The 686,770-nt window shown below is 61.6% G+C and carries 660 protein-coding genes, 6 tRNA genes, 1 other RNA gene and 5 pseudogenes; 235 read left to right on the top strand and 437 right to left on the bottom strand.

Annotated features, from left to right (window positions below):
• Positions 1 to 171: 171 nt before the first annotated feature.
• Together nadA and nadC are read right to left on the bottom strand one after the other, a co-directional pair.
• On the bottom strand, positions 172 to 1,275 hold the full coding sequence (gene nadA, locus AC3WS7_RS09455; RefSeq protein ID WP_492656158.1) for a quinolinate synthase NadA: 1,104 nt from the start codon (positions 1,273 to 1,275) through the stop codon (positions 172 to 174).
• On the bottom strand, positions 1,275 to 2,144 hold the full coding sequence (nadC, locus tag AC3WS7_RS09450; RefSeq protein WP_492656157.1) for a carboxylating nicotinate-nucleotide diphosphorylase: 870 nt from the start codon (positions 2,142 to 2,144) through the stop codon (positions 1,275 to 1,277). Before nadC ends, nadA begins: the two co-directional genes overlap by 1 nt.
• A gap of 92 nt (positions 2,145 to 2,236) precedes the next feature.
• Between nadC and AC3WS7_RS09445 the strand changes: the two genes are divergently transcribed.
• The 4 genes from AC3WS7_RS09445 to panC all read left to right on the top strand — a co-directional run bounded on the left by AC3WS7_RS09445 (position 2,237) and on the right by panC (position 5,185).
• Complete coding sequence (locus tag AC3WS7_RS09445; protein WP_296465341.1) at positions 2,237 to 2,443, top strand: DUF3460 family protein; 207 nt, start codon at positions 2,237 to 2,239, stop codon at positions 2,441 to 2,443.
• A gap of 64 nt (positions 2,444 to 2,507) precedes the next feature.
• Entirely contained in the window at positions 2,508 to 3,356 is an 849-nt protein-coding gene (locus AC3WS7_RS09440; RefSeq protein ID WP_492656156.1) for a segregation and condensation protein A, read from the top strand.
• A 91-nt stretch (positions 3,357 to 3,447) separates the two neighbouring features.
• Positions 3,448 to 4,350, top strand: a complete 903-nt coding sequence (gene panB, locus AC3WS7_RS09435) for a 3-methyl-2-oxobutanoate hydroxymethyltransferase (RefSeq protein WP_296465337.1) — start codon at positions 3,448 to 3,450, stop codon at positions 4,348 to 4,350.
• A gap of 10 nt (positions 4,351 to 4,360) precedes the next feature.
• On the top strand, positions 4,361 to 5,185 hold the full coding sequence (gene panC / locus AC3WS7_RS09430; RefSeq protein WP_296465335.1) for a pantoate--beta-alanine ligase: 825 nt from the start codon (positions 4,361 to 4,363) through the stop codon (positions 5,183 to 5,185).
• Between the two features lie 68 nt (positions 5,186 to 5,253).
• Here panC and AC3WS7_RS09425 read toward each other — a convergent pair whose 3' ends face one another.
• The 4 genes from AC3WS7_RS09425 to AC3WS7_RS09410 form a co-directional block, all read right to left on the bottom strand.
• Positions 5,254 to 6,225, bottom strand: a complete 972-nt coding sequence (locus tag AC3WS7_RS09425; protein ID WP_296465333.1) for a porin — start codon at positions 6,223 to 6,225, stop codon at positions 5,254 to 5,256.
• Between the two features lie 257 nt (positions 6,226 to 6,482).
• A complete protein-coding gene (locus AC3WS7_RS09420; protein ID WP_492656155.1) occupies positions 6,483 to 7,055 on the bottom strand; it encodes an SPOR domain-containing protein in 573 nt (190 codons plus the stop codon).
• 111 nt (positions 7,056 to 7,166) lie between these two features.
• A complete protein-coding gene (locus AC3WS7_RS09415; protein WP_296465327.1) occupies positions 7,167 to 7,658 on the bottom strand; it encodes a cyanophycin metabolism-associated DUF1854 family protein in 492 nt (163 codons plus the stop codon).
• Entirely contained in the window at positions 7,655 to 9,916 is a 2,262-nt protein-coding gene (locus AC3WS7_RS09410; RefSeq protein ID WP_492656154.1) for a cyanophycin metabolism-associated ABC transporter, read from the bottom strand. The genes AC3WS7_RS09415 and AC3WS7_RS09410 overlap by 4 nt, the downstream gene beginning before the upstream one ends.
• 149 nt (positions 9,917 to 10,065) lie before the next feature.
• Here AC3WS7_RS09410 and AC3WS7_RS09405 point away from each other — a divergent pair, with 149 nt between their 5' ends.
• Both AC3WS7_RS09405 and cphA read left to right on the top strand, forming a co-directional pair.
• Positions 10,066 to 12,240: a cyanophycin synthetase gene (locus tag AC3WS7_RS09405; RefSeq protein ID WP_492656153.1), complete on the top strand. Its 2,175-nt coding sequence runs from the start codon at positions 10,066 to 10,068 to the stop codon at positions 12,238 to 12,240.
• A gap of 7 nt (positions 12,241 to 12,247) precedes the next feature.
• On the top strand, positions 12,248 to 14,833 hold the full coding sequence (cphA, locus tag AC3WS7_RS09400) for a cyanophycin synthetase (RefSeq protein ID WP_492656152.1): 2,586 nt from the start codon (positions 12,248 to 12,250) through the stop codon (positions 14,831 to 14,833).
• A 77-nt stretch (positions 14,834 to 14,910) separates the two neighbouring features.
• Here cphA and AC3WS7_RS09395 read toward each other — a convergent pair whose 3' ends face one another.
• From AC3WS7_RS09395 to AC3WS7_RS09380, 4 genes are all read right to left on the bottom strand, one after another.
• A complete protein-coding gene (locus AC3WS7_RS09395) occupies positions 14,911 to 15,927 on the bottom strand; it encodes an NAD(P)H-dependent glycerol-3-phosphate dehydrogenase (RefSeq protein WP_492656151.1) in 1,017 nt (338 codons plus the stop codon).
• A 55-nt stretch (positions 15,928 to 15,982) separates the two neighbouring features.
• Complete coding sequence (gene secB, locus AC3WS7_RS09390) at positions 15,983 to 16,426, bottom strand: protein-export chaperone SecB (protein ID WP_492656150.1); 444 nt, start codon at positions 16,424 to 16,426, stop codon at positions 15,983 to 15,985.
• Between the two features lie 84 nt (positions 16,427 to 16,510).
• Positions 16,511 to 16,774: a glutaredoxin 3 gene (gene grxC / locus AC3WS7_RS09385; RefSeq protein ID WP_296468789.1), complete on the bottom strand. Its 264-nt coding sequence runs from the start codon at positions 16,772 to 16,774 to the stop codon at positions 16,511 to 16,513.
• A 32-nt stretch (positions 16,775 to 16,806) separates the two neighbouring features.
• A complete protein-coding gene (locus tag AC3WS7_RS09380; RefSeq protein ID WP_492656149.1) occupies positions 16,807 to 17,220 on the bottom strand; it encodes a rhodanese-like domain-containing protein in 414 nt (137 codons plus the stop codon).
• 105 nt (positions 17,221 to 17,325) lie between these two features.
• On the opposite strand from AC3WS7_RS09380, the gene gpmA reads away from it, so the two are divergent.
• From gpmA to AC3WS7_RS09355, 5 genes are all read left to right on the top strand, one after another.
• The gene (gpmA, locus tag AC3WS7_RS09375; protein WP_296468786.1) at positions 17,326 to 18,069 is read left to right on the top strand and encodes a 2,3-diphosphoglycerate-dependent phosphoglycerate mutase; all 744 of its coding nucleotides are present in this window, start codon (positions 17,326 to 17,328) and stop codon (positions 18,067 to 18,069) included.
• Positions 18,070 to 18,167: 98 nt separating this feature from the next.
• Complete coding sequence (locus AC3WS7_RS09370; protein ID WP_296468784.1) at positions 18,168 to 19,604, top strand: S41 family peptidase; 1,437 nt, start codon at positions 18,168 to 18,170, stop codon at positions 19,602 to 19,604.
• Between the two features lie 6 nt (positions 19,605 to 19,610).
• Positions 19,611 to 20,360 carry a HesA/MoeB/ThiF family protein gene (locus AC3WS7_RS09365; protein WP_492656148.1) on the top strand — a complete coding sequence of 250 codons (750 nt, stop codon included), beginning with the start codon at positions 19,611 to 19,613 and terminating at the stop codon, positions 20,358 to 20,360.
• Positions 20,361 to 20,463: 103 nt separating this feature from the next.
• Entirely contained in the window at positions 20,464 to 21,258 is a 795-nt protein-coding gene (locus tag AC3WS7_RS09360) for a GGDEF domain-containing protein (protein ID WP_492656147.1), read from the top strand.
• Entirely contained in the window at positions 21,258 to 22,094 is an 837-nt protein-coding gene (locus tag AC3WS7_RS09355) for a MinD/ParA family protein (RefSeq protein WP_296468778.1), read from the top strand. The genes AC3WS7_RS09360 and AC3WS7_RS09355 overlap by 1 nt, the downstream gene beginning before the upstream one ends.
• A gap of 18 nt (positions 22,095 to 22,112) precedes the next feature.
• Here the strand turns inward: AC3WS7_RS09355 and AC3WS7_RS09350 are convergent, their stop codons facing one another.
• The 16 genes from AC3WS7_RS09350 to AC3WS7_RS09275 all read right to left on the bottom strand — a co-directional run bounded on the left by AC3WS7_RS09350 (position 22,113) and on the right by AC3WS7_RS09275 (position 38,950).
• Positions 22,113 to 22,949 carry a DUF429 domain-containing protein gene (locus AC3WS7_RS09350; protein WP_492656146.1) on the bottom strand — a complete coding sequence of 279 codons (837 nt, stop codon included), beginning with the start codon at positions 22,947 to 22,949 and terminating at the stop codon, positions 22,113 to 22,115.
• A 4-nt stretch (positions 22,950 to 22,953) separates the two neighbouring features.
• Complete coding sequence (locus AC3WS7_RS09345) at positions 22,954 to 23,835, bottom strand: EamA family transporter (RefSeq protein ID WP_492656145.1); 882 nt, start codon at positions 23,833 to 23,835, stop codon at positions 22,954 to 22,956.
• An 18-nt stretch (positions 23,836 to 23,853) separates the two neighbouring features.
• A complete protein-coding gene (locus tag AC3WS7_RS09340; protein ID WP_296468772.1) occupies positions 23,854 to 24,276 on the bottom strand; it encodes a BLUF domain-containing protein in 423 nt (140 codons plus the stop codon).
• Positions 24,277 to 24,280: 4 nt separating this feature from the next.
• Positions 24,281 to 24,982 (bottom strand): GTP cyclohydrolase I, encoded by a 702-nt coding sequence (folE, locus tag AC3WS7_RS09335; protein ID WP_296468770.1) that lies wholly within the window; start codon positions 24,980 to 24,982, stop codon positions 24,281 to 24,283.
• A 113-nt stretch (positions 24,983 to 25,095) separates the two neighbouring features.
• On the bottom strand, positions 25,096 to 26,298 hold the full coding sequence (gene clsB / locus AC3WS7_RS09330) for a cardiolipin synthase ClsB (RefSeq protein WP_492656144.1): 1,203 nt from the start codon (positions 26,296 to 26,298) through the stop codon (positions 25,096 to 25,098).
• A complete protein-coding gene (locus AC3WS7_RS09325; RefSeq protein WP_492656143.1) occupies positions 26,295 to 27,041 on the bottom strand; it encodes an endonuclease/exonuclease/phosphatase family protein in 747 nt (248 codons plus the stop codon). Before AC3WS7_RS09325 ends, clsB begins: the two co-directional genes overlap by 4 nt.
• Positions 27,038 to 27,535 carry a dihydroneopterin triphosphate diphosphatase gene (gene nudB / locus AC3WS7_RS09320; RefSeq protein ID WP_296468765.1) on the bottom strand — a complete coding sequence of 166 codons (498 nt, stop codon included), beginning with the start codon at positions 27,533 to 27,535 and terminating at the stop codon, positions 27,038 to 27,040. Before nudB ends, AC3WS7_RS09325 begins: the two co-directional genes overlap by 4 nt.
• 75 nt (positions 27,536 to 27,610) lie before the next feature.
• Entirely contained in the window at positions 27,611 to 29,425 is a 1,815-nt protein-coding gene (gene aspS, locus AC3WS7_RS09315; protein WP_492656142.1) for an aspartate--tRNA ligase, read from the bottom strand.
• Between the two features lie 47 nt (positions 29,426 to 29,472).
• Complete coding sequence (locus AC3WS7_RS09310; protein ID WP_296468796.1) at positions 29,473 to 30,114, bottom strand: DUF502 domain-containing protein; 642 nt, start codon at positions 30,112 to 30,114, stop codon at positions 29,473 to 29,475.
• 30 nt (positions 30,115 to 30,144) lie between these two features.
• Positions 30,145 to 30,474: an FmdB family zinc ribbon protein gene (locus AC3WS7_RS09305; RefSeq protein ID WP_492656141.1), complete on the bottom strand. Its 330-nt coding sequence runs from the start codon at positions 30,472 to 30,474 to the stop codon at positions 30,145 to 30,147.
• Between the two features lie 51 nt (positions 30,475 to 30,525).
• The gene (gene ubiB, locus AC3WS7_RS09300; RefSeq protein ID WP_492656140.1) at positions 30,526 to 32,091 is read right to left on the bottom strand and encodes a ubiquinone biosynthesis regulatory protein kinase UbiB; all 1,566 of its coding nucleotides are present in this window, start codon (positions 32,089 to 32,091) and stop codon (positions 30,526 to 30,528) included.
• Positions 32,088 to 32,642, bottom strand: coding sequence for a ubiquinone biosynthesis accessory factor UbiJ (locus AC3WS7_RS09295; RefSeq protein ID WP_492656139.1), 555 nt, complete (start codon positions 32,640 to 32,642; stop codon positions 32,088 to 32,090). Before AC3WS7_RS09295 ends, ubiB begins: the two co-directional genes overlap by 4 nt.
• Positions 32,643 to 32,796: 154 nt before the next feature.
• Positions 32,797 to 33,780 (bottom strand): Tim44 domain-containing protein, encoded by a 984-nt coding sequence (locus AC3WS7_RS09290; protein WP_492656184.1) that lies wholly within the window; start codon positions 33,778 to 33,780, stop codon positions 32,797 to 32,799.
• A gap of 19 nt (positions 33,781 to 33,799) precedes the next feature.
• Entirely contained in the window at positions 33,800 to 34,531 is a 732-nt protein-coding gene (gene ubiE, locus AC3WS7_RS09285; protein WP_296468756.1) for a bifunctional demethylmenaquinone methyltransferase/2-methoxy-6-polyprenyl-1,4-benzoquinol methylase UbiE, read from the bottom strand.
• Positions 34,532 to 34,600: 69 nt separating this feature from the next.
• Entirely contained in the window at positions 34,601 to 35,014 is a 414-nt protein-coding gene (locus AC3WS7_RS09280; protein WP_492656138.1) for a gamma-butyrobetaine hydroxylase family protein, read from the bottom strand.
• Positions 35,015 to 35,023: 9 nt separating this feature from the next.
• Entirely contained in the window at positions 35,024 to 38,950 is a 3,927-nt protein-coding gene (locus AC3WS7_RS09275) for a DUF3683 domain-containing protein (RefSeq protein WP_492656137.1), read from the bottom strand.
• A gap of 198 nt (positions 38,951 to 39,148) precedes the next feature.
• Between AC3WS7_RS09275 and ugpB the strand changes: the two genes are divergently transcribed.
• The 5 genes from ugpB to ugpQ all read left to right on the top strand — a co-directional run bounded on the left by ugpB (position 39,149) and on the right by ugpQ (position 44,363).
• Entirely contained in the window at positions 39,149 to 40,477 is a 1,329-nt protein-coding gene (gene ugpB, locus AC3WS7_RS09270) for a sn-glycerol-3-phosphate ABC transporter substrate-binding protein UgpB (RefSeq protein WP_492656136.1), read from the top strand.
• A gap of 63 nt (positions 40,478 to 40,540) precedes the next feature.
• Positions 40,541 to 41,428 carry a sn-glycerol-3-phosphate ABC transporter permease UgpA gene (ugpA, locus tag AC3WS7_RS09265; RefSeq protein WP_296468750.1) on the top strand — a complete coding sequence of 296 codons (888 nt, stop codon included), beginning with the start codon at positions 40,541 to 40,543 and terminating at the stop codon, positions 41,426 to 41,428.
• A complete protein-coding gene (gene ugpE / locus AC3WS7_RS09260; RefSeq protein ID WP_492656135.1) occupies positions 41,428 to 42,279 on the top strand; it encodes a sn-glycerol-3-phosphate ABC transporter permease UgpE in 852 nt (283 codons plus the stop codon). Before ugpA ends, ugpE begins: the two co-directional genes overlap by 1 nt.
• Before the next feature lie 285 nt (positions 42,280 to 42,564).
• On the top strand, positions 42,565 to 43,587 hold the full coding sequence (gene ugpC / locus AC3WS7_RS09255; RefSeq protein WP_296468746.1) for a sn-glycerol-3-phosphate ABC transporter ATP-binding protein UgpC: 1,023 nt from the start codon (positions 42,565 to 42,567) through the stop codon (positions 43,585 to 43,587).
• Positions 43,584 to 44,363: a glycerophosphodiester phosphodiesterase gene (gene ugpQ, locus AC3WS7_RS09250; RefSeq protein WP_492656134.1), complete on the top strand. Its 780-nt coding sequence runs from the start codon at positions 43,584 to 43,586 to the stop codon at positions 44,361 to 44,363. Before ugpC ends, ugpQ begins: the two co-directional genes overlap by 4 nt.
• A 60-nt stretch (positions 44,364 to 44,423) precedes the next feature.
• Here the strand turns inward: ugpQ and AC3WS7_RS09245 are convergent, their stop codons facing one another.
• Together AC3WS7_RS09245 and AC3WS7_RS09240 are read right to left on the bottom strand one after the other, a co-directional pair.
• Positions 44,424 to 45,086, bottom strand: coding sequence for an HAD family hydrolase (locus AC3WS7_RS09245; protein ID WP_492656133.1), 663 nt, complete (start codon positions 45,084 to 45,086; stop codon positions 44,424 to 44,426).
• A gap of 28 nt (positions 45,087 to 45,114) precedes the next feature.
• The gene (locus AC3WS7_RS09240) at positions 45,115 to 45,405 is read right to left on the bottom strand and encodes a hypothetical protein (protein ID WP_492656132.1); all 291 of its coding nucleotides are present in this window, start codon (positions 45,403 to 45,405) and stop codon (positions 45,115 to 45,117) included.
• 56 nt (positions 45,406 to 45,461) lie between these two features.
• Between AC3WS7_RS09240 and hemA the strand changes: the two genes are divergently transcribed.
• Positions 45,462 to 46,721 carry a glutamyl-tRNA reductase gene (hemA, locus tag AC3WS7_RS09235; protein ID WP_492656131.1) on the top strand — a complete coding sequence of 420 codons (1,260 nt, stop codon included), beginning with the start codon at positions 45,462 to 45,464 and terminating at the stop codon, positions 46,719 to 46,721.
• Between the two features lie 122 nt (positions 46,722 to 46,843).
• Complete coding sequence (gene prfA, locus AC3WS7_RS09230) at positions 46,844 to 47,953, top strand: peptide chain release factor 1 (RefSeq protein ID WP_492656130.1); 1,110 nt, start codon at positions 46,844 to 46,846, stop codon at positions 47,951 to 47,953.
• Between the two features lie 188 nt (positions 47,954 to 48,141).
• On the opposite strand, the gene AC3WS7_RS09225 is transcribed toward prfA, so the two are convergent.
• Positions 48,142 to 50,100, bottom strand: a complete 1,959-nt coding sequence (locus AC3WS7_RS09225; protein WP_296468738.1) for a methyl-accepting chemotaxis protein — start codon at positions 50,098 to 50,100, stop codon at positions 48,142 to 48,144.
• Between the two features lie 196 nt (positions 50,101 to 50,296).
• On the opposite strand from AC3WS7_RS09225, the gene prmC reads away from it, so the two are divergent.
• From prmC to AC3WS7_RS09210, 3 genes are all read left to right on the top strand, one after another.
• Positions 50,297 to 51,112, top strand: a complete 816-nt coding sequence (prmC, locus tag AC3WS7_RS09220; RefSeq protein ID WP_492656129.1) for a peptide chain release factor N(5)-glutamine methyltransferase — start codon at positions 50,297 to 50,299, stop codon at positions 51,110 to 51,112.
• 57 nt (positions 51,113 to 51,169) lie between these two features.
• Entirely contained in the window at positions 51,170 to 51,514 is a 345-nt protein-coding gene (locus tag AC3WS7_RS09215; RefSeq protein ID WP_296468734.1) for a zinc ribbon domain-containing protein YjdM, read from the top strand.
• A gap of 95 nt (positions 51,515 to 51,609) precedes the next feature.
• Complete coding sequence (locus tag AC3WS7_RS09210) at positions 51,610 to 52,440, top strand: substrate-binding periplasmic protein (protein WP_296468732.1); 831 nt, start codon at positions 51,610 to 51,612, stop codon at positions 52,438 to 52,440.
• 29 nt (positions 52,441 to 52,469) lie between these two features.
• Here AC3WS7_RS09210 and leuA read toward each other — a convergent pair whose 3' ends face one another.
• Entirely contained in the window at positions 52,470 to 54,209 is a 1,740-nt protein-coding gene (gene leuA, locus AC3WS7_RS09205; RefSeq protein ID WP_492656128.1) for a 2-isopropylmalate synthase, read from the bottom strand.
• 166 nt (positions 54,210 to 54,375) lie between these two features.
• On the bottom strand, positions 54,376 to 54,852 hold the full coding sequence (locus AC3WS7_RS09200; RefSeq protein WP_492656127.1) for an FKBP-type peptidyl-prolyl cis-trans isomerase: 477 nt from the start codon (positions 54,850 to 54,852) through the stop codon (positions 54,376 to 54,378).
• 112 nt (positions 54,853 to 54,964) lie between these two features.
• Here AC3WS7_RS09200 and grxD point away from each other — a divergent pair, with 112 nt between their 5' ends.
• Together grxD and AC3WS7_RS09190 are read left to right on the top strand one after the other, a co-directional pair.
• On the top strand, positions 54,965 to 55,291 hold the full coding sequence (gene grxD, locus AC3WS7_RS09195; RefSeq protein ID WP_296468727.1) for a Grx4 family monothiol glutaredoxin: 327 nt from the start codon (positions 54,965 to 54,967) through the stop codon (positions 55,289 to 55,291).
• A 75-nt stretch (positions 55,292 to 55,366) separates the two neighbouring features.
• Complete coding sequence (locus AC3WS7_RS09190) at positions 55,367 to 57,259, top strand: putative bifunctional diguanylate cyclase/phosphodiesterase (protein WP_492656126.1); 1,893 nt, start codon at positions 55,367 to 55,369, stop codon at positions 57,257 to 57,259.
• Here AC3WS7_RS09190 and AC3WS7_RS09185 read toward each other — a convergent pair.
• Positions 57,256 to 57,900: a lytic transglycosylase domain-containing protein gene (locus AC3WS7_RS09185; protein ID WP_492656125.1), complete on the bottom strand. Its 645-nt coding sequence runs from the start codon at positions 57,898 to 57,900 to the stop codon at positions 57,256 to 57,258. The two genes, AC3WS7_RS09190 and AC3WS7_RS09185, sit on opposite strands and share 4 nt — an antisense overlap.
• Complete coding sequence (locus AC3WS7_RS09180; RefSeq protein WP_492656124.1) at positions 57,897 to 59,639, bottom strand: proline--tRNA ligase; 1,743 nt, start codon at positions 59,637 to 59,639, stop codon at positions 57,897 to 57,899. The genes AC3WS7_RS09185 and AC3WS7_RS09180 overlap by 4 nt, the downstream gene beginning before the upstream one ends.
• Before the next feature lie 91 nt (positions 59,640 to 59,730).
• On the opposite strand from AC3WS7_RS09180, the pseudogene AC3WS7_RS09175 reads away from it, so the two are divergent.
• Both AC3WS7_RS09175 and AC3WS7_RS09170 read left to right on the top strand, forming a co-directional pair.
• A pseudogene (locus tag AC3WS7_RS09175) lies at positions 59,731 to 60,330 on the top strand (RNA pyrophosphohydrolase); the annotation flags it as partial.
• A 22-nt stretch (positions 60,331 to 60,352) separates the two neighbouring features.
• Positions 60,353 to 60,880: a CNP1-like family protein gene (locus AC3WS7_RS09170; RefSeq protein ID WP_492656123.1), complete on the top strand. Its 528-nt coding sequence runs from the start codon at positions 60,353 to 60,355 to the stop codon at positions 60,878 to 60,880.
• An 11-nt stretch (positions 60,881 to 60,891) separates the two neighbouring features.
• Here AC3WS7_RS09170 and proB read toward each other — a convergent pair whose 3' ends face one another.
• The 4 genes from proB to rplU form a co-directional block, all read right to left on the bottom strand.
• Positions 60,892 to 62,028: a glutamate 5-kinase gene (gene proB, locus AC3WS7_RS09165; RefSeq protein ID WP_296468716.1), complete on the bottom strand. Its 1,137-nt coding sequence runs from the start codon at positions 62,026 to 62,028 to the stop codon at positions 60,892 to 60,894.
• A gap of 54 nt (positions 62,029 to 62,082) precedes the next feature.
• Entirely contained in the window at positions 62,083 to 63,174 is a 1,092-nt protein-coding gene (gene cgtA, locus AC3WS7_RS09160; protein WP_296468714.1) for an Obg family GTPase CgtA, read from the bottom strand.
• 72 nt (positions 63,175 to 63,246) lie between these two features.
• Entirely contained in the window at positions 63,247 to 63,504 is a 258-nt protein-coding gene (gene rpmA / locus AC3WS7_RS09155) for a 50S ribosomal protein L27 (RefSeq protein WP_105261108.1), read from the bottom strand.
• 12 nt (positions 63,505 to 63,516) lie between these two features.
• Positions 63,517 to 63,828 carry a 50S ribosomal protein L21 gene (gene rplU / locus AC3WS7_RS09150; protein WP_105261109.1) on the bottom strand — a complete coding sequence of 104 codons (312 nt, stop codon included), beginning with the start codon at positions 63,826 to 63,828 and terminating at the stop codon, positions 63,517 to 63,519.
• A gap of 208 nt (positions 63,829 to 64,036) precedes the next feature.
• Here rplU and AC3WS7_RS09145 point away from each other — a divergent pair, with 208 nt between their 5' ends.
• Together AC3WS7_RS09145 and AC3WS7_RS09140 are read left to right on the top strand one after the other, a co-directional pair.
• Positions 64,037 to 64,966 (top strand): polyprenyl synthetase family protein, encoded by a 930-nt coding sequence (locus AC3WS7_RS09145; RefSeq protein ID WP_492656183.1) that lies wholly within the window; start codon positions 64,037 to 64,039, stop codon positions 64,964 to 64,966.
• Positions 64,967 to 64,991: 25 nt separating this feature from the next.
• Positions 64,992 to 65,068: transfer RNA gene (locus AC3WS7_RS09140), tRNA-Pro, on the top strand.
• 5 nt (positions 65,069 to 65,073) lie between these two features.
• Here the strand turns inward: AC3WS7_RS09140 and AC3WS7_RS09135 are convergent.
• From AC3WS7_RS09135 to AC3WS7_RS09115, 5 genes are read right to left on the bottom strand one after another with little or no spacing between them, the layout of a single operon-like run.
• Entirely contained in the window at positions 65,074 to 66,519 is a 1,446-nt protein-coding gene (locus AC3WS7_RS09135) for a mannose-1-phosphate guanylyltransferase/mannose-6-phosphate isomerase (RefSeq protein WP_492656122.1), read from the bottom strand.
• Positions 66,520 to 66,552: 33 nt separating this feature from the next.
• Positions 66,553 to 67,644, bottom strand: a complete 1,092-nt coding sequence (locus AC3WS7_RS09130; protein ID WP_492656182.1) for a nucleotidyltransferase family protein — start codon at positions 67,642 to 67,644, stop codon at positions 66,553 to 66,555.
• A 33-nt stretch (positions 67,645 to 67,677) separates the two neighbouring features.
• Complete coding sequence (gene epsI, locus AC3WS7_RS09125; RefSeq protein WP_492656121.1) at positions 67,678 to 68,373, bottom strand: exosortase-associated protein EpsI, B-type; 696 nt, start codon at positions 68,371 to 68,373, stop codon at positions 67,678 to 67,680.
• A complete protein-coding gene (gene xrtB / locus AC3WS7_RS09120) occupies positions 68,370 to 69,263 on the bottom strand; it encodes an exosortase B (RefSeq protein WP_492656120.1) in 894 nt (297 codons plus the stop codon). Before xrtB ends, epsI begins: the two co-directional genes overlap by 4 nt.
• 39 nt (positions 69,264 to 69,302) lie before the next feature.
• A complete protein-coding gene (locus AC3WS7_RS09115; protein WP_492656119.1) occupies positions 69,303 to 70,625 on the bottom strand; it encodes a UDP-glucose dehydrogenase family protein in 1,323 nt (440 codons plus the stop codon).
• Positions 70,626 to 70,738: 113 nt separating this feature from the next.
• Between AC3WS7_RS09115 and AC3WS7_RS09110 the strand changes: the two genes are divergently transcribed.
• The 3 genes from AC3WS7_RS09110 (at position 70,739) to AC3WS7_RS09100 (ending at position 73,749) form a co-directional block, all read left to right on the top strand.
• On the top strand, positions 70,739 to 71,578 hold the full coding sequence (locus AC3WS7_RS09110) for a WecB/TagA/CpsF family glycosyltransferase (RefSeq protein ID WP_492656118.1): 840 nt from the start codon (positions 70,739 to 70,741) through the stop codon (positions 71,576 to 71,578).
• Positions 71,562 to 72,635: an acyltransferase family protein gene (locus AC3WS7_RS09105; protein WP_492656117.1), complete on the top strand. Its 1,074-nt coding sequence runs from the start codon at positions 71,562 to 71,564 to the stop codon at positions 72,633 to 72,635. Before AC3WS7_RS09110 ends, AC3WS7_RS09105 begins: the two co-directional genes overlap by 17 nt.
• 61 nt (positions 72,636 to 72,696) lie before the next feature.
• On the top strand, positions 72,697 to 73,749 hold the full coding sequence (locus AC3WS7_RS09100) for an acyltransferase family protein (RefSeq protein WP_492656116.1): 1,053 nt from the start codon (positions 72,697 to 72,699) through the stop codon (positions 73,747 to 73,749).
• Positions 73,750 to 73,807: 58 nt separating this feature from the next.
• On the opposite strand, the gene AC3WS7_RS09095 is transcribed toward AC3WS7_RS09100, so the two are convergent.
• From AC3WS7_RS09095 to AC3WS7_RS09060, 8 genes and pseudogenes are all read right to left on the bottom strand, one after another.
• On the bottom strand, positions 73,808 to 75,682 hold the full coding sequence (locus tag AC3WS7_RS09095) for a PKD domain-containing protein (protein ID WP_492656115.1): 1,875 nt from the start codon (positions 75,680 to 75,682) through the stop codon (positions 73,808 to 73,810).
• Between the two features lie 72 nt (positions 75,683 to 75,754).
• On the bottom strand, positions 75,755 to 76,819 hold the full coding sequence (locus tag AC3WS7_RS09090) for a glycosyltransferase 61 family protein (RefSeq protein ID WP_492656114.1): 1,065 nt from the start codon (positions 76,817 to 76,819) through the stop codon (positions 75,755 to 75,757).
• A gap of 35 nt (positions 76,820 to 76,854) precedes the next feature.
• Positions 76,855 to 77,763: a glycosyltransferase family 2 protein gene (locus tag AC3WS7_RS09085; RefSeq protein ID WP_492656113.1), complete on the bottom strand. Its 909-nt coding sequence runs from the start codon at positions 77,761 to 77,763 to the stop codon at positions 76,855 to 76,857.
• Positions 77,760 to 78,980, bottom strand: coding sequence for a glycosyltransferase family 4 protein (locus AC3WS7_RS09080; RefSeq protein ID WP_492656112.1), 1,221 nt, complete (start codon positions 78,978 to 78,980; stop codon positions 77,760 to 77,762). The genes AC3WS7_RS09085 and AC3WS7_RS09080 overlap by 4 nt, the downstream gene beginning before the upstream one ends.
• Positions 78,981 to 78,991: 11 nt before the next feature.
• Positions 78,992 to 79,141, bottom strand: a pseudogene (locus AC3WS7_RS09075) (DapH/DapD/GlmU-related protein); the annotation flags it as partial.
• 422 nt (positions 79,142 to 79,563) lie between these two features.
• Positions 79,564 to 81,252: an asparagine synthase-related protein gene (locus tag AC3WS7_RS09070; protein ID WP_492656111.1), complete on the bottom strand. Its 1,689-nt coding sequence runs from the start codon at positions 81,250 to 81,252 to the stop codon at positions 79,564 to 79,566.
• Positions 81,253 to 81,376: 124 nt separating this feature from the next.
• Complete coding sequence (locus tag AC3WS7_RS09065) at positions 81,377 to 82,351, bottom strand: glycosyltransferase family 2 protein (RefSeq protein ID WP_492656110.1); 975 nt, start codon at positions 82,349 to 82,351, stop codon at positions 81,377 to 81,379.
• 5 nt (positions 82,352 to 82,356) lie between these two features.
• Positions 82,357 to 83,307, bottom strand: a complete 951-nt coding sequence (locus AC3WS7_RS09060) for a glycosyltransferase family 2 protein (RefSeq protein WP_492656109.1) — start codon at positions 83,305 to 83,307, stop codon at positions 82,357 to 82,359.
• A gap of 70 nt (positions 83,308 to 83,377) precedes the next feature.
• On the opposite strand from AC3WS7_RS09060, the gene AC3WS7_RS09055 reads away from it, so the two are divergent.
• The 4 genes from AC3WS7_RS09055 to AC3WS7_RS09040 are packed head-to-tail and all read left to right on the top strand — an operon-like array spanning position 83,378 to position 87,839.
• A complete protein-coding gene (locus AC3WS7_RS09055) occupies positions 83,378 to 84,745 on the top strand; it encodes an oligosaccharide flippase family protein (protein WP_492656108.1) in 1,368 nt (455 codons plus the stop codon).
• Positions 84,746 to 84,757: 12 nt separating this feature from the next.
• Positions 84,758 to 85,666 (top strand): glycosyltransferase family 2 protein, encoded by a 909-nt coding sequence (locus AC3WS7_RS09050; RefSeq protein WP_492656107.1) that lies wholly within the window; start codon positions 84,758 to 84,760, stop codon positions 85,664 to 85,666.
• Positions 85,667 to 85,671: 5 nt separating this feature from the next.
• Positions 85,672 to 86,643 (top strand): NAD-dependent epimerase/dehydratase family protein, encoded by a 972-nt coding sequence (locus AC3WS7_RS09045; RefSeq protein WP_492656106.1) that lies wholly within the window; start codon positions 85,672 to 85,674, stop codon positions 86,641 to 86,643.
• Positions 86,640 to 87,839: a glycosyltransferase family 4 protein gene (locus AC3WS7_RS09040; protein WP_492656105.1), complete on the top strand. Its 1,200-nt coding sequence runs from the start codon at positions 86,640 to 86,642 to the stop codon at positions 87,837 to 87,839. The genes AC3WS7_RS09045 and AC3WS7_RS09040 overlap by 4 nt, the downstream gene beginning before the upstream one ends.
• A 54-nt stretch (positions 87,840 to 87,893) precedes the next feature.
• Here the strand turns inward: AC3WS7_RS09040 and AC3WS7_RS09035 are convergent, their stop codons facing one another.
• From AC3WS7_RS09035 to AC3WS7_RS08990, 10 genes are all read right to left on the bottom strand, one after another.
• Complete coding sequence (locus tag AC3WS7_RS09035; protein ID WP_492656104.1) at positions 87,894 to 89,405, bottom strand: O-antigen ligase family protein; 1,512 nt, start codon at positions 89,403 to 89,405, stop codon at positions 87,894 to 87,896.
• A 20-nt stretch (positions 89,406 to 89,425) separates the two neighbouring features.
• On the bottom strand, positions 89,426 to 90,379 hold the full coding sequence (gene epsG, locus AC3WS7_RS09030) for a chain length determinant protein tyrosine kinase EpsG (RefSeq protein ID WP_492656103.1): 954 nt from the start codon (positions 90,377 to 90,379) through the stop codon (positions 89,426 to 89,428).
• Positions 90,376 to 91,806 carry a GNVR domain-containing protein gene (locus tag AC3WS7_RS09025; protein ID WP_492656102.1) on the bottom strand — a complete coding sequence of 477 codons (1,431 nt, stop codon included), beginning with the start codon at positions 91,804 to 91,806 and terminating at the stop codon, positions 90,376 to 90,378. The genes epsG and AC3WS7_RS09025 overlap by 4 nt, the downstream gene beginning before the upstream one ends.
• Before the next feature lie 11 nt (positions 91,807 to 91,817).
• Positions 91,818 to 92,612: a polysaccharide export protein EpsE gene (gene epsE, locus AC3WS7_RS09020; protein ID WP_492656101.1), complete on the bottom strand. Its 795-nt coding sequence runs from the start codon at positions 92,610 to 92,612 to the stop codon at positions 91,818 to 91,820.
• Between the two features lie 8 nt (positions 92,613 to 92,620).
• Positions 92,621 to 93,718 (bottom strand): EpsD family peptidyl-prolyl cis-trans isomerase, encoded by a 1,098-nt coding sequence (locus AC3WS7_RS09015; protein ID WP_492656100.1) that lies wholly within the window; start codon positions 93,716 to 93,718, stop codon positions 92,621 to 92,623.
• 22 nt (positions 93,719 to 93,740) lie between these two features.
• Entirely contained in the window at positions 93,741 to 94,718 is a 978-nt protein-coding gene (locus AC3WS7_RS09010) for a porin family protein (RefSeq protein WP_492656099.1), read from the bottom strand.
• 174 nt (positions 94,719 to 94,892) lie between these two features.
• On the bottom strand, positions 94,893 to 95,426 hold the full coding sequence (locus AC3WS7_RS09005) for a Crp/Fnr family transcriptional regulator (protein ID WP_492656098.1): 534 nt from the start codon (positions 95,424 to 95,426) through the stop codon (positions 94,893 to 94,895).
• Positions 95,427 to 95,524: 98 nt separating this feature from the next.
• Positions 95,525 to 96,940 carry an undecaprenyl-phosphate glucose phosphotransferase gene (locus AC3WS7_RS09000; RefSeq protein ID WP_492656097.1) on the bottom strand — a complete coding sequence of 472 codons (1,416 nt, stop codon included), beginning with the start codon at positions 96,938 to 96,940 and terminating at the stop codon, positions 95,525 to 95,527.
• Complete coding sequence (gene epsA, locus AC3WS7_RS08995) at positions 96,933 to 97,769, bottom strand: XrtB/PEP-CTERM-associated transcriptional regulator EpsA (RefSeq protein WP_492656096.1); 837 nt, start codon at positions 97,767 to 97,769, stop codon at positions 96,933 to 96,935. The genes AC3WS7_RS09000 and epsA overlap by 8 nt, the downstream gene beginning before the upstream one ends.
• 162 nt (positions 97,770 to 97,931) lie before the next feature.
• Positions 97,932 to 98,636: a PEP-CTERM sorting domain-containing protein gene (locus tag AC3WS7_RS08990; protein ID WP_492656095.1), complete on the bottom strand. Its 705-nt coding sequence runs from the start codon at positions 98,634 to 98,636 to the stop codon at positions 97,932 to 97,934.
• Between the two features lie 259 nt (positions 98,637 to 98,895).
• Between AC3WS7_RS08990 and rfbB the strand changes: the two genes are divergently transcribed.
• From rfbB to AC3WS7_RS08940, 10 genes are all read left to right on the top strand, one after another.
• Positions 98,896 to 99,975 (top strand): dTDP-glucose 4,6-dehydratase, encoded by a 1,080-nt coding sequence (gene rfbB / locus AC3WS7_RS08985; RefSeq protein WP_492656094.1) that lies wholly within the window; start codon positions 98,896 to 98,898, stop codon positions 99,973 to 99,975.
• Positions 99,972 to 100,877, top strand: a complete 906-nt coding sequence (rfbD, locus tag AC3WS7_RS08980; RefSeq protein WP_492656093.1) for a dTDP-4-dehydrorhamnose reductase — start codon at positions 99,972 to 99,974, stop codon at positions 100,875 to 100,877. Before rfbB ends, rfbD begins: the two co-directional genes overlap by 4 nt.
• Before the next feature lie 2 nt (positions 100,878 to 100,879).
• A complete protein-coding gene (rfbA, locus tag AC3WS7_RS08975) occupies positions 100,880 to 101,782 on the top strand; it encodes a glucose-1-phosphate thymidylyltransferase RfbA (protein WP_492656092.1) in 903 nt (300 codons plus the stop codon).
• Entirely contained in the window at positions 101,782 to 102,327 is a 546-nt protein-coding gene (rfbC, locus tag AC3WS7_RS08970; RefSeq protein ID WP_492656091.1) for a dTDP-4-dehydrorhamnose 3,5-epimerase, read from the top strand. Before rfbA ends, rfbC begins: the two co-directional genes overlap by 1 nt.
• A gap of 123 nt (positions 102,328 to 102,450) precedes the next feature.
• Positions 102,451 to 104,181 carry a type IV-A pilus assembly ATPase PilB gene (gene pilB, locus AC3WS7_RS08965; protein ID WP_492656090.1) on the top strand — a complete coding sequence of 577 codons (1,731 nt, stop codon included), beginning with the start codon at positions 102,451 to 102,453 and terminating at the stop codon, positions 104,179 to 104,181.
• Positions 104,182 to 104,201: 20 nt separating this feature from the next.
• Positions 104,202 to 105,419: a type II secretion system F family protein gene (locus AC3WS7_RS08960; protein ID WP_492656089.1), complete on the top strand. Its 1,218-nt coding sequence runs from the start codon at positions 104,202 to 104,204 to the stop codon at positions 105,417 to 105,419.
• Positions 105,419 to 106,264 (top strand): prepilin peptidase, encoded by an 846-nt coding sequence (locus AC3WS7_RS08955; RefSeq protein ID WP_492656088.1) that lies wholly within the window; start codon positions 105,419 to 105,421, stop codon positions 106,262 to 106,264. Before AC3WS7_RS08960 ends, AC3WS7_RS08955 begins: the two co-directional genes overlap by 1 nt.
• A gap of 4 nt (positions 106,265 to 106,268) precedes the next feature.
• Positions 106,269 to 106,877, top strand: coding sequence for a dephospho-CoA kinase (gene coaE / locus AC3WS7_RS08950; RefSeq protein ID WP_492656087.1), 609 nt, complete (start codon positions 106,269 to 106,271; stop codon positions 106,875 to 106,877).
• Positions 106,878 to 106,899: 22 nt separating this feature from the next.
• On the top strand, positions 106,900 to 107,655 hold the full coding sequence (gene zapD, locus AC3WS7_RS08945; protein ID WP_492656086.1) for a cell division protein ZapD: 756 nt from the start codon (positions 106,900 to 106,902) through the stop codon (positions 107,653 to 107,655).
• Positions 107,656 to 107,673: 18 nt separating this feature from the next.
• The gene (locus tag AC3WS7_RS08940; protein WP_492656085.1) at positions 107,674 to 107,877 is read left to right on the top strand and encodes a DNA gyrase inhibitor YacG; all 204 of its coding nucleotides are present in this window, start codon (positions 107,674 to 107,676) and stop codon (positions 107,875 to 107,877) included.
• Between the two features lie 54 nt (positions 107,878 to 107,931).
• Here the strand turns inward: AC3WS7_RS08940 and AC3WS7_RS08935 are convergent, their stop codons facing one another.
• The 5 genes from AC3WS7_RS08935 to AC3WS7_RS08915 all read right to left on the bottom strand — a co-directional run bounded on the left by AC3WS7_RS08935 (position 107,932) and on the right by AC3WS7_RS08915 (position 114,399).
• Positions 107,932 to 108,420 (bottom strand): (deoxy)nucleoside triphosphate pyrophosphohydrolase, encoded by a 489-nt coding sequence (locus AC3WS7_RS08935; protein WP_492656084.1) that lies wholly within the window; start codon positions 108,418 to 108,420, stop codon positions 107,932 to 107,934.
• The gene (locus AC3WS7_RS08930; protein WP_492656181.1) at positions 108,417 to 109,244 is read right to left on the bottom strand and encodes an ATP-binding protein; all 828 of its coding nucleotides are present in this window, start codon (positions 109,242 to 109,244) and stop codon (positions 108,417 to 108,419) included. The genes AC3WS7_RS08935 and AC3WS7_RS08930 overlap by 4 nt, the downstream gene beginning before the upstream one ends.
• Positions 109,245 to 109,311: 67 nt before the next feature.
• Complete coding sequence (gene argJ / locus AC3WS7_RS08925) at positions 109,312 to 110,541, bottom strand: bifunctional glutamate N-acetyltransferase/amino-acid acetyltransferase ArgJ (protein WP_492656083.1); 1,230 nt, start codon at positions 110,539 to 110,541, stop codon at positions 109,312 to 109,314.
• A 10-nt stretch (positions 110,542 to 110,551) separates the two neighbouring features.
• On the bottom strand, positions 110,552 to 113,305 hold the full coding sequence (secA, locus tag AC3WS7_RS08920; RefSeq protein WP_492656082.1) for a preprotein translocase subunit SecA: 2,754 nt from the start codon (positions 113,303 to 113,305) through the stop codon (positions 110,552 to 110,554).
• Between the two features lie 137 nt (positions 113,306 to 113,442).
• On the bottom strand, positions 113,443 to 114,399 hold the full coding sequence (locus AC3WS7_RS08915) for a M23 family metallopeptidase (RefSeq protein ID WP_492656081.1): 957 nt from the start codon (positions 114,397 to 114,399) through the stop codon (positions 113,443 to 113,445).
• Positions 114,400 to 114,425: 26 nt separating this feature from the next.
• Here AC3WS7_RS08915 and AC3WS7_RS08910 point away from each other — a divergent pair, with 26 nt between their 5' ends.
• Positions 114,426 to 114,743 carry a hypothetical protein gene (locus tag AC3WS7_RS08910; protein ID WP_296467945.1) on the top strand — a complete coding sequence of 106 codons (318 nt, stop codon included), beginning with the start codon at positions 114,426 to 114,428 and terminating at the stop codon, positions 114,741 to 114,743.
• A gap of 20 nt (positions 114,744 to 114,763) precedes the next feature.
• Here AC3WS7_RS08910 and AC3WS7_RS08905 read toward each other — a convergent pair.
• The 6 genes from AC3WS7_RS08905 to petA form a co-directional block, all read right to left on the bottom strand.
• A tRNA-Thr gene (locus AC3WS7_RS08905) sits at positions 114,764 to 114,839 on the bottom strand.
• Positions 114,840 to 114,889: 50 nt separating this feature from the next.
• Positions 114,890 to 115,360 (bottom strand): ClpXP protease specificity-enhancing factor, encoded by a 471-nt coding sequence (locus AC3WS7_RS08900; protein WP_492656080.1) that lies wholly within the window; start codon positions 115,358 to 115,360, stop codon positions 114,890 to 114,892.
• A gap of 19 nt (positions 115,361 to 115,379) precedes the next feature.
• On the bottom strand, positions 115,380 to 115,991 hold the full coding sequence (locus AC3WS7_RS08895) for a glutathione S-transferase N-terminal domain-containing protein (protein WP_094482471.1): 612 nt from the start codon (positions 115,989 to 115,991) through the stop codon (positions 115,380 to 115,382).
• A 102-nt stretch (positions 115,992 to 116,093) separates the two neighbouring features.
• Positions 116,094 to 116,849, bottom strand: coding sequence for a cytochrome c1 (locus AC3WS7_RS08890; RefSeq protein WP_296466702.1), 756 nt, complete (start codon positions 116,847 to 116,849; stop codon positions 116,094 to 116,096).
• Positions 116,850 to 116,867: 18 nt separating this feature from the next.
• On the bottom strand, positions 116,868 to 118,280 hold the full coding sequence (locus AC3WS7_RS08885) for a cytochrome b (protein ID WP_296466704.1): 1,413 nt from the start codon (positions 118,278 to 118,280) through the stop codon (positions 116,868 to 116,870).
• Positions 118,281 to 118,291: 11 nt separating this feature from the next.
• Positions 118,292 to 118,906 carry a ubiquinol-cytochrome c reductase iron-sulfur subunit gene (gene petA / locus AC3WS7_RS08880; RefSeq protein ID WP_492656079.1) on the bottom strand — a complete coding sequence of 205 codons (615 nt, stop codon included), beginning with the start codon at positions 118,904 to 118,906 and terminating at the stop codon, positions 118,292 to 118,294.
• A gap of 155 nt (positions 118,907 to 119,061) precedes the next feature.
• Here petA and mscL point away from each other — a divergent pair, with 155 nt between their 5' ends.
• Positions 119,062 to 119,490 (top strand): large conductance mechanosensitive channel protein MscL, encoded by a 429-nt coding sequence (mscL, locus tag AC3WS7_RS08875; protein ID WP_296466710.1) that lies wholly within the window; start codon positions 119,062 to 119,064, stop codon positions 119,488 to 119,490.
• An 81-nt stretch (positions 119,491 to 119,571) separates the two neighbouring features.
• Here mscL and pdxA read toward each other — a convergent pair whose 3' ends face one another.
• Genes pdxA through AC3WS7_RS08860 form a run of 3 tightly spaced genes read right to left on the bottom strand, consistent with a single transcriptional unit; the run spans position 119,572 to position 121,748 of the window.
• Positions 119,572 to 120,618, bottom strand: coding sequence for a 4-hydroxythreonine-4-phosphate dehydrogenase PdxA (pdxA, locus tag AC3WS7_RS08870; protein ID WP_296466713.1), 1,047 nt, complete (start codon positions 120,616 to 120,618; stop codon positions 119,572 to 119,574).
• A complete protein-coding gene (locus AC3WS7_RS08865) occupies positions 120,615 to 121,367 on the bottom strand; it encodes a Nif3-like dinuclear metal center hexameric protein (RefSeq protein WP_492656078.1) in 753 nt (250 codons plus the stop codon). Before AC3WS7_RS08865 ends, pdxA begins: the two co-directional genes overlap by 4 nt.
• 15 nt (positions 121,368 to 121,382) lie before the next feature.
• Positions 121,383 to 121,748: a hypothetical protein gene (locus tag AC3WS7_RS08860; RefSeq protein ID WP_492656077.1), complete on the bottom strand. Its 366-nt coding sequence runs from the start codon at positions 121,746 to 121,748 to the stop codon at positions 121,383 to 121,385.
• Positions 121,749 to 121,847: 99 nt separating this feature from the next.
• Here AC3WS7_RS08860 and AC3WS7_RS08855 point away from each other — a divergent pair, with 99 nt between their 5' ends.
• Entirely contained in the window at positions 121,848 to 122,993 is a 1,146-nt protein-coding gene (locus tag AC3WS7_RS08855; RefSeq protein ID WP_296466720.1) for a S1C family serine protease, read from the top strand.
• Between the two features lie 123 nt (positions 122,994 to 123,116).
• On the opposite strand, the gene tatC is transcribed toward AC3WS7_RS08855, so the two are convergent.
• The 43 genes from tatC to AC3WS7_RS08640 form a co-directional block, all read right to left on the bottom strand.
• A complete protein-coding gene (gene tatC / locus AC3WS7_RS08850; protein ID WP_492656076.1) occupies positions 123,117 to 123,911 on the bottom strand; it encodes a twin-arginine translocase subunit TatC in 795 nt (264 codons plus the stop codon).
• A 21-nt stretch (positions 123,912 to 123,932) separates the two neighbouring features.
• A complete protein-coding gene (gene tatB / locus AC3WS7_RS08845) occupies positions 123,933 to 124,376 on the bottom strand; it encodes a Sec-independent protein translocase protein TatB (RefSeq protein ID WP_296466726.1) in 444 nt (147 codons plus the stop codon).
• Between the two features lie 14 nt (positions 124,377 to 124,390).
• A complete protein-coding gene (tatA, locus tag AC3WS7_RS08840; protein ID WP_296466730.1) occupies positions 124,391 to 124,630 on the bottom strand; it encodes a Sec-independent protein translocase subunit TatA in 240 nt (79 codons plus the stop codon).
• A 132-nt stretch (positions 124,631 to 124,762) separates the two neighbouring features.
• Positions 124,763 to 125,137: a histidine triad nucleotide-binding protein gene (locus AC3WS7_RS08835; protein WP_296466733.1), complete on the bottom strand. Its 375-nt coding sequence runs from the start codon at positions 125,135 to 125,137 to the stop codon at positions 124,763 to 124,765.
• Positions 125,134 to 125,529, bottom strand: coding sequence for a DUF4870 family protein (locus tag AC3WS7_RS08830; RefSeq protein ID WP_492656075.1), 396 nt, complete (start codon positions 125,527 to 125,529; stop codon positions 125,134 to 125,136). The genes AC3WS7_RS08835 and AC3WS7_RS08830 overlap by 4 nt, the downstream gene beginning before the upstream one ends.
• A 12-nt stretch (positions 125,530 to 125,541) precedes the next feature.
• Positions 125,542 to 125,925 carry a phosphoribosyl-ATP diphosphatase gene (locus AC3WS7_RS08825; protein ID WP_296466738.1) on the bottom strand — a complete coding sequence of 128 codons (384 nt, stop codon included), beginning with the start codon at positions 125,923 to 125,925 and terminating at the stop codon, positions 125,542 to 125,544.
• Positions 125,926 to 126,013: 88 nt separating this feature from the next.
• Complete coding sequence (gene hisI / locus AC3WS7_RS08820) at positions 126,014 to 126,427, bottom strand: phosphoribosyl-AMP cyclohydrolase (protein WP_296466740.1); 414 nt, start codon at positions 126,425 to 126,427, stop codon at positions 126,014 to 126,016.
• Between the two features lie 59 nt (positions 126,428 to 126,486).
• On the bottom strand, positions 126,487 to 127,266 hold the full coding sequence (gene hisF, locus AC3WS7_RS08815) for an imidazole glycerol phosphate synthase subunit HisF (protein ID WP_296466743.1): 780 nt from the start codon (positions 127,264 to 127,266) through the stop codon (positions 126,487 to 126,489).
• Positions 127,267 to 127,269: 3 nt separating this feature from the next.
• Positions 127,270 to 128,010 (bottom strand): 1-(5-phosphoribosyl)-5-[(5-phosphoribosylamino)methylideneamino]imidazole-4-carboxamide isomerase, encoded by a 741-nt coding sequence (hisA, locus tag AC3WS7_RS08810; RefSeq protein WP_296466749.1) that lies wholly within the window; start codon positions 128,008 to 128,010, stop codon positions 127,270 to 127,272.
• Between the two features lie 68 nt (positions 128,011 to 128,078).
• Entirely contained in the window at positions 128,079 to 128,738 is a 660-nt protein-coding gene (hisH, locus tag AC3WS7_RS08805; protein WP_296466751.1) for an imidazole glycerol phosphate synthase subunit HisH, read from the bottom strand.
• A gap of 78 nt (positions 128,739 to 128,816) precedes the next feature.
• The gene (hisB, locus tag AC3WS7_RS08800) at positions 128,817 to 129,449 is read right to left on the bottom strand and encodes an imidazoleglycerol-phosphate dehydratase HisB (RefSeq protein ID WP_296466753.1); all 633 of its coding nucleotides are present in this window, start codon (positions 129,447 to 129,449) and stop codon (positions 128,817 to 128,819) included.
• A complete protein-coding gene (gene hisC / locus AC3WS7_RS08795) occupies positions 129,446 to 130,594 on the bottom strand; it encodes a histidinol-phosphate transaminase (RefSeq protein ID WP_492656074.1) in 1,149 nt (382 codons plus the stop codon). The genes hisB and hisC overlap by 4 nt, the downstream gene beginning before the upstream one ends.
• A 23-nt stretch (positions 130,595 to 130,617) precedes the next feature.
• Positions 130,618 to 131,082, bottom strand: coding sequence for a PIN domain-containing protein (locus AC3WS7_RS08790; RefSeq protein WP_492656073.1), 465 nt, complete (start codon positions 131,080 to 131,082; stop codon positions 130,618 to 130,620).
• Positions 131,075 to 131,299: a CopG family transcriptional regulator gene (locus AC3WS7_RS08785; RefSeq protein ID WP_492656072.1), complete on the bottom strand. Its 225-nt coding sequence runs from the start codon at positions 131,297 to 131,299 to the stop codon at positions 131,075 to 131,077. The genes AC3WS7_RS08790 and AC3WS7_RS08785 overlap by 8 nt, the downstream gene beginning before the upstream one ends.
• Positions 131,300 to 131,413: 114 nt before the next feature.
• The gene (gene galE, locus AC3WS7_RS08780; protein ID WP_492656071.1) at positions 131,414 to 132,400 is read right to left on the bottom strand and encodes a UDP-glucose 4-epimerase GalE; all 987 of its coding nucleotides are present in this window, start codon (positions 132,398 to 132,400) and stop codon (positions 131,414 to 131,416) included.
• Between the two features lie 63 nt (positions 132,401 to 132,463).
• A complete protein-coding gene (locus AC3WS7_RS08775) occupies positions 132,464 to 132,847 on the bottom strand; it encodes a hypothetical protein (RefSeq protein ID WP_492656070.1) in 384 nt (127 codons plus the stop codon).
• Between the two features lie 28 nt (positions 132,848 to 132,875).
• Positions 132,876 to 134,192 (bottom strand): histidinol dehydrogenase, encoded by a 1,317-nt coding sequence (gene hisD / locus AC3WS7_RS08770; RefSeq protein ID WP_492656069.1) that lies wholly within the window; start codon positions 134,190 to 134,192, stop codon positions 132,876 to 132,878.
• A 17-nt stretch (positions 134,193 to 134,209) separates the two neighbouring features.
• The gene (hisG, locus tag AC3WS7_RS08765; protein ID WP_105262764.1) at positions 134,210 to 134,848 is read right to left on the bottom strand and encodes an ATP phosphoribosyltransferase; all 639 of its coding nucleotides are present in this window, start codon (positions 134,846 to 134,848) and stop codon (positions 134,210 to 134,212) included.
• An 11-nt stretch (positions 134,849 to 134,859) separates the two neighbouring features.
• Complete coding sequence (gene murA / locus AC3WS7_RS08760; protein WP_492656068.1) at positions 134,860 to 136,137, bottom strand: UDP-N-acetylglucosamine 1-carboxyvinyltransferase; 1,278 nt, start codon at positions 136,135 to 136,137, stop codon at positions 134,860 to 134,862.
• A gap of 10 nt (positions 136,138 to 136,147) precedes the next feature.
• Positions 136,148 to 136,390 (bottom strand): BolA family protein, encoded by a 243-nt coding sequence (locus AC3WS7_RS08755; protein WP_296466776.1) that lies wholly within the window; start codon positions 136,388 to 136,390, stop codon positions 136,148 to 136,150.
• Positions 136,391 to 136,395: 5 nt separating this feature from the next.
• Positions 136,396 to 137,151, bottom strand: a complete 756-nt coding sequence (locus AC3WS7_RS08750; protein ID WP_492656067.1) for an ABC transporter permease — start codon at positions 137,149 to 137,151, stop codon at positions 136,396 to 136,398.
• On the bottom strand, positions 137,148 to 138,077 hold the full coding sequence (locus tag AC3WS7_RS08745) for an ABC transporter ATP-binding protein (RefSeq protein WP_296466782.1): 930 nt from the start codon (positions 138,075 to 138,077) through the stop codon (positions 137,148 to 137,150). Before AC3WS7_RS08745 ends, AC3WS7_RS08750 begins: the two co-directional genes overlap by 4 nt.
• A gap of 28 nt (positions 138,078 to 138,105) precedes the next feature.
• Positions 138,106 to 138,372: an STAS domain-containing protein gene (locus AC3WS7_RS08740; RefSeq protein WP_296466786.1), complete on the bottom strand. Its 267-nt coding sequence runs from the start codon at positions 138,370 to 138,372 to the stop codon at positions 138,106 to 138,108.
• 1 nt (position 138,373) lies between these two features.
• On the bottom strand, positions 138,374 to 138,973 hold the full coding sequence (locus AC3WS7_RS08735) for an MlaC/ttg2D family ABC transporter substrate-binding protein (RefSeq protein ID WP_492656180.1): 600 nt from the start codon (positions 138,971 to 138,973) through the stop codon (positions 138,374 to 138,376).
• A 113-nt stretch (positions 138,974 to 139,086) separates the two neighbouring features.
• Complete coding sequence (locus AC3WS7_RS08730; RefSeq protein ID WP_492656066.1) at positions 139,087 to 139,839, bottom strand: MlaA family lipoprotein; 753 nt, start codon at positions 139,837 to 139,839, stop codon at positions 139,087 to 139,089.
• Positions 139,836 to 140,318 (bottom strand): outer membrane lipid asymmetry maintenance protein MlaD, encoded by a 483-nt coding sequence (mlaD, locus tag AC3WS7_RS08725; RefSeq protein WP_296466793.1) that lies wholly within the window; start codon positions 140,316 to 140,318, stop codon positions 139,836 to 139,838. Before mlaD ends, AC3WS7_RS08730 begins: the two co-directional genes overlap by 4 nt.
• Positions 140,319 to 140,328: 10 nt before the next feature.
• Positions 140,329 to 141,111 (bottom strand): lipid asymmetry maintenance ABC transporter permease subunit MlaE, encoded by a 783-nt coding sequence (mlaE, locus tag AC3WS7_RS08720; RefSeq protein ID WP_296466795.1) that lies wholly within the window; start codon positions 141,109 to 141,111, stop codon positions 140,329 to 140,331.
• Positions 141,108 to 141,947: an ABC transporter ATP-binding protein gene (locus AC3WS7_RS08715; RefSeq protein ID WP_492656065.1), complete on the bottom strand. Its 840-nt coding sequence runs from the start codon at positions 141,945 to 141,947 to the stop codon at positions 141,108 to 141,110. The genes mlaE and AC3WS7_RS08715 overlap by 4 nt, the downstream gene beginning before the upstream one ends.
• Before the next feature lie 56 nt (positions 141,948 to 142,003).
• A complete protein-coding gene (locus tag AC3WS7_RS08710) occupies positions 142,004 to 143,470 on the bottom strand; it encodes a glutamate synthase subunit beta (protein WP_492656064.1) in 1,467 nt (488 codons plus the stop codon).
• 12 nt (positions 143,471 to 143,482) lie between these two features.
• On the bottom strand, positions 143,483 to 148,255 hold the full coding sequence (locus tag AC3WS7_RS08705) for a glutamate synthase-related protein (RefSeq protein WP_492656063.1): 4,773 nt from the start codon (positions 148,253 to 148,255) through the stop codon (positions 143,483 to 143,485).
• Positions 148,256 to 148,433: 178 nt separating this feature from the next.
• Positions 148,434 to 149,132: an REP-associated tyrosine transposase gene (locus AC3WS7_RS08700; protein WP_492656062.1), complete on the bottom strand. Its 699-nt coding sequence runs from the start codon at positions 149,130 to 149,132 to the stop codon at positions 148,434 to 148,436.
• A gap of 40 nt (positions 149,133 to 149,172) precedes the next feature.
• Positions 149,173 to 149,949, bottom strand: a complete 777-nt coding sequence (locus AC3WS7_RS08695) for an oxygen-binding di-iron domain-containing protein (RefSeq protein WP_296466810.1) — start codon at positions 149,947 to 149,949, stop codon at positions 149,173 to 149,175.
• A 92-nt stretch (positions 149,950 to 150,041) separates the two neighbouring features.
• Positions 150,042 to 150,509: an outer membrane lipoprotein gene (locus tag AC3WS7_RS08690; RefSeq protein WP_296466812.1), complete on the bottom strand. Its 468-nt coding sequence runs from the start codon at positions 150,507 to 150,509 to the stop codon at positions 150,042 to 150,044.
• Positions 150,510 to 150,562: 53 nt separating this feature from the next.
• Entirely contained in the window at positions 150,563 to 151,480 is a 918-nt protein-coding gene (locus tag AC3WS7_RS08685; protein ID WP_492656061.1) for a class I SAM-dependent methyltransferase, read from the bottom strand.
• Positions 151,477 to 152,058, bottom strand: coding sequence for a DUF1415 domain-containing protein (locus tag AC3WS7_RS08680; RefSeq protein WP_492656060.1), 582 nt, complete (start codon positions 152,056 to 152,058; stop codon positions 151,477 to 151,479). The genes AC3WS7_RS08685 and AC3WS7_RS08680 overlap by 4 nt, the downstream gene beginning before the upstream one ends.
• Before the next feature lie 21 nt (positions 152,059 to 152,079).
• Positions 152,080 to 153,288 carry a deoxyguanosinetriphosphate triphosphohydrolase gene (locus AC3WS7_RS08675; protein WP_492656059.1) on the bottom strand — a complete coding sequence of 403 codons (1,209 nt, stop codon included), beginning with the start codon at positions 153,286 to 153,288 and terminating at the stop codon, positions 152,080 to 152,082.
• Between the two features lie 57 nt (positions 153,289 to 153,345).
• The gene (gene aroB, locus AC3WS7_RS08670; RefSeq protein ID WP_492656058.1) at positions 153,346 to 154,449 is read right to left on the bottom strand and encodes a 3-dehydroquinate synthase; all 1,104 of its coding nucleotides are present in this window, start codon (positions 154,447 to 154,449) and stop codon (positions 153,346 to 153,348) included.
• A 61-nt stretch (positions 154,450 to 154,510) separates the two neighbouring features.
• Positions 154,511 to 155,035 (bottom strand): shikimate kinase, encoded by a 525-nt coding sequence (locus AC3WS7_RS08665; RefSeq protein WP_492656179.1) that lies wholly within the window; start codon positions 155,033 to 155,035, stop codon positions 154,511 to 154,513.
• Between the two features lie 33 nt (positions 155,036 to 155,068).
• Positions 155,069 to 157,126, bottom strand: a complete 2,058-nt coding sequence (locus AC3WS7_RS08660) for a type IV pilus secretin PilQ (RefSeq protein ID WP_492656178.1) — start codon at positions 157,124 to 157,126, stop codon at positions 155,069 to 155,071.
• 29 nt (positions 157,127 to 157,155) lie between these two features.
• Positions 157,156 to 157,704 carry a pilus assembly protein PilP gene (locus tag AC3WS7_RS08655; protein WP_492656057.1) on the bottom strand — a complete coding sequence of 183 codons (549 nt, stop codon included), beginning with the start codon at positions 157,702 to 157,704 and terminating at the stop codon, positions 157,156 to 157,158.
• On the bottom strand, positions 157,701 to 158,363 hold the full coding sequence (locus AC3WS7_RS08650) for a type IV pilus inner membrane component PilO (RefSeq protein WP_492656056.1): 663 nt from the start codon (positions 158,361 to 158,363) through the stop codon (positions 157,701 to 157,703). Before AC3WS7_RS08650 ends, AC3WS7_RS08655 begins: the two co-directional genes overlap by 4 nt.
• A gap of 9 nt (positions 158,364 to 158,372) precedes the next feature.
• Positions 158,373 to 159,029, bottom strand: a complete 657-nt coding sequence (locus AC3WS7_RS08645) for a PilN domain-containing protein (protein WP_492656055.1) — start codon at positions 159,027 to 159,029, stop codon at positions 158,373 to 158,375.
• On the bottom strand, positions 159,026 to 160,105 hold the full coding sequence (locus AC3WS7_RS08640; protein ID WP_296466838.1) for a pilus assembly protein PilM: 1,080 nt from the start codon (positions 160,103 to 160,105) through the stop codon (positions 159,026 to 159,028). Before AC3WS7_RS08640 ends, AC3WS7_RS08645 begins: the two co-directional genes overlap by 4 nt.
• Positions 160,106 to 160,384: 279 nt before the next feature.
• Between AC3WS7_RS08640 and AC3WS7_RS08635 the strand changes: the two genes are divergently transcribed.
• Positions 160,385 to 162,742: a penicillin-binding protein 1A gene (locus AC3WS7_RS08635; protein ID WP_492656054.1), complete on the top strand. Its 2,358-nt coding sequence runs from the start codon at positions 160,385 to 160,387 to the stop codon at positions 162,740 to 162,742.
• Here AC3WS7_RS08635 and cyaY read toward each other — a convergent pair whose 3' ends face one another.
• On the bottom strand, positions 162,743 to 163,072 hold the full coding sequence (cyaY, locus tag AC3WS7_RS08630; protein WP_296466844.1) for an iron donor protein CyaY: 330 nt from the start codon (positions 163,070 to 163,072) through the stop codon (positions 162,743 to 162,745).
• A 12-nt stretch (positions 163,073 to 163,084) separates the two neighbouring features.
• Here cyaY and lptM point away from each other — a divergent pair, with 12 nt between their 5' ends.
• Together lptM and lysA are read left to right on the top strand one after the other, a co-directional pair.
• On the top strand, positions 163,085 to 163,273 hold the full coding sequence (gene lptM / locus AC3WS7_RS08625; protein WP_492656053.1) for an LPS translocon maturation chaperone LptM: 189 nt from the start codon (positions 163,085 to 163,087) through the stop codon (positions 163,271 to 163,273).
• Positions 163,270 to 164,550, top strand: a complete 1,281-nt coding sequence (gene lysA, locus AC3WS7_RS08620) for a diaminopimelate decarboxylase (RefSeq protein ID WP_492656052.1) — start codon at positions 163,270 to 163,272, stop codon at positions 164,548 to 164,550. The genes lptM and lysA overlap by 4 nt, the downstream gene beginning before the upstream one ends.
• Positions 164,551 to 164,593: 43 nt before the next feature.
• On the opposite strand, the gene msrQ is transcribed toward lysA, so the two are convergent.
• The 5 genes from msrQ to AC3WS7_RS08595 all read right to left on the bottom strand — a co-directional run bounded on the left by msrQ (position 164,594) and on the right by AC3WS7_RS08595 (position 170,514).
• Entirely contained in the window at positions 164,594 to 165,208 is a 615-nt protein-coding gene (gene msrQ / locus AC3WS7_RS08615; RefSeq protein WP_492656051.1) for a protein-methionine-sulfoxide reductase heme-binding subunit MsrQ, read from the bottom strand.
• Positions 165,209 to 165,212: 4 nt separating this feature from the next.
• On the bottom strand, positions 165,213 to 166,220 hold the full coding sequence (msrP, locus tag AC3WS7_RS08610; protein ID WP_492656050.1) for a protein-methionine-sulfoxide reductase catalytic subunit MsrP: 1,008 nt from the start codon (positions 166,218 to 166,220) through the stop codon (positions 165,213 to 165,215).
• Positions 166,221 to 166,264: 44 nt separating this feature from the next.
• Positions 166,265 to 167,623 (bottom strand): c-type cytochrome biogenesis protein CcsB, encoded by a 1,359-nt coding sequence (gene ccsB / locus AC3WS7_RS08605; RefSeq protein ID WP_492656049.1) that lies wholly within the window; start codon positions 167,621 to 167,623, stop codon positions 166,265 to 166,267.
• A gap of 5 nt (positions 167,624 to 167,628) precedes the next feature.
• Positions 167,629 to 169,761, bottom strand: a complete 2,133-nt coding sequence (locus AC3WS7_RS08600; protein ID WP_492656048.1) for a cytochrome c biogenesis protein ResB — start codon at positions 169,759 to 169,761, stop codon at positions 167,629 to 167,631.
• Positions 169,762 to 169,875: 114 nt separating this feature from the next.
• Positions 169,876 to 170,514: a c-type cytochrome gene (locus AC3WS7_RS08595; RefSeq protein ID WP_296466862.1), complete on the bottom strand. Its 639-nt coding sequence runs from the start codon at positions 170,512 to 170,514 to the stop codon at positions 169,876 to 169,878.
• A 70-nt stretch (positions 170,515 to 170,584) separates the two neighbouring features.
• On the opposite strand from AC3WS7_RS08595, the gene yihA reads away from it, so the two are divergent.
• Positions 170,585 to 171,313 carry a ribosome biogenesis GTP-binding protein YihA/YsxC gene (gene yihA, locus AC3WS7_RS08590; protein ID WP_492656047.1) on the top strand — a complete coding sequence of 243 codons (729 nt, stop codon included), beginning with the start codon at positions 170,585 to 170,587 and terminating at the stop codon, positions 171,311 to 171,313.
• On the opposite strand, the gene AC3WS7_RS08585 is transcribed toward yihA, so the two are convergent.
• Together AC3WS7_RS08585 and AC3WS7_RS08580 are read right to left on the bottom strand one after the other, a co-directional pair.
• On the bottom strand, positions 171,307 to 172,158 hold the full coding sequence (locus AC3WS7_RS08585; RefSeq protein ID WP_492656046.1) for an LpxL/LpxP family acyltransferase: 852 nt from the start codon (positions 172,156 to 172,158) through the stop codon (positions 171,307 to 171,309). The genes yihA and AC3WS7_RS08585 overlap by 7 nt on opposite strands.
• A gap of 33 nt (positions 172,159 to 172,191) precedes the next feature.
• Positions 172,192 to 173,022: a lysophospholipid acyltransferase family protein gene (locus AC3WS7_RS08580; protein ID WP_492656045.1), complete on the bottom strand. Its 831-nt coding sequence runs from the start codon at positions 173,020 to 173,022 to the stop codon at positions 172,192 to 172,194.
• Between the two features lie 184 nt (positions 173,023 to 173,206).
• Here AC3WS7_RS08580 and metK point away from each other — a divergent pair, with 184 nt between their 5' ends.
• Genes metK through AC3WS7_RS08560 form a run of 4 tightly spaced genes read left to right on the top strand, consistent with a single transcriptional unit; the run spans position 173,207 to position 177,953 of the window.
• Positions 173,207 to 174,388 carry a methionine adenosyltransferase gene (gene metK, locus AC3WS7_RS08575; protein ID WP_296466872.1) on the top strand — a complete coding sequence of 394 codons (1,182 nt, stop codon included), beginning with the start codon at positions 173,207 to 173,209 and terminating at the stop codon, positions 174,386 to 174,388.
• 53 nt (positions 174,389 to 174,441) lie between these two features.
• Positions 174,442 to 175,683, top strand: coding sequence for a glycosyltransferase family 9 protein (locus AC3WS7_RS08570; protein ID WP_492656044.1), 1,242 nt, complete (start codon positions 174,442 to 174,444; stop codon positions 175,681 to 175,683).
• The gene (locus AC3WS7_RS08565) at positions 175,680 to 176,171 is read left to right on the top strand and encodes a GtrA family protein (RefSeq protein WP_296466877.1); all 492 of its coding nucleotides are present in this window, start codon (positions 175,680 to 175,682) and stop codon (positions 176,169 to 176,171) included. The genes AC3WS7_RS08570 and AC3WS7_RS08565 overlap by 4 nt, the downstream gene beginning before the upstream one ends.
• A gap of 9 nt (positions 176,172 to 176,180) precedes the next feature.
• On the top strand, positions 176,181 to 177,953 hold the full coding sequence (locus AC3WS7_RS08560) for an ArnT family glycosyltransferase (RefSeq protein WP_492656043.1): 1,773 nt from the start codon (positions 176,181 to 176,183) through the stop codon (positions 177,951 to 177,953).
• Between the two features lie 88 nt (positions 177,954 to 178,041).
• On the opposite strand, the gene AC3WS7_RS08555 is transcribed toward AC3WS7_RS08560, so the two are convergent.
• The 8 genes from AC3WS7_RS08555 to AC3WS7_RS08520 all read right to left on the bottom strand — a co-directional run bounded on the left by AC3WS7_RS08555 (position 178,042) and on the right by AC3WS7_RS08520 (position 184,865).
• On the bottom strand, positions 178,042 to 178,875 hold the full coding sequence (locus AC3WS7_RS08555) for a shikimate dehydrogenase family protein (RefSeq protein ID WP_492656177.1): 834 nt from the start codon (positions 178,873 to 178,875) through the stop codon (positions 178,042 to 178,044).
• Positions 178,875 to 179,330 carry a type II 3-dehydroquinate dehydratase gene (aroQ, locus tag AC3WS7_RS08550; protein WP_492656042.1) on the bottom strand — a complete coding sequence of 152 codons (456 nt, stop codon included), beginning with the start codon at positions 179,328 to 179,330 and terminating at the stop codon, positions 178,875 to 178,877. The genes AC3WS7_RS08555 and aroQ overlap by 1 nt, the downstream gene beginning before the upstream one ends.
• Positions 179,331 to 179,397: 67 nt before the next feature.
• Positions 179,398 to 180,405, bottom strand: coding sequence for a TRAP transporter substrate-binding protein (locus AC3WS7_RS08545; RefSeq protein ID WP_492656041.1), 1,008 nt, complete (start codon positions 180,403 to 180,405; stop codon positions 179,398 to 179,400).
• Positions 180,406 to 180,505: 100 nt separating this feature from the next.
• Positions 180,506 to 181,783 carry a TRAP transporter large permease subunit gene (locus AC3WS7_RS08540; RefSeq protein WP_296466889.1) on the bottom strand — a complete coding sequence of 426 codons (1,278 nt, stop codon included), beginning with the start codon at positions 181,781 to 181,783 and terminating at the stop codon, positions 180,506 to 180,508.
• 16 nt (positions 181,784 to 181,799) lie between these two features.
• Complete coding sequence (locus AC3WS7_RS08535; RefSeq protein WP_492656040.1) at positions 181,800 to 182,354, bottom strand: TRAP transporter small permease; 555 nt, start codon at positions 182,352 to 182,354, stop codon at positions 181,800 to 181,802.
• Between the two features lie 160 nt (positions 182,355 to 182,514).
• The gene (locus tag AC3WS7_RS08530; RefSeq protein WP_492656039.1) at positions 182,515 to 183,192 is read right to left on the bottom strand and encodes a TetR/AcrR family transcriptional regulator; all 678 of its coding nucleotides are present in this window, start codon (positions 183,190 to 183,192) and stop codon (positions 182,515 to 182,517) included.
• Positions 183,193 to 183,411: 219 nt separating this feature from the next.
• The gene (locus AC3WS7_RS08525; RefSeq protein ID WP_296466895.1) at positions 183,412 to 183,849 is read right to left on the bottom strand and encodes a type II 3-dehydroquinate dehydratase; all 438 of its coding nucleotides are present in this window, start codon (positions 183,847 to 183,849) and stop codon (positions 183,412 to 183,414) included.
• Positions 183,850 to 183,854: 5 nt separating this feature from the next.
• A complete protein-coding gene (locus AC3WS7_RS08520) occupies positions 183,855 to 184,865 on the bottom strand; it encodes a TRAP transporter substrate-binding protein (protein WP_492656038.1) in 1,011 nt (336 codons plus the stop codon).
• A 128-nt stretch (positions 184,866 to 184,993) separates the two neighbouring features.
• Here AC3WS7_RS08520 and AC3WS7_RS08515 point away from each other — a divergent pair, with 128 nt between their 5' ends.
• Complete coding sequence (locus tag AC3WS7_RS08515) at positions 184,994 to 185,785, top strand: IclR family transcriptional regulator (RefSeq protein WP_492656037.1); 792 nt, start codon at positions 184,994 to 184,996, stop codon at positions 185,783 to 185,785.
• 12 nt (positions 185,786 to 185,797) lie between these two features.
• Here AC3WS7_RS08515 and ygiD read toward each other — a convergent pair whose 3' ends face one another.
• The 3 genes from ygiD to AC3WS7_RS08500 form a co-directional block, all read right to left on the bottom strand.
• On the bottom strand, positions 185,798 to 186,703 hold the full coding sequence (gene ygiD / locus AC3WS7_RS08510; RefSeq protein WP_492656036.1) for a 4,5-DOPA-extradiol-dioxygenase: 906 nt from the start codon (positions 186,701 to 186,703) through the stop codon (positions 185,798 to 185,800).
• Between the two features lie 139 nt (positions 186,704 to 186,842).
• On the bottom strand, positions 186,843 to 187,457 hold the full coding sequence (locus AC3WS7_RS08505) for a hypothetical protein (RefSeq protein ID WP_492656035.1): 615 nt from the start codon (positions 187,455 to 187,457) through the stop codon (positions 186,843 to 186,845).
• A complete protein-coding gene (locus tag AC3WS7_RS08500) occupies positions 187,454 to 188,635 on the bottom strand; it encodes an exo-alpha-sialidase (RefSeq protein WP_492656034.1) in 1,182 nt (393 codons plus the stop codon). The genes AC3WS7_RS08505 and AC3WS7_RS08500 overlap by 4 nt, the downstream gene beginning before the upstream one ends.
• 70 nt (positions 188,636 to 188,705) lie before the next feature.
• Here AC3WS7_RS08500 and AC3WS7_RS08495 point away from each other — a divergent pair, with 70 nt between their 5' ends.
• Entirely contained in the window at positions 188,706 to 189,731 is a 1,026-nt protein-coding gene (locus tag AC3WS7_RS08495) for a pirin family protein (protein WP_492656033.1), read from the top strand.
• A 79-nt stretch (positions 189,732 to 189,810) separates the two neighbouring features.
• Here AC3WS7_RS08495 and AC3WS7_RS08490 read toward each other — a convergent pair whose 3' ends face one another.
• Together AC3WS7_RS08490 and AC3WS7_RS08485 are read right to left on the bottom strand one after the other, a co-directional pair.
• Complete coding sequence (locus AC3WS7_RS08490) at positions 189,811 to 190,461, bottom strand: FMN-binding negative transcriptional regulator (protein ID WP_492656032.1); 651 nt, start codon at positions 190,459 to 190,461, stop codon at positions 189,811 to 189,813.
• Positions 190,462 to 190,472: 11 nt separating this feature from the next.
• Positions 190,473 to 194,216 (bottom strand): DUF748 domain-containing protein, encoded by a 3,744-nt coding sequence (locus AC3WS7_RS08485; RefSeq protein ID WP_492656031.1) that lies wholly within the window; start codon positions 194,214 to 194,216, stop codon positions 190,473 to 190,475.
• 184 nt (positions 194,217 to 194,400) lie between these two features.
• Between AC3WS7_RS08485 and AC3WS7_RS08480 the strand changes: the two genes are divergently transcribed.
• Positions 194,401 to 194,985 (top strand): hemerythrin domain-containing protein, encoded by a 585-nt coding sequence (locus AC3WS7_RS08480; protein ID WP_296466914.1) that lies wholly within the window; start codon positions 194,401 to 194,403, stop codon positions 194,983 to 194,985.
• A gap of 21 nt (positions 194,986 to 195,006) precedes the next feature.
• Here the strand turns inward: AC3WS7_RS08480 and AC3WS7_RS08475 are convergent, their stop codons facing one another.
• Together AC3WS7_RS08475 and AC3WS7_RS08470 are read right to left on the bottom strand one after the other, a co-directional pair.
• Positions 195,007 to 196,365, bottom strand: a complete 1,359-nt coding sequence (locus tag AC3WS7_RS08475) for a vanadium-dependent haloperoxidase (protein ID WP_296466918.1) — start codon at positions 196,363 to 196,365, stop codon at positions 195,007 to 195,009.
• Positions 196,362 to 197,981 (bottom strand): CRTAC1 family protein, encoded by a 1,620-nt coding sequence (locus AC3WS7_RS08470; protein ID WP_492656030.1) that lies wholly within the window; start codon positions 197,979 to 197,981, stop codon positions 196,362 to 196,364. The genes AC3WS7_RS08475 and AC3WS7_RS08470 overlap by 4 nt, the downstream gene beginning before the upstream one ends.
• Positions 197,982 to 198,202: 221 nt before the next feature.
• Between AC3WS7_RS08470 and xylF the strand changes: the two genes are divergently transcribed.
• From xylF to xylA, 6 genes are all read left to right on the top strand, one after another.
• Positions 198,203 to 199,222 (top strand): D-xylose ABC transporter substrate-binding protein, encoded by a 1,020-nt coding sequence (gene xylF / locus AC3WS7_RS08465; protein WP_492656029.1) that lies wholly within the window; start codon positions 198,203 to 198,205, stop codon positions 199,220 to 199,222.
• A 141-nt stretch (positions 199,223 to 199,363) separates the two neighbouring features.
• A complete protein-coding gene (locus AC3WS7_RS08460) occupies positions 199,364 to 200,500 on the top strand; it encodes a sugar ABC transporter permease (RefSeq protein ID WP_492656176.1) in 1,137 nt (378 codons plus the stop codon).
• Positions 200,497 to 201,276: an ATP-binding cassette domain-containing protein gene (locus AC3WS7_RS08455; RefSeq protein WP_492656028.1), complete on the top strand. Its 780-nt coding sequence runs from the start codon at positions 200,497 to 200,499 to the stop codon at positions 201,274 to 201,276. The genes AC3WS7_RS08460 and AC3WS7_RS08455 overlap by 4 nt, the downstream gene beginning before the upstream one ends.
• 4 nt (positions 201,277 to 201,280) lie before the next feature.
• Entirely contained in the window at positions 201,281 to 202,483 is a 1,203-nt protein-coding gene (locus AC3WS7_RS08450; protein WP_492656027.1) for an ROK family transcriptional regulator, read from the top strand.
• Between the two features lie 2 nt (positions 202,484 to 202,485).
• Positions 202,486 to 203,934 (top strand): xylulokinase, encoded by a 1,449-nt coding sequence (xylB, locus tag AC3WS7_RS08445; RefSeq protein WP_492656026.1) that lies wholly within the window; start codon positions 202,486 to 202,488, stop codon positions 203,932 to 203,934.
• Between the two features lie 71 nt (positions 203,935 to 204,005).
• Positions 204,006 to 205,319, top strand: coding sequence for a xylose isomerase (xylA, locus tag AC3WS7_RS08440; protein ID WP_492656025.1), 1,314 nt, complete (start codon positions 204,006 to 204,008; stop codon positions 205,317 to 205,319).
• A gap of 141 nt (positions 205,320 to 205,460) precedes the next feature.
• Here the strand turns inward: xylA and AC3WS7_RS08435 are convergent, their stop codons facing one another.
• From AC3WS7_RS08435 to AC3WS7_RS08420, 4 genes are all read right to left on the bottom strand, one after another.
• Positions 205,461 to 206,015, bottom strand: a complete 555-nt coding sequence (locus AC3WS7_RS08435; protein WP_492656024.1) for a cysteine hydrolase family protein — start codon at positions 206,013 to 206,015, stop codon at positions 205,461 to 205,463.
• Positions 206,012 to 206,734 carry a metallophosphoesterase family protein gene (locus AC3WS7_RS08430; RefSeq protein WP_492656023.1) on the bottom strand — a complete coding sequence of 241 codons (723 nt, stop codon included), beginning with the start codon at positions 206,732 to 206,734 and terminating at the stop codon, positions 206,012 to 206,014. Before AC3WS7_RS08430 ends, AC3WS7_RS08435 begins: the two co-directional genes overlap by 4 nt.
• Positions 206,735 to 208,118: 1,384 nt before the next feature.
• Complete coding sequence (locus tag AC3WS7_RS08425; protein ID WP_492656022.1) at positions 208,119 to 208,532, bottom strand: hypothetical protein; 414 nt, start codon at positions 208,530 to 208,532, stop codon at positions 208,119 to 208,121.
• Between the two features lie 305 nt (positions 208,533 to 208,837).
• The gene (locus AC3WS7_RS08420) at positions 208,838 to 210,007 is read right to left on the bottom strand and encodes an MFS transporter (protein WP_492656021.1); all 1,170 of its coding nucleotides are present in this window, start codon (positions 210,005 to 210,007) and stop codon (positions 208,838 to 208,840) included.
• A gap of 179 nt (positions 210,008 to 210,186) precedes the next feature.
• On the opposite strand from AC3WS7_RS08420, the gene AC3WS7_RS08415 reads away from it, so the two are divergent.
• Genes AC3WS7_RS08415 through AC3WS7_RS08405 form a run of 3 tightly spaced genes read left to right on the top strand, consistent with a single transcriptional unit; the run spans position 210,187 to position 213,567 of the window.
• Positions 210,187 to 211,527: a glutamine synthetase family protein gene (locus tag AC3WS7_RS08415; RefSeq protein WP_492656020.1), complete on the top strand. Its 1,341-nt coding sequence runs from the start codon at positions 210,187 to 210,189 to the stop codon at positions 211,525 to 211,527.
• 13 nt (positions 211,528 to 211,540) lie between these two features.
• Positions 211,541 to 212,908, top strand: coding sequence for an aspartate aminotransferase family protein (locus AC3WS7_RS08410; RefSeq protein ID WP_492656019.1), 1,368 nt, complete (start codon positions 211,541 to 211,543; stop codon positions 212,906 to 212,908).
• The gene (locus AC3WS7_RS08405) at positions 212,905 to 213,567 is read left to right on the top strand and encodes a GntR family transcriptional regulator (RefSeq protein WP_492656018.1); all 663 of its coding nucleotides are present in this window, start codon (positions 212,905 to 212,907) and stop codon (positions 213,565 to 213,567) included. Before AC3WS7_RS08410 ends, AC3WS7_RS08405 begins: the two co-directional genes overlap by 4 nt.
• Positions 213,568 to 213,652: 85 nt before the next feature.
• Here the strand turns inward: AC3WS7_RS08405 and AC3WS7_RS08400 are convergent, their stop codons facing one another.
• Positions 213,653 to 214,684 (bottom strand): LacI family DNA-binding transcriptional regulator, encoded by a 1,032-nt coding sequence (locus tag AC3WS7_RS08400; RefSeq protein ID WP_492656017.1) that lies wholly within the window; start codon positions 214,682 to 214,684, stop codon positions 213,653 to 213,655.
• 156 nt (positions 214,685 to 214,840) lie between these two features.
• On the opposite strand from AC3WS7_RS08400, the gene AC3WS7_RS08395 reads away from it, so the two are divergent.
• On the top strand, positions 214,841 to 216,016 hold the full coding sequence (locus AC3WS7_RS08395; RefSeq protein WP_492656016.1) for a phytanoyl-CoA dioxygenase family protein: 1,176 nt from the start codon (positions 214,841 to 214,843) through the stop codon (positions 216,014 to 216,016).
• A gap of 126 nt (positions 216,017 to 216,142) precedes the next feature.
• Here AC3WS7_RS08395 and AC3WS7_RS08390 read toward each other — a convergent pair whose 3' ends face one another.
• From AC3WS7_RS08390 to AC3WS7_RS08355, 8 genes are all read right to left on the bottom strand, one after another.
• Entirely contained in the window at positions 216,143 to 217,657 is a 1,515-nt protein-coding gene (locus AC3WS7_RS08390) for a CoA-acylating methylmalonate-semialdehyde dehydrogenase (protein ID WP_492656015.1), read from the bottom strand.
• A gap of 22 nt (positions 217,658 to 217,679) precedes the next feature.
• A complete protein-coding gene (iolB, locus tag AC3WS7_RS08385) occupies positions 217,680 to 218,498 on the bottom strand; it encodes a 5-deoxy-glucuronate isomerase (RefSeq protein ID WP_296466951.1) in 819 nt (272 codons plus the stop codon).
• Between the two features lie 18 nt (positions 218,499 to 218,516).
• Positions 218,517 to 219,443: a myo-inosose-2 dehydratase gene (gene iolE / locus AC3WS7_RS08380; protein WP_492656014.1), complete on the bottom strand. Its 927-nt coding sequence runs from the start codon at positions 219,441 to 219,443 to the stop codon at positions 218,517 to 218,519.
• Positions 219,444 to 219,470: 27 nt separating this feature from the next.
• A complete protein-coding gene (iolD, locus tag AC3WS7_RS08375; RefSeq protein WP_492656013.1) occupies positions 219,471 to 221,342 on the bottom strand; it encodes a 3D-(3,5/4)-trihydroxycyclohexane-1,2-dione acylhydrolase (decyclizing) in 1,872 nt (623 codons plus the stop codon).
• A gap of 22 nt (positions 221,343 to 221,364) precedes the next feature.
• Positions 221,365 to 223,317 (bottom strand): bifunctional 5-dehydro-2-deoxygluconokinase/5-dehydro-2-deoxyphosphogluconate aldolase, encoded by a 1,953-nt coding sequence (locus tag AC3WS7_RS08370; protein ID WP_492656012.1) that lies wholly within the window; start codon positions 223,315 to 223,317, stop codon positions 221,365 to 221,367.
• A gap of 7 nt (positions 223,318 to 223,324) precedes the next feature.
• On the bottom strand, positions 223,325 to 224,110 hold the full coding sequence (locus AC3WS7_RS08365; RefSeq protein ID WP_492656011.1) for an ATP-binding cassette domain-containing protein: 786 nt from the start codon (positions 224,108 to 224,110) through the stop codon (positions 223,325 to 223,327).
• An 18-nt stretch (positions 224,111 to 224,128) separates the two neighbouring features.
• Positions 224,129 to 225,271 (bottom strand): ABC transporter permease, encoded by a 1,143-nt coding sequence (locus AC3WS7_RS08360; RefSeq protein ID WP_492656010.1) that lies wholly within the window; start codon positions 225,269 to 225,271, stop codon positions 224,129 to 224,131.
• 83 nt (positions 225,272 to 225,354) lie between these two features.
• Entirely contained in the window at positions 225,355 to 226,392 is a 1,038-nt protein-coding gene (locus AC3WS7_RS08355; protein ID WP_492656009.1) for a sugar ABC transporter substrate-binding protein, read from the bottom strand.
• A 208-nt stretch (positions 226,393 to 226,600) separates the two neighbouring features.
• Here AC3WS7_RS08355 and AC3WS7_RS08350 point away from each other — a divergent pair, with 208 nt between their 5' ends.
• The 4 genes from AC3WS7_RS08350 to AC3WS7_RS08335 all read left to right on the top strand — a co-directional run bounded on the left by AC3WS7_RS08350 (position 226,601) and on the right by AC3WS7_RS08335 (position 230,268).
• Entirely contained in the window at positions 226,601 to 227,476 is an 876-nt protein-coding gene (locus AC3WS7_RS08350) for a MurR/RpiR family transcriptional regulator (RefSeq protein WP_492656008.1), read from the top strand.
• Between the two features lie 49 nt (positions 227,477 to 227,525).
• Positions 227,526 to 228,521: an inositol 2-dehydrogenase gene (gene iolG, locus AC3WS7_RS08345; protein ID WP_492656007.1), complete on the top strand. Its 996-nt coding sequence runs from the start codon at positions 227,526 to 227,528 to the stop codon at positions 228,519 to 228,521.
• Positions 228,522 to 228,535: 14 nt separating this feature from the next.
• Positions 228,536 to 229,564: a Gfo/Idh/MocA family oxidoreductase gene (locus tag AC3WS7_RS08340; protein WP_492656175.1), complete on the top strand. Its 1,029-nt coding sequence runs from the start codon at positions 228,536 to 228,538 to the stop codon at positions 229,562 to 229,564.
• A 92-nt stretch (positions 229,565 to 229,656) separates the two neighbouring features.
• Positions 229,657 to 230,268 carry a hypothetical protein gene (locus AC3WS7_RS08335; protein ID WP_296467008.1) on the top strand — a complete coding sequence of 204 codons (612 nt, stop codon included), beginning with the start codon at positions 229,657 to 229,659 and terminating at the stop codon, positions 230,266 to 230,268.
• Positions 230,269 to 230,287: 19 nt separating this feature from the next.
• Here the strand turns inward: AC3WS7_RS08335 and AC3WS7_RS08330 are convergent, their stop codons facing one another.
• Positions 230,288 to 233,590 (bottom strand): error-prone DNA polymerase, encoded by a 3,303-nt coding sequence (locus AC3WS7_RS08330; protein WP_492656006.1) that lies wholly within the window; start codon positions 233,588 to 233,590, stop codon positions 230,288 to 230,290.
• Between the two features lie 103 nt (positions 233,591 to 233,693).
• Between AC3WS7_RS08330 and AC3WS7_RS08325 the strand changes: the two genes are divergently transcribed.
• The 3 genes from AC3WS7_RS08325 to AC3WS7_RS08315 all read left to right on the top strand — a co-directional run bounded on the left by AC3WS7_RS08325 (position 233,694) and on the right by AC3WS7_RS08315 (position 236,083).
• Positions 233,694 to 234,263: a YlcI/YnfO family protein gene (locus AC3WS7_RS08325; RefSeq protein ID WP_492656005.1), complete on the top strand. Its 570-nt coding sequence runs from the start codon at positions 233,694 to 233,696 to the stop codon at positions 234,261 to 234,263.
• 166 nt (positions 234,264 to 234,429) lie between these two features.
• Entirely contained in the window at positions 234,430 to 235,179 is a 750-nt protein-coding gene (locus AC3WS7_RS08320; RefSeq protein ID WP_492656004.1) for a PEPxxWA-CTERM sorting domain-containing protein, read from the top strand.
• Between the two features lie 142 nt (positions 235,180 to 235,321).
• Positions 235,322 to 236,083 (top strand): SDR family oxidoreductase, encoded by a 762-nt coding sequence (locus AC3WS7_RS08315; protein ID WP_492656003.1) that lies wholly within the window; start codon positions 235,322 to 235,324, stop codon positions 236,081 to 236,083.
• 7 nt (positions 236,084 to 236,090) lie between these two features.
• Here AC3WS7_RS08315 and AC3WS7_RS08310 read toward each other — a convergent pair whose 3' ends face one another.
• Positions 236,091 to 237,026 carry an EamA family transporter gene (locus AC3WS7_RS08310; protein ID WP_296467023.1) on the bottom strand — a complete coding sequence of 312 codons (936 nt, stop codon included), beginning with the start codon at positions 237,024 to 237,026 and terminating at the stop codon, positions 236,091 to 236,093.
• A 65-nt stretch (positions 237,027 to 237,091) separates the two neighbouring features.
• Between AC3WS7_RS08310 and AC3WS7_RS08305 the strand changes: the two genes are divergently transcribed.
• Positions 237,092 to 237,559: an Lrp/AsnC family transcriptional regulator gene (locus AC3WS7_RS08305; protein WP_492656002.1), complete on the top strand. Its 468-nt coding sequence runs from the start codon at positions 237,092 to 237,094 to the stop codon at positions 237,557 to 237,559.
• A gap of 209 nt (positions 237,560 to 237,768) precedes the next feature.
• Here AC3WS7_RS08305 and AC3WS7_RS08300 read toward each other — a convergent pair whose 3' ends face one another.
• Positions 237,769 to 238,863, bottom strand: a complete 1,095-nt coding sequence (locus AC3WS7_RS08300; protein ID WP_492656001.1) for a patatin-like phospholipase family protein — start codon at positions 238,861 to 238,863, stop codon at positions 237,769 to 237,771.
• A gap of 85 nt (positions 238,864 to 238,948) precedes the next feature.
• Positions 238,949 to 239,437, bottom strand: a complete 489-nt coding sequence (locus AC3WS7_RS08295) for an acyl-CoA thioesterase (RefSeq protein ID WP_296467032.1) — start codon at positions 239,435 to 239,437, stop codon at positions 238,949 to 238,951.
• Between the two features lie 45 nt (positions 239,438 to 239,482).
• Between AC3WS7_RS08295 and AC3WS7_RS08290 the strand changes: the two genes are divergently transcribed.
• Together AC3WS7_RS08290 and AC3WS7_RS08285 are read left to right on the top strand one after the other, a co-directional pair.
• Complete coding sequence (locus AC3WS7_RS08290) at positions 239,483 to 240,013, top strand: DUF1993 family protein (protein WP_296467035.1); 531 nt, start codon at positions 239,483 to 239,485, stop codon at positions 240,011 to 240,013.
• Positions 240,013 to 240,480 carry a hypothetical protein gene (locus AC3WS7_RS08285; protein ID WP_492656000.1) on the top strand — a complete coding sequence of 156 codons (468 nt, stop codon included), beginning with the start codon at positions 240,013 to 240,015 and terminating at the stop codon, positions 240,478 to 240,480. Before AC3WS7_RS08290 ends, AC3WS7_RS08285 begins: the two co-directional genes overlap by 1 nt.
• A 5-nt stretch (positions 240,481 to 240,485) precedes the next feature.
• Here the strand turns inward: AC3WS7_RS08285 and AC3WS7_RS08280 are convergent, their stop codons facing one another.
• Positions 240,486 to 241,859 (bottom strand): Y-family DNA polymerase, encoded by a 1,374-nt coding sequence (locus AC3WS7_RS08280; RefSeq protein ID WP_492655999.1) that lies wholly within the window; start codon positions 241,857 to 241,859, stop codon positions 240,486 to 240,488.
• Entirely contained in the window at positions 241,828 to 242,547 is a 720-nt protein-coding gene (gene imuA, locus AC3WS7_RS08275; RefSeq protein WP_492655998.1) for a translesion DNA synthesis-associated protein ImuA, read from the bottom strand. Before imuA ends, AC3WS7_RS08280 begins: the two co-directional genes overlap by 32 nt.
• Before the next feature lie 140 nt (positions 242,548 to 242,687).
• On the opposite strand from imuA, the gene AC3WS7_RS08270 reads away from it, so the two are divergent.
• On the top strand, positions 242,688 to 243,272 hold the full coding sequence (locus tag AC3WS7_RS08270) for a flavin reductase family protein (RefSeq protein WP_492655997.1): 585 nt from the start codon (positions 242,688 to 242,690) through the stop codon (positions 243,270 to 243,272).
• Between the two features lie 446 nt (positions 243,273 to 243,718).
• On the opposite strand, the gene AC3WS7_RS08265 is transcribed toward AC3WS7_RS08270, so the two are convergent.
• The gene (locus tag AC3WS7_RS08265; protein ID WP_492656174.1) at positions 243,719 to 244,231 is read right to left on the bottom strand and encodes a C40 family peptidase; all 513 of its coding nucleotides are present in this window, start codon (positions 244,229 to 244,231) and stop codon (positions 243,719 to 243,721) included.
• 11 nt (positions 244,232 to 244,242) lie between these two features.
• Positions 244,243 to 245,475: a multidrug effflux MFS transporter gene (locus AC3WS7_RS08260; RefSeq protein ID WP_492655996.1), complete on the bottom strand. Its 1,233-nt coding sequence runs from the start codon at positions 245,473 to 245,475 to the stop codon at positions 244,243 to 244,245.
• Positions 245,476 to 245,611: 136 nt separating this feature from the next.
• On the opposite strand from AC3WS7_RS08260, the gene AC3WS7_RS08255 reads away from it, so the two are divergent.
• Positions 245,612 to 246,367 carry a substrate-binding periplasmic protein gene (locus AC3WS7_RS08255; protein ID WP_296467052.1) on the top strand — a complete coding sequence of 252 codons (756 nt, stop codon included), beginning with the start codon at positions 245,612 to 245,614 and terminating at the stop codon, positions 246,365 to 246,367.
• A 95-nt stretch (positions 246,368 to 246,462) separates the two neighbouring features.
• Entirely contained in the window at positions 246,463 to 247,218 is a 756-nt protein-coding gene (locus tag AC3WS7_RS08250) for a substrate-binding periplasmic protein (protein ID WP_492655995.1), read from the top strand.
• On the opposite strand, the gene AC3WS7_RS08245 is transcribed toward AC3WS7_RS08250, so the two are convergent.
• Genes AC3WS7_RS08245 through AC3WS7_RS08230 form a run of 4 tightly spaced genes read right to left on the bottom strand, consistent with a single transcriptional unit; the run spans position 247,193 to position 249,930 of the window.
• Positions 247,193 to 248,158 carry a GlxA family transcriptional regulator gene (locus AC3WS7_RS08245; RefSeq protein ID WP_492655994.1) on the bottom strand — a complete coding sequence of 322 codons (966 nt, stop codon included), beginning with the start codon at positions 248,156 to 248,158 and terminating at the stop codon, positions 247,193 to 247,195. The two genes, AC3WS7_RS08250 and AC3WS7_RS08245, sit on opposite strands and share 26 nt — an antisense overlap.
• Entirely contained in the window at positions 248,146 to 249,057 is a 912-nt protein-coding gene (locus AC3WS7_RS08240) for an EamA family transporter (protein WP_492656173.1), read from the bottom strand. Before AC3WS7_RS08240 ends, AC3WS7_RS08245 begins: the two co-directional genes overlap by 13 nt.
• Before the next feature lie 14 nt (positions 249,058 to 249,071).
• Positions 249,072 to 249,341 (bottom strand): DUF1272 domain-containing protein, encoded by a 270-nt coding sequence (locus tag AC3WS7_RS08235; RefSeq protein WP_296467063.1) that lies wholly within the window; start codon positions 249,339 to 249,341, stop codon positions 249,072 to 249,074.
• A 10-nt stretch (positions 249,342 to 249,351) separates the two neighbouring features.
• Positions 249,352 to 249,930, bottom strand: coding sequence for an isochorismatase family protein (locus tag AC3WS7_RS08230; RefSeq protein ID WP_296467066.1), 579 nt, complete (start codon positions 249,928 to 249,930; stop codon positions 249,352 to 249,354).
• A gap of 229 nt (positions 249,931 to 250,159) precedes the next feature.
• Between AC3WS7_RS08230 and AC3WS7_RS08225 the strand changes: the two genes are divergently transcribed.
• From AC3WS7_RS08225 to AC3WS7_RS08215, 3 genes are all read left to right on the top strand, one after another.
• Entirely contained in the window at positions 250,160 to 251,839 is a 1,680-nt protein-coding gene (locus tag AC3WS7_RS08225; protein ID WP_492655993.1) for an AMP-binding protein, read from the top strand.
• A 173-nt stretch (positions 251,840 to 252,012) separates the two neighbouring features.
• A complete protein-coding gene (gene rpoH / locus AC3WS7_RS08220; protein ID WP_296467072.1) occupies positions 252,013 to 252,954 on the top strand; it encodes an RNA polymerase sigma factor RpoH in 942 nt (313 codons plus the stop codon).
• A gap of 86 nt (positions 252,955 to 253,040) precedes the next feature.
• Positions 253,041 to 254,030, top strand: coding sequence for a Bug family tripartite tricarboxylate transporter substrate binding protein (locus AC3WS7_RS08215; RefSeq protein ID WP_492655992.1), 990 nt, complete (start codon positions 253,041 to 253,043; stop codon positions 254,028 to 254,030).
• Positions 254,031 to 254,111: 81 nt separating this feature from the next.
• On the opposite strand, the gene AC3WS7_RS08210 is transcribed toward AC3WS7_RS08215, so the two are convergent.
• Genes AC3WS7_RS08210 through AC3WS7_RS08190 form a run of 5 tightly spaced genes read right to left on the bottom strand, consistent with a single transcriptional unit; the run spans position 254,112 to position 258,143 of the window.
• Positions 254,112 to 254,723, bottom strand: coding sequence for an SCO family protein (locus AC3WS7_RS08210; protein ID WP_492655991.1), 612 nt, complete (start codon positions 254,721 to 254,723; stop codon positions 254,112 to 254,114).
• 8 nt (positions 254,724 to 254,731) lie between these two features.
• A complete protein-coding gene (cyoE, locus tag AC3WS7_RS08205; RefSeq protein WP_492655990.1) occupies positions 254,732 to 255,628 on the bottom strand; it encodes a heme o synthase in 897 nt (298 codons plus the stop codon).
• Positions 255,625 to 256,743 carry a COX15/CtaA family protein gene (locus tag AC3WS7_RS08200; protein ID WP_492655989.1) on the bottom strand — a complete coding sequence of 373 codons (1,119 nt, stop codon included), beginning with the start codon at positions 256,741 to 256,743 and terminating at the stop codon, positions 255,625 to 255,627. The genes cyoE and AC3WS7_RS08200 overlap by 4 nt, the downstream gene beginning before the upstream one ends.
• 19 nt (positions 256,744 to 256,762) lie before the next feature.
• Positions 256,763 to 257,452, bottom strand: a complete 690-nt coding sequence (locus AC3WS7_RS08195) for a redox-active disulfide-containing membrane protein (protein ID WP_492655988.1) — start codon at positions 257,450 to 257,452, stop codon at positions 256,763 to 256,765.
• Positions 257,430 to 258,143 (bottom strand): SURF1 family protein, encoded by a 714-nt coding sequence (locus AC3WS7_RS08190; protein WP_492656172.1) that lies wholly within the window; start codon positions 258,141 to 258,143, stop codon positions 257,430 to 257,432. The genes AC3WS7_RS08195 and AC3WS7_RS08190 overlap by 23 nt, the downstream gene beginning before the upstream one ends.
• 48 nt (positions 258,144 to 258,191) lie before the next feature.
• Between AC3WS7_RS08190 and AC3WS7_RS08185 the strand changes: the two genes are divergently transcribed.
• Positions 258,192 to 258,413 (top strand): twin transmembrane helix small protein, encoded by a 222-nt coding sequence (locus tag AC3WS7_RS08185; protein WP_296467087.1) that lies wholly within the window; start codon positions 258,192 to 258,194, stop codon positions 258,411 to 258,413.
• Positions 258,414 to 258,499: 86 nt separating this feature from the next.
• Here the strand turns inward: AC3WS7_RS08185 and AC3WS7_RS08180 are convergent, their stop codons facing one another.
• From AC3WS7_RS08180 to AC3WS7_RS08145, 8 genes are all read right to left on the bottom strand, one after another.
• Positions 258,500 to 259,381 carry a cytochrome c oxidase subunit 3 gene (locus tag AC3WS7_RS08180; RefSeq protein ID WP_296467090.1) on the bottom strand — a complete coding sequence of 294 codons (882 nt, stop codon included), beginning with the start codon at positions 259,379 to 259,381 and terminating at the stop codon, positions 258,500 to 258,502.
• A 56-nt stretch (positions 259,382 to 259,437) separates the two neighbouring features.
• Positions 259,438 to 259,656, bottom strand: a complete 219-nt coding sequence (locus AC3WS7_RS08175; RefSeq protein WP_492655987.1) for a DUF2970 domain-containing protein — start codon at positions 259,654 to 259,656, stop codon at positions 259,438 to 259,440.
• The gene (locus tag AC3WS7_RS08170) at positions 259,656 to 260,252 is read right to left on the bottom strand and encodes a cytochrome c oxidase assembly protein (protein WP_296467961.1); all 597 of its coding nucleotides are present in this window, start codon (positions 260,250 to 260,252) and stop codon (positions 259,656 to 259,658) included. The genes AC3WS7_RS08175 and AC3WS7_RS08170 overlap by 1 nt, the downstream gene beginning before the upstream one ends.
• Positions 260,253 to 260,254: 2 nt before the next feature.
• Positions 260,255 to 260,368, bottom strand: coding sequence for a cytochrome oxidase small assembly protein (locus AC3WS7_RS08165; RefSeq protein WP_296467097.1), 114 nt, complete (start codon positions 260,366 to 260,368; stop codon positions 260,255 to 260,257).
• Entirely contained in the window at positions 260,368 to 261,984 is a 1,617-nt protein-coding gene (ctaD, locus tag AC3WS7_RS08160) for a cytochrome c oxidase subunit I (RefSeq protein ID WP_296467100.1), read from the bottom strand. The genes AC3WS7_RS08165 and ctaD overlap by 1 nt, the downstream gene beginning before the upstream one ends.
• Before the next feature lie 42 nt (positions 261,985 to 262,026).
• Entirely contained in the window at positions 262,027 to 263,211 is a 1,185-nt protein-coding gene (gene coxB, locus AC3WS7_RS08155) for a cytochrome c oxidase subunit II (RefSeq protein ID WP_296467103.1), read from the bottom strand.
• A gap of 58 nt (positions 263,212 to 263,269) precedes the next feature.
• On the bottom strand, positions 263,270 to 263,746 hold the full coding sequence (locus tag AC3WS7_RS08150; RefSeq protein WP_296467106.1) for a DUF2244 domain-containing protein: 477 nt from the start codon (positions 263,744 to 263,746) through the stop codon (positions 263,270 to 263,272).
• 145 nt (positions 263,747 to 263,891) lie between these two features.
• Complete coding sequence (locus AC3WS7_RS08145) at positions 263,892 to 264,809, bottom strand: methyltransferase domain-containing protein (protein WP_492655986.1); 918 nt, start codon at positions 264,807 to 264,809, stop codon at positions 263,892 to 263,894.
• A gap of 39 nt (positions 264,810 to 264,848) precedes the next feature.
• On the opposite strand from AC3WS7_RS08145, the gene AC3WS7_RS08140 reads away from it, so the two are divergent.
• Both AC3WS7_RS08140 and trmL read left to right on the top strand, forming a co-directional pair.
• On the top strand, positions 264,849 to 265,544 hold the full coding sequence (locus AC3WS7_RS08140) for a phosphoribosyltransferase family protein (protein WP_492655985.1): 696 nt from the start codon (positions 264,849 to 264,851) through the stop codon (positions 265,542 to 265,544).
• A gap of 33 nt (positions 265,545 to 265,577) precedes the next feature.
• Complete coding sequence (gene trmL / locus AC3WS7_RS08135; RefSeq protein ID WP_296467114.1) at positions 265,578 to 266,042, top strand: tRNA (uridine(34)/cytosine(34)/5-carboxymethylaminomethyluridine(34)-2'-O)-methyltransferase TrmL; 465 nt, start codon at positions 265,578 to 265,580, stop codon at positions 266,040 to 266,042.
• Between the two features lie 93 nt (positions 266,043 to 266,135).
• Here the strand turns inward: trmL and AC3WS7_RS08130 are convergent, their stop codons facing one another.
• On the bottom strand, positions 266,136 to 266,591 hold the full coding sequence (locus tag AC3WS7_RS08130; RefSeq protein WP_492655984.1) for a MaoC family dehydratase: 456 nt from the start codon (positions 266,589 to 266,591) through the stop codon (positions 266,136 to 266,138).
• Between the two features lie 64 nt (positions 266,592 to 266,655).
• Positions 266,656 to 267,276 carry a ParA family protein gene (locus AC3WS7_RS08125; protein ID WP_492655983.1) on the bottom strand — a complete coding sequence of 207 codons (621 nt, stop codon included), beginning with the start codon at positions 267,274 to 267,276 and terminating at the stop codon, positions 266,656 to 266,658.
• A 41-nt stretch (positions 267,277 to 267,317) separates the two neighbouring features.
• On the opposite strand from AC3WS7_RS08125, the gene kefF reads away from it, so the two are divergent.
• The 3 genes from kefF to AC3WS7_RS08110 all read left to right on the top strand — a co-directional run bounded on the left by kefF (position 267,318) and on the right by AC3WS7_RS08110 (position 270,649).
• Positions 267,318 to 267,971 carry a glutathione-regulated potassium-efflux system oxidoreductase KefF gene (gene kefF, locus AC3WS7_RS08120; protein WP_492655982.1) on the top strand — a complete coding sequence of 218 codons (654 nt, stop codon included), beginning with the start codon at positions 267,318 to 267,320 and terminating at the stop codon, positions 267,969 to 267,971.
• Positions 267,971 to 269,797, top strand: a complete 1,827-nt coding sequence (gene kefC, locus AC3WS7_RS08115; RefSeq protein WP_492655981.1) for a glutathione-regulated potassium-efflux system protein KefC — start codon at positions 267,971 to 267,973, stop codon at positions 269,795 to 269,797. The genes kefF and kefC overlap by 1 nt, the downstream gene beginning before the upstream one ends.
• 84 nt (positions 269,798 to 269,881) lie before the next feature.
• The gene (locus AC3WS7_RS08110) at positions 269,882 to 270,649 is read left to right on the top strand and encodes a hypothetical protein (RefSeq protein ID WP_492655980.1); all 768 of its coding nucleotides are present in this window, start codon (positions 269,882 to 269,884) and stop codon (positions 270,647 to 270,649) included.
• 21 nt (positions 270,650 to 270,670) lie between these two features.
• Here AC3WS7_RS08110 and AC3WS7_RS08105 read toward each other — a convergent pair whose 3' ends face one another.
• Positions 270,671 to 271,426, bottom strand: coding sequence for a sulfite exporter TauE/SafE family protein (locus tag AC3WS7_RS08105; RefSeq protein WP_296467132.1), 756 nt, complete (start codon positions 271,424 to 271,426; stop codon positions 270,671 to 270,673).
• Between the two features lie 65 nt (positions 271,427 to 271,491).
• On the opposite strand from AC3WS7_RS08105, the gene AC3WS7_RS08100 reads away from it, so the two are divergent.
• Positions 271,492 to 271,926, top strand: a complete 435-nt coding sequence (locus AC3WS7_RS08100) for a DUF1841 family protein (RefSeq protein WP_296467134.1) — start codon at positions 271,492 to 271,494, stop codon at positions 271,924 to 271,926.
• 142 nt (positions 271,927 to 272,068) lie between these two features.
• Here the strand turns inward: AC3WS7_RS08100 and AC3WS7_RS08095 are convergent, their stop codons facing one another.
• Complete coding sequence (locus tag AC3WS7_RS08095) at positions 272,069 to 272,734, bottom strand: c-type cytochrome (protein ID WP_296467137.1); 666 nt, start codon at positions 272,732 to 272,734, stop codon at positions 272,069 to 272,071.
• A 131-nt stretch (positions 272,735 to 272,865) separates the two neighbouring features.
• Here AC3WS7_RS08095 and AC3WS7_RS08090 point away from each other — a divergent pair, with 131 nt between their 5' ends.
• The 5 genes from AC3WS7_RS08090 (at position 272,866) to AC3WS7_RS08070 (ending at position 275,933) form a co-directional block, all read left to right on the top strand.
• Positions 272,866 to 273,720, top strand: a complete 855-nt coding sequence (locus tag AC3WS7_RS08090; protein ID WP_296467141.1) for an AAA family ATPase — start codon at positions 272,866 to 272,868, stop codon at positions 273,718 to 273,720.
• 10 nt (positions 273,721 to 273,730) lie between these two features.
• On the top strand, positions 273,731 to 273,952 hold the full coding sequence (locus tag AC3WS7_RS08085) for a hypothetical protein (protein ID WP_492655979.1): 222 nt from the start codon (positions 273,731 to 273,733) through the stop codon (positions 273,950 to 273,952).
• Positions 273,953 to 273,956: 4 nt separating this feature from the next.
• On the top strand, positions 273,957 to 274,553 hold the full coding sequence (locus tag AC3WS7_RS08080) for a GNAT family N-acetyltransferase (protein WP_492655978.1): 597 nt from the start codon (positions 273,957 to 273,959) through the stop codon (positions 274,551 to 274,553).
• Positions 274,554 to 274,570: 17 nt separating this feature from the next.
• Positions 274,571 to 275,785: a vWA domain-containing protein gene (locus AC3WS7_RS08075; protein WP_492655977.1), complete on the top strand. Its 1,215-nt coding sequence runs from the start codon at positions 274,571 to 274,573 to the stop codon at positions 275,783 to 275,785.
• A 73-nt stretch (positions 275,786 to 275,858) separates the two neighbouring features.
• A tRNA-Arg gene (locus tag AC3WS7_RS08070) sits at positions 275,859 to 275,933 on the top strand.
• Positions 275,934 to 276,005: 72 nt separating this feature from the next.
• Here the strand turns inward: AC3WS7_RS08070 and AC3WS7_RS08065 are convergent.
• Positions 276,006 to 277,628 carry an ABC transporter permease gene (locus AC3WS7_RS08065; RefSeq protein WP_296467152.1) on the bottom strand — a complete coding sequence of 541 codons (1,623 nt, stop codon included), beginning with the start codon at positions 277,626 to 277,628 and terminating at the stop codon, positions 276,006 to 276,008.
• Positions 277,629 to 277,697: 69 nt separating this feature from the next.
• Between AC3WS7_RS08065 and AC3WS7_RS08060 the strand changes: the two genes are divergently transcribed.
• Positions 277,698 to 278,768, top strand: a complete 1,071-nt coding sequence (locus AC3WS7_RS08060) for an ABC transporter ATP-binding protein (protein WP_296467154.1) — start codon at positions 277,698 to 277,700, stop codon at positions 278,766 to 278,768.
• On the opposite strand, the gene AC3WS7_RS08055 is transcribed toward AC3WS7_RS08060, so the two are convergent.
• Genes AC3WS7_RS08055 through AC3WS7_RS08030 form a run of 6 tightly spaced genes read right to left on the bottom strand, consistent with a single transcriptional unit; the run spans position 278,749 to position 283,294 of the window.
• Positions 278,749 to 279,504 (bottom strand): lysophospholipid acyltransferase family protein, encoded by a 756-nt coding sequence (locus tag AC3WS7_RS08055; protein WP_296467157.1) that lies wholly within the window; start codon positions 279,502 to 279,504, stop codon positions 278,749 to 278,751. The genes AC3WS7_RS08060 and AC3WS7_RS08055 overlap by 20 nt on opposite strands.
• A gap of 4 nt (positions 279,505 to 279,508) precedes the next feature.
• Complete coding sequence (locus tag AC3WS7_RS08050) at positions 279,509 to 280,801, bottom strand: dihydroorotase (RefSeq protein WP_492655976.1); 1,293 nt, start codon at positions 280,799 to 280,801, stop codon at positions 279,509 to 279,511.
• 13 nt (positions 280,802 to 280,814) lie between these two features.
• A complete protein-coding gene (locus tag AC3WS7_RS08045; RefSeq protein WP_296467162.1) occupies positions 280,815 to 281,786 on the bottom strand; it encodes an aspartate carbamoyltransferase catalytic subunit in 972 nt (323 codons plus the stop codon).
• Between the two features lies 1 nt (position 281,787).
• Complete coding sequence (gene pyrR, locus AC3WS7_RS08040; protein WP_296467164.1) at positions 281,788 to 282,285, bottom strand: bifunctional pyr operon transcriptional regulator/uracil phosphoribosyltransferase PyrR; 498 nt, start codon at positions 282,283 to 282,285, stop codon at positions 281,788 to 281,790.
• The gene (gene ruvX / locus AC3WS7_RS08035) at positions 282,282 to 282,695 is read right to left on the bottom strand and encodes a Holliday junction resolvase RuvX (RefSeq protein WP_296467167.1); all 414 of its coding nucleotides are present in this window, start codon (positions 282,693 to 282,695) and stop codon (positions 282,282 to 282,284) included. The genes pyrR and ruvX overlap by 4 nt, the downstream gene beginning before the upstream one ends.
• Complete coding sequence (locus tag AC3WS7_RS08030; RefSeq protein ID WP_296467170.1) at positions 282,692 to 283,294, bottom strand: YqgE/AlgH family protein; 603 nt, start codon at positions 283,292 to 283,294, stop codon at positions 282,692 to 282,694. The genes ruvX and AC3WS7_RS08030 overlap by 4 nt, the downstream gene beginning before the upstream one ends.
• A 21-nt stretch (positions 283,295 to 283,315) precedes the next feature.
• On the opposite strand from AC3WS7_RS08030, the gene AC3WS7_RS08025 reads away from it, so the two are divergent.
• Complete coding sequence (locus tag AC3WS7_RS08025) at positions 283,316 to 284,782, top strand: cryptochrome/photolyase family protein (RefSeq protein ID WP_492655975.1); 1,467 nt, start codon at positions 283,316 to 283,318, stop codon at positions 284,780 to 284,782.
• Here the strand turns inward: AC3WS7_RS08025 and AC3WS7_RS08020 are convergent.
• The 6 genes from AC3WS7_RS08020 to AC3WS7_RS07995 all read right to left on the bottom strand — a co-directional run bounded on the left by AC3WS7_RS08020 (position 284,779) and on the right by AC3WS7_RS07995 (position 294,388).
• The gene (locus AC3WS7_RS08020; protein ID WP_492655974.1) at positions 284,779 to 290,520 is read right to left on the bottom strand and encodes an Hpt domain-containing protein; all 5,742 of its coding nucleotides are present in this window, start codon (positions 290,518 to 290,520) and stop codon (positions 284,779 to 284,781) included. The genes AC3WS7_RS08025 and AC3WS7_RS08020 overlap by 4 nt on opposite strands.
• 53 nt (positions 290,521 to 290,573) lie before the next feature.
• The gene (locus AC3WS7_RS08015; protein WP_492655973.1) at positions 290,574 to 292,841 is read right to left on the bottom strand and encodes a methyl-accepting chemotaxis protein; all 2,268 of its coding nucleotides are present in this window, start codon (positions 292,839 to 292,841) and stop codon (positions 290,574 to 290,576) included.
• Between the two features lie 22 nt (positions 292,842 to 292,863).
• Positions 292,864 to 293,394 carry a chemotaxis protein CheW gene (locus tag AC3WS7_RS08010; protein ID WP_296467184.1) on the bottom strand — a complete coding sequence of 177 codons (531 nt, stop codon included), beginning with the start codon at positions 293,392 to 293,394 and terminating at the stop codon, positions 292,864 to 292,866.
• Between the two features lie 12 nt (positions 293,395 to 293,406).
• Entirely contained in the window at positions 293,407 to 293,772 is a 366-nt protein-coding gene (locus AC3WS7_RS08005) for a response regulator (RefSeq protein WP_105262146.1), read from the bottom strand.
• Positions 293,772 to 294,170, bottom strand: a complete 399-nt coding sequence (locus AC3WS7_RS08000; RefSeq protein WP_492655972.1) for a response regulator — start codon at positions 294,168 to 294,170, stop codon at positions 293,772 to 293,774. The genes AC3WS7_RS08005 and AC3WS7_RS08000 overlap by 1 nt, the downstream gene beginning before the upstream one ends.
• Before the next feature lie 65 nt (positions 294,171 to 294,235).
• Complete coding sequence (locus AC3WS7_RS07995) at positions 294,236 to 294,388, bottom strand: rubredoxin (RefSeq protein ID WP_370446738.1); 153 nt, start codon at positions 294,386 to 294,388, stop codon at positions 294,236 to 294,238.
• Between the two features lie 141 nt (positions 294,389 to 294,529).
• On the opposite strand from AC3WS7_RS07995, the gene thiD reads away from it, so the two are divergent.
• Positions 294,530 to 295,441 (top strand): bifunctional hydroxymethylpyrimidine kinase/phosphomethylpyrimidine kinase, encoded by a 912-nt coding sequence (gene thiD / locus AC3WS7_RS07990; protein WP_296467198.1) that lies wholly within the window; start codon positions 294,530 to 294,532, stop codon positions 295,439 to 295,441.
• 18 nt (positions 295,442 to 295,459) lie between these two features.
• A complete protein-coding gene (hemL, locus tag AC3WS7_RS07985; RefSeq protein ID WP_492655971.1) occupies positions 295,460 to 296,764 on the top strand; it encodes a glutamate-1-semialdehyde 2,1-aminomutase in 1,305 nt (434 codons plus the stop codon).
• A 90-nt stretch (positions 296,765 to 296,854) separates the two neighbouring features.
• On the opposite strand, the gene AC3WS7_RS07980 is transcribed toward hemL, so the two are convergent.
• The 5 genes from AC3WS7_RS07980 to dusB form a co-directional block, all read right to left on the bottom strand.
• Positions 296,855 to 297,448 carry a D-sedoheptulose-7-phosphate isomerase gene (locus tag AC3WS7_RS07980; RefSeq protein WP_296467205.1) on the bottom strand — a complete coding sequence of 198 codons (594 nt, stop codon included), beginning with the start codon at positions 297,446 to 297,448 and terminating at the stop codon, positions 296,855 to 296,857.
• Positions 297,449 to 297,511: 63 nt separating this feature from the next.
• Positions 297,512 to 298,483 carry a Bug family tripartite tricarboxylate transporter substrate binding protein gene (locus AC3WS7_RS07975; RefSeq protein WP_492655970.1) on the bottom strand — a complete coding sequence of 324 codons (972 nt, stop codon included), beginning with the start codon at positions 298,481 to 298,483 and terminating at the stop codon, positions 297,512 to 297,514.
• Positions 298,484 to 298,497: 14 nt separating this feature from the next.
• On the bottom strand, positions 298,498 to 300,108 hold the full coding sequence (gene purH, locus AC3WS7_RS07970; protein ID WP_492655969.1) for a bifunctional phosphoribosylaminoimidazolecarboxamide formyltransferase/IMP cyclohydrolase: 1,611 nt from the start codon (positions 300,106 to 300,108) through the stop codon (positions 298,498 to 298,500).
• Positions 300,109 to 300,180: 72 nt separating this feature from the next.
• Positions 300,181 to 300,417 carry a Fis family transcriptional regulator gene (locus AC3WS7_RS07965; protein WP_296467213.1) on the bottom strand — a complete coding sequence of 79 codons (237 nt, stop codon included), beginning with the start codon at positions 300,415 to 300,417 and terminating at the stop codon, positions 300,181 to 300,183.
• Entirely contained in the window at positions 300,414 to 301,466 is a 1,053-nt protein-coding gene (dusB, locus tag AC3WS7_RS07960) for a tRNA dihydrouridine synthase DusB (RefSeq protein WP_492655968.1), read from the bottom strand. Before dusB ends, AC3WS7_RS07965 begins: the two co-directional genes overlap by 4 nt.
• Before the next feature lie 148 nt (positions 301,467 to 301,614).
• On the opposite strand from dusB, the gene AC3WS7_RS07955 reads away from it, so the two are divergent.
• Positions 301,615 to 302,088: a YqaA family protein gene (locus AC3WS7_RS07955; RefSeq protein ID WP_296467219.1), complete on the top strand. Its 474-nt coding sequence runs from the start codon at positions 301,615 to 301,617 to the stop codon at positions 302,086 to 302,088.
• 59 nt (positions 302,089 to 302,147) lie between these two features.
• Here AC3WS7_RS07955 and AC3WS7_RS07950 read toward each other — a convergent pair whose 3' ends face one another.
• Both AC3WS7_RS07950 and ychF read right to left on the bottom strand, forming a co-directional pair.
• Positions 302,148 to 303,044 (bottom strand): DMT family transporter, encoded by an 897-nt coding sequence (locus AC3WS7_RS07950; RefSeq protein WP_492655967.1) that lies wholly within the window; start codon positions 303,042 to 303,044, stop codon positions 302,148 to 302,150.
• Between the two features lie 16 nt (positions 303,045 to 303,060).
• Positions 303,061 to 304,152, bottom strand: coding sequence for a redox-regulated ATPase YchF (ychF, locus tag AC3WS7_RS07945; protein ID WP_296467226.1), 1,092 nt, complete (start codon positions 304,150 to 304,152; stop codon positions 303,061 to 303,063).
• A 31-nt stretch (positions 304,153 to 304,183) separates the two neighbouring features.
• On the opposite strand from ychF, the gene AC3WS7_RS07940 reads away from it, so the two are divergent.
• Positions 304,184 to 305,950: a sensor domain-containing diguanylate cyclase gene (locus AC3WS7_RS07940; RefSeq protein ID WP_492655966.1), complete on the top strand. Its 1,767-nt coding sequence runs from the start codon at positions 304,184 to 304,186 to the stop codon at positions 305,948 to 305,950.
• Entirely contained in the window at positions 305,947 to 307,740 is a 1,794-nt protein-coding gene (locus AC3WS7_RS07935) for a sensor domain-containing diguanylate cyclase (RefSeq protein ID WP_492655965.1), read from the top strand. Before AC3WS7_RS07940 ends, AC3WS7_RS07935 begins: the two co-directional genes overlap by 4 nt.
• Here the strand turns inward: AC3WS7_RS07935 and AC3WS7_RS07930 are convergent.
• Positions 307,725 to 308,597 (bottom strand): MOSC domain-containing protein, encoded by an 873-nt coding sequence (locus AC3WS7_RS07930; protein WP_492655964.1) that lies wholly within the window; start codon positions 308,595 to 308,597, stop codon positions 307,725 to 307,727. The two genes, AC3WS7_RS07935 and AC3WS7_RS07930, sit on opposite strands and share 16 nt — an antisense overlap.
• 57 nt (positions 308,598 to 308,654) lie before the next feature.
• Here AC3WS7_RS07930 and AC3WS7_RS07925 point away from each other — a divergent pair, with 57 nt between their 5' ends.
• The 3 genes from AC3WS7_RS07925 to AC3WS7_RS07915 all read left to right on the top strand — a co-directional run bounded on the left by AC3WS7_RS07925 (position 308,655) and on the right by AC3WS7_RS07915 (position 312,459).
• Complete coding sequence (locus AC3WS7_RS07925) at positions 308,655 to 309,770, top strand: FAD-dependent monooxygenase (protein ID WP_492655963.1); 1,116 nt, start codon at positions 308,655 to 308,657, stop codon at positions 309,768 to 309,770.
• A 31-nt stretch (positions 309,771 to 309,801) separates the two neighbouring features.
• On the top strand, positions 309,802 to 310,530 hold the full coding sequence (locus tag AC3WS7_RS07920) for a DsbC family protein (protein ID WP_492655962.1): 729 nt from the start codon (positions 309,802 to 309,804) through the stop codon (positions 310,528 to 310,530).
• Positions 310,531 to 310,602: 72 nt separating this feature from the next.
• Positions 310,603 to 312,459 carry a M61 family metallopeptidase gene (locus tag AC3WS7_RS07915; protein ID WP_492655961.1) on the top strand — a complete coding sequence of 619 codons (1,857 nt, stop codon included), beginning with the start codon at positions 310,603 to 310,605 and terminating at the stop codon, positions 312,457 to 312,459.
• A 128-nt stretch (positions 312,460 to 312,587) separates the two neighbouring features.
• On the opposite strand, the gene AC3WS7_RS07910 is transcribed toward AC3WS7_RS07915, so the two are convergent.
• A complete protein-coding gene (locus AC3WS7_RS07910) occupies positions 312,588 to 313,406 on the bottom strand; it encodes an enoyl-CoA hydratase-related protein (RefSeq protein ID WP_492655960.1) in 819 nt (272 codons plus the stop codon).
• Between the two features lie 53 nt (positions 313,407 to 313,459).
• Between AC3WS7_RS07910 and AC3WS7_RS07905 the strand changes: the two genes are divergently transcribed.
• The 7 genes from AC3WS7_RS07905 to scpC all read left to right on the top strand — a co-directional run bounded on the left by AC3WS7_RS07905 (position 313,460) and on the right by scpC (position 319,285).
• Entirely contained in the window at positions 313,460 to 314,239 is a 780-nt protein-coding gene (locus AC3WS7_RS07905; RefSeq protein WP_296467250.1) for an enoyl-CoA hydratase, read from the top strand.
• 25 nt (positions 314,240 to 314,264) lie between these two features.
• Positions 314,265 to 314,341, top strand: a tRNA-Met gene (locus tag AC3WS7_RS07900).
• A 103-nt stretch (positions 314,342 to 314,444) separates the two neighbouring features.
• Positions 314,445 to 314,771 (top strand): hypothetical protein, encoded by a 327-nt coding sequence (locus tag AC3WS7_RS07895; RefSeq protein ID WP_492655959.1) that lies wholly within the window; start codon positions 314,445 to 314,447, stop codon positions 314,769 to 314,771.
• 3 nt (positions 314,772 to 314,774) lie between these two features.
• Positions 314,775 to 315,713 carry a hypothetical protein gene (locus AC3WS7_RS07890; RefSeq protein ID WP_492655958.1) on the top strand — a complete coding sequence of 313 codons (939 nt, stop codon included), beginning with the start codon at positions 314,775 to 314,777 and terminating at the stop codon, positions 315,711 to 315,713.
• Between the two features lie 57 nt (positions 315,714 to 315,770).
• Positions 315,771 to 316,166, top strand: coding sequence for a hypothetical protein (locus AC3WS7_RS07885; protein WP_492655957.1), 396 nt, complete (start codon positions 315,771 to 315,773; stop codon positions 316,164 to 316,166).
• A 104-nt stretch (positions 316,167 to 316,270) separates the two neighbouring features.
• Positions 316,271 to 317,608, top strand: coding sequence for a tRNA (N6-isopentenyl adenosine(37)-C2)-methylthiotransferase MiaB (gene miaB / locus AC3WS7_RS07880; protein ID WP_492655956.1), 1,338 nt, complete (start codon positions 316,271 to 316,273; stop codon positions 317,606 to 317,608).
• A 162-nt stretch (positions 317,609 to 317,770) separates the two neighbouring features.
• Entirely contained in the window at positions 317,771 to 319,285 is a 1,515-nt protein-coding gene (gene scpC / locus AC3WS7_RS07875) for a succinyl-CoA:acetate CoA-transferase ScpC (protein WP_492655955.1), read from the top strand.
• 175 nt (positions 319,286 to 319,460) lie between these two features.
• Here scpC and AC3WS7_RS07870 read toward each other — a convergent pair whose 3' ends face one another.
• The 3 genes from AC3WS7_RS07870 to ffh all read right to left on the bottom strand — a co-directional run bounded on the left by AC3WS7_RS07870 (position 319,461) and on the right by ffh (position 322,864).
• Positions 319,461 to 320,216, bottom strand: a complete 756-nt coding sequence (locus AC3WS7_RS07870; protein WP_492655954.1) for a Cthe_2314 family HEPN domain-containing protein — start codon at positions 320,214 to 320,216, stop codon at positions 319,461 to 319,463.
• A gap of 372 nt (positions 320,217 to 320,588) precedes the next feature.
• Positions 320,589 to 321,488, bottom strand: a complete 900-nt coding sequence (locus tag AC3WS7_RS07865; RefSeq protein WP_492655953.1) for a DMT family transporter — start codon at positions 321,486 to 321,488, stop codon at positions 320,589 to 320,591.
• Positions 321,489 to 321,499: 11 nt separating this feature from the next.
• Positions 321,500 to 322,864 (bottom strand): signal recognition particle protein, encoded by a 1,365-nt coding sequence (gene ffh, locus AC3WS7_RS07860; RefSeq protein WP_296467274.1) that lies wholly within the window; start codon positions 322,862 to 322,864, stop codon positions 321,500 to 321,502.
• A 77-nt stretch (positions 322,865 to 322,941) separates the two neighbouring features.
• Here ffh and AC3WS7_RS07855 point away from each other — a divergent pair, with 77 nt between their 5' ends.
• From AC3WS7_RS07855 to AC3WS7_RS07820, 8 genes are all read left to right on the top strand, one after another.
• Positions 322,942 to 323,745, top strand: a complete 804-nt coding sequence (locus AC3WS7_RS07855; protein WP_296467277.1) for a cytochrome C assembly family protein — start codon at positions 322,942 to 322,944, stop codon at positions 323,743 to 323,745.
• Positions 323,742 to 323,972 carry a PP0621 family protein gene (locus AC3WS7_RS07850; RefSeq protein ID WP_296467280.1) on the top strand — a complete coding sequence of 77 codons (231 nt, stop codon included), beginning with the start codon at positions 323,742 to 323,744 and terminating at the stop codon, positions 323,970 to 323,972. The genes AC3WS7_RS07855 and AC3WS7_RS07850 overlap by 4 nt, the downstream gene beginning before the upstream one ends.
• Positions 323,972 to 325,711, top strand: coding sequence for a sensor histidine kinase (locus AC3WS7_RS07845; RefSeq protein ID WP_296467285.1), 1,740 nt, complete (start codon positions 323,972 to 323,974; stop codon positions 325,709 to 325,711). Before AC3WS7_RS07850 ends, AC3WS7_RS07845 begins: the two co-directional genes overlap by 1 nt.
• A complete protein-coding gene (locus AC3WS7_RS07840) occupies positions 325,690 to 327,195 on the top strand; it encodes a sigma-54-dependent transcriptional regulator (protein ID WP_492655952.1) in 1,506 nt (501 codons plus the stop codon). Before AC3WS7_RS07845 ends, AC3WS7_RS07840 begins: the two co-directional genes overlap by 22 nt.
• Positions 327,188 to 327,784, top strand: a complete 597-nt coding sequence (ampD, locus tag AC3WS7_RS07835) for a 1,6-anhydro-N-acetylmuramyl-L-alanine amidase AmpD (protein ID WP_492655951.1) — start codon at positions 327,188 to 327,190, stop codon at positions 327,782 to 327,784. Before AC3WS7_RS07840 ends, ampD begins: the two co-directional genes overlap by 8 nt.
• A gap of 376 nt (positions 327,785 to 328,160) precedes the next feature.
• Positions 328,161 to 331,085 (top strand): ribonucleoside-diphosphate reductase subunit alpha, encoded by a 2,925-nt coding sequence (locus AC3WS7_RS07830; RefSeq protein ID WP_296467294.1) that lies wholly within the window; start codon positions 328,161 to 328,163, stop codon positions 331,083 to 331,085.
• A gap of 120 nt (positions 331,086 to 331,205) precedes the next feature.
• Positions 331,206 to 332,375: a ribonucleotide-diphosphate reductase subunit beta gene (locus AC3WS7_RS07825; protein WP_296467297.1), complete on the top strand. Its 1,170-nt coding sequence runs from the start codon at positions 331,206 to 331,208 to the stop codon at positions 332,373 to 332,375.
• Positions 332,376 to 332,545: 170 nt separating this feature from the next.
• A complete protein-coding gene (locus AC3WS7_RS07820; RefSeq protein WP_492655950.1) occupies positions 332,546 to 333,028 on the top strand; it encodes a histone H1-like DNA-binding protein in 483 nt (160 codons plus the stop codon).
• 63 nt (positions 333,029 to 333,091) lie between these two features.
• Here the strand turns inward: AC3WS7_RS07820 and AC3WS7_RS07815 are convergent, their stop codons facing one another.
• From AC3WS7_RS07815 to AC3WS7_RS07790, 6 genes are all read right to left on the bottom strand, one after another.
• A complete protein-coding gene (locus AC3WS7_RS07815) occupies positions 333,092 to 334,144 on the bottom strand; it encodes a zinc-ribbon and DUF3426 domain-containing protein (protein ID WP_492655949.1) in 1,053 nt (350 codons plus the stop codon).
• Between the two features lie 32 nt (positions 334,145 to 334,176).
• Positions 334,177 to 335,055 (bottom strand): 50S ribosomal protein L11 methyltransferase, encoded by an 879-nt coding sequence (gene prmA, locus AC3WS7_RS07810; protein WP_492655948.1) that lies wholly within the window; start codon positions 335,053 to 335,055, stop codon positions 334,177 to 334,179.
• A gap of 8 nt (positions 335,056 to 335,063) precedes the next feature.
• Complete coding sequence (gene accC, locus AC3WS7_RS07805) at positions 335,064 to 336,413, bottom strand: acetyl-CoA carboxylase biotin carboxylase subunit (protein WP_296467307.1); 1,350 nt, start codon at positions 336,411 to 336,413, stop codon at positions 335,064 to 335,066.
• Between the two features lie 12 nt (positions 336,414 to 336,425).
• The gene (gene accB, locus AC3WS7_RS07800) at positions 336,426 to 336,890 is read right to left on the bottom strand and encodes an acetyl-CoA carboxylase biotin carboxyl carrier protein (RefSeq protein ID WP_296467312.1); all 465 of its coding nucleotides are present in this window, start codon (positions 336,888 to 336,890) and stop codon (positions 336,426 to 336,428) included.
• A 172-nt stretch (positions 336,891 to 337,062) separates the two neighbouring features.
• The gene (locus AC3WS7_RS07795) at positions 337,063 to 337,623 is read right to left on the bottom strand and encodes a TlpA disulfide reductase family protein (RefSeq protein ID WP_492655947.1); all 561 of its coding nucleotides are present in this window, start codon (positions 337,621 to 337,623) and stop codon (positions 337,063 to 337,065) included.
• Positions 337,616 to 338,212, bottom strand: coding sequence for a hypothetical protein (locus AC3WS7_RS07790; RefSeq protein ID WP_492655946.1), 597 nt, complete (start codon positions 338,210 to 338,212; stop codon positions 337,616 to 337,618). The genes AC3WS7_RS07795 and AC3WS7_RS07790 overlap by 8 nt, the downstream gene beginning before the upstream one ends.
• A gap of 143 nt (positions 338,213 to 338,355) precedes the next feature.
• Here AC3WS7_RS07790 and mpl point away from each other — a divergent pair, with 143 nt between their 5' ends.
• Positions 338,356 to 339,828 carry a UDP-N-acetylmuramate:L-alanyl-gamma-D-glutamyl-meso-diaminopimelate ligase gene (gene mpl, locus AC3WS7_RS07785; protein WP_492655945.1) on the top strand — a complete coding sequence of 491 codons (1,473 nt, stop codon included), beginning with the start codon at positions 338,356 to 338,358 and terminating at the stop codon, positions 339,826 to 339,828.
• A gap of 148 nt (positions 339,829 to 339,976) precedes the next feature.
• Positions 339,977 to 340,465: a hypothetical protein gene (locus AC3WS7_RS07780; protein WP_492655944.1), complete on the top strand. Its 489-nt coding sequence runs from the start codon at positions 339,977 to 339,979 to the stop codon at positions 340,463 to 340,465.
• A gap of 7 nt (positions 340,466 to 340,472) precedes the next feature.
• On the opposite strand, the gene AC3WS7_RS07775 is transcribed toward AC3WS7_RS07780, so the two are convergent.
• The 4 genes from AC3WS7_RS07775 to rodA all read right to left on the bottom strand — a co-directional run bounded on the left by AC3WS7_RS07775 (position 340,473) and on the right by rodA (position 345,308).
• Positions 340,473 to 341,603 (bottom strand): 3-deoxy-7-phosphoheptulonate synthase, encoded by a 1,131-nt coding sequence (locus AC3WS7_RS07775; RefSeq protein WP_492655943.1) that lies wholly within the window; start codon positions 341,601 to 341,603, stop codon positions 340,473 to 340,475.
• A 218-nt stretch (positions 341,604 to 341,821) separates the two neighbouring features.
• Complete coding sequence (gene tldD / locus AC3WS7_RS07770; protein ID WP_492655942.1) at positions 341,822 to 343,282, bottom strand: metalloprotease TldD; 1,461 nt, start codon at positions 343,280 to 343,282, stop codon at positions 341,822 to 341,824.
• Positions 343,279 to 344,157 (bottom strand): NAD(P)-dependent oxidoreductase, encoded by an 879-nt coding sequence (locus tag AC3WS7_RS07765; RefSeq protein WP_492655941.1) that lies wholly within the window; start codon positions 344,155 to 344,157, stop codon positions 343,279 to 343,281. The genes tldD and AC3WS7_RS07765 overlap by 4 nt, the downstream gene beginning before the upstream one ends.
• Positions 344,154 to 345,308 (bottom strand): rod shape-determining protein RodA, encoded by a 1,155-nt coding sequence (gene rodA, locus AC3WS7_RS07760; protein WP_296467335.1) that lies wholly within the window; start codon positions 345,306 to 345,308, stop codon positions 344,154 to 344,156. The genes AC3WS7_RS07765 and rodA overlap by 4 nt, the downstream gene beginning before the upstream one ends.
• 36 nt (positions 345,309 to 345,344) lie before the next feature.
• Between rodA and AC3WS7_RS07755 the strand changes: the two genes are divergently transcribed.
• From AC3WS7_RS07755 to AC3WS7_RS07720, 8 genes are all read left to right on the top strand, one after another.
• A complete protein-coding gene (locus tag AC3WS7_RS07755; RefSeq protein WP_492655940.1) occupies positions 345,345 to 345,950 on the top strand; it encodes a YqiA/YcfP family alpha/beta fold hydrolase in 606 nt (201 codons plus the stop codon).
• A 48-nt stretch (positions 345,951 to 345,998) separates the two neighbouring features.
• On the top strand, positions 345,999 to 348,062 hold the full coding sequence (locus AC3WS7_RS07750; protein ID WP_492655939.1) for a ribonuclease catalytic domain-containing protein: 2,064 nt from the start codon (positions 345,999 to 346,001) through the stop codon (positions 348,060 to 348,062).
• Entirely contained in the window at positions 348,059 to 348,919 is an 861-nt protein-coding gene (locus AC3WS7_RS07745) for an energy transducer TonB (protein ID WP_492655938.1), read from the top strand. Before AC3WS7_RS07750 ends, AC3WS7_RS07745 begins: the two co-directional genes overlap by 4 nt.
• On the top strand, positions 348,916 to 349,632 hold the full coding sequence (gene mtgA, locus AC3WS7_RS07740; protein ID WP_296467343.1) for a monofunctional biosynthetic peptidoglycan transglycosylase: 717 nt from the start codon (positions 348,916 to 348,918) through the stop codon (positions 349,630 to 349,632). The genes AC3WS7_RS07745 and mtgA overlap by 4 nt, the downstream gene beginning before the upstream one ends.
• Positions 349,633 to 349,897: 265 nt before the next feature.
• Positions 349,898 to 350,509, top strand: a complete 612-nt coding sequence (locus AC3WS7_RS07735) for a lysophospholipid acyltransferase family protein (RefSeq protein ID WP_492655937.1) — start codon at positions 349,898 to 349,900, stop codon at positions 350,507 to 350,509.
• A gap of 9 nt (positions 350,510 to 350,518) precedes the next feature.
• Positions 350,519 to 351,508, top strand: coding sequence for a phosphatidate cytidylyltransferase (locus AC3WS7_RS07730; RefSeq protein WP_492655936.1), 990 nt, complete (start codon positions 350,519 to 350,521; stop codon positions 351,506 to 351,508).
• Between the two features lie 40 nt (positions 351,509 to 351,548).
• Complete coding sequence (gene ruvC / locus AC3WS7_RS07725) at positions 351,549 to 352,097, top strand: crossover junction endodeoxyribonuclease RuvC (RefSeq protein WP_492655935.1); 549 nt, start codon at positions 351,549 to 351,551, stop codon at positions 352,095 to 352,097.
• A gap of 67 nt (positions 352,098 to 352,164) precedes the next feature.
• Entirely contained in the window at positions 352,165 to 352,935 is a 771-nt protein-coding gene (locus AC3WS7_RS07720; protein WP_296467355.1) for a substrate-binding periplasmic protein, read from the top strand.
• Here AC3WS7_RS07720 and AC3WS7_RS07715 read toward each other — a convergent pair.
• From AC3WS7_RS07715 to AC3WS7_RS07595, 25 genes are all read right to left on the bottom strand, one after another.
• Entirely contained in the window at positions 352,932 to 353,231 is a 300-nt protein-coding gene (locus AC3WS7_RS07715) for a flagellar basal body protein (RefSeq protein WP_296467360.1), read from the bottom strand. The two genes, AC3WS7_RS07720 and AC3WS7_RS07715, sit on opposite strands and share 4 nt — an antisense overlap.
• A gap of 64 nt (positions 353,232 to 353,295) precedes the next feature.
• Positions 353,296 to 354,861 (bottom strand): methyl-accepting chemotaxis protein, encoded by a 1,566-nt coding sequence (locus AC3WS7_RS07710; protein ID WP_363708587.1) that lies wholly within the window; start codon positions 354,859 to 354,861, stop codon positions 353,296 to 353,298.
• Between the two features lie 130 nt (positions 354,862 to 354,991).
• Positions 354,992 to 355,168: a hypothetical protein gene (locus tag AC3WS7_RS07705; protein WP_296467365.1), complete on the bottom strand. Its 177-nt coding sequence runs from the start codon at positions 355,166 to 355,168 to the stop codon at positions 354,992 to 354,994.
• Between the two features lie 78 nt (positions 355,169 to 355,246).
• Positions 355,247 to 356,170, bottom strand: a complete 924-nt coding sequence (gene lpxC / locus AC3WS7_RS07700; RefSeq protein ID WP_296467368.1) for a UDP-3-O-acyl-N-acetylglucosamine deacetylase — start codon at positions 356,168 to 356,170, stop codon at positions 355,247 to 355,249.
• A 44-nt stretch (positions 356,171 to 356,214) separates the two neighbouring features.
• Complete coding sequence (ftsZ, locus tag AC3WS7_RS07695; RefSeq protein ID WP_296467371.1) at positions 356,215 to 357,456, bottom strand: cell division protein FtsZ; 1,242 nt, start codon at positions 357,454 to 357,456, stop codon at positions 356,215 to 356,217.
• A gap of 203 nt (positions 357,457 to 357,659) precedes the next feature.
• Positions 357,660 to 358,889, bottom strand: coding sequence for a cell division protein FtsA (gene ftsA, locus AC3WS7_RS07690; RefSeq protein ID WP_105262096.1), 1,230 nt, complete (start codon positions 358,887 to 358,889; stop codon positions 357,660 to 357,662).
• A 25-nt stretch (positions 358,890 to 358,914) separates the two neighbouring features.
• Complete coding sequence (locus AC3WS7_RS07685; RefSeq protein WP_296467377.1) at positions 358,915 to 359,700, bottom strand: cell division protein FtsQ/DivIB; 786 nt, start codon at positions 359,698 to 359,700, stop codon at positions 358,915 to 358,917.
• Positions 359,697 to 360,650 (bottom strand): D-alanine--D-alanine ligase, encoded by a 954-nt coding sequence (locus tag AC3WS7_RS07680; protein WP_296467380.1) that lies wholly within the window; start codon positions 360,648 to 360,650, stop codon positions 359,697 to 359,699. The genes AC3WS7_RS07685 and AC3WS7_RS07680 overlap by 4 nt, the downstream gene beginning before the upstream one ends.
• Before the next feature lie 5 nt (positions 360,651 to 360,655).
• The gene (gene murC, locus AC3WS7_RS07675) at positions 360,656 to 362,083 is read right to left on the bottom strand and encodes a UDP-N-acetylmuramate--L-alanine ligase (RefSeq protein WP_296467383.1); all 1,428 of its coding nucleotides are present in this window, start codon (positions 362,081 to 362,083) and stop codon (positions 360,656 to 360,658) included.
• Complete coding sequence (murG, locus tag AC3WS7_RS07670; RefSeq protein ID WP_492655934.1) at positions 362,080 to 363,144, bottom strand: undecaprenyldiphospho-muramoylpentapeptide beta-N-acetylglucosaminyltransferase; 1,065 nt, start codon at positions 363,142 to 363,144, stop codon at positions 362,080 to 362,082. Before murG ends, murC begins: the two co-directional genes overlap by 4 nt.
• Entirely contained in the window at positions 363,141 to 364,397 is a 1,257-nt protein-coding gene (gene ftsW / locus AC3WS7_RS07665) for a putative lipid II flippase FtsW (protein ID WP_296467388.1), read from the bottom strand. Before ftsW ends, murG begins: the two co-directional genes overlap by 4 nt.
• The gene (gene murD / locus AC3WS7_RS07660) at positions 364,394 to 366,346 is read right to left on the bottom strand and encodes a UDP-N-acetylmuramoyl-L-alanine--D-glutamate ligase (RefSeq protein ID WP_492655933.1); all 1,953 of its coding nucleotides are present in this window, start codon (positions 366,344 to 366,346) and stop codon (positions 364,394 to 364,396) included. Before murD ends, ftsW begins: the two co-directional genes overlap by 4 nt.
• Entirely contained in the window at positions 366,343 to 367,521 is a 1,179-nt protein-coding gene (mraY, locus tag AC3WS7_RS07655; RefSeq protein ID WP_492655932.1) for a phospho-N-acetylmuramoyl-pentapeptide-transferase, read from the bottom strand. The genes murD and mraY overlap by 4 nt, the downstream gene beginning before the upstream one ends.
• Before the next feature lie 18 nt (positions 367,522 to 367,539).
• On the bottom strand, positions 367,540 to 368,955 hold the full coding sequence (locus AC3WS7_RS07650; protein ID WP_492656171.1) for a UDP-N-acetylmuramoyl-tripeptide--D-alanyl-D-alanine ligase: 1,416 nt from the start codon (positions 368,953 to 368,955) through the stop codon (positions 367,540 to 367,542).
• A gap of 5 nt (positions 368,956 to 368,960) precedes the next feature.
• Positions 368,961 to 370,457: a UDP-N-acetylmuramoyl-L-alanyl-D-glutamate--2,6-diaminopimelate ligase gene (locus AC3WS7_RS07645; protein ID WP_492655931.1), complete on the bottom strand. Its 1,497-nt coding sequence runs from the start codon at positions 370,455 to 370,457 to the stop codon at positions 368,961 to 368,963.
• Positions 370,457 to 372,199 (bottom strand): peptidoglycan D,D-transpeptidase FtsI family protein, encoded by a 1,743-nt coding sequence (locus AC3WS7_RS07640; protein ID WP_492655930.1) that lies wholly within the window; start codon positions 372,197 to 372,199, stop codon positions 370,457 to 370,459. Before AC3WS7_RS07640 ends, AC3WS7_RS07645 begins: the two co-directional genes overlap by 1 nt.
• A complete protein-coding gene (ftsL, locus tag AC3WS7_RS07635; RefSeq protein ID WP_094482054.1) occupies positions 372,196 to 372,477 on the bottom strand; it encodes a cell division protein FtsL in 282 nt (93 codons plus the stop codon). Before ftsL ends, AC3WS7_RS07640 begins: the two co-directional genes overlap by 4 nt.
• A complete protein-coding gene (gene rsmH, locus AC3WS7_RS07630; protein ID WP_296467407.1) occupies positions 372,474 to 373,409 on the bottom strand; it encodes a 16S rRNA (cytosine(1402)-N(4))-methyltransferase RsmH in 936 nt (311 codons plus the stop codon). The genes ftsL and rsmH overlap by 4 nt, the downstream gene beginning before the upstream one ends.
• 9 nt (positions 373,410 to 373,418) lie before the next feature.
• Positions 373,419 to 373,847: a division/cell wall cluster transcriptional repressor MraZ gene (mraZ, locus tag AC3WS7_RS07625; protein WP_094482051.1), complete on the bottom strand. Its 429-nt coding sequence runs from the start codon at positions 373,845 to 373,847 to the stop codon at positions 373,419 to 373,421.
• Positions 373,848 to 374,111: 264 nt separating this feature from the next.
• Positions 374,112 to 375,446: an ATP-dependent protease ATPase subunit HslU gene (gene hslU, locus AC3WS7_RS07620; protein WP_492655929.1), complete on the bottom strand. Its 1,335-nt coding sequence runs from the start codon at positions 375,444 to 375,446 to the stop codon at positions 374,112 to 374,114.
• Positions 375,447 to 375,451: 5 nt separating this feature from the next.
• A complete protein-coding gene (gene hslV, locus AC3WS7_RS07615; RefSeq protein WP_105262083.1) occupies positions 375,452 to 375,997 on the bottom strand; it encodes an ATP-dependent protease subunit HslV in 546 nt (181 codons plus the stop codon).
• Positions 375,998 to 376,056: 59 nt separating this feature from the next.
• Positions 376,057 to 377,835: an STAS domain-containing protein gene (locus AC3WS7_RS07610; protein WP_492655928.1), complete on the bottom strand. Its 1,779-nt coding sequence runs from the start codon at positions 377,833 to 377,835 to the stop codon at positions 376,057 to 376,059.
• A gap of 38 nt (positions 377,836 to 377,873) precedes the next feature.
• Positions 377,874 to 378,659 (bottom strand): RNA polymerase-binding protein DksA, encoded by a 786-nt coding sequence (gene dksA / locus AC3WS7_RS07605; RefSeq protein ID WP_492656170.1) that lies wholly within the window; start codon positions 378,657 to 378,659, stop codon positions 377,874 to 377,876.
• 477 nt (positions 378,660 to 379,136) lie between these two features.
• The gene (locus AC3WS7_RS07600) at positions 379,137 to 380,204 is read right to left on the bottom strand and encodes a CobW family GTP-binding protein (RefSeq protein ID WP_296467419.1); all 1,068 of its coding nucleotides are present in this window, start codon (positions 380,202 to 380,204) and stop codon (positions 379,137 to 379,139) included.
• 92 nt (positions 380,205 to 380,296) lie between these two features.
• On the bottom strand, positions 380,297 to 381,478 hold the full coding sequence (locus AC3WS7_RS07595; RefSeq protein ID WP_492655927.1) for a class I SAM-dependent rRNA methyltransferase: 1,182 nt from the start codon (positions 381,476 to 381,478) through the stop codon (positions 380,297 to 380,299).
• Between the two features lie 102 nt (positions 381,479 to 381,580).
• Here AC3WS7_RS07595 and AC3WS7_RS07590 point away from each other — a divergent pair, with 102 nt between their 5' ends.
• Positions 381,581 to 383,137, top strand: a complete 1,557-nt coding sequence (locus tag AC3WS7_RS07590; RefSeq protein ID WP_492656169.1) for a methyl-accepting chemotaxis protein — start codon at positions 381,581 to 381,583, stop codon at positions 383,135 to 383,137.
• On the opposite strand, the gene AC3WS7_RS07585 is transcribed toward AC3WS7_RS07590, so the two are convergent.
• Genes AC3WS7_RS07585 through dapF form a run of 3 tightly spaced genes read right to left on the bottom strand, consistent with a single transcriptional unit; the run spans position 383,134 to position 385,721 of the window.
• The gene (locus AC3WS7_RS07585) at positions 383,134 to 384,114 is read right to left on the bottom strand and encodes a tyrosine recombinase XerC (protein ID WP_492655926.1); all 981 of its coding nucleotides are present in this window, start codon (positions 384,112 to 384,114) and stop codon (positions 383,134 to 383,136) included. The two genes, AC3WS7_RS07590 and AC3WS7_RS07585, sit on opposite strands and share 4 nt — an antisense overlap.
• 12 nt (positions 384,115 to 384,126) lie before the next feature.
• A complete protein-coding gene (locus tag AC3WS7_RS07580) occupies positions 384,127 to 384,825 on the bottom strand; it encodes a DUF484 family protein (protein WP_296467436.1) in 699 nt (232 codons plus the stop codon).
• Positions 384,826 to 384,851: 26 nt separating this feature from the next.
• A complete protein-coding gene (gene dapF / locus AC3WS7_RS07575) occupies positions 384,852 to 385,721 on the bottom strand; it encodes a diaminopimelate epimerase (RefSeq protein ID WP_492655925.1) in 870 nt (289 codons plus the stop codon).
• A 103-nt stretch (positions 385,722 to 385,824) separates the two neighbouring features.
• Here dapF and AC3WS7_RS07570 point away from each other — a divergent pair.
• Together AC3WS7_RS07570 and AC3WS7_RS07565 are read left to right on the top strand one after the other, a co-directional pair.
• Positions 385,825 to 386,724: pseudogene (locus AC3WS7_RS07570) on the top strand (MBL fold metallo-hydrolase); the annotation flags it as partial.
• Complete coding sequence (locus AC3WS7_RS07565; protein ID WP_492655924.1) at positions 386,721 to 387,755, top strand: RNA pseudouridine synthase; 1,035 nt, start codon at positions 386,721 to 386,723, stop codon at positions 387,753 to 387,755. The pseudogene AC3WS7_RS07570 and the gene AC3WS7_RS07565, both read left to right, overlap by 4 nt.
• A gap of 35 nt (positions 387,756 to 387,790) precedes the next feature.
• On the opposite strand, the gene AC3WS7_RS07560 is transcribed toward AC3WS7_RS07565, so the two are convergent.
• Together AC3WS7_RS07560 and rnpB are read right to left on the bottom strand one after the other, a co-directional pair.
• Positions 387,791 to 388,219, bottom strand: a complete 429-nt coding sequence (locus AC3WS7_RS07560) for a CBS domain-containing protein (protein WP_296467447.1) — start codon at positions 388,217 to 388,219, stop codon at positions 387,791 to 387,793.
• A gap of 48 nt (positions 388,220 to 388,267) precedes the next feature.
• An RNA gene (rnpB, locus tag AC3WS7_RS07555) (RNase P RNA component class A) lies at positions 388,268 to 388,614 on the bottom strand.
• A 127-nt stretch (positions 388,615 to 388,741) separates the two neighbouring features.
• Between rnpB and cysK the strand changes: the two genes are divergently transcribed.
• Positions 388,742 to 389,659 carry a cysteine synthase A gene (gene cysK / locus AC3WS7_RS07550; RefSeq protein ID WP_296467449.1) on the top strand — a complete coding sequence of 306 codons (918 nt, stop codon included), beginning with the start codon at positions 388,742 to 388,744 and terminating at the stop codon, positions 389,657 to 389,659.
• 22 nt (positions 389,660 to 389,681) lie between these two features.
• Here the strand turns inward: cysK and eutC are convergent, their stop codons facing one another.
• Genes eutC through eat form a run of 3 tightly spaced genes read right to left on the bottom strand, consistent with a single transcriptional unit; the run spans position 389,682 to position 393,354 of the window.
• Complete coding sequence (eutC, locus tag AC3WS7_RS07545) at positions 389,682 to 390,521, bottom strand: ethanolamine ammonia-lyase subunit EutC (RefSeq protein ID WP_492655923.1); 840 nt, start codon at positions 390,519 to 390,521, stop codon at positions 389,682 to 389,684.
• A gap of 4 nt (positions 390,522 to 390,525) precedes the next feature.
• Complete coding sequence (locus tag AC3WS7_RS07540) at positions 390,526 to 391,926, bottom strand: ethanolamine ammonia-lyase subunit EutB (protein WP_296467454.1); 1,401 nt, start codon at positions 391,924 to 391,926, stop codon at positions 390,526 to 390,528.
• A gap of 30 nt (positions 391,927 to 391,956) precedes the next feature.
• Positions 391,957 to 393,354: an ethanolamine permease gene (eat, locus tag AC3WS7_RS07535; RefSeq protein ID WP_296467457.1), complete on the bottom strand. Its 1,398-nt coding sequence runs from the start codon at positions 393,352 to 393,354 to the stop codon at positions 391,957 to 391,959.
• Between the two features lie 167 nt (positions 393,355 to 393,521).
• Here eat and AC3WS7_RS07530 point away from each other — a divergent pair, with 167 nt between their 5' ends.
• On the top strand, positions 393,522 to 394,460 hold the full coding sequence (locus tag AC3WS7_RS07530) for a helix-turn-helix domain-containing protein (protein WP_492655922.1): 939 nt from the start codon (positions 393,522 to 393,524) through the stop codon (positions 394,458 to 394,460).
• A gap of 84 nt (positions 394,461 to 394,544) precedes the next feature.
• Positions 394,545 to 396,368 carry an NAD(P)/FAD-dependent oxidoreductase gene (locus AC3WS7_RS07525; protein ID WP_492655921.1) on the top strand — a complete coding sequence of 608 codons (1,824 nt, stop codon included), beginning with the start codon at positions 394,545 to 394,547 and terminating at the stop codon, positions 396,366 to 396,368.
• 27 nt (positions 396,369 to 396,395) lie between these two features.
• On the opposite strand, the gene ytfE is transcribed toward AC3WS7_RS07525, so the two are convergent.
• Positions 396,396 to 397,121, bottom strand: coding sequence for an iron-sulfur cluster repair protein YtfE (gene ytfE / locus AC3WS7_RS07520; protein ID WP_492655920.1), 726 nt, complete (start codon positions 397,119 to 397,121; stop codon positions 396,396 to 396,398).
• Positions 397,122 to 397,212: 91 nt separating this feature from the next.
• On the opposite strand from ytfE, the gene AC3WS7_RS07515 reads away from it, so the two are divergent.
• From AC3WS7_RS07515 to ubiD, 7 genes are all read left to right on the top strand, one after another.
• Entirely contained in the window at positions 397,213 to 397,680 is a 468-nt protein-coding gene (locus AC3WS7_RS07515) for an RrF2 family transcriptional regulator (RefSeq protein ID WP_492655919.1), read from the top strand.
• 95 nt (positions 397,681 to 397,775) lie between these two features.
• Positions 397,776 to 398,801 (top strand): ubiquinone anaerobic biosynthesis protein UbiU, encoded by a 1,026-nt coding sequence (ubiU, locus tag AC3WS7_RS07510; RefSeq protein ID WP_296467470.1) that lies wholly within the window; start codon positions 397,776 to 397,778, stop codon positions 398,799 to 398,801.
• Positions 398,802 to 398,806: 5 nt separating this feature from the next.
• On the top strand, positions 398,807 to 399,718 hold the full coding sequence (gene ubiV, locus AC3WS7_RS07505) for a ubiquinone anaerobic biosynthesis protein UbiV (RefSeq protein ID WP_492655918.1): 912 nt from the start codon (positions 398,807 to 398,809) through the stop codon (positions 399,716 to 399,718).
• Between the two features lie 4 nt (positions 399,719 to 399,722).
• Positions 399,723 to 400,340 (top strand): PAQR family membrane homeostasis protein TrhA, encoded by a 618-nt coding sequence (trhA, locus tag AC3WS7_RS07500; RefSeq protein WP_296467475.1) that lies wholly within the window; start codon positions 399,723 to 399,725, stop codon positions 400,338 to 400,340.
• A gap of 13 nt (positions 400,341 to 400,353) precedes the next feature.
• A complete protein-coding gene (gene ubiT / locus AC3WS7_RS07495; protein ID WP_492655917.1) occupies positions 400,354 to 400,854 on the top strand; it encodes a ubiquinone anaerobic biosynthesis accessory factor UbiT in 501 nt (166 codons plus the stop codon).
• A gap of 8 nt (positions 400,855 to 400,862) precedes the next feature.
• Entirely contained in the window at positions 400,863 to 401,447 is a 585-nt protein-coding gene (locus AC3WS7_RS07490; protein WP_492655916.1) for a UbiX family flavin prenyltransferase, read from the top strand.
• Positions 401,444 to 402,928, top strand: a complete 1,485-nt coding sequence (ubiD, locus tag AC3WS7_RS07485) for a 4-hydroxy-3-polyprenylbenzoate decarboxylase (RefSeq protein ID WP_492655915.1) — start codon at positions 401,444 to 401,446, stop codon at positions 402,926 to 402,928. The genes AC3WS7_RS07490 and ubiD overlap by 4 nt, the downstream gene beginning before the upstream one ends.
• A 24-nt stretch (positions 402,929 to 402,952) precedes the next feature.
• On the opposite strand, the gene htpX is transcribed toward ubiD, so the two are convergent.
• Positions 402,953 to 403,828 carry a protease HtpX gene (htpX, locus tag AC3WS7_RS07480; RefSeq protein WP_492655914.1) on the bottom strand — a complete coding sequence of 292 codons (876 nt, stop codon included), beginning with the start codon at positions 403,826 to 403,828 and terminating at the stop codon, positions 402,953 to 402,955.
• A gap of 210 nt (positions 403,829 to 404,038) precedes the next feature.
• Between htpX and AC3WS7_RS07475 the strand changes: the two genes are divergently transcribed.
• The gene (locus tag AC3WS7_RS07475) at positions 404,039 to 405,052 is read left to right on the top strand and encodes a Bug family tripartite tricarboxylate transporter substrate binding protein (RefSeq protein WP_492655913.1); all 1,014 of its coding nucleotides are present in this window, start codon (positions 404,039 to 404,041) and stop codon (positions 405,050 to 405,052) included.
• 83 nt (positions 405,053 to 405,135) lie between these two features.
• On the opposite strand, the gene AC3WS7_RS07470 is transcribed toward AC3WS7_RS07475, so the two are convergent.
• The 21 genes from AC3WS7_RS07470 to AC3WS7_RS07370 all read right to left on the bottom strand — a co-directional run bounded on the left by AC3WS7_RS07470 (position 405,136) and on the right by AC3WS7_RS07370 (position 430,885).
• Positions 405,136 to 405,897: a DUF3025 domain-containing protein gene (locus tag AC3WS7_RS07470; RefSeq protein ID WP_492655912.1), complete on the bottom strand. Its 762-nt coding sequence runs from the start codon at positions 405,895 to 405,897 to the stop codon at positions 405,136 to 405,138.
• Positions 405,882 to 406,922: a dihydroorotase gene (gene pyrC, locus AC3WS7_RS07465; protein ID WP_296467491.1), complete on the bottom strand. Its 1,041-nt coding sequence runs from the start codon at positions 406,920 to 406,922 to the stop codon at positions 405,882 to 405,884. Before pyrC ends, AC3WS7_RS07470 begins: the two co-directional genes overlap by 16 nt.
• 47 nt (positions 406,923 to 406,969) lie before the next feature.
• Complete coding sequence (locus tag AC3WS7_RS07460; protein WP_492655911.1) at positions 406,970 to 407,860, bottom strand: amino acid ABC transporter substrate-binding protein; 891 nt, start codon at positions 407,858 to 407,860, stop codon at positions 406,970 to 406,972.
• Between the two features lie 107 nt (positions 407,861 to 407,967).
• On the bottom strand, positions 407,968 to 408,942 hold the full coding sequence (locus AC3WS7_RS07455; protein ID WP_296467498.1) for a LysR substrate-binding domain-containing protein: 975 nt from the start codon (positions 408,940 to 408,942) through the stop codon (positions 407,968 to 407,970).
• A 75-nt stretch (positions 408,943 to 409,017) separates the two neighbouring features.
• Positions 409,018 to 409,566 carry a hemerythrin domain-containing protein gene (locus AC3WS7_RS07450; RefSeq protein WP_492655910.1) on the bottom strand — a complete coding sequence of 183 codons (549 nt, stop codon included), beginning with the start codon at positions 409,564 to 409,566 and terminating at the stop codon, positions 409,018 to 409,020.
• The gene (locus AC3WS7_RS07445; protein WP_492655909.1) at positions 409,559 to 409,963 is read right to left on the bottom strand and encodes a ribonucleotide reductase subunit alpha; all 405 of its coding nucleotides are present in this window, start codon (positions 409,961 to 409,963) and stop codon (positions 409,559 to 409,561) included. The genes AC3WS7_RS07450 and AC3WS7_RS07445 overlap by 8 nt, the downstream gene beginning before the upstream one ends.
• A 21-nt stretch (positions 409,964 to 409,984) precedes the next feature.
• Positions 409,985 to 411,244: an NnrS family protein gene (locus tag AC3WS7_RS07440; RefSeq protein ID WP_492655908.1), complete on the bottom strand. Its 1,260-nt coding sequence runs from the start codon at positions 411,242 to 411,244 to the stop codon at positions 409,985 to 409,987.
• Positions 411,241 to 413,703: an adenosylcobalamin-dependent ribonucleoside-diphosphate reductase gene (locus AC3WS7_RS07435; RefSeq protein ID WP_492655907.1), complete on the bottom strand. Its 2,463-nt coding sequence runs from the start codon at positions 413,701 to 413,703 to the stop codon at positions 411,241 to 411,243. The genes AC3WS7_RS07440 and AC3WS7_RS07435 overlap by 4 nt, the downstream gene beginning before the upstream one ends.
• A complete protein-coding gene (locus AC3WS7_RS07430; protein ID WP_492655906.1) occupies positions 413,700 to 414,146 on the bottom strand; it encodes a putative zinc-binding protein in 447 nt (148 codons plus the stop codon). The genes AC3WS7_RS07435 and AC3WS7_RS07430 overlap by 4 nt, the downstream gene beginning before the upstream one ends.
• Complete coding sequence (locus AC3WS7_RS07425; RefSeq protein ID WP_296467517.1) at positions 414,143 to 414,853, bottom strand: carbonic anhydrase; 711 nt, start codon at positions 414,851 to 414,853, stop codon at positions 414,143 to 414,145. Before AC3WS7_RS07425 ends, AC3WS7_RS07430 begins: the two co-directional genes overlap by 4 nt.
• Entirely contained in the window at positions 414,850 to 415,701 is an 852-nt protein-coding gene (locus AC3WS7_RS07420; protein WP_492655905.1) for a peptidylprolyl isomerase, read from the bottom strand. Before AC3WS7_RS07420 ends, AC3WS7_RS07425 begins: the two co-directional genes overlap by 4 nt.
• A 12-nt stretch (positions 415,702 to 415,713) precedes the next feature.
• On the bottom strand, positions 415,714 to 416,445 hold the full coding sequence (narI, locus tag AC3WS7_RS07415; protein WP_296467523.1) for a respiratory nitrate reductase subunit gamma: 732 nt from the start codon (positions 416,443 to 416,445) through the stop codon (positions 415,714 to 415,716).
• Positions 416,442 to 417,119 carry a nitrate reductase molybdenum cofactor assembly chaperone gene (gene narJ / locus AC3WS7_RS07410; protein WP_296467526.1) on the bottom strand — a complete coding sequence of 226 codons (678 nt, stop codon included), beginning with the start codon at positions 417,117 to 417,119 and terminating at the stop codon, positions 416,442 to 416,444. The genes narI and narJ overlap by 4 nt, the downstream gene beginning before the upstream one ends.
• A gap of 14 nt (positions 417,120 to 417,133) precedes the next feature.
• Positions 417,134 to 418,666 (bottom strand): nitrate reductase subunit beta, encoded by a 1,533-nt coding sequence (gene narH / locus AC3WS7_RS07405; protein WP_492655904.1) that lies wholly within the window; start codon positions 418,664 to 418,666, stop codon positions 417,134 to 417,136.
• Positions 418,667 to 418,678: 12 nt separating this feature from the next.
• On the bottom strand, positions 418,679 to 422,473 hold the full coding sequence (locus tag AC3WS7_RS07400) for a nitrate reductase subunit alpha (RefSeq protein WP_492655903.1): 3,795 nt from the start codon (positions 422,471 to 422,473) through the stop codon (positions 418,679 to 418,681).
• A 97-nt stretch (positions 422,474 to 422,570) separates the two neighbouring features.
• On the bottom strand, positions 422,571 to 424,199 hold the full coding sequence (locus AC3WS7_RS07395; protein WP_296467535.1) for an MFS transporter: 1,629 nt from the start codon (positions 424,197 to 424,199) through the stop codon (positions 422,571 to 422,573).
• Positions 424,200 to 424,209: 10 nt separating this feature from the next.
• Positions 424,210 to 425,478, bottom strand: coding sequence for an MFS transporter (locus AC3WS7_RS07390; RefSeq protein WP_296467538.1), 1,269 nt, complete (start codon positions 425,476 to 425,478; stop codon positions 424,210 to 424,212).
• A 159-nt stretch (positions 425,479 to 425,637) separates the two neighbouring features.
• Positions 425,638 to 426,318, bottom strand: coding sequence for a response regulator (locus AC3WS7_RS07385; RefSeq protein WP_296467542.1), 681 nt, complete (start codon positions 426,316 to 426,318; stop codon positions 425,638 to 425,640).
• Between the two features lie 10 nt (positions 426,319 to 426,328).
• On the bottom strand, positions 426,329 to 428,233 hold the full coding sequence (locus AC3WS7_RS07380) for a type IV pili methyl-accepting chemotaxis transducer N-terminal domain-containing protein (protein WP_492655902.1): 1,905 nt from the start codon (positions 428,231 to 428,233) through the stop codon (positions 426,329 to 426,331).
• Positions 428,234 to 428,255: 22 nt separating this feature from the next.
• Positions 428,256 to 428,861: a hypothetical protein gene (locus AC3WS7_RS07375; RefSeq protein WP_296467548.1), complete on the bottom strand. Its 606-nt coding sequence runs from the start codon at positions 428,859 to 428,861 to the stop codon at positions 428,256 to 428,258.
• 152 nt (positions 428,862 to 429,013) lie between these two features.
• Positions 429,014 to 430,885 (bottom strand): ABCB family ABC transporter ATP-binding protein/permease, encoded by a 1,872-nt coding sequence (locus AC3WS7_RS07370; RefSeq protein ID WP_492655901.1) that lies wholly within the window; start codon positions 430,883 to 430,885, stop codon positions 429,014 to 429,016.
• A gap of 41 nt (positions 430,886 to 430,926) precedes the next feature.
• Here AC3WS7_RS07370 and AC3WS7_RS07365 point away from each other — a divergent pair, with 41 nt between their 5' ends.
• The 7 genes from AC3WS7_RS07365 to AC3WS7_RS07335 all read left to right on the top strand — a co-directional run bounded on the left by AC3WS7_RS07365 (position 430,927) and on the right by AC3WS7_RS07335 (position 438,429).
• Complete coding sequence (locus AC3WS7_RS07365; protein ID WP_296467552.1) at positions 430,927 to 431,343, top strand: acyl-CoA thioesterase; 417 nt, start codon at positions 430,927 to 430,929, stop codon at positions 431,341 to 431,343.
• 187 nt (positions 431,344 to 431,530) lie between these two features.
• Complete coding sequence (locus AC3WS7_RS07360; protein ID WP_296467553.1) at positions 431,531 to 432,427, top strand: branched-chain amino acid ABC transporter permease; 897 nt, start codon at positions 431,531 to 431,533, stop codon at positions 432,425 to 432,427.
• 121 nt (positions 432,428 to 432,548) lie between these two features.
• A complete protein-coding gene (locus AC3WS7_RS07355) occupies positions 432,549 to 433,625 on the top strand; it encodes a branched-chain amino acid ABC transporter permease (protein ID WP_296467555.1) in 1,077 nt (358 codons plus the stop codon).
• Positions 433,626 to 433,725: 100 nt separating this feature from the next.
• Positions 433,726 to 434,550, top strand: coding sequence for an ABC transporter ATP-binding protein (locus AC3WS7_RS07350; RefSeq protein WP_492655900.1), 825 nt, complete (start codon positions 433,726 to 433,728; stop codon positions 434,548 to 434,550).
• Positions 434,547 to 435,344: an ABC transporter ATP-binding protein gene (locus AC3WS7_RS07345; protein WP_492655899.1), complete on the top strand. Its 798-nt coding sequence runs from the start codon at positions 434,547 to 434,549 to the stop codon at positions 435,342 to 435,344. Before AC3WS7_RS07350 ends, AC3WS7_RS07345 begins: the two co-directional genes overlap by 4 nt.
• Positions 435,345 to 435,348: 4 nt before the next feature.
• Positions 435,349 to 437,205 (top strand): AMP-dependent synthetase/ligase, encoded by a 1,857-nt coding sequence (locus AC3WS7_RS07340; RefSeq protein ID WP_492655898.1) that lies wholly within the window; start codon positions 435,349 to 435,351, stop codon positions 437,203 to 437,205.
• Positions 437,206 to 437,253: 48 nt separating this feature from the next.
• Positions 437,254 to 438,429, top strand: a complete 1,176-nt coding sequence (locus AC3WS7_RS07335) for an ABC transporter substrate-binding protein (RefSeq protein WP_296467563.1) — start codon at positions 437,254 to 437,256, stop codon at positions 438,427 to 438,429.
• An 87-nt stretch (positions 438,430 to 438,516) separates the two neighbouring features.
• On the opposite strand, the gene AC3WS7_RS07330 is transcribed toward AC3WS7_RS07335, so the two are convergent.
• The 6 genes from AC3WS7_RS07330 to AC3WS7_RS07305 form a co-directional block, all read right to left on the bottom strand.
• Positions 438,517 to 439,215 carry a hypothetical protein gene (locus AC3WS7_RS07330; protein ID WP_492655897.1) on the bottom strand — a complete coding sequence of 233 codons (699 nt, stop codon included), beginning with the start codon at positions 439,213 to 439,215 and terminating at the stop codon, positions 438,517 to 438,519.
• 153 nt (positions 439,216 to 439,368) lie between these two features.
• Complete coding sequence (locus AC3WS7_RS07325) at positions 439,369 to 439,869, bottom strand: thioesterase family protein (RefSeq protein ID WP_492655896.1); 501 nt, start codon at positions 439,867 to 439,869, stop codon at positions 439,369 to 439,371.
• Positions 439,870 to 439,878: 9 nt separating this feature from the next.
• The gene (locus AC3WS7_RS07320; RefSeq protein WP_492655895.1) at positions 439,879 to 441,069 is read right to left on the bottom strand and encodes an acyl-CoA dehydrogenase family protein; all 1,191 of its coding nucleotides are present in this window, start codon (positions 441,067 to 441,069) and stop codon (positions 439,879 to 439,881) included.
• Positions 441,066 to 441,950 carry an SDR family oxidoreductase gene (locus AC3WS7_RS07315; protein WP_492655894.1) on the bottom strand — a complete coding sequence of 295 codons (885 nt, stop codon included), beginning with the start codon at positions 441,948 to 441,950 and terminating at the stop codon, positions 441,066 to 441,068. The genes AC3WS7_RS07320 and AC3WS7_RS07315 overlap by 4 nt, the downstream gene beginning before the upstream one ends.
• Positions 441,950 to 442,609 (bottom strand): TetR/AcrR family transcriptional regulator, encoded by a 660-nt coding sequence (locus AC3WS7_RS07310; protein WP_492655893.1) that lies wholly within the window; start codon positions 442,607 to 442,609, stop codon positions 441,950 to 441,952. The genes AC3WS7_RS07315 and AC3WS7_RS07310 overlap by 1 nt, the downstream gene beginning before the upstream one ends.
• A 152-nt stretch (positions 442,610 to 442,761) precedes the next feature.
• On the bottom strand, positions 442,762 to 443,733 hold the full coding sequence (locus AC3WS7_RS07305) for a porin (protein WP_492655892.1): 972 nt from the start codon (positions 443,731 to 443,733) through the stop codon (positions 442,762 to 442,764).
• Positions 443,734 to 444,277: 544 nt separating this feature from the next.
• Between AC3WS7_RS07305 and AC3WS7_RS07300 the strand changes: the two genes are divergently transcribed.
• On the top strand, positions 444,278 to 445,192 hold the full coding sequence (locus AC3WS7_RS07300; RefSeq protein WP_492655891.1) for a hypothetical protein: 915 nt from the start codon (positions 444,278 to 444,280) through the stop codon (positions 445,190 to 445,192).
• Positions 445,193 to 445,224: 32 nt separating this feature from the next.
• On the opposite strand, the gene AC3WS7_RS07295 is transcribed toward AC3WS7_RS07300, so the two are convergent.
• The 46 genes and pseudogenes from AC3WS7_RS07295 to AC3WS7_RS07070 form a co-directional block, all read right to left on the bottom strand.
• Complete coding sequence (locus tag AC3WS7_RS07295; RefSeq protein ID WP_492655890.1) at positions 445,225 to 445,989, bottom strand: enoyl-CoA hydratase; 765 nt, start codon at positions 445,987 to 445,989, stop codon at positions 445,225 to 445,227.
• Positions 445,990 to 446,022: 33 nt separating this feature from the next.
• The gene (locus AC3WS7_RS07290) at positions 446,023 to 446,829 is read right to left on the bottom strand and encodes an acyl-CoA thioesterase (protein ID WP_492655889.1); all 807 of its coding nucleotides are present in this window, start codon (positions 446,827 to 446,829) and stop codon (positions 446,023 to 446,025) included.
• Between the two features lie 79 nt (positions 446,830 to 446,908).
• Positions 446,909 to 448,102, bottom strand: coding sequence for an acetyl-CoA C-acyltransferase (locus AC3WS7_RS07285; protein ID WP_296467592.1), 1,194 nt, complete (start codon positions 448,100 to 448,102; stop codon positions 446,909 to 446,911).
• A 37-nt stretch (positions 448,103 to 448,139) separates the two neighbouring features.
• Positions 448,140 to 448,691: a DUF4442 domain-containing protein gene (locus tag AC3WS7_RS07280; RefSeq protein ID WP_296467595.1), complete on the bottom strand. Its 552-nt coding sequence runs from the start codon at positions 448,689 to 448,691 to the stop codon at positions 448,140 to 448,142.
• An 8-nt stretch (positions 448,692 to 448,699) separates the two neighbouring features.
• Positions 448,700 to 451,099, bottom strand: a complete 2,400-nt coding sequence (locus AC3WS7_RS07275) for a 3-hydroxyacyl-CoA dehydrogenase/enoyl-CoA hydratase family protein (RefSeq protein ID WP_492655888.1) — start codon at positions 451,097 to 451,099, stop codon at positions 448,700 to 448,702.
• 18 nt (positions 451,100 to 451,117) lie between these two features.
• Entirely contained in the window at positions 451,118 to 451,552 is a 435-nt protein-coding gene (locus tag AC3WS7_RS07270) for a DUF2147 domain-containing protein (protein ID WP_296467600.1), read from the bottom strand.
• Positions 451,553 to 451,599: 47 nt separating this feature from the next.
• The gene (locus tag AC3WS7_RS07265; protein ID WP_296467602.1) at positions 451,600 to 453,396 is read right to left on the bottom strand and encodes an acyl-CoA dehydrogenase C-terminal domain-containing protein; all 1,797 of its coding nucleotides are present in this window, start codon (positions 453,394 to 453,396) and stop codon (positions 451,600 to 451,602) included.
• Positions 453,397 to 453,458: 62 nt separating this feature from the next.
• Positions 453,459 to 454,055 carry a TetR/AcrR family transcriptional regulator gene (locus tag AC3WS7_RS07260; RefSeq protein WP_492656168.1) on the bottom strand — a complete coding sequence of 199 codons (597 nt, stop codon included), beginning with the start codon at positions 454,053 to 454,055 and terminating at the stop codon, positions 453,459 to 453,461.
• 186 nt (positions 454,056 to 454,241) lie between these two features.
• Entirely contained in the window at positions 454,242 to 454,904 is a 663-nt protein-coding gene (slmA, locus tag AC3WS7_RS07255) for a nucleoid occlusion factor SlmA (protein WP_492655887.1), read from the bottom strand.
• 57 nt (positions 454,905 to 454,961) lie between these two features.
• A complete protein-coding gene (locus AC3WS7_RS07250; RefSeq protein WP_296467978.1) occupies positions 454,962 to 456,392 on the bottom strand; it encodes a sensor histidine kinase in 1,431 nt (476 codons plus the stop codon).
• A gap of 19 nt (positions 456,393 to 456,411) precedes the next feature.
• Positions 456,412 to 457,098, bottom strand: a complete 687-nt coding sequence (locus AC3WS7_RS07245) for a response regulator (RefSeq protein WP_492655886.1) — start codon at positions 457,096 to 457,098, stop codon at positions 456,412 to 456,414.
• A gap of 61 nt (positions 457,099 to 457,159) precedes the next feature.
• Entirely contained in the window at positions 457,160 to 458,059 is a 900-nt protein-coding gene (gene argB, locus AC3WS7_RS07240; RefSeq protein WP_492655885.1) for an acetylglutamate kinase, read from the bottom strand.
• 91 nt (positions 458,060 to 458,150) lie between these two features.
• A complete protein-coding gene (locus tag AC3WS7_RS07235) occupies positions 458,151 to 460,016 on the bottom strand; it encodes a polysaccharide biosynthesis protein (RefSeq protein WP_492655884.1) in 1,866 nt (621 codons plus the stop codon).
• A complete protein-coding gene (locus AC3WS7_RS07230; protein ID WP_492655883.1) occupies positions 460,006 to 460,374 on the bottom strand; it encodes an H-NS histone family protein in 369 nt (122 codons plus the stop codon). The genes AC3WS7_RS07235 and AC3WS7_RS07230 overlap by 11 nt, the downstream gene beginning before the upstream one ends.
• 40 nt (positions 460,375 to 460,414) lie before the next feature.
• On the bottom strand, positions 460,415 to 460,975 hold the full coding sequence (locus AC3WS7_RS07225; RefSeq protein ID WP_492655882.1) for a sugar transferase: 561 nt from the start codon (positions 460,973 to 460,975) through the stop codon (positions 460,415 to 460,417).
• A 169-nt stretch (positions 460,976 to 461,144) separates the two neighbouring features.
• A pseudogene (locus tag AC3WS7_RS07220) lies at positions 461,145 to 462,234 on the bottom strand (IS3 family transposase).
• A gap of 390 nt (positions 462,235 to 462,624) precedes the next feature.
• Positions 462,625 to 463,563 (bottom strand): NAD-dependent epimerase/dehydratase family protein, encoded by a 939-nt coding sequence (locus AC3WS7_RS07215; protein WP_492655881.1) that lies wholly within the window; start codon positions 463,561 to 463,563, stop codon positions 462,625 to 462,627.
• Positions 463,560 to 464,321, bottom strand: a complete 762-nt coding sequence (locus AC3WS7_RS07210; protein WP_492655880.1) for a glycosyltransferase family 2 protein — start codon at positions 464,319 to 464,321, stop codon at positions 463,560 to 463,562. The genes AC3WS7_RS07215 and AC3WS7_RS07210 overlap by 4 nt, the downstream gene beginning before the upstream one ends.
• Positions 464,322 to 464,324: 3 nt before the next feature.
• Positions 464,325 to 465,239, bottom strand: coding sequence for a hypothetical protein (locus AC3WS7_RS07205; RefSeq protein WP_492655879.1), 915 nt, complete (start codon positions 465,237 to 465,239; stop codon positions 464,325 to 464,327).
• A 171-nt stretch (positions 465,240 to 465,410) separates the two neighbouring features.
• Entirely contained in the window at positions 465,411 to 466,094 is a 684-nt protein-coding gene (locus AC3WS7_RS07200) for a class I SAM-dependent methyltransferase (RefSeq protein WP_492655878.1), read from the bottom strand.
• The gene (locus tag AC3WS7_RS07195) at positions 466,095 to 467,231 is read right to left on the bottom strand and encodes a CgeB family protein (RefSeq protein ID WP_492655877.1); all 1,137 of its coding nucleotides are present in this window, start codon (positions 467,229 to 467,231) and stop codon (positions 466,095 to 466,097) included.
• Entirely contained in the window at positions 467,228 to 468,355 is a 1,128-nt protein-coding gene (locus AC3WS7_RS07190) for a DegT/DnrJ/EryC1/StrS family aminotransferase (protein ID WP_492655876.1), read from the bottom strand. Before AC3WS7_RS07190 ends, AC3WS7_RS07195 begins: the two co-directional genes overlap by 4 nt.
• Positions 468,348 to 468,716, bottom strand: a complete 369-nt coding sequence (locus tag AC3WS7_RS07185) for a sugar 3,4-ketoisomerase (RefSeq protein WP_492655875.1) — start codon at positions 468,714 to 468,716, stop codon at positions 468,348 to 468,350. Before AC3WS7_RS07185 ends, AC3WS7_RS07190 begins: the two co-directional genes overlap by 8 nt.
• Before the next feature lie 19 nt (positions 468,717 to 468,735).
• Positions 468,736 to 469,389, bottom strand: coding sequence for a methyltransferase domain-containing protein (locus tag AC3WS7_RS07180; RefSeq protein ID WP_492655874.1), 654 nt, complete (start codon positions 469,387 to 469,389; stop codon positions 468,736 to 468,738).
• Positions 469,390 to 469,489: 100 nt separating this feature from the next.
• On the bottom strand, positions 469,490 to 470,509 hold the full coding sequence (locus tag AC3WS7_RS07175; protein WP_492655873.1) for a phytanoyl-CoA dioxygenase family protein: 1,020 nt from the start codon (positions 470,507 to 470,509) through the stop codon (positions 469,490 to 469,492).
• A 35-nt stretch (positions 470,510 to 470,544) separates the two neighbouring features.
• Positions 470,545 to 472,140, bottom strand: a complete 1,596-nt coding sequence (locus tag AC3WS7_RS07170; RefSeq protein ID WP_492655872.1) for a hypothetical protein — start codon at positions 472,138 to 472,140, stop codon at positions 470,545 to 470,547.
• Positions 472,141 to 472,177: 37 nt separating this feature from the next.
• Complete coding sequence (gene pseI, locus AC3WS7_RS07165; protein ID WP_492655871.1) at positions 472,178 to 473,221, bottom strand: pseudaminic acid synthase; 1,044 nt, start codon at positions 473,219 to 473,221, stop codon at positions 472,178 to 472,180.
• A 7-nt stretch (positions 473,222 to 473,228) separates the two neighbouring features.
• Complete coding sequence (gene pseG, locus AC3WS7_RS07160) at positions 473,229 to 474,761, bottom strand: UDP-2,4-diacetamido-2,4,6-trideoxy-beta-L-altropyranose hydrolase (protein WP_492655870.1); 1,533 nt, start codon at positions 474,759 to 474,761, stop codon at positions 473,229 to 473,231.
• 5 nt (positions 474,762 to 474,766) lie between these two features.
• Positions 474,767 to 475,462 carry a pseudaminic acid cytidylyltransferase gene (gene pseF / locus AC3WS7_RS07155; RefSeq protein WP_492655869.1) on the bottom strand — a complete coding sequence of 232 codons (696 nt, stop codon included), beginning with the start codon at positions 475,460 to 475,462 and terminating at the stop codon, positions 474,767 to 474,769.
• On the bottom strand, positions 475,459 to 476,616 hold the full coding sequence (gene pseC, locus AC3WS7_RS07150) for a UDP-4-amino-4,6-dideoxy-N-acetyl-beta-L-altrosamine transaminase (RefSeq protein ID WP_492655868.1): 1,158 nt from the start codon (positions 476,614 to 476,616) through the stop codon (positions 475,459 to 475,461). Before pseC ends, pseF begins: the two co-directional genes overlap by 4 nt.
• A complete protein-coding gene (gene pseB / locus AC3WS7_RS07145) occupies positions 476,616 to 477,614 on the bottom strand; it encodes a UDP-N-acetylglucosamine 4,6-dehydratase (inverting) (protein WP_492655867.1) in 999 nt (332 codons plus the stop codon). Before pseB ends, pseC begins: the two co-directional genes overlap by 1 nt.
• 102 nt (positions 477,615 to 477,716) lie before the next feature.
• A complete protein-coding gene (locus AC3WS7_RS07140; RefSeq protein ID WP_492655866.1) occupies positions 477,717 to 479,468 on the bottom strand; it encodes a hypothetical protein in 1,752 nt (583 codons plus the stop codon).
• Between the two features lie 19 nt (positions 479,469 to 479,487).
• Positions 479,488 to 480,804, bottom strand: a complete 1,317-nt coding sequence (locus AC3WS7_RS07135) for a hypothetical protein (protein WP_492655865.1) — start codon at positions 480,802 to 480,804, stop codon at positions 479,488 to 479,490.
• A 2-nt stretch (positions 480,805 to 480,806) separates the two neighbouring features.
• Positions 480,807 to 481,616 carry a class I SAM-dependent methyltransferase gene (locus AC3WS7_RS07130; protein WP_492655864.1) on the bottom strand — a complete coding sequence of 270 codons (810 nt, stop codon included), beginning with the start codon at positions 481,614 to 481,616 and terminating at the stop codon, positions 480,807 to 480,809.
• Between the two features lie 26 nt (positions 481,617 to 481,642).
• Positions 481,643 to 482,470 carry an SDR family oxidoreductase gene (locus tag AC3WS7_RS07125; protein WP_492655863.1) on the bottom strand — a complete coding sequence of 276 codons (828 nt, stop codon included), beginning with the start codon at positions 482,468 to 482,470 and terminating at the stop codon, positions 481,643 to 481,645.
• Between the two features lies 1 nt (position 482,471).
• A complete protein-coding gene (locus AC3WS7_RS07120; protein ID WP_492655862.1) occupies positions 482,472 to 483,200 on the bottom strand; it encodes an acylneuraminate cytidylyltransferase family protein in 729 nt (242 codons plus the stop codon).
• A 7-nt stretch (positions 483,201 to 483,207) separates the two neighbouring features.
• Positions 483,208 to 484,221, bottom strand: a complete 1,014-nt coding sequence (locus AC3WS7_RS07115; protein ID WP_492655861.1) for a Gfo/Idh/MocA family protein — start codon at positions 484,219 to 484,221, stop codon at positions 483,208 to 483,210.
• Between the two features lie 4 nt (positions 484,222 to 484,225).
• A complete protein-coding gene (locus AC3WS7_RS07110) occupies positions 484,226 to 485,296 on the bottom strand; it encodes a nucleotidyltransferase family protein (protein WP_492655860.1) in 1,071 nt (356 codons plus the stop codon).
• Positions 485,296 to 486,471, bottom strand: coding sequence for a UDP-N-acetylglucosamine 2-epimerase (gene neuC / locus AC3WS7_RS07105; RefSeq protein WP_492655859.1), 1,176 nt, complete (start codon positions 486,469 to 486,471; stop codon positions 485,296 to 485,298). The genes AC3WS7_RS07110 and neuC overlap by 1 nt, the downstream gene beginning before the upstream one ends.
• Positions 486,468 to 487,478, bottom strand: a complete 1,011-nt coding sequence (gene neuB / locus AC3WS7_RS07100; protein WP_492655858.1) for an N-acetylneuraminate synthase — start codon at positions 487,476 to 487,478, stop codon at positions 486,468 to 486,470. The genes neuC and neuB overlap by 4 nt, the downstream gene beginning before the upstream one ends.
• The gene (locus AC3WS7_RS07095) at positions 487,475 to 488,092 is read right to left on the bottom strand and encodes an acetyltransferase (RefSeq protein ID WP_492655857.1); all 618 of its coding nucleotides are present in this window, start codon (positions 488,090 to 488,092) and stop codon (positions 487,475 to 487,477) included. The genes neuB and AC3WS7_RS07095 overlap by 4 nt, the downstream gene beginning before the upstream one ends.
• A complete protein-coding gene (locus AC3WS7_RS07090) occupies positions 488,089 to 489,273 on the bottom strand; it encodes a LegC family aminotransferase (RefSeq protein WP_492655856.1) in 1,185 nt (394 codons plus the stop codon). Before AC3WS7_RS07090 ends, AC3WS7_RS07095 begins: the two co-directional genes overlap by 4 nt.
• Positions 489,270 to 490,265 (bottom strand): NAD-dependent 4,6-dehydratase LegB, encoded by a 996-nt coding sequence (locus tag AC3WS7_RS07085; RefSeq protein WP_492655855.1) that lies wholly within the window; start codon positions 490,263 to 490,265, stop codon positions 489,270 to 489,272. The genes AC3WS7_RS07090 and AC3WS7_RS07085 overlap by 4 nt, the downstream gene beginning before the upstream one ends.
• Before the next feature lie 83 nt (positions 490,266 to 490,348).
• Positions 490,349 to 492,043: an ABC transporter ATP-binding protein gene (locus AC3WS7_RS07080; RefSeq protein ID WP_492655854.1), complete on the bottom strand. Its 1,695-nt coding sequence runs from the start codon at positions 492,041 to 492,043 to the stop codon at positions 490,349 to 490,351.
• A gap of 156 nt (positions 492,044 to 492,199) precedes the next feature.
• Complete coding sequence (locus tag AC3WS7_RS07075) at positions 492,200 to 492,466, bottom strand: GDP-mannose 4,6-dehydratase (protein WP_492655853.1); 267 nt, start codon at positions 492,464 to 492,466, stop codon at positions 492,200 to 492,202.
• A 43-nt stretch (positions 492,467 to 492,509) separates the two neighbouring features.
• Positions 492,510 to 494,510 carry an SDR family oxidoreductase gene (locus AC3WS7_RS07070; RefSeq protein ID WP_492655852.1) on the bottom strand — a complete coding sequence of 667 codons (2,001 nt, stop codon included), beginning with the start codon at positions 494,508 to 494,510 and terminating at the stop codon, positions 492,510 to 492,512.
• 165 nt (positions 494,511 to 494,675) lie between these two features.
• On the opposite strand from AC3WS7_RS07070, the gene AC3WS7_RS07065 reads away from it, so the two are divergent.
• The 4 genes from AC3WS7_RS07065 (at position 494,676) to AC3WS7_RS07050 (ending at position 498,110) form a co-directional block, all read left to right on the top strand.
• Positions 494,676 to 495,299: a phasin family protein gene (locus AC3WS7_RS07065; protein WP_492655851.1), complete on the top strand. Its 624-nt coding sequence runs from the start codon at positions 494,676 to 494,678 to the stop codon at positions 495,297 to 495,299.
• A gap of 114 nt (positions 495,300 to 495,413) precedes the next feature.
• Entirely contained in the window at positions 495,414 to 496,664 is a 1,251-nt protein-coding gene (locus AC3WS7_RS07060; protein WP_492655850.1) for a patatin-like phospholipase family protein, read from the top strand.
• A gap of 9 nt (positions 496,665 to 496,673) precedes the next feature.
• Entirely contained in the window at positions 496,674 to 497,330 is a 657-nt protein-coding gene (locus tag AC3WS7_RS07055) for a TetR/AcrR family transcriptional regulator (protein ID WP_492655849.1), read from the top strand.
• A 6-nt stretch (positions 497,331 to 497,336) separates the two neighbouring features.
• Positions 497,337 to 498,110, top strand: coding sequence for a hypothetical protein (locus AC3WS7_RS07050; RefSeq protein WP_492655848.1), 774 nt, complete (start codon positions 497,337 to 497,339; stop codon positions 498,108 to 498,110).
• 13 nt (positions 498,111 to 498,123) lie between these two features.
• On the opposite strand, the gene AC3WS7_RS07045 is transcribed toward AC3WS7_RS07050, so the two are convergent.
• Positions 498,124 to 499,731, bottom strand: coding sequence for a wax ester/triacylglycerol synthase family O-acyltransferase (locus tag AC3WS7_RS07045; RefSeq protein ID WP_363708658.1), 1,608 nt, complete (start codon positions 499,729 to 499,731; stop codon positions 498,124 to 498,126).
• 95 nt (positions 499,732 to 499,826) lie between these two features.
• Between AC3WS7_RS07045 and AC3WS7_RS07040 the strand changes: the two genes are divergently transcribed.
• A complete protein-coding gene (locus tag AC3WS7_RS07040; RefSeq protein WP_296467697.1) occupies positions 499,827 to 500,081 on the top strand; it encodes an acyl-CoA-binding protein in 255 nt (84 codons plus the stop codon).
• A gap of 58 nt (positions 500,082 to 500,139) precedes the next feature.
• On the opposite strand, the gene AC3WS7_RS07035 is transcribed toward AC3WS7_RS07040, so the two are convergent.
• Positions 500,140 to 500,466, bottom strand: a complete 327-nt coding sequence (locus AC3WS7_RS07035; RefSeq protein WP_492655847.1) for a polyhydroxyalkanoic acid system family protein — start codon at positions 500,464 to 500,466, stop codon at positions 500,140 to 500,142.
• A 75-nt stretch (positions 500,467 to 500,541) separates the two neighbouring features.
• Here AC3WS7_RS07035 and AC3WS7_RS07030 point away from each other — a divergent pair, with 75 nt between their 5' ends.
• Positions 500,542 to 500,874, top strand: coding sequence for a DUF1840 domain-containing protein (locus AC3WS7_RS07030; RefSeq protein WP_296467701.1), 333 nt, complete (start codon positions 500,542 to 500,544; stop codon positions 500,872 to 500,874).
• Between the two features lie 50 nt (positions 500,875 to 500,924).
• Here the strand turns inward: AC3WS7_RS07030 and AC3WS7_RS07025 are convergent, their stop codons facing one another.
• The 8 genes from AC3WS7_RS07025 to AC3WS7_RS06990 form a co-directional block, all read right to left on the bottom strand.
• Positions 500,925 to 501,896, bottom strand: a complete 972-nt coding sequence (locus AC3WS7_RS07025) for a tripartite tricarboxylate transporter substrate-binding protein (RefSeq protein WP_492655846.1) — start codon at positions 501,894 to 501,896, stop codon at positions 500,925 to 500,927.
• A 201-nt stretch (positions 501,897 to 502,097) separates the two neighbouring features.
• Entirely contained in the window at positions 502,098 to 503,351 is a 1,254-nt protein-coding gene (locus AC3WS7_RS07020) for a phenylacetate--CoA ligase family protein (protein ID WP_492655845.1), read from the bottom strand.
• Positions 503,352 to 503,435: 84 nt separating this feature from the next.
• On the bottom strand, positions 503,436 to 504,245 hold the full coding sequence (locus AC3WS7_RS07015) for an ABC transporter ATP-binding protein (RefSeq protein WP_296467707.1): 810 nt from the start codon (positions 504,243 to 504,245) through the stop codon (positions 503,436 to 503,438).
• Between the two features lie 151 nt (positions 504,246 to 504,396).
• Positions 504,397 to 505,716, bottom strand: a complete 1,320-nt coding sequence (locus AC3WS7_RS07010; protein WP_296467710.1) for an ABC transporter substrate-binding protein — start codon at positions 505,714 to 505,716, stop codon at positions 504,397 to 504,399.
• Positions 505,717 to 505,776: 60 nt separating this feature from the next.
• Complete coding sequence (locus tag AC3WS7_RS07005) at positions 505,777 to 506,853, bottom strand: branched-chain amino acid ABC transporter permease (protein WP_296467712.1); 1,077 nt, start codon at positions 506,851 to 506,853, stop codon at positions 505,777 to 505,779.
• Between the two features lie 161 nt (positions 506,854 to 507,014).
• Positions 507,015 to 507,944 (bottom strand): branched-chain amino acid ABC transporter permease, encoded by a 930-nt coding sequence (locus tag AC3WS7_RS07000; protein WP_492655844.1) that lies wholly within the window; start codon positions 507,942 to 507,944, stop codon positions 507,015 to 507,017.
• A gap of 12 nt (positions 507,945 to 507,956) precedes the next feature.
• Positions 507,957 to 508,742 carry an ABC transporter ATP-binding protein gene (locus AC3WS7_RS06995; protein WP_296467716.1) on the bottom strand — a complete coding sequence of 262 codons (786 nt, stop codon included), beginning with the start codon at positions 508,740 to 508,742 and terminating at the stop codon, positions 507,957 to 507,959.
• Positions 508,739 to 510,691, bottom strand: coding sequence for an AMP-dependent synthetase/ligase (locus AC3WS7_RS06990; RefSeq protein ID WP_492655843.1), 1,953 nt, complete (start codon positions 510,689 to 510,691; stop codon positions 508,739 to 508,741). Before AC3WS7_RS06990 ends, AC3WS7_RS06995 begins: the two co-directional genes overlap by 4 nt.
• 162 nt (positions 510,692 to 510,853) lie before the next feature.
• Between AC3WS7_RS06990 and AC3WS7_RS06985 the strand changes: the two genes are divergently transcribed.
• Positions 510,854 to 511,579 (top strand): Crp/Fnr family transcriptional regulator, encoded by a 726-nt coding sequence (locus AC3WS7_RS06985; RefSeq protein ID WP_492655842.1) that lies wholly within the window; start codon positions 510,854 to 510,856, stop codon positions 511,577 to 511,579.
• A 129-nt stretch (positions 511,580 to 511,708) separates the two neighbouring features.
• Positions 511,709 to 512,215 carry a P-loop nucleotide/nucleoside kinase family protein gene (locus tag AC3WS7_RS06980; RefSeq protein ID WP_492655841.1) on the top strand — a complete coding sequence of 169 codons (507 nt, stop codon included), beginning with the start codon at positions 511,709 to 511,711 and terminating at the stop codon, positions 512,213 to 512,215.
• Positions 512,216 to 512,228: 13 nt separating this feature from the next.
• Here AC3WS7_RS06980 and AC3WS7_RS06975 read toward each other — a convergent pair whose 3' ends face one another.
• Positions 512,229 to 513,575 carry a dicarboxylate/amino acid:cation symporter gene (locus AC3WS7_RS06975; RefSeq protein WP_492655840.1) on the bottom strand — a complete coding sequence of 449 codons (1,347 nt, stop codon included), beginning with the start codon at positions 513,573 to 513,575 and terminating at the stop codon, positions 512,229 to 512,231.
• A gap of 142 nt (positions 513,576 to 513,717) precedes the next feature.
• Positions 513,718 to 514,227 (bottom strand): nuclear transport factor 2 family protein, encoded by a 510-nt coding sequence (locus tag AC3WS7_RS06970; protein WP_492655839.1) that lies wholly within the window; start codon positions 514,225 to 514,227, stop codon positions 513,718 to 513,720.
• A gap of 169 nt (positions 514,228 to 514,396) precedes the next feature.
• On the opposite strand from AC3WS7_RS06970, the gene AC3WS7_RS06965 reads away from it, so the two are divergent.
• The 3 genes from AC3WS7_RS06965 to AC3WS7_RS06955 are packed head-to-tail and all read left to right on the top strand — an operon-like array spanning position 514,397 to position 517,112.
• A complete protein-coding gene (locus tag AC3WS7_RS06965; protein WP_492655838.1) occupies positions 514,397 to 514,762 on the top strand; it encodes a winged helix-turn-helix transcriptional regulator in 366 nt (121 codons plus the stop codon).
• Between the two features lie 57 nt (positions 514,763 to 514,819).
• On the top strand, positions 514,820 to 515,824 hold the full coding sequence (locus AC3WS7_RS06960; RefSeq protein ID WP_492655837.1) for a pseudouridine synthase: 1,005 nt from the start codon (positions 514,820 to 514,822) through the stop codon (positions 515,822 to 515,824).
• Positions 515,825 to 515,843: 19 nt separating this feature from the next.
• Positions 515,844 to 517,112 carry an esterase/lipase family protein gene (locus tag AC3WS7_RS06955; protein WP_492655836.1) on the top strand — a complete coding sequence of 423 codons (1,269 nt, stop codon included), beginning with the start codon at positions 515,844 to 515,846 and terminating at the stop codon, positions 517,110 to 517,112.
• Here the strand turns inward: AC3WS7_RS06955 and AC3WS7_RS06950 are convergent.
• Both AC3WS7_RS06950 and AC3WS7_RS06945 read right to left on the bottom strand, forming a co-directional pair.
• The gene (locus AC3WS7_RS06950; RefSeq protein WP_492655835.1) at positions 517,109 to 517,378 is read right to left on the bottom strand and encodes a hypothetical protein; all 270 of its coding nucleotides are present in this window, start codon (positions 517,376 to 517,378) and stop codon (positions 517,109 to 517,111) included. The genes AC3WS7_RS06955 and AC3WS7_RS06950 overlap by 4 nt on opposite strands.
• Before the next feature lie 42 nt (positions 517,379 to 517,420).
• Positions 517,421 to 517,750 (bottom strand): TfoX/Sxy family protein, encoded by a 330-nt coding sequence (locus AC3WS7_RS06945; protein WP_492655834.1) that lies wholly within the window; start codon positions 517,748 to 517,750, stop codon positions 517,421 to 517,423.
• Positions 517,751 to 518,482: 732 nt separating this feature from the next.
• Between AC3WS7_RS06945 and htpG the strand changes: the two genes are divergently transcribed.
• Complete coding sequence (htpG, locus tag AC3WS7_RS06940; protein WP_492655833.1) at positions 518,483 to 520,477, top strand: molecular chaperone HtpG; 1,995 nt, start codon at positions 518,483 to 518,485, stop codon at positions 520,475 to 520,477.
• A 107-nt stretch (positions 520,478 to 520,584) separates the two neighbouring features.
• Here the strand turns inward: htpG and AC3WS7_RS06935 are convergent, their stop codons facing one another.
• Complete coding sequence (locus AC3WS7_RS06935; protein WP_492655832.1) at positions 520,585 to 521,736, bottom strand: HD domain-containing phosphohydrolase; 1,152 nt, start codon at positions 521,734 to 521,736, stop codon at positions 520,585 to 520,587.
• Between the two features lie 66 nt (positions 521,737 to 521,802).
• Between AC3WS7_RS06935 and AC3WS7_RS06930 the strand changes: the two genes are divergently transcribed.
• Positions 521,803 to 522,243, top strand: coding sequence for an FKBP-type peptidyl-prolyl cis-trans isomerase (locus AC3WS7_RS06930; protein ID WP_296467740.1), 441 nt, complete (start codon positions 521,803 to 521,805; stop codon positions 522,241 to 522,243).
• Positions 522,244 to 522,252: 9 nt separating this feature from the next.
• On the opposite strand, the gene AC3WS7_RS06925 is transcribed toward AC3WS7_RS06930, so the two are convergent.
• Positions 522,253 to 523,617: a sensor histidine kinase gene (locus tag AC3WS7_RS06925; protein ID WP_492655831.1), complete on the bottom strand. Its 1,365-nt coding sequence runs from the start codon at positions 523,615 to 523,617 to the stop codon at positions 522,253 to 522,255.
• A 26-nt stretch (positions 523,618 to 523,643) separates the two neighbouring features.
• Between AC3WS7_RS06925 and AC3WS7_RS06920 the strand changes: the two genes are divergently transcribed.
• The 8 genes from AC3WS7_RS06920 (at position 523,644) to AC3WS7_RS06885 (ending at position 530,630) form a co-directional block, all read left to right on the top strand.
• The gene (locus tag AC3WS7_RS06920) at positions 523,644 to 524,294 is read left to right on the top strand and encodes a response regulator (RefSeq protein ID WP_296467744.1); all 651 of its coding nucleotides are present in this window, start codon (positions 523,644 to 523,646) and stop codon (positions 524,292 to 524,294) included.
• Between the two features lie 145 nt (positions 524,295 to 524,439).
• A complete protein-coding gene (locus AC3WS7_RS06915; protein WP_296467746.1) occupies positions 524,440 to 525,087 on the top strand; it encodes a FecR family protein in 648 nt (215 codons plus the stop codon).
• Between the two features lie 268 nt (positions 525,088 to 525,355).
• Complete coding sequence (locus tag AC3WS7_RS06910; protein WP_492655830.1) at positions 525,356 to 526,066, top strand: PEP-CTERM sorting domain-containing protein; 711 nt, start codon at positions 525,356 to 525,358, stop codon at positions 526,064 to 526,066.
• A 31-nt stretch (positions 526,067 to 526,097) separates the two neighbouring features.
• A complete protein-coding gene (locus tag AC3WS7_RS06905) occupies positions 526,098 to 526,484 on the top strand; it encodes a COG4315 family predicted lipoprotein (protein WP_492655829.1) in 387 nt (128 codons plus the stop codon).
• A 143-nt stretch (positions 526,485 to 526,627) separates the two neighbouring features.
• Positions 526,628 to 527,926 carry a hypothetical protein gene (locus AC3WS7_RS06900; RefSeq protein ID WP_492655828.1) on the top strand — a complete coding sequence of 433 codons (1,299 nt, stop codon included), beginning with the start codon at positions 526,628 to 526,630 and terminating at the stop codon, positions 527,924 to 527,926.
• Position 527,927: 1 nt separating this feature from the next.
• Positions 527,928 to 528,269, top strand: a complete 342-nt coding sequence (locus tag AC3WS7_RS06895) for a hypothetical protein (protein ID WP_492655827.1) — start codon at positions 527,928 to 527,930, stop codon at positions 528,267 to 528,269.
• Between the two features lie 16 nt (positions 528,270 to 528,285).
• Complete coding sequence (locus tag AC3WS7_RS06890; RefSeq protein ID WP_492655826.1) at positions 528,286 to 529,779, top strand: DUF4384 domain-containing protein; 1,494 nt, start codon at positions 528,286 to 528,288, stop codon at positions 529,777 to 529,779.
• Between the two features lie 23 nt (positions 529,780 to 529,802).
• Positions 529,803 to 530,630: a PEP-CTERM sorting domain-containing protein gene (locus AC3WS7_RS06885; protein WP_492655825.1), complete on the top strand. Its 828-nt coding sequence runs from the start codon at positions 529,803 to 529,805 to the stop codon at positions 530,628 to 530,630.
• On the opposite strand, the gene AC3WS7_RS06880 is transcribed toward AC3WS7_RS06885, so the two are convergent.
• Both AC3WS7_RS06880 and AC3WS7_RS06875 read right to left on the bottom strand, forming a co-directional pair.
• Positions 530,627 to 531,769 carry a M14 family metallopeptidase gene (locus tag AC3WS7_RS06880; protein WP_492655824.1) on the bottom strand — a complete coding sequence of 381 codons (1,143 nt, stop codon included), beginning with the start codon at positions 531,767 to 531,769 and terminating at the stop codon, positions 530,627 to 530,629. The two genes, AC3WS7_RS06885 and AC3WS7_RS06880, sit on opposite strands and share 4 nt — an antisense overlap.
• A 57-nt stretch (positions 531,770 to 531,826) precedes the next feature.
• The gene (locus tag AC3WS7_RS06875; RefSeq protein WP_492655823.1) at positions 531,827 to 533,323 is read right to left on the bottom strand and encodes a M48 family metalloprotease; all 1,497 of its coding nucleotides are present in this window, start codon (positions 533,321 to 533,323) and stop codon (positions 531,827 to 531,829) included.
• A gap of 1,277 nt (positions 533,324 to 534,600) precedes the next feature.
• On the opposite strand from AC3WS7_RS06875, the gene dbpA reads away from it, so the two are divergent.
• From dbpA to AC3WS7_RS06835, 8 genes are all read left to right on the top strand, one after another.
• Positions 534,601 to 535,983, top strand: a complete 1,383-nt coding sequence (gene dbpA / locus AC3WS7_RS06870; protein ID WP_492655822.1) for an ATP-dependent RNA helicase DbpA — start codon at positions 534,601 to 534,603, stop codon at positions 535,981 to 535,983.
• A 236-nt stretch (positions 535,984 to 536,219) separates the two neighbouring features.
• Positions 536,220 to 536,456, top strand: a complete 237-nt coding sequence (locus AC3WS7_RS06865; protein WP_296467773.1) for a hypothetical protein — start codon at positions 536,220 to 536,222, stop codon at positions 536,454 to 536,456.
• 124 nt (positions 536,457 to 536,580) lie between these two features.
• Positions 536,581 to 537,777 (top strand): ABC transporter substrate-binding protein, encoded by a 1,197-nt coding sequence (locus AC3WS7_RS06860; protein ID WP_296467775.1) that lies wholly within the window; start codon positions 536,581 to 536,583, stop codon positions 537,775 to 537,777.
• 22 nt (positions 537,778 to 537,799) lie between these two features.
• Entirely contained in the window at positions 537,800 to 538,717 is a 918-nt protein-coding gene (locus tag AC3WS7_RS06855; protein ID WP_492655821.1) for a branched-chain amino acid ABC transporter permease, read from the top strand.
• Positions 538,710 to 539,675: a branched-chain amino acid ABC transporter permease gene (locus tag AC3WS7_RS06850; protein ID WP_492655820.1), complete on the top strand. Its 966-nt coding sequence runs from the start codon at positions 538,710 to 538,712 to the stop codon at positions 539,673 to 539,675. The genes AC3WS7_RS06855 and AC3WS7_RS06850 overlap by 8 nt, the downstream gene beginning before the upstream one ends.
• Positions 539,672 to 540,424: an ABC transporter ATP-binding protein gene (locus AC3WS7_RS06845; protein ID WP_296467781.1), complete on the top strand. Its 753-nt coding sequence runs from the start codon at positions 539,672 to 539,674 to the stop codon at positions 540,422 to 540,424. Before AC3WS7_RS06850 ends, AC3WS7_RS06845 begins: the two co-directional genes overlap by 4 nt.
• A gap of 10 nt (positions 540,425 to 540,434) precedes the next feature.
• On the top strand, positions 540,435 to 541,145 hold the full coding sequence (locus tag AC3WS7_RS06840; protein ID WP_492655819.1) for an ABC transporter ATP-binding protein: 711 nt from the start codon (positions 540,435 to 540,437) through the stop codon (positions 541,143 to 541,145).
• A 15-nt stretch (positions 541,146 to 541,160) separates the two neighbouring features.
• Positions 541,161 to 542,024 (top strand): alpha/beta hydrolase, encoded by an 864-nt coding sequence (locus tag AC3WS7_RS06835; protein WP_492655818.1) that lies wholly within the window; start codon positions 541,161 to 541,163, stop codon positions 542,022 to 542,024.
• A 452-nt stretch (positions 542,025 to 542,476) separates the two neighbouring features.
• On the opposite strand, the gene AC3WS7_RS06830 is transcribed toward AC3WS7_RS06835, so the two are convergent.
• On the bottom strand, positions 542,477 to 545,653 hold the full coding sequence (locus tag AC3WS7_RS06830) for a bifunctional diguanylate cyclase/phosphodiesterase (RefSeq protein WP_492655817.1): 3,177 nt from the start codon (positions 545,651 to 545,653) through the stop codon (positions 542,477 to 542,479).
• Positions 545,654 to 545,720: 67 nt separating this feature from the next.
• Complete coding sequence (icmF, locus tag AC3WS7_RS06825; RefSeq protein WP_492655816.1) at positions 545,721 to 549,014, bottom strand: fused isobutyryl-CoA mutase/GTPase IcmF; 3,294 nt, start codon at positions 549,012 to 549,014, stop codon at positions 545,721 to 545,723.
• Positions 549,015 to 549,265: 251 nt separating this feature from the next.
• Here icmF and AC3WS7_RS06820 point away from each other — a divergent pair, with 251 nt between their 5' ends.
• The 9 genes and pseudogenes from AC3WS7_RS06820 (at position 549,266) to AC3WS7_RS06780 (ending at position 558,391) form a co-directional block, all read left to right on the top strand.
• Positions 549,266 to 550,444 carry an ROK family protein gene (locus tag AC3WS7_RS06820; protein WP_492656167.1) on the top strand — a complete coding sequence of 393 codons (1,179 nt, stop codon included), beginning with the start codon at positions 549,266 to 549,268 and terminating at the stop codon, positions 550,442 to 550,444.
• A 20-nt stretch (positions 550,445 to 550,464) separates the two neighbouring features.
• Entirely contained in the window at positions 550,465 to 551,955 is a 1,491-nt protein-coding gene (locus AC3WS7_RS06815) for a sugar ABC transporter ATP-binding protein (protein ID WP_492655815.1), read from the top strand.
• On the top strand, positions 551,936 to 552,943 hold the full coding sequence (locus AC3WS7_RS06810) for an ABC transporter permease (RefSeq protein WP_296467794.1): 1,008 nt from the start codon (positions 551,936 to 551,938) through the stop codon (positions 552,941 to 552,943). Before AC3WS7_RS06815 ends, AC3WS7_RS06810 begins: the two co-directional genes overlap by 20 nt.
• Positions 552,944 to 553,090: 147 nt before the next feature.
• Complete coding sequence (locus AC3WS7_RS06805) at positions 553,091 to 554,053, top strand: substrate-binding domain-containing protein (RefSeq protein WP_296467796.1); 963 nt, start codon at positions 553,091 to 553,093, stop codon at positions 554,051 to 554,053.
• 118 nt (positions 554,054 to 554,171) lie between these two features.
• Complete coding sequence (locus tag AC3WS7_RS06800; RefSeq protein WP_492655814.1) at positions 554,172 to 555,185, top strand: sugar phosphate isomerase/epimerase family protein; 1,014 nt, start codon at positions 554,172 to 554,174, stop codon at positions 555,183 to 555,185.
• Positions 555,182 to 556,366, top strand: a complete 1,185-nt coding sequence (locus AC3WS7_RS06795; RefSeq protein WP_492655813.1) for a Gfo/Idh/MocA family protein — start codon at positions 555,182 to 555,184, stop codon at positions 556,364 to 556,366. The genes AC3WS7_RS06800 and AC3WS7_RS06795 overlap by 4 nt, the downstream gene beginning before the upstream one ends.
• Before the next feature lie 87 nt (positions 556,367 to 556,453).
• A pseudogene (locus AC3WS7_RS06790) lies at positions 556,454 to 556,954 on the top strand (MBL fold metallo-hydrolase); the annotation flags it as partial.
• A gap of 174 nt (positions 556,955 to 557,128) precedes the next feature.
• Complete coding sequence (locus AC3WS7_RS06785; RefSeq protein WP_492656166.1) at positions 557,129 to 557,566, top strand: rhodanese-like domain-containing protein; 438 nt, start codon at positions 557,129 to 557,131, stop codon at positions 557,564 to 557,566.
• Positions 557,567 to 557,611: 45 nt separating this feature from the next.
• A complete protein-coding gene (locus tag AC3WS7_RS06780; RefSeq protein WP_296467802.1) occupies positions 557,612 to 558,391 on the top strand; it encodes a type III pantothenate kinase in 780 nt (259 codons plus the stop codon).
• A gap of 12 nt (positions 558,392 to 558,403) precedes the next feature.
• Here AC3WS7_RS06780 and AC3WS7_RS06775 read toward each other — a convergent pair whose 3' ends face one another.
• Together AC3WS7_RS06775 and AC3WS7_RS06770 are read right to left on the bottom strand one after the other, a co-directional pair.
• Positions 558,404 to 559,015: a hypothetical protein gene (locus AC3WS7_RS06775; protein WP_492655812.1), complete on the bottom strand. Its 612-nt coding sequence runs from the start codon at positions 559,013 to 559,015 to the stop codon at positions 558,404 to 558,406.
• Positions 559,016 to 559,054: 39 nt separating this feature from the next.
• On the bottom strand, positions 559,055 to 560,248 hold the full coding sequence (locus AC3WS7_RS06770; RefSeq protein WP_296467806.1) for a M20 aminoacylase family protein: 1,194 nt from the start codon (positions 560,246 to 560,248) through the stop codon (positions 559,055 to 559,057).
• Positions 560,249 to 560,324: 76 nt separating this feature from the next.
• Here AC3WS7_RS06770 and AC3WS7_RS06765 point away from each other — a divergent pair, with 76 nt between their 5' ends.
• Positions 560,325 to 562,394, top strand: a complete 2,070-nt coding sequence (locus AC3WS7_RS06765) for a molybdopterin-containing oxidoreductase family protein (RefSeq protein WP_492655811.1) — start codon at positions 560,325 to 560,327, stop codon at positions 562,392 to 562,394.
• A 19-nt stretch (positions 562,395 to 562,413) separates the two neighbouring features.
• Here AC3WS7_RS06765 and AC3WS7_RS06760 read toward each other — a convergent pair whose 3' ends face one another.
• From AC3WS7_RS06760 to AC3WS7_RS06725, 8 genes are all read right to left on the bottom strand, one after another.
• Entirely contained in the window at positions 562,414 to 562,863 is a 450-nt protein-coding gene (locus tag AC3WS7_RS06760; protein WP_296467810.1) for a DUF2721 domain-containing protein, read from the bottom strand.
• Positions 562,864 to 562,967: 104 nt separating this feature from the next.
• Positions 562,968 to 563,930 carry a Gfo/Idh/MocA family oxidoreductase gene (locus AC3WS7_RS06755; protein WP_492655810.1) on the bottom strand — a complete coding sequence of 321 codons (963 nt, stop codon included), beginning with the start codon at positions 563,928 to 563,930 and terminating at the stop codon, positions 562,968 to 562,970.
• Position 563,931: 1 nt separating this feature from the next.
• Complete coding sequence (locus AC3WS7_RS06750) at positions 563,932 to 564,825, bottom strand: class III extradiol dioxygenase subunit beta (protein ID WP_296467815.1); 894 nt, start codon at positions 564,823 to 564,825, stop codon at positions 563,932 to 563,934.
• Between the two features lie 5 nt (positions 564,826 to 564,830).
• Positions 564,831 to 565,268, bottom strand: coding sequence for a protocatechuate 4,5-dioxygenase subunit alpha (gene ligA, locus AC3WS7_RS06745; RefSeq protein WP_296467817.1), 438 nt, complete (start codon positions 565,266 to 565,268; stop codon positions 564,831 to 564,833).
• Position 565,269: 1 nt separating this feature from the next.
• Complete coding sequence (locus tag AC3WS7_RS06740; protein ID WP_492655809.1) at positions 565,270 to 566,208, bottom strand: amidohydrolase family protein; 939 nt, start codon at positions 566,206 to 566,208, stop codon at positions 565,270 to 565,272.
• Positions 566,209 to 566,217: 9 nt separating this feature from the next.
• Positions 566,218 to 566,901, bottom strand: coding sequence for a 4-carboxy-4-hydroxy-2-oxoadipate aldolase/oxaloacetate decarboxylase (gene ligK / locus AC3WS7_RS06735; protein WP_492655808.1), 684 nt, complete (start codon positions 566,899 to 566,901; stop codon positions 566,218 to 566,220).
• A gap of 225 nt (positions 566,902 to 567,126) precedes the next feature.
• Positions 567,127 to 568,155: an amidohydrolase family protein gene (locus AC3WS7_RS06730; RefSeq protein ID WP_296467985.1), complete on the bottom strand. Its 1,029-nt coding sequence runs from the start codon at positions 568,153 to 568,155 to the stop codon at positions 567,127 to 567,129.
• Positions 568,156 to 568,163: 8 nt separating this feature from the next.
• Complete coding sequence (locus AC3WS7_RS06725) at positions 568,164 to 568,913, bottom strand: substrate-binding domain-containing protein (protein ID WP_492655807.1); 750 nt, start codon at positions 568,911 to 568,913, stop codon at positions 568,164 to 568,166.
• A gap of 124 nt (positions 568,914 to 569,037) precedes the next feature.
• Between AC3WS7_RS06725 and AC3WS7_RS06720 the strand changes: the two genes are divergently transcribed.
• Both AC3WS7_RS06720 and AC3WS7_RS06715 read left to right on the top strand, forming a co-directional pair.
• Positions 569,038 to 569,955 (top strand): LysR family transcriptional regulator, encoded by a 918-nt coding sequence (locus tag AC3WS7_RS06720; protein WP_296467824.1) that lies wholly within the window; start codon positions 569,038 to 569,040, stop codon positions 569,953 to 569,955.
• Positions 569,956 to 570,110: 155 nt separating this feature from the next.
• The gene (locus AC3WS7_RS06715) at positions 570,111 to 571,064 is read left to right on the top strand and encodes a tripartite tricarboxylate transporter substrate binding protein (protein ID WP_492656165.1); all 954 of its coding nucleotides are present in this window, start codon (positions 570,111 to 570,113) and stop codon (positions 571,062 to 571,064) included.
• Between the two features lie 80 nt (positions 571,065 to 571,144).
• Here the strand turns inward: AC3WS7_RS06715 and AC3WS7_RS06710 are convergent, their stop codons facing one another.
• The 10 genes from AC3WS7_RS06710 to AC3WS7_RS06665 all read right to left on the bottom strand — a co-directional run bounded on the left by AC3WS7_RS06710 (position 571,145) and on the right by AC3WS7_RS06665 (position 580,468).
• The gene (locus tag AC3WS7_RS06710; RefSeq protein ID WP_296467826.1) at positions 571,145 to 571,741 is read right to left on the bottom strand and encodes a PEPxxWA-CTERM sorting domain-containing protein; all 597 of its coding nucleotides are present in this window, start codon (positions 571,739 to 571,741) and stop codon (positions 571,145 to 571,147) included.
• A gap of 125 nt (positions 571,742 to 571,866) precedes the next feature.
• A complete protein-coding gene (locus AC3WS7_RS06705) occupies positions 571,867 to 572,814 on the bottom strand; it encodes an AEC family transporter (RefSeq protein WP_492655806.1) in 948 nt (315 codons plus the stop codon).
• Between the two features lie 53 nt (positions 572,815 to 572,867).
• Positions 572,868 to 573,761 (bottom strand): NAD(P)-dependent oxidoreductase, encoded by an 894-nt coding sequence (locus AC3WS7_RS06700; RefSeq protein WP_492655805.1) that lies wholly within the window; start codon positions 573,759 to 573,761, stop codon positions 572,868 to 572,870.
• Positions 573,762 to 573,772: 11 nt separating this feature from the next.
• A complete protein-coding gene (locus tag AC3WS7_RS06695) occupies positions 573,773 to 574,753 on the bottom strand; it encodes a Bug family tripartite tricarboxylate transporter substrate binding protein (protein WP_296467830.1) in 981 nt (326 codons plus the stop codon).
• Positions 574,754 to 574,817: 64 nt separating this feature from the next.
• Positions 574,818 to 575,543 (bottom strand): ABC transporter ATP-binding protein, encoded by a 726-nt coding sequence (locus AC3WS7_RS06690; protein ID WP_296467832.1) that lies wholly within the window; start codon positions 575,541 to 575,543, stop codon positions 574,818 to 574,820.
• Positions 575,536 to 576,345: an ABC transporter ATP-binding protein gene (locus AC3WS7_RS06685; RefSeq protein WP_296467834.1), complete on the bottom strand. Its 810-nt coding sequence runs from the start codon at positions 576,343 to 576,345 to the stop codon at positions 575,536 to 575,538. Before AC3WS7_RS06685 ends, AC3WS7_RS06690 begins: the two co-directional genes overlap by 8 nt.
• Positions 576,342 to 577,331, bottom strand: coding sequence for a branched-chain amino acid ABC transporter permease (locus tag AC3WS7_RS06680; protein WP_492655804.1), 990 nt, complete (start codon positions 577,329 to 577,331; stop codon positions 576,342 to 576,344). The genes AC3WS7_RS06685 and AC3WS7_RS06680 overlap by 4 nt, the downstream gene beginning before the upstream one ends.
• Complete coding sequence (locus AC3WS7_RS06675) at positions 577,328 to 578,203, bottom strand: branched-chain amino acid ABC transporter permease (RefSeq protein WP_296467837.1); 876 nt, start codon at positions 578,201 to 578,203, stop codon at positions 577,328 to 577,330. The genes AC3WS7_RS06680 and AC3WS7_RS06675 overlap by 4 nt, the downstream gene beginning before the upstream one ends.
• Positions 578,204 to 578,326: 123 nt before the next feature.
• Entirely contained in the window at positions 578,327 to 579,499 is a 1,173-nt protein-coding gene (locus AC3WS7_RS06670) for an ABC transporter substrate-binding protein (protein WP_296467839.1), read from the bottom strand.
• 165 nt (positions 579,500 to 579,664) lie between these two features.
• Positions 579,665 to 580,468 carry a plasmid replication/partition related protein gene (locus tag AC3WS7_RS06665; protein WP_492655803.1) on the bottom strand — a complete coding sequence of 268 codons (804 nt, stop codon included), beginning with the start codon at positions 580,466 to 580,468 and terminating at the stop codon, positions 579,665 to 579,667.
• A 160-nt stretch (positions 580,469 to 580,628) separates the two neighbouring features.
• Here AC3WS7_RS06665 and AC3WS7_RS06660 point away from each other — a divergent pair.
• Positions 580,629 to 580,704, top strand: a tRNA-Gly gene (locus AC3WS7_RS06660).
• Between the two features lie 176 nt (positions 580,705 to 580,880).
• On the opposite strand, the gene AC3WS7_RS06655 is transcribed toward AC3WS7_RS06660, so the two are convergent.
• From AC3WS7_RS06655 to AC3WS7_RS06635, 5 genes are all read right to left on the bottom strand, one after another.
• Positions 580,881 to 581,849: a chemotaxis protein gene (locus AC3WS7_RS06655; protein ID WP_492656164.1), complete on the bottom strand. Its 969-nt coding sequence runs from the start codon at positions 581,847 to 581,849 to the stop codon at positions 580,881 to 580,883.
• Positions 581,850 to 582,179: 330 nt separating this feature from the next.
• On the bottom strand, positions 582,180 to 583,592 hold the full coding sequence (locus tag AC3WS7_RS06650) for an efflux transporter outer membrane subunit (protein ID WP_492655802.1): 1,413 nt from the start codon (positions 583,590 to 583,592) through the stop codon (positions 582,180 to 582,182).
• Between the two features lie 37 nt (positions 583,593 to 583,629).
• Positions 583,630 to 586,863, bottom strand: coding sequence for an efflux RND transporter permease subunit (locus AC3WS7_RS06645; RefSeq protein ID WP_492655801.1), 3,234 nt, complete (start codon positions 586,861 to 586,863; stop codon positions 583,630 to 583,632).
• A 44-nt stretch (positions 586,864 to 586,907) separates the two neighbouring features.
• Positions 586,908 to 588,128 (bottom strand): efflux RND transporter periplasmic adaptor subunit, encoded by a 1,221-nt coding sequence (locus tag AC3WS7_RS06640; protein WP_492655800.1) that lies wholly within the window; start codon positions 588,126 to 588,128, stop codon positions 586,908 to 586,910.
• 21 nt (positions 588,129 to 588,149) lie between these two features.
• Positions 588,150 to 589,052 (bottom strand): alpha/beta hydrolase, encoded by a 903-nt coding sequence (locus AC3WS7_RS06635; RefSeq protein WP_492655799.1) that lies wholly within the window; start codon positions 589,050 to 589,052, stop codon positions 588,150 to 588,152.
• Positions 589,053 to 589,199: 147 nt separating this feature from the next.
• Between AC3WS7_RS06635 and AC3WS7_RS06630 the strand changes: the two genes are divergently transcribed.
• Complete coding sequence (locus AC3WS7_RS06630) at positions 589,200 to 590,228, top strand: LysR family transcriptional regulator (protein WP_296467847.1); 1,029 nt, start codon at positions 589,200 to 589,202, stop codon at positions 590,226 to 590,228.
• 183 nt (positions 590,229 to 590,411) lie between these two features.
• Here the strand turns inward: AC3WS7_RS06630 and AC3WS7_RS06625 are convergent.
• From AC3WS7_RS06625 to AC3WS7_RS06505, 25 genes are all read right to left on the bottom strand, one after another.
• Positions 590,412 to 590,488 (bottom strand) — tRNA-Met (locus AC3WS7_RS06625).
• Between the two features lie 19 nt (positions 590,489 to 590,507).
• On the bottom strand, positions 590,508 to 590,906 hold the full coding sequence (gene rplQ, locus AC3WS7_RS06620) for a 50S ribosomal protein L17 (RefSeq protein ID WP_296467848.1): 399 nt from the start codon (positions 590,904 to 590,906) through the stop codon (positions 590,508 to 590,510).
• Positions 590,907 to 590,989: 83 nt separating this feature from the next.
• A complete protein-coding gene (locus AC3WS7_RS06615) occupies positions 590,990 to 591,979 on the bottom strand; it encodes a DNA-directed RNA polymerase subunit alpha (protein WP_296467851.1) in 990 nt (329 codons plus the stop codon).
• A 106-nt stretch (positions 591,980 to 592,085) separates the two neighbouring features.
• Positions 592,086 to 592,709, bottom strand: coding sequence for a 30S ribosomal protein S4 (gene rpsD, locus AC3WS7_RS06610; RefSeq protein WP_296467853.1), 624 nt, complete (start codon positions 592,707 to 592,709; stop codon positions 592,086 to 592,088).
• An 82-nt stretch (positions 592,710 to 592,791) separates the two neighbouring features.
• Positions 592,792 to 593,196 carry a 30S ribosomal protein S11 gene (gene rpsK, locus AC3WS7_RS06605; protein WP_094481697.1) on the bottom strand — a complete coding sequence of 135 codons (405 nt, stop codon included), beginning with the start codon at positions 593,194 to 593,196 and terminating at the stop codon, positions 592,792 to 592,794.
• A 15-nt stretch (positions 593,197 to 593,211) separates the two neighbouring features.
• Positions 593,212 to 593,577, bottom strand: coding sequence for a 30S ribosomal protein S13 (rpsM, locus tag AC3WS7_RS06600; protein ID WP_105259338.1), 366 nt, complete (start codon positions 593,575 to 593,577; stop codon positions 593,212 to 593,214).
• Between the two features lie 24 nt (positions 593,578 to 593,601).
• On the bottom strand, positions 593,602 to 593,715 hold the full coding sequence (rpmJ, locus tag AC3WS7_RS06595) for a 50S ribosomal protein L36 (protein WP_012348927.1): 114 nt from the start codon (positions 593,713 to 593,715) through the stop codon (positions 593,602 to 593,604).
• A 117-nt stretch (positions 593,716 to 593,832) separates the two neighbouring features.
• Positions 593,833 to 595,143, bottom strand: a complete 1,311-nt coding sequence (gene secY, locus AC3WS7_RS06590; protein WP_492655798.1) for a preprotein translocase subunit SecY — start codon at positions 595,141 to 595,143, stop codon at positions 593,833 to 593,835.
• Between the two features lie 24 nt (positions 595,144 to 595,167).
• Positions 595,168 to 595,599, bottom strand: a complete 432-nt coding sequence (gene rplO, locus AC3WS7_RS06585) for a 50S ribosomal protein L15 (protein WP_296467993.1) — start codon at positions 595,597 to 595,599, stop codon at positions 595,168 to 595,170.
• A 9-nt stretch (positions 595,600 to 595,608) separates the two neighbouring features.
• On the bottom strand, positions 595,609 to 595,791 hold the full coding sequence (rpmD, locus tag AC3WS7_RS06580; RefSeq protein ID WP_105259340.1) for a 50S ribosomal protein L30: 183 nt from the start codon (positions 595,789 to 595,791) through the stop codon (positions 595,609 to 595,611).
• Positions 595,792 to 595,805: 14 nt separating this feature from the next.
• Positions 595,806 to 596,330 carry a 30S ribosomal protein S5 gene (gene rpsE, locus AC3WS7_RS06575; protein WP_296467858.1) on the bottom strand — a complete coding sequence of 175 codons (525 nt, stop codon included), beginning with the start codon at positions 596,328 to 596,330 and terminating at the stop codon, positions 595,806 to 595,808.
• 17 nt (positions 596,331 to 596,347) lie between these two features.
• Positions 596,348 to 596,713, bottom strand: a complete 366-nt coding sequence (gene rplR, locus AC3WS7_RS06570; protein WP_492655797.1) for a 50S ribosomal protein L18 — start codon at positions 596,711 to 596,713, stop codon at positions 596,348 to 596,350.
• Positions 596,714 to 596,724: 11 nt separating this feature from the next.
• The gene (gene rplF, locus AC3WS7_RS06565) at positions 596,725 to 597,258 is read right to left on the bottom strand and encodes a 50S ribosomal protein L6 (protein ID WP_296467863.1); all 534 of its coding nucleotides are present in this window, start codon (positions 597,256 to 597,258) and stop codon (positions 596,725 to 596,727) included.
• A gap of 24 nt (positions 597,259 to 597,282) precedes the next feature.
• On the bottom strand, positions 597,283 to 597,678 hold the full coding sequence (gene rpsH, locus AC3WS7_RS06560; RefSeq protein ID WP_105259343.1) for a 30S ribosomal protein S8: 396 nt from the start codon (positions 597,676 to 597,678) through the stop codon (positions 597,283 to 597,285).
• A gap of 18 nt (positions 597,679 to 597,696) precedes the next feature.
• Positions 597,697 to 598,002, bottom strand: a complete 306-nt coding sequence (rpsN, locus tag AC3WS7_RS06555; protein WP_296467865.1) for a 30S ribosomal protein S14 — start codon at positions 598,000 to 598,002, stop codon at positions 597,697 to 597,699.
• An 8-nt stretch (positions 598,003 to 598,010) separates the two neighbouring features.
• Positions 598,011 to 598,550, bottom strand: a complete 540-nt coding sequence (gene rplE / locus AC3WS7_RS06550; RefSeq protein WP_296467867.1) for a 50S ribosomal protein L5 — start codon at positions 598,548 to 598,550, stop codon at positions 598,011 to 598,013.
• A gap of 2 nt (positions 598,551 to 598,552) precedes the next feature.
• Positions 598,553 to 598,873, bottom strand: coding sequence for a 50S ribosomal protein L24 (gene rplX / locus AC3WS7_RS06545; RefSeq protein WP_105259346.1), 321 nt, complete (start codon positions 598,871 to 598,873; stop codon positions 598,553 to 598,555).
• A gap of 9 nt (positions 598,874 to 598,882) precedes the next feature.
• The gene (gene rplN, locus AC3WS7_RS06540) at positions 598,883 to 599,251 is read right to left on the bottom strand and encodes a 50S ribosomal protein L14 (RefSeq protein WP_007861702.1); all 369 of its coding nucleotides are present in this window, start codon (positions 599,249 to 599,251) and stop codon (positions 598,883 to 598,885) included.
• Between the two features lie 192 nt (positions 599,252 to 599,443).
• Complete coding sequence (locus AC3WS7_RS06535; protein WP_296467870.1) at positions 599,444 to 601,045, bottom strand: glycerol-3-phosphate dehydrogenase/oxidase; 1,602 nt, start codon at positions 601,043 to 601,045, stop codon at positions 599,444 to 599,446.
• A gap of 115 nt (positions 601,046 to 601,160) precedes the next feature.
• Complete coding sequence (locus tag AC3WS7_RS06530; RefSeq protein ID WP_296467872.1) at positions 601,161 to 602,891, bottom strand: ABC transporter substrate-binding protein; 1,731 nt, start codon at positions 602,889 to 602,891, stop codon at positions 601,161 to 601,163.
• A gap of 84 nt (positions 602,892 to 602,975) precedes the next feature.
• Positions 602,976 to 603,284: a DUF2160 domain-containing protein gene (locus AC3WS7_RS06525; RefSeq protein ID WP_296467874.1), complete on the bottom strand. Its 309-nt coding sequence runs from the start codon at positions 603,282 to 603,284 to the stop codon at positions 602,976 to 602,978.
• 12 nt (positions 603,285 to 603,296) lie between these two features.
• Positions 603,297 to 604,109, bottom strand: coding sequence for a carbohydrate ABC transporter permease (locus tag AC3WS7_RS06520; RefSeq protein ID WP_296467876.1), 813 nt, complete (start codon positions 604,107 to 604,109; stop codon positions 603,297 to 603,299).
• A complete protein-coding gene (locus AC3WS7_RS06515; RefSeq protein WP_296467878.1) occupies positions 604,102 to 604,995 on the bottom strand; it encodes a carbohydrate ABC transporter permease in 894 nt (297 codons plus the stop codon). Before AC3WS7_RS06515 ends, AC3WS7_RS06520 begins: the two co-directional genes overlap by 8 nt.
• The gene (locus AC3WS7_RS06510) at positions 604,992 to 606,068 is read right to left on the bottom strand and encodes an ABC transporter ATP-binding protein (RefSeq protein ID WP_492655796.1); all 1,077 of its coding nucleotides are present in this window, start codon (positions 606,066 to 606,068) and stop codon (positions 604,992 to 604,994) included. Before AC3WS7_RS06510 ends, AC3WS7_RS06515 begins: the two co-directional genes overlap by 4 nt.
• 1 nt (position 606,069) lies before the next feature.
• A complete protein-coding gene (locus AC3WS7_RS06505) occupies positions 606,070 to 607,143 on the bottom strand; it encodes an ABC transporter ATP-binding protein (RefSeq protein WP_296467882.1) in 1,074 nt (357 codons plus the stop codon).
• Between the two features lie 161 nt (positions 607,144 to 607,304).
• Between AC3WS7_RS06505 and AC3WS7_RS06500 the strand changes: the two genes are divergently transcribed.
• The 5 genes from AC3WS7_RS06500 (at position 607,305) to AC3WS7_RS06480 (ending at position 612,314) form a co-directional block, all read left to right on the top strand.
• Positions 607,305 to 608,072 (top strand): DeoR/GlpR family DNA-binding transcription regulator, encoded by a 768-nt coding sequence (locus AC3WS7_RS06500; RefSeq protein ID WP_296467884.1) that lies wholly within the window; start codon positions 607,305 to 607,307, stop codon positions 608,070 to 608,072.
• Positions 608,073 to 608,093: 21 nt separating this feature from the next.
• Positions 608,094 to 609,671, top strand: coding sequence for a glycerol kinase GlpK (gene glpK / locus AC3WS7_RS06495; RefSeq protein WP_492655795.1), 1,578 nt, complete (start codon positions 608,094 to 608,096; stop codon positions 609,669 to 609,671).
• A gap of 89 nt (positions 609,672 to 609,760) precedes the next feature.
• Entirely contained in the window at positions 609,761 to 610,576 is an 816-nt protein-coding gene (gene proC, locus AC3WS7_RS06490; protein ID WP_492655794.1) for a pyrroline-5-carboxylate reductase, read from the top strand.
• Between the two features lie 82 nt (positions 610,577 to 610,658).
• A complete protein-coding gene (locus tag AC3WS7_RS06485) occupies positions 610,659 to 610,922 on the top strand; it encodes a DUF2164 domain-containing protein (RefSeq protein WP_296467889.1) in 264 nt (87 codons plus the stop codon).
• 186 nt (positions 610,923 to 611,108) lie between these two features.
• Positions 611,109 to 612,314, top strand: a complete 1,206-nt coding sequence (locus AC3WS7_RS06480; RefSeq protein ID WP_492655793.1) for a GGDEF domain-containing protein — start codon at positions 611,109 to 611,111, stop codon at positions 612,312 to 612,314.
• Positions 612,315 to 612,341: 27 nt separating this feature from the next.
• On the opposite strand, the gene AC3WS7_RS06475 is transcribed toward AC3WS7_RS06480, so the two are convergent.
• From AC3WS7_RS06475 to AC3WS7_RS06465, 3 genes are all read right to left on the bottom strand, one after another.
• Entirely contained in the window at positions 612,342 to 613,289 is a 948-nt protein-coding gene (locus AC3WS7_RS06475) for a LysR family transcriptional regulator (protein WP_492655792.1), read from the bottom strand.
• A gap of 142 nt (positions 613,290 to 613,431) precedes the next feature.
• Positions 613,432 to 614,655 (bottom strand): CaiB/BaiF CoA transferase family protein, encoded by a 1,224-nt coding sequence (locus tag AC3WS7_RS06470; protein ID WP_492655791.1) that lies wholly within the window; start codon positions 614,653 to 614,655, stop codon positions 613,432 to 613,434.
• Between the two features lie 18 nt (positions 614,656 to 614,673).
• Positions 614,674 to 614,973, bottom strand: a complete 300-nt coding sequence (locus AC3WS7_RS06465; protein ID WP_492655790.1) for a Dabb family protein — start codon at positions 614,971 to 614,973, stop codon at positions 614,674 to 614,676.
• Between the two features lie 154 nt (positions 614,974 to 615,127).
• Here AC3WS7_RS06465 and AC3WS7_RS06460 point away from each other — a divergent pair, with 154 nt between their 5' ends.
• The 4 genes from AC3WS7_RS06460 (at position 615,128) to AC3WS7_RS06445 (ending at position 620,149) form a co-directional block, all read left to right on the top strand.
• Positions 615,128 to 617,347, top strand: a complete 2,220-nt coding sequence (locus tag AC3WS7_RS06460) for a malate synthase G (protein WP_492655789.1) — start codon at positions 615,128 to 615,130, stop codon at positions 617,345 to 617,347.
• 246 nt (positions 617,348 to 617,593) lie between these two features.
• The gene (locus tag AC3WS7_RS06455; protein ID WP_492655788.1) at positions 617,594 to 618,568 is read left to right on the top strand and encodes a DUF2157 domain-containing protein; all 975 of its coding nucleotides are present in this window, start codon (positions 617,594 to 617,596) and stop codon (positions 618,566 to 618,568) included.
• Entirely contained in the window at positions 618,565 to 619,662 is a 1,098-nt protein-coding gene (locus AC3WS7_RS06450) for a DUF4401 domain-containing protein (RefSeq protein ID WP_492655787.1), read from the top strand. The genes AC3WS7_RS06455 and AC3WS7_RS06450 overlap by 4 nt, the downstream gene beginning before the upstream one ends.
• Complete coding sequence (locus tag AC3WS7_RS06445; protein ID WP_492655786.1) at positions 619,655 to 620,149, top strand: GDYXXLXY domain-containing protein; 495 nt, start codon at positions 619,655 to 619,657, stop codon at positions 620,147 to 620,149. The genes AC3WS7_RS06450 and AC3WS7_RS06445 overlap by 8 nt, the downstream gene beginning before the upstream one ends.
• 360 nt (positions 620,150 to 620,509) lie before the next feature.
• On the opposite strand, the gene mmuM is transcribed toward AC3WS7_RS06445, so the two are convergent.
• From mmuM to AC3WS7_RS06425, 4 genes are all read right to left on the bottom strand, one after another.
• Positions 620,510 to 621,451, bottom strand: coding sequence for a homocysteine S-methyltransferase (gene mmuM / locus AC3WS7_RS06440; RefSeq protein ID WP_492655785.1), 942 nt, complete (start codon positions 621,449 to 621,451; stop codon positions 620,510 to 620,512).
• 90 nt (positions 621,452 to 621,541) lie between these two features.
• A complete protein-coding gene (locus tag AC3WS7_RS06435) occupies positions 621,542 to 622,237 on the bottom strand; it encodes an ABC transporter permease (RefSeq protein WP_492655784.1) in 696 nt (231 codons plus the stop codon).
• A gap of 2 nt (positions 622,238 to 622,239) precedes the next feature.
• Positions 622,240 to 622,920 (bottom strand): ABC transporter permease, encoded by a 681-nt coding sequence (locus AC3WS7_RS06430; RefSeq protein ID WP_296467908.1) that lies wholly within the window; start codon positions 622,918 to 622,920, stop codon positions 622,240 to 622,242.
• A 55-nt stretch (positions 622,921 to 622,975) separates the two neighbouring features.
• A complete protein-coding gene (locus tag AC3WS7_RS06425) occupies positions 622,976 to 623,761 on the bottom strand; it encodes a transporter substrate-binding domain-containing protein (protein ID WP_296467910.1) in 786 nt (261 codons plus the stop codon).
• 206 nt (positions 623,762 to 623,967) lie between these two features.
• Here AC3WS7_RS06425 and AC3WS7_RS06420 point away from each other — a divergent pair, with 206 nt between their 5' ends.
• The gene (locus tag AC3WS7_RS06420; protein ID WP_296467912.1) at positions 623,968 to 624,435 is read left to right on the top strand and encodes an Lrp/AsnC family transcriptional regulator; all 468 of its coding nucleotides are present in this window, start codon (positions 623,968 to 623,970) and stop codon (positions 624,433 to 624,435) included.
• A 113-nt stretch (positions 624,436 to 624,548) separates the two neighbouring features.
• On the opposite strand, the gene AC3WS7_RS06415 is transcribed toward AC3WS7_RS06420, so the two are convergent.
• Together AC3WS7_RS06415 and AC3WS7_RS06410 are read right to left on the bottom strand one after the other, a co-directional pair.
• Positions 624,549 to 624,776 (bottom strand): transposase, encoded by a 228-nt coding sequence (locus AC3WS7_RS06415; protein ID WP_492656163.1) that lies wholly within the window; start codon positions 624,774 to 624,776, stop codon positions 624,549 to 624,551.
• 68 nt (positions 624,777 to 624,844) lie between these two features.
• Positions 624,845 to 625,144 carry a hypothetical protein gene (locus AC3WS7_RS06410; protein WP_492655783.1) on the bottom strand — a complete coding sequence of 100 codons (300 nt, stop codon included), beginning with the start codon at positions 625,142 to 625,144 and terminating at the stop codon, positions 624,845 to 624,847.
• 165 nt (positions 625,145 to 625,309) lie between these two features.
• Between AC3WS7_RS06410 and AC3WS7_RS06405 the strand changes: the two genes are divergently transcribed.
• A complete protein-coding gene (locus AC3WS7_RS06405; protein ID WP_492655782.1) occupies positions 625,310 to 625,987 on the top strand; it encodes a glycosyltransferase in 678 nt (225 codons plus the stop codon).
• Positions 625,980 to 627,497: a tetratricopeptide repeat protein gene (locus AC3WS7_RS06400; protein ID WP_492655781.1), complete on the top strand. Its 1,518-nt coding sequence runs from the start codon at positions 625,980 to 625,982 to the stop codon at positions 627,495 to 627,497. Before AC3WS7_RS06405 ends, AC3WS7_RS06400 begins: the two co-directional genes overlap by 8 nt.
• On the opposite strand, the gene AC3WS7_RS06395 is transcribed toward AC3WS7_RS06400, so the two are convergent.
• The gene (locus tag AC3WS7_RS06395) at positions 627,473 to 627,940 is read right to left on the bottom strand and encodes a CYTH domain-containing protein (protein WP_492655780.1); all 468 of its coding nucleotides are present in this window, start codon (positions 627,938 to 627,940) and stop codon (positions 627,473 to 627,475) included. The genes AC3WS7_RS06400 and AC3WS7_RS06395 overlap by 25 nt on opposite strands.
• Positions 627,941 to 627,992: 52 nt before the next feature.
• Here AC3WS7_RS06395 and AC3WS7_RS06390 point away from each other — a divergent pair, with 52 nt between their 5' ends.
• Entirely contained in the window at positions 627,993 to 628,238 is a 246-nt protein-coding gene (locus tag AC3WS7_RS06390) for a cysteine-rich CWC family protein (RefSeq protein WP_492655779.1), read from the top strand.
• Here AC3WS7_RS06390 and AC3WS7_RS06385 read toward each other — a convergent pair.
• Entirely contained in the window at positions 628,197 to 628,523 is a 327-nt protein-coding gene (locus AC3WS7_RS06385; protein WP_492655778.1) for a hypothetical protein, read from the bottom strand. The genes AC3WS7_RS06390 and AC3WS7_RS06385 overlap by 42 nt on opposite strands.
• A gap of 72 nt (positions 628,524 to 628,595) precedes the next feature.
• Here AC3WS7_RS06385 and AC3WS7_RS06380 point away from each other — a divergent pair, with 72 nt between their 5' ends.
• The 8 genes from AC3WS7_RS06380 (at position 628,596) to AC3WS7_RS06345 (ending at position 636,023) form a co-directional block, all read left to right on the top strand.
• Positions 628,596 to 630,089: an AMP nucleosidase gene (locus AC3WS7_RS06380; RefSeq protein ID WP_492655777.1), complete on the top strand. Its 1,494-nt coding sequence runs from the start codon at positions 628,596 to 628,598 to the stop codon at positions 630,087 to 630,089.
• A gap of 4 nt (positions 630,090 to 630,093) precedes the next feature.
• Entirely contained in the window at positions 630,094 to 631,248 is a 1,155-nt protein-coding gene (locus AC3WS7_RS06375) for a GGDEF domain-containing protein (protein ID WP_492655776.1), read from the top strand.
• A gap of 24 nt (positions 631,249 to 631,272) precedes the next feature.
• Positions 631,273 to 632,196 carry an ATP-binding cassette domain-containing protein gene (locus AC3WS7_RS06370; protein ID WP_296467929.1) on the top strand — a complete coding sequence of 308 codons (924 nt, stop codon included), beginning with the start codon at positions 631,273 to 631,275 and terminating at the stop codon, positions 632,194 to 632,196.
• Between the two features lies 1 nt (position 632,197).
• Entirely contained in the window at positions 632,198 to 633,040 is an 843-nt protein-coding gene (locus AC3WS7_RS06365; protein WP_492655775.1) for an ABC transporter permease, read from the top strand.
• 81 nt (positions 633,041 to 633,121) lie between these two features.
• The gene (locus AC3WS7_RS06360) at positions 633,122 to 633,622 is read left to right on the top strand and encodes a GNAT family N-acetyltransferase (protein ID WP_492655774.1); all 501 of its coding nucleotides are present in this window, start codon (positions 633,122 to 633,124) and stop codon (positions 633,620 to 633,622) included.
• Positions 633,623 to 633,752: 130 nt separating this feature from the next.
• Positions 633,753 to 634,376: a hypothetical protein gene (locus tag AC3WS7_RS06355; RefSeq protein WP_492655773.1), complete on the top strand. Its 624-nt coding sequence runs from the start codon at positions 633,753 to 633,755 to the stop codon at positions 634,374 to 634,376.
• Positions 634,373 to 634,945, top strand: coding sequence for a hypothetical protein (locus tag AC3WS7_RS06350; protein ID WP_492655772.1), 573 nt, complete (start codon positions 634,373 to 634,375; stop codon positions 634,943 to 634,945). Before AC3WS7_RS06355 ends, AC3WS7_RS06350 begins: the two co-directional genes overlap by 4 nt.
• Positions 634,946 to 635,204: 259 nt before the next feature.
• Positions 635,205 to 636,023, top strand: coding sequence for a hypothetical protein (locus AC3WS7_RS06345; RefSeq protein ID WP_492655771.1), 819 nt, complete (start codon positions 635,205 to 635,207; stop codon positions 636,021 to 636,023).
• Positions 636,024 to 636,461: 438 nt separating this feature from the next.
• Here the strand turns inward: AC3WS7_RS06345 and AC3WS7_RS06340 are convergent, their stop codons facing one another.
• The gene (locus AC3WS7_RS06340) at positions 636,462 to 638,063 is read right to left on the bottom strand and encodes a GMC family oxidoreductase (protein ID WP_492655770.1); all 1,602 of its coding nucleotides are present in this window, start codon (positions 638,061 to 638,063) and stop codon (positions 636,462 to 636,464) included.
• A gap of 145 nt (positions 638,064 to 638,208) precedes the next feature.
• On the opposite strand from AC3WS7_RS06340, the gene AC3WS7_RS06335 reads away from it, so the two are divergent.
• Positions 638,209 to 638,670: a MarR family winged helix-turn-helix transcriptional regulator gene (locus tag AC3WS7_RS06335; protein ID WP_492655769.1), complete on the top strand. Its 462-nt coding sequence runs from the start codon at positions 638,209 to 638,211 to the stop codon at positions 638,668 to 638,670.
• Positions 638,671 to 638,746: 76 nt separating this feature from the next.
• The gene (locus AC3WS7_RS06330; protein WP_492655768.1) at positions 638,747 to 639,175 is read left to right on the top strand and encodes an organic hydroperoxide resistance protein; all 429 of its coding nucleotides are present in this window, start codon (positions 638,747 to 638,749) and stop codon (positions 639,173 to 639,175) included.
• 26 nt (positions 639,176 to 639,201) lie between these two features.
• Here the strand turns inward: AC3WS7_RS06330 and AC3WS7_RS06325 are convergent, their stop codons facing one another.
• Positions 639,202 to 639,627 carry a potassium channel family protein gene (locus AC3WS7_RS06325; protein WP_296467941.1) on the bottom strand — a complete coding sequence of 142 codons (426 nt, stop codon included), beginning with the start codon at positions 639,625 to 639,627 and terminating at the stop codon, positions 639,202 to 639,204.
• A 134-nt stretch (positions 639,628 to 639,761) separates the two neighbouring features.
• Between AC3WS7_RS06325 and AC3WS7_RS06320 the strand changes: the two genes are divergently transcribed.
• Genes AC3WS7_RS06320 through AC3WS7_RS06305 form a run of 4 tightly spaced genes read left to right on the top strand, consistent with a single transcriptional unit; the run spans position 639,762 to position 643,772 of the window.
• A complete protein-coding gene (locus tag AC3WS7_RS06320) occupies positions 639,762 to 640,514 on the top strand; it encodes a metallophosphoesterase family protein (protein WP_492655767.1) in 753 nt (250 codons plus the stop codon).
• The gene (locus AC3WS7_RS06315; RefSeq protein WP_492655766.1) at positions 640,511 to 642,031 is read left to right on the top strand and encodes a serine/threonine protein kinase; all 1,521 of its coding nucleotides are present in this window, start codon (positions 640,511 to 640,513) and stop codon (positions 642,029 to 642,031) included. Before AC3WS7_RS06320 ends, AC3WS7_RS06315 begins: the two co-directional genes overlap by 4 nt.
• 53 nt (positions 642,032 to 642,084) lie before the next feature.
• The gene (locus tag AC3WS7_RS06310) at positions 642,085 to 643,134 is read left to right on the top strand and encodes a serine/threonine protein kinase (RefSeq protein WP_492655765.1); all 1,050 of its coding nucleotides are present in this window, start codon (positions 642,085 to 642,087) and stop codon (positions 643,132 to 643,134) included.
• Positions 643,131 to 643,772, top strand: a complete 642-nt coding sequence (locus AC3WS7_RS06305; protein WP_492655764.1) for a phosphatase PAP2 family protein — start codon at positions 643,131 to 643,133, stop codon at positions 643,770 to 643,772. The genes AC3WS7_RS06310 and AC3WS7_RS06305 overlap by 4 nt, the downstream gene beginning before the upstream one ends.
• On the opposite strand, the gene AC3WS7_RS06300 is transcribed toward AC3WS7_RS06305, so the two are convergent.
• Complete coding sequence (locus AC3WS7_RS06300; RefSeq protein ID WP_492655763.1) at positions 643,753 to 644,607, bottom strand: NAD-dependent epimerase/dehydratase family protein; 855 nt, start codon at positions 644,605 to 644,607, stop codon at positions 643,753 to 643,755. The genes AC3WS7_RS06305 and AC3WS7_RS06300 overlap by 20 nt on opposite strands.
• Before the next feature lie 45 nt (positions 644,608 to 644,652).
• Between AC3WS7_RS06300 and AC3WS7_RS06295 the strand changes: the two genes are divergently transcribed.
• Positions 644,653 to 645,480, top strand: coding sequence for a Rossmann-like and DUF2520 domain-containing protein (locus AC3WS7_RS06295; RefSeq protein WP_492655762.1), 828 nt, complete (start codon positions 644,653 to 644,655; stop codon positions 645,478 to 645,480).
• Between the two features lie 72 nt (positions 645,481 to 645,552).
• Here AC3WS7_RS06295 and AC3WS7_RS06290 read toward each other — a convergent pair whose 3' ends face one another.
• The 3 genes from AC3WS7_RS06290 to AC3WS7_RS06280 form a co-directional block, all read right to left on the bottom strand.
• Entirely contained in the window at positions 645,553 to 646,512 is a 960-nt protein-coding gene (locus AC3WS7_RS06290) for a TerC family protein (protein ID WP_492655761.1), read from the bottom strand.
• Between the two features lie 278 nt (positions 646,513 to 646,790).
• Positions 646,791 to 647,606, bottom strand: a complete 816-nt coding sequence (locus AC3WS7_RS06285) for a phosphatase PAP2 family protein (protein WP_492655760.1) — start codon at positions 647,604 to 647,606, stop codon at positions 646,791 to 646,793.
• A gap of 12 nt (positions 647,607 to 647,618) precedes the next feature.
• On the bottom strand, positions 647,619 to 649,121 hold the full coding sequence (locus AC3WS7_RS06280; protein ID WP_492655759.1) for a glycosyltransferase family 39 protein: 1,503 nt from the start codon (positions 649,119 to 649,121) through the stop codon (positions 647,619 to 647,621).
• 73 nt (positions 649,122 to 649,194) lie between these two features.
• On the opposite strand from AC3WS7_RS06280, the gene AC3WS7_RS06275 reads away from it, so the two are divergent.
• Entirely contained in the window at positions 649,195 to 649,386 is a 192-nt protein-coding gene (locus AC3WS7_RS06275) for a 4-oxalocrotonate tautomerase (protein ID WP_296472476.1), read from the top strand.
• A gap of 52 nt (positions 649,387 to 649,438) precedes the next feature.
• Positions 649,439 to 650,317: a class II glutamine amidotransferase gene (locus tag AC3WS7_RS06270; RefSeq protein WP_296472474.1), complete on the top strand. Its 879-nt coding sequence runs from the start codon at positions 649,439 to 649,441 to the stop codon at positions 650,315 to 650,317.
• A 39-nt stretch (positions 650,318 to 650,356) separates the two neighbouring features.
• Here the strand turns inward: AC3WS7_RS06270 and AC3WS7_RS06265 are convergent, their stop codons facing one another.
• The 17 genes from AC3WS7_RS06265 to AC3WS7_RS06185 all read right to left on the bottom strand — a co-directional run bounded on the left by AC3WS7_RS06265 (position 650,357) and on the right by AC3WS7_RS06185 (position 668,359).
• On the bottom strand, positions 650,357 to 650,923 hold the full coding sequence (locus tag AC3WS7_RS06265) for a PKD domain-containing protein (protein ID WP_492655758.1): 567 nt from the start codon (positions 650,921 to 650,923) through the stop codon (positions 650,357 to 650,359).
• A gap of 166 nt (positions 650,924 to 651,089) precedes the next feature.
• Positions 651,090 to 652,040, bottom strand: coding sequence for a glutathione synthase (gshB, locus tag AC3WS7_RS06260; protein ID WP_492655757.1), 951 nt, complete (start codon positions 652,038 to 652,040; stop codon positions 651,090 to 651,092).
• A gap of 29 nt (positions 652,041 to 652,069) precedes the next feature.
• Entirely contained in the window at positions 652,070 to 653,287 is a 1,218-nt protein-coding gene (locus AC3WS7_RS06255; RefSeq protein WP_492655756.1) for a benzoate/H(+) symporter BenE family transporter, read from the bottom strand.
• Positions 653,288 to 653,447: 160 nt separating this feature from the next.
• A complete protein-coding gene (locus tag AC3WS7_RS06250; protein ID WP_492655755.1) occupies positions 653,448 to 655,316 on the bottom strand; it encodes a potassium transporter Kup in 1,869 nt (622 codons plus the stop codon).
• Positions 655,317 to 655,476: 160 nt separating this feature from the next.
• Complete coding sequence (gene gshA / locus AC3WS7_RS06245) at positions 655,477 to 656,763, bottom strand: glutamate--cysteine ligase (protein WP_492655754.1); 1,287 nt, start codon at positions 656,761 to 656,763, stop codon at positions 655,477 to 655,479.
• 118 nt (positions 656,764 to 656,881) lie between these two features.
• Positions 656,882 to 658,204, bottom strand: a complete 1,323-nt coding sequence (locus AC3WS7_RS06240) for a glutamate-5-semialdehyde dehydrogenase (protein ID WP_492655753.1) — start codon at positions 658,202 to 658,204, stop codon at positions 656,882 to 656,884.
• Positions 658,205 to 658,225: 21 nt separating this feature from the next.
• Complete coding sequence (locus AC3WS7_RS06235; protein ID WP_492655752.1) at positions 658,226 to 658,786, bottom strand: hypothetical protein; 561 nt, start codon at positions 658,784 to 658,786, stop codon at positions 658,226 to 658,228.
• Between the two features lie 23 nt (positions 658,787 to 658,809).
• Positions 658,810 to 659,910 (bottom strand): DNA polymerase III subunit delta, encoded by a 1,101-nt coding sequence (gene holA / locus AC3WS7_RS06230; protein ID WP_296472458.1) that lies wholly within the window; start codon positions 659,908 to 659,910, stop codon positions 658,810 to 658,812.
• A gap of 40 nt (positions 659,911 to 659,950) precedes the next feature.
• Positions 659,951 to 660,859, bottom strand: coding sequence for an arginase (locus tag AC3WS7_RS06225; RefSeq protein ID WP_492655751.1), 909 nt, complete (start codon positions 660,857 to 660,859; stop codon positions 659,951 to 659,953).
• A complete protein-coding gene (ocd, locus tag AC3WS7_RS06220) occupies positions 660,856 to 661,908 on the bottom strand; it encodes an ornithine cyclodeaminase (RefSeq protein ID WP_296472454.1) in 1,053 nt (350 codons plus the stop codon). Before ocd ends, AC3WS7_RS06225 begins: the two co-directional genes overlap by 4 nt.
• A gap of 181 nt (positions 661,909 to 662,089) precedes the next feature.
• On the bottom strand, positions 662,090 to 662,569 hold the full coding sequence (locus AC3WS7_RS06215) for an Lrp/AsnC family transcriptional regulator (protein WP_296472452.1): 480 nt from the start codon (positions 662,567 to 662,569) through the stop codon (positions 662,090 to 662,092).
• Between the two features lie 4 nt (positions 662,570 to 662,573).
• The gene (locus tag AC3WS7_RS06210) at positions 662,574 to 663,068 is read right to left on the bottom strand and encodes an LPS-assembly lipoprotein LptE (protein ID WP_296472525.1); all 495 of its coding nucleotides are present in this window, start codon (positions 663,066 to 663,068) and stop codon (positions 662,574 to 662,576) included.
• A gap of 7 nt (positions 663,069 to 663,075) precedes the next feature.
• Positions 663,076 to 665,826: a leucine--tRNA ligase gene (gene leuS, locus AC3WS7_RS06205; RefSeq protein ID WP_296472450.1), complete on the bottom strand. Its 2,751-nt coding sequence runs from the start codon at positions 665,824 to 665,826 to the stop codon at positions 663,076 to 663,078.
• Positions 665,827 to 665,907: 81 nt separating this feature from the next.
• Positions 665,908 to 666,339 carry an ExbD/TolR family protein gene (locus AC3WS7_RS06200; RefSeq protein WP_492655750.1) on the bottom strand — a complete coding sequence of 144 codons (432 nt, stop codon included), beginning with the start codon at positions 666,337 to 666,339 and terminating at the stop codon, positions 665,908 to 665,910.
• Positions 666,336 to 666,977, bottom strand: a complete 642-nt coding sequence (locus AC3WS7_RS06195) for a MotA/TolQ/ExbB proton channel family protein (RefSeq protein WP_492655749.1) — start codon at positions 666,975 to 666,977, stop codon at positions 666,336 to 666,338. The genes AC3WS7_RS06200 and AC3WS7_RS06195 overlap by 4 nt, the downstream gene beginning before the upstream one ends.
• Positions 666,974 to 667,777: a 4-hydroxy-tetrahydrodipicolinate reductase gene (gene dapB, locus AC3WS7_RS06190; protein WP_492655748.1), complete on the bottom strand. Its 804-nt coding sequence runs from the start codon at positions 667,775 to 667,777 to the stop codon at positions 666,974 to 666,976. The genes AC3WS7_RS06195 and dapB overlap by 4 nt, the downstream gene beginning before the upstream one ends.
• 24 nt (positions 667,778 to 667,801) lie before the next feature.
• Positions 667,802 to 668,359, bottom strand: coding sequence for an outer membrane protein assembly factor BamE (locus AC3WS7_RS06185; protein ID WP_296472442.1), 558 nt, complete (start codon positions 668,357 to 668,359; stop codon positions 667,802 to 667,804).
• An 82-nt stretch (positions 668,360 to 668,441) separates the two neighbouring features.
• On the opposite strand from AC3WS7_RS06185, the gene fur reads away from it, so the two are divergent.
• Entirely contained in the window at positions 668,442 to 668,879 is a 438-nt protein-coding gene (gene fur / locus AC3WS7_RS06180) for a ferric iron uptake transcriptional regulator (RefSeq protein WP_296472440.1), read from the top strand.
• A 12-nt stretch (positions 668,880 to 668,891) separates the two neighbouring features.
• Here the strand turns inward: fur and hprK are convergent, their stop codons facing one another.
• From hprK to AC3WS7_RS06160, 4 genes are all read right to left on the bottom strand, one after another.
• Positions 668,892 to 669,839 (bottom strand): HPr(Ser) kinase/phosphatase, encoded by a 948-nt coding sequence (gene hprK, locus AC3WS7_RS06175; protein ID WP_105259402.1) that lies wholly within the window; start codon positions 669,837 to 669,839, stop codon positions 668,892 to 668,894.
• 22 nt (positions 669,840 to 669,861) lie between these two features.
• The gene (locus AC3WS7_RS06170) at positions 669,862 to 670,329 is read right to left on the bottom strand and encodes a PTS sugar transporter subunit IIA (protein WP_296472437.1); all 468 of its coding nucleotides are present in this window, start codon (positions 670,327 to 670,329) and stop codon (positions 669,862 to 669,864) included.
• Positions 670,330 to 670,421: 92 nt separating this feature from the next.
• Positions 670,422 to 670,751 (bottom strand): ribosome hibernation-promoting factor, HPF/YfiA family, encoded by a 330-nt coding sequence (hpf, locus tag AC3WS7_RS06165; protein WP_296472434.1) that lies wholly within the window; start codon positions 670,749 to 670,751, stop codon positions 670,422 to 670,424.
• 177 nt (positions 670,752 to 670,928) lie between these two features.
• Positions 670,929 to 672,152 carry an MFS transporter gene (locus AC3WS7_RS06160; RefSeq protein WP_492655747.1) on the bottom strand — a complete coding sequence of 408 codons (1,224 nt, stop codon included), beginning with the start codon at positions 672,150 to 672,152 and terminating at the stop codon, positions 670,929 to 670,931.
• A 201-nt stretch (positions 672,153 to 672,353) separates the two neighbouring features.
• Here AC3WS7_RS06160 and corA point away from each other — a divergent pair, with 201 nt between their 5' ends.
• Complete coding sequence (gene corA / locus AC3WS7_RS06155) at positions 672,354 to 673,340, top strand: magnesium/cobalt transporter CorA (RefSeq protein ID WP_296472431.1); 987 nt, start codon at positions 672,354 to 672,356, stop codon at positions 673,338 to 673,340.
• 46 nt (positions 673,341 to 673,386) lie between these two features.
• Here the strand turns inward: corA and AC3WS7_RS06150 are convergent, their stop codons facing one another.
• The 4 genes from AC3WS7_RS06150 to AC3WS7_RS06135 all read right to left on the bottom strand — a co-directional run bounded on the left by AC3WS7_RS06150 (position 673,387) and on the right by AC3WS7_RS06135 (position 679,066).
• Complete coding sequence (locus AC3WS7_RS06150) at positions 673,387 to 674,151, bottom strand: 5'-methylthioadenosine/adenosylhomocysteine nucleosidase (RefSeq protein WP_492655746.1); 765 nt, start codon at positions 674,149 to 674,151, stop codon at positions 673,387 to 673,389.
• Between the two features lie 103 nt (positions 674,152 to 674,254).
• On the bottom strand, positions 674,255 to 675,928 hold the full coding sequence (locus AC3WS7_RS06145) for a long-chain-fatty-acid--CoA ligase (protein ID WP_492655745.1): 1,674 nt from the start codon (positions 675,926 to 675,928) through the stop codon (positions 674,255 to 674,257).
• Positions 675,929 to 676,033: 105 nt separating this feature from the next.
• Positions 676,034 to 677,446, bottom strand: a complete 1,413-nt coding sequence (gene pntB, locus AC3WS7_RS06140) for a Re/Si-specific NAD(P)(+) transhydrogenase subunit beta (protein ID WP_296472427.1) — start codon at positions 677,444 to 677,446, stop codon at positions 676,034 to 676,036.
• Positions 677,447 to 677,458: 12 nt separating this feature from the next.
• A complete protein-coding gene (locus tag AC3WS7_RS06135) occupies positions 677,459 to 679,066 on the bottom strand; it encodes a Re/Si-specific NAD(P)(+) transhydrogenase subunit alpha (protein ID WP_492655744.1) in 1,608 nt (535 codons plus the stop codon).
• Between the two features lie 177 nt (positions 679,067 to 679,243).
• Here AC3WS7_RS06135 and AC3WS7_RS06130 point away from each other — a divergent pair, with 177 nt between their 5' ends.
• The 7 genes from AC3WS7_RS06130 to AC3WS7_RS06100 form a co-directional block, all read left to right on the top strand.
• Entirely contained in the window at positions 679,244 to 679,741 is a 498-nt protein-coding gene (locus tag AC3WS7_RS06130) for an NUDIX hydrolase (RefSeq protein WP_296472423.1), read from the top strand.
• Positions 679,742 to 679,832: 91 nt separating this feature from the next.
• Positions 679,833 to 680,951 (top strand): tRNA 2-thiouridine(34) synthase MnmA, encoded by a 1,119-nt coding sequence (gene mnmA, locus AC3WS7_RS06125; RefSeq protein WP_296472421.1) that lies wholly within the window; start codon positions 679,833 to 679,835, stop codon positions 680,949 to 680,951.
• Positions 680,952 to 681,082: 131 nt separating this feature from the next.
• Positions 681,083 to 681,406 carry a hypothetical protein gene (locus tag AC3WS7_RS06120; protein ID WP_296472419.1) on the top strand — a complete coding sequence of 108 codons (324 nt, stop codon included), beginning with the start codon at positions 681,083 to 681,085 and terminating at the stop codon, positions 681,404 to 681,406.
• Between the two features lie 6 nt (positions 681,407 to 681,412).
• Positions 681,413 to 683,596: a type I secretion system permease/ATPase gene (locus AC3WS7_RS06115; protein WP_296472417.1), complete on the top strand. Its 2,184-nt coding sequence runs from the start codon at positions 681,413 to 681,415 to the stop codon at positions 683,594 to 683,596.
• Entirely contained in the window at positions 683,596 to 685,011 is a 1,416-nt protein-coding gene (locus AC3WS7_RS06110; protein ID WP_492655743.1) for an HlyD family type I secretion periplasmic adaptor subunit, read from the top strand. The genes AC3WS7_RS06115 and AC3WS7_RS06110 overlap by 1 nt, the downstream gene beginning before the upstream one ends.
• Positions 685,008 to 685,643: a response regulator transcription factor gene (locus tag AC3WS7_RS06105; protein WP_492655742.1), complete on the top strand. Its 636-nt coding sequence runs from the start codon at positions 685,008 to 685,010 to the stop codon at positions 685,641 to 685,643. The genes AC3WS7_RS06110 and AC3WS7_RS06105 overlap by 4 nt, the downstream gene beginning before the upstream one ends.
• A 93-nt stretch (positions 685,644 to 685,736) precedes the next feature.
• The coding region (locus AC3WS7_RS06100) for a retention module-containing protein (protein WP_492655741.1) at positions 685,737 to 686,770 on the top strand (1,034 nt) is incomplete at its 3' end.

Genomic DNA, 686,770 nt, shown 5'->3' with positions numbered 1-686,770 from the left:
GCGTCCGATACTTCATCTGCAACACTCCTTCTGCTCACGCAGGTTTTAGTGTGTTGCATCGACCGGTTGAATCCGCCCCGCAAAGCAGCCAACCGCCCTCTCACATCCGCTACGAACTCAATAGCTGCTTACGCATATTCCACGGGGCTACAGGCCAAAACCCCTCACAACTCAGGCCGCCCCAATATTCGGAATCAGCCCACCCACGGGCTGCCCGTTCTTCTGCGCCGCGGTAAACGCCAGCATGCGATCGATCGGCAAGCGCGCGCGGTCAATCAGGCGCTTGTCTACCTGGATTTCATTCAAGCCGTGCTCCAGCACCTGGGCCACACCGGCCAGGCCGTTCATGGCCATCCAGGGGCAGTGAGCGCAGCTTTTGCAAGTAGCGCTGTTGCCGGCGGTGGGCGCCTCGATGAAGGTCTTGGTGGGGTTGAGCGTGCGCAGCTTGTGCAACATGCCGTTGTCGGTGGCAACGATGAAGGTATCGGCGTCCAGCGTCTGCGCGGCCTTGAGGATGGCGCTGGTGGAACCCACGGCGTGGGCCAGGGCGACCACGTCTTTGGGGGACTCGGGGTGCACCAGCACCTTGGCCTTGGGGTGCTCCTTGATCAGGGCTTCCAGCTCAAAGGCCTTGAACTCGTCGTGCACGATGCAGGCGCCTTCCCAGAACACCATGTCGGCGCCGGTCTCGCGCTGGATGTAGCCGCCCAAATGTTTGTCGGGCGCCCAGAGAATCTTCTGGCCCTTGTCTTTGAGTGCACGCACGATGTCCAGCGCGCAGCTGCTGGTCACCAGCCAGTCAGCACGCGCTTTGACGGCTGCACTGGTGTTGGCGTAGACCACCACGGTGCGGTCCGGGTGGGCGTCGCAAAAGGCGTTGAATTCGCTGATGGGGCAGCCCAAGTCCAGCGAGCAGGTGGCGTCCAGGTCGGGCATCAGCACGGTCTTGTGCGGCGACAAGATTTTGCTGGTCTCGCCCATGAACTTCACGCCTGACACCACCAGGGTCTGCGCGCTGTGGTCGCGGCCAAAGCGGGCCATCTCCAGCGAGTCACTCACCAGGCCGCCGGTTTCTTCGGCCAAATCTTGCAGGTCGGGGTGCACGTAGTAGTGCGACACCATGACGGCGTTCTTTTCCTTCAGCAGGCGCTTAATTTTGTCTTTCAACGCCACACGCTGCGACGGCGTGGGCTCCACCGGCACACGCGCCCAGGCGTGCTTGGTGCTGCAGGCCGGCTGCTCGTATTCGACGTCAATCACATCGCTGGCAGACATCACAGCTCCTCAAAACGCATGGAGAAATCGGTGGCCTTCACGTCCTTGGTCAGGGCGCCGATGGAGATGCGGTCCACGCCGGTGGCGGCAATGGCGCGCACGGTGTCCAGGCTCACGCCGCCCGACACTTCCAAGATCGCCCGCCCGGCGTTGATGGCCACGGCTTGCACCAGATGGGCCATGGTCATGTTGTCCAGCAGCACCATCTGGGCACCGCAGTCCAGCGCTTCGCGCAGCTGGTCCAGCGTCTCCACTTCCACCTCAATGAACTTGGCACTGGCCGCAAGCTGGCTGGCGCGCTGCAGCGCGGCGGTCACACCGCCGGCAGCGGCAATGTGGTTTTCCTTGATCAGCACGGCGTCGAACAGGCCAATGCGGTGGTTGGTGCCGCCGCCCTGGTGCACCGCGTACTTTTGCGCCATGCGCAGGCCGGGCAGGGTTTTACGCGTGTCCACAATGGCGGCGCGGTTGCCGGGCACCGATTCGACCGCGCTGACAAAGGTGGCGGTTTTGGTGGCCACAGCGCTCAGCAGTTGCAAGAAGTTGAGCGCGGTGCGTTCGGCCGTCAGCAGGGCCTGGGCGTTGCCTTCAATCTCCACCACCACCTGGTCGGCGTGGCAGCGCTGGCCTTCGCGCACATGCCAGATGATGGCGGCCGACGGGTCCAGCGCCAGCACGGCAGCGGTGGCCCACGGCTCACCACAGAGCACCGCCGCTTCGCGGGCGAGCACGCGGGCACGGGCACGGCGGCTGGGGTCGATCAGGGAGGCGGTCAGGTCCCCCGCGCCCACGTCTTCTTGCAGGGCACGGGCCACGTCCGCCTGGGCCAGGGCGGCGATCTGGGCGGTGGAATAGTCAGAATTGCGCATAGGGCCGCAAGGATACCGGGTTTGCAGTCCGACCTGCCGTGCGCTGGGCAGCGGCCATGGCGGCTAAAATGGCCGCCAACGAGGATTCATCTATGAACATTTTCCGCCGCCCCGACTACCAATCCGAAGCTACCCAGTTCATTGACCAGCTCAAGACTGCCAAGCCCACGCTGGAAGCCGAACAACGCCAGGGCCGCGCCCTGCTGTGGGACAAGAGCGTGGACCGCAACGCGGTGAAGGCCTACAACGAGGCCCGCGTGGCGCAAAAGCCCTACGTCTACCAGACCAACGCCAAATAAGAGCCAAATAGGCCTCTAGCCCGCGTGAATATTGCGCGAGCAGCTCCCAATTTAATAGCAACTCATGAGCACTATCTCTGCGGACAGCGGCTCTGACACGGCCTCCATGGCCACCATGCCCGAGGTGGTGGACCGGGTGGCTTTGGCACGCCTGTATGGCGAGCCGCTGTTTGCGATGCCGCAGGATTTGTACATCCCGCCGGACGCGCTGGAGGTGTTTCTGGAGGCCTTCGAGGGGCCGCTGGACTTGCTGCTGTACCTGATCCGCAAGCAGAATTTCAACATTCTGGACATCCCCATGCTCAGCGTGACCAAGCAATATTTGGTCTACGTGGACCAGATCCGCAAGCACAACCTGGAGCTGGCAGCCGAATACCTGTTGATGGCGGCGATGCTGATCGAGATCAAGTCGCGCATGCTGCTGCCGCCCAAGAAGACGGCCGAGGGCGAAGAAGCCGAAGACCCGCGCGCCGAACTGGTACGCCGCCTGCTGGAATACGAGCAGATGAAACTGGCCGCGGCCCGCCTTAACGCGGTGCCGCAGTACGGGCGCGACTTCCTCAAAGCCAACGCCCACATCGAGCAAAGCCTGCAGCCACGGTTTCCGGATGTGCAGCTGGTGGACCTGCAAGAGGCCTGGCGCGACATCATGAAGCGGGCCAAGCTGGTGCAACACCACAAGATCAGCCGCGAGGAACTCTCGGTGCGCGAGCACATGAGCATCGTGCTCAAGCGCCTGCAGGGCCAGCGCTTTGTGGGTTTTGAAGACCTGTTTGACGCCAGCCAGGGCGCACCGGTGCTGGTGGTGACCTTTATCGCCCTGCTGGAGCTGGCCAAGGAAACCCTGATCGAGATCACCCAGGCCGAGGCCTTTGCCCCGATCTACGTGCGCCTGGCCTATTCCCCCACCTGAGATCGGCCTCTACATCGCGGTACGCAACTGCGGTTAGTATTCGCCCCACTTTCGCCAAACCCTTGGTAATCCCGATTTTTTGGAGTCCTCCATGGCCCTGAACCCGACCGGTGAACAAGCCTCCAGCGCAACCAACGCGACTCCCTACGGCACGCTGCCCCCGGCATCGCCGCCGTCCACCCGCAAGCCCATCAGCCTGCCGCGCATCCAGGAGATGCACACGCGGGGCGAAAAGATCACCATGCTCACCGCCTACGACGCCACCTTTGCGGCCGTGGCGGATGCCGCCGGTGTGGAGTGCATCCTGGTGGGCGACTCGCTGGGCATGGTGTGCCGCGGCCTGCACAGCACAGTGGGCGTGACGCTGGACGACATGGCTTACCACACCGAAAGCGTGGCCCGTGGCCTGCGCCGCGCCCAAGGCACCGCCTGGCTGATTGGTGACCTGCCCTTTGGCAGCTACCAGGAGTCGAAGGAGCAAGCCATCCGCAGCGCCAGCGTGCTGATGCAGGCCGGCGCCCATATGGTCAAGCTTGAAGGCGGCGGCTGGACCACCGAGGTCGTCCACTTTCTGGTGGAGCGCGGCATCCCCGTCTGCGCCCACCTGGGCCTGACCCCCCAAACCGTGCACGCGCTGGGTGGCTACCGCGTGCAGGGCCGTGGCGATGCAGCAGCCGATGTGATGAAGAAACATGCCCACGCACTGCAGGATGCCGGCGCCACCATGGTGGTGCTGGAGATGGTGCCCGCGCCCCTGTCGGCCGAGCTGACGCAAGAGCTGCCGCACTGCGCCACCATTGGCATTGGTGCGGGCAAGGGCACGGCTGGCCAGGTGCTGGTGCTGCATGACATGCTGGGTGTGAACTTGGGGAAAAACCCCAAGTTCGTGCGCAACTTCATGAACGACGCCCATAGCATCCGCGGTGCCATGGAAGCCTATGTGGCCGCCGTCAAAAACGGTACGTTCCCTGACGACTCTATTCACGCTTGGTGACCACAGGCCTATGCAACTCATCCACACCATTGCCGACCTGCGCGCAGCCCTGAGCCAGTACCGCCACCCCGCCGTGGTGCCCACCATGGGCAATCTGCACGCCGGCCACCTGGCCCTGGTGCGCCAGGCCAAGCCGCTGGGCGATGTGACCATCAGCACCATCTTTGTGAACCGGCTGCAGTTTGCCCCGCACGAAGACTTTGACACCTACCCGCGCACACTGGAGGCCGACTGCGCCCAGCTCGAAGCCGCGGGCTGCGACATCGTGTTTGCCCCCAGCGAACAAGAGCTCTACCCCCAGCCCCAGACCTTCAAGGTGCACCCGCCCACCGAGCTGGCCGACATTCTGGAAGGCCACTTCCGCCCGGGTTTTTTTATTGGGGTGTGCACGGTGGTGATGAAGCTGCTGGCCTGCACCCAGGCGCGCAGCGCGCTGTTTGGCAAGAAGGACTACCAGCAGCTCATGGTGATCCGCAACATGGTGAAGCAATTCGCCTTGCCCATTGAGGTGGTGGGCGGCGAAACCCAGCGCAACGAGGCCGGCCTGGCCCTGTCCAGCCGCAATGGCTACCTGAGCCCGGCCCAGCGCGAAGAGGCGCTGCTGCTGTCGGCCACGCTGCGCAAGATGGTGCTGGCACTGCGGGCCGGTGAGACCGATGCGGCGCGCCTGGAAGCCGATGGCATGCAGGCCCTGCGCAGCGCGGGCTGGGTGCCCGACTATGTGGCCGTGCGCCGCCAGGCCGATCTGCAGGCACCACGCAGTGGCGATGCCCTGGTGGTGCTGGCCGCAGCGCGGCTGGGTAGCACCCGGCTGATTGACAACATGGAAGTCTGAGCGCGCGCCAGACGTAAAAAAGCCCGGGACCAGCCCGGGCATAAAACCTTGGAATACCGGGGGGCTGCTTAGAAGGTGTACTTCAGGCCCATTTCAACCACGTCGCCTTCGCCATTCACCTTGGCCAGACCTGCGTAATCCAGGTACAGCTGCATGTTCTTGAACGGGGTGTAGCCCACGCCCACCGACCACTCGTCGCGGCCGTTGGTGTTTTCGGGCTTGACCTTTTGCATGGACAGGCCGAAGTCAAACTCACCCGACACATACGTCAGGGCCACACCGCTGAAGGAGGTCTTGATCTTGGCAGTGCTTTCCACCTCGGCCACCAGGCCCTTCAAGGCCACGCTGCCCATTTGGTAGGTAGCGGCCAGACCGGTGGCGTAACGGTCGGTGTTCAACTCGCCTTGGGTCTTGGAGCTGTCGGCCTTGTATTTGGCCAACTCGCTCCAGCCACCGGCCAGCGTGAAATTACCCAACTTGTAGGTCGCAGCCAGGGCAAAGCCGTTGGAATTCTCAGGATTGGCGGCGGGGCCAATCGCAGAGGTGTAGTCCACCGCAAAGCTCAGGTCGCCCAGCTTGTGGCTGTACTGCACGTGGCGGCCCTTGTTGGCGGAAGCAGGCTCGGTCATGAAGCCATTTTCGCCATGGCCCACGCCCAGGGTTTCCATCACGTTGTCTTCCATGAAGCTGTCGAACTGGCCAGCAGAGAAGCGACCAAACTTCTTGCTGGCAATACCAACACGGGTGTCATCCGAGGTGAAGGGGGAGTTGTCAGCCACGGGGTCGTAGTCCACTTCGATTTCGCCGAAGATGGAGACGTCGTCATTGATGTTTTTGGTGGCCTTGATCTCGACCTGGTTCAGGCCCTTGCCCAGCACTTCGTCGATCTGGCGACCGGCCGCATTCTTCTTGCTCACGAAGTAGGTGCCGACATCCACATTCACTTCAAACTTCACGTCTTTGTCAGTGGCCAATTCGCCAGCCTGCACACCCAGGGCCAGTGTTGCAACTGCGAATGCAACAGCAGATTTTTTCAACATTCCATACTCCAATTGATTGCGGTTTAAAAAGTCATATCAAGACAAGACACAACGACCGCGGAGTCTGAAGAGTGAATAAGACGGAGGGGTGAAATGGGAATGAAGTTTTGGTGACATCGCCGCCGCACGCAACCTGGCGCAGGCGCAGGCGCAGGCGCAGACGACGGGATCGATGGAATGCAAAGGCGAAGGCCGCAGCGGAGCGGGTCCGCAATGGGGCCATGCAGAAAAGAAAAAGGGCCGCGTGGCCCTTTGCTTTATTTGTGGCGGAAGACGATGGCTTCGAGCTGCAGGGATCGAATTTTCTTGGCCGCTGTGTCCGCCTTGGCTTTGGTGGGGAAACCGCCCACCCGCACGCGGGTCAACTTGCCCACATTGGTTTCCAGCAACTCGGTATACGCGGGCAGGCCCGCCTTCTCCAGCTTCTGAAACGCATGGCTGGCATTGCTGGGCACGGCAAACAAACCCACGTTGATGTAGTAGCCACGCTCCATCTTCATGGGACCTGCGGGCTTGGGTGGTGCCACAGGTGCCGGCTCTGGGGGCAGGCTGGCCATGGGCGCCACCTCTGGCGTGGCAGGCTCCACCACCGGGCTGCTGGTGACCACGGGGGCGGGCTCCATGGGTGCCGATGCGGCAGCGCCGGGGGCGCTGGCAGTGGGCGAGGTGGTGGTGTCGGCTGCGGCAGGTTCGGTGTCGCCCCAGAAGGTCAGTGCCTTGGGCCAAATGGCGCAGCCCGACAGCAGCAAGACACAGGCCACTACCGCACCCGCCAGTTGGAGCTTGCGAACGGTCTGGGTGCGGTGGGAAAGAATCGACAGAGTGGACATGGGGAAGTGCTTTCTGTTCTGGGCAGCATTGCGCGGGTGCGCTGGCGTCAGCCCCAAAATGTACCGCAAGCCCAGGCCGGTGCGAGCACCCACTGACCCGGAAACAACACCCTACAGGAAGCGGTCCAGGACTTTCTTGCTGTGGGTGTCCAGCGCAAACTGGTCGCGTACCAGGTACTGGATGCCGTGCGCGTCGGCGATCAGCAGGCCGTTGTCCTTCCCGATGCGGCGGATGTCTTCGTCTCCGCGCAGCACAAACTCGGTGTTGCCACGGTCCGTTTCCACCGCCCAGGTGCAGGGCGTGGAGTAGCTGGTAACCGACACAATGCGCGTGACCACCGGCATGAATTCCCGCGTGGTGAGCTCGGCCCGAATCAAATCCTGCGCGGGCTGCGGCACATCGGCCAGCAGGTCTACCCAGGCTACTTCCTTGCCATCGGTACTCACCAGCGAGATGCCGTCGTCCGGCGACTGGATGGGGAAGGCGCGCACCGGCACCACACCTTCAAAACGTTCGCCCGCCTCATTGGTCAGCACCAGCTTGCCAAAGGGTGTGCGCTCCAGCGCAAAGCGACTGGCCGTCACGGTTAGCAGGGCGCTCATGCGGATTCCTCCAAGAGATTGTTGTTGCGCGCCTGCGCTTGATAAAGGTTGTAATAGGCGCCTTCGGCAGCCATCAACGCGTCGTGGGTGCCTTCTTCCACCACCCGTCCGCGGTCCAGCACCACCAGGCGGTCGGCCCGATGCAGGGTAGACAGGCGGTGCGCAATGGCGATGGTGGTGCGGCCTTGCACCAAATTCTCCAGCGCCTTCTGGATTTCCTTCTCGGTCTCGGAGTCCACCGACGAGGTGGCTTCGTCCAGGATCAGGATGCGCGGGTCGATCAGCAGCGCGCGCGCGATCGAGATGCGCTGGCGCTCGCCACCCGACAGGCCCTGGCCGCGCTCGCCCACCATGGAGTCATAGCCCTGTGGCAGGCGCAGGATAAATTCGTGTGCATGGGCGGCGCGGGCGGCCGCAATGATCTGTGCGCGGGTGGCATCCGGTTTGCCATAGGCAATGTTGTCGGCAATGGTGCCGAAGAACAAAAACGGCTCCTGCAGCACCAGGCCAATGTTCTGGCGGTAGTCCGAAATGGCGAAGGAGCGGATGTCCACCCCGTCCACCAGAATCGCGCCTTCCGACACATCGTAGAAGCGGCAAATCAGGTTCACCAGCGTGCTCTTGCCCGATCCGCTGTGGCCTACCAAACCAATCATCTCGCCGGGCGCAATCTTCAGGCTGATGCCGCGATTCACCTCGCGGTTGCCATAACGAAAGCCCACATCACGCACCTCGATGCGGCCCTGCACCTGGCCCATGGGCACAGGATTGACGGGTTCGGGCACGCTGGAGACATGGTCCAGGATGTCAAAAATGCGTTTGGCGGCCGAGGCCGACTTTTGCGTGACCGAGACAATCCGGCTCATGGAGTCCAAGCGGCCGTAAAACCGGCTGATGTAGGCAATGAAGGCGGTCAGCACCCCCACCGTGATGTCACCCTTGGACACCTGCCAGATGCCAAACGCCCACACCACCAACAGGCCCAGCTCGGTCAAAAACGACACGCTGGGCGAAAACAGCGACCAGATTTTGTTGATGCGGTCGTTCACCGCCAGGTTGTGTTTGTTGGCCTCGCGGAAGCGCGCCGCCTCACGTTTTTCCTGCGCAAAGGCCTTGACCACGCGCACGCCCGGAATGGTGTCGGCCAGCACATTGGTCACCTCGCCCCAGACGCGGTCGATCTTCTCGAAACCGGTGCGCAGGCGGTCGCGCACAAAGTGGATCATCCAGGCAATGAACGGCAGCGGCACCAGCGTCACCAGCGCCAGCCAGGGGTTGATGGAGAACAGGATGATCGCCGTCATGGTCAGCATGATCACGTCGGTGGCAAAGTCCAGCAGGTGCAGCGACAGGAACACGCAAATGCGGTCACTCTCGCTGCCAATGCGCGACATCAAATCGCCGGTGCGTTTGCCACCGAAGTACTCCAGCGACAGGCGCAGCAGGTGCTCGTAGGTGGTGGTGCGCAGGTCGGCACCAATACGCTCGGACACCAGGGCCAGGATGTAGGTCTTGGCCCAGCTCAGCACCCAGGCCAGCAAGGCGGACCCCAGCAGCCCGCCCATGTACATGCCCACCAGCATGGGATCGATCGTCTGCCCGTTCTGGAATGGGATCAGCACGTTGTCCATCAACGGCATGGTCAGGTAGGGAGGCACCAGGTTGGCGGCCGTGCCCAGCAACGTCAGCACAAAGCCCAACAGCAACTGGCCGCGATAGGGCTTGGCAAAGCGCCACAGGCGAAACAGGGTCCAGGTGCTGGGCGGGGTGTGGACCACCTTGGTGCAGACCGGGCATTCCTCCTGGTCGGCCTCCAGCGGGGCCTTGCAGCTGGGGCAGACCTGGGTGAGCGCCTGCGCCAGGGGGCGGCCAGACACCGTGCTCTCCAACTGGGCCTGGAACTGGTCGACCAGGCGCAGGGCGTGCAGGTTTTGGCCCAGCGTGAAGCGCCAGGTAGCCAGCTGGCCGCTGACATCCTGCAAATCGAGATGGCCCACACCCGCATGGTCGTGGTGCTGCAGACTTTGGCCGGCTTGCAGGTCCCAGGACTGCCAGTGCCCGTTGGGCCCCATCCGGCTCAGCAAACGCTGGCTGGTCACCAGCACCAGCCCTTTGACGAAGCGCAGTTGGGTGTCAAGGTCAACCTCCAGCGAGGCCAATACGTTCTCTTGGGGGTGCAGCTGCTGCTGCACAGTGGCCCGCCATTGCGGAGCAAGCTCTCCGGGCAGCACAGAAACAGCAAGGGCGTCAGGGGTCATCTACTTCAAGGGAAAAGGTTTAACTCGGGATTTTGCGTCATCTGCGCGCCAAGGCGCCAATAACAAATCCGTTACACAACACGGGGGCTGAGCGAAAATACATAACGCGCGCCGCGTCACAATGGTGCACCGCCCCTTCTCACACAGCCATGACAGCCAAGAAAAACATCGACATTCTCCGGGTTACGTACCTGCGCGGTCCCAACATCTGGACCTACCGCCCCGTCATCGAGGCTTGGTTGGACATTGGCAGTCTGGAGGACCACCCCTCCAACACCCTGCCCGGCTTCTACGAACGCCTGACCACCTGGCTACCGGGCCTGATTGAACACAAATGCAGCCCCGGCGTACGCGGCGGCTTTTTGCAGCGCCTGCAAGAAGGCACCTGGGCCGCCCACATCGTGGAACATGTCACGCTGGAAATCCAGAACCTGGCCGGCATGCAGACCAGCTTTGGCAAAGCCCGTCAGACCTCCAAACCAGGTGTTTACAAGGTGGCGTTTCGCACCCGGCAAGAGCAGGTGGGCCGCCAGGCCCTGGTGGTGGCGCGCGATCTGGTGGTGGCGGCCATCAACAACACCCCTTACGACCTGGAAGCCCCCCTGGCCGCGCTGCGCGAGATGGTGGACTCCCTGTGCCTGGGCCCCAGCACCACCAGCATTGTGGATGCAGCGACGGACCGCGGCATTCCCCACATCCGGCTGACCGAAGGCAACCTGGTGCAACTGGGCTATGGCAATGCGCAGCGCCGTATCTGGACCGCTGAAACCGACCAGACCAGTGCGATTGCCGAAGAAATTGCCAGCGACAAAGACCTGACCAAGAGCCTGCTGAAGGCCTGCGGCGTGCCAGTGCCTGAGGGTACGCTGGTCAACTCCCCGGCCGCAGCCTGGGAAGCCGCCCAGGACATTGGCCTGCCCGTGGCCATCAAACCTTATGACGGCAACCACGGTCGGGGGGTCACCCTGGACCTCTCGGACCAAGCCAGTGTGGAAACGGCCTTCCAGGTGGCCAAGGAACAAAGCGGTGGCAGTGTCATCGTCGAAAAGTTCATTCCCGGCAACGAACACCGTTTGCTGGTGGTGGGCAAGCAGGTCGTGGCCGCAGCCCGTGGCGAATCCGCCTGGGTGGTAGGCGATGGCAGCTCCACCGTGACCGCTCTGGTGAACCAGCAAATCAACACCGACCCACGCCGGGGCGAGGAAGAAGAAGCGCCACTGAGTCCGATTGAACCGCAAAAAAGCCCGGAGGTGCAGCTGGAGCTGCGCCGCGCCGGGCTGACGCCCGACTCCATTCCGGCCAAAGACCAGAAGGTGCTGATCCAGCGCAACGGCAACGTGGCCTGGGACGTGACCGACCAGATGCACCCCACGGTCGCCGCCACTGCGGCCCTGGCCGCCCGCGTGGTGGGCCTGGACATTGCGGGCATCGACATGGTGATGGAAGACATCAGCAAGCCCATGAAAAGCCAGCGTGGCGCCGTCATTGAGGTGAACGCCAGCCCCGGTCTGCTGGCCCACATCAAGCCCGCCAACGGCGAAGGCCGCCCCGTGGGCCGTGCCATCGTGGAACACCTGTTTGAGCCGCAGGCCGATGGCCGTATCCCCGTCATTGGCATCACCGGCACCCAAAACACAGGCCGCTTGGCGCGCCTGGTGGCCTGGCTGGTGCACATCAGCGGTCGGCACGTGGGCCTGGCCTGCAGCGAAGGCCTGTACCTGGACGGCCGCCGCGTGGTCGCCAGCGATTGCGCCCGCTGGGAGCCCAGCCAGCGCCTGCTGATCAACCGCTCCATCCAGGCCGCTGTGTTTGAGAACAGCAGCGCCATGGTGCTGGGCGAGGGCCTGGCCTATGACCGTTGTGCCGTGGGGGTGGTGACCGATGTGGGCTGGACCGAATCACTGCGGGACTTCGACATTCTGGACGCCGAGCAGGCCTTCAAAGTCACCCGCACCCAAGTCGATGTGGTGCTGCCCAGTGGTACCGCCGTGCTCAATGCCACCGACCCACAGGTGGTGGAGCTGGCCGAACTGTGTGATGGCCAAGTGATTTTTTATGCCCCCGATGCGCAGCACCCGACGCTGGTGGCGCACCGTGCGGCCGGCAAGCAAGTGGTGTTTGTGCGGGATGGTGAGGTGGTGCTGGCCCAACAGGCCGAAGAGATCGCCCTGCTCCCGCTGCAAACCTTGAACCCGGTAAAGGCCGCCCAGCCTGAACTGGTGATGGCTGCCGTGGCCGCAGCCTGGGCGCTGAATATTCCCGTCGAATTGATCGCAGCCGGTCTGCGCACCTTCGACTCCAACCCCAAGAAAACTCCCTACTGAGCCCTCCATGCAAGTGAACCGCATCCGCGCCCTGCGCGGCCCCAATTTGTGGACCCACCACACGGCCATCCAGACCGTGGTGGAGTGCAGCGCTGACGAGTGCCACATTGCTGCGCTGCCGGGATTCGAACCCCGCCTGCGCGCACGTTTCCCAGAGATCAGCCCCTTCCAGGCTACCGGCCATGACGACCAGGTGCCGATGGCGCGGGTGCTGGAGTTGGCCATGCTGGGCCTGCAAGCCCAGGCCGGTTGCCCGGTCACCTTCAGTTGCACCACCCCCACAGTCGAACAACATGTGTTCCAGGTGGTGGTGGAGTACAGCGAAGAAGAGGTGGGCAAGCTCGCGCTCGAACTGGCCCAACAACTGTGCCAGGCCGCATTGGACGACACGCCCTTTGACCTGCCGGCGGCACTGGAGCAGCTGCGCGAACTCGACGAAGACGTGCGCCTGGGCCCCAGCACGGGCTCCATCGTGGACGCGGCGGTGGCCCGCGGCATTCCCTACAGCCGCATGACCGAGGGCAGCATGGTGCGCCTGGGCTGGGGCAGCAAGCAGCGCCGTATCCAGGCAGCAGAAATGGACGCCACCAGCGCCATTGCCGAAGCCATTGCGCAGGACAAGGAGCTGACCAAAAAACTGCTGGCCGCCGCAGGCGTGCCGGTACCCGGTGGCCGTGCGGTCACCGATGCCGACGATGCCTGGGCCGCAGCCCAAGAGATTGGCCTGCCCGTGGTGGTGAAGCCCAACGACGGCAACCAGGGCAAGGGCGTGACGGTGAACATCACGAGCCGTGAACAGCTGGTCAAAGCCTATGCCACTGCACGTGCGTTCCGCGACGACATCCTGGTCGAGCGGTTCATGCCCGGCAACGACTTCCGCCTGCTGGTCATTGGCGACAAGCTGGTCGCCGCGGCCCGGCGCGACCCGCCCAAGGTGGTGGGTGATGGCGTGCACACCATCGCGCAGTTGGTGGAGCAGGTCAACCTGGACCCCAAGCGCGGCTCCGGCCACGCTACCTCGCTGACCAAAATCCGCTTTGACGACATTGCCCACGCCTGCCTGGCCACCCAAGGCCTGACCGCAGAGTCGGTGCCCGACAAGGGCCAACGCGTGAACCTGCGCAACAACGCCAACCTGTCCACCGGCGGCTCGGCCACCGATGTGACCGACGATGTGCACCCCGAGGTGGCCGCACGCGCGATTGCCGCGGCGCACATGGTGGGCCTGGACATCTGTGGTGTGGACGTGGTGAGCGACAGCATCCTGCAACCGCTGGAAGAACAAGGTGGTGGTGTGGTGGAAGTGAATGCCGCACCGGGCCTGCGCATGCACCTCTCGCCCTCGTTTGGCAAGGGCCGCGCCGTGGGCGAGGCCATCATTGGCAGCATGTTCAAAAAGGGCCAGGACGGCCGTATTCCTGTGGTGGCCGTGACCGGTACCAACGGCAAGACCACGACAGTGCGCCTGATCTCGCACCTGCTGACCCAAAGCGGCCTGCGCGTAGGCATGACCAATACCGATGGCGTCTATGTCAATGGCGAATGCATAGATACCGGCGACTGCAGCGGCCCCAAGAGCGCACGCAGCGTGCTGCTGCACCCCGACACCGACGCCGCAGTGCTGGAAACCGCCCGCGGCGGTGTGCTGCGCGAGGGCCTGGCCTTTGACCACTGCGATGTGGCGGTAGTGACCAATGTGGGCAGCGGCGACCACCTGGGCCTGAACTACATCACGACCGTCAACGAGTTGGCCGTGCTCAAGCGTGTGATCGTGCAAAACGTGTCCACCACCGGCACCGCCGTGCTCAATGCGGCCGACCCCATCGTGGCGGCCATGGCGGCCAAGTGCAAGGGCTCCGTCACCTTCTTTGCCACTGATAAAAATCACCCTGTCATGGCCACCCACCGTGCGCAAGGCCATGCGGTGGTGTTTGTCGAAAGCGGCCACCTGATCGCTGCCAAGGGCGAGATGCTGCAGTCCATTCCGCTGGCCGATGTGCCGGTGACCCTGGGCGGTGCGATTGGCTTCCAGGTCGAGAACGTCATGGCCAGCGTGGCCGCAGCCTGGGCGCTGGGCCAGGACTGGGCCAGCATCCGCAAGGGCCTGGCCAATTTTTCCAACGACAGTGACAACGCACAAGGCCGTTTCAACCTGTTCACCTACCGCGGTGCCACCGTGATTGCCGACTACGGCCACAACCCCGACGCCATGCTGGCGCTGGTGCAAGCGGTGGAGGCCATGCCAGCCACACGCCGCTCCGTGGTCATCAGCGGTGCCGGTGACCGGCGCGACCAGGACATCCGCCAACAAACCGAAATCCTGGGCAATGCCTTTGACGAGGTGGTGATGTTTGAGGACCAGTGCCAGCGTGGCCGGCAGGACGGCGAGGTGATTGCCCTGCTGCGCGAGGGCCTGGTCCATGCCAAGCGCGCGGTCAGCCGCTCGGAAGTGTTTGGCGAGTTCCTGGCAATTGACACCGCACTGGACAAGCTGCAGCCCGGCGAGCTGTGCCTGGTGCTGGTGGACCAGGTGGAAGAAGCCTTGGCGCACATTGCCGCCAAGGTGGCCCAGGCTAACGGAAAAGCGAGCTAGGTTTCAGCGCCGGGCCGCCCCAAGCTGCAACGGCCCCCTTGGGGGGCAGCGACCCGCGCAGCGGCGGAGCGTGGGGGCTAACCCCCCTCGGCGGTCGGTTCGCGGCCCATCAGGGCCATCACCGCTTGGGCCGGCTGCAGGCGACCGTCCAGCAAGTCCACCACCCCTTGGGTGATGGGCATGGGTACACCCAGGTGCTGTGCGCGTTGCAACACGGTTCGCGCGCTGTACACCCCTTCGGCCACATGCCCCAAGGCCTGCACAGCTTGCGCCAAGGTCTGGCCCTGGGCCAGTGCCAAACCCACCTTGCGGTTGCGAGACAGGTCACCGGTCGCTGTCAGCACCAGATCGCCCAAGCCGCTGAGGCCCATGAAGGTCTCGGGCTTGGCCCCCAGCGCCAGCCCCAGCCGGGTGATTTCCGCCAGCCCGCGCGTCACCAGCGCTGCGCGGGCATTCAGGCCCAGGTGCAAACCGTCGCACAAGCCAGTGGCAATCGCCAGTACGTTTTTTACAGCGCCGCCCACTTCCACGCCGACCACATCGTCATTGGCGTAGACACGCAGGGAACTGCCGTGGAAAGCGGTGACGAGGGCGTCGCGCACGGCCGCGTGGGCGCTGGCAGCGACCAGCGCGGTGGGTTGGCCCGCTGCCACCTCTTGCGCAAAACTGGGGCCACTCAGTACACCGGCCAGCAATTGGGGAGCGGCTTGCGCTTGTACCTCATGGCCCATCAGGCCATGCCCCCCCTGGGCCGCGGATTCAAAGCCCTTGCACAGCCAGGCCACGGGTGCAGACACCCCCTGCAGTTGGGTCAGCATGCCGCGCAGGGCGGCCATGGGCGTAGCCACCACCACCAGGTCAGAAGGCTGTAGCGCCGCCAGTCGCAAAGCCAATGGCTCGGCGCTCAGTTGCAAAGAAGGGGGCAAGGCTTGCGCCGGCAGGTAACGCACGTTTTCACGCCGTGCCGCCATGTCGGCGACCAGGGCCGCATCGCGCGCCCACAACGTGACCGTGCGGCCAGGCTGCGGTGCGCGTGCCGCGCTGATGGCTAGGGCTGTACCCCATGCACCCGCCCCCAATACTATGATATTCATAGCTGCTCGCGCAATATCCATGCGGGCTAGAGGCCCAAAAGACCTCTAAACACGCTTACTGGGGCAAGCTGCCAGCGGTGTCCGCTTGCTGTTGCTCGTACATCGCCTGGAAGTTGATTTCCGACAGGTGCACGGGCGGGAAGCCGCCGCGCTGGATCAGGTCGGCCACGTTGCCACGCAGGTAGGGGTAGACGATTTGCGGGCAGGCGATGCCCATGATCTGGCCCAGTTGTTCCTGGGGCAAGTTGCGGATTTCAAAAATGCCGGCCTGCTTGGCTTCGACCAGAAACACGGTTTTCTCTTCAATCTTGGTGGTGACCGTGGCGGTCACGCAGACTTCATACACGCCGTCGGCCACGGGTGCCGCTTCCACGCCAAGCTGGATGTCGACCGAAGGCTGCTCTTGTTGCAGCAAGATGGCGGGGGAATTGGGTTGCTCCAGCGACGCTTCCTTCAGGTACACGCGTTGAATCTGGAATACGGGATCTTGGTCAGCCATGGCAATAGTCTCTCTAGATAAACAGAAGCCCGCCGGCACAACACCGACGGGCTACGAAAACAAAATTCGCTGGGTGGAATTATGTCAGGCCGCTGCGCCCAACAAGGGAAGCAAGCCCCCCCGGCTGTCCAATGCCATCAGGTCATCACATCCGCCCACGTGGGTGTCGCCGATAAAAATCTGCGGCACCGTGCGCCGACCGGTAATTTCCATCATTTTCATGCGTTCTTCCGGGTGGGCATCGACGCGGATTTCTTCGATGGACTCAACACCCTTGGACTTGAGAATCCGCTTGGCCTGCACGCAGTAGGGGCAGACGGCGGTGGTGTACATCTTGACGGCTTGCATGGTCTTTCTTACCTCGGTTCAGCGGGCCTGGATCAGGCCTTTTCGACGGGGAGGTTAGCGGTTTTCCAGGCTTTGAGTCCGCCAGCCAGCGATTGGGCCTGCTCGTAACCCAGTTTCTTGGCCGTGGCCACCGCACGGCCCGAACGTGCGCCGGTCTGGCACACCAGCACCACGGGCAGGGCTTTGTTCTTCACCAAACCGGGCAGCTTGGCTTCCAGATCGGCCAGGGGAATGTTCTTGGAGCCCACGATGTGGCCCTGCGCAAACTCTTCGGGCTGGGACACGTCCACCACCACCGCCTTCTCGCGGTTGATCAGTTGCACTGCCGCATTGGGAGCAATGCCCACCGCCGTTGCTCCCTGCAACACGGGCCAGAGCAAGAGCGCGCCAGATGCGAGGGCGGTCAAAATAAGCACCCAGTTGTAGCTATTGAGAATAAATTCCACTTTGTTCCTTGTTGGTTACTTCACACTAACCCGGCATTTTAGAATGGCGAGCTGTACGCCGCCGGGCACGCTGCCCGGTCCCCCCACTGCTTTGTGACCCATACCATGTACAAACTCGTTCTCGTACGCCACGGCGAATCCACCTGGAACCTTGAAAACCGCTTCACCGGCTGGACCGATGTGGACCTGACCCCCCTGGGTGTGGAACAGGCCAAAACTGCCGGCAAGCTGCTCAAGGCCGACGGCTACGAGTTCGACGTGGCCTACACCAGCGTACTCAAGCGCGCCACCCGCACCCTCTGGCACACGCTGGACGAAATGGACCGCACCTGGCTGCCAGTGGTGCACAGCTGGCGCCTCAATGAGCGCCATTACGGCGCCCTGCAGGGCTTGAACAAGGGTGAAACAGCCAAGCAATACGGGGACGACCAAGTGCTGGTCTGGCGCCGCAGCTACGACACCCCTCCGCCCGCACTGGAAGCTACCGACCCCCGCAGCGAGCGCACCGACATCCGCTATGCCAAGCTGCAGGCCGAGCAAATCCCGCTGACCGAGTGCCTGAAAGACACCGTAGCCCGCGTGCTGCCATTCTGGAACGAGTCCATGGCACCCGCCATCCTGGCGGGCAAACGCATCGTGGTCGCGGCCCACGGCAACTCTATCCGCGCACTGATCAAGTACCTGGACAACATTTCCGATGACGACATCGTCGGTGTGAACATCCCCAACGGCATCCCGCTGGTCTACGAGCTGGATGCCAACCTCAAACCCATCCGCCACTACTACCTGGGTGACGCTGAAGCCGCGGCCAAGGCCGCTGCCGCGGTGGCCTCCCAAGGCAAGGCCTGAGCGATCCAGACCGGCCCCACTGAAATAGTGGGGCTGCCCGGGAACTGGGGCAAAAGAGTGACCTCCAAGGTGTATATTGACGCGGCACAGGAATACATATGGGTCACAAACTGAAAATTACCGGCTGGATTGCATTGGGCGCACTGGCCGGGGCACTAACCACCGTGTCGCTGCAAACCGTAGCGCGCAACACCCTGACCCCCTTGCCACTGGAAGAGCTGCAGCAGCTCGCCGCAGTGTTTGGCATGGTCAAAAGCGACTATGTGGAGCCGGTAGACGAGAAAAAACTCATCACCGATGCCATTGCCGGCATGGTGGCCAGCCTGGACCCGCACTCCCAATACTTTGACAAAAAGTCCTTCAAGGAATTCCGCGAGGGCACGTCGGGCAAATTTGTGGGCGTGGGCATCGAAATCACGCAAGAAGACGGCCTCGTCAAAATTGTCTCGCCCATTGAGGGCTCCCCGGCTTTCCGCGCGGGCCTCAAGACCAATGACCTGATCACCAAGATTGACGACACCGCCGTTAAAGGCCTGTCACTCAATGACGCCGTCAAGCGCATGCGCGGCGAGCCCAACACCAAGGTGCTGCTCACCATCTATCGCAAAGACGAAAACCGCACTTTTCCGGTGACCATCACACGCGAAGAAATCAAGCAGCAGTCGGTGCGCGGCAAAGTCATTGAACCGGGCTACGCCTGGATTCGCATCAGCCAGTTCCAGGAACGCACCGTTGATGACTTCGCCAGGAAGCTCGACGAAGTCTACAAACAGGAACCCAAACTCAAGGGCTTGGTGCTGGATCTGCGTAACGACCCCGGTGGTTTGCTCAATGCGGCCGTTGCCATTTCGGCGGCGTTTTTGCCTGAAAACGTCACCGTGGTGTCCACCAATGGCCAAACTGCGGAGAGCAAACAGGTTCTCAAAGCCACTGCACGTGATTACCTGGTCCGGGATGGCTCGGATGCCATCAAGTCCCTACCCGCCAGCCTGAAGAAAATTCCGTTGATCGTGCTGGTGAACGAGGGCTCAGCGTCAGCCAGCGAAATCGTGGCGGGAGCCCTGCAAGACCACAAACGCGCCACCATCATGGGCAGCCAAACGTTTGGCAAAGGCTCGGTGCAAACCTTCCGCCCCCTGGGCCCCGATACCGGCTTGAAGATCACCACCTCGCGCTACTACACCCCCAGCGGCCGATCCATCCAGGCCAAGGGCATCGTGCCCGACGTCATGGTGGACGACACCGAAGAAGGCAGCCCCTACGCCGCCCTGCGCATGCGCGAGGCCGATCTGGAAAAGCACCTGACCAGCGGCCAGGGCGAAGAGAAAAAAGACCCGGCGCGCGAGAAGGCCCGTGAAGAAGCCATGAAGCGCCTCGAAGAAGAGTCGCGCAAACCCGCATCGGAACGCCGTGCACCGGAGTTTGGCTCTGACAAAGACTTCCAGCTGCAACAAGCCATCAATCAGCTCAAGGGCAAGCCAGTGATGGTGAGCAAAACGCTGACCGAGCGCAAGGAAGAAAGCAAGGACAACTGATCTGCCATGCAGGATGACGCGCTGCTGCGTTACTCGCGGCACATTCTTCTGGATGAGATCGGTATCGAGGGGCAAGAGCGGCTCAACGCTGCCCACGCCCTGGTCATAGGCGCCGGCGGCCTGGGCTCCCCGGCCGCCATGTACCTCGCATGTGCCGGGGTCGGCCAGATCACGGTGCTCGACCCCGACACCGTCGACCTGACCAACCTGCAGCGACAAATTGCGCACACCACCCCCCGTGTGGGTGAATCCAAAGTCAGCTCCCTGGCCACCACCCTGCAAGGGCTCAACCCCTTGGTACGGGTCACGCCCATCCACGGCAAGGCCGATGCGGACACCCTGCCCGCCTGGGTGCAGCAGGCCGACGTGGTGCTGGACTGCTGCGACAACTTCAGCACCCGCCAGGCAGTCAACGCAGCCTGCGTGGCACACCGCACTCCCTTGGTTTCCGGCGCGGCCATTCGCTTTGACGGACAGATCAGCGTCTTTGATCCGCGTGCCGACGATGCACCGTGTTATGCCTGCGCCTTTCCGCCGGGCGACGCCCCCCCCGAAACCCAATGCGCCACCATGGGCGTGTTTGCACCTCTGGTGGGCATCATCGGCGCCATGCAAGCCGCCGAGGCTCTCAAGCTGCTGCTGGGCCTCTCTCCCAGCTTGGCGGGGCGCCTGCTGATGTTGGACGCTCGGGGCATGGAGTGGACCGACGTGCGCCTGCCGCGACAAGCGAATTGCCCCGTGTGCGCAGGGCGTTGAAGCAGTACAGATCCGGCGGCAAGACCGGGCAAATTCTGGTCTCAGCCCCAAAGCTTCCTGTTAGACTTTCAAGACGCTTTTGCGCCCCCTCTTGACGCACCCTGTGGCCACCAACGCACCTTCCTCACCCGTCGATCTTCTGCATTTGCAGTTGGACGACGCACGTGCCTTGCTCCACCACGGCCTGAACCTCAGCCTGCCATCGGCAGAAGCCTCTGCCACCGTGCACTTGCAAGCCATCATTGATGGCCTGTGCGAACTTTCGCTCAAGGACCCGCTGACCGGCTTGGCCAACCGCCGCCACTTCCGATCGGTGGTGGACCGGGCGATTGACGTGGTGGCCCGCTCGGGTGAACCCGCGCTGATGCTGATGCTGGACATTGACCACTTCAAGAAAGTCAATGACACCTACGGTCACCAAACCGGTGACCTGGTGTTGCAGGCGGTTGCCAAAACCCTGCAGGGCTGTGTACGCCCCATGGATACGGTGGCACGCTTGGGTGGCGAAGAATTTGCCGTGATGCTGCCCAGTTGCCACACCGCCTATGGCTCCATCGTGGCTGAACGCATCCGCAAAGCCATAGAGAGTTTGCCCATCCCGATTGCGCCAGGACAGAGCATCCAGGTCACGATCAGTGTGGGCGGGGCCTTTGCGCCCGAGTGGGTGCGTTCCACCACGGCCCTGTGGAGCGAACGCGCCGATCAGCAGCTCTACCGAGCCAAAGCCGAAGGCCGCAACCGCGTGTTGCTGGACCAGCAGCAGGAAGTATTTGTCAGTGCCGAAGAAAAGAATCTTTTGTTTGGTCACTTGTCGCTGGGCGACCCCGCCTGGATCGAAAGCGCCCCCACCGACATGTCGGGCGGGAATAACAATGGCGCCATGCAGAGGGTTTTTTAATGTCCGACGTGCTAAATCCTCCCGAATCCGCTGAAGGCAGCACCGGTGTGCCGCTCAAGCCTTTGGGCAAAGTGGTAGCCGTCACCAGTGGCAAAGGCGGCGTGGGCAAGACCTTTGTGTCGGCCAACCTCGCGGCGGCCCTGGCCAAACGCGGCCACCGCGTACTGGTGCTTGATGCCGACTTGGGCCTGGCCAACCTGGACGTGGTGCTGAACCTGTACCCCAAGGTCACCCTGCACGATGTGTTCACCGGCAAGGCCAAGCTCGAAGAAGCCATCATCCGTGCGCCCGGCGGCTTCTCGGTGCTGCTGGCAGGTTCCGGCATGGTCGAGTACTCGCGCCTGACGCCGGAGGTGCGCGACGACTTTTTGCGCATCATGTCCGGACTGGTGCCGCACTACGACGTGGTGCTGCTGGATACCGGTGCCGGCATCTCCGATGTGGTGCTGTTTGCCGTGTCCTTGGCCTCCGAGGTACTGGTGGTGGCCACCCCCGAGCCGACCTCGCTCACCGATGCCTACGCCACCATCAAGGTGCTGGCCAGCCAGCAAAAACGCAGCAGCATCCGTGTGGTGATCAACCAAACCGCCCGCCTGGGCGATGGCCGCGCCATCACCACCCAGTTGCAGCAGGTGTTGGACCGCTTTGTCACCACCGAAAGCGGCAAGCCACTGAAGTTGGTACACATGGGCGATATTCCGGCCGACCCCTCCGTACGGCAGGCCATCATGCGTCGACAACTGCTGATGCAAACCATGCCTGGCTGCCCTGCCGCCCTGGCGATTGCCCAACTGGCGATCAAAATCGAAGAGACGGTTGCGCCTCGCGCGGCCTGAGCCTCCGGCGGTGGCCGCTCAGGCCGTCAGAATCCAGCCCTCCAGCGGGTCCAGCATCTCGGGCAAGCCGTAACGGGGGTGTCCCGTGTCTGACTGCTGCTGTGCCCACGCTGCCTGCACCAGACACATCACCGCGTCCAACGCGTCGCCTGATGCGTCATGCGCCAAAGCCTCTCTTTGGGCATGGCTGAGTTTGAGGCGCAAGCCCAAGCGGGTGTTACCTGTTTCCAGTCCATGGATGACATCCATGCGGGCAATCAGGCGTTCGGGCGTCTGCTTGGTGACATCGTCACTTTTGTAGCTGCGTGCCCCCACCATCTCACGTGCCAGCAATGCGGGGTACGCCTCCAGGGCTACCCGGGCGGGTTGTGTGCCCGCGGGCAACGCAGGCTGCACACCGGGTAGGTACGCCCCGGCATCGAGCAGCCTCGGCACACCCGCGTGCAGCATGTACGCCACGGGCGGATTCACCCATTTCATGGAAGGACTGGAGGCGGCCGGGCCATCGGTGGCACGGTGGGCAAACTTGCTGCCCACCGGCCGCGCGTCGCAAAAGGCAGCAAACTGCGCACGAATATCCGTCCGCGACAGGCTGGCATAGTGGCGGATACAGGGCTCCCACTCCAGCGGCCATCCCAGAGTCTGGACCAGCACGCGCGGCAGACCAAAGGGCAGGTCAAAGGCACCCGTCCAGGCAGGGTGTTGCAACAACCAGGCGCTGAACGCGTCCAGCGAGCTGACACGCTCCAAAGCCTGCAACAGGACCCTGCCCCGGTCCACGCGGCCCGTGGCCAGCACGATCTGCTTGCGCCGCGACGGGCTGCTGGAAAAATCACACCCCACCAGCAAGGTCATCCACTCACCCCAGGGCCAAGGCCATCACACCGACGGCAATGCAGACGGCCCCCAGAAGGCGGGCCACACGGTCGCCCTCGCCCAGCAAATGCCCACCCAGCAAGGCGGCAAACAGCATGGACACCTCGCGTGCGGGCGCCACATGGCTCATGGGCGCACGCTGCATGGCGTACAGCACCAACACATAGGAAACGGGGCTGATGATGCCCACAATGAGCGCGTACTTCCATTGCCGGGCCCACAAGGCCGCTGCGGCCGGGCGGTCACGCAACACGGTTGGCAGCAAAAAGACCAGACGGACAAAGTTGCCAAAGTAATCCACCAAGATCGGTGACAGCAGCAAGACTTTCACCGCATAACCATCGACCAAGGTGTAACTGGCAATAAACACACCGGTGAGCAAGCCGTAGACCATGCCCTTGCGGATCCGTGCGCGCTGCAGGGGGTCATGTGCCTGGCGAAACAAGCCAGGTCCACCAGCCACCAGAAACACCCCGCCAACCACCGCCACGATGCCCAGTGCCCCCCAACGGGAGATGTGCTCCCCCAGAAAGAAAATGGCCACCATGGATGAGAGCAAAGGACCAGAGCCGCGTGCCAGCGGGTAGACCACCGTGAGGTCTGCCTTGCGGTAGCCACGCAGCAACACCACGTAATAGACCACATGCAGAACACCGCTGAGCGCCACAAAGGCCCATTCGGTGGTCCCCCAGCCGGGTACTTGTTCCCAGCCCAGCCAGAACCCCAGTGGCGCCCAGAAGACCATCATCACCAGCGCCGTGAAACAGGCAAAACGTGCGTCACCGCCCGCTTTCTTGGCAGCGATATTCCAGCTTGCGTGGATCAGGCCGGCAAAAATAACCAGTGCAAGGGCGCTAACCGGCATCCTGGGGATGGGCCAATCTCAGGCGCGACCGATGATGGACGCGGTGGCCATCAGCTCTTCCAACAACGCCAATGACACCTTGCCAGATACCGAGTAGGGGTCCAGCTCGGGTTTCTCGGCGTACTTGAGCAGGATGTTGGTGTTGATCTTGGACATGTTCACCTGGCCCATGGTCCACCCGCCAAAGCGGCGCTCAGTGATTTCCTCGTAGTGCAGCAGCACTACGTCTTTGTGACGCACATCTTTCTGGATGTGGCCATACAGCTCGCTCACGGCCATGCGCCCCCCTTCGATGGCCTGCAGAAAGATGCCGCCGCCGTAACACAGAATGCCGGTGATGCCGCACGTGGGGTTGTAGTGGCGTGACTGGGTCAGGATGGCCTCGATGGCGTCCGGATTGGAGTCAATCGCGCGGCTGGCGTAGAGCAAACGAACCAACATGGCATTAGCCTTTCCGGGGAATCAGTGAAAGAAATTCGCGACGCAAAGTGGGGTCTTTGAGGAACACGCCGCGCATGACCGAGTTGATCATCTTGCTGTCCATGTCCTTCACACCGCGCCAGGCCATGCAGTAGTGGCTGGCCTCCATCACGATGGCCAGGCCATCGGGTTGGGTTTTCTCCTGGATCAGGTCGGCCAGCTGCACCACCGCTTCCTCCTGAATCTGGGGGCGGCCCATGATCCACTCGGCCAGGCGTGCGTACTTGGACAGGCCAATGACATTGGTATGTTCATTGGGCATCACACCAATCCAGATCTTGCCAATCACCGGGCAAAAGTGGTGACTGCAGGCGCTGCGCACGGTGATGGGGCCCACGATCATGAGCTCGTTCAAGTGGCCCACGTTGGGAAATTCGGTGATGCTGGGTGCCGGGACATAACGGCCGCGGAACACCTCGTTGACATACATCTTGGCCACACGGCGGGCCGTGTTGTCGGTATTGTGGTCGTGTTCGGTATCAATCACCAGGCTGCTGAGCACGCCCTTCATCTTCTCCTCCACCTCGTCCAGCAGCAATTCCAGCTCGCCGGGTTCGATGAAAGGGGCAATGTTGTCGTTGGCGTTGAAGCGTTTGCGCGAGGCCAAAAGGCGTTCGCGAATTTTGACGGAAACCGGGGTTCCCTCGTCGGTATCGGTGGGTTTCATGGGGCTCTATGAAATCAAGAATGCAAGCATGTTACCAGTCTTTGAATAGTAGGGTTTTTAGCCTACAGCCCCCATGGATACTGCGCAAGCAGCTACTATTTTTATAGCAAAACTCAATACCGGCGCCCCGCCAGCAACAAAGTCAGGCGCATCAACCCGTAGGCCAACCAGTCCAGCGCCCGCTGCCCCCAGGGGCGCCGCCCAAAATCCAGGGCATCCAGCGCACGGCCATGCTGGGCCATCGCCGCCTCCAGACGCTGTTGCAGTGCCGCGGCAAAGGCGGCATCCTGCACCACTACGTTGGCCTCACGTGCCAGCAGCAAACTCAGCGGGTCCAGGTTGGACGAACCCACCGTGGCCCACTGCTGGTCCACCACGGCCACTTTGGCATGCAGGAAGCCGCTGGTGTACTCATGGATTTCGACCCCTGCAGCCATCAACAGCCCAAACACCGGCCGCGCCGCGTGGTACTGCATGAAGTACTCGTAGCGTCCCTGTAGCAACAGGCGAACCCGCACGCCCCGCTGCGCTGCATGCACCAGCGCACGCAGCAACTTGCCGCCCGGCAAAAAGTAGGCATTGGCAATCAGCACCTCGCGCTGCGCAGTGCCCAGTGCCTTGCGATAGGCACGTTCGATGCGTTTGCGATTGCGTACGTTGTCGCGCAACACCAGCGCGGCCAGCGCCCCGCCCTGCGATACGGGCACGGCCTCCCGCGCCTGGGGGCGTGCCATGGTCAGCCACACGGCGCGGGCAGCAGACCACTGGCCTTGCTCCAGCTGGCGAGTGGCCAGCAAACGGTCCCACAGCTGGGCCATGGCGGTATGCACCTGGGCCACCAAGGGCCCTTGCGCCTGTACCGCAAAGTCAAACCGTGCCACCTGCTGCGGCCCATGCTGGGGGTCACTGTAGTCGTCCAGTATGTTGATGCCCCCACAAAACGCGACCGCGCCGTCCACCACCGCCAGCTTGCGGTGCAGGCGGCGCCAGTGGCTGGGCACCAGCAAGCCCAACCGCCCCAGCGGTGCGAAGCGCAACCAGTGCACCCCAGCGGCATCCCAGCGCTGCTGCCACTGCGGCGGCACCTGCGGCGTGCCAATGCCGTCCATCAGCAGCGCCACGCGCACGCCACGTAGGGCCGCACACTCCAGGGCCTGGGCCACGCGCTCGCCTTCCACGTCAAAAGCATAGATATAGGTTTCCAGCCGTACCTCTGTATGGCTGGCGTCTACGGCGGCAAGCAGCGCGCGGAAGTAGTCGTGCCCTCCCTGCAGCAGCTGCAGTTGGTGACCAGGCAAATACGTCGCATCCGTCATGACGAGTCAGGCCAGACGAACTCGGCAATCAGTGGGAGGTGGTCCGACATGCGCCACCAGTTCCGACCATGGGGCACGGTCACCCCCACCGGTTTCAGGCCACGCGCAAACACATGGTCCAGCTGCACCAGCGGCATGCGCGAGGGAAAGGTGGGGTGACGCCCCTGCGTATGCGCCACCAAACCGGCGGGCCCCAGGATACGGGCAATGGATGGCCCCCACTCATTGAAGTCACCGGCCACCAGCAACGGCGCAGCCGCAGGTATTTCGCGCACAACAAACCGCACCAGCTGCTGCAGCTGGCGCAGGCGGCTGGCCCGAATCAGCCCCAGATGCACCACCAGGACATGCACAGGGCGCTCCTCCAGCAGCAGCTCTACATGCAGCAAACCACGTTGCTCAAAGCGGTGGTCCGACATGTCTTCGTGCTGGTGCGTGAGCACCGGCCAGCGAGACAGCAGCGCATTGCCATGCTCGCCATGGCGGGTGACCGCATTGGTGCGGTACACCGCCTCATACCCCTCGGGCGCCAGAAACTCGGCTTGCGGCAGCTCGGGCCAATGGGCAAAGTACTGCGCCTCGCGGCGGTGCACTTTGCGCACCTCCTGCAGACACACCACATCGGCGTCGAGCTGCTCCACCGCATGGCCCAGGTTGTGGATCTCCAGGCGCCTCGCCGGCCCCAAACCCTGCACGCCCTTGTGGATGTTGTAGGTGGCAATACGCAAGGTGGTCTGGGTCATGGGGCTGGCTCGCGTGTCTGTTGTGTCTGTTGGGGCAGTTGAAGAATCGCTTCCGCATTCGATGGCGAGAAGCAGCGGTCTGCCGCCTCCGCAAAGGGCAACCACTGGTAGTGCGTATGCTCCCGCGGGTTCAACGTGATGGCCACGCCATCGGGAACCTGCAGCCCAAACAGGCGCTCGGTGTTGTGCGTCACACCCGGCGCATAGCGGTGCAACCAGCGGGGATAAATGGCGTACACATTCTCCACCCCCCAGTCGTGCAAGTGCGGTGCCAGTGCACGACCCCGCGTGCAGTCCAGGCCAGTTTCTTCCAGCACCTCGCGTGCCGCAGTCTCTGCCCAGGGCTCGCCCAACGCATCTTTGCTCCCGGTAACCGACTGCCAGAACGCGGGCGCCTCAGGATCGGCCTCCGTACGGCGGATCAGCAGCACATCCCAAGACGGTGTGTAGATCACAACCAGCACGGACTGCGGGATTTTGAAAGGCTTGGGCATGGTCTCCGCAAGAAAAAAGGGCGCTCTGTGAGCGCCCTTTCATTGTGCACCAGCCCCGTGGCTGGAACCGTACGGTCAAGCCGCCTTGGCAGCGTCCAGGTTGCGCAGGCGGATGTGCAGCTCGCGCAATTGCTTTTCGTCCACCGGACTCGGGGCTTGCGTGAGCAAACACTGGGCACGCTGGGTTTTGGGGAAGGCGATCACGTCGCGGATGGACTCGGCACCGGTCATCAGCGTGACGATGCGGTCCAGACCGAAGGCCAGGCCACCGTGCGGGGGCGCGCCGTACTGCAGCGCATCCAGCAGGAAGCCGAACTTGAGCTGGGCTTCCTCGGGCGTGATCTTGAGTGCATCGAACACCTTTTGCTGCACATCGGCGCGGTGGATACGCACGGAGCCACCCCCCATTTCCCAGCCGTTGAGCACCATGTCGTAGCCCTGCGAGATGCACTTCTCAGGCGCGGTAACCATCCAGTCTTCGTGGCCGGCCTTGGGCGCAGTGAAGGGGTGGTGCACGGCGGTGTAACGCTGGTTTTCCTCGTCGAATTCGAACATCGGGAAGTCCACCACCCACATTGGCCTCCAACCCGCGGTAAACAAACCGTTTTTCTTGCCGAATTCGCTGTGACCCACCTTGAGACGCAGCGCGCCAATGGCGTCGTTGACGATCTTTTCTTTGTCAGCACCGAAGAAAATCAGGTCGCCGTTTTGTGCACCGGTGCGCTCCAGCACCGCAGCCAGGGCCGCATCGTGGATGTTTTTGACGATGGGGCTTTGCAAACCATCACGGCCCTTGGACAGGTCGTTGACGCGGATGTAGGCCAGGCCTTTGGCGCCGTAGATCTTGACGAACTCGGTGTACGCGTCGATCTCACCACGGCTGATGCCACCGCCTTCAACGGAACCACCGGGCACGCGCAGGGCCACCACGCGGCCACCCTTCATGGTGGCAGCACCGGAGAAGACCTTAAAGTCCACGTCCTTCATCACGTCGGTCAGTTCTGCGAACTGCAGGTTCACGCGCAGGTCAGGTTTGTCGGAGCCATACAGGCGCGCAGCATCCTGGTAAGTCATGACCGGGAACTCGCCGAGATCCACACCGATGGTGTTCTTGAACACCGTCGTGATCATGCCCTGGAACATCGCGCGGATGTCTTCCTCGCTCAGGAACGAGGTTTCGATATCGATCTGGGTGAACTCGGGCTGGCGATCAGCGCGCAAGTCTTCGTCGCGGAAGCACTTGGTAATCTGGTAGTAGCGGTCAAAGCCCGCCACCATCAGCAACTGCTTGAACAGTTGGGGGGACTGGGGCAGCGCGAAAAACTGGCCATCGTGCACACGGCTGGGCACCAGGTAGTCACGCGCGCCCTCGGGTGTGCTCTTGGTCAGCATGGGGGTTTCGATATCGACAAAACCATTGGCGTCCAGGAACTTGCGCACTTCCATGGACACGCGGTAACGCAGCATCAGGTTGTTCTGCATGTAGGGGCGGCGCAGGTCCAGCACACGGTGCGTCAGGCGCGTGGTCTCGGACAGGTTTTCGTCATCGATCTGGAATGGGGGGGTGACGGAGGCATTGAGCACCGTCAACTCATGACACAGCACTTCGATCTTGCCGCTCTTCAGGTTGTCATTCGTGGTGCCTTCGGGGCGCGCACGCACCAGGCCTTTGATCTGCACGCAGTATTCGTTGCGAATGTCCTCTGCCACTTTGAACATGTCGGCGCGGTCGGGGTCGCACACCACCTGCACATAACCTTCGCGGTCGCGCACATCGACAAAAATCACACCACCGTGGTCACGGCGACGGTTCACCCAACCACACAGGGTTACGGTTTCGCCCATCAGGGCTTCGGTCACAAGACCGCAATAGTGGGAGCGCATGGCCATAGCTTGCTTTCAGTTCGTCGCCTCGTGGGCAGCGGGTTGGTAATAGGTTATTGGGAGACGGGGGCTTGGGACGCTGACGCCAGCGGTGCGACCGATCCCATGGAAATCACGTAGGTCAGTGCCTCGTCCACACTCATGTCCAGCTCGATCACATCGGCCTTGGGCAACATGAGGAAAAACCCGCTGGTCGGGTTGGGTGTGGTGGGCACGTAGACGCTGACAAACTCGCCCTGCAGGTGCGACTGCACTTCGCCGCTGGGTACACCGGTCTGGAAGGCAATCGTCCAACTGCCTGCACGCGGATACTGGATCAACAAGGCCGTGCGAAACGCATTGCCATTGCTGGAGAACAGCGTGTCCGAGACTTTCTTGACACTGTTGTAGATGGACTTGACGATGGGAATGTTGGTGAACAGGCGATCCCACTGCTTGACCCACCAGCGGCCCGCCACATTGGACACCAGCGCACCGGTAACCAGCATGGCGGCAAACACCAGCAGCACACCCAGACCAGGAATGTTGTGCAGGCGCTCGATCGCCGGGCCCATGGACTCGGGCGTCACCGCAGCCACGCCAGACAGAAAGCCGCCAAACACGGCATCCAGCAAGCCCACCAGCCACAGCAGCACCCAGATAGTGATGGCCAACGGGAGCCAGACCATCAGGCCGGTAAGCAGGTATTTTTTAATGGGCACAGGGATTCCAGTTCTAGGGCAGAGTCAGGCGGTGGGTTTGGGCGTAGCGGCGGCAGGCGCTGCGCTGCTGCCAGCCGATGCGGTGGTCGCCGCAGGGGCAGCATCTGCCTTGGACGCAGGGGCAGCCGCGCTATCCCCCGTGGCGGGCGCTACGCTGGTGGACGGCGCATTGCCACCCTTGAAATCGGTCACGTACCAGCCAGAACCTTTGAGCTGAAACCCGGCAGCGGTCAGCTGTTTCTTGAAGGTGGACTGGGCACAACTTGGGCAGTCTTGCAGCGGAGCATCGGAGATTTTCTGCAGCACGTCCTTGGCAAACCCGCAGGACTCGCATTTATAGGCGTAGATGGGCATGGAAGTAAGGCTCTGACATCAGGTTGCAAAGCCTTCAATTATAAGTGGCGGTCAGAAAACCCCAACCCGGACCACAATCTGCATGACCACCATGCCCAACGCGAAACCAATGACAGCCGCCACCAGGGTTTGCAACAGGCGGTTGGTGCGCTTTTGCTCCAGCAATAGCTCCTGCACCAGCTGGCTGTTGTCGGTGCCACGTTGCTGCAAAAACTGGTGCAACAAACCGGGCAGTTCGGGCAGCAGCTTGGCGTAACGCGGGGCCTGGGCCTTGAGTTCGCGAATGAGTTTTTGCGGGCCGACCTGCTCCAGCATCCATTGCTCCAGAAACGGCTTGGCGGTGGCCCAGAGGTCCAGCTCGGGGTCCAGGTCACGGCCCAGGCCCTCGATATTGAGCAAGGTTTTTTGCAACAGCACCAGTTGCGGCTGGATTTCCACCTGGAACCGGCGCGAGGTCTGAAACAAACGCATCAACACCATGCCCAGCGAAATTTCCTTGAGCGGCCGGTCGAAATAGGGTTCGCACACTGCGCGCACGGCAGCTTCCAGCTCGTCCACCCGGGTGCTGGCCGGCACCCAGCCGGACTCGATATGCAGTTCGGCCACGCGTTTGTAGTCCCGCCGGAAGAAGGCCACAAAATTTTGGGCCAGGTACTCCTTGTCCACCTCGGTGAGCGTGCCCACAATGCCAAAGTCCAGCGAGATGTAGCGGCCAAAAGTCTCGGGCGCCAGGCTGACCTGGATGTTGCCGGGGTGCATGTCGGCGTGGAAAAAGCCGTCACGAAACACCTGGGTAAAGAACAGCGTCACGCCGTCGCGCGCCAGCTTGGGGATGTCGACCCCCGCCGCGCGCAGCCGGTCCACCTGGCTGATGGGCACGCCATGCATGCGCTCCATCACCAGAACTTCGGTGCTGCACAGGTCCCACCACATTTCCGGGATGAGCACCAGGTTGAGGCCGTTCATATTGCGGCGCAGCTGGGCTGCACTGGCGGCCTCGCGCACCAGATCCAGTTCGTCGTGCAGGTACTTGTCGAACTCGGCCACCACCTCACGGGGTTTCAGGCGTTTGCCGTCGGCCGACAGGCCTTCCACCCAACCCGCCATCATGCGCATCAGGCTCAGGTCCTTGTCGATGACATTGAGCATGCCGGGGCGCAGCACTTTGACAGCCACCTCACGCGACTTGCCCTGCCGGTCGCGCAGCACCGCAAAGTGCACCTGGGCAATCGATGCACTGGCCACCGGGGTGTGCTCAAACGAATCAAACAACTCGGCCAAGGGCTTGCCCAAGGCGCGCTCGATGGTAGCCACCGCCACCGCCGAGGGGAACGGTGGCACGCTGTCCTGCAGCTTGGCCAGCTCGTTGGCTATGTCCAGCGGCAGCAGGTCGCGCCGGGTGGACAGCACCTGGCCAAACTTCACGAAGATGGGGCCCAGTCGCTCCAGGGCCTCACGCAGGCGCTGGCCGCGTGGGGCGTCCAGCTTGCGCCCTACCGAAACAACGCGCGCCAGCAGACGCAGCCAGGGCTTCTGAAAACTGGTGAGCACCAGCTCGTCCAAGCCATAGCGCAGGGCCACCCAGACAATGAAGACCCCGCGGCCCAGCCGTGTCATGCGGCGGTGCCAGAGGCCGCGTCAGACGACGCGGTGCGCTTTCCGACAAACTGCTGCAGCGCCTGGGCAAAGGTTCGTCCGGTTTGCATCAGCAGATGGGCGGGTGCATCGCCCAGGATGCGCGACAGGTCTTCCTCCACATCCCAACGCACATGGTCCGCGAGCCAGTTGATTTCAGCGGCCAGTTGCACATCACCTTCAATACGGACCTTGGGCTTGTCACCCTGCATCATGGCTTGGGCAATGGCCAGGGGGGATTCGTCCGTGATCACCAGGGTCAGGTCTGCGGTGGTGTCCGGGCCCGCCAGGTCCAGCAATCCGGCCGGGGTGGCCTGTACCTTGAACGTGAAATCCCGCCATTGGCTCAGTATCACGCGGCCCTTTTGGCGTGCCAGGCGCTCCATGGCCTGTGGTTCCTGCTGCAACACATGGTTGAGCAAGAGCACCACACGGCGGTGGCTCTCTTCAACCATCCAGGCAGGGGGAACGGGTGGGGTGGGAAGCGCTTTCAAAAAGCCTTCAAACATGGAAAAAGGGGACTGTGTGGCCATAACGGATTATGGCTCACCCCCATGGCGGCGCGCACTGCGTGTCGCTTCGCCCGCCCCCTTTTCTGGGGGCAACACCAGCAGCCCGGCAGAGCCGGTTCTGCGGTGTTTCTGAGCGGGACACGCACGCCGGAGACGTGCTAATCGGGGTTGGGGTTTACTGCAGGGCTTGCACGCCTGCGACCAGCCAGCCGCTGGCACCGGCCTTGGATTTGGTCATGTTCCAGACTTCGCGGAAAGGGCTGGGACCGGCCGAGGCTTCTTCGCGGATCATGCCGGAGAACTCGACACTGGCCATGTACTCATCAGGCAACTCTTCGATGCCCAACAGACGGGCTTCGATCATCACCACATCGGTCATGTTGGGGCCGCTGCCCGTGTGGGTTTCGCGCTCGGCCAGCTGGGCCTGGATTTCCTTGAGCATGCTGTCGGTCATCATGGCGCGCAGAGCCGGGATGTCGGAACGGTCCCAGGCCGCCTGCAGGGTCACGAAGTTGGTCTTGGCAGCCTTGAGGAACCCTTCGCTGTCAAAGCCGGCGGGAATGCCCCATGTCTGCGAGCCCATCAGCGCGGAGCCAATCATGGAGCCACCTTGGGGTTGCTGAGGTGCCTCAAACGCCATGCTGCTGCGCTCCCAGGGGCGGGCGGATGCATCATTGCCCACGTTCTCTGCCCGGTAGGGCTTGGCCAGCGTGGCCGGTGCGTGGCCTGCCCCGGCCCCCTGAAAAGCAAAGGGGGAACTCTGCGCAGCGGCTTGTTTGCGGTTGCGCATGAACCAGCCCACTGCGCCCATCACCACCATCGCCAGCAGCGCGAACATCAGGATGTTGCCAAAAGCCTCCCCCATGCCCAGCGAGTTGGCCAACCAGGCCAAACCCAAACCGGCGGCCAAACCACCCAACATGGCGCCCCAGGGACGCTTGGGGGCTGCCGCGGCGGCGGCGCCAGGAGCGGGCTTGGCAGCCGTGCTGTTCATGTTTTGGGTCGGGGCCGCAGGCGCCGCGGGCGCGGCTTCGCGCTGCGTCACATTGCTGGACTGCTTGCCAAATGACTTGCCGCCCCCCAAACGCTTGGCGGCTTCTGCATTGATGCCCGACAGGGACAAGACCAAGGCCAAACCCAAAGCCCAGAATTTCATGATCGCTCCAAAATTAGTTATCTCAGCACTTGATTCCAACATGCAAAGCGGCAATGCCGCCAGTCAGGTTGTGATAGTCCACATGGCCAAAGCCCACTTTGTGCATCATGGTCTTTAGCTCTTGCTGGCTGGGATGCATGCGAATCGACTCGGCCAGGTACCGGTAACTCGCATCATCTCCGGCGATCAGCTTGCCCAGACGCGGCAACACCTTGAAAGAGTACCAGTCGTACACCTTCTCCAGCGGGGGCGCCACCTTGGAAAACTCCAGCACCAGGAGCTTGCCACCGGGTTTCAACACGCGTTGCATTTCTGCCAAAGCCACGTCCTTGTGCGTCATGTTGCGCAGGCCAAAGGCCACGCTCACCACGTTGAAATGGTTGTCCGGGAACGGCAGCTTCTCAGCATCGCAGACCATGGTGGGCAAAATCACACCCGCGTCCAGCAGCCGGTTGCGCCCCGTGGAAAGCATGGCTTCGTTGATATCGGTGTGCACCACCTGCCCACTCTTGCCCACTTTTTTGGAGAAGGCGAGCGCCAAGTCACCGGTGCCGCCGGCGATGTCCAGCGCCTTGTCGCCCTCCTTCAGATTGGCCACCAGCACGGTGTAGGCCTTCCAGGCGCGGTGCAGCCCGGCCGACATCAGGTCGTTCATCAGGTCGTACTTGGGGGCGACCGAGTCGAACACACCGCGCACATGGCGGGCTTTTTCTGACTCATCGACCGAGGTGAAACCAAAGTGGGTAGTGCTCATGATTTTGAATAAAAAGTGACTCTAGCCCCCGCGGATAGTGCGCGAATAGCTCCTGAATTAATAGCAACCTCAATGGCTGGCGCAACTGTGGCGCGCCTTGGCGGCCATGGGTGCATCACGCTCGGTGTTTGCTGCCTGGAGCCTAGCCTCGTACTCCTGCCACAGGCGAACCTCCTGGGAACCCAGAAAGTACAGATAGTCCCACGAGTAGATGCCGGTGTCGTGGCCGTCGGAGAAGCGCGGCTGCACCGCGTAGTTGCCCACCGGGTCCAGCGCTTCCAGCGCCACATCGCGCTTGCCGGTCTGTAGCGTTTCCTGGCCCGGGCCGTGGCCCTGCACCTCGGCCGAGGGCGAGTACACCCGCATCAGCTCGAAGGGAATGCGAAAACGCGCGCCATCCGAGAAGCCCACCTCCAGCACCCGGCTCTGGCCGTGCACGGTGATGTCGGTCGGTGTCGGTGCGCCTGCGGTCAGTCCTGCCATGGGAGCCTCTTAGACCAGCACGCGCTCAATGCCACCGGCATTGGCGATCTGCACATACTCGGGCAGCCATTCCTTGCCCAGAATCTGGTTGGCCATTTCCACCACGATGTAGTCAGCCTCCAGCAGGCCGTTGTTCAGGTCGTTGCCATATCGGGTCAGGCCTTGCAGGCAGCTGGGGCAGCTGGTCAGGATCTTCACATTGGCATCTGCTGCCACCGTACCCGCTGCACGCAACGTGGCCTCGCCCTTGCGGATTTCTTCTTCCTTGCGGAATCGCACTTGCGTCGAAATGTCGGGTCGGGTCACACCCAGCGTGCCCGACTCGCCGCAGCAGCGCTCGCTTTTGAGCACGTTGTCGCCAATCAGGCTCTTGACGGTCTTCATCGGATCGCCCAGTTTCATGGGGTTGTGGCAAGGCTCGTGGTACAGGAACCCGCCCTGGCCGGATGGCAGGGTGATGCCCTTCTCCAGCAGGTACTCGTGGATATCGATGATGCGGCAGCCCGGGAAGATCTTGTCGAACTCGTAACCCTGCAGCTGGTCGTAACAGGTGCCACAGCTCACCACCACGGTCTTGATGTCCAGGTAGTTCAGCGTGTTGGCCACGCGGTGGAACAGCACCCGGTTGTCGGTGATCATTTTCTCGGCCTTGTCGAACTGGCCGCTGCCGCGCTGCGGGTAACCGCAGCACAGGTAGCCGGGCGGCAACACCGTTTGCACCCCCGCGTGCCACAGCATGGCCTGCGTGGCCAAGCCCACCTGGCTGAACAGGCGCTCGGAACCGCAGCCGGGGAAGTAGAACACCGCCTCGGTCTCGGCCGTTGTCGTCTGCGGATTGCGGATGATGGGCACGTAGTCCGCATCTTCAATGTCCAGCAGCGCGCGGGCCGTCTTCTTGGGCAATCCACCGGGCATCTTCTTGTTGATGAAGTGGATCACCTGCTCCTTGATGGGCGCTGTGCCCACGGTGGCTGGCGGTTTGTTGGTCTGCTTGCGCGCTGCCAGGCGCAAGACCTGGTTGGCCAGGCGCTGGGCCTTGAAGCCCACGCCCACCATGGCCGAGCGCATCAATTTGATGGTCTCGGGGTTGGTGGCGTTCAGGAAGAACATGGCCGCGGCATTGCCGGGGCGGAAACTCTTCTGACCCATCTTGCGCAACAGGTTGCGCATGTTCATGGTCACGTCGCCAAAGTCGATCTTCACCGGACAGGGCGACTCGCACTTGTGGCAGACCGTGCAGTGGTCGGCCACGTCCTCGAATTCTTCCCAGTGCTTGACGCTGATGCCGCGGCGCGTCTGCTCTTCGTAGAGGAAGGCTTCCACCAGCAGCGAGGTGGCCAGGATCTTGTTGCGCGGGCTGTACAGCAGGTTGGCGCGCGGCACATGGGTGGCGCACACCGGCTTGCACTTGCCGCAGCGCAGGCAGTCTTTCACCGAGTCGGCAATCGCGCCAATATCGCTCTGCTGCATGATCAGAGACTCATGGCCCATCAGGCCGAACGATGGCGTGTAGGCGTTGGTCAGGTCGGCATAGATGGTCGAACCATCTGCAGTCAAATGCGGCGCAAACCCGCTTCCAGGCTGCGCAGGCAGCTCCTGATTTCGTAGCAATTTGCCCTTGTTGAAGCGCCCCTCGGGGTCCACCTTGGCCTTGTAGGCAATGAAGGGGGCCAGCTCGGCTTCGCTCAAGAACTCCAGCTTGGTGATGCCAATGCCGTGCTCGCCGGAGATCACGCCGTCCAGGCTGCGCGCCAGCGCCATGATGCGTTTGACCGCGCCGTGGGCGGACTGCAACATGTCGTAGTCGTCGCTGTTGACCGGAATGTTGGTGTGCACATTGCCGTCACCGGCGTGCATGTGCAGTGCCACCCAGACACGGCCCTTGAGCACGCGCTTGTGGATGGCTGTGCACTCGGCCAGGATGGCGTCAAACGCGGCACCCGTGAAGATGGCTTGCAGTGGCGCCCGCAGCTGGGTCTTCCAGCTGGCACGCAGTGTGTGGTCCTGCAGCTGCGCAAACAGCGGCTCCACGTCGGTCAGCCAGCCTTGCCACTGGCCGCGCACCTGGGCCACCAATTCAAGGGCCTGGGCCACCCGGTCTTCCAGCAACTCGGCGCTGGGAATGTCGTTGGCATCGTCGGTTTTGCCCAAGGGCAAATCGCTGCGCTCGAAGAACTCGGTCAGGGCATCACACAGCGCCAGCTTGTTCTGCAAGCTCAGCTCGATGTTGATGCGCTCGATGCCATCGGTGTACTCGGCCATGCGCGGCAGCGGGATCACCACGTCTTCGTTAATCTTGAAGGCGTTGGTGTGCTTGCTGATGGCAGCCGTGCGCTTGCGGTCCAGCCAGAATTTCTTGCGCGCCTCGGCGCTCACGGCCACAAAACCTTCGCCGCTGCGGCTGTTGGCCAGGCGCACCACTTCGCTGGTGACGCGGGCCACGTCGTCAGCGTCGTCACCGGCAATGTCGCCTACCAGCACCATCTTGGGCAGGCCGCCACGCTTGCTCTTGGTGGCATACCCCACGGCCTTGAGGTAGCGGTCATCCAGATGCTCCAGGCCAGCCAGCAGCACGCCGCTGCGCTTTTGCTCGGCGAACATGAAATCCTTGATGTCCACGATGCTGGGCACGGCGTCCTTGGCATTGCCAAAGAACTCCAGGCACACGGTGCGTGTGTGGGCGGGCATCTTGTGCACCACCCAGCGCCCGCTGGTGATCAGGCCGTCGGTGCCCTCTTTCTGGATGCCCGGCAGCCCGCTCAAAAACTTGTCGGTCACGTCCTTGCCCAGGCCCTCCTTGCGGAAAGTGGCCCCGGGAATGTCCAGGCGCTCTGTGCGGATCGGTGTTTTGCCGTCGGCCTTGAAATACTGCAGCTCGAAGCTGGCCACGTCCACGTCATGGATCTTGCCCATGTTGTGGTTGAGGCGGGTGACTTCCAGCCACTCGGCCTGCGGTGTCACCATGCGCCAGCTGGCCAGGTTGTCCAGGGCCGTGCCCCAGAGCACGGCTTTCTTGCCACCGGCGTTCATGGCGATGTTGCCGCCAATGCAGGAGGCTTCGGCCGAGGTCGGGTCCACCGCAAACACGTAGCCGCCGCGCTCGGCGGCATCCGCCACCCGCTGGGTCACCACGCCGGCTTCCGACCAGACCGTTGCCACATCCCGGTCCAGGCCGGGGAGACGCTTCATCTCGACCTCGGTCATGGCTTCGAGCTTTTCGGTGTTGATGACCGCGCTCTTCCAGGTCAGAGGAATGGCGCCGCCCGTGTAGCCAGTGCCGCCCCCACGCGGAATGATGGTCAGGCCCAGGTCGATACAGCCCTTCACCAGGCCCGCCATCTCTTCTTCCGAATCAGGGCACAGCACCACGAAGGGGTATTCCACGCGCCAGTCGGTTGCGTCGGTCACATGGCTCACGCGGCTCAGGCCGTCAAACTTGACGTTGTCCTTGGCGGTGAGTTTGTAGAGCAGTTTTTGCGTCTTTTTGCGCAGCGCGCCCACTTCCACAAACGCAGCGTCAAAGGCCTTGACCGCCGCGCGGGCTGCCACCAGCAGTTGGCCCACCATGGCGTCGCGCTCGGGGTCGGTCTGCGGGGTGCGGCGTTTTTCCACCTCACCGAGGCGGTGGTTCAGCGCATCGACCAGTTGGCCGCGGCGTTTGGGGTTGTCCAGCAGGTCGTCCTGCAGGTAGGGGTTGCGCTGCACCACCCAGACATCGCCCAGCACTTCGTAGAGCATGCGGGCGGAGCGGCCGGTCTGGCGCTCGCCGCGCAGCTGGTTCAACAGCTCCCAGCTGTGAGACCCCAGCAGCCGGATGACGATCTCGCGGTCGGAGAACGAGGTGTAGTTGTAGGGGATTTCGCGGATGCGTTCTTGCACATGCGCGCCAGGGTTGGCGGCGCTGAGGAGGTGATTGAGCGAGGTGGGAGCGTTCATCAGGGTCGGTGGTAGCTGCCAAGGGGCCCACATAGGCCATTTTTGGTAGGCCTTAGATGGTAACGCACCCACTATTCACGGGCTTTTCTAATGGAAACCCCTGACCAAACGGTCAGGAGAGCTGGCGTTTAATGCATTTGACACAAATTTGTCACGGCGCTTATCTAGCATCGCGCCATTCTTATTTCAGGAGCACGTATGTCGCACAGCCCCATTACCCGCCGAGCCTTGGCCATTGCCGCCGTTACCGCGGCCGCCTTCTCGATTGCAACACCCGCCCAAGCCCAAACCGACATCCAATGGTGGCACTCCATGACCGCCGTGAACGGCGAATGGGTCAATGACCTGGCCAAGGAATTCAACGCCAGCCAGAAGGAATACCGCATCCTGCCCACCTTCAAGGGCACTTACGACGAGTCCATGACCGCCGCTGTGGCCGCTTTCCGTGCGGGCAATGCCCCCCACATCCTGCAGGTGTTCGAAGTGGGTACCGCCACCATGATGGCCAGCAAAGGTGCGGTCGTCCCCGTGGGCAAGGTCATGACCGACGCTGGCTACAAATTTGACCCCAAGGTCTACATTCCCGCCGTGGCCGGCTACTACACCGCACCCAACGGCCAGATGCTGAGCTTCCCGTTCAACAGCTCCACCACCGTGTTTTATTACAACAAGGACGCGTTCAAGGCTGCGGGCCTGGACGCTGAAAAAGCCCCCGCCACGTGGGCAGAGGTCGCACTCGCTGCCGCCAAACTCAAGGCCAGCGGCCATAAATGCCCCATTTCCATCGCCTGGCAAGGTTGGACCCAGTTGGAGAGCTTCTCTGCCTGGCACAACGTGGAATTTGCCACCAAGCAAAACGGTCTGGCCGGCATGGATGCCCGCCTGAAGATCAACTCTCCGCTGCACGTGCGCCACATCGACAACCTGGCCAACATGGCCAAACAAGGCCTGTTTGTGTACAAGGGCCGTGGCAACGTGCCGGAGGCCAGTTTTGTGTCGGGCGAGTGCGCCATGATGACCACATCGAGTGGTTTCTACGGCAACGTGAAGAAGAACGCCAAGTTCGCCTTCGGCCTGGCCCCCCTGCCCCATTACCAAGACGTACCCGGTGCCCCGCAAAACACCGTCATTGGTGGTGCCAGCCTGTGGGTCATGTCCGGCAAAAAAGCTGAAGAGTACAAAGGCATTGCCAAGTTCTTCGACTTCCTGTCCAAGCCCGAAGTCCAGTCCGCCAGCCACAAGCGCACCGGCTACCTGCCCATCACCACGGCAGCCTTCCAGCTGACCGAAAAGTCGGGCTTCTACAAGGAAAACCCAGGCACGGATGTGGCCGTGACCCAGATGGTGCGCAAGGTGACCGACAAGTCGCGCGGCATCCGCTTGGGCAACTATGTGCAGATCCGTGCCATTGAGGACGAAGAACTCGAACAGGTGTGGGCCGGCAAGAAATCGGCCAAAGAGGCACTGGACTCCGTGGTGACACGGGGCGATGAGCTCTTGGCCCGTTTCGAAAAAGCCAACAAGTAAACTCCAGCTTCTTCCCAAGAAGTGGCGGCCTGGGCCGCCACTTTGCATTTCTGATCGGTTGATATGGCGGTTGAAAAAAGAGTCGTTTTCAAGTCGGCATGGCTGCCCTGGGTGCTGATCGCACCGCAGGTGGCGGTCATCGCCATTTTCTTTTTCTGGCCCGCAGCCCAAGCCTTGCTGCAGTCGGTGCAGCAAAGTGACGCCTTCGGCACCTCGGTCGAATTTGTCGGTCTGGAGAACTTCCGCAACCTGTGGAACGACGCCTCCTACCTGGAGTCCTTCAAGACCACCGCCATTTTTTCTGCGCTGGTGGCCGTGTTGGGCCTGTCACTGTCGCTCACGCTGGCCATTTTTGCCGACCGCGTGGTGCGCGGCTCCGGCATCTACCGCACCTTTCTCATTTGGCCTTACGCCGTGGCACCTGCGGTGGCCGGGGTGTTGTGGCTGTTCATGTTTGCGCCCAGCATCGGCATCGTGTCGTACGGCATCCGCCAGCTCGGCCTGGGCTGGGACCCGCTGCTCAATAGCAACCACGCCATGGCGCTGATCGTCATGGCAGCGGTATGGAAACAGATTTCGTACAACTTCCTGTTCTTCCTCGCCGGCCTGCAGTCCATCCCCAAGTCGCTCATCGAGGCGGCAGCCATGGACGGTGCGCGACCCTGGCGCCGGTTCTGGACCATCCAGTTTCCGCTGCTCTCGCCCACCACCTTTTTCCTGCTGGTGATCAACATCGTCTATGCGTTTTTTGACACCTTTGCCATCGTGGATGCGGCCACCAAGGGCGGCCCCGGCAAGGACACGGCCATTCTGGTCTACAAGGTCTACTTTGACGGGTTCAAGGCCATGGACCTGGGCGGTTCGGCCGCACAGTCGGTGGTGCTCATGTTCATCGTCGTGGCACTGACCGTCGTGCAGTTCCGGTTTGTTGAAAAGAAAGTGAACTACTGATGGTCGAACGTCGCCCCTGGCTGGACTTTTTGTCGCATGCCATCCTGATCATGGGTGTGCTGGTGATTGCCTTCCCGGTCTACATCACCTTCGTCGCCTCCACCCACACCACACAAGAGGTGGTGCAGTCCCCCATGCCGCTGCTGCCCGGCACCCACCTGTGGGACAACTACCGCACCGCCCTGCTGGGCGGCCGCGAGGGCACGGGCTCCAAGGCCGCCGTGGGCGGCATGATGATGGTGAGCCTGATCACCGCCCTGGTCATCTCGCTGGGCAAGATTGCCATCTCGCTGCTGTCGGCCTTTGCCATCGTCTACTTCCGTTTTCCGGCCCGCATGTTTTTCTTCTGGGCCATCTTCGTCACGCTGATGCTGCCGGTGGAAGTGCGCATTGGCCCCACCTACCAGGTGGTGGCAGATCTGGGCATGCTCAACAGCTACGCCGGCCTGTCCATCCCGCTGATCGCCTCGGCCACGGCCACCTTCCTGTTCCGCCAGTTTTTCCTGACGGTGCCGGATGAATTGGTGGAGGCCGCGCGGGTGGATGGTGCCGGGCCGCTGCGTTTCTTCAAGGACATTCTGGTGCCGCTGTCCCGCACCAGCATTGCGGCACTGTTTGTGATCCAGTTCATCTACGGCTGGAACCAGTACCTGTGGCCGCTGCTGGTGACCACCGAGGAAAACATGTACCCGGTGGTGGTGGGTATCAAGCAGATGATTTCGGGCGGCGATGCGCAAACCGAGTGGAACATCGTGATGGCCACCGCCATGCTGGCCATGCTGCCGCCCGCGCTGGTGGTCATGCTGATGCAAAAGTGGTTTGTCAAAGGCCTGGTGGATACCGAAAAATGACCTCGGTTTTTGCTGGAATGCCAGCCCGCGACACAGCAGTGTCTGGCGCAAAGTCGGGGGCCGATTTCTGCGCGTTTGGCAGTATGAGGCCCCCGGCTTTGCGCCAGGCGCTGCCACCACCATGCTGCGCACACCATGCACCCAATCACCGCTCTTTGCGTTGCTCCGCGCTGAGCGGCCTTAGCCCGCGCGCCTCATACTGCCAAACGCGCAGAAATCGGCGCGCGGGCTAAGGCTGCCCATCGCTCTCTGGTTCACGTTTCCTACTTACTTTCCTTCTGCTCTATGGCCTCCATCGAACTCAAAAACGTCATCAAACGCTACGGCAGCGGCAAAACGGCCAACCAGGTCATCCACGGCGTGAACGCCCAAATTGCCGATGGCGAATTCATCGTCATCGTCGGCCCCAGCGGCTGCGGCAAATCCACACTTTTGCGCATGGTGGCCGGCCTTGAGGAAGTCAGCGATGGCGAGGTCTGCATTGGCGGCAAAGTCGTCAACGACCTGGAACCCTCCGACCGGGACATTGCCATGGTGTTCCAGAACTACGCGCTCTATCCCCACATGAGCGTGTTCGAGAACATGGCCTACGGCCTGAAGATTGCCAACGTACCAATGGATGAAATCAAGGCGCGCGTCGACAAGGCGGCCAAGATTCTGGAACTCGCACCTTACCTGGACCGCAAGCCCAAAGCCCTGTCGGGCGGCCAGCGCCAGCGCGTCGCCATGGGCCGTGCCATCGTGCGCCAGCCCCAGGTGTTTTTGTTTGACGAGCCGCTCTCCAACCTGGACGCCAAGCTGCGCGCCCAGACCCGGCTGGAGATCCAGAAGCTGCACCGCGAGCTGGGCATCACCAGCCTGTTTGTGACGCACGACCAGGTCGAGGCCATGACCCTGGCCCAGCGCATGATCGTGATGAACGGCGGCGTGATGGAACAATTTGGTACCCCTGAAGAGGTGTACACCCGCCCGGCCAGCACCTTTGTGGCCAGTTTCATTGGCTCGCCGCCCATGAACCTGCTGAAGAACGCCCCCGACGCCAAGCCCGGCCTCATCACTGGCATCCGCCCCGAACACCTGGACATCACGCCCACCGGTTGGGCGCTGCAGGTAGAGGCCGTGGAAATGCTGGGTGCCGAGCGGCTGATTTACGGCAAATGGGCACATAGTGACACCGACGAGTTGCTCATCATCCGGACCGAAGAATCTGCCGCCGTACCGGCGCTGGGAGCCACCCTGCATGTGACACCCCGTCCGGACCGGATTCACCACTTCGATGCCAGCACCGGCAAACGGATGGACGTATGAGCCTGGCAACCCCAGCCCTCCCCGCATGGCCCTACCCCCGTTGGGTGGCCCACCGCGGCGCCGGCAAATTGGCGCCGGAAAACACCCTGGCGGCCTTCCGCCTGGGCGCCAACCACGGCTACCGCATGTTCGAATGTGATGTGAAGCTGAGCAGCGATGGCGTGCCATTTTTGATGCACGACGCCACCCTGCAGCGCACCACCAATGCACGCGCCAAGCTGGGCCAGGGCCAAAGCGCCGTGGGCGGCGACCACGCCTGGGGCGCCCTGTCGCAACTGGACGCCGGCAGCTGGCACAGCCGTGCTTACGCCGGTGAACCTCTGGCGACACTGGATGCCGTGGCCGCCTATTGCATTCGCAACGGCTACTTTTTGAACATTGAAATCAAGCCCACCCCCGGCACCGAACGCCACACGGGCGAGGTGGTGGCCCAACACGCAGCACGCCTGTGGGCAGGCCAGGCGGTACCGCCGCTGCTGACATCGTTTGACCCTGAGGCACTGGAAGGCGCCCAAGCCACGCAGCCCGAACTGCCCCGCGGCCTGCTGCTGGACACGCTGTGGAAGGGCTGGCTGGAAACTGCGCTGGGCCTGGGCTGCCAGGCCATTGTGTGCAACCACGCGCTGTGGGACCGCAGCACCGTGACCCAGGCCCAAAGCGCTGGCTTTCGCACCCTGAGCTACACCGTCAACGACGAATGGGCCGTCCAACGCCTGATCGATCTGGGCACCGACGCCATCATCACCGACCGCGTGGACCTGTTCAGCCCGGTTTGAATGCTATAAAAACAATAGCTGCTTGCGCATATTCTGCAAGGGCTAGGTGCAGATTTCACTCTATTTTTGGGCCAGCACCCAGCGCACGGCGTCCTGCATGCTCGGCAGAATCACCGTGGCGGCGCTGAAGTCGTGGCCTGCCGACATCTCGGTGGGAATGGCCACACAGGCCAGCCCGGCGGCGATGGCTGCAGCCACTCCGTGTTCGGTGTCTTCAAAGGCCACCGCTTGGTGCGCAGCGACGCCCATGCGCTGCAGCGCAAGCAGGTAGCAGTCGGGCGCGGGCTTGCTGTGCACCACATCGTCGGCCGACACCACGGTCTCAAAGGCAGCGGCCAACTCATGGGAGCGCAACGTCGCGTCGATGGCATAGGCACGCGCTCCCGTGACCACGCCCAGGCGCAGACGCGCGGCCTGCAACTGGGCAATGGAAGCGCGCACACCGGGCATCAGCGGGAAAGCGTGGGTCTGCAAATAGGTCTGGGCACACTCGTTCTTCAACCGGGCCAAGACCTCGGGCGATTCCCTCACCCCAAAACGCTCGACCAGGTCCGCGGCATTGGCATCGGTCGGCACGCCGGCATAAAAGTCCTTGTACTGCGCCAGCGTGAGCGCAAAGCCATAAGGCGCCAGCACCTGGTTCCACAGGGCAAAGTGCTGCCCTTCGGATTCCACCAGGGTGCCATCGTGGTCAAAAAGCACAGTGTCGAAACGGTTTGACATAGGTCAAGCTTTGATCAGGGAGCGTGGCTCAGCGGCGCATAGCCCACCACTGGCTGCTGGCCACGGCCAGCACCAGCGCGGCGTAACTGAGCATCTTGCCGTCACGGCCAAAGAACACCAGTCCGGCCACCAGGGCCAGCATGCCCACTATGAAATTAATAGCTGCTTGCGCAGTATGCGTGCGGGCTACAGCCCTATTCTTCATAAAAACAGGTGCCAGGTACGCCAGCGTCGCCCCCAGTACCAGGGCGGGGGCGACAAAGTTCAGCAGGTGATTCAGCAGGTCCAAAGGGCCCATAGGGTGTGGCGCAAAGGCCATAACAGGCCTCTCGGGTGATCGGTGGGGTCTCGATTTTATAATCGGGGTCTAAACATATGGCAGTCTGGGCATTAGGCATCAACCACACCACCGCACCGCTGGATATGCGGGGCCGGTTTGCGTTCGCCATGGACCAGATTGCTCCGCAGCTCCACGGCCTGCGCCAGAGCATGGCACGCCCGCCCGAAGCGGCCATTGTCTCCACCTGCAACCGCACCGAAATTTACTGCGCTGGTGATGAAGCTGCGCTGGACCACACCCTGGCCTGGTTGGCACAAAGCGGCGGCGTGACCGCCAACGAGTTGCGTGCCCACACCTACCGACTGGAAGATGGCCATGCGGCGCGCCACGCCTTTCGCGTGGCCAGCGGGCTGGACTCCATGGTGCTGGGTGAACCGCAGATCCTGGGTCAGCTGAAGGACGCCGTGCGCGCGGCCGACGAAGCCGGCGCCCTGGGTACCACGCTCTCGCAACTCTTCCAACGCTCCTTTGCCGTGGCCAAAGAGGTGCGCAGTTCCACCGAAATTGGCGCGCACAGCATCAGCATGGCCGCCGCCGCGGTGCGCCTGGCGGGCAACCTGTTTGAAGACCTGGCCCAGGTAAAGGTGCTGTTTGTGGGTGCGGGCGAGATGATCGAGCTCTGCGCCACGCACTTTGCGGCCAAGAATCCCAAAGCCATCGCCATTGCCAACCGGACTCTGGAACGCGGCGAAAAACTGGCCAGCCGCTTTGGCGGCGAAGTCATGCGCCTGGCCGACCTGCCCGAGCGCCTGCACGAATTTGACGCGGTGGTGAGCTGCACCGCCAGTACCCTGCCCATCATCGGACTGGGTGCGGTGGAGCGTGCGCTGAAAAAGCGCAGACACCGCCCCATGTTCATGGTCGATCTGGCCGTGCCGCGCGACATCGAACCCGAGGTGAAAGCGCTGGGCGACGTCTACCTCTACACCGTGGACGACCTTGCCAGCGTGGTGCAAACCGCCCAGGCCAACCGCCAGGCCGCTGTAGCCCAGGCCGAAGCGATTGTGGACGCCGGGGTGCAGAGTTTTATGCACTGGGTGGACCAGCGCAGTGCGGTGCCCCTGATCCAGCAGCTCAACGCCCAAGCGGACGAGTGGCGCGCCATGGAGCTGGCCCGTGCCCGCAAACTGCTGGCCAAGGGGGAGGACGTGGACGCGGTGCTGGAAGCCCTCTCCAAAGGCCTCACCCAAAAAATGCTGCACGGCGCCATGGCCGAGTTGCATGCGGGTGATGCAACTGCGCGCGAACGTGCCAGCAGCGCCATCCAGCACTTCTTCCTGCGCAACAGCCGTTAGCGACGCTCTGCCCGAGCGCCAGCCCTTTGACAAGCTCAGGGCGAACGGCGTGTTCAGCGTCTGCCCCCCTCTCCGTTCGGGCTGAGCTTGTCGAAGCCCCCAAGTATCCAGAGCGATTCACGATGAAACCCTTTCTCCGCCAACAACTTGCCCGCTACGCCGACCGCCAGGGTGAACTCGAATTTCTGCTGTCCCGCGAGGACATCATGAAAGACATGGAGCAGTTCCTCAAACTCTCGCGCGAGCACACCGACGTGGCGGCCGTCGCCGGCCGCTGGAGCCGCTACCAGCAGCGCGAAAGCGACCTGGCCGGTGCCGAGGAGATGAAGGGTGACCCCGACATGGCGGAAATGGCTGAGGAAGAAATCGCCAGCGCAACGGCCGAACTGGCGCAGCTGGAAACCGAACTGCAGCGCATGCTGCTGCCCAAAGACCCGGACGATGCGCGCCCCGCATTTGTGGAAATCCGTGCCGGCACGGGGGGTGACGAATCCGCCCTGTTTGCGGCCGACCTGGCCCGCATGTACACCCGCTATTGCGACGCCAAAGGCCTGCGCACCGAGATCATGAGTGCGTCGGAAAGCGAGCTGGGGGGCTACAAGGAAGTGGTGCTGCGCATCGAAGGCAGCACGAGCACCAGCGCGGGATCGTGCGGCGCCTACGGCATGCTGAAGTTCGAATCGGGCGGCCACCGTGTGCAGCGTGTGCCCGCCACCGAAACCCAAGGCCGCATCCACACCAGCGCCTGCACCATCGCCGTGTTGGCGGAACAGGACGAGGCCGAGGCCATCAAGATCAACCCGTCGGACCTGCGCATTGACACCTACCGTGCCAGCGGTGCCGGCGGCCAGCACATCAACAAGACCGACTCCGCGGTGCGTATCACGCACATCCCCACCGGCATCGTGGCCGAGTGCCAGGATGGCCGCAGCCAGCACAGCAACAAGGCGCAGGCCCTGAAAGTGCTGACCGCCCGCATCCACGAAAAAGACCGCGCCGAGCGCGCCGCCAAAGACGCCGCCGAGCGCAAGAGCCTGGTGGGTAGCGGCGACCGCAGTGACCGCATCCGCACCTACAACTTCCCGCAGGGCCGCCTCACCGACCACCGCATCAACCTCACGCTGTACAAGCTGCTCAACATCATGGAAGGCGACATGGATGATGTGGTGGAGGCGCTGCAGGCCTATGAAGCGGCACAACAGCTGGCGGCGCTGGAAAATAACCTGAACTAGGCATCCTGTCAGCGCAACCTCGCGAAATCCGGGAGTCTGGGCGGCAGAGCGTTTTGCGCAGGTAAAGGAGGAGCCCGCACAGCGGGCGGGGGACACGGAGCAAAACGCTCTGCTGCACAGACTCCCCGCGCCCCAACGAAAACGCCCCACAGGTGCCTGCGGGGCGGTACACGGGGAAACGCGGCGTATCAGAGCTTGAAGACGCCCACCACCTGAACCAACTCGTTGGCCTGGCTCTTGAGGCTGCTGGCCGCCGCCGCCATCTCTTCCACCAGCGCCGCGTTCTGCTGTGTGGCTTGGTCCATCTGCGTCACCGCTTCACCCACCTGCGCCACGCCGCTGCTTTGTTCGCTGCTGGCCGCGCTGATCTCGCCCATGATGTCGGTCACGCGCCGGATGCTGCTCACCACTTCGGTCATGGTGGTGCCGGCCTTGTCGACCAGCGCCGTGCCTTGTTCGACCCGCTCCACGCTGGTGTTGATGAGGGTTTTGATTTCTTTGGCGGCTTCGGCGCTGCGGCCTGCGAGGGATCGCACTTCACTGGCCACCACCGCAAAGCCACGGCCCTGTTCACCCGCGCGAGCCGCTTCTACAGCAGCATTGAGCGCCAGGATGTTGGTCTGGAAGGCGATGCCGTCGATGACGCTGATGATGTCGCTGATCTTGCGGCTGGCCTCGTTGATGCCCTTCATGGTTTCCACCACTTCGTGGACCACCTCGCCGCCCTGCACCGCCACGGTGGAAGCCCTCATCGCCAGCTGGTTCGCCTGGCGCGCGTTTTCGGCGTTCTGCTGCACGGTGGAGTTGAGTTCTTCCATGCTGGCGGCGGTTTCCTCCAGGGCACTGGCCTGGTGTTCGGTGCGTGCACTCAGGTCGTTATTGCCCTGCGCAATTTCGGCACTGGCATTGGCCACGCTGTCGGCACTGCTGCGCACCTGGGTCAACACGCCGTGGATCTTGCCTACAAACTGGTTGAAACCGGAGCCGATGGCCGCCAGCTCATCGTTGCCACGCACATCCAGCGTGGTGCGCAAGTCGGCTTCGCCGCTGGACAGGTTCACCATGGCCTGGCTCAACGCACGCAGGGGCCGCATGAGGCGCGACAACACGGCCACCAAAATCAGCGCCGTGGCCAGCGCACACACAACGGCCACCACCAGTGCATAGGCGGTGAGCTGGCGCGAGGACGCAGTGGCCACACTGCGTGGAAAACTCAGGCGCACGCTCCAGGGCAGCGTGTCCGGGTGGATGGCTACGGGCTGCAACAGGTGCACAACGCCCTGCGCGTCCTGGTACTCAAAAGCCTTGCCCGCCTGAACGGCGGCCAAACCGTCGCCCGGCACATCGTCGGCCTTTTTGTTGATGCGCGCGGCGTCAGGGTGCGAGGCATACAGGCCGCCGTTGGACAGCAAGGCCAGGGAGCCGCCATCCATGACCTTCAGGTCGGCCAGGATCTTGCCCAACTGCGTGAGCGTGAAGTCGGCACTGGCCAGCCCCTGAAATTGGCCCTGGATCAGGATGGGTGCGGCCAACGTGGCCATCAGCACATCCTTGCCCTCGATGGGGTAGAGATAGGGTTCGGTGAAATGGACTTTGCCTGATTTCTTGGGCACGTCGTACCAGTCGTTGGCGCCGGGTGTTTTGGGGTCAAAAACAATCGGGTCCACATGGAAACCACCTCCGGCCTTGCGGGTCCAGTAGGGCATGAAGCGCCCGCTGTCGTCGTATTCAGGCAGTTTGCCGGCGTAGTCCGCGTCTTTGCCGTCCAGGGCGTTGGGCTCCCAGGTCACGGCGGCCCCGATAAAGTCCTCGGCACTGCTGAGGGTGGACTTCACCATCTCGTTGATCTGCTCGCGCTGCAGGGGAAGGCTGGCGGTTTTGGTGGCTGCCATGGCACCCCCCAGGGCCGTGACATTGGCCAGGTTCGAGCGGATGCGGGTTTGCAGCGCACCAGCCGCCTCGCGCGCCGAGGTGCGGGCCAGGTCCATGGTGGCGTCTTCGGCGGCGGCACTGCTTTTGAAGCCAATCACCATCGAGGTGATGGCCAAACTCAGCACCACCAGCCCGGTGGCCGCCAGGCCAATCTTGGCACTGAGCGACAAAGCGGGTCGCAGGCGGCGGACTTCAGGGGACAATGTGGGGCTCATATGCAAGATTCCTTAGGTTCAGTCTCGGTGCCTCACCTACCACCCCATCGCGCGATTGCTTGTATTTTTATTCGCAAGTTCATCGTAGCGCATCTGGGTCACCTGCGCTCGCAAAAAAACCCGCAATGCCGGGCAACCACGGCAGCGTACGTTATTGGTGCGTATCCCGCTATGGATCTGATAGCAGAATAACGCCATGCACCCCCACACTGTTGGTACTTTTCTGACACGCGGCCTGGACCGCCTGGATGCCCAAATGCTGATGCTGCATGCCCTGGGCCGCCCGCTGCACGACCGCGCCTGGCTGCTGCTGCACAGCGACGACCCCTTGCCTGCAGCGACACAGCAATGGCTGGAACAGTCCCTGCAACGCCGCATGGCGGGTGAACCCGTGGCCTATCTCACGGGCCACAAGGAGTTCTATGGTCTGGACCTGCAGGTAGACGCGCGTGTGCTGGTGCCACGCCCCGACACCGAAACGCTGGTGGACTGGGCGCTGGAGGTGCTGGCCCCCCAGCCCGACGCCCGTGTGGTGGACCTGGGCACCGGCAGCGGCGCCATCGCCTTGGCGCTGAAGCACAGCCGCCCCAGCCTGCAGGTGCAGGCGGTGGACTACAGCACCGATGCCTTGGCCGTGGCCCAGGCCAATGCGGAGCGCCTGCAGCTGCAGGTGGCCTTCCAGCAGGGCTCCTGGCTCTCAGGCATCACCGGGCCGCTGGATGCCATCGTCTCCAACCCACCCTACATCCGCGAGGATGATGAACACCTGCCCGCCCTGCGCCACGAGCCCCTCCAGGCCCTGACGGCCGGCGCCGACGGGCTGGACGATATCCGCACCATCGTGGCGCAGTCACGCGAGCGTCTGCGCCATGGCGGCTGGCTGCTGCTGGAGCATGGCCATGACCAGGCCCCGGCGGTCTGCGCCTTGCTGCAAGAGGCCGGCTTTACCCAGGTACAAATCCGCCACGACCTGGCAGGCATTGCCCGCTGCAGTGGCGGAATATGGCCCTAGCCCCCGTATTTATTGCGCAAACAGCTCCTAATTTCATAGCAACCCACCTACACCACTATGTCGTCTACTACTCCCGCCTGCCCCCAATGCACCTTGGAAAACACCTACCCCGACGGCAGCAACTTCGTCTGCGCCGACTGCGGCTTTGAATGGCCGCAATCAGACGCCGGAACAGCCGAGGACGACGCTGACGCCGTGGTCAAAGATTCGAATGGCCAGGTGCTGCAGGATGGCGACGCCGTAGTGCTGATCAAGGACCTCAAGGTCAAGGGCAGCTCCACCGTGCTCAAGATGGGCACCAAGGTCAAAAGCATCCGCCTGGTAGGCGGGGACCACGAGGTGGACTGCAAGATGGAGGGCGGCAGCTTCATGCTCAAAGCCTGCTTCCTGAAGAAAGCCTAGGCAGAAAACAACGCAGGAGCAATTTGGGTATTTGCAACGGCAAAAGCTTGCAGCTAGACTGCAAACGCCATATGGCACGCTCCCCGTGACAGGCCATGCAAACAAAACATTCGGTTGGACAGGCTTCTGGCCTGGTCTGGCGCAGCCTTTGTGCTGTCGTCTGGCTATGCCTATGGGGCGGCCAAAGCGCAGCTCAAACGGCCCCCTGCAAGGCCCTGGTGGCCACCGGCAACCCCGAGTACACCCCTTACCTCTGGCGCGACCCGGCCGATGACACCCGCTTGATCGGCGCCAATGCCGACCTGATGCAGCTGCTGTCCAAGGAAATCGGTGTTCCCATCGAGGTGAAATACGTGGGTTCCTGGGCCCGTGTACAGGAACAGGCCAAGGGTGGCCGCGTGGACTTGATTGCCGGCGCCTTCTTCACGCTACAGCGGCTGGAGTACATGGACTACTTTTATCCCGCGTTTCGCAGCACCCGCACCGTGATCTGGACGTCGCCAAAGAACACTTTCGCTTACAAGTCCTGGAGCGACCTCAAAGGCCGCAAGGGCCTGACCGTGATCAATAACAGCTTCGGCGAGGCGTTTGACCGCTATGCCAAGGAGTTTCTGCAGATTGACGAGGCGTCCCAGTTGGAACAAGCCTTCCGCATGCTGGGGGTGGGCCGGGCCCAATACATCGTTTACGAGGAAGACCCGGGGCGTGCCCTGGCTACCAAACTTGGGTACGACGAGCTGAAAACCTCTTCCGTGGCAGTCAGCAACGAGGGGCTGCACCTCACCCTCGCGCACCAATCTCCTTGCAACACGGGCGAGCTGCGCGGGCGCATTGCCAAGGCGCTGTACAAGCTCACCAAAGACAATGTGATGAAACCGCTGGTGGAGACCAACATCCAGCGCTGGCGCCAACAAGCCGAGCCCTGAACGCCTGCCCCCTCCGCTGCCCTTTTACCTCAGGCGGCCACAACCTCCGGTGTGGCCAGATCCACCCGCCCCAGGCGGTTCACGCCACTCACAAGCGCCTTGACGGAGGCGGTGACGATGTTGGTGTCCATGCCGACGCCAAAACGCTCTCCGCCTTTGCCGGTCTCGCCATGGGCCGCCACCAGCTCCAGGAAGGCACAGGCCTGTGCGTCCCCCCCGTCGGTGCTGGCTTTGGTGCTGCGTTCCTCGTAGCTGCGCACCTGCACCTTGATACCGATGGTTTGCAGCGCATGCACGGCCGCGTCGATAGGACCATTGCCCTCCCCGCTCAGCAGCATGGGCTGGCCATTCACCTCCACGCCGATGCGGATACCTTGGACATGGGCCCGGCCGGGCTGGCCGGGATGCTCAAACAGGTGGTGCTCCACGTAGCGCACGCTGGCATCGGCCGCATGGAGGTAGGTGGCATCAAACAGGTCCCAGATGTTTTGCGCTGTCATTTCACCGCCGTGGGTATCGGTATGGCTTTGCACCTCGCCCGAAAACTCCACCTGCAGGCGGCGCGGCATCACCACGCCGAACTCGGCTTCCATCAAATACGCCACACCGCCCTTGCCAGACTGGCTGTTGACACGGATCACCGAGTCGTAGCTGCGGCCGACATCCGCGGGGTCAATCGGCATATAAGGCACATTCCACGGCGCGTCGGGCCCTGCCGCCTTCTGGGCGGCAAAGCCTTTCTTGATCGCATCCTGGTGGGAGCCACTGAACGCGGTGAACACCAGGTCACCCACATACGGGTGGCGCGGGTGGATGGGCAACTGGTTGCAATGCTCGACGGTGCGGGCAATGGCGTTGATGTCGGAGAAATCGAGGCCGGGGTTCACGCCCTGGGTATAGAGGTTGAGCGCCAGCGTGACGAGGTCCACATTGCCGGTGCGCTCGCCATTGCCAAACAGGCAGCCTTCCACGCGATCAGCGCCCGCCATCACGCCGAGCTCGGCTGCAGCCACGCCGGTACCCCGGTCGTTGTGCGGGTGCAGGCTCAAAATGACGCTATCGCGGCGAGCCAGGTGGGTGTGCATCCACTCGATCTGGTCGGCATAGATATTGGGGGTGGACACCTCGACGGTGGCTGGCAGATTGAGGATGACCTTGTTGGCGGGCGTAGCGCCCCACTCGGCGGTAACCGCATCACACACCTCGCGGGCAAACTCCAATTCGGTGCTAGTGAAGACCTCGGGGCTGTACTGCAGCACCCACTCGGTTTCCGGCATCGTGGCGGTGATCTCTTTGATCAGGCGCACCGAGGACACGGCCAACGCTTTCACTTCGGGCTTGCTCATGCCGAACACCACATCGCGGAACACAGGCGCGGTGGCGTTGTAGACGTGGACGATGGCACGACGTGCACCCTTCAAGGACTCGATGGTGCGGCGGATCAGGTGCTCGCGGGACTGGGTGAGCACTTCGATGGTCACGTCGTCCGGCACGTGGCCGCCCTCGATGAGCTGACGCACAAAGTCAAAGTCCGTTTGCGAAGCGCTGGGAAAGCCCACCTCGATTTCCTTGAAGCCGATCTGCAGCAAGGTGCGGAACATACGCATCTTGCGCTCCGCGTTCATGGGCTCAAACAGGGATTGGTTGCCGTCCCGCAGGTCCGTGCTCATCCAGATGGGGGGCTGGGTGATGGTGCGCGAGGGCCATTGCCGGTTAGGCAAGTCAATGGCAGGAAAGGCGCGGTATTTGGTAGCGGGGTGAGACAGCACGGCAAAACTCCTGGTGGCAGATACAAGGGGACTGGTATGTATCGTAGCCCGGCAGGCCGAGCAGCCCATTGCGATATGGTGCCGAAAATTCCACCAAAAAAGAAAAAAATGGCTTAATTATTAAAAATCCAGCCACTTTCAGGAAGACAGTGAGAAATTCAGGCAATCAATGGTGATGGCCGTGGGCACCATGCACATGCCCGTGGGCGACTTCTTCTTCACTGGCGGCACGAACTTCCAACACCTTTACGGAAAAACGCAGTGTCTTGCCCGCGTGGGGGTGGTTACCGTCCAGATGCACCACAGGTCCCTTGATCTTGACCACCGTGAAGACGATGGTGTTGCCATCTTCGGCACGGCCTTCCAATTGGCCACCGACCTTCACACCCGGGGGAAATTGGGTTTTGGGGATGGTTTGCAGCAGTGCTTCGTTGTACTCGCCAAAGGCATCGGCGGGGGCCAGCTCTACCGTCGTGGAAAAACCCACACCCTGGCCTTCCAGCGCCTCCTCGATCTTGGGGAAGGTGTTGCCATAGCCGCCATGCAGGTAGGCGATGGGTTCCTGGCTCTGGTCCAGCAGCTTGCCGGTGGTGTCGGTAACCTTGAATTGCAGCGTGACTGCGGTGTTTTTGGTGATGTTCATGGCGCCTATTATCCGAAAAAGCCTTACCCCTCGTCCGCCAAGCACCGCCGCCCGGCACAAGGGCCAGGGAAGGTGAAATAATTAAGGGATCTATCTACTTGAAAGCAGAAACATGAGCGACGCACAACAACGCATTGACGAACTGGTGAAATCCAACGAAATCCTGCTGTTCATGAAAGGAACCGCGAGCTTCCCCCAGTGCGGTTTTTCCGGTCGCGCCATCCAGATCCTCAAGGCCTGTGGTGTGGACACCAAAACCGTCAAGACCGTGAACGTACTGGAAGACGACGGCATCCGCCAGGGCATCAAGGAATACAGCAACTGGCCCACCATTCCCCAGCTCTACATCAAGGGCGAGTTCATCGGTGGCTCCGACATCATGATGGAAATGTACGAATCGGGCGAGTTGGCACAAACTCTGGGCAAGAACCCCGCCTGACCCCCCAACGCCGGCACGGATCCCGGCGCGCGAACCGGGGTGCCGCTGCAACCACTGGAGCTTCCGGGACCCAACGTGCCAGACCATAGCGCGACAAACACCCTCGACGATGCCCTGCGCAGCCGTCGCCTGTTCCAGTTTGCAGCGCTGCTGTTCATCGCTTTTACCGGGACCGCCGTGCAATACGGCTTCCAGCAACGCTGGGATGTTGTGCTGATTCTGGGGACAACGGCAGCCCTGATGCTGCCCAGCCAATGGCTCAACCACCGCGGACGCTACGAGGCAGCGTCTATTCTCATCCTGGGCTCCGCCACGCTCGCCCTGTTTGGCATCATGTGGCGCAGCGACGGGCTGCGCGACTCCTCCCTGCTGGGCTATCCGGTCATCCTGATTGCTGCAGGCCAGCTCCTCAAACCCAAACAATTCTGGTGGCTGCTGGCTGGTATGGTGCTGTGCGTGGCGTGGGTGGGGCTGGGCACGCTGAACGGCTGGCGGGGAGCCACCACGCCTGGCACCGATATTGACCGGCTCACCGACAGCGTCACCATTTTGGTGGTGAACGGGATGTTGGTCTGGTTTCTGGCCTACGACATGCAGAAAGCCCTGATGGGTCTGCGTGTGCAGATTGCACGATTCCGGGAATCCGAAAAAAATCTCACCCATCTGGCCCAGCACGATGCGCTGACCCACCTGCCCAACCGCGTGCTGGGCAGCGAGCTGGTGGAACAGGCCATTGCCAGCAGCGCGCGGCACCAACAGCTGGTGGCCCTCCTGTTTGTGGATCTGGACAATTTCAAGGATGTGAACGACTCCGTGGGCCATTCGGCGGGGGACGAGTTTCTCAAGCAAGTCGCGCTGCGCCTGCGCGACGCAGTACGCCAAGCCGACATCGTCTGCCGCCAAGGGGGGGATGAGTTCCTGATCGGTGTCACCGATATCACCGATACCGAGGGTGTTGCCCAGGTCGCGGCCCAGGTGCTGCAACGTATGCAAGCGCCCTTTCATCTACGTGGCTTGGAAATTCTGGCCACCTGCTCCATCGGTATTGCGGTGCACCCCAAGGACGGGACCACCTTTGAAGCCTTGCTGCGCCATGCGGACCTGGCCATGTACCAGGCCAAAGAATCGGGACGCAATGCCTATCGGTTTTTTGACGAAGAGATCAACACCAGCATCCGCGAGAACCTGCACCTGATTTCCAGCCTGCGCCAGGCGCTGGCACAAAACGAACTGGTGCTGTACTACCAGCCGGTGTTTGACCTGCGCAACCAGCAATTGGTCGGCGCGGAAGCCCTGGTGCGATGGCAAAACCCGAAATTGGGGCTGGTGTCACCTGGCCTGTTCATTCCGGCAGCCGAGAAATCCGGGCTGATTGTGGACATTGGCCAGTGGGTGCTGCAAGACGCCTGCCGGCAAATGCAGGCCTGGCGCCAGGCCGGCTCCCCCGCACTGACGGTGGCTGTCAATTTATCGGCCGTGCAGTTCCGGCGTGGCGATGTGGAAGCCGTGATTGAACGCGCACTGCAGCAGTCCGGGCTGGATCCGCGCCAGCTAGAGCTAGAAATGACCGAATCCACCCTGATCCAGGACACCGACAAGTTCATGCAAACGTTGCAGCGTATCAAGGCCATGGGCATCCGCCTGTCGATCGACGACTTTGGCACTGGGTACTCCAACCTGTCGTATCTGCAGCGCTTTGCAGTCGACAAGCTCAAGATCGATCAATCGTTTGTACGCCGCTTGCTCAACGGTGAGAAAGACGTCGCCATGGTCAGCGCCATCATCCACCTGGCCAAGAGCCTGAACCTGACCGTGACCGCAGAAGGGGTGGAGAACGTGGAAACCCGCGATGCACTGCAGCGCATGGACTGCGACCAGGCGCAAGGCTACTGGTTTGCCAAACCCATGCCGGCCGCCCAGTTTGAGGCCCTCTGGCGCACCCAACTGGCCACGTCCAACACCCCCTAGCCCGCCCAATCCCAGTTGCGCTTGGCCCCCATGACGGCGCTGGGGTAAGGCGCTTTGCCGCGTGAGCCGTTGTAGCGGCCCAGTGCCATGAACATGTCGCCGCGTTCGCGCTCCAGGTAGTGGCGCAGGATGACACAGCCAAAACGCAGGTTGGTTTGCATATGAAACAGCTTGCCCGCATCGCCGTCGCCGAGCACACGCGTCCAAAAAGGCATGACCTGCATATAGCCCCGCGCGCCCACACGGCTCACTGCGAATTTGCGGAAATTGCTCTCCACCTGGATCAAGCCCATCACCAAGGCCACGTCCAGCCCGGCACGCTTGCTCTCGTACCAGACCGACTGCAGAAACTCTTTGCGGGTTTCCCAGTCTGGCTTCTTCTTTTTGAGCCGCTCGCTCATCGCGCCCAGCCAGCGCAGGTACTTCAGGCGCGACTCGGTGTCGGCAAACTCGGGAATGGGTGGCGCAGAATTTTGAATGGCGGAAGACAAGGCCGTGCGCACCGAGTCCACCAAAGGCTCTTCAATCTGCCCACCGGCCCAGGTTTGCTCCGCAAACGATAGCGATCCACACGCGAGCAGCAAGCGCTGCAGGCCGTTTCGCCTGCTGATGTACGCGCTTGCCTCGGGCAAAAATTTCATGCCTTCAGGCGTGACAAGAGCAGGCTCGCAATCTCCGCCACAGGCACCTTGCTTGCTTCCGTGTCACGGCGGTGCTGGTATTCCACCACGCCTTCTTTCAGCGCACGGTCGCCAATGGTCACTCGGTGCGGCACACCAATCAGCTCCCAGTCGGCAAACATGGCACCGGGGCGCTCGTTGCGGTCATCCAGCATCACGTCCACACCGGCGGCCAGCAATTCGGCATACAGGCTGTCAGCCGCGGCCTTCACGTCGGCAAAGCGGTCAGGGCTAATGGGGCAAAGAACCACGGTGAAAGGAGCCAGCGCGTCGGGCCAAATGATGCCCTTGTCATCGTGGTTCTGTTCGATGGCAGCAGCCGGCAGGCGCGTGATGCCAATGCCATAGCAGCCCATCTCCATGAATTGGGGCTTGCCGTTCTCTCCCAAGAAGGTCGCATTCATCGCCTTGCTGTACTTGGTGCCCAGGTAGAACACGTGGCCCACTTCAATGCCGCGTTCAATCGCCAACACACCCCTGCCGTCCGGCGAAGCATCGCCCGCCACGACATTGCGCAGGTCCGCCACCAACGCGGGCTCGGGCAGGTCGCGGCCCCAGTTCACGCCGCGAATGTGGAAGCCTTCCTCGTTGGCGCCGCAAATCCAGTCCGCCATCACGGCCACGTCGCGGTCTGCCACGATGTTGACCGGCAGCTTGAGGCCGATGGGGCCCAGGTAGCCGGGTTTGCAGCCAAAGTGCGCCTCGATCTCGGGCACGGTGGCAAAGCGGAAATCGGCCAGGCCGGGCAGCTTGCCAACCTTGACTTCGTTCATGTCGTGGTCGCCACGCAGCAGCAGCAGCCAGACCTGGGTTTGGGTGACATTGCCCTTGTCGTCGTGCACATCCGTGGCCAGCACCAGCGATTTGACGGTGGTGGCCAGCGGCACGTTCAACAGTGCAGCCACATCTGCACAGGTACTCTTGTCCGGCGTTGCTACCTTTTCCATAGCAGCTTGGGCAGCAGCTCTGGGGGCTGCTGGCTCAGCAGCCTCTGCTTTTTCGATGTTGGCGGCGTAGTCGCTGGTGGGGCAGTAGATGATGGCGTCTTCCCCCGTGGAGGCGATCACCTGGAATTCCTCCGACAAATCGCCCCCAATAGCACCACTGTCTGCGGCCACCGCGCGGTAACGCAGGCCAAAGCGGTCAAAGATCTTGCGGTAGGCGCCTGCCATCACTTGGTAGCTGGCCTTGGCCGACTCTTGGTCGCGGTCAAAGCTGTAGGCGTCTTTCATGATGAATTCGCGCCCACGCATCAGACCAAAGCGGGGACGGCGTTCATCCCGAAACTTGGTCTGGATCTGGTACAGGTTTTTGGGCAGCTGTTTGTAGCTCTTGATTTCCTGGCGCGCAATGTCGGTCACCACCTCTTCGCTGGTGGGCTGGATGACGAAGTCGCGGTCATGCCGGTCTTTGATGCGCAGCAGCTCGGGGCCCATCTTGTCGAAGCGGCCGGTTTCCTGCCACAACTCAGCCGGCTGCACCACGGGCATGGTGCACTCCACGGCGCCTGCGCGGTTCATTTCTTCGCGCACGATGGCTTCCACCTTGCGAATCACACGCAGCCCCATCGGCATGTAGGTGTAAATGCCGGCCCCCAGCTTCTTGATCATGCCCGCTCGCATCATGAGCTTGTGGCTGGCAACCTCGGCGTCTGCGGGCGCCTCTTTGAGGGTGGAAATAAGGAATTGGGAGGCTTTCATGAAGGAACTCGCTGACGACGGAGGCGTTCTGCTCTTGATGCACCGCTTTCGCTGTGCATAATGAACGAAGTTTAAAAATTGGGGTTTGATTATGCTTGACCGGGACGGATTTCGGCCCAATGTCGGCATCGTCCTGCTCAACCAGAAAAATCAGGTATTTTGGGGCAAGCGCATACGTACCCATTCGTGGCAGTTTCCGCAGGGCGGCATTGACCGGGGCGAAACTCCCGAGCAGGCCATGTTCCGCGAATTGCACGAGGAAGTGGGGCTCCATCCGGAGCACGTGAGCATCGTCGCCCGTACCCGAGACTGGTTGCGCTACGAGGTGCCAGACCGGTACATCCGACGTGACGCACGCGGTCACTACAAAGGGCAAAAACAGATTTGGTATTTGCTCCAACTGGTAGGGCACGACTGGGATTTGAACCTGCGTGCCACCGACCATCCAGAGTTCGACGCATGGCGCTGGAATGACTACTGGGTCCCACTGGACGCTGTGGTCGAGTTCAAGCGCGGTGTCTACGAAATGGCTCTGACCGAACTATCGCGCTATCTGCCCCGGCACGAACCGCGCAACCGCTTTTTGCGCCACAACCACCGTCCACACGGAGCCAGTGACACACTGCCCGAAGGGCCTGCCATGGGTGCACATATCGAGCTCCCCCCTGGCGCGTCGTTCGAGCCCGACCCTGGCACCAACCGACTTCCACACCATGAATAAGTTGAAGTACACAGCCGTGGCAACCGCACTGCTTGCCTGCACTCACTTTGCAGCCTGGGGACAGGTGGGCAATGGTCTGGACAACCTGGATTGGGTGGAGGACAAAGAACCCCCACCCCCTGCGTTTTCCAAGACCCGGACACTGCCGCTGGAGATGCCCAACTACGTGTCAGTGCGTGTGGGGATTGATCCTGCCACGGTGACGGTGGGCCAGGATGGCGTCGTGCGCTACGTTGCGGTCATGAGCAATACCTCCGGCACGGTCAATGCTGTCTACGAAGGCATCCGTTGCGCCAGCGACCAGGTCAAAACGTATGCACGTGCCGGGACGTCCGGCGAGTGGTCGGTCATCCCTGAGCCCGCATGGCGCGAGGTGAATGGCAACCAGCCGTCCAGGCATGCATTTGTGTTTGCGCGGCTCGCTGCTTGTGATGTGCGCGTGGCCAACCGGCAGGCCGATGTGATCAAAGCGCTCCAAACGCAGCAAAGGCCACGCAGCGCCACATCCAGTTTCGACTGATTGGTGCTGAATCAGCGGCTCAGCACCAGGTTGTCCCGGTGCAGCATTTCCGGCTCGGCGGCGTAGCCCAACAGGCGCTCAAACTCGCTGGAAGACTTGCGGCACAACAGGCGCGCCTCGGCGCTGGCGTAGTTGGCCAGCCCGCGGGCAATTTCTTGCCCCGCTTCATCGCGAACAGCAATTACGTCGCCACGCGAAAAATCGCCTTCCACCAGCACCATGCCAATGGGCAGCAGGCTCTTGCCTTCGTCACGCACCTTGGCGGCAGCGCCCGCATCCACCACCACCGCACCGCGCATCTGCAGATGGTCGGCCATCCACTGCTTGCGGGCCTGGTTCTTCTGGGTCTGAGCGATCAGCAATGTGCCGATGGCATCACCTTGGGTCAGGCGCACCAGCGCATCAACCTCGCGTCCCCATGCAATCACAGTGGAAGCACCCGAGCCCGCCGCACGCTTAGCCGCCAAAATCTTGGTCAACATGCCGCCCCTCCCAATGCTGGAACCGGCGCCACCTGCCATCAGCTCCAGTGCCGGGTCGCCGGCCTTGGCTTCATGCACAAATTTGGCTGCAGGGTCTTTGCGTGGATCCGCCGTGTAGAGGCCTTTTTGGTCCGTCAAAATCACCAGCGCATCGGCTTCCACCAGGTTGGCCACCAGCGCCCCCAGCGTGTCGTTGTCGCCAAATTTGATTTCGTCGTTGACCACCGTGTCGTTTTCGTTGATGACGGGCACCACCCCCAGTTTCAGCAGCGTCAGCAAGGTAGAGCGCGCGTTCAGGTAACGCTCGCGGTCCGCCAGGTCGGCATGCGTCAGCAGCACCTGGGCGCTGCCCAAACCATTGGCCCGCAACTTGGTTTCGTACATCTGGGCCAGGCCCATTTGTCCCACAGCTGCCGCAGCCTGCAGCTCATGCACCTCTTTGGGCCGTACCCCCCAGCCCAAGCGCTTCATGCCTTCGGCAATCGCTCCGCTGGAGACCATGATGACCTCGCGCCCATCCCGGATCAGGTGGGCCAACTGCCTGCACCACTCGCCAATCGCCTGTTCATCCAGCCCACGGCCTTCGTTGGTGACCAGACTGGACCCCACCTTGACCACCACACGCCGCGCATCGCGCAATACAGGGGAGCTGAACTTTTGAGTCATTTTGGCCTGTAGCCCTCGTATTTACTGCGCAAGCAGCTATCAAATAAATAGCGTTTAAGAGGATGGCGTGTCGCTAGGATCCACTGCACCAGATAGGAAGCGGGGGTCCACTTCCACATGCGGTTGCTCGGCCAACTGCTGGGCCTTGACGTGTTTGTAGATCTCTTTGATCAAGGGCTCACAGCCCTCGCGTGTCAGCGCCGAAATCTCAAACACCGGTCCCTTGAACTTGTAGCGTTTGACAAAGTCCTTGATCAGCGCGGGGCGCTCATCTCCCGGCACCATGTCCAGCTTGTTCAGGACCAGCCAGCGCGGCTTTTTGTACAAGTTCTCGTCGTACTTCTTCAGCTCGTTGACGATGGCCTTGGCCTGCGCCACAGTGTCCACGCCTTCGTCAAACGGAGCCATGTCCACCACGTGCAACAGCAAGCGTGTGCGCTGCAAATGGCGCAAAAACTGGTGCCCCAGCCCGGCGCCTTCAGCCGCGCCTTCGATCAGCCCCGGCAAATCCGCCACCACAAAACTCTGCTCCGGTCCCACGCGCACCACACCCAGGTTGGGGTGCAAGGTGGTAAACGGGTAGTCCGCAATGCGGGGGCGTGCGTTGGAAACCGCTGAAATGAAGGTGGACTTGCCCGCATTGGGCATGCCCAGCAGGCCCACATCGGCCAGCACCTTGAGTTCGAGCTTGAGGTTGCGCTTCTCACCTGGCCAGCCAGGTGTCTTTTGACGTGGCGCGCGGTTGATTGCGCTTTTGAAGCGCATATTGCCAAAGCCACCGTCACCGCCCTTGGCAATCGTGATCACCTCGCCCGGGGTCAGCAGCTCAAACAGCACTTCGCCGGTTTCAGCATCCGTGATGATGGTGCCCACCGGCATTTTGAGGGTGATGTCGTCACCGGCCGCACCAAACATGTCGGAACCCATGCCGTGTTCGCCGCGCTTGGCGTCATAGCGGCGCGCAAAGCGGTAATCCACCAGCGTATTCAGGTTGGAGTCTGCCACGGCAAACACGTGGCCACCGCGGCCGCCATCGCCCCCGTTGGGGCCACCGAATTCTTTGTACTTCTCGTGCCGGAAGGAGACGCAGCCCGCGCCACCGTCTCCCGCGGAGATATCAATGTAGGCTTCGTCAACAAACTTCATGGCATGTACCGAGGTTAGAAATGAAAAACCCCGCGCAGAGGGCGCAGGGTTTCTCGGGGGAGCATGGGCAGATTACGCTGCGGTCACGCTCACGGTGTGCTTGTTCATCGCACCCTTGACTGCGAACGACACGTGGCCGTCCACCAGTGCAAACAAGGTGTGGTCCACGCCGATACCGACGTTGTTGCCGGGGTGGAACTTGGTTCCACGTTGGCGAACGATGATAGAGCCAGCGCTGATCAACTCACCGCCAAAAGCCTTCACACCGAGCATTTTGGGCTTGGAATCGCGCCCGTTTCGCGTAGAGCCGCCGCCTTTTTTCTGTGCCATGACCTGTGCCCCTTATGCAGAAATCGCGCCGATTTGCAGTTCGGTGAACTGCTGGCGATGTCCTTGACGTTTCTGATAGTGCTTGCGACGACGCATTTTGAAAATGGTTACTTTGTCGTGCTTGCCGTGTGCCACTACCGTGACAGTAACTGTTGCGCCGGACACCAAGGGTGTGCCAACCTTCAGTTCTGCGCCGTTTCCGACTGCCAGAACCTGGTCGATCACGATCTCTTGGCCTACGTCCGCAGCAATCTGTTCTACTTTAATTTTTTCGCCAGCAGCAACGCGATATTGCTTGCCACCGGTTTTTATGACCGCGTACATGTTGACCTCTTCGACTAGGAAATCTGCAAATGAATTTTCGCAGAGCCTTGGAGTATACCATTTTGGATAAAAATGCAAAACCCCGTCCATCCAGCGCAAGGCGGGCGTCAGAGCGCATCCCTATAATCGCGCCATAACAAACCGGTTCATCGCCTTGCAAGTCACTACCTCCGGCTCATCGACGGGTCTTTCCATCGTCGAAAACGACATGCGCCAGGTCGACAAGGTCATCACCCAGAGGTTGGACTCTGGCGTCCCCTTGGTTGGCAGCGTTTCCCAGTACATCATCTCCGCGGGCGGCAAGCGCTTGCGGCCGGTGTTGCTGTTGCTGTGTTGCGGAGCGCTGGGCTACCAGGGCACACAACGCCACAACCTGGCCGCCGTGGTCGAATTCATTCACACCGCCACGCTGTTGCACGACGATGTAGTGGACGACTCGGCACTGCGCCGAGGCCACGCAACGGCCAATGCCAAATTCGGCAACCCTGCAAGCGTGCTGGTGGGGGACTTTTTGTACTCCCGCGCTTTCCAGATGATGGTGGAAGCCCAGAGCATGCGCATCATGGAAGTCTTGGCCGAAGCCACCAACGTGATTGCCGAAGGCGAAGTGCTGCAACTCATGAATATGCACAATGCCGCGCTGGACGAAACCGGTTATCTGCAGGTCATCCGATCCAAAACTGCCAAGCTGTTCGAAGCCAGTGCGCGCGTAGGCGCCATCCTCTCCCGTTCCACGCCAGACCAAGAAGAAGCTTGTGCCGAATACGGGCAAGCCCTTGGTACGGCATTCCAGGTGATTGATGACGTGCTGGACTACGCCGGCGACGCCGCCGTCATGGGCAAAAACCTGGGCGACGACTTGCGTGAAGGCAAGACCACCCTGCCTTTGATTGCCGCCATGCAGCGTGGCACTGAGGCCGAACGCCTGACCATCCAGACCGCCATTGAAACAGGTGATGTCGCGATGCTGGAGCAAGTCATTGCCATCGTCAAAAAGACGGGGGCGCTGGGTGTAGCCCAAGCTGCGGCACATGCCGAAGCGCAACGCGCCATTGCAGCAGCAGAGCGTTTGCCTTCAGGCCCGCACACCAACAGCTTGGTACAATTGGCGACTCAATTGTTGGCGCGAAATCACTGATTGACGGCGCCAAGAATCACACTGTCGGGGTGTGGCCTAGTCCGGTAAGGCGCTTCGTTCGGGACGAAGAGATCGGAGGTTCGAATCCTCTCACCCCGACCAAACCCTCATCTTCCGTACACATCCTCAAAGCGAACAATATCGTCTTCGCCGAGGTAGCTGCCAGACTGCACTTCAATCATCTCCAAGGCCAGCTTGCCTGGGTTTTCCAACCGGTGGGTGGTTCCCAGAGGAATGTAGGTGGACTCGTTCTCTGACAACAAAAGTGTTTTGTCGCCCACCGTGACCTTGGCGGTACCGCTCACCACCACCCAATGTTCCGCGCGGTGGTGGTGCATTTGCAGCGACAAGGCGGCCCCGGGCTTCACAACAATGCGCTTCACCTGAAAGCGCTCACCGCTGTCAATGCTGTCGTACCAACCCCATGGACGAAACACCTTGCGGTGTGTCTGCCCCTCGCTGCGGCCCGCCTGTTTCAGGCGGTCCACAATTTTCTTCACATCCTGCGTCTTGTTTTTGTGGGCCACCAAAATGGCGTCGGCAGTCTCCACCACAATCAGGTCATCCACCCCCACGCACGCAATCAGTCGCCCCTCGGACAACGCCAGGGTATTGCGGCTGTCTTGCATCAGCACATCGCCCTGCGCCACATTGCCCTGTGCATCCTTGGGCAACACGTTCCACAGCGCCTCCCAGGCACCCACATCCGACCAGCCTGCCGACAGCGGAATCACCACGCCCACCGGCAATGCGCTGGCCGCGCCCTGGTCTGCGGCAATGCGTTCCATCACCGCGTAGTCAATCGAGTCACTGGGGCACTGGCTGAACGCCTCTTTGCCCACGCGCACAAACTCCCCATCTTCACGCCCCTGCGCCCAGGCGGCCTGGCAGGCCGCGGCAATGTCTGCCCGGCAGACTTCCAGAGCAGCCAACCACACCGAGGCACGCACCATGAACAAGCCGCTGTTCCAGGAATACGTGCCCTCGTCCAGGTAGGCTTGGGCAGTTTCCAAGTTGGGCTTCTCTACGAAGCGGGCAATGCGCTTGGCTCCCGTGGTGCCAAAGGCGTCGCCAGACTGGATATAGCCATAGCCGGTCTCGGGCGCGTCGGGGGTGATGCCAAAAGTCACCACAGCGCCCGCTTCCGCCAGCGCCGCGCCTTGGCGGACCACCGCCTGAAAGGCCTGCGTATCCACAATCACATGGTCAGCCGGCATCACCAGCAAGACTGGATCTGCTCCGTTTTTCATAGCTGCTCGCGCAGCAATGGTAAGGGCTGGAGCCGTATTTCTCCCTAAAGGCTCCAGCACCACGGTACCAGGCTTGCCCATCACCCGCAGTTGCTCCGCGATAACGAAACGGTATTCCTCGTTGCACACCACCAAGGGGGCGGCAAGCTCTACCCCGGCAATGCCCTCCACACGGCGCACCGTGGCCTGCAGCAAAGAATCCTCGCCAATCAGCGGCAGCAACTGCTTGGGGTATTTCTCGCGCGACAGTGGCCACAGGCGCGTACCGGAACCGCCAGACAAAACAACAGGTTGGATCAACATGGATGCAAACGAATAAGTAAAAAGAAGCGGCCCTCAGGCCCGCGCATCGCCCCAGCGGATCTGGGCAGTTTCATCGCCGTGGTACATCGTCTCGCCATAGCGATCCACGCAGTAGTGGCGCGACACAATCATTTCGTTGAAGTGCATGTCGGCGGCAATGCGGGTGTACTCAAACAGGATGCTGCGCGTCACCTTGGCACGCGAGCGCACCACACTGCCGTGGCCAATCCATGCCGGGCCGGTGATGGTGGCGCCGGGCTCAATCAGCACGCTGGATCCAATATAAACCGGCCCCTGGATATTGACCTTGTCCCATGGAATATGGGTGTTGAGTCCCACCCAAACGCCGGGCCGCACCTCTTTACCGGGCATACGCAGGTACTCGATCTCACCCTTCAGGACGCGCTGCAACACCGACCAATAGTCACTGACGCGGCCGATATCGAGCCAGTTGAACGGTCTGCTCTGCACGAAGAAGGGCTGCTTCTCCTCCACCAACTGTGGGAACAGCTGGGACCCGATGTCGTATACCTTGTTGGGCGGAATCTTGTTCAGCACTTCCGGCTCAAAAATGTAGATGCCCGTGCTGGCCAGGGTGGATTTGGCTTCTTCGGGCTTGGGCTTCTCCTGGAAGGACTGGATACGCCCTTCTGCATCCGCCAACACCATGCCATAGGCCTGGGTGTCTTGCAGCGGCACTTCGGCAGCAACCACGCTTGCCAGCGCGCCCTTGGCCTTGTGCTCCGCCAGCGCAGCGGTGATGTCTAGGTCAATCAAGGCATCGCCACACAACACCAAAGTGGTTTCATCAAAAAAACCGCTGAAATCTTGAATGCGGCGCATGCCTCCCGCAGACCCCATGGGCCGCGGCAGGATGTCCCCATGATCACGCACCCCCTCGTAGGAGTAACCGATCTCGACACCCCAGCGGCTGCCATCGCCGAAATACTGCTCAATGCGCTGGTGGTGAAAGGCCACGTTCACCATGATCTCGGTAATGCCGTGGCGGGCCAAGTGCTCTATCAAATACTCCATGACCGGTTTGCCCAGAATTGGCACCATCGGCTTGGGCAAATCCTTCGTCAGGGGCCTTACACGCGTCCCCTGCCCTGCCGCCAAAATCATTCCTTTTGCCATCTCTTGTATCCCCGCTTGGTTTTAACTTGGGTTGCCGCCGAGGGCGCCAAACACCCTGTCACGGGCCGCTGGCGCAAACGCGGCGGCCATTTCCTGCAAAAAAACGGCCTGCAACTGGTGGCCCCGCGCCATGTCCCGGTCAATGTTGGACACCCGCACCAGCATCCCGTCCGGTATCAAGCCCTTTAGCCCCAGTGCAAACTGGGCCAACTTCTGGTCGGTGCGCGACACCGTGACCCGGTCCCCCACCACCAGCCAGTAGGTAATGGGCTCAAAGCGGTTGCCCTGGTTGGACATCAGGTAGCGCACCGGCACATTCCGCCCCTCCAGACGCAGCTGCCCCGCAAAATTTTGGCTGATCTGGAACCCCTGTGCGGGGTAGCACACCTCTGGCAAGTGGGCACGGGTGGCATCACTCTGGTCGCCACCGTAGGCCACCGACAACATGATGCGCGCGCCCATTGAATTGATGTAGGTGCGCGTCAGGGTCTGGTTGTAAATGCTGTCCAGCAATGCCTGCGTAGCGGGCGAGGGCAGCACCATCGATGAGCGTGCATCAATGCGCCAGTCGGCAAACGCTTTGGGGAAAATAAGCTCTAAATCCGGCTTGCCCAGGGTGTCGGACATATGCACCGTGGGCCGCATATAGCGGGCCACCGCCACCGAAGCCCCCGTCGCCGCCAACACCGCCAGCGCCCTGCGCCGTGCGGGGATCATGCGACCACCTCTTTGGCAGGTGCGTCTTTGAAGAACCAGCCCATCACATAGTCGGTGCCCAAGACCAGAATCAGCCCGACGATGAACAACACCATACCGGCAAAGCCATGCACAAAGCCCTGCCCGGCGGCGTCGCCAAAATGGTAGGTCACCAGCACCAGCACCATCACCCGCACCACATTGGCCCCAAAGGCAATGGGCACCACCAGCACGGCCAGCAACACATTGCGTGTGGCCGACTTGTATTGCATCAGGTTCATGTACAGCAGGCCCAGCGCCTCCAGAGTAAACATGGAGTTGAGCCCCGCACAAGCATCCGCCACCAATAACTGGTATTGGCCCACATTCAAGATCACCCCCACCCGACTCACCGGGTAGCCCACGTTGTAGAGCAGATCGGCAGCCACCACCGACACCGCTGATTTGAGTGGCCCGGTGACAGCCGCCACCAACGACTCAGGGAAAGGAGTCATGAAAACCAAAAAGAACAAAGGAAACCACACCAGTCGCAGCGCAGCCCGTCCCCGGAAAAGCAGGATCAGCGCGGCCAGCACCCCAATCTGCGAGAGCACCGCCAACATCAAAAAAGACTGGGAGTAGCCCAACACATACATCAGCAGGCTGGGCACCAAAATGGCCCACGCCAAGCCGGGCTTTGGCTGGGCTACCAGCGCTGCAACCGCGTGGCGGTGCCGGAAGAAAAGCCAAACTGCCACCGCAAAAATGATGGGGCCATGCCCCTGCTCATCGGTGTTCCACACCGTACGGGACAGCTCCATGTAGCTTGGGATATACAGCGCCGCCAGCGCCAGCGCCAGCAGCCCCAAAACGACCGTGTCAGTCCCCTGCGGCAGCCAGCTCTGCCCTGCCTGTATGTGCGTATTTGCCATAGCGTGTTGTATTGGTATTGATGTGTGACAACGCCATTATCAACGCCCGATAGCCTGGTAGTCCAAACCTATGCCACGCACCAATTTAGGGTCATACAGGTTGCGGCCATCAAAAATAGTGGGCGTCTTGAGTGCCGCCTTGATAGCCTCAAAGTCCGGGCTACGGAACTCTTTCCACTCCGTCACAATCACCAGCGCATCGGCATTCTCCAGGGCGTGCATGGGGTTGGTGGCATAGCTCAGTCGCGGTTCGTTCGCATAAATGCGCTGTGCCTCGTGCATGGCCACCGGGTCGTAGGCGGTAACCGTGGCGCCCTGTGCCAACAACTCCTCCACCACCACGCGGCTGGCTGCCTCGCGCATATCGTCGGTGTTGGCCTTGAACGCCAAGCCCCACAGCGCGAAATGTTTGCCCGCCAGATTGGCGCCAAACTTGGCTTTGATCTTGTCGGTCAGCACACGCTTTTGCGCATCATTGGCCGCTTCTACGGCATGCAAAACCTTAAGGCCCAAACCTGCATCGTCTTGCGCCGTCTTGATGAGCGCCTTGACGTCTTTGGGAAAACAAGACCCACCGTAGCCGCATCCTGCGTATAAAAAGTCGTAGCCAATGCGGTTGTCGCTACCAATGCCCTTGCGCACATGCTCAATATCTGCCCCCAGCTTGTCCGCCAAGTTGGCCAGCTCGTTCATGAAGCTGATGCGGGTTGCCAACATGGCATTGGCGGCGTACTTGGTCAGCTCCGCACTCTTCACATCCATCACGATCAGGCGGTCGTGGTTGCGCTGCAGTGGCGTGTAAAGCGCACGCATGTACTGCACCGCTTGTTCGTCATCGCAGCCCACCACAATACGGTCGGGACGCATGAAGTCCTCTACGGCGGCACCTTCTTTCAGGAACTCGGGGTTGCTCACCACGCTAAACGGTGTGTCTACCCCGCGCTGGGCCAACTCTGCGGCCACCGCGGTTTTCACTTTGTCACCCGTGCCTACAGGCACTGTGCTCTTGTCTACCACTACCTTGTAATCCGTCATGTAGCGGCCAATGTTGCGGGCCGCAGCCACCACGTATTGCAAATCTGCCGAGCCATCCTCGTCGGGCGGGGTACCGACTGCAATGAACTGGATGGTGCCGTGGTGCACTGCCTTCTCCACATCGGTGGTGAAGTGCAAACGCCCAGCCGCCACATTGCGGCGCACCAGATCTTGCAAGCCTGGCTCGTAGATGGGAATACCACCGTCCAACAGGACCTGGATCTTGGAGGCGTCCACATCCAGGCACACCACATCGTTGCCCAGCTCCGCCAGGCATGTGCCCGACACCAGACCCACATAACCGGTGCCAATAACCGTAACTTTCATTCAAACTCCCTTTAACTGTTTCTGCGTATTTTGTGCGACAGGGCGCAATACTACTTGCAGAACCGTCACAGTGAATCGGGTAAGCTGGCCGCCACCCCAAGCCGACAGACCGTATGCAAGCCCCACATCCTAGCGCCCCTACGCACATCCCAAAAGACAGAGCACTGCACTGGATACTGGGACTCCCCTTTGACGCCGTTAGCCTGTCGGAGGCTGTACAAATCGTGCGCAATGCAGCACGCCAACGCACGCCGCTGTTTATCTCTACGCCCAACCTCAATTTTTTGATCGCCAGCCAGAAAGACCCCGCTTTCCGCGATTCTGTCGTCCACAGCGACTTGAGCCTGGCAGATGGCATGCCCATCCTATGGCTGGCCAAGCTGTTGAAAGTTCCCATTCGCGAACGGGTAGCGGGGTCCACCTTGTTTGAGCAGCTGCGCTACAGCCCCCTGCAGCCCGAAGACAGGCCCCTGCGCGTATATTTTTTTGGCGGGCCAGACGGGGTGGCCGAAAAAGCCGCCAACGCCATCAACCGAGACCGCACAAGCATGCAATGCGTGGGCTACTGCGCCCCCGGCTTTGGCAGCCTGGATGACATCAGCACGCCAGCCCTGCTGGCCCACATCAATGCCAGCGAGGCGGACTTTGTGGTTGTGTCTTTGGGCGCCCAAAAAGGCCAAGCTTGGATTGAGCGCAACCGAACGCAACTAGCCGCCCCCATCATCAGCCACCTCGGCGCGGTGGTGAACTTTGTGGCAGGGAATGTACAACGTGCACCCGTTTGGATGCAGCGGGTGGGCTTGGAATGGGTTTGGCGGATCAAAGAAGAGCCGAGCTTGTGGAAACGGTACTTCAATGACGGGGTAGACCTGCTCCACATAACAATCACACAAGCAATACCAGCTGCCTTGGTCCGCCCTCGTTCGCAAAGACAAAATGACAAGCACGAATAAACCCCAGATGCATTCAGCCGCGTATATCCCATCCCTGGATGGTTGGCGCGCTGTGGCAATATTGATTGTTCTTACTAGCCATCTTGGATTAGGACACATTGTTCCTGGAGGCTTGGGGGTAACAATTTTCTTCTTCCTGAGCGGATATCTCATCACCACACTGCTGATTCAAGAACATGGACGCAAGGGAAGTATCTCAATTTCTAATTTTTACATTCGTCGCGCGCTGCGACTGATGCCACCACTTGTCACAACTCTAGCGCTCATCTACAGCTTAACTGCGACTGGAATTACGCAAGGCAATGTGAGTTTGACCGGATTCACAGCACAGCTTCTGTATTTCGCCAACTACTACTATCTGTTCTTTGATTCTGGCAATACCACGCCAGCAGGGACTGGCATATTTTGGTCACTAGCTGTGGAAGAGCACTTTTACCTCATCTTCCCTTTTCTGTTTAGTGTGCTTTTTAGAAGATCAAACGGGCGTACCTTAGTGGTAGCCCTCATAGCCACATGTGCAATAACACTAGTGTGGCGTTATGCACTGATTGGCATTTGGGAAAGCCCGGCCAGCAGAACCTATTACGCAACCGATACAAGAATAGATTCCATCGTATTTGGTTGCTTGCTGGCCTTGGGCAAAAACCCCATGCTGGAGTCACACTCCTCTACGTCCTTGCGCATGCGAGACTATTTTTTCATTGCATCTGCTTCCACTGCACTTGTTGCAACACTGCTAATTCGCAACCCTGCATTTAGAGAAACATTGCGATATACCGTGCAGGGCATTGCACTTGCCCCTCTATTTTTCTATTCGATACGTTTTGGCAGTCATTGGGTGTTTAGCCCTTTGAACTCCAGACCGATGCAAAGAATTGGCGTGTATTCATACAGCATCTATTTAGCGCACCACATCGTTATTGAGAATATGCACGCATTACGACTACCTACAGCACTTAGCTTGGTCGTTACTGCAGGCATCATAGGTAGTTATGCTTTCTTAATGGAAAAATATATTGATAGACCCTGCCTTCGCTGGAGGAGAAAATTTTGGTAAAAACCATTCCCGCTTATAGCCGAGAGATTCTCTGAACGGATACTGACAAGAAACGAACCGAATGAGCAACAACCAAAGCAATCGCATTTATTACCCTTACTTCGACTACTTGCGTGCCGCCTGCGCAACTGCAGTCATGCTTTACCATTCACACATCATTAAATGGGAGAAATCCGGCGATTTAGCGGTACAGGTATTCTTTGCATTAAGTGGCTGGCTAATCGGCAATATTTTAATTAAAACAAAAATCCAAGAACTGCATAGATTTTACTACAACCGTGCAATTCGAATATGGATTCCCTATTACATAGCGCTAATCATTGCCATTGGACTAAGCACCCTCAGAGATCCCATTAGCGAGAAATGGATAGAAATTGTTATATACAAAATAACGTTTGTATATAACATATTTGGAACTCCACAGCTAAAAGAGTTTGCAAAACAAATGCCACTGGGAGCGACTCTGAATCATGTGTGGAGTGTTAATGCAGAGGAGCAATTCTATCTATTAGCCCCCTTACTCCTAGTAATAGGATCAAAACTACTCGGAAGAAATCCATTAACCTGGCTCGCCATCGGAGTGATGGGCTTGATATTCAACACATATCCAGCAATTATTTTAGGAATTCTTTTCTCCACCATGACGATGGATGAAAAGATTCGCTTTACACCTGCATCAAAGAAAAACAAAACAGCGCTATTACTTTCTCTCGCAATCAGCACCCCAGCCCTATTTTCGCCATCCCTTTACAGCATTGCCGCACCGATCTTTAGCATCAGCTTAATACTTTTTTTAGCAACACCTGGGCGATCAACTCGAATTGGTCAATTACTCGGAGGAATGTCTTACCCCCTATACCTTAACCACTGGATTGGCGTTTACGCAATTAACTACATTTTTCCAAACATGAGAAACACCACTGCTAGCGCAATCATGTCTAGCATACTAAGCATTTTCTTAGCAATGTGCATGTATGTCTTCATTGATAGAAAATTACTCGCAAATCGCGACTCATGGCATTCGCCCGCAAGGGAAAAGGCAACTACATTGACCGCCTATTTTTTACTGTTCATTGGCATCAGCTACGGCAGCTTTAATTTTCTGAACAAATGAAATTTCAGACAAAACAAAATTTAACAAAAAATCCGTGCCCCCTTCCAAACAACCACGACTAATTTGCAAGTGCTCCCATTACCTTTGAATCAACCGGCCTAGATGTCAAAAAATAGTCATCAACTAATCCATTTACAAAACCATCTGTTATTGCATATCCACTAGGAACAAAGTGATCTGGAGCAGTCAATACCCCAACAGCCCAAGGATTAACGTTGACAATTTGATTATCAGTCGAGTTATTTTTTAATACGTCGACTGAAGCCCCGACACTAGCACCAGCAGATGTATATAAGAATGTCCCCCCCCCATTAACCCAACCAGCACTCATCACCGAGCCAGGCGCGAAAGCCAAATTATTAACTAGCCTAACACCTGTAACAGCACCATTAATCTGTATTGCTGAATATCTATTATTAAGACTTGCATTTGCTTTGTAAAAGCTGTTGTTGTACACGAACGAACTTCTTGGATCAGGTGCGCCAGCAGTATTCCCCCCCCCATTTATAGCAAGCGACATTTCAGAATACGATATAGTCACATTATTCCTAAACGTTAGATTCTGTGCAACCTTAAATACGTTTGGAGTAGCATTGGATGTGGATTTTATAAAATTTCTCTCAACTACAACATCTCGCAACTCTTCATTTGTGGCATTATTTACGACGCCAATATACAGCAAATAGCCAGCAGCCGCCCCACCATCTATAACATTATCAGATACGATAACATACTGCGTATAGGGTGTTGGCCCCTCCCATCCACGAATCGTTAGAGCATCCCTCGTAGCACCCGGGTTATCCATATGGTTATTACTAATAATTGCATTATTAGTTCCAGATATCCTCAGTGTGTGCGTAGTATAGGATGTGCTGAACTTATTCCCCAGTATCGCCACTCGCGCACCTTTGTAGAAAAAGGCCACCATATTTCCATAATTGGGAAATGTCGAACTCATTTCAGAATCAATCACAGAAAAATCATCCGAAAGCTCTGGCATCAAAGTCAAATATGCATCGTGAAAATTACATCGGATTACTGTAATATTTTTACTATTAAAGGAGCGAAGAGGAATTCGCTCATTGTTATCCGAAACTCCGGAAGATGATTCTGAAGAAAATATCTCTAGATCCATCACGCGCCAATCGCTAACACCTGAAAAATATAAGCCATTAGTATTTGATGTGATATTTATTTTGGGTTTATCCGAAGCCGAACCAAATGCGCCAATAACCCCCGGCCCGCTTGAAATATTTGCACGAGATGAGGCGCTCCAAGCGTCACCGCGCTTTAACAAGATTCGTTTGTACGTAGATGACAAGGCTCCGATGGTCGCCCAGTTCGTTACAACTTGTACAGCAGCACCAACAGGACACCCATCACCCCCCGCGGTCGGCATCACCGCACTTGAAATACAAATTGTTTTTGCATTAAAAAAAGAGTTAGGGTCTGTAACCGTGATAAGGATTTGTTTTTCAACAGAAATATCTCCATCGAACCCAGTAACCTTAACTAAATAATTTCCTGGCGACTCAAAAACATGAGCGGCGACTGATCCATAAGCAGCATTTCTACTGGCCTTACTGGCAGAATTCGCCCGGGTACCGTACCGCCATACAGCCCCCCCTGCAGGATCACCAAAATCCCATATATATTTAATTTCATGAAAAGGCAGTGAACTTCCGGTAGAGGTCGTACCAACCGTATCGAAAGACACTGCCAGTGGAGCAACACCCACCGTCCTATTAGCATTAAGAACTAGATTAATGGCGGCAGAGTTCAAACTAGCCGGACTAGCATTACTAGCAGATGGAGAGGAACTCCCCCCTCCGCCCCCACCACCACCGCCACAAGCAGCTATCAAACCCAAACCACCCAAAATAATTACAAGGCGAAAATGCCGAATATTGATATTTCTTAGAAGAAAAAGCATGATAGGCCTCACAATAAAGCTCCCGCCATGGAGAAAAATGAAAAATCAATTCACAATCGATTTTAATTATATTTAAACTTCAATTTTCTTTAGAAAAAAAATCAGTTCATCCAAATCAATTTCAAATCCATCACCAAGCGCCGAGCCCACGAAAAAACCCCAGCGCAACCCAACAGCTTCACACCTAGGCCTGAACGAAGCCTGAAATCTAAAAGGGGGCTGCAAAGCTAACATTACTCCAGAATCTCGCAGACCAAGAAAACCATAGGACAATTGACTTCCCTCAACCCCAACAACAATAGCGCAGTTGTTTATTTTTTCAAAAATCTCATCAACAGAATGCTCAGAGGGATCCAAAATATAAAACCCTTGGGCGCGCAAGCTTTCAATTAACGACGCCTCATTCACGAGACCTCGCGGCGTTGCAGCATTAGATTTCCCTCGGCGTAGATAGACTTTCTCTGCGCCCTTGAAACCTCGATAATTCTCTTGGAATCTATTCCTTATTAGCCTTAAACGGTTTTTTTTGTATTCATTAAATCCGATGTCATTAACAACACAGAGATTCTTTATTAGCAACACCTCATCCCGCCTTACAGCGGGAGATTTCAATATTTCAGATATTTTTGCTGCATGGGGGTAATTTACGTGCGGCTCAATTTTAAGAGCCATAATTTCATTTGCTTCAGCTATAAAATCTAATATGCCATCAGCCAACAGCCAATCCCCAAAATATCTTGTCCCACTTGGAGAGCTGCATAACATCATAGAATCACAGACAACTACTTTTTTGAACTTTGGAGGGCCAATTTTGCTAATTAAAAATGCTTGCCCAAGAGCGTATATACATCCATTGTCATAAACAGCATTATGAATGCAACCAACGGCTGTCGCTGCATGGTTTGCTGAACGCATAGTTGCATACCTTAACTCCTCGTTGATATCACCGCTATTTGTACCTGTAGCTTTCTGCAAATGTGCATCTAGATACAAAGCAGCAGACATTTCACGCTCTTCCCCTTCATGCAAAATTGAGGAAAAATGCACTCTCATCCGGATATCACCCACTGATTGGCCGAGCACTCTTCGCAGTTGCAACAACAGATAGAAAAAGAGCCTTTCGATGTAATTTCTCATACTCTTGTGTTTAATATTTTTAAAGCACGGCCAATCTAATTCAAGATGCGCTGGTCGATTTCCTCCACCGCCCGTCGCTTTCCTACCCACAAAGCACGCCACTGGTAGGCTTGCAAAAACCGGCGGAACTCCAAATCGTTGTAGCGGGGCTTGCCCTGTAGCGCACTCTTCAGCCAGCCCCACAGCATGTAGGCAGCGCCCAGTACATACGGCTTCTCTGGAATTTTCTTGAGTGCACTGGCAAAAATGTATAAAAACCCAGTGCCCATGAAGTACTGGCCGAAGCCGTGGCGCATGCGCCCCGTGTAAATGCTTTGTTGGCTGGACCCCATGGGGCGCAGGTGCACAAACCGCAACTCTGGCTCGTCCCAGCTGCAAGCGATCAGGCCCATCATGCGGCAGCGGTGGCAGTCAATACCATCCCACATCACTTCGCGCACAAAGCCACCCATGGCCGCAAAGGCACTCACGCGATAGAACTTGGTCATGCCCAGACTGGTTTCGTCGCCATGCCCCTCATTCACCAGCCGCCCGCCCCGCTCCACATACGCCTTGCCACTGCATGTGGCAATCCGAGGGTTGGCATGCATGCGCGCCATCAATATCTCAAAGTAACGCGGGGGCAAGCGTAAGTCCAAGTCCAACTTGCAGACAAACTCAAATTCTTGGGGGTTGATGGTCTGGTAGCCCGCATAAAAGGCGTCTATCACCCCCGGCCCCACCGCACGGTGGCCCCGGTTTTGCCGCGTCACCACGGTAATCCAAGGGTGTTTGGCGGCGTATTCGGCCAGTATCTGCGGTGTCGCGTCGGTCGACCCATCGTCCACAATGATCCAGCGCGCGGGTAGCACCGACTGCGCCACCACCGTGTCCAGCGTCTGGCGCATGTAGTCTGCCTCGTCACGGCAGGGTGAAATCAACACATAGCCTTGGGCAGTTGTCATATGCGGATGTGTTCCATAAGTCGATCAATATTGGTAGCCTGCCCGAACTCCTGGCCCACGTAGGCTTGGGCTTGCGTGGCTAGGCGCTGGCGCAAAGCCTGGGACTGCATGAGCGTTTCTATTTGTTGGGCCAAGCTGGCGGCATCATTGGGCTCGGCCAGTAGCCCCGTTTGGTCATGCTGCACCAGTTCTGGCAAGCCAGAGAGGCGCGTGGACACCACAGGCACGCCCTGCGACATGGCCTCCATCAGCACAACCGGGATGCCGTCCATGTCGCCCTGGCTGTCTTGCTTGCAAGCCAGCACAAAGGCGTCGTGCTGCCGCATCCAGGCCGCCACCTCGTGGTGAGGCAACGAACCAACAAACAAAATAGCCTCTAGCCCGCATAAACGCTGCGCGAGCAGCTTCATATTTGATAGCAAAGGGCCATCCCCCGCCAGGCTCAGTTGCACCGCCAGCCCTTTGTTGCGCAGCAGCGCTACCGCCGCAATCAGCACATCGAAGCCTTTTTTCTCCACCATGCGCCCCAGCGATGCCAGCTTGAACACTGGGCCCACCTCCCACGCGGGGGGCGTAGCGGGTGGCGCGAAGCTCACCCCACAGCGCACCACCGCCAGCCGGTCTGGCGCAATGCCCAGCCCCTGCAGGTAGCGGCGGTTGTAATCAGAGATGGTGAGCATGCGCTTGGCGCGCGCAGCCTTCTTCCTCAGCAAGATGCCGTCTTCAAAGATGTCATTGGCATGGGCCATGATGGTGAATGGCATCCCACACAAGGCAGAGGCATACATGGCAATCTGGCTGGGCACATGCGCAAAATGCACGTGTAAATGGGTGCACCCCTGCTGGCGCAACAACGCGGCCAGGCGGGCCCCCGCCAAAAATTGATAGGCCAGTTTCCAGCTGGCAAGGCGCAGCGGGCCGCACTCCAACACATCGCTGACCAGCCAGCCCACTGCCTTGCCCACGCGCAGGCCAAAGCGGGGCAACTGCAACAGACCGCCCAGCACCACGGCCAGGGGGCCGCCCGCATACAGGTGGGTCACCCGCACCGCCAGGGCTTGTTGGGCAGGCACCGGCTTGACGGGCTGGCGCACCGAAAAAGGCACTACGCGCACACCGCGGCGCTCCAGTGACAGCAATTCTTCGTAAACAAAGGTCTCCGACAAGGCCGGCATGGCAGGGGAAAGGTAGGCCACGGTCAGGGGCAACGGGCTCATACCAGGGCCTTGATCAAACGTGCCGGAACACCACCCACCAGGGTATGAGGCGCCACGTCATGGGTCACCACGCTGTTGGCCGCAATCACCGCGCCATCGCCAATGCGCACGCCCTTGAGGACAACGGCTCCGCGCCCGATCCAAACATTGCGGCCAACAACGATGGGGGCGCTGGTGTGCGGCTGCAAACGCATGGCTTGCCCAGCCTCGGTGCCATGGTTGGCATCGCGAATGCTGACGTATTCACCAACCAGGCAGTCGTCCCCGATGGAGATGGAGGAATAAGACACCAAAACACACCCTGCATTGATACGCACATGGTGCCCCAACGTGATGCGCCCACCGTTGGTGTCCAGAAACACTTCACGCCCAAATCGGCACGATGTTCCCAGCTCCAATGCAATCCGTTTTGACAGGCGTACAGGCCCGTCAAACTGGGTACTCACCGGGATTTCACCCTCACTCCATGCACTCAGTTGAACAAGGTGCCACAGGCGTCGGCATGGCTGCACTACATAGCGTGCCCACCGGACCAAGGGAGCCAGCACATGCACCAAAGCGCCCAAGGCTGTATTCAGCGCACTCATGCCAAGTCCTCATCCAATACGCTGCGCGCGAACAACTCCACCGCGATCATGGCTCCCAAGGTACGTGTGTGGTTACCGCCACGCATATGCGACTGCCATAGGTTCTGCGCAGCCTGCGGGTTCCAGACGCCACGCTCTTGGGTCCGTGTGCCCAGCACCATGTCCTCAGCGGCAGACTGCCAGTCCGTACGCAACCACCCAGCAGGGTCTGCCACCTTCAAGTCCCCAAAAGCCTCCAGCCCTAACCGGGAGGCTAATTTGCCGACAACACGGTGCACGCCCATGGCCAGTACGTTGGCCTGAAATCCCCAGGCGGGTGGAATATTGGTACGCTGCCAAGTGACCGAAGCCGCACGCGGCGCAGCGCGGTGCATAACTTCCAAGTAGAGCCGGTGTTTGAACTTGTGCTCTTGGCGAACAGCCGTCACGGCATCAATGAAGTCGTTGTCAAAAAACGGTGAATGCGACTCTACGGCGCTGCGCAGCAACATGGTCCCGGAGTTGGTGTTTCTGAAAACACGGTTTTCATACAGCCAATCGTTCACCCGTTCAATGGGCCTCGCCCCTTCGCGCAAAGCGATGGAGTCCACCCATCGCTGCCCTGCGGCCACCGGCGCACCGGGCACCCGCAAATGATCGACTTGTCGGTCTTCGTCTGCAGACACACGCCAACGCCAGATAGCTTGCCCCAGCTTACGGGCATCGTTTTGACCCAACCAGTCGTACTTCATGAAGTTGCCGCCCAGAATCGCGTCCCCTGCCAAGCCATTGAGCACCACATCACAATGGGATGCCAACAGCGGAATGAAAGGGAGCATGTGCATGCTTTCCACCCCAAAGCTGCCCGCAGTCAAGTCGACACCGGTGGGCCACAACGGTGGAAATTCTGGTGGGCTCCAGTGCCGCACCGTATGCGGTGAGCCCACCACCTGGGCATAACGGCTCGCACACGCGATGTCGCGGCAACCGGGCAAGCCCCAGGTAAAACTAGGCACCCGCTCAGGGTGCGCACACAAATCCAAAATGATGCGCGAATCCAGGCCCCCACTCAGGGTGATGCCCAAGCGGGGCGATACGGCCTCCAGCCTGCGTACAGACACCGTCAAGCGCTGCGCCAATTCATCTGCAGTACGCGACAAAGTGCCTGCGGCAGCACCATCGTGCCGCATGGCCCAGTAACGGCGCTCAGAGGTCTGCAAAGCACCACCACCGTTTGTGTCTACGGACAAGATGGTTCCAGGCGGAAGAAGCTCCACTCCCTCCAACAAGGTATCGCGGTCAATCAGCTCGCCACTGCGCAGCAGCATGTCGACCGCAGCAAAGTTAAGTGCGCGCCTGGGCATGAAAGGCAGTAGGCACCTCATGTCGGTAGATGCCACCGCAACACCCGCGCCCTTGTACAAATACACGGGGTAGTGCCGATAACGGTCTGTCACCACACGCAAAGAGAAGGGCTCAGCGCCGATCACTACGGCACAAAAAGGGCCATTACAGTGGGCCGCTGCCACATCACTCCACACGTCTTGCGCCAAAATTTGTATGGCTTGCTGGCTGGCTTCCCCCGCGTCATCCACACACTGCCCCACCCAGGCAACATGCTTGCGCCCAGATTCAAACACCTGGCCACTGTACGGAAACTCCCCGCTATGGCGGTGCCAAGTCAAAACACCGCATGGTGCGAGCATGTGGCGCGACGCTGCAGCGCCTCCTCGAAGCGCAATGCGCTCTGCCTGCGCCCAACTTGCCGCCTCGGGCAATGTCCCATCAGGCGTCCACGCCACCAAGAATCCCGCCATGTACTTTTCCCCGTTAACGCTGCAACAGCCCCTTGACCTGCCCCACCACAACCGGGAGCCGAATAAACTGGCAATGCAAACCATACAGGCACGCCCCCAGCCATCCGCCAGAACGCTTGCGGACAGCCCGCGCTATCTTTACTGCACGCAACAGCAGCCACGCCGAAAGCGCCAGCAAACCGCCACCAACTCCGCCGACGATGGCCGAACCCAACACAGACATCACAGCCCAGACCAATGGCTCCATGAAGTTGCGCACCACTTCACGCAGCCACATTTTCTCGGGCAGGCGCCAATAGCGGGAAGCCACACGTGCGTAAGCCTTGCCAGTGGCCTCACCACGCTTCCAATACTGCTTGAAAGTCACCATCGCCAAATCGTGCAGCACCATGGGCTGATCCACACACACAATGCGATGTCCCTGCTGGCGAACGCGGTAGCACAAGTCTGGTTCTTCGCCCAATTGCAGTGCCTCGTCAAAAAAACCGTGCGCAGCAATCACTTCGCGGCGCCACATGGCATTGCCACCACACAGGCGGTGGTCTCCGGCGGGAATATGCCAGTCCAGGCCGCACACCCGCATGTAAATACTTTGCTCCGGAAATGCCTCCACGCACTGGCCAAACACGCAGGCAATGCCAGAGTTGGCTTCCAGCGCCTGCACTGCAGTTTCCAGCCACCCCACTTGCAGCACACTGTCTCCGTCAATCAGCTGCACATAGTCTCCACGCGCCTGCGCCAGCCCCATATTGCGCGCTTTGGCCGCAGAGGGCCGCTGCGTCTGCAAGCGCAACACTTGCACACCAGGCATAGCTTCCGCAATAGCCACACTCAGGTCTTTGGAGCCGCTATCGACATAAAACACCTCCAGCTCACAATGGGCGGGACATGTATCGAACACAGCTTGCAGTGCGCTGCGCAAACGGGCTTCTTCGTTAAGCCCAATTACCACCACCGACAGGCGTAGCAGATTGGATGTGTTTGCCATACAGCTCATCGCGTCGCACGCGCACCCAAACGGGTACGGCGGCATAGCCCCAACAACAAACTGGCATGTTTCCAGGCATTGGCGACGCCTTGCCTGCCCTTACCTTTGAACAGCTGCTTGAGCGCATGCAATGCATCGGCACTCAAACTCAGACAGGTATCGGTCAACACACCCGCCAGACCATGGTTCTTGCGGAAGTACAGCAACTCACTCTCTACCTGCAGCGCCGACAACTGCCGCCCAGTTTGGGTTATTTCGCCACTGCTCTTGGCACTCTCCCCGCCCAGGTGCACCACCGTGGTGTGAGGATAAAACACCACATCCCACCCGGCTTGCTTGGCGGCAAAGCAATGGTCCACTTCTTCAAAGTACAAAAAGTAACGCGGATCAAACAGCCCGATCTGGTCAATTACCTCTTTGCGCACCAAGTAGTAGCAACCCACCACCCAGTCGCACGCGCGCACGCTGGCATGGTCCCAGGCCATATCGTCTACCAGGCGCACATTTTTGAACCACTTGTGCAAGCCTGTGCGTTGCAAAAACTGGTTGAGCGGCGTGGGAAAGTAGCGCGCGCAGGGCTGCAATTCGCCGTCACGCCCCTCCAGGCGCACGCCCAAGATCCCGCAACGTGGGTTGGCATCCATGTGCGCCACGGTTTTGACCAGGGTGTCCGGCGCCACAAATGCATCGGTGTTGAGCAACAGCACATAGCGCCCCTGCGCATGGGCCAACGCCTGGTTGTTGGCGCGGCCAAAACCTACATTGGTCTGGTTGACTATGAGTTTGTCTGCCGGGAAAAGCTCACGAATACGGGCAACCGAATCGTCTCTGGATGCGTTATCTACAAAAATGTACTCCAACGACAAGCCTTGGGCTGCATTCTTGACTTTGCTTACCGCTTCTTCGAGCAGATGTGCAGTGTTGTAACTGACGATGATGACTGAGACATCTACCACGGGTGGGCCTGATCTTGAGGTGTGACGGCAGCCATTATGATCGAAGCATGCATACACCAAGACGCTGCTGATGACAGGAAAACGCAACTTTCGGCAGCGCATTGTTCATGCGGGTGTATGGACGATCGGGGGGCATGCATCCAGCCAAGCACTGCGTTTGTTCAGCAACCTGCTAATGACCCGTTTGCTCATGCCAGAGGCCTTCGGGATTATGGCAATCGCCAACATCTTCATCATTGGCTTGGCGCTGTTTTCCGATGTGGGGCTAGGCCAAAGTGTGGTTCGCAGCAAGCGCAGCGAGGACAGTTCGTTTACCAACACCGTGTGGACCATGCAGGTTGCACGTGGTTTGCTTATCGGCTTGGCGGCACTAGGGCTGGCAACGGCCTTGCGCGCGGCGTCGCACGAAGGGGTATTTGCAAATGACAGCGTTTACGGTCGCCCGGAGCTGCCTTGGATTTTGGCTTTGCTCTCACTGAGCCCTGCGATTGCGGGTTTGGAATCCACCAAAATGGCCTTGGCCAGTCGAGCCCTCAACGTAAAGCTCATCACTTTTATTGAGATCAGCAGCCAGGTTGGAGCACTGTGCTTCATGTTGGCTTGGGCATATCTGGCCCCTTCCATATGGGTGCTGGCTATTGGAGCCATTGCAGCAAACATCTTCCGGACAGCGCTAACGCACATGGCGATCCCAGGGGAACATAACAAATTTCAATGGGATAAAGAAGCCGTGGCTGAAGTATTGGGTTACGGAAAGTGGATATTTTTAAGCTCAATACTTGGCTTTGCAGTTTTGAACGGTGACAAACTAATTTTGGGAGGTTTGGTAGATGCTTCGACGCTTGGCATGTTCTCACTAGCTTCATTTTTCGTTTCTGCCATACAGCTAGTATTTAATAAGCTGAGTAGCAGCGTCGCCTTTCCTACTTTTTGCGAAGTGGCGAGAAGTAGACCTCAAGATTTGCGCAACACCTATTACAAGCTACGCCTTCCGATAGAAATAGCAAGCTTGTTTGCTGCTGGTTTCTTATTTGCTGCAGGGCACTTGGTCGCCAACATTCTGTATGATCAACGATACCAACAAGTTGGCATATTGCTGGAGATCTTGAGCATTGGCTTGCTAGAGGCTCGCTATGGCGTAGCGGGGCAGTGCTTAATGGCAATGGGGCACTCCAAAGCTTTTACCATGTTGATAGCGGTCAGATTACCGCTTGTAGTACTAGCACTGCCAGCTGCGTATGCAGCGTACGGACTCGAAGGCGCAGCTTGGGTCGCTGGCGGCAATGTATTAGTAACAATACCCCTTATTTTATTTTACAAGCATCGCTTCCATCTACTCGAAATTAAAAAAGAACTCATAACTCTACCAATATTAGTGGTCGGCTTTAGCACTGGCCTGGCTTGCAGTGGTATGTACTCTAATTTTTACCCTCTGTAAGTACCAGTGCTTATGCAACCCGATGTCTCGATTGTTCTGTGCGTATACAACGGCGAAACCTATTTGCGTCAGGCCATCGATTCTGTGCTGTGCCAAAATCTCTCCAACTTTGAACTGCTGTTGGTTGATGATGGGAGTACAGACAACACGTTGAGCATCATTCGTCAGTTTGCAAAGCAAGATAACCGATGCATAGTCCTGACAGGCCCTAATCAGGGCCTGATTGGCAGTCGGAACATGGGCATCGAACACGCTCGGGCCGAATTTATTGCGTTGATGGATGCTGATGACATTTGTATGTCGCAGCGTCTCATAACCCAGCTCCAGTACTTGCAAGCAAATCCGGTGTGCGTGGCTGTGGGCTCACAGGTATTACTCATCGATCCGGACGCTCGCCCTATCAAGCCTTTTTTGACAGAAGCCACACACCAGGCGATCGACGCAGCGCACATGGCAGGTCGCGGCGGTGCCATCATTAACCCAAGCGCCATGATTCGCAAATCAGCATTTATGCAGGTCGGCATGTACCAAAAGGATTTTCTACACGCCGAAGACATGGACATGTTTTTACGCTTGGCAGAGGTGGGCGAGTTGGCCAATATCCCAGAAATCTTGCTGCACTATCGCCAACACCCCGCAAGTGTTGGCTATCAGCATGCGAGCACACAACAAGCATCTGCGGCCCGCGCAACTGAAGCAGCCCGCCAACGAAGAGGGCTGCGCACAGAATCCGATCGTCTAGACTCGATGCACATAGCGAAACGAACATCTTTGGTGGATATCTACACCAAATGGGCATGGTGGGCGCTGGATGCTGGCAACGTTAGCACCGCCAGGCACCACGGTTTTCGAGCTTTGCGGCTACGCCCTTTCCGGGTTTCCAACTTTCGTCTTCTCTTCTGCCTGCTACGCGGCCACTAACGCACATGACCCACTCTTTTTCCCTAGCTGGCTCCACCTGCTTGGTGCTGGGCGCGCGCGGCTTTATTGGCTCGCACCTGACTGACGCACTGCTAGCCGCAGGCGCCCATGTGCGTGCATTTGACCGTCCAGGCATACAAGCAGTAAAAGGGGTTCCAGACGACAAGCGCCCCGGCCTCACCAGCCTGGAAGGTGATTTGGTGAGTACCAAGGACATCGATGTGGCGCTGGAGGGTGTGGACGTGTGTTACCACTTGGTATCCACCACATTGCCCAAAACGTCAAACCTGGATCCTGCTTACGACATCGAAACCAACCTTCTGGGCACCCTTCGCCTGCTGGATGCTGCAGTGCGCCACAAGGTAAAGCGTGTAGTGTTTACATCCTCTGGCGGCACGGTGTATGGCAACCCCTGCCACACGCCTATTGCAGAGACCCACCCTACCGAACCCACCTGCTCCTACGGGATCATGAAGCTGGCGATTGAGAAGTATTTGGCGCTGTATCAGCAGCTGCATGGCCTGCAACATACGGTGCTAAGGTTGGCCAACCCCTATGGGGAACGCCAACGCATCGAAGCGAGCCAGGGTGCCATTGCCGTGTTTTTGGGGCGGGCCTTGCGGGATGAAGGCATCGAGATTTGGGGGGACGGATCAGTGGTCCGCGATTACTTGCACATATCAGATGTAGTGCGTGCGCTGCTAGCAGCCGCTACGCTAGGCTCTGCCAACCAGGTTTTTAATATTGGATCGGGACAGGGCAGCTCACTCAACACGCTGCTGTCTACGATTCGCGATGTGACTGGCAAAGATTTGAAAGTGGGATACCAGCCAGGCAGAGGCTTTGATGTGCCGGTGAACGTGCTGGATGTAACCCGTGCTGCGAAGCAACTGGGGTGGAGGCCGCAAACCGATTTGCACACCGGCATTTCCCAGACTTGGCAATGGATACAACAGGAATACGGACGCCGCGCATGAACAAAAGACTAGATAAAGCCCGCAACGCATGGACTTATCTGAGGGAACATGGGCCCAAGGAATTTTTAAATCGGCTGCGGTTTGGCCCGCCACGCGACCTAGCTAAGCAATACGGTTACACACTGCTCGCACCGTACCCACGCCACCCGCAAACAGACAAAGTTGCTACCAACACCATCAATTGGTTTTTATCCGGTTTTTCAGCGACAAGCGGTGGGCACATCAACATCATGCGTTTTGTGCAAGGGCTGGAGACCTTGGGTTACGAATGCAGAATCGTGTTTAGTGAAGGACAGTGGATGGGTGCCCCTGAAGCTCTGCGCCAGAGCATGGTGCAAGCATTTGGTCCTATGAAGGCAAAGGTGTATCTGGATGCCCAAACTGCCCCGCCCGCCTATGCATGCATAGCCACAGGCTTTGATACGGCGTATTACGTGCGCGCCTTTGCCTCAGCGCACAAACGGTTTTACTTTGTGCAGGACTATGAGCCTTGGTTCTCAGCACCAGGCAGTGAATTCATCTTCGCTGAAAATACCTACCGCTTTGGTTTTATTGGCCTAACCGCCGGTCATTGGCTGGCCAGCAAACTGCACACAGAATTTGGAATGGAGACACATCCATTTGCCTTCTCTTACGATGCCAAGCTCTATCAGCCACTGCCACGGCAACACAAAGCAACCAAGCGCATTTTCTTTTATGCGCGCCCAGAAACCGAACGCAGGGCTTTTGAGCTGGGTGTTTTGGCATTGCACTGCCTACACCAGTTGCACCCAGCCATCGAGGTGGTATTTGCCGGCGGTAATTTGGAGCGTCAAAAATTTTCGTTTCCGCACCAAATCTGCGGAAAGCTCAAGGTTAGTGAGCTTGGAGCACTCTACAACAGCTGCGATGCAGCCTTGGTACTGTCGATGACCAACCTGTCGCTCTTGCCATTGGAACTGATGGCCTGTGGCACACCCGTGGTGAGTAATACAGGCCCTTGGGCTGAATGGCAACTGAGTCCCAACAATGCCAAACTTGCAGAGCCCAGCCCTCAAGCTTTGGCAAGGGCATTGGTGGAAGTCATCAGTAACCCGGCAGAGTGGGAGCGCCTGCATCTAGGTGGGCTGAACACCGTGGCGAAAAGCTCGTGGGATGCGGAAACACTGAAAGTGGCGGACGCCATACGGAGTCACGGATGCGTCACGAGCCTCTAATAAACCGGCAGGACAACTCCTCCATGTTGGAATTTAGTAATTTGCAACGGCTTCTTAGAGGTTTTTCTTCATAAGAACCTTATTTACAGTCAGCATGGAACTGTATGCAACGCAGATACCTCCCAAAAGCCAGTACAAATTGGGGATCATCAAAATACTACTGACGGTGTAAATGATGAACATAACACCGAGCATCGTAGTCAGCAGCGCTTGCCCTAAAACTCTCTCTTCCACCGTATTTGCACGACGTAGCACACTAAGAACCAACCAGATGCAAGCCAAAAAATATCCTGCGAATAAGGCTAAAGCGACCACACCTCCCGACAATGCAATCGCGATGTAAGAATTTACCAAGTCAATGATTCCTCCATTGGCGCCAGCACGCATAGACTCCATTTCTTCAGTGTTCAAGAAATCTGAAGATCCAAACCATAAGTTATTACTTATGACATGCAATGAGTTTTCCAGCAAATCTTGACGATAAGTTACGGTATCAGCGTCTACGACTCCAACAAATGGCAGGTAATTAATGAATTTCGCTCCATAGGGGGTCAGCAAAAATATCACTCCAGGCACAAATGCCAACAACCCCAATTTGAAAAGACGCAGAAGTGGAGCGGGCTCAAGAAATATAAATATGAGAAGCATGAGGGCAGCCCCCACCCAAGGGCCTCGGGATACCGGCGCAAACAGACCAGCACACAGTAGCAGGCCTACCGCCCATGTCAGATGCTTTTGTTGTTGCATCTGGGTTTTGGCCAGGTACCAGTACAAACCCAAGGCAATAGCCATGGTGTAGCCCAGCACAATGGCCTGGCCAGAGCTGGCCAGAGCGCGCAAACTCTCACCACGGCGGAGATAGCCACCATAACCCCAAGAAATATCAAAGGCAGGCGCAAGGGTTGAATACAAAAGCCAGCCTTTGGCAAACTCCAAAATAGCGACACTGGCAGCAATACAGGAGGCAATCAGCAAGGCTTGGATTGCATCGGTAAACTCATGCAACGTGCGCAAATATCGGCTTGCCACATAATATGGCAGCAGCACATCCAAGCATTGCGTAAAAGTGATGCGAGCGAAGTTCGTGATCGTGGTATTTGGGAAAACCAATACCAATGAGTACACAACATATCCAACAATAAATTTATCGGGCCAAATACTCCCAAGAGGCATCGTGTCTTTTGACCTTCGAATTTTCAAATACAAAGGCACAAAAACGGCAAATAAAATTAAGTGAAAGTAATTGATATCAAAGAGATAATTAACAATACCCGCACCAGGAATCTGCTTTTCAAACAGCGGCACGGCATACAGAACAAAAAAGCTCAAAGCCAGTGGATTTTTATCTTGCTTGGCTGCCCAAATCAAAACCGACACAGTAATAGCAGCAAAGAGCCAAAAATCAGGAGTCAGAAATGCAGCACAGGTAATCAGATACCAAGCAGTGATACGCGGCTGCAATACCTTGGGGTCCAAGCCCAAAGGTTGGGCGTATTTTTTCGCAAAATAGAAAATGCCGGTGGCCAAAAAGAGCACCACCAGCAACGACCGCAGAAATTCCGGCATGGATTCGCGTCTACGCAGGCTTAGGGCGCGACATCAACGAGTGGAGGGTCGTTCAGCACGGAGCCCACTACATTGATATTGGAGCGCTTGAGTTCACCCATCATGTCTTTGAAGGCGGAGAGTTTGGTGCTGTTCGCCCGCGCAACGGCCAAGGCGGCACCGGCTTTGTCTGCAACGATCATGGCATCGGCCCCCGCAGAAACTGAGGTGGTGTCGATGATGACGATGTCGTAGGTTTTGCCAGCCCACTCAAACAGCTCGGTGAGGTTGTCGCGGTTGAGCAACTCCAGCGGGTTGGGCGGGATAGGGCCTGCGGGCAGCACGTCCAGATTGGGGATGAAGCCAATGCTGTGCAGCGCGCTGGCCACTGCAGAGCGGCCGGCCAACAGACTGGAGAAGCCCAACTGGTTGTTGAGCTGGAACAAGACATGCTGGCGGGGCGTGCGCATATCGGTGTCAATCAACAAGGTGCGCTCGCCCATTTGGGCAAATACGATGGCGAGATTGGCGGCCAAGTAGCTGCCGCCCTCTGTCCTGCCCGCCCCCACTACGGCCAACATGGCGTGGCCTTGGGCTTTGTCGAACCAACGGAGTTTCAGCTGGCTGCGAATGGCACGCAGTTGGTCTACCTCGTGGCTAAAGGGCATGTAGGCGGCCACCAACTCGGGGTTGGTAACCTTGCCGCTGGAGCGAGGCAAATAGGCGTATTCGTACTGGTACGAGAGGGCATAGCGGATGTCACCTTCGCTGATGAGGCCCATCATGATGGCAGCCTCGCCGAAGCGGATTTTCTTCTCGCGCTGCAAGGCCATGACGCGCAAGGCGTCATCTTCGCTGATGATGCCCGCCTCTACCAGGATGGTGCCAATGGAACGCTTGTTTTTTGCTTTGGCTACAGAGGTGTCCAAACCGTTGAGGTCGATGTCGACATCTTCCGGAAAAAGCGAGGAGTTGCGAAATTTGGATTCACTCATGACAGTCCTGCCAGTCGGCTTGATGTCGCCATTTCTTTGCGCAGTTTGCGCTTGGTGAAGAATTTGCGGAATAGCGCCCAGCGCTCTGACAGGCTGTACGCATCGCCACGTCGCTCGATGATGCCGAGCACCGGGATGTCGTCGATCATGATGTCTTCCACTACGCGCACTTTGCGGCTGAGTAGCTCCAGGCCCATGGCCGCAGCAAACGCGGCACCCAAGGCTCCCAACAATGTACCCGCAATGTATTTGGGAATGTTGGGTTTCGAAGGTGCGGATGGCTCGATGGCCGGGCTGAGGATGGAGACGTTGGCTTGGTCGGTTTGTTTTTCCAGGTTGAGCTGATTGCTGCGTTGCAATACCGAGTCATAAATGCGTTTGGCGGCCTCTACGTCTTGGGCCAACACGGCCACTTGGTCGCGTTCGGCACGGAGTGAGAGGACGCGCTCTTTCTGGGCATCGATGGCGGCGCGCAGTTCGCTCTCGCGCAGGCCCGCGGTGGTTTTGGCAACGCGTGTGCTGCCGGAGACGCGGCCAATTTCCTTGGACAACTGCTGCTTGAGTTCGTCTACTTGTGCTGCCAACTGCACGCGCTGGGGATGGTTGGGACCCAAGTTCACGCTAAGTTCGGTCAGCTTGTTTTCGGCACGGCTAAGCTCTGCACGCAGGCCTTGCACGACAGGGCTGGCTTGAACGTCTGGCGAGAGTTCATCACTCGCTGTTTTTTGGCGGCTGCTGATGCCCATGTTTTCTCCCTGCAGGGCAACAAGCTGGGCCAAGAGTGCGTCGAGGCGCTGGCCTTCGATGTCGGCACGTTGGTCATTACCGACAATGCCTTTTTCGCGCTGGTACTCGGAGAGTTTGGCTTGTGAGGACTCCACGTTGTCGCGGAGGGTTTTCAGGCGGTCTTCAAACCAGTCCGCATATTGGCGCACAGGCTCCACGCGCAGGTCGATGACGAGATCGAGATAGGCCTGTGCGTAGGTGTTGACCACACCAGTCACGAATTTGGGGTCACCCCCCTCAAACGTGAGGCGGATAACGTTGCTACCGCGCAGGGGCTCTGCCAGGAGGCCACGGCGCAGGATGTTGGCGTAGTGGTTTTCCAGCGGGACTTTGCCTTGTGTGGCGTTTTTCCACTGGTCTACAAGGCTGGGGGTATCTGCAATGCGCAAGCGCTTGACTACGCCAATAGCCACCCGTTCACTCTGCAGAATGGCGATTTGGGTTGCGATGTAGTTGCCACCTCCTGCAGCAGTGCCTGCAATGGGATCGACGCGAGAGTCGACCAGCAAGTCGGTGGTGGCCTGGTAAGCCTTGGGGGTTGTCCAGGTGTAGGCACCACCGGCAATGGCCACCACGACAAATGCCAAGGCAGCAATGTACCGGTGGGCAAAGACGATAAGAAAGATTTGCTTGGGCGTCATGGCGTGTTCACTTAAAACAGGCTTTCGCGCACAAAGATCACATCGTCAGGTTGCACCATGTCAGTTAGCGACGGGGTGAGTTCCGTTACCTTGCCGTCCAGGCTGTGGCGGTGCACACGCAAGCCTTTTTCGGTGCCGCGCGCGGTGGGGCCACCGGCGCTTGCAAGCGCCTGCAGGAAGGTCATGTTGCGCTCAACGCGGAATGAGCCAGAGCGTTGGGCCTCACCGTAAATGTAGTAGACGGGGGCACGACTCACGTATACGGTGTCACCCGGAGCCATGACGAGGTTGTTGCCAGCCGTGCCTTGGAGGTAGATGGAGAGCAGGTCGACTTCTTGGCGGAAGGGGCGCCCGTCACGTTGACCAGTCACCACGACGGTGTCGGCCCCGCCCTGCGCAACCCCCCCCGCCAATGCCAACACATCAGACAGACGGGTTTGAATGTACTCCAGGGGGTGCAGGCCAGGCTTGAGCACGGCGCCCATGATGGCGAGCTGTTTGCGGCGGGATTGAACCTGGCTCACATTGATCTGGGGCTGCTGCATGTAGCCCCCGTTCTTTAGCGCAGTGGCAATGAGCTTTTCGGCATTGGGGACGGTTAAACCCGCCAAGCGCACGGAACCGATGAGCGGAAAGGTGATGTCACCAGACTCCTGAATACGGGTTTCCAGCGTGAGATCCGGATTTTGGAAGACCTGGATGCGCACGGTGTCACCAGCACCAAGCTTGTCATCAAAGACCTGGTCTTGGGCTTGGCTAAGCCCGGAGCACAACACTGCGCCGAGGCAGAGTGTGCGGAGAATCATTTGGAGTGTCATTTGAGTCCCTTCAAGCCTTTTTCTAGGTTGGCTGCGTTGGGGCTCGCCGGCTCCGCTTGCCCAGCCTGACTACGCGCGTCATCACGTGCCTTGGCACGTGCTTCTTGCTCTGCTTGGGCAGCGGCTTGTTCTTCAGCCTTGAGCTTGGCAGTCGCATCTGCGGTGGCTTTTGCATCGGCAGCGGCTTTGGCTTTGGCCTCTGCTGCGGCGTCAGCCTCTGCTTTGGCCTTTGTCTTGAGGGCGGCCTCGCCACCTGCAAATTCGCCAAAGTATTCAATCTTGGCCTTGCTCTTCATGTCAGCCCTGGCTGCCTTGATGGCCTCCCCGCCCCGTTGATTGGTGAGGAACACATTGATGGCTGGCAAAGCCTGCGCCTCGGATACGGGTTGAAGCTGCGAACCGGCAACTCGCATGACAAGGAAATTGTCTTTGCTTTCCACAAATGCAATTTGGCCGTCTTTCAGGGCATGCAGCTTGGGCAAAATCTCGAGGGGCAGTTGTTCGGCAGAGCGGGTTCCAGAGTTTGGTGCGAAGTTGATATTGCGCTCTTTCAGCCAGGCGGCGATTTCTTCCATGCTTTTGGCAGACGCAACGCGGGCACGCACTTGGTCCAGGTTGGGTGTGGCTTTACCCAGTGTGATTTCTTGCAGGTTGTAGATCCGGCGTTGGCTGAACAATGCAGGATTGTCAGCGTAGTATTTTTTGGCTTCTTCTTCGGTGGGTTTGGCTTGTGCAGATGCAATTTGCTCTAGCGCAGCGCGGGCAAGGATTTCGCGCTTGGCGGTTTCTATGGCTGCAACGATTTCAGGCTCACGATCCAGCTTTTTGCTGAGTGCCATATTGATGGCCAATTGCTGGTCCACCAGGCTCCCCAGGATTTCCGCCTTTGCCAATGGAAGTGTTTCCTGGGTGACGCCACGTGCCTTGCCCAACAGTGCATTCACTTGGTGAACCGAGATTTCCTCTCCGTCCACAGAAGCGACCACCTGCGTGCTGGTGACTTCTTTTTTGCCGCAACCCGCAATGGCAAGGACAACCGCGCTGGCAATGATGAGTGTGGCAAAAGAACGTTTGTTGGTGCGTTGCTGGAACATATTTATTACCTACCCTTAAAAACTAAAAAGCGAACTGCGCGGCCAACGTGAGTTGCCGAGCTACGTAATCGGTATTGGCGATGTTGCTTTGGCGAGTGGACTCGGCGAAGGTCACGCTCAGTGTGGCCTGCTTGCGTGGCTGCCAAGTGTAAGAAACAGAGGTGTCATGGAGGTAGTCCAATCTGTTGGTGGGCATGCCGGTGGGGTTGCCTTGGTCTAACCTCTGTGCATGACGGTACTGGAGGCGCAAAGACGATTCGGGAGAAATTTGCCACATGGGCGATAGTGTGAAACTGTCGGTCTGGGCGTGGGTCGTGCCATTGGTTTGGTAGCTGGAGAGATCGCGCTGCCAACTGGCCTGCAAAGAAGTCTTGCCTGACATACGCCACTCAACGCTCAGGCCACCAGCAAAGCCGCTGTAGTCAAACTGGGGGGTGAGTCCGTAGCGCTGCTGGCTATGGTTGAGTCGGGCACCCACGTTGGTTTTCCCGCTTGGGGTCCACTGTGCAGTGAGGTTGTGCGAGGTGCTGGTGTAGTCGGTGTTGCTCACACCGCGGCCTTGCTGCAATGCGTAAGCCAGCGTTGTTCCAGGGGCGGCCTCATAGCGCAGGCCGATATTGGCGCCAGCGGAGCGATTGTCGGATTGGCCAACCAAGGCTCTCTCATTAATGGAGCTGTTGTCAGACAGGCCAGTGGTCAACTGCCAAGGGCCACGCAACCCATAGGCGAGGGAGAGTTCCGTGCTTTGCGTCTTGTTTTTATTGCGCAAATTGGGGTTCACACTGTCTGTGGTCGCGTTGAGGGTTTCAGTGCGCGTACTACGAAGGTTGCCAGTCAAGCGGGGTGTCAAACTCCAGCGCCACGCTGCGCTGTAGTTTTGGCCTATATAGTCGAAACTGCTATTGGTTTGGTACTGGTTACCTGTGAGGCTTGCGTCCAAATCAAATTGCTGAAGGCCATAAGGCAATGCAACGTTGATGCCCGTGCTTTGGGTTGTCACCCGTTCAGACACTGCAGAGGCCCCGCTAGTGCGAAAAAAGTTATCGGAGTTCAACACGCTGAGACCTGCACGCAGTGTCACCACGTCCTGGGCTTGCGCCCACAGAGAGGGCACCACGGCCAAAAGAAATACACCTGACCCTAGGCGTAGTGGGTGCGAGCTCATAGAGATGGATTACAGACTGGCGTCGAGGGCGCTGTGGGTTGGGGACGTCAGCGCTTGGCGAAGACGCTTAGCTGTGAGTTTGACGACCATGAGCAAAAACTTGTTGCCCAGTCGGGGATGGTCGGCCAACAAGGCGTTGAGACTTTGCGACGAGAGGACCGCAAAATCGCTGGGCTCGGTGGTCACACAGCTTGCAATGCGGGTCTCACCGTCAAACAAGGAGATTTCACCGATGACTTCACCGGGCGAGAGCTCATGCACAACAGTGTCGACACCGTTGAGGTTTTTGACGATAGCGGCTTTACCCGTAATCAGAAAAGCCAAGAAGTCTCCAGCGTCACCAGCACGAATAACAGTGGATTGGCGCGGAACACCATAGACCTCTAAATAATTGCTTAAGAGTGCTGTTTCCTGGCGGCTGAAGTCATCAAACAGGTGCTGTGGCTGCACGGCGTCAATAAATTCATTAACAAAATCGCTAACAGTACCCAAGGCCTCTGACTCGGGTTGCAGCTCTATGAAATTCGACGTCGTATTGGTCAAGTCTCCAGCTCCTCGTATGCACCAGAGTGCTCGTATATTTTTCGAATTATGCGATTGCTTTGAACCGCTTCACAATAGTCCATACGGGCTAAGTAAAACTAGTAGGCCTGCTGGTCTTTTGCAACTAATCGTATGGTGCGCAAAATAATGTAGAGATCCAAGCGCAGGGTCCAGTTCCGCAAATAATCCAAGTCGTAATCAATGCGGCCCTGCATTTTTTCCAGGGTATCGGTCTCACCACGGTAGCCGTTCACTTGGGCCCAGCCGGTAATGCCCGGTTTGACTTTGTGGCGCACCATATAGCCCTTGATGAGTTTGCGGTACATCTCGTTGTGTGCAACCGCGTGGGGGCGCGGTCCGACAATGCTCATCCGCCCTTGCAAGACGTTGATGAACTGTGGCAACTCATCGATAGAGGTTTTGCGCAAAATAGCGCCAAGAGGCGTGATACGGCTGTCGTTTTTGGTGGCCTGCTGCACTTTGGCGCCGTCTTCGGTGACCGTCATGGAGCGGAATTTGTAGACCACAATTTCCTTGCCGTCCAAACCGTAGCGCCGCTGCCGAAAGACGACAGGGCCGGGTGAGGTTAATTTCACGGCCAGCGCAACACCCATCAAAACGGGAGAAATCAGAAGAAGGATGAGCGAAGCCAAGACAATGTCGCTCAAGCGCTTGATGACACCACTGGAACCTGTGAACGGTGTTTCACAAACAGATATCACCGGCATGCCGCACACGGAACCGGTTCGCCCCTGAATCAGGTCTGTGATGAACATGTCTGGGACGAAAAATATGGACGCCGTTGTGTCTTTCAACTCATCGAGTACTTGCAGAATGCGCGGCTGCGAGGCCATGGGCAGCGAGAGATAGATCAGCTGGATGTTGTGATTACGCACATACGCAGGCAGCTCTTTTAAACGCCCAATCATGCGGTAGTCAGTGGAAGCATCGAGCCGTTTGAGATCCCGGTCATCGAAGAACCCAGCGAATTCGATTCGGGAGTACGGTGTGTCTTCCACGCGGCTGGCCAGTGCAACCCCCTGATCGTTCATACCCACAATGATGGCCCGCCTAGGTGGCCCCTGCAATTGCACAAGGTAGGGGGCGCAAAAACGCAACATGGCGTGACCGACGAGTTGACTCAGAGGTGCCAAGCCGAGCCAAGCCCATAGCGCAGGGTGTGAAAACTCTTTGAGGTACCCGGTGGCGATGCCCGTCAGGAGGAGCAGGGCGGCAGTCCAGATCCAGCTGAGAAATACATCGCCCAAAAGCTGCCACCACGAAGAGTTGAGCCTAGGCGTACCGGGAAAGGTGACTGCGAACACCAATACGGAAAGGATGAGATACGAGGCAGGGAGCGCGCCTTCAAAATAAATCGCAGCTCCCCACAGGGAAAGAACCAGACACAGTGGCTCCAACCCGGCTTCGAAGGCACTGAGCAAGTTGTCTTTTCCCAGAGGGCCGGGCTCGTGGCGCGCAGACAAAACTGCGGCGGGCTTGCTTGCCTCAGGCATTTTGAGACAATTTGCGTGCCGCGTCGGATGGGGTGTAATGCCGTTTGAAATTTGACACTGCCTGGGCGCGATTGAAAACGTCCAGTTTTTTGAAAATGCGTTGCATATGGTTCTTGATGGTGAAAGAGCTCACATTTAGTATGCTACCAATTTCACCATTGGTTTTCCCCATCGCAACCCATTTCATAATTTCAGCCTCCCGATCACTGAGGGGGCCGTTGTCAGACACCACAGGCAGCTCTACCTCAGCAACCGCCGGATTTGCATATTGATTGGGCAGCAACTCGACTTGCCTTAACGTGGAGTCGATATAGGGCAAAAGAATCCTTACCGCATTGGATTCATTGCGCCTGCGTTTGGGAAATTTGCTGAAAAACACATACAGACAGTCGTGGCGACCACGCTGGTCATTTATGCCATGCACCAATGAAGAGCGCATGGAGGACATAGCTTCTGCAATAGGGCCCTGCATAGCAACGCTTTCCCAGGTGAAGCCGTCTTCGTTCACATTGATGGTGAAAGGGGCCCTGTCTTGCGTAATCCACCGGTCAAACAAACCCGTGAGCAGCGGCGCAATGGATTCGGCCACCGCGCTCTCAGACCGCACGCCAGGCATGGATGAAACTACATCGTAATGAATCAAGCCCAGGTGAAAGTCTCCCCAGGCAGCAATCAGAATATCGTGGGGAAGGTACTGCTGCAAGCTGCCTTGCAGCCATTTCATCAGATCGATGTGCCGACGCACGCTCAAAATCTCATTCACCAGTGCGGAAAACTGGCTGAAGTCCTCTTCGGTGGGAGTACTGACATCTCGAGAGAGCAACGGCATGGGAAAACGATCACCAATAGGGAGTGAGCCACAAATGGTAGCGATTTTTTGTGACACTGCCATCCCCCAAACGGGTGATATGAACAGAAACAGTGCACGTCTTTTGGCATAAAAAAAGGCTTGCCGGTACAGGCAAGCCTTTTTGGGATCGAAAACCGGAAATTAAGCGGTTTTGCCTTTGTTGCGACGGCGTGCAATAGCACCCATCAGGCCCAAACCGGCCAGCATCATGGCGTAGGTCTCTGCTTCTGGAACCGCAGTAACGCTCACCAGAGTGAAGTCAGACTGGCTAGTGCAAGTGGCACCAGCTTTGCAAATGCCAGGCAGCGCAGAGAAGGCGATCGATGTCACTTTTTGGTTGCCGAAGGGGTTGGTGACAGACCAAACACCACCCTTGCCCAGATCAGCCAAAGCCAGGTTGGTAACCACACCAGCGGCATTGGTCCAAGTGGCCACCGTGGAGCTGATGGCAGTCAGCACAAAAGTGCCGAAAGAGCTGTCTGCATACTGAACCTTAACTTCCGCTTGCTCTTCAACGTCGCCGTACTCTGGGCCGTCAAAGAACAGGCCCAATGTGAATTGGGAAATTCCGTAAGCTTGATTCAGCGTACCAACAATGCTTTCTTTGCTGTCCACTTCACCATTGATGCCGCCAGCGACACCAACGCCTTGGTAACCGCCCATGGCGGGAGCAAAGGCAAAAGCACCAGGGGTTGCGCCAGCAGAGTAGGCGGCGAAAGTACCCATCAAGGTGGGCTGCGTGGCTGCACCAGAGGTGAAAGAAGTGCCTTGGACGGTGATATCCGCAAATGCACTCAAGGATGCAGCTGACAATGCAGCTGCGGTCAAAAGTTTGGCAAATTTCATTGTGTATCCCTGTGAGTTTAAGAACGATGGCGCTTACTACTTACTACAGCCGGAGCCCGACCTTGGAAGATAGTTTGCCGCGGCACCCCTGAACCAACAATAGTCCGTTTGGACTAATTGGTTCAATGGCAGCTCTACAAGGGGGAGAAACCCGAATTGGTGACATCGCAGACACACTGTTGTGCAGCCGTTTGTATTCGTGTGCCCTGCTATATTCTGCGCGATCGTTTGCGTACATGAACCCGAGGGAAAGACACCCATGACCATCTTGGTAACCGGCGGCGCCGGCTTTATTGGCAGCAATTTCGTACTGGATTGGCTGGCCCGGTTCGATGAAACCGTGGTCAACCTCGACAAACTGACCTACGCCGGCAACCTGGAGAACCTGGCCAGCCTGGATGGGGATGCGCGCCATATGTTTGTGCAGGGCGACTTTGGCGATGCGGCGCTGGTCAACCAGCTGCTGGCCGAGCACCAGCCCCGCGCCATCCTCAACTTTGCCGCCGAGAGCCATGTGGACCGCTCCATCCACGGACCAGAGGACTTCATTCAGACCAATATCGTGGGCACCTTCCACCTGCTGGAGTGCGTGCGGGCCTACTTTGGTGGCCTGCAAGCCGATGCCAAGGCTGCGTTCCGGTTTCTGCATGTATCCACCGACGAGGTATACGGCTCCCTGGCCAAAACCGACCCGGCCTTCTCTGAGACCAACAAGTACGAGCCGAACAGCCCCTACAGCGCCAGCAAGGCCGCCAGCGACCACCTCGTGCGTGCCTACCACCATACCTACGGCCTACCGGTGCTGACCACCAACTGCAGCAACAACTACGGACCCTTCCACTTCCCCGAGAAGCTGATTCCGCTGATGATCGTGAACGCGCAGGCGGGCAAGCCACTGCCGGTGTATGGCGATGGCCAGCAGGTGCGCGACTGGCTGTATGTGAAGGACCACTGCAGCGCCATCCGCCGCGTGCTGGAAGCCGGCACCGTGGGAGAGACCTACAACGTAGGCGGCTGGAACGAGAAGCCGAACCTGGACATCGTGCACACCGTGTGCGCACTGCTGGACGAACTGAAGCCCCGCGCCGACGGCAAGCCCTACCAAGAACAAATTACCTATGTGACCGACCGCCCGGGCCACGACCGCCGCTACGCAATTGACGCACGCAAGATCGAGCAGCAGTTGGGCTGGAAACCGGCCGAGACCTTCGAGACCGGCATCCGCAAAACGGTGCAGTGGTACCTAAACAACCCGGCTTGGGTGAGCAATGTGCTGAGCGGTGGCTACCGCGACTGGGTGAACAAGCAGTACGGCAGCGCCGACAAGGCAGCGGCATGAAGATTTTGCTGCTAGGCCGCGGTGGCCAGGTGGGCTGGGAGCTGCAGCGCTCTTTGAGCGTTCTGGGCGAGGTGGTGGCGCTGGACTTTGACGCCACACAGAACCCCGACGGCCTGTGCGGCGACTTTACCGACTTGGCCGGGCTGGAGTGCAGCGTGTTGCAGGTGCGGCCCGACGTGATCGTGAACGCCGCGGCCCACACGGCGGTGGACAAGGCCGAGAGCGAACCGGCACTTGCACGAGCAATTAATGCTCTAGCCCCCGCCATGCTTGCGCAAGCAGCTACCAAAATAGGAGCATGGCTGGTGCACTACAGCACCGACTATGTGTTTGACGGCAGTGGCTCCGCCCCCTGGAAGGAGACCGATGCCACCGGCCCGCTGAGCGTGTATGGCCAGACCAAACTGGAAGGTGAACAGGCGGTGGCCCGCACCCCCAAGCACCTGATTTTGCGCACGAGCTGGGTCTACGCCACACGCGGCGGCAACTTTGCCAAAACCATGCTGCGTCTGGCCGGCGAGCGCGAGGCGCTAACGGTGATCAACGACCAATTCGGCGCCCCCACGTCGGCCGAGCTGCTGGCCGATGTGACGGCCCATGCACTGCGGCAGCTGCAGGGTCAGCCAGAGCTGGCCGGGTTGTACCACTGCATTGCCAGCGGAGAGACCACCTGGCATGGTTACGCGCAGTTTGTGTTGGGCCAGGCACAGGCCTTGGGCCTGCCGCTCAAGGCGGGCCCCGCGCAGGTGGCCCCCACGCCCACCAGCAGCTACCCCACGCCGGCCAAGCGCCCGCTCAATTCGCGGCTAGACACGGGCAAGCTGCAAGCAGCCTTTGGCCTGACACTGCCCCACTGGCAGGTGGGCGTGGCCCGCATGCTGACCGAAATTTCAGGGAAGTAACCATGACAACCAACGCGAGCGCCAAGCAGCGCAAGGGCATCATTCTGGCGGGCGGCTCCGGTACACGCCTGTACCCCGCCACCCAGGCGGTGAGCAAACAACTGCTGCCGATCTACGATAAACCCATGATTTATTACCCGCTGAGTGTGTTGCTGCTGGCGGGCATCAAGGAGGTGCTGGTGATCAGCACCCCACAAGATACGCCTCGTTTCGAGCAACTGTTGGGCGATGGCTCGCAGTGGGGCATCCGCATCCAATACGCCGTGCAGCCCTCCCCAGATGGCCTGGCGCAGGCGTTTTTGATTGGCGAATCGTTCCTGGACGGTGCCCCCAGCGCGCTGGTGCTGGGCGACAATATTTTTTACGGCCATGACTTTGCGGGTCTGCTGGAAAGTGCGACCCAACAAACCACAGGCGCTACGGTATTTGCCTATGCCGTGAATGACCCTGAACGTTATGGCGTGGTCGAGTTCAATGCAGAAGGTCGAGCGATCAGCCTGGAAGAAAAACCCAAGACTCCCAAGTCACGCTATGCGGTGACTGGCTTGTACTTCTACGACGACCAGGTGGTGGAACTTGCAAAACAAGTCAAGCCATCCGCGCGTGGCGAGCTGGAGATTACAGACTTGAACCGCCTATACCTCGAACGCGGCGAACTGGATGTGCAGACCATGGGCCGTGGCTACGCCTGGCTGGACACGGGCACCCATGAGTCAATGCTGGAAGCCAGCCAGTTCATCTACACCATTGAAAACCGCCAAGGCCTCAAAGTAGCTGCACCCGAGGAGATTGCTTGGCGCAGTGGCTGGATTGACGATGCCCAGCTGCAAAAACTGGCCCAACCACTGGCCAAGTCGGGCTATGGGCAGTACCTGTTGCGTCTGCTCAAGGACAAGGTGTTTTGATGAAGGTGACGTCCACCGCCATTCCCGATGTACTGCTGATCGAACCCAAAGTGTTTGGCGACGAACGCGGTTTTTTCTTTGAGAGTTTTAACGATCGGGTGTTTCGGGAAGTTACGGGGGTGACCCTACCCTTTGTGCAGGATAACCACTCCAAGTCGGCCCGAGGTGTGCTGCGGGGCCTGCACTTCCAAACCCGGCAGGCCCAGGGCAAGTTGGTGCGAGTGGTAGCGGGTGAGGTGTTTGATGTGGCAGTAGACATCCGGCGCGACTCGCCCACCTATGGTCAATGGGTGGGGGAGATTTTGTCTGGAGACAACAAACGCCAACTTTGGGTGCCCCCTGGGCTGGCGCATGGCTTTCTGGTGCTGTCGGAGTCGGCAGAGTTTTTGTACAAAACGACCGACTATTACGCCCCGGCCTATGAGCGCTGCATCGCCTGGAATGACCCGTATTTGGCCATCGATTGGCCTGCCTTGGGCACGCCCCCCCAGCTATCCGCCAAGGATGCGGCAGGCATCGCCTTCAGCGACGCTTGCGCGCAGTAGCGACGCCCCTGCCCACCTTCGGCAGCAGGGGTGGGGAATATGCGACGCACAAAGGGGGAAATTTGGCCTCCAAGCCCCCTACAAGCGCACCAATGCGTCTGGCTTCGTATATCCTAGTTGGCTATGGCTGTAGCTGACTCTGTTAACCGCGACACCACCACGGTGGCCCTGCCCGGTATTGGACGCGCCTTGGTGGCTGCTGGAAAGCTGCCGCAGAAGGCGGCTGAAGACCTTTACCGCAAGGCTATGGGCGGAAAAACCAGCTTTATGGCGGAATTGGTAGGGTCCGGGGCTGTGTCCTCCGCCGACCTGGCCCACACGCTATCAGCTGCCTTCGCAGCTCCGCTGGTGGACCTGGACGCGGTAGACCCCCAGCGACTACCCAAGGGGCTGCTTGACCCCAAAATTTGCACCGACTTCCGCGTGCTGGTGCTCAGTAAACGCGGCAACCGCCTGATCATCGCTACGGCAGACCCTTCCGACCAGGCCGCCGCCGAACGCATCAAGTTCTCGACCCAAATGGGGTTTGACTGGGTGATTGCCGAGTTTGACAAGCTATCCAAATTGGTAGATGCCAACACCACCACCGCTGCTGAAGCGATGGAAGACATCATTGGTGGGGATTTCGAGTTTGATGAAAGCGCAACAGAAGTTGCCACAGAGACGAGCGCGACCACAGCAGAGGTGGAAGACGCCCCGGTGGTGCGGTTTTTGCACAAGATGCTGATGGACGCCTTCAGCATGCGGGCCTCTGATTTGCATTTTGAGCCCTACGAACACACCTACCGCGTGCGTTTTCGGATTGACGGTGAGCTACGCGAAATTGCCAGCCCACCCATCGCCATCAAGGACAAGCTGGCCTCGCGAATCAAGGTGATTTCGCGCATGGACATTTCCGAGAAACGGGTACCGCAAGACGGACGCATGAAGCTCAAGGTAGGCGCAGACCGCGTGATCGATTTCCGCGTCAGCACCCTGCCCACGCTGTTTGGCGAAAAGATTGTGATCCGGATCTTGGACCCGAGCAGCGCCAAACTGGGTATTGACGCGCTGGGCTACGAAGCAGAAGAAAAAGAACGGCTGGTCAAGGCCATTGGACGTCCCTACGGCATGATTCTGGTCACCGGCCCCACGGGCTCCGGCAAAACCGTGTCGCTGTACACCTGCCTGAACATGCTGAATCAGCCTGGCGTCAACATCGCCACGGCGGAAGACCCGTCCGAAATCAACTTACCGGGTGTGAACCAGGTGAATGTGAATGAAAAAGCGGGACTGACCTTTGCGGCAGCGTTGAAATCCTTTTTGCGCCAAGACCCGGACATCATCATGGTCGGCGAAATTCGCGACTTGGAGACGGCGGACATTTCCATCAAGGCGGCGCAGACCGGACACTTGGTGCTGTCGACGTTGCACACCAATGACGCCCCCACCACGCTCACCCGCATGCGCAACATGGGCATCCAGCCCTTCAACATTGCGTCCAGCGTGATTTTGATCACTGCGCAGCGCTTGGCGCGCCGCTTGTGCCTGAACTGCAAGCAACCGGTGGATGTACCAAAAGCCGCCCTGCAGGATGCTGGCTTCAAAGAGCAGGATCTGGACGGCAGTTGGAAGCCTTATAGGGCGGTAGGTTGCTCTATGTGTAACAACGGTTACAAAGGGCGTGTTGGTATTTACCAAGTGATGCCCATTAGCGACGAAATTCAGCGCATCATCTTGCGGGACGGCAGCGCTATGGATATTGCAGCGCAATCCGAGGCTGAAGGCGTACGCTCATTGCGCCAGGCTGGCCTGCACAAGGTAAAACTCGGGCTGACTTCGTTGGAAGAAGTGTTGGCCGTCACCAACGAATAAAAGGCAACCCAGGGGACCCTATGGCAACAGCAAAGTCTGCGGACAACAAAGACGCAGTTTTCGAGTGGGAAGGCAAAGACCGCAATGGCAAGCAGGTGCGAGGTGAAATCCGCGCCGTGGGCGAAAACCAGGTCAAGTCGTCACTGCGCCGCCAAGGGGTAACGCCCACCAAGATCAAAAAACGCCGCATGCGTTCGGGCAAGAGCATCAAGCCCAAGGACATGGCGATCTTCACGCGCCAACTGGCCACCATGATGAAAGCCGGTGTGCCACTGCTGCAAGCCTTTGACATTGTGGGTCGGGGCAACCCCAACCCCAGCGTCACCAAGCTGCTCAATGACATCCGCCAGGATGTAGAGACAGGCACTTCGCTGAGCACCGCTTTCCGCAAGTACCCACTTTACTTTGACAACCTGTACTGCAACCTGGTGGAAGCTGGCGAGTCGGCCGGTATTCTGGACCAACTGCTGGACCGCCTGGCGGTCTACATGGAAAAAACAGAGGCCATCAAGTCGAAGATCAAGTCAGCCCTGATGTACCCCATCGCTGTGCTGGTGGTGGCGTTTGTGGTGGTGTCGGTGATCATGATTTTTGTGATTCCCTCGTTCAAGCAGGTGTTCACGTCGTTTGGTGGTGAACTACCAGCCCCCACACTAATGGTCATTGCCATGAGCGAGTTCTTTATTGACTATTGGTGGTTGATCTTCGGTGGCATCGGCGGCGGCTTGTACTTCTTCATGCAAGCCTGGCGGCGCAACGAGAAAGTCCAAGCGTTCATGGACCGCCTCATGCTCAAACTGCCCATCTTTGGTGTGATGGTCGACAAAAGCTGTGTGGCCCGCTGGACCCGCACTCTCTCCACGATGTTTGCTGCGGGCGTACCTTTGGTGGAAGCCCTTGATTCTGTGGGAGGTGCATCGGGCAATATCGTCTACCAAACAGCCACCCAAAGAATCCAGCAGGAAGTATCAACCGGTACCGCTTTGACCGCCGCCATGACCAACGTGAATCTGTTCCCCAGCATGGTGCTGCAGATGTGCGCCATTGGTGAAGAGTCTGGCTCTATCGATCACATGCTGGGCAAGGCAGCCGACTTCTTTGAAGCCGAAGTCGATGATATGGTGGCCGGCATCTCCAGCCTGATGGAGCCCATCATCATCGTGGTACTGGGCACCATCATCGGCGGTATTGTGGTGTCCATGTACCTGCCAATCTTCAAGCTGGGACAAGTGGTTTGATGCTCACGGATGTGCAGTGGCTGGACGCCAGCCTGGTGGGCGTGCTGGGTTTGCTGATTGGCAGTTTTCTCAACGTGGTGGTACACCGGCTTCCCAAAATGATGGAACGGCAGTGGGCGGCAGAGTGCGCCGAGCATTCCGACAAGGAAGCTGCCGCCAGCGAGCCCTTCAATCTGATGGTGCCGCGCTCACGCTGCCCGCACTGTGAGCACCAGATTCGGTGGTTTGAAAATATTCCCGTTGTCAGTTATGCCGCGCTGGGTGGCAAATGTGCGGCCTGCAAAGGCCCGATCAGCGTGCGCTACCCCTTGGTCGAGCTGGCCACAGGAGCCCTGTTTTTCTGGTGCGCCTGGCAATGGGGCGCTACTGCAACCGGGCTCGCCTGGTGTGCATTCTCGGCCTTGCTGCTGGGCATGGCGCTGATCGACTGGGACACCACCTTGCTACCCGACGACATGACTTTGCCGCTGATGTGGCTGGGTCTGGTGGCTGCGGCGATGCAGTGGACCCCTGTGCCTTTGTCCACCGCCTTCTGGGGCACTGTGGCGGGTTATGGGTCGCTGTGGTCCATTTACTGGGTATTCAAGCTGGTAACGGGCAAAGAAGGCATGGGCTATGGCGATTTCAAGCTGTTTGCCGCGCTGGGAGCCTGGTTTGGCTGGCCTTTGCTGATTCCCATCATCCTGATTGCGTCGGTGATTGGTGCCATTGTGGGCATTGGCATGAAATTCACCAGTGGTCTGCGCGAAGGTGGCTATGTGCCATTCGGCCCATTCCTGGCAGGTGCTGGCTTTGCCGCCCTGCTGCTCGGCCCGATGACGCTGCGCCAACTGGTGGGTATTTAGTCCCATGGCGGCTGCCTTGCGCTTGGGTCTGACCGGTGGCATAGGCAGCGGAAAAAGCACAGTTGCCACGCGACTGGAGACCCTGGGCGCAGCGCTGATAGATGCTGATGTATTGGCACGCGCCACGACCGCACCGGGCGGCGCAGCCATCCCGCAGATAGAAGAAACTTTTGGGTCAGGTTTGTTGACCTCCGAAGGTGCCTTGGACCGCGACAAGATGCGCCAACGGGCCTTCACCGACACGTCAGCACGCGCGCGGCTTGAGGCCATCATCCACCCTTTGGTTGGCTTGGCCATGGAGCATGTTGCCGCGCAGGCGGAGGCAGCAGGAGCACGTTGCCTGGTCTTCGATATTCCCCTGCTGGTCGAGTCGGGGCATTGGCGCAAGCGCCTGCACCGGGTGCTGGTAGTGGACTGCAGCAGCGACACCCAGATCCAGCGGGTAATGCAACGCAATGGCCTGTCACGCATCGAAGTTCAAAACATCATGGACGCGCAAGCCAGCCGCGCTCAGCGCCTGCAGGCGGCCGATGCCGTCGTGTTCAATGATGGCATCGGACTGGACGAACTAGCTCTGCAAGTACAGCAAATTGGGCGACAGTTCGGGCTATGATTCGCCGACCGGAAAATACAGCGTGATCCTCTACGAATACCCCTTCAACGAACGCATTCGCACCTATTTGCGACTTGAACATCTGTTTCTGCGTTTGGCAGAGTTGATGGCCCGTTCCGAACCACTGGATCACCACTTTGCGTTGGCTACCATTTTTGAAGTCATGGACGTGGGCGCGCGTGCTGATTTGAAATCGGACGTTCTCAAAGATTTGGACAAGCAAAAACAAATCCTCAATGGCTACCGCGGCAACCCAGCCATTGCCGAAGCCGTGCTCGACAAGGTCATTTCCCAGTTGGACCACTGCTTCACATCCCTGAACGGGCTGACCGGCAAAGCCGGCCAAGCGCTGACGGAAAACGACTGGCTCATGAGCATCCGCAGCCGTGTGGGCATTCCCGGCGGCACCTGCGAATTTGACCTGCCGGCCTACTACGCCTGGCAGCATCGCAGTGTAGAAGCCCGCCAGCAAGACCTGCAGCGCTGGGCCTCCACACTGGCCCCCTTGGCGGAATCCATCCACCTGCTGTTGAAGATGCTGCGCGACTCTGGTGCGCCCCAAAAAGTGGTGGCTGTAGGTGGGCAATTCCAGCAAAACCTGCCCCAGGGCAGAACTTTTCAATTGTTGCGGCTGGCCCTGGACCCGGCACAGCAAGTGATCCCCGAAATCAGCGGCAACCGCCTGATGGTGTCCATCCGCCTGATGTGCCACGCCGACGACGACCGCCTGCACGCCAGCGGCGAAGACGGGGCTTTTGAGCTGACCCTGTGCTCCTGAGCCGGCGGGGAGTTTTCTATGGCTGAGCCCATTTCTCAAAAGATCGTGACCTGCCCGCAATGCGGCGGCGACAGCGTCTACGCACCCAGCAATGTGTACCGTCCGTTTTGCAGTGAGCGCTGTAAAAATCTGGATCTGGGTGCTTGGGCCAGTGAGTCATTCCGCGTGCCTACCGAGGCCCCGCCTGACGACCAGGTATTTGGCGACGCCAAGCTGCAATAACCCTGCGGTGTCAGCCCAGCACCTGAAATAAAGGCCAAATAAGCCTCTAGCCCTCTAGGAGTCTGCGCCAGCAGCTATGAAATGTGTAGCACCCTGGTGCGCACGCTCGGTGGCAAACCAGTCCAGCACTGGCACAGTGCCTGGCAATACCGGTTGCACTTGCACGGGCAACTGCTCCCAGGAATAGGTCTGCGCCTCCCGCATCTGCAATTCACCTGACCAGGTAGACACCTTGCAGAAGTGCAGTCGCACCAAGGCATGCGGATAGTCGACCAGTTCCACTTTCCAGGGTGTTGCAGCGCCGATGGTGATCCCGATTTCTTCGTGCAGCTCACGGCGCAGGGCCTGCTCCACCGTCTCTCCGGCCTCCAACTTGCCGCCAGGAAACTCCCAATACCCCGCATACGCCTTGCCAGCAGGACGAGATGTCAGCAAAAAAGCACCGTCACCACGGACCAAGACGCCCACGGCCACCTCCACAACCTGACGGTCGGGACCTCCATCACGTGCGGCACCTGGGTCAGCAATCAGAGGCCCGCTCATACGGGGTCACGCCCCGCAAAGTCCTTGGCGAACTGGTAGGCCACACGCCCACTTCGTGAGCCGCGCTCCAGCGCCCATAACAAGGCTTGCGCACGAGCAGCCCCAATGCGCTCGGTGGCAATGCCCAAAGCGCTGAGCCACTGGGCCACGATGGCCAGGTATTCGTCCTGGCTAAAGGGATAGAAGCTCACCCACAAGCCAAAGCGCTCGGACAACGAGATCTTCTCTTCCACCCCCTCACCCGGGTGCACTTCGCCGTCTTCCGTATGTTTGTACGTCAGGTTCTCCGACATGTATTCGGGCAACAGGTGGCGACGGTTACTGGTGGCATAGATCAGCACGTTGGGCGTGGCTGCAGCCACGGAGCCATCGAGTACCGACTTGAGTGCCTTGTAACCCGCCTCGCCTTCGTCAAAGCTCAGGTCGTCGCAGAACACAATGAACTTCTCAGGCCGCTGGGCTACCAGTTCCACAATGTCAGTCAGGTCAACCAGGTCAGCCTTGTCCACCTCGATCAAACGCAAGCCCTGGGCCGCATAGGTATGCAGGCAGGCGCGAATCAGGGACGACTTGCCGGTACCCCGTGCCCCCGTCAGCAACACGTTGTTGGCCGTGGCACCGCGTACAAACTGGGCGGTGTTGCGCTGGATTTTCTCTTTCTGGTCGTCAATCTCTTTGAGATCGTCCAAGGACATGGCGCCTACATGCTGCACAGGGGTGATCACACCTTGACCGGAGCGGCGACGGCGATAGCGAAAGGCAATGGATGCATCCCAGTCCGGCTGCTCCACACCGTGCGGCAAGGAGGCTTCCACCCGGGCCATGAACAATTCTGCACGTGCCAGAAAACTGGCCAACTCTTTGGACAGGGTGTCGGTCATGGCGCGTCGCTCAAGAGCGGTAGTCGGCGTTGATGGTCACGTAGTCGTGGCTGAAATCGCAGGTCCAGACGGTTTCGGTGGCTGGGCCTCGGCCCAACCCCACCCGCACGGTGATTTCGCTTTGCTTCATCACACGCTGGCCGTCTTCTTCGCGGTAGCTGGGATTGCGTCCCCCACACGTTGCCACATGCACATCGTCCAGATGCAACTCGATACCCGTCTGGTCCAAATCGTCAATGCCGGCATAGCCGACAGCTGCCAGAATGCGGCCCAGATTGGGGTCGCTGGCATAAAACGCGGTCTTGACCAGGGGCGAATGTGCGATGGCGTAGGCCACCTTGCGGCACTCTTCGGCCGTGCGGCCACCATCGACCTGCACAGTGATGAACTTGGTGGCGCCCTCGCCGTCGCGTACGATGGCCTGCGCCAACTGGCGTGCTACCCCCAGCATGGCGGACTTGAGCGCCTGGCCATCGGCAGACTGCAGTGACGTAATTTCGGGGTTGCCCGCCTTGTTGCTGGCAATCACCACCAGAGAGTCATTGGTCGAGGTATCTCCGTCCACCGTCACGCGATTGAACGAGCCTTCGGCCAGCGCCAAAGAAAGTTCGCGCATCACAGCTTGGTTCACGCAGGCGTCGGTGGCGATAAAGCCCAGCATGGTGGCCATGTTGGGGCGGATCATGCCCGCACCCTTGCTGATACCGCTGATGCTGATCTGCTTGCCGCCAATGGTGACCTGCGCGCCGTAAGCCTTGGGCTGCGTATCAGTGGTCATGATGCCTTCAGCCGCCTTCAGCCAGTGGTCCGGCCGTGCATCCGCAATGGCAGCATCCAGCCCAGCTTCAATCCGGTCAATCGGCAGTGGCTCCATGATCACGCCGGTGGAGAACGGCAGCACCTGCTGCGCATCAATCCCCAATTTGCTGGCCAAGGCCACACAGGTGCTCTGCGCACGGGCTAAGCCGTCCGCGCCCGTGCCCGCATTGGCGTTGCCGGTGTTGATCAGCAGTGCACGCATGGACTGGCCAGAGGCCAGATGCTCGCGACACAACTGCACCGGGGCTGCACAAAAGCGGTTGGAGGTGAAGACGCCCGACACGCTGGCTCCTGCGTCCAGCAAGACCACGGTCAGGTCTTTGCGACCCACCTTGCGTACACCCGCCTCGGTCACGCCAATGCGGACACCAGCGATGGGAAACAGGCTCGCCACATCGGGCAGGGGAAGGTTCACAGGCATGGAATTACTCTCAGGTCAATTGGCCGTGGCAGTGTTTGTATTTCTTGCCACTGCCACACGGGCAGGGCTCATTGCGCCCCACACGCGCTACGTCACTGGCACTGGGTTTCACGGTGGAGTCGTCCACTGTGGTTTGCACTTCACCCGTTTCAGTGGGCGCGCTGTAAGTCACGTTGGTAATGCTCTCGCCGCGGACTTCCATGGCGTCTGCCGCTTGCTCCAGTTGCTCGTTAGACTGGATCTTGACCGTCATCAACACCTTGGTGACGTCGTTCTTCACAGAATCCAGCAACTGGCCAAACAGCTCAAAGGCTTCGCGCTTGTACTCTTGCTTGGGCTGCTTCTGGGCGTAGCCACGCAAGTGGATGCCCTGGCGCAGATAGTCCAAAGCACTCAGGTGATCGCGCCAGTGGCTGTCAATGCTTTGCAGCAGCACCATGCGCTCAAACTGGGTGAAGTTTTCGGCCCCCACCAAGTCCACCTTGGCCTGAAAGGCCGCGTTGGCTGCAGTGACCACGGTGGACACAACTTCTTCGTCCGTAATGGAACTCGCGTCAGACACCTGCTTTTGCAGGTCAAGGCTGATCTGCCAATCGTCAGTCAGAGCTTTCTGCAGCGTGGGCACGTCCCACTGCTCTTCTACCGACTCTGCAGGCACGTATTGGCGCACCAAGTCCTCAAAGGCGCCTTCGCGCAGCGAAGTAATCTGGGCACCCAAGTCCTGCGCATCCAAAATCGCATTGCGCTGCTGGTAAATCACCTTGCGCTGGTCGTTGGACACGTCGTCGTACTCCAACAACTGCTTGCGCATGTCAAAGTTGCGCGCTTCCACTTTGCGCTGGGCACTTTCGATGCTGCGCGTGACGATACCGGCTTCGATAGCTTCACCATCGGGCATCTTCAGGCGGTCCATGATGGACTTCACACGATCGCCGGCGAAAATCCGCATCAGGGAATCGTCCAGGCTCAGGTAAAAACGCGAAGAGCCAGGGTCGCCTTGGCGGCCCGAACGACCTCGTAGCTGGTTGTCGATACGACGGGACTCGTGGCGCTCTGTGGCAATGATGCGCAAACCGCCCAGGGCTTTGATAGCCTCGTGGTCCTGCGTCCACTGTGCACGCACAGCCTTGGTTTTTTCTTCCTTGGCGGCGGCATCCAATGACGCATCAGATTCGACCTCTTGCAAGGCTTTCTCGATGTTGCCACCCAGCACAATGTCGGTACCACGACCGGCCATATTGGTGGCAATGGTGATCATCTTGGCACGCCCCGCTTGGGCGACGATGTCCGCTTCGCGCGCATGCTGCTTGGCGTTCAGCACCTGGTGCGGGAGCTTTTCCTTCTCCAGCAGTTGGGCAATGATTTCGGAATTTTCAATCGACGTGGTACCCACCAGCACGGGCTGGCCGCGCTCGTAACATTCACGAATGTCCTTGATAGCGGCTTCGTACTTTTCACGCGTGGTTTTGTACACACGGTCCAACTGGTCGTCGCGCAGGCTCTTGCGATTGGGCGGAATCACCACCGTTTCCAGCCCGTAGATTTCCTGAAACTCATAGGCTTCGGTATCTGCCGTACCGGTCATGCCGGCCAGCTTGCCATACAAGCGGAAGTAGTTCTGGAATGTGATGGAGGCCAGGGTCTGGTTTTCCGCCTGGATCTGCACGCCTTCTTTGGCTTCCACTGCCTGGTGCAGGCCATCGCTCCAGCGGCGGCCGGTCATCAAGCGCCCTGTGAACTCATCGACGATGACGATCTCGCCCTGCTGCACCACATAGTGCTGATCGCGGTGGTACAGGTGGTTGGCCCGCAACGCGGCATACAGGTGGTGCATCAGCGTGATGTTGGCCGGGTCGTACAGGGACGAACCTGCGGGAATCAGGCCCAGTTCGGCAAAAATCTGTTCGGCCGATTCGTGGCCCTGTTCGGTCAGGAAGACCTGGTGGCTTTTTTCGTCCAGCGTGAAGTCGCCCGGCTTGGTCACACCCTCACCCGTGCGCGGGTCGGCTTCGCCCTCTTGCTTCACCAGCTTGGGAATAGCCTTGTTGATGGCAATGTACAGGTCGGTGTGGTCTTCCGCCTGGCCGCTGATGATGAGCGGCGTGCGCGCCTCGTCGATCAGGATGGAATCGACCTCGTCGACGATGGCGTAGTTCAGGCCACGTTGCACGCGGTCCGCCACCTCATAGACCATGTTGTCGCGCAGGTAGTCAAAGCCGTATTCGTTGTTGGTGCCGTAGGTGATGTCGGCACGGTAAGCCGCCTGCTTGTCTTCCCGCGGAGCCTGCGGCAGGTTGATACCGACGGTCAGGCCCAGAAAGTTGTACAGGCGCCCCATCCACTTGGCATCACGGCTGGCCAAGTAATCGTTCACGGTGACCACGTGCACGCCCTTGCCACTCAGGGCATTCAGGTACACCGGCAGCGTCGCAGTCAAGGTCTTACCCTCTCCCGTGCGCATTTCCGAAATCTTGCCGTTGTGCAAAGACATGCCACCCAGCAACTGCACATCAAAATGGCGCATTTTCATGACACGCTTGGAGCCTTCGCGCACCACGGCAAACGCTTCCGGCAGGATGGCGTCCAGCGCCTCACCCTTGGCAATGCGATCCTTGAACTCCTGAGTCTTGGCGCGCAGACCGTCGTCCGTCAACTGCTCGAACTGCGGCTCCAGCGCATTGATCCGCGCCACGACGGAGCGATATTGCTTGAGCAAGCGGTCATTGCGACTGCCAAAGATTTTGGTAAGGATATTGATGGCCATGCATGCAAGACTGGCCTGCCCCCACCATGGGTAACAGATCAGCGCAGTCCTTTTTCTCGTCTGGGTGAAATGGGGGCATTCAGATGGAAGACAAGCGCATACGCGTCAGCCCCACCACAAATACCAAACCGCCCATTTTAGCGTTGCGTATCGGCCGCTTTGGATTGCACCACTTGGGCAACAGGAAGATTACGACCGGCATTCAGAAACTTCTGGGGATCCTGGGGCACACCCTGCACCAGAACCTCAAAGTGCAGGTGGGGCCCGGTGGAGCGCCCAGAGGTTCCGACTTCGGCAATCTTCTGGCCGCGCTTGATCAAATCGCCCTTTTTCACCAGCACTTTGGAGGCATGTGCATAGCGGGTGATCAGGTTGTTGCCATGGTCCACTTCAATCATGTTGCCGTATTGAAAATGGAACTCTTGGGCGACCACCATGCCACCAGCAGCCGAATAAATCGGTTTCCCCGTTTCTGCCGGAAAATCCAGGCCCGTATGCAGGGCGGACCGACCGGTAATGGGATCAATGCGCCAGCCAAACACCGAGCCCAGGTTGGCATCCTGCACCGGGGTTTGCGTCGGCACCATCATTTTCTTGATTTTTTGCTCGAATAGACGCGACTCCATGACGGTCATGGCGTCAGCCCGCTGGCCGACCAACACATCCAGCGCATCCAAGCCCGCATCGAGTTCTTGCAAGGTGAGCGGTCTACCTTCGACCAAAAGCCCTCCCTGGCCCGGCTTGACCTTGATATCGGCAGGGTTGATGCCCGCCAGGCCAGACACCCGCTCGCCCAGCGACTCCAACTGCAGCAATTTAGCTTGCATCTCGCCCAGCTTCTTGGCTAGCACTTCGATGTTTTCGCGCAGGTAACGGTCACGCTGGGCAAATTCATCTTTGACCACCAGGCGCACCAAGGAGCCAATAATGGGCCACCCTTCACGTGCACCTTTGAGAAACACCCAGTGGTAGAGGCCCGCTGACACCAGCATCAACGCCATGGACAGCGACAGCAGCGACAGCAGAAGTTTGGCTCCGCTCAAATGGAAGGCCCGGCTCTTGGCCATCCAGGCATCCGTGATAATCACTTGCATATTCCAACACCCTCTTCATGCAACCCCTGATCCGCAATCACCGTGCCGTTTCTGCCTTGCAAGCCAGCCGGGAATCGCCAGCTTTGGCACGACTCAGTGACCTAGCAACAGAATCTTCTGCGCGGCTCAAAAGCCTGGAATCTGTGATTCCGCGTACCTTGCGGATGGCGATCCAGGCGGGACCTATTGACGGAAGCGAATGGTGCCTGCTACTGGACAACAATGCGGTTGCGGCAAAACTGCGCCAACTGCTTCCCGCCATGCAAGCGCACTTGCGCTCCAAAGGCTGGGAGGTTAACTCAATTCGTTTAAAGGTCCAAGTGTCGCCGCCAAGCAGGAACTAAGCTGTGGCGGGAGTGGGGAATGGTGCCGCTTGTCGGATTCGAACTGACGACCTACCGCTTACAAGGCGGTTGCTCTACCAACTGAGCTAAAGCGGCACGGGCCGAATTCTACACCAAGCATGAAGCCCGATTGGGCAGAAAGCCGTCTATTTCACTCGCGTCAGTGCTGGCCGTCCACCGCCCGAAGGTCGTGGGGTGTCTGGGCCGGTATCTTCAGAGTTGCGCACAGGCGCCAACACCGCAGGCTTGGGTTCCGGCAACGGGGGCTGGGGCTGGGGCGCCGCGGTATCGGGGGCCGCAGTCACGGGAAAAGCCATGCCCTGCCCGTTCTCGCGCGCATAAATGGCGAGGACGCGGTGCACCGGCACCATGATGTCCCGCGCCACGCCACCAAAGCGGCCCTTGAACTCGATGAATTCATTGCCCAGTTGCAGTGCACTGGTCGCGTCGAAGCTGACGTTCAACACGATCTCACCATCTTTGACGTATTCGTGCGGGACCCGCACCGAATCGTCGACCTGCACGGCAATAAAGGGCGTGAAGCCATTGTCCGTACACCACTCGTACAAGGCACGAATGAGGTACGGGCGTGTGGACTGGGCGTTGTCGGCATCCATCATGGCTGTACCGCGCGGCTTACTTGCGCATGACCTTTTCGGATGGCGTCAGCGCCTCAATGTAGGCGGGACGCGAGAAGATGCGCTCGGCATACTTGAGCAGCGGTGCAGCATTCTTGCTGAGGTCAATGCCGTAGTAGTCCAGGCGCCAGAGCAGCGGAGCGATTGCCACATCCAGCATGGAGAAGTTTTCACCCAACATGTACTTGTTCTTGAGGAACACGGGGGCCAACTGGGTCAGGCGGTCGCGGATATGGGCACGGGCCTTGTCCAGTGCTTTCTCATTGCCCTTGGAGGCACGGGCTTCCAGGGTAGACACGTGCACGAACAGTTCTTTTTCGAAGTTCAGCAAAAACAGGCGCACACGGGCGCGGTCCACAGGGTCACCGGGCATCAATTGAGGATGCGGGAAACGCTCATCGATGTACTCATTGATGATGTTCGACTCGTACAGGATCAGGTCGCGCTCGACCAGAATGGGCACTTGACCATAGGGGTTCATCACACTGATGTCTTCGGGCTTGTTGTACAAGTCCACATCGCGAATTTCGAAGTCCATGCCTTTCTCAAACAACACGAAACGGCAACGGTGAGAAAAGGGGCAGGTTGTTCCTGAATACAGCACCATCATGGCAAGAGACTCCTAAAAAATGAAAAAGAGTGGGTCGCCTTGGCAAACCCACTCTGACACCATCAGCTCAGGCCAACTGGGCCCATGCGACAGCGCGCGAACTTACTTGACGTCTTTCCAGAACGCCGCATTCAGACGCCACGCAAACAGCGTGAGCACCGACAGGAACAACAAGACCCAGACACCCACGCGCACGCGAGTATTTTGTGCGGGCTCACCCATCCATTGCAGGTAATTCACGAGGTCACCAATGGCTTGGTCGTACTGGGCTGGTGTCATGGTCCCGGGAGTAATTTGCTTCCAGCCCTTGAACACATGCACTTCGTGACCGTGCTCCTCGCGGGATTCGTACTGAGGTTCGCGCTTGCCTTGCAGCTCCCACAACACATGGGGCATACCCACGCTGGGGAACACCAGGTTGTTCCAGCCCGTGGCCTTGGTTTCGTCGGGGTAATAGGTGCGCAGATAGGTGTACAGATAGTCTGCACCAGAGCCCCCAGCGCCCGCGCGCGAACGCGCAATCACGGTCAGGTCAGGCGGATTGGCACCAAACCAGTCCTTGGCCTGCTTGGGATCAATCGCGGCCTTCATCGTTTCACCAACTTTTTCGGTGGTGAACAACAGGTTGTCCTTGATTTGCTGGTCGGTCAGGCCAATGTCTTTGAGCCGGTTGAAGCGCATGAATGCCGCCGAGTGGCAGTTCAGGCAGTAGTTCACAAACAGCTTGGCGCCATTTTGCAAAGACACCAAGTCGTTGGTCTTGACAGGTGCCTTGTCCAGAGCGATGCCACCACCCGATGCGTGGGCACCGGCGACAAAGCCCAGGGCTGCCACGATGGAAATAAGAATTTTTTTCATGTCAGTCGTCTCCGGCTCTCAGTGGGCCGCAAAGTTCACACGCGCAGGGACCTGCTTGGACTCACCCAAGGTGCTCCACCAAGGCATCAGCAAGAAGAAGCCGAAGTAGAACAAGGTACCCACTTGCGACACGCGCTCACCAATCGGGGACGGTGGCTGCACACCCAAGTACGCCAGAACCACAAAATTGATCACAAAGATACCGTACAGGTACTTGTGCCAGTCAGGGCGATAGCGGATGGACTTGACCGGGCTGTAGTCCAGCCAGGGCAGGAAAAACAGGATGACCACAGCGCCGCCCATCACCACCACGCCCCAGAACTTGGCGTCGATATTGAGCATGAGCACTGTTGCGACAACGGCGGCACCAGCGAGCACGCCCTTGAAGATGGCGGGCATCTTGAACTTGAAGATGCTGAACGCTGCAGCGCCCAAAACGCAAGCAATCAGCGCATACATCATCTCGCTGGTGATGGCACGCAGCATGGAGTAGAACGGCGTGAAGTACCAGACCGGCGCAATGTGGGCAGGCGTCTTCAGCGGGTCAGCCGGGATGAAGTTGTTGTACTCCAAGAAGTAGCCACCCATCTCGGGCGCGAAGAAGATGATGGCGGTAAAGACCATCAAGAACACGCTGACACCAAAGATGTCGTGCACGGTGTAGTAGGGGTGGAAAGGCACACCATCCAGAGGGTGGCCGGCTGCATCGCGGGGGGCGTTGGGGCCCTTGATTTCGATGCCATCAGGGTTGTTGGAGCCCACATCGTGCAGCGCCAGCAAGTGCGCCACCACCAGACCCAGCAGGACCAAGGGCACGGCAATCACGTGGAAGCTGAAGAAGCGGTTCAGGGTGGCATCACCCACCACGAAGTCGCCACGGATCAGCAACGCCAGGTCAGGCCCAACCAGGGGCACAGCGGCAAACAGGTTCACGATCACCTGGGCGCCCCAGTAGGACATCTGGCCCCAAGGCAACAGATAGCCCATGAAGGCTTCGGCCATCAGGCACAGGAAGATGGCGCAGCCAAAGATCCAGACCAGTTCGCGCGGCTTGCGGTAGCTGCCGTAGATGAGGCCACGGAACATGTGCAGGTAGACCACCACGAAAAAGGCAGACGCACCCGTGGAGTGCATGTAGCGGATCAGCCAACCCCATGGCACGTCGCGCATGATGTATTCAACCGAGCCAAAGGCCAAGGCGGCATCGGGCTTGTAGTGCATGACCAGGAAAATGCCGGTCACGATCTGGATCACCAACACCAACAGGGCCAGCGAGCCAAAGATGTACCAGAAGTTGAAGTTTTTCGGAGCGTAGTACTCCGACATGTGCACCTTGTAGGCGTCAAAGGCGGTGGGGAAGCGGTTTTCGAACCAGTTCGTCACCTTTTCGCCAGCCGAGGCGTTGGGGGAGATTTCCTTGAAAGTCGCCATGTTGTTCTTCCTCAGGCTTTCTTGTCTTCGCCGATCAGCAGCTTGCTGTCAGACAGGTACATGTGCGGCGGCACTTCGAGGTTGTCCGGTGCGGGCTTGTTCTTGAACACGCGGCCCGCCATGTCGAAGGTGGACCCGTGGCAAGGGCACAAGAAACCGCCCTTCCAGTCGTCGGGCAGCGAGGGCTGGGCGCCGAGCTGGAACTTGTCGGACGGCGAACATCCCAGGTGCGAGCAGATGCCCACGGCCACAAAGAATTCTGGTTTGATGGAGCGCGCCTCGTTGCGGGCGTACTCGGGCGTCAACTCATCGGGCTTGCGCTCCGACTTGGGATCGGCCAGCAGTCCTTCAATACCCGCCAGCGCGGCCACCTGCTCTGGCGTGCGGCGCACGATCCAGACGGGCTTGCCACGCCATTCCACAGTGACTTTTTCACCGGGCTTGAGTTCACCAATGTCCACCTCCACGGCGGCGCCGGCGGCCTTGGCGCGCTCGGAGGGCTGAAATGTGCTCACAAAAGGGATGGCGGTTGCGACACCGCCCACTGCACCAGCACAGCCGGAAGCAATCAACCAAGTCCGTTTGCTGGCGTCGATCTTTTTGGTGTCGACAGGGGTTTCACTCATGAGAATCCTCAATGAACATCGCTAGTAGGGGTAAGCCGGGATTGTAGCTGACGGCAGTGGGGGCATTCAACGCGCCAGTTGACGCTGCTGGTCTGGTTTACCCCTGCTTTGTCGGTAATACTCGGCGTCTTTCAACCACTATGGAGCAACAAGCGATGGGAATGATTCAAGAATTCAAGGATTTTGCGGTCAAGGGCAATGTGATTGACCTGGCTGTGGGTGTGATCATTGGTGGCGCGTTTGGCAAGATCGTGGACTCTGTCGTCGGCGACCTGATCATGCCGCTGGTGGGTGCCGTGATTGGCAAGCTGGACTTTTCCAGCCTGTTTGTGGTGCTGGGCGCCGTGCCGCCAGGCACCGACACCACACTGGCGGGCCTGAAGAAAGCCGGCATTCCCGTGTTTGCCTACGGCAGCTTCATCACCGTGGCCGTGAACTTTGCAATTTTGGCCTTCATCATTTTCCTGATGGTCAAGCAAATCAACCGCCTGAAGAAGGAAGCCCCTGTGGCCGCCCCCGCCCCTGCGGTGACGCCCGAAGACGTGCTCTTGCTGCGCGAGATTCGCGACAGCCTCAAGAAGTAAAGCTGCCCATCGCGACTTGCTATTATTTTAATAGCTAGTCGCGCAGCATCCAAGCGGGCCAGCGCCCGATTTGGCTTGAAATTATGTCAATGACAGCTGGTGCGCCATGCGCAGGGCGGCCAGCAGGCTGGACGGGTCGGCGCGGCCCGTACCGGCAATGTCGAATGCCGTGCCGTGGTCCGGGCTGGTGCGGACCAGGGGCAAGCCCAGCGTCACGTTCACCCCCTGCTCCACCCCCAGGTACTTCACGGGGATCAGCCCCTGGTCGTGGTACATGGCCACCACCACATCGAACTCCCCCGGGTGCGCCGCTGTGTTGCGGGCGCGCATGAACACCGTGTCGGGCGCAATCGGGCCGTAGACCTGGCAGCCCCGGGCCCGTGCCGCCTCGATGGCCGGAAGCACCGTGTCCAGTTCTTCGCGGCCGAACAGGCCGCCCTCGCCCGCGTGCGGGTTCACGCCCGCCACCGCAATGCGCGGTGCGCGGCCCAGCGTGCGCAACAGCGCGGCATGGGTGATCAAAATCGTTTGCAACACGTTGTCTGTGGTGACGGCAGCCAGCGCATCGCGCAGCGAGACGTGGATGCTGACCAACACGGTGCGCAACTCGTCGTTGGCCAGCATCATGCGCACGGGCATCGCGTCCACCGCCACGCGGGCATGGCGCGCCGCGGCGGCCTGCAGCATTTCGGTATGGCCGGGGTAAGCGTCGTAAGGAGCGCCCGCCGCGGACAAGGCCTCCTTGTGCAAGGGTGCGGTCACCAGCGCGGCAATCTCACCACGCAAGGCCGCATCGGCAGCCCACAACACGCAGCGCCCCGCAAACTCACCAGCCGCGCGACTCACCTGGCCCCAGGCCACGGGCGGCAGCGCCTCACCCACTTGCAGCACGGGCAGACAACGCGGGGGCAATTGCGCCACCTCGGCCGGCGTAGCGATCTGCACCACGGGCAGCGGCACCGCGCCCTGCACCACGGCCAGCGCGCGGCGCATGGCCTGCACATCACCGGCGACAAAACAGTGACGCAGCATCTCTGGCTCGCGCAAAAAAGACTGGGCAATGATTTCGGGGCCAATACCGGCGGCATCGCCCAGGGTGATGGCAATGGGGAGAACAGGGGGAGTCATGCAGGGTTGTCGATGTCGATGAAGGTATGGGCCAAGCCCAGCTGGGCAGCCACGTGGGCAGCGACCGCAGGGGCGCCGTAACGCTCGCTGGCGTGGTGACCGCAGGCGATGTAGGCCACGCCACATTCGCGGGCGTAGTGGGCCTGGGGTTCGGAAATTTCGCCGGTGATGAACACGTCCGCCCCAGCGGCAATCGCGTCTTCAAAGTAACCTTGGGCGCCGCCTGTGCACCAGGCGATGCGGCGCAGCGGCCGCGTACCACCAGGCACCAGGGTCACGGCGCGGCCCAGCGTGGCCTGGACATGGTCCGCCAGCGCCTGCGCGCTGTTCAGGGCCGCGGGTGCAGCGCCCACGAAGCCCAACTGCTGCTCGCCAAAACGGGCGTCCGCCACCAGCCCCAGCACCCGGCCGAGCTGCGCGTTGTTGCCCAGCTCAGGGTGGGCGTCCAGTGGCAGGTGGTAGGCAATCAGGCTGATGTTGTGCGCCAGCAGCAGGCCCAGGCGCTGGCGCATCCAGCCGGTTACGCGACCGTCCTGGCCACGCCAGAACAGGCCGTGGTGCACCAGGATGGCATCGGCCTGGGCCGCCACCGCCGCCTCGATCAGTGCGAGGCTCGCCGTCACGCCCGACACCAGGGTATGCACCTCGGCACGGCCTTCCACCTGCAAGCCGTTGGGGCCATAGTCTTTGAAGCGCTCGGGCTGCAGCAGCGTGTCCAGGGCGGATACCAGGGTGGTGCGGTCGGTCATGGGAAGAAAGTGTGCTCAGGAAGGGATTGTCGTTGAGGTGGACGGTGGCGACTGGGGCTGCAGGTCACTGTCGCAGCCCTGCCCTGCGGCCACCCAGCGCCGGGCCAGGCGGGCCAGCGCGGCGGCAGGTACGGGCGCCAGCCACTGCAAGGCACGTGGCAGGGCCGCCTGCACCACGGCCCGCGGTTCCGTGATGGCACCGCAGCGGTACTGTGCCTGCAGCCCATCCCAGCGCAGCGCCTGGCAGGCCCCACGCCTGCGGCGCGACAGCACCATGCCGACCGGGCACGGCTGGGCCAGGCAACACACACCGCAGCCATTGCAAGGCGCACCTTCAGGCGGCTTGGGCGGTGCAGCGGGGTGAATGTAGATGGTTTGCATGGGGCAACAGCGCGGTGTTGCACTGTAACGCGCAGGCCCATGCCGCCTACAATTTGCCCTGTGCAGCACGCCTGTGTGCCGCCACTGTTGGAAATCCCGATGAAACGATTTTGGTTGCTGTTTTCCCAAACTACCACGGTGCTGCTTGCCGCCTACTTTGTGGTGGCCACCCTCAAGCCCCAGTGGCTGGGCCACGGTGCCAGCACGGTAGACGGTGCAATCGCGCTGCTCCAAGCCCCGCCCTCGCAGCCCGGTGAGATCCCGCCCGGCAGCTACCGGCTGGCCGCGCAAAAGGCCTCGGCCGCCGTGGTGAGTATCAACACCAGCAAGGTGGCGGCCAAAAACCCCAATGCCAACGACCCATGGTTCAAGTTCTTCTATGGCGACCAGGGCAACGAGCCCCAGGGAGGACTGGGCAGTGGTGTGATCGTCAGCCCCAGCGGCTACATCCTGACCAACAACCACGTGATCGAAGAGGCCGACGAGATCGAGGTCATCTTGAACGACAGCCGCCGCGTGGCCGCCAAGGTGATTGGGACCGACCCCGACAGCGACCTGGCCGTGCTGAAGATTGAACTCGACAAGCTGCCCGCCATTGTGCTGGGCAACTCCGACAGCCTGCAGGTGGGCGACCAGGTGCTGGCCATTGGCAACCCCTTTGGCGTGGGCCAGACCGTGACCAGCGGCATTGTGAGCGCACTGGGGCGCAACCAGCTGGGCATCAACACCTTTGAAAACTTCATCCAGACCGACGCGGCCATCAACCCCGGCAACTCGGGCGGCGCGCTGGTCGACACCAACGGCAACCTGCTGGGCATCAACACCGCGATCTACTCGCGCTCGGGCGGCAGCATGGGCATTGGCTTTGCCATCCCCGTGACCACCGCCAAGATGGTGCTGGACGGCATTGTGAAAGACGGCCAGGTCACCCGCGGCTGGATTGGCGTGGAACCCAACGACCTCTCCCCCGAACTGGCGGAAACTTTTGACGTGATGGCCAAGGAAGGGGTGATCATCACCGGTGTGCTGCAGAACGGCCCCGCTGCGCAAGCCGGTGTGCGGCCGGGCGATGTGATTGTCAGCATCGCCGACAAGCCCATTGGTGACGTGACCCAGTTGCTGTCGGTGGTGGCCTCCCTCAAGCCCGGCAGCGCGGCGCCCTTCACCATTGAACGCAAGAACCAGAAGCTGGAACTGAGCGTCACCCCCGGCGTGCGGCCCAAGCCCAAGGCGGCAGCGCGTTAACCCCCGGCACCACATTGCGGCACAAAAAAAGGCGCCCCTCGGGTCGCCTTTTTGCTATGGTTTCAGGAGCTGCTTGCGCAATAAGTACGGGGGCTAGAGGCCAATTTTGCCAAAAAAATCAGCCTAGGATGCGTCGCCAGTCTGCGCTTCGTCGGAAGGTGCCTGGGTGTGCTTGATGAAGATCTGCGCCGCCCAGATACCGATCTCGTACAAGATGCACATGGGAATGGCCAGCGCCAGCTGGGACACCACATCGGGCGGCGTGACGATGGCCGCCACCACAAAGGCCAGCACGATGAAATAGCTGCGGAAGGCCTTGAGCTTCTCGATGCTGACGATGCCCATGCGCGCCAGCACGATCACCACAATCGGCACCTCAAACGCCAGGCCGAAGGCCAGGAACATGGAGAGCACGAAGTCCAGGTAAGACTCAATATCGGGCGTGGCCGCAATACTTTGCGGAGCAAAGCTCTGGATGAACTTGAACACCTGCCCGAAGACAAAGAAATAACAAAACGCCACGCCAATGAAAAACAACACGGTGCTGGACACCACCAGTGGCAGCACCAGTTTTTTCTCGTGGCTGTAAAGGCCGGGCGCCACAAAAGCCCAGACCTGCCACAGCACCACGGGCAGAGCCAGCAGGAAGGCTGTCATCAGCATGATCTTGAGCGGCACCAAAAATGGAGAGATGACCGAGGTGGCAATCAGCTTGCCACCAGCCGGCAAAGTGGAGACCAGCGGCGCAGCCAGAATGTCGTACAGCGCAGCCGGGCCGGGGTACAGCGCCAGCACGGCCAGGGCCACCCCCACGGCGATGGCGGCTTTGACCAGGCGGTCGCGCAGCTCCATCAGGTGCTGGACAAAAGGTTGCTCGGTGCCGGCAAGCTCGTCTTGCGGATTGTTGTCTGATGCCATGGGGAAGGTAGGTGGTGCCGCTCAGCGCACGCGCGGCGGACGGAAGCGCGCCACGCGGGCCGCTCCCGACTGCGCCTTGGTACGCACGCCGTTGCGGGCCTTGTACCACTGGGGCATGGCGCCTTGCTTGAGGCGCCAGTTTTTGTTGGGGTGTTTGTAGGCGGGTGGCTCAGGCTCCAGCGCAGCATCGGTCGCATCCGACCAGGACTTCTCAAAGTCGCTGGCCTGCGTCTGGATGGAGTTTTCCACGTCACGCGCGGCCCCCTCCACGGTTTCGCGCATTTTCTTGAGCTCGTCCAGCTCCATGGAGCGGTTGACTTCGGCCTTCACGTCGGCCACGTAACGCTGCGCCTTGCCCAGCAAGGCACCTACGGTGCGGGCCACTTTGGGCAGCTTTTCGGGCCCGATGACGATCAATGCCACCGCGCCGATCAGCGCCATCTTTGCTATGCCGAGGTCAATCACGCAGTGCTATCGCTTTAGTTCTTTTGCTTGGCTTCCACGTCGATCGTGGTCTTTTCAGCGGCGTTGGCCACTTGCTGCGCAGGCGCTGCGGGCTTGTCGTCGGCGGCTGGGGTGGAACCATCCTTCATGCCATCCTTGAAACCCTTGACCGCACCACCGAGATCGGAGCCGATGTTCTTGAGCTTCTTGGTGCCGAACACCATGACCACGATCAGCAGAACAATCAACCAGTGCCAAATAGAAAATGAACCCATGATTTACTCCTAACGATTAAGTGAATTCTAGTCGGCGTGTGTAACCACCATTTTCCTTAGGGCCGCCCCAAGGAAAATTAGCCCCTTCGGGGGGCAACGCCCCGCGCAGCGGTGGAGCGTGGGGACCACACGTCAGCCGCGCAACCAAGGGCGTGGGCCACCCATCACATGGAAGTGCAGGTGATGCACTTCCTGCCCACCTTCTGCCCCGGTGTTGGTCACCAGCCGGTAGCCGCCATCCGGGTAGGGGTTGCAGCCCTGCTCCATCGCCAGCTTTGGCACCAGGGCCATCATGTGGCCCATCAGCGCCGCATGCTCGGGGCCAACCTGCGCCATGCTGGGAATGTGGGCCTTGGGGATGAGCAAAAAATGCACCGGTGCCCAGGGGTTGATGTCGTGGAAGGCATAGACCTGCTCATCCTCGTACACCGCCTTGGACGGGATCTGCTTGGCAATGATCTTGCAAAAGATGCAGTTGGCATCATGGCCTGGCGTGTGAACACTCATGCGCCGATCTCCTGGCCTTTGTTCATGGCGATAAAGCCGGTGACGATGCGGTACAGAAACCACACCGAGATGACAGCCCAGGCCAGGGCGCCAGGGAAATACAGCAGCAGGAACAGCGGCAAGGTCACCAGATAGAGCAGGCCGGCAATCACCACCGAACGGATGCGCCAGCGAAAGTGCGAGGCGTGCCAGGTGCCCGCCGCGTCGTCACGCTTGACCATGTCCAGAATCAGCGCCACCAGCAGCAAGGTCACGCCAAACTGGCCGCCCGGGATAAAGGCGCTGACCGCCACGATCAGGTGCAGCACATAGCTGATGGTGCCAATGGTGTTGAGTGACTGCAGCTTTTCCAGGCTGGGCACTTCGGCGGGGGTGGTGAAATCCTGGCTCATACGCACTCCTTTTCAGTGGGAATCGGCTTTGGGCTCGGCCTCGCGCGCAAGCACTTTGCGCAGGGCTTTTTCTTCCAGGCCACTGGTGCCCACGCGGCGCTCCAGCTCGGCAATCACGTCGGCGGGCGACAGACCGTAGTGCGACAGCGCCACCATGCAGTGGAACCAGAGGTCGGCCATTTCGTAGACGATTTTGCTGGCCTCACCACCATGGTCGGCATCTTTGGCGGCCATCACCACCTCGGTGGCTTCCTCGCCAATTTTCTTCAAAAATGCGTCGGGCCCCTTGTGCAGCAGGCGGGACACATAGCTTGCGTCCGGGTTGCCGCCGTTGGCGACCTTGCGGCTTTCAATCACGGCAGCCAGAGCGGCCAGGGAGTCTTGGGAGATGGACATCTTGATCAGTTGGGGACAGAGCCAAAGATCTGTCCCGCAAGGTTAGGGGTTAGTTGGAGACAACGCGAAGGATCTGTCCCGCAAAATATTATTTATAGATGGATTCGGGGTCTTTCAAGACCGGGTCTACCGATTTCCACACACCATTCTCCAGCACGCTGAAGAAACAGCTGTGACGGCCCGTGTGGCAGGCGATGCCCGGCTCGTGGCCCAGCTGGGTCACCTTGAGCAAAATCACATCGCTGTCGCAGTCCATGCGGATTTCGTGCACGGTTTGCACGTGGCCAGACTCTTCACCCTTGTACCAAAGCTTGTCGCGCGAACGGCTGAAGTACACAGCCCGGCCCAGCTCCACGGTCTTTTGCAGGGCTTCGCGGTTCATCCAGGCAAACATCAGCACGTCGTTGGTGCCCTGCTCCTGCGCAATCACCGGCACCAGGCCCTTGGAGTCCCAGCGGATGTGTTTGAGCCAGCTCACGGGCGGGGTGGGGGTGGGTTCCATTTGCTATTTAATTTATAGCTGCTCGCGCAGCATTGATGAGGGCTAGAGACCCAAAAGGCTTAAATTCTGACAGGAATGCCGCGCTCGGCCATACGCGCCTTGGCCTGGCCCACGGTGTACTCACCGTAGTGGAAGATGCTGGCGGCTAGCACCGCGTCCGCCCCACCCTGCTGCACGCCGTCGGCCAGGTGGTCCAGATTACCCACGCCGCCAGACGCGATGACCGGCACGCTGATGGCGTCGGCCACAGCCCGGGTCAGCGCCAGATCAAAGCCGCTCTTGGTGCCGTCGCGGTCCATGCTGGTGAGCAAAATCTCGCCAGCCCCACGGCGCGCCATCTCGGTGGCCCAGGCCACGGCGTCCAAGCCGGTGTTTTTGCGGCCACCGTGGCTGTAGACGTCCCAACCGGCACCGCGGATGGCGGCGTCTGCGTCGGAGCGGCGCTTGGCGTCGATGGCCACCACGATGGCCTGCGAGCCGTACTTCATGGAGGCGTCTTCAATCACCTGCGGATTGGCCAATGCTGCCGAGTTGAAACTCACCTTGTCGGCACCCGCATTGAGCAGGCGGCGCACGTCTTCCACGACGCGCACACCGCCACCCACGGTCAGCGGGATGAAGACCTGGCTGGCCACGGCTTCGATGATGTGCAGGATCAGGTCGCGCCCATCGCTGGTGGCGGTGATGTCGAGAAACGTGAGTTCATCAGCGCCCTGGTCGTTGTAGCGGGCCGCGATCTCCACCGGGTCACCGGCATCGCGCAGCTCGACGAAGTTCACACCTTTGACAACACGACCGCCCGTGACATCCAGGCAGGGAATAATTCTTTTGGCTAACACCGATCAGCCATTCAGCTCATCAGCGCGCTCTTGCGCCTTGGCAAAGTCCAAGTCGCCGCTGTAGATGGCGCGGCCACAGATCACACCTTCCACGCCTTCGTCTTCCACCGCGCACAGGGCTTCGATGTCGGCCATGTTGGACAGGCCACCCGACGCAATCACGGGGATGGTCAGGGCCTGGGCCAGCTTGACGGTGGCGTCGATGTTGATGCCCGAGAGCATGCCGTCGCGGCCGATGTCGGTGTAGATGATGCCTTCGACGCCGTAGTCCTCAAACTTCTTGCCCAGGTCCACCACGTCGTGGCGGGTGAGCTTGCTCCAGCCGTCGGTGGCCACTTTGCCATCGCGCGCGTCCAGGCCCACGATGATGTGGCCGCCAAAGGCGGTGCAGGCATCTTGCAGGAAGCCGGGGTTCTTGACCGCGGCGGTACCGATGATGACGTAGCGCAGGCCGGCGTCCAGGTAGCGCTCAATCGTGTCCAGGTCGCGGATGCCGCCGCCCAGCTGCACGTCAATCTCGTTGCCCACTTCCTTGAGGATCTTGCGGATCGCCATCTCGTTTTTGGGATGGCCGGCAAAGGCACCGTTCAGATCGACCAGGTGCAGGCGCCGTGCGCCCTTGTCCACCCAGCTGCGGGCCATGACCGCGGGGTCTTCGCCAAACGTGGTGGATTGGTCCATATCGCCTTGTTTGAGGCGTACACAGTGGCCGTCTTTGAGGTCAATCGCAGGAATTAAAAGCATGGTGCTTCAGGGTTGGAGGAAAAAGAGAGTCGCGTTGCCAGATGCAGAGGTGCGGCAAGGATAAAGATTCAGGGATTCCAGTGCAGGAAGTTGCGGTAGAGGGACAAACCGTGCTCGGCGCTTTTTTCGGGGTGGAACTGGGTGGCGAAAATATTATCGCGTGCAATGGCCGCCGAGAAGCGCTGGCCGTAGTCCGTCTCGCCTACGCTGTGGCGCGCATCAGACGGTTGGGCGTAGTAGCTGTGTACAAAGTAGAAGTAGCTGCCGTCCGGCACCTCGCCCCAGACGGGGTGGCGCGGCACACCCCCGTGGCTGGTTTGCCAGACCTGGTTCCAGCCCATTTGGGGGACTTTGTAGCGGCTGCCGTCGGGCTGGGTTTGCCCCGCCAGTTCAAACTTGACCACTTTGCCAGGAATCAGGCCCAGGCTGGCGGTGTTCTGCTCGTCGCTGTGGTCCAGCAGCATCTGCATGCCCACACACACGCCCATCAGCGGCTTGTGCGCAGCCGCGTGCATCACGGCGTCGAACATGCCGGAGTCGTGCAGCTCGCGCATGCAGTCGCGCATGGCGCCCTGTCCGGGCAGCACCACACGTTCGGCGTCCATCACCTCCTGGGCGGTGCGGGCCCAGACCACCTCCACGCCCGCATCGGCGGCCACATGCATCACCGCCTGGGTGACGGAGCGCAGGTTTCCCATGCCGTAATCAACGACCGCGACCTTTTTCATGCTGCTTTCTTCATGCTACGGTTTTAATAGCTGCTTGCGCATATTCCACGGGGGCTAGAGGCGCATTTGACTTAAATTTTAGAGCGAACCCTTGGTGGAGGGAATCACCCCCAGCGCGCGTGGGTCCAACTCCACCGCAGCGCGCAGCGCGCGGGCAAAGGCCTTGAACACGGTCTCGGCCTGGTGGTGCGCGTTTTCGCCTTTCAGGTTGTCGATGTGCAGCGTTACAAAGGCGTGGTTCACAAAGCCCTGGAAGAACTCGTGGGTGAGCTGGGTGTCAAACGCACCGATCATGCCGCTCTTGAAGGGCACGTTGAGTTCCAGACCGGGGCGCCCCGAAAAGTCGATCACCACGCGGCTCAGGGCCTCGTCCAACGGCACGTAGGCATGGCCGTAGCGGCGAATGCCCTTCTTGTCGCCCACGGCCTGGTGGAAGGCCTGGCCCAGCGTGATGCCCACGTCTTCCACCGTGTGGTGGCCGTCGATGTGCAGGTCGCCATCGGCTTCGATCTCCAGGTCGATCAGGCCGTGGCGGGCGATCTGGTCGAGCATGTGGTCGAAGAAGCCGATGCCGGTGCGCAGATGGGCCTGGCCGGTGCCGTCCAGGTTCACACGCACGCGGATCTTGGTCTCGGCGGTGTTGCGCGAGACTTCGGCAATGCGGGGGGCGGCCACGGCGGGCACTTCGGTCAAAGGGTAGTTGGTACTCATAAGATTTCCTGCAAGGCCTTCAGCAATTGGGTGTTTTCCTCGGCGGTGCCGACGGTCAGCCGCAAGCAGTGGGCCAGCAATGGGTGCATTTTAGAAACGTTCTTGACCAGAACGCCGCGCGCTTTCAGGCCATCGAACACTTTTTGCGCAGGATCGCCCTCCCCGGCAAAGCGCACCAGCACCATATTGGCATCGCTGTCCCAGGCCTTGACGCCGGGCAGTGCCCGCAATGCGCCCAAAAGCGTAGCGCGCTGTGCACAGATGTCGCGGGCTTGGCGCCCAAAAGCCTCCTGGTGCTCCAGCGCAAACAGTGCGCACTCGTAGTTCAGCACGCTGATGTTGTAGGGCGGGCGGACCTTGTCCACCTGGGCGATGAGTGCCTGGGGGCCCACCATGTAGCCAATGCGCACACCGGCCAGGCCGAACTTGCTCATGGTGCGCATCAGCAGCACATGGGCGTTGGCAGCCGGGTTTGCGCGGATCACATCCAGATAGGTGCGGCTGGAAAACGGCTGGTAGGCCTCGTCAATGGCCACAATGCTGCCCGCGGCCCGGGCCGCAGCCACCACCTGCACCATATCGGCCTCGGCCCACAAATTCGCCGTGGGGTTGTTGGGGTAGGCCAGGTAGACGATGGCGGGCTGCGTCTCGGCGATGGCCTGCACCATGGCCGGCACGTCCAGCGCAAAGTCAGCCGTGAGCGGTACGCCCACAAAATCCAGCCCTTGCAACTGCGCGCTCATGGCGTACATCACAAAACCCGGCAGCGGCGCCAGGATGGCGGGCTTGGCTTGGCCTGGCGCCACCGGCACGTCGCAGGCCATGGCCAGCAGGCTGATCAGCTCATCCGAGCCATTGCCCAGCATGATGTCAAAGCCTTCGGGCATGCCCGCGTAGGCGGCCAGCGCCTGGCGCAGGTCGTTCACGCGGCCATCGGGGTAGCGGTTCAGCGCCAGCGCGCCCAGGCGGCGGCCCAATGCCTCTTGCAGCTCGGCAGGCAGGCGGTGCGGGTTCTCCATGGCGTCGAGCTTGACCATGCCCTTGGAGTCCTGGATGGCGTAGGCGTGCATGCCCAACACGTCCTGGCGGATGCGGCGCTGGATCAGCGCACTCACGGTGCTGTCGGTGGAGGTGGTAGTCGTCATGCGGAGACTTTCAAAGCAAAGAACTAGTCGGCCAGCGCCACATCGGCGGGCGTGGCGTGCAAAGGGCTGAGGATGGTGACGCCATCGATCTGCTGGCCATGCTGCAGGTCCAGCGACAGCACATGGGTGGCACCGCTTTGTGCGGCGGCGGCCACGATGAGCGCGTCCCAATACGGCAGACCAAAGCGGGCCTCTACGCCCCAGGCGGTTTCCACGGTCTGATGGTCAATCTGCCAGGGTTGCCAGAGCTGGTAGCGGCGCAGTTTGGCTCGCGCATCCCCCTGCGGCATGGCGAAGTGCTGGGTGGCGCCCACGTAATAGGCATTCAGCACCTGCGTACTGATGCGCCCGGCGCGGCGCGCCCACAGCGCCTGCAGCCAGTCGCGCGCACGGGACTGTTGGCCCGCATCAAACGCATCGTCGGCCGCCAACAGCACGTTGGTATCCACAAAGACGACGGCACCCGAGGTATCCAGCGGACTAGCCATTTTGGGTACTCCGCTGCGGATAAGGCTTGCCGCCCGAACTGAACGAGGAGGTGTCGGCCACCCAGTCGCGCTGGGCACGGGCGTAGGCGTCGTCATGCTGCATCTTGTCGGTCAGCATCTCGCCCACCAGGCGCGACACACTGGTGTTGCGCCGTGCGGCCTCGATGCGCACCCACCCCAGCGTGGCGTCCTCGACGGTGATGGTGACGTTTTTCATCTTGGCACCAGTTTACACGAATTTCGTGTTGCACGAAATTCGTGTAAATTTTCGAAACCCTCGTGGACCGGTTGCCACCCCGCTGCCGCGCGGTGATGCCGCTGAGCCCCAGGCTTAGTGCAAGGCTGCCACCTTCTGCTCCCATTGCCATGCATGGCGCACGATGGTGGCCAGATCGGCGTATTGGGGTTGCCAGCCCAGGCGTTCACGGGCTTGGGTGGCATCGGCCACCAGACGGGCCGGGTCTCCCGCTCGGCGGGGGCCGTCCACCACGGGAATGGGCCGGCCGGTGATGGCGCGGGCGGTGTCAATCACTTCTTGTACCGAAAAGCCACTGCCGTTGCCCAGGTTGTAGGCTTGGCTGCCCCGACCCGCCAGCAGGGACTGGATGGCCAGCCAATGCGCTTCGCACAGGTCCTGGATGTGGATGTAGTCGCGGATGCAGGTGCCATCGGGGGTGTCGTAGTCGCGGCCAAACACGTGGATGTGCGGGCGGCGCCCCGAGGCGGCTTGCAGCACCAAGGGAATGAGATGGGTCTCGGGTTCGTGGCGCTCACCCAGCTGGCCTTCGGGGTCGGCACCGGCGGCGTTGAAGTAACGCAGCACCACCGACTGCAAACCGTAGGCCACTTCGTAATCGCGCAGGACCTGTTCCACCATGAATTTGGTGCGGCCGTAGGGGTTGATGGGCTGCTGGGGGTGGGCCTCGTCGATCGGCACATACTGCGGCTCGCCAAAGGTGGCCGCCGTGGAGGAAAAGATGAAGCGCTGAACCCCTGCTGCACGCATGGCGTCCAGCAGGATGAGGGTGTTGGTGACGTTGTTGTCGTAGTACTTGGCGGGCTCTTTGACCGACTCCCCCACCTGGATGAAGGAGGCGAAGTGCATCACCGCATCAAACTGGCCACGGGCGAACAGCGCGTCGAGCAAGGGGCGGTCGGCAATATCACCCTGCACCAGCTCACCGCTGAGCACCGCATCGCGGTGGCCGGCACTCAGGTTGTCCAGCGTGGTGACGGTGCACCCCAGTTGCCCCAGCCGCTTGACCATGTGCGAGCCGATATAGCCCGCGCCACCCACTACCAATACTTTGAGTGCCATCTTGTGTATTCCCTGATGCGTGAAACGGCTCCGTGCGGAGCCCACGGCGCATTGTAGAAAGCTCTAGCAGGCGTAGACCGTGGTGAGCGCGTTGGTCAGCACCAGTTGCACCGGAAAATCGGCCTCGTAGACGTCGGCATTGCGCTTGAGTTCGGTGGTGTAGAGCCCCTTGGCCATGTGAGGCTCCAACTTGCGGCCGTTGAGGCAAATGCTTGGCGGAGCGCCTTGGCGCACGGCCTGGTTGTGGGCCTCTACGGCACCTTCCATGACGCCGACCAGGTAGTAATCGGTGTAGGTGCTGCCTAGTTTCTCGGTCTTTTCCAGTGCCCGCATTTCGCGGATGGTCATGGCCTGGGCCGTGGAGGCCACGGCGGCACACAGGGCAAACAGGGCTGCCGCGTCCCGCAGCGTGGAGAGGATGTGAGGGGTGTGAAGTGTTGGGCGCATAGGGCTTGGTCGTCCTGATGCCCCATTCTTACTTCAATCGCATTTCCGCCGCGCGCGCGTGGGCTTGCAGGCCTTCGCCATGTGCCAGGACCGAGGCAATCTGGCCCAGCGCCTGTGCACCCTGCTCGCTCACCTCGATGAGGCTGCTGCGCTTCTGGAAGTCGTACACCCCCAGCGGGCTGCTGAAACGCGCAGTGCCGCTGGTGGGCAACACGTGGTTGGGGCCAGCGCAGTAGTCGCCCAGGCTCTCGGACGTGTAGGCCCCGAGGAAGATGGCACCGGCGTGTTTGAGCAGCGGCTCCCATCGATGCGGGTCGTTGCTGGACACTTCCAGGTGTTCGGGCGCAATGCGGTTGCTGATCTCACAGGCTTCTTCCATGCTACGCGTATGGATCAGCGCACCGCGGCCGGTGAGGCTCTTGGCAATGATCTCGGCACGCGGCATCTCGTTCAACAAACGGTTGATGCTCTCTTGCACTTGGGCGATGTAGGCCGCGTCAGGGCACAACAAAATGCTCTGCGCCAATTCGTCGTGTTCGGCCTGGCTGAACAAGTCCATGGCCACCCAGTCGGGCGGCGTCGTGCCGTCGGCCAACACCAAAATTTCGCTGGGACCGGCAATCATGTCGATGCCCACAGTACCAAACACGCGGCGTTTGGCGGCGGCCACGTAAGCGTTGCCGGGGCCGGTGATCTTGTGCACGGCGGGAATGCTCTGCGTGCCATAGGCTAGCGCGGCCACGGCCTGCGCACCGCCGATGGTGAACGCGCGCGTGACCCCAGCCACGTAGGCGGCGGCCAGCACCAAAGCATTCTTCTCGCCCTTGGGGGTGGGCACCACCATGATGATTTCGCCCACACCGGCCACATGCGCAGGGATGGCGTTCATCAACACGCTGCTTGGGTAGGCCGCCTTGCCGCCGGGCACGTAGATGCCCACGCGGTCCAGCGGGGTGACCTTCTGACCCAAGAGCGTGCCGTCTTCGTCGCGGTAACTCCAGCTCTCACCGGAGGCTTTCTTTTGCGCCTCGTGGTAGCTGCGCACACGTTTGGCAGCGGCTTCCAGGGCGGTGCGCTGGTCTGCCGGAATACTGTCGAACGCGGCTTTCAGCTCGGCCTGGGTCAGCTCCAGCGACTGCATGTCGGTCGCTGTCAGGCCATCAAAGCGCGCCGTGTACTCCAGCACGGCCACATCGCCCCGGGCCTGCACATCGGCCAGGATGTCGGCCACGCGCTGCTCGATGGCCGCATCGGTATCGGCAGACCAGTGCAGACGCGCCTTGAAATCAGCATCAAAAGTGGCACTGGCGCTTGATAGATATACGGGAGCAGCTACAAAAATCATAGCAATTTCAAATCGGGTTACTGGCCCACCGCGCCGGCAAAGGCGTCGATGATCTTGCGGATGGGTTCTTGTTTGAGCTTGAGAGCGGCCTGGTTCACCACCAGACGCGAGCTGATGTCCATGATGCGTTCCACCTCGACCAGGTGGTTGGCCTTGAGCGTATTTCCGGTGGACACCAGGTCCACGATGGCATCGGCCAGGCCCACCAGAGGCGCCAGTTCCATGCTGCCGTAGAGCTTGATCAGGTCCACGTGCACGCCCTTGCTGGCGAAAAATTCGCGCGCAATCGCCACATACTTGGTCGCCACCTTCAGGCGCGAACCCTGCTTGACGGCAGACGCATAGTCAAAGTCGGCACGCACGGCCACGCTGATGCGGCACTTGGCAATCTGCAGGTCCAGCGGCTGGTACAGGCCCTGGCTGCCGTGCTCCAGCAGCGTGTCCTTGCCGGTGATGCCCAGGTCGGCCCCACCGTACTGCACATAGGTGGGCACGTCGGTGGCGCGCACCACCAGCACGCGCACGTTGGGCTGGTTGGTGTCCAGAATCAGCTTGCGCGATTTTTCCGGGTCGTCCAGCACCTCAATGCCTGCGGCTTTGAGCAGCGGCACGGTTTCTTCAAAGATACGGCCTTTGGACAGGGCGAGGGTGATCATCTCAGTAGCCATTACGTGATTCTTTCAATGTCTGCGCCAATGCCGCGCAGCTTGGCTTCCATTTGGTCGTAGCCGCGGTCCAGGTGGTAGATACGGTCCACCATGGTCTCGCCCTCTGCCACCAGGCCGGCAATCACCAGGCTGGCCGAGGCGCGCAGGTCTGTCGCCATAACAGTGGCACCCGACAGCTTGGGCACGCCTTCGATCACCGACACCTTGCCGTCGATCTGAATGTGCGCGCCCAGGCGCACCAGCTCGTTGACGTGCATGAAGCGGTTCTCGAAGATGGTTTCAGTGACCTTGCTCGCGCCCTGTGCAATGGCGTTGAGCGCCATGAACTGGGCCTGCATGTCGGTGGGAAAACCGGGGTATTCGGTGGTGCGAAAACTCTGCGCCTTCAGATGCTGAAAGGCCGGGCCCTGCGCCTGCACGCGGATGCCGCCATCCACCGCAGTCACGGTCACACCTGCATCGCGCAGCTTGTCGATCACAGCGTCCAAATGGTCGGCACGGCCATGTTTCAAGAAAACGTCGCCACCTGTGGCGGCCACGGCGCACAAAAAGGTGCCGGTCTCAATGCGATCGGCCACCACCTGGTGGGTGCAACCATGCAGTTGCTCCACGCCCTGGATGCGGATGCGGCTGGTGCCATGGCCTTCGATCTTGGCGCCCATCTTGATGAGCATTTCGGCCAGGTCGGGAATCTCGGGTTCCTGGGCGGCGTTTTCCAGAATGGTTTCGCCCTCGGCCAGCGCGGCGGCCATCAGGAAGTTCTCGGTGCCGGTCACCGTCACCATGTCGGTGGCAATGCGTGCGCCTTTCAGCCGGGTGCGGCCCTTGGGCAGCTTGGCGATCATGTAGCCATGCTCGACCACAATCTCGGCGCCCATGGCGGTCAGGCCCTTCAAATGCTGATCCACCGGGCGCGACCCAATGGCGCAGCCACCGGGTAGGGACACGGTGGCCTCGCCAAAACGCGCCAGCAGCGGGCCCAGCGCCAGCACCGAGGCGCGCATGGTTTTCACCAGCTCGTAGGGCGCTTCGGGCGTGCTCAGCGGGCCGGCATTGATGTGCACCGCACCATCCGCACCCTGCTCGACTTGGACCCCCATGTTGCGAATCAGCGTAAGCATGGTGGACACGTCTTGCAGGCGCGGCACGTTCAGGAGCGTCACCGGTTCTGCGGTCAGCAAGGTGGCGCATAGCTCGGGCAAGGCAGCGTTTTTGGCGCCGGAAATCAGCACCTCGCCCTGCAAGGTGTTGCCACCGCGGATCAGGAGTTTGTCCATGCGGAGTCTTTTACGCGGATTGCGCGGCCCACTCGGCCGGCGTGTAGGTTTTCATCGACAGGGCGTGCACTTCGTCGGTCTGCATGCGGCTGCCCAGCGTGGCGTAGACCTGCTGGTGGCGCTGAATGAGGCGCTTACCCTCAAACGCGGTGGACACGATGGTGGCGTACCAGTGGCGGCCATCGCCTTCGAGTGTGCAGTGGTCGCAGGCAATGCCCGCGGTGATGAGGGCTTGGAGTTGGTCAGCGGTCATAAAAATCAGGAACGGATCTTGTAGCCAGTGCGCAGCAGGTGCACAGCAATGGCACTCACCACGGCCAGCGCAATGCCGACGATGCCCAGGCTGAGCCAGGGCGACACATCGCTCTGGCCGAAGAAGCCGTAGCGGAAGCCGTCGATCATGTAGAAGAAGGGGTTGAGGTGGCTCACGCTTTGCCAGAAGCTGGGCAGCGAGTGGATGGAATAGAACACGCCGCTCAAGAACGTCATGGGCATGATGATGAAGTTCTGGAAGGCCGCGAGCTGGTCAAACTTCTCAGCCCACAGACCGGCAATCAGGCCCAGCGTGCCCAGCAGGGCCGCGCCCAGCAAGGCAAAGGCCAAAATCCACAGCGGTGCGACAAAGTGGATGGGCGTGAAAAACACCGTGACCAACATCACCCCAGCCCCCACCACCAGCCCGCGCGCAATGCTGGAGCCCACATAGGCGAAAAACCAGCTCCAGTGCGACAGCGGCGTGAGCAACAGAAACACCAGGTTGCCCATGATCTTGCTCTGGATCAGCGACGAGGAGCTGTTGGCAAACGCGTTTTGCAGCACACTCATCATCACCAGACCCGGCACCAGAAACGCGGTGTAGCTGATGGTGTCGTAGACCTTCACATAGTCACCCAAAGCATGGCCGAAGATCATCAGGTACAGCAGGGCCGTGAGCACGGGTGCGGCCACAGTCTGGAAACTCACTTTCCAGAAACGCAGCACTTCTTTGTACAACAGGGTTTGCCAGCCGTTCATGCGCCCACCTCCTCGGAATTGCCCATGACATCGAGGAAGACATCCTCCAGGTCCGCCTTGCGAATTTCCACGTCTTCCACCGTCACGCCAGCCTGGCGCACGGCAGCCAAATACTGTTCAATCTCCAGCGCGTTGTTGGCAGGCAGTTGGACGATACGGCCGGTAATACGTGCCCGCGCGGCCAGTTCGATGGGCAAGGAATCCCCGGTCTTGAAACGCAGCACATTGCTGCTGGCGGCCTTGAGCAGGTCGCTGGTCTTGTCCAGCGCCACGATACGACCAGTCTTGAGCATGGCAATGCGACCACACAGGGCCTCGGCCTCTTCCAGGTAGTGGGTGGTCAGCAATACCGTGCTGCCTTGTTTGTTGAGGTTGGCCACAAACTGCCACAAGGTCTGGCGCAGCTCCACATCCACGCCGGCCGTGGGTTCGTCCAGCACGATGACCGGTGGCTTGTGCACCAAGGCCTGCGCCACCAGCACGCGGCGTTTCATGCCGCCAGAGAGCTGGCGCATATTGGCATTCGCCTTGTCGGTCAGGCCCAGGCCTTCGAGCAGTTCGTCCACCCAGGCGTCGTTGTTTTTCACACCGAAGTAGCCGGACTGGATGCGCAGCATTTCGCGCACATTGAAGAAGGGGTCGAACACCAGCTCTTGCGGCACCACACCGAGCTTGCGACGGGCGTTGGCGTAGTCAGTCTGGACATCGCTGCCCAGCACCTGCACGCTGCCGCTACTGGCACGGGTGAGCCCGGCCAGGATGCTGATCATGGTGGTTTTACCCGCCCCATTGGGACCAAGCAGGCCGAAAAATTCGCCCTCTTCGATCTGGAGGCTGACCCCGTCCAGGGCCTTGAAGGTAGTGCCTTTGGGGCCTTTGGGCGAGGCGTAGGCTTTGGAGACGGATTGGAATGAGATTGCGGGCATGGGAACCCGCGATTTTACGCGGACGGGCTCAGGCCGCGGTCAGCAGGCCATCAATCCCGTACAAGGTGGCCAGATCGCGCAGGCGTTGGGGCAGGCTGCGTACGGCAAATTGTTTGCCAATGCGCGCACATTCGCGGCGCAGCTCCAGCAACACCGCCAGCGCCGACGAGTCAAAACGCTGCAAAGCGGCACCGTCCACCACAATGGTCTGGGGCTCGGCCTGCAGGCCCGAACGCAGCGCTGCCAGGCAGTCGTGCGCCACGTCTTGCGTCAAGGTGGAGGGGAGGTTCAGCACATCAGCCTTTCTTGGCGTTGGCCTTGTTCTGCTCGGTCAGGGATTCAATCAGTCCGTCAATGCCCTTGGCATTGATTTGTTGCGCAAACTGACTGCGGTAGGTTTCCACCAGCCACACCCCCAGCACATTGAGGTTGTAAATCTTCCAGCCGGCACCTATGCCCGGCGTTTTTTCCAGGCGGTAGTCCAGCTGAATCGAATCGCCCCGCCCTTTGACCTCGGTGCGTACCACCACCTCTTTGTCCTCGGGCGCGGCGCGCAGGGGCTTCATGGCGATGGTCTGGTCACTCACCTGGGCCAGCGCGCCCGCATAGGTGCGCACCAGCAGGGTTTTGAATTCGTCCTGCAGGCGCTTTTGTTGTTCGGGCGTGGCCTGGCGCCAGCCCGGCCCGACAGCCGAGGCGGTCATGCGTTGGAAGTTCACATTGGGCATGATGCGGGTATCCACCAGTGTCACCACTCGGCCCATGTCACCAGCACGAATCGCCTTGTCGGCCTTGATGGTGTCGAGAACATCCACCGAGAGACGCTTGATCAGGGCGTCGGGCGCCTCATCCTCGGCGTGGACGGCTGGCGAAAATGCCATGGTGCCGAGTGCCATCACAGCTGCCAGGGCAGCCACCATGTGTCGCTTGTTCAAAATCATGCGCTAGTCTCCATGCGTGCAATTATCCACAGACCGGGTCTGCCCTGCAGGCAACTGCAGATGCCCCTCTAAGGCTCGGTGCCTTCCTCGGGGGGCGGATCACCATCGTAGTCGTCATTGCGCTGGCGCTGCAAATAGGCATCCCGGGTGAAGGAGTAGCGATCCAATGCAGCACCATCCACCACATCACCCGCCCGCAGATACCGCGCACGGGTGTCCACCACATTGGTCAGTGTCAGCGCGGTGCGTGTCGCTTCGTCCGGAATGTGCGTGACCAAGCTACCCTGCTGATCCACAGGCAGAGCCGCGACCTCTCGCAAGGTGGCAGGTCCCAACAAGGGCAGCACCAGATAGGGCCCGGGGCTCACGCCCCAGCGCCCCAGGGTCAAACCGAAATTGGCAGGGTGCCGGTCAATCGACAAATCGCTGGCCACATCGATGAGTCCGCCTAATCCGATGGTGCTGTTCACCATGACCCGGCCAATGCTGTCGCCCATCTCCTGGCCGCGCAGCTGCAAGCCATTGTTCAGCGCCGACCAGACGTCTTCCAGGTTGTTGAAGAAATTGCCCACGCCTTTGCGTGCCCACTCGGGCAGTGTCGCCTGGTAGGCCCTGGCTGTGGGTTTGAGAACCACACGATCCAGGCCATCGTTGAAGCTAAAGACGCTCCGGTTGAACGACTCCAGAGGGTCGCGTGCATCCGGCGCAGCCACAGTGGCACAACCTTGCAGAACCAGCATGGCCAGCCCCAGCACACACCCGATCGCCCACCGCACCACGCGGAGCAGGGACACGGCAGGTAACATTCCAGAACGGCTCATTTGCCCTCTTTTTCGCTGCCGGTCCCATCAGCCGCTTTGCTGTACAGGAACTGGCTGATCAGGTTTTCCAACACCACCGCAGACTGTGTGGTGCCGATGCTGTCGCCTGCTGCCAAGTTGGCCGCATCGGCGCCCGCCTCGATGCCAATGTATTGCTCTCCGAGCAAGCCGCTGGTCAAAATTTTGAGGGAGCTGTCTTTGGGGAAGGCAAAACGTTTGTCCATGGACAACACAACCTTGGCCTGGAAACTCTTGTCGTCAAACGTGATGGACTCCACCCGCCCTACGACCACGCCAGCGCTTTTGACCGCGGCCTTGGGTTTCAAGCCACCAATGTTGTCGAACTTGGCGCTGACCGCATAGCCGCGCTCGAAATTCAGCGACAGCAGGTTGGCCGACTGCAGGGCCAGAAACAGCAGGGCTGCTGCGCCCAGCAGCACAAACATACCTACCCACACATCTTTGCCGGAACGTTGCATTGGTTATCCCCTAAATACTGAACATCATGGCGGTCAGGACAAAGTCCAGGCCCAACACGGTCAACGACGCTACCACCACAGTGCGCGTGGTGGCATGGGCCACGCCCTCGGGCGTGGGCTGGGCCTCGTAGCCTTGCAGCAGCGCAATAAAGCTCACCGCAAAGCCGAACACCGCGCTCTTGAGTACGCCGTTGCCCACATCCAGCCACACGTCCACCCCGCCCTGCATTTGGCTCCAGAAGGAGCCAGCGTCAATGCCAATCATCACCACACCCACGACCCAACCACCAATGATGCCCACGGCGCTGAACACGGCGGCCAGCAAAGGCATGGCAATCACAGCGCCCCAGAAGCGCGGCGCCAGAATGCGCTGCACCGGGTCCACGGCCATCATCTCCATGGCACTGAGCTGTTCGCCGGCTTTCATGAGGCCGATCTCTGCGGTAAGTGACGTACCGGCGCGGCCCGCGAACAGCAAGGCCGTGATCACCGGACCGAGTTCGCGCACCAGACTCAAGGCCACCAACAGGCCCAAGGCCTCGGACGAACCATAACGCTGCAGCGTGTAGTAGCCCTGCAGGCCCAGCACAAAGCCCACAAAGATGCCGGACACCGCAATGATGGCCAGTGAATAGTTGCCCATGAAATGGATCTGGTCGCGCACCAGGCCAAAGCGGCGCAGCGCCGATGGCAACGAGGCCAGCAGGCGCAGGAACAGGCGCGCACCATAACCCAGGTCGGCCAGCTTGGCACGGGCGGCAAAACCAACGTCGGCGGGGCGGTACCAGCTCATCGTCCGGCTCCCACCGAGAAATCGGCTTCCACGCTGGCCGCTGGATAGTGAAAACGCACCGGCCCTTCGGGCTCGGCATTCACAAACTGATGTACCAGCGGGTCGGCGCTGTGGCGCACTTCGTCGGGTGTGCCCTGGGCAGCAATCTTGCCGTTGGCCAGGATGATGACCTTGTCAGCGATGTGGAAGGTTTCCTCCAGGTCGTGCGAAACAATCACGCTGGTCAGGCCCATGGTGTCGTTGAGCTGGCGGATCAGGCGGGCGGCGGTGCCCAGGGAAATCGGGTCCAGCCCGGCAAAGGGTTCGTCGTACATCACCAGCTCCGGGTCCAGCGCGATGGCACGGGCCAAGGCCACACGGCGGGCCATGCCACCCGAAATTTCGGAGGGCATGAGGTCGCGCGCGCCACGCAGGCCCACGGCGTTGAGCTTCATGAGGACGATGTCGCGCACCAGCGCGGGGGACAGCGTGGTGTGCTCGCGCAGCGGGAAGGCCACGTTGTCGAACACGCTCAAGTCCGTAAAAAGGGCGCCAAACTGGAACAACATGCCCATGCGGCGTCGGGCCGCATAGAGCTGTTGCGCATTGGCCTTGCCGATGTCTTGCACATCCTTGCCCAGCTCTGTGCCATGCAACAACAACTGGCCTTTTTGTGCCCGGTACTGGCCACCGATCAGACGCAGCACCGTGGTCTTGCCACCGCCGGAGGCGCCCATCAGTGCGGTGACCTTGCCACGCGGGATGGACAGGGTGACGCCGTCCAGGATCAGGCGTTCGCCGTAACCAAAGGACAGGTCCTGGAGTTCAACAAGAGGGGCAGTGAATGGGTCGGCCATAGAAGTAACAAGGCCGGGAAGTACCCGGCCTTGGAATCATAAGGGATTACCCGAGATTACCGGGGCAAGTCGCTAAAGCCCATCAGGAACTCATCCACCGAGCGCGCAGCCTGGCGGCCTTCCCGGATCGCCCACACCACCAGGCTCTGGCCGCGACGCATGTCGCCCGCCGCGAAGACCTTGGCCACGTTGGTGGCGTAGCCACCGATGAACTCGGTGCTGGCCTTGGCATTGCCACGGGCGTCCTTGTCCACGCCGAACACGTCCAGAATGGTCGCCACGGGGTTCACAAAGCCCATGGCCAGCAGCACCAGGTCGGCCTTCAGCACTTTTTCGGTACCGGGCACGTCGACCAGCTTGCCGTCCTTGAACTCGACCTGCACGGTCTTCAGGCCGGTGACCTTGCCTTTTTCGCCGATGAACTCCTTGGTCGAAATGGAGAACACGCGCTCGCAACCTTCTTCGTGGCTGGAGCTGGTGCGCAGCTTCAGCGGCCAGTAGGGCCAGGTCATGGGGCGGTTTTCTTCTTCGGGCGGCTGGGGCATCACCTCGAACTGGGTAACGCTAACCGCACCGTGGCGGTTGCTGGTGCCCACGCAATCAGAGCCAGTGTCGCCACCGCCAATGACGATGACATGCTTGCCATCGGCGCGCAACTGGCCCTTGAGCTTGTCGCCCGCGTTGACCTTGTTCTGCTGGGGCAGGAACTCCATGGCGAAATGGATACCGTCCAGGTCGCGGCCGGGCACGGGCAGGTCGCGCGATTGCTCGGAGCCGCCGGTCAACAGCACGGCGTCAAAGTCTTTCTTCAGTTGGTCGGCAGAAATGGTTTCCTTGGCCCAGTTGGTGACCTTGGAGTCCTTGGGCATTTCACCCACCAGCACGCTGGTGCGGATGGTTACCCCTTCGGCCACCAGTTGCTCAGCACGGCGGTCGATGTGGGACTTTTCCATCTTGAAGTCGGGAATGCCGTAGCGCAGCAGGCCACCGATGCGGTCGTTCTTTTCGAACAGTGTTACGTCGTGGCCGGCACGGGCCAGCTGCTGGGCCGCCGCCATGCCGGCGGGGCCGGAACCGACCACCGCCACCTTCTTGCCGGTCTTGACCTTGGCGGGCTGGGGTTGGACCCAGCCTTCAGCCCAGGCGCGGTCGATGATGGCGTGCTCGATGGACTTGATTCCCACGGCGTCGTCATTCACGTTCAGCGTGCAGGCGGCCTCGCAGGGTGCGGGGCAGATGCGGCCGGTGAACTCGGGGAAGTTGTTGGTGCTGTGCAGCGTATCGATCGCCGCTTTCCAGTTGTTGGTGTAAACCAGGTCGTTGAAGTCCGGAATGATGTTGTTGACCGGGCAGCCGTTGTTGCAAAACGGCGTGCCGCAGTCCATGCAGCGCGCGGCCTGCTTGTTGGCCTGCGCATCGTCCAGACCCACCACAAATTCCTTGTAGTGCTTCAGGCGCTCGGTGACGGGTTTGTAGCCCTCTTCGAGGCGCTCAAACTCCATGAAGCCAGTGACTTTTCCCATGATTTTTCCTTCTTACTTGGCGGGAGCCGCTTCTTTTTTGATAGCTGCTAGCGCAGATTTGACGGGGGCCTTGACCACTTTGCGTGCATGAATCTCGCCCAGAGCACGCTTGTACTCATTGGGGAAGACCTTGACGAACTTGGCGCGGGAGGCATCCCAGTTGTCCAGCAACTCGCGGGCACGCTTGCTGCCGGTCCAACGGTTGTGGTCTTCCAGCAGCTTCTTGAGCTGGGCTTCATCGCTCTCGCCACGGTGCCACACGGCCTTGTCGATGCTGGCCTCCTGCTCCTTGCTGGTCAGCACCTTTTCAAGGCTCACCATCGCGGTGTTGCAGCGCTTGGCAAACTGGCCGTCTTCGTCGTACACATAGGCAATGCCGCCGCTCATGCCGGCTGCAAAGTTGCGACCGGTCTTGCCCAGCACGGCGACGGTTCCGCCGGTCATGTATTCGCAACCGTGGTCGCCGGTTCCTTCCACCACCGCAGTCGCACCCGACAGGCGAACGGCGAAACGTTCGCCACCCACGCCGCTGAAGAAAGCTTCACCGGTGGTGGCGCCGTACATGACGGTGTTGCCCACAATGGTGTTGCGGATCGCCTCGCCACGGAAGTCGATGCTCGGGCGCACCACCACGCGACCACCGGACAGCCCCTTGCCGGTGTAGTCGTTGGCATCGCCAATCAGGTACAGCGTGATGCCCTTGGCCAGGAAGGCGCCAAAGGATTGGCCGCCCGTGCCTTCGAGCTGGATACGGATGGTGTCGTCCGGCAAGCCCTCGGGGTGCACCTTGGTCACCGCGCCCGAAAGCATGGCGCCCACGGAGCGGTTCACGTTGCGGGCCACTTCCATGAACTGCACGCGTTCGCCCTTGTCGATGGCGGCGCGGCTCTTGGCGATCAGCACGTTGTCCAGGGCTTTTTCCAGACCGTGGTCTTGCGTCAGCGTCTGGAAGCGGGGCACATCGGCCGGCACTTGGGGCTGCGCAAACAGGCGGGCAAAGTCCAAGCCCTGGGCCTTCCAGTGTTCAATGCCCTTGCGGGTGTCCAGCAGGTCGGAGCGGCCAATCAGGTCGTCGAACTTGCGGATGCCGAGCTGGGCCATGATCTGGCGCACTTCTTCGGCGATGAAGAAGAAGTAGTTCACCACGTGCTCGGGCTTGCCCGAGAACTTGGCACGCAACACAGGGTCTTGCGTGGCCACACCCACGGGGCAGGTGTTGAGGTGGCACTTGCGCATCATGATGCAGCCTTCCACCACCAGCGGCGCGGTGGCGAAGCCGAATTCATCCGCACCCAGCAGGGCACCAATGGCGACGTCACGGCCGGTCTTCATCTGGCCATCGGCCTGCACGCGGATACGGCTGCGCAGGCGGTTCAGCACCAGGGTCTGCTGGGTTTCGGCCAGACCAATTTCCCACGGGCTGCCGCAATGCTTGATGGACGACCAGGGCGAGGCACCGGTGCCGCCGTCGTGGCCCGCGATCACCACGTGGTCGGCCTTGCACTTGGCAACGCCGGCGGCAATGGTGCCCACACCAATCTCAGACACCAGCTTCACGCTGATGCCGGAGTGCGGTGCCACGTTCTTCAGGTCGTGGATCAGCTGGGCCAAATCTTCAATCGAGTAGATGTCGTGGTGCGGCGGGGGCGAGATCAGGCCCACACCGGGCACGCTGTGGCGCAGGCGACCGATGTAGTCGGACACCTTGCCACCGGGCAGCTGGCCGCCTTCGCCAGGCTTGGCACCCTGGGCCATCTTGATCTGGATCTGGTCGGCACTGTTCAGGTACTCGGCCGTCACACCGAAGCGGCCGGACGCGACTTGCTTGATGCGTGAGCGCAGGCTGTCACCGGCGTTCATGGGGATGTCGACTTCCACCACGTCTTTGCCGATGATGTCGGCCATGGTCTGGCCTTGCTTGATCGGGATGCCCTTGAGCTCTTGGCGGTAGCGTGCGGGGTCTTCACCGCCCTCACCCGTATTGCTCTTGCCGCCAATGCGGTTCATGGCCACGGCCAGCGTGGCGTGGGCTTCAGTGGAAATCGAACCCAGCGACATGGCGCCCGTGGCAAAGCGCTTGACGATTTCCTTGGCACTTTCCACTTCGTCCACAGGAATGGCCTTGGCAGGATCGATCTTGAACTCGAACAGGCCACGCAGCGTCAGGTGGCGCTTGCTCTGGTCGTTGATGATCTGCGCATATTCCTTGTACGTGTTCCAGTTGTTGGCACGGGTGGAGTGCTGCAGCTTGGCAATCGCGTCCGGCGTCCACATGTGCTCTTCGCCGCGCACACGCCAAGCGTATTCACCACCGGCTTCCAATGCGTTGGCCAGCACGGGGCTGTCGCCAAAGGCCAGCTTGTGCATGCGGATGGACTCCTCGGCGATCTCGAAGACGCCGATGCCTTCCACACGGCTGGGCGTGCGGGTGAAGTACTTGTCAATGGTCTCGGTGTTCAGGCCAATGGCTTCGAACAGCTGGGCACCGCAGTACGACATGTAGGTGGACACGCCCATCTTGGACATGATCTTGGACAGACCCTTGCCAATTGCCTTGATGTAGTTGTAGATGGCCTTGTCTGCACTCAAGTCACCCGGCAAATCCTTGTGAATGCTCTGCAGGGTTTCCATGGCCAGGTAGGGGTGCACAGCTTCGGCGCCATAGCCGGCCAACACGGCGAAGTGGTGCACTTCGCGCGCGGTACCGGTTTCCACCACCAAACCGGCAGTCGTGCGCAGACCTTCACGTACCAGGTGCTGGTGGATGGCCGACAGGGCCAACAACGCGGGAATCGCCACCTGGTTGGGGCTGATGCCACGGTCGCTGATGATCAGGATGTTCTTGCCACCCTTGATGGCGTCCACAGCTTCCGCGCACAGCGAAGCCAGCTTGGCTTCCACGCCTTCGTGGCCCCAGGCCAGCGGGTAGGTGATGTCCAGCGTCTGGCTGCGGAATTTGCCCTGGGTGTGCTGCTCGATGTTGCGAACCTTGGCCATGTCGGCGAAGTCCAGGATCGGCTGCGCCACTTCGAGGCGCATGGGCGGGTTGACCTGGTTGATGTCGAGCAGGTTGGGCTTGGGGCCGATGAAAGACACCAGCGACATCACGATCGCTTCGCGAATCGGGTCGATCGGCGGGTTGGTCACCTGCGCGAACAGCTGCTTGAAGTAGCTGTACAGCGGCTTGTTTTTGTCAGACAACACCGCCAAGGGGCTGTCGTTGCCCATAGAGCCGATGGCCTCTTCCCCGGCCGTAGCCATGGGGGCGATCAGGAACTTCAGGTCCTCCTGTGTGAAGCCAAAGGCTTGCTGGCGGTCCAGCAGACTGACCTGGTCGGTGATGCGCTTGGGCTCCACGCCGGCAACCACAGCCGACAAGGCCTTGTCCGTGCGACGCTCATCAAACGCCACATCGTCCAGCTTGATGCGCAGGTTCTCGATCCACTGCTTGTAAGGCTTGCTGTTCGCGAGGCTGGCTTTCAATTCCTCGTCGTCAATCATGCGGCCCTGTTCCAGGTCAATCAGGAACATCTTGCCGGGCTGCAGGCGCCATTTGCGCACGATCTTGTTCTCGGGTACGGGCAGCACACCGGATTCGGAGCCCATGATGACCAAATCGTCATCGGTGATGCAGTACCGCGAAGGACGCAGGCCGTTGCGGTCCAGCGTGGCGCCAATCTGGCGGCCGTCGGTGAACACGATGGAGGCCGGACCATCCCAAGGTTCCATCATGGCGGCGTGGTATTCATAGAAGGCCTTGCGGCGCTCGTCCATGGTGGTGTGCTGCTCCCAGGGTTCTGGGATCATCATCATCACGGCCTGGCTGATGGGGTAGCCGGCCATGGTCAGCAGTTCCAGGCAGTTGTCGAACGTGGCTGTGTCGGACTGGTCGGCAAAGCTGATGGGGTAGAGCTTTTGCAGGTCAGCAGCCAACACGGGCGAGGACATCACGCCTTCGCGCGCCTTCATCCAGTTGTAGTTGCCTTTGACGGTGTTGATTTCGCCGTTGTGCGCGACATAACGGTAGGGGTGGGCCAGGGGCCACTCGGGGAAGGTGTTGGTGGAGAATCGCTGGTGCACCAAACCCAGTGCAGACACGCAACGCGCATCTTCCAAATCCTTGAAATACACGCCGACCTGGTCGGCCAGCAACAGGCCCTTGTAGACCACGGTGCGGCTGGACATGCTGGGGACGTAGTATTCCTTGCTGTGTTTGAGCCCCAGGGCCTGGATGTTGGCACTGGCGGTCTTGCGGATCACGTACAGCTTGCGCTCCAGCGCATCTTGAACGATCACGTCGTTGCCACGGCCAATGAAGACTTGGCGCAGGATAGGCTCTTTGGCGCGCACAGTGGGCGACATGGGCATGTCGCGGTTCACGGGCACATCGCGCCACCCCAGGAGCACCTGGCCTTCGGCCTTGATGGCGCGCTCCATCTCTTGCTCACAGGCCAAACGGGAAGCGTGCTCCTTGGGCAAGAAGATCATGCCGACGCCGTACTCGCCCTGGGGCGGCAAGGTCACGCCTTGGGCCGCCATTTCCTCCCGGTACAGCGCATCTGGCAACTGAATCAAGATGCCAGCCCCGTCCCCCATCAAAGCATCGGCGCCGACAGCACCCCGGTGGTCCAGGTTTTCAAGGATCTTGAGTGCGTTCTTGACAATGTCGTGGCTCTTTTCACCGCGAATATGGGCCACAAAACCCACGCCGCACGCATCGTGCTCGTTGGCGGAAGAATACAAACCGTGGTCTTTGAGGTGTTGGATTTCGGCTGCCGTGGTCATGGCGCACTCCTGAAAATTACAGTGGAAGCGGAGGATACTGCAATGCAACAAAAGTGCCAAACACTTTAAATGGGGTCAGATTCTGATTATTTGTTGAATATTTTCATCAAGAATTAATTAGGGACACATCAAAATTGATAGCTACTTACGCAATAAGGACAATGACTAGAGGCTTATTTCACTCTGAAATGGTGGGCTTTGGAGGTCGGCCTGGTGCGCTTTTTCTCAAGCGGCGCGGGGTCTCTTTCTGCAAAGCATTCAGAAATTCCGACTCACCTAAGGCCCAACCATGTAGCGCCGCCTCGGTCAGCGCCGACTGCTGCACAGATGTGAGGCCAGCTTGCACCAATTGGGCATAAGCGGCTTCCCTGGCAAACGGCGTATTGCCAAGGTTCCAAACCAGGGGATGGGGAGTCAGCAACTTGTCGGCGCGTATACCCGCGTAGTGCGCATAGCTGGACCAGGCATAGTCGGCAGCGTTCGTCACCAGGCCCGCACGCACCGGGTTGAGGTCGATGTAGGCCATGCAGGCCAACAGGTAGCGCTCGGACTCGATCAGGGTGGACTTGTAGCGCCCTTCCCACAGGGTGCCAGTGCGCTGGTGGCGATCATTGAAGTAGCGCACATAACTGCGCCCCAAGGTCTGCATCATTTTGGGCAGCGCATCGTCTGTGGGGGGCGTGGCCAGCAGATGGAAATGGTTGTCCATGAGCACGAAGGCGTGGACAGCCACCTGGTGGCGCTGGGCAGAAGCTGCCAGCACGTCCTTCAGGGTCTGAAAGTCTGTGCGGTCCAGGCAAATGGACTGGCGGTTGTTGCCACGCTGGATGACGTGGTGCGGGTGTGCCGCCAGGGTCAATCGGGGAAGACGTGCCATACCCCGAGTTTGCCTGAAACCCCGTCAGAGGCCCGCGGCCTCAAAGGCGGGTTTGGGGGATCTGGTACTGGGGTGTGCCCATCAGGTCAATGCCGCAGGACAGGGCCTCCAGCCAGTCCAGCAATTGGCCAATCGCCTCACCTTTGAGCGGAGCCCCATGCTGGGGGACGATCATGGCGATGTCCAGCTCACGCACCATGCGCACCCACAGACGCAAAATCTTGTTGCTGACCATGTAGCGGCGGTGGAACGCCTCCATGCCTGGGGGCATGGGGGTCAGGGAGGTGATGAACTGCTGCGCCTCCTGTCCACTGACGAGGGAGACTCCCAAATCGCCCGAAAACAGGATTTTGCTGACCGGGTCGTAGAACTGAAAGTTGCCTTCGGAATGCAGGAAGTGGGCGGGCAGCAACCAGAGATCCGCCTTGCCGTAGCGCAGGCGCCCCCCCTCATCGGGGATGGCAATGATGCGATCCTCGGTTTTGCCGATCTTGCAGAAGTGGGGGGCAAAGCGCGCCCAGAGTTTGGAAATCACCAACTTGGCCTGGGTAGAGGTCATCCACCGGTCCAAGGAGGCAATGATGTCAGGGTCGGCGTGGGAGGCGAGGATGTAGTCAAGCTGCTGCGGCGCAATGTACTTGCGCATGGTCAGGTTCAGCTCGTTGTAGGTCATGTTGCCACCGGGATCGAGGATGACTCCCTCGCCATGGTTGACAAGCAGGAACTGGTTGGCCTGCACCGCCTCGGCCTCGTCGGAGACCAGATCCGTAAACATCACGCAGCAGTGATGGGCATCTTTGTAAAGCTCGATTGGCATGCAGGGGACCCCAAAGACAATGAGCGCTTCATTGCGCTCATTGGAGCCCATTGTGGAGCGGTAACTCCTGGGCAGTATTGATCTAAGTCAGGTTACTTGGGCGCTTTGGTCACCCGCACCTTGCCGCCCGTGGTGACAATGACCACCGCGTCGCCAGCGGCCAAGGTCTCACCCGCTTTGGCCTGGACAATCGCCCGGCGGTCACCGCCCTTGAGTTGCACCAATATTTCTACAGCCTCCTCCTTGGTCGAAAACCGCTCTATGGCATTGCCCGCAGCGGCACCCGCGACCCCGGCCAACACGCCCAGGACCTGGGCTTCACGCTGAACCCCGCTGCCGCCATAACCGCCAATGGCACCCACCACACCACCGACAGCCGCACCAACACCTGATTGGGAACCGTCCACCACCACGTTGCGCACGGAAAGGACGGTGCCATCTTGCACTTGGGCCATGCGCTGGGCATCACCGCGCTGAATCACATCGGGGCTGCTGCTGGCACATGCGGCCAAGGCCAAGACAATTGCGGCCGAAGTCGCCAATTTCACAAATCTCTGCATACAAAACTCCTGTTTCTCAATGGAGAACCCCATTGCCTGGCCTCTTTAACGGCTCAGCGCGACGCGAGGTTGTCTTGCACATTGTCTTCCGGCAATGTAAACCGTGTGTCAAGCAGGGCCTGCAGACCAAATTCTTCCAGAATGGCGCGCAGGCGCTGGGCGGAGGCCCGTTTGCGCTGGCCGGTGTAACGGGCCAGGATGAGCTCGTTCTTCATGCTGTGCTCCCAGCCCACCAGCTCGGTCACAGTGACCTGGTAGCCATGGGCCTCCAGGTACAGGCAGCGCAACACATTGGTGATCTGGCTGCCCATTTCACGGGTGTGCAGCGGATGGCGCCAAAGCTCGGCCAACGGCGTGCGGGTGAGCGACAAGGCCTTGCTTTGGCTCAGATGGCGGGCCACCTCTGCCTGGCAACAGGGCACCAACACAAAAGCGCGGGCTTTTTTCTGCAGCCCAAAGGCGATGGCATCGTCAGTGGCTGTATCGCAGGCGTGCAATGCGGTTACTACGTCGAAGGTGGGCGGCAAGTCGGCGGACTGGGTTGATTCGGCCACGCTGGTGTTGAGAAAACTCATGCGCCCAAAGCCCAGCTGCTGCGCCAGGGCCTGCGACTTTTGCACCAGTTCCGTGCGCGTTTCGATGCCATACAGGTGGCTGGCCGGCAGGTTCTTGAAGAACAGGTCGTACAGGATGAAGCCCAGGTAGGACTTGCCGGCCCCATGGTCGGCCAGGGTCAGCGTGCCGGTGCTGCTGGGTGGCAACTCCTGCATGAGCTTTTCGATGAACTGGTAGAGGTGGTAAACCTGCTTGAGCTTGCGGCGCGAGTCCTGGTTGAGTTTGCCCTCGCGCGTCAGGATGTGCAGTTCTTGCAACAACAGGATGGATTGACCGGGGCGCACTTCGTCGGCCAGAGGATGGGCCGCGGGTGCCTGTGCGGGCTTGGCGCCCTGCTTGCGCAGCGCTTTGTTCATGGTGATTCCTTGGTGTGCATGCCCAAAGCCGCCCAGCCTGCATGTCCCAGGCGCTCCAGTGTTTCGATGTTTTTATCGAAAATGGATTCGGCATTGGGAAAGGCCTGGACTGCCCGGTCAATGCTCGCTTCGCGCAGCAAATGCAGGGTGGGAAACGGGGCGCGGTTGGTGTAATTGCTGATGTCGTCCGGTTCGCTGTCGGCAAACTGAAACTGGGGATGGAAACTGGCGATCTGCAACACCCCGTCAAGCTTGGCTTTGCGCAACACCCGGTCGGCCTGGTCCAGAAAATCATTGAAATCCAGAAAATCAGGCCAGGCATGGGGCACCATCAGCAAGGTGGTGTCACGCAACTCCGGGTCAGCCCCCGCCAGGTCAAGCAACTCGGTACGCAGCAAGGCCAGACACTCTTGGGCATCGTTACCCGGGTAGACCACGTAGCGGATCTGCCCCTTGACATGCACCGCCTTGGCAAAGGGGCAGAGGTTCAGGCCGATCACGGCGCGCTCCAACCATTGCTGCATGGCGGTGATGACATTCGCTGCGTCGGGGGTGGGGAGCTCAGAGGGTGTCTGCATCAGTGTCTCTTCGGTCAGTCTTCAAGCCGCAAACAGGCGATGGCCTGTCAGGCGCTCATGCTCGCGCAAGGCAAACCGGTCGGTCATGCCTGCAATGTAGTCAGCAACCCCACGCTGCACACTGGCATCGTGCAGGCGGCGCAGAGGGGCCTGCGCGCCCAGACGGACAGCAGCTTCGCTCTGCATTTGCGTGGGGGCATCGCAATAGGCCGCAAACAAATCGGCAATGACTTGCTTGGCCTGTGTCATGGTCTGCATGACCTGGGGGTGGCGGTACAGATGCTTGAACAGGAAGGCTTTCATTACACGCGACTGGGCACGCATGTCTGCACTGAAACACACCAGCGCCTCCGGGTGCTGGCGCACGGTGACCACAGACGTCGGCCGGGCCGCATCCAGAGCGGCCTGGGTGGCGTTCATCAGGTCGTAGACCTGCGCGCTCAACATCAGGCGGATGGATTCGTACAACCAGCGGCGCGCCTGCTGTGCATGGCCCAGATCGGGATGCTCTGCCAGTGCAGACTGGCTGAATCTGGCGAAGAGCGGAATGTCCTGCAACTGCTCTAGCGTCAGCAGACCGGAGCGCACGCCATCGTCAATATCGTGGGCGTTATAGGCTATCTCGTCGGCCAGGTTGCAGAGCTGTGCCTCCAGGTTGGGCTGGGCCTTGTCCAGAAAGCGGCGCCCCACTCCCCCGCCACCGTCGGCATAGGTCGGCTCCAGCGCTTCGATCGCCTCAGCATTGCGGCGTGAGCAGTGTTTGAGAATGCCCTCGCGCGCCTCAAAACTGAGGTTGAGTCCATCGAACTGCGGATACCGCTCCTCCAGCCAGTCCACCACCCGCAGGCTTTGCAAGTTGTGTTCAAAGCCGCCATAGGGCTCCATGCATTCGTTCAGCGCATCTTGCCCCGCGTGGCCAAACGGGGTATGCCCCAGGTCGTGAGCCAGTGCAATGGTCTCTACCAGGTCTTCACTCAGCCCCAAGGTTCGCGCCATGGAGCGCCCCAGTTGGGCCACTTCCAGCGAATGCGTCAGCCGCGTACGGAACAAATCGCCCTCATGGTTGATGAACACCTGCGTCTTGTAGACCAACCGCCGGAACGCCGTCGAGTGCACGATGCGGTCACGGTCACGCTGAAACGCGGTACGTGTGGGCGCATCGGGCTGGGCAAAGCGGCGCCCGCGTGACTGCGCCGGGTCACAGGCGTAGGGGCGCAAGGTTTCTGGCATAAATAGGGCTCAAGAGCTTATGGAATAAGCGCGAATAGCTACTAAATTAATAGCAAATTAACGACAACAATGGTCAATGACTTCACGCACCAGTGCATCGGGGGCACCACGCACGGCAGCGCGCGCGGGCCCGTCAATCACCACAAAGCGGATATCCCCGGCCTCCGACTTTTTGTCCAAGCGCATCAGCGCGAGGTAACGGCCCGCGTTGTCGGACGCATCCAGTTGTGGGCCTTGGGTCGGCAAGCCGGCTTGGGCAATCAACCGTGTCAGACGATCGACAACATTCGCGTCCACCAAGCCCAGACGCTGGGACAGGTGGGCGGCCATCACCATGCCACAGCCTACGGCCTCGCCGTGCAACCATTCTCCATAGCCCAAACCGGCTTCAATGGCATGACCAAACGTATGGCCGAAATTCAGGATGGCACGCAACCCGGCTTCCCGCTCGTCCTGCCCAACCACCCAGGCCTTGATCTCACAGCTGCGCTGCACGGCATAGGCCAAGGCTTGGGGATCGCGCGCCAACAGGGCATCGAGGTTGGCTTCAATCCAGTCGAGAAACTGCAGATCGGCGATGGGCCCGTATTTGATGACCTCTGCCAAGCCCGCACTCAGTTCTCGCGCGGGCAAGGTCTTGAGCGTGTCGATGTCGCACACCACCATTTGCGGCTGGTAGAAGGCGCCAATCATGTTTTTGCCCAGCGGGTGGTTGATGCCGGTCTTGCCGCCCACCGAAGAATCCACCTGCGCCAGCAATGTGGTGGGCACCTGCACAAAAGGCACGCCGCGCATGTAGCTGGCAGCGGCGAAACCGGTCATGTCACCCACCACACCTCCGCCCAAGGCAAACAAAATGGTCTTGCGATCGCAGCCCTTGCCCAAGAGGGCATCAAATATCTGGTTCAGCGTCTGCCAATGCTTGTGGCTTTCTCCGTCAGGCAACACCACCAGCTCCACCGCGGAATAGTGCCCTACCAAGGCGGAGACCAGCGCGTCAGCATACAACGGAGATACCGTGGTATTGGTCACCACCACGGCATGGGCGGCCTTGGGAAGATTGGCGTAGCTGGCAGCGTGGCCCAAAAGACCCGTACCAATGTGGATTGGGTAGCTACGCTCCCCAAGATCGATGGAAACTGTGGAAAAAGTAGGCGTCATCATCCCCCGAGTTTAGAGGCTGGGCGCAAGACGCAGGCTCGCATCGTCCCACAAGAGCACATCAGGCCGCAGGCAAATGCCCTGATAGCTCCAACTGCATGACCACCATATTGACCAGGGTGGCCACGGAAGGACGTCCGGTCTCCAGGACAAAGTGCGCAGTTTCACGGTAAAGAGGGTCTCGTACCGCGAACAAATCCCGCATCCGGGCCAAGGGATCCGCCACTTGCAGAAGCGGGCGGCTCACGTCATGGCGCAAGCGCTTGAACAACTCTTCGGGGGTCGATTTGAGATACACCACATGGCTGCGGCCATGGAGATGCTCCCGGTTGGCAGGACGCAACACCGCACCGCCACCAGTGGAGATGACCGAAGTCGCCCCTTGGGTCAAGCCATCGAGCACCTCCTGCTCGATGTCTCGAAACTTGGCTTCACCCTCACGGTCGAAAAACTCACGGATGGAACAACCGAGGCGGGATTCGATGGCATGGTCAGAATCGACGAAAGGAAGGCGAAGCCTGCGGGCAAGCTGCCTTCCTACCGTGGTTTTACCTGAGCCGGGCAGACCGACCAGGCTGATACTCAACGACAAGACACGTCCACCCAACCAACTCCAAACTTAACGGGCAATAGCCTTGTCAGACAGCACTTTGGGGGTGATGAAAACCAGCATTTCGCGCTTGGTGGTGGACTTGGCCCGGTTGCGGAACAAAACCCCCAACCCAGGCAAATCACCAAAGAAGGGAACCTTGGTTTCGCTCTCGGTCTGGTCTTCGGTAAAGATGCCACCGATCACCACAGTTCCACCGTTCTCCACCAAAACCTGGGTCTGGATATGTTTGGTGTCAATCGCAAAACCTGCCGGCGTGGACTGCCCCACCGTGTCCTTGGTCACATCCAGCGTCAAGATGATATTGCCTTCAGGCGTGATTTGCGGCAACACCTCCAACTTCAAGTTGGCCTTGCGGAAGGCAATCGACGTCGCCCCACTGGAAGAAGCGACCTGGTAAGGCAGTTCCGTGCCTTGCTCAATCAATGCCTTGATCTGGTCTGCGGTCACAACCCGTGGACTAGACACCACCTTGCCCTTGCCGTCGGCCTCCAGCGCAGAGATTTCCAGATTCAAGAAACGGTCGGCACCGGCACCGAAGATTGATACCGCAAAAGTCCCAGGGCTGCTGGAACCGAGAGCGCCTGTAGAAGGCAAATTGACGAAGTTGCCTGAGGTGGTGGCCGCGGAGCCAACAACGTAACTGGATCCCAAGGCGATGCCAGGACGGTCTGCAGTCGCTGCCGCAGTGCCCCCACCACCCAACTTGACACCCAAAGACTTGCCGAAGCTGTCTGATGCCTCCACGATACGCGCTTCAATCAGCACCTGGCGCACGGCAATGTCAATCTTTGCGATCAACTGCTGCACCTGTTCAAGCTTGCTTGGGATATCGGTCACAAACAACTGGTTGGTGCGGTTCTCATAGATCACACTGCCACGACTGCTCAAAATCCGGCTGGGCGTCACACCTTGACCAGGGCCAGAGCCCGCAGCGACCAGTCCAGCAGCGATATCCGAGGCCTTGCCATAGTTGATTTGGAATGCCTGGGTCCGCAAAGGCTCCAGATTCTGCACAGCGACCACAGACTCCAAGTCCAGCTTTTCTTTCGCAGCAATCTCATCCTTGGGCGCGACCCACAGTACATTGCCGCTCTTGCGCAAGCCCAAACCCTTGGCCTGCAGAATGATATCCAGCGCCTGGTCCCAAGGCACATCTTGCAAACGGAGTGTCACAGAGCCTGACACCGAATCCGATGTGACGATATTGAAATTGGTGAAGTCAGCAATAACTTGCAACAGGCTCCGCACTTCAATATTCTGGAAATTCAGAGACAATTTTTGGCCGTTGTAACCGACCCCCTGGGTCAGCTTCTTGGGGTCGACCTTGATTTCTTTGATCTCCACCACAAACTGCTCGTCACTCTGATAAGCGCTGTGCTCCCATTGGCCCTGCGGCTCAATCACCATCCGAACGCGATCCCCCGATTGCACAGAGGTAACCGACTTCACTGGAGTGCCAAAATCACTCACATCCAGCTTGCGGCGGAGCCCTTCGGGCAAGGTGGACTTCATGAAATCGACCACCAAGGTCTGGCCTTGCTGGCGAATATCCACACCAACCTGGTTGTTGGGCAAAGTCACCACCACCCTGCCAGCGCCATCAGCGGTGCGACGGAAATCCAGATCCTTCAGAGGCGCACTATCCCGGTTACGGTTCTCTGCAAAATTGGTGATCGAAGCCGGTCCGCTCGCAACCACGGGCTCCAATGCCACCAGCAGCGATTTGCCTTGGATTTCGGCCTTATAGGCCGCAGGCTGCTTCAAATTCAATACCACGCGAGTACGCTCCCCAGCCTGTACTACGCTGACCGAACGCAAATTGCCTTGGTTAATCTCGACAGTAGAACGCCCCATGGCATTGGAAACCCCTGGAAAGTCCAGTGCAATGCGGGCAGGAGATTGAATGGCAAACCCGGTCGGCAACGCCGTAAGCGCTTGAGAAAGGTCAATTTTGACAACCTCGCCCCCGCCTTGCATGGAACCGGTCACGGCTTCGATCACGGGCTGCGCGTACGCCAGTCCGCACAAAGACAATAGAAAGGCCGCACAAACTCTCTTGTACATTCGCAGTTCTCGCATAAGCATAGGAATCATCATTTCGACCTCTCTTGCAACGACAGGGTTGCAGCGCGTTCAATCCACTCGCCAACGGCGTCTTGCACAATCTCACGCAAAGTGACTTCGGTCTCATCGATTTTCATGACGCGCCCATAGTTGGGTCCCAGGTAGTTGCCTACTTTGACCTGGTACAACAAGCTGTCAACCCTGACCAAGGCAATGGGCTGGCCGGCCTTCACAACGCTGCCAACCAATGACATGGTGTCCAAAGGAAACGCCTCTAGAGGCTCTTTGCGGCGTGCCAATTCTGGTGCTACCAGAGCCGCATTCGACACCGTTTGTGCCGAATCCCGCTTCAAGGCTTGCGTCAATTTTTGATTGCTAAAAGGCTCCATCGCCGTCAAGTTTGCATAGGGTGCGGGAACAAACTGCTTGGGTTCGGGGATGGGAGCAACTTTGGGACGCGCTTGGTTGCGTTCACTTACCATCCATTGCCGAATGTCGTCTTCGCTGGAGGAACCACAACCCGCGGTCAACACAGACATCGCCAAGAAAGGAACGCCCCACCATACTCGCTGGCTCATTTCTTCGCTCCAGTCACTTTTCTTTGCGCTTTGACTTCGTCTACATCCAAGTACCGGAAAGTCTTGGCAGTAGCGTCCAAAGTCAAAGTGCCATCCCCTCGGGGGCCCACCGTCAAATTATTCAGTGTGACGATCCGCGACAAATGTGCAATGTCAGAGGCGAATGCGCCAATGTCATGGTAACGGCCCGCCACACGCAGCGTGATCGGCAATTCCGCGTAGTACTCTTTAACTGCAACTTGGCCTGGTCGGAAAAGCTCGAACTGCAAGCTGCGGCCCAAGCCTGCCTGGTTGATATCCGACAACAAAGCGTCCATCTCCGCCTTGCTCGGCAATTGTTTCTCCAGTTGGGTCACGTACTGCTGCACTTGTTCACGCTGCTTGCGCAGTGCATCGAGATTCACCGCTTTGACAAGCTTCTTTTTGTAGTCTTCACGCAGTACCAGCTCCTTGTCCTGCTCCAGCTTCAGTGCTTCCTCCGATCCACTGAGCCATACAAACCAGAGCAAGACAACTACGGCCAGGCTGGTAAAAACAAACAGTGCATACTGAGGAATCGATGGCCACAGAGAAGGATCCTTGGGATCAAGGTCACGAAACTGGCCTGTCAGCTTTTCCTGCAAAGCGGCAAAGTTAAACGAAGAAGTAGTTTTAGCCATATGCAGAACCTAGGGTTTGGCTGGCACAGCCACCACCGCAGAAGCGGACTGCGCTGGACTGGATGCCGCATCAGCGGCCATCTTGGCTGCATTTTTTTCTGCTTCACTGGCCCGCACCAAGCGCACCTTGATGACGAAATTAGCGACGCGTTTTTGTTCTTTGGCAGAGATCGATACCGATCCGGAGACAATTTCAATCAACTCCGGCTTGGAGAACCAAGGGGTGTTATTGGCTAAATTGCGCAACAACTCCGAAACCCGCTCATTGGACTGAGCAACACCGCTCAAGGTGACGGACTGGTCCACTTGGGTCATCTTGTTGACATACACCCCGTCAGGCAACTGATTAACCAATTCCGTCAATAAATGCACCGGCAAATTGCGGTCAGACTGCAAATCCTCTACCGCTTGCTGGCGGGCCCGCAACGCGGAGATCTCGGACTCCAGCGTGGCAATGTCCTTGATCTGCGCTTCCAGTTTTTTAATTTCTGTGTCCAACAACGCGTTGTTGGACTGCTGCGAACTGATCGCGGCCTGGTACCAAAGAAAAATGGAGCCCGCAATGATCCCCCCGAGCAAAGCGGACGCCCCAAGTGAAACATTGAATAAGTCACGGCGGCGCTTACGCGCAGCCTCCCGATGGGGCAGTAGGTTGATCAAAATCACTGCGCAAACCTCCGCAAGGCCAACCCGCACGAGGTCAGATACGACGGTGCCTCACGTGTCATGCGTTTGAGCCGGACACCGTCACCAATCTCCATGCCATCAAATGGGTTCAGCAGACTGCAAGGGAAGGTGGTGTGCTGGGTCACGGCATTTGTCAGACCCGGCAATGCGGCGGAGCCCCCCGCAAGCATGATGTAGTCCACTTTGTTGTGGGGCGTACTGGTGAAGAAGAATTGCAAAGCACGCCCCAACTCCTGCACCATGGTGTCGATGAAAGGCTTAAGTACCGCGGACTCATAGTCCTCTGGGAGCTCCCCGCTGCGTTTTTTACTCTCCGCTTCTTCTTGGGAGAACCCGTATTGCCGCACAATCAATTGCGTCAGCTGCGCGCCACCGAAGGCTTGGTCCCGGTCATACAGCACTTCGTCATCGCGCATAACTTGCATGCTGGTCGTTAGTGCGCCGATTTCAAACAACGCAACGATCAGGCCACGACCTTCGTTCGGTAGGTTTTCAATCAAGCGCGCCGCCGCCAAGCGCGATGCATAGGACTCCACGTCCACAATCACGGGCGTGAGCCCTGCAGCTTCGGCCAAGCCTTGCACATCTTGCACCTTCTCCCGACGCGAAGCCGCGATGAGGACTTCGATATCGCCTGTCGATGCCGCGCTGGGCCCGATCACGCAAAAATCCAAACTAACTTCGTCGAGTGGAAAGGGGATGTACTGGTTGGCCTCAGACTCCACCTGCAACTCCAGGTCCTGATCCGTCATGCCGCCCGGCAGAATTATCTTTTTGGTAATGACCGCTGATGGGGGTAACGCCATCGCTACCTGTTTGGTTTTTGTGCCGCTTTTTTTGACCAGTCGCCGCACCGCTTCCGCCACTTCGTCGAATTTTTCGATGTTGCCATCGGAAATCCAACCCCGCTCCAGCGGCTCGATGGCACAGCGCTCCAGGACCAGATTGCCCGCTTTGTCACGCCCAAGCTCCACCAGCTTGACGCTGGACGAACTGATGTCCAGCCCCAGCATGGGCGCGGGCTGTCGACTGAATAACGACCCCAATGAGATCAAAACGGTCCCCTGAAACAAACCGACAACAGGCCGGCAAAACTTAAGAAATCACTTGAATGCTAGCAGCAAGATCATTGAGCGGCAAAGGTTTTTTGCCATTTTGCTTTGCAGCAACGTTGCCAAAAGCAGACGTTTTGTTACGCAAAGTAAGCGGCTGGTGATTTTCGGATGCCGTCCATGTCAAGTCTGCTCCACTATGCTCAAGAATCCTCGCTCTCACCTCCCGCGTGCCTTCACGCCGAATTTTTATAATCGCCCGTGCCGTCACTCTAACCCTGTATGTCCGCCTCCAAGCCCAAATCTTCGCCATCGTCTGGTCCCATGCACTGGGCATTGCGCATCCTGTTGTGGCTGGCAGGCCTAGGCTTGGCTGGCGCATTCTCGATCCTCGCCATGGTGGCGCTCGCCTTGGCCATGGCCTTCCCCAACTTGCCGGATATCTCAGACCTATCGGACTACCGCCCCAAGCTACCCCTGCGTGTTTTTTCAGCAGACGGGGACCTGATTGGCGAATTCGGCGAAGAACGCCGCAATCTCACACCCATCAAGGACATCCCCAGGGTCATGACCAACGCCATCCTGGCCATAGAGGACGCACGCTTCTATGAGCATGGCGGGGTGGACTATGTCGGGGTGATTCGTGCTGGACTGGCCAACGTCGGCCGCGTCAAAAGCCAAGGCGCGTCCACCATCACCATGCAGGTGGCGCGCAATGTCTATCTGTCGTCCGAAAAAACTTTCACCCGGAAAATTTACGAAATCCTGCTGACTTTCAAGTTGGAGCACTTTCTCAGCAAAGACCAGATTCTGGAAATCTACATGAACCAGATCTACTTGGGCAACCGCGCCTACGGCTTTGCTGCAGCGTCTGAAACCTATTTCGGCAAACCCCTCAAGGACATCACGATCGCGGAAGCGGCCATGTTGGCGGGCCTGCCAAAAGCTCCATCGGCCTACAACCCGGTCGTCAACCCCAAGCGCGCCCGTTCACGGCAACTCCACATCATTGACCGGATGCTGGAGAACAACTTCATCACAGAAGAACAGGCAGAGGCTGCCAAGGCGGAGCCACTGAAGATCAAAAACAACGCAGCGGCCAACCCCATCCACGCCGAATATGTGGCGGAAATGGTGCGTCAACTGGTGTACGCACAATATGGCGAAGAGACATATACCCGGGGTCTGGACGTCCAGACCACCCTGCGCACACAAGACCAGATCGCTGCGTATAAAGCCTTGCGGCGCGGCATCATGGATTTTGAGCGGCGCCAGGTCTACCGCGGCCCCGAGAAATTTATCAACCTGCCCACCAATGCTCAGGAACTGGAAGATGCGATCGACGAGGCACTGGACGAGCATCCTGACAATGGTGATGTGATGTCTGCAGTCGTTCTGGAGGCGACCCCCAAGCTGGTCAAAGCGATTCGCCAAAATGCTGAAATCGTGGAAATCACCGGGGATGGACTCAAGCCCGCGCAATCAGGGCTGTCGGAAAAAGCCCCGCCCAACACCAAGATACGCCGCGGAGCCGTGATCCGTGTGGCCAAGACCGCCAAAGGTGGCTGGGAAATGACGCAGTTACCGGAAGTGGAGGGTGCTTTTATCGCCTTGGATCCACGGGATGGCTCCATCAAAGCTTTGGTGGGCGGTTTTGACTTTGCCAAGAACAAATTCAACCATGTCATCCAAGCCCAACGCCAGCCGGGCTCCAGTTTCAAGCCCTTTATCTACTCTGCAGCCCTGGAAAAGGGATTCACACCGGCCACCGTTGTCAACGATGCACCGCTGTTCTTCAGTGCAGGCGTCACGGGCGGGCAGCCTTGGGAGCCCAAGAACTACGATGGAACTTTCGAAGGCCCAATGACCTTGCGGCGCGGCCTGGCCAAATCAAAAAACATGATATCCATCCGGGTTCTGCAGTCTGTGGGCACTGACTATGCCCAGCAGTGGATCGGAAAGTTTGGTTTTGAGCCCGAAAAACACCCCGCTTACCTCACGATGGCCCTGGGCGCTGGCACCGTAACGCCCATGCAAATGGCCACCGGGTACGCGGTATTTGCCAACGGCGGTTATCGTATCAACCCCTGGGTCATTTCCAAGGTTAGCGAACAGCGGGGCAAAGTGCTGGTGGAATCCTCAGCCCCCATCCTTGAAGAAACCGAGCGGGCGATCGAACCACGTAATGCCTTCATCATGTCCAGCCTGCTGCAGGAAGTCACCCGCTCCGGCACAGCCGCGCGCGCACAGGCCACACTGAAACGCCCTGACTTGTACGGAAAAACCGGTACCACCAATGACTCCATGGACGCCTGGTTTGCCGGCTATCAACCCACACTGGCGGCAGTCACCTGGATTGGCTACGACACCCCACGCAAGCTGGGCGACCGTGAAACCGGCGGAGGTTTGAGCTTGCCAGTCTGGATCAGCTTCATGGAAACCGCACTCAAGAACGTACCCGTCACCGAAATTGCGGTGCCTGAAGGTGTCGTACACCAAGGGGGGGAGTGGTACTACGAAGAATTCGCCAAAGGTTCGGGAATCTCCTCCTTGGGCTTGGGAGACGCCCCCGAAGCCGAAACCATTCCGATGCCGGCCGCAGAGGAGAAGAAAAAAATACTCGACCTTTTCACCCAGTGATCACGCCCGAAACGGCAATGCCATGCCAGCTTGCTGGCTGGCGTTGGTGGTCAATGCCTGAAAAAACTCCCCTTGCCCTTTGCTGTCCTCCCACAGCCCGTTCACCCAGCGGTAGTGGTACCCACCCGACTTGGCCGCCATCCACACCTCGTGCAGCGGTTTTTGCAGGTTGATGATGATCTGGCTGCGGTTGGGAAAGGTCAGGGTCACCATGCCACCCACGCGCTGGTTGTCGATGTCAGCATCCGAGTCATCGTTGATCCGGTCGCAGCACACCTCCACCGCTTTGAGCAGCGCCTCTGCGCGGTCCATAAATTCTTGGTCGGTCATTACAATTTCACTATGTTGAAAGCAGCCCAAATTCTAGTCAGGCCACTTGCCCTTGCCCTCAGTGTGCTCACTGTGGCCGCTTGCGGCCAGACCGGCTCGTTGTATTTGCCGGCCAAACCCGCCTCCCGCAACGCAGTGGCCGCGCCGGCCCTCCCCTCGGCGACACCCGCCGAAGCCACCCTTCCGAACACCACCCCATGAGCCACCCTACTCTGCCCGGACAACCTTTCGTTCACTACGCCCAAGGGCAGTTGCATGTCGAGGACTGCGCGGTCAACGCGCTCGCTGCACAACATGGCACCCCCTTGTTTGTCTACTCCAAAGCCGCCATGCTGGCGGCCCTCGCGGCGTACCAGAAGGGCTTTGCCGGCCGTAACGCGCAGATCTGCTACGCCATGAAAGCCAACTCTTCGCTGGCCGTTTTGCAGCTGTTCGCGAAGGCGGGCTGCGGCTTTGACATTGTGTCCGGTGGCGAACTGGCCCGGGTGCTGGCCGCCGGCGGCGATGCCGGAAAAATCATTTTTTCAGGCGTGGGCAAGACACGAGCAGAGATGCACGAGGCCCTGCTGGTCGGCATTGGCTGCTTCAACGTGGAGAGCGAGTCCGAGATCGACGTGCTCAACCAAGTTGCCATGGCGGCCGGCCGCAAGGCGCCCATCAGCATCCGTGTGAACCCCAACGTAGACCCCAAGACCCACCCCTACATTTCCACTGGACTCAAGGGCAACAAGTTCGGCATTGCGCACGAACGCACGCTGGCCACCTACCAACGCGCCGCTGGGCTGCCCGGCCTGCAGGTGGTCGGCATCGACTGCCACATCGGCTCACAGATCACAGAAGAAACACCCTACTTGGACGCGATGGACCGTATGCTGGACCTGGTCGAATCTATCGAGGCGGCCGGCATCCCCATTGAGCACATCGACTTTGGCGGCGGCCTGGGCATCAACTACAACGGCGACACGCCCCCCACCGCCGATGCCCTGTGGACCAAGCTGCTGGCCAAGCTGGATGCGCGCGGCTTTGGCCAGCGCAAGCTGATGATCGAACCCGGTCGCTCCCTGGTGGGCAACGCCGGCTTGTGCGTCACCGAAGTGCTCTACCTCAAACCCGGTGAGCAAAAGAACTTCTGCATTGTGGATGCCGCCATGAACGACCTGCCGCGCCCCGCCATGTACCAAGCGTTTCACAGCATCGTGCCGCTGCACGCCAGCCCTACCGTGCCAGACAGCGCGGTCTATGACGTGGTGGGCCCGGTGTGCGAAAGCGGCGACTGGATTGGCCACGACCGCCTCCTGCAGGTGCAGGCCGGTGATCGTCTGGCTGTGCTGTCAGCGGGTGCCTACTGCATGAGCATGTCCAGCAACTACAACTCCCGTCCCAAGGCCGCCGAAGTCCTGGTGGACGGTGGACAGGCTCACCTGATCCGCCAGCGCGACAGCTTGGCTGACCAGCTACGCGGTGAGTTGCTGCTCTAATTTGCTATAAAAACAGGAGCTATTCGCGCAATATCCACGGGCGCTAAAGCCATTTTTTGTTCAAAAATCGACGCAGTCGCCACCCCAGCAAGAGGGCCAGGATCAGCGCGTACACAAGCACCTCGGCAAAGTCGTTCTTGCCGGCGCGCATCCAGAAGAAATGCAGCAGTGCCAACCCGGCCACCACATAGACGGCCCGGTGCAGCACCTGCCAGCGCCTGGCCCCCATCGCCTTGATCACGCGGTTGAACGAGGTAGCCGCCAGGACCAGCAGCAAGGCCAGCGCGGTGAAACCCACCAGGATAAAGGGTCGCTTGCCAATGTCCTTGGCGATATCGCCCAGGTCCAACCCCATGTCAAACCAGCTGTACGACAGCATATGCAGCACCGCATAAGCGAAGGTCCATAACCCCAACATGCGCCGCAGCCGCGCCAAGGCGGGCCAACTAGCCATGGTGCGCAAGGGCGTGACGGCCAGCACGACACACAGCATGCGCAGCGTCCAATCCCCAGTGGCGCGCACCAGAGCCTCGGCGGGATTGGCCCCCAGGCGGTCGGCCAACGCAGCAAAAACCAACCAGCACAGAGGCAGTGCAGCCAGCAAAAATGCCCCTGGCTTGGCCGCACGATGGGCCAGCCAGGCATTCACGGAGGCCATCGAATCAGTAGAACTTCTTGAGGTCCATGCCGGCGTACAACTGCCCTACCTGGGCCTCATAGCCGTTGAACATCAGTGTCTTGCGCTTCTTGGCAAACAGGCCGTCTTCGCCAATGCGGCGCTCGGTGGCCTGGCTCCAGCGCGGGTGGTCCACATTGGGGTTCACATTGGAATAGAAGCCGTACTCGTTGGCAGCCGCCTTGTTCCAGGCGGTACCCGGCTGCTTCTCGGTGAAGCGGATCTTGACGATGCTCTTGCCGCTCTTGAAACCGTATTTCCACGGCACCACCAGACGCACGGGCGCGCCGTTCTGCTTGGGCAGCACTTCGCCATACATGCCAAAACTCAACAGCGTCAGCGGGTGCAGGGCCTCGTCGAGGCGCAGACCCTCGGTATAGGGCCAGTCCAGAATGCGGGAACCCACGAAGGGCATGGTCTTGGGGTCGGCCAGGGTCACAAACTCTACATACTTGGCGCTGCCCAGGGGCTCCACCCTCTTGATCAGTTCGGCCAGCGAATAGCCCACCCAGGGAATGACCATGGACCAACCCTCTACACAACGCAGGCGGTAGAGACGCTCCTCCATGGGGCTGAGCTTGAGCAGGTCTTCGAGCGCAAAACGACTCGGCTTCTTGACCAAGCCCTCCACCTCCACCGACCAGGGATCGGTCTTCAGCGTGTGCGCATTGACCGCAGGATCCGCCTTGTCGGTACCGAACTCGTAATAGTTGTTGTAGCTGCTGGCGTCCTTGTAGGTGGTCACCTTCTCCATGGCCATGGCACCTGCTACCGTGGACGCCTTCGACGGCAAGGCAGCCAACTTGCCGGGCGCAGCCCCCCAGACTGCGCTTTGCGCCATCGCTTCCCGCGCAGCCCACTGCGCCATGCCAACACCGGCTACGCCCGTGGCCAAGTGCTTGAGCAAACGGCGACGTTCTTCGTAAACCCCAGGCGACGTGATCTCGCTGGCCAGGGGGTGGTGAAAGCCAGAGTTAACGGTTTTGATCAGCATGGGGACTCCTTGTGTAGGCATTGGTCGTCCGACCATGCGGTTTCTTACAAAGTTCCGTAGCTGTGCAATCCGCTCAGGAACATGTTGACGCCAATGAACGCAAAGGTGGTCACCGCCAGCCCCGCCAACGCCCACCAGGCCGCCACGTTACCCCGCAAACCTTTCATGAGGCGCATGTGCAGCCAAGCTGCGTAGTTGAGCCAGACAATCAGCGCCCAGGTTTCCTTGGGGTCCCAGCTCCAGTAGCCGCCCCAGGCCTCGGCCGCCCACAGCGCACCCAGCACCGTGGCAATGGTGAAGAAGGCAAAGCCCACAGCAATGGACTTGTACATGACATCGTCCAGGATCTCGAAGCTGGGCAGCTTGGCCGCAATCTGCTTGCGTCCCAGCAAAATACCGGCCACCACCAGCGCCGAGATGCCGAAGTACACCGCCCAGTAGTCGCTCATGCCTCCGCTGGCAGACCGGCGGAACACCATGGGTTCAAAGCACAGCACGATACCCAGCAGCCACAGCGGCGCCAGCTTGTACCAGCGGGTCTCCGTGGCCTGCTGCTTGATGAGGTAGGCAAAGGCCACCATCGCGGCCAGCGCAAAAGTGCCATAGCCAATAAAGTTGGCCGGCACGTGCAGCTTCATCCACCAGCTCTTGAGCGCGGGCACCAGTGGCTGGATTTCATGCGCCTGGCGCACTACGGTGTACCAGAGCAAAAATCCCACAGCAGCACTGATGACCAGCATGACAAATGCCCCCAGGGCACGGGTCTTGTATTGCGCTTCAAAGTACAGATAGAAAGCCGCCGTCATCCAGCAAAACAGCACGAACACTTCGTACAGGTTGCTCACCGGGATGTGTCCGATGTCGGCGCCCAACAAGTAACTCTCGTACCAACGCACCATGGTGCCAGTCAGCGCCATGGTGACGGCCACCCACACCAGGCGCGAAGCCACCAGCTCCATGCCGTCGGCGCGGCCCTTGGCAAACACGCCAATCCAGTAGAACACCGTGGCCATGAAAAACAACATGCTCATCCACAAAATGGCCGACTGGCTGGACAGGAAATATTTGAGCCAGAACACGGTCTCTGCGCGGTCCAGCGCGCCCTCGTAGGAGAACACGGCCATCAGCGACAAGCCGGCCACCACAAGCATCAGAGTTTGCAGAGGACGCCAGAACCAGCCCAACCAAATGACAGAGGGAATGGCCGCCAGGAGAATGCCCTTTTCATACACATCCATGCTGTCGGCATAGCGCATGAAGGCGAACAACCCACCCGCAATTACCAGCACGGCAAACAACCAGTCAAACCAGGAGCGACGGGCAAAGTAGCCCACGTTCAGGCTGATGGCATCGGCGGAGGCCTGACCCAGTGTCTCGCTTCGAGTACCGGAAACTGCGTTCATATCTCTTATTCCTTCCAAGCTAACAAGCGTGCTTTGAGGTGTTCAAACTCTTTGTCACTATCCATGGTCCTGCGGTTTGTAGAAAACGCCATGGACACCTGGGATGTCACACCGTCTGACTCCGGGACCAACCATACCCACACACGGCGTTCGCGGACATACAGCATGGCAAACACCCCAATAATCAGCAAGGCACAGCCCAGGTAAACCACCGTTTTTCCGGGCGCGCGCGCCACCTGAAACACGCTGGCCTGCACCTGTGTGAAATCCGCCAGTGTCAGCACCAGTGGTGCCGGGTACAAAGGCACATCGCTCAGTGCCAATACCGCCTGTGTCATGAATGCTTGTCCGCGGGCATCAGTGGCAAAAGCAGGCAAACCCGCTTGCTCACGCGCCACCTGCTCCAGCTCGAACAAAACACCATTCAGAATCCGCACCAGCACCTCACCTGCTTTGCTGCGCTCTGCTGCAGGCACATTCGCTTCAATAAAGTCCGATATCGCCTGCAAGCCCGCCACGGCGGGAGTCTGCCCCCCCACGGGAACTCCTGCAAATAAAGCCAGCGCACGCGCTGCCGATGCACTCAGCTGGGCAGACAACTCGGGGCGTTTCCCATCCACCGCCCTAGTGGCATACCGCTGCACCGCCTTGTCGCGCATGGAGGGGTTCGCCAGCGCTTGGCTCAAGCGCATGAAATCGTCCATGGAACCTTTTTCATCCGCCGGCACCCGGATGTAGCGGAAGGTGTCGGCCGGCGTCTCCCGCATGCCCAGCAGGAACACCGGCACTCCCTCGCCCATGTCCACAGGCAGCATGTAGTTGTGGTACTCCCGCGCCTGTCCTGCGCCATCGCGCAACTTGTAGGTCACGCTGGGACCCACATTGCGCAGGTTTTTTTGTTCTTTGGTCTTGTTGGCAGCCCCCATTTGTGCATTCACGGCATCGCGCAAGTCCACTTTACGGACATCGATACCTTCGGCCGGATTGCCTCCAAAATTTTCAACGTTGATCACCCGCAGGCCGGTGTACTCCACCGTCAATTGATCTCCCGGAGCACCCGCCTGGTTGGTCAACTGCGAAGAGCCACCGACCACTCCCGTTAATTCGAAGGGCTGGGTACGCCCGGTCAGCGATTGCGCACGCAGTCGCAAGCTGGAGCCGCCATCATCAAAACTGCTTTGGAATATCTCGATGCCCCGATGCTTGACGGGATGGTTGACCTCGGTGCGCGCTTCAATTTTCTCGCCCGTCACCTTGTCGTGGATGACGATGTCGCTGGCAAACAATTTGGGCATGCCCGTGGAGTAATACTCCACAATGAATTTTTTGAGCTCAATGGCAAAGGGTAAATCCTGCAGCAATACGCCATCGGATTGGTTCAAGATGGCAGTGCTGGACTGCGTCCCCTCCGCTACCAGCAAATTCCCCCGGAACGTCGGGTTGCGCTCACTCAGACGGTGTTGTTGCGGCACATCCGCAATCAGCCCCCCCCCTTTGTACACCTGCTTGCCATTGAACAGCATCTGTGCCCGGACGATCAAGTCCCCGTCGAGCAAGCCCCCCAAACACACCAAAACAATGGCGCTGTGGGCTGCGATGTAGCCCAATTTGTTGGCAGCACCGGCTTTCGCTGCCACCATCCACCCAGCACCTTGCCCAGTTTCACGGCGCTGCAGCTTGACCCGCCACCCACCACTCACCAGCAAATTGCCAATACGATGGGCAGCAGGCTCGGCGGCCTCTGCCAACTGCACCTGCGCACGCTGTCCAAACGCCTGCAAACTCTGCTCACGGATGTTTTCCTTGTATGAGCGGAGGTCCGCCAAAATTTTGGGCGTATTGCGCGCCACACACAAAGACGTACTGGTCACCAAAAACGCCAGAATCAGCAGAAACCACCAAGCACTGTAGACGCTGTAGAGGCTGGCCATACCAAACACCTCAGTCCAGAAAGGTCCAAACTGGTTGACGTAGTTGTTCAGGGGCTCATGCTGCTTGAGCACGGTTCCAATGATGGATGCAATGCAGATCACCGTGAGCAGCGAAATGGCAAAACGCATGGACGACAGCAACTCGACCGCAGAGCGCCAAGCCTGCGAACCCGTTTTTAACGCCAAGCCTTGGGTAGAAACTGTCATGGGTGGCTGTAAATCTCAAAAAAAAAGGCAGGCCATCGTGGGATGGTCCCGCCTGTTGGTGTGGTCGCGATGCGATTGGTTCCGCAGAACCCGTTTCGTACCGTTAAATAGGACTTAACGCAGGCCAGCGATGTAATCCGCCACGGCCTTGATTTCGCGATCATTCATCTTGGCAGCAACCTGGCCCATCTGCAAACTGTTCTTGCGCACGCCATCACGGAAGGCGACCAACTGCGCCACCGAATAGTCAGCATGCTGGCCGCTCAGGCGTGGGTACTGGGACGGAATGCCTGCACCATTGGGGCTGTGGCAGCCTGCACAGGCAGGCACTTGACGATCGGCAATGCCACCGCGGTAAATCCGCTCACCCAGGGACACCAGTGTCTTGTCCTTGGCAAAACCGGCCTTGGCTTTTTGTGAAGTCAGCCAGTAGGCAATATTTTTCATGTCCGTATCGCTCAGGGTGGAGGCAAAACCCTTCATCACCGCGTTGTTGCGCTTGTCCGACTTGAACTCCTGCAACTGTTTGACCAGGTATTCGGGGTGTTGCTGCGACAGCTTGGGGTAAGCAGGCGATCCCGCATTGCCATCTGCCCCATGGCAGGCAGCACAGACTGCGGTGTAGCTGGCCTCACCCTTCACCAAATCAGGTTTGGCGACTTTGGCGGCCTCTGGCTTGACGTCTTCTGCGAAAGAAGGCGCAGAGAAGGCCGCGAACGAGGCAGCGAGGAGCAAGTGTGCAATCAACTTCATAGGAATGTCGTGTCTGGTGAGCAAAACAGCGCCATTCTACAATGCGGCTCTGGGTTTACCTTCACATTCAATGACCAATACACCAAACCCACGCGCCACAAGCGCCACAAACACCCCCGCGCCCACCGCTGAAAAATCGGCCGGGACCGTGGCCATGGGCTGGTTACACACCGCCCGCTTCCTCACAACGGCGCCCCAACTGCATTTTTTACCTGAGCTCGAGGTCCCGGAAATTGCCTTCGTGGGGCGCTCCAACGCCGGCAAATCCACCTGTATCAATATCCTGACGCAGCAGAAGCAGCTCGCCTTTGCCTCCAAGAAGCCAGGCCGAACCCAGCACATCAACCTGTTCGCCTTGGGCAAGCAAGGGCAAACCGATGCCGTACTGACCGACTTGCCGGGTTATGGTTACGCAGCCGTGCCCAAGCAAGACAAAATCCGTTGGCAACAAGTCATGGCCAACTACTTGGTCACACGCAAAAACCTGCACGCCATTGTGCTGATGTGCGACCCGCGCCATGGCATGACCGAGCTGGACGAAATCCTGCTCGATGTGATCCGTCCCCGGGTGCAGGAAGGTCTGAAATTTCTGATCATCCTGACCAAGGCCGACAAGCTCACCCGCAGCGAACAGGCCAAGGTCTTGTCCATTACCAAGCTGCAGGCGGGCGGTGGCGAGGTCATGCTGTTTTCGGCCCCCAAACGCCAAGGCATTGAAGAGGTCGCCAAGCTGCTCTGGAAATGGGCCCACCCCAAAGGGGCTGCCAACACCGCAGACACTGCACCTGAACCTCAATAAGGGGGCGCTTCGCCGTTCGGGCGGTCTTTGAACCGCTTGTGGACCCAGTAATACTGGGATGGCATGGTATCGATGTAAGACTGCAACTCCCGGTTCATTCGCCGGGTGTCTGCCTCCAGATCTGCCGTGGGGAAGTCTTGCCAAGGGGCTAACACCTCGATGCTGTAGCCTTGTGGCGTGATGCGGGTGACTACCGGAACAACCTGGGCACGCCCCAATTTTGCAAACCGCGAAAGCGAGGGGACCGTAGCGGCAGACACGCCGTAAAAAGGCACGAAAAGCGACTCGGAGGGGTCGAAATTCATGTCCGGCAAGAGGTACAACGGTTCGCCACGGCGTACCGCCGCCACGATAGGTTTGGCGCCATCCAGGCGCGCCACCATTTCTGGCTGCCCAAAACGCAGCCGCCCCGCCAGCACCCAAGCATCCATCGCAGGATTGAGTTGAGGCGAATAAATCGTTGCAAACCGCCGCGGCATTTGCTGGGTCAGTGCCGTCCAGGCAGCATCCAGCCCCATGAAGTGAGGCGCAAACAAGACTGTGGGGGTATCACCAGCCATTGCATCCAGCGCACCACCCAGCTGCAAGCGTGCTTGCACCACCGATGGTGGCGCATGCCAAAGCCATCCCCGGTCCAGCCAAGACTGGGAAAAATGCACAAAGGTCAGAAAACATTGCCGCCTGCGCTCGGCCTGGGTCCAAGCCGGAAAACACAAAGCCAAATTGGTCTGCACCACACGCCGCCGGGAAGGAACCAGGGCGTACAACACACCGCCCAACACCCAGCCCAAGCCACGCAAAAGTGGCAGAGGCAACGCCCCAAGCAGCACCAACAGTTTCAACATCCAGCGACTCATCGTGATTCTGCCGTAGCTATCTCAGGGAGTCGCACGTGGCGCCTTGTACCGGGCATAACCCCAAAGGTACTGCGTCGGGCATTGGCGAATCAGCGCCTCCATCGCAGCGTTGATCTGGCTAGCGGCCTCGGCCAAATCGGGTGACAAAGGCGCACTCAAAGGCTGGACATGCACGGTATACCCCCGTCCCCAAGGCAGGCGCTGGCCCCAAGCCAGCAACACAGTGGCCCCGCTTTGGGCTGCCAATCGGGCAGACAAAGTCATGGTGTACGCATCTTGTCCAAAAAATGGGGCCCACACGCCTTGCGATTGCGGCGGCACCTGGTCTGGCAAAAGTCCCACGCAATGGCCCGCCTTGAGCGCCTTGAGCATTTGTTTCACTCCGGCCAGGGTGGTGGGCGCGGTCTCCATGCCCGGCCGGGCACGGCTTTGCGTGACCAAGGGCGCCAACCAGGCCTGCCTGGGAGGCCGAAACAACACGGTCATCGGCCGACCATGCAGGCCAAACGCCTCGGCGTAGGCCTGGGCTGTGATCTCAAAACACCCCAAATGGGGCGTCAAAAACACCACACCGCGGCCACTTTGTAGCGCGGATTCAACATGACCACGCCCCTGCCATTGCACCGTTACCGGTGCCCCCAACCACAAACGCGGCAGCTCGGCCACCAACATGCCGGATTGCCCCACCGCTGCGCGCCGCTGCGCTGCAGTCAAGCCCGCCTGGTGCGCATTGGCGACAAAGCGCTGGCGGTAGGTGGGAGACAGCAGAAAAGCCAACCACCCCAATCCCCAGCCCAAGCCGTGCAATAGCCACAAAGGCAGGTGGGACAGCAATTTGAAAACCAGGAACATGGGTGGGCTAAAATCGGCAGCGTCGCTGAGTTATAGAACTACTTGCAGGGCGACGCACACAGTGGTTTGCCTCCCAAGGCCCGCCATTGTGCCTTGTCAAAACTTTGACGAATCTGCTAAAGCGTTCGCTGTAAGCTCCAAAGCCCAAGCAACGCGACTTGACGTTAATTTTGGAGACCCAGTTATGGCGAACGATTTTCTCTTTACCTCCGAGTCTGTGTCTGAAGGCCACCCCGACAAAGTCGCCGACCAGATTTCTGACGCGATCCTGGACGCGATTTTCAAGCAGGACCCCAAGTCCCGCGTGGCAGCCGAAACCCTGACTAATACCGGTCTTGTGGTGCTGGCCGGTGAAATCACCACCAACGCACATGTCGACTACATCCAGGTGGCACGTGACACCATCAAACGCATCGGCTACGACAACACCGAATACGGCATCGACTACAAGGGTTGCGCCGTGCTGGTCGCGTACGACAAACAGTCCAACGACATCGCACAGGGCGTGGACCATGCGTCCGACGACCACCTGAACACCGGCGCCGGTGACCAGGGCCTGATGTTTGGCTACGCCTGCGACGAAACGCCCGAGCTGATGCCCGCCCCCATCTACTACGCCCACCGCCTGATGGAGCGCCAGGCCCAGTTGCGCAAGGATGGCCGTCTACCTTTCCTGCGCCCCGACGCCAAGAGCCAGGTGACCATGCGCTATGTGGACGGAAAGCCCCACAGCATCGACACCGTGGTGCTGTCCACCCAGCACAGCCCCGACCAGTCGGAGACCCAACACAAGATGAAGGCCTCGTTCACCGAAGCCATCATTGAAGAAATCATCAAGCCCGTGCTGCCCAAGGAATGGCTGCAAAACACCAAGTACCTGATCAACCCCACAGGCCGCTTTGTGGTGGGTGGCCCGCAAGGTGACTGCGGCCTGACCGGTCGCAAGATCATTGTGGACACCTACGGTGGCGCCTGCCCGCACGGTGGTGGTGCCTTCTCCGGCAAAGACCCGTCCAAGGTGGACCGTTCCGCTGCCTATGCTGCACGCTACGTGGCCAAAAACGTGGTGGCTGCAGGCCTGGCCAAGCAGTGCCAGGTACAAGTGGCCTACGCGATTGGTGTGGCCAAGCCCATGAACATCACGGTCTACACGGAAGGCACGGGCGTCATCCCCGACGACAAGCTGTCGGCCATCGTGGCCGAGGTGTTTGACCTGCGTCCCAAGGGCATCATCCAGATGCTGGACCTGCTGCGCCCGATCTACGAAAAGACTGCGGCCTACGGCCACTTCGGTCGCGAAGAACCTGAGTTCACTTGGGAGCGCACCGACAAGACTGCCGCCCTGCGTGCAGCCGCCGGTCTGTAATACAGACCAACGCCAGCGGCGCAAGCCTGCGCCGCTGGCACAATGCCAACCCGATGAAACTCCAAACACAACGATTCATAGACCGCTGGGTTGGCCAAGTGCTGTGTGGTGCGGTGTCGGCTTGGGTGCGCTTCACCGGGCTATGGACTGCGCCTGCCACCGTGGATACCAAGGCCAAGAATATTCTGGTTATCCTGCTCTCCGAAATGGGCAGCATCGTGTTGGCAGGCCCCATGTTTGCGGAGTTGCGCCGCAAATACCCGCAAGCGGCCATCCACATCCTGCAGCTCAAGAAAAACCAGGAGGTCTCCAAACTCCTGCAACTGACCCAGCCTGAGAACATGCACACGCTGGACGACAGTTCTGGCGGCGCGCTGATCGGCGACATCCTCAAGGTCAGCTTGGCCATGCGCAAGCTGGGTCTGGACGCGGTGATCGACTGCGAACTGTTCTCGCGCGTCAGCGCCCTGCTCTCCTTCAGCACCGGTGCGCCGGTGCGTGTGGGCTTTACCCCGCACACCCAGGAAGGCCTGTACCGCGGCAGCTTCATCAACCACGCGATTCCCTACAACCCCTACCAGCACATCAGCAAACAGTTCCTGTCGCTGGTGGACGCGATGGATTCTGCAGGCAGCGCACCGCGCAACAAGGCCGCACCAATCCGCGTGGTGCCCACAGAGACAGAGCTTTTCGTCAAGTTCAGCCCGACCGAGCTGGAGGCCTACCGCGCCAAGGTCCAAAGCGACCACCCAGTCACCATCGATCACCCACTCGTACTGATGTACGCGGGCGGCGGCATATTGCCTGAACGCGCCTGGCCCGCCGCGCACTACGCACGGGTGGCACAGGGCCTGTGTGCCGCGGGTTTTGCCGTAGGGCTGATCGGCCTGAAAGACGACGCACAGCTGGCCAAGGATTTGAAGGCCCAGGTGGGCAGCGAAGCCTGCCTGGATTTGACCGGCTACACCAAGAGCATCCGCGAACTGCTGATGCTGTTTCATGCGTCCGAGCTGCTCATCACCAACGACGGCGGCCCCGGCCACTTTGCCACGGTCACCCCCATTCAGACCATGGTGTTTTTTGGTCCGGAGACCGGCAAGCTGTACGGCCCGCTGGGCACGCGCAACACCGTGCTGGAAAGTGGCATTGCCTGTTCGCCCTGTCTGTCCGCCTACAACCACCGCCTGACCTTTTGCGACGGTGACAACCAGTGCCTCAAACGTATTGCCCCTGACCCGGTGCTGGACCAAGCCTTGGCCTACCTGAGAACCCGCACCGAGGCTGCCAGCGTATGAGCGGCGTGAACGGACTGCAACGCGCCGTGTTGTGGGCGCTGGGCCTGCTGGAGCGTTACCGCTTCATCAAATTCGGCATCGTGGGCGCCAGCGGTGTGGTGGTGAATCTGACCGTGCTGCACCTGGGCCACGAATACCTGTTCAACGCCATTGAGGCTGGGTACAAAAAACCGTACCTCTCTCTGGCCCTGGCCATCGCACTGGCCACCCTCAACAACTTCACCTGGAACCGGCTCTGGACCTGGGCCGACCGGGTGAAAACGCTGGAAGCCGGTGAGATGCAACCCGTGAGCCTGCGCCTGCTGGGCATGGAGTTTGGCCAGTATGTCACCGCATCGGCCTTTGGCAGCGGCTTGCAGTACGTGCTCACGCTGCTACTGTCGGGCAGCATGGACTACCGCGTGGCCAACATCATCGCCATCATCGCGGCCAGCGTGAGCAACTTTTTGGCCAACGACCGCTGGACCTTCAAGCGCCCGAAAGAGTGAGCGACACCCATGGGGTCAAGTTTCAAGCGTTTTGAGCCACTAGCCCGCACCGAAATTGCGTGGATAGCTCTTGTTTTTATAGCATCAATCCTCTACCTGCTGGGCTTGGGCGGCCCCTACGCCCCCACCAATGGCGACGAGATGGTCTACATCCATATCGCCCGCATGACGGCCGAGAGCGGCCACTGGCTGCCGCTGCAGTCCGAGCTGCTGGGCACGCGCAACACCAAGCCGCCCCTGCTGATCTGGCAGGCCATGGTGGCCGGTGGCTGGGGCCAGAGCTGGGACCTGTTCGCGCTACGCCTGCCCAGCATTGCCTACACCTTTGCCACCACCGCCCTGCTGGCCTTCTTTGCGCACCGCATGGCGGCCACGCCCGGCAAGCTGCGTGCCGCATGTATTGCCGCGGCGCTGTACCTGCTGTTTTTCTCCACCTTCCGTTACGGGCGTGTCTACCTCACCTCGGCGCCCGAAACCTTTTGGCTGGCGCTGCCCATGTGGTGGGTGTTGTGGCTTCGCGTACGCAACAAGACCTTGAACCCGCCCCCTGCACTGGGCTGGCTGGCCTACACGCTGTTTGGCGCTGCCATGGGTTTGGGCGCGGCCTACAAATCGTTTGCCCTGGTGGCGCCGGCTGCGGCGGCACTGTGGTGCGCCGTGCTGCTGAGTGAACCATTTGCCTGGCGCACCACGCTGCGCACCACCGTGGGCGTGGCCTGGAGCACGCTGCTGGGGGTGGGCATTTTTGCGCTGTGGTTTGTGCTGGACCCCGACCCGGCTGCCGTGTGGCAAGAGTTTGTGGTGGCCGAGAACGCCGGCAAGATGTCCAACACCATGGGGTACTGGCAAGCCGCGCTGTCAGGCCCCTACCCCATGTGGACGCAGTTGCTGGCCTACCCCGAGAACGCGGGCCTGCTCGCCTTCATGGCCTTGGGCTTTTGTGCACTGGTGTTGTGGCGCGGTGTGCGCCGCGAGAGTTATGCGCAACTCACGCCTGCGCTGTGGGTGCTGCTGGCCTGGCTGCTGGTGTGGCTGGTGGTGTTCACCATTCCCAGCCAACGCTCGGCGCGCTACGTCATTCCGGCCATGCCGGCGCTGGCCATTGCCATGGCGCTGGTGTGGGACCGGCTGCCCCGCGTCTGGTTCTGGGTCACGCTGCTGGTGTGCGCCCCGGCACTGGTGATGCTGGCCCGCATTGGCTGGGTGATGGGCAGCATGGGGATTGCCAACACGGCGGAAGTTGCTACGACTTTGATAGCTGCTTGCGCAGGATTGGTGGGTGTTACAGGCGGTTTTATCTACAAACCATGGGTCCGCAATGCAACCCTGGTGGCTTGCCTGGCGGTGTATGGCTGCTTTGGACTCATGGTGGCGCCACTCTCCAAGCCCGCAGCGGACTACAGCCCCACCGTGCAAGCACAGATGCAGGGCCAACGGGTGGTTGTGCCCAATGGATTCACCGGCCAGTACGAGCGTTTTCACTTTGTGCTGCCTGGTGCGCGCATCACGCCGTACGACGCCGAAGGCCGCAACACCGGAGCGCTGTACCCCGACATGCCCGCCAAGGAACGGCTGGACAAACTGTTGGCGGAGTTCGATGCCGTGGTCTGGCTGCAAGAAGACCTGAACGAAGCCCCCAGCTGCCTGCCGCACTGCACGCTGGTGGCCCAACGCTGGCATGTGAAGAGCCGCCACAAGAGCGGCGAGGTGACGCTGGATAACCTGTGGCAACCGCAGGAGTGGTTGTTCCGCCGCGAATGGCTGCTGGTGCGCAAGCCTTAGTCACACCTCCGGCTCACCCACTTCACTCCTGATTTCATAGCTGCTTGCGCAGCATCCACGAGGTCTAGAGGCCTAAAAGGCTTAAAAATCAGTACCGCAGCGTCGCCACGGCCCGCAGCTCTTCGGGGGTGGTGCTGGGCAGGCCAAAGTACTCGAGGTAGGCCGGAATCTGCTCGAACAGCATGTCCGAGCCCACCTGCACCTTGCAGCCGCGCGCCATGGCCGCAGCGAGAAAGGCGGTGGTCTCGGTCTTCATGACCACTTCGCCCACAAAGGTGCTGGACGACAGGCGCGTCACATCCAGCGGCATGGCATCGCCTTCGTTCATGCCCAAGGGGGTGGCATTCACCACCAGGTCAAAACCCACCGGGTCGGTGGAGCCGGTCAAGACCTCGAGCTGCGGATAGTGCTGGCGCAGGCGGGCAGCCAGACCATCAGCTGCAGTCGCGTTGACATCAAACACCGCCAGGGCAGACAGTCCCTCGGCCGCCAGCGAGGCCGCAATGGCGCAACCCACACCACCACTGCCCACCACCAGCGCGCGTGCGCCCTGCAGCTTCAGGCCCTTGCGCAGCACGCCGCGCACAAAACCGGCACCGTCAAACATGTCGCCTTGCAGCTGCCCATGGGGGCCCAGGCGTACGGCGTTGCACGCGCCCGCAATGGCGGCGGTGGGCGACAGCTCGTCCACCAACTCGGTAGTGGGCACCTTGTGCGGCATGGTGATCAGCGCGCCGCGGATGTTGGTGAGCGTGAACACGCTGCGCAAAAATGCGGCGTAGTCCGGGCTCTGGCAACCCATGGGCACCACCACCACATTGGCCCCGGCTTTTTCAAACCAGGGGTTGTAAATCATGGGTGCCTTGAAGGCGTGCGTGGGGAAGCCAATGTGGGCAATGACTTCGGTGTTGCCGTTGATGATCATGCTTGCACGGCCTTGGCAGCCTTGGCCGCGTTGACACCGGCGCGCAGGGCCAGCAAATAGCTGTCCGCGCCAAAGCCGGCAATCTGGCCTTTGACGATGTCGGCAAACACCGACTTGTGGCGGAATTCCTCGCGCGCGTGGATGTTGGACATGTGCAGCTCCACCACCGGGCAGGTCAGGATGGAAATGGCATCGCGGATGCCGTAGCTGTAGTGCGTCCAGGCACCGGCATTGATCAGCACCGCGTCCACCCCCTCGGTAAAGGCCTGGTGGATGCGCTCACACATGGCGCTTTCGCTGTTGGTCTGAAAAGCCTGCACCTCGGCACCCAGCTCGCGGCCCAGTGCGTGCAGATTGGCATTGATCTCGTCCAGCGTGATGGTGCCGTACTGCGCGGGGTCGCGCTTGCCGAACATATTGTGGTTAATGCCGTGCAGCATCAGGACTTTCATACAACCTCGGAAAGACAAAGAGAATCAGCGGCCCTGCGCGGCCACCGGGCCGCGCAGGGGACGGCGCTTACTTGCGGATCTTGGCCAGCTCGGCCTGCACTTCTGCCACGGTGGCTTCGCCCACGTTGGCGCTGTACTTGGCCACCACGGGCTTCATCTTGTCGCGCAGCTTGGCCAGTTCAGCAGGTGAGAACTCGCTCACGGTCATGCCACCCTTTTTGAGGCCGTCCACCGCGGCTGCGGCTTGGGCGCGGGACTGTTCGCGCTGGTACTTGGTCGCGTCGTCCGATGCTTCGTCAATCAGCTTCTTCTCGGCCGCGTTCAAGGTGTCCCAGAACTTCTTGCTGATGATCACCGACTGGGGGTTGTACTGGTGGTTGGTCAGCGTGACGTACTTCTGCACCTCGTACAGCTTGTTGGCGTTGATCACGGTCAGGGGGTTTTCCTGGCCGTCAATCGCCTTCTGCTCCAGCGCGGCGTACAACTCGGGGAAGGGCAGCGGTGTGGGGTTGGCGCCCAGAGCCTTCACCCAGTCCACGTTGATGGGGTTGGGGATCACGCGCAGCTTCAGGCCTTCGATGTCTTCCACCTTGAGGATGGGGCGCTTGCTGTTGGTGATGTTGCGAAAGCCCAGCTCCCAGTACGACAGGCCCACAATACCGCGCTCTTCCAGCTTGGCATGCAGCTTCTTGCCCACCGGGCCGTCCACCAGTGCGTCGGCCTCTTGGGAAGAGCTGATCAGGAAGGGGAAGTCGAAAATCGCCAGCTCTTTGGCCACGCTGGCCAGAATGCCGGTGTTGAGCACCACCATCTCCAGCGTGCCGCCCTGCACGGCCGACACATTGGCCTGGTCACCGCCCAACACACCGCCGGGGAACAGGTTGACCTTGATCTTGCCGCCCGACTTCTTGCTCACGTTTTCGGCAAAACGCTCCATGCCCAGCACCATGGGGTGGCCCTTGGGGTTTTGGGTGGCGAACTTGATCGTGTGTTCACGGATCTCTTGCGCCTGGGCAACACCCAAGGTGGCGAGGACAGCGGCTGCGGCAATGGCTTTGAGGACTGAACGCTTCATGACTTGTCTCCTGAAATTGTGGGAACCGAAAGCGGCTGTACGCAATACAAAAAGCCTGCCGGACGTGGCGTACCCAAGCACGCCCGGCTGCCGTTAACCATCAATAGAACCAGCGGGCCGGCACCATCACCAGCTGCGGGAAGGCCACCATCAAAAACATGATGGCGAACTGCGCAAACATGAAGGGCAGAACCCCTTTGGTCACCTCGTCCATGCCCACCTTGCCCACACCGGCCACCGCGTTCAGCACCGTGCCCACGGGCGGCGTGATCAGGCCGATGGCGTTGTTGATGATGAACATCACACCGAAGTACACCGGGTCAATGCCCGCGGCCTTGACCACCGGCATCAGCACCGGCGTCAGCAGCAAAATCGTGGGCGTCATGTCCAGTGCCGTGCCCACCACGATGGTGAGAATCATGATGGCCAGCATCAAGAGGCGCGGGCTGTCCAGCAGGGGTTGCAGCAACTCCACCACCTGGCCGGGCAGGTTGGCCACGGTGATCATCCAGGCCGACACCATGGCCGCCGCCACCAGAAACATCACCACCGCACTGGTCTTGGCCGCAGCCACAAACAAGGGCACCAGCTTGCTGAAATTGAGTTCGCGGTAGACCACGGTGGACACAAACAGCGAATACACCGCTGCCACCACGGCCGCCTCGGTCGGGGTGAACACCCCAAACTTCAGGCCGAACACGATGATGAAGGGCAGCACCAGCGCCCAGGTCGCCAGGCGCATGGCCTCCAGCACCTCAGCCGCACTCTTGCGCGGTGGCGGCACCACCATTTCCTTGCGCACCAGCCACCACCAGGTGGCCACCAGCGACAGAGCCAGCCACACACCCGGGAAGATGCCGGCCATGAACAGCTTGGAAATCGACACGTTGGCCGCCACGCCAAAGATCACAAAGCCGATGCTGGGCGGAATGATGGGCGCGATGATGCCGGCCGACGCAATCAGCCCGGCCGAACGGGCGCGGTCGTGGCCCGCCGCCACCATCATGGGCAGGAGCAATGCAGTCAACGCGGCCGCGTCGGCCACCGCAGAACCCGACAGCGACGCCATGATCACGGCCGCCACAATCGTCACATAACCCAGGCCGCCCTTGATGTGCCCCACCAGCGCCATGGCGAAGTTCACGATGCGGCGCGACAGACCGCCCGCGTTCATGATCTCGCCCGCCAGCATGAAGAAGGGCACCGCCAGCAGCGGAAAGCTGTTGGCCCCTTCGATCACGTTCTGCGCCAGGATCTGCGCATCAAACATGTTCATCTGCCACATCAGTGCCGCACCACACAGCAGCAGGGCAAAGGCAATCGGCACCCCCAGCGCCATGGCCGCCAGCAACGAACCCAGAAAAATTGCAATCGTCATCTCAGTCGCTCCGGGCTCAGTTGCGGGAAGGGGAATGGCCACCAGAGTCACCGCCATGCGGTGCTTCTTCGGACTCCTGGATCAGCACCAGGTGTGCGTCATCCACCTGGCCGATGAGCAGACGCCACAGGTCCGTCAGCACAATGGGCGCGCCCAGTACGGCAAACACCACCCCCGAGGCATAGAAAATGCCCATGGACACTTCCATCACCGGGCTGGTGGACTCCTTGTTGATGAGGTACTGGTCGTAAGAACCTTTGGCCACCAACCACAGGCAAAACAACATGAGCACGAGGGACAGCGCCATGCATACCTTCTTGCCAGTGGCGCCCAAGCGGCCCACCAGCATGTCGGTGCCCAGGTGGGCTTTTTCATGCAGGGCGACCACAGCCCCCATGAAGGTGACCCACACAAACAACCAGCGCGACAGTTCTTCAGACAGGGTGAAACCCGAGTTGAACGCATAGCGCATCACCACATTGCCAAACACCAGCACCACCATCAGCGCCAGTGCTGCGGCAATCAGGTAGCCCAGCAACTTGCAGTACCCATTGATAAATTTGTTGACCACGCAACGCTCCAGATTTCGTACGTTTGTTAATGTACGAACTAGTTAGTTTTAAGAGATGCGGGTTTTCCCTAGATCTATCGCGCATAGCCGGGAAAGCTGTTATGCCGAAAGTGAATTGCTTGCACGCCCCCTGCGCGCGAGGCGCGCCATGCCTGCGGGATTACTTGCGCACGAAGCGCACCACCATCTCGGTGATGCTGGCACGGCGGGCGTCGGACTGCGCGTTCTGCACCTTGTCCTTGAAGATCAGCCCGAAGGTGTGGCGGTTGGAGACGTTGAAAAACGCCAGCGCCGAGATCGACGCGTGGATGTCCACCGGGTCCAGCCCCGGGCGGAACACGCCCTGCTGCACGCCCCGGTCATAGAGCTGGCGAATCGCCTGAATGGCCGGTACATTGAGCTGCTGGATGGTCTTGCTCTGCGCCAGGTAGCTGCCCTGCTCGATGTTTTCGTTCATCACCAGGCGGATGAAATCCTCGTTGTCCGCATGCCGGTCGAAGGTGAACTCCACCAGCCGGCGCAAGGCCGCCTCGGGCTCCATGTCCTCCAGATGCAACTGCCCCTCAATCTGGCGCATACGCCGATACGACTCTTCCAGCACCGCCACGTACAGCCCCTCTTTGCTGCCGTAGTAGTAATAAATCATGCGCTTGCTGGTGTGGGTGGCCTCGGCAATCGCATCGATGCGCGCACCACTCAGCCCCTTGGCCGCGAACTCTTTGGTCGCCATCGCCAGAATGCCAGCCATGGTGCGCGCCGGGTCGTTGGTGCGCGAGGGCGCAGCCACCGGCTTGGCTGGGGAGTTGGTGCTTCCCGCGGAATGTACTGACTGGTTCATTTCGCGAGTATAGAAGGCCAAAAGTCCTCTGCCCGCACGCCCCCTACCACTAGCATGGCACGCTTCGTAGATGTGACGTTCACAGAAAAGACGGTGTTTGCCCGCTCAGGCCATGACCGTGCCCCGGATGCTGGCGTGTTGCCTGTAAGCGTGGTGCGCTGAATCTGGCGCACCCCAAACAAAAAGGGCCAGCCCCATCGGGTTGGCCCTTTTTTGTGCCTACGACGCCTGCGCCAGCTCCACCACTGCGCGCAGCCCCATGGTGTACGAGCGCCAGCCCAGCCCCTGGATCGTCGCCTTCACCGCGGGCGAGATGATGGAGTGTGACCGCCAGGGCTCACGTGCCGCGATGTTCGACATGTGAATTTCCAGCACAGGAAACGGCATCGCCTTGATCGCGTCGTGCAGTGGCACGCCGTGCTGGGTGAGCCCAGCCGGATTCAGCAAGGCCCCCTGCACCGTGTCGATGCGCTCGTGCAGCTTGTCGATCAGCGTGCCTTCGTGGTTGGACTGCAGGATCTCCAGTTCCACCCCCAACTCCGCAGCCAGGGCCTGGAGTTTGGCGTTGATCTCGGCCAACGTGGTGGTGCCATAGATATGGGGTTCACGCCGCCCAAACAGGTTGAGATTGGGGCCGTGCAGGATGAGGAATTTCATGGTATTCACAGCTTGGAGACCCGTTCCAGTTCGGCTTTGAACAGGGCCACAGTCGCCGGGTCGTAGGCAGAGGAGAACTTGTCGTAAACGGGACGCACATCGGCACGCATGCGGTCCAGTTCGGCGGGCGGAATGTCGTTGTAGATCATGCCCTTGGCCTTCAACTCGCCCAAGGCCTTGCTGGAAACCTCGCGGCTCACCGTGCGCTGCCAGTTCTGGGCTTCAGTGGCGGCGTCTTGCAGCAGTTTCTGCTCCACCGGTGAGAGACGGTCCCAGAAGCGCTTGCTGATCTGGATGGGATTGGTCGCGTAAACGTGGTTGGTGCCGCTCACGTACTTCTGTACTTCATAGAGTTTGCTCGACTCAATCACTGCAAAAGGATTCTCCTGGCCATCGACGGCTTTGCTTTCGAGCGCGCCATACAGTTCGGCAAAGGCCAAGGGCACCGGGTTGGCCTTGAACGTCTTGAAGGTTTCCAGGAACACCGGGTTCGGGATCACGCGCAGCTTCAGGCCCTCCAGATCCGACCCTTTCATGATGGGCCGCTTGCTGTTGGTGACATTGCGAAAGCCCAGGTCGAAGAATCCCAGCACGAGCAGCCCTTTCTCCGGCAGCTTGGCAGCCAGGGCCTTGCCCAGGGGACCGTCGACCAAGGCATCAGCCTGCTTGGCATTGGCAAAAAGAAAAGGAAAGTCGAGCAGGCCGAATTCCTTGACGATGCCGTTCAGGGAGGTGGTCGATGCCACCAGCATCTCCTGCACGCCGCCTTGCAGCGCTGACTGCTGCTGCAGCTCGTTGCCAAGCTGGGAAGCCGCGAACTCCTGCACCTTGATTTTTCCGCCGCTCTTGGCCGCCACGATTTCGGCGAACTTGCGCACGCCCAGGCTGGTCGGATGACCGGCATTGTTCAAGTGGCCGAACTTGATGGTGCGTTCCTGGATGTCCTGGGCCTGGACGCCAAAGCTGGTGATGGCCAAAGCCAGGGCGCTAAGGCCCAGCACGAAAGATCTGCGCATGGTGTGTCTCCTGGGGTGTCTGGTCGGGATCTGAAAGGTCGCCCCGCTCCTGCCGACTATTATTCGGACCCAATGAGAAATACTTTCCAAATTGGAAAACAATTTCTCTATATAAAAAGGAAACTTCCATGAGTACCGCGCTGGTCCGGGGTCTGCAGATCCTGGAACACATGGCCGCCCACCCCGACGGCTTCCCCCTGGCGCAACTGGCCAGCGAGCTGGACATTCCCCTGAGCGCCTGCCACCGCCTGCTGGCCGACCTGCAGCAGCGCGGCTATGTGCGGCAAGCGCGGGCGCATGGCGACTACCTGCTCACCACCAAGCTGGCCTCGCTGGGCCTGGGCTACCTCAGCAATGTGGGCATGGTCGATGTGGCCGAGCCCCTGCTGGACCGGCTGGCCCAGACCTCGGGCGAGTTGGTGCGCCTGTCCCTGGTGGATGGTGAGCGCCTGACCTGGGTGGCCAAGTCCCAGGGGATGCGCAAGGGCCTTCGCTACGACCCCGATATGGGCATGGACGCCCGCCTCTCCTGCACCGCGTCCGGCCATGCCTGGCTGCTCACCATGAGCGACGAGCGCGCGATGGAGATGGTGTCCCGCCAGGGCTTTGGTGCGCCGGAGGACTACGGCCCGCGCGCGCCCACTACCGTAAAGGCGCTACTGGGCTACCTGCATGCCGCACGTGTGCGCGGCTACGCCATGATCGACGAGGTGTTTGCCCCCGGCATGACCGCCATGGCCGCACCGGTCTACCGGCGCAGGGAGGCGATTGGGGTCATCAGCATTGCCGGGCCCAAGCTGCGGCTCACGCTGGAACGCATGCACACGCTGGCAGAGCCGCTGCTGGCCACCGCCGCCGAGCTGGGGCCCATCAGCAACGCGTCCGCCATGTTTGGCGGGCCACCGCTGGGCAAGGGCTGACGCCAGTGGTGTTCAACCCCAGAGCACTGAACGCATGGAGATGGAGGCGGACTGAAAGCCCGTGTTGAAGAAACGTGGCATCTCGCTGGATCGGGCCGCACCCGCGGCATAGAGCAGCGGCAAGTAGTGGTCGTGTGAGGGATGCGCTTGCTGAGCCACAGCGCCCAGCGACAAAAAGTTTTGCAGCGCGTCCAGTTGCCCCTTCTTGATCTGGTTTTGCACCACCGCATCAAACTCCTGCGCCCAGTCGTAGGCTTCGTTTGGCGCCGTGTCCTGGCGTGTGGCGCGCAGGTTGTGCACGATGTTGCCACTGCCCACGATCAGCACCCCGCGCTCGCGCAGCGCCTGCAGTTGTTTGCCCAGCGCGTAGTGCTCAGCGGGTGCGCGGCTGTAGTCCATGCTCAGCTGCAGCACCGGAATGTCGGCCTTGGGAAACATGGGCTTGAGCACCGACCAGGTGCCATGGTCAAAGCCCCACTGCGCATCCACTCCCAAGGGCGTGCCGTTGGCGGGCGACTTGAGCGTGCTGGCCAGGCTGCGCGCCACCGCGGGTGCACCGGGTGCGGGGTACTGCTGGTCAAACAGCGCTTGTGGAAAACCACCAAAGTCGTGAATCGTTTTGGGCTGCGCCACTCCCGTGAGCTGCCAGCCCGGTGTGAGCCAGTGCGCAGAGATGCACAGAATCAGCTGCGGCCGCACGCCACGCGCCAGCAACTCCACCCCCATGGCCTGCCAGCTGCGCCGCCAGGCGTTGTCCTCGATCGCATTCATGGGGCTGCCATGCCCCACAAACAGCACCGGCAAACGCGGCGAGGGCTTGAGCGCCTGCAGCAGCGGCTGGCTGGCGGCGCTGGCCAGCGGGGCGGTGATCAGGCTGGGGAGTGTGGCCAGGGCGACCAGGGTGGTTCTGCGGTGCATACCAAGGTGGAGTGATGCCAGCACACGAAGTTCCCGCGGCAGGTGCAGGTGCCGCCAAGGCACCCAACCGGGTCAGCATCCAAATTTATGGTTTTTTTGAGCTCCAGCCCCCGTGGTTGCTGCGCCAACAGCTATCAAATCAAGAGCGCCTCAGCACACCCCGTAGCAGATACCCATGCAGCCCCAGCCAGAGCCAGGGGTCCAGCACGGCGTCCCACACGTTGCCGGTGGGCAGGCGCAGCAGCACAAACAGCAGCACGGCCAGTGGCGCCAGCCAAGTGCTCACACGCTGGGCGGCACCGGCCTGCAAGAGGGGCAGCAGAGAGAGCAAGGCCACCACGGCCAAAGCGGGTGCATCAAAGCCCAACCCATACAGCGCCACGGGCAGTTGGGCCAGGGTGTCGAGCAACAAGAGCCAGCCCACCACCAGAGCAACCAGCACCCAAGCAGTCATGGGTTTGCCAGGGCGCGTCATCACGGGCGCCCCCCGCAGCGCTCCCCCGCCCCACCAGGCACACAGCAGCACCAGCAGCACGCTGGGCGCCTGGAAGGCCAGGCCCAGCCAGTACGCGGGTGACACCTCGCCGGGCAGCAGGGTCCACAGCGCGGCCAGTAGCGGCAAGCCCCACACCACGCCGCGGTGCCGGGTAAGGCGGCTGACAAGCACCAGCACCAAGGCAGCCAACACCACGGCCCAGCCCAGTGGCAGCCAAACCTGCATCAGCCACAGCGGCGGCAAAGCGGGCGCATTCATGGCTGCCCCCCCACCGCAAAGCGCTGCCAGGACAAGGTGGCCCGGTCCACGGTGTAGCTGATCCACAAGGCGTCATCGGCCCAGGCCAGCGCAGGGTAAGAAAACTCGGCGTCTTCCGCTCCCTTTGCCAGCGTTTGCTGCAGCGTCCACTGCAGGCCATCGGCGCTGCGGCTCAGGTCCAACCTGGCGCGGCCCTCGGGGGTGGGGTTGTGGGCCAGCAGCATCTGCTGCGGCCCCAGCGCAAAACCGGCCACGGCGGCGTCGGGGTTGCCCAAGGGCAGGTCCGGCAGATCGGTCCAATGCGCGCCACCATCGTCGGTGCGCGCCGCCGTCACCTTGCCACCGTGCCGCTCATCGCGCATCAGCGCCACCCACTGTGTGGGGCTCTGCGGCAGGATGCTGGGCTGCAGGTTGTGGGTGCGGTTGGACATGCGGGTCAAACCCACAAATTCTCCATTCGCATCCAGCCGCACCGCAGCGGGGTACTTCAGGCCCAGCTCAAAGTGCACCGGCAGCACCGCACCACCGTCTTGCAGGGGCAGCATGGCGTTACGCACCAAAAAACTGGTGTTCCACAGCCACGACAAGGGCAACACACGCACCGGCGAAAACGCCAGCTCCGCCAAGTCCTGCGAGGCACTGCTTTGCTGCAAATGCAGTACCCGGCTGGCGGCCCATCCGCCCCAACCCGTGGCCACCACAAACAGGTGCATGCGGCCCTGCGCATCCGTCCACGCCACCGGGTTGCCCAGGCGGCGCAGGCCATGGCCCAGCAAATCGCCCATTTGGTGGCGGTTCACCACAAAGCATGGCGGCAGCCAGGCCTGGGTGGCGCGGTCCCATTGGCTGGCGGCAATCTGCACCAGCGGGCCACTCTCGCGCTCGCCCGAAAACCAGAACAGGCTCAGGGCTGCGGCGTGCCCAGCCGGCATGGGCAGCAGGCTGCTGGCGTGGGCAGCGGCGGTGCCGGCTGGCATGGGCACATCGCCCCCGGCCACGCGTTGAAGTTGCGCCGCCTGCACCGGCTGGCCACCCACGGCGATGGCCGGCATCTGCGCCAGCGCGGGTGCGGCCGTTGGCGGCCGCACGGCATGGTCTGCGCCCAGCAGCACGGCCAGGCTGGCCAGCACCAGGGCCACACGCCCCCCGGGATGGGCCAAAAGAGAAGACAAGAACATGCGTCGATCTTAGTGGGGTGCCACAGGGGCTCTGGCGCCATGGCTGCAAAAAACCGCCAAGCCGGGGACAATGCGGGGCATGAAAACCCTGCTCTCCATCGCCCCCCTGAGTTTCCCCTGGCAGACCCTGGACCCCTTCCTGTTCTGCGTGCACCACAACGACGCCTACCCGGCGGGCAACGCGCAGATGGCGCCCAACCCGGCGCTGCTGGCAGGCCGCGACATCGGCCAGGACTTTGCGGGCAAGGACGGCTGGAGCATGTACCACGGCGACACCGTGCCCGGTTTTCCCTCGCACCCGCACCGGGGGTTTGAAACGGTCACCATCGTGCGCAACGGCCGCATCGACCACTCCGACTCACTGGGCGCCACCGCCCGCTTTGGCGGTGGCGATGTGCAGTGGCTCACGGCCGGCAAAGGCATCGTGCACTGCGAGATGTTTCCGCTCTTGCACACCGATGCCCCCAACCCCACCGAGCTGTTCCAGATCTGGGTCAACCTGCCGGCCAAACACAAAATGGCCGAGCCCCACTTCACCATGTTTTGGCACGAAGACATTCCCCGCATCACTGCCACCGATGCGCAAGGCAGGACCACCGACGTGGTGTGTATTGCCGGCACGCTGGAAGGCAAAAAGGCCCTGCCCCCGCCACCCGACTCCTGGGCCAGCGAGCCCGGCAGCGACCTGGGCATCTACACCGTCAAACTCAGCCCCGGCGCGCAGTGGACGCTGCCCGCCGCCGCCAGCGCCGCCACGCGGCGCATCCTGTATTTCTTCAAGGGTGGGGCACTCACCGTGGCGGGTGAACCGGTGCCAGTCAAATCCGTGATGGAAGTACAGGCCGACCATGACTGCAGTTTCGTCAACGGCGATGCCGAGAGTGAACTGCTGGTGCTGCAGGCCCGCCCGATTGGCGAGCCGGTGGCGCAATACGGTCCGTTTGTGATGAACACCCAGCAAGAGATTCACCAGGCCTTTGCCGACTACCGCCGCACCGAGTTTGGCGGCTGGCCCTGGGGCGCCAATGACCCGGTGCACCCACGCGACAAGGGCCGCTTTGCCAAGCATGCGGATGGAAAAATAGAAGAGCGTTAACCCCCACGCTCCGCCGCTGCGCGGGTCGCTGCCCCCCCCAAGGGGGCGTATTCAGCTGGGGGCGGACCGGCGCTGAGACCTAGCCCCTCTTCGCGTTCACCCCCAACGCATCCACCAGCCCCGCCATCGCGGCACCCGCCTCGGTGCCCAAGCCGTGCAAGCCCTGCTGCACGGTGGTCTGGTTGGTGGCGGGCTGGTTCTGGCTGACCTTCCATTTGCCGGCCAGGCTGTCGATGGGAATTTCAATGCCCACCACCGCCGCAATCATGCGGTCGGTGTAGTCGCGCGGGGCGTCGTCCACGGCCCAAGGGCGCACCATGCCCGCCTCCTGCTGGCCCGTCAGCTCCGCCATCTGCGCACGTATCCAGGCCGCATCGTCATGCACCCGCAGCAGGCCCTTGGCATGCACCACCGCGTAGTTCCACGTGGGCACCACCTTGCCGTGTTCAGCCTTGCTGGCATACCAGCCGGGGCTGATGTAATGCTGCGGGCCCTGGAAGATGACCAGCACCGGTGTCGCCAGATCGGTTTCGCGCCACAGCGGATTGGCACGCGCCACATGGCCCACCAGCGTAGGGCGGGCCACGCCCTCGGTGCGCAACAGCAGCGGGATGTGGTTGGCCTCCAACCCCTGCGCCGTCAGCGTCACCAGGGTCGCCAGGGGGTGGCTGCGCACCAAGGCGTGTAGCACCTCGGCGCGGGTTTCCTCAAAGTGGCTGGGCTGGTACATACGGCACCCGGCTACTGACTGGCCAGGTTGAGCTCGGCCTGCGGCTTGGCCTCCGCCGCAGCGCCGCCGGTTTTCACTGCGCCCAAAAACAGGCGCTCGGCACTCACCTGTTTCGCAGCCAGGTAGTCCTTGACCACCACGCCACGCTGGAGCGCCAGCTCGCGGGCAGCCTCGTCGTTGACGGTGATGTTGGCCAGCAACAGGGCCTCCATGTCAGGCACCTCGATGTCCTTGGTGAGGCCTACCAGGTTGCGCGGCTTGGTGATGTCGGCGCGGCGGTAGACCGCGCGCAGCAGCACCGGCATTTCCTCGGCGCTGTAGCTGGCCACGGCCGCCGCGTCTTGCCCCTGCGCGGTGGCGCGACGGCGTTTCTCGGCCAGCAGCAGGCCCTTGAGGCGTTCGCGCTTGATGGCTTCGCGCTCGGCCTCTACATTGGCCGTGCCTTGCACGGTCAAGCGCAGGCCGGGGCGGTCCACCAGCGCCTTGGCGACCTTGTCCAGCCCGGCCTTGGCCGGGTCGGTCAGCACACTGCTACCGGGTGCAAAAGCCACAGTGCTCAACTCTGCACTGCCGCCGCCACCGAAGGCATTGGCCAGCAGACTAAAGGGGGCGGTGATGGCCTTGGCTACCAGGTTGGTGATGACTTTCCAGATCACCGGACCAATGCGGAACTGCGGATCGTTGAGCGAGCCGCTGATCGGCAGGTCCAGGTCAATCACGCCATTGCGGTCGGCCAGCAGGGCCACCGCCAGCTTGACGGGCAGGCTATTGGGTGCGCCGTCCACCTTGTCGCCAAAGGTCAGCTGGTTCAGCACCAGTTTGTTGGTGGCGGTGAGCTGGCCATCGGGTTGCACGGTGTAGCGCACATCCAGGCTGAGCTTGCCGCGCTCGATGCCATAACCCGCGTACTTGACCGCATAGGGTGAGAGCGGCGACAGCTCCAGGTCGCGCACCTTGCCCGCAATGTCCAGCGCCAAAGGCTTGGCCAGCGGGTTGAGCTTGCCGGTGATGTCCAGCGACGCGGTGCCTTCGGCCCGCCCACGCAGCTCCAGGTCGGCCAGCTGCACCACGCCGTTGGAGGGCTGGCTGGAGAACTGGCTGAGCTTGCCGGTCAGGTCGCTCAGGTTGGCGGTGTAGTTGGGCTGGATGAAACGGTCGGAAAACAGCACCCGACCGTTGACCAGGCTGATAGGGCCCATGGTGATGACGGCGTCGGGCCCGGCGCTGGCACTCGCGGCTGCGGATGCAGCAGGTGCCGGGGCCGATGCTGCGGCACCGGGTGGCGTGCTGGCGGCCGCCTCGGCCTGGGCCGGGGTTTTGCTCAGGTCCTGCAGGTTCAGGCGGCCATTGGGGTTGACGATAAGACGGGCGTAAAAGTCGGACAGCGCCGCCTCGCGCACGTTCACCCGCGTGGCGGCACCGGGCACCATGGCCAGGTCGATGCCGGGCACGTTGAGCGACTTCCAGCTCAGCAGCTCCTCGGCAAAACTGCCGGCCGCGCCTTGCACGGTGTTGGCACGGAAGTCTTCCAGCTGTGCATCACCCTTGAGTGCGACCTCCGGCCCCTTGGCCGTGCTGGCAAAACGCAGCTGGCCCTTGAAGCTGGCATCGGCCCGCAGCACATCCAGGTTCACCTGGCTGGCCACGTAGGGCGCGAGCGCATGCGCCGGCAGCTCCAGCAACTCCACGGCGCCCTGGGCTTGCACCGGGTCCCAGGCCACGGTGCCTTGGTAACGCAGGCTGCCGGCTTCGGCCTGGCCCGACTTCACGCGGGCGCTCAGCGTCACCGGCACTGGCTTCTTGCCATCCAGCGCGGCACCCTTGGCCTGCAGGTTGAGGGCTGAAATATCCAGCCGCACCGGGCGCGCGTTCACGCGGTCGGTGAACTGCACAGCAGCGTTTTGCAGCTGCAGCTCGCCCAGCGCCACTTTCCAGGGCGCTGCGGGGGGCGCGGTTGCAGCCGGGGTAGCGGCGGCTGGGGCAAGGGGCGCGGCGCCGTGGGCTGCTTTCAGCCAGCGCTCAAACATCCATGTCCCGTCCGTCTCGCGGCGCACGCCGCTGCTGGCACCGGCCAGCAGCAGCTTGCCCACGCGGGCAGTCCGAGCCGCCAGGTCCACCTGGGCATCGCTCACTTCGAGCAGCTTGAACTTGGGCAGGTCCTGGGAGCTGGGGCCCTCAGAGTTGCGCGTATTGCCCGTGGTGGTGGCAGCGGCCGCCATGGCCTTGCTGGCCACCAGGCCCGCGTCGCGCACGGCCAGTTGTTTCACCGTGGCCTGCAGCTTGTCACCGGCCCAGGTGGCACCCAGTTCGGCGTCCAGCACGCCGCGCACCGTGGGCTGCAGCCATGCGGCCAAGTAGGGGTCGGCCAGTGCCAGGGCCAGGCCATTGACGGTGGCTTGGGCGCTGCCTTGCTGGTCGGTCCCCTCTGCCTGCAGGGTCAGGCGCGCGCTGGTCTTGCCCGCGGGCAGGTTGGCGCTGGCCTCGGCGCGCACCGCCTGGTCCATGGGCCAGTGCAGGCCCTGGGCCGTGAGCTCCAGCTCGGTCAGCGCCAGCTTGGCCGGGGTTTGTTGGTCCTGCCAGTCCACCTGGCCACCCCGCAGCGCCAGGCGCTCCAGCGCCAAGGCCCACGGTTTGGCAGTAGCTGGCGTTTCAGTGCCTTTTGGGCCTGTAGCCCCCGTGGTGTCTGCGCGAGCAGCTCCTGTTTTAGGAGCGTCTTTGGCTGCCCCTGTGCTGGCAAGCGCCAGATTGAGGCGGCCATTGCGCGCGCGCAGCACCTGCAAGCGCGGGTTGCTGATCTCCACCGCACCCAGCTTTACCTGCTGCTCCAGTGGGCGCACATCGGCCAGCTCGGTGCGCACCGCGTCCACCGACAGCAAGGGCGCGCCGGTGGCATCCGCCACGGCCAGTTGGCTCACGGTGACCACGCCCGAGAGCGTGACTGCGGTTTGCGGTTGCTGCACAAAACCGATCTTGAGTTCTGCATCCACCACCGCGCTTTGCGGCTGCACAGGCAGGCCTGCCGGCAGGTAGGGCAGATAGGGCTTGAGGTCCAACTGGCTGATCTTCAGCTGCGCCTCGCCCTGGCGGGTTTGGGCGAACGGCGTGCCCTGGGCCGCGGTATCAAAGGCACTGCCATTGAGCACAAAGGCCAGCCGTGGCGCCACCAGCACATCACGCTTGGAATCAAAGTTGCTGAGAAAAGGCACGCTGAGCTGCAGCTCGCGCAGCGTGTGCTGGCGCGGCTGGCCTTGCAGCGCCTGGTCGGTGTAGTCCACGCTGCCGCCACTGAGGGTGACGTTGTAGACCGCAAAGCGCAGCGGATCTCCTGCAGGCGCGTCCGAAGGTGCCTGCAGGCGCTGCACGATGTCGTCGATGTCGTACTGCCCCTTGCCCGTGTGGGTGAGGTACAGCGTGGGCGCCTCCACGGCCACCGCGTCCACCACGGGCGCCAGACGCAGCAGCGACTGCAGCTCGGCATCTACATAGACCCTGGCTACGCTGAACTGCGGGCCACTGCCGTCGGCCTTGGCCACGGCCAGCTCGCGCACTGTGAGCTCCAGCGACCAGGGCGCAAACTCGATGGCACCGATGGTGACCACACGGCCCAGCAACGCCGATAGCCGGGTTTGCGCCTGGCTTTTGGCAATGGACGGCACCAGCGCCCAGGCCAGCCCCCATAGCAACACCAGCGCACCCAGCGCATAGGCCAGGCGGTGCAACCAGGTCAGGACTCGGGGGGACAGTGGTGTCGTCATAGCAAGGGCAAGGAATAAGGACGTCAGTACCGCGCCGGGCGGCGCACAGCAGTGATGGTAACGGCGCTACTTGAGCCGTGCACGCCCCAAAGGTCCGAACGGCTAGCAACACGGCCGTTGACCTGCATCAAGCTCTTGGGCTGGCGTGCGTGGGAAGCTCTCGCACAATTACCGGAGACACGCCATGCCCCGTAGCAGCCTGCAAACCATCAAAGACGAACACGCCGCCCTGGCCGCCATGCTGCAGTCACTGCTGCTGATGCTGGACCGTGGCCCCGGTGACGAACCCGAACGATTTTTTGACGTGCTGCGCGCCATGCTCTTCTACATTGACGAGTTCCCCGAGCGCCTGCACCACCCCAAGGAATCGGACCTGCTGTTTCCGCGCGTGGTGCGCCTGGCGCCCCAGACCCTGGAGGCCATCACCCAGCTGGAAAAAGACCACGCCCGCAGCGAGGCCGCCGTGCGCGAATTGCAGCACCTGCTGCTGGCCTGGGAACTGCTGGGGGAAAGCCGCCACGCGGCGTTTGACACCGCCGTACGCCGCTATGTAGCCGCCTACCTGACCCACATGAAGCTGGAAGAAACCGCCATCCTGCCCGTGGCCCAAGCGGTGCTCAGCGATGCCGACTGGGCCGAACTGGACGCAGCCTTCGCCAACAACTGCGACCCATTGACCGGCCAGCACCCACGCGACCCGGCCTTCGATCGCCTGTTCACCCGCATCGTGATGCGTGCGCCCGCACCCATTGGTGTGGGCGAGGGCTGAGAGCGCAGCCCAGCCCCCGGCTCAGCGCGCCAGCTTGAGCGCCAGCACCTGCTGGGCGACACAGCGCCCCTGCACCTTGCCCCCCTCGATACCGCTGCGGAAGTGGATGCCCGCGTACATGCGCGAGATGGCCGCTTCGTCTGCCGCCACCTTGAAGCTGGCAAAGGTGCGCGGGCCCCAGCCGCGGTCGTTGTGGGTGTTGTCGGTAAACGGCTGGTTGGCGCCAAACACCTGCTCCAGCACTCCGGCCGCCGCGCTGGACTGCACCGAGTGGCCTGAGGGGTATTCCGGGAACGGTGGCGTGTGCATCAGGGTAGGCACCCAGTTGCTGTCGATCACCAGTTGCACATAGGTCACCGGGCGCAGCAGGTTGGCGGTGTACTTGGTTTTCCAGCCCGCAATAAAGGCGTCGGCCATGGCCAGGTTCAGGCGCACCATGGTGTGGGCGGCCTTGGCCAGGTCGGCCTTTTGCACTTTGAGCAGGTCGTTGGCTATGTAGGCCCAGTGGCCCGCAGGCGTGGGGGTCTTGAGTGGGTCATCCGCCCAGTACAGCGACACCTGGCGTTGCTCTTGGGTGGCCTTGTTGCTCACCTGGTAGACCTCTTGGGCCTCTTTGTAAAACGCCGAACCCGGGCTCTCAGAGTACGGGGGATGCGGCGGTGCGGCGCAGCTGCTGCTGGTCTTCAATACAAACGGCCGCACCTCGCCCCACCAGGGCAAGAGCGCCTGCGCAAACGCGGGCGGTGTGGCCGACCACTGGCCTTCGCCACTCGGGGGCACGTAATTTTTCTGGCTGCGGCGCAGCGGGCCCCAGGCCTCGTGGCCGCCATCGGTGCGGGCCCAGGTCATGATGGCCATGGCCATGAGCTTGCCAAAAGTCTCCGAGCGGTTGGTGATCTCCGGCGTGACCGTGTTGGGGTCGAAGTCCTGGCTGTACTTGAGTGGCAGGCTGCGCTCCAGCAGGTCGATGCGCGCCTTGTTTTCGGCGCTGGCCGTGGGGAACATCATCCGCGTCATCGTCGCCATGGAGGCATTGGCCACCGTGGGCCAGTGCAGCACTTCGTCGGGCTGGGCCCAGGGCAGCGACTGCAGCTCGTTGAGCTGGCCCGCCAGGCTTTGGTGTTGCGGCATGCCGGGCACCACCGACTCGTACAGCGTGAGCCCCAGGTAGGCCAAGGCACGCGAGGCCACGGGCGGGCTGTAGCCCGGGGTCTGCTGGGTCAGCAACAAGGCCAGGTTGAACCACTCGGTGGCAACACTGGCACTGAAGGCGCTGGCGGGGCGCGCGGCGGGCGCCGCCTGCTGGGCTTGCACAGGCAAGAGCGCGCTGGTCCAGGCAAAGACGCCTGCCAGGCACAGCGAGAACAATCGGGTTTTCATGGGGCTTTCCAGTTCACAAGGCCCTGGGGGCTGAGGGTGTAGAAGGCATCTGCCTTGGCGGGCATCCAGTCGCTCCAGCCGCCGTGCGGCCACCCCACGCGCAGCTGTGCCGTGGTGGCGTTGCCCAGACCAAAGTGCATCCAGCCCAGGTGGCCACTGGCATGGCCGCCGCCCACGGTGAGCTCTTGGCGGATCACGGGGGCCGCATCACCCTCGCCCAACTTCACCTCCACCCAAGCACCCACGGCATCGCGGTTGCCGGTGGGCTGCTGCAAACGCAGCTGCAGCCAGTGGCCCGCAGGCGCCGCCGTGGTCTGGCGCCACAGCTGGGCCTTGTCCCAGCGGTTCACCACCAGCACGTCCAGCAGGCCATCACCATTCAGATCCGCCACCATGCCACCACGCCCGCGCTTGAAGCTGGCGAGTCCGGCCTGGCTACCCGCTTCCACAAAGTTGCCATCGGCCTTTTGCAGCAACAGGTTGTTGGGGTCCAGTGTCGCAAAGTCGGGCATGGTGGACACATTGCCCTTCACCACAAACAGGTCCGTCAGCCCATCGTTGTTCATGTCGGCAAACTGGGCGTGCCAGGCGGTGCTGGGGTGCACATCTCCGCCCACATAAGGCCGGTGCGCCGTCACTCCGCGTTTGAAGGCCATGTCGGTAAAACGCGGCTGGGCTGCGCCCGCCTCCAGCGTCTGCAATTTGTTGTCAGACATGCTGGTCAAAAATACCTCGGGGTAACCATCGCCATTGAGGTCGTGGCTGGCAATGCCCATGCCCCAGATTTGCAGCGGCTTCCAACCCTGGGCGGCGGTGTAGAGCGCGGGTGCGGCGCCGGCAGGCAGCTGCCACAGCTGCTCTTCGCCACCCTTGTAATACTCGCGGTCATTGCTCACACGCAGCGCGGCCGTACCCGAGCGGCTCCAGTCCGAGAACAGCATGGACAGCGCGCAGTGGCCGGGCACCAAGGGCGTGGCAGGCTGGTAACCGCCACCCTCTTTGGGGCGCAGCAGCAAGCCCGGTGTGCAGCTGCCCCAGGGGAACTCGGGCTTGCTGCGGTCGGTGTAGGTACCAATGGCCAGTGTGGGCCAGGCTTGGCCTTTCTCCCAGGTGGCGGCAAAGGCGGTGTGCCAGCCGTTGCCGGTGCGGATGGACCATGCGTCATTGGCCTTCTCGAACTTGCACTGGCCCGCCCCTTTGAACACCTGCACCTCGCCCACGCGCAGCACCACCAAGTCGGTCAGGCCGTCGCCGTCAATGTCCAGCGGGTAGGCGCCCACGGCATTGGTCAGCTCCAGGCCCGAGCGCTCTTCTTGCAGCTTGAGCGGACCGCCACGCGTGCTGCGGTTGCGGTAGAACTTGGCTTTGTTCACGCCCGCAGTCATGTACACCTCGGGCAGGCCATCGGCGTCGCAATCGAAGGTGGCCACGCCCCCGCCCACCATGTATTCGCCCTCGCCTTCAAAGCGGCTTTGCAGGCCGGCAGTGTCGGTTTCTTCGGCAAACCGTGGCGTGGCAGGCGCCGGCGCATCGGCCGCCCAGGCACCCGACACCAGCCCCAGGCCAGCCACCACGTTTCGCACTGCGGGCCGGGAAATCCAATCCAGAGGGTGCACGTGGCAATCCTTTGTGAAAAATGAAAGAATCCGGCGATCTTATTAAGTTCGATGATTAAACTATGTCGGGTTTATCCCTATTCGCGCCGCCAGCCAAGTCCCGAACAATTAGTTTGTCGTCCTTACTAAATGCACCGTGTTGCATTTACGGCAGCACGATGGCTCTGAAGAGTCCTTCCAAAACCATAGGCCTGACACAGGCCAAATCACCGGAGACATTGATGAAACTGAAGACAACACTGACCGCCCTGGCCCTGAGCCTGGCTGCCGCTGGCGCGTTTGCCCAAGTGGTGGGCGTGAGCTGGTCCAACTTCCAGGAAGAGCGCTGGAAAACCGACGAAGCCGCCATCAAGGCCCAGCTGGCCAAAGACGGCGCGACCTACATCAGCGCTGACGCTGGCGGTTCTCCCGAGAAGCAGCTGGCGGACATCGACAGCCTGATTTCCAAAGGCGCCAAGGCCCTGATCATCCTGGCCATGGACAAGGACGCCATCCTGCCCGCCGTGAACAAGGCCAACCAGCAAAAGATCCCCGTGGTCGCCTATGACCGCCTGATCGAAGCGCCCGGCGTGTTCTACATCACATTCGACAACGTGGAAGTGGGCCGCATGCAAGCCCGCGCCATTCTGGAAGCCAAGCCCAAGGGCAACTACGTGATGATCAAGGGCTCCCCTACTGACCCCAATGCCAACTTCCTGCGCGGTGGCCAGCAAGAAGTCATTGATGCCGCTGTGAAAAAGGGCGACATCAAGATCGTGGGCGAGGAATACACCGACGGCTGGAAGCCCGAAGTTGCCCAAAAGAACATGGAACAAATCATCACCAAGACCGGCGGCAAGATTGACGCGGTGGTCGCCTCCAACGACGGTACCGCCGGTGGTGTGGTGGCTGCGTTGACTGCCAAGGGCATCAAGGGCATTCCAGTCTCCGGCCAGGATGGTGACCACGCTGCGCTGAACCGCGTGGCTCTGGGCAGCCAGACTGTGTCGGTGTGGAAAGACGCCCGCGACCTGGGCCGCGACGCTGCTGCCGCTGCCGTGGTGCTAGCCAAGGGCCAAAAAGTAGCTGCTGCCCAAACCTGGAACGGTGGCGAGAAGAAAGTGGCCCTGCAGGCCCAGTTCTTGAAGCCCGTGCCAATCACCGCCAAGAACCTCGATGTGGTGGTCAAGGCCGGCTGGATCAAGAAGGCTGACCTGTGCAAAGGTGTCGATGCAGCCAAAGGCCCAGCAGCTTGCAAGTAATTTGCGTTTCTCTCTGAGTTAGTTGAAGCCCTCCAACCGCGGGCTGGGGTCAGCCCGCGGTTTTTTTATGTCTTGCGGAGAACGCATGTGAATCCCGTTTTGAATTCCCTGAAGCAGGCGGCCATTGATTGGCGTCTGGTGATGATGGGCACCGTGCTGGCAGCCATTGCCATCGTGTTCAACATCCTGTCCGGCGGGCTGTTTTTGTCCCCCGAGAATCTGTACAACATTGCCCAGCAAACGGCCGTGGTGGGCGTGGTCGCCACCGTGGTGGTGCTGGTCATCGTGGCACGCCACATCGACCTGTCTGTGGGCTCGGTCATGGGGTTTGTGGGTGTGCTGATTGCAACCCTGATGTACACCGCTGGCTGGCACTGGGTCGAGGCGTCGCTGGCCGGTCTGGCCGTGGCCATTGCCGTGTCGCTGTACCAGGGCGCCCTCACGGCCATGCTGGGTGTGCCTTCTTTCGTCGTCACGCTGGGCGGCCTCATGTCCTTCCGCGGTGCGGCCTTTCTGGTGGCCGACGGCAAAACCCAACCGGTGAATGACCAATTCTTTCAACGCCTGGGCGGTGGTTTTGATGGCGCCATTGGTGTCACCGCCAGCTGGGTGCTGGCGGGGGTGATTGTGCTGGCCTTGATGCTCCAGATGTGGGCCAAGCGCCGCGCCAAGGCCTCCTATGACGTGCCCAACAACCCCCTGTGGCTGGATGCGCTGATCGTGCTGGTGCCCGTGGCCATCGTGCTGGGTTTTGTCACCGCCATGAACAACTACCAGATCATGAACAAAGATGCTCCGCAGGGCATTCCCATCCCCGTGCTGATCTGGGCTGCCGTAGCACTGGTGCTGTCTTTCATCGTGCACCGCACGCGTTTTGGCCGCTATGTGTTTGCCATGGGCGGCAACCCCGAGGCGGCCGCGCTGGTGGGCATTCCGGTGCGCAAAGTCACGCTCATGCTGTTTGCGCTGATGGGCGTGCTCATCACCATCGCCGCCATTGTGTCCATCGCGCGGCTTAACGCGGGCACCAACTCGCTGGGCACCAGCATGGAGCTGTATGTGATTGCCGCTGCCGTGATTGGGGGCACCGCGCTGGCCGGTGGCAGTGGTTCGATTTTGGGATCGGTGCTGGGCGCGCTGATCATGCAAAGCATTGACAGCGGCATGCTGCTGCTAGACGTGTCGATTGGGGTGCGCTACGTGATCATCGGCCAGGTGCTGATTGCAGCGGTGGTGTTTGATGTGGTTTACCGCCGTATGACAGGAGACACCGTATGAGCGCGGGCAATACAAAGCAGGCGCTGGTGGAAATGCGCAACATTGGCAAGTCCTTTGGCGGTGTGCACGCCGTGGACGATGTCAGCATCAACCTCTACCCCGGCGAAGTGGTAGCCCTGCTGGGCCACAACGGCGCGGGCAAGTCCACCCTCATGAAGATGCTGGCCGGCGCTTACCCCATCGACAGCGGCGAGGTGCTGATCAATGGCGAGAAGGCCCACATCCGCACCCCCGTGGATGCGCAGCGTAGCGGCATCGAATCGATCTACCAGACCCTGGCCCTGGCCGACAACCTGGACGCCGTAGCCAACCTGTTCTTGGGCCGCGAGCTGCTCACGCGCTGGAACACGCTGGACGACCACCGCATGGATGCAGACGCCCGCAAGGTGTTTCACCGCCTGAACAAGAACTTCAAAAACGTGCGCACACCGGTGCGCCGCCTCTCGGGCGGACAGCGCCAGGTGGTGGCCATTTCGCGTGCCATCTATTTCAACGCCAAGATCCTCATCATGGACGAGCCCACGGCCGCCCTGGGCCCTGAGGAAACCGCAATGGTGGGCAACCTGGTGAAGCAACTCAAGGCCGAAGGCGTGGGCATTTTCCTGATTACCCACGACATGCCGGACGTGTTTGGCCTGAGCGACCGCCTCTCGGTGATGAAAAACGGCAAATTAGTAGGTACATATCGCACGGCAGACGTGGTGGAGGACGAAGTTCTTGGCATGATCATCGCTGGCAAACAACCTGAAGGAAAAGCACAGACGCACACCCTGTAGCTCTGTGCAATTCACCCGCGACACCATGAAAACCACCGGCGACCAGCAGCTAGTCAAACGTATCAACCGCAGCGTGCTGCTGCGGCTGTTGCGTGCGCAGCCGGGGCTTTCCCGGGCGCAACTCGCCAGTGGCAGCGGGCTGACCAAGTCCACCGTCAGCCTGCTGGTGCGCGAGCTGATTGACGAAGGCTGGGTCGCCGAAACCGACGTCACCGCCGTCCAAGGCCTGGGCCGCCCATCTACCCCCCTGCATCTCGATGGCCGCACGCGCGGACTGATAGGCATTGAAGTGGCGGTGGAGGCACTGCGCGTGGTGGGCGTGTCGCTCACCGGGCAGGTGCTGTGCGCCGCAGAAGAAGCCCTGGTCGGCACCCAACCCGAAGAAGTGTGCCGCCAGGCCGCCCGATTGGTCGCCCGGACCTACAGCCAGCTGCAGCAGCGCAGCATTGCCCTGACGGGCGTGGGCGTGGGCCTGCCCGGTGCCTTTGACGAGGCCACCGGCATGCTGCGTTTTGCGCCCAACCTGGGTTGGCGCAACGTGGACTTTTTGCCCATGATCACCCGGGCTCTGGCCCAGGCCCAACTGCCCGAGGTGCAAGTACATGTGCAAAACGAAGCCGACACCGCAGCCCTGAGCGAATACGAGTTCGCCGATGGCGACGCCAGCGACTCCCTGATCTTTGTGACCTGCGGCGCCGGCGTGGGTGCGGGCATTGTGATCAACGACCGCCTGTTCACCGGCAAACAAGGCATGGCCGGTGAAATCGGCCACAGCACCCTGCAGATCGACGGGCCACTGTGCTCGTGCGGCCGCAAGGGCTGTGCCGAGACATTTTTTGGTGCGCGCACGCTGGCCAAGTTGCCCGACCCGGCCCAAGGAGGCCGCTACCTGGGTGTGGTGCTGCAAAACCTGTGGACCACCTTCAACCCCAGCACGCTGGTGGTGGGCGGCCCCTCGTGCGACACCTACCCCGGCATCGTCCAGGTCGCCCAAGACACCCTGCAAACCTACGCCGATGCGGCCGGCATGGCGCCCCCGCACATGCGGGCCGCGCGCTACGGGCTGCTGGCCTCTGCCGTAGGTGCTGCCGCCCTGGTGCTGCACCACGAATTGCGCCCCATGCACACCCGCATGTCGGCGCCTCCACTCCCGGCGGCAGACGCCCCGGACGAATCTCTTTCCATGACAACAGGCACCACGGTTTAACTATGTTTTTAGGTATTGATATCGGCACCTCAGAAGTCAAAGCACTTCTGCTCTCGGACGATCACCGCATCATCGGCTCGGCTGGCACCCCCCTCACGGTGCAGCGCCCGCACCCCGGCCACAGCGAGCAGGCCCCGGCCGACTGGTGGGCCGCCACCCAAAGCGCCCTGCTCAAGCTCCAGGCCGCCCACCCTGCTGAATACGCGGCGGCCCGTGCCATCGGCCTGTCGGGCCAAATGCACGGTGCCGTGCTGCTGGACGCGCAAGACCGCGTGCTGCGCCCCGCCATTTTGTGGAACGACACCCGCTGCGCCGCCGAGTGCGCCGAGATGATGGTCGAGCTACCCACGCTGCCCGCCCTGGCCGGCACGCTGGCCATGCCCGGCTTTACCGCGCCCAAGCTGCGCTGGGTGGCCAAACACGAGCCCGAAGTCTTCCAACAAGTGGCCAAAGTGCTGCTGCCCAAAGACTACGTGCGCCTGATGCTCACTGGCGAATACGCCTGCGACATGTCCGACGCCAGCGGCACCCTGTGGCTGGACGTGCAACAACGCGACTGGTCGGACGCGCTGCTGGCGCTGACCGGCCTGAACCGCAGCCACATGCCCCGTCTGGTGGAAGGCAGTGCACCCGGCGGTTATCTGAAAGCCGATGTGGCCCAGGCCTTGGGCCTGAACGCTGGCATCGTGGTGGCCGGTGGCGCGGGCGACAACGCGGCCAGCGCCGTGGGCATGGGCGCGGTAGACAGCGGCCAGGGCTTTTTGTCGCTGGGTACCAGCGGCGTGCTGTTCGTCGTCACACCCAGCTACCAGCCCAACGCGGCCAGCGCCACGCATGCGTTTTGCCACGCCGTGCCCGGCCGCTGGCACCAGATGAGCGTGATGCTGTCTGCCGCCAGCAGCCTGCAGTGGGTGACCGACCTGCTGGGCGCACCCAACGCCGGTGTGGTGGCCGAAAAAGCCGCCGCACTGAGCGCGGCACAGCGCGCCGCATCGCCCCTGTTTTTGCCCTACCTGGGCGGCGAGCGCACCCCGCACAACGATGCCAATGTGCGCGGCAGCTTCCACCAACTGAGCTTTGACACCGACGCCGCCCGCTTGGGCTACGCGGTGATTGAAGGCGTGACCTTCGGCCTGAAAGACGGCCTGGCCGCGCTCAACGCCGCTGGCAGCAGCGTGCACCGCTTGTCGCTGGTCGGCGGCGGCGCGCGCAGCAGCTTCTGGGCCCAACAACTGGCCAGCGCGCTGAACGTAGACATCGTGACCCACGGCAGCTCTGCAGTGGGCGGGGCTCTGGGCGCCGCCCGCCTGGGCTGGCTGGCCACCGGCGCCGACGCTGCCGCCGTGTGTCTGACACCTGAAGTCGATGCCACCTACCACCCCGACGCCGCCGAACAAGCCCTGCTAATGGACCGCTACGCGACCTTCCGCAGCCTGTACCGCACTGTGTAATCCACCCATTTCTGGCGCATAGCCAGCTTTATTTAGTTCGACCAAGCAACAAATTAACCGCAGAGGAAACCATGAGCTCTTACTTTTCTACCGTCTCCCCCATCGCCTATGAAGGCCCGACTTCCGACAACCCACTGTCCTTCAAGTGGTATGACAAAGACCGTATCGTGCTGGGCAAGCGCATGGAAGAGCAGCTGCGTTTTGCCGTCTGCTACTGGCACAGCTTCTGCTGGAATGGCCTGGACCCGTTTGGCGGCGACACCTTCCAGCGCCCCTGGCAGCACATGGCCGACCCCATGGCTGCGGCCAAGGCCAAAGCCGATGTGGCGTTCGAGTTTTTCAGCAAGCTGGGCGCGCCCTACTACTGCTTCCACGACCGTGACATCGCCCCCGAAGGCGCCACCCCACGTGAAAGCGTGAATAACTTCCGCGAGATGGTGGACGTGCTGGGCAACAAGCAGGCCACCACCGGCATGAAGTTGCTGTGGGGCACGGCCAACCTGTTCAGCCACCGCCGCTTCATGTCGGGCGCGGCCACCAACCCCAACCCCGAGATCTTTGCACTCGGCGCCCTGCAGGTGAAAGAAGCCATGGACGCCACGCTGAAACTGGGCGGTGCCAACTACGTGCTGTGGGGCGGCCGCGAAGGCTACGAAACCCTGCTCAACACGCGCATCGGCCACGAGCTGGACCAGATGGGCCGCTTCCTGAACATGGTGGTGGAGTACAAACACAAGATCGGCTTCCAAGGCACCATCCTGCTCGAACCCAAGCCACGCGAGCCATCCAAACACCAGTACGACTTTGACAGCGCCACGGTCTACGGCTTCCTGTGCCGCTACGGCCTGGAAAAGGAAATCAAGGTCAACATCGAAGCCAACCACGCCACCCTGGCCGGCCACAGCTTCGAGCACGAGATTGCTACTGCGGTCGACCTGGGCATCTTCGGCTCCATCGACATGAACCGCGGCGACATGCAATGCGCGTGGGACACCGACCAGTTCCCCAACAGCATCCCCGAGACTGCGCTGGCCATGTACACCATCCTGCAAGGTGGCGGCTTCGTCAACGGCGGTGTGAACTTCGACGCCAAGGTGCGCCGCCAGTCCATCGACCCCGAAGACATGTTCCACGGCCACATTGGCGGCATGGACGTGACCGCCCGCGCGCTGCTGATCGCCGAGAAGATGATCACCGACGGCAAGCTGGCCAAGCTGGTGGACGACCGCTATGCGGGCTGGAATGCTGCGTTTGGCAAGAACGTGCTGGACGGCAAGATGAGCCTGGAGGCCGTGGCCGCCCACGTGGTGGACCGCAACACCGACACCATGCCCGTGTCGGGCCGGCAGGAGCATCTGGAGAACTTGCTGAACAGCTATATCTGAGTTGCTTCGCTAAGCACCACAAAGACAAAGGCCCCGCAGGTAATTGCCTGCGGGGCCTTTTTGCTTGGAACGCATGACTCGCCAGGGGTTCGAGGGGTGCTTTGGGCCATCAACGGCCATTCACCAACGCCCGGTTTCGGACTATTGGTTTTGAAGCAGCTCGGCAACTGGCAATACACGAGCGTACTCGCCACTCATATTGGCCAATGCAACACGGTGTATATCCTCGGCGGCCCGAGGCTTGCCATCGATATCAGGGCGGTCATAGGTGTAGCAAGCATCAGCCACAACCATGCAATCAAAGCCCAGGCAGGCCGCACTGCGGACGGAAGCCTCAACGGACATGTTTGTGCTCACGCCTGCAAACACCAGCGATCGAATGCCTCGTTGATGCAGCCAACGCTCAAGGCCGCTCTGGGCGAACGCATCGGTGACATGCTTGTCGACTACGTGTTCGTGCTCCCGTGGAGCCAATTGATCCTGAAACTCCGCTCCCGGCTGACCAGGCCAAAACGGCGAGCCTGGCGTGCGTGACAGATGGCGGACGTGAACGATGGGGCGTGCACTGGCACGCCAGTGGTCCAGCAGTTGCCCGATGTGTGCCTCAGCTTCCGGGTTGTTGCGCGGAACGTTGTTGACCCTGCCCTTCTGCATGTCGACGATGATGAGAGCAACGGGTTCGTGTGATGGGTTCATTGCATGTATCCGGTCAACAAGGCCCGCTCCCAATCGGGGCAATTGCGCAGGCGGGCAAGGTGGGCCATTTGCTGGTGGGGGTAGGGTACGGTGAGCAGGTCTACCGTCCAGCCTTCAGCGCGGTGCTCGACGACGGCATAGCGGGCATCAGGCGATCCTGATTCGACAACATGGGGGTGAGGATAGTCGTCGGCATAAGCCGGCAAGCCAACACTGCCCGGGTTAACGATCAGCCCGCCGCAGTGCGTACGTACGCTGCGAGCCACATGGCTGTGGCCGCACAGGATCAGCTCTGCCTCGTATTCGCCGAGTCGTTGTTCGACTTCCTCAGCCGTGGCGTTCCGCTCCGCAGTTTGCAGCAGCGTCACATTGTCGGCGCCCGGTGCGCCATGGCAAAGAAGGACCTGTTCATTGAACTTTCGGGTGTGACTCAGTCCACCGATCCAGTCCAATTCCGGCTGGCCCAACTCAGAGCAGGCAAACCGGTCCGAGAAGCCGGCATGGGGGCTCAGGTGCAAAATCTGACGCTCATGATTGCCCGCCAGATGCACCCAATCCTGGCTCATCAGAAACTGTGCCGTTTCGCGCGGCAGGAGGGGACCAGACAAACTGTCCCCCAGGTTGACCACAGCGTCCACACCGCGTCGCTTGAAATCGGAAACAACGGCTTGCAGGGCAGCCAAGTTGCCGTGGATATCGGAAAGAACGGCGATGCGCATAGGGCCGGAATATTAGCAAACATGCACCGCCTGAACTTCAATGCACGAGGAGGCATTGAAGACACGCTTCGCGAAATACGCTTGGTTTGGCTGGCCTTCGGCCACCGACGTGAATGTGAAGTTTTGGGCGCCCAATTCGACATGGCGAATGTCAAATCTGGATCGACTCCCGAGACAGATCAGGGCCAGTTGCAGTCGTCGGCGAATGACTGCTACGCGGACGTTGCCTGCGTTTTGATGCCTATTGCGCCCTCTTGATATTCGATGCAGTAAAGACCGTCAGGACTAGATAGCCGCAACAATTCGTTGTGGGTCTCCGCAACTTCGACGATTTGATCTTGAATTGGCCCTATTCCAAGTACTTGGCCCTGGCTAGGGTAGGTCAGTGTGTAGTCCCTTGCCACGCGCTCCCAAGTGCCGACTGCATAAAGACCTCGGCCAGAGTGTGAGACCGTTAGCAGGAAAGTCCCGCTTGGGTCAAACCCAGCGGCGACCAATCCACCGACATGAAGGTATTTAAGCGTCATTAGAAGTGATAACTCAGAGTAAATCTATTTTGGCTTTGGGTCGACAGGTGCAGTGGGCCAGTAGCGTGCGTTGCCCAACGTCTGCTTTCGGGGGGCGGATTCACGACTACTTTGGGACAGTGGATTCGGACTAAGCTGGATTCCGTTGGCAACAAGCGCTTCGTAATTACTTTCGTTTTGGTAGAGCCGTTCACCAACACGACCTATCAATAATTAGTGTCTCGACGTTAGTGACTATGCCGGATTGAGCTTCGGCATCAAAGCTGATGCGGCGTTCCTGCGGGCACCACAATTCTGGCGTTCGCTTAAAGCACAGAGCCTCTAATGTTGGTTGTTTCCCTGGGCGATTTCGAGGGGGGTCTTGCAACCCTCTACAACTAAAACCAACTGCTTCTACTTTGGCTACTGCAACCTTAAACTGTATTCCTGCAAGACGCATGTTGCTAACTTCTTCGTCGTGGTCTTTTTGCGTTACACGAAATACCATGCACCCCGTAAGCGCAGTAACTAGGACCATGAGCATAAGTACCCTGAAAAATCTGATTTTCATGACTATTGAATCGCCCCCGCTTTCGTGGAGGCCAGTTGGTTTAAGTAAGGTAGTCACCGTGGTTGCCTGATTGGCGAATTGCCGGTGGTAGTTTTCGCCACATCTCGATTGTTCATCGTACTAGTCCAACTGACCAGTTCTGAATGTCTGCTATCCGGCCATGAGTCTAGGTTGATCGAATTCGGCTTTGGGTCGATTACTGCGACTGGCCGGCTCCAGTCGGTGGCAGCCACCAAGAACCTGCCTGTGCACCCGCTGGAAAGCGGCGATGTTTCGGCATGACCAACAGGTGGATGCACAGGTACCGCTAAAGCTTGACGTTGGTGCGAAGCAGCGCTGTTCTCAACTCGCGGCTGGCCGGTTTTGAAACATCCACGCCTTGCACCGCCAGGTCGAACTGTGAGCCTGGTTTGAAGCTGGTTGGCAGTATCTTCTTTACGGGATTCGTAGCCGGGTACTTGCCATCAGCAGGACACATGCGAACGGAAAACCCGAATTCGTCGAGTACACCTTTTGCGTACAACTCCGCCAATTGCTGAAACGACACGAATGTTGACCGTCTCACTTCTTTACCCCCTGGCTCACTGATGCCACGGACGATCTCAAATTTGCCAAGTGAGTCGCGTTGGGTATTCGTGAAGGGATGCAGCACCAACGTCACACGAGGTCCGCCCTTTACGGGTGTCAGCGTGTGCTCTACGGCGATATCCGTTAACAGCATGTCGTTTTCCTTGTAATTCCATAAGCCACCGCGGGTCCGAGCGCACCGGTCTCCATCCACCCCACGCCCCCGCTCGCATTGTCTCTAACCCAGCCACCGGGGAGCCGATGCCCCTGCGATGCGAAGTGTTGAACGTGGGCAACCCGCATCGTGCGGGGACGGACTTTAACTGAACGGCTGCACAAGACAGCCGCCCATCGCAAGGCGACAGGTCGCGCTGGGTCGTTTGCGATCACGGGGTGGCAAGCAACACGCCATTTATGCATCAAATAGGCCTCTAGCGCACGTGGAATATGCGCGAGCAGCTACCTTTTTAATAGCAAAACAACCATCACCGCGGCAACCACCGCGGTGAACCCCATCAACGCGGCACTGGCCGTAGCCGTCATGGCGCCGCCCGCCACCACCGGCCCCACCACCGCACTCAGGGAGTAGGCGATGGAGAGACTGCTCACGTTCCAGGCCATGTCAGGCGTAGGTGTTTTGGTGGCGGCAATCAGCGCCAGCGTGAGGAAAGCCGTGATGAGCCCACCCAGCACAAACATGGTGGCGTAGGCCACGGGCACGCCGGGCAACAGGGCCAGCAAGGCTGCGGCCACCACCGTGCCGGCCGCAGCAATGGCGCCAGCCGCGCGCATGCCCCAGTGGTCGGCCATCCAGCCCACGGGGTATTGCAGGAGCAGGCCCCCCAGCCCAAAGCTGGTCAGCAGGTGGGCAATGTTTTGTGCGTCAAAACCGCGATCCCCCGCGAAGACGGCGAACAGGCCGACCACGGCGGATTCCAGCATGCCGCCGCACAGCGCGATCAGCAGCCCCTGGCGGAAGATGCGGTGCGGCCACGCCGCGCGGGCGGACTGCGGCCAGCTGTTCACGTGGTGGGCCTCTTCAGCAGGCGGGGTGCGGGCGAATGCCAGCGGCAACAGGGCCGACACGGTAAAACCCACGCCCACCCACAAGAGGGTGTGGCCCTGCACGCCCACCCAGGCGGCAATGGCCGGGGCCACCACGGGGGCGGCGGCAATCAGCGTTTCATGAAAACCCACCAGGCGCCCGCGCGCATGGGCGGGGGCAATGCGGTACAGCCAGGGCTCCAGCCCCACCCAGCGCAGGCCCATGCCCAGACCGGCCAACAGGCCACATGCCAGGTACGCGGGCCAGGGCAGAGACGCAACAGGCACCCAGGCAATGCCCAGCAGCGCCACCACCGAGCAGGCCAGGCCCGCCACCACCACGGTGCGCGCGCCCCAGTGGCGGCTCAGCCAAGGCGCCAAGCCCAGGCCGGGCATTTGCCCCATCCACAACGACGCCGCAAAAAAACCCAGCTGCGCCGCGCTGAGGCCCTGCAGCGCCAGCCACACCGGCACCATGACATAGACGATGCCGAACTGCCCGATCTGGGCCAAGGTGGACACGGTGTTGAGTGCGCTGATGGTGCGCCAGTCGTAGGCGGGGGATGCGGGGGTGGAACTGGACATGGAACAAAACACAGGAGACGGGGTGGGAGTCTATCCGGCCGGCGAACCCGAGTCAGCGCACCCATCTTTCGATCACAAGAGAGCATTTTCACTTGTCAATGCAGGTAATTCGCATATTTGTGATCACAAATATAAAGCTCCGCACTAGAATTTGGCCATCTCCACTCCCGGCCACACCCATGTCCACCCCCAGCACCATCGAAGCTTTTTTGACCCAGCACCGCATCCACGAGGTGGAGTGCGTCATCCCCGACATGACGGGCATTGCGCGCGGCAAGATCCTGCCGCGCGACCTGTTTTTGGCAGCGGGCGAAATGCGCATTCCCAAAAGCGTGCTGCTGAACACCGTGAATGGCCAGCAGCCGGACAACGGCCCCTATGTGGGCGACACCGACCCCGACATGGTGTGCCTGCCCGATGTGAGCACCGTGCGTGTGGTGCCCTGGGCGGCCGAGCCGGTGGCGGTGGTGATCCACGACTGCCAGGAGTGGGACGGCAGCCCGGTGCAAATCTCGCCGCGCGGCGTGCTGCGCCGGGTGCTCAAACTGTATGAGGCGCGAGGCTGGACGCCGGTGGTGGCGCCCGAGATGGAGTTCTACCTGGTGGCGCGCCAGCAAAACCCGCACGAGCCACTGCAGCCGCCGCTGGGCCGCACCGGCAAGCCCGAGGCGGGGCGGCAGAGTTATTCCATCGACGCGGTCAACGACTTCGACCCTTTCTTCATGGAGCTGTCCAGCTTTTGCCAGCAGCACAACCTGGGCGTGGAGACGCTGATCCACGAGGCCGGCCCCGGCCAGATGGAGATCAACTTCAGCCACGGCAATGCGCTGGACCTGGCGGACCGGGTGTTTTTGTTCAAGCGCACGGTGCGCGAGACAGCGCTGCGCCACGGCATCTTTGCCACCTTCATGGCCAAGCCCATGGAGCAGGAGCCGGGCAGCGCCATGCACATCCACCAGAGCATTCTGGATGCCGAGGGCCACAACATCTTCAGCCTGCCCGATGGCTCGGCCAGCCCGCTGTTTGGCCAGTGCATTGCGGGGCTGCAGGCCTACATTCCGCAGCTCATGCCCATGTTTGCACCGTATGTGAACTCGTACCGGCGGCTCTCGCCCTTTATGTCGGCGCCCATCAATGTGCGCTGGGGGCATGACAACCGCACCTGCGGCATCCGCATTCCCAAGTCCAGCCCCGCCAACCGGCGGATAGAAAACCGGGTGCCCGGCGTGGACGTGAACCCCTACCTCGCCATGGCGGCCACGCTGGCCTGCTGCTATCTGGGCATGATCCAGGGCCTGACACCCAGCGCCCCCACCACCGACAGCGCCTGGAACGTGAGCCACGAGCTACCCCGCCACCTGGAAGACGCCATTGCCTCCATGCGCAGCTGCGAGCCCATGCGCGAGGTGCTGGGCGCCGGTTTTGTGGACGCCTTTTGCGCCGTGAAAGAGCTGGAGTACGCCACCTACAACCGCGTGATCAGCTCGTGGGAGCGCGAACACCTGCTGTTGCTGGTGTAAACGGGGCCGTGCCATGACACCGACTTTTCGCCACCTGGACCCGCAACGCCTGACCGCCGTGCGCGAGCGCGAGCGCGCTGCCTACGCCGCGGCCAACCCCGCATCCCACGCCCTCTCAAAACGGGCTGCCCAGCACCTGATGTTTGGTGTGCCCCTGCACTGGATGAGCGACTGGTCCACGCCCTTCCCGCTGCACCTGGCGCACGCGCAGGGCGCGCGGCTGACCGACGCCGATGGCCACCGCTATGCGGACTTTTGCCTGGGCGACACGGGCGCCATGTTTGGCCACAGCCCGCCGGCCGTGGCACGCGCCATTGCCGCACAAGGGGCACAAGGCATTACCACCATGCTGCCGGGTGAAGACGGCGTGTGGGTGGCCGAGGAGCTGGCGCGCCGCTTCGGCCTGCCGGTGTGGCAGTTTGCGCTGTCGGCGTCGGACGCCAACCGCTTTGCCATCCGCTGGGCGCGGGCGCTCACCGGGCGCACGCAGGTGCTGATCTTCAATGGCTGCTACCACGGCACGGTGGATGACGTATTTGTGGACCTGGTGGATGGCCAGCCCCACACGCGCGACAGCCTGCTGGGCCAGGTGGTGGACATCACCCGCACCACACGCAGCGTGGAGTTCAACGACCTGGTGGCGCTGGAGGCTGCGCTGGCCGACGGCCAGGTGGCCTGCCTGCTGGCCGAGCCGGCCATGACCAACATTGGCATGGTGCTGCCCGAGCCCGGCTTTTGGGAGGCGGCGCAGACCCTGTGCCGTCGCTACGGCACGCTGCTGCTGATCGACGAAACCCACACCATCAGCACGGGGCCCGGCGGATACACCCGCGCCCACGGCCTGCAGCCAGACCTGCTGGTGCTGGGCAAGCCGGTGGCTGGTGGCGTGCCGTGTGCGGTGTATGGCTTTAGCGCTGACGCAGCAGCCCGCGCCGAGGCTGCCAAACGCAAGGCCCCGCCCGGCCACAGCGGCATAGGCACCACGCTCACCGCCAACCTGCTGACCATGGCCGCCATGCGCGCCAACCTGGCCGAGGTGATGACGGAAGCCGCCTACGCCCACATGTTCACGCTGGCTGCCCGCTTGGCGGAGGGCTTGCGCGCTCTGATTGCGCGCCACAGCCTGGGCTGGTGTGTGACGCAGATCGGCGCGCGCACCGAGTTCCAGTTCACCCCCACGCCACCGCGCAATGGCAGCGAGGCCGACGCCATCCTTGACCCCGCGCTGGAGCAGAACATCCACCTCTACCTGCTGAACCGCGGCCTGGTGATCACACCCTTCCACAACATGATGCTGGTGTGCCCCGACACCACGGCTGACGATGTGGACCGGCTGGTGGCCGCCATGGGCGGTTTTGTGGTGGACACTATCGCCCCATGAGCGAACCCCCCACCAGCACCGACCAGGACCGCGTCTACACCACCCTGCGGCAATGGATCACCGTGGGCCGCTTTCTGCCCGGCGAGCGGCTCAAGATCCGCAACGTGGCGGCCGACATGGGCGTGGGCCAGATGCCGGTGCGCGCCGCCTTGCAGCGACTGGCCGCCGAGGGCGCCCTCCTCAACGTGCCCAACGCCGGGGTCACTGTGCCCCGCCTCTCGCTGCCGGAGTTTGATGACCTGCTGCAGATGCGCATGCTGCTGGAGGGCGAAGCCGCCGAGCGCGGCTGCCTGCGGCTGGATGCCACGCAGATTGCCACCCTGCAAGGCTGGAGCGCCGACATGGCCGCCGCCTTGCAAGCCGGCGACGCCAAGCGCTACCTGGACATCAACGAAGACTTCCATGTGCTGCTCTACAAGGCAGCGGGCTCACCCCTGCTGTTTCAGCTGATCGACACCCTGTGGCTGCGCGCCGGCCCCATCTCCAACCGCCTGTTTGACACCCCCGCCGCCAGCGCCGTACTCAACGACGCGCACGACGACCTGGTGCAAGCCCTGCTGCAACGCGACAGCGCCGCCGTGCGCCGCGCGGTGGAGCGCGACATCTTTGTAGCCGGCCAGTTTTTGCGGGCTGCCTGCGGCGAGCGTAAACGGAAATGAAGCTCGACGGCTGGCTGCTTCCGCGCCTCAATTTGCTATCAAATCAGTAGCTACTTGCGCAATAGTTGCGGGGTCCATCGACCCATTAGCAGGCTAAAGCGGCCGGCAGGTTGAACGGAGTGACCACCTCGACATTGGAGCGCTGGGCGGTGTGCGTTCCGGGCAGTGCACCCTGGGCCTGCATGAACTGCAGGCAGGCCATGTGCAAGTCGTGGTGCAGGTCATGGTGCAAGACAGCGGACAGGCGCCCCGACGCCAGCAGCGCGAGGTTGTCCTCGTCCAGATCGTGGCCAATGAAGGGGCGGCAGGGCCGGCCAGCCTTGTCGAAGGCGGCGAGTATGGCGGCATTGGCGCCCCCCACCGAATACGCCGCGGCAACGGCAGGCTGCCCGGCCAGCAGGCGCCCCACGGCTGCCACGGTGGGGCCGTGCAGGCCCTGGCCCGCGTCCAGCACATGCACCTTGCAAGACGGCCTGCTGTGCGCCAGCGCCTCAGCAAAGGCGTGGATGCGCGCCTCTTCCCCCTGAAAGCGTTGCCCGCTGCTGGACACCAGCACATCCACCGGGCCCGCGCCCATCCACTGGTGCATCAGGTACGCCGCTGTCTGGCCGGCGCTGCGGTTGTCCAGGCCCACGTAGCTGTGCGGGTGGGCCGTCTGCACATCGGTCACAAGCGTCACCACCGGGATGCCGCGGGACTGCAGACGCTCCACCGCCTGCGCAATCGCCGGTACATCGGGCGCCTTGAGCAGCACGCCGTGGCTGCCCCGGCGGGCAATGCAGTCCAGCACGGCCACCATGTCGGGCACACGCATGGTTTCGGCAAGATGGTCCCGCGCCCGGAAGACGGCGGGCTGCGTGCGGCGCATGGCCAGGCCCAGGGCGTCGCGCACGATGCGGCTGAAGCGCACCGGCGCCTCCATCACCAGATCGATCAGGAAGCGCCGGCCCTTGAGGCCCAGCTGTTGCTGCTGGCGCTGCAACTCGGCGTGGGCTTGCTCGACACGGCGCTGGGTACTCGGGTGCACACCGGGCCTGCGGTGCAGCACCCGGTCCACCGTGGCCAGGCTCACGCCCGCCTGCAGCGCGAGCTCTTTCATTGCAAAGGTGTGGGCCATGGCGCTCCTGGGTTTTCGGGCCGCACGGCAGGCCCGGTACAGCGGCCGATTGTGCGTGGTTTCGTGCATCTTTCTGAGGTGTTTTTGAGGTGTTTTTGGGCCCAGAAGAACGCACCCCGAACCTACACTGCGTCCACCCTCTGGATCGGAAACCCCATGGCACATACCCCCCACCCACGCCGGCTGCGCGCGCAGGATGCACAGCTCGCAGACCTGCACGCCCTGCTGCAAACTCCCACCACGCCCAACGACTGCCCGCTGGCCACGGCCGTGACACAGGGCGTGCCGGTGTACGACTGCCAGGCCCAGCGTACCCGACTGGCGCAGGATGCCGCCCAGCGCGACACGCTGCTGCAGGAATGGGCCTGGGTGTGGGAAGACGGGCCGGGCATTCTGGTGCTGCAAGGCGCCGTGGCGGACCAGGGCGTGTTGGATGCGGTGACGGCGTGCTTCTTTGACCTGATCGCCCAAGAGCGCATCCACGGCAGCGGGGGCGACCACTTCGCAAAACCCGGCGCGAACGACCGTATTTGGAACGCACTCGAAAAGCTGTGCCTGCTGGACCCCGCCCTCTTTGCCCGCTACTACGCCAACGACATGATCGCCCTGGCCAGCGAGGCCTGGCTGGGCCCGGCCTATCAAGTCACCTCGCAAGTCAATAACGTGCGCCCCGGCGGCGGCGCACAAACGCCCCACCGCGACTATCACCTGGGCTTTTGCACCGCTGCGCAGGCCGAACGCTACCCGGCGCATGTGCACCGCCTCTCACCCCTGCTGACCCTGCAAGGTGCCGTAGCGCATGTGGACATGCCGCTGGAGAGCGGGCCCACGCTCTACCTTCCGCACTCGCACAAGTACCGCCACGGCTACCTCGTGGCCGACAACCCGGCGTTCAAAGACTACTTTGCCGCGCACCGGGTGCAACTGCCGCTGCGCAAGGGGGATGCGGTGTTCTTCAACCCCGCGCTGCTGCACGCGGCGGGGGACAACCGCTCGGCCGGCATCCAGCGCATGGCCAATTTGCTGCAGGTTTCGTCGGCCTTCGGGCGGACCATGGAGTCGGTGGACCGCGACCGCATGACACGCGCCCTTTACCCCCACCTGCAAAGCCTGCTGCGCAGCGGCGCGCTGGACACCGCGGGCGCCCACCACGCCATCGCCGCCAGCAGCGAGGGCTACGCCTTCCCCACCAACCTGGACCGCGACCCGCCCCTGGGTGGCCTGGCCCCTGAGAGCCCACAGGCCTGGGTGCGCCGCGCGCTGCAAGAAGGCTGGAGCCCCGAGCAACTGGGTGCCCAGCTGGACGGGCTAGCCCTCAAGCGCCTGACCTGAGCGCCCCCGCCTGCACCGGCGGGAGCCACCAACAAAAAGACCGGTTTAAAGCCGGTCTTTTTGCTATGGTTTTAGTAGCTGCTTGCGCACATTCCGTGTTCGCTAGAGGCCACTTTGATGCTTCAATTACTTGGCGGTCGGCATCACAAACTCGGCGCCCTTGCCAATGCTCTCGGGCCAGCGCTGCATGATGGACTTTTGCTTGGTGTAGAAGCGCACGCCCTCTTCGCCGTAGGCGTGCATGTCGCCGAACAGGCTCTTCTTCCAGCCACCAAAGCCGTGCCAGGCCATGGGCACCGGAATCGGCACGTTGATGCCCACCATGCCCACCTGCACGCGGCGGCTGAACTCGCGCGCCACATTGCCGTCGCGGGTGAAGCAGGCCACGCCGTTGCCGAACTCGTGGTCGTTGATGAGCTGCAGCGCTTTGGCAAAGTCGGGCACACGCACACAGGCCAGCACGGGGCCGAAGATCTCTTCCTTGTAGATGCGCATCTCGGGGGTCACGTGGTCGAACAGCGTGCCGCCCAGCCAGAAACCGTTGGCGCATCCTTCGCCCGCCTTGTTGCCGTCAAAGCCGCGGCCATCGGCCAGCAGCTTCGCGCCTTCTTGCACGCCGAGGTCGATGTAGCCGCTGATGCGGGCATGCGCGGCTTGGGTGACGATGGGGCCCATTTCTGCCGCGAGGTTGGTGCCGTTGAGGACCTTGAGCGTCTTGGTGCGCGCAAGCAACTTGGGGATGACCTTGTCCGCCACATCACCCACCAGCACCGCCACGCTGATGGCCATGCAGCGCTCGCCGGCGGAGCCGTAGCCCGCGCCAATGAGCGCGTCCACCACCTGGTCCACATCTGCGTCGGGCATGACCACCATGTGATTCTTGGCGCCGCCCAAGGCCTGCACACGCTTGCCGTGGTGGGCGCCGGTCTCGTAGATGTAATTGGCAATGGGCGTGGAACCCACAAAGCTCACGGCCTTCACATCGGGGTGCACCAGCAGCGCGTCCACGGCTTCTTTGTCACCCTGCACGACGTTGAACACACCGTCGGGCAGGCCGGCTTGCTTGAGCAGGTCAGCCATGAAGAGACTGGCGGACGGGTCGATCGGGCTGGGCTTGAGCACAAAGGTGTTGCCCGCCGCGATGGCCACCGGAAACATCCACATGGGCACCATGACCGGGAAGTTGAACGGCGTGATGCCGGCCACCACACCCAGCGGCTGGCGCAGGGTCCAGTTGTCGATGCCGGTGGAGACCTGGTCGGTGAAGTCGCCCTTGAGCAGCTGGGGGATGCCACAAGCGAATTCGACAATGTCGATGCCGCGGGACACCTCGCCCTGCGCATCGGTGAACACCTTGCCGTGCTCGGCGGTGATCATGCGGGCCAGCGCGTCTTTGTGCTCGTTCAACAACTGCAGGAAGTTGAACAGGATGCGCGCGCGGCGGATGGGGGGCGTGTCGGCCCACTTGGGAAAAGCGGCCTGGGCTGCGGCCACGGCGGCATCGACCTCAGCCGCATTGGCCAGGGCCACCGAGCCGGTGACCTGGCCAGTGGCGGGGTCGAAAACATTCTGGGCGCGCCCGCTGGTGCCAGGGGTGACCCGGCCGTGGATGTAGTGGGCGATGGAGGTAACTTGGGACATGCAGTGTGTTTCTAAAAAAGATTCAGGTGCTGGCGGCAGGGGCCAGCATCCATTCGTGGGCGGGGTCGTTCTTGAAGACCCAGAAGCGGTTGGGGCCCGCCATCACATTGAGGTAGTACGAGTCATACCCGTGCGGCGCCACCACCGGGTGGTAGCCCTTGGGCACCATGACCACGTCGTGGTTCTCGACGGCGCAGGCCTCGTCGATGCTGCGGTCGTCGGTGTACACGCGCTGGAAGGCAAAGCCCTGTGGCGGGTTGAGGCGGTGGTAGTAGGTTTCTTCCAGCAAGGTTTCCACGGGCGGCTGCTCTACATCGTGCTTGTGGGGCGGGTAGCTGCTGCTGTGGCTGGCAGGCGTCATCACCTCCACCACCAGCAGGTGGGCGGCAGTGGGATCGTCGTGCGGCAGGATGTCGCACACGTAGCGGGTGTTGGTGCCCTTGCCGCGCACGCTGCGGCGCATGGTGGCGGGGTCGAGCACACGCACGGCGCGGTCTTTGGCATCGCTAGGTGCGGTGCACAGGCCAACTTCAGCGTTGCGCACGGCGCGCAGCGTCACCGTCTTGCCGGCAGGCACATAGACGGCGGCGGGCGACTTTTCATCAAACACGCTGTCGCGGGTGCCGAGGTTGGCATAGGTGGTGCCGTCCACCGTCACATCCACAGAGCCTGTGAGCACCACCACACACAGCTCGCGTGCGCCGGTAGCTACTGTTTCGATAGCACCGGCTTCCAGGCGCACCGCGCGGAAGCCCACGTGTGTCCAGCCTGCACGCTCGGGGGTGACGTTGACAATCTCGCGGCCCGTGGGCGCGGCTTTGGCTAAGAGGGGGCTGACCATGGTGATGTCCTTTGCAAATCAGGCCAGGCTTTTGACCAGGCCGCTCAGGGTCTCAAACCCCTTCTTCGCATACTGGTAGCTGGGAGCCACGGCCGGGTCTTGCTCGGCCTCCACCACCAGCCAGCCTTCATAACCGGCATCGCGCAGCACCTGCAGGGCTGCGGCGTAGTCAATGCTGCCGTCACCGGGCACGGTGAAGGTGCCGTTGAGCACACCGCTTAAGAAGCTCCAGCCGTCATTGCGGGCCTGGGCAATGACGGGGGTGCGCACGTCTTTGCAGTGCACATGCACCACGCGCTTGACGTGCTTTTTGAGCAGCGCCACCGGGTCGGCCGCGCCACCGAAGTAGGCGTGGCCGGTGTCGTACAACAAGAACACTTTGGCCGGGTCGGTGAGGGTCATCAGCTTGTCGATATCGGCCGGGGACTCCACATAGGCACCCATGTGGTGGTGGTAGGCCAATTTGATGCCGTAGGCTTGGAGCAGGTGTTCGCCGAATGCATTCAAGCGCTCGGCATACCCTTGCCAGAGTGCCTCGCTGGCGAATTGGGGGCGCTTGCTCACGGGCGTGTCCATCTGGCCCTGCACGGTGCCTGCGCATTCGCCGTAGACCACCACGTTCACACCGTTGTACTGCAGCTTGCCCATGTGCGCCTTGCAGCGCTCGATCTCGGCGGCTACTGCGTCGGCATTGCTTTGGCCGGGTGCCACTTCGGCCAGAAAGCCGGAGTACCAGCCGGACACGCAGGCCAGGCCGTACTCGTCTAGCTTGGCTTTCAGCGCGGGGCCCTCTTTGGGAAATTTGTTGCCCAGCTCAAAGCCGACGTAGCCGATTTCCTTGCCTTCGCGCAGCGCAGTTTCCAGCGGCGTTTCGCCGCCGAGCGAGGGCATGTCGTCGTTGAACCAGGAGATGGGGTTGATGCCGATGCGGACGTTCCAGGTCATACCAATACTTCTTTCAAAATCGAAAAATCAAACACGTTGTTCTTGCTTGTCGGCGACATAGCGGGCGCGGGCGTCCAGCACCTCGCTGCGCGCCGACACTTCGGGAATCGCCACTTCCCACCAGCAGCCACCCTCGGTGGTGCGGGTGTGGGTGGTGTCTATCACCAGCACCTGGCTGCGTTGGGCAGCGCGGGCCTGCACCATGGCAGCCTTGAGCTCGGCCACGTTGGCCACGTGCACGGCATCGGCCCCCATGCTGCGGGCGTGCATGGCGAAGTCGATGCGGCTGGCCTCGCCGCCTTCCCCAATGCAGTCGTCCAGCAGGTTGTTGAAGGCGGGGCTGCCGGACGCCGTTTGCAGGCGCTGGATGCAACCGTATCCCCGGTTGTCCAGCACCACCACGATGATTTTTTTGCCCAGCATGACGGAGGTAGCCAGCTCGGAATTCATCATCATGTAGGAGCCATCGCCCACCATCACAATGACCTCTTGCTCGGGCCGCGCCAGCTTGACGCCCAGGCCACCGGCAATTTCGTAGCCCATGCAGGAGTAGCCGTATTCCATGTGGTAGTTGCCAGGCCGGCTGGCGCGCCAGAGCTTGTGCAGCTCGGCCGGCAAGGTGCCGGCGGCGCAAATGGCCACATCGTGCACGCCGCTGTCGCCACCCGCGTCGTTGAGCGAGTCGCGCACAGCGCCGATGACCTCCGCGTCGTAAGGCAGCACGCCGGGCTGGGGGGCGGCGGTGGTCAGTTCGGTCACACGGGCATTCCACAGCGCCGCCTGGTGTTGGGCACGTGCCGTCCAGGCGCTGTCGGCCGCCCAGCCACCCAGTGCTGTGCTCAGGGCTTGCAGGCCCACCAGAGCGTCGGCCACCAAGGCGGTGCCGCTCCACTTGCTGGCGTCAAAGCTCTGCACGTTGAGGCTGAGCAACGTAGCGTTGGCAAACAAGGCGTGCGAACCCGTGGTGAAGTCCTGCAGGCGGGTGCCCACGGCGAACACCACATCGGCCTCGCGGGCCAACACATTGGCGTTGGGCGCACCGTCCACCCCGATGGCGCCGAGGTTCAAGGGATGGTCCCAGGCCAGGCTGCTCTTGCCGCCGTGCGACTCGACCACGGGTACGCCATGCGCCTCGGCAAAGGCGCGCAGTGCATCACCCGCGTGGCTGTAAAGCACACCGCCACCGGCCACGATGAGGGGCTGCTTGGCGGTCTTCAGCAGAGCCACAGCTTTTTGCAGTTCGCGCGTGTCGGGCGGCGGTCGACGGAACTGGATCAGCTCGGGGTGCAGGAAGCTCTCGGGACAATCAAACGCATGGGTCTGGATGTCTTGCGGCAGCGCCAGGCACACCGGGCCGCAGGCGGCAGGGTCCGTCATGATCTGGATGGCGCGCGGCAAGGCGGTGAGGATTTGCTCCGGGCGGGTGATGCGGTCAAAGAAACGCGTGACCGGGCGGAAGCAGTCGTTGGCGCTCAGGTCGCCCTGCTGGAAGCTTTCGACCTGCTGCAGCACCGGGTCCGGTGCGCGGGAGGCAAAGGTGTCACCGGGCAGCAGCAGCACAGGCAGGCGGTTCACATGGGCCACGGCAGCGGCGGTGACCAGGTTGGTGGCGCCAGGGCCAATGCTGGTGCTGACTGCCATGATGCGCTGGCGCAGGTGCGCCTTGCTGTAGGCGATGGCCGCATGGGCCATGCCCTGCTCGTTGTGGGCGCGGTAGGTGGGCAGCGCCTGGCGCTCGGCCCACAGGGCTTCGCCGAAACCGGCCACATTGCCGTGGCCAAAGATGGTGAACACCCCGCCGCAATAGGGCTGGATGCTGCCGTCATGCATCTCGACGCGTAGGGCGGCGAGGTGTTTGACCAGGGCTTGCGAGAGCGTGAGTCGTTGGGTACGTGTCATAGAGGGTTCAATCCTGCAAGGTTCAGGCAGCGGCGCGCAGGGGCGTGTGACGGCTGCGCCAGGCATTCACCAGCGTGGTGAAGTTGTGGGCCACATCGCCCACAAACTGGTCGTCCGACATGCGACCGGACAGCCAGGCCAGCGAGGCATCGGCCCAGAGGCTGCGGCCCACCATGAAGCCCTTGACCACCGGGTTGGTCGCCAGGCGGAAGCTTTCCACCAGATGGGCAATCGGCTGGTTCAGGCCGAGGATGACGGCGCCCCGGCAATACGGGTCGCGCGCATCGACCAGGTCTTTTAATGCCGCCCAGCCACGCTCCTGCATGGGTGCCAGCTTCCACCACTCGGGCTTGATGCCCAGGTTGTAGAAGCGCTGGACGGCGCGCAGCACGGCGGCATCTTCTTCACCCGCTACCACCAGGGCTTTGGGCAGAATGATTTCAAGCAACAGCTCGTTGCCGCTGGCGCGGGTGGCTTCCCACAGCTCCAGCACTTTTTGCTCCTGCTCCAGGCGCAGGGTGTAGGGGTCGTCCGGGTGGTAGTGCACCAGGCACTTGACCACTTGTTCGGTAGGCCAGTGCGTGAGTGCGCTGCCGACCGAGCGGGTGCCGTCAAACCGCAGGGGGCGCGAACCGGGCAGCTCCACTGGACGGCCCACCCACCAACCGCGCCCCGTGGCGCTGGCCAAGGCGTCCGCACCGTAGCTGCCACCGTCCACCAGCACACCGGTGGCACCTTGCAAGCCGCTGCCCTGCTCCACACGCTCTGCGGCGGTGACCAGCAGTTTTTTGAGCGCTGGAATGCGGGACTCGGGGGCGCCTGCCTGGCGGCACAGGTCGTAAAACTGGCTGCGGTGGTCGAAGGCCATGACGCACAACTCGTTCCAGACCGGGCGGGCAGCCGTGACGCGGTGCAGATGGGCCAGCTGTTCGTCGGCATCGACCTTGGGGTTGCGGCTGCCGCTGAACCAATGGGCCAGCTCAGGAGGCGTGGGCATGGCGGCAGAACAAGCGTGGCGGGACACCACGATGGCGCCGCAGGCGTTGGCCGTCTGGGTGGATTGCGCCCAGTCTTTGCCCTGCAAGAGGCTGGCCATGAGGCCGGAGAGAAATGCGTCGCCCGCGCCCAGCACGTTGAGCACTTCGACGCGCTCGCCCTGGAAGGTGGGCGCATCGTCAATGGCGGCAGGAACGGCGCCTTCAATGACGCTGCAACCGGCGGCACCGCGCTTGACCACCAGCACGGCCTGGCTCAGCGCTCGCACGGCGCGCAGACTGGCCATCAGGTCATTGGGCACACCACCGGCGATAAAAAACTCTTCTTCGGTGCCAACCAACAAGTCGAACTGCGGCAGCATTTCCTGCAACTGCTGGGTGACGGCGGCATCGGGCACGTAGCGGTTCTCACCCGCGCCCCGGCTGGTCAGGCCCCACAGCACGGGGCGGTAGTCGATGTCCAGCACGCGCACCACACCGTGCTGGTGTGCATACGCCAGGGCTTTTTGGGACGCAGCGCGCGTGCCGGGCGTGGAGAGGTGGGTACCGGTGATGGCCAGGGCACGACAACGGGCGATGAAGGATTCATCAATCAGCGCAGCGTCCACCGCCATGTCGGCACAGTTCTCGCGCACAAACAGCAGCGGGAAGGTGTCGCGGTCCTTGATGCCCAGCAGCACCAGGGCGGTGAGGCGCTGCGGGTCGACCTGCACCTGGCTTACATCGCAGCCGTTGGCCTGCAGCGTGGAGGTGAGAAAGCGGCCCATCTGCTCGTTGCCCACGCGGGAAATCATGGCGCTTTTGCAACCCAGACGCGCCACGCCAAATGCCAGGTTGGCGGAGCTGCCGCCCAGGTACATGGCCATGCTGCGTGTGTCTTCGAGTGCGCTACCGAACTGTTCGGCGTACAAATCCACCGCCAGTCGTCCCAGGCAAGCCAGGTCGATGTCGCGCCCCTGCGGAAATTTCAAATGTGTCATGGTGTTCTTAAATCGTTACGCCTTCGAGATCGGCCATGAGTTTTTGCATTTCCTCGCCGCCGGCCATCATGTCCAACACCTCGTCTTTGCTCACATCCTTTTTCAAATAGGTTCCCAGCGATTTGCCCCGGTTGAGCAGCGTGAAGCTGTCGGCAATCGGGTAGGCATGGTTCACATTGTGGGTGATGAAAATCACCGAAATGCCCCGGGCACGTGCCGTGGCAATGAGCTTGAGCACGTTGGCCGATTGCTTCACGCCCAGCGCCGCCGTGGGCTCGTCCAGGATCAGCACCTTGGCACCGAAGTGGATGGCACGGGCAATGGCCAGACACTGCTTCTCACCACCGGACATGGTGCCCACCATCTGGTTGGCATCGCGGATACGGATGCCCATGTCGCGCAGCTTATCGCCCGCAGTCTGGGCCGCCAGGTCATGGTCCATCACCGGCAGAAAACCGAAGAGGTGTTTGATGGGCTCACGGCCCATGAAAAAATTGCGGGCCACGCTCATCAGGGGCACCAAGGCCAGGTCCTGGTACACGGTGCCGATGCCGGCATCCAGCGCTTCTTTGGGCGAGGCAAAACGCACGGGCTTGCCTTCCAGCACGTATTCGCCCTTGTCCGGCGTGTGCACACCCGCCAGGGTTTTGATGAGAGTGGACTTGCCGGCGCCGTTGTCGCCCAACAAGCAGTGCACTTCGCCGCGGCGCAGGCGCAGGGTCACGCCACCCAGCGCGATGACGGGACCGAAAAATTTGCTGATGTCTTCCAGCTGAAGGATGTAGTCACTCATGATGGATCTGCGTGAGGTTTAGCGGCGGCCGCCAGCGAAGCGGGAGCGGATGTAGTTGTTGAAGAGCACCGCAATGAGCAGCATCAGGCCCAGGAAGACGCGGTACCAGTTGTTGTCGATGCTGGTGTACCCAATGCCGATTTGCACCATACCGAAGATGAGCGCACCAAAGGCGGCGCCAATCACCGAGCCGTAGCCGCCGGTCAACAGGCAGCCCCCAATCACAGCGGCGATGATGGCCTCAAATTCCTTTTGCAGGCCCCGGTCGGCGGCGGCGGAGCCGGCGTCTGCCACTTGCAGCACCGCAAACACGGTGGAACACACGGCCATGAAGATGAACAGGCCGACCTTGACCTTGGCCACTGGAATACCCACGTTTTTGGCCGCATTGGCATCGCCGCCCACCGCCTGGATCCAGTTGCCCACCCGGGTGCGGGCCAGCACAAAGGCACCGGCCGCCGTCAGCGCAAACCACCACACCACGGCCTTGGGAATGCCCGTGGCCAATGCAGTGCCATCGTCGCGCGCTGCCAGCACGCCGGCACGGGCCAGGCTGTCAAACACGCCAGTCAGGGTGTACCCATGGAACAAGAAGGAGATGACAGGGTCTTGGGCGAACAGCTCGCGCAACACCAGATCGCCGTTGCCGCTCAGGATGGTTTTGCCAGTGAAGATGACGGACACCGCCAGCGACAAACCGCGCAGGATGAAAAAGAAGGCCAGCGTCACAATAAACGACGGCAAGCCGGTACGCACGACCAGCCAGCCGTTGAGCCAGCCCAGGCACATGGCGACGGCAAACGCAAACACCACCGACAACCAAATGGGCCAGCCCCAGTACAAGGCCGGAATCGCCAGCAGCATGCCGGCAAAGCCAATCATGGAGCCCACCGACAAGTCGAACTCGCCCGCGATCATGAGCAACGCAGCGCCTACGGCCAATACACCGAGGTAGGCAGCCACGGTGCTCCAGTTGACGATGCCTTCCGGGTTGAACATGCCGGAGCCGCCGGCGCTGAAGGCAAACATGACAAAAACCAGGAGGGTGCCGGCAAGTGCGCCGAACTCGGGGCGGGCCATGAGTTTGCGCACGAGGTTGAGCTCGCGGACCCTGTCGTCAACGGGTGCTTTGGTGGTCATGGTGGGGGCGTTGGTGATCATAGAAATTGCACGAATGTCGGAATGTCAGGAAGCACCGGGACCGGTTGGCGCCATCGCCAAACTTCAGCCCCGGGTGCAGACGCTTAGCGGAACTGGCCTGCGTATTTCTCCACCTTGCCAATGTTGTCCTTGGTCACAAAGCCGGGGCCGGAGCCGATGTGGCGGGGACCGTAGGCTGGGGCCAGGCCGTACTCGGTGAAACGGGCATTGGTCTTGGCATTGCCCTTGACTGCGTTGGACACAGCGGCCAGGTCATTGCTCTTCATGGTCTTCATGCTGGCCAGCACGGCCACAGGGACGTAACCTTGCAAATAGGGCTGCTGGTCAATGCCAAACTTCACCGAACCGTCCTTGATGCCCTTGGAGATTTCGTCCGACAGGTCAAACGTCGCCATCCACATCTTGCCTTTGAGGCCGGCTTTTTCCAGCGCCTTGAGTGTGGGGTGTGCAGATGTAGGGCCCAGGGTCAGCACGGCACCGGTGCTGGGGTTCTGGCGCAGGTAGGCCGACACCTTGGCTTCAATGCCGGTAGGGTCATCGCCCGAGTCGATGGTGCTCTTCTTGAAGTCCGCGCCGATGGCTTCGGCAAAACCGCGGCAACGCTCGAACGAAGCAGGGTTGGTGGCGTAGTGGTTGACGCACAGGAAGGACTTCACGCCATCGGCCTTGGCACGCATGCCAGCGCCCTTGCCGGCCTCGTATTCAGGCTGGCCCACATGCATCACGGCGCCCAACTTTTCGCTCTGGTCCGTGGTGCCGGAATTGATGGTGATGACGGGGATTTTTTTGTCCACCAGCTTTTTAATGGAGCTTTGCAACACGTTGTAGTCGGCAATGGTGACGATGACACCGTCGTAACCTTGGGCGGCCGCTTGCTCAATCAGGCGGGCCATGTCTGCCAAGTCGCCGTTGGGGGGGTTGCGGTAGTCCACCTGCACGCCATAGTCTTCGCCGGCGTGTTTGACGGAATTCTTGATGGTGTTCCACCAAGAGTCAGAGTCGGGTGCGTGGCTGATCAGGGCGATCTTGGACTGCGCAGCGGCCATGCCACCCACGGCCAACAGAGCGCTCAAAAGCACTGTTTTTGCAAATGTCTTGCGGGACAACTTCAGGTTCTTCATACAGTCTCCAATTTTTTAATGTCACTGGGGTGAGGTGAAAACTTCACTGCAAAGCAGCAGACGCCCGGGCTTGCCGGCATCTGCGAAGAAGTTTATCTATTTCGATCCAAATTAGAAATAAATTTCTAATAGGTGAATACCCTAGAATAAATTTTCGTTCTGAATTGACTCACTGACGGATAATTTGTTCTAGAAATCACCTACACGCATGAGCACATCCACCCCAAGTCAAGCCCCCGAGAGCGAAGAAGCCCTGATTGCCGCCATGGCCCGCGAATACCCCGGCCTGAGCCGGCAACTCAAACAAATTGGCACCTATGTGGAGCAACACCGCGGCCAGTTGGGCATCCAGTCCATCCAGCAGGTGGCGGAACTTTGCGAAGTTCAGCCCTCTGCCGTGGTGCGATTTGCCAAACATTTCGGCTTCAGCGGTTTCACCGAAATGCAGAAGCTGTTTCGGGACGGCCTGGCCAAACAAATATCACCCAGCCGGGACTACCAGTCGCGCATCCGCAGTGCCATTGAGTCCGGCGCCAAGGACCTGAGCAGCGCAGACATCGTGCATGCCGTCATCGGTGGCGGCATTGCCGGCATGGAGGAATTGCAGCGCAGCCTGCAGGAGCCCGCGTTTGAAGCTGCCGTGGATTTGCTGTTCCGGGCTGACACCGTGTGGCTGATGGCATCGCGGCGCTCATTTGCCATTTCCACCTACCTGACCTACGCGCTGCAGCACACCGAGAAACGGGTGCAACAAATCACCGCCATGGGCCATATGCAGGATGGCCAGTTGCGCGGCTTGCGTCCCGGCGATGTGATGGTGGCGATCTCCTTCGCACCCTATGCCCCCGAGACCGAACACATCGTGGAAACCGCCCATGCGCGTGGCGCACGCGTCATTTGTATTACCGATAGCAGCCTGAGCCCCATGGCGCGGTATGCCCATACCTCGATTCTGGTGAATGAAACCAGTGTGTTCGGCTTCCGCGCACTGACCAACACCATGGCGGTGGTGCAAAGCCTGTTCATGGCCCTGGCCTACCGGCTGGAACTGCAGTACCAACCCACCCGTCCGGGCCAGTCCTGACACAGCACGCCAATCCTTTTCCCCTTCTCATCCCTGAACTGAAGTCCCCATGAAAAAAGTAGCCCTCTTTGGTGCCGGCCGCATTGGCCGCATCCACGCCGCCAACCTCGCCGCCATGCCCGGCATTGAGCTCACCGCCGTGAGCGACCCCATGGCCGCCAACGCCGCCGCACTGGCGCAAGAACACGGCGCCCGCGTCGACAGCGTGGAAGCCATCTTTGCGGACAAGTCCATTGATGCCGTGGTTATCGGCAGCCCCACCACCACCCACAGCGACCTGATCACCCGTGCCGCGCAAGCCGGAAAGCACATCTTTTGCGAGAAGCCTGTGGACCTGTCGGCCGAGCACGCCCGTGCCTGCGCAGCAGTGGTCGCCCAAGCCGGCGTGGCCTGCATGATCGGCTTCCAGCGCCGTTTCGACCCCACCTTCAACGAGGCCAAAATCCGCCTGGACCGCGGTGACATCGGCAACCCCGAAATGCTGGTCATCACCAGCCGCGACCCCGGCGCGCCCCCGGTGGAGTACATCCAGCAGTCCGGCGGCATCTTCCGCGACATGCTGATCCACGACTTCGATGTGTTCCGCTGGATTCTGTGTGGCGATGGCGACAAGGCGGCCTGGCTCAGCGCCACCGGCTCCTGCCTGACCGACCCCGCCATTGGCAAAGCCGGCGACTTTGACTGCACGGCCGTCACCATCAAGACCGTCAAGGGCCGCCTGTGCCAGATCAACACCACGCGCCGCGCCGCCTACGGCTACGACCAGCGCTTTGAGGTGATTGGCTCTGCGGGCATGCTGCAATGTGGCAACCACCGCCCCAGCGAAGTGACCCAGGCCACGGCACAAGGCACCTCGCAGGACAACCCTGAAGCCTTCTTCCTGCAGCGCTACGCCGCGGCCTACCGCCTGGAGATCGAGCACTTCTTCACCCAGTTGCAAAACGGCGGCAGCTTCCGCACCACGGTGCAGGACGGCGTAGACGCGCAAATCCTGGCCGATGCCGCCGCCCAAAGCGCGGCCACCAACCAAATCATCACCTTCTGAGGCGCGCCATGACCATGACCCCCTCTTTGCGCATCGGCATCGTCGGTCTGGGCCGCCTGGGCCAGCGCCACGCACAAGCCCTGGCCTTCAGCACCCGCAACTGCGTACTCACCGCCGCCTGCAGCCCGGTCGAAGCCGAGCGTGTGTATGCCACCGAGCAGCTCGGCATCACCCAGGTCTACTCCCGCTATGAAGACCTGCTGGCCAACCCCGATGTGGACGCTGTGGTGCTGGTCACCCCCACCTCTTTGCATGCCGACCAGGCCATTGCGGCCTTGCAAGCCGGCAAACATGTGTTTGTGGAAAAGCCCCTGGCCCTGAACGTGCCCGATTGCGCGCGCGTATTGGCAGAGGCGGCCAAGCACCCGGCACTGGTGGCCATGGTGGGCTTTGTGCGCCGCTTTGACCCCAGCTACCGTGCGGCCCAGGCCAGCATTGAAGCAGGCGAGATCGGACGCCCGTTCATCGTGCGCTCGCAGACCTGCGACCAGAATGACCCCGACGGCTTCTTTGTGCGCTTTGCGCCCACCTCGGGCGGCATCTTCATGGACTGCAGCGTGCACGACATCGATCTGGCACGCTGGATGCTGGGCCGCCCCAAGGCCCTGCGCGCCTACGCCACCGGCACCATCGCCCTGCACCCCGGTCTGGCGGAGTTTGGTGATGTGGACAACGGTCTGGCCATTGTGGACTTTGAGGGTGGTGCCAAAGCCGTCTTCTACGCCTCGCGCACCATGGCCCACGGCCATGAAACCCACACGGAGGTCATTGGCACCGCCGGCAAGCTGCTGGTGGGCGAGCACGCTGCCCGCGACCGTGTGGTGAAGAGCGATGCCCACGGTGTGCGCCATGCCGTGCTGAAGGACTTCTACGAGCGTTTCGAGGCAGCATTTGCGGCCGAGATGGCCGAGTTCGTGGCCGCTTGCCGCGGCGAGCGCGCGCTCACGCTCACGCTGTCCGACGCGCTGGAGGCTACGCGCATTGGGTTGGCGGTGACCGAGTCACTCCAGACCGGCCTGCCGGTCGCCATCACGCAGGGCTGAGCCAGCCCCGCAGGCATCCCCCCTGCGTGCGGGGGGTTTTGGGCGCCCGCCATTTGGTGGGCGCGGTTGTGGACGCTAGCATGGAGGCCACCATGTTTTGGGGGACGCCCATGCACCTGCCTTGCTACGGTCTGCACCGCCTGCTGCTGGCGGCAGCCATGGCCCTGCCCTGGCAGGCGGGCGCTGAAACACGCGACTCCAGCTGGGGCCTGTATGTGGGCAAGTACCACGATGCAGAGCCCGCCGGCGCCATCGCAGGCACGGCCCACTACACGGAGCACTACATGCTGGCCCTCACGGGCAGCACCACCTTGTGGAAATCGCAGGACTGGCCGATTGCGCTGGAGCTGGACGGCATGGTTGGCCAGCAATGGGGCCAGGCCAGCCTGACCGAAGTGGCAGTGGCCCCCGCCATTCGCTGGAGCGGTTTTCCGTGGCGCGATGTGCTGCGCACCGACCTGCGGCTGGCACCGCTGGGCATCTCGTACACCAGCGAGGTGGGGCCCATGGAGCGCGGCGCCAATGGGCAGGGCACGCGCACACTGAACTTCCTCTTCATCGAAGCCGCGTTCTCCCGGCCACACACCCCCGAGCATGAATTTTTTGTGCGCCTGCACCACCGCTGCGCCATCTACGACCTGCTCAACAGCCATGGCGCCAATGGCGAGGACTTTTTGAGTTTCGGCCTGCGTTTCAAGTTTTAGGGCCGCTTGGCCCGGGGATTCAATGGAAATCCCGGCTGGTGGTGGCCAGGTCGCCCAGCAGGTGGGTCAGGTCTACCAGGTATTTGGCCACCACATGGCGCACCTGGCCGCCGCTCTCGTCATCGCGCTGCCACACGCCATACACCGCCATCAGCCGTGCGCGGTAAGCCACATCGCGCCAGCGTTCGTGCACGCTCTTCCACACAATCACATTCACGCTACCGGTCTCGTCCTCCAGCGTCACAAAAATCACACCCTTGGCGGTCTGCGGCCGCTGGCGCGCCGTGACGATGCCGCAGGCGCGGACCAGACGGCCACTGGGGTAGTCGCGCATCTGCGCGGCCGTCAGCAGCTTCTGTTTTGATAGCTGCTCCCGCAATAGCAGCAAGGGGTGGGAGCGTAAAGTAAGCCCAACTGCAGCGTAATCAAACGTCACCTCCTCGCCCTCGCCCGCGGCGGGCAGCACCAGGTCGTCTTCGTCAATCGGCACGCCTCGCAGCAGCGCGGGGGCGGGCAAGAGCGCCGAGGCGTCCCACACCTGCTGGCGGCGGTGGCCGCTGAGCGACTGCAGCGCATCGGCACTGGCCAGGGCCTTGAGGTCCCCCGCGTCGAGCTGGCAGCGCAGCGCCAGGTCTTGGGTGCTGGCAAAAGGCGCGAGCAGGCGCTGCCCGGTGATGCGCGTGGCAACGGCCTGGGTGAGGCCTCTGACCAGCCGCAGGCCCAACCGGACAGCAGGCCCTTTGACAAGCGCAGGGCGGGCGGAGATCGCCTCCAGGGTGCAATCCCAGTCGCTGTGCATCACATCCACCGCATGCACCACCACACCATGGCGCTGGGCGTCCTGCACCAGCTGCGCGGGGCCGTAGAACCCCAGGGGCTGGCTGTTGAGCAGGGCAGCCAGAAAACACGCGGGTTCGTGCCACTTGAGGTAGCTGCTGATGTAGACCAGCAGCGCGAAACTGGCCGCGTGGCTCTCGGGGAAGCCGTATTCGCCAAAGCCCTCCATCTGCTTGAAGATGGCCTCGGCAAAGTCCAGCGGGTAACCGCGCTCCACCATGCCACCCACCAGCCGGTCGTGGTACTGGCTCACATTGCCATGGCGCTTCCACGCGGCCATGGAGCGGCGCAGCGCATCGGCCTCGCCCGGTGTGAAGCCGGCCGCCAGCACGGCAATCTGCATCACTTGTTCCTGAAAGATGGGCACACCGTGCGTGCGCTCCAGCGCCTTGTGCAAGGCGGGGTAAGGCGACTTGGCGGCCTCGGGGTCTTTGCGCGCCTTCAGGTACGGGTGCACCATGCCGCCCTGAATGGGCCCGGGCCGCACGATGGCCACCTCCACCACCAGGTCGTAGTAACAGCGGGGCTGCAGACGCGGCAACATGCTCATCTGCGCCCGGCTCTCAATCTGGAACACGCCCACCGTATCGGCCGCGCAAATCATGTCGTAGGTGGCCACGTCGTCCCGCGGAATGTCCTGCATGCGCAGCGGTTGCAGCAGGCCGCGCCGCTGCGTCACCATCTCCAGACAGCGGCGGATGGCGCTGAGCATGCCCAGGGCCAACACGTCCACCTTCATCAGGCCCACGGCGCTCAGGTCGTCCTTGTCCCACTGGATGATGGAGCGCTCTGGCATGGCCGCGTTTTCTACCGGCACCAGGCGGGTGAGCGGCCCCTGCGTCAGTACAAAACCGCCCACGTGCTGGCTCAGGTGGCGCGGGAAGCCCTGCAGCACAGTGCTGAGCTCCAGCCACAGCTGTAGACGGCGCGGGGGTGGGATAGCCATGTCGTTTTGCTCCGGCGGCGTCAGGGAGGCAGTGCGCCCAGCTGCGTGTCCCCCGCCCGCTGCGCGGGCTCCTCCTTTACCTACGCTGGGCGCACTGCCACCCTGACTTCTTGCTATAAAAGTGCCTCCACCGCTTGCAACGCCTTCGCCAGCAGCTACTTTTTCCATAGCATCTTGTAGCCGCCCGGCCAACACCTCGCGGCTGTACATGCCAGGGTGCTCTTTGGCCATGGCGGTGATCAACACTTCGGGAATCTCCAACGCGCGCCCCACATCGCGCAACGCGCTGCGCGGGCGGTAGCTGATGACGGTTGCCGCAATGGCGGCACGCTCGCGGCCGTATTTGGCGTAGATGTACTGGATCACCTCCTCGCGGCGCTGGTGCTCAAAGTCCACGTCAATGTCGGGCGGCTCGTTGCGTTCGCGGCTGATGAAACGCTCGAACAGCAGCGAGGTCTCATGCGGGTTGGCCTCGGTGATGTGCAGGCAGTAGCAGACCACCGAATTGGCCGCCGAGCCCCGCCCCTGGCACAGGATGTGTTCGCGCCGCGCAAAGCGCACGATGTCGTGCACCGTGAGGAAATACATCTCAAAGCGCAACTCCACGATCAGCGCCATCTCATGCTCCACGCGCGCACGGATGTCCTGCGGCACGCCCGCCGGGTAGCGCTCACTAGCCCCCTCTTCCACATAATGGCGCAGGGTCTGCGCCGCCGTCTGGCCGGGCAGCACGGCCTCCAGCGGGTAGTGGTAGCGCAGCTCGTCCAGGCTGAAGGTGCAGCGCTGCGCTACGGTCAGCGTGTTCGCCAGCCAGTCCGGCGGGAACAGCGCCGCCAGCCGCGCCCGCGAGCGCAGGTGACCTTCTGCATTGGCCTGCAGCGCAAAGCCACAGGCCGACACGGGCTGGCCCAGGCGCACGGCGGTCAGCACATCGTGCAGCGGCTTGCGCGAACGTACATGCATATACACCTGGCCTGTGGCCAGCACCGGCAAGCCGCTCAGGGCCGAGAGCTGCTGCACCCGCACGCGCTGCAGCGCATCCCCCACCACCAGCCCGGCACTGGCCATCAGCCAACAATTGGGGCCAAATAGGCCTCTAGCCCCTATGGATATTGCGCAAGCAGCTTCCATATTGATAGCAAAATGAAACTGCAGCAGCACCTCACAATCCTGCAGTGCAGCCCAGTTCGCCTCGTGCCAGGCCGCACGGTATTCGCCCTTGGGGGCCGCCATGCGCGCGGCGGTGATGAACTCACACAGCTGACCCCAGCCCGCCAAGTTATGCGGCAAGGCCACCAGCGTGAAGTGGCCTCCGTCAGGTAGCGCCACCACAAACTCGGCCCCTGGCAACAGGGGCAGTCCCAGACGCTTGGCCTCCACGTGCGCACGCACCACCCCCGCTACCGAACATTCATCCGTCACGGCCAGCGCATGGTAGTCCAGTGCATGGGCGCGCTGCACCAGCTCTTCGGGCTGGGAGGCACCGCGCTGGAAGCTGAAAGAGGAAAGGCAGTGCAGTTCAGCGTAATCTGGAGGCATGGTGGCGCACTCCCGTCATCAGGGTCTGGAATTATGGCAAATAACTGGTTATATATACAGTTTTATGGCCATAAAAACACTAACATTCCCTTACACTTCGCCCATGCAACTGCCTTCGCTGCCCGCCATTCCCATCACGGCTGCCCTGCGTGCGGACATTGAGTCCCTGCTCGGCACCGAGGAGTCCCTGTCCGAGTTCGTGCTCACCGCCGTACTGGAGGGCCTGGAGCGCCGCCGCCATGCCGCCGCCCAGCGCGCCGACACCACCCACCGCCTCCCCGCCCCCCACAGCAGCCCCTTGCGTGTGCTGGTGGTGGACGACGACGATTTCAGCCACACCGTGCTGCGCGAAATGCTGCTGAGCCTGGGCGTAGCCGAGGTGCACACGGCGCGCGATGGCAGCACCGGCGCCGAGGTACTGGCCCAGATGCCACATGCCCCGGATTTTTTGATTTGCGACATGGTGATGCCACACACCGATGGCCTCGATTTCCTGGGCCACCTGGCCAAGGTGCAATACCGCGGCGGCGTGATCCTGCTCAGCGGCGGCGACAGCCTGATGCTGTCGATTGCCGCCGAAGTGGCGGTGTCCGACGGCCTGCGCGTGCTGGGCTCGTTTGCCAAGCCGCTACAGCGCGACGACCTGGCCGACGTATTGGGTCTGACGCCTTAGGCCCCCCCTGAAAATGGGGGCCATTTCTGTGACTTTTTCCACACCCGGCGGGCTCTGCCACAGCCTCCAGCCCCGGGTTTAGTCCGTTCGGACTATTTACACTCGCCCGCCCGCCATCAACAATCTGGCCAAGATTTGGTATTGGCTAATTAAGGGAAGAAACAAGATGAACCGCAAGAACCTGGGCCGTGTCGCCCGCATCGCTCTGGCCGCAGCAGCCTTGACAGGTGCCCAGTTTGCAGCAGCTGAAGTGGTCGCCGGGGATGCCATCAAGCTGAGCACCAGCCCCAAAGGTACCTTGGCTGGCGCTTTTTCAGCCATAGAAGTCAGCAGCGTGAATGGCTCCAGCCTGTCGGGTGAAAATTCGTTCTACACCTTCTGCCTGGAAAAATTCGAAACATTCACACCGGGAAACACGCTGTACGTCAAAAACGTGAGCAACGCGACCCAAAACGCGAATTCCAGCTACTACAGCGCCAACAACGGCGCTTCTGGCGGCAATGCCTACAGCGATCCCCTGAGCCTGAAGACCGAATGGCTGTTTAGCTACTTCAACACAAACACCAGCTTCAAGACGAGCATCCTGTCGAGCGACTCCAAAGCGAACTCCTTCCAGACTGCCGTGTGGTACCTGGAAAAAGAACTGGTGGGCAGCAGCCTGTACAGCTACGACACCTATGCCAAGCAGTTGGTACAAATGGCCTCGACGGCCGTCAACAATGGCTGGACTGATGTGGGCAACCAAGTCCGTGTTTTGAATCTGTACAAGGACAAAAACTACACCCAGTACGCCCAGGACCAGTTGTACTTCGTGTCGGCTGTTCCCGAACCCGAAACCTATGCACTGATGTTGGCCGGTCTGGGCTTGGTGGGTGCGGTGGCTCGCCGCCGCAAGGCCAAGGCTGCTGCGGCCTAAGCTACCCCGCGGTATCCCGACTCTCCTCCACACAGGCCCTTCGGGGCCTTTGTCGTTTCTGGTGCTGTCCCGTGCGTTACCGTCGCGCACCAGCGCCCGGCCCACGGCCGCCTAAGATGGCCGTTTGGCTTGGAGTTGACGAATGAACATGCGTTTTGACAACAAGGTAGTGCTGGTCACCGGCGGTGGCGGTGGCATCGGGCGAGCCAGTGCGCTGGCCTTTGCCCGCGCGGGAGCCAAGGTGGCGGTGACGGACCGTGATGTACCGGCTGGCGAGGAGACGGCTGCCCAGGTGCGCGCCCTGGGTGCCGAGGCCCTGTTTGTGGCCGCCGACGTGGTACAGGCCGCGCAGGTGCAAGCCATGGTGGCCCAGGTGGTGGCGCACTTTGGCCGGCTGGACTGTGCTTTCAACAACGCGGGTATCGAAGAGGAGCATATGCGCCTGGCCGACTGCGAAGAAGCCACGTTTGACCGCATTCTGGCCGTCAACGTGAAGGGCGTCTGGCTGTGCATGAAGTACCAGATCCAGCAGATGCTGGCCCAGGGCGGCGGCAGCATCGTCAACACGGCCTCGGTGGCAGGCCTGATCGGTGCGCCCAAGATGTCGGCCTATGCAGCCAGCAAACACGCCGTCGTCGGCCTGACCAAATCAGCCGCGTCCGAATATGGACGCAAGGGCATCCGCGTCAACGCGGTGTGCCCCGGCGTGATCCGCACCGTGATGTTTGAGCGCGCCGTGGCGGCCGACCCCAAGGTGGGCCCGGCGGTGGCCGGCATCCACCCGATTGGCCGCATTGGCGAAGCCGACGAGGTGGCCGCCGCCGTGTTGTGGCTCAGCTCCGATGCGGCCAGTTTTGTGACCGGCCTGGCCCACACGGTGGACGGCGGGATGACCTCGGTCTGACGACGCTTTACGCCCGGCCGGTGCGGCGGCGCAACCACGCCACGATGGCCGGGCCGTACATGATCATGGCCAGCGCGCCGCCAATCAGCGGCAGCGCCAGGAACACCCAGCCGGTGAGCATTTCTTTGCCAATCAGCACGCCGACCAGCAGCGCCACGGCGGGGTTCACAAACGAGTAGCTGCCTGCCACGGCGGCCGTGGTGTTTTGCAGCAGCCACAGGTAGGCGTTGAGCGCGATCAGCGTGCCAAACACCAGCAGGTACCACCAGGCCAGCCAGGCTTCCTGCGTGACGTTGCTGAGTGCACCCTGCGGTTCGATCAACGACGCAGCGACCACCCCCATCAGTCCACCGGCCAGCCACTCGGTGGCCGAAGCCATGGCCGGACCCGGCAGGTCCAGCTTGCGGGACGCGTAGGAGCCCACGCTCCAGCACAGCGGCGCGCCAAAAGCGGCCAGCGCGCCCAGCCAACTGGCCGAGAAATCGCCTTCCATCGCCAGCAGCAGGGCACCGCCCACCCCCAGCACCAGGCCGATCCAGCTCGTCATGGGCACACGTTCGCCGCCCAGGCGCGTCCACAGCGCCAGCCACATGGGCATGGTCGTCACCACCGTCGCCATGAGGCCTGAACCAATGCCGTGCTGCTGCGCAAACACCACCAGGTTCATGGCACCAAACACCATCAGCCCGCCCACCACAGCCGCGTTGCGCCACTGGCGCCAGCTGGGCAACTTCTCGCCGCGCCACAGGGCCCAGGCCAGCATGATCACGCCGGCCAGCGTGAAGCGGGTGGCATTCATCCACAGCGGGGGGAAGCTGTGCACCGCAATGCCGATGGCAAAGTAGGTGGTGCCCCAGACGATGTAGACCAGCCACAGCGCCACCATGAGGCGCCAAAAAGGAGACAAACGCCAGCCTTGCTGAATATTGAGTGCCGAATTCATGATTAGTCCGTAAAATTTACGGCAATCAGCGCCGCATGGCGTGATATTACCGAAAAACACGCCCAATGCAAGCAAATATTCAGACAGACACCATCGACGCCAAAATTCTTACGGCCTTGGGGGAAGATGGCCGTCGTTCTTACGCCGAGGTGGGCGCTGAAGTCGGCCTGTCCACCGCCGCGGTGCACGAGCGGGTAAAGAAGATGCTGGAGCGTGGCGTGATCCGCCGTTTCTCCATCAGCGTGGATCCGCTCACCGTGGGGCTGAACTTCACCGCCTTTGTGGCCATCCGCAACGACGGTGGCGCGCACTGCCGCGACATTTCGGCACGCTTGCGCGAGGTGAGTGCCGTGCAAGAACTGCACAGCGTGGCCGGTGAATACGACCTGCTGGCCAAGGTGCGCACGGCCCATGCACGCGACCTGGAAGCTGTGCTGCTGCAGATCAAGGCGATTCCCGGCGTGGCCCGCACCACCAGCACGGTGGTGCTGAACACCGAGTTTGAAGACCAGCCCCTTCGACTCAACGACTAATCGAAGAGGGTAATGAGCCCCCTTGTGGGGCTGAAGGCTGCGGCTCCAAAGCCACCTGCGTGGCTTTGGACAGCCTGAAGAGCCCTAGCCTCTGGCTGGGCCCGATCAGCGACCCGCTCACGCATCTGCTGTCGCAGATGCGCTCACGTTGTGGCAATACGCCCGGCACGGCCTGTTGGCCGTGCCGGGCGGAGCGTGGGGGCCCAAAATCACACCAGCCATTGCTGCATATCCACCGTGGTGCGTTGGCCCACACTGCCCGCGTGGGCGGCCAGCCACTGCAGACCGCGCTGCAGGCCCTGGTCATGCAGCAGGTTCAAAAAGGGCGCATGCGCCACCATCTTGGTCTCGTTGCGCTGCAGGCTCTCCAGGTTGCTGGAGTCAATCATGTGGAAGCGCACGCTCTGCAAACGCTGCTCCAGCGGGCCCTGGTGCTGGGTGATGTGGGCCGCGTCCTGCACACGGGCAAACATCTGCATCTCGCGCATGAAGTGGGCCTTGAAGCCCAGTTCCTCCATGCGCGCCTCAATCTCGTCCTTGGTATGTGGTGTGCCTTCGCGCTTCAGCGGGGCCAGCAGCACCAGCAGCACATCGCCCGCTGCGCAGTCGTAAAACAGCGGGAATACCGCGGGGTTGGCTGCAAAGCCACCGTCCCAGTAGGGCTCACCCTCAATCTCCACCGTGTGGTGGATCTTGGGCAGGCAGGCCGAGGCCAGCAGCATGTCCAGCGTCAACTCGTGCTCGCGAAACAGGCGCAGCTTGCCGGTGTTGACCTGGGTGGCGCCCACAAACAGCTTGAACGGGCTCTCGGCACGCAGGCGCTCAAAGTCGATCTGGCGCTTGAGCAGGCTGCGCAGCGGGTTGATGGCCAGCGGGTTCAGCTCGGTGGGGGAAAAGAACCCCGCCCACTGCGCCAGCATCTTGGTAGCGGGCGACAGGCTGATGGCATCGCCACCCCCCGTGGTCAGCATGCCCCAGGGCAGCTGCTGGCTCACCTCGGTCCAGAACTGGGCCAGGGCTTCGCGCGCACCGTCGCGCCCCCCAGTCATCCAGCCCTGCGCCATCACCACCGCGTTCATGGCACCGGCACTGCTGCCGCTGATGCCTTCAAACTGCATGCGCGGGTCTTGCAGCAGCGCGTCCAGCACGCCCCAGGTGAAGGCCCCATGCGCACCGCCGCCTTGCAGGGCCAGGTTGATCCGGGTGGGAGACGGAGGCTTGAGGCGCGTGCGCCACAGACGCCTGAACAAACGGCTGCCAACCGATGGCAGCAGGCGCCGGGCAGAGGTGGGGAGGTCGATCACAGGAGTCCTTTCGGTGCACAAGAGGACATGCAGTGCGGACCAGTATAGGGTTATCCCTTAATTCCCCCACCCCAGGGGGCAAAGACTAGGCCGTACCGCTTTGCCGCGTCTGGCGGAACTTCTGCTCCAGCTCGTGGCGCAATGCTTTGCGCATCTGCGCCGCCTCAAAGCGGCGTACCTCATCGGGCGTCTCGGGCTGCAGCGCGGGCACCGGCGCGGCCTTGCCATGGTCATCTACCGCCACCATGGTGAAGAAGCAGCTGTTCACATGGCGCACTTCCTGGGAGCGTATGTTTTCGGCAATCACCTTGATGCCAATTTCCATGGACGACTTGCCGGTGTAGTTGACGCTGGCCAGGAAGGTCACCAGCTCGCCCACGTGGATGGCCTGCAGGAACAGCACCCGGTCCACACTGAGCGTGACCACGTAGCGCGAGGCATAGCGGCTGGCGCAGGCGTAGGCCACCTGGTCGAGCAACTTGAGGATGGCGCCGCCGTGCACATTGCCGGAGAAATTGGCCATGTCGGGCGACATGAGCACGGTCATGCTGAGTTGGTGGGTGGGCAGGTTCATGGGCACGAGTGTAAAAGAGCCACCCTGGCGGGCTATATTGCACCCATGCACGCCCCCTTGTTTGACGCCAGCGTCCCCGTGTTCCACCGCTACCTGCAGCAGTTGCAAGGACTGTTGCGCCAAGCCCAGCACCATCTCGCCCGGAACGGCCTGCCCGAAGCCGCGCTGCTGCAGGCCCGCCTGGCGCCCGACATGCTGCCGCTGGCGGTGCAGGTGGAGGTGGCGGTGAACTTTGTGTTCCGCGCCTGCGCACCACTGACGGGGCGTGGGCTGACGCCTTTTGGCGAGCATCACCACAGCCTGGCGGCCTTGCAGGCCCGCATCGCCCAGGGGCTGGAGTTTCTGGACACCCTCACCCCCGCCGACTTTGCCGATGCAGCGCTGCGCAAAATCACCGACACAGCCGGTGAAACCGCGGTTACGCTAGATGGCCTTGTCTTTTTGCAGCAGTACGCGCTGCCCAACTTCTTCTTTCACACCAGTATGGTTTATGCGATCTTGCGACACCACGGCGTTCCCCTGAGCAAAGGCGACTTTGACGGCTGGCACCTCTACCGCAATGGGCAGACGCGTTGATGCGCCGCCTGTGTACCTTGGCGCTGGTCGGCGCCATGTCTGCTGCCTGGGCGGACGAGGCGCCTGAGGCCCCCACCGCCTCAGCACTCTGGCTCAACCTGGGCGCCCTGACCTACCACCCCAACCAAAGCCAGGGCTACAACGAGAACAACAGCGGTCTGGGCCTGGAGTACCGGTTCAAGCCCGACACCTCGGTGATGGTGGGCAGCTTCTACAACAGCGTGTACCGCGACACCCAGTACGCTGCGGTGAACTGGCAGCCCATCGCGCTGGGCGACTGGAAGCTGGGATTAGCCATGGGTGTGATGAATGGCTACCCCGCCGTGGAAAACGGCGGCTACTTTGTGGCGGCCTTGCCCATGGCCAGCTACGAAGGCAAGCGCTTTGGCGTCAACCTCAGCCTCATCCCCAGCGTCGCCCAGATCGACGGTGCGCTGGTGGTGCAGGTGAAGTTCCGCCTGTTCTAGCCGGCTCACGCGTACAGCCCGTGCAGGTACCACGGCGCATCCTGCGCCGATGGCCCGCCCTCGCCACCCAGCCGCTCGCGAAACACCCACACCAGCCCCGCCTGCGGGCTGCGGGCGATGTAGTAATCACGCAGCACCGGCGCCCCTTCCAACCAGCCCGCCTCCAGCCGCTGCGGCCCCACCAGCAGCGCCAGTGGCCCCTGGTACTGCGGGCAGTGGTCACGCACCGGCAGGCGCTGCGGGCTGGGTAACAACCAAGTGGGCCAACCTCCGGCCTGGGGGTGCAGTTCATGGTCTTTCAGGCCTCTAGCCCCCGTGGATATTGCGCGAGCAGCTCCTGATTTAATAGCGTTTTGTGGCGCCATATCGGCACACCATGGTGCCCAGCGCTGCATCTGCTCGGGCCGGTGGTCGGCCAACGGGCGGACACACTGCACCTGCGCGGCGCCCAGGCGCGCGGCCAGGCGCTCCAGCGTCTGGTGCAGGCTATCGCCCTTGCGCACCTCGTCGGGCAGCAGGCTGTGGCTCTCGCCCGCCAGCGGCGAGGTTTGCAGGCTGCGCAGGCGCAGGTAGAGCACGGGTGCGGGCAAGGTCACGCGCGCCAGCTGCTCGCCCAGAATGCGCTGCAAATGCGCCATGTCTTGCGTGGCCTGGGCGGTGCGCAGCTCCAGCCGGCCCTGCTGGCCACCCGTGTGGTGGGCGTCCACATGCAGCGTGTTGGCGCGGCGCGCGTCCAGGTCCCACCGCAGCTCCAGCGCCAGCACGCCGCGCTGGCGTGCGCGCAGCCACACCAGCAGCTGCGCCAGCAGGCGGCGCGTGCCAAACAGCAGCGCCGGGGCCGACTCCACGCTGGCGGCCAGCTCCAGCGGCGCGTCAAACACCTCGGGTAGCGTGAGCCAGGGGTAGACCTCGGGACGCTGGCCCCAGGCACGGTCCAGCGCGTCCACCAGCTCGGCGCCAAAGCGGCGCACCAGCCCGCCACGCGGTAGCGCACGCAGCTGGCCCCAGGTGCGCACGCCCAGGCGCGCCAACGTGGGCAGATGCGGCCGGGCCGCGGCCAGCACATGCGCCGACAGCGCCTCGGGCGCCACCTCTCGGCCGCCCCACAGCCGCCCCAACGCTATCAAAGATGTAGCGCCTTGCGCAGTTTCCACGGGGGCCAGAGGCTTGTTTGGCTCAAAAATCTGCTGGAGCAAGGCACTGCGCCCGCCAAACAGGCGCTCGCTGGCCGAGATCTCCAGCACCAGCGCGTCCCCCACGCGCGCCACCAGCGGCGTGAAGCGCAGCGCCCACCAGGCCAGCGCGGTGTGCACATCGGCCAGGGCGGGCTCAGGCGAGGCGGCGGCATCAGGCGTGGGTCGCAGTGCGATCCAGTGCATGGGTACCCTCCGCCGCCAGCAGCACGGCCAAGCGGGCCGCGCGCGCCTGCAGCTGCAAGGGCTGCGCCAGCGGTGGCCCACGGCGCTTGACGATGTGCACCGCCAGTGCATCCGTGCGCGGACTCTGCGCCGGTGGCTGCGGCTGCAGTACCAGGCGCAGGGCGGCGGGCGAAGCATCGGCCTGCAGTGCAACCGGGCGCATCACAAACAGCAGCTTGTGGTGCTCGGCAGCGGCCATTTGCAGGCGACGCAGTTGGTCACTGCGCGCCTGCGGCAGCCAAGCCAGCACGGCGTCGACCTCGGCACAGCGCAGCAGCTGCTCGGTCGCCCAAAGCCTTCCGTCTTGAACTGCACCCACCGCCAGCAAGCGGCTGGCGCGCAAGCCCAGCGCCGCCAGAGCCGGTGCAAACGGCAGGTAGGGCGCGCCCACCAGCACCACCGGCCCCTGCCCGCAGCGTGCCAGCGCGGGCAGCAGCAGCCGCCATTCGCTGTGCACGCCGGTAGGTTGCAGCAGCTCCACCAGCGCCCCCACCGGCCAGCCGCCGCCGGGCAATTGCGCGTCCAACAGCGCATCACCCGTGGGCTGCACCACCTGCGGGCTGCTGGCCAGCGCGTGCGCGTGCCAGACATCGGCGTGGATGTCTTGCGGGTCCGGAGAACCGTCGCTGATACGCGCAAGGCTAGTCATGGCAAGGGGTTTGGCTTGTAACTGTATTTATACACAGTATATGGAAAACGCCTCTGCTATCAAAATCAAGAACAGGCTTGCAAGCCCCGGCAAGGGCTGCCATGGCACGGGCTTTTGGGGGCTTTGCTAGAGTGGCCCGCATGACCACCCTGCCCGCTTTCTGCACTCCCGTCCCGCTGGACAAAGCCTACCGCCTGCTCAACCACGGCCCCACCGTGCTCGTGTCATCCGCCCATGCGGGCGAGCACAACGTCATGGCCGCCGCCTGGTCCATGCCACTGGACTTCAGCCCGCCCAAGGTGACGGTGGTGATCGACAAGGCCACGCGCACGCGGGCACTGGTGGAAGGCAGTGGCTGGTTTGCACTCAACGTACCGGCCCGCGGGTTGGCCCAGGCCACGCTGGGCGTGGGCAGTGACAGCGCAGCAGCCATGCCCGACAAGCTGCAACACCACGGCATCCAGACCTTTGCCGTGGAAGGCAGCGAACTACCGCTGGTGCACGGCTGCGTGGGCTGGCTGCTGTGCAAACTGGTACCCGAGCCGCACAACCAGCAAACCTACGACCTCTTCATCGGCGAAGTGACCCAAGCCTGGGCCGACAGCCGCGTGTTCATCAACGAGCACTGGGAATTTGACAAGGCACCGGATGCATTGCGGACCTTGCACTATGTGGCGGGCGGGCAGTTTTTTGTGATTGGGGAAGGGGTGAAGGTGGGGTCGTGATAATGTGAATCCCAAAATTGGGGAGGCAGCATCTTGTCGGCACACACGGTTACGTTATCGCACCCAAACGGCAAACAATTGAAGCTCAACAAGGGGTTTAGTTGGCTTGGCTTTCTCATCCCTCAATTTTGGGCGTTGCTCCATAGTCAATGGCGACTCTGGGGACTCTCTTTGACGCCAATCCTTTTGGTAAGAGTCGGGGACGGCATATCTGAATATTGCACAAAGACAGCCAAGCTGTGTGACCCTGCTTTCAATGGAATTGTGCTCGTAGCTCTTTGCATACAACTAGCCCTGATGATCTCGTATGGGATTTATGGCAACAGGATGGCCTTGTCAAATGCAAAAGCACGTGGATATCTAGGCCATGACTGAAATTAGCCTACTCACAAATTGATCGATTCAATAAATACATCTCAACGCAAGATAAGGCTTGATGCCAAAACTCACGGCCTCCGGTAACTCACCTGCTGCTTCGCCCAGTAAGACGACTTGAGGCTATCCAGCCGCACCGTCCCGCCCGTAGAGGGCGCGTGCACAAAGCGCCCTTCCCCCACATAAATGCCCGCGTGCGTGGCGCGGCCGTTTTGCGCAAAGACGACCAAGTCACCCGTGCGCAGACTTGGCGCTGGAATGCTGGCGCCCCAATCGATCAACCCCGCGGTGGAGCGCGGTGCCACCACACTCGCGCGCTGTTTGTAGACGTAACCAATGAGGCCGCTGCAATCGAAGCCGCTGGCCGGCGTGTTGCCGCCATAACGGTACGGCGTGCCCACCAAACCAATGGCCATGACGGTGACGTCGTTGGCTTGTTCCAGCGTCAGGCGTCCAGCGGGCTGGGGTGCTGCCACCGGCGGTGCCGATGCCTGCGGCACTGAAGAGCAGCCGGTCAGGACGACCAGCACACCTGCCACCAGCGCCGTGCCAATCGGTGACCCCACACGCCCCACCCATCGCATCGCTGCGCCGTTCACAAGCCGTCCACCTTCTGCCCGATCTCAGGCCAGCGCCGACGGATAAACACCCAGGAGCACAGGCCCAGGCACATCATCAGCACCGATGAAGCGGCCAGTGCCACGGTGGAGTGCATGACCAGCGGCGAGATGACACCGGCCACCAGGCCGTTGGCCGTGGAGCCCACAAACATCTGCAGGCTGGACGCCATGCCGCGGCGGTCGGGGTGCAGGTCCAGCACCAGCAGCGTCACCACCGGCACCATCATGGCCCAGCCGAACGCGAAGATGGCGATGGGGAACAGGGCCCAGCTCACGTGGGCCTTGAAGACGAGGTTGGCGGCCAGATTGAGCAGGCCGATGACAAGCATGATGAGGAATCCATTGCGGATCTGGCGCTTGGGGCTGACCTTGCCGGCCACACGGCCGCTGACAAAGGCGCCGCCCATGATGCCGCTGATGGTGAGGACAAAGAACCAGAAGAACTGCTGGGGCTGCAGGCCCAGGTGGTCGCCCAGAAACACGGGCGCGCTCAACACATACAAAAACATGCCGTTGAACGGAATGCCGCTGGCCAGCGCCAGCAGCACAAAACGCGGGTCCGAGCCGAGCTTCCAGTAACCGGCCATGAGATTTTTGGCATGGAAGTGCTGGCGATCGGCTGGCCGCAGGGTCTCGGGCAGCAAAAAGTAGTTGGCCACCCACAGCACTACCCCTACGCCGGTCAGGAACCAGAAGATGCCGTGCCAGCTGGCGTGCACCAGCAACCAGCCGCCCACCATGGGCGCAATGGCCGGCGCCACACCAAAGAAGATGGTGACCTGGCTCATGACCTTTTGCGCCTGGGAGGGCGGGAACACATCACGAATGACGGCGCGCGACACCACAATGCCCGCGCCGGTGGACAGGCCCTGCATGGCGCGGAAGAAGATGAGCTGCCCGATGCTCTGCGCCAGCGCGCAACCAATGGAGGCGATGGTGAACGCCGCCAGCCCCCACAGCACCACGGGGCGGCGGCCAAAGCTGTCCGAAAACGAGCCGTGGAACAGCGCCATGAAGGCAAAGCCAAACAGGTAGGCCGACAGCGTTTGCTGCATCTGCACCGGCGTGGCGCCCAGCGACTGGCTGATGCCGGCAAAGGCAGGGATGTAGGTGTCAATGGAGAATGGACCCAACATGCCCAAAAGGGCCAGCAGGATGGAAAACGCCCATTGCGGGGCGCGCCAGAGTTTGAGGGCGTCGGGATTCATGGAAGAGAAATGGGGCAGTGCAACTGTCTATTGAAACACGGACAACGCGGGCAAGTGCCCTTGCCGATCAAGACTGCAACAGGCACGCGGTTTTGCAGGTTATGCTTTATTTGCTCATCAAACTAAAGGGGGCGTGGTGAAGTTGTTCATTGCTTGTGTGTTGGGACTGCTATTGGGCTCCGGTGCAGGGGCTGCGGACATTGCCGTGTTCAGCGGTGACGGATCGCCCCCCAAGATGTATGTGCAAGCGGGCAAGAGCCGCGGCATCCTGATCGATATCCTGCAATACGCCGACCAACAGTTGCATAACGACAGCCTGCACCTGGCGCTCTACCCCTGGGCCCGCGCCTACCTGCAAGCCTCGTCGGGGGACGGCGGCATTCTGGGTTTGTCGTGGACACGGCGCAGGGACGAACTGTTCGATTATTCGGACCCGCTGTTTTTTGACGAAGTGGTGGTGGTGGTGCGCAAAGGGAACGAGTTTCCGTTCAGGACGCTGAGCGATTTGCGCGGCAAACGCGTGGGCATTGTGCGGGACGCCAGTTATGGCGAAGCCTTTGAGAAAGCCCGCGACGCGGGCGTGTTTGTGGTGGATGGCGACAACGGTGCCAGTAACCGCCTGCACAAGCTGAAGGCCGGGCGCATAGACTGCGCGCTATTCAATGTGGGCAAGGCGGGGTTTGAAGAGACATTGCGCATCCACAAAGAATTTTTGCCCTTCAAAAACGCGCTGGTGGTGCTGCCCGTTTCCCTGCGCAGCGACCCCAACTTTCTGGCCTTTCCCAAAAGCATGCAGATGAAGCCCTGGTTGGCCGAGTTCAACCAGGTCATCAAAAAAGGCTATGCACGCGGCGACATTCCCAAAATCATCGCGCAAAACCTTGGCTCGTAAACCGGGCCACGCCAACCTGGCCCCAGGGCCCGAAAAGGCGGCATACTGTGCAGAGAGCCCTGTGCTCGCGTTGGAATGCACGCGAAGGAAATGCCATGAAAAAAATCCTCAGTGCCCTGTTGGGGTTGTTACTGGCCAGTACGGCGTGGAGCCTGGAGCTCACCGTCTTTGGCGGCGACAACTCTCCCCCCAAGATGTACCTGCAAGATGGCAAAAGCCGCGGCATCCTGATCGACATCCTGCAGTACGCCGACCAAGAACTGGCCACCGACGAACTGCGCATCGAGCTGTACCCCTGGGCCCGCGCTTACCGCTATGCCAGTGGCGGTGTGGGCGGCATCGTCGGCCTGTCATGGACCCAAGAGCGCTCCACCCTGTTTGACTACTCGGACCCGGTGTATGTGGACGATGTGGTGATTGTGGTGCGCAAGGACAAGCAGTTCAGCTTCAAGGAACTGGCAGACCTGCAAGGCAAACGCGTGGGCTTGGGACGCGGCGGCAGCTACGGCGAGGCCTTTGAAAAAGCACGCGAGGCCGGCCTGTTTGTGGTGGACGGCGACGGTGGTGCCACCGACCGCATCAACAAACTGGTGCTTGGCCGCCTGGACTGCGCACTGTTTAACGCCGGCAAGGCCGGGTTTGAAGAGCTGCTGCGCAGCAACAAGGCCCTGGAAGGGCTGCGTGACACACTGGTGGTGCTGCCTGTCCCCCTGCGCAGCGACCCGAACTTTTTGGCGTTTCCCAAGAGCATGCAGATGAAACTCTGGCTGGCCACGTTCAACCAGATCATCAAACGAGGCTATGCGCGCGGTGACATCCCCAAGCTCATCGCGCAGAACTTCGGCCCGTAACTGGCGCTGCGCCACCGCACCTCTGCCACACCCGTCTGAAATCCCGCGCCGACGCGAAGCCGCAGGCTTGCGCCAGCCGTTCCTGCGACAGCAAGGGGTTGTGCACCAGCATTTCTTGCGCCCGCGCAATGCGTAACTGTTGCTGGTAGGCCACCACACTGATTCCCGTGTGCAGCGCGAACAGGCGGCTCAGGTGGCGGGCACTCACACAGGCCACAGCCGCCAGGTCTTCCAGCGTCCAGCTGCGTTCGGGCGCGCGCGCCACCGCGTCTTGGGCACGGTGCACCGCGGGGTGCATATGGTTGCGATGCGCCAACCAGGGGGAGACTTGCGGGTCGTGCGCGCCACGGCGCTGGTACATGACCAGGCGGCGTGCCACGCGGGCGGCCAGCTCGGGGCCCGCAGCCTGCTCCACGATGTACAGCGCGAGGTCAATGCCGGTGGTAATGCCCGCACTGGTGAGCACGCGGCCGTCGTCCACAAAGATACGGTCCATCGCCACCTGGGCCGTGGGGGCGCAAGCCTGCAGGTCCGCAATGAGGGTGTGGTGGGTGGTGCAGTGCCGACCATCCAGACAACCGGCCTGCGCCAATAACAAAGCACCGGAGCAGATGCTGGCCAGCCGCGTGTCGCCCTGCGGCGCCGTCTTGAGCCACTGCACCACGGTCCGTGCCGCATCGGTGGCATAGTCCACCTCCTCATTGCTGTTGCCCACCACCAGCACCAGGCTGCGCGGCGGCAGTTGTGCGGGCAAGGGCTCCAGGCCCGACAAGCCGGTTCCCAGTGAGGTGCTGATGGAAGCCTGCGGCCCGCAGGTGTGCAGCGCAAGGGGCGCCCCCATGTCACGCGCCATGCGCAGCGCCTCGGCCGGACCTGCGTAGTCCAGCATCAGCACATTGGGCGTGAGCACCAGGTAAATGGAAAGTGTCAGGTCTTCCATGCCAACTCCTTGATGCGGGCGAACAGTGGAGCACCAAACACATTCACCAGCAGGCCCGCCATCAGCAAGGCACCACCCGCAAAGTGAATGGGGCGCAGCGCCTCGCCAAACACCAGCCAGCCCGTACTCAGGCCAACAATGGGCACCAGCAACGTGAACGGCGCCACACGGTTGGTGGGGTAGCGCGACATCAGGTGCGTCCACAAGCCGTAGCCCAACAGGGTGGCGGCCCACGCCAGGTAGGCAATGGCGCCCACGGCCGCCAGGTCGATGTGTTGCAGGGCTTGCAGCATGGCGTCTGGCCCCTCCAGCCAGGCTGAGAGGCCCAAAAACGGCAACGGCGGCACCAGGCTGGCCCAGACCACAAAGGCCAGTTGGTTCATGGGGCCGTAGCGCCCCACCGCGCGGGTGACGATGTTGCCGCAGGCCCACATGACCGCGGCCGCCATGGTGAGCAGAAAGCCCAACAAGGGCATGGAAACGCCATTGGCCGAGCCGCTGGCGCTGCCAATCAGCACCAGCCCCACAGCGGCCAGCAACAGTCCCGCCATCTGGTTGGCCTGCCAGCGCTCCTTCAGCCACCAGGCTGCCAGCAGCAGCGTGAAGAAGGACTGCGACTGCAGCACCAGCGAAGCCAGGCCGGACGGCATGCCCACGTGGATGGCGCTGAACAGAAACGCAAACTGCCCCACCGAAATGGTGAGGCCGTAGGCGAGATACAGGCGCAGCGGCACCTTGGGCGGCTTGAGAAACAGCAGCGCCGGAAACGCCGCCAGCATGAAACGCAAGGCGCCCAGCAACAAGGGCGGGATGCCCACCACCCCCACCTTGATGACGGCAAAGTTGACACCCCAGACCAGAATGACCAGCAGCGCCAGCGCCAGGTCTTTGGGCCGCATGGGAAGGCTGGCGTTCATGCGCCCACCGATGCGGGCTGGGACGGCATCACACAGCCCTGGGGCTTGAACACACGCTCGGCGGACGGCGGGTTGTTGGCCAACTTGCCCGCCGGGCGCACGGGGCGGCGCACCAGTTCGCCACCGCAGTTCGGGCACGTGCCCTGCAGGTGGGTGTCGGCGCAATCCGCACAAAACGTGCATTCAAACGAGCAGATGCGGGCATTCAGGGCCGCCGGTGGCAGGTCCACATTGCAGCACTCACAGTTGGGGCGCAGTTGCAGCATGGAGCTCTCCTTATTGCTTCGATGAAGGGACCAGACCGGCCAGGCAGGTGTCCACATCGACGATACGCGCAAAGCGGTCTGCCAACACCAGCTCGGTGCGCGTGGTGATCTCTTCCGCGCTGAAGGTGCGACCGCTGCCAGCGTGTGTCATGGGAAAGGTCAGCGTGGCTTCGGACACAAAGTCCACGTCGTAACCCAAGTCCGAACCCACACGCGCCGTGGTTTCGCAGCACTGCTCGGTGCGGATGCCGCTGATCAGGAGTTTGGTCACGCCCTGGCGGCGCAGCCACAGGTCCAGCCCGGTGTCGGTAAACGCGTTGTGCGTGTGTTTGTCGAAACGCACCGCCGGGGCACCCGGCAACCACGGCAAAGGCTTGACAAAACCAGACTCGGGCAAGAAAGGCCCCGCACGCCCCACATGGTAGATGTGCACCACCGGCACACCCGCCGCGCGGGCACCGGCGTCCAGCTTCAGCAAGGCTTGCTGAAACGGTGCGTGGATGCCTTCTGGCCAAAAAGGCATTTGGGCGAAGGACTCCTGCACATCGATGACGATGAGGGCGGCTTTGGGGGACGAGGGCTTGGTCATGGGGTTCTCGGTGCGATGAAAGATGCCTTCATGCTAACGGAGTGCCCCAGGCACCGTAAGCACCGGCGCAGACCACAAGAGGACAAAAAATGCCAAGTTTTGCGGTTAAAAAACCTAGGGTAAATACTGTAAAACCGCGTTTTTGCAGGGAAATAGTCGCCCAAAGCTCTCTACTGCCGCCAAATCACCAGACAATGCTGCAAACATTTTTAAAACAGGAGACAAATCCATGGCCCAAGCCAAACTCATCCTCGACTACGTCTACGACCACGAAACCCGGCTGGCCGATCAGGTCTACCTGACCCAGCCCACCGGCGGCGGGCAGGTCAAGGACTACACCTGGCGCCAGGTGATGGACGAGTCACGCCGCATGGCCGCACACCTGAAGGCACAAAACCTGGCACCCGGCGCGCGCATCGCCATCCTGTCCAAGAACTGTGCCCACTTCATCATGGCGGAGCTGGCCATCTGGCTGGCGGGTGGTACCACCGTGGCCATCTTCCCGACCGAGACTGCCGACACCGTGCGCTACGTGCTGGACCACAGCGAGGCCAGCCTGCTGTTTGTGGGCAAGCTCGACACCTTTGACCAGCAGTTGCCCGGCATTCCAGACGCACTGCCCCGCATTGCCTTCCCCTTGGCGCCCAAAAACAGCTACGAGAGCTGGGACGCCGTGGTCGCCCGCACCCAGCCGCTGCAGGGCAAAGTGGCCCGTGACGCCAAAGACATTGGCATCCTGATGTACACCTCTGGCTCCACCGGCCAGCCCAAGGGCGTGATGCACAGTTTCGAGCGCATCACCGCAGCGGCCGAGGGCATTAGCCACGACACCAAGTCGCGCATCGGGGCGGACGTGAAAAACCGCATGCTGTCCTACTTGCCGCTGGCGCACGTGTTTGAGCGCGCCTGGGTGGAAAGCGCATCGCTGGTGGATGGCAACACCCACCTGTTCTTCGCCGAGTCGCTGGACACCTTTGTGCAGGACCTGAACCGCGCCAAGCCGATCACCTTTATCTCGGTGCCGCGCCTTTGGCTCAAATTCCAGCAAGGCGTGTTTGCCAAGATGCCCCCCAAGAAGCTGGACCGCCTGCTGAGCATCCCCATCCTGGGCAAGATCGTCGGGCGCAAGGTGCTCAAGGGCCTGGGCCTGGACCACGCGCTGCTGGCGGGCAGTGGCTCGGCGCCCATCCCGTCCGAGCTGATTGCCTGGTACCGCCGCCTGGGGCTTAACCTCATCGAGGGCTACGCCATGACGGAGGACTTTGCCTACTCGCACAACTCCACCGCCAAGGTGAACGCCCCCGGCTGCGTGGGCGTGCCGCTCAAGGGTGTGGAAGTCCGCATCAGTGAAGAAGGCGAAGTGCTGATCAAGTCGCCCGGCCAGTTTGTGGGCTACTACAAGCGGCCCGACCTGGACGCCGAGGTGTTCACCGAAGACGGCTTCTTCCGCACCGGCGACAAGGGCGAGCGCCGCGCCGACGGACTGCTGCGCCTGACCGGCCGAGTGAAAGAGCTGTTCAAAACCTCCAAGGGCAAGTACGTGGCACCCGCGCCCATCGAGAACCGCATCAACGCCTGCCCGCTGATCGAGCTGAGCATGGTCTCTGGCGTGGGCCACCCCTCAGCCTACGCCATGGTGGTGCTGGCCGAAACCGTGCGCCCCACGGTCAAAGACCCGGCCGTCAAGGCCCAGATCACCGCCGACCTGACCCAGTTGCTCAAGGATGTGAACGCCGAACTGGCCGACTACGAGAAGCTGCAGATGCTGGTGATCGCCCCCGAACCCTGGTCGATCGAAAACGGCTTCCTGACGCCCACCATGAAGATCCGCCGCAACCGCATCGAGGCGGCCGTGGAACCCCAGTTGGACCGTTGGTACAGCGGCAAGGGCACGGTGCAGTGGGCCTGAGACCCCACCACTGTGTTTCAAACAGGGGCTTCGGCCCCTTTTTTTATGCCCTAAACGCGGGGCAGCAGGGCTTTACACAACTTCATCCGATTCCTATTGGGGTCATTGAACTTCTCTTTAGCACTCAACTCAGACGAGTGCTAATATAAAGACTGAACACAAGGAGGTTCTGCATGTCCACACTGCTCGCTATGCCCCAAACTGCCCTGGCCCCGGCCAATCCGTGGTCGCTGGTGCCGCCACTGGGGAATCTGGACGCCTATATTTCTGCCGCCAACCGCCTGCCCATGCTCACGCTGGAAGAAGAGCAGGAGTTTGCGCGCAAGTTCAAGAATGACAATGACCTTGAAGCTGCCGGTAAGTTAGTGCTCTCTCACTTGCGCCTGGTAGTGTCTGTGTCGCGCCAATACCTGGGCTACGGCCTGCCCCACGGGGACCTGATCCAGGAGGGCAATGTGGGCCTGATGAAGGCCGTCAAGCGCTTCGACCCCGACCAGGGTGTGCGCCTGGTGAGCTACGCGCTGCACTGGATCAAGGCCGAAATCCACGAATACATCCTGAAGAACTGGCGCATGGTCAAGGTGGCCACCACCAAGGCGCAGCGCAAGCTGTTCTTCAACCTGCGTTCCATGAAGCAGCGCTTCAAGGGCGAAGATGCCGCTGCCGACCTGGACACCCACCGCGACACGCTGAACCCTGCGCAGGTGGACGCCATGGCCCGCGAGCTGAATGTGAAGCGCGAGGAAGTGCTGGAAATGGAAACCCGCCTCTCGGGTGGCGACGTGCTGCTGGACCCCAGCCCCTCCGACGACGGCGAAGACGCGTTTGGCCCCATCGCCTACCTGACCGACACCAACCACGAACCCGTGGCCATGATTGAGGCACGCCAGCGCGATGTGCTGGCAACCGATGGCATTGCCACCGCACTGGCCAGCCTGGACGACCGCAGCCGCCGCATCGTGGAAGAGCGCTGGCTCAAGGTGAACGACGACAACAGCGGCGGCATGACGCTGCACGACCTGGCCGCCGAATACGGCGTGAGCGCCGAGCGCATCCGCCAGATCGAGGTGGCGGCCATGAAGAAGATGAAGACTGCGCTGGCCGCCTACGCTTGAGCCCACACCAGGCGCTGCGGCGCTTGCGCGACAATGCCCCTGCTGGCCCGCCCGCAGGGGCTTTTTTATTCTGGAGACATACCACCATGCAACGCCGCGCGCTCACCCTTGCTACACTTTCCATAGCTGCTTGCGCATTATCCACGGGGGCTATGGCCCAAAAAGCACCTCAAACCGCGGCCTGGCCGAGCAAACCGCTACGCATCATCGTGGGCTTTCCGGGCGGGTCGTCGCCCGACCTGACGGCACGGGCGTTTGCCGAGCCCCTGTCCAAGGCCCTGGGCCAGCCGGTGATTGTGGAAAACAAGGTGGGCGCGGCCGGCAACATCGCTGCCGATTACGTGGCCAAGGCCACGGACAAACACACTATCGGCCTGATGATCAACGGCAACATGACGATTGCCAAGCTGCTGAATCCCAAGCTGAGCTACGACCCGCTCAAGGATTTGCAGCCCCTGAGCCTGCTGGGCGTGTCGCCCCTGGTGCTGACGGCGCCGGCCAATGCCCCCGGCAACAATGCCAGCGAGTTTTTGCAGGCCGCACGCGCGGCCGGTGACCGCTGGAACTACGGCACCCCCGGCATGGGCACTGTGGGCCACCTGGGCATGGAGTTGTTCAAGTCGCAGGCCAAGATTGCCCCGGTGCATGTGCCCTACCCCGGCTACCCGCAAGTGGCCACCGCCATGATTGCCGGTGACTTGCATCTGAGCCTGCTGCCCCCGGCGCTGGCCAACGCCCAAATCAAGGCCGGCAAGCTCAAGGCGATTGGCGTGACGGCCAGCGTGCGCAGCCCGCTGGCGCCCGAGCTTCCCAGCCTGTCCGAAGCCGGTGTGAAGAACTTCAACCTGGAGATCTGGAACGCCGTGGCCGCCCCCAACAGCCTGCCAGCAGCAGCAGCGGCCAAACTGGCCACGCTGTTCAGCGAGATTGCGCGCAGCCCGGAGATGCGCCAGAAGATGTTCCAGCAAGGCTGGACGGTGGTGGGCACCACAGCCGAAGGCCTGCGCCTGCGCGTGAAGTCCGACACGGCCCTGCTGGGCGGCATCATCGCCAGCCAGGGCATCAAGATCGACTGAAGTACGCGCCAGCAGCTATCAAAACAGGAGCTGCTTGCGCATATTCCACGGGCGCTAGAGCCCGTTTTTATCTAAATCCGCTCAGGAGCTGCTTTTGAGCAGCTGGGCGATGTCGGACGCCAGCACCTTGGCACCGCTGCCGTAGCGGGTGAACAGGCGCAGATTGCCTTGCGGGTCGTAGATGTAGCTGCCCGCGGAGTGGTCCATGGTGTAGCTGGTCGGGGTCTTGCCTTCCACCTTTTTGTAATAGACCTTGTAGTCCTTGGCCAAGGCCGCGAGCTTGTCGGGCGTGGTGCTAAGGGCCAGGAAGGTGGGGTCGAAGTTGCCCATATAGGCTTTGAGCACCGGTGCCGTGTCGCGCTCCGGGTCCACCGTGACAAACAGGCCTTGCAGGCGGTCACCATCTTTGCCCAGCAGTTGCTTGACCTCGGCCAGCTCGGCCATGGAGGTGGGGCACACATCGGGGCACTGGGTAAAGCCGAAGAACATCACCACCACCTTGCCCTTGAAGTCGGTCAGGTGGCGCACCTGGCCGTTGTGGTCTGTCAGCTCGAAGTCCTTGGCGTAGTTGGCGCCCGTCACGTCCACCGAGGCGAACGAGGGCTTTTGCTCCGAACATGCAGTCAAAATAGCCATGGAGCCCATGGCCATTGCGCCAATAGCTATCGATTTAAGAGCAAGACGTTTGTGCATGGCAGATCTCACAAGAGGTAGTGATCCACCAGCAGTGCGGCAAACAGCACACTCAGGTGGATGAGGGAGAAGCGGAAGGTGGCGCGCGCCAGCTCGTCCGAGTAGTTGCGCAGCAGGCGCACGGCGTACCAGCAAAAGCCGGCGCTCAAGCCCAGCGCCACCACCAGGTAGGGCCAGGAGCTCATGCCATAGACAAACGGGAACACACAGGCCGCCGCCAGGATGATGGTGTAGAGCAAGATCTGCAGGCGTGTGAACTCGCTGCCGTGGGTGACCGGCAGCATGGGCAGGCCGGACTTGCGGTAGTCTTCCACCCGGTAGAGCGCCAGCGCCCAGAAGTGGGGCGGCGTCCACAGGAAGATGATGAGAAACAAAATCAGCGCTTCGGGGCCCACATCACCGGTCATGGCGGCCCAGCCCAGCACCGGGGGCATGGCGCCAGAGGCACCGCCAATGACAATGTTTTGCGGCGTGAGCGGCTTGAGGATCACGGTGTAGATGACCGCATAGCCGACAAAGGTGGCAAAGGTCAGCCACATGGTGAGCGGGTTGACCCAGACATACAGAATGGCAGAGCCCACCGCGCACAGCAAAGCCGAGAAGATCAGGGTTTGCGTGTCGCTGAGCTCACCGCGCGCGGTCGGGCGCCAGGCGGTGCGCTTCATCTTGGCGTCTATGCCTTTTTCGACAATGCAGTTGAAGGCCGCCGCCGCACCCGCCACCAGGTAGATGCCCGCGCAGGCGATGGCAGCCAGTCCAATTTGCGCCAAGCTGGGCACACCCGGCACCGCCAGCACCATGCCGATCAAGGCACAAAAGACGATGAGCTGAATCACCCGGGGCTTGGTCAGCGCGTGAAATTGGCGCAGCACCGAGGGCTTGTCCATAGAAGCGTTCGCAGTCATTCCGTTTTTCCATTCAAGGGGGGCTGGCCCGCCAGGGACAAGGTCCACACCAGGGACACCAGCATGGCCCCCGCGCCCCCCGTGTGCAACACGGCCGCCAGCAACGGCCAGTCCAGCACCACATTGCTCAGGCCTGTGGCCACTTGCAACAACAACAATCCGCCCAGCCAGCGCGCAGGTGCGCGCAAAGCGGGCACCGCACGCAGGCGCCACGCCAGGCGGGCCAATAGCAGCACGGTGACCAGCGCCAACAGGCGGTGGGCAAAGTGAATGGCAGTAAGTGCCTGGAAGCTGATGTGCCCGCCATCCTGGCCCACGCCCAAGGGCCGCCAGAGCTCCAGTGCGCCACCAAAGTCCATGGCCGGCCACCAGCTGCCTTGGCACATGGGGAATTCCGTACACGCCAACACCGCGTAGTTGGTGCTGACCCAGGCGCCCGACGCGGCCTGCAACACCAGCATGGTCAGGGCAGCCACCGCCCAGGGCTTGACCCATGACGGCACCACCGCTGCCATGCCGCCGTTGCGCACCACCTGCACGGTCAACAGTGCCAGCAACAGGTAGGCCCCCAAGAGATGCAGGCTCACGATGGCCGGAAACAGCTTCATGGTCACCGTGAGGGCACCAAACGCGCCCTGCACACACACCCAAACCAAGGTGAAGGTGGGCAGCCAAGGGCTCACACGCGGTTGCTGCAGATAACTCTTGCGGCCCAGCCAGGCCGACACCGCCAGCACCAGAATCAAGCCTCCCACACCGGTCGCCAGGTAGCGGTGCACCATCTCCACCCAAGCCTTGCCGTGGGTCACAGGGCCGGTGGGCATGGCGGCTTGCGCCGTGGCAATGGCCTCTTTGGCACCCAAGGGGCTGGCGCTGCCGTAGCAGCCTGGCCAGTCGGGGCAGCCCAAACCACTGTCGGTCAGACGCGTAAAGGCGCCGAACAGCACCAGGTCAAAGGTCAAAAACAGGGTCACCACGGTGAGCGCCTGGTAGCGGCCCATGGGGCTGGTGCGCCGGTGGCGCAGCAATACCCAGAGCAGTGGCACGGCAGTCAGCACCCCGCCCACCAGGAGCAGGCGCAAGACGGGAGACAGGTCGTACAAGGCTGGCGACATGGTGTGCAGGAATGCGGGCTTAGCGCCCGGCTTTGTCCCAGAAAGCAGCGGCGCGCATCAGCCGGTCCAGATCCCGCTTGGCCTTGAGCGCACCCTCGGGGTCCAGCTTGGGCGGGAAGCGCAGCATCAAGTTGCCAATCGGGTCGACGACATACAGGTGGTCCGGCAAGGCCGCGCCTTCTTGGGCCACCAGCCAAGCGCTGAGGTCCGCGGATGGCACCCGGATCACGGTGGCGTCTTTGAGCGCAGGCAGAAGGGCTTCGGCCACGGGTTGGGTGTCGTTGATGAGCCAGACCCAATCCAAGCGGTCTTTTTCCTTGCCCAAGCTCTCGCGCAGTTGGCGCTGCAGGTACAGGCGCTGGCCGCATTCGGCATCACAGTCGGCACCTGCCACGCTCACAAACAACCACTGGCCCTTCAGGCTGCGCAGATTCAAAGGCTTGCCGTCCAGTGCAGTGCCCACCACATCGGGCAAAGGGCGCTGGGGATCAATCAGCGTGCCAAAGTTGCGCCGTCCTTCAGGCCGCACCACGTAATAGGTGAAGTAAGAAGCGATCACCGGCGCGGCACACACCAGCATCACCATCAGCATCTTCCAGCGGCCCAGGCGAGTGCGCGCTCCAGCACTGGCCAAGCCCTGGTCTGGCACCGGCATGGAGTGCACGGTCAGGCCCAGAGGGTGGTCATCATTCGGGTTGGCGCGAGACATGGGAATCCTTGGAAACAAATAAAAGTGGACGGAGCTGAAACCATACGTACAGCGCCACGATCAGGGCCGCCAGGGCAAACCACTGCGCCGCATAGCCGTAGTGCTTGTCAACGCCCAGGTTGATTTCAGGCCACTCTCGCAAGAGACCTTCACTGGCAGCACCCGTCTGCACCACGCTCAGGTCTTGCAAAAGCGGCAGGCCCGTCTCCTCCTGGAATTGGGCCAAGTCGAGATTTTGCCGGATTGCACCGACAGAAGATGGACCCGGCTCGTAAAGCTTGGACGGAGGCGGGGCCATACGCCCTTCCACAAACACCAGCTCTTTCGGCGTCTGCACCATCGGCAGTGCGGTGCGGTTCTCAAAATTGCGCGGCGCCCAGCCACGCTGCACCAGCACGACGGATGGGCTATCAGCCAGTTGCAGCGGTGTCAGTACAAAAAAACCGACGCGACCCTGCATTTGCCGATTGTCCAAATACACCGTACGCTCGGCCAGCCAACGGCCCTGCAGGCGCACCGTACGGTGCACCAACGCATCACGCCGGGTCGCCTGGAGAATATCGCTGGCGGTCAGCGCGGCCTTGCTGCCCTCGGTTCGGATGGACTGGGCCAGGGCTTCCTTCTGCGCGGCACGGTCCAGCTGCCAGCGCCCCAGCGACACGGCCAACGCCACCGCAGCGACCGCAGCCATTCCCACCACCACACGACGCCAACGCAGACTCACGGGATAATCCCCTGCATGACCCTACTCGTCGCCATTGCATTCCTCGCCATCCTGGCCAGCCTGGGTACCGCCCTGTTCTTCATGTTGCGTGGCGGCCAGGCCCAAAGCAGCAAGTCCCGCGGCATGGCCAAGGCACTGGCTTTGCGCGTTGGCTTTTCCATCCTGTTGTTTGTATGCATCTTGTTGGCCTGGAAGTTGGGCTATATCCACCCCACGGGCATTCCGCAAGGCAGTTGAACCACTGCCCAGTGGCGAGAGATAAACCTCCCCATTAAAAAAGGCACCGCAAGCGGTGCCTTTTTGAAGAGGCGCAAATGCTTGGCTTAGAGCCAGTACACCAACACGTACAAGCCCAACCACACCACGTCCACAAAGTGCCAGTACCAGGCTGCGCCTTCGAAACCGAAGTGACGCTCAGAGGTGAAGTGGCCCTTTTGCAGGCGCAAGGTGATGAACAAGAGCATCAGCATGCCCACCAGCACGTGGAAACCGTGGAAACCGGTCAACATGTAGAAAGTGGAGCCGAACACACCCGAGCTCAGTTTGAGGTTGTAGGCGGTGTACGCGTGGTAATACTCGTAGCCTTGCACAAGCAGGAAGGTCACACCCAGCAATACCGTAGCCCACATGAAGGCGATGGTCTTGCTGCGATTGCCGTCCACCAGCGCATGGTGTGCGATGGTCAAGGTCACACCAGAAGTCAACAACAAAGCAGTGTTGATGGTAGGCAGCCAAAAGGGGCCCATGGTGGTGAAAGGCTCCACAATGCCAGCTGGTGAGGCTGTCACACCGGCGGCCAAACTGGGCCATACCGCTTTGAAGTCGGGCCACAGCAAAGCGTTTTCCAGGCTGCCCAAGGCAGGCACCGAGTGCGAACGGGCCCACCACAAAGCGGTGAAGAAGGCACCGAAGAACATCACTTCAGAGAAGATGAACCAGCTCATGCTCCAGCGGAACGAGAGGTCGATCTTGCGGCCATACTGACCGCCTTCGCTCTCGGCAATGGCGTCACCAAACCATTGGTACAACACCGCCAGCCACCAGACCAAGCCCAAGGCCAAAGAGTACTTGCCCCAATCCGCGCCATTGATCCACTGGCCTGCGCCCAGAATCACAAAAAACAGTCCGGCTGCCGCCATGACTGGGTGACGCGAAGGACCGGGTACAAAGTAGTACGGCGTTCCGCCATGTGTTGTTGAACTCATTTTTGCTCCATTCCTTCTCTAATCCAAATCTCTGAAAGCTGCTGCCGCTTCACCGCTCAGGCGGCCACAACCCATTTCGCCAAACTGATCAAACCTACCACCAGCAACACGGCGGCGACCAAGCCCACCAGCACCACGTGCATGGGATTCACCTTGGCGAGGTCATCGCGGTACCCCTTGTTGCTGCGAATGCCCAAAAAGGACCACGCCACCAATTTGACGCTACGCACAAACGACGCCTTGTCCTGGTCTTGACCGGGTGCTTTGAGTGCCATCAGGAGCCTGCACTTTCTGCGGACGCTGGTTTCACACTGGCGACCGGTGCCGCAGGTGTTTTGCCACCCACCTCAAAGAAGGTGTACGACAGCGTAATAGTGCTGACGTCCTTGGACAGCTTGGGGTCAATCACAAAGACCACGGGCCACGACTTCTTCTCACCGGGCTCCAGCGTGTACTGGTTGAAACAAAAACATTCCAGCTTATTGAAATGCGCAGACGCTTGCATCGGTGCATAGCTCGGAATCGCTTGCGCTGACATGCGACGGTTCTGCACGTTCTGGAATTCATACACCACCGTGGTCAACTCACCCGGATGCACCTGCAAAGAACGCTGTGCGGGCTTGAATTCCCATGGGCCGCGGGCATTGGCATCAAATTCCACGGTAATGGTGCGGCTGGTATCCACTTGCGTGTTGCTGACCTGCCCCTTCTGACCGGTCAGCACCTGCTCACCCAAGGCCAGGATGTTGATGCCAGTCATTTCGCAAATGGTTTTGTAAATGGGCACCAGCGCATAGCCGAATGCGAACATGCCAACGGTAATCACCGCCAGCTTGCCCAACATGCGGGAGTTCTCGCGCTTGAATCCCATACTCATTTGCCCAGCAATACCAAACGTGCCATGAAGCCGATGAAAAAGATCGCCGCGACCGAGGCCAGAATCAGCCCCAGGCGTGTATTTGCTTTCTTTTGCTCTGGCGTGGCCATTAACCAATCACCTTGGTTGCAGTGGCGTCCAGCTTGGGTGGGTTTTCAAATGTGTGGAAAGGTGCAGGCGAGGGAACTTCCCACTCCAGACCTTCAGCAGCTTCCCAGGGTTTCTGGGGCGCTTTTTCTCCCTTGCCCATCATGGCAGGCAACACCACCCACACAAAGAAGTAGACCTGCGCCAAGCCGAAGGCAAATGCGCCCACTGTGGCCACAGCATTGAAATCTGCGAACTGCATGGGGTAATCAGCATAACGACGGGGCATGCCGGCCAGACCCAGGAAGTGCATGGGGAAGAAAGTCACGTTGAACGCGATCAGCGACCACCAGAAGTGAATCTTGCCGCGGGTTTCGCTGATCATCACGCCAGTCCACTTGGGTGCCCAGTAGTAGAACCCGGCAAACATGGCATACAGCGAGCCGGCCACCAGCACATAGTGGAAGTGGGCCACCACGTAGTAGGTGTCTTGCAACTGGATGTCGATGGGCGCCATAGCCAAGATCAGGCCGGTGAAACCACCCATGGTGAACACAAAGATGAAGCCCACAGCAAACAGCATGGGGGTTTCAAATGTCATGGACCCTTGCCACATAGTGGCGATCCAGTTGAAGATCTTCACAGCGGTAGGCACGGCGATCAGCATCGTGGCGTACATGAAGAACAACTGGCCAGTCACCGGCATACCGGTGGTGAACATGTGGTGGGCCCACACGATGAAGGACAGGATGGCGATCGAGGAAGTGGCATACACCATGGAGGCGTAGCCGAACAGCTTCTTGCGTGCGAAGGCGGGAACAATCTGGCTGACGATGCCGAAGGCCGGTAAGATCATGATGTAGACCTCAGGGTGGCCGAAGAACCAGAAAATGTGCTGGTACATCACCGGGTCGCCACCACCAGCGGGGTTGAAGAAGCTGGTACCGAAGTGACGGTCGGTCAGCGTCATGGTGATAGCACCAGCCAACACGGGCATCACGGCAATCAGCAGGTACGCGGTGATCAGCCAGGTCCAGCAGAACATGGGCATCTTCATCAGCGTCATGCCGGGGGCGCGCATGTTGAGGATGGTCACGATGATGTTGATCGAACCCATGATGGAAGAAGCACCCAGAATGTGCATGGCAAAAATGCCGGCATCCATGGAGGGGCCCATCTGCAAGGTCAAGGGCGCATAGAGCGTCCAACCGGCAGCGGGTGCGCCACCAGGCATGAAGAACGAAGAGACCAGCATCAAAGCCGCAGGAATCATCAGCCAGAAGCTGAAGTTGTTCATGCGGGCAAAGGCCATGTCGGAGGCGCCGATTTGCAACGGGATCATCCAGTTGGCGAAGCCCACGAAGCCCGGCATGATGGCGCCGAACACCATGATCAGACCGTGCATGGTGGTCAGCGAGTTGAAGAGCTCAGGGTTCACCAGTTGCAAACCGGGCTGGAAGAGCTCTGCCCGGATCAGCAAGGCCAGAATGCCGCCGATGATCAGCATCGTGAAGCTGAACAGCAGGTACAGGGTACCGATGTCCTTGTGGTTGGTCGCAAACACCCAGCGCTGCCAGCCCGTGGGGGCGTGGTGGTGGTCGTCATGGGCGTGGTCGTGATGGTCTAGTACGGCGCTCATTCTGCTGTCCTTCTCAATTCTCTTCGTTCAGTCTGGGGAACATTACTTGCGCAATGCCAACACGTCGGCCGGCTGCACCAGTTGACCCGTCTTGTTAGACCAGTTGTTCTTGGTGTAGCTGATAACTGCCGCGATGTCGGTGTCGCTCAAGGCCTTCCACGAAGGCATGGCACCGTTGTTCTGGCCATTCAGCAGAACCGCGATTTGTTTGTTCTTGTCAGCATCGAGCACCACAGCAGCACCGTCCAGGGGCTTAATGGCGCCGGCGCCCTTCCCGTTGGCCTGGTGGCAGGCGGCACAGTTTTGTGCGTAGACTTTTTCACCGCGCTTGGAAATGTCATCCAAAGTCCATACCTTGCTGGGGTCATCCAGCTTGGCGGCCATTTTCTTCTGCTCGGCAGACACCCAGGCAGAGTAATCTTCAGCGGACAGCACCTTCACGTGGATGGGCATGTAGGCGTGTTCTTTGCCGCACAGTTCGGCGCACTGACCGTAGTAGTCACCCACTTTTTCAGCACGAAACCAGGTGTCGCGCACAAAGCCGGGGATCGCATCTTGTTTGATACCAAAGGCTGGCACCATGAAAGCGTGGATCACATCGTTGGCAGTGGTAATGATGCGGACCTTCTTGTCCACAGGCACCACCAGAGGGTTGTCGACCTTGAGCAGGTAGTTGTCGATCGACTCACCCTTCTTGGGGCCGCCGGCGTCGGACATGGCGCGCTGGTCGCTGTCCAATGTGGAGACAAAACCAATGCCTTCGCCTTCACCCTTGAGGTAGTCATAGCCCCACTTCCACTGCATGCCGGTAGCCTTGATGGTCAGGTCGGCGTTGGTGGTGTCTTTCATGGCCACCACCACCTTGGTGGCGGGCAGGGCCATCAGGATCACGATGACAAAGGGAACGATGGTCCAGATGATTTCCACCGTCACCGACTCATGGAAGGTGGCGGCCTTGTAGCCCTGCGACTTGCGATGTTTCCAGATGGAATAAAACATCACCGAGAACACGGCAACAAAAATAACAGAACACACAATCAGCATGAACCAATGCAACCACTGTTGCTCTTGCGCGATCTTGGTCACCGCAGGTGCCAGATTCAATTGATTCACGGCGGGCCCGCCAGGCAAATCATTGACAGCATGTGCCAAGCTCAATGCCGCTGTGCCCACCCACGCGCCCACCGCCAGCAAGGGGGTAGCCAGTTTGTTCAATATGCTCTTCATCGTGTTCACTTTTCTAAGCCCCAAAATTACCAAATACGCAGCAGCTGGGCACGGCCATTCAGGCTGAACGCAGCGCGAGTCGGATTTCTTTGGCAAGCAGCGGACGCAGCTCTGGCCTGATAAACCGACCTACCCGAATCGTTTTGCCACGCCCCGACAACTCGATCAACGACCCGTTGCCTGACCGTGGCTCCACCCTTACCCATTCCCGCGAAAATTCGGCGCGCTCCAGCCTGCCGGCACTTTCCAACTCCACCAACAATTGGCCATCCCGCAAGGAGATGTGCTCACCATCAGCGGCATGCCGGGCGTACACCAAAAACGCAAACCCCACCGCAAGCAGTTCGAGGGTTGCAAAGGGGATCACCAACGTAGCACCCTGGAACCAGAAAAACATTCCGATTCCCAGCGACACCACACACAGTGATACATACAGCCAGACCAGTTGCCAAGGCGTAACGGAACAGTTGCGCCGCAAAAACCACTGAACGTGCCGCCCTTGTACCGTCGCAAAGCGAAAAACCAAATTCGTCATGCGGCTTGCCCGAAAAGACCCGGCTCTTACCGAACCGGGACGAGACTGCAGGGGGAAATGCCCGTACCTTTTATTCCTAGCATTGTAGTCGAGACATCTTGTTGATCCGCCTCAAAAAAGCAAACCGCCAACCCCGGGTAATCGCTTAGACGCCGCCCCTGGAGCCATTCGGACCGTGTTTGAGAACTGCTCTCATTTGCTCCAACGATACCGAGGTTTCAGCCTGCACATTCAGACGCGGCGCTGGCTTGAAGGCGTGGCCATAGACCACCTCAAAGGTGAGCTGCAAACGCCCATCCCCCGCAGGCGAGGCGAGGCCCTCGACAAGGGCTCCATGCAAGCGCGCCAACCAGGCCCGGGAACGCAAACCCGCGAAGCGCTGGGGGTGCAGGTTGCGCCCCAGGCCGCGCAACTCTGCAAGCAGGCTTTGCGGGGAGGAGTAGGTCAATGTGATGCGCTCCATGTCCATCACCGGCTCTGCAAAGCCGGCATGCACCAGCATATCGCCCCAGTCGTGCATGTCGGTGAATTCATGGCCCGCCGCAGGCCAGCCCATGCGGGCGTACACGGCACGCAACTCGCGCAGCGTGTCCGGCCCCAGGCACGAGAACATCGCAAAACCCTCTACCGCAATCAGCCGATGCCACTCGGCAATCAGAGCCTCGGGGTCGGCAGCGGTGTGTAACGCCATATTGGCCCAGAGCATCTGCACCGGCTGCGGGGGCACCTCGAACTGGACCGGCGCCCCCCGCCAGCCACTCGGCTTCCACCAGGGTTTTGCTATCAAATTACGAGCTGCTTGCGCACGCTCAGCGGTGCTTTCAAGCACAAAACAGGTGGATTCCGGGTAGCGCTGGCTGACCAGCCCCTGGGCCTGCAGGCCACCCCGCAATGCCCCCCAGTGCACCCACTGGCGCGGCTTTTGGACGATCCACTGCAAACGCTCTTCCATGCGGCGTGCCACCTCTTCATGCAACCAAGGCGACTCCAGCTGTTTCGGTGCCAAGGTGGCCCAGCGGGTAGCGGCAACGGGGTCGATGGTGGGGGGACGCTGGGTGCTCATGGGGTGGGTGCGGAAAGCGCTGGCGAGTATATTGCCTGCATGTTCCGCCAGCTGCTTCAGGGGGTATCGCGGCACCTGCCCAGCCGGTGCGCCGTGTGCCACGCCTGGCCGACGCATGCCGTCTGTGAGGACTGTGTGGCCCAGTTCGCGCAGCCGGTGCACCGCTGCGAAACCTGTGCCCTGCCCCTGCCCGCCGGCATGCCGCGCTGCGGTGCCTGCATCACCGCACCACCGCTGTGGGATGCCGCGTTGGCGGCCGTACCCTACGACTACCCTTGGTCCGGTCTGGTCGTGGAATTCAAATTTCAGCAACACCCCGCGTGGGCTCGCACCCTGGCCACTCTGATGCGCAGCGCCCCGTGGGTGGAACCCGCTCTGGAGGCTGCGCACCTGGTGCTGCCACTGCCCCTGTCGGCCCAGCGCCTGCAGTCCCGGGGTTTTAACCAAGCTCTGGAACTGGCGCGCCACTTGGCGCCCGGCAAGGTGAATACCGAACTGCTGCTGCGTGTGCGCGACACACCCCCCCAGAGCAGCTTGCCACGCCAAGAACGCCTGCGCAGTGTGCAAGGCGCGTTTGCGGTAGAACCCCTGCGCAGCAAGGAACTGCAGGGGCAGCGTGTGGCACTGGTCGACGACGTCATGACCAGCGGCGCTTCGCTGCATGCGGCCAGCACCGCTCTGCGCACCGCAGGAGCAGCGCACATCACGGTGCTGGTATTCGCCCGAACGGAATAAAAAGGGGGCCACGGCCGCGCGACAATAGCGGCCATGTTCCATATCGTTTTGGTCGAACCCGAGATCCCGCCCAACACGGGCAATGTCATCCGCCTGGCGGCCAACACAGGCTGCACGCTGCACCTGGTGGAGCCGCTGGGGTTTTCAATGGACGACAAACACATGCGCCGCGCCGGGCTGGATTACCACGAGTACGCGGCGCTCAAGCGCCATGCCAACTGGCAAGCGTTCCTGGATACCGAGCAACCCGCCATCGATCGCATGTTCACGCTGACCACACGTGGCACACGCAGCCCTTACGCAGTGGCGTTCCAGCCGGGCGACTGGCTGGTGTTTGGTTCAGAGACCAAGGGGATTTCGGACACGGTGCGCGCCGCGTTTGACGCCCAGCGCAGTCTGCGCCTACCCATGTTGCCCGGGCAGCGTAGTCTGAACTTGTCGAACGCGGTCGCTGTGACCGTCTTTGAGGCCTGGCGGCAAAACGGTTTCGGAGAATAAAGCCCCCACGCTCCGCCGCGTCGCGGGTCGCTGGCCCCCAGGGGGACTAACCCACCTTGGGGCGGCCCGGCGGTGGGGTTGCCTCCTAGCGCGTTAAGGGTACTGGCGCACCAGCGATTCGGCCACACAGACCGGTTTGGGCGAGCCCTCACGCTCAATCGTCACTTCCCAGGTTTGCTGGCGGCCACCGTTGTCGATGGGGTCGCTGGCCAACAGCGTGAGCTGCGCGCGCAGGCGGCTATTCACCGGCACCGGGGCAATAAAGCGCACCTTGTTGAGCCCGTAATTCACGCCCATGCGCGCCTCGGTCACCGTGATGGCGCTTTCGAAGAACTGCGGAATCAGCGACAGCGTCAGAAACCCGTGCGCAATGGGCGCACCAAACGGGCCCGCCTTGGCACGCTCCACATCCACGTGGATCCACTGGTGGTCGCCCGTGGCCTGGGCGAACAGGTTGATGTGCTCCTGGGTAACGGTGACCCACGCGCTGGTGGCCACATGTTGGCCCACCAGGGCGGAGAGTTCGGCAAGGGTGGCAAAGGTTGTCATGCCGTCCACTGTAGCCAGCCGCAACGCTGCGGCATGTCCGCCGGGTGACAAACCGGTCCGGTCGCTACTTCGCGTCCAGCCACTGGCAGACCGGCTGCCACTGCGCCAGATCGCGCTCTACCCGCCCCGACGCCACGTCAAACACCGTGAGGCCGCGCGCGGCGAGCTGGATGTAGTTTTGTGTGTCGCGCACAAAGCCCAGCACCGGCAGGCCCAGGCTGTCGACAAAGGTGTGCAACTGGTCGGCTGCGCGGGTGCGTTCATCCACGCGCATCCCCACGATACCGATCTGCGTCTTGGCGGCATGGGCGCTATCGGCCAGCTCGTCCAAAAAGGCGCGGGTGGCAAAGATGTCGAACACACTGGGCTGCAGTGGTACCACCACCTTGTCAGCGAGTTTGAGTACCTCTTTCAGGCGCTTGCCATGCAGGCCGGCCGGGGTGTCCAGCACCACGTGGGTGGTGCCCTTGGGCGGTTTGGCAATCTGGTCATCACCCACGTCCCAGCTGCGGATGGGCCGGGCCGCAGCTGGCCGCAACGTGAGCCAGAGCCGCGAGGACTGCTGCCGGTCGGCATCCCCCAGCATGACGGCATGCCCCTGGGAGGCAAAGTAGCCCGCGATCTGGGTAGCCAGGGTGGACTTACCCACTCCGCCTTTGGGATTGGCGACAACAACCACGGGCATACACGACTCCTTGGAGGGTGGAACTGCGCTATGTTATCGGCATGGACACCGAACACCAAGCACCGCCCGCCACGCCAGCCAAACCCGTGTACGTGGTCGCCGCCCACCCCAACTGGCGCGAATCCCGTGTCAACCGGCGCCTACTGCAGGCCGCCCTTGCCACCGAAAGCGCAGAAGTCTGCGACTTGTATGCGCGTTATCCGGACTACAGCATCCGTGTCCCGACCGAGCAGGCCCGGCTGCAGGACGCCCAATTGATTGTGCTGTTGCACCCGGTGCAGTGGTACTCCATGCCCGCGCTGCTCAAGCTCTGGGTGGACGAAGTGCTCACCCATGGCTGGGCCTACGGCGGCGGCAAGGCGCTGCAGGACAAGGACCTGTGGCTGGTGGCCACCACCGGCGGGCCCGAGGGCTCCTACCACCCGCAAGGCTACAACCGCTATTTTTTCGACGCCTTTTTGCCCCCCTATGAACAGACCGCGGCCCTCTGCGGCATGCGTTTTTTGCCGCCCCTGGTGCTGCACGGCGCACACCGGGTGGACAGCGCAGAGGTGGACACCCATGTGGCCATGTTTGCCGAACGTCTGGCCAGCTATCCGCAGTGGCCCGAACTGGACGACATGGAAAGCTGCCCGGCCTGTGTGGTGCCCGACACCGACCGGCCCGCGCACGAAACCGTGGGGGACCAACACTGATGGAACACGCACCGACCTGGCTGATCAACAGCTTCATCTATTTGAGTGCGGCGGTGATTGCCGTGCCACTGTCCAAGGCCGTGGGCCTGGGCTCCATCATTGGATACCTGGCGGCCGGCATTGCCATTGGCCCCTGGGGCCTGGGCCTGGTGACCAATGTGGAAGACATCCTGCACTTTGCCGAATTTGGCGTGGTGCTGATGCTGTTCCTGGTCGGCCTGGAGCTGGAGCCCAAACGCCTGTGGAACCTGCGCCGCTCCATCTTTGGCTGGGGCGCCGCCCAGGTGCTGGGCTGCGCGCTGCTGTTGGCGCTGGTGGCCGTGGCCTGCGGCGTGGGCTGGCGCCTGGCCGTGGTGGCTGCGTTGGGTCTGGCCTTGTCGAGCACCGCGATTGCGCTGCAGGTGATGGGCGAGCGCAACCTGCTGCCCACCCGCAGCGGGCAGGCGGCGTTTTCCATCCTGCTTTTCCAGGACGTGGCCGCCATCCCCATCCTGGCGCTGCTGCCGCTGCTGGGCGTGGTTTCAGCAACAAATGAGACCTCAGCGCCCATGGAATATGCGCAAGCAGCTATCAAAATCATAGCAGTCATTGCCGGTATTGTGCTGGGTGGGCGCCTGCTGATCCGCCCGCTGCTGCGCTGGATTGCGCGCTCGAAGACGCCCGAAATCTTCACCGCCGCAGCGCTGCTGCTGGTGGTGGGTATCTCGGCGCTGATGTTGCTGGTGGGTCTGAGCATGGCGCTGGGGGCCTTTTTGGCCGGCGTGCTGCTGGCCGAGAGTGAATACCGGCGCGAGCTGGAGACCGACATTGAGCCCTTCAAGGGGCTGCTGCTGGGCCTGTTTTTTATCGCCGTGGGCATGAGCATCGACTTTGGCGTGTTGCTGGCGTCGCCCGGCATCATGGCGCTCGTGGTGCTGGGCTTTCTGGCCATCAAGGGGGCCGTGATTTACGCGTTGGCACGCCACATCCAGCTGCCCTTCCAAGAGCGGCCGGTGTTCACGCTGCTGCTGGCGCAGGGCGGCGAGTTTGCGTTTGTCGTATTCCAGGCCGCCGCCGGGGCGCATGTGTTTCCGGCCGAGACTGCCTCGCTGCTGATTGGCGCAGTGGCCGTGTCCATGCTGCTGAGTCCGCTGATTCTGGTGGCGGTAGACCGGCTGCTGCTGCCGCGCTATGCCAACTGTGGGGTGCCCACGCTGGAAGAGATTTCCGAGCAACAGGATGCGCCCATCGTCATCGCCGGCTTTGGCCGCTATGGCCAGATCATTGGCCGCCTGCTGACCGCCCAAGGTATTGCCACCACCGTGCTGGACCACGACGCCGAGATGATCGAAGTGGCACGCAACATTGGCTACCGGGTGTTCTACGGCGACGCCACCCGCCTGGACCTGCTGCGCACCGCGGGCGCCGCCACGGCCAAGGTGCTGGTGGTGGCCGTGGACGACGTGGAGCAATCGCTGGAGATTGTGGATCTGGCGCAGGCGCACTTTCCGCAGCTGCAGATTGTGGCGCGCGCGCGCGACGTGACGCACTGGAACCAGCTGCGCGAACGCGGCGTGATGCGGGTGGAGCGCGAGCTGTTCGAGTCCAGCCTGCGCAGCGCACGCAGTGTGTTGGAGCTGCTGGGCCACGAACCCCACGCGGCCCGCCAGACGGCCATGCGCTTTCGCCAGCACAACCTGGAGCTGTTTGAGAAACTGCACCCGCACTACAAGGACAGCTCCAAGCTGATCGCCGTGATCAAGCAGGGCCGCCAACAGCTGGAAGAGCAAATGGCACAAGAGCGCGCGGAACAAGCCCAGCGCCGCCCCCACGGCTGGGACCCATGAGGCACCAGAATCACTCTTTTGGGGGATGGCGCCCCTTGGCCCAGGTCGGTAGCATCGCTGCAGATTATTTCTGGGAGACAAGTTTTGCGAAATTACTGCACCGCACGCCGGACCGTGTGCCTTCTGGCCAGCCTGTTGGCCATCGCCACCACCAGCCAAGCCCAAGTGGCGTACGACCAGATTGAGGTCGGCACCACCCTCACGGCAAGCGGCATTGCCCTGGGCCTGTTTACCAAACCCATTCCTCTGCCCGAAGGGAACTGGGCGGTCGTCAACCGCAGCGTGGTGGAACTCCCCCTGACCGGCGGACGCAGTGACAGCCCCAGCAGCACCCCACGCGTGTCACTCACCCTGCGTCGGCTGGACCGGGGGGACAGCCCCCTGTTTGCCATGGTGGTGCACTTCACCCCAAATTCGATTCCCATCAACTGGGGCAACCACCCTTGCACCACCGACGACCCGCTCGGCCTGGTCGACAACTTCAACGTCAATGCCAACGCCATGCTCTATGCCTGCGCACGCAGCAATGCGCTGTACAACCTGCGCCAGATCGTCAAGGACGCACCCACCGGGCCGGACAACTGGTTCAAGGCCTACCTCTCTGGCCTGGCCCCCCACGCCGACGAGTTGCCCAACAGCGCCGTGGCGGTCGATATCAACAGCAACAAGTTTCGCGGCAAGGCCATGAACATCACCTTTTTGCTGCGGGCCGATGCCAATGCCGATGTGAACCCGGCTTACCGCCAACACTTGCAAACCTGGATGCACGACACCGGCCTGCGCTGGATGAAGGTCGTCAACAACGACGCCACCGATCTGCCCGGTCCCGCTACCTACTGGGCCTCCAAGTAAGCCTGCACGCGGGGCACAGCGTCAGACCAGGCCGTCCCACAGCAGCTTCACGCCCGTCAAAAACATGCCGGCGTAGAGGAAGCGGTAAAACAACACCTGGCTGATGCGCCGCGCCAGGCGCACCCCGATCCACACGCCGACAGGCGCCAAGGGCAGCAGCACCAGGCTGGTGGCCATGTTGCGCATATCCAGCAGGCCCAGCACCCCATAGGGAATCCACTTACTCAGGTTCACCACAAAGAAGAAAAACGCCATGGTGGCGGTGAACTTGAGGGGGCTGAGCTTGAGCGGGATCACATAGGCGTTGATGGGCGGGCCGCCCGCGTGGGCGATGAAGCTGGTAAAGCCCGAGGTGGCGGTGAGAATGGCACCCAGCCAGCGCGGCGGTGGTGCGCTGTCGGGCTTGGGTGGAAACAGCAAGCGCTGCGCCAGAAACAACAGCGTGAAGCCCCCCACCATGGCAGCCACGGTATGCGCGTTGAGCACCTTGAACAGCAGCGCACCTACGGCAATACCGACCAGGCCGCAGGGAATCAAAAACTTCAGCAGCTTGAGGTCAAAGTCTTTGCGAAACGCCGCCATGCCCAGCACGTCCATGAGAAACAGCACCGGCATCAGGATGGCTGCAGCCTCTGGCACGCTCACCGCCAGCGCCATCATGGGTACGGCCAGCGAGCCAAAGCCCGCACCAAAGCCGCTTTTGCTAATGCCCAGCAGCAGCACGGCAGGAATGGTGACGGCATAGAAAAACGGATCGGTGATCAACGGAAATGTCATGCGTGGAAATGTACGCGCTCCCGCGCCTCCCACGGCCCTGGCAGGCACGTGCTAACCTTGGCGCCATGTTCAGCCCCTCCCAAGAAGACGTACGTCGATTTTTTTGCTCCACTTACGCCAAGGCCCGCACGGGTGTTGCGCTAGAAGCTATCGAAACCATAGCATCCCAGTGGATGGACGAGCACCCCGAGTATGCCGCCGACTTTGCCGATGTGGACACAGCACTGGCCACCATGTACGAGGCCACCGAGGGTCGCACCAACCCGTTCTTGCACCTGAGCATGCACCTCTCCATCAGCGAGCAGTGCAGCATCGACCAGCCACGCGGCATCCGCCAGGCGGTGGAGCTGCTCACCCACAAGCGCAACTCACTGCACCAAGCCCACCACGAGGCCATGGAATGTTTGGGCACCATGTTGTGGGAAAGCCAGCGTGCCGGTCGGCCACCCGACGGCAATGCCTACATCGCCTGCGTGCAGCGGCACGCCACCAAAGACTGATCAGACTTTGGGGCCGACCGCGTCGGTCAGCTCCCAGCTGAATGGCGCCATGACGCCCGTGTGCAGTCACCCCCACACGCAGGGCAAACCATGCACAAAAAAAGCCGCTCAAGAGCGGCTTTTTACGGGGGCGGTGCCTTGCTTAGCGGAAACGGCTTTGCGGCACCACCTTGAGTTCGCTCGGCAGCTTGCCCAGGTAGTTGGACAGCTCCTTGAGCTCCGCATTGGTGAACTGCTTGGCCACGCCACCCATGATGGCGTTACCACGGCCCACCTGGGCGTTGCCCTCCACCTTGTAGGCCTTCAGGGCCACAAACAGGTAATCGCTGTGCTGGCCGGCGATTTTGGGGTAGGTGGGGTCAATGGGCTTGCTGAACGAATCGCCATGGCAGGAGGCACAGGCACCCTTGGTCAGCAAGGCGTTCACCTTCTCGGAACCCTCGGGCGCCTTGGCCAAAGCCTGGGCACCTTCCACGGCACCGCTGGCTTCGTAGTAGGCGGCCAGGTCAGCGATGTCCTGATCGGTTAACGAAGCAGCGATACCACGCATGGAGGCATGTTTGCGGTCGCCGGTTTTGTAGGCGTTCAGGGCGGAGGCAATGTATTTGCCGCCTTGGCCGGAGATCTTGGGGACCTTGTGGATTTCTGGGAAGCTGGCTTGGTAGCCCACGATGCCGTGGCAGCCAATGCACATGGCGTTCTTCTTTTCACCAGCCTTGATGTCGCCTTGGACGCCCTCGGCATGGGCAGCGAAAACGGTCACAGAGGCGACAAGCGCAACAGACAGGGACAAGAGGAATTTGTTCATTTTGCGGGGACAATCCAGACGGTGATTGATATAAATCAGCACGCCGATTATATCGACCACCACCCGTGCCCTTGGCAGGCTTTTTTTCTGCCTCCTTGGGTCCGACCACCTTTGCCCTGCCCGCCCACGCCATGAAATTCCACGGAACCAAGAACTACGTCGCCACCCAGGACCTGATGCTGTCGGTCAACGCAGCCATCACGCTGCAGCGCCCGCTGCTGGTGAAGGGCGAACCCGGCACCGGCAAAACCATGCTGGCCGAAGAGGTGGCGGCGGCGCTGGACATGCCCCTGCTGCAGTGGCACATCAAATCCACCACCAAGGCCCAGCAAGGCCTGTATGAATATGACGCCGTGAGTCGTCTGCGCGACTCGCAGCTGTCCGACATCGATGGTGGCGAGCGAGTCAAGGACATCCAGAACTACATCGTCAAGGGCGTGCTGTGGCAAGCCTTCACCGCAGACAAGCCGGTGGCGCTGCTGATCGACGAAATCGACAAGGCCGACATTGAATTCCCCAATGACCTGCTGCGCGAGATCGACCGCATGGAGTTTTATTGCTACGAGACGCGTGAACTGATCAAGGCCAAGCACCGTCCGCTGGTGTTCATTACCTCCAACAACGAGAAGGAGCTGCCCGACGCTTTCTTGCGCCGCTGCTTCTTCCACTACATCAAGTTCCCCGATGCCACCACCATGCAAAGCATCGTGGACGTGCACTTCCCCGGCCTCAAGAAAGAGCTGGTCAGCGCCGCGATGAAGACCTTCTTTGACGTGCGCAATCTGCCTGGCCTCAAGAAGAAGCCCTCGACCAGTGAACTGTTGGACTGGCTCAAACTGCTGATGGCCGAAGACATCCCCGCCGAGGCGCTGCAAAGCAAAGACGACAAAATGGCCGTGCCACCCCTGGTAGGCGCGCTGCTGAAAAACGAGCAGGACACCACACTGTTCGAGAAACTGATGTTCATGCAACGCCACAACCGCTGAGCCACACCCGATGAAAAATAATCCAATGATCGAAGGCGTGTCTGACGCCGTGGGCTTTGTGGGCGGCGCGCTGCTCGGCTTCTGGGCCGGCCGCCTGATGGGGCTGGATGTGTTTGCCTCCGGCTACGGCGGCGCCAGCATTGGCGGCATTGTGCTGGTGGGCCTGGGCGGTGGCTTGGGCCTGCAACTGGCCCGCCGCTGGCACAACCGCAACCAAGACAAGAAGGACTGAGCCCATGGCATTTGTCGAACCCGTCACCCTCAGTGCCCGCGGCGTCAAGCTGGTACCGCTGGGCCTGGAGCATGAAGCCGGCCTGCGCGCTGCCGCTGCCGATGGCGAACTCTGGACCCTGCGCATCACCTCGGTGCCCGAACCCGCGCAGACCCGCAAGTACATTGAAGACGCGCTGGCCATGCGCGAGGCGGGCAACCGCTTTGCCTTCGCCGTGACCGATGAAGCCACCGGCCGCGTGCTGGGCTGCAGCAGCTACCACGACGTCGTGCCCGCACTGAAACGCGTGGAGATCGGCTGGACCTGGTATGGCAAAAGCAGCCAGCGCAGCCACGTCAACACCACCGCCAAGCTGCTGCTCCTGACCCACGCCTTCGAGACGCTGGGCTGCCACGTGGTCGGCTGGCGCACCGACAACTTCAACTTCGCGTCCCAGGCCGCCATCGAGCGCCTGGGCGCCAAGAAAGACGGCGTGATCCGCGGCCACGCGCTGCGCCGCGACGGCACCATCCGCGACACCGTGATGTATAGCATGCGCAGCGGCGAATGGCCCGAGGCCAAGGCGCAGCTGCTGTATTTGCTGGACAAGCCGCGCACCTGACGCGCCAGGAACACACCATGCTGCTGGACTTCTTCTACACCCTGCGCTCCGCCAAGCTGCCGGTCTCGGTCAAGGAATACCTGACCCTGCTGGAGGCCTTGCAAAAAGGCGTGGTGGGGCCCAAGACGCCGCAGCCCGAGGATGCGTCTGAACCCACGGGTTACACGATGGACGACTTCTACTACCTGAGCCGCACCACACTGGTGAAGGACGAGAAGCACTACGACAAGTTCGACCGCGCCTTTGCCGCCTACTTCAAAGGCATGGAGATGGTGGCGGACTTCACCAAGGAAATCCCCGCCGACTGGCTGCGCAAGAACCTGGAGAAATTCCTCACGCCCGAAGAGCAGGCCAAGCTGCAGAAAATGGGCTGGGACGAGCTCATGGAGACGCTCAAAAAACGTCTGGAAGAGCAGAAGGAACGCCACGAGGGTGGCAACAAATGGATAGGCACGGGTGGCACCTCACCGTTCGGCGCCTATGGCCAAAACCCGCAGGGCATTCGCATCGGGCAGGACAAGGGGCGCAACAAAAGCGCCGTGAAGGTCTGGGACCAGCGTGCCTACAAGGACTACGACGACACCCAGGAGCTGGGCACGCGCAACATCAAGGTGGCGCTGCGCCGCCTGCGCAAATTTGCGCGCGAGGGGCATGAGGACGAGCTGGACCTGGACGCCACCATCGCCAAGACAGCGGCCAACGCGGGCTTCCTGGACATCAGGATGCGGCCCGAACGCCACAACAACGTCAAGGTGCTGTTGCTGATGGACGTGGGCGGCACCATGGACGAGCACATTGCACGCGTGGAAGAGCTGTTCAGCGCGGCCAAGGCCGAGTTCAAGCACCTGGAGTTTTACTACTTCCACAACTGCGTGTACGACTACATGTGGAAGAACAACCGCCGCCGCTTTGCCGAGAAGTTCGAAACCTGGGACATCATCCGCAAGTACAACAAGGACTACAAGCTGATCTTTGTGGGCGACGCGACCATGAGCCCCTACGAGATCTTGCAGCCCGGCGGCAGCGTGGAATACAACAACGCAGAGGCCGGCGCCGAATGGCTGCAGCGCCTGTTGCACGCCTTCCCCAAGTTCGCCTGGGTCAACCCCGAGCCCCAGGGCGTGTGGCAGTACCGCCAGAGCATCAGCGTGATCCAGGAGATCGTGGGCCACAAGATGTACCCGCTCACCCTCAAGGGCCTGGAAGAGGCCATGCGGCATCTGACCAAGTAAGGCCCTTGCGGGACAGACCTTCAGCTCTGTCCCCAACCGATCAGAAGCGCGCCCTTACAATCCCCGCTCGCTGGTCTCCGTAGTTCAATGGATAGAACGGTCCCCTCCTAAGGGACAGATACAGGTTCGATTCCTGTCGGGGGCACCAGCCTCTTCAAATCACTATCAATATAGTAGCTGCTCGCGCAGTATCCACGCGGGCTACAGCCCTATTTGACTCTCAAACCTTGCTGCGCAAGGTCCTGCTCAGCATCACCACCGGAATCAGCCCCACCAGCACCAGCGCCAGGCTGGGCACGGCGGCTTCGCCCAGGCGCTCGTCGCGGGCCAGCTGGTAGGCCACCACGGCCAGCGTGTCGCTGTTGAAGGGGCGCAGCACCAATGTGGCGGGCAGCTCTTTCATCACATCCACAAACACCAGCAGCGCCGCGGCTGCGGTGGAGCGGCGCAGCAGCGGCCAGTGCACGCGCACTAGGGTGCCGACATCGCTGGTGCCCAGCATGCGGGCGGCATCGTCCATGCTGGCGGGAATGCGCGCGTAACCACTCTGCAGGGACTGCAGTGCCACCGCACAAAAACGCACCAGGTAGGCCCACACAATGCCCAGCGCGGTGGCGGTGACAAAGTAGCCCACCTGCCACTCGGGCTGCCAGGCCTGCACCCAACCCACCGGCAGCAGCAGGCCCACCACCACCACCGCACCGGGAATGGCGTAGCCCAAGCCCGCCAGTTGGGCTGCCACACGCGGCCCCCAGTGGCTGCTGCGCCGCGCGCTATAGGCCAACGCCAACGCAATGCCCACCGCCAGCACACTGGTGATGCCGGCCAGACGCACGCTGTTTAGTGCCCATTCGCCAAAGCGGCCCCAAGGGAGTTCGTTTTGCTCCACCCACAGCGGGCGCAGCATAAAGACCACGGGCAACACAAAACCCATGAGGATGGGCAGTGCACACACCAGCCAGGCCCACGCGGCGCGGTGCCCCGCCAGTGGCACCGGCTGTGCGTCGCTAGCGTTGGCGCGCCCGCCCTTCCCCGAGGCAAAGCGCATGCGCGCCTGGGCACGTTGCTCCAGCCACAGCAGCAAAGCCACCAGCGCCAGCAGCAGCGTGGCCAACTGGGCCGCGGCAATGCGGTTGTCCATGGCGAGCCATGCCTTGTAGATGCCAGCGGTAAAGGTCTGGATGCCAAAGTAGCTGGAGACGCCAAAGTCCGCCAGCACCTCCATCAGCGCCAGCGCCACACCGGCAGCCACTGCGGGGCGCGCCAGCGGCAGTGCCACCACCGCCATGCGCCGCCCCAGGCCGGCGCCCATAAGGCGGGCCGCTTCCATCAAGTGGCTGGCCCGCTCCGACAAGGCCGTGCGCGCCAGCAGGTACACATAGGGATAGAGCACAAAGGTGAACACCCACGCGGCGCCCGCAACGCTGCGTACCTCGGGGAACACCCGCCCCTCCACCTGCAGCCAGGCACGTACGCTGGTTTGCAGCGGGCCGCTGAACTGCAGAAAGTCGGTGTAGGCGTAGGCCACCACATAGGCCGGCATGGCCAGCGGCAGCAACAGCGCCCACTCAAACACGCGCCGCCCCGGAAAATCGAACAGCGTGACGGCTGCCGCCGTGCCCAAGCCCACCAGCACCACACCCAGCCCCACCATCAGGCACAGCTGCACGGTGGTCCAGGCGTATTCGGGCAGCACGGTGTGCGCCATTTCCTGCACGATTTGCAGCGACTGCGTACCCGACTCGCCCCAAGGCAGCCAGGCGCCAAACACGGCCACCACGGGCAGCAACAGCGCCACAAAAAACACGACCAAGGGGAGGCGCGTGAGGCGCGAGAAAGACATAAGCGAGGTGGGGATTACAGGCAGGTGGATGGGCACTAAATGAGAATTGTAAGCATCTACAATGCTTGCATGTTTTTAGAAGTCTCTCACCTGCAGGTGCATTACCCAGGCCGGGCCCAGGCGGCGGTACAAAACGCGTCATTGGGCCTGCGCACGGGAGACATTGGCGTACTGATCGGCCCCTCCGGTTGCGGCAAAACCACCCTGCTGCGTGCGGTGGCAGGGCTGGAGCCCGCCAGTGGCGGACACATCCGCCTGGGGGGCGCACTGGTCAGTTCGGCCCAGAGCAACATGCCGGCGCAGGAGCGCCGCATTGGCATGGTGTTCCAGGACTACGCGCTGTTTCCCCACCTGGATGTGGCCCGCAACGTGGGCTTTGGCATCCACCAGTTGCCAGCGGCCGAGCGCACCGCCCGTGTGGCGGAAGTGCTGGAATGGGTGGGCCTGTCGGGGCAGGAACAGCGTTACCCGCACGAGTTGTCAGGCGGGCAACAGCAGCGTGTGGCGCTGGCCCGCGCATTGGCGCCGCGCCCCCAGTTGCTGCTGCTGGACGAGCCGTTTTCCAACCTGGACGTGGACCTGCGCGAGCGCCTGGCGCACGAGGTGCGGGGCATCCTCAAGACGGCGGGTGCCACGGCGCTGTTTGTCACCCACGACCAGATGGAGGCCTTTGCGATTGGCGACATGATTGGCGTGATGCATGAAGGCACGCTGCACCAGTGGGATGACGCCTACACGCTCTACCACCGCCCAGCCACCCGGTTTGTGGCCGACTTCATTGGCCACGGGGTGTTCGCCCCCGCCACCATTGCCATGGAACAAGGCGCGCCGGTGGTGCACACGCCGCTGGGGCAACTGCAAGACGTGAGCGAGTGCCCGCTACCCAGCGCCTACCCGCAGGGCGAATGTGATGTGCTGCTGCGGGCCGATGACATCGTGCACGACGACGATGCCCCGGTGAAGGCAGAGATTGTGCGCAAGTCGTTCCGGGGGTCCGAGTTTTTGTACACCTTGCGCTTACGCAGCGGGCTCACGGTGATGGCCCATGTGCCCAGCCACCACGACCACAAGCTGGGCGAATGGATTGGCATTCGCCCGCAGGTGGACCATGTGGTGACGTTCAGCCGACTGGCGGCCTGAGCTCGGCACGCAAGTCCACCACGGCTTGGTGCAGGTCTGCCGCCCAGGTGCGGCGGTCGCGCCCTTCTGGCAACTGCACATCGCCAAAGCTCACCACGGCCTGCAGGCCATCCGTCTTGAGCGTGCGCCAGAGGGAATCGAGCAAGCTGTCGTCACCGATGTAGCAAGGGGCGAAGCTGTGTTGCCCGGTGGGGCTGTCGCAAAAATGCAGGCCCACAGGCTGCACAGGTGCCTGGGCCGCAATGGCGGCTTGCAGCATGTTGGCGTGGAAAGGCCGCACCGTGGTGCCATCCCCCGTGGTGCCCTCGGGGAACACCGCCAACACATCGCCCGCACCCAGGCGCTCAGCCATGTGGTGCACCACGCGCATGGCGTCTCGGCGCGACTCGCGCTCGATGTACAGCGTGCCCGCACCATTAGCCAGCGTGCCGACGATGGGCCAGTGCTGCACCGAGGCCTTGGAGATAAAACGGCAGTGGCGTGCTGCGTGCATGACCACAATGTCCAGCCAGGAGATGTGGTTGGCCACCAGCAACACCGGACCGACGGCCGGAGGCTGGCCATTCACTATCAATTTGATAGCTAGTCGCGCAAGCATTTCGCGGGCCCAGCCCTGAACTTGTGCATCACGCTCAGGCTGCTGCAAACGGGGAAACACCCAGCGGATGCGCCAGGCGCCCACCAGCACATGGATCAGCACGCGCCACAAACGCCAGCAAGCCTGAAGGCGGGCCATGGGTTCAGGCCGTGAAAGCGACACGCCCGGCCACGACCGTGGCACGCACGCGGCCCGGCAGCTCGTAACCGCTGAATGGGGTGTGGCGGCCCTGGCTGCGCAGACCTGCCGGCTGCACCACCCACATAGCCTGCGGGTCGAACACACACACATCGGCCACGCCCCCCACCACCAGCCGACCCAAGCTGTCTGCCAAGGCGCCTGGCGCCTGGCCCAGCACCTGCGCGGGCCGACTGCTGACCACGGCCAGCGCCTGGTCCAGGCCCAGCCGACTTTCTTGGGCCCATTTGAGCGACAAACTCAGCAGCAGCTCCAGGCCTGTGGCCCCGGGTTCTGCCTCGGCAAATGGAAGGGTCTTGGCGTCGTCATCCACCGGCGTGTGGTCGGAGACCAGTGCATCGACAGTGCCGTCAACCAGACCAGCACGCAGGGCATCTCGGTCGCGCTGCTGGCGCAGTGGTGGGTTCAGGCGCATGCGGCTGTCAAAGTAGCCCATGTCGACATCGCTCAGGTTCAGCGAGTTGATGCTCACATCGCAGGTGATGGGCAGGCCCTCGGCCTTGGCCTGGCGCACCAGCTCCACACCAGCCGCACTGCTGATGCGGCACAGGTGCACCCGTGCCCGGGTGGAGCGCACCAGCTCGAAGATGGTGTGCAGGGCAATGGTCTCCGCCGCCACGGGCACGCCGGAGAGGCCCATGCGCGTAGCCAGTGGCCCGCTGGCCGCCACGCCCTTGCCCAAGTGGTATTCCTGTGGGCGCAGCCACACGCTGTAGCCGAAACTGCTGGCGTACTGCAGCGCACGCTGGGTGACCTGGGTGTTGACCAATGGCACTTCGGCCTGGCCAAAGCCTACGCAGCCAGCTTCGGCCAGTTGTTGCAGGGGTGACAGCACTTCGCCAGCCAGCGCACGCGTGAGCGCGCCCAGCGGGAGCACGCGCGGGCCACCCTGAATCTGGGTGCGGTAATGCAGCATGTCCACCAGCCCCGCTTCATCGAGCACAGGCGCTGTGTCGGGCGGGCACACCAGTGTGGTCACCCCCCCTGCCGCGGCGGCAGCACGTTCGCTGCTCAATTGACCAGGCTTGGGCTGACCCGATTCACGCAAGCGGGCACACAGGTCCACCAGACCCGGGGCCACCACCAGCCCGTGGGCTGGAATGGTCTGGTCCGCAGCAAAACCGGCGGGGGCATCGCCCATGGCAAGAATGCGGCCATCGGCAATGGCCAGGTCGGCGATGCGGTCGATGCCGCTGGCAGGGTCCAGGACGCGTCCGCCTTGAATCAACAGGTTCATTTTCATTCCTCTCTCAGCGCGGATCGGCGTCATTGCCAGCCACAATGCTCATCACCGCCATGCGCACGGCAATCCCAAAGGTCACCTGCGGCAGGATCACGCTTTGTGGCCCGTCCACCACCGCAGAGTCAATCTCCACGCCGCGGTTGATGGGGCCGGGGTGCATGACGATGGCATCCGGTTTGGCCAGTTGCAGCTTCTCGGGCGTGAGGCCAAAGCTCTTGAAATACTCTTGCGTAGATGGCAGCAGGGCGCCGCTCATGCGCTCGTTCTGCAGGCGCAGCATGATGACCACGTCGCAGTCCTTGATGCCCTCCTCCAGCGTGTGGCAGACGCGAACCCCCATGGCAGACAGGTCGGACGGCACCAGCGTCTTGGGGCCCACCACGCGCACCTCGGCGGCACCCAGTGTGGTGAGGGCGTGGATATCAGATCGCGCCACCCGCGAGTGCAGCACATCCCCCACGATGGCCACCGTGAGGTTGGAAAAGTCTTTCTTGTAGTGCCGGATGGTGTACATGTCCAGCAAGCCCTGCGTGGGGTGGGCGTGGCGGCCATCGCCCGCATTGATCACGTGCACATGGGGTGCCACGTGCTGCGCGATCAGGTAAGGCGCGCCCGATTCGCTGTGGCGCACCACAAACATGTCGGCGGCCATGGCGGAGAGGTTGGCGATGGTGTCGAGCAGGGACTCCCCCTTGCTGGCACTGGAGCGCGCGATGTCGAGGTTGATGACGTCGGCGCTGAGGCGTGTGGCGGCAATCTCGAAGGTGGTGCGGGTACGGGTACTGTTCTCAAAGAACAGGTTGAACACGCTCTTGCCACGCAAGAGCGGCACCTTCTTCACTTCGCGGTCGTTGACCGACACGAAATTGGAAGCGGTGTCCAGGATGTGGGTCAGGATACTCTTGGGCAGGCCTTCGACCGACAGCAGGTGCACCAGTTCACCGTGTTTGTTGAGTTGGGGGTTGCGTTTGTAGAGCATGTCAGGCTTCCTGTACATCGAAAGAAAACCCGCCCGTGTCACTGCGCGCCAGCGCGAGCGACTGTGTGGGTGCCAGGCTCACACGCGCCGCGGCAAAGTCGGGCTGGATGGGCAGCTGTCGGCCACCACGGTCCACCAGCACCGCCAGTTGCACCGACGCGGGGCGGCCAAAGTCAAACAGTTCGTTGATGACCGCGCGCAAGGTGCGGCCGGTGTAAAGAACATCGTCCAGCAGCAAGATCTGTGCACCATTCACATCAAACGGCAGCTGCGTCTGCCCCCCCGACGACAGGCCGCGCTGGGCAAAATCATCGCGGTGCATGGCCGAAGAAATGGTGCCAGCCTTGCCCGGCAGCTTCAGGTCGGCCTGCAGGCGCTCGGCCAACCAGGCGCCACCCGAGGTAATGCCTACCAGGCGGGTGTCGGCATTGCACAACTGCTGCACGCCACGCAGCAACTCGCGGTACAACGCCTCTGCATCTAAAGCCAGGATACTCACGTCAAACTCCTCAAAAACTGTTCCAGGATGATGCAGGCCGAGGCCGCATCAGCATCTTTGGCACCCGAGCTGATGGCTTCGGTGGTGCTGTAGCGTTCGTCCACTTCAAACACCGGCAGACCGAAGCGGCCGCTGAGTTGGCGACCAAATTTTTGGGCGCGCGTGGTGTTCTCATGCGGTGCGCCATCGGGATGGTAGGGCACCCCAATCACAATGGCATCCGGTTGCCACTCCTTGAGTTTGGCGGCTACGCCGTCAAACCGAGCCTTGCCCTCGGCATGGATGGAGCCCTGCGGCTGCGCGGTCTTCAGCAGTCGGTTGCCCACCGCAACACCCGTGCGCTTCAGCCCAAAATCAAAAGCAATAAACGTTGTCAGCTGGGCTGGCACAGGCGCCGCCGATACGCTCATGCGTGCCCCGCTTGGGTGGAAATCATCCAGGCCTGCAGGCCAAGCAAGGAAAGCGCCTTGTCATAGCGTTGGTCCACGGGTGTATCAAAAATAATGGTCTGGTCGGCATCCACCGTGATCCAGCTGTTTTCGCCGAGTTCAGTCTCCAGCTGTCCACCGGCCCAGGCCGAGTACCCCAGTGACACCAGCACCCGACGCGGCCCCGACCCACTGGCGATGGCTTCGAGAACATCCTTGGAAGTGGTCATTTCCAGTCCGCCGGGAATGGTCATGGTGGAGGCGTAGAGGGAGGACTTGTTGTCTTCCGCCTCCGTGATGGTGCTCCCCTCATGCAAGACAAAACCGCGTTCGGTTTGCACCGGTCCCCCCTGGAACACGCGGTGGGCTTGCAAATCGCTACGCTCCATCGGCAGATCAATCTTGTCAAACAGGGCTTTGAGGTCCATGTCTGCCGGTTTGTTGATCACCAGACCCAGAGCGCCTTTGCTGTTGTGCTCACAGACATACACCACACTTTTGGAGAAAAGGGCATCCTCCAATCCGGGCATTGCAATCAAAAAATGGTTGGTGAGATTGATGGGTGCAGAATCGCCGGACATACATTGATTTTAACGGGTGGCATGCACGCACACTACGCATCTGGCCTGGCCTGGTTTCGCCGGGATCTGCGCACACACGACAATACGGCGCTGAACACCGCTCTGCAGCAATGCGAGCGGGTGTACTGCGTTTTTGTCTTTGACACGGATATTTTGGCGTCTCTGGCCCGCCAAGACCGACGGGTAGAGTTCATCCGCGAATCGCTGGTCGAAGTGGATGCCCAGTTGCGGGCCATGAGTGCCCAAGCACAAGCGGGGCTGATTGTTTTGCATGGGCGGGCAGAAGAAGAAATACCAAAACTGGCGCAGGCATTGGGTGTGCAGGCGGTTTTTGCGGGCCGGGACTACGAACCACAGGCGATCGCCCGGGATGAGGCGGTCGCCCAGGCACTGGTGAAGGTGGGCAAAACGCTGAAACTTCACAAAGACCATGTCGTTTTTGAAACACGCGAAGTGCTCACCCAAATGGGCAAACCCTATGCTGTGTTTACGCCTTATCTGCGGGCCTGGCTGGCACGCCTGGCACTCCATCCGGCACCGGAGGTTTCACTCTCATCGCCCCACCGCCTGGCGCCACGCCCCGAGGCCTACCAAACACCGGTTCCCAGCTTGGCAGACATAGGCTTTGCGCGCAGCAACCTGCAAGCGCTGCGCATTCCGACCGGCGAGTCTGGAGCCCAAAGCCTGCTGACCGATTTTGCAACGCGCATGGACCGCTACGACCAGACCCGCAACTTCCCGGCCGTCAAAGGACCGAGTTACCTGGGCGTGCATTTGCGGTTTGGCACGGTGTCGACGCGGCAGCTGGTGCGCTTGGCCTACCCTCGCCACCTGCGGGGGGACGAAGGTGCATCCACCTGGCTCGGAGAACTGGTGTGGCGCGATTTCTACGCCCAAATTCTGGCCAACTTTCCGCATGTGGCCACGTCAGCGTTCAAACCCGAGTACGACCGGATTGCTTGGGAAGAAGGCGCACACGCGGAGGCATTGTTTGCGGCCTGGCGCACCGGCCAGACTGGCTACCCTTTGGTGGACGCTGCGATGGCCCAACTCAACCAGACCGGTTATATGCACAACCGCCTGCGCATGGTGACCGGCAGCTTTTTGGTCAAACACTTGGGGCTGGATTGGCGTTGGGGCGAACGTTACTTTGCCCAAACGCTCAATGACTTTGACTTGTCAGCCAACAATGGCGGGTGGCAGTGGGTCAGCTCCAGCGGCTGTGATGCACAACCCTACTTTCGGATTTTTAACCCAATTGCACAGAGCGAAAAGTTTGATGCTCAGGGCAAATTCATCCAGCGCTACCTGCCACAGCTCGCCAAGCTAAGCCCCAAGGCGCTGCATGCCCCTTGGCTCGCCAAGCCTCTGGAACTGACAGCGGCCAACCTCACCTTGGGCAAAGACTACCCTCTGCCCGTGGTGGACCATGCCAAGGCCCGTGCGCGCACCCTGCTGCGCTACGGCGTGGTAAAAAAGCCGGGTTAAGCTTCCACCGGGTCGGCGCAGTAGCTGCGCACCAAGCCCAGCAGCTCATCCTCGGAGTAGGGCTTACCCAGATAGTGGTCCACACCCAACTCACGTGCATGCTCGCGATGCTTCTCCGCAATGCGTGAGGTAATCATGATGATGGGCACGGCACGGGTGCGCTCGTCTGCACGGATGTTGCGCGCCAAGTCGAAACCATCCATACGCGGCATTTCAATGTCGGACAGAATGACCGCGGGGACCTCTTCCTGCAAACGCTCCAGCGCTTGCAGGCCGTCGTTGGCCAGAGCCACACGATAGCCCTCGCGTTTGAGCAAGCGTTGGGTCACGCGACGTACCGTGATCGAATCGTCCACCACCAACACGAGTGGTAGTTGGCTGGCTGGTTCGACCACCTTGGGAGCCAAGGCTGTCGTATCCGCGAGCAAGCCCGCGTTGTCGCCAGAAGCGCCCAGCGCGCGGGCCAGATCACCATACACGGCAGCCAGGGCCACCGGGTTGTAAATCAGAACCACCGCACCAGAGGCCAACACCGACATGCCAGCTAAACCGGGCAAACGTGCCAACTGGGGGCCCAGGTTTTTCACCACGACTTCGCGGTTGCCCAGCACTTCGTCCACATGCAAAGCCAGGCGTTGCCCTGCGCTTCGGAACACGGCCACCGGCAGGGTCTTGCTCAGGGGTTCGTGGCTGCGCGCCGACACCTGCAACAAGGCACCGGCCCAGAAGAACGGCAGTGCCTGGCCTGCCATGTCAAACGACTGGTCCGCATACGCTTGCTCCAGTTGCGCAGCAGGTACACGCAGCACCGTCTCCATGATGTTGGCAGGCACCCCGATGGTGAACTCGCCCATACGCAAAATCACCACTTGTGTGACCGCAGTAGTCAGGGGCAACACCAGCTTGAAGGTGGTCCCTTTATCGGGTTCGGTTTGGGTTTCTATGCGGCCACCCAGAGCATTCACTTCGGAGCGCACCACATCCATTCCGATACCGCGACCGGCCAATTCGGTAATCTGTTCCGCCGTCGAAAATCCGGGCATGAAGATCAGGTTGGCGGCATCGCTGTCGCTAAGTTCCGCGTCGGCGCCAATCACACCATTGGCAATCGCCTTGGCGCGAATACGGTCCAAATGCAAGCCGCCACCGTCATCACTAAAAGACACCGAAACGTCATTGCTTTCCTGCAACACATGGATGACGATGTTGCCCGCAGCCGGTTTGCCAGCGGAAACGCGCGCGTCAGCCGCTTCGATACCGTGGGCCACGGCATTGCGCAGCAGGTGTTCAAACGCGGGCGCCATGCGGTCCAGCACGCCACGGTCCATCTCGATGGAGCCACCGGTAATGTCCAACTTCACCTGCTTGCCAGAGTCCTTGGCAGCTTGCCGTACCACACCATACAGCCGGTCTGAAATGCCTTCAAACTCAACCATGCGGGTGCGCAGCAAGTCACGCTGCAGCTCACGCGCCTGGCGGCCCTGAGCGATCAAATCGTCTTCCGTACCTTCCACCGAGCGCTGCAAATTGCGCTGCACCGTGGCCACATCGTTCACCGACTCGGCCATCATGCGGGTCAATTCCTGCACACGGGTAAAGCGGTCAAACTCCAAGGGGTCAAACGCCTGCGCGGAGTCTTTGGTTTGCGCCAAGCGCGACTGCATTTGCGACTCCGCCTGTAGCTCCACGTCTCGGAGCTGCTGGCGCAGTCGATCCAAGTTGCCACCCAGCTCGCCCAAGGAAGAGCGCAATTGGTTCAGGCGCGCATCCATGCGCGAGCGGGTGATCATGACTTCGCCAGCCTGATTCACCAAACGGTCCAGTAATTGCGATCGCACGCGCACCGACTGATTGCCACTGCTGCGCGGCATCACAACCTGGGGTGCATGCACCACCGGGCGGGCACTCAAGGGTGTCACAGCCGCCGCCGCGCGGGCGTCAGACGTAGCAACAGGTGCCACTTCGGCAGGTATCACTACTTCGTCGTGATCTGCGGGGGATTGGCCCAGCGACGCAAACACGGCTTGCAGCGAGTCAAAACGGGTCAGCAAAGGTTCCAGCTGCACGGCTTGCAGGGCTTCGGTGCCAATCTGCTCGATGGATGACTCCATGCGGTGGGCCATTTCGCCCAGACGCATCGCACCCGCCAATCGGGCACTGCCTTTGAGGGTGTGCAGCAGGCGCAGGATTTCGTTGCGGGCTCCCAAGTGCTCCGGCTGGGCGACCCACTGGCGCAAGGCGGTACCCAGTTGGGGCATCAGCTCTGCCGCTTCTTCTTCAAAAATCGGCAAAAGGTCATCGTCCAGATGGTCCTCTGCATCAATGTCATCGTCTTGGGCATCCGCAATCGTCAGGGGTGCTGCAACCGCCATCGCTGCTGCAGCAAGCTCCGGCTCGGCTTCCAGCACAGGCGCCGTGGGCAGGCTGTCCTCAAACTCGGAGATGGGGGCATCGATCCCGTCCAGTGGTGCCGGATCCATCGAAGGCGCGGGGAACTCTGTCTCGGTGATCGTTTGCAATTCGGCCAACACGCGTGCATCAGCCTCTTTGAGGAAGCCCGCAGCAAATTGATGCAACAGGCGGCGGATATCTTCTGCAGCATCGTTGAACACCGCGGCTTGGTCGGGGGTACCCTGGCGGTGCAATTGCACATGCTGCAAAGCCTGTTCGAGCGCACGGGCCATATCTGACAGCGCGGCAAAGCCGACCGTGGCAGAGCTACCCAACAGGGAGTGCGCCAACGCGATCACCGAATCTGGCAAGGTCTTGGGCAACTCCATGGCCCATTCACTGAGTTCGGTCTGCAAACGCCGCGACCATTCATCGGCTTCGTTGAGGTAGACGTTGTACAGCGGGATGCTCAAACGCAAAGGACCTATGACCTTCATACCCTCATCCGGGTCCAGCAAAGGTGTCTCAGCCATCAAGGCAGGCGCGTCATTGGCCGCCTCGACCCCGGACATGGCCACCATCTCCATCAGCGCTGACGGTGCAGCGACGTCCACACGGGGCACAGCGGCGGGTTCGAGTTCTGGTGGCGTTTCCTGGCTATCGGCAATCACGGTGTCCGGGGCTTCTTCTTGCGGAGCTTGCGTACCCAGATCCCCAAAATCAAAATCGCCCAAGTCAACTTCGTCGACTTCCGTGGCACGGGGTACCTCGGCCGCAGGACCTACAGCGTCAAGGGCCTGCGTGCTCTCAAAGTTGAACATTTGGGTGGATGCGAAATCCACCGGCGCAGGCGCGGCGGCAACCTCCAAATCCAAATCATCGAACATCTGCGTGGAGGCAAAATCAACCGCGGCGTGGGGCACTTCCGCCACAACAGGGGCGTCCTCCATGACCGCAACAGCGGGAGGTTCTTCCATCTCTGGCAAAGCCAGAGATGCCGCGACCAAGGCCTCACCAGGCACCTGCAAGGGCAGGTACTGTCCATCCAGGCGAAGTGCGTCCGCTGTCTTGCGGAAGTCCTGCGTATTCCAGGGCGTATCGGCGTGCGCAGCAATGTCCTCCACCCAGCGCTCAAAGGCCCGCATGGCCTGCTCCGACACGGACATCAACGCATCACTGGCGGGACGCTGTTCCGCCAGAGAGGTGTTGAGCAATTGCTCGAAAGACCAAGCCGCCTCGCCAAAATCGTTGAGCCCCACCATGCGGGAACTGCCTTTGAGCGTATGAAACGCTCGGCGCAAAGTTGTCTGGTCTGCCAGATTGGTTGGCTCTGCGCGCAAGGCCTGCAGCGCAGACAGGCCATTCTGAACAACATCACGCGCTTCTTCCAAAAAGATATCGCGCAATTCCGTGTCGTCGTCGGCATCCGGATCCACTGTAGGCGCCAACACAGGGGCAGCACTGGGTACCGGTGCAGGTACCGATACGGGCTGCGGAGCCACGGCCATTTGCAAAGCAGCCAAGTCGTCCTGCATCGCATCGTCTGCGATCGCAGGTGCCTCTGCCTGCGCTTGCACCTCGGCCCGCTCCCGCCCCATCAAGGGACGGAACTCACCCAAATCCTCGTCGTACACAAACAAGGTCTTCGCAAGCGAACGCTGGTAACTCAGCATATCGATCAAGAAGCCCATCGCCCCCAGGCTGTTGCCAACCTTTTCAAAAATGCCGGTGCGTGCACTGGCCTCGTCAATGTCATCGACGAGAAACTGCTCTACGCTGGAGCGCATGCGCAATGCAGCGATAGAGGGCTGGTCCAGCCCGAGCACTGAAAATACACCGCGCATCTGGGCCAACTGGCTCGGCACCTCGCGCAGAGGAGCCTTGTCTTGCGGGTTGCGGAAGAATTGGTCCAGCGACTTTTCCACCTCGCCCAAGGTCGTACGCAACTCGTCCACTACGCTGCCCATGGTCTGGCGATCACTCACGCGACGGTAGAGTTCTTCCATCCACGATTCCAGTGGCTCAGGCTCACCACCCGAGGTCACATGGGCCAAGCGCTGTGCCAAACGTGCACTGCGTTCTGCCATCTGGCTGTCGGTCGGGTCCAAATCTTCGTAAGCGGCTTCCAAATACAAAACGGAGGTTGCCACCTCCATCGCTACCGCCGGTGCAGGTGCGGCACCCGTCCGAATGGTGAGTTCAATGGCGCGCACCAAGGCCTTGCCCAATTCACCGCTTTCGGCATGCATTTTTGTGACCGTCTCAGCCACAGCGGCAAACTGCTCCCCCGCCACTTTGAGCCGGTTGGTATCACCACCGGCCAAAGCAGACCACGTCTCCGCGGCCGCCGCAATACGCTTGCGGGCAAGGACCAGAAGCGCGGGGTCAAAACGGCCAAATTGCTCAGTTTCGTAGTCCACAGGTTTGCTGCGGGCCAGCCCATAGGCGGTCTTCACGGCATGCAAAACTGGTGCAGCGACACTCGGCGATGGCACAGCCAGCGAGCAGAAAAAAACCAAATCTTGCGCAAGCCGATCAGAAATCGCAGTGTCGCCCTTGGCAAGACTGACGTACTGCTGCAGGATGCGCGAGGCGGCGCGCTTGCTGTAGATGTCCCCTGCCAGCAAACCCAATGCGGTGCTTTCGAAATACGCAGCACAGACCATCCAGAACGTGCGGGACTCCAAGTCCGCACAGCCTGCTGCCAAACCCACGCTGAGGTCCTGCAAGCGACGGGCCGACTTGACGTCCGCGTATTTGACCAAGCGCAACACACCTTGGTCCATCTCCCGACGCACATCTGCACCATACGCTAACGGCTGCACAGAGGCTGGCACCGGCACTGGCAACCAACGCCACTCCGGTGGCCACAGATCCGCTGGGTGGATGCGATCGGCACCCGCCAGCTCCTGCAAAGCCCTGTACTGTGGGAACAAGGCAACCGACGACGCCGTTTTGCCCCTGAGAACGCCGTCCAGGTACTCGGTCAGGGCAAAACTCGCCCGTTCCATGCAATTCGCGGCGTCATCGCTGCACAACTCCGGACGCTGCACAAATTTTTGCGCCAACGACTCCATGGAGCGAAGAATTTTGGCGGGAGCAACCAGCCCCACCATCTCCAAAGCACCCACCGCTTGGTGCAGTTGCTGACGTGCAATGCGCAAGTGGCTGGCATCCAGTTCCGTCAAATCGGAACCCCGAGCCAACTCGGCGTCGCGTACAAACCGGCGCATCGCCTTGGTCGCGCCATCCAAAGACTTGCGCAGCTCGTCCAACACCCAAGCCAAGGGGCCCAGATCGCTGACCGCTAGTTCGTTGTCGCCGGGAGCGGCTGTGTTCGATGACATGGGTTCAGGCTCTCCTGGATCTCACGGGGCTGGGGGAATGCGGGACACGAAGGTCAGGCAATCTTGAATCGGGACACCGACTGGCGCAGCTCTTCTGCCATGCGAGATAGTTCACGCACTTGGTTGGCCGTGGCGCGGGTACCTTCCCCGGTCTGCTCGGTCACCGCAAAAATGTGCTGGATATTGTCTGCCACCACGTTCGCCAGTCCGGCTTCGCGGGAGGCAGAGTTCGAGATCTGTTCAATCAGATCGGCCACGCGGCGTGACACACGGTCAATTTCCGTCAGCGCAGTACCCGCGTTATCGGACAGCTTGGCTCCTTCCACCACACCTTGGGTAGAACGCTCCATAGCGCCGATGGCATCTTGCGTATCCGTCTGAATGGCCTTCACCAGCGCAGCGATCTGGCGCGTCGCATCGGCAGATCGCTCCGCCAAACGCTGCACTTCTTCCGCCACCACCGAGAAGCCGCGACCGGCTTCACCAGCGGACGCGGCCTGAATGGCTGCGTTCAAGGCCAGCACGTTGGTCTGTTCGGTAATGTCAGAAATCAGCTCGGTAATTTCACCAATCTCTTGCGAAGACTCACCCAGACGCTTGATGCGCTTGGAGGTCTCCTGGATCTGGTCGCGGATGGAGTTCATACCACCGATCGCGTTCTGCACGGCCTGCAGGCCGGATTCCGCCGCTTGCAAGGACTGGCGGGCTACCGCAGCAGACTCTTGCGCCTGGGCAGACACTTCGTTGATTCGACCGGCCATATCCACAACGGACTTACCCGTTTCACGAATCTCGTGCAACTGCTCATTGGAAGCTGCGAGCAGCTCGGTAGATGTCGCATCCACATCGGCCGTCGTCTGGGCCACGCGGGCCGCCGTGTTTTGCACGTTGGATACCAGGGAGCGCAACTCTTCCACCGTGTAGTTCACCGAGTCGGCAATAGCGCCGGTGATGTCTTCGGTCACCGTGGCTTCTTGGGTCAAATCTCCCTCAGCCACTGTCTGCAGTTCGTTCATCAAACGCAAAATGGCGGCCTGGTTAGCGTCATTCACCCGTTTGGCTTCATGTTCTTGGCGCTCGGCTTCCAGTCGCTGGTCTTCAGCCAATACTTGGCGCTTGCGACTGTCTTGCAACTGCACATACGACAGGCCGCCCGCACACAACAGCGCAAAAGCCGCGGCCGCCACCATGATGGCCAAGGAGCCGCCACTGATACCTGCTTGGCTGGAGAGTTTGGACTGCAGTTCTTCCAGGTTGCGACGCAAAGGTTCGCTGTCCGCAATGATGGCGCCCTGCGCTTCACGCGCAGACACCAGGCCCTGCAAGTTGCCCAAAATGGCACCGGCTTGCACGCGGGTCTCTTCATACATCTTGATCAGCGCTTCCAGCTGCTCACGGGTCGCCGGGTCTTTGGTCGCCGTCAAGCGCAACTCGGTGCTACCGGACAGCAGTGCTTCGGAAATTTCCTTGAAGGTGTTCAAGTCCTTGCCCAGCAAAAACACAGCTTCTGGGCTCACGCCTTCGGCGGTCAAGAATTCGTTGGAAGACTTGCCAATACGCTGGGTCAGCATCACCAACTGGCCCACCGCGGAGATCTCCACCGCAGGGGCGTTCTGTTGCAACTTCAGCGATGCCACCGTCTCCGCAATTTCAAGCAAATCGGACGACTGGCGGTTGATCAGGCGCAGCGCGGAGCCAATTTGCGTCAGCATCTTCTGCTGCCCCATCACGGCCTTGGCGTTTTTCTCGGCGCGTTCGACCAAGGGAATCACTTTGCTGAGCTCAGGGGCATACTCTTCGTCCAGGGGGTTGATGCGCATCTCGGCATCTCCTGCCTGCAAACCGCGGGTGGACTTCGCCAAAATGCCTGCACTTTCCGAGACATCGGGGAAGGCCTGGGCACTACCCACCACCGCCTGCGACACCGACTTCGCCAATCGTTGCGACTGCATCAGGGACTGGCCTGTAGCTCCCAATTGCTGCGCCACGCGGTCCGATTGGCTCAGCACAATGAACACCACCACCGCCAGCACCAACAAAGCCCCCGCCAACAAGAACGACAAGGTCCGCTGGTGCTGCGATACCGTTCGGCGCCCCAATCCAGGAACCGAAACCAGGTCCCCTTCATCGATGGCCGGTTCGCCGCTCACCACCCCAGGCGCCACGGGGGGCTGCAGGGGCGCATTCTGCGACTCTTGCAAGGTCTCTTGCCCCACAGCATCCACAGTCGCATCGGGCATGGCCAGACTCAGGCGCGAATCCAACTCGGACTCCTGCTGCTTTTTGGAGAACAGGTTTTTCAATTGATCGACAACAGACATGATGGGACCTTACTGGTGGTACTTAAGCGCTGATGCTCAAAAACTGAGGGGTTTGGGAGAGGGTACGCAAATTGATCTCTTGCCACTGCTCGCCCGTGGCATCGAAAAATTGGTTGCCAAAGTAGATCGGTGCGTCGGCGGGCGCAGGCTTGGAGGAGACAAAAGCATCCGCTCCACGCAGGCCGGACAAGGTATCCACCTGTAGCGCGCAGTTCACTTCCAACAGGGCATTGAGCGTGACCACACTGGGCTCGGCCACTGCCGGCTCTTGCCGCGCACCACCGCCGCTGATCGCGATAAACCCGGCCAAATCGACAACCCCAAACAAACCGCCACGGATGTTGACGACGCCCCGGAACCAGTCCAGGGAATACGGCACGGCCTGCAACTGCGTCAAGGGAACGATTTCACCCGACTGTCCTAAAGGAAACAGATAGTTGCTGCCCCCCGCACGAACAGCAAGCCACGCAACGGACATACCCTCGGCACGGGCCGCCTGCAGGCGACTGGCCAAGCGGGCTTGGAGCTCTCGGAGTGCTTCTCTGTTGGCCATGGATTACGCGGATCAGTCCAAAGCCTTGATTTTTGCGAACAGCTCCGACGCATCAACGGGCTTGGTGATGTAGTCCTTGGCACCCTGGCGCATCCCCCACACGCGGTCAGTCTCCAGGCTCTTGCTGGTGCACATGATGATCGGGATCTCGGAATACTCGGGTGTGCGGTTGATGGCGCGGGTGAGCTGGAAACCATTCTGGCCGGGCATCACCACGTCCATCAGAATCAAATGGGGCTTCTCTTCCGACAGGCGCTTGAAGGCCTCATCGGCATTCTCGGCAGAACGCACGGTGAAACCATTCTTCTGCAACAACTCCGTCAAAAACATCAGCTCGGTTTTTGAGTCATCAACGATCAATACTTTGGTGATAGCCATCACATAGCTCCTTGCAATACAGCGCCAAACTGCTGCACGGCCTGCAACAACTGGTCTTTGGTAAAGGGTTTGGTCAAGTAATCCTGGGCGCCGACCATGCGGCCACGCGCCTTGTCGAACACGCCGTCCTTGGAGGACAGCATGACCACAGGAACCCCGGAAAACTTGGTGTTGCGTTTGATGATGGCGCAAGTCTGGTATCCGTCCAGACGGGGCATCAGGATGTCGCAAAAAATCAGGTGCGGCTGGTAGTCATTGACCTTGGCCAGCGCATCAAACCCATCCTCGGCCAGCATGACCTCGTGCCCACCCTGCTTGAGAAAAATCTCCGCGCTACGCCGTATGGTGTTGCTGTCGTCAATAACCAGAACTTTGAAGGTAGGTGCTGTGGTGCTCAAGGTGCTTTGCTCCAGTACTAGCGTGGACGGTCAGGATAGGTTAAATCCGCACCAGCGATGCAGCATCAGATCTGCACCATTTCGAAATCTTCTTTGCGTGCACCGCACTCGGGGCAAGTCCAGTTCATGGGCACATCAGCCCAGAGAGTGCCCGGCGCGATGCCGTGATCCGGCGCGCCGGTGGCCTCGTCATAAATCCAACCGCAAATCAAGCACATCCAAGTTTTAGTATCGGTCACAGCTTAAGGGGCCTTCGAATAGAATGCAACGATTGTATAGAGCAGCTCTTGCGAAAATGCGGGCCGCCCGCTGAAAGTTCGCCATTCTGCCTGATGACAAACCCCAATACAGGCCCCCCGATGTCGGCAACTCCCTCCCCCGCTCCCGAAGAAGAAATTGACGATGACGGCCCCTCGGCTTGCGTCATGGCCTTCAACGCCAACGACCCCAGCGGCGGCGGCGGCACCTCTGCAGACCTCAGCGCCATTGCCTCCGTAGGCGCCCACGCGCTGCCCGTGGTAACCGGCGTCTACGCCCGCGACACCTCAGAGATCGTGGACCACTTCCCTCTGGACGACGAGGCCGTGACCGAGCAGGCCCGGGTGATTCTGGAAGATGTACCCGCCCAGGTTTTCAAGGTCGGCTTTGTCGGCACCCCCGAGAACCTGAGCGCGATTGCCGAGCTGGCTTCGGACTACGCCGACGTGCCGCTGGTGGCCTACATGCCCGACCTGTCGTGGTGGCAGGACGACCAGATCGACCTCTACCAGGACGCTTGCACAGAGTTACTTTTGCCACAAACCACAGTGTTGGTTGGAAACCACAGCACACTCGCACGATGGCTCCTGCCGGACTGGAGTTCCGACAAAAGCCCCAGCGCGCGCGACATCGCCATAGCGGCCAATGCTTTTGGCGTGCCTTACACCTTGGTCACCGGCATTCCGCTACCCGACCAATTCATCGACAACGTACTGGCCTCCCCCACCGCGGTCTTGTGCAGCGAGAAGTTCGAGCGTTTCGAGGCCGTGTTCACGGGTGCTGGTGACACCTTGTCCGCAGCGCTGGCCGCGTTGATCGCCAGTGGCACCGAACTGACCGAGGCAGTGACCGAAGCACTGAGTTACCTGGACCGCTGCCTGGAGAGCGGCTTTCGCCCCGGCATGGGCCAGGTAATCCCCGATCGCCTGTTTTGGGCCCACCCCGAATCCGACGACGAAGACACGCCCGACGATGTGGACTTCGACCTCCCTCCGCACGCCACACGCCACTGACCTCTCTTTGCCCCTCCTATGTCCATCGACCGTAACCAAGACCTCTTCGAGCGCGCCAAGCGCGTCATTCCCGGTGGCGTGAACTCGCCCGTACGTGCCTTCAAGGCCGTGGGCGGCACACCCCGCTTTGTGCAGCGCGCCCAAGGCGCCTACTTCTGGGACGCGAATGGCAAGCGCCATATTGACTACATCGGCTCTTGGGGGCCCATGATCCTGGGCCATGGCCATCCCGCCGTATTGGAGGCGGTGCAAAAGGCCGCACTGGACGGCTTCTCGTTTGGTGCCCCGACCGAACGTGAAGTGGAACTGGCCGAAGCCATTCTGGAGCGCGTGCCCGGCATGGACATGGTGCGCCTGGTCAGCAGCGGCACCGAAGCCGGCATGAGTGCCATCCGCCTGGCACGCGGCGCCACCGGCCGCAGCAAGATTCTGAAGTTCGAAGGCTGTTACCACGGCCATGCCGATGCGCTCTTGGTCAAGGCCGGCTCGGGTCTCGCCACCTTTGGCAACCCCACCAGCGCCGGTGTGCCGCCCGAAGTGGTGCAACACACTCTGGTGCTGGAGTACAACAACATCCCGCAATTGGAAGAGGCCTTTGCACTGCACGGCAAGGAACTGGCCTGCCTGATGATCGAGCCGATTGCCGGCAACATGAACTTTGTGCGCGCCAGCGTGCCATTCATGAAGCGCTGCCGCGAGCTGTGCACCCAGTACGGCGCGCTGTTTGTGTTTGACGAGGTGATGACCGGCCTGCGTGTGGCCCTGGGCAGCGCACAAAGCGTGTACGCCCGCAGCATCCCCGGCTTCGAGCCCGACATGACGGTGCTGGGCAAGGTGATTGGCGGCGGCATGCCGCTGGCCGCCTTTGGTGGCAAGCGTGCCGTGATGGAACAGCTCGCACCCTTGGGTCCGGTGTACCAGGCTGGCACCCTGTCCGGCAACCCCGTGGCCACCGCTTGCGGCTTGGCCACCCTGAAGGAAATCGGCAAACCCGGCTTCTACGAAGCCCTGGGCCGCAAGACCCAAAGCCTGATCAATGGTCTGCAGGCCGAGGCCGACAAGGCCGGCGTGGACTTCTGTGGCGACAGCGAAGGGGGCATGTTCGGTTTCTTCCTGTTCAAGGAATTGCCCCAGAACTACGCCAAGGTCATGACCACCGACAACGCGCGCTTCAACACCCTGTTCCACGGCCTGCTGGACCGCGGCGTCTACATCGCCCCGGCGCTGTACGAAGCCGGCTTCATGAGCGCGGCACACACCGATGCCGACATTGCAGAGACCGTAGCGGCAGCGGGTGAGGTATTCAAGTTGCTATCAAAATAGAAGCTGCTTGCGCAGCATCTATGGGGGCTAGAGGCCAATTTGGCATCTAGCCCTTGTTTTTTGGAGGGCCTGCACCGTGCCCGCCCCCCCTCACTCGCCAACGTAGTTCTCGGGGAAGAAGTGGCGCTCGATCAGCTCGATCAGGATGTGCAGCACCTTGATGTGCAGCTCCTGCACCCGGTCGGCGTAGGTGCCACCCGGGGTACAGATATACACATCACTCAGGGGCTCCAGCTTGTCACTTCGCTTGCCGCTGAGGATGATGACCGTCATACCCAGCGCCTTGGCGGCCTCGGCCGCCTTGATCACGTTTTTACTGGTGCCACTGGTGCTCAGGGCGACCAAGCAATCGCCCGGGCGGCCATGGCCTTCAATGTAGCGGGCGAACACCTGCTCATAGCCGTGGTCGTTGCCCACACAGGTCAGGTGGCCTGCATCGCTGATGGCGGTGGCACCCAAGGCCTTGCGGTCTTTGCGGTAACGGCCGGTCAACTCTTCGGCGAAGTGCATGGCGTCACACATGGAACCGCCGTTGCCGCAGGAGTACACGCGGCCGTGGCGCTCAAAGGTAGCGATCAACAACTGTGCAGCTTGCTCCACAGAAGCCAGCGCGGCCGGGTTGGCCAGCAAGGCGGTCAGTGCGGAATGCGCCTCTTGCAGGCTCGATTCAATATGGTGTTTCATGCAGCGATTATTCCCGGTCGTGGCGAAACCGCGCGGTAACCACGGTTTTGGCCGTCCGGCGCGTCAATCGACCCGCGCACCCGTGGCCTTGACCACCTTCTCGTACTTGGCGCGTTCGGCCTTCATCAGCGCATCAAAGGCCGCTGGCGTGCTGGGCGTGGGCTCCGCCAGCAGCGTGGCAAAGCGGGCCTTGGTCTCGGGCGCCTGCAGGGCCGCCACAAAGGCCTGGTTGAGTTGCGCAATGCGCTCCTTGGACGTGGCGGCCGGGGCCACCAGCCCCCACCAAGTGTCAATGCCGAAGCCCTTCAGTGTTTCCGCCATGGCGGGCACATCCGGCAGGGCGCTGCTGCGCGTCAGCGAGGTGACGGCCAGGGCCTTGAGCTTGCCGGAACGGATGTTGGGTGCAGCATTGGCCAGGTTGTCCAGGTTGAAATCGACCTGGCCGCTCAACAAAGCCATCTGGGCCGGGTTGCCGCCGTTGTAGGGGATGTGCAGCGCAAAGATGCCCGCTTCCTTCTTGAACATCTCACCCGCCAGGTGGCCGGCACTGCCATTGCCGCCGCTGCCGTAATTGAGCTTGGCAGGGTTCGCCTTGGCATAGGCGATCAGGTCCGCCAGGGTATGGATATGCAGGCGCTGCGCGGCCTCGGCGTTCATCACCAGCACATTGGGCACCCGCACCATTTGCGTGATGGCCGCAAAGTCGGTGGCGGCTTTGTAGGGCATCTTGGCAAACAACCAGGGATTCACCGCATGGGTGGCCGTGGCCGCAATGCCGATGGTGTAACCATCCGGCGCGGCCTTGGCAATCGCATCCGCACCGATGTTGCCGCCGGCGCCGGGGCGGTTGTCCACCACCACCGTGCCCAGGCTGTCTTTCACGCGTTCGGCCAGCACACGGGCCGTGATGTCCAGTGGACCACCGGGTGCGTAGGGCACGATCAGGCGGATGGGTTTGTCGGACGCTTGCGCCCAGACCGCGGATACCGCCAACAGTAGCGACGCACCGGCCGCGAGAGATCGGAAAGACAGCATGGACGGCTTTCTGTTTAGTGGCGGAAGTGGCGCACGCCGCTGAAGACCATGGACACGCCACGCTCGTTGGCCGCATCAATGACTTCCTGGTCGCGCATGGAGCCGCCGGGCTGGATCACGCAGGTGGCGCCTTGGTCCACCACCACATCCAGGCCGTCGCGGAAGGGGAAAAAGGCATCGCTGGCCACCACGGTGCCTGCCAGAGACAGGTTCGCGTGGCCGGCTTTGATGCTGGCGATACGCGCGGAGTCCAGACGGCTCATCTGGCCAGCGCCCACGCCCATGGTCATGCCGCCCTTGCAGAAGACGATGGCGTTGGACTTGACGTACTTGGCCACGGTCCAGGCGAACAGCAGGTCATTCAATTCTTCGGCGGTGGGTTGTTTGGTGGTCACCACCTTCAGGTCAGACAAGGCCAGCTCATGGTTGTCGGCCGTTTGCAGCAGGATGCCGGAGCCGATGCGCTTCATGTCCATGAGGTTGCGACCCTGCTCCCAGGCGGTGTTGCCACCCTTGGGCAGATCGATTTGCAGAATGCGCACGTTCACCTTGGTCTTGAAGACTTCCAGGGCTGCGGGTGTGAAGCTAGGGGCCATCAGCACTTCGACAAACTGCTTGGAGATTTGCTGGGCACCGGCTTCGTCCAACTCGCAGTTCAGCGCGATGATGCCGCCGAAGGCGCTGGTGGGGTCGGTCTGGAAGGCCTTGCTGTAGGCCTCCAGCGCGTGGGCCCCTACGGCCACGCCGCAGGGGTTGGCGTGTTTGACGATGACACAGGCCGGGGTGGTGAAGCTCTTCACGCATTCCCAGGCCGCATCGGCATCGGCAATATTGTTGTAACTGAGTTCCTTGCCCTGCAATTGCTTGGCAGTGACCAGCGAGCCGGGGGCGGGGTGCAGGTCGCGGTACAGCGCAGCCTGCTGGTGGCTGTTTTCGCCGTAGCGCAGGTCTTGCACCTTGACGAAGCGGCCGTTGCTCTGGCCGGGGAACAGGTCCAGCACCAGCGCCTTGTCACCGGCGGGCACTGCGTCACCGATCTGGATCGCGGACAGGTAATCACTGATCGCGCCGTCGTACTGGCTGATGCGGTTGAACGCGGCAATCGACAGGCCCAGCTTGGTCTTGTCACTCACCTTTCCACTGGCTTTCAGCTCGGCGATCACGGTGTCGTATTGGGCCGCGTCGGTCAGCACCGCCACATCCTTCCAGTTCTTGGCCGCACTGCGCACCATGGCGGGACCGCCGATGTCGATGTTCTCGATCGCGTCTTCCAGCGTGCAGCCGGCCTTGGCCACGGTCGCTTCAAACGGGTACAGGTTCACCACCAGAAAATCGATGGTGTTGATCTGGTGCTCCGCCAGCGCCGCCATGTGTGCGGGAAAGTCGCGGCGCGCCAGCAGGCCACCGTGCACGCGCGGGTGCAGGGTCTTCACGCGGCCATCCAGCATTTCTGGGAAGCCGGTCATCTCTGCCACCTCAGTCACGGGCAGGCCTTTTTCGGCCAGCAGTTTGGCGGTGCCGCCGGTGGACAGGAGCTTGACGCCCTGGGCGTGCAGGGCTTGGGCGAGTTCGACGATGCCGGTCTTGTCAGAGACGGACAGCAGTGCGGTTTGGGTTGCGTTCATGGTGCGGGAGTGAAGTTAAAAGCAAAAAGAAATTCACCAGCCCCGCGCCATGGCGGGGCCGGGCAGCGAGGGTTAGGAGAGCAGCTTGTGCTCGACCAGTTTTTTACGCAGGGTGTTGCGGTTCAGGCCCAACCACTGGGCGGCTTTGGATTGGTTGTGGTCGGCCTGGGCCATCACCACCTCGAGCAGCGGCTTCTCCACCGCGCGCACCAGCATGTCGTACATGCCATCGGGTTCGGTACCGCCCAGGTCGGCGAAATACACCTCCAGGCTCGCGCGCACGCACTCATCAATGTGCTTCTTGCTCATGCTGCCAATTCCATCATGTCATGTCCCCTAGCCAAGTCGGACGCTGGTTCCCGGCGCGGGATGCGGTCCATTTTTTCGTTCATTTGATCCAAATAATCTTCCACCGCGGCCACCTGCGCGGCGCTGTCTTCCAGCAGGTTCATGCGCTGGCGGAAGTCTTCACCCCCCGGCAATTCGCGCAGGTACCAGCCAATGTGCTTGCGCGCCGAGCGCACACCGATAAATTCGTCATACAAGCTGTAGTGGTCGTACAGATGCTCCACCAGCAGGCGTTTGACTTCACTCACCAGGGGTGGTGCAAGGTGCGTGCCAGTGGCCAGGTAGTGCGCCACTTCACGAAAAATCCAGGGATAACCTTGGGCGGCACGGCCAATCATGATGGCGTCGGCACCGGTGACCTGCAGTACCGCATGCGCCTTTTCGGGGCTGGTGATGTCACCATTGGCCACCACCGGAATTTTGAGTGCGGCTTTGACGGCGGCAATGGTGTCGTACTCGGCGGCGCCCTTGTAGCCCTGCTCGCGTGTGCGACCGTGCACCGTCACCATCTGCACGCCCGCCGCCTCCGCAGCGCGTGCTAGCTTCACGGCATTTTTCTCGGCTTGGCACCAGCCGGTGCGCATCTTCAGCGTGACGGGCACATTGCGCGGCGCACAGGCTTGCACCACGGCCTCCACAATTTCAATCGCCAGTTGCTCGTCCTGCATCAAGGCCGAGCCGGCCCACTTGTTGCACACCTTCTTGGCCGGGCAACCCATGTTGATGTCGATGATCTGCGCGCCGCGGTCGATGTTGTAGGCCGCGGCCTCGGCCATCATGGCGGCTTCGGTGCCCGCAATCTGCACGGCAATCGGACCGGGCTCACCTGCGTGGTTGGCGCGACGCGAGGTCTTGAGCGTGTTCCACAAATCCTTGCGCGAGGTCACCATTTCGCTCACCGCATACCCTGCCCCCAGGCGCTTGCACAGCTGCCGGAAGGGGCGATCGGTCACCCCCGCCATGGGTGCGACAAAGAGGTGATTCGCCAACGCGAACGGACCGATGTGCATGGACTGTGTGTGAAACGGGGGTGGCTTAAAAAGACAAGGGCCCCAGGACGTTGGGGCCGGCCTGCATTCTAACTGCCCAAAATTTCAGCAATTGAAATTCGCCTGCTGCAGCGCAGCGAATCAGCGGACTCCCTATACTGCGCTCGCCATGGACACCTGGATCCCCACCCTCCTGAAATTGCTTGCACTGCCCGAGTACAGCCTGGGCACGGTGTTTGTGGTGTCCTTCATCTCGGCCACGCTGTTGCCCATGGGCTCGGAGCCTCTGGTGTTTGGGCTGGTACAGCTCAACCCCGCGTTGTTCTGGCCCGTCGTGCTGGTGGCCACGGTGGGCAACACCCTGGGCGGTGCCGTGAGCTGGTGGATGGGCTATGGCGCACACCGCGTGGCCGACCGCTATGGCCACTCGGCCCACCACCTGCGTGCGCTCGAATGGCTGCGCAGCCTGGGCCCCAAGGCCTGCCTGCTGGCCTGGCTGCCGCTGGTCGGTGATCCGCTGTGCGCGGTGGCGGGCTGGCTCAAGTTGCCGTTCTGGCCCTGTGTGGCCTATATGGCGCTGGGCAAGTTGGCGCGCTACGTGCTCATGACGGCGGCCATGACCGGGCTTGCCACGCTGTGGTAAACAACCCGCGCATCACCTTGCTATCAATATAGGAGCTGCCTGCGCAGTATTGACGGTGGCTAGCGCACCAAAACAATGGAAGTTCCAAGCACCGTGAGGGCTGCCCCCCACCAGGCGCCCTGCGCAGGTGCACGCCCCAGGTTCCACCACAGCAGCGGCAACACCAGCACCGGCGATACCGACGACAAGATGCCCACCATGCCCACGTCGCCATAACGCAGGGCCAGCAGAATCAGGCTCATGCCCAAGCCCATGCCGATCATGCCGCTCAAGGCCACCCAGGCCAACACGCGGGCAGAGAGTGCGTTCTGCGTACGCGCCACCCCCGCGCCCGCCCACAGCAAACCCAAATGCGCCACGCAGGTCACGCCCACACGCACCACGGTGGCGGTCACCGGGTCCACGCCCGACGCCATCACCGGCTTGGCCATCAGAGACCCCAGCGCCTGGCACAGTGCGGCCAGCAGACCCAGCGCCACGCCCAAGGGCCAATGGCCCCGCGTGACTTCCAGCGCATGGGATTCGTTCTTGTGCGCCCCCAGCGCCACGGCCATCATCACGCCGCCCACCACCAAGGCACCGCCCAACAAGGCCTGCCCCCCCATGCGCTCATCGAGGATCACAAAACCCAACAAGGCGCTGAAACAAGCATGGGTGGCAAACAGCACCCCCGTGCGGCGCGGGCCCAAGCGGTTCATGGAGGCAAACAAGGCGGTGTCGCCGACAAAAATGCCGATCAAGCCACTGATGGCAAGTACGCCAAAAGACGCCCACGACAGCGTCGCCCAGCCCCCGCTGAATACGACCACCGGCAGCAGCATGAGGAACACCAGCCCCATGCGCCAGCGCGTAAAAGCAAACGCGCCCAGATGGCGCGCTTGCGGGGCTGACAGCAGCCCGGTGACGGCCCAGCAGGCCGCAGCCCCCAGGGCCAGCCAGTCGTAGGACAGGGTCACAGTGGCAAAGAGGGGCTCAGGAACTGAACAGGAAGTTCATCACGTCGCCATCCTTGACGACATAGTCCTTGCCTTCGGCGCGCATCTTGCCCGCGTCTTTGGCGCCCTGCTCGCCCTTGAAGGCGATGAAGTCGTCAAACGCGATGGTCTGGGCGCGGATGTAGCCCTTCTCGAAGTCGGTGTGGATCACGCCGGCCGCCTGCGGGCCCGTGTCGCCCACATGGATGGTCCAGGCGCGCACTTCTTTCACACCTGCGGTGAAATAGGTTTGCAGACCCAGCAGGCTGTACGCAGAGCGGATCAGGCGGTTCAGGCCGGGCTCGGACTGGCCCAGTTCCTGGAGAAACTCCAGACGGTCAGCATCGTCCATCTCGGAGAGCTCGGCCTCCATCTTGGCGCAAATGGCCACCACGGGGGCCCCCTGGGCCTCAGCAAAGGCCGTCAAGCGGTCCAGCAGCGGGTTGTTCTCGAAGCCGTCTTCGGACACGTTGGCCACAAACATGGCGGGCTTGGCGGTGATCAGGAAAAACTGCTTCAAAAGCGGCAGTTCTTCTTTGGTGAAGTCCAGTGTGCGCACCGGCTTGGCCTCGTTCAACGCAGCCTGGCACTTCTCCAGGATGGTCACCAGTTTGACGGATTCCTTGTCGCCCGAGCGCGCCAGCTTGGTCACGCGATGCAGGGCTTTTTCCACCGCGCCCAGGTCGGCCAGGCACAGTTCGGTCTGAATCACCTCGATGTCGGCAATCGGGTCCACCTTGCCGGCCACGTGGATCACGTTGTCGTCTTCAAAGCAGCGCACCACGTTGATGGTGGCATCGGTCTCGCGGATGTGGGCCAAAAACTTGTTGCCCAGGCCTTCACCGGTGCTCGCCCCGGCCACCAAACCCGCAATGTCCACGAACTCCACGATCGCCGGCACGATGCGCTCGGGCGTGATGATTTCGGCCAGCTGCTGCAGGCGCGGATCCGGCACCTCGACCACACCCACATTGGGCTCGATGGTGCAAAACGGGTAGTTTTCTGCAGCAATGCCGGCCTTGGTCAAGGCGTTAAAAAGGGTACTTTTGCCCACATTGGGCAGGCCTACAATGCCACACTTCAAACTCATAACAAACCTCTAAAAACTGGGTGCCAAGTGTATGCCATACCCGCTTTTGCGCTTGATGCTGGCCTGGGCAGCAGCCTTGGGGCTGGGTTGGGCGCCGGTCTGGGCCGGCACACCGACCATGCCGCAGCCCCTGGTGCTGGGCGACGGCAACACCCGTCTGGAACTGGCGGGGCAGGTACCGGCCTGGCTGGAAAGCGGCAGCCGCGCCAGCGTTGAAGAAGTCGCCAACACCCCACAAGCCTTCACCCCGGCAGAGGCCTTGACCCGCCACGCCCTGTACAGCGGCAACACCCTGTGGCTGCATTTGCGCATCGTGCGTGCGACCGGCAACACCGCGCAGTGGACCCTGAATGTGCCCGCACCGTATGTGGATTCGGTCACGCTCTACCAGCGCCCCGATGGCAAAACCTGGACCGCACAGACCGCGGGGGACACCCTGGCGCAAGCCCATTGGAGCCAGCGCGGCCTCTACCCCGAATTCACCCTGGACCTGCCCAGCGGCGCGCCGCAGGATGTGTACCTGCGGGTGCGCAACTTCAAACCCCTGAGCCTGCCGGTGCGCTTGGCCGCCACCCCCTTGCGCGAAAGCCAGCGCCAACTGGAGAGCGTAGGTCTGGGCCTGGTCATTGGCACCCTGCTCACCCTGGTAGCACTCTCGGTCCTTCGCCACCACGAGCACCAGAACCCCCTCGATCTGAGCGCTGCTTGGTACGGACTCTTGGTCGCCATGTCGGTCGCACAGGTCAATGGTGTGCTCAACGCCTTGCTGTGGACTGCCTGGCCCACCTGGGCCGACTATGCCAATAGCATCCTGCCACTGGTGACTGTGGGCACCTCGTTGCTGTTTGTGCGCAAGCTGTATGCGCTGTCCACCCACTTCCACCGGTATGACAAGCCCCTGGTGCTGATCGCCTGGGGCACCCTGGGCGCGGTAGTGGGCTACGTGCTGCTGGCGCGCGACATCGCCGACCACTTGGGCACCGCCGCCTTGCTGGCGGCCACCACCGTCGGTCTGCTGGTCACCGTGATGAGCTGGCGCGGAGGCTCAGTCATTGGCACCTGGCTGATGCTGGCCTACGTGCCGCAGTGTGTGTGCCTGATGTGGCTGATGGCCGAGGCCTTTGGCCTGGCCCCCCCCCAGTGGGGGATACGTTACTTCATGTCCCTGAGCGTGGCGCTCTCTGTCCCCACGCTCATGTACGCCCTGAGCCGCGCCACCCATGACCGCAAGGAAGTGGCCCTGCGCGCCGACCAGTTGCCCACCCAGGACGCCCTGACCGGACTGCTGACCGCGCAGGCCTTTCAAAGCCATGTGGAAGCAGCCTACCAACGTGCCATTGACACCCGTGAACCGGTGGCCCTGGTGCTGGTCAGTGTCATTAATCTGGAGCGCATCCGCACCACCATGGGCGACACCACGGCCGAGCAGTGCATGCTTCGCGCGGTGATCAAGTTGCACCGCATCCTGCGCGATGTGGACCCGGCGGCGCGCATGGGGGCCGAGCGTTTTGCCATGGTGCTCGAAGGCGTGAATTCGCGCCAAGCGCTGACGGAACGCCTGGTCAAATTGGTGGCCTCGGGCCTGATCCCGCTGCAGGGACTGGAACCCGAGGTGACCCTGCAATTCCAGGCCGCCTGTGTGCTGCTGCACGACAACCCGGTACCGCCCGAGCGGGTGCTGGAGGATTTGTCCGGCGTACTGGCCGGCATTTCACCGCGTACGCGGCGCCCGATACGCTTCCTGGAGCCCGAGCCCACCTTGGCCGCGCCACTGGCCTTCGCCCCGGAGCTTGCATGAGCGGTACCACCACGCTGTGCCGCTGGCTGGTCCGGTGCGGGATCCTGTGTGGGCTGGTAGCAGGGATGGTGGCGCAGGCCAACACCCCCATCCCGCTGGAAGGCTCCCATACCAGCGTGCAAATTGGCGGCACGCTGGCGGTGCTGATGGAAAACGAACCCAGCATTGGCATTGGCGGCATCAGCAAACAAGCACCGGACAGTTTTACGCCACAAGCTGCCGAGCAGCAGTTTGCCCTGCGTGACGGGAACACCCTGTGGATTCGCCTGCCCCTGCAACGTGCCGCCGACGCACCCGCCGACTGGACGCTGCACCTGCCGCTGCCCTACCTGGACTACGCCGCGCTTTACCAGCCCAAGGGCAAGGGCGGCTGGGACAAGCAGTTGGCGGGAGACACCACAGCGGTCGCGCAATGGGACCACCCCTCGCTCTATCCGGACTTCACCATCACCATCCCCGAGCCGGGCGTACACGAGGTCTACCTGGAGGTGCGCAACTTCAAACCGGCCATGTTGCCGCTGCGCCTGTCCACCAAAAACGTGCGCGACCGGCAGCAGGAACTGGAGAACCTGGGCCTGGGCACCCTGATGGGCATGTTGTTCATGCTGATTGGGGTGTGCGGCATCCACTACCTGCAAAGCCGCAGCACCGTAGATGGCTGGTACACCGGTTACGCCGTGCTGGTGACCGTAGTGACGACCAATGCCACCGGACTTTCGGGCATGTGGCTGTGGCCCACGTCCCCGCTGTGGTCCAACTATGCGCACATGGCCCTGCCCGTGTTGGGGGTGGGCGGCACCCTGCTGTTTGTGCGCCACCTGTCATCGCTGGACGTGGGCTACCCGCGCCTGGCCAAGATACTGTATGCCTGCGGCCTGGCGTCCATGCCGATTGCCTTGCTCACCGCGGCCATCGACCGGCAAACGGCCGACTACTTCAATTCGGTCTACCTGACCGCGGGCCCCATCCTCACCGTCGTGTGCACCGCGCTGACCTGGCGACGCGGCTATGCCGTGAGCAAATGGCTGTTTATGGCCTATGCGCCGCAGGCCCTGGCGGTGCTGGCACTCGTGGCGCAGATGTGGCACCTGATACCCGACTGGTGGCAGACCCGTTATGTGCTGGTGCTGGCCATCGCCATCACCGTGCCCTTGCTGCAGCAGGCGCTGCACACCCGTATCCGCGAACGGCGCGAGGCCGAGGAGCGCGCCAAGGCCCTCCCCACCCAGGACGCCCTGACCGGCTTGCTGACAGCGCCGCTGCTCCAGCAACAGGTGGAGTACGCCCTGGCCCGGGCGCGGCATGCCGGCGAGCCCTCTGCCATCGTGCTGGTGGACGTGGTGAATTTCAAATACCTGCGCGATTCGTATGGCGATGCAGTGGCCGAGCAGTGTCTGCTGCGTGCCGCCGTCAAGTTGCACCGTGTGCTGCGCGATGTGGACCCGGCGGGCCGCCTGGACAGCGCACGCTTTGGCCTGGTGCTGGACGGCGTGCATGACCGCCAGACCCTGACTGAACGGATGGTGCGGCTGATCGCCTCGGGCTTGATCCCGCTGCCCGGGCTTAAGCCGGAGGTGACGTTGCAGTTTCATGTGGCCTGCGTGATGCTCAGCGAGGTCCTCCCCGAGCCCTCCAGCATTCTGGAAGAGCTTGGCAATCTGCTCGAAGGCATTTCGCCGCGCACGCGCCGTCCCATCCGTTTTCTGGAGGCGCCGCAAACCCAGCCCCTCCCCTCGAGGCACTCCACGCACGGAGCCAGCAGCGAGCTGCCGACTCAACCGAACGCGTAGTTTCCCTGCACCACCTGGCCCACACGCAGCACCGTGCCCGCGCCGTGGGTCACGATGGCATTCATGCCAAAGGTGATGGCCCCGTTCACCCGTGCATCCTGGCGGTAGGCCTGCAGTGCGTCACCCACGCCAGGGTGGCTCTCTGCGGTGTCCGGGTCGATATTGGGAATCGGGCAGCGTGCGCAGGGTTTGACCAACTGCAAACCCGCCACGGCGGTGCCATCCTCCAGCACCTCCAGCGGGCCCAGGTGGTCTTCATCATGCGGCAACAGGCCACTGAGCACCACATTCGGCCGAAAGCGCGCCATGCCCACCGCCGGGTGGTCCATCGCTGCCAATCGGGTGTTGAGTTCGTCCATGGCGCTGTCGGTGGTCACCAGCACCGGGTAGCCGTCGGCGAACTGGGTGCTGGCGGCTAGGCCGCCAGTCCACTTGGTGCTGCAGGCGCGCCGGGCCGCCGGGTCAAAGCACACCAGCCGTTGCGCGGGGGCTCCCAGAAACGCCTGCAGCCATTGGGCCGCCTCGGGGCCCGTGTCGAGCGCATCCACCACGTCATCCCACACCTGCACCCGCAGCGTCGCGCCGCGGGCCTGCAGCGGCACGCGCAACTCCGGCATGCCAGGCGCCTGCAGCAGCAAACTGTCGGCCTCGATCTGCGGGCGAACCAGCGCCATGCGCGCGCATTCGCGCTGGCTGACAAACAGGCCGTCTGCGTCCACCACCATCCAGTGGCGGTCCCACTGCAGGCCGGTCTCCTGCAACACGGCTTCCGCAACGGCCACACCGGCGCAGGACTTCACGGGGTAAATCATCAACTGGGCAATCTGCCCCTGTACATCGCTGGCACCTTCGCTCATCGGGGTCTTCCTGTTGCGGTCAAATGGGCATGGTACCCGGCCTCCTACAATGGCCGCATGGCTTCTTCTTACGACATTGGCATCCGCGGCGCAGGCATCGTGGGGCGCACGCTGGCCCTGCATCTGGCCGCCAAACGGCTGCGCGTGGCGCTCTACGCGGCACCCTCCACCCCCGCAGAATCCGATGTGCGCGCCTATGCGCTGAACCAGCCCGCGCGTGCGCTGCTCGAAGGGGTGCGCTGCTGGCCCGACACCGCGCGGGCCACACCGGTGCTGCGCATGGAAGTGCACGGCGACGAGGGCGGCGAAGTGGCGTTTGACGCCGCGCTGCAAGGCACCGACGCACTGAACTGGATCGTGGACGTGCCCGCCCTGGAGGCCCAACTGGCCGAGGCGGTGCGCTTTCAGCCCCTCATTGAAGTGGTGGACACCCCGCCGCAAGCCACGCTCACTGTGGTGTGCGAAGGTCGGGCCAGCCGCACGCGCGAAGAGCTGGGCGTGGACTTTGACGTGACCCCCTACGGCCAATGGGCGCTGGCCGCCCGCGTGACCTGCGCCCAGGGCCACGGCCAGGTGGCGCGGCAGTGGTTCTCGCAGGGCGAGATCCTGGCCTTTTTGCCCATGGGTGGACCCGGTGGGAACTTATGCGCCGTGGTGTGGTCAGTCTCTCCAGACCGGGCCAGCGCCCTGCAAGCCGCCTCCGACATGGAATTTACCGATGCCCTGCAAGCTGCCAGCCACGATGCCCTGGGCGCCGTGACGCTGGAGAGCGCGCGCAAGGTGTGGCCGCTGCAACATGCGCTGGCCCGCCGCTGGAGCGGCCAGTCCAACACCGGTGCCTGGGTGCTGGCGGGCGACGCCGCCCACAACGTGCACCCGCTGGCCGGCCAGGGCCTGAACCTGGGCCTGGGTGATGTGGCCGAGCTGGTGCGCGTGCTGGACACCCGCCCCTACTGGCGCAGCGTGGCCGACCCCAAACTGTTGCGCGCCTTTGAGCGTGCGCGCAAAGCCGACTTTGCGCTGGTGGGCGGCGCGGGCGATGCCCTGCAGCAGCTGTTTGCCCACCCCCACGCCGCCGCAGCCAGCCTGCGCAACTGGGGCATGCAAGGCTTCAATGCCAGCGGCCTGCTCAAACACTGGGTGGCACGGCGTGCCATGGGCACCCCTTCTTAATTTTCTGTTCCTTCCCCACGAGACCTCGCCTGTGAAACTCTCCATTCCTTTTCTGGCCGCCGCACTGGTGCTAGGTAGCGCTGGCAGCCTGCACGCGCAAGAAGCGGCCATCCGCGCCAACATCGGCAAACGCATTCCGCAGCTCAAAGACATTGACGAAGTGCGCAAGACCGCCATTCCCGGCATTTACGAGATCCGCGTGAACGGCGCTGAGGTGTATTACACCGACGCCACAGGCGACCACCTGTTTCAGGGCAATCTGTTCGCGACCAAGGGCAAGGAGCTGCGCAACCTGACCGAAGAGCGCATCAACAAGCTCACCGCCGTGAAGTTCGAGAGCCTGCCCTTCAAGGACGCCTTCACCATCGTGCGTGGCAACGGCCAGCGCAAGATCGCGGTGTTTGAAGACCCCAACTGCGGCTACTGCAAACGCTTCGAGCGCGACCTGCAGAAGGTGGACAACGTCACCATCTACATGTTCCTCTACCCCATCCTGGGTGCGGACTCCACCGAGAAGTCCAAGGCCATCTGGTGCGCCAAAGACAAGGCCACCGCCTGGCAAGACTGGATGCTGCGCGACCAGCCGGCTCCCACGGCGGCGGCCATGTGTGACGTGAGCCCGCTGGCACGCAATGTGGAGTTTGGCAAAACCTACCGCATCAACGGCACCCCCACCCTGATCTTCCAGGACGGCAACCGCGTGCCCGGCGCCATTGACGCACCGCAGATCGAGAAGCACCTGGCCACCGCCAAGGGCTGATCCCCTGCGCAAACCACTCCTTTTTTCATAGCTGCTCGCGCATATTCCACGAGGGCTAGAGGCCAATTTGACATGAAATCTCGCACCTCTACCGCCACCGTTGCCCCCGTGCACTACCAGGTGGAGGTGCTGGATGTGCACGCCCACCTGTTCCGGGTCACCCTCACGGTGCCCGTGCCTGCCGCCACCCAAACCCTGCGCCTGCCGGTGTGGATTCCGGGCAGCTACCTGGTGCGCGAATTTGCCAAACACCTGCAAAAGCTGGAGGCCCGCCAAGCCGGCAAACGGGTAGCGGTGGAGCAGCGAGACAAGGCAACCTGGGAGGTGCGCTGCACCCCCGGCACCCCGCTAGAAGTGCAGTACGAGGTGTATGCGTTTGACAACTCGGTGCGCACCGCCTGGCTGGACGCGACGCGCGGCTTTTTCAACGGCACCAGCCTGTGCCTGCAAGTGCCAGAGCAAGCGCAGGCCCCGCACACGCTGGCGCTGGTGACCAGTGACGCCCTCAAAGGCTGGAGCGTGGCCACCGGGCTGGAGCCGGTGCGTGTGACCAAGGCTGGTTTTGGCCTGTACCGCGCCGACACCTACGACACCCTGGTGGACTGCCCGGTGGAGATGGGGCCGTTCTGGAGCGGCAACTTTGTGGCCTGCGGCATTCCACACCGCTTTGTGGTGGCAGGTGCGCCGCCCAGCTTTGACGGTGCCCAGCTGCTGGCCGACACACAGGCGATTTGCGAGGCCGAACTGCGCTTCTGGCATGGTGATGCGGTCGGCGCGGATATCAAAAAAGTGAGCAACTCGCGCAAGAAGGACAGGGGCCAGAGCCCGATTCCGTTCAAAAACTACGTCTTCATGCTGAACGCCGTGCACGATGGCTACGGCGGCCTGGAGCACAAAAACTCCACCGCGCTGATCTGCAACCGCAAAGACCTGCCCCGCCAGCCGCGCAGCACACTGGCCCCCACCACACACAAGCAGCCCGAGGGCTACACCACGCTCCTCGGTCTGATCAGCCACGAATACTTCCACACCTGGAACGTCAAACGCCTGCGCCCGGCCGAGCTGGCCACCTATGACTACACCCAGGAAAACTACACGCAGCTGCTGTGGTTCTTTGAGGGCTTCACCAGCTACTACGACGACCTGCTGCTGCGCCGCGCCAAGCGCATCGACAACGCCACCTACCTCAAGCTGCTGACCAAGACCATCAACCAGGTGAACCAGACGCCGGGCCGGCTGGTGCAAAGCGTGGCGCAAAGCAGCTTTGACGCCTGGGTGAAGTACTACCGCCAGGACGAAAACACCGCCAACGCCACGGTGAGCTACTACACCAAGGGCTCGCTGGTCGGCCTGTGCCTGGACCTGACGCTGCGCGCCGAGGGTAAAACCACGCTGGACGCCGTGATGCGCGGCCTGTGGGCCCGCTGCGAAGGCGGCCCCATGGCCGAGGCCGACTTGCTGGCCGTGTTGCAGGCACAGACTGGCCGCAGCTACGCCAAAGACATCGCGCACTGGGTGCACAGCACCAAGGAACTGCCCGTGGCCGAGCTGCTGGAGCAACACGGCGTGCAGGTGAACCGCGAGCCCGACCAGGTGGCGCAGCAGCTGGGCCTGCGGGTCAAGGAAAACGGCGGCCTGTTCATCCAGCAGGTGCTGCGCGGCGGCGTGGCCGAGAAAGCCGGCTTTGCCGCCGGCGACGAATGGATTGCGGTGCAGGCGGAGGGCAAGGGCGAAGGCGACCCCTGGCGCATGCAGGCACTGGACGACCTGACGCTCTACACCGGCAAGGCCAAAAAAGTCAGCGCCCTCGTATCACGCGACAAACGCTTGACGACCTTGACACTGACCATGCCCACCCCCAGCACCGCCGTGCGCCTGTCCATCCGCGATGCGGCCGCCGTCGGCAAGTGGCTGGACGGCAGTTCCTAGTCAAAAAGCCAAACACGCACCGCACGCCGAAGCGGGTGGGGCCGGGGCCCGATTTTCCGGCCAGCAGGACGGCATGAGGGCCCCGGCCCCACCCGCTTCGGCGCACCCCCCATGCAGGCGCACGGCAACTAACTCCCCCTGAATTTGGGAATCCGTTTCTCGCGGAAAGCGCGTACCCCTTCCACATAGTCATCGGTACGCCCCATGGCACTTTGCGCATCCCGCTCGGCATCCAGCTGCTGGTGCAAAGTGCGCGCAGCCCCATCCCGCAGCAAGTGCCGCGTGGCCACCAGCGCCTGCGTGGGCATGGCGGCGAAACGCTGCGCCATCTCCAGAGCCGCCGCTACGCAGTCATCGGCCACGTCCCAAATCAGCCCCCACTCCTTGGCCTGCGCCGCCATCAGCTTGTCACCCGTCATGGCCAGCGCCAGCGCGCGCGGCATGCCCAGGCGCTGCGGCAAAAACCAGGTGCTGCCCGCATCAGGAATCAACCCGATCTTGCTGAAGGCTTGAATGAAGCTGGCGCCGGGCGCCGCAATGGCAATGTCACACGCCAGCGCAAACGACATGCCCGCCCCAGCCGCCACGCCATTCACCGCCACCACCGTGGGCATGCGCAGCGCCTGCAGGCGCCGCGTGGTGGGGTTGAAGGCCTGTTCGATACTGACCCCGGGATCGGGCCGCCCTTCAGGGTGGGCGTCGGGTCCCAGCTCGCCGGTGTTGAGGTCGGCTCCCGCGCAAAAGCCACGCCCCGCGCCGGTCAGCACCACGGCGCGGATGGCCGGGTTGGCTTCGGCCCGGTCCAGCGCGGCCCACAGCGCATGGTGCATCTCGCGGGTGAAGGCGTTGAGGGCCGCCGGACGGTTCAGCGTGAGCAGGGCCACGCCGCCCTGTTCGGCGTAAAGAACCAAAGTTTCCGAGGTGGTGGTCGTACCGGTGTCAGTCATGTGCAAACCCTCTTCGCTATAGTGCCAAGACGCAAAAATCTGGAGACCCCATCATGAGCTACGAATGCATCACCACCCGTATCGAAGGCGACAAGGTCGCCATCATTACGCTGAACCGCCCCAAGGCGCTGAATGCGCTAAACGACCAGCTCATGGACGAGCTGGGCGCTGCGCTCAAGGGCTTTGACGCCGACCCGGCAATCGGCTGCATCGTGCTCACCGGCAGCGAAAAGGCCTTTGCCGCGGGCGCCGACATCACCGTGATGGCCAAGTTCAGCTTTGCCGACGCCTACAAGGGCGACTTCATCACCCGCAACTGGGAAACCATCCGCTCCATCCGCAAACCGGTGATTGCCGCAGTCAGCGGCTTTGCCCTGGGCGGCGGCTGCGAGCTGGCCATGATGTGCGACTTCATCATCGCCGCCGACAACGCCAAATTCGGCCAGCCCGAAATCAAGCTGGGCATCATCCCCGGCGCAGGTGGCACGCAGCGCCTGCCGCGCGCCGTGGGCAAGGCCAAGGCCATGGACATGGCGCTGACCGGCCGCATGATGGATGCCGCCGAGGCCGAACGCGCCGGCTTGGTGAGCCGCGTGGTGCCGCTGGACACGCTGCAAGACGAAGCATTGGGCGCCGCGCTGCAGATTTGCGCGTTCTCGCAAATCGCCACGATGGCCGCCAAAGAAGCCGTGAACCGGGCGTTTGAAGGCACCTTGGCCGACGGCATTGTGTTTGAACGCCGCCTGTTCCACGCGCTGTTTGCCACCGCCGACCAGAAGGAAGGCATGGACGCCTTCGTCAACAAGCGCGCGGCCCACTTTACCCACCAATAATTTTTGGTCTATAATTCTGGGCTTCGGTCGTATAGCTCAGTTGGTTAGAGCGCAGCATTCATAATGCTGATGTCGGTGGTTCAAGTCCACCTACGACCACCATATTAAAAACCCGCAATTGTTCACACTTTGCGGGTTTTTTCATGGTCGCGGCTATCCCGCACCAGGGTCGGGCCGCAGTGGGCACCTACAATTTCTGAAAACGATGCCCACGGCGTCGCCAGCCAAACGCGGCTGGACCTACAAGAAAGAAGAACCCCAGGTGTGGAATCCCGAACATGTGGCCGAAACGGCCACCCAAGTCCTTGTTGAGTACCTCGGCGTTGCCGCACGGTTTGTGGTCGACGACGCTATGGACGCGACCACGGCCAGTGATGGCCTGCCGCAGGCCAGCGAAGAAGTTCATCTCCGCTCGTTTCTGATCAACCTCGTCCAGCAGTTGCCCGCCGGACTGCCCAATGAACGCATCCGCCAGACCATTCTGGAGCAGTGCAGCCGCAAGGCGCCCCCCGTCACCCCACTTCAAAAGTAAGCCATGAACAAAACAACATCTATCAACCGCAACCTGATGGTGGGCCTGATCGCCATCATCGTGTTCTTTGTCCTGCAGGCCGCTGGCGTGCTGACCATGGGCCGCTACACCGAACGCGAGGTGGTGGAGGTGGCGCGCCGGAACACCGTGGCCCAGGTGGACCTGGCCGATTTGTCGACCATGGCGCAGCAGATTCGCCGGTACGAAAAAGAGTACTTCATCTACGTGAACAACGCAGACAAGCGCGCCCAGTACCAAAAGGAATGGACCGGTACGATGGAGAAAATCACTGCACTGCTGGGGCGCATGCGCGCCAACACCAGTAACGCCCTGAGCGGGGACGACGTGGTCCGCGTGGGCCAGTGGGCCACGGCTGGGGAGTTTTATGCGGCTGAAATGGCCAAAGTATTTGCCGAGGTGAATGCCCGCGCCAGCAAGATGCAGGAAGAAGTCGCTACGGCCCAGGCCGCCGAACCACAAGCCGCCAGCCTCAAGGGCGCCAAAGCCAAGGAAACCGCGCCCGCAGTGGAGAGCACGCGCATGCTGTTGCCCGAAGAAGCCAACGACCTGATCAAGGCGGGCAAGGACCGCTTTTCTGCCGATCTGATCAAAGGCGTGGCCGAAACCTTTGCCCAGAAGAGCCAGGCCACGCTGGCGCTGACCACGGTGACCAACGAAGGGTTCAGCAAAATGATCTACGGCGTGATGGCAACCGTGCTGATCGGCATTGGCATCGGTGTGTACTTGCTGATCAGCCTGCCCAAAAGTGTGACCGAACCGATCCGCAACCTGACGGACATGGTCGACGCCCTGAGCCGCGGTGAGCCGACAAAACCGGTTGCAAGCATCAAGGTACAGGAGTTCAAGAACCTGTCTGCAGCCGTGGAGCGCATGCGCATTGCGCAAGAACTGATGCTGCAGCGCCTGCAAAAGTCCCGTTGAAGGGCGGGCCCGGTAAAATCGGGCCCTTCTTTCATTCACAGCCTCTGGATACACACCATGAACCGCTGCATTCGCGCCTTGGGCACTCTCTCCTTGCTGGCCGCCCTGCCCCTGGGCAGCATGGCGCAGACCAGCCCCACAACCCAACAGCTGACCGATAGCACCGGCACGGCAGTGGTGGCGGTACGGTCCTTCCCCCCCAAAGCCCTGCGCGGCACGCTGCAGGTGGTGGCACCGCCCGAGGTGCTGCTGGACAACAAGGTGGCACGCCTCTCGCCCGGCGCCCGCGTCCGTGGGGCCAATGGCATGCTGGCCATGTCGTCGTCCCTGGTGGGCCAGACCTTGCCCGTGGTGTACATCCTTGAGCCCCAGGGCATGCTGCACGAGGTGTGGGTGCTGACCGAGGTGGAAGCCAAGCTCTTGCCCACCGCACCCGCCTACTCCACGCAGTAGGCGCCGCTGGCACCGCACCACTTTTAGAGCCTTTTTGGCCTCTAGCCCTCGCCAATATTGCGCGAGAAGCTCCTATATTCATAGCATTTTTCTCGGGGTGTCCCATGTCCAAAAAAGTCTTTATCAAAACCTTCGGCTGCCAAATGAACGAGTACGACTCGGACAAGATGGCCGACGTGCTGGGCGCGGCCCAGGGCTACGAGCCCACCGACGATGTGAAGCAGGCCGACCTGATCCTGTTCAACACCTGCTCGGTGCGCGAAAAAGCGCAGGAGAAAGTGTTTTCCGATCTGGGCCGCATCAAGCACCTGAAGGCCAAGGGCGTGCAGATCGGCGTGGGCGGCTGCGTGGCCAGCCAGGAAGGTGCCGAGATCATCAAACGCGCGCCCTATGTGGACGTGGTGTTCGGCCCGCAAACCCTGCACCGCCTGCCCGAGCTGCTGAACGCCCGCAAGGCGCTGGACAAGCCCCAGGTGGACATCAGCTTTCCCGAGATTGAAAAGTTTGACCACCTGCCGCCCGCCAAGGTGGACGGCGCCAGCGCCTTTGTGAGCATCATGGAAGGTTGCAGCAAATACTGCAGCTACTGCGTGGTGCCCTACACCCGCGGCGAGGAAGTGAACCGCCCGTTTGAAGATGTGCTGGTGGAAATTGCCGGCCTGGCCGACCAGGGCGTGAAAGAGGTGAACCTGCTGGGCCAGAACGTGAATGCCTGGCGCGCGCCCATGACCGAAGGCGGCGAGATGGCCGACTTTGCGACGCTGCTGGAGTATGTGAGCGACATCCCCGGCATTGAGCGCATCCGCTACACCACCAGCCACCCTAACGAGTTCACGCCCAGCCTGATTGCGGCCTACGAGAAGCTGCCCAAGCTGGTGAGCCACCTGCACCTGCCGGTGCAACACGGCAGCGACAAGATCCTCATGGCCATGAAGCGTGGCTACACCGCCATGGAATACAAGAGCACCATCCGCAAGCTGCGCGCCATCCGGCCCGATATGTCGATCAGCTCCGACTTCATCGTCGGCTTCCCCGGCGAGACAGACGAAGACCACGCCAAGATGATGAAGCTCATCCACGACGTGGGCTTTGACAACAGCTTCAGCTTCATCTTCAGCCCGCGCCCCGGCACCCCTGCGGCCAACCTGCACGACGAGACACCGCACGAGGTGAAGCTGGCCCGCCTGCAGGAGCTGCAAGCGGCCATCAACGCCAACATTGCCACCATCAGCACCCAGCGCCTGGGCACGGTGCAGCGCATCCTGGTGGAAGGCGCCAGCAAGCGCGACAACGGTGAACTGATGGGCCGGACCGAGTGCAACCGCGTGGTCAACTTTGCCGGCCACCCGCGCCTGGTGGGCCAGTTGGTGGATGTGACCATCACGGAGACCCGCAGCTACACCTTGCGCGGTGAAGTGCTGACGGTGGAACACGCCGCCTGACCGCTTGGTGCCTGGTACGGAGGGCTCCTGCGGGAGCCCTTTTTACGGGAGATTTGCCCCAAGTCAAGAAAATACCAAGGGTAAACCCGTAAGCCAATCGTAAGATGGCGGGCTTGCGGAGCGCCTGGCGCCCGCCCCCTCAGACTCCCGGAGTTTTTTGACATGCCATCGGCCCCCCGCATCCAACATCCCGCCTACCAGGCCAAGCTCATGTCGGCCGAGGCCGCCGCCGCCCTCATCCCCGCAGGGGCCAATGTGGGCATGAGCGGCTTCACCGGCTCCGGCCACCCCAAGGCGGTGCCACAGGCACTGGCCCAGCGCATGGAACAGTTGCACGCGGCGGGCGAAGACTTCCAGATCGGCCTGTGGACCGGCGCCTCCACCGCCCCCGAGCTGGACGGTGCGCTGGCCAAAGCACACGGCGTCGCTATGCGACTGCCCTACCAGTCGGACCCCACGGTGCGCAAACAGATCAACGCAGGGCAGATGCAGTACACCGACATCCACCTCTCGCACGTGGCGCAGCTGGCATGGTTTGGGTTTTTGGGGCCGCTCAAGGTGGCGGTGGTAGAAGTGGCGGGCATCCTGCCGGACGGGCGGCTGATTCCCTCGTCCTCGGTGGGCAACAACAAGACCTGGCTGGACCTGGCCGACCACATCATTCTGGAAGTGAACAGCCAGCAGCATCCGGGCCTGGAAGGCATGCACGACATTTACTACGGCACCCGCATCCCGCCACACCGCCGCCCCATTCCACTGGTGGCGCCCGGCGACCGGATTGGCGAGTGTTATCTGCACTGCGACCCGGCCAAGGTGATTGCGGTGGTGGAAACCAGCGAACACGACCGCAACTCGCCCTTCACCCCGCCCGATGCGACCTCCGAACGCATTGCCGGGCACATCATCCAGTTCCTGCAGCAAGAGGTGAATGTCGGCCGCCTGCCCACGGACCTGCTGCCCCTGCAAAGCGGCGTGGGCAACATTGCCAACGCGGTGCTCATCGGCCTGAACCAAGGCCCGTTCAACAACCTGACGGCCTACACCGAGGTGCTGCAGGACGGCATGCTGGAGATGATCAAGTCCGGCAAGCTGACCATGGCCTCGGCCACGGCGCTATCCTTCAGCCCCGCAGCGCTGGAAGAGTTCAACGCCAACATCGATTTCTACCGCGAGCGCATCGTGCTGCGCCCGCAGGAGATGAGCAACCACCCCGAGGTGATCCGCCGCCTGGGCCTGATTGCCATGAACGCCATGATCGAGGCCGACATCTACGGCAACGTCAACTCCACCCACCTCATGGGCAGCAGCATCATGAACGGCATAGGCGGCTCAGGCGACTTTGCGCGCAACGCCTACCTGTCCTTCTTCATGACACCGTCCACCGCCAAAGACGGCGCCATTTCCTGCATCGTGCCCATGGTCTCGCACACCGACCACACCGAGCACGACGTGGAAATCATCGTCACCGAACAAGGCCTGGCCGACCTGCGCGGCAAGTCCCCCACGCAGCGCGCGCAGCTCGTCATCGAAAACTGCGCCCACCCCGACTTCCGCCCCGCCCTGCGCGATTACTTCAACCGCGCCCTGCAGACAGCCCCCGGCCGCCACACCCCGCACATTCTGAGTGAAGCACTGTCGTGGCACGACCGGTTTGTGAAGACCGGGCGGATGGTTTGATTTGCTATTTATTTAGGAGCTGCTTGCGCATGCTCTATATGCGCTAGCGGGCGATTTGGCTTGTAAAGCCTTGCGCGCCTGCGGATGGGTGGCGGCGAACAGCGCAGCTTGCGGATGGGTTATCGGTTTAGGCTAAAAGCAGAGATGCCTAGCTCGATGGAAAGGTCGTTTCCGGTCACACAATCTTTGCCAAGCGAGCCTTCTGACGGTCGTACTCAACCATAAGGCCGTCGAAAAGCGCAGCGAGCGCGCTTCCCAGTTCAACGTTCATCGCATCAAACTCTGCTTTGCGTCTGTTGGTGTATTTCTTCACCAGTTGCCCTCTGACGTACACGAGATTCTCAAACGGCATATCTTTGTCGTCTCCCCATGTCTCTTTACTGTGCATGTAGAACATCTCGATCCGGCGAAGCTCCGGGTCCATATGCGAATGCTTGTGGACCAGCGTGTGCCGCTCCTGCTCTTCGCTCTTAATAGACTTCTTGACCGCCTTGAGTAGCTTCGGAATGTTGGTGCGCTCAACGTGCAGGTTGCTCACGATCACCCCGTGAATGACGTGTTCGCTGCTCATGCAAAGGTGAAAAACCGCGTTGGTGAGCTGCAAGCACCTGTCGTACACTGATTGCAACCGGATCAGGTAGTTTTCGACGTTGTAAAGCAGGTGGTGCGACCGTTTGATACCCGCCTCTGAAGCCTTCTTACCGTACCCGAAGTCCGTCATGAAGTGCACAGCGTGTTGAAGCTGCTCCGCCCAGCCAAGGGTGTGCGCCAGTGAGAACCCGACACGAGTCATGTAGAACTGACGCTCATCGAGTGTCATTGATTCATCGAGGTCTTCCGTCAACTTCAAGCCAAGCGCCTTGTGAACGTCGATGCTGTCCTGCGAGGCTTGAATGAAAAACGGATGCTGGCCGAGGTCGTCAAGCTTCATGTGTGGCTCCTGTCAGAGTATTGGACACCGGGGCCGGGCGCGAGCACGCGATATGTGTTGAGCACAAATTGGGAAGTGCTGCTGCGCCGCTAGTCAAGCGGTCCGACGACGTCCGAGGACCACTTTCACCGCAAAACAGCCCCCCACCTTAATCGATTCAACGCTGAGACCAAACCATCTCACCCGCAGAGCGGGGAGTCCGGGGCCCCGCCGATTTCTGCGCGTTTGGCAGTATGAGGCGGGGGCCCGGACTCCCCGCTCTGCCGCCCACACATCAGCCCGAAAATTGCTACAAAATCAGGAGCTACTCGCGCATACTCCACGGGGGCCAGAGGCCAATTAGGCACTTAAACTGCACCACGCAAGCGCCCATCAGTGCTCTGGCGTTTCGGCCGATGCCCGGCTTTCATGCGCCGTGAGCCACGCGCCAGCGGCACCACACACGGCGATCAGGGCCATACCGGCGATGGTCCAGGCGTCGGGCACGTGCGAGAAGATCAGCCAGCCGCCCAGCATGGCAAAGGCGATCTGGGCATACATATAAGGCATGAGCACGGCGGCGGGTGCGCGCTGAAAGGCCTGGATGAAGATGAAGTGGCCCAGGCTGCCCAAAACGCCCATGAGCAGCAAGCCACCCCACACGGCGTGCGACTCTATCGGTGCCCAGGCAAAGGGCAAGGCGAGTGCGGCCACGCCAGCACCGGTCCAGCCGGTGTAGAACTGCATGGTCATCGGATCTTCGGTGCGGGCCATGCGGCTGGTGAGCAGCTGAAAGCCCGCATTGGCGGCGACCACCCCGATGGGGAACAACAGGGCCCAGTTGAAGTCAGACCCCTCTGGCCGCACGATGGCCAAGGTGCCGGCAAAACCGCCGGCCACCAGTAGCAGGCGCAACCGCGACACTTTTTCATGCAACATGCGCGCGGCCAACAGGGTCACCACCAGGGGCGTGAGCAACACGATGGCGGTGAACTCGCCCACCGGCATGTGCTTCAGACTCAAAAAGGCCAGGATGCTGGTCGCCAGCAGCAGACCGCCACGCAGCACATGCAGGCCGATGTGCGCGGTGTGGAGTAAAGCGCGCCCCTGGCGGGGCAGCTCAATGGCGGTGGTAGCCACGGCCTGAAACGCGTAGCGGAAAAACATGGCCACCATGAGCGGTGCGCTGAGCGACACCCATTTGGTGGTGGTGTCCAGGCTGGCAAAACAGGCCATGGCCGCAATGGCCAGGCCAATGCCTTTTAAAACTTGCGCAGGGTGTTGGTCAGCCATCGGGCAGATGGTTAGAAAGGCATCTTGGGCATGCCCTTCATGCCGCCCAGGCGTTTCATCATTTTCATCATGCCGCCGCCCTTCATCTTCTTCATCATGTCCTGCATTTGCTCAAATTCCTTGAGCATGCGGTTGACTTCTTGCACGTGCACACCGGCACCCGCGGCAATGCGGCGTTTGCGCGTGGCTTTGATGAGGTCGGGCTTGCGGCGCTCCAGCGGCGTCATGCTGTGGATGATGCCTTCCTTGCGCTTGATGTCTTTCTCGGCCTTGTCCATGTCCACCTGACCGGCCTTGGCCGCCATGGCGGCGGGCAGCTTGTCCATGAGGCTGGAGAGGCCGCCCATTTGTTTCATCTGCTGGATCTGGGCCAAAAAGTCGTTCAGATCGAAGCCGCCACCGCTCTTGACCTTCTCGGCCAGCTTTTTTGCAGCCTCGATGTCCACACCGGCGGTGACTTGCTCCACCAGGGCCACGATGTCGCCCATGCCCAGGATGCGACCGGCGTGGCGCTCAGCGTCGAACACCTCCAGGCCATCGAGCTTTTCACTGGTACCGGCAAATTTGATGGGGGCGCCAGTGACCTGGCGCACGGACAACGCAGCTCCACCGCGCGAGTCGCCATCGGTCTTGGTCAGGATGATGCCGGTCAGCGGCAGCGCTTCCTTGAAGGCCTTGGCGGTGTTGACCGCGTCCTGGCCCTGCATGGCGTCCACCACAAACAGGGTTTCCACCGGATTCAGGGCCGCGTGCAGCTCCTTGATTTCCAGCATCAGCGCTTCGTCAATGGCCAGACGGCCTGCGGTGTCAACCAGCAGCACATCAAAGAAATGTTTTTTGGCGTAGTCCAGTGCGGCGCGGCCGATGTCCACGGGCTTTTGGTCCGGCGTGGACGGGAACCATTCGGCGCCAGCCTGGGCTGTCACCGTTTTGAGCTGCTCGATGGCGGCGGGGCGGTAGACGTCGCCCGACACGGTCAGCACTTTCTTTTTGCGCTTCTCGATCAGGTGTTTGGCCAGCTTGGCCGTGGTCGTGGTTTTACCGGCACCTTGCAGGCCGGCCATCAAGATGACCGCGGGCGGCTGCGCAGCGAGGTTGATGTCACTCACGCCCTCGCCCATAGTGGCGGCAAGTTCCTTGTTAACGATGCTGACCAGCACCTGGCCCGGCTGCAGCGAGCCCATGACCTCTTGGCCCAGCGCTTTGTCTTTGACCCGGGCGATGAAATCACGCACCACGGGCAAGGCCACGTCCGCCTCCAGCAGCGCCATGCGCACCTCGCGCAGCATGTCGGTCACATTGCTTTCGGTGATGCGGCCTTGGCCGCGCAGGTCTTTGACGAGGCGGGAGAGTTTGTCGGTAAGGGCGGAAGCCATAAGACGTATTCCGGCAAGCGGAACCTGTAGTGAGGGCCAGCCGGGGCTGGCAGGGAGCAAAACGCTAAACTGTGGGGATGATTTTAGCCAGTGCGACTCCCATCAGCCTGACCCTGTCGGTTTTGGCCGCCAGCGCCTACGCTTGGGTCGCGCTGCGCGCCACCCATTTGTCGGCCAACGCGGCGCGCAACGGGGTGGTCATCGCCTGGGTGCTGCACGGTGCCGTGCTGGCCTGGAGCCTGATGGGCAGCACCGCGTACTTCGGGTTTGCACCGGCCCTGTCGGTGACGGCCTGGCTGGTGGCTGCGGTGTATGCCGTGGAAAGCCAGGTCTTTCCTCAGTTGCCGACACGCTGGGCGCTGGCCGCACTGGGGGCACTGGCGGTGGCACTGGCGTTTGTGTTCCCGGGGACGCCACTGGCAGCCACAGCCTCCATCTGGCTCCCGCTGCACCTGCTGTTTGGCGTGGCCTGCTACGGCTTGTTTGGCACCGCAGTGGTACATGCCTGGTTCATGACACGCACCGAGGCCCGGATTCGCCAGGCCGCAGACCCGCACAGCGGTTTGCCACTGCTCACCCTGGAGCGCCTGACCTACCGGTTTGTTGCAGCAGGCTTTGTGTTGCTGAGTGCCACCCTGGTCATGGGCTATGGCTTTGGTGATGTGTTGTACGGCCCCACCCACGCCTGGCGCTGGGACCACAAGACAATATTCTCCGTGCTGGCTTGGGCCACTTTTGCCGTTTTGCTGGCAGGCCGCTACCAGTTTGGCTGGCGTGGCAAACAGGCCAATCGCATGCTCTACACCGGCTCGCTGCTCTTGCTCCTGGCCTATGTGGGGTCGCGGTTTGTGCTGGAAGTGATTTTGGGACGGGGCGCATGAAATACTTCATCGTCCTTGCCGTGGTGTTCTTGGTGGCTTGGCGCTGGCGCACAGCGCGCAGCAGCGCAGTGGCCCCCAAACCGGCATCCAAACCACAGCCGCCCGCACAACCAACCGACATGGTGGCCTGCGGCCACTGTGGGCTTCACTTGCCCAGCACCGACGCGTTGTTCGGTCGGCAGGGGCCTTACTGCAGCACCGCACACCGCCAAGCGGCGGAAGGGTAATGCCAACCCCGCTTCCCGAGCACTCGTGGTTTGGGCCGACTGCCCTGGAGCCCGTGCCCGAGCCACCCGAAGGAACACAGGAGTTCTCGCGCCTTTGGCAAGCCTTCATGACGGCCCGTCTGACGCTGGGGCTGGTATTGGTGGTGTTACAGGCGGCTCTGTATGTCAGCGGTTCAGCCCAAAGCCGCACGCTTATCGCCATTTGCCTGGCTTACTTTCTGGGCACCTTGGCGACCCGGCGGTTTGTCCGGCCACGCCGCCTGGGGCAGGCTTTCAACCGTGCCTGGGGGGTGCTGATCGGGCTGGACATTGCGGTGTTCTCCGGTTTGCAGTGGCTGCAAGGCAACAACCTCAACTACACCCCGCTGTTTGCCTTACCGGTTTTGCTGGCATCGGTGTTGGGTTCGTTGCGCCTGGCCCTGGGAACAGCGGCTGGTATCAGCATGCTGCTGCTGCTGGGCACCTACGGCTTGCACCGCGAAGCACCTGGCGAGGCAGCATCGGCCTTTGTGCAGGCCGCGCTGGCAGGGGCCGGGTATCTTTTGATTGCGCTGTTGGCCAACCAACTGGCATCGCGCTTGGCCAGCGAGGGGCAGCGGGCACGCCTGAGCCAGTTGGCAGCCACGGTGCAGCGGCAGGTCAATGAACTGGTGATTGAGTCCCTGCCCGATGGGGTACTCATCGTCGATGCGCAAGGCCTGGTGCGCGCGGCCAATCCGGCAGCCAGGCTGTTGCTGGGGAGCCCACACCGGCCATTGCGCGCAGCCATGTTTGACCTGAAATCCAGCCCGGCGTGGCAAACATTGCTGCACCTGACCCGGATGAGCATGGGCACCGGCCGCGCCCAGCAGGCAGAAGTCACCATCCACCACGCAGGCAGCGGGCCCCGTCGGGTGCTGGTTCGCACCAGTCTGGCCGCGCCGCAGGGCATCGCGCAGGACAGCCTGTGTGTGCTGTTTTTGCAAGACCAGCGCGAACTAGAAGCTCGCCTGCGTACCGAAAAACTGGCCAGCATGGGCCGACTTTCCACTGCAGTCGCGCACGAAATACGCAACCCACTGGCCGCCATTGCCCAAGCCAATGCCCTGCTGGACGAGGAGCTCAGCGACCCACGGCAAAAGAAACTCACGGCCATGGTGAGCCAAAACGCCAAACGACTCGAAAGAATTGTGGATGACATCCTGAATGTGTCCCGGGTCCGCGGCAATGACCCTGCCCTCTTGACGCAGCATATTCACCTGCACGAACAGGTGTACCGCATCGCATCCGACTGGGCCCACCAGTCAGGCCGCCTGGCCCAACTGCACATCCAGGTAGATGCGGAGGCGCTGTCGGTGCGTTTTGATGCAGACCACCTGCGCCAGATCCTGGTGAACTTGCTGGAAAATGCCCAACGTTACGCCAGCAAGCGTGTTGGCGGCATCCAGGTGCTCAGCGTGCGCCGAGAGCAGGCGGCGCGGGTGACCGTATGGAGTGACGGCGCCCCCATGGATGCCTCGGTACAGCGCCACCTGTTTGAGCCCTTTTTCTCTTCGGAGAGCCGATCCAGCGGCCTGGGTCTGTATATTTCCAGGGAGCTGTGTGAGCGCCATGGCGCCACCCTGGCCTACCACCGCAGCACGCAGGAGGTGGCGGGCCTCGCTACCGAAGGCAATGCGTTTTCGATTACCTTGCCGCTGACCGACAGCACCTTGCCGAACGACAATACAGAAGCACCATGGCAAACCTCCCTGTACTGAACGACGCACGCATTCTGGTCATCGACGATGAGCCGGACTTGCGCACGCTGTACGAGCTCACCCTGCTGCGCGAAGGCTACCGGGTGGAAACCGCCGGCTGCGTGCAAGAGGCCCGGGAGCAACTCAAGCAACAGCGCTTTGACGCCATCATCACGGACATGCGTCTGCCCGATGGCTCGGGGACCGATATTTTGGCGCAGCTGCGTGCAGAGCAACGCCCGGAGCGCTGTGTGGTGATCACGGCCTATGGCTCAGCCGAAAATGCCGTGGAGTCGCTGAAGGCGGGGGCTTTTGACTACCTGTCCAAGCCGGTGGACCTGAAACAGTTCCGGGCCGTCGTCGCTAATGCCCTGCAGGGCAACGCGGCTGCCACGCCAGTCCCGGCGCGCAACCCGACGCAGAAAAATACCTCCAGCGGCAACACGGCCAGCGCAGAGAACGCGCTGGCCAGGCTGGTGGGAAGCTCCGGCGTCATGGCCCAGGTCAAGGACCGGATCGTCAAGGTGGCGCGGAGTATGGCACCGGTGCTCATTCATGGCGAATCGGGCACCGGCAAAGAGCTGGTCGCCAGTGCCATCCATGCCAACAGTCACCGCGTGCAGGGACCTTGGGTGCCAGTGAATTGCAGTGCCATCCCGGAAAGCCTGCTGGAGGCGGAGTTTTTTGGCGCCCGCAAAGGGGCCTACACCGGCGCCACGCAGGACCGCGTGGGGTTTTTCCAGGCGGCACACGGTGGCACCTTGTTTTTGGACGAGATTGGGGACTTGCCACTGCCCATGCAATCCAAGCTTTTACGGGCCATCCAGGAACGCAGTGTGCGTCCCTTGGGCGCACTGCAAGAAGAGTTGGTGGATGTGCGCATCGTCAGCGCCACCCACAAGGACTTGGCAGCAGAGGTGCAGGCCGGACGCTTCCGGCAGGACTTGTACTACCGCCTCAACGTCATCGATATCTATATTCCTCCTCTGCGTGAACGCTGCGAAGACCTGCCCGCCTTGTGTCGGGCCCTGCTGATCCGGATTGCCGCAGAGTCCGGTCTGCCTGCCCCACAGCTGTCAGCACGGGCCATGGCGCAAATCTGCACGCTTCCTTTGCCGGGCAACGTCCGCGAGCTGGAGAACGTTTTGCATCGCGCCATGGCACTTTCGGACGATGCGGTACTGGAACTCGACACCCACGCCCTGAGCACACAGCCCCAGCCGTTGCATTACGACCAGGAAACCACCCGGCCTGCGGACATCGTCGCGAGCTTCGCGCCCCCTCCGCCGGTGGCCATGAGCGCGGAAGACCCCATTCCGAGTGATTTGCAGGTGCACCTGGACCGGATTGAACGTGACATCCTGGTTCGCACCCTGCGAGAAACCCGCTTCAACCGCACGTCGGCAGCCCATCGTCTCGGCATCAGCCTGCGGCAGATCCGCTACAGGATGGCACGCCTGCAGATTGACGCACCCAACGCCTCGGACGACTCCGCCGATGCCTGAAGACAGTCCGTCCCTGTGGCTCAAGGGCTGGTACCGTTTCGCCCACGTCTGTGCCTCCCCCAACTTTGGCCCGCGCCCGCGTGGGGCCTTGATTGACCTGGTCGTCCTCCACTCGATCAGCCTGCCTCCCGGCCAGTACGGCACACCACACGTTGCAGAACTGTTCACCAACCGGCTGGACTGGAACGCACACCCGTATTTCAAGTCGATTGAAGGTTTGCAGGTGTCTGCCCACTTTTTCATCACCCGGCAGGGCGATCTCTGGCAGTTCGTGAGTTGCGAAGACCGCGCATGGCATGCGGGGGTCTCTGCCTACCGCGGCAGAAGCAACTGCAATGACGACTCCATCGGCATAGAACTGGAGGGGCTAGAGGGCGATACCTTCACCCCGGCGCAGTACGAAACACTGCAGTCCCTGATTCCCGCCATGGCGCACCACTACCCGCTGCGCCACGTAGCAGGGCATGAACACATTGCCCCAGGACGCAAGGAGGACCCGGGCCCCGGCTTTAGGTGGGATGTTTTGCGTGACAGCCTGGGACTCCCCGCGAGTTACTACCCCCACACCACAGCTGGGGGCCACACCTGAAAATATTTTTTCAGGCATTTCCCCGGCCCATGCGCACCCAGCGAGGTGACGTGCAGTCCCCCAAGACGCTGATTTGACGGGCCTTTGCAGGCCAAATCCTGCGCAAGCGCGCACCAATCTTGGCGCGGCCCGTCCAAAGCCCCATTTCACGGGCGCCTTGCCGACCCGCATTGCGGTGTTCCAAGCAGCAAGACATCCACGTCGGCGCAGGAAGCGCCCAATAGCAGCCTGTACACTACAGGTAGTGGCTTGTCTCCACCCAAGACCCCAGATATAGTGTGTGCTGTTAATTCAAACCACTGCCCCACTGCGACAAAAAAGGGGCTGTTCATGCTCCGCGACAAGCCCCAAAAATACCGATTTAGACGAGGAAATCATGGAATCTGCTTCTACTGCAACCCCCACGCCATCCAGCACGCTGCTGACCGCCCATAGCAGCGGCAATACAGAAACCGGCATGGTGAACACCCTGACCCACTACCAGATCATTCGCCGCAATGGCGCAGTGGTTCCTTTTGAGCCCAATAAGATTGCCGTTGCGATGATGAAGGCCTTTTTGGCCGTGCACGGCACCCAGGGAGCGGCCTCGGCCAGCGTGCGTGAGACTGTGGACGGTTTGACGCAGCAGGTGATTCGCGCGCTGATGCGCTCACGCCCCGGCGGCGGCACCTTCCATATTGAAGATGTGCAAGACCAAGTGGAACTGGGGCTCATGCGTGGTGGCCACCACGAGATTGCCCGCGCCTACGTGCTCTACCGCGAGCGCCGCACCCAGGAGCGCGCCAAACAGGTAGCCCAAACTACCCCAGCCATGCCCACCATCCATGTTTTGGAGGCTGGTCAGCGCGTGGCCTTGGACCTGGCGCAACTGCAGTCGCGCATCGAAACCGCCTGCGCTGGACTGGGTGCCGACGTAAAACCGGACCCCATCGTGGCGGAAACCATGCGCAATTTGTATGACGGCGTTCCCATGGACGAGGTGTACAAGGCATCCATCCTGGCGGCCCGCACGCTGATCGAAAAAGACCCGGATTACACCTACGCCACGGCGCGCTTGCTGTTCCACACAATTTCCCGCGAAGTGCTGGGACGCGATGTGGCCCAGGCGGACATGCAGGAAGCCTATGCGGATTACTTTCCCGGCTTTATCAAGCGCGGCGTGGATGCCGACTTGCTGGACGAAAAACTGCTGCAATTCGATCTGAAACGCCTGGGCGCAGCTCTCAAGTCCAGCCGTGACATGCAATTCGACTACCTCGGTTTGCAGACCTTGTATGACCGCTACTTCCTGCATGAAGGCAAAACCCGCATTGAGCTTCCCCAAGCCTTCTTCATGCGCGTGGCGATGGGCTTGTCGCTGAACGAAATTGACCGCGAAACACGTGCGATCGAGTTTTATGAAGTGCTGTCCAGCTTCGACTTCATGTCCAGCACCCCCACGCTGTTCAACAGCGGCACACTGCGCTCACAGCTCTCCAGCTGCTACCTGACCACGGTGCCCGATGACCTGGATGGCATCTACGAGTCCATCAAGGAAAACGCCCTGTTGTCCAAATTTGCCGGCGGCTTGGGCAATGACTGGACCCGTGTACGCGCGCTGGGCTCCCACATCAAGGGCACCAACGGTGAATCCCAAGGTGTGGTGCCTTTCCTGAAGGTGGTGAACGATACCGCCGTGGCCGTAAACCAGGGCGGCAAACGCAAGGGTGCGGTGTGCACGTACCTTGAAACATGGCACTTGGACATTGAGGAGTTTCTGGAGCTGCGTAAAAACACTGGCGATGACCGCCGCCGCACGCACGACATGAACACCGCCAACTGGATCCCCGATCTGTTCATGCGTCGCGTCATGGAAAAAGGCACCTGGACATTGTTCTCGCCATCGAACGTTCCGGACTTGCACGACCTGTTTGGCTCCGCGTTTGAAAAAGCCTATGTCGCCTACGAAGAGAAGGCAGCCCGCGGCGAAATCAAACCCTCGCGCACGGTGCAGGCCAGCGATCTCTGGCGCAAGATGCTCACGATGCTGTTCGAAACCGGCCACCCCTGGATCACATTCAAGGACGCCTGCAACGTACGCTCTCCTCAGCAACACGCGGGCGTGGTGCACTCCTCCAATCTGTGTACAGAGATCACACTGAACACCAGCGACACAGAGACTGCGGTGTGCAATTTGGGCTCGGTCAACCTGAGCCAGCACTTGAAAGATGGTGCACTGGACCACGACAAACTCAAGCGCACCATCGCCACGGCCATGCGCATGCTGGACAATGTGATCGACATCAACTACTACGCAGTCAAGAAGGCGCGTGATTCGAACCTGCGCCACCGCCCTGTGGGCCTGGGCGTCATGGCTTTCCAGGACAGCCTGTACGCACTGCGCATCCCTTACGCCAGCGACGCTGCCGTGCAGTTTGCTGACGAGTCCATGGAAGCCATCAGCTACTACGCCTACTGGGCATCCACCGAGTTGGCGCGCGAACGCGGCAAGTACTCCAGCTTCAAGGGTTCGCTGTGGGACAAGGGCATCCTGCCACCCGACACCCTGGACATGCTGGCCCAAGCCCGTGGCGGCTATGTAGAAGTGGACCGCTCCGCCACCCTGGACTGGGATGCATTGCGCCAAAAGATTGCCCAGGACGGCATGCGCAACTCCAACTGCGTTGCGATTGCACCTACTGCCACCATCTCCAACATCATTGGGGTGGACGCATCCATCGAACCCTGCTTCGGCAATTTGTCGGTCAAGTCCAATCTGTCTGGCGAGTTCACGGTCATCAACAGCTATCTGGTGCGTGACCTCAAGGCCCTGGGCCTGTGGGACGACGTCATGGTGATGGACCTGAAACACTTTGATGGTTCGCTGAGCCCGATCGACCGCGTGCCCCAAGAGATCAAGCAACTCTATGCCACGGCCTTTGAAGTGGAAACGCGCTGGCTGGTGGAAGCCGCAGCACGTCGCCAGAAATGGATTGACCAGGCGCAGTCGCTGAACATCTACATGGCCGGCGCCTCGGGCAAGAAGCTCGACGAAACCTACAAACTTGCGTGGTTGCGCGGTCTGAAAACGACCTACTACCTCCGCACCATGTCTGCGACTCACGCGGAGAAATCTACGGTGACTGCGGGGCGCATGAATGCAGTGTCATCCGGTAACGATGCACAAGGCTCGACCAAGATGTCCAGCGCGTTGGAAGCTGCTGCAGCCGCTGCGAATGCGCAAATGGAACTGGCCAGCAATGCAGCCACTGACATCAAGTTCTGCGGCGTGGACGACCCCACCTGCGAGTCCTGCCAGTAAGAGAGAGGTGCATCGCGAACCTCACTGCGATGCAATAGAGCAACACAAATGGGCAGCGAAATGCATGACTTCTTTTCATTTCATTTCGCTGCTCTCATAATCCGCTGATTGGAATCATCTATGTTGACCTGGGACGAAGAAGTCAAGCCCACATCGCCGAATAACTTTGCGCGCAACCCGTCTGAACAGCTGTCGGTTGCGCAGGCACCAGTCACCCCTGCTCCCTTGCAAACACCCGCAGCCGTAGCTGCAATCATGCAGACCGGAACCCCACGCCGCATGCGCGCGGACGACAAGCGCATCATCAACGGCCAAACCGATGTGAACCAGCTGGTTCCCTTCAAGTACAAGTGGGCGTGGGAAAAGTATTTGGCCACTTGCGCCAACCACTGGATGCCGCAAGAAGTCAACATGACGCGCGACATCGCTTTGTGGAAAGATCCGAATGGACTGACCGAAGACGAGCGCCGTATTGTTAAGCGCAACCTCGGCTTCTTTGTGACGGCAGACTCTCTGGCCGCGAACAACATCGTGCTGGGCACCTACCGCCACATCACAGCCCCGGAGTGCCGCCAATTTTTGCTGCGCCAAGCCTTTGAAGAAGCGATTCATACCCACGCCTACCAGTACATCGTGGAGTCATTGGGCCTGGATGAGAGCGAGATCTTCAATGCCTACAACGAAGTCCAGTCCATCCGTGACAAAGACGAGTTCCTGATCCCGTTTATCGCGGCCATCATGGACCCCAACTTCCACACCGGCACCGCAGAAACCGACCAGACGCTGCTCAAGTCGCTGATCGTTTTTGCCTGCCTGATGGAAGGCCTGTTCTTCTATGTGGGCTTCACACAAATCCTCGCACTGGGCCGCCAGAACAAGATGACCGGTGCTGCAGAACAGTACCAATACATCCTGCGTGACGAGTCCATGCACTGCAACTTCGGCATCGACCTGATCAACCAGTTGAAGCTCGAAAACCCACACCTGTGGACGCCCGAATTCAAGGCAGAGATCAAGGGCCTGTTCGAGAAAGCGGTGGAGTTGGAATACCGGTATGCCGAAGACACCATGCCACGCGGTGTGCTGGGCATGAATGCCTCCATGTTCAAAGGCTACTTGCGCTACATCGCCAACCGCCGTGCCACCCAGATTGGTTTGGAACCGCTGTTCCCGAATGAGGAAAACCCCTTCCCGTGGATGAGCGAAATGATTGATCTGAAGAAGGAGCGTAACTTCTTCGAGACCCGCGTGATCGAGTACCAATCGGGCGGCGCCCTCTCTTGGGATTGAAGCGCTGATTATGTTTTCCAGAACTTCACACCTCCAGCACCGCGGCCCAGACCGCGGACTGGGGGCGTGTCACCGCGTTCATGCTGCTGGGACTCCGCCCAACAGCATGGATCACTTCTTGCACCCAACTGGCAAGAAGTGCTCTTTGTAAATTGATCAAGGAGAAAATCATGGCAACTGCAAAAAAACCGGCCGCAAAAAAGGCCGCTCCCGCAAAGAAAGCTGCTCCCGCTAAAAAAGTAGCAGCAAAGAAGGCAGCTCCTGCTAAGAAAGCCGCTCCCGCCAAAAAGGTAGCAGCGAAGAAGGCAGCTCCCGCTAAGAAAGCCGCTCCCGCCAAAAAGGTAGCAGCGAAGAAGGCAGCTCCCGCCAAGAAAGCCGCTCCCGCCAAAAAGGTAGCAGCGAAGAAGGCAGCTCCCGCCAAGAAAGCCGCTCCTGCCAAAAAGGCCGCTGCGAAAAAGGCCCCGGCAAAGAAAGCTGCTGTTGCCAAAAAACCTGCAGCGAAGAAGCCCGTAGCCAAAAAGGCAGCGAAGAAGCCCGCTGCGAAGAAAGCCGCGAAAGCACCCGCTGCCAAAGCTGCCCCAGCAGCCCCTGCGGCGCAAACCACGCTGAATCCGCAAGCGGCTTGGCCGTTTCCGACCTCCAGCAAGCCCTAAGCGTTTACGCCCCAGGCTCCAAAGCCCGACACCGCAAGGTTTCGGGCTTTTTTCATGGCGAGATCACGGATAGAAGGTCAACAGACGGTACCCCGATATACGCTCGGTATTGCTCCCGGGCTTGACGGTGATGGGGAGCGCCGTGGTGATTTCGGCGCCAGCGTCCAAGGTATCTTTGCCGGCCCCCAGCTCGGAAGCCAGCAACACACGGCGTACCACAGCCTGGTCTTGCAAATCGGTCAGCGTCAATTCCAAAGCCGGCACGGCCAAGGCGATCGCCGCAGTACTTTTCAAGGTGAAGTTCAGGCGGTACACATCAGTCCGCACTTTGGTAAACGAGGAGCTGTCGATCACGATGGACTCAATCTGTCGCACCGGCAGTACCTCGCAATCCAGCCAGATGCACATTGCCAGCACAGCCTCTCTGGCGCTTGGCTCCGTCGCGGCGATGCGATCCCGCTCATGGACCACCACTTGCACGGCCAGCACCCCGATCAATACCAAGGCGACCAAGGACAAAAGCACCCGTACGCCCGTGCTCTGCCAAGCGCTGGTGCCCCGCGCCTGCCGCATGAACGACAGCTTGGGCGTGTCTGCCGACTCTACCGTTTTAACCTGCACTTGCGCATACCGCGGCTCGGCAAGCGGCTCTGCTTTGGCATGCTCTTGCACGGCATCCTCTGGCACATCCACTTCATCGCGCGCATGGCCGGGCCGCAGATCCAACAAGGCATCCAGACTTGGTTCGGGCTCCGGCGGGTGAGCGTAAGTGTCGAGAGCAATCTCTGCCGCGACGACCTCGTCCTGTACGTCCACCGCATTCAAGGCATCCAAGGCATCCTGCGCGAAGTCGGCCTCCGCTGCAGGCGGTATAGCCTCTTGCTGCTCGGCGGCAAATCGGAGAGAAGATTTCCAGTCGTTGCCAGCCTGCCCCGCCGACACGGCGTCGTGTGCAGCCGGTTCAGACTGCTGCTCCGGGTCAGTGTAGAGATGGGCGTTGGCGTCGAAGACTTCGTCGCATTGCCCACAACGCACCCAACCATCCGAAATGCGCAACTGGTCTGGCACGACCTTGAACATCGTGGCGCAGGCAGGACATTGGGTAATCAGGCTCATCGCGTCACATTGTAGAGCCGAGGTCGCCGCTGTCAGAGGGTGGCGGTCATCAGAATCCAGCCGTCTTCTTCATCCGCAACCGACAGCGTGCAATAGGGGGCATAGGCGGTGATCAGCTCGTCGGCCTGACGCGCCAGAATGCCGGCCAGCACCAAGTGCCCACCAGCCTTCACGTGTGCACACAACAACGGCGCCAATACCTTGAGCGGTGTCGCGAGAATGTTGGCCAACACGAGCGTGTACGCGCCATCCGCCTTGTCGGGCAAACCGGCCAACAGCGATACACCATTGGCATCGGCGTTCAGCACCGTGGACTGCACGGCTGCTTCATCAATATCCACAGCCACCACACGCTTGGCGCCAAACTTGGCGGCACCAATGGCCAGGATGCCAGAACCGCAGCCATAGTCCAACACCTCGGGCTGGTTCGGGTGGCCCGCAACCCAGCGCAGGCACATGCGCGTGGTCGGATGGGTACCAGTCCCAAAGGCCAAGCCCGGGTCCAGGCGGATCACCTGCTTGGCTTGTGCCGGTGGCTCGTGCCAGGTGGGAACAATCCAGAACTCCGGGGTAATTTCAACTGGCGCAAACTGCGACTGTGTCAAACGCACCCAGTCCTGGTCAGCCACGGCAGCAATGCCCAGCACTTGGCAGCCACCGAAGAAGTCCTGGGCTTGCAGCAGGCGCGCCGCATCGTCGGCCAACGCCTGGTCGGCAAACAGCGCAATCACGCGGGAACGCTGCCAGCCTTCCTTGGGAGGCGGCATGCCGGGCTCACCAAACAAGGCCTGCTCGGCATCGGTCTGGGCGTCCGCGTCCTCCACGCTCACGCTCAGGGCGTCCAACGCATCCAGCGCATCGCTCAAGTTCTCAACCCGGTCCTCGGGGCACATCAAACGCAATTCAAACATGCGGGGCCTTAGCGTTTGTGCTGTTCCAGCCAGTGTTCCAGGTAGTGGATATTGGTTCCACCATCCATGAACTTGGCGTCCACCAAAAGCTCGCGGTGCAGCGGGATGTTGGTATTGATACCTTCCACCACGGTCTCGGCCAGGGCGGTGCGCATGCGTGCCATGGCCTGCTCGCGGGTGTCGCCGTGCACAATGATCTTGCCGACCATGGAGTCGTAGTTGGGCGGCACAAAGTAGTTGGTGTACACGTGTGAATCCACCCGAACACCGGGGCCACCTGGCGCATGCCACATGGTCACGCGGCCGGGCGACGGAATGAACTTGTAGGGATCTTCGGCATTCACGCGGCACTCAATCGCGTGGCCACGCACCTCGATCTGGCGCTGGGTGAAGGGCAGTTTTTCGCCCGCCGCCACCATGATTTGGGTTTTGACAATGTCAATGCCCGTCACCATTTCGGTCACCGGATGCTCCACCTGCACGCGGGTGTTCATCTCAATGAAATAGAACTCGCCGTCTTCGTAGAGGAACTCGAAAGTACCAGCGCCGCGGTAGCCAATCTTCTTGCAGGCAGCGACGCAACGCTCGCCAATGCGCTCAATCAGTTTGCGGTTGATACCAGGCGCCGGAGATTCTTCCAGCACCTTCTGGTGGCGGCGTTGCATGGAGCAATCGCGCTCGCCCAGGTAGACGGCATTCTTGTGCTTGTCGGCCAATATCTGGATTTCGATATGGCGTGGATTCTGGAGAAATTTCTCCATATACACAGCAGGATTGCCAAAGGCAGCACCGGCTTCGGCCTTGGTCATGGCCACGGCGTTGACCAATGCAGCTTCGGTGTGCACCACACGCATGCCACGGCCGCCGCCGCCGCCAGCCGCCTTGATGATGACCGGGTAGCCGACCGACTTGGCTATGCGTTTGATCAGCACCGGATCGTCCGGCAACTCGCCCTCGGAACCGGGTACGCAGGGGACGCCGGCACGGATCATGGCCTGCTTGGCCGACACCTTGTCACCCATGATGCGGATGGACTCGGGCGTGGGGCCGATGAACTGGAAGCCACTTTTTTCGACGCGCTCGGCAAAGTCGGCGTTTTCACTCAGAAAGCCGTAGCCGGGGTGAATCGCTTCCGCATCGGTCACCTCGGCCGCCGAAATAATGGCCGGCATATTGAGGTAGCTCTGCGCCGATGGCGCAGGGCCAATGCAGACGGCCTCTTCAGCCAGCTTGACGTATTTGGCTTCGCGGTCCGCCTCGGAATAGACCATGACGGCCTTGATGCCCAGCTCGCGACAGGCGCGCTGGATTCGCAAGGCAATCTCGCCACGGTTGGCGACCAGGATTTTCTTGAACATGGGTGCGTGTGCTTATTCGATGGTGAACAAAGGCTGGCCGTATTCCACTGCCTGGCCGTTTTCACACAGGATTTGGGTCACGGTGCCCGACTTGTCCGCTTCAATCTCGTTGAGGATCTTCATGGCCTCAATGATGCAAATCGTCGCGCCTTGCTTGATCGTGTCGCCCACTTCCACAAAAGGCTTGGCACCGGGAGCCGAGGAACGGTAGAAGGTACCGACCATGGGCGATTTGACGGCGTGACCAGCAGCCACTTCCACCACAGGTGCGGCCACGGCGGCAGCCGGGGCTGCTACGGGCGCAGGAGCTGGGGCGCCTGCGGGCGGAGCTGCGTAGACCGGCTGGGCATACCCCTGCACCACCGCGCCTCCACCCTTAACAATACGCACCTTGCCTTCAGCTTCGGTGATTTCGAGTTCCGACACATTGGAATCCGAGACCAGATCAATCAGGGTTTTGAGTTTGCGTAAATCCATGGAATCTCCAACAACCGACATTTGTGAAGCGGCGAATTTACCGCAAAAATGCCGGCATCTGCCGATAATTTTGTTGATCTTTGTGCAAACGAAGTCATTTTCGACAATCGGCACAAAGTTTTGAAAGAAAGAAAAACCGCCAGACAAGGCGTACTGCCCTAGGGGCGACGCTCTATTTTAGCCCAGCCCAGGCTTGCAAGTCGGCGGGCGAGACCCGCCCCATTTTGCGCTGGCGCACCACACCATCTCCCGACAACACCACGGTAAACGGCAGGCCACCGGTCAAATTGCCCAAACTGCGCCCCAACTCCGCACCCGCCATACCCGCCATGGCCACCGGAAAATCCAGAGGCATGTGCTGCAAAAAGGTTTGCACGGGCACGGTCTTGTCCACCGCCAATGCCAGCACTTGCCAACCGTTGGCACGGTTTTCTCGGAAAAACTGATTGATCAGCGGCAACTCTTCCACACAGGGCGGGCACCAGGTGGCCCAGAAGTTCATCAGCAACGGGCGCCCCTGAAAACTCTGGAGCGCAACGGACTTGCCGTCAGGCGACTCCCAGCGCTGCGCCCAAAAGCCCGCCACAGGCTCAGCCACAGGAGCCGGGGCGCCGCCGCGCCACACCGCAACCCCCACGCCGGTCAGGGCTGCCCCGCCCGCCAGCCCGCGCAACAACCAGCGGCGCGAGCGGGCTTCGGGGGCAGACTCGGCGCCAGAGGACAACTCAGCCATGATCCACCTCCTGCAATACGCGGCGCAGAGCCGCCATATCCCCGCGGGGGCGGCGCCCCCGCGCATCGGGCTGCAGCGCGCCGCGCATATCGTCCAGGTCATAGACCAGCAGATGCACACCCACCTGCTCGCCCAGTGGGTGGCACATCGCATGCACACTCAGCGCATCCACCATCTCGCCATGCAAACCCGGCACCGAGCGGACCTCAAAACGCACGCCACGATCAATCAGCGCAATTTCCGCCGATTTGGGGTCATCACAAAACAACTGCAGGTAAATATCCGAACGGCGTGTCGCCGTGCCGTGCCAGACCGCGCCACTGATATGGGGGCGAAACACATCCAGGCGCTCCATCCACTCCAACGCCAGCTCACGCAGGGCCCGCAGTTCCTGCGGCTGGGTATCCGCACAAAACAGGGCGATGTAGTCCTGCACCGCCGCCTCCAACTCGTCGTTGTCCGGCAGTGCGGCGCGCGCCGACATCCCCAGTTGCTTGGCCGCACGGCGCTTGGCCGAACCGTACTCCAGCCCCTCTTCCACCACCATGCGGGCCGCCGTGGCAGCGACTTCCTCTTTCAAATCGTCCATGGCGCCATTGTGCCGCGGGCAGCAGCCCTTGGTGCAAGGCGGGACATGCTGCAATTTTGATAGCTGCTAGCGCAGATAACACGAGGGCTAGAGGCCTAAAAGACTTAAAAAATCAGACCGCTATCGACACGTAAAATACACCCATGCATATTCATATTCTTGGTATTTGTGGCACCTTCATGGGCGGCTTGGCCGCCTTGGCACGCGAAGCAGGCCACCGCGTCACCGGCTGCGACGCGGGCGTTTATCCCCCCATGAGCGACCAGCTGCGCGCCTTGGGCATTGAACTGATCGAGGGCTTTGGCGCCGACCAGATGGCGCTCAAGCCCGACATGTTTGTCATCGGCAACGTGGTGAGCCGTGTGCACCTGGCCGACGGCACGCCCAAATTCCCGCTCATGGAAGCGATTCTGGACGCCGGCGCGCCGTACACCAGCGGCCCGCAGTGGCTGGCTGAGCACGTGCTGCAGGGCCGCCATGTGCTGGCCGTGGCCGGCACCCATGGCAAAACCACCACCACCGCCATACTGAGCTGGATTCTGGAAAGCGCCGGCCTGCAACCCGGCTTCCTGGTCGGTGGCGTCCCCATGAACTTCGGCATCTCTGCGCGCCTGGGAGGCGGGACGGCACCGGGCTCTGCTCCGTGTCCCCCGCCCGCTTTGCGGGCTCCTCCTTTACCTACGCAGAACCCGGTGCCGTCCCACCTCCCTGTTTTTGTGATTGAAGCCGACGAATACGACACCGCCTTCTTCGACAAACGCAGCAAGTTTGTGCACTACCGCCCGCGCACGGCTGTGCTCAACAACCTGGAATTCGACCACGCCGACATCTTTGACGACCTGGCCGCCATCGAACGCCAGTTCCACCACCTGGTGCGCACTGTGCCCAGCACCGGTCGCGTGGTGGTGAATGGTCTGGAAGAAAGCCTGACCCGCGTCCTGCACCAGGGCTGCTGGAGCGAGGTGCGCAGCTTCGGCACCGCAGTGAGCGACTTCACCGCCGTGGGCGAGCCACATGACTTTGCCGTGCATTACCAAGGCACACCAGTGGCCCAGGTGCAATGGGCGCTGGGCGGCGTGCACAACCAGCTCAACGCGCTGGCCGCCATCGCCGCCGCCGAGCATGTGGGCGTGAGCCCCGCCGTGGCGGCCAAGGCGCTGGCCAGTTTTGAAAATGTGAAACGCCGCATGGAAGTACGCGGCCAGGTTACCTTGCGCAGCGGCGGTGAGCCCATCACCGTGTACGACGACTTTGCGCACCACCCGACCGCCATCCACACCACCGTCAACGGCCTGCGCCGCAAGGTGGGCGCGGCGCGCATTCTGGCGGTGTTTGAACCTCGCTCCAACACCATGAAACTGGGGGCGATGAAGGCCCAGCTGCCCTGGAGTTTGGAAGAGACCGACCAGGCTTTTTGCCACAGCGGTGGCCTGGGTTGGGATGCGGCCGACGCACTGCGGCCCATGGGCACACGCGCCGTGGTGTCAGACGCGATTGAGGACCTGGCCCGCCAGGTGGTGGCGCAAGCCCGGCCAGGCGACCACATCTTGTGCATGAGCAATGGCGGTTTTGGCGGCATCCATGCCAAGCTGCTGGATTTGCTACAAAAACAATAGCTGCTTGCGCAAGCAGAACGGTGGAACTCCTCCGTTTTGCCGATGGATTTGCGGGAATACCCTGAGCGTGGACCGTGGAGATGCACTAAAAAAGAACGACCGTGCCCGCTAAGATGCATGGACGCGACAGCCGCTTTTTCCGCACACCATGTCCACCGCAGCCAAGCCCAAGAAGCGCAGCACCAGCCAGGTCAAGACATCCCAATTCACCCCGCATGGCGTGGTGGACATCTGGATGGAAGGTCGCCTGATGCACTACGAGGCGACCGGCCCGTTTAACACCGAGCTGGTGGACTGCCTGGCCATCGCCCAGCGCGACTTCCTGCTGGCCACCCGGCCCCAAGGCGACTGGGTCAGCGTATGCACCATGGTCGGCAATGCCATGACGAGCCCCGACGGCATTGCACGCTACGCGCAGATCATGGCAGCGCCCAAGCCCGACAACATGATCCCCGTGGCTACGGCGTTTGTCATAGGGCCAGAGGTGGAAGGCGGCCGCATCATGGCGCCGCTGTACACGCAGATCTACCTGGATATTGGCCGTCCGTTCCAGATTTTTGCAACCATGGCCGCCGCCCAAGCCTGGGCCGACGCCATGATTGATCAGGCTGGCACGGACAAGTCCGTACCGGCCTGATCCCGGCTTATTTCAGCGCGCGGCGCGCCTGCACGGCAGCCGACAAGACCTCCAGCGACGCAATGGAATCGTCCCAGCCCAGGCAGGCGTCGGTAATGCTCTTGCCGTATTCCAGCTTGGACGAGTCGTCCTTGCCGGGCGTGAACTTCTGGGCGCCAGCATTCAGGTGGCTTTCCACCATCACGCCGAAAATGCTGGTCGATCCACCCGAAATCTGCCCTGCAATGTCCTTGGCCACATCCAGTTGCTTCTCGTGCTGCTTGCTGCTGTTGGCGTGGCTGCAGTCCACCATCAGGGTCTGGGGCAGCTTGGCCTTGGCCAGGTCCGCACAGGCTGCTGCCACGTTGGCGGCGTCGTAGTTGGGCGTCTTGCCGCCGCGCAAGATCACGTGGCAGTCCGGGTTGCCATTGGTTTGCACAATCGCCACTTGGCCGTTTTTGTGGACCGACAGGAAGTGGTGCCCCCCCGCTGCGGCCTGGATCGCGTCGGTGGCGATCTTGATGTTGCCGTCCGTGCCATTCTTGAACCCAATGGGCGCCGAAATGCCCGAGGCCAGCTCGCGGTGCACCTGGCTCTCGGTGGTACGCGCACCAATGGCGCCCCAGGAGATCAGGTCGCCCAGGTACTGCGGGGAAATCACGTCCAGGAACTCGCTGCCGGCAGGCAGCCCCAGGCGGTTGATCTCGATGAGCAACTGGCGCGCAATGCGCAGGCCCTCATCGATGCGGAAGCTTTCGTCCAAGTAGGGGTCGTTGATCAGGCCCTTCCAGCCCACGGTGGTGCGGGGCTTCTCGAAGTACACACGCATCACGATCTCCAGTGTGTCTTTGTACTTCTCGCGCTCCACTTTCAGGCGGCGGGCGTAGTCCAGCGCAGCGGCAGGGTCGTGGATGGAGCAAGGTCCGATGATGACCAGCAAGCGGTCGTCGGTACCGGCCATGATGGCCTGGATGGCACCACGCGTGTCGCTGATCAGGGTCTCCACCGCGCTGCCGCGGATGGGAAAGAAGCGGATGAGGTGCTCAGGAGGGGGCAACACGGTAATGTCCTTGATGCGTTCGTCGTCGGTTTTGCTGGTGCGGTCGGCGGGTTGGGATTGGCCATACCAGTCACCGGTAGCCGTTGCGTGTGCATTCATGGGTCGCTCCTGAGGTCAAAGTTGAATAAAAAAAAGGCATAAAAAAACCGCCGGGGGTGCCGGCGGTTTTTGGGAAGATTCAGGACGTTTCTTTTGGGTACGTTCAGATCTCTCGACCGCCGGATGCGCGTGAGAACCAAAAGTAGCTAAAAAAGAAACGTGCTGAATGCATGGCTTCAATGTAGCACAGGTTGAAAACAGCTAGCTGACAGCCCGGCTCAGGCCGTGCCGCCTACGGTCAGTCCGTCAATGCGCAGGGTGGGCTGGCCCACGCCCACGGGCACGCTCTGGCCCTCTTTGCCACAGGTGCCCACACCGCTGTCGAGCTTCATGTCGTTGCCGATCATGGAGACACGTTTCAGGCATTCCGGGCCACTGCCCACAATGGTGGCGCCCTTGACCGGGTACTGGATCTTGCCGTTCTCCACCCAGTAGGCTTCAGACGCGCTGAACACGAACTTGCCGCTGGTGATGTCGACCTGGCCACCGCCAAAGTTGACTGCGTACAAGCCCTTCTTGATGCTCTTGACGATTTCCTGCGGGTCTTTGTCGCCCCCCAACATGTAGGTGTTGGTCATGCGCGGCATCGGCACGTGGGCGTAGCTTTCGCGCCGGCCGTTGCCGGTGGGCTTCACACCCATCAGCCGGGCGTTCATGTTGTCCTGGATGTAACCCTTGAGGATGCCATCCTCGATGAGCACGGTCTTCTGGCTGGCATTGCCCTCGTCGTCCACATTGAGCGAACCACGGCGGTCGGCAATGGTGCCGTCGTCCAGCACGGTCACGCCCTTGGCCGCCACGCGCTGGCCAATGCGGCCGCTGAAGGCGCTGCTGCCCTTGCGGTTGAAGTCACCTTCCAGCCCGTGGCCAATGGCTTCGTGCAGCAGGATGCCGGGCCAGCCGGAACCCAGCACCACGGTCATCTCGCCAGCCGGCGCGGGGCGCGCATCCAGGTTGGTCAGCGCCGCGTGCACGGCCTGGTTCACATACTCTTCAATCTGCGCGTCGGTGAAATAGGCCAAACCAAAACGGCCGCCGCCGCCGCTGGAGCCGACTTCGCGGCGGCCCTTTTGCTCGGCGATCACGGTGACGCTGAGGCGTACCAGCGGGCGCACATCGGCGGCCAGCGTGCCGTCGGCCCGCGCCACCATCACCACGTCGTATTCGCTGGCCAGGCCGGCCATCACCTGGATGATGCGCGGGTCTTTGGCACGCGCCAGTTTTTCCACCCTGCCCAGCAGTTCCACCTTGGTGGTGCTGTCCAGCGTGGCAATGGGGTCCACGCCGGCGTAGAGCTTGCGGCTGCCGGCAATCTTGGTGCTGGCAGCCTTGGTGCGCTTGGACTGGGCCGCGCTGGAAATGGTGCGCACGGTGCGGGCCGCGTCCAGCAGACTGGCTTCGGAAATATCGTCGGAGTAGGCAAAGGCGGTTTTCTCGCCACTGACCGCCCGTACGCCCACGCCCTGGTCGATGCTGAAGGAGCCGGTCTTCACAATGCCCTCTTCCAGGCTCCAGCCTTCGGAACGCGTGTACTGGAAGTAGAGGTCCGCCTCGTCCACCTGGTGCGCCTTGATTTCGTTCAAGGCCTTGGTGAGATGGCTCTCGTCCAGCCCAAACGGGGTCAGCAGCAGGGACTTGGCCGTGGCCAAGCGCTCAATGGTGGGTTCGCGAGAGATCATTCGGCCATTTTAGGCCGCTGCAGGAATGCCAGCAGGGCGCCATCATCCAGCCCTTCCAACCCTGCGGCTACTGCGGCGGCAAACACCGCGCTGGCCTGGGCCCCCAGGGGGCCGGCAAAGCCCGCGTGCGCAGCTGCCTCTTGGGCCAGCCGTGTGTCCTTGGCCAATAGCGTCATGTGCGCACGCGGCGCCAAGTCGCCCGCAATGGCGCGGCGCATGCGGTCGCTGCCAATCCAGCTCTGGCCGCTGGACTGCTCCACCACGTCCAGCGTGCGGTTCAGGTCCAGCCCCATGCGGCTGGCCAGCGCCATCACCTCGGCTGCGCCCACCAGGTTGATGCCCGCCAGCAGGTTGTTGACGAGTTTGGTGCGCGCGCCGTCGCCCACGCGCTGGCTGATGCGAAACACCTTGCCCGAGAGTGCGTCCAGCAGCGGCTGCACGCGCGCCACCACGGCGTCTTCGCCGGCCACCATCAGGCTCATGCTGCCGTCACGCGCCCGCACCGGGCCGCCGGACATGGGGGCATCGACGGTGTGGATGCCGGACTCGGCCAACCGGGCGGCAATGGCCTCCACGTCTTGTGGCGCAATGGTGGGGCACAGCACCACCACGTGGCCCGCAGGCAGCTGCGGCGCCAGGCCCTGGGGGCCAAACAACACGTCTCGGGTCTGCGCCGCATCCACCACACAGACAATAGTTGCTATAGATTCAGTAGCTGCTTGCGCAATATCCACGGTGGCTAGAGCACCGAAAGACACCAAATCCCGCACCTTGACAGCATCCACATCGTGGACCCAGGGCGCCCAACCCAGGCTGCACAGACGCTGCGCCATGGCACCGCCCATATTGCCCACACCAACCAATCCGACGTTCACGATTGCACCAACCGTTTGGAGTTGGCAATGGACATCAGGATGCCCAGCGCCAGCCCCAGCGTCACCATGGCGGTGCCGCCATAACTGATAAAGGGCAGCGGCACGCCCACCACGGGCAGGATGCCGCTGACCATGCCCATGTTCACAAAGGCGTAGGTGAAGAAAATCATGGTCACCGCCCCGGCCAGCAGGCGCGAAAACAGCGTGGGCGCCTCCAGCGCAATGGCCAGACCGCGCAGGATCAGGAACACAAAGGCCGCCAACAGGCACAGGTTGCCGATCAGGCCAAACTCTTCGGAGAAGGCCGCAAAAATGAAGTCGGTGGTGCGCTCGGGAATGAACTCCAGATGGGTCTGGGTACCCTTCATGAAGCCCATACCGGTGATGCCGCCGGAGCCAATGGCGATCATGCCCTGGATGATGTGAAAGCCCTTGCCCAGCGGGTCACGCGTGGGGTCCAACAGGGTGCAGATGCGCTGCTGCTGGTAGTCGTGCAGCACCGCCCAGCGCACGCCGTCGGCGCACAGCTGCGGCTCAAACACCACCACCAGCACAATGCCCACCAGCCCAATCGCCACGGGCGGAATCACCAGCTTCCAGCTCATGCCGGCAAAAAAGATCACCGCCAGCCCTGCCGCCAACACCAACAGCGAGGTACCCAGATCCGGCTGGCGCATGATCAGCCCCACCGGCACCAGCAGCAGCAGGCCGGCCACCACAAAGTCCAGCGGGCGCAACTGGCCCTCGCGTTTCTGGAACCACCAGGCCAGCATCAGCGGCATGGCGATCTTGAGGATCTCGCTGGGCTGGATCACGATGCCCACATTCACCCAGCGCCGCGCGCCCTTTTTGGTGATGCCAAACACCGCCACCGCAATCAACAGTGCCACGCCCACCAAATACAGGGGCACGGCCACGGCCATCAGGCGCTGCGGCGGCACCTGAGCCACCACAAACATGATGGTGGCGGCGATCAGCATGTTGCGGCCATGGTCCTCAAAACGGGTCCCATGGTCGAAGCCCGACGAGTACATGGTGAGCATGCCCGCGCAGGCCAGCATGAAGACCGCAAACGCCAGCGGCCCATCAAAACCCGCAAACCAGGGTGCGATGCGCTGGCGCAGGGAGACTTTTCCGAATTGGTAGGACATATAGGTCCGAATTATCCCGCCAACTATCATGGCTGCATGCCCTCCCCCACCTCCAAAACCCCCATAACCCATCTGCTTTACCTGCATGGCTTCCGGTCGTCTCCCCAGTCCACCAAGGCGCGCCAGCTCGCCGCCCACATGGCGGTGCATCACCCCCAGGTGCACTGGTGGTGCCCGCAGCTGCCACCCTCGCCCCGGGCGGCCATGGAGATGCTGCTGGAAGGAATTGCCGGCTGGCCGCGGGAAACCATGGCGGTGGTGGGCTCCAGCTTGGGCGGTTTTTATGCCACCCAGGTGGCAGAACAGACGGGCTGCCGCGCCGTGCTGGTCAACCCCGCGGTGGACCCGGCGCGTGACCTGGCCAAGTACATCGGCGAGCAAACCAGCTGGCACGACCCCGAAGAGCGTTTTTTCTTCCAGCCCGAGTACGTGAACGAGCTGCAGACACTTGCCTGCGGTCCGCTGACCCACCCCGAACGGTATTTGGCCTTCATCGCCAAGGGCGACGAGGTGCTGGACTGGCGCGAAATGCACGCGCGGTATGCCTGCAGCCCCCAGGTGCTGCTGGAGGGCGGCGACCACGCGCTGAGCGACTTTGACACCCACCTGCCCCGCCTGCTGGCCTTTCTGGGACTGGTCTGAAAACGGTCTCCCTGGTCGGTCGCAATTTGCGGGGACAATCTACCCCCTATGTTTGTACTGTTTGAAGAAGCCGGAAAGTTCATGGCCGGTCGTGTGCTGTCAGAGGCGGAAGCCTCTGCACAGGTGGAGCTGGATTCCGGCAAACGCGTCAAGGTCAAGGGCGCCAACATCCTGATCAAGTTCGAGAAGCCCGCACCGGCGGAGCTGATGGCGGCCGCCCAGACCCAGGCGCAAGCCATTGAGCTGGACATGGCCTATGAATTTGCGCCCGATACCGAGTTTGGCTTTGCCGACCTGGCCAAAGACTACTTTTCGGCCAACGCCACGCTGACCGAGCAGGCCGGCATGTTGTTCAAGCTGTTTGACACGCCGCACTACTTCCGCCGCGCCGGCAAGGGCCGTTTCAAGAAAGCCCCGGCCGACATCATTGCGCAGGCCCTGGCCGCGATTGAGAAAAAACGCGTGATTGCCGAGCAGATTGCCCAGTGGGCGATCGACCTGGGCGCAGGCACCTGCCCCGAACCGATCAAGGAGCAGCTCTACAAGATCCTGTTCAAGCCCGACAAAAACGCCCCCGAGTACAAGGCCGTGGTGGAGGCCAGCCGCGCCACGCACACCGCGCCGCTGGAGCTGCTGCAAAAGGCCGGCGCCATTGCCTCGCCCTACCAGTTCCACTGGAAGCGTTTTTTGCTGGAGAACTTTCCCAAAGGCACGGGTTTCCCCGCGATTACCGCACCTGCCATTGCGGACGAGTTGCCACTGGCACCGGTGCAGGCCTACTCGATCGACGATTCACAAACCACGGAAATTGACGATGCGCTGAGCCTGCAAGGCCTGGGCAGCGGCACGGTCACCATCGGCATCCACATTGCTGCGCCCGGCTTGGCCGTGCAGCCCGGCAGCCCCATCGATGTACTGGGCCGCGCGCGCCTGTCCACGGTCTACATGCCGGGCTACAAGGTCACCATGCTGCCCGACGACGTGGTGCAGACCTACACGCTGCAGGAAGGGCGCGACTGCCCGGCTCTGTCGCTGTATGTGACGCTGGACGAAGCGACGCTGGAGATCAAGGCCAGCGAGACCAAGCTGGAACGTGTGCCCATCGCCCACAACCTGCGCCACGACCAGCTCGACGCGGTAGTCACCGAGCCCTGGCTGCTGGACCCCACGTTTGAGCATGAAACAACGCCTCAACCCTTGCCCACTCTGCGCGAGCAGCTATCATTTTTATACCGTTTGGCGCGTGATCTGAAGGCCAAACGCGAGGTGGTGCGCGGCAAACCCGAAACCTTCAACCGGCCGGACTACAACTTCCGCCTGGTGCGCGAGGCCGGTGCCCAAGGCACCGAACCGCAAGGCCATGAAGAAGTGCAAATCAGCATCCGCCAGCGCGGTGCGCCGCTGGACCTGATCGTGGCCGAGGCCATGATCCTGGCCAACAGCACCTGGGGCAACCTGATGGCGGAAATGGGTGTACCCGCCATCTACCGCAGCCAGGCCAGCCTGGCGCCCGGCGTGAAGGTGCGCATGGGTACCAAGGCCCTGCCGCACGCCGGCATTGGCGTCAAAAGCTACGCCTGGGCCACCTCGCCGCTGCGCCGTTACACCGACCTGGTGAACCAGTGGCAGATCATGGCCTGCGCGCGCCACGGCAAGACCGCGGCGCTGGTGGCGCCGTTCAAGCCCAAGGACGCTGAGCTGTTCGCCATCATCTCGGCGTTTGACACGGCCTACAGCGCCTACAACGGCTACCAGGGCGCCATGGAGCGCTTCTGGACCATGCGTTATGTGCAGCAGCACGGCATCACCGAGCTGGTGGCCACGGTGTTCAAGGAGAACATGGTGCGCGCCGACGACATTCCGCTGGTGCTGCCGGTGATGGGCGCGCAGGGCCTGCCGCGCAATGCCAAGGTGCGCATCAAGCTGGGCGAGATGGACCTGATCACACTGGACGTGCATGGCACGGTGGTGGAGCGTCTGGATGTCCCGGCCGAAACCTCGAATGCCGAGGTGGACGAGAGCGAAGACGAGGACGACGTGGCCGGCCCGATTGCGATTGCCGTGGACGTGAACGAAGCGCCCGAGGGCGGCAGCGATAATTCCGCCTCGTGAAGCTGCACAACATCACCACCCTCCAATGGGCGCTGGGCGCCTCGATCGCGGTCCACGCGGTGCTGCTCACCGTGCGTTTTGTGGACCCGGAGGCCTTCAACCGCGTGTTTGAGGACCAGCCGCTGGAAGTGATTCTGGTGAATGCCAAGAGCAACGAGAAGCCCGACAAGGCAACCGCCATCGCACAAACCTCGTTGGCGGGCGGAGGAGAAGCCGAGAAAGGCCGCGCGAGCAGCCCCCTGCCGCCGTCCCTGCTGACCGATGTGGGCGACTCGCTGGAAGAGGAGTCCTCCAAAAAACTGCAAACTCTGCAGGAGCAGCAAAACCTGCTGCTGGCCCAGGTGAAAAACCAGCTGGCCGCCCTGCCCCCGCCCGACCCCAGCCAGGCCGCCAACAAGGCCGAGCAAGCCGAGCGCGAAGAGAAGCGCCGCCAGCTCATCAAGCTGCTGGCTGAAATCGAGCGGCGCATCAACATGGAGAACGCGCGGCCCAAGAAACGCTACATCAGCCCGGCCGTGCGCGAGGAGGTGTATGCGGTGTACTACGACGGCCTGCGCCGCGCGATTGAAGACCGGGGCACCGAGAACTTTCCGCAAAGCGGTGGCAAAAAACTGTATGGCGAGTTGACCATGATCGTCACCGTCAACCACGACGGCCGCGTGATTGATACCGATGTGGTGCAGAGCTCCGGCAACCCGACGCTGGACAAACGTGCCGAAGCGATTGCCCGCACGGCGGGCCCCTTTGGCACCTTCAACGCAGCCATGCGCCGCCAGGCCGACCAGATTCTGGTGGTGTCGCGTTTCAAATTCACCCGTGACGAGACCCTGGAAGCCAAGGTTTCGGCGTCGCAATGAAGAGTCTGTGGCGTTGGATTTGGCTGTGTGCGCTGGCCTTGTTGGCGCTGCAACTCTACTTTGTAGGCCGCATTGCCGCCATGGCCGTGGTGGCCCCGCAAAGCACGGCCTTTGAGCGCTCCGAGGCCTGGCGTGTCACCACCGAGAAGGGCGAGTTGCGCTGGCGCCAGCAGTGGGTGGACTACGCGCAAATCTCCGACCACCTGAAGCGCGCGGTGATTGCGTCAGAGGACGATGGCTTCAGCCAGCACGATGGGGTGGACTGGGAGGCGCTGGAGAAAGCCTGGGCAAAGAATGCCAAGGCTGAGCAGCGCGCCGAGCAAAGAAAAACCACCAAGCCCCCCAAGATCGTGGGCGGCTCCACCATCACACAACAGTTGGCCAAAAATCTGTTTCTCTCAGGCGAGCGCACGCTGATGCGCAAGGGCCAGGAGTTTGTCTTGACGCTGTTGCTGGAGCATTTGCTGAGCAAGCAGCGCATTCTGGAGATTTACCTCAACAGCGTGGAATGGGGCGAAGGCGTGTTTGGCGCCGAGGCTGCGGCCCAGCACTATTTCCGCAAACCGGCCAGCAAGCTCAGTGCCTATGAGGCTGCACGTCTGGCCGTCATGTTGCCGCGCCCCAAGTACTTTGAGAAGGTGCCCAACTCGGGCTATCTGGCCAACCGCGCGGGGACGATTGTGGCGCGTATGCCGGACGCGCAACTGCCTTGAGTTGAAACGTTTACACGGGCTGCGTTTTGTCTTGAGCCCGCAACGGGCCTGGGCAGACCGCCGCCGGAGTCTTGTGCCGCGCTCGCCAAACACCCGGATCCGGTGGGTGGGGTGCTTCGCGCAGTGAGGTCAAGGAGGAGGCCCTGGAGGGCCGGGGGACACGAACGGAGCGAAGTACCCCGCCCGCCGGAGACAGCGAGACAGCGAGACAGCGAGAGAGCAAACCCCAGCATCGGGGTCACAACCCCTAGGTATCATCCCCGCCATGCTAGCCAAGTTGATGAGTTACTTTTTGCTCGGTTTGATCCGGGTGCTAACCGGTGCGCAAGCGCGCTGGCACGGTTGCCCGCCCAAGGCCGAACAGCGCATTTATTTTGCCAACCACCAAAGCCACGCCGACCTGGTGATGATCTGGGCGGCCCTGCCCAAAGAACTGCGCCACATCACCCGCGCCATTGCCGCCAAAGACTACTGGACCAAAACACCGTTCAAGAAGTGGCTCACCACCGAAGTGTTCCATGTCATCTACGTCTCGCGCGACCGCACGGCTGACGAAGACCCGCTGGAGCCACTGATGGAGGCACTCACCAATGGCGACTCCATCATCCTGTTCCCCGAAGGGACACGCGGCCACTTTGAGGAACCGCAGGCCTTCAAGGCCGGGCTCTACAACCTGGCCACCAAGTTCCCCAACGTGGTACTGGTGCCCGCATGGATCAACAATGTGCAGCACGTGTTGCCCAAGGGCGAAGTGGTGCCCGTGCCGGTGCTGTGCTCGGTCACCTTTGGCGCGCCCATGCAGGTGGAGGCGGGGGAAGACCACCGCAACTTCCTGACCCGCGCGCGCAACGCTGTGATCGCCCTGCGCGACGTGTAAGGGGCTTCCATGTATTTTTATCTCAAGAACCTCACGGCCACGCAGCAGATCGGTGCACTGTTCATCATCGTGTTCGGCCTCTTGTTGCTCTCCAGCATCGTGGCCTTTGTGCTGTCGCTGCGCGAATACGGGGATGATGCCGCCGGCGACCTGCGCCGCAAGGAACTCAAAAGCCTGGACGGCGTGATCCGCACCAGCTGGCTCATGATGTTTGTGTTCTGGGTAGGCTGGGTGGCCGGCGACTGGGTGGCACTCACACTGTTTGGCCTGGTGTCCTTCTTCGCGTTGCGTGAATTCCTCACGCTGTCGCCCACGCGCCGGGGCGATCACCGCAGCCTGGTGCTGGCCTTTTTTGTAGTGCTGCCGCTGCAGTACTGGCTGGTGGGCACCGAGCACTTTGACATGTTTGCCGTGTTCATCCCGGTCTATGTATTCCTGGCCCTGCCGTTGACCAGTGCGCTGGCCAATGACCCGCTGCGTTTTCTGGAGCGCAATGCCAAGCTGCAGTGGGGCATCATGGTGTGTATCTACGGCATGAGCCATGTACCCGCGCTGCTGATGTTGAACTTCCCCAGCTACAACAACAAAAACGCCTTCATGGTGTTCTTCTTGGTGCTGGTGGTCCAGACCTGCATGGCCACACAGCACCTGGTCTCACGCAAGCTGCAGCGGGCCCCCGTGGCGCCGGCCATCAGCCAGAGCTTCAACTGGCCGAGTTGGTGGATTGGCATTGCCGTGGCCAGCGTGTTTGGTGCGCTGCTGGCCGGCATCACGCCCTGGGTGCCGGGCACCGCGTTTGCGTTCAGCTTCATTGCGTGTGTGGCGGGCTCCATGGGCCACTTCGTCATGAAAGCCCTCAAACGCGACCGCGGTATCCCGAGCTGGGGACGCGAAGGCAATGGGGTGACCGGCGCCGGAGGCCTGCTGGACCGGGTCGATGCCCTGTGTTTTGCAGCCCCCGTCTTTTTCCACTCGGTTAAGTGGTATTTTGGCCTCTAGCCCTTATGTATGCTGCGCGAGCAGCTCCTAAAACAATAGCATGCGAATTCTCGGCATTGACCCCGGCCTGCGCACCACCGGCTTTGGCGTGGTGGATGTGGTGGGCGCCGACGTGCGCTATGTGGCCAGCGGCACGATAGGCACCCAGCACCTGGACACGCGCGCCCTGCCCGAGCGCCTGAAGGTACTGTTTGACGGCATGGGCGAGGTGGTGCAGCGTTACCAACCCACCTGTGCGTCGATTGAGATCGTGTTCGTCAACGTCAATCCCCAGTCCACACTGCTGCTGGGCCAGGCCCGTGGTGCGCTGATCACGGCACTTGTCAACGCAGGGCTGCCGGTGGCCGAGTACACCGCGCTGCAAATGAAGCAGGCCGTGGCGGGCCACGGCCGTGCGCACAAGGACCAGATCCAGGAAATGGTGAAACGCCTGCTCAGCCTGCCCGGCCTGCCCGGGCCCGATGCCGCCGATGCCCTGGGCCTGGCCATCACCCACGCCCATGCTGGCAAAGCCATGGCCCGCCTGGCGGCGGCGGACAGCATGGGGGGCAATGGCAAGGTGTCTTACCGCGCCGGGCGACAACGTTAATTGATACAAGTCAGCGTCATTAAATAAATTGCAGTTAGCATGAAGGGCCGTGTTTGTCGCTCGCGCCATGTCCCTTCGTCTGATTACCCACTGCCTTTTGTCCTTGCTGGCCAGCGTTGCATGTGGCAGCGTATTCGCCACACCACGGGAAGCCACCAACCAACGATTGGTGGCCTACACCGAGCATTGGCCTCCCTACAACTTTGCAGAGTCGGGCAAAGTACAAGGCATTGCGACCGATGTGTTGCGCGCAGCCTGCGAATTGGCAGAGTTGCAATGCAGCTTTCAGGTCGTGCCCTGGGCACGTGGCTACAAGGTAGTGCGCAGCACCCCCAACACGGTGCTGTACACCACGGCGCGCAAACCCTCGCGGGAGGACCACTTCCTGTGGGTCGGCCCCTTGCTGCCGCGCACCACCTGGGTCTACACACGCAATATCTCGGGTGCGCCCCCGCGTGAAGCCCGAGAGTTGGCGCAATTGCGCATAGGCGTGGTGCGTGAGGAAGCCGCCATGCAGGACCTGCTGGCAGCCGGCGTGCCCAGCAGTGCCATGGTTGAGGAAAGCTCCAACGATGCGGTGTTTCGCATGCTGATGGGGGATTTGGTGCACGCCATGGTAGACACTGAAGTGGGCATGGCCTGGAACCTGCGCAGTGTGGGGCGCCCCGTGGGCAGCGTCACTAAATTGCTCAAACTCAGTGACGATGGGGGCTATTACTTTGCCCTCAACAAGGAGAGCCATCCGCTGATCGCGCGCAAGCTGCAACAGGCGATAGACAAATTGCGCAGCGACGGGCGCTTGGACGCCATCGTCAAAAACTATGAACCGGCACCCTAGGCCTTGATGTCCAGCAAGGCCCCGGCCATCTGATTGCTGGTCTTGAACACTGCGAGGTTCGCAATAAAGCTGTGTTTGGCTTGCAGTTGTGTCACGACATCTGTTTCCAGCGCAGGGCCCGCGACTTCTGCTTGGCGAACTTGCGTGCTCACGCCACCACCTGGCTGCTCGGTCTGCACCGCCTCCTGGCGTTTGAAGCCCTCGGTCGCCAAGTTGGCCACGTTATGGGCACTGGCGTTCAGGGAGGTCTGCGCCGCGTTCATGCCCGACAAGGCAATCGAAGACAAAGAGTTCATGGCGCCATCCTTTGACAAAACAAGGGCTCAGGGGTGATGTGTGATTATCGTGTCGACCTGCGACTTATTCAAGACGGAACACCGACACCACCCGTGCCAGGCTATTGGCCTGTTCCTTGAGGCTGGCCGCCGCCGCCGCACTTTCCTCCACCAGGGCCGAGTTTTGCTGGGTCATCTGGTCCAGTTGGCCCACGGCCTGGTTCACGCCCGAAATGCCCTGGCTTTGTTCTGCCGTGGCACTGCGAATCTCTCCGATCATGTCGTTGACCCGCTGCACGGATCCGACAATTTCCTCCATGGTGCGGCCGGCGTCCCCCACCAGCTGCGTGCCGGCCTCCACCCGCTCCACGGAGGCATTGATCAGCGCCTTGATTTCTTTCGCCGCCTCGGCCGAACGCCCAGCCAGGCTACGCACCTCAGAGGCCACCACGGCAAAGCCACGTCCCTGCTCTCCGGCACGTGCTGCCTCCACCGCGGCATTGAGCGCCAGGATATTGGTCTGGAAGGCAATGCCATCAATCACACTGATGATGTCGCTGATGCGTTTGCTGCTGGCGTTGATCTCTCCCATGGTGTTCACAACTTCCGAGACCACACGACCACCCCGGCTGGCGACCTCGGAAGCGGATGCGGCCAATTGGCTGGCCGTTCCGGCATTGTCGGAGGTCTGTCGAACCGTATCGGTCAGGTCCTCCATCGACGACGCTGTTTGTTGCAAGTTGCTGGCCGTTTGCTCGGTCCGCTGCGACAGGTCTGCATTTCCTTGGGCAATTTCACTGGATGCCGTGGCGATGCTGTCGGTCGCATTGCGCACCTCGGACACCAGCGAACGCAGGGACTGCACCATTTGTGACAAACCACCCACCACACTACCGGCCTTGGCAGGTGGCAAATGGACAGCCAGATTGCCTGCGGCCACCTGGGACATGGCGTGGTAAGCCTCCTGGGGCTCTCCGCCAATCTGGCCCAAAACGGACTTGGCAACCGCGCCACCAATACCGCCAATCACCAACAGCATGACCACCAGCACCGCAACACCGCCCAGCACCTTGCTGCGCACGCTGGCATCCAAATCGTCGGTGTACAAGCCGGACCCCACCATCCAGTTCCATCCGTCCACCTTCATCACGTACTGCAGCTTGGGCACGGGCACGGTCTGCCCGGGTCTGGGGAACATGGTGGGCACAAAAGCACGGCCATTGGGACTTGCCTTGATGGCATTGACGAGCGACACAATGATGTCCGTTCCGGCGCCATCCTTGATCTTGCCGACCATGTTCTGCCCAGCCCATTCAGGCTTGATGGGGTGCATCACCCCAACCCCGTCGAGCGACCAAATGTAGGAGTACTCCGTCTTGCCCTCTGCCCCGCCATATCGGGACAGTCCGACCGCCAGGGCAGCGGCCTTCTGGGCATCCTCCAGCGGCATGGCGCCACTGTCGGCACGCGCCTTGTAGCCCATCACCACGTTGTGCATTGATTGCACGGCGGTGACCAACTGGTCTTGGCGCGCTTGGATGATATTGGTGCGGATGTCGAGCACCGACACCACTGCCATCACGGCAACCGCCAGCAGAGAAGCCGCCACCAACAAGGCGATCTTGAGTTTGAAAGTCAGGCCATGGATCATGGAAGTCTCCTGTCATTGTTGTAGTTAGGGCGCGCTTCAGCGCACCTCCGCTAACAAGATTGCCAGAAACCCATGCCCTTGACCAGCCCCGCCGGACAAACAAAACCGTGCAGACCGAGACCGCGGGACCTCAGGCGACGCGTTCGAGAATCAGTACCGTGAAAAAGCCCCCTGCGGCCAACAGGGTCCATTGGAGGGTCTTCCACCCCCAGCGCAGAAAGCGCGCTTGTCCAGTACCTACATAAAAGGCAAAACAGACCGCCGCTCCCAGCAGGCACAACAGGATCAGCCAGCGAAACAGCAGCATATGCCTAGCCCCCGGTACGTAGCGCGCCCGGCGGGAGCGGGGCAGCGCCCCGTGCACCAGCGACGCGTGGGGGCCATATCACCAGGCCCGCACGGGCTGGGCAAAGCCCACGGGCGCCTGCTTCACGTCTTCGAAGGTGACCACTTCCCAGCACTCGGGGTGGGCCTGCAGTTCGCGCAGCAGCTTGTTGTTGAGCGCATGGCCCGAGCGGCGTGCGCTGTAGGCGGCCAGCAGAGGCTTGCCCACGATGTAGAGGTCGCCCATGGCGTCCAGGATCTTGTGCTTGACGAACTCGTCGTCGTAGCGCAGTCCATCGGCATTGAGCACCTTGTAGTCGTCCATCACGATGGCGTTGTCCAAACCGCCGCCCAGGGCCAGGCCATTGGAGCGCATCATTTCCACGTCTTTGGTGAAGCCAAAGGTGCGGGCGCGTGCAATGTCACGCGAGTACGAGCCCGTGCTCAGGTCAAACTCCACGCGCTGGCCGGTAGAGTCCACGGCGGGATGGTTGAAGTCGATCTCAAAACTGAGCTTGTAGCCGTGGTACGGGTCCAGGCGTGCCCACTTCTCGTTGGCCCCCTCGCCTTCGCGTATTTCCACTGGCTTGGTCAGGCGGATGAAGCGCCGCGGCGCGTTTTGCATCTCGATGCCCGCGCTTTGCAGCAGGAAGACAAACGAGGCAGCGGAGCCATCCAGAATCGGGATCTCTTCGGCCGTGATGTCCACAAACAGGTTATCGACCCCAAGGCCGGCGCAGGCCGACATGAGGTGTTCTACCGTGTGCACCTTGGCGTTGCCGCAGGACAGCGTGGACGCCAGGCGTGTGTCGGTCACCGCCTCGGCCGAGACCACAATGTCCGGCGCATTCGGCAAATCCACCCGGCGAAACACGATGCCCGTATCCGGTGCCGCCGGGCGCAGCGTGATTTCCACACGCTGGCCGCTGTGCAGGCCCACGCCGACGGCGCGGGTCAGGGATTTGAGGGTTCGTTGTTTCAGCACAGGGTAGATTTTACCGGGCAGCCAATTCCACATCGTTCTGACGGTCAGTCCGCTTGCTTGCGCAGGAACGCGGGGATTTCGTAGTCATCCATGCCACCGCTGGACAGCGCGTCGACCTTGGCCGCCGCTTGCGTGCGGTTGGTGCGCCACACGCTGGGCGTGGCCATGCTGCCGTAGTCGGGCTGGCTGGCGACGTGGCCCGTGCCACCCAGGGCCGCTGCCGCGCCGGAGGGCTGGGCAATGGTGTTGAGCGTGGGCACATGGAAAGGCACGTTGTCGGTGCCGGTGCGCAGCACTTGCAGCGGAGGCGCCGTACGGCGTGCACCCTGGCGGCTCAGGCCGGTGGCCACCACCGTCACGCGGATTTCCTCACCCAGCGCGTCATCGTAGGCCGTGCCGTAGATCACATGGGCATCGGGCGACGCGTAGGCGCGGATGGTGTTCATCGCCAGCTTGGACTCGGACAGCTTCAGGCTGCCCTTGGCCGCAGTGATAAGTACCAGCACGCCCTTGGCACCCGACAGGTCGATGCCTTCGAGCAAGGGGCAGGCCACGGCCTGCTCAGCCGCAATGCGTGCACGGTCCGGGCCCTTGGCCACAGCCGTACCCATCATGGCCTTGCCGGGCTCACCCATCACGGTGCGCACGTCTTCGAAGTCGACGTTCACATGGCCGGGCACGTTGATGATTTCGGCAATACCGCCCACGGCGTTTTTCAGCACGTCGTTGGCGTGCGCAAACGCTTCGTCCTGGCTGACGTCGTCGCCCAGCACTTCCAGCAGCTTCTCGTTCAACACCACAATCAGCGAATCCACATTGGCTTCGAGCTCGCTCAGGCCGGCATCGGCATTGCTCATGCGGCGGCCACCTTCGAAGTCGAAAGGCTTGGTCACCACACCCACCGTCAGGATGCCCATTTCCTTGGCCACGCGTGCAATCACGGGCGCGGCGCCAGTACCGGTGCCGCCACCCATGCCGGCAGTGATGAACAACATGTGCGCACCTTCGATGGCGGTGCGGATGTCGGCCTCGGCCTGCTCAGCGGCGTCGCGGCCCTTGTCGGGCTTGCTGCCGGCACCCAGACCGCTACCACCCAGTTGGATGGTCTTGTGTGCGGTACTGCGCGAGAGCGCCTGCGCGTCGGTGTTGGCGCAGATGAATTCCACGCCGCCCACGGCGGTCTGGATCATGTGCTCGACCGCGTTGCCGCCGCCGCCGCCCACGCCGATGACCTTGATTTGGGTGCCTTGGTTGAACGCTTCTTCTTCGATCATTTCGATGGCCATGTTGTTACTCCTGAAAAACTATTTGAATGAATGGGTTGGATTCTGTAAATCTGTGTGGGGGTGCGTATTCATTTATGAAGGCGGACTCCCCCGGGCAAGCCACAAGGCCCCCACGCTTGCTGCTGCGCAAGCGGCGCTGCCCCCCAGGGGGGCCATCACGCCTTGGGGCGGCCCGGCGGCGTTGAATGTCTTGTGTTTCATGGTTAGAAGTTCCCCACGAACCAGTCCTTGACGGAACCGAATGCGGTTTTCATCGAGCCGGCTTTTTGCGCCACCTTGTAGCCGCGCATGCGGGCCAGGCGGGCTTCTTCGAGCAGGCCCATGACGGTGGCTGCACGCGGCTGCGCCACCATGTCCGCCAGCGCACTGTTGTATTTGGGAATGCCGCGGCGCACGGGCTTGAGGAAAATGTCCTCGCCCAGCTCCACCATGCCCGGCATGATGCAGCTGCCACCGGTCAACACAATGCCCGAGGACAGCACTTCTTCGTAGCCCGACTCGCGCATCACCTGGTTCACCAGGCTGAAAATTTCCTCGATGCGCGGCTCAATCACGCCGGCCAGCGCCTGGCGGCTCAGCATGCGCGGGCCGCGGTCGCCCAGACCGGGCACTTCCACCTGCACCTCGGGGTCCACCAGCAGTTGCTTGGCGTGGCCGCTCTCGACCTTGATCTCTTCGGCGTCCTTGGTGGGCGTGCGCAGGGCCATGGCGATGTCGCTGGTGATCAGGTCACCGGCAATCGGAATCACGGCCGTGTGGCGGATGGCGCCGTTGGTGAAGATGGCCACGTCCGTGGTACCGGCGCCAATGTCCACCAGCGCCACGCCCAGTTCGCGCTCGTCTTCGGTCAACACGCTGAGGCTGCTGGCCAGTGGGTTGAGCATCAGCTGCTCCACTTCCAGACCACAGCGGCGCACACATTTGATGATGTTTTCGGCCGCACTTTGCGCACCGGTCACGATATGCACCTTGGCTTCCAGGCGGATGCCGCTCATGCCGATGGGCTCGCGCACGTCCTGGCCGTCGATGATGAATTCCTGCGGCTCCACCAGCAGCAGGCGCTGGTCGGTGGAGATGTTGATGGCCTTGGCGGTTTCCACCACACGGGCCACGTCGGCCTGTGTCACTTCGCGGTCTTTCACCGCCACCATGCCGCTGCTGTTGATGCCGCGGATGTGGCTGCCGGTGATGCCGGTGTAGACGCGGCTGATCTTGCAGTCGGCCATCAGCTCGGCCTCTTTCAGCGCCTGCTGGATGCTGGCCACCGTGGCGTCGATGTTGACCACCACACCACGCTTCAGGCCATTGCTGGGTGCGATGCCCAAACCGGCGAGCTTGAGCTCACCACCGGGCATGACCTCGGCCACCACCGCCATCACCTTGGCGGTGCCAATGTCCAGCCCAACCACCAAATCTTTGTACTCTTTTGCCATATAGGGTCCTGCAATACCTTGTGCGCTACTTTTTCGGGGCATCCGCCGCCAGCGTGCTCACGCCGCGCAGCCGGATGGCATACCCGTTCTCATGGCGCAGGTCTGCCGACTCCACGGCCTGCAGCGGCCGTGCGTAGCGGGAAGTCACCTGCGTCAGGGTTTTCAAAAATCGTTGTGTCCGTGTGTCCACTTCACCCACCGTGCCGCGGCCCAGCTCCAGGCTGGCACCGGTGTCCAGGCGCGCACGCCAACTGCCACGCCCAGTCAGCTCCAATTGCTCCAGTGGTATCTCCATCGTGACGAACTGCGGCTCCAGCGTGCGGTACATGGCCAGCACCTCGGCGCTCTGTCCTTCGGGGCCGTTGAGACGGGGCAGGCTGTCCTGCTCGACCTCACCCACATTGGCCTCGAACACCTCGCCGTGGTTGTTGATCAAGCGCGACTCGGCATCGCCCCCCCAATACGCCACCGCCTGGTGCTCCTGCAAACTCACGTGCAGGCGGTTGGGAAACTCACGCCGCACCACCGCGCGGCGCACCCAAGGCACCGCCTCAAACGCCGAGCGCACACGCGCCAGGTCTACGGTGAAGAAGGTGCCCGCCAGGCTGGGCGCGACATTGGCGCGCAGGGTCAGCGGGTTGTTGTGGTTCATGTCGCCAGACACGCTGATGCCCTGCAGGTCAAACACCGGCAGGCGCGAGACCCAACGCCCCGCGGCCACGATCGCCAAGCCGGCAAACGCCAGGAACAACACCGCAGCGGTGGTGTTCATGAGTTTGACGTCCAGCGGGGTGGCCGCAGCAGAGTTCATTTCGATACGCTCCCATCCGTGCTGGTGCTTTGCAGCAGGCGCACACACAGGTCTTCGTAGCTGATGCCCGCAGCCTTGGCCGACATGGGCACCAGCGAGTGGCCGGTCATGCCAGGCGAGGTGTTGATCTCCAGCAGGTAAGGCGTGCGCGTCTTGGCATCAATCATCACGTCGGCGCGCGCCCAGCCGCGGCAGCCCAGCACCTGGTAGGCCTTGCGGACCAGGGCACGAATCGCCTCCTCCTCGCCATCGGGCAGGCCGGCCGGCACGAGGTACTGCGTCACATCGGTGAAGTACTTGTTCTGGTAGTCGTAGTTGCCTTCGGGCGCCACGATGCGGATCACCGGAAAAGCCTCGGGCGCTTCGTTGGGGCCCAGCACGGGGCAGGTGACCTCGTCGCCCGCAATGAACTGCTCACACAGCACCATGGCGTCGTGTTGCGAGGCCAGTGCGTAAGCCGCATCACACTGCGCGGCCGACATCACCTTGGTGAAGCCAATGCTGGAGCCTTCGCGCGCGGGCTTGACGATCATGGGCGCACCCAATGCCGCAAAAGCGGCGTGGGTTTGCGCGGCGCTGCTGACCTGCTGCCAGGCGGGAGTGGACAGCCCCTCGAAGCGCCAAATGCGCTTGGTCATGACCTTGTCCATGGAGATGGCAGAGGCCATGACGCCGGAGCCCGTGTAGGGAATCCCCAGCAATTCGAGGGCGCCCTGCACCGTGCCGTCTTCGCCAAAGCGGCCATGCAGCGCGATGAAGCAGCGTGCAAAGCCCTCGCGCTTGAGGTCGTCCAGCGGACGCAGGGATGGATCAAACGCATGCGCGTCCACCCCCTTGGACAGCAGGGCCTTGAGCACACCACTGCCGGACATGAGGGACACCTCGCGCTCCGCCGAGGCGCCGCCCATCAGCACCGCCACTTTGCCCAAATTTGAATGATTTTGGCCCATAGCCCTTATCCCTTCTGCGCGAGCAGCTCCTGTTTTTGTAGCATTTCAGCAATCTTCCCAGGCACCGCACCGATCGACCCGGCACCCATGCACATCAACACATCGCCATCGCGCGCGTTGTCAATTGCGGCCTGCGGCATGGCGGTGATCTCGTCAACAAAGATCGGTTCCACCTTGCCGCCAATGCGCAGCGCACGCGCCAGCGAACGGCCGTCGGCCGCCACGATGGGTGCCTCGCCCGCGGCATAGACCTCGGCCAACAGCACGGCGTCGGCGCCTGCACCAATCACCTTCACAAAGTCTTCAAAGCAATCGCGGGTGCGCGTGTAGCGGTGTGGCTGGAAGGCCAACACCAGACGGCGACCGGGGAAAGCGCCGCGCGCAGCGGCCAGCGTGGCGGCCATTTCCACGGGGTGGTGGCCATAGTCGTCAATCACGGTGACAGTGCCACCCTGCGGCAATGCCAGGTCGCCATAACGCTGAAAGCGGCGCCCCACGCCCTTGAACTCGGCCAGCGCCTTGACCACGGCGGTGTCGGCAATGTTGAGCTCCACCGCCACGGCGATCGCCGACAGTGCATTGAGCACGTTGTGCAAGCCCGGCAGGTTGAGCACCACCTCCAGATCGGGCAACACCACGCCGTTGCGGCGCTGCACGGTGAAGTGCATCTGGCCGCCCACCGCGCGCACATTCACCGCACGCACTTCGGCCTCTTCGTTGAAACCGTAGCTGGTAATGGGGCAGGTGACCTGTGCACAGATCTCGCGCACGGCCGCATCGTCCGTACAGAGGATGGCGGTGCCGTAAAACGGCATGCGGTGCAGGAAATCGACAAAGGCCTTCTTCAGCTTGCTGAAGTCGTGGCCATAGGTCTCCATGTGGTCGGCATCGATATTGGTCACCACAGCCATCACCGGCAGCAGGTTCAAGAAAGACGCATCGCTCTCGTCAGCCTCGACCACGATGTGCTCGCCTTGCCCCAAGCGTGCGTTGGCGCCTGCGCTGTTGAGGCGACCACCAATCACAAAGGTGGGGTCCAAGCCGGCCTCGGCCAACACGCTGGCCACCAGGCTGGTGGTGGTCGTCTTGCCATGGGTGCCCGCGATGGCGATGCCCTGCTTGAGGCGCATCAGCTCCGCCAGCATCAGGGCGCGCGGCACGATGGGAATCTTCCTCTCGCGGGCGCGTATGACTTCGGGGTTGTCTGACTGCACGGCCGTGGAGGTGACAACGGCATCCGCACCGGCGACGTTGTCGGCAGCGTGGCCGACGTACGTCGTGATGCCCAGTGCCGCCAGGCGCTGGGTGGTGGCATTGTTGGCCAGATCGGAGCCAGAGATGACATACCCCAGGTTGCTCAGCACTTCGGCAATGCCGGACATGCCGGAGCCGCCGATGCCGACGAAATGGATATGTTTGACGGCGTGTTTCATCGTGCGAGCTCCTCGCAAGCGGCTACCACTGCTTCGGTAGCGTTCAGTTTTTGCATCTTTTTGGCCTCTAGCCCCCGTTGAATCAGCGCAAAGCGCTCTGTTTTTTGTAGCATTTCAGCCAATACCGCAGGCGTCATGTCCGCCTGGGGCAGCAGCCAGCCACCGCCCTGGTCGACCAGGAAGCGGGCGTTGAAGGTCTGGTGGTCATCCACCGCCGCGGGGAAGGGCACAAACACGGCGGCGGCGCCAACGGCGGCAATCTCGGTCACGGTGCTGGCACCTGCACGGCAAATCACCAGGTCGGCATCGGCAAAGGCCTGGGCCGTGTTGTCGATAAACGGCGTGAGCGTGGCCTGCACGCCAGCAGCGGCATAGTTGGCACGCAGCGCATCAATCTGCTTCTCGCCGGCCTGGTGCGTCACCACGGGGCGCTGCGCTTCGGGGATCAGGGCCAGCGCCTGCGGCACCACGGTATTGAGCGCACGTGCACCCAGGCTGCCGCCCACCACCAGCACCTTGAGCGGGCCACTGCGGCCGGCGAAACGGGCGTCAGGCGCAGGCAGGTTCAGGAATTCGGTGCGCAGGGGGTTGCCCACCCACTCCCCTTTTTTCAACACGTTCGGGAAGGCGGCAAATACGCGATCGGCCACCCCGGCCAGCACTTTGTTCGCCATGCCGGCCACGGAATTTTGTTCGTGCAGCACCAGAGGTTTGCCACAGAGCACCCCCATCATGCCGCCCGGAAACGTGATGTAGCCCCCCAGCCCCACCAGCACATCGGGCTTCACGCGGCGCACCACCTGCAGGCTTTGCCAGAAAGCGCGCAGCAACTTGAAGGGCAGCAGAGCCAAGGTGCGCAGGCCCTTGCCCCGCACGCCGCCGAAGTCCACCAGCTCCAACGGAATGCCGCGTGCCGGGACGATACGGCTTTCCATGCTGCCGGGCGCGCCCAGCCAGTGCACGCGCCAGCCCTTGTCCAACAGGGCTTGCGCCACGGCCAGACCCGGGAAGATGTGGCCGCCCGTGCCGCCCGCCATGATCAATGCTGTTTTCTGGCTCATACACGGCCTCCGTGCATGAGTTGTCGGTTCTCGTAATCGACACGGAGCACCACGGCAATCGCCACCAAATTCAACAAGATGGCCGAGCCACCGTAACTCATGAGCGGCAGCGTCAAGCCCTTGGTGGGCAGTGCACCCAGGTTCACGCCCATGTTGATGAAGGCCTGAAAGCCCATCCAGATTCCCACGCCTTGCGCCACCAGACCGGCAAACACACGGTCCAGCGCAATGGCCTGGCGGCCGATGTGCATGATGCGACGGGTCAGCCAGAGGAACAGGCCGATGACAACCACGACGCCGATCAGGCCGAACTCTTCCCCAATCACGGCCAGCAAAAAGTCCGTGTGGGCCTCGGGCAACCAGTGCAGTTTTTCCACGCTGCCGCCCAACCCCACACCAAAAATCTCGCCACGGCCAATGGCGATCAGCGAATGCGAAAGCTGGTACCCCTTGCCCAGCGCGTACTTCTCGGTCCAGGGGTCCAGGTAGGCAAAGATGCGCTCGCGCCGCCACTCGGAAAAGGCGATCATCAGACTGAAGGCCACCACGATAACGGCAGCAATCAGGAAGAACATGCGGGCATTCACACCGCCCAGGAACAGGATGCCCATGGCGATCACGGCGATCACCATGAAGGCGCCCATGTCGGGCTCGGCCAGCAGCAGCAGGCCAATCACCGCCACCGCCACCGCCATGGGGGCCACGGCACGGAAGAAGCGCTCCTTCACGTCCATCTTGCGCACCATGTAGTCCGCGGCATACAGCAGCACGGCAAACTTGGCCAGCTCAGACGGCTGGAAGTTCATGACCCCCAGGGAAATCCAGCGGCGCGCACCGTTCACGCCCTTGCCAATAAAGGGCATCAACACCGCAATCAGCAACACCAGCGACAGCACAAACAACCAGGGGGCCAGCTTCTCCCAGGTCTGCAAGGGAAACTGAAAAGCGATCAGCGCACCCACAAAAGCCACCACGATGGACAAGGCGTGTCGCACCACAAAGTGGCTGTGGGTGTAGTTGGCGAACTTGGGGTTGTCCGGCATGGCAATGGATGCCGAATACACCATCACCAAGCCCCACAGCAGCAGCGCCACGGTGACCCAGACCAGTGGTTGGTCGAAGCCCTTGACCTGCGCCGGGGTGGTGCTAGCCGCAAACGAACCGCGCCCCCCCAGACGCACCGGCAAGGCGCCCGAGGCCGCATCGGCCTTGGGGCCGAACCAGCCGCTCAGGGTTTGGCGCAGGGCGTTCATGCCAGGTGCTCCATGTCCACACCGTTGGACAAGGCCAGCTCTTTCACCGCGGCGCAGAAGACCTGGGCGCGGTGCTCGTAGTTCTTGAACATGTCAAAACTGGCGCAGGCGGGAGACATCAACACCGCGTCCCCCGCGTGGGCACGGACATTGGCCAGGGTGACGGCCGCCTCCATCGAATCGGCATCCGCCATCGGCACCTCGGCAGACGCAATCGCCTCACGGATCAGCGCAGCGTCGCGGCCTATCAGCACCACGGCACGCGCGTAACGCGCCAGCGGTGCCGCCAGCGGCGTGAAGTCCTGGCCCTTGCCCTCGCCCCCCAGAATCACCACCAGCTTGCGGTCGGCTCCCAGGCCCTGCAGCGCAGCCACCGTGGCGCCCACGTTGGTGCCCTTGCTGTCGTCAAAAAACTCCACGTCGTTCAGGATGCCAATCGGCTCCACACGGTGGGGCTCACCGCGGTACTCGCGCAGTCCAAACAAAATGGGGCCCAGTGCGCAACCGGCTGCAGCGCACAGCGCCAAGGCGGCCAGTGCATTGCTCGCGTTGTGGCGGCCACGGATGCGCAGTGCGTCAGCCGGCATCAGGCGCTGGAAGTGCAGCTCCTCGGCTTCCTCCTTGCGCTTGCGGCGGGTCTCATCGGCCTCCAGCGCGCGCACCAGCCAGACCATGCCGTTGACCTCTTCCAGGCCAAAGTCGCCAGGCCGCTGGGGCATATCGCCGCCAAAGGTGACGTGGGCCCGCTCCTGCGGGCGCTGCAGCTTGACGCGCACCGGCTCGGGCAACATGGCCATCACGGCCGCGTCATCGCGGTTCAGCACCATCAGGCCCTGCTGGCCAAAGATGCGCGACTTGGCCTCGGCATAGGCCTGCATGCTGCCGTGCCAGTCCAAATGGTCTTGGGTCACGTTCAGCACCACGGCCGCCGTGGGCTCGAAGCCGGTCACACCGTCGAGCTGGAAGCTGGAGAGTTCCAGCACCCACACTTCGGGCAAGGTGCCGGCATCCAGGTGGCCCGAGAGGGTGTCCAGCAGCGTGGGGCCAATGTTGCCGGCCACGGCCACGGTCTTGCCCGCATGGGCGACCAGCTGACCGGTCAGCGAGGTGACGGTGGTTTTGCCATTGGTGCCGGTAATGGCCAACACCGCTGGCGCATACGCCTGGTGGCTGCGCAAGGCTTGCAGCGCCATGGCATACAGGCTCAATTCGCCCCCCACGTAGATGCCTACCGCGCGAGCAGCTCCTAAAACAGGAGCAATTTCCTCCGGACTCAAGCCGGGGGAACGGTACACCGCGTGCAGGGTCTGGCCGTCCACAAGTGCAGTAGTGAAGGCGCCCGATACAAACCGCACCTCAGGCAGCGACTGCTGCAGCGCAGCCAGCTGGGGCGGCGCGGCACGTGTGTCTGCCACGGTGATGCTGGCAGCGCCCGTGCGGGCACACCAGCGTGCCATGGCCAGGCCCGAAGCTCCCAGACCCAGCACCAGGATGTGCTGACCGGCCAGCGGTGCAAAGGGAACATCAACGGCTATCGGCAGCGTGTCAGGGTCCGCATCGGGCGCAGCGCCCTCCACAGCCTCCGGCGCCACTTCGCTCAAGAGTGTGGGCTCGGCCTTGTCCGCTTGAACATCGGCAAAAATCTGCGCCACAAAAGCCGCGGCGTCGCGCGCGGCCGTCAGCGTGGTGGGCAAGCCACGGGCGTCTTTGGCAGGCTCGGCCACCGGCGCGACGGCCTGCACTGCAGACTCCAGCACCTCGGGCACCTCGGACATGTCTGGCGCCGCGGGCACTTCCGCCAGCTCTGGCACAAGCACCGGCATTGCCTCGGAGACCACTTCCAGCGCCGGTTCGGGCGGCTGTGCCGCGTGCACATGCGGCAGCACCCCGCCGTCCTGGGGGGACGCTGCGGGGTGTTCGCCGGGAAGGTGTACTTCGGGTTCGTTCATCGCAACTTCAGGGTGGACAGGCCCACCAGGCACAAGAGCATGGTGATGATCCAGAAGCGGACCACCACCTGGGTTTCCTTCCACCCCGATTTCTCGAAGTGGTGGTGCAGCGGCGCCATCTTCAGCAGGCGGCGGCCTTCGCCAAACTTCTTCTTGGTGTATTTGAAGTAGGTCACCTGCAGCATCACCGACAGGGCTTCCGCCACAAAGATGCCACCCATGATGGCCAGCACAATTTCCTGGCGCACGATGATGGCAATGGTGCCCAGTGCACCGCCCAAGGCGAGCGCGCCCACATCACCCATGAACACCTGTGCGGGGTGGGTGTTGAACCACAAGAAGGCCAAACCGGCGCCAGCCATGGCGGCACAAAAAATCATGAGCTCACCCGAGCCCGGGATGTGCGGGAAAAACAGGTACTTGGAATACACGGCGCTGCCGGTCACATAGGCAAACACGCCCAACGCAGAACCGACCATCACCACCGGCATGATGGCCAGGCCGTCCAGCCCGTCGGTCAGGTTCACGGCATTGCTGGAGCCCACGATGACCAGATAGGTCAGCACCACAAAGCCCAGCACCCCCAAGGGGTAGCTCACCTCTTTGATAAACGGCAACAGCAAGCCGGCCTTGGGCGGCAGGTTCACGTCAAAGCCGGAGCGCACCCAGTTGAAGAACAACTCCAGCACGCGCATATTGGAGCTCTCGGAGATGCTGAACACCAGGTACAGCGCGGCCAGCAGCCCAATCACCGACTGCCAGAAATACTTCTCGCGCGAGCGCATACCCTCGGGGTCCTTGTGCACCACCTTGCGCCAGTCGTCGGCCCAGCCAATCGCGCCAAAGCCCAAGGTCACCAGCAACACGATCCAGACAAAGCGGTTGGACAGGTCGGCCCACAACAGGGTGGAAATGGCGATGGACAGCAGGATCAACACACCGCCCATGGTGGGTGTGCCGCTCTTGCTCAGGTGGGTTTCCATGCCATAGCCGCGGATGGGCTGGCCAATTTTGAGTTCACGCAGGCGGCGGATCACCAAGGGGCCAGCGGCCAGGCCAATGAGCAAGGCCGTGAGCGCAGCAAACACCGCACGGAAGGTGAGGTACTGGAAGACGCGGAAAAACCCGAACTCGGGCGACAGGGTTTGCAGCCATTGGGCCAGGCTCAGCAGCATGAAAACGCTCCAAAAATATCAAACGACATGGGTGCCACCTCCGGTCACAGGCGCGGCTTGGGCCAATGCCTCGACCACACGCTCCATGCGCATAAAACGGGACCCCTTGACCAGCACACTGGCCACGCCGGGCAACAGAGCCCTGACCCGCAGCAACAAGGCATCCACATCGACAAAGTGCTCCGCACCGGGACAGGCCTGGACGGCGTGCACCGCCATCTCGCCCAAAGCCAACACATGGGTGATGCCCTGCGCGTGCGCAAAACGCCCGGCTTCGGCATGGAATTCAGGGCCTTGTTCGCCCACTTCACCCATGTCGCCCAGCACCAGCAGACGCGGACCCGGCAGATCAGCCAGGACCTGGATGGCAGCGCGCATGGAATCGGGGTTGGCGTTGTAGGTGTCGTCCACCAAGGTGACGTTTATGCCGTCACGGGCAATCTGCAGTGCACGGCAACGGCCTTTCACCGGGACAAAGGTTTGCAGCCCCTGCACCACGGCCTGGGGACTGACACCCGCGGCCAAAGCACAGGCGGCCGCGGCCAGCGAGTTCTTCACGTTGTGGCGCCCGGCAATGGCCAGGCGGTAGCGCAGCGCGCCCCAGGGCGTGCTGGCCTGAACTTGCCATGCGCCGTCCACCCACTCGGCGCCAGTGCACAGCACCTCCTGCGCGGCACCGACCGACTGCCAGCCAAACTGCACGGTCTTGCGCTGGGCAGCCAAGCCTTGCCAGACCGCGGTGTAGTCGTCGTCCAGCGGAAACACCGCCACACCATCGGCCGGCAGGGCGGCAATCACGGTGCCGTTTTCCTGGGCCACGGCCTCCACGGTGTGCATAAATTCCAAATGTTCGCGCTGCGCGTTGTTGACCAAGGCCACCGTGGGTTGGGCCATAGCGGCCAGCCCGGCAATCTCGCCAGGGTGGTTCATGCCCAGCTCTACCACGGCCAATTGGTGCTGGGAGCGCAGGCGCAACAGGGTCAGCGGCACACCGATGTCGTTGTTGAAATTGCCCCGCGTGGCCAAAGCGGCACCATCGGGGGCCTGCGCCTCCAGAATGGAGCCCACCATTTGGGTCACGGTGGTTTTTCCATTGCTACCGGTAATGGCGATCAGCGGCAAGGTGAATTGGGCACGCCACTGCGTGGCCAACTGGGCCAGGGCCCGCTTGGTATCGGCAACTTCAATCCGTGGCAAATCAAGCGGGTACGCGCTTGCATCCAGGCCCGCGTGGCACAACACGGCAGCGGCGCCATGGTTCTGCGCGTCGTGCAAAAAGGCATTGGCGTCAAAGCGCTCGCCCTGCAAGGCCACAAACAAATCGCCGGATTGGATGGTGCGGGTATCGGTATGCACACGCACCACAGACAGCTCGGTCGGGCCCACCAGACGGGCACCGTCCAGCCAAGCCGCCACCTGGGCTAGCGTCATCATCACGTTCATGCGGCACCTCCGTCAGCCAGCGGGCGCTGCTGCAAGGCAGCCAAAGCGTGTTGGTGGTCCGAAAAGGGATGCTTCACGCCGGCCAACTCCTGCGTTTCCTCGTGGCCTTTGCCTGCCAGCAAGACCACGTCGTTTGCCGCAGCCTGCATTACCGCGCTGCGAATCGCCAAGGCGCGGTCAGCCTCCACTTCCACGCCTTTGTTATCCACCAGGCCCAACAGGATTTGCGCCACGATGGCCTCGGGGCGCTCGCTGCGCGGGTTGTCGCTGGTCACCACCACACGGTCAGCATGCCGGGCGGCAATGGCGCCCATCAGCGGGCGCTTGGAAGCATCGCGGTCACCACCACAGCCAAACACAGCCCACAGTTGCCCGGCGCGGGCCTGGGCCATGGGGCGCAGCGCCTGCAGCGCCTGGGCCAGCGCGTCAGGGGTATGGGCATAGTCAATCGCCACCAAAGGCGCGCCCTGCCCGCCCACACACTCCATGCGGCCAGGCACAGGCAGCAACTTCGTGCAGGCGTCTACCGCCAACGCCAGAGGAACGCCCAAGCAGCGCATGGCGGCGACCACGCCCAGCAGGTTGGACACGTTGTAGTTACCAATCACCTGGGACTGCAAGACGCAGGACACATCGCCCTCCACCACCTCAAAGGCCATGCCATTGGCGGTGTGGCGCAGCTGCTGCGCCCGCAAGCGTGCGGGCTGCTGGCTCGACACGGTCCACAGGTCCAGCGATCCCGCCAACTCGTCGGCCAAAGCGGCCCCTTGCGCGTCGTCGATGTTCACCACGGCATGGGCCAAGCCCGGCCAGGCAAACAGCTTGCGCTTGGCCACCCAGTAGGCTTCCATGCTGCCGTGGTAGTCCAAGTGGTCCTGGGTGAAATTGGTAAACACCGCCACGCGGATATGGATGCCCGCCAGGCGCTGCTCCTCGATACCAATGGACGAAGCCTCCATGGCGCAAGCGCGCAGACCCTGGTCGGAAAACTGCCGCAGCGTCTGCTGCACGCGCACCGGGTCGGGGGTTGTCAGTCCGGTGGACTGCACATGGGGCGGTTGCCCCACGCCCAGCGTACCGATGACGCCGCAGGGCAAGGCCTGCTGCTCGGGCAGTGCGCCCAACGCCTGGGCCAGCCACCAGGCGGTGCTGGTCTTGCCGTTGGTACCGGTCACGGCGACCACGGGCAGGGTCACGGAAGGGTGGTCATAGAACTCGGCGGCAATCAGGCCGGCATCGGCTTTCAGGCCTGCATAGCTGGCGACCTGGGTGGCGTCGAAGGTATAGGCGGATGCGCCGTCCTGCTCCACCAACGCGGCCACGGCACCGCTGGCCAGCGCCGGGGCCACAAAGGCCCGGCCGTCCACGGCCGCACCGGGCCAGGCAATGAAGGCATCGCCTGCGCCGGCCTGCCGGCTGTCAGTGCGCAGCACCTGCGCACCGCGCGCGCGCAGCCACTGCACAGCCTCTTGCGGGGTGGTGAGCGCACGCATCAGAAACTCTCCTCCACCGCGTCGGCCACGATCTGCGGGCGTACGGCCATGTCGGGCTGCACGCCCATGATGCGCAAGGTCTGCTGCACCGTCTCGCTGAAAACCGGCGCCGCCACATCCCCGCCATAGTGCTTGCCGGCGCTGGGCTCGTCGATCATCACGCCCACCACGATGCGGGGGTTGTCGATGGGCGCCATGCCGACGAACCAGCCGCGGTACTTGCGGTTCTTGTCGGTGCCATAGCTCTTGCCGATGAGCTTGTAGGCGGTTCCTGATTTGCCGCCCACCGAGTACCCCATGGTCTGCGCCTTCTGGCCGGTACCGCCCGGGCTGGCGGCCATTTGCAGCATCTTGCGAATCTGGCCGGCCGTGCGCGGCGACAGCACCTGCACGCCCACAGCGGGTTCGCTGTTCTTGGTCAGGGTGGCCGGGATGAGCTGGCCGTCGTGGGAGAACACGGTGTAGGAGCGCACCATCTGGAACAGCGAAGCCGACAGGCCATAGCCGTAGGACATGGTGGCGTGCTCGATCGGGCGCCATGTCTTATAGGGACGCAGACGCCCGGAGACGGCGCCGGGGAAGGCGATCTGCGGCTTCTGGCCGAAACCGGCCTGGGTGAAAAGGTCCCACATCTCGCGCGATTCCATCTGCATGGCAATCTTGGTGGTACCGACGTTGCTGGATTTCTGGATCACGCCCTCGACCGTGAGCACGCCGTTGGGATGCGAGTCGGAGATGGTGGAGCCGGTGATGGTGATGCGCCCCGGCGTCGTGTCGATGATGGTCTGCGGCGTGACGCGTTTGGTCTCCAGCGCCAGGCCGATGGTGAATGGCTTCATCACCGAGCCCGGCTCGAAGGTGTCGGTCAGCGCGCGGTTGCGCAGTTGCTCGCCACTCAGGTTGCGCCGCTTGTCGGGGTTGTAGCTGGGATAGTTGGCCAGGGCCAGCACCTCGCCGGTGATGGCGTCGAGCACCACCACACTGCCGGCCTTGGCCTTGTTCTCGAGCACGGATTCGCGCAGCTTCTGGTAGGCGAAGAACTGCACCTTGCTGTCGATGCTGAGCTGCAGGTCCTTGCCTTCCAGCGGCGGGATCTGGTCGCCCACGTCCTCCACCACGCGGCCCAGGCGGTCCTTGATCACGCGGCGTGAGCCACTGCGACCGGCCAGCTCTTTGTTGAAGGTGAGTTCCACCCCCTCCTGGCCCTTGTCTTCCACATTGGTAAAGCCCACCACATGCACGGCCGACTCGCCCTCGGGGTACTCGCGCTTGTATTCCTTGCGCTGGTAGATGCCCTTGATGTTGAGTTCGGCAATTTGTTTGGCTACGGCGGCATCCACCTGGCGCTTGATCCAGACAAAGGTCTTGTCTTCGTTGGCCAGTTTGCGCGAGATGTCGGCCGCTGGCATCTCCAGCAGCTTGGCCAGGCGCTGCAACTGGGCCTTGTCCATTTCCACGTCTTCGGGAATCGCCCAGATGCTGGGTGCCGGCACGCTGGAGGCGAGGATCAAACCATTGCGGTCCAGAATGCGGCCGCGGTTGGCCGGCAGATCCAGGGTACGTGCAAAACGCACCTCCCCCTGGCGCTGAAAGAAATCATTCGCCACCACCTGGATATAGGCCGCACGCGCAGCAAGCACCACAAAGCCCAGCGCAATGACGCCCACCACAAACTTGCTGCGCCACACCGGGGTGCGGCTGGCCAGCAAAGGACTGGAGGTGTAGAGCACGCTGCGGCTCATGGTGCGGCTCCGGGGGCGGTGTAGGTCACGTAGGTCGTGATGCCCGGGGTGGCTTGGCGCATCTGCAACTGGTCTTTGGCAAGCCGCTCCACGCGTGCGGGCGTCGCCTGAGCTCGCTTTTCAACCTGCAAGCGCTCAAACTCAGTCTCCAGGCGGCGTGCTTCGGCACGGGCGCGCTCCAGCTCCACAAACACACGGCGCGACTCGTACTGCATGCCCACCAAATACAGGGCACTGGCCACAACGGCAAGTAGCAATACCAGATTCAAGCGGATCACACGGCCATCCTTTGCGCCACGCGAAGGATGGCACTGCGCGAACGCGGATTGCCCGCCACTTCGGCGGCGCTGGGTTTGATGCGATCCAGCGCTTTGAGCTTCATGACCTTGGGCGCAGCAAACGGCGCACGACGGTCATATTCGTCTTTGGAGTGCTTGGCAATGAACTGCTTGACGATGCGGTCTTCAAGCGAGTGGAAGCTGATCACCGCCAGACGCCCGCCAGGTTGCAAGACGTCCAGACTGGCTTCTAGCGCTTGTTGCAGCTCCTCAAGCTCGGCGTTGATGAAAATCCGAAGAGCCTGAAATGTGCGCGTTGCAGGGTTCTGGCCCTGCTCGCGGGTTTTGACCGTGTCAGCCACGAGTTGGGCCAGCTCGGAGGTGGTTGAAATTGGCCCCCGTTCCTGTCGGCGAGCAGCAATCGCCTTTGCAATTGGCCCAGCAAACCGTTCTTCACCATATTCACGTATCACCTCCGCGATTTGATTGATCTCGGCCGTTGCCAGCCACTGGGCCACACTCTCACCGCGCGTGGTATCCATGCGCATATCCAGAGGACCTTCAAAGCGGAAGCTGAAGCCCCGCTGTGGGTTGTCAATTTGGGGCGAGCTCACGCCCAAATCCATCAGCACGCCAGCCAAACTGGCCGGAGGCAATTCGCCCAGATGGGAGAAACCTTCGTGGCGGATGGAAAAGCGGGGATCGGTGATGCTGGCAGACTGCGCTACGGCGTCGGGGTCGCGGTCAAAGGCCACCAAGCGGCCAGCCGGACTCAATTGCGCCAGAATGCGGCGCGAGTGGCCGCCACGACCAAAAGTGGCGTCCACATAAGTGCCGTCGGCCGCAGCCGCATAAGGCTGGCCGTCGTTGCTGAACAATGCGTCTACTGCTTCGTTCAACAAGACGGTGGTGTGGGTCCAAGGAGCTTCCACCGTCACACCTTAGAAAGAAAAGTCTTTGAAGACATCGGGCATCTCGCCCTGCATGGCCTTCGCCTCTTGGGCGTCGTAGGTGGCCTTGTCCCACAGCTCAAAGTGATTCCCCATGCCCAACAGCATGGTGTCTTTGGCTATGCCTGCAGCTTCGCGCAGCTCGGGCGATACAAGAACGCGACCTGTCGCGTCCATCTCCACATCCATGGCATTGCCCAGGAAGATGCGCTTCCACCACTGGGCAGACATCGGCAGGGCCGCAATGCGTTCGCGGAATTTTTCCCATTCGGGGCGAGGAAACACCATCAAACAGCCATGTGGGTGTTTGGTGATCGTGAGTTGGCCTGCCGCCGTTGCACTCAGGACGTCACGATGCCGGGTCGGTACTGACAACCGACCCTTTGCATCCAGACTGAGAGACGAGGCCCCTTGGAACACCGTGAAATACCTACTTTTGCTGTGACAGTGTGGAAATGGCAATTTCGCGGCACTTTTCACCACTAAATTGCACTTTTTTGCACTGTATCAGCAAAAGCCGCGCTGGCAAGAGGGCTTGCGCGAATTTTTTCCAATGAAATCAAGGACTTAGACGCGTTTTTGCAGGCGGCAAGCAGGCAAAAATCGTTCTAAATTAAGCACTTAGCGCGCCTTATGAAAGTGATGCATGAAACACCCACTTCCACGACCGTTCATCCGAACGGCTTACAGGATGTAACGGGAAAGATCCTCGTTCTGGCTCAGCTCACCCAGGCGGGCGTCGACATAGGCCGCATCAATCGACACGGTTTGCCCCGCCAGAGACGATGCGCCAAAGCTGACATCGTCGAGCAGGCGCTCCATCACCGTGGACAAACGGCGCGCCCCAATGTTTTCGGTGCGCTCATTGACCTCGAAGGCAATCTGCGCCAATCGGGTGATGCCCTCAGGCCGGAAGTCCAGCGTGACCTGCTCGGTCTCCAGCAACGCTTGGTACTGTTTGACCAAGGAGGCATGCGTCTGGGTCAGGATGGCTTCAAAGTCCTGCACCGACAGGGATTGCAATTCAACGCGAATCGGAAAGCGCCCCTGCAGCTCCGGAATCAGATCACTGGGCTTGCTCAGGTGAAAAGCGCCCGAGGCCACAAACAAGATGTGGTCAGTCTTGACCATGCCGTATTTGGTGGACACAGTGGTGCCCTCGACCAGCGGCAGCAGGTCGCGCTGCACACCCTGGCGCGACACCTCTGCACCACTGCCCTCGCTGCGCGAAGTGACCTTGTCGATTTCGTCAATGAACACAATGCCGTTTTGCTCCAGCAGGTACAGGGCCTGGCTCTTGATGTCTTCTTCATTCACCAGCTTGGCAGCCTCTTCGTCGACCAACAGCTTGTGGGCCTCGCTGACCTTGAGTTTGCGCGTCTGGCGCTTGTTCTGGCCAAGCTGGCCAAACATGCCGCGCAACTGCTCGGTCATCTCCTCCATACCGGCCGGCCCCATCACTTCGAGCTGGGGCGCTGGTGCAGCCACATCCACCTCGATCTCGCGATCGGCCAGCTGGCCTTCGCGCAGCTTCTTGCGGAAAGCTTGGCGCGCCGTGCTTTCGGGAGCATCGCTGGCAGCCACCACACCAAATTCAGAGCGTGGCGGTGGCACCAAAATATCCAAAATACGCTCTTCAGCCGCGTCTTCGGCGCGGGCACGCACTTTGGCCTTCTCAGCCTCGCGGGTTTGCTTGACGGCGATGTCGGCCAAGTCGCGGATGATGGCGTCCACATCCTTGCCCACGTACCCGACCTCGGTGAATTTGGTGGCCTCGACCTTAATGAAAGGCGCATCGGCCAGACGGGCCAGACGGCGCGCGATCTCGGTCTTGCCCACCCCCGTGGGGCCAATCATCAAAATGTTTTTGGGTGTGATTTCACTGCGCAACGCAGCATCCACCATTTGCCTGCGCCAGCGGTTGCGCAGGGCAATCGCTACGGCACGCTTGGCCTGGGCTTGTCCAACGATGTGCTTGTCCAGTTCGGCAACAATGTCTTGGGGAGTCATGGCGTGCATATCGGTCACAAGGTTTCAATGGTGTGGTGCATATTGGTGTAAATGCACAGTTCGCCTGCAATCTCCAGCGAACGTTTCACAATGTCCGCGGCAGGCAACTCCGTGTGGTTCAGCAGGGCAACTGCCGCCGCCTGGGCGTAAGCACCGCCCGAACCGATGGTCACAATGCCGTTCTCCGGCTCCAGCACATCCCCATTGCCCGTAATGATCAGAGAGGCGTCCTTGTCGGCGACGGCCAGCATGGCCTCTAGCCGGCGCAGCACGCGATCGGTACGCCAGTCCTTGGTGAGCTCGATGGCTGCGCGCACCAGATGCCCCTGGTGCTTGTCGAGCTTGGCCTCAAAACGCTCAAACAGGGTGAAAGCATCGGCCGTGGCGCCAGCAAAACCTGCCAGCACCTTGCCATGGTGCAACTTGCGCACCTTGCGGGCCGAACCCTTGACGACGATATTGCCCAGAGTGACCTGACCGTCGCCGCCAATGGCGACTTGGTCGCCTTGCGGCGTCTTGCGGCGAACGCTGATGATGGTGGTGCCGTGAAATTGTTCCATGGTGTCAAAGTGGGGTGGGGCGCACCCAAATCAAGCTGTCGCGCACGCAGTGCGCACACTCACATGGCGCGAGGAACGACCCTGGCATGCTCATTGATGCCGATAACGTTGAAAAATGCAGCCACCAGGCGGTGCACGTCCTGGAACTGCACCAGGCTGCCCTCGGACTGGCGCATGGCCACCCAGTTGAGAATGCTGCCTGCAGCGGAAAAATCGACGCGAATCAGGTGGCGACAGGACACCACAATGCGCCCGCCTTCGGCGCGCGAGGTGTCCAACCCTGCCAGCGCCTGGGTGGCGTCCCCCAGCACATCGCCCCGCAGCTCCAGACCGGACACAGGCAGGCTGTCCAAGCCCATCGGCACGGTGGCTGCAGACTCGAAAGAGGGCGGCGGCCCACCGGCCTGTGCGGCCGCAATTTCAGCCGGTTCGTAGTGGCAACGGGCAGGCTCCCAGGCGGGAGGCGACACCTCGTAGGTCACGCAATAGTCGAGTGCTGCCAGTTCAAACTCATCATGCATCTGCATGGTGCGCAGGGCATTGAGGCGCACGGCCCACCAGGCGGGATCCACGGAACGGTCACCCGAAGGCATGGTGGCACGCAAAGCCAGAACCAGACGATCTGCACCGCCGAACTGCAGGGCCACCGCCTCGTCGCACAGGCTGCCAAACAGCCCGCCCAGCAATGGCATGGCCTCGGCATCCAGCATGGTCACCGCTGACCAGTCGATCACCCAGGGCATCGGCTGGGTGGACATGGCTTCGCGCAAATCCTCCATTGCCAGTGCAGTCAAACGGAGCGGGCAACGCCAGATGGCATGGGGCGCGCCCCGCATGCTACGGCCGAAGTCCGATGCACCAAAAGGCGCCGCTACCGTGGTGACCATATCCGGAGCAACACCGGAGAGTGCTGCCCAAACAGGAAGCGCAGGACCCCATACGTGCGCCAGCTCGACCAAAGCCCAATCAAAACGTGTCCGGTTGTTGGTGGCGCGGTACAGGTCCATCAGTGCCGCAGCCCAAGAGGCCGAGGCCTCTGGCGTAGCCGTGATGCTTTGCAAGGCATTGAGCAAGCCCGTTTCAGCCCCGGCATCATCGCCATTGGCGAAGCGGATGGCAGCCTCTTCCAACTCGGGGTCGGTGTTCATGTCATCCACCTCAATGGCAAACAGCTCAGAGGTGGAGAAAGTCAGATCAGTGCCGCCATCGCGCCCCTTGGCAGGGGTGCCTTGTGGCGTACGCTGCGGCAGGGGCACATGGCTGGACATGGGCAGTGGCATGCCGCTGCCCATCTGGGTAGCCGCATACTCTGACGGCGCCACACCCGACACACTGGAATGCAACTCGGACGATTCGGTGGCTTCAAAATGGGACGTCAAGGTGGCCGCCACGGTGGGGGCGGAAGCTTGGTGCGGCAGGGGCCCAGCCCCCACTGCGGCACCACCTGCCACCGGAAAGCCACCTTGCGCTGCCGCGGCATCCTGCTTGCCCTTCCACCACTGCTTGGACATCTGGGCTTCGATTTCGTCGATTTTCTTCAGGGTGACCGCGCGGCCATCGGGGTCCGTGGGGATGCTGGTCTGAAAAAAAGAAGGGCGTGCCAACGTTGCAGTGGCAGAGGGGTCTCGGTTGCGCAGCTTGCGCAACTGGTCGAATTCACGCCTGCGGACAAAGTCGTTTTGCCGCTTGCGCTCAATCATGGCCTTCAGGGCCTGCTTGTCGTAGCCGCTGTCCTGCTCAGGCTCCGCCCGGTCCAACTCCGACCAATCCTTGGTCGGGTTGCGCACAAACATCGCCACCTTGGACAACAAACCAGGTCGATCGTCTTTGGTCGCCATAAGTCAGTGGGGGTGCTCCGCAGGCCAGAAAATTACGCTCAATCACCAAACATTTTCTGCTTGAGCTCGCGACGCTGCTGCGCTTCAAGCGACAGCGTTGCCGTGGGGCGTGCCAGCAGACGGCCAACGCCGATGGGCTCGCCGGTTTCATCGCAGTACCCGTAGTCACCCGCGTCGATACGGGTGATGGACTGCTCAATTTTCTTGAGCAGCTTGCGTTCGCGGTCACGGGTGCGCAACTCCAGCGCATGCTCTTCTTCAATGGTGGCGCGGTCCGCGGGGTCAGGCACCACCGAGGTGTCTTCACGCAGGTGCTCCGTGGTCTCGCCTGCGCTGTTGAGGATGTCGCGCTTGAGGATGGACAGCTTGAGGCGGAAGGCCGCGAGCTGCACATCGTTCATGTATTCGGAGTCGGGCATGGCCAGCAACTCGGCATCGGTCAACTCAGCCACCGGCTTGGACTTCCAGTTGTTGGCAAGCTTGGCGTCTTTCTTGACGGCGGCGGGAATCACAGGGGCAATCACGGGGGAAGTCATGGTAAGGGTATAGCTGGCTTTGGCGGCTGTGGAGGCCACAGATTGCGCCATGGAAGGCACGGTAAGTTGAGCCAGGCGGGAAGATGGACGCCCTGACTTGGCAGGCACGGCAGCCACAGGAGCGGCTACCGGCGCAGCCACAGGGGCTTTGGTCACCACAGGCGCCGCAACCGTTTTGGCGGGTGCGGTTTTCGCAGGGGCCACAACCTTCACGGCGGGCTTGGCGGTCGCTTTTTCGGCAACCGCCTTTATTTTAACTGCGGGCGCCTTGGCAGCAGGTTTGGCCACCGCTTTGGCGGCAGTTTTGACCGGTGCCTTGGCAGCCCCCTTGGGTGCCGCTTTGGCAGCGGGCTTGGCGGGGGCCTTAGTCACCGGCTTGGCGCTTGCCTTGGGGGCTGGCGCTTTGGCCGCGGGTTTGCTGGCGGCTTTGGGGGCCGCCTTTTTGGCCGCAGTTGGGGCTTGCACCTTCACTACCGGTTTGGCTGCCGCTTTGGCTGCTGGCTTGGCCTTGACGTCTTTGGCTTTCACGTCTTTGGCTTTGGTGTCTTTCCCGGATGTCGCTTTCACTTCTTGTCTCCTGGCAGTACTCGCCTGCGCACGGTCCCTGGTGGCTGCTTCCGTTTTGGCCGCCTTGGCAGGCGGTGAAACGGGGGTTTCTTCGGCGCGCGAGTGTACAGGTTTCCCCATCGGGAAACCCATCAGTTGCAAAAGCGAGACAATCATTTGGCTCCCAGCCGGTAATTGGGGTGGTTCTGTGGGGTGGGGTCAGACCAGCGACTGTTCCATGCCCTGCAGGAAGATGTCCTTGGGCAGATCAATGCCGATGAAAACCATTTTGCTGCACTTCTGTTCACCCTCGGCCCAGGCAGGGCCCAGATCGCTGCCCATGAGCTGGTGCACGCCCTGGAAGATGACCTTGCGGTCCGTACCCTGCATGAACAGCACGCCCTTGTAACGCAGCATGCGTGGGCCGTAGATGTTGACAATGGCACCCAGGAAGTCCTCCAGCTTGGCCGGGTCAAACGGCCGATCGGACTTGAAGACAAAACTTTTCACATCATCGTCGTGGTGATGGTGGTGACCATGGCCGCCGTGGTCGCCATGCGCGTGGTCGTGCTGGTGCGAAGGGTGGTCGCAGTGCTCGCCATGCGCGTGGTCATGGTGATCGTGGTCATCGTCCTTGAGGAAGTCGGGGTCGATGTCCAGCTTGGCGTTCAGGTTAAAGCCACGCAGGTCAAACACTTCTTTCAGGGACACCTCGCCAAAATGCACCGCTTTTTGCGGAGCCCGCGGGTTCATGTGTTTGATGCGGTGCATCAGCGCGTCCAGATCGTCCTTGGACACCAGGTCCGACTTGCTGATGAAAATCTGGTCGGCAAAACCGATCTGGCGGCGCGCCTCCTGGCGGTCGTTGAGCTGCTGCACCGCGTGCTTGGCGTCCACCAGCGTCAGGATGGAGTCCAGCAAATAGGTCTCGGCGATCTCGTCGTCCATGAAAAAGGTCTGCGCCACCGGGCCGGGGTCGGCCACACCGGTGGTTTCGATCACCACGCGCTCGAAGTCCAGCTCACCCTTGCGTTTTTTCTCGGCCAGGTCTTTCAGGGTGGTGCGCAGGTCTTCGCGGATGGTGCAGCAGACGCAACCATTGCTCATCTGGATGATTTGCTCGTTGGTATCGCTCACCAAAATGTCGCTGTCGATGTTTTCCTCACCGAACTCGTTTTCGATGACGGCAATTTTCTGGCCATGGGCCTCGGCCAGCACGCGTTTCAGGAGCGTGGTTTTACCGGAACCCAGAAAGCCGGTCAGGATGGTGGCGGGAATCAAGCTCATGGGAAATTTCCAAAATGGTGCAGTGCAAAAGACAGTAGTTGGGGAGTGTAGCGAGCCTGTCAAGCCCCCACACATCGCCACAACCGGATGGCTCAGCGGCGCATGACCACCAAGCCCTTGAGGTACTCACCCTCCGGGAAGGCAATGGTCATGGGGTGGTCGGGGGCGCCCCCCATGCGCTCGGTGATATAGCCGTCCACCCCCGCGTCCGAACCGGCCCCGGCGATGATTTTGTGGAACAGGTCCGCGCTGATGCCGCCCGAGCAGCTGTAGGTGAACAGCACGCCCCCCGGTTCCAGCAGCTTGAAGGCCAGGCGGTTGATGTCCTTGTAGGCACGCGCAGCACGTTCGGCATGGGCCACGGTGGGCGCGAACTTGGGCGGATCCAGGATGATGGCGTCAAACGTCCGCCCCTCGGCCCCAAAAGCCCGCAGGCTGGCGTTCACGTCAGCATCCATAAAGCTGGCGCGGCTGGCGTCAAAGCCATTCAGTGCCACGTTGGCCGCGGCTTTTTCAATCGCCGGACCACTGGAGTCGATGGAGGTGACATGGCCCGCACCGCCCGACAGGGCTGCCACCGTGAAACCGCCGGTATAGCAATAACAGTTGAGCACGCGCTGAAAGCCCAAGCGGCGCGTGGTCTCGGCAAAGCGTTTGCGGCTGTCGCGCTGATCCAGGTAGAAGCCGGTCTTGTGGCCTTCGGCAATGGACAGCGCCAGCTTCCATTCGTGCTCCTGCAGCACCAGATCGGTGGCCCCCTCACCGCGCAACCAACCGGTGGCTTCGGGCAGGCCTTCCAGGGCACGGCTGCTAGCATCAGACCGCTCGTAGAGCTTGGTGAGGCCAGTGGCTGCCAGCAGCGCGTCGGCAATCACGCCCTTCCACTTCTCCACGCCCGCCGAGGTGAACTGCGCCACCAGAGTGTCGCCGTAGCGGTCCACGATCAGGCCAGGCAGACCGTCGGACTCGCCATGGACCAGGCGCACACCATCACTTTTTATGTCAAATCTGGCTCTAGCCCTTATGGATGCTGCGCAAGCAGCTATAAAAAAGCTAGCATCAATGCGCTGTGTTTCGTCAAAACTCCAGACCCGGGCCCGAATTTTGGACTGGGGGCTGAACGCCGCCCAGCCCAAAAATGCACCTTCTGCGGACTCTACCCGCACGGTCTCGCCGCTGTCTCCACCGCCCTTGGCAATGGCAGACTCAAAAATCCAGGGGTGGCGGCGCAACAGGGAGCGCTCTTTGCCGGCGCGCAGGCGAATGGTTTTCATGGCCGAGATTGTGCGTCACACGCCGGCTCCGGTTTACAAGCCCGGAGGGGACTTCTATAGTGGGGCGCGTCTACACACCACCACCGGGGGCCTGCCATGGACATGCGCAATGTGAAGTTTTCCACTCGCCTGGCACTTGGATTTGCCTGCTTGGTGGCCCTGGTGGCCTTCATGGCGGCGTTTGGCCTCTACTCGGTGCGCAACATCAACATCGCGATTGGCAGCATCTATGCCGACCGGGTGGTGCCGCTCAAACAACTCAAAATCGTGTCCGACATGTACGCCGTGAGTATTGTGGATGGGGCCAACAAGGTGGCCGCTGGCATGTACGAACCCAAGGCGGCGCTGGCCCAGGTCGACCAGGCCACGGGTGCCATTGCCGAGGAATGGAAGGCCTACATGGCGACCAAACTCACCGTCCAAGAAGCCCAGGATGCGGCCAGCGTGGCCGAACTGATGGGGAAAGCCGCCCCGGTGGTGGCCTCGCTGCGCGCCGCACTGGAGAGTGGTGACAAAGACAAGGTGACTGCGCTGATTCGCCCCATCTACGAAACCGTGGACCCCTTGACCGGTGCCGTGGGCAAACTGGTGGACCTGCAGCTCACCGAAGCCAGGGGCGAATACGACCGGTCTACCGCTGACTACCAAAAAACCATCGCGCTGTTCAGCGTCATCGTCGTCGTGGCCATCAGCATCGGCAGCGCCATTGGCCTTCTGCTCATCCGTGCCATTTCCCGCCCACTGAACCAGGCGGTGGATGTGGCGCGCGAAGTGGCTGGCGGCAACCTGACCCAGCACATCGAGGCCAAAGGAAAATCCGAAACCGGGCTGCTGCTAAGTGCGCTGCGGGACATGCAGGACAGCCTGGTGGCCGTGGTCGCCACGGTGCACCAGGGTTCGGAGGGCGTGGCCAGCGCCAGCGCCGAGATTGCACAAGGCAATAACGACCTCTCCGCCCGCACCGAGCAGCAAGCCAGCGCGCTGGAAGAAACTGCCGCCAGCATGGAAGAGCTCAGCGCCACGGTGAAGCAAAACGCCGACGCCGCCAAACAGGCCAACCAGTTGGCCAGCACCGCCGCCAGCGTGGCCCAGAAGGGCGGCCATGTGGTGGGCCAGGTGGTGCAGACTATGAAGGGCATCAACGAGTCCAGCAGCAAGATTGCCGACATCATCAGCGTGATCGACGGCATTGCCTTCCAGACCAACATCCTGGCGCTGAATGCGGCGGTGGAAGCGGCGCGCGCCGGTGAGCAGGGCCGCGGCTTTGCCGTGGTCGCCAGCGAGGTGCGATTGCTGGCCGGGCGCAGCGCGGAGGCGGCCAAGGAGATCAAGACCCTCATCAGTACCAGCGTGGAGCGGGTGGCCCAGGGCTCCGCCCTGGTAGACCAGGCCGGCGCCACCATGGCCGAGGTGGTGCAGAGCATCCAGCGCGTGACCGACATCATGGCCGAGATCAGCGCAGCCAGCAGCGAACAGGCCATGGGCGTGGAACAGGTGGGCGAAGCCGTGGTGCAAATGGACCAGACCACCCAGCAAAACGCTGCGCTGGTGGAGCAAATGGCGGCTGCGGCCAGCAGCCTCAAGTCCTTGGCGGGCGACCAGGTGCGGGCAGTATCGGTGTTCAAGCTGCCTCAGGGGCAGCACGCCCTGCCCGGCTAGGCGGGTCCGTCTTTCTTGGGGCCGCGCAGGCGCGCGCGGGGGTGGGCCGCGTCGTAGGCCTTCGCCAGGTGCTGAAAATCCAACCGCGTGTAAACCTGTGTGGTGCTGATGTTGGCGTGGCCCAGCAGCTCTTGCACAGCGCGCAGGTCGCCGCTGCTTTGCAGCACATGGCTGGCAAACGAGTGGCGCAGCATGTGCGGGTGCACCGGGGTGTTGAGCCCAGCCAGTTGGCTGCGGCGCTTGAGACGCTGCCAGATGCTTTGCGCCGTGAGGCGCGTGCCGTTACGCCCCGTGAACAGGGCCACGCTGGCGTCTGCCAGTGCGGTGGGCACCGGCGCGGCGCTGGCCGTGCCGCTGGGGCCGCGCAGGTCCAGCCAGCGCTGCAGCGCCGCTAGAGCCGCGGCCCCAACCGGCACGGTGCGGCGCTTGCTGCCCTTGCCCAGCACATGGGCCTCGGCGGCCTGCAGGTCAACCCAGCCTTCGGCGTCTTTGCTGGCCACCACGTCCAGGCCCACCAGTTCGCCCACGCGCAGGCCGCTGCCATAGAGCAGCTCCACCATGGCGGCGTCGCGCGCCTCCAGCCAGGCGTTGTCCTCGCTCTCAAAGTTGGCCAACTGCACCGCGTCGTCCACGCCCAGCGCCTTGGGCAAGGGCTTGGAGGCTTTGGGGGCACGCACGTCCTGCACCGGGTTGCTGGCCACCAGGCCCTGGCGGCCCAGCCAAGTGTAGAAACCGCGCCAGCCGGAGAGGATGAGCGCAATGCCGCGGCCGCTGCGTCCGCCGCTGTGCATCTGCGCCACCCAGCGGCGGATGTGGTGGTTTTTGACCTCGCGCAGCGCCACCTGGGCCTGGGTGGCGTCGGCCGCCAGCTTGCCCAGGTCCAGCGCGTACAGCTCAACCGTGCGCATGGCCAGGCGTTTTTCGACGCGGACGTACTCCAGGTACTTCTCGACCAGGGCCGTGTCGTCCGCAGTCACGACCAATCGGGCTTAACGCAGGCGCGAGAGCGCGGCGCTGGCCAGCTCGCCAATGCGCGCCAGGAATTCGGTGCCCATGCCGCTGTTGAAGCGCTGCGCGTCGCTGGAAGCCAGCACCAGCATGCCAAACGCGGGGGCCGCGCTGCCCGCAGGCCCACTGCGCAGCGGAATCAGGGCCAGCGAGCTCACGTTGTGCGCTTCTTCCAGCCAGCTTACCGCCTCAAAACCGGTGTTCAGGCCGCAGAAGGGCTCGGTCAGGGAGCTGGCAAACACCTTGGCGTCGTCGCTCACACCTTGCACACAGCCCAGACCGGAAAATTCGTCTGCCACGCCCCACAGGCGCAGGCCAACCTGGGGCACGGCGAACTGGTCCTTGATCTCCTGCACGATTTCCGTGGGCAGGTCGGCCAGGTTCGTAGTGAGAAACAGCGTACGCGCCCAACGCAAAATTTTGTCCGACAGCATCACGTTCTCGTTGCCGTTGCGGATCATTTCCATGATGCGCTGCTCCAGCAGCTTGATCTTCTCGCGCAGCATCTCGGCCTGGCGCTCCTGCAGGCTCACGGTGCGGTGGCTGTGCGGGCTGGTGAACTGCACTGTGGCCAGCAGCTCGGCGTGGCGCTGGAAGAAGTCGGGCGTGTTGGCCAGGTAGTTGGCAATGTCGTCTTCGGTGATGGGGTTGGCCAAGGCCTGGTTCACGGGTGTGGTCATGGTGTGGTGCTGTCGGATCGGGTGGGTTACTCGGGAAGGTCAATTTCACCGTGGAACACGGTGGTGGCGGGGCCGGTCATGAGCACAGACGCGTCGCCGCCCGCCCAGGCAATGGTGAGCACGCCGCCGCGGGTTTGCACCTCCACGCTGGCGTCCAGCAGACCGAGGCGGATGCCGGAGACAACCGCCGCGCAAGCGCCGGTGCCGCAGGCCAGGGTCTCACCCACGCCGCGCTCAAACACGCGCAGGCGCACATGGCTGCGGTCCACAATCTGCAGAAAGCCCACGTTCACGCCCTGCGGAAAGCGCGGGCTGGCCTGCACCGCCGGGCCCAGCGTGGCCACAGGGGCGGTGTCCACGTCGTCCACCAGCGTCACCGCATGGGGGTTGCCCATGGACACGGTTGCTACCAAAAGAGGAGCTGCTTGCGCACTATCCATAAGGGCTAGAGGCCAATTTCCCCATGTACCCATGGGCTGCAACATCAGGCCGTTGTCGTCAAACGGAATCTCGGCCGGGGTGAACACGGGGGCGCCCATGTCCACGGTCACGCGGCCATCGGCATTCAGGCGCGGTTCGATCACGCCTTTCATGGTCTGCACGCGGATGCGGTCTTTGGTGGTCAGGCCCTTGTCGTGCACAAAGCGGGCGAAGCAGCGCGAGCCGTTGCCGCACTGCTCCACCTCATTGCCGTCGGCGTTGTGGATCACGTATTCGAAGTCGATGCCCTCGGCGGGCGAGGGACGCACCGTGAGGATCTGGTCGGCGCCCACGCCAAAGTGGCGGTCGCCCAGAAAGCGGTAGTGCGCAGGCGTGAGGCCCAGGCGGCCGCGCGTTTCGTCGAGCACAACAAAGTCGTTGCCCGCGCCCTGCATTTTGGTGAACGGAATTCGCATGGCCGAATTATCCGCGTTTGGCCGTACCATCCCCCGCATGGTTAGACCCACCCACATCCTGCCTGCGGATACCCTGCCCGCAGCCGCCTCGCTGATCGACGCCTGGCAAACCGATCGCACCGTCCCGTTGACCCGCAACGTGCTGCGCCTGACCGCGCCCAACCCCGGCGTGATGACCGGCCCCGGTACCAACAGCTATCTGGTGGGCGAGCCCGCCACCGGCTACACGGTGATCGACCCCGGCCCGGCCGATGCCGACCACCTGCAGCGCCTGTGGCAGGCCGCCGCGTTTGAAGACGGCAGCGGCGGCAACATCCTGCGCATCGTCTGCACCCACTCCCACCCCGACCACTCGCCGGGTGCGGCGCCCCTGCAGGCCCTGTGCCAGGGCGGCCCGCCGATTCTGGGGCTCCCGTCCGCCCCCACGGCGCGCGCCGCCAGCGACTTCACCCCCGACCGGCCGCTATTAAATCGGGAGCTGCTCGCGCATATGCTGCCTGGGCTGGACGTGCAAAGCGCGCTCAAACCGGTGCACACGCTGCAGGTGATTTACACACCCGGCCACGCGGCCAACCATGTGTGCCTGCTGCTGGAGGAAGACGGCCTGCTGTTCAGTGGCGACCACATCCTCAACGGCAGCACCACGGTGATCGACCCGCCCGACGGCAATATGCGCGACTACCTGGATTCGCTGGACGCGCTAACCGCCGCCTGCACCGAACTGGGCGTGCAGTACATCCTGCCAGCCCACGGCCACGTGATCGACGGTGCGCTGGATGCCATTGCCAAGCTCAAGGCCCACCGCCTGGCGCGCGAGGCCAAAATTGCCGCAGTGATGCGCGCCAACCCGCTGGGCAGCCTGGACGACTGGCTGCCGCTGGCCTACGACGATGTGGACCCACGCATCTGGCCGGTGGCCAAACGCTCGCTACAGGCCCATGTGGAGCGCATTTACGCACTGGACAACCCGGGCACCCCACAAAACCAAGAAGGCCAGCCATGAGCAGCTCCGATTCCAAACCTCCACGCCCCACACTGACCAAACCCGTCAAACCACCGCGCGCCGTGGTGGCGCCAGCACCGGTAGCGCCCAGGCCCCGCCCAGCGGCCCACCCGGCACCCGCCCCCCGAGGGCAGGCCACGGCCTACCGCCCAGGCCCCGCCGCCTACCGGCCTGGACCGGCCACAGCGCCCCCCCCGCCCGCACCGTCCACCAAAAAGCCGCGTTTTCGCAAGCCGCGCAAAGAGCCCGTGGTGGAAGCCCCGGTGGTGGAGACCGGTGAACGCCTGTCCAAACACGTGATGGCGCTGAAAGACTGCTCGCGCAAAGAGGCCGAGCAGTACATCGAAGGAGGCTGGGTGCGCGTGAACGGCGTGGTGGTGGAAGAGCCCGCACACCGTGCGAACCGGGAGTCCGTCACGGTAGACGCGGACGCCAGCCTGCTGAACCTGACCAGCGTGACCCTGCTGCTGAACAAGCCCGCCGGCTACTCCGACGGCACCGAGGAAGTGGAGCCAACGCGCGGGCGCAAGCCCCCGCCCGATGCGCGCAGCCTGCTCAACGCCCAGACCCATTGGGCGCACGACCCCACCGAGACGCCGGTGCTCAAGCGCCATTTCAACCACCTGGAAGCCGACATCGAACTCGAAAACGGCGCCAGCGGCCTGGTGGTGTTCACCCAGGACTGGCGCACCACCCGCAAGCTCACCGAAGACATGGGCACCATGGAGCATGAGTTTCTGGTCGAGGTGAAGGGCGAAGTGGCGCCCGAAGCGCTCAAGCCGATTGGCTATGCGCTGAAGGATGAACGGCTGGACTTGCCCTCGGTCAAGGTCAGCGTGAGCAGCAGCACACCCGAGATGAGTCGCCTGCGCTTTGCCATCAAGGGCTCCCACCCCGGCCTGGTGGCCTACCTGTGTGCAGAAGCGAAGCTGGAGATTCTGGCGATGCGCCGCATCCGCCTGGGACGCGTCACGATTGCCGACCTGCCCGTGGGACAGTGGCGTTTCTTGGCAGGCTACGAGAAGTTCTAAGCGCCCCGCGCAGCGGCGGAGCGTGGGGGCCTAATTCAGGACGTGATGTAGTTCTGCAGCTGGCTGATGGTCTGCTCGCGGTCCTTGATGATGTCATCCATCAGGTCGCGAATGGAGACCATGCCCACCACCTTGCTGCCATCCACCACCGGCAAGTGGCGAATCTTGTTCTGGCTCATCAGGGCCATGCAATCGTCGGTGGAGGTTTTGGGGGACACGGTGAACACCTGCGCGGTCATGATGTCCTTGACTTGGGTGTCCTTGGAAGAGCGCCCGACCAGTGCGATCTTGCGGGTGTAATCGCGCTCCGAGAACACGCCCACCAGCTTGTCACCGTCCATCACCATGAGTGCGCCCACATTCCAGTCGGCCAGCATTTCCAGCGCGTTGTACACGCTGTCATCGGGGCTCAGGCTCCAGATGGCGCCGCCTTGTTTTTCCAACAGTTCAAGAATCGGTCGCATGGCTTCATCTCCCAATGACTGTGAAGACCCAACCATACAACAAAAAAAGTGTGAAGCCCACCGATAAGCCGGATTCTGTGCGTGCGGGTTTCCCCGCACGTGACCACCATTACTCTGGGCCGCTGGTCACCCAAACGGCTCGATGCTACCTACCCGCCAACTCCGGGGGCCCCGTCAACGTTGGCCTACTTGGTATTGCTGCGCGTAGAGATTGCCCGTTTCACCCGCACTTAAGCGGCTCGTCTCTGTTGCTCTAATCCTCACCTTAGGGCCATGCACTTGCGTGCACAGCTTGTCGGTGGACAGTCGTTAACTGCTACGCTGCCCTATGCAGTCCGGACGTTCCTCCAGTGCCTGGTTTCCCAGATTGCACCAGCGGTGGTCTGGCGGGCTTCACGCCCCGATTATCGCGCCTGGGAGCGCCTACCTCGTGTGATGGCATATGGATATGCCCAAAGTGTCGCAAGGAATTCAAACATTGGGTCCAAAATGAGGGACTGATTCCCCCACCCGGAGACCCCCATGGCATTCGACAACGTCCTGCAGACCATTGGCAACACGCCCGTCATTCGCATCAACAAGCTGTTTGGCAGCACACACCAGGTGTTCGTGAAGAGCGAACGCAGCAACCCCGGCGGCTCCATCAAGGACCGCATTGCCCTGGCCATGGTGGAAGACGCCGAGAAAAGCGGGGCCCTGAAACCCGGCGCCACCATCATCGAGCCAACCTCGGGCAACACCGGCGTGGGCCTGGCCCTGGTGGCAGCGGTCAAGGGCTACAAACTGATTCTGGTCATGCCCGACAGCATGTCCATTGAGCGCCGCCGCCTGATGCTGGCCTATGGCGCCACCTTCGACCTGACCCCGCGTGAAAAAGGCATGAAAGGCGCCATCGCCCGCGCCCAGGAACTGGCCGAACAAACCCCTGGCGCCTGGATTCCCCAGCAGTTTGAGAACCCCGCCAACATTGACGTGCATGTGCGCACCACGGCACAAGAAATCCTCAAGGACTTCCCGAAGGGCGTGGACGTGCTCATCACTGGCGTGGGCACGGGTGGCCACATCAGCGGCGTGGCCCAGGTGCTCAAGGCCCAATGGCCCCAGCTCAAGGTCTTCGCCGTGGAGCCCACCGCATCACCCGTGATCAGCGGTGGCGCGCCTGCGCCCCACCCCATCCAGGGTATTGGTGCGGGCTTTATCCCCAAGAACCTGAAGACCGAGCTGCTGGATGGTGTGATCCAGGTGGATGCCGAGCCGGCGCGTGAATACGGCCGCCGCAGCGCGCGCGAAGAAGGCCTGCTGGTGGGCATTTCCAGTGGCGCCACGCTGGCTGCCATCGCGCAGAAACTGCCCGAGATTCCTGCCGGCAGCACCGTGCTGGGCTTCAATTACGACACGGGCGAGCGCTACCTGTCGGTGGAAGGTTATTTGCCAGCCTGACCGGCGCGCAGCGTGCTGCGGCTTACTTCAGCAGGAAGTTGCCGTGGCCCGCGTGCAGGGCGTTTGCTGCCGTCGCGGTTTCGTCCTTCAAGTCCACCCCGGAGAGCTGGCGCTGGCGTGCCTGGGTGAGCAGGTAGTGCAGTTTGTAGGCGGCATCCGCATACGCCAGCCCCGCGGGCCGCACGTTGGAAATGCAGTTGCGGCTGGCATCGGTCAGGCCCACACGCGGCATCCAGGTCAGGTACAGGCCCATGCTGTCAGGGGAGCTGAGACCCGGGCGCTCACCAATCAACACCACCACGGCCTTGGCGCCCAGCGCTTCTCCCACCTCATCACCAATCGCCACCCGCGCCTGTTGGGCGATGCACAGCGGCGCCACGCGCCAGCCCTCACCGTCCATGCGCTGGTGCAAGGCGTGCAAGAACGGCGCGGCATTTTGTTCGATCGCCAAGGCCGACAAACCATCGGCCACCACAAATGCCAGGTCATAGGGACGGTCCTGCAGAACCTCGTCGGTGAACGCTGGCCGGTAGAGCTGCGACAACACCGCCAGAGACGCGGCATCCAGTCGCCGCCCCAGATCGGGGCGCTGCAGGTAATGGTTGCGGTCCAGTGCGGCGCTGTGCAGCAGCACGCAGGGCGGCGGCGCATCGGGCCAGGCGGCAGACAGCCCTTCGGCCAACCGGGCGACATCCAGGCCGCGGTGCACCGCATCGCGGGCTTGGGCATGGGCGAGCTGAAACGCGAGCTGCGGCGCCGTAGGCAGGCTCACGCCCGAGCGGCCCAAAGCAATACGCGCGTCGGTGAACTGGCGCAGGCCCGACCAGGGATTGGGGATAACGGGGGCGTGCGGGTCGCTCATGGGCTCACGCCAGCTGCAACAGGGCTTTTTGGAAGGCGGGGGGGACGGCCGCATGCAAGGCAAAGTCGGCACCCGCTTCGCTGAAGATCTGCATGCGCTGCAACCAGGCCTCGAACTCGGGTGCGGGCCGCAGGCCCAGCACGCGGCGGGCATACAGCGCGTCGTGGAACGAGGTGGTCTGGTAGTTCAGCATGATGTCGTCCGAACCCGGAATGCCCATCACAAAACTGCAGCCCGCAGCCCCTAACAGGGTGAGCAGCACGTCCATGTCATTCTGGTCGGCCTCGGCGTGGTTGGTGTAACACACGTCGCACCCCATGGGCAGGCCCAGCAGCTTGGCGCAGAAGTGGTCCTCCAGCCCGGCACGGATGATTTGTTTGCCGTCAAACAGGTACTCCGGGCCAATAAAACCCACCACCGTGTTGACCAACAGCGGCTTGAACGCACGCGCCACCGCGTAGGCACGCGTTTCACAGGTTTGCTGGTCCATGCCATGGTGCGCGTTGGCAGACAGGGCGCTGCCCTGCCCGGTCTCAAAGTACATCACGTTGTCGCCCACCGTGCCGCGCTGCAGCGACAAGGCGGCGGCGCGCGCCTCGGCCAGCAGCGCCAGGTTCAGGCCAAAGCTGCGGTTGGTCGCCTCGGTGCCACCGATGGACTGGAATACCAGATCCACCGGCGCACCGCGTTCGATCGCCTGCAGCGTATTGGTCACATGCGTCAGCACGCAGGACTGGGTGGGAATGGCGTAGTGGCGAATGATGTCGTCCATCATGTGCACCAGCCGGGCGACCTGGGCCACGTTGTCGGTGGCGGGGTTGATGCCAATCACCGCGTCGCCACTGCCGTAGAGCAGGCCGTCCAGCAGGCTCGCAGCGATGCCGGTGGTGTCGTCGGTCGGATGGTTGGGCTGCAGGCGCGTGGCCATGCGACCCGCCAGGCCAATGGTGCTGCGAAAGGCCGTCACCACGCGGCACTTCTTGGCCACCAGAATCAGGTCCTGGTTGCGCATGATTTTGCTCACCGCAGCCGCCATCTCCGGCGTGATGCCGGGGGCGATGGCGGCCAGCGTGGCGCTGTCCACGGCATCGCCGAGCAGCCAGTTGCGGAAGTCGCCCACCGTCAGATGGCGGATGGGCGCAAACGCAGCGGCGTCATGGCTGTCGAGGATGAGGCGCGTAACCTCATCGTCCTCATACGGCACCAGCGCTTCGTTCAGAAACGTGGGCAGGGGCAATGCAGCCAGCACCATCTGCGCCACCACCCGCTCCTCTGCGCTGTGGGCCGCCACACCTGCCAGCACATCGCCCGAACGCAAGGGTGTGGCCTTGGCCAAGAGGTCTTTGAGGTCCCGGAAGCCGTAGGTCCGGCTGCCCACGGTGTGGCGATAGGTGGCGTTTGGCACAGAAAAGGAAGGTCGCTTGCTTGGCGCCGTTTACTTGGCAATAGGGGCGCTGACGCCCAGGGGCAGCGCATCGGCACGCTGTTGTCCGGTCATCTTAAAGTAGCCGTAGCCCAGCACCAGGAAGCCCACAAACAACCCAAAAATAAGAGGGTTGTAATAAATCATGGTGCCCATGCACACCAGTGCACCCAACAGGGCAAACGCCGGGAAGAAGGGGTAGAGCGGCGCACGGAAGGGGCGCGCCATGGCGGGCTCGCTGCGGCGCAGCTTGAACAGGCTCAGCATGCTCAGGATGTACATCAGGATGGCACCAAACACCGACATGGTGACGATGTTGGCCGTCAGGGACTGGCCGCCAATGGTGATGAAGGCGTCGCTGTAAATCGCGGCAATGCCGACCACGCCACCGGCCAGGATGGCGCGGTGTGGCGTCTTGAAGCGGGGGTGCACCTTGGCAAAGTAGGACGGCAGGAACGCCTCACGCGACAAGGCGTAGATCTGGCGTGAGTAACCCAGAATGATGCCGTGGAAGGACGCCACCAGGCCGAACAGGCCCAGCCACACCAGCATGTGCAACCAGCCGCTGTTCTCACCCACAATGAGTTTCATTGCCTGGGGCAGCGGGTCGTTGATGTTGGCGAGCTTGGTCCAGTCGCCGGCACCACCGGCAAACACCATCACGCCCACCGCCAAAAACACCAAGGTCAGGATGCCGGTGATGTAGGCAATCGGGATGGAACGCTTGGGGTCTTTGGCCTCTTCAGCGGCCATGGCCACGCCTTCAATCGCCAGGAAGAACCAGATGGCAAACGGAATGGCGGCAAACATGCCGGGGATCGCCGCCCAACTGAAGTCATCGCTGCCGGACCAGCCGCCCTTGGTGAAGTTGGCCATGGAGAAGCCCGGCGACACCACCCCCATGAACACCAGCAGCTCGAAAATGGCAATCACGGTGATGCACAACTCGAAGGTGGCGGCAATCTGCACGCCCACGATGTTGAGCGTCATGAACACCAGGTAAGCCCCCAGGGCCGCCAGCTTGGGGTCCAAGGACGGGAACTGCACATTCAAGTAGGCCCCGATGGCCAGGGCAATGGCCGGCGGCGCAAAGACGAACTCCACCAAGGTAGCCGCCCCGGCGAGGTAGCCCCCCGTGGGACCGAAGGCGCGTTTGCTGTAAGCAAAGGGACCACCGGCATGGGGAATGGCGGTGGTCAGCTCGGTGAAGCTGAAGATGAAGGTGGTGTACATGGCCGCAATGAACAATGCGGTCACGGTAAAGCCCAGGGTACCGGCCGAGGCCCAGCCAAAGCTCCAGCCAAAGTACTCGCCCGAAATCACCAGCCCCACGGCAATGCCCCAGAGCTGAAGGGTGCTGAGCACCGGTTTGAGCGTGTGTGCGCCCGTGGATGGTTGTGCAGATGACATGAATTTCCTCCGACAGGGATTGAGACATAGCGCCCATGCGCCTAGGCATGGGCTTTGCTAGCAGCGACTGTAGGCAGCCCTGTGCCAAGCCGGTATCGAAAATCGGCAAATCTGCAGTGCGCACCCGCGCGGTGCGCCGGCCGGGGTGTGCACCGTTGGAGGACCCCATGCACCACACACCATCGTCCGCACTCCGCATCGTGGAGGCCATGGATGCAGACGAACACGCAGGCAACCTCACCAATTGGGAGCAGTGTTACGACCAGACCACGGCCGGAACTTTCCATGGCCTGCTGGAGGAGCTGCAACTGCCGGGCATGCAGGTGTTTCGGGAAAGCACCAGCCAGGGCATGCGCCAGTCCTGCTGCGTGTGGCCCGACGCGCTGTGGTTCGGCCTGCCGTACTCGGCACAAGCCACCCGCATCAACGGCCGTGCCGTGGCGCCCAACAGCGTGCTGGTGCGCCCCGGCGCTTGCGAGTTTGAACTCATCACCCCGGCGGACTACACCATCTTCGGCATCGTGGTGCACCAGGACACGCTGCAGGCTGCGGCGCAGCGCATGGGGTATGCGATGGACTGGGAGCGCCTGCGCGGTGCCGAACTGGTGCACGCCTCTCCGGCGGCACGCCAGCAGTGCCTGCACACCCTGGGTGCCCTGTTGCAAAACCCCGGCCACCCGGCCGACGCTGGCGCCACCCAACAGGCGGCGCTGGCGGCCCTGCTGCCCCTGATCGACACGGGGGTGGTGGAGCGCGAGGTGCGCGAGAGTTTTGCCCGGCGTCAGCGCATCGTGGCCAAAGCGCGCGACTACCTGCTGGCCCACCACGACCAGGCGATCACGGTACCCGACCTGTGCCAGCAGTTGTTCGTGAGCCGCCGGACCCTGCAGTACTGCTTTGAAGACGTGCTGGGCATGGCACCGGTGCAGTACCTGCGCATCCTGCGCCTCAACGGCGCGCGGCGCGATTTGCGCCACATGCCCGCCCGCACCGTGCGTGACGTGGCCGCAGATTGGAACTTCTGGCACTTCAGCCAGTTCTCCAGCGACTACCGCAAACTGTTCGGGCACAGCCCCTCTGCAGACTGCCGCGACGCGCTGCACTGAGACGGTGCCGAACGCCCGGCGGTGCCCACACCACCAGGCGGCGCGTAAAATCCCGGCCTTGCTTGATAACCACGAGCCCCCGCCATGATCCGCCTCACAGAACTCAAACTCCCCCTCTCTGCCCTGCCCGTGGAAACGCGCCGCGCGGCCGACGCCCCTTCTGAGACCGAGGCCGACCGCGCGCCTGTAGCGCACCCGATGGACGCGCTGAAACGCCTGAGCGCCCAAGCGCTCGGCATCGACGTCGCGGCCATTACCGATTTGCACGTTTTCAAGCGCAGCTTTGATGCCCGCAAGGCAGATTTGCTGGCGGTCTACATCGTGGACCTCACGCTGGCCGATGCGGCGCAAGAAGGCCCTCTGCTTGCCCAATTCCCAAACCACCCGCACATCAGCGCCACGCCCGACATGGCCTACCACCTGGTCGCACAGGCGCCAGCCACCCTGGAGGAGCGCCCCGTGGTGGTGGGTTTTGGGCCCTGCGGCATGTTTGCAGCGCTGGTGCTGGCACAGATGGGTTTCAAGCCCATCGTGCTGGAGCGGGGCAAGCCGGTGCGTGAGCGCACCAAGGACACCTGGGGCCTGTGGCGCAAGAAGACGCTGAACCCCGAGAGCAATGTGCAGTTTGGTGAAGGCGGTGCCGGCACATTTTCGGACGGCAAACTCTACAGCCAGATCAAGGACCCGCGCTTTCTGGGCCGCAAGGTCATGCACGAGTTCGTGCAGCACGGCGCCCCGGCCGAAATCCTCTACGAGGCGCACCCGCACATCGGCACCTTCAAGCTGGTGAAGGTGGTGGAAGGCATCCGTGAACAGATCATTGCGCTGGGCGGTGAGATCCGGTTTGAGCAACGGGTGGCCGACGTTTTGCTAGGCGAATCGCTATCAAAACAGGAGCTGTCCGCGCATACGCTACGGGGGCTAGAGGTCGAAAACCTTCAAAATGGCAGCCACTACGAGTTGCCGGCCACCCACGTGGTGATGGCCCTGGGCCACAGCTCACGCGACACCTTTGCCATGCTTTACGAGCGTGGTGTTTCCATGCAAGCCAAGCCCTTCTCGGTGGGCTTTCGCATCGAGCACCCGCAAGGCGTGATCGACCGCGCACGCTGGGGCCGCCATGCGGGCCACCCGCTGCTGGGCGCGGCCGACTACAAATTGGTGCACCACGCTGCCAACGGGCGCGCGGTCTACAGCTTTTGCATGTGCCCCGGCGGCACGGTCGTGGCGGCGACCAGCGAGCCGGGCCGCGTGGTCACCAACGGCATGAGCCAGTACTCGCGCAACGAGCGCAACGCCAATGCCGGCATGGTGGTGGGCATAGACCCGCCCGACTACCCGGACGATGTGAGCGCCTTTGTGCACGCCTTTGGTGAAGAGAAAGGCCGGCGCTACGCAGCCGAAGCCGCCGCGATGAAGGCCCAGGACCCCAAGGCCGCGCACCCGATGTCAGGCATTGCGTTTCAGCGCCAGCTGGAAAGTGGCGCCTACACGCTGGGCGGCGGCACGTACGAAGCACCGGGACAGTTGGTGGGCGATTTCATTGCGGCCAAGCCGTCGACAGCATTTGGCAGCGTGACCCCGTCGTACAAACCCGGCGTGAAGCTGGGCGACCTGGCCCCCAGCCTGCCCGGCTACGCGATTGCCGCGCTGCGCGAGGCGCTGCCCGCGTTTGGCAAGAAGATCAAGGGGTTTGACATGGCCGATGCGGTGCTGACCGGTGTGGAAACCCGCACCTCCAGCCCCATCAAGATGCCACGCGGAGACGACCTGCAAAGCACCAACGTGCGCGGCCTGTACCCGGCCGGTGAAGGTGCCTCCTACGCGGGCGGCATTCTGTCGGCGGGGGTGGATGGCATCAAGGTGGCCGAAGCCTTGGCCTTGGACCTGCTGGCGCGCGCGCACTGACGCGCGCACCGCTGCCACCCCACGCACTCAGGCGCAGCCACACCCACCCGAACCGCAGCCACCCGCCCGCTGCGCAGGCTCGAACTGGGGAAACAGCACGTTGTTTTCCAAGTGAATGTGGTTGATCAGGTCGTCATTGAGTTGCGCGAGCCCTGCGTACAACGCACGCCAGGTGTTGCAAGCCCCCACCGGCGGTGTGGCGTCCTGGGTCAGGGCCATGACCTGGGCCAGTGCATCGCCATGGTCCACATGCTCCGTGCGCATCATGCCAATGGGCTGGGTGACAAAGGCATTGCCACCCTGCTTCAGCATGGGGAACAACACCTGCTCTTCTTTGAGCATGTGCGACAGCAGCTCTTGCTCCATGGCCTCCAAGGCGTCCGCCAGGCCAACCGGTACATCCGGGTTGCCACGGTGGACGGCCTCCACACGCCGCGCCATGCGAATGAGCTCCGGCAGTTGCTGGCGGTGTACCTCGTGGTAACGCACCAGGATATGGTCAATCAGGGCCACCGGATCGGTCAGCCCCTCGGGCGCATCCACATGCTGCAGACCCGCCAGCTCGCCCACCAAGGCAGCCAAATCCAAACCCTTGTCGGCGGCCGACTGGCGCAGGCTTACCTGGCCACCACAGCAAAAGTCCAGCTTAAGACGGCGAAACACCGCCGTGGCACCGGGCAGAGCCACCGCAATTTGGCCAATGGCCTGGTCCGGGTTGACAGCAGGGGTTGTGGTTTCGAGACGGGCATTCATAACAAGCTCCTTAAAGATTCATATCGTATGAATATTTTAGCCATTAACATTCATTAAGAATGAATCTTTTATTTGACCTACAACAAACCCCATGCGCCTGACCCAATGGACTGACTACACCTTGCGTGTGCTGATGTACTGTGCCCAGCACCAGGGCCGCGAGAGCCCGGTCACCATCACCGAGATTGCGGAGCACCACCACATCTCACGCAGCCACTTGACCAAGATCGTGCAGGAACTGGCCGCGCAGTCGCTGCTGGAAACAAGCCGCGGACGTGGCGGCGGCATCCGCCTGGTACGCCCCGCGAACAGCATTCAGCTGGGCGCCATCGTGCGGACCACCGAGCGCGACTTCACTCTGGTGGAATGTTTTGACCCGATGCAAAACCAGTGCTGCCTCAACCCCCAATGCGGCCTCAAAGCCGTGCTCACCCGTGCCATGCAACAGTATTTCGCGGTTCTGGATGGCGTCACGCTGGCCGATTTGGTGGCGTCGCCACACAGCACAGTCGCGTTGCCGCTACCCCGGTTGCGCCCACCGCGCGCCATACCCGACTAAATCAATCCAACTTTATGCGGCGGTGTTGACCCACATCAGACGGTCGCACTAGGGGCCGCCGTATCGTGCGGAGCTTGCACTACGAGCACCCCGCCATGCACACCGCCCCCCAATCCCCCGCCCTGGAACTGGTCTGCCCCGCTGGCAGCCTGCCAGCCCTCAAATCGGCCGTTGACCAAGGTGCCAACTGCGTCTACCTGGGGCTGCGGGACGCCACCAATGCCCGCAACTTTGCCGGGCTGAACTTTGACACCCAGGCCATTGCGCAGGGCATTGCGTACGCCCACCACCGCCATGCCAAAGTGTTCATGGCCCTCAACACTTACCCGCAGGCGGCCAAACCGGAGCTCTGGCGCTCCGCCCTGGACCAGGCAGTGGAGTTGGGCGTGGATGCGGTCATCCTGGCAGACCCCGGCCTGATGTTGTACGCCAACCGCCACCATCCCCGATTGCGGCTGCATCTGTCGGTGCAGGGCTCGGCCACCAACTTTGATGCCATCAACTTCTACCGTGAACAGTTTGGCATCGTGCGCGCCGTGCTGCCCCGCGTGCTGTCCCTCACGCAGGTGCAACAGGTCATTGAAAAGACCGAGGTCGAGATTGAGGTGTTTGGTTTTGGCAGCCTGTGTGTCATGGTGGAAGGGCGCTGCGCCCTGTCGAGCTACGTGACCGGTGAGTCACCCAACACCCATGGCGTATGTTCGCCGCCCAAAGCCGTGCGCTGGGCGGAGACACCGCAAGGCCGTGAGTCGCGCCTGAATGGTGTGTTGATTGACCGCTACGCGCCGGGCGAGAACGCGGGCTACCCCACGCTGTGCAAAGGCCGCTTTGATGTGGGCACCGACGAAAACTACTACGCCATCGAAGAGCCCACCAGCCTCAACACGCTGGAGTTGCTCCCGCAGCTCCTCGCCATGGGCGTCAAGGCCATCAAGATTGAAGGGCGTCAACGCAGCCCGGCCTATGTAGCCCAGGTCACCCAGGTCTGGCGCGAAGCCATCGACCACTGCCTCGCCAACCCCCACCGCTACGCCCCCAAACCCGTGTGGATGCACGCCCTGGACCAAGTCGCCGAAGGCCAACAACACACGTTGGGCGCCTACCACCGCCCCTGGAAGTAAGTCCCATGCAAATTGCCCTTGGTCCGCTGCTGTACTACTGGCAGCGCGATGCTGTTTTCAACTTTTACGACACCATGGCCACCACCGCGGTGGACATCGTCTACCTGGGCGAGACCGTCTGCTCACGCCGCCACGAACTGCGCTTGGGCGACTGGCTGGACATTGCCACACGTCTGCAACGGGCCGGCAAGGCAGTGGTGCTGTCCACCCAGGTGCTGCTGGAATCCGGTGCCGATGTAGGCACCATGCACAAAATCACCCAGCACGGCGGGTTGGTGGTGGAGGCCAACGACATGGGTGCCGTGCAATGCCTGCACGGCAAAGTGCCGTTCGTGGCCGGCCCGCATCTCAATCTGTACAACCTGCCCACCTTGCAATGGATGGCGGACCTGGGCGCGCAGCGTTGGGTGATGCCACTGGAAATGGCGCGCAGGGACCTTGCCGTGCTGCAAGCTGGCCGCCCGGCCGGGCTGCAGACCGAAGTGTTTGCCTACGGACGTATGCCGCTGGCCTACTCGGCGCGTTGTTTCACCGCACGCCACCGCAACCTGCCCAAGGACGATTGCCGCTTTAGCTGCCTGGACCACCCGGACGGACTGATGCTCCAAACCCGCGAACACGAAGGCTTTCTGGTGCTCAATGGCACACAAACGCAGTCGGCCAAGGTATACAACCTGGTCGATGCGCTCGATGACATGCGCAACCTCGGGGTAGACGTGGTGCGCCTGAGCCCACAGTCGCACCACATGGCCGAGGTGGTGGCCGTGTTCGATGCCATGCGCCTCCACACCGTGTCGCCCCAAGCAGCACAGGACCGCCTGCAAGCCCTCATGCCCTTTGCCGGTTGCAACGGCTACTGGCACGGCCAACCAGGGCTGGACCAGGTACAAAACGCCAGCTTGGCCACACAAGGCTAAGCCCATGTACCACGGTGAGCGCTTCAACAGCATCAGCCATCTGGTTGGTGCTGGCCTGGCACTGGTGGGGGCGGTTCTGCTCACGGTATCGGCCGCGCGGCTAGGCGACCCCTGGAAGATTGTCAGCTTCAGCATCTACGGCACCATGCTGGTGGCACTGTATGTGGCCAGCACCCTGTACCACAGCCTACGCGGCCGGGCCAAAGTCATATTCCAGAAACTGGACCATTGCGCCATCTACCTGCTGATTGCAGGCAGCTACACCCCATTTGCGCTGGTGTCCCTGCGAGGCGCATGGGGTTGGTCCCTGCTGGGTGCCGTGTGGACACTGGCCGTGCTGGGCATCCTGCAAGAAATTTGGCTGTCCAAGGGCACGCGCACACTCTCACTGGCGATATACCTGCTCATGGGCTGGCTGGCCCTGGCCGCCCTGTTGCCGCTGTGGGAGGCACTCTCCCCCGCTGGTTTTGCCTGGTTGGCGGCGGGTGGAGCCCTCTACACGGTAGGCACCATTTTTTATGTTGCCGACCAGCGCCTGCGTCACAGCCACGGCGTCTGGCACCTGTTTGTGCTGGGCGGTAGCAGCTGCCATTTCTTGACTGTTTTTGTATTTGTTGCCTGAGGCCTGTAACGCCATGCCCCCTTCCCACACCCACTACACGCTCCCCAGCCGTCTCGGTGCAGCACTATCGCACCTGCCCGCCTATCCGGGCTCGTTGCTGCTGGCCACGGCGCTCAATGCGATGCTGGCACCGCAACTGCCCAACGATGTGCGCCAGTATTTGCGGGGCAAGCGGCTGCGCATTCATGTACGCGATGCGCGCCTGACCTTTGATCTGTCTTGCAACAGTACCGGCTTTGCAGCCTGCCCCCCAGAGGGCACCACCGACCTGACCCTGAGCGCCCATGCCCACGATTTTTTGCGTCTGGTCCAGCGCCAGGAAGACCCGGACACCCTGTTTTTTAACCGTCGCCTCTCCATGGAGGGCGACACCGAGCTGGGCCTGGTGGTCAAAAACGCCATGGATGCCCTGGAGCTCCCGGTGCTGGACCCGCATCACTGGTCGCCCCCGCAACTGCTGGCACGCTGGCGTGCACGCCGTCACGCCCCCTCTGGACAAGGTGGCCCCGGGTGAGCGAGGGCATGGAAAACCGCCCGCCCCTGCGGCGCATCATTGTGGGTATCTCTGGCGCCAGTGGTGCGGTGTACGGTGTACGCCTCTTGCAAGTGCTGCGCGACACGCCGGGGCTGGAGACCCAACTGGTGGTGTCCCCTGCAGGCTGGCGCAATGTAGAAGAAGAACAGGGCCTGCCCCGTGCCGCCATTGAAGCCCTGGCCCACCGGGTGCACGATATTGGCAACGTGGGGGCCTCCATCGCCAGCGGTTCGTTCCAGTGCAGCGGCATGGTCGTAGCCCCCTGCTCCATGCGCACCCTCGGGGCGATTGCCCACGGGCTGTCCGACAACCTACTCACCCGCGCAGCGGATGTGGTTCTGAAAGAGCGGCGCCGTCTGGTGCTCATGGTGCGCGAATCCCCCTTGCACTTGGTGCACCTGCGCAATATGGTCAGCGTGAGCGAGATGGGTGCCATCGTCTGCCCACCCATGCCGGGTTTCTACCTGCGCCCCCAAACGGTGGCGGATGTGGTGGACTTCAGTGTGGCACGCGCCCTGGACTTGCTGGACGTGCCCCACACGCTGGCAGCACGCTGGCAGGGCAACGCATGAGTTACCGGGACCTGCGTGACTTCATGGCCCAACTCGAACACACGGGTGAATTGCTGCGCATCAGCGCGCCGGTATCCCCCCATCTGGAGATGACCGCCTTGGGCGACCGGGTACTGCGCGCGGGCGGCCCGGCCCTGCTATTTGCCAACCCGCGTGGCCACCACATGCCGGTACTGGGCAATCTGTTTGGCACCACGGAGCGGGTGGCACGCGCCATGGGCGTAGATGGCATTGCCGGGCTGCGCCCCTTGGGTGAACTGCTGGCCACACTCAGGTCCCCCGAGGCCCCCAAGGGACTGAAGGACATGGCAGGCATGGGCAGCCTGCTCAAGGCCCTGTGGAACATGGCACCCAAGGAGCACAAGGCCCCGCCCTGCCAGGACCTGGTGAGGGAGGGGGGCGATGTAGATTTGGCACGCCTGCCCATTCAGCACTGCTGGCCGGGCGATGTGGCGCCACTGATTACCTGGGGACTGGTGATCACGCGCGGCCCGCACCAAGCGCGGCAAAACCTGGGCATCTACCGCCAGCAAGTGCTGTCGCGCAACCAGCTCATCCTGCGCTGGTTGGCACACCGCGGTGGCGCGCTGGATTTCGCCGAACACGCGCGCCTGCACCCGGGCGAGCCCTATCCGGTGGCAGTGGCCATTGGCGCCGATCCGGCAACCATTTTGGGCGCCGTAACACCCGTGCCGGACAGCCTCTCGGAATACCAGTTTGCCGGCCTGCTGCGCGGCGCCCGCACCGAGGTCGCCCCGGCACTGGGCATACCGCTGTCGGTACCCGCATTCGCAGAGATCGTGCTGGAAGGCCATATTTACCCCGACGCAACCCATGCCAGCGGTTGGCAGCACGCACTCGAAGGCCCCTATGGCGACCACACCGGCTACTACAACGAATGCGCCGAGTTTCCCGTGTTCACCGTAGACCGCATGACGCTGCGCAAGGACGCCATCTACCACTCCACCTACACCGGCAAACCACCCGATGAACCGGCCATATTGGGCATTGCACTGAACGAGCTGTTCATCCCCCTGCTGCAACGCCAGTTTCCGGAAGTCATAGACCTCTACCTGCCCCCCGAAGGCTGCAGCTACCGGATGGCCCTGGTGCGCATCCGCAAAGCCTACCCGGGCCACGCACGGCGCGTGATGATGGGCGTGTGGAGCCACTTGCGCCAGTTCATGTACACCAAGTTCATTGTGGTGGTGGACGAAGATGTGGATGTGCGCAACTGGAAAGAGGTGGTGTGGGCCATGACCACACGCATGGACCCGGCGCGTGACACCCTGCTGGTGGAGCACACGCCGATTGATTACCTCGACTTTGCGTCGCCAGTGAGTGGCCTGGGCAGCAAGATGGGCCTGGATGCCACCAACAAATGGCCCGGTGAAACCCAGCGCGAATGGGGCCGCCCCATTGCGATGGACAGCGCGGTCACGGCACGCATGGACGCGCTGTACCAGTCGCTGGGGCTCTGACGCGGGATTGCCCCGCGCCGAGGGTCAGGCCTGGCTGTTTTGCAGCGCAGCGATGCGCTCTTCAATCGGTGGGTGGGTCGAGAACAGCTGGCCAATGCCACCGGCAATGCCCATGGCGGCCACGCTCTTGGGCAGCTCGCCCGGTGTCATGCCGCCCAGGCGGGCCAGCGCATTCATCATGGGCTGCTTGCGGCCCATCAGTTGGGCGGCACCGGCATCTGCGCGGAACTCGCGCTGGCGGCTGAACCAGGCCACGATGATGGCGGCCACAAAGCCCAGCACGATGTCGAGCACGATGGTGGTGACGTAGTAGCCAATGCCGGGGCCGCTGTTTTGCTCGTCGTTTTTGCGCAAGAAGCTGTCCACGGCATACCCAATCACACGGCTCAGGAACACCACAAAGGTGTTCATCACGCCCTGGATCAGCGTCATGGTGACCATGTCGCCATTGGCAATGTGGGCGACTTCGTGGCCGATGACGGCCTCAATCTCTTCACGTGTCATGCCCTGCAGCAGCCCGGTGCTCACGGCCACCAGGGCCGAGTTCTTGAAGGCGCCGGTGGCGAAGGCGTTGGGTGCGCCATCAAAAATGCCGACCTCGGGCATGCCAATGCCTGCCTTGTCGGCGAACTTGCGCACGGTGTCCACAATCCAGGCCTCGTCCATGTTCTGGGGCTGCTCGATCACACGCACCCCCGAGGTCCACTTGGCCATGGGTTTGCTGATCAAGAGCGAGATGATGGCGCCGCCAAAGCCCATCACCAGGGCAAAGCCCAGCAGGGCGCCCAGGTTCAGGCCGTTGGCCGTCAGGAAGCGGTTGACGCCCAACAAATTGGCCACCACACCCAACACCAGCACCACGGCAAGGTTGGTCAATACAAACAAGGCAATACGTTTCATGGTTCTTCTTTCGGAAAGCGACGGTGTTCCCGTCGTTGACACGGATGGTAGGGGCGCCCGCGCTGAATTCAAGCTTTTGCGGGGCCTTGGGCCCACGAAGTTTATGGACTTTGGGCGCCCCAAACGCGGACACGCGGGCTGGGCGTCACCAAACACCCCTAAGATGTCTCTCTTCCCCTGCTTCCAAGCGCCCCCAAACGCGTCCCCTCCATGACCCAATTCCAACGCCGTCGCATCATCACCGGACTGACTGCCGCCGCCCTCTCGGGCGCGGTACTGCCCGCCTGGAGCCAAACCGCCAAGCCGGCCGCACCGGGCAAGCCCAAGGCGGCCAACAAGCTGGCTGCCAAGCTGCGCATCGTCATCCCCGCCAACCCGGGCGGCGGCTGGGACCAGACCGGCCGCGCCCTGGGCACCGCCATGATCTCTGCCGGGGTCATTGACGAAGTGGAGTACGAAAACAAAGGTGGCAAAGGCGGCACGCTGGGCCTGGCTCACTATGCCGAAAAATACAACGCCGATGCCAACACCCTGCTGATGGGCGGCACCGTGATGGTGGGCGCCGTGGCGCTGCAAAAACCAGCGGTGGACCTGAGCGCCATCCAGCCCGTGGCGCGTCTGACCAGCGACTACCTGGTCATGGTGGTGGCGGCCAACTCTCCCATCAAGAGCGTGTCCGACCTCACCGTCAGCATGAAGGCCAACCTGAAAGGCGTGCCGGTGGCGGGCGGATCGGCTGGCGGGGTGGACCATATTTTTGCCGGCGTGTTTGCGCGGGCGGCCGGGGCCAACCCGGAAGACCTGAACTACCAACCCTTCGCCAGCGGCGTGGACGTGGTGTCTGCCGTGCTGTCCGGCAAGGCGGCAGTGGGCATCTCGGGTTACAGCGAATTCAGCGCCCAACTGGCCGGTGGCCAACTGCGCGCCATCGGCGTGTCCTCGCGCAAACCCTCGTTTGGTATTCCCGCCATCCGCGAGCAAGGTGTGCAGGCCGAAATGTCCAACTGGCGGGCGGTGTTCACCGGCAAGGGGGTATCGGCAGGCCGACAAACCGAGATGCTGGAGGCCGTGCGCCTGGCCACACAACACGACGCCTGGAAAGCCACGCTCAAGCAAAACCACTGGGATGCATCGTGGATGGCAGGCAAAGACCTGGTCAACCTGATTGACCTGGACCTGACCACCGCCCGCGTCATGGTGCACTTGCTCAAGCTCAAGGCCTGAAAGCTTAGCCCCCACGCTCCGCCGCTCTGCGGGTCGCTGCCCCCAAGGGGGCGCATTTGCCTTGGGGCGGCCCGGCAGCAAATTTAGCCCCCAGGCTCAGGAGCGGGCGGCCGTGGTACCCGGAACACGCTGGGGTCGGCGTAAAACGCTGGCGCGGCGTTGTCGGGCCACCAGCCCGGCACGCCCAGCACTGGCAAATGCGCAAACGGCTTGCTGGCCAAGAGCGGCGCTGACAAGGTCTGGGCCAGCCAGGCATCCAGATCCGCTATGGATTCGATAGCTGCTCGCGCAATAAATACGTGGGCTGTGATCGGTTTTCGTGGGTAAACCAGCTTCTCCAGCAGCGCATGGCCAAACAGCAGCAAGGTCGACTGGGCCCACAGCGGACGCAGACCGACAAACACCGCCTCCCACTCTTTGGCCTGCAGGGCCTGCCACAGCGGCTCGGGCGCCACCAGCAGGGCGGCGTTTTCGTCAAACACCGTCAGCGCATCGCGCGCCGGGCCACGCACCGGCTGGATGCCGGTTTGCGCAATCTGTTCCGCCTGCAGTTGGTTGAGCTTCTTTTTTGCCAGCGGAAAGTGCAACCAGCACAGGCCGTTGAAAAAGTCGTGCAGGCCGTCGCGCGTGGGCACACGGCCGGTGTCAAAGATGTACTGCTCGTAGGCCATGCCCGCGGGCAGCTCGGCCTGGGGCACAAACTGCACCGGGGCGCGCTGGGCCGCATTCAAGGCCTGGGCGACCGTCAGGCCGCCATTCACCTGGGCGGCCAGCCCCTCACCCACTCCGCGCCAAGGCCTCAGCCAGGGCGCATCCCAGTTGATGGCCTCTAAACCATGCGCCACTGCAGTGCTTCGCCCGCGGCCAGGGGTTTGAGGGAGGTTTCGCCAAAGGCAAAGCTCTCGGGCGGGGTCCAGCTTTCCCGCTTCAGGGTGAGGGTGCCGGTGTTGCGCGGCAGGCCGTAGAAGTCGGCACCAAAAAAGGAAGCAAAACCCTCCAGCTTGTCGAGCGCGCCCGCAGCATCAAAGGCCTGGGCGTACAGCTCCATGGCGGCGTGGGCGGTGTAACAGCCCGCACAGCCCGAGGCGTGCTCCTTGAGGTGCGTGGGGTGTGGCGCGCTGTCGGTCCCCAGGAAGAATTTGTTCGATCCCCCGGTGGCGGCTTGCACCAGGGCCTGGCGGTGTGTCTCGCGCTTGAGCACGGGCAGGCAGTAGTAGTGCGGGCGGATGCCGCCGGTGAAGATGGCGTTGCGGTTGTAGAGCAGGTGGTGGGCCGTGATGCTGGCCGCCGTGAAGCGATCGCTGTCGGCCACGTACTGCGCAGCCTCTTTGGTGGTGATGTGTTCGAAGACGATCTTCAACTCAGGAAAGTCTTTGCGCAGCGGAATCAGTTGCGTGTCGATAAACACCGCCTCGCGGTCGAACAGATCGATGTCGCTGCTGGTCACCTCGCCATGCACCAAGAGCAGCAGGCCGGCCTTTTGCATGGCTTCCAGCGTCTGGTAGGTCTTGCGAATATCCGTCACGCCGGCGTCGCTGTTGGTGGTGGCGCCTGCGGGGTAGAGCTTGGCGGCCACCACACCGGCATCTTTGGCGCGTGCAATCTCGTCGGCGGGCAGCTTGTCGGTCAAGTAGAGCGTCATCAGCGGCTCAAACTGCATGCCTGCGGGCACCGCAGCCTGGATGCGCGCCTTGTAGGCCAGGGCCTGCTCCGCGGTGGTGACCGGCGGCTTGAGGTTGGGCATGATGATGGCGCGCCCGAACTGGGCCGCAGTGTGCGGCACCACGGTATTCAGGGCGGCGCCGTCGCGCACATGCAGGTGCCAGTCGTCGGGGCGGGTGATGGTGAGGGTGTTAGGGGCGTGCGTCATGGGCACTATTGTCCCAAATCGGGCGCCGCCCCTGCGCCCAGGCAGACCTAGAACGGAACGAAGTCGCTGGGGTACTTCCAGAAGTCCTTGAGCAGGTAACTCACCGGCAGGTTCAGCGGCTTGTCGTTGGGCGGGATGGCCTTGAGGAACCACTTGTCGTAGATGGGCTGAATTTCCTTGCTCACGATCAGGCGGCGCATTTCCTCGTCGATAAGCTTTTTGAACTCCGGGTCGTTCTTGGGCAGCATGATGGCCAGCGGCTCGGTGGTGAGGAATTTGCCCACCACTTTCAGAGCCTCGGGCTTGGCGCGGTTGGCAGCCAGGCCGTAGAGCAGCACGTCGTCCATCACAAAGGCGTCGGCCTCGCCTTTTTCCACCATTTCCACGGCCTTGGCGTGGTCCGGGGCTTCCAGAATGGTGATGTGCAACAGGCGCTCGCGGTTGGCCTGTTCGGCAGCCTTCAGCGGCGTGGTGCCTTTGGTCGACACCAGCTTCTTGCCGTACAGGTCTTCAATACGCTCGATCTTGCTCTCGGTGCGCACCAGCATGCGCGCACCGGTGATGAAGTGGGGAATGGTGAAAGCCACCTTTTGGCGCCGTTCCGCGTTGTTGGTGGTGGAGCCGCACTCCAGATCGGCTTTGCCGGTTTCGACCATCGCAATGCGGTTGGCTGGCGTGACCTGCAAGAGCTCCACCGGCATGGCTTTGGCACCGGTTTTCTTGCGCACCGCCTCTGCCAGCTTGAGGCACAGGTCCACGGCGTAGCCCACCGCTTCCTTTTTGCTGTCGAGGTAGGAAAAGGGAATGGACGACTCGCGGTGCGCCACCACCAGTGCCCCGCCCGACGCGATCCGGTCGAGCACGCCCGCATAGCTGCCCCCAGCGGCCAAAACTGCCACACTTACGATGCCGAATAGGCGCCAACCATTGTTTTGCATACAGACTCCAACGACCTTGTGGACCGAAGCTGGCCACTCTAGCCAGCCCCATGTTCCGCCGCCAATGCCGATTGCTTGGGGCGGCATGCAAAACTGGAATGCAACTTCTATGCCGCGCTACCCTGGGTCAAAAGATAGTCCCACAGGGCCTGGGCCGAGCCCTTGGGCGTGCGGGTTTGGGCACGCTGGGCAGCACTCAGGCCGCGGGCCGCCTCGCGACTGGAGAGCCGTTCGCGGTACGCGCGCACCTCCATGGTGATGTTCAGGCCCTTCATCGGGGCCGGCAAGGCGCTCACCAGCTTCTTGGCGCGCAGGTCTTTCTTCACGGCGCTATGGGGCAGAAACGCCACCCCATGGCCTTCCAGGGCCATGGCTTTCAGGCCTTCGGCCATATCGGTCTCGTACACCCGGTCAAAGTGGATGGCCACATCGGCCTGCTTGAGGATCAGCTCCACCATCTGCCCCAGGTAGGCACCAGGCGCATAACCCAGATAGGGCAAAGGCTGGCCCACCTTGCCAGGCAGGGAAAACAGGGGGCGGCCATCGGCGTCAGGTTTGGAGTACGGCGCCACCACCTCCTCGCCCAGGCTCACCATCTCGTAACGGTCGGCGTCCAACTGGTAGGGCTGCGAGGGGTGGTGGTAGGCGATCAGCAGGTCACAGCTCCCTTCCACCAGGCGCATCACGGCATCGTGCACATTGAGCGCGATCAGCCGACTCTTGAGTGGACCAAATTTCTCGCGCAACTCGGACACCCAGGCCGGGAAGAAGGTGAAGGCCAGCGTGTGCGGCACCGCAAACTCCACCACGTCCTGCGCAGCGGTGGTATGGCCACGCAGCATGGCGCGCGTGCTTTGCAGGGCCTGCAGCACTTCCAGCGACTGGTCGTAGAGGGTCTCGCCCGCCGGGGTCAGGCGCGTGGGGTAGCTGCTGCGGTCCACCAGATCGGTGCCGGCCCAGGCTTCCAGCGACTGAATACGCCGCGAGAACGCAGGCTGGGTAACGTGGCGCAATTGCGCGGAGCGGCTGAAACTGCGGGTCTCAGCCAGAGACACGAAGTCTTCAAGCCATTTGGTTTCCATGGGGCGCAATTATGCGCGAAACGCATAGATATCGCCAAGCCCGCGCCCATGCCCCCATTTCACGGCCCTTGTCCCTCAAGTGGTTCGCACCCCGCGGCGTTGCATCATGTCCTGCGCCATAGCGTGCAGCGCCGTGCCGGACAACACCGCCTGCGCAGCCGGGTAGGCCAGCCCCTCCTCATGCGCGATGTGCTGGCCATACAAGGCGGCAAACTGATCCAGCGCCCCGGTCTGGCTGACACTCAGGGCCAACACCCCCAAGCGAGCTTCGGCAATCGCCAGCAGGACTTCGCGGGCATGGCCCCAGGCAACCTCCATGTCGCGGTGGTCTTGCATGAGAGTGCGCACCAGGGTGCGCAAGCCCGCGTCGGCGCCCAGCAGCAGGGGAGGAAACACATGCAGCTCTTCGTCCTGGTGGTGCAGGGGCGCTGCCACATCGAAGTAGCGCAGCACATCGCGTGCGGCCTGGCGCGCATTGTCGTCACAGCCAACCTCCAGCAGGTGCTGCTGCAGGCGCGCCATCAGCGCCAGGCTGCGCTGCACCCGCTCGTGGCAAGCCTGCAGCAGTTCAAACGGGGCCTCAAAACCGGCCTGCGGTGCCAGAGGGAGCAAGGCCTCAGCCAAGCTGCACCGCCTCACCCTGCGGGTTGAACGGAATGTAGGCCGCAATCTCCCCACGCTGGATGGCCTCCACCATGCGCTGCAGCAAGGGCGCGGCGTCCTCCGCACTTGGCGCCTGCTGACCTTGGCCCGACAAGGCTGCGGCAAACACCATCGCCCAGGGCGGGCCAAACTGCGTGGCTTCCTGCGCCAGTGCCGCGAAAGAGACCACCTCTTCAACCGCCTTGTCCACACACATCAGGGGCACCAGTGCGCCCCCCTGCCCCGACTGGTACCGGGCGCGCTGCGCGTCGTCAGCGTCTTCGGGCAACTCGGCCCCCGCAAACACCAGCAGCAGGCGCTGCGCCGTGGGTTGGGAACGTGCTGCCTGCAGCAATTCATCAAAATTGGAAATCATCACCGAGGTCCTTGGTTTTTTTACCTATCCGGGGCGCCCGTCGCCGCGCCGCCGACCATACCAGCCCACCAGCCTGCCCCCCCAGAGGGCCATGACCGCAAGCCACACACATGCCACCACTGCCAGCGTGGCTGCGCCCCACATGGCAACGCCCGCGGCCAGAATACGCAATGCCGTGGCCAGCTGCAACAACAGGAAAAGTGACCATACCCACGTATCGGCCACCAAAGCGCGACCACTGTGCCCCGCCGACACGCGGGTCACCATGGCCAACATGAGCGAGGCCAGACAGCCCATGGTGAGCGCATGCAGGGCCCCCAGCGGCAACACCGGTGTGCCGCTCACCCAGCTCAGCCACTGGCTGGCACCGGCCAAGAGCAGCGCCACGCCCAACCACACAAAGCCAATGTGCAGCATGGCCAGCAAGCGGTTCTTGAAGCTTTGCACCAAGCCCCATACATAGGCCAACCACAGCAGCACCACACCCGCCGCCAGTTCCAGGGTGCCCCGCAATAGCAGCCACACCGTGCCCCAGGCAGTGCCCGCAGGCTGCAGCAGGTCCAGCCAGACGGCCAGCACTTCCAACACCACCACCGACAGCATCAAGCCCAACGCCCAAAACGGCCGCAAGGTGGCCACCTGCGGCATGGCACTGGAGGTGAAAAAAGGAATCATGCGGTGGGCCACCACCACGTACACCGCCACCACAAAGCCCCACAGGCCAGTGAGCACACAGGCCAGCGCCACGGCATCGGCGCCGGCCCACACGCTGACGGCCAGGCCCACCAGGCTGGCGCAGCCCACGCCGCAGGCCTGGGCAATCACCCGCGCATGCACGGTATCCACCACCTGGCTGCGCGCCAACAGGCGCCAAAACATGGCGCTCATCCAGAGCAGCCCGCCAAGCGCCAACGCCATGCCGCCCAGCCCCATCACCGGGTGCACATGCACGCCAGCCAGCCACAGCAACCAGCCCCCGGCCTGCAGCAGCAAGGGGGGCAGCAGTTGCGCAGCCGTGGGCGGCGCCACACCCAGCCATTTGGGACCCGCGGTGAACAGAAAGCCAGAGAAGAACAAAGGGAAGAAGCCAAAGGTCATCACCGCCCCATGCACCAGCGAGGGCGACACCACATACGCCAACCCGAAAGCCCCCGTCACCCGGTCCATCTGCACCAGCGCCCACCACAGGCTGGCGGACCACAGCAGCACCATGGCCAGAAAGAAGCCCAGGCGGTGCGGAGCCAGCAGCAAATGGCGCAAGCGCCAATTCGTGTGGAGGTTCATCCACAGGTTCCCACATGGCCGCACTGGGTGCAGTAGTCGCAACCGTCCTTGCGGATCACGGCGTAGGCACCGCACTCACCACACTTCTTGCCCACCATGACCGGGCTGGCGGACGGGGTGCTCAGGCCCAGCCCGTCGTCATCGTCGTCCTCGTCTGCATCGTCGGTGGCGTGCAGCGCAGCAGCGTGCTGTTGGCGCTGCGCAATGATTTGCTGCAGCGCATAGGCAATGGCGGCCACCTCGGAGTCATGCCACAAAGGCACCTGGCTGCCGTCCTGCTTGGTGTAGTGGCCCAGGCGCACGGGGCCCCGGTCCCAGGCCACCTTGCGCATGTCACGCAGGGCCCGCTCCAGAAAGCCGCCACGCGCCGCCAGCGAGAGCATGCGCATGCTGGAAGTGATCCACTGCTGCGACTCCCCGCTCTGCCCCAGGGGCATGAAGAACTCGATGGCGCGCTCCAGCGTGCCCTTGCCCACCGGCGTGGGCAGGGGCAGAAAGGACACCACCAAGTACAGGGTCTTGTGGCCCTCCTGGGTCCAGTACTCCACCTTCTCGGCCACGGCCGCCAGCGCACCTTTGGGGCGTTTTTCGATCACAGCCCGCATGGGATCTGCGCCAACAGCTATCGAATCAGGATCGCTTACGGGCTTACTCTCTGTGGATGCAGGCGTGACCTGCAGCACCGAGCCGAGGATGGCGTTGGGCCGGTAGGTCGCCAAGCCCTTGAGCCGCGCCTGCCAGGCCTGCAGGTACAGGCCCTTGAAGTCCTCGTAGGCATAGTCGGCCGGCACGTTCACGGTTTTGGAGATCGCCGTGTCCACCAGCGGCTGCACCGCCTGCATCATGGCAATGTGGTCGGCCGCCGCCATCTCCAGCGCGGACACAAAACTCTCGGGCAGCTGGTTCATATCCCCGCCCTGCGCACGGTAGACGCGCCAGGCATGGTCTTCCACCGCGTATTCGCTGGTGCTGCCATCGGCCTCGCGCTTCTTGCGCGTGTAGGTCCAGGAGAACGCGGGCTCGATGCCGTTGGAGGCATTGTCCGCAAAGGCCAGGCTCACGGTGCCAGTGGGGGCAATGGAGAGCAGGTGGCTGTTGCGGATGCCGTGCGCCCGGATGTCGGCCTGCAGGCTGGTTGGCAGGCGGCTGGCAAAGGTGCCTTCAGCCAGGTAGCCGTCGGCCTCGAACCGGGGAAAGGCACCCTTCTCCTGCGCCAACGCCACCGAAGCCGCGTAGGCACTGTCGCGCATGCAGGTGGCGATTTGCACGGCCATCGCGCGGCCCTCTGCGCTGTCGTAGCGCAGACCCAGCATGCACAAGGCATCCCCCAGTCCGGTGAACCCCACACCGATGCGGCGCTTGGCAGCCGCCTCGGCCTGCTGCTGGGGCAGCGGCCACACCGTCACATCCAGCACATTGTCCAGCGCACGCACCTGCAGCGCCACCAGTTGGGCAAACGCCGCAAAGTCAAAGGCCGCCGTGCCACCCGCCCCAAACGGGTGCTGCACACAACGCGGCAGGATGATGGGCCCGAGGTCACAACAGCCATAGGCGGGCAGCGGCTGCTCGCCACAGGGGTTGGTGGCTTCTATGGTTTCGCAGTAGGCCAGGTTGTTGTCCTGGTTCATGCGGTCCAAAAACAGAATGCCGGGCTCGGCAAAGTCGTAGGTGGAGCGCATCACCGTGTCCCACAGCGTGCGGGCCGCCAGCGTTTGGTAGACCCACAGGCCATCGCTGCGCTGGTGGGCGCCCTGGGCCAGCAAACTGGCTCCCGGCTTGGCGCGGTGCACCAGTTCCCACGGGGCATCGGCCTGCAGGGCCTGCATGAAGGCATCGGGCACCCCGACCGAGACATTGAAATTGTTCCAGCGCCCGGGCGTGCGCTTGGCGGTGATGAACTCCTGCACATCGGGGTGGTCGATGCGCAGCACGCCCATTTGCGCGCCGCGCCGCGCGCCCGCACTCTCCACGGTGGAGCAGGACTGGTCAAACACATTGATGTAGCTGCACGGTCCCGAGGCCAGCGAGGCCGTGCCTTTCACATCCGCGCCGCGCGGGCGGATGCGTGAAAAATCGTAGCCCACGCCACCGCCGCGGCGCATGGTCTCGGCCGCCTCGCGCAGGGCTTCGTAGATGCCGGGGTAGCCTGCGTCATCCTGGCCCTGGATGCAATCGCCCACGGGTTGAACAAAGCAGTTGATCAGCGTGGCCTGGATGCCGGTGCCCGCCGCACTCATGATGCGGCCCGCACCAATGGCCCCGGCGCGCAGGTTGTCCAGAAACAGGGCCTCGTAGTGGGGGCGCTGCGCAGGCACCTCGGCACTCGCCAAGGCACGCGCCACACGGCGGTACACATCATCGGCGCAGGTCTCGCCAACTTTGAGGTACTTTTCGGCCAGCACGTCCTGGCTGATGGGTTGGGGCCTTGTGTCCAAGGCAGGGGCAGAAACAGAAGTCACGAAACGAAATCCTTACTGAGAGAGGGTGCCCGCGGGCACCGGTGAACAAGGGTATGCAGGGCTGGCAGCACTACGGTGGACCAGGCGGTTTCGGCCTCGGCGTTGCTGGGCAGGCGGTGCAGGTCCTTGCGCACGCCGTGCTCTGACAAGTCCACATGCACCGTGGGCACCACGCCCTGTTGGGCCAGCGCATGGCGCACACAGTGCAGCGGGCAACCGTCCAGTGCCAGGATGGCGCGGCCGGACTGGGCCGTGCGCGCCAGCGGCTTGATGCCCGCCCCCACCCCGGCAATGCAAGACATCTCGGCCAACGCCGCATGGTCCAGTCGCAAGGCCATCTGGTTGGACAGCTGGGCGGCACTGGAGCAGCCCGAGCAGGCATAGACCAAGGGCAACTGCGCATAGCGTTGCTGCTGTGCACGCAGGCTGGCGGGGTCACTCATGGCAACTCCTCCGCGGGTACGGTAAAGGTCTGCCCGTCATATTCCACATAGGGCTGGTAAGGGCCGGTGCCGCTGTTGGACGCCATGGAGGCCGGCACAAAACCGGCCTGCTGGGCGTCGAACACATGGATCTCGCCCTCCTCAATCACATAGTGCCAACCGTGCAGCGTGAGGCGGCCGGCCTCCACTTCACGACGCACCATGGGGTAGTCCATCAGGCGCTCCAACTGCAGCACCACGCTGCGTTGCTCGGTGCGCAACAGGGCTTCGGGACTGCTTTGTACCGGCAACAAAGCTTCTTGCGCCAGCTTGAGCCAAGCCTGTAGCGCCCGGGCTTCTTCGGGTACGCCCTCGTAGGCCGCGCGGATGGCGCCGCAGTGGCTGTGACCACACACGATGACACGCTCCACATGCAGACTCAGCACCGCATACTCAATCGCCGCCATGGTGCCGTGCAAGCCGTGTGAGCCATCGTACGGCGGCACCAGGGCCCCGACGTTGCGCACGATGAACAGCTCGCCGGGGCCAGCACCCGTCAGCAGGTAGGGCACCAGGCGCGAGTCGGAGCAGCCAATAAACAGGGTCTTGGGGTGCTGCCCCTGCGCCACCAGGTCCTGGAAGCGCTGCTGGTGCAGCGGAAAGTAGTTGGAATGGAAGCGACGCAGCCGCAACAGCAGTTCGTCAGGGGCTGTCGTCGCAACGTTCATTGCACCAGGGGAGAATCGGCACGCTCCAGGGCCACACCCTCCACCAGCGCCTGACCTACCAGCAAGCTCATGTACTGGTGCAGGGCTTTGGCACGCGATTGCAGGGTGAGCTGCGCAGCAATGCGCTCGCGCACCTCTTCATACGGCGCCTGCTTGCCCTTTCGGCTGCCCAGCACCTGGATGATGTGAAAGCCAAAGCGCGTGTGGATGAGCCGCGGGTGCACCCCCAAGCCCAGGCCCTGCTGGGTTTGGTGGAACAACTCATTGGCCAGCTCGGGCGCGCAGTCATGCGGCTGCAGCCAGCCCAGATCCCCCCCCTGGGTGCTGGTGGGGCAGTTGGACAACTCTCCCGCCAGCGTGGCAAACCGGTCGGGCGCCACGTCCTTGGCCAGCAACTCGATCAGGGCTTTTTCGGCCCGCACTGTGAGGGCATGCACATTCACCCCGGGGGTGACGGCAAACAGGATGTGCCGCACATGCACCGCCTGCCCCACCACAAACTGCGCCTTGTTGGCCGTGTAGTAGCGCTGGCACTCTTCGTCGGTGGGCTGGGGGCTGCTGACCGCAGCGTCCACCATGTCTTCCAGCACGGTGCGCTCCGCTTCGCTGAGCACTGGTGTGACCAAGCCCGTGCTGCGTGGCAAGAGGCCCGCCTGCACGGCCTGTTGGCGCAACAGCTCGGTGTAGGCCAGCTCCTGCAGGGCCTGCGGTTCGGGCTGCTCACCCGGCGCGTGCAAGCTGATGCCATTGATGCTGGCCACGGGGGCCGCACTGAGGGCCGCTGCAGCCGTGGCGCACTGGCAGCTGCCACTGCCGCAGCCGCTGGATGGAGAGGTGGAGGCGTTCATGGAGTGGTCCTTTCAGCGGTGGGTGTGGCTGCGGCTCATGGGCTCACGCGGCGTCATGCCAATGCGACGGCTGCGCACCAACTGGTAAGGGCGCACCAAGTAGGCCACGGTGCCAAAGCCGCTCCACACATGCACCAGACGGGTGAACGGGAAGATCAAAAAGATGGACATGCCCAGGAACATGTGTGCCTTGAAGATCCAACCCGCCTCGGCCAGCAGCTCCGGCGCACCGGCACGCAAGGTCATGATGCGCTGGGCCCACTCGGCCAGCTTCATCATCATGCCGCCATCCAGGTGCTGGGCCGACAGCGGAATGGTGGCCAGGCCCAGGGCCAGTTGCAACCACAGCAGTACCAGCAGCACGATGTCACTGGTCTTGGAGTTGGCACGGATACGCTCATCGCTCAGGCGACGGTGCAGCAAGAGGCTGACGCCAATGAAGCCCAGCAAACCAAACGCCCCGCCCGACACCATGGCCACCAGCTGCTTGGCACCGGCGGTGATGAAGGGCTCATACAGAAAGTGCGGTGTCAGCATGCCAAAGCTGTGGCCAAAGAACAGGAACAGCACGCCGACGTGGAACAAGTTGCTGCCCCAGCGCAACTGCCCAGCGCGCAACAGCTGCGAAGAATCGCTCTTCCAGGTGTACTGGTCGCGGTCAAAGCGCAGCAGGCTGCCGAGCAGGAAAACGCTCAAACAAATGTAGGGGTAAATGCCGAAGAGGAAGTTGTCGAGGTAGTTCATACAGAGACTCCTTGCGCAGCCGGGGCTTTGCGCACGATATGGATAGGCTGGGCGTCGCCCGGGCGGGCCTGCCCCTTGGTACTGCAGCCATCAAACGCTTCGGGCTCGGCCCAGCTTTCGTCCAGTGGCTCGTCCGCCGCAAAGGGCACGGCCTGCACGCGCTGGCCAGACAGCTCCAGCACGGCGGCTACCGCAGCGGCATAAGGGCTGTTGCGCTTGAGCAGCGCGCTGAAGATGGACTGGAGGATGTGGGCCATCTCGCCCAGGAAATCCCGTGCCACGGCAGGTGGCTGGGTGGACGCGAACTCCAGCACCACACACAGGTGATCGGGCAGCTCGTCGGGCGACAGCTGCAGGCCGGCCTTGTCGTAGGTTTGCGCCAGGTCCACCATGGCGGGGCCTCGGTCGCGCGAATCACCGTGCACATGCTCAAACAGATGCAAGGAGGTCGCGCGGCCCCGGTCGAAGGTCTCCACATACTGGGCCTCCACCTCCAGCGGGTCACCGCGGGACAGCTCGGCGGCCAGACTGCGCAGCTCGGCACGGCGCTCGGCGGGCACAGCGCCCTCCTGGTCCAGTGCCTCCATCAGGGCAGGCAACTGGTCGCGCAGGGCCGCATTGGGGTAGCCCAGCAGCAGCGCCAGGGCGCGCAGGGAATAACGGTTGTCTTTCATGCAGTTCTCCTGGATCAAAGCATTGACTTGATAGGAATGGTGCGCGCCTTGCTACCACTGAACAGGCTGGTCTCCGACGCTCCGTCCGAGCAACCATTGCCAAACGAGAAGCCGCAACCGCCGCGCAGGTCAAACGCGTTTTCTGCGTACTCGCGGTGGCTGGTGGGGATCACGAAGCGGTCTTCGTAGTTGGCAATCGCCATGATCTGGTACATCTCCTCCACCTCGGCCACCGTCAAGCCCGTCTGTTGCAGCACGGCCAGGTTTTCGATCTGGTCCACATGCTTGCTGCGCTGGTAGGCGCGCATGGCCAGCATGCGCTCCAGCGCCCGCACCACCGGACCACAATCGCCCGCAGTCAGCAGGTTGGCCAGGTACTGCACAGGAATGCGCATCTGGGCAATGTCGGGCAACTCGCCGTTGGGGCCGATGTGGCCCGCGTTGGCGGCGGACGTGATGGGCGAGAGTGGTGGCACATACCACACCATGGGCAGCGTGCGGTACTCGGGGTGCAGGGGCAGCGCCACCTTCCACTCCACGGCCATCTTGTAAACCGGGCTCTTGCGTGCGCCTTCCAGCCACGCCTCGGGAATGCCATCCTTGCGCGCCTGTGCAATCACCTCGGGGTCGCGAGGGTCCAGAAAGATGTCGAGTTGGGCCTGGTACAGGTCCTTTTCGTTTTCCACACTGGCAGCCTCTGCAATACGGTCGGCGTCGTACAACACCACCCCCAGGTAACGGATGCGGCCCACACAGGTCTCGGAGCACACGGTGGGCTGGCCAGCCTCGATGCGGGGGTAGCAGAAGATGCACTTCTCGGCCTTGCCGGTCTGCCAGTTGTAGTAAATCTTCTTGTAGGGACAACCGGACACACACATGCGCCAACCGCGGCACTTGTCCTGGTCGATCAGCACAATGCCGTCGTCCTCGCGCTTGTAAATGGAACCACTGGGGCAACTGGCCACACACGCCGGGTTGAGGCAATGCTCACACAGGCGGGGCAAGTACATCATGAAGGTGTTCTCAAACTGGCCCACCATGTCCTTCTGGATCTGGTCGAAGTTGGCCAGGTTGGCGTCCTTGCTGCGTTTGCTGAACTCGCCACCCAGGATTTCTTCCCAATTGGGGCCCCACTCGATTTTTTCCATGCGCTTGCCGGTGATCAGCGAGCGCGGCCGCGCGGTGGGGGCTGCCTTGGTCTCCTTGGCCGTCTGCAGATGGTCGTAGTCGAAGGTGAAGGGTTCGTAGTAGTCGTCAATCTGCGGCATGTTGGGGTTGGCGAAGATGCGCATGAGCAACTTCCACTTGCCGCCTTGGCGAGGCTCGATGGAGCCATCGGCCTTGCGGACCCAGCCCCCATTCCAGCGGTCCTGGTTTTCCCAGTCTTTGGGGTAGCCGATGCCGGGCTTGGTTTCCACGTTGTTGAACCAGGCGTATTCCACACCGGGGCGGCTGGTCCAGACGTTTTTGCAGGTGACCGAGCAGGTGTGGCACCCGATGCATTTGTCCAGGTTCAGCACCATGCCGATTTGTGCGCGTACTTTCATAGTCTTCTCTCCTCAGGCCTGGGTGGTTGCGGGTGCTTCGCCGTCGAGCCAGTCGATCTTGCGCATCTTGCGCACCACCACGAATTCGTCACGGTTGGTGCCGATGGTTCCGTAGTAGTTGAAGCCGTAACTGAACTGTGCGTAGCCGCCGATCATGTGGGTGGGCTTGGTCACGATGCGGGTGACCGAGTTGTGGATGCCGCCGCGCGTGCCGGTGATCTCGGCACCCGGGGTGTTGATGATTTTTTCCTGGGCGTGGTACATCATCACCATGCCGGGGTTCACCCGCTGGCTCACCACCGCACGGGCCGCAATGGCACCGTTGGTGTTGAACAGCTCAACCCAGTCGTTGTCCACAATGCCGGCGCTCTTGGCGTCGTCTTCACTGAGCCAGATGACCGGGCCGCCGCGGTTCAGCGTCAGCATCATCAGGTTGTCGGTATAGGTGGAGTGGATCCCCCACTTCTGGTGCGGCGTGATGAAGTTGAGCGAGATCTCCTTGTTGCCGTTGGGCTTGCGGTTCATGATGTCGCCCACCGTCTTCAGGTCCACCGGAGGACGGTAGCTGGAGAGCCCCTCGCCAAACGCGATCATCCAGGGATGGTCCAGGTAGAACTGCTGGCGGCCGGTCAGGGTGCGCCATGGGATCAGCTCATGCACGTTGGTGTAGCCGGCGTTGTACGACACCGTTTCACTCTCGATGCCGCTCCAGGTCGGCGAGCTGATGATCTTGCGCGGCTGGGCCTGGATGTCGCGGAAGCGGATCTTTTCGTCCTCGCGGTGCAGGGCCAGGTGGGTGTGGTCACGGCCGGTTTGTTTGCCCAGTGCCTCCCAGGCCTTCACGGCCACATGGCCATTGGTCTCAGGGGCCAGCTGCAGCACCACCTCGCAGGCGTCAATATCGGTGTCGATGCGGGCCAGGCCCTTGGCCACACCCTCGGTGTGTACCTTGCCATTGAGCTCCTTGAGCTGGGCCACTTCGGTCTGGGTGTTCCAGCCAATGCCCTTGCCACCGTTGCCGACCTTGTCCAGCAAGGGGCCCAAGGCGGTGAAACGGGCATAGGTATTGGGGTAGTCGCGCTCCACCACCTGGATGCTGGGCGCCGTCTTGCCGGGAACCAGCTCACACTCGCCCTTGCTCCACTCCGCCACATCAAAGGGCTGGGCCAATTCGGCGGGGGTGTCGTGCATCAGCGGGGTGAGCATGACCTCCTTCTCCACGCCCAGATGGCCCACGCACACCTCGCTAAAGGCTTTGGCAAAGCCCTTGTAAATCTCCCAGTCGCTCTTGCTCTGCCAGGCCGGGTCCACCGCGGTGGACAGCGGATGGATGAAGGGGTGCATGTCGCTGGTGTTGAGGTCGTTTTTCTCGTACCAGGTGGCGGTGGGCAGCACGATGTCGGAGTACAGACAGGTGGTGCTCATGCGGAAGTCCAGCGTGACCAGCAGGTCCAGCTTGCCTTCGGGCGCCTGGTCGTGCCACACCACTTCGGTGGGCTTGGCTTCTTCGGCCCCCAGGTCCTTGCCCTGCACGCCGTGGGTGGTGCCCAGCAGGTGTTTGAGGAAGTACTCATGCCCCTTGCCGCTGGAGCCCAGGATGTTGGAGCGCCAGACAAACATGTTGCGCGGCCAGTTGGCAGGATGGTCCGGGTCTTGGCAGCTCATCTTGAGGCTGCCGTCTTTCAGCGACTGCACCACATGGTCCTTGGGGTCCAGACCCTTGGCTTGGGCATCCCTCACCACTTGCATGGGGTTGGTCTGCAGCTGCGGCGCACTGGGCAGCCAGCCCATGCGCTCGGCGCGCACGTTGTAGTCAATCAGGCTGCCGCCGAACTTGGATTTGTCGGCCAGCGGCGACAAGATTTCTTCCACACCCAGTTTTTCATAGCGCCACTGGTCGGTGTGGGCATAGAAGAAGCTGGTGCTGTTCATCTGACGGGGTGGGCGCACCCAGTCCAGTGCAAAGGCCAGGGCCGTCCAGCCGGTCTGGGGACGCAGTTTTTCCTGGCCCACATAGTGGGCCCAGCCACCGCCGCTTTTGCCGATACAACCGCACATCATCAGCATGTTGATGATGCCGCGGTAGTTCATGTCACTGTGGTACCAGTGGTTCATGGCCGCGCCGATGATGACCATGCTCTTGCCCTGGGTCTTGTCGGCGTTGTCGGCAAACTGGCGCGCCACGGCAATCACCTGGTCACGCTTCACACCGGTGATCTTTTCCTGCCAGGCAGGGGTGTACGGGGTGTCGTCGTCATAGCTGAGTGCAGCGTTCTCACCGGGCAGGCCGCGGGCCACACCGTAGTTGGCCACGGTCAGGTCGAACACGGTAGCCACCAGGGCGTAGCGCTCTTCACCGGCCTTGCCGAGCTTGACGCGGCGAACCGGCACCTTGCGCACCAACACATCGTCCACGGCGGCGCTTTGCTTGTTGGCGTCAAAGTTGGGGGTGTCAATGCCACCAAAGTACGGGAAACCGACCTCGCCCACCTCAAAGTCAGGCTGCGCGCCCTCCATCAGGCTGAGCTTGAGCGTGACCTCGGTGTCTCCCCGGGCCTCTTTGTTTTCCAGGTTCCACTTGCCCAGGTCCTCGCGTTCAGCCGCACCCCAGCGGAAACCGATGGAGCCATTGGGCAGCACCATCTTGTCGTCCTGGTCCAGCGCCACGGTTTTCCACTCGGGGTTGTTGTCCTGGCCGAGCTTGCCGTTGAAGTCGCTGGCGCGCAGGTAGCGGCCGGGCACCATGACCGTGCGGCCATCGGGCAGGGTGCGCTCTTCGAGCTGCACCAGGTTGGGCATGTCGGTGTAGCGGCGCACGTAGTTGTCAAAGTACGCGCTGCGCTTGTTGAAGTAAAACTCCTTGAGGATGACGTGGCCCATGGCCATGGCCACGGCAGCGTCGGTGCCCTGCTTGGGGTGCATCCACAGGTCAGCGAGTTTGCTGATCTCGGCGTAGTCGGGGGTGATGGCCACCGTCTTGGCGCCTTTGTAGCGCACCTCGGTGAAGAAGTGGGCATCGGGCGTGCGCGTCTGGGGCACGTTGGAGCCCCAGGCGATGATGAAGGTGCTGTTGTACCAGTCGGCACTCTCGGGCACGTCGGTCTGCTCGCCCCAGACCTGGGGGCTGGCCGGTGGCAGGTCGCAGTACCAGTCGTAAAAGCTCATGCACACGCCGCCAATCAGGCTGAGGTAGCGGCTGCCTGCGGCGTAGCTCACCATGCTCATGGCCGGGATGGGCGAGAAGCCGATGATGCGGTCCGGGCCGTACTGCTTGGCGGTGTAGACGTTGGCGCTGGCGACCAGCTGGTTGATCTCTTCCCAGGTGCTGCGCACAAAGCCGCCCAGGCCGCGCTGCTTTTGCCACTCCAGGCGGGCTTCGGGGTTTTCCACAATGCTGGCCCAGGCGTCCACCGGGCTCTTGGCCACCAGCAGGGCCGCACGCCAGTGCTTGAGCAGGCGCGCGCGGATCATGGGGTACTTCACGCGGTTGGCGCTGTACAGGTACCAGCTGTAGCTGGCGCCGCGTGCACAGCCACGGGGCTCGTGGTTGGGCAAATCGGCGCGCGTGCGGGGGTAGTCGGTCTGCTGGGTTTCCCAGGTGACGATGCCGCCCTTGACGTAAATCTTCCAGCTGCAGCTGCCGGTGCAGTTCACACCGTGGGTGCTGCGCACAATCTTGTCGTGGGCCCAGCGGTCGCGGTAGGCGTCTTCCCAGGTCCGGTCTTCACCGGTGGCCACACCGTGGCCATCGGCAAATTCCTCTTTGGGAGCCGAGAAGTGGCTCAGTCGGTCCAGAAAGTGGCTCATAGGGATACCTCTGCAATCGATTTTTTGGATGGAATCGGGCCGTAGCCCAGGTGGAATATGCGCAAGCAGCTATACATTTGGTAGCAATTCAGTGGTCTTAGGGGTTCTGGATCTCGGCGCCCTTGCGCAGGTAGAACCACCAGTTCAGCACCAGGCACACGGCATAGAAGACGGCAAAGCCGTAGAAGGCGTACTGCGGTGTGCCTGCCTTGATCTGCTGGCCGATCAGCACCGGGGCAATGAAGGCGCCATAGGCGGCCACTGCCGAGGTCCAGCCCAGCACCGGGCCGGCCTGCTGGCGGTCGAAGATGAAGCCCACGCTGCGGAAGGTGGAGCCGTTGCCAATACCGCTGGCCGCAAACAGCACGATGAACAGGCCCATGAAGGCCATGAAGTGTTGTTCGGGGGTGGGCGACTGGTAGGCCTGCAACATCACGTAGCCCACGGCGGCCGATGCCAGCACCATGATGGCGGAGATGATTTGCGTGACGATGGAACCGCCCACCTTGTCCGAAATCCAGCCGCCGATGGGGCGCACGGCAGCGCCGACAAAGGGGCCAATCCAGGCATAGGTGAGAGCCGACGGCGCATTGGGGTTCTTGACCGTGTGCTGCAACACACCCGCAGCATCGGGGATGTGCTGGAAGCCGAAGATCACGGTGATGGCCAGGGGCAGCGCCATGGAGAAGCCAATGAAGCTGCCGAAGGTGACCACATAGAGTGCGGTCATGCTCCAGGTGTGTTTGTTGCTGAAGATGGCGAACTGCTTTTGCACGTTCTCACGCATGGCACCAAAGGCAGCCAGGCGCATCATCAGCACCGCGGCCAGAATGTCCAGCGGAATCGCCACCCACATGTTCAACAGCCCCAGCCCCGTGGGCGCTGGCAGGTACAGGTACAACATGCCGATGGACGGGATGAAGGCCAGCGAGTACAGGTAGATGATCTTGGCAAAAGCCACCACCGGGTTGCCGGTGGCAGGCGACACGGTCTTGAGGTTGTTCATGCCCCACCAGCACAGGATGGACAGGGGAACGAGCGACAACACCCAGGCAAAACCGGCGTTCTGAATCCAGGTGGGAGTGCCCGCGGCAATCTTGCCGAAGATCCAGCCGCTGTCCTTGACCAGGGCTTTGGCCTCACCGCCAAAGGCGCCAAACAGGCCCACCGTCATCACCAAGGGGATGACGATCTGCATGGTGGTGACGCCGAAGTTGCCCAGACCTGCGTTCAAACCCAGCGCCGTGCCCTGCAGGCGCTTGGGGAAGAAGGTGCTGATGTTGGACATGGAGCTGGCAAAGTTGCCGCCACCCACGCCCGACCACAGCGCCATGAGCTGGAACACCCACAGCGGCCACTCGGGGTGCTGCAGCGCCACGCCGGTGCCAATGGCCGGGGCCAGCAGCATCGCGGTGGTGAGAAAAATGGTGTTGCGACCACCGGCCATGCGGATCAAAAAGCTGGCCGGAATGCGCATGGTGGCACCCGAGATGCCGGCAATGGCGGTCAGCGTGAACAACTCGGCCTGGGTGAAGGGGAAGCCCAGGTTGAGCATCTGCACGGTGATGATGCCCCACATGCCCCAGACGGCGAAGCCGCACAGCAGCGCCGGGATGGAGAGCCAGAGGTTGCGATAGGCGATGGACTTGCCGGTGCTCTCCCAGAAGCGCTCGTCTTCGGGGCGCCAGTCGGCAATGTCTGCGCGGGATGGACTGTTGGTGTTCATGAAAGGTGTCCTAGTTCTGCAGGGAAAAATTCTTGGCCTGTGCACCCATGACGTGGGCCTTGCGCACCTCGGTCCAATACATCCAGATGAGCGACACCCAGACCACGCCGTACATCAGCATGAAGGCGCTGGATCGGATGCCGGTCAGGTCCATCAGCACACCAAACAGGATGGGCAGCACAAAACCGCCCAGGCCGCCGGCCAGGCCCACGATGCCGCTGATGGCGCCGATGTTGTGCGAGTAGTCATCGCTGATGTACTTGAAGACGCTGGCTTTGCCAAAGGCCCAGGCAATACCCAGAATGAACATCAGGCCGGTGAACACATAGACGTTCAGGCCGATGTGGAAGGTGCTGGGGCCGTTCACCGTCATCACGGTGAAATCGGTTTGCGGGTAGGACAGCAGGAACAGGCAGATCCAGCTCACCCACAGCACCCACCAGGTCACGCTGTGGGCACCGTATTTGTCGGACAACATGCCGCCGAAGGCGCGCAACACACCACCGGGCAAAGAAAAGCAAGCGGCCAGCAGGGCGGCCACGCGAATGTCCAGGCCAAACTCGCCCACGTAGTACTGCACCATCCACAGCGCCAGCGCCACATAGCCACCGAACACAATGCTGTAGTACTGGCAGTACTTGATGACCTTGGGGTCCTTCAAGGCCTTGAGCTGTTCCTTGAAGCTGACGTTGTTGGACACCAGGTGGGCGGGATCGCTGTGGCTGAACATCCAGAACAGCACCAAGGTGCCCAGCATGATGGCCGCATACACCTGCGGCACCATGGTCCAGCCGAAGGCGACCAGGATGACCGGCGCGACAAACTTGTTGACCGCCGAGCCCGAGTTGCCCGCACCATAAATACCCATGGCCGTGCCCTGCTTAGCCTTGGGGAACCAGCGCGCGACATAGGGCGTGCCGACCGAGAACGAGCCGCCGGCCAGCCCCACAAACAGGCCGATGGTGATGAAGTGCCAGTACTGGGTGGCGTAGGCCATCATCCAGATGGCGGGCACGGTAATGGCCATCAGCACCGCCATGACGATGCGCCCGCCAAAACGGTCGGTCCAGATGCCCAGCGGCACCCGGATCAGCGAGCCGGTGAGCACCGGCGTGGCAGTGAGTAAACCGAACTCGGTGGCATTGAGGTTCAGCATTTTCTTGATCGGAATACCGATCACGCCAAACATCATCCACACCATGAAACACACAGTAAACGCCAGTGTGCTGACGATGAGCACCGACCAGGCTTTGCGTGCGTTGCTTAAATCAGAGGCCATATTCCATCTCCTAAGGATGGAATGACTGTCGCGCTTTGGAGGCGGATTGAACATCCGCCATTGGTACTGGCCGCTCAGCGCCAAAGAACTATGTCGCCACAAGGCGGCGTAGTTCTAAAGGAGTAGTCCGAAAGAAGTGTGGCGAAAAACTGATCTGGATCAAACCAGACCGCGGGCGGTGGCGTAGACCGCTGCCTGGACCCGCGAGCTGAGCTGCAACTTGCGCAGGATGTGCTGCACATGCACTTTCACCGTGGTTTCGGCAATGTCCAGCGCGCGGGCGATCAGTTTGTTGCTGTCGCCCCGCGCAATACACGCCAGGATCTCGCGCTCGCGCGCCGACAGGCACTCCAGCCCACCATCGGCCGGGGCGGGCCCGACCGCCAGCGTGGGCACAGCGGGCGCCGACGCAGGCTTGGCCCGGAAGGCGGCCACAAACTTGGTCATCATCTCGGGGCTGATGACCGATTCACCCGCCATGACCTTGAGCAGGGCGTCGCACAGGTGCTCGGACTCCACCGTCTTGAGCAGGTAGCCATCCGCCCCGGCCTGCATGGCCGCGGCCAGGTCCTGTTCGTCCTCGCTCACCGTGAGCATGAGGATGCGCACACCGGTGAAGGCTTCTTTCAGGGCCGCAATGCCATCCACCCCGCGCACCCCGGGCAGGTGGTTGTCCAGCAAGATCAGCTGGGGGGCCTGACTGCCCGCATAACGCAGCGCCTCGCCCATGTCCGCGGCCTGGGCTACGACCTCAAAACGGCCATCCTGGGACAGCAGGGCTACCAGCCCGCGGCGGAACAGGGAGTGGTCGTCCACCACCATCAGTCGGATAAGCGTCATGTCGGTATTGTCAGTGCAAGGGCGCCGGTGCCGACGCGGCCCCCGTCACCGGGTGGGCCGGCAACACCAGACTGACCGTGGTGCCGGCCCCAGGGCGGGACTGCACCTCGACGGTGGCACCAATGCGGGCCGCCCGCTCCTGCATGATTTTGAGGCCCACGTGGGACGTGTCGTGCCGGTGTGATGTCTGGAACCCCACCCCATCATCGTGCACGGCGAACCGCCACCGCTCGCCCTTGACCACCTCAAGGGAGACTTGTGTGGCCAGCGCGTGTTTGCGGACATTCGAGAGCGCCTCCTGCAGCACATGCAGCACTTGCACCTGTACGTCAGAGGGCAGGGGCAGCCCTTCCCCGGTCACATGCCATTGCGTGGTCAGGCCACTCTGGTGCTTGAACTTCTGCAAGGTCTCCTGCAGCGCGGGTTCGATATCGTCGGTATTGGTGCGGGTGCGAAAGTGCACCAGGAGCTCCCGCACATCGTTGATGCTTTCCTTGAGTCCGGTATCCAGTTCGTCCAGCACCAATTGCACCTGCTCTGCTTGTGCCTTGTGGGTGGCACTGCGCAGCAGTTGCACCTGGATTTTCAGAAAAGCCAGCGATTGGGCGATCGAGTCGTGCAATTCACGCGCCAGCAAGGCACGCTCCTCGCCCACCGCCGCCTCGCGCTCCAGCGCGGCAGCGCGCAGCCCCTCCAGCGCACTGGCCAGGTGGCTGGCCAGTGCGTCGAGCAGCTCCACTTCGTCTTTGGTCAGCTCCACCGTGTGGCGGAAGAACAGGTCGATCTCACCCATCAGGCGCTGCTGCAAGCGCACCGGCACACTCACCAGGCTCTCGTAGCCGGCTTTGACACAGCGGCGCAGGGGCGCGGCCGTGTGGTCGTGGATGGGGATCACGCGTGTGCGTGCATCGGGCTGCAGGCTGCCACAGGCGCAGGCGCCCGCCAGCAGGCTGCGTTCTTCCTCCAGCATGTCCTGCGGAAAGCAGTCGGACGCGAGCAAGAGGTAGCGCTGGTTGGCCTCGTCCGACCAGCGCACCGTCACTGCGTCCGCCTTCATCACCATGCGCACCCGCTGCGCAAACCCGCGCGACATCTCTTCGATGGAATTGGCCCCCGCCAAAAACGCACTCACCTCGTACAGGGCCTCGATGCGCGCGCGCTGCGCCTCGATCCGCTGGGTCTTGGCGACCACCTGGGCCTCCAGCCCGTCGTACAAGGCCTGCAGCTGGGTCGACATGCGGTTGAAGCCCTGCGCCACCTGGCCAAACTCGTCTTGGTTGTCCACCTCGATGCGGGTGCCGAAGTCCCCGGTCTCCACCTTGCGCAGCCCCTGTTGCAACTGCAGCAGCGGGTTGATGACATACAGGTAGCCGGTGTAGAGCATGAGCACCGCCCCGCCAATGGCCAGTGCCATCATGACGAACTGGAACAGATTGAGGATGGCGGTGAGCCGCGCGAGCTGGTGTTCGATGGCCAGCACCAGCGCATCGATGGCGGCCACAAACTCCTCGGCGGCGTACAAAGAAGCCTTGGCCGTGGGCGGCGGCTCCCCTGCCCACAGGCTGCGCTGCACGGACCACAGCTGGTTCACCGCGACAAAACGCCCCCGCACCCCCGTATCCCAGGGCACAAACAGCGGGCGGGAAGGGTCTCCGGTACGCAGCAACTCCAGGCTTTGGTCAAACTGCCCCACCAAAGCCAACACCTCCGTGCGCGGCAAATCCGCTTGCAAGGCGCTGGCCAGCCGCCAGGCCTGCATGCGCATGCGTCCGGCCTCGTTGACCGAGGCCGCTCCCCCCTCCAGCTGCCAAGTGACCCACAACGTGAGGCCAATCGACATGAGCGCGACCACCAGCAGGCTGGCGCCAATGCGGATCAGCTTGGTGGACAGGGAGGCGGCGCGGGATCTGGACATGCGCAAATTATGCGCGGCCGGGTCACGCGCCCCGCAGCAAGGCCTCGAAACGTGTGCGGGTGGCCGGTGCCACCGACGCCAGCACCTGCGCATACGGGGTCTTGTGCCGTGCCAGCAGGCGGGCCGAGGCCACGGCCTTGGAACGGCAATACCAGTGGCAGGTGTGCTGCATCAGGAACAGTTCGGCCGAGAGGGTGAAGGCCTTGGCCTTCTGGCTGCGCTGGGCACGGTTGTCCACCGCATCGGCAATTGCTTGGGCATGGAGGGCAAACGCCTGGCGCAGGTCGAACGTGGCCGCGGGAAACAGGGTGCTGGCAAAGGGCAGCGCGACGGGCAGCTTGCTGACCCGGGTGAGCGCCGCGTCCTCACGCGCAAACTCGGCGGCAAAGGCCTGGAACTGGTCGCGCAGCTTGACTTCCTGCGCATCCAGAAAACTCCATACCTGGGCCTGGCGCTCGGCATCGGCCTCGCCCAGTGCGCGCAGGTAGCCCTCGGTCAGGCCTTCCATGAGTTTTTCGATGTCGTAACGCGCCAAGTGGTTGCCCAGCAAGCCAATGCGACGGCGCTGGTCGCGGTTTTTGAGCACCCACACGCCCATCACCAGCGCGGCAAAAATCAGAAGGTCCATAGAGCAAACAAGAGTCAGAAAAGCGGAGGAGAAGCCGTGGGCGCAGAGTGTACGCGGCCCGGCAAAGCCCCTGTTTTGTGCGAAAAATGCTATTAATTAAGGAGCTGCTCGCGCAATAACCACGGGGGCTAGAGGCCAAAAATACCCTTAAATCACTCCGCGCTCTGCTGCAAGGCCCACATGGCTGCGTAGCGGCCGTTGGCGGCCAGCAGCTGGGCGTGGGTGCCGCGCTCGATGATGTGGCCGGCGTCCATGACCAAAATCTCGTGCGCGTCCACCACGGTGGAGAGCCGGTGGGCGATGACCAGCGTGGTCTTGTTCTGCGACACGCCGGCCAGCTCGGCCTGGATGGCGCGCTCGTTGGCGCTGTCCAGTGCGCTGGTGGCTTCGTCAAAAATCATCACCGGCGGGTTCTTCAGCAGGGTGCGGGCAATCGCCACGCGCTGTTTCTCGCCACCGCTGAGCTTCAGGCCGCGCTCGCCCACCATGGTGTCGTAACCCTTGGGCGCCGCAGCAATAAAGGCATGGATGTGCGCGGCCTTGGCGGCAGCCTCCACCTCGGTGCGCGTGGCGCCGGGGCGGCCGTAGGCGATGTTGTATTCCACCGTGTCGTTGAACAACACCGTGTCCTGCGGCACGATGCCAATCGCCTGGCGCACGCTGCTTTGTGTGACCTGCTTGATGTCTTGCCCGGCGATGGTGATGCGGCCCTGCTGTACGTCGTAAAAGCGGAACAGCAGGCGCGCCAGCGTCGATTTGCCCGAGCCACTGGGGCCCACCACGGCCACGGTTTTGCCAGCCGGAATCTCGAAGCTGATGCCATGCAGGATGGTGCGTGCCGTGGTGCCCGCGGCAGCGGTGCTGCCCGCCGGGTCATAACTGAAGGTGACGTTCTCAAACCGCACGGCGGCGTCGGCACCGCTGGCGGCCAGCTGCAGCGCCTGGGCACCGGGCACGTCGGCAATCTCGCGTTCACGCTCCATCAGCGTGAACATCTTTTCCAGGTCGGTCAGGCTTTGCTTGATCTCGCGGTAGATCACGCCCAGAAAGTTCAGCGGAATGTAGAGCTGGATCATGAAGGCGTTGACCATGACCAGGTCGCCCAATGTCATGCGCCCCTCCACCACGCCCTGCGTGGCGCGCCACAGCATGGTGACCAGGGCCACGGCGATGATGAGCTGCTGCCCGGTGTTGAGCAGGGAGAGCGTGGTCTGGCTCTTGACGGCGGCGCGGCGGTACTTCTCCAGGTTTTCGTCGTAGCGCCGGGCTTCAAACTCTTCGTTGTTGAAGTACTTCACCGTTTCGTAGTTGAGGAGCGAATCGATGGCGCGGCTGTGGGCCGTGCTGTCCATGTCGTTCATCTTCTTGCGGAACTGGGTGCGCCATTCGGTCACGGTGATGGTGAAGGCGATGTAGACGCCCAGCGCCACGATGGTGATCCAGGCAAACCAGACATCGAACTTGACTGCCAAGAGCGTGAGCACCAGCGCCACCTCGATCAGCGTGGGGATGATGCTGTAGAGCGAATAGCTGATGAGCGAGTGCACACCGCGCGTGCCGCGCTCGATGTCGCGCGTCATACCGCCGGTCTGGCGCTCCAGGTGGAAGCGCAGGCTCATGGCGTGCAGGTGGCGAAACACCTGCAGGCTGATGCTGCGCGCCGCACCTTCGGTGGCCTTGGCAAACACCAACTCGCGCAGCTCGGTGAACAGCGAGGTGGACAGGCGCAACGCGCCGTAGCCCAGCAGCAGCGCGGCCGGCACCACCAGCAGTGCGGCGGGGTCGCCCGGCTTCAGTGTCATGGCGTCCACCAAATTCTTGAGCAGCAGCGGCACCCCCACGTTGGCCAACTTGGCGCCCACCATAAAGGCCAGCGCGGCGATCACGCGCCATTTGTAGGCCCAGAGGTAGGGAAAGAGGCGACGCAGCGTGTCCCAATCCGACTTGGGGGGCACCGTGGCTGCGGCACCCGTGGCAGAAGCGGGGGCCATGGGGGCGGCGGCGGGAATACCTGAGGGGCGCATGGGGGACAATCCGGGATAAGTTTCAAGTCAGGATTGTGCCCATGTCTACCAATGCAAGCCCATTGCTCGTTCAATTACCCACAGACCAGGAACTGGTGCTCAAAGTCATCCCCATGCCCGGTGACTGCAATGCCAATGGCGACATCTTTGGCGGCTGGGTCATGGCCCAGGTCGACCTGGCCGGCTCAGTGCTGCCCGCCCGTTACACCCAGGGCCGCATGGCCACGGTGGCGGTGAACGAGTTTGTCTTCAAACAACCCGTGCGCGTAGGTGACATCTTGAGCTTCTTCAGCAAGGTCAGCCGCATCGGCCGCACCTCCATCACCGTGAAGGTGGAGGTCTATGCCGAGCGTTTTCGCAGCCAGGGGCAGTACATCAAAGTCACCGAGGCGTCACTGACCTATGTGGCCATTGACGACAAGGGGCAGCCCAGAGAGATCCCGGTTCGCGCCATTTGACGCTACAAATTATGTAGCTGTTTGCGCAATATCCACGGGCTATACAGGCCTGTTTCTTATAAATATCGCGCCACAATAAAAACGATGCTCACCGCCCTGCGCTAAGGGTCTACGAGATCAGTGAGAACCCTATCGGTAAAAAAGGGGGCTCCCGCTATAACGGAACTGCACAACACGAGGAGGCAAGGTGCAGTTCCTTCAATTGCTGATCAGCGGCGTCGCACAAGGGTGCATTTACGGCCTGATCGCACTGGGCTTCGTGCTCATTTACAAAGCGACCGAGACCGTCAGCTTCGCCCAGGGTGAGCTGATGATGTTGGGCGCCTTTGGCGGCCTGGCGGGCATGACGTTGCTGGGCTTCCCCTATTGGGTGGCGGTGCCCAGCGCCATCGTCGCCATGGCGGCCTTCGGCATCGTGCTGGAGCGTGTAGTCATCCGCCCCATCCTTGGTCAGCCCGCCTTTTCCATCGTCATGCTGACCATCGGCATCGGCTATGTGGCGCGTGGCCTGATCACCATGATCCCCGGCATGGGCACCGACACCAACGCCCTGCCCGTGCCCTACAAGGACGAAATCCTCAAATTCGGCGGCAACGAGATGGGCATTGGCGCGCTGGTGCTCAACGTGGAGCACCTGGTCATCATCGGCGCCACCGGCGTTTTGTGCGTGTTGTTGTTTGCCCTGTTTCGCTACAGCAAGCTGGGCATTGCCATGCAAGCGGCCTCACAAAACCAGCTGGCGGCCTACTACATGGGCATTCCGGTGCAGCGCCTCAATGGCCTGGCCTGGGGCTTGGCTGCAGCCGTTGCCGCCATTGCCGGCGTCTTGTTGGCCCCCATCACCTTTGTGCACGCCAACATGGGAATGATTGGGCTCAAGGCCTTCCCGGCCGCCGTGGTGGGCGGCTTTGGCAGTCTGCCCGGCGCCATCGTGGGCGGCCTGGTGATTGGCCTGGTCGAGTCCTTTGCCGGCTTCTACCTGCCCGACGGCTTCAAGGACACCGCAGCCTATGTGGTGGTGCTGGTCATGCTGATGGTCAGGCCCAACGGCCTGTTTGGCGAACAGCTCAGAAAGAAAGTATGAAAAGAGCCCAGGTAGAGGCCAGCCACCCCACGCACCAGGGCTACCGCGGAACCGGCTTTGCCGGGCCGCTGGTAGCGCCCCCTGAGGGGGAGGCGCCACAGGCGCTTCGGGGGGGGGCACGGTGAGATTCATATTCAAAACGGACTACGCGCAGGACATCAACCTTGCCAAACATGGCGGGCATGTGTTCTGGTACAGCGCGCTGGCGGTCTTTCTGCTGGCCGCCCCCTGGATGCTCGCCGAATACAGCCTGGCCCAGCTCAACCTGGTGCTGATCTATGCCGTGGCGGGCCTGGGGTTGATGCTGCTGGCCGGATTCACCGGGCAGTTTTCGCTGGGGCATGCGGCATTTTTGGGCGTGGGGGCTTACGCCCAGGCCTACCTCACGGCAGCGGGCTTGCCCTTCTTTCTGTCGCTGGCCGTGTCGGGCTTCTTGTCAGCCCTCATCGGCATCGTGGTGGGCCTGCCGGCCCTGCGGCTCAAGGGCATTTACCTGGGCATGGCCACGCTGTCGTTTGGTTTCATCATCGAAGAGGTGTTTGCGCGCTGGGAGTCGGTCACCGGCGGCAATGCGGGCAAGTCGGTCGCCGCCATCAAGCTGCTGGGCTATGACCTGGGCAGCGGCGCCGGTTTTTACTTTGTGTGCCTGCTGGTCACCGTGGTCTGCACGCTGGGCATCCTGAACCTGCTGCGCACCCCCACGGGCCGGGCCTTTGTGGCCATCCGCGACTCCGAGATTTCGGCCCAAAGCATGGGCATCCACCTGGCGTATTACAAGACCCTGTCGTTTGCCATCTCTGCAGCATTGGCAGGCGTGGCCGGAGCCCTGTATGCGCACAACCTGCGTTTTATTTCGCCCGACCAGTTCAACCTGCTGCAGTCGATCGACCTGTTGCTGATGATCGTGATCGGCGGCCTGGGCTCCATCCACGGCGTGTTCCTGGGGGCCATCTTCCTGATCATCCTGCCGCAGGGCATTTCGGCCGTGAAAGAGTTTTTGCCGGAGTTCATTGGCCAGGCACCGGGGCTCAAGAGTGTGATCTACGGCAGCATGCTGATCATTTTTGTGCTGTTTGAACCCATGGGCCTGTATGGCCGCTGGCTCAAGGTGCGCACCTATTTGCAGATGTTTCCGTTCTACCGCAAGGGCATGTTCAAGCGGCAGAAATCGTTCCAGAAATCGGACCGGCTGAAATGAAGAACGTCGCCCCCACGCTCCACCGCTTCCGCGGGTCGCTGCCCCCCGAAGGGGGCGCTCACGCCATGGGGCGGCCCTGCGGCGTTCAAGGCCTCTCTTTATGACTGATACCCTCCTTTCTGCCAACAACCTCAGCGTGCGCTTTGGCGGCGTGCTGGCGGTCAACCAGGTCAGCTTTGACGTGAAGCAGGGCGAAGTTTTCACCCTGATTGGCCCCAACGGCGCCGGCAAGACCACGGTGTTCAACCTGATCAGCCGCATCTACACCCCGACCACGGGTGATATTGACTACCTGGGCCCGCAGGGCACGCTCAAACTGACTGCGCAGCCGCCGCAAGACGTGGCCTCGCTGGGCATTGCGCGCACCTTCCAGAACATCGAGCTGTTTGAACACGCCAGTGTGCTGCACAACCTGCTGATAGGCCGCCACACCCACCGCAAGACCGGGTTGTGGCAGGACCTGTTGTTCACCCGCGCTGCGCGCGAGGCCGAGTTGCGTGCCCGCGAGAAGGCCGAAGAGGTGATCGAGTTTCTGGACCTGCAGCACTACCGTGACTCGCTGGTGGCCGGCCTGCCCTATGGCGTGCGCAAGGTGGTGGAGATGGCCCGCGCCCTGTGCACCGAACCCAAACTGCTCTTGCTGGACGAGCCGTCCAGCGGCCTGAATGTGGAAGAAACCGACGACATGGCGTTCTGGATCCAGGACATCAAACACGAGCTGGGCATCACCGTGCTGATGGTGGAACACGACATGAGCCTGGTGTCCAAAGTGAGCGACCGCGTGCTCGCCATGAACCAGGGCGAGGTGCTGGCCATGGGCACGCCGCGCGAGGTGCAGACCGACCCTGGCGTGGTGGAGGCCTATCTGGGGTCTATTGACGATGTCTCGTCCCTGCGCCGCCAAACCCAGGGAGTGAGCGCATGAGCACCCAGCCGCCGCCCATCAGCGACCAACCGGTGCTCAAGCTGCTCAACGTGGAAAGCGCGTATGGCCCCATCAAGGCCATCCGTGGTGTGAGCCTGCAGGTGCGCCGCGGCGAGATCGCCACCGTGTTGGGCAGTAACGGCGCGGGCAAGACCACCATCCTCAAAACCATCTCCGGCATCATCGACCCGCGCAAAGGCTCGGTGGAGTTCAAGGGCGCGGACATCACCGCCAAAGACCCGGCGTATATCGTGCAGGAGGGACTGAGTCATGTGCCCGAGGGGCGGGAGGTGTTTCCGCTGCTGAGTGTGCGCGACAACCTGCTGATGGGCGCCTACACCCGCTCCGACCGCGACGGCGTGGCCAAGGACATCGAGACGGTGTACGGCTACTTCCCCATCCTCAAAGAGCGCGCCACACAGGATGCCGGCCTGCTCTCGGGCGGGCAGCAGCAGATGCTGGCGATCAGCCGCGCGCTGATGGCAGACCCCGATCTGATCCTGCTGGACGAGCCCAGCCTGGGCCTGAGCCCGAAGCTCACGAAGGAGATCTTCGAGATCGTGGTGCGCATCAACCGCGAGCGCGGCACCACCATCCTGCTGGTGGAACAAAACGCCAACATGGCGCTCAACGCCTCCGACTACGGCTATGTGCTGGAGAACGGCCGCATCGTCATGGAAGACACCTGTGCCCACCTGCGCGAGAAGGACGACATCAAGGAGTTCTACCTCGGCATGAAGGAAGACGGCGTGCGCGGAGAGCGGCGCTGGAAGAAAAAGAAGACATGGCGGTGAATACATGAGCGGACTTTGGGATACCTCACACATTCAACCGCGCAGTGACATCGTCATGGCGGGCGAGACCATTCCGGCCATGTTCTGGAACGCGGTGCAAAGCCGCGGCCCAAACATCTGGCTGCGGCAAAAGCATCTGGGCCTGTGGCGCAGCTGGACCTGGAACCAGACCGCCAATGCCGTGCGCGAGATTGCCGGCGGCTTGATGAGCCTGGGATTTCACCAAGGTGATACGGCCTCCATCCTGGCCAATACCGTGGTGGAGTGGGTCTGGGCCGATCTGGCGGTGTTGTCCGCCGGTGGCGTGTCCAACGGCATTTACCCCACCGATGCAGCCAGCCAGGTGCACTACCTGTGTGAAGACTCATCCACCAGCGTCCTGTTTGTGGAAGACGACGAACAACTCGACAAGGCCCTGGAAGTGCGCGACCAGTGCCCCAAGTTGCGAACCATTGTCGTGTTCGACATGGAAGGCCTGCGCGGGCTGGACGACCCAGGCGTCATCAGCCTGGATGCGCTGCGCGCACTGGGCCGCGCCTACAACGCCACCCACCCGCAGGCGGTGCAGCAGCGCGTGGACGCCTGCAAGCCCCAGGACCTGGCGATTCTGGTCTACACCTCGGGCACCACCGGCAAACCCAAAGGTGCCATGCACTTGCACCAGGGCCTGGTCTACACGGTGCGCGGTTTCAACACCCTGATTGCCCAGAGCGACCAGGACGAACGCATGTGTTTTCTGCCGCTGTGCCACATTGCCGAGCGCATGGGCGGCGAGTACTTCGGGCTGTACACCGGGGCCAAGCTCAATTTTGTTGAGAACCCAGAGACCATTCCCGAGAACGTGCGGGAGATTGCCCCCACGGTGTTCACCGCCGTGCCGCGGGTGTGGGAGAAGTTTTATTCCGGCGTGATGATTGGGCTGAAGGAGGCCGGCTTCATCCAGCAGGCCGCCTATGGCTGGGCGATTGGCGTGGGCACCCGTATTGCCGAACGGGTCCTGGCCGGTCAGTCCGTGGACGGCTGGTTGAAGTTCCAGTTCCGCGTCGCGCAGGTGCTGGCACTCAACAATGTGCGCAAGCTCATTGGCATCCACCGTGCACGCTTTCTGGTCACCGGGGCGGCGCCCATTTCTCCCGATCTGGTGCGCTGGTACCTGGCGTTGGGCGTGCCCATGTTGGAGGTGTGGGGCATGACCGAGACCTGTGGCGCCTCTACCGGCGTGCCGGCCGACAAGATCAAACCCGGCTCCATCGGCCCGGCGGCTGGCTTTAACGAGGTGAAGCTGGACCCGGTGACTGGTGAAATTTTGGTGCGGGGCAAAAACGTCTTTGCCGGCTACCTGAACCTGCCCGAGAAAACCGCCGAGACCCTCACCCCGGACGGCTGGCTGCACACCGGCGACGTGGGTGTGCAGGACGAAGATGGCTTCTTCCGCATCACCGACCGCATGAAGGACATCATCATCACCGCGGGCGGCAAAAACATCACGCCCAGCGAGCTGGAGAACGACCTGAAGTTCTCGCCCTACATCACCGATGCGGTGGTGATTGGTGACAAACGCGCCTACCTGACGGTGATTGTGATGATCGACCAGGAAAACGTGGAGAAGTTCGCCCAGGACGCCGATGTGCCCTTCAGCAACTATGCGTCCCTGACCCGTGCCACCGAGGTGCAGGCCCTGATCCAGGCCGAGCTGGACCGGGTGAACAAGAAGTTTGCACGCGTGGAGCAGATCAAAAAATTCTTCCTGCTGGAAAACCAGCTCACGGCAGAAGACGAGGAACTCACCCCCACCATGAAGCTCAAACGCAAGCTGGTGGAAAAGAAATACGAAGCCCAGATAGAGGCCATGTACCGCTGAAAGGCTGTCGGCTTTCAGCATCCCTTTCAACAACGAGGAGACACAACCATGAAACTGCGTACCGCGATCGCACTGGGCACCCTGGCCCTGACGGCGACCCTTGCCAGCGCCCAGCAAGGCGTCGGCAAAGACGAAATTCTGCTCGGGTCCATCCAGGATCTGTCCGGCCCGCTGGCCGGTTTTGGCAAACAGGCCCGTGCCGGCATGTTGCTGGCCGTGGACGAGATCAATGAACAAGGTGGCATCAACGGCCGCAAGGTCAAGCTGCTGGTTGAAGACTCCGGCTACGACCCCAAAAAAGCCGTGCTGGCCGCCCAGAAACTGGTCAACCAGGACAAGATTTTCATGATGGTGGGCCACATCGGCACCGCCCAGAACATGGCGGCCATGCCGGTGCAGTTCGAGAAGAATGTGGCGAACTTCTTCCCCATCACCGCGGCGCGCGAAATGTACGAGCCCTTCCACAAGCTCAAGTACTCGTTTGCAGCCCCCTACTACGACCAGATGCGCCTGGCCGTGCCCAAGCTGGTGAAGGAAAAAGGTGCCAAGAAGGTCTGCACGCTGTACCAGGATGACGACTTCGGCCTGGAAGTGCTCAAGGGTGGTGAAGACGGCCTGAAGACCATCGGCATGGAGTTCGCCGAGAAAACGTCTTACAAACGTGGCGCCACCGACTTCTCGTCGCAAGTGTCCAAGCTGCAGGCCAGCGGTTGTGACTTTGTGGTGCTGGGCACCATCATCCGTGAAACCATTGGCGCCATTGGTACCGCCCGCAAGCTGGGTTACAACCCCACCTTCATCGGGTCCAGCGCGGCCTACACCGACCTGATCCACAAGATCGGCGGCAAAGCCATGGACGGCCTCTACGCCACCATGACGGTGCAAAACCCCTACACCGATGAACAGTCCCCCAGCATCCGCTTCTGGGCCAACAAGTACAAGACCAAGTTCAACGAAGATCCCACCGTGTTCTCGGTCTACGGTTACCTGATCATCAACACCTTTGCCACTGCCGCCAACAAAGCCGGCAAGAACCTGTCGACCGACAGTTTCATCAAGGTGATGGACAGCACCACCATCCAGCCAGACATGTTTGGTTCGCCGCTGCAAACATTCACCGCCACCAAACGCCTGGGCAGCGGGACATCCCGACTGTCGCAGATCACGGATGGCAAGTGGAAGGTGATGTCGGACTACATGGGCGATACCGCAGCCAAGAAATAAGGGCGCATTCCCTCGCAGCAAAAAGCCACCGCGAGGTGGCTTTTTGTTGTGGGGCTGCCGGCCTGTTGCAACCGGAGTACCCGCGCTTCAAGCACTCCAGGTGTTGCCGGTTCCAGCCTGCGCAAAGCTGGCGTACTGCTGTGCTGCCTTCTGCAGCGCGTTGTGCTGCAGCTGTAACACTGTGGCCTTGCTGGACAGGGCATTGACCGTGTTGCCAATGCTTCCCCCACTGGCCAACTCTTTGGTGGCCACCTTGTCCACCAGCTTGCCCAGTTTGGACAAGGTGCCCAATACCCCCGAGGGCGAAGCCTTGAAGGCAGCGTCCAGTTTCGCCGTGTCCAGCGTCAGGGTTCCGTCGCTGGCTTTGGTGAACCCCATCTGGCGCAAGGCATCCACCCGGGAGAAGTCGGCGGTCATGGCACGGGTCATGCCCCGGCTGAGGCGTTCCACCCCGCTGCTGGCAGCGGCCGCCGATTGGGTGGAAGCCACCATGGTGTTGAAGGTGTTGACGAAGTTGTTCAGGGCTTTTTTTACCTCGTCGCTGGTGGCGCTGTCCTTCAGGGTACCCAGGCCCGTGGCGGCGGTCTGGCTGGCGGCCACCGCGGCCTTGAACTTGCCCAGGGTAGAAAGGCTGGCAGTGGCCGTGTTCAGCAGGGTTTGCAGTTTGCCACTGGACTTTTGCAAACCCGCGGTGATGGGGTCGGCCTTTTCAGCGGCCTGGGCCGCAGTCTGGCTGCTGGTGGTGGCAGTGCTGGCGCGCGCACTGCCCAGTGTGGTGATGGTCATGGTGGCTCCCTGTGCAAGGCGGAATCTTGTCCAATCCCGCCCAGCGCAAAGCGCCGATGTGGCACCAGAAGTCGGCGCATTTCACCAAAATGCAATAAAACAGGGCTTTAGCGCCCGTGGATACTGCGCCAACAGCTCCTGTTTTGATAGCAATCAGGAAACGATGTAGGCGGCCGAGGCCGTGGAGAGAAGCTTGCCGTCGGCCCCCAGAAACTCCATGCGTGTGGAGGCCACGCGCGAGCCCAGGCGCATCACCTCGGCATGCAGGTCAAAGTGCTCGCCGATGCCGGGGCGCAGGTAGTCCACACGCAAGTCAATGGTGCCCAGCTTGGCAAAGCGGTGCAGGCGCTGCTCGGGCGCCTCGTCCATATGGCGCGCGCCGATGGCCGCCATCACCGCCAGGCCGCCCATGGCGTCCAGCCCGGCGCTGATGACCCCGCCGTGGATGCGGTTGTAGCTGTAGTGGCCCACCAGCTCGTGGCGCATGGCGATGCGCGCCGTCACCTTGGTCGGGGTAATGCTGGTGATCTTGAGACCCAGCACCTGGTTGAAGACAATGCTTTCTTCAAAAATGCGGGTCAGGCCTGCAATAAACGCGGGCTCGAACTGCAGCGCCGCGTCTGGCGCCACATCAACAGAGGGGGTTTTAGGCATGGGGCATTGTCACAGGCCGAGCTGACGACTGGCCAACTCTTTCATGATCTCTTCGGCCCCACCGCCAATCATCATGACCTTGACCTCACGGTAGATGCGCTCGCAGGCGGTGCCGCGCATAAAGCCCATGCCGCCCAGAATCTGCACGCCCTGGTCGGCGCAGAACTGCATGGTTTGGGTGGCGTGGTTTTTCAGCAGGCACACCTGCGCCACCCACTCTGCGCCTTTGGCGGACTTGTCGCCACGGTCCCCGGCATCTGCGCGGGCCGATACCGCATGCAGCCACGCCCGCGTGGACTCGATGCGCATCTTCATGTCCATGAACTTGTGGCGGATCACCTGGTGGTCGATGAGCGCGTTGCCAAAGGTCTTGCGCTGCTGCGCCCAGGCCAGGGCCTCGTCATAGCAGCATTCGGCAAAGCCCAGCGCCATGGCCGCCATGGAGAGGCGCTCGCCGTTGAAGTTGGTCAGGATGATCTTGAAGCCCGTGCCCTCTTCCCCCACCAGGTTGCTGGCGGGCACGCGCACATTGTCAAACCGCAGGTGCGCCGTGTCGGAGCACAGCCAGCCCATCTTCTTGAGCGGGCTGCGCGAAAGCCCCACCGCGTCGCCAGGCACCATGAGCATGGAGATGCCCATGGCCCCCTTGTTCTGCAGGTCGGTGCGCACGGCCACCGTGATCCAGTCCGCACGCATGCCGGAGGTGATGAAGACCTTTTCGCCATCCACCACGTAGTCATCGCCCTCGCGGCGCGCCGTGGTTTTGAGGGCCGATACGTCGGTGCCTCCGCCGGGTTCGGTGATGGCCAATGCCGCAATTTTTTGGCCCGCCAACACACCGGGAATCACACGCTGCTGCAACGCAGGTGAGCCATGGCGCAGCACCGGCGGCAAGCCAATGTTGTGGCTGAACAGGCTGGCCATGAGGCCGCCACTGCCACCGGTCCGGGCCAGCGCAATCGTCATGGCGTTGCGCAAGGCCCAAGGCGCTGGCGTACCGCCAAACGCCTCGGGGTAACCCAGCCCCAGCCAGCCCAGATCGGCGGCGCGCTGGTAGAGCGCTCGTGGAAATTCGCCCGCCGCCTCCCAATCATTCAGGTGCGGAGCCACCTCGGTGCGGATGAAGCGGCGCGCCGCCTCTTCCACCGCGGCAATGTCTTCGGGCCCGACGTCCCCCAGCGTGTCCACGGCCGCGCTCATGGGGTGAACACCTTGGGCAATTTGGCGCGGTGAAAGCCGTTGAAGGGTTTAATGCCGTCGCGCGCCTGCGCTTTGTCATCGGCCACCCGCATGGGATAACCCAAACGCGCCTGCGGGCGGGCACCGTCAATGCGCAGCGTGCTGCCGCTGATGAAGGAGGCCGCCGGACTCAGCAAAAAGACAATGCCGGCCGCCGTTTCGGCCTCGGTGCCAAAGCGGCCCAAGGGCACGGTCTTGGCCATCTCGCGCACCATGGGCGCCATTTCTGCCGGATAGTGGTCCATGCCGCTGGAGGCGATGTAGCCTGGCGCGACCGCGTTCACGCGCACACCACGGTTGGCCCATTCCACCGCCGCGGTCTCGGTAAAGCTCACCATGCCGGCACGCGCTGCGCCGCTGTGCCCCATGCCGGGCATGGAGCCCCACATGTCGGCCACGATGTTGACGATGGCGCCGCCATGTTTGGCCATGGTCTGGGTGTAACACTCGCGCGACATCAGAAATCCGCCCGTGAGGTTGGAATGGACGACCGCCTCCCAGCCCTTGGCACTGATGGCCTCCAGCGGCGTCATGTACTGGCCACCCGCGTTATTCACCAGCCCGTCTATACGCCCATGCTGGGCCAGGATGTCGGCCACGGTGTGTTTGACGGTGTCTTCCTGCCGGATGTCGCAGCTGTGGATGGTGGCGCTGCCGCCATCCTCTGCAAGCTCGGCCTGCACAGCCTGCAGCTTCTCCAGCTTGCGCCCCACCAGCGCAAGCTTGGCGCCCAGTGCTGACAGCTCGTGCGCCACACAGCGCCCGATACCGGACCCCCCACCGGTGACCACCACCACCTTGCCCGCAAACAAGCCGGGCGCAAAAACCGAAGCGTAGGACATCAGGACTCCTTCAAAAACAAGGACACGGCGGCATTGCCCAGCTCTTCAATCGATGCACCCTTGCGTGCATCAAACCACTGCACCGACCAGTTGAGCGCCCCCAGCATCAGCAGGCGCGCCAGACCCACCGGGGCCTTGAGCTGTCCACTGGCGTGCAGGGCCGTCAGCACCGGCATCCACAGGGCTTCGTAGTCGGCAATCAGTTTGGCCAGCACCTTGCGCTGGCGCACATTGAGGGAGCGCCACTCGTACAGCATCACCGGGACAAAGTCATTGCCCGGCCCCAGCAACACGGCAAAGTGCGCATGCACCAGAGCCCGCAGTTGCTCGGCGGGGGGCAGCGTGGCATAACCCGGCACCCCAAACGCGGCCTGTTGCCGGGCCAATGCGGCGTGCATGCCCTGCTCCATCACGGCGAACAGCAAGGCGTCTTTGCTCTTGAAATGGTAGAAAGGCGAGCCGCTTTGCATGCCGGCGGCGGCGGCTATGTCGCGCGTGGTGGTGGCCGCAAACCCCTTGCGGCGGAACAGCTGGGCCGCAGCGCCCAAGAGTTCGTGGCGGCGGTTGCCATCGTCACGCTCGTCCACCGTTTTGCGCGGGCGGCCGCGCGGGCGTTTGGGTGCTTCGGCTTCTTCAACAGGCAGGTCGTCAGGCATCATGGTGCGACCTTAGCAAACCCGCTTATTTTTAGCAAGCGTTTGCTTGGCAAAAATACTTTCATACGGCGAGGCGCAGGGTCTGGCAAAAAAAAGAGGGGCTTGCGCCCCCCTTAAAACCTTGGATGGAATACACGCCCTCCTGGGCGTTGTCATTAGAAGTCGTAGCGAACGCGCACGCGCAAGGCGTTTTCGTCGTTGGTGACGCCTGTGGTCGAGTCCTTGGCGGTGGAGCGCGAAAGGGCCGGGGTCCAGGTCGCACCCTTCACGCCGAACAAGGACATGGCATAGGCCACGTAGGTGGTCTGCACGGTGACTTCACCGCCAGCCTTGTCGTTCACGGCATTCACAAAACCCAAACCCAGCGCACCGACGCTGGCGGACAGGCCCAGTGCGGTCTGGCGGTTGTTGGCGGCGGCATTTTGCTGCCCCAGCGAATAGTTGCCGGTCAGCTTGAAGCGGCCAGCATCGTAGGTGGTCGTAAAGCCCCAGCCCTTGATCTTGTTGGCATCGGCCGTGCCCACGGGGGCATATTCACCGGATTCGAAGCCGACACGGCCGGACCAAGGGCCAGCCCCCAGTGCCAGCACAGCACGCAGGCCCTTGGCGTTGGTGGTGTTGACGGCGTTTTTGGTGCCATCGATGTAGCCCACTTCCAGCGAAGCCGTGTCCGTGAGGTTGATGGTGCCAGTGCCATGGAACGCATCGCTGCCCATGCGACCACGCAGGGAATTGGTGCCATACACGGTGCCGGCGTGGTTCACCAGGGTGTCGGCGTTCAGGGGGAACAGATCGGCGGCCTCAAAACGGCCGAGCTTGACGTTGCCGCCCTTGTTGCCCATTTGCACCCACATATCGTCAGTGACCACGCCACCACCCTTTTGTGTCAATAAGGTGGTCTTGGCCGCCACGAACATGTCGTCGCCAGCCTTGGCGGACACGCCCACTTCGATGCGGCCGGTCTGGCTCAGGCCCTTGTCTCCCTCGGCCACAGCACCGCCATTGCGAGCCGTGTTGTCGAGTTCGAGGTTGGCGCCGAATTCGGCACCGGCCAGGGCGCTGCCGGCCAAGGCGGCGAGAACAACGCCGAGCGCTGCGTGGGAGGTGTGTTGGATCGCTTTTTTCATGGTGTGACCTGTTTTTTGTCGTTCGATGGAACAAACCAGGGCTTGTCTCCTGGTTGCTTGCGTCGTTGCAAACCTATGCATCAACGGACAAATTGTTCCAATCACAGCCCTCAAAAAGTCAGCCCCTAGGACTTCCCCCGGCCCCGAGTACCAAAGAGTTACAACCCAAATCACAAGAACCCCAAGGTGCATTCACCCCTGCAGGACCCAGAGAATTGACACCAAGGCATGGAAATTACGTACTTTAGTTACACAACGCTTCCAGACGAAAATCTAGGAAATCCAGTTTCATGGGGTTATTTCATAACAATTCACTGCCTATTTGGTGCAATTCCCAATTGAAAACGTTTTCATAATTGGTGTAATGAATTCCCTATAGACCACTGGCCGCTGCTGCCTCACACCAGGACGTAACTTTCTAACCATGCCTGCCTTGGCCCCTTCCACCGCCAAATCCACGCCGCCTTGGTGGAGTGGGGCGGGCTTTTGCGCGCTGGGTGCCGATACGCTGGTTTCCGCAGGTCTACAGCCCAGTCTTGAGCGCATGGCCCAGTTAGGTGCCAGCGCCATCTGGTTGCAGATGGCACCAAAGGGCGAGGCAGCGGGCGACCTCCAGGCCGTCATTGCACCGGCCCATGCCCTGGGGCTGAAAGTCATTGTGGAGCTGGCCCTGTTGACACCCCACACCGCCTGCCCAGACGCGCTGCGTGGGGCGCTGCAGCAGGCCGTGCACTGGAGAGTGGATGCGGTTTCCTTGCAGACCTGCACCAATCAGACCACCCGTGCGCTGGCACCCGCCTTGCATGCCCGGATGGGCGCACCCTCCGGCTTTGCCCTGCTGGGCGCACCGGGAGACGCGCGCACCGCGGTGGGCACGGAGGGCAACAAAACCCGACTGCGCTGGCTCACGACAGTGGACGTACCAACCAGCAGACCGGGCGACCTGCAAGCCCCCGTGCTCCACAGCCAGATTCGGCAGGCCTTGCGCACAGCAGGCCCCGCCGCCATCGTGTGGAACGCCGCGCCCCCCAGCCCAGGCAGCCGCCCTTGCCCTTCGTCGCCTGACAGTGCCATGCCTTTGCAGTCGCGCTACATCGCGCCAGCCCTGTTCAGCTGCCTCAAAGGCGCCTTCCGCATGGACATCCCCACCGAGGACACCCCCTGTTCCGCAAAGGACCAGTTCAGGCGTTTTCTGCAATGGCAAAGCGAGATTGCGGCCTTTCAGCACGGCAATCTCAAGCTGCTCCCCTCGCACAAGCACCTGCTGGCATTCACCCGCACGCAGGGGAATACCAATGTTTTGTGTGTGTTTAACTTGAGCGACCGCTATGTTCGCCACGGCCTACCCGCCACCTGCCAAGACGCCAGCATCCTCGCTGGCAGCGGCTTTCAAGGGGGGCGCATTGTCGACAAACATCTGGATCTGGACCCCTGGGGTGCCATGTTTGCGCGGTTCTAACCCGGTGCGGGTGTGCGCGCCACCGCTACCCCTCAGACCTTGCTGAAGTCCGGCCTGCGCTTCTCCATGAACGCCGTGAAGGCTTCTTTGGCGGCGGGCTCACCGAGCATGCGGCCAAAACTGACAGCTTCTTCGTCGATGCGGGCCAGCACATCGGCCAGCTGGCCTTTCTTGAGCAGGCGCTTGGTCTCGACAAGCGAGGCAATGGGCTTGGCGGCCAGCTTGCGGGCCTGGGCCTGGGCCACGGCATTGGCTTCGGTAGGCGGCACTACGCGGTTGGCCAAGCCCACTTCCAGCGCGGCTTCGGCCATGAAGGGTTCGCCCATGAGCAACGCTTCGGCAGCGCGGTGGTAGCCCATCATCTGGGGCACCAGCAGGCTGGACGCGGCTTCGGGGCACAGGCCCAGGTTCACAAAGGGCATGGAGAAGGCAGCGTTGTCACCGGCATACACCAGGTCGCAATGGAACAGCATGGTGGTGCCTATGCCCACCGCTGGGCCGCACACGGCCGCAATGATGGGCTTGGGGAAGGCGGCCAGCGCCCGCAGGAAGCGGAACACCGGCGCATCCTGCGCCTTGGGCGGAGCGCCCAGAAAGTCGCCGATGTCATTGCCGGCGCTGAACACGGTGGCATCGCCCTGGAACACCACCACGCGCACCGCGGCGTCGTCACGCGCGGCGTCCAGCGCATCGGCACAGGCCGCGTACATGGCCTGGGTGAAGGAGTTCTTTTTCTCCACCCGGTTCAGGGTGATGGTGGTGATGCCGGCGTCGGTGTGGATCAGGATGTCTTGCATGGTCGCTCGCTCAAAAAGGAATGCGTGATTGGATCACTGTTTGTAATAGACGATCTGGTGCGTGGTCACCAGCAGCACGCCGGCTTCGTTCCAAAGCTGGCTGCTCTGGTCAAAAAAGCCATTGCGGAAGGCCTGTGCTTGCGCTTGCCCCAACAGGTAACCGGTGCCGGTCTGCGCCAATTGCTCGGCACTGGCGTGGAAGTACACCGTCAAAGACACCGTGCCCACGGGCACATGGGTAGCGCGGCGGATGAACACGCGGGGAAAAAAGATGTCGGAGATGCAGGCCAGCGAGGCAAAGTCCAGGGGGCGTGGGGGGTTGTCGCGCACCCAGATTTGCGAGAGGCTGCTGTGGCCACTGCCATCCCACACCGCGGGCAACTGGCCGGTCACGGGCCGCTGCTCATAGCGCTTCACAAACTCCATGGGCGCCATGACCGGCGGTGGCGGCACTTCGGCCGGTGGCGGGCACAAGGGCATGGGCTCTTCGTCCACACCCCAGGTCTCCCGGCGCACGGCGGTCACTGCGGTGCCGGTCATGACAATCGCATCGCCCTGCTGGATCTCGATCGTCCAGTGCTGGGTCGACCGGTTGGTGCGGGCGGCACGGGCCATCACCGTAAAGGGGCCATCCGCCAAGGCAGCGCAAAAGTTCACCGTCAGCGACACCGGGTCGCCCAAGCGCTCCGGGTGCTGTAGCACCCCGTTCAGGGCCTGTGCTGCAGTGATGCCACCGAAGGGCCCCACCATGTTGGCGTAGGCCGGGTGGGTGTGTCCCGTCCAGCTGCCATCCGGCTGCGCCTGCAGGGCAATGGCTTCATCAAAAACGTGTGTACTCATTCAAGCGATCTCCAGATGGCTGCGGAGCAACCCTTCCCATGCAAAAGGCCACCCGAAGGTGGCCTTGGCTGCAAACGCGTTACACGCGTTCAAAGATGCCGGCAGCCCCCTGCCCGGTGCCTACGCACATGGTCACCATGCCGTACTTCAGGTTGTGGCGGCGCAGTGCGTGGATCACGGTGGCCGCACGGATGGCTCCGGTGGCGCCCAGCGGGTGACCCAGCGCAATCGCACCCCCCATGGGGTTGACCTTGGAAGGGTCCAGACCCAGGGTGTTGATAACCGCCAGCGACTGGGCCGCAAAGGCTTCGTTCAGCTCGAACCAGTCAATGTCAGAGTGCTGCAGACCGGCGTAACGCAGGGCGGCGGGAATGGCTTCGATCGGGCCGATACCCATGATTTCGGGTGGCACGCCACGGGCGGCAAAACTCACAAAACGAGCCAAAGGGGTCAGACCGAATTGTTTGACCGCCTTTTCGCTGGCCAGAATCAGCGCGCCTGCGCCATCGCTGGTCTGGGAGCTGTTGCCGGCCGTCACGCTGCCGCGGGCCGCGAACACGGTCTTGAGCTTGGCCAGGCCTTCGAGCGAAGTGTCAGGGCGTGGGCCTTCGTCCAGGTTCACGGTGCGAATGCGGGTAGACACCTCGCCGGTCGCCAGGTTCGGGGTGCGCTCGATCACATCGATGGGCGTGATCTCATCCGTGAACTCACCGGCCTGCTGCGCCTTGATGGCACGCTGGTGCGACTCCAGCGCGAAAGCGTCCTGCATCTCGCGCGTCACCTTCCACTGCTGGGCCACCTTCTCGGCGGTCAGGCCCATGCCGTAGGCGATGCCAACGTTCTCGTCGCGGGCAAACACTTCAGGGTTGAACGAGGGCTTGCCGCCACCCATGGGCACCATGCTCATGGACTCGGCGCCGCCAGCAATCAGCACATCGGCTTCGCCCACGCGGATACGGTCTGCAGCCATCTGAATGGCGGAGATTCCGGAGGCGCAAAAACGGTTGACGGTGATACCGCCCACAGGGTGGTCAAAGGCCAAGCCCACGGCCACACGGGCCATGTTCATGCCCTGCTCGCCCTCGGGGAAGGAGCAGCCGATGATGGCGTCTTCAATCGCCTTGGGGTCCAGGGTGGGGACCTGCAGCATGGCGCTGCGCAAGGCAGCGACCAACAGCTCGTCGGGGCGGGTGTTGCGGAAGTAGCCACGGCCGGAACGCCCGATGGGCGTGCGTGTGGCGGCAACGATGTAAGCGTCTTGGACTTGTTTCATGGAATAACTCCTAATCAGTTGGGGACAGAGCTTGCGACTACGTCGCTGCGGCCTGTCCCGCAAGGCTCTTTGGTTGCGGGGTGGGTATCCACGCCCAGATGAATTCACATTGAATAGGCTGCTCGCCCGATTCGTCACTGACCAGCACCGGCACACTGACCTCGCCCTTGTCGCTTTGCTGCATGAGCTGACGTTGCGCATCCGACAAGGTGGCCACCGCGCGCATGGCGCCCTGGGCTCGCCGCTTGAAGTCGATACGCATGGTCTTGGCCAGGGGCAGGCAGTCATCCCGCACATTCATGCCCACCACCATGCCGGTGGCCGTTTCAGCCAGCAGCGCCATGGCAGCGGCATGCACGCCCTGAATGTGGTTTTGCACGCGGCGCACGTTGGCCACGGCAATCTCCACACGCTCGGGCGCCATGTGCGCAAAGTCCAGACCCGCCGTGCCGGTGAACGGCACCGCACGGCCCATGACCTTGTTGCGCAGCCAGGGACGCAGGACCGCAGGCACGCGGTCCAGCTTGGCGACTGAACGCGCCAGCCGGTTGGGCCGGGCGTTCGATGCGTGGGCAGCGAGGGTGCTCATGGCTTCGATCAGTTACGCACCGGCTTGCCGGTGGACATCATGCCCATGATGCGTTCCTGCGTCTTGGGGTGGGTCAACAGGCTGCAGAAGGCCTTGCGTTCCATGGCCATCAGGTATTCCTCAGTGACCAGGGTGCCGGCATCCACCTGGCCGCCACACACCACTTCGGCAATCAGCAAACCGATGTGGAAGTCATGCGCGCTGATGAAGCCACCGTCGCGCATGTTGACCAACTGGGCACGGATGGTGGCGACGCCACTGCGGCCAGCCACGGGGAAGCTGCGCTTGTGCGGCGCGCGGTAGCCGCTGGCGTACAGGGCCTTGGCCTCGTTAATGGCGACAAACAGCAGCTCGTCCTTGTGCGGCACAACCACGTCGCTGTCCAGCAGGTAGCCCAGCTTGCGGCTTTCCAGCGCGCTGGTGCCCACCTTGGCCATGGCCGCAGCGGTGAAGCCTTCGGTCAGGAAAGGCAGCACATCCTTGGAGGTGGACAGCGCCATGTTCTCGGCCGCACGGCGCGCGATATAGGTCAGGCCGCCAGCGCCGGGCACCAGGCCCACGCCAACTTCCACCAGGCCGATGTAGCTTTCCATCGCGGCCACACGCTTGCTGGAGTACACGGCCAGCTCGCAACCGCCGCCCAGCGCCAGGCCGCGGATGGCGGAGATGACGGGCACATTGGAGTACCGCAGTTTGAGCATCGCGTTTTGTAGCTCGGCTTCTGCGCCCTCGATGGCTTTGGCACCACCGATCATGAAGGCGGGCATCATGCCTTGCAGGTCGGCACCGGCAGAGAACATCTCGTCCGGTGACCAGATCACCAAGCCTTGGTATTCCTTCTCGGCCAGCTCTTGCGCTTGCAACAGACCTTCGATCACACCGCCACCGATGGCGTGCATCTTGGTCTTGATGCTGGCAATCAGCACTTGCTCATCCAGTGTCCACAGGCGGATGGACTCGTCTTCGAAGATGGTCTTGCCTGCGGTTTCAGCCTTGGGCGCGTTGGCGCCCAAAACGCTTTCAGGGAAATGCTGGCGCGCGTACACAGGCAACTGGCGCACGGGCACGAAGGTGCCAGTGGTGGGGTTCCAGGAACCTGCGGCAGTGTGCACGCCACCGGCATCGGCCACCGGGCCCTTGAACACCCACTCCGGCAGGGGCGCTTTGCACAAGGCCTTGCCGGCGTCGATGTCGTCCTGCACCATCTTGGCCACGTCAAGCCAGCCGGCTTCTTGCCAGAGCTCAAACGGGCCTTGCTTCATGCCGAAGCCCCAGCGCATGCAGAAGTCCACATCGCGGGCGTTGTCGGCAATCGAGGCCAGGTGAATAGCGGCGTAGTGGAAGCTGTTGCGCAGAATGGCCCACAGGAACTGGCCCTGCTTGCCTTCGGCGTTGCGCAGCAGTTTCAGGCGCTCGGCCGCCGGCTTCTTGAGCATGCGGGCGTAGACCTCATCGGCCTTCTCGCCACCGGCCACGTACTCTTTGCTGGCGCCGTCAAAGCGCAACACGTCGCGGCCCACCTTCTTGAAGAAACCGGCCTTGGTCTTCTGGCCCAGGTTGCCCATGTCCAGCAGGGTCTTGAGCACAGCGGGCGTCGCAAAGCTCTCGTAAAAGGGATCGGTCTCGATGCTGAGTGTGTCCTGCAGCGTCTTGATCACGTGGGCCATGGTGTCCAGACCCACCACGTCCGCGGTGCGGAAGGTACCGGAGGATGCGCGACCGAGCTTCTTGCCGGTCAGGTCATCGACCACGTCGTAAGTCAGGCCGAAGTTCTCCACTTCCTTCATGGTGGCCAACATGCCGGCGATACCGACGCGGTTGGCGATGAAGTTGGGGGAATCCTTGGCGCGCACCACACCCTTGCCCAGGTTGCTGGTAACAAACCCTTCCAGCGCATCCAGGTAGGACGCTTGGGTGGTGGGGGTGTTGATCAGCTCCACCAGCGCCATGTAGCGGGGGGGATTGAAGAAGTGGATGCCGCAGAAGCGAGGCTTGATTTCTTCGGGCAGCGCTTCCGACAACTTGGTGATCGACAGACCCGAGGTGTTGGACGCCACAATCGTGTTGGGGCCAATGAAAGGCGCGATCTTCTTGTAGAGGTCCAGCTTCCAGTCCATGCGCTCGGCGATGGCCTCGATGATGAGGTCACACTCGCGCAACTGCTCCAGATGCTCTTCGTAGTTGGCCTGGCCAATCAGCACAGCATCGTCTGCCACACCCAGGGGGGCGGGCTTGAGCTTTTTGAGGTTATCGACAGCGCGGGTGACGATGCCGTTCTTGGGGCCTTCCTTGGCGGGCAGGTCGAACAGCACCACCGGTACTTTGACGTTGACGAGGTGGGCGGCAATTTGCGCGCCCATCACGCCTGCGCCGAGCACGGCGACTTTTTTCACTTGGAAGCGGGACATAAAAATTCCTGAATGAGATTACTGGACGCGAATCCAGGTTTGGGTGCGGTAGAAGAAGCCGATGTAACCACGCATCTCGATCTTCTTGCCGCCTTCAATGGGGGTCATGGTCATTTTGTAGACCTTGCCGCTGGAGGGCTCCACAATCGTGCCGCCCTCCCAGATGTCCTTGCCCTCGGTCTTCTTCAAACCGCGGATGAGCTCCAGGCCGATGATGGGCTGGTCCTTGCGGTCATCCTTGCACTCGGTGCATTTGTCGTCGGGCTTGGCTTTGGGGCTCAGGTCGCGCTCGATCTTGCCCGACACCACGCCACCGTTGTCCACGATGCGGATTTCGGACTTGGCCGAGCCATCCTTGTCATCGATCGTCTTCCACAATCCCACGGGCGTCATTTGCGCCATGGCTGTCAATGCACTCAAACCCAGGGTTGCCACCAAAGTATTGCGAATCATCGTTGTCTCCTTTTGTAATTTGCAGGATTGCGGAACACGGTTGACTATCAGGCGAACACGGCGTCGGTGTCCATCAAAACTTTGGAGCCGGTGCGTGCCGTGCGCATCAGCGTTGCGGTTTCGGGGAACAGCTTGGCGAAGTAGAAACGTGCGGTCTGCAGCTTGGCGGTGTAGAACGGGTCGGTGTTGCCGGCCGCAATTTCACGCAGTGCCACTTGTGCCATACGGGCGAAGAAGTAACCGAACACCAGGTGACCGGCCACGCGCAGGTAGTCCACCGCAGCGGCGCCCACCTCGTCGGGATTCTGGAAGCCCTTGAAGCCGATTTCGGTGGTGAACTTGGTCATCTGTTCGCCCAAGATGGCGATGGGGGTGATGAACTCGGCCATCTTTTCATTGACGCCTTCTTCGGCCACCAGAGCGCCCACCAGCTTGCCAAACTTCTTGAGAGTGGCGCCGTTGTTGCCCAGGATCTTGCGGCCCAGCAGGTCCAGCGACTGGATGGTGTTGGTGCCTTCGTAGATCATGTTGATGCGGTTGTCGCGCACAAACTGCTCCATGCCCCATTCCTTGATGAAGCCGTGGCCGCCGAAGACCTGCATGCAGGCGTTGGTGGCGATGTGGCCGTTGTCGGTCAGGAAAGCCTTGGCGATGGGGGTCAGCATGGCCAGCATTTCACCGGAGTCCTTGCGCACCTTCTCGTCGGGGTGGTTGTGCTCTTTTTCGAGCAGCATGGCGCAATAGGCTTGCAGGGCGCGGCCGCCATCGGCGTAAGCGCGTGCCGTCATCAGCATCTTGCGCACATCGGGGTGCACGATGATGGGGTCCGCAGGTTTGTCCTTGGCCTTGGGGCCGGTCAGGCTGCGCATCTGAATGCGGTCCTTGGCATAGGCCAGTGCGTTCTGGAAGGCCACTTCGGTCAGGCCCAGAGACTGGTTGCCCACGCCCAGACGGGCGGCGTTCATCATCACGAACATGCCTTGCATGCCCTTGTTCGGCTGGCCGACCATGGTGCCCACCGCGTTGTCCAGCACCATCTGGCAGGTGGCGTTGCCGTGGATGCCCATCTTGTGCTCCAGGCCGCCGCAGTAAATGCCATTGCGCTCGCCCAAAGAACCATCCTTGTTCACCAGCACCTTGGGCACGATGAACAGGCTCACACCCTTGATGCCGGGAGGCGCATCGGGCAGGCGGGCCAACACCAGGTGGATGATGTTGTCGGTCATGTCGTGCTCACCCGCACTGATGAAGATCTTGTTGCCGGTGATCTTGTAGGTGCCGTCGGCCTGGGGCTCGGCCTTGGTGCGCATCAGGCCCAGATCGGTACCGCAATGGGGTTCGGTCAGGCACATGGAGCCGGTCCACTCGCCGCTGGTCATCTTGGGCAGGTAGGTGGCTTTTTGCTCGGGGGTGCCATGGGTTTCCAGCGCGGCGTAAGCGCCGTGGGTCAGGCCGGGGTACATGGTCCAGGCCTGGTTGGCGCTGTTGAGCATTTCGTAGAACATGCTGTTGACCACGTACGGCAGGCCCTGGCCACCGTACTCGGGGTCGCAGCCCAGCGCAGCCCAACCGCCTTCGATGTACTTGCCGTAGGCTTCCTTGAAGCCCTTGGGGGTGGTTACTGCGTGGGTGGACTGGTCAACCTTGCAACCCTCTTGGTCGCCGCTGATGTTCAGGGGGAAAGTTACCTCGGCAGCAAACTTGCCACCCTCTTCCAGCACCGCATTGATGGTGTCCACGTCGATGTCTGCGTGTTTGGGGATTTGTTTGAAATCGTCCACCACGTGGAGCACTTCGTGCATCACAAACTGCATGTCGCGCAGTGGGGGGGTATACGTTGGCATGGTGTGTTCTCCTAGGGGTAACGGAAAGAAAGGGGGGGGACTAAAAAAGAAAAAGGGGGGGGCTAGGCCGACTTGGCGCCGTAGCGCGCAAGAATGTTGGCGAAGCCTTGGTTGGCCCGCGCAATGGAGCCGGGGTTTTTGAGGAAACGGGCTTCGTAGTGCAAGGCCAAAATCAGGCCGTGGATCTCGAAGGCCATCTGCTGCTCGTCCGCGTGCGCGTCCAGGTGCCCGCACTGCTTGGCCAACACCACCGCACGGTACAGGGCACTGAGCCAGGTTTGTACCGAGGTGGCCAAGGCATCCCGCACCGGGCCAGGCCGGTCATCAAACTCAACCGCACCGCTGATGAAAATGCAACCCGACTGGATTTCCACGGCCACACGCTTCATCCAGTTGTGGAACAGGGCTTCAACCCGGGGCAGACCGCGCTCGGCATGCAAAGCGGGGTAGAACACCTCCTGCTCGAAACGGCCAAAGTATTCGCGGATGACGGAGATTTGGAGTTCTTCACGCGAGCCAAAGTGCGCAAACACACCCGACTTGCTCATTTGCGTGACCTCGGCCAGTACGCCAATGCTCAGGCCCTCCAGACCAATCTGGGTCGCCAAGCCGAGTGCGGCCTCGACGATGGTGGCCTTGGTTTGTTGCCCTTTTTGCATGGCGCGCTTGGACGGCACGCGCTTGGCTACCGCATCCGGTGCGGACTGGGACAGGCTGGAGACCGGGGCAAGAGACATGGCAAGAGGCACCGCAAAATAGAACGACCGTGCTATTCTGCAGCATTTCCGCTGCCCACCCCCAGAAGCCCAGTGTTCTAGAGGGTTACTTCTAAGCGAACTACGGGTTTACCCCAGCATCACCTGCAGCGCGGGTTCCAGGTGCTCGGACGGCAAGCGCTTGAAGCCCGAGCGGGCAAAGCGCTGCAAGCGCCCTGCCACAAACGCGGTCACGGTGGCGGCACGCACCTGCGCATCTGCCGTGGGCGTGGCCGAAGCCGGGTCCACCGCGCTGTCGCGCAGGCACTGCTTGAGCGCAGCCTCCACCTTGTCAAACAACTGGTTCATGCGCTGCTGCAGGCGTTCGTTTTCCAATACCAGGGCATCCCCCACCATGACGCGGGCCATGCCGGGGTTCTTCTCGGCAAACTGGACCAGCATCGTGGCAATACGCGCGGCCTGGCGTGCGCCGTGGCCAGCGCCGGCATCCGCAGTCGGTTCGCGCGCCACGATCTGGTTGATCAGGCTGAACACGGTCTCTTCGATAAAGTCGATCAAGCCCTCGAACATCTGGGCCTTGCTGGCAAAGTGGCGGTACAGCGCCGCTTCGCTCACCTCCAGGCGCGCCGCCAAGGCTGCGGTGGTAATGCGTTCGCCACCGGGCTGCTCGAGCATGGTGGCCAGGGTTTGCAGAATTTGTACGCGCCGCTCTCCGGGTTTGGGACGCTTGCGCGCAGCGGCGGGGGGAGTGGAGTCGGCCGTGTCGGCAAACAGGGCGTTGGCGTCAGGCATGGTGGGTTCCGCGTTGGGTTCGGATGATTCTCGCACAGGGTTTTGGGTGCCCCGGGCTCACGAGGCCAAGCAGAGCCAGACCCGCAAACCACGCCCGCCCGCCCCGCTGGCCAACTGCAGGTGGCTGCGGTGCACGCGGGCAATTTCGTCGGCAATGGCCAGACCCAGACCATTGCCTTCGATGGCCGTACCGGGCACCCGGTAAAAGCGCTCCAGCACCCGGCGCTGCTCTTGCGGTGCGATGCCGGGACCATCGTCCTCCACCTCCAGAAACGGCGTCGGCGTGGCATCCGGGCTGGCCGGGCGCACACCGCAGCGCAACGTGACGCGCCCCCCTGCAGGGGTGTATTTGAGGGCGTTGTCGGCCAGGTTGACCAGCAACTCGCGCAGCAGCCACTCTTGCCCACTGATATGGGCATGGGCGACCTCCAGGCCAAAGTCGATGTCTTTGCGGGTTGCGGCCTCCAGCAGCGACTCCAGCACCGCTTCGCACAGCTGCTGCAAATCCACACGCTGCAGCGGCTGGGCCTGGGCGCTGCGCGCATCGGCGCGCGAGAGCGCCAGCAACTGGTTCGCCAACTGCGAGGTACGTCGCGCCGCATGGCGCAGACGCAGCACCTGATCCGCTCCTAAAGTAATAGCTGCTGGCGCAGTATCCACGGGGGCCAGTGGCATATTTGATGCATTTTTTGAACCCGTGACCGCTTGGGCCCAGGCCTCCACCTGCGCCTGCAGCCCGGCCAGCGGGGTGCGCAGCTGGTGGGCCGCATCGGCCACAAAGCGTGCCTGGCTCTCCGCCTGGGCATTCACCAGACCGAACAGGCGGTTGAGCGAGAGCACCAGGGGGCGCACTTCATCGGGCGAGGCATCCGGGTCCAGCGCCGAGAGGTCGCGCGGAGAGCGGCGCTCCACCGCATCGCGCAACTCCAGCAGCGGCCGCAGTGCAGTGCGCACCGCCCAGTTCACCGCGAAGAAGCCGCCAATCGCCAGCACCAGATTGGGCAACAAGACCTTGAGCGCCAACAGGGTCAACCATTGCTGGCGCGGGTCCGAACCATCCGCCAGGCGCACCACCAGCTCACCGGCGGCCGTTTTTGCGCGCTGGCTGACGATGCGGTAGGTGATGCCCTGGTGTTCTTCGCTGGAGAACTCCGCCTCCCGGGTGGTGGGGGGTAGTCCGGTCAGCCAGTCGCTGCCAGCCAGCACTTTGCCTTCCAGGCTAACCACGGCAAACGCTGCCAGCTCGGGGCGGATGCTGAGAAACTCATCGACCGGTGGCGCAATCAACAGCACCGGCGGAGTCTCTGCATTGCTGCCGCCTGCGATCACCGAGTCGGCCAACAAGGGGGCCAGGTTGAGCAGTTGGCGGTCTTGTGCCAGGGCCGCGCTGTCGGCACTGCGGAAGTCGAACCAGGTGTTGAGCATGGCCAGCAGCAGCAAGGGCAGCAGCAGCAAGAGCAGCAGGCGCCGCTGCAGGCCGGAGGACATGCCGCTGGTCATGACGGGCTCAGGGGGCCAGCAATTCCAGCCGGTAACCAAAGCCGCGGATGGAGCGCAATGCAATGCCGTGAGGCTCCAGCTTGCCGCGCAGGCGCGAGATGTAGACCTCGACGGCATTGGGCGTGATTTCCTTGTCCCACCCGGTCAGGGCCTGCAGCAGCTTGTCCTTGTTGGCGGGCTTGGGGGCCTGCAACAGCAGGTACTCCATCACGGTCCATTCGCGCGGTCCCAGCTCAATGGCTTGGGCAACGCCTGCCGGTCCGCGGATACAGGCCTGGCGCTGGGCCGTATCCAGCTCCAGCGGGCCAAAACTGAGTGTGGCCGACGTTGCGGCCTGTGAGCGGCGCAGCAGCGCCCGCAAGCGGGCCAACAGCTCCGGCAACTCGAAGGGCTTGACCATGTAGTCGTCAGCCCCCATGTCCAGCCCCTGCACCCGGTCCTGCAAGGCATCGCGCGCAGTGAGGATGAGCACCGGCATGCTGTGCCCGTTTTTGCGCAGGGCCTGGGTCAACGCCAAGCCATCCATCAGCGGCAGGCCAATGTCCACCACCGCCACATCGAACGACTCCGACTGGGTGACCTCCAGCGCCCGCTCTGCGCTACCGACCCAGTCCACGGCATAACCGGCGTCCGACAGGCCCAGTTTGATGCCGCTGGCCACCATCACATCGTCTTCCACCAGCAAGAGTCTCATAGTGTTTTTGGCCTCTAGAGCTTATGGAATATGCGCAAGCAGCTATCTATTTAATAGCAACTCAATGCGAGCGGATCATGGTGCCGAAAGCCTGATCCGTCAGGATTTCGAGCAGCAACACGTGGGGCACGCGACCGTCAATGATGTGCACCGAGTTCACGCCGCTCTTGGCGGCATCCAACGCCCCCGCAATTTTGGGCAACATGCCGCCGCTGATGGTGCCATCGACAAACAGCTCGTCAATGCGCTTGGCGGTGAGATCGGTCATCAACACGCCCGACTTGTCGAGCACACCGCTGATGTTGGTGAGCATCATGAGTTTTTCGGCCTGCAGCACAGTGGCCAACTTGGCGGCCACCACGTCGGCATTGATGTTGTAACTCTCGTTGTGTTCGCCAAAGCCGATAGGGCTGATGACGGGAATGAAAGCATCGTCCTGCAGCGCCTTGACCACGCTGGGGTCCACGCTGACGATGTCACCCACCTGGCCCACATCGTGTTCCTTGCTGGGGTCCTGGTTGTCCAGCATCTTGAGTTTGCGCGCGCGGATCATGGCGCCGTCGCGCCCGGTCAGGCCCACGGCCTTGCCGCCAGCCTGGTTGATCAGGCCCACGATGTCCTGCTGCACCTCGCCGCCCAGCACCCACTCCACCACGTCCATGGTCGGGCCGTCGGTCACGCGCATGCCCTGGATGAACTGGCCCTGCATGCCCAGGCGCTTGAGCGCACTCTCGATCTGCGGGCCACCACCGTGCACCACCACCGGATTGATGCCCACCAGCTTGAGCAGCACCACGTCCTCGGCAAAGGCTTTTTGCAGGGCCGGATCCGTCATGGCGTTGCCGCCGTACTTGATGACCATGGTCTTGCCGTGGAACTTGCGGATGTAGGGCAAGGCCTGGGCCAGGATCTGGGCTTTGTCAAAAGGGGCGATGGAAGACGGTGCGCGGGTGTCAGACATGGTCAAGGTCCGTGTTGAATCGGGGAAAGAAGCGCAAATTGTGCCGCATTGCCGGGCCGCATCCTTGCGGCATGCCTACAGCACACTGGCGCTACGCAGGTTGGTAACCCTGTACGTGCTGGACCATGAAGGACTTGATCGCCGCGTCATCGTTGGCATTGGCAGCCTGCAGCAGCGCTTGCAGCTCCTGCTGCAACACCGACCAGGGCATGAACGGCTCGTGGGCTTTCATGATGCGCGGGTGCGCTGTGGGCTGCGGGTCATCGCCAATCAACAATTCCTCGTACAGCTTCTCACCCACGCGCAGGCCTGTTACCGCGATTTCGATATCCCCCGTGGGGTGCGTCGCATCGCGGACCGACAGCCCCGACAACTGCACCATGCGGCGCGCCAAGTCCATGATCTTGACCGGCTGGCCCATGTCCAGAACAAACACGTCGCCCCCCTGCCCCATGGCCCCAGCCTGCAGCACCAGCTGTGCGGCTTCCGGGATGGTCATGAAATAACGGGTGACCTCTTCGTGTGTCACCGTGATCGGCCCTCCGGCCGCCAACTGCTTGCGGAACAAAGGCACCACGCTGCCGCTGGAGCCCAGCACATTGCCAAAGCGCACCATGGAAAAACACGTGCCGGCGTGCTCCTGGGCCAGCGCTTGCAGCACCAGCTCGGCCACACGTTTGGTCGCACCCATCACATTGGTGGGGCGCACCGCCTTGTCGGTGCTGATCAGCACAAACCGATGGGCGCCACTGGCCGCCGCGGCCTGCGCCATGTTCAGCGTGCCAAAGACGTTGTTGCGCACCCCCTCGCCCGGGTTGTCCTCCACCATGGGCACGTGTTTGTAGGCGGCGGCGTGGTACACCGTGGCAGGTCGGTAGGTCGTGCAGATCGCAGCCAAGCGATCTGGATTGGAGATGCTGCCAAGCAAGGGCACCAGCTCGACGGGCAGTTGCTGGGCCTTGCAAACCGCCTCCAGCTCCTGGTGGATGGCATAGAGGCCATATTCGTTGTGCTCCAGCAGCAGTAGCTGGCGAGGACGCTGCTGCACGATTTGGCGCGTCAATTCTCCGCCAATGCTGCCACCGGCACCACTGACCAGCACCACCTGCCCCGCGAGGTCTTGGGCCAACAGCTCCGCGTTGGGGGGCACCGGCTCGCGACCCAGCAAGTCTTCCACATCCAGCTCATGGATGTCCTGCACAGTCACCTTGCCACTGGCCAGATCGGCCATGCTGGGCAAGGTGCGCACGTGCACAGGCAAGCCTTGCAAGGATTCGATGATCTGGTTACGCCGCTCGCGGGTCGCATTGGGCATGGCGAGCAGGATGTCGGTGACTTGCTCTTCGCGCACCAGCTGCAACAGCTTGTCGGACACATGTACCGGCGCCCCATTGATGCTGCGACCATCCTTGCTGGGGTCGTCATCCACAAACCCAATCAGGGTGTAGTGCCGCGCCATGCCCAAGGCGGCGGCAGTCTGCGCTCCGGCAGAGCCGGCTCCAAAGATCAGCAGGCGCCCACTATGACCCGAAGACTTTGCCGCTTGGCCGGCCAGCCAGAAACGCGCAAATGCGCGACTACCACCAACCAACAACAAAAATACAATGGGCTGCAGCAACCCTAGACTACGCGGCACCCCAGGCCACTGCTTCCACAGGAGGACGACCGTCAATAGCAACGCGTACAAAGCCACTGCCTTGCCCGTAGCCACTAAGGCGGCCTGCCCGGTGTAGCGGAAGATCGCCCGGTACAGGCCGAAGCGCACAAAGATCGGGATCGCTAGCACAGGCGCGACCCCATACACCCACCATTGCTGGCCAACAGGGTAATAGGTGCTATCCAGTCGCAGGGCGTAAGCACCCCAAGTGGCCACCACCGCTAGGAAAACGTCCAGCACTATGACTGCAAGGCGCTTGGCTGAGCGGGGCCAAGCTAGGACCCAGCCGCTATTGAGCATTAATGGCGAACGATTCCTTGGTTTGCCCCTGCGCAAGCAGGGTGGCCAGCCATTTAGGGGTCAGGCCGCGACCAGACCAAGTTTCGCCATTAGGACCACGATATTTGGCCGCAACCGACACGCCCGCCTTTCCCTTTCTACTGATCTTTGCCGGCTTGTTAGCGGCTGCTTTCTTACCGCCTACACCTTTGGCGGTTTTGGCGGGTTTTGCACCCTGCAAGTCCTTGACCGTAATGCCGAACGCTTGCATCTTGGCCAGGATATCCTGAACCGTAGCATTAAATTCTTTAGCTTTGATTTCATTAGCCTGTTTTTGCAGTTTTTCAATTTGGCTTTGAATATCGATCAGATTGTTCATATCTATTTACATCAAAAGATTAACTACGACCATGCCTAGTTTAATGTGAAACCCCTTCTTGACGAAAGACTTTCAATGCAGTCCAAAGGACGATTCTCATATCTAATGCCAACGATTGAGCATGCAGGTACTTCACATCCAATGCCACTTTGTCGGGAATAGGCAGTTCGTCCCTTCCATTGATCTGCGCCCACCCTGTTATTCCAGGCTTCAATGTATGCACTCTGCATTGAGTGCGCAATTCAATCAAGTCATATTGATTAAATAAAGCAGGACGTGGGCCCACCAAACTCATATCCCCACGGAGAACACTCCAAAGCTGAGGGAGTTCGTCTAAACTGTTTTTGCGAATAAAACTACCAATCGGCGTCAGATAAGCACCTGCGTTGCTCAAAAGGTGTGTCGCAACAACAGGCGTTTCTAGGTACATGCTACGAAACTTCGGCATCTTGAATATCTTATTATTCTGCCCAATTCGATCGGACCAGTAAAGAACCGGCCCTCTTGATGTAATTTTCACCGCCAATGCCACTAAGATCAATGGGATCAAAAGCAAACTAAGTAGAAAAAACACGATAAGGATGTCAAAAAATCTTTTCATCGCTACATTTACCCATATTCGCTCCTATCAAAATCCTCGCTTACTCCAATGATAGGCCATTGGGCTGCTGCCGGTTCCGTGGACACTGCCCTAAGCTTTTAAAGCGTCCTCAAACTGTATCGGCGACGTCCCCCCATTACCAGTAGCACTTGGGTTTGGAGTCCGGTGGTTAATTTAACTGCTTTCCGATAAGTGTCTTAGCGTAGGCCGCCGGGGTCATTCCCCCCAGAGATCTTTTGGGTCTCTCCTCGTTGTATTCACGTCGCCATGCTTCAACGATCACACGGGCAAGCGGCAGACTGCTGAACCAATGCTCGTTCAAACATTCATCTCGGAACCGTCCGTTGAATGATTCGATGTAGGCGTTCTGGTTGGGTTTGCCTGGTTCGATCAGAAACAACTGGACACCCCGTGCATGCGCCCAGGTCAGCATGGCCCGGTTGCAGAACTCTTTGCCGTTGTCAGTTCTGATTGCTTTGGGAAGGCCTCTGGTACTGGCCAGTTGCTCCAAGATTCGCACCAGTTGGTTCCACCCAATGCACGCTCCGGCACGATCGCCCCGGCCTCATGGGTTGCGTCATCCACCACCGTCAGGTTCTTGATGCTGCGTCCCTCTGCCGTACGGTCGAACACAAAGTCCATGGACTACACTTGGTTGGCTGCCGTGGGACGCTCCAGAGGATGGCGGTCGGTAATCGGGATCTTCTTGCGCCTGCGCTTCTTCACCTGCAAGCCGGCTTCGGCGTACAGGCGGTCCACGCGCTTGTGGTTGACCATCTCGCCGGCCTGGCGCAGCTTCAGATAGATCATCCCAGAGCCATATCTGCGATGGCGCTGTGCCAAGGCGATGATCTTGTCCTTGAGTGCGCAATTGCGATCCTGTGCTGGCTCATAGCGGTAGGCGCAGGCACTCATGCCGATGACACGCAAGGAGCGACGTTCGCTCAGTCCATGGCTGACCATATGGCGCACCAGTTCACGTCTGGCCGGTGCGCTCACCACTTTTTTCTCAAGGCTTCTTTCGTCACCTCGTTCTCCAACATCGCCTCGGCCAGCAATCGCTTGAGTCGCCCGTTCTCCGTTTCCAGCTCTTTCAGGCGCTTGGCATCAGACACATTCATGCCGCCAAACTTGCTACGCCAGAGGTAATAGCTGGCCTCTGAGAAGCCGTGCCTACGGCACAGCTCAGCGACCGCCAGGCCCGCCTCCGCTTCGCGCAGGAAGCCAATGATTTGTTCTTCGGTAAATCTCTTCTTCACGTCCAATCTCCTGTCTTATGGGATTGGACTCCAACATCATTTGCTACTCAAATACGGGGGGGGGACGTCGGCGGACTTAAGTACCCCAGCGTGGAATGCCTGCTGAGGGCCTTACGTCGGCCCTCGTATCCAGAACCGCCTCCCTCACATCCAAATCTCGTGCTAGTTGGCTGACGCGCCCCCCCCCCCACCGCGCTCGGCTACCAGTTTACAGCTTCAACTTTGAAGTCACGGCTGAATTGCCTTCTTGTTGCCATTTGCAACCTCCTGTTTCATCGACCACCTTAACGAGGTGTCTTTGAGAAACCGATATCAAGGTCCCCCTTCCAACACTGTCACGAGCACAAAACCAAGCGTGCCAACAAGGAATGTTGGCGACGACACATCACATCAAATAAGCAAGTCATGAAGTGCCATTTTTTTTAACTGCTCATCCATGCTGACTGGTGGCTGCCATCCGAGCAACTGCTGAGCCTTCGAGTCATCTATCACCAATGAGCCAAGGAGACGGTCAGCAGTAGATGTCCTCCCCATCCATCCAGCAGCGTGACGCATTAAAACAACCGGGACTAAAAACAAGCGACCACCGCACCGATATGCCTTGGCAACTCTGCGCAAAAGTTCGGCTGTCGACACATCGTCGTCATCGGACACCAGAAAGACTTGGCCTTTGGCATTCGGTGAGGCGTCGAAGTCTGCGCACAATGCAGTGAAATTAATCAAATTATCCAAGGCAATCATCGATCGGCGATTATTGACCGCTCCGAGCGGGAGTGGTATGCCAATTTTTACCCACCTGATTAAGGACGCCAAGTTCCCTTTGGCACCAGGGCCATACACGAGCGGAGGACGGATGATTACCACCTCTAGCCCTGTTTTTTGGGCAATTTCTAGGAGCCCCTGCTCAGCCTCCCATTTGGAAACCGCATAAAAATCTTTGGGATGGGGTGGATCATCTGCCCGAAAACTGCATCCTGGGGCTGTCTCCTCGCCATTCACTTTGACGGTGCTCATAAAGACGAATCGGCGCACGCCAGCCTTAACCGCTCGAGCCGCTAGCTCTATAGTGACATCGACATTGTTCACACGAAAGGCTTGCCGGGGATTTCTTTCCTGCTCGCGCATAACGTGGGCACGAGCCGCCAAGTGGACAACGCTGTCACACCCTTCAAGCGCGGACATCCAAGATGCTTCATTGCCCACAATGTACTCGTGAAGAATGCCGCTAGGCCGACGCACCGTAGACACCACCTCATGACCAAGCCCGGCGAGATAAGGTGCCAAGGCACGCCCCACAAAACCGCTCGCCCCGGTAACGAGTACCCTCATTTCTGAAGAAGCTCCAGTATTTTTTTCGGGTATTTGGAGAGTATCTTTAACATATTGGTTTGCAGCCCATTCTCACGGCAGGCGCGGAGCACTTCTAGATTGAGCAAAATCTTCGAGCGCCAACCATTTGTGCTGGCACCACCCGTTTGCATATTCACCAGCACTTCAGGCAGATGTCGGTAGCTCAGCGCATGGTTGTGGAAGGCTCGAACGATGTATTCGAAGTCTCCCGCAATACGATAATCGGTTCGGAATCGTCCTACTCGCCTTATTACGGCGCTGCTTAAAAATAACGCGGGGTGCGCAGGCATCCAGCCCCAAGCGAGCCGCCTTGGATGGAAGAGATCAGAACGGTAGCGGCGGACCATGCGCGAAGGATCCTGTTCGCGGAAGAAGCCTACATCGCCCGTCAACGCGTCCAGATCATGTTCACGCATCTGTGCCGTGACTCGCGACAGCACCTGAGGGTCCGCGTATTGGTCGTCGGCATTCAGAAAACAGACGATATCCCCGTTGGCGCAATCCAAACCCTTGTTCATCGCATCGTAGATACCATCGTCCGGCTCGCTGACAACATGGGCCAGTCGTGGACGGAAGCGCTCGATGATGGCTGAGGTACTATCTGTCGAAGCACCATCGATGACGATGTGTTCTACCCGCAGCCAATCCTGATCCGCCACAGACTGCAGCGCACGCGCCAATGTCGCCGAGCTGTTATAGCAGACCGTAATGACGGAGACGAGCGGATCGGCACCCATGGATCAATAGCGCAGGAAGCGGCGCGCGACTTCCTTGGCCCACATAGGTACAAACTGTTGAATGAAACGGCGGCCGCGCACAGTCGACACCGGCTTCAGGCCGCCTCTGAAATCCGGCACCGTTGCGCGGACATCGACCACACATTGTTTCAATTCGGCCTCATATGCTTCATACACGACGGCCGGCTCGGCGCACTCCGAGGTGTAAAAGGTGGAAAGTCGATCAAACTTGCCGTTGTCAAGCAACTGAAACTGGTGGAAGTGATAAAAAATCAGCGGCACACCCTCCACCGTGACGTTATCGATCTCATTTTTGCCGAATCGGTATTGCGCATAGTTCCAGGGCGCGATGCCGGCGCCCGGATGCATGAGGATATGACAGGCGGAATAGCGTTCGGGCCATTCATCCAGATATTTCTGGTCGCCCATCTTTCCGTCTTCAAGGCGATAATAGCACCATTCGATGCACTGTTCGCGCCAGCGCGAAAGACAAGCTAGGCCCTGCTCGTCTCGACGAAAGCTGTCCCATTCCACGCAGAAGCGACCATTTACCTCCCTGTCCCGTAAGCGAGGAGTGAAACGGTGCTCAATGATGGCAATGGAGGCATCGCCGATTTCATCGAACAAGGGTTGCACGTCGGAATAGAAAAGCAGATCGGCATCGACGTAGGTTAGGAAATGGATCTCCGGATGGTTTTGCATCACATGCCAAGTGAAGCAGGACGAAAGCGTCCAGCAATACTCGGCCACGCCACGATCCGCCTTAGCCTTTAACAACTCTTCGCTTTCGACTTCCGCCAATGTAGTGCAATTGACAAACGGCAAATCCAGCCGCTCAAGAATATATTTGGTCTGAGCATCCATGCAAAGCACATAGATTTTTGCACCTGGACAGAAACGCGCCAGACTGCGCATCATGGCGAGGCCCTTGAGCAGATAGCCACTGTCAAACAGCGTGCAGAAGTACTTTGGCTGTATCAAAGGATATCTCTCTGACTAGGTAGGCGAACAAACCGGCACGCGCCCGCCGAAATGCAGTAGGGAATCAGGTGCATAGCTGATGTAATGCCGCATGGCTTACTTTGGAGCTCAGGCGGTCGTCTTTTGGGCTTTGACCTCGACCTGGAACCATGAGCGCTCAACCCGCGCATAAAGGCGGCAAACAAGATCGAAAACGGGGCGGCCCAATCGAGCAAAAAAGCGATAGTACGGCGGCCACTTGTGAATGTATGCCTTTGCGTGCTGAACCTCAAATCCGGCTTCATTAAACAGATTGCCAAAGTTCTGAGGACTCCAGCTGAAAAGGTGGTAGTTGATGTCGGCCGGGTTATAGCGATAGTTAACTGAATCGCAAGGCACAAAAAAATGAATCAAACCGCCCACTTTCAGTAAGCGCCGCAAATCCTTGAGCTCCTGCAATGGGTTCAGAGTATGTTCCAGCGCGTGATTTGAAATAATTACGTCGACCGCTCCTTCGCCCAATGTAGCGATTGCCTCGGCAACGCTCTGAAAGTGTCGCACTCCATTGGCCTGAATGGTTTCAGCTGCCGAAGCATTTGGCTCAATACCGACTTTGACTGCACATTGCAGATTGTTAAGCAGGAACCCACCACCACAACCGAAATCTACGACAACATGGTCCTTTTTGATGGAATCGAAGAACTTGCTGGAATTCGCCCAGCCACCGAATGCGCCAATATTTTTTTGCCAGTTGAAATAGTCCTGATCGTAGTACTGGCTAACGGCTTCTGGTGTTTTTTGGTTAACGCCCATTTAATGGCCTTTCTGCCCCAGATGGGCTTCTAGTATCGGGAGCAATTCGCCCATGCGGGATGCATAACTGTGCCCAGACAATGTACGTGCCTGGCCTGCTTTCGCAATCGCATCGGCCTCGGCAGGATGATTCAGGTAGTAGGCAATCAGCGCTGTGGCCTCTTCCGGGCTTTCATACGCAAGAACCTCTTTCCCGACTTCAAACAGCTCGCCAAGATTGTCTTTCTTGTCGGTCAACAACAAAGTTCCAACCCCTGTAGCCTCGTACAAACGCATATTGTTTGCATTGTTTTCTGCAACATTGATATGACGATTCAGCGTTATCCGACTGCGCGCCAAAGCGCGGTACATCTCGAGCCCCCAAACCTCTCCGTGATGCCGTGGACGAATCGGAGACTGCGGGTCGAGATTCTCCATTCCATAGCCAAAGAATTCAATCGGCGTATTGCAAGCTAGATATTCGAGCGTGGGAACAGCCTTGCCATGATGCCTGCCGATTCCTCCGACAAAACTTGCTGGTATGTCTTTCTCAACCGTGCCTAGGTGTCCGAGGACGCTGGCATCGAAACCAATGCGGAAGTACTCGGCGGCCACACCCAGCGCGCGCAGGCGCGGAACGAAATGAGGGAAGGAAGTTAGGATCAAGTCGTAGCCACGACAAAAAGGTGCTGCGGGCAACGGGGATGCAACCTGGCCGACAATCAGAGGCACTGATTTCTTCAGCGCCCCCAAGGTTTCAGGCACTAGGAAATTAATGTCCTGACAATACAGAACATCCGGCTTAAATTGAAGAACCTGCTCAGTTAGTAGTTGTTGCAAGCCGGGTAAACGCGCGAGCACGCGGCCAACAAGAGGAAGTCGATTGAGGCGTGGGGATATTCCCAGAAAGGGCCTGAATACAGAAACACCCATCTCCTCAGCCCAGCGAATTTGCGACGGGATGCAGTTGGCGATCAAATCTTGCGCTTCGCAATCCAGAGAACGTAAATGCCGAGAATAAAAATCGGATGTACCGAAACATTGGCCAAGCAAGAAGTCACGTTGGACCGCATACTTCGCTTGCGCCAAGTCTCCATTGGTTGAATAAACCTGACGCAAGAATGCCGGGTAATAAGTATCGAGAAGCAGAATCCTCAAAGCCCTTTTCCCTCGAAGAACAGGCGCGCTTCATCGGCACCCAGAGCCGTACAAACCGCCTCAACTTCTTCAGCGGTGTGCCCCATTGAAATCGGCAGACTCAGCTCTGTAGCATGCAAAACCTCGGCTACCGGATAATTTCCGGATAGCAAGCCGGCCATGGCAGGCTGCTGATGCGGTGGAATCGGATAGTGGATTTCCGTCTTGATTCCTTGTTCAAGCAGGTATTGGCGCAAAGCATCTCTCTGCGGACACCGTATGGCAAAGATGTGAAATACGTCAAACTCGTCGTCCTGCCGGGTCGGCAGAGGGATCCAACTCGGCAAATGCTTGAAGTAAATGTCCGCCAGCATTCGCTTATGCTTAATCAGGTCGTCAAGGTGGCGCAGTTTGACGCGCAACATGGCCGCCTGCATTTCATCAAGACGAGAGTTGACGCCCAGATACTCATTGACATATTTCAGCTTGGAACCATAGTTGCGCAGGTGACGCAAACGGTCAGCCAACGCATCGTCGTTGGTCACAACAGCCCCTGCATCACCCAAGGCGCCGAGATTTTTGGTCGGGTAGAAACTGAAACAGCCGGCATCCCCGAACGTTCCGGTCATTGCCCCCGCCAGGGTTGCGCCGTGGGATTGCGCGCAGTCTTCGATTAGGCGTAGATCATGCTTTTGCGTAAAGGCAGTGACGGCTTCCATCCTGCACGGTTTGCCAAACAAGTGCGTAACGCAAACCGCCCTTGTCTCGGAGGTCATGGCTTGGTCCAGCAGCGCCGGATCCATGTTGAAAGTATCCAGAACCGGCTCAACAAGTACTGGGCGATGACCTGCTCTCAAAATGGCCAGGATCGTGGCAATATAGGTATTGGAGGCAACCAAAACATCGCTGTGTTTCGGCAGATTAAGCGCTTCGATCGCCAGAATGAGCGCATCCAAACCATTAGCCACGCCGATGCAATGCCGCGTGCCGACATATGCAGCAAATTCAGTTTCGAAGGCCGCGACCTCGCTCCCCAGCACATACCACCCCGAGCGAATTACTTTTGAAGCCGCCGACTCCAGGTCGGCCATCCATGCTTGGTTAGTGCGCGCGAGACTTTCGTATTCGATGATGGCTTTAGTCATATTTGTCGTCAATATAGTCGGCTCGGTCATATGGCTCGGAAGAAAACACCAGCAGCACCGAGCCAGGTCCAAAAGACATGGTGTGCCAATCTTTGGGCTCAACCAGCAAGCAATGACTTGGATCTTTCAGGACCACGGTTTCGCTAAACCTTCCGTCATTGATGTATACCGAAACCGTGCCAGTGATACCGACCAAGGCCTGCCGCGTTTTGACATGACGATGCCCGCCGCGCACTTGTCCATCTGCACCATAGATCCAATAAGTACGTTTGATTTCGAAAGGTAACGCACCATCCAGAACAGTCAGCCCGCCACGGGCATCCAGAAAAGTTGGTAAGTCGATAATCGTAAAGTAGCTCATGTTTTCCTGTAGCGAGGGCTCAGTCGGTCAACTTAAGAATCACAGCGTTGTCGGTCGGAACCTCAATCTGAGGGTCATGGATAAAAACGATTTTCGCAGAAGTCAGCGCCGCAATCTCGTGGGCTGAATTCAGCGGATTCGCGCGCGGCGGCTTCACCTCTCCTGTCACTCGCAGGTCCGGATTGGATTCGATACCAAAGCCAAGATAGCCGCCCGGTTTGAGAATTCGCTGACATTCCTGCAACAGAACGTTTGGAGCATTGCTATAGCTAACCACCCAGCCCAGAATGACCGCATCAAACACGCCAGTAGCATAGTTGGTAGCATGCATATCGCCAATGTCGATAAGAGAGCTATACGAAAACAGATCCAGACCTCGCGCGTCCAGCATGCCCAAAGATCGGGCCCAGAAAATGTCATCCTCCGTACGGGGGCCGACAATCAGTACTTTGGGCTGATTAATGTCACGTACTAGGGCTGCCAGCGGATATAGCAGCAAAGCCATGCGATTGCCCATTCCATAGGCAGCACGATTGCTGAGTGCGCCCATATTGTGTGAAATGGTTTCCTTACCGACATCGTCGCTCATCGTCTCCAGTACCCTGACGTTACCTTTCTTGAACTGGAAGCGCATCCAGCAAAAGTAGTTACGGATGAGGTCTATCTTCAGCACTTCATAACAAAGTCTGGTCAATCTTCTCGACTTGCTCATTAATTAAATCTTCCCACTGTGTGTGCCGTGGCGCCCTGCTCAAGCGCACGCATATCTTGCGTTACAAATAGGCTTTGTATACGTCCGAAAAAAGGGCCAGCTGCGAACTCAATGCAGGCGTTCTTTGGCTAGGCAAAAATTCTTTGGGGTAGGTAACACCGAACAAGGAATTGCTCAACTGCATTTGGAGCAAGAGCCTGGGGTTACCAGAAACGGGGCTTCCCTTATGAAAGCCACGCGTATCTTCGACAATGACTGTACCGCGCGGAGCGGCAAACTTGACCTCTCTGGCCTCACCGTAATGGGCGAACACTTCGTCATCCATCAACCGAACGTACCCTTGATCGAGAAACTGCTGAGGGATCGCACCTGGCCGATGCGAACCCGCGATGAAGGCGTGCGGCCCATCTTCTGGCCCAACTTCGGTCAGGTAAATAAAGACTTTCAACCACTTCACCCTGTCCATGTCGAAGTGGTAGAACTGGGCGGCCTCGGAATCCCCTTTCGAGTGGAAGCGCGTATGCCACCACATTGAAACAACATCCAGCTTGGGTCGAGCTTCAAGGTAGGCCTCGGCCAAGGCCAGAATTGACTGATCGGCCATGACGTTTTGCACATCCGCATTACTCAACAAATCGTCGGTTTTGTAGTCATAGCGAACCGCTTCAGGTTTATCTGCGTTGTATATGGCCGTACGCGGGATGGCTAACTTCTCTTCGCCATCCATGGCTCGGATATTGGCCGGCGTTCTCAAAGCAAAGCTCATCAGCCGCTCACATACATCTGGGGCAAGGACATTTTCAAAAACTACGTAGCCTTTTTCCTGTAAGTCGCGCAGGGCCGCCTCGCCCGACGCGCCGTCCATATCGCCAAGGATTCCACTTTTCGAAGCTTGCTTGAGTGGCTTGTGCCAAATACTCACGATTCGACTGCACCAAGCATTGAAATGGCCGCCGGAGACACAAAAGAGATAAATTAACGCCTTATGGGCTCGTTGACTATTGGTGCCGCGGGCGAGAAACTGTACTACCCCAAGCACAAAGAAACAACTATGTGCGACAAGAAAAAAAAGTTTCTTCATTTGATGAATTTTTTGCTGGATGAACTAAACGCGTTTTAGCAGGCCACCGCTTTGATCTTGCTGGCCAAGCGGGAAATATAGTCATCGAAGCCAGGCAGCGCGGTAAAGGCTTGTAAGCGCGCCATTACCATCTCTTCTGGGTCATCCCCAAAATTGCAGTCTCTCCAGAGGGCAATAAACGAAGAAGCCAAGGCTCGCTCTGCCTCCGTACCATAAAGATTATTCATGTAATAAAACATGAGCGCCTGTCTCTTCATCGCCTCCACTGGCAAGGGTAAAACCTCCGGACTACGTAGCATCGCCACATATTCGGCACTGGATTTTGCCGTTCTGCAGAAATCAAATGAATGATGCGGGTGGCGGGCGCAGCCGATTGTCGGAATGCCTAAATAAGCCATTTCATGGGCAACTGTGCCATATACAGTCACTCCGCAAGCAATCCCTGCTTTTGCCAGCTGAACGTTGCTAATTCCAGAGGGCAACCAGTTCAAGCCCGGATAGTGCTCCCGTAAACGAGATATAGCCTCATCACTTAGCGCGATTTGGTTCGGATGGGGCTTAAGGAAAAGCACCAAACCCGCCTCCTGCAGGGTGGTAATTGTAAGGCAAGCCCACTCCCAGAAATCATTGAACACCAGCTCTGGGTAGACATGGGGGCTATCGTAGAAATCGTGCAAAAAGACTACGACTGCGCCTTTGAGATTGGGTGGCACACTGACCTTGGTGTTTGCGTATGCCGATTGGCGCATATAGCTTGTCGCGGGGTCAATACCTCCTGACAACCTTCGCTCAAGCTGTACTTGGGCTTCTGCGAGACGCTCCTCCTGCCTGTCCAGCACATTAAAATCACGGCTGTATGCTGAGAAGTCCGGGGTATGAAAACTATCCTCAAGGCTTAGTTTTTTTCCCAGCCCGTTGAGATTGCCAAACGACCATACCTCCACCCCATGAGCTAAGGCAACCCGGACCGGAATACCGTGCTCAAGATAAGTACTGTGAGAGGATAAATACCATGCCGGACGCACTCGCTCGAAGTAAGCACGTGCCTGGCGCTCATCGCGCAAGGCCTGCCAGATCAAGCGTCGAACAAATGGATCGTGTACCGCAAAGGCCGGCGCCGGCTTAAAACGGAGATAGGAATCTATCAATAGATCGGCAACCTCAACGCCATTAAGTTGCAACGAAAACTCCCCGGTCTGGGTTCGTAGCATCTGCCAAAGACGCTTTGACTGAACCCACGCCTGCAAATCGGCCATGGGGCTAGTCCAGCTTGCACAGCGGTAGGCAATGCGATCTAGCCACGGACCGTAAGCACGAACCCACTGCGCACAACGCAGCCAAGCGGCCGGCGCCGATCTTTTTAGCTCGGCCAGAGATCCTGTACCGATTGCGCCATTCACCGATTGTGTCATCACCAGATCAGCACGAACGGGTACTCGCGCACCGAGGCGAGCACGTATTGCACCAAACAGCAGAAAATAAAACCGGTCACATACCGACTGCAACGCCAGAACAGCTACGGGCTTGCCGCTTGCGCGAGTACAGGCAAGAAAACCGAACGATCGCGGGCTCACGCCTTTCACATTCGGGTATCGGGCAAACAACCTGATTAACTTCTCGATCACACTCACACCCTATTTATCGGATACATGGTGGTGCGCAACTCGCTCAACCAACCATTTGCCAGGTCAGCGCAGTACCCTTCTTGGCATCCTGATTTATCTTGCGGCCTATAAACAAATCGTAAAACTTAGGGGGCAAGCCATGACCAGGCCGCACACAGCGAAGATTTTCCACAGTTAGCGTATCGCCTGCATTGATATCCTTCGCGATATACAAAGAGCGCCGGAATGCGAGCGACTTCAGCTCGGCCTCTCGCGGACCATAGGCGACATGCCCCAAAGCAAGCCATGCTCTTTCAGTTTCTTCAACGAGCAAGGCCAACTCCGCAGGCTCCATTGAAAAGGCGCTATCGACGCCCCCATCCGATCGGCGCAACGTAAAGTGCTTTTCAATCACCGATGCACCTAGCGCTACGGCTGCAACCGCTGCACCAACCCCCATCGTATGGTCAGACAATCCGATTTCGCACCCGAAAGTCTCGCGCATACGGGGAATTGTGCGCAGATTGCTGTTTTCAGGTGTGGCCGGATAGGTGCTGGTGCATTTGAGCAAGGTGAGATCCGTACAGCCTGCAGCACGGGCAGTGCGAACCGCATCATCAATTTCGGCAACTGTGGCCATCCCGGTGGACATGATGAGCGGCTTTCCTGTAGCTGCGGCCTTGCGGATCAAGGGCAAGTGCACTAATTCGAACGATGCGATCTTGTAGGCTGGGGCACTCAGGGTTTCCAAAAAATCCACTGCGCTCTCATCAAATGGAGAACTGAAGCAAATCATTCCGCGCCCCCGACAACGCTCAAATATCGGCGCATGCCATTCCCACGGAGTATAGGCCTGCTGATAAAGCTGATGCAGACTGTTCCCCGCCCACAAGCTGGATTTATCCTGAATAAAGAACTCACCCTCGTTTACGTCGAGCGTAATGGTGTCCGCTGTATAAGTCTGCAGTTTCAATGCATGCGCACCCGCCTTAGCGGCAGCGTCAACAATCTCTAGTGCTCGTGCAAGCGACTGGTTATGGTTGCCTGACATTTCGGCAATGACGAACGGCGGATGATCCGGCCCAATGACTCGGTTGGCGATCTTCATGGCTGCCTCAAAACTGGTTTGATTGATAAATTGCGACATCTGCGCCAGCGGCAGACACAAGACTAAAGTCCAACGCTTCGAACATGCGGCACGATGCACGGTTCGCTGTCTTAACCTGGCCAAAGACAACGACTCCTAACTGCCCCTGCACAAAAGCGTCCAACGCGGCCTTGAGCAGAGAGGTTCCCAAACCTCTGCCACGCAATACGGGACTCAATGTGAAGTGTACCTCCCAAGCCCCTTGTGCGCGCTCAAAACGTACCTGACCCGCAGCCAGGCCACCCTCAGTCTCGATCAGATAAAGCTGGCAGTCGGCATTAGCTAGTCGCTTTGAAAACCAGAGATGATGGCTCTCTGGTGAAATTTGTGCGCTGGAAAACGAGTTGCGACGTGTCAGTGGATCATTCGCCCACTCCAGCAGTTGCGCCTCATCATCCTGACAGGCGCGTCTGGCAATCAGGACTGTTTTTTTATCGGCCAGTAACGCAGCGCAGACCCTGCCAGCACCCAACCCATCCACGACTTTCAGGCAGCTCGCCGACCATGCGTCCAACGGTTGTTGCAAGATGGTTTGGATTTGCGCTACCAGCGCATCCATCTGGATACTGTCCTTGTCCCCGATCCAACGCACAAGGCCCCGTTTGTCCAGCTCGTCTGCTATCGGGCGCTGATTGTCTGCCACGGTAATGACCAACGTAGGCAAGCCCAGACACAGTCGCTCCCAGCTGGTCGCCCCCCCTGCACCAATTGCCAGATCGGCAGCAAGCAGCATTGGCGCCAAAGTCGGTTGAGATCCGTGTAAGTGAATATTCGGCATCTCTCTCACCAGCATTTCGAGGGCTTCACGATGCGGATTGCTGTCGGCGACAACAACATCCACCAGGAGATTGGACAGGTCAAGTTTCAGAAGCGCCGAGAGAGCAGTCTGAGTGAGGTTTTCCGTATCCACGCCGCCAAAGAACACAAACACACGTCGCGGCTGCCCAGTGCGTGGTCGTGCTTGCTCATGCAAGGCTGCATAAGCAGGCTGGAGCAACGCGTAACCCGGGCCGAGCAAGCTTACGCCTTGCTCGGGCAGGAGGTTTTCATATCGTTTATACAGGTTGGCGACGAGATTTTGATCAAGAAGCAGATCACAACTGTGCGGCCTGTCAGCCAGATCATCGATCACCATTAATCGCCGGCAGTTTTCACGCAGGGCGTTCTCCCAACGCGCATCAAGCGCGTAATGATCAACTACCAACCAGTCGGGACGCGCCCCTTTGAGTGCGGCCAATGTCTGCTCGGCATCGCTTTGCCAATCGGCGCCAAGCCACTGGTCCTGGGCTGTTGACAGTGCCGAATTCGGTGGCGATAGTCGTAAAACTTCATGTCCCTCTCGACAGATGAAGTCGATAAGGTGCCCAGTATGCTCACGGCAAATAAAGAGGCAGTGTCCCCCTTCTGCTTTCAAAACATGAGCAAGTGCCAGGCAACGCATGACATGGCCAGTGCCAATTTGCCGTGATGCGTCAACACGAAAAGCAATCCTCAATGACACGATATTCAGGGCTGTTCTTGCATGGCCCTAAACAGCCACTCTGCACGCGCCCAGTCTTCGAGAGTATCAATATCCTGCACGCGTTTACGGGGCAATCGCAGCGGAACAGACTTCGGTGAAAACACCGGCTCTCCGGCCAGCCAGGCCGCTGCCCGGCCCCAATAGAACTGGCCAGCGTCATGCCACGCCTCTTCCAGATCCTGAGAGCGCGTATTGAAATGCTCGGCATTGAACATTTCAACGCGCTCTTTCTCAGTAATGCGGATGGCTCGCTGTATGGGGAACGGGTAGCTGGTAACAGAAAATGCGTAGTGGCAATCGGGTGCAGCCATCAGTAACTCGAGCCCCTCCCGCAGATCGACAACCTGAACAAAAGGAGCGGTGGCGTAGATGCAGCACACTTCGGCAGGCTCCGTCCCCTCTGCCATGAACCACTCTATCGCATGGCGGACAACAGGAATCGTTGCCGTGTGATCATCACAAAGTGCCGCAGGTCGCATGAAGGGAACGGATGCTCCCAAGCGCTGCGCGACTTCGGCAATCTCGGAATCATCAGTTGAGACGATGACATGATCAAAACACCGGCTCTGCAGTGCGACCTCAATCGACCACGCAATGATTGGCTTGCCGGCGAAGCTTTTAATGTTCTTCCGGAGGATGCGTTTGCTGCCCCCTCGCGCCGGAATGACGGCAAGCCTCACGCGGCCATCCCTTCCATCAGCGCATTGATGACCGCCGCCTGCTGCGGTGCTGCAAGGGCTGGGAATATTGGCAGCGATATTGCCTCCGCGTAGTAAGCCTCGGCCGCCGGACAGTAGCCGGAGGAAAAATCGAGGCCCTTGTAGTAAGGCTGCAGATACACCGGGATGTAGTGCAGATTCACGCCGATATGCAGCTCGCGCATGCGTGCAAACACTGCGTTATGCTTGGCGGCAGGTACTCGCACGACATACAAATGACGAGCAGAATAGCTGTCCGCGTGTTGCCACGGTCGCTTGATTACCGGAAACGCGGCCAACACCTCGTCGTAGTGGTCGGCAATTCTTTGCCGCTCACTCACAAATGTATCCAGTAGTTGCATCTGACTCAAGCCAAGTGCCGCCTGCATTTCGGTCATGCGGTAATTAAAACCAAGTTCGATCTGCTGGTAATACCACGGACCATGCGGCGGTTCGGTCATTTCTCCGGCTTCTCGCGTGATGCCGTGACTGCGCAAGCGGCGCATTTTCTCTGCATAGCCAGCATTGCTGGTGACAGACATGCCACCCTCACCGGTCGTAATGATTTTCACCGGATGAAAGCTGAACACAGTGATATCGCTGAATTGGCAGCCGCCCACGGGCTTACCCTGATATCGGGAGCCAATCGCGTGGGATGCATCTTCAATGATATGGAAACCATAGCGCTGACCCAGCACATGGATTGCTGCCATATCGCAGGGCTGCCCGCACAAGTGAACGGGGATAACAACTTTTGGCAACTTTCCTTGCTGCTCGGCAACAACAAGCTTTTCCGTCAGCCGCTCAACGCTGAGGTTATAGGTCTGCGGGTCAATATCGACAAAGTCGACTTCAGCACCGCAGTACAGAGCGCAATTCGAACTGGCCACAAACGTAATTGGCGTTGTCCAGACGATATCGCCGGGGCCAACTTCTAGCGCGAGGCATGCCAGATGGAGCGCACTGGTTGCACTGTTGACGGCTACCCCATGAGCAACGCCACAATAATCAGCCACCGCCTGCTCGAAACGAGGAACGACCGGGCCCTGAGTCAGAAAGTCCGACTTAAGCACACCACACACTGCCTCTATGTCAGCAGCGCTGATGGACTGTCGCCCGTAAGGTATGTGCTCCATCAAGACAGTCCGATTTTACCGGCGTTGGCAGCAATCCAAGCTTCGAGCTGAGGGATCGTCATCCAGTCCTGATTGTTGTCACTGGCATAAATGAAGTCATCCTTGACCTTGACACCATCCTTGATCCGGTAAGGATCACTGCTCCAGTCATGAATGGCGGGCAGGATTTTGAAGTGCTCCGAATACTCATAGGTATGCAAGGCATCCTCCACTCCAATCATCTGCTCGTGCAATTTCTCACCAGGACGTATGCCGATGAACTCCTGCCGTGCGGTCGGAGCAACTGCCTTGGCAATGTCGGTGATGTTCATCGAGGGAATCTTCTTGACGTATATTTCGCCACCTTGCATATCTTCAAATGCATGCCAAACGAGTTCGACCCCTTGCTCAAGGGTAATCATGAATCGGGTCATGCGTGCATCAGTAACCGGCAGTACCCCGGCATCCTTGATGCTCAGGAAGAGGGGAATCACAGAGCCGCGGGAGCCCATTACATTGCCGTAGCGCACTACGGAAAAACGGGTGTCATGTCCGCCTGCATATGAGTTTCCGGCGACGAACATCTTGTCTGAGGCAAGCTTGGTTGCACCATACAAATTAACAGGGCTGCTTGCTTTGTCTGTCGAGAGAGCAACAACGCGCTTAATCCCCTTATCGATGCAGGCGTCGATCAAATTCATCGCCCCGATAATATTGGTCTTTACGCACTCGAATGGGTTGTATTCGGCTGTTGGTACAATTTTTGTTGCCGCTGCATGCACAACATGGTCAATACCATCCAAGGCTCTGTACAAGCGCTCGCGGTCGCGAATGTCACCAATGAAAAACCGTACGCGGCGATCGTCTTTGTATAGCTTCGCCATTTCCCATTGCTTCATTTCGTCGCGCGAATAGATGACCAGCCGCTTGGGGTTGTACTTAGCCAAGGTCATGGGGACAAAAGTGTGGCCGAATGAACCAGTCCCGCCAGTAAGCAGAATGGATGAATTAGAAAGCATGGTGCCGCCCATTGGTGATGTGGATTGATTTGATGATTTTTTGCCTAATCGTGCATAGACGCGTACTTGCTAGCCGCCGTCCCCAGCTCGCAGTGGCTTTGTCTACCTGCCCTTAGCCATGCTCAGCAGTACCTCTTCAACATGAGCATTGTCATGCAGATTCTGATCCAAAAAGCGAGCTCTGGCCGCTTGCATATCTGGCTTAAACCACCATGCACGAGAATCTTGCTGCGCCCTCTCCACTTGCCGAGCTAATTCAAGTGGATCATGCACAACAATCCCAGCTTCCTCAAGCGCGGAAAAATATCCTTCAAACTCCGCTCCAAGATGGTAAAGATCAGCTGGCCAGAATGCAATCGTCGGGATATTTGAGGCCAGCGACTCAAAAAGTGATGTAGACATGCCTTCAACAATTACCAGCCTTGCCTTTCCCATGTACGCTTTTGCCGGCCAAGACGGATCAAGTACGCGAATTGCAGCGGGATAGTCCATTTGTAGTGATGTCAGCAGCGGCGGCGGGCGCTTCTTGATTGCTATTTTCTCAATTGCCGCTTTGGGCAAGGCGCCAAGAAATGCGCTGACAAACTGCTTGAAGTGTTTGAATACATCGTAACCAGAGCCATCAGCCGACTGCTGCAAGGGCTGGAAATAGGCATAAAAATCTGTCGTCACGTACAACGTATCAATATCCTTTTGTTCGCTCTTGTCCACCAGACAGTATGGAAAAACCGTTCCGCTGCCTATTGCCGCGGGTGAAATTTGCGCTGCCCCACGTGCAATGAAACGGTCTTGAATCTGCAAACGATTCAGCCTGGCAGCGGCATAAATCTCGAGCGGGAAAAAGTGTGGCAGGGTAATCAGTTCCACGCCTTGTAATTCACACACTGCACGCGGCAAAGCATCTTGCTGATACATGTTTTCCGAGATCACATATTGCAAGCCTGGGAAACTGGACCAAAAATCCCTATAAAACGCGTACGAACGGTCAAAACCTTCGGCCAGCGCCCAGGGAAGCGAAGTTTCAAGACAACGCCCCAGATATTGTTCGAACCTATTTTGACTTGACTTCAGCGGCTCGGCAATATCCCTGCGTAGAGCATGATCAACGGTATATGTCTCTTCAAAAAGGCCTTTGAGAGATGGAACCGTGTGATGAAACGAAACCTGACCGAAGCTGCGAAAAAAAACTTTTTTTGCCAGTGTTTTCTCGTACTGAGCATTGGTCACTATCACAAGCAAACGGCGGCTGCCACGTTTCAAGATTGCTTTGGCGGCCTCTCTGACTACACCGCCAATCGATCTCGATTTTTTTTCAGATTGCGCGGGAGAAAACGTTTTCCTGCGCAACGGCAACTCGACAAACATGCCGGGATAAAAAAGCCGAAAATACTCCCCAGCGTAATACTCACGCCCCTCATCGGTAATACCCCAGTACAAACCATCTTCGAGCGTAGCGCTCACACCGTACAAAGGCACCTTGGCAGGCAGTGATGCAATGCGCATCTCATGTGCAGCCGGATCAAAAACTGCATCTATTTGCTCAAAGACTGTGTGCGCACTGCCGATCAAGTCGCGCAGGTAGAAGAAAAGCGTACGTCTCCAGAACGCGTCGCCATGTCCATGGTACTGAGCCAACCTGCCAGCAATGACGGGCAAAAGTTTTGTGAGGTAACTCTCGATAAAGTTGATCGAGCCCTGCGTTTCCAGCATGGGACATGACACACTCAAGCATAGCTCAGGGGGTACCCCGCTAGCAATCGCATAGTCACGGCAATTCTCGGTCAAGAATTGGTACTTTTCGGCACCCTTTACCCACAGCTCAGTGCAGTTTGAAACGACAAGATTTGCTCTCATTGCGGAAGCTGGCGCAACCTCATGTCATCGACTGAACGGCGACTGAGTAGCCTCCGTGCGCGCCCGCAGAACCAACACCGAGCTCTAGGACCTGCTCAAGCGGGATCGTCTGATCATCGAGGATGTATGACCACTTTTGACGTGGTGCTATGACATCCAGGTTGTCGTGGAAATAGCGCCCCTCTCTAGTCTTAATGGCAAGAAAAGGCTGCGGCCCGAACACTTCACCCTTCGATACCTCCACAATAAGGCGATTGGATTCGAGCCTCATCCTCAACTCGAGCTCGGGCTTTTGTTCGAAGCCAAGCAGTGCAACTGCAGCTGCCTCAGCACCCGCATATTTGATCTGCACCTCTGGATAGTCTGCCCTTGCTGTTTTCAAGAGCGCCCTCACGACGTCAACATCAGGGCGCATATCCCTGTAGTCATGATCGGCAAATGCCAAAATCGCAGCACCACGTGCATCCGCCTCAGAAAATGCCTCGCGTACATGACGCTCGGTCAGGGCGCGGAATCGGGTCCCTACATTCAGGCAGCGAAAAATACGGCGCCGACAAAGTCCCTCATGCTGGTAGTCGTCATGATGTGGTTGGTAGCCGCGCCAACTCGTGGATGCGCGCTCCCAGTCGCCAAAACGGCCAAAAGAAAGATCGGGCTGGTTAACGACTCCGGCCCCTGATTGATTGGCATAGTCAAACGGCAGCCACTGCTCGAGGAAGGCATGTGAATCAGGACGCTCCGCATGAAAGCCCGGGCGGTTTACCACTGGGAACCAACCCTCGTCGAGCACACGGCGGCAAAGAATCTGTGTCAATACATCAAAGCTGTTAACGTAGCTAGTTGCGGCATGCAACGGGTTACGCACAAGCGAAAGCGGATGAAAGTGCCAGTTGATTTCATCGACCTCGCTTGCAGACTCGCGCAGTTTTTCCTTGTAATGGCTGAAGATATTGCCGTAACCAAAGTCTTTGCGACGTGGATTCTCCGACAATCCGACATGATCCATGCAGTGCCAAGAGTAAACCCAGCCGCCGCCAAAGTCATCCGGCTGCTGCAGACGATACTCCGCTGAAAGGAGCTCGGACAGCATTGCATCAATATCACCCCAACTGCGGTTGTATTTCAGTAGTTCCGGTGAAAAGCATTTGGCTACCGCCTCCTCTTGCCCACCAAGATCGATCTGACGATTCTGAATGCGTTGGAGATTTTCCCGAGTGTGCTCAAGCTCGATACTGAAAATCGATTTCAGTCGTTCAAATGTTGCACTGAGCGACTCATTGAGCGGGCCCTCAGTATCAATGCAATGAACGACATAAAGTATTTTTTTGTCAGCCACGCTCAATCAATCCCAATCGATTCAAAATATTCCTTGACGGAGGCATGGCCTGCACGCGATGCAAGCGTCTTTGCGGTCGCAGAAAACTTCCCGTCTAAAGTTGCACTAAGATCTTTTTGCACGCCACCGGGTGTCGATACTTTTTTTGCAACCATCAAGTATTCGTAACCTTCAATTACCGATCCACGCTCCCTCTCTCCAACATTCTGCCGCTTGTAATTCAGCAGCCCCATGTCCCCCCGGCGCGGGAAGGTGACCAACCCAGTCAGCTCGAACCCGAATGTTCCGATTTGGCGGCAGAGCAGCGCAAGATTGGTGAACTTGTTCGGAAAGCCCTTGAGAAAGGCATTTTTCTCGGCCTTGAACGCCAATACATCCTGCAGATCATAGTTATCTGCCTTGCATGTAATCAGAAAATGGCCGCCGTCTTTGAGAATACGGTTGATCTCGGACAGGCCATCAACATGGTCGACAACATCGAAAACGGCCCAGCAGAATACAAATTCGAAGAATCCGTCCGGATACCCAGTTGCCTCCGCGGTCCCTTGACGGATCTCTAGATAGGGCTGTGCCGAGGCTTTGCCGACCGCGTAACTATCGGGCTCGGCGCCGTAGACAGCGTCCGAGTAGCGGGTCAGCGCCGCACACATTCTCCCGGTACTGCAGCCCAAATCCAGGATACGGTCGCTGCGACTCAGACCCAATGGGGACAGAAAGTGATCTGCTTCATTCAGCCCGGCGATTACCGTGCCATCGACCGACTTCTGAACAGCAGATTCCCAATACTGGGTATAGCTCTTGTTAAATTCCATTTTTGCTTATATGAAAATATGCAGTGTCACCAGGCACTCAAGCCGCCATCCACCAGAATGTTCTGGCCTGTGACGTAGCTCGATGCATTCGAAAGTAAGTAGAGCAAAGCCCCTACCATTTCAGAGGCCGCGGCCATTCTGCCCATCGGGACACGCGCAGCGTAACGACGCTTGAACTCCTCGTTCTGGCCACTCTCAGTGCCTCCGGGGGTCAGCGTGTTAACACGAATGCCCTGACTCGCCCAGTAGGTTGCTAGATATTGGCTCAAACCTATCACCGCAGCCTTGGAGGCACTATAAACAGCCGGTGTATTAATCTGGCGGTCAAGGTAAAAAGATCCCTCGTAAATCCGCTGGTCAGGCGCCATCACGCCATAAATCGATGCGGTCTGGACAATACTGCCACCCGTTCCCTGCTCAATCATTTTCCGCCCTACCGCCTGGGCAACCAAGAACATTCCATCAATATTGACGGCCATGATTTTCCGCCACTCATTCAGGCTGTAGTTTTCGAAAGGAGCAAAGAACGCATCCAGATCGTCGGACTTGCTGGCGGCGTTGTTATGCAAAAGGTTGATTTGCCCAAACTCCTGACAAACAGCGTCAACCATCTCGCCAACGGAGGTCGGGCTTGCGACATCACAATGCACCCCAATCGCCCGAACCCCAAGATTCTGCTGAATATCGTTGGCTAGCATACGGGCCTTTTCCACATCGACGTCGACAACCGCAACGTTTGCGCCTGCGCTCGCGACACCGCGGCAAAAATGCTGCCCAAGAATGCCGGCGCCGCCAGTGATGATGGCAACTTTACCCGAAAGATCAAACGACGCCTGCGCCCCTGTCTTGCTCATACTACTTCTCCTTTCGGGCGCCACTAGCGGCACCCGCTGTACGCTCTGCGATCAGCATTTCGGCGATCCTGAAATCAAGCGGCGTATCAATATCAAGAGCACGCTCGACCGGCACATGCACGGCATGTACTCGGCCCTCAAACAGACCGACATGCTGAAGGACGAAATAGGTATTCAACACATAGGCCACGGTTGTCATGTCATAAACAACCGGCGCATCCTGACGACGGCTGATGCCCACTGCAGGATTTATCACAAGGTTAACGCGATCATCGGCTTGCCTGGTAACCATGTTGAAATACGGGCTGCGATGCGCATCAGAGACGGTGACAACGACATCCGCAATACCTTTCTCGTATTCATCCAGGCAGTTTTCAAGGTCGATTGGCAAGCGCAAAGGTGCAGTGGTTGGAATCGAAACCATGGTGTCGGGCAGGACTCCCTCCTGGTTGCGCAAGTACTCAAGTGCATGGCGCCATGCGAGCCACTCGGGGCTGTCATCTTGAGCGAGATGGGATGGCCGCATGAACGGCACCTCGGCGCCAAATGCGCGAGCAACATCTGCAATCTCGGGAGAGTCTGTAGAAACCACGACACGCTCTATTCGGCGCACTGCCAATGCCTGCTCTATCGACCAGGCAATTAGCGGCTTGCCGCCCAAGGGACGGATGTTCTTGCCCGGTACGCCCTTGGAGCCTCCGCGCGCAAAGATGAAGCCAACCGTACTCATGCTTGAATTATTCCTGAATGTCGCGTACCGAAACCTGAACGCCCGAAGCACCGGATGAATGATGTGCGGCCTCTATGATCTTGAGAATATGGAATCCGTCATGCACGGTCACCAAAGGCTGCTCCTGCCCCTCCATGCAAGCAACCATATGTTGCCACTCAGCCAGATAGCTTTGATTCCGCTCCGGCTCCTGCACAAATAGTGACTGCCAAGCACCCGCTCCAGCGGGGTAATGTTCGACACTACCGCTGATCGCGTTCCAGCGCAGACTACCCGTTTCACCAATAATGGTGCATTGGCGAGTCATGTCGTGCCGAATAAAATCAAGAGTGAGCACGACAATCAAAGGGCGGCTCTGCTCTCCAAAGCCCAAGGTCAGATGGGCAGTATCTTCGACATCAATGTCCAGATCGCTCTGCCTCGCAAGGGTTGCCCTGACCCATTGTGCCTCGCCAAAAAGCCAGCACAGATAATCCAGCTCATGGCTCAGCTCCAGCAACACTCCTCCGCCCAGTTCGCGCCGCGCTGAAACGCTTTTCCCATAATCGCTTCCTGGCCGCCAGTTCGGCAGATACTGTCCTATTTCGCAACGCACCGACAGGGCCCGGCCAATGAGGCCATCGTTATAGGATTGCCTGAATCGCTGCAAGGATGGCAAATAGCGCAAGTTATAGCCCAGCAGAAAAATCTGCTTGCACGTCTTGGCTTGCTTGACCAGTGGAGCGGCCGCACGCCAGGTATCAGCAAGCGGTTTTTCGATAAGCAGATGACAGCCAATGCTTGCCAGTGCCTGCGCCACTGCAGCATGAAAGGGCGCGGGGCTGGCAATAACGGCCAATTGCGGCGAGAAGGCAAGTGCCTCATCAAGCGTCGAGAAGCAGCCATTCGCATGCAGAGGAACATCATCGTGCACCACATGCCTGAGGATGCGGATATCAGCATCCGGGAATCGGTCGCGGGCCAGCCCGAGATGCCGCCGACCGATACTGCCAAGACCAACGATCAGAATTCGATCAATCAAGGTATCAAGCCTGCTCACGCTGCAACTTTTCACTCTGATCCCTGGCCAGCTTCAAATCCTCTGGCTTACCGACATCCAGCCAGGGTTCATGCATGGGATAGGCAACGGTACGCAAAGGTTTGGCCTGGAGGCGCTCAAACAGTGTCGGCATGTCGCAATGCTCACCGTGAATCAGAACGTCTAGGGCGCCTGGAGACAATGCGTACACCCCGGCATTGATGTGCGTACGAGCAATGGGCTTCTCCTCGAAGCCGACAATATCCACGCCATCGATTTGCACAACGCCAAACGGATGCTGCCACTCATGGACGCGTACGGCCATGGTCGCGGTGGCATCATGGCGGACATGAAAATCGAGGAGCTCGCCATAGCGAATATCGGTTATCACGTCACCATTAGTCACAACAAATGCGGCTTCAGGCCGCTGCGCAAACAGACTCAAAGCGCCTACCGTACCAAGAGATGTTTGCTCCCGCAGGTAGTTAATTTTGACGTCAAACCGGGCCCCGTCACCAAAATACTCTTCAATCATGTGGCCAAGATAGTTGATAGCCAGTACAAAGTGATTGAAGCCCTCCTGTTGGCTACGCTCTATGATGTGTTGGAGCATCGGCTTTCCAGCAACAAGCACCATGGGCTTGGGGCAATTTTCGGTATGCGGCATCAACCGCGTTCCCTTGCCGCCTGCCATGATAACCATCAGATTGTCACGCGGAGGCTGCGTGGTTATCTCATTCCAGAGATGCAGGCCCACTACACGCTGTTGCTCGTCCACTACCGGTATTTGCTGCAGCTGGTTGGAGCGCATCAACTGCAACACCATGTCGCGCCCGAACGATGGGGGAACCACAATCGCATTCCGGTGTGTGATGCTCTCAATCGCACTCCCCAGATCCAATCCCTTGAGTAGACCACGGCGAATATCGCCATCAGAGATGGTTCCCTCAAGAACACCTTGAGCATTGACTACAAGGGCGATCTTCATCGAAGAGTCGTTCAGGCAGCGAATGGCATCCTTAAATGTCGAATCCATTGGCAAGATGGCCTTTCGCCATACCTCGTCATTCGGCACCATCATGTATCTCCCCGCAGACAATCCGAAAGATCATAGAATTTCTTCTTGAGTATCCCGCTAATGGGGTAGGTTCGAAGAATTTGTACTATCTTTTCACTCGCACCCGCGGTGCCGTAAGGACTTACGGTATCAGCCAAAGACGCCTGAAATTTTTCCGAATACAAGCACTTAAATGCTTGATCAATCGATGCACAAGTCGGCTCGCAGTCAATCACGCTCGCTGCGCGCAAGCGGCCTAGTTGACGATCGCCGATATTGACAGTGCCTTTTTTAAAGCTCGGCGCCTCAGTCAGCCCGCTGGAAGAATTACCTACGACGGCATCAACCTGTGCCAACACCGACAGATAGCGGAGCTGGCCCAACGAAGTGTAGACCTGCGTATGGGACCTATTCTTCACATACGAAGCAACCATGTCGAACAAGACGCGACTGTCCGGATCGGCATTGGGCATAGTGAAGATGAAATGCGTATCTTCAAGCTTGTCGAGTGCTAGCAACAACTCACGCATCTGCCTGCCGGCACTACCGGGCTCCAGCGTCACCGGATGAAAGGTGACCAGCAGGTTACGGCGTCCGAGCTTGAAATCAAGCTCGGCTTCGAGCACGCCCCGATCAAGGAGCTTGACCTTACTCAAACCGTCAACGCCAAGCCCCCCAACCGTAAATACGCGCTGAGGATCTTCACCCAGCTGGATGACTCGTTTGCGATAGACTTCCGCAGCAACAAAATGGAGATGCGACATTTTGGTAATCGAGTGACGAATGGCCTCATCAAAAGCCCCTTCAGTAGTTTCTCCGCCATGAAGATGCGCAAGTGGAATATGCGCTACCAGGGCGGCAGATGCAGCCGAAAAAATTTCAAATCGATCGCCAAGTACGACCACCACATCGGGCTTTAGCTGCGCGTAAGCATCGGCAAATCCGATCATCCCCAAACCCATCGATTTGCTGACACCCACAGGGGTATCAGAGCTCAGCAGCATTTCCACCCGCCGATCGATATGAAAACCATCGCTCTCTATTTCGCCTGCCGTCATACCGAAATCCGGGCTCAAGTGCATGCCGGTGGCAATAATTTGCAACTGAAGGTCGCTTGCATTGCGGATGCCCTCCATGACAAACCGGAGCAAACCGTAGTCGGCACGCGTACCAGTAACGACACAGACTTTTTTCACAATATGATGAACTCATCAAGCGCAAAATCACGCGGCGCGATACGCCCCATCAACTCATCCCAGCGCATCGGGGACAAGCCTGTTCCGGGGCGTTTTGCCGCAAGGTTATCTTCGGTAAAAGCCTCGCCAGCACGAATAGCTCGCGCTGCAACGATGGACTTTCGCGCAATCGGTTTATTGTGCGACTCGCTAGCGCTCGGGCGCTTAACGCCATCACCCAATGCAAGCTCGATATTGCGGATTGCCTGAACCATAGACTTGAGCTCATCCGGCTCGAGGCTGGCGCGGTGATCAGGACCGGGCAAAGCACGATCGAGCGTAAAGTGTTTCTCGATGATGCAAGCACCCATGCTGACAGCAGCAATCGCCACCTCGATCCCAGCAGTGTGGTCGGAATAACCAACCTTAACGCCAAATGCAGCCTGAATGCTTTGCATGGCGCGCAGATTGACATCAACCATAGGCGTCGGATACTCAGTATTGCAATGCAAAACGACAATATCAGCGCGGGCAACGCCTGCTAACGTCAAGACCTCAATAGCCGCTTCTATTTCGCCCAGCGTCGCCATGCCGGTGGAAAGAATTGCGGGACGGCCTAAACCGCCTATGTGGCGCAGATATGGCAGATTAGTCAGCTCGCCCGATGGCACTTTGAGACGTTGAATGCCAAGTGAGGTCAGCATATCAACGCTGGCTATATCAAAGCCGGTTGAAAAGAACTCAATATTGAACTTGCGACAATGCTCAATCAGAATTTGATGCGCATCGTGGCTGAGTTCAAGCCGCTTGAGCATTGCATATTGCGACTCCTCTGCGGCATCTGCTTGGCGTTGATAGTTTGCTTTAACAGCATTAACGGTGGCTAGACGATCGGCAGAGAAGGTTTGGAACTTGACAATGTCAGCACCCGCATCCGCCGCAACTTCGATCAGGCGCTTCGCAAGCTCGATGTCGCCATTGTGATTTACGCCCGCTTCCGCGATGATCAATGTATTGCCGTTTCTCATGCCTGCCCCCGATGAACCGTACCGGCCAATACATCCGACAAGACAACCGAGCCGGCCTGGATAAGACTGTTGGCGCCAATGCGAACGCCCTCTCGTACTATGGCACCGCTACCGATAAAGCAGCCGCTTTCGACGTGCACATTTCCATTGAGCTTTACGCCAGTCGATATATGGCAATGCGCCTCGACCATACAGTCATGCTCAATCAATGCCTGACTATTGATAATACAGTTCTCGCCCACCGAGGCCGATGCATTGAGAATCGAGCCATGCATCACCACCGAGCCTGCTGCCACCAATGCATGTCGCGACACATGGGCATGAGAAGAAATCACACTGGGCAACTCTGCTCCCAAGGTTTTCAGGCGCTCGAATAAACGAATTCGGCTCTCCGCACTCTTGATTTGCCCTACTGTTATCAATGCAGCCGGGTATTTTTTCAGCAATTGCGGCAGGTCGTCGTCGTTACCCATTATCGGATAGGAAAGCACGGTCGCTCCTGCTTGAGCTTCCCGATCCACAACACCCACAACGACGTAATGCTGACCGGTCTCGATGACATCTATACACGACTTACAGTGCCCTCCGCCACCGATGAGCAATAAGGCCTTCATGCGATATCCGCGCTGCTGGGAATGTTGATCAAGCGCTGCTCCAGGGACTCGGTAATAGACAATGGTGCGCACGGACAATCACGATAAGGTGTTAATTGATGCAAGAGACGCCATGCCGGTCGGGTCATGTAACCGGCGTCATTAGTTGCGGTCAAAATCGAATCGCGCTGTCCTGCTGCTGCTGGATCAAGCAAAAGCGCTTGCAGCCAATAGTTGCTTTGCGTCTGCGCTGGTTCGCCCACCAACGTTACGCCAGTGATGCCAGAAAACACTTTCCGATATCTTGCATGAAGGCGGCGCTTGGAGGCCAAGAATTCCGGCATACGCTCCAACTGTGCACAGCCGAGCGCGGCATTAAGATTGGGCATGCGATAGTTGAAGCCAACTTCGTCATGCTCATATTCCCAGCGATGAGGCAATTTTGCCGTCGTTGTCAAATGCTTGGCTCGGCGTGCAAGGGCAGTATCGTTCGTCAAAATAGCCCCGCCGCCGCCGGTTGTAATAATCTTGTTGCCATTAAAGCTTAGCGTTCCGATTCGACCGATCGTGCCGGTATGCCGTTCGCCATACCAGCTACCCAATGACTCCGCCGCATCTTCAACCACAAGCAATCCGAAGTCGCTCGCAACCGCTTGCAGGGCATCCATGGCACACGGATGCCCAAAGGTATGCATGGGCAAAAGCGCGCGGATGACTTTCCCGGTTTCACGATTAATGCAAAGACCATCGTGTTGCTCCGTCGTCCGCCCCAACCAGTCACGCAGAGTATCAGGATCAATGCCCAAGGTCGTCTCATTGCTGTCAACGAAATGTGGTGTGGCATTGCAATAACGTACTGCATTTGCGGTTGCCACAAATGTCAGCGCTGGAACCAGAACCTCATCGCCAGGCCGAACGCCAGCAAGGAGCAAGGCCACGTGCAATGCAGCGGTACCATTGACCACGGCAACGGCATGTTTGGCGCCGGTGTAGGCCGCTAGGTCCGCCTCGAATCGGTCGACATAAGCACCGACAGAGGAAACAAAGGTGGAATCAAGACAATCACGGAGGTATTCCCATTCATTGCCATTAAAACGGGGCACATGCAGCGCAGCACGATCATCACCGCAAACGTTACGCAGTGCCGCAACGACCTGCTGCGGCAGGTTGTCTAGAATGAGTGAAGGCTTGTCGGTACTCATATGTTGTAAATATCGGCCTTGTATGCGCGCAAGTTTTCGGGACGGCAAAACCATTCCGCCGTTTCTACGAGGCCTCGCTTGAAACCGTCACGGCCAGCATAAGCCGGACTCCAATCGAACAACTGAAGGGCTTTGGTATTGTCGGCCCAAAGACGCTCGACCTCCGAATCAGCCGGACGCATACGATTCTGGTCAGTAACTATCTCTACCTCGACGTTCATGGCCTCCGCGATTAGCGCAGCAGTATCACCAATCGAGATTTCAAAATTACTGCCAAAATTCACGACTTCGCCCTGTCCTTGCTCTGAGTTCATCGCCGCCATGAAACCGCTGACTGTATCCTGGACATAGTTGAAGTCGCGCGTTGGTGACACTGCCCCCAATTTGATCTGGCGCTTCCCGTTTGCGATCTGCGTAATGATGGTTGGAATAACGGCGCGGGCAGATTGCCGTGGGCCATAGGTGTTGAAAGGACGCGCGATGACAACCGGCAAACCGAATGAGGCATAAAAGGAATAGGCCAATTGATCTGCCCCGATCTTGCTAGCCGAGTAAGGCGACTGCCCTTGCAAAGGGTGCGCTTCAGTAATCGGCACAAATCGCGCCGTGCCATATACCTCGCTGGTCGAAGTGTGAATCAGGCGCTTCACGTTAAGCTCGCGTGCCGCCTGCAGCACGTTCAGTGTGCCCTTGATATTGGTATCGATATAGGTATCAGGCGAGTGATAAGAGTAAGGAATGGCAATTAGTGCCGCAAGGTGCAGAACAATATCGCATCCCGCCATCGCTGTCTTGACGCCATGCGGATCACGAATGTCCCCAGAGAAGACTTCAAACTGCCCCTTGACATCTGAGGCACAGTGATCGAGCCAGCCCCATGAGCTAAAGGAGTTGTAAAGCGTGAAAGCGCGAACAGTGTGGCCCGCTAGCACTAGTGCCTCGGTCAAATGTGAGCCAATAAAACCATCAGCGCCAGTAATCAGTATCTTCATTTGTCAAACACCGGTGTCAATTAGTGGAGCAGTTCGAAAACCAAGCGCGGGCATTTTTCGTAAGAGACCGCTGAAACAAGCTCTCAGGACTGAACGAGCTCTCCATAAGTCCCTGTTTTTTCAATGCGCCCATCGATCAAGCGGACGATCAAAGAGCAGTTTTTCAATGTGGTGAGTCGATGCGCAATAATGAAAACGGTGAGGTGCTTGTCTAGCCCCTCAATTTCCTCCATCACCGCGGCCTCTGTTTCGTTGTCAAGCGCACTGGTCGCTTCATCGAGAACGATAACGTCAGCTTTTTTATACAAGGCCCGTGCAAGACCAATGCGCTGTCGCTGGCCACCCGAAAGGCGAACCCCGCGCTCTCCAACAGTAGTCTGATATTGCATTGGCATAGATTCGATCACTTCCGCCATGCGAGCCTGTCTGGCTGCATCGCGCACTGCCAGAGAGTCAATGTCAGGCGGAGCAACACCCAACGCAATGTTGGACTCGACAGTGCCATCCGAAAGAAAAATTGACTGTGGCACATGTGCCAGATGCACTTGCCAGGCTCGATGGTTTGTCGCCGTCACCGGCATTCCATCCACCTCAAGCACACCACTGCTTGGCTCAAGCAATGCCATCACGATATCGAGTAAGGTGCTTTTTCCGCTGCCTGTCGTTCCAATAAAACCAACACGCTGGCCCTTCTGGATCGTCAAATCGACACCATTGAGCACCCACTTGCCGCTCACATCGTAGCGAAAGCGAACATCGCGGAGAACAATCGAATGCTCGAAGGCGAGCGGGGAAACCGGCCCGTCTACATTGTCCGGTATCGGCTGCTCGAGAAAAACCAAGGTTTCCTGCAAGGAGGCCTTGCTGCCTTGAATAGAGGCCCACGCTCCATAGGCCTGTTGCATCACCGGCATTAAGCGCTGAGCGCTCATGGCCAACACACCCAAAATCGGCAATGCAGTTGCAAGGCCGTTTTCCCGAATAGCAAGGTTGTATGCCAGTACGGCAATCAACAACATCCCAAGCGCCTCCAGGACAAACCGGGGACTTTGCCCAAAAAAGCGAAGGCGCGCCTGCGCATGACAAAGCGCGGTGTTAGCGTCCTGATACACACGGCAATAGGTATCTTGCGAGCCATCAATCAGAATATCGCGGATAGCGCCCAACCCTTCCTGTAACACGCGAATGAGCTTTACGCCCTCTGTCGCGATCACTTGACTATCACGCAATAAGCGTCTGCGTGTCACCCCTATCACCAGCGCATAGATGCAGCCAAATCCGGCGAGAGCGGCGAGAGCAATCGTTCGGTCAAAATAAAACAGTCCCAAAACAATAATGCTCAGCATGAATGCCGAGCTGAGAATGATCAGTACCGGCTGAATGACCTCTGAGGTTACGCTCGGTGCTTTTACCGAGATGCCGTGAATTACTTCGCTGCTATTCCGCGCCACATGGATGCTATATGGCTGATAAAGGGTTTTCCGGTAAATATTGAACCCCAGATCGATTCCGATGCCATAAGACAGTCGCATCGTTGCCCACAACAACAGCAAGCGACTAGCTCCCGCCGCTAGAGCAGCAATGACGAAAACTACCGTCATCGGAAGCAATAGATCTATTGCTTCCCGGATTCCAAACATAGCGACAAGGCTTTGGGCAGCCGGATGCCCATATACATACTCAGGTGAAGTCAGCACCCCAAGGAATGGCAAGACTGCACCAATACTGAAAACTTCAAGGATGGAAACGACCAACATCAAGGCCAGCAGTAACAGCAATTGGGATCGACGTCGTGGACTGATGTAAACCCAAAGCCGGCTTAGCAATTGGGGCAGAGAGGTGGCTGCCGCTGACTTACTCATGGCAATCGATTGCCCTGTAGCAGGACAATTTGATGACTTTATCTAGCTGCGCGGCCGTGAGGTCTGCACGAATCATTTCTGCGACCAACTCGTTGAAACAACGCATGTAGCTGGGACGCTTTTCCTTGCTGAGGACGTCGATACTAAATTGAACAGCATCCAAGAAAAAGACATGCGCCACCACTCAACCAAACTATGGTTGACACGCGCAATGTTGAAAGCGCCGGAACGGTACTTGATACCATGCACCTCATACTCTTTCTCCAGCAAAAACTCCGCTAGATGAGCGCCATCTTGGCCCGAAACACCGACAATAAAGGCAACGTTGGAAGTAGTCATAAGCGAACGCGTAGCTCGCTATTATCACCTCCCATTAAAAGAATCAAAAATGAATTCCCCGCATCATCTGCTGCATCGCAATCGCCTCCGCCGACAACTTCGGCTTCTCCCCGGGCTTGCCTCCCTTGGCAGCCGATGAATCCGGAAACATGCGGAAGCTGGTGTTCATGGCGATCTGGGCGATGCGCGGCACCAGGGCGTGCAGCACCTGGCCGGTGATACCCAAGCGGGTGGCGATGCGAACGGGCTTGCTGATGCAGGCGTCAGCCACCATGTCGGCGGCTTGCTCGGGGGACAGCGTGGGCACGTTGTTGTAGATGCCCGTGGGCGCGATCATGGGCGTGCGCACCAGCGGCATGTTGATCGTGGTGAAGCTGATGCCCTGATCGGCAAATTCGCTGGAGGCGCAGCGAGTCCAGGCGTCCAGTGCGGCCTTGGAAGCCACATAGGCACTGAAGCGCGGGGCATTGGTCAGCACGCCGATGGAGCTGATGTTGACCACATGGCCTTTCTTTTTGGCCACCATACCGGGCAGCAAGCCCATGGTCACACGCAGACAACCAAAGTAATTGAGCTGCATGGTGCGCTCGTAATCATGAAAACGGTCGTAGCTGGACTCGATGGCGCGGCGGATGGAGCGGCCGGCGTTGTTGATCAGGAAGTCCACACCGCCATGATTCTCAATCAATAGCTGCACAAACCGGTCGCAATCGGCCATGTCAGCGATATCCGCCGGGTACGCCACAAAGCTGTAGCCCTTGGCCTTGGCTTCTTTGCAGGCCTCCTCCAACTTGTCGACGTCGCGGCCGCAAATGATCGTGGTGGCACCTGCCTCGGCAAACTTGTGTGCAGCCGCCAAGCCAATGCCGGATGATCCGCCGGTAATCAGCACCACCTTACCGCCCACCGTACCGCGCAGGCTGCGATCGATGTGCAGATCTGGGTCGAGGTGACGCTCCCAATAGTCCCACAGGCGCCACGCGTAATCCTTGAGGTTGGGGCACGCCACCCCGCTGCCCTTGAGCATGGCCTGGGTGTCGCGGCAATCAAAACGCGTGGGGTAGTTCACAAACGTGAGCATGTCTTCAGGCAGACTCAGGTCTTTCATGATGGCATTGCGCACACGGCGTACAGGCGCCAGTGCCATCAGGCTCTTGGTCACGCTGCGCGGAATGAAGCCCAGCAAGGCCGCATTCACAAACACATTCATCTTGGGGGCATGGGCCGCTTTGCTGAAGATATCCAGCACATCACCCACGCGGTAGCCCACCGGGTCCACCAGGTGGTAGCACTTCTTGGCAATTCCGGCCTTGTGGCTGATGGTGTCCAGCGCATCGACCACAAAATCCACCGGCACGATGTTGATGCGTCCGCCCTCCAGGCCAATCGCAGGCATCCACGGCGGGAGCAACTGGCGCATGCGCTGGATCAGCTTGAAAAAGTAGTAAGGACCGTCGATCTTGTCCATCTCACCGGTCTGGCTGTCGCCCACCACCATGGCGGGGCGATACACCGACCAGGGCACTTTGCAGTCTTTGCGCACGATTTTTTCGCTCTCGTGCTTGGTCATGAAATAGGGGTGGTCGTAGTTCTCGGCCTCTTCAAACATGTCTTCGCGGAAGACACCCTCGTACAAGCCCGCGGCAGCAATCGACGACACATGGTGAAAATGCCCGGCATCGATCGCCTTGGCAAAGTCAATGGTGTTGCGCGTGCCTTCGATGTTGACGGCGATCTGGCTTTCCTCGTCAGCACCCAGGTCATACACCGCGGCCAGGTGGTAGAAATGGTCGACGCTGCCTTTCAGTGCCTTGACCGCATCGGTCGCCACACCCAGCTTCTTGCTGGTCAGGTCCCCAAAAACCGGCACCGCGCGTGCAGCACCTTTGGCATCTTTCAGCCCCCAAAACTCGTGCAGCCCAGCGACCTTGTCCTGACTCTCCTTGCGAATCAAAAAGTGCACCACAGCGCCCTTGCGCTCCAGCAGTTTTTTTACAAGACGCTTGCCAATAAAGCCGGTGGCTCCGGTCACAAAGTACTGCATACATGCTCCAAAGAATCAAACCATTCTGACCGACTTTACAAGCCGCCTTGTTCATCGTAAACCCGCAAAAACACACCGTTAGTAGGGCACACCTACACAGCCGGGACTTCTGCGCTTAGAGTCCCGGCTAAAGTTATCCACTCGCCACCACCATCAGGAGCCACCATGGTCAAAAAATTGCAAAAAAACAAACCCCAAGCCAAAACAGCCGGCATCCATCTCTCCGGCTCAGTCAAAGACTCTGCCCAGCAGATCTGGCAAGCCGGCTTGGGGGCCTTCACCCGCGCACAAGCAGAAGGCAGCAAGGCCTTTGAATCCCTGGTCAAGGAAGGCGTAAGCATCCAGCGCAAAACCCAGGCGGCTGCCGAAGAAAAGATTTCGGAGGCCACCTCCAAAATGTCCACCATGGCCACCGACATTTCCACCAAGGCCTCCGGCCAGTGGGACAAGCTGGAAAACATCTTTGAAGAACGCGTGGCCAAGGCCCTGAACAAGCTGGGCGTCCCCTCTGCCAAAGACGTAGCCGCCCTGATTGCCCGCATTGACGAACTGAACAAGGCCGTGCAAAAGCTGTCCCCCAAGGCGCCCGTTGCCGCCAAAGCCCCCGCGGCCCAACCCGCCAAGAAACCAGCGGCCAAAAAGGCGGCCCCCGCTGCCGCCAAAAAGGCTGTGAAGGCCACAACCAAGAAAGCAGCCACCCCTACCAAAAAGGCAGCGAGCAAACGCGCAGCGCCCGTCGCCAAGCCGGTAGCGCCCAGCGCCGCAGACGCACCGGCCACACAGGCTTGATGTGCCGCGTTGACCGCGCAAACACCAGGGCGCTTCGGCGCCCTTTTTTGTGCGCGACAAACACTGCTGCAACGCAACAAAAACTGAGCGCACTCGCATCTACACTTTCAGACCATGACCGTTGAAAAAAACACCTCCCCCAAGATAGCGCTGGCATTGGCAGGGGGCGGTCCTTTGGGGGCGATTTACGAGGTTGGTGCCATGTGTGCGCTGGAGGAATCGCTGCAAGGCCTGGACTTCACCCGGCTGCATCACTACATCGGCGTCTCGGCAGGCGGCTTTATTGCCGCCGCTTTGGCCAATGGCATGACACCGCGGTCCATGTGCGCCTCCTTCATCGAAAACGACAGCACACCATCGGAAACCTTTGACCCCTCCTGGCTCATGGAGCCAGCCTACGGTGAATTTGCCCGCCGCGGCATCATGCTGCCGGGTTTGGCACTGCAAGTGGCCTGGCAAGTGCTCAGTGGCCGCAGCAGCCTGTTGCGCAGCCTGGAGCGCTTGGGCCCGGGCTTGCCCACCGGGGTGTTCTCCAATGCGCAGGTGAACACCCAGCTGGCACGCCTGTTCAGCCAAGAGGGCCGCACCAACGACTTTCGCCAACTCAAGACCCAGCTCACGCTGGTGGCCACCAATCTGGACAGTGGTGAGGCCGCCCCGTTCGGGCGTCCGGGCTTTGACCACATCCCCATCTCCCAGGCCGTGCAGGCCAGCTCGGCCCTGCCGGGGCTATTTCCCCCAGTCGAAATTGACGACCAGTACTACGTGGACGGCGCACTCAAGAAAACCATGCACGCCTCGGTCGCATTGGAGGAAGGGGTAGACCTGATGATCTGCCTCAACCCCTTGGTGCCTTTTGATGCCACGGCCCCTCAGGTGGACAAAGTGATGCGACGCGGACTCCCGCCCGAGAAGCGCAAGATTCCGCGCATCGTGGATGGCGGCCTGCCTGCAGTCCTGAGCCAGACCTTCCGCTCCATGATCCATTCCCGCATGGAGCTGGGCATGAAGCACTACGAGCACGCCTATCCCCATACCGACATCATCTGGATCGAACCCGACCACCGCGATCCGGAGCTGTATTTGGCCAACACCTTCAGTTATGCCCAGCGCCGCCATCTGGCAGAACATGCCTACCAACAGACGCGCCAGATGCTGCGCTCGCGCAAGACGGGGCTGTCGGCCAAGTTGGCGCGCCACGGCATCAGTCTCAATCACCAGGCGCTCGATGACCCCAAACGCCACCTGTGCCAACCCCAAAAGGCCCCCACCGAGTTGGGCCGTGCCATTGCCACCCTGCAGGAGCTGATGGACGACCTGGGCCACCTGGTCACCGCTCCCACAGCCGCCAAAGCTCTGCACTGAAGGCACACCATGGTCAAAAAAGCCCCACGCCGCACCGCGGAACGGATTCTGGAAGTCACGCTGGAACTGTTCAACCGTTTTGGCGAACCGAATGTCTCCACCACACTGATTTCGGCCGAACTCGGCATCAGCCCCGGCAATCTGTACTACCACTATCCGGCCAAGGACGAGCTGATCAACTCGCTGTTTGACCGTTACGAACGCTCACTCAACGAAGTGTTGAACGCCAGCGACAACGTGCGCGATGTGGAGGACGCCTGGTTTTACATGCACACGCTATTCGAGCTGATCTGGCAGTACCGGTTTTTGTACCGGGACCTCAACGACCTTCTGAGCAAGAACCGCAGACTGGAGACCCACTTCCAGAGCGTGCTCAAAAACAAGACCCGCTCCATCCGCGCCCTGCTGGAAAGCATGGCCCGCTCGGGCGCCTTGCGCATGGACGCCCGCGAAATGGAACCCACCGCCACCAGCATGGTGGTGGTGCTCACCTATTGGCTGAGCTTTGAGTACGTGCGCGACCCACGCAACGCGCTGGAACCCGCCAGCGCCCAGGCTGCACTCATGCGCGGCGCCCACCACGTACTCAACCTGCTGGTGCCCTACCTGGAAACCCAGCAGCGCACCCACCTGCTCGCCCTGGCAGGGGCTTACACCAGCCCCTGACGCACGATGAGCAGCTGGAGCGCCTTCCCCCACCCCGAGCAGTATCCGTTCGATGCCGCGGAGGTGTGCGCCCAGTGGGCGGTGCTGCACCGCGGCGACCAGGAGCCCCTGCCCAGCGACCCACACCTGCTGAACGCGTGGGTGCTTTACCACCGGGGCGAATTCCAGGCCGCGGCGGCGGCGGGCGACGCACTGGGCGTCGCCGGCGCCATCGTTGCCAACAAGGCCCGGCTTATCTACGCCGACTATCTGGAGCCTCGCGAAAAAGCACGCCTGGACCTGTTCATGGAGGTGGCCAAGCGCTGCGAAGCGCTGTCCCAGCAAGCGCCCGACTGCGCAAACGCCCACTACCTGCATGGCTACGCGCTGGGGCGCTACAGCCAGGGCGTGAGCGTCGCCAAAGCCCTGGCCAAGGGCATGGGTGCCAAAGTCAAGGCGGCGTTCGAGACCACACTGGCCTTGCAGCCCGAGCACGCAGACGCCTACATTGCACTGGCCGCCTTCCATGCCGAGGTGATTGACAAAGTGGGCGCCCTGATCGGACAACTCACCTATGGCGCCAAACGCGAGACCGCCATGAAGCTGTTTGCCGAAGGCATGGCAAGGATTCCCCAGGCCGCCATCGCGCTCACCGAATACGGCAAGGCACTGCTAATGCTGGACGGCGACGCACGCATGGCAGAGGCGCAGCGCCTGTATGAAGAAGCCGCCAGCGTGCGCCCCATGGACGCCATGGAACACCTAGGCGTGGACCGCGTGCTGGCCGAGCTCAGCGCCTGAGTCGCGGCGGGGCTCAGTCGCCCCAAGGCAGCATCAGGGTGAGCATGGAGAGCTTGGCAAACTCGGGCTCAAACTGGTCAATGATTTTCTGCGGGTCCGGGCACAACTTGGCATCGGATACCACGCCAAACTGCACCCCCCCTCCGTAGCTCAGGATGGACACACCCAGCCCCACCGAGCCGCTCTGGGGCACCCAGAACAGCGTTTCTTCAATGGTTGACCCACAAATCTTGAGCTTCTCGCGCGGCCCCGGCACATTGGTCATCACGGCCGTGGTTTTTTTGGAGAACAGGTTGAGCAAGGCGTCTTGTGCGGGTTTGATCAGCAAGCCCGCCACCGCCAGCAAGCCAAAGGCCAGCAGCGGCTGCATGCTGCCCTTGAGCCCGCGCATACGGGTGCGCACCTCGTACACGCGCTCCACCGGGTTGTCCACCCCAATCGGCAGCACCAGCGGCGCCAGGCCGAATTGGTTACCCAGCTTGTAGGCCTGCTCCATGGGGCGCAGGTTCACCGGCACCATGGCGCGAATCTCCTTGCCCGTTACCACTTCGCCCTGCTCTTTCAGGTACTCGCCAATCGCGCCCGCCACGCAGCTCAGCAGCACATCGTTGATGGAGCAGTTCAGCGCCTTGCCAACCGCCTTCACCTCCTCCAGCGGAATCGGCGGGCACCAGGCCACGCGCTTGCGGTTGCCGGGCAGGCCTTTCAGGCGGGTAGGTGAGTCATCCGGCATCAGTGCCAATGACGCCAGGTCACTGACCACCTGGTAGGCCATCTTGGCGGCATCCACCGAGTTGTGCATGCCCTGCTCCATGCCTTTTTGCGGCTCCATCAGCAAACCCATGGACCGGGCAGCCCCCTCACCCGCCGCGCCCAGCGCCTTCACGGTCATGCTGGTAAAGGGCTTGAGCAAGGCATTGGCAATCCATTCCTCTGCCCCCTCCAACCCATCGGCGCGGGCTTCACGCGGTGTGCGCTGGGGTGGCGGAGCACCACCATCCACCAGCGACTGGGTGACCGAGATCAGCGCAATGCCATCGGCAATGCAGTGGTGAATGCGCACCATCATGGCCGAGCCACCCTTGTAATCCTCCACCAAGTGGATTTGCCACAGCGGGTGCCGCTTGTCCAGCGGCTCCATGGTCAACTGGGCCAAGCGGTCTTGCAGGGCCTCCTGCTCGCGGCCCGCAGGCTTTTTGGCCAGGGTTTCAGTGACCAGGTGGTTGCCGATGTTGAAGGCCGGGTCTTTCACCCAGGTGGCACCGGCCGCGTCTTCCACAGCGCACTGCACAAAGCGCGGGTACTTGAGCAAGCGCTCTTCAATGCGCAGCTGCAGATCGGCCAGTTTGAGCTTGGGGTGGATCACCCACACGCCCACAATCATCATCAGGTTCGCGGCCGAATCCATGCGCAGCCAGGCGGTGTCGACCTTGCTCATGCGTTCGCCATGCAAACCCAGGGAACCCACCACCGCATCGGTCACATTTTTCTGCACCACCCGTGCGGCCTTCTGGGCCTGGCGGGTCGCCTTCTTGGCCACCGGACCAACGGGGGCAACGGTGGCGGCAACACGGCGTTTGGCCTTCTGGGCAACATCTTGGGCAAGAACTCGGGTGACCATGGAATCTCCGCGCTAAACAGGGGTTGGGGGTGCGCGCCTATTCTGCAGTGAAAACGCCCCTTAAGATACGCGGGTAACCATCAATGGAGAACACCATGGCCGACCTGAAAGCCGCTTTTGAAGCCGCCGTAGCAAATTCCAAAAACCTGAGCGAGCGCCCCGACAACGGCACGCTGCTCAAGATCTATGCGCTCTACAAACAAGCCACCGCCGGGGACAACACCGAGAAGAAACCCGGCTTTGCCGACATGGTGGGTCGTGCCAAATGGGACGCATGGAGTGGCTTCAAGGGCATCAGCGGCGATGACGCCATGCAGCAGTACATCGACCTGATCGAATCTTTGGGCTAAATCAGGCTCCAACGCCTGCAGATGCTGCGCAAGCAGCTATCAAAAAAGTAGCGTCATGCTACTTTTTTTTCGCCACCACTTTGGACTTGGTCGCCTTGGGCGCCAGCAACTGATCCAGGTTCTTGACAATCTCGGCCTCGATCTTGTCCTTGAAGGCCCCCAGCAAGAACCCCAGCTTGGCATCCAGTTCAAACTGATCCTTGGTCACCCGCAGGGTGCCGTTCACGCCCGAGCGCTTGAAACTCACCTCATCCTCCGTCTTGCCTTCGGCGTACACACACGCCATGTCAAATTCCTGCTCCACCTGCTCGGCCCATTCAAAGGCGATCTTGCGAGCACCGGCCAAGCCCAGGGTGTGTTCGCGAAGAATGTGAAGGTCTGCCACGGTGCTGCTCCTCGGTGAATTGCATTTGGGGTAAAAGGGTGGGCACATTGCACCACAAAACCGGAGTCCATCGCCATGCTCTACAAGTTCAAATCCAAGGTCGCCAGCGACGTCATCATGCTCGAACCCAATGGCCGTCAGATCCTGCAAATCTGGGGCAAGTTCGAGGAAGGCGCCCCCGCCAAAGGCATCCTCCTGCCCGAGGACATGCCAGCCGCCCAAGCCGCCCTGGAGGCCGCCATTGCCGAAGAAGACGCCCAGCGTGCGCAAGCCGCCCTGAACGCGAAGGCCAACGGCGAGGAGGACAGCACGCCCGCAGGCATTGCGCTGCGCCAGCGCGCCACGCCGATTCTGGACATGCTGCGTCGTAGCCTGCAGGCCCAAAAAGAAATCGTCTGGGGCACCTAGGCACCACCAGACGATTGGCTCAGCCCCTGGGGGGCAAGAAAAACGCAGGCTTAGTCAGCGTACACGCCAGCGGCCTTGATCACAGGGCTCCACTTGGCGATTTCGGCAGCCACAAACTTCTTGTGCTCTGCGGGCTCCACGCGCTTGTCGGTCACCACCACGGCACCCAAAGCCTCCTGTTTCTTGATGAAGTCAGGATCCTTCAACGCGGTCTTCAAGGCTGCATTCAACTTTGCCAGCACGTCGGCCGGCGTACCTTTGGGGGCATAAATGCCATGCCAGATGGTGACTTCAAAACCCTTCAGACCCGATTCTTGCAAGGTAGGCAGGCTCTTGAGTGCGGGCGTGGTCAGGGGCTTGGAAGTAGTCACTGCATAGGCAATGACCTTCTTGCCTTCGATTTGCTGTGTGGTGTTGGTGGTCTGGTCACACATCAGGTCGATTTGGCCGCCCATCAAGTCGGTCATGGCCGGAGCCGTGCCCTTGTAGGGAACCGTGGTCATGTCGGTGGCCACTGCGTTCTGGAACAACAGGCCGCACAGGTGCGAGGCGGAACCAATACCGGCATTGCCCAAGTTGATCTTGCCCTTGTTCTGCGCAATCCAGCCGCTCAGGTCTTTGTAGTTCTGGGCGGGCAATGTGGGGCGTCCGATCAGGGTCATGGGCACGTCATTGATCATGCCCACGTACTCGAAGTCCGACTCGACCTTGAACGGCATGTTGCGCAGCAACGATGGCATGGTGCCCATGGCGATGTGGTTCACCAGCAGGGTGTAACCATCAGGCGCAGCCTTGGCCACCTTGTTGGAGCCAATGGAGCTACCGGCACCCGCTACGTTGTCAATGATGATGCTCACGCCACCCAGGGGCTTGCGCATGGCTTCGGCCAGGTCACGGGCCACACGGTCCGTGGGTCCGCCTGCAGCGAAGGGCACCACGATGGAAATCGGTTTGGAAGGGTAGCTTTGTGCGTGGGCACCAATGGCCGCTAGAGCAGCCGCAACGATGAGCAGTTTTTTCATGGGTCAGTCTCCTGGTTAATGTGTGCAGTCTAGCCTGCCCCGGCACGCGCTGTCATGCGAAAAGCACCTGGCGATCAGGGGTCTTGGGCTGCGAAATCCTATATCAGCCGCGCCAAGGTTATCGATGCCCGCACACCTTGGTAACTGTGGTGTTCAACAGCTCGGGAAAACCCTTGCCCGGCACAGGTGTGCACCCGTTCCCTAGCGGTAGCTGCGCGCGTCTTCAATCACCTTGCCGTCATTGGGCAAGCTGCCCGGTGCCACCAGCACCACATCACCGCGCAGCTTGGTCACGTCGCGGATGGCCTCGCCCACCCGGCTGGCCAGCCCATCCGGGTTGCCCTGCACCTCGATGTGCAAGGCCATGGCGTCGCTGGCCATCTCTCCACTCACCACCAGTCGCGCCCGCAGCACCTCGGCAAAACGCTTGGCAATCTCGTCCACCTGCTTGGCGTGCACAAACATGCCGCGCACCTTGGTGGTCTGGTCGGCCCGGCCCATCCAGCCTTTGATACGGGTGTTGGTGCGCCCCGTAGGGCAGGCCCCGGCCAGCACGGCGGACAAATCGCCCGTGCCAAACCGCACCAAGGGGTAGCCCGCGCCCAGCGTGGTCACCACCACCTCCCCGACCTCCCCGTCAGCCACCGGGTCGCCGGTGCCGGGGCGCACGATCTCCACAATCACGCCTTCGTCCAGCACCAAGCCTTCGCGGGCCGACGTTTCATAGGCAATCAGCCCCAAGTCGGCCGTGGCGTAACACTGATACCCATCCACGCCGTGCACCAAAAACCAGTCGCGCAAGGACGGTGGAAACGCCTCGCCGCCAAACATGGCTTTGGTGACGCTGGGGATGGTCACGCCCATTTCGGCAGCCTTCTCCAGAATGATCTTCAGGAAACTGGGCGTGCCGATGTAGCCCGCGGGTTGCAACTCGCGCATGGCCTGCACCTGCTGCTCGGTCTGGCCGGTGCCACCGGGGAACACGGTGCAGCCCAGCGCATGGGCACCGGTCTCCATCATCGAACCGGCAGGCACAAAGTGGTAACTAAAACTGTTGTGGATCAGCTCCCCGGGCCGAAAACCCGCGGCATAGATGGCACGCGCCATGCGCCAGTAGTCGCGTGCGGTGCCCTCGGGTTCATAGATCGGGCCCGGGCTGGCAAACACACGCGGCATGGCCGCACCAAAGCCCAGCGCACTGAACCCTCCAAACACATTGCCCCCCTGCTCGCGTGCAGCCTGCTGCAGGCCCTGCAACTCGGTTTTGCGCGTCACCGGCAATTGGGCCAAGGCGGCACGGTCGACCACCCGGGTCGCCTCCACACCCGCCAGAATGCGGGCAAATGCCGGCGCGTGGCGCTGGGCATGCGCCACTTGCGCGGGCAGGGCGGCCATCAGCGCGGCTTCGCGCTCGGCAGGGGAACGGGTTTCCAGGGCGTCGTAGGGTCTGGTCATGGTGGGCTGCCGAGGGGTTTAAGGGTTTTTTAGGGCTCTAGCCCCGATGGAATATGCGCAAGCAGCTATTAAAAACATAGCGACTCAAGCCAGCCAGCGCTTGCGGCGCTTGTAACTTTTCACGTCCTTGAAGCTCTTGCGCTCGCCCCCGCCCACGCCCAGGTAGAACTCCTTCACGTCCTCGTTGCTGCGCAGGTCCTCGGCGGCGCCGTCCATCACCACCCGGCCGCTTTCCATGATGTAGCCGTAGTCGGCGTACTTGAGGGCCATGTTGGTGTTCTGCTCGGCCAGCAAAAAGGTCACGCGCTCTTTGGCGTTGAGGTCTTTCACAATCTCGAACACCTCTTCCACGATCTGCGGCGCCAGGCCCATGGAGGGCTCGTCCAGCAGCACCATGCTGGGGTTGGCCATCAGCGCGCGGCCAATCGCGCACATCTGCTGCTCGCCGCCTGAGGTGTAGGCCGCCTGCGAAGTGCGGCGGGTCTTGAGGCGCGGGAAGTAGGCGTAGACCTTCTCCAGGTTCGCCGCCACCTCGGCCTTGCTCTTGCGCGTGTAGCCACCGGTCAGCAGGTTTTCTTCAATCGTCAGGTGGGCAAAGCAGTGGCGCCCCTCCATCACCTGCACCACGCCGCGCTGCACCAGGTCGGCCGGGCTCAGGTTCTCGATGCGCTCACCGCGCAGCTCGATGCTGCCCTTGGTCACGGCACCGCGCTCGCCCGCCAACAGGTTGGACACGGCGCGCAAGGTGGTGGTCTTGCCCGCACCGTTGCCCCCCAGGATGGCCACAATGCCGCCCTCAGGCACCTGCAGCGACACGCCCTTGAGCACCAAGATGACGTGGTTGTAAATGACCTCGATGCCATTCACGTTGAGAACAATGTTTTTCGGTTCCATAGGTTTGCCTTTACCAATCGACAAAGCTGCATCGCAGCGCTGTCGATTGGCGGCCCGCGAGGGCCGCTGCCCCTCCCGCTCGGCGGGAGGGGTTGGGGAGGGTGCCGTCAATACAGGCGGTAACACCGCGTCCCCAAAGATTGCCAAAGCATCAGCTTTGGCAATCTGCAGGGGTACGCGGTGTCAGCTTCTTCTCGGTGGCGTACTTGGCAGCCGTGCTCTTGACCAGGGGTTTGATGATTTGTTCATCTCCCTGCAGCCAATCCGAGGTGAACTTCCAGGCCTTGCCATCCCAGGTGTGGATACGGGCCCACGAAGCACCCATGTGGTCCACACAGGAGGTGCTGATGGGGCGCATCACACCGGCAAAGCCCAGGGCGTCCAGCTTGGGCTGGGTCAGGTTCAGGTTTTCCAGGCCCCAGCGCACTTGCTCGCCGGTCATGACCTTGCCCTTGCCAAAGCGGTCTTGGGCAGAGCGCACACCTTCAATCGCCAGCATCGCGCTCATGGCGCCACGCATGTAGAGCACCTGGCCCACCTCATCTTTGGGTCCCGTGCCCTGGCCCTTGCCGTGGACCATGGCCATCACGTCCTTTACCAACTTGGAGTTGGGTTCGGCTCCGTGCTGCATGGTCACGGCGTTGTAGCCCTTGGCACCGTCGGCCACGTCTTTCACATCCGGCTCGGCACCGGCCCACCACACGCCATACATCTTTTCGCGCGGGTAGCCAGTGGCTTGCGCTTCCTTGATGGCGGTGCTGTTCATGACGCCCCAGCCCCACAGCACGACGTAGTCAGGACGGTTCTGGCGCACTTGCAACCAGGTGGCTTTCTGCTCCACGCCGGGGGCAGTCACGGGCAGCAGCTGCAGGTTGAAACCATGCATGGCGGCGCGCTCTTGCAACAGCGGGATGGGCTCCTTGCCAAACGGGCTGTCGTGGTAGACCAGCGCCAGCTTCTTGCCCTTGAGCTTGTCAAAGCCACCTTCTTTCTTGGCGATCGCTTGCATGATGGCGTCAGCCGCCACCCAGTAGGTACCTGCAATCGGGAAGTTCCACTTGAACACCGAACCATCCGCGCTCTCGCTGCGGCCATAGCCCACCGTCACCACGGGGATCTTGTCGGCCGGTGCTTTTTCGGTAATGGCAAACGTAGCGCCGGTGGACAGCGGCTGCACAAAGGACGCACCCTTGCTCTTCAAGCGCTCGTAGCACTCCACGCTGCGGGCGGTGTCGTACCCGGTTTCGCACTCTTCAAAGCTGAACTTCACACCATTGATGCCCCCACGCGCATTGGTGAGCTTGATGTAGTCCACATAGCCATTGGCCCATGGCACACCGTTGGGCGCGTAGGGCCCGGTGCGGTAGGACAGCACCGGAATGAACTGCTCCTTGGCCTGGGCCATGGCCTGGCCAGCCGCCAGCCCGGAGGCCAGCGCGACGGTTGCGAGAACGAGTTTAGAAAGCTTCATTTGTCTCTCCTGTAATTAAGTGTTGAAGCACGAGGGAACCCGGAACCTGGCTCTTCCTTCTCAGTGAGGGAAAGGCCACAAACGCAATTTCTGTTTACCGATAGACCAGAGCTTGGCCAGGCCATGCGGCTCCACGATCAGGAACCACACAATCAGGCCGCCAAAAATCATCAGCTCGGCATGCGAGATGCCAGCAGTGGAAATCTCAATCCCAAACAGGCTGGCCAGCACAGGCAGGACCTGGCTCAGGAAAATGGGCAGCACCACGATGAAGGCCGCACCAAAAAAGCTGCCCATGATGGAGCCCATGCCGCCGATGATCACCATGAACAGCAGCTTGAACGACTGGTCCACCGAGAAGGCCGCTGGCTCCCAGGCCCCCAGATAAATAAAGCCCCACAGGGCACCGGCCACGCCCACGATGAAAGAGCTGACCGCAAACGCGCTGAGCTTGGCGTACATGGGACGGATGCCGATGACCGCGGCCGCCACGTCCATGTCGCGGATGGCCATCCACTCGCGCCCCACGGCGCCGCGCACCAGGTTTTTGGCCAACAGCGCAATGATGACCAGCAGACTCAGGCAGAAGATGTACTTGGCCACCGGACTCTCCAGCGACAGGCCAAACACCTGCAGGTTGGACACCGACACCGAGCCCGAGGGCGAGTTATTGGTGAACCACTGGATGCGCAAGAACATCCAGTCTGCAAAAAACTGCGCCGCCAGCGTGGCCACGGCCAGGTACAGCCCCTTGACCCGCAAGCTGGGCAAACCGAACACCATGCCAAACACCATGGAACTCACGCCGCCCAGGAGCAGTGCCACCAGCAGCGGCATGCCTTCAATGCGCACAAAGAAGTTGTAGGCGGCATATGCCCCCACCGCCATGAAGGCGCCCGAGCCCAGCGAGATCTGGCCGCAAAAGCCCACCAGAATGTTCACCCCCACCGCGGCCAGCGAGAAGATCAGAAAGGGAATCAGGATGGCACGGAACATGTAGTCGCTGGCCAGCAGGGGCACCGCGGCAAAGCCCACCACCAGCATGGCCAGGATGGCGATACGGTCCTGCGCGATGGGAAAGATCTGCTGGTCCGCGCGGTAGGTGGTTTTGAATTGGCCGTTTTCTCTGTAGAACATTTTTTCTCTCGCAATCTGTTAGCTGGCAGCCCGGGCGCCAGTGCGCTTTGCTTCGTGTCCCCCGCCCGCATTGCGGGCTCCTCCTTTACCTACGCAAAGCCCACTGTCGCCCTGCCTCTTGGGGCGCGCAATGGCTTGGGAACGTTGGTTCAAAACGGGGGTCATACGCGGTCGATGATCTTCTCGCCGAACAGGCCCTGCGGCCTAATCAGCAGGAAGCCCAACGCCAATACATAGGCGAACCAGATCTCGATGCCGCCCCCCACATACGGGCCTAGGTAGACCTCGGACAGCTTCTCGCCCACGCCGATGATCAAACCGCCCACAATCGCGCCGGGCACCGACGTCAGCCCCCCCAAGATCACCACGGGCAAGGCCCGCAAGGCCACGGTGGTCAGCGAGAACTGCACCCCCAGCTTGCTGCCCCAAATCATGCCGGCCACCAGCGCCACCACACCGGCCACACACCAGACGATGACCCAGATGCGGTTCAGCGGAATGCCGATGGATTGCGCGGCTTGGTGGTCGTCAGCCACCGCCCGCAAGGCACGGCCGGTGGCCGTCTTTTGGAAGAAAACACTCAGCAGCGCGACCAGCGCGGCGGCAATCAGCGCGGCATAGAAGTCTTCCTTGTTGATCAGGATGCCGCCTTCAAAGGTGCTCTCCAAAATCATCACCGGATCTTTGGGCATGCCAATGTCGATCTTGTAAATACTGCTGCCAAAAATGGTTTGCCCCAGGCCTTCCATGAAGTAGGTGATGCCCAGCGTGGCCATCAACAGCGTAGTGCCCTCCTGGTTCACCAGATGGCGCAACACCAGGCGCTCGATGATCCAGGCGACCACAAACATCACCACGCCCGCGCCCACAAATGCCAGTACGTTGGCGGCCACGGGGTGGGTGATACCCAGGTGCAAGGGAATCCACTCCGCAAAGCGCGCCATGGCCAGTGCCGCAAACAGCACCATGGCGCCCTGGGCAAAGTTGAACACGCCCGAGGCCTTGAAGATCAGCACAAAGCCCAGCGCCACCAGCGAATACAACATGCCGGCCATCAGGCCGCCGAGCAAGGTTTCAAGAAAAAATGCCATCTTGGTATGTCCTTAGTGCGAGGTGCCGAGGTAGGCGCTGATCACATCGGGGTTGTTGCGCACTTCATCGGGTGTGCCGTCACCAATCTTTTTCCCGTAGTCCAGCACCACCACGCGGTCGCTGATGTCCATCACCACGCCCATGTCGTGTTCGATCAACACCACCGTGGTGCCAAACTCGTCGTTCACGTCGAGCACAAAGCGGCACATGTCCTGCTTCTCCTCCACGTTCATGCCCGCCATGGGTTCGTCCAGCAACAGCACCTGTGGCTCCATGGCCAGCGCGCGCCCCAGGTCTACCCGCTTTTGCAAGCCGTAGGGCAGTTGGCCCACGGGTGTCTTGCGGTAGGCCTGGATCTCCAGGAAATCAATGATGCGTTCCACGGCCTCGCGGTGCGCAATCTCTTCGCGTTCGGCCGGGCCGATGCGCAGTGCCTGCAACAGGATGTTGCTTTTGATCTTGAGGTTGCGCCCGGACATGATGTTGTCCAGCACACTCATGCCCTTGAACAAGGCCAGGTTCTGGAAGGTGCGGCCTATGCCCATGGTGGCCACCTGGTGGCTGTTCATGTACTTGAAGGCTTGGCCCCGGAAGGTGATGGCCCCGTCCTGCGGTGCGTACACGCCGTTGATGCAGTTCAGCATCGAACTCTTGCCCGCGCCGTTGGGCCCGATGATGGCGCGGATCTCGTGCTCACGCACATCAAAGCTGATGTCGGTCAGCGCCTTGACGCCACCAAAACGCAGGGAGATGTTCTTGACGTCCAGAATGACGTCACCGATCTTTTTGGATGTCATGCAGCGGCCTTCACAGCGGCAAAGGTCTTGGCGTCTTCAATGCGCAGCGTGGCGCTCACGCTACCGGTACGCCCGTCTTCAAACTTGACCTGGGTTTCAATGAACTGGCTGGTCTTGCCGCCATACAGGGCGTCCACCAGCACGTTGTATTTGTCGGCAATAAAGCCGCGGCGCACCTTGTTGGTCCGCGTCAGCTCACCGTCGTCCGCGTCCAGCTCCTTGTGCAACACCAGGAAGCGGCTCACCTGGCTGCCGGCCAGCAGTGCGTCCGCGCTCAGGTCGGCATTCACCTTCTCCACACATTCCTTGATGAGCTGGTAGACCTCGGGTTTTTGCGCCAGGTCGGTGTAGCCGGCGTAGGGCAGGTTACGGCGTTCGGCCCAGTTGCCCACCGCCTCAAAGTCGATGTTGATGAGCACACACACCTGCTCGCGGCCATCGCCATAGGCCACCACCTCCTTGATGTGCTGGAAGAACTTGAGTTTGTTCTCCACATACTTGGGCGCAAACATGGCGGCGTCGAAGGTCCCGCCCTGGATGCGGCCCACGTCCTTCACGCGGTCGATGATCTTGAGGTGTCCGTGCGCGTCAATGAAGCCGGCATCACTGGTGTGATACCAGCCGTCGGCGGTCAGCACCTCGGCCGTGGCGGCGGGGTTCTTGTAGTACTCCTTCAGGAGGCCGGGCGACTTGACCAGAATCTCGCCGTTGTCGGCCACCTTGATCTCCACCCCTTCGCAGGGCACGCCCACCGTGTCGGCACGCGCCTGGTTGTCGGGCTGCAGGCACACAAACACCGCAGTCTCGGTGGAGCCGTAGAGCTGTTTGAGGTTGATGCCGATGGAGCGGTAGAAGGTGAACAGGTCCGGACCAATCGCCTCGCCCGCCGTGTAGGCCACCCGCACGCGGCTGAAGCCCAGCGTGTTGCGCAGTGGGCCGTAGACCAGCACATTGCCCAGCGCATACAAGGCGCGGTCCGTGGTGGACACCGGCAAACCGTCCATCAGCGCCGGGCCCACCTTCTTGGCCACGTCCATGAAGTAATGGAACAGGTTGCGCTTGAGGGCACCCGCGTCCTCCATGCGAATCATCACCGTGGTGAGCATGCCCTCGAACACGCGCGGCGGCGCGAAGTAGTAGGTGGGGCCAATTTCTTTCAGGTCGATGCTGGCGGTGGCGCTGCTTTCGGGGCAGTTCACCACGTAGCCGCACGACAGCCACTGGGCGTAGCTGAAGATGTTCTGCCCGATCCAGGCCGGAGGCATGTAGGCCAACACGTCTTCGTCACTGGTGAGGCGGTCAAACGTGGCACCGGCGCGGGCGCGGTTCAACAAGGAATCGTGCGTGTGCACCACGCCCTTGGGGTTGCCCGTGGTGCCGGAGGTGAAAAACATGGCCGCCACATCGGTGTGCGTGATCTTCGCGATCTCCGCCTTGAAGAAGTCCACATGCAATGCAGCAAACGCCTTGCCCGCCGCCTGCAGCTCGTCCATGGCCGCCAGGCCGGGCTCGTCGTAGTTGCGCAGGCCACGCGGGTCATCAAAGTAAATGTGGGCCAGCTGCGGGCACTGCTCACGTACTTCCAGCAGCTTGTCTACCTGCTCCTGGTCTTCGGCAAAGGCGAAGCGCACCTCGGCATTGTTGATGGGGAACACACACTCGGGTGCCGCGGCATCCTGGTACAGCGGGATGGGAATGGCTCCCAGGCTTTGCGCAGCCAGCATGGTGGCGTACAGGCGGGGCCGGTTCGCGCCCACCACCACCATGTGGTCATGCCGTTGCAGACCAGCCTGGTGCAGACCGGCTGCGATGTGCTCCACCATCTGCGCCAGCTCGGCCCAGGTCAGCGCCTGCCAGATGCCGTATTCCTTTTCACGCATGGCCGGCGCCTGCGGGCGCTGGCTGGCGTGCTGCAGCAGCAGCTGCGGAAATGTCGTGTGCGTACCCATTGCGTGTCACCTCGTTATGGCCCCCGGCATGCGCCAAGGGGCTTTTGGTATGGGGCGAATGGTAGGACTGCATTTGACGCCAAGTTGTCGTTTGGACGACAATTTGTGCATTTCTCGGTAGGTGTTTTCCCTTCACTTATTGGCAACTTACAAGGCCCGCCCATGAGCACCGACTCCAGCCTGCACCAGCGCCGCCGTCCGCTCACCGACGTCGAATTGGCGGCCATTCCGTGGCTGCAAGTGCTGCTGCCCGACGAACGCCAGCGCGCCGTGGACGACCTGCGCATTGCCGAGGCGGCACCGGGCGAATACCTGTGCCGCATGGGCCGCCCAGTGACCTATTGGTTTGGTGTGGTGGACGGCCTGCTGAAGATGAGCACCGACAACGCCGAGGGCCAGACCATGACCTTCACCGGCGTGCCACCGGGCGGCTGGTTTGGCGAGGGCACGGCACTCAAGCGCGAGACCTACCGCTACAACATCCAGGCGCTGCGCAAGAGCCTGGTGGCCGGCCTGCATGTGGACACTTTCCACTGGCTGCTGGACCACTCGATTGGTTTCAACCGCTTTGTGATGAACCAGCTCAACGAACGCTTGGGCCAGTTCATCGCCGCGCGCGAGATCGACCGCATGACCAACCCCGACATCCGCGTGGCGCGCAGCTTGGCCTCCCTGTTCAACCCTGTGCTCTACCCCGGCGTGGGCGAGGTGCTGCGCATCACCCAGCAGGAGCTGGCCTACCTGGTGGGCCTGTCGCGCCAGCGCGTGAACGAGGCGCTGAACGCGCTGGAGGCCCAGGCCTTCATTCGGGTGGAATACGGCGGGCTGCGGGTGCTGGATCTGCAGGCGCTGCGGTCGCGGGTGTTTACACGCCAAATCGCGGTCTAGCCCTCGTGAATATTTCGCAAGCAGCTATCGTTTTTATAGCAAATTGCACGCACATGGCCACTTTCATGCGGCTGGCGGGGTGGCATGTGCAGATACCCACGACGGGGCCGCTGGGGCAGAATCGCGCGCATGTTAATCGTCTTTAGCGGTCTGCCGGGCACGGGCAAAACGACCATCGCCCAGATCCTGGCGCGCCGGTGTCGCGCTGCATATGTTCGGATCGACACCATTGAACAAGCCATCTTGTCTGCCTTGCACACACAGCATGGGGTGGGGGCATTGGGCTACCTTGTGGCCTACCAAATGGCCAAGGCCAATCTCTGCTTGGGGGGAACCGTTGTGGCAGATGCCGTGAACCCGCTGACCTCTATCCGAGAAACTTGGCGTGCGATTGCTGAAAGTGCTAACTCACACATCGTCGAAGTGGAAGTTGTGTGTTCGGACATAAGCGAACATCAGAGGCGTGTGGAGAACCGCAAGGCAGACATCCCGGGGCACACACTGCCAACGTGGGCTGAAGTTCAACAACGTGAGTACGAACCGTGGTCGAGCGATCGACTGGTCATCGATTCGGCGACCGTGAGCGCCCCAGATGCAGCGTCAAGGATTTTCGAGACCCTTGACGCGCGCAACTAGTGGGCGAATGCTCTCAGCCCTTGCTGGGGCGAACGGCCATGTGTTCCACGTGCTGGTCCAGAATTTCCTCGGGCGCTTGGGCTTCTTGCTGCGTGGGGTGCTCCAGGCCGGCCTGCAGGCGCTGCATGTCCAGGTCGCCGGTCCACTTGGCCACCACCAGGGTGGCCACGCCATTGCCCACCAGATTGGTCAGGGCGCGTGCTTCACTCATGAAGCGGTCAATGCCCAGGATGAGTGCCAGGCCCGCCACGGGCACGCCGCCCACGGCCGACAGTGTGGCCGCCAGCACGATAAAGCCGCTGCCGGTGATTCCCGCCGCGCCCTTGGAGGTGAGCAGCAACACGGCCAGCAGCGTGAGCTGCTGCACCAGGGTCATGGGCGTGTCGGTGGCCTGGGCGATGAACACCGCGGCCATGGTGAGGTAGATGGAGGTGCCGTCCAGGTTGAACGAATACCCGGTCGGAATGACCAGACCCACCACCGATTTGCGGGCGCCCAGGTTCTCCAGTTTTTCCATCATGCGGGGCAACACCGACTCGGACGACGAGGTGCCCAGCACGATGAGCAGCTCTTCCTTGATGTAGCGCACAAACTTGAACACGCTGAAGCCATGCAGCTTGGCGATCAGGCCCAGCACGCCGAACACGAAGATCAGGCAGGTCAGGTAGAAGGTGCCCATGAGCTTGCCCAGCGAGAACAGCGAATCGATGCCGTACTTGCCGATGGTGAAGGCCATGGCGCCAAACGCGCCGATGGGGGCCACCTTCATGATGATGCCCACAATGTCGAACAGCACGTGGGAGGACTTCTCGATGAAGTCAAACACCATGGTGCCGCGGCCGCCAAACTTGTGCAGCGCAAACCCGAACAGCACCGAGAACAGCAGCACCTGCAGGATGTCGCCCTTGGCGAAGGCGTCCACCACCGAGGTTGGGATCACGCCCAGCAGAAAGTCCACCGTGCCCTTCATCTTGCCGGGCTCGGTGTAGGCGGCGATGGCCTTGGTGTCCAGCGTGGCGGCATCCACGTGCATGCCCGATCCGGGCTGGATGAAGTTCACCACCAGCAGGCCGATCACCAGCGCCAGTGTGGACACCACTTCGAAGTACAGCAGGGCCAGGCCGCCGGTCTTGCCGACTTTCTTCATGTCTTCCATGCCGGCGATGCCCACCACCACGGTGCAGAAGATGATGGGCGCGATGATCATCTTGATGAGCTTGATGAAGGCATCCCCCAGCGGCTTCATCTCGGTACCGAGCTGGGGGTAAAAATGGCCGAGCAACACGCCTACCGTGACGGCAAACAGCACCTGGACATAGAGGGATTGGTAGAGCGGCTTGCGCACAACGGTCGCGGACATGGCAGAAAGGCCTTTGGAGAGTACAAAAACAGGGCGCGACGATACGGATTGCCTCGCCAAGCGCCTACTGTTGCGTTCAACAGTAGGGTTTACCCTAGGTGCCTTTTGCCGACCTGCAGCGACCGTGGATGGGGCGCGCGCCTCAGTTGGACAGGGTGGGCGCTTCGTTCATCAGCGCCGGGTCCCAGTGCTCCACTGCTTTGCCATCCTTGATGCGCCAGGTGTCAAACCAGGCCGTGCTGTAAGCCCCCTTGGGGTGCGCGGGGTCAACCACGTTGCGCGGGTAAATCACCGTCACCAGATCGCCCTCGGCCATGACCTCAGCGACCGGCAGGCTCAGTTTCTCGGGAATGGGCTTGGGTTGCACCTTGAGTACCTGGGTGAAGAAATACACCACGGCATCGCGTCCGTTGCGCGCATTGGGGTTGTGCTGGATGTAGTCCTTGTCGATGTAGCGCTCAGCCAGTTCCCAGTGGTTGGCTTCCAGCAAATCCTTGACGATGTGGTAGGCCACCTGCTTGTTGGCGTGCAGCTTGGGGTCAGCGCTGGTGAACAGTGCATCGGCGTTGCGGGAGCCACGCACGGCCTCCTGTGCCAGGGCCGGCAGCGCGCAGGCGGCGGCCACAAGGCCTGCCAGTAGGGTTGTTTTCATTCAAATCCTTTCAAAGTTGGCGGACCGGGCAGTACAACGCCCGGGCTGCGATGGAATGTAGGTTTGTCGCTTACTTTATGCAAGTACATACAAAATAGTAAGTGTCTTCTCGCCGCGTAAAACCCGGCACCTACCTACAATCCAGGCAGTGTTCTAAAGGAGCCACAGGATGGGAATTGCCGCAAAATTCCAGCGAGGTGATGTCCTGGCTGCAGCCTGCCCTTCCCGGGAGGTACTTCAAAACATCACCAGCCGCTGGGGGGTTCTTGCACTGATCGCGCTGGAGTCCGGCACGCTGCGCTTTGGTGAGTTGCGGCGCAAGATCAATGGCGTGAGCGAGCGCATGCTGATCCAGACGCTGCAGAGCCTGGAAGGCGATGGCCTGGTGAACCGCACTGCCTACGAAGTTGTGCCGCCGCACGTGGAATACAGGCTCACCCCGCTAGGGCGCGAAGCTGCCGAAAAGGTGCGCCTGCTGACCGATTGGATTGAGGACAACATTCCGCGCCTGCTCAAAGCCAAGACGCCCCGATAGGCACCTAGCCCGCGTAAAATATGCGCAAGCAGCTCCTAAAACAATAGCAAATTCACCATGACCGACCAGCCCCCCCGCCCCACCTTGCGCCGTGCACCGGCACCGCCTAGCGCCGCCAACAGCCCGGCGGGCGTGCGCCGCGCGCCGCGCCCCGCCAACAAGGCCCCCGGCAACCGCGCCATTCCCGCCGGCCAGACCAATACGGCCGCCCAGGGCGCGGGTGGCACCGTGCGCCTGAACAAGCGCATGGCCGAGCTGGGCATGGCCTCGCGCCGCGAGGCCGACGAGTGGATTGGCAAGGGCTGGGTGAAAGTGGACGGCAAGGTGGCCGAGATGGGCATGCAGGTGCTGCCCGGCGTGCGCATCGAGATCGACAAACAGGCCCAGGGCCAGCAGGCCAACCAGGTCACCATTTTGCTGAACAAGCCCATTGGCATCGTCAGCGGCCAGGCCGAAGACGGCCACGAGCCCGCCATCACCCTGATCCAGCCGCAAAACCGATGGGCCGAGGACAACGCGCGCTTCTTCTTCCACGGCAGCCAGCTCAAGAGCCTGGTGCCCGCCGGCCGGCTGGACATTGATTCCACCGGCCTCTTGGTGCTGACGCAGGACGGCCGCGTGGCGCGCCAGCTGATTGGCGAAGACTCGGTGATGGAGAAAGAGTATTTGGTGCGCGTGGTCTACACCGGCGTGGCCAACAGCGCGGCGGCCAACTCGCCTGCTGCGACATACGGCGGCAAGGTACAGCAGCTCAGCCGCATCGACGATGACGACCCGGTGGGCACCGACGTGCAAAGCGTGTTTCCACCTGAAAAACTCAAGCTGTTGCGCCACGGCCTGCGCCTGGACGACCAGGCCCTGAAACCCGCCAAGGTGGAATGGCAAAACCCCGAGCAGCTGCGCTTTGTGCTGACCGAGGGCAAGAAGCGCCAGATCCGCCGCATGTGCGAACTGGTGGGCCTGCGCGTGGTGGGCCTCAAGCGCGTGCGTGTGGGCAAGGTCATGCTGGGCAACCTGCCCGTGGGCCAGTGGCGCTACCTGCAGCCGCACGAAAAGTTCTAACGTCCTTCAAAAGGCCTCCATGCCCCTGCCCCCGCGGCCCAAGGCCTTGCAGCACTTCCGCACCTCCGACCTGCGTGGCGTGGTGCAACTGGCCACCCAGGCCACCCGCGGCGTGGCCCGCATGGCCGAAGGGGTGCACCAGTCGGTCTGGGGCAGCATGGGCGTGCCAGGCGGCAAGACGGCAGGCACCACGCGCGGCCTGACCGGCCTGATTTACCAAACCGTGCAAGGCGTGACCCAGCTGGTGGGCAGTGGTGCCGAGGCCATCTTGGGCAAGCTGCAGCCCCTGCTGGACGCGGCCGATACCGCTTTACCCGACACCCCACAGCGCGAGGCCGTGTTGGCCGCCCTGAACGGCGTGCTGGGCGACCGCCTGGCCGCCAGCAGCAACCCGCTGGCCACGCACCTGCAGCTGCGCCACGCGGGCCACAGGCTGGACTGGACCCGGCCTGACACCTTGCCCGCAGCCGCCACGGTAGGCGGCAAATTGCTCATCACCATTCACGGCCTGTGCATGAACGACCTGCAGTGGACACACACCACGACCACCGGTGAAGTGCGCAGCCATGCCCACGCCCTGGCCGCAGTGGGCTACACCCCGGTCTATGTGCGCTACAACACGGGCCTGCACACCTCGGACAACGGTGCCGCACTGGCGGCGGAGCTCGGGCAACTGGTGGCGCACTGGCCGGTGCCGGTGACCGACATCACCGTGCTGGCGCACAGCATGGGTGGCCTGGTAACCCGCAGCGCGGTGCAGCAGGCGCGCGCGACCAACCCTGCGTGGTTGCAGGTGTTGAAAAACATCGTTTTCCTGGGCACGCCCCACCACGGCGCGCCGCTGGAGCGCGCGGGCAACTGGGTCGATATCATCCTGGGCGCCACGCCTTACTCGCGCCCCTTTGCCAAACTGGGCCAGCTGCGCAGCGCCGGCATCACCGACCTGCGCTACGGCTGTGTCAGCCCAGAGGACTGGCAGGGCCGCAACCGCTTCCACAAGGGGCCGGACCGCCGCCTGCCCGTGCCATTGCCTGAAGGCGTGGCCTGCTACACCGTGGCCGCCACCACCGCCAGCCAGCGCGGCGCCCTGGCCGACCGGCTGCTGGGCGATGGGCTGGTGCCGCTGCGCAGTGCGCTGGGCCTGCACGACGAGGCAAAACGCACCCTGGTGTTTGCCAAGCCCAGCCAGTGCATCGCCTACAAGATGAACCACATGGAATTGCTGCACCGCCCCGAGGTGACGGCGCAGCTGCTGGCCTGGCTGGCGCCGGGCGAGGTAGCCGGCTAAGCCTTGCTCTTGGGCAGGGGTTCCCCATCCAGACCCACGGGTTGGGTGGGTTCAAAACCGTGGGGGGGTGGTGTCTCTGGCGGCGCCTTGCCCTCTTGCAGCAGCCCGCCCACGCTGGCTTCCCACAGGCCCCAGGCCGTATCGGTATCGCTCTCCGACACATCAGGCACGGGCAGAGGGTCCAGCAAGCTGTCAAAAGGCCTGTTGGCCGGGGTGGAGGTGGCCGCCCGCTTGTCGTGGGGCGGTACTGGCTGGTCCGGTTTCATCGCGTTGCTCACTTCCCTGGAGACTTTTCTTGCAATGTAGCGCTAACGACCGCGCGGGGGAAGGGGCGGCTGGCATATCCCCTGGACAGGGTCGCCCTGGCCGCCCCGGGCCGCACGCTCCCAATCGTCCAGCGCCAGCAGCAGGCTGGTGCGGTGGTCACGGGCCACCTCTTGCCAGTGCAACCCGGTGATGGCCCCTTCAAGTGCCCACAACAGGTTCAGACTGACGTTGCCACTGTGTCGCTTGACCCGGAGATAGGCGGCCACAGCGCCCAGGTGCTGCAAGTCCTCCAGGCTATGGATACCTGCAGCGATCAGCATTTGCTGAGATTTGGGGCCTAGGTTGGGCAGCGTTGCAAAGTCATGCGTCATAGACAACATTCCTGAAGATCAGCGGGGTGCGTGTGCGGCTTCCGCATTCACCTCCTGCACCCAGAATCCGAGATAAGACCGGACACCTCGCAGCTCAACGCGCTGACCCGGGACTGGCAGCGGTCCGACAACTAATCCGTCAACACAGACCTTGCTGATTGTGGCATACAGACGTAGTTTGAGATGCTGCTTGCACCCCTTCCCGGAACTACGGCGAGGCTCAGCCTCCACAACTAGAGCCGCAACGCCTGCTTGGACAGACCCTGTGAGGTAGGCCAAACCGTAGACATACCCCAATGGCGCGGCGACCAAAACACCAGCGAAGCCCCATGACATCAACGGAAAACCGAGCAGAACCCGAAAAATGTGTGTCGGCATTCTGTGCTCCAGCGCAGCGCTGAGTCTGCTATGCCACGAAGGAATGCACCAAAAGCCTAACAACAGAATTCCACCGAGGACAAAAATCACCCGCCAAACCCACGCTGTCAACGGCGTAGTCGCTATAAGTGACTGCGTCATTTCAGCCGTTAGGCCGCAGCCTAGAAGCCAAATCAGAAAGCCCACGACCAAGAGCCATGTGCGTTGTTTTACGTTTCCCCCCATAGGGCGCATTGTGCCTATCCGTGCGGCCTCTTGAAACCCGGCCCCTCGCCCATAATTGCGGGTTGCCCGCGCTACAGGCCAGCAGCTTGGGGCGCGCGAACCGTTTTATTGAGACTCAGAGACCTATCTATGACCAAGCAAACCATGAATTTCCAGGCCGAAGTAGCCCAGCTGCTGCACCTGGTGACCCACTCGCTGTACTCCAACAAAGAGATTTTCTTGCGCGAGCTGATCTCCAACGCGTCGGACGCCTGCGACAAGCTGCGCTTTGAGGCCATCAACAACAGCGGCCTGTACGAGAACGACGCCGAGCTGAAGGTGAAGGTCACCTTCGACAAGGATGCCAAGACGCTGACCATCACCGACAACGGCATTGGTCTCTCCCAGCAGGAAGCCATCGACAACCTGGGCACCATCGCCAAGAGCGGTACCAAGGACTTTGTGAGCAAGCTCAGCGGTGACCAGAAGGTTGATTCGCAGCTCATCGGCCAGTTTGGTGTGGGCTTTTACTCCGGCTTCATCGTGGCCGACAAGATCACCGTGGAATCACGCCGTGCCGGTCTGCCCGCCGACCAAGCCGTGCGCTGGGTGAGCGATGGTGGCGCCAGCGGTGGCGGTGCGTTTGAGGTGGAAAGCATCACCCGCGAAGCGCGCGGTACCAGCGTGATCCTGCACCTGCGCGACGACGCGCAGGACTACGCCCAGGCCTGGAAGGTCAAGGGCATCATCAACAAGTACTCCGACCACATCAGCCTGCCCATTCAGATGGAAAAGGAAGAGTGGAAAGACGGCGAGCTGCTGGTGCCCGGCGACGACAACGGTGGCCGCCAACCCGGCGCCATGGTCAAGACCGGCGAGTGGGAGACCGTCAACAAGGCCAACGCCATCTGGAGCCGTGCCAAAAAGGACGTGACCCAGGAACAGTACGACGACTTCTACAAACAGATCAGCCACGACTTTGAGGCGCCGCTGGCCCACACCCACAACCGCGTGGAAGGCAGCACCGAATACACCCAGTTGCTCTACATCCCCGGCAAAGCGCCCATGGACCTGTGGAACCGCGACCGCAAGGGCGGCCTGAAGTTGTACGTGAAGCGTGTCTTCATCATGGACGATGCAGAAGCCCTGCTGCCCAGCTACATGCGCTTCATCAAGGGGGTGGTCGACAGTGCCGACCTGCCCCTGAACGTGAGCCGCGAACTGCTGCAGGAAAGCCGCGACGTGAAGGCCATCCGCGAGGGCAACACCAAACGCGTGCTCGCCATGCTGGAAACCCTGGCCAAAAACGACAAAGTGCCAGACGCTGGTGCGGACGGTGTGACCGATGTGCCGAGCGCGGAAGAAAAAGCGGAGCAGGAAGCCAACGCCGGCAAATACACCAAGTTCTACGCCGAGTTTGGTGCGGTCTTGAAGGAAGGCCTGGGCGAAGACTTTGCCAACAAGGACCGCATCTCCAAACTGCTGCGCTTTGCCTCCAGCACCACGGACAGCGTGAGCGTGTCACTGGCCGACTACAAGGCGCGCATGAAGGAAGGCCAGGAGGCCATCTACTACATCACGGCTGACACCCTGGCTGCGGCCAAAAACAGCCCGCAACTCGAAGTGTTCAAGAAGAAGGGCATCGAAGTGCTCTTGATGACCGACCGCGTGGACGAGTGGGCGCTGAACTACCTGCACGACTTTGACGGCACCCCGATGCAGTCCGTCGCCAAGGGCGCAGTGGATCTGGGCAAGCTGCAAGACGAAGCCGAGAAGAAAGCCGCCGAGGAAGCTGCCGAAACCTTCAAGCCCCTGCTGGCCAAGCTCAAGGAAGCGCTGAAGGACAAGGCCGACGACGTGCGTGTGACCACCCGCCTGGTCGACAGCCCCGCCTGCCTAGTGGTGCAAGACGACGGCATGAGCACCCAGCTGGCCCGCATGCTCAAGCAAGCCGGCCAGGCCGCGCCCGAGCTGAAGCCCGTGCTGGAAGTGAACGCCGACCACGCGCTGGTGAAAAAACTGGACGGCAGCGTCCACTTCCACGACCTGGCCCACATTCTGTTCGACCAGGCCTTGCTGGCCGAAGGCGGCCTGCCGGCGGACCCGGCAGCGTATGTCAAGCGGGTGAATGCCTTGCTGGTGTGACACAGCGGGGTTTGATGGTCAAATTGACCTCAAACCCTTATGGATATCGCGCGACTAGCTACCAAATTAGTAGCAATTCATGCACAAGGTAACCGCGCGCGCGCCGCTCAGGGCGCGTGCTGGTCGGCAAACCGCAGCTTGATGGCAATACGTGCCTCGCGGGCGGCCATCAGGGCGGCGACACAGTCACCGTCCAACTGGCCGGCGTCCACTTCGCGCTGCAGCTCCCGGGCTACGGCCGCGTCGTCCCACGACTCTTTGTAGGTGCGCCGGTTGGTCAGCGCGTCATACACATCGGCCACGGCCACGATGCGGCCTTCGAGGGGGATGTCGGCCATGGTCAGCCCGCGCGGGTAGCCCGAGCCGTCGCCTCGCTCGTGGTGGGTCGCCACGATGTTGCGCATGATGCGGGTGGGCAGGCTCTCGTGCACCCCCATGTCGTTCCCAATGCGCTCGATGATGCCTTCGCCTATCGTGACGTGGCGCTTCATCACCTCGTACTCCGCAGCATCCAGCCGCCCCGGCTTGAGCAGGATATGGTCGGGGATGCCGACCTTGCCAATGTCGTGCAGGGGGGCGAAGAGCTGCAGGTATTCGATGTACTCGTCCGTCAGGCCATGCTGCTCGGCCAGGGCCCGCGCCATGATGCGCGAATAGTAGGCAATGCGCTCGAGGTGCTGGCCTGTCTCAAAGTCGCGAATGCGCGCCAAGTCCACCGCCACCTGGATGGTGCCCACCAGGCCATGCACCAGGCGTTTTTGCAGCAGGTAGAGCTGGGCAATCAGGTCAGAAAAAGTGTCCAGAAACTGCGCGGCATCCTCGTCAAACACCTGGGCTTGCTTGGAGTCGTAAAACAGGAAAGCTGCCAGGGCCCCATCCTGGTACACCGGCGTGGTGTAGCTGGAGCGGTAGTCCTGTGCCTTGAGCCAACGGGTGTGCTGGCTGTTGGAGCGGAAGGTTTCTGCAATGTCTCCGACCAAGCGCCGCTGGCGCGTACGGGCCAACTCCGCCAGCGAGGGCACGTCGCTCAGCGGCACCTCGTACTGTTTGAGCATGGTGTCGTCTTTGTTGCTGCTGACAAAGGTCTTGAGCAAATCGGTGGCAGGGTCGTAGAGCACCACGGCCACCCGGTCGATAAACGGGTAGCGGGAACCGATCAGGCCGTGAACCGCGCGCAACTGCTCCGAGAGCGTGTGCGCCACGGGCCCCATGCCGTGGTACTGGGGCGTGATGGAACCAGAATCGAAAAACGCAGGCATGACCCAATTGAACCACGGCCAGGTGACTGCGACAATTCGACTTCCTTTTTTTCCAAACACAACTCCATGCACTACCTCTCGCGCATTGCCGCCCTCACCCTGGTCTTCGCCAGCACCTGCAGCGGGGCCCAAAACGCCACCACCACCGCAGCCGCCAAAGAAGAAGGCGCCGTGCTCAGCAGCACCGGCCTGGTCTACCGCGCACTCAAGGTCGGCACGGGCGCCAGCCCCAAGGCCAGCGACACGGTGAAGGTGCACTACCGCGGCACCCTGCCCGATGGCAAGGAGTTCGACAGCTCCTACAAGCGTGGCGAGCCAATCGAGTTTCCGCTGGGCCGCGTGATTGCCTGCTGGACCGAAGGTGTGCAGCGCATGAAGGTGGGCGGCAAAGCCAAGCTCACCTGCCCACCCCAGATCGCCTACGGCGAGCGCGGCGCAGGCGGCGTGATCCCGCCCAATGCCACCCTGCTGTTCGAGGTGGAACTGCTGGGCATCAACGGCAAATAGGCTGGTAGATCAGGTGGGAGCCAACGCAATCCCGCACAGCGTAAAGGTCGCCCCCTGCCCCTCATGGGATCGCAGGCGAATGTCACACCCCAGATAGGTGGCTTGTGCCTTGGCGATGGCCAAGCCCAAACCGTGGCTCTCGCTGGCCTGCCGGTCATCAAAACTGCGGTAGGCCTCAAAGAGCTGCGGCTGCAAGTGGCTGGCGATGCCGGTGCCACTGTCACGCACCTCAATGCAGAGCTGGCGGCCCACGGGGTAGTCCATGCGCAGGCGAGTGCCCACATACACCGCACCCGCGGGCGTGTGTTTGATGGCGTTGCTGATCAGGTTCTGCAAAATGGATTCCAACAGCCGCCGGTCCGCCCACACGTGTGCATGGCGGCGCGCACGTGGCGTTGCAAAGTGCAAACGGATACCTTTGTTGCGGGCCTGCTCACCAAACAGCGCATGCAGATCCGCAAAAACCGGCTGCAGCTCTACGTGCTCCATATGCAACTGCAAAGCCCCAGACTCCAGGCGCGACAACTCCAGCAACCGGGACACTTGCCCATGCAGCTCGCCCAGAGCCTTTTCCATTTTTGGAACCACACTCGCCAATGCAACGGCCTGGGCAGCGGGCTCCGTGTGCTGCAGCACCCCGAGGTACAAACCGATGGCGCGGATGGGTTGCTTCAAGTCGTGGCTAACCCCCGCAAGGAACAGTGATTTGGTTTGGGAGGCCACCTCCGCCGCAGCCCTGCGTTCGCCCAGATCCGCAATCAGCTGTTGGTTCTCAAAACGCAAGCGCATCGATTCGCGGTGCAGGCGGTTGGTCACGTGGGCATACCCCGAAGTGGACGCGAGGAACACCAGCGTCATGCCGGCAAGCACACTGTGCTCTACGGTCCCCACCAGGGCCAGCATGATGGCAAACGGCAAGACAGTGGGCAGCACCGCCGCGTAATAGGCAGGCAAAAAAATGGAAACCGGAGTCACCGTGCCCCCCGCCAGGCCGGCAACCACCGATCCCGCCATCAACAAGGACAGCGGCCGCCCGGCATCAAAGTACATCCAGGTAAACATCCCCCATGTCGCACCGGTCAGAAACGACGACAGCGTGAAGCCCCAAAGGATCGCCTGGTAACCCTCGCCACGCTCCAGCTTGGGCTTCATGTGCCAGACAAACACCTCTCGCAACAGGCTGAGCGCACCGCCCGTCACCAACCAGACCACGATGTAATGGGTGGCTACCTGCCCGTACATCAGCCAGGCACAGGTGAGCGCCATCAAGGTCACACCGATATAGGGAAACGGAATTTCGTAGGCAAAATAGAGCGCAAAGGCCTTTTCTTCATAGGCTTGCCGCGCGGCAGATTGAGGTCGTGTCCACTGCATTGCTTTAACTCCCTGATTGCACCGTTATGCCAAGCGTACGCATTTTTATCGCCGAAGACCACGCCATGTTGGCCGATGCGCTGCAAATGCTCATCAACACGCAGGCCGACATGGACTGCGTGGGCCTGGCCAACGATGGCACCCGTGCATTGGCGCAGGTGCTGGCGCTGCAACCCGACGTCTTGCTGCTGGACCTGGGCCTGCCCCAACTCGACGGCCTGGCAGTGATGCAGGCCCTGCGCACCGCCCACTGCCCCACCCGCACTCTGGTGGTGACTGCCCGCATGGATGCCGCATCGGTGCGCGCGGCCCTCGCGCTGGGTGCTGCGGGGTATGTACCCAAGAACGAGAGCAGCCACGAGCTGCTGCAGGCCATCCGGCGCATCGCCCAGGGGCGCCGCTATGTCAGCAACGAAATTGCGGCCCTGTTCATCCAGGAACCCGCGGCGCCCGGCCCGGAAGCCAAACTCACCCACAGCGAAGTAGTGATTCTGAAACTGGTGGGTGAAGGCCTGACCAGCAAGGAGATGGGTGCCAAACTCGGCATCAGCGAAGCCACTGCACGCAAACACCGGGAGAACATCCGCAGCAAGCTGGGCCTGCGCAACAGCGCCGAAATGGCTGCTTATGCCATTCGCGCAGCCAGTGCCAACACCGCGCCAGGCGCACTGCAGTAGGCCCCACATACGCCCAAGTGCGTACCCGACAGCGCAACCCTACGTCCCATTGCGCATTGCTTGTTTGCCCTGTTATTGGGTAGCATCGCGCAAGAACAAGAAGCACCGGCGCAGCATGCGCACCACCATACACGGGGAAGTTTCCATGTCACACCGTCGCAGCATTCTTCAGGCCTTGGGCGCCGTCAGCCTGTCGTCGTACATGGTGCAGGTGATGTCCATGGGCACACGGCCCCTGGTGCCCGGCATTCGCAGCCTCAAAGGCCTGGTGCAAGTCAACGGCAGCCCGGCCAAGGAAGGCCAGTTGGTGCTGACGGGTGACACCATTGCCACCGGCAAGGCCAGCGAAGTGGTCTACGTGATGGGCAACAACGCCTACCTGATGCGTGAGGACAGCCTGGTGCAATTCGCCAGCGAAGGCGTCACCGGCATCTTGCGCGTGGTGACCGGCAAAGTGCTGGCGGTATTTGGCCCCGGCAGCAAACGCATCGTCATGCCCACCATGACGGCGGGCATCCGGGGCACCGCCTGCTACATCGAAGCCACCGACACACAAACCTACTTTTGCCTGTGTTACGGCACCGCCGACCTGACCCCCACGGCCGACCCCAGCCAGGCACGCACGGTGGCAACCACTTACCATGACTCGCCCTTTTATGTGGGCAAAGACACAGCGGCGCCCTTGCTAACGGCAGCGCCGGTGATCAACCACCGCGACTACGAACTCTCCATGCTCGAGGCCCTGGTAGGCCGACGGCCACCGTTTGCGGGCAAAGAAAGCTCCGGCTACTAGGCCATGCGCCGCCCAAGACCGCTGGCGGGTTTGCCTCCATCGATGACGCCAGCAAACGCCCCACAGTTAAACAAGATGTCAAAGGCCGCAGCGACCCGCGCTTCCTGAAACAAGCGATGGGGGCGTTTTCTACGCAGAACTGCGTAGAAAACCGCAGCGCCCTACGCACTCAGGCGCATTGCGGCCAGCCCCTTGGCGTTTTAGCCTCTTCCCTGAAGTATCTGTACTTCACCACCGGGCACAACGCCCTCACTTCAGGGAGCTTTTTATGTCTTTGCACCAGCATTTCGTGGCCTCAACCTTGGCCGCAATCACCCTGGCTTCAGCCGCATCTGCGTCGATCGCGGCACCCGTCTTCTACGGGCCATCGGCCTACCTATCGTCTGCAGACATTCCGGTCGGCTTCTATGCGGGCGCAAGCCCCACATTCTTGGACACCCTGGAAGACGGCGCCCTGAACGGCGGCTTGTCTGCCAACACGGGCAGCGTTATCTCGCCCGCACAATGGGGCAGCCTGGTCGATTCCGTGGATGCAGACGATGGCAATATCGATGGCTTGGGCAACCAGGGGCACAGCTGGTTTTCTGGCAGTGGCAGCGCGGGCATCACATTCACCTTCAACAGCCCGACACAGCTACCCACCGCGTTTGGTCTTGTCTGGACCGATGGGGCAGGCAGCATCACCTTCAGCGCCCGCGGTGAAGACGGGTCCTTGTTGGGCAGCAGCACCTTCAGTGGCTTTGCTGACAACAGTTTTTATGGCACCACCGCGGACGACCGCTTTTTGGGTGTCCATTTCGCTGGCGGAGTGAAAAGCATCACCATCAGCAACAGCTCAGGCGGCATCGAGGTAGACCACATCCAATACGGACACATGGTCACGGCAGTACCTGAGCCCGAAACTTACTCCATGTTGCTGGCCGGGCTGGGGCTGATGGGTACGGTGGCGCGACGCCGCAGCGCCAAGGCCAATGCCTGATCAACGCCCATCCCTAGAAAGGCGCGCAACCATGCCGAAAAACATCCTCCCTATCGCCTTGCTGACTTTGCTGACCGCTGCCGTTCAGGCCCAACCCGTCGTACGCGACGGTGTGCTGGCGGATGCCGCCGGGCGCACGGTGTACATCTTTGATAAAGACACACCCGGCAAGAGCAACTGCAGTGGCGGCTGCCTGACAGCTTGGCCTGCATTTGTGGCCAAAGACGGTGCCACTCCCGTAGGCGACTTCACGCTGATCGACGCCAACGGTGCCAAGCAGTGGGCAGTGAAAGGCAAGCCGCTGTATTACTTTGTGGGCGACACCAAGCCCGGCGACCGCAATGGCGAAGGCAGCGGAGGCGTGTGGCACACCGTGGGGGGTGCAGCCAAGGCATCAGCCACCTCTGGAACTTACTAGTGTTTTTGACTGCGGTGCCCATGGATATAGCGCGAGCAGCTATCACATTGATAGCTAATGAAGCCACGCCTTGGGCGCCCAACGATCTTCAGCCGACAGGGACAACACGTGCACTGGTTGCGCTGCATAAAGGAGAGCTACAAATGACAAATCGCATCCCATCCAATGTTCTCGTTGCGGTGTTAGCCATCTGGGCACCCGCAGCCTTTGCCCAACTTGCGCCCGTGAGTGCGGGTACCCCAAATACGCTGGTGGTCCCTCAGAGGCCCGTCGCGTCACGGAATCTCGCAACCCCCGAAGCGCCTGTTGCAGAGCTCAAGACAAACACCTCAGGCGTTTCAAACCTGACGACCCGTGGCAGTTTGACTGGCGATGTGACGCAGTCTCAATCCGGCGCCACTGTCAACGAACAAACACTGTCGGTTGCGGGGACTGACGAAACTTCGCGAGGCAACAGTGTGCGGCTCCAGGGCGCTGTCTCCGCGCCGGTGCAACAAATATCGACGGGCGACATCCCGCAAACCATCAATGTGGGTAGCTTGACGGGTTCCAGTGTTGGTACGGCAACTACCCAAGGCAGCATCAGCGGCGCTGGTGTTACCCAAAGCAGTAGCAGCGTCGATACTCGGGGGACTTTCGGTAGCCAGACCATTGATGTGGGTAGCATCAAGAATTCGAACGCCACATCAATCAATACACGCGGTGCTATCACAGGCACCATTACCCAGATCCAAGACTCAGCCAGGGGCGGCGCAACGCAATCGCTCACTGCTGGCTCCGTTGCAGATGTGAGTCCAGCAGGCCAAGTACTAACCCGCGGCACCATCGACGCCACAGTGACCCAAACAACGAATTCGTTTTCACTGCAGACCATCGACGTAGGCAGCGTCAAAGGCGGAACACCAGCAGAGGTCAGAACTGACGCCGTGTTGACTGGCACGGTCACACAGGATTCGACTGGCAGCAGCGCTTCGAGGCAACGCATTTTGATCGGCAGCGTGGAAGCATCCCGCGGCAATATCGCCACCAGCGCTGGCAGCTCGGGAGCTATTACCCAAACCCAAGACGGCACCTCTAGTTCCCAACAGAAAATTTCGGTGGGCAGCGCCGAAGGCTCCATAACCCAGACCATTACTGAGGCGTTTACCACTGGTGACATCACTCAATCCGCATCCAATGGGGAGCGAATCCTTCAAACATTGAGTGTCGGCAGTAGCGAGAACACCGCCGCTACAGTGACAACCAGGGCACTGGTCACCGGCAACGTCACGCAAGCAGCCAGCGCAAGCAATACCACCCAGACGATCAATCTAGGCAGCGTCCGCAACGGGGGTAGTGGCAACATCACAACTGATGTGCAGGTCAGCGGCGACATATCCCAATCTGCCACAGGCTCAGGCCAACGGCAAAAGGTCATCGTCGGCGGCTTAGAGGGAAATTGAAATGCGAGTCAGGCCTCAGCCTCAACTTCTATGCTTCGTAGTCCTGTTTGCCACCATCACAACGGCACAGGCTGGCTCAGCCGAGATAGGCGACAACATCAACGCGCGCATTGCCCGTGCCAAAAGCGAACAGGCAGCACGTGCTGCAGAGCGCGCCAGCAGCAAGCTGGCTGACAGCGAGCCGAGCTCAACCGGATCTGGGGCCAAGACTTTGGGTGACGGCTGCACCATTGCCATCGGCAATGTGTTTGAGGACGACAAAAAGATTGGCACGTCTGCCCGCCGCGAAACCACGGTCATCGTCACCGGCGACATCATCCAAGCCGGCAACAACTGCCGCTGAGCAATACACAACCACCATGACCCAGTCACGTTTAGTTCTATTGGCGACACTCGTTATCACCGCCTGCGCACCATTGCCGCCCAAAGCGGCAGATGCCCAGACGGCCTTGAAATCACCCGCTGGCGCACTGCAACGCAATGTGACCAACTTTTCAGACACCATGCGCTGCATGGACAAGCTCTACATTGACTACGCGGTACGTGATGTCAGTGTGGTGCTGGAGGACCTGTCTGACGCCACCAAGAAGGTCAGCGCCGGGACACGCGACATGATGATGTCCGCCATCTCGGAGCAGAGCCGGCGTAGCCGGGCCATAGAGGTCATTGTTTTTGGGCAGGACGCCAACAACGCCGTCGCCTTCATGGCCAACGCACAAAAGCGCAGCGCGTTCGCAGTAGTGCCGCGTTTCAATTTGCGCGGCTCCATTTCCCAGCTGGATGAAGGCGTCATCAAGCGCCAGACCGATGGTGGATTCTCGTTTGGCAGCTTGTTTGGGGCCGGCGCCTCCATCAGCAAGCAGTTCAATGTGATGGGACTGGATGTGGCCATGGCCGATACGGCCCGCCTGTCCCTGATCCCGGGTGTGGTCTCCAAAAACCTCACCACCATCACCAAAGAAGGCGACGCGCTGGACGCACAGGCCACCTTCACCAAGGTGGGCATCAACTTCAGCACTTCGCTGCAACGCTCGGACGGCACTGCGCAAGCCCTGCGCAACATGGTGGAGCTGTCGTCGGTGGAGCTGTTTGGGCGCTTGCTCAAGCTGCCCTATTGGAGTTGCCTCAATACCGATGCCCGCAACCCCGAGATTGCCAACGAAATTGAAGACTGGTTTGTTGGCATGGAGCGGGGCGGCGAACTCACCGGCTACTTTCAAACCCAGCTGCGCAACCGTGGCTACTTTGACGGCCCGGCCAACGGCAATGTGACACCTGCGCTGCTGCAAGCGGTGTCAGCGTACCGCTCTGCCACAGGCATGGGCGACAAGGCGCTGGTGGATTTGCCGTTCTTCACCCGGTTTTTGAGCAGCCCCTTCCCGCCACCACCGGCGCAGCCGTTTCGTGATGTCGCCTCGGCGCCACCGACAGCCAGCCCAGCAGCGGCGCGGATTGGGCTGAACATTGCACCCGCTCCAGGCGGGGCAAATGAAGGACTGTCATTCGCCGTTCAAACCACCGCGCCAGCCTACGTGTACTGCTATGCACAAGCCGCGGGCGGAAAACTGCAGCGCATCTTCCCCAACCGCTTTGTGGATGATCCGATGGTGGAGCCCGCGACGCCCCTGCTGTTGCCAGGCAAGCAAGGCTTCAAGCTGCTGCCCGGAGACAGTGGCAGTGTGCCCGTGGCCTGCTTCGCCGCGCCGCGAGAGATCTACAAAGACATTCCGGCAGCCCTGCGCTGGGGCGACTTTCAGGACCTGAAGGCCGTTGAAGGATTCGGTGACATTCAGAAGCTGCTGGAAACGGTGGCCAACGAGCCGATCGCGTCAGCCAAAGCAGTCCTCAAGTAATAACTTCAACCAAGGAGAAACCTATGCCAATGAGCAGCATTCAAAAAGTAATTGTGGCGGGCATGGCCGCTGCAACCCTCTGCGCATCCGCCATCGCCCAACCAGTTCGTCACTTCAACGTCGAAGGTACGATTCGCGCGTTGAACCAAGGGTCCGGCAATACCGCCACGCAGAGCAGCATCGAACATGCGCTGGACGGCCAATCGTTTTCCATGTCGTTCGATTTGGATTTCGGCACACCAGACTCGAATTCGGCTGCAGACATCAGCAGATTCACCCATTCGGTGCGCGACACCTCTGCCACTTCAGGGGCATTTACGTTTTCCCCTATTGGCAACGCCTGCGTAAATTTGGCTTTCGATTGCTATGTAGAACTGGCCAATGACCAATTTGGTGCCGGCATAGATCTTTACGGTCTTCGAACGGGTTTTGTGCGGTCTGCATCATTGGACACTTTGGTGAGCAGCACGCTGCCAGGGGCGGGCACAGTGGTCGGTGGCGTCCCGATAGCGACCTCCGTATCGATGTCTTTCTCTTTGTTCGCAGGCGGTGCTGGGCTCTTTCCATCGCCAGACATGCTGGGGCCCACTGAGATCAGTCCATCCGATCTGAGCGTTTTTTCCCCAAACAGCAACGCTAGCGCCTTCTTTTTCACGAACTATGGGCTCGGAAGGGGAACCGAGTCTGGGCGGGTGAATTTTGGTATCGACATCACACGCATCCGTGAGGGAGCGAGCTACATCACGCCCCTATCCGCCGTGCCCGAACCCGAGACCTACGCCCTGCTGCTGGCCGGGCTGGGGCTGATGGGTGCGGTGGTGCGCAAGCGCAAGGTGGGCACAGCGGCCTAAGCGCTCCACTGCAGCAGCGGCTGCAGCACGCTGGCGCCCAGCTTCTTGGAGCGCTCGCCACTCCAGCCCACCAGTGGGTCGGGCAGGTCGGCGTTGTCCTTGAATGGCATCTCCACGGTAAAGGCCAGGCAGCCAAACTGCTGGGCGATCCAGCTGGTGGCCAGCGTCATGTTGGCCTGCCCAGGCGCCGACTTGCCGTAGTTCACCCGGTCCTGAAAATCCGGGCAGCTCGCGGCCCAGGCGGCCTTGAAGGCGTCTTCCTGCGCGGCCACGTGTGGGCTGTAGCCGGGCGTGCCCTCAGACCCCACCACAAAGTTGTAGGGCAGGCCCTCGTCGCCGTGCACATCCAGGTTCAGGTCCACGCCAATGTCCAGCATCGCCTGGCGCACCAGCAGTACCTCGGGCGAACGCTCGGCCGTGGGGGCGGCCCACTCGCGGTTCAGGTTGGCCCCGGCGGCGTTGGTGCGCAGGTTGCCCAGCACCGCACCGTCGGGGTTCATGTGCGGCACCACGTAGAAGACACAGCGCTCGCGCAGCACGCGGGCCACGGCATCGTCGGCGTCCAGCAGGCGCTCCAAGAAACCCTCCACAAACCACTCGGCCATGGTCTCGCCGGGGTGCTGACGGGCAATCATCCAGACCTTCTTTTTCTGCTCGGGCGGTGTGTTGCCCGCTTCGTCGGTGATACGCAGGAGCGTCATGTCGCGGCCCTGCACCGTGCTGCCCAGGCGCTGCAGCGTGACCCAGGGCGAGGTGGCGGCCGAGGCCAGCAAGTCCAGATGCTGCTCGTAGGAATAGGGCTCGAAGTAGGCAAAGTACACCGCCTGCGCCATGGGCGTGAGGCGGGCCGTCATTTCTTTGCCGTCGTAGTGCGTGTCAATGCGCGTCCACTCCTGGCGGTCGTAGCTGGCCACCACCTGGTAATCGTCCCAGCCCTTGGGGTAGGCAGACTCGGCAGCGTTGAGGAAGCGAAGCGTCACCGGCTGAAAGGCCGCGCCGTGCAGGCAGAAGTGGAACCACTGGGCAAAGTCCGCCGCACTGTCTTTGCGGATGCGCAGCTGGATATCGTCGGCGCGCTCCAGCTGCACCACCTCGATGGCGCCGGAGTCGAATTGAGTGGAGATGTGCAGTTTATGCATGAAATTAGCCTCTAGCCCCCACACTTATTGCGCGAGCAGCTCCTGTTTTGATAGCAATTAAAGAGAATCCACCACTTTGACCAGCTGGCCCAGCTTGGGCTCGCCGCCCCCGTAGTAGCCGTTGATCAGGCGCAGCTGCTGCTCGGGCCGCGCAATGGGGGAGTTTTTGGCCAGCTCGGCAAACCCGCCTTTGGGGTAGGCCACCGTCTTGATACCCCAGGGCCGCGCCGCAGCACGGTCTTGCGCGGTAAGGGCGCGGAAGCTGCCCTCCGCCTCGCGCACCTGGGCACGGGCGCGCTGCAGGGCGTTGGCGTCTTTGGCACTGGTTTGCAACAGATAAATGGTGTCGCCCGGGCCGGTGATCACGGTGGCCTCCAGCGCCTGCGTCTGGCCGTTGCTGGCGGTGCGTGCACCGGCAAAACGCGTAGCCTGTAGGCCATTGAGTGTGGTGGCCTCTGTGCGGCCCTGTGTCGGCTTGAGCAGGCTGCGAATCACCTCGGTGTGTGTCTTGCCCGCCTGTGCGGGCGCCACGCGCACCACCACCGCGGCGTCGCGCGCGGTGTTCAGCAGGGCCAGCTGGTCGGCGTCGTTCTGGATGTACCAGCCGGTGGGCGCGGTGAGCGCAATGCCCAGGGGCTCGTGGTAGAAATTGCGCCCACGCGTCAGGCCCTGGGCCGGGCTGTCGCCAAAGGTCATGCCACTGATGAGCTTGAGGTAGCGCTCACGCCCCTCGCTGTTGTAGCTGCCCTGGTCTTTGTACTGCGCAGCCAACGCGGTGATGGACTGCAGGCGCTGGTCGTTGCTGGGGTGCGAGGCCAGCCAGTCGCCACCGCTGGGCACCGGGCGGCCTTCGGCCTTGGCCTGGTCGGCAGCAAAACGCTCCTGGTTCTTCAGCACGGTGATCACGTCCACCATGTTGCGCGGGTCGTAACGCGTGCGCGAAAGGTACTCGGCGCCCAGGCCATCGGCCTGCAGCTCCTGGTCGCGCCCGTAGGACGCGATATAGCCCGCAGCCGCGGTTTGCGAGGCCTGGCTGGCCAGCTGCCCGGCGCCGCCAAAGCCCTGGCTCTCCAGCACCGCGCCCAGCACGCTGGCTGCCAGCACACCCAGGCCCGCGGTCTGCTGGCGCGTGGCGCGCTGCGCACCGTGGCGCGCCGTCACGTGGCCAATCTCATGGCCGATGACGCCGGCCAAATCGGCCTCGCTGTCCATATAGGCCATGATGCCGCGCGTCACATACACATAGCCGCCGGGCAGCGCAAAGGCGTTGATCTCGGGACTGTCGAGCACGGTGAAGTGCCACTGCAGCTGGCTGCGGTGGCTTTGCGCGGCAAGGCTCTGTCCCAGGTTGGTCACGTAGCGCTGCACCGCGGCGTTGTTGTAGGCGCCATATTCCTTCAACACCTCCGCATGCGCCTTGGCCCCCTCGGCCACCTCGTCCTCTTCGCTCATCACCGAACGCTCGGCCTGCCCCGTGACCGGGTTGACCATGGTGGTGCCGCAGCTGGTGAGCAATAAGGCGGTGAGCAGGAGGCTGGGGAGTTTGAGGTTCATGGGGTAACCGTGGGTGGCAATCCCTGCATTTTAGGGAGGGCTGGGGTTTGAAGCTGCCCTGCAGGCCTACGGGCTTGGAGGGCAGGCAGCCCGTGCACCCGTTCTCCGGCCTCGTCGCGGGCGGCGGCTTTGGGTTCGCTTGCATTACTGCATCAACGCAGTGGTTGGCACGCCTGCTCTGTAGCAGCCGCGAGTGGGGCCTGCGCCCGGATACACGGGCTACCTGTCTGACGTGGCGTATTTGGAAGATGGGCACGGGAAGAATCACCCGAACAGGGGATGTTCGGGTGAACAACAAACAGACACAATGCGGCGGAAGCAACCGTTAGAAAATTCACCCGATTGGGGGATGTTCAAGCTGGTTCCGAGGCGTGAGAATCGTGAATTCTGTGGCCCATGGCCTCCAACGTTAGACCCCCTATGCATCACACCGCTCAGTCGCGACCGCCGTCTACTGTAGTTATTGCGGTAGCGGCATTTCTCTGCAGTTATGCGGCTAACGACGTCTGGCGCACCTACTTGAAAGGCCCCCCAGAGACGATCACTCAAGTTCTGGCCCTTGCAATGGTTTGGCTACCCATCTCGCTGATTGCTATCGCCACGTTTCGCGGCCGTCGATGGGGTCGTTGGCTTGTATTTGGTTTCACTGTGTTTGGGCTTTTCTACTTGCCTTGGTCCCTACCTGCTACTGGCACATCGTCAATGCGGCTTCTTCAGGTATCCCAGGGAGCACTGCACACGCTGGCTTCGGTGCTCTTGCTCTTGCCCTCGGCGCGACTTTGGTTCGCAAAGCCCAATCTAAGTGCACTTGCATCAACCGAAGAGCAGCGCGATGTGGCCTAACCACTTGCTCAAGCCGATGCGCATCGGCCTGGGGCCTCCGAGCGTGGCTTAGCTCAAACGTATCGACCGCTTCGGAGCGCACCTAATGTCTGCAGTCAGTCTGAAGGCGAAGTTCCAAATCGCATCCAAGCCCACCAACCCAGGCGGGCGGTGGGGCCCGCGGGCGCAGGCCGCACTCGCGGCTGCCACAGAGCAGGCGCACCCACCGCGGTGTTGACGCAGCAACCCCACCCCACCAGAAACAGCCACCCGCGACGCGAGCCGGAGAACGCGGGCCACGCCGCCCGCCGTGCGCAAACCATGCGCCTGCAAGAAGACTTTACATATAAAACAAGCCTCTAGCGCCCGTGGGATATGCGCAAGCAGCTACTAAAATCATAGCATTTAGGCGCGCCAGCCAACCATGGCGAACCCCAGCCGCCGATAATCGGGGCATGACTGCTTTCTCCTCTCTCTCCCTCTCCCCTGCCACCCTGGCCAACCTGCAACAACTGGGCTACGAGTCCATGACGCCCATCCAGGCTGCCAGCCTGCCCGTGGCGCTGGCCGGGCAAGACCTGATTGCCCAGGCCAAGACGGGCAGCGGCAAGACGGCAGCCTTTGCGCTGGCGCTGCTGGCCAAGCTGAACCCACGCTGGTTTGCCGTGCAGGCCATGGTGCTGTGCCCCACGCGTGAGCTGGCGGACCAGGTGACGGTGGAAATCCGCCGCCTGGCGCGGGCCGAAGAAAACATCAAGGTGGTGACGCTGTGCGGTGGTGTGGCCACCCGCGGCCAACGTGCCAGCCTGGAAAACGGCGCACACATTGTGGTGGGCACGCCGGGCCGCATCATGGACCTGCTGGAGCGCGAATACCTCTCGCTGGAGAACCTGAACACCCTGGTGCTGGACGAGGCCGACCGCATGCTGGACATGGGCTTCTTTGACGACATTGCCACCGTGGTGAAGCAAACGCCCAAAGAGCGCCAGACCCTGCTGTTCTCGGCCACCTACCCCGAGGGCATTGAGAAGCTGGCCAAACAGTTCATGCGCGATCCACAGCAGATCACCGTGAAGGCTGCCGTCGCCGAAAACACCATCGAACAACGCTTTTACGAGGTGGAGCGCAGCAACCGGCTGGACACCGTGGGCCTGCTGCTCAACCACTTTCGCCCCACCAGCACGATTGCCTTTTGCAACACGCGCCAGCAGTGCAACGAGCTGGTGACGCTGCTGCAAGGCCAGGGCTTTGTGGCCCAGGCGCTGCACGGCGACCTGGAGCAGCGCGAGCGCGACCAGGTGCTGGCGCAGTTTTCCAACCGCAGCTGCTCGGTGCTGGTGGCGACTGATGTGGCCTCACGCGGGCTGGATGTGAAAGAGCTGGACCTGGTCATCAACGTGGACATCACCCCCGACGCCGAGGTGCATGTGCACCGCATTGGCCGCACCGGCCGCGCAGGCCAGTCGGGCCTGGCGGTGAGCCTGGTGTCCATGAACGAAATGGGATCGGTGGGCAAGATTGAGCAGTACCAGAATGCACCGTCGGTCTGGTTCAAGCGTGACGAACTCACACCCACGGGCAGCGGCCGCCTGCTGCCCCCCATGACCACCGTGCAAATAGCCGGTGGCCGCAAAGAGAAGATTCGCCCCGGCGATGTGCTGGGCGCGCTGACCAGCCTGGACGGCGGCCCCGCCTACACGCGTGAGCAGATTGGCAAGATTGCCGTCACCGAGTACTGCACCTTTGTGGCCGTGGAGCGCAGTGTTGCCAAAGACGCCTGCGCCAAGCTCAATGCGGGCAAGGTGAAGGGCAAGAGCGTGCGGGCACGGTTGATCTGAGAGCACCAGGCCCCGTGCGCGAGAGCTGCAACGCGCCGCCGGGCCGCCCCAAGGCGCGTTAGCCCCCATAGGGGGGGCAGCGACCCGCGCAGCGGTGGAGCGTGGGGGCAACGCCTGTAAGGCAAATTCCTACACGACTTACAGCGCGTGTCGGACTCCAGTTCCCCGGGGGCGTGACTACAGTTCATCCAAGCGCCAAAGTCATTGGATGGCGCGGCAACCACCGGAGAACTGCCATGAAAGACACCGCCACCGCCCTGAACCCCTTCAGCCTGATGATGGAGCCTGAGCTGGTTTTGCAGACCATGGAACGCTCCCAACAGCTGCGTGGCCTGCGCCGCCACAAGCTGCGCCCGCTGGACAAGCCCCTGATCCCCTACACCAAGGAAGCCATCGCCGCCCGCGCAGCGTTTGACGCCGCCATCGACGCCGAAGACTTTGAAGACCAGGCCGACAGCTACCTGCTGAACTGAGCCAAGCCTGCCTATCTGGCCCCCTGTGGGCCAGAATGCAAAACCGCCCCTTGCAGGGCCGGGTGCGAAGCCGGATGGGCCGATAATGTTTCGGTCTCACCCATCCCACAAAGGAAGCTTCGCAATGTCCCTCGCCCGTCTTGCCTCCCTGCGCCTTGTCGCCGCTGCCGCCCTGGCCGCCTGCTCTGTGGCCGCAGTGGCCCAGTCCACCGAACCCGTGCGCGTGGGCCTGCTGAGCACCTTGTCCGGCCCTGGCGCCGGTTTGGGGGTGGACATTCGGGATGGCTTCCAGCTCGCCGTCAAACTCAACAACGGCAAACTCGGCGGCCGTACTGCCGAAGTGATCGTGGCCGATGACCAGGCCAACCCCGACGTGGGCCGCCAGACCGCGGACCGCCTGGTCAAGCGTGACAAAGTCGACTTCATGACCGGCATCGTGTTTTCCAACGTCATGCTGGCCGTGGGCGCCCCCACCTTCCAGTCCAAGACTTTCTATATCAGCGCCAACGCCGGCCCCTCGCAGTACGCGGGCGAGCAGTGCAGCCCCTATTTCTTTAGCGCCTCGTACCAGAACGACAACATGCACGAGGCCGTGGGCAAGACGGTGACCGACAAGGGCTTCAAGCGCGTGGCACTGATCGCCCCCAACTACCCCGCCGGCAAAGATGCCCTCACTGGCTTCAAGCGTTTCTTCAAGGGAGAGGTAGCGTCTGAAACCTACACCGCGCTGAACCAGCTGGACTACAGCGCCGAGCTCTCCAAGCTGCGCGCCAGCAAGCCCGACGCGGTCTACATCTTCCTGCCCGGCGGCCTGGGCATCAATTTCATCAAGCAGTTTGTCGGTGCCGGCCTGTCCAAAGACATCACGCTGTTCGGCCCCGGCTTCTCGGGCGACGAGGACGTGATCAAGGCCGTGGGCGACCCGATGCTGGGCATGTTCAACACTTCGCAGTGGGGCCATGACATGGACAACGCGGCCAACAAGAAGTTTGTGGCCGAGTTTGAAAAGGCCTATGGCCGCCTGCCCACGCTGTACGCCGCGCAGGGCTTTGATGCCGCCCGCCTGATGGACGCTGCCGTGCGCGACAGCAAGGGCAAGCTGGACGACAAGGCTGCCGTGAAGAAGGCGCTGGAGGCTGCCAAGTTCGACTCGGTACGCGGCGCCTTCAAGTTCAACAGCAACCACTTCCCCATCCAGGACTACTACCTGCGCGTGATCACCAAGGACAGCAAGGGCCGCATCACCAACCGCACGCTGGGCACCGTGTTCAAGAACCACGCCGACGCCTACGTGGGCAACTGCAAGATGCCGGCGCTCTAAACCGCAAGGCTGATTCGACACGATGGGGATTTTGTTGCTGGAGCAGGCCCTGAACGGCCTGCAGCTGGGGCTCATGCTGTTTTTGCTGGCCGCCGGCCTCACGCTGGTGTTTGGCATCATGGACATGGTGAACCTGGCGCACGGCTCGCTCTACATGGTGGGCGCCTACCTGATTGCCACGGTGTCGGCTGTGGCGGATTCCTTCTGGGTGGGCCTGGGCGTGGGCGTGCTGGCCACGGCCGTGCTGGGCATGCTGCTGGAAGTGAGCGTGCTGCGCCGGCTCTACAGTCGCGACCACGTGACGCAGGTGCTGGGCACGTTTGCGATTCTGCTGATGTGCAACGAGGGCGTGCGCATGGTCTGGGGCTCGCAACCGATCTCGCTGAATCCACCCACCGCGCTGGCCGGCCCGGTGGAGTTGCTGCCCGGCTTTTATTACCCCGCGTTTCGCCTGCTCATCATCGGCGTGGGCCTGGCCACCGCGCTCGTGCTCTACCTGCTGGTCACGCGCACGCGCATGGGCATGCAGGTGCGCGCCGGGGCGTCGAACCGCGACATGGCGCTGGCCATGGGCACCAATGTGCAGCGCCTGTTCACCGCCGTGTTTGGCCTGGGCGCGGCGCTGTGTGCGCTGGCCGGCGGCATGTTGGGGCCACTGCTGGCGGTGCAGGTGGGCATGGGTGAGAGCATCCTGATCCTGGCCTTTGTGGTCATCGTGATTGGCGGCATTGGCTCCATCCGCGGTGCGCTGGTCGGCGCGCTGCTGGTGGGCCTGGTGGATTCGGGCGGGCGCACGCTGCTGCCCATGCTGTTCGAGGCGCTGTTCAGCCCGCAGGTCGCGGCCGACGCGGCACCCGCCGTGGCTTCCATCCTCATTTACGTGCTGATGGCCACCGTGCTGGCCCTCAAGCCACGTGGCCTGTTTCCTGCCCATGGCTAAACCGCGCAATTCCCCTAGCCTTTTGCAACACAGTCTGGCCCTGCGTTGGACATTGCCACTGCTGGCTGCGCTCTGCGCCTTGCCATGGGTGGCCGCTGCGCTGGGTGACAGTTTTTACGTGACGCTGGCCACACGCATTCTGGTCTTCGCACTGGCGGCCACCAGCCTGAACCTGATCCTCGGGTTTGGCGGCATGGTGAGTTTTGGCCACGCGGCCTTTGTGGGCGTGGGCGCCTACACCGTGGGCATCCTCATGCAGCATGGCGTCAGCAGCGCCTGGCTAGCCTGGCCACTGGCCATGGCGGTGAGTGCACTGCTGGCGCTGCTCATTGGGGCCATCAGCCTGCGCACGCAAGGCGTGTACTTCATCATGATCACGCTGGCCTTTGCGCAGATGCTGTACTACCTGGCCGTGTCGCTCAAGGCTTATGGGGGCGACGACGGCCTCTCGTTGCCCGGCCGCTCGACGCTGGGTGGCGGGCTGGAGCTGACCGATACCACGCTGTATTACCTGACGCTCACCCTGCTGGTGGCCACCATCGTCTTCATCACCCGCTTGCTCAACGCCCGTTTTGGCCAGGCCCTGCAGGCCATCCGCGAGAACGAGGTGCGCATGGCCGCGCTGGGCTACGCGGTGCTGCGCTACAAGCTGGTGGCCTTCACCCTGGCGGGCGCACTGGCCGGCCTGGCCGGTGCGCTGCTGGCCAACCAGGGCAGCTTTGTCAGCCCGTCGCTCATGCAGTGGAGCCAGTCCGGCATGCTGATGGTGATGGTGATCCTGGGCGGTGTGGGCCACGTGCTGGGCGGCCTGGTGGGCGCCGCGGCCTTTTTGCTCATGGAGGAGTTTCTGGGCCATATGACCGAACACTGGCAGTTGGGTCTGGGTGCCCTGCTCTTGCTGGTGGTGCTGGTGGCGCCGCAAGGCCTGATGAGTCTGCTGAAGCGGAGGGCGGCATGAGCACCGCGCCGCTGCTGCAGGTGAAAGATCTGGTGAAGCGCTTTGGCGCACTGGCCGCGACCGACCACGCCAAGCTGACAGTGCAACCGGGCCAGATCCACGCATTGATTGGCCCCAACGGCGCAGGCAAGACCACACTCATCCACCAAATCTCCGGCGCGCTGCACCCCGACGCTGGCCACATTGTGTTTGACGGCCACGACGTCACCCACCAGCCCATCCACCGCCGCGTGCACCGCGGCCTGGCGCGCAGTTACCAGATCACCAATGTCTTCTTGCGCCTGAGCGTGCTGGACAACCTGGCGCTCGCCCTGCAGGCCGTGGACGGCAGCAGCCTGCGTTTCTGGAAAGCCGCGCATGCCGAGGCCCAGCGCATGGAGCGCGCCGCCGCCGTGGCGCGCCGCGTCGGCCTGGCCCAACGGCTGGACGCGCTGGCCGGTGCCCTTTCACACGCCGAGCAACGCCAGCTCGAAGTCGGCCTGGCACTGGCCAGTGCCCCCAAGCTGCTGTTGCTGGACGAACCGCTGGCCGGCATGGGGCCCGACGAATCGCAGCGCATGGTGGAGCTCTTGCATAGCCTGCGCAGCGAGACCACGCTGCTGCTGGTGGAGCACGACATGGACGCGGTGTTCCAGCTGGCCGATGCGATCTCGGTGTTGGTGTTTGGCAAAGTGATTGCCAGCGGCGCACCGGCCGCCATCCGCGAAGACGCCGAGGTGCGCCGCGCCTACCTGGGCGATGAAGTCTGAAGAAACACCCATGGAAACCCTGCTCGACATCACCGACCTGGACACCGCCTATGGCAGCAGCCAGGTGCTGTTTGGCCTGAACCTGCGCATCCCCGCCGGCGGCGTGGCCACACTGCTGGGTCGCAACGGCATGGGCAAGACCACCACGGTGCGCAGCATCCTGGGCCTGACACCCGCGCGCAGTGGCAGCATCCGCTTTCGGGGCGAACGCATCGACCAGCTCAGCCCCGACCGCATTGCGCGCATGGGGGTGGCCGTGGTGCCTGAGGGGCGGCAGATTTTCCCCAACCTTACGGTGCTGGAAAACCTGAAGGCCTTTGCCGCGCAGCGCAATGCCAGCCCCACGCCGTGGACGCTGGAGCGCATGTACGAGCTCTTCCCGGTGCTGAAGCAGCGCGCCCGCAACATGGGCAACCAGCTCTCGGGCGGCGAGCAGCAGATGCTGGCCATCGGCCGCGCGCTGATGACCAACCCGCACCTGCTGATCCTGGACGAGGCTACCGAAGGCCTGGCGCCGCTGATCCGCGAGGACATCTGGACCTGCCTGGCCACGCTGCGCGCCCAGGGTCAGAGCATTCTGGTGATCGACAAATACGTGCAGCGTCTGCTGCCGCTGGCCCAGCAGCACACCCTCATCGAACGTGGCCGTATGGTCTGGAACGGCGACTCCGCCGCGCTGGCAGCGCAGCCCGACCTCTGGCACCAATACGTTGGCATCTAACTGCAGGAACCCGACATGCCCAAGCTCTACCGCGACTTCGACACCCAAGCGCAAATCGACGCGCAGTACAACCCCTCCATGGGCCTTGCCGACCAGGCTGCGCCGGGCCGACACTTTGTGGCGCAGGCCACCAAGGCACGCAGCACGCTGAGGAACCATCTGGACATTCCGTTTGGCCCCACGATCCACGAGACGCTGGACATCTTTCCAGCCGATGCACCGAACGCGCCGGTGTTTGTGTTCATTCATGGCGGGTACTGGCGTGCCCTGTCCTCCAAAGAATTCAGTGGCGTAGCCCTGGGCCTGCAGCCGCTGGGCATCACCACCGTGGTCGTCAACTACGCGCTGTGCCCTTTTGTCACCATTGCCGAAATCACCCGCCAGTGCCGCGCCGCCGTGGCCTGGACGCTGCACAACATCGCGCAGTACGGCGGCGACCCCACGCGCGTGGGGGTGGGCGGCCACTCGGCCGGCGGCCACCTGAGCGCCATGTGCCTGGAAACTGCCTGGGACACCGACTACGGCCTGCCGCGCGACCCGCTCAAGGCCGCAGTGCTCATCAGCGGCCTGCACGACCTGGAGCCATTGCGCTACAGCTACCTGCAACCCATGATCCAGCTCGATGAGCAAACCGTGCGCCGCTACTCCCCCGCCGCCAATGTGCGCGCCTGCCCCACGCCCACCTGGGTGACCTGGGGCGGGGCCGAAAGCACTGAGTTTGCCCGCCAGTCCGCGCTGTACCACGCGGCCGCGCAGGCGCTGGGCAACCCGACCGAGCTGCGCGACGTGCCGGGGGCGGACCACTTCACCATCGTGCACGAACTGGAGCGCAGCGACAGCCCGATGGCGCAGTGGTTGGCCACCCAGTTGCGCAGCTGACCCTGGTTTTTTGCACTGCTCGGGTGTTTGGCTGTACCTTTTTTGACACCCACTCCCCCAGCCCCTCGCCCCGTCGGCGAGGGGAGCCTTTTAACAGCCGATTTGGTTGCCCCAGTCCGGCCAGGGCACAACAAGGGAAAGGGTGCCAACGGGTGGGCACACTACGGCCAGCACCTACAGTTGTGGTGACCGAGTAAGGATAGGCGCGGAGCCACTGGCGGGCGCAGCCGCCAGCGTTGGCACACCGACATCTCCGAGGTATCCACAACCGCAGGCGCGGGCCGTGGAACGAACCAACAGTGGCCACCTCACGCCAGAGGCCGCGTAGTCGGCACGCAACAACAAAATCTGGCTGTTAAGGCTCCCCTCGCCGACGGGGCGAGGGGCTGGGGGAGTGGGTGTTAAAAAAACGGTGCAACCCCAAAAAAAGCCCACCCTAAAAGAAGACAAAACTAGCGCGCCCGCCTCCGCTCAGGCCGATCATCGTGCGCCTGCAACCACGCCACCCAGTCGTCCACCGCCAGCGGCCGGCTGAAGCAGTAGCCCTGCAGTTCGTCGCACCCCAACGCAGTGAGTGTCTGGGCCGTGGGCAAGTTCTCCACCCCCTCGGCCACCACCTTCAACCCCAGCGTGTGGCCCAGAGCGATAACGGCGTGCACGATGGCCGCGTCGGCACTGTCGTCCAGCATGCCGTACACGAACGACTGGTCTACCTTGAGCTTGTCGATCTCGAAGCGCTTCAGATACGCCAGGCTGGAGTACCCGGTACCAAAGTCGTCGATGGCGATCTGCACCCCCAGCGCCTTGAGCGCACTGACCTGCGCCTGCGCGGCCACCGGGTTGTCCATCAGGGTGGACTCCGTGAGTTCCAGCTCCAGCAGGTGTGGCTCCATGCGGGAGGCTGCCAGCACCTCGCGCAATTGCTCCACCAGCTCTGGGTCGGCCAGTTGCGCCACCGACAGGTTCACCGACAGTTCCATGCCCCTGCACAGGCCCTGCGCCTGCAGCGCCACCCACTGGGCGCAGGCCTCACGCAGCACCCACAGGCCGATCGGTTTGATCAGGCCGGTTTCTTCGGCCAGGTGGATGAAGTGGCTGGGCGCCACTTGCCCCAAGAGCGGGTTGTGCCAGCGCAGCAAGGCTTCTGCGCCCTGCACACGGCGCGTGCGTGCGTTCAGGCGGGGCTGGAAGTGCAGGCTGAACTCGTCGTTCTCCAAGGCCTGGCGTAGCTGGCCTTCCATGGCCTGGCGCGCCTGCACACGCTGGTCGGTCTCGGGCGAGAAGAAGCGTGCGGTGTCTCGACCGGCGGCCTTGGCTTCGTACATCGCGGCGTCGGCGCGGCGCATCAGCTCGTCTTGCGCCGTAGCGTCTTCGGGGTACAGGGCCACGCCCACGCTGCAGGACACGGTGAGGTTGTTGCCCTCCACCATGGTGCTTTGGCGCAGCGAGGGGATCAGGCGCTGGTTCACCATGGTGGCCAGCTCCTCGCGGCTGGCCACATGGCGCAGGATGACCACAAACTCGTCGCCGCCCAGGCGGCTCACGGTGTCGTCCCCGCGCACCGCCGCTGTCAGGCGCCGCGCCACGGTGCGCAGCAGGCCGTCGCCAATGTGGTGGCCCAAGGTGTCGTTGATGAACTTGAAGCGGTCCAGGTCGATGAACAGCACCGCCACTTGCTCCCCCGTGTGCTGGGCCTGCGCCAGGGCCTCCGCCAGGCGCTGCTGGCACAGCGAGCGATTCGGCAGCTCGGTCAACACATCGTGCTGGGCCAAAAAGCGGATGCGTTCCTCCTTGGCCTTGCGGTCGGTAATGTCGATGGAAATGCCGATGTAATTGACTACCTCACCGCTGGTGGCGCTTTTGTGCACCGCCGACACCATGAGCCAGGCCGGGTAGCTGCCACCAGATTGCTTGCGGATGCGCACCTCGCCCTGCCAGGCGTCCTTGTCCTCCAGGTCGGACCACAGCATGTCCTGCGGGCTGTCCATCACATGGCCCAGAACGTGGCCAATCACCTCGTAAAAGTCGTAGGCGGTACTGCGGCAGAAGGCGCGATTCACACTGATGATCTTGCGCGACTCGTCCATGATGATGATGCTCTCGCTGGACGCCTCGAACACCTTGGCCCAGAGTTCCAGGCGCTGCTCCATGACCTTGAGCTTGTTGATCGGGGTAAAGGCCGTGAGTACCGCGTCCTGCCCTTGGTACTTGAGGCGGCGCGCCGACAGCACAGCCCAGGATGGTGCAGCCCCACCCAGCCAGCGCACCTCGAATTCGTCCACCGCATCAAAGTCGGCCAGGCGCTGGAAGAAGCGGCTGCGCACCCCCGACTCCAGCCCGGTGCGCCAGGGGTCGGTATGGCGCTCGCCCAGCCAGGGCAGGGCCGGCGCATTGGCGTGCAGCACCTCGTGGTCGGGCACCGAAGTCACCACCATGGGTATCGGGAAGGCCTCCACCAGCTCGCGCTGCGCCTCGGCCGCACGGGCGCTGGCCGCCAACTCCTGCTGGGCCAGGCGGTCATGGTCCAACTGGGCCAGCATGCCGTTGAAGGCGGTGAACAGCTGGCCAATTTCGTCGCGGCTGTGCCAGTTGGCGCGGCGCGTGTAGTCGGCGGTGTGGCGCACATCGTCAGCCACGCGTGCCAGGGCTTGCAGCGGCCGCGCGATCTGGCTGGCTACCAGATAGACCAGACTCAAGATGCAACCCAACAACAGCAATGCGGTGCCCAAGTGCAGCCACATGCGCTGGAACAGGCCATCGACACGGGCGTTGAGCAGCTGCTGCATCTGCTCCAGCCCCACACGCCAGGCGTCGTCCAGCCCAGTCAATGCGGCCTGGTAGGCCTGCTCCAGGGCTTCCTCCTCCTGGGCGCTTAATCCATCCAGGGATGCCGTTTGCACCGTCCGCGAAAACGCATGGGCCCGCTGCTGCAGCGCAGTGCGGGTGGCGCCCAGCCCGGTTTGCAGCTGCGGTGTGCCAGCTAGCCAAGCCTGTTCGTAGTCGGATTCCATGCCTTGCAACACCGCGTCCAGCCGGCCCACCAGCGTGAGCAGCTGGGCACTGGGGTTTTGCCCTTGCGACGTCTGACCCCAGTGCTGCATGAAGTCACGGGTGTCATAGAGCACCTGCAGCAGCTCGGGAAAGCGCAACACCGTGAGCGACATCACGTAGTAGCTGTCCAGGTCGGGGTCCAGAATCAGGTTGGACTGGTTACCCACAATGGTGAGCAAATCACGCCCCTGTGACAACAAGGCGGTCTTGTTGGCCTTGCTGGAGGGGGTTTGCAGCAAGGAGTGCAAGCGCTGTGACGCCTCGGCGGTGTGCAGCTCCGCATCGTGGGCGTCACGGATGGCGTCCAACGCCTTGAGATCATCCACAAAAGCGGTTGGCGCCACAGTTGCCACCGGGGCGGACGGCGGCACACGAAAGACACCCAAGAGGTTGCGGCGCACCACCTCCGCGTAGTGGGCCCCCACAATCTCCTTGCGCGCAAAGTCAATGGCCAGGTATTTTTCGTGGATCAGAATGCCGGACACATAAATCACGGCTGTGAGGTCCAGCAGGTAGATGAGGGTGAGCTTGCGCCCCACACTCAGGCGCCCCAACCACAGCGGAATTTTTGAGAGCATCGCGTGTCCTTCCCAACGAAGGAACACGCCAAGCAATAAGCGCACCAACTTGGCGCAGACCGCCTATTTACATATTGCGCCGGTACTGCCCGCCCACCTCAAACAGCGCGCTGGTGATCTGGCCCAGGGAGCACACCCTCACCGCATCCATCAGCACGTTGAAGACGTTCTGGTTGTCGATCACCGCCTGCTGCAGCTTCTTGAGCATGGCCGGGGCGGCGTCGGCATGGCGGGTGTGGAAGTCGGCCAGGCGCGTGAGCTGGTTTTGCTTTTCCTCATCCGTGCTGCGCGCCAGCTCCAGCTTCTCCAGCACCTGGTCGCCATGCGGGTTGCGGAAGGTGTTGACGCCAATGATGGGCAGCTCGCCGGTGTGCTTGAGCATCTCGTAGTGCATGGACTCGTCCTGAATCTTGCCGCGCTGGTAGCCGGTCTCCATGGCACCCAGCACGCCGCCGCGCTCGGCAATACTTTCGAACTCTTTGAGCACCGCCTCTTCCACCAGCTCGGTCAGCTCTTCGATGATGAAGGCGCCCTGGCTCGGGTTCTCGTTCTTAGCCAGGCCCCACTCGCGGTTGATGATGAGCTGGATGGCCATGGCGCGGCGCACGCTGTCTTCGGTGGGCGTGGTGATGGCCTCATCAAACGCGTTGGTGTGCAGGCTGTTGCAGTTGTCGTAGATCGCAATCAAGGCCTGCAGCGTGGTGCGGATGTCGTTGAACTGGATCTCCTGCGCGTGCAGGCTGCGGCCACTGGTCTGGATGTGGTACTTGAGCTTCTGGCTGCGCTCATTCGCACCGTATTTCTCCTTCATCGCCACGGCCCAGATGCGGCGCGCCACGCGCCCCATCACGGTGTACTCGGGGTCCATGCCGTTGCTGAAGAAGAAGGACAGGTTGGGCGCAAAGTCGTCGATGTGCATGCCGCGCGCCAAGTACGCCTCCACAAACGTGAAGCCGTTGGACAGCGTGAACGCCAGCTGGCTGATCGGATTAGCCCCGGCCTCGGCAATGTGGTAGCCGCTGATGGACACGCTGTAGAAGTTGCGCACATCGTGGTGCACGAAGTACTCGGCAATGTCACCCATCACTTTCAATGAAAACTCGGTGCTGAAGATGCAGGTGTTCTGGCCCTGGTCCTCTTTCAGGATGTCGGCTTGCACCGTGCCGCGCACATTGGCCAACACCCATTCGCGGATCTTGGCGACCTCGGTGTCGGTGGGTTCGCGGCCGTTGTCAGCCTGGAACTTCTCGATATTCTGGTCGATGGCCGTGTTCATGAACATGGCGAGTATCGAAGGCGCAGGCCCATTGATGGTCATGGACACGCTGGTGGATGGGCTGCACAAGTCAAAGCCGCCGTACAGCACCTTCATGTCGTCCAGCGTGGCAATACTCACACCGCTGTTGCCCACCTTGCCATAGATATCAGGCCGCGGATCCGGGTCGTTGCCGTAGAGCGTGACCGAGTCAAACGCCGTGGAGAGGCGCTTGGCCACCATGCCACTGGAGAGCAGCTTGAAACGCGTGTTGGTGCGGAAGGCATCCCCTTCGCCCGCGAACATGCGGGTGGGGTCTTCGCCCTCGCGCTTGAAGGCAAAGGTACCCGCCGTGTAGGGGTAGCTGCCGGGCACGTTGTCCAGCATCAGCCACTGCAATACCTCTCCCTGGTCCTCGTACTGCGGCAGGGCCACCTTGCGGATGGTGGTGCCGGAGAGGCTCTTGGTGGTGAGTGCGGTGCGAATTTCCTTGTCGCGAATCTTGACGACGTATTCGTCGCCCGCATAGGCCTTCTGCATCTCGGGCCACTGGGCCAGCAGCTTGCGTTCTGCCGCCCCCACCAGCGCTTCGCGCTGCGTTGCCAGGTCATGCAAGGCCGCGACCGCACGGTCTTTGTCCGGGTTGGCTTCCTGCAGCATGCGCCCACTTTCGCGCAGCTGTTGGATCTCGCGGGCCAGCTTGGCCTGCGCGCGCGCCCGCTTCTTGTAGCCGCGCACGGTATCGCTGATCTCGGCCAGATAGCGCGTGCGTGCGGCCGGCACCACCGGCGTCTGGTTGCTGCTGTGGCGCACCGCCACCCTGGGCAGCATGCCGTCCTTCAGCGGCACGCCCAGGGCCTGCAGACGCGGCAGCAGCGCCTGGTAGAGCGCAGTCACACCATCGTCGTTGAACCGCGCAGCCATGGTGCCGAACACCGGCATCTGGTCGGCGGGCGTGGTCCAGGCCTCCTTGTTGCGCTGCACCTGCTTGGACACATCGCGCAAGGCATCGCTGGCACCCTTGCGGTCGAACTTGTTGATGGCCACGAACTCCGCAAAGTCCAGCATGTCGATTTTTTCGAGCTGGCTGGCCGCGCCAAACTCGGGCGTCATGACATACAGCGGCACATCCACATGCGGCACGATAGCCGCATCGCCCTGGCCAATGCCGGAAGTCTCGACAACGATCAGGTCGAAGCCAGCCACCTTGCACGCGGCAATCACGTCGGGCAGCGCGGCGCTGATCTCGGAACCGAAATCCCGCGTAGCCAGGCTGCGCATGAATACTCGGGAACCTTGCTGCCATGGCGAAATGGCATTCATGCGGATGCGGTCACCCAAGAGCGCACCACCGCTCTTGCGGCGGCTGGGGTCGATGGAGATCACCGCCACCCGCAGGTTGTCGTTCTGGTCCAGCCGCAGGCGGCGGATCAGCTCGTCGGTCAGGCTGGACTTGCCGGCGCCACCGGTGCCGGTGATGCCCACTACTGCTATCTTTTTAGTAGCTGCTTGCGCACGTACTTCCTGGACCAGGGCCTGATTGACCTTGGAAGCTTCAATCGCGGTGAGCAACTGGGACAAGGCGCGCCAGCTGGCCTCGGTATGGCCCTGGATGGCGGAGAGGTCGGTGGGTGCCAGTGCGGTGATGTCCTTGTCGCAGCGCATCACCATCTCGCCAATCATCCCCTGCAGACCCATGCGTTGGCCGTCTTCGGGGCTGTAGATACGGGCCACACCATAGGCATGCAGCTCGCGGATTTCGGCCGGCACGATGACACCGCCACCGCCCCCAAACACCTGGATGTGCGCCCCACCCCGTGCCTTGAGCAGGTCCACCATGTACTTGAAATACTCCACGTGGCCGCCCTGGTAAGAGCTGATGGCAATGCCCTGCACGTCTTCCTGCAGCGCAGCGGTCACCACCTCGTCCACGCTGCGGTTGTGCCCCAGGTGGATGACCTCGGCACCCATGCCTTGCAGGATGCGCCGCATGATGTTGATGGCCGCGTCATGCCCGTCAAACAGGCTGGCCGCGGTGACAAAACGCACCTTGTGCGTGGGGCGGTAGTTGGCCAGGGCCTTGAAATCGGCAGACAGATCGGTCATGGGGCACTCGCAAAAAGAAGCCAGGACTGGCGAATTGACGTTTACGTAAACGTCAACTGTAAACCAGTTCACCCAACCCGGGCTTACGCATTTACCCGGCCCGAATGCGCGTGACTTCGGCCTGATTTTGGTCTAAGTTCGATCTTGTCTGGCTGAAGCACCCCTCATACGATCCCGCCACGCCACCGAGCCAGACGGCGAGCGAACCACACAACAGGAGACAGACTTTGGCACCCTGGGACGATTTGTCTATGGACGAGACCGCTTTGCTGCAGGCCATTTTTTGGTCCGAAGGCAGTTCGCGCTTCGCCCTGTCCGACCGCTTGGAGTTCTCCAAGAGCAAAACCAACACCCTGATTGCGGGCCTGCTGGACGTGGGCCTGCTGGAAGAGAGCGGCCTGCGCGGCTCCACCGGCGGGCGCCGGCCCGAGACCATCAAGCTCAGCGCCGACCTGGGCGTGCTGGTGGGCGTGGACCTGGGCGCCACCAGCCTGGATGTAGCCGTGCTGCGCCCGGACCTGACCGTACTGGCCCGCCACACCGAAACCACCGATGTGCGCACCGGCCCCGGCGTGGTGCTGGCCCGGTTGCGCGTGCTGATGCGCCAGCTGCTGGCCCAGTGCGGCGTCACGGCCAAGCAGGTCATCGCCATCGGCATGGGCGTGCCCGGCCCGGTGGACTTTGAAAGCGCCCAGCTGGTCAACCCACCGCTCATGCCCGAGTGGGACAGTTTCTCCATCCGCGACTACCTGCGCGAGGAGTACAGCGCCCCGGTGTTCGTGGACAACGACGTGAACCTGATGGCGCTGGGTGAACTGTGGCGCCTGCAGGGAGGGCTGCAGAACTTTTTGGTCATCAAGGTAGGCACCGGCATTGGCTGCGGCATCGTCTGCCATGGCGAGGTGTACCGCGGCGCCAACGGCTCGGCCGGTGATGTGGGCCACATTTGTGTGGACGTGGACGGCCCGCGCTGCCACTGCGGCAAGCTGGGCTGTGTGGAGGTGATGGCCGCGGCCCCCGCCATCGTGCGCTCCGCCACCGAAGCCGCCACTTCCGGCGAGAGCCCGTTGCTGGCGGCCTCGCTGGAAGCCAATGGCGTGATCACCCCCGAACTGGTGGGCCAGGCCAGCCGCAATGGCGATGCGGCGGCCAATCGCATCATCCAGGAATCAGGCAACCGCATCGGGCAGATGCTGGCCTCGGTCGTGAACTTCTTCAATCCCTCGCATGTGTTCATTGGCGGCGGACTCACACGCACCGGGCCGCAACTGCTGGCCTCGGTGCGGCAAAGCGTGTACCAGCGCTCGCTGGCCCTGTCCACAAGGCACCTGGAGATCCAGTACACGCCCCTGGCGGAACGCGCCGGTGTGGTGGGTGCTGGTGTGCTGGCCATGCAAGAAACCTTGAAACACCGAAAGGCCAACGCATGAGCCAGGGCGCAAGACTTTCTATGGATATCGAATTTCGCGGGACCACCAAGTCCTTTGGCCCGGTGCAGGTGTTGCACGGCGTGGACTTTTCCCTGCCCACGGGCCAGGTGCTGGGTTTGTTGGGCGAAAACGGCGCGGGCAAGTCCACGCTGATGAAGATCCTGGCCGGCTTTGAGCACGCTACGGGCGGCAGCTTGCTGGTCAACGGCGTGGTGCAGCACTTCACCAGTTCCCGCGACGCGGAAGCCCAGGGCATTGTGCTGATCCACCAGGAATTCAGCCTGGCCGAGGACCTGACGATTGCGCAAAACCTGTTCCTGGGCCACGAAAAGAAACGCGGTTGGGGCGGCCTGCTGCTGGACGAAGAGACCATGCGCACAGAAGCGCAGGCGGCCATCGCCCAGGTGGGGCTGAGCGCCGATGTGAACACGCGGGTGAAAGACCTGATCGTGGCCGAAAAACAGCTGGTTGAAATTGCGCGTGCGCTGTTGCGCAAGGCGCGTGTGCTCATCATGGACGAGCCCACCGCCACCCTCACGCCCACCGAAACCGAACGCCTGTTTGGCCTGATGCGCCAGCTCAAAAGCGAGGGCGTGACCCTGGTCTATATCTCGCACAAGCTGGACGAGGTGGAGCGCATGACCGACCAGGTGGTAGTAATGCGCGATGGCCGCTGCGTGGCCCAACAACCCACGGCCAGCCTCTCGCGCCAGCAAATGGCCAACCTGATGGTGGGCCGCGAACTGGCCGACCTCTACCCGCCCAAAGCCGCACGGCCGACAAGCGCTACCCCGGCGCTGCGCGTGCAGGGCCTGAGCGTGCCGGGCTGGGCGCAGGACGTGAGCTTTGAGGTGCGCCCCGGCGAGATTCTGGGCTTTGCGGGCCTGGTGGGCGCGGGCCGCACCGAGCTGTTCGAGGGCATCATGGGCCTGCGCGCCCGCAGCGCGGGCACGGTGGAGCTGCAAGGCAAGGTGCAAACCATCCGCAACCCGCGCGACGCCGTGCGCCTGGGCCTCACCTACCTGAGCGAAGACCGCAAGGGCAAGGGCCTGCATGTGCACTTTGGTCTGCGCGAAAACCTGACGCTGATGGCACTGGAGCGCTACGCCACGCCCTGGCTGCAACCCGCACTGGAAGACCAGGCACTGGCCCATGCCGTGGACGAATTTGGCATCCGCACCGGCAGCCTGCACATCAAGGCGTCCAGCCTGTCGGGCGGCAACCAGCAAAAGGTGGCGCTGGCCAAGGTGCTGCACCCCGGCCCCAAGGTCGTGGTGCTGGACGAACCCACACGCGGCGTGGACGTGGGCGCCAAGCGCGACATCTATTTACTCATCCAGAAGCTGGCCAGCCAGGGCCTGGCCGTCGTCATTATTTCCAGCGAACTCATGGAGCTCATTGGCCTGTGCCACCGCGTGGCGGTGATGCGTGCGGGCCGCTTGCAGACCGTTCTGGAATCCCAACAACTCACCGAAGAGGAGCTCATCGCCCATGCCACAGGAACTCACTAAAGCCGCCGCCCCCGCTGCATCGCAGGCAGGCCAGTGGCTTGCCAAACTGCAGGGCATGGGCCCGGTGATCGGCCTGGTGCTGCTGTGTGTGGTGGGCACCTTGCTCAACAGCAACTTCGCCACGCTGGACAACATCACCAATGTGCTCACGCGCACGGCCTTCATCGGCATCATCGCCGTGGGCATGTGTTTTGTCATCGTGTCCGGCGGTATTGACCTGTCGGTGGGTTCCATGGCCGCGTTGATTGCGGGCAGCGTCATCCTGGCCATGAACTACCTCAGCCCCCACCTCGGCTCGCCCGTGTGGACGGTGGTACTGGGCATGGCACTGGCGCTGGTGCTGGGTGCCGCGTTTGGCTTGGCACACGGCCTCTTGATCACCAAGGGGCGCATCGAGCCCTTCATCGTGACATTGGGCACGCTGGGCATCTTCCGCGCCTACCTCACCTACTTCTCCAACGGCGGCGCCATCACGCTGGACAACGACCTGACCGACATCTACAGCCCGGTCTACTACGGCAGCCTGGCCGGCATCCCCATCCCGGTGTGGGTGTTCCTGGTCGTGGCACTGGTGGGCAGCGTGATCCTCAACCGCACCACCTTTGGCCGTTATGTGCAGGCCATAGGGTCCAACGAACAGGTGGCGCGTTACGCCGCGGTGGATGTGGACCGCGTGAAGCTGCTGACCTATGTGCTGCTGGGCGTGTGTGTGGGCATTGCCACCCTGCTCTATGTGCCGCGCCTGGGGTCGGCCTCGCCCACCACCGGCCTGCTGTGGGAGCTCGAAGCGATTGCTGCCGTCATCGTGGGCGGCACCGCACTCAAAGGAGGCGCGGGCACCATCACCGGCACGGTGGTAGGCGCCGTGCTGCTCTCGGTCATCAGCAACATCCTCAACCTCACCAGCATCATCAGCGTCTACCTCAACGCGGCGGTGCAAGGCTTCGTGATCATCGCGGTCGCTTTCATGCAGCGCTCGAAGAGATGAAAGCCCCCACGTTCCGCCGCTACGCGGGTCGCTGCCCCCCAAGGGGGCGTTGCCCGCCTTGGGGCGGCCCGGCGGCGGGCATCCCTACGTTTTCCCCCAACCACAGCAAGCGCTGTTTTTTAACCTGCACTCTAGGAGACAACTGAAATGAAAAAAATCACACGCAGACTCGCACTGACCGCCGTGGCCCTGGCCACTTTGGGCGGCGCACCCAGCTTCGCGGCCGAGAAGGTCGTGCTGGGCGTGTCCATTCCCGCAGCAACACACAGCTTCATGGCCGGTGTGGTGTTCTGGGCCAACCAGGCCAAGGCCGAGCTCGAAAAAGCCAACCCCGGCCTGCAAGTGATCGTCAAGACCGCCAGCGGTTCGCCCGAACAGGCCAACCAGCTGCAGGACTTGCTGACCGTCAACAAGATCAACGCCCTGGTGGTGTTGCCCTTTGAATCCGCCGCGCTGACCAAGCCCGTGGCCCAGCTCAAGGGCAAGGGCGTGTACGTGACCGTGGTGGACCGCGGCCTGACCGACACCAGCGCGCAAGACGCTTACGTGGCCCCCAACAACACCACCTTTGGTGAAGTGCCAGCCGCCTACATCGGCAAAGCCCTGGGTGGCAAGGGCAATGTGGTGGTGCTGCGCGGCATCGCGTCCAACGTGGACAACGAACGCAATGACGCCTTCAACGGCGGCCTGAAGGCCTTCCCCGGCATCAAGGTGCTGGACGCCAAGTACGGCAACTGGAACCGCGACGATGCCTTCAAGGTGATGCAGGACTACCTGACCCGCTTCCCGCAGATCGACGCCGTGTGGGCAGCGGACGACGACATGTCGGTCGGCGTGCTCAAGGCCATCGACCAGGCCAAGCGCACCGACATCAAGCTGGTATTCGGCGGTGCGGGTGCCAAGGGTTCCATCAAGACCCTGATGGACGGCAGCGATGCGCGCATCCAAGCCAACGTGTCCTACTCGCCCAAGTTCATCTACGACGCCGTGAAGATGACCGCAGAAGCCCGACTGAAGGGCGCCAAGCTGCCTGCGACCACCATCATTCCGTCGGTGCTGATCACCAAGGACACCGCGAAGAACTTCTACTTCCCCGACTCTCCGTTCTAAGCCGGCGGTAGATTTATAAGAAAAAGGCCTGTGGCGCCCATTGAATATGCGCAAGCAGCTATCAAAACAATAGCATTCAGCCACAGGCCCCCTCTCCCTTTTTCTCTGGAGCGTCTCCATGGCAAGACCTGTCACCTTGTTCACCGGCCAATGGGCCGACCTGCCTCTGGCCGAACTGGCCCCGCTGGCCCAGCGCATGGGTTACGACGGCCTGGAGCTCGCCTGCTGGGGCGACCATTTCAATGTGCAGGAGGCCCTGGCCTCCTCCACCTATGTACAAGACAAACGCGAACTGCTGGCGCGCCATGGCCTGCAGTGCCTGGCCATTGGCAACCACCTGGTGGGCCAGGCCGTGTGCGACCGCATTGACGAGCGCCACCAGTCCATCCTGCCTGCCCATGTGTGGGGCGATGGCAACCCCGAAGGCGTACGCCGCCGGGCTGCCGCCGAGCTACAGGACACGGCGCGTGCGGCCAAGAAGTTTGGCGTGAAGACCGTCACCGGCTTCACCGGCTCCTCCATCTGGCATTCCATTTACGCCTTCCCGCCCACCAGCCAGGCTTACTGGGATGCGGGCTTTGCCGACTTCGGTGTGCGTTTCACGCCCATCCTCGATGTGTTCGAGTCAGTCGACGTGAACTTTGCGCTGGAAGTGCACCCTACCGAAATCGCGTTTGACATCGCCACCAGCGAACGTGCGCTGGCCGCAGTCAACCAGCACCGCCGCTTTGGCTTCAACTTCGACCCCAGCCACCTGGCCTACCAGGGGGTGGACTACATCCGCTTCATCCGCACCTTCGGTCCGCGCATCTTCAACGCCCACATGAAAGACGCCTGGTGGGGCAAGGGCGACGGCACCGTGGGCACCTTTGGCGGCCACACCAGCTTTGGCGATGCACGCCGCACCTGGGATTTCCGCAGCGTGGGCCGCGGCATGATCGATTTCGAATCCATCATCGTTGCGCTCAATGACATCGGCTACGCCGGCCCACTGAGCGTGGAGTGGGAAGACAGCCGCATGGACCGCGTGCATGGCGCCACCGAGAGTGCGGCCTTCTGCAAGCGCCTGGATTTCAAACCGGCGGCCGGCGCGTTTGACGCCGTATTCGCCAAGGACCAACAAGCCCCATGACCCTTGCCTACACCCCACGCCGCCTGCGCTACGCCATGGTGGGCGGTGGCCGCGACGCCTTCATCGGCGCCGTACACCGCAAAGCCGCCGCGCTGGACGGCCAGATCGAACTGGTGGCCGGTGCCCTCTCCAGCAGCCCGGACAAGGCGCGGGCCTCGGGCCGCGACCTGTTCCTGACCGAGGACCGCAACCACGGAAGCTGGCAGGCACTGCTGGCCGACGAACTGAAGCGTCCGCCCGAAGAGCGCATCGACTTCGTCTCCATCGTCACCCCCAACCATGTGCACTACCCCGTGGCCCAGGCCTTTGTGGAAGCCGGCTTTCACGTGGTCTGCGACAAGCCCCTGGTGCACACCAGCACACAGGCGCGTGAGCTGGTGGCCGCTGTCAAGAAACGGGGCACGGTGTTTGGCGTGACCTACAACTACACCGGCTACCCGCTGGTGCGCCAGATGCGCCACATGGTGCAAAGCGGCGCCATCGGCACGGTGCGCAAGGTGGTGGTGGAGTACCACCAGGGCTGGCTGGCCACCGCCGTGGAGGACAGTGGCAGCAAGCAAGCCGCCTGGCGCGTGGACCCGGCGCTGAGCGGCGCCGCGGGCGCCATGGGCGACATCGGCTCGCATGCCGAAAACCTGCTGAGCACCGTGACCGGGCTGGAGATTGAGTCGCTCTGCGCCGACCTCAGCGCCATGGGCGCAGGCCGCACGCTGGACGATGACGGCAATATGCTGCTGCGCCTGCAAGGCGGCGCTCGGGGTGTGCTGATCGCCTCGCAAATTTGCACCGGCAGCGAGAACGACCTGCGCCTGCGCGTGAGCGGCACCACCGGCAGCCTGCTCTGGTGCCAGGAGAACCCCAACCAGCTGCTGCACATGCCGCTGGAAGGCGCACCACGCACGCTCACGCGCGCATCCGCCGGGCTATGCGAATCCGCCCAACGCGCCTCGCGCCTGCCCGCAGGCCACCCGGAAGGATTTATCGAAGCCTTTGCCAACGTCTACCTCGGCGTGGCCGCCGATATCCGGGCCCGCCTGCAGGGTGTGGCCATGGACCCATTGGCGGCGGACTACCCGCGTGTGGAGGATGGGGCGCGGGGTGTGCACTTCATCGAGAAGGTGCTGGAGTCCTCGCGCGGCACCGCCAAGTGGACACGCCTGGGCGACGCTGGCAGCGCTTGACCTGTGGCAAGGCCCGGGGCCGGCTAAATCCAGTACAGTGGCAAGGCGTGTGTTACGCCTTGTTACCTGCTCCAGACCTGCCCCGCCATGCAACCCATCCAGCTCGTCGACCCGGCGTCCAGCACCTACACCTACATCCTGTTTGACCAGGCCAGCCGCGATGCACTGATCGTGGATCCGGTGGACGAACAGCTGGAGCGCGACCTGGCCACGCTGCGCCAGTACGGCCTGAAGCTGCAATGGGCGGTGGAAACCCACGCCCACGCCGACCACATCACCAGCGCTGCGCTGCTGGCCGAACACACCGGCGCCAAAACCGCCGCACCGGCCGGTTGCGGCATTGGCACTGCGGCCGTCCAATTGAACGATGGCGACACGCTGGCATTTGGCACCGAGTCCATCCGCGCTTTACACACACCGGGCCACACCAGCGGCAGCATGAGCTTCACCTGGCGCGACCATGTGTTCACGGGCGACACCCTGCTCATCGGCGGCTGCGGCCGCACCGACTTCCAGTCCGGCAGTGCCGAAGACCTGTACCGCAGCCTGACCAGCGTGCTGTTTGCCCTGCCCGATGCCACCACGGTCTGGCCCGGCCACGACTACCAGGGCCGTACGCGCACCACCATTGGCACCGAGAAGGCCAGCAATGCCCGCGTGGCGGGCAAGAGCCTGGCGGAATTCACCGCCATCATGGAAGGCCTGAACCTGCCACGCCCGCGCCGCATCGATGAGGCCGTACCCGCCAACCTGAGCTCGGGCGTGCGCCACGACGCGGGCAGCGCGGGTGCCACCGCGGCCCAGGCCGCCGCTGGCTATGCGGGCGATGTGAGTGCCGAACTGGCCTGCGCCTGGTGGCAGGCCGGTGAGGCCGTGCTGGTGGATGTGCGCAGCGATGCGGAACGCGAATGGGTGGGCTTTGTGCCCGGCGCCGTGGCCCTGGCCTGGAAGCAGTGGCCCGGCATGGCGATGAACCCGCAGTTTGATGCCGGCCTGCAGGCCGCTGTGCCTGCCGGCAAGAAAGTAGTGCTGCTGTGCCGCAGCGGCGTGCGCTCCATTGCCGCGGCCAAACGTGCCACCGAGCTGGGCCTGCAGGCCTACAACATCCTCGAAGGTTTTGAGGGCGACCCCGACGCCAACGCCCAGCGCGGCCACCGCGGCGGCTGGCGCCTGCGTGGCCTGCCGTGGCGGCAAGGCTAATGCCCGCACAATAACGCCCAGAGACAACTCGACAAAAACAAGACCATGACATTTCTTGCGCTGGACATCGGCAACACCCGCCTCAAATGGGCCCAGTACGCCAGCCCGCAACCCGGTGCCGCCCTGCTGGCCCAAGGCGCCGAGTTCCTGGAGAACATCGACAAGCTGGGCGATGGCGCGTGGCGCGGCCTGCGCGCGCCGCGCCATGTGCTGGGCTGTGTGGTGGCCGGCGACGCGGTCAAACGCCGTGTGCAGGAGCAGATGGATGCCTGGGACGTGGTGCCACAGTGGGTGGTTGCCAGCGAAGGCGAAGCCGGCCTGCGCAACGGCTACGACCACCCCACGCGGCTGGGCGCGGACCGTTGGGTGGCCATGATTGGTGCCTACCACCGCATGCGGGCCCAAGGCACATCACGCCCCATGGTGGTGGTGATGGTGGGCACCGCGGTGACCGTGGAAGCGATCGACGCCGAAGGCAAATTTCTGGGCGGGCTCATCCTGCCGGGCCACGGCATCATGTTGCGCGCGCTCGAATCCGGTACAGCGGGCCTGCACGTGCCCACAGGGGAGGTGCGCGAATTCCCCACCAACACCAGCGACGCCCTGACCAGCGGCGGCACCTACGCCATTGCGGGTGCGGTGGAGCGCATGGTGCAACACGTGCGCGCCCACTGCGGCGCCGAACCCAAGTGCGTGATGACCGGCGGTGCGGGCTGGAAGATGGCACCCAGCATGACCCGTCCGTTTGAACTGGTGGACAACCTGATTTTTGATGGCCTGCTGCACATGGCACAGGGGCGCTATGCCCCCGCCATGCAGGCCTGAAGCCGTGCGGGCCTAGAGGTCCAGCAGCTGCGAGAAATCGGTGTGGGTGGAGCCGGGGCTGTTGTCGGCAGACAGCACCGCACTGCCCTCAAATGCATGTTCCAACACGCGCACCTCAGGTTCGCCAGGCGAAGCGCCCGCCAACACCGCACGGTCCACCATGCGCATCAACAAGGCGCGCGCCGCCTCGGGCGACTCCCCCTGCAAATCCACGGTAGCGACCAGCGTTAAACGAACCGTCGCCAAGTCGGGGGCGCGCTGCGGTGCCCGTGATACCAAACCGCTGTCTTGCAGCACCGTGCCATCGCGGGCCACAAACAACACCCGTGAGGAGCCTCGCGGCGACAACACATGGGACTGGCCGTCTGCATTCACAACCAGCATGGTGCCGTTGGCGAAGTCCCGTGCCCAGGCAGTTTTTCCACCCAGAAAACCGCGGATGCTGAAACCATATTCGCGCGGAGACATGAAATGCCGCCCGCTGATGTCCAGCGAGGGATCATCGATTTCCAGGTCGTCGTGGACAAAGGTGTAGCGGGTTACACCGGCTTGTAGCTGCCTCGGGGTCGCACGGGGCAGACCGGGGGGATGCTCTCGGGGACTGAGTTCACTCCAATTGGTCACACCTACCTCCCGTTACATTTTCTGGCGATCATACTGAGTTCAGGGCTGCGTTGCGAGCCATTGTTCGGCCAGGCGCACCCAGTAGGTGGCGCCCAGGGGCAGCAGGGCGTCATTGAAATCGTAGCTCGGGTTGTGCAGCATGCAAGGCCCCCCACCATGGCCCATCTCGCGGTGGGTGCCGTCGCCATTGGCAATAAAGCTGTAGCAACCCGGCTTGGCCTGCAACATGTAGGCAAAGTCTTCCGCCCCCATGGTGGGCTCCTGCGCCAGCACGTTCTCTTCGCCCACGATGCCAGCCATCACCTTGCGTGCAAACTCGGCCTCTTTGGCGCTGTTGATGGTGGGTGGATAGTTGCGCACAAACTCAAAATCGCAGGTGGTGCCAAAGGCCGCACTGGTGTGCTGGGCCAGGTCACGCATGCGCTGCTCGATCATGTCCAGCACCGCAATGGTGAAGGTGCGCACCGTGCCCTGGATCTCGCACTGGTCGGGGATCACATTGGTGGCCTCACCGGTATGGATCATGGTGACCGAAATGACACCTGCATCGATGGGTTTTTTGTTGCGGCTGATGATGGTCTGGAAACCCTGCACCATCTGGCAAGCCACCACCACCGGGTCGATGGCGTTATGCGGCATGGCGGCGTGACCACCTTTGCCCCGAATCACAATCTTGAACTCGTTGCTGGACGCCATCACCGGCCCCGCACTGGCGGCAAACGTGCCGGCACGCATGCCGGGCCAGTTGTGCATGCCAAACACGGCCTCCACCGGAAACTGCTCAAACAGTCCGTCCTTGATCATCTCGCGCGCACCGCCGCCGCCCTCCTCAGCCGGCTGGAACACCAGGTACACGGTGCCATCGAAGTGGCGGTGTTGGGCCAGGTACTGGGCGGCGCCCAGCAGCATGGCGGTGTGGCCGTCGTGGCCGCAGGCGTGCATCTTGCCGGGGTGCTGGCTGGTGTGGGCAAAGGTGTTGAACTCCTGCATGGGCAGCGCGTCCATGTCGGCGCGCAGTGCCAGCGCACGGCTGGAGGTCCCCGCTTTCACAATGCCCACCACGCCCGTGGTGCCCAGGCCGCGGTGGATGGGAATACCCCACTCGGTCAGCTTGGCGGCCACCAGGTCGGCGGTGCGCACCTCTTCAAAACACAGTTCGGGGTGGGCGTGCAAATCGCGGCGCAAGGCAGCAATTTGCGGGGTATTGGCGACAATGGGATCCAGCAGTTTCATGGAAGAACTCCAGCAAGGAGAAGGATTGTGCACCGCTCTGATGACGCCCGCAGGCCAGAGTCGCTAAAGTAGCGCCATGCATCCAGAGAATTCGCACCCCGCGTCCGAGCACAAAGTCCTCGGCGCCTGCCCCCACGACTGTCCCGACACCTGCTCCATGGTGGTCACGGTCCAGGACGGCGTGGCCATCAAGGTTCAGGGCAACCCGGATCACCCCGCCACCAACGGCGCACTGTGCACCAAGGTGTCACGCTATACGGAGCGCACCTACCACCCCGAACGCCTGCTGCACCCACTCAAGCGCGTGGGCCCCAAAGGGTCCGGTCGGTTCGAGCCGGTGCCCTGGGACGAGGCGCTGGACGACATTGCACAGCGCCTCCAGCACATCGCGGCCCGTGATCCGCAGGCCATCCAGCCCTACAGCTACGCCGGCACCATGGGGCGTGTGCAGGGAGAAGGCATGGCGGCCCGCTTTTTCAACAAGCTGGGCGCCGCCCGGCTGGACCGCACCATCTGCGCCTCCGCCGGAGCCGAAGCGCTAACCCAAACCCTGGGCAACAAGGTCGGCATGCGGGTCGAGTTTTTTGCCGAGTCCCCACTCATCCTGATCTGGGGCAGTAACTCGATTGCCAGCAATGTGCACTTCTGGCGCCATGTGCAAACCGCCAAACGCAATGGCGCACGCATCATCTGCATTGACCCACGCCGCTCCGAAACGGCCGAAAAATGCCACCAGCACATCGCCCTGCTGCCCGGCACGGATGCCGCGCTGGCGCTGGGCCTGATGCACGAGCTCATCACCCACGACTGGCTGGACCACGACTACATTGCCCGCCACACCCTGGGCTGGGAAGGCTTGCGCGAGCGCGCCCTGCAATGGACGCCTGAGCGCACCGCGGAGGTCTGCGGCATTACCGCCGAAGAGGTGCGCGCACTGGCCCGCGAGTACGGCGAGACCGCACGCGCGGGAAAGCCCGTGGCCATCCGCATGAACTACGGGCTACAACGGGTGCGTGGCGGCGGCAATGCCGTGCGCGCCATTGCCTGCCTGCCCGCGCTGGTGGGCGCCTGGCGCCACCGCGCCGGGGGCGTTCTGCTGTCGAGCTCGGGCCATGTACCCACACAGACCATGGCACTGGAACGGCCCGAACTGCTGGCAGGCCACACACCACGCACCATCAACATGAGCACGATTGGCGACGACCTGTTGCGCCCGGCCAGCCCGGAATTCGGCCCAGCCATTGAAGCCCTCATCGTCTACAACAGCAACCCGGTAGCCGTGGCCCCCGAGTCCGCCAAAGTGGTGCAAGGCTTTGCGCGTGACGATCTGTTCACCGTGGTGCTGGAGCACTTCCAGACCGATACCGCCGACTACGCCGACTACGTGTTGCCCGCGACCACCCAGCTGGAGCACTGGGATGTGCACAGCAGCTACGGCCACACCGACATCCTGCTGAACCGCCCATCCATTTCCCCGCTGGGGGAGGCGCGCACCAACACCCAGTTCTTCCGCGACCTGGCGCAGCGCATGGGCTACACCGAGGATGTGTTTGCAGAGTCTGACGAAAGCCTGTGCCGCACCGCCTTTGGCGACAAGGTGGACTTTGCGCTGTTGCTGAGCCAGGGCTATGCGCCTCTGCCCGTGCCCGACGCGCCGTTCGCCAACGGCGGCTTCCCCACACCCAGTGGCAAATGCGAGTTCTTCAGCGCCCGCCTGGCTGCACGCGGCGAAGACGGCCTGCCCGACCATGTCCCCAACTACGAACCCGCCGGGGCGGATGCTCGCTACCCGCTGGCCATGATCTCGCCGCCCGCGCGCAACTTCCTCAACTCCACCTTCGTCAACGTAAAAAGCCTGCGCGACATTGAAGGCGAGCCTTTGGTGGAACTGCACGAGACGGATGCAGTGGCGCGCGGCATCGCGAATGGGGATGAAGTGGCGGTGTTCAACGCCCGCGGCACCCACCGCTGTGTGGCCCACATATCGGCCCGCGCACGCCCCGGCGTGGTCAACGGCTTGGGCATCTGGTGGCGCAAGCTGGGCCGCGACGGCACCAATGTGAACGAACTGACCAGCCAACGCCTGACCGATATGGGCCGGGCGCCCACGTTTTACGACTGTGCGGTGGAAGTGAAAAAAGCCTGATCAAGCGGGGCGCAGGGGCTCAACGCCGCTTGCGCCCGAAATTGAGCAGGCGGGTGGCGATGAAGGTTTCCACCATGAAGCAGATCAGCGCGCTCAAAAAGCACACCACCCCGCCCAGGAAACTGAAGATGGAAATACGCAGGCCGGGGAAATCAATCGTTTCGCCCAGGAACAGCACCACGATGGTCACGCCAATCAGAAACGCACAGGACGTGAGCAGCGCAATGCTGCTGTTGGCCAGCAGGCCGCGGGTGCGCAGCTCAGCCAATTCGGCATAACCATCGGCGTCTTCGGCAGGGTGTGTGCCCTGTTTGATGCGCGTCTCCACATTGCGCGCCCGGTCGATGATGCGCGCCAACCGCTGCGCCACCGCCGCAATCATGCCGGACACTGCCGTGAGCAAAAACACCGGCGCCACCGCCAGCTGGATGCCGTGCGACACCGTATCGGGATCCATGGGAAAAACCATCTGCGCACCTCAATAAAAAACGCCATGCGGGCAGAACCCCGCATGGCGTTGCATTGTAGGTCGCGATGCAGCGCCCCCACGCTCCATCACCGCCCCAAGACGGACTAGCGCTGCTGTGCCAGTTGCTGCTCCAGCTGGTGCAACACGCGGTAGCAGTCCAGCACGCGGCCCACGCTGGAGTTGGGCTCGCGGCCCTCCTTGATGGCGGCGAAAAACTCGCGGTCTTGCAGCTCGATGCCGTTCATGCTGACGGCGACCTGGCTCACGTCAATCTTTTCTTCCTTGCCGGTGTACAGGTCGTCGTAACGGGCGAGGTAGGTGGCCGTGTCGCCGATGTAGCGGAAGTAGGTGCCCAAGGGGCCGTCATTGTTGAAGCTCAGGGACAAGGTGCAGATGGCGCCATTGGCGGCGCGCAGCTGGATGCTCATGTCCATGGCGATGCCCAGCACGGGATGGATGGGGCCCTGGATGGCGTTGGCTTGCACGATGGGGCTGTTGGCCTGGTAGGCAAACAGGTCCACGGTGTGGGCGGCGTGGTGCCACAGCAGGTGGTCGGTCCAGCTGCGGGCCTGGCCCAGCGCATTGGTATTGGTGCGGCGGAAGAAGTAGGTCTGCACATCCATCTGCTGGATATTGAACTTGCCCGCGGTGATCTGCTGGTTCACATACTGGTGGCTGGGGTTGAAGCGGCGCGTGTGGCCGCACATGGCGACCAGGCCCGTCTTCTTCTGTTCGGCCACCACGGCATCGGCACCGGCCCAGCTGTCGGCCAGGGGGATTTCCACCTGCACGTGTTTCCCGGCCTTCAGGCAGGCCAGGGTTTGCTCGGCGTGCATTTGCGTGGGAGTGCACAGGATCACCGCGTCCAGCTCGGGCAGTGCCAGGCTGTCCGCCAGCTCGGTGGTGACGTGGCCGATGCCGTACTTGCTGGCCACTTCCCTGGTCTTGTCCAAGTCACGGCTGATGAGGGAGATGACCTCCACGCCTTCGATGTTCTTGATACCGTCCAGGTGTTTGATGCCGAAAGCACCTGCGCCAGCGAGGGCGACTTTGATGGTTTTGCTCATATCAGTTGTTTTCCAGAATCAAATGTCCCACCGCCGTGTTGCTGGCGGGCACATGGTAAAAACGGTGCTTGACCCGCACAGAGTGTGCGCGGGCTGCTTCCAAATCTGTAGCATCGTAGGGCACATCGGACATCGCGCCACGGGCGATCAGCCACATCACCAGCTCAATGCCTTCGCTACCGGCCTCGCGCACATAGTCGATGTGCGGCGTGGCGGCGCAGGCGGCCGGGTCGGCAATCATCTGATCCAGCCAGGCGTTATCCCACGCACGGTTGATCAACCCGGCACGTGCGCCCTGCAACTGGTGGCTCATGCCGCCTGTGCCCCAAATGTGCACATTCAGGTCTTCGTCGTAACTCTCCACCGCTTTGCGGATGGCCTTGCCGAGGTTAAAGCAGCGCTGGCCGCTGGGCACGGGGTACTGCACCACGTTCACCGCAAACGGAATCACCGGGCAGGGCCAAGCATCTTTTACGGGGTCCTTCTCGCCACACATCAGGCTCAAAGGCACCGTGAGTCCATGGTCCACGTCCATTTTGTTGACGATGGTGAGGTCAAAGTCCTGCTGGATCACCGAATGGGCAATGTGCGAAGCCAGCAGAGGGTGGCCTTGCACCTTGGGCACAGGGCGCGGGCCGAAACCTTCGTCTGCCGGTGTGTACTCGGCGGCCGTGCCAATGGCGAAGGTAGGGATCAGGTCCAGGCTGAACGCGGTGGCGTGGTCGTTGTAGACCAGAAAAATCACGTCGGGCTTGTTGTCCTTCATCCACTGCTTGGAGAAGTCATAGCCCGCGAACAGGGGCTTCCAATAGTCTTCCTGGGTCTTGCCCAAGTCCATGGCGGCGCCGATGGCCGGCACGTGGGAGGTAAATACTGAGGCGGTAATTTTGGCCATGGTGTTCAGTCTTTCTTGCCAGCTTGGCCTTGGGGTTGGTGGTGGGCTTGGGCATCGCCGTCCTCACCGAGGTAGCGGTTGCCTTCGGCGGAGCGGCCGCCGGCCATCATCATGGCGCGGTACTCCACTTCCGACATGCCGGTCATGCTGCCCGCCATCTGCTGAAAACTCAGTCCATGGGTGGAGCCGATCTTGGCCAGGAAATAGATGTTTCCACCGAGCTGCATGGCGCGGTTGAGGTCCATGTCGATCACCGCCTGGCGCTGCTCTTCAGTCATGGGCCACTCATTCAAGTAGGCACGCTGGTCGGCTTTGAAACGGGCCCGGTTGTCGGGCTGCATCAGGCTCATGCAAAACTGGTTGAGCCAGTAGCCCTTGCGGCTTTGCTCGGCATCAAAAATGATGGTGCCGGGAATGTCTTGGTAGGGTTTGTCGAGTGCCATATCAGTCTTTCAGAGTTTCAGGCCAATAGAGGCGATTGGGGTTGTCCACCAGCAGCTTGCGCTGCAACGCGGCGGTGGACGCGATGTGGGGAATGAAGTCCACCAGCAGGCCGTCGTCGGGCATGTGGTCCTTCAGGTTGGGGTGCGGCCAGTCGGTGCCCCACAACACGCGGTCAGGAAACTGCTCGACGATGCGCTTGGCAAACGGGATCACGTCGCGGTAGGCGTTCTGCTCTCCGCCCAGAGCTTTGGGGCCGCTGACCGACAGGCGTTCCGGGCAGCTCACCTTGCTCCACACATTCTGGTGCTCGCGCATGAACTTTTCAAACAAGGCGAACTGTGGGCCGTCCACGGGCAGCGACACATCGGGCCGGCCCATGTGGTCGACCACCACGGTGGTGGGCAGCGCGGTGAAGAAGTCCCACAGCTCGGGCAGGTCTACCGCTTCAAAGTAGATCACCACGTGCCAGCCCCACTTTGCGATGCGGCCGGCAATCGCCATCAACTCGTCCTTGGGCGTGAAGTCCACCAGGCGCTTGACGAAATTGAAGCGCACGCCGCGCACGCCGGCGTCGTGCATGGCCTGAATCTCCTCGTCCGTCACGCTGCGCCTGACCGTGGCCACGCCGCGTGCCTTGCCCTTGCTGGCAAGCAGCGCATCCACCATGGCGCGGTTGTCGGCACCATGGCAGGTAGCCTGCACGATCACGTTTTTCTCGAAGCCCAGATGGTCGCGCAGGGCGAACAGCTGCTGCTTGGACGCATCACAGGGCGTGTACTTGCGCTCGGGCGCATAGGGGAACTCGGCCCCCGGGCCGAACACGTGGCAGTGTGCGTCCACCGCACCAGCGGGAAGTTGGAAGGCAGGCTTGGCGGGACCGGTGTACCAGTCCAACCAGCCGGCGGTCTTGGTGAAATCACCTGAAGTTGGTTTGCTCATCACAGCCCCTTAGTCGACGTACTTCAAGCCGAGCGCCGCCAAGGGCTCGCGCATCTTGTACATGTCCAGCCCCAGCACGCCGGCGGCCAGTTTTTCGCGCTTCTCACCTTCAAAGCTCTCGCGTTTTTGGGCGGCTGCCAGTGTGGCGACGGCGCGTGCAGCAGGCACACAGACCACCCCATCATCATCGGCGACGATCACGTCTCCGGGTGTGACCAGCATGCCGGCGCAGACGATGGGAATGTTCACCGAACCCAGCGTGGCCTTGATCGTGCCCTTGCTGCTGATGGCCTTGCTCCACACGGGGAAGCCCATGCGCTGCAGTTCTTTCACATCGCGTACACCGCCGTCGATGATGAGGGCGCGGGCGCCACGGGCCTGGAAGGAGGTGGCCAGCAGGTCACCAAAAAAACCATCCGTGCATTCCGCCGTGACGGTGGCCACCACGATGTCACCGGGCTGAATCTGCTCGGCCGCCACATGCATCATCCAGTTGTCGCCGGGCTGCAGCAGCACGGTAACTGCGGTGCCGGACACCTGCACACCGCTCTGGATGGGGCGCATATAGGGCTTGAGCAGGCCCACGCGACCCATGGCCTCGTGCACCGTGGCAGAGCCGAGGGCGGCCAGGCCATCGGCGGCAGCGCGGTCTGCGCGCTGGATGTTTTTGTAGACAACGCCTAGTTCGTACATACTCATTTCTCCTCAATGTTGTTGCTGGACCCGCGGCGGATCAGGGGTGAGTGCCTCCACCGCTGCGAACAAGCTGGCTTTCACTCCACCGCTCCAAGCACGCTGGCCGGGATAGTGGTGGCTATGCGTTTTGCGGAGGTAAAGGAGGAGCCCGCAACGCGGGCGGGGGACACGCAGCAAAACGCATGGCCACCACTATGCTCACCACCACATCACGCAGAAAAGTTACTGTCCTTTAGCCTTCAAAGCCGCATCCAAGCGCGGAAACACGCGACGCGCATTCCCCTCATAAATCTCAAACCGGTCTTCATTGCTCAAAATCTTGGACGCTTCGATATAGCGCTTGGTGTCGTCGTAGTAATTGCCGGTCTGCGGATCAATGCCACGCACCGCACCAATCATCTCGGACGCAAACAACACGTTCTTGACCGGGATCACCGTATTGAGCAAATCAATGCCGGGCTGGTGGTACACGCAGGTGTCGAAGTAAATGTTGTTGAGCAAATGCTCTTCCAGCAAGGGCTTCTTGAGCTCCTGTGCCAAGCCGCGGAAACGGCCCCAGTGGTAAGGCACTGCGCCGCCGCCATGGGGGATGAGGAACTTGAGTGTGGGGAACTGCTTGAACAGATCACTGGTCAGGCACTGCATGAAGGCGGTGGTGTCGGCGTTCAGGTAGTGGGCGCCGGTGGTGTGAAAGCAGGCGTTGCAGCTGGTGCTGACGTGGATCATCGCGGGGATGTCGTACTCCACCATCTTCTCGTAGATGGGGAACCACTGTTTGTCGCTCAAGGGCGGCGAGGTCCAATGGCCACCGCTGGGGTCGGGGTTCAGGTTGATACCCACGTTGCCGTACTGTTCCACACACTTCACCAGCTCGGGGATGCAGGTCGCCGGGTCCACGCCAGGGCTTTGCGGCAGCATGGCGGCGGGGATGAAGTTGTCGGGGAACAGCTCGCTCACGCGGAAGCACAGCTCGTTGCAGATGGCGGCCCAGGTGGCGCTGGTGTTGAAATCACCAATGTGGTGGGCCATGAAACTGGCGCGCGGGCTGAAGATGGTGAGGTCGGAGCCGCGCTCTTTCATCAGACGCAACTGGTTCTGCTCAATAGTCTCGCGCAGCTCGTCATCGCTGATCTTCAGGTCGGCCACCTTGGGGCCCAGCTCGGGCGTGGCCAGATTGGCAATCTGCGCATTGCGCCAGTTCTCCAGCGCCTTGGGCGCGGTGGTGTAGTGGCCGTGGCAGTCAATGATCAAGGGCTTTTTCACGGATGTCTCTCCTGGGTCTTTTGGAATAGAGGGGGGCAGGCGGGCTGCATGCCCTGGCGCTGCTTGGCCGCGGCGGCCTGCGGTGCTGCCATAAAAGCCAACAAGGCGCGCACGGCATCGGCTTGCGTGGAATGGCTGCCGATGCCGGCCGAAAACGTGGTGGTGATCTGGATGGCGGCGGGCAACGGCCCCACGATGGTGATGCCCGGCACATGGATGAGCTCGCTGAGCTGCTGAAAGCCCAGCGCCACATCGCCACGCGCTACCAGGGCACCCACGGGCACGCCAGGCGGCGCCTGCACGATGCGGCTGTGGATCTCGTCGGCAATGCCCCAGCGCACAAACAGCTGGGCCAGCGCCACGCCGCTGGGGCCGGTGGAGTAACTCAGCGTGGGCGCGGCCAGCACGGCGGCTCGCACCGCGGCCTCCGAAGAAATGTCGGGGGCCACTGCACCGGCCGGCACCGCCACGGCCACGCCGGAGTGCACCAGGTCCACCCGGCTGCCACGTTGCAGGTGGCCAGCGGCCAGCAACTTGTCGATGGCGTCTGACGCCAGAAACACGGCATCAAACACCTCCCCCGCCTGCACGCGTTTGGCTGCGTCTACACCGCCCACAGACTCCATGGCCACCACCTGACCGGTCTGGGCCGTGAAGCCGGCTGCCAGCTCGGTCAACAGCAAACGCGTGGCCATGGACGAGATGCACTTCAGGGCCACGGATGGGGTGGGGACGGGTGTTGACATGCTCGGTATTCTGGTCGGCGTACTGCCCTTTGATAAGCCAAGGGGGGCACTAGCAGCTATCTCAAATTGGCATAATCAGAGCGCAGCTATTCGCTGATCTGACTTACCGATCTGGAGCCCCGCGATGGACCTCAAGCAACTGGAATACTTTGTCCGCGTGGCCGAAATGGGCAGCTTCACGCGCGCCTCCATCTCGCTGGACGTGGCCCAGCCCGCGCTGAGCCGCCAAATCCGCCTGCTGGAGGTGGAGCTGCGGCAGAACCTGCTGACGCGCAATGGCCGTGGCGCTGTGCCTACCGAGGCCGGCAAGCTGCTGCTGGAGCACGGGCGCGGCATTCTGCACCAGGTGCAGCTCACGCGTGAAGAGCTGGGCGCGGCCCGCGGCGCGCTGGCCGGGCGGGTCTCCATCGGCCTGCCGCCCAGCCTGTCCAAGCTCATCACGGTGCCGCTGGTCTTGGCATTTCGCGAGCAGTTGCCGCAGGCGCAGCTGACGCTGACCGAGGGCTTTTCGGTGCAGATGCACGAAGGCCTGCGCCTGGGCAATCTGGACATGGCCGTGCTCTACAACCCCGGCCAAAGTACCGAGCTGGAAATGAGCACGCTGGACGAGGACGAGCTGTCGCTGATCTCGCACAACCCGCAATCCAGCGGCAAAGGCAAACGTGCTAAGCCCGCACCCGCCATCAGCCTCAAGGACGTGGCCGATCTGCCGCTGATCCTGCCCAGTCGGCCCAACGCCTTTCGTATCCTGATCGAGGGCGAGATGATGGCCATAGGCCGCCGCCCCGAGGTGATGCTGGAGGTGGACGGGCTCAACGCCATCCTGAACCTGGTGAAGGAAGGCATGGGCCATGCCGTGCTACCCAGCTACACGCTGAGCAACTTCGACAACCCCGACACTTTCACCGTGCAATCCATCCACAGCCCGCGCATCATGAGCCAGCTGATGCTGGTGTGGTCGGCCCGCCGCCCTACCACGCAGACCCAGCGCAAGGCCATGGACGTGGTGAGCCAGGTGGTGCTCAAGGCCATCCACCGCTAGCGCGGGCCCTGCGCTTTTGTGCATAGCTGCTATGGCAGGGGCGAACTTGCCGATCCGGGCGGCGCCCGCCCACACTCCCTGCCAAACCAATAACCGCAGGAGACCGTACCATGTCCAAAAACACTCATAAATTGATAGCTGCTTGCGCAATATCCATGGGGGCTAGCGGCCTCTTTTATGCCCAAACGGCCAGCGCCCAGAGCGCCGCCGGTTACCCCGGAAAAACCATCCGCCTGGTGGTGCCCTTCACGCCGGGCGGCTCCACCGACATCCTGGCGCGTGCCATTGGGCAAAAACTCACCGAGGCCTGGGGCCAGCCAGTGGTGATAGACAACGTGCCCGGCGCCGGTGGCGCCATTGGGGCCGACAAAGTGGCCAAAGCCCCGGCCGACGGCTACACCCTGCTGATGGGTCACATCGGCACGCTGGCGGTGAACCCCTCGCTCTACCCCAACCTGCCCTACGACCCGATCAAGAGTTTTGCCCCCGTGGCCTGGGTGGCGCGTGTGCCCAATGTGCTGGTGGTACACCCCAGCGTGCCCGCCAAAACCGTGAAAGAACTGGTGGCACTGGCCAAGGCCAAGCCGGGGCAGATGAACTACGGCTCGGGTGGCAACGGCAGTGCGGCCAACCTGGCCACCGAATACTTCAAACTGCAGACCGGCACCTCGCTGCTGCACATCCCCTACCGCGGCACCGCCCCTGCGGTGACGGACCTGGTGGGCGGGCAAACGCAGCTGCTGTTCACGGGGGCACCGGCGGTACTCAGCCAAATCAAAAACGGGCAGGTGCGGGCGCTGGCGGTCTCCAGCCCCAAACGCATGGACGCCCTGCCCGACCTGCCCACCGTGGCCGAGAGCGGCTACCCCGGCTTTGAGGCCGACCAATGGTATGGCGTAGTGGCCCCGACCGGCACGCCCGCCGATGTGATTGCCAAGCTCAACACCCAGATCAACCAGGCACTGAGCACTGCAGAACTGAAAAACCGACTGAATGCAGAAGGTGCCATCGCCACGCCCGATACCCCGGCCAACTTTGGCAAGCTGATTGCCGCCGAGATTGCGCGCTGGAAGCCGGTGATCAGCGGCGGGCGGGTGAAGGCGGACTGAGGGAGTCGTGCTGCACACGCCCACCCATAAAAATGGGAGCCTGCGCTCCCATGGAATCTGACACGTGATCGTCTAGACCATCAGATTGATTTGCTGGCCTTGCGACGACGCGCAATGGCACCGACCAACCCGAGACCTGCGAGCATCATGGCGTAGGTTTCGGGTTCTGGCACAGCGCTGGGGATGGGGGGAGGCAAAGACCCGCCATCCACCGACAAACTGGATTTAGCCAAGGTAACCGCCCAGCCAGTGTTGTTGGAATCGATGTCCATCTTGACCTGAAGACCGCCTGCAATGTCATCGAAAAAATTCATGCCCAGATTGAACGTCGAAAACGCCCAGACATCACTATTGCCAGCCAAACTTCCCAACAGCGTCCAAGTGCCGCTATCCAGGGCCCAAATCTTGTCGATTTCACCATCGCTGAAATCGACGTCAAACGCACTGATGTTAAGAGTGGCCGCGCTGAAGCTCCCAGCGATTGCCCCGTGTGTCCAACCCCAATCGCCATCGGAGTTAAAGCGGTAGTAGGGCTCAGAGTACTTATTCGCGTCAACATCCACAAAGTACGTATTTGGACCTGCATTGCCATACTGCCGAGTATCCGTTGTGGCCGCCTGCGCGGCAGTCAATGCGACGCCCGCGATCAACCCGAAAACCACATGTGAAATTTTCATTTATATGCCCCTTTGAATAGAAAAGCTTCTGCATTGCAGAAGCAGTGAATTGTCAGAGGCTGCAGGCTCAATTCAATAGTCCATTCGGACTATCCAAGGGTACTGTTGTGGTCCCCAAATTATCGCTATAGGGGATAGTGCTTCAGCCCCCACAACAAGGCATTGAGTGTGAAGAAGGATCCGATGGTGGCGGCCAGCAAGGTGGCGGCACTCACCTCTTCATGCCCATACTTCAGCGCCAGGATGGGGTAGACACCCAGCATGGGCATGGTGGCAAACAGCAGTGCGGCGGTACGCAGCTGCGGGTCGGCAATCGGCACCACAAAGGTGAACGCGAGGAACACACACAGCGGGTGCAACACCAGTTTGCCGAAGGTGATCTGCCCCACCAACCGGCGCTTGCCCTTGAGCCGCAAGCCCACCAACGCGCCACCGATGACAAACAGTGCCAAGCCAGTGGTGACTTGTGAGAACAAGGTGATGGTGCGGGCCAGCGGGTCGGGCAGGCTCCAGCCCATGACGGACACCAAGAGCGCCGGCGGAATCACCACCAGCATGGGCGTGCGCACCCAGCCGCGGGCAATGTCGCGCAGCACGGTGCCCCAGGGGCGGTGGCCGCCGGCATCGGCGTTGTCGGCCAACGTCAGCAACACTGGCAGCTTGATGAGGTTTTCAAACAGCATGTTGAGCGCCAGCGCAACCGGCGCAATGCTGCCCAGCACCAGTTGCACCACCGGGTAACCCATGTAGCCGCTGTTGGAGCAGGCGGTGCCCATGGCGAAAAAGGCGCGGTAGCTGCCAGTGCTGCGGTTCACATACCGGGCCCACAGGTAGCTGCACAGCAGCATGACCAATGACCCCAGGCCATAGGCCAACAAGTAATCGACGTGCATCACGTCGCGCAGCGGGCGTTGGGCGATGGCGTTGAACAGGAGCGCGGGCAACGCAAGGTTGAGCACGAACTTGCCCAGCACGCGCAGATCCGGTTTGCTGAACACGCCGGTACGGGTGCAGAGGTACCCTAGGGCAATGCACAGGTAAATGGGGCCGGTGATGGCCAGAATATCAAGCATCGGAACCTAGAGAGAAGAGAAGGGAAAACAAGAAACCCGCTGCGGCGGCGACCTCAGAGCTTGCGTGCTGCCAGTAGCGCGTCTGCATAGGTTTGCCACGTGGCCTGCTTGCCCACATGGGCGAAGGCACCGGTGCGGGCCTGGTCAGCCACCGCCTGCTGTTTGTCGGCAATGGCGCTGGCCATGGTGGGGGTGAAACCGGCCTCCTGCACCGTGCGGGCAGACTCGCGCATCTCTTCGGCCCGGCGCTGGCCGTGCTGCACCACACGGCTGAAGAAATAAGCGCCCTGCTTCTCCCAGTCGATGCTGGGGAAGGTCTCGGCCAGCGTGGGCAGCACGTAATCTTCCACACCGTAGGCACGCGCCGTGCTGTAGCTCTCGATCACCAGCGCCTCCAGCCCTTTGATCATGACGCTGCGGCACATTTTGATGGCGGAGGCCACGCCGATCTCGGCAGCCACGGCCTTGGCGTCCATGCCCAGAGCGTTCAGGTGCTCGGCCAGCTCCGCCGCCAGCGGGCCACCCAAGAGCATGGGCACCCGGATGCCATAGGGTGGCACGGAGGTCATCACGCCCGCCTCCACATAACGGCCACCCGCCGCCTCAATGACTAGGGCAGCCTGCTGCTTGGTGCCAGGGGAAGTGGAGTTGAGGTCCAGAAACACCGTACCGGGCCGCAGGTGAGGCGCTGCGGCTTGGGCCACGGCCAGGGTGTTGGAGGCGGTAACGGCGGACAGGATGAAGTCGCTCTGCGTGCACAGCGCCGCCATGGACGGCAGCGCCTGCACACCGGCCGCAGCGGCCTGGGCGGCGGCGCCCGTGGCAGGGTCGGCAAACTTCAGGTCCCACGCGGCGCAAGACTGGAATTGACCGTGCAGGCCGGCGCTGAAGATGCGCCCGACCTCGCCATAGCCCACCAGCCCCAGATGTTGCAGCGGCAAGGCCATGGCGCGCTTCCTTAGAGTTTGGGTACGCCGGCCTTGGCGATCACCTCGGCCCAGCGTTTGGTCTCGGTGGCCAGCAGCTCGGCCAGTTTCTCGGGGGTGGAGCCACGGGCCTCTACGTTCAGTTCGTAGAGTTTTTTCTTCACGTCCGGGTGGTTCAGTGCGGCCTGCACTTCCTTGTTCAGGCGGGCAATCACCTCCTTGGGGGTCTTGGCCGGTGCTGCCAATGCATTCCAGGACGACACATCAAAATCCTTCACGCCACTTTGCATCAGCGTGGGCACATCTGGAATCTGGCTGGCACGGGTGTCGCTCAGCACAGCCAGCGCGCGCACGGCCTTGGCGTTCACCTGGCCCATCATGGGGCCCAGAATTTCGACCGCCACATCGATCTGGCCACCGCGCAGCGCGGTGGTGACGGCCGGTGTGCCGTTGAAGGGCACGATGAGGAAATCCACACCCGCACGGGTCTTGAGCAGTTCGGCCGCCAGGTTTTGGGTGCTGCCGATATTGACCGTTCCCACATTGAGTTTGCCGGGGTTGGCCTTGGCGTAGGCCAGCAGGTCGGCCATGGTTTTGTAAGGCGCGTTGGGCGAGGCCAGCACAGCCAGGTCAAAGTAGCCCATCGTGGAGACCGGGGCGAAGTCCCGCTGTGCATCAAACGGCAGGGATTTGAACAGGCTGGCGCTCACCGCCGTGCCGTTGGACATCAGCAAGAGCGTGTGGCCATCGGGATCGGCCTTGGCCACGGCCTCACCTGCGCCCACACCGCCAGCGCCAGGTTTGTTGTCAATCACCACGGGCTGGCCCAGCGATTCGGACATCTTCTGCGCTACGGTGCGCGCGGTCAGGTCGGCCACACCACCGGCCCCAAAGGGCACAACGATGCGGATGGGTTTGCTGGGAAAGGTGTCGGCCCAGGCAGGCAGTGCGCCCACGGTACCTGCCAGCAGGGCCAGGCCCAAAGACACAGTGCGACGGTTCAGGTTTTTCATACGAAATTGGCCTCCAGCCCTTATGGAATATGCGGCAATAGCTATAAATTCAATAGCAAACAAACTACCGTGCGACACCCAGCAGCTTGTCCAGCAACTCGGGTTGTTCACGCAGACTTTGCGCCGTGCCACTGTGCACCACGGTGCCACGGTCCAGCACGGCCGCCGTGTCGCTGATGGCCAGGATGGCCTGCGGGTGCTGCTCCACGATGATCGCGCTGAGACCTTCGTCCCGCGTGATGCGGCGAATCGCCCGCAGCAACTCCTGCACGATGATGGGCGCCAGACCTTCACAGGGCTCGTCCAGCAGCAGGATGGTGGGGTTGAGCACCAGCGCGCGGCCCACGGCCAGCATCTGTTGCTCGCCGCCCGAGAGTTGGGTACCCAGGTTGGTCTTGCGTTCGGCCAGGCGGGGGAACAGCTCGTACACCCGCTCGGGCGTCCACATGGCGGCCTTGCGTCCGGCGCGTGCCGGGCGCGCCACGGCGGTCAGGTTCTCGTCCACCGTGAGCGACTTGAAGATGTTGCGCTCCTGCGGTACCCAGCCAATACCGGCTGCCGCGCGCTCGTGCTGGGGCAGCTTGTGCAAGGCCGCACCACCCAGTGCGATGGTGCCGCCGTGCTGGCGCGTGGCGCCGGCCAGGGTGTTCATGAACGTGGTTTTTCCGGTACCGTTGCGGCCCAGCAGCGCCAGGGTTTCACCTTCGTTGATGGACACCGATACGCCATGCAGCACCACGGCTTCGCCGTAACCGGCGGAGAGATTTTCGACTTTGAGCAGCTCAGCCATGTGCAGCTCCTTCCAGTTCACCTTCGGCGTGGCCGAGGTACACCGCCTTGACCTGCGGGTCGTTGGCAATCTGCTCGGGGTCGCCCTCGGTCAGCACCGTGCCATTGACCAGTACCGTCATGCGCTTGGCAAAGCTAAACACCAGATCCATGTCATGTTCAATCAAAAGGATGGACACATCGGCCGGCAGGGCCGCCACCGTTTGCAGCAGTTCTTCGCGCTCGCCGGCGGGCACACCGGCCACCGGTTCGTCCAGCAGCAGCACACGCGGCTCGCAGGCCAGTGCAATGGCAATCTCCAGCAGGCGGCGCTTGCCGTAAGCCAGCACACGTGTCTCTTGCGCCATCACCTCGGTCAGGTGAAATTGCTCCAGCAGTTGCTCGCAGCGCTCGATCACACGGCGGTTGGCGCCCAGGGCCTGCCACCACTTGCCACCCAAGCCCGTATGCTGGCTCACCACCATGGCCAGTGTTTCCAGAGGCGTCAAGGTGTCAAACAACTGGTTGATCTGGAAAGTGCGCACCATGCCGCGGCGCACACGCTGGTGTGGCGCCAGATCGGTGATGTCCTGGCCTTCCAGGATGATCTGGCCCGATGTGGGTTGCAGCACGCCGGTCAGCAGGTTGATCAGTGTGGTCTTGCCCGCACCATTGGGGCCAATCAGCGCATGGCGTGCACCCTGGTGCAGGTCCAGCGTCACATTGTTGGTGGCCGTGATACCACCAAACTTCATCACCAGCCCTTGGGCGCTAAGAACGGTTGGTGCGGCTTGCACTGCGTTGTTCGTTGTGGGGCGGCTCATGCGGCACCTCCAGTCTTGTTCTTTTGGGCACCGAACCAGGTCCAGGGCCGCACCAGGCGTTCACGCCCCACCAGCACCAGCACGACGAGGAACAGGCCAATCCAGAAGGTCCAGTACTGCGGGGTGATGTTGGAGATGAAGTCCTGCATGAGCTTGAAGATCAAGGCCCCGGCGACGCCGCCATACAACCAGCCCACACCACCAATCACCAGTACCAGCATCACGTCGGCCGAACGGTGAAACTCAAACACATCCAGCGAGGCAAAGCCCGAGGTCTGCGCCAGCAGCGCACCAGCCGCACCGGCCGCACCGGCCGCCACGGTGTAGGCCACCGCCAGCCGACTGGCCACCGGGATACCGATGGCCATGGCACGGAGGCGGTTGTCGCGGATGGCCTTGAGCGTGGCCCCAAAAGGCGAACCCACAAAACGCCGTGCCAACACGAACACCACCAGCAAGATGCACAGCGAGTACCAGGCGGCCACCTGGCCATACAGGTCAAACTCAAACCGGCCGAGCACGGGGCCCATCATCACGCCCTGCAAGCCATCGGCGCCGCCGGTGAGCCAGTCGAGCTTGTTGGCCAGTTCCATCAGGATAAGGCCCACGCCCAGGGTCACCATGAGGCGGGTCAGGTCGGTACCGCGCTGGATGGTGACACTGCAAATGGCACCCAGCACCGTGGCGGTGCCGATGCCCACGGCCATGCCCACCAGCGGATCGGGCATCACGTGTTTGGCAAACAGGGCCGCCGAGTAAGCGCCCATGCCAAAGAAGGCTGCGTGGCCCAGCGACACAATGCCGGTGTAGCCCAGGATGATGTCCAGCGAGAGCGCAAACAGCGCCACGATGGCAATCTCGTTGATGATCAAGGCGTGGCTGGACAGGGCCCAGGGCGAGGCCAGGGCCGCAGCCCACAACACCACCTCCCACCAGCGCCAGCGGCGCGAGGCGAGCAGGATATTGGGTTTGGAATCGACGCTCATGCCTTGCCCCCTTTGCGCACAAACAGGCCTTGCGGGCGCCACACCAGAATCACAATCATCAGGCTGTAGACGATAAAAGCGCCCAGCTTGGGGATGTAGTACTTGCCCGCCACGTCGGCAATGCCCAGCAGCAGCGCCGCCAAGAGCGGGCCGGTGATGCTGGAAGTGCCGCCGACGGCGACAACGATCAAAAAGTAAATCATGAACTTGAGGGGGAAAGTGGGGTCCATGCCCAGTACGTCGGCACCCAAAGCACCGCCCAATCCGGCCAAACCAGAGCCGACCGCGAAGGTCGACAGGAACACGGCGTTGACGTTGATGCCCAGACCGGCAGCGACGCGCTGGTCGTCCACCGAGGCACGCAGTCGGCTGCCAAATCGGGTCTTGGTCAGGATGTATTGCAGGGCCACGGTCAGCGCGGCACACACGGCGATGATGAACAGACGGTAGTGGCCCATGCCCAGCATCCAGGCGCCGTCACCGAGCTCGGTGCGGCCCTTGAGCCATTCGGGCAACTGCACGATTTGCTGGGTTGAACCCACAAAGTAGTCCACGCTGGCCACGGCCATGAAGGTCAGGCCAATGGAGAACAGCACCTGGTCTAGATGGGGTTTGTGGTACAGCGGGCGATAGAGCGTGCGCTCCAGCACCCCGCCCAGCAGACCGGCGCCGATGAACGCAGCCGGCAAGCACAGGAGAAAGGGCACCCCCAGGCGCTGCATCAGCAGCACCGTGATGTAGCCCCCCACCATGGCAAAAGCTCCGTGCGCGAGGTTGATGAAGTTCATCAGACCCATGGTCACTGCCAAGCCCACCGCCAGAATGAAGAGCAGCATGCCGTAGGCAATGCCGTCAAAAAGTATGGTCAACATATTTCGCCAATCGCTGGTAAATGCAACTCTGGAGCATCATTTTGGGCAACAAAAAAGCGAGGGGCTTGCCATCGCTTTTTTGCCTGCTTGGTGTACCGCCAGAGTCTGCGGTCAAGGTCCGGGTTAGCGGTTCTTGCCGGGATCTTTCACATCCTTGATCACATCGAACTCGATGTTGTAAAGCTGGCCATCTTTCTTCTCGACCTTGCGCAGATAAATGTTCTGCACGATGTCGCGGGTTTGTGCGTCAATAAAGATGGGACCGCGCGGGCTCTCGAAGATCTGGCCCTTCATGGCCGCCAACAATGCGTCACCGCCACCGGCACCCTTGGTGGCACGCAGGGCTTCGTAGATCACGCGCATGCCGTCATAACCACCGACCGCCATGAAGTTGGGGCGCAGGTTGTTGTTGGCTTTCTTGAAGGACTCGACGAACTTCTTGTTCAGCGCCGAGGGGTGGGCCGCCGAGTAGTGGTGCGAGGTCACCACGCCCAGGGCGCCATCACCCATGTCGTTCAACTGGTCGTCATCGGTAATGTCGCCAGGGCCAATGAGCTTGATGCCGGCCTTGTCCATGCCGCGTTCCAGGAACTGCTTCATCACCGCGGCACCCGCACCAGAGGGCACAAACACAAACAGCGCATCGGGCTTGAGGTCACGCACCTTTTGCAGGAAGGGAGCGAAGTCGGGGTTGCGCATGGGCACGCGCAAAGATTCGGTGATGGTGCCGCCGTTGAAGATCAGTCGGTCCTTGAAATACTTCTCGGCATCGATACCGGGGCCGTAGTCGGACACCAGGGTGACGACCTTCTTGATGCCGTTCTTGGGTGCCCAGTCGGCAATCGCTACCGCGGCTTGCGGCAGCGTGAAGCTGGTCCGCACGATATAGGGCGAGGCTTCGGTGATGCTGGAAGTGGCCGCAGCCATCACGACCAACGGTGTCTTGGACTGTGTGGCGATACTGGCAGTGGCCAGGGCCGAGGGCGTGATGCCCATACCGGCCAGTACGTTGACCTTGTCGTTGACGACCAGCTCTTGCGCCATGCGTTTGGTCACATCGGGAATGCTGGTGTCATCCTTGATGATCAGCTGGATCTTCTTGCCAGCCACGGTGTCACCGTTTTGTGCCATGTAGAGCTTGGCGGCAGCTTCAATCTGGCGGCCAGTCGTGGCCTGCTGGCCGGTCATCGGCAAGACCAAGCCGATCTTGAAGACATTGTCTTGTGCCAGCACAGCCGTACCCGCCAGCGCCAAAGTGGCCAAGGCAGTGGCATGCAAAAAGTGACGTTTGTTCATGTGTTGTCTCCTAGAGGTTTTTCATTTCACACTGGCAGCAATATCGCGCTTAAACCGCGCTTGTGCAATCGCGATTCGGCTCACTTTGATATAGCATTTTGCAATAACCGGCGCTAGAAATCTCCTTTTTTTGCGACGTCGACAGGGGGCGTGCCTCGCGCCGCCTTACGCAGCCTGCAATGCAGCCAGTTGCTGGCGCAGGTCGGCGTTTTCAGCTTCCAGTGCCGTGACGCGCTGCTGCAAAGCCTGCATTGGGGACACCGACGAATCCTCCATCTGGGGGGATGCCTGCGTGGCCAGATCTTCGCGCGCCGTACGTCGCGCGTCTCGCACCCGCTTGGCAGCCTGCTTCAGCTGCTCTTTGCCCGCGGCGACGGCCGCCACCTGCTCTTCGGCAGGCAGGGTGGCAACAGCCGCTGCGGCATTGATGGAGATCGCGCCTGCCTTGACGGCCGCGACCAGCTCTGGCGCGGCCTGCTTCTGGATCTTTTCAATCATCACCACCTGGCTACTGCTCAGACGGGCTGCCTTGGCAATGTCCTCGCGACTTTTCATGGCACTGGGGGCCGCCACATCGGGCGCAACGCCCTCATCCTGCGCTGACTCCACCACAGGCACCGCGGCCACACCAGGAGACTGCGCCCGGCGCTCCGCCAGAATTTCCCGTTTGCGCAATGCCAGCACACCGCGCTGAAAATCCGACACACTGCGCCGTCCGAGGTGCTGGTCAATCATCCAGAGATGCACATCCTCCAAAGACCGGAACAAACTGCTCTGCACCGTCTGGAATGGTAGGCCGTGTTTTTGGCAGATACCGTAACGATTGTGTCCGTCCACCAGAACATTGCCCCAGAGCACCAAGGCATCGCGACAACCTTCGGTCAGGATGCTGCGCTCCAATGCCGCGTGCTCATCCTCGGTAAGCGGGTCGATATAGGCTTTAAGCGATTCGTTGACAACAATATCCATGGGGTAGCAGCAAAGGGCAAAGGGTCTGAATTGTAGAGAGGCCCCTACGCCGGAGACACGTGGACCCGCGCCCCACGGTTACTTAGCACGACCCGTATTTTTTTTTCGCAACACGGGGCAAACAGCACGAAAACCGGGCTACAATCTGCCCCTCAGAAACGCGGGAATAGCTCAGTTGGTAGAGCGCAACCTTGCCAAGGTTGAGGTCGAGAGTTCGAGACTCTTTTCCCGCTCCAATTTTCGTGGCGCATCGTTCGCTAAACGTTGCGTCCATCTCCAAGTCGTGTGCCATTCGCTGCACACGCATTTGCGCCATAGCATGCATGGTGCGTCTCCCCATATTTTTTGACTGTGCACACGCCGCAGTGGCGTTGCTTGCCCATGGGACACGCGCGATGGCACGCCCCTCTGGCTAAGGGAGCAAATGCCGCTCTGCCAAGGTCTTGGCTATCGAGTCGGCCAACTCATGGGGCTCAAACTTGGCAACATAGGCATCCGCACCCACGCTGCTCGCGTGACCTTCACTTGCGGTTCCAGTCAATGAGGAATAAACGATCACCGGTATACCCGCGAAGCGTGCGTCCTGCTTGATATTGCGTGTCAGCGTAAATCCATCCATCTCTGGCATCTCCAAGTCCGTCAACACCAAAGCAACTTTGTCGCGCGCACGTTTGCCCTGGGCCACGGCTTCCGCTTGCAAGCTAATCAAGCGGTCCCAGACCTCACGCCCGTTTTTGAGTGCCACGAATTGAACCCCCATCGCCTTGAGGCTTTCCTCCACCAGCATGCGTGCGACCGCGGAATCTTCCGCCACCAACACAACGGTTCCCTCTGGCAAGCGGAGTTTCGCGAGGCTGGAGTTCTTGTCGGAGTTGTTGTGCCCACCGGGCAATACATCGCGCAGGATCTGCTCCACATCCAAGACTTGCGCCAAACGCGAGTCCGGCGCATCACCATCAATGCGCGCGATCCCCGACAACAACACCGAACTGCTGCTGTCCGCCGCGAGCAAATGCCGCCACTCCAGCTGCACAATCTCGACGACTTCATCCACCAGGAAAGCCTGCGTGGTACGTGCAAACTCCGTGACCAGGACAATCTTGGAGTCCGTTTGCGGCACACATCCAGCCAACCCGGGCAGATCAATCACAGGAATCAATTGTCCACGCACGTTCGCAAGGCCCAAGGCATGTGCGGGCGCATTCACGATGGATGTGATGTGCGGTGCCACCACGATTTCACGCACCTTGAACACATTGATGCCAAACAGCTCGCGTTGCTTGGAGTCACTCGCCTCACCCAAGCGAAACAACAGCAACTCCAGGCGGCCACTGGCGTTCTGAGCTGCCACAGAATGGCTTTTATTCGTCGTTGGTGACATGTTCATGGCTATTCCCGAGTCAATATTTGGAGCAAGCCCAACCTCTGCGCAACGGCATCAGGTAGAGCTGGTTACGCAAACATTATTGCGCTGGGTTACCAGTGTTCGGGAATTTGCTGAAATCTTTCAGCAAAACTGCTTTACCTCAGAGAGCAGAAGACGCGTAGACTTTATATAAATCAACAACTTACGTTGCATTCAGCGGTGACAAGCCCGTCAAGGGACTGTCGCCCAAAGTCACACTGGTTTGGTGTGTTAGGGCCACAGGATGGATGCGCTTACGACTCACATAGCGATAGCGCACGCAATTGAGCTGCCCCCCCCCCTGTTTTAGACCCATCCACCGCCGAGGGCCCGAATCAGCCCCACCGTCGCCACGTATTGCGCCGACTTGACCTGCAAAGCCTGACGGCGATTGCGCAATTCGTTGCGTTGCGCATCCAACAGCTCCAACTGGCTGACCAAGCCATTGCGGTAGCGCGAGCCAGACAACGCGGTTGCACGGTGGCTGGAGGCTACGGAGCGGGATTGCGCTTCGGACTGGTCTGCCAACAGGCGCAGGGTCGCTAGCTGATCTTCTACGTCGCGGAAAGCGACAAGCACCTGTTCGCGATAGTTGGCCAGCGCAATCCGCAGATCTGCGTTGGCGCCCTGCACGCCAGCCTCGCGTCGGCCGCCGTCGAAGATGGGCAGCGACAGCAGCGCACCCGCGACCCAGGCCTGGCTCGATAGTTTGAACAAATCCTGGATATCGGGCGCGGCATAACCACCATTGCCCGTCAGTGAGAACGTCGGAAACCACGCGGCCTTGGCCACGCCCACCCGCGCCTGCGCTGCCTCTATGGTGTTTTGTGCAGCGGCAATGTCGGGTCTACGCGTCAGTACCGTGCTGGGCACGCCAGCCGGGATAGCCGGCAAGGCGGTCGACCAGGGGGTGGACGCAAGTGTGAAGTTGGACGCAACCTCACCCACCAGCACGGCCAATGCATGTTCCAGCACCGCGCGGCGCTGGTCCAACGCCAGAGCTTCAGACTCTGTAGACGCGGCCTCACTGCGCACACGGGCCACATCCAGCTCGGCCACATCCCCCTCCCTAAAACGCACTTCCGTCAGGCGCAGCGTATTCTGGTAGGCCTGCAGCGTGCTGCGTACCAGCTCCCTCTCGGCATCCAGCGCGCGCAGGCTCAGATAGGTTTGCGCGACATCGGCCTGCACCAGCAGTTGGGTGCTGCGCAGCAAGGCTTCGCGTGCGCTGGCATCCAGCGACGCGGCATTGGCTGCACCGGAGAGTTTGCCGAACAGGTCCACCTCATACGACAGGTTGGCGCCCGCACTCACCACCGTTTGTGCGACGTTGTTGGTCGTGGCATTGAGCTGGCGTGTGGCGCCTGCGCCAATCCCGAGCTGTGGAAAGCGATTAGCGTCCACCTGGCCCGCGAGCGCGCGCGCCTGCGCCAATCGACCTGCTGCAACCTGCACGTTATTGTTGTTGCCATTGGCCTCAGCGATCAAGCCATCAAGTACGGGGTCCGCAAAGACGGCCCACCACATGCCTTGCGCCTGTGAGGGCGCCGTGCTTGCCGTCACCGCAGTTGTGACTTCCTTGAATGCTGCGGGCGCGGCGGGCACTTGCGATGTGTCAACGATGGCAGAGCTCGCGCAACCGGCCAGTACCAGAGCCACGGCGAGGGGCAAAAGGCTGGATCGCAATGGTGCGCGCAGTTTGGGATACGTGTGGTTCATGGTGAACTCCTTCTATCTTTCAATGGGGTCGTTTTTGCTATTCATGCAATTTGAGGGGTGCCGCAAGTTGCGCGTGCAAGGCACCGCTGCCAGAGCCGATGGCATCCGCAATGTGCGGTACGTCTCCATGCAGCTTGAGCGCGCGGTTGCCGGCCATGGCCCGCAGTGCGACGTAGAACACGGGTGTCAGGAAGAGACCAAACGCCGTCACGCCAATCATTCCGGAGAACACGGCCACGCCCATGGCAGAGCGCATCTCCGCACCCGCACCGGTGGACAGCACCAGGGGCAGCACGCCCATCACAAACGCCAACGAGGTCATCAGGATTGGGCGCAGGCGCAAGCGGCTGGCTTCAATCGCAGCCTGCAGCGGCGTACGGCCGGCAAATTCCAGCTCGCGTGCAAACTCCACGATCAGGATCGCGTTCTTCGCCGATAAGCCCACAAGCACCATCAATCCGATCTGCGTAAAGACGTTGTTCTCGCCACCGGATATCCACACGCCGGTCATGGCCGCCAGCAGGCCCATGGGCACGATCAGGATGATGGCGATCGGCAGCGTCAGGCTTTCGTACTGCGCGGCCAGCACCAGAAAGACCAGCAGAATCGCCAGCGGGAACACTAGCACGGCCGAATTGCCCGCCAGAATTTCCTGGTAGGTCAGTTCGGTCCATTCAAAACTAATGCCCTTGGGCAGAGTCTCGGCAGCGATGCGTTCAATGGCGGCTTGTGCCTGGCCCGATGAATAGCCGGGGGCCGGGCCACCACTCACGTCTGCGGACAAGTAGCCGTTGTAGCGCATCGCACGCTCGGGGCCGAAACTGGATTGCACCTTCATCAAGGCCGACAGTGGCACCATCTCACCGGTAGTGGAGCGGACCTTGAGCAGGCCCACGTCTTCGGCACGTGCGCGATAGGCCGCATCGGCTTGCACCCGCACGCTGTAGGTGCGGCCAAACTTGTTGAAGTCGTTGGCGTACAGGCTGCCCAGGTAGATCTGCATGGTGTCAAAAATATCGGTCACCGGCACATTGAGTTGGCGTGCCTTGGCGCGGTCGATATCGGCATACAGCTGCGGCACGTTGACCTGCCAGCTCGTGAAGGCGCCGGCCAGTTCGGGGGCCTGGTAGACCTTGCCCATGAAGGCCTTCACGGCCGCGTCCATGGCGTCGTAGCCCAGCGATGCCCGGTCTTCCAGTTGCAGCTTGAAGCCGCCCGTCGTGCCCAGACCTTCCACGGGTGGCGGCGGGAACATCACGATGAAGGCGTCCTGAATGCCGCCGAATGCCTGATTCAACTGACCGGCGACGGCGCCGCCACTCTGGTCCTTGTGCGTGCGTTCTGCAAACGGCTTGAGCGTGGCAAACACGATGCCGGAGTTGGAGCTGTTGGTGAAGCCGTTGATCGACAGGCCGGGGAAGGCGATGGCGTCTTCCACGTTGGGGTTCTTCTTCATGATGTCACCCATGCGCTGAATCACGTCTTCGGTGCGGTCCAGCGTGGCACCGTCGGGCAGTTGCGCAAAGCCGATCAAGTACTGCTTGTCCTGCGAGGGCACAAAGCCGCCCGGCACCAGTTGGAAAATGCCGACCGTGGCAGCGGCCAGCACCAGGTACACGACCAACATGGCCGTCTTGCGCGAGATGGCCGTTTTGACACCACTGCTGTAGCGCTTGGCGCCACGGCTGAACAGGCGGTTGAAAGCGGAGAAGAAGCGGCCAAACACCTTGTCCATGCCGCGTGTCAACGCATCCTTGGGCGCATCATGGCCTTTGAGCAGCAAGGCTGCCAGCGCGGGCGACAGCGTCAGCGAATTGATGGCCGAAATCACGGTGGAGATCGCAATCGTCACCGCAAACTGGCGGTAGAACTGCCCGGTCAGGCCGCTGATAAAGGCCAGGGGAACAAACACGGCGACCAGCACCAGTGCAATCGCGATGATGGGGCCCGACACCTCGCGCATGGCGCGGTAGGTGGCTTCACGCGGGCTCAGGCCGTCACCGATGTTGCGCTCGACGTTTTCGACCACCACGATGGCATCGTCAACCACGATCCCGATGGCAAGCACCAGACCGAACAGGCTCAGCGCGTTAATGGAAAAGCCGAGCATGTCCAGCACGGCAAACGTGCCCACCACCGAGACCGGCACGGCCAGCAGCGGAATGATGGAGGCGCGCCAGGTCTGCAAAAACAGGATGACGACCAGCACCACCAGCACAATCGCTTCCAGCAGGGTGTGGATCACCGAGCTGATGGAGGCGCGCACGAATTGCGTCGGGTCATAGGCAATGCGGTACTCCACACCTTCGGGCATGCTCTTGGACAGCTCATCCATGGCCTGGCGCACGCCATCGGAGATTTCCAGCGAGTTGGAACCCGGTGCCTGGAACACGCCCATGCCGACCGCCTGCTTGTTGTTCAGCAGCGAACGCAGCGCGTAGTCGGCAGCACCCAGTTCCAGCCGCGCAATATCACGCAGCCGGGTGATGGCACCGTCGGCACCGGTCTTGACGATGATGTCGCCAAACTCTTCCTCGTTCTGCAAACGGCCTTGTGCGTTGATGGAGAGCTGCATGTCCACACCCGCCAAACCCGGCGATGCGCCAACCACACCGGCTGCAGCTTGTACGTTCTGCCCACGGATGGCGGCCACCACATCGCTGGCGGAGAGGCCGCGCTGCGCGACCTTTTGCGGATCCAGCCAGACGCGCATCGAGTAGTCACCGCCACCGAAGACCTGCACCTGCCCCACGCCTTGAATGCGGGCCAGGCGGTCTTTGACATTCAGCACCGCGTAGTTGCGCAGATAGTTGATGTCGTAACGGTCATTGGGCGACACCAGGTGCACCACCATCGTGATGTTGGGCGAGCTCTTCACGGTACTCACCCCCAGACGGCGCACCTCTTCAGGCAGGCGCGGCTCGGCCTGCGAGACGCGGTTTTGCACCATCTGTTGCGCCTTGTCCGGGTCGGTGCCCAGCTTGAAGGTCACGGCCAGCGTCATCACGCCATCGGTGGTGGCCTGGCTGTTCATGTAAAGCATGCCTTCGACGCCGTTGATGGACTCTTCCAGCGGCGTGGCCACGGTTTCGGCAATCACCTTGGGATTGGCACCGGGGTACTGGGCCCGCACCACGACGGTGGGCGGTGCGACTTCCGGGTATTCGGAGATCGGCAAACCACGCAGCGCGACGAGGCCGGCGATCAGCATCAGCAGCGACAGCACGCCGGCAAAGATCGGCCGGTCAATGAAAAATTTGGACAGATTCATGGGGTTCTTCTTGTTCGCTAAAACGGGAGGTGGCAGAGCCGGATTTACTTCTGCACGAGCTGGATGGGTTTGTCGCCACCAGCGCTACCGGTCTTTGCCGTCATTTCGACCACCTCGGGTGCGACCAGCGCGCCGGGGCGGACGCGCTGCAAGCCATTCACGACAATGCGCTCGTTGACTGCCAGGCCGCTCTTGATGACGCGCAGGCCATTGACCGACGCGCCCAATGTCACTTCGCGGTAGGCGACCTTGTTGTCCGCACCGACGACCATCACGAACTTCTTGTTCTGGTCCGTGCCGACCGCGCGCTCGCTGATCAGCAGTGCCGTGGCTTTCGTGGCCTGGCCCATGCGGATGCGTGCAAACTGGCCAGGCATGAGCTGACCGTCCTTGTTGTCGAACACCGCCCGGGCGCGCACCGCACCGCTTTTGGCATCGACCTGGTTGTCCACCAACTGCAGCTTGCCGACAAACGGTGTGTCACTGCTGGCAGAGGTGCCCATCTGCACCGGAATACGGTCCAGCTTGCGGTCGCCACCGGCGTTCACGTCGCTTAATGCCTTGGCCACAACTTGTTCATCGGCATCAAAGCTCGCGTAGATGGGGCTGACAGAGACCAGCGTAGTCAGCACGGGCGCTCCCGGGCCTGCAGCCACCAAGTTGCCCACGGTCAGCTCCAGCTTGCCAACGCGGCCCGACACGGGCGCGCGGACTTGCGTGTAGTCCAGACTGAGCTGCGCCGTTTGCAGCGCGGCCAGCGCGGCGCGCACATTGGCCTCGGACTCGCGCTGGCCGTTTCCACGCTCTTCCATGTCGCGCCTGGAAATGGCCTGCTCGCTCCACAGGCGTTGCGCGCGCTCCTGTTCACCCTTGGCCTGCGCAGCCTTGGCCTGTGCGGCAGCGACCTGCGCTTCCGCGCGCTGCACGTCTAGGGCGTAGGGTGCTGGGTCAATCGTCAACAGCAGCTCGCCTTTTTTGACGAGGGCACCTTCGCGAAAGTGCACCGCCTGCAGCGTGCCAGCCACGCGGGGGCGGATATCCACGCGTTCGACGGCTTCCAGTCGGCCGGAGAACTCTTCCCAGGCGACAACCTCGCTTTGCACCACGGTGGCAACGGACACCGGCGTGGCCGGCGCTTGGGCCGCGGGTTGTGCGCTGGTACTGGTGGTGCCAAAGATGGCAGTGGCGCCGCCGGTCAGTGCCAGGACGGCGGCGGCAATGGCCAGCAGGCGGCGCTTGGGAGTGTGAAGACGAATGGCTTGCATGATGGTCAGGTCCTTGAAAAATTAGAGAGTGGTCAATGGAGTTGGGGATTTGGTGAATGGGCGAAAGAAGTCCTGGAACTGTTGTTGCAGGCCGGTGGACCAGGCGGCTTTGTTGCAGGCCTCATCGGCGCTGTGCAGATAGCTCGCGGGCCAGTGGGTCGGGCCTGACAGCACGGCCGCATGCACCAGGCGGCCGAACACCCGCAGACGATCTGCATAGGCCAGGGCTTCGTCTCGCAGTGGATCGTCCTGCGCCGTCAGCAGCAGGGTCGGCGGCAGGCTGTTGAGACGCAGCGCATTGCCGGGCGCGGCGTAGGGGTGGGCGGCGTTGTCCACACGTGCGAGGTACTGGTTCCAACCATCCGTCCAGGTGCAGCCGACCGGACCGGCATCGACACTGCGCAAGGACGCGGTCGCCATGCACGGGTCCAACATCGGCGACAACAGAATCTGCCCGGCCAATGCGGGCGCATGCCGGTCACGCGCCATCAGCGCGACCGCTGCGGCCAGATTGCCTCCCGCCTCTTCGCCAGCCACAAAAACCGGCGCATCTTTGCCGGCCAGCCGTTGTCGATTCTTGAACGCCCAGACCAGAGCCGCATAGCCGGTCTCTATGGCCTTTGGGAATGGATTAGCCGGAGCAAGGGGGTAGTCCAGCGACACCACGAACGCGCCAGACGCCGCCAGTAAGCGTGGCACGCAGCTCCCCTCTTCCAGCGATCCGGCTACAAAAGCCCCTGCGTGAAAGTGCACGACCAGCGGCGCGGGGCCCGCAGCCACCGGAGCCACCGGAGCCTGCTGGCCATAGAGGCGCACCGTCAGCAGCGGGCTGTCCGGCGGGGTCAGACCAATATTGATCTGTTTTTCGACCCAGGCCGTGCCCGTGGGGGCGGTTGCGACGGCGGGTTTTTGAAGGCTGTGCATCTTGCCAAGCCAGGAAACGGCTTCAATTTGTTGCGATGCAGCAGAATGTAGGGTGTATGGTCAGCGCAATAAATAGCATTTATGGGTAAACTTTGTTTCATGGGTGAAACAATAAAATCACCCCCACAGTGAAGCGGCAGGATTTTTATGGACAAGTTTTCAGCCATGCAGGCTTTTGTACGGGTCGTGGAAGCGGGCACTTTTACCAAGGCCGCCGACTCCATGGGAGTGCCCAAACCCTCGGTGACCCGCTTGATCCAGGACCTGGAAAGAGAGCTGGACACCAAGTTGCTCAACCGCACCACCCGCATGGTCACGGTCACTGTGGACGGCGCCGCGTATTACGAACAGGCCAGCCGTTTGCTGAGTGAGGTTCAGGAGCTCGAATCAAGCATGTCGCGCGCTAAGGCCAACCCACGCGGCAAGCTGAAGGTCGACGTGCCCTCGTCGCTGGGCCTGGCCATCATCATTCCTGCGTTGCCGGATTTTTATGTCCGCTACCCCGACATCCAGCTCGACCTGGGCGTGAGCGACCGGCCGATCGACATCATTGCCGAGAATGTAGACTGCGTGGTGCGCGGTGGCGAGATCACCGACCAGTCGCTGGTGGCTAGGCGCATCGGTGAGTTCTACATGATGACCTGCGCATCGCCTGAGTACCTGAAGCGCCACGGTACGCCGCAGCACCCGAGTGAGTTGGAGACCACGCACCAGATGATCCGGTACGCCTCACCGCGCGACGGCAAGCTGTATGCGTTCACCCTGCACAGCGAAAAGGGCTCGGTGGAGATCCATGGCAAACACAAGCTCTCGGTCAACGACTCCAACGCGGGCGTGACAGCAGCCCTTGCCGGCCTGGGCGTGCTCTACACCGCCACCTTCCTGATCCAGGACCACATCAGCAACGGCACGCTGGAGCCCCTGTTTACTGGTTGGTGCACAGAAGCAAAGCCCATCTACGTGGTCTACCCACCCAATCGCCACCTGAGCAACAAGGTGCGTGTGTTTGTGGACTGGATTGCGGAGCTGTTCGCCAAGCACGATCTGATTCAGCGCAAGAGTACCTTGCCAGAGGCGATGTGCAAGGGTTGGGGGGAGCCGAGCGTGCCCACGTTAGTGGGTGATGTTGAAAACGCAGTGGCAAGAGAAGTCTTTGAAGCGGCTGCCGATGTATAGCGCACCCACATTCAATGCAAATCAGACATCGCCGTGGCGATTTTAGAGACGCAGCAAGCGGCCCTATAGCGAGCAGCCACACAAGACGGCGACAGGCGGGCTGCAAATGGGCTACTTCTGGACTACAAACAAAAAAGGCTCACCGAAGTGAGCCTTTGCTGTCGTGGAATCCCACGTGTCTATTGGTTGCGGAGGCTAGATTTGAACTAACGACCTTTGGGTTATGAGCCCAACGAGCTACCAGGCTGCTCCACTCCGCGTCAAGACTTGAATTATAACCTATTCTGCTGCCGCTGCTGAAGAAACTTCAGAAACTTCTTCAGCACGATCCACCAATTCGACCAAGGCCATGGGCGCATTGTCACCCACGCGGAAACCCATTTTCAAAATACGGGTGTAGCCACCGGGGCGGGCCTTGAAACGGGGACCCAGCACGTCAAACAACTTGGTCACGCTGTCGCGGTCGCGCAGGCGATCAAAGGCCAAACGGCGGTTGGCCACAGTGGCTTCTTTGGCCAAAGTGATCATGGGTTCCACAACGCGGCGCAGCTCCTTAGCCTTGGGGACCGTGGTCTTAATGACTTCGTGTTCGATCAACGAGTTCATCATGTTGCGCAGCATTGCCAAGCGGTGCGAGCTTGTGCGGTTGAGTTTACGTAGTCCGTGTCCGTGACGCATGGTAATTTTCCTTCAGTTTTATTAACGGGCAGCCGGATCAGGTACTGCCCGTGGCACGGAACCCCATGGGGGTTCGATTTTGTTTAACGCTTTTCCAGGGAAGCGGGAGGCCAGCTTTCCAGCTTCATCCCCAATGTCAAACCGCGAGAGGCCAACACTTCCTTGATTTCGTTGAGCGACTTACGACCCAGATTGGGGGTCTTGAGCAACTCGTTCTCGGTACGCTGAATCAGGTCACCGATGTAATAGATGTTTTCGGCCTTCAGGCAGTTGGCGGAACGCACGGTCAATTCCAGCTCGTCCACAGGGCGCAGCAGAATCGGGTCGAACTGCGTGTTGCCGCGCGGTGCAGGAGAGTCGAACGCAGCCAACTCGCTGCCTTCCAGCTGTGCAAACACAGCTAGCTGCTCCACCAGGATCTTGGCCGATGCGCGCACCGCGTCTTCAGCAGACACGGCACCATTGGTTTCGATCTCGACGACCAGCTTGTCCAAGTCGGTACGTTGTTCAACGCGCGCACTTTCCACTGTGTAGCTCACGCGCTTCACGGGAGAGAACGATGCGTCCAAAACGATGCGACCAATGGACTTGTTGGGTTCATCGGCGTAACGGCGCATGCTGCCGGGCACATAGCCGCGGCCTTTTTCAACCTTGATCTGCATGTCCAGTTTGCCGCCATGCGACAGCGTGGCAATCACGTGCTCAGGGTTGATGATTTCAACATCATGCGGAGTCTGGATGTCTGCGGCGGTCACAACACCGTCGGAGTCCTTGCGCAAGCTCAAGGTCACTTCTTCGCGGTTGTGGAGCTTGAACACCACACCCTTGAGGTTCAGAAGAATGTTTACGACATCTTCCTGCACACCGTCGATCGAAGAGTACTCATGCAGCACACCTGCGATGGTCACTTCGGTTGCTGCAAATCCAGGCATGGAAGACAAGAGCACACGACGCAGGGCATTGCCAAGCGTATGGCCGTAGCCACGCTCAAACGGCTCCAGAGCGACTTTGGCGCGATTGACACCGGTCTGTTCAACGCTGATGGACTTGGGCTTCAGCAAACTATTTTGCATTCAAACTTCCTCTCAATACCCCCGACTCGTTACGTCAGTAAGGCTGGTGAAGCACCTACATCGCGGGACCCGCGACGTAGGAACGATTTCAACGACTCAGATGCTATTAGCGCGAATACAGTTCGACGATCAACGATTCGTTGATGTCGGCACCGAATTGGTCACGGTCGGGAACTGCCTTGAAAGTGCCTTCTGCCTTTTCGATGCTGACTTCCACCCAAGCAGGCATGCCGACTTGTTGGGCCAACTGCAGGGCTTCGACAATGCGGTTCTGCTTCTTAGACTTGTCGCGCACGGCGATCACGTCACCAGCCTTGACCATGTACGAAGGAATGTTCACGGATTGGCCGTTCACAGTCAGCGCCTTGTGGGAGACCAATTGGCGTGCTTCGGCACGTGTGGAGCCAAAGCCCATGCGGTACACCACGTTGTCCAGGCGCGATTCCAGCAGGAACATCAGGTTGGCACCGGTGTTGCCCTTGCGGCGGTCGGCTTCTGCAAAGTAGCGACGGAACTGACGCTCCAGCACACCGTACATGCGCTTGACTTTTTGCTTTTCGCGCAGTTGCAGGCCGTAGTCGGAGGTACGGGCACCCGAAGTGCGTCCGTGCTGACCTGGCTTGGAGTCGAATTTAGCCTTGTCACCAATGGAGCGACGTGCGCTCTTCAGGAACAGGTCCGTGCCTTCGCGGCGGGAGAGTTTGGCCTTGGGGCCGAGATAGCGTGCCACTTGAACTTCCTTTTATGTCATCTGCCGCATACAAATGCGGGAGCCGTCAACGGAAGTTGACGGCGGTGGGCTTGTTGATAAATTAAATGCGGCGGCGCTTTTGAGGGCGGCAACCGTTGTGCGGCACGGGAGTCACATCAGCAATCATGTTGATGCGAATACCCAGTGCTGCCAAGGCGCGAACCGAGGATTCGCGACCAGGACCGGGGCCCTTGATCTCGACGTCGAGGTTCTTGATACCTTGCTCCAAGGCGGCTCGTCCAGCCACTTCGGATGCTACCTGGGCAGCAAACGGTGTGGATTTACGCGAACCTTTGAAACCTTGACCACCGGAAGAAGCCCAGGACAAAGCATTTCCTTGGCGATCAGTGATGGTAATGATGGTGTTGTTAAACGACGCATGCACGTGTGCGATACCGTCCGCAACGTTCTTGCGAACCTTCTTGCGAACACGCTGTGCAGCGCTATTGGAGGGAGCTTTTGCCATGTTGGTTTATCCCAATTACTTCTTCAAGGACGCAGCAGCCTTACGCGGGCCTTTGCGGGTACGTGCGTTCGTGCGAGTGCGTTGCCCACGCATGGGCAAGCCACGACGATGGCGGAAGCCGCGGTAGCAACCAATATCCATCAAACGCTTGATGTTCATGGTTGTTTCACGACGCAAATCACCCTCAATTGTAAACTGAGCGATTTGGTCGCGAATTTTCTCCAAGTCCCCATCAGTCAAGTCTTTGACTTTCTTGGAGTAAGCAATGCCGCAAGCTTCGCAAATTTTGCGTGCGCGGGTGCGACCGATACCAAAAATAGCTGTCAAGCCAATTTCGGAATGCTGATGCGGCGGAATGTTGATGCCAGCGATACGTGCCATTTTCGTCCTCTAAAACTCTTGCAATTAACCCTGACGCTGCTTGTGACGTGGATCTGTACAGATCACACGCACAACGCCCTTGCGACGGATAATTTTGCAGTTACGGCAAATTTTCTTGACCGAAGCCGAAACTTTCATATTTCTCTCCTAAAACTCTTCGCCCCGTTCCGACTTTGAATCGCGCGGAACATGCGCTGTTACTTTCGTTCTAAACACAATGTGCACACGATAGAAATCGTGCGACTTGATCTATCTTCAAGAAGCCTTGAAGTTCGCCTTTTTTAGCAGTGACTCATATTGCTGCGACATCATGTAGTTCTGAACTTGAGCCATGAAATCCATGGTTACCACCACAATGATCAATAGCGAAGTGCCACCGAAGTAGAACGGAACGTTGTACTTCAAGATCAAAAACTCGGGCAACAGACATACAAAGGTGATGTAAATCGCACCAGCCAATGTCAGGCGGAGCAGTATTTTATCGATGTATTTGGCTGTCTGATCACCAGGCCGAATTCCCGGGATGAACGCGCCGCTCTTTTTCAAGTTATCGGCGGTCTCACGGCTGTTAAAAACCAAGGCCGTGTAGAAAAAACAGAAAAATACAATCGCCGCCGCGTACAACATCACATAGACCGGCTGACCTGGACTCAGCGTGCTGGAGATATCTTTCAGCCAGCGCATGGAGTCTCCGGCACTGAACCAATTTGCAATGGTCGCAGGCAACAAGATGATCGACGAAGCAAAGATCGGAGGAATCACGCCCGCCATATTGAGCTTCAAGGGCAGATGGGACGACTGTCCACCATAGACCTTGTTGCCCACCTGGCGACGCGCATAGTTCACCAAGATCTTACGTTGACCACGCTCAACAAACACTACGAAGTAGGTAACCAACGCCACTAAAGCAACGATCAACAACGCCACGATGATGCTCATCGAACCGGTGCGAACCAACTCCAGCAAACCACCCACAGCATTAGGCAGACCTGCAGCAATACCGCCGAAGATCAGAATCGAAATTCCGTTGCCCAACCCGCGCTCGGTAATCTGCTCGCCCAACCACATCAAAAACATGGTACCGGCGGTCAAGGTTACAACTGTCGTCATCCGAAAGCCGAAGCCAGGGGCAATAACCAAGCCAGCAGAAGCCTCTAGCGCCATGGCAATACCTAAGGATTGGAACAATGCCAAGCCAAGCGTTCCATAGCGGGTGTACTGCGTAATCTTACGACGGCCTGCTTCGCCTTCTTTCTTCAGTTGCTCAAACGCCGGCAAGACGTATGTCAACAATTGCATCACGATGGAGGCCGAAATGTACGGCATGATCCCCAGCGCAAAAATCGTAAAGCGAGAAAGCGCACCACCAGAGAACATATTGAACAAGCTCAATATGCCGCCTTGCTGACCCTTGAACAGCTGCTGGAGCTGCGCAGGATCAATGCCAGGCACAGGAATGTGTGCGCCCAGGCGGTAAACCACCAGAGCGAGCAGCAAAAAGACAAGTCGACGACGCAAGTCGCCGAACTTACCTGTTTTTGCTGTGTGAGCCGCGTTTGTTGCCACTTGCTAACTTTCGCCTAAGCAAACTTACGCAACGCTTCCGCCAGCTGCTTCAATCGCAGCTTTGGCACCAGCGGTTGCACCAATACCATTAAGCTTGACAGCCTTGGCAATCGCGCCGGTATTGATGACCTTCACGACCTTGGCCAATTGACCTACGAGACCTGCTTGCTTAAGCGACAACAGATCCACTTCAGCCGCGCCCAGCGCTTCCAGAGCCGTCAAGGTGATTTCTGCATTGAACTGCAGCAAGTGCGACTTGAAGCCACGCTTGGGCAAACGACGATGCATAGGCATCTGACCGCCTTCAAAGCCAACCTTGTGGTAGCCGCCCGAACGGGACTTTTGACCTTTGTGACCACGGCCGGCGGTTTTACCCAGACCGGAACCGATACCACGGCCGACGCGACGCTTCGCGTGCTTTGCACCCTCTGCGGGCTTGATGTTATTGAGTTCCATCATCAACCTTTAGAGCACTTTGACCAGGTAGCTGATCTTGTTGATCATTCCGCGCACAGCCGGTGTGTCTTGCAACTCACTGGTACTGTTGAGCTTGCGCAGACCCAAACCACGCACAGTTGCGCGGTGGGATTCTTTTGTGCCAATTGGGCTACGCACCAATTGGATCTTCACAGTTTGTTGTGTTGTCATTTTGAATTCCTCGATTAGGCGAAGATTTCTTCAACAGTCTTGCCGCGTTTGGCTGCAACTTCCGACGGTGTTGTAGACACAGACAGGGCATCCAAAGTGGCACGAACCATGTTGTAGGGGTTGGAAGAACCATGGCTCTTGGCCACGATGTCAGTAATACCAACCACTTCAAACACTGCGCGCATAGGACCGCCAGCGATGATGCCGGTACCCTTGGGGGCTGGCGCCATCATGACACTGGCCGCGCCGTGGTGGCCCATCACTTTGTGGTGAATGGTGCCGTTTTTCAAGGAGACCTTGAGCATGTTGCGACGGGCTTCTTCCATAGCCTTCTGCACTGCTGCAGGGACTTCTTTGGATTTGCCTTTACCCATACCAATGCGACCATCGCCATCACCCACCACGGTCAAAGCAGCGAAACCGAGAATACGGCCGCCCTTTACCACTTTGGTGACGCGATTGATCGCGATCATCTTCTCGCGCAGACCGTCCTCAGGACCCTCGGCCTTACCTTGCATTTTTGCTTGAACTTTAGCCATCTTTATTTCCGATCTGCTTAGAACTGCAAGCCAGCTTCACGCGCGGCATCTGCCAACGCCTTGACGCGACCATGGTAGGCGAATCCGGAGCGATCGAACGCGACCTTCTCCACACCCACTGCCTTGGCTTTTTCAGCCACGCGCTTGCCAATGATCTGGGCTGCGGCGACGTTGCCGCCCTTGCCTGCTGCACCCAGGGACTTGCGCACTTCTGCTTCTGCAGTGGATGCACTTGCCAGCACCTTGCCGCCGTCGCCAGAGATAACGCTGGCGTAGATGTGCAGATTGGTGCGTGTCACTGTCAAACGTGCCGCGCCTTGCGTTGCAATGCGGATACGGGTTTGACGGGCTCTGCGAAGACGCTGCTCTTTTTTGGTCAACATGTTGCAGCTCCTTATTTCTTCTTGGTTTCTTTGATCGTGATCTTCTCATCCGCATAGCGGATGCCCTTGCCCTTGTAAGGCTCAGGAGGACGAATCGCACGAATCTCGGCTGCAATCTGGCCAACACGTTGGCGATCAGCACCCTTGATCAAGATTTCGGTGGGCGTGGGGGTAGCCACGGTGATACCAACAGGCATATCCAGGTTGACTGGGTGGGAATACCCCACAGCCAAGTTCAACTTGTTGCCGGACGCTTGTGCTTTGTAACCCACACCAATCAGGGTCAGCTTGCGCTCAAAACCCTTGGTCACACCAACCACCATGTTGTTGACCAACTGGCGGAAAGTACCGGTCATTGCGTCAGCTTCACGGGATTCATTGGCGGGCTGGAAGCTGAGCTTGCCAGCGTCATTAGCGATTTTCACCAGGCTGTTTTGAGCCAACTGCAGAGAGCCGCCAGTACCCTTCACGCTGATTTGATCAGCCTTGATGGACACCTCGACACCCGCAGGGATGGTGACAGGAAGTTTGCCTACACGGGACATTGTTTATTACTCCTCAATGTAGTGTTAAGCGACGTAGCACAGCACTTCGCCACCGACACCGGAGGCACGCGCTTTGCGATCAGTCATAACACCCTTGGGGGTGGTCACGATAGCGACACCGAGTCCATTTTGGACTTGCGGAATTGCTTCGCTACCACGGTACACGCGCAGGCCGGGACGGCTTACACGCTCAATACGTTCGATCACTGGGCGACCGGCGTAATATTTCAGGGCGATTTCGAGTTCAGCCTTTCCACCTTCGGTAGAAACTTTGAAGCCGTCAATGTAGCCTTCGTCTTTCAACACTTGGGCAATGGCAATCTTCACTTTGGAAGAAGGCACCGAGACAGTCGTCTTGGCAACCATTTGTGCATTGCGAATGCGTGTCAACAGGTCGGCGATGGGATCACTCATACTCATGTTCAGTTCTCCTATCGCTTACCAGCTGGCCTTGACAATGCCGGGAATCTCACCGGCAAAAGCCATTTCACGGATCTTCGCACGAGCCAGACCGAAGTGCTGGAACGTTCCACGGGGACGACCCGTAATGGAGCAGCGGTTACGCTGGCGTGTGGGGTTTGCGTTGCGGGGCAACTTTTGCAGACCCAAACGGGCTGCTGCGCGCTCTTCGTCAGAACGCTTTGCATCACCTGCGACAGCCTTCAGTTCCGCGTATTTCTTCGCGTACTTGGCAGCCAGCTGATCACGCTTCAGCTCGCGCTGGATTAAAGCCATTTTTGCCATAGGTGACCTCAGTTCTTGAACGGAAAGCGGAAACCAGCGAGCAGCGCCTTGCACTCTTCGTCGGTCTTGGCCGTTGTGGTGATACTGATATTGAGGCCGCGCAAGGCATCAACCTTGTCGTATTCAATTTCAGGAAAAATGATCTGCTCTTTGACGCCGATGTTGTAGTTACCACGACCATCGAACGCACGACCAGAAATACCACGGAAGTCGCGAACACGGGGCAAAGCCACCGTCACGAAACGATCCAGGAATTCATACATCTGAACGCCACGCAAAGTCACCATGCAGCCAATAGCCTGGTTTTCGCGGATTTTGAAACCAGCGATAGCTTTCTTGGACTTGGTCACCACAGGCTTTTGGCCTGCAATTTTGGTCAGGTCGCTGACAGCGTTATCCATAACCTTCTTGTCGGCAACCGCTTCGCTCACACCCATGTTCAGAGTGATCTTGGTCAAACGGGGCACTTGCATGGGCGAGGTGTAGCCAAACTTGGCTGTCAGCTCAGCTGCCACTTTTTCGCGGTAGTGTTGTTGGAGACGTGCCATGGTTATGCCACCTTGATTTCTTCGCCGCTGGATTTGTAAACGCGAACACGCTTACCATCCGCCAGCACCTTGATACCAACACGGTCAGCCTTGCCAGTCGCAGCATTGAAGATTGCCACGTTGGATTGGTGAATGGGCATGGTCTTTTCAACGATGCCGCCGGTTGTGCCCTTCATGGGATTTGGCTTGGTGTGTTTTTTCACCAAGTTAATACCATCAACGACCACGTGAGAGTCGTCTTTGCGCAAGGAGATCACTCCGCGCTTACCCTTATCGCGACCTGCGATAACGATGACTTCGTCGCCTTTGCGAATCTTGTTCATGGCGGGTCCTTACAAAACTTCAGGAGCCAGGGACACGATCTTCATGAACTTTTCAGTGCGCAGTTCGCGGGTCACTGGTCCAAAGATGCGGGTGCCGATAGGCTCCAACTTGGCGTTGAGCAACACTGCAGCGTTGCCGTCGAATTTCACCAAAGAACCGTCGCCACGGCGGATGCCCTTGGCAGTACGAACCACCACAGCACTGTAAACCTCGCCTTTTTTGACGCGGCCACGGGGAGCGGCTTCTTTGATGCTAACTTTGATGATGTCGCCAACACTTGCATAGCGACGCTTAGAACCACCCAGCACCTTGATGCACAGGACGGACTTAGCGCCGGTGTTGTCAGCGACTTCCAATCGAGATTCAGTTTGGATCATTTCAATATTCCCAACTTGCACCAGAAGATTGCACTTGCCACTACGGCAAAAACAACCAACCAGTCAGTCTTGGGCCCGCTGTCTGCAGCACAAACCACTCATGCTGCATTCATTTGGGCAGAACCTTCATACTTTTTCAAGCGAAGCCCACGATTGTGCCTGCTCTTCTTCCGGTCGTCAACACCTTTTTACTCAAGAAAGTAAATATTGTTGTCCCAACGCCCTGAATTCCTCCACCTGGGGCGGCAATCCAGTCTCCTCCAGCAGGATTTCTCCCACACGCGGAGCCAAACCCAAGGCCAAAGCGGCATCCAGAAATAAAAGCCGCGACCGGCGGGCAAGTACATCCTCAACCGTCAGTGCATATTCGTGGCGCGCGGCAAACCGCACCATACCCTCGGTCAGGCCAGGCGCCAGCACGTTCCCTGCGCCCGGCATCTGCGCCACCAGATTCTGCTCATCACCATAACTTGGCAAGCCCGGTGGCAAGCAGATGGACTGCGCCGCAGGGCCGCCCTGCATGGCCCCCACCAGCTTGAGATGCACCGTCGCGCCGCCCGGACGCCGAGGCAGCAGCTGCTTTTCTGCGCACTTTTCAAGCACATCCTCAGCCATGGCCCGGTAAGTGGTCCATTTGCCACCAGTCACCGTAACCAGCCCACTGCGACTGACCAACACTGTGTGCTCCCGGCTGATACCCTTGGTGCTGTTGCCATCGTCATCCTGAGGTTTCACCAGCGGCCGCAGGCCCACCCAAATGCTTTTGACATCAGCACGCGTAGGAGACCGCCGCAGGTAACGGGCGGATTCGGTCAGGATGAACTCGATTTCCTCTTCAAAAGCCAAAGGCTCGCGCGCGAGGTCGTCGCGCGGCGTATCCGTGGTCCCCAAAATCACCTTGCCCAGCCACGGCACGGCAAACAACACCCGGCCATCAGCCGTTTTGGGCACCATGAGAGCCGTATCACCGCCCAGGAACTCCCGGTCCACAACAATGTGAACACCCTGGCTCGGAGCCACCATCGGTTTGGTGGGTTTGCGGCCGTCCCCGGCATTGGCTGCACCATCTTTTTGCCGCAACGCATCCACCCACACGCCCGTGGCATTGACCACGCAGCGCGCTTTTACGGAATATTGCCGGCCAGTCAGGGTGTCTTCGCAGAGGACACCCTGCACCTTGTTATCTATATAGATGAGGTCCGCCGCCCGACAGTAATTGACCAACAGCGCCCCTTTGGTAGCCGCGGTACGGGCCAGGGCCAAGGCGAGGCGGGCGTCATTGAATTGCCCATCCCAGTACTTCACCCCGCCCTTGAGCCCTTGGACTCGGGCCGTAGGCAGCAACTTCAAGGTGGCATCTCGCCCGAGAAACTGGGTTTTCCCCAGACCGGCCTTGCCCGCCAAGGCGTCATACGCGAGCAAGCCGGCCCCATAAAACGGGGTTTCCCACCATTGGTAAGACGGCATCACAAAAGGGAGCGGCTGCGCCAGGTGGGGTGCGTTATTCAAGAGCGTGGTTCGCTCATGCAGCGCTTCGCGTACCAGGGAAATATTGCCCTGTGCCAGGTAGCGTACCCCGCCGTGCACCAATTTGGTGGCGCGTGATGAGGTGCCTTTGGCAAAGTCATGCGACTCCACCAGCACCACACTGAACCCGCGTGCGGCGGCATCCAAGGCGACGCCCAAGCCAGTCGCGCCGCCGCCGACGACCGCTATGTCGTACGTATTGTCTTGCGCCAAGCGGGCGATCAGGTCTTCACGCTGGGTGGGGAGGGCGCGCACATCAATGGCCATATGTCTTTTCTAAATGCGCGGCGGTCGAGCGCACCGCTCGCCCCCGCTGAGAGAACCTTGTGAAGAGCTGCCACATAGAAAGTTCCTGTGCGGCAGCTCTTTCACGATTCGCGAATCAGCGAACCTTACCGTTTTTCCATGCGTTCAACAAAGTGTCGTAAGCAATGGTTTCACCCTTGGGCTTTTCGTTGGCGAGCTTCTTCCACGGCGCACCCTTGTCGCTCAGCCACTTGTCGGGGCTGCTCTTGGCATTGAGCTTGGGCGGGCAAACTGCCATACCAGCACGCTCCAGGCGCCCCATCACGTTGTCCATTTCTTCGGCCAAGTTGTCCATAGCAGCTTGCGGGGTTTTCTCACCCGTCACCGCCACGGCCACATTCTTCCACCACAGCTGAGCCAGCTTAGGGTAGTCAGGCACGTTGGTACCTGTAGGGGTCCATGCCACGCGCGCTGGGCTGCGGTAGAACTCCACCAGACCGCCCAGCTTGGGTGCCATGTCCGTCATCGCCTTGGACTGGATGTCGGACTCGCGAATAGGCGTCAAGCCCACGATGGTCTTCTTCAGCGAAGTTGTCTTGGCCGTCACAAACTGCGCGTACAACCAAGCGGCTGCCACCTTGTTCGCATCGTGGTCCTTGAAGAAGGTCCAGGAGCCTACGTCCTGGTAGCCGTTCTGCATGCCTTGCTTCCAGTACGGGCCATTGGGGCCAGGGGCCATGCGCCACTTGGGCGTGCCATCGGCATTCACCACGGGCAAACCGGGCTTGATCATGTCTGCGGTGAAAGCGGTGTACCAGAAGATCTGCTGGGCGATCTGGCCCTGTGCAGGAACGGGTCCGGCTTCGCCAAAGGTCATGCCAATGGCCTCTTTCGGCGAGTACTTCTTCATCCAGTCGATGTACTTGGTGAGCGCGTACACAGCGGCAGGCGAGTTGGTAGCACCACCACGAGACACCGATGCCCCCTGGGGCGTACAGCCATCGGCAGATGCGCGGATACCCCACTCATCGACAGGACGGCCATTGGGAATGCCTACGTCTGCCGTACCGGCCATGGACAACCAGGCATCCGTGAAACGCCAGCCCAGGGAAGGATCTTTCTTGCCGTAATCCATGTGTCCATAAATTGGCTTGCCGTCGATGGTCTTCACGTCTTCGCTGAAGAAGGCGGCGATATCCTCGTAGGCGCTCCAGTTCAAGGGCACGCCCAGGTCGTAACCGTACTTGGCTTTGAACTTGGCTTTCAGTTCGGGTTTTTCAAACAAATCGGCACGGAACCAGTACAGGTTGGCGAACTGTTGGTCAGGCAACTGGTACAACTTCTTGTCGGGACCGGACGTGAAGCTGGTACCGATGAAATCCTTGATATCCAGGCCAGGATTGGTCCACTCTTTGCCAGAGCCCGCCATGTAATCGGTCAGATTCATGATCTTGCCGTAGCGGTAGTGGGTACCGATCAGGTCGGAATCCGTGATCCAGCCGTCGTAAATGGACTTGCCAGATTGCATGGAAGTCTGCAGCTTCTCAACCACATCACCTTCGCCGATCAGGTCGTGCTTGACCTTGATGCCGGTAATTTCTTCAAAGGCCTTAGCCAATGTCTTGGACTCGTATTCATGGGTCGTAATCGTCTCGGACACCACCGAAATTTCCTTCACGCCCTTGCCTTGCAGTTTTTGGGCGGCGTCAATAAACCATTTCATCTCGGCGGTTTGTTGTGCCTTGCTCAAGGTGGAAGGCTGAAACTCGCTGTCAATCCACTTCTTGGCCGACGCCTCATCGGCCCACCCTTGTGTTCCCACGGCGCAAGCCATGGCAACAGCCAGTACGGAATATTTCAATTTCATTGTCAATCTCCTCGGTCTAATAAGCCCCTGTTTGAACACATGGTGCGGCCCCAGGGGAGATAGGCCGAACCTTTCGACATGCCCTCAACCCTTGCGCATCACCAGTCCCAGCAGAGCCATGGACAGCACAAAACTGATCCAGATCGAGGGCTCGGATTCCAGGCCCATCCACTCGACCAAACGACCACTGATGCCCACAAACGCCAGGTTCACATAGGCCGCACTCAACAGCCCCACAAACAGTCGATCTCCGCGGGTGGTCTCCATGGGAAGAAAACCCTTGCGTGACAGGGTGGGCGATTTGATCTCCCACACGGTCATACCCACCAGCATCAGTGCAATGCAGCAGAAAAATACGGCCACCGGTGTGGTCCACGCCATCCAATCAAACATCGTGCGCTCCTCTCAAACACGGCCCATCGCGAAACCCTTCGCGATGTAGTTGCGAACAAACCAGATGACGATGGCACCCGGCACGATGGTCAACACCCCCGCCGCGGCCAGCGTCGCCCAATCCATGCCCGAGGCAGACACCGTGCGGGTCATGGTGGCGGCAATCGGCTTGGCATTCACACTGGTCAGTGTGCGGGCCAGCAAGAGCTCCACCCAGCTGAACATGAAGCAGAAGAACGCTGCCACGCCCACACCGGCCTTGATCAGCGGGATGTAGATGCGGATGAAGAAGCGCGGGAACGAGTAGCCGTCGATGTAAGCGGTCTCATCGATCTCGCGCGGAATTCCGCTCATGAAACCTTCCAGAATCCACACCGCCAGCGGCACGTTGAACAACAGGTGCACCAGCGCTACGGCAATGTGCGTGTCCATCAACCCGACCGAGGTGTAAAGCTGGAAAAACGGCAGCAGAAACACTGCGGGCGGCGTCATGCGGTTGGTCAGCAGCCAGAAGAACACATGCTTGTCGCCCAGAAAGCTGTAGCGCGAAAACGCATAGGCTGCGGGCAGGGCCACCGTCAGGGAGATGACCGTGTTGATGCCCACATAGATCAGGCTGTTGATGTAGCCCGAGTACCAGGCCGGGTCGGTCAGGATGGTCTTGTAGTTGTCCCACGTGAAGTGGTCCGGGAACAACGTGAAGCCCGCAAGAATTTCGTTGTTCGTCTTGAACGACATGTTGACCATCCAGTAGATGGGCAACAGCGCAAACACGATGTACGCCAGCATGAACAGCGAGCGCTTCTGGAATTTTGGCTTAGTCATGGCCACCCTCCTTGGCCTGGGTGCCGACGCGCTGCATCCAGTTGTACAAAATAAAGCACATCAACAAAATGATCAGGAAATAGATTAGCGAGAACGCAGCGGCGGGCCCCAGGTCAAACTGGCCCACGGCCTTTTGCGTAAGGAACTGCGACAGGAAGGTGGTGGAATTGCCCGGGCCGCCACCGGTGAGCACAAAGGGCTCGGTGTAGATCATGAAACTGTCCATGAAGCGCAGCAGCACCGCGATCATCAACACCCCCCGCATCTTGGGCAACTGCACATAACGGAACACATCGAGCTTGCTGGCGCCGTCAATGCTGGCGGCTTGGTAGTAGGCGTCGGGAATCGAGCGCAAACCGGCATAACCCAACAGCGCCACCAGCGGCGTCCAGTGCCACACATCCATCAGAAGCACGGTGAGCCAAGCGTGGGCCGCATTGCCGGTGTAGCTGTATTCAATGCCCAGGCCTTGCAAGGCAGCGCCCATGAGGCCAATGTCAGTGCGTCCAAAAATCTGCCAGATGGTGCCCACCACGTTCCATGGGATCAGCAGCGAGAGCGACACGATCACCAACGCGGCCGATGACTTCCAGCCCTGTGCGGGCATGGACAGCGCCAACAAAATACCCAAGGGCAGCTCTACGGCCAGCACGGCAAACGAGTAAGTGATCTGGCGTAACAGCGCGCCATGCAACTCTTCGTCGCGCATGATGGCGGCAAACCATTCGGTGCCCACAAACACGCGACGCTCGGGCGAAATGATGTCCTGGACCGAGTAGTTCACCACCACCATGAGCGGCAGGATGGCGGAGAACGCCACGCACAGCAGCACAGGCAGAATCAAAAACCAGGCCTTCTGGTTGACCGGTTTGGTCGTCGTACTCATGCCACGATCTCCTCGTTTTGGTAGAAGCAGGTGTGTTCGCCCACCACCTGCAGCCATACGTTGTCACCCACGGCAAGCTGCGCGGCATCGGCTGCCAGGCGCGCCTTGATGGTGTGTCCTTCGCGGGCCGCACTGACAATCACATGTGTCCCCACGTCCTGCACCTGGGTCACGGTCATGGGCAAGGCCCCTTCGGCCTGCGCAGCAGCCAGACTCACGTACTCCGGGCGCACGCCCAGCTTGAACTCCCCATTGGCCAAGGGCCGGGAGCGCGGCAATGCCACCACGGCACCGGCGGTATGAAAGTCACCATCGGCATTGCGCCCTGGCAGAAAGTTCATACCCGGAGAGCCAATGAAGTGGCCCACAAAGGTATGGCTGGGGCGTTCGAACAAATCGGCCGCCGAACCCACCTGCACGGCACGGCCACGCGTCATCACCACCACCTGCTCGGCAAAGGTCAGCGCCTCCACCTGGTCGTGGGTCACGTAGATCAGTGTGAGTTTGAGCTCATGGTGAATCTGCTTGAGCTTGCGGCGCAGTTGCCACTTCAGGTGCGGGTCGATCACGGTGAGCGGCTCATCAAACAGCACGGCCGACACATCAGGGCGCACCAGGCCGCGGCCCAACGAGATCTTTTGCTTGGCATCCGCTGCCAGCCCCGCGGCGCGCTGGTTGAGCTGGCCACTCATCTCCAGCATCTCCGCAATCACGCCCACGCGCTTCTTGATCTGATCGGCCGGCATCTTGCGGTTGCGCAGGGGAAAGGCCAGGTTTTCAGCCACCGTCATGGTGTCGTAGATCACCGGAAACTGGAACACCTGCGCGATGTTGCGTTGCTGCGGTGTAGCGTGGGTCACGTCTTTTCCGTCAAAGCGCACCACGCCCTGCGAAGGGGTAACCAAGCCCGACATGATGTTGAGCAAGGTGGTCTTGCCGCAGCCCGAGGGGCCCAGCAAGGCGTAGGCGCCACCGTCTTCAAAGGTCATTTTGAGCGGCAGCAGTGCGTAGTCGCTGTCCTGCTGCGGGTTGGCCCGGTAGGCATGGGCCAGGTCAAGTTCTATGCGTGCCATATCAGCGTCCTTTGCCGCGCACGGGGGCCAGCAGCAACATGCCCTGCGCGTCGAACACGTAGACCTGCGCAGGGTTGAAGAAGAAAGTGCAAGGCTGCCCCAGGTCAAAGTGATGCACACCGGTCAGCTGCGCCACCAGCTCCCCCAGCGGCGTCTCAAAGTGCACAAAGGTGTCGGTGCCCGAGATTTCGGCCAGCTCCACCGTGCCCACCAGCGTGACATCCCCTTCCTGGGCGCGCACGCGCAGCGCACTGGCGCGCATGCCAACCGTCAGGGAGGCCGACTTGGTCGGTGGCAAAGCCAGCGGCAACAAAGGTCCCTGGGCCATTTGCACACCCATAGGGGCCACACTGGCGGCCAACAGGTTCATGGGCGGGTCGCTGAAGGCGCGCGCCACCCGAATGGACTGGGGGGCGTGGAACACCTCGGCCGTGGGGCCGTACTGCAGCAGTTCGCCCGCATCCAGCACCGCGGTGTAGCCCCCCAGCAGCAGGGCTTCGCCAGGTTCGGTCGTTGCGTAGATCACCGTAGAGTCACCGGCAGCAAACAGGGCCGTCAGCTCATCGCGCAACTCCTCGCGCAGCTTGTAATCCAGGTTCACCAGGGGTTCGTCCAGCAACATCAGCGGCGCCCCCTTGGCCAGCGCACGGGCCAGGGCCACGCGCTGCTGCTGGCCGCCCGACAGCTCGGCCGGGTAACGGTCCAGAAACATCTCGATGTGCAGCTTGGCGGCCAGTTCGTGCACGCGCTGCTCGACATTCTTTTCTCCGCGCAGCTTCAGCGGTGAGGCAATGTTGTCGCGCACCTTCAGCGAGGGGTAGTTGATGAACTGCTGGTAGACCATGGCCACGTTGCGCGCACGCACCGGCACCCCGGTGACATCCACACCGTCCACCCGCACTTGGCCGGCAGTGGGTGTGTCCAGCCCCGCCATGACACGCATCAGGCTGGTCTTGCCAGCTTGGGTGGCGCCCAACAGCACGGTCACCGCGCCACTGCGCGGCGCCAGGCTCATGTCGTACAGCCAGGTTTGCGGCCCTACTTTTTTGCTGATGCCTTCCAAAGTCAACTGCATCACGCCACCTTTTCTTGTTGCATTAAGAACCCAGATGAATTTTCGAATTCGAGAATTATTGTTCGTTTCGATTCGTTTTATCTCGGTACTAACCCTATAAATATTCCTTTTGATTCGTTTTACAGTCTGGCCGTCCCGGCGATTCGGGGTACAAACACACCATGCAACCCAATCCCCGACAACTCACCCTGCTCTCCGTCGTCCAGGCGCAAGGCTCCGTCACCGTGGAGCAGCTGGCTGAAACTTTGGGCGTAACCCTGCAGACCGTGCGGCGCGATGTGCAGCGCCTGGCCGACGAGGGCCTGCTGGCGCGCTTTCACGGGGGTGTGCGCGTGCCCAGCTCTACCACCGAGAACATTGCCCACCAGCAGCGCGAGAGCCTGAATGCCGACGGCAAGTCCCGCATTGCACGCGCTGTGGCCGCGGCCGTGCCCAATGACTGCTCGCTGATCCTCAACATCGGCACCACCACCGAGGCCATTGCCCGTGCCCTGCTGCACCACAGCGGCCTGCGCGTGATCACCAACAACCTGAACGTGGCCAGCATCCTGAGCACCAATCCGAAGTGCGAAGTCATCGTGGTGGGCGGCGTGGTGCGCGGGCGCGACCAGGGCATCGTGGGCGAAGCGGCGGTGGACTTCATTCGCCAGTTCAAGGTGGACTTGGCGCTGATCGGCATCTCCGGCATCGAGGCCGATGGCACGCTGCGTGACTACGACTACCGCGAGGTGAAGGTGGCGCAAACCATCATCTCGCATGCGCGCGAAGTCTGGCTGGCAGCCGACATCAGCAAGTTCAACCGCCCGGCCATGGTGGAAGTGGCCACGCTGTCGCAGATCGACCGGCTGTTCACCGACGCACCACCACCCGAACCCTTTGCCGCCCTGCTGACCGACGCCCAGGTACGCCTGGATGTGGCCCTTCCCTGATTAATTGAAGTCCTGATTGCCATGACCTACATCCTCGCCCTCGACCAAGGTACCTCCAGCTCCCGCAGCATCGTGTTCGACCCCAGCGGCCGCACAGTGGCCATGGCGCAGAAAGAGCTCACCCAGATTTACCCCCGGCCCGGCTGGGTGGAGCACGACGCGCTGGAGATCTGGCGCATCCAGCTGGCCACGGCGCGTGAGGCGCTGGCCAAGGCCGGCATCAGCGCAGCGCAGGTCAAGGCCGTAGGCATTACCAACCAGCGCGAGACCACGGTGGTGTGGAGCCGCTTGACCGGCCAACCCATCCACCACGCCATCGTCTGGCAAGACCGCCGTGCCGAACCCACCTGTGTGGAGCTGCGCACGCGGGGCCTGGCCGACACCATCCGCGACAAAACCGGCCTGCTGGTGGATGCCTACTTCTCGGGCACCAAGCTCAAATGGATATTGGACAACGTCCCCGGCGCGCGCGCGCAGGCGGCCAACGGCGAGCTGGCCTTTGGCACCATTGACAGCTGGCTGATCTGGCAGCTGACCGAGGGCCGCGTGCATGTGACAGACGTGAGCAATGCCTCGCGCACCATGCTCTTCAATGTGCACACCAACCAGTGGGACGAAGACCTGCTGGCCGCGCTGGACATTCCCGCCAGCCTGATGCCGTCGGTACAACCCTCGGCCTCGCTGTTTGGCGAGGTGGCGCCCGCGCTGCTGGGCCATGCGATTCCGATTGGCGGCGTGGCCGGCGACCAGCAAAGCGCGCTGTTTGGCCAGGCCTGTTTCAAGGCCGGTATGGTGAAGAACACCTACGGCACAGGCTGCTTCATGCTCATGCACACCGGCCACAACTTCCAGACCTCCGAGAATGGCCTCATCACCACCAGCGCGGCACAAATAGCCCCCACGCTTGTCGCTTCGCGTACTGCGCTGCCCCCCGAGGGGGCGCGGTCTGGCTTGGGGCGGCCCGGCGCTGCGACCCTCCACGGCGCACCCGAATTTGCCCTGGAAGGCAGCGTGTTTGTGGGCGGCGCCGTGGTGCAGTGGCTGCGCGACGGTCTGCACGCCATCCAGGGCAGCGGCGAGGTGCAAAGCCTGGCGCAAAGCGTGCCCGATTCGGGCGGCGTGATCGTGGTGCCAGCCTTCACCGGATTGGGCGCCCCCTATTGGAAGCCTGATGCACGTGGCTCCATTACAGGCCTGACCCGCGGCTCCACCCTTGCCCACATTGCGCGGGCCGCGCTCGAAAGCATCGCATTCCAAAGTGCTGCACTACTGCAAGCCATGAGCCGCGATGCGGTGAGCGCGGGCGGTGCCCAGGTGTCCGAGCTGCGGGTGGACGGCGGCGCCTGCGTGAACGACTTGCTGATGCAGTTCCAGGCCGACCTGCTGGGCATTCCCGTGGTACGCCCCGCCGTGACCGAGACCACCGCCCTGGGCGCTGCCTACCTGGCCGGTCTGACCACCGGCGTGTACGGCAGCACCAGCGAGCTGACCGACCTGTGGAAGGCCGAGCGCCGCTTCCTGCCCACCCTGCCCCCGGCACGCGCCAGGGAGCTGATGGACCGCTGGGAGCACGCGGTGCGCCAGACCACGCTGGAGTAAGCGCCGCACTGTCAGCCGCCGTTGGGCAAAGCGCTGTGGCTTTGGCTAGACTCGGGCGCTCTGACTCCCCACTACGCACAGGACACACCATGGGCAAGCGCATTGCATTCATAGGCGGCGGCAATATGGCCAGCGCCATCATCGGCGGGCTGATCCGCCAGGGCTTTTCGGCGGCCGACATCGACGTGGTGGAGCCCTGGGCCGAAGCACGGGAACGGCTGGCAACGGATTTTGGCCTGCAGCCCCAGGCTGAAGCCGGGGCTTTTCTGGCCACGGCCGACCTCATCGTCTGGGCCGTCAAGCCCCAAACCTTCAAGGACGCCGCCGCCGCCGTGGCCCCCCACAACACCGGCGCCCTGCACCTCAGCGTGGCAGCCGGCATTCCCAGCAGCAGCATTGCCACGTGGCTGGGCAGCGAACGCATCATCCGCACCATGCCCAACACCCCCGCGCTGATCGGCAAGGGCATCACCGCGCTGTACGCCCGCCCCGCCGTCACCCAGACCGACAAGGACTGGGCCGACGCCGTGATTGCCACCACGGGCGCCACCGTGTGGCTGACGGCCGAAACACAACTGGACGCGGTGACCGCCATCAGTGGATCCGGCCCCGCGTATATGTTTTATTTCATGGAGGCCATGACGGAGGCCGGCGCCCAGATGGGCCTGGAGCGCGAACAGGCCTACCGCCTGGCCGTGGCCACCTTCATTGGCGCTGGCGAACTGGCCCGTGCATCGACCGAGCCACCCGAGAGCCTGCGCGCCAAGGTCACGTCCAAGGGCGGCACCACCTACGCGGCCATCACCGCCATGGACGAGAGCGGTGTGAAAGCCCTGTTTGCCCAAGCCCTGTTTGCCGCGCAGAAGCGCGCGGGCGAACTGGGCCAGGAGTTTGGCGCGGCCTGAGATTTCAAGCCTTTTAGGCCTCTAGACCCCGTGGAAGCTGCGCAAGCAGCTTCTTTTTTGATAGCAAACAACGCCTCACCCCATGGCCATTGATATCCCCAAAGACGCACGCACGCAGGCCATCAGCTCCATCGAACGTTACTTCCGCGAGAACATGGACGAACCCATCGGCAACATGGCCGCCGGCGCGTTGCTGGGCTTCTTTCTGGAAGAGCTGGGCCCGCTGGTCTACAACAAGGCGGTGGCCGATGTGCAAGACCGGCTGCAGGCCCGCGTAATGGAGGTGGACGTGGAAGTGCACGAGCCCGAGTTCACCTACTGGCGCAAGTTCGACCGCAAACGCTAGGCTGGCACACGCCCCCCAAAAAACACCCAAGGGCCTGTGGTCTGACCACCAGACCCCCGCGCATGCGTTTCACGACCATTGCGTACAAAAGAACGGCCAGCCCCCAAATGGCAGGGGTACACTGATTTCAGCCACCGGCACAGCAATGTATGCCGCCAGCCAACACTGCCACCTTGGGGAACCGTTTTGGGACAGGTCGACATTACGTTGTTCTACATGGACATGGTGCTCACTGCGATGTGGGCCTTCTCTTGGGGCGTTATCGGTGGGGCCATGAAGATGGCCCCCAAAGCCACCCTGCGGTTCTGCGCAGCCAATCTGCTGTTCGCCGGCACAGTGGCGCTGCTGGTGCAACGCACAGGCACCCCCAGCTATGTGCACTACCAAGGCGTGGAGTGGCTGGTATTCGTGGGCTTGGCCACGTTCCACAGCGGCATCGTCTACCTGGTGCGGCTGGACGAGTTGCCTACGCTGGCACGGCGCATCAGCCCCATCCTGATCGCCATGGTCATCACCCTGCAGGTGGCGCCAGACGGCAGCTCTTACATGGTGCGCGCCATCGTTTTCTCGCTCACGGTGGCCGCACTCACTTTCAGTTGTTTTTGGGACTGCTACCGGGGCCTGCGCAACGACCAGTTTTCGGCCACCGTGCGCTGGGCCATCAGCGGGCCGTTTCTGCTGGCCATGCTGGCCATGCTGGCGCGTGTGGTGCTGGTGCTGGTAGAAGGCCCGCCGCCGCCCACCGAGGGCTTTGTGCAAGTCCCGCATTTCACGCCGTTCTTGTGGATGCTGACCATCATCGTCATGGCCATGAACATCACCATGGCCGGGCTCACCGCCGGGCGCCTGGTCAAGCGTTTTCGCAGCCTGGCCGAGCAGGACCACCTCACCGGCTGCCTGAACCGCGCCTCCATGGAAGAGCGTCTGGCCATCGAATTGGAGCGCACCCACCGCACGGGGGAACCCGTGGCCTGCGTGTTTTTTGACCTGGACCACTTCAAGGACATCAACGACCGCCACGGCCATGAAACCGGCGACCGCGCCCTGTGCCATGTTGTGGAGGTGGTGCAAAGCCGGTTGCGCACAGTGGACGCCCTGGGCCGCTTTGGGGGCGAGGAGTTCATGGTGCTCATGCCCGGCACCCACCTCACCGGTGCCCGCGAGGCCGCCAACCGCATGCGCATGGCGCTGGAAGAATCCCCGCTGCGTGCGCACGACACCGACATCGTGCTCACCGCCAGCTTCGGTGCTGCCGTGCTGGGCTCCCGGGAAAGCCAGGCCAGCGTGCTGCGCCGCGCCGACGCTGCCATGTACCTGGCCAAACGCAACGGCCGCAACCGGGTGGAGATTTCACTGGAGCCAATTCAGAGTCAAATCGGCATCCAGCGCTGATGGATGCTGCGTAAGCAGCTCCTGTTTTTATAGCGACGTCCAGTACCCCGGTGCCCCATACCGCTCTTTGATGAAGTCGATCCACAGCCGCACGCGCAGCGGCAAATGCTTGCGCTGGGGGAAGACGGCGTAGATGCCGTTGGGCGGGGCGGCGTAGTCTTCCAGCACCGCCACCAGTTGGCCAGCGGCGATTTCGGCCTCGACTTCCCAGGTGCTGCGCCAGGCAATGCCCAGGCCGGCCAGACACCATTCGTGCAACACCTGGCCATCGCTACAGTCCAGCGGGCCGGCGGGCTTGAGGTACACCACCTCCCCCTCTTTGCCCTGCTTGGCAGTGGCGCCCTTGGCCCCTGCAGGCAGCTTGAAGGCCCAGCCCCGGGTTTGCGAGGCATCGCTGGACAGCGTCAGGCAGTGGAACTTGGCCAGGTCGGCGGGCGTCTGCGGCGTGCCATGGCGCTTCAGGTAGGCCGGTGTGGCCACACACAGGCGGCGGTTGTCGGCCATGCGCACACTCACCAAGGAGGAGTCGGGCATGTCGCCCACACGCACGGCGCAGTCAAAGCCCTCGCCCGCAATGTCCACCACCCGGTCCGAGAGGTTGAGCGACACGGTGACCTCGGGGTGCAGCGCACGGAACTTGGGCACCAGCGGCGCCACGTGGCGGCGGCCAAAACCGGCCGGCGCGGTGATGCGAAGGTGGCCCGCCGCCTTGACCCCACCGGCGCTGACACTGGCCTCGGCATTGGCCACATCGGCAATGATGCGCTGGCAGTCTTCCAGAAAAGCACTGCCCTCGTGGGTGAGCGTGATGCGGCGCGTGGTGCGGATCAGCAGCTTCACGCCCAGGCGCTCTTCCAGCCCATCCAGGCGCCGCCCCATGATGGCAGGGGCCACGCCCTCGGCGTTGGCAGCGGCGGTGAGGCTGCCGCGGGTGGCGACAGAGACAAAGGATTCGAGTTGCTTGAGTTTGTCCATGGCTAGCTCCGGGGGACCAGAATGGCGGAACGCTCTGCTCCGTGTCCCCCGCCCGCTGCGCGGGCTCCTCCTTGACCTACGCAGACCGTTCTGCCATTCAGGCCTTTGGCACTCGTGGAATATGCGCGAGCAGCTCCTGTTTTCATAGCACGATACCTTGCGCATGCAGCGCAGCCACATCGTCCACGCTGTAGCCCAGGCTTTGCAGCAGCGCGTCGGTGTGCTCGCCCAGCTTGGGCGGGTCCAGCCGCAGGCCCAGGCGTTCGCCGTCCAGCGTGATGGGCAACAGAGGCACCTGGGTCTGGCGGCCATCGGGCAGCTCCATGGGGGCTAGGCCACCGGTGGCTTGCAGGTGCGGGTCGTCAAACAGGTGCTGCGGATCGGTGATGGGCGCAAACGGCAGGCCCACTTGCTCAAAGCGCTGCGACAACTCGGCACGGTTGAACAGCGCCAAGCGCTGGCGCAGCTCAGGGATGAGCCAGCTACGGGCCAGCACGCGGTCGTTGTTGGTGGTCACGCGCGGATCGGCAAACAGGTCGGCGTAGGCAAAGGCCTCGCAAAAGGTCTTCCACTGCCCGTCGCCCACCACGGCCAAGAAAATTTGCTCGTTGTCCTTGACGCTGAATACGTCGTAAATGCCCCAGGGGGAGATGCGTTCGGGCATGGGCGCGGCGGCCTTGCCGGTCACGGCGAACTGCAGCATGTGCTGGGCCACCAGAAAGATGTTGTTCTCGAACAGCGCGCTTTGCACCTCCTGGCCCTTGCCGGTTTGCTGGCGCTGCATCAGCGCGGCCATGGCGCCCACCGCGCCGAAGATGCCGCCCATGATGTCGTTCACGCTGGAGCCCGCACGCAGCGGGTCGCCGGGGCGGCCGGTCATGTAGGCCAGGCCGCCCATCATCTGCACCACCTCGTCCAGCGCCGTGCGGTGGTCGTAGGGGCCGGGCAAAAAGCCTTTGTGGCTCACATAAATCAGGCGCGGGTCCAGCTTGCTCAAACTGGCGTAATCCAGCCCCAGCTTCTGCATGGTCTCGGTCTTGAAGTTCTCGCTGACGATGTCCGCGGTGGCAATCAGCTTGAGCACGATCTCGCGGCCCTTCGCGCTCTTGAGGTCCACCGCAATGCTTTTCTTGTTGCGGTTGAACAGCGGGTAAAAGCCCGCACCGCTGCCCAGCAGCTTGCGCGTGCTGTCACCGGCCAAGGGCTCGACCTTGATGACGTCGGCCCCCAGGTCCCCCAGCGTCATGCCGCAGGTGGGGCCCATCACCATGTGGGTGAATTCGACGACGCGGATGCCCGCGAGGGGCAATACACGGGCTTCGGGCCCAGGGTGCTCGGGGGTGTGGGGGGCGGTGGGGCTTGTCATGGCGGGTCTCTTCACAAATTACACGGTGTAGTCCAGCACCAGCACATCGTCCAGCGTCGGCTTGAGCTGCGCTACAAACGCCAGGTGGTCCGGGTGCGGCAGGTAGGCGGCGCGGGCGGCCTCGTCGGCAAAGGTGAGGTTGAAACAGTGGGTAAAGCCCTTGGCCAGGCCCTCGGGACTGTTGTTGGTGCCCCATTCCAGGCTCTGCACGGCGCTGATCTTGCTTGCCAGAGCGGCAAAGGCGGCTTCCATGGCCTGCAGCTGTGTGGGCGCCGTGTCGGTTTTGAATTTCAGCAGCACCAGATGGCGTATGGGCATGAACTACATCCTTAAATGTCACGAATAGATTGATATTCTTCCATATAGTAATCCGTAAAGGATGGAATACAGTACGTCCATAGCCTGAGGGCACGGCCCCTCGCGCGACCCGTTTTTCTCTTTGTTGACCGCCCCTTCCTTTGAAAGGCCCACCATGACGACAACTACCCCCCGCACTACGGAACACCGCCTGCAAGTGGCCACCAGCCTGCACGCCTTTATTCAAGACAAAGTGTTGCCCGGCACCGGCATTGCGCCCGAGGTTTTCTGGAAAGGCTTTGACGCCATCGTGGCCGACCTGGCGCCCAAGAACATTGCCCTTTTGGCCGAGCGCGACCGTCTGCAAACCGAGCTGGACAGCTGGCACACAGCCAACCCCGGCCCCATTGCCGACATGCCTGCGTACAAGGCCTTTCTGGAAAAAATCGGCTACCTGGTCGAGAGCCCCAAGAAGGTGAAAATCAGCACCAAAAACGTGGACGCCGAGTTGGCCACCCAGGCCGGTCCGCAACTGGTGGTGCCGGTACTCAACGCCCGCTACGCCCTGAACGCCGCCAACGCCCGCTGGGGCAGCCTGTACGACGCGCTGTATGGCACCGATGTGATCAGCGAAGACAAGGGCTGCGAAAAAGTGGGCCCCAAGGGCTACAACCCCAAGCGCGGCAAGAAAGTCATTGAATACGCCCGCAACGTGCTGGACCGCTGCGCCCCGCTCAAGAAGGGCTCCCACGTGGGCTCCACCGGCTATGCCATCAAGGGCGGCGATCTGGTCGTCACGCTGAAAGACGGCGCCACGTCCAAGCTGGCCGACAAGGCCCAGTTCATCGGCTTCCAGGGCACGGCCAAAGCTCCCTCCAGCGTGCTGCTGCAGCACAACGGCCTGCACCTGGACATCACCATCAACCGCGCCACGCCGATCGGCAAGTCTGACGCCGCCGGCGTGAGCGACCTGGTGCTGGAAGCCGCCCTCTCCACCATCCTGGACCTGGAAGACTCCGTGGCCGTGGTGGACGCCGAAGACAAAGTGCTGGCCTACGGCAACTGGCTGGGCATTCTGCAAGGCACGCTGGTGGAGCAGTTTGAGAAGGGTGGCAAGACGCTGACCCGTGGCCTGAACGGCGACCGTGTGTACACCGCGCCCGATGGCAAGAAGGAAGTGAAGCTGCACGGCCGCAGCCTGATGTTTGTGCGCAACGTGGGCCACCTGATGACCAACCCGGCCATCACCTATACCGCCAAAGACGGCAGCACCCAAGAAATCCCCGAAGGCATCATGGACGCCGTGGTCACCACCACCATCGCCCTGCATGACCTGAAGAAGACCAAGAAGGACGCCATCCGCAACTCACGCAAGGGCTCGGTCTACATCGTCAAGCCCAAGATGCATGGCCCCGCAGAAGTGGCGTTTGCCGCCGAGCTGTTCACCCGCGTGGAACAGATGCTGGGCCTGCCGGACAGCACCGTGAAGCTGGGCATCATGGACGAAGAGCGCCGCACCAGCGTGAACCTGAAGGCCTGCATTGCCGCCGCCCAAAGCCGCGTGGCTTTCATCAACACCGGCTTCCTGGACCGCACCGGCGACGAGATGCACACCGCCATGCAAGCAGGCCCCATGATCCGCAAGGCGGACATGAAGAGCAGCGCCTGGATTGCAGCGTACGAGCAAAACAACGTGCTGGTGGGTCTGTCCAGTGGCCTGCGCGGCAAGGCACAGATCGGCAAGGGCATGTGGGCCATGCCCGACCTGATGAAGGCCATGATGGAGCAGAAGATCGGCCACCCCAAGGCCGGTGCCAACACCGCCTGGGTACCCAGCCCCACCGGCGCCACCCTGCACGCCCTGCACTACCACCAGCTGCTGGTGAGCGACGTGCAGAAGGAACTGGAAAAGACCCACTACGAGAAGGCCCGCCCCGGCATCCTCGACAAGCTGCTGCAGATCCCGGTGACCGCCACCCCGAACTGGACAGATGCCGACAAGCAAGCCGAGCTGGACAACAACGCCCAGGGCATTCTGGGCTACGTGGTCCGCTGGGTGGACCAGGGCGTGGGCTGCTCCAAGGTGCCCGACATCAACGACATCGGCCTGATGGAAGACCGCGCCACCCTGCGTATCAGCAGCCAGCACATGGCCAACTGGCTGCACCACGGCGTGGTGACCAAGGCGCAGGTGGAAGAAACATTCCAACGCATGGCCGCCAAGGTGGACAAGCAAAATGCAGGCGACAAGCTCTACACCCCCATGGTGGGCAACTTCAAGGGCGCGGCCTACCAGGCGGCGACCGAGCTGGTGTTCAAGGGCCTGGCGCAGCCCAGCGGCTACACCGAGCCGTTGCTGCACGCCTGGCGCTTGAAGGTGAAGGCTGCGGCGTAAGGCCTGGACAAGCGTAAACGCTATTAAATCAGTAGCTGCTTGCGCATTTCCACACGGGCTAGAGGCCAATTTGGCATCTAGCCCCAAGAGAAACGGCACCTTCGGGTGCCGTTTCTCTTGGCAAGGCCGCCTGGACGATTCGCTGTCGCTCCGGGGTGGGATACTGGTGTGCAGGAGAGTTGGAATAGCAGGCCGCCGCTGGCACCTGCAAATACCAACCGTATTTGTCTGCAACAGGGAGGATGCATGCATCAACATCGCACGGAAATTCTGGACTGGATAGCGCAGGGCCGATTGCGCCCCGAAAACTGGGCCACCGCTTTACGCCTGGCGGGCACCACACCGGACACCAGAGACTGGCGCAAGTTTCTGGATCAACTCATGCTGTGGCTGGGCACGACGTTCTGCGCAGTAGCGGTCATTTTCTTCTTTGCCTACAACTGGACGGAGATGGGGCGTTTTGCCAAATTCGGCCTGGTTGAAATCCTCATCGTGGGCGGGTTGGCCATGTACTGTCGGCTGGATGCCGAGCGCCCAGCGGGCAAAGCGACGCTGCTGCTGGCCACCTTGCTGGTGGGTGCCCTGCTGGCACTGGTGGGGCAAACCTACCAGACCGGCGCCGATACCTACGAGTTGTTTGGCGTGTGGGCCTCGGCTGTGCTGGTCTGGGTGCTCATTGCCCGGCTGGGAGCCTTATGGTTGTTGTGGCTGGCCCTGGTCAACCTTGCAGTCTATTTGTATTCGCAAACCTTCGGCGGCCTCTGGGGCATGCTGTTCCGCACCGAGGAACAGATCTGGACATTCTTCATCCTGAATACCGGCGCGCTCGTCATTTGGGAGGCAGCCGCCCGCAGTGGCGCCACCTGGCTGAATGAACGCTGGTCCCTGCGCATCCTGGGCACGGTCAGCGGCGCTTTGGTCACGATGCTGATGCTGTGGGCGCTTTTTGACGCCCCCAATGACCGCAGCACCTATGCCACCGCGGCCTACGTCGGCTGGATGCTTGTGGCGTATCTCTATTACCGGCACGTGGTGCCCGACCTGTTCATGCTGGCGGGCGGCGTGCTGAGTGGGGTCATCGTTATCACAAGCTTTCTGGCGATCCATATCCTCGACCGCCGCAGTGCCGGTGGGTTCCTGCTGATCGGCCTGGTGGTGATCGGCCTATCGGCGGCGGGCGGAGTCTGGTTGAAATCCGTTGCAAGCGGGGAGCGCGCATGAGCAGCCATCAACAATCTATGGACCGCGCGCAGTTGTGGAAGCAGTTGCAGTTGCACGGCCTTGCCGAAGGCGACTTGCCGCCGGTACATGCGGGGACTTCCTCCTGGCACATCCGGTTGATGCAAAGCATTGCCGGGTGGATAGGCGCCATGTTCTTGCTGGGCTTTGTGGGCATGGGGTTGGCTTTTGTGATCGACAGTGCCGTCGCCGCCTTGGTGGTGGGTGCCATCGGCTGCTTGGCCGCCTACGCCATATTTCGCGTGGCGCGTGACAACGATTTTGCGACGCAGTTCGGGCTGGCCATCAGTCTGGCGGCCCAAGCGGTTTTTGTCTTCGGGCTGTTCAAGCAGTTTGAATTTGGAACGTCTGCGCTCTACGTTTTGGTGCTCGTGTTTGAAGTGGCCCTGGTACTCCTGGTGTCGAACTTCATCCACCGTGTGTTGACCACCGTCATAGCGTCACTGGCCCTGTGGTACTTGCTGAACAGTTTGGGCCTGTACGGCATTGCCTCGGGCCTCCTGACGGGTGGGCTCGCATGGGTCTGGCTGGATGAGCGGCGCTGGGCGGGCAACGGCGCGCTGTGGCGGCCCATTGGCTACGGGACTTTGCTGGCGCTCCTGCAGCTCGAAAGCATGCGGCTGTTTGGCTGGAGCATGCGGTTGTGGTCCTCCACGAAGGCGAACGATTGGTGGATGCACTATGGCTGGTGGATAGGCACCGCATTGACGACTGCCGTTCTGCTGTGGTCCGCCATACGCATGCTGGCGCAACAAGACATTGCAGCCAACAGCAAAGCAGGCCTGGCCGCAGTGGGCGCGGTACTTTTACTGAGCGTGTTGTCACTGAAAGCGCCAGGTATCGCCACGGCGGTGCTGATGCTGCTGCTCGGGTTCACGACAGGCAACCGCATTCTGATGGGCGTGGGCCTCATGGCACTGCTCGCGTTTGTCTCGCGGTATTACTACTACATGCAAACCACCTTGCTGGTGAAATCTGCAGTGCTGGCGGTGAGCGGCGGCCTGCTGCTGAGCGCACGCCTGGTACTGCACCGTGTTTTTCCCATGGCCACTGAAACGGAGGCATCCCATGCGTAAGTGGATTGCCGTTATTGCAGGGGCGTCGGTGCTGCTGGCTGTCAACTTCAGCATTTACCAGCGTGAACAACTGCTGTCTGAAGGCCGTGTCGTGTTGCTGGAGCTTGCGCCGGTCGATCCGCGTTCTCTGATGCAAGGCGATTACATGGCGCTGCGTTTCAAGGTTGCCGACGAGTCGTTGGGAAACCAGACCAACACGCCATTGCACGATGGCCACATCGTTGTGACGCTGGACCCAAACAACGTGGGTCACTTCACGCGCATGGACGACGGAGCCCCCACCGCCGCCCAGGAGGTACGTTTACGCTACCGGATTCGCAATGACCAGGCGAAGTTCGCCACCAATGCGTTTTTCTTCCAGGAAGGCCACGCGCAACAATACGAAGTCGCGCGGTATGGCGAATTCCGCGTGGCAAAAAATGGGGACATGATCCTGACGGCCATGCGCGGCGCAGACCTCAAAACCCTGGGGCTGTCCACTCCGTAAAACGTCCTGACGTTCTGCAATCAACCGCCCACGCACCGTCGGTGATCGCGCAGCCCAGCGGCTACACCGGGCCTCTGCTGCATGCATGGCGCTTGAAGGTGAGGGCCAAGTAAGCAGGCCTCCCAAACAACGGCACCTTCGGGTGCCGTTGTTGCGTCTGGCGCGGGGATCTACAAATCTTGTTTCCAGGACGGTGAACGCTTCACCACAACACTTGAAAACCCAAGCACGCGGGTGGGGGAGGCGACGCTGTCGCTGACAGCGCCGCGAGACGTCAAGGAATGCCGAATATGCTACGTTTTTAGTAGCTACTCACGCATATTCCATGGGCGCCAGAGGCCTATTTAATACCTAAACGCGTCAGGCCGCAGCCATGTGGCGCACCGCGCGGATGTCGTCCGGGCCGGTGCGGCAGCAGCCACCGATCATGCGTGCCCCTTTGGCTTGCCAGCGCGCAGCCATCTCAGCGTAAGCATCAGCTCGGTCGCAGGCACCGGTCCAGACCTTGCCTTCGGCGTCGTAGTGTTCACCCGAGTTGGGGTAGACCAGCACGGGCTTGCGGGTGTGCGCCTTGGCTTGTTCCACCAAGCTGGCCACGTACTCGGGCGCGGTGCAGTTGATGCCGATCGCCACGATGTGCGGGTAAGCCTCCAGTGCGGCCACGCAGTCCGCCAGGCGCTCGCCCTGCACGTTGTGTTCGCCATCTTTGCAGGAGAAGCTGATCCACGCGGTGATGTTGTCTTGCTCGGCCAGCACATCGGCAATGGCCAAGGCTTCGTCCAGACACGGAATGGTCTCGCAGGCCAGCAGGTCGGCGCCCGAAGTGGACAGCACCTGCATGCGTTCACGGTGAAAGTCGGCCAGCGCCGCACGGCCCAGGCCGTAGTTCCCGCGGTACTCCGAGCCATCGGCCAGCATGGCGCCATACGGGCCTACCGACGCGGCCACCAGCGGGCGCAGGCGGCCCACGCGGTGGGCAGGTTCGGCCCAGAACGCATCGCGCGCCTCAATGGCGAGGGTGACGGACAGGCGCATCAAATCTGCGGCCTCAGCGCGGCTCATGCCACGGCGGGTAAAGGCTTCAAAGGTGGCCTGGTAGCTGGCGGTGGTGGCCACATCGGCCCCGGCGGCAAAGTAGTCCGCATGCACCGCGCGGATGAGCGCGGGCTGCTCGATCAGCAGCTTGGCGGACCACAAGGCGTCGTTCAGGTTGGCACCACGGCGCTCCAGCTCGGTGGCGAGGGCACCGTCCAGCACCATCAGGCGGTCGTGGGCAAGAAAACTCTCAAGGGGATTCAGCATCATGGGGTTCGTTCAAAAATCGAGGATGAGCTTAGCCAAAGCGCGTGCGCTGCGGCGGCAATTTGCGGCGCCCAGGCGCGGACAAGCAGCTCAGGCGGCGTGGCTTTTGCGGTGGCGCTCCAGCAAATGCACACCGACCGAAATCAGCAAGGTCAGTACGCCGTAGACCACACCGGCCAACACCAGCGCATCGGTGGTGTACGACTCCGTGGACAGGCGGCGGGCCACACCGGTGAGGTCAAACACGGTGATGGTGCTGACCAGGGCGGTGGCCTTGAGCAGTGCCACCCCCTCGTTACCCAGCGCCGGGGTGGCAATGCGCAAGGCCTGCGGCAGCACAATGCGGCGCAGCAGCGTGCCGGTCGACATCCCGAAGGCGCGAGCGGCTTCCTGCTGCCCCGGCGGCACAGCCAGAATGCCGGCGCGGATGTCTTCGGCCATGTAGGCGGCGATGTTGAGCGTCAAGGCGATGAGGCCGCAGTACAACGCGTTTTCCAGCACCACCCAGGCAGCGGACGCCCGCACCCATTCAAACTGGCTGAGCCCGTAGTACAGCAGGAACATCTGCACCAGCAGCGGCGTGCCCCGTAGGGCCGCGCTGTAAAAGCGCACCAGGCTCTTGGTAACCGTACCGCCATGAGTGGCGCCGAGTGCCAAGCCAAGCGCCAGCACCAAGCCCCCCACCCCCGAGGCAGCCCACAGCTGCAGGGTGATGACCAGGCCTTCCCACAATTCGGCGCGGTTGTCCTGCAGCAGGACGAGGGTGTCGGTGAACCAGGCTTCCATGGCTAGCTGCGGTGCGCTTGGTAAGGGCGCTGCGCCCGCCGCTCCAGCGCGGAGACCAAAGGATCAGACAGCGCCAGCAGGCAGAAATACATGAGGGCAGCCGCCATCAAAAACATGAACGGCTGGTGCGAGGCCTGTGCCGCCATATTGGACTTTTTCAGCAAATCCTCCAGGCCGACCACCGACACCAGTGAGGTGTCTTTGAGCAGGGACTGCCAGAGGTTGCCCAGACTGGGAATGGCAATGCGCCAGGCCTGCGGCAGGCGCACCAGAAAGAAGATTTGCACCGGACTCAGGCCCAGCGAGCGGGCCGCCTCCAGCTGCCCGCGTTCCAGCGCCACAAAGCTGCCACGGAATACCTCGGAGGCATACGCCCCCAACACCAGCGCCAGTGACACCACACCCGCAAAAAACGGGCTAATGTCAAACGCACTGTCAAAGTGGTTGTTGATGAGGTTGGACAGCCCGAAGTAGCACACCAGCACCACCAGAAACTCGGGCACCCCGCGCAGCACACCGGTGATCACCGCCACCGGCCGGCGCAGCCAGGCGTGCCGACTGAGCTGGCACGCCGCCAGCGACAGGCCCAGGGCCAGCCCGCACACCAGGGCGGCGCAGGCCAATTGCACGGTCATCAGCGCACCTTGCAGCAGCTGGCCCGTGTAGGCCTGCAAAACATCCATCTCAACTCCGGGAAAGCGCGGCCACCGCCCGCACGGGGCGGTGGCGGCCTGTCAATTACTTGCTGGCAGGCGCAATGCTAAACGGGAACACTTTTTTGTTCTCGGCAGCAAAGGTGCCGTCAGCCAGCACCTTTTTGATGGCGGCGTTGAAGCGGGCCTTCAGGGCGTCGCCCTTGCGCAGGGCAATGCCGGTGCCTTCGCCAAACATTTCCACGTCGTTCAGGGGTTTGCCGGCAAAGTCAAAACCCTTGGCCTTGCCGGTTTTCACCAGCCATTCGTAGGCGACGGTGGTGTCGGTCAGGGTGGTGTTCAGGCGGCCGGCTTCCAGGTCCAACCAGATGGCGTCCTGGTTGGGGTAGGACTTGGTCGCGATGCCGGACTTGGCCTTGGGCAGGCGCTTCTTGAGGTAGGTCTCGTGGTTGGAGCCGCTGTACACGCCCACGGTCTTGCCGCGCAGGGTGGTCGGGTCTTCGCTGATGCCGGAGCCCACTTTGGCCACGTACTGCACGGGTGCCAGGGTGAACAAATCGGTGAAATCCACCACTTTCTTGCGCTCGTCGGTGATGGACATCTGGGCCAGCACGGCATCGATCTTCTTGGCCTTGAGCGCAGGGATCAGGGCATCAAAGTCCATGGTGACGTATTCGCACTTGGCTTGCATGTGTTTGCAGATCACGTTGCCCAACTCGATTTCCATGCCCTTGAGCTGGCCGGATGCATCCTTGTACTCAAACGGAGGGTAGTCCGACAGAGTGCCAATGCGCACCACATCCTGGGCATGGGCCAAACCGGCAGCCAAGAACAGACCACCCAACACCGCTTTCAAAACCTGACGCTTCATTCTTTGTTACTCCATCCGGGCATCCCACCGCAAGACGCCGCATTGTTCAACCATAGCTGCGTTTTCAAGACGCAAAGGAAACTCAAGTTTCCTCAAAAGAAATAACGTCAGGCGGCGTATTTGGTGCGTTTTGCGCGGCAAAACGGCACACAAGCGGTCTTGGGTGCCGATGGAGGCAAACACCCCGTCTTGCCTACAATGAACCGATGGACACGCCATTGGACCCCTTTGACCGAAAGATTTTGGAGTTCGTGCAACGCGATTGCCAGGTCAATGCAGAAGTGATTGCCGAGGCGGTCGGCCTCTCTGCGTCTGCCGTACAGCGGCGCCTGCGACGACTGCGGGCCGAGAAAGTGATTACGGCGGAGGTGGCCATCGTGGACCCGCAGGTGGTGGGCCAGCGCATGCAGTTTATTGCCGGCATCGAGCTCAAGGACAACTACGAAGCCCTGCCGCGCATCCGCACCTGGGTGCAAAAAGAACCCGAAGTTCAGCAGCTCTTTTACGTGACTGGCGCGGTCGACCTGGTGATGGTCATCCTGAGCAAAAGCGTGAAGGAATACGACGCCCTGTCCGCCCGGCTGATGGCCGAAGTCCCGCAGGTCATCCGCATGACCACCAATGTGGTGATTGACACCATGAAATCCGACTGGTACGTACCGGTCGACGAATGAACGTATGCGCCGGAGGTGAGTCTTGTTGTTGTGCGACACCTGCAGAAACTCCGGCGTGAACTGCTCGCCACGGCCGATATTGGCGGGCTTGACCTCGTAGACGATGCCTAGGACTACGCTGAAAACCACGCCCGAAAATGCGACTGTGCCAACAACCGTTGGCGGCCCAGGTAGATATTGGCCAGCGCAAGTGATGTGAATGCCCGCGTGGCGTTCTTCTGTAACCCTCGGTAGCGCACCTTGCCAAAGCCCCACAGGCGCTTAACCACTCCAAACGCGTGTTCGACCCGAGCCGTGGGCTTGCGGTATTGCTCGAAGGTTTGGTCCGCCGCCATGGCCAGTGTTTGCTGCTTCATGGCGGTTGCTTTAGCTACCCCGACGGGGAATCGCCAGAGTTTTGCAGCGTTGCTTAGTTAGCCGGTTTGGGGGGCTGCTTGCCCTGCCCATTGCCTTGGGGTGGTTGCGCCGGGCGGCAAGCCAGGGGCTTGCCCTCAGGGGCGCCGCAGGTACCGCTCAGCGTGCCTCCGGGCGTGGTCATGAAGCAGGCCGCGCCGCTGGCCAGCGACTTGCAGGCCGCCAACGCCTCGGGTGGGGGGCCGCCAGGCGGGCCCTTGTCGCCGGCGGGCGGCGGGTTTTGCTGGGCCAATGCGGCACCAGTGACCAGCAGCAGGCCACCCAGGGCCAGGGAAACACGGGAAACCGTGGACATCACAAACACTCCTCAAGTGCGGCCCGCGGGGTGCCGGCCAAGTGTCAGCGTAGCAGCGCCATGTGTACGGATTGCAAAGACAAGCCTTGTGGCTCCGCTATTTTGGTTCGTCAAAACGGCTCTTTTTCGGGCTTCACTTGGTGCCACCTCGCTCTAGCATGGCGCATGATCCGGATCTTCATTGGTTATGACCCGCGCGAGGCTGTGGCCTACCATGTGTGTGCCAACAGCATCGTGCGCCACGCACGGCAGCCGGTGGCCATCACCCCGCTGGCACTGCACACCCTGCCCGACTACCGCGAAACCCATGGGGACGGCAGCAACCAGTTCATCTACAGCCGTTTTCTGTTGCCGCACCTGACCGGCTTTGAGGGCTGGGCGCTGTTCATGGACGGCGACATGGTGCTGCGCGAGGACATTGCCCAGCTCTGGGCCTTGCGCGACGAGAGCAAGGCGGTCATGTGTGTGCAGCACGACTACAAAACCAAGGCCCAGGGCAAGTACCTCGGCTCCAAAAACCAGGACTACCCGCGCAAAAACTGGTCCAGCGTGGTGCTGTGGAACTGCGGCCACCCGGCCAACCGTGTGGTCACGCCCGCCTTTGTGGAAAACGGCACCGGCGCGCAGCTGCACCGCTTTACCTGGCTGGCCGACGAGCTGATAGGTGCGCTGCCGCGCGAATGGAACTGGTTGCCGCAGGAGTTTGGCCCCAATCCCGATGCCAAGCTGCTGCACTGGACACTGGGCACACCCTGCTTCCACGAATACGCCGACGACCCCATGGCCGCCGAATGGCACCGCGAGCGCCTGCTGGCCGACTATTCCCTGCAACGCCATGCCTGAGGCCACACCCGGGCTGGACCACGCGCTGGCGGGCGACCGGTTTCTGGCGCAGGGCCAATTTGCCCAAGCGTTCGATGCCTATGCCTTGGCCTTGCAAGCCCAGCCCCACAACGTGTACTGGCGGTTTCTGGCCGGTGAATCGCTGTTCCACCTGGGCCGCTATGCAGACACGGTGGCCTTGCTGAACGACCTGGACCCGGGTGCGGACAAGGCGCTGGCGATCGAACATGCGCTGACACTGGGCCGCGCCTTGCAGCTCACCGGGAACACCACCGCCGCGGAGATGCAGCTCATCAAGGCCTTCATGCTGGACCCGGGCCACGAAGAGGCCGCCTACAACCTGGGCGTGTTCTACGAACAGGCAGGGCTGCCGGAACAGGCCGTGACCTTTCTGCAGGCCGCCGCCCAGCGGCACCCGCAGTCAGTGCGCCTGCACTACAACCTGGGCAGCAGCCTGGCCCAGTGCGGCCAGACGGCTGCGGCCGAATCCGCCTTGCTTGCCACCTTGGCGCAGCAACCCGACCATGTGGACGCGCACCACAACCTCGCCTTGCTATACCTCCGCCAAGGCAAGCTCACCCAGGGCTGGCACCACTACGCATGGCGCTTCAACCGCCACGCCACCGAAGGCGCTCCCGCGCATTGGGTGCCCCAGACCCCGACGCTGCCTGCCGACTTGCACGGCCACACGGTGCGGGTGCAAGGGGAGCAAGGCATCGGCGACGAGCTGTTTTTTATGCGTTACCTGCCCGCCTTGCACGCACGGGGTGCCCAGGTGCACTACCAACTGTGCAATACCAAGCTGGCGCCGCTGCTGCGCCAGCCCGCACTGGCCACGCTGGCACACGCCACGACCACAGCGATCCAGCACCACGTGCTGCTGGGCGACCTGCCACTGGCGCTGGGTGGCAGCGATGCACACCGCTACCCACCCGCCGTACCCCTGCAGGCCAACGCCAGCGCACGTGCGCGCCTGCAACAGCAACACCCGCTGCTGACTCGCCCACGCCGCAAGCTGGGCCTGGCTTGGCGTGCCGGCACGCAGGCCCAGCCCCACGGCTTTGCCACCCAGCGCTGGCTGCAAAAATCCACGCCACTGGACAGCCTGCTGGACGTGCTGGCGCCGCTGGACGTGGAGGTGGTGGTCCTGCAGCGGGGTCTGCAGCCCGGGGAGTGGGCGCAGGTGCAAGCCCGCCTGGGTGCAGACCACGTACTGGACGCCAGCGGGTGCGACCAGGATCTGGACGAACTGTTGGCGCTGCTGTCCTGTCTGGACGGACTGGTAGGCGTAAGCAACACCAATGTGCACCTGTGCGCAGGGCTGGGCATCGGTGGGGATGTGCTGGTGCCTGCACCCGCAGAATTCCGCTGGCAAGAGGAGGGCTCTCCCTCACCCTGGTTCCCCGGCTTTGCGGTGCACCGCCAGACCGCTGGGGAAGACTGGCAAGCCCCGATGGCGACACTGGCGGCCTCTCTGCAAGCGCGCTACGGCGTGGCCCAACGGCAGTAGGGGTAGGCGGCCAGGTTGGAGTTGAAGTACCGCGCATCCTGCGTCACTTCGTCGCCCAGCCAGTCAGGCCTTGCAAATGCCTGGTCCTCGGACGCCAGCTCCACCTCGGCCACCACCAGCCCGGCGTTGTCGCCCACAAATACATCCAGCTCCCAGCGCGTGCCCGCATGGTCCAGCAGGTAGCGTGTTTTCTCAATCAGCGGCCCCTCGCACAGTGCCAGCAGGGCCTCCGCGTCGGCCAGGGGGATGGGGTACTCAAACTCGGCGCGCGTGGCGCCCACACTCACGCCCTTGATGGTGAGAAAGGCTGCGTCGTCGGCCACCCGTACGCGCACCGTGCGGGCCTTGTCACGGCTCAGGTAGCCCTGGCGGAACACCACCCCCGCCGCCTGCTGCCAGGGCTGACCAATCACCAGAAATTTGCGTTCGATTTCAATTGCCATGGTGACATGCATCCTTACCAAGAAAAGGGGAGAGAACTACACTGCAGGCACCATGCCCACGTCACGCCCCACCACCCCCGAAGTGTGCCCGCTGTGCGGCCAAGGCAACCAGTGCGCCATGGAGCTGGAACGCGCCACGGGTCAGAAGCAAGCGCCGTGCTGGTGCACCCAGGTGGATTTCAGTGCCGAGTTGCTGGCCCGCGTGCCCACAGCCGACCAGGGCAAAGCCTGCATTTGCGCCGCCTGCGCGGCCCTCTCACTCCACCCGGTGCAGGGACGCGAGGTTGATCAGCGCTGACAGCACCTCGGGCTTGAAGCCAACGCGGTTGCGACTGCTGTCGCTATAGCCACCACTCAGCACCAGGGTCTGCAGATACTCCACACAGTCGCGATGGCCCCAGAATTTCTCGATGGCCAGGGCGATGCGGATGTGGTGCTTCGTGATGATGGCCATTTCATGGTCAATGCGGGCCTGTAGCGGCCGCTCGTGAAATGGCATGGGCCGCGTGGGCAAGTCTTCCTCTTCCCACTGCAAAGAGGGAAAGCCGGTTTCGTGAAAACGGGAATCTTTCGGGTCTGGCACCATGGCCCTCGTGGTGGTCTTGCCTCCACTCTACCGCATACCGCCGCAATAATCACGCGGCACAATACCCCCATGTCCAGCCTGCCCCCCTTCATTGCTCCCGCCCGCTTTACAGACCCCGCCGCCGCCCTGGCCCAGGTCCTTCGCATTTATGACAGCAGCATCCAGCACCTGCGCCAGTCCATGCAGCGGTTTGTGGCGGGCGACGACAGCCAGGGCCATGTGCGCGCCTGCTACCCGCTGGTACGCATCCACACCGACACCGTGTCGCGCAAACCCGGCTCCGAGGCGGCACGCCTGAGCTTTGGCTTTGTCGCCGGCCCAGGCCGATTCGAGACCACACTGACCCGCCCCGACCTGTACCGCAGCTACTACCTGGAGCAGTTCCGCCTGCTGCTGCAAAACCACGGCGTGGAGCTGGAGGTGGGCACCAGCAGCCAGCCGATTCCCGTGCACTTCTCGTTTGCCGAGCACGACCACGTGGAAGGTCAGATGAGCGCCGAGCGCCGCACGCTGATGCGCGATGTGTTCGACCTGCCTGACCTGGCCGCCATGGACGACGGCATTGCCAACGGCACCTACAGCCCCAAAGCGGGCGAACCCCAGCCCCTGTCGCTGTTCACCGCGCCGCGGGTGGACTACTCACTGCACCGCCTGCGCCACTACACCGGCACGGCGCCCGAGCATTTCCAGAACTTTGTGCTGTTCACCAACTACCAGTTCTACATCGACGAGTTTGTGCGCCTGGGCCATGCCGAAATGGCCAAGGCAGACAGCGAGTACGTGGCCTTTGTGGAGCCGGGCAATGTGGTCACACGCCGCGTAGGCCTGCCCGCCCAGACAGCAGACGCGCTGGGCGCCGCCCCGCCGCGCCTGCCGCAGATGCCGGGCTACCACCTGGTGCGCGCCGACAACGCGGGCATCACCATGGTCAACATCGGCGTCGGCCCGGCCAACGCCAAAACCATCACCGACCACATTGCCGTACTGCGCCCGCACGCCTGGATCATGTTGGGCCACTGCGCCGGCCTGCGCAACAGCCAACAGCTGGGCGACTACGTGCTGGCCCACGGTTATGTGCGGGAAGACCACGTGCTGGACGAAGAGCTTCCGCTGTGGGTGCCCATTCCCGCGCTGGCAGAAATCCAGCTCGCACTGGAGCAGGCTGTGGCCGATGTCACGCAGATTCAGGGAGCCGCGCTCAAGAGCATCATGCGTACCGGCACGGTGGCCAGCACCGACAACCGCAACTGGGAGCTGCTGCCCGACAACATGCCGCAGCGCCGCTTCAGCCAGAGCCGCGCCGTGGCGCTGGACATGGAAAGCGCCACGATTGCCGCCAATGGTTTCCGTTTTCGTGTGCCCTACGGCACGCTCCTGTGCGTGAGCGACAAGCCCTTGCACGGCGAGATCAAGCTGCCCGGCATGGCCAACCATTTCTACCGCGAACGGGTCGACCAGCACCTGCGCATCGGCATTCGCGCGCTCGAACTGCTGCGCGCCCAGGGCGTGGACCAATTGCACAGCCGCAAGTTGCGCAGCTTTGCCGAGGTGGCGTTCCAGTAAGCGCATGGAGAAGCTCAACGTCCTGACCATTCTGGTCCTGACGGCACTCAACCTGAGTACCGTCTCCGCCGCGCTCTTCCTGATCATGGGCAAGGGCATCAGCCGTGCGGCCCGCCTGGCCCAGTTCAGCCTGCTGAGCCAGACGCTGGGCTGGGTGTGCATCATCAGCTCCGGCTTCGTATTTGGTCACTGGCTGGACCCGGTGTTGTCCACCGCCGCCATGGTGCTGGCCTCGGCGGCCAACTACCTGATGTTCCTGGCCCTGCAAGCCTGGCTGGGGCCCCGCCCCCACCAACGGGCCCTGCTCGCCCTGCTGGTGCTGATGCCGCTGGGTTATGCCCTGAGCTTTCAGGATTACAGCCTGCGCGTGGGCTACGCCAACCTGCTGTTTGCATTTCAATTGGCCATCGTGTCCCGGGCGGCGCTGGGACCGCGCCAGCCCGCCGGTTTACGCTGGCGTGCCCTGGTGGCCCTCTGTTACGCAGCGGTCGCCTGCGCTTCGCTGGCGCGTGGTGTGCTGGGCGCGTTTTACCCCGAGCTGTACCCCACCTTTGACGCGCCCCACCCCGTCAATGTGGTGGCCCAACTCACCGCCAATCTGGCTTTGGTGCTGACCACAGTGGCGGTGCTGGTGGCCTGGCGTGAAGAAGCCGAGGGTCAATTGCGCGAACAGGCGTTTACCGACAACCTCACCGGCCTGCTCAACCGCCATGGCTGGGACGACCGGGCGCCCGCCCTGTTTGACCAGGCACGGCGCCACCGCACACCTCTGGCGCTGATCATGCTGGACCTGGACCACTTCAAACGCATCAACGACACCCAAGGCCACGAGGTGGGCGACCAAGTGTTGCGCGTGGTGGGCAAAGTGCTGCAATCCAACCGGCGCAGCAGCGATCTGGCCGCCCGCATCGGCGGCGAAGAATTTGCCTTGCTGCTGCCCCAGACCGACAAACGCGCCGCCCTGCATGTGGAGCAGCGCCTGCGCCTGGCCTTGCAGGAGGAAGGCATCCAGCAACCCAACCTGCGCGTGGGCTACAGCGCTGGCCTGGCCCTGCTGCAGCCCGGCGACCAGAAGCTCACAGGCTTCATGGTGCGCGCCGACGCCGCGCTGTACCAGGCCAAGGCGCAGGGTCGTGGTCGCCTGCTGCAAGCCGACTGAGGACCCCTGCGGCACAATGGCCGCATGAATGCAAAACTGTTTGAAGTGCAGCACTTGCACAAGCGTTATGGCGACGCCGAGGTGGTCAAAGACCTGTCGTTTGAAATCGCACCGGGCGAGTGTCTCGGCGTGATTGGCCCCAACGGCGCGGGCAAAACCACCACCATCCGCATGTGCCTGGGCCATACCGTGCCCGATGGCGGCAGCATCCACGCGCTGGGCCTGGAGATGCCGCGCGATGCGCTGGCCATCAAGGCTGCGTTGGGCGTGGTCACCCAGTTTGACACGCTGGACCCCGACTTCAGCTGCGCCGAGAACCTGCTGGTCTATGGCCGCTACTTTGGCATGAAGGACGCCGCCATCCGCGCGCGCATCCCACAGCTGCTGGAGTTTGCCGCCCTCACCCACAAGGCCAACGCCAAACCGGGTGAACTGTCGGGTGGCATGCGGCGGCGCCTGAGCCTGGCGCGCGCACTGGTGAACGATCCCAAACTGCTGTTGCTGGACGAACCCACCACCGGCCTGGACCCGCAGGCCCGCCACCTGATGTGGGAGCGCCTGCAGGTGCTGCTGCAACAGGGCAAATCCATTTTGCTGACCACCCACTTCATGGACGAGGCCGAACGCCTGTGCAACCGTCTGCTGGTGCTGGACCACGGCAAGAAGATTGCCGAGGGCACGCCACGTGACCTGATCGCCCAGCACCTGGAGCCCGATGTGGTGGAGGTGTTTGGCGTGGGCGCGCTAGCCCTCGTGGACAGCCCGCTGCGCAATCTGGCTGCGCGCGTGGAAGTGAGCGGCGAGACCGTATTTTTCTACACGCAAGACGCCGGTGCCCTGCTGCAGGGCCTGGCCGCCCACCCGCAGCTGCGCACCCTGCACCGCCCGGCCAACCTGGAAGATTTGTTTTTGAAACTGACCGGACGCCAGATCCGCGAGGAGGCTTGACATGAGCAGCGTTCCATCCACTTACACCCCGCCCAAGCCCCAAAGCATCTGGCGCGCACCCGAAGTGTCGCTGCGATTTTGGCCCGTGTTTTTGCGCAACCTGCTGGTCTGGCGCAAGCTGGCCATCCCCAGCCTGGTGGGCAATATTGCCGAACCGCTGATGTGGCTGGTGGCCTTTGGCTACGGCATGGGTGCCTTGGTCGGCGAAGTCAATGTAGCCGGCCCCACCGGCACCGTGGCCGTGCCCTACATCCTGTTTCTGGCCAGTGGTTCCATCTGCATGAGCGCCATGCAGGCCGCGTCGTTTGAGGCGCTGTACTCCGCCTTCAGCCGCATGCATGTGCAAAAAACCTGGGACGGCATCATGAACGCCCCGATCAGCCTGGACAACGTGGTGCTGGCCGAAATGCTGTGGGCCGCGTTCAAGTCGCTGTTCACGGTGACGGCCATCCTGGGCGTGATGCTGGCACTGGGCATCAGCCACAGCCCCAAACTGCTGGTGGCCTGGCCCATCCTGTTTGGCGTGGGCATCACCTTCAGCTGCATCGCGCTCATCTTCAACGCGCTGGCCAAGGGCTACGACTTCTTCACCTACTACTTCACGCTCTTCCTTACCCCCATGATGTTCCTGAGCGGCGTGTTCTTCCCGCTGGAGCAACTGCCAGTAGTGGTGCGTGTGGTGGCCGACTGGCTGCCGCTGTCCAACGCGGTGGCGCTGGTGCGGCCGCTGTTCATGGACCAGTGGCCGACGGATGCCTTGCGGCATTTAGTGGTGCTGGCGGTGTATGCGGTGGGGTCGTTTTGGGTAGCGCTGGCGTTGACGCGGAAGCGGTTTGCGAAGTGAGGTGATGTCTGATTTGCGGCGAAAACGACCGCTCAGTGTATGCCTCTGAATCACTAAACTGAACCAATTCAAACTGCCAATATGAGTCAAGCGTCGATGCAAGTGGAAATTCGCTCAGCTAGTGTCTTGGACACAGACGGGATTTGTCTCGCAGTGCGCCGGTCAATTGCAGAATGCTGTACTGCGGACCACAAGGATGAGCCGAGTCTCGTTGCCGCATGGCTCGAAAACAAGACGACTGTAAATGTGGCCATGTGGGTGCAAGAGCCAGGTTCCATTTCATTGGTGGCCACTGTCGGCGACAAAGTTGTGGGGTTTACCTTATACAGAAACGGCGAGTTGGCACTTTGCTACGTGATTCCCGAAGTGCTGCACAAGGGCGTGGGGAAAGGACTTTTGCTGGCCACTGAGGCGCGGGTAGCTGCACAAGGGTTCACCACCATTAGGGTAGATAGCACGCAAACGGGGAATGACTTCTATCAAAGAAATGGTTACCGTAGAACCGGTTCAGCCATCGTTTGGGCAGGTATGAAGTGTCAACCCATGTTCAAGAGTTTGCTGGAATCACCACAAAAGTTCTGAACCCTTTCATCTCAATTAGCCATACCGCATTGCGGCGGAAAGAGACATTGAAAACCGTCCTCCAATTGCGTACAAGGGGACCCTAGAATGCACAAAACGCAGCGCAGACTGCATAAATTGGGAGTTCTAGGTGGATATCGCTTGGTCTAGCATATTTAGACGCCCCCTTAAACAGTTCAACCGAAAGTCAATTGCACTGCTGGTTGTGCTTTGGGTAGTCGTGCTCCTAAGCTTTAGCGGTTGCTCATCAACCCCGGCGTATCTGGCTACAGCATATGTTGCAATAACGGTCTGTGTTGTGTTGTGGGCAAACCATCTAGCAATGGCTCCAGTAAGCCGAACCAGAGATGCGTTCGTATTGCTAGCAATTGCACTTTATGACCTGTTTTCAATTTTTGCCTTGGTCATATTGGCATTTATTCCATTCTCATTACTTCAGCACGAGTGCTACACCTCACGTGCAAAAGTCAGTGAACTAATTTTGGCTACTACCAATTACCGCAACCAAATCAGTGACCGCTTCGAGTCCCAAAAGACACTGAGCAACATTGGAACAGGATTGCAGGTTGAACTCTCAAAGCGCGTTCGCCGCGGCATAGTGACGGCAGATGGATCCATCGTCCTGGCAAGTGAAGACCCGCCCGCCGTCGTTCTCGTGTCACCACAGATTGAGGCAGGAAAGTTGATTTGGAAATGCAGCGGTGTCCCAAAGTCAGTCATGCCTAAATCATGTACTGAACAGCCAAGCCAATGAAATTCCCGTCATTCAAGCGTCTGACTTTTCTAATCCTTGTGGTCATTCCACTGGCAGCATGGTTTCTGGTTAAGCCTGTCCGGGTTGTCGCTCCTGGACTTTTCGGTATCACCTGCCCACAGGAAAACGTCTGCGTGGATGACACGGCCAAATACCAGGAGGCTACTGCCCTGCACAATGAAGGAGCAGCATTCGTAGCCTCCAAATTGACGCCGCTGCGGTCAGCCCCCAAAGTGATTTTTTGCTCAACCGTTGCTTGTGCTGAGACATTTGGACTAGGCGCACGCTCGGCCGTAACCGTCGCTCGGCTTGGTACGGTAATTGGTCCCAGGGCATGGAAGAGCTATTACGTTCGCCATGAAATGATTCATGTCCTTCAAGGCGAGCAGATTGGTGTTATTACCCTGTTGTTCAAACCATCTTGGTTAGTGGAGGGTATGGCCTATGTCTTGAGTGAAGACCCGCGAGAAACATTGGCGGAGCCCTTTGAAACCGACCGAAAGTTATTCGGGATCTGGTACAAAACAATCAGCAAAGACTCTGTCTGGCAAGCCGCCAAGGAACTGTAAATGCTCTGGTCCAAGGCAGGAATGCGGGGTGGAAGCAGACTTTCGGTGGCATGACATGCTGCATATCTTTGCCGCTTGTCATCGTGAGGGCAGCACTCCGACTTATGAGCTTAAACGCCTTGATGAGTGGGAGACGCTATCGGTGGTGGAGCGGTATGCACACGTTGCACCTCAGAGTCTAAAGTTGGCTGCAAATCGATTGGATAATATTTTCGCGAGAGTTCAATGAACGATTATTCAAAAGAGACAAGGGAGATATATGACTGAGGCTGTCGAAAAAAAACCGGTTTGTTTCGTTGTGATGCCCATCGCTGATGTGACTGGCTACGATACAGGTCATTTCAGTCGAGTCTACGAGCATATGCTGAAGCCCGCCATAGTTGCTGCAGGCTACCATCCTGTTCGGGCCGATGATGCAGTTAAGACTGATTACATCGTTGTTGGCATCATTCAGAAGATCGTCGAATCAGAGATGGTGATTTGTGATTTCAGTGCGAGAAATCCCAATGTCATGTACGAGCTGGGCATTCGACATGCATTCAACAAACCTGTTGTCCTTATCAAGGATCGTCGGACGGAAAAGATATTCGATATTCAGGGCCTGAGGCACATCGAATATGACGACTCACTGAGAATTGATACCGTCGCGAAGGACATTGGGAAAATCACAGCTTCTCTTGAAGAGACTGCGAACGGTCATCCAAATAGCGTTAACTCCGTCGTTCAACTAGCAAATATAAAGACGGCTGAAGTTCCTGTTACTCAGGAAATTTCACCAGATACACAGTTGATTTTGTCGGCCCTTGGGGATTTGGAAAGACGTATACAAAATGTCGAGGATTTGCCTGTGGTTGGCGTCAAGAATCTTGCAGTATTGCAAGAAACCGGGATCATCCTTCCAAAAGGCGATCTCGTAGCTATCGGTGAGGAAATTTACGAGCATGGGCGATCTGTCGGGACGTTAACGGTTGTCTCTCCCAAACAAGGAATGTTTGTCGTTCGTAAAAAAAGTGGCGCCGCAACTGCATACAGCGCGAGTTCAGCCGCTATTCAAAACTTCGACACCTTGCCGTTCTGACACTTGTCACGTCGCTCATCGTGCTAACGCGAAAATCCTCCCGCCATCGACAGAACATCGACTGGTTCGGATTTTCCAGTGGCGGGATGCTTCGCGTCTGCTCCGACTATGTAGACATGCGAATGTGTTGCATCGACCGGTTGAATCCGCCGTCCGAAGCCGAAGTTCCAAATTGCACCCAAGCCCACCAACCTAGGCGGGTGGTGGGGCCCGCGGGCGCAGGCCGCACTCGCGGTTGCCACAGAGCAGGCGCACCCACCGCGGTGTTGACGCAGCAACCCAACCCCACCAGAAACAGCCACCCGCGACGCGAGCCGGAGAACGCGGGCCACGCCGCCCACCGTGCGCGAACCATGCCCCGGCAAGAGGACTTTACATACAAAACAAGCCTCTAGCACCCGTGGAATATGCGCAAGCAGCTATTAAATCAATAGCAAATCAGATTGCAGCCCGCCACGCTGCCTTGATCAAATCCGCCGCCTTCTCCGCAATCATGATGGTCGGCGCATTGGTATTGCCGCTGACGATGCGGGGCATGATGGAGGCGTCGACCACGCGCAGGCCCTGGATGCCGTGCACGCGCAGTTCGTGGTCCACCACGTCCAAGGGGCCATTGCCCATGCGGCAGGTACCTACCGGGTGGTAGATGGTGTCGGCGTTGTCGCGGATGAACTGTTCGATGGCCAAGTCGCTGGTGGCCTGGGCGGACTTGGGGGCTTCTTGTCCACCCAACTGTGCCAATGCTGGCTGTTGCAGCAAGGTGCGCATGCGCTTGAAGCCCAACATCAGGCGCTCTACATCCTCGCGCTCGCCCAAGAAGTTGGGGTCGATGACGGGCGCGGCCATGGGGTCTTTGCTGGCCAGGGTCACACTGCCGCGGCTCACCGGGCGCAGCAGACACACGTGGCACGAGTAGCCATGGCCCAGCACCGTGCTGCGCCCGTGGTTCACCAGCTTGGCAATGACGAAGTGAAACTGCAGGTCGGGCCTGCGTTCGCCAGGCGTGCTTTTGACAAAACCACCGGCCTCGCCAAAGTTGGTGGTCAGCAGGCCGGTACGCTGCTTGCGCCACTCAAAAATACCCTTGATGGCGGCGGCCACGCCGCTGAAGGACACACCGAATGTCTCCTTCAGGTGCGGGGCATTCACCATCTGCACCACATCCACATGGTCGTGCAGGTTTTGCCCCACACCGGGCAAGTCGTGCAGTGTGGCAATGCCCGTCTCCACCAGGTGCTTGTGGGGGCCAATGCCTGACAGCATAAGGATCTGCGGAGACTGCAACGCCCCCGCGCTGAGCAGCACTTCGCGGGTGCAGCGCAGCTCTTTCATCTCGCCCTCGTGCAGAAACTGAACGCCCACCGCGCGCTTGCGCTCCAGCACGATGCGCGTGGTGTGTGCGCCGGTGAATACCTGCAGGTTGGGCCGCTGCAAGTGCGGCGTGAGGTAGCCCTTGGCAGCGCTGAAACGCTCACCGTGCTTGTGCGTCACCTGGTAGACGCCCACGCCCTCCTGGCTGGCGCCGTTGAAGTCCGGGTTGAGCGGGTAGCCTGCCTGCTGGCCCGCCTGCACAAACACCGGGCCCAGGCGGTTGGGCGTGGTCAGGTCCTGCACATGCAGGGGGCCGCCCTGACCGTGGAAGGCGTCGGCGCCGCGCGCGTTGTCCTCGGCCTTTTTGAAATAGGGCAGCACATCGTCGTACGCCCAGCCGGGGTTGCCCTCGGCGGCCCAGCCGTCGTAGTCCTCGCGCTGGCCGCGGATGTAGATCATGGCGTTGACCGAGCTGGAGCCACCCAGTACCTTGCCGCGTGGCTGGTAGCCGCGCCGGCCATTCAGACCGGGCTGTGCGGTGGTCTCGAACTTCCAGTTGGCCTCGCCATTCTTGGCCAGCACGGCCAGCCCCGCAGGGCAGTGGATCAGCACACTGGTGTCGGCCGGGCCCGCTTCCAGCAGGGCCACGGTCACGGTGGGGTCTTCCGTCAGGCGGGCCGCCAGCACACAGCCGGCCGAGCCAGCGCCAATGATGATGTAGTCGAACACGTACCGTCTCCTCATTCAGGGTGACGTTAACGTTACCCCACAGGCCCCAAGCCTGCCAAGCCGAGGTTTACCCTTGTGTGCCATTGGAAAACTCTTTTGCAAATTTATATTGCACACAATTAAATTGCCAGCTACAATTCAACCCATGACGAATCCACGCACCACCTCTGCCAACGACGCCGCCCTGCGCCTGGACAACCAGTTGTGCTTTGCGCTGTATTCCACCTCGCTGGCTATGACCAAGCTCTACAAGCCCCTGCTGGAAGCGTTGCAGCTGACCTACCCGCAGTACCTGGTGATGATGGTGCTGTGGGAGCAGGATGGCCTGAGTGTCTCGGCCCTGGGCGAGCGCCTGTTCCTCGACTCTGGCACCCTCACCCCGCTTCTCAAACGCATGGAGCAGGCCGAACTGCTGAGCCGCCAGCGCAGCGCCGCCGATGAGCGCCGCGTGGAAGTGTTTTTGACGTCCAAGGGCCGCGGCCTCAAGGTACAGGCCGCGCGCATTCCGGCCTGTGTGCTGGCCGCCGCCGACTGCCCACTGAGCGAGCTGATGCACCTGACCCAGCAGGTACAAGCCCTGCGCCAGCGCCTGACCGCTGCCACCTGACGGCCCCCCCCTCCCCCGACAGTCCCCATTACCCACCCCGCTGCAACACACCGCAGCACTTTATGAAAGAAGCGCCATGAGCAACAAGATCGAAAAAGTGATTTACCAAGCCCACGCCACCTCCACCGGCGGCCGCGACGGCACCACCCGCACCTCTGACGGCTTGCTGGACCTGAAACTTGCTGTGCCCAAGGAAATGGGCGGCCCTGGTGGCGGTGTGAACCCTGAGCAGCTGTTTGCCTCCGGCTACAGCGCCTGCTTCATCGGTGCCATGAAGTTTGTGGCCGGCACGCAAAAGATTGCCTTGCCCGCAGACACCAGCATCAACGCCACCGTGGGCATTGGCCAGATCCCCCAGGGCTTCGGTATCGAAGTGCAACTGGAAGTCTCCATCCCCGGCATGGACAAGGCCGCAGCGCAAGCCCTGGTGGACAAGGCTCACCAAGTGTGCCCCTACTCCAACGCCACCCGCGGCAATATTGATGTGACCATCACTGTGGTCTGACCCGCATTTGCCAAGAGCCGACCTGCTTAAACCGGGTCGGCTTTTTTTTGGCTGCTTGCCTCTGCCCGGCTTTGCACCGCATCGCGCAAATACCGCACCTCCAGGCGCAGCGCATGGATTTCACGCATCAGCTCGCTGTCCACCTCGCGCTCTTCCACCTCCACCAGCATGGCAGCCACAGACGCAGTCACCAGCGACAACACCGCCAACCCCATCAACACCACCACCACCGAAAAGCTGCGCGACGCATGGGTACTGGGCACGATATCGCCATAGCCCACCGTGGCGGCGGTGGTGAAGGCGAGCCACAGACCGTCAGAAAATGTTTGTGCCTGTGGCTCCAAGAGCCAAAACCCCATCCCGCCCAAGCCCAAAATCAGTACACACAGGCCCAAGGAGTAGAGCAAGCCACGGCGGCCGATGACGAGTTTGTGCAGTTTGCCTTTGCGCATGGATTCACTCTAGGCCGGGCACAGCAGCGCGCATTTGACCTGCGTCAATCATCAGCCGCAAGGCGCGCTGCAAACTTGTCGTCAGCCGACCGCGGCATGATGGTGGGCATGGACAAAGATATTTGGGAGACTTGATGAGACTGGCCTTGCTGTCGGACATTCACGGCAATATCCAGGCGCTGGACGCCTGCCTGGCCCATGCCCGCGCGCAGCAGGTACAGCGTTTTGCCTTTCTGGGCGACCTGGTGGGCTACGGGGCCAACCCGGCGGAGGTGGTGGAGCGGATCACCCTGCTCACCGAAGAAGGCGCCATCGTCCTCAAGGGCAACCACGACGAGATGGCCGTGCACCCCCCGGCCACCATCAAGACCGTGGGCGACAGCACCGCCAGCTGGACGCACCAGCAGCTCAGCCCCCTGCAGCGCCTGTGGATGGACACCCTGCCCTTCACCCACCACCTGGAAACGGTGCTGCTGGTCCACGCCAGCGCCGATGGCCCCGAACTGTGGCGCTATGTCTACGACCAACGCGCCGCCACCGCCAGCCTGAATGCTGCCAATGAGTGGCCGGGGGTGCGTTATGTCTTTGGTGGCCATGTGCACCTGCAAACCCTGTACTACCGCGGCGCTACCGACGGGCTGATGATGTTCACCCCGCAAGCCGGCGTGCCCGTACCCGTGCCCAAACACCGGCAGTGGCTGGCCACCGTGGGCTCGGTGGGCCAGCCACGCGACGGCAACCCACAGGCCATGTACGCCGTGCTGGACACCGAACGCGCGCAGCTCACCTTCCACCGCGTGCCCTACGACCACTACAGCGCCGCCGCCGCCATCCGCCGCGCCGGCCTGCCCGAGTTCTTTGCCCACCGGCTGGAGGAAGGACGATGAAACTGCTGGAACCCGGCGCCACCCTGGACGGATTCACCATCGAGGAGTGCATCCACTCCGGCGGCATGGCCCATATCTACCGCGTGGTCTATGCCGATGGCCGCCCCGGCCCCGGCTTCGCCATGGCCATGAAAATTCCGCGCATGACCGCGGGCGACGGCGCCGAGAACATCGTCAGCTTTGAGGTGGAATGCCAGATCATGCAGGCCCTGCACGGCAACAGCACCCCCCGCTTTGTGGCCGCGGGCGACCTGCAGCACACCCCCTACCTGGTGATGGAGTACGTGCAGGGCCACACCCTGCAGCACTGGCTCGATGGGCCGCAGCCCGTGGCGGTGGACACCATCACCCAGCTCGGCGTGGCGCTGGCCCGCTCGGCCCACGCGCTGCACCAGCAAAACACCGTGCACCTGGACCTGAAACCCGCCAACGTGCTGCTGCGCGAGGATGGCAGCGCGGTGCTGCTGGACTTTGGCCTCTCGTGCCATGCGCACTACCCCGACCTGCTGGCCGAGCAATTGCGCAAGGCCGTGGGCTCACCCGCGTGGATCGCCCCCGAGCAGGTAGTGGGGGTGCGCGGCGACCCACGCAGCGATGTGTTTGCCATCGGCGTCATGCTCTACCAGCTGTGCACCGGCGAGCTGCCCTTTGGCACCCCGCAAACTGCCGCTGGCCTGCGCCAGCGTTTGTGGGTGGACCCCACGCCTCCGCGAAAGCTGCGCGCCGACCTCCCAGCCTGGCTGCAAGAGGTGGTGCTGCGCTGCCTGGAGCCTGAGGCCGCCAGGCGCTACCCCTCGGCGGCCCACCTGGCCTTTGACCTGAGCCACCCGACCCAGGTACACGTCACCCAGCGCGGCACCAACACCGTGGGCACCCCTTTTCGCACCCACTTCAAGCGCTGGCTCAAGGCTGCGGGCATGCACTACCAGCCCAGCCCCCTGCCCGCACGCCAGCTGCAGGAGGTGCCCATCGTCATGGTGGCCGTGCCGCACAAGGACGTGACAGATGCCACGCTGTACTCGCTGCGCGAGGCCGTGGCCCGCGCGCTGGGCACGCGCCCCGGCGCCCGCCTGGCCTGCGTCACCGTGATCAGCAGCAGCCAAACCAGCGCCTCCGACGAGGACAAGAGCGAGACCAACGTGCACCGCCGCTACCTCACCGCGCTGCGCCAGTGGTCCCAGCCGCTGGACCACCCGGGCCACCAAACGTCGTGCCACGTGCTGGAAAGCGGTGATGTGGCCCAGGCCCTGCTGGACTACGCGCGGGGCAACCACGTCAGCGTCATCGTCATGGGCGCGGCCACACATGGCCTGATGACCCAGCGCTTTGTGGCCACCGTGCCCATCAAGGTCGCCATGGATGCGCCTTGCACCCTCATTCTGGTCAAACAAAACCTGCCGTTTGCGCAGTTGGGCAGCCCTGTCAGCCCCAACGCGGCCCCGGCCAAAGGCTACTCGGACTCGGATGCCGACAGCGCGGCAGCCCCCTACGGCGACGATCTGGGGCCACTGGGCTAAGCCAGGGAAGCCACCCGCCCAGGAGGGAAAAGCCCGCCGACGACAATCGGGGCATGCACAGCACCACGGGCACCGCCCCTCACCCCTTTGAAACCCTGACCCCCGACCTGGTGCTGGACGCACTGGACAGCGTGGGCCTGCGCGGCGATGGCCGCCTGACCGCCCTGTCGTCGTATGAGAACCGTGTCTACCAGGTGCAGCTCGAAGACGGTGCGCCCGTGGTGGCCAAGTTCTACCGGCCCGCGCGCTGGACCGATGCACAGATTCAGGAAGAGCACGACTTTGCGGCCGAGCTGATGGCTGATGAAATTCCGGCCGTGGGGCCACTGGTGTTGGGGGGTGCCACGCTTCACCACTTTGGTGGCTTTACCTTCAGCGTGAGCCCGCGCCGCGGCGGCCGCCCGCCCGAGCTGGACGACGGCGAGGTGCTGGAGTGGATTGGCCGCTTTCTGGCACGCATCCACGCCGTGGGCGCCAAACGCCCCTTTGTGCACCGCCCGGCGCTGGACGTGCAGACCTTTGCCATCGAACCCATGCAGTGGCTGCTGGCCAACGACAGGGTGCCGCTGGACGTGCAAAGCGCCTGGACAGCCGCCTGCCAGAATGCTATAGATTTAATAGCTGCTCGCGCAGATATGGCGGGCGCTACAGGCCAAAACAAGTCCAATTCCAGCGGCATACGCCAGTTGCGCCTGCATGGTGACTGCCACCCCGGCAACATCCTCTGGACCCCCACCGATGCGGCCGCCAGTGCCGGCCCGGGCCCGCACTTTGTGGACCTGGACGACGCGCGCACCGGCCCCGCCGTACAAGACCTGTGGATGCTGCTGAGCGGCGACCGCCAGCAGCAAACCCGCCAGCTCGGCCTGCTGGTGGATGGCTACGAGCAGTTCCGTGAGTTTGACCGCGCCGAGCTGGCGCTGATCGAGCCACTGCGCACGCTGCGCCTGATCCACTACAGCGCCTGGCTGGCCCGGCGCTGGAGCGACCCGACCTTTCCCGCCAACTTTCCGTGGTTTGGCAGCAGCGACTACTGGAAAGGCCAGGTGCAAATGTTGCAAGACCAGTGCGAGGCCATGCAGGAAGACCCGCTGGTCGTATGAGCCTGGAACAGTTGGCCGGTGCCACCTGGTGGACCGTCACCCACCTGGGCTCGTCGAGCCTCTTGCTGCCCGCCTGCTTGCTGCTGATGTGGGGGCTGTGGCGCACGCGGCAGACCCGTGCATTGCAATGGCTGGTGCTGACGCTGGGCACGGCGGTGGGTGTGACCCTGGTCAGCAAGATTGCCTTTTATGGCTGGGGCGTGGGGATTGCCGCCTGGGACTTCACCGGCGTGAGCGGCCACACCCTGCTGGCCGCCGCCTTGTTGCCCCTGCTGCTGCGCGGCCTGCCCGGGCTGGGCCATTGGGGTGCAGTGATGGGCGCTGGCCTGGCCACTGCGGTGGGCATTTCGCGCGTGGTGGTAGAGGCGCACAGCCCCAGCGAAGTGGCGCTGGCCTGGCTGCTGGGCAGTGCTGTGGCCGCCAGCGTGCTGCTGGCACTGGGGGCAGCGCGCCCGCGCCACCCGGCGCTCATCGTGGCGCCCTTGCTACTGCTGGGATCCTTCCACACACCGGCCGCCACCTACCTGCCGTCCCACAGCTGGGAGGTGCGTGTGGCGCTGTGGCTGTCCGGCCAGCCCCAGCCTTACACGCGTGCAGACCTGCACGGAGTGGGCCCGCTCAGCCCAGCACGTCCTTGACGCCGTACTGCGGCGCATAACCCAACAGGCGCGCCGCCTTGGCGTGCGAGATCAGCGGGGCCGTGCCCGCAAAGCCCGGCGCAAACTCGGTCACCTCGGGCCAAAACTCGGCCATCAGCGCGCGGCCGTCCTGGCCCGTCCAGTTGTGCGGGCCGGTGATGAAAAAGGCCTCGTGCGGGTTCTCCAGGTCCACCTCCAGCGCCAGGCGGTGGGCCGTGGCCACGTCGCGCGCGTCGACAAAGGTCCAGAGGTTTTTGTGCCAGTTGGCGTACTCGGCCACCAGCGTTCGGTAGAAGGGGCGCTGCGCATCGTCGGGCAGCCAGACCCAGGGCATGCGCAGGCAGACGGTGCGCATGCCGTAACGCGCGGTGTAGGTCTTGCAGATCTGCTCGCTCACCACCTTGCTCAGGCCATAGGGGTCTTGCGGGCGCGCAGCATGCGCTTCGTCCACGGGGATGTACAGCGGCGCCAGCCGGTGCGTGGCAAATGCAAAGCCCATGGTCGACTCGCTGGAGGTGAACACCACCTTGCCAATGCCATGCTGGGCTGCTGCCTCCAGCACGTTAAATGTGCCGTTCACGTTCACATCAAACACGCGTTTGGCCGGGTCGTTGAGCGGGTGCGGAATGCCCGCCACGTGCATGACGGCGTCGTAGCCGGCCATGGCCTGCAGCACCGCGTCCAGCTGCAGCACATCGACTGCGTGGTGCACCACATCACGGCGGGCGGGTGCGGCCAGGTCCAGCACCCCCACGGTGTACCCATGCTGCACCAGATCGTCCACAATGTATTTGCCGACGGCACCGGTGCCGCCTGTAACCAGTATCTTTTTCATGGCGCCATGGTAGCGGTGCCTGTCCCTTTTGTGAGCGAACTTCCCGTGACAACCCTCAACCTTGTGGGCGCCGGCCGCGTGGGCCGCACCCTGGCCACGCGGTGGGCCCGGCATGGCGTTTTCGAGATCCAGGACGTGCTGACCAGCCGCCCCGAGAGCGCCAGCGAGGCCTGCGCCGCCATCGGCAGCGGGCGCCCCGTGTCCTGGCTGGCAGACATGCGCCCCGCCGATGTCTGGATGGTGGCCGTGCAGGATGCCCGCATCGCCGCCGTGGCAGCCACGCTGGCGGCCACCCTGCAAGCTGGCGCGGCCACCAGCCCCCTCGTCTTTCACTGCAGCGGCGCGCAAAACGCCAGCAGCCTGCAGCCCCTGGCCGATCTGGGCTGGCGCACGGCCAGCGCGCACTGCATCCTGAGCTTTGCCGATGTGCCGACGGCGGTGCAGCAGTTTGCCGGCACCGCCTGCGCACTGGAGGGGGATGCCTCCGCCCGCGCCGTGCTGGAGCCCGCATTTGCCGCCATTGGCGCCCGGTGTTTTGCCGTGGCCAGCGAAGACAAGGTGCTGTACCACGCAGCGGCCGTGTTTGCCACCAACTTTTTGCCCGTGCTGCAAGCCGTGGCCGAGGACGCGTGGCAGGCCACGGGCGTGCCCGCCGATCTGCTGCCCCAGCTGCGCGCCAGCCTGCTGCGCAATGCGGTGGACAACATCACCCGCCTGGGCCCGGCCGGCGCCCAGACCGGGCCCGCCCAGCGCGGCGATGTCGCGGCCATTGAACGGCAAGCCGCCGTGGTGCAGGCCTGGGATGCCCCCAGCGGCGAGGCCTACCGTTCCCTCAGCACCCTGGCGCTGCGGCTGGCGGGGCATACCCGCTAAGCCTGCCAAGCGGCCCCGGCCAGCCCCGCCCTGGCGGCCACCAACGGTGCCGGGCGGGCGTCTGGCCGGTGGTCAAACGCGGCTGCGCGTGCTGCTGGAGCGCACACTCAGCCACATGGTGGCCGCCAGAATGCCCACCACCACACCGAGGGACACGCCCACGGGGATCTTGTAGAGGTCGATCAGGCACATCTTGGTCCCGATGAACACCAGAATCACCGCCAGGCCGTAGTTCAGCAGATGGAACTTGTTGGCCACGGCAGCCAGCAGGAAGTACATGGCACGCAGACCCAGAATCGCAAACACGTTGCTGGTCAGCACGATGAACGGGTCGCTGGTGATGGCAAAGATCGCGGGGATGGAGTCGACCGCAAAGATCACGTCGGTCAGTGCCACCAGGCAGATCACCATGAACAAGGGCGTGGCGATTTTCTTGCCGTTTTCCACGGTCCAGAAGTGCTCGCCGTCGTAGTGCTTGCTCACCGGCAGAATCTTGCGCAACAACTTGAGCGCAGGGTTGTCATCCAGGCTGGGTTCCTGGCCGGCAGCCCACCACATCTTCACACCGGTAAGGACCAGGAAGGCGCCGAACACATACAGGATCCAGTGGAACTCGGCCAACAACCAGCCGCCCACCAGAATCATGAGGGAGCGCAATACGATGGCGCCGATGATGCCAATCATCAGCACCCGCTTCTGGAAGTGCGAAGGGACCGCAAAGTAGGTGAAGACCAGCAGGAACACAAAGATGTTGTCCACCGCCAGCGACTTCTCGATCAGGTAGCCGGTCAGAAACTCCAGCGACTTGGTGTTGGCGAGCTCCACGGAGCCGGTGCTGTCTTGGACCGCCCACCAGAACAGGCCGTTGAACAAGAAGCTCAGGGCGACCCAGACGAGAGACCAGTTCAGCGCCTCTTTGACGCCGATGTCGTGCGCGCCCTGTTTTTTGAGGACGACGAAGTCAATAAAAAGTGACACCAGAACGATGCCGACGAAGGTGGCCCATAGCCACAGGGGTGCAATGGTTTGCATGAACAAGACCTCGAAATGGTTGAAACATTCCCTGTAGGTCTTGCGGGAGAGCGCACTGTTGGCGCCTCTGCATGCTCCGGCCGGGGCAGCAAGAAGCACCCGCGACGTATTGACGAAACATGCAAACCCGGTCCGTAGGCACCGGGATTGCTACTCCCCTAAAGGTGCGTGGATCATGGCAGAAGCCGCAATGCCCCCGCACATCGGATTGACTTGCGGCGCATCAATCAGCTATGAATTTAGTAGCTGTCCGCGCATATTCCACGCGGTCCACGGCCCTATTTTTCTTTGAATTTGCCGTGTACAACCCGCCAGACATAGGCCAGCAGGCTCAACACCGCCACCACCGCCAGCACCTGCTGGGCGGCGTGGTTTTCTGCAAAATCCAGCGCCTCGGTGAGCAGGTGGTAGACCGACAAGGCCACCAAACCGGCGGCTATGCGCAACCACCAGGCCGAAGGTGCAAACTGTTTTGCGGACAAGCGCATCCACATCTGGTGCCCCAGCAAACCCGAGAGCACGCCCAGGCTGGCGCCCACCGCCACATCACCCGGCCAATGCGCGCCCACGGCAATGCGGGACAGACCCGCCCCCGCCGCCAGCACCCACAACCACCAGTGGCGCCGGCGCTGGGCCACGGTGAGTGCAAAGTACATGCCGGACGCCACCGCAAACGCAGTCAGTGTGTGGCCCGAGGGCATGGACACGTTGTGCAGCAGCTCGCCCACCACCCGCATTTGCGCGTTGTCCACCACCGCAGCGGGACGCGGGCTTTCAATGAAGAATTTGCCGGTGCGGGCAAACAGCACGGCAAAAGGCGCCGCGCACAGCCACGCCACCATCAGCCGGGGCGCCAGCACCAACAAAGGCGATGTCACTGCCAGCACCCCCCAGCCGTTGCCCAATAGCGAGAGGCCCGTCCAGAATGCGGCAGCCACGGGCGCGCACCACTGGTTGATGGTCAGAAAAAGCGCAGGTTCCGACCACTGCAGCCACAAGGGCGTACCCAACACAAAGATCAGCACCGGCCACCACCAGGTGCGGGCGGAAACCGGGCTGGCCAGGGCATGGGGCGTGGTGGCAGGTGGCAACATGGCAATCAGGTGTCAGGGTGAGGGCGCGAGTGTAAGCCGCGGCTGCGGCGTGGCTGCGGCCCAGCCACGGCAGTCGTAAAAGCGGAAACTGGCCAGCGGCTGGCCCCAATGCTGCACGGGCAAGCGCTCCAGCAAGGTGCAGTTGGCAAAGCCATGCGCACCCAGTGGCGGGTCGTAGGCCATGTGGGACCAGTCCACCAGCAAGGTGCTACCGCCCACGGGCAAGGCCCCCGCCCAGAGTTTGAACTGGGAGTCGCCGTCTTCCAGCACATACACCGGCAGTGGGCGTGCATACCAGCCCAGGCGGCTGCCCAGGGTCCAGTTCTGCACCGCCACGCTCTGCAGGCCGTGCTGACGGGCCAGGTGGGCGGCACGCTGCCCCGCCAGGTTCCAGCCGTGCAGGTCGGCCAAGGGGTTGGGGCGTGGCGCCACCGCCGCATCGCTGCCGGCGACCAGCGGCCAACCGGCGCTGGCCATCAGACCCAACAGCCCGGCACACCCCAGTGCTTGTGCCATGCCCACAGCGGCCAGCAGCCAGCGGCCCGCACCGCGCCACAGCCGCGCCAGCCCCATGCCCGCAAAAGGTGCCAGCGCCACCCAGGATGGAGCGGTCCAGTGCGGCAGCGCCGTGCCACCCCCGGCCATGTAGGTGAAGATGGCAAAAGGGATGGCAAACAGCCACACCAGCGGCCGCATGCGCCGGTCAGCCTGGCGCCATCCCAGCGCGGCACACAGCAGCAGGGGGCCGAACACCAGCAACTGCGTCAGCACAAACCGCAGCACATGGCCGGCCTGCCACACGCTGCCCTTGCCGTGGGCCAATTGGTAGGTGAAAGAAATCCATTGGTTCTGCGCATTCCACACCAGCACCGGCGCAATCAGCAGGGCCGCAATGCCCATGCCGCCCCATAACGCAGGGCGGCGCAATACGCCCCAGCCCTGCGCCATGACGATGCAAAGCGCCACCGCCAATGCGGTGAATACCGCGGTGTACTTTGCCAGCCCCGCCAGGCCCAGCAGCAGGCCCAGTACCAGCCAGGGGCCGCTGCGCTGCGCTGCGCCGGGCTGCATCAGCGTCCAGGTCTGGTGCATCAGGGCCACGGTCAGAGCCATGAGCAGGGTGTCGGGCAGCAGGCCAATGCCCAGCACATGGAGCAAGGGCGCCAAGGCCAGGGCCAACACGGCGGCCAGCGCCGCCTGGGGAGCCTGCGCCTGCCCGGCCAGCAACCGCAGGGTCAGGCGGTGCACGCCCGCCACCGTGGCCAGCCACAACAGGCCGGGCACCAGCCGCAGCAGGGCAACCGGTGCGTCCAGCGCCACCAGCGGCCACTGCACCCAGCCCACCAGAGGCGGATGGTCAAAGTAGCTGAGTGCGGGGTGCGCGGCGTAGAGCAGGTAGTGCGCCTCGTCCACCGACAGGCCCAGCAAGGCTCCCAGCACCGCATGCAGGCCAAACACCAGCGCCAGCACCCAGCGGGCACGGCTGTGCAAAGAAGACGGGAACAAAATTTGCAAGGGACAAGTCGGAGGAAAATGGAGACCCCCGCAGTCTAATCTGCGCCCCTATTTCCCCACCCCAAGGAACCCCATGCCTACTTACCATGTTGAACTGCTGGAAGGCCGCACCCAGGAGCAAAAGAAGAAGCTGGTGGACGAAGTGACTCGCGTTACCGTTGAAACCCTGGGCTGCTCGCCCGAGGCAGTGGACATCATCATCGTGGACGTGAAGCGCGACAACTGGGCCTCCGGCGGTAAGTTCTGGAGCGAGCCGCGCACCTAAGCGCCGCGCGTTTTTGCATTTGCGCCCACCCCCCGCGGAGTAAACTGTTTCCATGTGCCAACTGCTTGGAATGAACAGCCACTTGCCGGCCAGCCTGACGCTGAGCTTCACCGGCTTTTCGCAGCGCGGCGGCTGCACCGACCACCACGCAGACGGCTGGGGCATTGCCTTCTTCGAGAGCGAGGGCGACCTGCCCGGCAAGGCGGCCCGGCATTTTGTGGACAAGGAAAGCGCATCCACCTCGCCGATTGCGAAGATGCTCAAGTCCTACCCCATCAAGAGCCACAACGTGGTGGCCCATGTGCGCAAAGCCACGGTGGGCGCGGTCACGCTGGAAAACTGCCACCCCTTCACGCGCGAACTCTGGGGCCGCTACTGGGTATTTGCCCACAATGGTGACCTGAAGGAATTCAACCCACCGCTGCACGGCAGCTTCAAACCGGTGGGAACCACCGACAGCGAGTTGGCCTTTTGCTGGCTGCTGCAGGAGCTCAACAAGTCCCACGCGACCGTGCCCAGTGTGGAGGAACTGACCCAGACCCTGGCCGAGCTGGTGCCCAAGATCGCACGACACGGCACCTTCAATTTTTTGCTGAGCAATGGCCAGGCCCTGTGGGCCCACGCCAGCACCAAGCTCTGCTACGTGGTGCGCCAGCACCCGTTCAGCGAGGTACAGCTCAAAGACGAAGATGTGACGGTGGACCTGTCGCAACTGAACGGCCCGGACGACCGGCTGGTGATTGTGGTGACCGAGCCGCTCACCACCAACGAGAACTGGGTGGCCATGGAGGCTGGCGCGCTGCACGCCTTTGCCGACGGCCAGCCCCTGGCCCGCACCGTATGCAAGGCCACCCTGATTGCCGCCGCCGCCGCCGCAGCGGCCCAGCGTGAAGCAGAAGAGGCTGCCAAGGCGGCAGCCCTGGCGACATAGGCCCCCACGCTCCGCCGCCGCGCGCGACGGCTGAGATCCTCAGGGCTTGCAGCCGTACTGGCCCTTCTTCGCATTCTCAAAGTAGCTCAGATCACCCTTGCAGACCGGCTTTTCAGCGGGCAAGGCGGTACCGGCCTTGGCCGCGCAGATGAAGGTACCGGTCTTGGGGTTGAGCTTGCCAGACAGCTTCCAGCCCTTGGCGCAGATCTCCGACGCTTTGAGCGCTGCGGGCTTGGCAGCCACGGCAGCACCGGTCACCGTGATGTCGACCGCGCGCTCGGGACCACCGCAGTTGGGGTGGTTCTGCACATTCTTGCCGCCCAGGGTCACGTGGTAGCTGCCGGGTTTGTCGTAGCTGCGGGTCACCACCAGGGGGACCGGGTTGCTCACATCGCTCACGGCGTCCTTGAAGCTGCCGTCACCAAAGCCAAGCACAAAGCCGCAGTAATTGGCATTCAGCACATCGATGTTGGCGGTGATGGTGACGGGCTCGCCCACCTTCACGGTGGTGCTGGATGCGGTGATGGTGCCCAGCACCTGGGCCTGAGCTGCCGTAGCCAGCAGACTGGCAGCCAGCACGGCTGCAAATTGCATGCGTGTTTTCATGGAATGGTCTCTCCGTTGTGTCATGCCGCTGCAGCCCCCATGGCCGCAGACTGCGCAGTGTCATTGTGCGCCGTTGGCGGCCATGCGGCACACCGGCCCAGCGGGTCTGCCGCAATAAAGCCGCAATGTGTGAACTATGCCCCGTGTGTTTGCACGGTGGGGCGGGCTAGCGCCCCGCGGCCTGGGCGGCTTCCAGCGCGTCCACAAACATGGCCGCCACATCAAACCCGGTCTGGTCGGTGATTTCCTGGAAGCAGGTCGGGCTGGTGACGTTGATCTCGGTGAGGGAGTCGCCAATCACGTCCAGCCCCACCAGCAGCAGGCCGCGCGCGGCCAGGATGGGCCCCAGAGCCTCGGCAATCGCGCGATCGCCATCGCTCAGGGGCTGGGCCACACCTTTGCCACCGGCCGCCAGGTTGCCCCGCACTTCGCCGCCCTGTGGAATACGCGCCAGACAATAGGGCACGGGCTTGCCGCCGATCACCAGCACGCGCTTGTCGCCATCCTTGATGGCAGGCAAAAACTTTTGCACCATCAGGGTCTGGGCACCGTCCTTGTTCAGCGTCTCGATGATGCCGCCCAGGTTCAGGCCATCGTCCTTCACGCGGAAGATGCCCATGCCGCCCATGCCGTCCAGCGGCTTCAAGATGATGTCGCGGTGCTCGGCGTGGAAGGCGCGCACGGCGTCGGCATCACGCGTGACCAGCGTGGGGCCGATGAACTGGGGAAACTCCAGAATCGCCAGTTTCTCGGGGTGGTCACGCAGGGCGCGCGGCTTGTTGAAGACCTGGGCGCCCTCGCGTTCGGCCTGCTCCAGCAGGTGGGTGGCGTAGAAGAATTCGCTGTCAAACGGCGGGTCCTTACGCATCACCACGGCATCAAAGTCCTTGATGGCCACGGTATCCGCCGTCTCGGTGAACCACACGGTGGCATCGCCCGTGAGCGTGATGCGGCGCACGGCCGCCTGCACCACACCGCCGCGCTGCCACACCAGGTGGCGCGGCTCGCAGGCAATGATGCAGTGGCCACGCTTTTGCGCCTCGCGCATCATGGCAAAGGTGGTGTCCTTGTAAATCTTGAAGGATTCCAGCGGATCGGCAACAAACAGAATGTCCATGGGGTTCTTTCTCGGTCAGGGGCCGCAGTTCAGGTGCCTGCAGGCGTGGTGCGGCCGTAGTGTTGCACCAAAAGCGCAATCCCGCCTGCCACCACCCCCCAAAACGCCGAGCCGACTCCGGCTATTACGACGCCGCTGAGCGTGACCAGAAAGGTGATGAGCGCGGCTTCGCGGTTCGTGTCGTCCTTGAGGGCGGCCGTGAGCGCGCCACCAATGGTGCCCAGCAGCGCCAACCCGGCAATAGCCGCCACCAGTTCTTTGGGGAAGGCGGTGAGCACACCGGTGATGGCGGCACCAAACAGGCCAATGACCATATAAATGGCGCCACAGGAAGCGGCCGCGGTGTAGCGCCGCGCCGGGTTGCTGTGCGCCTCGGGGCCCATGCAAATGGCGGCGGTGATGGCGCTGAGGTTGAGCGCAAATGCGCCAAACGGCGCCAGCACCAGCGTGACCAGGCCAGTCAGGGTGATGACCTTGGAGATGGGGATGCCAGCGTCACCACCCTCCTGGCGACGGTCGGCGTAGCCCGCAGCCTGGATGGCGGCCACACCGGGCAAATTCTGCGAAGCCATGGTGACCACAAACAGCGGCAACGACATGCTGATGAAAGCCGCCAGCGAGAAGCTGGGCGTCACCCACACCGGCATTGTCAAGCCAAATTGGATGTCAGCTCCCGTGAATTCTGCGCGAGCAGCTACAAAAACAATAGCAATCAACAACGTCAGCGGTACCGCGTAGCGGGGCAAGAAACGCTTGCCCAGCAGGTAGGCCAGCAGCATGAGCACGACCAGCGGCAGCGCCGACTGCGCAGCGGCAAAGCCCGACAGGCCAAAGCGTGCCAGCACGCCCGCCAGCAAGGCCGAGGCCAAGGCCAGCGGGATGCGGTTCATGATGCGCTCGAACCAGCCGGTAGCGCCCGCCACAGTGATGAGCGCGGCACACAGGATGAAGGCGCCCACGCCCTCGGCCATGCCGAAACCACCAGCGGTAGCCGCGGTAGCCAGCACCGCAGCACCGGGCGTGCTCCATGCCACCATGACTGGCTTTTTGAGCCACAAGGAGGGAATGAGCGAGCACAGCCCCATACCAATGCCCAGCGCCCACATCCACGACGCCACCATGGCCGGCGTGGCGCCCAGGGCCAGTGCAGCCTGGAACACGATGGCCACCGAACTCGTGAAGCCCACCAGCACCGCCACAAAACCGGCCGTGAAGGCCGAGAGACTCAGGTCTTTGAAAAAATGCATGGCTGCATTGTCGGCGACGCGCACAAGATGGCCTGATGTGTGGGGCAATTTTGCGCCGGACCGCCCCAAGCCCTCTGGGCCGCTTGGCGGCCAGCGGCGATAGCCAAATTAGCCCCCACGGAGGGCAGCGACCCGCGCAGCGGCGCAGCGTGGGAGCCCCCTAGATTTCGATTTTGGAGCCCAGCTCCACCACCGAATTGTTAGGCAGGTTCAGGAAGTCTGCCGCCGCGCTGGCATTGTGGTGCATCTGGGCAAACAGCTTCTCGCGCCAGGGCGCCATGCCTTCGCCCAGCGTGGGCACGACAGTGTCGCGCGACAGGAAGTAGCTGGTGCTCATCGGGTCCAGATCGCAGCCACGGCCCTTGATCTGGGTCAGCGCCTTGGGGATGTCGGGGTCGTTCTTGAAGCCGTAGTGGATCACCACCTGCCAGCAGTCGTGGCCCAGCGAGTCGATCTGCAGGCGTTTGTCCAGACCAATCCAGGGCACCTCGTGGTTCTTCACGGTGACGAACAGGTTGCTGGTGTGCAGCACCTTGTTGTGCTTGAGGTTGTGCAGCAGCGCATTGGGCACGGTGCCCATCTCGGACGTCAGAAACACCGCGGTGCCCTCCACACGCGCAGGTGGACTCACAAACACGGCTTCCAGAAAACTCGTCAGGTCGAGTGCATCAGCGCGCAATTTTTCATTGAGCAGGCGCCGCCCTTCCTTCCAGGTCATCATGAGCGTGAACACCGCGCCACCAATGGCCAGCGGGAACCAGCCGCCGTCAAACAGCTTGAGCAGGTTGGAGGCCCAGAACGCGAAGTCCACCACAAAGAAGAAACCGGTGGCGGCGATACACAGCCACAAGGGGTACTTCCAGCCGTGGCGGATGACGTAGAAGGTCAAAATGGAGGTGATCAACATGTCCGTGCACACGGCAATGCCATAGGCGGCCGCCAGGTTGCTGGACGACTTGAACATCACCACGGCCAGCACGATGGCCACAAACAAACCCCAGTTCACAAACGGCATGTAGATCTGGCCGGTGTCCTTGACACTGGTGTGTTCAATCTGCAGGCGCGGCAGGTAGCCGAGCTGAATCACCTGCTTGGTGACCGAGAAGGCACCCGAAATCAGGGCCTGCGAGGCAATCACCGTGGCCATGGTGGCCAGCCCCACCAGGGGCAGCAGGGCCCAGTCAGGTGCCATCAGAAAGAAGGGGTTTTTGACCGCTGCAGGGTTGGCGAGCAACAAGGCCCCTTGGCCAAAGTAGTTGATCACCAGTGCCGGCATCACCACGGAGAACCAGGCCAGGCGCACCGGTTTTTTGCCAAAGTGTCCGAGGTCGGCGTACAGCGCCTCGGCGCCCGTGACACACAGCACCACGGCTCCCAGAATGATGAACGTGGTGCCAGGGTTGTGCCACATAAACCCGAGCGCGTAGTGCGGGCTGATGGCCCACAAAATCTCGGGGTGGTCCACGATGTGGCTCACGCCCAGCAGCGCCAGCACTGCGAACCACACCACGGTGATAGGACCAAAAAACTTGCCAATGCCCGCCGTACCGCGCTTCTGCACCGCAAACAGGCCAAACAGAATGACCAGGGTGATGGGAATCACGTAGCGCTTGAAGGCTGGCGAGATGACCTCCAGACCTTCAACGGCCGACAGCACCGAGATGGCTGGGGTGATGACGCCATCCCCGTAAAACAGGCAGGTGCCAAATATGCCGATGATGAGCAACATCCGGCGCAGCTCGGGCCGATCCTTGACCGACTGCGAGGCCAGCGCCAGCATGGCTACCAGGCCGCCTTCGCCATGGTTGTCGGCCCGCAGCACCAGCACCACGTACTTGATGGAGACGATGACCGTGAGGGTCCAGAAGAAGATGGAAAGGATGCCGTAGACGTTGTCCGGGGTGAAAGGCACATGGCCGGAGCCAAACACTTCTTTCATGGCGTACAGCACGCTGGTGCCAATGTCGCCGTACACAACGCCGATGGCGCCCAGGGTGAGCGCCGCAAGAGACGATTTTGATGCTGACACGAGATCACCCGGCGCACGGGGGCCGCCGGGTTCCATTCCTGAAGGGATCGCTATTTTGCTCCCAGCGCTTCAGGCCGCAAGCCACAAATCCGCAAATTGCGCGGAATTTGGAACCGTGTTGCAGCGCAGCAACTTGGTATCTTTATGGGGTTGACGCGTCTCAGTCGTAGCGTTCTGCGTCGGGATCGGTGGCTTCCAGCTCGTAGCTGCCCGCCAGCATGGCCAAGCGGCCAATCACGCCGTACATATAGAAGCGGTTGGGGGCGCTGGCACCGGGGCGCACGCCCGGCTGAGGTAAGTGCGTACTCTCGGCAAACCCCAACGGCACGTATGCAGAGCCGGGAGCGCTGAGGTTTTCATCCTCACCGCGTTCGGCGTGCATGCGGTAGAAGCCGCCCACCACATAGCGGTCCATCAGGTAGACCACAGGTTCGGCCACGGCGTCGTTCACGCGCTCGTTGGTCAACACGCCTTCCTGCAAGATCAGCTCCAGCGGCGCGGGCGCAGCGTCCAGGCCGGCGCCCATCTTGCGCAACTTGGCATCCAGGTCCTTGGTATCGCGCACCGAGAGGATCGCATTGCCACTGGTGCGGTTGTCGGCCTTGATGACGACAAAGGGCCGCTCCTTGATGCCGTACTCCTTGTACTTCTTCTTCACCTTGGTGAGCATCGCGTCCACACGCTGCACCAGGGCATCAATGCCAGCGGGGGTCACCAAATCGACAACCCCGTATTTGTCGAACATGGGGTTGATCAGCCAGGGGTCCACGCCAATCAACTTGCCAAAGCGCTTGGCCACTTCCTCATAGGCCTTGAAGTGGGTGCTCTTGCGCCGCGTGGTCCAGCTCGCATGCAGCGGCGGCAGCAGGTACTGCTCGTGCACGTCTTCCAGAATGCCCGGCACACCGGCGCGCAGGTCGTTGTTGAGCAGGATGGTGCAGGGGTCAAAGTCCTTCAAGCCCAGGCGCCCCTTGGTGCGGATGATGGGCTCCAGCGTGATGGACTCGCCGCCGGGCAGTTCCAGGGTGGTGCTTTTCTTGATCTCGGGGCTGATGGAGCCAATGCGCACATTGAGGCCCGCCATGTGGAAGATGCGGCGCAGCTGGGCCAGGTTGCTCAGGTGGAAGGTGCTGCGGGCATGGTTCTCGGGCACGATGAGCAGGTTGCGCGCCTCGGGGCAAATCTTCTCAATCGCCGCCTGTGCGGCCTGCACCGCCAGCGGCAGCATGGCGGGGGTCAGGTTGTTCCAGCCACCGGGGTAAAAGTTGGTGTCCACCGGGGCCAGCTTGAAACCGGCGTTGCGCACATCCACCGAGGTGTAGAAAGGCGGTGTGTGCTCCATCCACTCCAGCCGGAACCAGCGCTCGATGGCGGGCATGGAGTCCAGAACCCGTTGTTCGAGTTCGTTGATGGGGCCCGTCAGGGCGGTAACAAGATGCGGAACCATGCGGCGCTTTCTAAGAGGGACTTGCCATTCTAGGGGGCTCCATCAGGTGGAGAAGTTCCCCGAAATTTCAAGTCCCCTGCCGCACGCCGCCAGAAAAACAGCGGCCCGCGAATTCGGCTCAGCCGCGCACTTCGCCTTCGCCCAGCACCACGTACTTCAGTGAGGTCAGCCCCTCGATGCCCACCGGCCCGCGGGCGTGGAACTTGTCGGTGCTGATGCCGATTTCGGCACCCAGGCCGTACTCAAATCCATCGGCGAAGCGCGTGCTGGCATTCACCATCACACTGGCCGAATCCACCTCGCGCAGAAAGCGCTGCGCGTGCACATGGTTAGTGGTGAGGATGGCATCGGTGTGGTGGGACGAATACTGGTTGATGTGGGCGATAGCCTCGTCCACTCCGGCCACCACTTTCACGCTGACGATGGGTGCCAGGTATTCCTCGTACCAATCCTGCTCGGTAGCCGGCACCAGATTTGCTACAAAATTAGTAGCTGCTTGCGCAGTATCCACGGTGTCTAGCGGCACATTTGACGTCAAAATAGCCAGCGCCTCGGGGTCGCAGCGCATCTCCACACCCTTGGCCGCGTAGACCGCACCGATGCGTGGCAAAAACTCGGCGGCCGCACCGCGCGCCACCAGCAGGCCTTCGGTGGCGTTGCAGGGGCTGTATTTGTTGGTTTTGGCGTTGTCCGCCACCTTGACGGCCATGGCGATATCGCAGGGGTCGTCCACATAGGTGTGGCAGTTGCCGTCCAGGTGCTTGATGACCGGCACCTTGGCATCGCGGCTGATGCGCTCGATCAGGCCCTTGCCGCCGCGCGGGATGATCACATCCACATACTGCGGCATGGCGATGAGCTGGCCCACCACCTCGCGGTCGGTGGTTTGCACCAGTTGCACCGCGTCGGCAGGCAAACCGGCTTCCAGTAACGCCTGCTGCACCAGCTTGGCCAGGGCCTTGTTGGAGTCAATCGCCTCGGAGCCGCCGCGCAGGATGCAGGCATTACCGCTCTTGATCGACAGGCTTGCGGCTTCGATCGTCACATTGGGCCGGCTCTCGAAAATCATGCCGAACACGCCCAGCGGCACCCGCATCTGCCCCACGCGGATGCCGCTGGGCTGCTGCTTCATGCCAATGATTTCACCAATCACATCGGCCATGGCGGCCAGTTGCTCACAGCCCTCAGCGCAGGTCTCCAGGACTTTGGGCGTGAGTTTGAGGCGGTCCACCATGGGCGCGGCCAAGCCGTTGGCCACGGCGCGCTCAATATCCTTGGCGTTGTCCACCTGCAGGGCCGCGGTGTTTTCGCGCAGCAAGCGCGCTAAGGCGCGAAGCGCTACGTTTTTAGCAGCTGCTGGCGCACGCGCCATAAGGGCTGAGGCCACTTTTGCCTGCAAACCCAGAGCCAGGGTCGTTTCGGTGGTATTGGTCGCGTTCATGGGAGGATTTTCGCAGATTGCTCAGGACGCGCCCAGCGTGCGGGACCAGCGCTCCAAATCCTGCACCACACCGCCCAGTGCCATTGCCTCCTGCACCACGCCCGCCCACACGGGCGACTCCACCCGCACGCCCGACTGCAGCACCGACTGTGCCAAACGCTCCTGCACCCGCGCCTGCCATTGGGCCGCCGACCACCGCACACCGAGCGCGGCCAGCACACGCTGCTTGGGCTCCACCATATCCTGCACCCGCATGAGTCGCAGCAGCCGCTGCCGGGTCTCGGGCTGGTCGTGCAGACGTTCGGCCTGCTGATGGATGGCCTCGTTGAGCAGCACCTCCAGCACCAATTGGGCGTCCTGGCAGGCCCTGGACCACACCAGTGCGCCGTCAAAATGCAGCAGGCTGCGTTTGAAAGCCATGCCTCCCTCGACCAGCGACTGTGTGTGAAAGAAACAAAAGCCATTGGCATTCCAGCTCTGCGCTTCAATGGGTTGCCAAACCCCCTCCAGGCGGGCATGGAGGCGAATCGAGAGCTGGCTGTGCCGTGGCTGGTGGCGCTGGGCGGGAAGGCTGTCTGGCATAACGAATGCGCTCCAGAGCCGGTTCAGCGTCGTGTGTACACCGGGGCAGCCGCGGCCTTGGGCACAGCAGCACACAAGCCACACAGCTGCAGCGCCAGCCGGTGCAGCGCCTGCCAGCCTGTGCTGGGCCAATCGGGCTGTTTGAGGCCTTTGACGATGCCGTCCACCAGATGGGCGGATTGCAGCAGTTCGGCCAGTTTGGATTCGGAGAGTTTGGGTAACACGCGCTCGAACAGGCGCTCTTTCGGGCCCCAGATGCGGTTCTCGCGCAGCGCCATGGGCAGGGGGCGGCCCTGGGCCATGGCGTCTTTCACGCGCTTGAGGGCGCGGATGTCTTCCGCCAGCGTGTAGTGCACCAGCACTTCGGCCTCGCCTTCGGCCTGCAGGCCGTCCAGCATGCGCTGCACGCGCACGGCCTGGCCAGCCAACACCGCTTCACTGAGTTTGAAAACGTCGTAGCGGGCGACATTGAGCACGGCGCTCTCCACTTGCTCCAGCGTTAACACCCCGCCGTTCGCGTCGGCGGGGAACAACAACCCCAGCTTCTGGATTTCCTGGTGCGCGGCCAGCAGGTTGCCTTCCACGCGGTCGGCAAAAAACTGCAAGGTGCGCTGGCCTTCTTCACCCGCTTCCACGCGCTGGCCCTGGGCACCCAGGCGCTGGGCGATCCACTGTGGCAGCGCGCCGCGCTCCACCGGGCTGACTTCCAGCGTGACGCCATTGGCATCCAGCGCAGCAAACCAGGCGGTGGACTTGGTCATCTTGTCCAGACGCGGCAGCAAAACGATGGTGAGCGTGGAGTCGTTGCCCTGCGCACCTTCGGCCAGCTGCTGCAAGGCCACGCTGCCGTCCTTGCCAGGCTTGCCGCTGGGAATGCGGATTTCAACGATTTGTTTGTCGGCAAACAGGCTCAGCGAACCACCGGCGGCCAACACTTCGCTCCAGTCAAAGTGGGCACCGGCGACGGTATGCGACGTGCGCTCGGTGTAGCCGTTGGCGCGGGCGTTGGCGCGGATCGCGTCCAGCGCCTCTTGCTGCAGCAGCGGCTCATCGCCATGCAGCGTGTACAAGCTTTTGAGCCCGCGCTGCAGGTGGTTGCCAAGTTGATTCGCTGCGAGTTGCATAGGGGGCTGAGTTTAAGGCCCCCACGCTGCGCCGCTACGTTCAGGCCGCGAGGCCTAACGCTGTAGCGCGGGGCGCCAGCAGGGAACACACCAGATCCGTCGCGGCCTGGGCGGTTTGACCGCCAAAGTCGCGCAGCGGGTTGTACTCCGTCACTTCCAGCGCCACAAACTGCGGGTCCTGGCTGCAACCGGCCAGCACCTGCAGGGCATCGGCCAGGCGAATGCCCTGCTCCACCGGCGTGCCGGTGCCCGGCGCGTCGCGCGGGTCCAGGCCATCCAGGTCAAAGCTGATGCCCCAACCCGCCGTGCCAGCCTGCACGCGGGTGCGGGCTTCGTCAAAACACGCCGCAAAGCCGCGCTCCAGCACTTCGGGCATGTACATCACACGCACGCCCAGGCTATCCAGCAGCGCCTTCTCGGCCGGTTCATAGCTGCGCGCACCGATGATGACCAGGTGCTCAGGGCGCAGCTTGTGGCGCCAGCCAAACAAATCCGTCATGCCCGCCGAACCATGGCCCAGCAAGGCCGCCACCGGCATGCCGTGTGGTGCCTGGCTGTCCGAGGTGTCGGGCGTGTGGGCGTCCAGATGCGCGTCGATCCAGACCAGCCCCAGCGCGCCCTGTGGGCGCAGGTGGTCGGCCACCGCGCTCCAGGTGCCCACGGCGCACGAATGGTCGCCACCCAGCACCAGTGGCTGGTGGTTTTGGCGCAGCACCTGGGCCACCGCACCCGCCAGGCGCTCGGAGAATCCTTCGATGGCATTCAACCGGCTCGTCGCCAGCATGGGCTGGGCCGCCACTGTGTCACCCCAGGTCACGGTGCGCCCCGCGGCGGCGAGCGCGTTGGCAATGCCGTGCTCACGCAGCGCGGCAGCGCCCCACTTGCAGCCGCCATCGCTGGCGCCCTCGCCCACGGCGGCGCCCACCAGGTGCAGAACCGCGTCGCTCATGCGGCTTTGCGCAGCGTGGGCCGTGCCGCAGTGGCGCAGGCAAACAGGTCTTTGGGGTCTGGCAGGTCGGGCACCAGTTGCACAGTACTGCCCACGCCCAGCTTTTGCGAGAGCGCATGTACATAGCGCAGGGCCGACAGGTCTTCCAGCGCAAAGCCGACCGAATCGAACAGCGTGACTTGAGCAGCGTTGTCGCGTCCCACCGTAGTCCCGGCCAACACCTGCCACAGCGGGTGCGTCACAAAGTCGGCCGGCATTTGCTGCAGCTCGCCCTCGATGCGGGTTTGCGGCTCAAACTCCACAAACACCTTGGCATGGTTCAGGATTTCGGCCTGCAACTCGGTCTTGCCGGGGCAGTCGCCGCCCACGGCGTTCAGGTGCATGCCGGGCTCAATCATGTCAGCGGTCAGGATGGTGGCGTTGGTCTTGTCGGCCGTCACCGTGGTCACGATGTCGGCGCCACGCACGGCCTCGCGCGTGGAGGCGCAGCGCACGATGGTGAGGCTGCCGGCGTCGGTGTAGGGGCGCAGGTTGGCCACCAGCTTGTCGGTGGCCCTGGGGTCCACGTCAAACACCCGCAGCGTGGTGATGCCCAGCTGGGTCATGAAGGCAATGGCCTGGAATTCGCTCTGTGAGCCATTGCCGATCAGGGCCATGGTCTTGCTCTCGGGCCGGGCCAGCACCTTGGCGGCCATGGCGGAGGTGGCCGCGGTGCGCAGCGCAGTGGTGATGGTCAGCTCGCTCAACAACTCGGGGTAGCCGGTGGCCACATCGGCCAGCACACCAAAGGCCATCACGGTGGACAGACCTTGCAGCGGGTTCTTGGGGTGACCGTTGACGTACTTGAAGGCGTAGAGCGCGTCGTCGGACACGGGCATCAGCTCGATCACCCCGTTGGTGCTGTGGTTGGCGGTGCGGGGGGACTTGTCAAAATCTTCCCAACGCAGAAAGTCTTCGCGGATGGTCTGGGCCATCTCGGACATCATGGGGGCCAGGCCGTGCTGCAGCACCAGTTGCTGCATGTCGTGGACGTCGATATAGCGGGTCATGTCGTGTCTCCTCAGGTGACCGGGAGAGGTGCGGAATCCGCAGGCCCTGATGGGCCGCCCGGCATACCAGGAAGTTTAGGCGTGGGGCGGGCGCTGTAAGCGCCGAAGCGTGAGTGGCAAAGCGCGTAAAGCGCTGAACTGGCAATCCAACGCTTCCGTTTCGGAATCACCCCAAGTCCGTCTAAGTGTCGTCGCGCACCATCAGTGGAAAGCCTGCAAACTCCTTGACGGTCTGCAGCTCAGTGCTGGTGATCACCTTGTCGATGCCCAGACCGATGTCGTCGATCCAGGTGTTGGTGAGGTCGCGGTAGTGGGCCAGGTCGCGGCAGGCCAGGCGCACCAGGTAGTCGTAGCGGCCGCTGACCAGGTGGCAGGCAATCACCTCGGGGCAGGCCACCATGGCCGCCTCAAAACGCTGCACCGTGGCCTGGCGCTGGTCCTTGAGCGCAATCTCGGCAAATACCGACACATGCTCGCCCAGCGCCTTGCGCGCCAGCAGCGCGCGGTAGCCGGCAATCAGGCCGTCGTCTTCGAGCCGGCGGATGCGGTTCAGCGTGGCGCGGGCCGAGAGGTTCACCTCTTCGGACAAGGCCTGGGCGCTCATGCGCCCGTCGCGCTGCAGCAGCTCCAGCAGGGTTTGGTCCACACGGTCCAGGGCCATGGCATCAATCCAGGGTTTTGACGGCGGCAATGCGGCGCAGCAGCTGCTGCACGATGTCGGACTGCATGTCGCGGTAGAGCAGTGCTTCTTCGGCCTCCTTGGCCAGCACGGCGGATTCGTTGAAGCTGATGTCGCGCTGCTGGATGATCTCGGTGTCTGCGATCAGGTCCCGGCCCTGCGGCGTGCGCATGCGGAACTTGACGCGGATACGCAGCTGAAACTCACGCACCTGGCCCGAAGCGTTGACGCCCACCACCGTCTTCTCGCGCAGCTCCTGCAGGATGTCGACCACCACCTGGGGAGGCTGCCCACCCGCCGGGGGTACCAGCGGGCGCACGGCGCTGCCCAGGTAGCGGGCCAGCTCGGACGCCACCGCGCCACCGCGCTCGGGCGTGACGGCAATGGTCTCAAACGCAAAGGTTTGCTGGCCACGCAGCTTGAAACCGCAGCTGGCCAGCAAGGCCGCTGCGGGCAGCGCAATGAGGTGGCGGCGTTGCAGCACAGGCTTAGACCACCACGTTGACCAAGCGGCCGGGCACCACAATGACCTTCTTGGCTGGCGCACCGGCCGCGTGGCTCAAGAACGCCTCGCTGGCCAGGGCGGCGGCCTCAATGGCTTCCTTGCTGGCACCGGCGGGCACCCGCACCGCGCCGCGCAGCTTGCCGTTGACCTGCAGCACCAGTTCGATCTCGTCCTGCACCAGGGCCGAGGCATCCACCTGCGGCCAAGGCGCGTCCAACAAGTCGCCCAAGGTACCGGCATAGCCCAGCTCGGCCCACAGCGTGTGCGCCAGGTGTGGCGTGGCGGGGTAGAGCACACGCAGCAGGATGCCAAAACCTTCGATCAGCGCCACCTGGGCGCCCGCGCTATCCAGGGCCTTGAAACCCTCCAGCGCGTTGATCATCTTCATGGCGCCGGACACCACGGTGTTGTATTGCATGCGCTGGTAGTCGAAGTCCACCTGCTTGAGCACGGTGTGCATCTCCAGGCGCAAGGCTTTGGCTTCCTTGCCGAATTCAACATCTTTTAGGCTGCTAGCGCCCGCCACGCTTGCGCGAGCAGCTATCGAATCCATAGCAGACAGCTTGTAGCCAAAGTTCCATACGCGGCGCAGGAAGCGGTAGCTGCCTTCCACCGCGGAATCGTTCCATTCCAGCGTGGCCTCGGGCGGCGCGGTGAACATGGTGTAAATGCGGGCCGTGTCTGCACCGTATTTGGCGATCAGTTCTTGCGGATCCACACCGTTGTTCTTGGACTTGGACATGGTGCCCACGCCCTCGTAGTCGATGGCGGTACCCACGGGCAAGCGGCCATCGCCACTGTCGGCTTCGTTCTTGAGCTTGGCGCCCACCACCTTGCCGGCCTCGTCCAGCACATGCTCCACGTCATGCGGCCAGAAGTAGTCCTTGCCGCCCTTGGCGGTGCGGCGGCTGTAGATGTGGTTGAGCACCATGCCCTGCGTCAGCAGCTTGGTGAACGGTTCGTCCACCTTCACCAGTCCCAGGTCACGCATCACCTTGGTCCAGAAGCGGGCGTACAACAGGTGCAGGATGGCGTGTTCAATGCCACCGATGTACTGGTCCATGCCGCTGCCGCCGGTGGCCAGCTGTTGGTCGCGCATCCAGTAGTCGGTGCCGCCGGCCACCATGGCTTCCGCGTTCTTGGGGTCGCAGTAGCGCATGAAGTACCAGGACGAATCCACGAAGGTGTCCATGGTGTCGGTCTCACGGCGTGCGGGCTTGCCGCAGACCGGGCACACCACACCAGCGTGGAAACCTTCATGTTTGTGCAGCGGGTTACCCGAACCATCGGGCACGCAATCCTGCGGCAGCACCACGGGCAGGTCTTGCTCCGGCACGGGCACGGCGCCGTGTTCCTCGCAGTGGATGATGGGGATGGGTGTGCCCCAATAGCGCTGGCGGCTCACGCCCCAGTCGCGCAGGCGCCAGGTGGTTTTCTTCTCGCCCAGGCCTTTGGCGGCCAGGTCGGCGGCTACGGCGTCCACGGCCGCCTTGTAGGCCAGGCCGTCGTATTTGCCGGAGTTCACCGTGGCGCCACGCTGCTTGTCGCCATACGAATCCGCCCAGGCAGTGGACGAGAAGGCTTCGCCTTCCACCGCCACCACTTGCTTGATCTCGATGCCGTATTTCAGCGCAAACGCAAAGTCACGCTCGTCGTGTGCGGGCACGCCCATCACCGCGCCATCGCCATAGCCCATCAACACATAGTTGCCGACCCACACCGGCACTTGTGCGCCGGTCAGCGGATGCGTGACAAACAAGCCCGTGGGCTGGCCTTTTTTCTCCTGCGTGGCCAGCTCGGCCTCGGTGGTGCCGCCGTGCTTGCACTCTTCAATGAAGGCGGCCAGCGCCGCATTGCCCACGGCTGCATGTGCGGCCAATGGGTGCTCGGGCGCCACAGCGCAGAAGGTCACGCCCATGATGGTGTCGGCGCGCGTGGTGAACACGTACATGCGGCCGTCGCCAATCAGCGCGCCGCTCGCGTCCTTGATGTCGTGCGGGAACGCAAAACGCACACCTTCGCTCTTGCCAATCCAGTTTTCCTGCATCAGACGCACGCGGTCGGGCCAGCCATTGAGCGTAGCCTTCTCGTTGCCCATCTGCACGTGGTCCAGCAGCTCTTGCGCGTAGTCGGTGATCTTGAGGTAGTAGCCAGGGATCTCGCGCTTCTCCACCACCGCGCCGGTACGCCAGCCTTTGCCGTCAATCACCTGCTCGTTGGCCAGCACGGTCTGGTCCACGGGGTCCCAGTTCACCACCTGGGTCTTGCGGTAGGCAATGCCTTTTTCCAGCATCTTGAGGAACAGCCACTGGTTCCACTTGTAATACTGCGGGTCGCAGGTCGCGACCTCACGGCTCCAGTCGATCGCCAGGCCCATGGCCTGCATCTGGCCCTTCATGTAGGCGATGTTGTCGTAGGTCCACTGGGCGGGTGGCACCTTGTTCTTCAACGCGGCATTCTCGGCAGGCAGACCAAACGCGTCCCAGCCCATGGGCATGAGCACGTTGTAGCCGTTCATGCGCAGGTAGCGCGTGAGCATGTCGTTGATGGTGTAGTTGCGCACATGGCCCATGTGCAGCTTGCCGCTGGGGTAAGGCAGCATGGAGCAGGCGTAGAACTTCTTCTTTCCAGCGTCCTCGGTCACGCGGTAGGCGTTCTGGCCATTCCAGAGGGGTTGGGACCAATGGTCTTGGGCCGATTTTTCTACGTCGAGGTGCTGGTACTTGTCTTGCATGGGGAAAGGGCAGCGCCGGGCTGCCAGTGGAAAAGGCGTGGAGAGATTTTAGGCGCTGCGCCAGCGCAGCCGGTTGGGAGCCTAGGGCGTGGCCGCAGGCGGCTCCGGAGTGGCCACAAAGCCAATGCGACTCAGACCCGCAGCATGCGCCAGGCCCATGACCTCCACCACCCGGCCATAGGGCACGGCGGCGTCGGCGCGCAGCTGCACTTCGGTCAACGGGTTACGGGCGGCGGCCTTCTTCAGCTCCTGTGCCAGCGCTGGCAGCGCCATGGGCTGGTCGGCCAGATACGCTTGCCCGGACTTGTCCAGCGCCAGCGCCACGAACTGCGGGGCATCAGCGGCTTGGGCGCCTTCGGTCTGTGGCAGGTCCACCTTCACGGCACTGACCATCAGTGGCGCGGTGATGATAAAAATCACCAGCAACACCAACATGACGTCGATCAACGGTGTCATGTTGATCTCACTCATGGGTGAGGCGCTGGGCGTGCGCTCCAGACGGCCGAAGCTCATGGCCGCTGCGTCAACAAGAGCTCGCGCAGATCGCGCGCAAAGCCTTCCAGGTCCGCTTCGATGCGGCCGATGAGGCGCCCCAGGATGTTGTAACCGAGCACGGCAGGAATCGCGACCGCCAGGCCTGCGGCCGTCATGATCAGCGCCTCGCCCACTGGGCCGGAGATCTTGTCGATGCTGACCTGCCCCGAACCGGCAATGCCCAGGAGGGCGTGGTAAATGCCCCAAACGGTGCCCAGCAGGCCCACAAAAGGTGCGGTCGCCCCCACCGTGGCCAACAAAACCTGCCCGGCTTGCAACTGGCGCAACACGCCATGCAGTGCGTCGCGCAGCACACGGGTTAGCTGCTGGGACCGGTCACCCGCGGCGCCCAAGGTACCGGGCAGCGTTTGCTGCGTGGCTTCCACCAGCGGGCTGATCAGCAGCTCGCGGTCAAAGGTGCGCACCGCCGCCTGGGCCTGCGCCCAGTCGGGCGCCTGCCAGAACGCAGCGGTACTGCGAGCCACATCACGCACCGCGCGCTGCAACAACCAGCTTTTCCACAAGATCACCACCCAGCTGCAGACCGACATGCCCAGCAGCACCACAGATACCGTGGTGCTGACCGCATCCCCCTGGAACAGCTGGTGGGTGTTCATTTGAGATTCAATACGTCGAACATGTCGAACAGCCCGGCCTTGCGCCCGGCCAGGAAGCGCGCGGCACGCAGGCTGCCCTGCGCGTAGGTGACGCGGCTGGAAGACTTGTGGCTGATTTCAATGCGCTCACCAATGCCGGCAAACAGTACCGTGTGGTCACCCACAATATCGCCACCGCGGATGGTGGCGAAGCCAATGCTGGACGGATCGCGCTCGCCAGTCACGCCATAACGCTCGTACACCGCACACTCTTTCAGGTCACGCCCTAGGGCACCGGCAATCACCTCGCCCATCTTCAGGGCCGTGCCCGAAGGGGCATCCACCTTGTGGCGGTGGTGAGCCTCAACAATTTCGATGTCATACCCGGTAGACAGCGCCTTGGCGGCCATCTCCAGCAGCTTGAGGGTGACGTTAACGCCCACGCTCATGTTGGGCGCCATCATGATGGCGATGTCTTTGGACGCTTCCGCAATCTCGGCCTTCTGCGCATCGGTAAACCCGGTGGTACCAATGACGGCCGACACACCGAGCTCACGGCATACGCGCAGGTGCTCCAGCGTGCCTTCTGGGCGTGTGAAATCGATCAGCACGTCGCAGCCTTTCAGGCCCTCGCGCAAATCGGAGGTGATCAGCACGCCGGTTGGTTGGCCGAAAAACGCACCGGCGTCTTGGCCCTGCGCAGGGCTGCTGGCGATGTCCAGCGCACCGCCCAGGCGGCAGTCGTCGGCCGCACGCACGGCTTCAATCAACATCTGGCCCATGCGGCCGGAGGCGCCAGCAATGGCGATGGTGTGGGTCATGTCCCTGTCCTGTAGAGAAAAACGTTACTGCGCCGCAGGTTCCAGCGGCGGGTAGGCCGCCGGATCGGCCACCGCGGAAGCCGCGGCACCGGCCTCGGGCGCGGCCGGTACGGGAAACTTTTGCAGCTTGTCTTGCGGCGCCGTCAGGGCCGGCAGCGGCCCCTTGTTGGGCGACGACTTGAGCGTGGACACGAACTCCGCCTCGCTAGGCAATTCGTCGGCCTCAACCCGCTCCAGCGCATCGTTGTTGAAGAACACCGTCACCCTGCGCGACTGGGGCTCCGCGCCCTGGCGCTTCAGGGTGAACACATAGTCCCAGCGGTTGGCGTGAAACACGCTGGCCAGCAAAGAGGAGCCCAGCACGTCCTGCACCATGGCGCGCGGCATGCCAGGGCGCAGCACGGCAAGTTGCTCACGTGTCACCACATTGCCCTGCACGATGTCGATTTTGTAAGGCTGCACACGCTGCGCGGCCTTGGCCATCGTGTCGCTGGTGCTGCTGAGTGTGCTGCAACCCGCCAATGCGGCCAAGGCCAGCACCACCAAGGGGAAACGGGAACCACGCAGCAGGTTATTGGGCATGAAAAGTCAGGAACGATATGATCACGCGATTGTAGCGGCTGGCCTATACCAGCCAGACTGGCGCCCGCGCCTGGAGAATGCCATGAGCAACATCAACGAACTCAAAAACACAGGCCTCAAAGCCACCGTTCCTCGCCTGAAAATTCTGGAGGTTTTTCAGCGCGGCACGCAACGCCACATGACCGCGGAAGACGTGTTCCGTGTTTTGCTGCAAGAGCGCTCAGACGTGGGCCTGGCCACCGTGTACCGGGTGCTGACACAGTTTGAACAAGCCAGCATTCTGAGCCGCAGCCATTTTGAGAGTGGCAAGGCGGTATACGAGCTCAACGAAGGTCAGCACCATGATCACTTGGTGTGCCTGGATTGCGGCAAGGTGGAAGAGTTTTACGACGCCGAAATTGAAAAGCGCCAACATGCGGTGGCCAAGGCCAAGGGCTTCACCATTGCAGACCACGCACTGAGCCTGTACGCCACCTGCACCAAGGACAAGTGCCCCCACCGCAATAACCAGTCGGCCTGAACAGCCGATGGATCAGCCCTGCGACATCGCCTTGCGGTGCCGCTCGACAAACTCCTGGTAGGTATCAATTCCGCGCAGCTGCAGGATGGTGTTGCGCACAGCAGCCTCCACCAGCACCGCGATGTTGCGACCAGCCACCACCTGAATCACCACTTTGCGCACCGGAATGCCCAGCACGTCCTGGGTGAGCGGCTCATAGGGGATACGTTCGTATTCACGCTCCAGCGTTTCTCGGCGCACCAAGTGCACGATGAGCTTGAGGCGCATACGGCGGCGCACCGCAGTTTCGCCAAAGATACCGCGGATATCCAAAAGGCCGATGCCACGCACTTCCAGCAGGTTTTGCAGCAGCTCGGGGCAACGCCCCTCAATCGTGGTCTGGTTGATGCGATACAGGTCCACCGCGTCATCGGCCACCAGGCCGTTGCCGCGGGAGATCAACTCCAGACCCAACTCGCTCTTGCCCAAGCCGGACTCGCCAGTAATGAGCACGCCCAAGCCCAAAATATCCATGAACACACCGTGCATGGACATGCGTTCCGCAAAGTGTTTGGACAGGTAGGCACGCAGCACATCAATGACGAAAGCCGAAGACTCCTTGGTGGCGAACATCGGAATTTGCGCTCGCTCGCACATAGACAGCAGGGCTTGGGGCGCCGCTTGCCCATCTGCCAAAACCAGCACAGGCGGCTCCAATGTCACGATGCGGGAAATGCGGCGTGCACAGTCTTCGGGCGTGGCATTGGTGATGTAGGTGATTTCGCGCTCACCCAAAATCTGCACCCGGTAGGGATGGATGTAGTTGAGGTAGCCCACCAAGTCGGCCCCGGAACGGGCAGCGCTGATGGCCACTTCGTCGAACCGGCGCTCTGAGGCCCCCAAACCGGCCACCCACTCCCAACGCAGGTACGCCCGGAATTCTTCAAACAGGGCGTCTGCGCTGACCGCGGTGGGTTTCAAGGCACTGCTCGGCTAGGGGAAGTCAAGCGGCCCGTGCAGATTGCCAGCCCGTAATCAGGCTATGCAACTGGCCGGCATCGCCGCAAGCGGTGAGCTGCTCACGCAGGCTGGCATCGCTGAGCAATTCGGCAATTTCCGACAGGATTTCAAGGTGTTTCTGGGTGGCCGCTTCGGGCACCAGCAGAAAAATCAGCAAACTGACGGGCACATCGTCCGGCGCGTCAAAACCAATCGGCTTGGCCAGCTGAAACACTGCAGCCATGGGAGCCTTGAGACCCTTGATACGACCATGGGGGATCGCTACGCCATGCCCTAAACCGGTGGACCCCAGGCGCTCCCGGGAAAACAGGCTGTCAGTGACCAGTGCACGGCTCAGGCCGTGGAGATTCTCAAACAGCAGACCGGCTTCTTCAAAAGCACGTTTTTTGCTGGTGACATCGACTTGCGCAAGAACTTGCGAAGCGGAGAGGATGGACGCGAGTCGGTTCATGGTGTGAGGCGAATTATGCACACAAAAAAACCGCCCGTGGAAGGGCGGTTTTTGGGTGGCTGTCTCTAGCGCTTTGGCGCTTGCCTCGGGCCTTACATCAAACGCTTCGGGGCCTCGTGGTGGTGATTTTGCAAACGGTCTTTGTGGCGAACCACCTGGCGATCCAGCTTGTCCACCAGCTCATCAACGGCCGCATACAAATCCTCGTGGGCACTTTCCGCAAACATGTCGCTGCCCTTGACGTGGATGTTGCATTCGGCGCGCTGCCGTCGCTCCTTCTCCTTTTGCTTCTCAACGGTGAGTAGTACCTTGACGTCTACCACTTGGTCAAAGTGGCGCATGATGCGATCGAGCTTGGTCGTGACATAACTGCGCAGTGCGGGGGTAACTTCAAGGTGATGACCGCTGATCGTCAAATTCATAAATAGCCTCCAGTTGCTCTCAGGGTTGACAAAGCCTTCCACTTGCGGTGGTCGGCGCTCACACTAAAAATCCGAAATCTCTGAACCCTATTTGCGGTCGTCTTGAGAACAACTATGCGCCCGTTTGTGAGTGATTGCAATTGGTTTTTGTAATGCAATGCAACATGCAGAGACTCTTTACTTGGGCCCCGGTTCTGCCGACGGATGCAGTTGCAAACGGGACCCAACCACGATCGTCAACACGCTGGCGCAGCCCCCAACCACGGCGGCCCAACCATAGTTCTCTACAAGCCCGGCGGCGTCACGATCGATGATGTAGCCCCCCACCAGAGCCGCCAACCCCATGGCACCCGACTGGACTGCGGAGTTGAGCGTCATGAAAGTCCCACGCAACGCCGGATTGGCAGCCGAGGTCAGCATGGCCATGCCGGGGATCATGCGCCCGCTCATGCAGACAAAGAACAGCGTAGACACCAGCAACACCCACACCATGGCCACGGGCCCTAACTGGGTGATGGCCAGCATGGGGACCAGCACCACGGCGGCCATCACGCGAAAGGTCTTGAACTTGCCCCACCCGTCTGCCAGACGCCCCACGATGCGCGCGCTCAACAGGGTGGCCACACCGCCACACAGGTAGATGTAGGGCACCTGGTCCGCCCGCAGGCCCACATTGGCCTGCATATAGATGGTGATGTAGGGAATGACGGTAAAGCCTGCAAACATCAGCAAGGCCGAGAACACAAAGGCCCGCTGGTGGTTGCGATCCACGACCACGTCGCGGATACGCCCCCAAGACGAGGTATGCGCCTGGGCAGCCAGGTGCTCCTTGAGCGAAGGCATGGACAACTGGGCGAACACCATCAGCACGAGGCTCAGCGCTGCAATCAGGATAAACGGCAGGTGCCAGCCGAAGTGTGCGGCCAAAAACAGGCCCAGGGGAACACCCGCAACGGTAGACAGGGAGAAGGACGTCATCACCACGCCCATGGCCCGCCCGCGGCGCTCGTAGGGAACGACATCCCCCACGATGGTCTGACTCAGCGCCGACAGCACGCCGCCAAAAATGCCGGCCGCAATGCGGGCCACCATCAGGCTGCCGTAGGTGGGCGCAAGGCCGCAGGCCAGCGTGGAGAGGGCAAACAAGCCGTACAACACCATGAGCAGGCGCTTGCGGTCAAAACGGTCGATGTAGGTCGAGGCTGCGAGACCGGACGCCCCCGCAGCCAGCGTGTAGGCCGACACCAGCCAACCGAACTGGGCATCACTGATACGGAACAAGGCCGTGAGGGCCGGGCCGAGCGGCATCATGATCATGAAATCCAGGATGTTGGTGAACTGGATGCCGGCCAAGGTGATCAAGAGCCAAAGTTCGCGTCGTGGGGTGAGTGCAGAGGACATGGAAAAACGCACGGAAGTGCAGCGCAATAGGCAGCCGGACACTCTACCACCCCCATCTCGGTGCGATAATTTGGGCAACACCACTCTCGGAGAACGCTCCTTGGAAACCTACCCCAGTCGGTAGCTTTCAACTCCCAGCACTGCATCGGAGTTGAAAGCACCCAACCCGCACCGCAGACACCATTACATTGGGAGTGAGCCATGCTCAATATCTTTACGCTCGCCAACGGCCGCCTTTTTCAGGAAGAAATCGAGTCGCTGGAGGAGCTCTCCAAATTCCAACCCATCTGGGTGGACCTTGAATCACCTACGCTGGAAGAAAAACGCTGGGTCAAGCAGTACTACGGCCTGTCCATCCCGGATGATGCGATGGACGAGGACATTGAAGAGTCTGCGCGTTTTTATGCCGAAGACAACGGCGATGTGCACATTCGCAGTGACTTTTTGGTGGCCGACGACAACGAACCCCGCACCGTGCGCGTGGCCTTCATCCTGAATCTGGTGAATGCCAACCTCAAAAGCAAGGGCGTGCTGTTTTCCATCCACGACGAAGACGTGCCCGTGTTCCGCCTGCTGCGCATGCGTGCGCGCCGCGCTCCGGGACTGATCGAAGACGCCAAGGAAGTACTGCTCAAACTGTTTGATGCCGACGCCGAATACTCCGCCGATACGCTGGAAGGCATTTACGACGAGTTGGAGAAAGTCAGCAGCCAGGTGTTGTCCGGGGATGTGACCGACGCCATGGCGGGCGAGGTGCTGGGTTCCATCGCGCGCCACGAAGACATGAATGGCCGCATCCGCCGCAACGTGATGGACACCCGGCGCGCCGTGAGTTTCATGATGCGCAGCAAGATGCTCAATGCCGAGCAGTTCGAAGAAGCTCGGCAGATTCTGCGCGACATCGACTCGCTGGACTCGCACACGGCGTTCTTGTTCGACAAGATCAACTTCTTGATGGACGCCACAGTGGGCTTCATCAACATCAACCAGAACAAGATCATCAAAATCTTCTCGGTGGCCAGCGTGGCGCTGCTACCGCCAACGCTGATTGCCAGTCTGTACGGCATGAACTTCAAATTCATGCCCGAGCTGGACTGGGCGCTGGGCTACCCCTACGCGTTAGCCCTGATGGTGGCCAGCGCCTTGGTCCCCATGTGGTACTTCCGCAAACGTGGCTGGCTCAAGTAAATACAGAGAAGTAGGCTGCCAGCCCAGACAGAACAAGCGACAACAGCTATTGTTTTGATAGCGATTTAAGAAAATTCTCAACAATTCGTTGCGCATACACACTCGCCACCTCTCGCACGAAACGGCTGAAATCCACATGGGCGGAATCGTCGGCGCGATCGGAGATGGTGCGCACCGCGGCGAAGGGCACGCCATAGTCGGCACACACCTGGGCCACGGCAGCCCCTTCCATTTCCACCGCCAGCGGCGTGTAGCCCGCAGTCACCAAGGCCCCCACCAGCGCGGCCACCTCGGCGGCACCATTCACAAACCGGTCACCACTGGCAATCAGGCCCCGGTGCACCACGGGCGCACGCGCCTCATGGGCGATGTCGGCCAACGCCATACGGCTGGCTGCCAGCAAGGCTCCACACAGCATCTCATCGCCAGAGAACTGCGCCCGGCCATACAGAGGCACCTCATAGCGAGGAAACAGGGGTGAGGCGTCCATGTCATGCTGCACATAGGAGCCTCCCACCACCACATCCCCCACCTGTACATCGGCCCCCACGCCACCGGCCACACCCGTGAACATCACCCGGTCCACGCCAAAGTGGGCAATCAGGGCGGTGGCAGTAGTGGCCGCCGCCACCTTGCCGATGCGCGACAACGCCAGCACCACGGGTTGGCCCCACAAGCGGCCACACCAGAAGGTGCGACCGGCATGCGTCACCTGTAGCGGCGACTGCAGCGCCTCCACCAGACCAGCCTGCTCTTCCGCCAGGGCGCTCAGGATGGCAATAGGGGCGGGGTTTGCAACAGCATTCGACATGGCGATATCAGACAAAAGACAGCGAAGGGCTTAGCCTAGCAGGCGCAAAAAAACGGCCCGAAGGCCGCTTTTTTTCTTTGAAAAACACGTTGTGGCTACGGCATCACTTGTCGCGCAGCTCCCGGCGCAGAATCTTGCCCACCGGGGTTTTGGGCAGTTCGGTGCGGAACTCAATCACTTTGGGCTGCTTGTAGCCTGTGAGGTTTTCTTTGCAGAAACTGCGCACATCCTCTTCGCTGAGGTTGGGGTCTTTTTTGACAATGACCAGTTTCACGGCCTCGCCCGATTTGGCATCGACCACGCCCACGCAGGCGCACTCCATGACACCCGGCATCTGGGCGACCACGTCTTCGAGCTCGGTGGGAAACACATTAAAACCGCTCACCAGAATCATGTCCTTCTTGCGGTCCACGATCTTGAAAAAGCCGCGCTCGTCGACCACGCCAACGTCACCGGACTTGAAGAAGCCGTCTGCGGTCATGACCTTGGCGGTCTCGTCCGGACGCTGCCAGTAGCCCGCCATCACCTGTGGACCTTTGATGGCAATCTCGCCGCTCTGACCAGCAGGCACCTCATTGCCATCGTCATCCAGCAGCTTCATGTAGGTGCTGGACACCGGGATGCCAATGGTGCCGGTGTACTCGTTGGAGGTAATGGGGTTGCAGCTCGCGATGGGGGATGTCTCACTCAAGCCATAGCCTTCGCAGATGGGGCAACCGGTCTTTTCAAACCACAGCTTGGCCACCGCGCTCTGCACGGCGGTGCCGCCCCCCACCGAGACCTTCAGGTGACTCCAGTCCACGGTGTTGAAGTCGGGGTGGTTGGCCAGGCCGTTGAACAAAGTGTTGACCGCCGGAAAACTGTGGATCGTGTGTTTGGAAAGTTCCTTGAGCACACCCGGAATGTCGCGCGGGTTGGGAATCAGGATCAGCTTGCCGCCCGTGCGCATGGACAGCATCATGCCCACCGTAAACGCGAAGATATGGTAGAGCGGCAATGCGCACACCGAGGTGGGCTGCACATCCGCAGGAACCTTGGCCATGGCCGGGCCGTACCAGGCTTCGGCCTGCAGCGCATTGGCAATCACGTTGCGGTGCAACAGCACGGCGCCCTTGGACACGCCGGTGGTTCCGCCGGTGTACTGCAACACCGCCACGTCGTCGGCCTTGGTTTCGGGCTTTTTGAAGGGGGCGTTGGTGCCACGGGCAATGGCCTCGTTGAAGCGTACCGCCCCCATCAGCGTATAGGCGGGCACCATCTTCTTGACATTGCGCACCACATAGTTAACCAACGCACCCTTGAGCAAGCCCAACTGGTCGCCCATGGCGCACAGCACCACGTGCTTGACCGGGGTGGCTGCGATGCATTTTTCCAGAGTGGCGGCAAAGTTCTCGATGATGATGATGGCCTTGGCACCGGAGTCCTTGAGCTGGTGTTCCAGCTCGCGCGGGGTGTAGAGCGGATTTACATTCACCACTACAAAACCGGCACGCAAAATGCCGGCCACAGCCACCGGGTACTGGGGCACGTTGGGCATCATGATCGCCACGCGGTCACCCTTGACCAAACCCAGGCCCTGCAAATAGGCCGCAAACGCCTGGCTGAGGCTGTCGGTCTGGTCGTAAGTCACGTCCTTGCCCATGAAGTTGTAGGCTACGCGGCCGGCGTACTTCTTGAAGCTCTCTTCCATCAATCCCACCAGCGAGGGGTACATCGCGGGGTTGATGTCCGCCGGCACACCCTTGGGATAGCTGCTCAGCCAAATGCGATCGGTCATGTCTTTGTCTCCATCCTATTTTTGAAATCAGCCGGGGATTGTCACCGTGCGGGGCACAGCGCGGGCGTGTGCTTTCCCTATGCCGTGCACGACGCGCAGTGGTCTTCAGGTTTTCAGCGCACCCAATACCTCGTCGAGCATCTTCTTGGCGTCGCCAAACAGCATGCGGTTGTTGTCTTTGTAGAACAGCGGGTTGTCCACCCCGGCGTAGCCAGAGGCCATGCTGCGCTTCATCACAATCGACGTCTTGGCCTTCCACACTTCGAGCACCGGCATGCCAGCGATCGGGCTGGTCGGATCGTCCTGGGCGGAGGGGTTCACGATGTCGTTGGCCCCAATCACCATGACCACATCGGTCTCGGGAAAATCGTCGTTGATTTCTTCCATCTCGAACACGATGTCGTAAGGCACCTTGGCTTCGGCCAGCAGCACATTCATGTGGCCTGGCATACGCCCCGCCACGGGATGGATGCCAAAGCGCACGTTCACGCCTTTTTCGCGCAGCGTGCGGGTGATTTCAAACACGGTGTGCTGGGCCTGAGCAACCGCCATGCCGTAGCCGGGAACGATGATCACGCCCTTGGCTTCGCGCAGCAGTTCGGCGGTTTCATTCGCATTCACGGCAACCACCTCACCAGCCGGCTGCACTGGCCCGCCTTCCGCTTTGGGTGCCGCAGGGGCGCTACCGAAGCCACCTGCAATCACACTGATGAAGCTGCGGTTCATGGCATTGCACATGATGTAGGACAGGATGGCGCCGCTGGAGCCAACCAGCGCACCGGTCACGATCAGCAGGTCGTTGGACAACATGAAGCCGGTGGCTGCTGCGGCCCAACCGGAATAGCTGTTGAGCATGGACACCACCACAGGCATATCGGCACCACCAATAGCCATCACCATGTGCACACCAAATAGCAGTGCCACCACGGTCATCACGACCAGCGGCGCCATGCCTTCGGCCACAGAGGTCGACTGGATGAACTCGCGCCCGAACCAGATCACCACCAGCAAGCCGGCCAGATTCAACAAATGGCGCCCCGGCAGCAACAAGGGCTTGCCGCCGATCTTGCCGTTGAGCTTACCAAAGGCGATCAGCGAGCCCGAGAAGGTGACTGCACCGATCAGAATGCCAATGTAGATCTCCACTTCGTGGATCACCTTCTCGGCACCGGTGTGCTGGATGGAGGTATCCACGTAACTGGCAAACCCAACCAGGCAAGCAGCCAAGCCCACCATGCTGTGCATCAGCGCCACCAATTCGGGCATCTGAGTCATTTGTACGGTGCGGGCGGCATACAGGCCCACGCCACCACCCAGCACCATGGCACCAGCAATCCAGGGAAGTCCGGCGGCAGTTACCGTCGGGCCAAACACCGTCGCCAACACCGCCAGCGCCATGCCCACCATGCCGTACAGATTGCCACGCAGGGCGGTGGACTGGTTGGACAGGCCGCCCAGACTCAGAATAAACAAAATGGTCGCGCCAATGTAGGAGACCGTAGCCAAACTTGCAGACATCTTCAGGTCTCCTTACTTGCGGAACATGGCCAGCATGCGCTGGGTGACGGCAAAACCGCCAAACATATTAATGGCCGTCAGCACGATGGCCGCAACAGCGAGCCAGGTGATCAGGCTGTCGGGCCGCCCCACCGCACCCGCCACCGGCGAGACCTGCACCAGCGCGCCGATGGCGATGATGCTGCTGATGGCGTTGGTCACACTCATGAGCGGCGTATGTAGCGCGGGCTTGACATTCCACACCACCATATAGCCCACAAAGCAGGCCAGCACAAACACCGTGAAGTGCCCCAGGAATGCGGCTGGCGCGTAGCTGCCGATCAGCCAGAACAGCAGTGCTGCCACGGCCATCAAAAGGGCAAGGCTCTTGGCCGACATGGGCTCGCTTGCACCGCCATGTCCATGGGCTGGCTTCTTTGCCACCACAGGGGCGGCGGCCTTGGGGGCCGGAGCCGCCACAACCTTGGGCGCAGGGGCGGGCCAGGTGATCTGGCCATCCTTGATGACGGTCAGGCCACGGATGGCATCGTCTTCCATATTGACGTTGGCCACACCGTCCTTGGCTTTGCACAGTTCTTCGGCCAAGCGGAACAAATTGGTCGCGTACAGCGTGGACGACTGCTTGGACAGGCGTGAAGCCAAGTCGGTGTAACCGACGATGGTGACGCCATGCTTCACCACCGCCTGGCCGGGTTCGGTCAACTCGCAGTTGCCGCCCTGCTCGGCCGCCATGTCCACGATCACGCTGCCCGGCTTCATCGACTTCACCATTTCGGCGGTAATCAGCTTGGGAGCAGGTTTGCCGGGAATCAATGCCGTGGTAATGATGATGTCCACCTCTTTGGCCTGCTGCGCGTACATCGCACGCTGCGCCGCCTGGAAGCCTTCGGACATCACCTTCGCATACCCGCCGCCGCCCGCCCCTTCTTCGACATAGTCCACCTTGACGAACTCACCGCCCAACGAGGTGACTTGGTCGGCCACTTCGGCGCGGGTGTCATTGGCACGCACGATGGCGCCCAGGCTGGCTGCGGTGCCAATGGCGGCCAGACCGGCCACACCGGCACCCGCGATGAACACCTTGGCGGGGGGCACCTTGCCTGCAGCCGTGATCTGACCGTTGAAGAAGCGGCCAAAGGCGTTGGCCGCCTCGATGACGGCGCGGTAACCACTGACACCGGCCATGGAGGTCAAGGCGTCCATCTTCTGGGCGCGCGACAGCGTGCGTGGCAGGGAGTCGATGGCCAGCACGGTGGCCTTCTTGGCGGCCAGCTGTTGCAGCAACTCAGGGTTTTGGGCGGGCCAGATAAAGCTGATGAGGGTGCCGCCTTCGCGCATCAAACCGACTTCTTCTGCCGAGGGGCCGCGCACCTTGAAAACGATGTCGGACTGGGCCCAGAGCGCTGGGGCCGTTGCCACCACCTCGGCACCCGCTGCGCGGTAACTGTCGTCGTCGCAGTTGGCCAAAGCACCCGCACCCGACTCCACACAGACCCGAAAGCCCAGCTTGATCAGCTTCTCCACCGCCTCCGGCACCGTGGCAACGCGTTTTTCGCCCGGGAAAGTTTCCCGGGGGATACCAATACGCTGTCCTGTTTCCGTGGCAACACTGGTCTGCATCAAGCGACTCCTTTACGTGGATGGGGCGGGCCCTGGGGCGTTTTCGCAGCGGTAAGCTTCGCGAAAGGATACTGGGCGGCAACTTTAACTGAATTTCTCTGCGCAAACGCCCGCCCGCAGACGCGCCCGGAGCAGGCGCGTGCAAAACAGCCCAACCCTGCATGCCCATAATCCGGCATGCACCAACGATGGAAACCCAGTGTCACCGTGGCCGCTGTCATAGAGCAGCAGGGCCGCTTTTTGATGGTGGAGGAGCACACCCCCGAAGGCCTGCGGCTGAACAACCCGGCCGGCCACCTGGACCCGGCGGAGTCACCCGCTCAGGGTTGTTCCCGAGAGGTATTAGAGGAAACGGCCTATGCCTTCACGCCCACCTTCCTCGTGGGCCTGTACTTGTCGCGCTTTCAACGCCAGCGCGCCGATGGGCTGGAGGATGTGACCTACCTGCGCTTTGCCTACGCCGGCACCCTGGGCGCCTTGGACGCACAACGCACGCTGGACACCGGCATCGAACGCACCGTATGGCTCAGCGCCGACGAGATGCGCGCCAGCCAGGCCCGGCACCGCAGCCCGCTGGTGCTGCAATGCATGGAAGACTATCTGCGTGGTCAGCGATACCCGCTGGAACTGATTTATGCCGACGCCAGCCTGTGGCAGCCTCAGGTATCGCTATAAAAAAAGGAGCTGCTTGCGCAATATCCACGGGCTCTAGAGGTCATTTTTATGCCCAAACAGCAAGCGCAGTCCAGCCCGTAAAATCGGGTCCATGAGCAAACAACGCATCGTGGTGGGACTGAGTGGGGGCGTGGACTCCGCGGTGACCGCCCACCTTTTGAAGCAGCAGGGCCACGAGGTGGTGGGCATCTTCATGAAGAACTGGGAGGATGACGACGACAGTGAGTACTGCTCGTCCAACATCGACTTTGTGGATGCCGCTGCCGTAGCCGACGTGCTGGGCATCGAGATTGAACACGTCAACTTTGCCGCCGACTACCGCGACCGCGTGTTCGCCGAATTCCTGCGCGAGTACCAGGCTGGCCGCACCCCCAACCCCGACATCCTGTGCAACGCCGAGATCAAGTTCAAGGCCTTTCTGGACCACGCCATGCGCCTGGGCGCCGAGAAGATTGCCACCGGCCATTACGCCCGTGTGCGCCTGAACGACGCGACAGGCAAGCACGAGCTGCTCAAAGGCCTGGACCCGGCGAAGGACCAAAGCTACTTTTTGCACCGCCTGAACCAGGCCCAGTTGTCCAAAACACTGTTCCCGGTGGGCGAGCTGCACAAGACCGAGGTGCGCCGCATTGCCGACGAGATTGGCCTGCCCAACGCCAAAAAGAAGGATTCCACCGGCATCTGCTTCATTGGCGAGCGCCCGTTCCGCGAATTCCTGAACCGCTATATCTCCAAGGAGCCCGGTCCCATCAAGAATGCCAAGGGGCACACGATTGGGGAGCACGTCGGTCTGTCTTTCTACACCCTGGGACAGCGCCAGGGCCTGGGCATTGGCGGGCTCAAGGCCAAAGGCGCGCAGCGCGGCGGCGGTGACCATGCCCCCTGGTTTGTCGCGCGCAAGGACATGGAGAGCAACACGCTATGGGTGGTGCAGGGGCACGACCACCCGTGGCTGCAGTCCAGCCAGCTGCAGGCACAAGACGCCAGCTGGACGGCCGGGCACCCACCTGCCCCGGGTGATCTGGCCGCCAAAACCCGCTACCGCCAGGCCGATGCCCCCTGCACCTTGGCACCCGACCCCGGGACGTCGTTTGCACTTGACTTTTCTGCCCCCCAATGGGCAGTGACGCCCGGACAGTCCGCCGTGCTGTACGACGGCGACGTGTGCCTGGGCGGTGGCGTCATTGCCGCGGCCCAGTCCAACCCGTGAGCCCATGTCTCGCCCTGAAAATCAGCGGTTTCATGACTTTTTTGGCATCCGCGTTGCCGAAGCCGGTGCTAACATCGTTTGAAAAGCGAATTGCATACAGTTCGCCAGGGACCACTTGAAAGCCCACGGCCATGTTCCACGTACTACGCAACAGCGACGGATCTATTGCCTCTTTGGCCCGAAGCGAACGACCGGGCGGCGAAATGCTGGCGGACGAACACCCGGATATCCAGCGTTTTCTGGGCGGCAAGGGCGGTGCCTCTGGCTTTAACGAAGCGGACGCCGAATTTGTGCGTGTGCTGGAAGACCTGATTGACACGCTGATCATGAAAAACGTCATCCGCCATACCGACTTGCCAGACGCAGCCCAACGCAAGCTCATGCTGCGCAAGGGCCTGCGCAACCGCATGCACGGCGCGCTGAATTTGCTGGGTGGCGACGAGCGCCTTCTCTGAGCCCCCATGGCGCCTCCCTCCACCCCAACACCACCACCCGCAAAACCTGCCACATGGCGCTTGGGTGAACACGGCATCCACTTTGACCCCTTGCTGGACAGCGTCGTCGCCATTGCCCGGCTCTTCGGCATTGCAACCACTCAGGAAGCCCTCTCCGCCGGTCTGCCACTGGAAGGCAATGTGGTCACGCCCGCCCTACTCCCACGGGCCGCAGCACGGGCCGGCCTGACCGCGCGCCTGGCACGCCGCGAACTGTCCGACCTGCGCCCCGGCTTGTTGCCAGCCATTTTGTTGCTCAAAGACAAGCAGGCCTGCCTGCTGCTGGAGTGGATGGACGACGGCAACGCCCGGGTACGTTTCCCCGAGGGCGGCGAATCCAGTGATGTGCTGCCCAAGGCCGAACTGGAGGCTTTGTTTGCTGGTGTGGTGTTTTTCGTGCGCCCGGTTTTCAAGTTCGAACCGCGCAACCCGCAGACCGGCCAAGTCAAGTCGGGGCATTGGTTTTGGGGGGTTGTGTTCCAGAACTGGCGCCTCTACCGCGACAGCCTGTTGGCAGCCTTGCTGATCAATGTCTTCGCACTGGCCATGCCCATGTTTTCCATGACGGTGTACGACCGCGTGGTGCCCAACCGGGCAGAGGAAACGCTGTGGGTCCTGTCCATTGGTGTCCTGCTGATGATGGGCTTTGACATGGTGCTGCGCATTCTGCGCGCATACATTCTGGACACCGCCGGCAAGCGCATCGACGTGACGCTGTCGTCCCGCATCATGGAGCGGGTGCTGGGCTTGCGCATGGCCGACCGCCCGGCTTCGGTTGGCTCTTTTGCGGCCAATCTGCGGGCCTTCGAAGCGGTGCGGGATTTTGTGGCATCGGCGTCCATCACCACGCTGGTCGACCTTCCGTTTGTGCTGGTGTTTTTGTTGGTGATTGCGTGGATATCACCCTGGCTGCTCATTCCGCCGCTGGTATGTATTGCGCTGCTGCTGCTGGCCTCCTTGGTTGTGCAGCAAAAAATGCAGGAGCTGGTAGAAGTCACCCAGCGCGCGGGCGCCCAGCGCAACGCGACTCTGGTGGAGAGCTTGGTGGGCATTGAAACCATCAAATTCATGGTGGCCGAGAGCGCTTTCCAGCGCAAATGGGAACAATCCACCGTGTTTCTGGCGCAGCACGGCGCCAAACTCAAGCTGCTGTCCAGCGGTACCCTGAATTTTGCGCAAATGATGCAGCAACTGGTCTCCGTGACCACGGTCATCGTGGGCGTGTACCTGTTGATGTCCAACCAGATCAGCATGGGGGCGATCATTGCGGCCTCCATGCTGGCCGGGCGCGCCATGGCACCGTTTGGTCAAGTGGCTGGCTTGCTCATGCAGTACCACAGCGCCAAGAGTGGCTTGGCTTCTGTGGACACCCATATGCAGACACAACCGGAACGGGCCGACGATGCCACCTTTCTGCATCGCACAGGCTTCCAGGGCACCATCGAATTCAAGAACGTCAGCTTCACCTACCCGGGTCAACAACAGGCGGTACTCAGCCATGTGTCCTTCAAGATCCATGCCGGCGAAAAAGTCGCCTTCATCGGACGTGTGGGCTCAGGCAAGTCCACCATCCAACGCCTCATCCTGGGATTGCACCAACCCACCGAAGGCGCCATCCTGATTGATGGCATTGACTCGCGTCAAATTGATCCGGCTGAGCTGCGCCGGGCCGCAGGATTTGTTTCGCAAGACGTGAGCTTGTTTTACGGCACGCTGAAAGAGAACATTGCGCTGGGTGCCCCGTTTGCCGATGACCAGGATGTGATCGCCGCCGCCGAAATCGCGGGCGTTACCGAGTTTGCCAACCGCCATCCGCGCGGCTTTGATATGCCTATTGGCGAGCGCGGGGAATCACTCTCTGGCGGGCAACGACAGGCTGTGGGCATTGCCCGTGCGGTGCTGAATGATTCACCCATTTTGCTGCTGGACGAACCCAGCAGTGCCATGGACCACCAGAGTGAGGACTTGCTGAAAGCCCGCCTGCGCCGATTCACACTGGGCAAAACTGTGGTGCTGGTGACCCACCGCACCTCGCTGTTGGAGTTGATCGACCGTTTGATTGTGATCGATAACGGCCAGATCATGGCCGATGGGCCCAAGACGCAAGTCGTCGAGGCGCTGCAAAGTGGCCGCATAGGGAGGGCCGCCTGATGCAGGCTGAAACCGATCCCCAGTCACGCTGGAAAAAGGTATGGGACCGCTTTTATGCCTGGAGCTCGTTCTGGATAGACCGCGGCATGCTCGCGGTGGTTGGAAAACACAGCGAGCAGGATGGCGACTTCGATGCGAATGCAGACTGGGCGATTGCGGAGCAAACCCCGAAAGGCGCGCGCATTGTCATTTGGCTGAGTGTGGCCTCGTTGGTGGTGCTGTTGCTGTGGTCTGCGTTTGCCGTGCTCGATGAAGTGACACGCGGGGAAGGCAAGGTCATCCCCTCGCGCCAGATCCAGATTCTGCAAAGCCTGGACGGCGGTATCGTGTCCGAAATTCTGGCGCGCGAGGGACAAACCGTAAAAACCGGTGACTTGCTGCTGAAGGTGGACCCCACACGCATGGTGTCGTCATTGCGTGAAAACCAGTCCCAATACCTGGCCTTGCTGGCCAAAGGGGCCCGTTTACGCGCCTTGGCCGAAGGCTCCCGCTTCATCCCCCCCGAAGAAGTCGCACAACAGGCGCCCGAAATTGTGGAAGCCGAACGTGCGCTGTACGAATCACGGCGGGCGGAGTTGGATGCCACGATTGGCGTGGCGCGCCAGCAGTCTACGCAGCGCTCCCAAGAGTTGGTGTCCATACGAGCACGCCGCGAGCAAGCTGCGCAGAGCTACACCCTGACGGCGCGGGAGTTGGAAATGACACGCCCCCTGGTCCGCACGGGCGCAGTTTCCGATGTAGAGCTGTTACGGCTGGAGCGCGACGTCGCCCGCTACCGGGGAGAGCGGGACAGCGCCAACTCCGATATACCGCGGCTGGAGTCCGCCGTAGCCGAGGCCAACCGCAAGATCCAGGAAATAGAACTCACATTCCGCAACGTTGCCCGTTCGGAGCTCAGCGAAGTCAATGCCAAGCTGAGCACGCTGTCAGAGGGGAGCACTGCGCTGGAAGACCGGGTCAAGCAAACCGAAATTCGCTCTCCCGTGAACGGCACGGTGAAGCAACTCAAAGTCAACACGGTGGGCGGGGTCGTTCAACCCGGCAAAGATGTCATCGAACTGGTTCCGTCCGATGACGCCCTGTTGCTGGAAGCGAAAGTCTTGCCGCGTGACATTGCGTTCTTGCGACCCGGACAGAAAGCACTGGTGAAATTCACCGCTTACGACTTTGCGGTGTACGGAGGGCTGGAAGCCACTTTGGAACAAATCGGCGCAGACAGCGTGGTAGATGAAAAAGGCAATGCCTACTTTGTGGTCCGTGTTCGCACCCTTTCCAATACCATTGGCCAACAGAAGCTCCCCATCATTCCTGGCATGGTGGCCGAAGTCGACATCTTGACCGGCAAGAAGACGGTACTGTCCTATTTGCTCAAACCCATTCTGCGCGCCAAGGCAAAGGCATTGACCGAACGATGAATGGAGCTGCCAAAGGGCTTTTTCTCAGCCAGGATGCGGGACTGTTGTCGCACTGGAGGAAGGCGCTGCGAGGCGACAAGGGGGTGGTGCACGAATCGCTGAATACCCTTGCACTTGGTGCGATCGGTGGGCCCAGCCTGCTCTGGGTCGACATGTCCACCCCCCAGTTGCCTGCATGGAACCATCCCAGTTGGGCACCGTTGCTCCACCACCCGTACTTACGTGTGGTGGCCACCAGCTCCAATCCCAAGGATGCGGAAGCGGTCGCCGCACTGGATGCTGGCTGTGCGGGGTATTGCCATGCCTACGCCGACGCGGCCACGCTGCGCCAAGTGGAGCAAGTTGTTCGGGTTGGGCACGTCTGGATAGGCCCCAATCTGATGCAAAGACTAATTCAGACCGCAAACCACGCAGCTGCACGAACGCCCCCCACCGACACTTGGGCCCTGCATCTGACCGCGCGCGAGAAGCAGGTCGCTTTGCTGGCAGCCAAAGCTGCCTCCAACCTGGACATCGCGAATCAGTGCGGCATCTCAGAAAGAACCGTCAAGGCCCACTTGAGCGCAGTATTTGAAAAATTGGGGATTGCAGACCGCCTGCAGCTGGCACTCAAGGTGCACGGAATCCAGTAAAAGTTCACACACCCTGTACTTGAGGACAATAGGCAGCCCGCCCCCAGTGCCCTAGAGTTAGCGGATATCAATTCGCTGAATTCTGGAGTTTGTATGGCTGCCAACCAAGTTACCGCCCAAGCACGTGGCGTTGTTGTGATCCTGCAAGGCAAGGCTTGGATCGTCAATGCGGATGGCAGCCGACGCACCTTGAAGCTCGGCGATGAGGTTCAGGAAGGCCAAATCGTTGCCACGGAAGATGGTTCAATCCTGGAACTTGCCTTACCCAATGGCCAACCACTGAGTATTGCCTCCGGCCGCGAACTGCTGCTGGATGCAAACTTGCTCGGCATCGCACCGACCGACCCCACGGAAGCGGCACTCAAAGACCTCAACAGTGGCGCAGAAGCAGTTGCCCGCGCCTTGACCACCGGAACTGGGGATCTGTCCGCAGAGTTGGAAGCCACCGCCGCGGGACTTGGCGGCGGTGAAGGCGGAGAGTCACACAGTTTTGTGCGCCTGGTGCGCATTAGCGAAGAACTTGCGTCTCTGGGTATCCAGCGCAACGCAGACTCCCCAACAGGGGACTTGCTGGATGACCCATTGGGTGGAACTGCACAGGATTCACCATTACCTAGTACCACTGCGACCACAACTACAAACACCGCTTCCGTTGTCATCAGCGACGCCACCACCGTGGCCGAGGCCAATGGCAATTTCTTGCAGTACAGCGTCAGCCTCTCCAACCCCGTGGCGGCCAACACCACCGTCACCCTGAGTCTGGCCGGCTCCGCCTCCAACGGCGTCGACTACAACAACCTGCAGTTCTCCACCGACAACGGCGTCACATGGACTGCCGTGCCCGCCAGCAACCAGATCTCCCTGCCCGCTGCCGGCTCCGCCGTGCAGGTCCGCGTGGCCGTCATCGATGACGCTCTCACCGAGTCCACCGAGTCCCTCATCCTGGGCGCAGGCTCTTCTTCCAATCCCCTGGTCTCCACCGGCGACACCGGCTCGGGCTCCATCACCGATGACCGCGGCACCGATAACCCCAATGTCGATGCCGACGCCACCGCTTCCGTTGTCATCAGCGACGCCACCACCGTGGCCGAGGCCAATGGCAATTTCTTGCAGTACAGCGTCAGCCC

This window comes from Rhodoferax sp. EU05-FHT12H12, from assembly GCF_058791215.1.
The sequence above is the reverse complement of the archived record's forward strand: the minus strand, read 5'-3'. Positions and strand labels throughout refer to the sequence as shown.

What these genes read in the sequence shown, in the direction of transcription:
- nadA (WP_492656158.1), bottom strand. Translation starts at nt 1,275, where the DNA reads ATGTCTGCCAGCGATGTGATTGACGTCGAATACGAGCAGCCGGCCTGC.
- nadC (WP_492656157.1), bottom strand. Translation starts at nt 2,144, where the DNA reads ATGCGCAATTCTGACTATTCCACCGCCCAGATCGCCGCCCTGGCCCAG.
- AC3WS7_RS09445 (WP_296465341.1), top strand. Translation starts at nt 2,237, where the DNA reads ATGAACATTTTCCGCCGCCCCGACTACCAATCCGAAGCTACCCAGTTC.
- AC3WS7_RS09440 (WP_492656156.1), top strand. Translation starts at nt 2,508, where the DNA reads ATGAGCACTATCTCTGCGGACAGCGGCTCTGACACGGCCTCCATGGCC.
- panB (WP_296465337.1), top strand. Translation starts at nt 3,448, where the DNA reads ATGGCCCTGAACCCGACCGGTGAACAAGCCTCCAGCGCAACCAACGCG.
- panC (WP_296465335.1), top strand. Translation starts at nt 4,361, where the DNA reads ATGCAACTCATCCACACCATTGCCGACCTGCGCGCAGCCCTGAGCCAG.
- AC3WS7_RS09425 (WP_296465333.1), bottom strand. Translation starts at nt 6,225, where the DNA reads ATGTTGAAAAAATCTGCTGTTGCATTCGCAGTTGCAACACTGGCCCTG.
- AC3WS7_RS09420 (WP_492656155.1), bottom strand. Translation starts at nt 7,055, where the DNA reads ATGTCCACTCTGTCGATTCTTTCCCACCGCACCCAGACCGTTCGCAAG.
- AC3WS7_RS09415 (WP_296465327.1), bottom strand. Translation starts at nt 7,658, where the DNA reads ATGAGCGCCCTGCTAACCGTGACGGCCAGTCGCTTTGCGCTGGAGCGC.
- AC3WS7_RS09410 (WP_492656154.1), bottom strand. Translation starts at nt 9,916, where the DNA reads ATGACCCCTGACGCCCTTGCTGTTTCTGTGCTGCCCGGAGAGCTTGCT.
- AC3WS7_RS09405 (WP_492656153.1), top strand. Translation starts at nt 10,066, where the DNA reads ATGACAGCCAAGAAAAACATCGACATTCTCCGGGTTACGTACCTGCGC.
- cphA (WP_492656152.1), top strand. Translation starts at nt 12,248, where the DNA reads ATGCAAGTGAACCGCATCCGCGCCCTGCGCGGCCCCAATTTGTGGACC.
- AC3WS7_RS09395 (WP_492656151.1), bottom strand. Translation starts at nt 15,927, where the DNA reads ATGAATATCATAGTATTGGGGGCGGGTGCATGGGGTACAGCCCTAGCC.
- secB (WP_492656150.1), bottom strand. Translation starts at nt 16,426, where the DNA reads ATGGCTGACCAAGATCCCGTATTCCAGATTCAACGCGTGTACCTGAAG.
- grxC (WP_296468789.1), bottom strand. Translation starts at nt 16,774, where the DNA reads ATGCAAGCCGTCAAGATGTACACCACCGCCGTCTGCCCCTACTGCGTG.
- gpmA (WP_296468786.1), top strand. Translation starts at nt 17,326, where the DNA reads ATGTACAAACTCGTTCTCGTACGCCACGGCGAATCCACCTGGAACCTT.
- AC3WS7_RS09370 (WP_296468784.1), top strand. Translation starts at nt 18,168, where the DNA reads ATGGGTCACAAACTGAAAATTACCGGCTGGATTGCATTGGGCGCACTG.
- AC3WS7_RS09365 (WP_492656148.1), top strand. Translation starts at nt 19,611, where the DNA reads ATGCAGGATGACGCGCTGCTGCGTTACTCGCGGCACATTCTTCTGGAT.
- AC3WS7_RS09355 (WP_296468778.1), top strand. Translation starts at nt 21,258, where the DNA reads ATGTCCGACGTGCTAAATCCTCCCGAATCCGCTGAAGGCAGCACCGGT.
- AC3WS7_RS09350 (WP_492656146.1), bottom strand. Translation starts at nt 22,949, where the DNA reads ATGACCTTGCTGGTGGGGTGTGATTTTTCCAGCAGCCCGTCGCGGCGC.
- AC3WS7_RS09345 (WP_492656145.1), bottom strand. Translation starts at nt 23,835, where the DNA reads ATGCCGGTTAGCGCCCTTGCACTGGTTATTTTTGCCGGCCTGATCCAC.
- AC3WS7_RS09340 (WP_296468772.1), bottom strand. Translation starts at nt 24,276, where the DNA reads ATGTTGGTTCGTTTGCTCTACGCCAGCCGCGCGATTGACTCCAATCCG.
- folE (WP_296468770.1), bottom strand. Translation starts at nt 24,982, where the DNA reads ATGAAACCCACCGATACCGACGAGGGAACCCCGGTTTCCGTCAAAATT.
- clsB (WP_492656144.1), bottom strand. Translation starts at nt 26,298, where the DNA reads ATGACGGATGCGACGTATTTGCCTGGTCACCAACTGCAGCTGCTGCAG.
- AC3WS7_RS09325 (WP_492656143.1), bottom strand. Translation starts at nt 27,041, where the DNA reads ATGACCCAGACCACCTTGCGTATTGCCACCTACAACATCCACAAGGGC.
- nudB (WP_296468765.1), bottom strand. Translation starts at nt 27,535, where the DNA reads ATGCCCAAGCCTTTCAAAATCCCGCAGTCCGTGCTGGTTGTGATCTAC.
- aspS (WP_492656142.1), bottom strand. Translation starts at nt 29,425, where the DNA reads ATGGCCATGCGCTCCCACTATTGCGGTCTTGTGACCGAAGCCCTGATG.
- AC3WS7_RS09305 (WP_492656141.1), bottom strand. Translation starts at nt 30,474, where the DNA reads ATGCCCATCTACGCCTATAAATGCGAGTCCTGCGGGTTTGCCAAGGAC.
- ubiB (WP_492656140.1), bottom strand. Translation starts at nt 32,091, where the DNA reads ATGACACGGCTGGGCCGCGGGGTCTTCATTGTCTGGGTGGCCCTGCGC.
- AC3WS7_RS09295 (WP_492656139.1), bottom strand. Translation starts at nt 32,642, where the DNA reads ATGGCCACACAGTCCCCTTTTTCCATGTTTGAAGGCTTTTTGAAAGCG.
- ubiE (WP_296468756.1), bottom strand. Translation starts at nt 34,531, where the DNA reads ATGAGCACTACCCACTTTGGTTTCACCTCGGTCGATGAGTCAGAAAAA.
- AC3WS7_RS09280 (WP_492656138.1), bottom strand. Translation starts at nt 35,014, where the DNA reads ATGGCAGGACTGACCGCAGGCGCACCGACACCGACCGACATCACCGTG.
- AC3WS7_RS09275 (WP_492656137.1), bottom strand. Translation starts at nt 38,950, where the DNA reads ATGAACGCTCCCACCTCGCTCAATCACCTCCTCAGCGCCGCCAACCCT.
- ugpB (WP_492656136.1), top strand. Translation starts at nt 39,149, where the DNA reads ATGTCGCACAGCCCCATTACCCGCCGAGCCTTGGCCATTGCCGCCGTT.
- ugpA (WP_296468750.1), top strand. Translation starts at nt 40,541, where the DNA reads ATGGCGGTTGAAAAAAGAGTCGTTTTCAAGTCGGCATGGCTGCCCTGG.
- ugpE (WP_492656135.1), top strand. Translation starts at nt 41,428, where the DNA reads ATGGTCGAACGTCGCCCCTGGCTGGACTTTTTGTCGCATGCCATCCTG.
- ugpC (WP_296468746.1), top strand. Translation starts at nt 42,565, where the DNA reads ATGGCCTCCATCGAACTCAAAAACGTCATCAAACGCTACGGCAGCGGC.
- ugpQ (WP_492656134.1), top strand. Translation starts at nt 43,584, where the DNA reads ATGAGCCTGGCAACCCCAGCCCTCCCCGCATGGCCCTACCCCCGTTGG.
- AC3WS7_RS09245 (WP_492656133.1), bottom strand. Translation starts at nt 45,086, where the DNA reads ATGTCAAACCGTTTCGACACTGTGCTTTTTGACCACGATGGCACCCTG.
- AC3WS7_RS09240 (WP_492656132.1), bottom strand. Translation starts at nt 45,405, where the DNA reads ATGGCCTTTGCGCCACACCCTATGGGCCCTTTGGACCTGCTGAATCAC.
- hemA (WP_492656131.1), top strand. Translation starts at nt 45,462, where the DNA reads ATGGCAGTCTGGGCATTAGGCATCAACCACACCACCGCACCGCTGGAT.
- prfA (WP_492656130.1), top strand. Translation starts at nt 46,844, where the DNA reads ATGAAACCCTTTCTCCGCCAACAACTTGCCCGCTACGCCGACCGCCAG.
- AC3WS7_RS09225 (WP_296468738.1), bottom strand. Translation starts at nt 50,100, where the DNA reads ATGAGCCCCACATTGTCCCCTGAAGTCCGCCGCCTGCGACCCGCTTTG.
- prmC (WP_492656129.1), top strand. Translation starts at nt 50,297, where the DNA reads ATGCACCCCCACACTGTTGGTACTTTTCTGACACGCGGCCTGGACCGC.
- AC3WS7_RS09215 (WP_296468734.1), top strand. Translation starts at nt 51,170, where the DNA reads ATGTCGTCTACTACTCCCGCCTGCCCCCAATGCACCTTGGAAAACACC.
- AC3WS7_RS09210 (WP_296468732.1), top strand. Translation starts at nt 51,610, where the DNA reads ATGCAAACAAAACATTCGGTTGGACAGGCTTCTGGCCTGGTCTGGCGC.
- AC3WS7_RS09200 (WP_492656127.1), bottom strand. Translation starts at nt 54,852, where the DNA reads ATGAACATCACCAAAAACACCGCAGTCACGCTGCAATTCAAGGTTACC.
- grxD (WP_296468727.1), top strand. Translation starts at nt 54,965, where the DNA reads ATGAGCGACGCACAACAACGCATTGACGAACTGGTGAAATCCAACGAA.
- AC3WS7_RS09185 (WP_492656125.1), bottom strand. Translation starts at nt 57,900, where the DNA reads ATGAAATTTTTGCCCGAGGCAAGCGCGTACATCAGCAGGCGAAACGGC.
- AC3WS7_RS09180 (WP_492656124.1), bottom strand. Translation starts at nt 59,639, where the DNA reads ATGAAAGCCTCCCAATTCCTTATTTCCACCCTCAAAGAGGCGCCCGCA.
- AC3WS7_RS09170 (WP_492656123.1), top strand. Translation starts at nt 60,353, where the DNA reads ATGAATAAGTTGAAGTACACAGCCGTGGCAACCGCACTGCTTGCCTGC.
- proB (WP_296468716.1), bottom strand. Translation starts at nt 62,028, where the DNA reads ATGACTCAAAAGTTCAGCTCCCCTGTATTGCGCGATGCGCGGCGTGTG.
- cgtA (WP_296468714.1), bottom strand. Translation starts at nt 63,174, where the DNA reads ATGAAGTTTGTTGACGAAGCCTACATTGATATCTCCGCGGGAGACGGT.
- rpmA (WP_105261108.1), bottom strand. Translation starts at nt 63,504, where the DNA reads ATGGCACAGAAAAAAGGCGGCGGCTCTACGCGAAACGGGCGCGATTCC.
- rplU (WP_105261109.1), bottom strand. Translation starts at nt 63,828, where the DNA reads ATGTACGCGGTCATAAAAACCGGTGGCAAGCAATATCGCGTTGCTGCT.
- AC3WS7_RS09145 (WP_492656183.1), top strand. Translation starts at nt 64,037, where the DNA reads ATGCGCCAGGTCGACAAGGTCATCACCCAGAGGTTGGACTCTGGCGTC.
- AC3WS7_RS09135 (WP_492656122.1), bottom strand. Translation starts at nt 66,519, where the DNA reads ATGTTGATCCAACCTGTTGTTTTGTCTGGCGGTTCCGGTACGCGCCTG.
- AC3WS7_RS09130 (WP_492656182.1), bottom strand. Translation starts at nt 67,644, where the DNA reads ATGATTTTGGCGGCAGGGCAGGGGACGCGTGTAAGGCCCCTGACGAAG.
- epsI (WP_492656121.1), bottom strand. Translation starts at nt 68,373, where the DNA reads ATGATCCCCGCACGGCGCAGGGCGCTGGCGGTGTTGGCGGCGACGGGG.
- xrtB (WP_492656120.1), bottom strand. Translation starts at nt 69,263, where the DNA reads ATGGCAAATACGCACATACAGGCAGGGCAGAGCTGGCTGCCGCAGGGG.
- AC3WS7_RS09115 (WP_492656119.1), bottom strand. Translation starts at nt 70,625, where the DNA reads ATGAAAGTTACGGTTATTGGCACCGGTTATGTGGGTCTGGTGTCGGGC.
- AC3WS7_RS09110 (WP_492656118.1), top strand. Translation starts at nt 70,739, where the DNA reads ATGCAAGCCCCACATCCTAGCGCCCCTACGCACATCCCAAAAGACAGA.
- AC3WS7_RS09105 (WP_492656117.1), top strand. Translation starts at nt 71,562, where the DNA reads ATGACAAGCACGAATAAACCCCAGATGCATTCAGCCGCGTATATCCCA.
- AC3WS7_RS09100 (WP_492656116.1), top strand. Translation starts at nt 72,697, where the DNA reads ATGAGCAACAACCAAAGCAATCGCATTTATTACCCTTACTTCGACTAC.
- AC3WS7_RS09095 (WP_492656115.1), bottom strand. Translation starts at nt 75,682, where the DNA reads ATGCTTTTTCTTCTAAGAAATATCAATATTCGGCATTTTCGCCTTGTA.
- AC3WS7_RS09090 (WP_492656114.1), bottom strand. Translation starts at nt 76,819, where the DNA reads ATGAGAAATTACATCGAAAGGCTCTTTTTCTATCTGTTGTTGCAACTG.
- AC3WS7_RS09085 (WP_492656113.1), bottom strand. Translation starts at nt 77,763, where the DNA reads ATGACAACTGCCCAAGGCTATGTGTTGATTTCACCCTGCCGTGACGAG.
- AC3WS7_RS09080 (WP_492656112.1), bottom strand. Translation starts at nt 78,980, where the DNA reads ATGAGCCCGTTGCCCCTGACCGTGGCCTACCTTTCCCCTGCCATGCCG.
- AC3WS7_RS09070 (WP_492656111.1), bottom strand. Translation starts at nt 81,252, where the DNA reads ATGCTCGCACCATGCGGTGTTTTGACTTGGCACCGCCATAGCGGGGAG.
- AC3WS7_RS09065 (WP_492656110.1), bottom strand. Translation starts at nt 82,351, where the DNA reads ATGGCAAACACATCCAATCTGCTACGCCTGTCGGTGGTGGTAATTGGG.
- AC3WS7_RS09055 (WP_492656108.1), top strand. Translation starts at nt 83,378, where the DNA reads ATGACAGGAAAACGCAACTTTCGGCAGCGCATTGTTCATGCGGGTGTA.
- AC3WS7_RS09050 (WP_492656107.1), top strand. Translation starts at nt 84,758, where the DNA reads ATGCAACCCGATGTCTCGATTGTTCTGTGCGTATACAACGGCGAAACC.
- AC3WS7_RS09045 (WP_492656106.1), top strand. Translation starts at nt 85,672, where the DNA reads ATGACCCACTCTTTTTCCCTAGCTGGCTCCACCTGCTTGGTGCTGGGC.
- AC3WS7_RS09040 (WP_492656105.1), top strand. Translation starts at nt 86,640, where the DNA reads ATGAACAAAAGACTAGATAAAGCCCGCAACGCATGGACTTATCTGAGG.
- AC3WS7_RS09035 (WP_492656104.1), bottom strand. Translation starts at nt 89,405, where the DNA reads ATGCCGGAATTTCTGCGGTCGTTGCTGGTGGTGCTCTTTTTGGCCACC.
- epsG (WP_492656103.1), bottom strand. Translation starts at nt 90,379, where the DNA reads ATGAGTGAATCCAAATTTCGCAACTCCTCGCTTTTTCCGGAAGATGTC.
- AC3WS7_RS09025 (WP_492656102.1), bottom strand. Translation starts at nt 91,806, where the DNA reads ATGACGCCCAAGCAAATCTTTCTTATCGTCTTTGCCCACCGGTACATT.
- epsE (WP_492656101.1), bottom strand. Translation starts at nt 92,612, where the DNA reads ATGATTCTCCGCACACTCTGCCTCGGCGCAGTGTTGTGCTCCGGGCTT.
- AC3WS7_RS09015 (WP_492656100.1), bottom strand. Translation starts at nt 93,718, where the DNA reads ATGTTCCAGCAACGCACCAACAAACGTTCTTTTGCCACACTCATCATT.
- AC3WS7_RS09000 (WP_492656097.1), bottom strand. Translation starts at nt 96,940, where the DNA reads ATGCCTGAGGCAAGCAAGCCCGCCGCAGTTTTGTCTGCGCGCCACGAG.
- epsA (WP_492656096.1), bottom strand. Translation starts at nt 97,769, where the DNA reads ATGCCGTTGCTCTCTCGAGATGTCAGTACTCCCACCGAAGAGGACTTC.
- AC3WS7_RS08990 (WP_492656095.1), bottom strand. Translation starts at nt 98,636, where the DNA reads ATGAAATTTGCCAAACTTTTGACCGCAGCTGCATTGTCAGCTGCATCC.
- rfbB (WP_492656094.1), top strand. Translation starts at nt 98,896, where the DNA reads ATGACCATCTTGGTAACCGGCGGCGCCGGCTTTATTGGCAGCAATTTC.
- rfbD (WP_492656093.1), top strand. Translation starts at nt 99,972, where the DNA reads ATGAAGATTTTGCTGCTAGGCCGCGGTGGCCAGGTGGGCTGGGAGCTG.
- rfbA (WP_492656092.1), top strand. Translation starts at nt 100,880, where the DNA reads ATGACAACCAACGCGAGCGCCAAGCAGCGCAAGGGCATCATTCTGGCG.
- rfbC (WP_492656091.1), top strand. Translation starts at nt 101,782, where the DNA reads ATGAAGGTGACGTCCACCGCCATTCCCGATGTACTGCTGATCGAACCC.
- pilB (WP_492656090.1), top strand. Translation starts at nt 102,451, where the DNA reads ATGGCTGTAGCTGACTCTGTTAACCGCGACACCACCACGGTGGCCCTG.
- AC3WS7_RS08960 (WP_492656089.1), top strand. Translation starts at nt 104,202, where the DNA reads ATGGCAACAGCAAAGTCTGCGGACAACAAAGACGCAGTTTTCGAGTGG.
- AC3WS7_RS08955 (WP_492656088.1), top strand. Translation starts at nt 105,419, where the DNA reads ATGCTCACGGATGTGCAGTGGCTGGACGCCAGCCTGGTGGGCGTGCTG.
- coaE (WP_492656087.1), top strand. Translation starts at nt 106,269, where the DNA reads ATGGCGGCTGCCTTGCGCTTGGGTCTGACCGGTGGCATAGGCAGCGGA.
- AC3WS7_RS08940 (WP_492656085.1), top strand. Translation starts at nt 107,674, where the DNA reads ATGGCTGAGCCCATTTCTCAAAAGATCGTGACCTGCCCGCAATGCGGC.
- AC3WS7_RS08935 (WP_492656084.1), bottom strand. Translation starts at nt 108,420, where the DNA reads ATGAGCGGGCCTCTGATTGCTGACCCAGGTGCCGCACGTGATGGAGGT.
- AC3WS7_RS08930 (WP_492656181.1), bottom strand. Translation starts at nt 109,244, where the DNA reads ATGGCCCGGGTGGAAGCCTCCTTGCCGCACGGTGTGGAGCAGCCGGAC.
- argJ (WP_492656083.1), bottom strand. Translation starts at nt 110,541, where the DNA reads ATGCCTGTGAACCTTCCCCTGCCCGATGTGGCGAGCCTGTTTCCCATC.
- secA (WP_492656082.1), bottom strand. Translation starts at nt 113,305, where the DNA reads ATGGCCATCAATATCCTTACCAAAATCTTTGGCAGTCGCAATGACCGC.
- AC3WS7_RS08915 (WP_492656081.1), bottom strand. Translation starts at nt 114,399, where the DNA reads ATGCAAGTGATTATCACGGATGCCTGGATGGCCAAGAGCCGGGCCTTC.
- AC3WS7_RS08900 (WP_492656080.1), bottom strand. Translation starts at nt 115,360, where the DNA reads ATGGATGCCGACAACGCCCAGTCCACACGCCCGTACCTCATTCGTGCC.
- AC3WS7_RS08895 (WP_094482471.1), bottom strand. Translation starts at nt 115,991, where the DNA reads ATGATGGTGCTGTATTCAGGAACAACCTGCCCCTTTTCTCACCGTTGC.
- AC3WS7_RS08890 (WP_296466702.1), bottom strand. Translation starts at nt 116,849, where the DNA reads ATGAAAAAAATTCTTATTTCCATCGTGGCAGCCCTGGGCTTTGTCGCC.
- AC3WS7_RS08885 (WP_296466704.1), bottom strand. Translation starts at nt 118,280, where the DNA reads ATGGCGACTTTCAAGGAAATCTCCCCCAACGCCTCGGCTGGCGAAAAG.
- petA (WP_492656079.1), bottom strand. Translation starts at nt 118,906, where the DNA reads ATGAGTGAAACCCCTGTCGACACCAAAAAGATCGACGCCAGCAAACGG.
- mscL (WP_296466710.1), top strand. Translation starts at nt 119,062, where the DNA reads ATGGGAATGATTCAAGAATTCAAGGATTTTGCGGTCAAGGGCAATGTG.
- pdxA (WP_296466713.1), bottom strand. Translation starts at nt 120,618, where the DNA reads ATGACTCCCCCTGTTCTCCCCATTGCCATCACCCTGGGCGATGCCGCC.
- AC3WS7_RS08865 (WP_492656078.1), bottom strand. Translation starts at nt 121,367, where the DNA reads ATGACCGACCGCACCACCCTGGTATCCGCCCTGGACACGCTGCTGCAG.
- AC3WS7_RS08860 (WP_492656077.1), bottom strand. Translation starts at nt 121,748, where the DNA reads ATGCAAACCATCTACATTCACCCCGCTGCACCGCCCAAGCCGCCTGAA.
- AC3WS7_RS08855 (WP_296466720.1), top strand. Translation starts at nt 121,848, where the DNA reads ATGAAACGATTTTGGTTGCTGTTTTCCCAAACTACCACGGTGCTGCTT.
- tatC (WP_492656076.1), bottom strand. Translation starts at nt 123,911, where the DNA reads ATGGCATCAGACAACAATCCGCAAGACGAGCTTGCCGGCACCGAGCAA.
- tatA (WP_296466730.1), bottom strand. Translation starts at nt 124,630, where the DNA reads ATGGGTTCATTTTCTATTTGGCACTGGTTGATTGTTCTGCTGATCGTG.
- AC3WS7_RS08835 (WP_296466733.1), bottom strand. Translation starts at nt 125,137, where the DNA reads ATGAGTGTTCACACGCCAGGCCATGATGCCAACTGCATCTTTTGCAAG.
- AC3WS7_RS08830 (WP_492656075.1), bottom strand. Translation starts at nt 125,529, where the DNA reads ATGAGCCAGGATTTCACCACCCCCGCCGAAGTGCCCAGCCTGGAAAAG.
- AC3WS7_RS08825 (WP_296466738.1), bottom strand. Translation starts at nt 125,925, where the DNA reads ATGTCCATCTCCCAAGACTCCCTGGCCGCTCTGGCTGCCGTGATTGAA.
- hisI (WP_296466740.1), bottom strand. Translation starts at nt 126,427, where the DNA reads ATGGAACCCACCCCCACCCCGCCCGTGAGCTGGCTCAAACACATCCGC.
- hisA (WP_296466749.1), bottom strand. Translation starts at nt 128,010, where the DNA reads ATGCTTTTAATTCCTGCGATTGACCTCAAAGACGGCCACTGTGTACGC.
- hisH (WP_296466751.1), bottom strand. Translation starts at nt 128,738, where the DNA reads ATGAAAAAGGTCGCGGTCGTTGATTACGGCATGGGAAACCTGCGCTCC.
- hisB (WP_296466753.1), bottom strand. Translation starts at nt 129,449, where the DNA reads ATGAGTACCAACTACCCTTTGACCGAAGTGCCCGCCGTGGCCGCCCCC.
- hisC (WP_492656074.1), bottom strand. Translation starts at nt 130,594, where the DNA reads ATGACGACTACCACCTCCACCGACAGCACCGTGAGTGCGCTGATCCAG.
- AC3WS7_RS08790 (WP_492656073.1), bottom strand. Translation starts at nt 131,082, where the DNA reads ATGGCTAGTCCGCTGGATACCTCGGGTGCCGTCGTCTTTGTGGATACC.
- AC3WS7_RS08785 (WP_492656072.1), bottom strand. Translation starts at nt 131,299, where the DNA reads ATGAAAAACGTCACCATCACCGTCGAGGACGCCACGCTGGGGTGGGTG.
- galE (WP_492656071.1), bottom strand. Translation starts at nt 132,400, where the DNA reads ATGGCACTCAAAGTATTGGTAGTGGGTGGCGCGGGCTATATCGGCTCG.
- AC3WS7_RS08775 (WP_492656070.1), bottom strand. Translation starts at nt 132,847, where the DNA reads ATGCGCCCAACACTTCACACCCCTCACATCCTCTCCACGCTGCGGGAC.
- hisD (WP_492656069.1), bottom strand. Translation starts at nt 134,192, where the DNA reads ATGATTTTTGTAGCTGCTCCCGTATATCTATCAAGCGCCAGTGCCACT.
- hisG (WP_105262764.1), bottom strand. Translation starts at nt 134,848, where the DNA reads ATGATCACCCTCGCCCTGTCCAAAGGCCGTATCTTTGAAGAAACCGTG.
- murA (WP_492656068.1), bottom strand. Translation starts at nt 136,137, where the DNA reads ATGGACAAACTCCTGATCCGCGGTGGCAACACCTTGCAGGGCGAGGTG.
- AC3WS7_RS08755 (WP_296466776.1), bottom strand. Translation starts at nt 136,390, where the DNA reads ATGACCGCTGACCAACTCCAAGCCCTCATCACCGCGGGCATTGCCTGC.
- AC3WS7_RS08750 (WP_492656067.1), bottom strand. Translation starts at nt 137,151, where the DNA reads ATGAACGGCTGGCAAACCCTGTTGTACAAAGAAGTGCTGCGTTTCTGG.
- AC3WS7_RS08745 (WP_296466782.1), bottom strand. Translation starts at nt 138,077, where the DNA reads ATGCCCGCAATCTCATTCCAATCCGTCTCCAAAGCCTACGCCTCGCCC.
- AC3WS7_RS08735 (WP_492656180.1), bottom strand. Translation starts at nt 138,973, where the DNA reads ATGGCACTCGGCACCATGGCATTTTCGCCAGCCGTCCACGCCGAGGAT.
- AC3WS7_RS08730 (WP_492656066.1), bottom strand. Translation starts at nt 139,839, where the DNA reads ATGAGCCGTTCTGGAATGTTACCTGCCGTGTCCCTGCTCCGCGTGGTG.
- mlaD (WP_296466793.1), bottom strand. Translation starts at nt 140,318, where the DNA reads ATGCAACGTTCCGGCAAAGATGTGTGGGTAGGTATGTTTGTGCTGCTG.
- mlaE (WP_296466795.1), bottom strand. Translation starts at nt 141,111, where the DNA reads ATGAGCTGGTACCGCCCCGCCGACGTTGGTTTTGCCGCCCGTGCCAAG.
- AC3WS7_RS08715 (WP_492656065.1), bottom strand. Translation starts at nt 141,947, where the DNA reads ATGGCCGACCCATTCACTGCCCCTCTTGTTGAACTCCAGGACCTGTCC.
- AC3WS7_RS08710 (WP_492656064.1), bottom strand. Translation starts at nt 143,470, where the DNA reads ATGGGAAAAGTCACTGGCTTCATGGAGTTTGAGCGCCTCGAAGAGGGC.
- AC3WS7_RS08705 (WP_492656063.1), bottom strand. Translation starts at nt 148,255, where the DNA reads ATGACCACGGCAGCCGAAATCCAACACCTCAAAGACCACGGTTTGTAT.
- AC3WS7_RS08700 (WP_492656062.1), bottom strand. Translation starts at nt 149,132, where the DNA reads ATGGCACGTCTTCCCCGATTGACCCTGGCGGCACACCCGCACCACGTC.
- AC3WS7_RS08695 (WP_296466810.1), bottom strand. Translation starts at nt 149,949, where the DNA reads ATGCCAATCGAGCTTTACAAAGATGCCCATCACTGCTGCGTGATGTTT.
- AC3WS7_RS08690 (WP_296466812.1), bottom strand. Translation starts at nt 150,509, where the DNA reads ATGCAGAGATTTGTGAAATTGGCGACTTCGGCCGCAATTGTCTTGGCC.
- AC3WS7_RS08685 (WP_492656061.1), bottom strand. Translation starts at nt 151,480, where the DNA reads ATGAACAAAGCGCTGCGCAAGCAGGGCGCCAAGCCCGCACAGGCACCC.
- AC3WS7_RS08680 (WP_492656060.1), bottom strand. Translation starts at nt 152,058, where the DNA reads ATGCAGACACCCTCTGAGCTCCCCACCCCCGACGCAGCGAATGTCATC.
- AC3WS7_RS08675 (WP_492656059.1), bottom strand. Translation starts at nt 153,288, where the DNA reads ATGCCAGAAACCTTGCGCCCCTACGCCTGTGACCCGGCGCAGTCACGC.
- aroB (WP_492656058.1), bottom strand. Translation starts at nt 154,449, where the DNA reads ATGACGCCTACTTTTTCCACAGTTTCCATCGATCTTGGGGAGCGTAGC.
- AC3WS7_RS08660 (WP_492656178.1), bottom strand. Translation starts at nt 157,126, where the DNA reads ATGTACAAGAGAGTTTGTGCGGCCTTTCTATTGTCTTTGTGCGGACTG.
- AC3WS7_RS08655 (WP_492656057.1), bottom strand. Translation starts at nt 157,704, where the DNA reads ATGAGCCAGCGAGTATGGTGGGGCGTTCCTTTCTTGGCGATGTCTGTG.
- AC3WS7_RS08650 (WP_492656056.1), bottom strand. Translation starts at nt 158,363, where the DNA reads ATGGCTAAAACTACTTCTTCGTTTAACTTTGCCGCTTTGCAGGAAAAG.
- AC3WS7_RS08635 (WP_492656054.1), top strand. Translation starts at nt 160,385, where the DNA reads ATGTCCGCCTCCAAGCCCAAATCTTCGCCATCGTCTGGTCCCATGCAC.
- cyaY (WP_296466844.1), bottom strand. Translation starts at nt 163,072, where the DNA reads ATGACCGACCAAGAATTTATGGACCGCGCAGAGGCGCTGCTCAAAGCG.
- lptM (WP_492656053.1), top strand. Translation starts at nt 163,085, where the DNA reads ATGTTGAAAGCAGCCCAAATTCTAGTCAGGCCACTTGCCCTTGCCCTC.
- lysA (WP_492656052.1), top strand. Translation starts at nt 163,270, where the DNA reads ATGAGCCACCCTACTCTGCCCGGACAACCTTTCGTTCACTACGCCCAA.
- msrQ (WP_492656051.1), bottom strand. Translation starts at nt 165,208, where the DNA reads ATGGCCTCCGTGAATGCCTGGCTGGCCCATCGTGCGGCCAAGCCAGGG.
- msrP (WP_492656050.1), bottom strand. Translation starts at nt 166,220, where the DNA reads ATGCTGATCAAAACCGTTAACTCTGGCTTTCACCACCCCCTGGCCAGC.
- ccsB (WP_492656049.1), bottom strand. Translation starts at nt 167,623, where the DNA reads ATGAACGCAGTTTCCGGTACTCGAAGCGAGACACTGGGTCAGGCCTCC.
- AC3WS7_RS08600 (WP_492656048.1), bottom strand. Translation starts at nt 169,761, where the DNA reads ATGACAGTTTCTACCCAAGGCTTGGCGTTAAAAACGGGTTCGCAGGCT.
- AC3WS7_RS08595 (WP_296466862.1), bottom strand. Translation starts at nt 170,514, where the DNA reads ATGAAGTTGATTGCACACTTGCTCCTCGCTGCCTCGTTCGCGGCCTTC.
- yihA (WP_492656047.1), top strand. Translation starts at nt 170,585, where the DNA reads ATGACCAATACACCAAACCCACGCGCCACAAGCGCCACAAACACCCCC.
- AC3WS7_RS08585 (WP_492656046.1), bottom strand. Translation starts at nt 172,158, where the DNA reads ATGTTGAAACTGTTGGTGCTGCTTGGGGCGTTGCCTCTGCCACTTTTG.
- AC3WS7_RS08580 (WP_492656045.1), bottom strand. Translation starts at nt 173,022, where the DNA reads ATGTTCCTGGTTTTCAAATTGCTGTCCCACCTGCCTTTGTGGCTATTG.
- metK (WP_296466872.1), top strand. Translation starts at nt 173,207, where the DNA reads ATGGCGAACGATTTTCTCTTTACCTCCGAGTCTGTGTCTGAAGGCCAC.
- AC3WS7_RS08570 (WP_492656044.1), top strand. Translation starts at nt 174,442, where the DNA reads ATGAAACTCCAAACACAACGATTCATAGACCGCTGGGTTGGCCAAGTG.
- AC3WS7_RS08565 (WP_296466877.1), top strand. Translation starts at nt 175,680, where the DNA reads ATGAGCGGCGTGAACGGACTGCAACGCGCCGTGTTGTGGGCGCTGGGC.
- AC3WS7_RS08560 (WP_492656043.1), top strand. Translation starts at nt 176,181, where the DNA reads ATGGGGTCAAGTTTCAAGCGTTTTGAGCCACTAGCCCGCACCGAAATT.
- aroQ (WP_492656042.1), bottom strand. Translation starts at nt 179,330, where the DNA reads ATGAAAGTCCTGATGCTGCACGGCATTAACCACAATATGTTCGGCAAG.
- AC3WS7_RS08545 (WP_492656041.1), bottom strand. Translation starts at nt 180,405, where the DNA reads ATGAAGCGTTCAGTCCTCAAAGCCATTGCCGCAGCCGCTGTCCTCGCC.
- AC3WS7_RS08540 (WP_296466889.1), bottom strand. Translation starts at nt 181,783, where the DNA reads ATGACGATTGCAATTTTTCTGGGTTCGTTGCTGGCGGCCATGGCGCTG.
- AC3WS7_RS08530 (WP_492656039.1), bottom strand. Translation starts at nt 183,192, where the DNA reads ATGAACCAGTCAGTACATTCCGCGGGAAGCACCAACTCCCCAGCCAAG.
- AC3WS7_RS08525 (WP_296466895.1), bottom strand. Translation starts at nt 183,849, where the DNA reads ATGAAATTCCTCATCCTGCACGGCCCCAATCTCAACCTGTTTGGGCGG.
- AC3WS7_RS08520 (WP_492656038.1), bottom strand. Translation starts at nt 184,865, where the DNA reads ATGCGCAGATCTTTCGTGCTGGGCCTTAGCGCCCTGGCTTTGGCCATC.
- AC3WS7_RS08515 (WP_492656037.1), top strand. Translation starts at nt 184,994, where the DNA reads ATGAGTACCGCGCTGGTCCGGGGTCTGCAGATCCTGGAACACATGGCC.
- ygiD (WP_492656036.1), bottom strand. Translation starts at nt 186,703, where the DNA reads ATGCACCGCAGAACCACCCTGGTCGCCCTGGCCACACTCCCCAGCCTG.
- AC3WS7_RS08505 (WP_492656035.1), bottom strand. Translation starts at nt 187,457, where the DNA reads ATGAATGCGCCCGCTTTGCCGCCGCTGTGGCTGATGCAGGTTTGGCTG.
- AC3WS7_RS08500 (WP_492656034.1), bottom strand. Translation starts at nt 188,635, where the DNA reads ATGTTCTTGTCTTCTCTTTTGGCCCATCCCGGGGGGCGTGTGGCCCTG.
- AC3WS7_RS08495 (WP_492656033.1), top strand. Translation starts at nt 188,706, where the DNA reads ATGCGGGGCATGAAAACCCTGCTCTCCATCGCCCCCCTGAGTTTCCCC.
- AC3WS7_RS08490 (WP_492656032.1), bottom strand. Translation starts at nt 190,461, where the DNA reads ATGTACCAGCCCAGCCACTTTGAGGAAACCCGCGCCGAGGTGCTACAC.
- AC3WS7_RS08485 (WP_492656031.1), bottom strand. Translation starts at nt 194,216, where the DNA reads ATGACGACACCACTGTCCCCCCGAGTCCTGACCTGGTTGCACCGCCTG.
- AC3WS7_RS08480 (WP_296466914.1), top strand. Translation starts at nt 194,401, where the DNA reads ATGCCCCGTAGCAGCCTGCAAACCATCAAAGACGAACACGCCGCCCTG.
- AC3WS7_RS08475 (WP_296466918.1), bottom strand. Translation starts at nt 196,365, where the DNA reads ATGAAAACCCGATTGTTCTCGCTGTGCCTGGCAGGCGTCTTTGCCTGG.
- xylF (WP_492656029.1), top strand. Translation starts at nt 198,203, where the DNA reads ATGAAACTGAAGACAACACTGACCGCCCTGGCCCTGAGCCTGGCTGCC.
- AC3WS7_RS08460 (WP_492656176.1), top strand. Translation starts at nt 199,364, where the DNA reads ATGATGGGCACCGTGCTGGCAGCCATTGCCATCGTGTTCAACATCCTG.
- AC3WS7_RS08455 (WP_492656028.1), top strand. Translation starts at nt 200,497, where the DNA reads ATGAGCGCGGGCAATACAAAGCAGGCGCTGGTGGAAATGCGCAACATT.
- xylB (WP_492656026.1), top strand. Translation starts at nt 202,486, where the DNA reads ATGTTTTTAGGTATTGATATCGGCACCTCAGAAGTCAAAGCACTTCTG.
- xylA (WP_492656025.1), top strand. Translation starts at nt 204,006, where the DNA reads ATGAGCTCTTACTTTTCTACCGTCTCCCCCATCGCCTATGAAGGCCCG.
- AC3WS7_RS08435 (WP_492656024.1), bottom strand. Translation starts at nt 206,015, where the DNA reads ATGAACCCATCACACGAACCCGTTGCTCTCATCATCGTCGACATGCAG.
- AC3WS7_RS08430 (WP_492656023.1), bottom strand. Translation starts at nt 206,734, where the DNA reads ATGCGCATCGCCGTTCTTTCCGATATCCACGGCAACTTGGCTGCCCTG.
- AC3WS7_RS08425 (WP_492656022.1), bottom strand. Translation starts at nt 208,532, where the DNA reads ATGCTGTTAACGGATATCGCCGTAGAGCACACGCTGACACCCGTAAAG.
- AC3WS7_RS08420 (WP_492656021.1), bottom strand. Translation starts at nt 210,007, where the DNA reads ATGTCCAGTTCCACCCCCGCATCCCCCGCCTACGACTGGCGCACCATC.
- AC3WS7_RS08415 (WP_492656020.1), top strand. Translation starts at nt 210,187, where the DNA reads ATGTCCACCCCCAGCACCATCGAAGCTTTTTTGACCCAGCACCGCATC.
- AC3WS7_RS08410 (WP_492656019.1), top strand. Translation starts at nt 211,541, where the DNA reads ATGACACCGACTTTTCGCCACCTGGACCCGCAACGCCTGACCGCCGTG.
- AC3WS7_RS08405 (WP_492656018.1), top strand. Translation starts at nt 212,905, where the DNA reads ATGAGCGAACCCCCCACCAGCACCGACCAGGACCGCGTCTACACCACC.
- AC3WS7_RS08400 (WP_492656017.1), bottom strand. Translation starts at nt 214,684, where the DNA reads ATGGCCCACACCTTTGCAATGAAAGAGCTCGCGCTGCAGGCGGGCGTG.
- AC3WS7_RS08395 (WP_492656016.1), top strand. Translation starts at nt 214,841, where the DNA reads ATGGCACATACCCCCCACCCACGCCGGCTGCGCGCGCAGGATGCACAG.
- AC3WS7_RS08390 (WP_492656015.1), bottom strand. Translation starts at nt 217,657, where the DNA reads ATGTCCCAAGTTACCTCCATCGCCCACTACATCCACGGCCGGGTCACC.
- iolB (WP_296466951.1), bottom strand. Translation starts at nt 218,498, where the DNA reads ATGGTCAGCCCCCTCTTAGCCAAAGCCGCGCCCACGGGCCGCGAGATT.
- iolE (WP_492656014.1), bottom strand. Translation starts at nt 219,443, where the DNA reads ATGACCTGGAACGTCCGCATCGGCATCAACCCCATCTCCTGGTTCAAC.
- iolD (WP_492656013.1), bottom strand. Translation starts at nt 221,342, where the DNA reads ATGACACGTACCCAACGACTCACGCTCTCGCAAGCCCTGGTCAAACAC.
- AC3WS7_RS08370 (WP_492656012.1), bottom strand. Translation starts at nt 223,317, where the DNA reads ATGACACATTTGAAATTTCCGCAGGGGCGCGACATCGACCTGGCTTGC.
- AC3WS7_RS08365 (WP_492656011.1), bottom strand. Translation starts at nt 224,110, where the DNA reads ATGAGTGACTACATCCTTCAGCTGGAAGACATCAGCAAATTTTTCGGT.
- AC3WS7_RS08360 (WP_492656010.1), bottom strand. Translation starts at nt 225,271, where the DNA reads ATGATCACCAACGCCCCCACCATGACCACCAAAGCACCCGTTGACGAC.
- AC3WS7_RS08355 (WP_492656009.1), bottom strand. Translation starts at nt 226,392, where the DNA reads ATGAAGAACCTGAAGTTGTCCCGCAAGACATTTGCAAAAACAGTGCTT.
- AC3WS7_RS08350 (WP_492656008.1), top strand. Translation starts at nt 226,601, where the DNA reads ATGAGCACATCCACCCCAAGTCAAGCCCCCGAGAGCGAAGAAGCCCTG.
- iolG (WP_492656007.1), top strand. Translation starts at nt 227,526, where the DNA reads ATGAAAAAAGTAGCCCTCTTTGGTGCCGGCCGCATTGGCCGCATCCAC.
- AC3WS7_RS08340 (WP_492656175.1), top strand. Translation starts at nt 228,536, where the DNA reads ATGACCCCCTCTTTGCGCATCGGCATCGTCGGTCTGGGCCGCCTGGGC.
- AC3WS7_RS08335 (WP_296467008.1), top strand. Translation starts at nt 229,657, where the DNA reads ATGTTTTGGGGGACGCCCATGCACCTGCCTTGCTACGGTCTGCACCGC.
- AC3WS7_RS08330 (WP_492656006.1), bottom strand. Translation starts at nt 233,590, where the DNA reads ATGCCTCCAGATTACGCTGAACTGCACTGCCTTTCCTCTTTCAGCTTC.
- AC3WS7_RS08325 (WP_492656005.1), top strand. Translation starts at nt 233,694, where the DNA reads ATGCAACTGCCTTCGCTGCCCGCCATTCCCATCACGGCTGCCCTGCGT.
- AC3WS7_RS08320 (WP_492656004.1), top strand. Translation starts at nt 234,430, where the DNA reads ATGAACCGCAAGAACCTGGGCCGTGTCGCCCGCATCGCTCTGGCCGCA.
- AC3WS7_RS08315 (WP_492656003.1), top strand. Translation starts at nt 235,322, where the DNA reads ATGAACATGCGTTTTGACAACAAGGTAGTGCTGGTCACCGGCGGTGGC.
- AC3WS7_RS08310 (WP_296467023.1), bottom strand. Translation starts at nt 237,026, where the DNA reads ATGAATTCGGCACTCAATATTCAGCAAGGCTGGCGTTTGTCTCCTTTT.
- AC3WS7_RS08305 (WP_492656002.1), top strand. Translation starts at nt 237,092, where the DNA reads ATGCAAGCAAATATTCAGACAGACACCATCGACGCCAAAATTCTTACG.
- AC3WS7_RS08295 (WP_296467032.1), bottom strand. Translation starts at nt 239,437, where the DNA reads ATGAACCTGCCCACCCACCAACTCAGCATGACCGTGCTCATGTCGCCC.
- AC3WS7_RS08290 (WP_296467035.1), top strand. Translation starts at nt 239,483, where the DNA reads ATGCACGCCCCCTTGTTTGACGCCAGCGTCCCCGTGTTCCACCGCTAC.
- AC3WS7_RS08285 (WP_492656000.1), top strand. Translation starts at nt 240,013, where the DNA reads ATGCGCCGCCTGTGTACCTTGGCGCTGGTCGGCGCCATGTCTGCTGCC.
- AC3WS7_RS08280 (WP_492655999.1), bottom strand. Translation starts at nt 241,859, where the DNA reads ATGCACTGGATCGCACTGCGACCCACGCCTGATGCCGCCGCCTCGCCT.
- imuA (WP_492655998.1), bottom strand. Translation starts at nt 242,547, where the DNA reads ATGACTAGCCTTGCGCGTATCAGCGACGGTTCTCCGGACCCGCAAGAC.
- AC3WS7_RS08270 (WP_492655997.1), top strand. Translation starts at nt 242,688, where the DNA reads ATGACCACCCTGCCCGCTTTCTGCACTCCCGTCCCGCTGGACAAAGCC.
- AC3WS7_RS08265 (WP_492656174.1), bottom strand. Translation starts at nt 244,231, where the DNA reads ATGCGATGGGTGGGGCGTGTGGGGTCACCGATTGGCACGGCGCTGGTG.
- AC3WS7_RS08260 (WP_492655996.1), bottom strand. Translation starts at nt 245,475, where the DNA reads ATGAATCCCGACGCCCTCAAACTCTGGCGCGCCCCGCAATGGGCGTTT.
- AC3WS7_RS08250 (WP_492655995.1), top strand. Translation starts at nt 246,463, where the DNA reads ATGAAAAAAATCCTCAGTGCCCTGTTGGGGTTGTTACTGGCCAGTACG.
- AC3WS7_RS08245 (WP_492655994.1), bottom strand. Translation starts at nt 248,158, where the DNA reads ATGGAAGACCTGACACTTTCCATTTACCTGGTGCTCACGCCCAATGTG.
- AC3WS7_RS08240 (WP_492656173.1), bottom strand. Translation starts at nt 249,057, where the DNA reads ATGCGGCCCAAAGACCTGGCGCTGGCGCTGCTGGTCATTCTGGTCTGG.
- AC3WS7_RS08235 (WP_296467063.1), bottom strand. Translation starts at nt 249,341, where the DNA reads ATGCTGCAACTGCGCCCCAACTGTGAGTGCTGCAATGTGGACCTGCCA.
- AC3WS7_RS08230 (WP_296467066.1), bottom strand. Translation starts at nt 249,930, where the DNA reads ATGACCAAGCCCTCGTCCCCCAAAGCCGCCCTCATCGTCATCGATGTG.
- AC3WS7_RS08225 (WP_492655993.1), top strand. Translation starts at nt 250,160, where the DNA reads ATGGCCCAAGCCAAACTCATCCTCGACTACGTCTACGACCACGAAACC.
- rpoH (WP_296467072.1), top strand. Translation starts at nt 252,013, where the DNA reads ATGTCCACACTGCTCGCTATGCCCCAAACTGCCCTGGCCCCGGCCAAT.
- AC3WS7_RS08215 (WP_492655992.1), top strand. Translation starts at nt 253,041, where the DNA reads ATGCAACGCCGCGCGCTCACCCTTGCTACACTTTCCATAGCTGCTTGC.
- AC3WS7_RS08210 (WP_492655991.1), bottom strand. Translation starts at nt 254,723, where the DNA reads ATGCACAAACGTCTTGCTCTTAAATCGATAGCTATTGGCGCAATGGCC.
- cyoE (WP_492655990.1), bottom strand. Translation starts at nt 255,628, where the DNA reads ATGACTGCGAACGCTTCTATGGACAAGCCCTCGGTGCTGCGCCAATTT.
- AC3WS7_RS08200 (WP_492655989.1), bottom strand. Translation starts at nt 256,743, where the DNA reads ATGTCGCCAGCCTTGTACGACCTGTCTCCCGTCTTGCGCCTGCTCCTG.
- AC3WS7_RS08195 (WP_492655988.1), bottom strand. Translation starts at nt 257,452, where the DNA reads ATGTCTCGCGCCAACCCGAATGATGACCACCCTCTGGGCCTGACCGTG.
- AC3WS7_RS08190 (WP_492656172.1), bottom strand. Translation starts at nt 258,143, where the DNA reads ATGGCTGCGGTCGCTGCGGTGGCGTTGGCCGTGTCGCTGGGGCGCTGG.
- AC3WS7_RS08185 (WP_296467087.1), top strand. Translation starts at nt 258,192, where the DNA reads ATGACCCTACTCGTCGCCATTGCATTCCTCGCCATCCTGGCCAGCCTG.
- AC3WS7_RS08180 (WP_296467090.1), bottom strand. Translation starts at nt 259,381, where the DNA reads ATGAGTTCAACAACACATGGCGGAACGCCGTACTACTTTGTACCCGGT.
- AC3WS7_RS08175 (WP_492655987.1), bottom strand. Translation starts at nt 259,656, where the DNA reads ATGGCACTCAAAGCACCCGGTCAAGACCAGGACAAGGCGTCGTTTGTG.
- AC3WS7_RS08170 (WP_296467961.1), bottom strand. Translation starts at nt 260,252, where the DNA reads ATGGGATTCAAGCGCGAGAACTCCCGCATGTTGGGCAAGCTGGCGGTG.
- AC3WS7_RS08165 (WP_296467097.1), bottom strand. Translation starts at nt 260,368, where the DNA reads ATGGCCACGCCAGAGCAAAAGAAAGCAAATACACGCCTGGGGCTGATT.
- ctaD (WP_296467100.1), bottom strand. Translation starts at nt 261,984, where the DNA reads ATGAGCGCCGTACTAGACCATCACGACCACGCCCATGACGACCACCAC.
- coxB (WP_296467103.1), bottom strand. Translation starts at nt 263,211, where the DNA reads ATGAAGAGCATATTGAACAAACTGGCTACCCCCTTGCTGGCGGTGGGC.
- AC3WS7_RS08150 (WP_296467106.1), bottom strand. Translation starts at nt 263,746, where the DNA reads ATGACGAATTTGGTTTTTCGCTTTGCGACGGTACAAGGGCGGCACGTT.
- AC3WS7_RS08145 (WP_492655986.1), bottom strand. Translation starts at nt 264,809, where the DNA reads ATGAGCACCCAGCGTCCCCCCACCATCGACCCCGTTGCCGCTACCCGC.
- AC3WS7_RS08140 (WP_492655985.1), top strand. Translation starts at nt 264,849, where the DNA reads ATGTTCCGCCAGCTGCTTCAGGGGGTATCGCGGCACCTGCCCAGCCGG.
- trmL (WP_296467114.1), top strand. Translation starts at nt 265,578, where the DNA reads ATGTTCCATATCGTTTTGGTCGAACCCGAGATCCCGCCCAACACGGGC.
- AC3WS7_RS08130 (WP_492655984.1), bottom strand. Translation starts at nt 266,591, where the DNA reads ATGACAACCTTTGCCACCCTTGCCGAACTCTCCGCCCTGGTGGGCCAA.
- AC3WS7_RS08125 (WP_492655983.1), bottom strand. Translation starts at nt 267,276, where the DNA reads ATGCCCGTGGTTGTTGTCGCCAATCCCAAAGGCGGAGTGGGTAAGTCC.
- kefF (WP_492655982.1), top strand. Translation starts at nt 267,318, where the DNA reads ATGGACACCGAACACCAAGCACCGCCCGCCACGCCAGCCAAACCCGTG.
- kefC (WP_492655981.1), top strand. Translation starts at nt 267,971, where the DNA reads ATGGAACACGCACCGACCTGGCTGATCAACAGCTTCATCTATTTGAGT.
- AC3WS7_RS08105 (WP_296467132.1), bottom strand. Translation starts at nt 271,426, where the DNA reads ATGACATTTCCGTTGATCACCGATCCGTTTTTCTATGCCGTCACCATT.
- AC3WS7_RS08100 (WP_296467134.1), top strand. Translation starts at nt 271,492, where the DNA reads ATGTTCAGCCCCTCCCAAGAAGACGTACGTCGATTTTTTTGCTCCACT.
- AC3WS7_RS08095 (WP_296467137.1), bottom strand. Translation starts at nt 272,734, where the DNA reads ATGAACAAATTCCTCTTGTCCCTGTCTGTTGCGCTTGTCGCCTCTGTG.
- AC3WS7_RS08090 (WP_296467141.1), top strand. Translation starts at nt 272,866, where the DNA reads ATGAAATTCCACGGAACCAAGAACTACGTCGCCACCCAGGACCTGATG.
- AC3WS7_RS08085 (WP_492655979.1), top strand. Translation starts at nt 273,731, where the DNA reads ATGAAAAATAATCCAATGATCGAAGGCGTGTCTGACGCCGTGGGCTTT.
- AC3WS7_RS08080 (WP_492655978.1), top strand. Translation starts at nt 273,957, where the DNA reads ATGGCATTTGTCGAACCCGTCACCCTCAGTGCCCGCGGCGTCAAGCTG.
- AC3WS7_RS08075 (WP_492655977.1), top strand. Translation starts at nt 274,571, where the DNA reads ATGCTGCTGGACTTCTTCTACACCCTGCGCTCCGCCAAGCTGCCGGTC.
- AC3WS7_RS08065 (WP_296467152.1), bottom strand. Translation starts at nt 277,628, where the DNA reads ATGTCTTTCTCGCGCCTCACGCGCCTCCCCTTGGTCGTGTTTTTTGTG.
- AC3WS7_RS08060 (WP_296467154.1), top strand. Translation starts at nt 277,698, where the DNA reads ATGTTTTTAGAAGTCTCTCACCTGCAGGTGCATTACCCAGGCCGGGCC.
- AC3WS7_RS08055 (WP_296467157.1), bottom strand. Translation starts at nt 279,504, where the DNA reads ATGGCCCGCCTTCAGGCTTGCTGGCGTTTGTGGCGCGTGCTGATCCAT.
- AC3WS7_RS08050 (WP_492655976.1), bottom strand. Translation starts at nt 280,801, where the DNA reads ATGAACCTGTTGATTCAAGGCGGACGCGTCCTGGACCCTGCCAGCGGC.
- AC3WS7_RS08045 (WP_296467162.1), bottom strand. Translation starts at nt 281,786, where the DNA reads ATGCTCTACAAACGCAACCCCCAACTCAACAAACACGGTGAACTGGTG.
- ruvX (WP_296467167.1), bottom strand. Translation starts at nt 282,695, where the DNA reads ATGAGCGTATCGGCGGCGCCTGTGCCAGCCCAGCTGACAACGTTTATT.
- AC3WS7_RS08030 (WP_296467170.1), bottom strand. Translation starts at nt 283,294, where the DNA reads ATGTCCGGCGATTCTGCACCCATCAATCTCACCAACCATTTTTTGATT.
- AC3WS7_RS08025 (WP_492655975.1), top strand. Translation starts at nt 283,316, where the DNA reads ATGCACGCACACTACGCATCTGGCCTGGCCTGGTTTCGCCGGGATCTG.
- AC3WS7_RS08020 (WP_492655974.1), bottom strand. Translation starts at nt 290,520, where the DNA reads ATGTCATCGAACACAGCCGCTCCCGGCGACAACGAACTAGCGGTCAGC.
- AC3WS7_RS08015 (WP_492655973.1), bottom strand. Translation starts at nt 292,841, where the DNA reads ATGTCTGTTGTCGATCAATTGAAAAACCTGTTCTCCAAAAAGCAGCAG.
- AC3WS7_RS08010 (WP_296467184.1), bottom strand. Translation starts at nt 293,394, where the DNA reads ATGGCCAACAGAGAAGCACTCCGAGAGCTCCAAGCCCGCTTGGCCAGT.
- AC3WS7_RS08005 (WP_105262146.1), bottom strand. Translation starts at nt 293,772, where the DNA reads ATGGCTATCACCAAAGTATTGATCGTTGATGACTCAAAAACCGAGCTG.
- AC3WS7_RS07995 (WP_370446738.1), bottom strand. Translation starts at nt 294,388, where the DNA reads ATGTGCTTGATTTGCGGTTGGATTTATGACGAGGCCACCGGCGCGCCG.
- thiD (WP_296467198.1), top strand. Translation starts at nt 294,530, where the DNA reads ATGTCGGCAACTCCCTCCCCCGCTCCCGAAGAAGAAATTGACGATGAC.
- hemL (WP_492655971.1), top strand. Translation starts at nt 295,460, where the DNA reads ATGTCCATCGACCGTAACCAAGACCTCTTCGAGCGCGCCAAGCGCGTC.
- AC3WS7_RS07980 (WP_296467205.1), bottom strand. Translation starts at nt 297,448, where the DNA reads ATGAAACACCATATTGAATCGAGCCTGCAAGAGGCGCATTCCGCACTG.
- AC3WS7_RS07975 (WP_492655970.1), bottom strand. Translation starts at nt 298,483, where the DNA reads ATGCTGTCTTTCCGATCTCTCGCGGCCGGTGCGTCGCTACTGTTGGCG.
- purH (WP_492655969.1), bottom strand. Translation starts at nt 300,108, where the DNA reads ATGAACGCAACCCAAACCGCACTGCTGTCCGTCTCTGACAAGACCGGC.
- AC3WS7_RS07965 (WP_296467213.1), bottom strand. Translation starts at nt 300,417, where the DNA reads ATGAGCAAGAAGCACATTGATGAGTGCGTGCGCGCGAGCCTGGAGGTG.
- dusB (WP_492655968.1), bottom strand. Translation starts at nt 301,466, where the DNA reads ATGCACATCGGTCCGTTCGCGTTGGCGAATCACCTCTTTGTCGCACCC.
- AC3WS7_RS07955 (WP_296467219.1), top strand. Translation starts at nt 301,615, where the DNA reads ATGGACACCTGGATCCCCACCCTCCTGAAATTGCTTGCACTGCCCGAG.
- ychF (WP_296467226.1), bottom strand. Translation starts at nt 304,152, where the DNA reads ATGAGTTTGAAGTGTGGCATTGTAGGCCTGCCCAATGTGGGCAAAAGT.
- AC3WS7_RS07940 (WP_492655966.1), top strand. Translation starts at nt 304,184, where the DNA reads ATGCCATACCCGCTTTTGCGCTTGATGCTGGCCTGGGCAGCAGCCTTG.
- AC3WS7_RS07935 (WP_492655965.1), top strand. Translation starts at nt 305,947, where the DNA reads ATGAGCGGTACCACCACGCTGTGCCGCTGGCTGGTCCGGTGCGGGATC.
- AC3WS7_RS07930 (WP_492655964.1), bottom strand. Translation starts at nt 308,597, where the DNA reads ATGAGCGAAGGTGCCAGCGATGTACAGGGGCAGATTGCCCAGTTGATG.
- AC3WS7_RS07925 (WP_492655963.1), top strand. Translation starts at nt 308,655, where the DNA reads ATGGCTTCTTCTTACGACATTGGCATCCGCGGCGCAGGCATCGTGGGG.
- AC3WS7_RS07915 (WP_492655961.1), top strand. Translation starts at nt 310,603, where the DNA reads ATGAAATCTCGCACCTCTACCGCCACCGTTGCCCCCGTGCACTACCAG.
- AC3WS7_RS07910 (WP_492655960.1), bottom strand. Translation starts at nt 313,406, where the DNA reads ATGACTGACACCGGTACGACCACCACCTCGGAAACTTTGGTTCTTTAC.
- AC3WS7_RS07905 (WP_296467250.1), top strand. Translation starts at nt 313,460, where the DNA reads ATGAGCTACGAATGCATCACCACCCGTATCGAAGGCGACAAGGTCGCC.
- AC3WS7_RS07895 (WP_492655959.1), top strand. Translation starts at nt 314,445, where the DNA reads ATGCCCACGGCGTCGCCAGCCAAACGCGGCTGGACCTACAAGAAAGAA.
- AC3WS7_RS07890 (WP_492655958.1), top strand. Translation starts at nt 314,775, where the DNA reads ATGAACAAAACAACATCTATCAACCGCAACCTGATGGTGGGCCTGATC.
- AC3WS7_RS07885 (WP_492655957.1), top strand. Translation starts at nt 315,771, where the DNA reads ATGAACCGCTGCATTCGCGCCTTGGGCACTCTCTCCTTGCTGGCCGCC.
- miaB (WP_492655956.1), top strand. Translation starts at nt 316,271, where the DNA reads ATGTCCAAAAAAGTCTTTATCAAAACCTTCGGCTGCCAAATGAACGAG.
- scpC (WP_492655955.1), top strand. Translation starts at nt 317,771, where the DNA reads ATGCCATCGGCCCCCCGCATCCAACATCCCGCCTACCAGGCCAAGCTC.
- AC3WS7_RS07870 (WP_492655954.1), bottom strand. Translation starts at nt 320,216, where the DNA reads ATGAAGCTTGACGACCTCGGCCAGCATCCGTTTTTCATTCAAGCCTCG.
- AC3WS7_RS07865 (WP_492655953.1), bottom strand. Translation starts at nt 321,488, where the DNA reads ATGGCTGACCAACACCCTGCGCAAGTTTTAAAAGGCATTGGCCTGGCC.
- ffh (WP_296467274.1), bottom strand. Translation starts at nt 322,864, where the DNA reads ATGGCTTCCGCCCTTACCGACAAACTCTCCCGCCTCGTCAAAGACCTG.
- AC3WS7_RS07855 (WP_296467277.1), top strand. Translation starts at nt 322,942, where the DNA reads ATGATTTTAGCCAGTGCGACTCCCATCAGCCTGACCCTGTCGGTTTTG.
- AC3WS7_RS07850 (WP_296467280.1), top strand. Translation starts at nt 323,742, where the DNA reads ATGAAATACTTCATCGTCCTTGCCGTGGTGTTCTTGGTGGCTTGGCGC.
- AC3WS7_RS07845 (WP_296467285.1), top strand. Translation starts at nt 323,972, where the DNA reads ATGCCAACCCCGCTTCCCGAGCACTCGTGGTTTGGGCCGACTGCCCTG.
- AC3WS7_RS07840 (WP_492655952.1), top strand. Translation starts at nt 325,690, where the DNA reads ATGGCAAACCTCCCTGTACTGAACGACGCACGCATTCTGGTCATCGAC.
- ampD (WP_492655951.1), top strand. Translation starts at nt 327,188, where the DNA reads ATGCCTGAAGACAGTCCGTCCCTGTGGCTCAAGGGCTGGTACCGTTTC.
- AC3WS7_RS07830 (WP_296467294.1), top strand. Translation starts at nt 328,161, where the DNA reads ATGGAATCTGCTTCTACTGCAACCCCCACGCCATCCAGCACGCTGCTG.
- AC3WS7_RS07825 (WP_296467297.1), top strand. Translation starts at nt 331,206, where the DNA reads ATGTTGACCTGGGACGAAGAAGTCAAGCCCACATCGCCGAATAACTTT.
- AC3WS7_RS07820 (WP_492655950.1), top strand. Translation starts at nt 332,546, where the DNA reads ATGGCAACTGCAAAAAAACCGGCCGCAAAAAAGGCCGCTCCCGCAAAG.
- AC3WS7_RS07815 (WP_492655949.1), bottom strand. Translation starts at nt 334,144, where the DNA reads ATGAGCCTGATTACCCAATGTCCTGCCTGCGCCACGATGTTCAAGGTC.
- prmA (WP_492655948.1), bottom strand. Translation starts at nt 335,055, where the DNA reads ATGTTTGAATTGCGTTTGATGTGCCCCGAGGACCGGGTTGAGAACTTG.
- accC (WP_296467307.1), bottom strand. Translation starts at nt 336,413, where the DNA reads ATGTTCAAGAAAATCCTGGTCGCCAACCGTGGCGAGATTGCCTTGCGA.
- accB (WP_296467312.1), bottom strand. Translation starts at nt 336,890, where the DNA reads ATGGATTTACGCAAACTCAAAACCCTGATTGATCTGGTCTCGGATTCC.
- AC3WS7_RS07795 (WP_492655947.1), bottom strand. Translation starts at nt 337,623, where the DNA reads ATGGCTGAGTTGTCCTCTGGCGCCGAGTCTGCCCCCGAAGCCCGCTCG.
- AC3WS7_RS07790 (WP_492655946.1), bottom strand. Translation starts at nt 338,212, where the DNA reads ATGGACGATTTGAAAGAGGAAGTCGCTGCCACGGCGGCCCGCATGGTG.
- mpl (WP_492655945.1), top strand. Translation starts at nt 338,356, where the DNA reads ATGCATATTCATATTCTTGGTATTTGTGGCACCTTCATGGGCGGCTTG.
- AC3WS7_RS07780 (WP_492655944.1), top strand. Translation starts at nt 339,977, where the DNA reads ATGTCCACCGCAGCCAAGCCCAAGAAGCGCAGCACCAGCCAGGTCAAG.
- AC3WS7_RS07775 (WP_492655943.1), bottom strand. Translation starts at nt 341,603, where the DNA reads ATGAATGCACACGCAACGGCTACCGGTGACTGGTATGGCCAATCCCAA.
- tldD (WP_492655942.1), bottom strand. Translation starts at nt 343,282, where the DNA reads ATGATCTCTCGCGAACCCACCATTGAGCGCTTGGCCACGGCCAAGTCC.
- rodA (WP_296467335.1), bottom strand. Translation starts at nt 345,308, where the DNA reads ATGTCCTACCAATTCGGAAAAGTCTCCCTGCGCCAGCGCATCGCACCC.
- AC3WS7_RS07755 (WP_492655940.1), top strand. Translation starts at nt 345,345, where the DNA reads ATGCCCTCCCCCACCTCCAAAACCCCCATAACCCATCTGCTTTACCTG.
- AC3WS7_RS07750 (WP_492655939.1), top strand. Translation starts at nt 345,999, where the DNA reads ATGTTTGTACTGTTTGAAGAAGCCGGAAAGTTCATGGCCGGTCGTGTG.
- mtgA (WP_296467343.1), top strand. Translation starts at nt 348,916, where the DNA reads ATGAAGAGTCTGTGGCGTTGGATTTGGCTGTGTGCGCTGGCCTTGTTG.
- AC3WS7_RS07735 (WP_492655937.1), top strand. Translation starts at nt 349,898, where the DNA reads ATGCTAGCCAAGTTGATGAGTTACTTTTTGCTCGGTTTGATCCGGGTG.
- AC3WS7_RS07730 (WP_492655936.1), top strand. Translation starts at nt 350,519, where the DNA reads ATGTATTTTTATCTCAAGAACCTCACGGCCACGCAGCAGATCGGTGCA.
- ruvC (WP_492655935.1), top strand. Translation starts at nt 351,549, where the DNA reads ATGCGAATTCTCGGCATTGACCCCGGCCTGCGCACCACCGGCTTTGGC.
- AC3WS7_RS07720 (WP_296467355.1), top strand. Translation starts at nt 352,165, where the DNA reads ATGTCCCTTCGTCTGATTACCCACTGCCTTTTGTCCTTGCTGGCCAGC.
- AC3WS7_RS07715 (WP_296467360.1), bottom strand. Translation starts at nt 353,231, where the DNA reads ATGAACTCTTTGTCTTCGATTGCCTTGTCGGGCATGAACGCGGCGCAG.
- AC3WS7_RS07710 (WP_363708587.1), bottom strand. Translation starts at nt 354,861, where the DNA reads ATGATCCATGGCCTGACTTTCAAACTCAAGATCGCCTTGTTGGTGGCG.
- AC3WS7_RS07705 (WP_296467365.1), bottom strand. Translation starts at nt 355,168, where the DNA reads ATGCTGCTGTTTCGCTGGCTGATCCTGTTGTGCCTGCTGGGAGCGGCG.
- ftsZ (WP_296467371.1), bottom strand. Translation starts at nt 357,456, where the DNA reads ATGGCCATCGAAATGATCGAAGAAGAAGCGTTCAACCAAGGCACCCAA.
- ftsA (WP_105262096.1), bottom strand. Translation starts at nt 358,889, where the DNA reads ATGGCAAAAGAGTACAAAGATTTGGTGGTTGGGCTGGACATTGGCACC.
- AC3WS7_RS07685 (WP_296467377.1), bottom strand. Translation starts at nt 359,700, where the DNA reads ATGAACTCTGCTGCGGCCACCCCGCTGGACGTCAAACTCATGAACACC.
- AC3WS7_RS07680 (WP_296467380.1), bottom strand. Translation starts at nt 360,650, where the DNA reads ATGGGCCAAAATCATTCAAATTTGGGCAAAGTGGCGGTGCTGATGGGC.
- murC (WP_296467383.1), bottom strand. Translation starts at nt 362,083, where the DNA reads ATGAAACACGCCGTCAAACATATCCATTTCGTCGGCATCGGCGGCTCC.
- murG (WP_492655934.1), bottom strand. Translation starts at nt 363,144, where the DNA reads ATGAGCCAGAAAACAGCATTGATCATGGCGGGCGGCACGGGCGGCCAC.
- ftsW (WP_296467388.1), bottom strand. Translation starts at nt 364,397, where the DNA reads ATGAACGCCCTGCGCCAAACCCTGAGCGGCTGGTTCGGCCCCAAGGCC.
- murD (WP_492655933.1), bottom strand. Translation starts at nt 366,346, where the DNA reads ATGAACGAACCCGAAGTACACCTTCCCGGCGAACACCCCGCAGCGTCC.
- mraY (WP_492655932.1), bottom strand. Translation starts at nt 367,521, where the DNA reads ATGCTGCTGAGCCTGGCCCAATGGCTGCAAACCCTGTCGCCCGAGTTC.
- AC3WS7_RS07650 (WP_492656171.1), bottom strand. Translation starts at nt 368,955, where the DNA reads ATGATGACGCTAGCCCAGGTGGCGGCTTGGCTGGACGGTGCCCGTCTG.
- AC3WS7_RS07645 (WP_492655931.1), bottom strand. Translation starts at nt 370,457, where the DNA reads ATGCGTGCGCTCACCACCCCGCAAGAGGCTGTGCAGTGGCTGCGCGCG.
- AC3WS7_RS07640 (WP_492655930.1), bottom strand. Translation starts at nt 372,199, where the DNA reads ATGAGCCGCAGCGTGCTCTACACCTCCAGTCCTTTGCTGGCCAGCCGC.
- hslU (WP_492655929.1), bottom strand. Translation starts at nt 375,446, where the DNA reads ATGCACGCCATGACTCCCCAAGACATTGTTGCCGAACTGGACAAGCAC.
- hslV (WP_105262083.1), bottom strand. Translation starts at nt 375,997, where the DNA reads ATGGAACAATTTCACGGCACCACCATCATCAGCGTTCGCCGCAAGACG.
- AC3WS7_RS07610 (WP_492655928.1), bottom strand. Translation starts at nt 377,835, where the DNA reads ATGGCGACCAAAGACGATCGACCTGGTTTGTTGTCCAAGGTGGCGATG.
- AC3WS7_RS07600 (WP_296467419.1), bottom strand. Translation starts at nt 380,204, where the DNA reads ATGAGCTTGATTCCCGCCACCATCCTGACCGGCTTTCTGGGTTCCGGT.
- AC3WS7_RS07595 (WP_492655927.1), bottom strand. Translation starts at nt 381,478, where the DNA reads ATGAAAACCATTCGCCTGCGCGCCGGCAAAGAGCGCTCCCTGTTGCGC.
- AC3WS7_RS07590 (WP_492656169.1), top strand. Translation starts at nt 381,581, where the DNA reads ATGCGCAATGTGAAGTTTTCCACTCGCCTGGCACTTGGATTTGCCTGC.
- AC3WS7_RS07580 (WP_296467436.1), bottom strand. Translation starts at nt 384,825, where the DNA reads ATGACCACACCCGTGAACCAGGCCTTGGCCAACCCCATCACCGAAGAC.
- dapF (WP_492655925.1), bottom strand. Translation starts at nt 385,721, where the DNA reads ATGCGAATTCCGTTCACCAAAATGCAGGGCGCGGGCAACGACTTTGTT.
- AC3WS7_RS07565 (WP_492655924.1), top strand. Translation starts at nt 386,721, where the DNA reads ATGAGCAGCTCCGATTCCAAACCTCCACGCCCCACACTGACCAAACCC.
- AC3WS7_RS07560 (WP_296467447.1), bottom strand. Translation starts at nt 388,219, where the DNA reads ATGCGACCGATTCTTGAACTGTTGGAAAAACAAGGCGGCGCCATCTGG.
- cysK (WP_296467449.1), top strand. Translation starts at nt 388,742, where the DNA reads ATGGCATTCGACAACGTCCTGCAGACCATTGGCAACACGCCCGTCATT.
- eutC (WP_492655923.1), bottom strand. Translation starts at nt 390,521, where the DNA reads ATGAGCGACCCGCACGCCCCCGTTATCCCCAATCCCTGGTCGGGCCTG.
- eat (WP_296467457.1), bottom strand. Translation starts at nt 393,354, where the DNA reads ATGTCATCTGCACAACCATCCACGGGCGCACACACGCTCAAACCGGTG.
- AC3WS7_RS07530 (WP_492655922.1), top strand. Translation starts at nt 393,522, where the DNA reads ATGCACCACACACCATCGTCCGCACTCCGCATCGTGGAGGCCATGGAT.
- AC3WS7_RS07525 (WP_492655921.1), top strand. Translation starts at nt 394,545, where the DNA reads ATGATCCGCCTCACAGAACTCAAACTCCCCCTCTCTGCCCTGCCCGTG.
- ytfE (WP_492655920.1), bottom strand. Translation starts at nt 397,121, where the DNA reads ATGAATGCCCGTCTCGAAACCACAACCCCTGCTGTCAACCCGGACCAG.
- AC3WS7_RS07515 (WP_492655919.1), top strand. Translation starts at nt 397,213, where the DNA reads ATGCGCCTGACCCAATGGACTGACTACACCTTGCGTGTGCTGATGTAC.
- ubiU (WP_296467470.1), top strand. Translation starts at nt 397,776, where the DNA reads ATGCACACCGCCCCCCAATCCCCCGCCCTGGAACTGGTCTGCCCCGCT.
- ubiV (WP_492655918.1), top strand. Translation starts at nt 398,807, where the DNA reads ATGCAAATTGCCCTTGGTCCGCTGCTGTACTACTGGCAGCGCGATGCT.
- trhA (WP_296467475.1), top strand. Translation starts at nt 399,723, where the DNA reads ATGTACCACGGTGAGCGCTTCAACAGCATCAGCCATCTGGTTGGTGCT.
- ubiT (WP_492655917.1), top strand. Translation starts at nt 400,354, where the DNA reads ATGCCCCCTTCCCACACCCACTACACGCTCCCCAGCCGTCTCGGTGCA.
- AC3WS7_RS07490 (WP_492655916.1), top strand. Translation starts at nt 400,863, where the DNA reads ATGGAAAACCGCCCGCCCCTGCGGCGCATCATTGTGGGTATCTCTGGC.
- ubiD (WP_492655915.1), top strand. Translation starts at nt 401,444, where the DNA reads ATGAGTTACCGGGACCTGCGTGACTTCATGGCCCAACTCGAACACACG.
- htpX (WP_492655914.1), bottom strand. Translation starts at nt 403,828, where the DNA reads ATGAAACGTATTGCCTTGTTTGTATTGACCAACCTTGCCGTGGTGCTG.
- AC3WS7_RS07475 (WP_492655913.1), top strand. Translation starts at nt 404,039, where the DNA reads ATGACCCAATTCCAACGCCGTCGCATCATCACCGGACTGACTGCCGCC.
- pyrC (WP_296467491.1), bottom strand. Translation starts at nt 406,922, where the DNA reads ATGACGCACGCCCCTAACACCCTCACCATCACCCGCCCCGACGACTGG.
- AC3WS7_RS07460 (WP_492655911.1), bottom strand. Translation starts at nt 407,860, where the DNA reads ATGCAAAACAATGGTTGGCGCCTATTCGGCATCGTAAGTGTGGCAGTT.
- AC3WS7_RS07455 (WP_296467498.1), bottom strand. Translation starts at nt 408,942, where the DNA reads ATGGAAACCAAATGGCTTGAAGACTTCGTGTCTCTGGCTGAGACCCGC.
- AC3WS7_RS07440 (WP_492655908.1), bottom strand. Translation starts at nt 411,244, where the DNA reads ATGAACCTCCACACGAATTGGCGCTTGCGCCATTTGCTGCTGGCTCCG.
- AC3WS7_RS07430 (WP_492655906.1), bottom strand. Translation starts at nt 414,146, where the DNA reads ATGAGTGACCCCGCCAGCCTGCGTGCACAGCAGCAACGCTATGCGCAG.
- AC3WS7_RS07425 (WP_296467517.1), bottom strand. Translation starts at nt 414,853, where the DNA reads ATGAACGTTGCGACGACAGCCCCTGACGAACTGCTGTTGCGGCTGCGT.
- AC3WS7_RS07420 (WP_492655905.1), bottom strand. Translation starts at nt 415,701, where the DNA reads ATGAACGCCTCCACCTCTCCATCCAGCGGCTGCGGCAGTGGCAGCTGC.
- narI (WP_296467523.1), bottom strand. Translation starts at nt 416,445, where the DNA reads ATGAACTACCTCGACAACTTCCTCTTCGGCATTTACCCCTACATTTGT.
- narJ (WP_296467526.1), bottom strand. Translation starts at nt 417,119, where the DNA reads ATGAAAGACAACCGTTATTCCCTGCGCGCCCTGGCGCTGCTGCTGGGC.
- narH (WP_492655904.1), bottom strand. Translation starts at nt 418,666, where the DNA reads ATGAAAGTACGCGCACAAATCGGCATGGTGCTGAACCTGGACAAATGC.
- AC3WS7_RS07400 (WP_492655903.1), bottom strand. Translation starts at nt 422,473, where the DNA reads ATGAGCCACTTTCTGGACCGACTGAGCCACTTCTCGGCTCCCAAAGAG.
- AC3WS7_RS07395 (WP_296467535.1), bottom strand. Translation starts at nt 424,199, where the DNA reads ATGAACACCAACAGTCCATCCCGCGCAGACATTGCCGACTGGCGCCCC.
- AC3WS7_RS07390 (WP_296467538.1), bottom strand. Translation starts at nt 425,478, where the DNA reads ATGGCCTCTGATTTAAGCAACGCACGCAAAGCCTGGTCGGTGCTCATC.
- AC3WS7_RS07385 (WP_296467542.1), bottom strand. Translation starts at nt 426,318, where the DNA reads ATGACGCTTATCCGACTGATGGTGGTGGACGACCACTCCCTGTTCCGC.
- AC3WS7_RS07380 (WP_492655902.1), bottom strand. Translation starts at nt 428,233, where the DNA reads ATGTCCAGATCCCGCGCCGCCTCCCTGTCCACCAAGCTGATCCGCATT.
- AC3WS7_RS07375 (WP_296467548.1), bottom strand. Translation starts at nt 428,861, where the DNA reads ATGGACCTTCTGATTTTTGCCGCGCTGGTGATGGGCGTGTGGGTGCTC.
- AC3WS7_RS07370 (WP_492655901.1), bottom strand. Translation starts at nt 430,885, where the DNA reads ATGCGCCCCTCAGGTATTCCCGCCGCCGCCCCCATGGCCCCCGCTTCT.
- AC3WS7_RS07365 (WP_296467552.1), top strand. Translation starts at nt 430,927, where the DNA reads ATGTCTACCAATGCAAGCCCATTGCTCGTTCAATTACCCACAGACCAG.
- AC3WS7_RS07350 (WP_492655900.1), top strand. Translation starts at nt 433,726, where the DNA reads ATGACTGATACCCTCCTTTCTGCCAACAACCTCAGCGTGCGCTTTGGC.
- AC3WS7_RS07345 (WP_492655899.1), top strand. Translation starts at nt 434,547, where the DNA reads ATGAGCACCCAGCCGCCGCCCATCAGCGACCAACCGGTGCTCAAGCTG.
- AC3WS7_RS07340 (WP_492655898.1), top strand. Translation starts at nt 435,349, where the DNA reads ATGAGCGGACTTTGGGATACCTCACACATTCAACCGCGCAGTGACATC.
- AC3WS7_RS07335 (WP_296467563.1), top strand. Translation starts at nt 437,254, where the DNA reads ATGAAACTGCGTACCGCGATCGCACTGGGCACCCTGGCCCTGACGGCG.
- AC3WS7_RS07330 (WP_492655897.1), bottom strand. Translation starts at nt 439,215, where the DNA reads ATGACCATCACCACACTGGGCAGTGCGCGCGCCAGCACTGCCACCACC.
- AC3WS7_RS07325 (WP_492655896.1), bottom strand. Translation starts at nt 439,869, where the DNA reads ATGCCTAAAACCCCCTCTGTTGATGTGGCGCCAGACGCGGCGCTGCAG.
- AC3WS7_RS07320 (WP_492655895.1), bottom strand. Translation starts at nt 441,069, where the DNA reads ATGAGCGCGGCCGTGGACACGCTGGGGGACGTCGGGCCCGAAGACATT.
- AC3WS7_RS07315 (WP_492655894.1), bottom strand. Translation starts at nt 441,950, where the DNA reads ATGTCCTACGCTTCGGTTTTTGCGCCCGGCTTGTTTGCGGGCAAGGTG.
- AC3WS7_RS07310 (WP_492655893.1), bottom strand. Translation starts at nt 442,609, where the DNA reads ATGATGCCTGACGACCTGCCTGTTGAAGAAGCCGAAGCACCCAAACGC.
- AC3WS7_RS07305 (WP_492655892.1), bottom strand. Translation starts at nt 443,733, where the DNA reads ATGAAAAAAGCGATCCAACACACCTCCCACGCAGCGCTCGGCGTTGTT.
- AC3WS7_RS07300 (WP_492655891.1), top strand. Translation starts at nt 444,278, where the DNA reads ATGGCCCAGTTAGGTGCCAGCGCCATCTGGTTGCAGATGGCACCAAAG.
- AC3WS7_RS07295 (WP_492655890.1), bottom strand. Translation starts at nt 445,989, where the DNA reads ATGCAAGACATCCTGATCCACACCGACGCCGGCATCACCACCATCACC.
- AC3WS7_RS07290 (WP_492655889.1), bottom strand. Translation starts at nt 446,829, where the DNA reads ATGAGTACACACGTTTTTGATGAAGCCATTGCCCTGCAGGCGCAGCCG.
- AC3WS7_RS07285 (WP_296467592.1), bottom strand. Translation starts at nt 448,102, where the DNA reads ATGAAACAAGTCCAAGACGCTTACATCGTTGCCGCCACACGCACGCCC.
- AC3WS7_RS07280 (WP_296467595.1), bottom strand. Translation starts at nt 448,691, where the DNA reads ATGAGCACCCTCGCTGCCCACGCATCGAACGCCCGGCCCAACCGGCTG.
- AC3WS7_RS07275 (WP_492655888.1), bottom strand. Translation starts at nt 451,099, where the DNA reads ATGTCCCGCTTCCAAGTGAAAAAAGTCGCCGTGCTCGGCGCAGGCGTG.
- AC3WS7_RS07270 (WP_296467600.1), bottom strand. Translation starts at nt 451,552, where the DNA reads ATGATTCGCAATACTTTGGTGGCAACCCTGGGTTTGAGTGCATTGACA.
- AC3WS7_RS07265 (WP_296467602.1), bottom strand. Translation starts at nt 453,396, where the DNA reads ATGCCAACGTATACCCCCCCACTGCGCGACATGCAGTTTGTGATGCAC.
- AC3WS7_RS07260 (WP_492656168.1), bottom strand. Translation starts at nt 454,055, where the DNA reads ATGCAAAAAGGGCAACAAACCAAGGCCACCATCGTCGAGGCCGCACTC.
- slmA (WP_492655887.1), bottom strand. Translation starts at nt 454,904, where the DNA reads ATGCCTGACGCCAACGCCCTGTTTGCCGACACGGCCGACTCCACTCCC.
- AC3WS7_RS07250 (WP_296467978.1), bottom strand. Translation starts at nt 456,392, where the DNA reads ATGTCCTCCGGCCTGCAGCGGCGCCTGCTGCTCTTGCTGCTGCTGCCC.
- AC3WS7_RS07245 (WP_492655886.1), bottom strand. Translation starts at nt 457,098, where the DNA reads ATGAGACTCTTGCTGGTGGAAGACGATGTGATGGTGGCCAGCGGCATC.
- argB (WP_492655885.1), bottom strand. Translation starts at nt 458,059, where the DNA reads ATGTCTGACACCCGCGCACCGTCTTCCATCGCCCCTTTTGACAAAGCC.
- AC3WS7_RS07235 (WP_492655884.1), bottom strand. Translation starts at nt 460,016, where the DNA reads ATGCTCAATAGCGGCTGGGTCCTAGCTTGGCCCCGCTCAGCCAAGCGC.
- AC3WS7_RS07230 (WP_492655883.1), bottom strand. Translation starts at nt 460,374, where the DNA reads ATGAACAATCTGATCGATATTCAAAGCCAAATTGAAAAACTGCAAAAA.
- AC3WS7_RS07225 (WP_492655882.1), bottom strand. Translation starts at nt 460,975, where the DNA reads ATGAAAAGATTTTTTGACATCCTTATCGTGTTTTTTCTACTTAGTTTG.
- AC3WS7_RS07215 (WP_492655881.1), bottom strand. Translation starts at nt 463,563, where the DNA reads ATGAGGGTACTCGTTACCGGGGCGAGCGGTTTTGTGGGGCGTGCCTTG.
- AC3WS7_RS07210 (WP_492655880.1), bottom strand. Translation starts at nt 464,321, where the DNA reads ATGGGTGCCGATCCGCTCGTCTCCGTCATTACGGTCTGCTATAACAGC.
- AC3WS7_RS07205 (WP_492655879.1), bottom strand. Translation starts at nt 465,239, where the DNA reads ATGATGCGCAGTCTGGCGCGTTTCTGTCCAGGTGCAAAAATCTATGTG.
- AC3WS7_RS07200 (WP_492655878.1), bottom strand. Translation starts at nt 466,094, where the DNA reads ATGGGCGTTAACCAAAAAACACCAGAAGCCGTTAGCCAGTACTACGAT.
- AC3WS7_RS07190 (WP_492655876.1), bottom strand. Translation starts at nt 468,355, where the DNA reads ATGACTAAAGCCATCATCGAATACGAAAGTCTCGCGCGCACTAACCAA.
- AC3WS7_RS07185 (WP_492655875.1), bottom strand. Translation starts at nt 468,716, where the DNA reads ATGAGCTACTTTACGATTATCGACTTACCAACTTTTCTGGATGCCCGT.
- AC3WS7_RS07175 (WP_492655873.1), bottom strand. Translation starts at nt 470,509, where the DNA reads ATGAAGAAACTTTTTTTTCTTGTCGCACATAGTTGTTTCTTTGTGCTT.
- pseI (WP_492655871.1), bottom strand. Translation starts at nt 473,221, where the DNA reads ATGAAGATCGCCAACCGAGTCATTGGGCCGGATCATCCGCCGTTCGTC.
- pseC (WP_492655868.1), bottom strand. Translation starts at nt 476,616, where the DNA reads ATGGAGCACATACCTTACGGGCGACAGTCCATCAGCGCTGCTGACATA.
- pseB (WP_492655867.1), bottom strand. Translation starts at nt 477,614, where the DNA reads ATGCTTTCTAATTCATCCATTCTGCTTACTGGCGGGACTGGTTCATTC.
- AC3WS7_RS07140 (WP_492655866.1), bottom strand. Translation starts at nt 479,468, where the DNA reads ATGAGAGCAAATCTTGTCGTTTCAAACTGCACTGAGCTGTGGGTAAAG.
- AC3WS7_RS07130 (WP_492655864.1), bottom strand. Translation starts at nt 481,616, where the DNA reads ATGGAATTTAACAAGAGCTATACCCAGTATTGGGAATCTGCTGTTCAG.
- AC3WS7_RS07125 (WP_492655863.1), bottom strand. Translation starts at nt 482,470, where the DNA reads ATGAGCAAGACAGGGGCGCAGGCGTCGTTTGATCTTTCGGGTAAAGTT.
- AC3WS7_RS07120 (WP_492655862.1), bottom strand. Translation starts at nt 483,200, where the DNA reads ATGAGTACGGTTGGCTTCATCTTTGCGCGCGGAGGCTCCAAGGGCGTA.
- AC3WS7_RS07110 (WP_492655860.1), bottom strand. Translation starts at nt 485,296, where the DNA reads ATGGTGCCGAATGACGAGGTATGGCGAAAGGCCATCTTGCCAATGGAT.
- neuB (WP_492655858.1), bottom strand. Translation starts at nt 487,478, where the DNA reads ATGAGAAACGGCAATACATTGATCATCGCGGAAGCGGGCGTAAATCAC.
- AC3WS7_RS07095 (WP_492655857.1), bottom strand. Translation starts at nt 488,092, where the DNA reads ATGAAGGCCTTATTGCTCATCGGTGGCGGAGGGCACTGTAAGTCGTGT.
- AC3WS7_RS07090 (WP_492655856.1), bottom strand. Translation starts at nt 489,273, where the DNA reads ATGAGTACCGACAAGCCTTCACTCATTCTAGACAACCTGCCGCAGCAG.
- AC3WS7_RS07085 (WP_492655855.1), bottom strand. Translation starts at nt 490,265, where the DNA reads ATGAAGATACTGATTACTGGCGCTGATGGTTTTATTGGCTCACATTTG.
- AC3WS7_RS07075 (WP_492655853.1), bottom strand. Translation starts at nt 492,466, where the DNA reads ATGACTACTTCCAACGTTGCCTTTATTGTCGGTGTTTCGGGCCAAGAT.
- AC3WS7_RS07070 (WP_492655852.1), bottom strand. Translation starts at nt 494,510, where the DNA reads ATGCAGTACTTTGTGACCGGAGCCACCGGCTTTATTGGCAAGCGTCTT.
- AC3WS7_RS07065 (WP_492655851.1), top strand. Translation starts at nt 494,676, where the DNA reads ATGGTCAAAAAATTGCAAAAAAACAAACCCCAAGCCAAAACAGCCGGC.
- AC3WS7_RS07060 (WP_492655850.1), top strand. Translation starts at nt 495,414, where the DNA reads ATGACCGTTGAAAAAAACACCTCCCCCAAGATAGCGCTGGCATTGGCA.
- AC3WS7_RS07055 (WP_492655849.1), top strand. Translation starts at nt 496,674, where the DNA reads ATGGTCAAAAAAGCCCCACGCCGCACCGCGGAACGGATTCTGGAAGTC.
- AC3WS7_RS07050 (WP_492655848.1), top strand. Translation starts at nt 497,337, where the DNA reads ATGAGCAGCTGGAGCGCCTTCCCCCACCCCGAGCAGTATCCGTTCGAT.
- AC3WS7_RS07045 (WP_363708658.1), bottom strand. Translation starts at nt 499,731, where the DNA reads ATGGTCACCCGAGTTCTTGCCCAAGATGTTGCCCAGAAGGCCAAACGC.
- AC3WS7_RS07040 (WP_296467697.1), top strand. Translation starts at nt 499,827, where the DNA reads ATGGCCGACCTGAAAGCCGCTTTTGAAGCCGCCGTAGCAAATTCCAAA.
- AC3WS7_RS07030 (WP_296467701.1), top strand. Translation starts at nt 500,542, where the DNA reads ATGCTCTACAAGTTCAAATCCAAGGTCGCCAGCGACGTCATCATGCTC.
- AC3WS7_RS07025 (WP_492655846.1), bottom strand. Translation starts at nt 501,896, where the DNA reads ATGAAAAAACTGCTCATCGTTGCGGCTGCTCTAGCGGCCATTGGTGCC.
- AC3WS7_RS07020 (WP_492655845.1), bottom strand. Translation starts at nt 503,351, where the DNA reads ATGACCAGACCCTACGACGCCCTGGAAACCCGTTCCCCTGCCGAGCGC.
- AC3WS7_RS07015 (WP_296467707.1), bottom strand. Translation starts at nt 504,245, where the DNA reads ATGGAACCGAAAAACATTGTTCTCAACGTGAATGGCATCGAGGTCATT.
- AC3WS7_RS07010 (WP_296467710.1), bottom strand. Translation starts at nt 505,716, where the DNA reads ATGAAGCTTTCTAAACTCGTTCTCGCAACCGTCGCGCTGGCCTCCGGG.
- AC3WS7_RS07005 (WP_296467712.1), bottom strand. Translation starts at nt 506,853, where the DNA reads ATGTTCTACAGAGAAAACGGCCAATTCAAAACCACCTACCGCGCGGAC.
- AC3WS7_RS07000 (WP_492655844.1), bottom strand. Translation starts at nt 507,944, where the DNA reads ATGGCATTTTTTCTTGAAACCTTGCTCGGCGGCCTGATGGCCGGCATG.
- AC3WS7_RS06995 (WP_296467716.1), bottom strand. Translation starts at nt 508,742, where the DNA reads ATGACATCCAAAAAGATCGGTGACGTCATTCTGGACGTCAAGAACATC.
- AC3WS7_RS06990 (WP_492655843.1), bottom strand. Translation starts at nt 510,691, where the DNA reads ATGGGTACGCACACGACATTTCCGCAGCTGCTGCTGCAGCACGCCAGC.
- AC3WS7_RS06985 (WP_492655842.1), top strand. Translation starts at nt 510,854, where the DNA reads ATGAGCACCGACTCCAGCCTGCACCAGCGCCGCCGTCCGCTCACCGAC.
- AC3WS7_RS06980 (WP_492655841.1), top strand. Translation starts at nt 511,709, where the DNA reads ATGTTAATCGTCTTTAGCGGTCTGCCGGGCACGGGCAAAACGACCATC.
- AC3WS7_RS06975 (WP_492655840.1), bottom strand. Translation starts at nt 513,575, where the DNA reads ATGTCCGCGACCGTTGTGCGCAAGCCGCTCTACCAATCCCTCTATGTC.
- AC3WS7_RS06970 (WP_492655839.1), bottom strand. Translation starts at nt 514,227, where the DNA reads ATGAAAACAACCCTACTGGCAGGCCTTGTGGCCGCCGCCTGCGCGCTG.
- AC3WS7_RS06965 (WP_492655838.1), top strand. Translation starts at nt 514,397, where the DNA reads ATGGGAATTGCCGCAAAATTCCAGCGAGGTGATGTCCTGGCTGCAGCC.
- AC3WS7_RS06960 (WP_492655837.1), top strand. Translation starts at nt 514,820, where the DNA reads ATGACCGACCAGCCCCCCCGCCCCACCTTGCGCCGTGCACCGGCACCG.
- AC3WS7_RS06955 (WP_492655836.1), top strand. Translation starts at nt 515,844, where the DNA reads ATGCCCCTGCCCCCGCGGCCCAAGGCCTTGCAGCACTTCCGCACCTCC.
- AC3WS7_RS06950 (WP_492655835.1), bottom strand. Translation starts at nt 517,378, where the DNA reads ATGAAACCGGACCAGCCAGTACCGCCCCACGACAAGCGGGCGGCCACC.
- AC3WS7_RS06945 (WP_492655834.1), bottom strand. Translation starts at nt 517,750, where the DNA reads ATGACGCATGACTTTGCAACGCTGCCCAACCTAGGCCCCAAATCTCAG.
- htpG (WP_492655833.1), top strand. Translation starts at nt 518,483, where the DNA reads ATGACCAAGCAAACCATGAATTTCCAGGCCGAAGTAGCCCAGCTGCTG.
- AC3WS7_RS06935 (WP_492655832.1), bottom strand. Translation starts at nt 521,736, where the DNA reads ATGCCTGCGTTTTTCGATTCTGGTTCCATCACGCCCCAGTACCACGGC.
- AC3WS7_RS06930 (WP_296467740.1), top strand. Translation starts at nt 521,803, where the DNA reads ATGCACTACCTCTCGCGCATTGCCGCCCTCACCCTGGTCTTCGCCAGC.
- AC3WS7_RS06925 (WP_492655831.1), bottom strand. Translation starts at nt 523,617, where the DNA reads ATGCAGTGGACACGACCTCAATCTGCCGCGCGGCAAGCCTATGAAGAA.
- AC3WS7_RS06920 (WP_296467744.1), top strand. Translation starts at nt 523,644, where the DNA reads ATGCCAAGCGTACGCATTTTTATCGCCGAAGACCACGCCATGTTGGCC.
- AC3WS7_RS06915 (WP_296467746.1), top strand. Translation starts at nt 524,440, where the DNA reads ATGTCACACCGTCGCAGCATTCTTCAGGCCTTGGGCGCCGTCAGCCTG.
- AC3WS7_RS06910 (WP_492655830.1), top strand. Translation starts at nt 525,356, where the DNA reads ATGTCTTTGCACCAGCATTTCGTGGCCTCAACCTTGGCCGCAATCACC.
- AC3WS7_RS06905 (WP_492655829.1), top strand. Translation starts at nt 526,098, where the DNA reads ATGCCGAAAAACATCCTCCCTATCGCCTTGCTGACTTTGCTGACCGCT.
- AC3WS7_RS06900 (WP_492655828.1), top strand. Translation starts at nt 526,628, where the DNA reads ATGACAAATCGCATCCCATCCAATGTTCTCGTTGCGGTGTTAGCCATC.
- AC3WS7_RS06895 (WP_492655827.1), top strand. Translation starts at nt 527,928, where the DNA reads ATGCGAGTCAGGCCTCAGCCTCAACTTCTATGCTTCGTAGTCCTGTTT.
- AC3WS7_RS06890 (WP_492655826.1), top strand. Translation starts at nt 528,286, where the DNA reads ATGACCCAGTCACGTTTAGTTCTATTGGCGACACTCGTTATCACCGCC.
- AC3WS7_RS06885 (WP_492655825.1), top strand. Translation starts at nt 529,803, where the DNA reads ATGCCAATGAGCAGCATTCAAAAAGTAATTGTGGCGGGCATGGCCGCT.
- AC3WS7_RS06880 (WP_492655824.1), bottom strand. Translation starts at nt 531,769, where the DNA reads ATGCATAAACTGCACATCTCCACTCAATTCGACTCCGGCGCCATCGAG.
- AC3WS7_RS06875 (WP_492655823.1), bottom strand. Translation starts at nt 533,323, where the DNA reads ATGAACCTCAAACTCCCCAGCCTCCTGCTCACCGCCTTATTGCTCACC.
- dbpA (WP_492655822.1), top strand. Translation starts at nt 534,601, where the DNA reads ATGACTGCTTTCTCCTCTCTCTCCCTCTCCCCTGCCACCCTGGCCAAC.
- AC3WS7_RS06865 (WP_296467773.1), top strand. Translation starts at nt 536,220, where the DNA reads ATGAAAGACACCGCCACCGCCCTGAACCCCTTCAGCCTGATGATGGAG.
- AC3WS7_RS06860 (WP_296467775.1), top strand. Translation starts at nt 536,581, where the DNA reads ATGTCCCTCGCCCGTCTTGCCTCCCTGCGCCTTGTCGCCGCTGCCGCC.
- AC3WS7_RS06855 (WP_492655821.1), top strand. Translation starts at nt 537,800, where the DNA reads ATGGGGATTTTGTTGCTGGAGCAGGCCCTGAACGGCCTGCAGCTGGGG.
- AC3WS7_RS06850 (WP_492655820.1), top strand. Translation starts at nt 538,710, where the DNA reads ATGGCTAAACCGCGCAATTCCCCTAGCCTTTTGCAACACAGTCTGGCC.
- AC3WS7_RS06845 (WP_296467781.1), top strand. Translation starts at nt 539,672, where the DNA reads ATGAGCACCGCGCCGCTGCTGCAGGTGAAAGATCTGGTGAAGCGCTTT.
- AC3WS7_RS06840 (WP_492655819.1), top strand. Translation starts at nt 540,435, where the DNA reads ATGGAAACCCTGCTCGACATCACCGACCTGGACACCGCCTATGGCAGC.
- AC3WS7_RS06835 (WP_492655818.1), top strand. Translation starts at nt 541,161, where the DNA reads ATGCCCAAGCTCTACCGCGACTTCGACACCCAAGCGCAAATCGACGCG.
- AC3WS7_RS06830 (WP_492655817.1), bottom strand. Translation starts at nt 545,653, where the DNA reads ATGCTCTCAAAAATTCCGCTGTGGTTGGGGCGCCTGAGTGTGGGGCGC.
- icmF (WP_492655816.1), bottom strand. Translation starts at nt 549,014, where the DNA reads ATGACCGATCTGTCTGCCGATTTCAAGGCCCTGGCCAACTACCGCCCC.
- AC3WS7_RS06820 (WP_492656167.1), top strand. Translation starts at nt 549,266, where the DNA reads ATGGACGAGACCGCTTTGCTGCAGGCCATTTTTTGGTCCGAAGGCAGT.
- AC3WS7_RS06815 (WP_492655815.1), top strand. Translation starts at nt 550,465, where the DNA reads ATGGATATCGAATTTCGCGGGACCACCAAGTCCTTTGGCCCGGTGCAG.
- AC3WS7_RS06810 (WP_296467794.1), top strand. Translation starts at nt 551,936, where the DNA reads ATGCCACAGGAACTCACTAAAGCCGCCGCCCCCGCTGCATCGCAGGCA.
- AC3WS7_RS06805 (WP_296467796.1), top strand. Translation starts at nt 553,091, where the DNA reads ATGAAAAAAATCACACGCAGACTCGCACTGACCGCCGTGGCCCTGGCC.
- AC3WS7_RS06800 (WP_492655814.1), top strand. Translation starts at nt 554,172, where the DNA reads ATGGCAAGACCTGTCACCTTGTTCACCGGCCAATGGGCCGACCTGCCT.
- AC3WS7_RS06795 (WP_492655813.1), top strand. Translation starts at nt 555,182, where the DNA reads ATGACCCTTGCCTACACCCCACGCCGCCTGCGCTACGCCATGGTGGGC.
- AC3WS7_RS06780 (WP_296467802.1), top strand. Translation starts at nt 557,612, where the DNA reads ATGACATTTCTTGCGCTGGACATCGGCAACACCCGCCTCAAATGGGCC.
- AC3WS7_RS06770 (WP_296467806.1), bottom strand. Translation starts at nt 560,248, where the DNA reads ATGAAACTGCTGGATCCCATTGTCGCCAATACCCCGCAAATTGCTGCC.
- AC3WS7_RS06765 (WP_492655811.1), top strand. Translation starts at nt 560,325, where the DNA reads ATGCATCCAGAGAATTCGCACCCCGCGTCCGAGCACAAAGTCCTCGGC.
- AC3WS7_RS06760 (WP_296467810.1), bottom strand. Translation starts at nt 562,863, where the DNA reads ATGGTTTTTCCCATGGATCCCGATACGGTGTCGCACGGCATCCAGCTG.
- AC3WS7_RS06755 (WP_492655810.1), bottom strand. Translation starts at nt 563,930, where the DNA reads ATGAGCAAAACCATCAAAGTCGCCCTCGCTGGCGCAGGTGCTTTCGGC.
- AC3WS7_RS06750 (WP_296467815.1), bottom strand. Translation starts at nt 564,825, where the DNA reads ATGGCCAAAATTACCGCCTCAGTATTTACCTCCCACGTGCCGGCCATC.
- ligA (WP_296467817.1), bottom strand. Translation starts at nt 565,268, where the DNA reads ATGGCACTCGACAAACCCTACCAAGACATTCCCGGCACCATCATTTTT.
- AC3WS7_RS06740 (WP_492655809.1), bottom strand. Translation starts at nt 566,208, where the DNA reads ATGAGCAAACCAACTTCAGGTGATTTCACCAAGACCGCCGGCTGGTTG.
- ligK (WP_492655808.1), bottom strand. Translation starts at nt 566,901, where the DNA reads ATGTACGAACTAGGCGTTGTCTACAAAAACATCCAGCGCGCAGACCGC.
- AC3WS7_RS06725 (WP_492655807.1), bottom strand. Translation starts at nt 568,913, where the DNA reads ATGTCAACACCCGTCCCCACCCCATCCGTGGCCCTGAAGTGCATCTCG.
- AC3WS7_RS06720 (WP_296467824.1), top strand. Translation starts at nt 569,038, where the DNA reads ATGGACCTCAAGCAACTGGAATACTTTGTCCGCGTGGCCGAAATGGGC.
- AC3WS7_RS06715 (WP_492656165.1), top strand. Translation starts at nt 570,111, where the DNA reads ATGGGGGCTAGCGGCCTCTTTTATGCCCAAACGGCCAGCGCCCAGAGC.
- AC3WS7_RS06710 (WP_296467826.1), bottom strand. Translation starts at nt 571,741, where the DNA reads ATGAAAATTTCACATGTGGTTTTCGGGTTGATCGCGGGCGTCGCATTG.
- AC3WS7_RS06705 (WP_492655806.1), bottom strand. Translation starts at nt 572,814, where the DNA reads ATGCTTGATATTCTGGCCATCACCGGCCCCATTTACCTGTGCATTGCC.
- AC3WS7_RS06700 (WP_492655805.1), bottom strand. Translation starts at nt 573,761, where the DNA reads ATGGCCTTGCCGCTGCAACATCTGGGGCTGGTGGGCTATGGCGAGGTC.
- AC3WS7_RS06695 (WP_296467830.1), bottom strand. Translation starts at nt 574,753, where the DNA reads ATGAAAAACCTGAACCGTCGCACTGTGTCTTTGGGCCTGGCCCTGCTG.
- AC3WS7_RS06690 (WP_296467832.1), bottom strand. Translation starts at nt 575,543, where the DNA reads ATGGCTGAGCTGCTCAAAGTCGAAAATCTCTCCGCCGGTTACGGCGAA.
- AC3WS7_RS06685 (WP_296467834.1), bottom strand. Translation starts at nt 576,345, where the DNA reads ATGAGCCGCCCCACAACGAACAACGCAGTGCAAGCCGCACCAACCGTT.
- AC3WS7_RS06680 (WP_492655804.1), bottom strand. Translation starts at nt 577,331, where the DNA reads ATGAGCGTCGATTCCAAACCCAATATCCTGCTCGCCTCGCGCCGCTGG.
- AC3WS7_RS06675 (WP_296467837.1), bottom strand. Translation starts at nt 578,203, where the DNA reads ATGTTGACCATACTTTTTGACGGCATTGCCTACGGCATGCTGCTCTTC.
- AC3WS7_RS06670 (WP_296467839.1), bottom strand. Translation starts at nt 579,499, where the DNA reads ATGAACAAACGTCACTTTTTGCATGCCACTGCCTTGGCCACTTTGGCG.
- AC3WS7_RS06665 (WP_492655803.1), bottom strand. Translation starts at nt 580,468, where the DNA reads ATGGATATTGTTGTCAACGAATCGCTTAAAGCCTATATCGACCCGCTT.
- AC3WS7_RS06655 (WP_492656164.1), bottom strand. Translation starts at nt 581,849, where the DNA reads ATGTCACCAACGACGAATAAAAGCCATTCTGTGGCAGCTCAGAACGCC.
- AC3WS7_RS06650 (WP_492655802.1), bottom strand. Translation starts at nt 583,592, where the DNA reads ATGAACCACACGTATCCCAAACTGCGCGCACCATTGCGATCCAGCCTT.
- AC3WS7_RS06645 (WP_492655801.1), bottom strand. Translation starts at nt 586,863, where the DNA reads ATGAATCTGTCCAAATTTTTCATTGACCGGCCGATCTTTGCCGGCGTG.
- AC3WS7_RS06640 (WP_492655800.1), bottom strand. Translation starts at nt 588,128, where the DNA reads ATGCAAGCCATTCGTCTTCACACTCCCAAGCGCCGCCTGCTGGCCATT.
- AC3WS7_RS06635 (WP_492655799.1), bottom strand. Translation starts at nt 589,052, where the DNA reads ATGCACAGCCTTCAAAAACCCGCCGTCGCAACCGCCCCCACGGGCACG.
- AC3WS7_RS06630 (WP_296467847.1), top strand. Translation starts at nt 589,200, where the DNA reads ATGGACAAGTTTTCAGCCATGCAGGCTTTTGTACGGGTCGTGGAAGCG.
- rplQ (WP_296467848.1), bottom strand. Translation starts at nt 590,906, where the DNA reads ATGCGTCACGGACACGGACTACGTAAACTCAACCGCACAAGCTCGCAC.
- AC3WS7_RS06615 (WP_296467851.1), bottom strand. Translation starts at nt 591,979, where the DNA reads ATGCAAAATAGTTTGCTGAAGCCCAAGTCCATCAGCGTTGAACAGACC.
- rpsK (WP_094481697.1), bottom strand. Translation starts at nt 593,196, where the DNA reads ATGGCAAAAGCTCCCTCCAATAGCGCTGCACAGCGTGTTCGCAAGAAG.
- rpsM (WP_105259338.1), bottom strand. Translation starts at nt 593,577, where the DNA reads ATGGCACGTATCGCTGGCATCAACATTCCGCCGCATCAGCATTCCGAA.
- rpmJ (WP_012348927.1), bottom strand. Translation starts at nt 593,715, where the DNA reads ATGAAAGTTTCGGCTTCGGTCAAGAAAATTTGCCGTAACTGCAAAATT.
- rplO (WP_296467993.1), bottom strand. Translation starts at nt 595,599, where the DNA reads ATGGAACTCAATAACATCAAGCCCGCAGAGGGTGCAAAGCACGCGAAG.
- rpmD (WP_105259340.1), bottom strand. Translation starts at nt 595,791, where the DNA reads ATGACAACACAACAAACTGTGAAGATCCAATTGGTGCGTAGCCCAATT.
- rpsE (WP_296467858.1), bottom strand. Translation starts at nt 596,330, where the DNA reads ATGGCTAAAGTTCAAGCAAAAATGCAAGGTAAGGCCGAGGGTCCTGAG.
- rplR (WP_492655797.1), bottom strand. Translation starts at nt 596,713, where the DNA reads ATGTTGACCAAAAAAGAGCAGCGTCTTCGCAGAGCCCGTCAAACCCGT.
- rplF (WP_296467863.1), bottom strand. Translation starts at nt 597,258, where the DNA reads ATGTCCCGTGTAGGCAAACTTCCTGTCACCATCCCTGCGGGTGTCGAG.
- rpsH (WP_105259343.1), bottom strand. Translation starts at nt 597,678, where the DNA reads ATGAGTATGAGTGATCCCATCGCCGACCTGTTGACACGCATTCGCAAT.
- rpsN (WP_296467865.1), bottom strand. Translation starts at nt 598,002, where the DNA reads ATGGCAAAAATGGCTTTAATCCAGCGCGAGCTGAAGCGTGATCAGCTG.
- rplE (WP_296467867.1), bottom strand. Translation starts at nt 598,550, where the DNA reads ATGGCACGTCTCCAACAACACTACCGCGAAAAAGTGGCAGCTGAGCTG.
- rplX (WP_105259346.1), bottom strand. Translation starts at nt 598,873, where the DNA reads ATGAACAAGATTCGCAAAGGCGACGAAGTCATCGTTATCGCAGGTCGC.
- rplN (WP_007861702.1), bottom strand. Translation starts at nt 599,251, where the DNA reads ATGATCCAAACTGAATCTCGATTGGAAGTCGCTGACAACACCGGCGCT.
- AC3WS7_RS06535 (WP_296467870.1), bottom strand. Translation starts at nt 601,045, where the DNA reads ATGGCCATTGATGTGCGCGCCCTCCCCACCCAGCGTGAAGACCTGATC.
- AC3WS7_RS06530 (WP_296467872.1), bottom strand. Translation starts at nt 602,891, where the DNA reads ATGAAATTGAAATATTCCGTACTGGCTGTTGCCATGGCTTGCGCCGTG.
- AC3WS7_RS06525 (WP_296467874.1), bottom strand. Translation starts at nt 603,284, where the DNA reads ATGTTTGATTGGATGGCGTGGACCACACCGGTGGCCGTATTTTTCTGC.
- AC3WS7_RS06520 (WP_296467876.1), bottom strand. Translation starts at nt 604,109, where the DNA reads ATGACTAAGCCAAAATTCCAGAAGCGCTCGCTGTTCATGCTGGCGTAC.
- AC3WS7_RS06515 (WP_296467878.1), bottom strand. Translation starts at nt 604,995, where the DNA reads ATGAGTACGACGACCAAACCGGTCAACCAGAAGGCCTGGTTTTTGATT.
- AC3WS7_RS06510 (WP_492655796.1), bottom strand. Translation starts at nt 606,068, where the DNA reads ATGGCACGCATAGAACTTGACCTGGCCCATGCCTACCGGGCCAACCCG.
- AC3WS7_RS06505 (WP_296467882.1), bottom strand. Translation starts at nt 607,143, where the DNA reads ATGCAGTTGACTTTGGAAGGCATCAGCAAAAAAGTAGGGCCGCAAACC.
- AC3WS7_RS06500 (WP_296467884.1), top strand. Translation starts at nt 607,305, where the DNA reads ATGCAACCCAATCCCCGACAACTCACCCTGCTCTCCGTCGTCCAGGCG.
- glpK (WP_492655795.1), top strand. Translation starts at nt 608,094, where the DNA reads ATGACCTACATCCTCGCCCTCGACCAAGGTACCTCCAGCTCCCGCAGC.
- proC (WP_492655794.1), top strand. Translation starts at nt 609,761, where the DNA reads ATGGGCAAGCGCATTGCATTCATAGGCGGCGGCAATATGGCCAGCGCC.
- AC3WS7_RS06485 (WP_296467889.1), top strand. Translation starts at nt 610,659, where the DNA reads ATGGCCATTGATATCCCCAAAGACGCACGCACGCAGGCCATCAGCTCC.
- AC3WS7_RS06475 (WP_492655792.1), bottom strand. Translation starts at nt 613,289, where the DNA reads ATGGACAAACTCAAGCAACTCGAATCCTTTGTCTCTGTCGCCACCCGC.
- AC3WS7_RS06470 (WP_492655791.1), bottom strand. Translation starts at nt 614,655, where the DNA reads ATGACAAGCCCCACCGCCCCCCACACCCCCGAGCACCCTGGGCCCGAA.
- AC3WS7_RS06465 (WP_492655790.1), bottom strand. Translation starts at nt 614,973, where the DNA reads ATGCCCATACGCCATCTGGTGCTGCTGAAATTCAAAACCGACACGGCG.
- AC3WS7_RS06460 (WP_492655789.1), top strand. Translation starts at nt 615,128, where the DNA reads ATGACGACAACTACCCCCCGCACTACGGAACACCGCCTGCAAGTGGCC.
- AC3WS7_RS06455 (WP_492655788.1), top strand. Translation starts at nt 617,594, where the DNA reads ATGCATCAACATCGCACGGAAATTCTGGACTGGATAGCGCAGGGCCGA.
- AC3WS7_RS06450 (WP_492655787.1), top strand. Translation starts at nt 618,565, where the DNA reads ATGAGCAGCCATCAACAATCTATGGACCGCGCGCAGTTGTGGAAGCAG.
- AC3WS7_RS06445 (WP_492655786.1), top strand. Translation starts at nt 619,655, where the DNA reads ATGCGTAAGTGGATTGCCGTTATTGCAGGGGCGTCGGTGCTGCTGGCT.
- mmuM (WP_492655785.1), bottom strand. Translation starts at nt 621,451, where the DNA reads ATGCTGAATCCCCTTGAGAGTTTTCTTGCCCACGACCGCCTGATGGTG.
- AC3WS7_RS06435 (WP_492655784.1), bottom strand. Translation starts at nt 622,237, where the DNA reads ATGGAAGCCTGGTTCACCGACACCCTCGTCCTGCTGCAGGACAACCGC.
- AC3WS7_RS06430 (WP_296467908.1), bottom strand. Translation starts at nt 622,920, where the DNA reads ATGGATGTTTTGCAGGCCTACACGGGCCAGCTGCTGCAAGGTGCGCTG.
- AC3WS7_RS06425 (WP_296467910.1), bottom strand. Translation starts at nt 623,761, where the DNA reads ATGAAGCGTCAGGTTTTGAAAGCGGTGTTGGGTGGTCTGTTCTTGGCT.
- AC3WS7_RS06420 (WP_296467912.1), top strand. Translation starts at nt 623,968, where the DNA reads ATGGACACGCCATTGGACCCCTTTGACCGAAAGATTTTGGAGTTCGTG.
- AC3WS7_RS06410 (WP_492655783.1), bottom strand. Translation starts at nt 625,144, where the DNA reads ATGTCCACGGTTTCCCGTGTTTCCCTGGCCCTGGGTGGCCTGCTGCTG.
- AC3WS7_RS06405 (WP_492655782.1), top strand. Translation starts at nt 625,310, where the DNA reads ATGATCCGGATCTTCATTGGTTATGACCCGCGCGAGGCTGTGGCCTAC.
- AC3WS7_RS06400 (WP_492655781.1), top strand. Translation starts at nt 625,980, where the DNA reads ATGCCTGAGGCCACACCCGGGCTGGACCACGCGCTGGCGGGCGACCGG.
- AC3WS7_RS06395 (WP_492655780.1), bottom strand. Translation starts at nt 627,940, where the DNA reads ATGGCAATTGAAATCGAACGCAAATTTCTGGTGATTGGTCAGCCCTGG.
- AC3WS7_RS06390 (WP_492655779.1), top strand. Translation starts at nt 627,993, where the DNA reads ATGCCCACGTCACGCCCCACCACCCCCGAAGTGTGCCCGCTGTGCGGC.
- AC3WS7_RS06380 (WP_492655777.1), top strand. Translation starts at nt 628,596, where the DNA reads ATGTCCAGCCTGCCCCCCTTCATTGCTCCCGCCCGCTTTACAGACCCC.
- AC3WS7_RS06375 (WP_492655776.1), top strand. Translation starts at nt 630,094, where the DNA reads ATGGAGAAGCTCAACGTCCTGACCATTCTGGTCCTGACGGCACTCAAC.
- AC3WS7_RS06370 (WP_296467929.1), top strand. Translation starts at nt 631,273, where the DNA reads ATGAATGCAAAACTGTTTGAAGTGCAGCACTTGCACAAGCGTTATGGC.
- AC3WS7_RS06365 (WP_492655775.1), top strand. Translation starts at nt 632,198, where the DNA reads ATGAGCAGCGTTCCATCCACTTACACCCCGCCCAAGCCCCAAAGCATC.
- AC3WS7_RS06360 (WP_492655774.1), top strand. Translation starts at nt 633,122, where the DNA reads ATGAGTCAAGCGTCGATGCAAGTGGAAATTCGCTCAGCTAGTGTCTTG.
- AC3WS7_RS06350 (WP_492655772.1), top strand. Translation starts at nt 634,373, where the DNA reads ATGAAATTCCCGTCATTCAAGCGTCTGACTTTTCTAATCCTTGTGGTC.
- AC3WS7_RS06345 (WP_492655771.1), top strand. Translation starts at nt 635,205, where the DNA reads ATGACTGAGGCTGTCGAAAAAAAACCGGTTTGTTTCGTTGTGATGCCC.
- AC3WS7_RS06335 (WP_492655769.1), top strand. Translation starts at nt 638,209, where the DNA reads ATGACGAATCCACGCACCACCTCTGCCAACGACGCCGCCCTGCGCCTG.
- AC3WS7_RS06330 (WP_492655768.1), top strand. Translation starts at nt 638,747, where the DNA reads ATGAGCAACAAGATCGAAAAAGTGATTTACCAAGCCCACGCCACCTCC.
- AC3WS7_RS06325 (WP_296467941.1), bottom strand. Translation starts at nt 639,627, where the DNA reads ATGCGCAAAGGCAAACTGCACAAACTCGTCATCGGCCGCCGTGGCTTG.
- AC3WS7_RS06320 (WP_492655767.1), top strand. Translation starts at nt 639,762, where the DNA reads ATGAGACTGGCCTTGCTGTCGGACATTCACGGCAATATCCAGGCGCTG.
- AC3WS7_RS06315 (WP_492655766.1), top strand. Translation starts at nt 640,511, where the DNA reads ATGAAACTGCTGGAACCCGGCGCCACCCTGGACGGATTCACCATCGAG.
- AC3WS7_RS06310 (WP_492655765.1), top strand. Translation starts at nt 642,085, where the DNA reads ATGCACAGCACCACGGGCACCGCCCCTCACCCCTTTGAAACCCTGACC.
- AC3WS7_RS06305 (WP_492655764.1), top strand. Translation starts at nt 643,131, where the DNA reads ATGAGCCTGGAACAGTTGGCCGGTGCCACCTGGTGGACCGTCACCCAC.
- AC3WS7_RS06300 (WP_492655763.1), bottom strand. Translation starts at nt 644,607, where the DNA reads ATGAAAAAGATACTGGTTACAGGCGGCACCGGTGCCGTCGGCAAATAC.
- AC3WS7_RS06290 (WP_492655761.1), bottom strand. Translation starts at nt 646,512, where the DNA reads ATGCAAACCATTGCACCCCTGTGGCTATGGGCCACCTTCGTCGGCATC.
- AC3WS7_RS06285 (WP_492655760.1), bottom strand. Translation starts at nt 647,606, where the DNA reads ATGTTGCCACCTGCCACCACGCCCCATGCCCTGGCCAGCCCGGTTTCC.
- AC3WS7_RS06275 (WP_296472476.1), top strand. Translation starts at nt 649,195, where the DNA reads ATGCCTACTTACCATGTTGAACTGCTGGAAGGCCGCACCCAGGAGCAA.
- AC3WS7_RS06270 (WP_296472474.1), top strand. Translation starts at nt 649,439, where the DNA reads ATGTGCCAACTGCTTGGAATGAACAGCCACTTGCCGGCCAGCCTGACG.
- AC3WS7_RS06265 (WP_492655758.1), bottom strand. Translation starts at nt 650,923, where the DNA reads ATGAAAACACGCATGCAATTTGCAGCCGTGCTGGCTGCCAGTCTGCTG.
- gshB (WP_492655757.1), bottom strand. Translation starts at nt 652,040, where the DNA reads ATGGACATTCTGTTTGTTGCCGATCCGCTGGAATCCTTCAAGATTTAC.
- AC3WS7_RS06255 (WP_492655756.1), bottom strand. Translation starts at nt 653,287, where the DNA reads ATGCATTTTTTCAAAGACCTGAGTCTCTCGGCCTTCACGGCCGGTTTT.
- gshA (WP_492655754.1), bottom strand. Translation starts at nt 656,763, where the DNA reads ATGGTTCCGCATCTTGTTACCGCCCTGACGGGCCCCATCAACGAACTC.
- AC3WS7_RS06240 (WP_492655753.1), bottom strand. Translation starts at nt 658,204, where the DNA reads ATGAACGCGACCAATACCACCGAAACGACCCTGGCTCTGGGTTTGCAG.
- AC3WS7_RS06235 (WP_492655752.1), bottom strand. Translation starts at nt 658,786, where the DNA reads ATGCCAGACAGCCTTCCCGCCCAGCGCCACCAGCCACGGCACAGCCAG.
- holA (WP_296472458.1), bottom strand. Translation starts at nt 659,910, where the DNA reads ATGCAACTCGCAGCGAATCAACTTGGCAACCACCTGCAGCGCGGGCTC.
- AC3WS7_RS06225 (WP_492655751.1), bottom strand. Translation starts at nt 660,859, where the DNA reads ATGAGCGACGCGGTTCTGCACCTGGTGGGCGCCGCCGTGGGCGAGGGC.
- ocd (WP_296472454.1), bottom strand. Translation starts at nt 661,908, where the DNA reads ATGACCCGCTATATCGACGTCCACGACATGCAGCAACTGGTGCTGCAG.
- AC3WS7_RS06215 (WP_296472452.1), bottom strand. Translation starts at nt 662,569, where the DNA reads ATGGCCCTGGACCGTGTGGACCAAACCCTGCTGGAGCTGCTGCAGCGC.
- leuS (WP_296472450.1), bottom strand. Translation starts at nt 665,826, where the DNA reads ATGCAAGACAAGTACCAGCACCTCGACGTAGAAAAATCGGCCCAAGAC.
- AC3WS7_RS06200 (WP_492655750.1), bottom strand. Translation starts at nt 666,339, where the DNA reads ATGAGCTTCGGCCGTCTGGAGCGCACGCCCAGCGCCTCACCCATGAGT.
- AC3WS7_RS06195 (WP_492655749.1), bottom strand. Translation starts at nt 666,977, where the DNA reads ATGAACACCCACCAGCTGTTCCAGGGGGATGCGGTCAGCACCACGGTA.
- dapB (WP_492655748.1), bottom strand. Translation starts at nt 667,777, where the DNA reads ATGACCCACACCATCGCCATTGCTGGCGCCTCCGGCCGCATGGGCCAG.
- AC3WS7_RS06185 (WP_296472442.1), bottom strand. Translation starts at nt 668,359, where the DNA reads ATGCCCAATAACCTGCTGCGTGGTTCCCGTTTCCCCTTGGTGGTGCTG.
- fur (WP_296472440.1), top strand. Translation starts at nt 668,442, where the DNA reads ATGAGCAACATCAACGAACTCAAAAACACAGGCCTCAAAGCCACCGTT.
- AC3WS7_RS06170 (WP_296472437.1), bottom strand. Translation starts at nt 670,329, where the DNA reads ATGAACCGACTCGCGTCCATCCTCTCCGCTTCGCAAGTTCTTGCGCAA.
- hpf (WP_296472434.1), bottom strand. Translation starts at nt 670,751, where the DNA reads ATGAATTTGACGATCAGCGGTCATCACCTTGAAGTTACCCCCGCACTG.
- AC3WS7_RS06160 (WP_492655747.1), bottom strand. Translation starts at nt 672,152, where the DNA reads ATGTCCTCTGCACTCACCCCACGACGCGAACTTTGGCTCTTGATCACC.
- corA (WP_296472431.1), top strand. Translation starts at nt 672,354, where the DNA reads ATGCTCAATATCTTTACGCTCGCCAACGGCCGCCTTTTTCAGGAAGAA.
- AC3WS7_RS06150 (WP_492655746.1), bottom strand. Translation starts at nt 674,151, where the DNA reads ATGTCGAATGCTGTTGCAAACCCCGCCCCTATTGCCATCCTGAGCGCC.
- AC3WS7_RS06145 (WP_492655745.1), bottom strand. Translation starts at nt 675,928, where the DNA reads ATGACCGATCGCATTTGGCTGAGCAGCTATCCCAAGGGTGTGCCGGCG.
- pntB (WP_296472427.1), bottom strand. Translation starts at nt 677,446, where the DNA reads ATGTCTGCAAGTTTGGCTACGGTCTCCTACATTGGCGCGACCATTTTG.
- AC3WS7_RS06135 (WP_492655744.1), bottom strand. Translation starts at nt 679,066, where the DNA reads ATGCAGACCAGTGTTGCCACGGAAACAGGACAGCGTATTGGTATCCCC.
- AC3WS7_RS06130 (WP_296472423.1), top strand. Translation starts at nt 679,244, where the DNA reads ATGCACCAACGATGGAAACCCAGTGTCACCGTGGCCGCTGTCATAGAG.
- mnmA (WP_296472421.1), top strand. Translation starts at nt 679,833, where the DNA reads ATGAGCAAACAACGCATCGTGGTGGGACTGAGTGGGGGCGTGGACTCC.
- AC3WS7_RS06120 (WP_296472419.1), top strand. Translation starts at nt 681,083, where the DNA reads ATGTTCCACGTACTACGCAACAGCGACGGATCTATTGCCTCTTTGGCC.
- AC3WS7_RS06115 (WP_296472417.1), top strand. Translation starts at nt 681,413, where the DNA reads ATGGCGCCTCCCTCCACCCCAACACCACCACCCGCAAAACCTGCCACA.
- AC3WS7_RS06110 (WP_492655743.1), top strand. Translation starts at nt 683,596, where the DNA reads ATGCAGGCTGAAACCGATCCCCAGTCACGCTGGAAAAAGGTATGGGAC.
- AC3WS7_RS06105 (WP_492655742.1), top strand. Translation starts at nt 685,008, where the DNA reads ATGAATGGAGCTGCCAAAGGGCTTTTTCTCAGCCAGGATGCGGGACTG.